Below are 736,618 nucleotides of genomic sequence, written 5' to 3' on the forward strand. Positions count from 1 at the left end.
CCACTACTTGTTGCTGGCGCACTTTATTACGTGCAGCCTGCTCAGCAGCTAATTGTTCTTGTAGCATTTGCTCTTGCAATGCTTGCTGGCGTTTACGTTCTGCTTCAGCTTCTTTGCGTTTACGTTCAGCTTCAGCTTCGGCAGCTTTACGCTTACGCTCTTCTTCCGCTTTCTTTAACGCTTCTTCTTCAGCTTTACGTTTTTCAGCTGCAGCTTTCGCTGCGGCTTCAGCTTCTTGCTTTTGCTTTTCAGCCTGTTGCGCTTTAGCTCGTTCTTTCTCTTGAATTTCACGTGCTTTCTTCGCTTGTGCTTCTGCTTCTGCTTTTTCTTTCTCTTTCGCGCGGCGTTGCTGCTCTAGCTTTTTAAGGCGTCTGTCTTCAGCTTCACGTTGCTTACGTGCATCATTTGCACGGCGCTCAAGGTCACGAATACGTTTTGCTTCGGCTCGTTTTTTTGCTTCTTCTTGCTTTTTAAGCTCGGCAATTTTCTGCTCAACCTTTTGCTGATCAACCGTTACTGCGGCAACGGCTTTTTCAGGCTCTGGTAAAGCAGGGTTCAGCGTTACTTCCATCACCTTAGGCGCTGGCATATGAAAATTAGCTGTTGCTACTAATAAACCTGCTATTGCAAGGTGCAAAAGAACCGATTTTACTACTGATGCACCCATACTAGCCTTTCGTCCCCTCGAATGATTCGGTCATAAGACCCACTGAAGGCACACCAGCATTTTTCAAAAAGTCCATAAGCAGCAGTACTTCTTGATAAGAAACACGGCCAGAACCTTTAATCATCACAGGTGTATCTGGATTTTTTTGCAGTTGAAGTTTAATTACCGCCGCAACATCCAACGCTTCCATTGGTGCTTCTGGGTCAGTACCAATACTTACATAGTACTTACCTTCAGCATCAATTGACGCAATGATAGGCGGTGTATCTTTAGTATCAACTAAATCCGATTCTTCCATTTTCGGCAAGTCCACTTTTACGCCATGGGTAATAAGTGGCGCAGTTGCCATAAATATAATTAGTAGTACCAACATTACATCAATGTAAGGTACTACGTTTATTTCACCTACAGGGCGACGTTTCTTACGCTGATACATTCGCTTTAGCCTCTATTTGCGCAGCTGCTTGGCGGTGTAAAATATTGGCGAATTCTTCCATGAAGTTAATGTAATTACCTTCAAGCTTTTCTACTTTATTGGCAAAACGGTTGTAAGCAATTACAGCAGGGATTGCAGCAAATAAGCCCATTGCAGTTGCAATCAGCGCTTCGGCAATACCTGGCGCTACCATTTGTAGCGTTGCTTGTTTAACTTCACCTAACGCGATGAATGCGTTCATGATACCCCATACCGTACCAAACAGACCGATGTAAGGACTAATTGAACCCACTGTTGCTAAAAACGATAAACTAGACTCAAGCTTTTCAACTTCGCGCGATAGCGCAACTCGCATTGAACGATGTGTGCCTTCCATTACGATGCCTGCACTTTGAAATGTATTTTTCTTATGACGTGCAAACTCTTTAAATCCTGCAACGAATAATGCTTCAACACCTGATGCACCACCAGGACGAGCAGATACTTCGTTATATAATTTACTTAAATCAATACCTGACCAAAACTTTTGCTCAAAACGCTTAGCGCCATTAAGTGCATCAGAAATCGCTTTTTTACGTTGAAAAATAATTGCCCATGACATTACCGACATACCGACTAATGCCAACATTACTAGCTGGACAAGTACACTGGCTTCTAGAATAAGATCTAAAAAGTTAAGCCCTGATCCCACGTTAAACTCCTAAAATAGATTTCTATGTAATTTGTTATATTTTTTACACTTGCATTTATTGACCACAATCATGGCCAAAAGTTACATCTAGTGTATCTAGTCAGTTATAAACTGACAACGCTCTTGCTGTGAATTAGCGGCAAATAACGGTAAAAAGCAATTTGCTTAGTTATTTTTTAGCCACATTAGGTTTTATCAACACATTTACGCATATTTTCACCTTAATAATAAGTCACTAGAATAGCTCTTAAAAGCAACCAAAACAGCCAAAAACACGACGTTTATTCATAAATTACGCATAAACACCCAAAAGCACTTTTGCAAATCTACTACAGAATACTTAAACTAATCCTGAATAAAGATCACAAAATTTATAAAAACCCTTTTATTCAGAAGGTTAAAAACAAAATAGTTACAAAGCGAACAAAAAGAAAACAATTCAATTTTTAGCTCACATTAGTTTTTTTTATCTGAAAATAAAATTTTTCTAGTTTGAAGAAAAATCCATCATTGCGTATTATTTACCTATACCGAGCTAGCAACCTCATGAAAGTTTCTTTCATCAAGCTCCGTTTTTAGCAATATGAAGTTTCGTATTGCTCTAGGTTTACTTAAATCGGGATAAAACCTTATTCAAGTAGACCGTAGTTCCCTGGATTACTTCCTTCAACTTGTTGTTTGCCCGCATCCTTATGCGGGCTTTTTTTTTGCCTACACAAACGCCAATGAGAATACCTACCGATAACTTAACAGCATGTGAATTACAGATGTTAAAATGAGACAACAACCCAGTGATAAGCGGTAAGCGGTAAGCGGTAAGCGGTAAGCGGTAAGCGGTAAGCGGTAAGCGGTAAGCGGTAAGCGGTAAGCGGTAAGCGGTAAGCGGTAAGCGGTAAGCGGTAAAAACCTATACACCTACTTAATATAAGCAAGTTATCTCGATAAAAAAAAGCAGCTCTCTCGAGCTGCTTGATACTTATAGCTTAAAGCTTGTAACTAACCGCGGGGTTTTAGTTATTTCTCAGGCGTTAGCCCAAAGTGTAAATAAGCAATGTCTGAAACGAGTCGTCCGCGTGGGGTACGCTGAATAAAGCCTTGTTGAATTAAAAACGGCTCTATCACATCTTCAATGGTTTCTTTTTCTTCGCCAATTGCAGCCGCTAGGTTATCAAGGCCAACGGGGCCGCCCATAAATTTTTCGATAATAGCTAGCAAGTATTTTCTATCCATGTAGTCAAAACCGCTTTTATCGACATCAATCATATCGAGGGCTTGCTCTGCAACTGTGGCATTCACTTTACCGTCTGATTTCACTTGGGTGTAATCACGAACGCGGCGTAATAGACGGTTTGCTATGCGCGGTGTACCGCGTGAACGCTTGGCGATTTCGGTTGCACCTTCATCACACATGGTTAAGTCTAAAAAGCTTGCTGAGCGGGCAACAATTTTTGATAAGTCTTCAACAGAATAAAACTCTAATCGCTGAACAATACCAAAACGGTCTCTAAGTGGTGAGGTGAGTGAGCCAGCACGAGTTGTTGCACCAATTAAAGTAAATGGCGGCAAATCAAGCTTGATTGAGCGTGCAGCGGGGCCCTCACCTATCATTATATCCAGCTGATAATCTTCCATTGCGGGATACAAAATCTCTTCGACTTGCGGGCTCAAACGGTGTATTTCGTCAATAAACAGTACGTCACCTTCTTCGAGGTTCGTTAAAAGCGCAGCTAAATCGCCTGCTTTTTCGAGTACTGGCCCCGACGTTGTTTTAATATTAACGTTAAGCTCGTTGGCAACAATATTTGCAAGTGTGGTTTTACCAAGACCCGGTGGACCAAATATTAATAAATGATCCAGCGCTTCGCCACGGTGGCGAGCTGCCTCGATAAAAATTTCCATTTGTTGCTTAACATGCGGCTGGCCTGTGTAATCGGTTAACAGCTTTGGTCGTATGGCACGATCAACACTGTCTTCGTTACTTTGTTCACTCGCATCTATTAAGCGATCTGCTTCAATCATGGTTTACTCACAACATTGATTTTAGAGCTTCTTTAATTAGAACCTCGGTCGTCATATCTGGTTTGTTCACTGTTTTAACCGCCTTTTGTGCTTGCGGTAGCTTATAGCCTAATGCCACTAGTGCTGATACAGCGTCATCGGCAGCATTATTTGCCACTAGGGTATCATCACTTGATGGCTCAATGACGGCATTATCGCTAAATGGCGTAAATAAGTCATTACCCCAATCTTTGAGTCTATCTTTCATTTCGAGCACTAAACGCTCAGCCGTTTTTTTACCAACACCTGGCAGTTTAACCAGTGTTGTTGCATCTTCATTGTTAACACAACTTACGAATTGCTGCGCTGACATACCCGATAAAATAGCAAGACCAAGTTTTGGCCCTACACCATTGGCTTTTAAAAGCTCTCTAAATAAAGCGCGTTCGGTTTTGTTGTTAAAGCCAAATAATAGCTGGGCATCTTCACGTACCACAAAATGGGTATAAATAATCGCTTGCTCACCCACTGCCGGTAAATCATAAAAGCAAGTCATGGGCATTTGTACTTCGTAGCCTACACCACTTACTTCAATAAGAATTTCTGGTGGCTGCTTTTCAACAAGTAAGCCATTTAATCGACCAATCATATTACTTCCTTAATCGTCCTCTTACGGTTTTGCTCGCACTGCCCGCAAGTTTTATTAAATTTTGTTCGGAATGTGCATGGCAAATAGCGATTGCTAAGGCATCTGCGGCATCGGCTTGAGGGGTACCTGGCAGCTTTAAAATGTTTTTAACCATATGCTGTACTTGAGACTTATCGGCTCCGCCATTACCTACAACAGCCTGCTTAATTTGCCGAGCAGAATATTCATAAACTGGCAGCTCTGCCATTGAAGCACCAACGATAGCAGCACCACGTGCTTGACCGAGTTTAAGCGCTGAGTCTGGGTTGTGTGCCATAAACACTTTTTCGATAGCAAAACTGTCTGGTGAGAATTGCTCTACTAATTGACTGATCCCTTGGTAAATCATTTTTAAGCGTACCGGAAAATCGTGATCGGCCAATTTAATGCAGCCACTACCTAAATAAGTGAATTTAGCACCTTGGTGAGCTATCACGCCGTACCCTGTTAATCGTGAACCAGGATCAATCCCTAAAATAATCGCCAACTAACTGAACCGTCTATTATCATTATTATCTGCGGTTAATAATGCCAGAGCACTGTATAAATTACCAGTAACCAATTGCAATTCATAAAAAATGCCCGCAATTGCGAGCATTTTATAGTCAACTTTCAAGAGACTTTTACGCGAGTGAACGTAATAAGCCTTGGGTATTTTTTCGCATTGTGCGGGCTATCATCAAATAACCTAAACATGCCACAAATAAGCCACCGACTGCAGGGCCAATCACCCAAATATGAGGGTGGAACTTACCTGCTAAATCGAACATCTGTTTTTGCACTATTAACAGAGCGATGTCACTGACAATCGCTGCGACTAAGCCTGCGGTAACGCCTAATAGTAAAAACTCATATAAGGTGGCATTTTTAATTAAGCGCCCTTTCGCACCTAAGGTTCGCAAAATAACAATCTCTTGCATACGCTCACCCAAACTTGCTTGCACTTGTGAAATAAGCACTAAAGCGCCACAGGCAACCACAATCGCTAGTACAAAGCCAATCGCTAACGATACTTGCTCTATGGTTGAGCGAATTTGTTTAATAAAGCTCTCAACATCTATCACGTTAACCGTTGGGTATTGACGCATTAGCTCATTAAACTCACGTTTTTTCTCTGCTTTAACATTTACTGATGAAATATAAGTAGCCGGGAAACTCGCTAGCACATCAGGGCTCAAAATAATAAAGAAGTTAGGTTTAAGCGTGGTCCAATTAACCTTACGTACACTGGTAATTTTTGCATCAAACGACTGCGCACCAATTAAGAAAGTAAGCGTATCGCCTATTTTTACATCAAGGCGTTCAAGCATCGACTCTTCTACCGATGCCTCGGCTACTGAGTCTTCACTAAACCATGTACCGTCGATAAGCTCGTTTTGATTAGGTAAGTCTTTACGCCAAGTTAGATTTAACTCACGACCAATACCAGAGCGGGCTTCTTCGTCTTTCTTTTCGTTGTCTTCTTGCGATACTTCGCGGGCAACCAACTCACCATTTACGGCGTTTACACGGCCACGAACAACCGGATAGAAATCAGACGTTGGCATATCGTTTTGCGCTAAGAAGCTAGTTATAGGCTCTAACTCTTGCTCAGTAATGTTCACTAAAAATGAATTAGGGGCATTTTCAGGAAGCTGAGACTGCCAATCCGAAATCATGTCGTTCTTAAGTACAATTAAAAACAGTAATAACTTGATAGCCAAAGCAAAGCTAATTAATTGTACCGCATTCACATTGGCACGCTTTTGAATTGACGCAATCGCCAATGACCAACTATTGCCCGGACTCAAGCCAAGTTTGCGGCCACCACCAAAAATAACCTTTGATAAGCCAAATATCACCGCAATTAAAAATGCCGTCGAAAGGAACAAAATTGCACTAATTTTGATGTTGTTACTAAATAACCACATCAGTAAAAACACAGTAAGCGCCGACATAGTAAGGTGCACTTTACTTACCAATAAACGGTCGCCTAAGTTACGGCGAAGTACACGCAGCGGCGGAATATCAAATAAATCGAGTAGCGGTTTAATTGAAAACATAACCGCACAAATCACACCCGTGCTAATCGCAATGACCCAAGGTTTTGCCGATGCGCTTGGCAGTGCTGTGCCCATGGTTTGTGCCAAATAATCCGTTGCAACCGCTTGTAAACCATAACCGATCAGTAAACCAACAATCACCGACATTGAACATACAAGGCTCAAATGTAATAAATAGATCTTACGGATCATAGCGCGGCTACCGCCAAGCGTTTTCATCATAGCAACTGGGTCGTACTGACGCTCACAATACCGTTTTGCCGATACCGCAATAGCAACAGCAGCTAAAATAATGCCAAGTAAACCAGCTAGCAATAAATAGCTTTCGGCACGATTTAAACTATTAGAAATAGGTGACTGGCGGTCTTTAACGCCATACCAACGCTGGTTTTCTTTCATCTGTGGTTTTAACCAAGCATAAAAGCTATCTAAGTTGTCTTTGTCGCCAGCATAAAGTTGGCGGTAAAACACCCGACTGCCCGGCTGAATTACCTCTGTAACAGCAATGTCTGCTTCATTAATTAAGATTCGCTGGCTGCTCGAGAACACATTAAACGGTGCATCTGGCTCTTCGGCTACAACATGACTAGCCGTAAACGTAGCAGCACCAAGCTCTACTTTATCGCCCACTTTAATGTTTAGCGCATAAAACACAGATTCACTTAACCACACTTCACCACGACTTGGGATATCAGAAGTTACTTGTGGTTGGTCAGTCAGGCTGGTTTTTACTTTTAGCTCGCCTTTTAACGGATAGGTATTTGATACCGCTTTCACCGAGCCAAGTTGCATTTCGTCACCGGCAAATAGCATGGTGTCGAAGTAAGTTATTTTAGCGGTGCGTAAGTTATCTTGGTTGGCTTTTTCTAAAAACTCAGCAGGTAAAGCATGGTTACTTGCTAAAACGCGATCAGCGGCAATAAAGGCACTGCTTTTTTCTTCAATACTTTGGCCAATTCGGTCGGTAACCATAGACAGTGTTAAAACAGTGAGAACAGCTAAGGCTATTGCTGCACTGATCACTGTTAATTCGCCACGCTTAAACTCACGTGAAAACAGTTTTAGTGCTAATTTAGCCCACATTCGCTTGCACTCCTTCGCTTTCTTTTACAGTTACTAACTGCCCTGCTTCAATATGTAAAATTTGCTGACACTTTTGTGCAAGCTGCTCATCATGGGTTACTAAAATGAGTGTTGTGCCATGCTCTTTATTTAGTTCAAATAATAAAGACTCAATTAACTTACCGTTTTTGCTATCAAGGTTCGCTGACGGTTCATCGGCAAATAAAATTTTCGGTGTGCCAATAAATGCACGAGCAATTGCTACACGTTGCTGCTCACCGCCAGATAATTGCGATGGGTAATGACCAACACGATGGCTTAAGCCTACCTTTTCAAGTAACTCAAGTGCTTGTTGCTTAGCGTCTTTGCTTCCTGCAAGTTCAGCCGGAAGCATCACATTTTCAAGGGCTGTTAAGCTTTGTACAAGCATGAAAGACTGAAACACAAAACCTACTTTTTCAGCGCGAAGTGCTGCGCGTGCTTCTTCATCTAATTCGTGTAATGCGGCTCCGTCTAAACGGATACTGCCGCCCGTTGATTGGTCAAGGCCTGCTAATAAACTTAATAAAGTGGACTTACCCGAACCTGAGGTGCCTACCACGGCAACTGAGTCGCCCGACTTGACATTAAAGCTGATGTCACTGAGGATGGTCAGGTCGCCCTCAACCGTGGTGACCGTTTTAGAAAGTCCTTTAACTTGAATGATGTTTAATTGAGAAAGCGCTGACATATGATGCATCCAATCCTACGTTTTATATTCGTTTTACTGTTAGTAATCAAACCACTTACGGCAGCAGCTGACAACACAATTTTAATTCTAGGTGACAGTTTAAGCGCCGCTTACGGACTTAAACAAGAGCAAGGCTGGGTTAAATTGTTACAAGATAAGTACGATGAAAAAGACCAATCTGTATACCTAGTAAACGCCAGTATTAGCGGTGAAACCACAGGTGGCGCCCTAAGACGGCTCGACGCGTTACTAAGCGAATTTGAACCCACTCATGTACTCATTGAGCTTGGCGGAAACGATGGTTTACGAGGTTTCCCTATTAAACGCCTACAAGCTAACTTACGTGATTTAATTGCAAAAAGCCAAAAAATTGGGGCGAAAACCGCCGTAATGGAAGTACAAATTCCACCAAACTATGGCCCGCGTTATACCAAACTTTTCACCGATAGCTTTAAAACCATTGCCGATGAAACAGATTCTGAGCTCATGCCCTTTTTCATGCTTAGCATTGCAGGCCGTCCAGAACTTATGCAAAACGATAACCTGCACCCTAATGCCGATGCTCAGCCATTAATACGCGACTTTATGTACAAAACGATCAACGATTGGCTAGATTAACCTCTAGCCCATTGATTTAATACCGATTGCCTGAACAATTAACAGGCAATCGAACAGCGGAGATATTGATTTTTATAAAAAAAGCCGTACTATGGCTTGCAACGTCGGCATATAGCGCAGCTTGGTAGCGCACTGTCATGGGGTGTCAGGGGTCGCAGGTTCAAATCCTGCTATGCCGACCATCTTTTCCCCTTTAATATCAAATACATATAATGCACCACTTGTATATTAGCAACTTCTAATTTGTATTATTTTTGTATTATATTTGTATAACTTATTTTGAAATTTCTCTTTTCATACACGTAAATCAGATAACTTTTCCTAATGAATACTTAGGACCAAAACAGATTCTTAATATTCCCTACTAAATTTAAAATCTTAGTATCATACGGTATGCTAACTTTGTAACTGTTAGAAATTGAATTTTAATGGGGAACGCATGAAAGAAGTGATCAAAATAGAGATATTGTTTAATGAGATGGCAGAACAAGTTTTTAGCTTTATTAAAAAGTCTGAACAAAGTTTCCCTCAAGGTTGGGTTCCAGCTACCTTTATTAAAAAACAGCTAAATCTTACAAAAAATGCTTATCCACAAGGAAACAAAACTGACAATAAAACAGGATGGCTATTTTCTACTTTAGCTCGCCACTTACAAGATCGTGGCAAAGTAAAATTTAAGAAAATCGGCTCTCGGTCTTACTATAAATCGAAAAATTAGAAATCCGTACTTAAATACAAATGTAATTTTTAAAAATTTGCACTTTAATAGCAAAAAATGTTCTGAGGAGTTTTTCGTTAATATCTAAACCACTCCTCATTTTGCTGCTATCACCAACACTAAAGGACTATTACTGTATTCCGCTTCATTGAGTTTTTCATTTTCAGTTTTAATTGTTCACGATAAAACTTTTCTTTGGGCCGTATTTGTAGAATCTCTGCATATTTAAAACACTTTTCTATATCCCTTTTAGTCAAACTAAAATCTTCCTTGTACTCTTTCATCTCCTCTACATATTTTTCAAGCAATTTAAGATTAGTAGAGGCCCAGCTTGAGATCTGTTGAGGTGCAGGTTTTTTAGGATATCTCATGAGCCGCGGCCTAATTGGGATACAGCTTTCAAGGTTTCCTTTTATAAAGAAAGAAGCACCAATAACTGTCGTAGATGGCTTAACTCTATGGTATACAACTTCAATATCTGTATGACTGTTAATTCTATCAACAGCTGGTTCAAGGAGCTTTTTATTAAAGTCTGACCAATATTTATAATTTTTTGAGATACCTAGCTTTTCCTTCATCCATTTAAATCTTATTGGTATTTGCACCGATTCATCTTTGGTGAACTGACATTTAAACTGATGTTGTTTCAACCAAGCGTAAACACGTAATGATAAAACTGTATTGAGGTTCGAGATATGTTGGAGCTTAATTCTTGTAAAACCAGACTTGAATTCAAAAACATACTTTTTGATTTCTTCTGAAAACTTTCCAGTAATACAAACACCATGTTCCTCTGAAGTTCCATAAACTATTGAATCAAATATCTTAATTTCTTTCTCTTCTCCATTTTCATTTACTGTTAGATTTTTATTTCTAAGACTATTTGCAGAGTTAAACAAATCACGATGAACGTTCTTATCGGATAAATTCCACTGTTCAGAGAATGTCTTAGGGTAAATAACTAACTCATCTGTGTTTGGTTTTCTAGAATCAACGATGCTTAGAGCAAATAAAAATAAACGTAACTCATTAATATTCATTGAGAAAGCTGAGCTTAAAAGCTCATTTCTCACTACAATATCTGAACAAAAAGGCATAAATCTAAACGTACCACTTCTAACGCAAGCTTAATCAATTGAAAGGAATGATAAAGAAAAAAGGAAAAGACTTACAAATTTACAAGAATCTTCAATAATTATTAGTTTAGCAAAACCAAGTTCCAGCCTAATAGGGGAAATTACATATTTTGAATATAGTGGAGTTTAAACTTAGCGAACAATATAAACCATTGATTTTGTGTACTTAAAATGACTTACGCACAGGACTTTTCTTTTCGAATCCGTTAAATACTCTTTTTTAAGCCGTTAAATTTTCATACTAATAAGTTAAATCCTCGTGTCTAAATTAAAAACTAATTTTTTATCAATAAGTTACTTTAAAGCAATATACATGTCTAAAGATCAATTAACAGAGCAACCATTTTTGCTTTTTTTCAAGCTTAGGAAACAATAGCTGCTGGTCAAATTTGGAGAGAAATACCGCCCAGCAAAGCAAAGCAAAATGATTGCACGGAAACAGTTGAGAAGTTCATATGTTGAAATTATGACTAAAGGAATGGAGCTCAGTTACAGCCTCAAATGTCAGAGGCTGTAAGTTTTAAACCATTTTTATTAAAAACTAATACTATTTACCTATACACATCTAAATACAAATGTCACTTCTTTTGAGTTATAAAATGCACTCATGTTTTCACCACTACCTATAAATGCACTGTCCCCCCCAGAACGAACGCTGTCTCTTAGTTCATATTTTCCATCACAATGCTCATACATTTTTTTGTAAGCATCTTTCCTTCTCGATTCCTGAACAAAAGATGCTCCTTCTGCTAAATATGAGACTGTAAACCATTCTTCAGAGCTCGCATTAGTAGGTGCATACTCACCATAATCATTTAAAGGTTTAACACTTGATACACAACCAGAAAGAAAGATTGCAATTAACGGGGTCCATAGTTTCATTTTTACTCCTTAAACAAATGAATTTGACCTATTTTGCCATTATGGCTTTAACCTATTATTATATAATGATTTTTCTTTAATTTCCTATGGTGTAATAGACTTTTACCGTGAACCAAAAAAAAGCGCCTTTAAGGCGCTTTGGTGGACAAACATAGGAGGTTAGTAAAACCTTAGTAACACATACTCAAGCATCTTTTTCATGCTGGGTGTGTGCTTTTCTGCATAGAGATAGTAGCCCGTTGCACCCATTACAAATTTGGTGCAAAACAGGCTCATTACGATTAGCCAAACGAGATTTTCTGTGGTCTTAAGCTGATAAAACGTAAATCCAACACCACTGAATAGAATCAGTGCGATAACAATCTCTATACGATTGCGATAGATAAATGAGTGTTTAAAACTCATCAATTCCACCGCAAGAAATATCTATCCCCCAATCAGTATCATCAAATACAGAGAAAGAATCACAGTTTGTTGTATCAGAGAAATCACTGTTATCTGTGCCAAATACGTTGCCACCTATATCAACACAATTGCCATTATCAGCATCATTGATAGGTAAACCGGTTGCAGGATTAATCGATGTAGTCGTCATTTTATAACCTCTTAGAGTGGGTGAGTTCTCTTTAAAAGTTAATGATTTTGTGATAAAAAACAAACTCGTTTGACTGCGAAGCTCAGCAACAAACAGTTTGAATTATCACTTCCTTCTTTTCTATTTATCTCACTATTCACAGACAATATTACTTTGTTTTGTTACGAAGTAGACTTACTTTTTCGTCTGAAAGACATCAAATCTGGCCTAATTCGGAACGAAATTAGGCAATAAAAAGCGTCTCAGAATGAGACCAATAAGTCGCGTAATGTGCCGTAGGCGAAGCCGAAGAAACATGGAGCAGCGCGAATGTACAGCTGGTCTGTACTCACCGCGATGATGTTTCGCCCTAGCGAAATTCGGTTGAAATTTGGTACAAATTGAAAAGCGAACCACCTTTTCGATAGAAAAGTAAGCGATATGATGAAGGCGGATAATGGGGCACCCATCGCCTGTTCATAAAGCGGCATTGTGGCGGTGAGTACAGAGCGTAGCTCGGTACATTCGCGCTATGGCTTAATACGCTAGAGCGGTAGCTCGTTGAGTCAGCTCGTTGCGGAGCAACATCAGAGATGACGGGCGTTTTAAGCCATATGTTTGAACAACAACGTTGTGAAGACATCAGCTGAAAGCTGCCTGTTGTTGCGATAATCATCGCGACAACTCTGCCGGGCACGCGCACAAAGCATCCCGGTAGGAAAATCGGCAAACAATCGCTAAACAGCGATAATTTGCAAGGTGGGTTGTTAGTTAAAGATTCAAACTAACAACCAAGGTCTTTAGAAATGAAAAACATCCAAAACAACAATACCAGTAGCCAACTTCAGCTCGCATACCCTCGCTATTTTGATATTGATATGCGCTACTATGAAGGTGCAAACAATCATCAAAAGTTTAGCAATCGCCTGAGGCTCTCAACCCTCATTGCCATTCGATTTACTATCATCACACCAGGCCTTGTGAGTTGGCTTTATGGCATCTCACACCGATTAGCCTTGGAGCATTTAAATAGACTCACTAGTGATGGCTTTTTAAAGCTCGTTAAAACACATCGCAGCCCCGATGGGCGCGTCTATGTTCCAACCTACAGTGCTGCAAAGTACGCTGAAGAAATAATGAATATTGATGTGTACTTCAGAGCCAATACCAACCCCGCTTTACAGTTTAACCATAACAACGTAATGCATAACTTAATTAACGCCTTTGTGATGCTAAGAGGCATTCACAATTATCACAGTGATGGCACCTACGCCCCCATGTGGCAAAGCTTTATAACTGAACCCGAATTCAAACGCGCCAATACAAGCACAGAGACCCGAACAGTCGATGGCACAGTTCGCTTATTAGATGGCTCAATTGCAGCCATAGAAGTCGAACACTCCTTCAAGAACAAAACAGCACGGCAAGCCATTCTTTTAAAGTACCTAGCCTCACTTAAAAATGGCGACTACGACAAAGTGTTTTTATTCTCCCAATCGCAGCAAATTTTTGACGACATAAAGCGACTGCATGAACAATTATTCGAAGAATTGACAACACGGTTCGACAAGAAAACCCGACACCCTCTCCTATCGCCTGAAGATGTCGAGCTACTGCAATCATCAGTTATCTATCGAACCAAGTTATGTGAAGAAATAAGTGAGATGTTTTATGGTGACTAGATGAGTTTTCCGGTATGGGCAGAGTCATAAGGGCATAACTCGTTACTGGACAAAAACACGTTAGAGTATTTAATCAGTAACGCCGCGTTAAGTAGTGAGCAACTCTATCGACAAAGCGAACATTTTTCAATACATAGGCAAAGAGGTCCAAGCCCGGTGGGCGATGCCACTTAATATCGACACTCAACAATCATACCAAGTATCTTTTGAATACTTCCTTCATTGAGGCATAAGGTCAGTTAAAACAACTTGCCAATTTAAGCCCCCTTTCTTTTTTAGCATACTCTTGCAAAAACTCTTCTAATGGTATGGGTTTGGAAAAAAGAAAACCTTGTAAGTATTTGACATGATAGTTAGCCAAATATTCTTGCTGTTCTTCCGTTTCAACACCTTCAGCAACAACCTCGAGAGAGTCGATTCGCTAACTCTATCGTACTTTCAACTAAGTGCCTGGAGGTAGGGTTGCTTTCAACTCCTTGAACAAACATTTGGTCTATTTTTATGTAGTTGACTTGAAATTTTTGAAGGTTAGCAAGACTAGAATGCCCAGTGCCAAAATCGTCTATCGCGATTTTGCACTCCAATTTTTTGAGGTCGCTAAACAACACTTCGGTTGACTCATAAAAATCCAATACTTCTCGCTCAGTTAACTCCAAAACAAGCATGATATTTTCTTGATTTACAGTTTGAATAAACTCTTTACACTCATTCGCCAAACCCATTCCACGACAATACTGCCAAAACATATGGACGATACTATCAGCCCTATTTAGCGCTTGTTCTTGCAACAAACTCACAAAATATTTATACGAAAATTGCAAAACTATTAAACTAAGAGTGACGCTCGCCAGAGTAACGAACAGTGGTCTTACTCTACTGAAGTCTATCATTTGGCTACCTCAGCCCTTACTATCCGAGTTAATCTAGTTACTTGTTTTAACAATGGTTGTAATATTATCTGAATTGTTCTGTTGCTCCTGATTTTCTTACATACCTACATATTTCGGAGCATTCATTTTTCTCTTTTTAAATCAATCACTATTTTTTACATCTTAAACAAGAACGTAAGAAAGCGACGATGGTTAAAAGGGAACTCCAATGAACAAAATCAAAGAGGTAATTAGATGACTCTTACAGCTGGACGTTTTCAGATTAATACGCGCTCACTATCAACAATACTCCAAGATCCACTGCTTGAATAGCGTTTGCGCTTTGGTCTCAGTTTGGCTTTGTCGTTTTGTTAGCCAGTAGGAGCCGCTGTCGAGAAAGATATCGAAGGGTTGAATAAGCTTTTTTTCCATTAGTGTCTTTTCAAACATAACGGGAGGCGCTAATGCAATTCCGAATCCCTGAACTGCGGCTTCAACCATCGAAATGGATGAGTCAAAGGTGATACTGTTGAGCTTGGACTTAGGTAGCGGTATATGGGCTTTTTGAAACCACAACGCCCACTCCTCAGGGCTGTATGAACGCAGCAAAGTGTAGCCCAGAATATCCTGCGGTTTCTCTAATTGATGGCCGATCGTTTTATTGCAAAGCACGGTTAAGGGGGCTGGAAACAAACGTTCTGCTTCGGTCGCATGCCATCTGCCTTTGCCATAACGAATAAAGAAGTCCAGCCCTTCGGACACAGGAGCCGCCACATTGTTGTTGGTCGAGATTCTGACATCGATATAGGGAAAACGTTCATTGAAGTCTTTGATTCTTGGGAGCAACCAGTTCAGAGCAAAAGTGCCCACAGCACCAACACAGACCACTTCTCGGTGAATTCCTTGTTCAAGCATCTCTAACGTATCGATCATACTGTCAAACGCATTTCTAACCACCGGCAATAACATCATTCCTTCATCGGTCAGCGCTAACCCTCGCGGAAGACGATAAAACAGCGCTTTCCCCAGTTGCTGCTCCAACATCTTAACCTGTTGACTGATCGCCGCCTGCGTGACACAGAGCTCGATAGCGGCTTTAGTGAAGTTCAAATGCTTAGCAGAGATAAGAAATGCCCTTAGTGCATTCAACGGAAGATGTGTGATATTCATAATTAGCTCTTAGTTAAACTTATGGCTGAGTTCAGTTTTAACATATTGTTCTCTGATACGTCTATCCTTACGATTGTTGTGTTTTTAGAGTGATACGTAATAAAAACCAATAAGTAATAGTTATAAATGAACAGGTTCATTTCAATGTATGTGAGAAGATTAACCATCAATGCAGTAACTCTAGCTATGTTGTTTACGCCTACCATTAACGCGACTAGCGTGGGAGATGTACCCTCATCCCTGAAAACTTAAAGCTCTTGTGGAAGGCAATTCGACGGGAAACCCACCCAAATAAACACGCCGCCGACACCACCGGCGAACGAGGTATGGGTCAGCAGTACAGGCTCGACCGCTGGATTTGGTGCTTATGTGGTTTACATTCCAAGCTAAGATGCGGGTATGTGATTCGTGCCAATTAAAACTACCCAAGTCAGGAATGCGTGAAAGCGGCTTACCATATTCTTTAGGCAGGACTAGAACAATAAGCGTATCAGGGTAGATAAAGTTTGAACAAACAATCAGGAATATAACTAGCGTACTTAAAGTGAAACAGCTGCTCTCAGTACCATCACTGATAACGTTGCAAAACCAATTAAGGCAAGGAGATCGGAATTAGCAAGATCTAATTAAATCAATTGAAAGCCCGTTTTTACCTCAATTCAAGAGAAACTGATAAACCTATAGGTATTTTTAAGTTCCTATACTCATAAACAAACATTATATCCTTAGTGATCTACAAAAAAGTTGTTAACAAATACTTTGGTAATCAAGTATTTCAGAGTGGATCATAAAACCACCAAATTTTATATAAATTCAACCACCATATTAATTTTTAAGGGTTAGAAATGAAAAAACATATCGTATCTAAAAATAAATCGTTATCTTCAAAATTATTTATTTCTACTAGTTTTTTGCTCTCATTCGGTGCCTATGCTTCAGATTTAGAGCAAAGAGTTCAATATTTTGAAGATAAAGGTTGGAGTATTGGAGTAACTGTTTTAGATACGGAATCAGGTAACATTAATTCTGTAAATGGTGATAAACGTTTTCATTTTAATAGCACTATAAAAGCATTAGCATGTGCAAATATCTTATCTAAAGTCGATAAAAATAAGATCTCATTAGATGACTCCATCTATCTCAAGAAAAGCGATATTGTAACGTACTCTCCTGTAACAGAAGATTACGTAGGTAAAAAACTAACCTTACGAAAAGCATGTAAAGCTTCTTTAACATATAGCGACAATACTGCAGCTAACTATACAATATCTGCAGGTGGCGGTCCCGAAGGGCTGACGAAGTTTATGCGCTCAATAGGAGACGATGTACTTAGATCAGACCGATACGAGCCCGAGTTGACTAAAAATATCGAATACGATATTCGAGATACGACGACAACGAATGCAATGGCATCCAGTCTTAACAAGCTTCTATTAGAGAATGTATTATCCGAAGAGTCTAAGCTTCAACTTAAACAATGGATGAAGGGCAATAAAGTGGCAAACGACTTGTTAAGAGCCTCTCTGCCGCAAGGTTGGGCCATCGCAGACCGTTCTGGGGCAAGTGACTACGGCGTAAGAGGAATTATATCAATGGCTTGGTCTAAGGATCATGAACCGTTGATTATTACCATGTATGTTCGAAAAAGTAACACTACGATGAAAGAACGTGATCAGGTAATCGCAGAGATCGGCAAAGTAATTTTTGAACAATACCCGTAACAATTTTTAACCACCACCGTTAAATCGGTGGTGGTACGATAAATTGCCGTCCAAAGAGCATATTTTTAATTGTATTTAGGGCTATCTATGTCAATCAGTTGTTCTCGTGTATTTATAAGCAGTTCATTCTTAGAAAAATAGATTTTGTATAATTAATAAGGTAAAGCTTTGAATTTATTCTATCTAATTACTCTAATATGGACACTATTGATTATTTCTTGTGTTTAGGTTGAATATACTAAAGAAATCAAAAACCTGATCACTTTACTTCTCTTTTTAGATATAAAAAGTTTTTAGCATCGAGGTAGCGTTATTGAACCGAGTACCCCACGTTTAATAGACATCTTACTAAGTTTAGCAAAGAAGCGGTTAGCTTAACCAGTCCTTCACAGTCCCCATTGCCAAGGAGCTGGTACTGTGTCAGCTCAAGACAGGGGAAAGGTTAACTTTGAAAAGTAATATGTCGTATAATGCATATCCATCTTAACTGGATCAGAACAGTATGCGTACTGATAGATCGAATTTACCCTCCTCCTTCGTTATATATCGTGATGATTAACAGCATGTAGTATTAGAAAGTGGATAACTTTTGCTAGGGTAAACTCATATTAATAGAGTATGAATGAGTAAAAGGTCTAACGCATAAAGGGGCAAAGATTAGTCAGCAGATAACCCACCAATGGACAAAAAAGAGTTAGTGTCGGCGGATTGCTCTATGCAATTTATATAAAGTGACCCGCCTAATTAGCACCGCCTCTCTAAGACTTAAGCAGAGCTTACTTGTAAGGCACTGTACTTTTTATAACGTCCTCTACTAACTTAGGTATCATTTGTTCAATAGAGGCTAGCTGAGTGCCTATATCCAAACTACCTTTCTCTGCTATCACCTCAATATCAGAGAATAACTCTCTTAATTTGTTAGCGCTTATTTCACCACACATCCCTTTTAACGCATGCGCTATTTGACGGACTTCTTCACTATTCCCCTGTTTGTGTTGCTCTATTAGTTCCTGCACTTTAATAGGTGCTTTTACAACAAACACTTCACAAATTTTGTTTAGTAAGACTTCTTTATTTAATAATCGTGCAAGGGCTTGTTCGCGGTCCCAGAGCTTTTCTTCTTTGAGTTCATTTCCGGCAAGAGGAATTGCTTTAGATTGCCCCTCGTAGCTTGATAAAGACCATTTGACGACCTTTTCTAATACTTTAACTGCCTCAATTGGCTTACTCACATAATCACTCATGCCCACAGCTAAGCATTTTTCCTTTTCACCAGCCATAGCGCTTGCAGTCATTGCAATGATAGGAATATCAATAAACGACTCTCCTGCTTTTCCTGTGCGTATTTTTTCACATACTTGATAACCATCTAAAATTGGCATTTGGCAATCCATTAGTATGCAATTTATTTGCTTTTCATTTGTGTTGTACTGATTTAAAAGTGCTATTACATCTTGTCCATTACTTGCTGTTAAAATATTGATTGGCAGCTCATCTAATGCGCCTTTAGCAACCTCAATGTTTATTTCGTTATCATCGACAATCAATACCGTACACTCTTTTAATTGCTCAGTGATATCATCTGAAAGTTCAAAGCCGCTGGTTTCAGAAAGTAGATATAATGGTTCACTTTTTGGCACTTCGTAGCCGGCTACTTGCACCAGCTCTGTTTGGGTTATCGGTTTGGTAATTTGAGATACTTTTGATGCAATACCTTTAGGGAGTGGATTTCCTGGTTGATGAAGTGTTATAAACTGAGTACTGAGTTTATTTTCGCTCAAAACTTCAATGATTGAACCTATATTATTCGTTGTATCATCTTCATAGTCTAAGAATACGTAGTCAAAAGCTTTGTTTTTATGGACGCCAAGCTCCGCCATAGAGCATGTGCTGACAATACCGCCTTGTAAACTGAGTGTCTTATCCAAAATTTCCCAAATATTCTGATTACTGCTCGCCACCAAAATGGCTTTATTCTCGTAGCATTTTTCATTAACGTGAATGTTTTCTGCACTGCACCGAACTTTAATATTGAAAGTGAAAACACTGCCTTGATTTAAAGTTGAACTTACAGAAATGTCTCCATCCATTAATTGGCATAATTGTTTACAAATAGACAAGCCGAGTCCGGTCCCCCCAAACTTTTCTGATATTGATGTACTTGCCTGCTGAAACGCATCAAATAATTGTCCTTGTGTACTAGGCGCGATCCCTATTCCCGTATCTTGGACGTTCACTTTTAAATCATGTGTATCTTCTGATATGCGCTCAGAACTAACAATGACTTTGATATAGCCTTTGTCAGTAAATTTTATCGCATTACTGATTAAGTTATTTAAAATTTGGGTGAGTCTGAGAGGATCTGTTTTAACATGTTCACAGTTTAAGTTACTGGTATCTAAATATACATTTAACCCTTTATCAAACGCTCGAATAGCACTCGATTCTACTAGTCGTTCAATCAACAGTTGTAGATTGATTGTTTTAAGATTTAGATCCAGTTTACCTGCTTCGATTTTTGATAAATCAAGTATGTCATTAATTAATAGATTTAAATTTGATGCACTAAGATCCATCATTTCAACTAGGTTTCGTGATTTATCAGACAACTCTTCGCGTTTTAAAATGTTTAAAGTGCCAATGACTCCATTTAGTGGAGTACGAAGCTCATGACTGATGTTCGATATGAATGCACTTTTTATATCGCTATGCTTAATAGCATCATCTTTGGCCTCTGCAAGCGCTTGAGTACGCTTTCGAACTTTCGCTTCTAGTTCGGTATTTAATCGTTTTACTTTTATCTCTGCATCTTTTTCTTTTGTTATATCTCTAATAATTAAAGCAAGCCCTATTAAGATATTGTGTTCAGAAAAAACGGGGCTAACAGATATAGCGTAATGAAGCGTTGTTTCGCCAAATTGTTCAGATAATTCATCTTTAATTTGTGATTTAGAGCTTTGAATATCAATTACGTAGGTGTGGATGGGTAATTTTGAGAGAAACTCAACATCTTTAGCTAGCTTCCCTAGTGCTGTCACTTTAGAAATTGATAACAAACGCTCCGCCGTATTATTTATACTTGTTAACTCACCTTCTAAATTTAACCCAACGATTGCATCAATAGACCCATCAACTATCGCAGACGCTTCTCTGCGGGCTTCTGCTAATAACTGACTTCTCGTCGCATTTCTGTAAAACATTAAAAGTAATATAGATGTAAAAACGCCTATCGCTGCTAGGAAGCTATAAGTAATTTCTCGCTTCTCATTAATTAATGTTTCTATGTATTTTTCAGGCACTAAAAGATTAAAGTTGATATAACCATACTTATTTCTAGGCCTTGTTTTCACCTTTGTAGAATGTACATAAAACTGCAAGTTGGAGTTAAGTTTTGATGTTATTGTATAGAGGCCCTGATATTGAACTTTCTGACTATATACAGTATCCCACGTTGTGTCTGGGTTTAAATCTCTAGTAAATTGATATTCTTCTACAGGATGGTAAATAAAGTCACCTTCAGAACTGCTAATAATTAACTCTGAGTAATCGAACACTGTCTGTTTAAGATTATTTATGAGTGAATTCGCATTTACATTCATAATTAAAAAGGCATATCGTTTTCCTTTATCACTAAATATTGGGATAGAAAAACGTAACATTGGTTGGTAAGGAAAAACCACTTCACCAAATTCTTTATTTAAAGTAAGTGGCGACATGTAAATTTGATTCGTTTCAAGCTGAGAGCTTGGTAAAAAATATGGCTCACCACTTTTTGCCTGCAATGAGTAATTAGGAACAGCCTCTACAGATGCGCCTACCCGTTGCACGCGTATTAACTCTTTACCCTCGGCCGTAACAGCAATAACACGGAGTTGCTCAACAGCAAGATTATTCTCCATAAAACCAATAAAGATAGTTTCTAAACGCTCTTTCCATTGGTTGTATGTAGTACCATCGTACGGATCAATTCCATCATTAAATTCAGCTCTTGGTAAGCCAGATATGGGGGGAGTCGAGTATAAAAAGCGGAGATCCGATTTTGACTCGGCAATTGAACTTGTCACGATTTCTTTTAAGCGTTCTTGAGTCTCAGTAAACTCTTGATCAATTGATCCCAAAACATCATTTTTAACGTGCCCTTCAAAAAAATAAACTGCAAATAATCCAAAAATGCAAAACACAAAGGAAACTATTGTTAAAAAGACCTTCGAACCAACAAAACTTGCACCACCTTTATCATGAATATTCATACTATGTCCGTTCGATATTTGTTTTACACCACTTTAGCAAGATAGACCTTAAAGCGTCATACTCGAGTGGCTTTGCGATATAATCATCCATTCCGGCATCAAAACAGCGTTGCTTATCAGTACTTAATACATTAGCAGTTAAAGCAATAATTGGTGTATGTTTGAAAGCAGAAAACTCTCTGATTTTTAAAGTAGCTTGGGGACCATCTAATACTGGCATTTGCATATCCATAAAGATGATATCAAATACACCTAGTTCACATTGTTCAACAGCTTCCTGACCATTGTTTGCCATATTTATAGAGGTGATATTAAATTCATTAAGCATCGCTTCAATCACTATCTGATTAATGTCATTATCTTCAACAACAAGGGCATTAATATTCGATAAATCAATAACTTTTTTGGATGTAGTTAATAAAATATCTTGGTGATCTAAGTCCATTGAAGATAGTGTGCGCTTTGCTTTTAAATCAAAATAAAAGTGAGACCCCTCTCCCAATGCACTTTCAACTTTAAGTGGTGCTTCCATCAAATTTAATAATTTATTTGATATAGTAAGGCCTAAACCTGTACCACCAAAACGCCTTGTGATAGACGTATCTGCCTGAGAAAATGCTTCAAATAGTGTACCCAAGTGTTCACTTGCAATCCCAATCCCTGTGTCAGAGACATTAAATGTAAGCTTTACTTCATCAAGCCCAATCTCTTGTATGTTCACTGTTAACGAAACACTGCCTCTCTCTGTGAACTTTACAGCATTCCCCAGCAGATTAATTAATACCTGCTTTAAACGTGTTTCATCGGCCAAAAACGCCAATTTTTCAACTTCCGGTGTTGTAGATATATAAAGCTGAATATTCTTACTATCTGCTTGTTCCTGAAATAGATGCCTTAGCTCTTCTAAAAGATAGCTTAAATCTACTGGTTCAGACTCAAGCTCAATTTTTGAAGCCTCAATTTTACTCAAATCAAGAATATCGTTGATAATCACTAATAAGCTTGCACCTGAAGACTGTATCAGATGTAGCATTTTGCTTTGTTCTGATGTGAGCGTCGTGCGAGCCATCTGGCGAGCCATACCTAAAATACCATTCATAGGTGTTCTAATTTCATGGCTCATGTTGGCTAGAAACTCTGACTTAACTTTTGTTGTATGCTCCGCACTATGCTTCGCTTCAGAAAGATCTTTACTTAGTTCTCTAAACTTATTAGCTGCCTTTGCTAAAATACCAATTTCGTCATTTCGTTTTAACTCATAAATTGGAGCTTCCAAATCTCCATTTAAGAAATGTGTAAAGCTATTTGTTAAGCGTTTAATCGCACGTGTAATTTGCAGGTGAAAAAATAAAGATAGAGCGACAATGTAAATAACAACCATCAAGGCAAGTGCATTTAGAATGCTTTCTGTCATTAAAACCGTTGTTTGAGCATCCCGTTTTATTTGTTTTAGTTGAGTTAATGAATCTTCCCTTAAACTATTTGCAAGCGTACTAAATTCAATTGCATCTCCAGCCATTACTACATTTACTAAGCTCAAATAGTTTCGATTAGCCTGAACACTTTTTGAAAAAGCATTTCGATAGCTATTAGACAAATCGATCATATTTTTAAATTTAGATCTATCTGCAACGTTTTTAGATAGCGAGTTCAGTGTTTTTTCAACTTCAGCTCTTTTGGCATAGTCTTTTTTTGTTAAAAATTGATTAGCATCACGGTGCAGCATATGCCATAGGTTTAGGTACTCTGTAACATACAACTTCTCATTTGTATCAGTAGCCTTAGCTTTTAAATTTTCAAGAAGTGAAACTGCATTCAAATAAATTTGTGGTAATTCTTTTTCAATTAAGTCATTCCGTTGTGTAAAACGAAGTGTCAGTACTTTTAAATTAGCGCCATAACGACTTACAAGCTCCGTCATACCATCAAGGTGAATTTGAATACTTTCTGCGCCTTTTCCTATATTTATTTCAGTTAATCGACTTTCAATACTGTCATAATTTACCATGATTTTTTTAAAAACGGGTGCACTACCTGATGCACCATAAACTGAGATATCCCTTTGCATCTCAACAATATCTTTATTAATTTTTAAAATATCCACAGCATAGTTGCTAATCTTACCGATGTTATTGAAAGAGTCCTCAATCGCTTTAAGCCTTTGATTAATAATCAAATAACTCGCACTCATAGCGACAAATACAAGCACCATCGCAAGCGACATTTTTGCAGCTAGAGATTTTGAAAATAAACTTAACAATTTACTTCCCTATGCGTTAAGTAGTTCATACCACTTATCTAAACTGTAGTCATAATTTGGCATCACAGTATTCCAAACCGCAATATTCGAAAAGCGTTTAATATAACTGCCACCATCCCTTATTTCGCCTGCTTTAATAGATACTTTTCCATCTGTTCCCTTCAAGTCAGTTGATGCTTCTCGTCCTTCATACCAATAGTTCCACTCAGGTTTCGACATAAGCGGTTGGCTACGGCTAGGGTTAGAAATGTAATATCCTTGTCTTGCTATAAATGCGCCTGGGTAGCCGGATAACCACCAGTTCATATACTCATACGCAGCATCTTTAACATGCCCATGGGTATTTTTTGATAAACACATAACTCCATGCCATGCTCTGTATCCTTCTTTTGGCGATGCATAAGTTACTGGGATGCCTTGCCCATTTAGCGCACTGACACCTGGCGAGAACATACTTTGAATGGTAACTCGGTTCATTTTCATAAAATCAACAGATTGCGGTACTGACGTCCAAAAACCTGAAAAATGACCTTGCCGTTTCTTTTCAAATAAAATGGCAAATAATTGGTCAATCTCTGCAATACTCATATTACCTAAATCATTAAACTTCATTAATCCTTTAGCTTGGGCGGCTAAAGCAGCATCAAAGATACCTATTGTTGGTGCATTAACTAATGCCACTTTGCCTTTATTCTTTTCATCTAATAACCATGCCCAAGATTCTGTTTCGTAAGGGATACCTTTTTCAATAACATTCGTGTTATAGCCAAATGAATCGACATTATGTACATAAGGCATGAAGCTAATTAATTTGGATGGTGTTTCTCCTAACGAACCATCCGGCTGTGCATAAAGAAGCTTATTGGGTGAATCGCCTGCACCTAACTTTGCATCCGGTACAATTTTGCCTGTCTTGGTAAGTGGGTTTATTTCATCCCAATAAACAAGTCTATCAACCTCGATTGGCTGAATGGCATCTGCTTGCCACAAAATATTAATAGAGTCAGACCATTGCTCATACAAATCAAAAGAACTAGGGTCTGCTGCTGCTTTTTGCAAAACGGCGGCACTACCCATAGGTGCAAACTCAATGTTTATACCTAGTTCGCGCATTGCTCTTTGTCTAAGCTCTTCTTGCAACGTAACATGTGTTCCCATTACACGAAGGGTTACTTTGTTCTTTGCAAAAACATAAGGGGCTTTAAACGCAAGTGTTGATGCCGCAGCACCAACACCGAGTGTTTTTAGAAAATCTCGACGCTTTCGGGAATGTTTCATTGTAATTCTTGGTAAGTTAACAGTCTCCAGAGTATAGGCTATGTTCCTGAGATTTCTACAAAAAGCAGTAAGAAAAGCCTAAATCAATCACAAAAACTAAGCCTAAAACAGTTTCGCCCATCACTTTTAGCCGCATAAAGCGCTTTATCTGCGCAATTAATCAGTTCATCAAAGCTCACCTTATTTTGGTGCTCGTAGATAACCCCACCGATACTGACTGTCACGCGGCTCCAAACAGATTTAACATGCGGGATATTAATCGTCTCAAGCTCTGTAGAAATACGGTCACATATGAATTTAACACCTTCAAAGTCCGTATATGGCAGTACGATAAGAAACTCCTCGCCACCATATCGAATTGCAATATCTTGAGGTCTTTGAATAGAACGCTCGATTACATCAGCAATTATTTTCAGGCAAGCATCTCCTTGCGGGTGCCCGTATTGATCGTTGTATAACTTAAAGAAATCTAGGTCAAGCATTAGCAAGCTGAACGGTTTCTTCTCTCTTGAAGTTTGTTTAAAAACATTAGCAACTTCAAGGTCTAAATAGTGCCGATTAAATAAGTCTGTCAATGAATCTTTATAGGTAAGCTCTATTAGTTTTTCTAGTCGAAGCTTATTCTCTAAATGATTTTTTGTACGGTGTATCAACGTGGATGCTGTGATGGGTTTACCAATAAAATCGGTAGCTCCAGCTTCCCAGCATGCATTTTGACACCCTGTATCGTAAGTCGAAGTGATGAAAATTATTGGGATATTTTCGAATATAGCTTTAGCCTTAAGTCGCCTACAAATATCCAGACCACTTATATCCGGTAAATTAATATCTAGTAAAATAAAATCTGGAAGTACTTCATCGCAAGCTTCTAAAACAGCCTGCCCAGTAGAGTATGCATCCACGGAAAAATGCTCTTCTAAAATAACACCTAGACTTAACCTGACCATCTCATCATCATCAACAATGAATACTTTACATTGTGATAATGGTTTTAAACTTAAGGGCATAATATTCCTTCAACCTTACTACTTTGTATTAGATTGTTAGCCTTGTCGATATCCAAAGGCTTGCTCAGTAAATAACCTTGGCCTATTTGGCAGCCAAGCTCTTGCAATCGGTCTTTTTGCTGTAAAGTTTCAATCCCTTCAGCCACAATTTGGAGTTTTAAAGAGTGAGCCAGTTCAATTATAGTCGTTACAATATTAAGCGCTTGCTCATCGTTAAGCATATCACGTACAAAAGACTGATCTATTTTTAGCACATTTAGTGGAAACAACCTTAAATATGAAAGGCTGGAATACCCAGTTCCGAAGTCATCAAGAGCAATACTGACCCCCATACCAGAGATAAGCTTTAATTGACTTACGGTATAATCAAAGTTTTCAATCAAAGCTGATTCTGTCACTTCTAGCTCTAAGTAGCGGCTAGGTAATTGCGTTCTTTCAAGGATCTCAGCGACAGTATCAACAAGTTTAGTGTCTGTGAATTGTTTAGCAGATATGTTTACTGCAACTTTAATCGGCAGACCTTTATCAAGCCACGTTTTTGCAGCAATACAGCTTTTCTCAAGAACTTGTTCTCCTAAGCGAAAAATAAGCCCCGTTTCTTCTGCATATTCAATAAAGTGAACAGGAGAAATAAAGCCACCTTGCCCATCTTTTAAACGAACTAAGCTTTCTACACCAATCAGTGTGTCAGTATTAAGGTCATATTTAGGTTGATAATGAACGTCGAGGTCATTTTCATCTAATGCCTTTCTTAATCTATTTCCAACCTCAAGACGCCTATTCATTTCAACCTGTAAATCGTCACTAAAATAGAAGTAACTATTTGCAGATTCGTTTTTTGCTTTATACATTGCGGAGTCTGCATGGCGAAGCATTTCTTCAACACTCGAAGCATCATCAGGGTACACACTTATACCTAAACTTGCTGAAAGAACATGCTGCTCACCACCTGACCTGAAAGGCTTACCAATAACATTAAGAACCTGATTAACCAGTGGCTCTAGACTTAATGAGTTAAAAGTATGAGGAACGACGAGTGCAAACTCATCTCCACCGACACGTGCAACTGTAATATCATTACATGCGAATCGGTCCAAGCTGTGACCAATATGGGCAATTATCTCATCACCGACATGATGCCCTAAGGCATCATTAATAAACTTAAACTTATCTAAATCAAGTAACATCAAGCTTAACTTAGTGCCATTAAAAGCAGCCCTAGCGATACCTTGCGTAAGTCTATCGTGAAGTAATATTCGATTTGGTAAAGAGGTTAGCTGGTCATGATGAGATAAATACGTCATCTGCATCGACATAGCTAAAGCTTCGCTTACATCTTGAAATACCATAACAGCGCCGCATTGGTTAAGGTTTTTATCAAGAATTGGAGCTGCGCTGTCTTCAACTCGATGTTCTATGCCTTGCTTACTGATCAATTGTGTATTTAAAGCCATAGCGACAGGTCTATTTTCTTTTAAAGCAACAGATAAAGGATTAATAGACGGTATTTTAGTTGTCGCATCGCATAACTTCATGACTTCTTCAATATGGCGACCTTTCGCGGCAGTTTGTGACCATCCTGTAAGTCTTTGAGCTACAGGGTTCATGTACACAATATTTGCGTTTTTATCCGTAGAAATAACAGCATCAGCAATCGAATCTATCGTAATTCTCAATTGCTCTTTTTCAGCAAATAGTTCTGCTTGTGTTAGTTGTAATATTTTTTCTTGTGTTCTGATTTTTATATGATTTTCAATACGAATTCGACAGAGTCTCAGGTTTAAGGGCTTAGAAATAAAGTCTATCGCGCCTAAAGATAAGGCTTTTTCTTCAATCGCAGGATCACTGTGAGACGTAATAACAACAGTTCTAATATGTGCCAGAGTTGGCTTTTGCTGTATCACTTCTAAAATGTCAAAACCACTGACTGTAGGCATTTCTAAATCAAGAATTAAAATGTCTGGTTTAGTTTTTTCAATCAGCTGTATTGCTTCAGAGCTGTTATTAGAAGTTGAAATATTTCCGACTCCGTCTAAAGCATGCTCTAGCTGTAATGTATTAATCTCTTCATCATCTATGATAAGAACACTGCAATTGTCCATTTAGGGTACCCTCAATACTTTGTACCTACTAACAATAACGCTAAAACACCAAATTTGCGACCCACTTTTTTATTAGCCTTAAAATATTATTTTTAGCTTTTTGAGTAGTTTTTGAGGTTGATTTACTTTGCCCGAAAACAGCAAATTCAGAACACAATAAAAATAATAACATCGCAATTACCTTCAATAATTTATAACTTAAAGCTAAAGAAATTAAAGAAATAAGCTGATTTCACAAAGCCTTCTCTCAAGACAGAGCTTTACTGTATTTAGATTAACGCATTTTGGGGCAAAGGCAGCTTGGTGTTGCTGCCTATATTAAATTAACAATCCGTTTCTCTGGATATCTTAATTGCATCTCCAATTTCAATTCCGAGATATCTGATGGTGTTATCAATTTTTGTATGGCCAAGCAGTAACTGAACGGCCCTTATATTTTTGGTTCGAGCATACACCAAAGTCGCTTTGGTTCTTCGCATTGAGTGAGTTCCATATAGATCAGAATCAAGCCCTAACTGCTCAGCCCAACTTCTGATAATAGACCTGTAATATGAATAGCTTATGGGTTGATTAGAGCAACGTAAACTCCGGAACAAATAATCTTTAGGTTGCAATTTAACTTCTTGAACCCAACGGCTAATACTTTGTTGTGTTCTCGGCGTTATCTCAAATTGAACTTCGATCCCTGTTTTCTTTTGTGTCCATTGCACCCTCTCAAAAACTTGATCTTGGGTAGCGACATCTCGAACTTTTAAAGACAGTAAATCACATGATCTTAATTTACTATCTATAGCCAAATTTAGTAACGCTAATTGCATCAAGTTATTTTGAATTTCGATTCGAGTGCGAATACGCCAAATCTCTTCAAGCTTGAAAGGACGTTTCACACCAGTAGCATTGTGATTTAGTTCTGGTTTCATAGTGACCTCCAATTTAAAAGTTACTATGAGGATAGCGAATGTATTACTGATTAGGGTTTGGGCAAAGGCGATTTATATTCATAACCCATCTATGGACAGAACCTGTTTAGAGTGAAAGCAGTCAGATGGATAACTTTGACTCATGCAAAAATAAAAAAGCCAGCAATCCAGCTGGCAAAAGCAGTGTGAAAAGTTGAAAAGGCTTTCAGTGGAAGTCAAACTTTGGTTGCGACCTCTTTTAGTGTTTTACGTAATGCATTGATATCGAGAGCACCCGGTACAACCCACCCTTTATTGATAACCAACGTTGGCGTAGAAGTGATGCCATATTCTTGAGCCAACTTTCTATCACGCCGTATCTCAGCTTGTCGCTCCGGAGAAGCAAAGTCCTCAAGAAAACGAGCCTTATTCAGCCCAACCTCACCAGCAATTTCTGTAAGCTCGTCCACATCACCAATATTTCTGTTTTCACTCATATGTGCATGTGTAACAGCATCAAAATAGTCCCAATAAGCACTGGAGCCTCCCTGTTGTTCAGCCGCCTTACATGCCACCAAACCTGGCGTTGAAAATGGGTATTCAAACGTCTGCTGATGCATCCCTTCGACGTTTACGCGCTTTTTATCGTCGGCACGTGCACATTGCTCCCAGTGTCCCAAAATGATTTGCTTTGCTTGTTTCATTGAACCAAACTTGCCAAGCATTTCTTCCCGTGAAGCAGACAAAGCAAATGCATGATGATGGATATTTAAATTAAACTCTTTTGCAAGCTGGCGTAGTCGAGGTGACAAAACATAACACCACCCACAAATGACATCGTGAAAAAAATCGACTCTAATTTTTTTGCTCATTACTTTTCTCCAAGATTGAAAATATTACTGGCTTACCAACTAATGGCAGGCCCCGCTGGAACAATTCCATGTGGGTTAATGTGCTTGTGCGAGAAGTAGTAATGCAGCTTCATATACTCGATATCGATTGTTTTTTTGATGCTCTCATGACTGATTAAATCCAGCATATACCGGTAAAGGTTCTCGAAGGCTTTTAGTGGCTTTTTATTGGCCTTAAAGTGAACTTCATAAACAGCTTCAAACCTGACAAGTGTCGGTAACAGAAACAGATCAGATAGTGTGATATTCGAACCATATAGGTAACGAGTTTGACTAAGCCTACAGTCCAGCTGCTCCATAGCATCAAACAAGATCTCACTGGCTAGATCATATTCTGCCTGCTCTGTGGCAAAACCAACGTGGTAGACTTTTCGATTCACATTGACGTGTAACCACTCGTTGAGCTTTTCTATTTCTTCTCGCAGACTATCTGGAACCAACTCAACTTTGTTCTTAGCTAAAGCTAGCCAGTTGGTAGCAAGCTCCATCGCTATCGCGGAGGAATTATTATCTACAATGGCATGATCTTGTATGTCCCATAGTACCGGTACTGTCACTCTTCCCGTGTAACTTGGATTTGCTCGTTGGTAAAGCTCTACCAAGTTTTGAGAGCCGTACAAAGGATCAGAGTTAGCGTCGTCAAATAACCATCCGTCGGAATATCGCTTTGCTGCAACAGAAGAAACAGTTATTGCGTCATTCAATCCTAGGTAATTGATCACCAGGTAAGGCCGATGGGCAAAAGGGCAAGCAAACGACATGTACAAGTGATAACGCCCTTGCTCAGCGACTTTTGGCAGTTCAAAGCTGTCCTCATGAGACAGATCTTTTACTTCTTTATTTGGATACCAAATACCTTTTTCTAAAACAGCCATGGGGGCACCTACATACTTTAATTATGGAAACCTATGTAACGTGAGCTTTCGCTCAACGTTATAATGTTAAGTTATAGCGACGAATTTGACTCACAGTATTGAACGTAACATCCAGGCTGTTTTTTCATGCTCTCGCATTCGATCAGAGACCAATGAAGCAGAAGATTCATCATCCCCATCCTGAGCCAATTTCAGAACGTCTCGGCAAGTCTTGACCACTTGCTCATGAGAACGAACAAGAATAGACACCATTTGTTCTGCTGAGGGCACGCCATCTACTTCAGAAACAGAGCTAAGGTCGACGAAAGCTTTGTAAGTCCCTGGCGCAACTTCACCTAGTGTTCGGATTCGTTCAGCAATGTCATCGACGGCGATTGCCAATGCGTTGTATTGCTCTTCGAACATAAGATGTAGTTCGCGAAATTGGGGGCCAGTAACGTTCCAATGGAAATTATGCGTTTGCAAATACAAAGTGTAGGAGTCTGCCAGAAGGCGTTTAAGCGCTTCTCCAATCACAACACGATCCTGTTCGTTTATACCAATATCCACATTCATACCTACGCTCCTATAGTGCGTTTTCAAAGGAAGACATCAGCGCTTCCAGTTCAACTTTAGTCGCTACGTCAAACTCACCATCGTGAATTCTTTCCTGATAACACCCTAAACTGTAGATTCCTTTAACGTCGCCACCCCACCATGGCATTAGCTCCGCCATCGTTCTGAGATTGGTCGCACCGCCATTCGGCCCAGGAGAAGTACTGACTAAAAGAACGGGTTTCTTATCGTCACCAAAGAAGGGTTTACCTGGTTCAGCAACACGTGAAAGCCAGTCAATGACATTCTTTAAAAATGCAGGCATAGAGCCATTGTGCTCAGGAGAAGCAATAATCAGCGCATCGTGTTCATTCATCATTTGTCTCAATGTGATGATGTCGGCTGGTATACCTTTTGACTCTGCATCAATACCGTACATTGGCAAATCGAAATCTTTCAATTCGATGATGGTCACTTCAGTTAGGGTGGCTTTTTCAGCTAAGGAGCGAATCAGAGTATTATGGATTGACTGACTGTGATTACTTCCCGAGAGCGCGAGTATCTTTTTCATGAGTTAGTCCTATTAGGTATTTAAGGTCAACACCTCAGTGTTGGTGATTACAATAAATACTAATTGACTAGTATTGGTAAATAAACTATATGTTAGTAACTACATAGTTTACTTTTGGTAAACAATAAGAGTTTAAATGAGGTTGAAGTGGATAAAATAAGGGCGCTAACTGTTTTCAGAAGGGTTGTGGAACTCGGAAGCTTCAAAGCTGCAGCTGAAGATTTAAGTCTGTCAAAAGCAGCCGTTAGTAAGAATATCAATGAGTTGGAAGACTATCTTAAAAGCCCTCTGATAAACCGAACTACGCGTAATATGCACATAACGGATAATGGTCAACTTTACTACAATCAGGTTTGCAACATATTAGATGATCTGAAACATGCTGATTTGTCAGTCATCGAGTCGTCTCATACGTTAAAAGGATCACTGAAAATAAGCGTTCCTATGTCGTTAGGAATTTTAGAAATTAACCCCATCGTTTGTGAATTCATGCACCAATATCCTGATTTGTCAATTGAAGTTGTCATGAGTGACCAATATGTCGATCTCATCGACTCAGGCATTGATATAGCGATTCGAGGGGGGGGAGAATTAAGCAATTCTAGTCTAAGATCCCGAAAGCTTATCGATATGAGACGAGTGCTTTGTGCTTCTCCTGAGTATCTTTCAAAATCCAGCGAGATTCTTAAGCCAGAAGACCTCGCTCATCATAAGTGCCTCATATACAGTTTTTCTTCGTCAGCAAGACGTTGGCTATTCAGAAATGAGGATGAAGTCAAAGAGATCGAGCTTCCATCAAGTTCTTATGTAGTAAATAATGGATTAGCGCTCAAGCAAACAGCGTGCTCAGGCCATGGTATTTTATTGCTGCCGGATTTATTCGTTAAAGGCGAGTTAGAATCTGGGGAATTAGTTGAGGTTTTATCGATGTGGCAAGCTGATAGGCATTCACTGTATGTTGTTTATCCTTTCCATAAAGAGCAATCTCAAAAAGTCAGGACTTTTATTGATTTTGTCGTCAAACACTTCGAAAACAAACAGCACTAGCCTTCATCTTCTCTTGTCAAATTGATTACCTGAGCATGAAAACGCCACCTTTGTGAGAAGGTGGCCAGATTTTTCAACAGACTTGATTTCGCTCGGCCTGACTATTCGACACTTGCAATACCACAGTAGAAAGAATGGATAGTGCAATACCCGGATATACAGTTGTGGGTATACTCTTTCCCTCAAATAACAACATAATAAAAGCAACAAATACAGGACTTAGATAAATATAAGCCATCACTTTTGCAGGCCCCAGTACAACGGTGGTTTTGTAGATGATAAAGGTTGAGAGCAATGTCGCAAACAAAGCGAGGTATAGCATGTGCAAGGCAAGCTCGGCATTTAATGCAAACCAGTCTAGTGGTTGATGGAATACAAACAATGCCAGCAACATCCAGAAGGTACCGCCAATCAGAGTACAAAACACGGTAACAATGGTTTCTTCTCCACGATGAAAAACTTTCATCGAGACAGAAAAGCACACCATAGACATACACCCGAGCAAAAACAAAGTATCCCCTTTGTTGAGGTTTAGTCTCAATAATGTCTCTAAATCTCCTTTCACAATCACCCAACATGTCCCGACAGCCCCTACCAAATAAACGCCAAGCATCTGAATAGATAATTTTTCCTTAAAGAGGAAAACACTAACAATGGCAGTAATAAATGGCACTAATGTATACAGTGTGCCTGTGTTTAATGCCGTGGATGTCTGCAAAGCCATGAACATACATATAAAAAAGATCCTGCAACCAGCGCTGTCACTGATAAGGACAATAGGTGATATTTAATATTTTTCACATCAAGGCCATCTATTTTAAGGGGATAAATACTTTACTAGTGCTCAAGCACCAAAGACTTAACCATAACAGCCGCATTGAGTAATTAAAGCTCCATTTAGTAACTTAACTGTTTACCAAAGAGAAATAGTTTGTAGTAATTTACTCCTTACTAATACGTTTCCATATTGTCAGTTCACTATTGGTAAACAATTTATTTACCTGAATGCTGTTTATCTTATTTGGCGCGACTCCTACACTTAGGCCTGAAAACACAACTCATCGTCCTATAATCTAGAGGAGAGCGAATGATGATTAAATGGGTCAACTTAGTATTAGTGAGCGTGATTGCCACTATGCCCGTCGGACAAAGCGTAGCAAAAACAATGTCAACTGAGGGTCAACTGAAACTATCTTACAGTGATGGTAGAGTGCCAACTCAAGGTGTTGAGAGAGTCAACGAAGTGCTCAAAACTATTGGTGTACGAGTAAGTACGGTTTCACTGCCTGAACAAGCCAAGCCTATCCTGGAAATATCCAAAAAAAGAGCCATTACAAAGGAAGAAAGTGAAAAGCTAATTTCGCTATTTTCTATGCACCGTGGAGACTTATTGGAGCAAATTAAAAAAGCTGGCCGAGTACCAGAGGCACACAGAGGTGGTTTCCTATCAACGTCTGAAGTTGGCGTTGCTCCATACCCTAAAGTTTATGATATGAAAGCAATGACTCCAGAAGTCATGCACTTTCTACAAGAAAAATTCGGTAAGTTGCACGTTAACAGCTCAGACGACGGTGTAGGTATTGATGAAGTCATGACCATCGTGTCTGGTGGCCCATGGACTTGGTTCTTTGTATTACCAGACAATGTGATTGGTAAGCTGACACTGGGTCACGTTTCATTAGATGGTGATGCGTGGCGAATCAGCTACCCAGGTCTTGTACCTCATGGTGGGTTCTTAGATACACCTTATGGCTTGGTTGTCGCCTATGCACACGGCCCTAAAAACTTTGTTATGCGTTATGAAGAACCGAGTGTTGAAGGGGCGGAAACGCTGGGTACTAACTCATGGATCGACTTCAGCGGCGATATTCCGAAGCTACTGGATTAATATCAAAAACGCGACAAATCCAGACTAACGAAAAAACTGACTCGGCTCGCTTGCTGAGTCTTTTTTATTTTTAGCTATCATTGCTTTGGTTAACGAAGTGGCCTTGATGAGTGTAACTTTTCCAAGTTTGTAGGATTAGGCTAGATATGGCAAAACCGCATGAACAGATGATGGGGGCGCAAAAACTCTAAGTGGAAATGGGGCAGAAACAAGTTGAAATACTAGTCATGTTTCTAATTAAATTAAATGATAAGTAAACAAAAAGGAGTAGCACGCTACTCCTTTATTGCCCTTAAGCCCCGCCCTACATTATCGTTGGCAATACCCTTTTGCATTACCACAATGGAAAAGTATATTTGCGTACAATTCCCTCACTAGTATTATCAGATGAACTCTGACTACCCAGACATTGAGTAGTGAGCCGGCAAATAACGGCTCGTGGCGTATTTCGTGAGTTATGATTAGGCCGCTATTTTTAAATGCAAAAATAGCTTTCTTTATCCTATGAATGCGTTTGTTTGATTTGCGATATAGTCTCTCTTATTGAGTTTCGAGTACGCTCATTATTAATCTCTGGCTCGAACTCACGCTCAATTTTTTCCTTAAAGTCATCATCGAAGTCATTCTCTAATTCCGTATCGAATAAATCATCAAAGCGCTCAGGGGTTTCGTTGCAAGGTTGGTCATCGTAATCCGAATAATCAAAAATGTCCTCCTGAATATCTTCAAGCAGAAACACCATCATTTTATAAAACAACACTTTTACACCACGATAGTTCAGTTGCTTATTGGCATAAACATCCGGCTCGACAATTGACCAAAGCCCCTCAAAATCAGCATTTTCTTTGTTTAACATTAAATGATTAATTTTATGGTCGTTTTTGAGAATGATACTGCGGATTGAGTCAACTAAAGTTAGAAGATCTTGCGTTGATATATATCTAAACATAGATATGCTCCTTTATTTTTATATGGGTTTCAAGCCGCTGTTACGGCTTTTAACTAAAAAAGAACAAGGAAGGGGAAATATTAAGAAAGCGAACCCGAAGGTTCGCCAGTTTTAACTTTTTTCGATGATTTCTAACCAGCTCTCTTCAGCGTGACTGAAGAAGGTTGTTGGTTTAATTAAAAATATCGCTTCGAACTCCGCTGAAAATAAATGACAGAATTCTTTTATTTGCTCAATGTATAGAAGCAAAAAAGCATACATTTCTACACCATCTAAATAGCGCCCTGAAAAATCAGGATTATCATCAAAAAGCTGCTTTGAGATGCTTATACCCAATACACTGCCTACCCTATCTCTGTGTAGGTAAATGTAATGACTAAAACCAAACTCAATAGAACCACTTGTAGGCTCTTCATCAATATCCGCTAATAGCAAAATAGTAGAATTATCATTCCAAGGCGATTTACTCGCTCGTTGATATTCTCTTATAAAATTTGTCTTCATCATCAATCCTCTCTTTTGTACTCAAGTTAAATAAGCACAAGCGATGGAAATTTTTTAAAAATAAAAACCATTCATAATCAACAGCTTGAGAGTTTTATTCTATGTTTAGTAAATTTTTTTTTAAAAAATATTTTGTTTTGTCGAATTACTAAACAAGCAATGTTGCGATAACACTTGCTGCAAATTAAAAACTTAATTTAGGAAATAAAATGATTAATACAGTCAAAATTTCAAGCCATACAGAATTGTGTATTGATGACAAAAATAAACATTGGATGAGTTTAAATCTGCTCATAAGTGAGATGAAAAAGCCTATTTTGAAGAAAACTTTAACCTTCTTTGCTAAAGGGTTTTGAGCTGAGCTTCGCAGTAAAGAACCCTTAAAATACAATAATTTATGAATAAAATATATATGTTTTTTAGGAAAATACAAATGGGCAATGACTCTATAAATTTAAAGGTAATAAGTAAAATGCCAAGACTAATGAAAGCACAACTTTGGGCACTAATGTTTTATACCGAATGTTCAAAACCATGCACTAAGACACTTAAGGCATGGGTCAACATTGGATTTATTAGTGGTCAGTTAATGGGCCCTTATGAGGAACTTTATATTTATGAAGATCAGTTGCCGTATTCTAATTCACATACAAAAGCAACTGCTTTAGCAATAGCAATGAACCTAGCTGGTAGGGAATAAAATGTGTGCAGCAAAAAGACTAAATAAAAACAGAGACTTACCACCATTCTTATACTTTGTTAAGAACTGTGGTTATCAATTGAAGCTTACTGATGGCAGGCGAGTAATAATCAGTCAAAAAAGAACAGAAGCGATCATAATTGCTCAGGAATATAACCGTCTTACTCGTTGCACTCCATTACTCGATAAGCTGACGAGTGATAAACCTGCACAATCAAGTTTAAACACTATCATCGATTCAATTATTGAACGAATGATATTAGACAAAACTCCTGGAGAAAACTTACTTTCAACATGGAAAAATGATGCTCAACGTATTAAAAACTTCTTTAAAATGCCTTGTAAACAAATAACTCTAGCTCATGTAACTAAATACCTAGAGGTTAATCATGAAGGTGCTAGTAACAATGTATATAATCGAAAACTTGGCTTTTTGGAACTCGTTTTCGACTATGCGAAGGATAGTGGCTATATGACGGAAAACCCAGCAGCGTTAAAAATTAAAAAGCCAAAAGCAAAGAAACAACGTAGAGCTTTAGATCTTGAAGGGTTCATAAAGATCCGCGATAAAGCTCCGTTATGGTTAAGAACAGCTATGGATTTAACTATGCAAACTACACATGCTGTTTTAGAAGTGTCGAAAATTGAATACAAATTGAAAAAAGCCGAACCAGGCCGTTGCGGTTGCATTTGGTATAAACAACCAAAGAAAGATCAATTTGGTACTGTTTATGGCGAATTAGCTATTCATCGCCAAAAAACTCATAAAAGTGAAGCTTCACACGTGATTATTCCTATAAACGACGCGATAAAAGCAATTATCGAGAACAGCAGAGATCGTATTTTATCTCCTTATGTTGTTCATAAAATACCAAAGAAAAACTCTAATCCTACGAGTTCTCTTGTTAATCACGTTACTCAAATAGTAAGTAAAAATATCAGTAAAGAGTTTTCTAAAATTCGAGATGAGTTAGGTTTATATGACCACTTAAAGCCAGAGGAACGCCCTACATATCATGAAATACGTGGCCTTTCAGCGCGTCTAATCAAAGCTCAAGGTAATGATCCTCAAAGCCGTATGGGTCACTCAGATAGTAAATCTACAAAGGTTTACACAGAATTTGGAAAAGAGACTGAGTGGGTACAAGTACCAAATCTCACTGTTAACTTCTGAGTTTCAGAGTAATCTAATAAAACCCGCTAAATAGCGGGTTTTTATTTATTAGCAATATATTAAGCTGACTGAAGCTTTCTATTCGTTAGTAAATATAAATAAAGTAAAATCTAAATTATATTTGAAATATTGATAGTTAAACTGTAGTTCAGCCCTATACCAATAGGTACAGTGAGTTCTCCCAACTCAGCGGACAAACTCAGCGTAGAGAAATTTGTTCTGATGCAGCTGCTGATTGGTGATTATTTTCACACTACTAGGAAGGCAAACCTATAAAATAAGTAAGATCTTTTTTAAAAGTGTTGTTTGCATATTATTTTTTAATTTCCATTATCTAAAATACCAAATTTAGCTTCAAGATATTTTTTGTTTTTATGAAAAGCACCTTCAGCTTCAGCTAAATACATTAATGTGTCACCAATATCATCTTGATTTGTAAATATATGTCCATCTATTCTTATTTGATTTTGAAAATTAGAAAGTTGCCCTATCGTTATATCTATTAGTAAGATTATTAATTCAGCACTTTCTTTATTTAGTTCATCCCTAAGCCTTTTTATTGTTGGAGCTGTCTTCTTTAATTTCCAGAAATATGCATTGAAATACGGGCCAATTTTAGGAAGCACACCGCTTTCCCTAGGTACGAAGTCTGAGATTGCACCAACACCAGCTTGATCAAGATCATTAAATAACCCATTTAAAAAGCCTAAAATTTGTTGCTGTTTATCATGTTCGATCTGATTTAAGTGTAATTTTTTTTGTTCTTTTAAATTGTCTTTCGCTAGTTGCTCCGATGACTTTATTGCCATTGCAGCTTGTTCATTAGCAAGTGCCTGTTCTTTATTACTTTTAGATTGTAAATAAACCGTATAAATAACTCCTAAAAACGAGAAAAACGAGAGTGCAGGGCCAAGTGTACCACCAAAAAAACTACCAAAGTGAGCCCATGTTTCAGTTGTTCCACCAAAACCGACTCCAACGCCTTTAAACCATAAATAATAAACACCACCGACACACGCAAAAGCAAGTGCTATAAGTGCAAGTAAGAGCAATTTTGGTGAAGTTTCACTAGCAGAATTAGACATAAATATCCCTTTGTTGTTTTTAGGTTTCCGAAATGATTATGGGGTAAAGTCACTTTAAAATAATAACCATCAACAAACATTAGTTTTGCTTAATTAAAATAGCAAACACTTATTTATAAATCTGTTATTAGCAGGAAATTCATAAATTAACCCAAAACGGTTAGGTATTTCTCATAAAGGAGATTTTTGGTATTACTTTGCTTCTTTTACATCCATTAAGTTAGATTGGGCAAAAACGAGTTTTCTAGCCGTCTACTTTTTGCTCATAGCAGACCTTTAGCATTTACTCGTTTTAGGTTATGAGCAATTAAAAAAACCTACAACTCTCTCATTTGAAACTCAGCACATGGCTTATGAAGTCTAATGCTTCTTATAACTACACCTTCAAGAGAGAAGTCATCTTCAGGTGAAACATACACTGGCTTAAACTCATCAGAAGCTGATAATAACAATCTATTGTCTTTATCTATGATCTTGCAAACAAAGCACCCATTGTAACTTGCAACAACAATATCACCGTTGCTCACATCTATCGCCCTATCAACTAAAAGTAAATCTCCATCATATATCCCCACTCCCTGCATAGACTGGCCTGAAGCCATACCAATAAAAGTAGCATCAGGGTGTTTAATTAATAGTTGGTCTAGTGAAAGGCCAAGCTCTTTGTACTGAGCTGCAGGCGATTCAAATCCTGTAATACCGGCTTCAATATAGATTGGAATAACGAACATAAAAACAAAAAACCAAGTACTGTACACATGTACAGTGTAGTGAAAATCTGAAGGATCCAAAAGTGAAATATGAAATGATTTAGCTACGGATTTTTAAACTTAGTTTATCTAATGGATTATCTTCGTGAATTTTAAAGATTTTATTACAAACAGCATTTGTAACAAGCACTCTAACTACTTGTTCTATAAGGTTCTAAAATTCGCAAAAGTACTGATTTTCACCCTATAGATAACGGTCTAAAACCAAAATTGTTTTATAAATATCATAGCTTTAGGTAAATATTGAAGAATAACATGGGGTGTCAGGGGTCGCAGGTTCAAATCCTGCTATGCCGACCATTTTTCCTTATCCCTATCAAAAACTTACATACTATTCTTAGTTTCTATAAAATCTAAAACGTCAATAACGTTGAAAAGCTATACACTAATTTACCATCAACAGCCTCATGATCTTTAGCTACAAATTGTGCTGTCCAGCCTTTGTTATCACTTGAAACTAAACCTGAAGAATGCAACTGACAAAAGAGTTGCTCTAAAAATAATGATTGGTAACTAATTAAGAAATCTTCTAACTCAGGTTTACTTTTTGAAACTGGAATATTTATTTTTGCGTTGTAAATAGCGTCAATGGGTTTTGGTTTATAAGCATTGAATTTAGTATATAAATAAGGATTTTGATTGATAAATGAATCGAGTTCATCTCGCTCGGCTTGTTGCAAATGATAAACAAATGTTGAATCACAGCATTCTGTTGCAAAGGATCGCTTATAAGAGTCGTTTACAAAGCGTGAAGAGAAAACCACAGTTCTAGGTTTGTTAGTTTGACTTTGAATATCAAAATCATTGAGTTCTAGAATTCGATGAACTCTCCATATCCCTGAACCATAGCTTCTGACCCAATCTCCGACCTTCATATTATCGCCCATACTTTCCTTGATGCCTAACGCCGTGATAAACGGAACAAAATAGCAGGCTACAATTTGGAGCAGACACTGCCTGATGTTTTGTGTTCGATTTAATTACCTTGTTAAGGTTATAAAGCACCTTTTTTGATTGAGTGTGCTTCAAGTTCTTTTGCTATTAAATCTCGATCTATATCTTTAGGTAATAAAAATGTAATATCACTATCATCTGTAAACTTAAAAACTATGCCGTCAACAATAAAACTATACGAAGATATTAGCTCCCAAGGTATCGAAGTTATATTATCTGCTTTGATTCTAATAATACCTTTGGGGCCGGAATCAATTTTAACTGGTGACAGCCACCTGATCGTATACATGCCCCAAGCTAAAATGAAACCTCCTACAGGCGCAATCCAAATTGTTTTAACAAGATGATTGATAAAGTCATCTTTAGTCAACAGACTTACAACTGCCAAAAAAACGAAAAACAACGTCCAAATAAGGTAGCTGATTAAGATCCCTTTTGAAATAAGGCTATATCTTTCTTGATTTTGGATTGATTTAACCCAAGGTTCAGTCCACTTCATTGCCTGATTGTAACCCTAACGCCGCATAGAGGGCGGATAATGCTTGGCTAAAATTAGCGCAAAGGAGCGCAAGTCAAACTTTTTGTGCCCACCCTTAATGCGATTGTTATATTGCATTGTAAACCATTGGCTCACAAGGCTTTGGTTTATATTCACAATACCGATATTCAATGGTTACAATGTGAGCGACAGCTTGCTCTTTAGATACTTGAGTAAATAAACCATTCTTTAATACATAAAATAGCTCATTTTTATTAGCTACTACTTTAAGTTGATTCCATTGACCAGCACCAACCAAGTTTGAATTGTGATTAAAGCGATATTGTATAGTTGCATCTTCGGCTAATGTAATTGAACTGTAGGCTCCAAAATATAGCTTACTATTAATGCCGTTAACTTTTACTTGTTGGTAAGCACTCGGTTCTTGGTATGCAACAGGAGATATTAGATATACGATTGTACTTTCGGTACTAGCCAGAATAGGAAATTGATACTCAGCTGATTTGGATTTTAAAATTTCAGCAGGAATTCCAACGCAAGATATTAGTGCCGAAGCGACTAAAATAATGATTAGATTACGCATAGCTCCCCTTGCAATATAACGCTTGCCGTAAACGGCACAAAATAGCAGGCTAAAATTGGTGACGAAGAAGCACAAGCCTGCTGTTTTGTGCCCACGGTTTAACGGCCTTGTTAAGTGTATATTACATTCTGTTTTTAAATACTACGGGTGTGATCAACATAGTTATCAAAACAATAAAACCAGCGACTAACCCAATATTTTGAAGGTAACTGACACCAGAAAAGAATAATATTATTGCTATAGCGAAAATGCCTATTTGAGAGAAACCTATAGCACGCCTCTTTCTAGCATTACCTTGCCCATGAAATAGCCAAATCAAGGTGACAGGTAGAGATACTAATAACAAAATAAGTAGTAGGTATAATGCCCCACCTCCTCCGTGTGTCACCTCAACCTCCTATACACATATCGTTTGCTTAGCAGGCTAAAATTAGCGACGAAGGAGCGCAAGCCTGCTGTTTTGCGTCCTTTGGTTTGGGCACTTGTTATGTGTTTTTATTCAGATTTTAAACCAGACAACTTAACGCTTTCACCTTTTGAAATTGACTTTGCTTGGTCTAAAGTAAACTGAAACCAAAATTCAGTGCGATTCTCATCGAAATAACTAAAGCAGAACTCCAATTCATCAGCGTCAAAGCCACCAACAAACGATGGAGACTGAAACATATCGCTCGACTCTATTTCAAGCCATTGATGAGTTGAGTAGTCTTGGTTAACTATCTCAATACAAATAGATTTTAATTCATCTTCAATTGGTATATCCATCACTGACCTATTAGAGCCAAAGCCCGCATAATGAGCGGATTAAGCTTGCTAAAATTAGCGAGGAATGAGCGCCAGCCAAGCTTTAGACGTCCATTCATTGATGCGTTTTTATGTGCTTTATTTATACCTACATACTTGAGTAGCACTAATTTTATGACTTACCACTTGGGATGAATCAGTCACTGCAAAGCGCAAAAACAAACTGGTATAGCAATTAGGGTCTATCTTGCTTTTTAATCTCTCTAATTCGGCTGAATTTGAATCACCACCAAAGTTTTTTTGCATATCATTTTTCATAGCATGAGCATTTAGCCAAACTTCTAAATCAGAATAGTCAGTAGATGCTTGAAGTTGGGCGCCAATTTTTACATTCCACGCGTCTTTCGCCTCTTTGATTGCTTGAATATCAATATTTTGTTGCTCTGAGCATCCGAAAAGAATAATCAATATCAAAAGCAAAGCGACACGCAACGGAAACCTCCTAGCACATAACAATTTTATAGTGCGCTCGTCCCGTATCTTTCTGCAGATGTTACGCGCATGTATTAATAAGTCTATTAGTAACAAATAACTTAAGGCATCGCCAACCCTAATTTTTTTATTAGTACTTAAAGATATTCAGAAAATACGCTCGTCACTCATTTTGGGGCAGAAAAAGTTACCCAAACTCCCGTTCAATTATTTATCTCTCTGTACTTCAAACTCCTTAAAAATATTGTTCACATTCACTTTTGCACCTAGCTTTGCAGCAATTAAAAACAGGCCTGCTAGTTTTCTGTGAACGAACAGAGCATCTACGGGTGGTGCGTGCCAATGCTCTGAGGCGGTGCTCATTTTAAGGCCGAGTTCTTTTATGCGTTTTGGTAAGTCGCTATTCGCAAAATCATACTCACCTTGGTAGCGCAAAGGCTCGCAGGCGAGTAGAAATATATCAACGACATTATCTATATATTCTTGAGCAAGCCCTTGTTGAAAATAGCCAATTTGCTGTGCTGCTGCTGCAACGCCTGCTCTGTCGTTACTAATCGCGGAAGATAATAATTTTAAATAACCATCACTAATATGCTGAGGTAGTTCGCGGGTAGCGCCAAAATCTAAAAGCACTACGCGTTGATTGTCGATTTGATATTGATAATTAGCAAAGTTTGGATCTGTTTGAACTAGTTTAAAGCTAAATAATTCACGTAAAAATAGGCTGAGTAACTGTTCAACCGCTTTATTACGTAGCGCTTGCTCGGTGTTTGCCAGTTCATCTAGCTCTTGTCCTTCAACAAAACTCATGACTAATACTTGAGAAGAACTAAGCGAATCTACTACATTAGGAATAAGGTAATTGTCGTCGCCTTTTAAACACTCGCTGTAGCGTTTTAAATAATTAGCTTCTAATTCGTAGTCAGCTTCGTTAATAAGCTGTTGTTTTGCTTCATCGATAAGAGGCTGTATTTCTACCTCTTTGGGTAATAAGCCACTGAGTTTCAGAAGGTAAGCTAAGTTATCAACATCACTAGCAATACCTTTTGCAATACCGGGGTATTGCACTTTAACTGCTAACTTTTCGCCCGATTCTCGATAAGCAATATGCACTTGCCCTATTGATGCCGCAGCAAATGGTCTGAGTTCAAAATGCGATAATTGCTCTAACCACGCATCACCCCAATGCTCACGCATTACTTTAACAAGCTGCTTTTGCGGCATAGCTGTCGCTTCTGCACGCAGTCTTGCTAAAATTGCAGATAGCTCAGGAGTGAGTAATTCACCACTATCCATGGATAACAGCTGCCCCAATTTCATTGCAGCCCCACGCAGATTTGCAAGCTGCTCTGCAAAGCGCTGAATATTTTTTGGCTGTAACAGTAACTCTTGTCGTGATGTTTGCTTGCCCGTCGCCCAAGCTTTTGTGCCTTCAAACAACATATTACCTGCGACTTTACCAGCTAAAGAGCCAAGCCGAGCAGCGCGTGAAAATCGTGATGTTGGCACAGACTTTTGTTTATTACTCATATTGCTTCACACTATTAACTTTATGCTTTGAATACGTTAATTGTTCAGGTTTAGATCCACTTTATATTTTAATAGATTTTAGGCAACAAAAAGGCCGCATAGTTTCCCGATGCGGCCTATAAACTCAATAGCATTAAAATTATTTAATAACTTCTAAGCCACCCATGTAAGGGCGTAATACTTCTGGTACCACAATCGAGCCGTCTGCTTGTTGGTAGTTCTCTAAAATTGCTACCAGTGTACGACCAACCGCTAAACCTGAACCATTTAGTGTATGAAGTAGCTCTGGCTTTTTCTCGCCTTGACGACGGAAACGCGCTTGCATACGACGCGCTTGGAAATCAACCATGTTTGAACATGATGAGATTTCACGATAGGTGTTTTGTGCAGGTAACCATACTTCTAAATCGTAAGTTTTTGCTGCGCCAAAGCCCATATCACCCGTACATAAAATTACTTTACGGTATGGAAGTTCTAATGCTTGTAAGATTTGCTCAGCATGGCCTGTTAGCTCTTCTAACGCTTGCATTGAATCTTCTGGTTTTACTAGTTGTACTAATTCAACTTTGTCGAATTGGTGCTGACGAATAAGACCACGTGTATCACGGCCATAGCTACCTGCTTCACTACGGAAACAAGGCGTATGCGCTGTTAAACGAATTGGTAAGTCGCTTTCGTCGTAAATTTCGTCGCGAGCACTGTTCGTAAGCGGTACTTCAGCTGTAGGAATTAAGCTAAAACCTGGTTGTTGCTGACCGTCGTCATCCACTAAACCTAATGTGTGGAATAAGTCACCAGCAAACTTAGGTAATTGGCTAGTGCCGTATAAGCTTGCGCTATTAACAAGGTAAGGCACATACATTTCTGTATAGCCGTTTTGCTCTGTGTGCGTATCAAGCATGAACTGAGTAAGAGCACGGTGCATACGTGCAACTTGACCGCGCATAACAGTAAAACGCGCGCCACTGATTTTAACGCCCATTTCAAAGTCTAGGCCGTTTACGTCTTGACCAACATCAACGTGATCTTTTACTTCAAAGTCATACGACTTAGGCGTACCCCAGGTTGAGATTTCAACGTTTTGATCTTCGTCTTCACCTACTGGTACTGACTCATCAGGTAAGTTTGGAATAGCAAGTGCAATTTGCTTAAGCTCTTCAAGTACTGCGTCTTGCTCTGCTTTAACGCTGTCTAGTTGGTCGCCAAGATTACTGACTGAATCAAGCAGCTGTTGTGCTTTTTCGTGCTCGCCTTTCGCTTTTGCTTGGCCGATAGCTTTGGAACTTGCATTACGCTCGCTTTGAAGTTCTTGCGTTTTTACTTGTAATGTTTTGCGTTTTTCTTCAAGTGCAGTTACCGCTGCAGTATCAAGTTCGTAACCGCGTGATGCTAAACGTGCAGCCGCTTGTTCGATATCTTGACGTAAATATTTAGAATCTAACATGTTCGATTTTTAACCTTTTTGCATTACCAGCTGAAGGCCCAGCCAAGCCATAAATATACACACCACCACGTTTAAGGTGATATTGAGGGCCATTTTAAAAAAGTGACCTTGTTGCAAGAGCAACAACGAATCCATTGAGAATGTTGAAAAGGTGGTCAATGCACCTAAAAAGCCAATACCAATTAAGGTTTTAGCGGGGCTAACAGCGATTATTTCTTTTTCAATCAAGCCGTATAAAATGCCCATTAACAATGAACCAAGAATATTAACTGTCAACGTGCCAAAAGGGAATCCCCTACCGAGCAGTTTTAGCATGGTTTCGCTAAGAAAATAGCGTAAACATGCCCCTGAAGCGCCACCCATTGCAATCATCATGTAAAGTTTCAAACTATTCATAACGTTTAATATCACTTTGCTCGTTACGCTGAGTTAAATAGTCCAGCTTTTGTTTTATTTTTTGTTCAAGCCCGCGATCGGTTGGAAAGTAATACTGGCGATCATGAATTGCCTCAGGAAAATACTTTTCGCCTGCTGCAAACGCACCTTCTTCATTGTGTGCATAACGATATTCAGCGCCATAACCCAAATCTTTCATTAAGCTAGTTGGTGCATTGCGTAAATGCTCTGGCACCGGATGGCTCGGCTCATTTTTAGCATCTTGCATAGCTTGATTAAACGCCATATACACAGCGTTACTTTTCGGAGCACTGGCTAAATAAATGGTGGCTTGTGCAATAGCGCGCTCACCTTCACTGGGGCCAACACGTTGAAAAATATCCCACGCGTTGAGTGCCACTTCCATTGCTCGCGGATCGGCATTGCCAATATCTTCTGTAGCAATCGCTAATAAACGCCTAGCCACATAAAGCGGGTCGCCGCCCCCTGCTAAAATACGGCAGTACCAATATAAAGCGCCATCAGGTGAACTACCCCGTACAGACTTATGAAACGCTGAAATCAAGTCGTAAAACTCATCGCCGCCTTTGTCGTACTTGGCTAAGTGAGTTGGTAGAACTTGGCTTAAAACATGTTGATCAACAAGGTATTTACCCTGCTGCTCCGTGGTTAAATCAACCGCTTGCTCTAACAGGTTAAGTACTTTACGTGCATCGCCATCACTTGCTTGGCAAAGCGCTTGTTTAGCATTATCGGCAATGTCTATATTTTTTTGGCTGAGCTCTACGTCTTCACGTAAGGCGCGTTCAATTACGTTAAATAAATCGGCTTGTTCAAGTGCTTTTAATACATATACACGGGCACGAGACAGTATCGCGTTATTAAGTGCAAATGATGGGTTTTCGGTGGTCGCGCCAACAAAAATAAAAGTACCGTCTTCAATATGTGGTAAAAATGCATCTTGCTGAGATTTATTAAAGCGATGCACTTCGTCAACAAACAATAAGGTTCGTTGCCCTCGCCCGGCAAGGTTTGCTTTTGCTTCGCTTACGGCCTCACGAATGTCTTTTACACCCGCTGTGACTGCCGACATTTGAATAAGACTGGCGTCGGCATGATTTGCAATAATCTGCGCTAAGGTGGTTTTACCAACGCCTGGCGGCCCCCACAAAATGAGGCTGTGGCATCGACCTGCAAGAATCGCTTGGTAAAGAGGTTTATCGGGGCTTAAAAGGTGCTGCTGACCTATGTAGTCATTGAGTGTTTCGGGTCGCATGCGCGCCGCAAGTGGGCGCACATCAGGACCAAAATTAAATCCGAGATTACTCAAGCCTTAATCACCTTGGCTTTGGTCGTCAACTTCAACGCCTTCAGGAATAGTAAACTCAAAGGTTTGAGTTGCAAGTGCTTCGTTTACTTTAGCATCTTTAAAGGTAAATAAAGACTGTTGACCAGAGGTATCTAATACTGTCAGTGATGCTAGACCTTGCTCTTGAGCATTAAAGCGAATGTCTAACTTTTCAACTTGGCTCTCAACGCCTTTATTTGGCGTGACGCTGAAACCTGCATCGGTTGCCACAACTTGGTATTTAGCCCATTGCTCTGGATCTTTTGAAGTCAACAATACAAACGGAGTTGAATCAATCAGGCTGTGGGTATTCATAATCGTTACTTGCTCAGCAAAGCTGTCGAAGTAATACGTTTTGTCGCCATTTGATACAAACAAGGTATCGTCTGGGCTTTGCTGTTGCCAGCGAATCATCATAGGTTGCTGAAGGGCTATATTCCCCTCACCTTGCATAATAGCTTCGCCTTGCGAATCGGTAACCTGCTGTGAAAACTCTGCTTTAAAACTTTTAATCGCAGCCAGTTGTTGTTGCAACGCTTCGCTGTCGTCTGCAAAACTTTGACCGCTTAATAAACAACCCATAATTAGGGCTAGGTATTTAATTTTTTTCATTAATTTGCTCCACCATTTGGCACTAAGACTTCGCGGGCACCGTTGTGTCCTGGTGCGCTAACAATGCCTGATGTTTCCATTTGTTCAACTAAGCGTGCTGCGCGGTTATAACCTACACGAAGCTTACGCTGTACACTCGATACCGACACTTTGCCGGTTTCAATTACAAATGATACTGCTTCATCGTAAAGCGGATCTGACTCTTCATCACCGTCTTCACTGGTTTCTCCTGGTAGTAAAATTTCTTCTGTAGCATCGCCACTTAAAATTTCATCAATATAATTTGGTTTGCCACGTTTTTTCCAATCGTCTACAACCGCATGAACTTCGTGGTCATCAACAAACGCGCCATGCACACGCACAGGTACACTGGTACCCGGCGGTAAGTAAAGCATGTCACCCATACCAAGTAAGTTTTCAGCACCTTGCTGATCTAAAATGGTACGCGAGTCAATTTTACTTGAAACTTGGAACGCCATACGGGTTGGAATATTCGCTTTAATCAAACCTGTAATTACGTCAACCGATGGGCGTTGTGTTGCTAGCACTAAGTGAATACCTGCAGCACGGGCTTTTTGCGCGATACGTGCAATAAGCTCTTCCACTTTTTTACCCACGATCATCATCATGTCGGCAAATTCGTCAATAACCACCACAATACTTGGTAGTTTATCTAGCTCTTCAGGGCCATCGGCCATACCGTCGGTGTCTTTAAAGAGTGGATCTAGAATCGGTTGACCCGCTTCTTTGGCATCCAACACTTTTTGGTTGTAACCTTTTAAATTACGCACACCAAGTGCCGACATCAGCTTATAACGACGTTCCATTTCGCCTACACACCAACGCAATGCATTGGCTGCTTCTTTCATGTCGGTAACAACTTCACATAATAAATGTGGGATGCCTTCGTACACAGAAAGTTCAAGCATTTTCGGGTCGATCATGATCATACGAACATCATCAGGGCCCGATTTGTACAGTAAGCTTAATATCATTACATTAACGCCCACTGACTTACCTGAACCTGTGGTACCCGCAACAAGTAAATGTGGCATTTTGCCAAGGTCAGCGCATACCGGCTCGCCAGCAATGTCTTTACCTAACACCATAGTCAGTGGTGATGGGTTTGATTCGAACTTAGGCGCGTTAATAACTTCACTTAAACGCACTATTTCACGGTGTTTGTTTGGCAGCTCTAAACCAACATAGGTTTTACCCGGAATAACTTCTACCACACGTACGCTTACAGCAGACAGTGAACGTGCTAAATCTTTCGCTAGGCCAGTGATTTTAGCTACTTTAATACCCGGCGCTAAATCAAGCTCAAAACGCGTTACAACCGGACCTGGGTAAACACCCACAACCGCAGCTTGAATGTTAAAATCAAGTAATTTGGTTTCAACTAAACGCGAAATACCATCAAGCTCTTCTTGAGATAATGGGTTTTTCGCTTTATCTGGGCGGTCTAATAAATCAAGTGATGGTAACGGGTTTGTAGGCGGCTGCTCTTCAAGCAGTGCTTCAAATTTTTCTTTTGCCGTTGGTGGTGGCTCATATGCAGGTTTTGGTTTAGGCATAGGGCGCGCAGGCGAAACAACCGTTGTAACAGGTTTTTCTGGCTCAACGACTGGGCTCTGATCAAGCGCATTCAGTGCCGATACGGTATCGAATGATTCATCATCAAGGGCACTGAAACCAATTTCTTGGTCAAGAATATCGTCTAGTTCATCAAAGCCTTTAAAGTCATCATCGGCTTTTTCAGCAGGCTTTTGCTTAGCCTTAGTAGGCTTTGGTTCTTCTTCATCTGAATCATTAAAGCTAATAGCTGGCTCGTTTTCTGGCTCTACAAAGTTAGCGTCAGGCTCTGTAGTAGCAATATCTTTAACGGCTTCTTTTTCACGATGCAGCCAAGCAGAAAATTGCTCACGTAAAAAGTAGAATGCTTTCATTACCCACTTGCCGACAAAATCGACAAATTGCACCCACGAAATACCGGTTAATAGGGTTAAACCAGCAAAGAAAAAACACAGTAGTAAAATTGAGGTGCCGGTAAAATTAAAGGTAGGCATCATTGCTGTAGCAATAACATCCCCCACTACCCCACCAGATGAGAAGTTATAAATATCATCAAAATTAATGCTGCTGATAGCTGTCGCTGAAGTAATAAACAGCGCAAAACCAATAACACGTAAGGCAAGCGTGGTGTAATCTAGCTGGAAAATACGGTGTGGCTGTTTAAACAATAAATAACCGAACAATTGAATAGCAACAGGCACTAAATAAGCAAGCCAGCCAAAAGTGAGTAATAGGATATCTGCAACCCAAGCTCCCGCTGTGCCGGTAATATTCTTAACATTAACAAATTCACCGGTTTGCGACCATGAAGGGTCCGCAGGATCAAAACTGATTAATGCACATAAAATAAATACTGCAGCAAAGGTGCTGATGATTAGCCCCGTTTCTAACAGTCTTTGAACACCATTTAGGCGCATAGCTCCCTATTCCTTATTATTCTTTACTGATCGATTAGCAGTGAAATACCTTAGCAGGAAATGCCGTTTGATGCACTTTATCTTAGCCTTGATGGACTGATAATGAACAAGTTTTTGTTACTCAATATGTATTTTAACAGTTTAGGCAATATATGGGCGAATAATGACCCCTTCTTCACCTTTTACTTCTTCCATTACCACATAAGTTCGGCTTTCACTGACATTTGGTAGTTTTAGTAGAATATCACCCAGTACATTACGATATTCCGACATATCATTTACACGTGTTTTTAATAAAAAGTCGAAATTACCCGACACGAGATGGCACTCAATTATTTCGTCGTGCTTTTTAACTGCAGCGTTAAACTCTTCAAAAACATCTGGTGAGGTTTTAGTGATGGTTACTTCTACATAAACCGACAAACCTTGCCCAAGTTTAGCAGGATCCACTACTGCTTTATATCCGAGTATATAACCCTCTCTTTCGAGCTTTTTTACCCGCTCCAAACAAGGGGTGGCACTTAGCCCTACACGCCTTGCCAGCTCTACGTTAGAGATCCGACCATCGAGCTGTAATTCCATTAAAATTTTACGGTCTATTCTGTCGAGTAATTGATGCATAAGCCAAACCAGAGTTTTGCACTGTTTAAAATGTATTTTTAGATTATATCACTAGAATAGCACTTAAAAAAGGTGAGACACACTGGCTGGTCATGAATATAATAGTCAAAAATTTTATCCCGTTCTATTAAGGCGAAAAACTATGATTATTGGTGTACCTAAAGAAATCAAAAACCATGAATACCGTGTAGGTATGGTTCCTGCGAGTGTTCGTGAACTAGTAAACCATGGCCACCAAGTGTTTGTTGAAACTGATGCTGGTATGGGCATTGGCTTCACTAACGAAGATTATGTTGCAGCTGGTGCTGAAATTTTACCAACAGCAGCAGACGTTTTTGCTAAAGCTGAAATGATCGTTAAAGTAAAAGAGCCACAAGCTGTTGAGCGTGCAATGTTACGCGAAGACCAAATTCTATTTACTTACCTTCACTTAGCACCGGATCTTCCACAAACTGAAGACCTAGTTAAAAGTGGCGCAGTGTGTATCGCTTACGAAACAGTAACTGATTCACGTGGCGGTTTACCTCTTCTTGCTCCTATGAGTGAAGTTGCTGGTCGTATGTCTATCCAAGCTGGTGCACAAGCGCTTGAAAAATCAAACCACGGCCGTGGTATGTTACTTGGTGGTGTACCAGGTGTTGAGCCAGCTAAAGTTGTTGTTATCGGCGGCGGCATGGTTGGTCGTAGCGCAGCGCAAATGGCTGTTGGTCTAGGTGCTGACGTTGTTGTTCTTGACCGTAACATCGACGTACTACGTGCATTAGACGCACAGTTCGGTAATAAAGTTAAAGCTATCTACTCTACTGCTGACGCACTAGAAAAACACGTACTAGAAGCTGACCTTGTGATCGGTGGCGTACTAATCCCAGGTGCAGCAGCGCCTAAACTAGTAACAGCTGAGCACATCAAAGCAATGAAGCCTGGTTCTGCAATCGTTGACGTTGCAATCGACCAAGGTGGTTGTATCGCAACTTCTAAAGCAACAACTCACGCTGATCCTACTTACATCGTTGATGACGTTGTTCACTACTGTGTTGCTAACATGCCAGGTGCTGTTCCACGTACTTCTACGTTCGCACTTAACAATGCAACATTACCGTTCATCATCAACCTTGCTAACAAAGGCTATAAGAAAGCACTTCTTGACGATGCAAACTTCTTAAAAGGCTTAAACGTGATCAAAGGTAAAGTTACATATAAAGAAGTAGCTGAAGCTTTCAACATGGAATATGTTGACCCACGTACAGCTGTTGAAAATGCTTAATTAGCATTGTGAAACAAAAAAAGCAGCGATATCGCTGCTTTTTTTATGCCTGTTTGCAAGTGTGAAGTGTTCTACTTGCAAACAAGTTTGAAAATAGTTTTTAACGACGCTTAGTTTGTTTAGCGCGTTGATTGTGCTTTTTAACCGCCTTACGGATTTGGTTAATTTTAGCACGCTTGTCTTTACGCTTTTCAGGAATAACCGACAGCTTAGTTTGCGTTTCGCGGCCTAGTTGTACTGTTTTACGTAAATAGTTAACCGTGTCTAAATCAAGCTCAGCCCAACCACCTTGTGGCAAGCGCTTATCAAGCTCTAACTTACCGTAACGAATACGGATAAGACGCGATACTTCAACATCTTGTGATTGCCATAAACGACGTACTTCGCGGTTACGACCTTCTGTTAAAGTCACATTGAACCAACGGTTGATACCTTCACCACCCATAGGTTTGATGTTTAAGAATTTTGCAGGACCATCTTCAAGCTCAACGCCTTTTGTTAAAGTGCGTAGCGTTTCGTTAGTCACTTCACCAAACACACGAGCTGAGTACTCACGCTCTACTTCGTAGCTTGGGTGCATTAAACGGTTAGCAAGTTCACCATCGTTAGTAAACAGCATTAAACCAGCGGTATTAATATCTAGTCGGCCAACTGCAATCCATCGTTCGCCATCAACACGTGGTAGACGATCAAATACCGTACGACGGCCTTCAGGGTCTTTACGTGTACATAACTCGCCTTCTGGTTTGTTATACATAAGCACTCGACAAATACGGTCGGCTTTGTCTTCAATTTTTACTACGTGACCGTCAACTCGAATTACATCGGTTGCTTCAACACGGTCGCCTAAACGTGCCACTTTACCATTCACGCTCACACGATTGGCATCGATGTATTTTTCCATTTCACGACGTGAACCCACGCCAGCACGGGCTAATACTTTTTGTAACTTTTCAGTTTCTACATTACTCATTCAGATAGTTCTCTCACAGAAGGATCGCTCAATAACTGGTTGATTTTACTCTCCTGAAGTTCAGGTAACGGCGGTAATTCATCTAAACCAGCTAATGAAAAATAATCTAAGAAAGCGGATGTTGTGGCATACAACGCTGGGCGCCCGGGCACCTCTTTATGGCCAACAACTCTAACCCACTCTCTTTCTAATAAGGTTTTAATAATTCCTGAACCAACAGCGACCCCCCGTACTTGTTCAATTTCACCACGGGTAATGGGTTGTCTATAGGCAATCAAGGATAAAGTTTCTAGTAGTGCTCGTGAGTATTTAGGTGCGCGCTCTTGCCATAAGTTTGCCAGCCAAGGCGCTAAACTAGCGCAGGCTTGAAACCTGTAACCGCTGCCTACTGCAACAAGCTTAATGCCTCGGGTTTGATAATGCGTTTGAATTTGTTCAATTGCATTATTAATGCGCGGCATAGAAACGCTTAAATCAGCTAATACTGTCTCTTTTAAATGACGTTTAGACACAGGTTTTCCAGCAACAAAAATCGCGGCTTCTATGATTTCGACTAACTGTTCATCACTGATACGTTTTGTGGCCATCGCTACTAAAGGTCATTTTAAATCACTAACGCTCTATTATGACAGAAGTCGGCCAAGGTTGGAAAAATTATTGTAAAAAAGCCAGTGTAAAACACTGGCTTTGGGGGATATTTATGAATGAATGTTGAAATTAGCTATTTTTAACCATTTCAAGGGCATCATCTTCGGCAACGTCGCTACCATATTTGCTAATGTAATTAACAAACTCAGTGCGGCTTACACGCTTATCTTTGTTACTATCCATATAGCCAAAGTGATTTGCGATATCGTCGTCATCGGCTTCTTCAATAGAAACATAACCATTTTTGTCGTTATCTAACGATTTAAAGTCATTTTCGATTGGGTCAAATTTAGCGATTTCAGCTTTAAATGCTGATTCAGATACCTCACTATCAGTTGCTACCTTGCCCGTATTTAATTGCATGTATGCATTAAATTCAGTACGGCTGATTTGCTCATCCATATTGGTATCGATATTTGAAAAATGATCCCAAATTGCATCATCGTCAGCTTCTACCTTAGAGATATAACCATCATTGTCATTATCTAGGCTGCCAAAATCGCTGTCGATTTTTGCTAACGAATTACTTGCAGAACATGCTGAAAGGCTTAAAGCTGCTAAAATTGTTGATGCTAAAGTTAACTTGTTCATAAGACATTTCCTTGTAGTCGATTAGATTCACTTCGACTGTTACAAATTGAATGCCAAAATGCCTTATTGGCTAAAATCAAGCACTTACAGCCTGGTTAAGTTGGGGTTAAGCCTATGGTTTAGCAAGCTTTTCATAGAGTGCTGTAATTTTTTCATAAAAAAAGCGCTCCGAAGAGCGCTTTTTACAAACAACAAAAATGCCGCTATTAGATAGCTGCGTTTTGGTAACGCTTAACGAAGTCTGTTACTGCTTCGCCATTACATTTTAACGTATTTAAGTTACCAATTTTTTCACGCACAGGTGTTAAACCTTTTTTAAGTGCAGTGATGCAAAGTTGAGTTTCTTTTTGCTCATTTTTAGCAAACACTTCAACAGCTGCTTTTGCTGCTTCTTGTGATTGTGCTTTTTTAGCAATTTCACGGATGTCAGTGCCGTTACATAAAATGCTTTTTGAAAAACGTGACATTGAAATGCCATGCTTTGCTGCTTCTTTACGTGCAGCGGTAAACCCTTCGTTCGCACTTAAGCTACATAACTTTGATTCAATACGGTTATCAGCTGAAAAGTAGTGCGGGTTGCTTGCTAATGAGCCAAATGAGATACATGCAAGAGAAAGCATCACTAATTGTTTTTTCATGGTTTACCTTTAAATAGTACATAATATGAACGGATGGTTTGCGCGCATTATATAAACAAAAATCAGTAGATCAACTGAATTATTTATTTAATTTAATAATTAATAGTGAGTTAACAATGTTTTTAAATTAAGCAGCAATTGATCAACATTTACCCAATTTGATTTTCGTAATTAGCTCATGAATAAGCCCTAGTTTGATGATAGAATTGCGCTAAACACTGAAACAAAAATAATAGGTGCACCATGAAGGTAATCTCATTTAACATTAACGGCCTGCGCGCTCGTTTACACCAATTGCAAGCCGTAATTGATAAACATCAACCAGATATTATTGGCTTACAAGAAATCAAAGTACATGATGAGGCCTTCCCTCTCGAAGATGTGCAAAAAATGGGTTATCACGTTTATTTTCACGGTCAAAAGGCGCATTACGGCGTGGCTATGTTATGTAAACAAGAGCCGAAATCAGTAGTTAAAGGCTTTGCTACCGATACCGACGAATCACAGCGTCGTATGATCAGTGTTACCGTGACACAAGAAAATGGTCGTGACCTAACGGTGATGAATGGCTACTTCCCGCAAGGGGATAATATTGCCCACGAAACCAAATTCCCTTATAAGCGTCAATTCTATAAAGATTTAATGACTCACTTAGAAGATAACCACACGCCAGAGCAAGATGTTATTGTGATGGGCGACATTAATATTTCACCGACCGATCTCGACATTGGTATTGGTGAACCAAACCGTAAACGCTGGTTAAAAACAGGTAAGTGTTCGTTCCAACCTGAAGAGCGTGAATGGTTAAGCACTTTATTAAACTGGGGCTTTAAAGATACCTTCCGTGAACTTTACCCAGAAAAAACTGAGCAATACTCGTGGTTTGATTACCGCTCAAAAGGTTTTGATGACAACCGCGGTCTGCGTATTGATGTGATCTTAGCAACCCCTGCTCTTGCTGAGCGTTGTGTTGAGTCTGGTATCGATTACGAATTACGTGGTATCGAAAAACCATCTGATCATGCGCCAATTTGGTCAACATTTAACGCATGATAGACACTCTGCAATGGCAGCTCCCTTTGTGGAGCTGTGTGGCTCTAATACTTTGGCTCAGCTTTGATAAGCAAAGCGCATCACAATTATTGGCAACGCCAATAAGACAAGTTGGTGTGCTCGCATGTGCTTTAGTACTTGCGGTACTGTGGCGCATTAAAGCGGGGATATTGCCAGGCCTCGAATTGCATATTTTAGGGGTCACTGCAGTGACCCTAATTTTAGGTTGGCGACTGGCTATTTTTGCAAGCCTTCTTGCAAGTTTACTCTTGGTATTAGTCGCTCAGTTGCCAGTATCAATATTGCCAGTGCATTTATTGTTTACTGCTTTTTTACCAATTACATTGAGCTATTTGTGTTTTGTGCTTTGCTATAGCTACCTGCCGAGACACTTTTTTATTTATATCTTTTTATGCGCGTTTTTAACCGCTGCTGTTATCGCCTGTATTAAAATACTTACCAGCGGTGTGTTTTATTACTTGCTTGGTGATTACAGTTTTATTGAGATTTCAGAAAACTATCTGATCCTGTGTGCCATAATTTGGTTTCCTGAAGCAATGCTCAATGGCATGGCCATTACCTTGATGATCACATATCGCCCTCATTGGGTTAAAACCTTTTATGATAAGGACTATTTAGACTCATGAGTCTTCACTATCACTGCCCGCTTTGCAAACTTGAACTTACTCTAAACGACAAAACTTACCGTTGTGACAACAACCACAGTTTTGATATCGCCAAAGAGGGTTATGTCAATTTACTTCCCGTGCAAAATAAAAAGTCTAAACAACCAGGCGATAATCTTGAAATGGTGCAAGCTCGCCGCGCTTTTTTAAGTGCCGGACACTATTTGTTTTTACAGCAAGCTTTAGCAGAGCTAGTGGCATCTCTCGAACCAAGTTCAGTGATTGATTTAGGCTGTGGTGAAGGCTTTTACACTCAAGCAATTGCAGCGCAGTCAAGTGCCGATGTATATGGTGTCGATATTTCTAAGCCCGCGGTAAAATACGCCGCTAAGCGTTACGAAAATGCGCATTTTAGTGTCGCGTCGATTAGCCAAGCCCCTTTTGCAGATGCGCAGGCTGATGTGCTTGTTAGTGTGTTTGCCCCTTTATTTGCACAAGAACTTGCTCGCCTTGCCAAACCGCAAGCTAGTTTAATTGTTGCAAGCCCTGGCCCTTGGCACCTTAAAGAGTTAAAAGCGTTTATTTATGCTGATGTGAAACCGCATACAGAAATAGAGCCACCAGCAGGTTTCAGCAAAGAGTCGATAAACTTGTTAGAGCAACAGGTACTGTTGTCTGTCGATGAGGTTAAACATTTAATTATGATGACGCCGTTTGCGTGGAAGTTTCGCCCAGAGCATTGGCAGCAGATAGAGCAACAGGGCCCACAAAAAGTAACGTTATCGTTTTATGTGAGCCAGTTTATTCGCGATTAGAAGTGCTCTTTAGTGAAGGCTTTGTCCATTTTTTCGAACATGTCTTTTAATAATTGAGCTAAATCAGTGTAGCGTGGTTTTTCAGTCGTTAATTGTGACTGATAACCATGCGCCTTCATTTTACTGTGCAGCTCGGTATACCAACTTAGCATTGCTGGCTCTAAACGGGTTTCTGCACGGCGGCCTAGCCACAACAAACCTTGAAGTGGTAGTGATAAAAAGAATATCGCGATAGTGATAGCTTGCGGAAAATAATTACTACCTAAGTAATTCACTTGCATAAAAACGGTCAGCATTGCCAATATTGGCATCACTGTAATTGCCAGATCAGTGGCCTTGATCACTCTAAATTCGGCAAACAATGGAGCGAGCTCTTGTCGCATCGGCCATTTTTTAGCGTACTGACGACCTGTTTGCACTTGTGACATGACACCTTTTTGCATCATCACTCCTAGGGTTTTCAACTTGTTTCACAACCGAGTGTAACACACTCCCGGATACAATCCCTGCAAAACCTGTCCTAGTTTTAATACCAAATTAATGGTTAGGAGACTAACGTTTAAAGTCTAAATGAGATAAAATGTTATCGGCTTAAGTCAACCAGACTTTAGTATAATTACAGCCTAGCTTTGTTAAGTGTAGCAACAAAATACTTATTTACTATACTGGCAAAGAATTCTAATTATCAAGCCTTAATATACACTGACTGATATCGTACTTTTAGGACCTAGCTATGTCGACGCCCCTTTGCTCACCACAACATGTTTTAGTACTGAACTGTGGTAGTTCAAGTTTAAAATTTGCCATTTTAGATGCCGCCACTTCTGACGAAGTTATTTCTGGTTTAGCTGAGCGCCTTGGCTCAGACACGCCTTCAATCAAATATAAATACAATGGTGAAAAACAACTTATTGAGCTTGCAAAGGGCCAAGCCCACGATGCAGCAATTGCTGAGCTTGTGAAGCTAGTTAATAAGCTAGGCCTTGCAGATAATTTAATTGCTGTGGGTCATCGTGTTGTGCACGGTGGTGAGCATTTCACCGAATCTGTGCTTATTGACGATGATGTACTTGCAGCTATCGAAAAAACAGCCGCACTTGCTCCACTTCATAACCCAGCCAACTTACTGGGCATTCGCACTGCACAGCAAGCGTTCTCAGCGCTGCCACAAATTGCTGTATTTGATACGGCATTTCACCAAAGCATGCCAAATATTGCTTACTTATACGCCCTACCTTACTCGCTTTATAAAGAGCACGGCGTAAGACGTTATGGGTTCCATGGCACGAGCCATTATTATGTTGCAGGTGAAGCGGCAAAAATGCTCGGCAAAGAGCGCGAGCAAACCAATGTGATCAGTGCACATTTAGGTAATGGTTGTTCGGTATGTGCGATTAAAGATGGTAAGAGTGTTGATACCAGTATGGGCCTTACACCGCTTGAAGGCTTAGTGATGGGTACCCGCAGTGGTAGTATCGACCCGGGTTTATTCACGTTTTTAACTCAGCAACTAAATTATTCAGTGCAAGAAATTGATGATTTACTTAATAAGCAAAGTGGTTTGTTAGGTATTAGTGAATTATCAAATGACTGTCGCACTATTGAAGAAGCCGCTGTTGAAGGTCACCCGCAGGCGAACCTTGCACTCGATATTTTCTGCTACCGCTTAGCAAAGCAAATCGCCGCATTCTTAGTACCTGTACAACGCCTTGATGCACTTATTTTCACCGGTGGTATTGGTGAAAACTCAGACATCATTCGTGACAAAGTAATCACTCAATTAGGCTTTTTAGGCCTTGAGTGTGACAAAGCTGCAAACTTAGCGGCACGTTTTGGTAAAGAAGGCTTAATTTCAAAAGGCCAAGCGCATGCTAAAGCGTTTGTGATCCCGACTAACGAAGAATGGGTTATTGCTAACGATGCAGCCCGCATTGCAAAGGAGGGTTAAGTATATGGCACGTAGAATTATGTTGATCCCTATTTCGACTGGGGTTGGTTTAACATCTGTTTCTGTTGGTTTAGTGCGTGCACTTGAGCAAAAAGCGCTTAAAGTGAACTTTTTCAAACCAATTGCACAGCCACGCTCTGGCGATACAGGTCCTGAAAAGTCGACGCAAATTGTCACCCATGGCTCGCCAATTAATCCGCCGACACCATTTGAGCTTAGCTATGCAGAGCAAATGATTGGTGATGGTAAAGGCGACGATTTACTAGAAGAAATCGTAGAGCGCTTTGAAAGCACCATTAAAGAAGACGAAATTGCTATTATCGAAGGTATGGTTCCAACACGTCGTCAGCCTTATGCTGGCCGTGTAAACCGTGAAATCGCGCAAACACTGGGTGCTGATATTGTTTTTGTTTTAACACCTAGTAACGATAGCAACGACCAAATTGAAGACCGTTTAGAAATTGCCTCAGGCAACTATGGCGGTGTTAACCACCCTCGCGTGCTAGGTTGTATTTTCAATAAAGTTAATGCACCTTTAGATGACGAAGGTCGCGCCCGTGCAGACCTTGTTGAAGCCCATGAGCCTGAGCAACTTGAAAACGAATTAAACCGTTTAGCATCACTGCCTATTTTCAGAAAACACCCATTTAAGTTATTAGGTTCAATCCCGTGGGATTTCGACCTAGTAGCGCCACGTGTGCGTGATTTATGTGAATACCTAAAGGCCGAAGTTATTAACGAAGGCGACATGGCTCATCGTCGTTTACGTCGCGTTACTTTCTGTGCTCGCACTGTATCGAATATTTTAAGCCACTTTACCCCGGGTGCATTACTAGTTACTCCGGGCGATCGCTCTGATGTACTCGTTGCCGCTTGTTTATCAGCCATGAATGGTACCAAACTTGGGGCTATTTTATTAACCGGTGGCTTTAAACCTGAAGATCGCATTATGAAATTGTGCGAACAAGCTATGAATACCGGCCTACCAATCCTGGCAACACAAGAAGATACGTGGCGCACGTCTTTATTACTGCACAACTTCAATATGGAAGTACCGTGCGATGATGACCAACGTATCGATAAAGTAAAAGATCACAACGCTAGTAACATTGACTCTGACTGGTTAGACAGCCTGGCACAAAGTGTTGGCCGAACTCGTAAAATGTCTCCGCCAGCGTTTCGCTTCTTACTAACAGATAAAGCCCGTCAAGCGAAGAAAACGGTTGTTTTACCTGAAGGTAATGAGCCGCGCACGATTAAAGCCGCAGCAATTTGTGGTCAACGTGGCATTGCAAAAACAATCCTACTTGGTGACAAAGAAGAGATTTTACGAATTGCTGAGCAACAAGGTGTTGAGCTTAACGATAACGTAACCATTGTTGAGCCAAGTGATGTGATCAACGATTACGTTGCGCCTATGGTCGAAATTCGTAAAAACAAAGGCTTAACAGAAGTGGTTGCCCAAGAGCAATTACTGGATAACGTGGTGCTTGGTACTATGATGCTTGAGCAAGGCAAAGTAGATGGCCTTGTGTCGGGTGCTGTTAACACTACAGCGAATACGATTCGCCCACCGCTACAGTTAATTAAAACTGCACCGGGTTCATCGTTGGTATCATCAGTGTTCTTTATGTTGTTACCTGATCAAGTTCTGGTATACGGTGACTGTGCTATCAACCCTGATCCAACGGCAGAGCAACTGGCCGATATCGCGATTCAATCAGCGGATTCAGCGGCTGCGTTTGGTATTGAACCTCGTGTTGCAATGATCAGCTACAGTACGGGTACTTCGGGTTCAGGCGCTGACGTAGAAAAAGTGCGTGAAGCCACTAAGCTTGCCCAGCAAAAGCGCCCTGATTTAGTAATTGATGGCCCGCTTCAGTACGACGCTGCAATTATGGAAAACGTAGCACTTAAGAAAGCACCAGACAGCCCGGTTGCAGGTAAAGCAACAGTGTTTGTATTCCCTGATTTAAATACGGGTAATACAACCTATAAAGCCGTACAACGTAGTGCCGATTTAATTAGTATTGGCCCAATGCTGCAAGGTATGCGTAAGCCGGTAAATGACTTGAGTCGTGGTGCATTAGTAGACGATATTGTTTACACCATTGCCCTTACAGCGATTCAAGCTAAGCAAGTTGAAAGCTTAGAAAATTAACCCTTCAAAATTTAGGCTAATTTATAAAACCCTTATAAATTAGCCTATTAACTTCTTTATACTGACCTATTCCCATATTTATCCACAGAATCTGTGGACAACCTCAACAGCGATATTGAGTAAAACCTCAGCAATCAAAATTATTGCGCTTTATCTTAACTTTGTTTACCTATACTATAAATTCAAAGGCTTCAAAGATAGGATCGCAGATGTCAAAACAAACGTTACAACTTCATAGTGAAGAACTTACCATTCATAGTTTAGATGTCGATGCGACGATTGATCCTGCCTTACTCCAACAAGCTATTTTCTTTATTGCAAAAACGGCTGATGAGCTGTCTATTGTTTGCCCTAGTAGTTTTCAGCTCGACAGTCTTGATCAAGAAACCGACTGGCAAGCACTTGAAGTTATTGGCCCACTTGGTTTTTCGTTAACTGGTATTATGGCGAATATTTCTGGCGTGTTAGCAAAAGCGTCGATCTCGATTTTTGCTTTATCAACCTACGATACAGATTATGTATTGGTGAAAAAGCAAAGTATGGCCAAAGCTATTACAGCCCTGAAAAAAGACGGTTACCATGTGCTAGGTGATGTTAAATAAGCCATGACTAACGAAGTTCAATACTTACCCGAACGCAGCCTCAGAAAAGCACGCTGCATGGCCATTAAAAGCCCATTTACTGGGCGTGTAAAAAGCATTAGCGAACACCCTGAGCCATTTTTTCGTTTTGCCACCCTTGGCCCAGGGATTAGTGTTGAATTAACTAGCCACAACATCATCGCGCCATTCGATGGCACCCTATTACAAGTTAAAAATGCCGGTAAAGAATACATTTTACAGGCAAAAAACGGTTTAAAAGTTTTATTAAACTTATCGTTTTCATCGGTTGAAGAACATATCAACCACACCAATATTGCTAAATTAAACGGCAGTAAAATTAGCAAAGGTGAACGATTAGCCTATTTTGATTTACGCGAGCTGAGCAGCCCTATGCTTGGCACACTGTGCGTTCTCAATAGCCAACACCTTGGACCCCTATATTATTCACTATCTCAGGTCACTGCTGGGGTAGACACATTACTCACTGTAACTAAAAAGTAGAATTTATGACTATCATGTACGGTATCAGCAATTGCGATACAATCAAAAAAGCCAAGAAATATTTAACTGATAACAATCAAGAATTTACTTTCCATGATTACCGTAAAGACGGCATTAGTGCTGAGCTAGTTAACGAATTTGCAGCGCACATTGATTGGCAAGATTTAGTTAATAAACGCGGCACAACTTATCGCCAATTATCTGATGAACAAAAGCAAAACCTAGATAAAGAATCTGCATTAGCATTACTGGTTGAGCAACCAGCGATGATCAAGCGCCCGGTACTTGTGCATAACGGCCAATACCACTTAGGTTTTAAAGCAGCTCAATACGATGAGATTTTTGCCTAATGACTCAGCCTGTTATTGAACTTGCTCAAGCGCTTATTCAGCGTGAATCAGTAACGCCTGAAGATGCTGGTTGCCAAGCGTTAATGAACGAACGCCTTGAAAAACTAGGCTTTAATATTGAATCACTGTTTTTCACTGATACCTTGAATACTTGGGCTCGTAAGGGGGATGCGTCACCGCATTTTTGTTTTGCAGGTCACACAGATGTTGTACCAACAGGCCCTGCAAAAAATTGGCAGCACCCGCCTTTTTCTGCACTGGTAAAAGACGGCATGTTACATGGCCGCGGTGCAGCCGATATGAAAGGCTCTTTAGCTGCCATGGTAGTTGCCACAGAGCGTTTTGTGGCTAAGCACCCAGATCATAAAGGGTCAATTTCGTTTTTAATTACTTCTGATGAAGAAGGCCCGTTTATCAACGGCACAACCCGTGTTATCGATACTCTTGAAGCACGTGGTGAGAAGATTGATTTATGCCTAGTTGGCGAACCATCTTCACGTGATGTACTTGGCGATGTGGTAAAAAATGGACGTCGAGGTTCATTAACTGGCTTTTTAACCGTGAAAGGTGTGCAAGGCCATGTTGCTTACCCGCATTTAGCGCAAAACCCGATTCATTTAGCTGCTCCTGCGTTAACTGAGCTGAGTCAAACCGAGTGGGATCAAGGTAACGAATTTTTCCCTGCAACCAGCTTTCAAGTTTCGAATATTAACGGCGGCACCGGTGCCGGTAACGTGATCCCTGGTGAGCTTGAAATTCAATTTAACTTTCGCTTTAGCACTGAAGTGACTCACCAAGAACTACAACAGCGAGTCGTAGAAATTGTTGAGAAACACAACCTGAATTACGAGCTAAATTGGATTGTTAATGGACTGCCGTTTTTAACCGATCATGGTCCGTTAGTTGATGCCACCGTGCACGCTATTAAGCAGGTGACTGGACGCGACACCGCGCTTGAAACCACCGGCGGTACTTCTGATGGCCGTTTTATTGCGCAAACGGGTGCCAAAGTCATTGAGCTTGGTCCGCGTAATGAAACTATTCATAAAGTAGATGAATGTGTTAGCACGGATGATTTAATTCAACTAGCTGATATTTACGAAGTCATTTTAGAGCAACTGCTTACATGAACCAAACCGAGCTTAAACAATGTGCCACGGGGTTAAGTAGCTCACATTTAGTTGAGCTACAAAATCATCGCTTGCATCGTGATATTGTTAATGATTTTTTAGCTCTGCAGCAGGGAGCAAAAGAAGCAGGTATTGATCTGACAATTGCCTCAAGCTTTCGAGACTTTCATCGTCAAAGTGCTATTTGGAATGCTAAATTTCAGGGCCTTCGACCGGTTTACACCCTAAAGCAACAAACGGTAGATTTAGAAAGCCTAAGTGATACTGAAAAGTGCCACGCTATTATGCTTTACTCAGCACTTCCGGGGGCAAGCAGGCACCACTTTGGTACCGACCTCGACATTTACGATACCCGCCCTATTGACGATGATTACGAGCTGCAATTAACGCCTGATGAGTATTCGCCCACAGGGCCCTTTGCCAAGCTTGCTGCATGGCTTGACGATAACCTAGAAAAGTATGGTTTTTATCGCCCTTACCAAGAGTACAAAGGTGGGGTTGCCCCTGAGCCTTGGCATATTAGTCATATTGGTGTATCTGCAAAGATGATGCAGTATCTGTCAGTTGCAACATTACAGCAATCTATTGAACAAAATGAGCTTAGCGGCAAGCAAGCGATACTAACTGAACTTAACACCCTGTATGAACGCTACGTGTTAAATATTAATACGCCCTAATTTTAGCCATTAAAAATACCAGTACAGCGCCAAGAATTAAGGCGCTGGCTACAACTAAACGCGCTGTTAATTGCTCATCTAAAACCATCACCCCAGCTAATGTGGCAAGCACAGGCACGGTTAGCTGCACCACCCCTGCTTGGCTACTTTTAAGCCTAGGTAGTGCAATGTACCAAATGCTATAGCCAAGCCCAGATGCAAGCGCTCCTGAAGCTATCGCCAAATAAACCCCACTCGCAGTAATACCTTGCCAATCAACCATAGCTAAAATCACTAAAATTGGCACAAGTATTAAACTTCTTAGAAAGTTAAAGCTGGTTGCTTGCAACGGTGAGCTGCATGATTTTCCGCGAATACTGTAACCCCCCCATGCCACGCCACTTAACGCCATGAGCATTGCTGGCATGAAAGAAGGCACTGTGGCTGAGGGCAGCATTAAGTAAATAAAACCCGCAAAAGCGACAAACAAAGCCCCCCACTGTACTTTACTGAGTGGCTCTTTATTTAAAACACTATGGCCAATCATGGTTAATTGTACTGCCGAAAATAAGATAAGTGCGCCTGTGCCTGTGTTTAAATCAACATAGGCAACTGAAAAGCACAGCGCGTAAACAAATAAACTAAGGGCACTGATATTGTTACCTTTATCGGTTAAAGGTTTAGCTGATTGTGATTTTGTTTTCTTTAGCTTTGTTTGCCATAAAAGTAAGCCTAGTAACATAAACGCTCCACTTGCTAAGCGAATGGCAGTAAAACTTAACGGATCAATATCACCACTTTGTAATGCCATTCGGCACAGCAAAGAGTTAGCTGCAAACGCACAAAGTGCAATCAAGGTATACAGTACGGTGCTCAACAAATGAGTTATCCTTTTGGTTTTAAAAAAGATAAGACCTAAAATTAGACAATTAACTTACGATTTTTTACATAATTTATCATAGAAGGTTAAGCCGCGTATGCTAATCTCAGTACATTGTTTAAAAGGAGTGTTCAGTGCATCGACGTTTATTTATTGGAGCTGCTCTACTGTTATCTGGTTGCAGTACCATAGGTATTACTGATCTATTCCAAGATTATGCGACGCAGCTAAGACCTGTGCGCCAAGCTGTTTCTCAAAATAACATAGCAAGTGCGCAGCAACTTTTGCCAAGTAACAGCCGAGGCCATAGTAACTATTTATTAAATCAGCTTGAAACGGCTCGTCTTGAATTTTTGGCTAAACAAAATTCCGAGGCCAATGAGACCTTTGAAGCTGTTTATCAAAATATGGAAAAAAAGCGTCAAGCAGCCAAAGTACAGCTAAGTGCAGGCCTTGAGCAAACAAATTCATTATTAACCAATGACTCAGTGATTGGTTATGAGCCAGCAGCCTATGAAATGACCATGCTGCATAGCTACAAAGCACTGAGTTATGTTTTTGATAAACAACTTGAATCTGCATTAGTTGAAGTTAGGCGTGCTAATAAAGTGCAAGAAGATGCACTTAAAGACAATCAAGCCGCACTTGATGAACAAGCAGAAAAGGCAGCCGAAGGCTACCCTGATATGGCCGAGCTAATTGGCAATGTTAAAAATGGCTTTCAAAATGCCTTTACGTTTTATTTGTCTGGCCTACTTTATGAGGCAGATAAACAGTTTGATGATGCCTATATCGATTATAAGAAAGCACTCGAAATAAATAGCGAAAATAGTTACTTACAGCAAACAGTGTTACGCCTTGCCAAAAAACAAGGGTTTGATCAGGACTTTGAAGAATTTAGCAAACGCTTTGGCAAGCTAAAGCTGACTCAAGCAAACACGGGCCAAGTAATTGTAATTGCAGAGCAAGGTTTGATACCAGCAAGGCAAGAGTTTCATTTACGATTACCCATTTATACCTCCCGTGGTGATGCACGCTTTTACAGTATTGCGATGCCAGTTTACCGCGATGCGCCTTATGCGGGCAGTGATAAAACAGTGACGTTCGATGGCGAAAATTTGCCACTGACGCCCATTGTTAGGCTTGAAGCGTTGGCAGCAAAGACGTTAAAAGATCAAAGTGCTGGCAGAATAACCCGCCAAATTATGCGTTTGGTTGCGAAAGAAAAGATGCGTGCAGAATTGGCAAGAAGCGGCGGCGATGTCGGTAATATTTTAGCGAATATTTATAACATTGCATCAGAGCAGGCTGATACGCGAAGCTGGTCGACTTTACCTAGTCAACTGAGTATTGCGCAGCACGCGATGCCAGCAGGTCAGCACGCTTTAACCGTGCCAGGGTATGGCGAAATAGACTTTACGGTTAGTAAGCAAGGGTTAACCTTGATTTTTCTAACCTCTATAAATAACTACTACGACACACATGTCGTACAACTCTAGGAGCAATGATGAAATACTTAGTGCCACTATTAACCATTTTACTTGTTGCGGCTTGCTCCTCACGCCCTACCACTTCTGGCATTGGTGTTGAGCAGGCATCACAACAGTATAACCAACAACTGATTGTTAATAACCCTGAACTTGGCAAGAAATTAGCCATTACAGATGTAAAAACACGCCAAACAAATGGCTTAACAGATGTTGTTGTGACACTGGCAAGCCAGTACAAAAAGTCTCAATACTTACAGTATCAATTTACTTGGTATGACGCTGATGGCTTTGTTATTCGCGGCAACCACTCACCTTGGCAACCTATTACATTATTTGGATTTGCTAAGACCCAATTACCGGGCCTAGCCCCGACAGCAAATGCTGTCACCTTCTCGCTTGCAGTGCGTGAAGTGTCAACAGAAGCACAAGAATTTGAAGATTAAGGATACTACAATGAAATTACTTTCTGTTAAGTCGGCTGCGGCCGTTGCAATAACAAGCGCTTTGTTGCTGTCTGGTTGTGCTAACAAAGCAGTTGTTAGCTATGGTGATGCGCAAGCCGTAGAAACCACAGATATCAACTTTGGTTCAACGGATCTACAAAAAGTAGCAAGCCAAATGACAGACTCGTTACTTGCTTCACCTGTGGTTGGTACCATGACAGCAAATACCCGCCCTATCGTGTTTGTTGAGCGTATTAAAAACAAAACGAGCGAGCACATTGATACTGAATCAATCACCGATTCAATCTCAACACAGTTATTACGCAGTGGTAAGTTCCGCTTTGTTGATATGACCCGTGTTGAAGCTGTGCGCGAACAACTTAACTTCCAAAACGTTGACCCACTTGTAAATCCAAATACCGCTATTGCCTTTGGCCAGCAAGTTGGTGCGCAATATATGTTATACGGTAACTTATCGAGCATTGTTAAATCGAATGCTGACAAGGCTGATGTGTATTATAAATTCACTATGCGTTTAATGGATTTAAAAAGCGGCCTAGTTGAATGGGCTGATGAAACTGAAATCCGCAAAACACGTGAGAAATCAACTTTTGGCTGGTAGTCAGGAGGGTTTATGAAATACCTAGTAGCAATCCTAGCAAGCTGTTTATTACTGAGCTCGCCAAGTTATGCTGACTATCAGCGTAACAAAGCAGTACCTGTACAACAGGTGTTGTTTGGCTCAGTACAGTCAGTGCGAACCATTACTGAACAAGAACTGGTCAGAGATAAAACCAACGGCTGGGAAACGTTTGGTGGTGCGCTTATTGGCGGCGTTATCGGTAACCAGTTTGGTGGCGGCAGTGGCCGTACTGTAGCAACCATTTTAGGCTCAATGATTGGTGGCTCTGTTGCCCACAACCGCCAACAAAACAGTCGCGTTATACAGTATCAGCTCGTTGAATTGATGATCAAAGTAGAAAGCGGCGAACAATTTATGGTTGTGCAAGATAAAGACAACCAAATGCTGTTCAACCAAGGTGATAAAGTACGTTTGGTGTACCTCACCGATAACACGGTGCGTGTTGATAAAGCTTATTAAAAAAGCGAGCCTCGGCTCGCTTTTTTTAGCTTTGTCGATAATCAGCAAAGAATCGCTGCATCTTGCTCATGGCTTCTGTTAAATCATCTTTGTTTGGTAAAAATACCAATCTGAAATGATCAGGATCAGGCCAGTTAAATGCGCGACCATGCACTAATAAGATTTTCTCAGCTTTGAGTAAATCTAAAATCATGCGCTCATCATCTTTAATGTTAAAGTGCGCCGTATCCACTTTCGCAAAAGCGTAAAGCGCCCCTTTAGGCTTTTTACAGCTAATACCATCAATGGCATTTAAGCCACGCCATGCAATATCACGCTGCACATACAATCGACCACCAGGGTTTATCAAGTTATCGATTGACTGCACACCGCCTAAAGCTTGTTGAATAGCATACTGAGCAGGTACATTGGCACATAAGCGCATTGATGCCAGCATATCTAGGCCACGGCTTAAGTCGTCCATCATGCTAGTACGACCGCTTAACACCATCCAGCCCATACGCAATCCCGCAGCGCGGTACGTTTTTGCTAGGCCATTAAAGGTGATAATTGGCACATCATCACACAGCGCACCAATCGAGCTGTGGCTGACACCGTCATACAAGATTTTCTCGTAAATTTCATCGCTCAGTAACAATAACTTGTGCTCGCGAGCAATATTGATAAGTTCCATCAACAGATCATCACTATACACCGCCCCTGTTGGGTTATTCGGGTTTATAAGCACCAACGCTTTGGTCTTTGAGGTGATCTTCGATTTAATATCAGCAATATCAGGGAACCAATCTTGTTCTTCATCACATAGATAATGCACAGGGTTACCCCCTGCTAATTTAACCGATGCAGTCCATAGCGGATAATCCGGTGCAGGAATAAGCACTTCATCGTCATTATCAAGTAATGCTTGTGTGGTCATTTGAATTAATTCGCTGACCCCATTGCCGATATAAATATTATCGACATCAAGATTAAATAATCCGCGTTGCTGATAGTGTTGATAGACAGCCACACGGGCTGAGTAGAGGCCTTTAGAGTCACAGTAGCCTTGGGCTGAATATAAGTTACGAATGATATCTTTGTGCATATCTTCAGGCATATCAAAGCCAAAGGCAGCTGGGTTGCCAATGTTTAGCTTTAATACTTTTTGCCCTTCGTCTTCCATTTTTCGAGCTTGTGCAAGCACAGGCCCACGTATGTCATAACAGACACCGTCTAGTTTGTGACTCTTTTTGATTTGTGACATGGTTACCTCTACTAATTAGCCTTAAGACTAACCCAGTAAGGGGCCACCACGCCAGAGGATTATTGCGGTTATAACTGAAATAAATTCAAGTTTTTAGCGAGTAGCGAACCAAGCTTGTAATTTTTCTACAGAACCTGAAACTTGTTCATCAAGGGTTTGTGATTTTTCTTGTGCAGTGGCTACATCACCTTGGTTCAAGGTCAGTTCAATTTCTTGCGCAAGCGATGATAAACTTGCAGCACCAAATTGAGCTGCATTTGATTTTAAACTGTGTGCATGCCTTGCAGCTGCTTCGTTATCTGAACCAAGATTTGCAAGTACTTCAGAGCCTAAACGCTGAAATTCACTACAACAAAAGGTCAAGGTGTCGGCAAATTAGTCACCTAAAAGTGATTCCATCCCTTCCAGTGCACTCTCATCAATTGTGATTGTCGTCATCTTTATCCCTTAATCAAAAACGTAATTATATAAATCGCAACTTTAGCCGTTCATAGCTAAAAAGCAAACCTGCTTTGCGAGTTAAGCTCATGTATACTAGGCATAGTTTTGATTTACACCTGAGTTCGTATGGCTAGAGAATTGTGCTCACATTGTGGCTTTTCAGTTAAAACCTGTTTATGTGATTCAATAAGCATAATCAATAATAAACTAAAAATCATTATATTACGCCACCCTAGTGAGGAAAAAGTTACTAAGAACACCGCTAATTTACTGAATTTAGGCTTAGATAACTGCCAAATCATTGCAGGTGAGTCAGAACAAGACTTTTTACAGCTCGCAACATTGCCAAAAGCAACAACTGCGGTACTCTATCCTGCTGATAATGCATTATGTTTAGATGAACACACTGCCACTACAGATGCTTTCAAACAGTCTTTAACTCATTTAATTGTGATTGATGGTACGTGGAAAAAAGCCTACAAAATGCTGCAATTAACTCCAAGCCTTCAGGGGTTTCAGGCTGTGAGTTTTAAGCAAATACCACAAAACAAATACGTCATTCGTAAAGCACCACGCGCAGATAGTTTATCAACTTTAGAAGCAGTGGCTCATAGCCTTAAACTGATTGAAGGCCTTGATGTAACACCGCTATACAAATTATTAGCAGCACTGGTCGATAAGCAAACCCAACATATGCCAGATGATGTTAAGGCACGCTATTTATAATGCGTGTATCAAAACGGCTTAGTGTCGGTTTTCACCGTCAGGGACCAGATTACCGCTTTGATGATCAGGTCGATTTTGACGATATTCGCGATACCTTTGGTTTTCGTACCATGGTGGTTGGCAATTGGGTTAATAAGCAAGAGCGGCTATTAGCGGCGAATTTAATTTACGATGCCTTAGCTGATCTAGCGCAAATACTGACTTTACCCCCAACGGCAATAGGCCTTAGGGGAAAGCTTAATTTTGCCTTTGGTCATGGTGGCCAAAAAGGTGTGCAGGCTCATTACAATGCCCACAGTCAAACCCTTGCACTAGCAAAAAATGCCGGTGGTGGCGCTCTGGCACATGAATGGTTTCATGCGTTTGATCACCATATTTGTCAGCATTTATTTAAGAGCAGAAAAAGTATGCAATTTTGCTCAGCACTGTGGCTCGAACAGTCACCAGATTTGAGTCATCCACTTAATCAACACTTAAATGAGTTTTACCATCAGGTATTTTTAGACACCTCAGGTGAAAATCCAAATGCGTTCGTGAAGCAATCTATTGCTTTTGATAGGCAAGTAAAGCAACTTTATATGAGTATGCCTGAAGAACTAGCGGCTCGCTGTTTTGAAAAGTGTATTGCCATGCACCCTGATATAAAAAATAGCTTTTTAGTGAGTGGGTTATCGACAAGTGGCTTAATCTACCCAGATGAGCAGCATTCAATGCGCTGCTTTTCAGCACTGCTGAATTACTTTAATCAGTTAGGTTCGCTGTTGCATCAAGGCTAATTTCAACTTTCTGCACCTCGCTTATCCAAGTTAAGTAATCATCTGCACAAAGCGGTTTTGAAAAATAATACCCTTGTCCAAACTGGCAGCCATAACTTTGCAGCATTGCTAGGCTTTGCTCATCTTCAATACCCTCAGCAACAACATGTGCACCCAAAGTAGTGGCGATGTCACAGGTTGCCCGGCAGATACTCTGATCGTTCACTGAAAATGGCAGGTTTAACACAAATTGTTTATCTATTTTCACCTCATCAAAGCCTAGCTGGCTCAGATAAGCAAGCGATGAGTAGCCGGTACCAAAATCATCAATTGCTAGCTTTAAACCGATTAAACGATAGTCATCAAGTGTCGCTTTGATCTTTTTACTTTCCTCCAAAGTTGCAGATTCTGTAAGCTCCAGCATCACAGATTCGGCACGCACTTTTTGCTCATTTAAAATAGTGATTAAAAGCACGGGTAAGTCTTTATTTAATAAATCTTTTGCTGAAATATTAATAGAAATAACGTGATCGGGTATCAGTTTGCAAAACTTCGCTTGCCATTCAATGCCCCTTTCAACGACCCACTCTGTAAGCTGATTGATCACCCCTGCTGACTCTGCAATTGGAATAAATACATCTGGGCTTACTGCACCAAATACAGGATGCTGCCATCGCAGCAATGCTTCACAGCCCACTACTTTGCCTGTTTTCAAACATATCTGCGGCTGAAAGTGTAAGCTGAGTTGGTTCTCATCAATCGCAATTTTAAGTGCAGCAGCAATCGATAACCTTTGCTCAGAAAGGCGTGCAGTTTCTGAATCGAACATGCGCCAACGTTCACCTTGTAAACGCTTTTCAGACATAGCTTGTATCGCACATTGCAAGATTTGTTTCGCGGTATTGCCATGCATCGGGTAATAGGCAACCCCAATATCAACACTATCAACTAAATTAATATCTTCATGGGTGAGCCCTTCTTCAAAGACCCCATGGATCAAACATGCAAACTGCTCTATGTGACTTAGCTCAAGCTCGCCCATAATTAAACAGCCAAACGTACTGTCATCAACGTGAGCAAGCCACGCGCTTCTGCTTGCTTGAATTTCAAGCTTTAGTGCACTCATACTCTGTAGCTGAGTATTTAAGATACTTAATCTTTCATTGATACAAATATTGGCTTGCTCAAAACCAAATGTAGAGCGGGCATTTGAAAGTACATGAGGTTTAAATAATAAAACTGAAAAGTGTTGTTTCTGCGATACTTTCTTCACCATTTGCGCGAGTAAAAACTGCTTATTTGGTAGCTTAGTATCTGCATCATGTAACATGGAGTAGCTAAACGCTGAGATTTGCTGGCGATCTTTTAATAACAGTACGGAACATATCGCAAGTGATGCCATAAGTAAGATGGTGTTATGAACACCATGGTAACCAATGCCAAAGCCATTCCAGATAAATAGACTCAGCACTTGAATAACAATAGTTAAAAGCATAAAAACACGCAGGTGAGTACGGTTGTTTTTACGCTTAATCAAACTATAAAAGATTACAGAAGCAAAGCACAAAAAGCCCAAACAGCTGACTATAAAAAGCCACTGACGATTAAACTGAGGCAATAGTGATGACAACACGGCTGCGCTGAGTAAACAAACCATCATAGCTTGCCAAGCCTTTTTAAACGTAACTGTATAGGTATGGATCGCTAGAAAGTGATATAAAAAATAGCTTATAAAACATAATGCAAACTCATTAACAGGCCATTTTGCTTCCCAGTCTAAACCATCAACAAGATAGTTTATTAACCCGTTATCAATCAAAAATCCGATACAAACCAACACGAAGTACGCATCCAACACCAAGTATTTTGGTTGCTGCGATACAAAAAAATAGACAGCACATACAAACATACATAAAACTAGCACGCCTAAAATTGCGCCATAGCTTAAAATTATTTGATGTAAATTGGTTTCAAATATTTTGGCAGAAACCAACCCAACTTCTATCGTCAGTGCCCTATCGTGCTCAAAGTTAACCAATGCCCAGCGATGGCCCTGGCTATGCTCTATTAACCAGTGCGGTCGAACATTTGATAAGCTTTCGAGTGAAGCGAGTCGCTGATTATTGGTAGCCTGATAGTTTTCATCTAAAAGATAAAATTTAGCCCAGGTTAAATTAGGCTCACCAAGATAAACAACGTAATTATTATTGTCGGGTAGTTGGAATAAATCGATTATTAACCAATGAGATGTTTGCGGGGCAAGGCGAATAGAACTGCTTTCGAGTGCATTCAGCTTTTTAGCATTTTGTAGTGATTGTTCCAAGGATTCACTTAATTTGGCAAGTGGCTCAGCGGAGTCAAGCAGCCAAACTGACGCACTATCACTGGCAGCAAAAGTACTTACGCTGTGTAACAACACACAACACAGAAATACGAGCAATTTTTTTATAACCCGATGGACTTGCTTTCCAATAAAGTGCATTTTAGCTCCGTGCTTTAAACACCAGCTAAAAGTATGGGAGGAATACGCTTAAATTGCCAATTATGCAGGCTTTAATTAGGTAAAAAGTTCAGTAACAAAATGTTATGTGGCCCGAAAGCCACACAAACTCTAATTATTTATTATCATCACTGATACGACTTGCAACCGCCGAATTTTGATCTTTATATTTTGCGTCTTTACGAACGTTGTATGGGTTTTCAGCAGGGCTTGTCATGGTTTCAAAGCTCATGGCACCAATTTTCATCATTGGGCGAAGCGCCAGTGGCAATTTGCCTGAGTTATAAAACTCTAACACGATATTACCAGACCAACCCGGATCAATACGATGTGCTGTAACATGAACCATCAAACCAAGACGTGCTAACGATGAACGACCATCTAACCAACCAACAATATCTGCTGGTAATGTGACTTTTTCATGGGTGATAGCCAGTGCCAGTTCACCTGGGTGGAGGAAAAATGCTTCTTCTTCAGCAAGCACAATCTCATCACTCATGATTGATTCCATCGCCTTATTTAACTGATCTTTTGGACCACTTAAGTCAACATAGGCTGCGGTATGATCTTGGAAAACTCGAAACTTGTTGCCCAACCGCAAGTCTACCGTCACACCTGAAATCATTTCTTTACTCGGTGTAGGCTCTATAACAATGCGGCCTTCGTCAATATACTGCTGAATATGGGTATCTGATAATCTCATTTATTATTCTACCTAATACAACTTAAACATATGATTTTAAGTTGAAAAAACACGCTAAGCTCTAGTTGAAACACAACAAAAATCGAGTGTGTATCAGTAAAGCCAAATGGGGTGGCTATAGTGTGCCATATATTACACAAATCATCAGCGTGTTGCGCGAATAATTCTCAATAAAATAAGATAAGCCATCTCAGGTAATAAGATCAGTGTTTTCTGATTTATCTGAAGTACTGATTTTTGTTTTAATGCCCCGACTATAAGGAGAATGAGGATAAGTTGTTATGGATTACGTTATTTTATCCGTAATAACATTGCCAGCATGCGTTGTCGCAATTTTAATAGCCAAAAACTACGCTAAAAAGCACGATTTATGGCATGGCTTTCTCGTTTTTGTCGGTTCACTTCTAGTAACTAGCTGGTCGGTGGTGGGCTTAGTTGCAAGCGAAACTTTCTTTTTCCCGCTACCTTCATTACTCACTATTGCCTTTTACTTCTACTGTTTTGGTGAAACCGATATTGTGTTCATGCCTAATTTATTAATTAATCCTGGTATTGCTATTTTTTGCTATTTTGTTGGCTACTTACTTTATCGCAAGAAGCCTCTTTAAAAACGTCTTAATTATCAGATTTAAAATAAAAAAAGCCGCTCATTGAGCGGCTTTTGTTCCTTTGGGGATCACATATTAAAAGCTATATCGGGCACCGATTGTGTAACGTGGTCCGTATTGACGAGCAAATAAGAACTGCTCTTCGTAACGACCGTAGCCACGCTCAGTTTCGTTGTTAAGGTTTATACCTTCAAAGAAAACAGTCATGTTTTCGTTGATGTCGTAGTTAACACTTAAGTCCCATTGACCGTAGGTATCGCCAAATTGTGGAGGCGCATCAGATGAACCTTGCGCTTGACCAACACCAATTAAGTATGAGTCACGCCATGCGTAAGTCACTTTTACTGATAAGCCATCTTTATCATAGAAGGCTTGGAAGTTCGCTGAATCACTTAAACCCGATAGTGGAGCTTGCTGAGTTAAACTTGCTACATCAAATTCAACATCACCATCAACAAACGTAGCATTAACCCCTAAACCAAAACCGCTTTCACCAAACAAGTGCTGAACTGCAAGTTCAAAGCCATCAACTGATTTGCTATCAGTATTTTGTGGCTGAGAAATGTTCCATACCATCAGTGGGTCAGAACTCGTTGGTTCAATGGCACCATCCGCATTACCATAACCTAATGCCAGCATTTCATTGAACACAGCGTCACTAGTTGCCTGCTCGCCACGTGCTTCTACAGATGCCACAGCTTCAAGGTAACGAGGACCATTTAAGATATCGTATAGACCTTCAATGGTTGTTTCAGTGATTTGCGTTTGAATAAAGTTATCTACGTCTTTTTTGAAGTAACCAACTGACGCATAACTGCCTTCGCCGTAGTAGTACTCAAGTGATAAATCGAGGTTAGTTGATTCAAATGGCAATAGGTTAGTATTACCTTGGCTACCTGTACGCGAACCTGGTTTAGGGCTACCCGTTAAGCTACGACCACCAGCCAAATTACCCAGCGGCGCACGTGCCATGGTTTTACCCCACGAAACACGACCAACAAGCTCGTCTGTAATTTCAACTTTTACGTCAATGTTCGGCAACCAAATATCGTAGTTACCTTCTTCTTGATAAAAGTTATCTGTACCGCCAGTTTCGTACTGCATGATCCACTCAGATGCACTTACCCAATTAACTTGACTTTCAACACGTTGACGAACCGTACTGGTCACATCAGTTTCTTCATAACGAAGACCTGCGTTAATCTGTATGAAGTAATTAGCTACATCGAACTCCCATAAGCTATTCACATAAAAGCTTTGCGTTTTCTCTTCTACGTAGCTTTCACTGTCGATACCATCATAAAATGGGTCAATCGAATATTGATTATCGCCCAATAAGTCTTCATTTAAATAAGCAAGTTGACGAGCTAACGCTTCTTCAAAGCTATAGGTGTAGTAATAATTAGGCTCAAGGGCACTACCACCACCAGCGAACTGGTCTAGCATGTCGCCAGTATCATTATAAGTGAACATGCCATCTGGGAAGATTTCGGTGAATGAAGGGTTAAAACCAGGGCCCCCACGTAAGCCACTCCAAGCGGTAAATCCACCCATAGTTTGCTTAGTATTTGCAGCACCGAATTTCACTTTAACAAGCGGAATTTCAAAGCTTTCATTGAACCAGGTTGCATGAAGCTGTGCTTGCTCAACATTAGACTCACCTGGCGAGTAAATAAACTGACTGAAGTTCGAATCTATCTCACTTGGGTCTAGTACTGTAGTACCATTGTTCCAATTAACGTAGGCATGCGGAACCTCACCAGTGCGATAGTCATATACTTTGCTCTGTAACTGGTCAGAGCCAAGAATGATTTGACCATCAGAACCTAAGCCATCATCTGCGCCGTTATCTGTTTCGTTTTTCGAATCATGATAATCGAACTCAACTTCCCACTGGTCATTGATTTGCCATTCTAGGTTTAAACCAATTGAACGTGCTTTTACTTCTGTAGTGGCACGGCTTGCAGTGAATGAGCCATCGTTACCACTGATATCGGCATAAAGCGCTGTGCCATTTTCATCAAGCTCATAACTATTGATGTTACTGCCAAACTCATTCCAAATACCCCAACCTGCAGTTTCAACACCGGTGATTGCACGACTTGCTGTGTAATCAACCGTTGCAGTAAAGCTTTCAATTGGCGAGTACTGTAAAGTTACTTGGCCATTAGTACGCTCACGTTCAACATCAGCAATACTGTAGTTCATGTCTTTCGGGAAGAAATGATTACCGACACGGTTGCCTTCGCTATCTACTGCACGTGGGTCAATGTAGTCACCTTCATCAAGGGTTGGTAAGTCAACATTGGCCTGCCAACCTTGAATATTGGCACTTTGCTGTTGAAAATCACGTTCTTGATGAGAGAATGATGCCGCAAAACCAAATGTATCATCAGCATAGGTATTGCTGTACATCGCTGAAAACTCTGGCGTTACATCATCACCTTTTTCATTTGACGAGTCATGAATAGCTTTAATAGACGAGCTAAACTTTTCGCCTGGGCTATTTAATGGGCGAGTTGTAATAATATTTACAGTAGCGCCTAGACCACCACTTGGAACATCAGCTTGACCTGATTTCGCTACTTCAAGTGCACTTACACCATCAGCGGCAATATTCTCAAGGGCGTATGAACGTGTATAACCTGTGCCTGGCATTTGACGGCCATTCAACATTACTAGGTTAAACTCAGGGCCAAAACCACGTACCGTAATTTCGCTACCTTCGCCGTTTGAACGGCTCACTGATACACCGGTAATACGCTGTAATGATTCAGCTAAGTTAGTATCTGGGAATTTACCCATCTCTTCTGCTGAAATCGCATCAACAACACCTGTTGCATCACGTTTCATATCCATGGCGCGGATCATACTGCCACGAATACCTTTAATTTCGATAACTTCAATATCGTTATCAGCTTTCTCTTGCTCATCCTGTGCATAAGCCGACATAGTGCCTAGCCCTGCGGTTAAAATCATCGCAACTGACGCTGCAAGAGGTGTTTTAATAAATTTTGTGCTTTTCATGATATACCTGCTTTTGCAATATGTTGTCATGGATACTGGGTGCTGTAATCAGCACCCATCACTTGTTGCCAATGTTAATTACGGGTTTGCAATAACTGCATTATCAATACGGTAAACCGCACCTTCACCCATACCCCATGACGGGAACACCATAACAACGTCGATTGCACTAATATCAAGACCTGCACTTAGTAAATCGGCAAGTGTATAAGTATAGGTTTGCCACTCACCAACCACAGGCTCGACACCTTCTTGGCTTGCACTCAACGCAAGCTCCACAGCTTGACCTGCATCGTTTGATTCAATTTTGAATAACCACTGAGCATCTTGGTCGCTGGCGTTTGAAACTATCTTCATCTCAAAACGAACCACACCTTCAGATAATAAGTGTGATGCATCAAAGCTCACGCCATCATCAGCTAAAAACCCCATTACCGTAGCGGTAGAACCAATTTGAAACTCTGCCACAGAGCCATGAGTTTCATCGTCAGTTTCGACTGTTGGCGTGCTACCAGCACAACAATCCCAAATGCTCCACTGATCAGCCACGTTTTCGGCAAACAGCGTCAGCTCTGATGCTGCCGATTCTTGCTCTGGTGCATAAATGCGAGCATTGTCGACACGGTAAACTGCACCTTCACCTTGACCCCAAGCAGGGAAAATCATGATTACATCAATAGCACTTACATCTAAACCTGCGTTTAATAAAGTACTGATTGGGAACGTGTATGTTTGCCATTCACCAGCAACAGGGTCAACACCTTCTGAGCTTGTGTTAAGGTTAACCTCTACTGCTGTTGCACCTTCATTAGACTCAACTTTTAATAGCCAAGGCGCATCTGGTGTTGATGATAAAGAGGTGATCTTCATCTCAAACTGCAGCATGCCGTCATCAACCAATGCTGATGCGTCAAACTGCGTACCACTGCCACCAGATGAAGTACGGTTAATAAAGCCCATTACCGTAGGAGTTGCACCAATAGAGAACTCTGCAGTAACACCATGTTCTTCGTCGTCGACTACTTCAACAGGTGTTGAACCACCACAACAATCCCATAGCGGCCAATCAAGATTAGTTTCATCAGTGAATAAAGTTAATGAAGGTAATGTTGTTGTGCCGCCATTGGTAATTTCAACATTATCAACACGGTAAACAGCACCCTCACCTTGACCCCATGCAGGGAAAATCATGATTACATCAATCAGTGATACGTTTAAGCCCGCATCAGCTAATGTTTGCAGTGGGAAGGTATAAGTTTGCCATTCACCGGCAACTGGGCTAACACCTTCTGTACTTGCACTTAGGTTTAGCTCAACGGCTGTCGCGCCTTCATCACTTTCGATTTTAAATAACCAAGGTGCGTCTGGCGTTGATGGTAAAGACGTTACTTGCATATCAAAAGTCACATAGCCGTCTTCTAACATTGCACTGGCATCATAAGGTGACGCTTCACCGTTTTCATCGGTAATAAAGGCATCACGGCTAATAAAGCCATTTACAGTAGGTTCCGCACCCACACTAAATTCAACCACATTACCACGGTCTTCATCTTCAACTAACCCTGGCGTTGTGCCACCACAACAGTCCCATGCAGGCCAGTTAGGGTTAAAACTGCTATCAAAAATAGTCAGCGGCGTAACAGTGCCATCACTTGGTGGCGTTGGAGCAGGAGCTGCGCCTTGCACTAGTGCATCTTCTAAATTGTCATAACCTGGGCGAACTGTTTCACAGCCTTTACCTGTGTCTGGATCTTGAGCACATTCATAAACACGTACATAGTCAACTTCAAAAGTTTGACCATTTTCGAATGCAGTTGCATCAATACCAAGGGCATTAACATTTTCAGGCCAATCACCGCCAACAGCAAAGTTTAAGATTAAATAAAACTCTTGGTTAAATGGCGCAGCGTCCCAGAAAGTTGTTAACTCACCAGTTGTTTGATCAAAGTACTCTGTGTACCAACCCTTATGTTTAAGAGCCAGTGCTTCACCGTCAGCGTTATAAAGTAATTCTGACTGGCGCTGTGTTGCATATAAATAGTCATCTACGTACCAACGAATTTCACCCTCTTGCCATTCAATAGCATAAGTATGAAAATCATCGGCTGGATTTGAATCTTGCGCGAAGGTGTACGCTTGACCACTACTGTCGTTATTTGGCCACGCTTGACCATAATGTAACGTGCCGTAGATATTTGACTCTAAGCCATCATCATTTTCGACTTTTAAATTCACTGATTCTAAAATGTCGATTTCACCTGAACGAGGCCACTCACCGTAAACTTCGTCGGTTGGCATCATCCAAAACGCCGGCCAAGAACCTTGACCGCTAGGTAGTTTTGCTCTTACTTCAAAACGGCCATATTTAAAATCGGCTTTGTAGCGAGTATTGATACGTGCAGATGTATAAGGCTTTGCAGCACCGTCTTCTGCAGGCAATGCAACGATATTAAGAATACCGTCTGCAACAAAGGCGTTTTCTTCACTGTCGGTATAACATTGTTTTTCGTTATTACCGCCACCTGCACAGTCTATTTCGAAATTCCATTTGTTGTCATCAATGGCATCGCCGTCAAAGTTATCTTCCCAAACCATCACCCAATCTGAAACTGGTTCAGTTGGATCGACAGTATCTATTTTTGTATCTGTGGCAGAGCCACCGCAGCCAGCTAAAGTCACTACAGAAAGCGCCATTGCTAGTTGTGTTAAGTGTGTTTTGAATTTGTTCATTGCATTGAACCCTAACATTATGTGTTTGTTAGTACTCAACTGATATATATAGAGTATAGTTTTAATCAGTCAATTGTAAGCGCTTACATTGGCAGGTAAATAAAAAGACCTAACAATGTAAGCGCTTTCATTAGAGTATGTCACGGTTATTAAAACGTCAATAAAATATTAACATTTACTGCAACTTTGTTTTTCGACATATTTCACGAAAATGCAGGCTATATGCGACTAAAAGTGGGGTTAGATAGCAAAATTTAGTACAAAATAATCAATCTGGATTTTGTTAACAAGAAAAACCCACTAACAAAATCTTTGCAACAATCAATCTTCAGTAATGACAATTTCAACTGCGCTTGTGTGCGCCTGTTGATAATACAAGCTACTAGCAAGCACGCGTGCTGCAGTTTTGTAGGTTTCACTTATTTGAGCCTCGTTGTCTGTGGCAATTAAATCGCCCTGCTCCGAGCTTTCACGAATTTCAATGGCCAGCGGAATATTAGCCAGCACTGGTACACCATGACGATGTGCTAATTTTACGGCACCATCTTTACCAAATACATGATTAGGCTTACCACAATGACCACATAAGAAGTAGCTCATGTTTTCAATTAAACCAAGCACAGGTACGTTCACTTTATTGAACATAGCAATGCCCTTTTGCGCATCGGCTAGCGCTAAATCTTGAGGCGTGGTAATGATCACTGCACCACTGGCTGGCACTTTTTGGCTCATGGTTAATTGAATATCGCCCGTACCTGGAGGCATATCAACAATTAGATAATCAAGCTCACCCCAAGCGGTTTCGTTCATTAACTGATTAAGTGCTCCCGATGCCATTGGTCCGCGCCAAACGGTCGCGTCATCACTTGGCACTAAAAAGCCGATCGATTGCGCCTTGAGGTTATGCGCTTCAAAAGGAAGTAAATTTTTATTATCTGCTGTTTTCGGCTCTGCCCCTTGTAGACCTAGAAGCAATGGAATAGACGGGCCATAAATATCAGCATCGAGAATACCCACTTTGGCACCCTCTTGTTCTAAAGCCGAGGCAAGATTCACCGCCGTAGTTGACTTTCCTACGCCGCCCTTACCTGAAGCAACGAGCACAATATGTTTAATTTGCTTAAAACTATATGTGCTAGGTAATTTCACTTTAGCACTAATTGACACAGGCACTGATAGTTTATCAGCGACAAATTTTTCAATCTCAGTGATTTCGCCCACGCCAGCAAAAGGTAGGCTTAGTTTTACCTGCCAGCTTTTATCGCTGTTTTGATTAAGCTCTTCGAGCCAATCTTGCTCAATACCAATGGCAAATGCGCTACTACGGTAGGCGGCTAAGGCTGCAATGATAGGTGCTTTTTCAGCCGATTTACTTGAGAATAGTTTTGACAGTCCAAACATAGCAATAAATTAGCGTTTCTTTGATGAAAAGTGCTGCGGAATTATGTAACATTCAAGGCATTAAAACCAGACAATTAGATAATATCATTGCTTTGAGTTGTCTATGAGCAACTCACAATGAATTAAATAATGATATTCGAGCATATTTGCATCGAACTAATCTCAATTCGGAATGATTATGGCACAGCGAAAGATCCTGATTACTAGCGCATTACCTTATGCCAATGGCCCGACTCACTTAGGTCATTTACTAGAATATATCCAAACTGATATTTGGGCGCGTTTCCAAAAACAACAAGGTCATGAAACCTATTACGTTTGCGCGGATGATGCTCACGGCACACCAATTATGCTTAATGCGCAAAAGCAAGGGATCACGCCAGAAGAGATGGTTAAAAACGTGAGTGTTGAACGTCAACGCGATTTTGCTGATTTCAACATTGAATTTGATAACTATCACAGCACGCACAGTGAAGAAAACCGTCATTTCAGCGAGTTAATCTACAACCGTTTGAATGAAGCGGGTCACATTAAAAAGCATACTATTTCTCAACTTTTCGACCCAGAGAAAGGTATCTTCTTACCAGACCGCTTTGTAACGGGTACTTGCCCAACGTGTAAGTCAGAAGATCAAAACGGTGACAGCTGTGATTCTTGTGGTGCTACATACAGCCCAACTGAGCTTATCAACCCACGCTCTGTAATGTCGGGTGCTGAGCCAATCTTAAAAGATTCTGAGCATTACTTCTTCGACCTACCTGCTTTTGAAGACATGCTTAAAGAGTGGTTACACTCAGGTACGATTCAACAAGAAATGGCGAACAAGCTTGATGAATGGTTTGCAGATGGCCTACAGCAGTGGGATATCAGCCGTGACGCACCTTACTTTGGTTTTGAAATCCCAGGTGCACCGGGTAAATACTTTTACGTGTGGTTAGACGCACCTATTGGCTACATGGCGAGCTTTAAAAACCTGTGTGATAAAAAAGGGATTGATTTTGATGCATTCTGGAGCGAAGACTCAGATGCAGAGCTTTACCACTTCATTGGTAAAGACATCATCTACTTCCACAGCTTATTCTGGCCGGCAATGTTAGATGGTGCAAAATTCAGAAAGCCAACAAACGTTTTTGCCCATGGTTTTGTGACTGTGAATGGCGCGAAGATGTCTAAATCAAAAGGCACTTTTGTTAAGGCGCGTACTTACCTTGATAACCTAGATCCTGAATATCTTCGTTATTACTACGCGGCAAAATTAAACAACGGCATCACTGACCTTGATTTAAACCTTGAAGACTTTGCACTACGTGTTAACTCAGACTTAGTAGGTAAAGTAGTTAACATCGCAAGCCGTTGTGCAAGCTTCATCACCAAGAAGTTTGACGGTAAGCTTAGCGACACCGTAATGGACGAAGCACTATTAGGTGAGTTCCAAGCAGCTTCTGCAAGCATCGCAAATCACTATGAAAACCGTGATTACAGCCGTGCAATTCGTGAAATCATGGCACTTGCTGATAAAGCAAACCAATTTATCGACGCTAAAGCGCCTTGGGTATTGATTAAAGACGAAACAAAACAACAAGAAACACACGATGTTTGTTCACTTGGCTTAAATATGTTCCGTATACTTATAACTTACTTAAAACCTGTTCTTCCAGGTATGGCTGCAAACGTTGAAGCCTTCTTAAACGACGGTTTAACATGGCAAGGCGCGCAAACAGCGCTTGTTGGTCACGCAATTAATAAGTTCAAACCGTTAATGCAACGTGTTGAAATGGATAAAGTAAATAAAATGATTGAAGAATCAAAAGAAAGCCTAGTTGCTGAAAAAGACAAGATTGATCCAAACAGCCCACTAGCAAAAGAGCCAATCAGCCCAGAAATCGAATTTGATGATTTTGCGAAAGTTGATTTACGCGTAGCAAAAATTGCTAAAGCAGAACACGTTGAAGGCGCAGATAAGCTATTAAAACTAACCTTAGATTTAGGTGGCGAAACGCGCCAAGTATTCGCAGGTATTAAATCGGCATATGCACCAGAAGATATCGAAGGCAAGCTAACGGTAATGGTAGCGAACCTTAAGCCTCGTAAGATGCGTTTCGGTATGTCTGAAGGCATGGTATTAGCGGCAGGTCCTGGCGGTAAAGAAATTTATATTCTAAACCCAGATGAAGGCTCAGAGCCTGGCATGCGTGTAATGTAATTACACAATTGCAAGTTAATATAAAAAACCGTTGTGTTTCAGACACAACGGTTTTTTTGTATTTAATGAATGCTTTAGATAATGTTGTTAGCTTATGAGCTTGGGCATGCAGGATACTCAGTCAGTACTTGAGTAATTATTTGCCCAAACTGCTGGTGTTGTTGTTCGGTAATAGCAAAAGCAGCATTGTAAGCTAGGGTATCTGCAAGCTCACCTGTTATGACTTCATAAAAAGTCATCGCGGTCAGTAAGTGCCCTGCATCTGAAGCATGATTGCCATCTGCACTGTAAAAATTAAGCTCAGGTAATGCAGCGATTGCTTTATCCCAAACTAAGCCGATTGGTGCAACACAACTTGCCTCTTTTTCGCTAATCGACAAATGTAATTGATAGACAAGCTCCCCTTCTTTGCTGTCACCTCGCTGTGGATGCTCAGGAAACAAAATAGGTGTAATTTCCAGCTCTTTTGCACTGGCAATTAAACGCTCAGCCTCACTTGTAGAATAATTAACAGAGCCAGACTGAGAATACTTTTGACCTTGAAAAATAGCATGGCTCCAATTGGCTTGCTGTAGCTTTTCAATATTGCCCGAAGTGTTCACTATTTCATCTAAAAAACGACCACTGATGGTAAGAGTTGAAACTTGAGCGTTGGTTAGCTCACTGGAAATAAGCTGTTCAAGCAAATCCCCTAATCTAGCACTATGGCTATTGCCATAAATAATAATTTTATAGTCAGCACTACCACTGTTATCGACAAGCTCAACACCTGTATCCGGTGTTGAGCTGTTAGTGTCATCAACTTTTGTAGATTCGTTTTTTGAGCTCGAACCACATGCAACCAGACTGATCGAAAAGACGAGTAACAAAAAAGATCGAATTAATCTCGCAAACTTATCATTTATCATACTTTACCTTTTGGCTTATTATTTTTATGTCGTTAATATTGAAACATAAAATTATAAATTGCCAATTTTGTACGATTTTTATCTAGGGTGCTAAGTACAAATCATGCAAGAGTCGCTCTTTTCGAGGTAAGTAATAATCATCATAATCAAGTGACACTATGACTCTTTTCGCTTTGCCTAATAACTCACTGCGAGGCACTAAACCAATCACTCGCGAGTCTGCACTGTGATCGCGATTATCGCCCATCGCTAAATACATATCCTTTGGAATAGCGACAGGGGCAAAATGCTGCATCACCGAGGGCGTTTTTGATACCACAATAGCGTGCTGAACACCGGCAAGGTTTTCAATCAGTGTTTGCTGCTCATGATCATTATCAGTTAATGCATAATCAAGCGCTTTACCGTTTATGATCAATTTATTATCGACTAAAGTCACTGTATCGCCCGGCACGCCAATAACACGCTTTATTAAACGATTATTTGCAGCCTTAGAATCAAATACAATAATATCACCGGCTTTTGGCTCATCTGTGCGCATTAGCGAAATATGACTAAATGGCACACGCAGATCATAAGCCATTTTATCCGTTAAAATACGGTCCCCTTCAACGATGGTCGGATTCATAGAACCTGTTGGCACTTCATACCAATCAGCCACTGCACTTCTGAACACACTCATCAAGCAGATAAATAAAATCAATGAGCGGTTATTTTTCCATACCTTTAAAAGCCAGTTCATATTCGTTCCTAATTTGTTGTTTGTTTCATTAGGAGTCTGTGCGGTAGGAATTAGTTCTCAACTAAATGTAACGAAATACGTCAATGATAAAAATACCATACATGGTGTTAAAAATATTTGACATATCGAGCAATGAGTAGTTTACTTAACACCAAGTCAAATATTCTTTACACGGGGTGGAAGAAAATGAGCTACAAAGAAATGACAATTTGGGGCACCTTGGTGGTAACCATAGGCCTTTTAAGCTATTACCTGTTAGGCATTAATTCACTACAAGCTGCAGGTGATCTTAGCCAAGATACTATGGTGTCTTATTTGTATAAGGTTGTCGTGGTTGCGGTGATCTTAGAGATCATTATGCAATCTGTGCTTGCAGGCATTAAACACAAAGAAGCAGACTTAGGGGATGATGAGCGTGATAAGCTCATTGAGCTAAAAAGCACCAAGCTTGGTCACTGGTTCTGCTCTGCAACTATCTTAATGTGTGTATTTTTAGCGACGCAAATTGAGCGCGTATCTGGACGCATGCTGTTACCTGAGGTCTCTGATCTATATAATATTATGCACTTTCTTATTATTGGTTTTTTAGCCAGTGAAATTATTACTATTGCCAGCAAAGCGTATTTATATCGAAGAGACAGCTAGATGACAAAACAGCTCAGTAATACTATTCGGGAACTTCGATTTCATCACAACGAAATGACTCAGCAAGCATTGGCAGAGGCAGTTGGCGTTTCAAGGCAAACTATAGTAGCAATTGAAAAAGGTAAATATTCACCCTCGCTCGAGGTGGCTTTTAAGATTGCTCAACTGTTTGATAAGAAACTAGACGACGTGTTTTCGTATCAGTAATTAACAAAAAAGGTTAGCCAAAGAGCTAACCTTTTTTAAATTCGTATCATTTAATTTTATGACTGCTGATTTTTGAACTGCGCTTTGGCTTGCTCAACTTCATCATCACTGATACCCACTGATTCAGCCGCTTCTTTAATAAGGTGTGGCTGCGTCATCACTAATGCCATCAATTGTTGAAGCTTTTCTGGTGGGATACCTAACTGTTGGACTAGACCCATTGCCATCATTGGGTTTTCCATAAACGCTTGAAACAGCTCACGCACTTTCTCGTCACTTACATTGTGCTCTTTGAGCATTGCAATAATAGGGTTCATATTAACCTTTACTTTTAACTACTAATAAAACCAATAATATGGGCAAATTGATGTTATTCAACTAACATCACCACTTTTCCCGAGTTTTCGTTGTTATCTAAAATACGGTGAGCCTCATTCGCTTCTTGCCAATTTAAGGTTTTATAGATATTGCAATCGAACAGCCCGTTGGCCAAGTCATCATAAAAGCGCGAAATAAACTGCTCTTTTAAATGACGTTTAAACTCAATTGAACGATTACGCAAAGTTGATGCATGAAAGGAAATACGTTTGCTAAGCAGCCTTGCAAAGTCAACCTCAGCAAAGCGCGCATCTAAAAAGGCTAACATCACAATTTGGCAATCCATTGCTGCAACGGCAGCATTTTTATTTAAATAGCTTCCTGAGACAGGATCAACAATGGTATTGGCCTGTAAATTATTGGCTTTGAAGTACTCTACAAAATCAGTGGTTTTATAATTAATGGTGTGGTCTGCACCAAGCTGTTTGGCATGCTCACACTTTTCATCGCTGCCTGCGGTTATCACTACTTGAGCACCCGCGCGTTTTGCCATTTGAATTGCCGCCCCACCGACACCACTAGCTCCCGCATGGATCAGTGCCGTTTGCCCCGCTTTGAGCTGACCAAATTGAAATAAGGCAGAAAAAGCCGTTAAGTATACTTCACTGATAGCAGCGCCTTGGGCCATTGTCATTTCATCTGGTAAAGGCATCACTTGCGCAGCATCAACGGCAACATACTCGCTGTAAGCACCGCCCGCACACAAGGCAAAAACGCGTTTATTAAGCCAATCTCCCGATACTGCACTGCCTTGCTCAACAATGGTACCGGCGCATTCTAACCCTAGAATTTCACTGTCACCTTTGGGCGCAGGATATTTACCTTGTCGCTGTAAACAATCTGCCCGATTAACGCCAATTGCTGCAACAGCAATAAGAACTTCGTTATCTTTTAGGGCTGGTTTATCTGTTTGCGCAAAATGTAACTGTGAGTCTTCGTGCTTAATATAACGCATATCACCTTCTATTTAATTCGTTGCCAGATCTCAGCTTCGACTAATTTGCCATTTTCATACAAGGTGTGGTGCCACAAGTCACCTTTTATTTTGTAATCAAATGCCATGGTCTTACCAAGTAGTGAAGGTACATTACCATAGGAAAAAGTTTCGATAAATTGCTGGTCTTGCAAAACATATTTGCCGCCACCAGCATAATGAAAGTTGCCTTGCTTTTGGGTGATATAGCTAAAATGACTGGGTGTAATCAGTTTAACAGAGGTAATTTCTGGCGCTTTTGCCGTCACATAGCCGTCATTGGTTGCATATTTGCCTTCAACAAATTGCCAGCTACCTAATAACGGATTGGCGCTTACCATAGACGAAATAAATAAACTCGATAATAACAGTGTGTTTTTCATAGTGCGTTCCTTAGCAATTTTTTCAATAGCATACGCTAACACTATGTTCCTATTAAACAGTTATAGGTTGAGATTTTTTCACTTGAGCTCTCATCGACGAAAAGCGCCAAGACTGCTTATAAGGATAAACATCAAGCAATTGCCCATCGTTTATCGCAGTTTGTAATTGCTGCCACATCGTGGCAGTGAAAATATCTTGATGTGCAGCATTGAAGTGATCAAACGCTCGCTTATTAGCGCTAAAAAATACTTTAAACTGGCTCGGAAATACGTCGTTTTCTGCGATATCAAAGTAGCTTTCGCTGCTGAGCTCATCTAATGAGTCATCGGTTTTTGGCAGCTCTCTAAATTGACACTCTGTCATCGGACAAATTTCATCGTAGTCATAAAACACCACTCTTCCCCAACGGGTTACACCAAAGTTTTTCATCAGCATATCACCGGGGAAAATATTAGCCCCCGCAAGCTCTTTTATCGCTTTACCGTAATCAACCATTACTTGCTGCAGTTTTCGCTCATCACAGTCGTTTATATACAAATTAAGCGGCGTCATTTTTCGCTCTACATAAACATGGCGCAAAATAAGTGCATTACCCGAGATCACTAAGCTATCGCCAATTTGCTGCTGCATTATTTGTATAAGCTCATCACTAAATCGGCTTAAATCAAACGCTAAATAACGAAATTCGTGGGTATCAACTAGCCGGCCTACTCGGTCGGCTTGTTTAACAAAGTCGTACTTAGCCATTACTTGTTGTTTGGTGGCCGTTTTTGGCGCACTAAATTTGTCCTTTATTACCTTGTACACATAATCTGAGCCTGGGGTGGTAAATACCAGCATCACCATGCCCGGCGTACCCGGCGCAAGTGTGTATTTATCGTCAACGGGACTATTACGGGTGGTATCAACTTTATAACGATAAAACTCGGTTTTCGCGTGTTTGATAAAGCCTATGGCATTAAACAGCTCAAAACGTTGCTTATGAGGCATTAAAACACTGAGGTAATCAACATATCGGGCGGGTTGGTCAGTGTCGACCATAAAATAAGTACGCGCAAAGCCAAACAACAAGCTGAGTTGATCAGCTCCCATCATCACAGCATCAATGTGAAGACCTTTTTCACTGTTTAATAGCGCAATCGCAAATGGCATGTTATCGCCATTTTTAGCAATACAACGACCTATGATGTAGCACGCTTTATTTCTGAAAAACAATGAATTAGCGTATTCAATATAGCCATCGTTGAGAGCAAGCAGCTCATAAACTTGTGGGCATTGTTGTTTCGCTCCAGCAATCAAGGTACGCTGTAACATGGCAACATCATCAGTAAAATCAGCGTATTGTGACCGAAATACATGGCGCTTGATCAAGCTACTAATCGCACTTTCAAAGCCATTTTGCAGGGAAATGCGGCTAACCAATGAATCAAAGGGTCTTGGCCCCAGTTGATATCGTGCTTTTAGTACAAACAAGTGCACATTGCGGATTTTTCGTGAGTCCCAAATTGCACCGAAGGTTGAGTTAAAAAAGGTATGAGCAATAGGCTGGTTTTCATGGCTTTGCACCATTTCTGCGTATATTTGTTTGGCTAATAACCAAAGCGCTGGGTCGTCTACTTCGCTATAAGCAATAATTTTTACCGCTTGGCTTACCTTTTTTACTTGCCCTTCGTAAACTTGCAATCGCGATTTCATAGCCCCTTGAACTTGATGCCACTGGCGCTGTTCAAAACGACTTTGTGCACCGAGGGTAATATTTAAAAACTCTGCAAACATAGCCTCAAAGCCAGCATACACCGCACGGGCAAGCTTAGTCGCTACGACCTGATTTAACTGTTCGCTGTGTGATTTAACAGCCAAATGTGAACTTTGCTGTGGCATTATTTTTATCGCTTATGCTGATTATTTTAGTCGCCTTGTTTACACACAATAGCAAGCGCGCTTTAATTTAGGTAATTAATAAAGATAATAAATAAGATTGATCAAATGAATATTAGGCACGTCGACCTCAACCTATTAGTGTATTTAAATGTCCTCATTGACGAACAAAGTGTGTCTAAAGCCGCCAATAAACTAGCTTTGACTCAACCTGCAATGAGTAATGCCCTTAAACGTTTGCGTGATTTATTTGATGATCCATTATTAGTGAGAGCCGCTGGCACAATGACGCCAACGGCAAAAGCGCTCAGCCTTAAACCTGAAATAGAATCACTGTTAAAAATGGCTGAGGAAATTACTCAGCCAAGTGAGGTATTCGACCCGAGCACCGCGAATATTACGTTTCGGATCATGGCAAACGACTATCTTGAATCAACGCTTATTGCGCCGTTTATCACCCAGCAGCTAGCAAAAAATCCGGGGCTTAATTTTGATATTTTGAGCCCAAGCGATGTTAACCTTCAAGATATGGAAAAAGGCACCATCGACCTTGCCATTAATCGCTTTAACGGCCTGCCCCGCTCATTCCACCAGGCGAGTGTGTGGCGCGACAATTACTGCTGCTTAACACACCCAGACAACTCTTACTTACAACAGCAAAACCTCGAAGGCTACCTTGCTCAAGAACACATTTGGGTGAATCGGGCTGGTTGGGGCGTAGAAGCGGCAGTAACAAATAAATCAGGCAGCCAAAAACTCGGCTGGGTCGATGAGGCATTATGGCAACTAGAACAAACCCGCAATATTCGCGTATTCACCCGCCATTACATGGTGGCGAGCCTACTTTGCCAATCACCTCAACTCATAGCAACACTGCCCCGTCGCCAAGCCATGTTATTAGCAAAACACACTGATTTGGTAATAAGTCCAGTGCCATTTCAAATCGTGCCTATTGAAGTAAAAATGTTATGGAGCCCTTTGCTACATCACGCAAACCCGCATCAGTGGCTGCGTAGAGAGCTACTTACCTTTGCCAGTACCGTGGCTGATCGTTAAAAACAGTATAATATTGATAAAATCAATATCAGTTATTGAAAACAACAATTTCATTAATAATGAGTGAAGGGCTAGAGTGAAGTTAAGCACATAAACAAAGAGAAAATGATTATGGAAACTTCAGCGCAATTCACTCAACAGGACGGCCTTTACATCAATGGTCAATTACACTCATTCATCGAGCAGCAGCTTTGTAAAAAAAGCGATTTAGCCTGCGATGAGATTTACCAAACACTGGCAACAATGGTTGATGAGTTTGGTTGCCAATGCCGTAAAACCAAACATCAAGATGATGATGTTTTACAAGCAGAGACACTGTTAAAAGCGTATAGCACAGTACGTACTCACCCGCACTGTCATGTTGATGCACAAACAACAACTGCAGTGTTAGATGAATACTGCTGCCAAGTACCAGCTATTTTAGTGGTTGCGTTAATGGATACATTAACAGGCATGACAAGCAATGAGCCAGGTGCAGAGCACATTTACCAACGTGCAGCACAGTTAACAGGTAAACCATGTGTCTACGCAGTTAAAAGCGCCAATGCCGCTTAATATGGTTCATAATTTGAGTTACTTATTCGCGCGATGATGCTTGTTGCAAAATCACTGCAACTAAGCATCGTCGCATCGGCTACTAGGTTAGCCAAATCAAACGTCATTTCATTTGCGCTAAGCGTCTGCTCTAGGGCTTTTTCTATTTTATTCGCCGCTTCGTGCCAGCCCATAAAACGTAGCATCATAACCGCACTTAAAATACTGCTTGTTGGATTTGCACTGTCTTTCCCAGCTATGCGATTAAATGTGCCATGAGTCGGTTCAAAAAAGGCCACTTCATTATTTAAGTTTGCCGCAGGCATAATACCTACCCCACCGACTTGTGCGGTTAGCATATCAGCTAAGTAATCGCCGTTTTGATTGGTTGTTACCACCACATCAAATTGCTCTGGGGTGAGCAGCGCTTGTTGTAGCATGTTATCGGCAATGACTTCTTTGATAATTAAATCATCTTGATCGTCACGTTTGATCACTAACCAACGACCATTTTCATGCGCTACAGCGTTAAACTCTTGCTCTGCTAGGGCAAATGCCCAGCGTTTAAAGGCGCCATCGGTAAATTTAAGTACATTGCCTTTGTGCACCACAGTCAGTGATTCACTGTGCTCTTTGAGGGCAAAGTTTAGGGCGTAACGCATTAGTCGCTCTGCCGCCTCTTTCGAGCTATTTTTAATACCAATACCGCATTGGTTATCAAAACGAAGTCGGGTGACACCCATTTCTTGGCACAGAAAATCAAGCATACGCTCGTTATCGATACTGCCAGCCTGCCACTCAATGCCTGAGTAAACATCTTCAGAGCTGTCGCGTATTACTGTGATTTGAGTTTTTTCAGGCTCTTTTAAGGGGGATGGTAAATGCGGATAACTGCGAATAGGCCGCATGTTAACGAATAAATCCATCTCATGACGAAGGGCTACATTTAAAGAGCGAAAACCACCGCCGAGGGGGGTTGTTAATGGCCCTTTTATGGCAATTTTATACTGCCTAACCGCATGCAGGGTTTCTTGCGGGAACCAGTCGCCATCGTATAGCGCAGCTGCTTTTTCGCCATTGAACACTTCCATCCAATGTATTTGTTTATCGCCTTGATAAGCATGATTCACTGCAGCATCAACAATATCTCGCATCACCGGGCTGATATCTTGACCAACACCATCGCCTTCAATGTAAGCAATAACCGGGTTATCAGGAATATGCCATTGACCCTTACTATCGATAGTAATTTGCGCGCCATTCGAGGGTACTGAAATATGTTGATACTGCATCATGCCTTCCCAGCAAGGTGTTTTAATAATATTAATATCAAGAAATAGCTAATTTGTCTGTGCTCACAAAGAAATAGCCGCTATTCAAGCAATCAATGCGTTACCTTGGTTATCTCGTCTTGCATGGCACAAAATAAGGATGCAATAAGCTGCGTATCGAGCGTGACGGTATCTTTTTTAAGCGCAGCATCAACGGCAACCGCTTTAACATAAAGCGTTTCACATTCGAACATGTTCGCAGCGCCTTTAAGCATATGAACATTTCTGCTTAAGCCATCAATGTCCATCTTTTTGTATTGCTCGCGCATTTCTCTATATTGTTCTTCAAGACCTTTTATGTAGTCATCTTTAAGCGCCTGAAACTCTTTTTCAGGTAATTTGATATCGGCTAACTCATCGCAATCTAAGTAACTGGCAATTTTATGGCTAAACGCGTTTCTATCAATTGGTTTAGCGATTAAATCATTGAAGCCTTGCTTCATATAACGGGCAATTTCATGCTTCATGGTATTCGCTGTCAGTGCAATGATTGGCGCACTCACTCCCGTTGCTTGCATCATTTTTAATGCTTCTTGACCGTCCATAATCGGCATTTGAATATCGAGTAAAATAAGGTCAAAGCTGTCTTCGAGGGTTGCTTGCACTGCGTCTTTACCATTTTCAACGGTAGTCACTGTCAGCCCCATACGCTCTAATATTCGCGCAATTAAGCGTCGGTTGTCTGGGTGGTCTTCGGCAAGTAATACTCTGCCCTTTAAGTTCTCTGGTGCATCAAGCTTACTAAACGGTGAGGTTTCAACGAGCTTCACTTCGCTCATATCATTAAGCCAACGTGTGTTATCTGTGGTATACACCGACATAGTGAAAATAAACTCACTGCCAGAGCCGACATTACTTTTAACGCTAATATCCCCATCCAATTTCTGCGCAAGGCTCTTTGAAATATTAAGGCCAAGACCCGTGCCACCATATTGCCTAGAAATACTTGAATCCGCTTGATAAAAGGCACTAAACAGGGCTTGTTGCTCTTTGTCTGTCATGCCAATACCAGTGTCTTTTACGCTTATCGACAACTTATCGTTATGACAGCTCACCGTTAAAGTTATACGCCCCACTTGAGTGAACTTAAGGGCGTTGGTTGTTAGGTTTAATAAAATTTGCCTTAAACGACTCGGATCGGTAATTAGGTAGTCTGGCAACGGGAACTGATAATCAACACTGAACTTTAAGCCCTTATCACGGATTTGCTTGCCAATAAGTGACTCAATATTGGCAATCGTGGCAAACAAGTCTGTTTCGACTAAATCTATTTCTAGCTTGTTGGCTTCAATCTTCGACATATCGAGAATATCGTTTATTAATCCAAGAACATGGCGGCTATTTTGCAATATAACGCCAATCCCATGGTTGCGCTCATGAGGCTTAATGTCCCCGAGCATAATGCCATCTGCATAGCCAATAATTGATGTCATTGGGGTACGAATTTCATGACTGATATTCGCTAAAAAGCGACTTTTAGCTTCATTCGCATCGCGAAGCTCAGAGGCAAGTTCTTCAAGCTCCAAGGTTCTTAAATGTACTTTTTCTTCTAGATTTTTGTTAAGTTCTACGTTGTCATCGTGAAGCAGCCTAAACTTATCGGCCACAGCAAACGCCAGCAACATGGCGTCCATGGCTGTGCCTATCAAACCCAATAAATATAAATTAATGGAGGTAGCTGGCAGCAAGCCTAAATTAGTTAAATTACCGACCATATTCGGTAGCATCATGGCAATGTAAGCCAGCACAAAATAGCGTGCTGGCTTAAAGCCAATGAGCATACAGCGAATACCTATGTATAAGCCTAAACATAAAGCAACACCAGTTACTAACGTTGACCAATAAAAACCAAAGCTTGGCCATAAAATACAAAACGGAATACCCAGAGTAGCGATTACACCCACCGTCAGGGATAATTGCGCCAGTTTCGGAAATGTTTCTTTGAGTTTAAGTAAGTTGTTGTAAAACAGAATATTGGTTAAGGGTGTGAGGGCAAAGCCGAGCCAGTGAAGATGAGGATTATAGTAACCAAAAAGCTGATCAGAAATATGGAAAAAATGGCTCCAAGCAAACACCCAGGATGCAGTAAATAGCGCGTAGTAAAGGTGTGTGACATCACGAGAAACCAAGTAAATTAATAAGTTATATAAACCAAGTGCAATCCCCACCCCAAAGCAAAGCATCATGATCATATTTTCAATGGTTATGTTTTGAAAATAATCTTGATAAGGCGTTAATACCAGCTTTGCGGGAGTATAAAAGTAGTCACTCTCAAAATAAGTGATAAGCGTATAGTGCTTACCTTTTTCAAGAGATAAGCGATTACCATAGTGAAAAGCAAATTGATTCGGCTCGACCCCACCGGTTACAAAGTGCTGTATCGGGGCAGTTGGATCAGTTATATCGTATATGCGGCTTTCTATTTTCGAAACCAAGGTGTTATACGGATAGAGAACTAAATCTTCGATATCACTTAAATTTTCAATTTCAACAATTAACCAATAACTACCGCCAACCGAGCTTATTCGAGATTGCGGTTTTTTGCTTGCTCGCCAAGCATCAATCGCAGCAACCGATTGCGGAAACATATTATCATTTGCCGTAAACACTTCACCGACATCATGAAGATTTTGATCAGCCACGGCGTCGGTGTAGACAAACGTATCTTGTGCATTAGCCGAAACACTTAATAAAACTACAAACAGCAGAGTGCTTAAATACAGCTTTAACCGCATTCACAAAACCCCTGTACCATCGTGGAGTTGGCAACGACTAGAATTGCAGTGAAACATCAAAGCCATAGCGACGCCCTTCCCCTTTAAAGTCTTCAAGCATGCCTAGGAACGAACTTAAATCGAACTTTAACTGACTGTATTCAGTATCAAATAAATTTTTGCCCCATAAAGTAAATGACCAATTATCAACATCATATTTTAGATGCGCATTAACAATGCTAAAGCCGTCTTGGCGGGCATATGGATTCATGTTCTGGTCAAAATAAAACTCAGACTGATAATCGTAAATAATGTTGGCCGATAACGGATACGATGCCAAGCTGGTATCGTATTTTAATCCCGCTGATACATTCCATTTAGAGGTAAACGGCAGTTGGTTATCGGTAATACTGTTGCCAAGTGGGTCAACGTAATCTTCAAATTCAGCATGAGGGATATAGCCAACTGAAAGTAGCATGGCTAATTGTTTAGTTGCTTGGTAATTAATTTCAGTTTCAAGGCCATAAATAGTTGAGTCAGCCACATTTTCAAGTAATTGCACTGGGGGCATTTGCGGTGTTTCTGAGGCTTGATTCATAAACACTTGTTGGTCGTTATAGTCATAGTAAAACGCCGCCCAATTCATTCTAAGTTGCTTGCCAGGCCAGAACGACTTTAAGCCAACTTCATGGGCATTTAAGCGCTCTTTACCGTAGTTTGCTAACATTGCTTGTTCTTCAGATGACAAAAAGCCGCCGTTGTAGCCACCACTTTTACTACCATTAGCAAAACGATAATAAAGATTGCTTGTATCTGAATAGCGATAATTAACGGCAAATTGACCAGTAAAGCCATTGTCTGATTGCTCATCGGTAACGCGATAAAATGGTACAAGCACTCCGTCTAAGTCATTCACATCAACCACCGCATTTAACGTGGCGATTGAGTCATATTCAAGTGACTCATAGTCATATCTAAGACCGGCTGTGATCATCCATTTATCTGCGACAGGCACTTCAATTTGGCTAAATACAGCCAAATTTTGCATCTTGATTTCGTTATCGTAGATAAAGGTCGCGGTTAAATTTGTCGGTAAAATACCCCGGAAATCACGCAAAATATCATTTAGATTATCTTGCTCAATCGTCTCATCGGCAAAATAAACACCACTGGTGAGTGTGTAATCAGCAAATTCGTTTAATAACCTGAATTCTTGGCTAAATAGTTGAGTATCTAACCCTAATACTCCTTCGCACAAACGAGCTGGCGAGCCATCGCAGTTAAAGGCATGGCTTCTCTCTAAATTGTTAAAGCTCGAAAGTGAGGTAAATGTACTTTGCTCGTTAAAATGCCAATTCACTTCGGCGATAAAACCGTAGCCATCAGATTTATGAGGTGAGTCGTTATTGACGCTCACAGCAAAGAAGTCATCACTGCCATCATTAAAACCAAAGTTATCAAAACAGCGTGTTGAGCCCGCATCTGCTGGTGAACACAGCTCACCCGTTAAAGGGTTCGCGACAATACCAATACTACCAACTGGCTGGGCAATACCATCCCAATCTTCAATATGCGCTTGCAGGTAAAGATCAACGTCATCCCACTCAGACAAAAAAGACACACGGGCATTTTTTTGCTCCATGCCTGCTGTTGGCGAGTCTGCATAGATATTATTTGTTGAGTATTCGTAGTCTTGATAGTTAACCGCAATTCGCAATGCACTAGAATCTGATAGTTGTTGGTTCCACATACCATCAACGCTGGTGGCGTTGTTATTGGCAACACCTAATGTCAACGCGCCATAGCTATCAAACTCAGGGCGATTTGAGCGTATAAGTATTGCACCACCGGTAGAATTACGACCAAACAAGGTACCCTGCGGGCCGCGTAAAATATCGAGCTGTTCAATATCGTACAAGTTAACAATTTGATTATTGGCAGACCCCACCGCAACGCCGTCAAGATACATGGCAACAGGTGAAGTATTCGCCGTATTATAATCAAGTAACCCCACCCCACGGATGCTGACAGCGGGAGGCGTCCCCTCTGCAGCGTTTTGGGTAATTTTAACGTTTGGCGCAAACAAACCAATTTCAGTTGAATCTTTAAAATGCTGAGCTTTTAAAATTTCGCCATTCACTTGGCTTACCGCCACACTCACGTCTTCAATTGCTTGCAGACGCTTTTGTGCATAAACGCTAATAACTTCCATGTCTTTTTCAGTCTCAGCTCCTTGTGCAACAGCGCTTGCCATTACACATGCCGCCAAGCTGGTGCTCGACAACATCATAAACTTAGGATCTTTAAGAAAAGGACGCTTCATTGGCTTTTAGACCTTAAAAGAGGGAAACTTGTTAAATTGTTGTAATTTAGTGGTAAGTATAGACCAAACAATAGATTAAAGTCGCATATAAATCATGTAATTTCATGACTTATACGCATACTTTTTTACAACTTTATTCACACTAACCTTTTTCGAATGCATGCTCTCCGCTGATTTCGCTTGGCCAACCACATATTGCCCGCGCTGTTTGCATACCGGCCATCACAGCAGCCTCAACACAGCCTGCATTAACCCCGGTTTTTATCCAGTCGCCAGTGATGCGCAAATTAACAAACTGACTGCCATCTGTAGCCAGGCGGTATTTACTCGAATCAACCACAGATAAGACATAGCGCTCACTGGGATCGACATTAACGCGCCAATATTGCTGCTCAAGAACAGGTAAAATGCTATGCGGATCACTGTAAAATACCTGCCAATCAAACTTGTTATCAATATAGGCTTCAGGCCAAAGTGCCCGCATATCTGAGCTAAACAAATTATGCATATTCAATTTTACTTCGGCTTTCATTTGCTCAGGGAATTGATGTGCACTGGCAGGTGGGTAGTTTTCGCAGCTAAACGCACTGCAAAAATAGGCAATGTTCACTGGCGCATTTTCACTTGGCCAATCTTCTTTATCGAGTAAGTTACCCATTGCCGCCCAGGTATCAAACGGCTCGACAAAGCCACTTAAAATAGGCCCTTCGTGAGCAGCATTAGTTTGCGTAAAGCCAAGTTGTGGGTCGGTTTTATTCAACCATACTTGGCAAGCTTGAGTCGCCACACTTTGAACTTTTGTTGCTTGTTGAGAAAGCGCGTAATCTACAGCTAAAAGTTCAGAGGCAACGTGTTCAAGAGAGGCAACCGATACACCTAAAATCAGTGTATCAAAATCAATACCATGGCGAAGCGTCACTGTTGGCAAGGGGGTGCTAAAGTGTTCTTGATACACCTCGGGCCAATTGCTCCAAAATGACTCTAAATTAATTTGATATTCTTGCAATAAGTGCGCTTGTTCAGGGCTGATTTGCTCATACAGTGGCTCACTTGGCCAGCATGGCAGCTGTTTTACATCAATGAGCGGGTCATAATCTTGGCCAACTAAACTCACCTGTTGGCAAAGCTCAATTTCACTCACCAGCGGCTCACCTTGGGCAGTTTGCCCAGCAGATAAGTTAGTTAACTGATGGAAAAACTTAAACTTAACACCGCGCTGCTTTAAAAGTTCATAAATTGGTCCGAAAATAACATCGCCCATGCCTGCTTGCATTTTCCACATCACGCCGCCTTTATAGCAAAGACCTATACGTAGCATAGCAAGGGCGGCAACGCCTGCTTCAACATTGGGTTTACTAAAGTCACCTTTAGGGTAAGCGAACACCAAATCATAAAAGCCGCGCACTGGCGCTGAATCGACGCTGTAAGTTTTATTCGCACCATTTTTTTCGAGCCACTGACGAAAATCGTAGCAATTAATGACACCAAAACCGTCGCGATATACTTTGTCTTTAATCAGTCCTGTGAGCATTGCAATCGCAAGATCGGCACAAATATAAAGTCTGCGCAGCTCTGGGTTGTCATCTAGTAGATCAATAACTTGGTCTTTAAACCAACGTTTTAACTTTCTGACGATGTACCAAATCACCAGCCGATCGGCCTGCTTATCTGTATGGGTAGCCTGCTTTTCGGTGAACTGCAGCAAGTGAGTTATCAATGTTCGTGGGTTCGAGGCAATTTCAGTTGCACCTGCTTCAATATCATCAATAAACTGCTTTGCGCCATTTAAATGGGTATCAATGTCTGCTTTGATTTCTTGATACATGTGTTTGAGTAACGATTGATCCCGTGATTTTTTAGTCACTAAAATGGTTTTAGCATCTTGCTGCTGACAAACATGCTCAATGCCTTCGGTCCACTTTTTTAGCCATGCTAATGTCATGGTAACAAAGTCCCACACTGTTATATCTAGGCTTCCATCAGCGGGGTTGCCTTCAACGGTAGGAAAATCTATCGGCCAAGTTTGCCATTCATTATCAATAAACTCTTGTAAGGCAATAAAACTGTGTGGTTTAAATGCCTGCTGCCAAGTAGCTAATGAACAACTTGCAGGTCGATTGAGTGAGTTATACACCCCTTCTAAGGTGCGAAAGCTATTCACATAGGCGCCAAACCAAACATGTAAACCATGCTCTTCGATGCGCTGTCCAAAATGGACGTTTCGGCCACTCGCCCCTTTACCGCCAAGGCGCCAACCCTGTTGATAAACGGTAATTTCGCGCTGGCTTTGCCAATTAGCTTGCTCGGTTAAATACACTGCCGCAGTCATCGCTGCAACACCGCCACCAACAATGGTGATTTTTTCTTTTTCCATGGTTACCCCTGTGCTGGTAACAGTTGTGTTGCGCCAAGCTGGTCAAAATCCATATTGACGTAAAAAGGTAAATGAACTGCTTGTTTGCCAAGTGCGATGCCAAACATGTCATTCAAAGGAAAGCTCGCAAGAGCTTTTACATCCAAACTAAAATCATTGTGTAAAAGTTTTAATTGGTGAATTTTTTTGATTAACGATGGTGAGTGAACCACGCTTTGATAAACGGCTTTATCTCCTTGGCCATCGGGAAATTGTTTAAACAAAATCTGATCCATCTGCGGATGAATAAACCCGTCTAACAGTTGTTTAAGAAGCGATAAATCAATGCCTTTAATTTGCGCATCAAACAAATCGGTAACGTGTTTAGAAAAATGCGATAAGTTATCGAGTAGGTTTTCCTTGGTACTTGCCTGTGTTTGCTCAATGGTTAATAGCTCATGCATTGCTAATTTAGAGTCTGGGTTAAACACATCAAAACATTCTAAAGAAATACTAAAGGCGCCCGCATCACTCACAGTCGCAGGCATTTGATATTCACAGAGGTATTTATTGTAGCCCCAGGCTTCTCGGCCATTAATCAAAGCATAAATGTTATTGACGCTAATAAATGCCGGATACCAATATAAATGGCTAATATCACCATCTTGCATTTTTGCTACCGGCAGCCAAATAATAATATCGGTTTCTTGCATCCAGCCATGCTCTGAAAACGGTGGCGTTAATGAAGAAATTTTTTCGATATCAGTGAAGGTAAGTAAACAAGTACTCCCTAACACATTAAACGAGGTTGATTCGGTTGCTAGTAGATTTAAAGTTGCATCAACATAGTACTGCATTTTTTGCTCGCAGCCAGACACAAAAAAACCATACATTTGCGCGTTGATCATTCGACAAGGTGGTTTAGCAACCGGGTTAGATAAGAAGTGGCTGTAATTTGTTTGGTCCGTCATAGTCATTACTTATATTGTTGTTTAGTAATGACTATAGACCAGTTTTTTAATCGTTGGGGACAAGTTCTGAGTTACAACACTCTTTTAATAGCTGTTCGGTAAATTGCTGATAACCGAGCTGATTAAAATTCTCAGATAGCGGGTTCATAAACCCATGACCATAGTCGGCTATTTCACAGCTCACCTTGGCTTTACTTTTTAATGAAGCAATCACTGGCTTAATATCAAAATGCTCTTCACTGTGAGGAAAAATAAATCGACAAGGAACGTTAGCCTCAAGCTCTAGGTGATGTCTAACTTGTGATGGATAAAACGCAATAATTTTTTTAATAAATGAATTTTTTAACTCTGCTTGAGCTCGCCAAACGGCAGCTGCGCCTGCACTAAATGCAATAATCGTGGTTGGCTGACGAATAGTAGCCATTTTTAAATGTACTAGCTCAAAATAACTGTCATGGCCGCATTGAGTCATAAAATGTTGATATTGAAACTGCTCATTTATGGGGAGCTGAATTTCCCCCATGTAAGGGTCACAAAGACTCACTTTACCACGAAGCTGCTGAGCAAGCAGCGATAAATGCGCTGTTTTACCGAATATATCTGATACCAAAAGGTAATTCATAAGCATACTTCTTATTGTTATTTTGTGCCTAATCACAATACGCCTGTTTCTGTTAAACATCCAGAGATTATTTTTGATGTTTAAAAAATAAACCTTGCGCTTAATTGATTCTTACAGTACTCTGATTGTCTGGTTTTTAGAAACCACGCGGTTAACCCCTTACCTTGATCCAGTAATTCCCGCATATTCGTATAAATACTTGCAGCTTGTTCACTAAATGACATTTTGATGAATTTTCAAATCATCACCAAACTGTCACAAACTTAGTCGACACTGTTAGCAAGACAACAAATGTCGGTCTGTATTTTTTAAATGCCTATTAAAGCTCTACAGACACAGACAAAAGAAAAAGTGAGTTTTATTATGTCATATAAATACAACGGATCTTTGATCCAGATCGCACATCCAGTGCAATCAATCTCGGTAAATAAACAGCGTGTAATTTTTAGTGACACGCAGGGCTTAAAAAATGCCATCTTCCAAAAGGCTAGTGATGCACGCCAATTTGTGAAGTGGTTAAAAGCCAACTAAACCCTACCGATAAACGCCAGCCAACAAGCTGGCGTTTTAGTTTTCACCACCAGCCACATAAGCCTATATTCCTGCTACACTTATATTTTAGTTCCTAAATAGGTAGTAACTATGCGTAGTGTGTGGTCTATTTTACTATTACTTTTTTGCTTGCCAGCTTATGCAAATAAGCAACCTAAAGCCATTGAGTGGATCATGGTTGATTTTGCCCCCTACTACATCATGCATGATAAATATGAAGGCACAGGTCGTGATGAAAGTGTGATCAAATTATTAGAAAAAGCACTGCCTGAGGTTTCATTTAAACGCACTTTATTGCCAGCCAGTCGTGCTGTGCATGAACTATCAAACCCACAAAATAATTACTGTATGCTGTCGTTATATCAAAGCGAGCACCGCAAGCAGCATATTCAGTTTACTGAACATTCATCAACTGTTGGTTTGTCGCCGTCTATTGCAATACGTAAAGAGTTAGCAACAAAACTTAAGCTAGACTCAACAAAACCTGTGTCACTTAAATCATTACTAGCCGAAAACCTTGCTTTAGGGGTCTCTATGAGCCGCTCTTTTGGAGCAAATATCGACAAAGTTATTAACGAAAGTCATGACGCTAATATTATCTCACGCCCCGGCAGAGACACCCTCGCAAGCCTAACTTATATGCTACAAAAAAAGCGTATTGATATATTACTTGGCTACCCTAGCGAACATTATTACTTGGCTCATTCCATGGGCTTTGAAGATGACTTAACTCAACTATCACTTACTGAAGCTCCGGCGTTAAGCATTGGCTATATAGGCTGCACTATAAACAAGCAAGGTGAAGTAACGGTAAAATTATTAGATGAAGCTCTTGAGAAAATCGCTCATACAGATGCTTTTCATGATGTTTTAGTTCGCTGGCTACCCGATAATTTGCAGCCCATTTTAGAAAAGAGATTAAAAGATAGAAACGAAAGTGCCGCTCATTAAGCGGCACTTTTAATTTTACCAACCCACAGTTATGCGAATTGGCGGTCGTATTAACGGTGCTTACTTACGTACACCTTCAATGAATAAACCAATATCAACATGGGTTGAAGCCGGACCAAGGTTGTAGTCAATACCATAGTCAGTCAATTTAAGACTTGTTTCGCCTTCAAAACCAACACGGTAACCACCCCACGGATCTTTACCTTCACCTATTTTGTCAATTTCAAAAGTAATGGTTTTGGTTACACCATTTAAGGTAAATTCACCTGTAACATCTGCTTCGTCACCGTCTTCATCAAACTTGATTGAGGTACTTTTAAATGTTGCAGTTGGGTATTTATCAACATTTAAGAAGTCTTTACCGCGTAAGTGCTTGTCACGCTCAGCATGGTTTGAGTCGATGCTTTTAGTATCAATCGTTACATTGATTTTAGATGCATTAGGCGCTTTATCGTCATAGCTAAAATCACCCGAGAAAGTATTAAAACGACCATGTAACCAGCTGTAACCTAAGTGCTTAATTTTAAAAGTTACAAATGCGTGTGCACCGTCTGTATCAATAACGTAGTCAGCTGCATTTGCGTTTGCTGTTGAGAAAAGTGCAGCACTGAGTGCTGTGCCTAATAGTAATTTTTTCATGTTAATCATCCTTCAATGGTTTGATCATTCTAATTAAGGTTTTATCTTTATCGATAAAATGATGTTTTAGTGCCCCTAAAGCATGCAAAACAACCACAGCTATTAGCCCATACGCGGCATAAAAGTGAATTTTACCTGCAATATCTTCTTGGTTTGCGACCGACTCGGGTAATGCCGGTACAGCAAATAAATTAAATACTTCAATTGCACGGCCATCAGCCGTAGAGATTAAATAGCCAGATGTCACAATGACAATTAAAGCTAAATAAATTAGTTTATGGACTGAGTGTGCAACTCGATTCATTGCTTTTGAACTACCTGCAACAGGCTCAGGTTGGGTGCCTAATAAGCGCCAACCAAAACGAAACAACAATAATGCAGCTAAGGTAATACCCACGCTTTTATGTAAGTCCAATGAGCCTTTATACCAAGCGTCGTAATAGGTTAGCTCAACCATATAAACGCCTAAGCCAAACAAACCAAACACCCCAAGTGCCATTAACCAGTGTACTAAGATGGCCACCCAGCCATAACTTGACTTTGAATTCTTTAACATACTCATTTCCCATGAGAATCGTGAAACTAGATACATCTTAAATGACGGCTTATATAATGAAAATAGCGTAAAACGAACAGCTTCTGTGCATATATGCACACCAAGGGAAAGGGTAAAGTTGTAAGGGGAAAGGAAAAAGACAAAAGGTGTTAGGTGCTAGCAGTTTATGGAGAGTTTATTACCGCAACATTAAAATTGTATCTTCAGTAAAAAACGAATGTAGTTCCGCTAAGCTTGGCTGGTGGCTGAATTTGGCCGATTAGATACTTTTCTGCGAATTAAATTTGCTACTGGCTTTTCAAAAAATTGATATGAAATTGCTGCTGCAATGACACTCAGCAGCAGAGATAGCAAGAGTTTTAGCTCAATTGACACGTCTAATTGGTTCACCTTTGCGATAATTGGCATATGAAGCAAGTAAAGCGAGTACGATATCTTCCCGATAAAATCACCAAATCGATTAGCGAGCAATACATTATTGTCTGGCACGAGGAAAACAACACAAAAGAAAACAGAGCTCATTACAAGCAGAACTTCATAACTCAACCACATTCTTACCTTATCAGCAGAATTTATGGGAGAAAATGCAGGGTACAGCAAAGGAATAAAACCAAGCGTTAATACAAACCAATGTTTTCGCAAGTAATATGGAATAGTTAATGAACGATAGTTCATACCCAACATAACCCCGACAAAAAAGAAGGGTAATGTCCTAAATACACTAAACAGATTGTATGGAACACCATTAATATCACCATAAATACGTGGATAATTTGTAAAGAACAACAATAGCATTACAGCTAAAATTGAAAGATAAATATACCCTGATCTATTTTTCGACATTGCCCAAAAAAGTGTAAATATAAAATAAAAGTGTATTTCTGGCGGTATTGACCACAGAACACTTTCGCCATAAATAAACAGTAAATGGGCTATTAAGGTCTCGGTATCAGGAATGTTATAAAGAACAGAGCTACCATTATTCGATAACAATTAAGAGGCAAGAACAACCACTAAATACAGAGGAATAACTCTAGCAAAGCGAGCAGAAAAATAGCGGACAATATTATCTTTGTTAAAGCCTTTTTCTATATATAGATAAGACATCAAAAAGCCACTAAGAAGAAAGAAAAGCATCACCCCATATGCCCCTGAGCCCCCTCCTAACACACCACCAAGCCAATTAGTTATATCGCTAAAATGAGTGAAAAAGACAATGAGCGCAGCTAAAGCTCGCAGTGAGTTCAGTTTTCTAATTTCCAAAATACGTCCTTGGATGAATTTGAGCGCTTATTTTAACAAGCTCTTACTAGCGTTTAATCGAGCTTTGAACATCTCGTGAAATTGAATAGCTATAGAATTTAACTCAGCCGATTTCAAAAGAAGTAACACCAAAAATACGATTTAATGGTAAACTCGGAGATTCGTTGGTATACATTCTGGCAGTTTCAAATGACACCTGCATATTGTACTTCTGTGCTAAAGCGACAGCAGCTTGATTGATTTCTGGCGTATCAAGGAAAATAGCGTCAGATGCACTCACTTTAGATTTTAAAGCAAGGAACAAAGGTTCGGCCAATTCTGGTGAGTCGGCAAATAAAGGGCCAATTTTAAAGCCATTCTGACATTTGCGAATTACCCCGTATCCTGCCAATTTCCCATTGCTCATTACGCCCAACGCGTCGCACTGGGGTTGGTTTAACCATGCTTTAGTAAAGTTTGCTCTATTAGCAGGGAAAAAAGCCTGTTCGTATGCGTCAATAATTTCGAATGGCACGGCATTAAGAGCAACAATATCTGAATTTTGTGGTGAACTACCACCACCTACTCCTGCAAAACGAATATTACGATAGGCCAGATTAAAACCAGACCTTTTGTAGTTCTCTTGCTGTTCCACCACACCATCAAGGCCAATATTCAACCCTTCAAGACGCTTTAATGCGGCATTCCAGATTTGCATTCCGTAACCTTTACCACGGTAATCAGGTTTAACAATATAAAAGCCGATAAAGCCAAATGCATTATGGTAATTAATGGCAGAAATTGTAGTAATAGGTTCATCGTCTAGAAAACCAACCAGAAACCCTTCAGGATCAGCTGCAAAGTAACACTCTGCATCATTAAGGCCTGGATTCCAACCTTCTGCTGCAGCCCAATCAATCATGAGTTCGACTTCCTTCTTGGTCATGGTTTTGATTGTAAAGTGTTTACTATGCATCTGCTTTCCTTATATTTTCAGTTTATACCAATTCGCTTAATTAAGTGATCTATTTTGAGGCAATAAAACCTCGTTAATAGCAAGGCAAAAATTTCGTTATTTAGTTGTTCTAAATCAGAAATTTTTAACGCAGATAGCGACAGGTTTAATCCCTCAAAATGATTAAGTATTATTGCGGATTGGTATTACTATGACAGCTAACTTAAGACTTACCGCTTAAAACTTAAAGCTATTAACCTCCAGCTATTCGCTTTCTTCCACCAAACCAACATAAATCTGACTATTGGCATCAACTTGAAAGCAGCTGATCAGGTTTTCTTTCACCAGCTCTAACATGGCGATAAAGCTAACGACAACACCACTTCTGCCCTCTTCTACCGTAAAAAGAGTACTAAAAGGCAACTGTGATTGAGCTTCTGAGAGTTTATCTAAGATTAAGCTCATGCGTTCACGGGTCGATAAGGCTTCTGCGGTAATATGATGGTGTTCAAATGTTTTGGCTCGGGCCATAACGTCGCTTAGCGCAACTAACAGGTCTTTCATGTCAACGTCAGGTAACAGTACCTCACGTTCACTGAATTCTGGCACAAGTGCTTCAGCAACAAAGATATCGCGGCCTTCGCGAGGGATCTCATCAAGATTTTCTGCGGCTTTTTTAAATTGTTCGTATTCTTGTAAACGTCTTACAAGCTCAGCTCGAGGGTCTTCTTCCTCTTCAAGCTCTTCATGTTTTGGTAGTAATAATCGTGATTTAATTTGTGCTAATAACGCCGCCATCACAAGGTATTCACCAGCCAGTTCAAGCTGAAACTCGCTCATCATTTCAACATAACTAACGTATTGCTCTGTAATACTAAAAATAGAGAGCTCTAATACATCGAGTTTATGTTTTTTGATTAAATACAAAAGTAAATCGAGAGGACCTTCAAAGGTTTCTAAAATGATCTCTAACGCATCGGGTGGAATGTATAAGTCTTCAGGTTTATCAACCACCGCTTTGCCATGCAAAAAAGCCAGTGGCAGCTTTTGCTGTACTGGCTCTTGTAAATTATCTGGCGCGTCAAGCTCTGGGCTAGTCAATGAAGTCTCTACTCAAATGGTTTAGTATCACCACAACCCACACGTAAGATTTCGATATCATCATCCGACAAGTCAATTACTGTGGTTGCCTGTTCAGGAAGATAACCACCATGAATAATTAAATCAACTTGCTTTTCAATGCGATCGCGAATTTCATCAGGATCAGCCTCGGTATATTGCTCACCCGGTAAAATTAAAGAGCACGACATTAACGGCTCACCTAATTCAGCCAATAAAGCACAGGTGATTGGGTGTTCGATAACACGAATACCAATGGTTTTTTTCTTTTCGTTTAATAAACGCTTTGGTACTTCTTTAGTGCCTTTAAAGATGAAAGTATAAGGCCCAGGGGTGTTATTTTTAATTAATCTGAATAACTGATTATCAACACGAGCATAGGTAGATAGCTCTGATAAGTCACGACAGACCAAAGTAAAGTTATGGTGTTTTTCAATACCACGAATACGTTCGATGCGCTCTTTTGCTTGCTTATTACCAATGTTACAGCCAAGTGCATAACCCGAATCGGTTGGGTATACGATAACACCGCCCTGCTTGATAATATCAACCGCTTGGCTGATTAAGCGTGGTTGCGGATTATCTGGATGAATATGAAAAAACTGACTCATTACACGCTCCTATTGCCCTTCCCATGCTTGCCAAACCCCTTGGCAATCTTTTGGTAAGTATAAATTTTTACCTAACTCCAACCAACTGGTCGGAAAATGAAAATCTGACCCTTGTGACGCAAGTAAGCCATATTCACGACTCAGTTCACCTAAAAACTGGCGCTCACTGGGTGCTTGCTGTGGTTGTGCAACTTCCATCGCATCGCCACCTGCGTCTTTAAATTCAATAATTAACTTACGTAGCCATTTGTTAGACATTTGATAACGCCCAGGATGAGCAAGAACGGCAACCCCACCGGCTTGGTGAATGGCAGCAATTGCGGTTTGCATATCACACCAACTACTTGGTACATAGCCTGTTTTTCCTCGCCCTAAGTACTTTTTAAATACCCCAGGAAAGTTTTTAGCAACACCACGCTCAATCAGCGCTCGGGCAAAATGCGCTCGTGTGATCTGTGCGTTTTCAGCAAATGTTTTTGCTTGGTCGTAAATGCCTTCAAAACCATTTTTAGCAAGGCGACGACCGATCTCTAAAGCGCGCTCTTCACGCTTGGCTTGTTGCACCTGTAACAATGACAACAGTGCGTCATTTTCATCATCAACATTTAAACCAACAATATGAATTTCAAAGCTTTCCCATTTTGTTGATACTTCAACGCCAGCAATTAATTTAAGCGGTAAATTATCATCTGCAATGACTTGGCGAGCTGGTTTTATCGCATTTAATGTGTCGTGATCGGTAATTGCGAACACATCTATGTTTTTCTCAACCGCGCGGTGTAACAATTGCTCGACTGATAGCTGACCATCTGAGTATGTGGTGTGGCTATGTAAATCGTATTTTATCAAAGGGAAAGACTGCTTTACGTAAGTTCTTGAATCAATGATGTGAGTATAACAAAAATTTAGTGCCAAGGCGTGATTATCTTTTTAGGTTAGACATATATACCCTCATAAATGGGCAATTGCGATGGGTAAATGCCGAACTCGTACTAATATGTAAATTAATGCTTGACAGTATCGGCTCAGGTACGCTTTACTGTATGCACTTTCAGACACGTTAAATAAGCAATAACAATGAACAAAACAATTCAAATCACAATTTGGTGGTGGCACTCGTAACTAGCGGGTGACGAATTGTCGTGTCTAACGATTTCAAAACCCGCTCATGTAGCGGGTTTTTTTATATCTAAATTTTAAGGTTTTATTATGAATTACATAGCAACTCTTACACATCATTGGTGGTGGCGCCTGGCTTAGCGGGACGGTAAGGGTCTATCTAATTTATAGGCATTTTTATACGAACCCCGCCAAGCATAGCTTCGCGGGGTTTTGTTTTTTAAAGAGTTTTTGGGAATGAGGGAGAATGAGGTTTGATTTTTAGTCATATAACAACGACACCGGGTGAAGTAACCAGTATCACTCAAGTGCGCGACTACATCAGTAGCCCACTTGCGTTATACAGTTTACTCGATAAGCCTAATTCACTGCTGTTAGAGTCTGCTGAAATTGATTCTAAAGACAGTGTAAAAAGTCTAATTTTGGTTGACTCAGCGCTACGTATTGTTTGCCAAGGCAAACAGGTCATACTCACTGCACAGTCAAATAACGGCAAACAATTACTGCCTTATTTACAAACTCATGTGCAAAACTGCTCTGCTGAGCTTGTAGAAGACACATTAACGTTAACCTACAACGAAGTCGCAAGCGACATTGATGAAGCCAGTAAATTAGTAGCAGATAACGCATTTAGCGCGCTACGTAGCTGTATTAATAGTATTAAAAGCACCACAGATAACCCATTTTCTGTGTTCTTAGGCGGTGTATTTGCCTACGATATGGTTGCTAATTTCGAAACTCTTTCTGATGTGCCTGACGGCGAAAACAGCTGCCCAGATTATGTTTTCTACCTAGCCGAAACGTTAGTTGTCATCGACCATCAAGCAAAAACAACCGAGCTAATTGGCAATGTATTTAACGGCCCTGAAGTTCATGCTAATTGCTTTGAGGTTGGTCAACAATTAGAGCGTTTAAATGCCGTATGTGACAACGCACAAAGCTACCAGGGGCAAAAGCAAACCGGCTCAAACCCAATTTCTGTTGATGTTAGCGACGAGCAATACTGCGAACATGTCATCAAGTTAAAAAACAACATCGTTGATGGCGATATTTTCCAAGTTGTTCCATCACGTACTTTTTCTCTCGCCTGCCCTGACTCACTTCATGCTTACAGCCAACTAAAACAACAAAACCCAAGCCCATATATGTTTTACATGCGTGATGAAGAATTTGTGTTATTCGGCGCATCACCCGAGTCAGCCCTCAAATATTGCGCAGAGAGTAAACAAGTTGAGGTATACCCAATTGCTGGTACTCGCCCTCGTGGCAAGTTTGCTAACGGGCAAATTAATCCAGACCTAGACAGCCGCATTGAGCTTGAACTTCGCAACGACCAAAAAGAACGTGCCGAGCACCTTATGTTAGTTGATTTAGCACGAAATGATGTAGCCCGTATTAGCGTACCAGGCACACGTCACGCTAAAGAGTTATTAAAAGTAGACCGCTACTCACAAGTGATGCATTTAGTTTCACGCGTGGTGGGTACTTTAAAACCTGAACTCGATGCGCTGCATGCTTACCAAGCTTGTATGAACATGGGCACCTTAGTGGGTGCACCTAAAGTACGCGCTGCTGAGTTAGTTCGTCAAACCGAACAAAAACGCCGCGGCAGCTATGGAGGTGCAGTGGGTTATTTAACGGGCGATGGCGCCATGGATAGCTGTATTGTTATTCGCTCTGCGTTTGTTAAAAACGGCACGGCCTACGTACAAGCAGGTGCAGGTGTAGTGTTTGATTCAGACCCACAATCAGAAGCCAATGAAACCCGCGCTAAAGCACAAGCTGTGATCACTGCGATTCAATCGACTTACGAGGCACAATAATGACGACAACATCAGCCTATAAAATCTACTTTTTAGATAACTTTGATTCATTTAGTTATAACTTAGTCGATGAACTTTCTATGTTAGGGTGCCAGTTAGTGGTATACCGTAATAACATCAGTGCACAAAGCATCTTTGACAAAATGTGCCAAGAAACCGTACCTGTGTTATTAGTACTTTCACCCGGCCCTGGCGCACCATCTGATGCGGGTTGTTTAATGGAACTCATTGAGCTGTGTAAAGGCCGCTTCCCTATGCTGGGCATCTGTTTAGGGCAGCAAGCACTAACACAGAGCTACGGTGGGATTATTGGTCATGCAGGTGAAACAGTGCATGGCAAGTCATCAATTATTGAGTTGGCTGAGCACCCTGTATTTGCAGGTATGGGCGATAAAATGCCGGTTGCTCGTTATCATTCATTAATGGCAACCAAAGTCCCTGATGACGTTGAAGTAATTGCTTGTTATGAAAATATTCCAATGGCAATTTACCATCAACAAGATAATGCCCTTGGCTATCAGTTTCATCCTGAGTCAATTTTAACGCCAAATGGCGCATTGCTATTACAGCAAAGTATTGAATTTTTAACCGCACGCGTGCAGTAGAGGAATAACATGGAAGCAACGACTCAAACCCAGTTAAACCAATTATTAGCAAAGCAAGATTTATCATTTTCGCAAGCAACTGAATTGTTTGACGCCATCATGAATGGCAAGCTTAATGATATTGAATTAACTGCAGCACTTATCGCCCTAAAACTAAAAGGCGAAACAAGTGATGAAATCGCCGGTGCTGCGGCATCAATGCGCGCCAATGCAGTGCCATTTCAAACCAGCAAAACCTTGCTTGCCGATAGCTGTGGTACCGGTGGCGATGGATCAAACACAATTAATATTAGTACCACGGCTGCTATTGTTGCCGCCGCTGCGGGCATCAACATGGTCAAACATGGTAATCGCAGTGTGTCGAGTAATTCGGGCTCTGCGGATTTACTAAAAGCCTTGGGTATCAATATTGATATGAGCCCTGAGCAAGCTGCCCGTTGTTTAGAAAATACGGGCTTTACATTTTTATTTGCACCGCATTATCACAGTGGTGTACGCCATGCGATGGGCGTGCGTACGGCCCTTAAAAGCCGCACAATTTTTAATATTTTAGGGCCACTGGCCAATCCTTCTGCCCCTGAGGTGCAATTACTTGGTGTTTATGACCCTTCGCTGTGTTTACCAATGGCCGAAACCTTAAAAACCCTTGGCACAAAACGCGCTATGGTGGTTCATGGTGCAGGCACTGACGAAATTGCCTTACACGGGACAACCAAAGTGGTTGAACTTAATAACGGTGAACTGAGCGAATACACGCTAACAGCGAGCGATTTTGGTCTTGCAAACTATTCACTTGAACAACTAGCAGGCCAAGGCCCAGAATATAACGCAAAAGCAAGCTTAGCGATTTTACAAGGTCAAGGTGAAATGGCGCATAACGCAGCCATTATAGCCAACGTTGCCGCTCTTCTTTATTTAACTGATAAAGCAAGTGATTTAAAAGTAGCCGCAGATCAAGTAAGCGAATTATTAGCATCAGGCAAAGCGATGGACACATTGAACGCAATTATTGAGGTAAGTCATGGCTAACGTGTTAGACAAAATTGTTGCCGACAAACGTATTGAATTAGAACAAAGAAAAGCACAGCGCCCGCTTGAGTCATTCATTAGCGAGGTTGTGCCAACCAAGCGAGACTTTGAAGGCGCATTAGCAGCAACCGGCACGCAGTTTATTTTAGAATGTAAAAAGGCCTCACCGTCAAAAGGGCTTATTCGTGAACCATTCAATTTAGAGGAAATTACATCGGTTTATAAAAAGTACGCAACCTGTATGAGCGTACTAACGGATGAAAAATATTTCCAAGGCAGCTATCAGTACCTTGAGTATGTGCGCAGCCAAGTTGAACAGCCGCTTATTTGTAAAGACTTCTTTATTGATGAGTACCAAGTTTATTTAGCACGCTTATCTGGTGGTGATGCCATTTTATTAATGCTCTCAGTCCTTGATGACGAGCAATATTTAGCGCTTCATAAGGTGGCTGATTCTTTAAATATGTCGGTACTCACTGAAGTTAGTAATGAGCAAGAAGTCAGTCGTGCTCTTGCACTGAATGCCAGCCTTATCGGTATTAATAACCGCGACCTTCGTGATTTAAGTACTGACCTTGCAACAACAGAGCGTTTACGTCAGCTTATCCCAAATGACAAAGTAGTGATCTCAGAGTCGGGCATTTATACCCATAAAGATGTAAAACGCCTTGCGCCATTGTGTGATGGCTTTTTAATTGGCAGCTCACTGATGGCTGAGCGCGACTTAGAAGCCGCGTGTCGTAAAGTGATTTTAGGTGAGAACAAAGTGTGCGGTTTAACCCGTTCACAAGATGCGATGGCAGCCTACGCCAGTGGAGCTGTGTATGGTGGCTTAATTTTTTATCCTAAGTCACCGCGCTATGTCGATATAGACTGTGCCAAGCAAGTTACGCAAAGTGCCCCACTCGCGTATGTGGGTGTGTTTGTCAATGCACCGCTTGAACAAGTGGTCGATTATGCACAAAGCTTAAAATTAGCTGCAGTGCAATTACATGGCGATGAGAATAGCGAATATATTCAAAGTCTCAGAAAGCAATTACCGCTTGGCTGTGAAATTTGGAAAGCCCAAGCCGTTAAAGGTGAATTACCTAAACCGCTTGAAGGGGTTGATCGCCATTTATACGATACTTACAGCAAAAGCCAAAAAGGCGGCACAGGCGAAGCATTTGATTGGTCAGTGCTAGAGACGGCAACCGTGCCGTTTATGTTAGCCGGGGGTTTAAACCCAGAAAATATCCATGCAGCGCTTTATCGCGGTGCTAACGGCCTTGACCTAAATTCTGGCGTTGAAGCGTCAGCGGGTAAAAAGTGCCAAACAAAATTACAAAATGCGTTTTCGCATATCAGAAATTATTGAGGTTAGAATGCAAAATCCAGCTTATTTCGGTGAATTCGGTGGTATGTTTGTACCACAGCTGCTTGTGCCAGCACTCAAGCAACTAGAAGCAGAGTTTAATAAATCACAAAACGATCCAGCTTTTCAGGCTGAGTTTGAAAAACTATTAAATGAATACGCAGGTCGCCCTACACCATTAACACTGACACGTAACTTAGTTAAAAACCCTAAGGTAAAACTGTATTTAAAGCGTGAAGATTTACTCCATGGTGGTGCGCACAAAACCAACCAAGTACTTGGTCAAGCACTCCTTACCAAACGTATGGGTAAAAAAGAAGTCATTGCAGAAACAGGTGCCGGCCAACACGGTGTTGCAACGGCCCTTGCCTGTGCCCTACTTGGCTTAAAATGCCGTATTTACATGGGTGCAAAAGACGTAGAACGTCAACAACCAAATGTATTTCGTATGAAACTAATGGGCGCAGAGGTTATTCCTGTCACAGCGGGCTCTGGCACCTTAAAAGATGCCGTAAATGAAGCCCTGCGTGACTGGTCAGCAAATTACAAAGATGCTCACTACTTACTAGGCACTGCAGCAGGCCCTCACCCATTCCCAACCATGGTACGTGAGTTCCAAAAAATGATTGGTGAAGAAGCAAAACAACAAGTATTGAAAGCAGAAGGTCGCTTACCGGATGCGGTGCTGGCTTGTGTAGGTGGGGGTTCTAACGCCATTGGTATGTTTACAGACTTTATTGATGAGCCAAGCGTTAAACTAATTGGTGTAGAGCCTGCTGGTAAAGGCTTAGATACCCACCAGCATGGTGCAACCTTATGTAAAGGCACCAAAGGCATTTTACACGGTACCTATACCTACATTATGCAAGATGATGATGGTCAAATTGAAGAGTCTTACTCTGTATCAGCAGGTCTTGATTACCCTGCTGTTGGCCCACAACATGCTCACTTGCATGAAACTGGCCGTGCTGAGTACGTTGGAATTAGCGATACTGAAGCGCTTGAAGCATTCCAACTACTGGCTAAGAACGAAGGGATCATTCCAGCACTTGAATCAAGCCATGCCCTAGCATATGCCCTTAAATATGCCGAGCAACAAACCGAAGACACTATTTTAGTGGTTAACCTAAGCGGCCGAGGCGATAAAGATTTGGCTCACGTACACAGTGTTTTATCAGAAGGAGGCGCACTATGAGCCAGACTAACCGTTACGGACAACTGTTCGCCACATTAAATGAAACCAACCAAGGTGCTTTTGTACCCTTTGTTACGATTGGCGATCCTAATAAAGCACTGAGCGTAGAAATCATCAAAAGCTTAATTGATGGCGGCGCCGATGCCCTTGAGCTAGGTATTCCATTTTCTGATCCGATTGCAGATGGCCCGGTGATCCAAGCGGCCAACATTCGTGCACTTGATGAAAACATCAATACCCAAGATTGCTTTGATATCATCAAACAAGTGCGCCAGTATAATGCTGATATCCCAATTGGCCTGTTATTGTATTCAAACTTAGTGTTTAAACGTGGCATTGAGAAGTTTTATCAAGATGCTAAAGAGGCCGGTGTCGATTCAATTTTAGTGGCTGACGTGCCGCTACATGAATCAAAGCTATTTCGCCAAACAGCAATGAAAAATGGCATCGACCCAATTTTTATTGCTACACCGAATGCTGATGATGACACTTTACGAGAGTGTGCGTCATATGGTCGTGGTTACACATACCTTCTTTCACGCGCAGGTGTAACAGGCACAGAAACCAAGGCACAAATGCCAGCAGATTCATTAGTTAAAAAACTAAAAGATTACCATGCTGCACCGACATTACTTGGTTTTGGTGTATCAACACCAGAAGATGTTAAATCAGCTCTTGAGTCAGGAGCTGCTGGTGCGATTTCAGGCTCTGCGGTTGTTAAAATCATCGAGGCAAATCTTGATGATCAAGCAGCAATGCTAACTGGTTTAAAAGAGTTTGTAGCTAGTATGAAAGCAGCTACAAAGTAAGTTTGTTTTATTACTTAAAAAAGGGCCATAAAGGCCCTTTTTTGTACTTAACATTTTATGATTAATGATGGCGGTGCACACCCTCTTTAATCTCTTCTATGAATTTTCGATTAAAGGCCTCTAAGTCGGCTGGGCTTCGGCTTGTGACTATACCCTCATCAACACATACTTCTTGATCAACCCAATTAGCTCCTGCATTGATCAAATCTGTTTTGATACTTGGGTATGAGGTTACTCTGCGCTCCCGTAGTTTGTTAATTTCGGCTAATAACCATGGACCGTGGCAAATCGCGGCGATAGGTTTGTTTTTACCAGCACTGAAAAAACCATCAACAAAGGCTTTTGCTTCGCTATCTTGACGTAACGTATCTGGGTTGAATAAGCCACCAGGCAGAAGTAACGCGTCATACTCTGCAGAGTCTGCTTCGCTGACTACACGGTCAACACTAACTCGCTCACCCCATTGGTTTTCATCCCATGCGGTGATATCGCCACGCTCAAGTGACACAACTTCGACAAGTGCACCAGCTTCTAATAATGCGCTTCGTGGTGACAATAGCTCGCTTTGCTCAAAACCATTGGTTGCAAGAATGGCAATCTTTTTACCATTCAGTTGGCTGTTTAAATTTGACATGTTATCTCCTTATTTAGGTAAACCTAAATGATTAACAGCAGACAACATGCCAAACTTAATATATTGAAAATATTGAATAAATTTTCAGGTGTTCTATTTATGCTCTGTAAATACTACACCCACTTTGCAAATCCTGCTTATAAACCGTCTTTGAGTGCTTTAGCAGGTTTAAAAACTGGCTTGTTAGCGCCTTCTATTTCAATTTCTTCACCGGTTTGTGGGTTGCGTCCTTTGCGTGCTGGGTAATAACTTAGAGCAAACGTACCAAAGCCATTAATTTGCACTTGGTCACCCTCAGAAAGAGACTTTTCGATAGCATTTAACATGCTGGTTAAGGCAGCTTGAGTGTCTTTTTTTGTTAATTCACTGTGGGCAGCCATTTGCGATACTAACGCGGCTTTATTCATAAAAAGTGCTCCAAAATACGCCGCTTAATCATCTGAGGTTAAGCGGAAAAAGATAAGGTAAAACAACCTAAACGCAGGTTTAGGCCAGATTGGCTCGGGAGGCTAAGCTTTCAGGGCTGTTAAGTCAACCTTGTATCTTGCGTGATAACTTGATACAACCCAGTATCTTTTTAAATTAGAGCATTTATAAATTTATGCATGCGATTATTGAATACATCCCGCTGATTTTATTTTTTGCGGTTTTCAAGTTAGTTGATATTTATTGGGCAACAGCCTTGCTGATGCTAACCACCTTAATTCAAGTTGCTTACTGTTATTTTAAAGATGGTAAAGTGCCGACCCGTCACTGGGTGTTTTTTGCCATAGCGGTGGTGTTGGGTACCCTCACCTTAGTGTTCCACGATGAGCAGTTTGTTAAATGGAAAGCCACCATTGTGTATGCCATTTTCAGTGTTACTTTATTAGTAAGCCGCTATGTACTTGGCAAAAACCTAGTGAAAAAAGCACTTAGCTCGATTTTAGAAAATGCCTCTGAGAGTAAACAAGAAATCAACGTACCTGAAGCGCTCTGGAATAAGCTTAACCTATTTTGGGTTGCGGTGACTGCAGGTATCTCGGCGCTGAATATCTACATTGCCTATAACTTCTCGCTCGATTTTTGGGTTAACTTTAAAGTGTTTGGCTTAATGGGCATTACCTTTGTTTGCGTGTTAGCAACTATCATCACCCTATTCAAATACTTACCTGAAGATGACGAAGAGAAAGATCCAAAGCAATCTTAATGTCATAAATCTGTCGTCTTAGCTTGTTAGCGTAAACAAAAAACACGCTGAGACGACATTGAACGCTAACCAATACCGCTGGCTTGAATTTACCCTCATATTTGTTTCTCTGCCGCTATTAGGCTTCTTTCTTCGTGCCTACCTCGCTAACTGGCTAATTCCTGCCCTTATTATTTTAATGGCCGTGTGCGGCATGTTGCTTCTGTCTGATCCCCATTTTAAACGCTTTCGTTTAACAAGCCTTGGGCAATTTAGTACGGTAAAACGTCGCTTATTTAGTTTCTTCTTTTTAGGGGCGCTATTCTCTGGAATGTTTTACGGTATTATGAATCAAGAAAACTGGTTTTCACTGCCACGAAACTCATTTAACGACTGGCTAATGTTGTTATTGCTCTACCCCATTTTATCGGTGATGCCGCAAGAGCTTATTTTTAGAACCTATTTTTTCCATCGTTATAAACGCATTATGCCAAGTAAAACAGTGCGTATTATTGTCAGCGCATCAGTGTTTGCGTTGGCGCATATTGTCTATGCGAATGTATTGGCCGTACTGTTGGCATTTTTAGGAGGGCTGTTGTTTTCTTATACGTACGCGCAAAGCCGCTCAACCTTCGTGTGTGTGATTGAACACAGTTTATGGGGACTGTGGATGTTTACCCTAGGCTTGGGTGATGTGCTTGATGCCGGGGCCTTTTAAAATAAAAAGGTAGGTATAAAAAAGCCGCGCAAAGTGCGCGGCTAAGTATTGAACTGGTTTTTAAAATCCGAAAATACTAAATGCAAAAAACTTAGTGGCCACCGTATTTACAAAGATTAGTAATAAAATGGCAGGGATAAACGTTGATAGCGAGAAGTTCACATACTTCTCTGTGAAGCTGCCAATATAACCTTCACAGCCTTGGCTTAGCTCTGCTGATAAGTTCGCTTTTTTCCAACGATACATAACGAATAAACACACCATTAAACCATTAAGCGGTAAAATCGTGTCGTAAAACACATCATAAACGATATCAAATAAGCTCTTATCTGCACCGCCATAGCTAACAAACTTTGTAAGCGAGTCAACCATACCAAATGACATGGTACATAGCACAGTCAATACACCTGTAGATAAAGTTAAGATAGCCAGTGCTTTTTTACGGCTGATACCTTTACGGTCACTTAATGTTGCAGTTGGCACCTCTACAATTGATACAAGTGACGTAATTGCAGCAAAAAAGACAAGTAAGAAGAATACAAACGCAACAATTGATGCACCCACGTAGCCAATATCAGCTTGTAACGCTAATAAAATTTTTGGTAGGTAGACAAAAATCATCGATACTGACGAGTCAGATAAAGTACTTGGGTCAGTATCTGGGTTAAAACTGAAAATAGCTGGAAGCACCATTAGACCAGCAATAAATGCCACCATCGAATCAGTGACAGCAACCATTTTTGCACTACCAACAATATCGTCTTTCTTAGAGATATACGATGCATAGGTCATTAAGATACCCATACCTAGTGACAACGAGAAAAACGCTTGAGCTAATGCACCATTTAATACGCTGGCATCCATTTTTGAAAAGTCAGGCACAACATAGTACTTTACACCTGCCATTGCGTTATCAAGAGTTAGTACGTAAACAACCAATGCGGTGAGTAGTACAAATAAAGCTGGCATCATAAACTTAGCCGCTTTTTCAATACCTTCTTTAACACCGCCCACTAAAATCAAATTAACGATGATGGCAACCACGGCCATATAACCAAACACGGTGTAGCTATTGATAAAGGTGCCAAAGTTATCTGGCTGGGCCAAGGCATCTAGATTACCAAAAGCGGTTTGCGATAAATAACCGAAAATCCATACAGTGATCACCATATAAAAAACAGCAATCATAAATGGCGTTAATACGGCTAAAAAGCCAGCAAAGTTCCATTTTGGATCATTGCCCGCTAAAAATTTGTATGAACCAAGTGGATCTTTTTGCGCTTTTCGACCCATGGCCATTTCAGCCATCATCACTGGCAAACAGATGAAAATGACAAACAATGCATAGACTAAAAGGAAAGCACCACCGCCGTTTTTTGTAGCTGAAACAGGAAAACCCACTAAGTTTCCGATACCTACAGCAGAACCGGCTGCCGCTAAAATAAAACCGAGGCGGGAGCTAAAATGCTCGCGTTTTTCGCTCATTTAAAAACCTTATTATTATTTTCTCAACCCAGCGACTCTACCAGTGTTACACCGCGTATTTCAAGCTTTATAAGTTAAAGTTATATGGGTTTGTGTAAAGATTATTACGCGAATAATCTCTCGTCTATTGCTAAGAATATGCTACTATTTTTTAAAAATAACATTGAGAACACACCATGCTGTATATGATTTATTCAACTGATGTTGAAAATAGTTTAGAAGCTCGCAAATCTGCACGCCCAGCTCACTTAGCACGCCTTCAAGAATTAGACGATCAAAACCGTTTATTTACGGCAGGCCCATTGCCAGCCATTGATAGTGAAGATCCGGCTGACGCTGGTTTTACTGGTTCATTAGTGGTTGCTGAGTTTGAGTCGTTAGAAGCAGCACGCGAATGGGCTGCAAACGATCCGTATATTGCGGCGGGTGTTTACGACAACTCAGTCGTAAAACCATTTAAAAAAGTATTTGGTTAACCTCTGAACTTAACTGAATCAATAATTCAGTGTTTGTTCACGGCTTATTAACTAAGATTTGGCTATTGAATTACAGAATTTAACGTAATTACTTGAATTTTAGTTAATTGGTTAATTAAACTAAATGGGTCTGGTTTAGGAGTTCCCCGTCATGCGCATATTATTAGCCTTCAGTTTTAGTCTTTTATTTGCATTATCAAGCTTTCATGCTGATGCCAATAAGAAACAAGCCCAAGAGGTGACTAAAAAGCAGGCTGTAACGATCGCCAAAAAATCTGAAGACGGCCGAACCCTAAAAATCACAGAGCAAGATAAAGTATTTACCGTAAGAATTTTAAAAACGAACGGCCACGTGGTTGATGTCCATGTGAACAAAAAGACTGGCGAAGTGAAAAAGGATTAAGAATGCGAATTTTAGTAATTGAAGATGATTTACACTTAGCAGATAACCTTCGTAATGCCCTAGAAAAAGAGCGTTACAGCGTTGACCTTTGTCACGATGGTGAAGCTGGTTTATTCCATATTACCGAATACCCGCTAGATATGGCGGTAGTCGATTTAGGCTTACCAAAAGTAGATGGTATTGAATTAATTACCAAAGCACGTGCACAAGGTATTACCATTCCTATTTTGATTTTAACGGCACGTGACCGTTGGCAAGATAAAGTAGAAGGCTTAGATGCAGGTGCAGATGACTACCTAACTAAACCTTTCCACGTTGAAGAGCTAATTGCCCGCTGTAATGCGCTTATCCGCCGTAGCGCAGGTAAAGCAAACCCAGAAATGACAGCTGGCCCAATTAAAATTCATACTCGCTCACAACAAGTATGGGTTAACGATAAAGAACTTAGCTTAACGGCGTACGAATACAAAGTTTTAGAGTACCTAATGGTTAATCCACAAAAGGTAATTTCTAAATCTGAACTAACAGAGCACATTTACGACCAAGACTTCGACCTTGATTCAAACGTAATTGAAGTTTTCGTATTGCGTTTACGTAAGAAGCTTGACCCTGATGGTACCCTAAACCCAGTTGAAACATTACGCGGCCGTGGTTATAGGCTAAAAAGTCAGTGGTAGCATCGCAAATACCGCTTAAAGTAAGGCAAGGATTTATCCTTGTCTTTGTTTTATTAGTCGCCCTACCAATTCTGTTTTTCTCAATTGGTAAGGCTTACTACGCCTCTTTGGTCGAAGCGACCGAAAAAACCCTCGAAGCTCACTTATATTCATTAATTTCTGAAGTTGATTTCACTGAACGCGGCATCGTTATGCCAAGTACTATCTTAACGCCAGAACTAAACCGACTAAATTCAGACACCTACGCGATGATTTACCGCGGTGACTTACCGGTTTGGTATTCTGAATCGGCGACCAATATCAATTTTATTCCTGATAACTTTGAAGCCCCTGCAGGCTCTGCTGATTTTCGCCGTGTTGAATACAACAATACCGTATACTGGCAGTTAACGCTTACTGTTATTTTAGAGAACATTGACCAATCAGAGCATGCACGTTTTATTTTATTAAAGCGTAATGATGCCCTACTGAGGCTGATGGATGGTTTTAAGCAAACACTCGTAAATTGGATGTATGTGATGGGTGTGGCCATTGCAGCACTTATGGCGATTGGTTTTGTTTGGAGCGCAAGGCCACTGCAACGACTCGATAAAGAAATTAAAGCCATTGAGTCGGGTGATAACCAACAAATTAAAGGTCTTTACCCGGTTGAACTACAAACCATTAAAGCCGATTTAAACTTATTACTTGAATCGCAGCAGCGCCAAAAAGAGCGTTATCGTGCATCGTTAAGCGACCTTGCTCATGCATTAAAAACGCCATTGGCAGTGCTTAAATCAAGCCCTTTAGCCAATGATGCGGATGCACAAGAGCAGTTAGACCGCATTAATGTGATGATCGAACACCAGTTAAAGCGCGCTGCAACAGGTGCGTCTGACACCTGGAAGAAACAAACCCATATCAAGCCTGTTATTGATTCAATTTTAAGCGCGATGAGCAAGGTTTATCGCGACAAAGATATTATATTTACCTCAGAGGTTAGTGAAAAAGACTATTTCTTGGGTGATAAAACAGATTTGATGGAACTACTTGGTAATTTAATCGATAATGCCTGTAAAGCTTGCCGTTCACAGGTCGATATAAAGGTTAAGCAGAACAAAAAGTTAACGCTCAGTATAAGTGATGATGGCCCAGGTGTTCCTGAGCACAAGCGTGAATCATTACTAACTCGCGGTACCAGACTCGATACCTACGAAAGCGGCCATGGTGTCGGCATGGCTATCGTGTCGGATTTAGTCAACTCGTATAATGGCACATTAACCATTAAAGATGCAGAGAAACTAGCCGGTGCTGAGTTTATATTAGAGTTTAATTACCATGATAAAAAATAAAACATCAATACTCGTAAAAGGCAGCTTTTTAGCTTTAATTGCAAGTGCATCGCAGGCTCAAGCAGAGCAAACGTGTGAGCTTGCGAGCAACAATACCGATGACACAAAACGCTATATTCAATGTCTAGATCAAGTTATCGCCGATATTCAGCGTGACCAAAAGATGTGGATTAATAAGCTCACTATGGATCTTGAGAAAATTAAAGAAGATACCGGTAACAGCCAATTGCTACCGATTTTTAATCGCAGCATCAAGAACCAAGAACGTTATTTAGAAGACAGCTGTCGTTGGCGTTATTTACAAAAAATGCCAAATGGTACGAAAGCCGCTATTGCCTACAAGCAATGTGAAATTGAGATCCTAAAAAACCATGTGCAGGTTTTACAGCGACCTCTAAAGTGATAACACATAAACATATTGAAAAGTAAAAAGGCGCTTAAGCGCCTTTTTTAATCTTCAAGTTTTAGCTCTTCGCCATTGCCAAGCAAGGTAGCAAGCCATCGCCCTTCTTGACTAGTCTCTAAGGCTATTTTAACTATCATGGTCAATGGAACTGATAACAGCATACCCACGGTCCCCATCAGCCAGCCCCAAAAAATCAAGGATAAAAACACCACCAGCGTCGATAAACCCAGCCCTTTACCCATAAAACGCGGCTCGACGATATTACCCATCACCGTGTTTATAACTAAATAACCACCAGCAATAAACCCTGCAACCAGTGGGCCTTGAGTGATCAAAGCAAGTAACACAGGAGGCACCGCAGCAATGATAGAGCCAATGTTAGGGATATAATTAAGCATGAACGCCACTACACCCCAAAGTACAAAGTAATCAACATCAAGTGCCCAAAGCATAAAGCCTGCAAGCATACCTGTGCCTAAGCTAACCAGCGTTTTAATAGCCAGATAAGAATTAATTGAATCTAAGAATCGGTCAACCTGCTGCATTTTCATTTCAGGATCATCCAGTGCTAAATGCACTTTTTTGCTCAGCATAGGTCCTTCAAACAACATGAACACCACGGTTAGGATGATCAAAAACAGGTTCGCCATCACGCCACCGAGGCCTGTGAGCATGTTGGTTGCAACATCAATCATTTTGCCCGGATCGAATAAAGAAATAATCTGTTCTTTATCAATCAGGATGTTATAACTCGCTGCAACATTAACTACCCAGACAAACTCTTCTTTTAGTTGTGCTTTGTACTCAGGCAGCTTTTCAGAGAAATCGGTCATCGATTGCCCAACCAATCCGGCAAGGCTTATCCCTACACCAACAATCATCAACATAACAAACACAACAGCAATCCCTTTAGGGATACCGTATTTGGCAAAGAAACGAATTAAGGGATTACAAATAATGGCAATAAAGGCTGCCAACACAAATGGGATAACAATCGCACTTGCGGCTTTAATACCCGCTAAAACAACGACTAAAGCAGCAAATATCACTAAACTTTTATTTACACCAGTCAGGCTCGACAAAATAAAATCCTTGTTAGTTTTTTTATCAGTGTAAGTGAAATACGCCGCAAAAGAAATCACAAAGCAGCTGGCACAATTAATGCTCATTATACGTGCATAATTTGAACAATTTATGATACATATAAGTAAGCGTGCTTTAAAAGGAGCTTTATATGGCACATTTATCCGAACAAGAACTCTCTTTTTTCAACCGTTTATTCGAGGCTGAACGGACTGATAGCGATCCAACCGATACAAAAATGTCTGTTAGGCTTAATTTGCCTGATAAATTAAATGGTTTACTTACCAATGCCAAACTGACACTACTGGCTGAAGTAGGGATTTATCAGTTGTGGTTTCCGCTTGAATTTAGCTAGGACGAGAATGGCCAACTGATCCCTGTACTTAGCGCACCAGAAGTAATAGATACCAAAGGCATCGAACGCAGCTGGCGTACGCCAGATCTTGAAATACACACCGAACAATTTCAAATATTGTCTTTATCAAGTACGGGCGTGTTACTCAAGCCGAAGCGTCAATCACCCGATCTTAATAAAGAGATACTGTTGGCATTTAATTTACCTAGTGAAGAACACGTTATCCTTAGCGTAAAGCTAATACGAACGACCAGTAAAGGGATTGCCGGAAAAATAGTGAAAGTGTGTCAGGGTGAAGATGCACTGCGTAAATACTTATTTGAGACCCATAAGCATCATCATGCAAAGCTGTACGAGCAAGGTAACTTTACTACTGAGCTTATCTAGTTGCAGCAGCTTAACAGCTTAGATAAGCTTGGCGTTTTGCAGCAAGTCACAACAAGGTATTTTATGAGTTACCCTATTGGAACCCCAGGTAAACCGTGGAACGACGCAGATAAGAAAGCATGGTTTGAATTACAGTCAGTAAAGCGTAGCTATTTAGATGATGTTGTATCGCAACTAAACTCTTTATCAAGCGATTTCAATATTGAGCAATATGGCGCATTGAGTTACGACAGAGACAAATACCCACTTTACATTTTAAAGAGCAAGCAATGGCAAGCTAATAAACCGGTTGTGCTGGTTACCGGTGGTGTTCATGGTTATGAAACAAGTGGTGTGCATGGTGCTTTAGCGTTTGCTAAGAGAAGTGCCAAAGACTACTTTGCTGACTTTAATATTTTAGTGGCTCCGTGTATCAGCCCTTGGGGTTATGAAACGATTAACCGCTGGAATCCAAATGCCACGGATCCAAATCGCTCATTCTATGCAGATAGCCCAGCTGAAGAGTCTGCAGCAATTATGCAGTATTTAGCCGACAACGCTATTGCACCTTATGTGCATATTGACCTACATGAAACGACAGACACTGATAATAGTGAGTTTCGCCCTGCTCTAGCAGCACGTGATGCAACGACCCACGATAACTGGAACATTCCTGATGGCTTTTATCTTGTCGCTGATAGTGAGCGTCCGCATGATGCATTTCAAACAGCGATTATAAAATCAGTTGAGAAAGTAACCCACATCGCACCAAGTGATGAGAATAACCAGTTGATTGGTGTGCCACAAACTCAATTTGGTGTGATTAATTACCAAGCGAAAAAACTGGGGTTATGTATGGGCTTAACCGATGCAGAATATGTCACAACAACAGAGGTTTACCCTGATAGCCCACAGGCAAATGACGACATTTGTATTGATGCACAAGTAGCCTCAATTACCGGTGCTTTGAACTATATTGTTAACAAATAGTTAGTTATATTTTAAATCTGGGGTGAATGATTTATCCACCCCAACCTTGAATAACTAGATAAAATTTACACATATATAAATTTAATGAAAAAGTTATGTTTTTTGAAATTTGTATACTAAATAACTAGACACATACATAGAATTGTATAAAATTCGCGCTCTTTTTAATTCAAAAGGGAAGCAAATTGGAATTTAAGAATCACTATGGCAGTGTCAGTATCATCACTGATGGTCCAATTATTATTGGGCAATTTTCTGGTAATATTAACGCACGTTTGGTCAATGACTTTGCAGTCGATTTAAAAAAGCATATTTCTGCTTTAGCTGGAAAGCCGTGGGCATATATTAGTCATTCTACCCAATTACTTGCTACCACCCCTGATGCTGAACGTGGTTTCACGCATTTATTTCGTGCTCTGCAAGGCACTAACTGTATAGCCACCGCTTATATGTTTAGCTCGTCTATTGTGCTTAATCAGATGAAACGCATCATTGCACAAGCGCAATCACCGATTCAAATAATGGACTGTTTATTTGATGATTTAGACAGCGCTAAGGCTTATGTGCTTAAGCAGCTCGAATTTGCAGAAATGGCTTGTTAAAAACAAGCCATTTTCGTTTCTGGAGCCGTGATTGAGGTTAATCTCGGTAAAACTTAGTTTCTTTAGTTATTGCGATATCAGCATCTTCTAATGCTTGAATGTGAAAACTGATAGGCGTTACTTTTGATTTCAGCTCGTAGCCATCTGCAACCACAGTGACAGGCACACGCTTCATCTGACCTGCCTCAACAGTTATCGTTTCAGGCACTTGTAAGCTTGCTTCTTCAATACCACTGATGCCAATTGAATAGCTCAAGCTATGCTGTGTTTTGTTGATAATTGATAAGGTATATGGGTTTTCTACTAAGCCTTCAAAATTTACACGGTACAGGGCATTACGGTCACGAATGACAGAAGCCTCAATAGGTGTACGCATTGCCATCCACACAACCATGCCAACGACAAACAGCGCTGTTAAACCACCATAGCCAAGCAGTTTTAACCTAAATGGATTGGTCGTTTTGCCTTCCATTTGTTTTTCAGAGGCGTACCTGATCAGGCCTTTTTGATAGTTGAATTTTTCCATCGTGCTATCGCACGCATCAATACATAAGCCACAGTTTATGCATTCATACTGCAAGCCATTACGAATATCGATACCGGCTGGGCATACTTCAACACATAGGTTACAGTCTACGCAGTCACCTAAGCCTAACTCTTTAGGATCGGCTTTACGCTTACGCGCACCACGAGACTCCCCTCGCGCTTGATCGTAGGTAACAACTAACGTGTCTTTATCAAACATTACTGATTGAAAACGTGAATAAGGGCATGCGACAGTACACATTTTTTCACGTAAGAATCCCGCATTGCCATAGGTACAAAAAGCAAACAGGAATACCCAAAAGCTGACGATCCCAGACATTTCTAAGGTAAATAAGCTCATGTATAGAGACTTAGCAGGGATGAAATAAGCCATAAATGACATAGATGTAAGCAAAGAGATCAACAGCCAAGCTGCATGCTTAGTGATTTTCTTTTGCCATTTACTCACTGACCAATCAGCTTTATCAAGTTTAATACGCTGATTACGGTTACCTTCCACTTTATGTTCGACCCAAGTAAACATCAGCATCCAAATTGTTTGTGGGCAAGTGTAACCACACCAGACACGACCTAACCAGTTAGTGACGAAAAACAAAGCAAACGCCCCTGTCATAAATAACATGGCTAAGATCATAAAATCTTGTGGTAATAGCGTTAAGCCAAATAAAGTAAATTTTTGGCTGGCTACGTCGAGTAAAACAGCTTGACGGCCATCATAGGGGATCCACGGAATGGCGATGAACGTCAGCATTAGCACCCAGCCTAAGTAACGGCGGATACGTTGGAAATACCCCTTTTGCTCACGAATATAAATTGGCCCTTCTTGGTTGTAGGGCTTGATGATTAAGTCTTGCTCTTTAATATCAAATTTCATTTTGCTACTTACTTTTGTGTCGGTAATAACCTGACAGAGCAACAATCAGGCCAACATAAATTAAAAGTAAGTCATTGATATTAAATGGTTAAATTTATATTTGAACATTCAAAAGCACGATATATCGCGAATGCTCGCGGTATATCACGAATCAACGCTTTATCGCTAGCTTTTTCATCTTTGATCTAAGGGTACTTTCTGGCAGGCCCAGCAAGGTTGCAGCACCATTTTCACCTGATATTTGCCCGTTACAGCGTTTTAGCACCTCACAAATATGCTGCTTTTGTACAGCATCAAGAGAAACCACCTGCTCATTTGATTGCTCGTTACTCAAAGGTGCAGACAGCTGTAATACAGCTTGCTTAGACAAAATAGCTTCACGCTCAAGGATATTTTGTAGCTCACGAATATTACCTGGCCAATCATAATTAGCCAATTTAGTGAGTGTTGCTTTGCTTAGCCCTTTTAACTGTTTACCTAAGCGCTTGTTTAACTGCGTAATAATATTTGCTGCAAGTAGTGGAATATCTTCCTTGCGTTCACGAAGCGCAGGCACACGAATAGGAAACACATTTAGGCGATAATACAAGTCCATTCGAAAGCTACCCTGCTCAACCATTTGCCACAAGTTACGATTTGTTGCAGCCAACACTCGGATATCGACTTTTAAAGTTTGACTACCACCGACACGCTCAAACTCTTGCTCTTGTAGTACCCGCAGTAATTTACTTTGCGCCTCTAATGGCAGCTCTGCCACTTCATCTAAAAATAAAGTGCCTTTATCAGCCAGTTCAAAACGCCCTTTTCTGCGTTCGTTAGCGCCAGTAAACGCCCCTTTCTCATGACCAAATAACTCAGATTCAATTAAGTTGGCGGAAAACGCCGCGCAGTTTACTTTTATGAAAGGTTGCTCAGCACGATTGCTCAAGCGGTGAAGGTTTCGTGCCACCAGCTCTTTACCCGTGCCGTTTTCACCTAAAATCAAAACCGTACTATTGGTTTGGCTTACCAAGGTAATTTGCTCGAGCATACTTTGAAATGAATGACTTTGCCCAACTAAGCCAGAGTCTTGCCAATCTTCATTTAACTCTGAAATCAGGTAAGCATTTTCAGCTTGTAGCTGCTCAGATAAGTGCTGAACTTGTGCTAAGGCATCACGCAACGCCACTTCTGTTTGCTGTTGTTTGGATACATCGCGAAAAATCGCGACTGCCCCAATCAAGGCACCATTTTTATAAACTGGCGTTGAAGTATACTCAACAGCAAAATAGCTTCCATCTTTACGCCAGAATACTTCATCGTTTACATGACGGTGTTTGCCATCGAACATAGTGCAATATATTTGGCATTCATCCGCCGGGTATGGTGAGCCATCTTTACGAGTGTGATGATGATATTGATGTATTTTTTTGCCAAGGAGTTCGTCTGCTTTCCAGCCTGTCATGCGCTCCGCAGCAGGGTTTACAAAAACTGCATTACCCGATAAATCGAAGCCATAAATACCTTCACCTACGGCATTTAGCAGTAATGTGGGGTCGTTTAAAAATTCCTTGATCATAGCTATCACTCAATTCGCGAAATATCACGAGCAATTATGACAAGGTTGAACATGCTTAACAAGCAATTACAAAAAAAGCGGCTAGAAGCCGCTTTAAAATATCAAATAGTTTTACAGTGTGGGCACTAAAATAATTTCACCCTGAGATACTTTCATATCTAATGGTAGTTTGCTCAACAGTGCGACTTTAGGGTCGTTCATATTTAGCTTATAGACAGGGTTAACCGCTAAAAAGCCGTTAATCACTTGCATTGCTTGGTCATCTAATAAGTTTAAGCTGCCCTTAAAACCCGCGGTGTCGATTGTTGTATCAACCAGTTTTACATTACGTAAAAAGACCGCTTTTTTCTCGCTGTCATAAAATGGGCTGCCTTCAATTTGTAGTTTTAAGCGTACTGGATACTTAAGCGCAAACGCTTTGATAACAGCACTAGAATCAGCTCCTAAAACCACCACATCACGCTTATCTGGGCCAACATTGACACTCAGGTCGTTTACTGCAAAATCAACTGGTAAGCCCATCAGCTTAATCTGTTCACTTAGTTTTGGTAATTGATTAGCAAGTGCTGCTTCAATCTCAGAATTGGTAAACGAGTAAACAGACATCCCTTGGTCTGTACTTTTACATGCTCCTAAAAATAAACAGGTAAGTAGTAATAAAATTCTCATTGTTTTCCTCAAAAACACACGGAAAAAAACCGCTTTAAAAAGCGGTTTTATTCGTTAAATTGCAAATATTGCTTTAAGCCTTGCTAGTGTGTCAGCTGAAACTGAACCCTCACTGACTGCAAGTAATTGCTTTAAGTAATAATAAACATCTGCGTGCTCACCACGGTGTTTATCATCTAACATCGCAACTTGCTCTGTCATACGTAACTGACTATCGGCCGATTCTACGCCTGCCAGAATTTCGATACGAGTTAACAGCTGCGCAGCGTTTAGCCTAGTTGTTAATGAAGCTTGAAACTGTGAAGGCAGTTCACTGTGGCTCTCAAGAGCAGCAAATAAAGCCGTTAACTTAGACTGCTCTGCTTGCTTACTGATCTGCGCTGTTTTTGCGCTAATCGCTGCCTCTAACTGAGTCACGCGTGCCGATAATGCTTTTGAGTACTCAAGCTCTGCAAGCTTCACTGTTAAATCTTTAAGCTGTGCAAGGTGCACCACGGTCTCAAGTGCAGACTCAAGCTCACTTAATTGCTCTGCGGCAACTTCGTCATTTTGTTGCTGAACTTGCTTTTGCTGTTCAAACTCGGCACTGCGCTTAGCAAAGGTGTCGTCATTAACTCGTCTGAATTGCTGCCATAAAGTGTTTTCAGCTTTCATTCCAGCAAAGCCAATAGTCTGCCATGTTTGTTGAAGTGCTTTTAGCTCTTGGCACGCAGCAGCTAAATCATCGCTTTGCGATAACTGTGTTGCTTGCTCAACAAGTGCAGCTTTTTGCTCAGCATTTGCTTTATGAAATGCAACAAGTTGACCTTGAACTTGTGATTGCACAGCTTTAAATTGCGCTTGTAGTTCACGATATGTTTTAGGATCGACGTTACCTGCAGAGCGCCACGCTTTAGCGGTACGGTTAAACTTGCTTTCAAACTGCTTCCAATCAAACTCATCAGAAGAGGTATCAAGCTCTGTTAACTGCTGCATTTGCGAGATTATTTCAACGCGCTGTGCTTTAGCTTGCTCACGTTGTTGCTCTTGCTCTGCGAAATACTCACGACACGGCGCAAACAGTAATTCAATTTGTTGATCGAATAACTCGCCTTGTTGCTTTTCTGCATCAGTATCTAAACGCCCTAACTCATTCCAACGACGACGTAACTGTTTAACTTGCTCCGCGCGTTGTTTAGGGTCAGTGCACTCGGTTGCAACAAGTTCATTTACTTCAACAAGTAATGCATCACGCTTTGGCGCTGATGCGTATTTTTGCCAATCTTTTGCTTCGGCTAACTGTGTTTCTAAATCAGCTTTCAAGCTATTTAATGGCTGCTTGTAATAGTCTGTAAGTGTTGCGTATAGCTCTTCAAAACCTTTAAACACACCAAAGGCAACATTAAAGCGACCTTGGTCAATTAAGCGTTTTACATCACGAGCTTTACGCTTCGCTGTTTGTTGATTTTTCTCAAACTTATTCGTCAGCGGTGCCATCGCTTGCTGCCAGCTGTTTACTACTTCAGCTAAATTGGCTTTAAAGCGACCCTGTAAACGACTAGGAATACTTGCCAGCTTTTTGCGTGCTAATTTTTGCTGTTGCTCAAACTGCTGTTTTAGCCCGTCAAACTCGCTTTCGTCTTCGGTTGTCGCAACTGAGTTTAATTGATCAAATGCCCCTTTAAACTCAGCAATAGCACTAACCAGTTGCGGTAACTGTTCGACTTGGTTAAATAAATTTGTTAAGTGCAGTTTTACATCACTAACATGTTTGTTCTCAGATAAGTTCGCCTCTGCTAACGCATCTTTTGCCTCTGCAACTTTTGCCTCGAGCCAATCTTGCTGAATTTGCTCTGGCGTTTCTAAGCCTAATTGCAATGCATTTTCAATTTCTTCGCCAATTGCTTCAAGACTTGCCAGTGCTAATACCTGACGTTGTTGTTCAGCTAACGCTTGCTGCGTTGCTTCATGCTCTTTACTTAAAACTGCAATATGAGATTCAAGCTTTTGCGTAATAGCTGAATATTTCTTATCTAACGTGCTTACTTGCTCATCGCTCAGCCATTTTAGTTCGATAGCTTGCCACTGCTGTAATAACTCAGCATGTTGCATCGACACTAACTGAAAGTCATTTTTATCACGAAGCGCATTAAGCTTTGCTAATACTACACGTGTATCAGCTTCTACTTTGGCAGGCATTTCTATCGCTAAGCGTTCATTGTCAAGATGAGTCGCCAGTTGTGTGTGTGCCTCACCTTTTGCATGCTTTAATAGTGATTTAGCAAGTTGATGATTAATCACAAGCTCAACAAGTTGCAATTGCAGCTCTTCACGGCCTTCTTTAAAAGCTTTATCAATTAAGCTTGGGTTTGCTAAACGCTTTAATAACTTAACGCGAACTTGAAGTTCTTTTTCTGCAAAGGCGAGTTTCTCAAGAGTTTTGACTGGTGCATAACGCTCAATAAATTCATTTTTGATATTTGCATCTAGCTGGCTATCGGTATTTAAAACCGCTTGGTTAATATGCTGTTCTGCAACGTCTTTAAGTGCTTGGTCTTGCTTGTATGCTTGCCACCATAAAACAATATCGTTCACTTTGTTTAATGCTTTTTTGCGGATCTCAGCTGAGCTGTCTTCAAGGGCAATGCTATTTAAGATGCTAAGGTCACGCTCTGTATCAAGACGTTCTACCGCAGCTAAACGCACTTGGTTTTTAGGATGCTTCCACTTTGGAGTAAACAGGTGTTTAAAGATCATTTTCACTAAACCTAGCTATTTCATTTTCTGATGCGAATTCTTTTTGCAATTGAGCTTTGCTCTTTTGCACCATTTCACCATTTGCGCCAATGGTAAACTGCTCATTGCTTTGCGAAACTTTAGCTTGATAAAGCATCACGAGTTGAACGGTTTGTTGTTTTTGTTCTTCAGACAAAGGAGTGCCGTCAGGCCACTTACCCGTTGAGGCACCATACTGAAGACGTTCAAATACTTCTGGGGTGATATTTTTAACGATGTGATCAATATTCATGTTACTTTTTCTTTTTTAAAACAACTAAATAGATGCGGCTTACAAGATACCACACAAAACCTACTGCCATTGCCGATGTATAGGCATACCACTCAAGAGACTTTGCTTCGGGGTGCATAAAGTAATAACAGAAAAAGCCCCCTAAAAATAAAATCAGTGCGAGGAAAGACTGATTCATAAACTTTTGTTGTCTACGAATGCGCGTTTCTTTTTGCATTTGCTGCAATTGCTCATTGCTTAGATCGGTGACTTGGCATTCACAATGCGGGCATTGCTTATGTTTGTCAGATATTGATTTTGCACACTGCGGGCAACTAATAATCGCCATATCTTTCTCCATACTACGCATAAAAAAGGCGCCTTTAGGCGCCCTTTATTGTACTTGTTTTATGAGTCGATGTCTTATTTGAATTTCATTCATTTGTGAAGATTCGAAAACCTGCACAACTAAATTCACTACAAAAACTCAAAAACCTGATTTATTGTTTCTGTTTCGCCTTTTCAGCTAGACGCTTTTCCCAGAAAGTCGCATTTTTAATGCCTAATTTAACTGGATCAAAAGTGATTTCGCCACCGGCTTTCTTTTGATCTTCGTAATCACGTAAGCAGTTAAGGGCAGGTTTTGCCACAAAGAAAATAGCCAAAATACCGACAATGTTGATCCAGGCCATTAAGCCTACGCCAATATCACCAATATTCCAGATATAACCAGAGCTGTTTACCATGCCGTAAGCCACCATAAACATGATGACAAGCTTAACAATAACCAGTGGAATATTGCCTTTGAAATAACGGTTTAAGTAAGCAACGTTCGTTTCAGCAATATAGTAATAAGCAAGAATTGTGGTAAATGCGAAGAAGAATAAAGCAATACCAACGAATGCTTCACCAAAGCCACCAAATACGCTAAATAATGCCATTTGTGTGAAAGCAGCAGAGCCTACTTCTGTTGCAGCATCAACGTTTTGCACAATGAATTGACCTGCAGGTAACTCACCCACAATGTTGTATTGTTTAGTGATTAGAATCATTAACGCCGTTGCTGTACAAACAAAAATGGTATCAACATAAACAGAAAATGCTTGCACTAAACCTTGTTGAGCTGGGTGATCAACTTCAGCAGCTGATGCTGCATGTGGACCCGTACCTTGACCTGCTTCGTTTGAGTAAATACCACGTTTAACACCCCAACCAATAGCAGCACCAAAGCCTGCTTGCGCGGTGAATGCATCAGATAAGATCATTGAGAAGATACCTGGCACTTTATCTAGGTTTAAGAACACCACGATTAAAGCTAACACGATGTAACCTAGTGCCATAAATGGCACCACGATTTGTGTGAAGTTTGCGATACGTTTAATGCCACCAAAGATGATAAATGCAAGCACAATTAAGATGATTGCAAGAGCAACAAGCTTAAAGCTACCTACTTCACCAAAGCTGGTGCTAACCAATGTGCCTTCACCAAAAACTTGTGTGAATGCATTACCTACCGCATTCGCTTGAACGCCCGGAAGGAACACACCACAAGCAATAATCGCCGATACTGCAAATAATACGGCTAACCACTTTTGCTGTAAGCAGCGGTCGAAGTAAAATGCTGGACCACCACGATATTGACCATCTTCTTCTGATTTATAAATCTGACCAAGAGTTGACTCGGCATACGCAGTACTTGCGCCAAGGAACGCAACTATCCACATCCAAAAAATCGCCCCTGGACCACCAAAGCCGATTGCTGCAGCAACCCCGGCAATATTACCGACACCTACACGGCCTGATAACGATACAGCAAGTGCTTGGAACGAAGAAATACCCGTATCTGAATTATTAGAGCTAAGCAATAATTTACACATTTCTTTAAAATGTCTAACTTGTGCGAATCGGGTTAAAACGGAATAAAACAGACCTGCACCTAGACATAAATAAATGAGTGCACTACTCCAAATTATGTCATTAACGGCGCTTACTAAAGCTTCCATGGATATCCTCTATGATTATATTTTTTATTGTTAGTTACGATACTCAGCGTGAGCTTGTGAGAATGCGCGACACGATGACTGTGAGAAATAAAAATGAGATTTTGTTACTTCACAGCTGAACATATTGAATATTAACTTAAACCCACCAAGTTTGTTAACAGTTAATTTTCAATATGCTAAATGTACCTACCTCGTTAACATTTGATGCATCCTGCTCTACACCGTCATTTTTCAGTCAACAGATACAATTACGGGCATCAGTTTTGCTGATGCCCGTAAGGTTCGTTATCTTAATTTATCAACCACGTTAACAATAGCCGCTAACGTATCTTGACCAAATTGATACGAGCGACGGTCTGACCAGCCGTAATCTGGATCTGGTAAATCATCGTTATCTTTAAATGGCATCTCTACCGTGTAAGCTAATGCATTAAATTCATGCGCGACAGCAGAAGAACCGACAGTTAAGTTAGCCTGGCCCGGCTCATCTTTTGGATAACCATGTTCGTCTTGGAACTCAGGCGTCACAGTTAAAAGCGCAGCTTTAAAGCTATCTTCTAACTCTTTTAAGCGATCATCGTAGCCTGGGATACCTTCACTACCCGCAACAAAGTTATAAGGAATTGCCTCGTCACCATGAATATCTAAGTGCATATCAAGGCCCGTTTCACGCATTTTGTTAAGCACTAAGAAAACTTCAGGGCTATTTTCCATGCTCGGTGTTTGCCATTCACGGTTCAAGTTAACGCCTTTAGCGTTAGTACGTAGGTGACCACGCACACTGCCATCTGGGTTCATATTTGGCACGATGTAGAATACCGCTTTAGATAATAGTGCCGCTGCATGTGGGTCTTCATCATCAAGTAATTTATGAAGTAAACCTTCAACGTACCACTCAGCCATAGTTTCGCCTGGGTGCTGGCGCGCCGTGATCCAGATTTTTTTCTTCTCACTGCTAGGAATACCCACTCGTAAAACACTCATGTCACGACCATCAAGGGTTTCGCCTAATGTTTCTAATTCACAAGCATGCTGGCTTTGTGCCCATGCAAGTAAATCTAAGTGGCGGTCATAGCTGTATGGCGCAAAGTAAGCAAAGTACATGCTGCTACACTCAGGCTCTACTTCAAATGATAGTGTGCCGTTTGCGTACTCTGATGGTACACGGAACCAAGTTTGACGGTCGTATGATGCAACCGCATGATAACCTTCCCAGCCATCAGGGTATGCTGAGTTCTCTAGGTTATTAATGTGTAATTTATGGTTTTGAAACGCAGTTGTTTCAAGACGAAAGTGAAACCACTGGAAAAAATCAGACTGATTGTCTTTATTGATTTCTAATTGAATATTCAGTGGATCAACGGCTTCAATAACCTTGATATTACCACTGTCAAAATTGCTGGTGATTTTCATTCTATAAACCTATTGGTTAAAAATAATTCTTAGCTATTCGCTTGTTAGTTAAGAATTAAGTCAACGCTCTGTAGTTAGAACGTTTTGTTAGTAATATGGTGTAGACCCTTAACAGCCTATCACATGCTGAAAATTTGCAAAAACTTTCACGACTAAAAAAGCCAGCATAATGCTGGCTTCTAGATTCTTTATAACTTAGGTATTAGCGAGGTAAGCTTGGGAAAGTTACTTCAGCCATATCACGCATACAGCGTACTACCTGACAGCTATAACCAAACTCATTATCGTACCAAACGTAAAGTACAACGCGGTTGTCATCTACGATTGTCGCTTGTGAATCAACAACACCTGCGTAACGGCTACCTACTAAGTCAGTCGATACGATTTCAGTAGACGCTGTGTAATCGATTTGATCACGAAGGTCTGAATGAAGTGCTGTTTCACGTAAGAACGCATTTAGTTCTTCAACAGTTGTACCTTTTTCAAGATTTAAGTTCAAGATAGCCATTGATACGTTTGGCGTAGGAACACGGATAGCGTTACCAGTTAGTTTACCTTCAAGCTCAGGTAAAGCTTTAGAAACCGCTTTTGCAGCACCTGTTGAAGTGATAACCATGTTAAGTGCAGCAGCACGGCCACGACGCTCAGCTTTGTGGTAGTTATCAATTAAGTTTTGGTCATTTGTGTACGAGTGAACTGTTTCAACGTGACCGTTTTTGATACCAAACTTATCGTTAAGTGCTTTTAACGTAGGGGTAATAGCATTGGTTGTACAGCTTGCTGCACACACAATCTTATCTTCAGATTTGATATCTTGGTTGTTTACACCGTATACGATGTTTTTGATGTTGCCTTTAGCTGGTGCAGTTAATAATACTTTTGCTGCGCCTTTTGCTTCTAAGTGCTGGCCAAGGCCTGCTTCGTCTTTCCAGATACCTGTGTTATCAACAACAAGTGCATTCTCGATGCCGTAAGCTGTGTAATCAACTTCGCTAGGAGAGTTAGCATAGATAACTTGAATGTAGCTACCGTTAGCTTTAATTGCATTGCGCTCTTTATCAATTGTGATTGAGCCATTGAATGGACCGTGGATAGAGTCACGGCGAAGTAAGCTTGCACGCTTTTCTAAGTCGCCGTCTTTACCGCCACGTACAACGATTGCACGTAAACGTAGGTCTGCATAAGGACCTGACTTTTCGATTAATAGACGAGCTAATAAACGACCGATACGACCGAAACCGTATAACACAACATCACGTGGCTCTTTGCGCTCTGAGTTTGCGATTTCTGCTAGTTCGTCAGTTAAGTATTCTTCAACTGAGCGACCTTTCGCAGCATCGTTAAACAAATAACCATACGCTAGTTTACCAATATCGATACGTGCTGAGTTTAAGTCCATTTTGCTAATTGCTTCTAAGAAAGGGAAGCTTTCACGTAAACGTAGTTTTGTACCTTCAAACTGAGCAACTGTTTTGTGTGCTTTGATGATATCGATTGTACTGGCATTAACGAGAGGACGGCCATATACAGCGATTTCGATACCACGATTACGGTAAAGTCTACCAATAATAGGTTGCATACTTTCTGCGTAATCTTGACGTTCTTGCCAGCTGCTTGTGTATTCTAACTCGTGAGATGAGGTCATTTTTTTTACCTAATTAAACAATTTTGAACGGATAGCCTTAAAAAATGTGTTGTGATTTGAGAGCAACACATCTCAGGCAGGGGTATTCTAATTTAAACTCGAACGATTCTCCACTGTTACAGAACAAATCATTGCGCTAGAATAAAGTAGTACAAATTAAGTAGAGGTTAAGGAATGTTATTAAGAGCAAGCGTGTTGCTTGGTTTATTGGCATTAGCAGGCTGTGAAGATCCGCTTACACTAGCGAAAGTGTGCGACGAAACACCTGGCTTCTGCAGTGATTTAAATAAAGACAGTCACTGTAAAGAGCAACGTGCCGAGGTCATCATTCAACGTTATGTTGAATATAAGTCACCAACAGACGAAAACAAATACCAATTATTAAAAGACTTTGAGAAATACGATCAATGTGTATCGCTTGCCGCCAAGATTGAGCACATAAAACTAAAAGAAAAAACCACGTCTCGTGTTGAAGGTCATTTAACAAGCATCAAAGAAATGACTCGAATCTTTCAATATACCAAAAATACTGACCACCCAGGTTTATTGTATTACCATTGGTCGCGTAATAACGACCAATCTGCGTTAACTAAATTGCTCGCCTTGGAAGAAAAGCAAGATAAACGGGTGACTGAAGATGCCGAAATGCAGTTTTTCTTGGCAAGCTACTACGTGAAGTTTGATGATGAAAAAACCATTGATTTGCTCTACAAAACGCTAGAGTTAAATAAAGCAGGTGAAGCACCCAATCCTGAGATCTACCCTACTCTTGTGAGCTTATTCTACAAACACGAAAAGTATAAACATGCCTACACCTTTGCACGTGTAGCACAATTATCAGGGTATGAAGATGTCGATATTTTACCTATTGAGCATCAACTCGCTGCCGCAGGCAAAAGCCTAGGCAGCTTAGATGATTTAGCACAAAAAACCTACGACAGTATCCAAGAAGGAAGCTTCGTATCACCACGCGGGTTTTGATAATTCCAACTCGCTAATGTGCAGTGCTCAGATAAATAAAAAAGGCAGCTAACGCTGCCTTTTCTTATTTTGCTTTGCTTGTGCCAACTTCTACACGAGTTTTTAGCTTTTGACCTGGTCTAAAAGTCACAACTCTGCGCGCCGAAATAGGAATATCTTCACCTGTTTTCGGATTGCGGCCTGGACGTTCTTTCTTGTCTCGAAGATCAAAGTTACCAAATCCAGAGAGCTTAACCTGCTCGCCTTTTTCTAGCGCTGAGCGGATTTCTTCAAAAAACGCTTCAACTAAATCTTTGGCATCTTTTTTATTGATCCCGAGTTTTTCAAATAGGTGTTCAGCTATGTCGGCTTTAGTAAGCGCCATATCTAGTCCCTCAACGATGCGTTAAATTGTTCGGCCAGTGCGGCCACCACATTATCAACTACTTGATTGATATCTTTCTCTTCGAGCGTTCTATCAACCGCTTGCAGTGTTAGAGCAATCGCCAAACTCTTATAATTTGGCTCAATACCTTTGCCCTTATACACATCGAATAAGTTTAGGTCAACCAATTGATTTCCGCCAACTTTTTCTATGACATTTAAAATATCGCCAGATTTTACGTGATCTTCCACTAAAATCGCGATATCACGGCGGTTTGACGGGAATTTCGACACTGCCACTGCTTCTGGTAATTTTCTTTTTTCTAGTGCAGACATTTCGATTTCAAACACAAATGCTGTGTTGTTGATATCTAGTGACTTTTGCACCTGTGGGTGCACTGCACCAAAGAAACCTACTTTTTTACCATCAACATAAATAACGGCTGATTGGCCTGGGTGTAAGCCATCAGACTGCTCTGCTTTTATCTCAAAACGTGATGAATCATTGCTAATCGCTAAAAGTGCTTCAACATCACCTTTTAAATCATAGAAATCAACGCTACGCTTCTCTTGAACCCAATGTTCACCGTGTGCAAGACCTGAGATTACACCACCAATGACAGCAACTTGGTTTACACCGTTTTCAGCATTTTCGTCACGTAAGAATTTTAAGCCGTGCTCAAATAAACGTACACGTGGTTGCTGACGGTTTTGATTATAAACTAGAGACGCTAATAGACCCGGCATCAAGCTCACGCGCATTGCCGACATTTCAACCGAAATTGGGTGTGGCAATACAAGCGCATCACTTTGCGGGTGTAAAATTGCTTGTGCTTTTGGATCAACGAAGCTGTAAGTAATTGCTTCTTGGTAACCACGAGTAACAAGCGTATTGCGGAATTTAGTAACCGTAACATGTGACTCGTCATGGTTAGTCATTTTTAATTTAGCAGTTGGTGCAACGTTAGGAATACTGTTATAGCCGTAAACACGCGCAACTTCTTCAATTAAATCTTCTTCGATACGAATATCAAAGCGATAGCTAGGTACGTCAGCACTCCATACACCATCAACAATTTTCACGTCTAAACCTAAACGCGTTAGGATGTCAGTTACTTTTGCATCATCAATGTGGTGGCCAATAACACGGTCTAAACGCTCTCGACGTAAACGTACTTCTGTTACTTTTGGTAATTTGTCAGTTGCGACTGCTTCAACAACTGGGCCTGCTTCACCGCCAACAATCTCAAGAAGTAATGCTGTCGCACGTTCCATTGCATCTTTTTGCAGTGCAAAATCGACACCACGCTCGTAACGGTGTGACGCATCAGTGTGTAAACCGTAGCTACGTGCTTGACCAGCAATAGCGACAGGGTTAAAGAACGCACTTTCTAATAAAATATCTGATGTTGCTTCAGTTACACCTGATTTTTCACCACCAAAAATACCTGCAATAGCAAGCGCTTTGTTGTGATCAGCAATAACAAGCGTAGACTCGTTTAGTTTAGCTGTGTTGCCATCTAACAGGACTAACTCTTCACCCGCGTTTGCGCTACGTACTTTAATACCACCTTCAATCGCATTTAAATCAAATGCGTGCATTGGGTGACCTAGCTCTAATAACACGTAGTTTGTTACATCAACAACAGGGTCGATTGAGCGAATACCACTGCGACGAAGCTTCTCTACCATCCAAAGTGGTGTTTCTGCATCAAGGTTAATACCTTTAATTACACGGCCTAAATAACGAGGACACGCGTCATCATTCACAAGCTCAATCGATATTTTGTCATCAATCGTTGCAGCAACTGGTGCGATTTCAAGTGTGTTTACATCAACACTGTTAAGTACGCCTACTTCACGCGCTAGGCCTTTAATACCTAGGCAATCACCACGGTTAGGTGTTAAGTCAACATCAATAATGTTGTCGTCTAGGCTTAAGTACTCACGTAAATCTGTACCGATTGGTGCATCACTTGGTAATTCCATGATGCCATCACCTTCTTCGCTGATACCTAACTCAACGAATGCGCACAGCATACCGTGTGAAGGTTGACCACGAAGTTTGGCTTTTTTAATTTTGAAGTCGCCAGGTAATACAGCGCCAACTGTCGCAACAGCTACTTTTAAACCTTGACGACAGTTAGGTGCACCACACACGATATCAAGTAGCTCATCACCACCTACGTTTACTTTAGTTACACGTAATTTATCAGCATCAGGGTGTTGACCACACTCAACAACTTCACCAACAACAACGCCTGTGAACTCTGCTGCTGCAGGCTCAACACCATCAACTTCAAGACCAGCCATTGATAACTGTTCCGAAAGAGCCTGTGTGTCGATTGCTGGGTTAACCCACTCTCTTAACCACTTTTCACTAAATTTCATTTTATATCTTCACTCTTAACGGAACTGGTTTAGGAATTTTAAATCGTTTTCGAAAAATGCACGTAAGTCGTTTACGCCGTAACGCAACATAGTCAAGCGCTCTACACCCATACCGAATGCGAAGCCTGTGTATTTTTCTGGATCAATACCCACTGATTTAAGAACGTTAGGGTGAACCATGCCACAGCCTAATACCTCTAACCACTTGCCGTTTTTACCCATAACATCAACCTCAGCTGATGGTTCAGTAAATGGGAAGTAAGAAGGACGGAAACGAATTTCCATATCTTCTTCAAAGAAGTTACGTAAGAAGTCGTGCAGAATACCTTTTAACTCAGTGAAGCTTACATCTGTATCAACCATTAAGCCTTCCACTTGGTGGAACATTGGCGTGTGTGTTTGGTCATAATCGTTACGATAAACACGACCTGGTGAAATGATACGTAGTGGTGGCTGCTCAGTTTCCATAGTACGGATTTGTACGCCACTCGTTTGTGTACGTAACACAAGCTTAGGGTTGAAATAGAAAGTATCGTGATTAGCTCGCGCTGGGTGGTGCTCAGGAATATTTAGCGCATCGAAGTTATGAAAATCATCTTCAACTTCAGGACCTGATTTAACCTCAAAACCTAACTCACCAAAAAAGCTTTCAATACGTTCAATAGTACGAGTTACTGGGTGTAAGCCACCTGTTGGCATAACACGACCCGGTAAAGTTACGTCGATCGTTTCTGCAGCTAGTTTCTCTTCAAGAGCCTTACTTGCTAGTAACTCACGCTTTTCGTTAATGGCTGTTTGTACTTCTTGTTTTGCTTGGTTAATCACTTGACCCGCTTCTTTACGCTCTTCAGGGGCAATCTTGCCTAGCGTTTTAAGTAAGCTGGTGATTTCACCTTTTTTACCAAGGTAATTAACCCTGATATCTTCTAGTTGCGCGATTTCATTCGCACTGGCGACTGCCTCAAGTGCTTGCGCTAAAATATTTTCTAAGTTCATTGAGTACCTGGTCTTTCACAGAAGGATTTTTGTAATAGCTAATGATAACTGAAAGCAAGGACTAGATTCTAGCCCTACTAAAGCTTTAACGTTGATTTTATAAAAGGAATTGTTAATTTTCTTTGTGCAGCCATTGAGGCATGGTCTAGTTTGTCTAAAACGTCTAATAATGCACGCATATCGCGGCTTAATCGCGTTAATAAAAAGCGCGCACATTCATCAGTTAGTTCAAGGCCGCGCATATGAGCACGGCGTACGAGGGCTTCCGCTTTATCATCATCGCTCATAGAGCGAATTTGTAATGTTGTGCCCCACTTCAAACGCGATACTAAATCAGGAAGATTGATATGCAGCATGTCAGGTAATAAATCAGCTGTGACCACAAGGTATTTACCCGGCTCATTAAAGCGATTAAAAAAGTTAAATAATCCTTTCTCCCATGCATCGTTGCCTGCCACTAAGTGCACGTCATCGATACATAACACATCAAGATTTTCCAGACCTTCAAGCACAACAGGACCATAATCAATCACTTCACGCATTGAAAGTAACATGGTTGATAAACCACGCTCTTGGGCATGAATACAGGTCGCGTACAATAGGTGGGATTTACCAGAATCACCTAAACCGCATAAGTAGGTATATTGAAATTTATTACTGAGCTTTGTGAACGCATCTTTAAGATGACTCACTTCAAGAGAGTTTTCGCCACCAAAATAAGAAGTAAATGTTTCATCATCAGGCAAAGTAACTGGCAATGCCATTTGCATTGGTTCTTGCACTGCGATTAAAGCCCCTGCCACTGATATTCAAGTTCGTCGCTATTCACCACTTGATAAAAATCTCGCGGGTCTTGATAGGCTTTAAAGGCACTATCAAGTTCTAACGCTTTTCTAAAGTCGTTCATGCTGCCAGTATGATTAACTATAAATTGTACGGTATCAGGCGTACGTACAGATATCACAGCGCGAGTAACAACACTTAAGCTCTCTAAACGGCGTTTAGCAAATTCAATATCAACAAAGTTATTAATACCTTTAAGATAGAAAGTTGCTGTTGCAAGTTGCCCAATCATTGTTGGATCAATGGCATATTCTGCTGCTAAGCCACCTGCTAAACTGTCAATCATATCTGCAACAATTTGCTGCTTATCACCCATCAAGCGATTAGTATCGAATAATTCTGCATTAGTGAAACGCCAATCTAGGATCCAGGTTTCTGAATCAGCTTGTTGATACATTCTTGCAGTAATACTGCGCTCTGCACTATAACGACTCGATGCCCGCTCTACGGGTTCAGAGAAATTACCCCATACTTCTGGTATGCCAACAATAGCGCGGTCTTGTAAATCAAGTAATGGCACAACCACAGGTAAACCACGACGACCTGCTTTGTCGTATATAAGCTGTTCAAGCTGCGGATAAGACTCTTGAGTCACCAGTTCACGGCGCCAGTTATCTTCAATGCCTAACCAGATAGCCACTAAAGGACGACGTGTCCCCCACAATGGCAAGCCAAGATCTTTGATTAATGCATTAATCTTATTGGCTTCAAACTTAACAACCAGATTTAAACTGCCATCAGCTTTTTCGTCATATTCGAATTTGAGCATGTAATCTGAAATGTCACGCGTGCGCTGTTTAGCAACAGGGTTTTGATCTGCTGATGTATCACCACTCACTTTCACCAGCACATTTAGCAGTGCTTCACGGCTTGCTGCCAAACGAGCATCACGTGATTTGTCTGCAACTTTAAGAGTATCTTGATATAAATTAGTCACCTCAACAGCGAAAGTTGAAGCACTCGAAAATAATAATAATAAACAAATAAGTAATCTAGACACAGGCCATTAGTTCTTGCTTTTAAACTGATTTGATCCTAAATCAAAGCCATAAACAAAGCAAAGTTAATTTAATGAACAGTAGCTGAGCAAGTTCGTGAGTCACAAGTTGGGAGTTAGCGAGGGGAAAGTTAGCGAGGGGAAAGTTTTAAGGTCTGGCGTAGTTGGGTATAGCGGAGCGAAAACAAAAACATCACAGAGCTATCAGCATTCAGCCGTCAGCGATCAGCCGCGAGGTGGAGGTTCTAGGTTCTAGGTTCTAGGCTCTAGGCTCTAGGCTCTAGGCTCTAGGCTCTAGGCTCTAGGCTCTAGGCAAAGTGTACTTGTAGGAATGGCTTTAGACGTGAATGTGTTTGTTCTGGTCTAGATTCGGCACTGAAGTGCCTCCTACGGGGTTTGTTGCTGAGGGTGACTCAGTTACCTAACAACCCGGTAGATCAACTGACATCTAATATCTAACGTCTAACCTTCTCATCACGTAGGAATGGCTTTAGCCATGAATGTGTTTTTATGGTCTGAATTCGGCACTGAAGTGCCTCCTACGGGGGGTGTTGCTGAGGGAGTCTCTGTACAGGACAACCCCACATTTCAACTGACGTCTGATGGCTGAAAGCTGAAAGCTCCAGACGCAAAAAAGCCCGACTCTTTCGAATCGGGCTTTCTCTTATTTGGAGCCTGGCGATGACCTACTTTCACATAGCAGCTGCTACACTATCATCGGCGCTGTTTCGTTTCACTACTGAGTTCGGCATGGGGTCAGGTGGGTCCAAAACGCTATTGTCACCAAGCAAAAGGCGTGGAAAGGATTCTCGACAAAGCGCGTAGCGCTTACGAGTCCTTTGCGCAAGGTGAACTGATTTCGCGTTAAGCGTTGCGGTTCACCCTACATAAATCTGGAAATCTGATATTTTCTTACAGCTTAAAGCTTATGGCTTACAGCTTCGTAAAATCTACTTTAGTAACTTAACTTCTGTTCGTTACGCTGTCATAAAACGCGTTTGGCGTTGTATGGTTAAGCCTCACGGGTAATTAGTACAGGTTAGCTTAATGGCTCGCACCACTTCCACATCCTGCCTATCAACGTTGTAGTCTTCAACGGCCCTTCAGAGACTTTAAAAGTCTAGTGAGAACTCATCTCGAGGCCTGCTTCGCGCTTAGATGCTTTCAGCGCTTATCAGTTCCGAACGTAGCTACCGGGCAGTGCCATTGGCATGACAACCCGAACACCAGCGGTTCGTTCACTCCGGTCCTCTCGTACTAGGAGCAACCCCTCTCAATTCTCAAACGCCCACGGCAGATAGGGACCGAACTGTCTCACGACGTTCTAAACCCAGCTCGCGTACCACTTTAAATGGCGAACAGCCATACCCTTGGGACCGACTTCAGCCCCAGGATGTGATGAGCCGACATCGAGGTGCCAAACACCGCCGTCGATATGAACTCTTGGGCGGTATCAGCCTGTTATCCCCGGAGTACCTTTTATCCGTTGAGCGATGGCCCTTCCATTCAGAACCACCGGATCACTATGACCTACTTTCGTACCTGCTCGACGTGTCTGTCTCGCAGTTAAGCTGGCTTCTACCATTACACTAACCGTACGATGTCCGACCGTACTTAGCCAACCTTCGTGCTCCTCCGTTACTCTTTGGGAGGAGACCGCCCCAGTCAAACTACCCACCAGGCACTGTCCGTAATCCCGATTAGGGACCAACGTTAGAACATCAACACTACAAGGGTGGTATTTCAAGGACGGCTCCACAAAAACTAGCGTTTCTGCTTCAAAGCCTCCCACCTATCCTACACATGTAGGGTCAATGTTCAGTGCCAAGCTGTAGTAAAGGTTCACGGGGTCTTTCCGTCTAGCCGCGGGTACACAGCATCTTCACTGCGATTTCAATTTCACTGAGTCTCGGGTGGAGACAGCGTGGCCATGGTTACACCATTCGTGCAGGTCGGAACTTACCCGACAAGGAATTTCGCTACCTTAGGACCGTTATAGTTACGGCCGCCGTTTACCGGGGCTTCGATCAAGAGCTTCGTCCGAAAACTAACCCCATCAATTAACCTTCCGGCACCGGGCAGGTGTCACACCGTATACGTCATCTTGCGATTTTGCACAGTGCTGTGTTTTTAATAAACAGTCCCAGCCACCTGGTCACTGCGGCTCCCGTCCGCTTAGAGAGCAAGTCTCATCACAGATAGGAGCGTACCTTCTCCCGAAGTTACGGTACAATTTTGCCTAGTTCCTTCACCCGAGTTCTCTCAAGCGCCTTAGTATTCTCTACCTGACCACCTGTGTCGGTTTGGGGTACGATTCGGTATAATCTGAAGCTTAGAGGCTTTTCCTGGAAGTATGGCATCAACAACTTCACACCCTTGGGTGCTCGTCTCGTGTCTCAGTCTTAAGAGTCCGGATTTTCCTAAACTCTCAACCTACTCACTTTCACATGGACAACCAACGCCATGCTTGTTTAGCCTGCTCCGTCCCCCCATCGCAATTATACCAAGTACGGGAATATTAACCCGTTTCCCATCGACTACGCCTTTCGGCCTCGCCTTAGGGGTCGACTTACCCTACCCTGATTAACATGGGATAGGAACCCTTGGTCTTCCGGCGTGCGGGTTTTTCACCCGCATTATCGTTACTCATGTCAGCATTCGCACTTCTGATACCTCCAGCATACCTCCCGGTACACCTTCAACGGCTTACAGAACGCTCCCCTACCACTCAAAATAAATTTTGAATCCGCAGCTTCGGTGCATAGTTTAGCCCCGTTACATCTTCCGCGCAGACCGACTCGACCAGTGAGCTATTACGCTTTCTTTAAAGGATGGCTGCTTCTAAGCCAACCTCCTGGCTGTCTGGGCCTTTCCACATCGTTTCCCACTTAACTATGACTTTGGGACCTTAGCTGGCGGTCTGGGTTGTTTCCCTCTTCACGACGGACGTTAGCACCCGCCGTGTGTCTCCCGGATAGTACTTTACGGTATTCGGAGTTTGCAAAGGGTTGGTAAGTCGGGATGACCCCCTAGCCTTAACAGTGCTCTACCCCCGTAAGTATTCGTCCGAGGCTCTACCTAAATAGATTTCGGGGAGAACCAGCTATCTCCCGGTTTGATTAGCCTTTCACTCCTAGCCACAGGTCATCCCCTAACTTTTCAACGTTAGTGGGTTCGGTCCTCCAGTTGATGTTACTCAACCTTCAACCTGCCCATGGCTAGATCACCGGGTTTCGGGTCTATACCTTGCAACTATACGCCCAGTTAAGACTCGGTTTCCCTACGGCTACCCTAATCGGTTAACCTCGCTACAAAATATAAGTCGCTGACCCATTATACAAAAGGTACGCAGTCACCCTCGAAGGGCTCCTACTGCTTGTACGTACACGGTTTCAGGTTCTATTTCACTCCCCTCACAGGGGTTCTTTTCGCCTTTCCCTCACGGTACTGGTTCACTATCGGTCAGTTGGGAGTATTTAGCCTTAGATGATGGTCCACCTATATTCAGTCAAAGTTTCACGTGCTCCGACCTACTCGATTTCACTTAAGATGCATTTTCGTGTACGGGACTATCACCCTGTATCGTCAAACTTTCCAGAATGTTCCACTAACACATAATAAGCTTAAGGGCTGGTCCGGTTTCGCTCGCCGCTACTTCCGGAATCTCGGTTGATTTCTGTTCCTACGGGTACTTAGATGTTTCAGTTCTCCGCGTTCGCCTCTTACACCTATGTATTCAGTGCAAGATACCTGCAAGCAGGTGGGTTTCCCCATTCGGAAATCCTAGCCTCAAGCGCTTTTTACTAGCTTGACTAGGCTTATCGCAAGTTAATACGTCCTTCATCGCCTCCAACTGCCAAGGCATCCACCGTGTACGCTTAGTCACTTAACCATACAACCCAAACGGGTCTTTGTTAGTGACAGCTGTTAACTTCGCCAGAAGTTAATTCATCAAATAATGATGAGAATACTAAAGTAGATACCAATTAATCTTTCGATTAATGGCATTTTTTTACTTTTGAAAACTCTTTATAAATAACAATGTTATCTATAAGAATTTTAATATCAGCTTTCCAAATTTTTAAAGAGCATATTAATTAGTTAAACCAAGCGGCTTAGCTAACTAACAATCATCTGTGTGGACACTACGAACAAATAAGTTCTAAATCGTATAAGGAGGTGATCCAGCCCCAGGTTCCCCTAGGGCTACCTTGTTACGACTTCACCCCAGTCATGAATCACTCCGTGGTGAACGTCCTCCCGAAGGTTAGACTATCCACTTCTGGAGCAACCCACTCCCATGGTGTGACGGGCGGTGTGTACAAGGCCCGGGAACGTATTCACCGCATCATTCTGATATGCGATTACTAGCGATTCCGACTTCATGGAGTCGAGTTGCAGACTCCAATCCGGACTACGACGCACTTTAAGTGATTCGCTTACCCTCGCAGGTTCGCAGCACTCTGTATGCGCCATTGTAGCACGTGTGTAGCCCTACACGTAAGGGCCATGATGACTTGACGTCGTCCCCACCTTCCTCCGGTTTATCACCGGCAGTCTCCTTAGAGTTCCCGACCGAATCGCTGGCAACTAAGGATAGGGGTTGCGCTCGTTGCGGGACTTAACCCAACATCTCACAACACGAGCTGACGACAGCCATGCAGCACCTGTATCAGAGTTCCCGAAGGCACCAAACCATCTCTGGTAAGTTCTCTGTATGTCAAGTGTAGGTAAGGTTCTTCGCGTTGCATCGAATTAAACCACATGCTCCACCGCTTGTGCGGGCCCCCGTCAATTCATTTGAGTTTTAACCTTGCGGCCGTACTCCCCAGGCGGTCTACTTAATGCGTTAGCTTTGAAAAACAAGTCCGAAGACCCGAGCTTCTAGTAGACATCGTTTACGGCGTGGACTACCAGGGTATCTAATCCTGTTTGCTCCCCACGCTTTCGTACATGAGCGTCAGTGTTGACCCAGGTGGCTGCCTTCGCCATCGGTATTCCTTCAGATCTCTACGCATTTCACCGCTACACCTGAAATTCTACCACCCTCTATCACACTCTAGTTTGCCAGTTCGAAATGCAGTTCCCAGGTTGAGCCCGGGGCTTTCACATCTCGCTTAACAAACCGCCTGCGTACGCTTTACGCCCAGTAATTCCGATTAACGCTCGCACCCTCCGTATTACCGCGGCTGCTGGCACGGAGTTAGCCGGTGCTTCTTCTGTAAGTAACGTCACAGCTAAGTGCTATTAACACTTAACCTTTCCTCCTTACTGAAAGTGCTTTACAACCCGAAGGCCTTCTTCACACACGCGGCATGGCTGCATCAGGCTTGCGCCCATTGTGCAATATTCCCCACTGCTGCCTCCCGTAGGAGTCTGGGCCGTGTCTCAGTCCCAGTGTGGCTGATCATCCTCTCAAACCAGCTAGGGATCGTCGCCTTGGTGAGCCATTACCTCACCAACTAGCTAATCCCACTTGGGCTAATCTTATGGCGTGAGGCCCGAAGGTCCCCCACTTTGGTCCGTAGACATCATGCGGTATTAGCAGTCGTTTCCAACTGTTGTCCCCCACCATAAGGCATATTCCCAAGCATTACTCACCCGTCCGCCGCTCGACGCCAGAGGTGCAAGCACCTCTTCGTTTCCGCTCGACTTGCATGTGTTAGGCCTGCCGCCAGCGTTCAATCTGAGCCATGATCAAACTCTTCAATTAAAAGTTTTTTGAAACCGAAGTTTCGTGCTCAATGAATTCTGAATTTTGATTCTTTCGAATCGAATTGACTGTGCGTTATTATTTTCACTTTTGAAAAAGTAAAATCAAAACAGCTCAAGGCTGAATCTTTTAATAACATATGGTCACTCAGTTCAATTGAGACTCTAAATTTGTTTGCGTCATCTAGCGAACTAGAATCTGCTGTTAGAACTCAATCTGTACGAGTGCCCACACAGATGATTGCTTTATATTGTTAAAGAACGTTGCGACGTTGTCGCTAGGGATGCGTATAATACATCCTTAATTTTTCGAGTCAACACTTAATTTTAAACTTTCTTTTTAGACCGTTTTAAACCGAAGTTTTACTTAACTCTCTGTCACTTTGTTCAGCGCTTTTCATTGCTGCCCGCCGTGTCAGTGGATGCGCATTATAGGGATGCGAGGAATTAACGCAAGTACTTTTTGAAGGTTTTTTTGATTATTTTCAAATCATTCAGATACCCACCAAATGCAAACACGTTACCCACAAACACCTGTGGATAACTGATGTTTTTTAGCAGAATAACTAAACTCTCCTCGCTTGTTATGGTAACTTGCGCCGCAGATTTTCCACTCGCTCACAAGGCAAGAAAAATGACAGACATTATAAATAGTATAAGTGGTCTCCTTTGGGGTCACATTCTGGTTTACCTTTTAATAGCTGCGGGGCTATTTTTCACTCTTCGACTCGGTTTTATTCAATTCACTCAATTCCCACATATGATCAAAGTAATGTTTCAGAGCCGCCAAGGTTCTGGCGATGGCATTTCTTCATTCCAAGCATTTTGTACTTCTTTAGCTGCGCGAGTAGGTACGGGTAATATGGCAGGTGTTGCCGTTGCACTTTATTTAGGCGGTGCCGGGGCAATTTTCTGGATGTGGCTTATTGCTTTAATAGGTATGGCGACAAGTTTTGCCGAGAGTACTCTTGCTCAGGCATATAAAACCGTCGATGAAGATGGCAACTTTCGCGGTGGCCCTGCTTATTATATGGAATATGGTTTGGGCAAACGTTGGATGGGTGTGATCTTTTCTCTTTGCCTTATTCTTGCTTTTGGCTTGGTATTTAATGCTGTTCAATCAAACTCTATTGCTGCTGCATTTAATGTTGCGTTTGGTATTCCAAACTATGTTGTAGGTATCGGCTTAGTATTAGGGTCAGGCATTATTATTTTTGGTGGCTTAAAAACTATTTCACGTTTTGCAGAAATGGTTGTGCCATTTATGGCGCTGGCTTATTTGTTAGTTGCACTTTATGTGTGTGCCATGAACTACGATTTATTACCTGACGTATTTATGCATGTTATTAATAGTGCCTTTGGTATCGAGCAAGCGGGTGCGGGTGCAATAGGTTATGGTGTAATGCAGGCTATGATCCAGGGTATTAAACGTGGCCTATTCTCTAATGAAGCTGGTATGGGTAGCGCTGCAAATGCTGCTGCAACGGCAACACCTAACCCACCGCACCCTGCCTCACAAGGTTATGTACAAATGCTCGGCGTATTTGTAGATACAATTATTATATGTACTGCAACTGCAGCCCTTATTTTATTATCACAACAGCTTATACCTAATTCAGGTGTAACTGGCATTGCGTTAACACAAGCTGCCCTTGAAGAACACGTTGGTAGTTGGGGTGCGATATTTGTTGCGATTGCAATTTTGTTTTTTGCATTTACCTCGATAGTTGCTAATTATTCTTATGCCGAAACCAATTTATTGTTCTTAGAGCATAACCATGCTTCGGGTATGTTGATATTCCGATTATTGGTACTTGGTATGGTGATGTTTGGTGCGCTTGGGGAATTGCCACTCGTATGGACCCTTGCCGATGTTTCGATGGGTTTAATGGCTATTGTTAACGTCATCGCTTTATTTATGTTATCGGGCGTCGTTATTTGGCTCGCGAAGGATTACAACACACAACGTAAGGCAGGTAAATTACCTACTTTTGATCCTTCGCAAAACAAAAAGCTAGATCAAACCATTCCTAAAGGCGCATGGCGTAAATAATCTAGTTAAGTAAATTCTTATTTAGGGAGCGTTTGTGCTCCCTTTTTTGTATTTGCTAACTTTTCAAAAACAGACAATATGAATGTAATTTGTTGCTCGTTAAGTTTGGACTCAAGCTCAGTAACAAGCTGAGCTTTAATTTGCGCTTTTAATGCTTGTTTTTGTTCTGCGGTTAGTAATGGCTGCGATTGTTGCTGATAAGATTGCACAGCAGTGAGCATATCCATCAGCACGTCATTATCAAAATCGGTTAGCGCTGCTTTGGCATTACTAATGGCTTGTTCTGATTTATCGAAGACAGTCGATACTTTATCGACAAGCACGCTCACCTCATGAATTTTCAGTACATCGTTAATGTTCGACATAATAATCGCAACAGGAATGAGTACTAATGAGATCGCTAGACAAAGCCCAAATACGGCGCCTACCCAAAACTGATTTAAGCCACGTTTAAATTGCTCCATTATCTTTCCTTGATCCTATTTATTGATTAAAACTTGAAACGCGTTAGCTGTTTTAAAAAGACTAAGGAAACTATAAAGCTATTTTGGCAATAAAAAAATAATTTGATGAGATTATAAAAAGAAATATAAATGAAATAGAGAAGAGGTATTTTATGTAAATGGTGCCCGGGGCCGGACTTGAACCGGCACGCTGTTACCAGCGAGGGATTTTAAATCCCTTGTGTCTACCAATTCCACCACCCGGGCATCGGGCCGCTCGTAAGAGCATGTGGAGTATTATATGGAGGCGGAACCCGGAGTCGAACCGAGGTAGACGGATTTGCAATCCGCTGCATGGCCACTCTGCCATTCCGCCTTATCGCTTCCAAATAATTGGAGCGGCACACGAGGCTCGAACTCGTGACCTCAACCTTGGCAAGGTTGCGCTCTACCAACTGAGCTAGTGCCGCAAATTTATTTCTGTCAGTATTTTGACCGTTGGTGCACAACCTTGAGGTTGCGATGATAACGTTCTGGCAACTGAGCTAGTGCCGCAAATTTAATTCTGTCAGTATTTTTACCGTTGGTACACAACCTTGAGGTTGCGATGATAACGTTCTGGCAACTGAACTAGTGCCGCAAATTTTTAATTAGTTACCACTAAAAATGGTGCCCGGGGCCGGACTTGAACCGGCACGCTGTTACCAGCGAGGGATTTTAAATCCCTTGTGTCTACCAATTCCACCACCCGGGCATCGGGTTTGCTATTTAAAGCAAGTGGATAAAGCTAATATGGAGCGGCACACGAGGCTCGAACTCGTGACCTCAACCTTGGCAAGGTTGCGCTCTACCAACTGAGCTAGTGCCGCATCATATTAACTCTAATATTATTTTTATAACTACATTTGGTATTGTAGTTAACCACAAATGGTGCCCGGGGCCGGACTTGAACCGGCACGCTGTTACCAGCGAGGGATTTTAAATCCCTTGTGTCTACCAATTCCACCACCCGGGCATCGGGTTGCTCATAGAGCGCGTGGAGTGTTGAATGGAGGCGGAACCCGGAGTCGAACCGAGGTAGACGGATTTGCAATCCGCTGCATGGCCACTCTGCCATTCCGCCAAATTAGATAATTGGAGCGGCACACGAGGCTCGAACTCGTGACCTCAACCTTGGCAAGGTTGCGCTCTACCAACTGAGCTAGTGCCGCTTTCTTTATCTTGGGGGCTATGCCCTCTCAACACGGACGCATTCTACAGAGATTATTAAACGCGTCAATATAAAAAATGCTAGTTTTGAACTGTTTGCTTATTTTTTATCTAAAACGGTGTGTAATTAAACGTTTAGGATCAATTTTTGGTCAATTCTGACCATGCCGCTATTAAATACTGCAACATAGAACTAAGCGTTAAGAATGTTGCGACGTACAAAAGGCCATAACTTAAGTAGATCATCCATGTATCAAACTGCCAGATCAAACCAATAATGGCTAGCATCTGTGCTGCAGTTTTAAACTTACCCATGTTTGATACAGCTACGTTGTCACGTTTACCCTGCTCTGCCATCCATTCGCGTAAAGCAGAGATAACAATTTCACGGCTAATAATAACTAATGCTGGAATAGTCATATACAAACTTTGGTAGTGGCTTGATAAAGCAACCAGTGCTGCACACACCATTACTTTGTCGGCAACCGGATCTAAGAACGCACCGAAAGGCGTTGACTGATTTAAACGACGCGCTAGATAGCCATCAAGGATATCTGTGATTGACGCAAGCCAGAAAACAAACGCAGCTGCGAAAAACGCCCATGAGAAAGGCAAATAAAATATCACCAAAAAAATGGGGATAAGAAAAAGTCTAAAGGTTGTGAGTGTGTTTGGAATATTCCACATAACTACTTGGAGATGTCTTTTTTTACTATATTCGCACGAAGGCTACGCCTTGTCATGCAAATGATTAAATATCTTTTCAGCCATTTCAGGGCTGATCCCAGGAACTTGTTTTAATTGGTCTATATTAGCAGCTTTTACCCCTTGCATGCCCCCTAAATATTTTAATAATGCTTGTCGGCGCTTTTGTCCTACACCGGTAATCTCTTCTAACAATGATTGTGTACGTTGTTTTTGTCGTTTATTACGATGCCCTGCAATGGCAAAACGGTGCGACTCATCACGAATATGCTGAATTAAATGCAGCGCTGGTGCATCTGAATCAAGTGGTATTGTTTTACGTCCGCCATCAATTAATAGCGTTTCTAAACCTGGTTTCCGACTGGTACCTTTTGCAACACCCACCAGCAATGGTATTTTATTATGCGGCCAGTTTTCAAAATATTGCTCAGCACGAGATAATTGACCTTTACCACCATCGATAAAGATGACATCTGGAATTTTGTCTTCATCGACCACTTTGTTGTAGCGTTTATTAAGTGCGAATTCCATCGCAGCATAATCATCACCACCGGTGATGCCGGTAACATTAAATCGACGATATTCTTTATTATTAGGCCCTTGCGAATCAAACACCACACAACTTGCTACCGTGTTTTCACCCATTGTATGGCTGATATCAAAACATTCCATGCGATTAATATCATCTAGGCGTAATGTTTCTTTTAATTGTGCGTAGCGTTTGTTGATTGAATCCTGCGTGCTTTGCTTAACACTAATGCTGTTAAGTGCATTTTTATTAGCAAGCTTTAAATACTGTGCCCGCTCACCGCGATTAGCAACTTTTAAACTCACTTTACGTTCAGAGATTGCCGTAAGCGCTTCGCTTAATGGCTCACTTTCTTCAATATTAAACGGTAATATAATTTCTTTAGCAATACGCCCTGTTGCACCGGGAGCTAGATAATATTGGCCTAAAAAAGAAGTTAGAATTTCTTCTTCACCTGAGTCTTTTGGTACTTTAGGAAAATAAGTTTTACTGCCTAGCACTTTGTGGTCGCGGATCATTAATAAGTGAACCGCATTTAAACCGTTTAAATGAGCAAAACCCACCACATCCATTTCGGCATGGTTACCTGAAATAGATTGTTGCTCCTGCATTTTTCGAAGCAACATGATTTGGTCACGCACTTTGGCCGCAAGCTCAAATTTAAGTTCTTTACTTGCTTGCTCCATTTTAGTAACTAAATCGGCAATGACTTCATGAGATTTGCCCAACAAAAACTTGCGAACAAAATCAACTTCTTGTTGATATTCTTCATCGGAGATTTTATTCACACACGGCGCTGAGCAGCGTTTTAACTGATATTGTAAACATGGACGGCTTCTAGCTCGGTAATAAGCATCTTCACATTGGCGAACCGGAAAGATTTTTTGCATTAAACGCAAACTTTCAGATACCGCTCCCGCACTTGGGAATGGGCCAAAATATTCGCCTTTAATTTTTCGGCTACCACGATGAAAAGCAAGTCGCGGATGCTTATGATCAGTTAAAAGAATATACGGATATGACTTATCATCTCGCAGCAAAATATTGTAACGAGGCTGATATTTTTTAATTAGGTTGTTTTCGAGTAATAAGGCTTCGGTTTCAGTGTTGGTCAGGGTGACTTCAATACCGCAAATATTACTTACTAATACACGCGTTTTGCTATCAGTCACATTGCTACGGAAGTAACTACTTACGCGCTTTTTTAGATTTTTAGCCTTACCAACATAGATAACTTGCCCTTCACTATCAAGCATTCGGTAGACACCGGGCTCACTTGATAGTGTTTTTAGAAAACGGGCTGGTTCGAAATCAGACATTGAGCAAATTAATGCGAGCTATCAATGTCGATCATTTTATGACGAATTGCTAAATGGGTAAGTTCAACATCCCCCCCTACATTTAGCTTTTCAAACATGCGATAGCGATAGCTATTCACTGTTTTTGAGCTTAGGTTCAAGCGATCCGCAATATCTTGCGCTTTCTCACCTTTAGTGATCATCAGCATGATTTGCAGCTCACGCTCAGACAAACTCTGGAATGGGTTTTCATCTGTGCGACCGCTTACCTGAGCAAGGGCAATTTGTTGTGCAATTTCAGGCGCAATATAACGTTGCCCTGCATTAACCGCACGAATAGCGTTAACCATTTCATCAGAGCCGGCACCTTTTGTTAGATAACCGTGAGCACCGATTTGCATTACTTTGCTTGGAAATGGATCTTCACAATGCACAGTAAGCACAATAATTTTTACATCAGGGCAATAACGACAGATTTTTTTTGTCGCTTCTAAACCGCCAATACCTGGCATATTCATGTCCATCAACACGATATCAGGTGAATGTTGACGGCAAAATTGCACCGCTTCTTCACCGGTTTTAGCTTCACCCACCACTTTAAAACCACGAACATCATCAAGTATACGTCTGATCCCTGTCCGTACAAGTTCATGGTCATCAACTAAAAGTACATTAATCAATGGAACACCCTCAAATAACCCAAATAGCTGCTTTCGCACAGTTTAATGTGCCACATTAGCACAGAAAAAGTGAAACGATAAATCAAAATATCGTTTCACTAATTAATTTTAAGCTGATGCTTTCTCGCTGAAACGATCAACCCATAGGGCAATGATACCATCACCTGTTACATTACAGGCAGTACCAAAGCTATCTTGTGCTAAATAAAGTGCAATCATTAATGCAACTGCACCTTCATTAAAACCAAGCATACTTGTTAAAAGACCCAATGCCGACATAACTGCCCCACCTGGTGCGCCAGGAGCAGCAATCATTACAACGCCTAGCATCATAATAAATGGCAACATACCAAATAACGATGGTACATCCATATTCGGTGATAAGAACATAACAGCCATTGCACATGTCACAATCGTAATTGTTGAGCCTGATAAATGGATAGTTGCACATAAAGGTACTGTAAAGTTAGCAACATCTTCTTTTACGTTATTTGCTTTGCTTGAGCGAAGTGAAACTGGAATTGTTGCTGCACTCGACATTGTACCTAAAGCAGTAAAATAAGCGGGTAGCATATTTTTTACAAGCTCTAAAGGATTACGCTTTAGTAAAAGGCCTGTAGATACATATAAAACAGTAAGCCATAGCCAATGCATAATTAATGCAGCTAGCAAAACAATACCAAATGTTTGCAGCGTATCAACCACGGTGCCAGCAACTGTCATTTCCGCGAAAACACCGGCAATGTAGAAAGGTAACGCAGGAATAATTACTTTTGCTAATAAGCCATCAATCACATCACGGCCCTGATCAGATACTTTCTTTAACGTATCAAGCTGTAACTGGCTCATACCAATACCAAAAATGAATGCCGCAGCAAGTGCTGTCATTACACTCATAAGAGGTGGAATTTCTAGATCAATAAAGCTGCCCACTTCGGTCGCAACTTCTGCTTCAAACGTTAAACCGCCATCAAACAATGGGATCATAGCGCTGACAAGTAAAAAAGCTAAGGTTCCAGCAATAACGGTTGAACCATATGCAAAGCCAACAGTTTTTCCTAACAAGTGGCCTGACCCTTTTGGTAAACCAGCAATACCTGATGCGATAAAAAATAAAATAATTAACGGGATGGTAAAGGTGATCAACTGACCTATTATTTCTTTTACTGTGTAAAGGAGTTCAACACCTGTTAGTGGCACATATAAGCCCACTAAAATACCGGCAACAATACCAGCAATTAATTTTAGAATTAAATTCATAACGATCACTTCAATTTTTAGGTGGTAATCTTTTACCACGTTTTAGTTTACTTTTGTTATAAAACAGCCAAATTAACGTTTAACTGCGCAAATTACCACCACAGCTTGTTAGAATCTAATTTGAACGTAAATATATGCGCCCTGTCGCGTTGCATTTGTTAACAAAGTTGCAAATTAATAACATGCTCGCAGTTTTGAATACCCGTATAGTGCTTATGTATAAATCAATGTTAAGTGCCGCTCTATTAAGCGTGCCTTTTACCAGCTTGGCCACCAGCCAACCTGTCACCCTTCCTTTTATTGCGGAGCAGGCAACAATTGACGGCCAGCTCAATGAGCCAAGTTGGCAACGTGCCAAAAAAATTACCATAGACAACGTTACTTGGCCTTACGAAAACAGTAAAAGCCCAGTTACCACCCACGCTTATGTTTATGAAGATGGCGAAACACTTTTTATTGGCTTTGAAGCAAATGACCCAAACCCAGAACTTATTCGTGCTTTTTACCGTGACCGTGACGCAGCCTGGGATGATGACCTAGTCGGGCTAAAAATTGATTCATACAATAATTCTCAATTAGCTTATCAATTTTTTATTAACCCACTTGGCGTACAACAAGATTCAATAGAAAACGAACTGACTAAACATGAAAGCTCATCATGGGACGGTATTTGGGATAGCGTCGGTGTTATTCATGATAAAGGCTACACAGTTGAAGTTGCCATTCCATTACGCGTATTGAATTTTGACGACAGCGTAGCAAGTAAGACTATGGCGATGGAGTTTTTACGCTTTTTACCGCGCAGTGAACGATTACGTATCTCAAATATGCAAATTGACCATGGTAACAACTGTTGGATTTGCCAAATGCCAAGTTACCAAGGCTTTGAACAAGCAAAGCAAGGCAATAACGTGGCGATTATTCCATCTGTGGTGCTTGGCAAAAATGAGACTCGTGAAATTGATGGCGCACAAGTTGATGACTGGGAGTCAGAGAACAACACTGAAGCCAGCCTCGATGTTAAATGGGGGATCACCCCAGATATCACCTTAAATGCGACGATTAATCCTGATTTTTCTCAGGTTGAAGCGGATGTAGCACAATTGAGTGTGAACAATAATTTCAGTTTATTCTTCCCAGAAAAGCGTGCCTTCTTTTTAGATAACGCTGACTACTTTGCCTCAACACTTAACCTCATTCATACCCGTAATATTGCCCAGCCAGATTACGGCACGAAAATCACCGGCAGCAAAAATGGCCATACATTTGCCGGCTTCATTGCCAATGATACGCAAACCAATGTGCTGATCCCGGGCAATTTAGGCTCATCTCTTGTCGCCCTTGACGAGAAAAGTGAAAACGGTGCCCTGCGTTATCGATACGATTTTGAATCTGGGTTATCACTCGGTTCAACGGCAACACACAGACAAAGTGATGATTATAAAAACACGGTTTACAGTATTGATAGTAAATACAAACCAACAGTGAACGATGTTTTCTTAGTGCAAGTATTAAAATCACAAACGCAATACAGCCAAGATTTTATCGATGAGTTATGTGATGGTGATAACTGCTTACAACCCGAGCAAGTAATTTGTGAATTAAATAGTGACTGCGACTATAACGAAGGCGTACTTCGTGTTTTAAGTAAAGAACAGCAATCGGGTACTGGCTACTACCTAAAGTATCAACACGACGAGAAGTACTGGCGTGCCTTCGCTGATTATAATTATCGTGATGCTGATTTAAGAGCTGACTTGGGCTTTATCTCACAAGTTGATTTTAAAAAGTTTACGACTGGTGGCGAATACCGCTGGTATGGCGATAAAGGCAATTGGTGGAATCGCGCTAACCTTTACGCCGATTGGGATATTACCCATAACGAAAATAACGAACTTCTTGAAAAAGAAGCACAAACTAGTTTTTCAGTCAGCGGCCCGTTACAGAGCTTTTTTGAGGTCTCTGTTGAGCACCGTAACCGCACTGGTCTTCGCCACGATAAATCACGTTTAGATATTGACGGCAACACAGACTTGTTTAGCGAAAATGGCGTTGGTTTTTACAGTGACTTTAAACCAAAAGCAGGGGTATTTGCTTCTTTATATATGTACACAGGTAATGCCGTTGATTTAGCGAATAACCGCGTGGGTGATAAGTTCCATATACGCCCTGTGCTGAATATGAACCTTGGTAAGCATTTTGAAGTGCGTTTACGTCATACTTATGAACAGCTTGAAGCCGATGGCAGTGAAGTATTTACCGCCAACTTAAGTGATGTACGTTTTACTTACCAATTCAACGTGAATAGCTTTTTACGCCTTGCAGTCATTTATACCGATTTAGAACGCAATCAGGCTAATTACATTGATGATGTAGATAGCCAATATAAAAACCTAGCCACTCAGCTGTTGTATTCTTATAAGCTGAATCCGCAAACGGTATTCTTTGCTGGCTACTCTGATAATGGCTACCAAGATGATGAGCTATCATCAATTACTAAAGAGCAGCGTACGTTATTTGCCAAGTTTAGCTACGCTTGGTTACTCTAAGAGCCTATTAGCGCACCTTTTGGTGCGCCCTCCCCTTTCTTTGTTTGCTTATTCCTAAATGCTATAAGCCTATTCGCTATATGTTATAGCCAAACTTTACTTTCGTTTTTTATTCACCACAGTAAAGTGTGACTATTACAGATCACTAGCCTTAGCTAGTTGATCAACGATTGAATAAATTGCTTCCAAGGGAACACTATGTCTAACATTTTTGAAGATAATTCATTAACGATTGGTAATACACCAATTGTAAAGCTTAACCGCGTAACCTCAGGTAATGTTTTTGCTAAAGTAGAATCACGTAACCCAAGCTTCAGTGTTAAATGCCGTATTGGCGCTTCAATGATCTGGGAAGCAGAAAAGTCAGGTGTATTAACCAAAGAAAAAGAGTTAATCGAACCGACTTCAGGTAACACAGGTATCGCCCTTGCGTTCGTAGCAGCTTCTCGTGGCTATAAGCTAACCCTGACTATGCCTAACACAATGAGCTTAGAGCGTCGTAAATTGTTAAAAGCCTTAGGTGCTAACCTAGTTTTAACTGATGGCGCTAAAGGTATGAATGGCGCGATTGAAAAAGCAAAAGAAATTCAAGCCAGTGAGCCTGAAAAATACATTCTTTTACAACAGTTCGAAAACCCAGCTAACCCGAAAATTCACTTTGAAACAACGGGCCCTGAAATCTATGAAGCAATGGACGGTAAAATCGATATCTTCGTAGCGGGTGTTGGTACAGGTGGTACTATTACAGGTGTTAGCCGTTACCTTAAACTAGAAAAAGGGTTAAATGTACAATCAGTTGCTGTTGAACCAACTAACTCACCAGTTATTAGCCAAACCTTAGCTGGTGAAGAAGTTAAACCGGGCCCTCATAAAATCCAAGGTATCGGTGCAGGCTTCATCCCTGGCAACCTTGATTTAGAAGTTGTGGACGCTGCAGAGCAAGTATCAAATGAAGATGCGATTGCTATGGCTCATGAACTAATGAAAAACGAAGGGATTTTAGTGGGTATTTCTTCTGGTGCTGCAGTAGTTGCGGCAAAACGCCTTGCTGAAAAACCTGAAAACGCAGACAAGAACATTGTGGTAATTTTACCAAGTGCGACTGAGCGTTACTTATCTAGCCCATTATTTGCTGAAGAGTTCAGCGATAAAGAGCTTGTTCAGTAACCACTAAGAATCTCTTAGTTGTTAAAAAAGGATGCAAACACGCATCCTTTTTTATTATCTACAATAAATAAAACCAATAATTTTACCGAGTTAACTTTACATCATGCTCATTTAGTCACACACTTAATTTTAAGTTCACTCGTAAAACTACAACAATGAAAAATATACTTTTAACTATTATCCTTCTAAGTAGCAGCATTCTTTTCGGTTGCGGTTCTGAAGACGCACCAAAGGGCGAAAAAAACACCCCAGGTAATGTAGCGACTCTCTATTTTGATGCTTTATACAACCAAAACGATTTAAATCTTGCGATGGAATATGCCACGCCTAAAATGGCGAGAATTATGAAATCTTATGGCACCGCTGGGCAGTTCGCACGTAACCTGGTTAATATGCAATACGATGAAGTGGTGATTGAAGTCGATATGACTAACATGAGTCTACGCGAACAATATGGCGATAAAGCTAACATCAATTTGATTTTTACGGGTTATTTTAATGGTAAGAAAATTGATGATATGCGCAGTGTGAAAATGATGCGTAAAAAAGGCAAGTGGTACATTGAAAAAATTAATGCCGATCCATTTGCGCGATAATTAATTACGAAAACTAAAAAAGGGCCTGAAGGGCCCTTTTTTTTGAAAGAGTATTACTGCAGAACAGTATGGATATTACTCTTCGTCAAACTCTTGATGTTGACGCTGTGCAGGACGCGCTAAGATTTCAACGTAAAACGATGTAAGCTGTTTTGCTTCGATATCGCTAATACATTTATTAATCTCTGCCACGTGAACGACATTGGCCTCATCCGCTGATTCACCAAACTTACAGTCAAACGCCCAATAGTCGGCGCCTGCTGGGAGTGTTTTATTACGCTCACGTTTTAAGTATTTTTTTACTTCGTGCTTGGCTGCATCAACCATACGAGGATATTTAATTTTCTCGTGGTTTAGCGTGAATGTTTTCTTCATTATAGTCCTAGTAACTTGGTTCAATGACAATGGCATAAAGCCATAGACTGCTATTATAACAAGCACATCTTAATTTAGCTGTACTTTTTGCAGTTTTACTTAAATATAAGTCTATTCTTAGCTTATTCTTAGTGTATTCGAAGTCTATGACATTTCGATTAAGCCACTTATACCTAAGCTGTAGCTAAATGAAGAGGTTGATGTATCGCCTCGTCAGTAAGGCTATCATAAAATGCAGCTGCATCGATTTGTGGGCGCTCAACGGGTTTATTTTTTTCATAAAAGCGTTTTCTAACTGCAGGCTCACAGTTATCAATCACTTCTAGCGGCACATGTTGCTTATCATCACGAACATTCAGTGGCTCTGGGTTTAAACAATGACGTAATCTGATGTCTGATAAACCACCTTGCAATAGTCTAAGTGCATTTTCTTGCCCAATCAGCATATCAAACTGTTCGGGAGCTAATGGTTGTGTGGGGCCTGCACCTAACTCGGTGCGCAAAGCAGATTCAGATACTTCAGGGTTGCTTAATTCAGTTTTTGGCAGGTGAAACTGGCTAAAATCGAGCGCATCATGAGAAAGCATAGCTAGTAATAAAGCAAATTCTCCAGAGCGGTGCTCGTGAACACTTTTATTTAGACGATTATCGAGTTGGCTCTCTGTGAGCAACAAATCATCAATTTGCATAGTCTTTAGCCAAATAGTTTCTTGATTAACCAGTTATCGGCATTTATGCATTTTTCTTTAGTTTTTTTCTTTACTTAAATAATAAGTTTGCTATTATCAGCGCCGTTGCATTGGAGGGGTTCCCGAGCGGCCAAAGGGATCAGACTGTAAATCTGACGGCTCAGCCTTCGCTGGTTCGAATCCAGCTCCCTCCACCACTTTCCTTCTTAGAAAAGTGGGGCCAAATGCAATAGTAAAAATTTGTGTGGAGGGGTTCCCGAGCGGCCAAAGGGATCAGACTGTAAATCTGACGGCTCAGCCTTCGCTGGTTCGAATCCAGCTCCCTCCACCACTCTTTACTCTTTCTAGCTTTACTCTTTCTAGCTTTACTCTTTCTAGCTTTACTCTTTCTAGCTTTACTCTTTCTAGCTTTACTCTTTCTAGCTTTACTCTTTCTAGCTTTACTCTTTCTAGCTTTACTCTTTCTAGCTTTACTCTTTCTAGCTTTACTCTTTCTAGCTTTACTCTTTCTAGCTTTACTCTCGCTAACTTTACTCTCGCTAACTTTACTCTCGCTAACTTTACTCTCGCTAACTTTACTCTCGCTAACTTTACTCTCGCTAACTTTACTCTCGCTAACTTTACTCTCGCTAACTTTACTCTCGCTAACTTTACTCTCGCTAACTTTACTCTCGCTAACTTTACTCTCGCTAACTTTACTCTCGCTAACTTTACTCTCGCTAACTTTACTCTCGCTAACTTTACTCTCGCTAACTTAAGCTACCAACTCAAACTACTTCCATTTGCTTTTAACCATTGCTCGGCTTTTTTATAATTTGGATAAAACTGGTTCACACGTTGCCAAAACTTAGCGCTATGGTTCATATGTAAAAGATGCGCAAGCTCATGTACAACCACATAATCAATCACCCAGGTTGGCGCACTTGCTAAATGTAAATTAAAAGTCAGCTCGCGGCGTTTATTACAACTGCCCCAACGACGTTTATAATGTTGAATTTTAAGCTTTGTCGGTAATGTTTCTGACATCTGCAAACAATAATCATGAACACGCATTTCAATATAGCTTTCAAGCTTTTCATGTAAAAACTGCTCAAGCAAAGCTAGGTAGTTAGCTTCTTGATGTTTGACGCGTGATGATATTGATAAGGTAAGCTGAGACTGTGCATCTTGTTGCCACATGCTTTTCGGGCCTTTAGCGAATACTATCGGCACGTTTTGCCCAAACAACTTAATAGTGGCGTTTACTAATGGTAGTTGACGGCGTTCAGCATGAATGGATTGTTTTGCTATTTGTTCAGCGACCCAATCTTGCTTGGTCTTTAGCCAAGCATCTATTTCAGTTTGTGGAACATAAAAAGGCGCATAAACGGTCAATTTCTGCTTGGCAACTTTAATTGCGACGGTTGTTCTGCGCTTACTACGCTTTAGGGTGTAATCCAACAAAGGTCAGCCAATTCGATTAATAAAAATAAGAGATTCCATTTTACCCTGCTAAATAGCTGCTAATCTATAAAGATGACTCAAAAATAAGTTTTCACCTTTATGCCTGACAAACCATGTTGTAGTTATACCTCACCAACAGGTAACAAGTGCCAAGAAACAGATATGGGCTCTGGATTTTGCTTTTGGCATGATAGTAAATTTGATAAATCAGGGCTAGATCTAACCCAAAAATTAGAGCGCTATGCAAAAAAAGGTGGCTTATTAGAAGGCCTGCAATTGCAAAGAGCGAACCTTTCAGGACTTAACTTAATAAAGCAGGATGACGAAGAAGGTTATGATCTCTCCTATTGTAATTTTTATCGTGCGAATTTAACGGGCGCTCACCTATTTAATAATAAAATCGCCAATGCTTCATTAATGAAAGCTAATTTACATAGCGCGAGTTTGCATTACTGTGATTTAAAAAATACCAACTTACTAGGTATTAAGCTCAACGACAGCAGAATTGATAATATCGAATTGGGTAACCAATTATTACAAGAAGCGGCTGCATTTAAAGCTCGTAAAAATAAGCAGCATGATGAAGCACGAGACTTATTTGAGCAATCTGAAGAAATATATCGCAATTTAAGAAAAGCCTCTGAACATCAAGGGCTTTTTGAGCTCGCCGGTAACTTCACCTACAAAGAATTAAGAATGCGTCATGCGCAATACCGAAAAGGCTCAACCAAGCAAATTACTTCTAGCTTTATAGATATGTTATGTGGTTATGGCGAAAAGCCCGAAAATGTCATTCGCTTTAGTCTGTCACTCATTATTTGCTGTGCATTTTGTTATTTCTTATTCGGGGTTAGTTATCAAGATTCTGTGATGCAACTGAGCTTTGAAAACTCATTTCAAAGCAATTTGTCGGCCTTACTGAATAGTTTTTATTTCAGCGTGGTGACTTTTACAACGCTTGGCTATGGTGACATTACGCCAATAGGTTTTTCGAGGTTAATCGCAGCCATAGAAGCATTTTGTGGTAGCTTCTCGCTCGCTTTATTCGTCGTTGTTTTTGTAAAGCGCATGACTCGCTAACGCATGATGTATGAACCCTTATGCTCTTTTGCCTGATACATTTTTTTGTCGGCACGATTAATTAACTCTTCAGCATCTACTGTGCTATCAAGCGGTGCTGCAATAAGACCAAAGCTTAAATGCAGCTCAGGGTATTGTTGTTCAAATGCGGCTATAAGTTTTTCGCAAATACTAAAAGCGCTATCTAACTCGCAATCAGGTAAAATGATACAAAACTCATCCCCTCCATAGCGGCACGGTATATCAATCTCGCGAATATTTTCAAGTAAGTATTGCCCTATATATTTAAGGACTTCGTCGCCTTTTAAATGCCCTTGTGTGTCATTCACTGACTTAAAGTCATCAAGATCAAAATAAACAACCGTTAATGGTGATTTGTGACGTCTGGCTCTGGCAAGGTCGCGTTGTAATAGCTCTTGCATGACACGCCGGTTGTAGAGGTTGGTGAGTGGGTCGAGTTTAGCGAGTTTCTCTAGTTCTTGAGTGCGCTGAGCAACTTTTTCTTCAAGGCCTTTTGCATACACTTCGGTGCGGCGTTTCGCATTTTCAATTTCGCCCACTAAGCTGTCGATATAAGTATCAAAGACCAAGGTCGTATCAAAGTAAATTAATTTATCAATGATGTTAAGGGTATGATTTAATTCTTCTTGATCGCTTATTGTGGTGCGAAGTACATTAAATATGAGCTCTTTTAAAGTACACACAGCCGATAAGTAAAGCTTAGGTTCAACACCAATACGCTTATGCACCATACCAATCCGTAAGCGGTTATTAACATACTCATGTTCGTAACGACCGCAAAATAAATCGATTATATACTGCCTTTGCGCATCTCTGAGTCGTGTTAAAGTATCCGCATCACCAATTAATAACGAAATTTCATCTACTTCAGTTTGTTTTTTATAAAACTCATTAACCACATTTTCAATGGCTGATTCTATAATGGGCTTGTAGTTTAATAATGATGAGAGACTGTTTGAAGTCAGCCCTAATAAACTCATTCTGTGCTGAATTTCTACATCATTAATTTGCATTTGTTCAACTAAAGTTTGCTCGGTTCTTCTCATCTACCCACCTCGAACTACTCCTTTTTAATTAAATATAGCCAAGGTTTTGAATCCTACGTACTTAAGTGATAGGTTTTTCTCTAAATTCAGAACAATTTGTATTAGACTGCTATAACAAGCCGTTTCAAAAAAATATTATGCTCGCGAAATTTTTTATTACCGATCAAAACCCCAGCCTAATAGTAAGTGGTGTCTATGATCCAAGCTTAGTTGCTCTTTCTATTGCTACGGCTATTTTTGCTGCTTATTTTTCACTCCATATCATTGATTTAGCAAATAGAACTCAATTTGATTCGTACCGTAAATTAGGCAGTGCAACAGGTGCCTTGGTGATGTCAGGTGGGATTTGGAGTATGCACTTTATCGGCATGCTGGCTTTTTCATTATGCACCACCGTGGAGTACGACCCTACACTGACATTTTTTTCATTTATTCCTGCATTTTTAGCCTGCTATACCGCATTTTCATTTTTGAAACGCAAAGATTTAAAGCAAATACCAACAACAATAAAGCTACTCATTGGCTCTGTATTACTTGGCTCTGGCATTGGTGCGATGCACTACTCGGGCATGGCCGCCATGCAAATGAGTCCGCTGCTTCGCTACGACCCGGCTTGGTTTGCAGCATCAATTGTGGTGGCTGTTGCATTATCTTTTGTCGGCTTATATGCGCGATTTCACTTAGGCGAGCACTTTAAAAAGCTTACGGTGTTACAAACCCGCATCATTTGCGCCATTATCTTTGGCTTTGCTGTAGCGGGTATGCACTATATGGGAATGGCCGCCACCCGCTTTGTTGCAACCTCACCTTTGTTATCTGAAAACGTTCAAACGTCGCAACTTACTTTTATCGCCATTAGCGTTTCATTTGCTACCGTATTATTGACTGCTCTGGTTGGGATTATTAACGGCATGGTGCGTTTTCGCTTATTACTGGCAGAAAAATCAGCAGAAGAGTCGCGCTTGGATGCCATTTTAGGCACTGCAATAGATGGCATCGTAACAATTAATATTCATGGCATTATTTTAAGCTTTAATAAATCAGCAGAAACTATTTTTGGTTGGCGCCAAGACGAAGTGCTGGGCAAAAACGTAAAACTATTAATGAACGACGATATAGCCGCGCAACATGATGGTTACTTAGCTGATAGTAGCAGGCATGAAGTTAAAAAAGTGATTGGCGTTAACCGTAATGTGTTTGCGAAGCACAAAGATGGTCATTTATTTCCTATTCGACTTGGCCTTGGTGAAGTAAAACAGCCTAACGCAGAAACATTGTTTGTTGGCTTTATAACCGATTTAACAGAGCAACGTGCACTACAGCAAAGTCTCGAAGAAAAAGAGAAACAATATCGTACCTTAATGAACAATACCCCAGGCGCTGTATTTCGTTGTTTGTTAGATGAACATTGGACGATGAAGTTTATAAGCCCCAGTGTTTTTGACTTAACAGGTTACAGCCCTGAAGAGTTTACCGATGGCACAGTTACATTTGCTCAAATCATTAATAACGATGATGTAGCGCATATTGATGAAGTTATGGAAAAAGCCATAGCTGAAAAAAACCAATATGCGGTTGAGTACCGCATTCGCCACCGAAATGGCAAAGTTGTGTGGGTTTTAGACCAAGGAACAATTAACGAAAATAGTGATTCTGAACAAAAGTGGATCGATGGTGTACTTATAGATATCACCGCTCGTCACGAATATGAAGAATCACTCAAAAAAGCAAAACAAGAAGCTGAAGCCGCAGCACAAGCAAAACAATCATTTATGGCAAACATGAGCCATGAAATACGCACGCCAATGAATGCAATAATCGGCTTTAGCGACATATTAATGGATAGTCCTCTTAGTAAAGAGCAACAAAAACATATTATTACCGTCAATAAATCAGCTCGCTCACTGTTGCATTTGCTCAATGAAGTACTAGATTCTGCAAAGTTAGAAAAAGGCAAACTCGATATTCAGGCAGAGCACTTTAACTTACAAGCCTTGCTCGACAATATCGTCTCGACTTTTTGGCTTGAAGCGAAGCGTAAAGATATTCTGCTTGATTTGATTATCGCTGATAGTGTTGCGCCTATTTATATTGGCGATGAGTCTCGCATTCGCCAAGTGATGAATAATCTCATCGGGAATGCAATTAAATTTACCGAGCAAGGGTCTGTCACAATTACGGTGAGTCAAACTCAAAATAAACAATTGTTTTTCGAAGTACAAGACAGCGGTATTGGCATAGCCAAGCACCGCTTAGATGCTATTTTCCAGCCATTTGAACAAGCCGACGGCACCATGACACGCCGATTTGGTGGCACAGGTCTTGGCACCACTATTAGTAAGCAGCTTGTTGAGTTAATGGGTGGTTCAATTGGTGCTATTAGTGAAGAAGGTAAAGGGAGCTGCTTCTACTTTAGCCTTCCTTTACAGGAAGGTGATATCAGCCAAGTCGATACCCTAACTTGTAATCAATTAAACTTACCAAAACTTCGCATATTAGTGGTTGATGACATTGAGCAAAATGTTGAGCTACTGAACATTTTATTAACGCAAGCTGGGCACACCATCAGTACGGCTCACAATGGTCTTGAAGCCATTGCAGCATTTGAACAGCAAAGCTTTGATGTGATTTTGATGGATATACATATGCCGGAATGTGATGGCATTACGGCCTGTAAAGAAATCCGCGAAATAGAGAAAATCAGATGTTTAAAAATTACACCTATCATCGCGTTGACGGCGAGTGTTTTACAACAAGATAAAATTACTACAAAGCAGGCCGGTATGAATGGCTTTGCAAATAAACCCGTTGATATTAACCAGCTGAACCATGAAATTGCGAAAGTGCTTGGTTTAGAAGTAAATAAAATCACTAACAATAAAGTCGGTGATGAGAAAAAGCACATCAACTACGACAAAGGTGTTTTGATGTGGGGAAGCAAAGAGAAATTAAATACGGAAATTGGCTTATTCCTAAGCAATCATCAACAGAGTATTCTACGACTGAAGGATCAGAAACTCAGTGAAGACGAACAAAAAGCAATTTTGCATACTCTTAAAGGAGTCGCGGGTAATTTAGCACTAGCAAAATTATTATACTTGTTATCAAACGCTGAGAAAGAACGTGAAAAGGAAAGCTTCCCTACACTCATTGCCGAGTGCGAACAGGAATGGCAAACGCTGATTGCATTACTTGCAGAACAGCCGCAGTCTAGTTCACAACAGCAACCCATACACGAAACGTCGCTGGGCGCATTTATTAGCCAAATTGAGGCACTGCAAGCGCAAGCTGAGCATGCAGAAATAGACGATGATTTATTAAGCCAAGTGCAATCCCAAGCACCGGCAACCTACCAAGATCAGGTTGTTGAAATTTGTGCGCATTTTGAAAACTTTGACTTTGATGCAGCAAGCACTGCTTTATCAGCTTTAAAGCACACTCTCCAAGCTGCTAAGGAACACCTATGACGCAAATCTCAGAACGTGCAAGAATTTTGGTCGTCGATGATGAACCAGCCAATTTAAAAGTGATCCGTGAAGTACTCGCTAACGATTATCGCTTATCGTTTGCAAAATCTGGCGAGCTTGCTCTTCAGCTTATTGAGAATGAACCTCCTAAGTTGATTTTGCTCGATATTATGATGCCAGATATGAGCGGCTTTGAAGTTTGTAAAGTATTGAAAGCAAATCCTGAAACTGCTCATATCCCTGTTATCTTTGTTACCGCACTTTCTCATGAGCAGGATGAGTCTGAAGGCTTTGCTCTAGGTGCAGTCGATTATATTACCAAACCAATTAGCCCTGCGATCGTCAGGGCGCGGGTTAAAAATCATTTATCATTAGTGCAAGCTGAGCAACTGCAATTAGCCCACATTGATTTGATCCAACGTTTAGGCCGCGCCGCAGAATATAAAGACACCGACACCGGTGAGCACATTGCAAGAATGAGCCGCTACAGTAAAGTACTCGCCCTTGCCTATGGCATGAGTGAGTACGAGGCCGAGCAGCTTAAACAGGCAGCGCCTATGCATGACGTTGGTAAGATAGGCATTCCTGATTCAGTACTATTAAAGCCTGGGCGCTTAAACGAAAACGAATACGAGCACATGAAACAACATGCCTTAATCGGTGCGAAGATTTTAGAGAACTCAACTTCGCCGCTATTACAACTTGCGCATAAGCTTGCCCTTGAACACCATGAAAAATGGGATGGAACGGGTTATCCGTATGGCCTGAAAGGCGAAGAAATCAGTATTGAAGGGCGTATTGTCACCATTGCAGATGTGTTTGATGCCTTAACCTCAAAACGCCCTTATAAAAAAGCCTGGTCGGTTGAAGAAGCGCTCGACTTATTGAAAGACGAAGCTGGTAAGCATTTTGACCCGCAACTAGTTGATTTATTTATTGGTCAAATAGATAGCATCATAGAAATCAAAAACACTTATACGAGCTGAGATATAAAGGCCTCATTTGAGGCCTTTTTTAATTGCATCGTAATCATGCGAAGTAATTTCATGGCTATTACCAGCACAATCTTTAAAATACATTGAATAAGTAACACCGTGGTCAGCAACAAATGTTTTAACATCAAACTGAGCGAGATGCTCAAGCCATGCTAAAAACTGTGCTGCATTTGCGCCAAAAGCAATACCTTTGCTTCTCCCGTCTGCTTCAAAGAGTGCTAAACGAATTGTCTTTGCTTGGTCCTCTAAGGTTAAAGGCCCTTTTCCTTCATCCCAAAAAGCAAGCTCTGGTACAACATTAAAGCCAAGTACTTGCTCATACCACTTTAGCGCAGCCGATAAATCATCAACATTTAAGTGGCAATGATCAACACCACATAAAGATGGAATAGCCATGTTACTCACCAATTTCGGTTTTTAACTGCTCTAAAAATTCGAGCATGTAAGCTGTGCGTCGTTTAGCTTCATCTTTTGCCGATGGCGTGTTCATACTCTCGCTAATGTGTAACAGCTTAATGAAGAAATGATCGAGGGTGTATTTTGTATCGTCAGGTTCGCGGTTTAAGCAAAATGGATCGTCTTTATGATACAGATAACGACCAATTGAGCCCCCTACTTTCATGCAGCGACTCACACCAATTGCACCTAATGCATCCATTCGATCCGCGTCTTGCACAATTTGCGCTTCGACACTTTGGACTTTGATATTGGCACTAAAGCTATGTGCCGCAATAGCATGATGAATAGCACTAAAATACTGCTCAGGATAATTAATTGAGGCTAAAAAACTTAACGCCTTATCTGCAGCCATGGTCGATGCTTTTGCCCTGTCTGGGTGGTTTTTAGCAACTGCAACACAATCATGTAACCAAGCTGCGGGTAACACCACAGCCATTTCTGCCTGCTCGGCAATACATAATTGTTTTGCAACCCTCACTACTCGCTCAATATGACTAATATCGTGTGCGACATCGGCATGGAGTAAAGACAAAATAAAGTCTCGACACTGAGTTTCTAAAGCTGCAAAGTCTATTTCTGGCTGCATATACTGGCTATCACCATTAACTGATTGAAATTATGCTTACTTTAGCGTGCTTACTAGATTTGTTCAAAACATTCATTGTATGTTTGCTAGTGCTTCATTAAACTATGCCCCCTTTTGTTTGACGCGAGAATCCCTATGTCATCTGCTATTTACCTGCAAGCTGGACGAGAAAAATCATTAAAAAGAAAACACCCTTGGGTGTTCTCAAAAGCCATTAAAAAAGTAAAAGGTAAGCCAGGACTAGGTGATACTGTCACAATCTATGACAATGACGGTAAGTTTTTAGCGATTGCAGCTTACAGCCCGCAATCACAAATACGTGCTCGCGTATGGAGCTTCGATCAAAACGAAATCATTGACCAAGCATTTTTTGAAAAGCGTTTGCGCCGTGCCTATGCTGCGCGCGAACAGGTGATCAGCGAAGGCGGCTTAACGGGTTTTCGTTTAAGTGCTGCAGAGTCTGACTACTTACCAGGCATCACTATCGATAAATTTGATAATGTACTGGTGTGCCAACTGCTTAGTGCCGGTGCAGAGCGCCATAAAGGTGAAATTGTTGCTGCACTTATGGCCATTTTCCCTGGTTGCGATATTTATGAGCGATCAGATGTTGATGTTCGTACTAAAGAAGGCCTTGAGCCAATCAAGGGCGTACTTTGGGGTAAAGAACCAACAGAGCCAGTCGTCATTGAAGAAAATGGCTTAAAACTCGAAGTAGACATTCTTGAAGGCCACAAAACTGGCTTTTACTTAGACCAACGTGATAGTCGTGCAGCTCTTGAGCGCTTTGTTAAAGACAAAACAGTATTAAACTGCTTTAGCTACACAGGTACTTTCTCGCTTTATGCTTTGCGTGGTGGTTGTAAACACGTTACTAACGTCGATGTATCACAGCCAGCACTTGATACGGCTAAGCGTAACGTTGAGCATAACAACCTTGATTTGTCTAAAGTTGATTTCGTTAAACAAGATGTCTTTAAGTTGTTGCGCCAATACCGTGATGAAGGTGTGCAATTTGATACTATCGTTATGGATCCACCAAAATTTGCTGACAACAAAGCGCAATTAACCGGTGCTTGCCGTGGTTATAAAGATATTAATATGATTGCGATGCAAATCTTAAAACCAGGTGGCACTTTACTCACTTTCTCGTGCTCTGGATTAATGGAACAAAATTTATTTCAAAAAGTGGTTGCGGATGCAGCCCTTGATGCAGGTAAAGACTTGTTGATCATGGAACGATTAAACCAAGCTGCCGACCACCCAATTGCTGGCAGCTACCCAGAAGGCTTTTATCTTAAAGGCCTGATCTGTAAGGTTTACTAGTTAAAACTTACAATTTCTAAACCGGCACTCAAGGAGCCATCTTGCTCCTTGGTTGCTCGTATCACACGGGCTGTTGCATCAAATGAGGTAATAGCCGTGCTAGTCGAAGCAATTAACACCCGATACAGACTGCCTATTTCTAAAACTTCATCAAGGTGAATTGCCAGCCCTGTTGCACTTAAATCAGTGCACATAGCCTGAATTTCTTCGCCATTAACAACATCTAATGGGATTAGTTTTGCAGGGGTATGAATTTGCATGCGGCGAAAGTCGCGTTTTTCCTCATGAAACATATGGCCTCCTATACCAGTGTTTTTATTTTCTCTATTAATGTTTTAACAGAAAAAGGCTTCACTACATAGGCGTCACACCCGGCATCAAACCCCGCTTTTTGTTCAAGCTCGGTTTCAAGGCCAGACACCATGACAACAGGAATTTGCTCTGTTTCTGGGGTGTTTTTTAGTAATCGGCAGGTATCATAACCATCTAAGCCCGGCATACAAACATCTAGTAGTATAGCATCTGGCGGCTCTGCAATGGCTGAAGTTAAACACGATGCGCCTGAGTTTGCATAACTTAATGAGAACTCATCCCCAAGGCTTGCTTTGAGCATTTCAAAATTAAAATATTCATCATCGACGACCAAAATAGTTGGTCGCGGTCGATTTACCGTACGCTCAGGAACTGAGATCGGTTTTTCCTTTTCAATGCCCACATAATCTCCTTTTAGCATCTGTGTTTGTAACTTAAAGCAAGGAGGCGTTAACCTCATTGCTCATTCCTTAGTATTATAACTCACATTCTTTGATTGCGTTTAAAACACGTTTAGCAGATACAGGATAAGGTGTCCCTAGTGTTTGTGCAAATAAAGAAACACGTAACTCCTGTTGCATCCAAAATATCGCACTGATCTCTTCAGGAATTGGCATACCCTTAGGAATTTTATTAGCTAATTTTTGATATTGCTCAGCTACTTTTTCAAGCTCAAGCACACACAACCTATCACGATTAGGATCAACAGGGAGCTTTTCTAGGCGGCGTTCAATGGCTTTTAAGTAACGAATTAAATCCGTCATTTTTGCTGCGCCGTGCTGGCTAACAAAGCCTTTGAAAACTAAGCTTTGTAACTGTGATTTAATATCACCGTGCGCTGTTATCATGGTTAAATCAACGCGTCCTTTCATACGTTTATTTAAGCCATGAGCAATACTTAGCACTTGCTCTACTTGGGTAGCGATCTCAACAACCGTATCACCAAGCTCACCGCGAATTTGCTCTTTCGCTTTTTCAAATGCATCTGCTGTGCGAATGTTGCCGTATTTAGTTAATAGGCTATCGACGGCTGCAGCGATACAGTCATCAATTAAGTCATTGACCTTACCAAACGGATTAAAGTACAAACCTAATTTAGATTTGTTTGGTAAGTTTTGTTGTAAATACTTAATTGGTGATGGCACATTTAATAACACTAAGCGGCGTAAACCTTGTTGGTGCGCTTGCTGTGCTTTGTGTTCATTATCAAATAGCTCAACCGCAGCTGAGTCTTTTTTATCCACCAGCGCTGGAAACGCTTTGATTTCGTATTGACCTTGTTTTTTCACGTAAGAGCTTGGTAACTCGCCAAAGCTCCACTCAGTCAAATCAGCTTTTTCTATGCCTTTGTCTGCTACTTTCGATAAGGTATCCGTTACCTTACCTTGTAACTGGGCTTTTAGTTTAGATAAATTTAAACCGCGAGCGAGTAACTTATCGTGTTCATCGCGCACTTCAAACTGTAAGCGTAAATGCGGAGCAAGGGTTGATAAATCCCATGCATCAGGCTCAACACGCACACCTGTCATACGTAATAAGCGCGTGCTAATTGCATCAATTAGGTTGCCTTGCATCGGCTCGATTGCAGCAAGTACCGCATCGGCGTAGTTTGGCGCAGGCACAAAGTTGCGACGAATCGTTTTTGGTAGCGACTTGATAAGCGCACAAATTAATTCATGTCTAAATGCAGGAATATGCCAATCAAAGCCAGTTTCTTGAACTTGATTTAACAGCGCTACCGGAACTTGTACCGCAACACCATCGACGGCTTGCCCTGGATCAAAGTGATATGCCAGTGGTAATAATAAGTTCTCTTGCTGCCAAGTATCTGGGTAATCAAACTCGGTAACATGATCAGCACCATGCTGCATTAATTCTTCTCGAGACATATGCAAAAAGCGTTTATCTTTTTGTTTTTGTCCTTTCCACCACTTATTAAACGCGGCACGATTATTTACATCTTGTGGAATTTTCTTGTCGTAGAATTCAAACAGGGTTTGTTCATCAACTAAAATATCACGGCGGCGAGATTTATTTTCAAGAACCTGAATATCTTCAATTAACTCTTGGTTATATTGTAAAAAGCCTTCATTTTGACCCAGTTCTTGCTCTACTAAAGCGGTGCGAATAAACAACTCGCGACTTACTTTTGGATCAATATTGCTGTATACACAGCGGCGCTTATTAACAATTAATAGTCCATACAAGGTTTGCTGCTCAAACGCGATAACTGCACCCGGCTTTTTCTCCCAATGCGGTTCACTGTAGCTGCGCTTTACTAAATGCTGTGCAAAGCCTTCAACCCATTTCAAGTCTATGCGCGCGTTGATCCGCGCATAAAGCTTACTGGTCTCAACAAGCTCTGCCGACATAATCCATTTTGGGCTCTTTTTAAATAATCCTGAACCTGGGAAAATATGGAATTGGCTGTTGCGGGCGCCTTTATAAATTTGTTTTTCATCTTTAAAACCAATATGACTTAACATACCGCTTAATAAAGATTGATGAATTCGCTCGCTATCAGCAACATTTGTAGTGGCCTTCATGCCCATTTCATTACATACCGTTGATAGCTGATAAACAATATCTTGCCATTCGCGAATACGCATATAGGCTAAAAAGTCCTTTTGGCATAACTTTCTAAACTGGCTATTGCTCAATTCAGATTGCTGCTCTTCAAGGTAATTCCACAGATTTAAAAAGGCGATAAAATCTGAATCAGGGTCATCAAAACGGCCATGCTTTTCATCCGCTGCACCACGTTTTTCTTGTGGTCGCTCTCTTGGGTCTTGAATCGACAATGCCGCAACTATAATAATCACTTCACGCAGTGCACCTAAGCCATCGGCAGTCAGCACCATTTTAGCTAACCGTGGATCAACCGGTAAACGGCTTAAGCTTCTGCCTGATTTCGTAAGCTCAGTCTTTTTATGGCGTTTAGCTGGCTTAATTGCTTCGAGTTCTTCAAGTAGCGTTAAACCATCGTTGATATTACGGCTATATGGCGCTTGCACAAACGGGAACTGCTGCATGTCGCCAAGCCCCAAACCAAGCATTTGCAAAATAACAGAAGCTAAGTTAGTGCGTAAAATTTCAGGATCAGTAAACTCAGGGCGCGAGTTAAAGTCTTCTTCACTGTATAAGCGAATACAGATACCCGCTTCGATACGACCACAGCGACCTTTACGCTGATTCGCACTGGCTTGTGAAATTGGCTCAATTGGTAATCGTTGTACCTTAGTACGGTAGCTATAACGGCTGATGCGCGCAGTACCTGGATCGATAACATAGCGAATACCCGGCACCGTTAGTGATGTTTCAGCCACGTTGGTGGCTAAAATAATATGACGACGGCTGTGCGGCGCAAAAATTCGGTTTTGTTCTGCGTTTGATAAACGCGAATAGAGCGGTAAAACATCCGTGCCTTTGAGGTTTCGCTTTGATAACGCATCAGCGGTATCGCGAATTTCTCGTTCACCATTCATAAAAATCAGAATATCGCCAGGGCCTTCATCGCACAGCTCATCAACGGCATCAAAAATACCCTGTAATTGGTCACCATCCGCTTCCATCTCATCTTTGTTGATTTCAGTGGTTGGTCTATAACGAACCTCTACTGGGAAAGTTCGACCGGATACTTCGATGATGGGTGCATCATCAAAATGTTTAGAAAAACGCTCTGGGTCAATCGTAGCTGAGGTAATAATAACTTTTAAGTCAGGACGTTTTGGCAGTAAATTTTTTAAATAGCCTAAAATGAAATCGATATTCAGGCTACGTTCGTGGGCTTCATCGATGATGATAGTATCGTACTGATTTAGGTATCTGTCTTGTTGAATTTCAGCCAGCAGAATACCGTCTGTCATCAATTTAATATAGCTATTATCAGAAACTTGGTCACTAAAACGAATTTTAAAACCCACTTGTTGACCTAGCTCGCATTGCATTTCTTCTGCAATACGATTCGCGACACTTCGAGCCGCGAGTCGGCGTGGCTGGGTGTGGCCAATGTATCCATCAACACCGCGGCCAAGCTCTAAACACATTTTTGGGATCTGCGTCGTTTTACCAGAGCCAGTTTCACCGGCAATGATCACCACTTGGTTATTGGCAATCGCCTGTTTAATGTCATCTTTCTTTTGGCTAACAGGAAGTTGCTCTGGGTAGGTCACTTTAGGCAAGGCAGCCAAACGTTGCTCGCGCAATTGCTGCGAACGACTAATATCTTCTGCTATTTTTTGCGCTATGTTTGCTTGCTTAGTTTCATCGTTGATTTTTTTAATGCCATGAAGGCGTTTTTTGAAGATGAATTGATCTTTGCGTAAACACGTTTTTAATTCGCCGAACAGCGGACCTAGGTTAACCACCCGATACCCTTATATTTCTTAACCAATAGACTGATATTGTATCAAATAATCTATCAGGTGGTCATGGCTTTATTTATGCCAATTCGCTTAATTAAGTGAACAGTTTTGAGGCAATAAAATCTCGTTGATAACAAGGCAAAAATTTCGTTATTTAGTTGTTCTAAATGAGAGGTTTTTAACGCCGTTAGCGACAGATTTAATCCCTCAAAATGATTAAGTATTATTGCGAGTTGGCATAATCCTCTCTGTTGGGATTGGCATTGCACAAACATCGATGTAGTCAGGGCTTTCAACAAACCACGCTTCTACTCGATTTTTACGCGCTTCGATGAGGTCTTTAAAGGCATTTGAGTCTGTTTTCATCACCCGAAATTCACTGTTATCTGTATCTTTAATATCTGCTAATACTTGCATATCTGTGATGGGATTAAATGGCTGACCTTCAGTGGCTTTACGCTGCAATAGATTAAAGTGCTCCATGCCTTCTAAAACACGACCAAACACGGTGATATTACGGTCCAAATAGCGCTGGCTATTACCGATGGTGACATAAAATTCGGTACCACCGGAATTAATATCATTACCGCGGGCCATAGCAAAAATTCCTGGGCAATGTACTTGCCATGTTTCGGTTTGGCTTTGGTTTTGTGCCACAGCAAAGCCATTTAAAAAGCCCGTTTTAGCGGCATAGCCATCAGGCCCTTTAAGCTCTGTAATCGCTAAAGGAGCCTCGGTGCGTAGATAAAACTCAGCAGGTAACCCTTTTTTGGCATTTTTAACAGGTTTACTTTCGCTGGCATCCCCGCCCTGCGCAACAAATCCTTCAACAAAGCGATACATACTCAGGCCTTGATAAAACCCTTCTTTGGCAAGCTGTCGCATGTTATTTGCGTGAATAGGCGCTAGTTTATCGTTTAGTTCGATATAAGCAGCACCCGTAGGTAAGGTTAATTTAATGACGTTTTCGGCACTGACTTTTCGCCACTCACTGCTATTTGCGGTTTTAATGATTTCGCCAGCGGAACGTTTTTGGCTTGTTTCTATTGCAGTAATTGGTGCAGCTAAAACTACGCCAAGACACAGAGTTAATAGACTTAATTTCATTGTTATTATCTTTTAAGTAATTGACAATTCAGCCTATTAACTTATGCCCTAATAAGCAAGTAAAAGCGATGTTTGATCACAAGTAGAGCGATTAGTCCCAATCAAATTTATAAAGAATATCAACATTTTGATAAAGGCCGCTGGTGACCTCAATATACAATTGCGACAACAATTGATAACGAACTGCCACTTCACTTAGTGAATCAAAAATACCAACACTGTATTTTACTTGAATACCTGGTGTAACATAGCCAGATATTTCAACTTTGGTGTCATCCCCGCTACCGCTTGAACTTAAGCTAACATCAGACAAACCAAAGCTTTCACCAATTTTAGATACCACACCTTCACTACGGTTTACACCTTGGGCAAGCAGTAATTGGGTGAGCATCGCATCGGTTGAACTATCTCCTTCATCAAGAGGTTGACCATTTAATAAATAAGCCAATGCTTGGGCTTGGTCCATCGCTGGCTCTGAGAATACTTTTAATGAAGGCTGTTCAACATTACCAGTTAAGGTAATACCCGCAATCACGCCATTCGAGGTGTTGTCTGGATTACGAATTGCCTTAATGTTCAAGTACGGTTTATCAATTGAGCCACTAAAGCCCACCTGACCGGTACGAATTTGCAAGTCTTGACCAAAAGCACGATAGGTACCTTGAACTAGGTTCAACTCACCCGTTGCTATCATCGGCGTAACTTGGTCCATGCTGATGTTTATGTCACCTTCAACTTTCGACTGTAAGCCAAACGAGTCAACGCGCACATCATTTTCAACCAACACCTTTAAGTTAATAGCATAATCAAAGGGCACTTTTTCTGACTGTTGCTGCTCAATATCAACAATGACTTCATCATCGCTGACTTGCACAGCACCTTCTGGTAGCTCTTCAATCGCAATACGTCCCCATGGCACGACGACTTGGCCATCAAGATTAAACGCATTATTTTTTAACGACATAGTTAAGTCTGGAGACACTTTAAAGGTGACATCTTGCTGAGCACGCACAAAAAACTCTTTACCGTTTAATCTCACGTCAACGTCCGGTAAATCTTGCTGCCAATCAACACCGCCAGATAAATTAAGCGCGCCCCCTTCGGTGTCTTTGAGCTCGCCAGTGAGCTTTGCACTTTGGTTATTAAAGGCAATGTTCACATAAGAGTTTTGCAGCGATACCGGTAAGGTTGCCCCTTCTAGATTGATATTTTCAACATCAAAATCACCATTGAGTAATGGCTCTTTTAAAGTACCTGCGATTGCTAACCGACCTTTTATGTCGCCTGTTAATTGCTCAAGTGAAGCTATAAAAGGGCGTAGGTTTGTTAACTCAATTTTCTCAATAACCAAGTCGCCCGCTAAGGTCTGTTGATTTTGAATATCATCAATGTTGAGCTCTGACGTCACTTTACCTAATACAGATGAATCAACTGTGGCATTAAGTTTACCCGTTTGCGCATCGCTCATTGCCGAGATATCTAAAACCTCTATCGGTAATTTATAAACATTTGCGTCATCAATTAAAGATGCTTCCAGCTGCTGAGTTTTGATATTGGCACGAATCGTTTTCAATGCACCATTATTCCAATTAGCAACAAACTCCCCATTTGCATCGCCTGTTACTTTCAAGTTTTCAGGTAAGAAGTGTTTAAATTCAGCAATAGATAGCGCTGCAAGCTGTGCATTTAACTGGCCTAATTGCTCAGTTTGCTGCAAGGTCTCAAAGCATAGTTTTGAGTTATCACTTTGCCAGCAATGCGCGCCTACATTAAAGTCAAAGGTTTTGGTATTTACTTGGATATTAACCGGTTTATCAGTGCCAAAGCGTACCTGATTATCGGTAACAAGAATTTGGCTTAGCGCACCTTGCCAGGTCTCTTTATTAAATTTACCGTCTACATCAAATGATGCCTTGCCTTGATCTGCATCGAGTAAAAAAGTTAAATGATGATCTGTTTTATCGCCACTGGCGTCTAACTCAATTTGATTAATTTTATGCTCTGCGATCGATGCAGAATCGAGCACCAGTGACACATCCGTTTGCCAATCTGCTGCGTAATCAAATTGCCCTTTTAATGTTAAACCATCAACCTGAATATCTTGATAGCTCAATGTATTAAGGACTAGATTTAAATCAACCGTTGGCGCAAGACGCTCACCACGTAAGCTCAAATCAGCAAAACCCTTGCCTTGCATAGGCAAGATATCTTGGCCACTTGCATCTAGACGCAATTTACCGTCTACACGCCATACGTCATCAACCTGTCCCGATAGCGCAATTTCATTTTTACCGCTTTTCACTTCAAGTTTTTTAAAACTCGCATGCAGGCTGCTATCAAGTTCAAAATCCGACAATAAGGTCACTGGCACTTCATTAACTGAACCATTTAATTGCGTGTTATCTAAGGCAAGCTGCCACTCACCTGCCTGTAAATTAAATGAACCATTAAATTCACCAGATAAATCACTGCTTAATGCATCCGTTAAGTATTGGGCTTTTAAGTGGCTTAAAACCCCTTTAAACTCGCTTTTTACCCCGTTCGACCAATCAACTGATGCGTTAATGTCTGCTTTACTGTCATTCGCATTGAGGCTTAACTGCTCAAGTTTTGCGTTTGTTAAACTACCGTGTAATTGCGATTTCACAGTCATTGCAGGTAATGCGTCTAACTGCGTTACTAGGCTCAAATCGACAGCATAAGCATCGGCATGGCCTTTGGCTTTTAAATCAAAGTCCGATAATTGCAGCTGTTGTGTATCTGTCGTAATTTGCCACTTCGCTATCTGGCCTGTTAAATCAAATGGGTAATTTGTTTGTTTTAGGTTAACAGCCCCTTTTAACTCTGCTGGGTACGCTCCTTGCGTTACTAAATCTAACGTTAAATCCTCAAGCGGGCCTGAAAGCGATAACTTCGCTTGATGCTCAGTGCTTTTTACAGACACTGCTCCCTCAATTGTATTTTCACCAGAAAGCTCTGCCATTAAATTAGAGTGCAATTGCCATTGCTGATAACTTGCAGCAAGCTTTTCAAGATTAATATCGCTGCCCTTAGCAGACGCAACTAATTCAATATTTTCTACAAGCTGAGCCTCTTCAACACCATAAGGGGTTACAGCAACTTTACTGATTTGAAATTGCTTTAACTCAATATTAATCGGTAGCGTAATATCGAGTGATGGTAATGCTGGCAGCTCTGTTAATGGCGTTGATTTAGGCTGCTCTTTTGCTTCGTGTAGCATCACAGCAACATCAGCAATGGTCAGTGTATCCACTGTAATATCCGATTCTTCGCCGCGACCACTTAAGTTTAATTTGTTGACTGTTACATCGGCGCTCGGGTGCGCAAGATTAAAGCGATTAATTGCAACTCGCTTAACAGCAACTTTCATTGGTAAGTTGATTTGACCAGCTTGCTCAGCTTCAGGCTCAGCTTCAGTGCTCTGCTCAGTTGATGCAGCTTGGCTTTTAATGCTTAGATCAATCGACTGGGCGCTTAAATTATCTAGGCAGATACCATCACAACGCCACCAGAATAAATCAATTTTTAGCTGCTTTGCCTCAAGCTTGATGCCTTGATTTTCAAAGTGAACATCAAACGCATCGTTATATAAAAAACGACCAGATGGCAGGTTGATTTTTAAACCATCAACTAACTTATTCGCTGTGTATGCAATAAAGTGATTACCGGGCGCGGTGAATAGCGAACAAAACACAATAACTAGCAGACTTGCCAACGTGATTGATAGAACCTTGGTTATCTTTTTTAACATCTTCATTAGATTTCAGGCCCTATGGTAATACTTAATCGGGTACTTTTGCTTTCTTTTGTTAAACCCCAAGCATGGTCGATACGTACAGGGCCAACCGGTGTTAAATAGCGAAAACCAAAACCGGCACCAACTTCGACGCGATCACTAAAATCATTAGTCGCAGTACCACTATCGACAAATAAGGCTGCGCGCCAATGTTCAGCAAATTGATAGTTATATTCAACAGTGCCACTCATTAAATATTTACCACCAATTAGGCGCCCTTTTTCATCTTCAGGGGAGATAGATTCATAGGCAAAACCACGTACACTCTGATCACCACCGGCATAAAAACGCAGTGATAACGGCACATCATTTATATTATCGACCAACATGGCACCTAGATTGGCTCTTAAAAACAGCATATGGCGTTCTGCAAAAGTAGTTAACCAGGCATTTTGCAGTTGTAAGCGCAAAATATTGGTTGAAGACATCATATCTTTTAAACCAAACTCTACTGACATCATCCATTGATAGCCTTCATAAGGCGTTGTGCCCCCCTCGGTGTCTTTTTTGGCATAACTAATACCAGGCATCAGCATTTTTGCGCTTTGTTCTTCATCCCCTATTCGATAGGTCTCGTAATCGCGTCTTAGAAAAGCAGTACGTACCCAATCGTCATCAGTGAGCCACTGCCGCTGAAGCTGTCCCGTGAATATACGACTGTATAAATCATTGGTTAATTCATCTTCAAGCTTGTAACCCACAGAAAAGCGCCAAAGATCATCATTAGGGTCGTCAACTGGCACCGTATAGCCAAGTGAAATATCTTGCTGGCGCTCAGATACATTGAGGTTACTTTCTAAATAATGACCATCTTCGGTGATCCAAGGCTTGGTCCATTTGAAACGGACTTTTGGTCCAAGGTCAGTGCTATAACCGCCACCCACTTCATAACTATTGGCAGGTTTGTGTAATACATCAACGTTGACAGGCACTTGATTATTTTTACGTTTTGCAATATCTGCATACACACGAACACTGGCAAAGTAAGGGGTGCTCGACAATGCTAAGTTGTAATCAGAAATCTCGGTCGCATTATAAGGCTGACCTTGTTTAAATTCAGCCAGCGAACGAATGTATTTTTCGGCTGGAGTCTCACTACCAATTGTGATGTCACCAAACTGATAACGGGGCCCAGTATCGACATTGAAAATGACTTTTGCGCTATTATTTTTTAGCGAAACTGCCAATTTATGCTCATGCCATTTTGCATCAAAATAGCCTAAGTCTAATAGTTGGCTTTCAATACGTTTTCTTGCGGCTTCATATTTACCGTGATTTAAAAAGTCACCTTGTTTGATTTTGATGCTGTTGACGGCAGACATAAATTCAGCGTCATCTTTACCGGCACCCGTGATAGTCACGTTAATATCTGCAATACGGGTAGCAGGACCACGTTGAACATCAACAATTAAAAGCTGCTGAGCATCATCGAAACTAATTTTGATTACCGGCTTATAATAACCAAGCGCCTTTAAACTCATTTCAACTTGGCTTTTAGCGTGACGCCTTAATGCCTTAGAAGTTTTTTCATTGACCAGTTGCTTAATGTAAAGCTCAACGTTTTTTTCGAGATCATCACTGATCCCTTGAATTTTATAATCTTTAATAACAGTTGAGGCACTAATTGCGTGCTGGCTGTATGAAAAGCAGATAAACACAAAGACAAAAAAGAAATGCCGAGTATACAAAAAATATCCTTACTTTTTTGGAAGAGTCATAATCTAAAATGAGTACAAAAAGATACTAGCACAGTGCAATAGCCACTGACATAATTGAAATGTTAAAATTAGTACGCGTTAAACAATTATTTTCGCTACAATAGCGGATAATACCTAGATTTATAATGAATGAGCGACTAAATGCACTTCCCTGATGACGAAAACGGTCAATTATTAGCTGAAATTGCTGACGCTGGTGTCGATTTAACCAGTATGCAAACTATCGATTTCTATATTCTTTTTGAACAAAAGCCTGAAGCAGAAAAATTTGCTGAAGCAATTACAAGTGATGAACTTGCCCCTTCAACAGAGTTAGCCAAATGCCCAGATACAGGGGTGTGGGAAGTAATAACTCGTGTGAAGATGGTGCCAGATCACACCTTACTTAGCCAAACAGAACAATACTTAGAAAGCATTGCTAATAGCCATAATGGTTATGGCGATGGTTGGGGGTTGATGGCCGAAGAAGAATAAGCCATTCCACAATCTCGTAAGGGGATCAATTTAATTGATTCGCCTTACGAAAATTGCCCTGATAATCAAATAGCTTTTCAGCCACTTTCCAACCGTATTTTTTATTTTTACGCGCAATCACAAAATCGGGGGCAAGTAGTTGCTGTTGTAAATTGACAACCTGCTCAGCGCTTTGCCATTCAATTGGGGTAAAACCAAGTGCTGCTCGCTTACCAAACTGCTTATTAAAAATAAATCGTCCGGTGTCATTTGCTAAGTTAAATACCTCATCACAACTGGCTCCATCTTCATCATAATAGCTAATTTTAAGTAAACCTTTTGCGATCACCTGAGCTGACAAACCACTACACCTTAATACCAAGGCATCTTTTAAATTTAGTGCTTCTCGTAGTTTATCATCAGGGTCTGCCATCATGGCACCACAGGACTGACACTGCCTTGCAGCAATATCATTTTGTTCACCACACTGCTCACATTCTTTAAACCGAAAACGATAATCGCACTGTACTTGTTCTTCACCATCGTCCAGCAAGCCTTGGCAACGCCTACCAAAATGCTCAACTACTTTGCCTTCGCTGTCTGTTTTACCCCAAAAAATATTCGCAAATCCACAGCCTGGACACAGCACTTGAACAGGCTCATTATCACTTTGCGCTTTTTTACTGCCGACCTCAGGGTAAAACAAATCAAAGCCGTTACCTGCATAATCAATCACTAAGCAGTCTTTTTTTCCTTCGCTTAAACGAAGGCCTCGACCAACAATCTGTTGGTATAAACTGACCGACTCGGTGGGACGTAAAATCGCAATATAATCGACATGAGGCGCATCAAAACCCGTCGTGAGTACAGATACATTTACTAAATACTTTATTTTTTTTGCTTTAAATTGATTAATAATTCGGTCACGCTCGTTATTATCAGTATCACCCGTGATAAGTGCCGTACTATCCTCAGGTAAGTAACTGGTAATTTCTTTGGCATGCATTACGGTTGCTGCGAAGATCATCACGCCATGACGCTGTTCACTGTATTCTATAACTTGCTTGATAATCGCTTTTGTTGCGCGTGTATTATCTTTCAATAACGCATTCATATTCTCAATACTATACCGACCAAATGAATCACTCGGTAATGATGAAAAGTCATAATGGCTAATGGCTGCATCGACTTCATGGGGCGGCGTTAAATAGCCGTTCTTGATCATATAGCGCAGTGGTAACTCAAAAATACACTTTTTAAACGGTGCATCTTTATCACCTCTAACAAAACCATGATAGTGATGATGGTAAACCCAACCCATCCCCATACGAAATGGTGTTGCGGTTAAGCCAAGTACTTTAAGATTGGGATTTTGTTTTTTTAGACTCGCTATCACCAGCCCGTACTGGCTTTGTTCATCACCGCTTACACGGTGGCATTCATCAATGATCAACAAAGAGTAAGCATCAGTGAGCTTTTCTGTATTGCGTGCCAGTGATTGCACACTCGCAAAGGTGACTTGCTCTGTTAAAGACTTTTGCTTTAACCCCGCAGAAAAAATACTCGCCTTAAAACCAAAGCTAATATATTTCTCGGCGTTTTGCTCTACTAACTCTTTAACATGCGCGAGCACCATAATCTTTTGTTTAGCAATGCGCGCAAGTTCAGCAATAACAAGGCTTTTTCCAGCCCCTGTTGGTAAAACAATCAGTGCGGCGTCATCTGTTTGTCGAAAGTGAGCAACCGTGCGTGCTACGGCCTCTTGTTGGTAGGGTCTAAGTACGTACTTCATGTTATCGGACTATAATCGACATAAAAAAGGGAAACATACGCTTCCCTTGATATTCTTTAAAGCAAAAATTAAGCGAGGTGTTTTGTTAAATCGACACCTTGGAATGCTTTAGGACGTTTGCCACGGCCTGTCCATTCAACAATTTCGCCATTAAATTCGATGCGGTACTTTGGTTTTACCTTAGTACGCTTATCTGTTGAAGCAACATCTTGTAAATCTTCTAATGTAAGTCCTTTTTCTTTTAGTAGATCGAGTACTTCTTTTTTAGCTTCTTGCTGTTGAGTATATTTCTCGATTGCTGTGTCAATTAGCTGTTTTGCTTTTTCTAATTCAGATAATGACGCAGATTTCACAAAAGATCGGATTTCTTTCATTGAGAGCTCTCTTAAGTATTAAAAGTTAAGTTAAATGTTCAACAGTAGCTAGTATATGTGGATTTAATGAAATAATCTATTCCATGTTTATTTTTTATCCTATCTATTTATTATAGCCATAGCTTTATTTTATCTATTACATCCCTTAACTCAGTAATTAATTGTTCCACTATTAATGTATCTTGCTGTTGATTAAAGGTATTTTCCGTTGTCACTATTAGCTCAGATAAAGGTGGGTATTGCAGCATAACAATAGCGCCTTTAAGTTTATGTATTGCAGCAGAAACCCTTTCTAAATTTTGAGCTTCCAAGTGCTCTTGTAGAGTATTTAAATCACTTTGCAAACTGTTAATAAATACGTCGGCAAGCATTTTCGCATCACTCTCATTACCAAAAACAGTTAACCAATGCTGCTTATCTTTTATACCTTGTAAACTGATATCAACGCCTTCACTGCTATTAGGCAAATCATTAGAGCTTAAATCTATAAACTCAGCTAGACGATTATATAATTCATTAAGTTTATAAGGCTTAAATAAAACACTATTCATTCCTGACTTTAATGCTTTGTTAAAACATTCTTTTGAATCATCAGCGGTAAAGCCAATAATTGGCAAATGTTTAAATTTTTCTTGATTGCGTAATTGCTCCGTTAATTTAAACCCATCTAAGTCAGGCATATGACAGTCGGTTAGTAATAAATCAAACTGTCCTGTTTCAAGTGCTCTGAGTGCAGCAATACCATCATCAACCATCACTGCTTTGATACCGAGCTTCTGGCATTGTTTTTCGAGTAATAATTGATTTGTTTTATTATCTTCAGCAATTAATATTTGCCCATGTAACTGAGCATTTTGCGCAGCCAACCCCTCATCATTGCTGGTATGTACATTATCTAAAAGCTCTCTTAGAGTATCTGGATATAATGGCTCTGTAGGTAAAATATGACAGCTACAATTAGCCGGCCTATGCTCTTTTTTTGCACTTGCGACTAAAATGTAGTTGTTGTTTGCAGTACTGATTGATTGCAGCCAATTAGCGCCCCACAGCGTTTTAATATAGCTTTCATCAATAAGAATATTATCTTCCTGCGTAAATGCCTCTTTATCTATTGGCCAACTTAATTGGTGATGCTTTACACCCATATTAGCTAGATTATTTAATAACTGATGGTCTTGAGAACACACAGCCCAATTCACTGATACAGCCTGCAGTTTTTGTTTGCTGACGCTTTTAAGTGGCACAGCAATGTAAACATTGGTACCTTTACCAAAAGTACTTGAAATGGATATTTCACCTTGCATGGCTTCAACAAGTTGCTTTGCCAAGCTCAAGCCTAAGCCTGTACCTCCATGGCGACGTTGAATTGAGTTGTCAGCTTGCTCAAAAGGGGTAAATGTATGCGCCAACTGCTCAGCCGTCATACCTTTACCCGTATCTGATATTTCAACTTTTAAAGACTGCTTCTCAAATAACACATCGCAGCTTATTGAACCATTTTCAGTAAACTTCACAGCGTTATTTAAAACATTAGAGAGAACCTGCATCAAGTGGCTTATGTCAACAGAAGCTAAGGTATAAGCAGCTGTGCGCCATATCACGTTAAACTCAAGCCCTTTTTGCTTAGCTAGGTATTCATGGGCACGCAAAACACGACATAAATGTGCTTCTAGGTCGACCTCACGTAATTCAACTTCAATATTGCCTGTCGTGGTATTAGCAAAATATAAAATATCATCCACTAATGTGCGAAGCTTGGTTACAGAGCTGTCAATGTGCTCAACGAGGTAATGCTGCTCTTCATCAAGCGGTGATGATTTTAACAACTCTATAAAGCCATTTACCCCAGACATTGGCGTTCTTAATTCATGACTCATAGTGGCAATAAAGCGGCTTTTTGCTAGATCAGCTTGATGTGCAAGCTGAGTAGCTTTACTTAAGTCTGCTTGTTGGCGTTTAAGTAAGCTGATGTCCAGCAAGATCCCGTTCCAACGCACACCTTGCTTATCGTCTCGTTTATTAATTTCAGCATTAGCAATATAACGACACCAAATTTGCTGGCCGAGATTATTTATCCGAAACTCAATATCAATCAGTTTGTTAAATTTTGTCGCTGCTTTAAAACTCTTGGCGATTTGCACGCGGTCTTCATCAACAATAAATGGCGAGATACATCCCGTCATACCGCGCTGGTTAATCATTCGTGAAGTGACACCTAATAAGCTCTGCGCGCCCTTACTTATATAGGTATAACACCCCTCACCATTGTCATAATACTCATACTGGAATACGCCGCCGGGTATGGTATCTGTGATGGTTTGTAGAAGCTGTTGAACTGACTGATTCTCACGTTGTAAATGGCGGTGCTCAGTAACATCAGTAAGTACTGTCATGATGCCAGCTAGTTCACCATCTAACCCCACATACGGCTTTTTAGTGTAAAGCAGCTCCAGTTCTTTGCCAGCTTTGTTAGTGTAATTAATATGCTGATTAATGACTTTGCCTGAATTTAAACTTTGTTCATTTTGTGAAATTAGTTTTTTTACGACTTTAATATCGCCGCGCAGATATTGGTTATTTTCATCCCATAAGTGAGCAAAATTTTCTTTGTAGGCACGATTCCACATAACGCGTTTTTGATGCTGATCTTGAATCACCACCATAGTGGGTAAGTCATCAATGAGTTTTTGAGTAAAGTTAAGCTTAATCAATGCCACTTCTTCAGCTTCTTTACGCTTTGCAATTTCGCGATTAATAGTTAACCGCCAGCTAATAAAATAAATCACCGACACAGCGATTAAAATTAAAATAAGAATTGCCGTGGTATTCACTGTTTTGCGGTCGTAGCCACGTTCAATACTAAAAATGCCATGTCGGTTCACAACATGGCTAAAATCGTTGCTGGTCAATGTTTTAAATAAGCTGTCTAGCAAAGTCGCAAACTCTGAAAAGTGCTTATTCACTAAAAAATAAATAGGCTGGGTATACCGGTATTTTGGATTAATATAAAACTCACCAATATAGAATTGGTTTAACTGGTATGCCGCAATACTTTGCGGCAGTATCACAGCATCAATATTGTCATTTCTCAGTGCATAAAATAGCGTTTTAATTGAGTCAAATGATACCGTTTCAACGAGTTCATTCGTTACAAGCTTTTGCTTAGGGTCAGCAAACGCTTCTAAATAACCAATTCGTTTAGTTTTGCTTGCTCGTTTAGAGATTAACACCATCTCTAAACTGTAATGAGCTGGCAATGCTATCAACACCCCCTCATCAATTTTCGTGGGGTTCATGGTCGGAATTAAATCAATTTTATTGGCCAAAAATAGTCGTTCCAACTCTTTCGAATTAGCCGCAGGTATATACTTAAACTGAAAGTCACTGCGCTGAGCTAAAAGCTCAAGAGTATCGTTTAAATAGCCGTCTGCCTCTCCTAAATTACTTGTCGCATGAATTGGATAGAGACCATCGACAAAAGAAAATGTCAGTAAGTAATTATTTTCTTCTTTTTTATCAATACGGTTAAAATCACGCTTAAATTGACTATACGCTTTAGCGGCTAAATATTCTTCACTAGCAGAACTTTCCCATAGTTGTTTCGTGGTTGGTGAAATAGCGGCTAATACCGAATTAACTTGATTGCGTAATGCTGTTTTGTTTTTATTAAACATTACATGCAAGGTTTCGCTCGATAGCCAAACTGGGCTCACAACTTTCAGGTTTTCTTGAGAGCGATTTTTTAGTTGATGAGATAATACTGAGTAATCACCCATAAAGGCATCAAACGAGCCATCTGCTACTTTTTTAAAGGCGTCTTCGGGTTTTATAAAACGATTAATAAATAGCGCGCCATTTTCAACTAAATATTCACAATGTGAGCTACCCGTAATGCACACCCAACGTAAGCTCGCTAAGTTTTTCAAAGCATCATTTGCGATAGACTGATTTGCGACAATACCTCTTGGCGCTTCCATGAAGGGTGTTGAAAATAAGAAATGCTTTTTACGCTGTGCGGTTTTATTTAGGCCTACAGCAAAATCGATCTCACCAACTTTAAGCGCATCTAATAACTCATCTAAACTGTCGTAAACACGGTATTCAAGATCGGCTTCAGCCAAGCGAGCGATTTCATTACTATAACCAACAATAACACCCGAAAACTGCCCATCAGCATCCCGGGTATGGTAAGGAAAAAAATTATAGTTAACGATACCCGCTTTGAGTTGTGTGGCTAAGACATCGAATGAAAGACACAGCGTCAAAAACAACACTATGATTTTATGGAAATAACTCAACTGAAACATCGCTTTTATTAAGGTTTTTTAAGTATAAGAGCATAAATTGATTTAAACAACTGCACATAAATCTTACACAAGAGCTTAAGTAAATAATTAAACCTTAAAAATTAATTATTTTATAACTGTAAAACCTATAGTGAATTTGTTTATAAAATAAAAAACCCTGCAAGCGCAGGGTTTTAATATACAAGTATTTAAATCGTTCGTTTAGAACTTAAATTTGAAACCTGCATAGTACAGACGACCAACTTGGCTATAAAGAGTATCGTCGTAGTCTAATTCAGAGTTCAATACTGGATCTTTATCAGCTAAGTTATTAACACCCAGTGTTAGATCAAGATTCCAAGGCGTTGCGTAAGTATAGTTAATATCGATAATGTTATACGAAGATAACTCACCTACTGCTTTGAACTTAGTACCTTCATCATTTGCATCTTCAGTTTCTTCAGCTGTAGAAGCAATATGGTTCCAATTTACGTTTAACATGTGAGCTTCGATATCCCATGTTAAGCCCCAGCTGATTCTTCTTTCTGGTAAGCCAGCACGGCCAATTTTATCAACGTTAGGGTAACCGATGATATCTGGCTCTTCATAGCTAAGTACTTCTGACCAAGCAAATTTAGAGCGAAGTAGACCTGCGCCACCTAAGTCAAATACTGCGTTAAGTTTGAAATCTAAGCCATCTGTAGAGAAACCAGGGATGTTAGCCATTGGTGCAGTAACAAGTAACGAACGACCAGTTGGATTACCACCACGGTCTACAGATACTTGGTCATAACCAGCAGCGTTATCATTTGGATCTTCAGGGTCACCTAAAAGGCCAGCTAACTCAAGGTCAAATACATCTTGTGTAGATAACGAGCTAACTTGGTTAGTGATTTCGATATCATAGTAATCAACTGACATATCGATATTATCAGTGATGTTATAAACCATACCGAAACTTACACTTTCTGATTCTTCAGGTTTTAATGAATCAGTACCGATGAAGTAAGTTGTATGTTGTTGAGTACGACAATCAGAACGTGATGTACCTGCTGATGTACATACTACAACATCTTTAGCTGATGAAGCTGACTCTTGTGGTGCTTTATATAGATCTTCCAGCGTTGGAGCACGGAAACCTTCACCCCAAGCAGCACGTAAAACTAACTCATCAAATGGCTGGTATTTAAGTGAAACTTTAGGAACAAATGATGAACCTACATCGCTGTAATCATCATATCGAGCAGCTAAGTTTAACTCTAATGTGTCTACTACAGGGATTAACATTTCAGCAAAAACAGCTGATTCTGTACGGTCACCTGCCGCTGAACCACCAGCAGTACCAATGATGTTTTTCGCTTCGTTTTGAGCTTCCGCTTGGTCAAAGTAATCAGTTTCACGGTAGCTAGCACCAACATATAGGCCTAGTTCACCTGCAGGTAAAGTAGCTAACTCATTAAAGCTTACGCCTGCAGTTACTTCACGTAATGTACTACCAGAACGACGGTTACTATTTGCGGCGATATTAGCTAATTGAGTAGCATACGCAGATTGATCTGGGTCACGTGGATCCCAACCATCAATGATCGCATTTTCTACGCTTGGGCGATGAACATAGCCTTGACCCCACTCGTTCATTTCATAACGGTTATAGTGTGCATCTACATGCCAATCAAACACTTCACCCATACCATTTAGAGATGCACTCCAATCAGCCATGTTGCTAACTTGCCAAGTGTCACGTGAAGTACCTACGTTATTAAAGCGGTAATAACCACGGTCGCCTTCATTAACAGCCATTAAGCCTTTTTCTGTGTCTTCAGCAAGCGCAATAGGGAATGTAAACCAGCCTGCTGCAGGTGCGAAACGACCAAAGCTTTCATTACGCGAATGTAATGAACGGAAGTTAAAGATTAAATCATCATTGATGTCATAATCAAAGTTAACAAATACTGAGTCACGCTTTGTTGAAGCAGCGTCAGCAGCAACAGCAGTATAATCATAGTGACAGCCGTCGTCAGCAGGGAAATCTGGTGCATCATTATGATAAGCAAATGAATCACCGTACTGCGAACAGTCTTGACCAGTGATCATTGGGTTAAACTCAAATGTTTGCATATCTAGAATGTTACGGCCATACCAGCTTTGACCTGTTGTACCAGCGAATGTACCTGAGCCATCGTCTGTTGCACGTGAGAACCAACGATCACGAGCAAAAATAATATCACGCTCATCATGCTCATAGCTGAATACTAGGTTAGAGTTTTCTGATTTAAGACCTGTGATAATTGAGAATGATGACTCATCACCACCGCCATCACGGCTCGGAGTACCCATACGACCTTGAACTTGAACACCTTCAAAATCTTTTCTTAAAATAATGTTAACTACACCGGCGATCGCATCAGAACCATATACCGCAGATGCGCCATCACCCATAACTTCAATGCGCTCTACAGCAGCAAAAGGAATGGTATTTAAGTCAGCTGCACCACCACCCATAACAGGTGAACCTGGCATTTTCTTACCGTTAATTAAAACAAGTGTTCTTGAAGAACCTAAACCACGTAAGTTTACTGTTGCCTGACTTTGCGCAGTACTACCTGATGATGGTTGAATCGAACCAAATGAGTTAAATGTTGAACGGTTTAATACGTCTGCAACACTTAATTGACCTGAATTATCTAAAGATGCACGGTCGATTACAACAACAGGGTTTGCACCCTCAATGTCAGTTCGTTTAATACGTGAACCTGTAACTTCGATTCGCTCAACTTTTTCTACACCTTCTTCTTCAGCAGCAAAAGACGAAGCTGAAAATGCAGCAGTTGACGCTGCACCAAAAGCAATCGCTAAGCGAACTGCTTTTGAAACTTGATTATTTAACATTTGATTCTCCCTGGTCATATCCATGTTATGACTTTATTAATTTATTTTACCCCTTAAAGAGGTACTAGTACCCCATAAGGGAATTAAATACTAATATTAGGGACAACTTTTGGTCAACAGTTTTTTAACCATTGTTTTTCAATGTAAATTTTAAGTTTCAGGTGCATATAAGATTAAAGAAAAGTTTGATTACATATATTTCACATTAGTTTATATATTCGAAACAATAAAAAACCCAGAATAAGGTTTGAGCCTTAATTTCTGGGTTTTTTGTATTTTTTTGATAATTTATTATTTCAAATATCTAGCCAAAAACTTTTCCATTTTTGTGTAAAGCTCAACTTTATTTTCTTGCTTCTGAAAGCCATGACCTTCATTTTCTTTCATTATCCATTCATCATCTGACAAAATTACTCCTTTTTTTGCCAGTGCATCGCGTAAATCAGTTGCGTGTTGCTTAACTACACGCGGGTCTTTCGCACCTTGCACTATCATTAGTGGCGCTTTAATTTTATCAACATGTTGCAACGGTGACATTCGTTTCATTAGGGCTTCATCAGATGGATCACCAATCTGCATTTCAAGCACTTCACGTTGTGACTCCCAATGCTTTGGTAATGTATCAAATAATAAAGACACATCTGTTACGCCAACGTAATCTATTCCGCATTTATAAAGTTCAGGTGTAAACGCAAGGCCTGCTACTGTGGCATAGCCACCGTAACTCGCGCCATAAATACAGACCTTATTCGCATCTGCGATACCTTCTGAAACCAAATATTTAACGGTATCTGTAATATCATTTTGCATTTCAGCGCCCCATTTACCACCATAGCCCGCTTGCTGGAATTTGCGACCATAACCGCCAGACCCCCTAAAGTTAACTTGGACTGTGGCATAGCCTCTACTTGCAAAAAACTGGGCTTCAGGATTGAATCCCCAATAATCTCGAATTCCAAAGGGACCACCATGTGGATTTACGATAAGAGGTAGCTGTTTACCCGACGAGTTTTTAGGAATTGTGATATAACCATTTAATGTTAAACCATCTCTACTTTTGAATTCGATAGGCTGCATCGGCGACATCGCTTTAGGATCTATCCATGACATTGGGCTTAATAATGCTTTTAAGCTATTGTCATTTTTATTGAATAAATAATATTGGCCGGGATCAGTGTCACTCGCTGCATAGACAATATTGAGCACTTCATCATCAGAGCGACTAGTAATTGTCACAACTTTATCGGGAAATGCCTGCTTTAATGAGGTCATCATTTTTGCAGTCTGTTCATCGAAGTATACTTCTTCAGGGTATTTGTCATAAAAACTAATTGAAGTAAGCTTTTTACGCTTTCTCGAAAAGCTAAGCGATGTAACATCAACGTTATCATGGGCAAAAATTTGTTCGCCTAACTTATTCGTTTCTGGATCGAAATAAAAAACAGCTTTGGTATCACGACCTAAATCAGAAGCGACGAACAACCTTTTATTATCGAAATCAAATGCCAAAGGTTCAATATTTGCCTCTTCGGCATTGTACTCTCGTAATACTCTGAATTTTTCTTCGCCTTTTCCTTTATATAGTAAAGTACCTTTTAAACCTTCAATCGTTAAAGCGCCACGTACCTCACCATCATGATCAAGCATCCACCCCTGAACGTTACCAGGGTTCTTTGCAAGTAAGTCCATCTTGTAATTACGTTCGTGTTTACGATCCCAACGGCTGTCGATTGGCAGTTTATATAAATCTGGAGCAACAATGTTTCGGCCATTATATTGCACCAGAATATGCTTCGGATCATCTGGTAATAAATGCACAACTGATGCAGAGCGGATACCTGATGCGCCAACTTTTGATCCGACTAACTGCACGACCTTTGCACGTTTCTTATGGGCATCAATTGTATAAATACTGAATGCTTCATTACCATTACTGTCTAGTGTAAAAATAATGTCATCATTATTCGCCCAAGAGAAACTATTGATATCTTGCTCATCAAACTTTGTTATTGGCCTCGCATTTTTAAAACCATCAACTTCCATTACAACAATATTTCTACGCTCGTTAATTGGCGATAAAACCGCAAGGTACTTACCATTTGGAGAAAGTTGCAAATTAGAAAATTTAGGTGTTTTAAAGAAGTCCTCAATTGGGATGTCTTGCGTTTTGGAGCCGACACTCATAGATAAACTGAGCAAACTACTCAAAAGTAAAAACCATATTATTTTCATTTTAATATTCCCTTTAATTATGACGATAAATGTTTGGGTTATTTATAACTTAGTACTTTGCATAAAAAAACCCTGCTGTAGCAGGGTTTTAAGAGCTTATACTAATTATTTTAGCTTAGAATTTTTGTTCTAAACGAAGGTACATTGAACGACCTGTTTGATCGTATAATGACCAGCTTGAATCACGGTAATCACGGAAGCCGTCATACCAAGAAGGTGCTTTCTTATCAAATACGTTGTTAACACCTACAGAAATTTTAGTATTTGTTGGTGCAGTGTATGTGAACTGAGCATTATGCTTGAAGTATGAAGGAACGTCAGCAAGGTAATCAACACCCCACTCTTCGTTACCTGACTCTTGAGCGCCTACGTAGAACATAGTCCAAGAAGCACTGTAATCTTCATAAGAATAGCTAACACCTAAATCAGCTTTCCAATCTGGGTAATCTTGAAGACCAGCATAATCAAACGGTTCTGCATCTTTGTCTGCTTTCTCTTCAAATTCCATAACTTTTGAAACGTTTAGCATTACGCCAAAGTCACCGAAGCTAGTTTCATGCTTGTAGCGAGTTGAGAAATCGAAACCAGACGTTTGTAGTGATGCTTTATTGATATATCCTGTGTAGATGTAATCAATTTGGCCAGTACCATTAGCACGGTCGATAGCATCTGGTGTAGAACCTAAACCACCTTCTTCCTGTTCAATACGTAGAAGTTCAGTTGTGCTTACGTCATCGATACGGTTTTCGTAGCTGATATCGTAGTAAGTTAATTCTACTGCTAAGCCATCAACGATATCCCATACGAAACCAAGCGTCGTAGAGTCACCCGTTTCTTCAGTAAGGTTTGCATTACCACCGAACCATGTCGCTACTTGCTCACCAGCGTCAGAACAATAACCTTCTAATGATTGACCAGGGTTAGCATCACACCATGCTGTATCACGAACAGTTGGGAAGCTTAATGCATAAGACTGGAACATTTCGCCCATGTTAGGAGCACGGAAAGACTCACCCCAAGAACCACGGATTAATAATGTGTCAGTTGGGCGCCAAGTAACACCTACTTTTGGAACAACCTTATCAAATGTAGTGCTCTTTTCACCAAGGTTAGTCATACCTGACTGTTCGTATTTCTCATAACGACCAGCAACAGTTACATCAATTTCGTAAGGTAAGCTTGCTTGAATTTCCATGTATGCAGCAGTACGGTCACGAGTTGCATATACGTCATCGCCGCCTGAACCGCCTGAGATGAAACCATTTGCAGACTCAGGGTCAGATACTTGAGTGAAATCAATTTCTTCAAATTCAGCACCAACAACACCAGCAATAACGAAATCACCGTTATCAACGAATGTAGTAGACACTAAACCATCAATTTGTTGGCTTTCGTAACGACCTTCATAAGTACCTGTATGCGCTGCATATTGGTATAAGTCTGTAAGTTGAGTATTCCACTCTTCGTAACTCATGCCTGTAGTGTTAAGAATATCATATTCACCAGAGTCAATTGCGCTTTGTAACATTACGTCATTAACTAGGTTGCTACCAAAAACATTTGTTTTAGAGATGCTGTTTTGGTAGTTGATTTCCCAATCAAAACCATTACCGATATCAGTGAAGCCTTCAAGACCTAATACGATGTCTGTAGTTACAACTTCTGTTTTTGTGTCACGGTTACCAATTGGCACTGAACGCATGTAAAGACGGATATCTTCATCTTCAGGGTTATATTGGTTGTCAGCATCCATCCAAACTGCACCTGTAGATACCGGCGTACCTGCGTAACGTGAGTTTGTTTCGTTGAAACTTGCCATAGCACGACCAACTAGGCGAATGTTGTCAGTCAATTCATAGTTAAAGTTAGTTAAGAATGAGTTGTTTTCTACGTCTGGATAGAATTTTGTAACGTTACCGTAGTTATATAAACAACCACCAACGCCGTTCTCATCCATAGCATTTACTACGTCAGCTGTTTGGTCACAAAGCTCAGGGTTAGAGATATAGCTACCTGCACCACCGATTCGGTAGTTTGGAACATGGCTATAACCGCTGTACGCACCGTACGTAGGATCATCCATCGCCCAAATTTCTTTGTCGAAGATTGCATTGTCACGTGAGTTTTCATACGTGAAGATGATGTTACCTTTTTCAGATGTGTAACCTGAAGTAATTGAGAAAGTTTTGCTTTCGCCACCTTCAACTTTAGGTACTTCGTAATCGTATTTAACGCTTACGCCATCAAAGTCTTTCTTAGTAATGATGTTGATTACACCAGCAACAGCAGATGAACCATAAACAGCTGATGCACCATCGCGAAGGATTTCAACACGCTCAACAACAGCCATTGGAATGATTGATGTATCAGCCGATGAACCAGAAGATGAACTTGTACCAGGCATACGACGACCGTCTAATAATACAAGTGTCGCGTCAGAGCCAAGGCCACGTAAGTTAATGTTAGAAGAAGCTGCACCACCAGCACCATAACCAGATACACCTTTCCAAGAACCGAAAGAGTTAGAAGCAAGGTTATTTAAAACGTCAGCAACTGTAGGCTCACCTGAAAGGCTGATTTCTGCCGCTGATAAAACAGTAACTGGAGAGCTATTCTCTAGATCTACCTGCTTGATACGTGAACCAGTAACCTGGATACGTTCAACTTTTTCTGCGTTTTCTTCATCTACAGCAAATGTGCTTGCAGAAAATGCAGCTGTAGAAGCTGCGCCAAAAGCGACCGCTAAGCGAACAGCTTTTGAAACTTTATTATTTAACATTTGATTCTCCCTGGACCATGTTATTCATGGAATATTTATAGTTATTCAAAAAAAATGCATATTAGGCAGTAATTTTGAGCTTTGATAATAATACTCGCCACTCTTAAAGGTCAACACTTCGCTAACTCAAAAGTTCAATTTTTAACAATAAATAAAACACTAACCAAAATAATAAAACATAATTAACACCTTCAAACCCCTTTAAATACAATAGACACAGCAACATTTACAACAGGTTACAAAGGTCAAAAAGAATTTAACTTTTTAGTATTAATATGGGTACTAAAGCAAAACCTGCCAATAGTTGCAATTTGCGCAATAAAACTCGGTACTGTTAAATGGCATTTTTTATCTTTAAAAATAAAAAAATAAAATTTTAAGACCTTACAGTTAAGATGAATCCACAACAATCATGGTCAAAATGGTTAACACGTAGAAGAAATGGACTTAATGATGCAAAAGTTAATAGAATGAACATTCTATTAACTAGAAACAACTAAGGGAAAGTTTAGAAAAACATTTAAACCCCTTATATTTTCTTAAGATAAACAAGTAAAGACAGAACAAATTCGGTACATATAAACTTGAAAAAATTGTAACAATCACTGATAGTAAGATTGTTAAAACAACAAGGAAAAATCATGTTTAAACAATTATTACTAATTGCATTTACTTTTTGCTCACTTTCATCGTATGCAAAAATAAATGAACTACCGGAAGAATTTTCAGACTTTAGCCTTAATCGAGATATTAAAATTTCGTATGAGGACCTTGATAACTTACTTGAAATGACAGTAATTGACATGGGAAAGTCGGACCGAAGTTCTCGTAAATCTCAATCCTCCATTGGCACGCGCATGAAATCACACAAAAACAACGACACTGCGCTTGAGGCCAATCGCTTTTTCTTCGAAGGTGTTTCTAAATCAGAGATAAAGGATGGCTTTCACAAAATTAGAGTTAGCTTGGAGAAGGTACCTAGCGAAGTGTCGCTGAATGATTTAAGCCTAGACGAGCAGTTAGCTTACTGGCTTAACCTATATAACACAGCCATGGTAGAAAAATTAATTGAGCACTACCCTATTCGCGATACAGAAGACCTTCTATTTGGTGATGATTCGATTCTAGAAGATGAGTTTTTAACCGTTGCCGGTTACAAACTTTCACTCAATGATATTCAACATAAAATTGTTTTTGAAAAATTTGGTAAAAAAAAGCCGATAGTTATGTATGGCTTTTATCAAGGTAACATTGGTAGCCCAAACCTTCGAGATGAAGCGTATAAAGGTAGCAAAGTTTACCATCAACTTGTTGAAAATGGAGAGGAATTTGTAAACTCAAATAGAGGCATGCAAATTAAGCGTAAAAATCGCCTTTATGTATCTAAATATTATGAGCAAGCTGAGTCTTTATTTTCAGATTTCGAAAGTGACTTACGTGAGCACTTAGAAGACTACGCTGAAGGTCAAATGAAAAGCGATGTTAAATACGCCAAACGCTTCAAAGTTGATATCGAAGATTGGAGTATTACTGATTTATATGGTACCGACCGTGACTATGGCGGATCTACATCAACTAACCCTGCAGCAATGCTTAATGCTGTTGTAAGCAACTCAGCTGTACCAATCGGTCCTGAAGGTAGTGGCTCGGGTATTGGAGCGGTTAATGTGAGTCATATTACAGATTCAATTATGATGCGCACCATGGATTTTGGTCGTTTTTCTCCTGAAATGTTAGAGAAAATCAAAAAACTTAACTTAAAGCGCCAAGACAACAGTGGCTCTGTTGAGATTAAAGATCTTGATTCAAACAATTAAAATTAAAATTAAAAGGCCGCTCGTCAAAAGAATGTGACGGGTGGCTTTTTCTGAACAGGGAGTTCGCTATGCTTAAACCACTCTTATTAATAACCGCAATTTTCTTTACTGCACACTCGTCAGCAAAACTAGACACTCTACCTGAGGAATTTGCCGATTTCGGCTTAGATAGTGATTTAACAATATCTTATGGTGATTTAGATCAGTTACTTAAAATCACGGTTATTGACTTAGGCCGCTCAGACCGAGGCTTTCGAAAAGGCCAATCAGGCATTGGCACACGTACGAGAGCACACAAAAATAACGATACAGCTTTAGAAGCAAATCGTTTTTATTATGAAGAAGTTGTAAAGGCAGACCTGAAAACTGGTTTTAAAAAAATACGTCTGAGCCTTGAACAAGTTCCTGAACAAATCCCACTTAATGAGCTCGTTTTATCTGAGCAACTTGCTTACTGGCTAAATTTATATACCACAGCATTATTAGAGAAACTCATTGAGCACTACCCTATCTTCAGTACTGAAGATTTATTATTTGGTGATAATTCATTACTTGATGAGGAATTTATTACTGTTATGGGACATAGCCTGTCTTTGAATGACATACAACACAACATTGTCTTTAAAAAGTTTGGCAAAAGTAAACCGATTGTAATGTACGGCTTTCATCAAGGGAATATCGGCAGCCCAAATCTTCGCCCAGAGGCCTATGTAGGAAGCAAAGTGTATTACCAACTAGCAGACAATGGTGAGGAATTTGTTAATTCTAACCGAGGTATGCAAATTAAAGGGAAAGATAGACTTTACCTATCCGTCTACTACCAGCAAACAGAAGCCTTGTTTGACGACTTTGAGCAAGATTTAAAGTCTCATATTGAACACTATACTAATGGCTCTTTAAAAGATGCTGTAGAGTCATCTAAAGGGTTTAAGCTTACAATAGATGATTGGCATATCGTGGATTTATATCGCACGCATAGAGCCTATGGCGCCTCTTCTGCTATTAACAGGGCTCCCCTAGAAGGTATAGGGGGAATGACATATGGATATCGTGCAGCAGACGGAAGCTATATCACCGATCCCTTAACGAAGCGGCTAGCTCAATTTGGTCGATACCCACCACAAGTTTGGAAGAAAATTCGTAAGCTTTATAAACAAAGAGAACGCATTAAAGGCACTGTAGAAATCAAAGACCTTGATGTAAATCAAGAGTAATATTTTACTTTACTGTACGCCCTGTTAACATAAAGCAAAAACAGGGTGTACGAGTGAATAATTCATTGCAAAGAGCTTTGCACGCATTCAATCAACAACAATATGTGCAGGCATTACAACTCCTTTCTTTACATACAAATAAAACCGCTGATTGGTATACATTAAATAGCTTATGTTTATCAGCTGTAAACAAAACCATAGAAGCTGAGCAGTGCTATTTACAAGGCCTTAGCCAATTTAGTAATCATGTTGGCCTTTTAGACAACTACACCAATTTACTTTGTAAACAAAAAAAGTATGCAGAGTGTATTCAGTTTTGTGAATATAACACAGCTTCTTTATCACTCGAAAAGCCACGACTTAATTACATTGAAAGCCTAATTAATCAAGATGAATTATTAAAATCCGAACATTTATTGAGCAAAACATCACCCTCGCAGAACACATTCGTTCGTTACCATTGGCTCACTTTAGAACTTTTCGAGCGCTTTGGTGACTTACAACGTATCGAAGAGTATTTTCAAACAAAATTGCCAGATCAATTAAAGGAGCAATTTCATTTCGTTTATAAACATGCTTGTAATTATCGAAATTTAGGTCAATTTGCCGAGGCCTTAGCGCTTTTGCAAATGCTTTTAAAACAGCAACCAAGTCCCGAGTTGCAATACATAGTTGGTTGTACATACTATGATTTACAGCAATATGAACAAGCACAAGCTCACCTTAAGGCATGCTTAGAACTTGCTCCTAACTATGTACCAGCGCATGAAAGCCTTAACAAGCTCTACTGGGAACACTCGCAGAGCCAATTAATGAGTTCATATGCTCAAACTTTCAAAAATTATGATGCAAACCCTGTTCTGATCCACTCTCAAATTGGCCAACTACTGCAACTAGATAAGCTGGAAGAAGCATTATTAGTAAGCAGTGATGCAACACGAAACCATCCACAAAATTTAGATTTACATCATGCACACAGTATAATTCTAGATAGAACAGGTGACGAAGAAAAAGCATTTTCACTCCTTCAGCAACTCGTTAAAGCAGCCCCACAAAATGCTCGTTACTGTATTGATTTAGCAAACTTTTACATACAACAAGGCGATTACAGCTCAGCGATCTCTCATTTAGAAACCGCAGTAAAATTTAACCCTCACAACCAAGAGCTTTGGGCATATTTAAGTATTGCTTGGCGACTATCAAATAATGATAAATATCACTGGTTAACTGACCTAGACAAATTCGTTAAAGTGATGGAGCTGCCTGCTCCGCCTGGTTTTAAGACCTTTGCTGATTTTAATAAGCAGTTGCAGGAGCTAATGATCAGCCTTCACACAAATAAACTACAACCATTAGATCAAAGTGTGCGCAGTGGCAGCCAAACACAAGGTCACTTGTTACACCGTTCAAACCAACTTATTGATTTATTTAAGTCATCTATGAATGAATGCATTAATCAATACCTGATGCAGCTACCAGAGGATGCTAACCACCCTCTATTAGCGCGTAATCATAAACGCTTTGTTGCCAGAGGTAGTTGGTCGGTGAAACTAGAAGAAGGCGGTTTTCATGCTAATCATATCCACCCTCAAGGTTGGTTATCAGCGCCGAGCTATATTTCTATTCCTAATGAGATGAGTAAAGATGATGAAACTAAAAATGGCTGGCTTAAGCTAGGAGAAACCAGTCTTAACTTAGGTGAGCGTGAGTCTATAGCTCGTGAAATATGCCCTGAGGAAGGTCAAATTATTATATTTCCAAGCTATATTTGGCATGGTACATACCAACTAAAAAGTACTAGCCCTCGGCTAACTATTCCATGTGATATCATGCCCTTAAAATAATAAAAAAGACCATCTAAATGATGGTCTTTTTTATTACCAATTACTTATTTAACAGCGCTTTGGCATCTTGGTAGGATTTTTCATCGGCCTGTATGTGTTCAAGGTAATTTGCAAATCGTCCTGAGGATGACTTATAAAGTGGCTTTCTAACCTGCCATACACTCGCTGTACTTACAGTGCCAGATTTATTGTGAAATCGCTGGGCTTCATCAGTATATTCAAGCCCTAGAAAGCTAAACAGCTGTTCTAAAATCTGCTCGGGTGAGCAAACGAGCTGATCGTAATTCAGGGTAAAAATATCATTACTGAAACACGACTGCCAATGTGACTTAATACGTTGCTGCTGCTCATAGTGGTGTAGAGTATCACCTAGGGATACAGCATAGTTTAAGCTTGGACCCAAATGCTGGAAAAAAGCTGACAAGCTATTGTCTTTAATATCTCGCTCTGTCCAGATAATCTTAGCTTTTGGATAGAGCTGCTTGATAATATCTAAGTAAAGGTAATTTTCTGGGCGTTTATCTGTAACGTAAATAGCACCTTCGGCTCGAAGAGTTAGTTGCTCGTTATAACCATTTATAAACTCAGGATCTTTAGCCTTATTTGCAAGCGCCATTTCATCACTAATTAAATTGAATAACGATGAATGTAAATAGGCAATCTCACCACCTGCTGCTATTTGCTCGTTAGAACTGATAATTTGTTCAATCAGTGTTGAGCCAGAACGAAACATACCGCAAATTATAATGGGTGTTATTGAGCTATTCGCTTCTTGCAGAGCAATATTACGCGCTAAGGTGTAGTCGGTTACCGCTTCAATAGACTGGCGATCATAAACTGGTAAATACTTTTTATTGTATTGATTAGCCTTTACATAATAATACCAAGCTTTCTGATAGTTTTTACAATCATTAAATACTTTACCAAGTGCATAATAAAGATCAGCACAGGCAATATCATCTGACTCTCGTTGTAATATAGCTAGGCATGCTTGTTCGTAGTTAGTCGCATCTTGTTCAGAAAATGTCTCGATGTCAGCCAGCCTTGCTTGTGCCATCGCGTTAAATGCATCTATTTTTAAAACCTGTTGAAAGCCTTTTTTCGCTTTCTCTTTATCACCAAGCTGTTCGTAAATATTTGCCAATGAAAAGTGAGCTTGAAGATTATTTTGATCATGACCAATCGCTTGTTGTAAGTAATGTACGGCTTCATCGGGTTGATGTAACTGCTCATTATGCATTAAAGCAATATCTATTAAAGCGGGTGCTTTAAACTGCTCAGATAATGTTAGAGCTTGTTCAAAGAAACGCATCGCTGAATCGTGGTTATCAAGCTTTCTTTCTATTTTTCCTAGCTGAAAGCAAATATCAGCTTGCTGCGGATTTGCTGTGTATAAAGGTAACAGCGCGTTTTTCGCAATTTCGAACTCACCACAACTTAAACTTAATTGTACTAAGGTCAGTACATAATCAAACTTTTTTGGAGCTATCGATACCAGTTTTTGGCAATAGGCAATGGCTGTTTCAGTATCTTGTTGCTGCATAGCAACTTTGAAAAGGATCTGTAACGCTTTTTCAGCAAACTCATTGTTATGTGTTAACGGTTTTAATAACTCAACCCCTTGGCTAACTTTACCTTGCTGAAGTAAAGCAACAGCTTGGGTAAACGCGTGTTGTTCTGATGTCATTGTTTCCCCATAATAAATGCTTCCCCATAAAAAAAGCGAGCCGAAGCTCGCTTTATCATACATTAATTAATTCAAATTAGAATTTTAATGAAACGCTTGCGTGGAAGTAACGACCTAATGTGTCGTAGTAACCAGCAACTGCGTTACCATTTGTAGATAATGTACCGCCAACTAGTGGTGGCTCTCTATCTAATACGTTGTTCACACCAACAAGTACACGAGTGTAGTCATTGATAGTGAATGAACCTTTAAGGTCAAGATAGCTTTGTGAGCTGATACCGTCTTGAACTAGTTCATCAGCACCAGTGTAGTCGTTAACACCACTGAAGAAACGCCATTTAGCAGTTGCTTTCCACCAGCTACCAGTGTCATAGCTTGCAGTTAGAACATGACGCCATTCTGGTTGTGGGAAACAGCCATTGTCTAGTGTATCAACACAGTCATACGGTTCACTTACACCTGGAATATCTTCATATTCTTTAGTCATCATGTAAGTACCGATTAGGCTTGTAGAAAGTGTACCACCGCCAATTTCCATGTCGTAGTTAGCACTTAAGTCGATACCTTCAAAGTGAATGTTACCTAAGTTAGTGTTTGTTGCTACAACTTGACCAGAACCAACCCATAAGCTGCCGCTACCAGGTGTACGTTCAATCTTGTCACAGAATTGTGCATCGCCTGTAAGACCACACTGACGAACGATTAACTCAGGGTCAATTGCACCGATTGCATCTTCAAGGTCGATATCCCAGTAATCGATTGAGAAGTTAAAGTCTTCAAATGGGTTACCAACAACACCTAAAGTGATTGTATCTGCGATTTCAGGGCGAAGCTCTGGGTTACCACCGAAGAAACCGTTGTACTGATCTGCAGGGCTCTTACCAACATTACCGTATTGTGACGCTGTTACACCTGTGTTAGCACAAGCTGCTTGACTAAGCTCTGGAGTTGCAGTCGCACATGGATCTACACCACCCCATAAGCCTTGGCTTTGTTGAGCGAATAGCTCACCGTTGTTTGCAGAACGAACAGCACGGTTGTAGCTTGAACGGATTTTCCAGTTCTCAGTTACGTCCCAGTTCATTGCTACTTTATAAGTAGGCTCTGAACCTGAAGTGCTGTAATCAGACCAACGATAACCTAAGTCAATTAATAGACTTTCAACACCTGTGATACCTTCAACGATAGGAACACTTAACTCACCGAAGAATTCAGTTACATCGTACTCACCGTTAAGGCTCTTAGTAGGACCACCTTGACCAAGTAATAGACCTTGCGCGTAAACTTCATCCGCCGTACGGCCGAATGTTTCTTCACGGTATTCAGCACCAAATACTGCAGCAAGTGGGTAATCTGAAGAAGGAAGACCAAACTCAAATTCACCTGTTACGAAACCACTTACGATGAATTGCTCTGTAACACCGTTAAGGATTGCAGTACCAGTTAGTGCGCCAGCTGCTTCAGCAGAAACACCTTGGTAAGTGAATACTTCGTAAGGAATACAGCCGTCAGTTGCCGCACAATCTTCACCATTTGCAGAAAGCGCAGTACTGATACGTGGACCGAAGAAGTCATTTTCGTATGCAGAAGATGAAGAAGTTGAACCATATTGCATGAACGCTTCATATGACCAAAGGTCACTGACTTCACCTTTACTACCTAATACTAGGCGGAATGAGCTGTGCTCAAGTTGGTTAACACGAGGACCACCTTCAACGTTACGCTTACCGATGTAAGTTGCAAATTGGTCACCAGAAGTTAGACCGAAACGGTCAGTTAGGTTTTGACGCTGTGCATCTGTAAGAAGCGGGCTATCATAATCGATAACATAGTTTTCATTGAAGAACGTACCTGATTCTGCGATTTGAGCAGAAGTACGGTCACGCATGAACATAGCTTCAATGAATGGGTGGAAGTTATCATTAACTTCATAGTTAGCAAATAAACCTAACGTGTGACGCTCATCCGGACGCATGAAGTGGTTTACTGGTGCGTAGTTATATAAGTTACCGCTTGAAGGAATGAAGCTGCTATCTGTACCAAGTGTCCAGTAATCGTAATCATCCCAATCGAAACCACCGTCGTCTGTTACGCCAGCGATGTAGAAGTTAGGAACTACCGCGTTACCAGAACCACCACAAGATGTACCAGTAGAAGATAATGCACATGACGAGTAATCACGTGAACCTTGGCGTAATTCATTTTGTTTGTTGTAAGTGAAGTAACCTACAGCATGACCTTTACCGCTATCGAATGAACCACCTAAAGTAGCAGAGAAATCAAACGATGAACCGTCAAAACCAGTGTTACCACTTTCGTATTCGAAACCTTTATCATCCATTAAACCTTGGATGTACTCGTTGTCATTATCGTGTTGATAAGCTGTTGAACCAAGGTTTACTTCGAAACCTTCGAACTGATCGTCCATCACGAAGTTTACAACACCCGCTACCGCGTCAGCACCGTAAGTTGATGAACCACCACCTGTCATAACGTCAACGCGTTTGATAAGTGCAGCTGGAATTTGGTTGATATCAGCAGATTGGCTGTAGATACCACCTGCTTGCATACGACGACCGTTGATAAGTACTAGGGTACGTTGTGAACCCATACCACGTAAATCAAGAGTAGCAGTACCAGAAGCACCATTTGATTGGAATGCAGTGCTTGAAGCTTCAAGTTGAGGCAAGCTGTTCATCATGTCTTCAACACGAGTGAAACCAGCTACTTCAATTTCTTCAGCTGTTGTAACTTGTACTGGGCTTGCAGTTTCAATATCAGTACGTTTGATACGTGAACCTGTAACTTCAATACGTTCAACTTTTTCTACTGCTTCTTCTTCGGCAGCATAAGAGTTTACAGAAAACGCAGCTGTTGAAGCTGTACCAAAAGCAAGCGCTAAGCGAACTGCTTTTGAAACTTTATTATTTAACATTTGATTCTCCCTGGACCACTATATTGTGGCTATATTTAGCATAAGCTTGTTTATTATTTGTATCGCATCAGGACTGCGACAAACAAATAATAAACAAATAAAACAAAATATCCAGCCCTTTATTTACAATTTTTTAATGAAGCAGCAAAAAGTTTACTTTTTCTTATTTTATGAACAAAAAACACACAAATAAGCGTTTAAACTGAGCTGAACAATCATTCATCGCAACAAAGAGTCAAAAAAATGTTAATTTTTCTAAAAAAGCTGTATCTGACGGTCACTTAGAGATGAAATTTTAGTACCCAAATCAACAACAATCATCTCAGCTATTGGCAACAATTGTTTATTAACATAAATGCCATAATCATATTTATGTTTACCTGTGTAGTACTCAGCGCCGTTAGCGGTGTAAACATATTCAATTATTTGACCACGTTGAAACGTTAGGTGGGGATTGTCAGCTAAATGCTGTTTCGCTGCTTTTACATGAGGAGGGATGTTTTTTTGATAATCAGTGAGATGCTGACCCAGTCGCTTGCGATAGGTTAGCTTAGAATCGAATTCACCTGCATAAAGTTTTTTAACATACCTATCAAAGGCTTGAAAAATAAATTCTTGTCTGTAATTTTCAGAAAATAATATTTCAAATAATTCCGTCTGAAATTCATGAGCAAGTTCTGTCCAATCACTTCTTACGGTTTCCATACCTTTGAAGACTAATTTTGAAGCGCCATTATTTTCGACTTTTCCTACATAACGCTTTTTTGAACCCATTGTTTTGCCTCTAATTGTGGGCATAAAAAATGGGCTATAGTGGGTTTCGTACTCAATTTCTAAAAAACTGTCTATTTTACAATCTTGCTGCAAAACCTGCTGCCAGCGTTTGTTAATTTTATCTGCCAGTTTCGTACCGATTTCATTACAGTTTAGTGAATTTAGATCATCATCAAGCTTAACAAAGGTTGAATCTGTATCACCATAAATGACGTTATAGCCCCACTCTTCTATCCATTGCTTAGTTGTTTGCATTATTTCATGGCCACGTAAAGTAATTGAGCTCGACAATCTCGGGTCATAAAAACGACAACCTTTAGAGCCAAGTACACCGTATAAACTATTCATAATGATTTTAATTGCCTGCGAGAGCATAGGCTGGTTTTTATCTTTGGCTATTTGTCTTGTTGCTGCAAGTTCACGAATAAGCTCAGGCAAATGGTGCTCAGTACGTGAAAACTGTGCTTGGTTAAAACCTTCGATTGCGTCATCTGGCTTTTTTAAACCTTCAATTAGTCCCAGAGGGTCTATACAAAATGTGCGCATTATTGATGGATAAAGGCTTTTGTAGTCAAGCACCAAGATATTCTTATATAGGCCAGGCTGCGATGACATGACATAACCACCTGGGCTGTCAAAACTTAAGCCATGATCGCCTAAATTAGGGGCTACATAGCCACTTCTATGTAGTAGCGGCAGATAAAGGTTAGTGAAGGCGGCAACTGAGCCACCCATTCGTTCTAATTCAAGTCCGGTGAGTTGGCTTCTCACAACAGCAAAATCGAGTAACTTAAGTTTCTCAAAAATTCGCAGCACTAACATGCAATCTTGTCTGTTGTAATTAGCAAGAGACAGTTTGTCTTCATTAAACTGGCGAATAATTTCTTCTAAGCGATTATCTGTGCTAATCAGCTTCTCTTCACCAAGTTCAATACTCGCTACATTATCAAGGCTAAAACTATCGTAGTGATAGGTGGCGTTTTTTAGGGTATCAATACCATCTACAACTACTCGGCCAGGTATTGTAATACGGGTAAAATTACCTTGCCGCAGCTGCATTTTTTCTTTATTGCGGCCAAGCGGTAATTCGACACCGAGTGCTTCAGCGCGGGCATGTAAAACACTAAAGTCAAATTCAATCACATTCCAACCAATGATCACATCAGGGTCGACAGTTTCAATGTGTAAACAAAGCTGATTGAGTAAATCAATTTCATCCACACACCAATGAAGGTTAAATTCAAGTTCACTGGTATCTTGTGGCTGGCCTACCATCAACACTGTATCTATGTGTGCCCCTACTAGACCTATTGAAAATAGCACTCCTTCACCATTACATTCTATATCGAGCGACAAACTTGAAAAATGTGGCGTAAAATCGTTATTTTTTTTGAACTTAGTATCTGTTAAAACAGGATATGGATGGCTTTTTATTTGTATTCCCTGAGCCCAAACTGACCCTTTAATGAAACGTTCCATTAAAAATCTATCAACAGGGCGAATATCATCCTCATATACTTTTATATGCTGCGCTTTGAGTCGTTTCGCTGCATTGTAATAGTGCTTTAATGATGAAAAGTAACAAGAAACTACTTCTTGTTGCATAAAGCTCTTCAGTGCCACAGGTTTAATTTCACAAAAAATACCATGCTCTGAAAACACTCTATTCGCAGCGTCTATTTGAGATTCATTAATAAAGAACACTGCTTTTTGCGGTGTGCTTATTAGTTTTACAGGCCCTTGCTTAGATAAAATCCACACCACAATCGAAATGCCCTTAGCGCTATCATAGCATTGCGTGGAAAGAATAAAGCCGGAGGCTAACTGCATGTAATTAAACCTTTTTACTATAATTTAGGCATATTAGTTAAACAAAGCTAAGTTGATTAACTAATTAAAGTAACAAGTCGCTTGTAGTTGCCCAGTTAAATCTCTAAAATTCATTACTGTAATTATATACATACTTTAGGTTTTCTGGGCATGCTTTCTGACTCTTTAAAAAAAACAATTCGGCAAATTCATAAGCATGTTGCTGATAACCTCACCGATTACCGCCCTAGAAGCAGTCAAAACTACTTAGTTGCCGAGATAGCAAAAACCCTGGCTGGCGAGTATCACAAGAGCCAACGAATTTGTGTTATTGAAGCAGGCACCGGAACCGGTAAGTCACTGGCGTATTGTTTAGGGGTATTGCCTTTAGCGATGGCCAAGAAAAAGAAATTAGTGATTTCGACGGCAACCGTTGCCCTACAAGAGCAGTTAATTAGTAAGGAGCTGCCTTTTTTTAAAGAGCACTCTGGCCTAGACATCAAGTTTGATTTAGTGAAAGGTCGGCAGCGTTATATCTGTGCACAAAAACTCAGTGCTGCTGTAAATGGCGACAGTCAAACGCAAATGGAGTTTATGCCGACCCTGTCATCGCCGCTTTCTGATATGGAAACCAAATGCTTAAAGCAACTTTATGATGCTTATTCAAAAAAGCAATGGCAAGGCGACCGCGATAGCTGGGCTGATACCATCCCTGATAAAGTGTGGAATTTAATTGCCTGTGATAAGCATTCATGCCAACGACAAATGCGCGCTCATCAGCTCTGCCCTTTTCATATGGCACGTCAGCGTCTTATGCAAATGGATGTGCTAGTGATCAACCATTCTTTATTACTGGCTGATCTTGATTTGGGTGGCGGTAAAATTCTACCTGAGCCTGACGATACAATTTATGTAATCGATGAAGCGCACCATTTAGCGCACATCACCCGCGATTTTTCTTCTGCTGCAGCAACCATTAAAGGCACCATAGACTGGCTCGACAAGCTGGTTAAATTTGCTGGTAAAATGGCCAATGTGCTCGTAGGTCAAAAAGCAATTGGGCAAAATTTTAAGCTCAGTGACAGTATCAATGATGCTGGTAAAAACTTAAAAGTGGTGCGTGATATTCTTGATAACGCAGACTTTAACTATAACAGTGATGACACCTATCGTTTTGAGCACGGTGAAATCCCAGCATCTTTACATACCAAAGCAAAAGATATTAGCGATGCCACCCTTGATGCCCTAAGAGCACTCAACAAGATGCACGATACCCTAGTGCAAGACGTAAGTGATGGCGATATAAAACCTTATGTGGCCGATCCAATCTTGGCTGAAAGTGGTCAGTACATTAATCGCTTAGAGTTATTAAACAAGCTGTGGTTTAGCTACGCCACAAAAGGCGAAGGTATTCCACATGCCAGGTGGATAAAACGCTTGGAATATAAGAACCATCACGACCATTTACTCAGTGATTGCCCTATTGAAGTTGGCTATTACCTAAAAGATAAATTATGGAATCAATGTGCGGGTGCCGTACTTTGTTCAGCCACCTTAACTGCATTGGGTTCATTTGATCACTTTGCCTATGAATGCGGTCTTGCCAAAGAAGAAGGCGTAAAATACATAAAAGTCCCTTCTCCGTTTGATTACCCAGAACAAGCGACGCTACATATCCCTGCCAGCCATATTGAGCCGACCGATAAAGCGTTTAGCGACCACTTGGCTGAGCAATTACCTAAGTTCCTTGATGATAAAAAAGCAAATTTAGTGTTATTTGCCTCTTATTGGCAGATGGATCATGTTGTTAAAGCGCTTCGTAGCAAAGGAATTGAGGTCTTAGTGCAAGGTGAAATGTCTCGTGAAGCGCTGCTTAAAAAGCATAAAGCCAATGTAGATTTAGGCCGTGCTAGCTATTTATTTGGTACTCAAAGTTTATCTGAGGGTCTTGATTTACCAGGTAAATACTTAGAAAACCTGGTAATTACAAAAATTCCATTTGCGGTGCCTACCTCACCAATAGAAGAAGCGCAGGCTGAGTTTGTGCAAAGTAAAGGTGGCAACCCGTTTCTTTCGATAACCGTACCTGATGCGGCAAAGAAATTAGTACAAAGCTGTGGTAGACTGCTGCGCAAAGAAAATGATCAGGGTCGCATTACTATCCTTGATCGCCGTTTAGTGACCAAGCGATATGGCAAAGCCATGCTCGATACCTTGCCACCTTTTAAAAGACAAATTGATTATTAATGTTTGAATTAGCTTTAGACCCAGCAACCTGGGCACTATTATGCGCAGTCGCACTGGCAGCGGGCTTTATTGATGCAATTGCAGGCGGTGGCGGGATGTTAACTGTGCCAGCGCTATTAACTGCAGGCTTACCGCCCCATCTCACCTTAGGTACCAATAAACTTGCAGCGAGTTTTGGCTCATTGACGGCCAGCGTGACTTATTTTCGTAAAAAGTTGTTCAACCCACGGTTTTGGGCTGCATCTATTTTAGCGACAGCTATTGGGGCACTCGTAGGCACTTTAGTGGTTGATTACTTAAGTATTGAATTTTTAAATAAATTACTACCGGTGGTGATTATTTTAGTCGCTTGTTACAGCTTATTTGGCAGTTTGAGTACAACTGAACATAACGAGTTACCAAAGCTTGATAGCAAAACTAAAATTAAACAATGGCTACAAGGATTAGGGCTTGGTTTTTTTGATGGTTTAGCAGGCCCCGGCACTGGCACATTTTGGACAGCCTCAAATAGCCTATTATATAAAATGAGTTTGTTGCTTAACTGTGGCCTTGCCCGCTCAATGAACTTTGTTTCAAACTTTATTTCTTTGATCACATTCGTGGCTCTTGGCCATGTGAACTTTTTACTTGGTATTACAATGGGCTTTTTCTTGATGCTTGGAGCATGGTTAGGAGCACATTCAGCAATAAAGTTTGGTAGTAAAATGATCCGCCCAGTGTTTAACACTGTGGTTATAGTGTTAGCATTAAAGTTAATCTATGAGGCTTATTTATAAATGCAATCGACTGCTTTTGATAAACTACGTTCACAAATTGAAAGGCTCAAACAATTAGCCACACAATTTGATAAGGGTAATTTATTTGCTAAAAATCGCTATATGCAAGCCCAACCAAGTTTGTTTGATAAAGCCGTGTTTAGCACAAAAAGTATGAAGCTAGCGGACTACGTAAGCGAAATCGAAGATGAGCTTAACAGCTTGCCGCCTGCTGAGCATCGCCATGCTTACCAATATGCACTTGAGCGCATTACCCTTCAGGTAGAGGCGGTATTTAATGTGATCAAATCAACCCCGGTATGGGCTAAAGAAAATAAGTACAGTTTTAAGCCAAAAGCTAAACCACAGGTTTATAAACAAGCAGTTAAAAAAATCATGCAGTCATCCCATGAACTTTATGACGAACTAAAGCAAAACCATGAGTTTGAACGCCGCTTAGTATTGATGATCGAAGAGCGAAAACTAAAACTTGAAGCTGCAAATACACAGCAAGCAGCCGAAATTAACAAAGAAATACTCGCATTACACGCAAGACTTGGCCGTTGTCGTAAGGCAATTTCTGCCACTGAAGACAAAATTCAACAGGTCGAGAAACAGCAGCTGAGATAATGTTTTACTACCATCCAAGTTATTCAGCGTTAGCTTTACCTGAGCGTCACCGCTTTCCAATTGATAAATATCGCTTGTTAAAACAGCTTGTCAGCAACTTCATTGATGAACAGTATTTCATTACCCCACAACAAGCCACTAAAGCGCAGCTTACTCTGTGCCATAACCCCGACTATGTCGACGCTTTTTTAACTGGCAGTCTTGATAGCAAAGCCATTAAAAAAATGGGCTTTCCTTGGTCCACTGAATTGGTTGAACGAACACTTTACTCTGTTGGGGCGAGTATTCAAGGCGCTGAGTTTGCTTTGCAACGCGGTGCGGCTTTTAATCTAAGTGGTGGTTATCACCATGCTTTTACGGGCTATGGTAGTGGCTTTTGTATTTTTAATGACTTAGCGATAGCTGCTGCACACTTGATTGATACTGAGCAAGCCGACTCCGTATTAATCTTTGACTGTGACGTTCACCAAGGCGACGGTACAGCTGAAGTTACGCAACTACATCCTCAAATAATTAGCTGCTCAATTCATTGTCAGCAAAACTTCCCCCGCATTAAGCAGCAATCAAACTACGATTTTGCTTTAGAGCATGGCACTTCAGATACTGAATACCTAGAGACAGTCAAACAAGCTTTAGCTCTGACCATTAGACTCCACCAGCCAGATATCATTTTGTATAACGCCGGCGCAGACATCGCAACAGATGACGAATTAGGACACTTTCAAGTGAGTTTAGAAGGCGTGTATCAACGTGATCATTTTGTATTAAGCCAAGCGAAGGAAGCTGATATCCCAGTGTTTGCAGCTATGGGCGGTGGCTATCAACGCAATTTAAGCCGTTTGGTTGATGTACATGGCCAGCTTTTTAGGGCAGCTGTCGATTTATTTTAAAGCTTGGTATACACTAAAAGTGACTGTTTAATTAGGCTTATTTTGTATGAAAATGCATGACGACATTCACAACTACTATGAAAAATTAGTTGTCGAAGACATCACTAAGCGCAACTTAGAATCAACCTATAGTGATGATATTATGGCAGATTTATGCTGCACCGTATTAAACCAACTGCCTGCCCGCTACATCCGCTACGATGTCGATATGGAATTTTATTTACCACAAACAGAGCGCATTAAAATGGAGCAACAAGTGCAAACTGCTATCGATGTTGCCATTAGCCAAGTTGCTAAGAAAAAGGAACTAAAAGTATGAGCAGTGAGTTAGAAAGCGCACCTAACTATATAAAAATTGCTGTTGATCTCATTATGCTCTTAGAGCAAAACGACGTTCCCGCAGAAGATGTATTAGCGGCTTTAGAGATCGTAAAATCTGATTTTGAAAAAAAACTCCCACAATCAACTGATTAATAGTCCGAAAATGGCGAGTATTGGGGCATAAATTTGGTATGCTCAGGTTTTATAATTTAAGAATGTAAAACCATGTCATTGCCAAGTTTATTACGCTTATTCATCCTTGCTGCTATTTGGGGCGCTTCCTTCTTATTTATGCGCATGGCAGCGAATAGCTTAGGCCCTGCAGTATTAATTGAGTTAAGAGTCGGCTTTGCAGCAATAACACTGTTTATTTTTGCGCTGTACTTACGCAAGAAACTTGCGTTCGCGACCCACAAAAAGCATTTTTTCATTCTTGGCGCGCTTAATTCCGCCATTCCTTTTTTATTGTTTGCCTATGCAGCACAAACAATTAATGCATCTACCTTATCCATATTAAACTCAACAACGCCAATTTGGGGTGCCATCGTGGGTATTATTTGGAGTAAAACAAAACCCACTAAAAGTATGTTGCTTGGCTTACTGTTGGGTTTAACGGGCGTGGCCATTTTGGTAGGTCAAAATAGCCTGACTATCGACAGCCAAGCTATCACGGCAATTGTTGCGGCACTGTGTGCTTCACTCAGCTACGCCATCGCATCCCATTACACTAAACATGCACCTAAGTTATCTGCTTTTGATAATGCCCATGGCAGTATGTGGACGGCAAGTATCATGGTGCTGCCGCTTATTTTTGTTATTCCTGCCAGAGAAATGCCAAGTAACGAGGTTATGCTTGGTGTGGTGGCACTCGGGGTGCTATGTACTGCAGTGGCATATATCTTGTTCTTTCGCTTGATTGATGACATTGGCCCAACCTCTGCGTTGACTGTTACTTTTTTGATTCCACTTTTTGGCATAGTGTGGGGAAATTTAATTTTAGATGAGCAAATTGGTCCCAATACCTTGGTTGGCGCACTCTGTGTTATCGCAGGTACCATGCTCGTTACAGGCTTTATTCGCATCAAGCCGTTTCTAAAACGAAACACCTTGTAACAGAATGCAAATTGCATTTTTAAATACAATCTATATTCTGTTAGATACTAAAAAAGGAAGGAGAAGTGTATGTCAGGTACTACCATGGTGGTGTTAATCGTGCTGATATCAGTTGGCTCTGGGGTAATTTATGATATGTATAAAAAACACCTTGAGTTTAAATCACGAACTTTAAAAAATTCAAAAGAAGCCAACGAACATGTAGCCGAAGTAACAAAAGAGCTGCAAGAGCTAAGAGAGCGAGTACAAACTCTCGAAGCCATTGTTACTGACTCTAGCTACAGCGTAAAACAAGAGATTAATAAACTTTAATTAAGTTAACTCTAATTAAGATAATAATGCACTGTATTGTTCAAGCACAGGCTGATAATAATCGGCGTCTTGATTTAACATACGTTGGTAATGAGCACATAACTGCTTTAAATACGTTTGGTGCTCTTTACTTGTTAGCTGCCACATTGAGTGCCCTACTCGCGTGATCTGTTGCGAGGATGGCGCACTCATGGCAATAACTTCATAAAATCGTTTGTTTTCACACACTAACTGCTCAGAGACGAGCCCCAATGGCAGTGTTTGTAAATAGCTACGAACTTGATAACTGTGATGCACTGGGCAAACAATAAAGTCGATGTGCGTATTTGGCTGTTGGCTTACAATCTTCGCTAAGAACTGCACTAACAACTCACCACCCACTCCAGCAATAATAACAAGATGGCGTTTTTTAGGATCTGGTGAAATCATTGCTACATCTTGGCAATGTACCTGCCAACGGCCGCGTTGCTCTCTTTTAGCAAAACGTTCGAGTTTATCACCTAGTGCCTGCATTAACTCAGGCACAATATCAACAAAATGTATAAGCGGTGCTTTATCTTGCTGTAGCAGCTCAATGCCTAACAAACCGTGATCACAGCAACAATCCCAGATTTCGTCATAACCTGAACCTACCACATCAATGATGGCTGATAGTCGTTTACTCAGTGCCATTAGTTTGCTGTTTTATAAACTAACGCTTTTAAGCTGCGATCACTGTCTACTTCAATAAAACCATCGGTAGGAGCTAATCGCTCAACAAAACTAATTGCTCCTTGTGTATGATCGCTAATGAGATCTTTAAACGCCTGCTCTGAAAGCTCAGGGCTATTGGCACACAGTAATAATTGGGTGTTTTCATTTAACAGCTCAGGTAAACGACGCAAGATTTTTTGATAATCCTTGGTCAATATAAAGCTGCCCTTTTGAAAGCTCGGTGGATCAACAATGATTAATTCATACGGCGCTGATTTTTTTAGTTTACCGAATGATTTTAAAATATCGTGCGGAAAATAACTAACCCCTTGAGCAAAACCATTTAACTGATGGTTTTGTTTACCAGTTCGCAGCACCCCTTTATTCATATCCATATTAATAACTTGGTCAGCACCGCCTTGCATTGCTGCAACAGAGAAGCCACACGTGTATGAAAATAGGTTGAGCACTTTTGCATTTTTACTATTGGCTTGAACAAACTCTCGGCCACGGCGCATATCAGGGAAAATCCCAGTATTTTGGCGACTCAATAAATCGACTTTAAACTTAATACCATTTTCACTGACATGGTGCTCTTGGGGTAATTCACCAAACATCAGGGCATTACGAGTGTTAATGCCGCTACGTTGTTGGTAAACCAATGCACTTACAAGCTCTGGCGCATTCTGTTGCGCCCATTGCCACAGGGTATCAGTTAATTGCGCAAGCACTTGTTCATCTATTTCTTGATATGAAACTAAAAAGAGTGCTGGCGGATAAAAGTCTAAGTTTATGTGGCTCAGCTCAGCGACTGAGTGACCACGGCCATGGAATACACGACATAATTCATTAGCAGCAAGTGGAGCCTCTGCTAAGGCATTTAAAATGGCAGAAAAATCGTTTGTCATCATCTTTAGTTAATTAACTGTTGTTGTAATTCGTGAATTTCATCACGCACAGACGCCGCTTTTTCAAACTCAAGATCGCTAGCATAAGCATGCATTTTCGCTTCAAGGGTTTTGATTTGGCTAGCAATATCTTTCGCGCTGAGCACTTGTTTAGACTCTTTACGCACCAACTTAAGGTTATCTTTCGGACTTGCCTCTTCACCCACATCCATAATATCGGTGATACTTTTAACCAGTGCTTGCGGCTCTATACCATGCTCAAGGTTATAAGCTTGTTGTTTTTCACGGCGACGGTCTGTTTCATCAATGGCTTGTCGCATCGAGTTAGTTATGCGGTCGCCATAAAGAATCGCTTTACCATTTAAGTGACGCGCAGCACGACCAATGGTTTGAATAAGTGAGCGAGTCGAACGTAAGAAGCCTTCTTTATCAGCATCAAGTATCGCAACAAGTGAAACCTCTGGCATGTCGAGACCTTCTCGCAATAAGTTAATGCCCACTAACACATCAAACACACCGGCACGTAAATCACGGATAATTTCGACTCGTTCAACGGTGTCGATGTCTGAGTGCAAGTAGCGAACTTTTACATCATGGTCGTTGAGATAGTCGGTTAAATCTTCTGCCATACGCTTAGTTAAAGTAGTGACAAGTACTCGCTCGTTCACTTCAACTCGTTTATAGATTTCTGAGAGTAAGTCATCAACCTGGGTGCCCACAGGGCGCACTTCAATTTCAGGGTCTATAAGCCCGGTTGGACGAATGACCTGCTCAGCAACCTCCCCTGATGAGCGCTCAAGCTCAAAGTCACCAGGTGTTGCCGACACATAAATAGTTTGCGGCGCAATGGCTTCAAATTCTTCAAAACGTAATGGGCGGTTATCTAATGCCGATGGTAAGCGAAAGCCATACTCAACAAGATTTTCTTTACGGCTTCTATCGCCTTTATACATAGCACCAATTTGCGACACAGTAACGTGTGATTCATCAATAATCATCAATGCATCATCAGGTAAGTAATCTAATAATGTCGGCGGTGGATCGCCCGGTGTTCTACCTGATAAGTATCGCGAGTAGTTTTCGATGCCTGAGCAATAACCAAGCTCGGTCATCATTTCAATATCGTACTGGGTGCGCTGAGCAATACGCTGCTCTTCCACAAGTTTGTTGGCACTAAGTAGCTGAGCTCGGCGGTCTTTAAGCTCACCTTTAATTTTATCAATGGCATCAAGAATTTTTTCACGGGGTGTTACATAGTGGGTTTTCGGGTAAATAGTTGCGCGCACAATGTGCTTTTCAACGGCCCCTGTTAGCGGGTCAAAAATACTTAAGCGCTCAATTTCATCGTCAAACATCTCCACACGCACAGCGTAAGTATCCGATTCAGCTGGAAATATATCGACCACTTCACCACGTACACGGTAAGTACCGCGGCTAAATTCAATATCGTTTCTTGTATATTGCAGCTCAGCCAGACGGCGCAGCATATCGCGCTGATCGACGGTTTCACCCACTTTCAGTAAAAGCATCATCTTCATATATGAGTCTGGGTCGCCCAAACCATAAATAGCAGACACCGAAGCCACAATAATGGTATCGCGTCGTTCAAGCAGCGCTTTGGTAGCACTCAAACGCATTTGTTCAATGTGCTCATTGATAGACGCATCTTTTTCAATAAAGGTATCGCTGGCAACAACGTAGGCTTCTGGCTGGTAATAATCGTAATAAGATACAAAATACTCAACCGCATTATGGGGAAAAAACTCTTTCATTTCGCCATAAAGCTGTGCCGCGAGCGTTTTGTTGTGTGCCATGATGATAGTTGGACGATTCAAATCATTAATAATATTGGCCATGGTAAAGGTTTTACCCGTTCCCGTAGCCCCTAATAATGTTTGATGCGCAAGCCCAGCCTCTAGGCCATCTTTTAACTGTGCTATTGCCGTTGGTTGGTCACCACTTGGCTGAAACTTAGAAACTAGTTGGAAATGGTCGCTCATGAATGACACTCCTTCATATATGACTCACTTAACCCATCAACTTCTTTGATAAACCATTTATAGGCAACCGTTGCAGTAAATAAGTTACCAATCGCCGCACCAATAAATAAACCGGTTAAGCCTGCAATTTCGCTGCCTATATAAGCAAAAGGTACATAAAAAACAAACAGGCGTACTACACTTAAAATCAGTGCATTCATTGGTTTATGCAGAGCATTAAATGAAGAGTTAGATAAAATAATCACCCCTTGCAGGCCATAACTCAATGGCAAGATATAAATGAATAACTTAATCACATCCATTACCGCTTGCTCTTTACCAAATACATCAGCGATAAAGCCAGAGGTTAACAGCAGTAAAATATAAATAGCGAACTGCCAAATCATCACGAATTTCAAGGTTTTTGTGTAGGCTTCTTTAACACGCTCAAACTTACCTGCCCCAAAGTTTTGACTCACAAATGGCGGCAAGGTCATCGACAAAGCAAGCACCACAAGGCTTGCAATAGATTCAATGCGACTGCCTACACCAAACGCCGCAACTGCTTCAGGACCATGTTTAGCCACTAATGCTGTCATGACCGCCATGGCAATAGGTGTCAGCATATTTGCGCCAGCCGCAGGTAAACCAATTTTAAGAATTTTACGAATCGAGCTAAGCGGCGTTTGTACACCAGCATGCAAACTCAATAGACCATTTTTTACCGCAAGGATGTATAAAATGATAACGACAGCAACTGACCATGCAATAACACTAGCAATAGCTGCGCCTTGAATACCTAATGCCGGAACGGGTCCAAAGCCAAAAATAAGTATAGGGTCTAAGATGGCATTAATCAGCCCTGCTCCACCCATAACAATACTCGGTGTTTTGGTATCGCCACTGGCTCTAAGCACAGAGTTGCCAACCATAGGGGTAATTAGAAATACGCTGCCTAAGAACCACACACTCATATACTCATGAATAAGCGGTAAGACTAATTCGCCAGCACCCAATAACTTAAAGATCGGATCTATTAATAAATAACCTACTACAGATAAGCTAAACACCATCACCACCGATACCAACAACGACATGCTGGCATCAAAACGTGCTTCATCTAACTTATCACTACCAAGTGCTTTAGCGATAACCGCAGAGGTACCTATCCCTAAACCAATTGCAAGGCTAATAACAGTAAAAGTAACAGGAAAGGTAAAACTAACAGCGGCGAGAGGCTCTGTACCTAACAAACTAATGAAGAAGGTATCAACCAAATTAAACATCATTAGGGTGATCATGCCAAAGATCATTGGGATGGTCATTTTTTTCAAGGTTGGCAGAATGGGTGAGTTTAAAAGATCAGGTTTAGTTTTGCTCTGCGGTTTCACGCTCATGGGAATACTTTGCCTCTTTTTCTGAACCTGTAAGTTTAAAGCATCCTTCTCTTGCAAGCTATGCTTTATTAACAGAATCAAAATTCATACACAAAACTATTACTTTTGACGCTTTGACATAAAAATAACCACTAACCCTCATAAAAAACAATATAAAAACAAGTTTAATAGCTTTGTTACAATTAAAAGGCAGTATTCGCTGTTTTTTTACACAATAAATAGCGCCATTTCATCGTCACGAATAAATTTACTCATCAATTCAGCAAGGCTTCAGATAAAAACACTAACACATTGATTTAAAATGAATTAAAAAAAGTTAATTAAATACTTGAAATTGCTGTAGCCCTCGAAAATCCTAGCACTATAGCTGTTCTTAAAGTTTAATAAACAGAGTTATCCACAGAAACCGTGGATAACTCGCTAGAAGCCGCAAATATAAAGGCTTTTAAGGCTAGCCTGAAACGCATAATACTATAAATAGCAAAGCATCTTGTTTTAACGGTTTTATAAGTTTAGTGAAAAGAAGGCGTAAAAAATGTTCTACAGCTACGTGAACTTAAGTATGACAATTAAAATACAAGGAAAGATTACAAGCTAAATATCTGATAAAAAGAACTAAAATTACTTTGTGTATAATTGAAGCCAACTAATTTTAGAATTTTCTAGCAAAAATCGGGGAAGCCTACCTTTACCTCATTAAGGAAATACACGAAAAAATATCAGGAGTGGGAACTGCCACGAAAAGAATTAGATCTATTTTTTGCCATCCGAAAAAAACATTACATAAATAGTGATTTCCTCGATTTGGTAAAGAATGACTTAGCAAAGAAACCTTTTTTATATTTTTAAAAAATGACTCAGCTCAAAAAGCATGCAAAAAAGTGATGCATTCGACATAGATCCTCCGCTGCTAAGCAAAAAATGTTGAGCTTTTCAGCTACATTTTGCTCAGATCGAACATAAAAACATCGAATAAGCTTCTTTTTTGAATTTATGAAGTTTTTATGTTGACACTTTGCAATGCTGTCATTAATATTTCGCCCCGTTGAAAGGCATGACGCTTCCCCCTTAGCTCAGTTGGTTAGAGCGACGGACTGTTAATCCGCAGGTCCCCCGTTCGAGTCGGGGAGGGGGAGCCAAGTTTTTCAATCATAAACGATTCCCCCTTAGCTCAGTTGGTTAGAGCGACGGACTGTTAATCCGCAGGTCCCCCGTTCGAGTCGGGGAGGGGGAGCCAAGTTTATGAATATGATTGTTCCCCCTTAGCTCAGTTGGTTAGAGCGACGGACTGTTAATCCGCAGGTCCCCCGTTCGAGTCGGGGAGGGGGAGCCAAATCATAGCACCACACTACTCTATTTAGTTCCCCCTTAGCTCAGTTGGTTAGAGCGACGGACTGTTAATCCGCAGGTCCCCCGTTCGAGTCGGGGAGGGGGAGCCAACTCCGCGAATCTATTAAAATTTTATCTACTATTATTCGTCGATTGTATTAGACTTTAAAGCACTTATAATCTAACCTAATTTAAGTTTATTCTATATTATGCTTTAGAATACAACGACTATACTTAAAGCAATCAATCAAGGAATTGATTCCTTCCTTTAGGCTTTTAAAAGATAAGAACATGGCTGGCTTTAAAAAACTTATTTTTATACAACTTATATCTTGGTTGCTGTTTGCATTATTAGGTGGTTACTTTATTGCGCTTAGCTTTGATAGCGCAGTCAGTGATGCACAGCAAAAAGCACAGCGTGTAGTAAACGCATATATAAATACACAAACCATTGAGCAACTTGCACCAGAGAAAATACAAAAAGCATTTGCCGATGGTAGCACTTTTTCTAAACTTGTGATCCGTGATCAATCAGGTCAAGTGGTTAGCATGGTAGAATCTAGCCAATCCCTACCCTTGTTTGCTGAAATAGTTAATAACAGTTTTAATTCCATTCGCCCTCAGTTCGCCGTTAATCAAACATCTGACATTAAAGTAGAGTTTACGATTAATGCACACAACCTGGCTAGCCTATTACAACAGTCTTTATTTATTGTAGTTTTGATTTCAGGCCTTATTGCCCTACTTCCTATTATTTATATGAAGAGCATGTTCCGCCGCCTAAATCGTAAAATTAGTACGACCATTTCAGATATCGTTGATATTTATATCAACCAAAATCAGGTTAACGGTGACCTCGAGCAAGCGATGGATACCACCCGCTTAAAGAAGTTAAGCAAAGATTTAATTCCATCGTTCAATCGCCTATCGCATTTCTTACAGACCAAGCATGATGACATTCAAAATAATGCGCTAAATATTAAAAAAGAAGCGTATAAAGATGTAGTTACAAACCTTGGCAATCGAAATATGTTTGTTGAGTACTACGAAAAGAATATTGAGAACGTAGAAAAGAGCACGTTTGGTTCGCTTGCTATGGTTCGTTGTAGCGAATTGCAAACCATCAACCAAACCCGTGGTTACCAAAAAGGTGATGAATACGTAAAAGGTGTGGCTGATATTATTAAACATATTAGCGGCACCTATACAGGCAGTCAGGTTTTTCGTTTAAACAGCTCTGACTTTGCAGTGGTATTACCTAATACCCCTCTTAAAGAAGCTGAACGCTTTGGCGATAACTTACAATCGCGTTTTACTCAGTATCAGCAAAACCAAGAATTAAGCTCAGTTGCTAACACAGGTATTGTTGGCTACGAAAAAGGTAAGCCGCTTGGTGAGTTATTATCGATTGTTGATAATGCAATGAGCATGGCGCAATCAAAACAAGCGAATGCATGGCATGTGCAGCGCGAAACAGACTTAGTTAATAACGCCAGCGCAGGTTTTGGTAACCAAAACTGGCGTAAAGTTATTAGCGAAGTGATTGAGTCGAAACGTGTTCACTTGGTTATGCAGAACATTATGCCAATAGGTAAAAGTGTTAAAGCCTATGCAGAGATTCAAGTTCGTTTTAAAACCGCAGAAAATCAAATGCTGCCAACAGCCTCTTTCCTTGCTATGGCAGAAAAGCTAGAAATGGCAATGGAAATTGACCGCTTAATTATCGATACCACTTTAGAAAAAGTTAAAACCCGTAATTTCTCTGAAAAATTCTTTGGTATTAATGTTACTGCATCAAGCGCTCACAATGATCAGTTTGTGATCTGGTTAGAACGCCGCTTACTGAAAGACAGTAACATTGCATCAAAACTTATTTTTGAAGTCAGTGAGTTTGGATTACAACAAAACATTAAAGCAAGTAAACGCTTTATCGATATGGTACATCGTGTGGGCGCACGTATTACTGTAGAACGCTTTGGTGTGGGGTTAACCTCATTTAAATTCTTTAGAGACTTAAAACCTGACTTTATCAAAATGGATGCAAGCTATACTCGCGGCCTCGAAGAAGATAAAAACAATCAATACTTTATGCGCTTAATGGTAGATCTTGCTCACCGTATTGGTGTGAGTGTATTTGCTGAAGGCGTAGAAAGCCAAGAAGAAAAACATATCATCGAAACGCTGTGCTTAGATGGTGTGCAAGGCTATTACATCGAAAAGCCAAAAGATATCTAACCCCTCTTTAAGGCCCAAAAAACCTTACTATTTTTGGGCCTATTTCATCTATTAACTTTGCTTTAACACTTTAATCGTAAACAGCTTTGTTAATTTTAGCTATTCGTCCCTCATGTGTTGTGTCAGCCCCCATAAAAAAGGATAATAGAGCCGTTTTTATTCTCGTGAGGCACGCATGACAGAATATGTCTTGTTATTGATTGGCACTGTGCTAGTCAACAACTTCGTTTTAGTTCAATTCTTAGGTTTATGCCCGTTTATGGGTGTATCGGGTAAGTTAGATACCGCGATTGGTATGTCTTTAGCCACAACCTTTGTACTTACACTTGCCTCCGTGACCAGTTATCTGGTGAATCATTATATTTTGATCCCGCTGGATATCGAATTTTTGCGTACCATGAGTTTTATTTTGGTTATCGCTGTTGTCGTGCAATTTACCGAAATGGTGGTGAGAAAAACCAGCCCGACACTCTATCGCTTATTAGGGATTTTCTTACCACTTATCACCACTAACTGTGCTGTATTAGGTGTTGCCCTACTTAATATCAAAGAAGACCATTCATTCTTACAATCGGCTGTGTACGGCTTTGGTGCCGCAGTGGGCTTCTCTATGGTGTTAATACTGTTTGCCGCATTACGTGAGCGTTTAGCTGCGGCTGATGTCCCTGCTCCTTTTAAAGGTGCTTCAATTGCGATGATCACCGCAGGCCTTATGTCGATGGCCTTTATGGGTTTTACAGGATTAGTGAAGTTTTAATATGACCTTGTTTTATGCTTTGATAGCGTTAGGTTCATTAGCGCTAATATTTGGATTAATTTTAGGTTTTGCCGCCGTTCGTTTTCGCGTTGAGAGCAACCCTATTGTTGACCAAATTGATACCATTTTACCGCAAACACAGTGTGGCCAATGTGGCTACCCTGGCTGTCGTCCCTATGCAGAAGCAATTGCCAATGGTGACGAAATCAATAAGTGCCCACCAGGCGGCGAAGCCACGGTAAAAAAACTCGCTGATTTAATGGGTGTTGAAGCAAAACCGCTGGCTGGCGGTGAGCAAGCAGATCCAGTTAAAACCGTTGCCTATATTCGTGAAGATGAATGTATTGGCTGCACCAAATGTATTCAAGCCTGCCCTGTTGATGCCATCGTTGGCGCAACCCGCCAAATGCACACTGTATTAATTGATGAATGTACCGGTTGTGACTTATGTGTTGAACCATGCCCTGTAGACTGTATTGATATGCTGCCTGTAAAAGAAACCAAACAAACCTGGAAATGGCAATTAAACGCAATCCCTGTGACTCAGGTAGATTAGGAGCACAGATGGAAAAATTAATAGATCAAATTAAACAAGGCAAAGTGTGGTCTATACCTGGAGGCGTTCACCCACCAGGTCAAAAGCTGCAATCAACAACACAAGCCATTGCAAGACTGCCACTACCAGACAAGCTCGTTGTATCACTAAAGCAACATATTGGTGCTAACGGCAAACTTATTGTTGAAAAAGGCCAGCAGGTTCTAAAAGGTCAAGCATTAACTAAGCCAAGCGGCAATTGGTCAGTGCCTGTGCACGCGCCAACATCAGGGTTGATCAGCGATATTTGCCCAATGCCTTCTGCTCATCCTTCAGCACTGCCTGAGCTTAGCGTAATTATTGAACCTGATGGTGAAGATAACTGGTGCGAGCTTAACCCTGTGCCTGATGCTAAAGCACTTTCCCATGATGAGCTTGTCGATATTATTCATCAAAGTGGTATTGCAGGTATGGGCGGTGCTGGCTTCCCAACTTATGTAAAAGCAGATACCCGTAAAGCCATTGAGTTTTTAATTGTTAATGCTGTTGAGTGTGAGCCTTATATCACAGCTGATGACATGCTAATGCGCGAACATGCCGATGGCATAATTGCCGGTATTGAATTAATGCAGCAGCTGTTAAGTCCACAGCTGACAATTATTGGTATTGAAGATAATAAGCCCGATGCTATTGCTGCCATGAAACTCGCAGCACAACATAACGACAGCATCATAGTGCAAACAGTACCAACGGTTTACCCTTCTGGCGGTGAAAAACAGCTAATTAAATTGCTAACAGGCAAAGAGGTCCCTAGTGGCAGTATTCCTGCCGATATTGGTATGTTGGTGCAAAATGTCGGTACTTTGTTTGCGGTAAATCAAGCCGTACATGAAGGTAAACCTCTTATAGAGCGTGTAGTAACGGTAACCGGTAACACCATCCATAAACAAGGTAATGTGTGGGCTTTACTAGGCACTGAAATTAAACATTTATTAGACTGCCAAGGCTTTTCTCCGGTTCCACAGCAACGTGTAGTTATGGGCGGTCCAATGATGGGCTTTACCTTACCAACCGTGCGTATTGGTGTGGTTAAAACGACGAACTGTATTTTAGCGCCAGATCACCAAGAGCTTGCTGAGCCGGGTGATGAAAAAGCCTGTATTCGTTGTAGTGCCTGTGCTGACGCCTGCCCTGCTTCATTGTTACCTCAGCAATTACAATGGTTTGCTAAGTCTAAAGAATACGACAAACTCAACGAGCACAATTTATTCGATTGTATTGAATGTGGCGCCTGTGCTTATGTTTGCCCAAGCGAAATACCCTTGGTGCAGTACTATCGTGTTGCTAAAGCTGAAATCAAAGAGCAGCAAGCAGAGCAAATCAAAGCAGAGCGAGCAAAAGAGCGTTTTGAAGCACGTAAAGAGCGCTTAGAGCGCGAACAAGAAGAGCGTCAAAACCGCCATAAACGTAAGCCGGCCGCTAAGTCAGATGGCGAAAAACAAAAAGTGGCCGATGCACTCGCGCGTGTTAAATCTAAATCTGATGATAAAGACAGTAAGTCAGCTGTCGCTGCAGCTATTGCCCGTGCGAAAGCGAAAAAGCAAGGTGCTGAGCTTGAGCCTGATAACTCTGAAGTAGCTAAAGAGCGTGCAGCGCGTAAAGAACAAGCACGTAAATACAAAGAGCAAAAAGCACTAGAGCAAGGTGAAGAAGGCGTCGATAAAGACGATAAAAAGTCTGCTGTTGCTGCCGCTATTGCCCGCGCTAAAGCGAAAAAAGCCGCACAAGCTACAGAAGAAAACGCTTCTGCTGAAACTGACGCTGCGCCAAAAGATGACCAAAAAGCTGCTGTTGCAGCTGCTATCGCTCGCGCTAAAGCGAAAAAAGCAGCGCAAGCTGCTGAAAATCAAACTGAAGCTGAAGAAGATAGCGCACCAGTAGATGACAAAAAAGCTGCTGTTGCTGCTGCAATCGCTCGTGCTAAAGCGAAAAAAGCAGCGCAAGCTGCTGAGAATCAAACTGAAGCTGAAGAAGATAGCGCGCCTGTTGATGACAAAAAAGCTGCTGTTGCCGCTGCTATCGCCCGTGCTAAAGCGAAAAAATCAGCACAAGCTGCTGAGAATCAAACTGAAGCTGAAGAAAATAGCGCGCCAGTTGATGACAAAAAAGCTGCTGTTGCAGCTGCTATCGCCCGTGCTAAAGCCAAAAAAGCAGCTAAAGAGCAAGCGCAGAGTGACGACTCTTCACAGCAAACTAATGATTCAAGTGCTGAGGCAGATGCCCAGCCACAAGCTAACGCTCCTGAATCTAACGAAGATAAGAAAAAAGCCGCCGTTGCTGCCGCTATCGCTCGCGCCAAAGCGAAAAAAGCCGCTAAAGAGCAAGCACAGAGTGACGATTCTTCAGAGCAAATAAATGATTCAAATGATGAGGCTGATGCCAAGCCACAGGCTGACGCACCTGAATCTAACGAAGATAAGAAAAAAGCCGCTGTTGCTGCCGCTATCGCTCGCGCCAAAGCGAAAAAGGCCGCTAAAGAGCAAGCGCAGAGTGACGAATCATCAGAACAACTTGATGATTCTAGCGATACGGATGATTTAAAACCGCAGGTTGATGAACCTGAGTCTAGCGAAGATAAGAAAAAAGCAGCGGTCGCTCGTGCCATTGCAAGAGCTAAAGCGAAAAAGTTACAACAAGAAGGAAACGATAAGTCATGAAACTAACCATGGCGAGTTCGCCGCATAATCATAGCCATAAATCATTAAGCCGATTAATGATGACAGTGATTGCTGCGTGTATTCCAGGCTTAATCGCGCAAGTTTTCTTTTTTGGTAGCGCTGTTTTAATTCAGCTTGTTCTCGCGCTAATTACAGTTAGCGCCTGTGAAGCCGCTGTATTGATGCTTCGTAAACGCAAAGTTTGGCCAACACTCAGTGATGGTAGTGCGTGGTTAACAGGCGTATTACTGGCGTTGAGTATTCCGCCTTTAGCGCCTTGGTGGATTATCGTAATTGGCTGTTTGTTTGCAATTGTTATTGTAAAGCAGCTTTATGGCGGCCTTGGCTTTAATTTATTTAACCCTGCTATGGCAGCTTATGTATTACTACTTGTATCGTTTCCGGTGCAAATGACAAGCTGGTTACCTGTTAATGATTTAATTGCATCTCCGATAAGCTTCTCACAGCAACTGTCTGTTATTTTCAATGGCTTTACCAGCGCTGGATTTAGTGTCGATCAGTTACGTGTAGCGATTGATGGCACAACCATGGCAACGCCGCTTGATACCGTTAAAACAGATGTCGCCCATCACCTAACGGTGGCTGAGAGCATGAGTAAGCCTCTTTTTAATGACTGGTTTGGCCTTGGTTGGGGCTGGGTTAACCTCGGCTTTTTAATCGGGGGGCTTTATTTATTAAAAGCTAAAATCATTAATTGGCATATCCCTGTTAGCTTTTTAGCCTCATTGGCCGTGTGCAGTGGTATTGGTTATATTGCAGCTCCTGGCACAGAGCCAGGCGTGGTATTTCATTTATTCAGTGGTGCAACCATGTTAGGGGCATTCTTTATTGCTACCGATCCAGTTTCTGCATCAACAACGAATAGAGGCCGTTTAATTTACGGTGCGTTAATTGGTCTACTTGTTTACTTAATTCGTACTTTCGGTGGTTATCCTGATGCTGTGGCATTTAGTGTATTGCTGTTAAATATGGCGGTACCTTTAATTGATTACTACACGAAACCACGTACTTACGGCCATGGGGTGAAATAATGATCCTTTCCTCAATGACTAAAAACGGCGCTATTCTTACAGCATTTGCGCTCATTACCACAGGCACTGTGGCCCTGACTCATAGCCTGACTGCTGAGCGTATTGAAGACCAAGAAAAGCAACAACTTGCAGAGCAACTTCAACAAGTACTTGATGCCCATCATTATGACAATCAACTATACAAAGATTGTGTCGTGATCACCGATGAGCGCTTAGGTCCACGCCCAGAGCAAGTTATTTATCGTGCTTACAAAGACAATAAGCCTTACGCTTTAGTGATGCGTCATGTAACACCAAGTGGTTATAGTGGCGATATCAACTTATTAACTGCGGTTTTTGCCAATGGTGAAATAGCGGGTGTTCGTGTCACTAAGCACGAAGAAACACCAGGCCTTGGCGATAAAGTTGAGGTCAAAAAATCAGACTGGATCACCCTTTTCAAAGGCCAAAATGTACTGGGTGAAGATGATAGCCGCTGGGCTGTTAAAAAAGATGGTGGCCAATTTGATCAGTTTACTGGCGCAACCATTACACCGCGTGCCGTTGTCGGCTCAGTAAAACAAGCTGTGCTGTTTGCCCAAGCTGAATTTGATAACTTGTTTGCTGCGCCAAACATCTGTCAAGGAGCCAAGTAATGAGCCAAGTTAAAACTTTATTTAAAGATGGCATGTGGGCCAATAACCCTGCCCTTGTGCAGTTATTAGGCTTGTGCCCACTACTTGCCGTTACCTCTACGATTACCAATGCATTAGGCCTAGGTTTAGCAACTTTATTGGTTCTGGTTGGTTCTAACGTCACCGTATCGATTGTGCGTAACTGGGTACCTAAAGATATTCGTATTCCTGTTTTTGTGATGATCATCGCAGGCTTTGTAACCATCGTGCAGCTAATGATGAATGCCTATACATTTGGGCTTTATCAATCACTGGGGATTTTTATTCCACTGATTGTTACCAACTGTGCCATTATCGGTCGCGCAGAAGCATTCGCTTCTAAAAATACCGTGCCACTTTCAGCCTTTGACGGCCTGATGATGGGACTTGGCTTTATGTTAGTTTTAGTGGTGCTAGGGGCAATGCGAGAGCTTATTGGTCAAGGTACGCTATTTGATGGCGCCGATTTATTATTAGGCCCATGGGCTGCTGCACTTCGAATTGAAGTATTTAGTTTTGATAACCAATTTTTATTGGCAATTTTACCACCGGGTGCCTTTTTAGGGCTTGGTTTATTGATTGCTGCAAAAAATGTCATTGATACACAAATAAAATCTAAGCAAGTTGTTACTCCAGAAGCAGAAAAAGGCCCTAGAGCCCGAGTGACAAGTTTAACTTAAAGGAGAGCACGCACCGTCACTGCGTGCTTTACGCCACCATGAATAAAGAAAAGCGCTATGAGATCTTATCTCGTTTACGTGAGCAAAACCCGCACCCAGAAACAGAGCTTGAATACTCAAGCCCGTTTGAATTATTAGTTGCGGTTACCTTATCAGCACAAGCTACAGATGTGGGTGTTAATAAAGCAACCCGTAAGCTATTCCCTGTTGCTAACACGCCTCAAGCGATTCTTGATTTAGGCCTTGAAGGCCTTCGCGATTACATCAAGACCATTGGTTTGTTTAATTCTAAAGCCAATAATGTCTATAAAATGTGTGAGATTCTGGTCAATAAACATAACTCAGAAGTACCAGAGAATCGTGAAGCGCTCGAAGCATTACCGGGGGTTGGCAGAAAGACCGCGAATGTTGTTTTAAACTGTGCCTTTGGCTGGCCGACAATTGCAGTTGATACGCATATTTTCCGCGTATCTAACCGCACTAAGTTTGCTATGGGTAAAGATGTAGTTGCTGTAGAACAAAAATTAGAAAAAGTGGTACCTAAAGAGTTTAAAGTCGATGTACACCACTGGTTAATCCTGCATGGCCGCTATGTGTGCACGGCTCGTAAACCTAAATGCGGCAGCTGTATTATCGAAGATTTGTGTGAGTTTAAGGAAAAGACTGAGTAGTTAAAGTCTATTCTAAAGCTAACAATTTTAAGGTGAAGTTGCTCACCTTTTTCTATCACCTCAGTAAGTTCATTTTGCTTATTGTGCCAAACACTAGGTTTGGCACAATGTTCCTAGCCATTATCGTGGGTTTTGGCTTACCTGCTTTTTAATAAATTCTCGCGTATCTCTTAACAGTGCCACTCTTGCTGGTTCGTGGACATACATCATGTGACCGCCGTGATAATAGTGATAATCAATTTTATCAGCGTATATACCGTGTCTATTTAAGGTGTATTCAGCATCAAAAAATGGCGTAACAATATCGTAATAACCAGAGGCGACCATCACTTTCATTTGCGGATTGCTGCGAAGCACATAAGATAAATCTGGCGCTGTATTAACGTATCTTGGCTCCCAGCCTTGTCCATCAGGAGCAGTGCGCCAGCGCCAGTTATCTGATAACTCAGGATCGCCAGGGTTTAAGTATTTTCTTTTCCACTGTACGTTTAAATCTGCGCGCATATATTTCATCAGTGCCGCTTTATATGCTGGCCCTATCACTTTTGACGCATCTTGCTTAGGAGCTGCTGTTAAATCGTCTCGTTCATCAAGCTTATAACGTCCATCAAGAAAGCCTACTGCGACACCCTCATCACGCAATAACTCTTTTGCAAATCTAAAGGCGTTAATGCGTAAATCAACCTGCTCAATATATTGTTTGCTTAGCCCTGTATAACGGTGAAGGCTGTCAACAATTCGCTTCCTGTCAGCTTTACTAAGCGCATTACCCTTAAATAAGGCTGGTAATAATTCATCAACTGCAAATTGTCGGCTCGCATCAATAAACGCTTCAAAATCTCCAGATGTATCTACTTTTTTATGATACCAAGCGGTTGCAGCAAGTGTGGGTATGTAAGTGATATAAGAAATAATGTTGTCATCAACATAAGGGCTTGAACCTTGATAGTCTAAAGCTTGTGACACAAAAATAATGCCATTTACATTAATCAGGTGTTTATCCATCAGTACTTTAGAAACCGCTGCTGCTCGAGTTGTCCCATAGCTCTCACCCAATAAAAATACTGGTGCATTCCAGCGATTTTCTTTTGTTAGCCACTGGGCAATAAAATCAGCGATAGAGGCTGCATCTTGATTTAAGCTCCAAAAGGCTTTGCTGTCAGTGTTGCCTAAGGCACGCGAGTAACCTGTACCAACAGGGTCCACAAACACCATATCAGTTACATCAAGTATCGTCTCAGGCGCATCTTTTAATTCGTAAGGAGCCATTCCTGGATGTGAAGCATCGCTTGGTACAACAACTCGTTTAGGACCATAGGCGCCCATATGTAACCAATTAGACGATGAGCCTGGGCCACCATTCCAGATAAATGTGACTGGTCTGTTTTTATTATCGCTTGCAGCTATGTAATCAAACGAAAAAATAGCAGCAGTTGGCTCTTCGTTTTTGTTTAATAAATAGGTTTCACCGGCTACAGCTTTGTATTTCATCCTTTTGTCATTAAAAGTACCTTTATGATGGGTCACAAATTTAGTGGCTTCGGGTATCGGCTTCTTACTGTTGTTTGATTCTGAAGTTTCATCTGCATTAACCGCATTTGTACAAAACGCAAACAATGTAGAGATGACTACAGTTTTGAAATTGGCAACATACGCCATGTTTTATTCTCCCTCGGAGGCTTAGCTTTATCGGGCTTGATAATAGAGCGTTGCTATTTATGTCTTGAATGCTTTGTCAGCCTATTTTTCAAGTTTTATGTTATTCACCTATTACCTTTACAGTAAGAAGGTGTAATTTCAACTGTCTGCGACAAAGGTGTTGTAGTACTCTATCCTATTGCAAAATAGCAAGGGCCTGATTATATTTCCAAATCATAAGCTTAATTATTAATTTAACAGCATAGTCTTTACGCTTTATCTCAATCTTGCTGTGCAAGTAATCGAAATAACTTATAATCCATGTTTAATAATTTTAATGCGCAGCCTTCCTGCGCTATTAGAATTGTGCAAATTTAAAGACAAAAAAGAGGATGCTTAAATGCGCTTATTACACACAATGCTTCGCGTTGCTGATTTAGATAAATCAATTGAATTTTATACGCAGGTATTAGGTATGAAAGAGCTGCGCCGTGCAGACAACGAAGAGTACCGCTACACCCTTGCTTTTGTCGGTTATGGTGACGAAAAAGATTCGACCGTGCTTGAGCTTACTTATAACTGGGATACTGACAGCTATGATTTGGGTAATGCATACGGTCATATTGCTATCGAGTTTGATGATATTTATAAAGCCTGCGAAGACATTAAAGCTGCTGGCGGTAATGTGAGTCGTGAGCCGGGTCCTGTAAAAGGCGGCACAACTGAAATAGCATTTGTTAAAGACCCAGATGGTTATGCGATTGAGTTAATTCAGAAAAAAGATAACACCACTTTTTGATTCATACCGGCTATTTCGGCGATTGCTGAGATAGCCACTTTGCTAGCGCTTTTTCAAGTTCAACAAAATTAATTGGCTTTGCAATATGGTCATTGATACCAATTTTTGCGCTTGTTTCGATGTCGTCTTTCATTGCATTAGCACTGACTGCAATAATCGGCGTATCAAAATCTGGCCTTGCAAGTAAGTTTTCACTGGCAGTCAATCCATCCATCACTGGCATTTGAATATCCATTAAAATCAGTGCGTAATCTTGTGTTAGGGTTTTCTCACAGGCAATTTGTCCATTTTCTGCCAGTTCATAATTTAGACCTAATTGAGTTAAATACTTAGTGATTACAATTTGGTTAATCGGGTTATCTTCGGCAATTAATATTGGCTTATCGACGGCTTTAAAATCGAACTGAGTGTCTTCATCTGATTGGTGTACTTTTGCGCTAGCGTCCTGTGGGTTTAGTGATTTAAAATTAACATTAATGGTAAACTCGGTCCCTTTTCCAAACTCACTGTCGATAGCAATAGTGCCTCCCATCAAATCAATCATCCCCTTACTGATGGCAAGCCCAAGACCGGTCCCTCCATATTCACGAGTGGTGCTACTTTGCGCTTGAACAAAGGGATTAAACAGGGCCGTTATTTTATCTTCAGCGATACCTATGCCTGTATCTTTTACCGATAACACGACGGCTGTCTGGTGTTCATCTCGGCTTTGCAGAGTAAGCGAAAGAATGATCTCTCCTTGATTGGTAAACTTAACGGCGTTAGAGAGCAAGTTAATCAGCACTTGTTTAACACGTATTTCATCACATTCTACATTCAGCGATTGTAATGAGGAGACCTCAAGCCGGCAGCCAACCCCTTTAGCATCACAACTCGGTTTAAATAGTAAGATTAGGTCATGGCAAAGCGCGACTAAATCACATTGTCGCGACTCGAGCTCTATTTTATTGGCCTCTATTTTTGAAAAGTCGAGAATATCGTTAATCACGGTTAATAACACATCACTACAGTTATTAATTTGCCTTACAAACTCTGCTTGCTCTTGTGTTAGCGTGCTTTTATTGAGTAGCTGCAAAAAGCCCACAATACCATTCATTGGTGTGCGTATTTCATGGCTCATATTAGCTAAGAATTGGCTTTTAACTTGCTCAGAGCGCTCAGCGCGAAGTTTTTCTAATTGCAATGAAGTAATTTGTATATCAATGGTATCAGCCATGCTGCTGAGGGAATCTGCAATATCTTTAAACTCTTGATAATGAAAATCGTCGGTATCTTGTTTGTAATTACCTAATGCATATTCTCGGCTAAGAGCAGTAATACGATTTAGTGGGTTATGGAGACGGGCCGTCAACCAACGCACTGAGATAAATGAAATAATAGAGAGTCCTACAATTAACAACCCTGCCAATATAGCCGTTTGCTTTACAGCGCTGGTGTAGGTGGTTTTTGCTTCATTAATTTGGAATTGTAAACTGGTTGGCTTACCTGCAAAAAAAACATTACTGATTGAGGCCTGCCCCATTAATTTGCCGTTATCGCCAGCATCTCCCACGCTATATAGAATGTTATCTTGTGCTGTAATTTGTACCTGCTTACCCGCTTGATATACCGGTTGCTCATTGTGTATTGCAAGCCACTTTAACGCCTCTGATAAAGGCACAAAAGACACTAACACGCCCGTTTTAATTATTGGCTCACTGAGAGAATCTTGCTCATGTAGCAATGTAGATGTAATTGCCAGTAAAGCATTTTGTTTTGCCTGTAAAGGTGCGAGTAGCTCAGTAACTTGTGGATTATCAATAATTTGAACTGTGTTTTGCTCTGTTGATGTCTTGGCGCTGTCGAGAATGCTTTTTGTAAGTTTATAGTTCAAATTTAAAGAGGTTATAGGGTAACCTTCAACTATAAAGCCTTGATTATCAATTACTATCGATGCTTTTATCTGTGGATTTTGGGCAACAAACTCTTGTAGCTGCACAAGCGCGAACTGTGAGTACACCACTTTATTTGGCAACTCAGTTATCGCCTTAGTGCTACTTAGTAATTGGCTATTTTTCTCAAGCTTAAATAAGAGTTGTTCAAGACTGGCTGCATTATTTCTAGCTTGCCATTGCAAACTCGTATTTGCTTGGTCAATTGAGCTTAAATAGAAACGCCCAATCATCAAACCTGCAAGGATCAGTAGGGGAATAATGACCAGTAGTAATACACTGATAAATAAGGCGCGGCTAAAGCGTGGACTACTCATTCATCCCCTTCATTGGCAATCGAACGCTCTGCCAACCCTTGCATAAAAAGCCCCGCTTGCTCAGCAGTTAAGGCACCACTGCCATAGCGAATAAATCCTTTATTTAATACTTCCCATACGATGATCATAGATGCGGTAGAGGGCATAGGTTTTGTGAATTGTATAGCATCAATTAAGGTTGATAACTCAGTGCCTTGTTGTGCTTTTAGGTTATTTAAAACCTCAGTGTTAACTGGGATATCTTGAAGTTTTTGCCAAACCAGTGTTTGGAATTTTTCCGCTTGAACCAATTTAGCAAATTTGATCAAGCTCTCTTTATTTGCACCATTTAAAGCATGGTTTGGAAATGCCAGCACAAAGGTTGAGTAGTAAGGCTGCATATACTCACCATTGAGTTTCGGTAATTGTTGTATTCCTAAATTATTACCCAATGCCTCTTCATACGTTTTTAATGCCCATGCACCATCAATGGTGAAAGCGGCTTGCTGCGCTTTAAATGCATTATTTGAGCAAGTGTAATCGCACTGCCTATCAATCAGGTTTTGTTTATTTAAATCCCAAACAAATTTGAGAGCCAATTGCATTGCCGGTGTATTTAGCTGAACATGGTTATCTACAATTAGGTCGCCATTAAAAGCCGATAAGAACGGGATAAACCAATACATCTCCATAAAACTCCATGTAACGAGTTTCACTTTTTCAGGCAGTGTTGGTTGAATTTGGTATATATCCTGCCAATTTTCTATTGGTTGTTTAACAAACTGCTTATTATAAAAAAGTAACAAGTGATTCCCTTGAATGATGGGTATACCTAAGAGCTTATTGTTGAGCTTTGCAGTTTCTAAGGTTCGCTTGTCTGTGGTGTCAGCTATGAGTGAGTGTGGAATAACGCTGTAGTTGGCATATTTATCAAGGCCTAAGTGATCAGCGGGTACAATAACAACGTCTGTTGAGGTGCTGGTACTAGTATTTTGCACCAACCTTACCTTTAGCGCCTTTTGGTCAACCAATACAGAGTTAACCGTTAAACCGCTTTGCTCTGCAAACTCACTAAGCAATTGGTTAAAATGTTCATGCTTCATGGTATGGGCTAGGTTTATCGTTGCTGCATAGCCATCAAACGTAACTAATAGCACCGCCAGCCAAAATACTCGCCACACGCTAATGTCTACTCAAAATGAATTAAAATTACTTTTTAGTTAAGCACATATGCCCTAAATTGCCCAGCCTAATCAAGGGTTTTCTTAAACCTAAATGCAGCCACAGCCAAGCCCAAAATTGTAAAGGCTAACAGCCAAAGTAAATCACTGCTCATGCTTATTAGATTGACATCTTTTAGCACGATTCCACGTATTAACCTTAGGTAATGCGTTGCGGGTAAGCACTCAGCAAGCCATTGCGCTGCCTTTGGCATGCCTTCATAAGGAAATACAAAACCTGATAATAATATCGAGGGTAACAGAATGAAAATTGTCATTTGCATTGCTTGAAGCTGATTTTTAGCGATGGTTGAAAGCACTAAGCCAAGCACTAAACTGGCACATATAAACGCAAAGGTTGCGACAACCAATGCGACTAAACCACCTCCAAAAGGAATATGAAACAAGAGCTTACCCATACCTAATATAATAAATAACTGAATAAAACCAATGAAGATATAAGGCACCACTTTACCGATCATTAATTCAAGTGAGCTTAACGGTAAGGTGATTAAAAGCTCCATATTACCTCGCTCTTGCTCTTTAACAATGGCAGCAGAGGTAAACATAATCATCGTCATGGTTAAAATAACAGCAGCTAAACCTGGCACAATATTCACTGCAGAGCGTTGCTCTGGGTTATAAAATAAGGTCGTCTCAAAGGTTGGGTATGTTCTATTCGCAGGCTTATCGAGAAGCTCTGCAAGCGGCATATTGCGCAGCGATTTTATGCTCGACGCTACCATTGTATCGGAGCCATCAACTAACCAATGCGCAATTGGCCTGACTAACGACTCATTACTGCCATCAGGCAAACCAAAACCCACTGTTGGGTGCTGGGCAAGTCGGTTTGCCACATCGTGGGGTATAAACAGCACAGCCCGCACTTTCGCGCTCGCGATTGCTGTTTGTGCCTGTTCAATACTGTCGTAATAATCCGTCACTTTAACCACATTTGTCGCCGATACTGTTTGTACTAAAATGCGACTGAGCGCAGTTTGACTATGATCGACCACTGCAACAGGGATATCTTTAACGTTGGTGTTAATAGCGTAACCAAATAGAATCAGTTGGATAAGGGGGATCATCACCACCATCGCAAAGGTCATTCTATCGCGGCGTAATTGTAATAATTCTTTGTTTACAATTGCTTTTATCCGGCTTAATGAAGTCATAATACTCATTGTCTGCCCTGCCCTGTGCAGGTGACAAACACGTCTTCAAGGCTTGGGCGCACACTATTTACTTGCCACGTATCCTGACAAAATGATTGCTGTTTTATGAACTCAACGGGGTCTTGAACACCTTTTTTTACTAATACTCGCAGCTGTGTACCTAATTGAGTGGCTGAGATAACATGGTCGATTTTTGCGAGCTGTTTTTTTAATTCTCTGGTTTGCGCCCCTGCGATTTCTAAAACATGAGCGTGCATGTCTGTCATTAATTGCTTTGGAGAGCCATCCGCGCGTTTAATACCAGATTCTAAAATGGCTAAACGATGACAACGCTCAGCTTCATCCATGTAATGGGTGGTGACTAATATCGTGGTACCGGCATTACTTAAATCAAACAGTGTTTCCCAAAAATCACGGCGATTTTGTGGATCGACTGCCGATGTTGGTTCATCAAGAAATAAAATTTTCGGTTTATTAATCACTGCAGCAGCCAATGCTAAGCGCTGCCGTTGGCCCCCACTCATACTTCCGGCCATTTGATCTACTCTTTGATCAAGACCATAGGTATGGAGCAATTCGTCAATTCTTTGTTGTTTTTGTTGCTTTTTAAACGGGTAAAGCGCCGCCATGAACTTTAGGTTTTCAAGCACGGTCAGGTCACTATAAAGTGAAAACTTTTGTGTCATATAACCAAGTTGCGTTCTGAGCTTTTCAGCATCTTTTGGCAGACTCAAGCCAAGCACATTGATATCACCAGAGGTTGGCTTCAATAAACCCGTAAGCATACGGATTGCAGTCGTTTTACCACAGCCGTTAGGGCCCAAAAAGCCATAAATTTGCCCTTGCTCAACGTCTAGATCAAGGTTATCAATCGCTTTTAAATCGCCAAATTGTTTTACCAAACCTTTGGCATGGATCACCGATTCAGTCATGGCATAATCACTTGAGCAGGTACGCCTGTCGGTAAATTATTTTCACTTACCGGTAGTGTTACCTCAGCAAGGTACATTAATCTCGCACGCTCTTCCTGATTAAGGGCATAAAAAGGCGTGAACGCAGGCTCTGAGGCAATCCAGGTCAGTTCACCCTGAATATCTTTATCTATGCCATCGACACGAACTTTAAGTGTCATGCCCTGATTGAGCTTGGCACGATATGGTTCAGGGATATATACGCGCGCATAAGGTGCGCTGTTTGCTTGAATAATAACGACTGGGCTGCCTTTAGTAACTCGCTCACCTACGTGCCAAGGTAAGTTATCGACCCTGCCAGCACGCATCGCTTTAATTGTCAGATCTGAGAGGTATTTTTGCTGTACTTTTAGTTCTGCTTCTGCCGCCTGAACTTGCGCTTTCGCACTATTAATATCTTCAACGCGAGAACCATTTGTTAATTCATTTAAGTTCTGCTTTGCTGATTCTAAATTAGCGAAAGTCTCATCGCGTGCAGCGGTTGCACTGTCTAAGGTTTCTTGGCTTGCGAGTTTATCTTTAACTAAGGTTTTTGCACGGCGAAAATTAGCTTCGCTTTGCGTATATGCAGCATTAGCTGCTGCTACTTTGGCTGATGCACCAGCAACTTCTTCGGGGCGAGCACCATTCAAGGTTTTTTCAAGAAATGCAGTGGCTTGAGCTAGTTGAGCTTGTGCTTTAGCAACAATCGCTTGTTGTAGTTCGGCATCGAACCTTGCAATCACCTGCCCTTTTTCGACCAACTGGCCTGCTGAAACGGGTAAATCGATCAGTATTTCGTTAGTCGTTGCAGGATGGATCACACGCTCACGCTCAAGCGTTCCTAGCGCTACTCCCTCATTTGAGTCTGAGCAAGCAGTAATGACTAAAGAAATTAGAATGAGTACAACACGTTTAGCTAACATTTTAATTTCCTTATGGTTAGCTGATGAGTTGCTAGATACTATAAAGTATTAAAATGATCTGTAAAAGTGATCTATAGGAATTAAAGTTTTAGAAATATATGGAGTCTATATCGTAAAGATATATGGAGAATAAGGAATCTTAAGTTGAAAAATCTTAGTTATATTTGAAATGATATTTAAAAGATAGTCTTTCCAACACATTACTTACTTAAAGTAAGTGGCGTCCCCAAGGGGATTCGAACCCCTGTTACCGCCGTGAAAGGGCGGTGTCCTAGGCCTCTAGACGATGGGGACGCAGAAATTGGTTTGCAAATCACTGATTTGCTATTTCTGCGTAAGATGAGACCGAGCCTGCGAGGCGAATGGCCTTAGCTTAAACAGAAAGTTTCTGTGTCACTAGGACAACTGAATAGTTAGACTCGATTCAGACGAGTTCTTAATAACACAACACTTAAAGTAAGTGGCGTCCCCAAGGGGATTCGAACCCCTGTTACCGCCGTGAAAGGGCGGTGTCCTAGGCCTCTAGACGATGGGGACACATAATGTGTCACTAGGACAACTGAATAGTTAGACTCGATTCAGACGAGCTCTTAATAACACAACACTTAAAGTAAGTGGCGTCCCCAAGGGGATTCGAACCCCTGTTACCGCCGTGAAAGGGCGGTGTCCTAGGCCTCTAGACGATGGGGACACATAATGTGTCACTAGGACAACTGAATAGTTAGACTCGATTCAGACGAGTTCTTAATAAAACAACACTTAAAGTAAGTGGCGTCCCCAAGAGATTCGTACTCTTGATAACGTCGTGCATAGATTGCGCGGTGTTCACCGCCCTACTACACATAACCTACTTGAATAAGTGGCGTCCCCAAGGGGATTCGAACCCCTGTTACCGCCGTGAAAGGGCGGTGTCCTAGGCCTCTAGACGATGGGGACGCAGAAATTGCTTTGCAAATCAATGATTTGCTATTTCTGCGTAAGATGAGACCGAGCCTGCGAGGCGAATGGCCTTAGCTTAAACAGAAAGTTTCTGTGTCACTAGGACAACTGAATAGTTAGACTCGATTCAGACGAGCTTTTAATAACACAACACTTTTACTAAGTGGCGTCCCCAAGGGGATTCGAACCCCTGTTACCGCCGTGAAAGGGCGGTGTCCTAGGCCTCTAGACGATGGGGACACATAATGTGTCACTAGGACAACTGAATAGTTAGACTCGATTCAGACGAGCTTTTAATAACACAACACTTTTACTAAGTGGCGTCCCCAAGGGGATTCGAACCCCTGTTACCGCCGTGAAAGGGCGGTGTCCTAGGCCTCTAGACGATGGGGACACATAATGTGTCACTAGGACATTAAATGATAGTTTGACTCATATCGGAGTTAAGGTTACTAAAATAACATGTAAGTACTCGAGACCAACATATTTATTCTCTTGGCAATTGCTCACTTACTAAGAGTAAGTGGCGTCCCCAAGGGGATTCGAACCCCTGTTACCGCCGTGAAAGGGCGGTGTCCTAGGCCTCTAGACGATGGGGACGCAGAAAACTGCAACCCTAGGACAAACACTATGCAAATCTGGTGGAGCTATGCGGGATCGAACCGCAGACCTCTTCGCTGCCAGCGAAGCGCTCTCCCAGCTGAGCTATAGCCCCGACTTGCATACACACCGCCAATTAATGTTGGTTGTGTATCGCTGAGTGCGGGGCGCATTCTATGCAGCCCCCCAAATAAAGTCAACAGTTTTTTATCTAAGTTTATTTAAATGATTTAAATTTCAACAAGCTGACTAAATATCAATCCGTTGCGGAGGTATTTTATACAAAGCGCTATCAAATTAGCTATTTTGGGCTAATTGCATTGTTGATTTGTTATCAAAGACTCTCTGCTTTTGAGTTTACTCTCTAAAAAAAGGGTATACATTTATATGCAAAATAAAGTTCGTTATTTAAAGCTTTAAATAAAACGACTTTCCCCTCCCCTGCTTTGTTTTTAATAGTGCTAACTAGAGTGCAATTAACTAATGCAAATTTATCGATATGAAAAAACTGTTTTAAAAATTTACTGTATTCATATCATTTGGAATGATTTACCTAGGTCATAAAGCTATAGATCCAAGTCTAAATATAAGCTTATGAATATAAATTGCATATTTGTTCGCCAAAAAATGCTTAAATGCCATGTCATTGTTTATAAAAGCTGCATCTAACACATTTTTACTCATTCAAGTGTTGACACATTTACAACTCTATCTATAATAGCGCCCCACAACAACGCAGCAATGAGTTGTTTTAGATATGGGTCGTTAGCTCAGTTGGGAGAGCATCGCCCTTACAAGGCGAGGGTCACTGGTTCAAGTCCAGTACGACCCACCATTATTCCCTAATGGTGTTCATATCTAAATTCTTAATGGGTCGTTAGCTCAGTTGGGAGAGCATCGCCCTTACAAGGCGAGGGTCACTGGTTCAAGTCCAGTACGACCCACCATTTACTTTCTCTTTATAAAGAAAGTTTCGGTGGTCCTTCCATTAAGAAAATATGCTGTATGTAATATGGGTCGTTAGCTCAGTTGGGAGAGCATCGCCCTTACAAGGCGAGGGTCACTGGTTCAAGTCCAGTACGACCCACCATTTTAAAATGGTGTTTCATATTACAAAAATCTAAATGGGTCGTTAGCTCAGTTGGGAGAGCATCGCCCTTACAAGGCGAGGGTCACTGGTTCAAGTCCAGTACGACCCACCATTAAACAAACTTTGATGGGGTTTTCATTTAGATTATTCTTCGCGGGTCGTTAGCTCAGTTGGGAGAGCATCGCCCTTACAAGGCGAGGGTCACTGGTTCAAGTCCAGTACGACCCACCATTTAATTAAAATGGTAGCGAAGAAAAAGATTATATGGGTCGTTAGCTCAGTTGGGAGAGCATCGCCCTTACAAGGCGAGGGTCACTGGTTCAAGTCCAGTACGACCCACCATTACTTTTTGAAGCAAAGAGCATCGCAACTCTTTACAACGAAAAGGCTCGGTGGTTAAGTTCAGTAAGACCAACCATTTAATCTAAAACAAATTTATATGTGGGTCGTTAGCTCAGTTGGGAGAGCATCGCCCTTACAAGGCGAGGGTCACTGGTTCAAGTCCAGTACGACCCACCACATATAAAACCTCCTTATTTTATCTCTAGTTTTCAAAAGCATCGCCACTCTTTACAAAACACAGGCTCGATGGTTCAAGTCCAGTACGACCCACCACATATAAAACCTCCTTATTTTATTTCTAGTTTTCAAAAGCATCGCCACTCTTTACAAAACACAGGCTCGATGATTCAAGTCCAATACGACCCACCACATATAAACACTCATTAAATACTTTCTTTAAAGCTTCCTTGTTTTATCTCTAGTTTTCAAAAGCATCGCCACCCTTTACAAAACACAGGCTCGATGGTTCAAGTCCAGTACGACCCACCACATATAACAATCACTTCTAACTTCTAATATCTAACTTCTAATATCTAACTTCTAATATCTATCACTCACTACTCCATTTATTGATATAACCCAAAGCTAAACTTTAAATCATTGCAAAAGCTGTAATTTGCCTTGTCAGCAGCTAGACTGTTTATTATAGTCATCGTTAATGTCACTTAGTCGCAAGTCCAATGCCTGCAAAGATTTTTTCGAAAGCCAAAATTTTAATAGTTGAAGAGCAGCCACTTGCTCAAAGCTATATGAAACAGTCCTTAGAGGGATTGGGGTTTCGTCAGTTGCGTTTTGCTGAGCATGCAATTGCAGCAAAAGAACAATGTCAAATTGAGCAATTTGATCTCATCGTTTGTTCATTTAACCTTAGTAAACATCAAGATGGTTATCAGCTTTATGAAGAGCTGAAAATGAAGCGTCTTATAAAAAACTCTACCGGCTTTATTTTTATTTCAGCTGAAACAAGCGGCTCGTTAGTTCACAGTGTACTCGAGCTACAACCAGATGATTTCTTAGTTAAACCCTTTACAATTAACGAATTAAAAAATCGTATTGAAAAAGTGTTATTGCGCAAAAGTAACCTACATCAAATTTATCAACTTATTGATGATGGGAATGACTCCAAAGCAATTAAACAAATTGATGCCTTGCTGCAAAACAAAGGTAATAGTTACAGCGCCATTCTGTTGAGATTAAAAGGCGACGCCCTTCTTCGCCTTAAGCGCTTTGAAGAGGCCAAAACATTTTTTAAATCAGTGCTCGATATTCAAAAATTTACTTGGGCAAAAGTTGGTTTAGTCGAAGCGCTTATTGCTAATAATGAACATACCCTAGCACACCGCATGCTTAAGACGATGTTGCAGCGCAGTGAAACGAGACTAGTTGCGCTTGATTTACTAGGTCGATTAGAAATTAAACTCAATAAGTTTGATGAGGCTCAGGACTTTTTTAGTAAAGCTGTTGAGATTGCCCCACGTAACATTGACCGCCAAAAAGCCCTGAGTCATGTATCATTGCTTAATCATGATTATGAAAAAAACTATTTAACTCAAAAAGATATTGCCAGTTACGCAAAGCACTCAATTCACGATAACCCTGATATATATTTAAATGCGGCGCGCGCAGGGATTGATTTTGCTTTAACGACGGATCAAACCGATCAAGTTAATCGCATTTCGAGACAGACAAACCAGTACTTAAGTGATTTAAAAAAGCAGTTTCCGAATAGTAATAATCAAACACAAATTGATGTTCTCAATGCGCGTTTGCATTATTTAAAGGATGAACATCAAAAGGCTAAAGCACTTATCAATCAGCTTGATGAAAGTGACACTCAAATTCGTTCAGTAGATGGTGCGCTCGATAAAGCGAAAGCGTTTCATGAGCTTGGTTTTCACCACAAAGCACAGATGCTATTTAACCAAATTATCACTCACTGTGAACGCCACCCATCAGTTAGCGATCCGGTGTATTTACGTTATATTCAACAACAACAAACTGAACGACGAGATATCAAGCTCGGTCCGAAAGAGCTCAATAATCACGCTGTAACACAATTTAATAAAGGTCAGCTCAATACGGCACTTGAAGCCTTCACCCAAGCATTTAGGATCATGCCTAAAAATGCCAGCATCGCTTTAAACCTACTGCAATGTTTATTCGATACAAATAACCAAGGCCAATCATTTAATTTAGCGCTCGCGAAAAAATGTTTTGCCTTGCTAGATGCGCAAACATTAGAAGATGAACAAGCAATCCGCTTTGAAAAAATTAAAGCCTTGGCTGCAAAGTTAAAAATTAAGCTTGCTGAGTAATCGAGTATGGCATTTTCTTTGTTTAAATTTAAAAAGCCCCTCCTAAGCGTTGCGCTTTTAATCTTTTGCCAATACAGCTTTGCCTCAGCAACATTACAACATTGGCAACAAGCCAGTATCAATTGGCAAAGTAAAGCAGGTAGCCATATCAATATTTTGGCTGATGAGCAGCCTGCATTTATGGCGTTAAAACCCTACATTCCTTTATTTGAGCAGCTAACAGGGATTTCTGTTGGCTTTCATGCTTTAGAACAATCACAAATGCGTGTTCGTCGCCATCAAGATTTAAGCGAGGCTTCAGGGCTTTACGATGTACTGCCGATGGGGATTACCTTTTTAGGTGAAGCGCAAAGCCAAGGCTGGATTGAGCCCTTGCAGCCTTACATTGATAACCCAAAACTGACAGACAAAACTTGGTATCAGTTAGAAGACATTAGTGAGCGTAGCCTAGCGCTTTGTAAAATTGATAACACGCTATATTCGTTACCATTTGATTTTTCTGCGCCGATTTATTTTTATCGCAAAGATCTTTTCGAACGTTTTAACTTAGCAGTTCCAGATACCTACGAGCAACTACAAGCAACCAAGGTTAAGTTACAACGGGAAATCGACCGCACCCCTTCTTTAAATGGTATGCATGCATTTGCCTCACGGACATTGCCCGGTGCAGGATTAAACACTTGGACTGTATTACCTGTTATGCGTGCTTATGGCGCTGAAGTTATCGACGCGCAGGGCCAGTCAGTTTTTAATAGCCCTGAAACGGCACAAAGCCTACAAGTGTATCGCGACCTAGTAACAGGGTTCGGCAATCCAGATAACAGCCGCTTACTGCATTTTTATGAAATTCGTCGCCTGTTTAAAGAAGGCCGCCTTGCCTCGGCCTTTTTGGCTTCTCATTTTTATAATGAAATAGATACCGCCGAAGAGTCAGATATTTGGAATAAATGGGAAGCAGCCCCCTTGCCTGCTGGTCCAATCGCCAGAGAAACATCTCCTTGGGCATGGGCATTTGCAATTAATAGCAAATCAACTAACAAAGATGCTGCATGGTTATTTATTCAATGGGCAACCAGTGAGCAGACCGCCGCACTACTTAGTACAGGAGGCTCACCGCCTAGACAAAAAGTGTGGCACGAGAAGCTGTTTACTCTAGTAAACAAACCTGGCTTTAATAAAGCCATGTTATGGGTGTTTGAGCATGCAACGCCTGATCGCCTTCAGGCTGGCATGGTCGAGTTTCCGGTTATTGGCGAAATTATTTCGCAAACCTTTAGCCAAATTTTCTATGGTGCAGATATAAAACAATCAATCAAAAGCACAGACGCAAAAATTAACGCTAATATGCAAGCATTAAAAGTACGGAGCAATATTGAGCAATGAGAATTAGTATTGCCCACAAAATTTTAATGATCATTGGCTTTACCATTACCCTTATTTTAGGGGCAAGTACGTCGTTGCATGTAATGGAGCTTAAAGAGCAAACACTTTTGAACATGAGTGAAAAAGCCGATGCGATTGTCTCGCCCATGTTGTCAGAAATAAACAGCCTCACACAAGACAATACCGTGGGAAGTTGGGTGCTTAAAATTCAGGGTATTACATTAAAGAACATTTTAAAAAATAATACCTTTGATGATTTAAAGACGATTTACTTTATCGACCAAAATAACTTTATCGCTGCACACCCAGATAACAGTAAAGTAGATACCCTAGAAACTAACCAAGTGCTGCTAAAACAGCTCAACCCTGAGAAAAATGCCATTGTAGCCATGGATCAGCAATATGCTGTTGCTGTGCCAATTAGCAATTTTCAGGGGGAAAACATCGGTTACGTTATCGTAAGCTTTTCAGATAAAGACTTAGCGTTAAAGACTAAATCGATTATTAGTAATGCAGTTTCGCTGTTTGCTATTTACCTGTTAACCGCACTTATCATCGCCTATATCATTATTCGCCGTATTATTTTACAGCCCATTGATCAGCTCGTAGAATTTTCTCATGCTGTGACCACGGGTGATTTAAACTGCCCTATTAATATAAAAAGCCAAGATGAAATAGGTACTCTCGCCAGTGGCTTTAAAATGATGCGCGCTGCGGTTAGACAGCAGATCAACAGCATGCATGAACAACATAGTTTGCTTGAAGACACGGTTGCAAAGCGCACTCAAGAGTACCTTGATGCTAAAGAACAAGCTGAGCAATCAAATCAGGCTAAAAGTCGCTTTTTAGCTAATATGTCACATGAGTTAAGAACTCCGCTCAATGCAGTGCTAGGTTTTAGCCAATTACTACAAGATAGCGAAACAGATAAAAATAAGCGTCGTTATTTAGAAGCAATATCAATCTCTGGAAATTCACTGCTTAATGTTTTGAATGACATTCTCGATTTATCAAAAATCGATGCTGGTAAAATGCAACTCGATATTGAGCGTGTAGAAATCCCTAAAATGTGCCATGAGCTTAATATGATGTTTTTACAGCTCAGTGCGCAAAAAGATCTCGATTTACAAATAACCTCTCACCCTGAGTTAACAACTCCAGTGTTACTTGATAGCAATAAAGTTCGCCAAGTACTAACCAACTTAATCAGTAATGCTATTAAGTTCACAGCACAAGGCAGTGTTAAAGTGTATTTTGATTTTAAAGCACACGATGACAACAGCAATATTGATATCAAAATTCATGTCACAGACACAGGTAAGGGTATTCCTAAAGATCAACAAGATCTTATTTTTAATGATTTTGAACAAGTACAAGGCCAACGTAGTTCTGAGTTTGGTGGAACGGGGTTAGGTCTTGCGATTTCACTGCGTTTTATCAAGCTAATGGGTGGTGAGTTATCGGTGATCAGCGATAAAGATAAAGGCAGTGAGTTTATCGTGTCGTTACCAAATATTGAATTAGCTGAATCTAAAAACGAAGTGGAACATCGTAACTACCCCGCTATTTCGAGCTACCACTTTAATCCTGCTCGCATTTTGATTGTTGATGATATTCCCTACAACCGTGACTATTTAGAGTCCTTCTTATCGCGCTGGAGCTTTACCGTAGACACGGCTATCAATGGTGAAGATGCCCTTAAAAAAATTGAGCAGCATCAGCCTGATTTAATCATCATGGATTTAAAAATGCCGGTGATGGGCGGATTAGAAGCAAGTCAGTTAATTCGCAGTGATGATCGCTTCAAGCATATTCCAATCATTGCGGTTACAGCATCGGTATTAAAAGATGATAAGGCGCAATCCAGTATTTTGACAGACTACATAATCAGTAAGCCAATTCACCGTGAGCACCTTATTTTTATCATTGCTCAATACTTAGATTAGGTAATGATTAGATAGAGATTAAACACGCATTAGTCGCGTTTTTTCATCGCTATAGCATTCATGCAATAGCGTAAGCCACTTGGCGGTGGACCATCAGGAAATACATGTCCTAAATGTGCATCGCAAACATTACATACGGCTTCAATGCGCTGCATACCATGGCTAGAGTCCGCGATATAGGCAATGCTTTCAACACTGCTAGGCTGGGTAAATGACGGCCAGCCTGTGCCACTATCGAACTTTTCATCGCCATCAAAAAGTAAGTTGTCACAACACACACACGCATATTGACCTGGTTCAAATATCGTACATGAATCAGAGCTATGCGGACGTTCGGTGCCTTTTAAGCGGGTTACATAGAATGCATCTTGTTCGAGCTCAGCTTGCCATTCAGATGGCGATTTTTCGACTCGACGTGAAGGTGTTGGGTTACCGTTATGGGCAAACTCTAAAATATCTTGCCAAGTTAACATAATGCTCCCTCAGGGTTGAATACAACAATTGCACAGTACATCACAAGCACTACTAAGGGCAAGCAACGTGCGTCTAGTAATTACTGTGTTTGTAACCTGATATCTATTTGTGCACGTTCACGCTCAGAAAGTAGCTGTGCTAAATGACTATTTATTTGGCTGCTGTTAACACTTAATACGGCTGTTATCAACTGGTCATTGACATCAGTTACATGGATTATCCCTTCGCCGATTTCAATCTGCTTAATTTGGCCAATTAATACAAACTCAGCTTTGCGTTTAAAATCGAATAAACCAGCCAGACTTATCAGCGCTAGCTGATTTACATCACGCTTTAGTAAATCAGTAATGGGATTACGCGCTACAAATAACGGAGTTACCCGATAAAGGCTTGATAACGTAATAAAGCCCCATAACATCACAAACAACGAAAATGCAGCACTGTGCCAAAGTGGCGTAAATACCCACAAAGCAATTAATACCAGCGCGATAGTGAGTGAAATTTTTGCTAAAAGATTATTAATTGCCAACATATTGCAGCCCTATTTCTTTTCAATTGGATCTGGCCAATCATTAAAAAAGACCGACAGATATCTGCTTTTTAATAAATATAACAGTACCCATAACACCAGCACCATTTGACACGCTAAGAAAAACGAAAACTGATAGTGACTGTGCGCAGCCTGATAGGTTAACCAACTTAAATCTGTGATGGCACACAAAATTAATGGCCAGCGCATAAAACGCCATATAGATGCGAGACGTTTCGCACTTTCAGCATTTTCTTGAGGTCGGCGTAAACAAAAGATCACCGCCGGTAATAAGGCGATTGCCGCAATGGCAATGGCTGTAAAGAAATCACTTTTCGATTTAAAAAACAGCGACATGATATCTAAATCAGGGCGCCGACTCAGCGCCGCCATAATCCATATAAAGTAACTGCGTAACAACACTAACAAAGTTAAATGAAACGCTACTGGGGTTCGATAAGCGCCGTGTTTATCCCAGTATTCTGGACCGTAGCGATTCATATTTGGTTCTTCTTATCGGCAATGATGCCAAGTACCAAAAACGCAGCTGTAAGTGTAAGCGCCAGCCATTTAACACCGAGTAGCAGTAGCAACTTACTTAAAAATGGAGTTACAAACACCACAAGTAAGCCCATGCCAAACCCTGTGACCAAAACAAAGCAAAGCACGCGAATAATAAAGTGACGACGCGCGACAAAGCGCTTGGTCACTTTAATAATATCGTTTGCATACAAGGATATAAAACACACCACCAGCAATAATGAAATATTGTAAAGGTGTGGTTGCAGCCAGCTGCCAATTGTTAAAGCAACTGACGACAATGCCTGCAATAGACTATCCATTGTGCTCACTTAAAAGTGCAATGAGGTCAGCCTCAGTTAACACATCAATGCCTAAGTCTTGTGCTTTGGTTAATTTTGAGCCTGCTTTTTCACCCGCAATCAGTGCATCTGTTTTAGCCGATACACTACCCGACACTTTTGCACCTAACGCTTGTAAACGTGCTTTTGCATCATTACGATTAAGCTCACTCAATGTGCCGGTCAGTACGTAAGTTAAGCCAGCTAATGGCTGCGCATCGGCGCTCGGCGCTGTTAATTCTGGCCAGTGAATACCTTGCTCAACTAACGCATTTACAACTGCCATATTGTGCTCTTCGCTAAAGAAGCCACGTACATGCTTAGCAACGATCTCACCTACGTCACTTACTTCAGTTAACGCATCAACGCTTGCTTGAGTGATTTTTTCTAGAGTTAAAAAATGGTTTGCTAAGTTTTGCGCGGTTGCTTCACCGACTTCACGAATACCTAACGAATATAGGAATTTAGCTAAGGTTGTTTGTTTCGCATCTTGTAGTGCATTAACTAAGTTCTTAGCTGACTTTGGACCCATTCGCTCTAGTGATTCAAAATGCCCTTGTTTAAGGATAAATAAATCAGCAGGCGTTTTGATAAGCTCACGATCAACAAGTTGGTCAACAATTTTGTCGCCTAAGCCATCAACATCAAGTGCTTTACGTGACGCAAAATGTTTAATTGCTTGCTTACGCTGCGCTTGGCACACTAAGCCACCCGTACAACGGGCAACCGCTTCACCTTCAATGCGCTCCACATGTGAGTCACAAATTGGGCAAGTAGCTGGAAATTCAATGTCTTTTGCATCGTCAGGGCGACGTTCAAGGACAACTTGGGTAATTTGTGGAATAACATCACCCGCACGACGTATAATCACGGTATCGCCAATTTTAACGCCTAAACGGGCAATTTCATCGCCGTTGTGAAGTGTTGCATTAGATACCGTTACGCCACCTACAAATACCGGCTCTAATCGTGCTACAGGGGTGATTGCGCCAGTGCGCCCTACCTGAAACTCAACATCAAGTAATTGGGTGATTTCTTCTTGCGCCGGGAATTTAAAAGCAATTGCCCAGCGTGGTGCTCGTGCCACAAAGCCTAAACGCTCTTGTCGTTTTTTGTCATTTACTTTAATAACCACACCGTCAATTTCGTAGGCAAGGCTACTTCGACGGGTCAAGATATCTTGGTAGTAATCAAGTGCAGCTTGCTGACCTTCAACCAGTTTTGTTTCTGGGCAAAGTGGTAAACCCCAATCGGTGAGTTTAGCTAGCTGTTGGTAATGATCTTCTGGTAACTGCCCATCGGCAACAAGCCCAGTGCTGTAGGCATAAAACATCAGTGGACGCTTTGCTGTTACTTTAGAGTCAAGCTGACGTAAGCTACCAGCCGCAGCATTACGTGGGTTAACAAACACTTTGTCGCCACGTTTTTCGGCTTCACTGTTTAGTTTGGCAAAACCGGCGCTATCCATAAATACTTCACCGCGCACTTCAAGCTCTGCTGGGAAGTCATCGCCACGTAACTTAAGCGGCACATTACGAATTGTTTTCACGTTTTGAGTGATGTTTTCACCCACCATACCATCGCCACGGGTGGCTGCTTGAACTAAAACACCATCACGATAAATAATCGATACCGCTAAACCATCAAGCTTTGGCTCACAACAAAAAGTCAGCTCATTGTTGTCCATTAGACGCTCTTTGATACGGCGGTTAAAGGCGGCAAACTCTTCTTCTGAAAACGCATTATCAAGTGACAGCATTGGCACTTGGTGAGTAACTTGCTCAAACTTATCAAGTGCGGCGCCACCGACTTTCTGGCTTGGTGAGTCAGGGCTTTGAAACTCAGGATTAGCTTGCTCAAGGGCGCTCAATTCGCGCATTAAACGGTCATATTCAGCATCAGGAATGCTAGGTGCATCCAGCACATAATAATTATGGTTATGCTCTTCTAACTGGGCACGAAGTTGGCTAATTTGCTCAAAGATGGGGCTGGACATGAAAACCTCAAAAATCTACATAAAAAAGCCACTTAGACGACTTAACGCCAAGTGGCCTAATACTTATACTCTGTGTGTGCGATTACGATGAAAAGCTGCGAACTTTCTCAACATACTCACGAACGCTTTCAACCGTCATTTCTTCACGGTTGCTATCTAAAATCGTTGCACCAAATTCATCGGCTAGCTTTTTAGCAGCACTGTGCAACATGTTGAATGCACTTAGACCGTCGCCATCACATGGTAAGGTCATAAATAAGCTAACACCTGCCGTACTAAACTGTTCCATATTATCAATATCGAACGTGCCTGGGTTGTACATATTCACTAAACGGAATAACACCGGGCCTGTGCCAGCTGGGTCTAAATGACGGTTAAAGAAACCTTCTTCAGAATACTTAAAGCCTAACATATTAACAGCTGGCAATAATTGGCTGCCATCCATTGTTAAACCTTCTGGCATTTGTAAATGCACGATAATGAAATCGGTTGGAGCTTGTGCATCAGCAGGTTCTTCTTCAACTTCTTGTTGCTCAGCTTCAGGCTCTTCAACAACCTGTTCTGAAACAGCCGGCTCGTCGTGACTTTCTGCTGAAAAGCTTAAATCACCAAACTCTGGCTCATCACGCTCTTGCGATTTTGCAGTCGCAGGCTCTTGAACCTCGCTGGTTGTTTCGTTCGGTTCAACCCGCTCAACTGATGGCGTATCTGGGCTGTCCTTTTTACGCACCGACCATAAGCCGTGAATTAATAAACCACCAATGACAAATACACTGATTACGATTAAAGCCCATCTTAATTCTTCGGCCATCCCCTCACCTTTATTATTTGATATGCCTAAATTTTATGCATGTGCCATTTGCACAGCTTGTTCTATATCTACAGCGACCATACGTGATACACCTGGTTCAGCCATAGTTACACCGGTCAACCTGCCTGCCATTTCCATAGCAATCTTGTTATGACTGATATAAATAAATTGTACTGATTGTGACATCTCTTCTACCAAACGGCAAAAACGACCCACGTTCGCATCATCCAATGGCGCATCCACTTCATCTAGCATACAGAATGGAGCTGGATTGAGCCTGAATATTGAAAACACCAATGATAATGCGGTCAGCGCTTTTTCTCCACCACTAAGCAGGTGAATTGTCGAATTTTTCTTGCCTGGTGGCCTTGCCATGATGCTCACCCCACTTTCAAGTAGATCATCACTGGTCAATTCAAGGTAAGCACTACCGCCACCAAACACTTTTGGGAATAACTCCCCAAAGTCTGTATTTACTTGTTCAAAGGTCGCCTTGAAACGATTTTTTGTTTCTCGGTCGATTTTTTGAATCGCCCCTTCAAGGGTATTTAATGCTTGTGTTAAGTCATCAAGCTGCTGATTTAAATAATCGCTGCGCTGTTTAGCCTGCTCAAACTCATCTATTGCCGCTAAGTTCACCGCGCCAAGTTCATTTAATGCTTGCGTGGTTTTTGTAAGCCTCGTTTGCATGCTATTTAAATTGGCATTGTCAGGCAGTTCTTCAAGTACTGTTTTTAAATTTTGTTCCAGTTCTTCAAGTGGCTCTAACGCAGCTTGCGCCTTCACGATTAAACTTTGCTCATCCAGCGCTAATGCTTGCAACTGCTCTTGTAACGTCACCAACTCAGATTGCGATGATTTCAACGCTGTTTGCTTATCAGCAAGCTCCTTTTTAGCTTGACTCAAGGCCGCTTGCAAGTTTTTCAGCTCAACGTCACTTTGTTGATGCTTTTCAAGCAATAGCATAATTTGCTCTGCTACTTCTTCAAGCGGAATCACTAATTCTTCTAGTTGCTCGTTGAGCTCTAATACAGCTTCACTGGCAGCACTTTGGGCGGCATTAGCATGCTGTAGTTTGGTTTCGCTAAGTTGACATTCACTGCGAGCCTTTTGTTCAGCCAAATTTGCTTGATGTGCTTGCGTTTTATATTGCTCAAGCATAGAAGCCACTTGGCGGTAGCGGTTATTTGCCTCAGTTTGTAGGTGTTTTGCTTGCTCTAACTCAGTTTCAAGTTCTAATTGCTGCTCTAACAGTTGTTCAAGTAAACACTGCTGAGTTTGTTGCTGTTGGTCAGCATTTTGCTTTTGCTCAGCCAGTAAGGTTTGACGCTGTTGCAACTTAACAAGCTGGTTTTGCCACTGGGTTTGCTGCTCTAATAACATATCGCGTCGAGTGCTGGCCGATGCAATCTGCTGAGCTGCTTGGTGAATTCGTTCTCTGTATTGCTCTTTGTCGGCGATAAGTGTTTTCTTGTGAGCTAGATGCTCATTTAGCAATTGCTGCTTAGTTTCTAATTGCTCGTTGAGCTCTTCATCTAACTGCTGAGCATCACTTAGCTGAGCATGCTTTAAAAGCAAAGAATTGTCGGCGTCTTTATTGGCATCGGTATGAAAGTTACGACCATGCATGCAGCCCTCTTCATCAATCACAGCCAGCCAATATGTATCCGCCAAAATAGCGTAATCAAAACAAGGTTGAAATGCAAACCGTGCTAATAAATCAGGGTAAGCACCCGATTCGATATAATTAGCTAATGACTCTTTTGGTAACTCATCATCAGATGCAGGCCAAACACTGTTAGGCTCTTTATGTTGACTGACCTTTAGATGCTCAAGGCCAAGTAGGGCTTGTTCAATTAGCGGCTCAAAGCCAGAAGCCACCTTTAACTGCGCCAATAGAGAGACACTCTCGCTGTTGGTTTGCTCTGATAACACAGAATTAAGCGCAGCTATGCTGGCTCTATTTTCATTACTGTGCTGCTGAACCCGCTTTAAGTCCTGCTCTAAGTGCTGTTGCTCTTTATCCGCTTGTTCTAGATTTTGAGTGAGCTTATTCAGCGCACTTTGTTGCTGCGCAAGCTCTTTCGTCAGTGATTGAATTTGCTGTTGTTGCTCTGCAATTTGCGCTGCAACTGGAGTCGCTTCAAGTTCACTAATTTCAGCGGCAAGTTGTGCCTGCTGAGACTCAAGTTGCGCAACAGTCTGGGCAAAGTGAGCCTGTTGACTCTTTGCAACATTAATATCACTGCTATGAGCTTGGCTTTTCTGTAAGGTGCTTTGATATTGCTCATTGGTGCTTTGCGTTTGTTGCTGTTGCTGTGCGACTTGTTCTTCAACCTCTGCAACTTGCTCAGCGCACAGTAAACTTTGCTCAATCGCTTCTTGTAGCTGCTCTTGTAAAATGGCGGCTGAGGCGTGTTGCTCTTCTTGCAACTCTTTATTTTGTAACTGCAGTTGTTGCTGTTTGATGAGGCTTTGACTAAGTGTTTGCTGTTGCTGCTTTAAGCTGATCTGTTGCTGCTCTTTGCGGGTTAAATCAGTGTGTGTTTGATGCTGAGCCTGCTGTGCGTCTTGCAGTTTTTGCTGCTCAAGCTGCACTTGATTTTCAAGGCTTGCTAAAACATCATCGTGGCCAGAGTGCGCTTCTCTATAGAACTGGATTTGCTCTTTAAGTTTATTAATTTGCTCAGCTTTATCAATTTGTTGTTGGTGTAACTTCTGCCACTTTAAAACCGCAATTTGCCCTTTTAAGGTGCGCTCAGTGGCTTTTAGCTCTCGGTATTTTTTTGCATCGACTGATTGCACTGCAAGTTTATCGAGCTGTGTTTGCAACTCCTGCCTTACATCAAGCAGTCGCTCAAGGTTTTCGCGGGTGCTTTTAATGCGGGTTTGCGTTTCACGACGACGCTCTTTGTATTTTGAAACCCCCGCAGCTTCTTCTAAAAAAACACGTAAATCAGCCGGTTTACTCTCAATTAAACGCGAGATCATGCCCTGCTCAATAATTGCATAGCTGCGCGGGCCAAGACCTGTGCCTAGAAAGATATCGGTAATATCACGCTTACGGCATTTGCTGCCATTTAGAAAATAAATTGACTGGCCATCTCGAGTCACTAAACGTTTGATCGCCACTTGGTTTCGATCAGCAAAGGTATTCGGTAAATGGCCACTGGTGTTATCAAACACCAACTCAACAGAGGCTTGTGAAATAGGTTTTCGATTAGTTGAGCCGTTAAAAATAACATCGGTCATAGCATCGCCACGTAAATTCTTCGCTGAGCTTTCACCGAGCACCCAACGCACTGCATCGATGACATTTGATTTGCCACAGCCGTTCGGGCCGACAACACACGTCATCTGATCAGGAAATGGGATCTTAGTGGGTTCAACAAACGATTTGAAACCCGCTAATTTTATGGTGCTTAAGCGCATCTAATTGTTTTACCGATTTTTATTGTTATTCTTCAATTTAACCCATTTTAGGGTAAAAGGTTAAGCGTGGCGCTTAAAATTATCTAAAATAATACCCGTTGCCATCGCTACATTAAGCGATTCTGCTTGGCCATAAGCCGGAATGGTTATTTTATCAGTAACTAAGCTTTCGCAATCAGTACGTATACCATGAGATTCACTGCCCATTAGTAATACGGCATCTTGTTTAAGAGCAGTTTTGTGGATGTTCTCACCTTCTAAAAATGCACCATACACTGGGAGGTTTAGGCTTGGTAAGTAACTGGTTAAATCAGTTTGCGAGACACACACGCGAGCAAATGAACCCATTGTGGCGCTAATAGTTTTCGGGTTATAAGCATCCGCACTGTCTTTGCTGGTAACAATATGCTTAATACCATACCAATCAGCAACACGAATAATCGTTCCTAAATTCCCCGGATCCGACACGCCATCAAGGGCTAAAATAAGTCCCGATGTTGGTAATGCTTGCTCACTTGGCATATCAACAACAGCAATTGCGGCGTTGTTACTAACAAGCGTACTAGCTTTGGTAAGGCTGTCTTCATCTGCTTCAATGACTTGATGGGCTGCAAGTGCTGATTGATGCGCAGAAATAAATGCAGGAGTCGCAAAGATATGAGCAATGCTAAAACCACTGTTTAGTAATTCAAGTACATTTTTTTCGCCTTGAACAAGGTACTGGTTATATTGCTTACGGTATTTCTTTTGACCTAATGCACGAATTAGTTTCAGTTGGTTTTTTGAAATCATAACAGCCTCATAAAATGATGGTTAAGTATATCACCAAGGTCACAGATTCTGTACTCGAAAAACCAAGGGGAAAGTGCCAATTGCTTATTCAATCAGCACTTTTAAGAGACACTAGCTAATAAGAGGCATTAACTAATTTTTGTCAGCCATTCATTTAACCATGGCTCAGTAACAGGCCAAGGCTCAAAATCTTCACAGGCATCAATTTCTAAACGATGACCAACAGGTTTTGCCTGTAAATCGCGAAACAGCTCATCAAAACTGCGACCTGCACCACAAAACGTATCGCCATAGCTGCGGTCGCCCATAGCAATAATGCCGTATTGCTTGCCTGTTAACATAGGAAATTGATCATTTAATTGGCTATATAAAGCGATTAAATTGTCAGGAATATCGCCCTGACCCGTCGTTGAAGTGATCACTAAAATATGTGACGCAGCCAGCATGTCATCAACCGTGCCATTTTCAACTAATTGCGCTTGATGCTCAGACTTTTCAATGACTTCAATAACTTGTTCGCTTAAACGCTCAGCACCGCCGTAAACACTGCCGACAAAAATACTAATGGTTGCCATAATAATCCTTTTCTTCTGTTGGCCAGCCAAGTTGCTGGCAAATCGTTAACATTGCATCGCCTAAAGGCGCTCTAATTGTTATTGGTTGCTTGCTATAAGGGTGCACAAACTTTAATTCAGAGGCAAATAACATTAACCGACGAAGTTTAAAATGCTCTCTAAAAAATTGATTATGCTGATTATCACCATGATTTACATCACCAATAATTGGCAATGATAAATGTTTTAAATGACGACGAATTTGATGTTTGCGGCCAGTTTTTGGAAAACACTCCACCAGCGAGTAACGAACTGTTGGGTATTTACCAATTGGAATAGGCAAGCTTGCTTGGTGCAGGCAATGAAATTGCGTTTGTGCTTCTTGCGGTGCTTTATTTTGATCAGCAAACTTATCGGCAATTTTATCAAGCTCTTCTTTTAAAGGTTTATCTAAGAAGATTGATTCGTTTAAAAAGCCTCTTACTAAAGCTAAGTAACGTTTTTCAATTTGCCCATCAATAAACAACTGGTTCATGTCACGGGCTGCTTCTGAGCTTAACGCAAACAGTAATACGCCTGAAGTTGGTCTATCTAAACGATGTACAGGAAACACGTGTTGGCCTATTTGGTCACGCAGCATTTGCATTGCAAATTGGGTTTCGTGTTTGTCTAAAAACGAACGGTGAACCAATAAACCGGATGGTTTATCAATCGCAATGTAATTTTCATCTCGGTACAGAATCGTTAACTCATCAAATTGTGGCTTAACACTCTCTTGCATCTTAGTCATCACTCAAAAGTTGATCGAGTTTTTGTAAAACGTTAATCACATCATTACCGCCGCTGTGTTGTGCCAGCATCATTTCAGCCATAGGTGCAATTGCAAAATTACGGGGTAAAGGCTGGGCATGTGCAATGAGGGTATGCATTTTTTCAAGAAAAACAAATTGCAGCCATTGCTCAAAAGCCATGGTGTCATGACAAAACGGCACACTAGAATTGAGTGCACTTGGGTCAATCGGTGTTGTTTGCCAAAGTGAATGGCGTTGTAATGTGGATTCTAATTCGCGCAGCAGCGCCAAAGTCTGTTGATGCATTGTAAAACTCTTAATACCTTTGTGCTTAGTATACCCTGTTCCAAGGCGCCATGGTATGGCGTATAATTCACGGCTGATATAGATTAAAAACGGTAATTGAGATTTTATGACTGAGCAGATCGCCACTTTAGGGCAACTTCTGGATGCAGCAGGCACCACTTGGCGTGCCTTCGATATTGGCAGACACATCACGAAATTAGACAAAAAACAATTTCTTGCCATTGAAGAAACAAAAATCCCTTACCCTTACCCGCTTGCTGGTCATGCTTGGCTTGCTATTCAATTTTGGGATGTAAAAGCGTCTAAAGAACCTTATGTATGGTTTTTAAAATTCCCCCTAGATGAGCAAAGCCGTCTTGTAAGCGCAAGCCGCGATCATTTCGCAAATATGGTAATTGAAGCGCTTGGTACAGAAATTACCGGTGAAAATGCCGAAGGCAAATTAGACAACAACCCGTATGTATTTACGCCAAACGCCAACAAGTTAGCGGCATTTAATGCACAGGTTAAATGTTTGCTTAAACAAAGTGCTTCACAGTATTACGAATATGCGCAGCTGTATTTTTCAGGCAAACTCGGTTTTGATAATTGGCAAAGTGTTGCAGTACAAGGTATTGCAGACTTTGCGATGCGTTTAGATAACGACAACAATTTAGCAATTCTACAAGCCGCTTGGGGGCAATTACCAGTCGAAGTATTACAGCCGCTAAGTGCAATGCTTGAACATGTTGCAATCGAACCCGTGTTTGCAGAGCAATTGTTAGCCTATGGTTTAAACGCCATAGAAAATAAAGACGACATCGCCCTTGTCGCAGCTCTTAGAAGCTTATCAAAAACACCAGCACAAGGTTTAACTGCGCAACTTGTTGATGCTGTATTACGCTCTGATATGAACACCCAGTCAGATGTACTACTAACGATTGCGGGGCGCTGTTTTAGCACACTTGAAGACCCAGAACGCTTACACGTGTTTATGGATTGCTGTGCACACCACACTGAAATTGAACAACTGTTTGTGAGTATTTTCACCGATTTAGTTGCAATTCCTAGTATTCGCCCTCACCTACTAGGTTTATTAAGAAAAGAAAATCGTAGCGAAACACTCGCTCGAGCAATTGGAAGGTTATTTTCGTAAATGGCAGGCTTGTGGACACTCATCATCATTGGCAGCATCATCTACTTTTTTTGGTTAAACAGAAAAGTGGCCGAAGCAGCTAATCTTCATGCACAAAGACAAATTGAGCAATTAAATGTGCAATTGATGAGTGTTGCTTGCAATAAGCGCCGACTTGGCATTTTAAAAAACGGTAAACCAGGTATAAAAAGCGAATTTATTTTTGAGTTTTCTAGTGATGGACAAAACGTGTATCAAGGCGTTTTGATCATGGAAAACGAATTACTTAAAAGCGTAGTAATACCGCCGCATAAGATTTAAGTTGCGAGTTGCGAGTTGCGAGTTGCGAGTTGCGAGTTGCGAGTTGCGAGTTGCGAGTTGCGAGTTGCGAGTTGCGAGTTGCGAGTTGCGAGTTGCGAGTTGCGAGTTATACAAGAATAATTGCAAGTGCGAGAAGTGCAACCCCCAGAAAGAACTAAGGCGTAGCTAATAGCCACGCCCCAATCTTGCTACTTCCATGATTAAGTATCCTTACTTATGCCGAAGCTGCCTTTTTATCTTTCCCCTGAACGGGTATACATCCGATACACCCACCATGCTACTTCATGTAACATTTAACACATCCTAGTGCCGTCCTCTTGCCGTCAATGGCTATCCACTTCGTTTTCCAAACGCTCCTTTAGCTTCCTGCTAAAATCATCCTTTGGTCAGTCCTTTTCAATCGCTCCGCGATTGTACTGCATCCTGGCAGTGTCCTCGTTCTTCCTTGCTTCCCTAGCTCTTGTCCCTTTGCTTCCTGCTAAGCTTCTTGCTTTGTTGCCATAATCCTAATCCTTGGCATCAGTTCAATCGTTGAACCTGCGTCTTCTTGACATGATTAAGTTTAGAGAAATGCGGATATCTTGGTAGGCATAAAAAGTAATTTTTTCTAAGTCACAAAAATGACAAAAACAATAAATCCTTTAAAATCATTACAATAAGCAATTATGGGTACAAATTTAAAGGCATTAAACTGATAAAACGCACAGCAATGTGAGATTTATCTCACATTGCTATTTCCAAAACGTCCTTTTGTCAATTTGCTGCTTTGAACATCAAGTCACCTTCAACTTGGTTAAAGCTTAATGCTTTGAACACTTCAAACCCTTCAGAGCTAAAGAATTCGCGCTGTTCAGAGCGAGTAACAAATACGGCTAAACCACTTGCTTGATTGCTTGACTCAACTAAATCATCAAGCCCTCGTAGCAGATATCTGCCTAAACCTTGCCCCTGAAAATGTGGGTCAACGGCTATAAAGGCTAAAAACAGATAATGGCCTTTACTCGAGAGCGCTTCACGAATAGTGCGCTCTTTTTCTATAAGCTGATTGGTTTGCAAGTAACCCGCACTAAGCATCAGTTTTAAGCGCCAATGCCAGTATCGTTCAGCTTGCAGTTCACTTGCCGAATCGAATACACAGGCAATGGCTTTTAATCTACTTTGTGAGTAAAGACCTATTAGAGGCTGCTTTTCTTGCCAGAAACTTGCTAGCTCTTCACGTACTAAAGCACGTAATTTAGTTTCATATTTACTTGGGTTATCTTGTTGAAAACCTAATACATTCTGAAGAACGGGATCATCATGATAGGCTTGATAAATAAGGCTTGCGGCAGTGCTAATATCTTCAGCACTAAGGTATTGCACACTTAAGGTTTCGGGTTCAGCAACTGTCAAAATACTCATCCTTTTATTTGTTTTATTATTTTCGTACTAGACTATAAGGTATATACCCAACAGCGATTAAAGACAAATTCAGCGTAAGTTAAACTGCGGTTCATCATCATTAAGTTCAAGCAGTAATAATTATCGCCATACACAAGGAGCAGAACTATGGATACGACAAAACATGATATTTCGACCCTATTTGCACAACTTGGTTTACCGAGCAAAGAAAGTGAAATAGATGCTTTTATAGCATCCCATCAACTGTCTGATACAACCCTATTGCAGGAAGCGCCTTTTTGGGATGAAGCTCAGCAACACTTTTTAGCAGAATCACTTGCAGAAGATGGTGCTTGGAGCGAGGTGATTGATGAATTAGACGCAAGGTTACGCCAGTAACGCCTGCAACCTAATTTACGAGCTAAAATAACATTCTTTTAGCTCGTAAATTAGGAAAGTAATTTCACTCCACATCTATTATTGCTACCATACGCGCGCACTGCAGCCCATATACTGCGGTGCTTTTTAGTCTTTATAAAAGAGTTTATACAAAAATGAATGCCGTTGTATTTGATGCAATTAAAACCCTTCTTGATGAAGGTAAAACCCCGACAGTTGCCTTAACTAAAAGTAAGCTAGCCCAACCAATGCCGATGCCTGTGATCATCGCTGCGGTTAGCCAATATAAAAACAATCCGGATTCAATTAATAATTTCATCAATAACCCGTCAAATGAACAACTGAGTACACCAAAAGAAAGTCAATTGGATCGTATTGAAGCTAAATTAGATAGGTTATTAGCACTGCTTGAGAAAAAATAATGTTTGTTGTCGATCTGACTTTTGATTGCTACCAAGATACTACCTTAGAGCTTGCTGAGCAGGCGATAAACCGCCTAGTGAATGCGCTTCGTTTTAACGGCCAAATAATTGGTGATGAATTCCCAACGGTTTTAAAAGATGGATTTTTCATTACTCGTGTAATGTGCCCAACCGAAGATGCGATGCATCCGCTCAACCATAGCCCGTTTGTAAAACATAGCATTGAGCAATTAAACACTGCAGGCTTACTGGCACCAAAAGTTAAAGTGGTCGGCCAAGACATTCACTCAAATGGCGCAGACATGTGTCATGATCCGTCGTGCTATATTTTGTATACCACGTACGTGCACACCTGTAGCCCGCTTTATTGTGGTGATGACTTTTTGCCTGTGCCGTTATTTCGCATTCCAGCAATTGCCAATGGCGATTACAAAACACTCATTAAATGGCAAGAAGACTGGCAAGCGTGCGATCAAATTCAGATCAATGGTGCAACCCGTTGTGAATTTCCTGCGCTTGAAGAGCTAACTAGCATCAAGAGTGACTTATACCGCCGTGGTCGCGATATCACGAAACGTATTAGTTTTCTAACCAAGAAGCCGGTTTATTACTATTTATATCGTGTAGGCGGCGTTGACAAAGAGTCAGAGCTTAAACGTCGCTGCCCAAGCTGCGATGGCGAGTGGAAATTACCAGAGCCATGGTTTGGCTTATTTGATTTTCGTTGTGAGCCCTGTGGCATTGTTTCGAATATCTCGTGGGACTTTCAATAGCTTAATAAAGGCAATAAATTAAAAAGGCAAAAACCAAATACACGAAAGGGGCAACCGCCCCTTTTTACTTATTAAATTTACACCGTTACTTTGTCTAAAAACTCACTGATGCTATTCGCTAGCACATGATGTGGTTTTTTACCCACATACTCTAAGCAAACCTCACCGCTTTCGACTAATACAGTGATCAGTAGATCATCTTGCTCTGTAAGACCAATAAATACGGTTTCTGGCTGCTTTAGCTTGCGCTTCATTAACACGTGACCGGTAATATTTTGCTGTAAGCGGCTAAAATCATCTTCATTCCATGCTTGTAGCAGTTCAATGTGATGATCATCAATACTCAATAACAAATTACCCGCATAGACATGACCAAACAATGGGCTTAAATCTTCAGGAAACGATAACTCTAGTGCCTTGGCTAAGTCTTCTAAACTGCCAGCAGGTTGTTGTGGAACTGCACACCACTGAATAAGCCCCTGCTCATCTACTTCGCCCTGCTCACATGGACTTGGCCATGCTGTATCATGTTCAATAACAGGAAGCTTTCCTGTGCGTTCGAGGCATTTTTCACTAAATGCTTGATGTAACTTATCTAGTTTTGTAGAAACAGACATACTGCGAAACTCATTGGCTTTAGGTATAATGCCGCCATTGTAACTACAAAAGTGTAAAGATGACAGATTACAGCAACTCACCCGAACTGAAAAACAGTGTTCTTGGTAAAAGCACAGAGTATGTAGATACCTACACACCAAGTTTACTGTTTCCTATTGCCCGTAAATTAAACCGTGATGCATTAGGTGTTAGCGAAGATAACTTACCGTTTAAAGGCCAAGATATTTGGACTGGCTATGAATTATCGTGGCTAAATAGCAAGGGTAAGCCAATGGTCGCTGTGGCAACGTTTGTATTTCCTTGTCAGAGCAGCCATATCATTGAGTCTAAGTCATTCAAACTGTACCTAAATAGCTTTAATCAAACACGTTTTGAGACGCTAGATGGCGTACATCAAGCGCTTAGCAAAGACTTGTCAGATGCAGTTAATGCACCGGTGGTCGTTACTTTATACCAAGCAGATGATTTCAATTGTTTGCCATTTTCAGCGTTACCGGGCGAATGTATTGATGATCTGGATATCGAAATCACCAGCTATGATATTGATGCAAGCTCACTTCGCCATAATGGTGATGAGATTGTCTCAGAAACCCTACACAGTCACTTACTAAAATCGAACTGTTTGATCACCTCACAGCCTGATTGGGCGAGTGTGATTGTTCGTTATAAAGGCCAAGCGATTTGCCATGAAGCCTTATTAAAATATTTAATTTCATTTCGAACTCACAACGAATTTCATGAGCAATGTGTAGAGCGTATTTACTGCGATTTAATGCAGCAGTTAAACCTCGAAGAGTTAGAAGTGTATGCCCGTTATACACGCCGTGGTGGTTTAGATATCAACCCTTATCGTTCAACGAATCAAGATGAAACCCCCTTCAAGGTAAAAATTAATCGCCAATAACTTTGGTGGCAATAAAAAACCGAGTTGTGAACTCGGTTTTTTATTGTCTGAAGATTCGTTACAGGTAATTACTCGTCTTTAAAAATACCCACATACGTTGGTGATGTATTTGATTTACTCGCACGGTACATACCAGCGGTGTTAAACGGCAAGCTAATGTTACCTTTAGCATCAATAATGATCACACCGCCTGTGCCACCTATAGGCATTAATACATCGTGGATCACTTCGTTGCCCGCTTCTACAATAGTTTTACCTTGGTATTTTACGCGAGCACAAATATCAGCTGCCACATTGTAGCGAATAAAGTACTCGCCATGGCCTGTCGCAGATACTGCACATGATTCGTTTTCAGCAAAGGTCCCCGCACCAATCACTGGTGAGTCACCTACACGACCAAAACGTTTTGCTGTCATACCACCTGTAGAAGTACCTGCAGCGATATTACCGTTTTTATCAAGTGCAACTGCACCGACAGTGCCCATTTTGTAATTAACCGGCAGGGCTTTGTGTGCAGCTTGGTAGTCTTTGCTAGTTACTTTTTGTTTATCGAGCTTTTCTTTTGCTTTTAATAACGCTTTATAACGGTGCTCAGTATCAAATAGGTTGTTTTCAACCAGCGGCATACCTTGAGTTTTTGCAAACTCTTCAGCACCTTGGCCGCTGAGCATAACATGCACTGATTTTTCCATCACTAAGCGCGCCAAGTTAATTGGGTTTTCAATGTGTTTAACCCCAGCAACAGCTCCAGCTTGGCGTGTACGACCATCCATAATCGATGCGTCAAGCTCATGTGCACCGTCATAAGTATATACAGCACCGCGACCAGCGTTGAAATACGGCGAGTTCTCCAGCACATTAATTGCCGCAGTGATAGCATCTAGGCTCTCACCACCCTTTTCAAGCACGGCATAGCCTGTTTCAACGGCTTCTTTTAGTTTTGCACGGTAAGCTTTTTCTTGCTCTGGCGTGAAGCGGCTCTTTTCAATCGTTCCTGCACCACCATGAATGGCGATAGCAAAAGGTTGATCACTACTGTGGCTTAAAGTACTAAATGATAATGCGCTAAGGGCAATGGCTGAGGTGAGTAATGTTTTTAACATAGGGGCACTTATATTTATTTTAGTTTGTAAGCCCAATGTGAATAATTAGGCGCTGCATTTCAAGCTTTAACCGACGAAAGAAACAAAAAAAGCGCCAAATGGCGCTTTTTTTCAGCTGTTTAAAATTAAGCTTGAGCTGCTTTTAAACGTGCTAAACGTGCTACTTGGTGAGTAGACGTTAAGAAAGAGTAGATAGGTGCTAAGTAGCCACGCTTACGAAGGTCCAAGAACTCTTCATCACTTAGTGAGTTAAGTTTTTTCTCATCAACAAGGTAGATACCGTTGATGTCTTTTTTCTCACCTTTGATTTCTACAGTTAGCGTTTGAGCTACTAGTAGTTCTTTGTCTGCAAGGTACTTAGTGAATGCTTCAGTTACCTGAGAGAACTCGATGAAAGAAACAAGTGCTTCTTTACGACGCTTAAGGTACTCAGTTTCTTCACCGTTTTCGAAAAGTGCATTACCTGTTTCTTCGCTTACAAGTGGGCTTGCTTCGTCGATTACGATACCAAATTGGTCAGCTTCTGGGTGCTTAACAAGACCTAGTGGGTAACGAGTCATAGACATAGGTGCAAATGCAGCTGTCCATTTGTCGTCTTGAATGAAAAGGTTCTCGCCTGGCTCTAGACCAAATAAAGCAACTGCTTGGAATTGACCTGATTCGTTGTTTTTAACAAATGCCATTGGGAATTCATTTGCGATGCGTGCAAATTCGTGTGCAACCACAGGTACTAAGTGCTGAGTTTTCATGAACTCAATGTTGATGCCATTTTGAATTTTAGTGTTGGCATGTTTTTCGTTATGTAAAGGCTGTACTTGTTGCTCCGCCATGATACTGCTCCATTAATTTTATAATATGTTTTTGCTGTTAGTGCCCAAAGCCTATAGGTTTTGGCAACAAAAAGGAAGTGAAAATTTTGTGGCAGTTTGTACATTATAAATTAACAAATTTACCTACATTACCAATCAACCCCAAATGATGAAAAAACAAGCTATAAGCAAGTAAATATTATCACGCATAAGCCACTATTTTTGTTAGTATATTCAACAATTATGGAGAGACTGAGGCAAACAATGGAAAGCTATCAATTAAATAAAGACTATAAAGTAAGCAGCGTTTTCATTGCTGAAATTAATGAGACTGTCATTATTGTTGATGACTTTTTACACAGCCTTGAGCCTATTTATCAATTTGCTACACAGACGGCCTATTTCCAGCCTTTAGGCAGCGATGGCACACTCTACCCAGGAAAACGAGATGAAATGCCTGCGCCTTACTACCGAGCTTGTGAGCAGCTACTTAACGAACTTTTAGAGCAAGAAATCATTACAAGCGGTGAAAATAATTTATATCTTCACCGCTGTAAGCTTTCATTAGTTACTCAAAATGCGAATGAATTAAATACCTTGCAGCGTATGCCACATATTGATTCAACGGATGATAAAACATTTGCAGCAGTGCATTATTTGTCTCCTAAAGAATGGGGCGGCACAGGCATATACAAATACCTCCCCGAGAACATAATTAAAGTGACAGCTGATAACCAAAATAGCGTGCATAACATGATTGCTGATACAGAAAAACACAGCGCAACTCATCAAGGCTATTTAAATGAAACAACAGCGCTTTTTGAAAAAGTGGTGGATATTGAAGCGAAGGTAAATAGGCTCGTAATTTATAAGAGTAACCTATTGCATAGCGCAGCTCTTTTTAATCACAAAAAGTACAGCAATGATCTAAGCAACAGTCGTTTATCTATCTCTTCATTTTTTAGAATTAGCTAAGCTGACTAATACTTTTTTAGCCAGCTCAGTTAATAAAGTTAGTTTTTCTGTAAGCCAAATTTCTTTATTTTATTTAACAGCTCTCTGTGCTTAGGTAGCTCATTTAATAACTGCTTGACGCGCTGCTGTTTAAATTTAGCAACTTGTTGATTGTCGCTCTGCTTATATTGCTGCTTGGTGGGTACATAATGCATACCAAACAATACATATAAGTAGTTTTCTAAGTCGAATAAATCGAACTTACTGGCAAAGTCTTCGCGTACTGGTGTAAAGCGCTGCCAGCGTGTTAGGTTATTTTTTAGTTTGTCTGATAACTGGTCGGCTTTTTTGTTATCACGCCAAAAGGCTGAATCAGTTCTATCCGAAATACAGTAATGCATTTTTATAAAATCGAACGTTTGTTGCCATACATAATTCACCTGCTGATTGTAATCACCAGCAACTAAGTTAATGTCATCTCGGGTACGCGGAAAACGCTTTGCTAATAACCCCGCAGAAAAGTCTGCAATTAAGATGGCAGTTGCTTCAAGTGGCTCAACAAACCCTTGTGACAAGCCTATAGCGACACAGTTTTTGTGCCACATTTTTTCTCTATGCCCTACTTTCATCGGGATCTTTCTTGGCGTTAAGTGCTCAAATTTATTACCTAAATAATGATGCAATTTAGCGTGTGCTTGCTCATCGCTCATATACTTAGATGAATAAACAAACCCCACTCCTCTTCGCTCTGTGAGCGCAATATCCCAGATCCAACCAGCTTGGTGTGCCGTAGCAATAGTGTAAGGCGGTAATTCATCATCGCTTTGTGTCGGTACCTGCAATGTGATTGCAGTATCAGTTAATAAACTATCTGACTTATCAACAAAGCCCACCCCTAGTTTTTGCCCAATAAAGGCAGCCGAAAAACCGGAGCAATCAATAATAAAGTCAAATTCTAAGGCGTTACCTTCTGAGTCGATTAGGTGTGTAATAAACCCTTGCTCATCACAGCTGACATCTTTAATTTCTGCAAACAGGTGTTTTACAGCAAAATGTTGCGTGGCATGGCTTCCTAAGAAAGCAGCAAACTTTTTAGCATCAAAATGATAGGCATAGCCATTGATACCTGCATATTGAGGTGTCGCAATTGTTTTCGGTGCTAGGTTATTTTCACAACACGCATGTTGCTTAGAAACAAAGTCTGCGTAATCATTACCGTTACCCTCAACAAGCCACTGCTGCGTTAACTCCTCACCGAATATATGTGGGTGATCAAATAAATGATGGTAAAAGTTAGCACCATGTTTGTGTTTATCTAGCCAATTTACAAACTTGATTGACTGCTTAAAAGTAACATCACATTCATTGATAAAGTCACTTTCACTGATACCAAATTTTTGCAAAGAGTTGCGCATCGAAGGAACAGTACCTTCACCGACACCTATGCTGGCAATATTAGGAGACTCGATTAACGTGATCTCAATGCCACTTTGCAAAAGCGCATGACCCAAATGGTTAGCGGCTAACCAACCTGCTGTTCCGCCACCAACAATTGCGATTTTTTTTATCATTTTTACTCGCCCACTTTTTACTCACAAAAAAGCCCAGTGCGAGCTGGGCTTTCTTAATTTCGTTATCTAAATCAAATTAGAAACGTAGTGATACACCTAGCTTGTAGCGTGCTTCACCTTCAAAGCTCCATGCTGGGTAGCCGTTACGAAGCTCAGGAACTACTTCCGCATCAGAAGGAGCAACACCGATTTGTACGCTGTCTTCTTCAGTTAAGTTAACAGCTTCAAACGTTACGTCAATGTTATCAGTTACGCTGTAGTTAGCACTGAAATCAAGTGTACCGTATGATTGATGCTCACGGTTACCGTAGAAACCAGGTAGCTCACGGATCATGTACTCTGAACGCCAGTTATAAGCTAAACGTGCTGAGTAAGTATCTGTTTCATAGTAACCCACTAAGTTCACAGTATGCTTAGACGAATCTGAGAATAATGGGATCATATCTGGGTAGTTTTCAGCTTCTGATGGTGCATCTACGAATGTATAGTTTGCTGAGTAACCAAAGCCACTGTCAAAGCCATCTTGAATTTGTAGCTCGATACCTTCGATTTGGCCACCACTTGCATTAAGCTTAGTAGATAGCGTCCAGTTATCACCTTGAGTATCTGGGTCTACAACACCGATTTGTTGATTCAAGATTTGGCTTGAAGTAACAAATGATGTGATGTCTTTGAAGAAGTAAGTTGCACTTACCATACCGTCACCATCAAAGTACCACTCGATACCTAAATCAGCTTGAGTTGCTTTGAATGGGTTAAGGCCTACGTTACCTTTAGTTAGTACTTCGTTATTTGCTGTACCATCAGCGTAACCTGCAAAAGATGATGCAGAGAACATATCTGTGTAGTTAGGACGTGCAATAACTTGTGCAGCAGAGGTACGTAAAATTACATCTTCAGCTAAATCGAATGCGATATTGATGCTAGGTAATACGTCGTTGTAGCTCGCTTTATCTGTGCTTAGTGAACTTTCGTACTCACCATTTGCAAAACCGTAGTAATCTGATTCTGCATCTGTAGAGATATAACGTAAACCGAAGTTACCGCGGATAGATTCTGCAGAGAACTCTGCCATTGCGTAAACTGCGAAGTTTTCTTCTTCGATTGTACCGTAACCTGAGCGGTATACAGCTGAATCATTATCGAAGCTTGCAATTGCAGCACGTGCATCAGATACCATTTTGTCAAAATCTGGCTCAGGTAAAGTGAAACCTGCACCTGATGACATTGTACCTGAGTAGTAAGTCTCACCATCACCACTTGGTAATGTATCAACTAAAGTAGTTGAGTAAGTCTCTTGTTTTACTTCATGGTCAGCCCAACGGAAACCTGTTTTGATTGCTGTGATAGCACCAAAATCAACAGGGAATGAAAGGTCTAACTGTGCGTAAGTTTCTTCATCTGTGTTAGGTTGCTTTTTAAGTGCCCAACCAGCTGGAGATAATGGACCCGCAAAATCTGATGCTTCAAAGTATTTGTTATTGATATCAATTTTGATTACATCACCGGTAGCATCATAAGTACCAGCGTAATCAGATGGAACACCGATGAAGTTACCGTAGTTTGCTGTTAGGTCTGTACCACCTTCTGATTCAGTTGTACCGAAACGACCTTTTAATGTGAAGTAGTCAGCTTCGTATTTAAGGCTGAAATCAGCAGTGTCAGATGACATGCTTGCGATACGTGCCCAAGTTTGAGTCCAACCTGGATTTACACCTTCACCAGTACGACGGTAGAAAGTACATGTACCTGATGCATTTGTTTGCTCACAAGCTGCTTCTTTGTCGTCAGGGAACATTACAAAGTTTGAGGTATTTGCATTGTTTGCATCTAACTCAAGGCTCATGATGTTTAAACCTAGCTCTAGGTTTTCTGTAGGACGATACTGGAAAGTTGCATTTAATGCTGTACGTTCACGCTCTTGTTGGAACGTAGTAGGAACAATATCACCCCAACCGATCAGTGATTCGATACCGTTACGTTGGTAGTTTGTTTCAGCCCAAGATACTGAACCTAGTAGACCGAATGTTTCTTCGTCATTTTTCCAGCTAAATAAACCAGAAACTTGAGGGTCTGTTTCTTCAGAGATTGTGCCGTAGTCGGCTTTTGCACTTAAGAAAGTTGTACCAGCGTCAAGATCAAGTGGCTTACGAGTGTTAACAATAACAGTACCACCAACACCACCTTCTACAACGTCAGCTTGAGAAGATTTATAAACTTGGATTTCACCAACTAATTCAGGTGGTAAAAGCGTGTAGTTGAAGCTACGGTCGATTGATTGTTGGTCATACCAACCTGTTGATGCAACAGTTTGACCGTTTAAAAGTGTGCGTGTTAATTGGCTTGAAGCACCACGAATAGACACTTGTTGACCTTGACCGAATTGACGGTTAACAGCAACACCTGAAATACGACCAAGTGCTTCACCTACATCACCATCAGGAAACTTACCGATGTCTTCTGCAGAAACAGCATCGACAACGCTGTCAGCAAAGCGCTTAGTATTCATTGAAGCTTCAAGTGAACGGCGAATACCGCGAACTTCAATTACTTCAACATCTTCTTGAACTTTAGTTTCATCTGCTGCGTATGCAGCGCCAGTGAACCCAGCACTCATTACGAGGCCGATATTAACTGCTAATAAGCTTTTCTTAAAATTTTTAGCTAACACAGGATTCCCCTTGAATCATTTTGTTGGTTTTTTATATCACTTCTGCCCAGTGATGATGACAACGCTGTCATCTAGTAACAAACCATACACTCTAAATTACATTTGTGCTACATCTTTTTGGTTAATTTGTGCAAAAAATTTACAACGAAATAATCAAGTTATTGATATAACTAATATTTAATATTGAGTTTTTAAGAATTGTTACAAATAAACGGCGCAAATATAGCATGAGTGATATTGCAGATGAAAAGAGCAAAAGGATGAGTTTTTGAAATTTACTAAAATTTACATGTGTTTTTGTAAGCTTTAGTTTCCATTGGGCGTTTATTAACCATAACTAAAAGTTATATAAAACCTTTTATCTAACAATAAATTAGCTTAAAAAACTAACCTATTCCTGAAAGCACGCTGTCATGTACAAATTATTTTTAACTTTTTCTGGGCAGAATGAGTTAAAGGGGATATTGAGAATAATAACCAATAACAATGACAGCGTTGTCATTTTTAATTATATAGAGCCATTTTGTACTTGTCTAACACTTTATCGGGCTATTTAAAGAAAGCGTATTTATGCAAAATCGTTTGTTAAAGATGAGAATTTAAAAACAAAAAAGCGAGCATAATAGCTCGCTTTTGACATTGAGTTTAATCAGGCGATTAAGGCGCCCAATAAACTTCAATATTGATATGTGGGTGATTCAATACTGCACGTAAAGGCATGTCAGCAACTGCACCGCCTTCTTTCGCTTGCTTGTAAACAGCCAGTTTTTCTTCACCGCTAATTAAAAGCTTCACAACTTTAGAATCTGCAATCGCAGATAAAGTTAACGTCATACGCTCAGTGATTTTACCTGTTACATCGCTTTCAATAGCGTTAATTGCACATACTAAATCATCTGTCGCAAGACCGTGTTCAAGACCTTCGGCATGAGGGAAAAGAGAAGCCGTATGACCATCTGGACCCATGCCTAAAATTGTCACATCAAAAGGACGCTTTAATGCTTTGTATGCAGCTTCACATTCAGCAACACCGTTTTGTGCCGTTAATGCATCATTTTTCATTGTTACGAAATTAGCTGCTGCACCATGGTTTTGTAATAGCGTGCTTTTGATAAATGCTTCATTACTTTTTTCATGATCAGCATCAACCCAACGCTCATCAACCATAGCAACATCAATGTTTGCCCAATCAAGTTCAAGGTTCGATAAGTGCTTATAAGCAGGTGCTGGCGATGAGCCACCCGATACCATTAGTACCGCACGACCATCTTCTTTAATACCAGCAACAAGGCTTTGTTCAAGGCTTGAAGAAAGCTCAGCTGTTAATTCGTCTTTGTTTGCAAAGAATTTTTCAACAATTGTTGCCATCTTAATTACGCCTTATCGCCTGTGTTAAACCAAACGTGGTTGTTTTCTTCTAAAAGCTCATCTGCATCTTCAGGGCCCCATGTACCAGCTCGGTATAACGATGGTGCACCTTTTTCTTGCCAACGCTCAATGATTGGGTCAATCCATTTCCATGCTTGACGCACTTCATCACGGTGAATAAACAGTGATGGGTTATTTGCTGCGGCATCTAACATTAAGCGCTTGTAAGCATCTGAATGGAAACCATTACTGTACGCTTGCGATAACTCAATGTTCATGGTTACTGGTTCTAATTGCATCTCAAGGTTATCAAGGCGCTTAGACATCAGTGTTAATTGAATTGTTTCTTCTGGTTGCAGACGAATAACAAGACGATTTGGCTCAATGTTACCTACGTTGTCGGTATAAACGTTGTGAGATACTTTTTTGTATTCAACAACGATTTCAGCACAACGCTTTTTCATACGTTTACCAGTACGAAGATAGAAAGGAACACCTGCCCAACGCCAGTTATCGATGTGCGCACGAATAGCAACAAAAGTTTCTGTTTTGCTCGCACCTTCGTTTAATTCTTCTAAGTAACCTGGAACGATTTTACCGTCTAAGTTACCTGGTACATACTGACCACGTACAATGTTTGCATCAACATCTTCAGCCACTAACGGACGTAACGACTCAAGTACTTTTAATTTTTCAGTACGGATGCTGTTCGCGTTTAATTTGTTTGGTGATTCCATTGCCACTAAGCAAAGTAATTGTAACAAGTGGTTTTGTACCATATCGCGTAATGCACCCGCTTTATCGTAGAAACCAGCGCGGCTTTCTAGACCCACAGTTTCAGATAAGCTGATTTGGATGTTATCGATTGATTTAGCATCCCACAGGTTTTCAAACAGTGAGTTTGAAAAACGCAGTGCCATTAAGTTTTGTACTGTTTCTTTACCTAAGTAATGGTCAATACGGAATACTTGTTCTTCTTTGAAGTATTCAGCAATTTTTGCATTGATTGCTTCAGCAGACTCACCACAGTAACCAATCGGTTTTTCAACAACAACGCGTGACGTTTCTGTGATCAGACCTTTCTTAGATAAGATTTCACAGCAGCTACCGTACACTGCAGGTGGTAATGAAAGGTAAAAAACACGAGACTTATCAGCATCGTGTTCATCAAGGATATCTTTTAGTTTATCCCAGTCGTCATCGGCTTCGGTTACATTTGTTACAACCGGCACAAGATAAGCTGAAAATGCTTTCCAATCTTTTGCGTTGTACTCACCTTTACCTAAAAAGTCTTGTAAGGCTTTATGTGCTGTTTCGATGTATTCTTTACGTTTGCTTTCTTCACGTACCGTAGGAAGGATACGAGAACCTTGAGGAAGGTTGCCCTCTTGATAAGCGCGATACATTGCAGGAAGTAACTTACGTAACGCAAGATCACCGCCGCCCCCAAAAATTACGATATCAAATGGATTTAACATATATCACTCTCTACATTGGCAATGCCATGTTAATCGACTCATGCAGTATGGCAGTGCGTGTTGTTATCTGGTTGATTGGCTGTGTTAGATGATCCCTTTAACAAAGCCTGTTGAATTTGTTGTAAGTAGTTTACTCATTATTCTTATGTTAGCTGAAGTAAATGAGTCTTAGGGGCTCTGTAAATCCTCTCACAAAAATACAGGCCCTAAGAACTCCAGCGCTACCCGTTCAAAGGTATTCGGTTTGCAGCTGTTGCTGCGAATCTATTACTGCTTACGATGTGTTTTATAGTAAGCGATCAGTCCGTTGGTTGAGCTGTCGTGTGGATGACTGACTGCGTCATCAAATAATTCAGCTTCAATTTTAGAGGCAAGTCCCTTACCTAGCTCTACACCCCATTGGTCAAATGAACAGATTTCTAAGATAATGCCTTGGCAGAAGATCTTGTGCTCATAAAGCGCAATTAAACGTCCTACCGTTTTCGCATCAACTTTATCTAACAACATTGACGTTGTTGGGCGATTGCCTTGGTGAATCTTATGATTCAATAATTCTGCAATTTCTGCTTCAGATTTACCTTTTGCGGTTAAATCTGCAGTTACTTGCTCTGCATCAACACCAGCCATCATCGCTTCGGTTTGTGCAAAGAAGTTTGATAATAAAATATCATGGTGCTTACCAACATTGACTTGCGGCTCAATTGAGGCAATAAAGTCAGCAGGTACAATTACATTACCTTGGTGCAGACATTGGTAAAAAGCATGTTGGCCATTAATACCTGTCATACCCCAAATAATTGGAACCGTCGTGTAAGGAACCGTTTCACCAGCAAAAGTAACGTGTTTACCGTTACTTTCCATCTCACCTTGCTGTAAATACGCAGGTAACATGTGTAGTGCTTGGTCATACGGTAAAATAGCTTGTGCCGTATAACCTAAAAAGCTAGTGTTCCAAACACTTAAAAGCGCCATTAACAATGGTACGTTATTTTCAAATTCAGCATTTTTAAAATGCTCATCAATTTCAAACGCACCTTCTAGGATCTCTTCAAACGCGTCGAAGCCTAGGTACAGGGCGATTGGTAATCCTATCGCACTCCATAAAGAAAAGCGACCGCCTACCCAATCCCACATTGTGAATACGTTTTCATCAGCAATACCAAAGGCCGCTGTTTTTTCTAAATTGGTGCTTACAGCTACAAAGTGCTTAGCAATATGTTCTTGCGCTTGTGCTGTTTGTAAAAACCACTCAACAGCCGATTTAGCGTTAGTCATGGTTTCTGAGGTTGTAAATGTTTTAGATGAGATAACAAATAATGTTGTCTCAACATCTAAACCCTGTAAAACAGATGCAATTTGAACACCATCAACATTTGATACATAGTGAACATTTAATGTGTCGTCAGCATAAGCAGCAAGTGCTTCGGTTGCCATTTGCGGACCAAGGTTTGAACCACCTACACCAATAGCAACAACATCTTTTACAGCTTTACCTGTGTAGCCTAACCACTCGCCACTGCGTACTTTGCCAACAAAGGCTTTCATTTTAGCAAGCTCAGCGTTAACAGCGTCTGTTACGTTTTCACCATCTACCATTACAGCTGTGTTAGCGCGGTTACGTAAAGCAGTATGAAGTACAGCACGGTCTTCAGTAATGTTAATTTTCTCACCACTGAACATCTTGTCGCGCCATGCGCTGATATCGCACTCTTTCGCTAAAGCAATTAATTGTTCAAAAACAGTTTTATCAATTTGTTGTTTTGAGTAATCGAATAATACACCTGGGATCTGAGCAGAGAATTGCTCGAAACGCGTGCTATCTTTGGCAAATAAATCTTTAAGATGAATTTGTTTCATCTTCTTGGCACTTTCAGATAGTGCTTGCCAACTAGCTAATTGCGAACGGCTGCTCATATATATAATCCCCTCAAAACTTGCAACAAACTGATTTTTAACTATCTTTTTATTAATGTTGAATAAAGACAGCAATTAAAAATACGATGAAAATTAACACTAAGTTAAAATGACAACGCTGTCAATGTTCTACTTTTACATTTTATAGTCGAGATAATAGCGCAATTTTTCTCTTTTGACACCGGTATCATAAAAATTATCTCAATTATTTTACTGCTAATTTGGTAGAACATTAGATACACTAACCAACTTATATTAAATATTAATGTACCTATTAAGAAAAAGCGCTCTGGTGAACACTTTTCGATATTATTATAATACAAATATAACTAACTATAAAGTAACAGTATGAAAGTAACCATAAATGATGTAGCCAAGCTCGCTGGTGTTTCAATGAAAACCGTATCGCGAGTAATTAATAAAGAGCCATCGGTCAGAAAAAAAACGTACGACATAGTGATGGACGCTGTTAACACGTTGAACTATCAACCAAACCTTGCAGCTCGTAACCTAGCAGGCACATCGTCTTTTACTGTTGGTTTAGTTTATGACAACCCGAATGCTTATTATGTCATCGATATGCAAAATGGTGTGTTGTCGCGCTGTAAAGAAGAAGGCTATGAGCTGGTGATTCATCCATGTAACTACCTTGATGGCAACATGGAAGAAGACTTTAAAACCATGATCAAGCGCTCTCGCTTAGCAGGCCTTGTATTAACGCCACCGCTGTCAGAGCAAAATAGCATTATCGATATGCTTGATGAAATGGGCATCCATTATGTACGCGTACTCTCGGGTCGCCCTACAGAAGAAGACCAAGACACTTGTATCTATGTGAACGACTACGCCGCTGCGTACGAAATTACTTCTCACCTACTCTCCCTTGGCCACAAAAACATTGGTTTTTTATGTGGTGACAAAGAGCATAAATCAACAACTGAACGCTTAGAGGGTTACCAGGCTGCATTAAAAGATCACAGCATCTCGATGAATGATGAGCTGATCTACGAAGGCCAGTATTCTTTCGAATCAGGTGTAGAAGGTGCAAAAGCATTATTAGGTGAGAATAACCCGAAAAACATAACTGCCCTTCTTGGCGGTAACGATGAAATGGCAGCTGGCGCGTTATTCGCCTCACGCTTAATGGGAATTGAAATTCCACAGCAGTTATCAATCACCGGCTTCGAGGACTCACCGTTCTCTCGTCAGACTTGGCCTAAACTCACTACAGCCCATCAGGCGAATGATGTGATTTCGCAACATGCAGCGCGTTTACTGTTTAGAAAAACCCGTGGTGCACGTAATCAAGATAAAGACATCATCACGACCTTTACCCCTTCATTAGTGGTACGGGAAAGCTCAGGCCCTACAACGGCCTAGTTTATACAAGTTACGAAAAAGCCGCTCTATAGCGGCTTTTTTAATGACTGAATTGATATTACTTATTAAAGCAATGCTAAACCGCCATTTAAGTTATAAACGTTTTCAAACCCTAACTGCGACAAATTATTTGCCGCTTGTTTAGAACGATTACCACTTCGGCAAACCAAAATGTAGCAATGGTCTTTATCAAGCTGCCCTTGCACGATAGCGTTTGCCATACGGCTCAGTGGAATGTTGATCACTTTGCTATCAGCAACTGTGAATATTTCAGCCAAATTATTCGCACCATGTTCATACGGTTCACGAGTATCAATTAAGTAAGTGGCTTTATCGTTTAGCATTACTTTAGCATCACTTGCAGCAAGCTGTTTCATTGGTGCACTTTCAAGTGTTTCAACATAGCCACATAGAGAATGACTTACAGTATGCTTTTGCTCATCCGCTTGTTGCTTTAATTCAACAAACTCATCATCTGATACTTGTTCACTTAATAGTTTTGCTAATAACGGTGTCGTTGCCTTTTGTGCATGCCAATCCATAGCAAAACATTGCTGATAATCATGCCCTGAACAAATTACCGTAGAATCTTGCACTGCCATAGCAAGCTGTTTTAATGACTGAGCCATTTTCGCAGCATCGCCACCGCTAATTGCTGTGTTACCTAAGCCACCTGGTAGGATTAAATCACCACAGAAGCAATAGCTGATATCACCGCTTTGTGTATCTGACAATAAATAGCTAACACTATCGTCACTATGACCCGGTGTCGCTACTTTAGTTAAGCGTGCTTCGCTTAATTCGATGGTTGCTGAATCTTTAGGCCAGCCAAGTTCATCTATTTCATTAGCAACAAAACGTTCTGCGAGCTCTTTTGATAATAAACAACGAGCCGATAAACGCTCTTGGTGATTATGGGTATCTAAAATCGCTTTTACTGATAGACCTTGTGTCGCGACAATTTTCGCCATACGCGGAATAAGCTCGATAATAGGATCAATCACCACTGCGTTTTTATCGCTGTCTACATATAGCCAACAGCACGCTGCTTGATGACGTAGCTGTGTCAAGCCAATCGCACACACTTCGTGTTGAGGCGATGTACTATCAGATACAACTAAGCAGTTTGCTTCTAGAATCGGCTTTAAAGAACGGATTTTATCGCAAGCAAAGTCAATCTCTTGTTGGTTAACAGCTGGGCCAAACGACATACGTATCGCGTTTTCACTTTGCCAATCACTGGCTCCCATCGCATCTAAAACAAAACTACGATTTGCGCCTGAGCTACATGCAGAACCGCCACTAACACGGATACCCGCCGCATCAAATAAATCCATCACCTCTTTACTGGTTAATTCGTTCACAGCAAAGTTTAATGTTGTTGGCACTGAATGCTCAAAACTGTGATTAAACGTGATGCTGCCAAAGGTGTCTGTAAGTGCACCTAATAATTGCTCGCGAAAAGCATGTAGCTGCTCAATTGGCTTGAATGTTTGGTTTTGTTTATCAAGTAATAACGAGAACAACTTATTTAAACCGGCAATGCCCGGTAAATTTTCTGTACCAGATCGCATACCGCTTTCTTGGCCGCCACCAGCAATAAATGGTGTATACGCACTGCCTTTACGAATATAAAGTACGCCAATACCTTTAGGGGCATACAATTTATGGCCAGAGAATGGAGCATAATCAATGGTTGTTTGGCTTAGCGCTAAGTTGGTTTTGCCTAATGCTTGTACGCAGTCAACCATCCAAGCCACATGGCTGTTTTCACTACGAATGACTTGCTCAATAGCGCTTAAATCTTGGAATACACCGGTTTCGTTGTTTACTGCCATAGTACAGATCATCAGTGCATTCGCAGCATGTTTACGAATAAACTCGAGGTCTAAAATACCGTTTTTATCTACTGGAATAGCTAATACCTGTGCGTTTATATCAAGCACGCTGTTCCAATGTTTTAGGGTATTTGGCACCGCTTTATGTTCTGTTGCCCCATAAAGTAATACCGGATTCTCGATTTGATGACTTTTTGCAGCAATAAGTGTTGAAACAACCGCTGTTTGAATACCTTCTGTTGCACCTGAAGTAAATAAAATATCACCATCGGTTGCGCCAATGACTTCACGTGCTTTGTTACGCGTTTGTTCTAATAAGTGTTTTGCTTGAATACCCGTAATATGAGAACTTGATGGATTACCAAAACAAACTTGCATCGTGTGCGAAACCACATCGGCAATTTCAGGAAGTACAGGAGTCGTTGCATTCGCATCTAAATAAATTTGCTGATTAGCATCGTCAGGAAGGTAAAAATTTGCCATGTAAAACGCACCATATTACTAAAAGATATATCTTATAACCTATTTTACATTTTTCACGGCTAAATTATAATAATCAATTAGCCAGTAAAGTGCGTTTTCTATACTTTTTAAGACTAAGCTAACTTTCTATTAGCTCAACCTGCTTAGAAGACCAGGCATTTATAAGCGCTTTTACTAATGAAGCCAGCGGTATTGCGAAGAACACCCCCCAAAAGCCCCATAAACCGCCAAAAAACAGTACTGCAACGATAATAAACACTGGGTTTAAATCGACCGCTTCAGAGAACAGTAACGGCACTAACACATTGCCATCAAGAGCTTGGATCACGCCATAAATGATTAAAATGGTCCAAAATTGTGTTTCTAAACCAAATTGAAATAACGCCACCGCAGCAACTGGAATGGTCACCAATGCCGCCCCAACAAATGGAATAAGCACCGACAAGCCTACTAACACGCCGAGTAAAGCCGCATAGCGAAGGTCAAGCACTGCAAAAGCGATAAAAGATGCAGTACCAACAATTAAAATCTCAAATACCTTACCGCGAATATAATTCATGATTTGCTGATTCATTTCTTGCCATACTTGAATGATCAAGCGGCGTTGCTTAGGCAATAAACGCTCAGCACTTTGTGTGAGTTCCAATTTATCTTTAAGCATAAAGAACACCAGGAGCGGCACTAAGATCAGATAAATCAGCCAAGCTGCCACATCTTTAATCGAAGTTAATGACACCGATAGCACCAACTGACCAAACTCAATCGCTTTGGTCTCTACACTGGTAACAATTGATTTAACCTGATCTTCAGTAATCAAACTTGGGTAATCTTCAGGAAGATGTAAAAGCAGCGCTTTACCTTTTTCAATCATGTAAGGGGTTTCTTGAACTAGATTACTAGTTTGCTGCCAAAGCACGGGCCCCATGCCGACAATAATCATGATCATCAAGCCACTGAATACCAACATAACAAGAATCGTTGCGGTAAACCTCTTTAAACCCAGCTTTTCCAAGTGAGCAACAGGCCAATCAAGTAAATAGGCAATCACCAAGGCAACTAAAACTGGCACGATTAACGAACCAAAAAAGTAGAAAAATGCAAAGGTTGCAATAAGCAGTAACAACAAAGTTACTGAATGGGGATCAGAAAATTTATTTTCGTACCACGCTTTTACATACTCAAACACGAATGGGCTCCACTGTTAGCACACCTAATTCTAGGTCAATTTTAAAATGGTAATGATTTTTTTCTAAAAATCGCTGCATATCGTCCGTTGCCTCAGCAGCATTAAATGTAAAAGTCACGGGTTGTTTAATTGATGTTGCCTTATTCAACCCTAATTTAAACTGAATAAATTGTTGAGGGCACTTATAGCCTCTTAAATCAACCGTTAACATAGCGAATCAACTGCGTTATTAATATGAATAATAAGTATAAGGTGTAGGCCGTTTGCGAAAATAAGTCTTTATAATGAGAAACAACTCATTTTTTTCTTAAAACACGCAAAACAATAGTTTATCCTTAATCTATAACTGGTAGTAAAGGAAACTCCATGCCTGGCTCGCATAATAAAGCGCAATTACCTGCGAATCCAACTCTTAAAGAGATAAACTGGTATAAAAAACAAATAAACTGGGGCGAGCTGCCGCCTTTTTATCATATGGTGGCATCATCGGTTAGCGAATCTGAAGGGATTTTAGACCACGGTTTTGATAATGCCGTTAAACAATTAATTGATCCACGCAACTGGAACCTTGATTTATTAGGTGGTCATGAAACCGACATGGGCGAAATTGTTTGTAAGCAAAAACCGCGCATTGCTTTGCATCAAAGCTTTACGGACCGAGGTTTCGAATTATGGGCCTACCCTTATGCTAAAGATGTTATGGTAGACCAATACATCAAAGACAATCGCTTTATGGAGTTTAAGGTGTGGGACCCGCACACCATGAAAAACCTTATTCGCTTTAACCAGCTTCATAAATTCATCGCTTTTTACTTTGAAAGAGGCGATAAAGCTGACAAAGCTTTAATTCTTCATGCCCATAAAGTAGCGCATAAAATCATAACTTTTTTACAACGAGAGTTGAACGTTGTTAAGCTAGATGGAGTCACAATAAAAGATTTCTATCAATTGTGCGAAAAAGACAGCCGAGCATGCAGCGACGAAATAGACTTAGCAAAAGTCATGTTAGGTGAGCAAATCAACAAGGAATAAGATGCGACTAAAATCAGCCTTTATTACACTGTGCAGTGCATTACTGACGTTTTCAATACTGCATAGTGAGCCGTTGAAGGCACAAACAAACTTTAAGCTGCCCGATTTAGGGACCTCAGCTTTACAGGCTTTGCCGATTGAAAAAGAGCAAGCGATCGGTGAAGTGATGATGATGCAAATTCGTGGCTCATCACCCGTTGTAAGTGATCCTGTTCTTGATGAGTACCTGACCACTTTGGGCCGTCGTTTAGTCGCAAACGCCAACGATGTGCGTTTCCCATTTTCATTTTTCTGGTTAAACAACGCTGAAATTAATGCTTTTGCCTTTTATGGTGGCCATGTGGGTGTGCATACGGGTCTTATCGCACAAGCCGATAACGAAAGCCAATTTGCCTCAGTACTTGGGCACGAGATAGCTCACGTAACACAGCGCCATTTAGCCCGCCGTATTCAACAGCAGCAAGATAACAGCGCGTTAACTATAGCAGGTATGATTGCGGGTATTTTAGCTACCGTTGTTGCACCTGACGCTGGTATTGCAATTATCTCAGCAAACCAGACACAAGCGGCGTTTAGTCAATTAACTCATAGTCGTGCTGCAGAACAAGAGGCAGACCGTATTGGTATGCAGACCTTAAATAATGCAGGGTTTGATCCTCGCCAATCGAGTGAGTTTTTAACTAAACTTGCTGCACAAATTCGCTACAAGTATAAGCCGCCAGCCTTTTTGCTAACTCACCCATTGCCTGAAAGCCGTGTTTCTGATGTACGCTTACGTGCCGAGCAGTATCCAAAACGACACTACTCCGACAGCCTAGAGTTTAACCTAGCTAAGAGCCGTGTAATTGCTCGATATCAGCAAAAGTCAAAAGCTGCAGAAGATTTATTTCGTAAATTAATGCGTGAAAATACCGTTCATAACGACACTGCACTTAAATATGGCTTGGGTATTAGCTTGTTGGACCAAAAAAAGCTTGATGAAGCAGCCAGCATTTTGAATCCATTGCTTGAGCAAGATCCAAAGAACTTATTTTATATTGATACCCACACAGACTTACTCATTGCGCAAGGTAAAGCGAATGAAGCAGTAGAGTTTTTAGCTAAGCTAGATATCGATAGACCTAACAATCAGGTGATTGCCTTAAACTATGCAAATGCCGCTATTGAAGCTAAACAATTTGACCTTGCTGAACGTATCTTAAAATCTTATTTATTAGCAAAACCTGAGAACAATCTTGCCAAAGAGCTCATTGCTGATGTCTATAAAAAGCAAGAAAATATGGCTTCCTACCATGAAGCGCATGCCGATGTGCTTGCCCAATATGGCGCTTATTTAAAAGCAGCTGATGAAATTCAAAAAGCACTAAACTTTGTTGAGCCTGAAGAGCTAGTTAAACAACAACGTTTAAAAGCCCTACTTACACAATACCGCCAATTACAAAAAGAGCTTGCGAGACTTTAAGTCTCGCGGCGCTTGCCCTAAAATAAGCCAAATTATTAAATGTGAGAACACACTATGTCTGTGACTATTTATCATAATCCACGTTGTTCAAAATCGCGTGAAACACTTGCCCTATTAGAAAGCAATAACGTACAACCAAGTGTTGTTGAATACCTAAAAACACCGCTTAATGAACAACAAATCTCGACTTTAATTAGCCAACTGGGCTTTACTTCAGCGCGTGAATTAATGCGTACTAAAGAAGACATCTACAAAGAGCTTGAGCTTAAAAACGAACAAAACGAAGACAAGTTAATTGCTGCAATGGCTGCCAATCCAAAACTAATCGAGCGTCCAATTGTTGAAAATAACGGCAAAGCTGCTCTAGGTCGTCCACCAGAAAACGTATTAAGCGTACTTTAATGGCTATAAACATTGTTGTGCTATACCACTCAAGCCATGGCTCTGTAGAAGCAATGGCACATGAGATAGCCGAGTCGATTGAGCAACACGGTGCAACCGCCTTATTGCGCACGTTTGTTAAACGTCAGCCACACGATATTGTGATCAGCAAAGATGATCTAATTAATTGTGATGGCTTAGCCTTTGGCACCCCTACTCGATTTGGCATGATGGCCTCACAAGCTAAGAGCTTTTGGGAGACCACCAGTGATCTGTGGCTTAAAGGTCAGCTGATAGATAAACCTGCTTGCGTTTTTTCGTCATCAAGCAGTATGCACGGTGGTAACGAAGCTACCTTGTTGAATCTATCACTGCCGTTGTTACATCACGGCATGATGTTGCTTGGCGTGCCTTATGAGGTACCTGAGTTATTAGCAACTAAAACCGGCGGTACGCCGTACGGCGCGAGTCATGTGGCCGGTAGCAATAACAGCAATGTGTTAAGTAAAGACGAAATTAAAATTTGCCAAAGCGTTGGAAAACGCTTGGCACTGATTGCGAGTAAATTAAAATGAGCTTGGAACCTGAGCTAAATCAGCCTGTTGCCAAAAAACCAATTACAAAACGATTCCAACGTTTTGCACTGATTGGTTATATCGGCTTATTAGTTTTAATGCCAATTTGGCTGTTTTTAATTGCCCCAAGAGAAGGCCATAGTAACGCCTTTATCTTTGTTGTTTATATACTGCCTCTACTGTTACCGCTTAAGGGCATTATTCAAGATAAGCCTTATACCTACGCTTGGGCGAACTTTATCGTGATGTTCTATTTCATCCATGGTTTTACATTACTGTGGGTCGCACAAGAACAGCTAATTTGGGTATTACTTGAGTTAGCCTTTGCGAGTCTGATGTTTATTGGCTGCACTTATTATGCACGCCATCGCGGGCAAGAACTTGGCCTTAAGATACGTAAATTAAAAGAAGAGTTGGCAGAAGAAAAAGCCGCTCATGAACACGATAAATAATACCGATTCGTTTATCAAAAAATGAAACAAAAAACGGCAACCTAGGTTGCCGTTTTTTTATGTCACTTTATATAGTTTTTATGCGTTCACACCAACTCTGCTAAGGTGGCTAGTGCGACAATACTTGCCAGACCCACTTGGCCAATTAAGCTAAATAATGAGAACAGCCTTAAAATAAACAGCCCCCATGGATGGCGAATATGCGGGTAAAGCGCACAGCGTTTCAAGCTTGTGGCAAAGAAAAAGCATAAGATCGAAACCAACGTAAAGCTCAGCGTTAACTCACTTTTAATAGCAATGCTATCGTCAAAAAAGAAGAACAGCTGCACAGGTAGTAACACAGTTACAATCGCATGTAGTAAGTGCACTTTTTTAACGCGATCAAACTGCCCTTCTGGCGAAAGCTCTTTAATGCCAAAGTCATGCTCAAGGCACTTTACTAAGTTATCCGCTTTTATGCTAACTGCTAGTCGGTAGCAACTTAGACCGTCGTTGTTACGGACTCTAAAGTCATAGCCCGCTTTTAAAAGCAACACCAGTAAAGGTCCATTCTCGGCTAATACAGCGTAATGTAATGCTGTATTCCCTTTGTTGTCTTGGGCCTTCTTATCTTGATGTTCAAGTATTGTCTCAACAACATTCACATAGCCTTTTTCAGTAGCCCACATAAACGCTGTTTTACCGTTTTCGTCAGCTAAAGCACCTGTTGCGCCTTGCTCAATGAAACGCTTTGCCATGGTTTGTTTAGCATTTTCGTGGCTTAAGTGGGCAAGTAAAGCTTGTTCAAGTAACGATGCTGAATCAACATCAGGTGATACAAGTTTTAGTAAGGTGAAGTAATCTTCACCGTGAGCAACTTTTTCAGCCGCAAGCGCTGTTAATGGCTCAAGATCAGCCACAGAATCTGGAATAAAACCACTAAAACGCTCTCTAAAGTCAACTTCGGTCCACAGCTCTAATACATCGTCCGCAGACATTTTCGCACCGTGATTAAGTACATGCTCAATCACAGTAAAATAGCGACGATTGAATAACTGATGGATGAGAGTTATAGGGGTTTTAACGGCCGATTGAGCAAATGCGCTAGCGTACTTCTCTAAGCGCTGGCATAACATTAAAACAAGACTTTCAGGGGTGTAGTCGTTTTCTAAGAAATGCGTTTTCATAGCATTAATATAATGCAACGCAGCTTCATCAAACTCAGAAATATGTTGGAAATAACACTCTTCAAACGGTTCAAGAGGAGTCAACCAAGTAAGGTAGTAAATAGGCGGAAGAACCGTCGTACACACACCGTCATCTTCATTAGTAGAACGACATGCCGGCCAAGCTTCTAAAGCATCTAAAATATAGGCCCCGTTTTGCTCAGCTAATCCTTTGATTAGTAACGGGTATTCCTTTGGCCAAATCAGTACATTTTCCATTAAAAAAACACAACTCCGCTGCACATTATTCGATGTCTTATTAAGCAACTAGTTATAGCAAAATTTAACTGACAGTTTGCTTAATATTGCGACCAATAACACAGTATCTGAACAGATACTTTGGTAAACAAGAAAAGTAGCATGATTCTACCACAGAGGGTTACAGGTGCTAGCGCAAAGTAGGTGATTTTTAAAGAAAATAGAAAAGCAGCGGCACATGGACGGTACTCACTGCTTAGTTGGAGACTGAAAGTAGCTAAAATGCTCGATGAGGTGAAGGTAATCGAGCTTTAAACTAACTTACTTACTTGCTAATTCGTGTGTCACTTCATCAATGCCAACTTGGCTGATGCGCTGTAAAACTTCTTTTTGCTTCGCGCTTAACAGTGAAATGCCTTCAGCAACAATATCGTATACTTTCCACTGCTTATCTTTGCCTTGGCGTAATTTAAAGTGCAAATCGATGGCTGGCGCATTGTCATCAACAATTTGTGTTTTAACTGTTGCATAACCATCGTCGATGAGTTGTGATTGATCAAAAATAACTTTTTGGCCTGTGTATTTCATTAGTGCGCCGGCATAAGTTACTGTTAAGTAATGCTCAACCGCAGCAATAAAATCAACGGCTTGGTCACGGCGTAGGCCTTTAATGTGCTTACCTAAAAGCTTATACGATACAAACTTAATATCCATGTGCGGCAATAAGCGTTTTTCTACAATGTTCGCCATTGCTTCTGAGCTTGCATCGCCTTTTGCATTTACATTTGCGATATCAACAAATAAATCTGCTGTGACTGATTCTAATAGTTGCTTAGGCGAGCGGTCTTCACTGGCAAAAGCAGTTGCAGTAAAAAGCGCAGCTATAAGCAAAAATGAGTTAACTAGTTTGGTCATCGTGTTCACCTCTCAACGAAAATTTTCGCTAATATACCGATATTAAATCCATAAAAAAAGAAACAATCCGACACCGTTTTAATGCCAATTAAGCACCAATCGATTTTTCCCATAGTTTTCAGTTAATTGCTAAAAAATATGAGAATGTGCACAGCTTCTGTGTTTTTACGCACATTGAAAAGTTCTTACCTCCGCCCTTATCTACTTGCTCACAGTCATAATCAGAAGTACCGAGATGAAACTAAAACACCCACTAAAAGCACTTATGTTAAGTGTAGCCGCCCTACTAGCAACACCAACTTATGCTGCTTCAAACCATGGCTATGCCGTTGATTACATTCAAGGTGAAGGGGATGTAAAAGGCTTAAAACTGGCCTACCAGTACCATATACCCAATGAAAAGCTGCCCTTTCAACACGCCCGTTTGTACTTCGAGTCTAGTTTTAATATTTGGCAGTATGGCAAAGACAACAAACATCAAACTAATATCGTGTTAGCTATGTCTCCGGTGATCCAATACCCTGTATTTAATGTGAAAAACATGCCTGTTTATGTGGAGTTTGGGATCGGGGTTTCACTGTTAGATGACACCCATTTTGCAGGTAAAAACGTTAGTACTCACTATCAGTTTGAGGATAGGTTGGGTTTGGTTGCAGACCTAGGTGAAGACTCAACCTTAGCTCTTAGGTATTTACATTACTCAAATGCGGGGTTCAAAAGCCCTAACCCTGGCCTTGATTTTATTTCACTGTCTTATGCAAGACGATTTTAAGTGCTACTATATCGCTGTGTATATCGGCAGGATTTCAAGATGGAAACTTGGCAAATTATAGCCATTGTTGTTGCCGTATTTGGTGTAGTAATTGGTAACCTTATGTTGCTAAAACATGCAGCAAAAATGGACTTCAAAGTGCCTAAAAGCGATGATAATGAAGATAAAAAAAGCCCTGATGAATAATCAGGGCTTTTCTTTTATAGACTTCAGCTTAGTTTACACTAACCAATGTGCCATTAAGACAATCACCGGTAATGTTACTAAGGTTCTTAAAATAAAGATGAAGAACAACTCGATAATATTAACCGGGATTTTGCTACCTAAAAGCAGTGCACCTACTTCCGACATATAAATCAATTGCGTCACACTCATTGCAGCAACGATAAAGCGTGTTACATCACTTTCGATACTACCAGCGGCAAGAATCGACGGAATAAACATATCAGCAAAGCCAACCATAATTGTTTGTGCGGCAGCTTCAGCTTCTGGTACTTGTAATAGCTCTAAGAATGGTACAAACGGCTTGCCCATATACTCAAAAATTGGCGTATATTCAGCAATAATCAAGGCAAATGTGCCAACAGCCATAACCACAGGTAATACTGCAAATACCATATCAAATGCGTTATGTAAGCCTTCTTTTACTGTACCTGCAAAGCCCGGTGCAGTGCGTGCTTTAGCAAGCGCCACATCAAGTGAATGAGAAACTAATGTTTTACCTTCAGGCACTGACTCTGCGTCTTTATCAGGCTCTGTTCCATCTACATAGAGATCTTTTTTAAAGCGTAGCGGTGGTAAACGAGGCACAATTAGCGCTGCGGCTAAACCAGCTAAACACACTGTTAAGTAAAACGGTGCAAAAAGGTGCTCAAGCTTTACTTGACCAATCACAACTAAACAAAAGGTAATTGATACAGCTGAGAAAGTGGTACCAATAATAGCCGCTTCGCGCTGCGTATAATGTTTGTCTTCATACTGACGAGCGGTCATCAAAATACCCACACTGCCGTCACCTAACCAAGATGCTACACAGTTAACCGCACTTCGGCCTGGCACACCAAAAAGTGGGCGCATAACTTTAGTTAATAAGGTACCAACTAGCTCTAACAAGCCGAAGTTTAATAATAATGGTAATAGTAAGCCCGCTAAAACAAACACAGAAAACAATACTGGCAACAAGTCGTTTAACACCAGTGCTCCGGTATTACCGGAAATAATCATTTCTGGCCCTTGCTTTGTGTAGGTCAAAACGATAAAAACCATACCCAGTAATCGAACACTCAGCCAAAGCCAACTAACATCAAATAAATGTTTAATTATAAAGAACTTAAGTAATGGCTGCGGTTTAAACAACTTTATCACTAAAGATAAAATACCGGTGATACAAACAATGCTGGTAATTAAACCCAGTGCAAATGGGCCAATCCACTCTTGCACTGCTTTTGCCATAACAGCAATCGGAATGGTCATTGCTTCACCTATGGGTACCGGCGTCATAAACAAGAAGACACCTATAAGTGAAGGAACGAAAAAGGTAAACAAGGTTCGCAAGTCACTGCGATTTGCTGTGTTTAAGTTAGACATATTTTCAACCTGTAAAAACCACAAAAAGAGCGGCTAAGCTCTTTTTGTGGTGGTTTTGACTTTTTTAATTATTAAATATTGATACCGCGCTGACGCAGTGCATTTTCTAATGCTTGCTGGAGGTCATTCATTGTACCAGGCTCTAATGTCGAACCTTCAGAGTCCATCCAAGTTAAACTTGTGCCGCCATCATTGGTGCGGCTAACAAGAATTTGGTATTGGCCATCTTCAATCGGAAGTTCAGATAATTCTTCACCCCAAATTGAATCCCATACGCTTGACTCAGGCTTTTTGTAATCAGCCGTGATCAAACCACGCTCTTGGTCAATCTCTACGATAGTGAAAGATAAGCGCTCTAAGAAACCTGAGAAACGATCAAACACCATGTTGTAATCTTGCTCTGTAACCAATGCCGCATTACCTTTGTTATCAAAGCCCATTTCTAATGAAATAATGCCTTGTTTTTTACGCATATCAACTTCAAGTTGACGGTAACGATAATCAAACTCAGCAATCACTTGGTTTAATGCACGAACTTCAAGCTGTTGTTGTAGTAATGGTGTTAACGGTACTGAGTCACTTTTATAATCAGCAAGCTTAGAAGTTAACGAAGCTGTACGCTGATGCGACTTTTCTTCAATTGTGAAGATAAAGCGCTGCTGTGATACTTCAGTTTCAGTTTCCCAGAACCAACCTTCTTCAGGTTTAATAATGGCATACCAACCTGTTTCAATTGAATTTGAGGCTTTGTCTTCTTTTAAAGCGGCGGTATTTTTTTCTGCTAGAACAGCTTTAATAGAGTCCCAGATAAATACATCTAAATCTTCGATACCATCGTTTTTATCAAAGTAGACACGTGCTTCTGTGTCACCTTCTTCAACCCAAGTACCTTGAGCAATGGTAATTACTTGCGCTGGCGGACGATAGTTTTTAGCTTCAGGATTGTTGTCGTATTGCGCAACATCCATTTTATAAGTTGGATCTTGAGCTGGTTGCGCTAATCCTGCTGGAGCTTTCACCGCTTCGTTAGCACGATAATTGCGTTTGTGGTGCGCTTCATCGGTAAAAACACCGCACCCTGTTAAACTTACCATTACGCTTACAGCAAGCGCCTTTGAGATCCAATACTGCACAGATATTTCTCCTTAGCAAACCCTTAATTTTTTTAACAAATATATGAGTGGGTAATGCCGATTTGGTTCACTGTAAAATCACTTTTAACTTTACATTTATTGTTTTTATGCAAAAAACCCGAATAGATTGGGCTAGCGTAACGTATTTGATTGCTTATCGCCTTGCAAAATTTTAACTATGGTACTTTCTGATGCCCCTAAAAACAAGAAAGAGCGCACTTTATTCACGGCTTAATTAATCGCCGCTATCGTTAACGGAGCAAATTATGTTAAACTTCGCCGCCGTGCGGTATTAAACTCACGTGAAATCAAAGCTTATTTAAGCTTATATCCATTGGTATTGTTATTTACTAGGTATTTAAAATTCCATGACTGCTTTTACAAATCATCAGATAGTGCTCACTGCGATTGGCGAAGATAGACCCGGTATCGTTAGCGAATTAACTCAGTTAGTGAGTGATTGCCATTGCAATATAATTGACAGTCGCATTGCTATTTTGGGCAACGAATTTACCTTTATCATGCTATTAGCAGGTGATATGTCGGCAATTAGCCGTATTGAACATACATTGCCAACTAAAGGTATGGAGCTTGGCCTTTTAACCATGATGAAACGCACAGCAAGTCATGTTGCATGTGAATTTTGTGCCGGTTACACCCTCGAATACACAGGTATTGATACACCAGGAACATTAAGTAAAGTTACGCGCTTTTTTGCTGATAACAACATCAGCATTTGTTCTCTCAAGTCAGACACTTACGATGAAGATGACGAGCTTAAAATGCGCTGCGAACTCGAGTTTAATATTCCTGTTGAAGTCGATATTGATAACTTTAAAGTGAGCTTTGAAGATCTTTCTCGTAGTTTGAACGTAGATTATATTTTCAGACGCATTCGCTAAGGAGCAAAGCATGAAAACAATTAATCCATTACAAGCAGGTGATACAGCCCCTGCTTTTAGCTTACAAAATCAGAATGATGAAACTATCGTGCTAGCTGATCTTTTAAAAGAGCAGCAAGTACTGGTTTATTTCTACCCTAAAGCGTCAACACCAGGTTGTACTGTACAAGCAGAGAACTTACGTGATGAAAAAGCTGAGCTTGCTAAATTTAACACGCGTGTTGTGGGTATCAGCCCAGATCCAATCAAGCGTTTAAAGAATTTTGAAACCAAAAAAGAGCTTAACTTTGATTTACTAGCCGACGAAGATCACGCGATTGCTGATGCCTTTGGTATTTGGGGTTACAAGAAGTTTATGGGTAAAGAATACGAAGGAATTCATCGTATTAGCTTCCTTGTAGGCCAAGACGGCAAAATCAAACACGTGTTTGATAAGTTCAAAACCAAAGACCATCATCAGGTGGTGTTGGACTATTTAGCGCAGAATTGATAGTTACGAGTTACGAGTTACGAGTTACGAGTTACGAGTTACGAGAACATAGCAAAAAAGCGTTGCCATAGTGCAACGCTTTTTTGTTTTTAACTAGAAAGATTAAACCCCGTATCTACTTTATCGGGGTCAGATCACAGATCTGACGGCTGACGGCTGACGGCTGACGGCTAAACCCTAACTAATTCCTAAATATTTATGTACTTGAACCGATAAACGCCAGTTCTTTGCAATACAGGTTTCAATGGCAAGCTTAGTTGCTGAGGTTTTTTGGCTAATTGGTTGTAGATACACTAAACGCGGATTCACACCTGTTTTTAAGAATAAATCTTCGAGCTCTTCCACATGCTTTTGCATTGCCACTGGGTGTTTAATCTCATCAGCACGCTGCATTGCACTGCGTAATACTTTATAGCCACCACGCATATTAATTTTTGGTGATACAGTCACCCATGTCTGCTCAGGGACTAAAATCTCAAATGTACCGCTGGTTTCAATTTGAGTCGAATAGCCATTTGCGTGTAATAATTCACACACTGGATTTAGGTCGTACATGCAAGGCTCACCACCAGTGATCACCACATGCTTTGCGTTGTAGCCACGTTCTTTAAATAGCGCTAACACTTGCTCAGCTGTTGCTTCAGCCCAATGATCTGAGTCTGCTTTTTTCTCAACGGTGTCATCAAGTGACACTTTATATACGTTATCAACGTCCCATGTTTGTTTTGTATCACACCAAGCACAGCCCACAGGGCAGCCTTGTAAACGTAAAAAGATTGAAGGTGTACCCGTAAAACTCGCTTCACCTTGAATTGTTTCAAACACTTCGTTAATTTTGTACAAAAGACATCTCACTTACGACGCAACGGTATAAAATACATACCATCAAAAAAACCAAAAACACGCGCAAAAATTGTTATTTAGGCCCGAGCCGTGTAGTATATCGCGCCCTGAAGTAAACCTCTATCAAAAGTAAGAGCAAAACAGATATGACGCAAAAAGTAGTTGTGATTTATTCCGGCGGTATGGACTCATTTACCGTATTAAATAAAGCCCTGCAACAAGGCCACGAAGTGTATGCCCTGTCGTTCGACTACGGCCAGCGTCATGTTAAAGAGCTTAAAGTAGCTGCTCAAGTATGTGAAAAGTTAGGTGTTTCTCACAAGATTGTTGATATTTCAGCGATCAACCAGTTGATTGGTGGCTCATCACTAACTGATGATATCGAAGTACCAGAAGGTCACTACGAAGAAGAAAGCATGAAGAGCACAATTGTGCCTAACCGCAACATGATTTTACTATCACTGGCTGTGGGTTATGCAGTGTCTTTAAAAGCTAGTAAAGTTTATTACGGTGCCCATTCAGGCGATCATGCAATTTATCCAGACTGTCGCCCTGAGTTCGTACAAAAAATGGATGATGTTTGCCGTATTGCCAATTACGACGCTGTTGAAATTTTCAGCCCGTACTTAAACAATACCAAAATCGACATTTTGACAGACGGTTTAAAAATGGGTCTTGATTACAGCCAAACATGGACCTGTTACAACGGCCGCGACAAAGCCTGTGGTAAATGTGGTGCTTGCCAAGAGCGCTTAGAAGCCTTTGCTTTAAATAACGTTACTGACCCTATCGAATACGAATAACCTTATTTAAAATGGGGCAGATTAAGTTTACAAGGCGAGTTTAACTCGCCTTTTTTGATTGTGTTTGTTGAATCAGATTTAACAGTTCTGCTGTGGCAGTTGCATCAGCTAACGCTCTATGATGATTCGTTAAATTCAATTCAAAATGTGCCGCTAAGTTACCGAGCGAATATGACTTAAGCTTTGGAAATGCCTTGCGTGATTCAACTACGGTACATAGCTTTGGCATTTTAAAGCCCTGCCCGATTGCACTGTACTCTTTGCGAATAAAGCCGTAATCAAAATTTACATTATGGGCAACAAATACGCTGCCTTTTAATAGTGAGCGCAGTGTATCGGCAACCTCTGCAAAGCATGGCGCATCACGAACCATAGCGGCGTTTATCCCCGTTAACTTGGTGATAAAAGCAGGAATACTGCGCTCAGGATTGATTAAACTCGCCCATTGTTTAATTACTTCGCCCGCTTGTAACTGCACAACGGCTATTTCAGTAATTTTATTATTACCTTGTACGCCACCGGTGGTTTCTATATCCACCACACTATAAATTCGATTCGGATCATTAAACCAATTTACCGCAACGATATTCACTGCAAAGCCATGTTGCTTTAATACCTCAATACTGACAAGTTGGTTGCGTCTTAGTTTGTCGCCAGGGGCTTTCACTTCTTCAAAGGTGAGCTTATCCCCTTTAAGCACCATCAAGTCTGGGTAGCCGTCTTTGAGCTGCTTAAAGGTTTTTGTCATTTGTAGTAAATGCGCTTTTAAATTTTCAAGCGGGCTGTGTTTTATTAATACCTCTAGCGGCTCTAACATATCGCTGTGCCACACAAACACAGCGTTAGGGGCTTCATAAAACTGCCCCACGTTTTTGCAAACATATTTATATAAGGCTTCATTACTAGTGAATTTTGCAAGCTTTTGCTCAATTTGTGTTTGTTGAACTGTGTAAAAACAATCAGCCAGCAACACCTTTGGATAAAGATCAAATTCATTACATGGCGGGTGCGGGGTCTCTATAAAGAGTTCTTGCCAGAACGTTAAGGTAAAAAAACTCAACCAAAGATTATTCTCGGTAAAAAATACTGTATTACCAAGCTGCTGATAATGCTCGCACACTCCTTGCTCTACATCGCCACGGTAAATGTCATCAATCTCTAATTGATGCTCTGTATCGATGAGCATTTGTGTTAGGCGTGAGCGTTGTTGCTTGTTATATTTACGCTGTAAAAAGTCCTCTGCAAAATACAAAATGCCATCATCTAGTGGGTCTAGAATAACTTGTTCAAGCTTTTGTTCTACCCAGCTTTTATCACCTTGTTTGTAACGCTGGCGAATTGCTAGCTCTTGCGCTTCACTGCTACCTTCACAGTGCTCAAGTAATTCAAATGCAAATGCTAAGTCATGATCTTTAAGCTGCTTGTATAAGCGGATCAATAACTTGTTTTTGATACTCTGGGCTAATTCATCTTCAGAGTTAATGGCTAAAAGCGCTTGGGCTAAGTTTTGATACTGTAATTCTGACTCGCTTTCTTTGAACTGCATTCGCAGCTTATTTAATTGGTAATGCGTTTGTGCTTCGGCGAGTGTTTGAAAACGAGAGATGCTTTCACTGACATCACCACGCACTTTTGCAATTCCCAAATCACGCATCACAAAACGATTTTGATGATTGATATCACCGCCACTTAGTCGGCCGCTATGTAAAAATTCAAAGTATTCATAATACTGACTTCGGCTATTGACCACGAACTGACTAAACAACGACTCTAATTCACTGTGGTTGCGGTCAATATGCTCTTTACACAGCTGGGTTAAACTCTGTTTACTGGCTGACTTTTTGTAATCAGGATAAGTCGCCATTAGCTCTTCATTTGCTAATAGGGTTAACAGAGTTGGCTTGGTTAAATGCTCAAGCAATAGATCTAATTCGTCGCTGCTAGGATGTGCCACCAACCCTTGCTGCTTTAGCTTAAAAATAGCACCGTGCAGATTAGGGATCTCTTCATAATTTAATGATGACAACGCAACGACTTTTGGCTTTCGAGAATAAATACGCAGCAAAGTACATAAGCTTTGCTCATCAAGTTGAAGGAGTTTTTCAAGAAATAACTGCTGCTCTTCTAAAAGCAGATGCTTGCACTGAGATTGTATAAATTCAGCAAGCTCAAAGAAGTGACTTAAATAATATTTTGCTGGTAATTGTGTTTTCATAGCCAAACCCGACACTGTATATAAAAACAGTATCAGGTATTAGCTAATTGATTTCAATGTTTGCGGTTATTTAACTTTTAAAATACCCACAATTGCGCAAATTGCACCCCCGACCATACCGAGCCAAGCTTCAATTGGTGTATCACCACTAAACGTGCGGCTAATTTGCGCACTTGCAGAGTCATACACGTTATATCCCCATACGGCTAGCGCCACACCAATAACGATTAAAGCAATACCTATAATTTTTCCCATCGTGTTGTTCCTTATTGTTATTAATTTCTTTTTGATAACCTCAGTGTTGCACACATATTAAACGCCTGCAAAGCCTTAAGAAATAATCAAACTAAAGGTTATGTTTTGCCCACTTAACGACACCTGAAGTTCAGCGTCAATTGCTTTACTTAACGCTTTGGCAATAGATAAGCCTAACCCAAAGTTATCATTAGAGGTTCTGGCACTGTCTTTTTGCCAGAGTGGATCAAATAACTGGCTCAAATCGTCTTCTGTTAAAGGTACTTTTAATTCATTTGTAACAGAGAATTGCAGCTTATCCTCTTTAGTCAGTAGCGTGCTTACAGTCACAACGCTCTTATCAGGGCTATATTGCTTGGCGTTATTTACAAGGTTGGTGATGATTGATTCAAGGGCAAATAAATTACTGACAATGGCAGGAACATCATCTTGAAACTCAAACTTAATTCGCTCTAAATCATGTTTTTCTAAGGTACGTAAAATAACCTGGTTTAAATCACATGCATCTTGCTTTGGGAGTGCTTCATCACTGTATTTATGCAGTAATAATAAGTTTGACACAATGCTCTTTAAACGCTGGCTAATTTTTAGCACTTCGGGTTTAAAGTCTGCCTCAAACTCTTTTTCATTTGGAAAACGAATGGCCACTTCAGCCATATTAATAAGCTCAGCTATAGGCGTTTTTAACTCATGAGCAATATCCGAGGTTAAGCGTCTTTCACGAAAATAAAGCTGGCGGTTTTCCCGTATAAAGGCATTTAAGCTATCAACAATGGGTTGCAGCTCTTTAACAGGCTCTTTTATTGTTATCACTGCACTTTTATCCGCGATACTAAGCCTACTAATATCCCGGTTTAGTTTATTCAGCGGCGCTAAAGAACTGTCGACCGATTTACGCACAAATAGACGAATGAATACAATTACTGACACAGTAGAAACAACAAAAATAACGTCGATGAGCCATAAAACAAAGTCAACTTCTTCTGATGAAGCCGCATAAGCTAAGGTTATGGGTTGTTGCAAAGAGGTGTTAACGCCTTCAATAAAGTCTTCATCATCGTCTAGGTCTAAAGGCGGTATAAAGCGAGTATAAATAACCCGCCCATTGCGACCATCAGGTAACTCGGTATTGATGATTTTTGTCTCGCCAAGCTTTATTTTCTCTAGAGGTAGGTTCTTTTGTGAGAAAAGGTGCAAGCTTTCTGAACGCGCAAACACGCCAGACTGCGACCAAATTTGAAAATACTCAGTTTCTGTACTGCCAGAAAACTCAGGCATGAATTGCCCTGAAAAATCAAAATCAATTTCTTCTTCGTCAATATCAATCAATGACATAAGCATGCCGGCTTTTGATTTCAAACCACGATTAAATTCGTTATCAATCCAACTATCAACGGCGATATCGGTAGCAACTAAAATACTCAGCACTAGCCCAGTTATAGTAATCGATAATGTGGTTACTAACTTACTGCGAATTGATTTCATTATTTTCCTTGAATGATATAACCAAAACCACGCTTAGTTTGAATAGGTAACTCGCTACCTGCTGCCCTCACCTTTTTACGCGCCGATGATAAATGTGCTTCAATGGAGTTTTTTGAAACTAAGTCATATTGCCCAGCAATATAGGTACTTAACTTTTCAGCTGTGATCACTTTGTTTTGATTACTAAACAAGCACTCGACTATTTTATATTCGTTAGGGGTTAAATCGATAACGGTGTCGTTAACTTGCAAAAGTTTTAATTGTAAATTTAAAGCCAAGTTATCAATGCGGATCACATCACTGATTGTTTTCAGGCCGCCGCGACGCATTAAATTTAATAACCGTGCATGCAGCTCATCAAACGAAAATGGTTTGGTCAGGTAATCATCCGCCCCGGTGAGTAGTCCTTTTACTCTATCTTCTGGTTCTTGCTTGGCAGATAAAATAAGCACTCGCACGTCGAGCTGTTTTGCTCTTATGGTTTGTAATAACGTAATGCCATCAATACTGGGTAACATAATGTCGAGTATGATTAATTCGTACTCAGCAGTCATTGCCATACTCAAACCTTCAGCGCCATCGCCGGTTTCATCAATAGTAAAACCTAGGTTCTCAAGACCAATTCGTAGACTACGTCTTAATGACACCGAATCTTCTATAATCAACAATTTCATATGTTACTCATTTAGATAAAAACCGCTTTAGCATCACCAGCTTACGCTTTGAATCTTAAGATCCACTTAAGATTTACTGAAGTTTTTCTAGTTTAGAAAATATTAAGATTACCATAAGGATTTCTTAAGTTTCGATTCCTAGTATTGCCGTAGTTTCGATTAAGTAAGTACGACTATGACAACAAAACTTTCTGTTTTAAAACCTTTGTTCCGTTTTTCATTAATTTTAATGTCAGTTTTTATACTGTCGAGAATAGCCTTGCTAGTATGGCAACATCAAAGGTTAGCTGATGGCGATAGCCTTGCCGTTTTATTAGGCGGCTTAAGAGTCGACTTAAGCAGCTTAGGCTACTTGTCAGCCTTGGCTGTTTTAATGTTAGTAGCTGATGTGCTTTTGCGCAGCAAAACCGCTTTTTTTCAACAAGTTTTTACTCTTTATAGCAGCATAGTTGTGACTTTAATCGTGGTTGTTGAGGCTTCGACTCCCGCGTTCATTACTCAATACGATGTGAGACCAAATCGTTTATTTGTCGAATACCTAGACTACCCTCAAGAAGTCTTTTCTATGCTATTACATGGCCACCTATTTGCCATGATAAGCACCTTAATTATTGCAACGCTTAGTTGTGTATTTACGTATCGTTATATAAATGCAGCATTTAGCAAACAGCAAGATGCTAAAACGGTAAGCCAAGTGGTGATACTCGTTACTACTTTATTAGTTTGCTTAATTAGCGCAAGAGGCACTGTAAGCCATCGCCCGTTAAACCCTGCATTAGTGTACTTTTCAAGTGACTCACTAGTTAACTCCTTGGCACTTAATTCAACTTACAGTGTTGCATTTGCTATTAAGAATATGGGCAATGAAAAAAATGCCAGTAGTTTATACGGTACCATGCCACGTGATGAGATTTTACAAACAGTAAAGCAAGCAGCCTATAAACAGCAGTTTATCACTGAGAAAATCCCTACCCTTGCCAACAACACACCTTTTAACACAGGCAAACAAAAGAATTTAGTGATCATTTTAGAAGAAAGCTTAGGCGCACGCTTTGTTGGCGAACTAGGTGGCATAGGTGTGACTCCTGAGCTCGATAAGCTTTATCAACAAGGCTGGGGGTTTGATAACTTATACGCCACTGGCACACGCTCTGTTCGAGGGATTGAAGCGGTAACAACCGGGTTTACCCCATCACCTTCGCGCTCGGTGGTCAAACTTTCTAAATCTCAGCGTAACTTTTTCTCACTTGCTGACGTATTAACCCGCACCGGTTATTCCACCCAGTTTATTTATGGCGGTGAAAGTCATTTCGATAATATGAAAAGCTTTTTCTTAGGCAATGGCTTTAGCGATATTGTCGATATTAATGACATGCAAAACCCTGAGTTTATTTCGTCATGGGGAGCAAGCGACGAAGACTTGTTCAATCAAGCTGATATCGAGCTAAGTGAGCTAAATAAATCGGGCAAACCATTTTTCAGTCTTGTGTTTACCTCAAGTAACCACGACCCATTCGATATTCCAGAAGGTAAAGTAACACTGCCTGAAGGCCACGATCCAGAAAACTACAAACGCGATCTAGCAATCAAATATGCTGATTATGCTCTTGGTAAATTCATCGCGAAGGCAAAAGCGCAAGATTACTGGCAAGACACCGTCTTTTTGGTGGTTGCAGATCATGATGTGCGCGTGTTTGGTTCAGAGCCTGTACCGCTAAAATCTTTCCACATCCCTGCTGTGATCCTAAATAGTGATATGGATGCAAAGCGCGATACTCGCTTAGTCAGCCAAATTGATTTACCTGTTACTTTGTTGTCGTTATTAGGTGTTGAGCAAGCAACCCCCATGCTTGGTTATGATTTAACTCAACAATACCCTGTTGAGCGCGCCATGATGCAGTACTACGACAACTTTGCTTACGTAGAAAATGGTGAAGCCGTGATCCTGATGCCAAACCAAAAAGTGAGCTATTGGCACTACGACCCTAAAAGTAAATCCCAAGTAGCCATCGATAACACAGATAGCAGCGTTGAGCTTGCCAAAAAAGCCCTGGCTCACGTCTTATTTAGCAATTTAGCTTATACCGAACAGCTGTATCGCTTACCAAATAAATCGTAGCGATGAGGAATCATTATGAGCAAGCAATTTAAACAACTTCTTACTAATAAATGGCACCTTAGCTACAGCCAATTTGTCTGGCTGGTGTCGCTGTACTTGGTTATTGTATTTAATGGCCTGTTTTTATTTAACACGCTTGAAGCAGCCAGCAAACCTGAACATATCAATTGGTTATTTATAGCAAGCGTACCGTTTTTCTTATTAGCACTAACGGCAATGGTGTTAAGTTGGTTATCGCTAATCACCTTCGTTAAACCCGTGCTTTTAACAAGCATCGTGGTTTCATCATTGTTGTTTTATGCAACCTTAAATTACGGTGTTATCTTTGATAAAAGCATGCTGCAAAATATCTTAGAGACAAATTCAGGTGAGGCATTTTCATACCTCAATGTACAAGTTATCGCTTTTATTACTGTGCTAGGCGTACTCCCTGCTTACTTGTTTTCTCGCTTTGAAATTGTCGGAAACTTTCGTGTTCGTCTTAAAAGCTTTGCGCTTCTTAACGTTACAGCGTTTTTTGCTGTAGCTGTTATTGCCGTTCCTTTTTATAAAGATTACGCCTCTGTAGGTCGTAATAATCGTCAATTAACCAGCTACATTACCCCCTTTGCATTTTACACTGCGGGCTATAAGTACCTGCGCGATAATTATTTTTATCCACCTTTACCTTTTAAAGTCTTAGATAAAACACCGCACCTATTAGCTAAGCAACAAAGTTCACTGACGATTATGGTGGTAGGTGAAACAGCGCGTGCAGCAAACTTCTCACTGCAAGGTTACGACAAGCCAACTAATCAATATACCCCTAAACTTGGCGTTAAATATTTCAGTGATGTTAGTTCATGTGGCACCGCAACGGCCATTTCTGTACCTTGCATGTTCTCGCGCTTAGACCGCAATCACTATGATTCGCGCATCGCGCAAAGCCAAGAAAATGCCCTAGATATCATTCAACGAAGTGGTGTCGAAGTAACGTGGATTGATAACAATAGCAGCTGTAAAGGGGTTTGCGTACGGGTAAACTCAGAAACGGTAGAACCAACAAAGAGCAACCCACTTTGTGACGGACGCTATTGTTTTGATGAAGTACTGGTTGAAGAGTTAGCTGCAAAGCTTGCCAAAAGTCATGCGAAGCACCAATTAGTTGTACTACATATGATTGGTTCACATGGACCAACCTACTATCGACGCTATCCAGAAAAAGACAGCAAATTCTTGCCTGATTGCCCACGTAGCGATATCCAAAACTGTAGCAGTGAACAACTTACCAATACATATGATAATACCATTGCTTATACCGACCTAGTGCTGAGTAAACTTATTAATTTACTGCAAAGCAGTCAGGCGAATGACAAAGCCCTACTGTATGTTTCAGATCACGGTGAATCACTGGGTGAAAAAGGCTTGTACTTACATGGCTTCCCGTATGCATTAGCACCTAAAGAGCAAACTCAAGTGCCTATGCTGTTTTGGAGTAATAAACTAGCCGATACCCGCTTTAATCAATGTATCGAACAGCAGCGTAACCATGCTTTTTCACACGATAACATTTTTGACACCCTGCTTGGCTTAACCCATGTACAAAGCACTGAATATAGCCCAGAGCAAGATATCTTTAATGCTTGCTCAACTCAAAGCTAACGAAATAGAGACTTCATACTATGCAATTTGATAGCACTAACAAACCCATTGGCATTAAACGTATTCGCCTCGCATTCAAAAACTCCCAACGAGCATTCACCTGGTTAGCAAAGCATGAGTCTGCTTTTAAACAAGAGCTGATACTGTTAATCCTTGCAATAGCAGTGGTTTTTGTCTGGCAGATTAGCCTGTATGAAAAAATCATGCTGCTTGTATCTGTGCTATTTGTGATGTTTGCTGAAGTCGTCAATACGGCAATTGAAGCCGCCATAGACCGAATAGGCCTTGAAATTCATCCATTATCAGGCCTAGCTAAAGACTTAGGATCCGCAGCCGTAATGATTGCTCTAACAATTTGTGCGTTGGTATGGGGCGGCGTGCTTGTTAATAACCTATGCTAACTCGCTTTTTTATCATCAGGGGTGTCATTACAAAGTGCACAGTGGCGCCCTTTAGATGAATGATATAAACGGGTTGCGATAAAAATGGCCGTTGCAATAAATGACCAAAGTAGCGCAAAGCCTAATGCGCTCATTGTCTCGTGACCTTTTAGAATTTCCACCATAAATAACAAAATTGCCACCAGCGTAAAAACTTTAGTGGTTCTTAGTATCCAAAATTTTGTACCCACAACTTACTCCTTTATAAGAGGCTCCTTAGAAAGGATAAGTGTAGTTCAAAACAAGAAAAACAACCTAAAAACTTGAAGCAGGCTCAGACAATATCTGTACATTATTTTTAAATACCTCTAAAAGCCCCGGCGGTGAGTGCTCAGTACCAAGCACGGTAACATGACAGACATAACGATAACCGTTGTTAGTAAAGGTGTAAAAATGATTGCCCCCACTGCCATCAAAACTTAACGTACCGCCGGTGATCACAAGGCTTGGCTCATCTTGCATAGATTGATCTGTTTCCCATGCTGCATAGCGGTAATGATTACCTGCCAGTTCATCGATACGAATTAAATGCTGTTTTGTTTGCCACGTTAGTATCGGCTTTGTAAATTCACGAAGGCTTTTGTGTAATACTTGTTTTTGCTCGTCAATCAGCACTTCGCGTTGTGCTTTTTCTGACTCTGATTCATAAGGCACAGCCCAAATAGAGCCATCAAAGTCTAACCACAATTTGCCTGAATCAAACATAATGCCGCTCCAACCCATCATTTCCCAATCATGGCGAATATTTGAGTTCACGATTTTTTCAACAAACTCTTTATCAAAAATTTGCTCAAAGTTTTCTATAAGCATTTGTTCATTTTCAATTGCTGGTAGCGGCTCTTTACGCTGCAGTGGATAATGCACTCGCTTGGCAATGGCAGCTTTATCACCCTTCTTAAACGCCGCAACCACAGGTTTGACAATTTTTATGTGTTTTGTTGCGGCAAAACTACTGAATGCCATCAACAAAATGAATAGATAAACGCTGTGCTTTAAAAACTTCATCAATTACTCTACTACCAAATCAAACACAACATTGACACTTGCTCTGAAGGTAATCGATTCTTGTAAATACTTACCTTCTGGTACGGTATTAATACGTGAGCCCGTTACCATAATTCGTTCTATATTTGTGTTGCTACCATAGCCAAAGTGACTACCTACCTCTTGCGATTGAATACTATACACCCGACCAAGTTTCGCTTCGAATGAGCTAGCAAGGCTACTTCCTTGCTGTTTGGCATTCGCTACTGCTTTATCAAGAGCGGCTTGCTGGTAATCTGAAGCTTTGGTTGATAAAAGTTGAATTTGCTCGATTTGATTGACACCCACTTTAAGCACAAAATTTAAAAATCGGTCCAAAAGAGAGAGTTGTTTAAGGCTGACTTTGACCTTACGCGTGGCTCGAAAACCATCTTTAACATGGTTATCGTTTTCGTCATAGCGCATATTGGGCTCTACAAATATCCGCCCCGCAGAGATACTTTTTTCGTCTATTGAGAAATTATTTAAGCCCGCCAGGAGTTCATTAACTTGCGCATCGACTTGCTGCTTAGCCTGCATGCTTTCGGCTTTAACAGTTTCAAATTCTAACGTGATATCAGCCCTGTCGGGGGCGGTACGCACAACAGCCTCACCTTTAACAACAATATGGCGATTATCTGGCAGACTTGTTGCAGCTATTGCAGAACTGGTACATAAAACCAGTGGTAACAAATATTTAAGCATCATAACCTCTCCCTAGAAAAAGCTATGATGCCTTGCCTAAGCAAAAATGTACACTCAGTTCAGCCGTTACCGCGGATAAACTTTAGGTACCTCTTTACTCTTAATACATCATTAATTTGCTGTTTAATGAACGCCAAGATTGGCCAAACATTTGGATTTGCCTGTTTGTTCTTACTCAAACGCGTTAATTGATACTTTACCATTGCCATATTCGCAACCGAGGCAAGTGGTTTATTCTTCCAGGTAATTGCTGCAAGTTCTGGTGTAACGTGTGAGCCATTTCGCCACTTATCAACTAATGCTGGCTCAATTGCAAGTGCTGTCGCAATACCGACCATATCGACGCCTTCTGCAATAACCTGATCTGCTACTGATTTACGTTTAATGCCACCTGTGATCATAATTGGCATCGTCGCAATTTCACGAATTTCTTTAGCAAACTCTAAAAAGTACGCTTCACGAGCCAACGTTCTGCCATCCCGTGCACTGCCTTGCATTGCTGGCGCTTCATAACTACCACCTGAAAGCTCAACTAAATCAACATTTAACTCACCTAGCATAACAACCACTTGCTTGGCCTCGTCAAGAGTAAAACCACCGCGTTGAAAATCAGCTGAGTTTAGTTTTACCGCAACCGCAAAATGCTCACTCGTTGCGGCTTTAATTTGCTTAACAATTTCAATTAACAATCGAGCGCGATTAGCAAGGCTTCCACCCCATTGATCACTTCGCTTGTTAGTTAAAGGAGATAAAAACTGGCTCAATAAATAGCCATGCGCCGCATGCACTTCAACACCCGAAAAACCAGCCTTTTCGGCTAATGTCGCTGTTTTTACAAACCGTGTGATGATGTCTTGAATTTTGGCTTCATCCATCGCTTTAGGTGCCGAGAAGTAACTCGACATTTTACCCATGTCCATTTCCACTGCTGAAGGCGCCCATGTTTGCTGCTGCAAACTTGCTGGCATTTGTCGGCCAGGATGATTAATTTGCAGCCAGAACTGTCCACCATTTGCCTGCCCTATTTTTGCCCACTGCTGAAATACAGCTAGGTGTTTATCATTTTCTAATACCACTCCACCTGGGCCTGTCATCGCTTTACTATCAACCATAACATTGCCCGAAATAATAAGCCCTACACCACCGTCAGCCCATGCTTTATACAAGTTAAAAAGCTGAGTTGATGGAAGTAAATTTGCATCAGCTAGGTTTTCTTCCATCGCTGCTTTTGCAACACGATTTGGAATAACAGAACCATTCGGTAATTTAAGTTCAGAAAATAAGGTCATAACAGTCTCCATAGTTGGGAATGTCAAAACTATAAGCTTAAAGTAAACTTTAAGGTCAATAGCTATTTGTCATTTTTTAACCCCATTTGTGTCAGAACACGTTTAGCATTATCTGCACAATCCATATCATCTGGCTTTGCATCAATTTCTGCGAGGATCGCTGTTAAGCGCTGTTTATTTTCGTCTAACTTTGCTTGTAATTGCTCGATATCCATCACTTTTTGTTTTAATGCATCAATAAGGTGAGCATGTTGCCAACCAGATAAATCCGCCGGTAACAGTGCTTTTAATTCATCTAGGCTAAAACCGGCTTGTTGCCCACTGACTATTAAGTTTAAAACGACTTCAGCTTCTTCAGGATACGAGCGATAGCCATTTGCTTTACGCTCAACCATTTTTAGTAAACCAATATCCTCATAAAAACGAATTTTAGACGCGCTAAGACCCGTTCGTTTTGCAAGCTCACCTATTTTCATTGTGTAACTCCTGTCTAGGGTTTAGCTTTAAAGTATGTTGGTGCATATAACGCACTTTGAAAATCAGGTACGTACTCATATTTGATCATACTGCCTAAATCAAGTGAGCGAATAAACTGTGATAATTCTCCCTGACGCAGCTCAAGGCTTACATCTTCATCAGATGTGCTTGATGCATAGCGTAAATATCGATTATCCGCATAGCCCGTTGTTAACTGCCCTTGTTGATTGTGATTCATAAAACTATTTCGAACAAATTTCTCATCGGTTGATTCATCGCTTAGCTTTTTACCTGTGATGATCACATCAGGCTGATTGGTGGCATTATCAAATAATGAAAACGTAAGTGTCTTAGGAGTATTTTTATAGCTAATTTTAGTGGTCCATTTAGGTAGATTATAGCCCACTACACCACGCACTCTCGCGAGCTCTGTATCAACGGGTAGCTTTAAAACAACACCCCAAAAGTCATCATTCCATTGGTTATTAAGTAACGAAATAACGCCTAAATTCCACGAATCTGGCTTGGTGGTGATCACTGAAATGGCTAGCTCATTGTATGTATCATTATCGCAGTAATGATAAGCATAAGCCGTTATTGCAACTAACCCTCGCCCTGGCCATAAACTTATTGGCTCAACATGCTCTAAAACACTGGCTGGGATCAATGAGGTTAATACATCAAGATCCGCGCTGAATACTGCAGTAATTTTACTGTTCTTATAGTAAAAATTTGGTGAGTAAGACTCAAAGCCCATGTCTACTTTTTGCTTTTTTATGGTTTTAAACCATGACAAATCAACACTGGGAGCCTGCTCAGCTATCACTGATAATGGGGGGTTAGAGCGATATTGGTCATACAAACCACCTTCAACAACAGGCACTTTTTCACCTGCCAGCTCAATTGTTTTAGTAGCGCTTTCTACGTAACTTGTTGTTAGTAATGCAAGCAATAAGATTAGGTTTTTGATAGTTGTCATTTTGCACCTCGTTATTCATTAAGATACAAAAACTCTAACTTTAAAGCTCACTTTAAGGTCAAGATAAAAAAAGCGAGTGATGATAACTCACCACTCGCAAACTCATCGAAGTTAAGATGATAGGAAATAAACGCTAATTGGCTTTAACTTGCCATCGCATTGTCGACGTAATCTTCGACCATATCGGCAAAATCTTGATCAACAATACCCAGCTCTGCAAAGCACTGCTCTTTAATTTTGAACCACTCGCTCGAATACTGTTGGTGGCGGGCATAGTCCACAGCACTCTCTGCACATTTTAAGATGGCGTACGCCATACGTTGTCGTTCATCATTGTTTTGCTCTAAAAAGTGCGTGTTATGATGATTTAAAATAACGTGACAAAGTGGCTTAGGTAGGTGCCAAGATACCGAGATAAAATAGCCAATCACCGCGTGGTCGCACTGATAACGTGCTTGTTCTAGGTCGGTAATCGCATACTCTTTAGCTAAATTTGCTTGCTTAAGAACCTCAACATAATCTTTAAATTTTAATGCCATAGCCGCAATACCGACATTATGAAAAAGCCCTAATGAATAAAGTTCGTCCACTGGCATTAATGACTTATAACTGTTACCAAGCTGCACACAGGCATTCGCAACTTCAACTGACTCATCCCAAAAGCGCTCTAAGCTAATACAGGCATTGCCTTTAAAATTTTGCTTAAGCAAGGCCAAGGTTACTAGCCGATTAAGCTGATCTAAGCCTAAAAACATCGCCGCTTGGCGTATATCACTAATGGTGCGTTGTAAACCAAACACCGGGCTATTTATTGTTTTTAATAATAAAGCTGAAAGACTGATGTCTCTTGATATTAGCTGAGCTATTTTATCTAAGCTTGCATCCGACTTTTGCATTTCATCAGCAATTTGGCTCAATAGTTCAGGTTTTGGTGGAATATGAAAACCGCGTTCAAGCGAAACTAGGCGTTGTTCATCTAAGTTGATCATTTGCCCAAGAGCCTCCGTTAATAAGCAACGAGCAATTTAATAGTTTAGATGGGTAAAATACCCTAAGAACTTTGCCTTAGTATTGTTTGAGATCAATGTGTTGCGAAGAAAGGAAATTAATTAATGAAAAGCTAACACGGCATATTATAGCAAGTTGCCATTATATGCCGTCTTTTTGAAGATTTGCTTAGTGAGCAAGTACGCTAAGCCACTCATCTGGGTTTACTAAAATAAACTCAAATACATCGTTGTTATTTAAAGTAATGCGAATTCCATCTGCTGTAATTGGTAGAATCCCCGCGCCTTTACCTGAACACTTATCAACGTTATTGATGTGCGCTCGTGAAAGTGTGTATGGACCTAAGCCTAACTCTTTATTAAACGGTTCAAAAACAATTTCTTGTTCTGTAACTAAAAGCTTACCATCCGCTTTTGCGACACCTGATTGAATAGTTGCTATTGATTCTTTGACTGTTTGCGCGTGCATATCCTTTACTCCACCTAACAATGAGTGTGACTTACACTCAATTAAATCATAAAAATTGCGTACCAACTTAAGATACAGCAAGTACAAAAAAAGTACAGTGTAATTGATTGCAAAGTTTTTTATGAAGAGCTAATTATTCGCTTTAAATTAATTTTACCTTAGTTGTTAAGGTTTTTTTGTTCTCATAAAAAGTCGTTCTGACTTTAGGCCCTTCTTATGTGAACAAAAAAAATACTGCTATGCTTAAATTAACAACAGATAGGTGCGGTAAACTGATGACAAAAGCGTTGCAGCAAACTAAAAACAAGTTAAAAATGAATGCAATTATAGTGATTGCATTATTAACGTCGCTCACTGTTACCTCATTATTCTTTTACAAAAATGTCGACTCACAATGGCATGACTATTCAAAAACCGCCGCTAACGTTTATGTACTTCACGACAAGCTAATACAAAGACTCGGTTATGGTGGCTTTATTCACCATTTTAAAAACCTAGTGCTCAGAAAAAATACAGAACTGTATCTTCCCCCCATTGAAAAGGAACTCATCGAAATAAAAGAGATCCTTGCCAAGCTTAGCGCAATAAAAGAATACGATCAGACTGCGCTTACTGACGTTAAAAAAACGGTCAGTGAGTATGAAAGTAAAGTCGATATTGTTTTAACGATGATTGCTAACAGCGCGACAAGCGAGCAAATAGACTCTATAGTAAAAGTAGATGACACAGCTGCTTTCAAGGCACTTGCCGCGTTCGAGCAACATGTAAACTTAATGCTTAAAGATAAAAGCATCGCCATTGATGAAAACTTCCAAATTGCTTACATCGTGCATGTGTTAACGATCATATTGCTCACCAGCATATTGCTTATTTACTTTAGAAAACTCTCAAACTCTTATAAACAACAAATTGAGCTTACTGAGCGAGCTTTAGAAGGCGCGAGAATAAAATCAGAATTTTTAGCCAACATGAGTCATGAAATACGCACCCCACTTAATGGCATTATGGGGCTTTTACAAATTTTGCAGCCGAACATTCAAAAACCGAAAAATATAGAAGTTGTTTCTAAGGCGTTGTTTTCTTGTCGCTCACTCCTTACCATCATCAACGATATTTTAGACTTTTCGAAAATGGAGGCGAACGAGCTTTATATTGAACAGGTAGATTTTTCGATGTCGAAGGTCGTTGAGTCAATCAATTCTGATTTTCTGCCGCTTTGTAACGAAAAAGCAATTGAATTAAATATAGATATAGACGATGACGTTGAAGATTTATGGGTAGGAGACCCAGTTAGGGTTCGGCAAATTATTTTAAACCTGGTTTCTAACGCCGTTAAATTTACCGAGCAAGGTGGCGTGCAAGTAAAGATTAATAAATCTTCGCAAAGCCAAAAACAAGGTGTTGAGATAGAAGTGATTGATACCGGCATTGGTATGAATAAAGAGGGTTTAATGCACCTGTTTAACCGTTTTCAACAAGCCGATAACAGCATAACGCGGCGTTTTGGCGGGACAGGATTAGGCATGTCGATCACCGCTAATCTCATTAACCGTATGAACGGTCGTATTGATGTAGACAGCGCACTCGGTAAAGGCACCCATTTCACGGTTTATTTACCGCTCAAAGTATCTGAAAAGCAGCACTTACATGATAGCTTTACCGATGTAACCGCACCTGTCTTATCGGCTAAAACCTTATTAATAGCTGAAGATAACCCGCTCAATACCATGATCATCAAGTCGATGCTTGCAGAAACCAACGCTGATCTTCACTTTGCAAAAGATGGCGCTGAAGCAGTCGAGCTATTTAAACAACTCAATCCCATTTTAGTTTTAATGGATATACAAATGCCTACTATGGGGGGTATAGAAGCCTGCTCACATATTCGCAGCATTGATAAAGAGGTGCCAGTTATTGCCTTGACTGCCAACGTGATGAAAGAAAATATCATCGAATACATGAATTGTGGTTTTAATGGCCACGTAGGCAAACCTATTGAAAAGCATTTACTATTTAAAGCACTGCATGACGTGATTGCGGATAGCCGTGACGAACTGGTGGATTAAGTTATTGTAAAAAGTAATAACCCACTGATTTTTAATTATTTTAAAACACACCAAACTTTAAAATTATTCAATATTTTCAATCAGTTGAGGTTGTACTTTACTGCTAACACCCTCACCCATAGCGCTGTACAAATCTTGTTCTATTTTGATTGACTTAACTAAAAAGATCCCTCATAGTCGAAAAAATCATCAGTACACATTACACCAAATTATAAAACCAAGTAGCAACCTAAAATGCTATCAACAAAAATGTGGAGGAGATGCGTTATGAACCGTAAGTCAAAATTAATCTACCGTATTATGCTGGCCTCTAAGCTTCATAGCCGTAATAAAGAGATATCACTCGATAAACTAAAACAAGGCTGCTGCCTAAGTGACTCTGAATTACTAACCATTATAAAAGAGCTGGAAATTAAAAAACTGATCAGTTGGGATGCCAGTAAATCTACTTTTATGATTTCAGCCTAGCTCGGCATATTTAAACGACAGCTTAGCTTTTTCTTGCTGTCGTTTTTAGATATTTCCCCACCCTATTTAATCATTTAAGTATTTAGCTACCACCTACCTCTAATTAAGCTTTTAAATAAGACCTTAATCGATTATGTAACCACATTGTGAATACGTATGCATTTAATTGTAAATATTAGCTCAGGGTATATATTTAGTCGAAGTGTTGTTTTTTCATGCAACACCTTTATTCGACAACAAGGCCTGATATGAATTCATTGCTAACCAAAAGTTTGCTTATATTATTACTAAGCCTACCTACTGCATGTACACACACTAAAACTTCAAACAGTGCCTATGAGCCCAAGCCTTACGTAAAGCTTACTCATCCTGAGTGGTCAAAAAATGCGGTGCTTTATCAATTAAATACGCGCCAATTCACTAAAGAAGGCACCTTTAATGCTGCACAGCAGCAATTGCCACGCTTGAAAGAGTTAGGCGTTGATATTATTTGGTTTATGCCCATAAACCCGATTGGTGAAGAAAACCGAAAAGGCAGTTTAGGTAGCCCTTATTCTGTAAAAGATTACCGTAAAGTAAACCCAGAGTTTGGCACATTAGAAGACCTTAAAGCATTTGTGAACAAAGCCCATGAAATGGGGATGTATATCATTTTAGATTGGGTAGCAAATCACAGTGCTTGGGATAATTGGCTTCGATATGAGCACCCCGATTGGTACGACCGAGACTACAAAGGCCAATTTAGACCGACACCGTGGTGGGATTGGTCTGACATTATCGATTTTAATTATTCAAAACCTGCAGTACGTGAGTACATGACAGAGTCGATGAAATATTGGGTAAAAGAAGTCGGTATTGATGGCTATCGCTGTGATGTGGCAGGCTTTGTGCCCGTAGACTTTTGGAATAACGTCCGTCGTGAACTCGATGAAATAAAACCAGTATTAATGCTGGCAGAATGGGAGTCTCGTGATTTACATGCTGAAGCCTTTGATATGACTTACGCGTGGTCATGGTCTGAACACATGCACAAAATAGTCAACGGCCATGCAGATGTCAGCGCCCTCTTCGTTTATTACTCATGGAACGAAAGTGCATTCCCAGCCGAGGCTTACCGCCTTGTGGGTGTTGCCAACCATGACACAAATGCATGGGAAGGCACCATGTTCGAAAACTATGGCGCTGCACTTGAAGCCGTCATTACATTATCTGTCGTTGGCGAAGGCTTCCCTATGATTTACAACGGCCAAGAAGCAGGTAACGATAAACGCCTCGCTTTTTTCGAACGTGACCCAATCAAATGGAAAAAGCACCCTATTGGTGATTTATACCAATCACTATTTGCACTCAAACATAGTAATGAAGCACTGTGGAATGGCCAATTTGGCGGCCGCATGGTGCATGTACCAAACACCGCACCAAAACAGGTACTTAGCTTTGTTCGTGCAAAAGGCAACGATAAAGTATTTGCAGTATTCAACTTATCGAAAGAGCCACAAACAGTTAACTTTAAAGAGCCATTGTTTTTAGGTAAATACACAGATGCTTTTTCAAAACAGGCAATAGAATTTACTCACACAACAGAACTAACAATTCCAGCATGGGGGTTTAGAGTATTTGTAGAATAACTCGTCCTCTTTAGCTTACTCCCCCCAATAACCAAATTTGATCCCATAACTAAAGCTATGGGATCAAATAATAAATTAATTTACTAACAAGACACCCATATTAATTTCTATTACTTCACAGAGTTAAACCTATGAAAAAATAACCTCTAACTAGACACCCAATTTAATATTTCTCACTTCTCATAATTATGACTAAACTTAAATTGTTCAACTCATGGAGGAGAAGAGCATGGCAACCCCACGTAGAAACTTGATTAGCGTTTCAAACACGCCTTATTACCATTGTATTTCACGCTGCGTTCGTCGCGCTTATTTGTGCGGAAAAGATCCACTAACGGGTCGTTCATATGAACATAGGCGCGATTGGGTTGAAAAGAAACTACTTCAACTTGGGCGAATATTTTGTATTGATATTTGCGCCTACGCTGTAATGAGTAATCACACTCATCTGGTTCTTCACATTGATATAGCAAAAGCTAAGCGTCTAAATAATAAAGCGATTCTTATTAGATGGCACAAATTATTCAAAAGTACATTCCTTTGCCAACGATTCTTAAATGGCGAATTGCTAACACAAACCGAGCTCGCTGCGGTTAATACCAGAATAAATATATATCGTGAGAGGCTCAGCAGCATTAGTTGGTTTATGCGCGTGCTTAATGAAAGTATTGCACGAAAAGCGAATCAAGAAGATGAATGCAAAGGACGGTTTTGGGAAGGTCGCTTTAAATCACAAGCTTTACTTGATGAAGCAGCACTTGCCGCTTGCCTCGCTTATGTAGATTTAAATCCTGTTAGAGCAAAAGCGGCTGATTTACCCGAGCAATCTGACTACACCAGTATTAAATCTAGAATTAATGCAGCTCAAAAGAATAAGCAACCGAAATCACTTATGCGCTTTGCAGGTAAACCACGAAAACATATGCCTAAGGGACTACCATTTGAGCTCAAGACATATCTGCAACTTGTAGATTGGACAGGCCGTTCAATACGAGAAAATAAGCCTGGGAAAATCACAGAAAATGCGTTACCAATACTTGAAAGACTAAATATTTGTACTGACAACTGGCTCACACTCACCACTTCCTTTACCCGCTCATTTAAAAATACTGCAGGTAAAGAACAAGCAATCACAGCTTATACAAATCATATGAAACGAAAACGAAGAAGCTCTATTAGCACTAGTCGCGCACTATTTTCCTAAGCCGAAGCTCGAAAATGTTTAAAGTAGCCTTACCCTTGGGCTAAGCTTGCCCAAAGTCAGGTACTGTTCAGGCAATGCCCTACAAAATCTTGTAAACATAACATTTTGATGTATAGATTAATTTAGTTAATTAATTTTGAGCGACTAAACTAGTTGCTCTTAGAGTTAGCTATTAAAAACTCCTACTATAGTGGGTGTCTTAATAGTTTTTATAACCTGTACCTGACTAACAGTGTCTCCTTCAAATCAATCATGTACATAAAAACGAAGTTCACATTTTTAATGTGTGTGTCTAATTAACTCTAAAGTGGATGTCTCGATAACTTAAAAAAACATACTTAAAGTTAAGTTTAATTAATACAGAATAAAAAAGAGTTCTAAAGAAAGGTTTAAAATGGAATTTAAATGAAGAAAGTCACCCAAAGGAGATTTTGGGTGGCAGTCTTACCAGCCGCATCTCGGCACACACGTCACACGCTGTGGCTGCTCCCTTCCGGGCCTGACCAGGTTCACCTGCTAGTGTTGCGAGAGGACCAATAAGACTACCATTGAGGGCCTTGTTTGGCGCGGGAGGGATTATCTCTACTTTTAGCCTGTTATTCAAGGGATATTCGAAAAAGAAAGTGCGATTGCATACTTGGTATACAATCGCACTGTCATTAAGGGGGTTATCGCTTACTTTTCAAGTTCAGCTTTGATGTTGCGCAGTGCTGCTTTCACTTTTTTCATATTTTCTGGGCCCATACGCAGTAATTGTTTTTGCGCATCAGGTAGGTTTTCCCACTCAGAGTAAGCATATTGATACGTAACTGAGTTGCGAACAAGTGGCATATCACCTTTTGGCTCTGGCGTATCAAGTAGTACGTCAATAGCCTCTTCTAGCGTGCCTGTGAATGCATCACCTTCGTAGCCAATTTCTGCATAAGCTTCGTTGATAAGTGGTTTGTATTCATCATACATACGAATTACTTGGGCCGCGCTCAGGCTGGTAAATAGTTTTACGTATGGCGTGTAGCGCTCATAACTATTTGGGTCGATTGTTAAAATGTCGCCCTCAATAACTTTAAATGACTCTTTAGGGCGCTCTACAGGTGCATGGCTTAATGCCACTTTACCTTTGGCGATGTTATCAACATACACAACACCACGGCGAATAAGATCGTCGGTCACCATTAAGCTCATCACTTGGTCAGTTAGTAACTCATCCATACGGGCAACAACCACTTCATCGCTTTCATTTAACGTTGGTAATGGTTCAACTTCTGGAACTGGCTCTGGAGTGCGCTCTGGAGCAGTGTCCACTACAACTGGTTCTGGCTCAGGCTCTGTCACTTCAGGCTCTGGTTCAGGCTCTTGGTACTCAACAACTGGCGCTTCTTCTGCAACAATATCTTCAACAACTTGCACTGGTTTATCTTCAGGCTTCAATAAAATAAACGCTGCCACACCAGCAACAAGAATAAGCACAACCACCGCGAAAATCAGGTTGTTATTTGATGAACCCTTTTGTACTTCAGGCTCTGACGAATGCTCTGACATAGACACTCCCTTAAAAATAAAACAGATAAAAATACGAAAAAACCATTTAGCCTTGAGCTAATCTTTGCTTCTTCTAGCTTAAAGACTTACAGTTGATAAATAAAGTAAAGACGCACAACTATTTAAATGCAACCATGAGCAGTAAGTTAAAAAAAACACAGCACTCTAAAATCGCTTTATTACTAACAGGTGGTGGCGCGCGAGCGGCTTATCAAGTTGGTGTGCTTAAAGCGATTACGCAAAGCATGCCTCGCACAGCACCGCTGCCCTTTACTATTATTAATGGGACATCAGCTGGCGCAATTAATTCCGCTGCATTAGCATGTTATGCATCGTGTGCGCATTTAGCATGCAAAAAACTTGAATGGGTGTGGAAGAATTTTTCGACTTCTCAGGTTTATAAAAGCGACTTTTTAAGTGTGTTTTTGCATATTACTCGCAACATGCTTACGAGTTTTCAATCTGAACATATTAATCACCCACCTGCGAGCTTGCTAAATAATAAGCCTCTTAGAAAGTTACTACACGAAATACTCGATTTATCGCGTATCGAACGAAATCTACATAAAAACTACCTAGATGCAGTATCGATTACCGCTTCGAGCTATACCACGGGTGACTCTGTGGCCTTTTTTCAGTCACTTACACAAAAGCCGTGGCGCAGAGCAAAGCGTGAGGGGCAAGCAACCCGCATTAATGTTGAGCACTTAATGGCATCGAGCGCTATTCCCATGGTGTTCCCGAGCGTGAATGTTTATAACCACTATTTTGGCGATGGCTCTATTCACCAACTTTCACCACTGAGTCCGTCGGTTCACTTAGGTGCTGAAAAAATCTTTATCATTGGTGTGGATGAGCCAAAAGAATTGCATCCGCCGGGTTATCAGCCTCATTACCCAGGCCTTTCTAATATTGCAGGTCACTTACTCGATAGCGTATTTACCGACACCCTACAGTCTGATTTAGAGCGTTTACAGCGTATCAATCGCACGCTGAGCCTGTTACCTGCCCGCGACAAACACCAAGAGTTAAAACAAATCGAAACATGCGTGATCAACCCATCGCAAAACTTTAATGCAATCGCAGCTCAGTTTTATGATGACATGCCTATGGCAATCAAACTGTTACTACGCATGATAGGCGTGAAGAAACGTTCGCAATCGAGTTTAACGAGCTACTTACTGTTTGAAAAACGTTATACCCAAAAGCTCATTGAAATTGGCTACCAAGATGGCCTTAAAAAGCTACCTGAAATTCGTAAATTCTTAGAGCTGGAGTAGCTAAAAGCTACTCCATACCATCGAGTAAAAACCTTTCTACCCGCTCTACTCGGCGAGGCTTGCCTTGTAACACTAAAATATCGCCTGCCAATAAAATAGTTTGTGATGAAGGTGCGTCAATTTCTCGGTCTTGTCGGCGCAGTGCTCTAACCGACACACGGCGCTGCTCAAGTTTAAGCTCACTAATTTTCTGATTAACCGCATAAGCGTGTTCTGGCAGAGCTATAACATGTAAATACTCAAGCCTATCTGAACTTGCCTCTTCGCCATCGAGTTTATCGCCAGTGAAAAAGCCATTTAAGAACTTATAACGATTACGCCGCTCTTTACTTACTCGGCGTATGATCCGTGTCATCGGCACGCCAGACATATACAGCACATGCGAAACCAGCATCAAACTTGCTTCGAGTGTTTCAGGCACCACCTCAGTAACACCAAGCTCTTTAAGCGTTTCCATTTCGGTATCATCTCGCATCCGTACCAGTATTTTCACGTCAGGGGCTATCTGCTTGATGGCATCAACAACAATCTGTGTTTGCTCAAAATCAGTAAAAGTAATAATGACTAGCCTTGCCCGCTCTACACCCGCTGATTTTAAAATATCTTTTTGATTTACATGGCCAAAAATAACTGGCTCGCCAGCCGCTTTTGCTTCTTGCAATAAGATGGGGTTGCTTTCAACCGCGACGTATTCAATAGCTTCTGGTTTTAAAAAGCGTGCTACGGTTTGCCCCACACGAGAAAAGCCACAAATCACAATATGATTTTGATACAAGGGGCTACTTGTCGCAGGCTGCTGCCAATACTGCCCTGCATGGCTTAAAAGGCCAAGTTTTTTAAGAATAAGCGGTGTTTTTTCAATAAGGTAAGGCGTTAGCGCCATTGAAAGTACGCCAACTGCTATTAAAAACGAAGCTTGCTCTGAGCTTATCAGCAAATGCTGCGAAGCAAGTGCAATTAACACAAAGCCAAATTCTCCCATTTGCCAAAGCATAATACCCGCCGATACCGCATCTTGCTTACGCTCCCCCATCACTTGCGCAGAAATTGCGAGAACTGCTATTTTAAATAGCAATAAACCAATTAATACAGCGATGATCCAGTACCAACTATGAAGTACATAAAGCACATCTAACTGCATACCGACGGTCACAAAGAATAGCCCCATCAAAATATCGCGAAACGGTCTAATATCGGCTTCTAGTTGGTGACGATAATGGCTTTCTCCTAACATCATGCCGGCTAAAAAGGCGCCTAACGCCATCGATAAACCAAATAGGTAAGTCAGGCCTGCGGCAAACAAGGCAACCAATAAAGTCGTTAGCATAAATAGCTCATCGGTTCTTACCAGCGCTATTTCGCTAAACACTTTAGGCAAAATCCATTTACCTATGCCGAACAATAAAATACACACTAAAGCGCCTTTAGTGAGTGCAAAAGCCAATGCTCCAGCAATTTCTTCAGAGCCACTTTGAGCCAGTAGAGGGTAAACAATTAGTAGAGGGACAACAGCAATATCTTGAAATAGCAACACCCCTATTGCCAACTGGCCGCGGCGCTGGTTTAAATCTCCAGACTCTTTAAGTAACTTAACCACTACCGCCGTTGAAGATAGCGCCATTAAACTGGCGATGGTAAAACTATTTAAAAGGCTGTGCTCTAACAGCAGTAAAATCAGCATAAATACAATACTGGTCACCACGACCTGTAAGGAGCCAAGGCCAAAAACAATATTTCGCATTGCCATTAAACGCGGCAACGAAAACTCAAGCCCTAAGCTAAACAGTAAAAATACAATGCCAAGTTCGGCAACAAAGTGCATTTCGTGGCTTTGCGCCATCCAGCCAATACCATGACTCCCCGCCAACACGCCGGTGGCAAGATAAGCAAGAATAGGTGGTAAACCAATTCGTTTGAAGAACCAAACAAATAATACGGCAGCGACGAGCAAGCCAAACACTTGAATCAGCACATTTTGCAAGCAATAAACTCCCTTCTACTTGATGATAAAGCTGTACCCTACCTTAAATATAGCAACCATCTGTTTTTCAGCCAGTTTAAAAATGTGGCACAAATCTCGCTAAGTATGAGTATCTAAACACTCCGGGGGGAGAATTATCATGGAAAATGTCCATATTTTGACGCAGCGGGTGTCTGCGCGAGGCGAGTTTCTGCCGTTTTCGGCAGAGCATTACCGAATAAATGAAACAAATAGTCCACACGATTTGGTCGCAAGATTACAAACTACGTTATCAATCGAAGAAATTTTGACAATTTTTGCCGAACACGCAAAACAACTGATCAATTTATCTGGATTACAGTTCCAATCTGCACTCGGAGTGTCACAAAGTGCTGGCAGCGATACCAGTCAAACACCGTACTCTTTTGATTTAGATATCGAAAGTGAACGCTTAGGGCAGTTAATTTATTTTAGCCAGTTCCCTATGGGTAAAGCGATTGAAGCAAAATTAAAGCAGCTTCATACAGCACTCGTTTACCCATTACGTAATGCGCTTATGTATACCCGCGTATTACGTTTAGCGACTAAAGATGCGCTAACAGGCTTAAACAACCGTAGTCAATTTAATGACAGCTTGGCACAAAAGCTAGAACGTTGCCGCCGTCAGCATCGTCCATTTAGTTTAATGTTGCTTGATTTAGATAACTTTAAACAAGTTAACGATAACTTTGGTCATAAAATTGGCGATGATGTACTGCAAGAATTTGCTAATGTATTACGCACTAGCGTGCGTGGCACTGACTCAATTTTCCGCTTTGGTGGAGATGAATTTGCATTATTAATCGACGACCCTGAATTCACCACTAATAAGGTAATTGCTGATCGTATTATGAGTTTGGTTGCTAGCTCAGGGTTGATGGCTCAATATGATGTAACATCAAGCATTGGTTATACACTCGCCAATAACCAAGACTGCGAAAACGAAGTGTTTGCCCGTGCTGACAAAGGTCTTTATAAGGCAAAAGCTGCAGGAAGAAACTGCGCAAGAGCTTACTAATTGAGTAAAAGCCTAGCATCCCCCGCTAGGCTTTTTTGTTTATAAATTTATAACCAAGTAATACTAACCAAAAACCAGCGAAGAAGCCGCTTAATAAGTAAAGCAAGGCAGCCATGGTGGTAAGGGGCGATACCATCACTAAAGCCAACGGCGTAAGTACGCCCAGAATAAAGAAAATACCGCCTTTGCCTGACCAGTAACCTAGCAGCAATAATGAGCAAACTAAGCCGCCAGCTAGTGCATAAAAAAGTGTATTTATTGTCAGCTCTGCATAAGCAAAACCGGCAACTACAGCTACTAGCACCGACAACACAAAGCCAAGTGGTGCCTTATTAACTAGTGATAAACCAACATGTGGTTGTTCACTCATAGAGTGTCTCCCATAGAATTCCATCTTCAACACTGTGCTGCTCACTAATAAAGTAGCCAACTACTTGCACAAGTTGATCGTTATAAAAAATTAGTGGTGTCTGCGCACGTAACCAAGGAGCTACTTTGGCATCTTTAAACCAATGCTTTAAAGTATTTGAGCCGGGTTTATGCAAAGGCTTTATACGCGCTTGTGGCTTATTAAATTCAACCCTTACTTGCTCATCCGGCTTTGGTTGTCTAATACCCTTACCCGCTTTCACTATTAGTTTTCGGCCACCAATCAGTTCAACGCTTTGCAAAGCAATATCCATCGCCTCAGGTATTGCCTGCTCTTTCACAAAGTACCAATGTTGCTGATGCCGACGAACATCGCCGCTTTGCAAACAAATTTTTAACTGGGCATCAGTTTTTGCCGTTAAACCTTGCTCAATAATTTGCTGTAGCTGATTCTCTGAAGGTAGTTGATGGGTAAACTGATTCAGCCACGCACGTACAAGGTTTGCTTGTCTGGGCTTACTAAACCCCGCAATTGCCTCGCAGCTTAAACCACCCTGTGAATTTTGGCAGTTTGTAAGGTCGCTTTGAGTATATTCATCGAGCAGTGATTGCTGCTTTTGTAATAGCCGAATACTGCGCGCTGCACTTTTTTCAAACCCTTGAAAACGCTCCGTTAAAATGGGCAGAACCTGATGACGTAAAAAATTGCGGTCAAAGCGCTCATCAACATTTGAATCATCGGTGATATGGGTAATAGCAAATTCACTGGCAAATTGTTCAATTTGCTCACGAGTGATATTAATCAGCGGTCTAAAACATACACGCCCAGACGCTAACAATCGCGTTTGTGGCATCGATGCTAAACCCTGCAAGCCAGAACCACGCTTTAGACGAAGTAAGAAGGTCTCAAGTTGATCATTTAAGTGCTGACCAAGCAGTATTACACTACCTGGTATACAGTTTTCGTCTAGTGCTTGGTAACGAGCCTCTCTTGCTTGTGCCTCAAGTGATGTACGCGAGCGCTCATAAATTTCAACGTGCACCGCTTTAAATGCGACATCGAGCTCTTCACACAGCGATTGGCAAAACCCCTGCCACTTATCAGCATACTTGCTCAAACCATGATTAACATACACAGCTTCAATTTTAAGTTCTGAGTGCTGCTGTTGAGCTTGTTTTATTAAATGTAACAATACAACCGAATCAACACCGCCAGATAAGGCAACGCTAAAGCTACTTTGCTGAGCGTTCAGTAAAGGCTGCAATTGTGCTAAAAAATGGTGGTATAAATCTGATGTTTGCATTTAAAACCAATGAGTATACAAGCGTCTTTGTTATCGGCATTATAAAACAAAAAAAGCCGCAAAAGCGGCTTTTTTCAATTTTAAGCTGTGTTTAGCAATAGCCAAACGACATTAAACGTTTGTAACGCTGATCAAGCATTTCATCTAGTGAAAGGCCTTGTAAGTCAGCTAGGTCACGCTTAAGTTGGTTTTTAAGGTTACGCGCCATCGCATCGTAATTACGATGTGCGCCACCAAGTGGCTCATCAATTACGTTGTTGATTAAATCAAGCTCTTTAACACGTGCAGCTGTTACACCCATGGCTTCTGCAGCTAATGGTGCCTTGTCTGCGCTTTTCCATAAGATTGATGCACAACCTTCTGGCGAAATTACAGAGTAAGTGCTGTATTGCAACATGTTAACGCGGTCGCCCACACCAATTGCTAATGCACCACCAGAACCACCTTCACCGATAACAGTACAGATAGTTGGTACTTTTAACGCAGCCATAACTTTAAGGTTACGCGCAATTGCTTCACTTTGACCACGCTCTTCAGCGCCAACACCTGGGTATGCACCTGGAGTGTCGATAAATGTCATGATCGGCATTTTGAAACGCTCAGCCATTTCCATTAAGCGTAATGCTTTACGGTAACCTTCTGGCTTTGGCATACCAAAGTTGCGTTTAATTTTTTCAGCCGTGTCACGCCCTTTTTGTTGGCCAATAACCATCACTGGTTGACCTTCAAAACGTGCAACACCACCTAAAATAGCTGGATCGTTAGCAAAAGTACGGTCGCCTGCTAGTTCGTCAAATTCCGTGAAAATGCGCTCGATGTAATCACGAGTATAAGGACGCAACGGATGACGGGCTAACTGAGAAACCTGCCAAGCACCTAATTCAGAGAAAATTTTCTCTTTCATTTCAGCACTTTTCTCTTTTAATCGACTGACTTCCTCTTCTAATCCAAGGTCTAATTCGCCAGCGCGGCTTACATTTTGTAATTCTTCAATTTTTGCTTCTAATTCTGCGATTGGAAGCTCAAAATCAAGATAATTGAGGCTCATGCTCTAAACTACCTAATTAATTAAATTCTAGTTCTACATCTTGCGCCGCCATCAGCGATAACTTATGAATTAAGTCATCACTCGGCGTAACACACCATTCGGTTCCTAAGGTAATCTCAGCCAACGCATCCGGACGTTGATAGAATACTTTAATAGGACAAGTACCAAACTTATAAGGTTCCAGTACTTTTTGTAAATTATCGAAGAAGTTCGCCTCGATCTGCACCATATTCAAGGTCATTTTAATCGCTTTTATACGTTTTTCTCGCGCCTCAGCGATGGTGCATATGTCTCTAGCGGTCATTGTAATGCCACCAGAGAAGTTATCAAAGCTGACCTGTCCAGATATTACCAAGATATTGTTTACTTGCAGCAAATCTTGGTACATTTCAAACTGTTCTGGGAATAAGCGTACATCAATACGGGCACTCTTGTCATCTAAAGTTACAAGACCCCATCGATTTCCCTTTTTGTTTATCAAGGTACGGGCAGAAATCACTAAGCCTGCAGCCGTTGACTGCACATCGCGGTTAGTGGGTTGTAAATCGACCAGCCTTCCTGATGTATAATGCTTTAACTCTTTACGATACTGATTAATTGGGTGGCCAGTTAAATACAGACCTAAAGTTTCTTTCTCACCATCTAGCCACTCATTGTCGGTTAAATCTGTGGCTTTGATAAATGCTTGTTCAACTTCATCTGGCTCTGTGGCAAGTAATCCAAATAAATCTGCCTGCCCTAATGACTCAGCCTTATGATGCTGATCGGCCGCTCGCATAGCATCTTTTAAGCTTGCTAATAAGGTTGCACGGCCAGGTTGGGTTTTATCTGGGCCAAGTTGATCGAGCGCTCCGGCATAAATGAGCTTTTCAACAACTCGCTTGTTTAAACGCTTTAAGTCAACACGGGCACAAAAATCAAATAAGTCCTTAAACGGGCCACCTTCGCTACGGGCTTCTAAAATAGCTTCAACAGGCGCCTCACCAACCCCTTTAATGGCACCGATACCGTAAACAATTTCACCTTGTAGATTAACCGTAAACTTGTACTCACCGGCATTTACATCTGGCGGTAACAAGGTCAGTTTCATGTTTTCACATTCATCTACCAAGGTAACAATTTTATCGGTGTTATCCATATCCGCCGACATTACCGCAGCCATAAACTCTGCTGGGTAGTGGGTTTTCATCCACAACGTTTGGTACGATACTAAGGCATAAGCAGCTGAGTGAGATTTGTTAAAACCATAACCTGCGAACTTCTCTACCAAGTCGAAGATTTTCATTGCAAGTTCGCCGTCAACTCCGTTATTAACAGCACCTTCTTCGAAGGTTGAACGTTGCTTTGCCATCTCCTCTGGTTTTTTCTTACCCATCGCACGACGCAGCATGTCAGCGCCACCTAGCGTATAACCAGCCAGTACCTGCGCAATCTGCATTACCTGTTCTTGATAAAGAATGATACCGTAGGTCGGTTCTAGAATGGGTATCAAGCTATCGTGTTGCCACTGCACATCTGGGTAAGATAACTCTTCGCGGCCGTGCTTACGGTCGATAAAGTTATCTACCATGCCTGATTGCAATGGACCAGGGCGGAATAGTGCTACCAGTGCGATCATATCTTCGAAGCAGTCGGGCTTTAGACGACGAATAAGGTCTTTCATACCACGAGATTCTAACTGGAATACCGCGGTGGTTTCGGCGCGTAGCAGTAACTCAATACTTGGCTTATCATCAAGTGGAATAGCGTTGATATCAACTGGCTCTTTACCCTCTCGGGCTAAGCGCTCGTTAGTCATATCAATTGCCCATTGCAAGATGGTAAGTGTTCTTAGACCTAAGAAGTCAAACTTAACTAAACCCGCCGTCTCAACGTCGTTTTTATCAAATTGCGTTACCGGGAATTTACCCTCATCATCACAATAAAGGGCTGCAAAGTCAGTGATAGTGGTTGGTGATATTACAACACCACCAGCGTGTTTACCGGCGTTACGTGTACAGCCTTCAAGGATGCGACACATATCAATAAGCTCTTTGACCTCTTCATCACCGTCGTAGGCTTCTTGTAAACGAGGCTCAACATCAAACGCTTTAGCCAAGGTCATACCCGGATCGCCCGGTACTAGTTTAGAAATACGATCAACAAAGCCGTAAGGGTGACCAAGTACACGGCCTACGTCACGGATAACCGCTTTTGCAGCCATGGTACCAAAGGTGATGATCTGAGATACCGCGTCACGACCATAAAGTGCCGCTACGTGATCAATTACCTCATCACGCCTATCCATACAGAAATCGACGTCGAAATCGGGCATTGAGATACGTTCTGGGTTCAAGAAACGTTCGAATAGTAAGTCAAATTCAAGCGGATCAAGGTCGGTGATCTTCAGTGCATAAGCAACCAATGAACCAGCACCAGAACCACGCCCTGGACCTACCGGAATATTGTTATCTTTACTCCACTGAATGAACTCCATTACGATCAAGAAGTAACCCGGGAAACCCATTTGGTTGATTACGTCGAGCTCTATTTTCAGACGCTCATCATACTCGCCACGTTTCTCTTTACGCTCTTGCTCATCTGGGAATAAAAACTGTAAACGCTCTTCAAGGCCATCTTCAGAGACCTTAACCAAGAAGTCTTCAATTTTCAGCGAACCGGTTGGGTAATCTGGTAAGAAGTAAGTCCCGAGCTGTACGGTCACATTACAGCGCTTAGCAATTTCAACGGTGTTTTCTAACGCTTCAGGAATATCGCTAAATAGCTCAGCCATTTGCTCTGCTGTTTTAAGATATTGCTGCTCAGAAAAACGTTTTGGTCTACGTTTATCTTCTAAGGTGTAACCGTCATGGATTGCTACGCGGATTTCATGGGCTTCAAAGTTTTCTGGTTTTAAAAACACCACTTCGTTCGTTGCCACTACAGGTAACTGCTCTTTTGTGGCAAGCTCAACAGCTAGGTGTAAATAATCTTCTTCTAAAGCACGCTCAGTACGAATAAGCTCAATGTAATAATGATCGCTAAAATGTTGCTTATAAAAGCTAACGACCGATTCAATAAGCCCAGGGTTACCTTTTAATAGGGCTTTACCTAAGTCGCCATCTTTAGCGCCAGATAATAAAATCAGGCCATTTTTGTGCTCCACCAGCCATTCACGGTCAACCACAGGGCGGTGAAATAGATGTCCACGCTGGTACGCTTTAGAGATCAATAAAGTAAGGTTTTTATAACCTTCGTTATCTTTCGCTAAGATGGTAATTCGGCTAGGTTCATCTTCAAATTCAGGGCTTCTTAACCAAAAGTCTGCGCCGACAATAGGCTTAATACCAGCGCCATGGGCAGCGCCATAAAAACGCACCAAACCACATAAGTTCATCTGATCGGTGATAGCCAACGCAGGCATTTGCAGCTCTTCTGCTTTAGCGACAATTGGCTTAGTTTTAGCTAGGCCATCCACCATTGAGAAATCTGAGTGAACACGTAAGTGAACAAATTGTGGCGCAGGCATTACAGTTGCTCTCCTTTTAACGCCAAAATGCGCTGAACAGGTTTAAAGCTTTTACGATGCTCTGCAATAGCACCGTATTGTTCAAGTGCTGCAAAGTGTGCTTTAGTTGGGTAACCTTTATGGCCTGCAAAACCATAGTCAGGGTAACGCTTATCAAGCTCAATCATTTCTTCGTCACGAGCAACTTTCGCTAAAATAGATGCTGCTGAAATCTCTTCAACTAGGCTATCGCCTTTTACTACCGCCTGTGCTGGCACAGTTAATTGGCTAGGCACACGGTTACCATCAATAAAGACAAACTCAGGCTTTACGCTTAAGCCTTCAACCGCGCGGCTCATCGCGAGCATAGTGGCATGCAAAATATTTAACTCATCAATCTCGCTTGGACTACAACGACCAATAGCATAGCAAAGGGCTTTTTCTTTTATTTCTGCAGCTAATAATTGACGTTTTTTGTCTGATAACTTTTTAGAATCTGCTAACCCTGCAATAGGCTTATTTGGGTCCAATATTACCGCAGCGGTAACAACATCACCCACTAATGGGCCACGGCCAACTTCATCTACACCAGCAATATAATTAACATTCGGTCGTTCAATTTGCATTTAGTAACTCCGCGACTGCTGCTGCAGCTTGTTCATTGGCATTTAATCTAATGTTTTTATGTATGGCTAAAAAGCGCGCTTTTAGTTCGCTGTTATCGGTATTCAACATAGGTGTTAGCGCAGCCGATAGGTTTTCAACATTACATTCAGTTTGTAAGTATTCTGGAACGAGTTCTTCATCGGCTAATAAATTAGGCAACGAGAAATACTTAATGTTAAAAGTAAATAAGGTTTTGAAAATCCAGTAACTCAGTGGCTTAATTTTGTAGCCCACAACCATCGGCTTTTTGTACAGCATACCTTCAAGCGTTGCGGTTCCTGAGGCAAGTAAAATGGCATCAGCCGCTTGCATTGCAAGGTTTGACTGACCATCCAATAATTGCAGTTTTAGATCAGGGGCTGTTTTTTCTAAAATTTCACAAAACTGTGCTTTTCGTTTTTCATTGACTAACGGAACCACAATTTTAAGGTCAGGGTTTTGCGCTTGCAATTTAGCCGCTGTTTCAATGTAGGTTTCGCTTAAAAGCCCTACTTCAGAACCTCGGCTACCTGGTAACAACGCAAGTACTTTATCAGTTTGTGCTAAACCTAGTTGGTTACGAGCCTCGGTTTGGTCGTGCTCAAGGGCAATATCATCAGCCAAAGTATGACCCACAAAGGTACAAGGTACATCGTGCTTATCGTAAAAGGCTTTTTCGAACGGTAATAATGCCAGCACTAAATTAGTGGCGGCACTGATTTTATGAATACGTTTTTCGCGCCACGCCCACACTGATGGGCTAACATATTGTACTGTTTTAATACCCGCCTCTTTTAACGGTTTTTCGACACGTAAGTTAAAGTCAGGGGCATCGATACCAATAAATACATCTGGTGGGTTGTCGATAAAATGCTGCACCAATTGTTTGCGTATTTTTAGTAGGCGCGGTAATCGGCCTAGTACTTCAACTAGGCCCATTACAGATAATTCGTCCATATCGAATAATGTTTTACAGCCAGCCGCTTGCATACGCGGGCCTGCAATCCCTTCAAATATGGCATCCGGAAAACGGCGTTTAAGTGCTTTTACTAGCCCTTCACCTAAAATATCACCTGATAACTCACCTGCCACCAAGGCAATACGTAACGGCTTTGTTTGTTCTTTCATTCGTTGATAATTCGCAACTTTTGGCACTAATAAAAACGAGTTTACCGTGTTTTAGCAGTCGGATAAATGTCACAGAGTTAATAAATACTAGAAATCGAAATTAGCCTGCCTACTTGCTCATTGGTTGAGCATTTATTTGCGCGTGTAGCCTGCAGGTTTACTCGCTACTATCTAAAAAGAGCTTAAAAAAGAATAAAATAAGCCATAGCAAAACGGCTTTTTATAACGATTAAATATTTGAAACTTTAGAGCTTTATCTCTAATCTGTAGAAAAGGTGAGCAGGATTAATTCATCTTTATTTCGTATTTTCCTATTGACTAAAATGAATACAGGTTTAATATTTGCAAAGTTTCAATAATTACTGAAACTTCATAATCAATATTTGTCGTGTCTACCGCACCCGCTAACAAGGAGCTAAACAATGATAGATGAAACATTTGTGGATCTATCGCGATTGCAATTTGCAATCACTGCCCTATTTCACTTCCTATTTGTTCCCCTTACCTTAGGTATGACGTGGATTTTAGTGATCATGGAATCCGTTTACGTGATGACAGGTCGCGAAATTTATCGTGATATGACTAAGTTCTGGGGTAAGTTGTTTGGTATTAACTTTGCGATTGGTGTGGCAACAGGTCTAACCATGGAGTTTGAGTTTGGTACCAACTGGTCTTATTACTCTCACTATGTGGGCGATATATTTGGCGCACCGCTAGCGATTGAAGGCTTAATGGCTTTCTTCTTAGAATCAACCTTTGTCGGTATGTTCTTTTTAGGCTGGGAGCGTTTGAGTAAACGTCAGCATCTAGGTGCTACCTTCTTAATGGCTTTAGGGACTAACTTATCTGCGTTATGGATTTTAGTAGCAAATGGTTGGATGCAAAACCCAGTAGGTGCTGAATTTAACTACCAAACCATGCGCATGGAAATGACTAGCTTTGCTGAATTGGTATTTAACCCAGTCGCACAGGTTAAGTTTATTCATACCGTATCAGCAGGTTATGTTGCAGCATCTATGTTTGTACTTGGTATTAGTAGCTGGTACATCTTAAAAGGTCGCGACCTTGCTTTTGCTAAGCGTTCGTTCTCGGTTGCTTCAGGGTTTGGTTTAGCGTCTATTCTTTGTGTTATTTTACTTGGTGATGAATCTGGCTACGAAGTTGGCGAGGTGCAAAAAGTCAAACTCGCAACCATTGAAGCTGAGTGGCATACCGAAGAAGCCCCTGCCGCATTTACTTTGGTTGGTATTCCTGACTCAGAAGAACAAGTCACCCACGCCGCTGTAAAAATCCCCTATGCACTGGGTATCATTGCGACTCGCTCTATCGACGAGCAAGTAACGGGTATTAAAGACCTTGAAGAGCAGCACGAAGTACGTATTCGCAATGGCATGATTGCATACGAATACTTAGAAAAGCTTCGTGGCGGTGAAGACACACCAGAAAACATTGCAAAGTTCGATACCTTAAAAGACGACCTTGGCTATGGTCTGCTACTTAAGCGCTATACCCCTAACGTGGTAGATGCAACAGAAGAGCACATTCAAAAAGCAGTGAAAGACTCAATCCCTCAAGTCGGCCCTATGTTCTGGTCATTTAGAATCATGGTTGGCTGTGGCGTGATCATGCTTGGTGTATTCGTCCTTGCATTTTATTACAACGCACACCGCATTATTGAGCAAAAGCGCTGGTTATTATGGGCTGCGGTATGGAGTATTCCTCTGCCTTGGATTGCCATTGAATTTGGTTGGATTGTTGCGGAGTACGGCCGCCAACCGTGGGCAATTTCGGAAATTTTACCGACCTTCTTGGCAACCTCGTCACTCACGGTGAATGACTTATTGATTAGTATTACTGGTTTCTTAGTTTTCTATACAGGTCTTGCTGCTGTAGAAGGCTGGCTGATGCTTCGCTTTATTAAACAAGGCCCAAGCTCACTTCATACCGGTAAATATCACCATGAACTTGCTAAAGCGGATTCACTTGCAAGCCAAGGAGCTCAGTCATGATTTTTGATTACGAAACACTAAAACTAATCTGGTGGCTGTTAATTGGTGTCTTACTAATTGGCTTTGCAGTGACCGATGGCATGGATATGGGTGTGGCAATTTTGCTTCGCCTAGTTGGTAAAACCGATGTTGAACGCCGTACAGTTATTAACACCATTGGTGCTCACTGGGATGGTAACCAAGTTTGGTTCATAACCGCTGGGGGCGCACTGTTTGCGGCTTGGCCTATGGTTTACGCAGCCGCTTTCTCTGGCTTTTACTTTGCTATGATGCTGGTGTTATTTGCGTTATTTTTCAGACCGCTTGGTTTTGATTATCGCTCAAAAATAGATTCACCACGTTGGCGTAATAACTGGGATTGGGGCCTATTTGCTGGCAGCTTTATTCCTGCTTTAGTATTTGGTGTGGCATTTGGTAACTTATTACTGGGCGTGCCTTATCATATCGACGACCTACTGCGTGTCAGTTATCAAGGTTCATTCTTTGCGTTATTAAACCCATTTGCCATTGTAGTTGGCTTAGTGAGTGTACTGATGCTGGTTGGTCACGCTGGTATGTGGTTACAACTTCGTACTGATGCAGAGGTTGCTAAACGCTCAGCACAATATGGTCAATATGCACTGATGGCGTTTATTGTATTGTTTGCCTTAGCTGGTGTGTGGGTATCACAAATTGACGGTTATAAAATCGTTAGCATGGGCGATACTCAAGGGTTTGCAAACCCGCTTGCTAAAACAGTAACGCAGGCACCGGGTGCATGGCTTGATAACTATACAAAAATGCCATTAACCATGCTGTTCCCTGCCCTAGCATTCGTGATGGCGGCACTGGCAATTGTATTATCTAAATTACAAAAACCAGCAATGGCATTGGCTGCGTCAAGCTTAATGCTCGCAGGCGTTATCTTAACTGCGGGTATGTCAATGTTCCCGTTTGTGATGCCTTCGAGCAACAACCCAAATATTAGTTTAACTATGTGGGATGCGGTTTCGAGCCATATGACACTTAACGTGATGTTTATCGCTACGGTTATTTTTGTACCACTTATTCTTATCTACACAACATGGTGTTATGTGAAGATGTGGCGCAAAGTAACGATTAGTGAAATTGAAAACAACACTCACGGTAGCTATTAAGGAGATTTAAATATGTGGTATTTTGCCTGGATTTTAGGTGTTCTATTAGCCTGTACACTTGGGGTGATCAACGTAATGTGGTACGAATTTCACCAACATAAAGATTCGATTGCTGATGATGAGCTAGAGCTGTACGCGAGACTCAAAAACACCGATGACAACTAAACCCCGACCAAATCGCGCGCAGCAGCAAACGCTGCGCGCTTTTTTAAAGCAGTATAGCCAGTCCGCTTCAGGGCTTCTTAAATTAAGCATTAGTTTGGGCACACTCAACGCCCTATTAATGATTGCCTCTTGTTATCTTCTTGCAAACGCGGCTCATCAAGTCATGTTTGAACAAGCAAACTTGCAAGCCGTAAGCCCATTATTATGGCCGCTGGCTGGGCTAATTTTAGTTCGTGCTTTGTTGGTTACGCTAAGTGAACGGGTGAGTAACCTCGCCGCATTAAAAATAAAAAACGTGATGCGTAATACACTGCTAGAAAAGCTCAACAAACTTGGGCCAGCCTACAGTGAACAAAAAGGTCACGGCGCAACACTTAACACCTTACATAATGGGGTGGAAGCACTGCATCAATATTACGCAAACTACATTCCGAGTGTGGCTTACAGTGCGCTTATTCCATTAGCGATATTGGTGGTGATTTTTCCAACCGATTACAAAGCAGGCCTCATATTCCTTTTAACAGCCCCGCTGATCCCCTTTTTTATGATTTTAGTGGGCCATAAAGCGGAGCAGTTAAACCAAGAACGTTGGCAACAACTCGCGGTACTTGGTAATTACTTTTTTGACCGATTACATGGACTGACTCAACTCAAGCTCTTCAATGCAACCAAGCGTGAGCTTAATAGCATCAGTCAGATTTCTGATGATTACCGTGGAGCAACCATGGGTGTATTGAAAGTCGCCTTTTTATCGTCTTTCGCCCTTGAGTTTTTAGCCACCATTAGTGTGGCCCTTGTTGCTGTGATCATTGGCTTTAGATTATTTTTTGGTACGCTCGATTTTGCCACTGGATTTGTGGTGTTACTACTGGCCCCTGAGTTTTACTTACCACTTAGACAAATGGGTACTCACTATCATGCAAAACTTGAAGGGATCAGCGCTGCTGCTGATATGGTCGACATAATCAATCAAAGCGACGCTGATAAACATGTCGGGTCATCTAAGCTTGAGTTACCGATAAAAGATATACAGCTGAGTGCGCTTACCTTTCACTACCCTGAAACAAACGAAGGGGTAACTGATATCAACTTAAGCTTACCAAGCTCAGGCTTAATTGCCTTTGTGGGTGAAAGTGGTTCGGGTAAAAGTACCTTGTTTGATTGCCTATTGGGTTTTCATCATCAGGCCAATAGTGCCATTAGCATTAACGAGCAACCACTGAGTGATACTGCATTAGCTGATTGGCAAGCACAGCTGGCATGGATCCCACAGCAAGCCACGTTATTTTATCGAACCGTTGCAGACAACCTGCGTTTAGCTAAACCCGATGCAAGCCAAGCAGAGCTCGATGAAGCAGCAAGTAAAGCTGGAGCACTTGAGTTTATTACTGCACTACCTGATGGCTTTGATACCTTGCTCGGTGAACAAGGAGAAGGCCTCTCTGGAGGGCAAAAACAGCGCATAGCCCTTGCCCGTGCATTTTTGAAGAATGCCCCTGTGCTGATGCTAGATGAGCCTACCGCTCACTTAGACAGCCAAACAGAGCATTTAATCAATCAAGCAATCCGCGATTATGCAAAAGACCATTTAGTACTGGTTATTGCTCACCGACTGAATACGGTAAAACACGCCGATAATATTTACGTTATGCAACAAGGTCACATTGTTGAATCTGGTCAGTACCAGCAACTGACTGAGCAAGCAGGCCTATTTGCTAAACTTGTGAGCCAAGGTGACACCCATGCATAACTTTATACGTCTATTAAAACTGTGCAAACCTCATACTGGCATGTTGCTTTTAGGGGCTTTTTTAGCAAGCTTAACGGTACTCGCTAATGTGGGCTTGCTCGCTATATCTGGGTGGTTTTTAGCAGCCATGGCAGCGGCGGGCATTGCTGGTGTGCAGATGAATTACTTTACCCCAGCTGGAGTGATCCGCTTTTTAGCTATCGTGCGCACAGCGTCTCGTTACGGTGAGCGGATGATAACTCATAATGCTACCTTTTTATTGCTGAGCGAAATTCGCGTAAACATGTTCAAGACTCTGAGCCAACTGAACAACGTTGACTTAGCAATGAGTCGTAGTAGCGATTTATTTAACCGCCTACAGAATGATGTAGATGCGCTGGATAAATTCTACCTCAATGTGCTGCTGCCGATTATTGTCGCCTTGATCAGCATTCCTATAGTAATGGCCTTCATGGCCATGTATAACGCTGAGGTTGCATTAGTTTGCTTTACTTCACTGATGATTATTGGCGTGCTGCTTCCCGCATTGTTAAGCCATAAGCTTCATCAACAAGCAGATACCGAAACCCAACTTTCAGCCGAGTTAAGAGCTGAACTTGCCGATACACTATCAGGTGCCAGAGAGCTTGCTGTCTATCAAGCACAGGCGGCGCAATTAGCGCATTGTGACTCACTCAGTAAACAATACAACAACCAGCTCTATAATCGCCACAAAGCCGTGGCAAATAGTAATGGTTTAAGCACTTTGGTGATTCAACTTACCATGCTGGCCAGTGTATTTATGATAATTCCACTGGTTGCAATGGGGACTATGAAAAACGTTGAACTGGCGATGCTCGCGTTATTTGTGTTAGCAAGCTTTGAAACCGTGCTCACCCTGCCTACGGCATTTATTGAATTGCCGCTTACTTTAAGTGCCGCAAAGCGACTGTTTGATCTTGAAGATAAACACAGCAGCTTAGCCGAAAAGCCAAACAACCTAGATGATCAGCTAGCAAACCAATTAGCTGACAAATCAGGGCTTGGTCTTGAGCTAAGCGAGGTCAATTCCCAATACTTGGGGGCAGAAAGTAAAGCCCTTAGCAATATCAATTTTGCGATTACACCCGGCAGTAAAGTTGCCCTAGTCGGTGCCAGTGGTAGTGGCAAAACCACCCTAGTTAACTTACTCACGGGCCTTTGGCCGCTGCAATCAGGCTCATTAAAGCTCACCACCAAACAAGATAGCTTTGAACTTGAAAGCTTGAGCACTGCAACACGCTTTAAGCAGCTAACGATAGTTGCCCAGCAGCATCATATTTTTGATGGCACGCTACGTGAAAACCTTCGCTATGCAGCTTTTGATGCGACAGATGAGAGGCTTATTGAGGCCTGTGAACAAGCTGAACTTGGCTCTTGGCTTAGTAACTTAAAAGATGGGCTAAACACTCGTTTAGGAACCGCAGGCAGAAAGCTTTCTCATGGTCAGTCACGTCGTATTGCTATTGCCCAAGCTCTATTAAGGCAAGGTAATTTAATCATTCTTGATGAACCAACAGAGAGCTTAGATAATCACACTAAGCAAAACTTGCTGACTACACTTGAGAAAGTATGGGCAAATAAAACTATGCTGACCATTACCCATGACCCTGCAATGCTAAGTCGTGTTGATAAGGTTATTTGGTTAGAGCAAGGACAAGTAAGAGCCTTTGCGAGTCATGCTGAATTAGTGGCGAATGAAGCCGACTACATAGAGCTTATTACCCGTTTTTAATCGAGCTGCTCAACGGTGACGTCAATCACACCTTGCTTGACTGAGGCAATTTGTGAAAACGCCTTTTTTGATAAGTCGATAATACGACCGCGGATAAATGGGCCGCGGTCATTAATAGTAACAATCACGCTTTTATTATTACTAAGATTAGTAACTTTTACTCTGCTTCCAAAACCAAGCGTTTGATGAGCCGCGCTCAATGCCCGTTGATTAAACACCTCACCACTTGCTGTCGTTCGGCCATGATATTTATCAGCGTAATAACTGGCTTTGCCTTTTTCTATTGCTCCTTTAGATACCGAAGGCACACTACTACAACCAGTTATAATTAAGCTTAATAATGCAAAAATGATGAGTTTGTTCATATTAGTAGATCCTTTTTTGCCGTGAAGATAGCAAGCACTGACTTAGCAAAACCTGAACTATATCAAGTTACCTAATTAAGCGAATGAGTATAAAAACAAAAAAGCCACCTTACGGTGGCTTTTATAGAAGTTCGCTTATGATTAGCGAATAATTCCGCGCTCAGAGCTTTTCACGAAGTCTATCATCAGCTGAACAGCTGGGTACTTCGCAGCATCTTCACTTAGCTCAGCGATTGCTTCTTCAACACCTAAGCTCTTACGATAAAGCGTTTTATATGCTCGGCGTGTTGCCATGATTTCATCGCTTTCAAAGCCACGGCGTTTCATGCCTTCAGTATTGATTGCTACAGGGCCTGCCGGTGTACCAATAGTAGTTACAAATGGCGGTACATCTTTATTAACGCCTGAGTACATACCTACAAAGGCATGTGAACCAATTTTACAGAACTGGTGAACACCTGAATTACCTGCAAGGATCACCCAGTCACCTACGTGTACGTGGCCAGCAACAGAGGCATTGTTAGCAAAAATAACGTTATCGCCCACAACTGCATCATGTGCAACGTGTGTGTAAGCCATAAATAAGTTGTTGCTACCAATTTTTGTTACACCTTGGTCTTGAATCGTACCACGGTGAATTGTCGCACACTCACGGATCACGTTGTTGTCACCAATGATCAAAGTCGTTGGCTCATTCGCATACTTTTTGTCTTGGCAAGCTTCACCGACCGAAGCAAATTGGAAAATATGGTTACCAGAACCAATCGTCGATGGGCCTTTTACAACCACATGAGATTCGATGATACAGTTATCACCAATAGTTACATCGTTACCGATATAGCTGTAAGGGCCAACTGATACGTTATTTCCAAGTTTTGCACCTGGTTCGATTATCGCCGTAGGATGGATCACTATTAAAACTCTCTTCTCGCACACATGATTTCGGCAGTACACACTACTTTGCCGTCAACTTTTGCTTCTGCTGCAAATTTCCATATATTGCGGCGCTCTTTTACAAACTCTACATGCAAATGCATAGTATCGCCAGGTAATACCGGCTGTTTGAATCGCGCATTGTCGATCGCTGCGAATAAATATAGTTCGTTATCGCTACGATTTTCAACTGTCTTAAAACCAAGTAAGCCAGTTGCTTGAGCCATTGCTTCTAAAATCAACACACCTGGAAAGATAGGTTGATTAGGAAAATGACCCGTAAAAATAGGTTCGTTCACTGTTACATTTTTAATAGCATGTAACGACTCGCCTGGCGTGTAATCAAGTACACGGTCAACAAGTAGCATCGGGTAACGATGCGGAAGTAAACTCAAGATATCCTGGATATCAAGACTATTTAATTCATTTGCCAAAATAGCATCCTTATTTGTCTTCAATATTGAGTGACTTAGTCAGTGACTCAAGTGCTTTAATGCGGTCTTTCATATCGCCAAGGTTACGGATATGGGCAATACTACGTCGCCATTCTTTGTTGGTTAGATGTGGCAAGCCTGAAGAATAAATTCCAGGTTCTGTGATTGCCTTAGTCACCATACTCATGCCGGTGATTATAGCACCATCGCATACGCTAATGTGACCATTAATTGCAACCATACCGCCAATCTGACAATTCCTACCGATCACTGTGCTGCCAGCAAATACCGTACAACCAGCAACCGCTGTACCCGAACCAATCTCGACATTATGCGCTATTTGACATTGATTATCGATAATTACATTACTATGGATGATAGTATCGTCTAGCGCACCACGGTCAATCGTAGTAGACGCGCCTACCTCAACCTTATCACCGATGATTACTCGGCCAAGTTGCGGTATTTTCACCCATTCGCCACGCTCGTTAGCGTAACCAAAACCATCACTGCCCACTACCGTATTCGCTTGGAATAAACAGTCGCTGCCAATCTCTACTTCATGGTAAACGCTTACATTTGCCCAAAGCTTAGTGCCTTGGCCAATTTTTGCGTGCTCACCAATAAAACAGCCTGGGCCAATCTGCACATCGTTTGCAATTACAGCACCCGCTTCGATCACCACATTGGCGGCGATCGCGACATTATCGCCAATAGAGGCTGAATCGTGAATGACTGCACTTGGGTGAATACCGGTCACTGCTGAGCGCGGTGTGGTATCCATTAGCTGAGCAAGTTTGGCGTAACAAACATAAGGATTAGCAACAATGAGCTTATTACCCGAAAAGTACTCAGCATCTGCTGGTGATAAAATCACCGCACTTGCTTGAGTATCTTCTAATTGCGAGCGATATTTCTTGTTCGCTAAAAATGCAATATGCCCATGTTGGGCATTTGCAAGTGTAGATATTTTTTTAATCTCTGTGGCGCCGTCACCTTGAAGGTCAGCGCCCAGAAGATCCGCTATCTGCGAAAGCGTGTAGTTTTGCATATATGATTTCTATTGCTTACTTACTTTTTCAACAACTTTGCTTGATAAGTCATCGACAGTTTTAGGGTTAACATAAATCGTTGTTTCTTTAACTTTAACTTCATCGAATTTGCCAGCTTTCGCTACTTCTTCGATTGCATCTAAGATTAACTTTTGAACTTTAGCTAGTTCTTGGTTTTGACGCATTTTGATTTCTTGCTCTAAAGGACGACCTTTTTCAGCAAGTTGCTGCTGCATACCTTGGATCTTAGTACGTAATTCTTCTTTTTGCTTGTCGCTCATCGTTGTTGCTTCACGCTTGAACTTTTCAGCTTCAAAACGGATATCACCTTGAAGTTTTTCTAGTTCTTGACGACGCTCTGAGAATTCAGCTTCTAAAGTTTGCTCTACTTTCGCCATTTGTGGGATTTGCTTGTAGATTTCTTGCATATCAACGATACCTACTTTGTGCGCGAATGCGTTAGTAGATAGACCCATAGATAAAGTAGCAAGTAGTGCAAAAGCTGTTGATTTAATTGATTTATTCACGAAAAAACTCCTTTAGAATGTATTACTAATGTTAAAGCTGATGGTCTTCGTATCGTCATCTTCTTCTTTTTGCAATGGATACGCAAAACTGATCAGCATTGGACCCATAGGAGAGATCCATTGTAGAGAAAGACCGGTTGAAACCCTAAAGCGCATTGGATCTGAGTAATCATCCAATTTTGCACGTTCATCTGTTGAAAGGTTTTGATAACGGTCAATATTAAACTCTGTATCCCATACATTTGCAGCATCTACGAAGAAGCTAGTACGTACAGAGCTGGTGTTTTCTTCATCTAAGAAAGGTGTTGGAACAATAAGCTCCATCCCTGCTACCGCTTTGGCATTACCACCAATTCGGCCTGCTGTTTGTAATTGGTCAAATTCTGATGCACCACCAATGCTACCTGTTGTCGTACCATCAGGTAACGGTGTACCAGGAATGCTTTGCGGAAAACGTGATACAGCACGTGGTAAGATCGTATTACGGTCAAAGCCACGTAGTTCCATTTCAGTAATTCTGAAGAACTCTTGGAACGGCAGTGTTTGGTCATAACCATTGGTTGTACCGTAACCATTACCGTAACCAAGTGCCGCACGCGTTGAGAACACCCAGCGGTGGTCATTACTGATTGGCCAGTAGAAACGCGAGTCATAATTTAGCTTAAAGTACTGTAAATCAGAGTTTGGCGTTGTCGCAGTTAAGTTAAGAGATTGGCGCGAACCTGCTGTTGGGAATAAACCACGGTTAACAGTTACACGTGACCAACCTGCACTTAACTCGTACTTAGTAAAGTCAAAGCCTGCGTCTGGATTTTCAGGGTCTAAGAATGTTTCACGAATAACACGTGTTTGCTCGTATTCTGCAATATCAGACAGCTCTTCTTGCACCCAACGAACACCAAAGTTAATACGGTTTACAGCATCGATTGGGAAACCAATGTTTGTACCAATACCATAACTCTTCGATTTATAGTCGATTAGGCTGAATTTACTTGCATCATAGTTACTGTAGAAGATACTACTACCTTGCGATACACCGTCTGGCGTAAAGTAAGGGTCAGTGTATGACACACTAATACGCTCGGAACCACGTGAAGTATTGATGTTGAAACCAATTTGGTTACCGGTACCTAAGAAGTTTGATTCACTCACACCAATGTTAAATTGCAGACCCAAGTAAGAACCATAAGCAAGGCCTGCGTTAAAGCTACCTGCAGATTGTTCTTTCACAGTAAAATCTACATCAACTTGGTCATCTACACCTGGTACTGGTACAACATTAAAATCAACGCTTTCCATGTAAGGTAAACGCTGGATTTGCAGTTTAGAGCGCTCAAGGCTTTGGTTTGATAACCATGCACCTTCAAGCTGTGTCATTTCACGACGAACCACTTCATCAGAAGTATTTTGGTTACCGCCCACAATGATACGACGAACATAAACACGTTTGCCCGGATTAACAGAAAGCGTTAATTGAACTTCTTTGTTTTCGTCATCAATCTCAGGGATGGTACGTACTTCAGCATTGGCATAACCAAAACGTGCTAAGTAGCTTTTGATAAACTCTTCTGATGATGTCACCACAGAGCCGTTATAAAGCTCGCCAGTTTTTAGCGGGATAACACTCTTAATAAGCTCTTCACGGCCTAACAAGTCACCAATAAAGTCAAAGCCTTTAACTTTGTATTTAACACCTTCGGTGATATTTGCTGTTACATAAACAGAATCACGCTCAGGGCTAACTGATACTTGTGTCGAATCGATATTAAAACGTAGGTAACCACGGTCTAGGTAGTAACTGCGGATTTTCTCTAAATCGCCTTCGATAGTTTGCTTTTGATAACGGTCGCTCGACATGAACTGCCACCAAGGCAAATCTTGTTGAGACTCGGCTAACTTAAGAAGCTCTTCATCTGAGAAAAGCTCGTTACCAACCAAGTTGATTTGACGAATTGACGCTGCGTCACCTTCATCAAATGTGAATAAAAGTTTTACACGGTTACGCGGTAACTTAGTAATGCTTACATCCACTTTTGCATTGTATTTACCAATACTGTGGAAGAATTCAACTAAGCCTTTTTCAATGTTATCAAGGACTGTTTTATCAAGCGGCTCACCAGTACGGATATCTTGCTGGTCTAGCGACTCATTAAGTTGCTCATCTTTGATGTCTTTATTGCCATCAAATTCGATCATGCTGATCGTTGGGCGCTCAGTCACTCGGAAGATAACACTGTTGCCATCACGTAATGCTTTAATATTGTCAAAGTGACCTGAACGATAGAGAGCCTTTATGGTTCTAGAAATTGTGTACTCATCAATATTATCGCCCACGTTGATCGGAATATGCGTTAACGCTGCACCCAGTGCAACACGCTGTAAACCTTCAACTTTTAAATCATCTACAATAAAGGAGTTTTGGCCTAGGGCTGCAAAGCTAGCACCTAATAAACTTGAAACTGCCAAATGTTTTTTTATAGCCATTTTGTTATCTTTATCCTTTACAACTGTATTACCGCTCAACACCTTATAAATTTAACTTTTGCGGTGTTTTACAATCGTGTTCAAATTGGAATTTTTCGCTTACTTGTTATAAACGCGATACATCATTGAACAAAGCGAAACATGTTAAAAACAGAAGCAGCAAGGCCCCCACTTTAAAACCAAATTCTTGCGTCTTTTCAGAGACCGGCTTTTTGCGAAAAAGTTCAATTATGTAATACATTAAGTGCCCACCATCTAGCACTGGCAGCGGTAATAAGTTAAATACGCCAAGGTTTACACTAATTAATGCTAAAAAGCTTAAAAATGCAACCAAGCCATAGCTTACGCTAGTTCCCGCGCCAACTGCAATGCCCACCGGGCCACTTAAATTTTTAACCGACACCTGACCGGTAATTAAATTACCAATCATGTCAAAACTAAGGGTAATTAAACGCCATGTTTCTTGTATGCCCAGCACAATACTATCGACAGGGCCATAATGTCTAGTTTCAATATAGTTTTCTGGCCATGGCTCAACCACTGGAGACACACCTAAAAAGCCCTGAGCAACGCCCGCATCATTGGTTCTGCTTTGTGGCGTCACTGACAGCTCTTTTATACTATCTTGCCTTTGTACACTAAATTGTAAGGATTTGTTAGGTGATTGCTGAATTAGTGAAACTAACTGGGTCCAACTGCTGATATTTTCACCATTTACAGCAAGAATTTTGTCTTTAATCTGTAAGCCTGCAGCTTCTGCCGCCGAGCCTTTACTGATCATTGCCACTTCTAAAAGTGCTTTAGGACGAAACGGCACAATGCCAATCGAGGTTAATGGTGGTACGTCTTGTTGATCTAATTTCCAACCATCTAAGTTAAGAGTACGCACATGCTTTTGATAATTCTGATCACGAAGCGTTACCACAACACTTTGCTCACCTAAGCGGCTCATTAGCGAGAATGTTGCATCTTGCCAAGTATTGATATCGTCTTCACCAATTTTAATAATTTGCTGATTTGGCTGAATATTAGCAGCTGCGGCACGGCTGCCTTGAGACACCTCACCCACCACAGGTTTTAATGACTGAACGCCGACCATATACATTACAGCAAGGGCAAAAATAGCGAATAAAAAGTTTGCCATCGGGCCAGCAGCCACAATCGCAATACGTGCTTTTACTGATTTAGCATTAAATGATAAATGTCGCTGCTCTGGCGGGACTTCGTCAACACGCTCATCAAGCATTTTGACATAACCACCTAGTGGGATTGCTGCAATCACATATTCGGTTTGCTGTTTGTCGTACCACTTGATCAACGGCTTACCAAAGCCAATTGAAAAACGCAGCACTTTCACGCCGGCTTTTCGCGCAACCCAGAAATGACCATATTCATGCACAGTCACTAAAATACCCAGAGCAAGAATAAATGAGCCAAGATTCCAGAAAAAATCAAACATGCTAGTTGATGCCTCTTTTTACAAACTCAGTCGCTTTTACACGTGCAGCTTGGTCGCAAGCTAAAATCTCATCGAGGGTCTGCACGTTGATATTTTGTGTTGCATTAAGCGTTTCAGCGTTAATTCGATAAATATCTGTAAAGCCGATTTGACCATTTAGAAATGCTGCAACCGCTATTTCATTCGCCGCATTTACTGTGGTGGTTGCACCTTGCCCCATTTCACACGCATCAATGGCAAGTTTTAAATTAGGGTAACGAGCATAATCTGGTTTAGTGAAAGTAAAATCTGCCATTTGTGAAAAATCGAGCGGTTTTACACCCGCATCGACACGCTCAGGAAAAGCTAAAGCATGAGCAATTGGTGTGCGCATATCTGGATTGCCCATTTGCGCAAGCACTGAGCCATCTTGATATTGCACCATAGAGTGAATAATACTTTGTGGGTGGATCACCACTTCAATATCACTGGCACAGCAGTTAAACAGCCACTTGGCTTCTATAAACTCTAGGCCTTTATTCATCATAGTCGCTGAGTCGACAGATATTTTTTGTCCCATTGACCAGTTTGGATGTGCCACTGCTTCTGCAACAGTCACTGATGGTAGTGTCGATAAATCACGTTTTAAGAAAGGACCACCAGAACCTGTAAGCAAGATTTTGCTCACGCCATTGTCGGCAAGTAGGCCAGATGCATTTTGTAATGATGCTGGCATACATTGGAAAATCGCATTATGTTCGCTATCGATAGGCAGTAAAGTGGCGCCATGTTGTTTTACTTTATCAATAAACAACTGACCCGACATAACTAGCGACTCTTTATTCGCTAGCAACACTTTTTTGCCTGCTTCAACTGCACTTAAAGTCGGTAACAGACCCGCTGCACCTACTATCGCCGACATCACTGCATCAACATCGGTATGTGCAGCAAGCTCACACATCGCATCAACACCTGCTAGCACATGTGTGTTACACGAGCTATTTGCAAGTAAATTTGATAGCGCACTAGCGGCTTGTTGATCAGCCATTACAGCAAACTTAGGCTGATGTGCGACACACAGTTCAGCCATTTGTTCGGCATTTTTACCCGCCGCTAAAGCAAAAACCGCAAAGCGCTCTGGGTTTCTAGAAACAACATCTAAGGTGCTTAAACCGATTGAACCAGTTGCGCCCAGTACGACAAGTTGCTCTACTTTGCTCATAAACTCAGTGTCCATGCGTAGCAAAGTACAAAGATTGGCGCAGCTGCGGTTAAGCTATCGATACGATCTAAAATACCGCCATGACCTGGTAAACATGAACCGCTGTCTTTCAAGCCAACTTCACGTTTAAACATACTTTCGAGTAAATCGCCTACGGCTGAGAATAACGCGATAAATGCAGTCATCACGGCATAGATTGGCCAAACACTCATATCAACATTAGTGAAATGGCAAAATGCTAAAACAAAAACAACCGAAGCCACTACACCACCTAATAAACCTTCAATTGTTTTATTAGGACTTACCTTTGGCATTAGTTTACGTTTACCTAAGTTCTTACCAGTAAAGTAAGCACCAATATCTGCGCTCCACACAATACCAAGTACAACTAAAATTAACATTGAACCAAAGTGAGTAGATTCGCCATAACCTGCGCTACGTAGTGTATTTAGTGCAAGCCAAAGTGGCACTAGCGTTAAAAAGCCTGCAATGGCACGCATTACAATGCCTTCATTCCAAGCCTTTGCCATAGCTGGGTAGCGCCAAACTAAATAAGTTGCCACAATCCACCATGCAAATGACAAGGTAAATAGGTAGTTTGCATCACCCACTAATTGACCATTTTGCCAAAGTGATTCAATGGGCCAATGCCAGTTCAGTAATGCCAAAAATGCAGCCGTTGCTGCAACAAATCCAAAACGTTTAACTTTATCGCATAGGCCCATAAATGCAGACCACTCCCATGCACCGAGTAAAACAATACCGGCGGCGATATAACTAAATAGTGTTAATGGGGTATAAAAAACCAAAATAAGTGCAAGTGGTGCCAACACGAGCGAGGTTAAAATTCGTTGTTTTAGCAATGTGTGTACCTTCAACTAGTAATTAGGTCTCGGCGAGTAATTGTTTTATTTGTTCGCCTGTACAACCAAATCGTCGCTCTCTGGCAACGTAACATGCGATAGCGTCAGCAAATGCAGCTTCATTGAAGTCTGGCCAAAGCGTATCGGTAAAGTAAAGCTCAGCATAAGCCGCTTGCCATAAAAGGAAGTTACTGATGCGTAAATCTCCACCGGTGCGGATCATTAAATCAAGCTCACCTTGGTCGGCCATACTCATTTGTTCAGCCATTAGCTCTTCAGTAATATCTTCTGCGGCCATTTCACCGGCTGCGACTTTTTTCGCAAGCGTTGTTGCGGCGTTAGTAATATCCCAACGTCCACCATAATTAGCTGCCACGTTTAACTGTAAACCCGTATTATTACGAGTTAATTCATGGGCTGCATCAACTTTATTGCGCAAACCTTCTGAAAAGCGTGATAAATCACCAATTATGTTTAGCTTTACATTATTTTTATGAAGTTTTTTAACTTCTTTGCCCAGTACAAATAAAAATAGCTCCATGAGCGTATTTACTTCGTCTTCTGGACGTCGCCAATTTTCGCTACTAAATGCGAATAGTGTTAACGACTGTATACCTAAGCGAGTACAAAATTGCACTGATTGACGAACCGCATCAACGCCCTTTTTGTGCCCATAAACACGTGGGCGATTTTTCGCTTGTGCCCAACGTCCGTTGCCATCCATGATTATAGCGACATGCTTAGGCAAACTTTGCTGGGAAATTTTATCAGCGTTAAGAACCATAAATATCGAGTATTCCATAAAAAAACGCCGTCTAGTATACCCTAGACGGCGTTTCAAAACTAATAAATTTAGTTACGCCTGTTTACTTACAGAATCAATGCCTGAAAGATAAACAGCGGTTATTAGATTTCCATTAACTCAGCTTCTTTTGCAGCTAGTTGAGCGTCCATCTCTTTGATGAACTTATCAGTAAGCTTTTGGATCTCGTCTTCTGCTTGACGTGCTTCATCTTCAGAAATGTCTTTTTCTTTCAATAAGCTCTTAATGTCGCCATTTGCGTCACGACGGATGTTACGTACAGCAACACGGCCGCTTTCAACTTCACCACGTACGATTTTGATAAGGTCTTTACGACGCTCTTCTGTAAGTGGAGGAAGTGGAACACGAATAACAGTACCTGCAGACATTGGGTTTAAACCTAAATCTGAAGCCATGATCGCTTTTTCTACTGCTTGCGCTAGTGACTTATCAAATACGCTAATTGCAAGTGTACGAGAGTCTTCAATTGTTACGTTAGCAACTTGGTTTAATGGCGTGTCAGCACCGTAGTAAGACACTTGAATACCGTCAAGTAATGCTGGGTGCGCACGGCCTGTGCGAATTTTAGATAATTGACTGCCTAGTGCCGCAACACTTTTTTGCATACGTTCTGACGCATCTTTTTTGATATCGTTAATCACGGTTCAATCCTAATCTATTTGCTAGTTTCATCTGAGGCTTGTGAAGAGATAAGCGTTCCTTCATCTTCGCCCATAATAACACGCTTAAGCGCGCCTGATTTATTCATGTTAAATACGCTTAATGGCATGTTGTGGTCACGCGCCAGCGTAAATGCAGCTAAATCCATAACCTTAAGCTCTTTATCAATGATTTCATTGTAGCTTAAGTGGCGATATAGTGTAGCGTCTGGGTTTTTCACTGGGTCATCAGAGTAAACACCATCCACTTTAGTCGCTTTGATTACAGTATCTGCTTCAATTTCAATACCACGTAAACACGCTGCTGAGTCAGTCGTGAAGAATGGGTTACCTGTACCCGCTGAGAAAATTACAACGCGGCCAGATTTTAATAGGCTGATAGCTTCTGCCCAGTTGTAAGCATCACACACACCGTTCAGTGGGATAGCAGACATTAAACGACAATTTACAAATGCACGATGCAGTGCATCACGCATTGCTAAACCATTCATTACAGTCGCAAGCATACCCATATGGTCGCCAACTACGCGGTTCATACCCGCTTCTGCTAATGAACCACCACGCAAGAAGTTACCGCCACCGATAACTAAACCTACTTCTACGTCGAGCTCTACAAGTTCTTTAATTTCTTGAGCCATACGGTCAAGTACTTTTGGGTCGATGCCGAAGCCTTCGTCTCCCATTAATGCTTCACCGCTAAGTTTAAGAAGAACACGTCTAAAAATAGGTTTACGATTGATAGTCATAATATTTGGGCCAGCCTTAGTAATGAGATAAAAAATAACCGCGCTATGGTTACACATAAAACGCGGTTATTTTAAAGAATTTTCATCAGTGACGCAAAAGCTAATAGCAGATTAATTTCATCTTATTGCCCTACGTCACTAAGTTAGAAAATTACTCGCCTTTTGCAGCAGCGATTTGAGCAGCTACTTCAGCAGCGAAGTCTTCTTCTTTACGCTCGATACCTTCACCAACTTCTAAACGGATGAAGTTAGAAACAGTTGCGCCTTTCTCTTTAAGAATTTCGCCAACTGATTTTTTAGGTTCCATGATGAAAGCTTGACCAGTAAGAGAGATCTCACCAGTGAATTTCTTCATACGACCGATAACCATTTTCTCAGCGATTTCAGCAGGCTTGCCTTCGTTCATCGCGATATCGATTTGAACTGCTTTTTCTTTTTCAACAACGTCAGCTGGTACGTCTTCTGGGTTTACGAACTCAGGCTTAGACGCAGCTACGTGCATAGCAACTTGCTTAAGTGTTTCTTCGTCAGCTTCACCAACTACAACAACACCGATACGGTCGCCGTGGCGGTAAGAAGAAAGCTTGTCACCGTCGATGTACTCAACGCGACGAACGTTGATGTTTTCACCGATTTTAGCAACTAGAGCAACACGAGTTTCTTCGAATTGTGCTTTAAGTGCTTCGATGTCTGCTTTAGTTTCTGCAGCAGCGTCAAGAACTTGGTTAGCGAAACCAAGGAAGTTAGCGTCTTTAGCAACGAAGTCAGTTTGACAGTTAACTTCAAGAAGTGCAGCGAAACCGTTACCTTCTTTGATTAAGATTGTACCTTCAGCAGCGATGTTACCTGCTTTTTTAGCAGCCTTTGCAGCACCGCTCTTACGCATGTTTTCGATCGCTAACTCGATGTCACCGTTAGTTTCAGTTAACGCTTTTTTACAATCCATCATGCCAGCGCCAGTACGCTCGCGTAATTCTTTAACTAGGGCAGCAGTTACAGCCATTAGAATATCCTCAATTGAATTCTGTTATAGGGAAGCGGTATAGGCCGCTTAACAAGAATAACAAGTCTTCACCTTAAATAGATGAAGACTTGATGACAGCTAATTACTCAGCTTCTACGAAGTCGTCTTTCTCAGCTTGAGCAACGATGTTGTTCTCACGACCTTCAGTGATCGCAGCTGATACAGCGCCTGTGTAAAGTTGGATAGCACGGATCGCATCGTCGTTACCAGGTACGATGTAATCAACACCGTCTGGGTTAGAGTTAGTATCAACGATAGCAACAACTGGAATACCTAGGTTGTTAGCTTCACGGATAGCGATGTGCTCGTGGTCTGCATCGATAACGAAAAGCGCGTCAGGAAGACCGCCCATGTCTTTGATACCACCAAGGCTCTTTTCAAGCTTTTCCATTTCACGAGTAAGCATTAACGCTTCTTTCTTAGTTAATTTCTCGAAAGTACCGTCTTGGCTTTGCGCTTCAAGGTCTTTAAGACGCTTGATTGATTGACGAACTGTTTTCCAGTTAGTCAACATACCACCTAACCAACGGTGGTTTACGTAGAACTGCTCGCTTTGGATCGCTGCTTCTTTAACTGCTTCGCTTGCTGCGCGCTTAGTACCAACGAAAAGTACTTTACCTTTGTTAGAAGCTGCGTTCGATAAGAACTTAAGTGCTTCGTTGAACATTGGTACAGTTTGCTCTAGGTTGATGATATGAACACGGTTACGAGCGCCGAAGATGAAAGGCTTCATCTTAGGGTTCCAGTAACGTGCCTGGTGACCAAAGTGAACACCAGCTTGAAGCATATCGCGCATTGAAACGTTTGCCATTTGTATAATCCTCTATAATTTAGGGTTAGGCCTCCACATATCCCATAGCACCAACACCGTAGTTAATTTGTAACTTAAGTGCACCCAAGTGTATGTGACGATACGTGTGTGTGTTAAAATAAAATTGTGTTTGCCTTAAATACAAAAAATCAGTTAAGAATTTATTTGTAAAAAGACGGCGCGCTTTATACCATATTAAAATTGAAAACTCAACGTCTAGTGCAAAATTTGTGCACTAAAAACTGACCTGAAAAACAACTTTGGAGCCTCAATGAGTGCTGTGATCAAGACCCCTGAAGAAATCGAAAAAATGCGTGTTGCCGGGCGCTTAGCCGCCGAGGTACTAGAAATGATAGAACCGCATGTGGTGCCAGGTGTAACCACAGATGAACTAAATACAATTTGTCATGATTATATTGTTAATGTTCAAGATGCTATTCCAGCACCGCTTAATTATCACGGTTTCCCAAAATCAATTTGCACCTCAGTGAACCATGTAATTTGTCACGGTATTCCAAATGACAAACCACTTAAAGAAGGCGATAGCGTAAATATCGACGTAACTGTGATCAAAGATGGCTATCACGGTGATACATCGAAGATGTTCCACGTTGGTACGCCTAACATTCAAGGCAAGCGTCTTGCTGATATCACACAAGAAAGCCTTTACCTTGCGATTAAAATGGTAAAACCAGGCGTACGCTTAGGTGATATTGGTGCTGCAATTCAAAAATACGCAGAGGGCTTTAGCTATTCAATCGTTCGTGAATATTGTGGTCACGGCATTGGTGCTGAGTTCCACGAAGAGCCACAAGTAATGCACTATGGTAAAGCAGGTACTGGCGAAGTATTAAAAGCAGGTATGTGCTTAACAATCGAGCCTATGGTTAATGCTGGTAAACGCCAATGTAAGCTACTAAAAGACAACTGGACTGTCGTAACAAAAGACCGTTCACTGTCTGCACAGTGGGAACATACACTGTTAGTGACTGAAAATGGTGTTGAAATTTTAACGCTCCGATCAGATGATACTATTGACAGGATCATCGAACACTAGGAGCCAGCCCCAGTGGCATTACCCAATAAAGTAAAAAAGTTGCTCAGCCAAGCTGAGCAACTTAGCGATTATCGCGACTGTTCTAGTTATTTTTATAAATGGCTACAGAACGAATTCTCAAAACAACCCGTTAGCAACTTAATTAATGCCCGCGCTGAGTTTATCGACCGCTTATTAATTAAACTGTTTCACGATTACGATCTTGCTCACGAAAGTGATCTTGCCCTGATTGCTGTGGGTGGTTATGGTCGTGGCGAACTACACCCCTATTCCGATATCGACTTTATGTTGCTAGTAAGCGAGCAGCCAAGTGAAGCCGTGTGCGAAAAAATTGGCCAGTTCGTTACCATGCTTTGGGATCTAAATTTAGAAATTGGTCACAGCGTTCGCACTATAGAACAAGCATTAGAACAAAAACGCGAAGATGTGACATTTGCCACCAGCTTACTCGAAAGCCGATTAATTTTCGGTAACCATATCGAATTCGAAAAATTAAAAAATCATTTAATAGATACGCCTATTTGGCGCTCAGACGAATTCTTTTTGGCAAAAGTACAAGAACAAAGTTTACGCCATAAAAAATGCCATGGTACTGCTTATAACCTTGAGCCGAATATCAAAGAAAACCCGGGGGGCCTGCGCGACTTACAGACCATTATTTGGGTTGCTAAAAAGCACTTTAGAGCCGAAACATTACAAGAACTCATAAATCACGGCTATCTTACTCACGAAGAATACCAAGAGCTGTCTGAGTGTTTAGAAAACCTATGGAACATTCGTTTTGCGCTGCACATCGCTGCGGGTCGCTCTGAAAACCGCTTATTGTTCGATCATCAACCTAACGCCGCTGAAATTCTTGGCTTTGGTAGTGATGGTAAAGCCTCGGTCGAGCGCATGATGAAACGCTTATTTAGGATCATGAGCCGCGTACGTGAGCTTAACCAAATGCTGCTTTCATACTTTGAGCAAAGCATTTTACCGGGTGCCGGTGAGTTACCTGTGATTGAGCTTGACCGTAACTTTGAGCGTATTGGCCATCAAATTCGTGTTAAGAACCCATCGGTGTTCTTCCGCCGTGATCAGCTATTTGTGTTGTTCGAGCATATTGCTGATAACCCAGAGATCACCCATATTTACCCAAGTACCATACGTACAATGCGCCAAGTTCGCCGTCGTTTATTGGGTGATTTACAAGACTACGCCGCCTGTCGCGAAGCATTTTTGCGTTTAATCAAACACCCTAACGGTATGGGCCGCGCATTTACGCTGATGCACAAGCACGGCATTATTGCTGCCTACTTACCACAGTGGCGTAATATTTTTGGGCAAATGCAGTTTGATTTATTCCATGCCTACACCGTGGATGAACATACCCATAAACTCATCAACAATATTTATAAGTACTTTGATAAATCAAAAGTCAGCGAATTTCCGTTATGTAGTGAAATTGTCACTCGCATGGACAAGCCTGAGTTACTTTATTTAGCCGGTATTTTCCACGATATTGCTAAAGGCCGTGGTGGCGATCACTCTGAGCTTGGTTCAGTTGATGCAATTGCGTTTGCTAAGCTACACCGCTTCCCAGCCTCAGATGGCAAGCTGATTTCGTGGTTAGTGGCTAATCACTTACTTATGTCGGTTACAGCGCAGCGCAAAGATATTAATGACCCAGATGTGATTAAAGACTTTGCCAGTAAAGTGAAAAATGAGCGCCAGCTTGACTACTTGTACTGCTTAACGTTAGCCGATATTCGCGCAACTAACGATAACCTGTGGAACGATTGGAAAAATACCCTACTACGTGAGCTGTATTTACACACCCAGCGCGCGCTTCGTTTAGGGCTTGAAAACCCAATGGACCAACGTGATCAAATACGTGATAAAAAACAGCAAGCCAAACAGCGCTTACTGAACCACGGTTGTAACGAAGATCAAATCGACTTAATTTGGAGTCGCTTTAAAGCCAATTACTTTACCGCTTTTAGCGAGCAACAGATTTCGTGGCACACAGAGCACCTACTAAGCTGTGAAGATTTAAGCCAGCCTAGCGTTGCCGTGTCTAACACCGCAATGCATGGTGGTACACAAGTATTTGCTTATAGCCCTTACTCAGGTGGCTTATTCGCCCGTTTGGTAAGTGTAATTGGTTCGAAAAAAGCACAAATTCAACATGCGCAGGTACTGACCACTAAAGATGGCTACGTGCTATTTAGCTTTGTTATTTTAGAGGTCAATGGTGACCCGATTGCGAGTAACCGTTCGCAAGGCATTAAACGTGCTTTAGATCTTGCAATTAGCGACCCGAAAAAGAAAATTCGCCTTAAAAAGAATCGCTCACAGCGCTTCAAAGACTTTAATATCAAACCAAAAATTGTGCTTAGACCGCATGCCCGTAAAGACCGCAGCTTAATTGAAATTCAAGCGGTGGATATTCCGGGTCTATTAACAAAAATTGCGGAAGTATTTCAAGCGCACTTATTACATATTCATGCCGCACGGATCACCACAGTTGGTGAGCGTGCAGAAGATTTCTTCGTGGTATCAAATAACGAATACCAAGCATTAACAGACGAAGAACAGGCTAAAATTCATCAAGCATTGCGTAAAAAACTCAACGCAGAAACCGAATAAGAGGATCTTATGTCAGATTTAAAAACCATGATCGAAAACGCCTGGGACAACCGCGATAGCATCAGCCAAAGCACGGTATCAAGTGAAGTAAAACAAGCTATTATCGACGCGCTTGAATTACTTGATAGCGGCGCTGCACGTGTTGCTGAAAAAATCAGTGGTGAATGGGTTGTACATCAATGGTTAAAAAAAGCGGTGCTACTGTCTTTCCGTATTCGTGATAACCAACCAATGAGCGATGGTGTTAATCAGTTTTACGACAAAGTACCACTTAAATTTAGCGACTTTACACCAGAGCAATTCCAACAAGGCGGCATGCGTGTTGTGCCTAATGCTGTGGCACGTAAAGGCAGCTTCGTAGGTAAAAACGTAGTGCTTATGCCATCTTATGTCAACATTGGCGCCTACGTTGATGAAGGTACCATGGTTGATACATGGGCAACGGTTGGCTCATGTGCACAAATTGGTAAAAACGTTCACTTGTCGGGCGGTGTAGGCATTGGTGGTGTGCTTGAGCCACTACAAGCTAACCCAACTATTATTGAAGACAACTGCTTTATTGGCGCACGTTCTGAAATTGTTGAAGGTGTTGTAGTTGAAGAAGGCGCCGTTATCTCAATGGGTGTTTACATCAGCCAAAGCACACGTATCTATGACCGTGAAACTGGCGAAATCCATTACGGCCGAGTACCAGCCGGTGCGGTTGTTGTTCCTGGTTCTTTACCGTCAAAAGATGGTTCGCACAGCCTATATGCTGCCATCATCGTAAAAAAAGTAGATCAGCAAACTCGCGAAAAAGTAGGTATTAATGCCCTACTTCGCTCGATTGATGAATAACAAGACTGAGCTTTAAGCCGTCAGCCGTCAGCCGTCAGCCGTCAGCCGTCAGCTTTAAGTTTTAGAGATTAAGAAGCGCGATGCTAGCTAGTTTCGCGCTTTTTTATTATCTGTAATGCAATGATTTTTAGCTAGTTTGTTGAGATATACCCGCAAATATGTTTTAGTATAAAAAACAAACAAAAATAATAGTGAAAATGTTTAAGTCTTTTCGGAGTTTTACCCACACGGAGTTATTTTATTACACAGGGTTATTCTACCTTGTGGCAATCTTGCTGTTTGTATCACGTAGTTACCTATACGAATTTTTTGTAACTGATATGAATTCACATCGCATAGAAGTTAAAGAACTTGAAGTTGCTTTAACATCGCACGTTAATAAAGATTATGTTTTTGAAGCATTGCAAACAACCTTAGATGGCCTTGCAACCCCAGATCGAGTTGCAGTTAAAATCCAGTGTTATACGGTTTTCTGTGATGTTAGTTTTACGAACCCATTTATCACCATTAACGACCACAATCACTACAGTGCAGAAGTAAAACGTGTGTTTGAGCAAAATGTGGCTTCCCTTAGCCGAAAAGATACTGCTCACTAGTTTCAGGCGCTATTACTTAATGCTTAAAACTTAAAGCGCCTCAGCTAAATTGTTACATCTTATTTCAAATACACATTTTATCGCTTAATTACGGCTATTCAGCGTTACTTCTGAAACACATTTCATTTACCTCACTGGCACTTTTTTTACATCGCACTACAATGCACACAAACTGATTTTGGAACACACACAATGAATCTGACACGTAGTTCGCTGAAAAACCCTGCGAGTGTTATTGTCATCTTGGTGTTGATTATGTTGTTTGGCATGTTGAGTATTTTTAAGCTGCCAATTCAGCTCACACCAGATATTGAGCAACCGCAGATCACTATTTTCTCTGGCTGGCGCCAAGCTGCACCTGAAGAGATTGAATCGGTGATCATTGAGCCGCTCGAGAACGCAGTAAAAAACACTCCGGGTGCGCTAGAGGTTAATACTTACATTAACCGTGGCAATGGCTCGATCACGTTGACTTTTGCTGTTGGGCAAAACATGCAACAGGCGATGCTTGATGTGTTAACAAGCCTAAACCAAGCGCCGCCTTTGCCGTTAGATGCATTTGATCCTGTGGTGTTTGCAGGCGGTAATAATGGAGAAGCCGCTGCAACGTTACTGGTCACCCCAAAAGATTTTAATAGCGACAGCCTTGATTTAGACATGGCGCAGTTCCAAAAACAAATCGATGAATTTGTTGAGCCCCGTTTGGCACGTATTCCTGGTGTTGCCCGCGTTGATTTAGCCAGTGAGCGACCAAAAGAATTACGTATCACCTTTGACCCTCACAAAGCCGCCGCACTTGGCGTCAGCCTTGACCAAATCAGTAACGTATTAGCCAGCTCACGCGATACCTCTGGTGGCCTTGCCAATGTTGGCCGTCGTCAATATACCGTACGTTTTACTGGGCAATATGATTTATCGAGCATGGCACAAATGCGCGTTGGTTATTCAGGCGATAGACCCATTTACCTTGGCGATATTGCAAGTGTAGAGCGCACTTTTTCTGACCGTTTAGGGATGAGTGGTCGAAATGGTAAACCCGCGTATTACATTCGTATTTCGCGCGCTAACGAAGCCAATACCGTTGCCCTACTCGACGAAATTAACCTTGCCATTAAAGAGCTAAACGAAGGGCCGCTGGCTGAAAATGGCTTATCGATTGAATTAAGTTTTGATGCCTCAGTGCATATTCGTAATGCCTTGTCCTTGGTTAAAAGTAACTTAGGCCTAGGTGTTTTGCTGTCGTGTTTAATCTTGTGGTTGTTCTTTAGGGGCTTAAAGGCCACGTTTGTCATTGCAGCGACAATTCCTGTTTCTTTATTAATCGCGTTTTTAACGTTAAATATTTTTGACCGCAGTTTAAATGTTATTTCACTGGCGGGTCTTGCCTTTGCGGTTGGCTTAGTACTTGATGCCGCCATCATTGTGCAAGAAAACATCGCAAGGCTCAGAAGTGAAGGCTTTGATAGTAAAAAAGCCGCGCTAAAAGGCGCAGCTCAAGTAACTGGCGCTTTATTTGCTTCAACCACCACTAGCGTTGCTATCTTCTTGCCAATTTTATTTATGGCAGGTATTGAGGGGCAGTTATTCTCTGATTTGGCGCTCACCTTATCTATTGCTGTTATTGCCTCTATGATTTGCGCAATTACACTTATTCCGTTGGCTAACCATTTTTGGCCAGACAAAGAGCTAAAAGCGGATCCTTATCGTGAATATTGGCAGAAGCTAACTAACTTCATCATGGCGCTTACCAATACCCGCGTTAAACAAATAGTATGGATAGTGTCGTTATTGGGTGGCTCACTCGTCGCGACCATGACCATGCTCCCGAAAACTGATTTTATGCCGCGCGCACCAACCGATGGCTTTTTCTTTAACTTAAATACCCCGCCTGGCGGCAATGTGCAGTTTATGGAAGAAGAGCTGCTGATGCGTATTAAAAAGCGTTTAATGCCTTATTACACAGGTGAAAAAGAGCCGGGAATTAAAGATTTTAACTTTTATGCTTTTGGTTCGAACGCTGGCGGCTTTATTTATTCTGCCGATCCGCAACGTGTTGAAGAATTAATGAAGGTTGCCCGAGAAGAGATCTTCATTGATTTGCCCGACACCCAAGTATTCTTCTTTAGAGGGTCGATGATCCAAGTTGCTAATGGCGGTGATGGTCGCAATATCAATATCGATTTAACGGGTCCGAATATGGACGAGCTAATAGCCGGTGCTAATGTGGCGCTGCAAGCTGTCACCGACGCAATGCCGAATGCCACTGCAAGGCCACAACCACGACTCGATATGGCAGAGCCAGAACTTAGGCTCACACCTAATGACCGCCGTATAACCCAAGCAGGGCTAACTCGTCGTGATGTATCTCAAGCAGTGCAAGCCTATACAGGTGGGTTATTTGTTAATGAATACTTTGATGGCAACGAACGCATGAACGTGATTTTGCGCGGTATACCGTGGCAAACTCCAGAGGAGCTTAAAGCACTGCCTATTGTAACCCCGCAATCAGGTATTCAAACTTTAGGCGAACTTGCCAATATTGAGCGCACCGTAGGCCCAACCCAACTTAGACGTGTTAATGGCCGCCGTACCGTGAGTATTGTTGTCACGCCACCAGCAGACATGAGCTTGCAACAAGCGCAAACTATTCTCTCAGAGCAAGTTATGCCAAAAGTTCGTGCAAGCTTGCCTGACAGCTCTGGCGCGATTTTGGCGGGTAACGCACAAAAGATGAATTCAGCCATGCAAGAAATGACTATCAACTTTATCTTGGCTCTGTTTATTTTATTCTTGCTAATGACCGCATTGTTTAAGTCAGCCAAAGACAGCGCGTTAGTTTTACTTGTCATGCCATTGGCAATTGCAGGCGGTGTACTGGCTTTATTTGTACTTAACTTATTTACCTTCCAATCGCTCGACTTACTAACCATGATTGGCTTTATTATCTTGCTGGGTCTGGTGGTAAATAATGCCATTTTATTGGTTGACCAAACCCGCGTTGCGATGGCCGCAGGACTCAGTCGAGAAGACGCAGTTCGCCAAGCAGTTCTGCTGCGCGCAAGACCCGTTTACTTAAGTACCTTAACCAGCTTATTTGGCATGCTGCCACTGATGCTAATGCCGGGGGTAGGATCAGAAATTTACCGTGGCCTTGCCACTGTGATTGTCGGCGGCATGGCCATTAGCGCCCTATTCACCCTGATATTAATGCCAAGTTTATTACAAGTTGGCAGACAGCTGCCGCCCGTTAATAACAAACAGCAACCAGAAAAAACGCCTTTAAGCTTGGTATCGAATCAATGAGTATTAAAACAATGAACACACCTTTTCGTAAATTAACCGCTCGCTTTTGTGCGCTATTCAGCCTTATCGCATTTAACGCCTTTGCAGTCGTACCTGTTACAGTAGAAACCGTCACACAAGCCCCGCTGACAAGCGAAATTGAAGTAAGCGGCACTTTGTATGGCAAAGATGATGTAACCCTAACAGCAGGCGTAAGCGGCCGTTTATTATATGTTGTTGAGCCAGGTACTCTGGTTAAAAGTGGCGACACCCTAGTTCGTATGGATACCTTACCGCTTGAACTTGAAAAAGCACGCCAACAAGAAATGCTCAATCGCGCCAAAATAAACTTACGTTTATATCAACAAGAACTCGCTCGTTTACAAAAACTCGCCAAAGCCAGCAGTGCTGCAGCAAGCCAAGTCGATGATATGCAAAATAAGCATGATCTTGCGTTATCTGATATCGCACTGGCTAAGGTTGAATTAAAAGTAATAGACGATCAGCTTTCGCGTGCAACAGTGCGCGCCCCATTTGATGGCGTGATCAGCGAGCGTTTTAAACGCGCTGGTCGCGAAATAAATCGCGCAGATGAACTGGTCACTCTGCTCGATATTAATAACTTAGAAGTGCGTTTGTATGTACCTGTTAAATACTTAAAGTTTTTACACAAAGGCATAGAGTTACCAATTCAAGCCGGCGACTTATCAGCCCCTGATATGACAACAGCCACCATAACAGCGGTGATCCCATCAACCGATCCGCGTTCACAAACCGTAGAAGTACGTGCCCTACTAGCAAATGATGCCGAGCAAACATGGGCAATTGGCCAACTGGTTGATGTAGCCGTGCCACTAAAAAGCAAAGGGGACGTACTACTGGTGAATCGCGATGCGCTGATTTTACGCAAAAAAGGCACCCATATCGTCAAAATCGACAACGACAACAAAGCCCTGCAAATTCCCGTAAAAGTAGGTAATGGCAAAGATAAACTTGTTGAAGTCACCCCGACTTCTAACATCACTTTAAATGCGGGCGATAAAGTGGCAGTACGCGGCGCCGAGCAACTACAAACCGGGCAAGAAGTCGAAGTTCAGGTAAAGCAATAACTGCAAGGCTTGAGATGACTGCCAGCTATTTAATATTTTAAGAGCTGGCAGTTATGATAAAGGGTAGTAATGATTATTAAGAGTTGCGCTTGTTTTTGACTTTCTAGGAAGCAAAAAGCAAGACAAGACCCCTTTATTTTTTTGGTAAATGTTATGACCGGGTATGAGATAACGTATAGTGGAAATTTGGCCTGACTAAAAAATCGTTCGATAAAAGCGTGGGAAAAACCGTCATAACCCTGCCAAATTTTATGATAAATAATTTGGTAAACGTTATGACGATAATTTTGTAAACAACACTTTAGATTTAATGGAATTGAATTATAAGAGGCGACCTATTTAGTTGACCCTTTATCACTTTTCTTTTTCTCAAACCTAATAAAGGTAAAATTAAACAATAAGATTAATCCAATAAATATAACTAATTTAACAAGAATATGATTTTCATCAAACAAGTATAGAACTATCAACGTTGATATAAATACACTTATATAAATATATTTACTAGAATATATTTTATAAATTTTTTTAAAGTATTCTCGGATCATAAACTTAATTCCTCTAAAGCACCATTTTTAATTTAACAACTTTCTCTTTTTATCCTCGTCCCAGTACAACTGACCTTATCCTTAAATGGCACTCGGTCTGTAGTTTCGTCGGGCGATTCATTTCTCTCCTGATTGTTTATATCGCCGTGAATAGAGTGATAAATAGTTTCACCACCTGAGTTGATAACTTTATATGAGTTCCCCACCTCTTTGTAGCCAGAATCGTTATCAAAAGTTGACGTAATTTCGAGTTCTGTTATTACTTCAATTGTATCACCCTCAGAAAGAGCAAACTCAACTTCAGTAAGATAGGAGTCGACAGCCATTCCAATAGGCGCTAAGTATGGATGAATGCGAGCTGCAATGGCTCCGGCTGCGGCAGCCGTAAGATTGTTAACATGCCCAGCATTTGTATTTATTCTCTCGGCCTCCTTTCGCGTTAGCGGACCTACTTTATAGGAAAACGAAATACGCTGCCCAGTTTGACCGTTAGGATCAACCATATTAGCCGGATCATTACCTACATACGCATACATATTCATCCCATCTTTATATCCAATGGGATCAGTCTGCATAAAACGCCCTAACTCAGGGTGGTAAACCCGTGCTTTGTAGTGATAAAGCTTAGTACCTGGGATTAAGATTTGCCCAGTGTAACGGAAACGCGATGAGCTGGAATTAATTGGCTCTCCAAATGGGCCATATTTATGTGTTGCTATTATTGAACCAGAGCCATTCGTTTTCACTAATAAGTTGCCACTTCAGACTTACCAAGGGCAAAAAGCAAGACCTGACCCCTTCATTCCACCACCAAAAAATGACACCAACATTTCTTGACCGGACATACTTCCACCTTTGGAGATATAATCAAAAGTAAGGCCTACATTACCGCCTACAAAACCACAGACTATTGTTTGTAAAAATTCACCTGTAGGATCAACCATATTAATTGGATCATTCCCCACATAAGCATACAAATTCATCTGATTTTGAACTAAAGATCAAAAAAACACAGCTGCCTGCTTGGCCGGAGTTTTCTAATGGGTGGCCCTTTTGGCTCCCTCGCTCAAAACTAAGCCTCTGTTAAGAGGCTTATATTCATGCGGCAAAAGAACCAAGATTATTTATAGTCACTTTCGAGTTCAAGGTCAGATACTATTAGCTTTCTTAAGCTCTCTAAAACCAGCAAATACATGGCGTACTCATGGTACTTTAGATGATATTTTGAAAACCAAGATTTAAAATCAGTATTTTCAAATAGTGTTAACTTTTGTAGTTTAAGTAACTTTTCAGAGCGTCCGGAAATAGTCTGTTTAGAGTATTTATAGGCTACACCTTCGATAACTTCAGAATAGAATAGGACTTCGTCATATATTGAAAATTGATCTTCTTCTAATGCAAAACACTCAACCCCGATAGCTTTAATATCTTTCTTTGCCTTTTCAAATTGCTTAGAACTTAAGTTAAACAAATTTTGAACTTGTTGTTCTGAATCGCTTAAATTCATAACTCTAATTTTTTCCGTATGTTAATGTTTTCCAGTTAAACTCTATTTTGAATTCTCCATCTTTTCTAGTAAATATCGTTGAACCATCAATATGGTGCTTTTTCCTAGCTCATTTTTTATTGAAATTACTGTTATGAGGGTCAAGTCTTGTTTTTTGCCTTATGAAAGCAAAAAGCAAGACCTGACAACTTTTACAAATTAGTTTTCTTATGAAGAAAGTACAAAGCGAGTAAGCCCAGTGCAGCTTGATAAACTATAACGAACCCTACTTGAATAATAGCTGTTGTAATTTCATCTGAAGATTCAGTAGTAAGTATGCATTTTTAGAGACTATTGAAGTAACCAGTAGTGCTCCTAACGTTTTCGATAACAAATACTGCTTCATAACAAAAAGCACGGAAAAAATTACAGAAACGATGATGTTTATAATCTCCCATTGAGAAAGATGTAGAAACTGCGTAAACACATGTAGCAAAATACCGATTATGGGAAGAAACAAAAAGAAAAATATAACTATCAGTTTCTTAATCATCTTTATTCCACCTTTAAATTAAGCTCTTAATTTTTTTGACTTTTTAGAAGAAAAAACAAGTTCAGGGCCCTTTGGCTTCCTTGCTATCCAGAGTACCTACCTTAATTCCGATGACAGTACCAACAATCGCAAAGGCTATACTCAAAGGCACTTCTACAAACCATAAAGGTGGGATAAATAACATTTGTAATAGTATCGATACCATTACTGTTCCCACTATAAAGCTCAGTAAATATACACTTAGGGCATAATTCCAAGCTTTTACAACATTGCGCTTAGCCATAACGGTATAAATAGCTGCGCTCAATAAATAAGATGGTAATAACTGGTATGTAAAATATTTGCCGAATGAGAGTGAAGCTAAGTTATCACTACCAATTATTAGAGTGATAAAGGTACTTAATACGGTATTCAAAACCAGCATGACTAAAGTGTATTTTACTATCCTTAAACTATTCAATTTGTCTCCATGTGCTATGTCACAATTATGATTTAGAAATGACTGATAGTGGCTTCTGCAGAGCATGTATTCAGAAAGCCACTTATAATCGCAGCCTCCTCTCACAAAGCCAACACCTCTCACTGCAAACAGCCAAACCCTTTTAATGAAATTTCTTGAGTATTCGAGCCGCTTTGGTTTTTATGTTGAATGATCAAACGTGAATCTTGGCTAGTAAAGGTAAAGGTTCCGAGCCAAGGTAGCTGGGCTATGGGTTGCATGTGGTAAAAACCATTGGCATCAAAGCATATAAATGAGAACTCATGATGTACCGGGGCAAATACGCCATAATCAGCGGTAAATACAGCAATGTTGTCTTGCAGTATAAAGTGTTTCGCTTGCGTGCCCGCTACTAAATACCAAAAGCATATTGCTGTCATTATCACCACTTGTAAGCCGCCAAGTAAAAAGACTGAAAATTTAAGAATACGGGTCGATTTACTGGCTTCCATATAAAGGCGCTTTGCTTTGAGTAATAACCAAAGCCCAATGGCAACCATAGTGAGCTTTACAATCATCAGTGCTACGCCTATTTGATACATCAGCTTAGGGCTGTGCCATTGAATGCCAAATGTTTGCGGGATAAACAAGCTATCAATTAAGGGCAGTAAAATGAGTAGGAATGGCAGAATAAGCGCTTTGTTTTTCATTATTTACTTTTCTAGTGTTCTCGCAAAGATAAGAGTTCAATGTTAATTCTTGGACTCTAAAAAAGCAAAAAGGCGCAACCTGAGGTTACGCCTTTTATCGTTCTGGGCAGAACTTAAAATTTACAGTGCAGCGAATACATCGTCTGTTTTAGCAGCACAGATAAAATCATTTTTGTGTAACCCTTTGATAGAGTGGCTCCACCAAGTAACAGTTACTTTGCCCCACTCGGTTAACAGACCTGGGTGGTGACCTTCTTCTTCAGCCATATCGCCCACTTTATTAGTGAACTCAAGTGCTTGTTTGAAGTTTTTAAACTTGTAAACACGCTCTAATTGCATAATGCCGTCGCGCACTTCAGGAACCCAGTCTGGGATCATTTTGATCAATTCTGCTAATTCAGCATCAGATACTTTAGGCGCATCCGCACGACACGCTTCACACTTTTGTGTGCTTAATGAAGACATTATAAATCCTTAACTTGCTAATTTTTCTTTAGGAGGAAACTTTGGCTCATGTAGCCCTAATTCTTTTGCTTTACTCACCAGCGACATGATATCCATTTGTGAAATATCAAATAAGTCATTGATTGAGTTAATGGTGTAGTACACAGGCTGCATAATATCAATACGATAAGGTGTACGTAATACATCAAGCACATTCATCGCATTGATTTCTGGCTTATCTGAATACACATACTGTGTTTCGCCTGGGCTTGATAAAATGCCACCACCATAAATACGCAGACCTTGTTCAGTTTGCATTAAACCAAACTCAACGGTAAACCAGTAAAGACGTGCTAAATAAACACGATCTTTCTTTTCAGCGGCATAACCTAACTGACCATATTTGTGTGTAAACTCAGCAAATGCTGGGTTGGTAAGCATCGCACAATGACCAAAAATCTCGTGGAAGATATCTGGCTCTTGTAAGTAGTCAAACTCTTCACGGCTGCGAATAAAAGTCGCTACTGGGAACTGCTTGTTTGCTAATAATCGAAAGAACTCATCAAAATCGATCAGTGCCGGAACAGGCGCAACTTGCCAGCCCGTTGTTTCGAGTAACACTTCGTTGAGTTCACTAAGTTGTGGAATACGATCTGTTGGTAAATTAATTTTCTTAAGACCTGCTAAATATTCATCACAGGCTTTACCTTCTATGCAAGCGAGTTGGCGAGCAACTAGCTCAGACCATATTTTATTTTCTTCTTCGCTCCAATGGATAACCCCATTTTCATCAGGTTGCTTGGAGGTGTAATTACTTGCTTTAGCCATAATAACCTTCTTCGTTAAATCTTGATCAGCATTGATCAGAATCTCATTAACTTGTTAAGCCGATACTATGTAAAAGTAAGCGAAATTTTAATAGTTAAGGCTGTTTCTAAGGTTTGCAGAAACAGCCCCAACGTAAAGTTAAGGTTACACCAAAAGATCTAAAAGTTTACACACCACATTTTTAAAAGGCTAAAAGCAAACACAACCGTAAACTTTAAATTACAACCTAACCAATGAATGTAAATGCAGTTTTAAGATCGTTAATAATATCGTTAACATCCTCAAGACCAACTGATAATCGAATTAGACCATCACTGATCCCAGCAGCTGCTCTTTCTTCGGGTGTATAAGGCGAATGTGTCATCGATGCAGGATGTTGAATGAGGGTTTCAGCATCCCCTAAACTCACAGCAAGGGTACAAAGTTGGGTGTTATTTATAAATGTTTCGCCATCTTCAAGGCTGCCTTTTATTTCAAAGGCAATAACACCACCAGCGGCTTTCATCTGTGAGCCAATAAATTGATGACCCGGATGTGATTTAAGCCCAGGGTAATAAACTTGGCTAACTAACGGGTGTTGCTCTAAATATTCAGCAACCACTTGGGCACTTGCACAGTGGCGCTCCATGCGTACAGCAAGGGTTTTTAAACCACGATTAATTAACCATGCATCATGAGGACTAATCGTTGCACCAATATCTTTTAGCACCGTCATTTTGATTAGGTTGATATGCTCCTCTGTGCCACACACAAGCCCTGCTACCACATCACCATGGCCATTTAGGTATTTAGTTGCGCTGTGTACCACAATATCAATACCAAACGAGGTAGGTTGCTGTAGCAAAGGCGTTAAGAAGGTATTGTCGATAACGCTTATCAACTGATGCTGCTTGGCAACATCGGCAATTAAACTTAGATCAAGCACCGCCATGGTCGGATTAATTGGCGTTTCAGCAAAAATCATTTTTGAATTGGCTTTAACCGCGCAGCGAAGTTCAGCCTCGTTGGTCATATCAACAAAAGTGACTTCGATACCAAAGCGCGGCAACATGTGAGCAAAAAATGCAAAGGTACAACCGTATAACGCGCTTGATGCCACTAGGTGGTCACCTTGTTGTAAAAAGCTAAGCACAGACGCAGACACCGCCCCCATACCCGTTGCTGTGGCAGCCGCTGCTTCACAATTTTCTAACTGAGCCACTTTTTGTTCTAGCTCTTGGGTTGTCGGATTACCTAAACGGGTATAAATAAAGCCCTGCTCTTCACCAGCAAATCGGGCTGCACCTTGGGCTGCATTAGCAAAAGAGAAGGTAGAGGTTTGGTAAAGTGGCGCACTCAGTGCGCCATGTGGATCATTTGGTTTTTCTGGACCATGAATACATTGTGTATGTAAGTGATGCTTAGTCATTGTGTGTTCTCGTTTTTATTATCAGTACTTCATACTCATAAATAAAACGTAGATACCCACAATGCACAAGCATGCCGGATGCTCAGATGGCTAAATATCACTCAGCTGTTTTTATTAACTGTACACAAAAGTTGTCATTTTGTATTTTCGGTCTCTTTGTCGCTCGTACGTGAGGCAATTTTACGGGCAATACTATTGGCGGTTTCTTTTAGCAAGCTGCGCTTATGCTCTAAGCGAGGTAATGGCCGACTAAGCTCCATCGCTTTATACCCTATACGCGCGGTAAAAATACCTGCACTTAGCCCTTGCGCTGCACGGCCCGACAATTTCCCCAGTAATTCAGCGCTTAGTGCCGTTGCTGCTAAATCTGAGACTAACTCTGCACTACCAACAAACAGTACTTGTTTCACTAATAAGCGATACAATTTAATACGGCTTGCATAACCAAAACCAATACCGTAAATACGGCCTATTTGTTCAATGAGCTTAGTGCCACGCCATAGCACCGCCATCATATCAACTAAAGCTAGTGGGCTTAGCGCAACCAATAAACCAGACTCAGTAGCAAAACGGTTAATCAGTTTTTTTGCTTGCTGATCTTGGCTGACCAATAAGCTATCGGCGTATAAGGTCATGATTTCTTTATCGGTATGGTGACTTGCTATTTGTTGCTTAAACTCTTCAAACCCAGTAAGCTCCTGATGTTTATTAAGCTTTTCAAGCCACGGTAATGCTTCACCTACTTGCTCGCTATTGAGTAAGCGGTCGGCCTCGGTACGATGCAATTGATTACGCTTTAAACTTCTTAGCATGCGGTACTCGCGCCAAATAACACGGGCAATCAGCAGCACACCACTGAGAACAGCCGTTAAATACACCGAACCTAAAATAATTGATTGCTGAAACGTCACAAACAATGACATCGCAAACTCAAGTAACACTAAAACTAAAAAGCTAACAACAAACACCCCTTTTAGGGTTTGCCATTTCGACTTTTTATACACAGGCTCAAGCTCAATGCTATCTTGCTGATCTTCTTCAGTGTCGATAAATTCGGCGTTTTCTATCACTTTAGCAACAGTTAACTCCTCTGCAGGAGCTTCGTTGCTTGCAGAGCTTGAAATACGGCGACCCGCCTGAAAGTTCATCTCCTTTGGTTGCTCACTCATGTTAGTTTATCTCCTATCAGGTACTGCATGACATGATCTAAACGAATATGCTTTAACCGTTTATCAGGGCATGGCAGTGGCGAAAACGATAAGAACTCAAAGCCCTGTTTTGGCCACTCTTGTTTGTTGAGAAGGCGTGACGGTGGTTGCGGTGGTAAATACGTTAGCCATTCTTGTTCGCCTAAAGGCTTGCCATAAATACAAGCTAGCTGCTGGCCTTTTTCAGCCACTTGGCGCGGCTCTGTAGCGCAGATAGATGACATTGCCATGGTTTCGATTTGCACGCCTTCGAATTTTAAATGATTCGTTTGGTCATGCACGATTGAATCAAGCAATAGCGCTAAATCTTTATGATATTGCGCACTAATATGATCTGACTTATTGGCCGCAAACAGTAGCTTGTCGATGTTTGGTTTAAACAAACGTTTAAAGAAGCTTGCTTCACCATAATTAAAGTGGGCCAGCAATTGGTTAATAACACGGCTTTGCTCATGCAAGGTTTCGCTGCCTTCATTCAAGGCGCTGAGCACATCCACCAGCACAATTTGTCGATCAAAATGACGAAAATGCTGCTCGTAAAAAGGTTTTACAACCTCTTTTACATAGGCTTTATAGCGCTTTTTAAGATGCGCTAAATTCGACCCTTCGGTTATGTCGTCTGGCACATTCGCAACCGGAAAAAACTGCAGTAGCGGCGCTCCTTTAAGCTCGCCTGGCATCAGCATGCGACCAGGTTGCAGCATGGCAAGTTTGGTGTCTTTTTTAAGGCCCACTAATAACTGCTGATAAAGCGCAGCGACATCAGCAAGTTTGCTTTCATCAACACTGGCTGATAGATCAAGTTCAGCAAGGGCGGTTAAAAATGGCTTCGCTTTTTCGTTGCGTGCTGTTTGCTGCAAGAGTGAGTATTGTGACTCACACCAATCAGCAAATGATTGCTCTAGCATTGGCAAATCAAGTAGCCATTCACCTGGGTAATCAATAATGTCTAAATAGAGTGTTGATTGCGGTGCAAAGTGACCGCGTAGCCCCGAGTTACTTTGGTACTTAATTGCTAAACGTAGCGTATTTATACGCTCGGTAGATGCAGGCCAAGCTGGCTCACCTTCAACAGGTAATAACGCTGATAATGCATTTGTGTATTCAAATGTCGGTATTGTCAGTGCTTGCTGCGGCACTATTTTTGTGGCGATATGACGCTTTTCGCGCATCACATCAAAAAAAGGTAAGTTTTTATCGTCAGCTTGGCTGGTTAAATGTTTAACCAAGGCGGTAATAAAAGCGGTTTTACCGCTGCCACTTAAGCCTGTGACGGCTAATTTCACGTGTTGATCTAAACTACGGTGAAGGGCTTTTTCCGCTTTATTTTTTAACGAATTAAAGGTGTTCTTTGCAAATGATTGGCTCATAAAGTGTCTAGCACCTTATTTGCGCTGGGTATCACGATGCAAACAAGGTGCGTATATATCCTTTAAAGTTTGTTGATTTCACGGCTAACCGTAAACTCTGTTGATGTGACATAGCGTTCCATCTCTTGTAAACGACCATCAACTCGAGCAAGACGATCTTTTAAGTCTTGCAATGCACGGCGAGGTGGTTCCCCTTTTTGCCATACTTTAAATTTTACTTCAAGCGGGTCTTGGTGAATGCTGTCTGTGCTTTTCTCTGTTTTTTCTGCTGGTTTTTTATCTAAAATAAACCAAGCAGCAATGTAAGCAACGACAATAAATGGACCACCTGATAATAGTACTGCTGTCACGACTAAAATACGTACTAGCCAAAGCTCCATGTTAAAGTAATCGCTGATACCTGCGCACACACCTGCTATTTTGCCACGCTCTGCGTCTCTAAATAATTCGCGTTTGGTACTCATACTTTACGTCTCCACTGCGGAGCCTCTTGGTCAAGTAAGGCTTCTAATGTTTCAACACGCTCTGCCATTTTATCTGCTTTTTGTGCAAGCTCTAATAATTGGCGGTGCTCGTGTTCACTTAAACCTTGGCTCACTTGTTTTTTACTACGGTAATGTAAAATTAGCCAAAGTGGGGCAACAACCACCATAAAAACAATAATCGGTGCCATCAAAACTTCTGCGTCGAACATGGTACTCTCCTGTCAATCCGTTATGTGTTTAAGCATTGGGGGACATGCCCCCATTTATTATTTTTTATCTGCTAGTTTTTTCTTAAGCTCAGCTAGCTCATCATCAATCTTTTCGTCTTGCTGAAGACCAGCAATTTCGTCAGCTAATGATTTTTTACCAAGATCATAAGACTCTATTTGTGATTCTAGACCATCGATCTTAGTTTCGTAACGTTCGAAGCGGTTTAAAGCGTCTTCAACTTTCGAGCTGTCGAGTGCTTTTTTAACTTCAAGACGTGACTCAGCAGAGCGTTGACGTAAGATGATTGCTTTTTGACGCGCTTTTGCATCAGCTAGCTTCTCTTGTAACGTGCTGACTTCTTGCTGTAGTTTCTCGATATGAGACTCTACATGCTCAAGCTCAGTTTCAACCGCTGCGACTGCATCTGCTGACTTTTGCTTTTCAATCAGTGCTGCACGTGCTAAATCATCACGGTCTTTACTTAGTGCTAATTCAGCTTTTTCTTGCCAGTCTGCAACTTGAACTTTTAAAGTTTCAACGCGACGTACTAGCTCTTTTTTCTCAGCAAGTGTTTTTGCTGATGTAGAGCGAACTTCTACTAATGTATCTTCCATCTCTTGGATGATCAGGCGAACCATTTTTTCTGGGTCTTCTGCTTTATCTAAGATGGCATTGATATTAGAATTAACGATGTCTGCAAAACGTGAAAAAATTCCCATAACATTTACCTCTTTGGTGTTTTAACTTAATCAGTTGGTATATCAGTATCAATATGCTTGCCAACTTTTATAAACTTAGAATAACTTAATATATTCAAACAGTTAAACTAAATTTATAAATTTCTTTAGTTCTCATAGATAATGAAATACACTAGATCTTAGTAAAAATGACTAAGAGTTAGGGAATATGAGCCAATTTCGCCAGCAGGATAATTTACTCGGCCAATCTGACAGCTTTTTAAGTGTGCTTGATCAAGTTTCGCAACTAGCCAGTTTAGAAAAGCCAGTCCTTATTATTGGTGAGCGCGGTACGGGTAAAGAACTCATTGCTGCGCGTTTGCACTTCTTATCTAAGCGCTGGGACCAAAACTATATAAAGCTCAACTGTGCAGCGCTTAACGAAAACCTGCTCGAAAGTGAATTATTTGGTCATGAAAGTGGCGCATTCACCGGTGCTAGTAAACGCCACGAAGGCCGCTTTGAACGTGCTAATGGCGGTACGCTATTCCTTGATGAATTAGCCAATACCTCGGCGATGGTACAAGAAAAACTACTACGCGTTATTGAATACGGCGAATTTGAACGCGTTGGTGGTAAGCAAACCGTTAAAGTCGATACCCGATTAGTCTGTGCGACCAATGAAGACTTACCAACCCTAGCTGAGCAAGGCGAATTTAGAAGCGACTTACTCGACCGCCTCGCCTTTGATGTTATTACCCTGCCCCCGCTGCGTGAACGCCAAGAAGATATCATGTTACTGGCAGAACAATTTGCAATTAACATGGCCCGCGACCTTGAGTGGGAGCTATTTAGTGGCTTTACGCGTAGCGCCATCGAAACGCTGCAATCTTATGAGTGGCCGGGTAATATTCGTGAATTAAAGAATGTGGTTGAACGTAGTTTATATCGTCATGGTAACGAACATATTCCCGTTCACCAGATTATTTTAGACCCATTTGCGAGTAAATTTAGACCTAAACAGCGCGTTAAAGCTGCAGTTAGCAGTGCCCCTGTTGCAAACGTCGAAGCTGCGCCTATCGCCACGACACAAAATCAAGACATTGTGACACTCAATAAGCCCGACATTCAATTTCCTTGTAATTTAAAGCAGCTGTCTAACGACTTTGAAATTGATGTCATTAAAAAAGCGCTTGAACATAGCCAATTTAACCAAAAGAAAACTGCAGAACACTTAGAATTAACGTATCATCAATTACGTGGCTATTTGAAAAAATACAATTTATTAGATCAGCAGCAATAGTTAGAGGCTAATCAGGTGTTTAAACCGTTACTTGCTTTGTCTTTGGTGTGCTTAGTAGGCTGCCTAGATAACGAAGAAAAAACCACAGAACAAAAAAACCAGGGCTTAGTCTATTGCGCTGAAGCAAACCCTGTGTCGTTTAATCCGCAAGTGACAACGACAGGTTCGACTATCGATATTATCGCCAATCAGCTTTATGATCGCCTGTTAAGTATTGATCCGGTGTCTGCCGAGTTTAAAGCAGAGCTGGCAACTGATTGGAAAATTAGCCCAGACGGCAAAGCAATTACCTTTACCCTGCGTAAAGGGGTTAAATTTCATACCACAAAATACTTTACTCCAAGCCGTGATTTTAACGCTGATGATGTAATTTTTACCTTTAGCCGCTTATTCGACGTTTATAACCCTTATCACTTTGTTGGCGATGCCAGCTACCCTTATTTTCAAAGTGTGGGTATTGATCAGCTTATTCGTCGCATTGTGCGTGTTTCTGATTACCAAGTACGGTTTGAACTTTATAATGCTGAAAGCAGCTTTTTAGCAAACCTCGCAACCGATTTTGCCGTGGTGTTATCGGAAGAATACGCCATGCAGCTTAAAGCACGCAATCAAGAAAACTTATTTGACCAATACCCAGTGGGTACTGGCCCTTATGTATACAAAGAATACCGTCGCGACCGTTTAATTCGCTATTACCGTAACCCTGATTACTGGAAACACCCTGTAGTACTTGAGCAACTGGTGTATGACATTACGCCAAACGGCACCACACGCGTTGCGAAAATGCTCACCAAAGAGTGTGATGTTACTGCGCACCCAAGCAGCGCACAGTTGAGTATTTTATCGCAACGTGAAGATATTAAAGTTCAAAAAGAGCAAAACTTAAATATTGGTTATTGGGCCTTTAACACTGAGCGCCCGCCTTTTGATGATGTACGTGTACGCCAAGCACTTGCTAGCGCCATTGATGTCGATAAAATCATGCAAGCGGTATATTACGGTAACGGCATTAAAGCGCAGTCTTTGCTGCCTCCGGCTTCTTGGGCATTTGAAGCGCAAAAAGCAATGCCTGAATTTAACCCTGCACTTGCCAAAACATTACTTGCCGAAGCTGGCTACAAAAATGGCTTTGATATGAATATTTGGGCCATGCCAGTAAGCCGTATTTATAACCCCAATGCCCGTAAAATGGCTGAGCTGATGCAAAGTGATTTACGCAAGATTGGTGTGAACGTTAATATCGTCGAGTACGAATGGAATACCTTTTTACAACGAATTGGTGAACATAGACACGATAGCGTGTTACTTGGTTGGGCTGCAGATACGCCAGACCCTGATAACTTTATGAGCCCATTATTAAGTTGTACTGCGACTTTCAGTGGTAAAAACCCAGCAAATTGGTGTCACCCTGAGTTTGATTTATTACTTACACAAGCCTTAGATACAACAGATCTTGAAAAGCGTAAACAATACTACAATCAGGCACAGCGGATCATAGTGCAAGAGCTGCCTATTTTACCGATAGCCCATGGTATGCGTTTTCAAGCCGCAAGTAGTGATGTTAAAGGCATCAGCTTAAGCCCGTTTGGTGGCATTTCACTAGCTAACGCGAGGAAAGAATAATGATCCTAGATTATATTCTGCGCCGCTTAGCACTGTTAATGTTTATGATGCTGACACTGAGTATCTTTACCTTTTCATTGAGCTTTTTGTTCCCGGGTGATGCGCTAACTAACTTAAGCGGTATTACCAATAGCACCTTCTCACAAACCAGTGCACTTGAAGAAAAGTTCCACTTTACCGAAAACTATGTGGTGCAATACTTTGCCTTTTTAGACCGAATTTTACACGGCGATTGGGGTGTCTCTTTTGCATCTGGCGAAAGTGTTTTTCAGCATATTCAAGATTTATTTCCTGCAACGCTAGAGCTTAGCCTTTACGCATTGTTTGTCTCGGTTGCTGTGGGCGTACCGGGTGGTATTTTAGCTTCTGCTTACTACAAACGATGGCCAGACAAATTTATAAACTCAGGCACACTTATTGGCTACTCGATGCCTGTTTTTTGGTTAGCGCTATTGTTGATCATGGTGTTTTCACTACAACTAGGTTGGTTTCCGATGTCGGGCCGTATGGGTCTACTTTACGAAATTGAACCAATTACCGGCTTTATTTTAATCGATATCATATTAGGTGACTTTCCGTATGATGGCATGGCATTTTTAGATGCAATACACCACCTAACCTTGCCTACTATTGTACTTGCCATGTATCCGACCACAGTATTGGTTCGCTTTACCCGCGACTCTATGCTGAAAGTACTCGATCAGAGTTACATTAAAACAGCACGCGCTAAAGGCTTAAACCGTGCACAACTGATCCTTCACCACGCTCTGCGTAATGCGCTGCTACCGGTTATTAAACAAATAGGTTTACAGTTTAGTACCTTGATCACCCTTGCGATGATCACCGAAGTTATTTTCTCATGGCCGGGCATTGGTCGTTGGCTTATCGATAGTATTTATCAGCGCGACTACCCTGCGATTCAAGGTGGCTTACTCGCTGTTTCTATGTTCGTTATTTTAGCTACGATTATTGCTGAGCTCACTTATACCTTATTCGACCCATTATCGCGGAACCAAGCTCATGGCAAAGTTTAATTTATTCTCTGAAGAGTCGAATAAATCGCCGTTAGCGCGATTTTGGAAAAAATTTAAAACCAATCACCCTGCCCTTGTGGGTTTATGGTTGTTTATTGCTTTAGTGTTACTGGCGGTGTCTGCACCACTCCTTGCACCTTATGGCGTGAACCAACAACACAGCGATGCTCTGCTGTTACCGCCATCGTGGCATGATGCAGGTGACGTACGCTTTTTATTAGGCACCGACGATTTAGGCCGAGATGTGTTATCGCGCTTAATGAATGGTGCAACCTACACCTTTGGTTTGTCGGTTGTCGCCGCTTTGATCACCACAGTAATTGGGGTGTTAGTAGGTACTTTTGCCGGGATCAGCCGGGGAATTCGCTCAAGCTTTTTGAATCACTTGCTTGATATTACGTTATCTATTCCATCGCTGTTACTAGCCATCATTATTATTGCGATTCTTGGCCCGGGCTTAATGAATACAGTATGGGCGATTATTTTAGCTTTACTGCCTCAATTTATTCACTCGGTACGTAACTTAATTGTTGAAGAGCTTAACAAAGATTACATTACAGCGTTTAAACTGGATGGTGCGTCAAACTGGCATATTCTCGCCCGTGGTATCTTCCCGAATATTTACGAGCATATTGTGGTTATTTTTACCATGGCGCTTTCTACCGCTATTTTGGATATCTCGGCACTTGGCTTTTTAAAATTGGGCGCACAGCCCCCAACCACAGAATGGGGTGCTATTTTGGCTGAAAACCTTGGTTTAATTTACCTTGCCCCTTGGACTGTTGGCTTACCGGGCGTATTATTATTTTTAGCAGTACTGTCTACCAATTTAGTAGGTGACGGTTTACGCCAAGTGCTTAAAGAACGTAAGGCCGACTAATTATGCAATTACTCGATATTCGCAATCTCACGATAGAGTTACGCACCTCAGATACCGTTATTCGTGCGGTTGATAGAGTCAGCATGACCTTAAAAGAAGGTGAAGTGCATGCTTTAGTTGGCGAGTCTGGCTCAGGTAAAAGCTTAATTGCAAAAGCCATTGTTGGGGTTTTAAATAAACGCTGGCATATCACCGCTGATCGCATGCATTGGCGTGGTGTTGATTTAATGCGCTTATCTAACGAGCAACGCCGTAAACTAGTAGGTCAAGACATTGCTATGATCTACCAAGATCCGAGTCGCTGCCTAGATCCAACTGCCAAGATATTTGACCAAATTGCCGAGACCCTGCCTGCGCAAGCAACCAGTGGCTTTTTCTTAAAGCGAAATAAACAGCGTAAAGACAGAGTAAAAGCGTTAATCCACAAGGTCGGTATTAAAGATCATAAAAAGGTACTCGACAGCTACCCTCATGAGCTCTCTGAAGGAATTTGTCAAAAAGTGATGATTGCCATGGCCATTGCGCGTACCCCAAAACTATTGATTGCCGATGAGCCAACTACCGCCCTTGAAAGCACCACGCGTGCGCAAGTATTTAGACTGTTAAAAAGCTTGAACCAGCTAAAGAACATGTCGATTTTGATGATTTCTCACGAACTTGAAGAAATTGTTGAGTGGTCTCATGGCATGCATGTTCTTTACTGCGGACAAATGGTTGAAGCTGGCCCAACTAATCGTATTTTTAGTCAGCCATATCACCCTTATACTCAAGCACTGTTAAAAAGCTTGCCTGACTACGAGCAAGGGCTTGCTCACAAAGAGCCGTTTTATGCTTTAAAAGGCACCATTCCGACCTTGCAGCATTTGCCAATAGGTTGCCGCTTGGGCCCACGTTGCCCACAAGCACAAAAAGAATGTGTGGTTACCCCGAAATTGACCAAGCACCATAGTCATAGTTATGCCTGCCACTTCCCATTAATTAAGGCGATGAAATAATGCAACCACTGCTCAAAGTTCAAGCGTTATCAAAGAGTTTTAACCTGCGTGCAGGCTTGTTTTCACGCAAACGATTCTCTGTTCTAAGAGATATTTCGTTTTGCTTAGGGCAAGGTGAAACCATTGCAATTATCGGCGAAACCGGCTCAGGCAAAAGTACCTTAGCTAAATTACTCTCAGGAGCCGATAACGCTGACAAAGGGCAAATTCTACTCGATGGTAATATCATCGAAAATGATGGCTTGCGTGATAACGACTGTCGCCACATTCGTATGATCTTCCAAGACTCTGAAGCGTCATTGAACCCAGGTTTAACCATTGGCGACATGCTTAACGACTGTTTACAGTACAACACTGACTTAAACAAAGAAGAGCGTGAAGATAAAATAAAACAAACCCTCGCAAAAGTGGGTTTGCTTTTAGATCATCAGCACTATTACCCGCATATGTTTAGTAGTGGACAATTGCAACGTATAGCGCTTGCACGGGCTTTAATTTTAGACCCTAAGGTTGTAGTGCTCGATGAGGCATTATCGTCTCTAGACCCGTCTGTACGCGCACAAACGGTAAACTTATTACTGCGTCTACAAAAAGATACTGGCCTTAGCTATGTGCTTATTACTCATCACTTAAGTTTGGTGCGTCATATTAGCGACCAACTTGTGGTACTTGATCACGGTGAGATTGTTGAATACGGCCAAACCGAAGCGATTTTCCAAAACCCTCAATCAAGCGTAACGCAGAAACTGTTGAACTGCTGATAGTGAGCTATCAGCTTTCAGTTTGATTCGGCGTTAAAACGCCTCCTACGCGAGCGGTTTGATCACTCAATTAACTTTACTCTTGCAGCTTTACTCTTTCCCCTTGTTACTTTTCACTCGTATCAAAACTTTTTATACATCCCTTGGCTTTGTGGTGCGACAAACTTGTAGCCAAGCTTTTCGTAAAAGCCAGGTTTGTCAGCGACCATAGTGACATAACTACCTTCAAAGGCGGCAGATTCAATGTAGCGGTCAACATGTTCCATAATGACACGCCCTAACCCTTGCCCTTGATACTCAGGTGATACGGCAATATCAACCACTTCAAAATTACAACCGCCATCACCAATAACGCGGCCCATGCCAATCAACTCATCGTTTTTACGAATACAAATAGCATAAAGAGAGTTTGGTAACCCCGCCTTTGCAGCCGCTAATGAACGTGCTGATAAGCCAGCTTTGAGGCGCATATCACAGTACTCTTCTGCGCTTGGTAGCTGCTCAATTAGACTGTACTCCATAAATGCTCCTTGTAACTTGAATTACCTTTAACGGTAACAAAAAAGGCGCCAGTAGGCGCCTTTTATTTAACTCAGTTTGCTAATTATTCAGCAGCTTGAGTCGCTTGCGGTACTTGCACTTCAGCTTGTGCTTTTAGTGCTGCAATAAATACCATGTAGTTTTTATTCACTTGAGCCATAGTGATGTTTTGCTTTTGTTGCTCATTAATCTCAACTTCAGTCGCTGGATTAACTGCTTTTAACGCAACAATTGCCGCATCGCCATTGTTTAGGTCAACAACTTCAACCTCTGGTGCACCTTGTGGGTGAGCCATTTTGAAAGCTTGTTGAACAATCGCTGGTGACACTGTGTAAGCTTGACGAGCAAGTGCAGCTTCTTGGCGTACTGTTAGGCCTTCAGCTTGTGCAACTTCGTTTAGGCTCTTACCAGCTTCGATCTCAGCGTATAGAGTGCGTGCTTTTTCTTTAGCAAGCTCCGATGCTTTTTGTGAAACTAACGTCGCCTTAATTTGCTCAGAAACATCTGCTAGTGCTTTCGTAGTCGCAGCTTTGTGATCGTTTACACGAACAACAACAGCATGCTCATCGCCTACTTCAATTACTTCTGAGTTCATGCGGTCTTCTAACACTTCAGGTGAGAAAATAGCAGTAACAACTTGTGGGTTGTTTAACGGCTCAGGTAATGCATTGCGAGTAACAAGTTCTGTTTTCTGTACTTCAACGCCTGCTGCTTCTGCTGCATCAATTAAAGTATCTGAAATTTCGAACGCAAGCTCACCCATTTGAGTTTGCTTTTCATAGAACGCATTAATTTTCTTAGTACGCTCAAGTTCAGCGCGAAGCTCATCTTTTACGTCAGCATATGGTTTAACTTGCTGTGTTTGAATATCAGTAAGTTTGATGATGTGATAACCAAACTCTGATTCTACAACGTCAGAAATGTCGCCTTTGCTTTCAAGTGCATACGTTGCATCTTCAAACGCAGGGTCCATCATGTCACGTTCAATCCAGTCTAGGTCGCCGCCCATTTCTGCACTCACTACGTCATCAGAAGATGACTCAGCTAGCTCAGCAAAATCAGCACCGTTTTGTAACTGCGCTAGTAGCTCTTCAGCTTTCGCTTTTGCTGCATCGTCGTCTTCGCTGTTATCAATTAAGATGTGCGATACACGACGTTTTTCAGGCTCAACATATTGTGCACTGTTTTGATCATAGTAAGCTTTGATATCTTCTTCTGAAACACTTGAATCAAGCGTTAAGGTAGCTGCATTTAAGTCAATGTAGCTTACAGACACTTGCTCTGGTGCTAAGAATTGCGGTTGATTCAACTCATAGTAATCAGCAATTTCTTGCTCTGTTACTTCGATACCTGCTTGTAATGATTCTTTAGCAACAACTAAGTAATCAATACTGCGCGTTTGCTGTTGTAGAGCAACGCTGTTGTTTAATTCATTTTCTAAGATGAAATCTGTACCAGCAACAGCACCTACTAATTGGCTGCGTGTCATGTCTTCACGTAAATATTCACGGAAAGCATCTGGTTGGAAATTCATTTGACGAATAACTTGTAAGTAGCGGTCGTTGCTAAACTGGCCGCCTACTTGGAAGTAAGGCATTTCTAAAATTGCTTTACGAACACTTTCGTCACTTACACGAAGACCTAATTCTGCCGCTAGTTGAGTTTGCAATTCTTGTTGTACTAAACGGTCGATTACGCCTTGGCGAATTTGTGCCATGTAATTTGGATCAGCAGCGATTTGTGCGAAGTATTCACCAAATTGTTGTTCTAAACGGTTACGTTCGTTTTGGTATGCACGGCTGAATTCGGTTTGGCTAATTTTAACTCCATTTACTTCTGCAACGGGTTGCTCTGTGGTTTGTCCTAAATAACCACCGATCCCAGCTAAAGCAAAAGATAAAATCACCGCGCCTAAAATAATTTTGGCTGCAGGTCCCTGCGAACCTTCTCTGATTTTCTCAAGCATTTATCTATCTCTATTCTGATCAGGTACAAATTAACCCTGCTCATGTAAAAAAAGCGTATCTTACCAGATACGCTTTTTCACTTGAAGTAACTGGTGATAAGTTACCTAAATTCAATTTAAGTGTGATTAGGTATCTCTCACCAACTAATCTTTAATGATTAGTTTACTGCGTCTTTCAGCGCTTTACCTGCTTTGAAAGAAGGAATGTTTGCTGCAGCAATCTGGATAGTCTCACCAGTTTGCGGGTTACGACCTGAGCGCGCTGCACGCTCACGTACAGAGAAAGTACCAAAGCCAACTAGCGCTACTGAATCGCCATCTTTAAGAGCGCCTGAAACAGCCTCGATGAATGAATCTAGTGCACGACCTGCAGCCGCTTTAGAAATGTCAGCGTCAGCTGCGATTTGATCGATTAATTGAGATTTATTCACAATATCATCCTCTTTCATTGTTATTATCAAGAGCGATTGTTTTTATAAAAAATAACATCACTGTTTTGAAAATTTATGAGCAAATTAAGTTTATGCTCAGTTTATTATATTTTTCTCAACCCTAGGCCACATAAGGCCTAGGCTTGAAAACTAGTGCTTAACTTATCATACCCTTTGTATTTGAAAAGCCCCTAAATGCACTTTTTTGCGGTTTTTTACTGGTTTTTTTCAGTTTCGACAGAAAAACTCTCAACTGGGTGCTTCAAAGCCAGTTTTAAAACGTCATCAATCCATGTAACTGGGTGAATTTCAAGGCCCTCTAATACGTTGTCTGGGATCTCTTTTAAGTCACGTTCGTTAATTTTTGGAATAATAACGGTTTTAATTCCACCACGATGCGCTGCCAGTAGCTTCTCTTTTAAGCCACCAATAGGTAATACTTCACCACGTAATGTGATTTCACCTGTCATTGCAACATCTGAGCGCACTGGGTTACCCGTTAAGCTCGATACCAAACCAGTTACCATGGCAATACCAGCACTTGGGCCATCTTTTGGTGTTGCACCTTCTGGCACGTGAACATGAATGTCACGTTTCTCATAGAAGTCGCTATTAATGCGAAGTTTTTCAGCACGATTACGAACGACCGTCATCGCAGCCTGAATTGACTCTTGCATTACATCACCAAGCGAACCTGTGTAAGTTAGCTTGCCTTTACCTGGTACAGCTGCAGATTCAATAGTTAGTAAATCACCACCTACTTCAGTCCACGCAAGACCCGTTACTTGGCCAATACGGTCACCGTCTTCTGCTTTACCATAATCAAAGCGTTGTACACCTAAGAACTCTTCAAGGTTGTTATCGTCGATAAGGACCTTTTTAGTGTCTTTATCAAGTAGGATGTTTTTAACTGCTTTACGGCATAGTTTTGACACTTCACGCTCTAAGTTACGAACGCCCGCTTCACGTGTGTAGTAGCGGATAATGCCAATAATTGCGCTGTCAGCAATTTCAACTTCATGCTCTTTTAAACCATTGCGCTTAACTTGCTTTGGAATCAAGTGTTGTTTAGCAATGTTTAGCTTCTCATCTTCGGTGTAACCCGATAAACGAATCACTTCCATACGGTCTAATAATGGACCTGGAATATTAAAGCTATTTGATGTTGCCACGAACATCACATCAGATAAGTCGTAATCAACTTCTAAGTAGTGATCGGCAAAATGGCTATTTTGCTCAGGATCAAGTACTTCAAGTAATGCTGATGCTGGGTCGCCACGCATATCTGATGACATCTTATCGATTTCATCTAATAAGAATAATGGGTTCTTTACACCAACTTTAGTCATATTCTGGATTAACTTACCAGGCATAGAACCAATGTAAGTACGGCGGTGACCACGGATTTCCGCTTCGTCACGAACGCCACCTAATGCCATACGCACATATTTACGACCTGTAGAACGTGCGATTGACTGACCAAGTGAAGTCTTACCTACACCAGGAGGACCGACTAAACATAAAATTGGGCCTTTAAGCTTATTAGTGCGCTGCTGCACCGCTAGATACTCAATAATACGCTCTTTAACTTTATCTAAGCCGTAATGGTCACTATCTAAAATCTTTTGTGCGCCAGCTAAGTCTTTTTTCACCTTAGAGCGTTTTTTCCAAGGTACATTGATTAACGTATCAATGTACGAGCGCACGACGGTTGCTTCCGCCGACATCGGCGACATCATTTTTAATTTAGATAACTCAGCGTTTGCTTTCTCTTGCGCTTCTTTAGGCATACCAGACTCTTCGATGCGTTTTTTAATTGCTTCGAATTCATCGGGTACATCATCAAGTTCGCCAAGCTCTTTTTGAATCGCTTTCATTTGCTCGTTGAGGTAATACTCACGCTGCGACTTTTCCATCTGCTTTTTCACGCGGGTACGGATTTTTTTCTCAACTTGCAGTAAGTCAATCTCACCTTCCATCAGTGCCATTAAGTATTCAAGACGCTCAGTCACATCAGCAATCTCAAGTACTTTTTGCTTTTCAGGTACCTTAAGCGGCATGTGTGCTGCCATGGTATCAGCAAGGCGTGCAGCTTCATCGATGCCAGACACAGAAGTAAGTACCTCAGGTGGGATCTTCTTATTAAGCTTTACGTAGCCTTCAAATTGGCTAATTGCGCTGCGAATAAAGATATCTTGTTCTTGCTCGTCGATATGGCTTGATTCGATGTACTGTGCTTCTGCCACAAAGAAATCATCGTTATCTAAAAACGTTTCAACGCTCGCACGTTGTGTGCCTTCAACAAGCACTTTAACTGTGCCATCAGGTAACTTTAATAACTGAAGTACTGTGGCAATGGTGCCAACACGGTAGATATCATCTTGCTGCGGATCATCAACAGAGGCGTCTTTTTGCGCCACTAGGAAAATTTGTTTGTCCTTGTCCATCGCCGCTTCTAGGCATTTTATTGATTTTTCACGACCAACAAATAGCGGGATCACCATGTGTGGATAAACCACTACATCGCGCAGTGCCAACACGGGGATTTCGACTCGATCTGTTCTCTCAAGCGTCATTATATTCTCTTCGCACTTCATTTATTTTAAAGATTACTCAAGTATATGGGGATATGTAAGGGAAAGTTCAACATATTTATAAAAAAAGGAGCCTTTGGCTCCTTTTTCGTGTTCAACTGCTTAACTTTTAAACTATTACAGCTTTATTCTGATGCAGCTTTGTCTTGGTTACCGCTTTGGTAAATCAAAATTGGGTCTGATTCACCTTTTATAACGGTTTCATCAATAACCACTTTGCTAACATCATCCATCGAAGGTAATTCATACATAGTATCAAGTAATACGCCTTCAACGATTGAACGTAAGCCACGAGCACCTGTTTTACGCTCCATTGCTTTATGAGCAATTGCGCTAAGTGCATCTTCACGGAACTCAAGCTCAACATCTTCCATCGCAAATAATGCAGAGAACTGTTTAGTTAATGCATTTTTTGGTTCGCTTAAGATTTGAATAAGCGCCGCTTCATCTAGCTCTGTGAGTGTCGCAACAACCGGAAGACGACCGATGAACTCTGGAATTAATCCGTATTTCACTAAATCTTCTGGTTCAACATCTTTGAATGTTTCACTTAAGCTACGGCTACCTGATGATTGCTTAACTTCAGCACCAAAACCAATACCGGTATTTTTATGGCTGCGTTGTTCAATCACTTTATCTAGGCCAGCAAACGCACCGCCACAGATAAATAGGATCTTAGAAGTATCAACTTGCAAGAACTCTTGCTGTGGATGTTTACGGCCGCCTTGTGGTGGCACAGATGCAACCGTACCTTCAATTAGCTTAAGTAAGGCTTGTTGTACACCTTCGCCCGATACGTCACGGGTGATCGATGGATTGTCAGACTTACGAGAAATCTTGTCGATTTCATCAATGTAAACAATACCACGTTGTGCTTTCTCTACGTCGTAATCACATTTTTGCAGTAGCTTTTGAATGATGTTTTCAACGTCTTCACCTACATAACCTGCTTCAGTTAGTGTCGTTGCATCGGCCATCGTGAATGGTACATCAAGTAAACGAGCCATGGTTTCAGCAAGTAATGTTTTACCACTACCTGTAGGACCGATTAGTAGAATATTACTCTTACCAAGCTCAATATCTGCATTGATTGTTTGATTGCGTAAACGTTTATAGTGATTGTATACCGCAACCGACAGCACTTTTTTAGCGTGGTCTTGGCCAATCACGTAATCATCTAAGTGATCACGAATTTCTTTCGGCACAGGCAGTTTATCAGACGCATTATGCTTCGGCGCAATGTCTTTGATTTCTTCCCTGATAATATCGTTACACAGCTCTACACATTCATCACAAATATATACTGAAGGGCCAGCAATTAGTTTGCGAACTTCGTGCTGGCTTTTGCCGCAGAAAGAGCAGTATAACAATTTATTACTTTTGTCGCCGTCTGTAGGAGTGTCAGACATTCAGCTACCTCATTTATTACGTTGGCAGTAGCACTGGGCTACTGCTAATTCACTATGTTTAACTATATCAAAGAATATCAGTTTTCGCATAGTAAAGGGTGATAGCTAACAATACGTTATTATTAGCTATTCAGATTACTTCGAATCGCGGCTTGAAAATACTGAGTCAACTAGGCCGTATTCAACTGCTTCGCTAGCAGTCATAAAGTTATCACGGTCTGTATCACGAGAAACCACATCGAGTGGCTGGCCAGTATGTTCAGCCATTAAACGGTTTAACTTATCTTTAATTGATAAAATTTCACGGGCATGGATCTCAAAGTCAGATGCCTGACCTTGGAAGCCACCTAATGGTTGGTGGATCATTACACGTGAGTTAGGTAAACAAAAACGCTTACCTTTAGCGCCACCTGATAGCAAGAATGCACCCATGCTTGCCGCTTGGCCAACACAAATAGTGCTTACATCAGGCTTGATAAAATTCATTGTATCGTAAATTGCCATACCCGCAGTCACAGAACCGCCTGGCGAATTAATGTAAAGATAAATATCTTTTTCTGGGTTTTCTGATTCTAAAAACAGCATTTGCGCAAGAATCAAATTAGCCATGTTATCTTCTACTTGGCCAGTTAAGAAAATAATGCGCTCTTTTAAAAGACGTGAGTAAATATCATATGAGCGCTCACCTTTAGCTGTTTGTTCAACAACCATAGGGACTAGTGCGTTTAGAGGGTCTATCATACCGCTATTCATTCTTATTTAATTCCTTATCCGCTGCGACTCATCCTTACTATAAGGAAAGCACATTTATACTAATGTAAGTTAAGCTGTCTATTCAATCTTTATAACTATATAGGAACTTATCAGAACAAATTCAATCCTCGCCGAAAAAAGTTCTGAAATAACATCAGTATTGTTGGTTTTTTTGAAACTGATACCACAAACTAAAATGGCCCGAGTACGCTGTATAAATACAGGGTAACACGAGCCATTTAATCGCTAGCGAGAGCTTAAGTCAATGACTTATTAAGCACCTTGCTGTGGATTCATGATGTCGTCGAATGCTTTTTCAACGTCAGTCACGTTTGCTTTAGCTAGGATAGCTTCAACTGCTTGCTCTTCCATCGCTACGTTGCGCATTTGCTGCATAAGCTGATCGTTTGCTTTGTAGTACTCTACTACTTCAGTTGGATCTTCGTATGCAGAAGCTACAGTTGCGATTAATTCTTCAACTTTAGCGTCGTCAACTTTAAGCTCGTTCGCTTTAATTACTTCACCTAGTAATAGGCCAGTCTTAACGCGAGTTACAGCTTGCTCGTGGAATAATTCAGCTGGAAGCTCAGGCATGTTTTTAGCGTCGCCACCGAAACGTTGTGCAGCTTGCTGACGTAGTGCATCAATTTCTTGATCTACTAGCGCTTTTGGCACTTCGATTTCGTTGTTAGCTAAAAGACCTTTGATAGCTTGATCTTTAACGTTAGCTTTAACTGCTTGGTCAAGCTCACGTGTCATGTTCTTTTTAACTTCTTCTTTAAGAGCGTCAACACCGCCTTCAGCTACACCGAATTTAGTTGCGAACTCGTCGTTAAGCTCAGGAAGCTCTTGAGTTTCAACTTTCTTAACAGTGATTGCGAAAGTAGCAGCTTTACCTTTAAGGTTTTCAGCGTGGTACTCTTCAGGGAAAGTTACTTCAGCAACAACTTCTTCGCCCGCTTTTTTGCCAACGATGTTGTCTTCGAAACCTGGGATCATACGACCTTGACCAAGTTCTAGTGGGAAGTCTTCAGCTTTACCGCCTTCAAACTCTTCGCCTTCGATAGAACCAACGAAGTCGATAGTTACACGGTCGTTCTCGCCTGCAGCTGCGTCAACTTCAGCCCAAGAAGCGTGTTGCTTACGTAGAGTTTCTAGCATGTTAGCTAGGTCTTCGTCAGTTACAGATACAGCTGGTTTTTCAACAGCAATTTTATCTAAACCTTGGATTTCAACTTCTGGGTAAACTTCGAAAGTTGCATCGAACTCTAAATCTTTACCAGCTTCTAACGCTTTAGGAGCGAAAGTAGGTGAACCAGCTGGGTTAATTTTTTCAGAAACGATTGCTTCGATGTAGTTGCGTTGCATTAATTCGCCTGCAACTTCTTGACGTACTGCAGCACCGTAACGCTTGTTGATGATAGACGCTGGTACTTTACCAGGACGGAAACCATCGATACGCTGGGTTTTAGACAGTTGTTGTAAGCGTTTTTTTACTTCAGTCTCAACGTTCTCTGCAGGAACGGTGATGGTCAGACGGCGCTCAAGGCCTTGAGTCGTCTCAACAGAAACTTGCATGATTTACCTCAATCTTCAATTTTGGCGACTGTTCGCCTTCCTTACAAACAAGGTGATCTCCATGAGTGATAGCAAGTTTTAACGCTGAATATTTCAACTTAAAACGGCGCATTGTAACCATGAGATACCATTGCTGCTTTGCCCCTATGGGCACTATGTTAAACAATAGACGCGGCATTATAACCTAATATTTATGATAGTCGAGTCTGGGGGGCAATTATTTGGCGTATATAGCAGCAATCAGCGTTTAAATGCGTAAAAAACGAACGCAACAAAATGACAAAGGAGAATTAAGCTGAATTAAAGGATGTATTTAGAAATTGAGAAGTGGTCGACGATGCAGGATTTGAACCTGCGACTGAATTGGATATACCCAAACCAATTGTTCTTTGACCATAAATCTTTAAAAGTGGTCGGCGATGCAGGATTTGAACCTGCGACCCCTTGGACCCAAACCAAGTGCGCTACCAAACTGCGCTAATCGCCGATACTGAGAGAAGTTTTGAAAATAAAGACCGCTTATTAAAAGTGGTCGGCGATGCAGGATTTGAACCTGCGACCCCTTGGACCCAAACCAAGTGCGCTACCAAACTGCGCTAATCGCCGATATCTTAGAGTAAATTGGGGTGACTGATGGGGCTCGAACCCACGACAACCGGAATCACAATCCGGGGCTCTACCAACTGAGCTACAATCACCACGGCATTTACATATTTTCAAATGGCGCACCCGGAAGGATTCGAACCTTCGACCAACGCCTTAGAAGGGCGTTGCTCTATCCAGCTGAGCTACGGGCGCATCGAAAACTTCATAAGTTTGCCTGTAAGCACCATTTACAAAGAGTAAAGTGGTCGGCGATGCAGGATTTGAACCTGCGACCCCTTGGACCCAAACCAAGTGCGCTACCAAACTGCGCTAATCGCCGATGCTTACCGTTGTTTGCGAGTGACCTCGTTAACAACGGGGTGCATAATAGTGATTTGACCGAGTCAGGTCAAACATTTTTTTAAGAAAATAATTCAATCGGTCACTTTTAGTTCATAATGGTTAAATATTGCAAATATAAGCTAAAATTTGAACTCTTTTTTATAAAGTAGCGCTTTATATAAGATTGCATCTTGGCGCTATGATGCTTTTCTGCGAAAATACGCAACATAAATAAATATGATCAAACAAACATGATTTGTGTATCCACGCCCCCTTTATTGGATAATCATATTTAGATGTATCAGTATCAAGTTAACTAACCCCAATTAAAGGTCACCCATGACGGCAAACATCATCGATGGTAAGGCAATAGCTAAACAAGTACGCAGCAATGTAGCAGAGCGAGTTGCAGAGCGTGTAGCGAATGGATTACGCGCTCCAGGACTAGCAGTAGTGTTAGTTGGTCAAGATCCAGCTAGCCAAGTGTATGTTGGTTCTAAACGTAAAGCATGTGAAGAAGTCGGCTTTGTATCTAAGTCTTACGATTTACCTGGCGACACAACTGAGCAAGATTTACTTGCATTAATAGATCAACTAAACGAAGACAAAGAAGTAGACGGTATTCTAGTACAGTTACCTTTACCTCAGGGTCTTGATGCTGAAAAAATTCTTGAACGCATCACACCACATAAAGATGTTGATGGTTTCCACCCTTATAATATTGGTCGTTTAGCTCAGCGTATGCCGGCACTTCGTCCTTGTACACCGAAGGGTATTATCACCCTACTCGACTCTACCGGTGTCCGCTACAAAGGTATGCACGCAGTTGTTGTTGGTGCGTCAAACATTGTTGGTCGTCCTATGTCACTTGAGCTTTTACTTGCAGGCTGTACAACAACGGTGTGTCATAAGTTTACTCAAGATTTAGAAACGCATGTTCGCCGCGCTGATTTATTAGTTGTTGCGGTTGGTAAACCTGAGTTCATTCCGGGTGATTGGGTTAAAGAAGGTGCTATCGTAATTGATGTAGGCATTAACCGCCTTGAATCTGGCAAGCTTGTTGGTGATGTTGAATACGATATCGCTGAACAAAAAGCACATTTCATTACACCAGTACCAGGTGGTGTTGGCCCAATGACTGTGGCAAGCTTAATCGAAAACACCCTTGAAGCGTGTGAAAAGTACCACAGCTAAGAAGAGCTAAATTATTGCAAAAGGCTGCCAATTGGCAGCCTTTTTTGCTTTTAATTGTTTTGTAGTTTGAACTGCCTAAGCTTTAGCATCTGGGGGAGCACTGAAAACACAATCATCAAAAACATTAATAGGTATTGCCAGTCTTGATATTGTTCGTTTATGAGTAAAACAGCGCATACTATTCCCGCGATTGGGTTAGCAATAGTGCCGAATGAAAACTCAGCCACAGTCATGCGTCCTAATAACCAAACATACAGAATATAGGCGATAGCGGTATTGGGCACGATTAACCAAAATAGCGCAGAATATTGCAGCGCTGAGATAGGCTCAAATATCACTTGGTATTGTTCTGGGTGAAGTAAACTGCCATCAATAAACGCAGCCAATAATAAAATAGTGCCACCAATGATTAACTGCCAGGTAAGCACAACCCACCAATGTATATGCACCGACAAACTTTGTACTAAGGTGCTACCAATCACAATAGTCAGTAAGGCCCCAAATAAAGCGGCCACTCCCAATACATTTAATGCCACGTGTGCTGGGTCGAACAACAGCCAAGCCAATACCACCAGCGCTATAGCGCAAATTGCTTGAATTTTTGCAGGTCGCTGTCCTTTAGTAAGCCAAGCATATAACAAAGCCACAACTGGCACAGACACCATCCCTACCCCTGCTATAGCTGCAGGAAGATTCACTGCCATGATAAAAATAAAGGCAAAAAATAGCGCGATATTCACCGCACCTAAAGTCAATAAACTTGGCCACTGCGAACGGGTCGGCAAACTAGGTTTAAGTAATAAAAGTAATAACCCTGCAGGTAATGCACGTAATGCGCCTAATAAAAGTGGCGGCCAATCAGGTGTGGCATATTTGGTCACTGCATAGGTGGTGCCCCATAAAAAGGCGGGGATCATGGCAAGTAAAATATTCAATGTCTGTCCTTGTTAATACGAAGAGATGGCAAGGTAAAAGCTCAAGTACAGTTGAGGTCAATAGCTATATTGATTAAAAACAAAAAAGGTTGCCTCGTTGGCAACCTTTTTTAATGAGTTATGCTTCGATGAATAGTTAGGCTTTACGCCATGTTGTTTTTCCAGCTGAATCTTCAAGTACCACACCAAGCGCATTCAATGCATCGCGTGCTTCATCAGCTGCCGCCCAATCTTTGCTTGCGCGGGCTTCGTTACGTTTTGCTATTAACGCTTCGATATGTGCTACTTCGTCGTCAGCTTGGCCACCTTGTAAAAAGGCTTCTGGGTCTTGTTGTGCTACCCCTAATACCTCAGCAACACTGCGTAGTACATAAGCTAGCTTACCTGCTTGCTCTGCATCGCTGTCTTTAACACGGTTTAGCTCTTTTGCTAATTCAAATAATACAGGCAATGCTTCTGGTGTGTTAAAGTCATCATCCATCGCTTTTCTGAATTTAGCCACATATTCACTGCTAGCTAAATCACATTCGATTGGCGTTACGCCGCGCAGTGCAGTGTAAATACGTTCAAGTGACGAACGTGCTTGCTCAAGGTTTTCTTGCGAATAGTTAAGCTGGCTACGGTAATGACCTGAAATTAAGAAGTAACGAACTGATTCAGCATCGTACTCTTTTAATACGTCACGTACGGTAAAGAAGTTGTTTAAAGACTTAGACATCTTCTCTTTATTAACCTGAACCATACCTGTGTGGATCCACGTATTAACGTACTTGCCGTTATTTGCACAGCATGACTGAGCAATTTCGTTTTCATGGTGCGGGAACTGTAAATCTGAACCACCACCGTGAATATCAAAATGTTCTCCTAAGTGCTTAGAGCTCATTGCCGAACATTCAATATGCCAACCAGGGCGACCCTCACCCCATGGTGAAGACCATGACGGCTCTTCTGGCTTGGCTTTTTTCCAAAGCACGAAATCAAGTGGATCTTGCTTATCTTGTGCAACTTCAACACGAGAACCAGCTTGTAGCATGGTTAGGTCTTGTTGTGATAACGCACCGTATTGCTCAAAGGTTGATACGTCAAACAATACATCACCGTCTGCAGCAACATACGCATGGCCTTTGGCAATTAAACGCTCAACCATAGCGATTATTTCATCCATGTGGTTTGTTACTGTTGGCTCAACATCCGGACGCAGCATATTTAAGCTATCGAAATCTTCATGCATGGCTTTGGTCATACGAGTCGTTAAGTCATTAATTGACTCACCATTTTCGTTAGCACGTTTAATGATTTTGTCGTCAACATCAGTGATGTTACGAACGTATTTTAAATCGTAACCGATGTGGCGTAGGTAACGCACAATCACGTCAAAACCAACAAAAGTACGAGCATGACCGATGTGACAGTAATCATAAATGGTGATACCACACACGTACATGTCGATTTTGCCATCAACAAGGGGTTTAAACTGCTCTTTTTGTCGCGTAAGTGTGTTGTAAATTTGTACCATTTATAAAATGTCCTTAACGGTGTTTCGAGATTCTCTATGGTAACACTTGCAAAGCCGCTGCTCTAGCGCTTTATCAATTGAATAAGCACTTTGTTAATCGTTTTAAACAAGCTCTTTGTTAATCAAAGACAACTACTATAAAATAGCCCCATTATTAAACCTGATATAGGAAACCTCATGGTTGTACTACACACAAACTTTGGTGACATCACTATCAAGATGCACGAAAGCGATGCACCAAACACAGTTAAAAACTTCTTAGAGTATGCGAATGCTGGCTTTTACAACGGTACTATCTTCCACCGTGTAATTGATGGTTTTATGGTACAAGGCGGTGGTTTTGAGCCGGGTATGGTTCAAAAAGAAGTAAACAACCCTATCGAAAACGAAGCAAATAATGGCCTTGCAAATAAAGTGGGCACATTAGCAATGGCACGTACGCCGGATCCACATTCAGCAACTGCGCAGTTCTTCATTAACGTTAACGACAATGACTTCTTAAACTTCAGCAGTGAAACATCACAAGGCTGGGGCTACTGCGTGTTCGCAGAAGTTGTTGAAGGTATGGACGTGGTAAACAAAATCAAAGGTGTTGCTACTGGCAGCGCTGGCTTCCACCAAGACGTACCTCTTGAAGATGTAATCATCGAAAAAGTAACGGTTAGCTAATTTAATCGTTTAGTCTTTTTAAGCGGGCCTTTGCCCGCTTTTTTGCGAGTAACCATGAAACAAAGTTATTTTATTGCCGACCTCCATTTAACAGAAAACCGCCCAGACATCACTGCGGCATTTTTTGATTTTCTTGATAGCAAGATTATTAATGATGACGTTGATGCACTGTATATTTTGGGTGACTTTTTTGAAGTATGGGTAGGTGATGACTATCAAACTGACCTTTCAAAGAGTGTTGCCGCACGTTTAAGCCAAGTCAGTGAAAGTGGTACTGAGGTGTTTTTTATTCATGGTAATCGCGATTTCATTATGCGAGAAGACTATGCAAAAAGCGCAAGTATGACTTTACTACCTGAACAAGTTGTTATTGATTTATACGGTACTCCAACAGTTATCTTGCACGGTGATGAAATGTGCACTCAAGATATTGAATATCAAAAGTTTCGTAAAAAAAGCCGTGGTTGGTGGTGGCCAAAACTAATGCTTGCTATGCCGCTTTGGTATCGTAAGAAGATTGCCCGCAACGCCCGCGAAAAATCAAAACAAAGCCAAGCTGGCAAAGCCTTAGAGATTTTAGATGTTACCGAAGATGCGGTTTTAGCCATGTTTGAAAAGCATCAGGTTGCTAATATGATCCACGGTCATACTCACCGCCCTAATGTGCATCACTATAAGCAAAATGGAAAAACACTAACCCGCACTGTACTGGGTGACTGGTATGAGCAAGGTTCATACTTAAGAGCTACTCCAGAGCAGCAAAAACTAGTCCATACGCCCTTTAAATAGCCGATATTTTAACTATGCTTTAACCAGTATTGTCAAAAAATGCATTATCTATGATGAGTCGGTTAAGCCTTTTATGTTGTTGTTTACTATTTAGCTTTTCAATCAATTGCCAAACTTGGCAATTGGTCACAGAGCCGTTTCCTCCTTATTTTATTGATAAGCCAAACAAGCCGGGCTGGCTGCACGAAGTCATCATCGCAGCACTGAAAACACAAAAACATCAAGCCACCATTGAATACACCCACTGGGGACGTGCTCTAAAGCTTGCCAAACGCCATAAACGTGTTGCAGTGCTAGGTGCTTTTTATACCAAGCAAAGAGCAAAAAATTTTACATATTCACCTTCATTAGCTACCGCACATACCGTGTTATTCAAGCGTGTTGATAGCAAAATTACCTACACAGGCTCTTTGTATTCATTAAAGCCATATACAATTAGCAAGGGTGAAGACTATGTGGTTAGTGAGCAATTTGAGCACCACCCAAACCTTAGCGTAGTAACAACGGGTAGCTTGGTTGAGAGCTTATTGCTATTAAAGCATGGTCGTGTTGATTTAGTTGCAGGCACAAAAGAGGTTGCCTTGTATTGGCTCGATAATAGCGAGCGCTTACAGCAAGCAAAGCAAACAGAATTAGAAATAGTTACCCCCTATCTTGCTACTCAACACTTACATGTGATTACTGATAAAAATCACCCTCAGGCTGAGTATTTCCAACAAAATTTATCTTTAGGTCTTAAAGCAATTACGGCGTCAGGCAAGCTTTTAGAGATACTGAAGCATTATGAACTGAATGAAAAAGAAATTAGTCACATTACGCAACTATATGAAAAAACCTATGCTAACTAATTTTGTTCTTTTTCAAGCGTGGCAAGGTTATCTTAAACTGCGTTGCGATTCCTTCAGGTAGGTCTTTGCTTGCAACTAGCTGGATTTTTCCGTTAAGAACACTCGTAACCCATTCATGCACAAGGTACAAACCTAACCCTGTATGACCATGGTTTCTACATGTAGTCACGAAGGGGTCAAATAAGTTACTACGCAAAGAGTCATCAATCCCACAACCATTATCAGAAACGCTAATACAAAGGTCACCTTGTTGATTTAAATGTACATGCAATTGAATTTGTTTGTTATCAAGCTCGTCAAAGGCGTGAGAAATTGCATTAACGATTAAACTCTCAATAACCTGAGAGATAATCCCAGGGCGACTAACAATGTCTTTTTTGACATCGATTTTAGTTTCTATGGTTACTTTTGAAGCTTTAAAGCGGGATTTTAAACCAAGTAGTAGATCATCGATGACTTTTTCGATATTAAAGCTAATATATTGATCGTTTGACCGATCATGGGCCATTTCTTTAAAGCTCTTCACATGATCAATAGCCTTCTCTAAATTTACTCTTGAAAGCCTTAAATTATCGGCAACTTTTTCTACGCTTGATTCTAAAAACTGCTTAGTAAAGCCTTCATCTATTTTATCTTTGAGTTGTTGATTAATTAATTGTGCATTCGATAGTGAAATAGCAGCACCACCCAGTGGCGTATTCATTTCGTGGGCTACACCAGACACCATTAAACCGAGTGATGACAACCTTTGTGCTTCAATGAGTTCACCTTGTAGTTGATGCTGCTGTTTTATGTAGCGTTGTAACTTACTATTGGCTGTAAGCAGCTCCTGCTGTTCGTGTTCTAAGTGCGCTCTGGCTTTAATAATCTTACGTTGATCTCGATAACTGCGTTTCAGATATAAACCAGAAATTAATATCAAACTAATAGCACAAGCTAAAGCGATAATAAAAGATCGTAAGATAATCTCGTTTTGTACAGAATCATCCGCCTTTACCAGTACAATAATATCGTTTGTACCATTTGCGCTATTATTACCTAAGGTCATTTTTAAAAAACTAGTTGCATGACTGTGCGATGCAATAAGATCCTGATATTTCGGCAGTTGGGCGATTACTTGCCATAATGAGCTATCTTCATTTCTGAGTGTCAGCATAGGTTGCTCCAGCATAAACCCCCACTCTTTATCTTTGTGTGGATGTAACAACCAATAACCTTCGCCATTAATTAATTGTATTTGTGCTTGTAAGGTGCTGAGTGACTTTATTTGCTGTAAAGTTTTCGACAGGTCAAAATTGACAACCACTAACCCATCTAGAATAAAATCATCGCTTGTGGTTCGGTAAGATGCTCTTAATGTTGGTTCATACGGTGTAACAACTGCGCCACGCTCTACATTTAAATCTATTGGCGTGATATAAACTTCACCCTTCCTGTGCTCCATCCCCTCGGTAAAATAATAACGGCTACTTTTATTTTGTAACTGTTTTGTTGGTACTCGCTCCGCTTGCCCTGCTTTAAAGTTAACCCGATACCTTTCTTGGCCTTCACTATCTAGCCAACGTATTTGAGAAATGTTTTCTGCGGCTAAACCAAAGTTCACAAAATGGGTTTGTATTTGATGCTCAAGTAATGCGCTTTCACCACTTTGCTTTAATATATCATCGGCCACCAGCAACTTAACAACTTTACGTACATCACCAAGCTCCCTGCTTAGGGTATTGTGAGCGGCAAGTAAGGTATTATCTTGCAAAAGCATGACACTACTTTTTTGTATTTGGTATTGAATCACATAAACCATCAAGCTAATTAATAAGCTAACAGCAACCATGACCATAAATTTAAAAAGTAGACTTTTTTTCAGTGGCTTATATTGGCTTGTTACTTCTACCATAAAAGTTAATTAGACCTGCCCTTTAGCCACTGCAATGCATCATCATAAAACATGGGTTTTGCGTAATAGTAGCCCTGGCCTATATTACACCCCGCCTCAATAAGCCAGTTGTGTTCGGCTTCTGTTTCAATACCCTCTGCTGTTACTGCAAAGCCAAATTTTTCTGCCAGCAACATTATCATTTCGATAATGTGTTGGTTAGATTTTGACTCTTGAATATCGGTTACAAAGCAGCGATCTATTTTTATTATCTGCGCAGGAATTTCACTAATATGGGCAAGTGACGAATAGCCAGTACCAAAGTCATCAATACTAATTTTTATACCCAAGCCCGCAAAACGACATAAACATGTATTGATCTTTTCATAGTTAAAAATTGCTTGGGTCTCTGTTACTTCAAGCTCAAGTAACGAAGGTGAAATGCCATATTCCTCAATACGTGCCGCAATCTCAACAAAGTAATCATCGGCTAACAAATCAAACGTAGAGGCATTAAACGCGATTGGCAAACTAACGCCCTGCTCTGCAAATTGCTTAATCGTCTGCATTATTTTATCGAAAATAAGTTTATCTAACTCACTAATAAGTCCTGCAGTTTCGGCAAGTTCAATAAACTCATCGGGTCTGACAAATGTTCCATCACCTCTTTGCCATCGCGCCAGAGCTTCAAAACCAATGACTTCATTAGTGGTTAAATTAACCTTGGGTTGTAGGGCTACTTGGAGCTCTTTGTTGCGTATTGCGGTGCGCAGCTCTTGCATCAATTCATAGCGCCGTGTAATCGCTTTGGTATTATCTAACGTATAATAGAGAAGCTCAGCTCTTTGTGTGTTTTCATCATTAAGAGTAGACTCTGCTAAATTGAATATTTGCTCTGCGCTATGATCTTCAAAGGCGATTAATTGCATAACTAAAATACGCACATCTAAATACTGTTTTACCCCATCAATTTCAAAAGATTGACGTTTTAAAGAGTCAACAACGCTTTCATCTTCAAATGCATGGCTTGACACTAAAACACCTAAACAATCACTTTTAAAAACAGCGATACGAGGGTGATACGGCGCTAAGGCTTGCAAAATATTCTCGCGCATTTTTAGATGTGTTTTTTTACAAAATTCATGACCAAACCGAAAAGACTTTTCGTCAAACTGAAGTATCTCAAACACCACTAACTGAGTTTCAGCTTGTTCGTATTTGTTCATGTTATCGATTTCGCGCTGGAGCCAGTTCCTGTTGGGCATGTTTAGCGTTATATCGGTGTAAGCAAGCTCAGTAAGGCGGTTCATCAGTGCAATATTCGAAAAGCCTGTACTGACATTTTCACTAAATACCTTTAGTAAAAATACATTATGCTCGTCGATGGGAACATCTGATTTAACAATCGTGATGTAATAGCTAACATCAACATCAGCGGTATCAAAATAAAAAACACTGTAATGCTCAGAAAACACATGCTCTTTTTTATCTCTTGCTAAAATATACGATTGCTGTGCTTCTTCACTGAGCACATCAGTGCTGAGCTCTTTACCATCAAGCCCTCTGTAACAACCGACACTAGTAAGAACTTTTGGGTGTTTATCAACGTGCTTTTCATTGCCAACGCATAATACGCCGCCTCCCTTAGATAGATGCAAAATTTTACCTATTTCATCTAGCACCGCATGAGAAAATGCACGTATGTCGTGTTTACTATTAATGCTTCTTGCCGCATCAAGTACTAACTGCAGTCCTTGTTTGGCATTTGAGATTTGCGAAATATATTGATACGTACGAAGATGGCTACTAACGATAGATTTAAGTTTATCTACCGTCATGTCAGACTTATTCCAATATTCGTCAATATCAAGCGATTGCATTACTTGTGGTTCGGGGGCAAAGCTTGGCTGCCCTGTTAATAGCACTATGCGTATATCGTTGTTGCCTAATACGTGGCGAATAGTATTCACAAGTCGTAGGCCTGAATCATCTTCTTCCATTACCACATCAAGAAATACAATAGCGATGTCTTTGTGACGCGATAACACAGACGATGCCTCTGACACTGAATTTGCCGTTAATACCTCAAGAGACTCATTGTTATCTAGAGATATGGCATTAAAACTGTTTAGTAATGCTTGTTGATAATTTAAGTCGTCTTCAACCGTTAAAACTTTCCATGTTTTTTGAGTATGCGATTGTTCAGAAGCATCTTCTTTAAACTCGAAAGGCACATTAGAATCACGCATGACTTCTCCTTTTAACAACTTATGATTCTATCTTACGAATGTTAATAGCAACCTAGGTCAAAGGTAGTGCAAGATTTTAAAAGATACAAATTATTTACTAAAACAATAAATGAATAAGTATTAGAAAAGTAATGAGAATTAGTTAATTTGAATAGGGGTAAAACCCACTAATTTGGCAAGATAAATGAACTAGAGCGCCAAACAGGCGCTCTGATTTAATATATTATGCAGGCACACCGCTGTGAAATTTGAAGTCTTCATCTGGGGTTGAAATAAGCTCAGCTTCAAGTTGACCAAAAAATTCAACACGCTCAGTAATATCAAACTCACTGATTTCTTGCGCAAGAGTTAAATAATCTTGGTAATGACGCGCTTCAGAGCGCAGTAGTGAGATATAAAAATCACCTAAGCGTTTATCAACATGTGGGGCTAATTTAGCAAAGCGCTCACATGAACGAGCTTCAATGTAAGCACCGATAATTAACTTATCTACCAAGGCATCTGGCTCGTATGTTTTTACATGGCGCAGCATCCCTTTGGCATAACGGCATGGGGTAATACTTTTATATTCAATACCATATTCATCCATGATCTCAAGGACTTGATAAAAGTGATGTAGTTCTTCTTTAATGAGCATCACCATTTTATCAATGAGATCTTGCCCATAAGGTGAGTTAGGTTTTGGGATCATTGATTTAGTCAGCTTGTTTTTATCTGCAAGCTCACGCCAATCTCCTTCTCGCTTATATACAAGCGTCTCAAATGGTTTTAACCACTCAAGCAACGCATCACTACTTTCTTTATCAACCGCGTACTTACGAATTAAAAACATGGCAGACTGAGCTGCTTTTAATTCACAGATAAGATGGTCGATTAAAACCACATCTAAGTTTTCTTTTTTGGTTGCCGCAGCAATCCACTCATCAGGCGTTTCGCACTCTAAAAAAGAATGAATGGGCGCTAATAAATCAGAATAAGGCACTGAATAACTTCTCATCAAAAATCTTAATTGGATTTTATCACATAAATTAGCCCACGTTCCATGACCCACATCAGTGCAAAGTAATTTTCTATATGCACTAAAGAGTTACATTTAATCGGCTATATCGATTATTTCAGCTTCTTGACAAGACTTAATTACTGAACCATAACTTAATCAAAGCTGTACAAAAATAAAACAGCTCATATTCCTTTTTTACAGGGGCAATGATTATGATTCTAAACCACTTATGGGGCTTATACGCTCACCCACTCGAAGAATGGCAAACAATTGATAACCGTCACGAAAGCTTGCGCTATAGCTTATCGCACATTTTATTAATCGCCTGTATTCCTTCATTAATGGGCTACTATTCATCAGTTTATTTGGGCTGGAGTATTGGCGCAGGTGAGGCTGTATATTTAACCCATGATAGTGCATTACTTATCGCGGTTGCGATGTACTTTGCACTAATTGCGGGCGTTTTTGCACTGGCATATTTAGCTCATTGGATGGCAGTGACCTTTGGTGCAAAACCCACCTTTACACAAACCCTAGAGCTTGCAGCTTATACTGCAACGCCGGTATTTATGTCTTCATTTGCGGCATTCTTACCTGAACTATGGTTTGTGGTATGTGTAGGCCTTGTAGCACTGGCCTACTCAGTTTATTTACTCTACACAGGGGTGCCAATTTTAATGCACATTCCTGAAGAGCGAGGATTTATCTATGCCAGTTCAGTAGTCACCTGTGGGCTGATCTTACTGGTAATTATTTTAGCTGCGACAGCTATTTTATGGACTAACGGAATTGTCCACCCTATGTTTACTTAAGTTCATTGTTATTTTCCTTTCTTTCCATAAACAAAAAAGGAGCTGTGAAGCTCCTTTTTTATACCAATCAAATCAAGGCTGATTAATCAGCGCTGTTTTCTTCTTGGTTATGTAACTCTAAACTTGCTGACATCGCATTTTCACGAGTTGATTTCGCTGAATCATTACGTAAACGGTCAATGTGGTTTAGGTAATCTTGGTCGATATCACCTGTGATGTATTGACCATCAAATACTGATGTTTCAAAACGGGTGATTTCTGGGTTTTCTTGGCTTACTGCTGAGATTAAATCATCTAGCGATTGATAGATAAGACCATCTGCACCAATGCTGGCGTTGATATCTTCAACTTCACGGCCATGAGCAATTAGCTCTGCTGCCGATGGCATATCAATACCGTAAACGTTCGGGAAACGAATCTCTGGCGCTGCTGATGCGAAGTAAACGTTCTTCGCACCTGACTCACGAGCCATCTCAACGATTTGCGCTGACGTTGTACCACGAACAATTGAGTCATCAACAAGTAATACGTTTTTACCTTTGAACTCACGGTCAATGGCATTCAGTTTTTGACGAACTGACTTCTTACGCATTTCTTGGCCTGGCATGATAAACGTACGGCCAATGTAGCGGTTTTTAACAAAACCTTGGCGGTATGGCAGGTTAAGAGCTGATGCAATCTCAAGTGCTACGTCACATGATGTTTCTGGGATTGGAATAACCACATCGATGTCTTTGTCAGCCCATTCACGTGCGATTTTCTCACCTAACTTAGTACCCATGTTTACACGTGTTGCATAAACAGACATACGGTCAATTGTTGAGTCTGGGCGCGCAAAGTAAACAAACTCAAAGATACACGGCGAGTAAGTTGCTTTTTCAGCACACGCTTGTGAGAAAAGTTGACCATCTTCAGTTACGTAAATTGCTTCACCTGGTGCAACGTCACGAACAAACTCAAAGCCATCTGTTTTTAAAGCAACGCTTTCTGATGCAAACATGTACTCAGTACCATTTGCAGTTTCACGCTTACCAAATACTAATGGGCGAATACCGTTCGGATCACGAAACGCAACAATACCGTGACCAATGATCATTGCAATTGTTGCATAACCACCGGTTACTTTATTATTCACTTCAGTTACCGCTGTGAAGATATCTTCAGCATCAAGTTTTAGCTTGTTCGATTTACTTAATTCATGCGCCATGATGTTAAGTAAAATTTCAGAGTCAGATGTTGTATTAACATGACGGCGAGCTTCTGAAAATAATTGCTGCTTTAATGCTTCTGCGTTTGTTAAGTTACCATTGTGCGCAAGTGCGATACCAAATGGCGAGTTAACATAGAAAGGTTGCGCTTCAGACGAGCTAGAAGAACCAGCTGTCGGGTAGCGAACATGGCCAATACCAATTGTACCTTGCAGACGTTTCATATGGCGTGTATGAAATACATCTTTTACAAGGCCATTGGCTTTACGTAAGCTAAACGTGTTGTTTTCAATGGTAATGATGCCAGCTGCATCTTGACCGCGGTGTTGCAAAACAGTTAAGCCGTCATATAACGCCTGATTAACAGGAGAAGTTCCGACTATGCCAACGATACCACACATTAAATTTATCCTCGCCGATTAACGGTTTACAGAATTTAAAAAGCTCGAGTTGTTTTCGAGGTACGAGAAGAACCACTCAACAACAAAGCCAAATTCTGGAATCAAAATAGAGTTGCCCCACCAATGCGTATTAGGTGCACCGGTAAAAGCATCAAGAAAGAAGAGTAACGCGCTTACGACCAACACGCCACGAAGAGCACCAAACACTATGCCGAAAACACGGTCTGTGCCAGATAAACCAGTACGTTGTACAAGTTCACCTAAAATATAGTTTAGTAACCCACCCAACAGGAGTGTCGCAAAGAATAATATGGCTATTGCGGCTGCATTTCTTAAAAGGGGTTCTGAAATACTTGTTAGGAAGGATGCTAAATATTGGTAAAACAAACTAGAGATGATAAATGCGCCAGCCCATACAGCTAATGACATTGCTTCTTTTACAAAGCCACGTATTAAGCCGATGATAGTGGATAGTGCAATAATGCCAAGTATGGCGTAATCAACCCAGATCATAAGAACCAACTAGTCGTTAATTTGGGGCGCATTCTATACCCAAACCACCTGTGGATGCAAGAATTCAGCATGAGATAAAACGCATTTAGGCAAGGCATTGATTGTAGGGAGTGGTGTCCCCTTGTGAAAATCAATAACGCAGAATAAATGCGTTTTAGCCATGCCCTTCGGGCGCTTCACAGGGCTTCCACTACTGTGTTGTGGCAATTTGAAAGGTACCTACATTCCTGCATCGCCACGCCTTGTATTGAAAACCCTGTGATAGCGCTGAATCATGGATCTACAGGTGGTTTGGGTATTTGGATGCCAGATCATTTTGTAATTTCAAACTGAGTAACTTTGCCGTTTAACTTGGTTAACTGCTTTAACTCAGGAAGCTTACTTTCTAACTCTTTCTTGCTAAGTGAAGGACCTACAAAGACTTTTGTCAGTGTGCCGTTCGGGGTTTTGATTGGGCGAGTGAAGGTTTTGAAACCATTCGCTTTTAATTTTTCTTGTAGTGATTTCACATTAGGTGCGTGAGAAAAACTGCCCAGTTGAATAACATAAGCCATTTGTGTGAGGTTCTCTTCTGGCTTACGGGTTGGCTCAGGCGTTTTAGCAGCTGGCTTGGCAGGCTCTTGCACTGCAACTTTCGGCTCAGCTTTGTTAATTACCGGCTCATCAGTTGAAGCTTCAACCATTTGCGGTGCAGTATCAATTTGCTGGGTTTCATTTGCGACAAGATCAGCATCGTTTGCTTGCGTATCTTCAACCGGGATTTGCGAAGGTTGCTCGGCAGAGGCGACTTTATTATCAATCACCTCTTGCAAGTCTATCGTAGTGAACTCAGGGCGTTCAGGAATAGCTTTAAAGCCTTCTTTATAATGAACCTTCTCACCATCCAAAATGTTTGGAATGAAGACAATAGCCGCCACAACCACAATCGTGGTGCCTACTAAGCGATTAATAAACCCTGCGTTCACCGATTTCCTCTCTATTTTTTAAAGTAATTGATGGCTGCAGCCACAGTTATAAACGAACCGAACACAATCACTAACGTGTTTTCATCAACATTTGGTAATAACGTATCTAGCGCAGTTTCAACACTCTCATAGTGCGTACTAGGCGCTGTTGATGTGGTTTCGGCTAGTGCTTTAGCAAGATTCTCAACTTTGTCGCCACGAAAACAATCTAAGCTTGCTAACGACCACTGGTCAACAACATTTGCCACGGCCGACATTGCAGCCACTTTATCTTTATCTGCAAGCATAGCGACTAATGCATGAATTTTAAACCCTTGATCTTTATACACGCTTAATTTGCGTGCCAAATATCGAGCTGACTCAGGATTATGTGCAACATCGGTAAAAACAAGCGGCTGCTGACTTAACTGCTGAAAGCGCCCTTCTACAGTTAGATTCTCCAAGCAATCACGCACTTGTTGCTCACTTGGCAATAGCTCAAGTTTTGCAAGTAGGGTCAACGCAGTTGCTGCATTTTGACAAGGGATAGCAGGCTTAGCTAAGCGCCAATCGTTATCTTGGTACTGCCAGTTAAAGCCTTCACTGTCTTCTGTGAATATGAAGTCTTGGCCTGATAGCACCATATCAGCGTTAATTTCATTGCCATAATCAGTCACTGTATGCGGAATCGCTAAATCGCCAACAATAGCTGGTGTATTGGTACGGAAAATACCAGCTTTATCGTAACCAACAAGTTCACGAGTATCGCCTAGGTATTCTTTATGGTCTAGATCTATGGTGGTGATCACACAAGCATGCGGGTTCACGATATTAGTCGCATCATAACGGCCACCCAGCCCCACTTCTAGCAGCACATAATCAACGGCGTGACGTTTAAAAATAGCCAGTGCGCCTAAGGTACCATACTCAAAATAAGTGAGCTGCGTGTCACCACGGCCTTTTTCAAGCATATCGAATGCATCAACATGGAATTGATCGTCAAGCTCTTGGCCATTAATACGCACGCGTTCGTTATAACGAATAAGATGCGGCGAAGCATAAGTACCCACACTGTAACCCTGTGCAAGTAATAAACTTTCTAGGCAACGGGCTGTGGTTCCTTTACCGTTGGTGCCTGCAATTAGGATTATTTTGCTTGATGTATCGAGTAAGCCGACTTGGTTTGCCACGCGTTCTACGCGCTCTAAACCCATTTCGATATTAGCAGGATGGACACTTTCTAAATAACAAAGCCAATCATCAAGGCTTGATGATTGGCTAGGAAGGATTTCTGTCATAGCGTTTAATCAGTTAAGCTGAAATTTACGCTACTCTATGCTCTTGTTCAGTAGAAGGCAAGTTCATAAATTTCGCTAAGATACGTGCAAGGGTGTCACGCATTTCACGACGGTCTACAATCATGTCGATTGCACCATGCTCTAGCAAGAATTCACTGCGTTGGAAACCTTCAGGAAGCGTTTCACGAACTGTTTGCTCAATTACGCGAGGACCCGCAAAACCGATAAGCGCTTTAGGTTCAGCAACGTTTACATCACCAAGCATTGCCAGTGATGCAGATACACCACCCATTGTTGGATCAGTTAATACTGAAATAAACGGTAAGCCTTTTTCGCTCATTTTTGCAAGTGCAGCACTTGTTTTAGCCATTTGCATTAATGACATAAGAGCTTCTTGCATACGTGCGCCGCCTGATGCAGAGAAACAAATAAGTGGCATGTCGTGCTCTAAACATTGATCTACAGCTTCAACAAAACGAGCACCTACTACTGACGCCATTGAACCACCCATAAACGAGAACTCAAATGCAACAGCAGCAACAGGAATGCCTTTTAGGCGGCCCTTCATTGCTACAAGTGCGTCTTTCTCGCCACTTGCTTTTTGTGCTTGGGTAATTCGGTCAGAGTATTTTTTAGAATCTTTAAACTTTAATACGTCTTTTGGTTCGTGCTCTGCACCAATTTCTTGGCGGTCAGCATCATCTAAAAAGTTTTCAAGACGTTTACGGCCACTTAAACGCATGTGGTGATCACACTTAGGACACACGTTGAGTGCTTTTTCTAATTCTGCTTTATATAAAATTGAATCACAGTCTGTACACTTAGCCCAAACCCCTTCAGGGATTTCTTTACGACCTGACGATTTAGTCGTTTTAGGTAAGATTTTTTCTAACCAACTCATTTGCAACTCTCTTAATGCTGTTCTGTGTCGCAGTCTGTTTAATTGGAAACACTCGCTTGTGTTTCTGATAACAAATAAACAGACAGATTTTTTCAATTAAAACATGAATTACCCGCAGACGATATAAAAAACTGGTCTTAGTAGTAGTCTACTAAAGTCTAACTGTCTGAATCAGGTAAAAACAAAGGCCCTAATGGTGTTTTAGGAATGCCAAAATGTTCTGGGTAATCCACATCAACTAAGTAAAGGCCAGCGGCTTTTGCTGTTGCACTTGCCTTAGCGCGCTCTTTTAAATCGAGTAATTCTTTTAACCACACAGGTTCATGCTTATGAAGACCAATGTCCATCAAACACCCGGTGATGTTTCGTACCATGTGATGTAAAAACGCATTGGCTTTAATATCAATGATCACATAATCACCTTGGCGTTTTACCGATAAATGGTGAATAGTACGATTAGCTGTATTTGCTTGGCAGTGTAGTGCTCTAAACGAAGTAAAATCATGCTCACCTATTAAATACTGACAGGCTTCTTGCATTTTAGTTTCGTCTAATGGGTGATGAAAATGGGTCACCCCTTCACTCATGATAGCGCCGCGATAGGTGTAATTATAAATCACATAACGATAGCGACGTGCTGTGGCACTAAAACGAGCATGAAAGTCTTCGCTTACAGGCTTGGCAAAGCGAATAGCAATATCTTTTGGCAGTAAGGTATTCATACCCATCGTAAACGCGACCATTTCACGCTCAGCGTGAGTATCAAAATGGATCACTTGCCCGGTGCCATGTACACCCGCATCGGTGCGGCCTGCACAAACTATTTCGACTGGATGATTACAAATACGCGACAACGCCGTTTCTACTTCTTGTTGTACGCTATTGACGTGTGATTGACGTTGCCAACCACTGTAACGCGCGCCGTTGTACTCTACTCCAAGTGCTACTCGCATAATGCTCTATTTACCTACTGTACTAAATGACGGGGCATTTTATGCGATCTACGAGCGCAATAAAAGCCACAGTAGTAGATCACATTGTTCTTATTAATTAGATATCACACCAATTCGCTTAACTATTATTGCGAGCTGGTATTAATCTTCTTCGATGTTATCGAGGCCCTTGGTGCCATCTTTAGCACGAAGCTTGTGGTGGATGGCTGATTTGATCAGCATATAGCCGCTAATAGGTGCGGTGATCAGTAAGAAAATCGAAATCAAAATTTCTTTCACACTGATGCCATCGTGGGTGTAGCTAAAATACACCATGGCAGCAATTAGCAATGATGCCATGCCAAGCGTTGTTGCTTTAGTTGGACCATGTAAACGCATAAAAAAGTCAGGCATTTTCACAAGTCCGATTGAACCTATAAGAATAAAGCAACCACCAATTAATAATAAGATTGATACAATCCATTCACTCATCATTCGTTACCTTATTCAATAATATCGCCACGCAGCAGGTATTTACATACCGCTACAGTGCTCACAAAGCCAAGCATGGCGATTAATAATGCGGCTTCAAAATATAAATCGGTGCCCATGCTCATGCCATATAGAATAATTAAAGCAATGGTATTTATGAACATAGTATCTAAAGCCAATATACGATCAGGTACCGACGGCCCAACAATTAAACGCCATAGGTTTAACAGTAACGATATGGCTATCATTGCAAAAACAATTAGAAAAACGGTATCTAGCATCGAAAAATCTCCTTAAGCGGTGCTTCGTAGCGCTGCTTAATAGTATTAATTAACGCTTGTTCATCAGCTAAATCGAGTACATGGATCAATAAGTAGCGCTGTTGAATTTCTTCGCCCTCTTCGAGTGACTCAGGAATAGGATAAACCTCTGCGCTCACTGTACCTGGTGTTAAAGATACTGTGCTGGCCAAAATAGTGATTGGCATTTCATGGCTTAAATCCAATGGCACTTTGATAAAACCTGGACGTAACTTTTTCGTTGGTCCAAGGATCAACAGAGCAACTTGTATGTTAGCAGTGACAATATCGTACAGCACTAACAATAAGTGCCTAAACGCAAGACCTGGCCTGACAATAAGAGGCTGTGGATCACGAAATGGGAATGTGATCCACGGAATAGTAATAGCAAAAAATGCAGCTAAAAACAGATGTCCTGGCGACACACTATTATTTAACAACAGCCATACAATGAATAATAAAACACTGCGAAATGGTGTTGGCAACCAACGAAAGCGAGATTCTAAACGCATTATTGGCCTCCTTGTAATACAGCGTTGATGCTAGTGTTGATATCAAACAACTGCTCTGACGTTGCTAACATATAGTCTGAAATCGGTCCTGCAAATACAACCATTAATGGTGAACACGCAAGTAATGCAACTACAGCTATCACTTTAACAGGGTGTGCTTTAGTGCCTTCAATTGCTTCACTGTCTTTATGGGTGTGATCCCAAAATAAGCTGGTACCGGCTCGTGAAACCGCCACTAATAACGCTAAACTAGAAACTAGGTAGATTGGCCAAAACAACATGGCTTTTTCGCTATCTAACGTGCTCTTTAAAATCCATACTTTGCCGACAAAGCCAGATAACGGTGGCATACCAACAACAGCAAGTGCAGCCACTACAAAACAAGTACCAAGTAAATATGGCTGTGCAACGGCGCGCCCTGCAACTAACCGGTCAGCAACTTTACCACGTTGCTGAGCAATTAAATCCGCAATTAAGAATAGTGCAGCGCAAATAATGGTTGAATGCACTAAGTAGTAAAGTAATGCAGCTGTTGCAGAGACATTCTGAATCGCAACCAATGCCACTAAAGTACCCACAGATACAACCACCAGATTCGCAATAAGCTTTCTAAAATCTTGACTCGCTAATACACCAATACCACCCATCACTATGGTCGCTAGTGCTAAGCCCCATAACCAAGGCTGTGCCATGTGAGCGAGTTCGCCAGCATTATCACCAAATATTACGGTATACACGCGCAACATGGCATACACACCGACCTTGGTCATAATCGCGAATAATGCAGCAACTAATGGCATTGCACTGGCGTAGGTATTCGGTAGCCATAAATGTAACGGTAATAACGCGCCTTTTAACGCAAATACCACGATTAACAGCAAGCCACCAATTTTAGCAAGGTAAACATCATCACCCGTCAGCTGTGGTACTTTTTGCGCTAAATCAGCAATGTTCAATGTGCCTAACACACCATAAAGTACACCCAGCGCAATTAAGAATACGCTTGAACCAATCAGGTTTAAAATGACGTACTGCAGTGCAGCTCGGGTACTATGTTTGTTGCCGGCATGCATCAATAATGAATACGAAGCAATCAACAGCACTTCAAAAAATACGAACAGGTTAAATACATCGCCAGTTAAAAAGGCGCCATTTACACCTAACACTAAAAAGTGCACTAACGGATGGAAAAAGCTCCCTTTTTTATCATCGCCTGCACAGCTATAAAGCACCACAACTGCACCAAGGAAACTGGTAAGTAGCACAAGTAGCGTTGCTAGCCTATCGGCAACCAGCACAATACCAAATGGTGCAGACCAATCACCGATTGCGTAAACAAGCGGTGCGGTACTATTTACGTGAAATAATAAATAAGCACTGACCAATAGTGTGACAATCGACAAAATAACCGACGAAACACGACGAATATGTAAGTTTTTACCACATGGCGGCATGAGTAAAATCACCCCTGCCAACATCGGAATTAAAATTGGTAAAGAAGCTAAATGCTGAATCATTTTTGCTCCTTCGATGACTTAACAAGGTGACCATCAACATGGTCATTACCCAAGTCAGCACGGCCACGAATCGCTAAAATAACCACAAAAGCGGTCATCGCAAAGCCAATTACAATGGCGGTTAAAACCAGTGCTTGAGGGAGTGGATCGGCATACTCACTGCCTGTACCAAGTACAGCCGCTTTGTTAATAGTTAAACGACCTGAAGAGAATAAAAACAGGTTAACTGCATACGACAACATAGTCAGGCCGAGTACTACCGGGAAGGTACGAGCCCGTAATATTAAGTAAATTCCGCATGCAACCAGCACGCCGACGCATGATGCGTACAATACTTCCATTAAATATTTACCTCTTGCTTGGGTGTATCAGCAGTTAATTTACCTAAACTTGCTAAAATCATCAGCGTTGCACCTACAACAGTTAAATACACACCTAAATCAAATACGATAGCACTAGCAAGTTCTGTCTTGCCGACTAGCGGAATATCAAAATAATCAAACCAGGTTGTTAGGAATGGACGTTCGAAGAACCAACTTCCAATACCTGTAAACAATGCAATAGCAATACCTGACGCAATAATCTTACGATAATTCACGTCAAATCTGTCTGCAATCCAGTGCGAACCATTAGCCATATATTGCAAGATAAATGCAATCGCAGTGACCAGTCCTGCAATAAAGCCACCACCTGGTAAGTTATGACCACGTAAGAAAATATACGCTGACACAAGTAATGCAAGTGGTAACAAGCTTTGTGAAATACTCGACAATAGAATTGGGTAACGCTCTCTTGCCCATGGGCGCCCTTCACTATCACTTGCTGGCATAAACAGCGGCAAGTTAATAAGAAGCTTATAAATACCTAACGCAGCAATACCCAATACGGTAATCTCACCTAGGGTATCAAAACCCCTAAAGTCAACGAGGATAACGTTTACAACGTTAGTACCACCACCGCCAGTTTTTGCATTGGCAACAAAGAAGTCAGAAATTGACTCAAGTGGTCTTGTCAGAAGTGCATAACAAATACTCGCCACAACCACACCAATTGCCGATGAGATACCTAGGTCACGCAAAATACGCAATGAGCTTGATTCTTTCGGAGTACGCTGTGGTAAAAAGAACAGTGCGAGCATCAGTAGCATTACCGTGACAACTTCAACGGTTAACTGAGTCAGTGCTAAATCAGGCGCAGAGAATCGAGTAAATGCAACAGATACCATCAGGCCTACGATTGAAATCATAATCAAAGATATCATTCGTGAGCGATGCCAAATAACCGTTGCCAGCGCACCTATTATTAGTAAGCCAGCACCAATAGCATTATGGAAATCGATTGGCGTTAACTCACTTGCTCCTGCTAACTGGCGCATTTCAAATAAAGGCCAGCCCGCACACATAAGCACCACAGCAATCATCACAAAGGCATAGCGCTGTAACGAGCCATTTTCGATTCGTTTAATCTTTTCTTGTGACCATTTAATTAAGCTATATAAGCCACGCTCAAAGCCTTTCTTAGCATTCAAAGTTGGCAATGAAGCTTGGAAGTGGAACAGGTGCTTACGCTGCACATAAATCATCACGCCCACGCTTGTAGCAATAAAGCTCATTAACAGCGGTAAATTAAAGCCATGCCATACTGATAGCTTATAATCTGGGGCTGCATCGCCGAGCACTGCGAAAGATGCCGAAGCTAAAATATCACTTACTGCGAAGTGCGGGAACATACCGACGAGTAAACACAGCACAACCAAAATTTCGATTGGTACACGCATATAGCGTGGTGGCTCATGAGGCTGTTTTGGCAAATCGATTGGGTCGCCGTTAAAAAACACGTCGTGAATAAAACGTGCTGAATACGCGACAGAGAGTGCACCAGCAATAGTCGCTAACACTGGAATTAACCAAGACATAGAGCCAAGCACTTGCTGATGCAGTGTTTCGGCAAAGAACATTTCTTTCGATAAGAAACCATTTAACAGTGGCACGCCCGCCATGGCTGCCGCTGCTACCATAGCAAGTGTGGCGGTATACGGCATAAAGCGCCACATACCATTGAGTTTACGCATATCACGGGTGCCAGTTTCATGGTCAATGATACCCGTTGCCATAAATAACGACGCTTTAAAGGTTGCGTGGTTAATAATGTGGAAGATAGCAGCCACTGTAGCAAGCTCAGTGTCTAAACCAAGCAGTAAGGTAATTAAACCTAAATGGCTGATTGTTGAATAAGCCAGTAAGCCTTTTAAATCATGCTTAAATAACGCGATATAAGCACCAACCAATAAAGTCGCCAGACCCGTCATTGCTACTAAAATAAACCAAGTATCTGTGCCTGATAGCGCAGGATAAAAACGCGCTAATAAAAAGATACCCGCTTTAACCATGGTTGCAGAGTGTAGGTAGGCACTGACTGGTGTCGGTGCCGCCATCGCATGTGGTAACCAAAAATGAAATGGAAATTGTGCAGATTTGGTAAATGCACCTAAAAGCACTAATACCAGCGCAGCTTCATAAAGTGCATGAGATTGAATAAGCGCTTTGCTTGCTAAAATCACATCAAGATTATAGCTACCAACAATATCACCAATTAGTAATAAACCTGCTAGTAACGCAAGACCACCGGCACCTGTAATAGCAAGTGCCATACGTGCACCTTTGCGAGCTTCTGACTTATGCCACCAATAGCTAATCAATAAGAACGAACTAATACTGGTGAGCTCCCAGAAAAACCACAGCTGGATCACATTATTCGACATCACGATGCCGACCATTGCGGTCATAAATAGCATTAAATAGCAGTATAGCTTTGGCATTGAGTCGCTACTACTTAAGTAATAACGCGCATAAAAAATCACCAGGGTACCGATACCCAAGATCATATATAGAAAAAGTAACGTTAAACCATCAAGTCGAAACGAAACTTGCATGTTTAAAAGAGGGATCCACTCAGCAGTGTAGCGAATTGTTTCACCAGAAAAGACTGCAGGGGTATACGAAAATACAATTCCAAGGGCAATCAAAGGCGCTAACATGGTCAAAGCAGTGCTTTGGTTACGTGTTAGTTTTGAAGTGCAGGATGAAATAACACTGCCGATTAAGGATAACAGGGGTATCCAGAGCAAAGTCATAATTAGGAGCCTTTTAGTGTCATAAGAATATCAATACCGCTCTAGTTTTAATTAGTTGCGTACTGTTCATTTGGATGGTTAAAAGTTGGCTTCAAAAAAAGCTTACAATGCGTATAGTTATACTGATCAGGTGCTATTTTGTCTATAGGAGACACACCTATTTGCACAACATTTAACCGCTTTACATACTAAAATAGCAATAAATAGACGATTAGTCAGAAAATTTCTGCTCTTTGGAAGCTGTTGTAAACACTGGCTTTAAGCCTAAAAAGGCAAAATATTCAGAAAACCGAATCGGCTTTGTTAAGGGCTGGTTAATTTGTTTTTGCCAAAGCTCACGGTATTGCTCAGACAAGCTCATTGTTTGGTACTGCATAATCGACCAATTAGGGCTTGGTTTATAGGCTAACTGATTGCTACAAGCGATACTTTTTTGCCAGCCTTTTGGTGGGGAAACCTTATTTGCAATAAACAGATTTGGTGCAACCAGCCCCTGTTGCTTACACAGCCACTGTTGTTTTTGCTCTGGTAAAGCATACTCATCTTCAAAGCCATTGAAATGCATTAGCTCATGTAAAAATACCGCATAAGATTGCGATGAATTGATATGCATAATCCCGCCAAGCACATTAGCAGCCCCTTGCTTTGACATCATCACAATAAAGTCAAAACCTTCAGGCCACGGATACGCTGCCGCATTTTGCCAGTTACACTTAAGCGCCCCACTACTATCATCACAACTAAACTTATCAGCAACATAAACAACGTCAGTAAAACAAAAGCTGCCTTTTGCAGGCTCAGGCGCTTTACTGTATTGCTGCTTATACTGCTTTAAAGTATCAATACCCTTGTAATGATCTGTCATCATTAAAATATTAAATTGGCACTGACTGCTTGCTTGTACACTTGATGTTGATAAGGCTAATTGCTGTTGCTGCGCATAAGCTGGGTCAATTTGAGCTGGCGGCATTTGTTGCTGCAACAGCCAAGCTTGCTTGGCATTTCCCTCTGGTAACTTGCCAGCTTTACCTAGGTAACTTATATCGAGCCACTGGTTTGCTCTGACTAACTGCTCCGCTAAGGTTTGTTGCTGATCTGAATTGAATTTAGCAAAGTAAGGCTGCCACCATAATTTTGCTGCGGTGTAATCATGTTGCTGCAAAAACCTGAGCGCAAGCTGATACGCCGCATTACTATCATTAAGCGTTGCTAACTGGCGAAGCTGTGAGTTACTCAGCACTAAATGCTGCAAATTAATGGCGCTGGGTGCCAAATGATAGATAGCTATTGCTTGTGAAGGAGTAGTATTTGCGTAATAAGCGTAAGCGGGAATAAAACGAGACACTGAGCTTGGTACGAAACCCAAGCTCAGTAATAGAATAGCAGTAAAAGAAACCTTAGCTTGCGTTTTCACCAGCCATTAACTCAAGCTCTAAGCGGGCATATTTGTATTCAACAAACTCATGCACATTGGTGGCAAGGGCAAGTCTAAAGTAATCGGCAGCAAGATAGTTATCACCCGCCGCTTGATGCATCTTCGCTAGGTAGAAATAAGCTTCGCATAAGCGGTGCGCATACTCTTGCTCTGAAGTTACACCTTCAATAATGCCAGATAAAAACTCAAACTCACTGATATCACCTAAATAAAGTGCCAACAGTTGGTAACCCCATTGAGACTCATCAACACCCTGCGAGTTAGCTTTTAAATCAATTAAGGCCTGCGCTTTATCAGCTTCTGATTGGGCTAAATAAAGCCATAACACACGATAAGGATCGCTCGGTGAACGATTTAAAAACTGCTGTAAATCATCTTGTGCAAGTGATGGACGGTCACCATAGTAAAGGGCAATACCACGATTTAAATAGGCATACTCGTGTTGCTCGTTAAGCTCAAGTGCCGAATCAAAGAACTCATAAGCTTGTTCATACTGCTGCATTAGTGTGTGATGAATGCCTAAGAAGTTATACACTTCTGCTAGGTCTGGTTTGAGCTTAATCGCACGGTTAAAGTCAATACGCGCCAAGGTCGACATACCTAAGCTGTCAAATAATACACCGCGATCATAATAAAGTTTGGCTTGTTGCTCTGCACTTAAATCAGCACGGTTTAGTAGTTCAGAATAGCGAGCAATCGTAATTTCGTTACGAAAATCAGGTGCTAATGGTGCAGTAAAAGGCACATTAACAATAGGGACTGACTCAGGTTGTGAAGTTGTTTGACATGCACTTAAAGAAAAAATAGCCACAGCGGTCAATGCTAAGTGTTTAAAAATCATTAAATTCCTTAATACCTGAATTCTCTGTAGACAAAGGCGAAGCGGATAGGTTTCATTAAAGCATAAAAAAAGGGGCTAAACAGCCCCTTTTTCTTATATCCAGCAAATAACTGGTTATTCAATCATCATTAAGCGTCTTTAGACTCTTCTGCTTTTTCCTCAGCAGCTGGTTCCATTGCTTCTTTGATGCTTAGACGTACACGACCTTGGCGATCTACTTCAAGAACTTTAACTTTAACTTCTTGGCCTTCGCTTAGGTGGTCAGTTACGTTGTTAACACGCTCTGTGCTGATTTGTGAAATGTGCACTAGACCGTCTTTACCCGGAAGGATATTAACGAACGCACCAAAATCAACGATACGTACAACTTTACCAGTGTAGATAGTACCTACTTCTAGCTCAGCAGTTAATTGCTCGATACGCTTGATTGCATCGTTTGCGCTGATGCCATCAGTTGCAGCGATCTTGATTGTACCGTCATCTTCGATTTCGATCGTTGTGCCAGTTTCTTCAGTAAGTTGACGGATAGTTGCGCCACCTTTACCGATAACTTCAGCAATTTTCTTCGCAGGGATTTGCATTGTGTAAATGCGAGGTGCGAATTGAGATAACTCTTCAGAAGGTGCTGCAATCGCTTCGTCCATAACACCTAAGATGTGTAGACGTGCTGCTTTCGCTTGTTTAAGAGCGATTTGCATGATTTCTTTAGTGATACCTTCGATCTTGATATCCATTTGTAGTGCAGTGATACCGTTTGAAGTACCCGCTACTTTAAAGTCCATGTCACCTAAGTGATCTTCATCACCTAAGATATCTGAAAGAACAACGAAATCGTCGCCTTCTTTAACTAGACCCATCGCGATACCAGCAACAGATGCTTTAATTGGAACACCTGCGTTCATAAGTGCTAGTGACGTACCACATACTGATGCCATAGACGATGAACCGTTTGATTCAGTGATTTCTGAAACAACACGGATTGAGTATGGGAAGTCAGTAAGTGTAGGTAGTACCGCAGCAATACCACGCTTAGCTAGGTTACCGTGACCAATTTCACGACGCTTAGGAGAGCCTACAAAACCTGTTTCACCTACACAGAACGGAGGGAAGTTGTAGTGAAGCATGAAGTGATGCTTGTTAGTACCTGTTAAGTCGTCGATTAACTGTGAATCACGCTCAGTACCAAGTGTTGCAGTTACAAGTGCTTGCGTCTCACCACGCGTGAAGATTGCAGAACCGTGAGTACGTGGTAAAACACCCGTCATTACGTCTAGTGCACGAACCATATCTGGTTCACGACCATCGATACGTTTTTCACCAGCGATGATACGACCACGAACGATTTCTTTTTCTAAAGAACCGAATAGTTTGCCAACTTCTTGCGTATCTAGCTCTTCGCCTTCAGCAAGTTCAGCTGTTAATGTAGCAACAACTTCTTCTTTCGCTGCACCTAGTGCTTCTTTACGCGCTACTTTGTCAGTGATGCGGTATGCTTCACCTACTTTATCAGCAGCAATTGCAGAGATTTTCTCAGCAAGTGTTACGTTTTTCTCTGGTGCAGTCCAATCCCAAGCTGGTTTACCCGCTTCAGCTTTGAACTCGTTGATTGCGTTGATGATAGCTTGAGATTGCTCATGACCATAAACAACCGCACCTAACATCACGTCTTCAGATAGTGTTTCAGCTTCTGATTCAACCATAAGTACTGCGTTATCAGTACCAGCAACAACTAGGTCTAATTGGCTTTCTTCAAGCTCAGCTAGTGTTGGGTTAAGTACGTATTCACCGTTGATGAAACCAACACGTGATGCACCGATAGGACCATTGAATGGAATACCAGAGATAGCAAGTGCTGCTGAAGTACCAATCATAGCAACCATGTCAGGTTGGATTTCTGGGTTAACAGAAACAACTGTCGCGATTACTTGTACTTCGTTTACGAAACCGTCTGGGAAAAGTGGACGGATTGGACGGTCGATTAGACGAGCGATAAGTGTTTCGCCATCGTTAGGACGACCTTCACGCTTAAGGAAACCACCAGGGATACGACCCGCAGCGTACATACGCTCTTGGTAGTTAACTGTTAGTGGGAAGAAGTCTTGACCTGGTTGTGCATCACGCTTACCAACAACAGTAACTAATACTGAAGTGTCGCCAATGCTTGCTAGTACTGCGCCGTCTGCTTGACGAGCGATAGCACCTGTTTCTAGGGTCACAGTGTGTTGACCTAGTTGAAATTCTTTAATAATTGCTTGCACTTAAAAATGTCCTTTAAATGTAAAAGCAACTCAGAGCTGTGCTCCGAATTGGTAAAAAATAGTCCATCAAAGTACCAATTACAGTACTTAATTGTGCTTATGAAAACACGATTAAGTACTACAATTGGCAATGATGTTTTTTAATATCTAAGCAGTATCCACTACCTAGGTGTGCGCTAGTATACCTTTCATGCGCGCACAAAAAAAGGGGCTAAATAGCCCCTTTTCTCGTAATCTAGTTCTTAGCGACGTAGGCCAAGCTCTTGGATTAACGCAGTGTAACGTGCAATGTCTTTACCTTTAAGGTAGTCAAGCAGTTTACGGCGTTGGCTTACTTTGCGAAGAAGACCACGACGTGAGTGGAAGTCGTGCTTGTGGCTAGCAAAGTGACCTTGAAGCTTGTTGATATCGAAAGTTAGAAGTGCAACTTGTACTTCAGGTGAACCAGTGTCGCCTTCAGCGCGTGCAAATTTAGCGATGATTTCAACTTTTTCTTGATTGCTTAGTGACATAGTAACTCCAAAAATTAATTTAAATTGTGTTTTAGCCGATCACTAATTCAGCCAAAACGATTGAGCGGGGCGTATTCTACCCAGCTTTGCTAATAACTACAAGGTAATCTTTACTCAGGCAGTTGATTTGATAAGCCACGCTTTGATTTTAAATGACCGTCTTTATGACGCTCACCGGTACCAATGAACACCCCATCAGCCATTACCTTTACCACACCATCTGGTACAGGCTTACCAATCACGACTGTTTGACCATGACTAAATGCCACGCCCTGTTCTTGAGTAATCTCAATCACAGGTAAATCAACCAAAGCAGTATCCATTGGCAGTAATAGCTCATCGAGGTAGCTTGAAGGCGCAACATCGTCTGCTTTTGCTTGCTGTAGCTTTTCTTCAAGTTGCTCAAGAGTGACCATTTTCTCACTTGGGTAATGGCCAACTGCACTGCGATGTAACATGATGACATGTGCACCACAGCCAAGCTTTTCACCTAAGTCGTCAACAATAGTACGAATATAAGTGCCTTTAGACACATGTGCCGTCATTTGTACTTCGTTATTAGCTTCATCAAACTCATCAAGCGTTAAACTAAATACATTAATTTTTCGACACTTACGCGGTACTTCGATACCTTCGCGAGCATATTTATACAAAGGCTGACCTTGGTATTTAAGCGCAGAGTACATCGAAGGGTATTGATCCGACTCACCTAAGAAACTGGCAATTTGCTCAGCTAATTGTTCACGGGTGACCGATACGTCGCGCGTTTCAACCACTTCACCATCTGAATCAGAGGTCGTGGTTCGCTCACCAAGTTTGGCGCGTACAACATAGGTTTTGTCAGTATCAAGCAAGAACTGGGTAAACTTAGTCGCTTCACCAAAACAAATAGGCAGCATACCCGTCGCAAGCGGATCAAGCGCACCGGTGTGGCCTGCTTTTTGAGCAAAGTAAATCCCTTTTGCTTGCTGCAATGCTTTGTTTGATGAAATACCTTGCGGCTTATTAAGTAATAAGATGCCGTCAATAGCACGACCTTTACTGCGTCTAGCCATTAGTCTTTAGTGCCTTCTTCGCTGTCATCTTCGTCAACATGCTTGGCATTGTCTTCACGAATAACTGAGTCAACCAAGTTTGAAATACGCATACCTTCCATAAGCGAGTTATCGATCACAAAACGTAACTCAGGCATGATGCGCGCACGAATACGTTTACCTAATAAAGAACGAATATAACCCGTTGCTTCATTTAAGATTTTAGCGCTTTGCTTGGCTTTATCTTCATCATCAGTGTTGAATACTGTAATGAATACTTTTGCGTAAGATAAGTCGCGAGATACCTCAACCGCAGACACTGTCACCATACCTAAGCGTGGATCTTTGATTTCGCGTTGCAGAATAACAGCAATCTCTTTTTGAATTTGCTGTGCAACACGATCAGTGCGAGAAAATTCTCTCATTTCATTTCACTCTAAAATAATAACTTATTGATGTTAAAGAATAAGTTAATTTAATTACGAATACACAAATGGGGGCTAGGCCCCCATTTAAAGCAATAACTTAAACGAAATTAAAGTGAACGTTGTACTTCAACCGTCTCGAATACCTCGATTTGGTCGCCAACTTTAACATCGTTGTAGTTCTTAACGCCGATACCACATTCCATACCGTTACGTACTTCTTGAACGTCATCTTTAAAGCGACGTAGTGACTCAAGTTCACCTTCATAGATAACCACGTTATCACGAAGTACACGGATAGGCGCGCTACGCTTAACGATACCTTCAGTAACCATACAACCTGCGATTGCACCAATCTTAGGTGACTTGAACACGTCACGAACTTCAGCAAGACCAATGATCTCTTGCTTGAATTCTGGTGCAAGCATACCTGACATCGCTTGTTTAACTTCTTCAATCAGGCTGTAGATTACGCTGTAGTAACGTAAGTCTAGGTTTTCTGACTCAATTACTTTACGAGCTGATGCATCAGCACGTACGTTAAAGCCAACAACGATTGCGTTTGACGCCGCTGCAAGCGTTGCATCAGTTTCAGTGATACCACCTACACCTGAACCAACAATCTTCACTTTAACTTCATCAGTAGAAAGCTTAGTTAATGAATCAGCGATTGCTTCAATTGAACCTTGTACGTCAGCTTTAAGAACGATGTTAACTTCTGATACATCGCCTTCAGCCATGTTCGTAAACATGTTTTCAAGCTTCGCTTTTTGTTGACGAGCAAGCTTCACTTCACGGAACTTACCTTGACGGTAAAGTGCTACTTCACGCGCTTTACGCTCATCTTTAACTACTGTTGCTTCATCACCAGCAGCAGGGATACCAGACAGACCTAAAATCTCAACTGGGATAGATGGACCCGCAGACTTGATGTCTTTACCGTTCTCATCTTTCATCGCACGTACACGGCCATATTCAAGACCACAAAGTACGATATCACCTTGGTTAAGCGTACCAGACTGAACTAGGATTGACGCAACTGGACCACGACCTTTATCTAGACGCGATTCAATTACAACACCTGCAGCCATACCTTCAGCTGGCGCAGTTAGCTCAAGTAGCTCAGCTTGCATTAATACCGCTTCAAGTAGGTCATCAATACCTAAACCAGTTTTCGCAGAGATGTGTACAAACTGTGTTTCACCACCCCACTCTTCTGGGATAACGTCTAGTTGTGCTAGCTCGTTCTTAACGCGATCTGGGTCGATGCCTTCTTTATCCATTTTGTTTACTGCGATGATTAAAGGAACGCCTGCAGCACGCGCGTGCTGAACCGCTTCTTTAGTCTGTGGCATTACACCATCATCCGCAGCAACTACTAGGATTACGATATCCGTTGCTTTAGCACCACGTGCACGCATTGATGTAAACGCGGCGTGGCCTGGAGTATCTAAGAAAGTAATCATGTTGCCATTCGTTTCAACGTGGTATGCACCAATGTGCTGAGTAATACCACCGGCCTCACCAGAGGCAACTTTTGCTGAACGAATGTAGTCAAGTGTTGACGTTTTACCGTGGTCAACGTGACCCATTACTGTTACAACCGGTGCACGAGGAATCGCTTTACCTTCTTCGCTACGGTCGTTTAGAACTTTCTCTTCTAATTCGTTTTCTTTAACGATAATAACCTTGTGACCCATTTCTTCAGCAACAAGCTGCGCTGTTTCTTGGTCAATCACTTGGTTGATGGTAACCATGTCACCCATCTTCATCATCGTTTTAACAACTTCAGCACCTTTAACTGCCATGCGTGATGCAAGCTCAGCAACAGTGATTGTTTCACTGATACGAACTTCGTTTTTCACGTCAGCTGTTGGTTTTTGGAAACCATGTTGTAAAGACGTTGGTGCTTTAAGCTTGCCTTTCTTACCTTTAGGACCGGCAGCCTGTTTATCTTTTTGAGGTCCTTTTTTCTTTTTCTTACGACGAGCGCTATTCTCTTCACGTGCATCAGATTCATCTTCTGCTTCACGTGCGTAAGTTGAAGTCGTAAGGTGGTGATCAGCGTTTTCTTCACGCTGCTTACGCTCTTCTTCTTCCTTTTTCCAGCGAGCTTCATTTTCTTCAGCTAGCTTTCTTGCCTCTTCTGCTTGACGTTTCGCTTCTTCTTCAGCTTTTCTCAATGCGGCCTCTTCTGCTTCTTTTTGCAGACGCTCAGCTTCGGCGCGATCTTGTTCAGACTTAGCACTTTGCTCTGGGGTCATCTGCTTCTGTTTCGCTTTACGCTCAGCTTCAGCTTTACGTTTAGCCTCTTCTTTGGCTTTACGCTCAGCTTCTTCTTTCGCTTTGCGCTCTGCCTCTTGTTTCGCTTTAAGCTCCTCAGCTTCTTGCTGGGCTTTAAGCTCTGCTGCTTTACGTGCAGCTTCTTCTGCAGCTAAACGCTCTTCTTCTTGCTGTTGCTCAATGGCGCTTTTCTTAACGTAAGTACGTGTTTTACGTACTTCAACTTGCACAGACTTCGCTTTACCTGTAGAGCCAGTTACGCTTAGCGTACTTTTGCTTTTACGTTGCAAAGTCATGCGAGCTGGGCCTTCTGAGCCCGTGCCGCCGTGCTGCTTGCTCAAGTGATCTAATAACGTCGACTTTTCAGACTCAGTTACCATATCACCTGCTTTTTTAGAAATACCGGCTTGTTCAAGCTGCTGTAGTAATTTATCAACAGTTGTACCAATATCTCCGGCTAGTTTTTCAACATTTACTTCTGCCATAGTGTGTAATACCTCCGTTAATAAATTACTCGTCTGCGAACCAACAAATGTTACGCGCAGCCATAATCAGCTTGCCAGCTTCTTCTTCTGAAAGTTCAGTGATGTCTACTAACTCATCAATGCCTTGCTCAGCTAAGTCTTCAAGTGTTACTACACCTTTACTTGCCATAACAAATGCAAGGTGACGCTCTAAGCCTTCAAGCGCTAGTAGGTCTTCTGCAGGTTCTGCACCTTCTAGGCTTTCTTCAGTTTTAAGCGCTTTCGTTGTTAATGCGTCTTTTGCACGTGAACGTAAGATATCAACTGTTTCTTCATCTAAACCGTCAATTTCTAAGAATTCTGATGCAGGTACGTAAGCCACTTCTTCAAGTGTTGAGAAACCTTCGTTGATAAGTAAAGTTGCAAACTCATCATCGATATCTAGGTATTCAGTGAATAAGTTGATTAGCTTATCTGATTCAGCTTCGTTCTTCGCACGCATGTCATCAACTGTCATTACGTTTAATTCCCAACCAGTTAACTGGCTAGCAAGACGAACGTTTTGACCATTACGACCGATTGCTTGTGCTAGGTTATCGGCTTCAACAGCGATATCCATTGAATGTGTATCTTCGTCCATTACGATTGACGCAACTTCTGCTGGCGCCATTGCATTGATAACGAATTGCGCTGGGTTGTCATCGTAAAGAACGATATCAACACGCTCACCACCAAGCTCAGTTGAAACTGCTTGTACACGTGCACCACGCATACCAACACACGCACCTACTGGGTCGATACGTTTGTCGTTAGATTTTACCGCGATTTTTGCACGAGAACCTGGATCACGTGCAGCTGCACGTAGTTCAATCATCTCTTCGCCAATCTCTGGCACCTCAATGCGGAAAAGCTCCATTAGCATTTCTGGCTTAGAACGCGTTACAAATAACTGCGCGCCACGTGCTTCTGGCTTAACTTCGTAAAGAAGACCACGGATACGGTCACCTGGACGGAAGTTTTCACGCGGTAACATATCATCACGGTAGATAACCGCTTCAGCATTGTTACCAAGGTCAAGTACGATTGCATCACGGGTTGCTTTTTTAACAACACCTGTTACTAATTCGCCTTGTTGATCTTTGTATTCTTCAACCACTAATGCACGCTCAGCTTCACGTACTTTTTGTACGATAACTTGCTTAGCCATTTGTGTTGTAATACGGTCAAACTTGATTGACTCAATTTGTTCTTCAACGTAATCACCTAATTGTAGGCTTTCGTCTTCAACCTGAGCCGCTTCAAGTGTGATTTCGCTGTAAGGGTTTTCTAAAGAGCCATCTTCAAGAACTTCAGCAATCTTCCAACGACGGAATGTGTCGTAATCACCTGTTTTACGGTCGATTGATACGCGAACTTCGATTTCGCCATCGTGTTTTTTCTTTGTTGCAGTCGCTAATGCGAACTCTAACGCTTCAAAAATCTTTTCTTTTGGAACCGCTTTCTCATTGGAGACGGCTTCAGCAACCAATAATATTTCTTTTGCCATGGGTTATGCCTCGCTTGCCCTATTCCTTCGCACTCGAATTAAAACTTTGCGATGATGTTCGCACGTTCAATGTTACTAAGCATAATCATATGCTCAGCGCCATCTGCTGAAAGTGTGATCATATCACTGCTAACTGATACTAAATCGCCTTTAAAGTTACGACGACCATCTTGCGGAAGCTTTGTACGCACGCGTACTTCTTCTCCTTGCGCCTTCTCGTAGTGATCTTGTTTGAATAATGGACGATCAACACCAGGAGACGAAACTTCCAAATCATATTCATTTGTAATTGGGTCTTCGACGTCTAAAATTGCGCTAACTTGACGACTAACGTCGGCACAATTGTCAACCGTAATCCCTGCATCGTGATCGATATAAACACGTAATGTAGAGTGGCGACCAGCTTGCACAAACTCAAGACCATGTAACTCAAAGCCTAACATTTCAACGGCCGGTGAGAGCATGGCTACTAAATCTTGCTCAAGTTTTGTCACGAAAATCCTCCATACAAACAAAAAAAGGGCATATAGCCCTGAAATACTGAGTTTAATAATGATTTAAAATCACCGCCAAGCAGATACAACAACGCCCCGAACCAAGCGGGGCGTCACACCTAAAGCATAAAACTGTGTGGCCTAGGGCCAAGCTTGGTTGCGAGTCAGTCACCTGACTAAATTAAACTAGATAGCCTAAACGCAAAACGCGCATTACCAGAATGCGCGACTTCATACAGTAAAAATTACTGTGCATACTAAGTACACTTACAATGCCTTAGCATGTATTTGGTTGCGGGAGCCGGATTTGAACCGACGACCTTCGGGTTATGAGCCCGACGAGCTACCAGGCTGCTCCATCCCGCGCCAATAGATATTAAAAGTAACTTAATATCATTTAATCGAGTGTTAAACACCTCAATTCAATGGCGGCTATTATAAGCATGTAGCGCTCAATTAGCAACCTTCCTACATGAATTAGTTAGACTATTTTTTGCCTAAAAATTTTATGACAACCTTGTCATAAAATTTCCCATAACTGAAAATTCTCGTCTATATTTAGTCATATAATAAGAACAACCTATAGCCTTGGCTATTAAGCGATTTACTATGAGTCTATCTTCATTTCAAAAAAGACTGTTACTACAAGATATTGAATTGCTAAAACCCGATTTCCATCAGTTTACAAGCGCATATCATCGCAGTCTTAGTGCTCGTCAATTAACCATGACAGTGCCTGAGCAAGAAAGCATAACTAAGCGCAGCTATATTCTTTACTGTGCGCTCAACAAAGTAGTAAGCCACCTCGATGACTTACAGCAAGTCACGCCGTTTATTCATTATTTAGCGAATAATTTGAGCTTTTTAAACGTGTCATTTGAAGATATCGATACCCTTTGCGCTGCCTTTATTGATACGCGCAAATCGTATATTCACCACATTAGTGCGCAATTACATCAAGCTTGGCTGCAAGCTACGAGAATATTTGCCAACATCGTAAAAAGTTACTTGTTTGCTTATTCAAATGTGGTGTCGTTTAGCGCCTATTGCCCAGCACGCTTAAGCTCATAGTTTGGTCAATTCGCTGTTGAGCCTATCTATTTGTTTTTGTTCAATGGCGATTAAGGTGTTAAAACGACTCGTTAAAGCTGTCATTTTGTCAGCTAGTGCGTTATCGCTATTCGCATCAGCTAAATTACGAGGGCGGCTACTTAGTTGTTGCTCAAGCTCTGACATTTGCATGTTTAACTCACTTTGATAAGTATCTATTTTATTTTCATGCTCTGAAATTTTACGCATAATTTGTTTTGAGCGAATAAAACTAGCAACCTCATTATTAGCAACCGTATTTGCAGATGAAGTTAACGTGTATTTTTCAGCCGTGAGTCTATCAATACTGCGCTGCTCACTGTCGATAAGCACGCCGTAACGCTCAGATACTGCGGTCATTTGTTTGGCGATTGCAGCTTGTTTTTTAGCCCCCACCAAGTTACGTAGCTGAGCATCTGATTGCTCAGTTAAAGCCACTATCTCCCTGTCCATTTTGAGCTTGAATGTGTCAATTTTATTGTTATGTTCTGCTATTTGCGCATCGATTTGCTTTAAGCGGATATAACGGTCGACCTCTGCGGTATCTTTACCTGCTGATGCTTGTGCAGCATTATCTGACGCGCCCGAAAGGTGTGGATTTTGTTCTTTAATGGTAATCAACTTTGCATCTTTGCCACAGGGCTGTTGGCTAAATTCAGCAACACCGTTTTTCTCACAGTGATAAACAGTGCTGTGGCCCAAAGGGCAAACTAACAGGCTTATAAATAGTAAATGTAAGTTAATTTTCATCTCGACCCTTCCTTAGTAGTGACTCATTAAAAATGCCGCTAATGTACCTTTTATAGACTATATTTATCGATCTATCTTTGTGATTGCTTCGTAGTTACCTAGATTACTTGCGGCAAAGGCTATTAGAAGTGCAATACACCACCTTAAGATTTATTTTTGGCGATCAACTTAATGCAAGCCACAGCTGGTTTAAAGAAAAATCACAACCAGACACGCTGTATGTCATCGCCGAATTAAAACAAGAAACCAACTACGTAAAGCACCACCTGCAAAAAGTGGTCGCCTTCTTTGCTGCAATGGAAAACTTTGCTAATGCACTGACAAAAGCGAATTTAAACTGCCTGCATCTGACACTCGATGACACACAAGATGATGACTCACTACCAGAGCTACTTACCCGGTTAGCTAAGCATTATCAATGCCAGAACATTGAGTACCAATACCCAGACGAATATCGCCTTAAAAAGCAACTTGCAGACTTTTCACAGCAGAGCGAATTTGATGTCAATGCAGTTGATTCGGAACACTTTCTACTACCTTTTAATGATATTGACCAGCACTTTAAGCCAAATAAGCCGGTAAAAATGGAGTTTTTTTATCGTGCTATGCGCAAACGTTTTAATATTTTAATGGACGATGATAATCAACCTCGTGGTGGCAAATGGAATTTTGATCAGCAAAATAGAAACAAGTTAAAACCCAGCGATCTTAAAGAAATCCCAGAACCTTTATGTTTCGGTCACGATGTTAGCAACATCCTTAAACGAGTAGAAATGCACAAACTAAACACCTTTGGTGAGTGCAGCGATACGTTAATTTGGCCAACCACACGCGCTGAAGCAAAGCAGTTACTCGATTTTTTTTGCGATCATTTACTGGTTCATTTTGGTCAGTTTCAGGATGCTATGACATGCCAGTCCCAGTACCAATGGTCTTTGTATCACAGCCGTTTATCGTTTGCCCTTAATACTAAAATGCTGCACCCGATGCAGGTCATCGAGCAAGTGTTAACTAGCTTTGATAAGCAACCTATTGATATTGCGCAAGTTGAAGGTTTTATCAGGCAAATTCTCGGTTGGCGCGAGTATGTACGTGGTATTTATTGGCAAAATATGCCTGATTACGCCAGCAAAAATGCCTTAAATGCAAAGCGCCCCCTACCCGACTATTTTTGGCATGGCAAAACAAACATGAATTGTATGCACCATGCCATTACACAAAGCCTGCAGACAGCTTATGCACACCACATACAACGTTTGATGATCACGGGTAACTTTTGCTTATTAACCGCTATTGAGCCAAGTGAAGTAGATGAATGGTATTTAGGTATTTATATCGACGCCATAGAATGGGTAGAAATGCCCAACACTCGGGGAATGAGCCAATTTGCTGACGGGGGGTTAATTGCCACTAAACCCTATGCTGCCAGTGGTAATTACATCAACAAAATGAGTGATTATTGCAAACACTGTAGTTACAACATCAAAGAAAAAGCCACTGATGATGCTTGCCCATTCAACAGCCTATATTGGCATTTTATGTTAGAGCACGAACAACAGCTATCACAAAACCCACGTATCGGTATGATTTATAAAAACTGGTATAAACAGGATGAATCTGTACAGCAAGCCACTCTCAAACGGGCTAACTGGTGCTTGGATAATTTAGAAAAACTGTAATGACAAAGTACTATATTGGGTAAACTTGTTAATTAAATGTTTAATTGTTTTGTCACTCTAGTGTAATCACGCTCTTTTTTAATAGCGCTGCATATTAAATAACACTTTGAGGACACAATGAAAAAAACACTTATTAGCGCAGCGTTTTTAGTTGCATGCAGCAGTAACGTACATGCGTTTAGTCAAGAAACCCACAAACGTATAGTGATTGATGCCGTTAACTACATGCAACAACACCCAAGCACAACACAATACGCTGCGTTAGTCAGCTATGCTCAGCAAAATAATATGACTGTCACTCAACTTGGCGAGCTACTTGGGCAAGCAGCCTATGACGTCGATGATTTTGAGGACACTTTTTTTTGTGGTGCTATTACAGGTTCTTGCGTTCAAGCACCAGTTTGGGGTGCTGCGGAAAGTATTGTGAAATACACCAGTTATTGGCACTTTCAAAATCACACGCAAGGTGCTGATCAACATGGCAACGACTTTGGCGGCTACAACTATCAAAAACTAACAGTATGGGGAGCGGTTGATAATCTCGCAGCGACATGGCTCAAAGGTGATTACCTTGATGATGGTAAAGGTGGTGAAACAGGCTGGTTCAATGCTGACTCTTCAAAATATAATAGCTATGGCGTTACTGAAGCTCATTACCGTATAGATAGCCAATCAAGTTACAGCATGTATGATGACTTTGAGGATATGCCATTCCAACCTATCGATAACTTAGGGCAGTACTGGTATCAAAGTTACTTACAAAGCGGTAATCCACAGATTTTAGGTTTTGTATTTCACACCACCGATTTACTCCAACCTCATCATACTTGGACAACCTCCGATTTAAATCACTCAAGCTGGGAAAGTTGGGTGAATGATTATTACGACCAAGAAAACCTCAACGATCCAGCCCTTGTTACACAAGCTATGACGACCTTTGCGGCATTAGATACACAATCAACTGATGTACGCCCTTTGTTAACCCAAGGTGGCGCATTTTCGTATGCTCAAGGTGGGATCGTGTTAAATTCAGAAGATCATTACGACCGACTCGATACTGCAAAACAAGTGGTTCCTCATGCGATTGCGATGGTGGTTCACCTACTTAATCATGCCATGGTTGCTCGATAATGCGTGGGCTTTACATTTTGACAGCACTGCTAGGTTTGCTTTTTAGCAACCTAGCAGTTGCTGCGTTTAATCAATACACGGAATCTGAAATTGATCTCATGTGGCAGGTCTACAAAGAGCAAAGCCCTGATATTAGCAAACAGCAAACACGTGCACGTCTATACGAGAATCAATTTTTACTTGAGTACGCGCAGAAAAACATGCCAGAGCTTGTAGAGCGCCAAGCGAGTGTTGGCTTTTCAACTCATTACCATGTAATGCGCTACTTAGATAATCTGTTTATTCATCAGCTAAATCTTAACGATAAACCTGCCACAACTGGGCTTAAACCATTTGATCAACACTGGTTGAAAATCAACTTAGGGCAATACCCGCTGAATGGTCAGTACAGTGATGCCCAAATCAAACAATTCAATGCTATTAAACTCAATTTGTTTGAAAACTCAATGACGCTGTACGAATTTATGGCGCCTCTTTCTATGCAGACTCGCTTTCGTTTGCATCAAGGGGATAGCGACTTGTTCAAAACCGAAATTTTAAAACATCGACAATTTATTTTGCATTTAAAGCAAGCTGACACAGTCTTACAAACACAGCAACTTTCGCTACCCCATCTTTATTCTATAGCCAAGGGCGATATCTTAAGACCTTCGATTCAAAGCTGGTTAGGCATAAAAGGTATTATGCATGTTGATAGTCCTGTGTTAACTCGCTTAGAAAACACGGTAACTGGCACCGAAATCCAGCAATATTACCAGCAACACAAAGAACGATTTCATTATCTAAAATCGGTTAAGGCCCATGGCGGTGAATTTACCGATAGAGAGGCGGCGTTAGCATTTAGAAAGCAAGCAGAATCAAGCTCGATACAACACGCACTAAAGCAATTAAATCAGCCCGATATTTACGCTCAATATAAAAACCACTTAACCCGAGAGCAAAAACGAAATTGGGCAGTACAATTAGCATTCACACAAAAACCTCAACAATTGAGTGAAGTAATACGCTCACCGAATGGTTTATGGGTAGTAGTAATGAGCTACGATCATACTTTTGGCTACTTTAGCGCAAATGACGAAACCGTTCGCTATCAAGCTAAAAAGGCCATCGCAATTGAAAAAGCCAAAAGCAGCTATCAACAAAAGTGGCTGGCTTGGCAAACACACCATGGCGTTAAGCTATGAAATGGTTAGCTTTAGCACTCATGGTACTGTCCAGCGCTGCCGTTGTTATTCATCTGCAAACTCACCCTATTAGTTTAGCACCTGCTGAAAAAGTACCGGTGTCCGTTGAGGTTGAAAAAACAGATGTTCATGATCAGCAAGCACTGACCAGCACGCTCGAAAAGCAAGCCCACCCAGCTACAGAGCAAATCGAAAATGCCAGCATTAAAGCGATAATCACAACACCTGATTATATAGCCCCTATTGCAAAGCAAACCCTGCAAGCAAAGCGGTTTACAGGTGATCTTAATGATCACAAAGCGTATCAGACATATCATCAAGCGCAGCAAACTGAACTAGAACTTCGCTTTATTGATGCCGCAGAGAGTAAAATTGCTACTCTCGAATCCCTTCTAGAACGTGGTAAGCAAGCGGGGTTGTCAGAAGATAAGCTTAATGAAGCCGAAGATAAAATTGCGGCTTTAAAGACGATGCAAGCAGAATTAGTTGCTAAGCATAACGAAAAAAGCCGCCTCAAATGAGGCGGCAAAACTAACTAGGGGAAACAATGCTGTTGGGTATTACTTGTTTTCGAGTAATTTACCATTACCGATTTCGATTTTACGTGGTTTTAAAGCTTCTGGAATTTCACGCTCTAAATCGATACTTAGTAAGCCATTTTCAAGGTCAGCGCCAAGCACTTTAACGTGGTCAACTAATTGGAACTTACGCTCAAAGTTACGCTCTGCAATGCCTTGGTGAATGAACTTACGTTCAGCATTATCTTGTTTATCAGCTTTAGTACCGCTGACTTTCAATGTGTTGTTTTCTGACTCAATGGTCAATTCACTGTCACTAAAACCTGCTACAGCCATAGTGATACGATATTTGTCTTTATCGAGTGCTTCGATGTTGTACGGAGGAAAACTTGGCTGCTTGTCTGTGCGAGCTGCCGCATCCATTAATGATGCTAAATGATCGAAACCGATGAATGAACGATAAAGTGGTGATAAGTCTACTGTACGCATAATTATATCCTCATATTTAAGCGATATTTTGTTAGTACTCTTCTATTGAACCAGTGCTAACAAAGTTAAATTAATACTATATATTTCAATTACTTTAGTTTGTTTGGGACCCATCAGGCGTCCTCACTAAACTATTTATGGGCGGGTAAAATCTTTTCAAGATTTTTAGCAAAAAAAAATTGTAATTTTTTTAAATCAATTGAAATTTTAACCCCCTCGAACTGGTCTGAATTAGTTGATTTTAAAGGGCTAACAACGTACAAAATAACAATGAAAAAAAATCCAACTTTTTTAAAAAAATTTATCAATGTGCTAAAAAATGTCGTGTTAATGGCAGTCGTTGTGTATGCCGTGACCGCATTTCAGCAACGTAATTTACTCTCAACTGATAAAACTCCTGCCCCCTATTTTAATTTAGCCACGCTAAAAAACCCGACAGAGCGGATGACCATTGCACAATTACAAGGAAAGCAAACAGTGGTGTATTTCTTTGCGCCTTGGTGCTCAATTTGTCGTTACAGTATGCCAAATTTAGAAAAGGCTCATCAGCAAGGTAAGTTAAATGCCATAGCAATTGCCCTTGATTACCAAAACATTACAGAAGTTAAACAGTTTACTGATTCACTCGAATTAACAATGCCGGTGTTACTTGGCAGTAAAAGTACAGGTCAAGATTATAAAATCAGTGCCTACCCAACTTATTATGTTATTGATGAGCAGTTGGCCATTACTGCGCATTCTATGGGTTACTCAACAGAACTTGGCCTTAGGATGCGCACACTTGATTAGCTCAATCGCTTTTAGTGAGAAAAAACAGAATAGTGCAATCGATTTTATGCGCTGTTTTTATTCATTTAATCCGTTAAGATGATAAACACATTCAAATCGAGGAGAGCGATATGTTAACTGTAATTTTTGGCCGTGAAGGCTGCCCATACTGTGTTCGTGCAAAAGACGTTGCTGAAAAACTAGCAAATGAGCGTGACGATTTTAAATACCGTTATATCGACATCATTAAAGAAGGCATCAGCAAAGCAGATTTAGAACAGTCTGCAGGCAAACCTTGCCCAACCGTACCACAGATTTTTATTGACCAAGCCCACATTGGTGGCTTCACTGAATTCGAAGCATACGCTAAAGAAAATTTAGGGTTATATCAATAAATTGTAAACGTGGTTGATTTTGGCAATTTTAAACTGATTAAATTATGACCAACATCAACCACATACAAATTAGTTGTAATTTATACAAGCAATTGCATTGTATTTCCTATACAATGCGCGCCTCTTTAAATTCGTTGAGGCGTATTAATGTCAGAACCAGTCACGTTTGAATCTCTAAATCTTTCTCCTGCAATCCTTAAAGCAGTTGAAGAGTTGGGTTACAAGACTCCATCTGAAATCCAAGCTCAATGTATACCGTTATTGCTAGAAAGAAAGGACGTACTGGGACTAGCGCAAACGGGTACAGGTAAAACAGCAGCATTTGCACTGCCGTTACTAAATAATATTGACCCGTCTGTGAAGCAGCCACAGATCCTTGTTTTAACGCCTACGCGTGAACTTGCGATCCAAGTAGCTGAGGCATTCGAACAATATGCTAAGCATACTCGTGGTGTTGAAGTTTTAGCCCTTTATGGTGGCCAAAGCTATAGCATCCAACTAAGTGCACTTCGTCGTGGCGCGCAAATCATTGTTGCAACGCCAGGTCGCTTAATTGACCACATTAACCGTGGCACAATCAAGTTTGAGAGCTTACAAGCCCTTGTTCTTGATGAAGCAGACGAAATGTTACGCATGGGCTTCATTGATGATGTAGAAAGCATCATGGAGAAAACGCCACGTGAAAAGCAAACATGTCTTTTCTCTGCGACCATGCCTAAGCAAATTCAAAATATCAGCAGCAAGTACATGAATGAGCCTGAGCAAGTTCATATTTCTGCGCGTAACTCAACTGTATCAACGGTTGAGCAAGTATTTTGGAATGCACACGTACACAAAAACAAAGCAATCGTTCGCTTCTTAGAAGCAGAACAATACGATGGTGCAATTGTTTTCGTACGTACACGTAACGACACGGTACAGTTAGCTGAATTACTTGAGCGCGAAGGTTTCTCTGCGGCACCACTTAACGGTGACATGAACCAACAAGCACGTGAACGTACAGTAGATCGTTTGAAAAACGGCCTAGTTGATATCGTTATTGCAACAGACGTTGCTGCACGTGGTCTTGATGTAGACCGTTTAAGCTTAGTAATTAACTACGATATTCCACAAGATTCAGAAGCCTACGTTCACCGTATTGGCCGTACTGGTCGTGCGGGTCGTCAAGGTAAAGCGATTCTTTTCGTAAAACATAACGAGCGTTATTTACTTAAAAATATCATTCGTCATACGAAATCTGATATCGCACAAGTTGATTTACCAACAGCTAAAGTTGTTGAAGAAAAGCGTATTAAAGCGCTTCAAGACAAGCTTACAATTGCTCTTGAAAACAAAGACATCACTTTCTTTAATCAAGTTGCTGCTAACATGGCAGAGAAACTTGAGCTAAGTACTGAAGATTTAGCAGGTGCATTACTTTGTTTAGCGCAGCAACAATCACCAATCAAGGTTGAAGAAGTTAAAGTTCAACCACGTGGCGAACGCAACGAGCGTCGTCGCAATGAACGTGGTGATCGTGGCGACCGCCAAGGACGCGAGCGTAAACCTCGTGAGCCGCGTGAGCGCAACAGCCGTAACATGGGTCCTATGGATACTTACCGTATCGAAGTAGGTCGTGAGCACGGTGTACAAGTTAAAAATATCGTTGGTGCGATTGCTAACGAAGCTGATATCTCAAGCAAGTTCATTGGTGATATTCGCTTACATGATAATCACAGTACGGTACAGTTACCACAGAACATGCCAAAAGATGTGCTTGATCACTTCCAAAAGGTATTTATCTGTAAACGTCCGATGAATATGACGCTAACGCAAGACCAAGGTCCTGCGGCTCCTCGCTCTGAGCGCCCAAGCGGTGATCGTGGTGATAAGAAGCGTAACTTCAAAGACCGTGGCGAAAAACGTGGTGGCCCTCGTAAAGAGCGTCGTCCAGTGAGCTTCACTGCGAACTAATCGAAGCTGTAAGCTGTAAGCTGTAAGCTGTAAGCTGTAAGCAATAAAAAACCTTGTCATGAGAGTGACAAGGTTTTTTTGTGTTTGTAGTAAAGCCGTCAGCTATCAGACTTCAGTTTTTTAAAGCCTCAGTTGGATGACTGAGGCTTTGTTACTCTAATCGTTATGAGCCGATGGCTGGGTATGCGTAGCTTGATTGAAGACCTAGTGGAATGCCTAAACCCCAGTACGTGAGTAAGAAGATACTCCAACCGATTAAGAAGGCGATTGAATACGGTAACATCATCGCGATTAAGGTGCCGATACCGGTGCCTTTTACATACTTTTGGCAGTACACAACAACCAGTGGGAAGTATGGCATCAATGGCGTGATGATATTCGAGCTTGAGTCACCTACACGGTACGCAGCTTGCGTTAAATCAGGTGAAATACCCAGTTGCATCAGCATAGGTACAAAGATTGGCCCTAATAGCGCCCATTTTGCTGAGCTTGAGCCAACAAATAGGTTCACGAACGCCGTTAAGAAGATAATACCTACTACCGTGACTGAACTTGGCAGAGCCATTGCTTTTAATAGTTGCGCTCCTTCAATTGCAAGTAATGCACCTAGGTTTGATTTACTAAATGCAGCAATAAATAACGCACAGAAGAACGCCATAACAATATAGTAAGCCATACCGCTCATCGCTTTACTCATTGCATCTATCATATCTTTAGAGCTTTTGAAGGTACCCACGGCAAAACCGTAGACGGCACCTGGGATCCAAAACAGTAAGAAGATAAGTGGCACAATTGATTGCATTAACGGCGAGCGGAAATTAGTTAACGAGCCATCACTGCTGCGCATTGCTGAGTCGGCTGGCGCTGAGACAAACCATAGTAGAGCAAGACCTGCAATCATCACAGTGCTTGCAATGTAGAACGCACGTTTCTCATCACTGCGTGCTTCATCAAAGGCAGGTAGGTCTTCGGTATCTCCATCAAGTGGCGTGTTTTGTAAACGCGGCTCGATGATTTTATCTGTGATATACCAGCCTAATAAGATAATAAATAAGCTCGAAGCTGAGGTGAAAAACCAGTTATTAAGCGGGTTAATCGCCATATCTGGGTTAATAATTTGCGCCGCACTTTGGGTAAAGCTTTGCAGTAACGGGTCAATCCCTGACGGAATAAAGTTTGCGCTAAAGCCACCACTTACCCCAGCAAACGCTGCTGCAATACCAGCAAGCGGATGGCGCCCCATCGCATAGAAAATAACCCCAGCAAGTGGGATCACTAACACATAACCGGCATCAGTTGCGGTATGGCTGACAATCGCCACTAAAATAATAGACGGTGTTAAAAGCTGCTTAGGCGTTACTTTTAACATTAATTTAAGGCCGGTATTAATAAAGCCAGAATGTTCAGCAACACCAACACCTAACATAGCAACCAGCACCACACCAAGCGGAGCAAAGCCAGTGAAGGTTTTAACCATCGAAGATAAGAAGGTGGCAAGGGAGTCCCCTGCTAATAGGTTATTTACAACGATGGCTTCGCCAGTGCGCGGGTCGATTGCATCAAATGTAGTGCCCGAGAAAAGCCAAGATAAAAACCAAATAAGTAGCATTGCGACTAAGAATATAATCGCCGGATCAGGTAGCTTGTTACCTACCCTTTCTATGGTATTTAGAAAACGTGCGATTGCACCACTTGGTGCCTGCACATCATTATTGTTATTCATTTTCAAATTCCCTGGAAAAATATCTCATTAACCTTAACGTATCTAACTACTAAGGTAAATTTTAAGTTAATGGGATTACCTGATAAAGGTAAAGTGATTATGTAAAAAAAGCGACACAGGTCGCTTTACAGAGTTTTATTTAATTAGATTAGGCTGCAAGTGCTTTAACTTCATCCCATAAGCGTACAACAAGCTCTTTATCTTCTTCGTTTAGCTCACCGTTGCGATAAGCTTTAACTAGGCTAGATTCAACTTGATTGTTTAACTCATCAATCGATAAGTTTAATTCTTCTACTTGTGCATAGCCTACAGCTAAGTCAAAGTGACCACGTAAATAACCACCAGCAAATAGCTCGTCGTCTGTTGCTTTATCAACTAAATCATCAAAATATTGCTGCGCTGCATCAATATAACTTACTAAACTCATTGTTACTTCTCCTCTGGGTGCAGCCCATCTTGATGACCCACTGCATACATAATATGGTCATTGAAACCTGTGGTTACGCGAATATAACCACTTAATTCATCGTCTAAGTCACTGTCACCAGTATCGGCAATCAGTGGTCGGCCATTTAAAGCCTGTAATTTAGTTTTAGTGGCTACAACAATAATGTTATCAAGGCCAATAGCACGAATAAGTGCAGGGCTTAATTGCTGATTACCTCGGCCGAAGATATGGCCTTGGCCACCAATTAAGGTGATCACCAATTTGGTTTCTTTACCTTGTGTGAGTTCAAGTAATTGCTGAGCAGTTAAATCCTGCGCGATAAGCTCTTGGTCTGCCACTAAGTCTACACCTAGCAAGGTATTTTCAAGACCCATTTCTTCCATAATTGCCGCGACTGTAGAACCACTCCCCATCACATATAAGCAGTCTTCATCCATTTCACTAACAACATAGGCAGCTATATCGGCAAGCACTAATTCATCGGTTTCTTTACCGCCATTTTTCACTGCCTGTACATATCGTACTTCACTAGGCACTTGCATTTCACCATAGCGCTTAGCTTTTACCGTGCCTTCGCGAAATGCTTCTTCGTCGATATCCATCACATCAGCATCGCCAAGGCTTACAAGTTCACCTTTAACTAGCATCTCAACAACACGCCCAGCAGCTTTTGGGGTAATAGCATAAACCCCAGAATGAATTTTACAGCCTGCAGGAATACCTAATACAGGAGTGCTATCGCCAACCGCATGGCAAATATTGCGGGCAGTACCATCGCCCCCCGCAAATAAAATAAGGTCAACACCTTGCTCAACTAATAGCTTGGCAGCCTGCTCTGTGTCATCTGGGGTGGTGATATCGTTTGTTTGGTAAATAACTTGGCTTTGAAAGCCTAGTTGCTTTGCCGTTTGCTCGCCCATTTCACCGTTTACAGTGTAAATGATTAAGTCATCTTGATGGGCAAGCAGCACTTCAAGTGCCGCTCGGGTGCGTAAGTTTGCTTTTGGCTCAGCACCAAGTTGCATTGCTTTTGCGGCGGTATCTGCGCCATCACTGCCCTTTAGTGCGACACTGCCACCTAAGCCGGCAACCGGATTTACAATCAAACCTAATTTAAACTGCATCAGATAAAGCTCCTGGGTTGCCATGAAAATCGCGCTGCCACGTAAACTGAGCAGCCGATAGTGGCCATGGGGTTTTATAGAAATCACTCAATGCTTTAAGAAGTGCTGTCGTGCGCTGATTAAAGCCAGATGCTAAAAAGCTCAACACTTGCTGGTGAACTCGCGCTTGAAAATTGAATCGACAGGTTTGCTCGCCATTTAAATTATCAACCGATACATTAAAATCAAAACCTGCTGCAGTACTGAGCGCCCACTCTATAGCTTGGGGCTTTACTTCAACTGCTTCAAATTCAGCTTGCTGGTGCTTATCACGACCATCTGGGCAATACCAATAGCCATAATCTTCTTTTAACCGACGTGCCTCACCAGCCACCAGCCAATGGGCAATTTCGTGTAAAGCACTGGCATAAAAACCGTGGGCAAACACAATTTGGTGATAAGGCGTTTGCTCATCAGCAGGCAGGTAAATAGGTTCATCATCACCCTTTATCAAACGCGTGTTATGGCTTTGATAAAAGGTGCTTTCAAAAATAGCGATTAAGTCAGCAATTTGATGCATACGGCTTGAATTCATCTCGTTAAAAGCGTCACTAAAAACGAGGCGAATTGTACGGACTTTTCACTCTAAAGTAAAAGCAACCGCCCTCAGTTACAGGTATTTTGCGATATCAACATCATCGATTTGCTCTGGGTTTAAATAGCGTTTTGCATATTCAAGGTAAATACCTGATGTTAAAAATAATTTGAACACATCTTCATCAACATGCTGATCGGCTACCATCTTGGCTAAAATATCAATGGCAACACTGAGTGGCTTGGCTTTTTTATAAGGTCTATCGGCAGCGGTTAATGCTTCGAAGATATCAGCCAGCACTAGCACACGCTCAGGTATCGATAAATCATCTGCAGATAACTTACGCGGATACCCCGTGCCTTTTAGAGTTTCGTGATGGGTCGAGGCATAACGTGGCACCCGTGCTAATTCTTCAGGGAACGGCACATTATCGAGCATTCGAATGGTACTGATAATATGCTCATTAATTTTAAAGCGATCTTCATTTGTTAACGTACCGCGCTGAATTTGCAAGTTATACAGCTCACCTAGATTATACTTGTATTCAGGAATGCTTACTTTAATGCCTAAGCGCTCGTCATACTCAATAGGTTTATCATGGGTGATCAGATGTTCTGGCTTATCTGAAAGTAGCTTTTCAGTAACAGGCAACTGCTCATCATTACTATGAACTCGCAGCTCTTCAACTGGCGAAAGGCCTATTTTATCGTCAAAATGTCGCTGCCAAGTTATGTTACTGAGCGCCTCTAAACGCTTAAGGCTTGCTTCATCCATAAACTCGCCACCCACATTGCACGCAGCGATAAACGAAAAATCACTGCGTAATTGTGCTTGGCGTTTGCCAAGCTCGGCCTCAAGCTCAGGTTGCTTTTCTGGTGAGCTTTGCAACGCTTTTAAATAAGCGATTTCTGCATCTCGCCATAGCACTTCAAAACGTGTACGCACTTCATGAATACGGTTATAAATAGTTTCTAACTTAGTGCCTTTGTCTACGATATGCTCTGGGGTGGTGATTTTACCGCAGTCATGTAGCCAAGCCGCGAGGCTAAACTCTCTTAACTCGTCTTTATTTTTAAAGGCAAACTCTTTAAAAGCGTGTTCATTGGAACTTGAAGCCGCTTTGGCCAACATAATGCCCAGTTCTGGTACTCGTTCGCAGTGCCCTGCTGTATAGGGCGATTTATCATCGATGGCCTGCGCAATAAGCTCAATAAATGATTCCATTAAGGCTTTTTGATTTTGCTCATGCTGCTGAATAGATTGACTCATTTGCACCATGGAGTTGGCCAGGTTATTGATTTCTTTAATACTGCTTTTTAACGTTGAAACTTGGCCAAACTGACGCCGCTTTATCTTTAAGTTTTCGCCCTCTAAGGTCTTAATAGGTGCAACAATGGGTGAGGCAAAAAACCACGACACCGGCAATACCATAATTAAGCATGCGGCAGTGATAAAAATAGAGAGCTTAATTTTCTCACGGGTAGAGCTTAGTACCCCCTCTTTCGGCACCACTATCGCTAAGTAATCGCTATTAATGCCCCCTTCTGAAAGCGGAGTGATATACACGTACTTTTCAATGCCATTTAGGGTCATCAAACGTAAATGGGCAAAGTTTGTTTCATCTGTAATTAAAGTTAAAAACTCAGGATATGGCACAGTGCCAATAACTTGTGTTTGCTGACTGGCATCGCTCCCTAACCATTTTCGCTCGAGTGCCGCAATGTACGAATTTGGCAACTGAGTAATTGCCATATCAATTAAGTCTTTAAGCGCTGCATCCTCTGGATGAAACAATAAATGCAGGGTATCGGGTAGTAGATCGTGGCTATAACTATCAAGCTGATTGTACTGAATACCATCAATAAAAAACTGCTTTTGGGTGTACTTGAATACCGCCTCGTTATCTAAACCAGCATAGACGCGCCCTTGGCTTACTGCATCAAGCACCGCTTTAGTACTCGGTAGCTCAACAATATCGATGTCGGGAAAGTGCTCTTTGATCACTTTAATCACCGACCAGCCCTCGCCTATAGCCAACTGTTTGCCTGCTAACTGCTTCATAGTAACAATTGGTGTGGACCCTTTTGCTGTAATGATACTGAACGGTAAGGTCGCCATAGTTTGGCTCATAAGACCAAGCGGCTCATTGGCAGGCGTTTTAAAAATAGGCTGAATAATGTCTATTTCATCTTTTGCAAATTGGCTTAAAAACTCAGCCCAGGTAAAGCCATTAATAAAAGTCACCTTAATTCCAAGTAACTCAGCCAAACCATTAATATAATCAATGCTATAGCCTTTTGGGTTTCCGCCAACACTAAAGTCCATTGGTGGCCAATTGGTTTCGTTAGAAACACTTAAATAAGGGTACTTCGCCAATACACTTTGCTGATCTTCAGTAAGAGGCAGTTTTTCAAGCCTTGGCAATAGTAAGCCATTTTTTTGTTGGTTAGAGGCAACAATTTCACCTTCTTTATTGTAAATATACAGCTCACTTAAATACTGACTGCTCATTTTACTTTGCTGTTTACTTAAATACTCAGAGATGCTCGATAAGCTCACGTCTAACGCCAATACACTGTTTTCTCTTGCCGACTTTATCGAATAGGTTTGCCCGGGAGCTTGTAGGTGGGTGAAAAAATACGGCTTGGTTTTATTGACTCGGGTCGAGTTTGCTTGCTTAAACCACAAACGCTCTCGCGGATCATAGCTGGTACTCTTTGTTTGAGAGATACGCAAATTAAATTGCTGATCAAAGTAATGAGTATGCTGAACACGCTCAGCCCCTTCGCCGGTAATGTGGATCACGACCCAGCGATCTGCTTCGATGGCTTGCAACTGCTGGCGAACAATTTCACTACTTTCTAAATTAATTAATTCATAAAAGTCACCATTTTCATAGCCGACATATAAGGCATAAAACAATGGATTGAGCTGCATGATTTCGCTCATGACATCTCTCAGTTCACTTTTATCTTCGCTGTCGGCGCTGATAAGGCTGCTGTTTTGTACCATCACACTTAATGTGTTTTCTGACTTTTCATTCACCCCAGTAAGGTAATCAGCAACGGAGCCGGTGGCTAAATTAAAGTTTTTAACACTGGCTTCTAAAGCCATTTTTTCACTGAAATAATATTGCAGGCTAATTGCAATCAGGGCTGTTAATGAGGTGGCTAATACGAACACCGCGACAACGGTAAGACGAATCGAGAAACGAATTTTTTGTTTAAGTTTTTGAAAAGCAGATACCAGCACTTATGCATCTCCTTGCAATGCTTTGTTCGTAAATAATATTAGCTTGTATAATCTTTATACACCAATAACTTTGTATTACAAACAAAAACACTGCAATATTAGCCTAAAGCATAAGCAAATAATTATCTTAGATATTTTTGAATATCGACCGAATCGATTTGCGACTCATGTAAAAACTGTTTTGCATATTTTAGGTATATGCCTGAAGTTAAAAAGAGCTCAAATACGTCACGGTCAATGTGATCGTCATCGACCATTTTCGCTAAAATATCAATAGCAACACTCAGAGGTTTCGCTTTTTTATAAGGTCTATCTGCTGCGGTTAATGCTTCGAAGATGTCAGCAAGTACTAACACACGTTCAGGTATTGATAACTGCTCAGCGGTTAATTTTCGTGGATAACCGGTGCCTTTTAAGGTTTCGTGGTGGGTTGACGCATAACGCGGAACTCTCGCTAATTCTTTAGGGAATGGCACACTTCCAAGCATACGAATTGTGCTGATCACATGCTCATTGATCTTAAATCGGTCTTCCGCTGTTAACGTGCCCCGTGCAACCGACAAGTTATACACTTCGCCAAGGTTATATTTATACTCAGGAATGACCATATTAATGCCCAAACTCTCTGGGTACTCAACGGCTTTTTCGTGTGGAATTAAATCACTTGGCTTATCGCTCAGCAGTGACTCTTCGACAGGTAAATGCTGATTCTTCAAATCAGCCATACGCATTTCTTCAAGGGGCGATAAACCTAAACTAGCGTCAAAATGGCGCTGCCACTTAATGCTAGCAACCTCATGTAAACGAGACAGCTGCGCTTCATCCATAAACTCACCACCAATATTACAGGCAGCAATAAAGCTAAAGTCTGCGTGTAACTTTTCAGTTTGTTGCTCAAGCTTTTGCTCAAGCACAGATTGCTGCTCTGGGTGCGCTAATAGTTGCTCATAGTAAGCAATTTTTGCATCACGCAGCAGCACTTCAAACCGGGTGCGTACTTCATGAATACGGTTATAAATGGTTTCGAGCTTAGTGCCTTTATCAACAATATGCTCTGGTGTGGTGATTTTACCGCAATCGTGCAACCACGCTGCTAAACGAAACTCGCGTCGCTCATCAGGGGTTTTAAAGCTGAACTCAGAAAACGCCTCATCTGTTGAACCAGATGCTGCATCAGCAAGCCAAATACCCAGCTCTGGCACCCGCTCACAATGCCCTGCCGTATAGGGAGATTTATCATCAATGGCTTGCGCAATAAGCTCAACAAAGGACTCCATCAACGCTTTTTGAGAATCTTCATGTTGCTCAATGGAGCGACTCATATCGACCATCGAACTAGCTAAATAATGGATCTCTAAAATATGGCTCGAAAGCGTTGATACCTCATTGTAATCGCGCTGTTGAATTTTTTTATTCTCACCCACTAGTTTAAGTATTGGGTTAACGATTGAAGAGGCAAAAAACCAAGAAACGGGCAGCAGCAAGAGTAAAAATAAACCCGTGACTAAAATTGAAATTCGTATTTTTTCTTTAATTACTGCTAATACATCATCTTTAGATACCAGTACTGTAAAATAATCCACTTCATCAGATTGCATATCGCTACTGAGCGGCAGAGGCAGCACAAACATGTACTTTTCTATACCCTTTTCATGGACGCTCAGCATTTTACCAAATTGATGCGCTTTATTAGCAAGCCCTGATTGCTGCTCATCTAATTTAACTAACTGGGATAAATCAGCAAAACTATGCTGATGGCTTTGATTTTTACTGCTCGCAATAATCTCGCCATCACCCCGATAAACATACATTTCACTTTCAACTAAGTGCTTCATTTTAGTTTGTTGTGCGGTTAAGAAGTGATTCAAACTTGCACTGGCAATATCAATCGCTAATACATCGCCTGTTTGCGCTGATTTAATTGCATAGGTATAACCTGGTACATCAAATACGTTAAACACGTACTGCTCAGTTTTCGTCACCGAAGTACTGATTGCATCCTGAAACCAAACTCGGGTGCGCGGGTCGTAATCTGTCGCTTTAGTGTTGCTTTTGCGAACGTTGAGCGACTCATCTAGATAAGTGGTTACTTGCTCACGCTCGCTGCCCTGCCCTGTAATTTGGTAAACCAGCCAATGATCGTCTTCATCAAGTTGAAACGATGAAGGAAGCTTTGCATAGCCTTTTAAATTAATAACCTGTAATAAGTCGCCATTAGCATGACCAAGAATAAGCGAATAAAAGTCTGGATGGCGCGTTAAAATTTCGAGCAATACATACTGTAAAATCTCTTTGTTATCTTGGCTATTCGAAAAGAGTCGCGTGTCGTGGATCATCACGCTCAAGGTATTATCGGCACGCTCATTGATTCTGGTGATGTGATCGGCTATTTGTTGGCTAGTTTGTTTAAATTGCTCAGATTTAGTTTGCAGTATCAGCTTTTCACTAAAGTAATAATGCAGACTAATCGCCACCACGGCTGTGAGTAAGCTTGCAAGGGCAAATACCAGCAGAACACTGGCCCTAATTGAAATTTTATACCCTTTATCGTGGCGTGTTAGCATTCGCGACTCCTTGCTTGCTAATCTAAGAAAGTAATCTGATTAAAGATTATACCGAAATGAGTACAAGGTACATGTTTTAACTCATATTAAAGCTGTTAAAGTTTAATAACTAATTGATTACGCCCAGCATCTTTAGCCTGATATAGCGCAGCATCAGCCCTTGCAATTACTAACTTTTGTTCTTCTTCTCGCATCACAGTCAAACCAAAACTTGCTCGAATCGGTAGAGATAACCCCTCAACTTGCAACATCTCAGCATTCAGCCGTGAGATCATACTATTAATAATGACAGTAGCATCTGGCACTGAACATAATGGCAACACAATAACAAACTCTTCACCACCGAAGCGATATACATCATCTGAGGTACGCAACGACTGCGTTAAAAAAGCAGAAAACCGTTGTAATACCACATCACCTACCTCATGACCGTGGGTATCGTTAACACGTTTAAAATAATCAATATCTGCCAAAATGACGCACACCTGTTTTGACTCACCCTGTTGCTGCTGAGTAAGCCTTTGGTACTCTGGGTAAGCATTATCAAAAGCGCGTCTGTTTGGCAGTTGAGTGAGTGAGTCTCTAAGTGCTTGGGTTTTCATTTCGTGAGCAAGTTGCGCAAGCTGAGTATTCCTTACAAACAGCTCCCTACGGATAATATGTTCGTGAGCAGCCATGATCATGCCTGCTAAGTTAGCCGCCAGATGCGCTAAAATGACCATATAAAGAGAGTGGTTAGAAATTTCTTTATTAAAATAGATAACAGAGATAGCAAGTGCACTATATAAAGTACTTAAAAATACAGATAACTTAATTGATACTAAGGTCGAAAAGTAAAATGTAATCAAAATGATTAAATCAAAAAACATATGCAGAATGTAAAAACGTTCATAAGTAATAGCCATAAACTGCATATTCAAAAATAAGAACAGCATAAATACAGATATCACCAAACGAAATAACTGGATAGTTTTGATATAACTCAGACCAAAAGCACTAAGTACGCATACTGAAACCATAATAATTCGGCCAGTTAGAGCAATATCAGGCCAAAATGAAGCTTGAATAATCATCTTATCGAAGAAGGTTACAAGCGTGGTAACTAAAGCAATTATGCAGCAAAAAAATTGCGCTATTTTTTTATCTTGTGCAAATTTACTTTGTAAAAATATTTGCTCTACCTGCAGCGACTTAAACTGACAGGCATAGCGATCTATCGTCATATCTTGATTAAATAATTTTGCTGCAAAAGCGCCCATAAATAAATGCCTACTACGAAAGGGGGGTGTTCGATTAAAGAGCAACTACTCTAGTATAGAGTGTATATTCACTAATTAAACTAGTATTTTTGTATAAAAATACGACAAAACACCCCAAATAAAAGTATAGTAGACAATAAATTAAATAGGAAAATATTCTAAATTTCAGTTAGTTGATTTCTTCACCCGCTTCATCACAGTCTACAATATCGGTTTCTTTAAGGGCTTCGCTGATCCAGCTTTGCATTACCGGGCAACTAAGTACGTGCTGACAATAAGCTTGTGCAGCATGCGAAAGCTCCACCTGATACGTTTTGAAGCGCAGCACCACAGGTGCAAACATCGCATCAACAATAGAGAACTCACCAAATAACCATGCATTAGGGTAACTTTGCTGCTGAGCAGAAAATATCTCATCGATACGCGCAATGTCTTTTTTAGCTTGCTCTGATAATTCAACATGCCTGTTAGCGCGAATATTCATTGGCATTTCACTGCGAAGTGCAGCAAAACCAGAGTGCATCTCAGCCGCTAGACTGCGCGCTTTTGCTCTTTGGGCTATTTCACTAGGCCAAGCAGCACCATTTAGATAAGCATCATTGATGTATTCACAAATAGCGAGTGAATCCCACACGATTAATTCAGCATCAATAAGGGCCGGCACTTTTTGCACGGGAAACTTACTTTTTAATGCTTCATAAAACTCAGGCGTATCTAAAACTAATTGCAGCTCTGTAAAAGAGATATTGAATTTACTCAGCAAATACCACGCCCGCAATGACCAAGTTGAGTAGTTTTTATTGCCAATAAATAATTGCATTGTGCTTCCTTTAACGTTTAGATTAAGCTCACTATAAAACAGCAATTGGGTAATTACTCGCCAATTGTTTTTATGCCACCTATAAGAAAAGCTGATACATTATGGATATTGATGCCCTCAGAACTTTTTGTGCCTTTGTTGATACAGGCAGCTTCACCCGCGCTGCAGCACAAATTTGCAGAACCCAATCTGCGGTAAGTATGCAAATGAAAAAGCTTGAACAAGACCTCGCAAGTCCGCTATTTGAAAAGCAAGGCCGTCAGTTGGTGCTAAGCCATCAAGGCCACCAGCTAGCAAGCTATGCAAAGCAATTGATAGCGCTTCATGATGAAGCCTTTAAGCAATTAAAAGCAGGCACTGGCAATTTACGTGTGCGCATTGGTTGTCCTGATGACTATGCCCACTCTTTACTACCAGAGCTTGTTGATGCTTTACACCAACAGTTTAATGCACTGGATTTACAAATAAGCTGCGCCCCTAGTACTGAGCTTAGAGCCAAACTAGACCAAGGTATGCTCGATTTGGTGATTGCCACTCGCTCGCCAGACAGCGAAGAAGGCTACTTATTGCAATCAAGCCAAGGCGTATGGGTGAAAAGCCCCGCTTTTAAGATTAACGAGTCAACCCCGCTTCCTATCGCCTTGTTTCAACGAGACTGTAAATTTCATCAAGCCAGCATTGAGGGTCTATTAAAAGCCGAGCGTCGTTTTAATATTATTGCCTGTTGTGGCTCAGCGGGAGCATTACATGGCTTGATCAAACAAGGACTGGCAATTGGCAGTATGGCGCGAATAAGCATGCAATCAGGTGTGGAAGAGATCTGCGGTATCTCACTTCCGGTACTGCCTGTTATTGATATCGTGCTGCTTTACGGTAATCATGCCCACAACCCACTCAGTCATGAGCAGCTTAAGCAGCTTGTGGATTTGATTAAGACATAAAAAAAGCGCGATGATAATCATCGCGCTCATTAACTGCGTTTACTTTATTTAAAGTCGCGCTTAAATCGAACCTTTGATTGGTCCATGTTCGTGGCTTACATGTGGGTTTTGACCACGTTGGCGCAATAAGTGATCCATTAAGGTAATCGCCATCATCGCCTCAGCAATAGGAATTGCACGAATACCTACACATGGGTCATGACGTCCTTTGGTGATCATCTCTACCGCTTCGTTGCTGGTATTAATGCTGTTACCCGGAATGGTAATGCTTGAGGTTGGCTTAAGTGCGATAGAGGCAATGATGTCTTGCCCTGTCGAGATACCTGCAAGTACACCACCCGCGTGATTTGATGTAAAACCATCAGGAGTTAACTCATCACGGTGCTCAGAGCCTTTTTGCTCAACCACATCAAAGCCATCACCGATCTCAACGCCTTTTACTGCATTAATGCTCATCAATGAGTGTGCAAGCTCTGCATCAAGGCGATCAAATACTGGCTCACCTAAGCCTACAGGCACATTTTTAGCAACCACTTTAACTTTAGCGCCTACCGAATCACCTTGTTTTTTTAGGTCGCGCATGTACTCATCAAGCGCGTCTAATTTACTCGGATCAGGGAAGAAAAATGCATTGGTTTCCACTTCATCCCAGTTGTAATCTTCAGCTTTAATTGGCCCAAGCTGGCTCAAACAAGCACGCACTTCGATACCATGAAACTGTTTTAAGTATTTTTTTGCAATTGCACCTGCGGCTACACGAATCGCCGTTTCACGGGCAGAAGAGCGACCACCACCTCGGTAATCACGAATACCGTATTTATGCCAATAAGTATAATCACCATGACCTGGGCGAAATACCTCGGCAATTTTGCCGTAATCTTTTGAACGTTGATCGGTGTTTTCAATCAGTAAACCAATGCTAGTACCAGTGGTTTTACCTTCGAACACACCTGAAAGAATTTTTACTTCGTCACTTTCGCGGCGCTGTGTTGTATAACGACTTTGCCCCGGCTTACGACGGTCTAAATCTATTTGTAAATCGGCCTCGCTAATTTCAAGACCTGCTGGTGTGCCATCAACAACGCCGCCTAATGCAACGCCGTGGCTCTCACCAAAGGTGGACACTTTAAATAGTTGCCCGATGCTATTACCTGCCATTAATTTTCCTCATTCCTAATGACTACTGAGACCGAGCCCTCAGGCTCGGCTTTTAAAATCTGCTGTTAATCTTCGAAATAGTTAACAAGCTGCTGTTTGCTGATCACAAACACACCAAGGCCACCTTGTTCAAATTCAACCCACTCAAATGGTGCGCCTGGGTACAGCTCTTCCATATGTACCATAGAGTTACCAACTTCGACAAATAACAAACCGTTATCAGTTAGATGCTCTGCGGCTTCAGCTAAGATGGTGCGAGTAACATCAAGACCATCATGACCCGATGCTAAACCAAGCTCTGGCTCGTGATGGAATTCACGCGGTAAATCAGCCATATCTTCAGCGTCAACATACGGTGGGTTAGCTACTATTAGGTCATATTTTTGACCTGGAACACCACTAAACACATCTGACTGAATTGGCAGTACACGGTCATTTAGCATGTAATCGCTAATATTAATATCAGCAACTTCGAGCGCTTCATATGAAATATCAACCGCATCAACCTGTGCATCTTCAAATGCTTGTGCAAGTGCAATAGCAATACATGCAGAGCCGGTACATAAATCAAGAATACGCGTTACTGAGCTTGGCTCTTCTAACCAAGGTGCAAAGCGGTTGTTAATTAGCTCAGCAAATGGCGAACGTGGAATTAACACGCGCTCATCAACATAAAACGGCATACCTGCAAACCACGCTGTGTTGGTCAGGTACGGTACTGGCGTACAATCATTAATACGCTCTGCAATTAGTTCAGCTAAACGGTTTTTCTCGGTGCTGGTTAAACGCGCATGCATTAACTCTTTTGGCGCATCTATTGGCAAACTTAATACAGGTAATAGTAAGCTAACTGCTTCATCCCACGCATTATCTGTGCCGTGCCCAAAGAAAATACCACTGCTGGCAAATTGACTGGTTGTCCAACGTAACCAATCATGCAACGTTGAAAGTTCTGCAATTGCCTCGTCTAAAATTGCGTCTTCTATCTGGAAATGGTTCATGTATGTTCCTTAACTTTCAAAGTCTGTTCTGACGCGTATTGTACCGTCTTTTCAGTTGGTTTTTACTCGATTTTTAGCGTTTTTTTGTTTAGACTGCCGCCATGAAAAAAGATCCCCACGCCAACAACCACATTAGCACTGACGATATTGACTTATTTCGTCAGAGTATCAGTGGTGCCAAAGCATTTAAACAAGACACTATTCGATTCACCAATAAGCCTAAAGTGTCACAAGCGAAGCAATTTTCCCAGCAAAAAAAGCAACATCAGGCAGAATTTTTCTTTTCTGATGAATATGTACCAGACATCGACACTCATGGCACCGTAAGTTATGTCAAACCAGGTCACGATAGCTTTTTAGCAAAACAACTTCGCCGTGGAGATTACCCACCAGATTTAACCCTTGATTTACATGGCTTAAATAAAGAATTAGCCAAAGATGAGTTGGCAGGTTTAATTCATGAGTGTAAAAAACAGCATTACTATTGCGCTTGTGTTGTGCATGGCATTGGTGAGCGCATACTTAAACACAAGGTACCGCAATATTTAGTTCAACACCCTGATGTGATTGCTATGCACCAAGCGCCTCTTGAATTTGGTGGTAAAGGTGCAGTACTTATTTTAATTAATCTTCCACAAAGTGATGAGTTCAGACGATAACGTCTTCTTATCATAAGGCCTAAAGTGCATATTTTTTCGATTATCTTTCCACTGATTTTTATCGTGTTAAGTGGTTACATCAGCTCACGAAGCAAGTTTTTATCGAAAGAGCATATAGCAGGTTTAAGTAAGTTTACTTTTTATATCAGTGTGCCTGCTTTTCTATTTTTAAATATGGCCCAAGCCGATTTACAAAATAGTGTGTCCATTGCGGGGTTTTTGAGCTTTTACATCCCGGTATTGGCCATTTACGCACTTGGCTATGTTCTTGACCGCTACCTTATTAGCAAGCAGTCTGCGCCGTCACGTCATGCTGTCTTTGCCCTTGGCAGTAGTTACTCAAATACGGTACTGGTAGGTTTACCTATAATTATTGCTGCACTTGGGCAACAGATGGTCGGCATTGTGTTTATGATCATCACTTTTCATAGCGCACTTTTGTTTACCCTTACCTTTTTGCTCAGTGCTAAGTCGCAGCAAACATTCTCTTGGCGAGCATTTGCTAAAAACATGCTGCTGAATCCAGTCGTGTTAAGCATCAGTAGCGGCTTGGCTGTTAACTTACTTGGCTTTACACTTTTTGATAATTTAGCAAATGGCCTGAGTCTACTTGCCAAACCTGCCATTGCCTGTGCGTTGTTTGTATTAGGGGCGAACCTTGCGTTTTATAAAGTGGCCGACAACTTACAAGCCTCAATCATCGCAACCATCATCAAGCTAGTTGTATTACCGTGCGGGGTCTACTTTTTTGCAGGCAGCGTATTCAATCTAGAGCAATCATTACTGAACGTGTTAGTACTTTTAAGCGCCTCTCCTTTAGGGGTCAACGCTTATCTAATCGCCAATCAAATTAAGCAACACCAAGCGACACTGGCAAGTAGCGTCGTGCTTTCAACAGTATTGAGTGTGGTGAGCTTTAGCATCTGGTTAAGTATTTTACTTTAAACATCCTCGCACTTGTTTTTGCTGAACATTTAATGGCGAAATAAAGTTATCTTCACGCTGTTTTTGCGTTAAGCAGTTGCGTCTTTTTGGCAATGCATTTTTCGCAGCATCATTAATTTCACGACTCAATGCGGGTAAGCTAAACAACTTGCCTTGATTAGCTAATATAATTAAGCGGTCAGCATGTTCATCAAACGCTATTTTTTGCTGTTGATAATCATCAACCTGATAAAACAGCTGACCCGTGTCAAGATGATAAATACTAGGCTTGCCTTGATTAATTATTAAATATTCTGCTGATGCTGATAAGCTTAAATCCCCAGCTTCTTCAGTGGTGTTAAATCGATAAAGTTCTTGCAAGCTAACAGTGTCAACAACCACAACAGCTTTGTCTTTTAATCCAATAACCAGCTCACTCCCCTTAACAAGTAGGTCTGCAATATCAGACTGGAAGGTCAGTTGTTTTAAAACCTCACCGGTTTGCAAATCCAAGATACCCACTTTACGCTTGGCTGCTTTTATTACCAAACGGTTTGCTTGTGACACAAAGTAGGCATCAAGAACTCGGGCTATTTTAGTTGTATTAAACTGCGGCTTTTTCGCTTGTAAATCATAAAGCATCACCCCTTTTTTATTATTACCTAGCAATAAATAACGCCCATCAGCACTCAGCCTAGGCTCGGTCATTATGGTATCTTCACTAAGGGGGATTTCGGCGATGCTTTGTTCGCTCATCAAGTCAACTAAGTAAAGCGCTTTTTTGTTCCAAGAATCTTCAATAAATAAAACAAAATGCTGTGCTTCATTTAATAACACCACCGAAGACGAATCATATTTGTCACCAAACTCAATTAAGCTGTTCTTTACTAGATCAAATATTTGGTGATTGCCATAACCACATTCCACACTTATAAAGCGTTTTGCATTGGCTACATCGGCGATATTAACACGATGTCGTTCACACAAATCTATGCGTCGAACAAGCTCACCACTCAAGCTATTAAATATATAAAGCTGGTTTTTATTATCAAGGCTCTGTGCTGTTAGAGTGTGCCCGTCAGTGCTAAATTCAGCGCCCCATAAATTAATTTTTTCGCTAAGTGCTATGCTAGGGCTATTTTTCAGTAATGACCAAATTGAAATACTTTTGTCATCACTCGAGGCGTTAACCAACTCACTATTTGTTAAAACAAGCTTTGTGCGCTGATTAATTTTAAAGTTATTAACTTCAATACCAGTTGCGACATCCCACACTCGCACATTTTTATACGCTAATGTGATCAAAAGCTTACCGTCTGGTGTAAATGCGCCATCTTCAACATTTGAAAAATGGCTAAGCTGACTACCTTGATTTGTTTTGATATTCCAAAGTGTCGGTGCCTTTTCTAAACTACGAATAAAATCAGCATTTTCGGTTGTCGATTGCACTTGGTTAACAGTGGCCATTGCATAAACGTATTCTCCATTTTTACTCATCAAGGTATGAATATGCGGAGTAACTCCTTGTTGCTCGCCACTTTCAACTGCTTCAACACGGGTACCATTTAGATCGTAAATAACTAAGCCTTGGCTATCATTGGTAAAGCCTGTTTGTCGAGCTAAGCTATTTTTAGCTGTAAAGTCATAAGCTAAATCCAATGAGCGTATTTCATTTCCATTTTGAGCGTTGAAGAGTTTAAGTGGCCCCACGAGCTCAGGAGTCGTTAAAATATAGTGACCATTTGGGCTAATTTGAATGTCTGCCAAGCCGTATTGTTGAGAATGTTTAACATCGTATAAAAGCGCATTATTAGTGACATCCCAAGCAATGAGCCGGTCAAAATGACTGCTCATATAAACGGTTTTGTTATCAGGACTAAATACTAGGTTTTTTATCTCGGCTTTAATTTCGGTGCTTTGTTGTTTGGTTAAGGTATCACTATCCCAAACACTGACTTCGCCCTCTCGAGTCGCTATAGCAAGTTGTTTGTTATCACGGCTCAGACTAAAGCCTTGAACAAACTGTTCAGTTTTAAGCAGTTTATCTTCGTCACTGTCTGTTATTGATAAACGCTTAACTTTGCCATTTGAAAGTACAAACAGCTGTTCATTTTCAACATATTGGTACTGTTCAATTTTTTCTTGTGCTTGATAATAAAAGTGTTTGTTATTGGCATAAATCGCCCGACGCAATTGCCCTATTCCACCGGGCATTGGACGCTCTCCGCCATATAAACCGGGTAGTGCATTGAGGCCTAATAGCAACGCAGTATCATGCTCTCCATCATCGTTAGCTTGACGGGCCCTATCAAGCAAAAAGCGACTTTGATTTAACAATGAAGCATCACGCTGCTCAGTTGCTATTTTAGTTTGCTGTTGCGCAAGCTGTTCATTTTTAATGGCTTGTTGCTGTTTAATATAAGCAAAAACACCCGCTACCACTGCAATAACAGCCAGCATAGCGACGGCGCTTAACCATTGGCGCAAACGCTTTGCCTTTTGCTTAGCAAGTTCTAATTGATAAGCTTGGTCGCGCTTAGTTAATGCCCCAAGTGGCACACCTAAAATGCCTGCGATAATTTTTAACAGCATCAATTTTTGTTGAGCTTGGTATTGCTCAACATATCGAGCTAAATCTTGGCTTGAAAATTCAGTGCGCGATTTTAAATACTGTTTATATGCTTCAATTGAGGTCCAGCCTTGTTCAAGCTTGCCATCATGATTAACCCGAAAATCAGCCGCTAGAGGCTCAGCTAATTGTGTTGTTGGGTTGCCCTGTGCGTCGTAAGCATATTGTAAGGGCTTTGGAAAACATTCATCCTCTGGCGCAACCCCTTGCGATTGCTTTGTTTTATCCCAGCTTGCATTTGGTTCCCCGTCGATCATCGCGGCAATAATTTGATCGCTTCGGCCTAACTTTTTGAAGTAATCGATTTCATCTGCAACATAAGTAGATGCCACTGCGTTAGGTGAACATAACACAATAAGCAGTTGAGTATTATCTAGTGCACGTGTAATTGCATTGCCAAGATCAGCATCGGCTGGGAGCTCTTCTTCATCGCGAAAAATGGGGAAAATACGCTCAGGGATCAACTCGCCACGGGCGTTTTTTTGACCCACTAAATCTTTTGGGATTTCATAGGTTTCGATTGCTTGATGCAACCAGGTTGCCCACTGCCGTCCAGTTTGCTTATTATCAGCGTGACGATATGAAATAAACGCCAAGTATTGATGCTTAACTAACTTCTCACTCATTAGCTAATCTCTCTTAAAGTCTACAATACGCACTTCAGCTTTAAGTCCCTTACTAGTAAACGGGTAATGGCGCTTAAACTGTTCAGGCACACCATGCTGCCACCAGTTTACAACATCAGCTGTACCGCCAATTCCTCTGCTAGGTTGAGAATCCCAAACAGCTATCAGCTCGTCGGCCATAGCAACCAAGTGCGCTGCTAAAGAGGCATATTGCAAAGCACGAGACTCATTAGCTGTATCTTCCATCTCGGCTAAACTTCGATAAACAGGGGGGATTTCTGCAAACCACTGTGCTTTGGCGAGCAACTGTTCAAACTCACTATCTTGTTTACTAAAATCCAATTTATACAGTTCGTAAGCCATAGGCAGTAGAGCAATAAAACTAGCGTCTAAACGGGTTAGCGCTCGCTCTATCACTAATCTATCAGCTCCTTCAGCAAGACCAGAAACAAACTGAAAATGACAATTTGGATGAGCCTGCTTAAGCGCATCTAACTGCTGATCAATATCTCGAACCAAAGTGTCATGTTGCTGGCTTTCAAGGTTTGTGAAGCGATGGCCTGTGACTGCCACGGTGACCACTTTTTCAATGCCAAAAGGTTGCGTTGTATCTTTTGCCAGTAACAGTAAATCGTTAACAGCTGCGGCAAAAAAATCACTATTACCTTGCTGCTGTTGTTGTGTTAAATCATGCCAAGGTTTTATCAGTGTATGTCGTTTTGCAATATTTGAGCGAGTACTAGAAAACTGCCAGCCATCAATTTTACGCTCAGCGCACCAGCGAGCATGTTCCATCGACGACATCATATTGAGCTCGTTATCTGATAATTCAATGCTGTTTGAGTGGCTGCTAAAACGTGCATTTACCATCGCCAGTTTTTCACGCCAACTCAGCGCAAAAGCTCTATTGGCTTCCTTTAAACTATAAGGTAGGTCTTGCCATGAAGTAACATTATCTTGATTTGCTTGATAGCTTTGTTCGTGAGCTCGCTTAGCTAACACTGAGCCACGAGGCTGAGTCACTGCGCTAATATTGATATTTTTACTGTTATCATTAAAAGCCACCAAGTTATCAGGTATTTGCCTTGTTTTAGATTGTTGTTGTTCACTAAATTCGGTGTAGCTAGTTGCGTAGTAAATGGGTGCCATAAATAGGCATTCAACTAGCATCTTATTGCGAAGTGTCAAAGCGATTGAGAAACAATTTAATTGCTGTGTATCGAAAATATAAATTTGCGTTGCATTAGAAATGATATCGAGCAGCAGTTTATTATCTGCGAGTAACTCATGAACTTGCTTATTAATAACGTTAAGCTCAGCGGCAGCGTCAATAGCTGTAAGTTCTGCACTCAACTCTGCGTTAAATTCGGTAGTGATTAAAGTAATTTTTACCGGCTTTAAACTACTGTAGATAGCACTTTTCGCATAAGTTCTTGCTAAATCTAACGCCGCGTCATTACTACCAAAAATAACCAAATGAACTTGGTCTTTTCCTTGAAAATTAAGCAGTGGTAACGGCGAATGCTTGGCAAAAAGCTGCTCTGCTAGTAACTGGCTTTTACGCCAAAAGCGTAGTTCGGTGCTGGTATTTTCAATAAATCGAGGGAGTTGTTTAAGTTGATCCGCTAATACCCGACTATGCAGATGTACAAAAACGGGCGCTTTCAAGTTGGGTAAGTTAGTAAGTACTTGCTGAGCAATAGTAATGTTATGGCTATCATCGCCACAACAGAAAAATACCGCCTCAGCATGCTGTAAGTGAAGCTTATCAGCAACTGATTGATTAATATCATCAACATGCACAATCGCACCTTTTTGTTTCAGTAAGGCAATATGACTATTTTCAGGGTTACTTTCGATTGCTATAACTGATTTATTCGCAGCCAATGCAGATAGAGCAATGGCAGAACCTTTATTTCCCAAACCCACAACAAGCTGAAAGTCAGAGCGAGGCCTCAGTAAATATACAATGAGCTGCTTTGCACCATCAAAAATTAGATAAAAGAAAATTAATGCTGTCGTTAAGGGGGCTGCAAATCGAGCAAATTCAATGAAAGGGTTCATTTGATTGGTTTTATAAAGCTCTTGTGTCCAATCACCACTAAAAGCAAACAGGCCCGCAATTGCATATATATTGTTAGCTAAAGGTTCACTCCAGCGTGTTGTTTGCGATACACCAAACAGCCCCACCAACATAATGAACATAAATAAGCCGAACAGAAATAAAGTCGATTTCTTTTGTGAATCCATGGGCTACCTTGGGTTATTTTTATGGTTTATATTAGGAAATAATAACCCCTCAACGCAGTTACCACCAGCAAGGCTTACTAAAGCCCACCCGATACGTCTATAAAACTGCCTGTTGTGAATGATGCTTGCTCACTTGCCAAAAAGTAAATTGCTGAAGCGACCTCGTCAGCTTCACCACCGCGTCCTAGCGGCAACTTAGATTTTAACCTATCAACTCGGTTTGCCTCACCGCCATCGCGGTGCATATCGGTATAAATAAGGCCTGGCCTTACCGCATTAACTCGAATACCTTTACTCGCGACTTCTTTGGCAAGGCCAATCGTGAAAGTATCAAGCGCTCCTTTAGATGCAGCATAATCTAAATATTCATTTGGCGAGCCTGTTCGCGATGCACCCGATGAAACATTGACAATACTGCCTTTGTCCATACGCTTTATTGCTTCTCGCGCGCACAAAAATGCCCCTGTAACATTACAACTTAAAATAGCGTTGATACGCTTAGCATCCATCTCTAATAACGGCATTTGCGGCATCATCATCGCTGCGTTATTAACTAACACATCTAACCGCGAAACCTGAGCATCTAATTTGGCGAACATGGCGAGTACTTGCTGCTCATCGGCAATATCAGCTTGTAACAAATAGGCATTCACGCCAAGCGCATTTATCTCATCAGCGACCTGCTCTGCACTTGCGTGATCTGACTTATAATTAATACACACATCATAGCCATGTTTAGCAAATAGTTTTGCTGTTGCTGCACCTATACCGCGGCCGCCTCCGGTAATAAGAACCACTGGACTCGTGCTCATTCTGACTCCTTGTAAACTAACCTAAACTGCTCACACACCAACGGCATCTCTGGATGACATTGATAGCCTGTACCTGCGAGCTCTCGCTGATAATAATCCCAATGCACACGCTGCCAGTACTCAAGGCTCTTGTCGCCCTCGCCTTCTAATGCGGCGTAATCGGCGCTTATTTGATTATATGGGGTAATAGTTACAGAGACGGTTTCAATTATGCCGAGTGGCTGTCCCTGCCAATTGGTAAAAATGGCTAAATCACCAACTTCAGGAAGGGCTTCATTATTGGCTTTAAACCAATAAAGTGAAGGGGTTGTTGCTTGTTTTACGCCATTTAAAACCAGCAATGCGCAGTCATTGGCATCTTGCTCATTGTCGCAAAAATGCCAATGTGGCAGTTCAATCAGTTCGCGCCCTGATTGCTCATTAAAGCGAGCAATCATCTGCGCGATACGCTGCTCGTTACTTAACGGCTGCAACGACAGAAATCTCAACTAATAATGCATCGCGCGCCATTTTTGCCTCAACACAAGCGCGAGCTGGTGCATGACTCTGTGGCACCCATGCATCCCAAACAGCGTTCATCTTTGCAAAGTATTCCATGCTCTTCAGGTAAATTGTGGCACTTAGCATGTGCTCTTTGCTACTACCTGCTTCAATAAGTAGCGCTTCGACCTTATCTAGCATGGTTTGAGTTTGTTCGGTGATATCTTTTTCGGCATCAGCACAAACTTGGCCGCATAGGTATACTGTGCCGTTATGCTTAACGATGCGGCTCATACGCGCACCGGTTTGTAAACGTTCGATTGTCATAGTAAGAACTTAAAAAATTAACAGTGGCGCTAATTTAGCAAATCCACTGTTAGATTTCGACGTTATTTGGCGAGTGAATACTGAGGTACTGACTGCGCTGTTTGTGTTCATCATATTCGATAACAGCAACCGCCCCTGTATTGAAGATTGGCATATGACCAGGGCTTAACTGATCAACTAAGTAGCTAACAATTGGCATATGGGCAACGACCAACCAGGTATTGCAGTCTGGATGCATAGCAATCAAGGTTTCTAGGTAATCAGCAGCAATTTGCGGTACACCATCGGGGGTAATATCACTGCAAGTTTCGTTAAATTGTAACGAAATATGTTGCGTCGCATCCATAGCAGTTTGTTGTGCGCGAATGTAAGGACTTACCAACAGAGCATCAGGTTTATGGTGTGTTGCTAACCACTGCCCCATTCGACTGGCTTCTTGGTGACCGGTCTCGGTCAGTTGTCTTGCTGCATCATCTGCTTGCATTGGCGTAGCTTCGCCATGGCGCATGATTAAGATTGTTTTCATAAAAAATCAACCGATTAAAGAATATAAAACAGTAGCCAGTTTGCTTGATTGTTCGCTATATTAGAATATCATCACTAGATACATTAAACATCCGCTTATGATATTCAGGTAGATTTTCGTAGCTCTGTCTTTTTTAGCTTTCCTGAAAATATCATCTGTTGTTAGGACATTAACGCACTCTTTCAGGAGCATCTTTTGAATATCAGCCGCAATGATAACAGAACATATCAACCCCTAACACTGGACAATGGTCTAAAAGTACTTTTAGTGCAAGACTTAGAGTCAACAAAATCAGCGGCTTCAATGGCTATTAACGCAGGCCATTTCGATGACCCCCTTGATAGGCAAGGTCTCGCGCACTTTTTAGAGCATATGCTTTTTTTAGGCACTGACCTGTACCCAGAATCGGGCGGATTTTCTAATTTTGTATCGCAATCTGGTGGCAACACCAATGCCTGGACTGGCACTGAGCACACTTGCTACTTCTTTGATATTAATAACCAACAGTTTGCTGAGGCACTAGCACAATTCAGTCGTTTTTTTATTGCCCCACTCTTAAATCCTAAAGAGACAACTAAAGAACGTAATGCTATAGACGCAGAATTTAAACTAAAAATAAAAGATGACGGCCGCCGTATTTATCAGGCTCATAAAGAAACGGTTAACCCAGCACACCCTTTTGCAAAGTTTTCGGTCGGTAACCAGCAAACCCTCGCGGATCGTGAGGGATGTATCAGTGATGAGCTACGTGCTTTTTTCGATAGCCACTATCAGGCTCAGTGGATGACACTGGTGATATGTAGCAATGAAGATATTGCGACCATGACCACCTGGGTAAAACGGTTATTTAGCGAAATTAAAGGTCAGCCAAAAAGTAAAGAGATCATAGAGCAGCCACTTTACCGTAAACAAGACTTAGGTAAGGTGTTACACATTGAGCCACATAAACATATGCAAAAGCTCATTATTAGCTTTGCGATGCCAAATATAGATGACTTTTATCGTCACAAAACCGTTAGTTTTATTGCCCACTTACTTGGCTACGAAGGCAAAGGGTCACTGTACTCTATTTTAAAAGAGCAAGGCTGGATCAATGCCCTTTCAGCGGGTGGTGGCATTAATGGCAGTAATTTCAAAGATTTTAACATCAGTATGGCGTTAACTGATGAAGGTATTGAATACTATGAAGATATCGTTGAAATGGTGTTTGAGTATATCTGCTTAATTAACCAAAACTGCGATAAATTGCCGCGTCTTTATCAAGACAAAAAGAACCTCTTGCAAATTGCCTTTGATAACCAAGAAAAAGCACGTTTAATTGATTGGGTTAGTAACTTAAGCATTAATATGCAGCATTACGATGAAGCCAACTATGTGCAAGGCGATTATTTAATGGAAGGCTTTAACCGCTGCGCTCATGAAATTGCCATGCAATGGCTAACACCTGATAACATGCGCTTGGTACTCATTCATCCAGGTGTTGAGCCTGAGCACACTACAGCTTGGTACAACACACCATATAAAGTAGAAGACATCTCAGCAAGTTGGTTAGAAGCGCTTAGTGAAATAAACACGCCATTACCACAGATGTGCTTACCAAGTGCTAACCCATACCTCACAAAAGATGTTGAACTATTACCATTAGACGAGCCAAATAAATCACCTGAGCTTTTAGTCACACGAGACGGCTTTGATTTTTGGTTTAAACAAGACGCAACTTTCAGAGTAGCTAAAGGGCATTTTTACTTAGCAATGGACTCAACCTTTGCAATTAAAGATGTTAAACACATGGCCCTTACCCGCTTATTTGCAGACCTGTTTATGGACAGTGTTGCTGAGCAATTTTATCCAGCAGAATTGGCTGGTCTTAGTTATCACTTAACCTCTCACCAAGGTGGCTTAACCCTACATACTGCGGGTCTTTCATCGAGTCAGTTAGAGCTGGTTAATGAGTTACTTGAAGCACTCTTTAATGTTGAAATCTGCGCAAAACGCTTTGCTGAATATAAAAAGCAGCTCGTTAGACACTGGCGAAACAGCAATCAAAACAAACCTGTTAGTGAGCTATTTAGTATTTTGGGTGCGCAAATCATGCCATGGAACCCAGAGCCTAATGCCTTAGCACAAGCTTTAAAAGATACCAGTTTTCATCAATTTAATTGCTTTAGAAATGAGTTTTTTAAAGCCTTGCACGTTGAGTCTTTTTTACATGGTAACTGGCAACGTAGTGATGCGCTTAAGTTCCAAAAGCAAGTGACTAAACACCTAGCTGACAGCACCACAATTATTGATTTAACGCGACCGCTAAACGATATAACCGAAGTAGATCAACAGCGCTTCACGTTAAATTGTAGCGATCATGCGATGGTGCTGTACTATCAAGCACAAACGGATGACACTACCGAAAAGGTGCAAATGATGGTACTTAATCATTTAATAAACCAAGATTATTTTAATGAGTTAAGAACCAAGCAACAGCTCGGCTACTTAGTTGGTGCGGGCTATGCTCCTTTTAATACCCGTGCTGGTATTGCTTTTTACGTGCAGTCACCTATGCATAGTGCTGATGAGATACTTCAGCGTCACCAGCAATTTATTAATAATTATGTGGCACAAGTAAACAACATTTCTGAGCAGCAATGGCTCGATACCAAAGCAGGTCTTGTTACACACATTGCTGAAAAAGATAAAAATTTACGCTTACGTTCACAGCGCCTATGGTTAGCTATTGGTAATCGCGATACTGAATTTAATATGCAACAACAGCTTTTAGAGGCACTTGATAAGTTAAGCCTTACTCAAATGCAGCAGTATATTACCGAAACGTTCAGTGAAAACAGGCCAAGAATAGAACTTTTAAGTGAGCCAAAGGCTAAAAAACAGCCAAAAGCAAGCCTTTCTTCGCATTCTCTTTGACTCGAACGCGAGCTTAGATTAGATTAATTGGTGCGAATTACGGTAATGCATTAATGATAAAAATAATAAAAATGATTTCTGCTTTTTTAACAATAAGTATGGCTGGGATTTTTTCAGCATCCGCCAGCCCCATAGAGCTTGAACAGAGCACATTGCTGCTTATTCCAAGTGCTATTATGATGCTGTTATTGCCGTACCTATTATTTATAATTTTCAAATTAAAGCGCTCTCGAAAACAACTGCGTATTTCAGAACATCGCTTAAAAAGTACCGTAGAAGGCAGTGGCGATACCCTCTGGGATTGGAATATTAAATCCGGAGAAGTGCTGCGAATTAATGATAAATACACCTCAGATACAAACAGTAGCAGCGGCTTTCCCCCTAACCGCGAATTGATTCACCCACACGACTTACAACACGTTGAAACAGCACTAAAAAAACACTTTGCCGAACACACCGCCTTTTTTGAAGCAAGTTACCGGATTAAAGACAGCCTCGGTCGTTGGCATTGGGTACTGGATCGCGGCAAAATCATCGAAAAAGACGCAAACCTCAACCCTTTGCGTATGACAGGCACTGTAAGAGATATTTCTCAGCTTAAATCAACAGAAGCCCGTTTAAACCTATTCGCTAAATGCGTTGAGTCGCTAACTGACGCCATCGCCATTTTCGATAAAAACTTTAAGCTGGTTGACTTAAACCCAAGCTTCTTAACGCTATTTGGTGGTACTCGAGAGCAATATTTAAAGAAAGATTTTACCTTAAATGGCTATGACCAAAGCTATGTGGATGAAATTAAAGCCACCGTAAAAGCCACGGAGCATTGGCAGCAAGAGGTTAAACTTCGCAATGCGAAAAGGCAGCTGTTACCGATTGAAATTTCAATTGATGAAATCAAAAATGAGCATAACCAAATATGTAACTATGTCGTTGTTTTTTCTGATCAAACTGAGCGTAAAAAAGCCGAATCACAATTACATAACTTATCGAACCGAGACCGCACAACGGGCTTACCTAACCGAAACTTATTTTTCACCAACCTGAAAAAGCTCGCTAAGCAAGATAACCATCACGCTTTATTAGTGTTTGACCTAGATAACTTTAAAAAAATTAACGACTCTCTGGGTCACCAACTTGGGGATAGCTTGCTATCTAAGCTTGCGATGCGCTTGAATAAGTTAACACGCGAAAAAGATGTGTTTTATCGCCTAGGCGGTGATGAGTTTGCACTGGTCATGTCGGGTACCAACGATATTCATACCATTACTCGCATGGCAAAACTCTTTTTAGCCGCCATTGCCACACCTTTTAATATGGCGGGTCACGAACTAGTGATCACCTCAAGTGTCGGTATCGTGCTGTTCCCTGAAGATGGTAATACCCCAGAACTATTACTTAAAAATGCGGATACAGCCATGTATCACGCTAAGAAAAAAGGCAATAGCTATCTGTTCTTCAACGACACTATGAACCGTGAAGCAGTTAAACGCTTACAAATCGAAAACTTAATGCGTTACGGCTTAAAAGAAGATCACTTTGAAGTGTATTACCAACCGAAAATGAATATTCGTACAGGTAAACTCGATGGTATGGAAGCTCTTGTGCGCTTTATTACCCCGAAAAAAGGTGTGATCAGCCCAGGAGTGTTTATTCCTATCGCTGAAGAAACTGGGCAAATTATCGAAATTGGTGAAGTTGTTTTAAACAAAGCATGCCGCGATGTAAAAGCATGGATAGATCAAGGCTTATTCAACGGTCGTGTTGCTGTGAACTTATCAGCTAAGCAGTTTAGCTTACCTGATTTAACCACTCGTATTGATGTGATTTTGCAAAAGAATGAATTGCCCTCTTACTTCCTTGAACTGGAGATCACCGAAGGTACGGTTATGGACGACCCTAACGAAGCAATTGCAGTAATGCGTTCACTCAGTGCTCGGGGTATTCACCTTGCGATGGATGACTTTGGCACGGGTTACTCATCTTTAGCCTATCTTAAACAGTTCCCGCTTAATACCTTGAAAGTTGATAAAGCCTTTATTGACGACATGCAATCAGAGCGTGGCCGCAATATGGTTGACTCAATTGTGACTATTGCCCATAACCTTGATTTGCATGTGGTTGCAGAAGGGGTTGAACAAGCCGAACAGGTTGTGATGTTAGAGCAGTTAAAGTGCCAGACGGTTCAAGGCTACTACTACTCTAAGCCACTGTCTCAGCCTGAATTTACCGCCTTCCTACAAAAACAACTCGATAAATCTGCGCCGAGCCTGTTAAAAACAGCAAAAGTTTAAGGGCGCCAGCCACAAGATTGGCGGCCAACATGGCGCACAAATGCGCGGCGATAATGCACGTTAAATAAACACCAAGCGATAGGCCCAAGCATTCCACCTAGCAGCATCCAACGCTTTACCGGCATCCCTTTAGACAAAGACTCTAAATACATCACCAAAATAAATACACAGCTCAAAAATACAAATAACACACAGCACCTCATTAAAATCTGCGGCAGTGTACATAAATTCAGCAACCTTTAAAACTTCACTCATGCTATACCCTCTATAAGGCTTATTTATACTGACCTTTATGGTAGTTAACCTTACTTTCTAGGCTGTTGAAATGATGTACAAAAACCAGCCTCACTGCTATTATCGGTACGTGCAATTTGCACAAAGGAATATACAAAAATAATTATGAGGAATCGTTATGTCTGAAGAATCAGCTAACATCTATGAAGCGCCAGAAGCTGAGCTTACACAGCAAAATACCAGCGGTAATAAACCTATTTTAAACTTTGACCGCTTTTCTGCTTGGGGCGTGTTCTTTTTATGTCTTTTCACATTTGGTATCTACGCCGTATACTGGCTAGTAAGCCGAACCAATAAAGCCAATGCATTAGCAAAAAACCAGGTAAGCCAAGGCTTAGTTTATGGCTATGTTGCTTTGTACATTGTGAATATTGCGTTGTCTTTTACAGGAGTTTCACCTGAAATTGGTGGTATTGTGTCACTGATTTCGTTTGTTGTTGCCATTGTATTAATTTTCTCTCTTCGTACATCGATTAAAGAGTTGATTAATGAAGGCAGTAATGAACCAGTTCATTTAGGTGGTATTTTAACGTTTTTCTTTAACGTTATTTATTTCCAATACAAAATTAACGAAGCTATTGATAATCAAAAATAATCGTTTCGTTATTTAATAAAAAAGGCATTGAATTCAATGCCTTTTTTATTGCTAGCTGGTCTTACAATGCCCCGGAGTGCTTCACATTTAAATAGGTGTTAAGCACATGCGGTAGCAGCTGCTCAGGGTTACAGTCAATGGCTATTACACCTTGTTTTTTCAGCTTCGCCATATTGGCTTTATGTGAATTTAGTAGTGCTAATGCTGCACAGTAACTGGTTGCATCTTCGTACTTTTCAATAGGCTCATCGAGCACCTCATTTACAGCACGGTTATTAATATTAATAAGTGCCACTAAGTGGTGTTTTTGTAATAGCTTAATTGCAGGCATTAACTCATCAATGCTTTGCTCATCAAGGGTGGTAACTAATAACACTAAAGAACGTTTACTGCGTTTAGCGATTAATTGGTTCACAGCCACCAAATAGTCACTGCTGCTCTTATCTGGGTATAGATCATAAAAGTGATTCATTACCCGTGATACATTCTGCGCACCTTTTATATCAGGTAACCAACGCAGATTTTGGTTAAAGCTCTGCATGCTAAACCAATCACCTTGCTTTAAAACTGTGTGCGACAGCAGTAATAATGCATTTAAAGCATGATCAAAGTGGCTGCCTTCATTAGCTTCAATGGCCATTTTTTTAGAAGCATCGAGCATCACTATGACGTGTTGATTTTGCTCTTCTTGATACTCACGAGAAATGAGTTTTCGACGCTTACTGGTCGCCTGCCAGTCTATTTGCCTAACACTATCACCTTGGCGGTATTCACGTAACTGCTGAAATTCGATACCATCACCGCGCTTTTTAGTGAGCTTTAAGCCTGAAATAGGCTTATTCACTACGCCATTTAAGTGCTGCTTTGAAGTAACCCGGCTAAAATCGGGATACACTTTTAATTGAATTGCTTGCTCAGCTAACCAGTTTGTTTGCCAAAGACCAAATGGCGACCCTACCCTAAGTTCAATGGCACTGATCTGCGCATCACCTCGTTTGTGAGCACGTAAGCTAAAGCTCTGCTTTGCTTGTTGCATTGCATCTATAAACACCGTTTGCTGCGGCTTTTGCAGCTCAATTGCATTACTTAAATGAACACTGACATCTAGCATGGTCGCATGCTTCGCTTTATTTTTAATCACTAGCTGCAATGCTTGGCGGCGATACAAAGCCATGTTGAGACTCGTTTGTGCACTTACTTCAAGTAAAGGCTCTGACTTCGATGCCATGTAATCTACAAATGCGAGCAATAAAGGCACTAAGAGCAAGGCCGTTAGCACTAAGCTGTCAACTGATGCAATGGCACAGACAAGCAACAATAACAGCAACAAAGCTGTTAATTGTACTAAGCGTTTTGCAGGTCTATGCTTGATGCGTTTCATGAGCGTGGTGCTTCAACACTGGCTAAAATGGCATTGATCACTTCATCAAATGACACCCCTTCCAGCTCCAAATCAGCCGATAAAATTAATCGGTGTCTTAAAATATTCACAGACACTGACTTCACATCATCAGGAGTTACAAAGTCACGGCCATTCATTAATGCCATTACTTTTGCCGCTTTGATGATATTAATTGAGGCACGTAACCCTGCGCCGTGGAGCACACCTTGCCAAGTTCGTGAACTACGCACGATATCGACGGCATAATTCAGTATTTGTTCGTCTACTAAGATATCTGCACAAAGCTGTTTAATTTCCGCAATTCGCTTAGCATCCAATACCGCTGGGAGCTGCTCTACTTTGGTTTCATTAGAAACAATCTGTGTATTTAGTTTTAACAGCTCAACTTCCGATTCATGAGAAGGAAAACCAAGCTCAACTTTCATCATAAAGCGGTCTAATTCAGCCTCAGGAAGTGGGTACGTCCCTTCTTGATCTAATGGGTTTTGAGTGGCTAATACCATAAACGGTGAATCAATAGATAATGACTCGCCATCAATGGTGATTTGTTGCTCTTGCATCACCTCAAGAAGAGCTGATTGCGTTTTAGCTGGTGCACGGTTGATTTCATCAGCCAGCAAAATATTAGTAAATGCAGGGCCTTTTTTGATATTAAATTCACCTGATTTCATATCATACAGACTATGGCCAACAACATCTGAAGGCATTAAATCCGGTGTAAACTGCACTCGCGAAAAGTCTACATTTAAGCTTTTTGCTAAGGCTCTAACCAGTAGCGTTTTACCAAGCCCAGGAACCCCTTCAAGTAACACATGACCACCCGCAAAGAGCACCGTAAGCACATCTTCAACAATGGCATCTTGACCAACTAACACATGCGAAATGTTATGCTTTACTTGTTTTACTGCATCAGCTGCCTCAACTAAGCTCATGCGATTAGTGTCTAATTCCGTGCTCATAAGGCATTCCTTAATTGTTTAAATCGTTTTATATATTCTGTTCGTTGTTCTTTGGACTCAGGCAACTTGCTAGCAAGCAACTCAGCCACCTGTTGTTTTTCAAAATGAGTTAAATTAGCGATGATCTGCGCCTGCTTTTCAGCACTAAGCATCTTAAAGTTAGGCACTCGCGACTCTACTTTGGCGTAAAAATCTTTCTTGAGTGCAGTAAATAACACGGCTTCGTGACCATGCTCTGAATAAAAGTTTGCTACTGCTCGAATATGCTGATTAAAGCTGGTTTTTATATCGAAGTCAGGAGCATAAGAGCGGCCGATACGACTACTGATATGCCACACTGCAAGCACAATTAATAACAGCAACGTCACCACAAAATGCCAGCTCCAGTGCCATAATTTAGCAAACCAGTTTGGGTAAGTCAGATAAGGTACATACGTTACTTTTTCAGCCCCTTTACTTAACCAAAGCAATAAACTGCCATGATCCAGATGGCGAAGTCGGTAATTGGTAAAAGGTAACAGTGATGGCATCACAATGACCCTACCTTGACCAAATGCAAAGTCACACATCAAGGTATCGCCGGTATCATTATTTGTACTCACACCGGGGCAGTTTTCAATAAAAAAGGCACGGCTTAGCTCAAGGTCAAGCTGAGTGTTTTCATCAATTAATAAATTACTATTTTTATTCCCTTCTTTGAGCATCGCAAAATCATATTCAAAAACATCTTCTTGGCTTTGTACATTGATGCCAAGCTGACTAAAAAATACGGTGCTATCAATCGCCAGCTCATCACGTTGCCTGTTTAATACATAAATTAAACGTCCGCCATCAGCGACCCAATCAGCAAGCTGTACATCTAATTGGTAGGAGTCAGCAAGCACCGCCTCATCCAAAATTAAGATACTTTGTGGGTCTATGTTTAACTCATCACTTTGTGCTTGCTCTGCCAAGCGTTTGTTTTTATTCCAATCGATACCATTGACTTTAAGTAGCCGCTTAGCCATCGTGAAGTTATCTTTTGCCACATCACTATGAAAGCCAATTTCTATTTCTTTTTTCTGCCAATCTAAAGAAGCAATACCAGCAATAACAAATAAGCTAAACACCACTAGCACCGCTATGAGCACAACCTTAAGCTTCATGGGCTTGCTCCTTAGTCTCTGTTGTCATTGCCGTAATTTGCTCTGTCAGCTCGATAAAGTCGATATCAGGGGTTTTATGGCCCCAAGCAACCGTGACCCACGCAGAAAATAAGCGGGCAAAAATTGCTTGTCCTTGATTTGGCACCCTAGCATCAATTGCACGTTTACATTCGCGCTCAGTCATCGAGCGGTGCAAGCGCACTTCATGTTGTTGCTGCGCCCAACTCAGCGCATGATGAAGCAAATACGCCAGCGCCAAGCGGTGCTCACCTTGCTCAAAACATTGCTTTGCAGCGGCAATTAAATCTGCTGGTAAATCCTTACTTTTAATTTCTGCAAATAAGGTTGGGATAACTGGCTCTTCATTTACTTTTGTACGTTCTGGTAAGCTTAAATTTGCAAAAAAACCGCGTTTTTGCATTAGGTAATAAACCAACCAAATAACTAATAAACCAACCAGTACCCAAACAAATATGCCAAACACTTCACCAATGGCAGTAAACACATCGATAAGCCAAGACCAATCACTCTCTGATGAGCTACCTTTTGCTTCGATATTTGGCACCCACGTGGTCTCAGTTTCAATGACATTAGGCTCATTATAAAGAGCCGTAACTTGCTCTTTTACCGCTTGCTTATCGATTTGCTCTGCATAGCTTGTTGATGGTTGCAGTGTAAACGTTGTAAGTATAAGTAGTGCTACAGCACTGACTACGCCTGCAAGACGGGTGCGAATATTTTTAAATGCCAGCTCGATATCCCAGCCTTCTAGTTCAACTCGACGGTGTAAATAAGCAAGGAAACCACCTGTTACAAATAACGGTGCGACTAACGAGATACTGATGATATAAATAAAGTTAAACGCTATCTCAACCCAGATTGGCGCTTCGAATATTTGGTACATGGCTTCTTGTGCAGAGAATGAATGGGGCACAAGTGCAATTGTCAGTGCCGATATTCCCATCAATAAGATAAACTCAAAATGTACACAGAACAGCATCCACAATGTCTGCTTAGGCTTAGTTGAAGCAAACAACACCTGCTTACGCTTAGTTTTGCGCTCACCTGATAGTCGTTCAAGTTGTTCTACAGGGGCTAAAAATGCTCTGTTTGGGCTGAGCCTAAAAACGGTTAAATGCGCTAATATATCAGCGATTTTTAACTGCTTGAGTGACTTTAAGCTACTCATTATGTTGACTGGCTGATTGAAAACCGCTTTTGACATGTAATCGAGTAAAGGTCGCTCAAATACAGGTTTAAGCCACCAAACAACAAAGCCACCTATGCCCCAGCTTAATAAAAAGCCGACAATCAAAAATACGGGTACTGCCATCATCAAATACAAAGAAACCAACGCTAGAGCATGCTGCTTAACTAGCAACACTGTTAAATCAAAGGTTTCGTAAGCACTGCGCTTGCGAGGATTGAAGCTAAGTCGATTAAGCTCCATAACGCATTCCCCTGTATAAGCGAAAAACGACATAAGCCCAACAACCGCTGCCAACTAAATATTTAACTTCGTTAGCAATATCACGGGGTGACCAAAATGCTTCGATAAAAGCGGCAATGACTAACATTAAAAATGCGCCAACAATCAGTGGAAGCGCTTTTTCTGCAGCCTGTTTCATCGCATATGCGCGAGTATACTGCCCAGGATTTAACAAGCCATAACCTATTTGACACCCGGCCGCTGAGGCAATGATGATAGCGGTTAACTCAAATGAGCCATGGGTTATTACAAACGAAAAAAACGGCCCTTCAAATCCAACATTCACAATGTGAGCTGCAACAGCACCAAAATAAAAACTATTGAACAATAGAAAAAAAGCAGCGCCAACACAGAACAATACGCCACCTGCAAACATCTGAAATGCGATACCAATGTTATTGTAGATATAGACCCCGAACATCATCAGATCTTGCGATGCGCCGCGCTCCGCCGATTGAACGCTACCACTAGGGTTATACATTTGTTCGATATTAAGGACAGTGCCTTGCCCTAAAAATGTATACGCAGCATCAGGGTCGATAGTTACCCAAATAAAAGCAATTAAGGCCAATCCCCAAAATGCCAATAAGTTAATACCAAGCATTAAACGATTTTCATACAGTGCACGCGGAAATGCCGTGCGGGCCACATGCCATATTTCAGAAAATTGATTGCTTCGAGATAAATAAAGGCGCTTTTGTCCTAACTGTACCAACCTGTTTATTTGCTCAATCAACACCGGGCTGTATTGACGACTTTGCGCAATGGCTAAATCATTACAGACTTTGCGATACAAATTAGGAAAATTAACAGGTAAAGACTCCGCACTACTTTGCTCGCAAAGCGCTTCAAATTCATCCCAACTGACGCTATTTGATTTTACAAATTGAGTTTGCTTCATTGCTTACCCTCCTGCTGCGGGTAATCGTTATCGTGTTGAACTTGACCTGCAAAGTGGCGTGCGTAACTAACAAGTTGCGCCTCAATCTCATGCTCTTCAGCAGAAAACGGTGCAGCTAAAATAGCTGCCAATTCACGGCGCCTTGCATCAGATAATTCATCATGACGCTCTGCAAAAGCAAGCACAGCTAATTGCTCTTCGGTGGTTAAGCTAATGGTAGGAATATGCACTTCACCTTGAGATAATTCAGGGCGCGTAGCTAACTCATCGTCGTAAATAACCATGGTGCCTGCAGCCCAATCACCAATGCGTTTAAAACGGTTGTTAAACAACATAACCACAAGGCCTAAGAAATAGCCTATAGGTAGCATATCGGCTGGGCGTAGTAGGTTACGCACTACAATTTGCGAAAAGCTTGCTGGTAAGCCATTGTCTTGCACAACACGGATTTTAAGGCGTTTTTTACCCGGCGTTTGGCCACTTTCCATTTCAAACAGGACGTTATAACCCCATGAAATTAAAAAGTAAGCAATTAATATAAGTCCCTGCCCAGCATCGCCAAAAAAGGCAAATACAGTACCTACAGCAAGTAAAACCAAACTACGGATAATAAAATCGATAATGTAGGCATAGCTTCGGGCAACAACGCCAGCGGGAGTTATGGCGATATCAACGCCTTCGGGGAGTTTGATGTATTCTCTGTTTTCCAATCCGTGGTTCAACATTAATCTACTACTGGTATTTATTATTGTTTTCGTAAGCCAATAATAATGCGCGTTTTTCGTTCCTTTTTCAATGAATTTTGTTATGAGCGCGTTACAAATAAAACAAAAAAACCGGCTATAAGCCGGCTTTCAAAGGAGTTACAGAATTATTTTTCTGCGCGACCCATAAATTTATGCTCAACGGTATTAATACGAATACGGTCGCCTGTTGAAATATGCTCAGGAACTTGAATCGTTAAACCCGTTGTTAAACGTGCAGGCTTTGAACGTGCACTTGCTGAAGCGCCCTTGATTGAAGGGTCTGTTTCTTCAACTACAAGCTCAACACTCGATGGTAAATCTAAGCCAACTGGCGAGCCATCAATCACAATAACGTGAAGACCTTGAGTTTCTTCATTAACGAATAAAATCTCTTCGCTGATCGCTTCTTTATTTAGGTTATATGGCGTGTAGTCTTCGTTATCCATGAAAACATACTCTTCACCGTCAATGTAAGAGAACATAGCTTCACGACGAATGAGATCAGCAAGCTTTAGCATGTCGCTGTCTTTAAATGTTTCATCAACTTTACCGCCTGTTACCACATCGTATAAACGCATACGGTATAAACTGCCACCAGCACGACCTTGTGGTACTGAACGTTGAATATCTTTAACTACTAAAACACGGCCGTTATGCTCGATAGCGGCGCCTTTTTTAACTTCACTTGCCTTAGGCATGGGTGTATTCCTATCGTTTTTTGATGACAGAAATTTACCACGTAATGGCTTTTGTTCAATAAAAATTTACAGTTTTGACTCGCAGCCGTTATTTATTCGATTTTTCAGCAAATTATGACAATAGTTGTCTCAAAACTACGAAAAAGCTGCTATCTTTATAACTACGAAAAATGACTTCAAGGATTGGATCATGAATCAACACACAGTACACGAGTATTTAATGAAAAAGCCATTGGTGATGATCACCCAACCATTTGGCCAAGATGTCGACGTTTACAAGGTGAATCATAAAATGTTTGCCACCCTTGCCGAGGGCAAAGAAGGCCAAACAGACGATGAGGGAAACCTTGTATGGTGGCTAAATCTGAAATGCGATCCAGATGAAGCCCAAGCACTGCGTGATATTTTCCCGTCGGTGATCCCGGGTTATCACATGAACAAACGTTTATGGAATACGGTTATTTTAGACGGCACCGTACCACAAGGAGAGATTGAACGAATGATTGATAATTCGTTTGATTTAGTGGTTGCGAATATGCCTGAAAAAGACAGAAAAGCGATTGAGCTTCATCTGTAAAATTGCGCACTGATCACGCTCTGTGATCAGTGCAACTTAAATGAAAATGATGATCGGTATACAAAACACCGCCAATAGCATACGCATCTAGCTGCCTATCGACTAACTGAAAACCACATTTCTCAAGTACTTTTTCTGAACCGATATTACCCTCGGTAACAACCGCTTTAAATTCACGTACAGCATGTTCTGATTTGGCGTAATCAAGCACTGCTTGCAAAGACTCTGTGGCATAGCCACGACCATGAAAATTAGGCAGCAACAAATAACCGACTTCTTGACTATCTGGCACTGTTGATGAAGTAAACCCAGTTACCCCCACCTCTTTACCAGTACTGGTTTCAACAATAACTAAACAAAGTGGTGAATTCGAATTTGGCTGCCAAGGCTTTAAGCGTTCATTAAACTTAGCTCGCAGCTGCGCCTCTGAGGGCTTATCGAAGCATTTAGCTATCACTTCAGCATCATTATGCAAAGTATAAAACAATGGCCAGTCATCGGCATTTAACAGCCGTAATGTTAATCGCGCAGTGGTGAGAGTCATGGTGATTAATCGCTTTGTAAATAAACCTAGTTATAACAAACTGATTTCGTGAGTTAAATACCACTTATGGCCAATATAGAAGAAAAAAGCCCCGCTCAATGAGCAGGGCTTTTAAAATTAACTAATTTAAAGAATTAGCTTTTAGTCGTTTCTGTATCAGCATCTTCTGACGCTTGCTCGTCTTCAACCACTTCTTTGGTTACTTCAACCGGATCGACAGGCGTAGCTTCAACTACTGCCGGCTCTTCGCTTTCTGCTTGGTAAAAACGACCACCTTTTTCAGCCATTGCTTTTAACGTATCGCAAGGTGTGAAAATTGGGTTGTAGTTAGCAAAAGTCGCCATTTCAGAGCTCACTTGTGCTGCACCCAGTTTATCCATATAGCTAAATGGACCGCCTAAGAATGGTGGGAAACCGATACCAAAAATAGCACCAATATCACCGTCACGTGGGCTTGCAATAATACCATCATCTAAACAGCGCACCGCTTCATTCAGCATTTGCGCAACACAACGTTTAGCAATTTCGCTCTTGTTTAAACGAGGTGATGGCGTAACACCAAGTAGCTCGTAAACTGACTCATCCACTTTTTTATCTTTCTTGTCGTAAAGATAAAAACCACGGCCAGTCTTACGACCTAAACGCTTAGAATCGATTAAGCGATTAAAGGCATCCGGCGCTTTAAAGCGCTCGCCCAATTCTTTTTCAAGGATTGGCGCAATTTTAGAACCGATATCAATCCCTACTTCATCAAGAAGCGCTAAAGGCCCTACCGGGAATCCAAACTCAACCAATGCTTGGTCAATCTTTTCAATTGGCTCACCTGCTAGCAGTAAATTAGCCGCTTCATTGACATAAGGCGCTAAGATACGGTTTACATAGAAACCAGCCATATCTTTAACCACAATTGGTGTTTTACCTTGCTTACGGGCGAAGTTAACAACGCGTGCGATAGTCTCTTCAGACGTACCTTCATGTGGAATGATCTCAACAAGTGGCATTTTCTCAACAGGTGAGAAGTAATGCAGACCAATTACATTTTCTGGGCGTGCTGCATCAGCAGCAATTTGTGCAATTGGTAATGATGAGGTATTACTTGCAAAAATCGTGTTGTCTTGGCACTCACGTTCTACATCAGCCACCATACCTTGCTTTAAAGCAAGATCTTCAAACACGGCTTCGATAACGATATCAATGTGTTTAAAGCCGCTGTAATCGGTGGTGCCGGTAATGCGGTTCATGGTTTGTTGTAGATCAGCTTTAGATAAAATACGACGCTTTTGCTTTTTATCTAAAATCTTATAGCTGTAGTTCATTGCATTGCTGATGCCCTTTTCAGCCACATCTTTAATGCGCACTGGAACACCCGCTTTTACAGCACTAACATGGGCAATACCCGCGCCCATGAGGCCGCCGCCTAATACTGCCGCTTTAGCGATTGCTGGCGCATCATCATTACGCCACTCTTTTTTCATTTCAGTGGTTGCAAAGAAAATACCGCGTAATGCTTTTGACTCATCACTCATTACCAGCGTGGCAAAGCCTTCAGCTTCAGTTTTGTATGCTTTTAACTGATCAAGTTCAACACTTGCACGAACAGCTTTAATAATGGCTAAAGGTGCCGGGTAGTGACCGCCTGTTTTCTTCAGCACGTTTTCTTGTGCTTTTTTGAAAATAATATTGCGACCAAATGGGTTTGACTCAAGTAATTGACTTAAACGGTCTAGCTTAGGTTTAGTAGCCTTCGCCTTACCTTTCAGGGCAAACTCTTTTGCAACGTCAAGTAATACACTGTGTGGTACACAGTCATTTACTAAGCCTGTTTTCTTCGCTTGCTTAGCACGCACTTGCTTACCTGTAAGCATCCACTCAAGTGCTTTTTGCAAGCCAACTAATTTAGGTAAACGTTGAGTACCGCCACCACCAGGTAATAAGCCTAACTGTACTTCTGGCAAACCAAGCTTAGTGATATCGCTGTCTGAACACACGCGATAATCACACGCTAAAGCAAACTCTAAACCGCCGCCCAATGCAGCACCATGAATAGCACTTACTGTTGGAAAAGGCAGCTTTTTCATATCGAAAAATGCTTGCTGACACATTTCGCTTAACGCTAATGCATCTTCACGGCTATTGGCGCTATCAAGCATTTTAATATCAGCACCGGCGATAAAGTTATCGCTTTTACCACTAATAAATACCATGCCTTTTACTGCTTGCGCTTGTGCGTCTTTGAGTAAGGTTTTTAAATCTTCTGCAAAACTACTGCGCAGGGTGTTCATTTTCTCACCCGGCACATCAATGGTTACAACGGCTACGCCGTCATCAGCCACTGATAAACTAAATACTGAATCTGTCATTACGCACTCTCCAATACAAAGGCTGCGCCTAAGCCACCCGCTGCACACGCAGTCGTAAGCGCTAAGCCGCCACCGCGACGATTAAGTTCATGTAAGCTTTGCGTGATCAGGCGCGCACCTGTTGCCGCAAATGGGTGACCGTATGCAAGTGAGCCACCTAATACATTGAACTTGTCCATGTTAATTTCGCCGATCGCTTTGCTGCGACCTAGCTTTTCTTGTGCAAATTTATCTGACGCAAACATCTTCATATTAGCCAGTGTTTGCGCTGCAAATGCTTCATGCATTTCGATTAAATCTAAATCAGCTAATGTGATACCTGCTCTATCTAGGGCAATTGGCGTTGAGTGCGCCGGACCCATTAGCATATCTTCATGTACACCAATTGCTGAGAAAGCAAAACTGCGTACATAACCTAGAATGTCGTAACCCAATGCTTTGGCTTTACTCTCACTCATCATTAATACCGCAGCCGCCCCATCAGTTAATGGCGTTGCGTTAGCTGCAGTCACTGATCCGTGCTGACGGTCAAATACTGGTTTTAATTTCGCGTAGCCTTCAACCGTTGAGTTATGACGAATGTTATTGTCTTGCTCAATAAAGCTCTTATAAGGTGCAACATGTGCAGTCATTACTTCATCTTTAAGTTTACCATCAGCCCACGCCTGACTTGCAAGGGTGTGCGAACGATGTGCTAAGGCATCTTGATCTTCACGGCTGATGCTATGTGTTTTCGCCATTTGCTCTGCTGTTTGACCCATAGATAAACCAGTAGAGTACTCAGCGACCGCAGGCGGAACAGGAAGTAAATCTTTTAAACGTAGTTTAGAGAAAATCTTTAATCGCTGACCAAGCGTACGTGCTTTGTTTAAATCAACAAGGCTACCCGCTAATTTTTTACTAACACCAATAGGTAATACAGACGATGAGTCAGCACCACCGGCAATACCTACTTGCACTGAGCCTGCCATAATTGACTCGGCTACGTTAGCAATGGCTTGGAAACTTGTTGCACACGCACGCGAAACAGAATATGCATCAACAGAAACAGGCATACCCGTACCTAATACGATTTCACGGGCAATGTTTGGCGCTTCTGGCATTTGCACTACTTGTCCAAATACAAGTTGGTCAATTTCAGATTTATCAAAGTTAAGTCGTTCAAGCATTTCGTTGACAACTAACTTACCCATATCAAGGGCTGGTACATGATGGAATGCTGTGGCTTGCTTTGCGAATGGCGTTCGCAGGCCGCTAACGATAGCGATACGATCGCCTTTTGCTGTTTTAAGTATATTTTGCTCAGACATTTATGCTCTCCCGCTGACAGGTCTGACCTGTTTGTTTTTCCTGATTCTAAAACAACCCGTGTACGAATGCCAATAGTAAGTTTTCAACCATAGGCTTTTTTCGGCCTATTTACAAAAAAACACCGTATTTATATGGTAGGCTAAAAATCCTTAAAAAATAACGAACTATTTGAGGATTTTGTGTCTAACACTTGTGTTATAACTTTTGAATCCTTATAACTTGTTAATAGCGCCCCACCACGGTACCGCGCAAAGAATTTATCGGTACTGAACATAACGTATTGGCGCATAACAAAAACAATTTTTGACTCACGCTTTTAGGACAGTCTTTTTATTATGGCAGTTAACGCATTTTCACAATTAAAATCATACCTAGACACGCAAATTATCGGCCAACCACAATTAACTCAAGCACTGTTAATCGCAATTTTGGCAGATGGCCACTTATTAGTTGAAGGCCCTCCGGGTCTTGCGAAAACGCGTGCAGTCAATGCCTTAGCGAAAGGCGTTGAAGGCAGTTTCCAACGTGTGCAATTTACCCCAGACTTATTACCAGCAGATGTAACTGGTACCGATATTTATCGCCAGCAAACCAGTGAGTTCGTATTTGAAAAGGGCCCGTTATTTCATAACCTAATTTTGGCTGATGAAATAAACCGTGCCCCTGCTAAAGTGCAATCAGCCCTACTAGAAGCTATGGCTGAACGCCAAGTAACGGTAGGCAAAAACACCTATCCACTGTCTGATCTGTTTATGGTTATGGCAACCCAAAACCCGCTAGAACAAGAAGGCACTTACCCACTACCAGAAGCTCAGCTTGACCGCTTCTTATTGCATTTGAGCATTGATTACCCGGGTGCTGAACACGAATTAGATATCCTACGCCTAACCCGTGGCGAGGCTATTTCTGATATGCAGGCAACGACACAACAAATTAGTCAAAGTGAGCTATTTGCTGCCCGTAAAGCGATATTAGGTTTGTATTTAGCTGAGCCGCTTGAGAAATACCTAGTACAGTTAATTGTTGCCACTCGTGAAGCAGCAGAGCTTGATGAGCAACTTGGTCGCTGGATTGAATATGGCGCAAGTCCGCGTGCAACCATTGCCCTTGATAAGTGTGCCCGCGCGCATGCTTGGCTAGAAGGCCGTGACTTTGTTGCCCCAGATGATATTCAAGCAGTGCTGCATAATGTATTGCGTCACCGTATTATCTTAAGTTACGAAGCACAGGCCGATGGCATCAGTAAAGACGATGTGATCAGCCGTATTTTAGAATTGGTGGCAGTGCCATAAGCTATGTCGAGCCAATTTGATACAGCGGCGTGGTTAGCAGCGAGTCATAGTCAAGGCGTCAATTTATCACTCAAAGAGTTGATGTATTACAAAGCCAAAGCTCGTTTGCTAGAACTTGCGCCCAAAGTAAAAATCAAAAACAGCTTAGCTGGGCAATACCTTGCACCTCATAAAGGGCGCGGTATGGAGTTTGCCGAGGTGCGTCATTACCAAGCCGGTGATGACATACGCTCTATCGACTGGCGTGTTACCGCACGCACTGGCGAAACCCACACTAAGCTGTTTCAAGAAGAAAAAGAACGCCCTGTTTTTGTCTTTACCGACTTTTCTAACTCGATGCTGTTTGGCTCAAAGTTACTGTTAAAGTCGGTGCAAGCAGCGCACATTAGCGCACTGGTTGCTTGGTCGGCGTGTCAACGAGGTGATCGCATTGGTGGCTTGGTGTTTAACCAGCAAGGTCATCACGAATTAAAACCGACCTCACGAGAGAAAGCAGTGTTAAAGCTTTGTCACAACTTATGTGATATTCACAGCCAAGCTCTGACTAATATCGATCAAACAGCCACCAGCTTATTTAGCGAAAACCTTAAACGTCTTAATCATTTAGCAAAACCAGGAAGCTTGGTTTATATCGTCTCTGATTTTAGCGCCCTTGATGAAGCAAGTTTCAAACAACTTGAAATACTGAGCAGGCACTGTGAATTGATTGGCTGTCATATAAGTGATCCGTTCGAGCACCAGCTACCTGCTTTTAAACAAACGGTGACAGTGTCGGCAAATGGCCAAGAGCTTGCTTTACCATTAATGGATAAGCAATTTCGCGAGCGCTTTGCTAAGTCTGCCGAAGAGTCGTTTTCTAACAGATTAAAACGCTTACAAAAATCTGGGCTTAGTTTAATTTCATTCAGTGCAGCCACTCCTCTTGAGCTGCAATTAGTGAGAAAGTAACAATGCAAAAAAATCCGCTAGATGGCTTACATGATGTCATTGCACCGACCGAGGTTGCATGGTGGCCACTTGCTCCAATTTGGTGGCTAATTATCGCCTTAGTTGGTTCGTTAATAATTTTCGGCTTAGTGCTTTTATATAAAAACCAGCAATTTAAAAAAGCCAAAAAACAAGCCATTAAATTAAGTAAAACCCTTAGTGATGATGACGCGCAAGAGCTACACATTATTTTAAAACGCTTAACTCGTCATTATTACAGCAGTCAGCTTGCTTCTCAGCCTTTGGCTAAGTGGTCTGAAAGTTTATCTAAACTCAGTGGCGACAACTTTAGTTACGACGAGTTGATGCCGCTTTATCAACAACAAAGTAATAATGCTGAGCTCGGGGCTAAATTACGCAGTGCTATTAGCAACTTTAAACTCAAGGAGCCAATTAATGTTTGAGTTTAGTTGGCCATGGTGTTTTGTGCTTTTACCCTTACCTTGGTTATTAAGCCGCTTTATGCCGTTAAAGCAACAAGGGCAGTTACGTTTACGTATTCCTGGCTTTGCTAAGCTTGGCTTAAATAATCAAGCAGTACAGCAACACAGCCGAAAAGTTTCATTGCTTGAATGGGCTGTTTGGATCTCTTTAGTTGTCGCTATTGCAAATCCAACTTGGCTTGATGAACCTATCACACTGCCTAATGAAGGCCGCGATATTATGCTGGCGGTGGATTTATCTGGCTCGATGACAGAGCAAGATATGGCCTACCAGAATCAGTATGTTGATAGGCTTACCATGGTAAAAGCCGTACTCAGTGACTTTATTGAACAGCGTCAAGGTGACCGCCTTGGTCTTATCTTATTTGGTGATACCGCATTTTTACAAACACCTCTTACTCGTGATGTTAAAACCGTAAGCCAAATGCTCAGCGAAGCGCAAATTGGTCTAGTAGGTAGAGCAACAGCCATTGGTGATGCATTAGGTTTATCTGTAAAGCGTTTTGCTAATAAAGATGAAAGTAACCGTATCGTTGTACTATTAACCGATGGCCAAAACACCGCCGGTAACCTTGATCCAGAAGATGCCCTGCTGTTAGCCCGCGAAGAAGGCATTAAGGTATATACCATAGGTGTTGGCTCTGATAACCCGCGTGGTTTCAGTCTATTTAATATGGGGGGGATGAGTGGCGGTAACTTAGATGAAAGCCTACTCAAGCGTATTGCCGAGCAAACCGGCGGCTTATACTTTAGAGCAAAAGATGTGGCTGGCTTACAGCAAATTTATCAAGAGCTCGATAAGCTTGAGCCAATTAGTAGCGATGAACAAACGTTCCGCCCACAAATTTCATTGTTTTATATTCCACTGCTTGTAGCGCTAGGCTTAATAAGCTTAGCAATGCTCGTGAGTTTTATTCGCCAATTTAAGCAGGAGAGCTAGTATGGATTTTGAATTTATTCGCCCTGCCCTACTTTGGTTATTAATCCCCGCGCTGATTATTTTTAGTGTGCTGTTGGTACGCAACAAAAAAAGCGCCCCCGCTGATTTAATTGCCCCCCATTTGGCACAATTTGTAATGAGCGATAACCATAAAAAACAAAGCCAACCGCTTTGGCTAGTTGCGGTGTTTATCCTGTTAGCCATCGTTTTTTCAGCAGGTCCAAGCTTTGAGAAAAAACAAGTTCCCGTGTTTCAAGCAAAGAATGCGCGGGTCATTGTGATGGATATGTCGTACTCCATGTTCAGTACCGACATCGCACCAAGCCGATTAGTGCAGGCTCGCTTTAAAGCACTTGATATGATTGAGCTTTTCAAAGAAGGTGATACGGCATTAGTAGCTTATGCAGGCTCTGCATTTACCATTTCGCCGCTAACCAATGACGCTAGCACTTTGGCTAACCTTATCCCAAGCCTAAGCCCTGATATCATGCCGAGCAAAGGTTCAAATGTTATTGAAGGCCTAGAAAAAGCCGACGACTTACTTAAACAAGCTGGCTATTTAGATGGTGATATTATTTTAGTCACCGATGGAGTTGATAGCCTAGATCAAGAAGATATTAGCCGCTTTACCGCTCAGTCTAATTATCGTTTAAATGTCTACGGAGTTGGCACAGAGCAAGGTGCGCCGATTAAGTTACCAGAAGGTGGCTTTTTAAAAGACATACAAGGGCAGATTGTGATTCCAACGCTTAATGTCAGCCGCTTAAGTTCGCTTGCGCGCAACAGCGGTGGCAAATTTGCACTGTATCAAACCAGTAATCAAGATATTCAAACATTTGCCCCAACAGCCAATGCTGAAGTACTCAAAGATGAGAAGCAAAGCCAAGCGTTATGGCGTGTTGATGCAGGTATTTACGGCCTGATTATTTTATTGCCGTTAGCGCTCTTTTTAATTCGCCGTAGTAGCCTAGTAGTTGGCTTTTTGTTTGTTATGTTCCTACCTCAGCAACAGGTTTACGCCGCCGAATTACCTGAGGTGTTTAAAAACCAAGACCAACGTGCTCTTGATGCCTATCAGCAAAATCAATTTGAACAAGCCGCCCAAGCTGAAAACACACAACTTAAAGGCGCAGCTCTTTATCAGCAAGGTAATTACCAAGCGGCCATGGATGCGTTTAGTGAAGATAAATCCGCAACGGGTTTGTACAACTACGGTAATGCCCTTGCTAAGGCAGGTGAGCTAGAACAAGCCATAGAAGCATATAAGCAAGCCCAACAGCTTAAAAATGACTTCACTGAGGCAAAAGAAAACCAAGCCCTCGTAGAACAGTTATTGCAGCAGCAAGAGCAACAGCAGCAACAAGATCAACAGCAGCAACAAGATCAACAGCAAAACAATGATCAACAAAACTCTGATGGCCAGCAAGATAACCAGCAAAAGCAACAGGGTGAAAATTCACAGCAAGGCGAAAACTCTGAGCAGAGTGAGCAGCAAGATGGCCAACAACCTTCAGACCAAGGTGAGCAATCAGATCAAAAAGGTGAACAAAGCGAGTCTGAAAGTGACCAGCAAAACAAACCTGAAATGCAATCTGAAAAAGACACGTCGTCACAATCAGGAGAACAACAGCCAGAGCAAGCTCCTGAGCAACAAGAGGCCCAGCCACAGCCATCGCAAAACGACGAACAAGCTAAACAGCAAGCAGAGCAACAAGCCATGCAGGCACAAGCTGCTGAACTGACTAATGAAGAGAAAGAGAAAGCCCAGCAACTTAACCAGCTGCTGCGCAAAGTTCCCGATGATCCTGCGATCTTATTAAGAAATAAAATGCAATTAGAAGCACAAAAACGAAACTATCAACGTCGTCCACGAGGAGCCGAAAAATCATGGTAATGCGATTATTATGTTGTTTATTGCTAATCGCGGCAGCGCCGCTTTGGGCTGCCACCCAGCTACAGGCAAGTGTTGATAAAAACCCTGTCCTTGCCGGTGAGTTTTTTGTTTTAACCATCTCAGCAGACGACTCTATTAACAGCGAACAACCAGACACTTCGGTGCTATTAAAAGACTTTGTTGTTGGGCCGACCAGTGTTAGCTCGCGCACTAATATTATTAATGGTGAAATCAGTAAGCAAACTAACTGGTCTGTAAAGCTGATGACCCGCAAAGAAGGCACTTATACCATCCCTGCATTTACTGTAGCTGGTGTCAGTTCAAAACCCATTGAGCTAACGGTAGCTAAGCGCAGTCAAACCTCAGAGCAAAATAAAGAAGCCTTCATTAAAACAAGCATCAAGCCAACTAGCTTATACGTGCAAGAAGCCGGTGTTTATACAGTTAAATTGTATTTAGACAACAACAAAGAATTGCTTGATGGCAACTTAACTACGCCAGAAATGGAAAACGCTGAGCTAACCCCAATTAACAAGCAATCTGAAGACTATGAGTTAATTGATGGCAAACGCTATTTAGTTATCACCCGTGAGTACTTAGTGCAGCCACAAAAAAGTGGCGTAAATACTATTACGGCACCTGTGTTCAACGGCCGTATTCGTCAAAACTATCGCCAAATGGCTGTGTCAGCGATGGGCGAAGATGTTGATGTTGAAATCAAGCCAATTCCAGATAACTACACAGGTGCATGGCTACCAAGTGAACTGGTTAACCTTGATGAGCAATGGCAACCAAAAGACGACACCGTTGAAGTTGGCACGCCAATCACTCGAACTATCACCTTAACCGCATTGGGGGTTACTAAAGAGCAACTTCCTGATATCGATATGCCGCAGGTGCAAGGTTTTAGAAGTTACCCTGATGAAAAAGAGAGTAACCACCTGGTACGTGATGGCCGCGTTATTTCACAGCAAACTGCTTCTTATGCTTTATTACCGCAAACACCGGGCACTTACACATTGCCTGAAATAAAGCTGCCTTGGTTTAATACTAAAATCAATCGTATTAGCTATGCGACCATACCTTCACGCACACTAACCGTTGTGCCAAGTACAAATCCACTCACACCAACAGCTCCAGCTATCGCAGAGCCGCAAACCGCAAGCTCTAATGAGCTGAGTGATACGCCAACTAATGTACAAACCGTTACGCAAGTTGCGACCCCTGTGTGGCTTATTATCGTGGCAATTGTCGGCTATGGACTTTGGTTAATCACCTTAGTGCTTTACATTAAAAAGCGCCCTCAACAGTCGACAGCTGAGCCATTACCTACCAGTGGTTCATCAGTATCGTTAAATGAGCTTAAGCAGTTTGCAAAGCAAAACAATAGCTCAGGGTTTTATAACGCATTGAACCTTTATGCAAAACAGCAAACAGGTAAAAATGCAGCCGCCATCGAGTGTTTACTAGCATCGCTGAAAAACACACAACTTAATGATGAAATTGCTAAATTACGCACTAAACTTTATAGTTCAGCAGATGAACAGGTTGATTTAAGCTTAATCGTCAGTTTGCTAAGCCAAGCAACAAAGCACACTAAATCGACAAGTAATGATACTGAATTAAAAAATCTTTACGATTAACTATTAGAAAATAAACGGCTAATCTTGAATTAGCCGTTTTTTTAAGAAAAAAATAATAATCTCAGAAAGTTTTTTTCTGATAGGCAGGTCTTAGTTACTATGACAGAAAAACAAAAGCGATATGAAGCGCTGGTTCATGTCTACCACAGTGAGCTTTTTCGCTTTGCGTATTGGTTGTGTCGTGATCAGAACATTGCTGAAGACTTAGTGCAGGAAACCTTCCTGAGGTCTTGGCGTGCCTTGGATTCACTGCAAGATCAACAAGCAGTCAAACCTTGGCTGTTAACTATTTTGCGCCGCGAGAACGCACGCCGCTTTGAACGTAAACAATTTGATTACGCCGATGTTGAAAACGACACCCTTGTAGATGAACAAAGTACAACCCTTGATGCTGAAATGGAACAAACAGTGATTCAACGACAAATAGGAAAGTTATCACAAGAGTATCGAGAGCCATTGCTATTACAAGTAGTAATGGGTTGCTCTGGCGATGAAATTGCCCAGATCCTCGATTTAAATAAAAATACTGTCATGACACGACTTTTCCGTGCCAGAAACCAGCTTAAAGAGGCTTTAAGCAGTGATGATGATCAACTTAGAGGAGCATCAAATTAATGGATGAACTCGAGTTTCGCCGCCGCATCCTCGCCGAGCCAAGCACTATTGATAAGGAACTTGAAGCGTTTGCCGAGCAGGACACAGATAAACAGGCGTTTATTGATGATGTGCGCGCTTTAGATGATGAACTAAGTAATGCGCTTAACATCCCCGTGCCTGAAAATTTAGCAAAGCGAATTATTGATAATACCTATGCCGCAGAAGAAGCGCCTTCAGAGCAGCCGCTAGACACCATTATTGAAGCTAAGTCGCGCTTTGCCTTTAATCGCTTGTATTTAGCCGCTGCAGCGTCGTTTTTAGTAGCAATTAGTGTGTTCTTTGTCACTAACAAACAACATACGTTATACAGCGTGGGTGAGCATGCCTTTGCGCACCTATACCATGAGATAGGCTCGCTAGATAAACATGAAGCGATAGATCTTGCCTATGTGAACGAAAAGTTTGCCACCATTGGCGGACATTTAGATGAGCTACCAGGTGAAGTAACCTATTTAATGTTTTGTGACTTTCAAGGCAAAAAAGGTCTGCACTTGGTATTTGAGTCTGATTTTGGCCCGATGACGGTATTCATTGTGCCTTCTGACGAGCAACCATTTGGCACTGGCTCTGACGATTTCAATGATGAGCGTTTCGCTGGCCACATCAACCGTGGTGAGCGAGCGGATACTATCTTAATAGCGAGTATTGGCGCTCCACTTGATAGCTACAACAGTATGATCAATGACGCCATTCGCTGGCTGCATTAATACCTACTCGTAGTAACACATATTACAGGCATAAAAAAACCGCAGTCACTGCGGTTTTTTTATCGCTATAAAGCAGGTTACTTACAAACGTCTGCTACTGCATTTGCAAAGTAATCAATGTTTGCATCACTGATACCAGCAACGTTTACACGGCTAGAACCCACAATGTAGATAGAGTACTCTTTTTGTAAGCGCTCGATTTGCTCTTTATTAATACCTAGGAATGAGAACATACCATTTTGACGGTCAATAAATGAGAAGTCTTGCTCAATGCCTTTCGCAGCTAAGCTTTCTTTAATTAAAGTACGCAAACCATTAATGCGATTACGCATTTCATCAAGCTCGTCGTGCCACATTTGCGTCAGCTCAGTGCTGCCTAAAATCGTGCTAACAATATCAGCACCATGTGCAGGCGGCATTGAATAGATGCTACGTACAACACTTAATAATACAGAGTTAGAGATATCAGCAGTTGCTGCATCTTTAGCAATGATTGAACATGCACCGATACGCTCGCGGTATAAACCGAAGTTTTTCGAACAAGAAGAACAGATGATTAACTCATCTACCGCTGCTGCTAATTTACGAAGACCCGCTGCGTCTTCTTCAAGGCTTGAACCAAAACCTTGGTAAGCAATATCAACCAGAGGCGTGAAACCAACTTCAACAGCAAGATCAGCAACGGTGCTCCATTGCTCAGCATTTAAATCCATACCGCTTGGGTTGTGACAACATGCGTGGAATAACACAACATCACCTTTAGGCACTTGCTTAAGGGTATTAATCATGTCATCAAATAAAAGGTCTTTATTTTCGTAATCGTAGTAAGGGTATTCTTTTACTGTTAAGCCCGCCGCTTCAAATAAGCTGATGTGGTTTGCCCACGTTGGCGTAGTTACCCATACAGTCGCATCTTTGTTGCAACGCTTGATGAATTCAGCTGCAACACGTAATGCACCTGTACCACCTGGTGCTTGTGCAGTGCGAACACGGTTAGCTAAAAGTGCTGGATGCTCACCCAGTAATAAGTTTTCCATTTTTTGACAGTAATCTAGGTTACCTGCCAAGCCAATGTACGATTTACTGGTTTCGTTATCTAAACGAAACGCTTCCGCTTTTTTAACCGCTTTTAATACAGGCGTATTGCCTTGCTCATCCTTATAAACACCTACGCCCAAATCGATTTTCTTTGGGTTTGTATCTTGTTTAAAGGCCGCCATTAGGCCAAGAATAGGATCTGTTGGTAATGGTTTTAATTCTGAGAACATTGACTATCTCTTTTTATAGGGGTTAGCGTTGCCACTAGCTTAACATAAAAACCCAGCCTGATTACTAGTTAAATTAGACCAAGAGTTGAGGAATTTTAATACAACAAGCCACAAGTAATGCAAGGGTTTGCTGATCAAAGAAATCATTATTAAATGCTTCTGCATCTATAATACCTAAGCATTCATTTTTGTCTGATAATAATGGTAAACAAGTCTCAGCTTTCACCTTCGGGTCGCAAGTATAATACTCACCACCTTGTGCGAGGTAATCGGCTACGTTATTGATCACACGCCCTTGCTTAGAAAGTGCAACTTGAACATTGTTACTACCTTTAGCAAATGCTTCTGTTAGCGGGAATAATGGACGGCTCGGTGCACCATGATAAACCAGCTTTAATAACTGAGAACCTTCATTAGTCTCTGTCGCTTGATAAATACCAAACCAATCAACTTGAGTTTGGGCAACAACAAAATCTATAATTTGTTGAAGCTTAGCCAGTTTTTCAGTATTGGTAGCATCATCGGCAACATAATCATTTAATTTGAATGGTTCATCTTGTAAGTAGCCAAACAAGCTACACGCACCACCCTCGCCTAGCTCAGGAATTTGATACTCCCAACGCACTGCTGGTAAAGCTGACTCTGCAAGATAATGTTCAAGGTTTGATAATTGCTCAGCAACCAAATTTTCTGGTAATTTAAGCTGAGCTGTCGATAAGTAGTTAGAAATCATTTAGCCATCCAAACATCTATAATGCCAGAATGATAACATGCGATTTTAGTGTGAGCTAGTACTGCTTGCTGTTAATTGATAATAAATTTCGACTTGGTTGCCTGCACTATTGAAGGTCACTTTTGAAGCTACTTCCCCAAGCAAGCACAAGCCTCTACCATGCTCTCTTGCAAGGCTTTGTTGATTTGCCTGTTCTTTACTAAAACCATTTCCTGAGTCGCAAACAGTAAAATATAAAGCAAGTTCTTCTGGGCAATAACGAATATCAATAATGATTAAGGCATCGGTTAAATTTGCGAGGGCCTCTTCACGTTGTTGATAATAAATTAAAAAGCCATCTTCCTGATTTTTGACCTCTGAGTCGAGACCTAACACCCCATGATCTAAAGCGTTGTTATACGCTTCTGAGAGTATCAAAAAGATATTAGCGCGATGTGCATTTAACCCCGCTACTTTGCTTATTACATCAACAACTTCCAGCACCGGATCGGTACTTTTGATTTGCTTTGAGTTCAAGCTCAATGAAAAATTAAAAGGTAATGCGGATAGCGGCTCTGATTTTTGCTCAGGCTCGCGCATTGGTAAGCAATTTAATAATACGAGGCTCAAGTCGTCTTGTTGTTTACTACCACGGGCAAATTTATTGACTCGTTCAAGTACTTGCTCAGTAGAAATAGCAGGTTTTGAGGCTAGCACTTTTTTAAAGCGATGCTCACCAAAGTACTCGTCATGTGGACTAGTCGTTTCAATGATACCATCGGTTGCCATGACAATGCGGCATGTGTCTTCTACTTCAATGTGAATAAGTGCACGTTCGAATTCATCTTCTTCTAAAATACCCAGTGCCATGTGTTGAGATTCAAGGGTACGAATAACTTCACCGCTTTGATTGATGATATAGGTATCGGGTAAGCCCCCTAGCCATGCCGAGATACTTTTTCCGGTACTGCTAAGCTCTATGATGGTTGCAGCACAAAACATGTGGCCTGGTAATAACTTACCTAATACTGAATTGATTTCTGCGGCAATATCACTCACAGACATGCCCTTACTCACCATGGTATAAAATACTCTTGAAGCAGGGAGAGCTCCGACTGCAGCGGCTAAACCATGACCAGTAAAATCGCCAAGCATGCAATATAAGCTACCTAATGGGCTTTGTGCGACCAAAAACATATCGCCATTAAACATAGCCGCAGGCGATAAATGAAAATCTAAATGCTTAGGAAAAGATTGTTGGTTCTCAAGAGCATTATTAAAAATATGTTCGACAATTTCATGTTCACGCTCAACTTGATTTTGATGATATTCAAGTTGTAGATTTTGCTCTCTTGCCTTTTGGCTTAAATTACGGATCCGGCTATGCGCTTTAATTTTCGCGTTAAGAATCACTTCTTGAAACGGCTTATGTAAAAAGTCATCGCCGCCAACCGCTAAGCAACGCTCAAAACTCGCTTCGTCTTCTAAAGAGGTAATAAAAATAATCGGCAAATAGACTTGGCTAAAGCGCTCTTTGATAATAGCAGCGGTTTCAAAGCCGTCCATCACAGGCATAATGACATCGAGTAACACAATATCAATGGTGTGTTCTTCGAGCAGGTTTAAAGCAACAAGACCGTTTTCAGCGCTATAAACACGGTAGCCCTGCTGCTCTAACATCACGGTTAATAAGCGACGATTTAAGGCAAGATCGTCTACAACCAGAATATTAAGCATCAATCAATATCGAACTTTTTATCAAAACGTGAGATTTGCAGGATTTTTTTCAATTGCGGTTGGCAGTTACTAATTTGAATTGTTTCAACTTTGCCTGTTAGGTTTTTTTTCATGTTCAGTAACATGCCTAACGCTGAGCTGTCCATGTAATCTGTTTCTCTAAGGTCTATAACCACTTTATCGATATTGTCGTTGAGATCGGCATACGCCTGACGAAAAGATTGCACCAAATTAAAATCAAATTTTCCTTTGATTTGTACAGTTAATATAGCGCCATCAGCAGAAGTGCTGCGCGTTAAACTCATAATAAACTCCTAATAAACAAATCTTTCCTGATACTTAACTAAATATAACCGCTTAAAACAAATAAGCCAAAAATTAAAACACTTAGGATGAAATTTGTTATCATTTAGCCAAGCTTTTATAACGAGATCTACCATGAGCGATAATAATCTAGTTTATTCAACTGCTACGGGTCGCATTGAGCAACCTAAAGAAAGTAAACCAAGCCAAGGTAAAATTTTTAAAGACGGCTTTTTACGCATTGAACGTCAAACCAAAGGACGCAAAGGTAAGGGCGTGATGTTAGTTGTTGGTATCGACAGCGAGCAGCATGACTTAAAAAAATTAGCCAAAACCATTAAAAGTAAAATGGGCCAAGGCGGTGCAGTAAAAGACGGTATCATCGAAGTACAAGGTGATGACAGAGATAAGCTAAAAGCGATTCTCGAAGGACTAAAATTTAAAGTTAAAATTGCAGGGGGCTAATCACCCCCCTTATTTTTTGATTTCTGTATTTTATGAATTCAATGAGTTGAGCTGTTCATAAAGTGTTGGCAACTCTTCTTCTGGGATAGGCTTACTATAGTAGTAACCTTGCACAATATAACAGTTGTTGTTTTGTAAAAACTCAATCTGTTCAATGGTTTCCACCCCTTCAGCAACAACATTAAGCTTCAACTTTTGCGCCATTGCAATGATCGCAGCGGTTATTTCCATATCATTACTATCTTGTGGAATATCTTTCACAAACGAGCGATCAACCTTCAAAATATCGACAGGGAAACGTTTAAGGTAACTCAGTGAAGAGTAGCCTGTACCAAAGTCATCGATTGAAATTGACACGCCCAAAGCTTTTAGCTGATGCAGTTGTAGAATAGCTGCTTCAACATGCCCCATCAGCATACTTTCTGTTAGCTCAAGGTGTAAGCGTTTAGGCTCAACTCCTGTTTGTTTGATGATCTTATCCAGTGTCGACACTAAATTCGCATCTTTAAACTGACGTGCCGATAAATTAATTGAAATATTATTCTTTAAATCTTGGCTAGCTAAACGCGCTGCAAATTCACACGCCTCTTGCAGTATCCACGCACCTAACTCAACAATTAAGCCCGTTGCCTCAGCAATAGGAATAAACTTGGTCGGTGGGATCATCCCTTCTCTAGGGTGGAACCAGCGAATAAGTGCTTCGTAGCCAACCACTTGGTTATTTCTACAATCAACTTGTGGTTGATAATAAACTCTAAACTGCCCTTCGCGAATACCAGTACGAAGCTCATTTTCAATAAATAAGCGTTCGTTTGCTGCCGCATTAAGCTCTTGGCTATAGAAGTGGAAAGTATTACGTCCTTTCGCTTTTGCTTCATACATCGCAAGGTCGGCATGTTTAAGTAACTGATCTTCTTCTTGGCTATCAAATGGTGCCATTGTGATACCAATACTGGCACTGATGATCACTTCATTGTTACCTAATTTGATTGGCTCATTAAGCGTGCGCTGAATCGTATTGGCCACTTCCATGGCATGTGTTTGGTGCTCAATACCACTTAATAATACCGCGAATTCATCACCACCTAAACGCGCTATTGTATCTTCCGTACGCAAACGCTTTTTCAAACGGTTAGCCACTTCTACTAATAACTGATCCCCAGCATCATGCCCTAGTGTATCGTTGATACGTTTAAATTCATCTAAGTCAAAATAGAATAAGGCAAATGCATAATGACCACGTTCAGCCAGTGCCATTGATTTACGCAGCTGCATTCTGAAGAAAGTACGGTTAGCAAGCCCCGTTAAGGTATCAAAGTAAGCCAATTGCTCCATCTTACGCTGGCTTTCTTTTACAAACGAAATATCTTGAGCTGATGCCACGTAACTGGTGATCTCACCACCATCTTCACGAATTGGTGAAATACTTAACGAAACCCAAACTGATTGGCGTTCATTCCCTTGTAATAAGGTATCCCCGCGCCAATAATTACGGCTACGCAAATCGATATCAATATCATCGACTAAAATCGCCATTTCTTGTGAAATGATATTCAGCAGCGGCGAGCCAATAAAGTGACGCTCCTCAAAACCGGTCATTTCAACCATTTTCGGATTCACGTATTTGATCTCAAAGTCTTGATTGGTGATCACCACACCGGTACCAGAGAAAGCCACAGCTTTAGATAAACGATTCGCCGCTTTTTCAGCTATTTCTTTTTCACTAATGCGCTGGTTTAAACCATCGATCAACTTACGAATTTCAATAGCCATGTCTCTAAACGAGCCATTTAGCGTGCCAATTTCATCTTTATTAGCCTTTGGAAACTCAGTTTGTAATTGCCCTTTGCCAAAACTAACTACCGCATTAACTAACGAGTGAATGCGACGCAGTACTAGTTGATAAAGTGCTTGATGCAATAATAAGGCAACTAAAATAGCGTACAAGATAAACAAGCCGAAGAATTTTACTTTTAACTCTTCAAGCGCAGAAAGTGCAGACGAGCGCTTTTTATAAATTCCAATATACCAGTTTAGGTTCTCGACTTTACGAATATTGATAATATGTGTTTCACCATCTTGTACGAATGAATTTGCCGACTCAGGTAACTTTAAACGAATGGTTTCAGACACTAGTTTTTGCAGATCAGGGTTTACAAAATCTTCGGTGAGTAATTTTTTACCTTCACGACCATATTGCTCAAGCGTGGTTTTATCTAAATCAGGGTGAGCTAACAGCTGACCTTTTGCATCAAACACTAACAGATGCTGCTCACGGTCACCGATAGGCAACTGTGCCAATAAGGTCTCAAGCGCGATATCACTGCCCGTGACACCAAAAAATTCGTTATCAAGGTAGATTGGCACAAGCACACTCACCACCCACTTATGCCATATAGTGTCGTAATACACTTTTGACCACACCGCTTCTCGGCTTGGGTTAGTTGCTGCCTGAGCGTAATTGAAGGTTTCGCCTTTAGTAAAATCAAAACTACCAGGTACATTGAGTGCCCAGTTAGGTGGTGCGATACGAATAAAGTTGTCTTTGGTGACAAGGTAAAAATTAAAGAAATCTTGAATTAAGGTCGGTGAAACGATTTTCCATAGCGATTCAGAATCGTTTATAAGCTGTTTATAAAATTCAGAATATTTATCTTGAGGGAGAAACGCAGCCGATAAGCCATCTTCTGAGGTACTACGGATACTGCCATCGAGGGCAAATTTGAGTTCTGCGCTGCGTTTACTTTGTAAATGCGATTCGTTGTGAAGGAGCTGGCTGCTTACGACGTTATTAGCCTGCTCAGCAATATTGATTTTGGTTTTGATCAAGCGGTTAAATTGACGACTCAAGCGTTCACTAGAGTGCTTTAAAAGTTCGTGCTCTTCAAACACAAGCTGTTTTTCTTCAGATTTAAGCATCAAAGCCGCAGCACATATACCTGCAATCAAACAAATCGCAGAAATCAGCAGCGACAATTTCATACTTAATGAATTTACACCAAAACGTGATGGCGGTCGTCGATACACCACAGGACTACCTTATTAATAATTGTTATTATTTATTGTGCAAAAACAAATATACCAGATTCATTTTTATATTTATAAATTTTTTATAAATATAAATGAATTTTCTGAGTAAACACCGATGTTTTCTAAATTAGCTGCGATAGGCAGTTGACTTTACATACAAGTGTTTTTACATTAGTTCAATGAAACAAATTATCTCTCGCACTTATTTTTCGTTTTTTAGCTTCTTTAGATAGAGGAGGCTTAACTGTTTGCGAGATAAATTCACCGAATAGCTAAAGCCTCCCACTTGGGAGGCTTTTTTGTTTGTGCACTGTTTTGGAATGAGGAAACCAACATGAGCATTGATACATTAAATGCGTTACGACACGATATTAATGAAATAGATTCCGACTTATTGGTGTTACTGGCTAAAAGACGCCGTATTAGCCACAGCGTAGTTGAATATAAAATTGCCAATAACAAACCAATTCGCGATGAAGCCCGCGAACAAGCATTACTCGAAAAGCTTATTAATTATGGTAAGTCGCTAGGTCTAGATGCGTACTACATCAATAATGTGTTCCAAACTATTCTTGAAGATTCTGTTTTGAATCAACAAGCAATGCTACAAAAGAATCTAAACCCTGAAGCAATGAGCGAAAGTCATCGTGTTGCTTACTTAGGTGGTCAAGGCTCTTATAGCCAATTAGCCTGCCATAAATATTTTAGCCGTCGCCCAGGTAAGCTGATTGAGATGGGCTGTTCGAGCTTTGATCAAATCACTGGCAAAGTTGAAAGTGGCCAAGCTGATTTCGGCTTACTGCCAATTGAAAACACCAGCTCAGGTAGTATCAATGAAGTGTTCGATTTATTACAACATGCACAAGTATCAATTGTCGGTGAGGTCACTCACAGCGTTGAGCACTGTTTATTAGCAATGCCAGGTACTGAGCTTTCTCACATTAATAAAATCTTTGCTCACCCACAGCCTTTTGCTCAATGTAGCCGCTTCATTCAGGGTTTAGGTGATATTCAACATGAAACCTGTGACTCAACCTTCCATGCATTACAATCAGCGGTTGAAACTACAAACAGCGCCGCTATCGGCTCAGCACAAGCAGGTAAAAATGTAGGGTTAGAAGTCGTTAAATCAGGCCTTGCAAACCAAAGCGAAAACCATAGCCGCTTCATTGTCGTCGCGCGTAACCCGTTACAAGTATCTAAGCAAATTCCAACAAAAACCAGTTTGATTATGGCGACCAAACAACAAGCGGGTTCATTGGCTGATGCCTTGATGATTTTTAAACAACATCAAATTAACCTAGTAAAATTGGAATCTCGCCCAGTACCTGGAAACCCATGGGAAGAGGTGTTTTATGTTGACCTTGAAGCAAACCTCGATGACTTACATGTTAAGCAAGCGCTTGAAGAGCTAAAAGAACACACCCAATACACCCGTGTATTAGGCTGCTATCAAAGTGAGTCTTTGCAAGCTGTTAGTGTGTAACAGCCAGCCTAGATATGATTAATAAAAAGGAGCCAGTCGGCTCCTTTTTCGTATAATTTCATCTTAGATACTTGCACCTACTGCCCTGTCTAAGCATAATCTTGAAAACAATTTGAAATTGGAACTTTCATGAATTGGTTAGCAGAATTAGCAACTAAAAGAACACCTTGGTTATTATTAGCCGTTATTTCACTCGCATTTGAAATCACTGCGTTATTTTTTCAATACAACATGGGCCTTGAGCCATGCATCATGTGTATATATCAACGTACTGCTGTTTTAGGCTTACTTGCAGCGGGTGTGATTGGTGCAATTAACCCACAAAATATGGTTGTTCGCTTAGTCGCATTTGCCACTTGGGGTGTCTCTGCAATTTGGGGTTACTTTATTGCCAAAGAACACATTGCAATGCAAAACAATACTGACCCTTTTGCATTTAGCTGTGCATTTGAACCTAACTTCCCAAGTTTTATGCCTTTGCATGAATGGATCCCTAGCTTCTTTGCCGCTACTGGTGATTGCGGAAATATCGATTGGCAGTTTGCTTCTATGAGTATGCCAGCATGGATGGAAGTGATTTTTGCAGCATTTTCAGTGGTATTTGTGGCTGTTTTAGTTAGCCGATTAGTGAGCAAAAAGTCGCTATAATGATTTATTTTTTTACTAGCCAAATCCCTGCTTTAAAAAGCTTTAAAGTAAGGCAACGCCAGCAAATTATTGCCCTTGCTTTGGCTCATTTAAGCCCAAGCAAAAAGATCATTTTATCAGTATGTAAGCTTGCCTTTTTAGCACCATTATTTTTAGGCTTGGCCTACTTTGAAGGCTGGATGCTTATTCCTTGGTTATTGTTAGCGGGCTTAAGTTACCCACTCATCACAACACCTATCGAAAACATGTTCGCATTAGCGCATTTAGACAAAGCTATCAATGAATTTAAACAGGGCGAATAACGCCCTGTTTAGGTGAATAGCCCGCTATTTATAATGTAATTTTCCCCTCAAGTTTAGCAAATAGCTTATCGCCAATTCCTTTTACTTCTTTTAATTGCTCTACCGACTTAAACGGACCTTGCTTTTTACGGTGCTCAACAATCGCTTTGGCTTTTGACTCTCCAATACCCGGTAATTGAGTAAGTTGATCTATGCTAGCTTTGTTTATACTGAGCTTTTGCATTTTAACTTGTGTTGCTTCGGTTGGTTTAACGGCGAATGCCGATGTAGCAGGTAGTAACGCAATGCTTGTGGCAAGTAAAATACTTGATAGTAATTTCATAATTTCCTCCATGATGTCCATCTTGGACAGGTAGTTAGCTATTACCCAACACTCACTCCATCGCTTGTGTTTAACTTTGGGTAACAATTTAAATAAAGCTAATGTCCCTATTATTGTCAAATTTGCTGAATAAAATTTTTCTCAAGTTACTTGCAAAGTAAGCCCCGAAGCATTACTGTATATAAAAACAGTAATCAAAGTAGCGGTATTACGCTGCAAATGCCACGCTTAAATGCAGGAGAAATCATGGCTGTTGTTGTTAAATATGTTGTAGAAAGAAACGGAGTCGAGCGCATGACGTTTACTACTAAGAAAGAAGCTGATGCGTATGACAAAATGCTCGACATTGCTGAGTCATTAGAACTAATGCTTGAAAAAGTTGATGTACCATTAAGCGAGCAACAAATTGAGTCACTGGCGCTTGAAATGGCAAAAGAAAAAGACCAATTTATGGCGGTACTTAAAGGTGCAAAAGACGCCCCAGCTAAGCCTAAAAAAGCAAAGTCAGACGACAACGTTGCTGATATAAAAGAAAAAGCGGCAAGCTAAACGCAAATTTAGATCATAAAAAAGGGCAACAGATGTTGCCCTTTTTTGTGTTTAATCAAAAACTACAGTGACGACTCAACTTCATCAAATAAGTCTGTAATTTCTTTTTTCGGCTCAGCAGTTGTAAGGCTAACAACAACAATAGCAATTGTTGATAAAATAAAGCCTGGGACAATCTCATAAATGATTGCACTTAATGCTTGGCCATCAATTGTAATTGGCGCGTAAATCCAAAATAGTACTGTTGCAGCACCAACAACCATACCACTAATAGCGCCTTGTAAGTTCATGCGCTTCCAGTAAAGGCTCAGTAATACGAGTGGACCAAATGCAGCACCAAAACCTGCCCATGCATTACTCACTAAATCTAAGATAGAGCTATCGCGGTCATAGGCTAAGTAAATAGCAAATAGAGCCACCAAAATAACACTAATACGACCAACTAAAACCAGCTCTTTTTGAGATGCACTACGGTTTAAGTAAATCTTATAAAAATCTTCGGTTAGTGAGCTTGAACAAACTAATAACTGTGATGAAATAGTACTCATAATCGCCGCTAAAATAGCTGCCAATAAGAAGCCAGCAATTAAAGGATGGAAGATAAGCTCAGACAACACTAGGAAAATCGTTTCTTTATCATCAATTGGCATTTGGTTTTCAAGCATATAAGCAGCACCAAATAGACCTGTTAGCACAGCACCAATAGCTGAAAGCGTCATCCACGACATACCCACACGGCGCATAGTCGGCATATCTTTCACAGAGCGCACAGACATAAAACGCACAATAATATGTGGTTGACCAAAATAACCAAGGCCCCATGCCATTGCAGAAATAATCGCTATTGTTGAACCACCTGCAAACCAATCCATCATATTAAGTGCATGAATTTCTGATTCTTTTGGTGAGCTTAATAATAAGTCATAGCGTGCATTTGCAAGTGTATCCATAACTGGCTGATCAAGCATGGTAAACGTTGCAATTGGCACAGCCAGCAACGAGATAAACATGATACAGCCTTGTACAAAGTCAGTCAGGCTCACTGCTAAGAAGCCACCAAACAAGGTATATAACACGACGACACCGGTTGTGATGTACAGACCCATTTCGTAGCTCATATTAAATGAGTTTTCGAACAACTTGCCGCCTGCAACAACACCTGACGAGGTATACAAGGTGAAGAAAACAATGATTACAATCGCAGAGATCACACGCAGAATATTTTTATTATCATCAAAGCGGTTCGCGAAGTAATCTGGAATGGTGATTGAGTCATTCGCCTTTTCTGTGTAAACACGTAAACGAGGCGCGACTAGGAAGTAGTTAGCCCAAGCACCGAGTACTAAACCTATGGCAATCCAAACCTTGCTTAAACCAAACAAATACATTGCACCCGGTAGACCCATTAGCAGCCAACCACTCATGTCTGATGCGCCAGCTGAAAGCGCAGCAACACTTGGTGATAAATTACGACCACCTAGCATATAGCCTGATACATCGTCGGTAGATTGCTTATAAGCATACAGCCCAATCCCCAGCATGACGATGAAGTACATTGCTAACGAAATTATCATTCCTGTTTCCAAATTAGCCTCCAAAAGTTGTTTAATGTTGGCTTTTAATCCGAATAATGACTCGCAAGTTATTTAATTTTAAGACATTATTGGGGTAAAAACCGATATCACCCATGACTATAACATGCTTCCCCCCTTCAACTCCAATCAAGCAGTTCAATGACAGGGTTTACAATTTCAACCTTTTCATAACAAAAATATGATATTTAATCTCAAGTTATAGAATTCAATTGCAATTTATCCTAGTCTTAAGATCAGAATAAAATCAGTATTTATCCTCAAATACTCGCATTTAATTAATGCTATTTCAGGCACAATGACATATATTGCTGATGGATAAATGAATTAACCGAAGTGGACATGCCAGGACTATGTATTTTTACGCTGCACGCCAACCTATTTTAGATAAGGAAAAGAAACTTGTCGGCTACGAACTCCTTTTTAGGGATGGCGTAGATAACGTGTTTCCAGACATTGATGGCGATGAAGCAACATCACGACTCATTGAAGGTAGTCAGTTCAATTTTGGTTTAGAAGATTTAACGGATAACAAACCAGCTTACATTAATTTCACTTTAGAGACACTCCAAAAAGGCTACCCTTTATTACTGGGTAAAGAACAAGTCGTTGTCGAAATTCTTGAAACTATTCAACCAGGTAAACGTTTACTTGCTCTGGTTAAAGATTTAAAAGAGCGTGGTTACACACTGGCCCTTGATGATTACATTCATCAACCTGTCTGGCGTCATTTTTATCCGTATATCGATATGATCAAAATTGACTTTTTAACCACAGACAAAGAGTCGATTGAAGCGGTTATTGAAGCGATAAAACCTCACCCGCACATCAAGTTGCTTGCCGAAAAAGTCGAAACTTACGAGAAATACCAACTTGCCCTAGAAATGGGTTTTAGTTACTTTCAAGGCTTTTTCTTTTCAAAACCGGAGATGGTACAAAGTAAAACTTTGCCACCTTCTGAGATGGCTCTTGCCGAGCTCCTATACGAAACATCAAGTATTGATTTAAACCTTAGAAAAATCACTGAGGTGTTTGAACGTGACGTTAACTTATCTTATAAGCTATTACGCTATTCAAACTCCGCGGCATTTAAACGCCGTGCCGAAATCAGCACAATCAAGCAAGCGCTTATCGTATTAGGAAGCGAAGAAATTAAACGTTTCTTGTCGCTGTTATTTGCAGCTCAAGTATCTGCAGATAAACCTGCTGAACTGATCCGCCTGTCGCTAACCCGAGCACGGTTTGCTGAATTACTGGCAATTAGTCATGGTAAGTTACGCGATACAGGTATGGCTTTCTTAACAGGCATGATGTCATTAATGGATGCTATCTTAGATGAAGATATGCCAAGCGTTATGAATAAGTTACCGCTGACCAACGAAATTAAAGACGCTCTACTTAAAGATGAAGGCTTACTCGCTACCTATCTAAACCTTGTAAAATTCTATGAGCAAGCAAATTGGGAAAAAGCGAAAGAAATCCAACAACAGTTGGGCCTTAAGCCAGAAGAAGTACCGGACGCTTACCACGACGCATTAAGTTGGTCTAATGACCAAATGAGTGTGTTTGGAGACTGATGAATATCAATCTATTAATGCTATAAAAAATGCCAGCAATTGCTGGCATTTTTATTTGAATAATCTTAAAGATTTTCTAAGAAGTCTTCGTCAAAATCATCCGTTTCTTTTTCAACTGGCGGATTACCATCATGTAGCTCATATAATTGACGCTGGAAGTAAATATCCTTCACGAAAATATATGGGTCTAACGACTCATTTAATAGGCTCTCTTGTGGCATTAATGAAGCACGGGCCTCAACCGCTTTGAGCGCAAACACCAAAATAGTCTGTGGTGTTGTTAACGTGATTTCAGGTAACACAAAGTTATCTACCACATCACCTGTTAGGTTTCGTGCGGTACTTGGTCCCATACCTGGGATCATCAAATAAGCACCATCACCAACCCCCCAAACCCCTAAGGTTTGACCAAAGTCTTCATCGACGATTTCTAAACCCAGCGATGAAGCGACATCAAAAAAACCGAGTAAACCTACCGTAGAGTTCACTAAAAAGCGCGCTAGGCTAATACCCATATTACCAGGTTTACCTTGCAGGCCAGCATTGACCATATCCGTTGGTGCGGTGATGTTATCGGTAAAATTAACAATGCTACGTCTTACCGGTGTTGGCGTGACAGTAACGTAGCCAACAGCTGCTGGGCGAAGAATATAAGCGTCAAGCACGTCCATATTAAAATCATACATAGGACGGTTAAACGACTGTAATGGGTCTCGCTCATCCGCTTTTTCTTCAGGTATTTGTGCGCATCCTGCAAGCACTACAAAAAAGATAAAAAATATACTGTGCCTAAACATCGGCTATCCTTAAGGTATTAACTCATTAATTAGCAAAGAATATTCTTTTACGTTTGCACGCTCTAAAACATCCGACTTGCCTTCCAACTCGCCGCTAGAAGTTACCACAGTTGCATCTTTTGATAAACGCGCAGTTAAAATAATTTTATCGACACTTGATAGGTTCAAGCCTTCTACCATGGCATTGCTATCACTCAACGTCACGGTTAGCGGAAAGCTATATTCGGTCATTTTTACCACAGCTAATGGCATTTGTGGACCACTGGCTGCTTTTGCAAAAACAAATAACGTGCCGTTTTGTGGCTGCGAATCTGCAAGTGCAGAGTCTAAATCAACCGTGATGCTAATTTCACTGTTTGAAGCTTCTGCGAGTTTTGTATTTGTAACTTGCTGCTCATTATTTAAATGGGCATCAATTTCAGCAATTCGCTCTGCAATCATGCTATAACGCGGGTCGTTTTGCTGCATACTTGCAAGCAGTACTTCAAACGCAGTTTTTGCTTGCAGCCAATCTTTACGCTCATAAGCAATTAGGGCTAGCAATGAGATAGCATCAATATTGGTCGGCTCTGCTTTTAACACTCTCGATAACATAGTCGCCGCACGAGACATATTCGCATCACTGCCTTCCATTAGCAGGACTTGCGAGTAGCTGATCAGCACTTGCTTGTTATCTGGGTTCATTTTAAGAACCTTATCAAATGACTGCATTGCCATATCAAATTCATTTAATGACATCGCAACACGACCTAGCAGCATCCACGCCACTTCATCATCACCACTTTGATCAAGCTTAGTACGCAATGCTAAAGCAAATGCTTGCAGCTCATTCGGTGTTAATGGCTCACCATCTTGCATTACGGCACGTTCACCATACGACTTAAGGTTTGCCATCGCGTCATGCCAGCCTTTAATTTGCTGCTGACTCCCCGTGTAACCGTAAAAGATAGCCGTTAAAACAATTAAAAAGCCAGCGCCAGTAAGGGCAAAAATACGGTTGTTACCTTTACTATTTAGCGCTTTTTCCGGAGACAATTCATTGAGTAAACGACGCTTTTGCTCGTTAACTGACTCATCAAACATTTGTGCATCAATACGCTGGTTATCTAAGTCAGCTTTAAGCTCGTCTAAACGTTGATGATAAATTCGGATTAACTCCGAGTTTGCATTGTGATCAAGGCGTTGAATACGTTCGCGTTTAAAAAACGGAACGACAACAAATAGCAATGCAACCAGTGTGAGTAAAACAAAAGAAGCCCACATTAATGCCATCTAGCTTTGCTCCTGACGTTGATTTTGTTCAATTAACTTTGCAAGCAGTGCCTCGTCTTGCTCTGTCCATGTTTGTTTTACAGATGCCTTACGTTGGCGTAAAACAATAAAGCCAAAGCCAAGTACCACAATTAATACTGGCAATACCCATAACACTAAGGTTGCTGGTGTTACTGGTGGATCGTAATGTACGAAGTAACCGTAACGGTCAATCATATAATCGATGACTTCATCTTTGCTTTTGCCATCTTTTACCAGCGTTAACACTTTGTCACGTAAGTCTTTGGCTACAACGGCGTCTGAGTCAGCAATGTTCTGGTTTTGACATTTAGGGCAACGCAGCTCTTTGGTAAGTTCACTAAAGCGAACTGCTTGCTCTTTATCATCAAATTGATACTTGTCTTGCTCTGCAAATGCGCTAAACGTGATAAGCAAACTTGCTAAAAAAATCACGAGTCTCATTACTGTAACTCCTGCATTAACGGTGCGAATTTGGCTCGCCACACACGCGGATTAATATCGCCGGTATGGTGCAGCAAAATAGTGCCTTGTTTATCGACTAAAAAGGTCTCTGGTGCGCCAGACACACCTAAATCAAGGGCTAATGTGCGTTTTAAATCTAAGATATTAAATTGATATGGGTCGCCAGCACGATTAAGCATGCTAGTGACATCTTCGCGTAGTGCGTTAATATCAAACTGGCCATCAAAGTCAGGGTCGTAGCCTTGCTCGTAGTATAAGCCAACAATCTTAACGCCCTGCTCTCTAAGCTCGGTTAAATAGCCTAACTCAGCTAAACAGGTCGGGCACCATGTGCCCCACACATTAAGTAAGTAAACTTCACCTTTTAAATCTGCATCAGTCCAACGCTTTGACTCATCCATCAAATCTGGCAGGTTAAAAGCTGGCATAGCCTGCCCAATACGCCCTGTTTGCAGCTCACGCGGGTTAGCAAACAAACCTTGATATAAAAATACACACAGTAAAACGAAAACCAGTAAAGGTGCTAGTGCGAGTAGTTTACGGTTCATGCTGAAGCCTCCTGCTTAGTCGATTTTTGGCGATAACGTTTATCACCAAGTACTAAAAAGCCTGCCAGTGAAATCAAGATACCACCGAGCCACATCCAACGAACATAAGGCTTATGGTAAATACGTAACGACCACGCACCTTGGCTTAATTGCTCACCTAGCGCTAGATACAAGTCACGCGTAAAGCCTGCATCAACAGCCGCTTCAGTCATAAACTGCATACCAATGTCATAACGGCGTTTTTCAGCATGTAAAACGGTTACTTGTTTATCGTTTTTCAGCACAGTGACAACACCAGCATGGCCGCTATAGTTTGCGCCGCGGATAGACTTAACACCATCAAAGCGGTACTGGTATTCATTTAAAGCCACAGTGTCACCCGGCTTCATTGATACATCACGCTCTACTGAATAAGCAGAGGTGAGCGTTACACCTGCAATCACGAACGCTAAACCAACGTGGCCTAAAACCATCGCCCAATAGCTTAGCCCTAAACGTTTAAAGCCTTCGCCTAAGGTTTTGTGAATAGTTACTTTTGCCGATAAATCAACCAGTGTAGTAACAACAATCCATACCGCTAGCGCAGTTGCAATAAAGGTAATTGGCGCAATTACATCGTAACTTGAATATAACCACGCTGCCGTTGCAACGATACTAACTACAGCCGATAGCGCAAACTTGTTTTGCAGCATCGACCACTTGTTTTGTTTCCAACGTAACAGCGGACCCATACCCATTAAAATGGCAAACGGTACCAGTAAAATAGCAAACATCTTATTGAAGAACGGCTCACCAATCGAAATACTGCCTAAGCCAAGTTCTTTGTGGATCATTGGCAATAATGTACCGAGCAATACAATCAGCGTTGCCACAACTAAGAAAATATTATTTAACCAAAGCGCAACTTCACGTGAGGCAAACTTATAACGGCCTTCACTTTTCACCTGCGAAACACGCAGTGCATAAAGCGATAAACCACCACCAACTACAATGGCTAAGAAAGCTAAAATAAACATACCGCGGTTAGGATCTGAGGCAAAAGCATGCACAGATACAATGATACCCGAGCGAACAATAAAGGTACCCAGTAAGCTTAACGAGAATGCTGCAATAGCCAGTAATACGGTCCACGACTTAAATACACCACGCTTTTCGGTGGTTGATAATGAGTGCAGCAATGCGGTTGCCACAAGCCATGGCATTAATGATGCGTTTTCAACTGGATCCCAGAACCACCAGCCACCCCAGCCAAGTTCTGAATATGCCCACCAACTACCGATGGTAATACCGAGTGTTAAAAAGCCCCATGCTGTCATAGTCCAAGGACGAGACCACTTAGCCCAAGTATTATCAAGCTTACCTGTAAGTAACGCTGCAATAGCAAATGAGAACGACACAGATAAACCCACATAGCCCATATAGAGCAATGGCGGGTGAATAATCATACCTGGGTCTTGCAATAACGGATTTAAATCGCGACCTTCAACTGGGAAATACGGTAATAGGCGCTCAAATGGGCTCGACATTAATAAGGTGTACAGCATAAAGCCAACACCTAAAAAGCCTAGTACACCCAGTACACGAGCACGTAATACCCAAGGTAATGATTGCGAACGCATAGCGACAACTGCTGTCCAACCCGCTTGCATTACTAACCAGAGTAAAATTGCCCCTTCATGACCACCCCATGTCGAGGTTATTTTGTAGTACCAAGGTAAGGTGCTACTTGAGTGATAAGCAACATACGAAACAGTAAAGTCGTCGGTTAAACTGGCATAAACAAGTGCAGCAAAAGACAAAAGTACAAATACGAATTGTCCAATTGCCAGTGATGGGGCTGCACGCATTAAACGTAAATTGCCGGTATGCGCGCCCCACAAAGGAAAAATACACAATAGAACACTGAGCACCATGGCCAGTGTTAAAGAAAAATAACCGAGTTCTGGGATCATATTAATTGCCGTTATCTAAGTTATACGTCGGTTTTTCGTGTTTGATACCCTTCACAGCTTCAGCAACTTCTGCAGGCATGTATTCTTCATCATGCTTTGCAAGTACTTCAAAGGCATCAATTTCATTGGCTTTAACTAACACACCCTGCGCCACAATCCCTTGGCCTTCACGGAATAAATCCGGCAAAATCCCTTGATAATTAATTGTCACCATAGGGCCTTTATCAATCAGTTTAAAGCTTACCTTTAAGCTTGATTCGTCACGAACAACTGAGCCAGGTACAACCATGCCACCAATACGTAACTTTTGGCCAATATGCGGTTTTTCTTTGTTTGGTCCTTTACCCTCAACAAGTTCACTTGGGGTATAGAATAAATTAATGTTTTCTTGCAGTGCGTACAGCACTAAACCAATCGTTGCACCCACACCAAAAATTATGGCTACAACTGCTAATAAACGTTTTTTACGTCTTGGATTCATTGCCCTGCCTCTTGCTTCGCTTTCTTAATGCGCTCTTCACGTTGTGCTTGCTGCTTTACTGAAGAGAAAATACGTTTTGTATCGTTTAACGAACTAAATAAAATACCGAGTAAAATTAATGCACAGCTACCAAAAGACAACCATACATAAAAGCCATAGCCACCCATGGCAATAAAATCTGCAAAAGAATCAAACTGCATGATTAACCTCGCTCAACCATATCACGCACCCAAGGGCGATGCTTTTCACGTTGGAGAATTTCGTTTTTAAGGCGGATTAACGTCACCACACCAACAAAACCTGCAAACGCAACAATGTTAACCATTAATGGCCAAAACATGCTTGGATCAATGGCTTTAGTATCAAACTTTGTAATGGTTGCACCTTGATGCAAGGTATTCCACCACTCCACCGAGAAGTGAATAATCGGTAAGTTGATAACCCCAACAATGGCTAAGATACAAGCAGCACGCCCCGCTGCTTTTTTATCTTCAAAAGCATGATAAAGCGATAACACACCAAGGTATAAAAATAACAGAATTAATTCAGAGGTAAGACGTGCATCCCACACCCACCATGCCCCCCACATAGGTTTACCCCATGCTGCACCGGTAATTAATGCTATCGCTGTCACACATGCCCCGACAGGTGCAATTGCAATCACTGCAAGTTCTGCATTACGTAATTGCCATACTAGTGCGATCACTGCTGCAATCGCCATAGAAGAGTAAGCGCCCATAGATAAAATAGCTGAAGGCACATGGATAAAAATAATTCGGTAGCTGTCTTTTTGTTGGTAATCGGCTGGGGCATAAGCAAGCCCCCAGACCCATCCAACAATCATACAAACCACCGTAACGACGGCGAAATAAGGCAGTAAGGTGTTACACAATTGGTAAGCACGATCTGCTTTTGCGTAGGGATGTAACCACTTCCACATATTAACTTACACTCACTTTCAATGCTGACGATATGGCAATTGGCGCCGCTATAATCGCTACGATTAGCATGGCACCAAGGATTGCAAGCTGTCCGCTATAGGCAAGCTCCATAGAGCTGGTATCAATAGCCGAGGTTGCAAAAATTAGTACAGGGATATACAAAGGCAAAACAAGCAAACTCATTAAAATGCCGCCTTTTTGTAGTCCCACAGTGAGTCCAGCGCCAATTGCGCCAATGAAGCTAAGCAATGGCGTACCTAACAATAAGGTCAGAACGGTTGCTAAAAGCGCTGAACTTTCTAAATTCAATAACAAAGCAAATACCGGAGTCATTAACACTAAAGGCAACCCCGTGATCACCCAATGCGCTGCCACTTTTGCAAGAACAGTTAACGGTAATGGGTATGATGAAGCAATTAATTGCTCTAGTGTTCCGTCGTGATAATCATCACGAAATAGCTTATCTAGGCCTAACATAGTCGACAGTAACGCAGCGACCCAAATAATGCCCGGAGCCATACGAGCAAGTAGACCGGGTTCAGGGCCAATTGCTAACGGAAAAAGTGTAATAACAATAAGAAAAAACAAGATAGGGTTAACGATTTCAGCACGCTGACGAAACGCTAATTTAAGATCTTTAGAAAAAACCGCAGAGAATAATTGCCAATACGAATGCTGTTTTACCATCAGTGGCGATACTCCAAAGTCACTGTTTGTAAGTCACTAAAATGTGTCGTTAAATCTTGGTGGGTAGTTAAAAGAATCGCGCCGCCAGCATTTAGGTGCTCAACAAAGCGTTCTTGTAAAAATGCCACACCGCTTTTATCAAGGGCTGTAAATGGCTCATCAAGGATCCATAGTTTGGCGCTGTTTAACCACAGTCTTACTAGAGCGACACGGCGCTGTTGCCCTGCTGACAACATACGAACAGGCACATCCTCAAGACCCACCAAGCCTATTTTTGCTAAGATCGGATACAAGTCTTGTTTGCTATCGTAGCCATTAATTTTTAGCCAAAATGCGACATTCTCAAGGGCAGTAAGTTGTGTATTTACCCCTGTTTTATGGCCGATGAATAATAACTCTTGTGCATATTCATCATAGTATTTTGTAATCGAGCGTTCTTGGAACAAAACATCGCCTTCATCCGCCATAGCGAAACCCGCGATAATACGCAATAATGATGTTTTACCAGCCCCATTCGGACCAGCTAACTGCATAATTTGTCCCGATTTCAAGCTGAAATTAAGATCCGCAAACAAACAACGATCTTGCTTGATGCAGGTGACGGCCTTAATGTGTAACAAGATGACGATTCTCTATACCCAAAATTAGGCGTTAGTCTACCATAATGATAGGGTAATACGAATATTGCTTTAAAACGATTAACTTATATTTGATCTAAAATAATGAATAAACAAAGCCAGTTGACTCTCAGCACTCAGCTTAATCTAGACCCAAAAGCAATCAGCAGTGCATCACAGCAATCACCTAATGATGCATTGAAAATGCTGGCTGAGCAGAGCCTAACTGCCCGTAATATCGTGATTGGTAAGCACAGTGTGCAAATGGACGTGCTAATCAATAACTCATGGCAAACATTACGCTTATCAACAGAGCAAGAAAACCTTAAAACTGAGCGCTTTTTAGCGGCCAATATTCAATTAAGTAGTGATGGTAAACAGCTGACTATCACACCAGCACCGCTGACGATTACACTTGGCAAAAGCCAGCAATTACAAGCACTACTGAACTTGCTAACGCAAGGGAGTGCAAATACAAATATGCCGCACCCGGCTCAGATTGCGCCAAGTAAACCTTTACTACAACTACCGGCATTAAAAGCTGAGTTTGCTCTTAACAATAGCCTGGTTGCTCTTTTAAAAGCTGAAGCACCACTTAAAGCCATTTTGCTGCCTGCTACCAACCAACAAAATAGCTTTAATTTAAACATTATTAATCGCTTTGGGGATTCTCTCCATCAGCAAAGTGTTAGCCAACAAAAAGTAGCTGAGTTGGTGGCTAAGCTAACCCCTGAAATGAATTTAAAATTAGCTGGGCAACAAGTACAGTTAAGCGTTGCAAACAAGCAAAGTAATGAATTAACTTTACCGCTACCGGCAATATCGCCAAAACAAGCTAAGCAAATTCAAGCGCAGTGGCAATTTCATCCTCATGCATTAAAACTAATACCCCAGCAAGTTAAAAATACTGTTGAACTTATAAATAAAGCACCTGTGCAACAAATACTGTTAAAGAACTCTCTGTCAGAGACATTCAATCAAGCATTAAAAAGCCAAGCTGTTGAACCCAAGAGTACGTTGATAGCGCCATCGAGCAGCTCAAATTCCCCCATTAGCTCTTGGCTAAAAGACAGTTTTGCTGATTTAAAAACGCGTATTAGTGATGCAGTGCGCTATTTTGAAAAGCTCCCCGCTACCACCAAAGCGGCTGTTAACCAGTCAACGCATCAGCTGATTGAAAGCAAAAATACAATTAGCCAACTGGGCTTTAATGCTAATAAAATCAATATAGTAAAGTTTGCCGCTATTCAACAAAGCGCGCCACAACATGCCGTCCCCCAAGTATCGCAAAAAACCAGTGGACCAGTTTCAGCAAATACGCCATTACCTGCGACTAAACAGACAGAGCCATTAACCGAAAGTCAGTCTACAAGGCAAGTTAGCTTACCCGTGAGTTATAACAAGGCTCCACCTTTAATACAGTTACTGCAACGGATAAAAGTCAGCTTAGAGCCGCTTGTTAGCGTGCAGCGCCCTGCCACTCAAATAGCAATCAATAGTAAAGCGCAAACTCCTGCTTTGAATAAAGATACGGCTTTACAACAAGCACCTGTAGACAACAAAGCAGTTAGCGGCGCTGTTACTGCCATGAAATCTGACAAACCAGCCTCAGAGCAGCTCGCCCAAGCTAAAAGTAACCTTGCTAATTCAGTAGTTAAAAACCCGAGTGAGCAGGTTACACAAACTAAACAAGCGACATTAAGCACAGACCCAAATTCTTCTGCGCTAAATGTAAAGCCTGATTTAAAAGGAGCACCTGCCCCTTTGCAACAACAGGCTGTAAAAACAGTGGTTAAAAACCTTGTAGCGGCAAAGCCTAACGAGCAAGTAAAACAAAATAATCTAGCGACTCGAACACCTGCTGAGCAAACAGCAGGATTACAAAAAGTTGCCCAGCAGCAAACTCAATTACACATCCCCTTTTTAGCAACAAAAGAGCCTAACTTAGCTCAACCCTTATTGCCGATAAGACCGATTGAGGCTGCACTGATTGCGAAGCTATTACCGCTTCCTGAAAGCAAACCTTTAGCAAGCACACCTATACCAGTGCAATTAACAGAAAAACTTGTAGCTCTGAGTGAGCAAAACACATCGTCTTCGGTAGATTTGAATCGACTCGTAAATCAAGCATTTAATCGCATGATCTCGAGTCAAAACATGCACCCTACTACGATTGAACGAGAGCTTTTAAGTATCCTCAGGCCAACAGCATTACCCAGCCAGACTCAGCAAGCGAGCTTTAGCCAAGGGTTAGAACAATTAGCTGTGGCTTCACTTGCCGCGCCAATTATTAATCAAGCACCAACCAACCTTAGTTTTAATAATCAAACAGGTCTTGATGCCTTACTGCAAGTGTTAGTGCCCAACTTTAAAGCCGTTAACGGTAATAAATTACTCGAGCAGCTACAGCAGCCTGCGATGCAAGCCATGGCGGCTGAAGCTTCACAACTAAAAAACACTTTGGCTCAGGTGCAAACAACACCTATCAATCAGCAACAAGATAACAGTGCTTTAGCGCAATTTTTCTTGCCGATGAAATTACCTCCTGAAACAGGGCAAACAGAAATCAGCTTAGGACAGTATAAAAAGCCAAGTAAAAATAAACTCGAAGCGAAAAATGTCTGGTTTGTGCGCTTGAACTTTGATTATGCACAGCTTGGCAAGTTACAAATTACCGCAGAGGTGATGGATAAAGCAGTTGATTGCCAGTTGCTCGCTTCTTCACAAGAAGTGACAGCGCTTGCTCATCCGCATTTAGAAACACTGCGTCATAAATTAGCAGGCCATGGCTTAAATGTAGGTGAGTTAAACTTGCAACAAGGAACGTCAAGCCACCAAGCTTTTTATAAATCCCATGCGATTATTAACATTAAGGTATAATTCTTATGAGTGAACAAGCGGTGCATAAATCAGCAATTGGCTTACTCTACGAAGCTGGTAGCTCGCCACGAGTAACCAGTAAAGGCTTTGGTGAATTGGCTGAAGAAATCGTCAAACTTGCTGAGCAAAAAGGTATTTTGATACACCAAGATGCTGATTTAGCACAAACCTTATCACATCTTGAGTTAGGTGAAGAAATCCCGAAAGAGCTCTATTATGTCATTGCCGAGTTAATTGCTTTTTCGTACGTATTGCGTGGTAAATTTCCACCAGGTTGGCAAGACTTTCAAGGTAAGCTCAACATTCAAGCCTAGTGCTCAAATGTACTCAAATAAAAAAGCGCCTTATTGGGCGCCTTTTTGTTTATGAAGTGACATGAGTAGCTCAGCTTCGGCTCTGGGTAATTCGCATTCACGAATTATTTCTTCTAAATCAGCGCCTAGCTCAACCATTTTAACCGCTCGCGAATAAATTTTCGCATTCGGATCATCATATTTTTGTGCATCTTGTAGCTGTTCAAGCTCTTTACTTTTTTCTTCAACAGCAACAACGCGTTTGCCAATACTCAGCATGCCGGCTCGCATCTCAGCCACTTCGCTACGTAAAATACTCAATTGCTGTTGAGCTTCTTGTAACTGTTTTTGCTTGGCTTGAATCGCCGCCGATTGCTTATTGTTATTGACAAAAATAAGCCCCAAACACACTAATACAAGTAAGATTGAGGCACCAAACAAAGAGTATAACAGCATATAATTCCCAAACGCTTATAGTGCGCTTAGCTCGTCCCACTCATCGTCATTTAATAATTTATTAAGATCAACCAAGATCAGTAACTCACCATCACGGTTAGATACACCTTGGATAAACTTAGCACTTTCTTCTGTGCCAATATTTGGCGCACTGTCAATTTCAGAGCTACGTAGGTAAACCACTTCTGCGACACTGTCGACTAAAATACCAATCACTTGCTTTTCAGCTTCAATGATAACGATACGAGAGTTATCAGTGACCTCAGCACCCATTAAGCCAAAACGTGCACGAGTGTCGATAACAGTAACAACATTACCACGTAGGTTAATAATACCTAATACATAAGAAGGCGCACCTGGTACAGGAGCAATTTCGGTATAGCGAAGTACTTCTTGTACTTGCATTACGTTAATGCCGTACGTTTCTTCTTCAAGTTTAAAGGTTACCCACTGTAACACTTCATCGTTGCTATCAGCGTTTTTATTTGCTGACAGTAGTCTTTCTTCACTCATGCTATTACTCCGTAAAAATAGTTACTGCTCACGGCTGTCTAAGCCCTGCTCTAGCAACTGATTTAAATTTTCAACGTCAATCAAGGCGCACATTTTCTCTTTGATGACACCTGCAAGCCAAGGCCGCTTACCTGATTTTGCTCGCCATTTTACATCTTCTTTACGAAGCGTAATATTATTTACGAGCTTTTCAGCCAATAATCCCCATTGGCTATCACCTAAGGTGATTAAATACTGATAATCTAATGATTGTTCTAATTTTTCATCATACTTTTCTGGCATAACCCAACTTGCAGTATCAACAACATTTAGTTTTTCTTCACGGTTTAGCATTACACCTTTAAACCATTTAGGTTTACCAAATAATTGGTTAACCTCTGCCAGCTGATGAATTCCCCCTAATGCTTTTAACGGTACAGCAAGCGTTAACCCTGCAACCTCAAAGAATAATGCCTGAAATTCACCATCAAAATAGTCTTCTTGACGATCAGACGAGGTTTTTGCAACCAGTTCAGCTTTAGGTTCTGCGACTATATCTTTGATATTAGCTTGGTTCTCGGTTTTCTCAAGCTCTTTAGTCGGTTCAGGGGGTGGTAAAACAGGTTCTGGAGTAGGCTGAACGTCTGTCAGCTTTTCTTCTGTCTTAGTTTCAGGCTCTTTAACCTGCTCCAGCAGCTTTGCGACTGGCTCAAGATTTTGGTCTGTAGGCTCATCTTCACACAACAAAGCGCCCAAATATTGGGTCATCACTTTTTCATTGGCAAATAAATGCTTACTCATCTTTAACCTTGTGCAACTAAGTAATCAAGCAGTGCACGATAGGCAAAAACGCCACGCGAACGCGGGCAAAATTGAATCGGCACTTGCTGTGCTAAACTAGCATCTCTAAACTTTGTATCGACAGGCACCACGCCTGACCATACTTTATCTTTGTAATTATCCTGCAGAGTCTTGTAAGCTTCAAGTGATGCTTTAGTACGTTTATCGTACATTGTAGGAATAATTGTATATTGGTACTGTTTTGCTTGCGATGTTTGCATCAACTCCATCGTACGCATCATACGATCAAGCCCTTTTAAGGCCAAAAATTCTGTTTGTACTGGCACTAAAATTCGCTCACTGGCAGCAAGTGCATTAACCATCAAAACCCCTAAAACAGGCGGGCAATCAATAATCGCATAATCATAATGGTCGCTAATTTTGGCCAGTGCTTTTTTAAGTATTAAGCCCATGCCATTTTTATTGCCCATGCTTCTATCAAGCGTCGCGATTGCCATAGTCGCAGGTAAGATATCAAGGTTTTCAAGTGTTGATGGACATAGAGCCTGTAAAATTTCTTCACTGGCCATGTTATTGCCGCGCGCAAAGATATCATACACGCTAACTTCTAAGTCTTCTGAGTCGATACCAAAATAATAAGTCAATGATGCATGCGGATCGGTGTCAATAAGTAACACGCGTTTTCCTTGTAAAGCGAGAATACCAGCAAGGCTAACGGCTGTTGTTGTTTTCCCTACTCCACCTTTTTGATTCGCTACGGTCCAAACTTTCACATCACACCTTATTATTGTTCATTGCGCGTAGTAATCCTAATGCCACCATGTGGTAATTGAATCACTTTAATGCTGTTATCATCGCTTGGCAACTCAATTTCTGTCGTCTGTTGGGGTTGGTTTTGTGACTCTTGTTCAGTATTTTCTGGCTCTTTTGGCGGTAAGCCATATTTAGACAATGCAACAACCACTTTGCGGTTTTCTGCGCGGCCTTGCTCAGTGTCATTACTTGCGAAGGGCGAATACTGCCCGTAGCCTTCAATAGCCATACGTGCAGGGTTAATGCCTAAACTCTCAAGCTCAACCAGTACGGATGTAGCCCGCGCTACAGATAGCTCCCAGTTTGAGCGAAACATCTCATTACGAATACCTTCGTTATCGGTATAACCACGCACGCGAATGTAGTTATCAACCGGTGCGATAATATCTTTCACTAAACCAACAACTTGCTTGGCACGCTGCTGTGCAACAGCACTGCCCGATGAAAACAGCATACCTGAACTTAATTCGATAATAAGCCAATCTTGGTGAAGCTCTAAACTCGCTTCACCATCACGAATTTCATCAATAAGCGCAGACTGCAATTTAGTAAGTAAGCTGTCGAGTGGCTTGCCGAGATGTTTTTTCTCAATATTGCTGGTTTCGCTTTGCCCATCGAGTAATTCAGGGCCTTGCTCATCTTTACGGATGCTCTCACCGTATAGAATGTCGTTCTCAGGGCTGACTCTGTCAGTTAATATGCCTGTGCCGTTAACCCCAGTGCCAACCTGTTGTTGCTGACGAGCTGATTTTTCGAACACCTGCTCCAGTGAGTCTGAGAGAATTTGAAAATCTTCATTTTTACTAATTGCGATAGCATACATGACCACAAAAAAAGCAAACATGATGGTCATGTAATCGGCATAAGAGACAAGCCAGCGTTCAGTATGTTGGTTTTTTGACGTGTTATGACGCAGACGACGGCGCATCATAATAAATTACTCGTCAACTAAGCTTGGGCGCTCTACACGGTACGCCTCAAGTTTTAGTTCGATATTAAGTGGGCTTTCACCTTGCGAAATAGCAATAATACCTTCAGCAAGTAGTTCATGATAAAGCATTTTTTGCTCAACTTGCTGCTTAAGTTTATTCGCCATAGGCAAGAATAATAAGTTAGCTAAACCAACACCATAAATAGTAGCGATAAACGCAGTAGCGACACCGGCACCCAGTTTTTCAGGATCGGTGATAAATTGCATGGCCTGAATCAAACCGAGTACCGCACCTAGAATACCAATTGTAGGGCTATAACCACCCATTGCTTCGTAAACCCGGCTTACCTCGAGTAAGCGCTCGCGTTCAAGCATTAAATCAATTTCAAGGGTATCTCTGAGCTTTTGCTCATCAATCCCGTCAACAAGTAGACTCAACCCCTTTGCCGCATAAGGATCTGAATGCGACAGCGCTTCAGACTCAAGGGCTAAGTAACCTTCTTGGCGTGCTTTGTGTGACCAACGCTTAACTTGTTCGATGGCTGCATCAATATCGTGATATGGCGGAAAAAACACCCAATGACTGATCTTTAGTGTTTTAGTAAAAACACTTGCAGGGGTTTGAAGCATCACAGCCCCAAGCGTACCACCGAGTACGATGATAAGCGCAGGACCATTAAATAGTGCAGAAACAACACCGCCCTCTAATGCATAACCAAAGGCGATTGCACTTATCGCGACAATTAAGCCAAGAAAAGATAGCTTATCCACAACCAGTCTCACGTGTTAGGCGAGCTGCAACATCGGTTAGTGCTAAGCTCTCGCTCGCCAGCCCCGCATTTGCAACAGCTTGTGGCATACCATACACCACACTGGTTTTTTCATCTTGCGCCCAAATAGTAGCACCGACTTGCTTAAGCATACGCGCACCATCACGGCCATCAGCGCCCATGCCCGTTAATACGACAGCTAGCACATCACCACCAAAGGTTTTTGCAGCACTAGCAAAAGTCACATCAACACTCGGTTTATAAGTAATACGCGGACTGTCGTCTTCAAACACACGTAGTGTGCGAGAGCCGCCTCGTCCTTCTATTAGCATTTGTTGACCACCAGGTGCTAAATAAGCGGTACCAGGCATTAAGCGGTCACCATTTTGCGCTTCTTTCACATTGATTCTGCATAATCCATTGAGGCGGGCTGCAAAAGCAGGTGTAAACGCAGCTGGCATATGCTGAATAAGCAAAATTGGATGCGGAAAGTTAGCTGGCAGCTGAGTTAAAATTGTTTGTAGCGCTACAGGTCCACCGGTTGATGTACCAATAGCAACCAACTGATATTGCTTGCCTGAAGCGCGAATGTTACTTGTACTCGATGACGAGGCTGCAGGCGAGCTAGCAGGAGCTGGACGGCTAAAGCTGCGATCAGGCTGAACAATCCCGCTGCGAGCACTTGTACTGCTACTGCTCCGTGGTACAGGTGCCGGAGTTGGTCGCGAAATAGGTGCTGGGCGCGCAAAACGAGAAAGGCGACGGCGACCAATCTCTTTTACTTTATTTTGTAAAAGCGCGATTGCATCTTCATTGTTGCGCGCAATATCTTCGAATTTTTTCGGTAAAAAATCTAAGGCACCAGCATCAAGTGCATCTAGGGTTGCTGTTGCACCATCACGGGTGAGTGATGAGAACATTAGAATAGGAGTCGGTGTTGCTGCCATTATTTCTTTCACGGCACTAATGCCATCAAGAACCGGCATTTCAACATCCATAGTAATTACATCAGGTTTTAATTCACGGGCTTTATCGACCGCTTCACGACCGTTTACGGCAAAACCAATCACTTGAATATTGCTGTCTTGCTCTAAAATTTCGCTTACACGGCGGCGAAAAAAGCTTGAATCATCAACAACTAATACTTTGACTGCCATTGGCACTCTCTTGTTTTATATCATTCAAAGTGCAGCTAAATGCTGCACTTTATTATTTATTATTAGCCAACGTAGTGTTTAAGCATGCTAGGTACGTCGAGGATCAATGCAATGCCACCATCAGAAGTAATTGTCGCACCTGCCATACCTGGTGTACCTTGCAATAAGGCATCCAAAGGTTTAATAACAACTTCCTCTTGACCAATTAACGAGTCAACTACAAAGCCCACTTGCTTAGTACCTATTTGTACAATCACCACGTGACCTTCGGCTTTACGCTCTTGGCGGTTGGCGCCTTTTACTAACCAATGTTGTAAATAGAAAAGCGGGATCGCTTTTTCACGTACAATAATTGTCAGTTGGCCATCAACTACGTTAGTTTTAGTTAAATCAAGGTGGAAAATTTCGCTAACACCAGCAAGTGGTAATGCAAAAGTTTGCTCACCCACAACAACCATTAAGGTCGGTAAGATAGCAAGTGTTAATGGCACCTTGATTTCAAGTACAGTACCTACACCCAGCTCAGACTGAATATTAACCGAGCCATTTAACTGAGTGATTTTAGTTTTAACAACATCCATGCCCACACCACGTCCTGAGATGTCAGAGATCTCTTCTTTGGTTGAGAAACCTGGTGCAAAGATTAAGTTGTACGCTTCGGTATCCGACAAGCGACTTGCTTGGTCGTGATCGATCACCCCTTTGCTAATTGCGATTTTTTTCAGTTTCTCAGCATCCATACCTGCACCATCATCACGAATGGTTAGTAGGATGTGATCACCTTCTTGTGATGCCGAAAGCGTTACGGTACCTGTACGCGGTTTACCTGCGGCTTCACGCACATCTGGCATTTCAATACCATGGTCAACAGAGTTACGCACTAAGTGCACCAATGGATCAGCAAGTGCTTCAACAAGGTTTTTATCTAAATCGGTTTCTTCACCAACTAGCTGCAGGTTAATATCTTTTTTCAAGCTACGGGCTAAGTCACGAACAACCCGCGGGAAACGGCCAAATACTTTCTTAATTGGCTGCATGCGGGTTTTCATAACCGCGCCTTGCAAGTCTGCGGTTACCACATCTAGGTTAGAGATGGCTTTGCCCATTGACTCGCTATTGCTGTTATTAGCAAGGCTCACTAAGCGGTTTCGGACCAATACCAGCTCACCCACCATGTTCATGATTTCATCGAGACGTTTAGTATCAACACGTACCGTTGTTTCTGCCTGTGGTGGTGGCGCTTTTTTCGGTGCAGCAGAGGCTGCAGGCGATTTTTCTGGTGCTTTTGCAGGAGCTGGAGCAGGTTTAGGCGCTGCGGCAGCAGGTTTAGGCGCAGGTGCCGGTTTTGATGCTGCAGGCTGTGCTGGTTTTGCAGGTTCTGCTTTTGGTGGTTCAGGCGCTTTTTCTGGCGCAGCCGTTTCTAAAGACTGAGGAGCAGTACCTTTACCGTGTAATTCATCAAGCAGCGCTTCAAACTCGTCATCGCTAATTTCATCGTCTGAGTCATTGGTTGAAGTATCTGCTGCAGGTGCTTGAGGAGCCGGCTGTGCTGGTTTTGCTGCTTCAGGCTGAGCAGAAGTATCTTGTTTTACTTCACCGAAGTTACCAACGCCATGCAGTTCGTCTAATAAGCTGTCAAATTCATCATCGGTAATATCGTCACTATCACTGCTAATTGCTTCAGGAGCAGTCGCTGCTGGACCTTGCCCTTTGCCATGCAGTTCATCTAGTAAGCTTTCAAATTCGTCTTCGGTGATTTCGTCAATATTTTGAGGCTCAGCGCTGCTATCTGCAAGACCGCCGCCATCAAATAACATATCAAACGCAAACGGGTCATCTTCATCGATATTGTCTGTTGCTGTATCTGCTGTGACTTCAGGCGTATCAACAGCAGGCTCTTCAACTGCGGGTTCTTCAGGTGCAACTGCAACATCCTCTGCTACAGATAAGTCTTCACCTGCAAGCTCTTCTGCGGTTGGTGGCTGACTTAATTTATGAAGGACTTCTAATAGAGCTGGATCTGCAGGCTCTGGCTGTTCGCGATTTTGAATCGTAGCGAACATTTCGTTGATAGTATCGAGAGCCTGTAAAATTACGTCCATTAGTTCTGGTGTTACACTGCGTACACCTTGACGTAATAAATCGAAAACATTCTCTGCACCATGACACGCATCTACAAGCTCAGTCATACTTAAGAAGCCTGCACCACCTTTAACAGTATGGAAGCCTCTAAAAATGGCGTTTAATAGATCTTTGTCTTCTGGGTTGTTTTCAAGCTCGACTAATTGCTCTGACAAAAGCTCTAAGATTTCTCCTGCTTCAACAAGGAAATCCTGTAATATATCTTCATCGACTTCAAAGCTCATGCAGCTACTCTCCTCTTAGAAGCCCAGACTTGATAATAGATCATCGACTTCATCTTGTCCTGAGACAACATCATCGCGAGACTCTTTATCAATAATTGGCCCTTCAGGACCTGCTAGTGTGTCACTTGTTGCAGGTGCTTTTTCTATGGCCTGTTTTTCTTGTTGTTGATGACCATCTTCTTGACTGCCAAACACAGTTAAGAGATTAATTAAACTGTCTTCTACCTCTCGCACCAACTCAATAACACGGCGAATAACTTGTCCGGTTAAATCCTGATAATCCTGCGCCATCAGCACATTAGTCATCAAACCTTGGAGCTCATCGGTTTTGGTATGCGAGTTATTCATGAACTTATCTAAGCTATGACATAACGATTTAAATTCACCGAGTTCAATTTCTCGGTTCATTAAACGATCCCACGTAGGTTTGATTGCGGCAATTTCATCAGCAAGTTGTTGCGCTATTGGTAAACTTGCTTCAACCGCATCCATGGTTTTATTGGCGGCGCTTTCTGTCATTTCCATAACATAATTTAAGCGCTGCTTAGCGTCTGGGATCGCGTCGGTAGTTAAATCAGTGAGACGAGTATCTAGGTCAAAGTTTTTTAACGCTTCATGAAGCTGACGCGTCAATTTGCCGACTTCAGCAAACAACTCTGATTGTTCTTTTGATGCAGCGTCAAGAATGAGCTTATCTGCTTTTTCTTGTTCACCATTTTCAAGATACTCAACAAGTTGACGAGCTTGCTCTAAACTTATTTGAGGCGCAGCAAGTGCTGACATAAGCCTCTCCCCTTAGATTAACCTAAACGTTCAAACACTTTTTCCAATTTGGTTTTAAGTGTCGCAGCAGTGAATGGTTTAACGATATAGCCATTAACACCTGCTTGAGCAGCAGCAACAATTTGTTCTTTTTTCGCTTCAGCTGTCACCATTAATACAGGAATATGCTTAAGGCTATCATCAGCACGAATTGCACGTAACAAATCAATACCTTGCATACCAGGCATGTTCCAATCTGTTACAACAAAATCAAATTCTTGATTTTGTAGCATTGGCAATGCTGTTGAACCGTCGTCAGCTTCCTGCACATTGGTAAAACCTAAATCCCTTAATAGATTTTTAATGATACGTCTCATTGTAGAAAAATCATCAACAACAAGAATTTTCATGTTTTTATCCAAAACATCCTCCGGTGAGGTTTGAACCTTTATTTACTTACTACTAATTAATCCAGTCATTGATTTTTGCTTTGAGCTTAATCATCGCCTGACCATGTATTTGACTCACACGCGACTCGCTAACATCGAGTATGTGTCCTATTTCTTTTAAGTTCATTTCGTCGTTGTAGTACAAAGACAAAACGAGAGCATCTCTTTCTGGTAACGATTGGATAGCCGTTAATAGAGACTGGTTAAACCGCTCATTTTTAACGTTATTAAACGGTTTGTCTAGTCCTAAATCCTGACCTACTGGTGTGATGACGTCTTCATCTACACCTAAATCTTCAATACCTAATACTTTACTCGAATTTACATCATGTAGAATATGATGGTACTCATCTAGCGTAATATCAAGTTTTTCAGCGACTTCAGTATCTTTGGGCTCACGATTTAACGTGCTTTCTAATTCGGAAATGGTTTCAGCCACAAGGCGGGCATTTCGGTGAACTGAGCGTGGCGCCCAGTCACCTCTACGAATTTCGTCTAACATCGCACCACGAATACGAATTCCAGCGAAGGTTTCGAAACTAGCACCTTTGCTAGCATCAAAGTTTTTTGACGCTTCAATTAGGCCTATCATGCCTGATTGAATTAAATCATCGAGTTGCACACTGGCAGGTAAACGAGCAATTAGATGGCACGCCACTTTTTTGACTAAAGAGGCATGTTTTTCGACAATCGCATTTAAATTCTGTGCTGATTGATATCCCATCGCTTTATTCACCGATGTTGTCATAGTTAGCCGTTTACTAGTTTTTCAATAAAAAATTCTAAATGGCCAGACGGTTGATTAGGGATCGGCCACTTAACTGCTTTTGTTGCTAATGTTTTAAACGCCACCGCTGCCGGTGAGTTCGGGAATAATTCAACAATCACCTTTTGACGTCGCGTAGATTTACGCATGTTCTCGTCATAAGGAATGGTTGCTACCAACTCCATTGAAACATCTAAAAAACGATCCGTTACTTTTGAAAGTTTAGCAAATAATTCTTGCCCTTCACGCAAACTGCGCACCATATTGGCAACAATTTTAAATTTATATACGCCATGCTCACGGCTAAGCACTTTAATAAGTGCGTAAGCATCAGTAATTGAGGTAGGTTCATCGCATACAACCACAACAACGTCTTGGGCTGCACGAGAAAAGCTTAATACCATGTCAGAAATACCTGCGGCGGTATCAACAATTAATATATCAAATTCGGTGTTTAACTCGCTAAAAGCGCGAATAAGGCCTGCATGCTCAGATGGCGTTAATTCAACCATACTTTGTGAACCAGACGTCGCTGGTACAATTTTGATGCCCGCAGGGCCTTCAACAAGAATTTCGTCAAGCTCACACTCGCCTGACAAAACATGAGATAAATTACGTTCAACACGAAGGCCAAGCATTACGTCACAGTTTGCCAAACCTAAATCGGCATCTAATACTAATACACGATTTCCTTGCTGACCTAATGCGATTGCGGTATTGAGTGAAACGTTGGTTTTACCCACTCCACCTTTACCGCCAGTAACAGCGATAACTTTAACGCCACTATTATTATTTTGATTCATTTTGCGCAGGCCGCTTGCTTGATCTAATACTGTGTTAATCATACATCCCTACTGTGTTCGACGCTACTGCTTGACGTCTTGAATGTTGTGCTTTTGCTCGTTTTAAATACAATTGTTCAGCTTTTTTCACTAGTTTTTCAGCATTCGCTACGCGAATATCCTCAGGAACGCGCTGACCGTTAGTAAGATACCCTATTGGCAGGCGATTTTGAATCGCTATGCTAATAATCTCACCTAAACTTAAAGATTCATCCAATTTAGTGAAGATACAGCCACTTAGGTGAACCTTTTTAAAGTGTCTTACGGTTTCTTGCAACACATTTATCTGTGCTGTAGCACTTAATACTAAATAACTACGAATATCAACACGCTGATTACGCATTAGGGTATTTAACTGCTCAGTTAAACGTAAATCACGTTGGCTCATACCCGCTGTGTCTATTAATACTAGACGCTTATTACGTAAATGGTATAACACTTCAGCTAATTCATTCGCATCTTTTACCTGCTTAACACCACAGCCAATAATACGACCATAAGTAGCCAATTGTTCGTAGGCACCAATTCTGTAGGTATCAGTGGTGATCAACGCCACTTTATCAGCACCATATTTTTGTGCACCCAGTGCAGCTAATTTTGCAACTGTGGTTGTTTTACCAACGCCTGTTGGACCCACTAACGCAAATACACCGCCTTGACGCAGAATTTCGTTATTAGTGGTATGCATTTGGTTTTCAACCATTTGCAGAAGTGCTTGCCACGCTTGTTGACGTGATACGTCGTCAGGAATGAAACAAGCCATTTGCTCTGCAACATCACGTTCAATACCCATACCTGCTAAGCGGTCAATCATACATGCACGAGTCGGATCACGGCGTGCCATATCTTGTTGCATTAAGCCAGATACTTGGTGTTCAAGTAATTGACGAATCGCATTCATTTCTTCACGCATGGTCGTCATTTCTGATTGATTCGCAGGTGCTGAGTTTTTGTGCTCGGCTGGTGAATCTAAATCATCAAAACCAGAATCTAAGTCGTCATCAAAACCTAAGCTATGTGCTTGAGTTTGTACACGAGGTGCTGCTTGCTGTTGATAACGAGGAGCTTGCTTATATTCAGGCTGTTGCTGCTCAAAGCTTGGCTCTTTTGGTTGATAGTGTTCACTCGTATCAATACCAGATTGACTAAACATTGACGCAAGCTCTGGCGAACGAGGGCGTGGGGCTTGACGCTCAAGTAACGCTTGTAGGCTATCAGCAACTTTCGCTTGCGGCTCAGGTTTAGCACGCATTGGCTCAGGTTTAACAAAGTTATGCTGTGGAGCAGGTGCTGATTGTGCCACTGCTGATTGTGCCACTGCTGATTGTGCCACTGCTGGTTTAGCTTCGGCTTTCGGGGCTGCTTTGTCGTAATCAACAGCTGCAACGATTTCAACGCCGTTAGCAAGCTTTTTGTTCGACATAATAACCGCATCAACACCTAGTTCATCTTTCACTTCTTTCAGTGCTGTGCGCATATCTTTAGCAAAAAAACGTTTAATTTTCATGGTTCAACCCCTTTACTATCCTATTGTTGGCCTACTGAGCTGACAATCTTAATCTGTCTTTCGTCTGGTACCTCTTGGTAAGACATCACCCTTAAACCTGGGATGGTGTACTTAACGAAGCGAGATAACACAGTTCTTAACATTCCTGACGTTAACAGTATCGAAGGTTCACCGGCCATTTCTTGGTTTTGATGCGCTTCATTCAATGATTGTTGAAGTCGCTCTGCAAGGCTTGGCTCTATTCCGGCACCTTCGTCACCTGCATTCTGAAGTGACTGATGCAACATCTGTTCCAACTCAGGCGCCAAGGTTATGACAGGGATCTCAGAAGACATACCAACAGCGTCTTGAACGATTAGTCTGCGCAGTGAAATTCGCACTGCAGCCGTTAGTACATCTGGGTCTTGGCTACGTGGGCCATACTCAACAAGGGTTTGAACAATCGAGCGCATATCGCGAATTGCCACTCCTTCATTGAGTAAGTTTTGTAGCACTTTTACGATAGTAGTAAGTGGTAATACGTCAGGAACCAGTCCTTCAACAAGACGTGGATGACTCTTCGCTAACATATCTAATAAGTTTTGTACTTCTTCATGACCAAGTAGTAAAGCAGCACTGTTAGTAAGTAACTGGCTAATATGAGTTGCAACCACAGTTGCAGAATCAACGACGGTATAGCCAAGTGATTGTGCTTCATCTTTTTGATCAGGTTTGATCCACACCGCATCTAATCCGAATGCTGGATCTGTAGTGGCAACCCCTTTGATTGGACCAAATACTTGGCCTGGATTAATCGCTAACTCATCACCATGCTTAAGCTCACCCTCACCGCTTGAAACACCCATCATAGTGATTCTGTAAGCATTCGGGTCGAGCTCTAAGTTATCGCGAATGTGCACAGGAGGTACTAAGAAGCCAAGCTCCTGAGACAGTTTTTTACGCACACCTTTAATACGATTTAACAGTTCACCACCTTGAGATTGGTCAACAAGTGGAATCAATCGATACCCTACTTCTAAGCCAATAACATCAACTTGCTGAACGTCATCCCAACCCAGCTCTTTTTGTTCTTGTTTATTGGCAACACCTGTACCTGGTGCACCACCATTTGCCTCTTGCTCTGCTTTTTCGGCTTCTGCTTTGGCTTTTTGTTGCTGTGTGAAATAAGCAAGGTAACCTAGTAATGCACCTAAGCTTAAAAATGCGATGTGCGGCATACCCGGCACAATACCCATGATGATTAAAATACCTGATGCGATATAAAGTGATTTTTCGTTACCTAGCTGTGTCTTAACTTGGTCGCCCATGTTGTGCGATTCATTTTGACGGGTAACAACGATTGCGGTACCGATAGACAGTAATAGTGAAGGTAGCTGTGCAACTAGACCATCACCAATGGTTAGCAAGGTGTACACTTCCATCGCACGGCTGAACGATAAATCATGTTGGATCATACCAACAAATAAACCACCAACGATGTTAATCACTAGAATAACGATACCCGCTATCGCATCGCCTTTTACGAACTTACTCGCACCATCCATTGAACCATAGAAATCGGCTTCGCGGGTGACTTCTTCACGACGTTCACGAGCTTGCTCTGCACTAATGAAACCGGCGTTTAAGTCAGCATCAATCGCCATTTGTTTACCTGGCATTGCATCAAGAGTAAAGCGAGCTGATACTTCAGAAATTCGGCCAGCACCTTTGGTGATAACCACAAAGTTAATAATGATTAAAATCAGGAAGACCACTAAACCAACAGCATAGTTACCGCCGATAACCACCGAGCCAAAGGCCTCGATAACTTTACCAGCGGCATCTCCACCGTTATGACCTTCTAGCAATACCACACGGGTACTGGCGACATTCAGTGCTAAGCGCATGATGGTTGCAATTAGTAGAACCGCAGGGAACATACCAAATTCAAGTGGTTTCATGGTGTAAACAGTAACTAGTAACACCACCAGTGCTAACGCGATATTAAACGAAAATAGAATATCTAAAAGAAATGGCGGCAGGGGTAAAATCACCATGCCCAGCGCAGCAAGTACCATTAACGGCGTGCCGATACCCTTCGCATATTCTTTTTTATCTCTGTTAAGTTGTTGTAATACCGCTTTAAATTCCATAATTCAACAATTTCAAAATATTGACACTACACGGAATTTGCAATAACTATTCCAAGTTATATAACTACTTACTAATATTTGTAAGCATCGGGTATTGGGAGCTTTTTATTAAGTGGAACAGGACGTTTTCCACGCCCTTTTTGGAAGCGCTTTAACTGGAAGACATAAGCTAGCACTTGCGCAACGGCTGTGAATAGCTGATCAGGTATTTGATTGCCCACATCGGTGGTGTGATACAGCGCACGTGTAAGCATCGGTGACTCAACAATTGGCACGTCATTACCCTTACCCACTTTACGAATTTGCATAGCAAGCTCGTCTACGCCTTTAGCAAGCACAATTGGCGCACCCGCTTTAGCTGTATCGTATTTAAGTGCTACAGAATAATGGGTCGGGTTGGTTACAATCACATCGGCATCAGGTACATCTTGCATCATACGCCTTTGCGACATTTCACGCTGAGTACGGCGAATACGCGCTTTTATTTGCGGATCACCCTCAGAGTTTTTAAATTCGTCTTTTACCTCTTGTAAGGTCATTTTTAACTGTTTATGGTGTTTGTGACTTTGATAAGGAGAATCTATTGCTGCAATAATGATTAACGTACAAGTTAACCCCAAGAACATCCAAGATAGTATTTCGAGTGCATGGATAAAATTTCCGGGCGCGCTTTCAATGCTTAGGTGCAGTATTTCATCAAAGAAAGTATTAATTAAGAACACCGCAAAACCTGCAACCACTACAAATTTTAAAATAGACTTAACTAACTCAACTCCTGCTTGAGGGCCAAGCATACGCTTAATACCTTTAGCTGGCGACATCTTACTTGCTTTTGGTGCTGCCGCTTGCCAACTAAAGTTATAGCCCCCCAGTAAAGTATTCCCAACAAAAGCGGCTATCACGATGATCAACACAAACATTGCCATAGGGAATAACAACGCATCCGCAACAATTCCCCACACTGAAAACATTTTAGTGGTGTCGTAGGTTTCATTACGGTTAAGGCTTAATAAGCGCCCCATCACATTATAAAGACCTTTGCCAATTTCAGGTCCATACAACAATAAGGAAATAGCTGAGAAGATAAGCACAAACATTGTACCTAGCTCTTTTGAGCGGGCAACCTGACCTTTCTTTTTGGCATCATCAATTTTTTTCTGCGTGGGTTCTTCGGTTTTTTCTTGACCTGAATCTTCAGCCATGGCGTGCTCCTAAGGTGTACAACCAACAAGGCTGCACATTAACTCAACCATTTTTAACCACTGAAACTCAAATTGAGTCATGAAGTTACCAAGCGTTGCCCAAATAATCACGAGCCCAGCCACTAAGGTAAACGGAAAACCTATCGAAAAAATATTTAACTGCGGTGCCGCACGGGTCATCACACCAAACGACATGTTAATCACCAGCATAGCTGTCAGTGGTGCTAAAGCAAGCACCAAGGCTGTGGTGAACATCCAACCACCCCAAGTAACAATATCCCAGTAATGATCAACAGCCCACCAATTTCCATCAATTGGTAGCACTTCAAAGCTATGAATGACCATTTGAATCATCATTAAATGACCATTGAAAACAAAAAAGAGCAAGGTCGCCAAGATTAGATAAAATTGCCCCACAGCGGGTACACTCAGACCATTCGATGGATCAACGACGGACGCAAAACCAAGACCAGTTTGCATCGCGAGTATTTGCCCTGCTAAAACAAAGGTATTTAATAATAGTACTGAAGCAAAGCCTATCGCCACACCAATAAGCATTTGCTGAATGACCACAAGGATCATCTCAAACGAAAATAAGTTATTAAAAGTCGCAGGGGGCAGCATAGGCACAGCAACAAAGGTTACAACTACCGCTAAACCAAGCTTAATTCGGCTTGGTACATTCTTCGCGCCAAGGCCTGCCATGATCATAATCATTGAGCTAATACGCACTAATGGCAGCAAAAAATCGCTGAGCCATTGAATAATAACCGCAAATGGAAATTCCATTTAGCCTGCTATCTCCGGTATCGACATCACTAAACGAGTGAAGTAGTCCATAAGCTCTTGCGTGAACCAGTGACCACCTATAATAAGTGCGCTTATGGTAATCAGCAAACGAGGTAAAAAGCTTAAGGTTTGCTCATTGATTGATGTTGCCGCTTGGAAAACAGCCACTACAAGACCGACTAATAAGCCAGGTACTACGATTGCAGACACTAACTTTATAACTAAAAATAGCGCGTCACTGAGTATATCGACAAAAATTTCTGGTTCCATTTTGTCTCTCCTACCTAATTATGTGCCTTGAATTGCATTGTTACACCCCGAGCCCAAAGCTCTTCGCCAGCGTGCCCATCACAAGGCTCCAACCGTCTACTAATACAAACAGCATAATCTTAAACGGCAAAGATACAATCATCGGCGAAAGCATCATCATACCCATGGCCATTAATACGGAGGCCACGACTAAATCCACAATCAAAAATGGGATGAAAAACATAAAACCAATGATAAAGGCCGTTTGCAATTCGCTGGTAACAAACGCTGGGATCAATACAATCAACGGCGTGTCTTCTGGCGAATCTAATTGCTCATAACCAGCTATTTTCGCAAAAGTCTCTAAATCTTTTATACGAACTTGCGAGAGCATAAACGCTTTCATTGGCTCTTTGGCAAGTTCTAATGCTTGCACTGAGGTAACTTGTTCATTCAAGTATGGCTCAATAGCGCGCTCATTCACTTGCTGATAAATTGGCGCCATAATAAAAATACTTAAAAACAGCGACATACCTAACAAAATTTGATTCGATGGAGTTTGTTGTAAGCCTATTGCTTGGCGTAATATCGCCAGAACCACAATAATCCGTGTAAATGAAGTCATCATAATGACCGCCGCTGGAATAAAGCTCAGCGCCGTCATGATCGCTAACACTTGTAGCGTCACGGAGTAATCTTGAGAGCCATCAGGGTTGGTGGTAATGGTCAGTGCTTCTATGCCTTCAGCATTAACCGACGGCAAAAACAACACACTTGCTAAAATAAGTATCCACTTGATCATAGCGTTAATTCTTTTTATTTGAAGGTGATTGTGGGTTCAGCAACTTACCAAATTTTTTGGCAAGTTCTGGCAGTTCTTTTTCTTGTAGTGGTGTTTCTAGCTTATGCAGGTAGTTAATACTATGCGGGGTCACACCAATTAAGTGCTGAGCGTTATCGATTTCAATGACCATCAAGCGCTCACGAGAGCCCAAAGGCAAACTGCGCACTACTTTAAATTCATCACTGTTGGCAAGGTTTGGGTTTAATTTTTTAACCAAAAAAGCCAAAGCAATAATAACCACCAGCACTAAAAGCAAAGACATCACCATAGACAGTAAATCTGCCGTCGGTGATGCCGTAGGAAATGCAGTGCTCGACGCACTTGTTAAAGCAACTAAAGCATTCATCGTAACTTTTTAATACGCTCAACTTGGCTGATAACGTCAGTTAAACGAATACCGAACTTATCGTTGACAACAACCACCTCACCATGCGCAATTAGGGTGCCATTAACCAATACATCAAGTGGCTCACCAGCGACTCGGTCTAGTTCTACCACTGAACCTTGGTTAAGCTGTAATAAGTTACGAATGTTGATTTTTGAACGACCCACTTCCATCGAAATAGTAACTGGAATGTCCAAGATAGTATCAAGTTTACGTTTTTCGTCGCCAGACAGCTCATGTCTTTCATCTTTTAACTCATCAAGTTCCGCTACAGCAGCATCGCCTGAGCCACCCTCAGCTTCTTCAGCTTCGGCTAGTGCCGCAGCCCATTCGTCCATTGTATCTTGATCATCACTCATTATGTTTAACCTTATAAATCGACTACCAGTCTAAATCTACACCTTCAGATAGATGTAGATCTTCTTCTAGTTCTGCTAATTCTGCATCTGAATCCAGTTTTTTGCCACCTTTTGTGAACACATGTAGTTCTGACTTAACTGATTCAGGGCGTTTAATTTTTTCACTAATTTGTAGTGCCACATTGTCACGAGAGCGGCCCATTTTCGCTCTGAAAGTCGGCAATTCTTCTACAAATACGGTGATATGTTCTGGCATTTCAACAGGGATAATATCGCCAGCTTTAAGCTCCATAATCTGTTGTAGCGTTAGATCAACCTCAAGCAATTGAGTCGATAAATCGACCTCAACATCCATGATCTCATCACGTAATGCTTTACTCCAACGTAAGTCAGTGTCTTCAGTGTCTGATTGCACACCGGCATCGAGTAATTCACGGATTGGCTCAAGCATCGAATAAGGTAATGCGATATGGAAATCACCGCCACCACCATCTAGCTCAATATGGAAAGAGCTAATAACAACCACTTCAGTTGGACTTACGATGTTAGCCATCGCTGGGTTAACTTCTGAGTCAAGGTACTCAAAAGACACATCCATTACCGGCGCCCATGCTTCTTTATAATCTTCGAAGATGATTTTAAGCAGCATTTGAACAATACGGCGTTCTGTTGGGGTAAATTCACGGCCTTCTATTTTTGCATGATAGCGGCCATCACCACCAAAAAAGTTATCCACTAAAATGAATACTAATCGGGCTTCCATGGTAATTAGGCCGGTGCCCTTCAACGGACGAAAACGTACCATGTTCAAACTAGTTGGCACGAATAAGGTATGAATATATTCGCCAAATTTAATCATTTGTACGCCGTTAATCGACACCTCAGCGGTGCGGCGCATCATGTTAAATAGGCTAATTCGCATATGACGGGCAAAACGTTCATTCACGATCTCCAAGGTCGGCATACGACCCCGAACAATACGATCTTGTGATGAGAAGTCATACTGTAAGGTATTACTGTCTAAGTCATCACCTTCGTGAATATCTTCCTCTTCGACTTCATCAACGCCATGTAAGAGCGCATCAATTTCGTCTTGAGATAATAAATCGCTCACGCTGACCCCTTATTGCATCACAAAGCCGGTAAATAATACCCGCTCTATCACTTTGCTACCTTCAACATCACTTAATGCTGATTGTACTTTTTCAAGTGCAGCAACACGTACTGACTCTTTACCTTCACTGGTACCTAATTCATCTGCGGTCGTTGTTGAAAGAACGCCAAGTAAGGTACTTTCGATAAGTGGAATATGCTTTTTGGCAGTTTCTTCGTTCACTTCACCGCGAACAAGTAGCTGAACTTTTATTTGTACAATTCGGTCGCGACTTGCACCGGGTACATTAAATACAAATGGGCGTGGCATTGCGACATACAGAGCCGAACCAATCTGTGCGGAGCTCGATGGTGCAGCAGCCTCTGTCACTGTGGTTTCATCTGCTAGGCTTTCTTCAGGGGCATCATCGCCCATAAATAAAAAGTAACCCGCAGCAGCACCAGCAATCAACACTACAGCAGCAATGATGATAATCAGCTTCTTTTTGCCTTTACCCGTATCTTCTATTTCTAAATTTGCTTCTTCGGCCATTGTCACTTCCCTCAAAGTTACAGCAAGCTGTTTATCGCGCTGTAACTATTTTATTTCTTATAATAGCAGGACTTATGCATAGTAATCTATTGATGATGAAGATTGTTGTCGAGAAGTTTCTGCGCTTTGTGCTGTTACTTCTGGCTGCTGCTCCTCAGCCTGTTGATTTCCAGCAAGCTGCCCTTGCCCAGACTGCTCTTGTTGTTGCTCAGGGTTCCCCTGCTGAATACTACTTTCACCAAGCTCAATACCTTGCTGTGCAAGCATTTCTCGTAAGCGTGGCATTGATTGCTCTAAAGCTTCTTTAGCCTGCTGATTTTGAACAACAAAATTAATTTGAGCTTGCTCCGCATCGCTACGTATACGAATTTGCATACTGCCCATTTCTGGCGGATCTAAGCGAATTTCAGCTTCTTTATTATTAATATTTAGTAACGCGCTAACTCGCTCTTGAAGCATCTTTGCAGCATCACTTTTTATGATATTAATCGCTTGCATTACACCAGGGTCAACATTCACCGATTTAGATTGAGTCTGAGTTTGCGCAGTTGTTTGTGTATGCAGTGTTTGTACGTCTAGTGCTTGCTCATATTGCTGATGAGCCATTTCATAGGCACCTGGTTGTGTTGTTGCATTTGCTTGAGTCGTTAGCTGGGTAAATAATTGAGCTACACGCACAGTAACAGTTTCCTGTGTACGTTCTGTATTAATTTTTGTATCAAGCTCTGTGGTTACTTCTTCACTAGCAACTACTTTTGTCACATCGGCTGTAATTTGCGCGGTATTATTTTGTTTCGCTCTATTATTTTCAACATTAACTGTTGCTGCGGTTACTGGCATCGCAGTACTGGCTGTTGCAGGGGCATTTATAGCCTCTGTCAGCACAGTTTGAGCTGCAGCTAATTTTTCGTACTGAGCAGTGCCCGGCGTTAACGTTTGCAACTGAGTGTTCACTTTGTTTAACAATGCTTGCTGCTCATCCTTAGTCAGCGCCGTGATTTGCTTTTCTACACCTGTAGGTAATTTGTTATCGAGAGCCTTATTGTCAGCTAATTTAGCATCTTGTTTTGCCTGGCTTTCTTCAGCAATGTCTTGCTCTACAGCAAGTTGTGATACAGGACTCTGTGCAGTTTGCGTTGTAGGCTTACTACTGTTCACATCAGTCAATAGCGACTTGATTGTTGCCACCTCATCAGCACCGAGCTTATTATCAGCTTTAAGTTGATTTATTTGTTGCTCAAGTTGCTTTTGTTGCTCAGAGGTTAGCGATAAACCTTTAGCGAACTCACTTACAGCCTGCCCATCGCCACTTTGTACTTTGGCCAGCAAGCTAACGATTGACTTATCTGTTACTGGTTTATCTAAAACTGGTTTTTCTGTTACGGCTTGATCAATTTTGGCAGCTGCGTCAGCTGGTTTGTCTGGCACTTTTGCCGTGCCAGCTTCAATGTTTTTAGCAATGCTTTGCTCAGCACTGAAATTTGCTGCCGTTTTGTCAGTGTAGCTTTGTGTTTGTTTTGAATTAACTTCAGCTGTTTTTGTATCTACTTGAGCATCGCTATTTAAATCTGCAACCACCTTATTTAAAACAGTTTTACTTGCCTCATTTACGCCAAGTTCTTTGCCATCAGATGTTTTTGTAGCGTCTGAATTCACAGCCTGTTTCTGAGCGTTATTTAACAGAGCGTCTACATCAACGGTGGATTCTTTGTTGTCAGTTGCTTGTGTTGCACTGGCAAAGTTAGCTACTTGAGGCTTTGTATCAGGTGTATTAACAGCTGAAACACCCTGCTTTTCTTTGTCTATTAATGGACCATCAACAATCGGAGTCACGCTATCTTTTGGTGGTAAATCGCCAATCGCTTTTAGCTGGCTATCTACCGCTGTCGCAACTTTAGACTTATGTAATAAGCTTGCTATTGAATTGTCGCCTTCCGCGTCGGCTTTTGAATCATCGGTTTGTGCAAAGTCTGTCATCGGTGAAGGTATAACAGGTGTGATGGTATCGATTGGGGTTGGTTTTTTATCAACAACTACAGGGCTAAAATCATTATTTTCAATCAATTTATTAACACGTGTACTCATAGCTTGAGCTGCATTAATTTGCGAAAGCAGTGAGTTTTCTTCATCTTCTACAAGAGCAAGTTCATCGCTTGGCTCTTTAGTTACAGCTGCATTACGAATATCTGGACTTGTTTTAGATTGTTGCTGTGTAGACGTGGTAGCAGTTGCAACTTTAGCATCAGCAGTTGTGTTCTCATCACCTAATTTGGCATCTGATTTAGGTTCTTCAGAAATACTGACAGCTTTAGTTTCATCAACAGAATGAGTATCTGCATCACTTTTTGTTTGAGGGGTGCTATTTGCTTGCGCGTTTGCCGCTTCACTTGCTTCTGTAAGTGAAGTTAAAAAACTTAAGCCCGATGCTTTGTCGCTAGACTCTGAGTCTTTGCCTGAAAAACCAGTACCTTGCTCAGTTTTAACCTGCAAATTGATATCACTGATCGCCATAATTCACCTAAAACTAAAGAGGCAATTTGCCGCCGCAAGTGCCAAAATTAATGCTACTGGTTAGGTAAATGCAATTAACATGCCTAAAAAAGATAGTATTTTAGAGAAGTGCGTTTTTAAGTTGACGTTGATAAAACTGATTTGAAGCAAATTCATCCAGCATTTTTTGCTCCGCTTTAGCTACTTTCATCGCTTGTTTTTCAGCTTGCTTTTCGATTAATTTCGCCACTGCTTTTGCTTTCACTTGCTGTTTTAACCACAATGCTTTGCGCTGCGTAACAACCTGTTTTGCAGTATTCACTGTGCTGGCTTGCTGGCGTATCGCTTCTTCAATTTTTGCGATAAAGGCATGATATTGACTAAACCCAGCACTAGACAAACCAGATCGTCCTTTCAAATGCAACTGCTGAGAATACTCCATGCGAAAGTTATTCAGCCCTTGCAGTTTTTGTTGATTACTTTGTAAGTGCTGCTGGGCTTTTAAATAATCCATGCGTAAAGATTCTTCTTTATCGCTCTCAAGCTTTAACAATAAATCAAGTTTACTTTGAGCCATTAACCTTGTCCTAATAACTGCGCAAGACCTTGTAGACCATCATCATAACTGATCACATCTTTCATGCCTTGCTGAAGGAATTGATTCACACGTGGCATCATATTAATTGCTTGGTCAAGCATAGGGTCGGTGCCTTTTTGGTACGCACCTAGTGTGATCATATCTTTGTTCTGTTGGTACATTGAATACACTTGTTTTAGCACTCGAGCTTGTTGCATATGCGCTTCAGACACAACTTGTGGCATAACACGAGAAATCGATTTTTCGATATCAATAGCCGGATAATGACCGCTGTCAGCTAAATCTCGAGATAAAACAATGTGGCCATCTAATATAGCACGAGCAGAGTCAGCAATTGGATCTTGCATATCATCCCCTTCACTAAGCACAGTGAAAAACGCGGTGATCGAACCTTGCCCTTCACCACCATTACCAGCACGCTCCACCAGCGCTGGTAATTTAGCAAATACTGAAGGCGGATACCCCTTAGTCGCAGGAGGCTCACCAACGGCTAAGGCGATTTCACGTTGCGCCATGGCATAACGGGTAACGGAGTCTAGTAATAACAATACGTTAAGACCTTGATCGCGAAAGTATTCCGCAATGGTCACTGCACTTTCACAGCCTTTTAAACGCATTAATGGTGAAGCATCCGCAGGAGCTGCAACCACCACTGAGCGCTTACGCCCTTCAACACCTAAAATTTCTTCAATGAACTCTTTTACCTCACGACCACGTTCACCCACAAGACCTACCACAATTACATCTGCTTCAGAGCCGCGAGTCATCATACCCAGTAATACTGATTTACCGACACCAGAGCCTGCAAACAGACCCATACGCTGGCCTTGACCTACGGTAATAACGGAGTTGATGGCTCGTACACCTACGTCCATAGGTTGACTGATTGGTCGTCTTGCAAGAGGGTTAATTGAGTTTTGCGCAAACTTTAAGTGATGCTCAGCATTAATGGCGCCCAAGCCATCAAGTGGCCGACCAAGGCCATCCACTACACGGCCAAGTAAACTCATGCCAACAGGCAGTCCTGTTTCATTTAGCTTTGGGATAACTCGTGCACCAGGCAGTACGCCAGAGATGTGATCATTTGGCATCAAGTAAAGTGTTTGGTCATTAAAACCAACGACTTCAGCATCAACAAAGCCGTTAATGGTTTCAATTTTACATTGACTGCCAACAGGTGCTCTAAGCCCTTTTGCTTCTAGCGTTAAACCAACTACACGCGTCAGAATACCGGCAACGGCTGGTTTTGGGGCCTTGATATGTTTTTCATAGCGCTGTAAGCGTTCGCTTAGAGTCATTGATTGAGCACTCATAATGAGCCTAAAAAGTATTAGATACCACTGCTATGCAAAAAGTTTTCCAACGTTTCTTTGACGCGGGTTTTTATTGTCATGTCGAGGGATGATTGCGGGGTTTTAATTTCGCAGCCACCACGTTCTAAAGTCGGCTCTGCAACTAACTGCCAATGGTTATCTGCGATAGTTTGTTCGCCATAACTTTCAGTAATTAAAGTAATATCATCGGGGTGTAAGTGAATACGTACTTTAGCTTGCTCTTCACCTAACGCATCAATAGCTTGCTTCAAAGCATGTAAAATGACTTCAGGTGAGGTTTTAATTTCTTGGTAAACTAAAATTTCAGTTAACATAACAGCTAACTGCACTAACTGCTTTTCGGCACTTTCATCGACTTTAGATAATGGTTGAGAAAGGCTATCAAGTAAGCTTCTTAAGTTGGTCAGCTGCTCTTCTAAAATAGGCTTTATTTCTTCTTGCCCTTGCTCCTTACCTAGCTCAACACCTTCTTTAAAACCTGCTTCTTTTCCCTCATGTGCGCCTTTTTCAAAACCATCTATATAGCCTTGCTCATGACCTTGCTTTAGCCCTTCTTCATAGGCATCTTGACGGATCTTTTCAAGCTCAGCCATTGTTAGGGACGGAATTTCAGGCTCTTCTGGCTGCTCTTCGGCCTGCTGCTTTTGCTGCTCTTTACGATATAAGTCAGCTAAAGGCGTGCCATACGCCGTTGAGCGTCCAGCGAGTTTTGTTGTATCTTGCGTCACTTCAGGAATTGGCCAGTTTTCCAATAATTCATCGGCAGCTTCACTGGCATGCACTGGGCGTCCTGTATGAAATGAAGACTTACTCATGGCTTACAGGAACTCCTCACCACCACCGCCACCAAGCATAATTTCGCCTGAGTCAGCTAAACGACGTGCCGTAGAAAGAATTTCTTTCTGTGCCGCTTCTACTTCACTAATACGAACAGGGCCCATTGCCTCAAGATCATCAGCGAGTAATTCAGCAGCACGTTTTGACATATTACCCAAAATCTTCTCTTTTAATGCTTCGTCAGTACCTTTAATTGCTTTCATTAATACATCTTGCTGTACTTCACGAAGGATCGCTTGAATACCACGGTCTTCAACATCCATTAAGTTCTCAAAGACAAACATAAGGTCTTGGATTTGCTGTGACATCTCTTCATCGTGTTCACGGATTGAATCCATTAACTGACCTTCAACATTGGTATCTAGGTAGTTCATGATATCAGCAGCCGCTTTCAAGCCACCCATTTTCGCAGCTTGCGCACCAGCTTGACCTGCGAACTGTTTCTCCATGATTTCATTCAACTCTTGCAATGCTGCTGGTTGAACTTCTTCAAGGTTTGCAATACGCATGGTTAAATCTAAGCGCACTTTTTCTGGGAATTGCGACAAGATTTCCGCTGATTGCTCTGGCTCTAAATACGATAAAACAATGGTTTGAATTTGCGGGTGCTCGTTGCGAATAATATTCGCCACTTGCTTTGAATCCATCCACTTCAATGAATCAAGACCTTTCGCCCCTGAGCCCATAACAATTTGGTCAATAAGGCTGGCTGCCTTGTCTTCACCAAGCGCTGCTGTAAGAGCTTTTTTGATAAAGTCTTCAGACTGGAAGCCTATGGTACTGAAGCTTTGAATTTGCTCAATAAACAAATTATGGACTGCGCTAATTTTCGCTTGCGATAAATCATCTAGCGCAGCCATTGCCATACCCACTTTTTGCACTTGCTTTGGCTCTAAGTGCTTAAGGATTTGCGCAGCATCTTCTTCTGATAAGCTCAGCAATAAGATTGCCGCCTTATCAACACCGTCTAATTTATCAACATCAAACGCCGGTGGTAGTTGTTTTTGTTCTTGATCAGTCATCTTCTGTTAACCACGCTTTCACTACTTGAGAAGACAGTTCTGGTTCATTTGCAACCAATGCACGAACTGCTTTGAGTAAATCTTCATCGCCATGTAAGTCTGGCAGCTGTAGTGTACCATCACTTGAGAATCCTACAGCAGCAGAGTCAAAGTCTTTATTTAGCATATCTAGCGTGCTATCACCAATATCTACACCTGCACTTAATGCATCTTCATCATATTCTTCTAGTGTATCGTCTGGGTAAATTAGACGTTTCAGCATAGGTCTTACTACAAAGACAATCAGTACGATGATAACCAGTGCACCTAATGCTAAGCGTAGCATCTTCATGAACCAATCTTGCTCCCAAAGTGGAACTTCAATCGCTTCACCAGCATCTTCACGAACAAATGGCACTGTGACAACCTCAAGTGCATCACCACGCTGCATATCAAAACCAACACCGCCTTGTAATAAACGACGAATATTTGACAATGCTTCTACAGAGCGAGGAACCATGGTTGTTTCACCATTTTCACCCACCTGCGGTACATAATCAACGGCAACTGAAACACTGATACGACGAATAACACCGGTTTGCTGACGCTTATGCGAAATTGTTGTATCAAGCTCGTAGTTACGTGTTGCTTCTTTATGCGAACGACTTGGGTTCGTTGCTGAGCCTGCTCCACCTTGGCCTGCAATTTCTGGAATATTAGAGTTAACTGGCGGCTGATTCGTTAGCGCACCAGGAATGCCCACTGCAAGACCACCGATGTTGTTTTCTTCGAACGTGGTTTCACTGCGCACAGCGGGTAAGTCTGGGTTATAACGTTTTTGTGTTTCTTCGACTGCACTAAAGTCCATGTTTAAATCGACTTGCGCGGTATAGTTACCTAAGCCTACAACTGGAATAAGGATGCTATCGATTTTATTTAAGTACTCTTCTTCACGCTTACGTTCAATTTCATACTCTTTACGAGAGCGAGCAGCAAGTGAGTTTTGTGAGCCTGAATTAAGTAAGCGACCATTTTGATCGGTAACAGTAACACGCTCTGGCGATAAACCTTGGACTGCTGAGGCAACAATATCAACTACTGAGTCAACTTCTTCACCGTCAAGTGTACGACCGCGTTTTAAGGTAAGCACTACCGTCGCTGAAGGTTGTTTTTCGCGACGAGCAAATACGTTTTCTTTTGGAATAGCTAAAAGTACTTTGGCGCGAGTAACATTTTTTAGCTCTTCGATGGTACGTGCAAGCTGTTGCTCACGACCATGTTTTAAACGTTCACGTTCAAGGCGTTGGCTAACACCAAACCCCATGTCTTGCATGATGATGTCAGTCCCTGAGCTTGGCGCTTGCTCTAGGCCTTCACGAGCCATCAATAATTTGATGTTTTGGTATTCACCTTCTTCAACAGAGATGACGTTACCATCAAGTTCGTAATCAATCTTTTGAGCGTCTAAAAAGTCCAGCGTTTGAATAAGCTCTTCCGTTGGCATTTTGCCAAGCGGACGCATATCTGGTTGACGAGCCCAAATAATAATAAAAATTGCGATAGCCAAACAGATTGCCAAAGCGATCACTAAAGTAACCTGGCGTAAAACATCTACACCGTTTAAGGCACTTAGGTAGCCTGACTTTTGCTCTTGTTGATCATCAGTATCGGTTGAGTCGATACCGCCGCCTGCTAAGGCTAGATCAGTTGATTGATTAGGTTGCGCCACAATAATTCTCCACTACCTAGTTACACAGGCATGTTCATGATTTCTTTATAAGCTTCAACAAGTTTATTTCGAACTTGCACCGTAGCTTCAAAAGCGACTGATGATTTTTGCGAAGCAATCATTACGTCAGCTAAAGAAACACTGCGATCGCCCATTTCCATTGCTGTTACTTTTTGCTTAGCGTCTTGTTGTAAGCCATTCACTGTATCAAGTGCATTGGTAAGTAAATCACCAAACTGTGCCGACGATGTTGGCTGAGTTTGTGTTGGTAAATTATTAATTGAGTTACTACGGCCTACTTCTGAAGCCATAGCTTGCATTTCTTGAAATAATGCGCTGTTTTGAACTTTCATAATACTCTCTGACAATGCAGTTTACTTATGCACTGATAAAGCACAAACCGTGCCACAAAATAAAACAAACAAATTCAATGGCTTAAATCATTAATTTCACATGTCAGAGTTTTGACAGCAAACAAGCTCACAAAAATGTAAGCTTGTTTGAGTAACTTCTTGGAAGGAGTTTATGCAGGTAAGGCTATACCCAAGTCTCGCATTTGCGCCAATTTATAACGTAACGTGCGCGGACTAATACCTAAGGTTTCTGCAACCTCTTTACGCTTGCCGTTACAACGCGCTAAGGTTTCTAAAATAATACGATGCTCTTTGTCTTTCAGCTCGTCTTTGTAATTACCTTGCTCACTCACTTGTGGCACGGTATCTAAATTAACTTCAACAGGCTGTTCTTGATATACCGGTGCGTTGTGTGGCGGCGTAGCGACTGGCTTTATATCAACCGTAAGCAACTCTTCAATAAAGACATCATCTTGATGAATACTATTACCATCGCATAATATCAACGCCCGTTGAATAACGTTATCAAGCTCTCGTACGTTACCAGGCCAAGCATGCGATAGCAGCTTTTGTTTCGCACCCTCACTTAGTTGAGCGATAGGTTCTTTACTTTTCAGGCAATGACGCTCTATTAAATGTTCAGCCAATACAATAATGTCGCCAGGACGCTCGGCTAATGGTTTCCACATTAGCGGGAATACATTTAAGCGATAATATAAATCTTCTCTAAATAGATTTTCGCTCACTGCTTCTTTTAAATCTCGGTTACTTGTAGCTAGAACGCGAACATCAAGCTCTATGGTTTTACGACCGCCTAAGCGCTCTACTTCGCGCTCTTGAAGTACACGCAGTAATTTAGCTTGTAAGCCTAAATCCATCTCAGTGATTTCATCTAGTAAGATGGTACCACCTTGAGCTTGCTCAAATTTACCCGGGCAAGCTTGAATCGCGCCGGTAAACGCCCCTTTTTCGTAACCGAATAAGGTTGCTTCAAGCATGTTTTCAGGAATAGCAGCACAGTTAATAGCCACAAAGGGAGCATCGCTACGATTTGATTTATCGTGGATAAAACGAGCCAACACTTCTTTACCCGAGCCACTTGGGCCGAGTACCATGACACTGGCATCTGAACGGGCAACTTTGCTCGCGAGCTCTAATAGCTTAATACTTGATGGATCGGCAACAATTGGGCCATCGGTTTCTTTTTCTTTTTCAGGCAAATAACGACTCACCATATTAAGAAGCACTTCTGGTGCAAACGGTTTTGCCATATAATCAATCGCGCCTAAACGCATTGCTTCTACAGCATCATCAATGGTGGCATAGGCTGTCATCATTAATACCGGCAGCTCAGGATAATTAAGTTTAATGCTACGTAATAGGTCAAGGCCACTCATAGCGCCCATTTGCACATCACTAACAACCAATGAATAGCTATTTTGCTTAAGCAAGATCATCGCTTGTTCAGCGCTATCTGCAGCAACGCAATCAATACCCGACATTTCAAGGGTATCAATCAGTGCTTCTCGTAAGCCTGCGTCGTCTTCAACGACTAAAATAGAGTTAGTATTCATTTTGCCTCCGCTGACATTGGTTCTGCACTAATTGGCAAGATCAAACTAAAACATGCTCCCCCATGAGCATTATTAGTCACTTCAACCCGTCCTTGGTGCGCATTGGCGACTGAACTTACAACTGCAAGTCCAAGCCCCGTGCCTTGGCTTTTGGTAGTGTAAAAAGGTTCGAATAATTTGTTCGCATGACGTAAATCAACACCTGGGCCATTATCACTGACACTGATGCGAACACAGTTTTCGCTGGTTTCGTCACGTTCGGCACTCAGGGTTACCACAGCCTCAGAGCCAATAATTTGAATACTGTTGTGGATCAGGTTTTGAATAGCACTCGCCAGAGCAGTTTTATTACCCATAATTTCAATATCTGGCTCAGGCAAGTTCACGCTAAGTTCACTGTTATTTTGTGCAACCATAGCATCAGCACCGGCTTTTACTTCATTAAGTAACTGTTGCATTGAAACGCTTTCGACCACTTGTTGCTCACCACTTTTGGCAAATAACAGCATATCGTTCACTTGGGTTTCTAAATCTTTTAAACGCGACATTAGCTTCGTATGAAAGTTGCCACGCGAGCTTTCTGGCAATCGCTTTGAGCCTAAATTGGCAGCATAAAGCATGGCCGCAGATAACGGTGTTCTGACTTGATGAGCAAGCGAAGCGACCATTTTGCCAAGCGCACTTAAGCGCTGCATATGTGCTACTCGCTTTTGTAAGCGCCTGGTTTCAGTTAAATCTGTCATTAAAATTAACTGCCCTGGCTCTGGAGCAAGCGCAGTAATATCAAGCTTTATTAAACGGCCATCCTTAAGTGATACTTCATGTCCATCGTCTTGCTGTGGTCGAAATGAGCGTTGAATTACGCTAAACCACTTTTCACCTTCAAGGGGCTCACCTAGCATATCAATGGCAATTTGATTGGCTTTTGCGATCATGCCTCGGCCATCTAAAACCACCACACCCGCAGGCATGGTATCAACCAAATGACCTAACCAACTGGCTTGTTGGCGCAGCTCACTCAACTCACCCACATACTCTTCTTGTTGTAAGCATGGGTTATATTGTTTGGCTGTGATAAATTGTGGTTTTAGGACATTTGCTAAGGCCATAATCGATACTCAAAAAATCGTGTCTACCTAGCTAAATGCACAATCCGTACCAAATTTATTTTTGTTTTATTTCAATAAATTAAAGACAAAATAACACTGACAAAAAAATGACAATCGCGAGGGAATAATGCAAAAAGAACACCATTGTCGTTGCCCGTGGCTCGATACCAGCAAAGAAGATTATGTGGCCTATCATGACCAAGAATGGGGGGTGCCATTATATGATGATCACCGCTTATTTGAATTTATAACCTTAGAGTCAGCACAAGCGGGACTGAGTTGGTATACCATACTTAAAAAGCGTGATGGCTATCGCAGTGCCTTCAAAAACTTTGTTGTCGAAGAGGTTGCCAAAATGACCGAAGACGACGTCGAAAGGTTAATGCAGTTTGAAGGTATTATTCGTAATCGCGCTAAAATCGCCGCCACTATTAATAACGCGCAACGGTTTATTGAGATTCAAAAAGAGTTTGGCAGTTTCTCAAATTACCAATGGCAGTTTGTTGGTGGCAAACCATTGGTAAACGATCTTGATAAATTAGAGGATTACCCGGCTATTACTGAAGTCTCAACAGCATTCGCCAAAGATTTAAAAAAGCGCGGTTTTAAGTTTTTAGGCCCTACTACGGTGTATGCCCACATGCAGGCCTGTGGCATGGTAAATGACCATAGCAATGATTGCTTTAGAAAAGCTGAGATAATTAGTGAATATTAAAGAGATATAACCGAGGAAGAAACCTAACGCGGCTTAGTCGCGCGTTAGGTTGTATTTCTTCATTTTTTCGACCAGTGTGGTGCGCCTAACACCTAAAATTTCTGCAGCTCGTGCAACAACGTAATCATAGCGCTCTAATGCTTGGCTGATTAAGCTAATTTCTAGCTCAGCAAGATACTCTTTGAGCTCAATTCCTTCATCTGGTAGTAAACCTGAGTCAACCGTTGTTGCTGGTACATCAGGTTCTTCATCATCATAATCACTAAAGCCTGTACTGAAAATATCGTTGAAAGCATCTCGCTCCATCAACTCTTCTGGATACTCAGGCTCATAAGCCTCAACTTCAATATAACGATATTTAGCTGGAAGGTCTGGCACATCAACTACTTTATCAGGGAACATGATCACCATGCGTTCAACTAAGTTAGCAAGTTCACGAATATTCCCCGGCCACGCATGCTCTTTTAAGCTTTGAATCGCACGCTCAGTAAATTTGGCCGTTGTGCCACTTTGCTCGTTCACACGACGCATTAGCTCTTTTAAAAGTAGAGGAATGTCGTCGGCACGCTCACTAAGCGAAGGGTTTTCAATTGGAAATACGTTTAAGCGATAAAAAAGGTCTTCACGGAAGTCGCCCTGCTCAATCATCTCTTCAAGATTGCGGTGAGTTGCAGCAATAATGCGTACATCCGCTTGAATAGGCTTAGTACCCCCTACTCGCTCATAGCTACGCTCTTGCAACACACGCAATAGTTTAACCTGCATTTGCAAAGGCATATCACCAATTTCATCTAGAAACAGCGTGCCGCCTTGCGCTAATTCAAAACGCCCTTTTCGTGCAGAAATAGCCCCCGTAAAAGCACCCTTTTCATGGCCAAATAGCTCACTTTCAAGAAGCTCGCCTGGGATAGCACCACAGTTTACCGGCACAAATGGCCCGGTATTGCGTTTAGAGAGTAAATGAACGTTACGTGCAACAACTTCTTTACCTGTGCCTGACTCACCTAAGATCAGTACATTGGCATCGGTTTTTGCTACTTGTTCAATTAAAAAGCGCACATCTTTTACAGCTTCGGTTTCACCGACTAAACCATCAAACGATTTGTTAGATTTAGCTTGTTTATGGTCACCCGGTAGCATGCGCTGATATTGCTGACAATCATGCAATAGCTGAGTAGTTACATCATGGTTAAACGGCTCACAAATTAAACCAACTACATTAGCAATGCTTAGTAACGGTTTGAGTGTTTCACCAATTAATAAAAACGGAATGGCTGGAAACTGTTTGATCACAGCCTCGTGATTTAGCTGCTGTAAAGCACCAAGAATGACCATACATTCTTGCTGTTGATGTTTTTCACAAAAAGACTGTAATGAAGTCTCATCAACTAATTGTGCAGTTTCACCAATGAAGGTAAGTGCTGCATGTAAACCTATCGCACGATTATTATTATTGTCTAAAATTAAGATCATTATTGGCGAACCACAGTTACCACGAGGTTAGTTAATTTCTAAATTGTAAGCGAGTTTAGGAGGGATGCAAGCGCTAAGCGGCAATTTATTGACATCAACGCCAAAAAATAGTCACTTAGCACTAAAATTTAATACTAAAGAATTAAAGTAAACCTAATATAGATTCGGCTGAACGATTTGCCTGACCACGTAAGGCAATCGATGCTTGCGATAAAATATCATTAGCTACTTGATCAGACACAGCTTTTGCATAGTCAGTATCTTCTATTCGGCTTTGGCTCGCAGCAATGTTCTCTCGCTGGTTACCTAAACCTTTTATCGTACTCGCCAAGGTGTTTTGAAAAGCGCCTAGCTCAGCTCTTTGCGTGTTAATTTCTTCAGCTGCTTGGTCGCTAATATCAATCGCAGCTTGAGCTCCTGCTTGGGTTGAAATATCGATTCCTGCAATAACTGAAGCAATACTGCCATCAGATGGCGTCACTGATTGTGTGGTGTTGGCATCAGGACCAACTTGAAACGACACTTGCTCACCATCAAATAAAGGTTTACCACCGAATGTCGCATTTTCAAACGTTTCTGATATTTGCGTTTGTAATTGCGACACTTCTTCTTGAAGTGCAGCTCTATCATTATCTGTGAGCGCACCATTACCCGCTTGAATAGACAGCTCTCGAATGCGAGAAACGGCATCATTTACACCAGATAAATTTGACTCTGTTACTTGCGAGTAAGAAATGCCATCGTACGCATTATTAATTGCTTGACTGTAGCCATCTTGCTGCGATGTTAATCTATCAATAATTTGCAGTGCAGCGGCATCATCTGCCGCTGAATTTACTTTTTTACCTGATGCTAGTTGCTCAGCAAGCTTGTTACCCGTTTGCTGAGTTTGGTTTAAAAACCCGGTATTGGGTGATTGAATTTTCATGGCGGCCTCCGACAAACCGATTGTTTAAATTATAGCTTAATTTGCCAAAATTTGCACTTTGTACCATGGTTTAGATAAATTAACTTGGCATCTGACTTGCTAGTGTATTAGTTAATAGTTAAATTACTGAGAATTGTGTCAAAATTCTCACTTTGCGTATCAAACGCCAATGAAAAATAACTCGGGTAACACTATGTTCGACAATAAAACAATTTTAATTACCGGTGGTACCGGTTCATTCGGTAAAAAATACGTCAAAACGCTTCTAGAACGCTATAAGCCAAAAAAGATCATTATCTTTTCGCGTGACGAACTCAAACAGTTTGAAATGCAGCAAGAGTTTGACCAACCGTGTATGCGTTATTTTATTGGTGATGTACGCGATAAAGAAAGGCTTCGTCGTGCTATGCGTGGTGTGAACTATGTGATTCACGCAGCAGCATTAAAACAAGTACCTGCCGCTGAATACAACCCAATGGAATGTATCAAAACCAATATTAATGGTGCTGAAAATGTCATTGATGCGGCTCTTGATAATAACGTAGAAAAAGTCATTGCACTGTCGACTGATAAAGCCGCGAACCCAATCAACTTATATGGTGCGACTAAACTTGCATCAGATAAGTTATTTGTGGCTGCTAACAATATTGCTGGCGGCCATAAAACAACCTTTGCTGTAGTAAGATACGGTAACGTAGTGTGTTCGCGTGGCTCTGTTGTGCCTATTTTTCAAAAATTTATCGACCAAGGCCGCGACCATATACCAATTACTCATGAAGAAATGACTCGCTTCTGGATTAGCCTGCAACAAGGTGTTGATTTTGTTTTAACAAACTTTGAGCGTATGTTAGGTGGCGAAATTTTCGTTCCGAAGATCCCTTCAATTCGCATTACTGATCTTGCCAAAGCAATGGCACCTGACTTACCAATTAAAATAATTGGTATTCGCCCTGGTGAAAAGTTACACGAAGTTATGTGTCCTGCCGACTTATGCTTTGAAACGTACGAATATAGCGATCACTTTGTGATCGCTCCGGGCATAAAATTCAGTAGTCGTAGCAATGATTTTACTGAAAACGCACTTGGCGAAAAAGGCGAGCAAGTTGCCCAAGGTTTCGAGTATAACTCACTCGATAACCCAGATTATATGAGCATTGAAGAAATTAAAAACTTCAATGTCCAAGCGTTACTGTAATACTGCATTATGACGAATAAGGTAATTCCTTACGGCAAACAAAATATTTCTCAAGATGACATCAACGCCGTAATTGATGTATTAAAGTCTGACTGGCTAACGCAAGGACCTGCTGTTCCGGCATTTGAAAGTGCTATTGCAGAATATTGTGGTGCTCACTATGCCTGTGCCACTAACAGTGCGACTTCAGCGTTACATATTGCTTGCCTAGCTTTAGGCGTAGGTAAAGATGACATTGTATGGACATCGCCAATCTCCTTTGTCGCCTCGAGTAACTGCGCCCTGTATTGTGGCGCAGACATCGATTTTGTTGATATCGACCTTGAAACAGGCAATATGTCTGTTGCAGCGCTTCAAGAAAAACTAACGTTAGCCAAACAAAACCAGCAACTCCCTAAAGTCGTGATCCCTGTTCATCTAGCTGGTCAGTCATGCGATATGGCAGCAATCAATGCACTTGCCAAAGAGTATGGTTTTAAGGTTATTGAAGATGCCTCGCATGCTATTGGCGCGAAGTACAAAGATAAGCCTGTTGGCAGCTGTGTTTATTCAGATATTACTGTGTTTAGCTTTCATCCAGTCAAGATAATTACATCTGCTGAAGGGGGTATGGCGGTTACCAACTGCGCTGAGCTCAACAAAAAAATGAGCCGCTTGCGAAGTCATGGTATTACTAATATTCCTAAAGAAATGACCGAGCCAAGTCACGGCCCTTGGTATTATCAACAGTTAGAGCTTGGTTTTAATTATAGAATGACTGATATGCAAGCCGCTTTAGGACTGAGTCAGTTAAAGCAGCTAGACAACTTTGTATCAGTGCGAAACGACATTGCAACAACATATAACCATGCATTTGCAAACTCAACGGTAGCTCATTTAAAACAATCGGATGATTGTTACTCTAGCTACCATTTATATATTGTTCGTTTAACACAGTGTGATGTAGAAAAACACAAGTCAGTCATTACAGGCATGCGCGAGCAAGGAATTATTGCTCACTTGCATTATATACCGATCCATTTACAGCCTTATTATCAAGCTTTAGGCTTTTCGGACGGTGATTTCCCTAATGCAGAAAGCTACTACAAACAGGCTGTTACTATTCCTCTGCATCCAACTATGGCAGCAGATGAGCAAAAAGCTGTAATTACGGCATTCTTTAACCTAGTGAATTAAACAAGGAATTAGAGCTTTCATGTTAGCAGACATATCTTACGAAAGTTTAAAACAGGCATACTCTTCTGTTGGTATCACAGAAGGAAAAGTTGTTTATGTTACTGGAGATATCACAAAAGTTGGTATTTCTCTTTCTTTGAGTAAGTTCGAGCTGTTAAATTTACACCTTAAAGTGATTATGGATTTGATAGGCCCAGAAGGTACAATTGTAGTGCCAACCCATAGCTTTTCACTTTGTAATACTAACATTCCATTTTCACTAAAAAATACACCTTCTGAAACCGGTGCTTTTAGCGAATTTATCAGAAATCAAGCAGGAAGCATTAGACAGCTTCACCCTTTTTCGTCTCGCACTGCTATAGGAAAAGAAGCTTCTTATATTTGCGAAAACACAGCTCCTCATAGTTATGGTATGCACACTCCTTTTTCAAGGATGCTGGAGCTTGACAGTATGTTTATTTCCGTAGGTATTCACCCAAAACAAATTGTCAGCCTTGTTCACCAATGTGAGTCTGACATGAATGTACCTTACAGATATACAAAAGAGTTCATACACCCAATTGAAACTGGGCAGCACACAGAAATGAAAGCTTTTTATCATCTAGTAACATATTTAAACTGCGATATAAAAAGAGATAAAAATGTCAAAATATTTGAAAATTTCGAAAAAAAATTTAAATTAAATCACTCTAAAATGTGCCATGGCAGCGTCTGGGGCTTCAATATGAGAGAGTTTTATAAAGCAACGACTGAGCTGATGAGAGATGATATTTACAGTTGGCTTGCGGAGCCACCGAATAGTCGCCCCTACCAAGCTTAATGCATTTATTTATTATCTAAAAACTCTATTAACTCAGAAACAGTACCTAACTTAGACAACTGTTCATCGTTGATGTCTATACCTAGCTCTCTCTTAATTTTTAAGACTATAGTCATAACATCTATAGAATCCAGTCCAAGTTCAGCAAAGCTTGATGAAAAATCCGCTTCGTTACTAAGATCCACACTTGGGTTTTGAATTAAAATTAACTCTTTTATGATTTGTTTATTTTTCATATTGCTCACATAAATGCTTTTTAATTAATGCTCTACTTACTTTACCAGAACGTGTTCGTGGTAGCTCACTTAATGTAAATAGCTTATTCGGTCTAAAATTTGAATCAGTATCTTTCAAATGTTTTGCTACATCCTTGAGAGTTACTTTAGTTTCTCCTTCTACACATAAAACAATAATACTATCTTTAACTTTACTGGGATCTTCCATACCAAGTACTGTAAAAGCATTGCTCTTAAATAACGTCACCAGTTTAGATTCTATTTCATCAGGGTGCACTAAAACACCATTATAATTTATTACATCATCACTTCTTCCTGAAAAGACTAGATAACCTTGCTCATCTAAGTACCCAACATCAGAAGTTATAAACCAACCATCTTGAAGCTGACTATTCCATAGCTCATCATCGAGATACCCTAAGCATAAATTACTTCCTCTAATTGCTATTCGCCCGCTTTCGAAAGGGGGTAAAGCACAGCCTTGCTCATCAATAATTTTTAACTCAGAGCATTCTGAAGCAGGTCCTTCGGTCTTAACCTTATCTAAATTACGGTTTAGCTCAAAGAATGTTACTCGCATAGCTTCACTTAACCCATAATGGAGAAATATTCTTGTTTTAGGCAGTGAATTACATAATTCAATTCGGAAAAAGTGATCAAATCTCATCGCGCCAGTTTGTAGCCATTTTAGGTTGTCTGCAACTGCCGCCAACTCACTTTTGCCTACTTGTAGTAAAGCTGCTAACAAAGAAGGTGCCGTTGATAATGCATTACAATCATACTTACTAAACAATGATGAAATTGATAAAGGATTACTAAGCTGAGTTGGTAGTACAATTCTTCGCCGGCCATCAGGACACTATGGCATCGCCCAAAACCAAATGCATGATCTATTGAAGCAAAAACTAATTCTGCAATTCCCTCATCAACCTCCATCTTACTATTCATGAATGCACAAATATCGTTGATGCCACACTGAGATAATCTTACCCCTTTCAATTTGCTGGAAGTCGTTCCAGAAGTAAAAATAACCATAGCTTCTTGATCAAATGAAACATCAATATTCGTTGGCTCTAATTGAGGGTAAGATTCAATAAACAATGCAGCATCACTAGTTTCCAATGCCCCCTGTAGTCTCTGTGGATCAATAAAGGGAATAGGCACTATGCTAACCCCACATTTTGCACCAGCATAATAAGAAAAAAGGAGCTCAACAGGTGAAAAATTTGATACTGCGACTCTTTGACTAGGCTTGATATTTTTTGATTTTAAAAAAGTAGCGAATTTGTCTATTTCAGTATGAAACTCATCATAGCTATATTCTTTATCGTCAAATGAAACCGCTATTTTCGTACCTTTTTTGTTAGCTATTTCTGTATAAATACTTGTTAACATTATTTGTCCTTTAGCTCATTCAAAAAGAGGTTCACTTTTTTCACAAAGCGCTCATTGAAAGATGACATTCTATAATTTCCTTGAAACGAATGTGCCTTAGCTATACTGTTTTGACTGTCCTGAACCATTAATTGGACTTGCTCGGGGTTTGCACTACCAAGTCCTTTCCTTAAAGAAATAAGAGAAGGTATGTCAATGTTAGAATTAAATACCTGATCCGGAATGTTTGGCAAATCAATATTCAACTGCTGTGCTGCTAACTTTATACTATCAAGAGTAAAACCATCTTGCTCTTCATCACAAGCATTCCTTACTGCCCTACCGATGATTTTATGAGCACTACGATTATCTAAGTCCGAAAATTTGACCAACATATCGCATAAGTCTGTTGCAACAATAAATTTGTCAGCTGCAGCTTCTGCAAGCTTATCCTTGTTAAATTTAGATGTAGATAAAATCCCGGCAAAAAGATCGACACACTGAATAGCATAATCTAAAGCCTTTGGTAGCTCTCCATAAGCATAGAGTCGGTTATCAGGCTGCCCACTAATAGTTTGATTTGTAGATAAAATATTTGTCATCATGCCATTAAAGGTTCTAGCTTGACCGCGAATGAATGCTAACCCATATGGGTTTTTCTTTTGTGGCATTATGACACTTGTGCGGGTAAAGCCATCAGCTAACTCAAGATAAGAGAATTCTGCGCTATTCCAAATTATAAACTCTTCACTGATTCGATTTAAGCTTGTCATTATCGAACAAAGACTCGTCATCACATCAATACACATATCTGGTGCCCACATCGCATCCCTAGTGTGAGTTAATATGCCATCAAATTCCAGCAACTCGGCAATAAACTCTCGATTCATCTCAATTTGAGAGCCATTAACACTCCCTGAACATGCAGGAGATAAATTCACCATTTTTATAGCTGTTTCTATGCGACTAATGTCTCTTAATAGCGGTCTTTGAAACCCTTGTAAATAATGGGCTAAGGTAGTCGGCTGTGCATGTTGTAAATAGGTAAAGTCTGCCATAAAAGTATTTAAATGCTGTGAAACAACTTGATTAAATACCTCACATAACTGAATTAACTTTTCATGAAGGCAAAATAATTTTTCACGACAAACCATTTGCCAAGCTATTGTACTAGCTTCCCTTCGAGCACGTCCGATGTGGACATAACCACTATCAGGACCAATATGCTGTTGCAAATATTTATCTCTATTATTATAACTATCTCCTACAGCAGGATCTAAAGGAATGTTTTCAGTTCCTTGTAGGTGGACTTCAAGAAGGCCTGATAGCAACTTTCTTCCTTTCGATGAAGAAATTACTCCTCCTTGAATTAAAGTCATGACATGACTCATATCCGCTATACTTAAGTTGCTCATAATATATGGGCTACATTCAAGTTCATATTGAAATGCACTGTTATATAAGCGTTGATCTGGACCTTCTTTAAAGCGAGAACCCGCACCTAAAAAACTATTACTCATTTTTTCACCTCTATTTCTGAACAGTTTTCAAACTGCGGCTCAACTATTAGGTCACGAACAACTTTCGTGCAATTGTAAGGGGTTATTTCAAGCTCATTGCCAAATTCGGAAACTAACTTTGCTACATTTTCACTGCAAGCTAACATCACTTTGCCATTAACTTTTAAACGACAACTACCACACAACCCTATTCGGCAGTTTTTATCGAAAGCCAGAGTGCTATCAAATTCATACAGAACTCTCATAAGCAAATCGAGAAGAGTCTCTTCATTGCTATAGCTAAGAGTAAAAGGTTGTAAGATTGATGGACTCACTGTTTCTTTGTTAAAACGATAAATGTTTAATGTTATTGTGTTCATTAATTATGAAATCCTAATTAACTCACATGCCATTCCACCTGACTCGTGTTTATAGGTTAGTGTAGCCATTTCAAAAAAATTGCCTTCTGATGGGAAGTCATCACGATAATGTGCTCCTCTTGATTCAGGCCTACAAAGAGCCGCGCGACATATAGCCTCTGAGATTAAAAGCATATTTTTAAGTTCAATATATTGTTTTATTTGCTGATTATAAAAATGAGTGCGGTCGCTGATTTTTATATCTAAATACCTTTGATTCAAGTCGGCTAATATTTTCAACTGCTCTTTCAACCCATTTTCATTTCTTATTACTCCAACGTTTTGAGACATTGTCGTTTTCAAAGTACTCAGAATTTCTCCCATCGTTTCTTTGCTATCCCCAAACGGAAAAGTGAACTCCTTGAAAGAGGCACTTTGGTAATTGGCCTTTTTTTGGAGCTTTGCAGCATTTTGTCCAGCGAGACGACCAAAGACAACCACTTCAAGCAATGAATTCCCACCGATCCGGTTTGCACCATGTACACCATTACAAGCTGCTTCACCCGCAACAAATAAGCCATTTATTATATCGCCCATATAGTTAAGAACTTGACCATTAATATTACAACTAACCCCCCCCATTAAATAATGAGCTGAAGGTATTATAGAAATTTTATCCTTAGTTACATCAGCATTAAGGTAAGTAGCCGCTATCAAAGAAGCTTCCTTCAAAGCAAACTTTTTTTCCTCTGGAATATTTGTTAAGTCAAGATAGAGCTCAGAGTCAGGGTGATTACTTAACTCTTTTGCAATTGCTATAGACACTTTATCTCTACCAGCCAACTCCTTTTTCTCTGGATAGTAACGTGACATAACATTGTCATTTGAAATTGAGACTATTTTACCACCAGCACCAAGTACAGGTTCAGGTATTTGTATACCACTATTTCGTAAACCCAAAGGGTGGAACTGAACAAATTCCATATGCCTTAAAGCAGCACCAGCATTGAATGCGAGGGACAGACCATCACCAGTTGTAGAAACAGCATTTGTATTATATTTATAGCTATTCAAACCTCCTCCAGTTGACAATACCACTGAATTAGCAAAAATCTTGAATAGCTGAGTATTCCGCAAGTGCAAAACTTGAGCGCCAATAACTTGACGACTTTCTTGGATTAACTCTACAGCCATCATCTGATCTAGTAAGGTGATCTGTTCATTCTTTTTTATTTGCTTGATTAAAGCGACCATAATCGCAAGCCCGGTCCTATCTTTACTAAAGCAAGCTCTGGGAATATTAGAACCTCCGAAGGCTTTGTTTTTGTAGTGCCCTGACTCATCTTTACTAAACTGCACACCTAATTTTTCTAACCAATGAAGATTTTCAGGAGCAGACTCGCACATATACTCAATACAATCTTTACTAGCAACTCCTCTACCCGCATTAAGACAGTCATTTATATGAGCAAAAGCATCGGGTTCATTTATGGCAACATTTACTCCTCCTCTGGCACTGACAGAGTGAGAGTGTAGAGGCGGAATCTTTGATATTAAAATTACTTTCTTACCTGCATAAGCGGCCTCTAACGCAGCGCAACAACCAGCAATGCCTGCACCGATAACTAAAACTTCAGCATTAAGTGATGTTAATTTACTCAACTAAGCTCCTAGATATCAAATCAGTTAAAAAATAAGTATTTTTGCTAAAACCTAATCTATTATGAAGTAAAATAAAACAAACAGATACAGTAATTCAGGCATAGATAATGCTTAAGTTATCATATATTTTAAAAAAGGATTAGATATGAAACTCATCGACCAAAGACCAACTAAACCGCGCCAAACAGGTAAAACTAATGTGCTTGATAAGGGGTTGGGTTTAGAGCAGCTCAAAATGCAATTAGAAGCCTGCGGTGAATTCATAGATGTTATCAAGCTTGGCTGGGGAACATCATTAGTCACTCCCAATTTAGAAGCAAAATTAGATTTAATAAAATCTCATGGTATAGAACCTTGCCTTGGTGGTACCTTATTCGAATATTGTTACTTAACTAATAAAGTGGATGAATACATCGATTTTCTTAAACAACATAAATTATCTTTAATTGAAATATCTGACGGTACAATTTCAATCCCACAAAAAGAAAAAAACGAACTAATTAGCCGCTTTGCAAAAGACTTTACTGTGCTTTCTGAAGTGGGCAGTAAAGATGATAAGGTGGTTGTGTCTCCATCAAAATGGGTAGAGCAAATAAAAAGTGAAATTAATGCTGGGGCAAAAAGTATAATTTTAGAAGGAAGAGAAAGTGGAACAGCTGGCTTATATCGAGGTGATGGCGAAATAAGAATGGGATTAGTAGAGGAAGTAATGGAATCAGGTGTTGAAATCGACAAATTAATCTTTGAAGCTCCCAAAAAAGCCCACCAAGTTTTCATGATTAAGCAATATGGCCGTGATGTAAATATGGGAAATATTGCATATGAAGATGTTATCTCTCTAGAAACACTTAGACTAGGATTGCGCTCTGATACTTTGTGCTCAATTCATCTCAAATAAATATTTCTAAACTTCGGCCGATATAATTAGAGGTAATTTAATTCTGTAGTGATGGAGTTATGATGTTGGATACAAATATAGATATCGACTTAATCAATAAACGCATGGTTAGCTGGACAGCTAGCCAACGTATAGGTTGGGCTCTAACAAACTTACCTAAACAACATATCGTAAGTACTAGTTTCGGTGCCCAAGCTGCTGTTATGCTTCATTTAATGACATTACATAAGCCTGATATTTTAGTTGTTTTTATTGATACAGGTTACCTATTTGATGAGACAATTGAATTTTCAAAACATCTAACATCTACACTTAACTTAAATTTGAAAACATTTAGGCCATTACTTGATAGAGAAAAGTACGAAAAAAAATTTGGAAAAGTTTGGGAAAATGGTTTAGAAGGCTTGGAACTTTACAATCAAAACCGGAAAGTCGAGCCCATGCAACGTGCATTAAATGATTTACATGCAGCAACATGGTTCTCCGGGATAAGGAAGGAACAGTCACCCACACGTGACCAAAAAAAGTTCATTGAATTATCAAATAATCGATACAAAGTGTCTCCTATTTTAGATTGGACCTCTAAAGATATTGATAGCTACATAAAAGATAACTCTCTAGATTACAACCCTCTTTGGCATAAGGGATATGTTTCAATCGGTGATACTCACACTACTAAATCAATATATGAAGTAGAGAGCATAGAACAAACACGTTTTTTTGGATTAAAGCGTGAGTGTGGCTTACACGAATAACGACTGGACAATAAATGAAAATAGCGATCATTCCTGCCCGTGGTGGGAGTAAGAGAATACCCAAAAAAAATATTAAGCTGTTCTGCGGTAAACCTATTATCGGGTACGCAATAACAACAGCTATCAGCAGTGGTTTATTTGACAAGGTGGTTGTATCTACTGACTGTTTTGAAATAGCTGAAATAGCAAAGCAATTTGGTGCTGAGGTTCCCTTCATGCGTGACCCTGCACTCGCTGATGATTTCGCTCCTACCAGAGAGGTAGTTCAAGATGCCTTAAACTTTTTTGAGCAAACACAAAGCATTGATTACATTTGCTGTATTTACCCAACTACTCCATTTATAAATCCAGAACAGCTGATAAATTCATTCAATATGCTCAATCAGTCAAACAAGAAAAATGCTTGCTTCAGCGCTACTGAATTTCATTACAGCCCATATAGGGGGTTTACCCAGACAGAAAACGGACTTGAGCTTTTATTTCCTCAACACGTCAGCAACAGATCGCAAGATTTACAAAAAGCTTACCATGATGCTGGACAATTTTATTGGTACAAAACAATCAACGATAAGGAAATTAAAAAAGTAATAGATTCATCTGACGCACTAATACATATATTACCTCACTATTTAGTTCATGATATAGATACTCAAGATGATTGGGTTAGAGCTGAATTGTATTATAAAGCAATGAAACAGAATTAATGGCTATTGGATTTAACTTTGATGCTAACTCAAGTGTTGGTTATGGGCACCTTAATCGATGCAATGAAATTGCTAAAGAACTAAAAAAAAGAAAACAAAAAACCATTGCAATTGTCGGAAAAAATTTCAATAACTCATTTATAGATCTACACTTTGATGAGGTCATAAAAATAAATAATAGCTTTTCAGATGCTGGTGAAATTGCGCAAATATGTATTGAAAAGAGTATTCCCAAACTTTTAATTGATCATTATCAATGTGATGTGATCTTCCAAGAAACTCTAACTTCCTATGGGATTGTATTTGGTCAATATGATTTTAAGTGTGAAGGAAGTTATTTAGGTAAATTTGTAATAAATATAAACCCTTGTGCGAATAAAGACTGGTACAACAAGGCGGTACTAAATAGAGAAACCAAGCTGCTTTGCGGCGCTAAATTTGCCATCATAAACCCTAATTTGGTTACTAAACCTTTAGAGGGTGAGGGTGTATTTGTTTGCATGGGCGGCGGTAATGATAATGGTGTTGCCGCCAGCATAATCGACCAAGTTAATAGGGTATACAAAGGTGAGATTCACCTTGTTGCGTCATCCTTATCTAGCTCAATTCCTTTAGTTGAGAAACTAAACAACGCTAACATTACAACTCATGTCGACTTAAGTGATTATTCAGAAGTAATAAAACGCTGTCATTATGCTATTGTTTCTGCAGGCACCTTAAGCTATGAAATGGCATATATTGGTATACCATTTAGTTGTGGTTACTTCGCTGAGAATCAAATAAAAATAGCTAACTCTTGGCAACAATCAGGCTTAGCACATAGTTTAGGTTGTCTAACAAACAAAATAAGTGGGCAACCCTTCAAGGAACTTCTGAATAACATTTCTCTTAAAAAACCACGAAAGCCACTTATAGATGGGTTAGCAGCAAAAAGAATAGCAGAGGTATTGCTTACATGACCAAAATCCCTTTAAACGAACTTTTATCTGTATTTGATGATATTAAAACACAGAATATTCATAGTGACATTCAAGCAAAATGTACAGATTTTTGTTGGGGAACAGGAGATGAATGCATCGTACTCGCAGCAAATAAAAAATACTTCCAACAAGCTATAAACAATAGCAATGTGGTTTGCATAATTGCTCCTGAAGTAATCATTCAGACTGATAAAGCGGTGATAACAACTAATAGATTCGATGATCTATTTCATTACATTCATAATACTTACTTCTCAACAAAAGAATTAATAACCCACTATGTGAGCCCAACAGCTTCAATTAGTGAAAATGCTGTTATTTGCCCTCCTGTTCACATTGGTCATAATACAACCATTTGTTCAGGAGCATATATTGGAAAAAACACGGTGTTAAATGATGATGCATACATAGCCCAAAACTGCACTATTAGCACCGAAGGAATGCTTGCGAAGTCAATAAATGGCATAAAAAAGCATATTACTCATTATGGTTCAGTCATTATTGGTAAAGGATGCTACATACATGCAAATTCAAACATTTCAAAAGGATTGTTTTACTCGGGAAAAACACTTATCGGTGATTATTGCCACATAGGAATTGGCGTAAACATTGCTCATGATGTTGTTATCGGACAATCCACAGAAATTAGTGGTAACTCAAATATTGCTGGTAGATCAACGATAGGAAGTGATGTGTGGATTGGCGCCAATTGTACGATATCAAACTGGGTTAAAATTGGAGATAAAGCAAAGGTTAGAATTGGTTCAACTGTTGTATGTGATATACCCGAAAAAGCTGATGTTTCGGGTAACTTTGCAATAAAACACACTATTAACCTCAGAAAATTCATAGAAGACCAGGCAAACTAACACTATGTTTAATAAATCAATTGTAATAGATAATTTCAACATTCAAAACCACTCGAAACCTTATTTAATTGCAGAGATATCAGGTAATCATGACAATGAGATTGATCGTGCTAAGAAGTTAATATTAGCAGCGAAAGAAAATGGTTTTGATGCTGTAAAAATTCAATACTTTACTGCTAATGATATGACATTGGATATCAGTGAAGGTGACTTCATTGTAAAAAGTGGTTTGTGGAAAGACCGTAGCTTGTTTGAACTTTATGAACAAGGCGCAACCCCTAAGGAGTGGCTCCCCATTTTATTTGATTATGCGAAAGAGATAGGTATCACTCTATTTTCTTCCGTATTTTCTCATGAGGGACTTTGTATTTTAGAAGAGTTAGGCTGCCCTGCATACAAAATTGCTTCTTTTGAAGCAATGGACCTAGATTTAATTGAGGCGGCTGCTAAAACGCAAAAACCTGTGATTATTTCAACCGGTATCATAGATAAAGTTGGGATAGAAGAGGTATTAGACACATGTAAAAAAGTAAGGAATAGAAATATCGGTTTAATGCATTGTATAAGTAACTACCCTGCCCCTTATGACAAATTTAACTTAGCAACAATCACTGATATGCAACAAAGCTTTGATATCCCTATTGGGCTTTCTGACCATAGTACGGATGAAATATGTTCTCTTATTGCTATTGCCAACGGCGCTTCGATGATCGAAAAGCATATTACCGTGAGTCAAAAAGACGGAGCAATTGACTCTGAGTTTTCTTTACCTATTTCCCTAATGAAAGAATTCACCGATAAATTACGAAACGGTTTCGCTACTATTGGTAAGGTTGACTACAGTAACTCGTCACCACGCAAAAACTTCCGGTCACTATATGCTGTTAAAGATATCCCAAAAGGACGACTTATCACTAGTGACATGATAAGAAGTATTCGTCCTGGCCATGGTCTAGCCCCAAAAAATAAAAACAAAGTATTAAAGTGCACAGCAAAACAAAATATTAATGCAGGAACCCCTTTAGATTGGAGTCTACTATGTCAAACTTTAAAGAATTAGACGGAAAAGCACTACATCAAATCGCAAAGGAGTTATTTCCTATTTGCAGAAGTATTACCGGTAATGGTGTTAGAAAGACTTTAGATATTATTGATGATTATATTGAAGGGTACTCATTAGTTAAGCATGAAGTACGTTCTGGTACCCAAGTATTTGATTGGACTGTTCCTAAAGAGTGGAGTATTGAAGAAGCGTGGATAAAAGATTCTAAAGGGAATACTGTAGTAGATTTTAAAGACTCAAATTTACATGTACTTGGCTACTCAACCCAAGTCGACAAAATAATCCCGCTTAATGAGCTACAAGAACATTTGCATTCATTGCCTGAACAGCCTGAAGCAATTCCTTACGTTACATCTTATTATGAGCCTCGATGGGGTTTTTGCATAACAGACAAACAAAGAAAGTCTCTAACTGAAGATGATTACCACGTATTCATTAACAGTCATCATTTTGATGGTTCTTTAACCTATGCAGAACTTCTTATCCCGGGTAAAAGTGAAAAGGAAATTTTAATATCTAGTTATGTTTGTCACCCCTCACTCGCAAATAATGAGCTTTCAGGCCCCCTTGTCTCTTTGGCTTTGATCAACTGGTTAGCAAAAAATGAGAATAACTTTTATAGTTATCGCTTTGTTTTCACAACGGAGACTATTGGCACAATCACCTATTTAAGCCGTAATTTAGAACATTTAAAAAGTAATATTGCTGCAGGCTTAGTTTTAACATGCATAGGGGATGACGGTGACTATTCAACTGTACAATCACGTTATGGTGATAACTTGAGTGACAAAGTCGTTCAAAAGGTATTAAGTGAAAACTATAAAAATGACGCAAAGATATACTCTTTTTTAAAAAGAGGAAGTGATGAACGCCAGTATTGTGCACCCAATATCGATTTACCAATTACTTCTATAATGAGGACAAAGTATGGAGTTTATCCTGAGTACCATACTTCATTAGATGACTTAACTTTTATGACCCCCTCTGGTTTAAAAGGTGGGCTAGACTTTGCCAAGAAGTGTGTTCAATTATTTGAAAAAAACCACAAGTACATTACAACTAAGTTATGTGAACCTAAATTAAGCAAATATAACTTATACCCAACTCTTAGCAAAAAAGGTTCATCAAATGTTGCGAGGAATCTTCTTAATGTTTTAGCTTACTGTGATGGAAAAAATGATGTTATAGACCTGGCTAACATTCTTGGAATCAGCACTGATGAGATTATAAACTTAATAAAGATTGCGTTAGAAAATAAATTAATAGAAGCGCTTTGAATAAAGCGCTTCTTTCTTTACTCCAGTCCCCAGTCACATGGCTTATCATAACTTTCAGGAAAATCAGCTTCAATCTCGTCTAAATACTCATTCCACATATCTAGACCCTCTTTAAACCAATTAAGTGTTAAATTATCATCCTCATAGCTATATAAAAGAGTTATCAATGGGCAATGATAATATAACAAAGAGCCTTTGAATAATTGAAAGTAGTAACTATAACGCCCCCCTCTCAAAGAATATACATACCTCGATTGACGCCGAAGAATATCTAAACAATCTTGGCGACTCGAAAAGCTAGATAGAGATATATCTTTTATGTTTTTTGCTATAGTAGAGAAAGCTTTTAAGTCAAGCATTTGATAATCATCATCCTTTACTGACTCACTGATAAACTGAGTATTTTTTATATATTCAACAACCTCGTTTTTATCTGTAGAAAGGCTAGGGATTAAGACTTCTTCTTCAGTTAATGGATAAGCTCCTTTTAGTTTTGCACCATGGCCAACATTGAAGTAATTAGAGTTTGGTTTATGTTTAATTAATAATTCCATTTGATTTTTAGAAACCATATAGAAATTATTTGCATAAACTATGTTCCCAAGATTCCCTTCGACTTCATGATCGTAACCGCTGTGAGGCTTAAACTGACGTTTTAAAGAAGAATCATTGTAAATAGAGTACTTAGAATGATGCTCCCCAGAACCTGTTATCGCATTATCCACACCAATTAAATAGATATTTTTGAACCCAAACGAACTAGCATAAGACAATGCTGTATTTGCAACTAAAGGGTTTGAATAGGGAATTATTTCTCTACGCAACAATCCATTCCCTATTCTAGCCAGAGCATAATAATCTGAACCTGCTTCGTTCCCCTTTATTGCAAGGCCTGTCCATTTATAAAGCTCAGGAGTATGTGAGTAGATAACATTAGTTGTTAATAAATTTAAATCGGAATAATCTTCTTTCTTTTGAGTCTCAAGCAAAATTTCATAATTACGTTTAGGACGCTCGATTAAAACATGAAAGTCTGGCTTTATACCCATTTTAAGCAGTGAACCTAAGGCGGTTCCTGCAGCCAAAATAATTGCATTATCTTTATTTTGTCTTAGTAATTCTTCCGCACTATCTAATGATGGTCCATTACCCACGACAAAAACAGGTATTTCAGCTACATCATCAGCTACAACATTATCACTTATCCAAAATGGCAAGTTACTATTCATATGTTTAATTGTATGAGCTATGCTAGTAACAGCATCATTGTAAAAACCAAAGCCGTTCTGAAATTGATAAAACTGCTTAAAGAAATTTGAAATTAATGAGTTTAATTCATTATTTGGGTAGTGTTGGTAGCAAAAGGTTTTAGATATTGAGAAAGCCCCAATATCTTGTACAACTTTGTAAAGTGAATCAAAGAAGTTTTCATAGCTAATTCCTAGATGTATAAATAAACAACCTAATGAATCATCTACTCTTTGAATAATTACATCCCACTCTATACAAAACAGGCTCGCAAAAAAAAGCTCAAAGTCAGGTTCCACGATGTGGATATAATCAAACTCAACCTTATTAAGCAAATACTCAAGGTGATATCCTAAACCAATGCCAAAAATCATTGCGCTAGGGAAGCGATCTGGCAGTCGTTTCAATGTATCAGGTTTTTGTTCTCTTATATTAGCTAGTAATTCACTAATTTTATTCATGTATTTAACATGAATGCGATTGTCTTTCTTCTTTTTTCTGAAGTCATATTTAACCGCACTAATAGCAGGTTTATTTAGGTTTCTTTCAACTTGTTCAACGCATTGGGTGTAAGGATTATCATTATATAAAGGTACTTTTTCGCCTTTTTTAACAAAATTTGCTTTAAGCTCTCGAGTTACATGTAAACAAAAGTCATCCCGAGTTTTATAGTTTTTAATCGCTTGCGCAATTTCAGGGTAGTATTTTTCAAAAGCAGTTACATTATTAGCAAACCGAATATTAGCTTGCTCTGCAAACTTCTCTTCATTTATCTGTTGCTGCAAAGAACTATCAAGTTTTTCTGCTAGCGATTCTATTTGCTGCTCTAAGCTCGATTCTTTAGTCATAAGGCTCTTATTTTATACTTTTATAAATGTCTAATTTTTTTTGAGTTTTGAGATGTGTGCCCAATGATTTTGCAGTATCTGCCTTCAAAGAAGCTACTTTCGTTATCAAGTTATTAAAATCATTTAAAATTGATTCAAGACGACTAACATCTGTATTTGACATATCAGATGATGCAAAGCATTGTTCCAGTAATTTTTCAATCTGTTTAGTATTTGCTACAGCCTCGTCAAAATGCATATTTTCAATATTTTTTAACAAAGAACAGAGGCAAATATCTAGTTTATCTAAGCGTTCAGCCAACATTAGCATCAACACCGTTTTCACTCAGTGTCTGCTGACGGATATCATTAGGAATTGAATCCCATGCTGATTTTATTTCTTTTAATAAGCTCGAAACTTCATCTATGATGGTAGGATCATTCTTAATGCTCGCATCAAGAAGGCGGTCTAGCATATATGAGTATAATGCATAGAGGTTTTCTGTAACCTCACCACCCACTTCAAAATCTAAGCATCCTCTTAATGCTTCAATAATTGCAGATGCCTTAGATAAATGCTCACTTTTAGCTTCAAGATGCTTTTTCTCAATTGCAACTTTTGCTAATACCATTTTTTCTAAAGCACCAGCCATTAACATTTGGATTATTTCATAACGATCAGCACCTGCAACTCGAGTTTTAAGTGCTTCTTTCTGATAATTTCTTACTTTTGCATTATACATAATTTACCTACAAATAATTGCTGAAGACATTAGCTACTACTAAGATTTTGATTTAGTAAACCCTGGTAAACTAGATAATTGAGCACTCAAGTAAGTTTGAGTCGATTGCATCTGAGCCAATAATACATCAAGACCTGAGTACTGTTTACGAAGCCTAGCTTCTAGCTCAGTCATACGGTATTCATGATTAGCGACATCATCTTCGAGATCATCTAACTGAGCGTTTAAGTTTGTTTCTCTTTGTTTAATTATACCGTTAGAGTCAACATAGTTTTCTAATAAAGTTTCAAATTGTGTAGCTAGTCCATTTTCACCTGCAAAAGCCTTGCCAATATCATCGTAGTTTTCGTCCATTGCTTCATTTAAACTACGAACTAGAGATGACTTTTCTAAATAACCATCCTTATCAACGCCTAAGCCAATATCAAATATACTTTCAAATGGACCTGCATCTGTTAAGTTAACAGATAAATTATTGACAAGCTGTGATTGTAAAGAGCGAATCGTTGCATCACCATTGAGTGGCTTACCCACTCTTGATTGAAAACCTAACTGCCCGATTACATTGTTATAATTCGCTATGAATTCATCTACGAGCTTAGTGACACTTTCACGATCAACTTGAACTGATAACTTTGCAGTTTCACCATCGACGCTTTCTCTTTTAGCTGTAATAGTCATGTCTTGAACAGCATCTTTAAACGTGTTGGTATCATTAGTAATAGTAATACCATCAACTTTTATCGAAGCGTCTTGAGCTTCATCACCAGATGCAATTGCAATACCACCAGCAGTAACACCATCGTTAGCAAGTGTCGAAACATTATCAAGTTCAGCAGTATCATTCGTAATTACTAAATCATTGCCAGTACCTGTAACAGATGAGGTTAGGACAAGCTTAGACTCTGTACCTGTATTTATAATATTGGCAGTTACGCCAAAGTTGTCATCTGAATCATTTATGGCATCGCGCAACTCAGCAAGAGTTGCACCTGCATCTAAGGTAATATCAAAATTTTTATCGCCTGCTGCAAACGATAAAGTACCACCTGATGCCGTAACCACATCATCAGTGGATGCAAAGAGGCCATCATTAGATGTTGCTCTACTACCTTGAGCAAGTTCTAATACTTCAATGTTGAAATCCCCAGGAGAAATATCTGAAGTTGGTGTTACTGATATCAGATCACCATCATCACTGGTAGGCTGTTTGATAGTTGCAGTTCTTTTGTTAAAGTTATCTGGATCAGCTAACTTCTCGATAGTGTCTTGCAACTTAGAAAGAGCAGATTTAATTTCACCTATCGCTGAAAGCTCTACCTGTAAAGACTCTTCTTTTGCAACAAATGCGTTCATTTTAGGAGTGTTTTCAGCACTTACGGTTGCTGAGATAATGCTCTCAAGATCTAAGCCAGAGCCAATTCCAGCTGAAGTAATTAACGGCATTTTAACCTCCTGAAAAATATTACACTTTTATGCTGAATGATTAAATAGCATACCTTTACTAGTTAATTTATCGGCAAATTCATCCAAAGCTTTAGCCACTTCTCGAAACTCTTCTGTGGGTATCTCACGGATCACCTCTTCACTTTCTTTATCGAGCACTTTAATGATCGGTGGTTCACCTAGCTCATCAAACTCAAAAATTAAGTTTGTCGAAGTTACCGGTATATATTTATTAAGCTTCTCGAGGTTTTCTTTTACCTCAGCAATCATATCTTGCTTTTCTTGACGCTTCTTGCTTGAAACTTCATCAATATTAACAGGTTCCCTACTAGCAATTTCTGTGCCTTTATTAAGCTTCTCTTCATCTAACACTGATTTTACAGAAACACTGTTTGAAGTATTAACATTATCTGAAGCCCTAGCTGCGGAATTAATATCTATCATTTCTCTCTCCAGCTGTTATCTGTTAAATTATAAGCCACTGTACTGAAAATTTCCTCTGTACAGTGACTTAAAACTTAGACTACCCTAGTAACGAAAGAGCTACTTGTGGGCGCTGATTTGCTTGACTTAAGATAGAGCTACTTGCTTGTTGTAAGATTTGCATCTTAGTCAAGTTAGCAGTTTCTGTTGCAAAGTCAGTATCTTGAATACGCGAACGTGCAGCTGTTAGGTTTTCAGCTATATTTGATTGATTTCGGATTGTTGATTGGAAACGATTTTGAACCGCACCTAATTCAGCGCGCTTTTTATCAACAACAGCGATCATTGCATCCATACCAGCTAATACTTGCTGCGCATTAACTTGTGAAGATACGCTAATAGTTGTTGCACCGAATGCAGAAAAGCCAACTGTTGCTGCGGTTAAACCTGTACCAACATCACTAATACCAGCAGCTAATGTTGACATGCCTTTTCCTGTCACACCTGAAGCAACTTGAGCGATGCCTGACATAGTAAAACCACCATTAGCAGTTAGTGAATTTGCTGTACCACCAACATTTTTCATGCTAAAGCTAATTGTTTGAACTGCATCAGCACCAACTTGGAAACTGGCATTATAAGTTCCATCAAGAAGGTTTTGACCACCGAACGTTGTATCTTCAGCCACTCGATTAACTTCTGAAGCTAATGATCGAATTTCTTCTTGAAGTGCTAAACGGTCTTCATCAGTATTCGAACCATTCGACGCTTGTTGTGCAAGCGTACGAATACGTTGGAACATTGATGTTACTTCGTCTAGTGCACCCTCAGCTGTTTGCGCAAGAGAAATACCATCGTTCGCATTTCGGTTACCTTGATTAAGGCCGTTAACTTGTCCTGTTAAACGGTTAGCGATTTGCATACCCGCAGCATCGTCTTTCGCACTATTAATGCGTAAGCCAGATGATAATCGCTGGAATGAAGTGTCTAAGGAGTTGCCAGATTTCATCAACTGACGCTGTGCGTTCAAAGAACTCACATTAGTATTTACATAGATAGCCATGTTAGCCTCCGCTTTATCATTTAATAGCTAAACAGCGGGATACCCCTACCCTGCTATTTAACCGACATAGAGTCCTAGATTGATAGTTCTCTAAATCAGTTATCGTCTGATAAAGCGAAAGCTTTAGCTTTATTTGTAAATTTTTTAACTATTTTTTAAATTTTAACCTTGTAATAAGCTTAATGCCGCTTGAGGTCTTTGATTTGCTTGACCTAAAATTGTTTGGCTTGCTTGCTGTAAAATTTGGTTTTTAGTCAAATTAGCCGTTTCAGCTGCGAAATCAGCATCTTTAATTCGTGATTTAGCAGCCGATAAGTTTTCTGAAATATTCGCTTGGTTACGAATAGTCGATTGAAAACGGTTTTGTACAGCACCCAATTCAGCACGCTTTTTATCTACTACAGCAATCATAGAATCCATAGCTGCGAGCACTTGCTGAGCATTTACTTGAGAAGATACACTTATTCCGCTTGCAGTAATATTGCTAAAACCTGCTGTAGCTGCGGTTAATCCAGTGCCTATATCACTAATACCTGCAACCAATGTAGACATTCCTTTTCCGCTCACGCCTGAAGCAATACCAGCTATACCCGACATAGTGAAACCACTATTTGCAGTTAGTGAGTTAGCTGTACTTCCAACATTTTTCATACTAAAGCCGATAGTCTGAACGGCATCAGCACCAATTTGAAAACTAGCGGAGTAACTCCCATCAAGTAAGTTTTGGCCACCAAATGTGGTATCTGCAGCAATACGGTTTACTTCAGCAGATAACTGACGAATCTCTTCTTGGAGAGCAAGTCTGTCTTCATCCGTATTTGAACCGTTTGCTGCTTGTTGTGCAAGGGTTCTAATTCGCTGAAAACTTGAAGTAATTTCTTCTAATGCCCCTTCAGCTGTTTGCGCAAGTGAAATACCATCGTTCGCATTTCGGTTACCTTGATTCAAACCTAGAATTTGTGATTGTAAACGGTCAGAAATTTGTAAACCGGCAGCATCATCAGCTGCGCTATTAATACGTAGGCCTGAAGATAGACGTTTAAACGAAGTATCTAAATCTGTACCTGTTCTATCCAACTGTCTTTGTGCATTTAATGCACTAACATTAGTATTTACATATAAAGCCATAATAAACTCTCTTCTTATCTGTCAAAGTAAAGTCACTTATTAAAAAAGTGAATTTGACAAAGTGACCCTTACAGCGGCAAATCTAAGTCGCCTGGGGCAAAATACTGCCACTTTGCTGATTAGTTAATTAACTTGAAGTAATGAGAGCAATTAATAGGCCAACTATTAATTAAGATTAAAAAAGGAATAAAAAGGCTCCATTTAGGAGCCTTAAGAGAGATAAGTTTAAGAGTGGGTTTAATAACACAAATTATGGCATAATCTGTGCTTTATGTTTTATGTTCTTACAAATGTTAGAACACTACTGTCAGGATTTTGAGCGCCTCCGCTTTATAATCCTATCTTAGCGCCTTTGTTAATACCCCATTAGACAAAGGCGCTTTTCTTTAAGTCAAAGTTTTGACTTCACTTTGACTCAAATTCCCAACTATTAACCTAGTAAGCTTAATGCCGCTTGAGGACGTTGGTTAGCTTGACTCAAGATTGTTTGGCTAGCTTGTTGTAAGATTTGCATCTTAGTTAGGTTAGCTGTTTCAGTCGCGAAATCTGTATCTTTAATACGAGATTGAGCTGCACTTAAGTTTTCAGAGATATTAGCTTGGTTACGAATCGTTGACTGGAAACGATTTTGAACCGCACCTAGCTCTGCACGCTTTTTATCAACTACCGCAATCATAGCATCCATACCAGCCAAGATTTGTTGTGCATTAACCTGAGAAGACACGCTGATTGTAGTTGCGCCGAAAGCTGAGAAACCAACAGTTGCAGCAGTCAAACCTGTACCTACATCACTAATTCCTGCAGCAAGAGTGGACATACCTTTACCTGTCACACCAGAAGCAACACCAGCAATACCTGACATAGTAAAACCACCGTTAGCAGAAAGCGTATTAGCTGTACCACCAACATCCTTCATGCTGAAGCCAATTGTTTGAACAGCATCAGCACCCACTTGGAAACTTGCTGAGTAAGAACCGTCAAGTAAATTTTGGCCACCGAAAGTAGTATCTTCAGCAACTCGGTTTACTTCTGATGCTAAAGAACGAATTTCTTCTTGAAGTGCCAAACGATCTTCATCAGTGTTTGAACCATTCGACGCTTGTTGCGCAAGGGTACGTATACGTTGGAACATTGACGTTACTTCGTCTAGTGCACCTTCAGCTGTTTGCGCTAAAGAGATACCGTCGTTCGCGTTACGGTTACCTTGATTAAGACCGTTAATTTGCGATGTTAAACGGTCAGAAATTTGTAGACCAGCCGCATCGTCAGCAGCGCTGTTGATACGGAAACCAGATGATAAACGCTTGAATGAAGTGTCAAGTGAGTTACCAGAATTCATTAATTGTCTTTGAGCGTTTAATGAACTAACATTTGTATTTACATAAAGTGCCATGATATTTCTCCCGAAGTAAACTTATCATTTACTCTCAAACTTACTCTAATTAAGCGGTAACTGTTGTTTGTTACTCTGCTTGGTTAATTAAGTTATCGGTCCGCTCAAAAAATCCTTTAGTGAATTTTTAAACAATTTTTAAAATTTTATTTAATGCACTGTATTTAAAAGAGAAATATTTTAGCTTTTTAACTAAACATGGCATCTGGTTACCTTGAAAGCCGCTATCACGATGTTTTACTAAAGATATAAATACTAAAAAGAGTGCTCTAAAAACGCTTTTAAAGTGTGAAGCTTAAGGAAGGTTTTGTAGGTTAAGTTTATTAAATAAGCTTAACCTACATAAATTATAAGTAATCAAATAATGAGAGGTTAGCCAAACGGCCAAATGTTGCCTGTGCAGCTTGCAGTGATGTTTCTTGTTTGGTGAGTTCAGTAATCGCTTCAGCCATATCAAGCTCAACAAGCTCAGCTTTTGCAGCTTTATTGCTAGTATCTAAGTCACCGTTTGATTGTTCGATTTTCTTGGCCGTATTTAAGCGACCACCCAAACCGGCCTGAACAAGTGAAACCTGATTTTTGGCATTATCGAGTTGTACGATGGCATCAGCTAAAACTTGATCAAACTCTTCTTGAGTTAAATCAGGATTGGTTAGTCCTGCTATCAGGTCATCCAAAGTATTTAACGCATTCTCTTTTTGTGGTGCTTCAAGGTCAACATCGATTTGGCCATTTGCAACAGGTGAAACAGAAATCTCCATACCTTGATATTCAATTTTACCGTTTTCAAAGCTACCGCTGTCAATCGTTACACCAGCTTGCTGCACAACAAATGTATTAGGTGTGCCTGTGGTAGTAATAAAGCTTAGTGTATTGGCATTTGCAGCCGCAGCAGGATCAGCGTTGTAATTAGCTTGATGGAATTTATCAAAATCTGCTTGCTCAGTAACATAAATTTTTGAGCTTGCGATACCGCCCGAAACAGTGCCATCGTTTGAAGCTACATTTAGGCGTGCATTTACTTTTTCGAATGTATCAAAACCATTGTCACTTGATTTGATTTCTACACCTTCAGCCACTTTGATTTTGTGTTGCCCCTGATCGCCACCATATTCATAGCGCCCAGAAGTACTATTAAAGGTGTAAGACGGAGTATTATCTTGGTAACCCGAAAAGATAAATTTACCGTCTTCGGTCTTTGCATTCATCAAATCAAGTACCGTACTTTGCAATGCTTTAACTTCTTCAGCAATACCTTCACGGTCGATATCACTATAGGCACCGTTACCAGCTTGAATAGATAAAGTATAAGCAGACTCAAGTGCGCCTTTAATATTTTGCAGCACACTTTCTTCTGTCGTTAGGCGGCTATTCAACATAGTAATGTTTTTTGTGAACTGTTCATTACCTTGAATGCGGTCGTTATAAAGTAACGCGCGAGCCGTTGCGGAAGGATCGTCAGCAGCAGTTAATACACGCTTTTGGGTATTAACCTGCTCTTGCGCTTTGTTTACATTTTGTTGTGAGTTAAGAATAGAATTAAGGTTATTCTTATACATCATGTTATTTGAAATACGCATAATTACCTCGCCGCACTTAATAAGGTGTCAAAAATAGTACGTGCTGTTGAAAGGACCTGTGCTGATGCTGCATACGATTGTTGAAAGCGCAGTAAGTTTGCCGCTTCTTCATCAAGGTTTACACCTGATAGCGATTCATACCAAGCTTCAGACTGATCAGCCAATGCTGTAAAGGCCGCACCATTGGTTTGGGCTTGACTAGTCACTACACCAATATCAGTGACAATGCCTGAATAGGCTTGATTAAACGTTTTATGATTATCGGCTGTACTACTTGCTTCAACATTTTGACGCACTAGCTCACCATTTTGTAAATCGGCCAATAGCAAACCATTACGGTTATCATCAAAACCACCAGTGTTAAACTCTACTGTGAAGGTGTCACCTGTTGCAGGTGATCCTTCAATATTAAAGTCAAAGCCGTAGGTATCGTAAGGCGCCCCTGCTTGAGCAAGAATATTCTCAGCAGGTGGTGTAATGGTAAACGTCGATGTACCGTTACCATCTGTGATTTGATACTCGTTAGCATTCGCCGTTTTCACGAGTGTGATATCGCCATTCGCCAAACTCGGTGGGGGACCCACGGTAATACCCGTTGAGTTGTCAATATCGGACACTGTGCCAGCAGAAATACTTGCATCACTGGTATTATTGATATCGTTCGCAGTTCGAATAGGTGATGCTAACGCTAAATCTTCAGGAAGTTCAGTTGCAAGCTCTAAGCTAGTTGCAGCCTGAGAGTTCAACTTAACCATAAATTGGTCACCAGTATTTGCAGCACCTGATACGTTGAGTTGTAAACCAAACGCTTCACCACCCGTAATAGTTGATGAGTCAATCACACCGGCAGTCACATTCGCTGTAGATGCGGTGCCAATGGGTTCACCTTTATTATCAATTGCCTGAATCTCAACAGTGGTTGCGCTTGTATAGGTCACAATAAAATCACTTGCTGGCAATTCGCTGCCTTTACCAGGTTCAAGGGTTGCCGTCATTGTTGATGTGCCCATATTGGCTTGATAACCAAACGCATCTACCGTTGGAATAGCAAAAATATCGCCGCCAATTTCACCATTAGCGTCCATACCTAAGCTATTTTGTTGGTTAAAGGCATCGGCTAATGCTAAGCCCATTTGACCTAGCTGGTTTTGCGCTGGCACTAAAATATCGTCACGAAATGCCAGTAAGCCACCAATTTTGCCTTTCAATTTACTCACATCAACTTCAAGCGGCACGGCTTTGCCACCGTTTACATCAAGTTTTAATTCTTTAAAGTTCGGATCAGGATCGCCACTAAATGAAAACAGATTAAATGTGCCACTTTGCATGACAAGTGCTTGACCAGAGCCTAAATACACTTGTTTCTCGCCGTTATTACCATCGAGTGTTTCAATATCAATCAGCTCAGATAAGTCACGAATTGCTTTATCACGTTCATTATATAAACCACTTGATACTGACTCACGATCAGTACCATGAACCGAAGCAATCTTGGTATTTAAATCACTGATATTTTGGATCAGGTTATTTGCTTCATCTGAAAAGATTTCTAGCTGCTCATTTACTACTGCTTTTTGGTCAACCACAATGCTCGATAACCTGTCCATTTGATCAATCAAATTTTGTGCATCCGTCATGACCAGTGAACGAGCTACTGTTGATGACGGTTGATTTAAGCTTTCTTGTACATTGTTAAAAAACGAGTTTACGCTCGTTGATAAGCTGTTTGACTCTTCTGAAAACAAGCTATCTACACGGCTTGCTTCAGTTACAAACTGATCAAAAAACGCTTTATTAGAGGTATCTCTATTTAATTGCTTTTGTGCAAATTCATTTAGTAAGCGATACGTTTCACCACGGCCGACTTGGTTATCGATCATGGTTGTGAACTCAGTACGCTCACGCACATAGCCCTCGGTATTAACGTTGGCGATGTTTTTACTGGTGGTTTGTAAAAGCTCAGAGTTAGCTCTTACACCGGCATTTGCTATGTCATATAAGCTAAATGACATGAGGGTCTACTCCTTAACGTACCAATGAAGCAGCGACGCTTTGAAGCTCAACGCGCTTCAATACCTGCTTAATTTTATCGGCATAATTTGGATCAGTTGCATAGCCTGCTTTTTGTAACGAATCTAAAAAGGCTGCAGGCTCTGCGGTATTATTAAGTGCTTCTTGATAACGTGGGTTTTCATTTAAAAAATCCACAAAGTCGTTCACACTGTCTTTAATCGATTGATAAGAGCGAAAACTTGCTTGCTTTTTAACTGGCACACCTTGTTCAAACTCAAGCGTGACTTTGCTTGCTTTATCACCTTGCCAGCTCCTATCCGATTTAATATTGAATAAGTTGTTACTACTTGTGCCATCAGCTTTACTGATGATGTGTTTACCCCAGCCCGTTTCAAGGGCTGCTTGAGCAACCATCACAGCTGGGTTTAAGCCAATTTTTTCAGCCGCATTTTTAGCGTGCTCCCAAACAGAGCTAATGAAAGACTCAGCATCTTCAAAGCGGTTTTCTGATTGCTCGTTCGCTGATGTATCCTCGACAGCTTGTGGTTTAGCCTTAGCCTCAGTAGTGCTATTAAGGACACCGTTTGCGCGTTTATCACTATCAAAGTCAGCCGTCGTTCTTAGTACAGAACCTGGTGTAAACTCTTTACCGTCTGGCGAGAGCTGCTGAACAATCAAGTCAGCTAGGCCGAGCGAACCATTTGATGAAAGCTCAACCGACATTTGTTGGTCATGCATCTCTTCAAAAAATTTAACGCCGCTTGAATTAAATGGGCTGTCTTTATCTTCAAACGCTTCATTTGCTTTGCGCATGCTTTTAAGCAGCATCTGAGTGAAGATAGATTCAAATTGTGCCGCCGCTTTTTTCAGCGCCTCTTTTGACGCATCGCTAGAGGCATCACTTTTTAAGGCATTTTGACGTAATGAGTCTAAGTTGCCTAAATCAAAAAAGTTTTGCTTGTCGAGATGATTTGTATCCATCAGCTTTTTGACACAATAGTTAATAATGAAAATTAAAAAGCAAAAATTGCGCCAATAAAAAACTTTATAAATGAATGGCTAATAACTGATACAGGAATGGAGTAACTTCAGAGCCAAGATTTTGGCTGATGTTTGTGTGCTAAATGATTTAAGAAATACTAAAACAAAAAACGCGCTCGAAAGCGCGTTTTAATTTAAATGATAACCAGTTGCCCGTTTATCGCCCCCGCTTCTTTTAAAGCTTCAAGGATTGCCATTAAATCACCCGGTGCGGCCCCAACTTCATTGATTGCACGCACGAGATCATCAAGATTAACACCCGGGTTAAATACAAAAGCACGTGAATCATCTTCGTTCACATCAATAATACTTTGATTGGTAACGGTAGTTTCACCATCACTTAAAGCATTTGGCTGTGACACATTTTGCTGCTCAGCAATGGTGACCGTTAAACCACCATGTGTAATCGCCGCTGGCTGTAGTTTCACGTTTTTGCCAATCACTATTGTGCCTGTGCGAGAGTTCACAATAATTTTTGCTGCTGTGTCTGCTGGCTTAAACTCTAAGTTTTCAAGTGTCGACAAATAAGCAACACGTTGAGAAGCATCACGCGGTGCTAACACTCGTACTGAAGCTGCATCGATTGCCTGAGCGCTGTCAGGACCCACTAAATCATTAATCGTTTGCTCTAAGCGTTTAGCCGTTGTGAAATCAGGACGATTTAAATTAAAGGTAATGTAGTCACCTTGCATAAACGGGCTCTTAATAGCACGCTCTACAATGGCACCGTTTGGAATACGGCCCACTGTGGGTGTGTTAATAATTACACGGCTACCATCTGCCCCTTCAGCACCTAGACCTCCTACAACTAAGCTGCCTTGTGCAATTGCATAGGTATTGCCATCAACCCCTTTTAGGAAGGTTTGTAATAAGGTACCGCCACGTAAACTACCCGCACTACCGATAGACGAAACCGTAATATCAATGGTTTGACCGGGTTTTCTAAATGCCGGTAACTCTGCATGCACAGCCACAGCTGCAACATTTTTAATCTTAGGTTTTAAGCTATCAGGTAAGGTAATACCAAAACCATTCAGCATGGCTTTAAAGCTTTGTTGAGTAAATCGGCTTTGTTCACCTGTGCCGGGCAAACCGACAACCAAACCATAACCCACTAATTGGTTTGCGCGCACGCCCTCAACCATAGATACATCTTTGACTCGCTCAGCCTGTGCAGAAAACTGCAGGCTAATTAAGCAAAGAGCGATGATGTATTTAAACCCATTCATGACTTTATTCCTCTAAAATGGGAAAAGCGAACTACTAAAGAAACGAGACAGCCAACCTGCACTTTGCGTTTCTTGAATTTGCCCTTTACCTGAGTATTGAATTCGCGCATTAGCAATACGGTTTGATGTGACCGTGTTATCTGCTTGAACATCTTCAGGACGAACTAAACCTTCAAGGCGAATAAATTCTTCACCGGTATTCAAAGTGAGCCATTTTTCACCGCGAATAACCAAATTTCCGTTCGGTAGAACACGCATCACATTGACAGATATATCACCAAATAAGCTATTTGATTGGTTAGACTTTGAATCACCTTTAAACGATGCCCCAGAACCAATACCAAACTGAATGCTATCACCGCCAATGTTAACTGGATTACCGCCAAGCCCAATAACAGGGTCTAAACTAGCGTCCGTTTCTTTGTCGGTTTCGGTTTTTGCCGCTTTGGTGGCTTGCGTTGATTCTTGCAATTTAACAGTGATGATATCACCCGCGCGCAATGCCTTTTTATCTGAGTACAAGTCATCTGCTGAATAACTATCAAACAACGAACCCGTTGGTACCATTGGCTCTGTTGTTGGCTCCGGATACATAGGCGCATAGTAAGGGTCATCCTGAACCACATGATGATTTTGCGTTGTCATACAACCACCCAGCATTAATGCTGCCGATGTGACTAAGATAATGTTACGCATGCTGCCTCCTACCCATTAAAGCTGTTGATTGATGTAACTAAGCATTTCATCAACCGCTGAAATCACTTTTGAATTCATTTCATAAATTCGTTGCGTTTCGATCAAGTTAACAAGCTCTTCTGTTACATTCACATTAGACGTTTCAAGTGAACCTTGAACCACAGTACCTAAACCATCGATACCTGGGTTCCCTTGCACAGGTGCGCCACTCACAGCGGTTTCTGTGTATAAGTTTTGCCCCATAGGCTCAAGACCTGATGGATTAATAAAGTCACTAATTGTTAGCTGACCAATGACCACGTTCTCTGCTTGCCCTGAAATACGTACCGACACTTCACCGTCTTGCGAAACAGTAATTGATTGTGCATCGTCTGGTACGTTCATTTCTGGCTGTAATGGAAAACCCGCACCAGAAGTTACAATGCGACCATCTTCGTCAGTGGTGAATTGACCATTACGTGAGTATGCAATGTTGCCATCTGGTAATTGCACTTCAAAAAAGCCAGGACCTGAGATCATCCAGTCCAATGAATTTTCTGTGGTAAGCATGTTACCTTGTGAAAAGTTCTTTTGGTTAGCAACCACTTTTGCACCGGCACCAAGCATTAAACCCGATGGCATTTCAGTGTCTTGCGATGAACGACCACCTGGTTGATTTATATTTTGATATAGTAAATCTTCAAATACGGCGCGGCTTTTTTTGTAACCGACCGTGCTGGCATTCGCGAGATTATTTGAGATCACCGAAATATCGGTTTGCTGGGCGTCAAGCCCGGTTTTACTGATCCATAATGCAGGATTCATAACTCTACCCTCTCAGTCATCTTAAACAATGCGTAACAGCTGATCTTGACGCTCATCGAGCTCTTCGGCTGTTTTCATTAATTTAACTTGTAATTCAAATTGGCGTTGATTGCTGATCATGTCGACCATTTCATGCACTGGGTTTACGTTCGACATTTCAAGCGTACCCGACAGTACTTTTACGTTTGGTGAAATATCACAAAAACCACAAAGGTCATTGACCAACATGTCTTCTTTTGGTCGAAATAAACCGTCATTACCTTTTTCAAGCTGAGTGTTATCAGCCTCAATCACTTTTAAGCGATCAACCACTTCCAAAAAGTTTGCTGGCGCTCCTTGTGGGCGAACCTGAATAGCACCGTCTTCACTAAACTCAACTTTCTCGATAGGTAATGGCAAAATGATTGGACCACCTTCGCCAATTACTTGACGGCCATGGCTAGTGATCAACGCGCCATCTGGAGTAATGTTTAATGTGCCAGTTTTGGTGTACGCCTCATTGCCTGATGCATCTTGTACACTCAACCAACCACGGTCACTCATCGCGATATCAAGCTCGCGGCCAGTTTCAACAAAACCACCCGATTCCATATTAGATCCAGGGCGTTCTTGCATTGCAAACACCCTAGATGGCAGACCTTCACCGAAGGCTTGCATAGAGCGAGCTTGTGCAAAATCAGCTTTAAAGCCAGTGGTGTTAGCATTAGCAAGGTTGTTGGCCTTGAGTTCAAGACCTCGCAAACTTTGCTTAGCACCCGACATGGCAATGTAGACCATTTTGTCCATAACATTGACTCACTAAAAATACGATAACTAAGAAATGCAATAAAAGTGCCAAAGTAAAATTGACGCTAAAATAGAAGAGAAAAATGAATAATTAGAATGAAAAAAGGCTGCCAATAGAGGGAGCAGCCTTCGTGTCGGATTAAGCTTAGAGCCGTTAAAATTAACGGATCTGTAGGATGTTTTGCTGTAGTGTTGAGTTAACCTCAAGCGCACGTGAATTTGCTTGGAAGTTACGCTGCGCACTAATCAAGTCAACAAGTTCGTTAGTTAGGTTTACGTTTGATTGTTCAAGCGCAGATGAGTTAATTGAGCCTAAAGTACCTGAACCTGGTTCGCCAGCAATAGGTTCACCTGATGTAAGGCTCTTCTTCCAGGCTGTATCACCCACTTGTTGTAAACCCTGTGAGTTCGAAAAGCGTACCATCGCAACTTGACCTAGGAATGAAGTATCACCATTACTGTATGAAGCAACAATTTTACCGTCAGAACCGATATCGATACCTGATAGACGACCTACAGTCGCACCATCTTGTTCCAGTGCTTTTACTTCAAAGTTACTAGCATACTGAGTAGGAATTTTATTTGTTGTTGCTGCTTCATCACGCCAATTAATAGTGACATCATCTGGGAAGCTGGCACCATTAGAAAGTAAGTCAGATAAGCCTGCCGCAGCACCAACACCATTTGGTAACGTTAATGGGTCAAACGTAGTGTCAGTGTTTGCTACACCATCTGTATTTAGTGGTAAACCACTTGAGTCAAACTGAAAAGTCGAAATAGGCGTGTATGGCGACGTAGTTTGCTCAGTACCATCCGCAGCAAACGGTTTTTCATCTAAAGTAGCATACACTTCCCACTCATTTTCATTACCAGTAGTTGTTGAATCAGTTTTCACAAAAAAGAATTGTAAAATATGTGGCTCACCTAATGAATCATACACTGTTGTTGATGTTGAGCTGTTATATGAAGCACTTGTCTCAGGATCAAACGGCGTCACTGACGGTGAAGTTGCTCGAGAGTCTAGATTAAAAGATGAATAAACATTCGTGGTTGCACGTGGTGAACCTGATGCATCAGGAATTTGTAGTGCAGAAGATGTACTTAAGCTAACAGAAGTGGTATCACCGGTTGCTTCATCAACAGGGAAACCTTGTAGATAGTTGCCATTAGCATCGACTACAAAGTTATCTTTATTTAATTTAAACGCACCTGCTCGGGTATATGTGAAGTCTTGTGCACCTAGGTCATTCGCCATTGCGAAATAACCTTCACCAGTGATCGCTAAGTCAAGTGAGTTATTTGTGAAAGATAACGAACCTTGGTGGAATTGTTGTGCCACCATTGTTGTTCTTACACCGTCACCATTTTTTGTTTTACCAGAACTAAATACTGATGATGCGTATACATCAGCGAACTCTGCACGAGACTCTTTAAAGCCCGTAGTATTAACGTTAGCAATGTTATTTGCGGTAACGTCTAAATCTTTTTGCGCGGCTGCTAAGCCTGTTAATGCAATATTGAAGCTCATAACTCACCTCTAACCTATCTCTTAGCCTAAGCTAACCCAAACCTTTTTTACTTATGCGATTTCAGCTATATCAGTTAGCCTAACCGCACCCTCTTTTGTATTTACGATAATGCCGCTTGCGCCATTAATATTGACACTTTCAATATTCTTAAAGGTCGCCATTGGCATACTGCTGTAGTCTCCATTTACAAAGCCTTCAGCACTGATGTCATATTCACCTTCAGGTAGCACATTGCCATCATTGTCTTTACCATCCCATTCAAAACGAAGTGCACCCGCTGACTGAGAACCTAATTCAATGGTACGCACTAACTGGCCTGATGAATCCGTTATTCTTAGCGTTAAAGATTCAACAGCGGTTTCTGCAACCACCGACCCTTTAGCTAGATTTTCGCCATCAAAATCAATGGTGTCAGACTCAAGTAACGCTTGCTTACCAACAAGAGTCGAAGCCTGTAACGCAGAATTTGATGTCATTGATGCAGTGAGTGAATCAAACTTCTCGTTTAAGTTTGAAATACCTTCAGCCATGGTAAAGTTCGTCATCTGCGCAATCATTTGATCGTTATCAGCAGGATTACTCGGATCCTGAAACGACAACTGCTGTGTTAACAACGAAAAGAAATCTTCCTGAGAAAGCGTGTTGTTGTCTTCTTCAGTTGTTTGCGTACTACTTTGATTCCAACGCAAACTATCCATATAGGATGATGATGCAGAGCTGATGTCGTTACTCATAACTTATCCTCGGTTACCGTTGTCCTAACAACAGTGTTTTACTTAACATTTGCTTAGCTGCATCAGCAACTTGCACATTTGTTTGGTAAGAGCGAGAGGCAGAAATCATATTTGCCATTTCTTCTACAACATTAACGTTAGGTTTGTAGATATAACCATTTTCATCCGCACTTGGGTGGTTCGGGTTATATTCAATTTGTAGAGGTTTATCACTCTCTACAATGCCTAACACTTTAACGCCAACAGAAGAGCCCTGAGGATTGCTTTGTGATGCTGACGCTTTAGTCAACTCTGCAGCAAAAACAGGGTGGCGCGCTCGATATGTCTGATCTTGACTAGAACTAATCGTATTTGCATTCGAGATATTACTGGCTGTGGTATTTAAGCGAACATTTTGCGCACTCATACCGGTTGCTGAAATATCAAAAACATTATACAAACTCATGATTAAGCTCCTTGACTACCGAGGGCTTTTTTAAGGCCTTTAATTTTACTACTCATAAATTGCAGGCTTGCCTGATACTCTAATGAGTTCTGTACATACAAGTTTCGTTCCACTTGTATATCGACTGAGTTACCATCACCTGTATCTGCTTGATTTGGCGTACGAAACATTTCTGCGCTGCCAACAAAACGACTGCCCCCGGCAATATGTTTAGCATCGGTTCTTACCATGCTATTGCCGCCTTGTTGGTTGCTTTTTGCCGCTTTTAATGCCGAGGCAAAATCGATATCTTTCGCTTTATAGCCCGGCGTATCAGCATTAGCGATATTTGTCGCTAATAACTCAGCGCGTTGTGAACGGATCAACATCGCATGAGGATGAACACCAAATGCTTTATCAAAACTGATAGCCATAACCATCTCCAAAAAATTGACTCTGTAGTGGTTAATGCAAAAGCTAAGCCAAAAATTTAGGAGTAATTTGATTTATATAAGAGACTGAAAAATAGGTAAATTTAGCAACCTAAGGACTAGGTTGCTAAGGAGAGTTTACTTTTTCTGATAGATGATACCTGGGTTACAACGAACCATATCAAAGCTATCACTTAAGCCCGCCATTGATTCTGACGCACCTAAAAACAGGTAACCTTTCGGGTTTAAAGCTTGAGCAAATTGAGAAATGATTTTAGCTTTTACTTCTGGTGAAAAGTAAATCAACACATTACGGCAAAATATGATGTCAAACTTGCCCATTAGGGCATATGAATCGAGTAAGTTTAAATGTCTAAAGCTGACCATTTTACGTATAGGGTCAACTACCTGAGCCATTCCATTACCGCTGTCCTTGAAGAACTTTTGACGACGCTCCATCGACAAGCCACGAGCGAGCGCCAGCGAGTCATACTCAGCATTCTTGCACATATCAAGCATGGTATTAGAGATATCAGTGCCAATAATTTGCGCACCCATCTTTAATACACCTGGGTTTTTAGATTGGAACTCGGCAACAGACATAGCAATTGAGTACGGCTCTTGTCCTGATGAACTTGCCGCTGACCATATTTTTAGTGGCCTACGCACATCTTTAAGCTCAGGAAATAGTTTTGTTTTCAATAACTCAAACGGATATTGGTCACGAAACCAAAGCGTTTCATTGGTTGTCATCGCATCAACGACAGCGGCACGAAGCTGCCTCTCATGAGGGCTTAGTGTTTTACTTACCAACTGTGATAAAGACTCAACATTAAAACGCGCCATAAGCGGCGCAAGGCGGCTTTTAACTAGATAAAGTTTATTATCGCCAAGCACAATGCCACATTGTTGCTCTAAAAAAGAGCGGAATTGATCGTATTCGCTTTGTTGTAAATGCTTATTTTCCAAAGTAATACCACCTATAAATAATTAATCACAATGAACCCACTTCTTCACAGCTGTCGCTAATTCATCTGGGTTAAATTTTGCAATAAAATCATCAGCACCCACTTTTTCGATCATTGCTTGGTTAAACACCCCACTTAAAGAGGTATGCAAGATCACATGCAAAGGTGATAATTTTGGATCTGCCTTAATTTCAGCGGTTAAGGTATAACCGTCCATTTCTGGCATTTCTACATCAGATATTAATAGACCAACACGTTCAGTAATATCATTTTGACAATCGAACTGAGCAATCTCTCTTAAACGTAAAAGAGCTTCTTTTCCGTTTTTAGCTAGTTCAGTTTGTACACCTAGAGGTTCAAGCGCACGCTTGACTTGGTTTCGAGCTACTGCAGAGTCATCAGCAATAAAGACAATACGCTCACCCAAGTCACGCTGAATCTCACCTTCACCAACTACTTCAGCACTCACTTCAGTGTTAACTGGGCAAATTTCGTTTAATATCTTTTCTACATCGAGAATTTCAACTAATTCGTTTTCAATCTCAGTGACCGCAGTTAGGTAAGAATAACGTCCGGCTCCCGAAGGCGGCGGCATTATTTTTTCCCAGTTCATATTCACGATGCGTTCAACACCACCAACTAAAAACCCTTGCACTGAACGGTTGTACTCAGCAATGATGATAAAACTGTCTTTGATATTTTCAATTGCAGGGCCACCTACAGCCATCGATAAATCAATAACAGAGATAGTTTGACCACGGATATGCGCAACACCGCGAATGTACGCATTTGATTTAGGCATGTTAGTAAGTGGTGGACATTGCAGAACCTCTCTTACTTTAAACACGTTTATACCAAAGCGTTGTCGCCCTCTGAGTTTGAATAATAGTAATTCAAGGCGGTTTTGCCCAACCAACTGAGTACGCTGGTTAACTGAGTCTAAAATGCCTGCCATTTCAATCTCCTAAAGATAAACAATCAGAGCTGGAACAATAATTGCCTTCTTTGTGTTAAAGCTACATAAGGTTACAAAGCGTCTGTTTTTTGACGCAAAATATTTATACCTTGTTTTCAACCATAAGCATAGTCGAAACAATATGAGTTTGTTAAAAAAAAGCCGAAGATACAGTGTTTTTTATTTTCTTACTAGCCTGTTGTTTACAACACAACTACAGGCAGAAGTTTATAATACCGAGCAACTTCAACAAATCGCCATCGATTTTGTTAGCGAGCAGCTCCCTGATCTGGACACCACACCTCAAATTAGTGCTTTACCATTAGATAGTCGCATTCCTGAGAGGTTATGTGAGTCACCAATTAACAAAGAGTTACCAACAGAGCCTCCTTTTAATCGGCAGGTAACTGTACAACTTAAGTGCCAAGATTTAAATAGTTGGACCCAATACGTTCACGTGCGCATTATTGAGCTCGAACCTGTGGTTGTTGTTACCACTAATTTAGCCCGTGGAGAGGTCATTCGCCCTGAACATTTACGCCTCGAAATGAAGCCAAAGCAATTTGTTAGAACGCAATATGTTCAAGATGAGGCTATACTTATTGGCAGTCGCAGTAAGCGCAATTTACGTGACGGCACACCTATTGTTATGAGCCAAGTTTGTATGGTTTGTAAAGGCGATAATGTAACTATCTATGCTTCATTACGCGGGTTAAGAATTAAAACCACCGGAATTGCTCTAGAAGATGGTACGTTAGACGAATTAGTACGTGTAAAAAACAAAAAATCAGGTAAAGTATTAAATGCACGTGTGGATGGGGTCGAGTCTGTACAAGTAAATATTTAATTTTTTATATTTATGCTAAAGTATCCGCTGTGCCCGCCGATATAAAGGCATATGTTGGGTAATGTATAGGTCAAAATTATGGTAAGCAATGTCAATAATGGTCAACAACAGCCTTCTGTGTTGACAAATACCAAGCAAAAAAAGCTTGATTTACAAAAAGATAATGCTAATGCAGCCGCTGCAAAATCGGCCGCACCAAAAGCAAGTGCAGATTCTGTGAGCTTAACTCCTCAAGCTAAACAGCTAAAATCTTTGCAAGAAAAAGCAGAGCAATCATCTGGCTTTGATAGCAATAAAGTGGCTGAGCTGAAAAAAGCAATCAGTGAAGGTAAATACCAAATTGATGCTGAAAAGCTAGCAAAGAACATCGCTGCATTCGAGTTTGATGTCTATGGCTGATCATAATCATTTAATAGCTAGCAAATTAACACAACAAGTTTCGTGCTTGGAGTCTATTGCTGCGCTGTTAGATGATGAGTTGACAGCCATTGCTGCAAAGCGTGGCGACGGATTAAAGAGTATTGCCCAACAAAAAATCTCTTTGCTCCAACAAATTCAAACCATTGATAAAGAAGTGCAAAAGCTTGTTGCGCACAACGAATCGCAAGATGACGAAGTAAGTGCACTTATTAAGCAAGTAAATACTCTCCTAGCAAGCTGCAAAAAGAAAAACGATGTAAACGCTCACGCGGCCCATCAAGCACAGTTGAGTGTTAAGCAACTTAAAGATATTTTAATCGGCGCACCATCATCGATGACCTACGACCAAGGCGGTAGCGTGATTCAAGGCGATAAGAAAATCGTTCACAACTTGAAAGCCTAAATACTATTTCATTAAAAAAGCGCGATAACTAAGTTATCGCGCTTTTTTAATGCTTGCAGAATTTGCTGGGCTTATACAGCAAGCCAATACTAAGTTGCACCTAATAATATGTTACTTTTTTTACTTGGCGCGGTTTTACTTCGCCGATGTATAAATCGTGCACTCGCTTCATATCAAGCTGTAATTCAGTTGCGTAGGTGTCCCCTACTGCATAGGTTTTAATAACCTGTGCACCTTTGATCACACCTTGTACTTGGCTTTGTAATTGATCATTATGAGCAATGCTGTTTTGCACTGTAGTGCCTGCGGAAATTCTTTGCCCGTAAACTTGCTCAGCAAGCTCGCGGTAAGCTTCAAGCTTTGAGGCTTTAATCGCAAGTAGAGTACGCTGCGATTCATTGCTACCTGGTTGAGCACTAATTGGCGCATAACCCACGGCTTTTAGCACTGGGTAGCTATCTGGCTCAATGTAAGTGTATTCTACATGTTTATCAAAAATACTACTGCAGCCGGTTAATGCTGCGCAGGCAACCAGCCCACCGAATAGAAGTGCTCGCATAATTTGCTTCCGCTTAAAACTCTTTGGCTACAAATATGCACGTTTAATGCCACTGTGGTACAGTCCTTGCTCATTTAGGTTATTCATTGGTTTTAATGCTAGGTGTCAGCATGAAAAATAAAACAATAGCCAGCTTAAAAGGCCTTGGCTTAGCCTTTACAATTTTGTTTTCTAACAATAGCTTAGCGCAGTGGTTTGAATCTACAGGCCATGCAGTTGTAAAAAATGGCGATACGAGCCAAGCCAAATCTGCCGCCATTAAAGACGCCATAACTCAAGCTTTAGTGTTTTCTGGCGCTCGAGTAAGCTCTGTACAGACACTAGTTGACGGGGTTTTGACGCAAGATCAGCTAAAAATAAGCAGCCATGGTGAAATCCAGAAAATAGAATTGATCAGCGAAGACCGCCATAACGACACCTATGCCATCACGCTTCGCCTCGATATTTTTGCCCAAGCAGAAGAATGCCCTGCAAACCAATACACCAAATTTATTGCCGTGACACAAAGCCAACTCGCCAACCGCGAGCAAGCGCGTATGGGCCAAATTTTTGACGTAAACAAAGCCATTAGTGAACACTTATATGCTAGCTTAAGTAATACGCAAATGGCAGCTAAACCGACAGCCTATTACAATATGCCGTTGCGAGTAGATCATTTTTTCACTCAGCAATACGATTACAGTAATGCACTACTTGAAGAGATCACTAGCCGCAGTAACTCGCAATATGTATTACTGAGCCGTATTCGTGATTTATCGGTTAACCATAAGATCAACAACGATTATGCATTTTGGCAAGATGATAGTTTCAAGCGTGCATACAAAGTAGATTACGTCTTATTTGATGGCACCACTTACGAAAAGCTCTGGCAAAAAAGCTACCAAACAGAAGGTATTTGGCCGTATAAAAAGACTGAGATCATCGATGTATATAGCGACCGATTTTGGGCAACTGACTATGGCCAAGCTATTAGCGATATAAACCAAACCCTAACCTATGACTTACAAGCAGCCATGGCCTGCTTACCCACCCAAGGTAAAATACTGCATATCGAAAACGACAGACTAATCATCAACTTGGGTAAGGCGCATGGGCTTGAGCAAGGGCAAATTTTAAATATAGCCCATCATAATTACCTAACGGATGCACAGGGTAATAAGCTTCCGCACAAAATCACCACACTTAATCAAATAAAAGTGACTCAGCTTTATCAGCAATCAGCGGTTGCCATGAGTATAGATAAGCAACCACTACCTAACATTCAAATTAACGATATTGTTGAATTAGCTGCTAGTGAGTAAATGAGCTTGTAGGCCTTCATGAGCATTTAGCCAGTTAGCTAATTGCTCAACACCAGCTATATGTGGGTAGTGCTTACGAGTTGCAATGACAACTTGGCGTTGCTGGTTTGGTGTTATAGCTAAATACTTCACTCCTTCACGTGGTGTACATGCAAGCTTAGGAACAAAGGTTACCCCATCATCCATTGCCACCAGCGCGAGTAAGGTTTCAATACTGTTACCTTTATATTGATTCGAGACTTCAACCCCAGCTGAAAAGCAAAATTGCTCAGCTTGCTCCTTAAAGCAATGCCCTTCGTTTAACATTAATAAGTCACATTCATGTAATTGAGCTAAGGCAACTTCAGTATGTTGTGCTAAAGCGTGTTGCTCAGAAACCGCAACTAAAAAGTCTTCTTTATAAAGCGGTGACACATGATAAGGCGCTAAATCGGCAACATCAGCAACAATTGCAATATCAATCTCACCATTATCAAGGGCCACCAGCGTTTGCGCTGTTTGCATTTCTATAAATGAAAACTGGGTTTCACTAAATGCCTGCTTCATAGAAGTTAAGAGTGTTGGCAGTAAATAAGGTGCAATGGTAGGAATAATACCGACATTGATTTTACCCTTTAGTGGGTCATGTGAGCTGGCAGCTATTTCTTTAAGCACTTGGGTTTGATCTAGGATCAGTGTGATCTGCTTAAGAAGTTGTTCACCTTGCACAGTCAACGTGACCTGTTTAGTTGAACGGTCAAAAATAACAACTCCTAGCTCTTGTTCAAGCTTTTTAACTTGTCCGCTTAATGTCGGTTGGCTGACATAGCAAGCATCAGCTGCTTTTCTGAAGTGCTTATATTGTGCAACCGCTTTTACGTATTCAAAGTCTTTTAAATTCATATCACACCACCAATAGCTTTTACCTATCATACTAATACAAACAAACGATTGGAGCTATCATAAATTAAATCGCATAATGGCACTCAACAAATCAAGAGGAATCAAAACAATGTTAAACAATATCGAAGGCCAAAAAGTACCAAACGTTACATTCGCAACACGTGTAGACGAGCAGTGGAAATCAATGACCACTGACGAAATTTTTAAAGGTAAAACAGTTGTGCTATTTGCATTACCAGGTGCATTTACACCAACATGTTCATCAACTCACTTGCCACGTTATAACGAGCTTGCGGCTGTATTTAAACAAAACGGTGTTGATGACATTGTATGTATTTCTGTAAACGATACCTTCGTAATGAATGCATGGGCACAAAACCAAGAAGCGCAAAATATCACTTTATTGCCAGACGGCAACGGCGAATTTACCGACGGCATGGGTATGCTAGTCGATAAAAACGACTTAGGTTTTGGTAAGCGCAGTTGGCGTTATTCTATGCTGGTAAAAGACGGCGTTATCGAAAAAATGTTTATCGAGCCACAAAAGCCTGGCGACCCGTTTGAAGTATCTGATGCAGATACCATGCTCGAATACATTAACCCAGCACAGGTAAAACCAGAATCAGTGAGTATTATTACCAAGCCTAATTGTCCGTTCTGTACAAAAGCTAAAGCGTTACTAGAGACGAAAGGTTATGTGTACGAAGAAATCGTATTAGGTCAACACGCTTCATTAACTAGTTTAAAAGCGATTTCTGGTCGTGAGACAGTGCCGCAAGTATTCATAGGCGGTGAGCACATTGGTGGCTCTGACGATTTAGAAAAACACTTTGCATAATTTTCAAGTTGGGGCTGCTAATTGCAGCCCTTTATTATTTTAAAACCACAACACATTGATTAAATTATAAATTATATAACTGGTCTGCTCTCGCCATCACCCGTATTTATATTCAAAATACCAACATCTTAGTTACCAATTTGTTACATAAAGCAAAGAATGAATCTAAAATGTCTGCAGCTACATTTACTTAAACCGTAACGAAATTAAGATGATTTAATTGGAATATACAATGAAAAAACTAACACAAGGATTGCTCCTTTCCTTGCTATGTTTCGGTGGCCAAGCTCATGCTGCGTCAACTGGTACTATCGATTTACTCACCCACCCTGTTGGCATTATATGCCTTGTTATTTTTATCTTTGCTTATGTGCTCGTCATACTCGAAGAAAAAATTCACTTACGCAAATCAAAACCCGTATTGGTTGCAGCCGGGATTATTTGGACCCTTATTGCTTGGCAGTACAGTGCACAAAACTTATCTGATCTTAGCACCGACGCATTTCGTCACGCCTTGTTAGAATTTTCGGAGTTAATGCTATTTTTGCTCGTTGCGATGACCTATATCAACGCCCTAGAAGAGCGTCGTTTATTTGATGGCCTAAGAAGCTGGCTGGTTGCTAGAGGCTTTAGCTACAAGCAATTATTTTGGATAAGCGGTGTACTGGCATTTTGTATTTCACCTGTAGCCGATAACTTAACTACTGCCCTACTTTTATGTGCAGTGGTAATGAAGGTAGCAGCAAATGATAACCGCTTCATTGCTATGTCGTGCGTCAATATTGTAATAGCCGCAAATGCCGGTGGCGCATTCAGCCCGTTTGGTGACATCACGACACTGATGGTTTGGCAAGCCGATGTTGTTGCCTTTACCGAGTTTTTTGTTTTATTCCTACCAGCTTTAGTCAGCTATATTATTCCTGCTTTCGTTATGTCTTTATTTATCAATAACCGACACCCGGATACGGCCGATGAAGATATTGAACTTAAACGCGGTGCGCTTCGCATATTGTGCTTATTCTTACTGACAATACTCACCGCCGTCGTGCTAAAAACCGCCTTTGGTTTACCACCGGTTGTGGGCATGATGATGGGTCTTGGCTATTTACAGTTTTTTGGTTACTTCTTACGCGTGACACTCCCCGGCTCTCTTGCCAGAAAGCGCGCGATGGCAGAGCGTGAAGGTGACAAAGAACGCTTATCTCGCTTAGGTAACGTTGTTCCTTTTGATGTATTTAGCCGTGTATCGAGAGCCGAGTGGGACACGCTCTTGTTCTTCTATGGCATCGTTATTTGTGTTGGAGGCTTAGGGTTTATCGGCTACTTAGCGCTGCTTTCTGACTTACTTTATAACAACTGGTCTGCTACCGGTGCGAACATTATTCTTGGTTTAATGTCAGCGGTAGTCGATAACATTCCAGTGATGTTTGCAGTGTTACAAATGATGCCTGATATGTCGCACGGTCAATGGCTGCTTATTACGCTAACAGCAGGAATTGGTGGCAGCCTGTTATCAATTGGCTCTGCGGCAGGAGTTGCACTAATGGGTCAAGCGCGAGGGATCTACACATTTAATAGCCACTTAAAATGGTCGCCGGTCATTTTACTAGGTTACTTTGCTGGAGTATTAACTCATTTATACCTCAATACAGCCTACTTCGGCTAAGACTTAATAAAGTAAAAACCCTTATCACTTTGAGGGTTTTTACTTTAAATATTCCACAATGAGCAGTTTATAAACAGACATGTCGTAATAAGCTGTGTTTTTGTCGTAAAAAGTCAAGATTAAGGCAGGCGCTTTACTTTAGTCTAATAATTCACAAATAAGGTGAATTGAGGACACACATATGAGCCAAATGAATTCTGTTGCCATGCAAAATGGCAAGCTGCATGTAAAACAAATTGATATTCCTACACCTGGACCCGGCCAAGTACTGGTAAAAAGCCTAGCTTGCGGTATTTGCGGTTCTGATATTCATATAACCCGCCACACCAGCGATGTATTCGATATCTATAAAAACCTTGGCATCATGGCTAAAGATGCAGGCGATGACCAAGAAGTGTTATTAGGCCATGAGTACGCGGCAGAAATCGTTAGCTACGGCCCAAATACTAAAGGCGAATTAGCTAAAGGCACCCGCGTAACCTCTGTGCCTATTTTACTTTCTGCTGGCGGCGCTGGCGTAGGTGTAACCCCTGGGCTATATGGTGCCTACTCTGAATACTTTATTGTTGATGAAGCCTTAATATTACCTATCCCTGATGCTGTTCCATCAGAAGCGGCAGCCATTACAGAACCACTTGCTGTTGGCCTGCACGCAGTGAACCGCGCACAAATGAATAATGATGATGTTGCCATTGTGGTTGGCTGTGGCCCAATTGGCCTTGCCGCGATTGCCGCGTTAAAGCTTCAAGGCGTAAAACACATCGTTGCCTCTGATCCACAAGAGAGCAAAAAACAAATTGCCCTTGAATTTGGCGCCACAGAATATGTTAACCCTATGGCGGATGATGAAGTTGCTACAGCCGCAGCACTTGCGGGTAACAACAAGGTCGTTATTTTTGAATGTGCCGGTGTAAGCCGCTTATTGAACGACTACATTTTACGTGCACCGGCAAAAGCAAAAATCATTGTAACAGGTGTACATACCGCACCACTAAACGTTAACTTTGCCTATGCCACAGTGAAAGAGCTCGACCTTATTTTCTCTTATTACTACCAGCCAGAAGAGTTTGCACAATCACTTGAGAACATTGCGTCAGGCAAAATTGCATGGCAAAAAATGCGTACTGGTAAAGTCGGCATAGACGGCGTACAAGGTGCGTTTGATACCTTATTTAAACCAAACGACCATATCAAAATCATCATTGAACCATGGCGCACAGGCGAGCTTGAAAAAGTAACGGGTTAATTTAGTTTAAAAACGAGTAATAACTCTGCAGCTTAGAAATTAACAATCAAACGTTAATTTCTAAGCTATAAACTATAGTTCGATATCAGGGATTACATTTGCCTGCTCAAGAAAATGATCACAACGAGCATTAACTATATCAAAGTAATGCTTTAGATATGACACTTGTGATTCTGAAGGGCTATCAACAAGCGATATTGCCTGTTGTAAATTATTTTTAATACTTGTCGCTATTTTAGTTAGATGGCTTTGTAGTAACTTTTTTGAAATTCCATTTTCATCTGCAAAGTCAACTAACTGATAGGCATTAATTGCATCAGGGTCAAACTCATCTCCTATACTCATAGCTAGATCCTGTTCAAACTCTGGATACATTTTAACGTTTACTAAATCATAGAATGGCGCTGGGGTTAGACCTGATTTTTGCACAAAAAAGCTAAAGTTTTTGCCATGTGCATCTGAGTTGTAGATAAAAAGATTAAATAACGCCCACTTTAAAATTTCAATTTTTGCTGCTATTGGGTTTTCGCAGAGTTCAGATAGCGCAAACAGTTTTTCAAAGCTTGCACCATCGCGAATGTGACTAACATCTCGCTGCTTACCTAAATTTCTTTCGTACTTTTTATCAACCCCTAGATTACAAGCTTGGCATGCATCAATCATATGCCTGCGCTTTACACTTTCGGGGCTAAACAATTTTCTATCAAACCTTTCTACAAGTAACGCAGGGTGGTGATCAAAATATTTAAGTTCAACCTCTGCAACACTTAACCCAGCTAGTTTTGCAAGTTTCATTGTTACAAATTCATTTATAACAAGATGTTGCTGATTATTCTTTTCAAACTTAATAATATGGGTAGAGCAAAGGTCTCCTTCACCAAAACCTAACTTGCTATCAACTGACAATACATTTAATTTTGATTGAACACCTGCTACTGACAATCTTGGTTTGCCGTCCCAGACTTCCAAATGCCATAGTTGAGGATCAGATAACCTTTTGATCAGTTCAGCATCACTAATAGCGATAAAGTTACTTTTTACTTTATCGTTTAAAGCACCTTCAGGTAAAAACATCATAGCCCCAGAGGTATCTTTACCAATTCCACCGATCTGAGCAAATACATTCGTCCGTGATACCCCTAAGTAATCTATTAAATAATCTAGGCCCTTATTTTCGGGTAGTAAATTTTGTAAAAAACGTCTGATATTGACAGAAGGTATGTCATGTCCAAAAGGTAAATGAGGAGATATTGGAAAGCCTTCATCCACCCACTCTTGTTGATAACTCAATGATAAATTATCGCTTTCTCTAGAAAGATGTAATTTACCAACCAGCTTTTGGCTATAAATTATGTCGAGTGTATATCTATCAAACCCAGACGTCATTCTCATCCTCCAGAGGTGAGTTAACTGTACTATCACTTTGCCATGGCTCAATTGATATCTTAACGCCTAATGCCGAGACAACTTTCATTAACGAGGCCAATTTTACATCTGCACTACCTTGTTCAATATTTATGTATGTCTGCTTTGATATACCCGAAAGTAATGCAGCGTCAGTTTGCGTGATATTGCTTTGTGTTCTCTTCGCTTTAATAACGTCACCAAGCAAAGAAGGTGTGAACGCTCTACTTAAATCTGGGGATTTACTCGCTTTAACTTTCTTTGCCATCACAATCTCAATTTGAACAATGTTTCTATAAAAGTCTAATCTATCAGACTTTTATTTCAACCTGCACCATAAAATAAAATAAGTCTACTTTAAAAGACTTTTACAGTTTTAAACTTAAAAGGTCACAATAAAGTCCAGTTTAGTAGACTTTATTTTCAAATAATGGCAGCATCTCCATTAAAGTCTACCTCAATAGACTTTAATAATTTTCACTATTACTTTGGTCATTAGTAATTATATTTTTGATGAAATTATTAGGGGTGCTATTCAAAAAATGAGATTTGGTAGCCCCTACAGGAATCGAACCTGTAACTGCCCCTTAGGAGGGGGCCGTTATATCCATTTAACTAAGAGGCCACTCAAAAGCTGAGGTAAAGCTTGTAGCTTGTAGCTTGTAGCTTGTAGCTAAAATTATAACGGTCTAAGGCTTTGGTAATCAAGAGAATAAACCAATCGACTTGTTAGTAAGTCGATTGGCAAAATAATGAGGCTAGTTAACGCGAGCAGTTGCTGATTTGATTGACTCATTCTTTAGCACAAAATAAGGGATCACTTTTTGTGCGCTGGCAATAACCAGCTTTGAGTTTAAATTAATTACTCGAGCATTCACTTCAACACCATTTGGGCGATATATAAGCGTGCCAGTAAGAACATGGCTGGCAATGCGACGCTCTGCCAACTCTTCTACATCACGCGACATCACAAAATCACCACGTGAGGTCACACTAATGATATCCATCGCTTTAAAATCAACAACGCCAAACCCAAATTTTTGCAGCTGGTGCATCATTGTTTCAGAGAGTTGATTACCAAGTTGAGAGCTATTTTTTAGGCTCGCATCTAAATCAACAAAGCTAGTTATGGCTATTCCTAACTCGCTTTCTTGTTGCATGGTATCCACTAACTCAAGGGCCATTTGCTCGACATAATTAACAACGGTTTTATGATGTTGATAAGGCACAAATAAACGATGGTTAGCATTATCCTGCTGCATACCTTTTTGCTCAAGCGCTTGCAGCATAGCAACATAATCGACTTGAGTACTTGCTGATGCAGGTGCGCTTTGAGCGGTATTTTGCGGCTCTGCTGATTGCTCTGGCAGCAATTGGCAGCCAGAAAGCGCGAGCGTTAACGATGCGAAGACAAAACCTTTCATAGCTTACTCACTTGCTTGTTTAAGTGTAATACCATCACTACGGTTAGTACTATCAAGGGCATCAACCACTGATTGTGGTATAAAGCCTTGAGCTGAACCTACAACAGCTTTGCTTGCTAAACCAACAATGCGGGCATTAACGAGCACACCACTTTGATGATTAACCAAAGTACCCGCCAATACATAATTGAAGTTTTGATCTTGGCTTAACTCTAAATAATCACGACTGAAAACATAGTCACCACTTGGCGTCACACGCATATAATCAGTGGTTTTAAAATCAATGACAGGCACACCAAACGCATGAAGTTCATGAATAAAACTTTCGGCAATTTGATTACCCAGCAAATTTGTTGAGTTGTAATCTGCATCAAGGTACACAAAGCTTGAAACAGCAACTGGTGTGTTATCACTAACATATTGCAAGTTTTCAACTAAATCCTGCATGATGCCACGTACATAGTGATTGATATTTTTACGAGTTGGGGCTGCTGTAAAAGTGCTGTTATTCATTACCGCCTGATTGGTTTGAAACACACTGTCATTACTATGCGGCGCGGCAACTTCTCTTTGCGCAGCTAACTGAGGATCATTTTCGTGTTGTGTTGCATCACCAGTTAACATTGACGAGCAACCAAAGCCAAACGGCAAACATAAAGTTAAAATTAAACGTTTCATTAAATGAGTTCCTCTTAATATTCGCTTCGATACAACTGGCCATCACGTTGCTGAACTTTTTCAGCGCCCCACATTACATTGATAGGGATTTCGGTGCTTGCTGCTGATACTATTCGCAGATCTTTGGTATTTACCAATCGGGCGTTAACTATGTAGGCATGTTGTTGCCGCGTCAGTGTGCCGGTAATAACAAAGTCAATATTCTGACGTTGACGCAAAGTATTTACATCACGACTAAGTACACTATCGGCCGATTGCTGCAAATTTAAAGTATTTTCTAATCGATACTCTATGGTATGAAAACCAAGCTGAGTAAATTGCGTTAATAAACTTTCTTGAATTTGCTGACTCAAGCCACTGCCCTGATCTTCTGCTAAATCAGTACCTAAGCCATCAGCCATATAAAAACTGGTCACAGCAATACGTGCATTGCCTTTGTAAGGGCCTTGAATACGGCTCAGCTGACTACTTAAATCAGCAACGTATTGGTGCACCGTATAAGGTGCCATCGGCGATTTTGGGGTTTCTCTAGGGGGCGTTTTTTGTGGCTCTTCAGTTAAGCTACAACCCACCAACACTAAAAAAACTGAATAAAATAACAGGCGCATAATTGCCATCCTCACTAAACTTAGTAAGTACAAAGCAATAATTATGCCTAAGTATTATTGTTGATGGGATTATTATGAAAAGCCGAAGCGTGGTAACAAGAACACGTCACTTCTAAAATACCAATAAGCTAGCGTTGCATTCAGACAATGATTTAATTGTGTAGGCTGATGTAACTAATTTTTTGAGGAGGCGAATGGTTTATCAGAAGGGTCAATTCCCTTCTGTTGTTAAATAAGCGGTTATAGTATCTGCCCAAGAAACGGTGCCGTCACACAGGTTTGCCCCATTCTTTTGGCTATCTCACAAAATGCAGTAGCCTGAGTATAATTTGCAAATGGACCAGCCCTCAATCCATACAAGGTTACGCCTTTTTGCTCTCGTGTTTTAAAACGAAAATCAAGGTCATTTAAAACAGCAGGATAATCACGTTTAAGCTTTAAGACCTGATGACTAACTTTTTTCGGCGTTAAATATAAACCTAATTGCACGCCCGCTTCAGCCGCTTTATTTGCTGCAATAATCGCCTCAAGTGAGTCTGTGGATGATGCTTGCTGTACTTGCGTTTGTTCGCTTTGATGAATAATCACATCATTTTGTGGCTCAAATTGTGATGGTTGTGCGGTTAAATCGCTATTGGCTGAAAGCACTTCGATTAACAACGCAAGGTCTTTTTCCATCAACGCAAGACGTTCAATACTAGGTTGTTTATTTTGCCACTCGGCAGCAAATTGCTGTACTTGCTGCTCAGTGTAAGCTGGCTGGGTTTGCTCTTGGCTCATCATACATGCTGTTAGAGCAGTTAAGCAGATGGTTATAAATAGATATTTAGAGAAAATAGAAAAATGCATGGTGACGTCAATTCTAAAAAACAGACTTAAATCTTAGCAATAAAAATGCCATCTTTAGAGTGAATATTTGACGCTAAAAATAAATTCGGTTGTCAGTGTAGTTACTTACCCAGCAATCAATGCCTTGTCGTTTAATCGCTTCACAATCAGCTTTCGCGTTTTTCAAATACTTATAGCCACCAAACTTAAGTCGATAGTAGGTATGCTCATTTACATCAGCGACTTCAACATTAAGTATCGGCTTTCCTTGAAAAATGCTGGGTGCTCGTTTAGCCATTTTCTTTAATGTATAAGCTAGATCTTGTTCCGTATTAACAGACGCTAATTGCAAAGCAAATGCATAGTCAGGTTTAACAGAGTCTTTAGAGTCGCTTGATAGTGCTTGAGAAGTATCAGCCTGATCTAACACTGTACTGACCGGTTCACTTTGGGTTTGCGCCAACAAAAGTGAGTTTTGCATTAGCGTTACATCGCTAAGGTACTGAACAACATTGAAAACAGGAAGCTTGTTAAAAGAGATATCAGGAAATGCCTTATTACTGCAACCAGACACAGTCAATAACACCAACAGGTATATACTGTAACGCAAAGGTTTTGAGCAATATTTCATAAGTAGGATTCTTAAACGTACCATTAAAAATTTGCTTCTTTTTAAAGAAGTCTATCTGTTAGCACTTACCTATACAAAAACCATAAAAGTGATTTACGGCATTGCATAAGAAAACTCTAACACATTATTTGTTATTATAATATTTTCAGTACAGCGCTTAACTAACTGCAATAAAAACTTAATGACACCCTAATACTTAAGTTTTCATATTAGACAACCTAAAGCAATAAAAATCCGTCTTTACATAGGTATTTTTATAAGTATAGCTGAGTTTAACTATCCTACAGGGGTAAATAAGCATCTCACTGATCTTTAATCTTAACAATGCGTTAAGACTTAGGTATATCAGAAAAATCCTTTATTGGGTAATAATCGACAATTGGGAGGAACATGTAAATAACAAAAAAGTGCCATATAGACACTTTTTTTTACATAATTTTCAACTAGGTAATTTGAATTGCTTATTTAACCAGCGACTTTATGAAGTCTGTAAGCTCACCTTTGAATTCATCACGACGCAGTGCAAACTCAACGATGGCTTTTAAATAACCAATTTTGCTACCGCAATCATGGCTTTTACCCTTCATTGAGTAAGCATCAACAATCTCTTTTTCCATGAGCATGGCAATGGCATCTGTTAATTGGATTTCATCGCCTGCACCGGCTGGGGTTTTTGCAAGTAATGGCCAAATATTTTTGCTCAATACATAGCGACCCACAACAGCAAGATTTGATGGTGCTTGATCAACTGGAGGCTTTTCAACCATATTTAAAATAGCTGCGCTTTCACCTTGATTGATTTTTACATCACCTAAGTCGACAACACCGAACTTGTCTACTTCGTTTTGCGGCACAGGCTCAACCATAATTTGGCTCTCGCCGGTGGTTTCAAAACGCTGGATCATTTCAGCTAAGTTATCTTTTTTAAGGTCGCTTGCTACATCATCGATGATCACATCCGGTAAGATAACAACAAACGGTTCATCACCTATGATAGGTGCAGCACAGTTAATCGCATGACCAAGGCCTTTCGCTTCACCTTGGCGAACATGAATAATTGTTACATCTTTCGGGCAGATTGATTGTACTTCTGCGAGTAACTGACGTTTAACACGCTTTTCAAGCGTTGCTTCTAACTCAAAACTGGTATCAAAGTGGTTTTCAATTGAGTTTTTACTTGAATGCGTTACTAGAACAATTTCTTTAATTCCTGCTGAAATTGCTTCATTTACAACGTACTGAATCAACGGGCGGTCAACAATAGGAAGCATTTCTTTAGGGATTGCTTTTGTTGCAGGTAACATACGCGTGCCAAGACCAGCAACTGGGATCACTGCTTTCATTGATTTCTCCTTAAATTTTATTGTTCTTAAACTGAAAACGGATACTTAATTGCATCGTGACACTGATAACCTACTACTTCAAAATCGTCTTTTGTAACCCAGGTTTCAATGTCTTCTAGTGATTTAATATTTGGGTTTATTTTTAATTCTGGCGACGCGAATGGCTCACGCTTAAGCTGCACATCACGCATCAACTCAAGTTGGTTTTCATAAATATGCGCATTCGCTATTTTATGATACGCCTTACCCGGTTTGTGGCCGGTGATTTGTGCAACTAAAGCAAGTAACACAAAACATTGAATTTGATTAAAGTTCAAACCCAGCGGCACATCGCAGCTACGTTGGTATGATGTTAAGTATAGGGTATCGCCCAACAAAGAAAAGGTGTGCGTGTGCATACAAGGGCGTAAACAGCCTAACTCAAACTCACCTGGGTTATAAAAAGTGACGATTTCACCGCGATCATCAATCCCTTTTGATAAGTTATCGATAACTTTTTTAAGTTGATCAAGGTGGCTGCCATCCGGACGTTGCCAACTGCGGCCTTGCACACCATACACTCGACCCATATCATCTTCACCACGACGATGTGGATTTTCAAGCCAAGCTTTGTTTTCGTTTGCGTTAGCATTCCAAGTCATACAGCCGATATCACGAAACTGTGCAGCGCTGTCGTAACCACGTAAATAACCAAGTAACTCCGCAATCGCCGCTTTGTAAAAGCTCTTGCGCGTTGTTATTAGCGGAAACTTATTATTTGCCACATCATATTCAAGATCGGCATTAATAACGGTTAAACACTTAGTCCCTGTGCGTTTGTTCTCAACCCACACACCTTCGTCAACAATACGCTGACATAAATCTAAATACTGTTTCATTGATTTGCTCTTGTTATGCTTTGCTTGCCACACTGTGTTGCGGCTTTTTATAGGCCCATATTAACAAACCAAGGCCACCAATTACCATCGGCAATGACAGTATTTGCCCCATCGAGATAAAGCCTGCGAATAAACCTAAATGAGCATCTGGCTCACGGAAATATTCAACAATAAATCTAAACACGCCATAGCCAAGTAAGAACACCCCAGCAACACTTCCCGCTGGACGAGGCTTTTTGATAAACCATTGTAAGATTAAGAACAGCACCAAACCTTCTAAAAAGGCTTCGTATAATTGTGATGGATGACGGGGCTCTGGGCCACCTGATGGGAAAATAAACGCCCAAGGTACATCTGTCACTCGGCCCCATAACTCGCCATTAATAAAGTTACCAATACGTCCAGCTAGTAAACCAAGCGGTACGAGTGGCACTACAAAATCACCTACTTCAAACAATGATTTTTTACGGGTCCAAGCAAAAATTGCAATGGCTGTAATTACACCCAACGTGCCACCATGGAACGACATACCACCTTGGTCAATTCTGAATAAGTACAATGGGTTTTCAATAAAGTAGCTGAACTGATAAAACAATACATAACCAATACGGCCGCCTAGTATTACCCCGAGCATGCCGTAAAATAATAAGTCACTAACTTGTTCTTTTGTCCAACCTGAGTTTGGTTTTTCTGCTTGACGATTAGCAAGCCACATAGCCAAAGCAAAACCAATTAAATACATTAAACCGTACCAACGTACGCTAAGCGGGCCTACCGAAAAAATAACCGGATCGATATCTGGAAATTGAAGAGCCATAAAAATAAAAACCTTTAACTAAACACCATTTTAAGCGCAATTATGACAAGTAATAGCGCGAATACTTTTTTTATTGTTGCCACAGGCAAGTAATGCGTGGCTTTGGCACCTATTGGCGCAATGAGCGACGAGGTAACCACAATCCCCACTAACGCAGGTAAATACACAAATCCGGCAAATCCATCACTGAAAGATGTTAATTGCCACCCGGCAGATACGTAACCCACCGAGCCGAACAGCGCAATGACAATACCACATGCAGCAGCACAACCAATGGCCTTTTTAATATCAACAGAAAAATAATGCAGTAGCGGCACAATAAGCGCCCCGCCGCCAATACCAATTAGCCCCGACAGCGCCCCCATTATGGCACATAAAAAGCCAAGAATAGGCCCTGATGGAAGCGGTTTTTCACTGGCGGCTTTTTTTCGTGTCGATAACACCATTCTGAGCGCGATAAACACCACGCTACCAGCAAAAACAAAGCGCAGTAGCTGCTCTGGGATAAAGCTTGCTGCAAAACCACTGATCAATGCGCCTAGGCCAACACCAGTCATAACCCATGGGGCAATTTCCCAAGGCACGTTAGCATTACGATGATGAGCAAGGGCTGAAGAAGTCGAGGTAAAAATAATGGATGCTAACGAGGTTGCTATCGCAATGACTAATACATGGCTTGGATCGGCAACATTAAACGACACTAACAGCGCACTAAGTACCGGCACGATGATAAGACCACCACCAATGCCTAATAATCCGGCTAAAAATCCAACCACGCTGCCCAAAATTGCGCAGTACACCATTAAAAGTATTACGTCATGCATAGCACACTCATATATTCAATTTGTTATATACATATACTAAACTAATATATAGGCGCTTCACAGCACAATTTTCCCTCATAATTGGCCTTGGCTTGGGGTATAAAATAGCTCACCGAGTTGATGTTCAATCATAAAGTTACGCGTTAACCTGAGTACATGTTTTGCAGTGGGTTGTAATAAACACTCTGCAAGTAACTTTTCCATATCACTGACATTTAATCGCCTAAGCACAAACTTAATTTTACTAATCGAAGCGTAGTTCATACTCAAGCTTCGATAACCCATCGCAATAAGCAGTAAAGCGCCTTCAGGGTCGCCTCCTAACTCACCACACAAACTAAATGGCAACTCATGTTGTTGACACTCTTGTGCTATTTTTAACAGCACTCTAAGTACACTTGGGTGATAAGGGTTAAATAGCTCAGCAACACGGGCATTAGAGCGATCAACTGCCAGCATATACTGGGTTAAATCGTTGCTACCTACAGAGCAAAAATCGACTTTTTGCGACCACTCTTCAAGCATAAATACACTTGAAGGTACTTCTAACATCACGCCGATTTCTGGGCGTTCTATTGCCTGTTCGGGGTATTGCTCACTTAACTCAAAATAGGCTTGTTCGAGCAATTTTAACGATTCATCGACTTCCTCTGAACCACTGATCATCGGCAGCATGATTTTTAAATTACCCAAACCAATATTGGCTTTTAACATTGCCTTGAGCTGATCTAAAAATAGCTCTGGATGGTCTAAGGTCACGCGAATACCACGCCAACCTAAAAATGGGTTTTCTTCTGTTATATTGAAGTAATCTAAAACTTTATCGCCACCAATATCGAGTGTACGCATCACCACAGGATTAGGGTGGTAACTCGTTAGCACTTCGCGATACCAGCTTTCTTGCTCTGACTGTGAAGGAAATTGGCCTTTTTGCATAAACCAGGCTTCGGTGCGATAAAGGCCTACCCCATCGCAAAATGGCTTATTGTCATGCTCGGTATTTAATTCAAGACCCGCGTTAAGTAATAAGCTAATGTGTTCGCCATCTTTAGTGACGGCATCTAGGTTTTGCTCTGCCACAAAACGGTCGTTCAATAAGGCTTCTTGATATTTGAGCTGACTGTATTCCTCTTGCAGCATTTGTGAAGGAGAAATATATAAACGCCCTGCATAGGCATCTAAAATCATTTGCTTGCCTTCAAACTGCAATAACGGCACATCTTCAATGCCCCAAATAGCAGGGATCCCCATAGCACGAGTTAATATAGAAGCATGACTATTTGCCGCACCATTAACACTCACAACCCCGGCAAGTTGCCCTTTAGGTACTTCAGCAAGCATTGCGGGGGTTAATGTACCGGCAATTAAAATAGTGTCTTTAGGGTAAGGTTTTGCCGCATGCTCAGTATTAACTAAATGGTGTAAGACTCGCAAACCAATATCTTTAACATCAACAGCACGCTCTTTAATGTAAGGGTCTTGCATGGCATTAAATTGAGTCACTAATTTCTCAATTACAATTTTCAGGGCGCTTTTTGCATTCCAGCCTTGTTGTAATTGCGCTTCAACATTTTGACCAAGACTTTTGGCATCAAGTAATTGTTGGTACACATCAAATACAGCAAGCGCTTCTTGAGGTATTGAATCGCTAAGTGTCATCGATAAGGTATTAAACTCGTTCCGCGTTGCAGCAACTGCTTGTGTAAATAGCTTACGCTGGGTGCTCATATCGTCGTCTTTTTGCAGTTCAATGGAGCTAAAGTCGAGCTTAGGGATCACCACAAAGGCCTCGCCTATGGCAATACCTGGCGCACTTGATACCCCTTTTAATACTGAGGTTTGGTGGGAAAACTCATCGACGCGTAATATTTCTTTTATTTCTGCATGAGCTAACTGAGAAGCTAGCTGTGCCGAGAGCGTAATTAAAAATGACTCTTCGTCAGGGCTAAAAACACGGGCTAGTTTTTGTTGAACAACAATAACGCCTAAAACCTTTCTCTGGTGCACGACTGGCACAGATAAAAACGCGTTATAGCCTTCTTCATTAACTTCAGGCGAGAGTTTAAAACGTGGGTGAGACTTAGCAAAAGCAATATTAATGGGCTCTTCACGCTGAGCAACAAGACCAACGAGACCTTCGGTAAAGCCTATACGAAACTTACCCACTGCATCTGGGTTGAGGCCTTGGGTGGCCATCAATACAAAATTATCTTGGCTGTAATCTGCAAAATAAATAGAGCAGCACTGTGTTTGCATGGCATCTTTTACCATTTGCACAAAACACCCCAGCGCACTATTTAAGTCCGCCTGTTGCGACACTGCCTCAGCAATTGATCTGAGCGTGGCTAACATGATGCTGCTCCTTTGATTTTAAATAAGGTTGCCCTTATCGTTTATGTCGCCAATGATCTTTGTGTTGCTCTCGTTTATTAAACGGCATTGCAAACGGAGCAAACTCTTTCATTACTCGACGATATACATCGCGCTTAAACGAAACAACCTGCCTAACCGGATACCAATAACTCACCCATCGCCAATCATCAAACTCGGGGTGATGAGTTTTAAGTAAATTTACATCTTCATCTTTACAACGAAGTTTCAGTAAAAACCATTTTTGTTTTTGCCCAATACACACAGGACTTGAGTCTCTGCGAATTAAACGCTTGGGTAATTTATAGCGTAACCAATGTTTAGAACTTGCGACGATCTCAACGTCTTCAGGAAGCAAGCCCACTTCTTCGTGTAATTCTCTGTACATGGTTTGCTCAGCTGTTTCACCGTCATCAACACCACCTTGGGGAAATTGCCAAGAGTGTTGACCATAGCGACGAGCCCAAAATACTTGTCCCTGATTATTGCAAATTACAATTCCGACATTGGCACGAAAACCTTCGGCATCAATCACCTTAGTGCCTCATTTGTAAGTCGATTTTTATTGATTGTTCCACATAACCTGCGATACAGCAAACACTTTACACCTAAGCCTAAATTAGATTGAAAATTTATTTTTTAGCAAACATGTTTAATCAAGGTGTTACGAAGTAATTATTATAAAAATGTGCTGTTTGATTAAAATAACTATTTACAACCGTATTTTTATCACCTTACCCACAGCTTGTGCATAACTTTTGTAAACCATGCCTAAATTGCAAACAAATCCACAATCTATAGTTGAAATATCCACTTTCTCCACAGAAACTGTGGATAAACATGTTTATATATCTGTATTTATACAAACAACTGATTAATTAATGAAATAGAAACAACATATAAAAACAGTAAAACAACTAAATATCAATTAGTTATAATGTGACACCCCAAAATAAAACTGATTATTTTTAGCTCACACTTAACGTGCGCAAAAAACACCCAAACACAAAGATATCCACTAAGGCGTGTATTTGCTATCATGAACCGAATATTTAGACAATCAAATAAACGCCTTATGCGACCAATAAAACCCGCTTCTATAAACGAGTTAATGCAACGTGTTGATGCTATTGCTGGCCTCACCCTAGGGCAGCTAGCTGAGCAATATCAGTTTAAAACTCCTGACGATTTACTTCGTGAAAAAGGCTGGACCGGACAACTTATCGAATATGTGCTTGGTGCAACGGCAGGCTCAAAGCCAACACCTGATTTTGAAGAGTTAGGCATTGAGCTAAAAACCTTACCTATTTCATTTAAAGGCAAACCACTCGAAACAACCTTTGTTTCGGTAACACCGCTATTAAATGTAACCGGAATGACTTGGCAGCAAAGTACAGTTCGTAAAAAGTTGAATCATGTTTTGTGGTTACCGATTTTAGGCGAGCGCGAGATACTACCTTTTCACCGTACCATAGGCAGTGGCTTTTTATGGCAGCCAAGTGCAGAGCAAGATGCCCTCTTACAGCGTGATTGGGAAGAACAAATGGAGCTAATTGCCCTTGGTCGCGTAGATGAAATTTCGGGGCATTTAGGCGATGTAATGCAAATAAGGCCAAAAGCAGCCAACAGCAAAGCGCTGACAGATGCCATTGGACCGAATGGCCAGATAGTACAAACCTTACCTCGTGGCTTTTATCTAAAAACCAGCTTTACCGGCGAAATCTTAAAACAGCAATTTCAGCTATAATTCTAAAGCACTAATTGTTGTTGTTTTTCACAATGAGCTGGAGCTTCACGCAACGATTCATTTGAAAACTTAAGTAGCCATTTACGTAAGTTTTGGTAGGTTGTTGACTGACAATTTTGCTCAACAACTTTGCCACGAATTAACTTTTCCTCACCATTTACATAAACAATGTGAGAAAGAATCGGCGTGTTATTATTTTTAAACTTTAGTGTAACTTCAGATTTTGCTAACTCAATAACTCCAGTTAATAAGTTAGTAAACACTTTTTTTAGTTCATCACTACCGGCTTGAAAAACTTCGTTTCTCTGTGTTTCTGTGATTTTCTTTGATGTGACTGCAATAAGGTTTTTATACGTAAAAGTCGTTTTATTTTTTCGTGTTTCACTGATCCAAACTTGTGCTTTAACAGCAACCTGATCCATATTTTGACTCACGAAAAAGATTGGCTTAATTGTCACTGGCGACTCTGAAAGGTCTTCTGTATATGCAGTTTCCAAGCCTTTTATAAAGTCTTTATTTTTAAAGCCATTAGTAAGTGTTATAAATTCGGATACTTTTTCGTTTGCTTCAGATTGTAATCCTGCCAGTTTATTACTCTGAATTGTAGATGAAGTGGCAGCATGTGCAGCTACTTGAACAAGTAAGCCTGCTAACCCTGCGTCTGCTGCGTATAGAACATCGGGGTTTGTGATTGATGAATCTCGATCATATACACCTCGAATATCGAACTCATTTGGTAATGAAAGAGTGAATTTAAAATCACTTTCATCAATAACTATCTTTTGGTTATGTAAATACTTTATGTAGTCGTCTCTTTTAGGTGTTGAATTACAGCCACACAAAAAGAGCAACAGAATTAAAATACTAAGCTTTTTCACTTTTCTTCCCTAAAAATATCGTGGCTTTCACCACGATATTTATTACCTAGATCGCATTTCGAATCAGTGTTTTTACATTTTCGATTGCTTGATAGTACGCTGTTGTAACACCAGGGAAATCATCAGGCTCATCCCATAAACCCTCAGGTTGAACTTTTTCATCCACTAAACGATATTGCAGATACTGATTTGTATTTAGATCGATAGTATAAACCACACCTTTCAAGTAACCTTGCGGATCCCCGTTAGGAACATAACTGCTAAAACTTCTATAGGCACCAAAACTATCAAAATTAGCAACAACTAGAACATCGATATCAAACTTCTCTTTTAAACCTCTAAAGTCTTGCTTAGCAAAACCTAACTCGCCTTTGAATTTAGGTAACTTATCCAGTAACTTCGGATCATCAAGGGTGGTAACATAATCAGATCTTTCTTTAAATTCATCTTGGATTAGTGTTTTTAATGAGTCAATATCGCTAACAGGAAGCGTTGCTAAGTGCTTATCAAGTGAGCTTGTTAAAGAAGATGCAACACCATAACAAAGTAAGCAACTTGCACCAAAAATATGCGTGGTAGCTTTATCACCTCGCTGAAAATAAAAGCCTATTTTCTTTTCTTTATTTGTAAAATGATTTGCTTGTAACTCAACGGTTGGTTGAGGTGTTGTTCCACATCCCACTAAAGTAATTAATAAAAATAGTGTAATTATTTTTTTCATTCCCTTTCCTTTTTACTACTTATAACAGATTGAAAAACTAAATTTTATTCAGCTCAAATTCAGCCAAGAAAGGTACAGAATTATTTAAACATTAACAACTATAAAATAGAAAAATCTAATTTTTGTATCAAAAATAAACACAAATTAATTCGAAATATAAAAAAAACCTCCCGAAGGAGGTTTTTTAAAGTCTTGATGAAGCTAAGCCAGATTACTGACCTTTAACCTCTTTAAGACCGTTGTAAGGTGCTTTCTCACCTAATACTTCTTCAATGCGAAGTAATTGGTTGTACTTAGCAACACGGTCAGAACGGCTTAATGAACCCGTTTTAATTTGACCAGCTGCAGTACCTACTGCTAAATCAGCAATTGTCGCATCTTCTGTTTCACCTGAACGGTGTGAGATAACAGCTGTAAAGCCAGCGTCTTTAGCCATTTTGATAGCAGCAAGCGTTTCAGTTAATGAACCGATTTGGTTAAATTTGATTAGGATTGAGTTAGCAATACCGTTATCAATACCACGCTTTAAGATCTTCGTGTTAGTTACGAACAGATCGTCACCTACTAATTGTACTTTATCGCCAATTAGTTGTGTTTGGTGTGCGAAACCATCCCAATCCGACTCATCTAAGCCGTCTTCAATTGAAACAATTGGGTATTGCTCAGTAAGGCCTTTTAAGAAGTGGTTGAATTCTTCAGAAGTGAATTTTTTACCTTCGCCTTTAAGGTCGTAGATATTAGCTTCTTTGTCGTAGAACTCAGATGCCGCACAGTCTAGAGCTAGAGTGATATCTTTACCAAGCTCATAACCTGCATTTGCAACGGCTACCTTGATTGCAGCAAGTGCCGCTTCGTTTGATTCAAGGTTAGGAGCAAAACCACCTTCATCACCTACTGATGTAGAGTGACCTTCAGCTTTAAGTACTTTTGCTAAGCTGTGGAATACTTCAGCGCCCATACGTAATGCTTCACGGAAATTTGAAGCACCAACTGGCTGGATCATGAACTCTTGAATATCAACAGAGTTATCAGCGTGCTCACCACCATTGATGATGTTCATCATAGGTAATGGCATTGAGTAAACACCTGGTGTGCCGTTTAGGTCTGCAATGTGCTCATAAAGCTCAACGCCTTTAGAGTTAGCAGCCGCTTTAGCCGTTGCTAAAGACACAGCTAAGATAGCGTTAGCACCTAGTTTTTCTTTGTTTTCAGTACCATCTAAGTCAAGCATCACTTGGTCAACAGCTTTTTGATCAACTGCGTTTTGGCCTTTAAGCGCTTCAGCGATTTCGTTATTGATATAGCCTACTGCTTTTAAAACACCTTTACCTAGGTAACGTGCTTTATCACCATCACGTAATTCAAGCGCTTCGCGAGTACCTGTTGATGCACCAGATGGTGCTGCAGCACGGCCCCATGAACCATCAGCTAAATGTACATCAGCTTCAACAGTTGGGTTACCACGCGAGTCCATGATTTCGCGACCAATCACTTTTACGATTTCTGACATCTTGATTCCTCTTTTCCCGAAAATGGTGAGTTAGTGCCAATTTTATTAATTATCCTTAATGCCATTGGCTTATTAAAACAAATAAGCCGTGCATAAAGCACGGCCTATTTAAATTACGATGACGCTTTTTGGTGAGTATGTGCAGCTGCAACAAACCCTTCAAATAGCGGGTGACCATCACGTGGTGTTGACGTGAATTCCGGGTGGAATTGCGCGGCAATAAACCAAGGGTGATCTTTATTCTCGATAATTTCGACTAGTTTCTTATCTTCAGATAAACCAGTGAAACTTAAGCCTGCTTTTTCAAGCTGCTCTACAAAGTGGTTATTCACTTCGTAACGGTGACGGTGACGTTCAACAATTTCGTCACTACCGTATACTTCACTTACTTTAGAACCCGGTGTTAAGTGACACTTCTGTGCACCTAAACGCATAGTACCACCTAGGTCAGATTGCTCATCACGGATTTCAACGTTACCGTCAGCATCTTGCCATTCAGTGATTAAACCAACAACTGGGTGTGCTGATTTAGCGTTAAACTCTGTTGAGTTTGCATCTTCAAGGCCTGCAACGTTACGCGCATATTCAATAAGCGCTACTTGCATACCTAAACAAATGCCTAAGTAAGGAACTTTATTTTCACGTGCATATTTAGCCGCTAAGATCTTACCTTCAACACCACGGCCGCCGAAGCCACCTGGAACTAAGATAGCATCAAGGTGAGACAGTAACTCAGTACCTTTACTTTCTAAGTCTTGTGAATCAACGTATTCGATGTTCACTGTTAAACGGTTTTTCAGACCTGCATGCTTTAATGCTTCGTTTACTGATTTATATGCATCTGGTAGTTCGATGTACTTACCAACCATACCAATTGTCACTTCACCTGTTGGGTTAGACTCTTGGTATAACACTTGTTCCCACTCAGATAAATCTGCTTCTGGGCACTCAAGATAGAAACGACGACATACGAAGTTATCTAATTCTTGTGACTTAAGTAACGCAGGGATCTTATAGATGCTTTCTACGTCTGGTAATGAAATAACAGCTTTCTCTTCAACGTTAGTGAAAAGTGCAATCTTCGCGCGCTCGTTATTTGGTAATTTACGATCAGAACGACAGATCAAGATATCTGGTTGGATACCAATCGAACGTAATTCTTTTACAGAATGTTGTGTTGGCTTAGTTTTAACTTCACCTGCAGGGCCTAAGAATGGCACTAGCGTTAGGTGGATAAACAATGCGCGCTCACGGCCAATTTCAGTGCCAAGCTGACGAATTGCTTCTAAGAAAGGTTGTGACTCGATGTCACCAACTGTACCGCCAATTTCAACGATTGCTACATCGCGACCTTCAGCACCGTCGTATACACGTTGCTTAATGTCGTTTGTGATGTGTGGAATAACCTGAATTGTTGCACCAAGGTACTCACCACGACGCTCACGTCGTAATACATCTTCATAAACACGACCTTGTGTGAAGTTGTTGCGGCTAGTCATCTTGGTACGGATGAAACGCTCATAGTGACCTAAGTCAAGGTCAGTCTCTGCACCGTCTTCAGTTACAAATACTTCACCGTGCTGAATTGGGCTCATAGTGCCTGGGTCAACGTTAATGTAAGGATCCAGCTTTAAAATAGTCACGTTAAGACCACGTGCTTCTAAAATAGCGGCTAATGACGCTGCTGCAATACCCTTACCCAACGAAGAAACAACCCCGCCAGTTACGAAGATAAATTTTGTACTCATGCGAACCCTAGAATATCAGGAATTAAAAGGAATAATATAGAATCAAGACGGGGCGATATTATAGCAAAGGGGCTGCTATCAATCCAGATAAAATTAGCAAATAAGTGCACAAAAAACGAGCTTAGCTACACTGTACCCAAACTGCTCTACAATGCACTTACTTGGCTTGCTTTTTAATGGCTTCCCATGCGTTGTCCATTTCTTCGAGGCTAGCCGTTTCTAGGCTCTGGCCACGCTCATCTAAGTAAGCAGCCACTTTTTCAAAGCGTGACGCGAACTTAGCATTGGCACTTCGTAATAATTGCTCAGGATCGCGCTTAATATGACGGGCAACATTCACCGTTGCAAACAGTAAATCACCAAGCTCTTCTGCACTGTGCTCTGAATAAGGGTCGTGAGCCAGCGCTTCTTTTACTTCGTCTACTTCTTCAGCAACTTTATCGAGCGCACCATGATAACTTGGCCAATCAAACCCTAGGCTTGCCACACGCTGTTGAATCTTCTTCGCTCTTGAAAGGCCCGGCATAGCATCAGGAATGTCTTGCCACAGGCTCATTTGTGGTGAAGCTGCTTTTTCTGCTCGCTCTTGTGCTTTAATAGCCTGCCACTGCTCAGAAAGCTCAGCGTTAGTCAGCTCACTTTGCTCTGTAAAGACATGGGGATGACGACGCACTAACTTATCATTAAGCGTATTAGCCACATCGGCAAAATCAAATAATCCTTGCTCTTTGGCAAGTTGAGCATAAAAGATGACTTGAAACAGTAAATCGCCAAGTTCACTTTTAAGCTCAGTAAGCTCACCTTTTTCAATGCAATCTGCTACTTCGTAAGCTTCTTCAAGGGTATGCGGCACTATTGACTTAAAGTCTTGTTTTAAATCCCACGGGCACCCAGATTCTGGGTCCCGTAGTTTAGCCATAATTGCAAGCGACTGCTCAATTGCCTGTTTATCATCCATTACGAGTGACCACGCTTTGCATCATGTACACCTTCGATTTGGTGTAACTTAGACAATAAGCGGTTGGTGCTTGATAAGTCATGTACTTCAACCTGCATTGAAAACAGCGCAAGCTGCTTATCTTCTACCGTGTTGACGTTCATGTTCAGCACATTCACCTTTTCGTTTGCAAGCACTGAGCTGATATCTCGAATAAGGCCTGAGCGATCGGTCGCTTCAACTTTAATCGTTAATGAGTAAGAGCCATTGACATCGTCTGACCAACTTACTGATATAACCCGCTCAGGATGCTTTTCACGAAGTTTCTCAAACGAATCGCAGTCTTCACGGTGAACTGCAATCCCTCGGCCTTGCGTAATGTAGCCAATAATTTCATCGCCCGGCACAGGTCGGCAGCATTTAGCAACATGGCTCATTAAGCTACCTACCCCATCAACAACAATACCGTTCTTATCGCCGGTGACACTTTTTGGCTTTTTAAACTTAATTTGTGGTTCGTCATGCTCACGGTCACTAATAAAGTTTAATAACTGGTTTAAGCGAACATCTCCAGCACCTACCGCAACCATAAGGTCGTCAAGGCCTTTAAGGTTAAAGCGCTCGATTGCTGGCGCTAGATCTTTGGTTGTTAAATCTAGTTTTTGCAGCTCAGTTTCGAGTATTTCTTTACCGGCACTTAAGTTTTTATCGCGATCAAGCTGCTTAAACCAATGATGGATTTTAGAGCGTGCTCGTGAAGACTTAATATAACCTAGCGATGGGTTTAACCAATCACGGCTTGGGTTAGGTTGCTTTTGAGTTAAAATCTCAACCTGATCGCCGGTGCTTAATTGGTGAGTAAATGGCACAATTTTGCCAAACACTTTTGCGCCAATACAGCGATGCCCTACATTTGAGTGAATGTAATAAGCAAAATCAAGTGGTGTTGCACCCAGCGGTAAATCGAAAATATCCCCTTTAGGCGTGAACACATAAACACGGTCTTCTACTACTTGGTTTTTAAGCTCTTCCGCTAGGTCACTGCCATCAACAACTTCTTCTTGCCATTGCAGTAACTTACGTAACCAGCTAATTTTTTGCTCGTAGCCTGAACCACGTCCTGGCAATGCACCTTCTTTGTACATCCAGTGCGCAGCAACACCTAGCTCAGCATCTTGGTGCATTTCGCTCGTACGAATTTGAATTTCAACGGTTTTACCTTCTGGGCCAAATACCACGGTATGAATTGACTGATAACCGTTTTGCTTAGGTGTTGCGATGTAATCATCAAATTCTTTATTTAAATGGCGCCAGTTAGTATGCACGATACCTAATGCCGCGTAACAATCTTGCAGGCGCTCTACCACTATGCGCATAGCGCGAATATCAAAAAGCTGGTCGAACTCGTAGTTCTTCTGTGCCATTTTTTTGTAGATGCTGTAGATATGTTTAGGGCGGCCATACACCTCACCTTCAATACCTGCTTCAGCCAAGCGTGCTTTTACTAAAGCAACCATGTTCTCCATGTAGGCTTCACGGGCAAGGCGCTTATCATCCAGCTGTTTGGCGATATTTTTATAGGTATCTGGGTGCAAATAACGGAACGAAAGATCTTCAAGTTCCCATTTAAGCTGACCAATCCCTAAACGGTTAGCTAGGGGAGCAAAAATGTCGCGTGTTTCTTTAGCGGCAATGACGCGCTCTTCTTCACTGGCGTCTTTAACATCACGCAGGTGGCACACTTGCTCTGCAAGTTTAATCACTACGGCGCGCACATCTTCAACCATGGCTAACAGCATACGGCGAATATTATCGATTTGTACTGTGCCTTTTCCTTGATGGGCTAAGGTGCTGATGGTAGCCATTTGGCTTACGCCTGTTAGTAATAACGCAACGTGATTACCCAGCTTTTCGGTGACAGTCTCAATTGAGATTTTTTCGGCTAAAAAATAAGGCGTTAAAAAAGCAGTGGCAAGAGAGTCTGCATCTAAATTTAGCTCAGCTAAAATCTCCACCATTTCAATGGCTGTGTTTTCACGTTTTGCATCATCGCAATGCAGGCACAGTTGGTGGGCCTGCTCTAATAAGGTATGTTTGTCTTCTGTTAGCGCTAACAGCTCGATACGGCTGGCAAAATCACTCGGCTTAGTTAGCTGATGTGACTGTCTAGTGGCTACCATGTGCGCTTTACCTCCTGTGAAATAACGCCATCGTTTCAATATGCCCGGTATGCGGGAACATATTCATAAGCCCAATTTTTTCAATGCTAAAGCCTGCTTGTAAAATAATTGCACTGTCACGGGCTAAAGTAACAGGATCACAAGAGACGTATAAAATCGTTTTAAACTGAGTAAGTGGTAACTGCTCTAAAATAGCCATTGCGCCAGTACGTGATGGATCAAGAACTAACACGTCAAGTTCGGCACTAAACCAAGCAGCTGATTGCATTGATTTTGTTAAATCAAAACAATAAAAATCGGTATTCGACAATGAGTTAGTTTGCGCATTTTGTTTTGCTAATGCAACCGCAGAATCGACCCCTTCAACACCAATAACATATTTAGCATACTTTGCAATCAATAATGAAAAGTTACCAATACCACAAAACAAATCCAATACCTGCTCATGACCTTGTAAATCAAGCCACTGTTTTGCTTGATGCAGCATAGCTTGGTTCACTTGCGGGTTAACTTGAATAAAGTTTTCAAGGCCAAACTCAAAGCGTAAATCATAAGCTGGTATCTGGTAGTACGGCATTGGATGGTCACTGTGATCAATTTCACCACTTTGTGATTGCCACACAACACGCCAGCTATATTCATCACACGCCGCTACGACTATGGCTTTTAACTCTGCATTAATAGCTTTGGTATGCCTAATAACCACAAAGGCCGCATTATCAGCTTCACATAATTGTAAGTGACTAATACTGCTCAGACCTGAATGGCTGTTGATAAGAACATCAAAAACTGAAAAAACGTCTTTAAAAGTGCTGCTCAGCACATCACAGCTTTCAATACTCACCAATTGTTTAGAACCCTGAGCTCGATACCCTACGCGCATTTTCTTTGCAGCTTTGTCATGCATTACAGCAATACGCGCAGAGCGACGATAATGGTGCTCTTCACTAAGCAGAGGTGCTTGCCAATTTAAGTCATCAGCTTTAGCAAACTTGCTAAACAGCTGACTCACCGCAGCTTGCTTCTCAACCAATTGTTGCTCTGCATTAAGGTGCTGTAGCTGACAACCACCACAAACCTGATAATGCTGACAAAAAGGAGTAACCCTATGCGCTGAGGCTGATAGTACTTTTTTACAATCAGCACTGGCAAAACGTGCCTTATCTTCAATCAATAACGCTTTTACTTCTTCACCCGGCAAAGCACCATTAACAAAACAGACTTTATTTCCCTGCTTAGCAACGCCCCGCCCTTGGTGATCCATAGCAGTGACATTGAGGGTTAGCATTTTTTGCGAAACGGATTTCTTTTTGGCTTTGAAAATCTGTGCCATCGGGCAACACCTTAATTATTGATAAAGCGGGAGTAAGTATATACTCTTAAACAACGATAATAATGATAACAACATTCTTTATGACTAAATTTGGCTTACGTGACTCAGTCTTAACCCTTACACTTATACCGACTGTGATCATAGGCTTGTTGCTGGGCGGTTATTTTACAATAAATCGTTACATTGAGCTCGATGAAATTTTGTATCAACAGGGCGTGACTATTATTGAGCCCCTTGCCATTGCTGTTGAGCAACCATTAATAAAGCGTGATAAAGCCTTATTAACTCGCTTAGTTAGTCATACACATAACAAACACTCCCCTGCTATCCAATCAATTGCTATTTTTGATGAAAACAATGAGTTAGTGATTTTTAGTAAATACCAAAGCGAATTCAAAGAAATTGTTAGCAGCAATGCAAACAGCATGGATGGCATTCAAGTACAAAATTCTGAGCACTATTTAACATTTTCTACTGCCATAATTAATCATAGCCGCCAAGACATGATTTGGAATCATCACAGCTACCAAGCATCGCTAGGCACTGTGGTGATCATGCTTAACAAACAACAAGCCATTATTGGCCAGCAACGAGCATTATTGGTCAGTGGCGTAGTGATTTTACTCGCACTCATACTTGCCACCGTATTAGCGTTTAGATTAACTCGGATGTTTATTCAGCCACTTAATAAGTTAGTACTAGCTACCGACAAACTCATTGAAGGTAAAGTAGACACCGGACTTGATCAAAAAATGTTTGGCGAGTTTGAGCTCTTACGTACTGGTTTAAATACCATTTCAGAAACTATGGTTGTACAACGTGATGAGATGCAAAAGCACATTGACCAAGCAACCTCTGATTACCGCGAAACACTTGAACAATACGAAACCCAAAATATTCAGTTAAGTATTGCTAAAAAAGACGCGCAAGATGCGAACCGAGTAAAGTCAGACTTCTTAGCTAAAATGAGTCATGAATTACGTACGCCTTTAAATGGTGTAATTGGTTTTACGCGTCAGCTTTATAAAACCCCGCTGAATAAGCATCAAAAAGATTATCTAGATACCATTGAACTGTCGGCCAATAGCTTACTTACAATTATCAGTGACATTTTAGACTTTTCGAAATTAGAAGCCGGTGCCATGGAACTTGAGTCAATGCAATTCCAGCTCCGTGACAATATTAATGAAGTTATGACCTTGTTGGCACCAAGTGCTCACGAAAAGCAACTTGAGCTTTCAATATTTATCCATCCGCAAGTACCAGACAACCTAACTGGCGACCCGACCCGCTTTAAACAAATTTTGATAAACCTATTAAGTAATGCCATTAAATTTACTGAAAAAGGCTCAATCAAGGTTGATGTTGGCTACCGCTTATTAGATGAAGAGCGCGCCTCTATTTTGGTGTCTGTCACCGACACCGGTGTGGGTATCCCAATGGATAAACAAGATGCGTTATTTACACCATTTGGCCAAGCAGACTCGAGTATCACCCGTAAATTTGGTGGCACAGGTCTTGGGTTAATCATCACTAAACATATTGTTGAAGCGATGAATGGCCGCATTACCCTAAACTCAGCACCAGGTAATGGTACCTGCTTTACGTTCAACGCCGTATTCAGAACGCCAAGTAACTCAATTACCAGTGACTTACCAACACAATCACTGATCAATAAGCGTATTTTGTATCTTGAGCCTCATGAGCATACCCATCAAGCAACGTTATCGCTACTGCATGAATGGCAAACTCGCGTTACCGCCTGCATGGATGAAGAAAGCTTCTTAAATGAGATCAACAAAGACTTCAGCTACGATATTTGTATTATTGGCCATACCGCTACTATTGACGATATGCAGCAACTTAAGAGTTATGTAAAAGCAGTGCGTCCTGTCACTGATTATTTATACATAATGCTTAATACTGTTTCGCATAATATGCGTGAAGCCTTTGTTGGTAGCGGCGCAGATGCTTGCTTAAGTAAACCGCTTAACCACCGTAAATTATGTGAGGTACTTGCTGCGCCTTACCGTCTTGACCACCCGGTGCATAACATTGAGCAAGGTGATGAAAAATTATTACCACTTAAAGTACTGGTTGTTGACGATAACGATGCCAACCTAAAACTAATTTGCACCTTGCTTGAAGAACAAATTGAGCTAATTGATACCGCACACAACGGCTCACAAGCTTACAGCTTAAGTAAAAGCCATAAATATGACTTGATCTTCATGGACATCCAAATGCCAATTATGGATGGTATTACCGCATGTAAACTTATTCGCGAGTCATCTCTCAATGAAGATACCCCCATCATTGCGGTTACTGCTCACGCCCTCGCAGGTGAAAAAGAGCAACTACTTAAAGATGGCTTTAAAGGCTATTTAACTAAGCCTATTGATGAAGACATGCTAAAACAAATAATTAGCGATCATAGCCCACAAGCGCCGATTAATCGTGAACGTAGCAAAACTGCCGCAGTTGACTCTGAACCTCCATTTGAAAGTGCCCGCCTCGATTGGCAATTGGCACTACAACGCGCAGGCGGAAAAGAAGAACTAGCACTTGAAATGCTCAATATGTTGTTACTCAGCGTGCCTGAAACCTTGCGCCTACTCAATGAAGCTATAGAAAAAGAAGATTGTGAACATGTACTTAGTATAGTCCACAAGTTCCATGGCGCATGTTGTTACACCGGCGTACCAAAACTAAAATCACTTGCAGAAACACTCGAAACCGCTTTAAAAGGCGATTGCGATTTAAATTACATTGAGCCTGAATTATTTGAGCTGATTGATGAGCTGAATAACTTGTTAAGTGATGCGGGAATGGTTGAGCAACAACGATAAGAGAACACTCAATAAATTGTATAAAGGAATATATTAATGAAAAACTATTTATTGCTAGCTGGTAGTTTGTTTGTATTTGGTTGCACATCAACCGAAGAGAAACCCGTAAAATTAGAGTATGCAGATTTAGCTGTTAGCTATAATGAAATGGAGTCAGCAAAATGGCAACAGCTTGAACGCTTTCCTGCCAGATACCCCAAAAAAGCAGTTATCCAAGCAAAAGAAGGTTGCGCAACTATTGAGTATGTCATTACGCCACAAAATGAGATTAGAGATATTCAGGTAGTTGCCTCAACTAACCCTGTATTTGCCGCTGCAGCAAAAGATGTAATCACTAATTGGCACTGGAATGAACTGGCGAAAAATATTACTGATAAAGCGGTGAAAACCCAAACTCGCTTTGATTTTTGTTTTGACACACCTGAGCAATCTTGCAAAAAGCTAAAACCTAACTATTCATGCCCTAGTTCAGATATTATTTATTCCACGGGTACACGCGTAGTGAAGTATTAAAGGGAGCTTGCTTTGTATTTTATCTTACTTATCATCTTTAGTGCTATTTCACTCACTTGGTTTTTCCTCCGCTATAAAAAACTAAGTATTGAAGCTAATAATTACGTAAAAACCAATTACACAGAGCAGTGGCAAACATACGAAAGCCAAGCCCGTTTAATGAAGGCAAAACCTAACTCAATGGTTTTTCATTCAATCAAGAAAGGTGAATTGTCGGCAATAGATGATGATGTTTTAAAAAGCTTTAAGAAAAAACATCAATATTTAGTGGCCCTACTCTGCCTTTCGCCTTGGCTATCTTCATTGCTTGCACAATTTATTGTTTATCTGAGTAAATAAATGAGTAAATAAAAACGCGGTGGATATCATATCCACCGCGCTCAGTATTCAAACTTACCAGCGTCTATAAAAGAGCGGCAGTTCAAAGTCTTGCTTCAATCATTAAACGTTTCATATCGCTGACTGCTTTTTCTAAACCATCAATCGCTGCACGGGCAATAATCGCATGACCAATGTTTAACTCATAAATTTCTGGCATTGCCGCAATAGGTTTTACATTGTGATAATGAAGACCATGGCCGGCATTAACGATTAAACCTAAGCTATCAGCATATTGTACGCCGCTACGAATACGCTCAAGCTCAGTGTGAAGCTCTTCGTCATTTTCAGCATCAGCATAAGCACCGGTGTGAATTTCAACGTATGGAGCATTACACGCTTTTGCAGCGTCAAGTTGTGCGTTGTCGGCATCAATGAATAACGAGACCTTAATTCCTGCTGCAGTTAACTTTTCTGTTGCTGCTTTTACTTTTTCAAAATTACCCACAACATCCAGGCCACCCTCAGTGGTGAGCTCTTCACGCTTTTCAGGCACTAAACAAACATAAGCAGGTTTCACTTCAAGGGCGATGTCGATCATTTCATCGGTGACTGCAATTTCAAGATTCATACGTGTTTGAATCGTTTTTGCCATCACATATACGTCGCGGTCTTGAATATGACGACGGTCTTCACGCAAATGAATGGTGATACCATCTGCACCAGCATGCTCTGCAACAGCTGCAGCATGCGCAGGATCTGGGTAACTCGTGCCACGCGCTTGGCGTAAAGTGGCAATGTGATCAACGTTTACACCAAGAAGAATATCTTTCATTTTTTTACCTGTTTAAAACAACGATTCAAGGCTGAACATCAGCCTACTTAATAAATAACTCACGGCTTTTTAATGGCTTTTTACCAAGTAAAGGCTTGAGTAGGTATCGACTTAATTGCTTTGCCATATATAACACATCAGGGGCGCTAAAGTCATGAGCTGCTATGGCATTTAATTGCTTTCCTGAAAAGCCACTATGGGGGTCGTCATGCAGTAAAAAACCGTATTCAGCAAAGTACTGGTAATTTGCTGCATCGTTAATTTCATCACCTTCGGCATCAACACTAAAATCAACGCCATAACCCAGCATCTCTAATAGTTGAAACTCGTAAGAGCGCAGCACAGCTTGTAGGTTTTTAGTGCATGATAACTCGTCTAGATGCTGTTTATAAAGATGATATACACTTTCCATCGGCTCATTGATAGGTACGATACGATTGGTTAATTCGTTCATATAGAAGCCGCAATAAAGCTCGGTACCCTGCAACATAGTTTGCCGGCCATGGGGTTCAAATCGATTAATGTATTTTAAATCAGACTTGCCGCTATATTGTACGAGCAGAGATTGGAAAGGTTGTAATTGTGCTTTATGTTTAGTGGCCTGGCGACCACTAACACGGGCCAGCATTCTCAGCTGACCTACGCCTTCTACCAGCATATCGAGCATGACTTGCGAGTCGCTAAATGGACGTCGGTGCAGCAAGTATGCTGTGTAGAATTCGCTATCCATGGCGTGTAAGACTTTACTTAGTCTTCACCATAGCCAAGGCTACGTAGCGCACGTTCATCGTCAGCCCAGCCAGACTTCACTTTTACCCAAAGTTCTAAAAACACTTTGTTATCAAGCATATCTTCAAGGTCTTTACGAGCTTCACGGCCAATCACTTTGAGCTTTTCGCCTTTATTGCCGATCACCATACGCTTTTGCGTTTCACGCTCAACGAGGATCAAACCATTAATTTGCCAAACACCGTTTTCTTGCCATTTAAACTGCTCGATCTCGACGGTGACTGAATATGGTAGCTCATCACCCATAAAGCGCATCAGCTTTTCACGGATCACTTCAGCCGCCATAAAGCGCATTGAACGGTCTGTTACGTAATCTTCAGGGAAGTAAAACTCACAAAGCGGTAAACGCTTTTTCACTTCATCTTTGATTAAATCAATATTTTTACCCTGCTTTGCTGAGACCGGCATAATAGCCACAAAATCAAATTTACCACCTAAAAACTGCATGTGCGGAAGCACTAAATCACGGTCTTTAACTTGGTCAATTTTATTCATAACTAATAATACTGGACGACCGCTCTGACGTACTTTATTTAGTACCATCTCATCGTCTTCGTTCCAGTGTGTGCCTTCAACCACAAAGATGATCAGTTCTACATCGCCAATTGAGCTTGATGCGGCACGGTTCATTAAACGGTTAATAGCACGTTTTTCTTCGACGTGTAAGCCTGGTGTATCCACATAAACAGCTTGGTATTTACCTTCGGTATGAATACCCATGATACGGTGGCGTGTGGTTTGTGGCTTACGAGAAGTAATAGACACCTTTTGCTCAACAATATAGTTAAGTAAGGTTGATTTACCTACATTTGGGCGGCCAACAATGGCAACCATACCGCAGTGCGTATCTAGCTCTGCAGGTTCTTTGCTAATTAAATCATCAAGATTCATTTTTAAGTATCTTTAAGGCTTTTTCAGCGGCTTTTTGCTCAGCTTTACGACGTGAGCTACCTACTGAGATAATGCTATCCATCCCTTCAACAATACATTCAACCGTGAATGTTTGATTGTGCGCTTGGCCTTTTGTATCAATTACAGTGTAGCCAGGTAACGATAATTTGCGCGCTTGTAAGTATTCTTGAAGTAATGTTTTTGGATCTTTTTGATTTAAGCCTGGCGAAATTGCATCAAGACGCGACTCGTACCAGCTTAAAATTAACTCACCACATTGTTCAATGTTTGAGTCTAAGAACACCGCACCAATGATCGCCTCAACGGCATCAGCAAGGGTTGATTCACGGCGAAAACCACCGCTTTTAAGCTCACCTGGACCTAAGCGTAAGTAATCGCCTAAGCCAAACTCTAGGCCAAACTCAGCCAACGTTTGACCACGAACTAGGGTCGAACGCATGCGGCTTAAATCACCTTCGCGTGCTTTTGGAAATTTAGTGTAAAGCGCATTCGCAATCACAAAGCTCAAAATCGAATCACCTAAAAACTCTAAGCGCTCGTTGTGTTGGCCTTTATGACTGCGGTGCGTCATTGCCTGCTCAAGCAAAGCTTGATCAGTAAATGTATAACCTATTTTGTTGTATAACTCTGTTACGTTTTTTTTCATCGTTACTGAATATTACCTAGGCGTTCAAAACGAACACCAGTTGGAACCCAGCCTGGTAAAAAGTCATCTGGGCCATTCTCAAATTCAAAACTCATCCATATAAAGACGGCTTTACCTACCAAGTTTTCTTTAGGTACAAAGCCCCAAAAGCGACTGTCTTGGCTATTATCACGGTTATCACCCATCATGAAATAATGATCGGCAGGAACAACCCACTCGTCTGAGCGTGTACCTGGTTGTTGATAATAACGGCCTTTCATTTCAGGAGCTTGCGGGTTAATTAAAATATTATGATTCAATGTGCTTAGGTTTTCTTCTAAGCGCACTAAATTCATCGAACCCTGCTTGAACTCGTCACTATTGAGGATTTCCATATCAATTTTGTTGTATTCATTACACAGCAAATCACCTTGCTGCGTTACACCTTCGGCACATTTTGGCTGAATATAAAGGTGCTTATTGCGATATACAATTTTATCGCCCGGTAAACCAATCGTACGTTTAATGTAATCTACGCGCTCGTCTAATGGGTATTTAAATACCACAATATCACCACGTTCAGGTTCATCAACATCAACTAACTGGCTACGCCAAATAGGATCTTTAACGCCATATGAGTACTTCTGCACTAAAATGAAGTCGCCCACTAATAGGGTTGGCATCATTGAACCAGATGGAATTTGAAACGGTTCAAAAATGAAAGAGCGAAAAATAGTGATCGCTGCAATCATCGGAAAAATTGACTTTGCCGTTTCAGTGATACTTGGCTCAGGCGCAATTAATGCAGCGGTTTCTTCGTCTAATTCGCCACCTGCTGCGTTTTGAGCAAGGGCAATGCGTTGCTGACGCTTTGGCGCAAACATAAAGTGGTCAATTAACCAAATTAATCCTGAGCCTAGCGTTAACAACACTAAGAAAATAGAAAAGTAACCCGCCATGCATTAATTCCTTTATTTACTTCTAATTATTTACCAACTTTAAGGATAGCTAAGAATGCATCTTGAGGTACTTCAACGTTACCTAGTTGCTTCATTCGCTTTTTACCTTCTTTTTGTTTTTGTAGTAGTTTCTTCTTACGGCTCACGTCACCACCGTAACATTTCGCGATTACGTTTTTACGTAATTGCTTAACTGTTGTACGGGCAATAACATGCTGACCAATCGCTGCTTGAATCGCAATATCAAACTGCTGACGTGGAATTAAGTCTTTCAGTGCTTCGGCTAACTGACGACCACGTGATTGTGCAATATCGCGGTGTACAATAATCGCTAACGCATCAACACGCTCACCATTAATTAATACGTCAACACGTACCATGTCTGAAGCTTGGAAATGCTTAAAGTTATAATCAAGCGATGCAAAACCACGGCTTGTTGATTTTAACTTATCAAAGAAGTCCATGACTACTTCAGCCATCGGTAATTCGTACGTCACCGCAACTTGCTTACCATGGTAGCTCATTTTAGTTTGCATACCACGCTTTTCAACACAAAGCGTAATTACGTTACCTAAAAACTCTTGCGGAACTAATATGTTAGCTTCAACAATTGGTTCACGGATTTCAAGAATATTATTCACCGGCGGTAAGTCAGACGGGTTATCTATCTGTTTAGTTCCGTCTTTAGTCTCTACTTCGTAGATTACTGTTGGCGCAGTGGTAATAAGGTCAATGTCGTATTCACGCTCAAGACGCTCTTGAATGATTTCCATGTGTAGCATACCTAAGAAGCCACAACGGAAACCAAAGCCTAGTGCTGTTGAGTTTTCTGGCTCGAAGAATAACGACGCATCGTTCAAGCTTAATTTATCAAGCGCATCACGGAATGATTCATAGTCATCTGATGAAATTGGGAACATACCAGCATAAACCTGCGGTTTAATGCGTTGGAAGCCTGGTAAACGCTCTGGAGCAGAATTACGTTGTAAAGTGATGGTATCACCTACAGGTGCACCATGGATTTCTTTAATACCCGCAATAACAAAGCCTACTTCACCGGTTTTTAAGATACCCGTGTTGGTTTGTTTTGGCGTGAAAATACCCACTTTATCTGCGATGTGAACTTGATCATTCGACATGATCTTAATTTTATCGCCCGCGCGCAATTCACCGTGCTTAATACGTACTAATGATACAACGCCTTGGTATGGGTCAAACCATGAGTCAATGATAAGCGCCTGTAGTGGCTCATCTTTGTCACCTTCTGGTGGCGGAATATCTTTAACAATGATTTCGAGTACTTCTTCAATACCAATACCGGTTTTAGCACTACATTGCACAGCATCAAGGGCATCGATACCAATGATGTCTTCAATTTCTTCTGCTACACGAAGTGGATCGGCTTGTGGTAAGTCGATTTTATTTAGAACTGGAATAACTTCTAAGTCCATTTCGATTGCTGTGTAGCAGTTAGCTAAAGTTTGAGCTTCAACACCTTGACCCGCATCAACAACTAAAAGTGCACCTTCACAGGCTGCAAGTGAACGTGATACTTCGTATGTGAAGTCAACGTGTCCTGGCGTGTCGATAAAGTTTAACTGATATGTTTCGCCGTCTTTAGCTTTATAATTTAGCGTTACACTTTGCGCTTTGATGGTGATACCACGCTCACGCTCAATGTCCATTGAGTCTAACACCTGCTGCTGCATTTCACGGTCTGTTAAACCACCACAAACTTGGATAAGACGGTCAGAGAGAGTCGATTTACCATGGTCAATATGGGCGATGATCGAAAAATTACGGATATGCTTCATAAACTGGATTCTAAACTTCTATATAAAATGGACTAAGTGTATAAAGCGACAATTTTACATTTAATTGGCTTTAATCACCATCTATTTGAGTGAAAGGAATAGTAATTGGGTGAATTTTTATTACTTTAATATCATGCTTAAGGCTCTTAACCCTTGATTTTGCTATCGCATAGCCCGTTATGCCACCAATCACGGCGGCTAAAATTTGCCAGCCTTCTGTAAGCGAAAAAGCCGAAAATGCGATCAAAGCAAACCCTAAGCTAAACAAAAGGGGTAGCATGTAAACAGCCATAGCGTGTTTAACTAAGTGACTATCATCGAGTGCTAATGTTACTTTTTGCCCTACTTGGAGCTCTTTTTCGAAGGTATAAGGAAAGGTTTTTTTAGCTGTTCCAAACAGCTTTGCAAAAACTTGCGAACCACAACGACCATTACAGCCGGCACAGGCTTGCTTTTGCTCTGCTTCTAAATTCGCTGTCGTGCCTTTTACCGACACGACAGTGAGTGTTTGTTCAATCATGATTTAAAGAGGTCGCGCTACCGACTCAGCTATAGCTTTGGCTGTCATAGCAGGGATATTACCAACAACCGATACATCAAAGCTACCACCATTGTGTACATACACAGTCGTTGCGCCTGACGTTAAAGCACCGCTTGCGCGCTTACCCGGTAAAGGTCTTTGAATAAAAACAGACACTTCAACAAACCCATCTGAATATAAATAATAGTCAGCAAGTTCATTGTTTAAGTCAAGTTTATGACGATCTGACTTTAATAATTTAAAGCCATCTGGCAACCAACCAATTTTCCAATCATTCGCTGCGCTGTCTTCATTATTGGCTAAATCGTTAGTCGCCAACACCGCAGGAAAGTCACGATTTTGCATTTCAACTAACATAGGCGCTGGCTGTTCTGTTACGCTGATATGAGTTAACTGTAACTGCTCAAGCATCTCACCTTTGTGATTCACATAGGCAGATTTAAGTAACAACGATGACTCAGTATCTAACCAAATCCAATAGTTATATTTGTATTCATCTTTTGATTCAATACGCACTAACTGTGCTGAGCGCCCTGCAATACGGCCTTTTCCGCCAAGCACAAAATCATAATGAGCGCTTAGTCGGTTAATATCTTTAAAAAGTACTTCAGGAATTGGCCCAGCGATAGAGTCTGTTTTAACTGAATAAGGCTCTGAATGAGGCTCAAAATAGGTAACTTGATCGTCAACGCGCACCATTTCTAGGCCAGCGCCGTTGAGTAAACTTAGATGCTCAAGTTCAATATCACCTTGTTTTGCATGTAACCAGCGATAGGGTTCCATAGCTTGGCCTTTTACAACCACAAATGATGCGTCAAAGTTGCGAGTATGAACGGCCGTAGCCATATCATTTAATAAAGTCTTGGCGGGATTTTCGTCGCTGGCAATGGCTGGAGCCGTTAATACCAGCGACAAAATAAAAGTAAAAACTTTCATTTAATTAGTTTTTTTCCTCGTCTGCATTTTCTGCAGTTTGCGATTTTTCTAGCGAATATGCAACACGTGCTTGACGTTGGTGCTCAAGAACTAATGCGCCAATACGCTGCTGTTGTAACTCACGTAAACCTTGCTCTGCATTTTCTAATGCAGGCTGCTCAGATGAGTAACTTACAGGAGAAGCCATACCCGTTAACGGTACTGTTTGTAATGTTGGAATGTCACTTTGCGGTGACTCGGTGTTTTGTGGCAATGTTTGTACGCCCACAATCGCAAACATAGCAACACTAGCAGCAATAGCCACTTGGGCAAATGGGCGACGCCAATTAAATGCTACCACGTTATCTGTGCCTGTTGCCGCCACGATCTCTTCGCTTTTTGGTGCCGTTGTTTTATTCGCGAAATCTGCGTATACAGGTTCTTGCTCAAGTGATTCTGCCACTGCATCTGCAATGTCGAAATTAAAAGCGTTGTTATTTGCCTCAGCACGCATTACATCACCAATCATTGCGTAACGACCAAATGTAGATACATCGTCGTTTGTGATCGCTTGATCAGTTAACTGCTGCTCGCCGTCAAGTAACGCGGACAACTGCTCATTATCCAACTTGTTAACGTCTGCTTTTGTCATACTAAGACTCACCTATTAATGGATTCAATTTATTATCAATCGCCTCACGGGCACGGAAAATACGTGAACGCACCGTTCCCACTGGGCAATCCATAACCACGGCTATTTCTTCATAGCTCATACCTTCAATTTCACGAAGGGTAATCGCGGTTTTAAGATCTTCAGGCAAACTATCAATCGTATTAAAAATTACAGCACGTACTTCGTCACTTAATAACAGGTTTTCTGGCGATGCGTTTGAACGCATTGCATCTGCACTGTCATAAAATTCTGCTTCTTCGGCATCAACATCGTTAGCTGGGGGTTTACGACCCTGCGCAACTAAGTAATTTTTAGCACAATTTACGGCGATACGGTACAACCAAGTATAAAAAGCGCTATCACCTCTAAAGTTAGGTAAAGCACGGTAAGCTTTAATAAAAGCTTCTTGTGCGACATCAGCAACATCACCTTGGTTCGATACATAACGTGAAATCAAACCTGCAATTTTATTCTGATATTTTCTAACTAATAGGTTGAAGGCGTTTTTATCTCCTTGCTGGACCCTTTTAACTAGCGCTAAATCCAAATCCTGCTCGCTCATTCGAGCCGGTACTCCTCTGTTTGATTCTTGCTTGCTATTCATATACTCGCCATTGTTTACACAAACTCTGACTGCACCATGAATATAAAAGTTCAGTTTAAAATGATTTTTTTATAAAATAGCACGCAAATAAATTGAGTCATACCAATCTTATTACACGACAACCTCAATAACTGCTTAAAAATCAACGGTTATCTAAATTGAATTCACAATTAAAAACAGCTAACAATAAACTGTTTATGTGACGATAAAACTAATAAGATTGGTATAACGTATTAAAATGACTAATAGTGTTAAAGCAAATATGGTACATATACGTATACCACATAAAAATTTATTTGCTCAAACTTTTGGCACTACTAGCCGAGCATTGTAACCGCAAAGACCACAGACATGAACCAAAATAAACATCACATTACTGATGTCGCTATCATTGGCAGCGGCGCCGCTGGCCTTTCTCTTGCTTTATCGCTTGCTAATTACTGTAAGGTAACGGTACTTAGTAAAGGCGCATTAACTGAAGGTTCTACCTTATATGCTCAAGGTGGTATTGCAGCAGTATTTGATAAAAAGAATGACAGCATTGAATCTCATGTTGAAGATACACTCGATGCAGGTGGCGGATTATGTGACCGTGATGCGGTTTACTACACAGCAAGCAATGCTAAAAAATGTTTAAAGTGGCTTATTGAGCAAGGCGTACCTTTTGATATGGAATTCGATTCAAAAGGTAAAGAGCGTTTTCATTTAACTCGCGAAGGTGGTCATAGTCATCGTCGTATTTTACATGCTGCCGATGCAACTGGCCGAGCAGTGCAAACCACCTTAATTAGCCAAGTACAAGCACACCCTAACATCACCCTGTTAGAAAATTACAATGCCATCGATTTAATCACAGATAAAAGCTTAGCCAAAAAAGGCAAGCATGTTCACGGCTTGTATGTGTGGAACTGTGTTGATAAAAAAGTTGAAACTATAGCTGCTAAGTTCGTGTCACTGGCAACAGGTGGCGCAAGTAAAGTGTATTTATATACTTCTAACCCTGATGTATCGAGTGGTGATGGTATCGCAATGGCATGGCGTGCAGGGTGCCGTGTTGCCAATATGGAATTTAACCAATTCCACCCAACAAGTTTGTATCATCCAGAGCTGCAAAACTTTTTGATCACCGAAGCAATGCGCGGTGAAGGTGCGTATTTAAAACGCCCTGATGGCACTCGCTTTATGAAAGACTTTGATGAGCGCGAAGAACTTGCCCCTCGCGATATTGTTGCTCGTGCTATCGATTTTGAAATGAAACGCCTTGGTGCGAACTGTGTGTACCTTGATATTAGTCACAAAGACAAAGACTTTATCATTGAACACTTCCCAACTATCTACGCAAAATGCTTAAGTGTTGGCCTCGACATTACCAAAGAAGCCATTCCAGTGGTGCCTGCTGCACACTATACCTGCGGCGGTGTTATGACCGACTTTAATGGCCGTACAGATTTAGATAACTTATACGCGGTTGGCGAAGTGGCTTATACAGGTTTACATGGTGCTAATCGTATGGCGAGTAATTCGTTACTTGAATGTATCGTGTTTGCTCATGCTGCCGCGAAAGATATTCTGAGCAAAATCGATGCAAGCCCTGCCCTTGAAGCCTTACCACTTTGGGATGAAAGTCGCGTAACTAACTCAGACGAAGAAATCGTTATTACCCACAACTGGCATGAACTAAGGTTATTTATGTGGGATTACGTGGGTATTGTACGCTCAACAAAACGTTTAGAACGTGCGCTTCACCGCGTTGAATTACTGCAGCAAGAGATTCACGACTATTACGCGAACTTTAGAGTTACAAATAACTTATTAGAACTTCGAAACCTAGTACAGGTTGCAGAGCTTATTATTCGCAGCGCCCTTGAGCGTAAAGAAAGTCGTGGTCTTCATTACACGATTGATTACCCAGAGCAAAACGAAAATCCAACACCAACAATTTTAACGCCTAAGTCGGTTGCTGCACTGCAATAATCGCACGCTTTAAACGCGAGAAACTTTCTTCATCAACACTGGCTGAGCTTATAATCAGCCAGTGTGATTGATAAAACCCAGCCAACCTCAGCACTACAAAATTAGCAAACACATAACTTTTAGCTGTTATCTGGCCTTGAATTTTAAGTTTGTCGTTAACAAACCTGAGCTCTGCTTGCTCTAAAATTATAAAACCCTTTTCAGGCTGTGCTTGCTGGACTTTTTTAAAACTAAGAATGGCTAAGAAAAAGCACGCTAAACAAGCCAAAAGTTGAGCGAAAACATGCTGGTAAACAAAGCATAATATGATGGCTGTTAAGCAAAAAAAGACCACAAAGGGTTTGTGGTCTGGGGTGTTATTTGTAACGGTAAATCTATACACGAACTCGGTCTAAAATTAACGCGACCATACCGTTAAGCTCTGGGTCTTTACACTCTTCATGACCCATGAACCAGGCGAATAAATCAGGATCATCGCACTCAAGTAAGCGTTGAAAAACGGCTTGCTGTTCTTTTGATAGTGAGTCAAACGCTTCTTCAACGAATGGCATAAATAAAACATCTAGTTCTAACATACCGCGACGGCATGCCCAACGAATACGTTCTTTACTGTGAATTTCAGTCATTTTAAACCTCGTACTTATTTGTCTGCAGTTTACCAAATTGCTATCGAATAAACAGCTATTTAAATTGCTACCCTAACTAAGTTATCATTAGCGCTCATTCATATCGTAAAGAAGGTTTTTATGTCGACTGTTTACGCATGTCCTTTATCTTATTCACTTATCAGCCTAACTGGCAAAGATAAGTTGTCTTACCTTCACGGACAAATTACGCAAGATATCAACAAATTAACTGATGATAACTTCCTTTGGGCTGGCCACTGTAATGCAAAAGGCAAGCTTTGGGGTGTGTTTAGGTTGTTTTCACACCTTGATAGCTATTACCTTGCGGGCTCAAAACCTGAGGTAGAGCAATCGCTAGTCGAGTTAAAAAAATATGCGGTATTTTCGCAAGTAGAAATTCAGCAATCTGAAAAACCGCTAATTGGCTTACTAGGTGATGACCTAACAGCGACTCTAGAAACCTTAGCAATTAATTTTGACGACGAGCACAGCGCAGTCGACTTTGCTGGCGGTAAAGCGTTAAAGCTTGCAGATAACCGTGTCTTGCTTATGGTCAACGAAGAATTTAGCTTACCTGATAACGTCACAGCTCTTGATGATGACGCGTTATGGCAACAGGCAGCTATTGCCGCAGGCGAGCCGTCATTAAACAGCGACGCTATTGGCGAATACGTACCGCAAATGGTTAACTTGCAAGCGCTTGGTGGTATCAGTTTCAGAAAAGGCTGCTACACAGGGCAAGAAACCGTCGCTCGTATGAAATACCTAGGCAAAAATAAACGTGCTATGTATATAGTTTCGGGCAAAGCTGAAGGCTTACTTGACGAGCTTGAACTCGAAACACAAATGGGCGAAAACTGGCGCCGTGCTGGCAAGCTTATTAGCCAAAGTTTTAATCAACAAACGCAAACCTTAATGGGTCTGGTTGTGCTTCCTAACGACAATGAAGCAGGCCAAATTTTGCGAGCAAAACACCTCCCTCAGGTAGAGTTATCTATTCAAGCTCTGCCTTACTCTCTCGAAGATGAATAAATAGGAATGACTATGATCGTAGCAGCAAACAAAGTGGTAAAAATGCATTATTCAGTATTGGATAATAACAAAAACACCATCGACAACTCTTTCGATGGCGAGCCACTAGTGTTTATCGTTGGCACGGGTTTCTTAATTCCAGGCCTCGAAAATGCGCTATTAGGTAAAGAAGCGGGCGACACATTCAGCGTAACAGTTGAGCCAGAGCAAGGCTATGGTGAGCGTCACGATGACCTAATGCAAGCAGTGCCAAAATCAATGTTTGAAGGTATGGAAATTGAAGTTGGTATGCAGTTCCGCGCTACGACAGACGCTGGCGACCAATCAGTAATGATCATTGAAATTCAAGACGAAGACGTTATTGTAGATGGTAACCACCCTCTTTCAGGTATTACCCTTCATTTTGATGTTGAAGTACTTGAAGTACGCGATGCAACTGAAGAAGAATTAGCACATGGTCATGTGCACGGTGAAGGTGGTTGTGGTCACAGCCACTAAACCATTACTATAAAAAAAGCGCCATTGGCGCTTTTCTTATATCTGCTGTGTTCTTATTCGACTACTTCTTCTGTATCCACAGAAGCGTCTGTCACAGGTTCTGCAATATGCTCTCTAAGCGCAGCAAGTAAGCCTTCTTGGTCATTTGTCCCTAAGCGATAGTGCGTACCGTCTTTCATTGCCAATTCAACAGCACTAAATCCAGATACACTGTAAACCCAGCCATCATGCGTGATACGCAGACCAATACCATGGCGAAATGAATTACTTACCGCTCGAACTGATTCAATCTCATCAAAAGTCACTGTTTTACCAAATACACCCGGACCGAATGCCCAGCTTACTGTTTTATCGCTCACCTTAATCGTTAAGCCATGAAACAAAAAGGCCACCAGCACTAAGATAGCGCTAAACACCATAAGAGGAATATCTGCACCAATTAAGTTCCAAGCTAAGGCAATGAAGGCGCCAATCCAGCCTAAGATAACAAAAATAAAAATAGCGTACTGTTTATGTTGATACATTCTGAAGTATTCTCTTAAAAGCTATAAACAAAGGTTGCACTCAGCTCAGAATCGTACTTGAGCTTATCTTCCTCTGGTTTTGAGTTATAGCGATACATGTAAGTAAATTTGAGTGATACATCACCCATAATTTTGCTGATCAGGGATGTTTCTGACTTTAAACGCGAGTTTAACCCTGACAATGATTGTTCATAACTGACATCTTGATTAAAGCGAGTACGAGCAGAGACCGTACGCTCCCACTGCAGCGCTAAACGAAGCAGATAACCTGTTTTTGTTTCATCTTCTTCTGTTGCAGTCTCTTGATCAGCCACCGAGCGGTATAAACCAGGGCCCACATCGATATCGACTTTATTCTTGCTGCCTTGGTAAATGCGGTTACCGTAACCAGTCGCTATGGTGCTCTTAAACTCAAGACCACTAAACTTATCTCGCTCATAGTCACCATATATGAAAAATGACTCATTTTTCACATTTAGCTTATAGTTACCTTGGCCCGATACAAAAATACGGTCAGCAGAGACTTCTTCATCACCAGTTTCTTCATTACGGTCACGTTTGTATAAAGTATCGAGCTTAAATTGGTTACGCCACTTTTCGAAATCTTGGTATAGGTTACCTTTAAGTTTGAAGCTGGTTGAGTTGGTATTGCCACGGCTTACCATAAAACCAAACTCCATATCTCCGTACAGCAACTCGCCTTTATGAATTTTATGGATTTCTTCTTCTGATAATTGGCCGTACTCATGGAAGTCTTCAAACGGATCAACAGCAAAAGCCTGCCAACTGCAAACTAGCAGGGCGGGCAAAATAATTCGTTTTATTGAATTAAAACAACTAAAAGTAGAGTCAAACATCGGCTGGAGAGTTATTCGCTATCTTTCCAAAGAATGTGGCAAAACGGTGCATCTTTGTCTCGGCTAATTAAAATTTTCGCAAACAAGATATCTTGATTGTCGAATTCTAGTCCTACTAAGACTTGTACAAATAGCTCAGGTTCAATTTCGAGTGCAACAAAATCTTGCCACTGCTCGTCAGGCTCACCTTCTTCAATAAAGCCAAGCTCTTCTCTGTGCTCGTTAAAATCAGCAATATCTTGCTCGCTTAAATTATCAGGCGCTAATTCTAAAAAGATATCATAAGCCTGATGAGTTACTTCTTCTTCACTGTATAAGCGTGGACCAGCCATTCCTTAAACCTCTGCACATGTGTGTCGCTTTGAATCTGGTTATGATAACAAACCTCTTTTGAGTTTTACCAAAAAAAAAGCCAGGTTGCCCTGACTTTTTTGTAATTAATAACAGATTTTACTCAGCACTTGCTGTGCCTTTTATTTTTTCGCGCATTGATTGCACGAGCGTATAAAATAGAGGAACAAGCAAGGTACCAAAAATGGTTGCAGCTAACATCCCGAATAACACGGTAATACCGAGCGATATTCGGCTACCTGCCCCTGCGCCACTTGCAAACACCAACGGCAATACGCCAAGTACAAACGACAATGCCGTCATCAACACCGCTCTAAAGCGTAATCTTGCCGCGTTAAGAGCCGCTTCAAAAATACTTTTGCCTGCCGCGCGCTCTTCCATAGCAAACTCAACAATCAAAATGGCGGTTTTGGTGGACAAGCCAATCAGTAGCACTAAACCAACCTGTGCATAGATGTTGTTTTCCATACCAATTACATACAGCGCAAGCATGGCACCAAATAACGCCAGCGGTACCGCTGCAATGACCGAAAACGGAATTGTCCAACTTTCGTATTGCGCTACTAAGAATAGATACACAAATACTACCGCTAAGCCAAACAAAATTGGCGCCATGTTACCCGCTTCAATCTCTTGTTTAGACTGCCCAGCCCACTCGTACACATAGCCTGTTGGTAATTGCTCAGCCAACTCTTGCATTGCTTTAATAGCATCACCACTGGCATAACCCGCCGCAGGTTGTCCGCTAATGCTTGCACTTCGGTATAAGTTAAAGTGCGTTAAACTTGTAGGGCCAAGAATTGGCTCAAGTTTAGCCAATGTAGTGAGCGGCACCATTGCTCCTTCATCATTACGCACGTAGTAGTGCTGTAAGTCTGCGGGGTTTTGACGAAAACGGCTTTCCGCCTGCATGATGACACGGTAAGTACGACTGAATTGGTTAAAGTCATTAATGTATAATGAGCCCAGTTGCGCCTGTAAAGTTAAGAAAATATCGCTAAGCGCGACCCCTTGAGCTTTTGCCTTATTACGGTCAATTTCAAGGAAATACTGCGGCACATTGGCTCTAAATGTACTGTAAACATTTGATAGCTCTGGGCGCTGGTTCGCTTCATAAATTAAGCCATTTAATACTTGAGCAAGCTCTGCAGGCTCGCGCCCTTCACTATCTTGTAACCTAAACTCAAAGCCAGCACTGTTACCAAGCCCCGGAATTGCAGGCGGGTTAAAGGCCATGATTTGCGCATCAGGCATCGCCCAGAACTGCCCCATTAAGCGCGTTAGTACCGCTCGTAAACCAAGATCAGGGCTAGTTCGCTCTTCCCAATCTTTGAGTACCACAATACCAAGCGCATTATTAGAACCCGCACCGCCAAGTAATGAGAAACCAGACACCGCAATAAAATCGGTTGCCGCTGGTTCATTTTTTACAATGTCGCCCAGCTTATGCATTACATCTTGGGTACGACCGCTTGCTGCCGCATCTGGTAATTGCACATCAACAAACAGGAAGCCTTGGTCTTCTGCTGGTACAAAGCCTGTAGGCACTGTTTTTACTAGCCACCCTGCGGCAGCAAAGATTACCAGAGCAAATAATGCCATTCTGGCGGTACGTTTGAGGATAAAGTTAATAACTTTACTGTAACCATTGGTTGAGCGAGTAATAATGTTTTCGAACGGTGCTAACCATTTAATCGGCTTCATGGCTTTTTCGCTTAACAATAAAGCACACAATGCAGGGCTTAATGTCAGTGCATTTAATGATGAAATGAGTACCGCAAAAGAAATCGTCACCGAGAATTGCTTATAAAGCTCACCGGTTATTCCCGGCATAAAGCCTACTGGCACAAACACCGCAAGCAAAACTAAGGTCGTTGCCACGATTGGCCCCGATACCTGCTCCATCGCTTTGGTAACCGCTTCTTTAATCGGCAGCTTTTCTTCTTTTAGTATTCGCTCAACGTTTTCAATAACGATAATGGCATCATCTACCACGATACCTATTGCAAGCACTAAACCAAACAAGGTGATTAAGTTGATGGAGTAATCCATCATCATCATAAACGCGAAAGTCCCCACTAAGGATACCGGAATAGCCACCGTTGGAATGAGCGTAGCGCGCCAATTTTGTAAGAATAAAAACACCACTAAAATAACTAAGCCAACCGCTTGAACAAGGGTTACAACTACTTCGTCAATCGAGCGATTGATGAACTCTGTAGTGTCATAAGGAATTGAGTACTCAACGCCATCAGGTAGCTGCTTAGCAAGCTCTGCCATACGGGCTTTTACATCAGTAGCCACTTGTGTCGCATTCGCTTCTGTTAGCTGATAAATAACTAAGAATGCAGTGTCTTGCTGGTTTAACTTTGCTGTTGTGCTGTAGCTTGCCGCACCTAATTCAATACGGGCAATATCGTTTAAGCGCACGAAGTTACCATCTTTACTCGAGCGAATGATGGTTTGCCCAAACTCTTCAGGGGTTTTTAAACGCCCTTTTGCCTGAATCGAATATTCAAATTGCTGGCTCGGTGCAGAGGGGGCAGCCCCCAGTTTACCTGCTGCTACGATAGTATTTTGCTCTTGCAGCGCAGCTTGAACTTCTGACACAGTTAAACCCAGTGACGCCATTCGATCTGGGCGTAACCACAAACGCATTGAATAGGTTTGTTCACCCATTACCTCAGCAGATGCAACTCCATTTATTCTGCCAAGTGGCTCGGTTAAATAGTTAGTTGCATAGTTACTTAAGAAAATAGCGTCGATATTTTCTTGGTTAGAGTACAAGTTGATACCAAGTAGCATCGAGCTCGATTTTTTCTTAACCGACACACCTTGGCGCTTAACCTCTTCAGGTAAGCCTGCTTCTGCAAGTGCCACACGGTTTTGTACGTTAACTTGGGCAATATCTGTATCTGTGCCGACCTTAAAATACACAGTTATGTTGGCCGTGCCGTTATTCGACGATGTTGATTCGATATACATCATATCTTCAACACCATTAACCTGCTCTTCTATGGGCCGGATCACCGACTCTTCGACAATTTGCGCACTTGCACCTGGGTAACTAGCACTAATTTGTACCTGCGGAGGGGTTATTTGCGGATACATATTCACAGGCAGCAAAGCCATTGAAATTAAACCCGCAATGGTAATAACAATCGAAATTACCAAGGCAAATTTTGGGCGAGATATAAAAGTTTTACTGATCATATCTCACTCCTAAGAGTTAGCTTTGCTAGAAATAGTGCCGGTTGTTTCATCGACATTTTTTTCAACAGCTTTCACTTCAGCGCCTTGGCGAACTTTTTGTAAACCTTCAATAATGACTTTTTCACCAGCCTCTAAGCCTGACTCAACAACCCACATTGCATTAATACGACGACCAAGTTTAACAATCCGCATAGCCACTTTGTTTTCGTCATCAACAACGAGCACAAACTTACCTTGCTGGTTTTCTTGTACCGCTACTTGAGGAATGAGTGCCAAGTCTTGTTTATTGGTGCTTTCAACGATCAAGGTGACAAATAAGCCCGGCATGACAATGCCATCTGGGTTATCAAAAGCGGCTCTTAGCTCAACCGTGCCTGTGTTGCGGTTAATTTTGGTATCAGCAAAATCAAGTTCGCCTTTATCAGGGAAGGTCGAATTATTCGGTAAGCGTAAAGTTAAATCGATTGGCACATCGCGAGGGTCTTTATCTGACGGTGCTTGATGATTTTGGCGATAAGAGATGTAGTCTGCTTCTTCAACCTGAAAACTTACATAAATTGGGTCTACATCGGTCAGCTCCGCAAGCTCATTGGATGATGGCCCAACAATATTCCCCACATCATAGTTCACTTTACCAATACGCCCTGCAAACGGCGCACGAATTTCGGTATAACTTAGATTAAGTTTTGCTTTTTCAAGTTCAGCTTCTGCGGCTTTAACAGCTGCGGTGGTTTGCTCAAAATTAGTGGTTAGTTTATCGAGGTCTGATTGTGAAATAAAACCTTGCGCAGCCACATCTTTGCCGCGTTTTAAATCACGTTCAGCGGCGCCCGCTGCGGCAACTTTACTTTTTAAGTCAGCTTCAACTTCTGCCACAGTAGAGCGGTACTCTGATGGGTCAATACGCAGTAAAAGCTGATCTTTTTCGACCGATGAACCTTCATTAAAGTGACGTTCAATTAGTTCACCCTCAACTCGGGCTCTAATAGCAACCTCTTGGAATGCTTCAGTACGCGCGACAAACTCTCGGTAATTACCAACTTCTTGTGTGACGACATTAAATACTGATACGGCCGGTGGCGGCGTAGCTTGTTGTTGTGCTTTATCATCTGAGCAGCCAACCAATGTAGTTGTTAATGCTACAGAAATTGCAGCAAAAGCCAAAGAACGAGATGATTGTTTAGTTATGCGAGCTGTTTTGCGCATCAGCATATATTTACTCCTTGTTGCGCGACTTAAAGCTAAGTCTAGTCGTGTCATGGGATTTTGCGAAAGTATCTAACTAATCACAAAATCAAACTAGCGATGAACTAGCATCTTTGTTTTAAAAATATACACCAATTTGTAACTAAATATATGACAAGGTTACCCATTTTTGGAAAATATAATGATTACTTGCGACACATCAGCAATTCTTTACTTAGTTGTAATTAACTCGTAAGCTCTAGCAAACAGGTCAGAGGAGTTACCATGATAAAACTAGAAATAAAACAACAAGTCGCATGGGTTAGCCTTGCTCGTCCCGAGAAACAAAATGCACTCAGTTTTGCCATGTTTGTCGAGCTTTCAAACGTAATCAAAAAAATTAAACGTGATCGCAGTTTACGTGCGGTGGTTATTTCTGGTGAAGGCGAACACTTTTGCTCTGGATTGGATGTTGCTGCGGTGATGAAAAAGCCAAGCAATATCATCAAGCTTTTATTCAAGTGGTTACCAGGAAACCAAAACTTAGCGCAAAAAGTTGTACTAGGTTGGCAAGACTTAAGTATTCCGGTGATTGCGAAAGTAACCGGACACTGCTTTGGTGGCGGTATGCAAATCGCACTCGGTGCTGATTACCGCATCGTCGATAAAAACGCTAAATTAGCGATCATGGAAGCTCGTTGGGGCTTATGCCCTGATATGGGAGCTAACGTGGTGCTTGCAGGTTTAATGAAGCGTGATCAAGCACTTTGGTTAGCAAGTCATGCAGGGCCAATCTCTGCTGAAGATGCTAAGGAGTATGGTTTAGTTACACAGCTCACTGATGACGTTGATAAACAAACCGATGCTGTACTAGAAACCCTACTAGCGCGCTCACCAGATACTCTGGCAGCAATTAAACGAATTACTCAGCAAAGCTACCGTTCACAGCAGCGTAAAATTCTCGCTAAAGAAACCTGGAGTCAAATTCGCTTACTGATGAACCCTAATACTAAAAAGGCGATTGCAAAGGCGAAAGGTGCAGAGGATATTCAATTTAATAATGCCAAATCATGGTAAGCTAAAGTCGCATAGTACAACTGACAAGGGTATGATGTAGTTGTACTTTATTCGCAATTATCCTGACTTATGAAATACCTTATCAGTAGTGTCATTATTCTTACCTGCTTAGCCGTTGCAAAGTTTTTAACGGCTTTGCTTGAAAGCTCTTTCCCTGCCCCATTACTCGGTATGGTGTTACTTCTCGTGCTACTGTTAACGGGCCTCGTTAAAGAACAACATTTAAAACCAACAGCCAGCCCTTTACTTAATTATATGCCGTTGTTCTTCATCCCTGCAGGGGTTGGCATTATTGAGCACCTAGGTTTAATTTCGCAGAACTGGACTTTATTACTAACTATTTTTATTGTCGTGCCACTGACCAGTGTTTTACTCATAGGCGCTGTTATCGCTTATTTTAAGGGCCGCGAAAATGACAGTTAGTTTATGGTGGCTCTGCGTTCCGTGCATTATTGCGCTTTTCTTAGTACTGCGGTTTTTAAACGCGAAAACCCAGCATGCCACTGCCAAAGCGCTTAGTAATCCTGTGTGCTGGGCAATTGTGTTAACTGCAGCGTTGTTAGTGGCATTTAAGCTCCCTTATGAGCCTTTTGCCGAGCACAGTAAAGTTTTAAGCTGGTTGCTTGAGCCTGCCATTGTGGCATTGGCTTTACCGCTTTATCAGCAATTTATCCACGTAAAAAAGAACCTACTGCTAATCCTCATAAGTTGTAGCTTAGGGGTGATCAATGCCACCTTGGTCGCCTCGCTAATATGTTATTTTTTTGCTGCCCCTGCTCAGCTAAGCGCATCCCTAGCAAGTTTATCTGTAACAACACCCATCACCTTATTAGTAACTGAGTCACTGGGGGGGATTCCTTCTTTGGCGGCAGCCATGGTGATTTTTATTGGCGTACTTGGGGCTATATTTGGTAATTTGATTTTCTCGCTGATAAATATCCGCAACGCCCAAGCAAAAGGTGTTGCCATTGGTACCGCTTGCCATGCCATTGGCACAGCATCACTGATTAGTGATCAGCCAAAAGCAGGTGCCTTTGCCTCTGTGGCGATGGCATTAAGTGCGCTACTCAGCGCGATAATAGTGCCGATACTTTATCCTGTTATTCAGCATGTTCTGGTATAGTCAGAATTCGCAGTAACCTTGTTAGGAAAACACATGATTGACTCAGAAATACAGCAAGTCGAAAAATACTACAATCTGATCATGGAATATTTGGTCACCTACAGTATGCAAATTTTAGGTGCCATCTTAATTCTATTTATTGGTTTATGGATTGCGCAAAAAGTATCGAATATGGTTGCTGGACTCATGCAGCGTCACAATATCGATATTACCCTCACCAACTTTGTCAGTAATGTCATCAAAGTATTGCTGATCATTATGTTCTTGGTTATTGCCCTTGGCAAAATTGGCATTAGCGTGACCCCATTTGTCGCTGCCATTGGTGCTGCATCTTTAGGTGCTGGTTTAGCAATGCAAGGCATGCTTTCAAACTATGGTGCGGGCCTTGCCATCATTGCAACAAGGCCATTTGTTGTTGGCGATACTATTGAAGTAAAAGGCGTGAGTGGGCAAGTTAAAACCATTGAGCTTGGTCACACAATTTTGATTAACGAAGAAAAAGTCGAAATCACCATTCCTAACAAACATATTGTTGGTGAGATTTTACATAATTCGTTTAGCTATTCATTAGTTAAAGGTGAAATAGACATCGCTTATGATGCCAATGCAGACCTCGCTATTGAGCTTATCGAAAAAGTGTTAGACGAGCATGAGCTAGTTAGTGACTCTCCTCATGCACAAGTCGGTATTGAGCGCTTTGCTGAGAGCGGTGTTACCTTGAGCTATCGCTTTTGGGTGCCAACCACCAAAATTATTGAGACCAAATTAGCGGTGAACCGCAATGTATTTAAAGCAATTCAAGGAGCGGATATCGAAATTCCTTTCCCACAACGAATTGTTACCCTCAATCAAACTAATGATAAAGGCGCTTAAAGCGCCTTTTTTGCAGCTCGTCGACAGAGATTGTGTTTGTTCAAAAGATTGTAGTACAATTTAAATGATAACAATTACTATCATCAATTAACGTCGGGCTATTTTTACCATGAGTAAACGTCTTTGGTTCCAACTACATGGTTGGTTTTCACTCCCTGTATGGGTGCTATTTTGCTTTATTTGCGTCACAGGTACTGTATCTGTGATAAGCCATGAGCTTACTTGGCTGACCAACAGTGAAGCACGTGCAAACAACCCAAATGATTTACCAGCACTTGGTGTTGATCAAGTTATTAATAGCGTTGAAAAATCCTACCCGACTGCCGATGTAATGAGTGTACTCACTTATGAACCTTACTTGGTAAATGCGGTTATTTTCACTGATACCGACAAACCTTATGCTGTGGCTTACGTCAATCAATACACCGGCGAAGTGCAAGCGGTTAATGACACTATCTCATTCATTGAATTTATGCGTACCCTACACGGCTGGCTATTCTTCCCTTGGCAAGAAGGTTACAGCGTAGGTTACTACCTCGTCAGCGCCATGGCTTTTGTTATTTTAGGTGCACTAGTAACAGGCTTAGTGATTTATAAAAACTTTTGGCGCGCATTTAGTCAGCCAAAACTACGTTTTAATCAAGGTAAAAAAACCTTTCTAAAAGATTTACATACCCTAAGTGGCGTTTGGTCAATTTGGTTTATGGCAGTAATGGCACTAACAGGCCTGTGGTATTTAGTGCAAGCCATCATGTGGCATAATGAAATAGACATTGAAGAGCACGCACCGCTCGTGGCAGTGTCAACTTTACCTGCGGATAAACAAACACCGCCAACCGACTTAAAAGCGGCACTGGCTATTACCAAAGAGAAATTCCCAGATTTCAAACCTAGTTATGTGATGCTGCCAGAGCATAACCGCGGCATGTTTAATATCATGGGCAGTGGCGATACTATTTTCTACGATAACTACGCTTACTCAACTTCAATCAATCCTTGGACAGGCGAAATTGCAGCAAGTAAAAGCCCAGAAACCATGTCGGGATTACTCACCCTTTCACATATCGCCGATCCGCTGCATTACGGTAACATTGGCGGTCTGTGGACAAAGGTTATCTGGTTTATCTTTGGTTTAATTTTAAGTGGTATGTCGATCACTGGTTTTATGATGTATGCCGCAAAATTAGTAAATAACAAACCTGTAAAAGCGCGCCAATCAGCGCCAGTGAATAACGTTCAGGAGGCAAACTAATGGCTCGTTTACAAGCAACTTGGTGGCAACGTAAAAAGTATGTTTTACATGCTGTGGTACTGGCTTTACCTGTATGGTTTATTTATCAGTCATTAAACCCTCAGTTTCCTGCACTTTGGCAAGAGCAACAAGCGGGCGAATTTAAAATCGCCCCGATGCCGCTAAATGAAGATGCCCCGTACTCACACCACAATGAGTATGTGAAAGATTTCTTTATCGCCTTTAATCAAGGTGACATAAGCAATGTTCGTCAGGCGTATTTAAATATTGGCCAAGCGCCTTTAGCACTAACGGAGTTTGCTAAAGATGAAGAAGGCATAATGCATGGCACCAATCATGGTCAGCACGCCCATGCGATAGCTCCTAAATCCATCTCAGCAGATGATAAACTGTGGATCACCATCCAAACTTGGCAAGGCCAACTGCATACCCTCAAATGGGATATTCCCAGCCAGTTTATTACTCAATAACATCCGAAAAGCCACTCACTGAGTGGCTTTTTTGTATCTCAGCTAAACACTAAAGTCCCTTCCAAAATAGTTAAAGGTAAAATTTTTGTTAATTATTTTTACCATTCACCTTTACAAAAGTAATAATATAATAAAGTATTATAAATAGTTTTCATTTGCACCAATACTCTTAACTGAGTTAGTAGCTGTAGATCAAAACTCATCCAAGGAGCAGAACACACAAGGAAAGCTCAATAACAATGATTTGGAGACACAATGATACTTTCAAAAAAAGCCCTAGCTGCACTCAGCTTGGCAACAACCCTCATTCTGCCCAGTGCTTATGCGATTGATAATGGCGTATACACCATTAAATCAAAGTACAGTGCTAAGTTTGTTGAAGTAGCCAGCGCGCAAACCAACGACGGTGCAAATGTTAGTCAGTGGGCTGACACTAATCACGACACCCAGCGCTGGTTAATCACCAACATAGGTGGCAGCAACTATTCGGTTATTAACTTAAATAGTGGTAAAGCCTTAGAGGTGTTTGACTTCTCGACCGCCGATGGCGGCAATGTGGTGCAATATGAGTACGCTAATCTTGCCAGCCAACACTGGCAAATTAAAGAGGAAGGTAGCGGCTATTACAGCTTTATTAACGATCACAGTGGTAAGGCTCTTGACCTATATGCTTTTGATGGCAACGATGGCGCAAATATTAGCCAGTGGAGCTATAACGGCAGCGATGCACAGCAGTGGCAGCTAACCAAGCTTGCTAATGTTGAATCAACCCCTTGGGATCCATCCACAACTAATGGCGCTGCAGACCACTGGCCACTTACAGGTAATTTAGTCACCCACGATCCAACCCTTGGCTATGAAAATGGCACTTGGTGGGTTTTTCAAACAGGCCCTGGTATTTACGGTAAATATTCAAGCAACGGTGTAGATTGGAATGATGCGCAACCAATTTTCTCAAATGGTTTAAGCTGGTGGAGTAACTATGTGCCAGATCATGATGGAATTGATGTCTGGGCGCCTGAATTAAAAAGCTACAATGGTCGTAGCTGGCTTTATTATTCGATTTCGACCTTTGGTTCACGTGTTAGCGCTATTGGCCTTACCTCAGCAAGTAGTGTGGCAGCCGGTGATTGGCGTGATGATGGTTTAGTAATTAACACGACCAATAGCAATAATTATAACGCCATTGACCCCGATCTCGTGGTAGCAAAAGATGGAGCACCTTGGCTTGCCTTTGGCTCATGGAATTCGGGTATTAAACTAACGCGTATTAACCCAATGACCATGAAACCATTTGGTCAAATCTACTCTTTAGCAAGTCGCTCTGGTGGCATCGAAGCACCTACCATAGTGTATCGCCAAGGCTATTACTATTTGTTTGTTTCAGTTGGCAAATGCTGTGATGGCACGAATAGTACTTACCGTATTGCGTATGGTCGCTCTAGTGACATCCGCGGCCCATACCTAGATAAAAATGGTACCGACATGTTAGCCAGCGGCGGGAGCATTCTTGATGCGGGTAATAGCCAATGGGTAGGTCCAGGTGGACAAGACATTTTAAATACCGATGTGATTGTTCGTCATGCCTATGATGCAGGTGATAATGGTACCCCTAAATTGCTCATCAGCACCCTGAATTGGGATGCGAATGGTTGGCCTAAATACTAGTTCTCCCCACTAAGCGCGTGCAAGCGCGCTTTTTACAATCTATCTAATATACTGCGAACAAATTCAGAATTAAGAATCTGAGTTACAGCCCCGCTACACCATAAATAGGCACGTTGAATCGGATAACCTTTAAAAATCCAACGCTTACGCACATGATTAAAGTCGTGCAAATAATCAGCCTTTGCTTGCGGTAACGAGTCTTTGGCTAACTTATGCCATGCTTTATAAACCCCACTCATATCGGCACCACGCATAAAACGCTGTAACCAGCGAGGAAAGCGTGCAAAGCGAATCGCTGACTGAAAATCAATAATGTAAGGCTTGCCGTCTTTTGAACAAATAACATTACCTAAATTACGTAAGTCGAGGTGCACCACGCCGCGGCGATGCATTTTTGCTACCAAACGCTCAAATTCTTTAAAGAACTCACTCGGTAAATGCTGCTGTTGCAAGGCAAGCTGGCGAAGTGGCGTGCCTTCAATAAAATCATAAGCAATAGCAATTGATGACAAACGACAAAAGTTATCGACCACTCCGTCTACATCTTGCAGGCGTGCCAGCCCCTTGTACTCTTGATTGATAAAAAGCGGCGCGATGGTTTTTCTCACCCACCATGGGCTGTGCTGAAAATCTTTAATAATTAAATCAAATTTCGCGTCTTTATAACGATAAACAATGGCATTGGCAAAGCGGCCTGTGTGAACAACCGACAAACCTTCGGGGCTAAATTGATGAGCTGGAAATTGAGCGTGAAGCTGCGCAAGCAAAGATGATTCAAACATAACAACCCGGACTTGTTAAAATTAAATGCCTAGGCAACTATATTATCAAAATGCGTCTACAGCGACAATGTACCGCTTAGAGAAATTTATGCTTTTAAATTATGAATTGCTCTAAACAATAAGCTTGCGAGTTGCTCTTGCTCATCATCAGAGAAGCCTGTGAGTGCTTTGCGATAGATGTCATTTACAGTAGGTAAAATTTCTGGGTAAAGCTGTTGGCCTTTTTCAGTCAGGCATAAAAGAGTTGAACGGCGATCTTCAACTGACTGCTTTTTAGCAACTAAGCCCTTGTCTTCTAAACGAGAAAGTAATCGACTCATGGCACCACGGTCATACACCATGTGCTCACAAAGCTCAGCCAAGGTATTTACTTTACCGCGCGCAAGTAGCACAACCACAATGTACTGAGCCGACGTTAGCTCTTTATCCTCTAAAGCATCATCAAGATGAGTCACTAGGTTTGAACGTAAGTAAGAGACTAAGCGACCTAAGTCTTGCACGGGATCTAAATCTTCAATACAGCACTGGCCAATTGATGCAGGTTCTTTCATATTTCCTCTAAAGCGGTTAATAGCAATTCATAGACAGTTAATCGGAAAAATAATTCAATCCTATTAGATTGCTTCAACAGCTATGAATAGTGTAGCGTGAAGAAGCGTACTAACTGTCGGGGGCGTTATGCTAACTAAACAACATATTATCAAGTATTTATCTCTTACAATACTGCTACTTCTTTGTTGGCTAGAGCATTATAACCATTTCATTATGCGCTTTATCGACAGCGCCCTAGTACAATCAACCCTAGTGTACGCTTCATCACGTACAGTTAACGCTGCTATTTCGCTATTGCAATCAGCCGAAGTGGGCATTGGTATTGCGAGTATTCAACCTGCACAACTACTCGACCCAGTAAATGACCTAGCTGAATACATGTCGGATGCTATGCGCTTAGCTATAGGCTCGTTATTTTTACAACGCATTTTATACACCATTTCTTCTGGGGTTATTTTTAGCAGTCTCTTTACAGTTTCGGTTGTCGCATACTTTATTTGTGAATGGCGTAACTTCTTACCCAACTTACGTCATAAAATTATGGCGAGTCTTATTTTAATTCGCTTTTTAGTGCCTGCTGTGGTGCTTACAACAGGCCTCGTGAGCCAAGTATTCTTAGATGAGCAAATAAACCAGCAAAGTGAAATCGTAAGCGAAAAAGTCGAGACGGTGAATAGTAGTGCAAATAACACCTCTGCCCTATCAGCCAAGCTAAAAGCCGAGGTCGATAGTGAAAAACAAACCATCTTCGACAAGCTCTCGCTATTAAATGAGCAGCAGATTAAGAACCACCAGCGAGCCACTGAGCTCAAAGGTGATTTAGCAGAGGTCGAAGCCCAAATAGAAGCGATTCAAGCAACCCGCAGCTTGTCTGAGCGACTGACCTTTACTGAGCTTGAACAAGCCAAGCCATTACTTGATAAAAAGCAGCAATTAACAGCGCAGTTTAATGCGGTACTAAACCAGCAAAGACAGCTGAACCTAGACAAAGACGCCTTAAACAAGCAACTAGAAAACCTTAACGCATCACTCAATCAAGACCAATCGTCGCAGGTGAGTAAAATTATCGATACCGTCACCTCTGGTATTAGCAACATGGTGGCTGCCGTCGAAGACTTATTTATCGACTTTTTGAATATCTTGTCACTGCTGATTTTAAAGCTGTTATTAATGCCGCTAATATTTTTATACCTATTTAACAAAGCCTTTAAGGCTATTTGGCAACGCCGCTTTATGGACGTAGTAATGCAAACAAAACAACTGGCTGTTAATCGCTGATATTTCAGCTAAAGTTATAAACCTAACTCGTTTTTAAAGGATATAAGTATGACTGAGCAACGCCATAACCACATTCCCCAAGAAGCTTTCGATTGGTACGATGAATACGCACATGGCTTAATGGACCGTCGCACCTTTATGAAAAAGCTGGGTGGCTTAGCTGCCCTTGGCTATTCAATGGCAATGCTAAGTAGCGCTTTACTACCTAACTACGCATTAGCTGAGCAAGTATCCTTTAATGACCCTGATATTAAAGCCAGTTATAAAACCTTTGATTCGTTTAAAGGTCACGGCGAAGGTAAAGGCTATTTAGTCGAACCCGCTAATTTAACGGGCAAGCTCCCAATAGTATTAGTGATCCACGAAAACAGAGGCTTAAACCCTTATATTAAAGATGTTGCTCGCCGCCTTGCCAAAGCCGGTTTTATTGCCTTTGCGCCAGATGCATTGCACCCTCTTGGTGGCTACCCTGGTAATGATGATGAAGGCCGCGCAATGCAGCGCTCTATGGATAAAGAAAAAATCCAACAAGACTTTATCGCCGCAGCTGAATACATAAAAAGACACCCAAATAGTAACGGTAAACTCGGTGCGGTAGGCTTTTGCTTTGGTGGTTATATGGTTAACTACCTAGCTGCAGTTGATAGCAAACTAATTAATGCGGGCGTACCCTATTACGGCACTCCGGCTGTTAAAGAGCTGAGACAAAATATCAAAGCCCCACTGCTAGTACACTTAGCTGAGTTTGATAACCGCGTTAATGCAACTTGGCCAGAATATGAGAGCGACTTAAAAGCGCATCAAGTGCCTTACACGATGCACATGTATGAACAAGCAAATCATGGTTTTCATAACGACTCTACATCTCGTTATGATGAAAAACAGGCGGAGCTTTCATGGCAACGCACATTGGCGTTTTTCAATGAGCAATTGATTTAAACAGAGCAATTTCATACACTCTCGAAAAAATTTAGGCTAGAAAAGAGATGGAATCGCAAGTCAGTTATCGCTTTGACTCACAGCAAACCGCTAATCGGTTTTTAAACAAGCTTAAACATTGGTCAGTGGCTAAAGTCACTGCGAGTCTTTGCCAAGGTGGTTATGGCGTGAAAATACGCTACGAAGTCGATACCAGTGGCTTTGATTACACCCTTGCTGAGCTTGATGATTTAGCGATGCAGCACGAAGGCGAAGAGATTTAATACCCATATTCTAAGCATAAAAATACGGCTAACAAAGGTTAGCCGTTTTTATTAAAGCTGCGCTAACAAAACGCTACTTATAAATCAAAGCTACGTGAAATAGACGCGACAATGCGCTCATCTGCGGTATCCCAGTCAAGGCTGGTATTTTCTCCTGCAAGCTCAAAATCAAAACCTGCAAAGCTTGTTTGATAGGCTAAACGATAATGGTTGTATGACTTATCATTACCATCCCAAGCAAACTTATTGCCATCTAATGAGTTAGATACATCAAAACTGGCACGAATTGCATGATTTGGGGCAATTTCAAAGGTATGGGCAAGCATAGAAATTACATGCCCAGCATCGGTACCGAAGTAATCCCAAGCGTACCAGAAGTTAAGTTCTGTAAAACCTAGGCTATTGGTATAGCCAAACTTTGCATAAGTCTCAAAATAATTACCATCGCTTGAGTAATCTTCACCGTGGTATGAGTAGTAAGCAATACCATAATCAATACTAAGAGCGTCAGTTAACTCAGCATAGTTACCAAAATACGCATCCCACTCGATGTCTGTGTCATCGCCAAAATCTACATTTGAAGCCCAAGTACCTACATACATACCTGAATCTGCAAAGGCATAATCTAAGCTCCCCTGAATCGCGGGGTCATTCATGGTTTGGCTTACACCATTAAAGGTGTAATCTGAAGCCAATGTAACCGTAGTCGATAAGTCAGCCATAGCTGATGTCGATAGTAATGCCAATGGCAACGCTGCTGCTAATACTGTTTGTCTTGTTGTCATGTTGGTTTCCCTTAGCTAACTGTTTCTATTTTTGTGTAATCTAATTTGTTGTCTTTTGGTGAGCCTTCGATATTTTTCACTGTTTTTAACTTGCTGTAGCCAATAAACACAGCACAGCCGAAAAATAACGCGATAACGAGCGCACCAACCCATTGGATCTGTAAAAAGTCGAACTTAAACAGCAGGGTTAATAATGAAAGCGCCACAACATTTAAGGCAATGTAATTAAATTTACCTAAACGCTTCACCGTTAAGTTTAGGTTATCTGTGTATAAACGGATCAAAGAATCAAGTGAGTTGATCACAAACACCACACCAACAAACACCATAGCGATGTTTTTCAGGCCTGCTGTTGCAATACCCGCTTCATGATATTGATACAAAACACTAAACCAGATAGCGATTGGAATAGACGGGAAAATCAACATAGCCGCCAGCACTTGGTAAGTTTTTAAGCCACCCACAAAGCGCGAAGTAAATTGACCAATCATGATGCTCCAAGCAAACCACCAAAACAGGTAGAAGGCATGGTAATCATTCAGTGGTAATACAAACTCATTGATGTTGCCAAAGTAGCTGCCAATTAACGCAAGGTTATCAACAAATGCTGATGTTTGTGCATCAGAACCCACAAAGGCACCGAACCACATAAATGCGATTAAAGCGATAAATAACCAAGTAGTAGAAATACTTAAAAAGCGTACATACTTAATGTCTGTGCTCGAATACACAGCAAAACAAATCGCTGCAAACACCATTAAGTAGAATGTCGGAATAATTGACTCACCATCACCAAGCGACGGTAAATACCAAGGTAAATTTGACAGCAGTAAAAATGCAGTAAATGCGCATGTGCCAATAATAACGATGTTATTAATTAGTTTTACCCAAGCAATTTCAAAGAATTTTACTTTAGGTTCTATTACGCAGAAATAAAAGCACGTAAGGAAATAAAATCCCCAGATCAAGAAGCCCCAAAAACCAAACTCGATGGCTAATGGATTGGCAAACGCATACTCTGGGCTTGCTTTTATGTCTGCATAACCTGCAAACTCTGTCAGTGGAAACATAATCAAGCCAACATCTAGGCCCGATGTAAATAAAATTGCAATGAACGTAAACGTTCTAACCGGTGTGACGCCAACACACCTTACCGTACCCCATTTAAATAAAATAACCGCAATTGCTAACAGGGTAAAAATGATGCCAGCACTAAGCCAAAAGGTCATAGTTCCCCCCCCAAAATAAGTAATAATACTTCATTGTTTCTCCAGTTTTATTCCTCGCATTAACGCACCACAAACAACTCGTGATGCGCGCCACTGCAAGCCCCACAGCCGAAACTGCGGGTGGCCTTATTAGATCTCCGAACTACGCTGCGTTGATTGCCATTGTTTTTCCATGGCAACATCTGCAGTTGATGCCGATAACACAGGCTTACCTAAAATGTGGTCCGCCGCTTTTTCTGCCACCATAATGGTTGGTGCATTTAAATTACCGTTAGGAACGGTTGGGAAAATAGATGAATCTACAACCCGTAAACCTTCGATACCGTGCACTTGAGTTTGCGAGTTAACCACGGCCATCTCATCTTCACCCATCTTGCACGAACATGACGGATGGTAAGCACTCTCAACCGCTTGACGAACAAACGCATCGATTTCTTCATCGCTTTGAATATCTTTACCGGGTTGAATTTCACCATCGCGATACTCATCAAACGCATTTTGTTCGATAATCTCACGAGTTAAACGTACACAAGCTCTAAAGCCTTCAATGTCATCTTGGTGCTGTAAGTAGTTAAATTGGATCTTAGGTGCAACCTGTGGATCCGCCGACTTAATCGTTACTGCACCACGGCTTTTTGGTTTGTTATGCCCAACATGAACTTGGAAGCCATGACCATCAAAGGCACTTTTACCGTCATAACGAATGGCAGCTGGTAAAAAGTGATACTGAATATCTGGCCATTCAACACCCGGTTTTGAGCGAATAAATGCACATGATTCAAAATGGTTCGTCGCCCCTAAACCTGAGCGGTTTAATAGCCAACGAGCGCCAATTAGCCCTTTTGAAACAAGGCCTAATTTGCCGTTTAAAGTAATTGGTTGCTTACACTTATATTGGAAGTAAAACTCCAAGTGATCTTGTAAGTTTTGACCAACACCTGGTAAGTGATGTTTAACCTCAACCCCCGCTTCGCTCAGGATATCTTTATCACCAATACCTGATAATTGCAGAATATGCGGTGAGCCAATTGGGCCCGCACTTAAAATAACGTCTTTTGCTGCAAATGCTTGCTGCTTAGAGCCAGACACTGAAAACTCAACACCAACGGCTTTTTTGCCTTCTAGCAGAACTTTTTCAGCTAAGGCACCGGTGATTAGCGTTAGGTTTTTACGTGACTTAACAGGGTCTAAATACTCACGGCTAGCAGAGCTTCTTACGCCGTCTTTTACCGTCATATGCATTGGCCCAAAACCTTCTTGCTGGGCTGCATTGTAGTCATCAGTTTGCGCATAACCTGCTTGTTGGCCCGCTTTGATAAAGGCTTTATAAAGCGGGTTAGCCATTTCATTACCGTTATTAACCCCTAATGGGCCGTTATCGCCACGGTAACTGTTACCACCTAAGTAGAATGATTCCGCACGTTTAAAGTACGGTAAACATGCTTGATAATCCCAACCATTAGCGCCGTGTTGCTGCCACTCATCAAAATCTTTGGCATGACCACGTACATAGACCATGCCGTTAATCGATGATGAGCCACCTAACACCTTACCTCGTGGGCAATGCATTTGACGGTTATCTAAATATGGCTCTGGCTCGGTATGAAATTGCCATGCATATTTGTCAGTATTCATTGGGATTGATAGCGCGGTAGGCATCTTTATAAAAATGCTTTTATCACTACCACCCGTTTCAAGTAATAACACCTTATTCGAAGGGTCTGCTGATAGTCGGTTTGCCAACACGCAGCCTGCAGAGCCAGCACCGACTATGATGTAATCATAGTTCTGTGTACTCATTAAAATGGACTCTCTATATTGCTCATACCCACATAAATCGATTTAGTTTGGGTATAGTGATCTAAAGTTTCGATACCGTTTTCACGGCCGATACCTGATTGCTTGTAACCACCTACTGGCATTTCTGCAGGTGAATTACCATAGCTGTTTATCCAACAAATACCGGCTTGTAACTGGTGGATAACGCGGTGTGCACGCTGAATATCTTTAGTGAACACACCTGCGGCTAAGCCTAGGTGCGTATCGTTTGCACGCTGAATAACGTCATCTTCATCATCAAACACCAACACGCTCATTACCGGGCCAAAGATCTCTTCTTTAACTATGGTCATGTCATCTTTACAGTCGACAAAAACGGTCGGTTCCACAAAGTAGCCGTTTGGCGCAGATACTGGTGATAGTGCCTTACCGCCGGTTAATAAGGTTGCGCCTTCTTGAATACCTTTATCGATATAGCCAAGTACTAGCTCTTGGTGTTTTTTAGAGATAAGCGCCCCTAAATTCACCTCAGGATCCATTGGGTCGCCAGCAATAATATTTTGCTCAGTGCGTGTTTTCAGCTCATCAATAAACTGCTGATAAACATTTTTATGTACATAAATGCGCGTACAGTTAGTGCAGATTTCGCCTTGCGTATAAAAATTACCTAACATTGCCGCACTAACAGCTTGTGATACATCGGCATCATCAAATACTAATAACGGTGACTTACCACCAAGCTCCATGGTCACATCTTTAAGTGAACCAGCAGCGCTTGCCATTACTTTTTTGCCTGTGCCTACTTCACCAGTGAAAGACACTTTTTCAATATTTGGGTTTGCTGTTAACCATTGCCCTACTTCAGCAGCGCCTTGCACAACGTTGAATACGCCAGCAGGTACACCCGCTTCGATGAAAATCTCTGCGAGTTTAATTGCACCAAGTGGTGTTTCTTCAGAAGGTTTGAAAATAACCGCATTACCTGCAGCCAGTGCTGGGCCTGATTTCCAACAAGCAATTTGTAGTGGGTAGTTCCATGCACCAATACCGGCACAGATACCTAAAGGCTCTTTACGTGTGTAGTAAAAATCATTGCCAACCATTTGTTGCTGACCCACTTGCGCAGGAGCAAGACCAGCAAAATATTCAATAACATCGGCGCCAGTTTCAACATCGACACACTCGGCTTCTTGCCAAGGCTTACCCGTATCAAGTACTTCTACTTTTGCCAGTTCATCGTTACGATCGCGTAAGATTGCCACGGCTTTTAATAAAATACGGCTACGCTCAATTGGCGTCATTGCAGACCATGCTGCAAACCCTTGTTTTGCGCTTTCGATTGCCGCGTTTTGAATAAACTCATCAGCAATTTCAACGTGATAAATCACTTCATCCGTTGCAGGATTCTTAACTGCAAAGGTATCGCCAGTTTGATTCTTTAAAAAATGGCCATTAATAAAATTTTCGTAAACAGGTGTGGTCATTTTAGGCTCCATACTGTTTTATCAGTGAACGAATGTAGTCTTTGGCTAATCGCTCACAATTTTCGAATTGATCTTGGTCTGACTTACTTAATACGGCTCTTAGCCATAAACCATCGATCATGGCTGCACTTAGCTCAGCAGCTAAATTGGCATCGCTATCGCTCATTAACTGTTTGAATGAGCTTAATAAGTTACTAAATAAACGTTTACTATTTACGTTTTGTAAGCGATGCAACTGGGCGTCGTGCATTGAATGCGCCCAAAAGCTCAACCAAGTTTTGGTGTTGTTGCTTTGCTGCTGAATACGCGAAAAGTTTGCTTCAACGATAAACATTAATCGTTGCTCTGGACTAGTTTGTGGCGTTACTTGACTCAAAAGTGCTTGCTTTAAGCTGGTCAATAAATAACGCACAGTGGCTTCAATTAAGCCCTGCTTACCACCAAAATAATGACTGATAATGCCAGACGATAAGCCTGCCTTTTTACTAATGCTATTTATGGTGGTGCCTTGCAAACCAAGCTCTGCAACCGACTCTATTGTGGCGTCAATTAACTGCTGACGACGAACAGGTTCCATTCCAACTTTCGGCATAATTTTTTATTGATTGAACGTTCAATTAAAATAAAGGTTAAGGTAATGAGCATGGCAATTCAAGGTTGACAAATTGTAAACAACCGCAAAGCTACACTCGTAAGTTAAGCTAACCCACTGTTCTTACGTTTATTATCCGAAATATAAAAAAGTTTTAAATTTATTCAAAATAAAGCCTAAAAAGTATGAATTTAAGCTGAAATGCGGAAAAAAGAGAAAATTTATTGCAGGCGTATTTTAATAAAAAAGCGCTTATGAAAACGCTCATGTTAGGCTAAAAGTTAAGCTAAGCTCATTCATGGTATTTACGAATAACCGCTATCTTGCCATCTTCTATTTCGAGCACATCCATAATGGTCTGCGTGTATTCAATTTCTTGCTGGTTTTGTGGGTGTATACCTTTAGCATGATGGGTATAACGTAAAGCAATGGCAGAATCATTAAAAATAAAGGTATCGAGTAAGTTTGCTTGATATTCAGTGTGCGCCCCAAGGTAAAAAGTCATGCCTTTACGCATCATCGCTTTGCCATCTGGCTCCCTTGAATCATCTGTTTGATAAGGTAAGTGTTGGTTTGCTACATCGTCAGTTAATAAAGCTAAAAAGGCTTCTAACTCTTTGTTGGTGGCATTGGGTGCTTGTGTTGCAACCATGGTATTAAAGTACTGCTGTGCTAATGCTGTGAGCTCTAGGTTAACTTGCTTTGCTTGGCTGCTAAATGTGCTGAACAGGCAAATAGCTAGAAAATAAAGGTGCTTCATCGTTATTCCTTGTGGTTTTAGTTATTGACTAATAATCAAACTACGCACCTAAAATAACGACAAAGCATCGAACTATCAACAATTTAGTTTTAAGCTGTTTGTGGCTTTGGGATCTCGCGTTTATCTAAATAGCCGCTGTATCGTGTTGCAATTAACGCCGCTAAACTGATGATAGCGCCAATCCAAGCAGTGTCTTGCAATGAGTAGTTTTCAACGACAACACCACCTAACACTGAACCTAGCGCAATCCCGATATTAAACGCTGCAATGTTCAACCCTGAGGCCACATCGACGGCATTGGGTGTGAACTTTTCGGCAAGTTTAACCACATAAACTTGCAGCCCAGGCACATTACCAAACGCAAATGCCCCCCATACAAGTATGGTCAGTACCGCAGCGACTTTAGATTGCATGGTAAAGGTCAGCACTAACAGCACAATACTCAAAGCACTAAAGATAATGGTCAGCGCACTAATGGGGCCTTTTTTATCAGCTAATTTACCGCCGTAGATATTGCCAACAGCAACCGATACCCCATATACCAGCATAATTAAGCTAATGGTGGCTGATGCAAAACCAGTTTGCTGCTCTAAAATGGGCGCTAAATATGTAAAGGCAGTAAATGTGCCGCCATAACCAAGTATGGTCATCAAGTACACCAGTAAAAGCCTAGGTTGCACCATTACTTTTAGCTGCTCACCCAAAGTCGCCGGTCTACTTTGCTTTAAGTTGCTAGGAATTAAAAACGCGCTACCAACAAGTGCAATTAAGCCCAGTAAAGACACTACTAAAAAGGTCGCTCGCCAACCAAAGTGCTGACCAATCCAAGTCCCTAATGGCACACCGGTTACTAATGCAACCGTTAACCCCGTAAACATAATCGCAATGGCACTGGCTTCTTTATCTTTACTGACAAGCCCAGTAGCGATCGTTGAACCAATTGAGAAAAACACCCCATGGGCAAGGCCTGTTAGAATCCTTGCGGTGATCAAGCTACCATAACTAGGTGCTTGCCAAGCCAGTAAATTACCAATTACAAATAGGCTCATTAAGCTAAGTAATACATGTTTTCGATTCCAGCGTCCGGTTAGCGCGGTTAATACTGGCGCCCCCACCGCAACCCCTAATGCGTACAAGCTAACAAGTAGTCCGGCACTCGGTAACGAAACCGCTAAATCATCAGCGATGGTTGGCACTAAGCCGACAATCACAAACTCAGTGGTGCCTATGGCAAACGCACTGAGAGTTAACGCAAGTAATGCTATTGGCATCACATATCCTCTGTTTAATTTTGAAAGTGCGGCTATTGTGGCTAAAATTAAATTTGCAAAAAATAGCAGTAGTGACAAAATACTTTTGTCAAAAATGAAAAGGTAAAACCATGAGCGTGATCTCCAACACCCAAGATTTAGAAGCATTTATTAGCGTGGTTGATACCGGCGGGTTCTCAAGTGCAGCCAATGCATTAGATGAGCAAGTAGCAAAAATATCACGGGCGGTAACTCGGCTCGAAAAATCCTTAAACGTTACCTTATTCAACCGCACTACAAGGCGCATTGAGCTGACCGAAGAAGGTCAGTTATTTTTAGGCTATGCTAGAGAAGCACTGAGTCAGCTTGCACAAGGCGAAGAGGCCTTAAAGCTTTTGCACTGCGCCCCATCAGGAAAATTAAGAGTCGATGCTGCAAGCCCCTTTGTGTTTCACCAATTAGCACCACATTTAAAAGCCTTTAACCAAGCTTACCCTGATATAAAACTCGAAATCACCAGCCACGACAACATTATCGATTTACTTGAGCATAAAACCGATATTGCTATTCGTATTGGCGAACTCGCTGACTCAAACTTGCATGCGCGCACTTTGGGAGTTAGCAAACTACACCTCGTTGCCAGCCCTGATTATTTAAAAGCGGCACCGCCATTAAACGAGCTAACCGACTTAGCCTCGCACCAGCTTATTGGTTTTACCGATGCGCCGCATTTAAATCACTGGCCGCTAACCACACCTTTAGATCTTAAATTTTCAATCAGTGCATCAAGTGGTGAAACTGTGCGCCAGCTTTGTATTCAAGGTCACGGCATTACCTTGTTGTCGGAATTTATGATCAACGAAGATTTAAAAGCAGGCCGTTTAGTAAAAGTGCTCGAAGGCGAGGTACTGAGCCCTAATCGCCGCGAAAAAGTGCATGCGGTGTATTATCAAAACAGCGGTGTGTCATCACGAGTATTAGCGTTTTTAGACTTTATAGCACCTAGGTTAACGCTTTAGTTTTTGCACTTTTAACAAAAGTGTTTTGTGATTAGTGGCATTAATTTCATAAATAATTTTCGTTATGCTGAAAGCATATTCGCTTTCAAGGAGCCGTAATGAACAAATTATTCGATACTGTACAACTTGCCGGTCATACATTAAAAAACCGCATTGTTATGCCACCGATGACCCGCTCTCGCTCATCACAACCGGGTGATATCGCCAATGAGTTAATGGCCGACTACTATGCACAACGTGCGAGCGCTGGCTTAATTATCAGCGAAGGCACACAAATATCAGCCCTAGGTAAGGGTTATGCTTGGACACCGGGTATTTACACTGCCGAGCAAATTGCCGGTTGGAAGAAAGTAACCGACAAAGTTCATCAAGCTGGTGGCATTATGTTCGCTCAGCTTTGGCATGTTGGCCGAGTATCTCACCCAAGTAACACAGGTGGCGAGCAACCAATCGCGCCATCTGCTATTGCAGCTAAAGACGTAAAAGTTTTTATTGATGAAGATGACAAACCTGACTTTGTTGCCACAGCACAGCCACGCGCAATGAGCCATGACGACATCAAACAGGTTATAAACGAATACCGCCAAGCAGCCCGTAATGCAGTTGATGCAGGGTTTGATGGTATTGAACTTCACGCTGCTAATGGTTACTTAATTAATCAATTTATTGATTCAGAGTCAAACCAACGCACTGATGAATACGGCGGCAGTTTAGAAAACCGCTTACGCTTTTTACAACAAGTGACACAAGCGGTTTGTGATGAAATTGGCGCTGAGCGTGTTGGCGTGCGCCTTGCTCCACTCACAACCCTCAATGGGACGGTCGATGATAACCCATTTGAAACCTATATTGGCGCAGCAAAAGTACTCAGTGATCTCAACGTTGCTTATATGCACATTGCCGAAGCTGATTGGGATGATGCGCCTTTAATGGAGCAAAGTTTTAAGCAAGCACTGCGTGAAAACTATGCTGGGTTAATGATTTATGCAGGTAAATACACTGGCGAGAAAGCAGAGCAAGCATTAGCCGCAGGCTGGGCTGATTTAATTGGCTTTGGTCGCCCGTTTGTTGCAAACCCTGATCTGCCAGCACGTATTGAGCAAGGTATTGAACTTGCGCAGCATGATCCAGATACCTTATTTGGAGGCGGTGCTAAAGGTTACACTGACTACCCTTTAGCAACGCAGTAACGTGCTAAAAAAGGTGGCTCGTCAACCAATAGCTCAATACAATAAAGCTGATGTTGGCGAGCGCTCTTAACCACCAAGGAGCAGAGCTAAACTGGAGTTGGCTGTACTTGCTTACTAATACCAACACGCCCATCACAGTAAACCAAGGAGTAAAAAAGAATAGTGGCTTTAACTTCACTAAACTCACCGCTAAATCGTGCAGCGCCCCACTGACAGCAAAAGTCAAAACAAGGGCACACCAAGCCGGCATAATGTCATTGCAAGGCTTCATTACATACCGAGATAAGTAATAGCTCCACACCGGATTCCAATATCGCCAAAATAAATAAAACGAGCTAGCACCCAGCGAGCGTATCAGCATATTGCGCAACGAATCTTTATGGCCAAGAGGCACACCTGTACGTTTTTTAACGTATTGAGCAAGGGTAATAGCTGCAGACACAGGATTTCTCTTTTTTACTAATGACTCAATTAGACTACTAAACAACCAACAAAAGAGAAACCAAAACAAGGCTTGAAATTGTAACGGTTTATGAAGCGTGCAGATCTAAGGCAAGTGATGAAGCTGAGCTAAGCACTCAGCTTCATTAAAATCACATCTTACTTTTTACTTTATTAGTCGCTTGGCTGGTGGCTGGGTCGTCTGGCCAAAAATGTTTTGGATAACGCCCTTTCATTTCTTTTTGCACATCGCGGTAACTCGTTTGCCAAAAGTTAGCTAAGTCTTGAGTTAACTGCAGCGGCCGCCTCGCTGGTGATAATAGCTCCATTAATAATGGCAGTTTACCTTGGGCTAGCAAAGGCGTGCTGGTCATGCCATACACTTCTTGCATGCGTACACTGAGCTTCGCAGGGCCATCGAGCTGATAGGTCACTTTTACATTTGAACCACTTGGCACCGTTAATCGCAAGGGCAGGTGTTCATTCAATAAGCTTTGCTGCTGCCAATCAAAACAGCTTTTAATCGCTTCGCTGTAATTGAACTTTTTTAATTGTTCAAGGTTTTTAATATCATCCAAATAAGGTGCAAGCCATTGGCTATCGGCAATTAAATCATCATGATTTAAACGCGGAAATGACTCTGGTAACAGCTTACTTGCCAAGCTCATTCGAATAAGTAACTGCTCACTATCGGGCTGTTCATTAAATATCGAAAAGCCCCGCTTACTAAATAAATTTAACCACGCTTTGGTGCGCTCGTTTTTATCTAGTGGCTGTTTACTTGGTTGACTCGCTATGGTGATGGCACCCAGCTTGAGCTCATCTTGATGGATAAAACGCCCTGCTTTTTCATCGTATTCGCAGCGAGTTTGCTCAGTAAATAAATGCGAAAGCTCATCTTCAAGCTCACTTGGCAAAAAGGCAACAGCGGCAAAAACACGGTTTCCCTTATGACCGCCCATATGCGCAATGGCAATATAGTCATCGTTATGCCAAAACTCCTCACTTAAATCGGCGCCTGCACCATTGGCAAGTAAATAACCATTACCGCGCTTTTTGGCTAGGCGGTCTGGAAAAGCAAGCGCCACCAGCAGCGACAAGTACTCTGTTTTAAGCTCATTAACCGGCTTGAGTTGCAAGCGCGATAGCCAATAATTTAATTGCTGCTTAAATACTGGGTGCGGTTTGCTGTGCTGACTATGTAATGCCAAATTAAGATCAGCTGGCATACTGATGCGGCTTTCAAGCAGTGCAGTTAAATACCCTGCTAATACATAAATACCAGACATGCGCTGCTCTAGTAGCTTTGCCTTAATGAGCATATGCGAGAGGCGAATATCGGCTCCATAGCTCAGCATTTGGCTGCCAAGGGGTGTTAGCTTTTCATTTTCATCAATGGCTTCGAGCATTTTCAAAAGTGCCGTTGCCTGTTTAATCTGCTGGCGACTAGGTGGGTCGAGTAAGCTAAGCTCAGCAAGTGATGCCCCCCACTGCTTTGCCTCTAATAACAACTGACTAATATCACTGGTCAGAATTTCTGGCGCATCATGGCTGTTACGGCGCTCAAAGGTTTGCTTAGAGCCTAATCGATACACAACCCCCGGCTCAATTCGCCCAGCACGACCAGCGCGCTGTATGGCAGAAGAACGAGAAATACTTTGCGTAACAAGCTCTGTAACACCGGTTTTTAAATTGAAATTGGCAGCACGGCGTTTGCCGCTATCAACCACAATACGTATTCCTTCAATGGTCAAACTGGTTTCAGCGACATTGGTGGTTAATACCACTTTGCGTTTGCCATTTTTAGCAGGCGCGATAGCAGCTTGTTGCTCGTTTTTATTTTGCTCACCATACAAGCTAAATACTTCGACGCTATCACCTAAATCATTTAAAGACTGCTGAACGCGCATGATTTCACGCTGCCCTGGTAAAAATACTAAAGCACTGCCAGTTTGCTCACTAAGCGCCTGTTTTATTAGTGCAGGTATGTCATCGAGCCAACGGCTTTCGTCTTTAAGTGGAATATACACTTCATCAATGGGGTAGCTTCGACCTTGTGATGAGATAATAGGACAGCTGAAAAACTCACTGTAACGATCGCCATCTAGGGTTGCCGACATCAGTAAGATTTTTAAATCATCGCGAAGTGCCGCCTGTGTTTCGAGGGCAAATGCCAAAGCCGTATCTGCGGCAATTGAGCGCTCGTGAAACTCATCAAAAATAAGTAAGTCTACACCACTAAGCTCTGGGTCATTTTGCAACATACGCGTCAACATGCCTTCGGTGACAATTTCGAGTTTAGTTGTAGAACTTACTTTTGATTCACCACGAATGCGTAAGCCGACACTGTCACCGACTTTTTCATTCTGCTGACTTGCCAAATACTGGGCAATATTGCGTGCAGCCAGTCGTCTTGGCTCTAACATAACAATGCGTTTAAAGTGCCCTTCGCGCATTAAGGTAAGAGGCAGCCATGTCGATTTACCCGCTCCCGGTGGCGCTTGCAATAAGGCCATTGGGTTACTCTGTAATGTGGTTAACAAGGATTGATAAATATCTTGAACTGGCAGCACGTTAGGTATCTCTTACTTTCTTTTCACGCATTGTATCAAAAAACTAAAAATTGCGATGGCTATAGGCTTATTTTCTATCTCGGGCTTTAGAAGTGAAAACATTGCATTCTGCCAGTTTAGACTTATTCTTGATTAAACGACCAAACAAAAATCAGAATAAGGAATTAACTTGTTCAGGATTTACACCCGTATTTTAATCACCTTGCTACTTTTAGTTTTCCCGTTTCAAAAAGCGTTTAGTCAGCAAAAAATTACGGTTGCACTTGGCAATACACTACCACCTTGGGTCATGGTTGAAGACAACACAGGCATAATTCCTGACTTACTTCGTGCGACACTCGGTGTTCACGGTTATCAAATACACTTTGTCTACGTTCCCTATGCAAGGCGGATCCCTTTGTATACTGAGAACTTAGTTGATGTTGTGTCTGATATTAATGAAAAAGTTATCGAAACCCATCAAATGAGCGGTTACTTTTCAGATATTGCTTACAGCTACGAGAACTTCGCTTTTAGTCTGGCCAAGCAAAACCTGCAGCTTAGCTCTATTGCACAATTAAAACACTTTAGTGTTCTTTCATGGCAAGGTGCAAAAGAATTACTCACACCAGAATATCAAGCAATGGCCAGAGAAAACCCACAATACGCAGAAACCTATGATCAACTTGCACAAGTACAGCTTTTGTATCGAGAGCGCTACGAGGTGATCCAGATGGACGGTAAAATTTTTGATTATTATCGAGCATTAATTAATATCAATGACGAAATTGATGTCTCTAAACCTGTGCAACGATTTGCGTTGTTTGGCAAAAATCCCAGTGGCTTTTTATTTCGAGACGAAGCCTTAAGAGACCTGTTTAACGAGAACTTGCGTAAACTAAAATCAACTGAAGAATACACGCGGATAATCAATCGCTATACCTCTAAGAGCCACTAAGTATCTAAAAACTAGCGCAACAGAAAATATTACAGGCTGATTCTAAAAACTACGTAGTAATTGCAAACTTATAAATTCCACTCATTATATGTAAAAGCATAAAACAACTATAAATCAATAAGTTAGTAAATTTCACCAAATTGGTACAGCGATTGCTCTTACTAAGATGAATGTTTAACAAAGTAAGGAGATTATGATGAACAGCGATCGTTTAGAAGGCAATTGGAAAGAGCTTAAAGGTAAAGCACAACGTAAATGGGGTGACCTTACCGATGATGATTTAGATAAAATTGAAGGTAGCCGTAAAGAGCTGGTTGGTAAACTTCAGCAAAAATACGGTAAATCTAAGGAAGAAGCTGAGCGTGAAGTCAGCGACTTTGAAAAAAGCCATTAATTTGAGCAATCAATAAAGCCGCTAATTGCGGCTTTATTTATCAAGCAGGCTCATGCTTTGCTAAATCGACTTCAGCAACCGTTTGATTTTTACCTTGCGATTTAGCGCGGTAAAGCCGTTTATCGGCAATGTTCAAACAGTGATCCACGCTCTCATCAGCAACGCGCACGTACAAGCCAATACTTAAGGTGACATTAAAACGATGCTGGCCGCTCGTAAATGGCTTTTCAGCAAGCTTCTTATGGATTTTTTCAGCTACTTTTCTGGCTCTGAGCTCATACCCTGTTGGGATCACTATTAAAAACTCTTCGCCGCCCCAACGGGAAATAACATCTTCTTCTGTGCACACTTCTTTAAAGACATCAGCGAAAAATATTAGCACCTCATCGCCCACTTGATGACCGTAGGTATCGTTGATTTGTTTAAAGTTATCAACATCCATCAGCAAGAACACAGCCCCTTCGCCAAAGCGCTTATCTTGCAAGCATTCAGTTGCGTAGCGACGGTTAGCGAGTTCAGTCATCGCATCAGTACGTGCAAGCTTTTGATTAAGCTTAAGTTGTTCCATTAACTGCAAACTGTATTTGTTGCGGTAATATTCGTAGAAGCCAGCCAAAATACATAAAATCGAGAAACACAGCATGACCCGTGTCGGAAAGTAGTGACTCGGATAACTGTAATAACCAAATTGATCGGTAAAATAGAAAAGCACCGAGATAATACTGGCAAGCAAGATAAGATCGAACGCTCCGCGCTTTAAGCCACGAATAAAAAATGTCACAGGAGATACAATAAACAGCCATAACGGCCCAGTGCCATTGCTCCCCCCAGAGACAATTAAAAAACACATCATCGAATAGAGGGCGTACAGCATAAGTACTGCGATGGTTTCGTCACGATTTTTAATGACGAAAGGTGAGGCAAACACAAAGCCGCCAATAATCAATAAATAGCTAAGGGCATGGTAACCATCTTGATAGCTGGTGATCGCCATTAAAAACGAGGTAATCGAACCAATAAATGCAAAAACACGTAAAAATCGTGCTTTATCTTTGTCACTTGCATTCACTGTATCAATCACAATTTCACCTTAGATTTCTTGATCAATCTCAATAATACCAATCCGCAATAATACTTAATCATTTTGAGGGATTAAACCTGTCGCTACCTGCGTTAAAAATTTCTGATTTAGAACAACTAAATAACGAAATTTTTGCCTTGTTATCAACGAGGTTTTATTGCCTCAAAATAGACCACTTTATTAAGCGAATTGGTATAACTTTAACACAAATATATAAATTAGAAGGAATTTGCCAGTATTAAAACAATTAAAAAGAAAAAAGTATGATAAAAAATGAGCATAAAAAAACGAGCCATTTGTGGGCTCGTTTTTAATTTAAACAAAAGCTAATAACTAAAGGTTATTATTCTGGTTCATAGCCCAAATTAGGCGACAACCAACGCTCAGCTTCTGCAAGAGTCATGTTGGTACGCTTAGCGTAATCTTCAACCTGATCTTTTTGAATTTGCGCTACAGCGTAGTACTTAGCTTCAGGGTGAGAGAAATACCAACCAGAAACCGCCGCACCCGGCCACATTGCATATGAACTGGTTAGCTTCATGCCAATACGCTGCTCGGTATCAAGTAACTGCCAGATTTTCTTCTTCTCTGTATGTTCAGGACAAGCAGGATAACCTGGCGCAGGGCGAATACCTTGGTAGTTTTCACGAATAAGTTCATCGTTCGATAGATTTTCATCTACCGCATAGCCCCAATACTCTTTACGTACTTGCTCATGCAAGTACTCAGCAAATGCCTCAGCCAAGCGATCTGCTACGGCTTTAACCATGATTTTATTATAATCATCTTGCTTAGCATCGAAGGCATCGGCAAGGTCGTCTTCTTCAAGACCACCAGTAACCGCAAAAGCACCAAAGTAATCAGGGGTGCCTTTTGGCGCAATATAATCAGCTAAACAATAATTAGCAAAGTCGGTTTTTTCTGTTTGCTGACGTAAATGACACGCTGTAGTTAAAAGCGTTGTACGCGACTCATCGGTGTAAATCTCAATGTCATCCCCTACTCGGTTTGCAGGGAATAAACCAATGACACCTAGAGGTTGTAGCGCACCTGATTGCTCAAGCTCATCAAGCATTGCGTTGGCATCAGCATATAAGCTTTTAGCCTGTTCACCTACAATTTCATCTTCAAGAATACGTGGGTACTTACCAGCGATTGACCACGTCATGAAATAAGGTGTCCAGTCGATGTACTGTCTTAACGTCGCAATCGAAACATCTTTAAACTCAGTCACACCCAGCTTTTTCGGTACAGGCGGCGTGTAGTTGTCCCAATCGAGTTTTACAGCGTTGTCGCGAGCACGCTGTAAAGTAACTGGTTTTGAGCGCGGCTTTTTACGTGCTTGTTGTTCACGTACTTTTTCATACTCAGCCTTGGTTTTCTCTAAAAATGCTGGTTTTAATTCTTTCGACAATAAATTAGAAACTACACCTACAGCGCGGCTGGCGTTATTTACATAAACCACACCTTTATCATACTGTGGTTCAATTTTAACCGCGGTATGCGCTTTAGAGGTTGTTGCACCACCAATCAGTAGCGGTAATTCAAAACCACGGCGGGTCATTTCTTTCGCAACATGCACCATTTCATCAAGCGAAGGGGTAATAAGCCCTGATAAACCAATAATATCGGCTTTCTCGTCAATGGCGGTTTGCAAGATTTTCTCTGCCGGCACCATCACACCAAGGTCGATAACCTCGTAGTTATTACATTGCAGTACAACGCCTACAATGTTCTTACCAATGTCGTGTACGTCACCCTTAACGGTTGCCATAACCACTTTACCATTGGTTGCGCCCTCTTCTTTTTCAGCTTCAATGAAAGGATCAAGATAGGCTACGGCGCGCTTCATCACACGAGCAGATTTAACAACCTGAGGTAAGAACATTTTACCTGCGCCAAATAAGTCACCTACTACGTTCATGCCGTCCATAAGCGGGCCTTCGATCACTTCGATAGGCTTAGCTTTGCTCTTGCGGCACTCTTCGGTATCTTCATCGATGTATTCGGTAATGCCTTTTACTAGTGCATGTTCAAGGCGCTTTTCAACAGGCCAAGTACGCCACTCTAAATCTTCAACTTTCTCTGCTTGCGCCATACCAGAGTATTTGGGTGCAAGTTCAACAAGTCGCTCACCGGCACCTGGGTCGGTATTGAGGATCACATCTTCTACAGCTTTGCGCAGCTCTTCGGGAATATCATCGTAAACTGCTAATTGGCCCGCATTTACAATGCCCATGTCCATACCCGCTTTAATCGCGTGGTATAAAAACACTGAGTGAATAGCTTCACGTACTGGGTTATTACCACGGAACGAGAACGACACATTCGATACACCACCCGACACTTTACAGTGCGGTAAGCCTTGCTTAATTCGGCGCGTACCTTCAATAAACTCAACAGCGTAGTTATCGTGCTCTTCAATGCCCGTTGCGACGGCAAAAATGTTTGGGTCAAAAATAATGTCTTCTGGCGGAAAGCCAATATCATCAACGAGTATTTTGTAACTACGCTGACAAATCTCGAACTTACGATCAGCAGTTTCTGCTTGCCCGGTTTCATCAAACGCCATAACCACCGCAGCAGCACCAAAGCGTTTAATTAGCTTAGCTTGGCGGATGAATGGATCTTCACCTTCTTTAAGTGAAATTGAGTTAACAATGGCCTTACCTTGAATACACTTTAAGCCTGCTTCAATCACTTCCCATTTAGATGAGTCGACCATGATAGGTACTTTTGAGATATCAGGCTCTGAGGCAATTAAGTTTAAAAACTTTACCATCGCCGCTTTCGAGTCCAACATGGCTTCATCCATGTTGATATCAATCACTTGCGCGCCATTTTCTACTTGTTCACGGGCAACATCGAGAGCGGTCTCGTAATCTTCTTCCATGATCAAGCGCTTAAACTTAGCCGAGCCTGTTACATTGGTACGCTCACCGACGTTAGTAAATACAGCAATTTGGTCAGTCATGTCGGTTTCCTAGTTTAAGTTACAAGCTTCAAGGCCCGATAAGCGCATACGCACTTCAAGCTCAGGTAATTGGCGAGGTTTTACACCTTCAAGGCCTTTCGCAAACGCCTTAATATGAGCCGGTGTCGTGCCACAACAACCACCTACAATATTGATAAAGCCAGACTTGCCCCAATCAATAATTTCTTTTGCCATTTCAGGAGCTTCTAAATCATATTCGCCAAACTCGTTCGGTAAACCTGCATTTGGATGCACCGAGGTAAAGGTTTCACAAACGCGCGATAACTCTTCAACATACTGGCGCAGTAAGTCAGGGCCTAGGGCGCAGTTAAGGCCGATTGATAGCGGTTTAATATGACGAATTGAGTTATAAAATGCTTCTGTGGTTTGCCCTGATAAAGTACGGCCAGAGGCATCGGTAATGGTGCCCGAAATCATCACAGGTAAACTACGACCAGCTTGCTCGAATGCTTCTTCTACAGCGAACGAAGCCGCTTTAGCATTAAGGGTATCAAAGATGGTTTCTATTAAAATAAGGTCAGCACCACCTTCCATTAATGCCAGTGTTGACTCAACATACGCTGCCACCAGCTTATCAAAGTTGATATTACGATAACCTGGGTCATTTACATCTGGTGAAATAGAACAGGTTTTTGACGTTGGCCCAAGTACACCGGCTACATAACGCGGTTTGCTAGGATCTTTTGCTTCAAGTTCATCACACACGCCGCGTGCAAGCTTCGCTGACTCGAGGTTGATTTCGCGGCTAAGGCTCGCCATGTCGTAATCTTCCATAGAAATAGTCGTGGCATTAAAGGTATTCGTTTCGATGATATCGGCACCGGCTTCTAAATAAGCACGGTGAATATCAGCAATGATTTTTGGCTGAGTCAGGCTTAATAAATCGTTATTGCCTTTAATAAGTACGTGCCAGTCTTTAAAGCGCTCACCGCGATAATCCTGTTCTTCTAATTTATATTCTTGGATCATGGTGCCCATCGCGCCATCGAGGATTAAAATTCGCTGTTTTAGCGCCTCGGTTAATTGTTCGCGTTTATTCACTGCATTACTCGGCATAGTTGTTAGTCCTTACATCTTGGCTAACTAAGTTAATATCATACGGTGTAGTTTGGTACACATAATAGTTTAACCAATTCGAAAACAATAAAAAGGCATGGCTTTGCCACGTTTTCGACGGTTCGTTGTCTGGGTTATCGTCAGGGAAGTAATTTTCTGGCTTAGGTGCATCCGCTGATTTTTCTTGGTCGCGTAAATACTCCCCTTTTAAGGTATGAGCATCGTACTCTGGATGGCCAGTAATATACACTTGGCTACCTGATTTATTTTTAATTAAGTAGGCACCTACTCGCTCTGATCCGGCTAACACCACTAGCTCCTCGCAGGCAGTGATCTTATCGATATCAATATGACCATAACGAGAATGTGGCACTAAAAAGGTATCATCAAAGCCACGCGTTAGCGCTGCGTGGTCAAAATAGCTTTTATGGGTGAAAACACCGCTTAATTTGTTTGGTTTCAGATCACGTTTAAGACCATAGTGATGATAAAGCCCCGCATGGGCCGCCCAACACGAAAACAGCGTAGACGTCACATGCTGCTCTGCCCAATCTAAAATAATTTTTAGTTCATCCCAGTAGGCAACTTCGTCATACTCTAAATGAGCAAGCGGTGCGCCCGTTATGATCATGGCATCGTAGTTATTATCTTTCACTTCTGAAAAATAACGATAAAACGTATCCATGTGCTGTTCAGAGTTACTGCTGGTGCGATGGGTATCTAAGCGCAACAGCTCAACATTAACTTGCAGCGGTGAGTTTGCTAACAAGCGAATAAACTGCACTTCGGTTTCAACTTTGTTTGGCATTAAGTTTAAGATGGCCAAACGCATTGGGCGGATTTCTTGCGTTTTAGCACGACTTTTTGGCATTACAAACACGTTTTCTTGACGTAACTTTGCAATGGCAGGCAATTCATCTTTTACTGTAATGGGCATAGCTGGCTCCGAGCATACTTATCTGACTGCTAATTATGAACGGATAGTTAGAAATTTCAACCTCTAGATGTTTAGATGTCTAAATGAAGTGGTGTTTCTGAGTGGTCATTAATTAAAATGTATGACTCTTTGAGTAAATAACACCTTGATATTAAGCCTATCATAAACGTTGAATTCTGTATTTTGAGGTAGTTTGGGTATACAATACTTGCTGTTAATTTTTATTATAAATTGAAGGCTTCTTTCATGGTGTTACCAGACAAGTTTATATTCTCGATGAGTCGAGTATCTAAGGTTGTGCCACCTAAGCGCACTATCTTAAAAGATATTTCTTTACACTTTTTCCCAGGCGCAAAAATTGGTGTGCTAGGTCTAAACGGTGCAGGTAAATCAACGTTACTTCGCATTATGGCTGGTGTTGACCAAGACTTTGAAGGTGAAGCTCGCCCTCAACCAGGCACTAAAATCGGTTACTTACCGCAAGAACCCGTGCTAGACGAAAGCAAAACAGTTCGCGAAACAGTAGAAGAAGCTGTAAGCGAAGTTAAAAATGCACTAAATCGCCTTGATGAAGTATACAACGAGTATGCAATGGACGGTGCTGACTTCGATGCACTTGCTAAAGAGCAAGGCGAACTAGAAGCTATCATCCAAGCGCACGACGGTCACAATATCGACAACGTGTTAGAGCGTGCAGCTGATGCATTACGCCTTCCACCTTGGGATGCAAAAATTGAACACCTTTCGGGTGGTGAGCGTCGCCGTGTTGCGATCTGTCGTTTACTACTTGAAAAACCAGATATGCTTATTCTTGACGAACCGACCAACCACTTAGACGCTGAGTCAGTTGCTTGGTTAGAGCGCTTCTTACACGACTACGAAGGTACCGTGGTTGCTGTAACCCACGACCGTTATTTCTTAGATAACGTAGCAGGTTGGATTTTAGAGCTTGACCGTGGTGAAGGTATTCCTTGGGAAGGTAACTACTCATCGTGGCTTGAGCAAAAAGATTTACGTTTACAACAAGAACAGAAATCTGAAAAAGCACGTCAAAAATCAATCGCGCAAGAACTTGAATGGGTTCGTTCAAACCCGAAAGGCCGTCAAGCTAAGTCTAAAGCACGTATGGCACAGTTCTCTGAGCTTCAACAAAACGATTACCAAAAGCGTAACGAAACGAATGAACTATTCATTCCACCGGGTCCACGCTTAGGTGACCAAGTTATCGAAGTGAAAGGCCTGAAGAAGAGCTTTGGCGACCGTGTATTAATCGATGACTTAAACTTTGCAATGCCGAAAGGCGCTATCGTAGGTATTATCGGTGCCAATGGTGCGGGTAAATCAACGCTATTCAAAATGCTAAGTGGTGAAGAAACGCCTGATAGCGGTGAGATTATTGTTGGTGACACAGTTGAGCTTGCAACGGTTGATCAGTTCCGTGGCGACATGGACGAAAGCAACACTGTTTTCCAAGAAATCTCTAACGGCCAAGACGTATTAAAAATTGGTAACTTTGAATTCCCAAGCCGTGCCTATGTTGGCCGCTTTAACTTCAAAGGTAACGACCAACAAAAATTCGTTAAAGACCTATCAGGTGGTGAGCGCAACCGTTTACACCTAGCTAAGCTATTGAAAGCAGGTGGCAACGTATTACTACTGGATGAGCCAACCAATGACCTAGACGTTGAAACACTACGTGCACTTGAGAACGCTATTTTAGAGTTCCCTGGCTGTGTAATGTGTATCTCGCATGACCGTTGGTTCCTTGACCGTATTGCTACACATATTCTTGATTACCGTGACGAAGGCCAAATTAACTTCTTCGATGGTAACTACACAGAATACGAAGAGTGGTTGAAGAAAACCTTAGGCGCAGAAGCGGCACAACCTAAGCGTATTAAATACAAAAAAATTGGCTAATTAGCTGATACTCAAAAAGCCCCTATTTAGGGGCTTTTTTGTGCAAAGTATGCAAGGAATTCATCAACTTTCAATGATCTCGAAAAATACCAACCTTGTGCAAATTGTATCCCCGCTTTAGCGACTACTTGGGCTTGTTTTTTGGTTTCGACTCCCTCTGCAATATAGGCATGATTACTGTCATAACCACAATTTGCGAGTTGTTTCTTTTGTAATGAAGTAGCCCAGTCATCTTGTAAAATCAGATCGATTACCGACTTATCTATTTTTATATAATCAACATTTAACTGCGCAAGCGCTAAGATATTCGCTTCACCTAATTGCATATCATCTAACGCCATTTTTGCCTTAGAGATATTTTCTAGAATAGTTTGAACACCCATTCTATCGGGGATCCCTCGCTCAGATAATTCAAATATCACTTTGCTGGCATTACTATTCAAAGCTGACTTTTTCAGGGTATAGAATACTCCGCCTCGCCCCCAAAGCTCTGGTGGAACATTAATACCTACATGTACGTTGTCATGCTTATTCAGCCACTCAGCAAGCTCTTCGGCTACTTTATCTATGACCCAGTATGTGATCATGCCACTTAATACAGAACCTTCAATTAACGGTATAAACTCGAGAGGTGGGACGACTTTATCATTTCGCTGCCAACGAATAAGCGCTTCTGCTCCAACACACCGATTATCACTTAAACGTATTGTGGGTAAGTATTCTAAAAAGAATTCATTGTTATCAAGTGCCGCTTCAATTTCTGCAAGTGTAATCACATCATACTCCTATCAATGCCTATTAAAGATAGACCGAGGAGATTAATTTGCAAATAATGGCAACCCACCGGATTTTGAATTTCAATACTCAGCTGCCATTTAATCAGGCGACAACCGCTGACTCGACTATACTCATTAGGTCACTAAAGTAGGAGATACAGCTATGAATGAACGCAGAGAGTTTTCGCGGGTATTATTTTCTTGCCCTGCGATCCTTCGTATCGAAGATAACGACTATCACTGTCAGTTACTTGATCTATCTTTGCAAGGTGCGCTCATTACTAAAAGTGATTCATTTTTAGTGCCTATTCATAGTAAAGCTGACTTAATCTTCACCCTGCCAGAATCAACTATCGAGATTAAAATGCAAGTGGAGCTATGTCATGTTGAGCATCAACATGCTGGCCTTCGCTGTGAACATATCGATATTGATAGTATTACTCACTTAAAACGATTGATTGAGCTCAATCTGGGTGATGAAGCATTATTACATCGCGAGTTAGCCCATTTAATTCACGCGCCAGAGTAAACTTTTGTCGGTAGATTCGTTATGCTGTAGCAAATTCAGCTATTCAATGAGCTATGCAGTTAAATCCCCACTTACCCTTGGTGTATCATCCAAATTACTCGTTTAGTTTCGATCCTAATCATCGCTTTGTGATGAGTAAGTTTGCTTATTTATATGAGCATGTACAAAACCTTGGATTAATAAATGACAACCTAACTCAACCGATGCTTGGCAGCCCTGAGCCCCTTGAATTAGTGCACTGCGAAAACTATATCCACGACCTTTGGCACAACCGCTTAGATGAAAAAGCGATGCGCCGTATTGGCTTACCTTGGTCAAAAGAGCTGATGGCACGTACCTTTACTGCGCCTCTAGGCACCTTACAAACAGCACGTTTAGCCCTTAAACATGGCATAGCTTGTCACTTAGCGGGGGGCACTCATCATGCCCATACTGATTTTGGCTCAGGCTATTGCATGGTAAACGACCTCGCTTTCACCAGCGAAACTCTGATAAAAAGTGGTGAAGTAACCAATATACTTATTTTTGATTTAGATGTTCATCAAGGTGATGGTACCGCAGCAATGCTGGCGCATCAACCCTATGCTTATACCTGCTCTATTCACTGTGAAAAGAATTTTCCATTTCGAAAGTCAGCCAGCGATTTAGACATAGGTTTAGCGCCGAATGTCGCTGATAGTGAATACCTAGGCGTTGTTGACGAAACTCTGAGTTATTTATTAAACACCCTAAACCCAGATTTAGTGCTTTATGATGCAGGTGTAGATGTATGGCAGCAAGATGGTTTAGGGAAACTCGATATAAGCTGGCAAGGGATAGAGCAACGCGACCATTTAGTCCTCAAGCGTTGCCTTGAGCACAATGTACCTGTCGCAACAGTAATTGGTGGTGGCTATGATAAAGATCATCGCCGTTTAGCGGCTCGCCATGGTATTGTGGTAGAGCAAGCTGCTCGTTTTTAAAAAATAACAAAGAAAAAAGGCCCGGTGGAGAAAAAACCGGGCCTTTGCTACTGTAACATTGGGATATGTTAGCAACTTTTTTCTAAGTTAAAACAAGTAGCTGTGGAGCTACCGAATGGTAATCTAAAGCCATCGCTATGCTCAAAACCGTGATGTTTACAATTGAAAAAGCAAACACTTGGCGCGCCCAGCCGCTGACATCAATATTGCGACGATAACCACGAAGCGCCATTAGCAACCACCAAAAACTCGTTGTACAAGCTACAGCCATAAAGGCTAAACCTGTATAACCACTAATGGTTAATAACATCACAACCAACGCATACACGGCGATATATAAAACAATGTGATGCTTTGCCTTCTCGATCCCCTGCGCTACTGGTAACACAGGAATTCTGGCCGCTTGGTAGTCGTTATAACGAAAAATTGCAATTGCATATGAATGAGGCATTTGCCATAGACTAAACATAACCAATAAAATCACAGCACCAGCGTCAAACTGCCCAGTTACGGCACAATAACCCACTACAGGTGGTACTGCGCCAGATAAACTTCCTACAAAGGTGCCGTACACAGAACGACGTTTCATATATAAGCTGTACACACCTACGTAGATGACGTAACCAAAAGTAGCAAATAAGAGTGCCACTACGTTGGTATACACTGCTAATAATCCGAAACCAATAACACCAAGCACGATGCCATGTGCCATAGCCGCCTTTGCTGACATTTCGCCAGTCACTGTGACGCGTTTGCGAGTGCGCGCCATAGCAACATCAATATCACGATCAATTACGTTATTGATCGCGCATCCTGATGCCACTACTAAAGATAACCCTAGTAAGGTTGCGATCATTAACCATGGATCAATATCACCACGAGAGGCTAGCAAGAATCCCCCCGCGACAGAGATCAAATTGCCCATGATAATGCCAGGTTTAGTGACATTTAAATAACGTCGAAACACTTCCTCGACTCCTCTAATTTTCAGCACAAACGCAATATTACGAAAGAAACTAGTTAGTAACAGACTGTGAGAACTGGAGACACAACCTCAGACTAACCAGCTCCTCTCGTAAATCTTTTTACCAATTACCAAGTAATTGTTATTAGTACATCATCATGGCGTTCGATTCGTAGATGATCCACACCGACAAACCAACCACCATTACAATGATTAAAGCACTAAAGATAAACGACAATGAACTTGCCTTGCCGTCTTCAGTTTTGAAGTTTAGGTGTAAGAAATATTTCAAATGCACCCAAATTTGCACAATCGCCATGCTCACGATGCACCATGCAGTGGTCGTTTTAGAAAAAGAACCACTCATCACAGCCCAAAATGGAATAGCCGTTAAAACCACTGACAGTAGAAAACCAATTAAATAGTCTTTAACGCTGCCATGTGATTGTTCATTATGCGTATGAACTTCTAAGTTATTAATTACATGTGATTCACTGTGGCTCATTACATTGCTCCCATTAAATAAACAACGGTAAATACACAGATCCACACCACATCTAAGAAGTGCCAAAATAGGCTTAAACAACTTAGGCGTGTCACTGTTTGTGGGTTTAAACCACGGCGCACAACTTCAATCATTAGGACAGTCATCCAAATAAGACCAGCTGTTACGTGAAGACCATGTAAGCCCACTAGAGAGAAGAACGATGTTAAAAAGGCACTTTGCTGAGGGCCATTACCATGCGCAATTAGGTGATGAAATTCGTACACTTCCATACCAATAAACACTGCACCAAAGGCAAAGGTAACTAGCAACCAAGTTAATGTAGCCGCCTTTTTCTGCCCATGAGCAGAAATCATCGCAAAACCAAAAGTGATACTACTGAGTAGTAGAGCTGCGGTTTCAACCGCCACAAAATCAAGTTCAAAAATGTCTTTACCCGACACACCGCCAGCAGTGTTCATAAACAATACTGCGTAGGTTGCAAAGAATGATGCAAACAACAGGCAGTCAGTCATAAGGTAAAGCCAGAAACCAAATACGGTGTTACCACCTGTATCGTGGTGCTCATGGTCATGTGCATCGACATGACCGTGTGCGCCGTTTAAGGTGTCGAGCCCTGCAGAAATGGTACTCATGCATTCACCTCCTTCGTAGCGGCTGTATTGTGAGCCGTTTCTAGTTCAACAATTTCATCTGGTTGCACGTAGTAATCAACATCGCTGGTGTAACAACGTTTGATGAACACCACGATAGCACCCAGTAAACCAAAGGCTGCAAGCCACCAAATGTGCCAGATCATGGCAAAACAGAAGGTTGTTAAAGCCGCGCTCATTAATACACCTGCCGATGTATTTTTTGGCATATGAATTGGCCTATAAGAGTCTTCTTGCTTGTAAGCTAAGCCTTTTTCTTTCATGTCTGTCCACGCATCGATGTCATCAACATGAGGAATTTTCGCAAAGTTGTAGTACTGCGGAGGTGAAGCAGATGCCCACTCAAGAGTATGACCATTCCACGGATCGCCCGTTGTATCATCAAGTTGCTCGCGGTTTTTGAAGCTCACTACAAGTTGCACAACTTGGAACAAGATACCGAACATAATGATCACCGCACCGCCAGCTGCAATGTATAACCAAATGTTCCAATCAGGGTTGTTCGTGTGGTTTAAGCGACGTGTCATACCTAAGAAACCAAGTACGTATAACGGCATAAATGCCACGAAGAAACCAATTAACCAGCACCAGAAAGATCGTCTGCCCCAGCTCTCGTCAAGTTTGAAGCCCATTGCTTTAGGGAACCAAAACGCAAAACCAGCTAAGTAACCAAATACCGCACCACCAATAATGGTGTTATGGAAGTGAGCGATTAAGAATAAGCTGTTATGTAATACGTAGTCAGCACCAGGAATAGCAAGTAACACGCCGGTCATACCACCGATAGTGAACGTCACCATAAAACCTAAAGTCCAAAGGACAGGCACAGTAATACGTAAACGACCACGATACATAGTGAATAACCAGTTAAATAACTTAACCCCGGTCGGTACCGCAATAACCATGGTCATAACACCAAAAAAGGCATTAACGTTAGCGCTTGAGCCCATCGTAAAAAAGTGGTGAAGCCAAACGATGAAACCTAAAATCGAAATTGCACCACTTGCGTAAACCATCGACTTATAACCAAACAGGCGTTTACCAGCAAACGTTGAGATAACTTCTGAGAAAATACCAAACGCAGGTAAGATCAGAATGTAAACCTCAGGGTGACCCCATGCCCAGAATAAGTTGATGTACATCATCGCGTTACCACCTAGTTCATTCGTGAAGAAGTGGAAATCGAGATAACGGTCAAGCGTTAGCATTGCCAGTACAGCCGTTAAAATTGGGAACGATGCTGCAATTAAGATATTCGCCCACGTACATGCCCAAGTAAAAATAGGCATTTTCATTAATGTCATGCCTGGTGCACGCATTTTAAATACAGTCGCTAAGAAGTTTACCGATGTTAATAAGGTACCCAAGCCGGATATTTGCAAGGCCCATATATAATAATCGACCCCGACACCTGGACTGAATGACAACTCTGACAGTGGTGGATATGCAACCCAACCCGTTTTCGCAAACTCACCAAAAAATAATGAGATATTGATTAGGATTGCACCGCCAGCAGTTAACCAAAAGCTAAGGTTATTTAAGAATGGGAATGCAACATCACGGGCACCAATTTGCAGCGGTAAAATGATGTTCATTAAACCAATCATAAACGGCATCGCCATAAAGATGATCATAATCACCCCGTGTGCCGTAAATATTTGGTCATAGTGCTCTGGTGGTAAGTAACCACTTGCACCGCCGGTAGCCATTGCTAATTGCAGTCGCATCATAATGGCATCCGCGAAACCACGGAAAAGCATGATAAGCGCAAGAATGATGTACATGACACCTAAACGCTTATGGTCAATTGAGGTGATCCAGTCGTGCCAAATCACGCCCCACTTTTTATATTTTGTTACTAAGCCTGCCACTAACAGACCTAAGACAGCAACAACCGTCATGGTAACCATGATAATTGGTTCATGAAACGGGATTGCGTCTAATGTTAATTTACCTAACAACGACATGATTATTCCTCGTCCTCGCTGTGCTTTTTATGAGCTGAGTGCTCTGGCATAGCGTGTTGCATTACACCGTGAGAGCCATGCGCTTGCATATATTTCATTACGATTGAATGGAACATATCTTTATCTACGCTGGCATAGTATTTAACTGGGTCGTATTCACTTGGTTTTGCAAGTTCAACATAGCTTTGCTTAGTCAATGCAGAACCGGTATTTTTTACTTTGTTTACCCATGCATCGAAATCAGCTTCTGTGGCTGTTGCAATGGCATCGAACTTCATACCAGTGAAACCTGCACCACTGTAGTTAGCAGAAAAGCCTTTAAAAGTACCCGGCTCATCAGCGATTAAGTGAAGCTTTGTTTCCATACCAGCCATTGAGTAAATTTGGCTACCAAGCTGTGGAATGAAAAACGAGTTCATGGTGCTTTCTGAGGTGATCTTGTACTGCACTGGCACATTGGCAGGAAAAACAAGCTCATTCACTGTGGCGATGCCTTGCTCTGGATAAATGAATAGCCATTTCCAGTTCAAAGAAACAACCTCAACAGTAAGGTGCTTACCTTTACCCTCAAGTGGTTTATATGGGTCAAGTTGTTGCGTTGACTGCCACGTGATCACACCTAAAATCGCAACGATGATGATAGGAATGGTCCAAACTACAGCTTCAATCTTATTAGAGTGCGCCCACTTTGGAGCGTAAATTTCTTGATCTCGTCCATCACGGTATTTCCATGCAAAATAAATTGTCATGGCAATAACTGGAATTACAACAATCAGCATTAACACCGTAGCTACGATAATTAAATACTTCTCGTCGACACCAATTTGACCTTTTGGATCGAGTACCCCGCCTTTACAGCCAGACAAAGCTAGCACTAAAGACGCTAGAGCAATATTACAAAGGTTTCGAATTGACAAAGGAATATCCTACAACCTAAAAGTTAACACTTGTCGAAATAAGAACACGACGCTTTTCTGCAACAGATGCTACAGATATCCCTCGGCTGAATAACGGGCACGACAAATAGGCACGCTAAAAAGTGAGGGATTTTAGATTGGCTGACTGAAATTTGGGCGTAAAAAACCCACTAGGCGCTTAGTAAAGACAACTTAGACAATGACTAAAATGGCTGAACTTAAACAACAAAGCTTATTTACAGACAACCACTTACACGAGGAGGAGCACGACAGCCATGAGCGCTGTGTACTACTAAAGACTTTATCGTTTCACGCGCAGCGAAGGCCGCTTTACGTAAAATGACACCTGCACGACGCGCAGGGAAGAAATGGAAGACCAACCAGCATAAACCAATAAGTAATTGGCAAGACACCACAGGGTAAGCTAAAAAACTCAACACATTAAGCAACGGTGTTTCGTATAAAGCACCTTCGCTTAATAAGCTTCTTAGCCCTTGAGCATCTTCTAATGTACCGTTGATTAGCATCGCTGAATTAATCAGCAACAAGGCTAAAACTGACATTAGCTCTTTACCAGCAAAAAACGCACGCGCAGCCAATTGCAATCTAGCTAAGCTAGACTGTTTGACACCTTGTGACTGATTAATTGCTCGCAAAACTCACGCCTTTTATCGCTTTTACTGCATTTTAGGTAAATGGCTTACCCTATTTTTTAATGCGGTAACATGATCTTCATCAATAAAGTTTCAGTAATTACTGAAATTTCGATGTGGAGTATAACAAAGTCAACAGACGGTACAAGTAGAATTTAACAGCACATGGTTAAGTATTGTTTAGCTACTTGCTAACAAACTGTAAAAAACCAAACTTATTACAGCTAAGTATTTAAAAGTAATACTGTATTTTATATAGCGAAAAGCAATGAAGAAAAAGAAAATAACATAAAAATAGCGTTTTAAAGCATACTTAGTCAGTAGCAATCAAAGCTTTATTACTGAACAAGGATTAGCCAACCCACTAAAAATATAATATTCTTAACAACACTAAAATAAAGAATAAAAGAGATAGTTATGCGCCAATATGCACTCGCCACAGCCTTTTTAGCACTAAGTACCAGTACACTTGCAAATACGATTGAAGACACCGCTGTAGCTGGCTTAGATAAACCTGCGATTTACTACGCCGATATAGAACCCCACTTAAAAAGCGCAGCAAAACACCCCAGCGTCACATTAAAACAAATCGGCACCTCATTCCAAGGACAGGCACTTAATTCTATCAAAATTGGTACCGGCCCAATCAAAGTGATGATGTGGAGCCAAATGCACGGCGATGAAAACACGGCTACTGCCGCATTAATGGATTTTTTAAGCTTTATAACCACATATGAAAACGCACAATGGCTAGAAAGCTGGCAACAAAAAATAACTCTTCTCATTATCCCTATGGTGAACCCAGACGGCGCCGCAGCTCAGACCCGTCATAATGCACAAGGTATTGATTTAAATCGTGATGCTAAAGCCCTTCGCACAAAAGAAGGGCAAATACTCATGGCTGCAGCAGATGAATTCAAACCTGACTTTGGTTTTAATTTACATGATCAGAATGCATATTACGGTGCAGGTAAAATGGGAAAACAAGCCACTATTTCAGTGCTAGCACCCGCCTATAATGAAGCAAGAGAAGTAAATAAAAGTCGTGGTGAGGCTATGCAGTTTATTGCCCACTTAGCCAAAACGGTTGAATCAATGATCCCAGGGCACTTAGGGAAGTACAACGACAGTTACTCTTATCGCAGTTTTGGAGATACTTTTTCGGAAAAAGGTATCCGAACAATATTAATTGAATCAGGTGCTTACCCAAACGACCCAAATCGCCAAATAGCACGTAAAGTTAACCGTGTTTTATATAAAAAGGCTATTGATTCAATAACTTCACAGAAATGGAAAAGCGCTAAAATGGCCCAGTACCACGCTATTCCATTTAATGCTAAAGACAATTGGGTAGACTTACTAATAGACGATGTAACAGTAAAGAGTGAACTTGGTGATTACCAGATAGATATTGCTATAAACAACAAAGGACAGTCACCCATAATTAAAGAATTGGGTGATATAAGCAGTATCCGCCAAGGTTACACCAGTTTAGATGCAAGCAGCCTGAACTTTAAGGTAGGTAACAGCTTTGTATTAAATGAGCCGTTATCGCTTACCGAAAATAAATATAAAGAGCTTTTAATACAAGGGTATAGTTGCTTTTCTGGCGATATTAATATGCTAGAAAACGCCACAAATTGGCCAGTTTACGCATGCAAAAGTGTATTTACATCAATACCTTCACTTAATGCACCTGCCGCCTTTTTCTTACAGGCAAATGGCAAAAATAAGTACGCAGTTTTAGGGGCTGAGCTAATTAATTTAGATTAAACACGATTTAAAAGGACAGGCACTCTTAAAAGTGCCTGTTAAATCTCCAAATACCTTAAATTTGTAACCTAAAATAATAGTTGTGTAGTCGAGCTAGCCTATTAGCTTAATCTAATAATAAAAACCAAGGTAAAGATTTAGCTTTATGAGAATTGAAAGCGCAAGTTAGCTGCAATAGTTTGCAAAAAATAAAAGTCGAGAGAAATTTAAGGTTAACTAGCAAGTAATAACTTACAACTTGTTAGGTTACTTCGTCGCTTACGAGCAGTTTTACTACAATAACTTTCAATAGCACCCACTCGACCTGCAGCTCCACGAAATAAATTTTCAAATTGAGTTGTTAGTGTTAACCATTTTTCCGGTTCGAAATTCAGCCTTTCAAGAATAGGAGGTAAGTGATGCTCTATATATCCAGGCTTATCCGCGCTGATACAACGCCCAGTTTTCTCTACCAGTAACAAGTATGACTTTAACTCAAAAGGTATACCCTTTGATTTATACTTAATCATGCCACCAATAAAACGAGCTAGTAATTTAGGTTGCTTTGACTCCTTCGCGCTCTGGCATCGCTTTTTAAAGCTGGTATAGTCCGATTGCTCCGGCGTGCTCTCAGCTTTAGCACGAACAGGGTTTAAATCAACATAGGTCATACATGCTAAAAGTGCTGACTCATCAAGCAATGCTTGGCTCTTAAATCGCCCTTCCCAAAAGTGACCTGTACACTCGTCTTCTTTATTTGCACGCCTGGCAATATATTCATTAAGCATTCGCATAAACCAACTAATGCTCGAAAGACGCGCTCTGTATTCTGCAACCTCTTTCTTTAAGAAGACTTGTTGGCCGTCACTTAAAGGCTGACCATGAAGGAACTTTTGACCTAAAGGCGTCATTTTACTGAGCTTAAACCAGCGTAAAAGAATGGCTTTATCCGATAACCTATTTGCTTTTTTATCATCAACATAAAGAACAAGATGCGTATGATTGCTCATCACTGCGTAAGCACACACATCAATACAAAATACCTTTGCAAGAAAAAGCAGGCGCTCTTCAACCCATCCTCTGCGGTGTTCATATGATTTACCAGTGAGTGCGTCTTCTCCACAAAGGTAAGCGCGTCTAACGCAACGGGATACGCAGTGATAATACTTAGTGTTCGACAAACAGATTTGCCGCTTCCTTGCTAAAGCCATCGTTCACTCCTTGAACTGATAATTTGAAATGCATTAGCTGTAACTAAAGTTTAGACAAAATCTTCTTTGCTGCAAGAGTAAGTTAACAGATAAAAGTGACTGTCTATATAAAAATACAGTGACTGTCCTTGTAAAATTTAGCTATTAAAAAAGCGCCTTTGGGCGCTTTTTCTGTGGTTAAAGAATTTGATTCTCTTTCCAAGCTTGTTCTTTTGCCATGCGCTTTTTACGCTTGTCACATGGGTCGTCGCAGTCGCAGGCTTTGTCGATACCAACGGCGCCTAGGCCACCACAACTACTGGCCATAGATTTCTTTTGCACAATCATGCCGACAGCCATCGCTGCCACAATTAAAATGAGTAGACCAAATGTAAGAAGAAAAAGTGACATTGCTTTGCCCCTATCGTCAGCAATTAAATCAAGCCCAACTAATTAGGCTGCACGTATTATATACCCAAACCACCTCAAGGTGCGAGTTTCAGTTGGAATTAAAAGCGATTTAGGCAAAGCATTGATTGCAAGCAATAGTGGTTCTATTGTTAAAATCAATAACGCAGTATAAATCGCTTTTAAACCAACCCTTTGTGCGCTTCACAGGCGCTTACTCTCATCGTTATTACTTCTTAAAAGGGACTGCCATTGTTGCAAAGTAACGCCTTGATATTAAACACCTGTGAAACGCTGAATTCTGCATCTTGAGATGGCTTGGGTATGCACTGCTTCTTGCCCTGCTACAAATATGGTTTAAATGCAGGGCTTGAATAAGTTACTAAGCCATTGTCTGACTTACCAATTAAGTACACCGGCAAATCGTGCTCTTCGGCGTATTTCTGCGCCTTTTCCATGCCCATCACTGTGATTGCCGTCGCTAAGCCATCTGCAGTCATCGCTGATGGGTGTAAAACAGTCACTGATACCAAATCATGACGGCTCGGCATGCCTGTTACAGGGTCAATTAAGTGGCTATAGGTTACACCATCCATTTCGTAAAAAATTCGGTAATCACCTGATGTCGCAATACCATTAGTACCCGGCTCAATTACTTTATGTACTTTACGCACGCCAGGCTCAGCATCAGGCTGCTCAATAGCTATTTTCCAAGTGATGTTGTTTGGCTTAATACCCGACACACGAAGCTCACCACCAATCTCAACCATATAATTAGTGAAACCATGGCTTTCAATCACTTCTGCGACTTTATCAATACCATAGCCTTTTGCTGTAGCAGAAAACGACAGCTCTAAACCATCAATTGTTTCATCAGGCCAGCATCTGTAAGTTCAAGCTTATCAACACCAATTTTGGCAACCATTGCAGCCAAAGCTTCATCGCTTGGGCGTTTAGTCGGCTTTTTATCTGGACCAAAGCCCCACAAGTCAATAAGTGGCCCCATAGTCACATCTAACGTTTTTGTTGATTCGCCAAGGCGAATTGATTCAGCTACCACGTTTCTAAAATCTGCGCTTATTGGCATTACCTGCCCTGCTGGTAACTGGTTGAACTGGTTAATTTCTGAATCGGGAATGTAAGTTGACATAGATTGATTTACATCTTTAAGCACTTGCTTAATCTCAGGATGTAAATCAACACTTGCAATCTTTGAAGACTTTGCAAACACCTTAATATGATAAGTGGTGCCCATTGTCTTACCTTCAAAATAAAGCTCTTCAGCCTTATCAGCTTGGCTGCAGCCAGCCATGAGTAAAGTCATAGTTAATAGAAAAAAGGCCATCAAGCCTTGGCGATAAAACACTCTATTCATAGCATTCACCTTGTAGATACCACGGAGTTCGGTATAGAAATAAAAAAGCCTCGTAACACTGAGTGCTACGAGGCCTGTATTCTAACCAAAACTTATTGTTTTGTGTATGGTGTTAGCCACCGAAGTCATCTAATAAGATGTTTTCGTCTTCTACACCAAGATCTTTAAGCATGTTGATAACAGCCGCGTTCATCATTGGAGGACCACACATGTAGAACTCACAATCTTCTGGCGCTTCATGATCTTTCAAGTAGTTTTCATAAAGTACGTTATGGATGAAGCCTGTGTAACCTTCCCAGTTATCTTCTGGTTGTGGATCAGACAGTGCTGTGTGCCATACGAAGTTATCGTTTTCTGCAGCTAAGCCATCAAAATCTTCTACGTAGAACATTTCACGCTTAGAACGTGCACCATACCAGAAACTCATCTTACGCTTAGATTTTAAACGCTTAAGTTGGTCAAAGATATGTGAACGCATTGGTGCCATACCTGCACCACCACCTACGAATACCATTTCTGCATCAGTGTCTTTTGCGAAGAACTCACCGAATGGACCAGAAATAGTCACTTTATCACCTTCTTTTAATGACCAAATGTACGAAGACATTTTACCACATGGAAGGCTTAGGTCTCTTGGCGGCGGCGTAGCGATACGCACGTTAAGCATGATGATGCCTTCTTCTTCTGGGTAGTTAGCCATTGAGTATGCACGAATTGTTTCGTCGTCTACTTTAGACTCCAGATCGAAGAAACCGAAGTGGTTCCAGTCGCCACGATACTCTTCTGGAATATCGAAATCAGCGTACTTAACGTGGTGAGCTGGTGCTTCAATTTGAATATAACCACCGGCACGGAAAGGTACTGACTCGCCATCAGGAATTTGTAACTTAAGTTCCTTGATGAACGTTGCCTTGTTATCGTTAGAGATAACAGTACAGTCCCACTTCTTAACACCGAAAATTGACTCTTCAAGTTCAATTTCCATGTCGTTCTTAACATTTACCTGACACGCTAAACGGCAGCCTTCACGAGCTTCACCTTTAGAGATGTGATCAAGTTCTGTTGGTAAGATATCGCCGCCACCTTCTTTGATGTGTACACGACACTGACCACAAGAGCCACCGCCACCACATGCAGATGAAACGAAGATACCTGAATCAGCTAGCGCGCCTAATAGCTTGCTACCTGCAGATGTTTTAATAGCTTTTTCTGGGTCGCCATTAATTCCGATGATGATATCGCCGCTTGCTACTAATTTAGATTTAGCACCAATGATAACTAAAACTAAAATAACAACGATAGCGATGAAAACACCAACGCCTAAGAAAATCTCATTCATGATTTATCCTCGCTACCTATTAAAGTGAAATACCAGAGAATGACATAAAGCCAAGACCCATAAGACCAACAGTGATGAAAGTAATACCTAAACCACGTAAGCCATCAGGAACGTCTGAGTACTTCATTTTTTCACGGATACCAGCAAGTAAAGTAATTGCTAGTGCCCAGCCCACACCTGAACCGATACCATAAACAACAGACTCGCCGAAGTTATAGTTACGCTCAACCATGAAAGATACCGCACCGAAGATCGCACAGTTAACTGTGATCAGCGGTAAGAAGATACCTAACGCGTTGTAAAGTGCAGGGAAGAACTTATCTAATGCCATTTCAAGAATTTGTACAAGTGCTGCAATAACACCGATGAAAGTCAAGAAACGTAAGAAGCTAAGGTCTGCTTCTGGGTAGCCAAGCCACTCTAATGCACCAGGTGCAAGAACAGCGTGATAAACCAAGTTATTTACAGGTACTGAGATACCTAGTACCACGATAACTGCCACACCTAGGCCGATTGACGTTGTTACTTTCTTTGATACAGCAAGGAAAGTACACATACCTAGGAAGAAGGCTAAAGCTAAGTTTTCAATGAAAACCGCTTTTACAAATAAACTAATATAATGTTCCACTGCTCGCCCCTTACGCTTTTGCTTCTACTTGGTCTTTCTTGAAGGTACGAAGTACCCAGATGAATAAACCAATAATGAAGAATGCACTCGGTGGTAAAATCAATAGACCCATTGGTTGATACCAGCCACCATTTTGAACTAATGGAATAATATCAACACCGAATAGTGAACCTTTACCGAATAACTCACGGATGAAACCAACAGTTAGTAGTACTACTGAGTAGCCTAAACCGTTACCGATACCATCTAAGAAAGACATTAACGGTGGTGACTTCATTGCGTATGCTTCAGCACGACCCATTACGATACAGTTTGTAATGATTAGACCAACGAATACTGAAAGCTCTTTAGCAGTTGCATAAGAGAATGCTTGCAGTACTTGGTCAACAACGATTACAAGTGATGCGATGATCGTCATTTGCACGATGATACGTACAGATGATGGGATGTGGTTACGAATTGACGAAATAAACAAGCTAGAAAACGCAGTTACTAGTGTCAATGCGATTGACATGATTAGTGCATTTTTTAAGCTTGATGTTACCGCTAGCGCAGAACAAATACCTAGTACTTGTAATGCGATCGGGTTATTTGCGAATACCGGGCCAAATAGGACCGACTTCATTTCTTTAGTATCAGCCATTATTTCAACGCTCCTTCACGTACTTTCGCAAGGAATGGACCAAAGCCATGCTCGCCAGTCCAGAAGTCAACTGTGTGATCAACACCGTTTGAAGTTAATGTTGCACCAGAAAGACCATCGATTTGATGTTCGTTCTTCGCACCGCTCTTCATGATATTGATTGGTAACTCTTTACCTTGCCATTTAGCAGTCCATTGTGGATTTTGGATTTCACCACCTAGACCTGGCGTTTCGTTGTGCTTGAAGAAGTTGATGTTTTTAACTGTTTCACCATCGCTTTCAAGCGCTAAGAAGCCGTACATTACACCCCAAAGGCCATAACCTTGGATTGGTAGAATGATTGCGTCTGTAGAACCATCAGGTTTCTTCGAAATATATACAGGTGAATTTTTTGTCATTCGCTGAATACCAGCGATGTCTTTAATTCCTTCTGCTTTCAACGCAAAGCTACGAGCCTGGTCGAATTTTGTTTTCTCGAAGTCAAATGAGTTAGGATCAGCACCTTCAACAAACTCACCTGTGTTCATGTCTACAACACGTGCTTCAATTTTTGAGTTAAAGGTATCTGACACAGTACCTGATACTTCAATGCCTGCAGCCGCTAAGATATTGCGTTGAATATCTTGTGTTTTGTTAGCTTGCTGTAAAGGACGAAGCTGAACTGAAGCAAACGATACGATGATTGCACACACTAAACATAGTGCAACAACAACGGTTAGCGTTTTGCCGATTGATTCGTTATTACTAGACATTACGTGCCAACCTCCGCTTGATATTAGCTTGCACTACAAAGTGATCGAATAATGGTGCAAATAAGTTAGCAAATAAGATTGCTAGCATCATACCTTCTGGGAATGCCGGGTTAACAACACGGATCATTACAACCATAAAGCCGATTAACGCACCGTAAGCGAACTTACCTTTGTCTGTGAATGATGCAGATACTGGGTCTGTTGCCATGAAGAACATACCAAATGCAAAACCACCAAGAACTAAGTGCCAGTGCCAAGGCATAGCAAATACAGCGTTGGTTTCTGAACCAATTGTATTTAGTAAGAATGCCGTTGCAACCATACCTAGGAATACACCTAGTACGATACGCCATGAAGCGATACGTACGTAAATTAGGAATAAACCACCGATTAATAGTGCTAGTGTTGACGTCTCACCCATAGAACCTTGAATGAAACCGTAGAACGCATTCCACCATAGCTCCATGTTGCTGTAATCAAGTGAACCAACAACAGCTTGGCCAAGCATAGTTGCACCAGAGAATGAATCTACTGCTGTCCATACTGTGTCACCTGAAATTTGCGCTGGGTATGCGAAGAATAAGAACGCACGACCGGCAAGAGCAGGGTTAAGGAAGTTACGACCTGTACCACCAAAGATTTCTTTAGCGATTACAACACCAAACGTAATACCTAGTGCAACTTGCCATAAAGGAATCGTCGCAGGCAGGATTAGTGCGAATAATACAGATGTTACGAAGAAACCTTCATTTACTTCGTGCTTACGCACTGAAGCAAATAGTACTTCCCAGAAACCACCCACAGCAAATGTTACTGCGTATATTGGTAGGAAGAAGCAGGCACCGTAAAACATTTTCGCGCCCCAACCAGAGTCAGCAGTTAATTCACCACCGAATAATTGGAACAGACCAACTTGCCATGTGTTTGCTAGTTCAAAACCTTGCGCTAAAGCACCAGCGGCCTGATGACCGATGTTGAACATACCAAAGAACATTGCAGGGAACGTCGCCATCCACACTAAAATCATCATACGTTTTAGGTCGATGTTATCGCGAACGTGTGTTTTGCCTTTATTTACATAACCTGGCGTGTAGAAAATAGTCGCTGCAGCTTCGTAAAGCGCATACCATTTTTCGTGTTTACCACCCGGTTCAAAATGCGGCTCAATATCTTCTAGAAATTTCTTTAAACCCATCTCTCTAGCCTTCCTTCTCGATCGTAGTCAAGCAATCGCGTAGGATTGAACCGTACTCGTATTTACCTGGACAAACGAAGGTACATAATGCTAAATCTTCTTCATCAAGCTCTAGCGCACCTAACGAAATAGCACCATCAAGATCACGTGCGATTAAGTCACGTAATAATAGTGTAGGTAGGATGTCTAAAGGCATAACACGCTCATAGCTACCAATTGGAACCATGGCACGCTTCGAACCACCTGTTGAAGTCGTCATGTTAAATAGACGGCTAGGAGCAAGGTGAGATAAGAAGGTACGTGTTACTGAGAACTTGTTAGCACCTGGTGCGATCCAACCGAATAGCTCTTTTTCGCGACCTTCAAGTAATACAGATACTTGAACATGGTAACGACCTAAGAACGCGTGTGGACCTTGAGAGATAGCGCCTGATAATACAGAACCAGAAATTACACGGTTATCACCGTCTTCTAATTCACCAGCAACTAAATCATCTAAAGATGCACCTAGCTGAGTTTTCACTAAGCGTGGGTTTTTAACACGTGGACCAGCAAGAGAAACAACACGGTCTGTGAAGATTTCACCTGTTAGGAATAAATTACCAAACGCGATTACGTCTTGGTAACCTAAGTGCCAAACCTGCTTGCTTGCAGAAACTGGGTCTAAGTTATGAATGTGTGTACCAACAAGACCTGCCGGATGCTTGCCACCAAACTCATGTACTTCTACTTGAGGGATTGATGAACTAGGCACTTGGCTACCAGCTTGTTTACAAACAAATACTTTGCCGTCAGTTAAACGAGATACCACAGCTAAACCAGCTTCAAATGCTTGAGTGTTCTCAGCAATGATTACTGCAGGATCTGCAGCTAGCGGGTTAGTGTCGATAGCCGTTACAAAGATAGAGCTAGGATTTGCATCCAAAGCAGCTACTCTGCTGAATGGGCGAGCACGTAGTGCTGTCCATTGACCTGACTGAACTAGTACTTCTTTAACTTTTTCACGGTCTAAGCCCGAAAGCTCGTCGGCCTTGAAAGAGTCAAAGGTGATTTGCTCACTGCCATTAACTTCAATAACAACAGATTGCAGCACACGTTTAGCACCACGATTGATTTCTTTAACTACCCCAGAAGCTGGTGCAGTAAATAAGACGCCTGGGTTCTTTTTGTCTTCAAAAAGTACCTGGCCTTTTTTGACTTGGTCATCCACGCGAACATGCATGGTTGGACGCATACCAATATATTCTTCACCTAGCACAGCTACACGTTTGACGGCAGAACCATCGTGAATAACTTGCTGAGGTGCGCCCTCTATCGGTAAATCCAGACCTTTTTTTATGTTGATCATACGCACTTGCATTACATTAACGGAAAGAAACTGAAAAATCGTACCAACCACGTCGCCATTTGATATGCTCAAGTTAAACTCTAAGTATCAAAGAATAGCCTGTTTAACACCCCAAACAAGCAACGCAGTAAACTCCTCACATATATTGCCCGAATTTTAACATCAATCAGGGTGACTATGCGAGAGCAAATATGAAATTTATACGACAGATACGGTTATTTAGACTACAAAAACCTTTTGAATAAAATTCAATATAGACCAAAGTGCTATTGATGATGTTTTATTTTCATCCAGAAACAAAAAAGTCGCTTAAAAAAGCGACTTTACAAAATCAAGTTTGTTTAGCAATTAATCGATTAGTTGTGAAATCGCAACATCAGGATTCACATCTTGCTCGTAATCTACGCTGTCGATACCAAAGCCGAATAAACGTAAAAATTCATTGTGGTAACCCACGTAGTCCGTTAATTCGTCAATCGTATCTGTATCTACTGAATCCCAAACATGTTGTACACGAGCTTGAACATCATCTTCTAACTCTTTGTAGTTTTGGAATAAATGACCACCTTCGTCAAAACGTGGTGTTTCACCGTAAAGGTTTTCAGTAAATAGTGAATGAATTTGCTCAATGGTACCTTCGTAAGTACCGTCTGCTTTCATTACTTTGAATAAAGCAGAGATATATAAAGGCATAATTGGAATTGCCGAGCTTGCTTGTGTCACAACCGCATTTAATGAAGAAACATACGCTTCGCCATTTAAGCCTTTTGTAGACTCTTTGATTGCTTGTGTTGCACGGTCAAGATCTTCTTTCGCTTTACCAATTGTCGCATGACCGTAAATTGGCCACGTTAATTCTTTACCGATATAGGTGTAAGCGGTTGTTTTGAAGTTATCTGCTAGCACATCCGCTTCTTTTAATGCGTCAATCCACATTTCCCAATCTTCACCGCCCATTACTTTAATTGTATTGTCGATGTCTTCTTGGCTTGCTGCTTCAACGGTTACTTCATCAATCACACGCTTTGAAGTGTTTAGGTTCTTCGTAGTGATATCTGAGCCAATAGGCTTAAGTGTTGATGAGTAAGTCTCACCTGTATTTGGATCAGTACGACGAGGTGACGCAAGGCTATAGATAACTAAATCAATTTTACCTAGATCAGCTTTGATAGTATCAATTGCTTTTTGCTTGATTTCGTTAGAAAACGCATCGCCATTGATATTTTTAGACCATAAACCTGCTTCTTCAGCAGCTGTTTGGAATGCTGCTGTGTTGTACCAACCTGCAGAACCCGTTTTGCGTTCGCTACCTTCTTTTTCAAAGAAAATACCTAACGTTTTGGCACCGCCACCAAATGCAGCTGTGATACGTGATGCTAGGCCGTAACCTGTAGACGCACCAATCACTAATACATTCTTAGGTGCATTGCTCAGTGGTCCTTGCGCTTTCACATAATTAATTTGTTCTTGTACGTGCTCAGCACACCCTACTGGATGCGCGTTAGTGCAGATAAATCCACGAATTTTCGGCTTAATGACCATTGATCATCCTATATCTATCACAATAAAAATTAGCGCTAGTTTAAAGGCTAATAGTTAAAATACAGGTCTGATCAGTAAAACTTTTCAGACCCACTTAAATCTTTCGAGCTTAAAACCCCAATTGACAAGCAGTTTAGAGTGACTGTCCTTCTAACTTAGAATGACTGTCCTTCTAACTTTGAGTGACTGTCCTTCTAACTTTAGGTGGCTGTCCTGCTAATTTAGTCGAACTTTGAGCCACCTAAGCATTTTGGTGATTCAGGTGCCTGTCCATGTTGTTCACTGAACTCTTCTGGAGTAAATGTGTGAATTGCTAATGCATGAATATGGTTTGCTAATTCATCTTTTAATAGCTCATTAATTTGACGGTGACGGGCAAGTAAACGTTTACCCGCAAATTCTTCACTCACAACCACCACTTTGAAATGCGATTCAGTTCCACGGCTATGCATATGGCTTTCATTGACAACATTCAGGTGTTTACATTCGATACCCGCAGCAAGCTTTTGCTCTATTTGTTGTTGCATTGACATGTGTCATAGACCTTTAATAAGAAAATAATTGGCAGCTACTATATCAAGGGCATGAGTCATTTTGCCAATGATTTTATATGATTGAACGAAAGGTAAGGTTAATTCGAGGGTGTTTGAGTCTTTGCTGCTTTGGCAAACTATGCTGGTAATCGCGCTGGCTAAAACCATTCATGATTAAACAGCTACCACTTTGCAGCACAATGCTATGTTGTTCATTATTATGTTTGTGCTTTATTTTAAATATCCGTTCGGCCCCTAGTGATACAGAAGCGATTGTCGGTTGCTCCCCAAGTTCTTTCTCATCGTCACTATGCCAACCCATACAATCATGACCATCTCTATACAAATTAACTAAAAGCGCATTGAATGGTATCTGCAAAGTTCTTGTTAAGCGTACACGCATAGCATCAAGCACCTCCGGCCATGGCTCAACGATTAACTGTGAACCCGAGTAGCCATAACTTACATTTTGATCAGCAATAAAGCATTGCAAACGTGGGATCACATGGCTTTTTCCGTACACTTTTATAGTTGGTTGTTGCCAATTTAGCTGCTGCTGAAGAAAGTAAAATAATTCGAGGCTTTTTTGTGCACTCAATGCATTAGCTTGGTAAGAAAACCCATCAGGTAAATGATTAGGGTTGGCGTTTGGCTGTTGCATGTTAGAATTTACCTATACATTAATACATTCGTAAAATCATGATGACCACCCAAGCACAGCTCGGTGATAACACCTATACCCTAGAACGCTTTCCGTTAGATCAAAAGAATCGCAGTCTTCAAGCGTGGGACTCAGGCGATGAGTACCTTGTCAATTATGTACAAGAGCACTATCCAGATGCAAATTCAATCCTGATACTCAATGACAGTTTTGGCGCTTTAGCCTGTGCCTTTAATACGTTAACAGTTTATTCAGTTCACGACTCGTATATTGGTCATCAAGCTACCCGCTATAATTTACAAGCTAATGAGTTATCACCAGATTCTTTAACGCAACTGGACTCATTAGCAGCATTACCTAATCAGGTTGATTTAGTGATATTAAAAGTGCCACGCAATTTAGGCTATCTTCAGCATCAACTTGCCGCAATCAGTGCAGCTTTACCTGCCGACATTGATGTTATTGCAGCTGGAAAAACGAAAGACATTCACAACTCAACTATAAAGGCTTTTAGTCAGTATATCGGTGAAACATCAACCAGCTTAGCGGTTAAAAAGTCCCGCTTAATTATCAGTAAAACCAGTGGTCTTAATAAAGTTGCCCCCTTCCCTGTTAACTGGCCACTTGAAGGAAGTGAGTTTGAAATTCAAAATCATGCCAATGTATTTTCTCGAGACTCATTAGACATTGGCGCGCGCTTTTTCTTTAACTATTTGCCACAAACAAGTAAAGCTCGCAGCATCATTGATTTAGGCTGTGGTAATGGTGTTGTTGGCTTAATGACCTTAAAGCGTTGCCCTAAAGCCCATGTGACCTTCGTTGATGAGTCGTTTATGGCCGTTGAATCAGCTAAATTAAACGTCGCTCACAATCTACCAGAGCAATTAGAGCAGTGTGAGTTTGTCCAAAACGATTGCTTAACCGATTTTCAACCTAATAGTGTTGACCTCGTTTTATGTAATCCGCCATTCCACCAAGCGCAAGCGGTTACTGATCATATTGCTTGGCAAATGTTCAAACAGGCAAAACACACATTAAAGCACGGTGGTGAATTAAGAATTATTGGTAATCGTCATCTAGACTATCATGAAAAGTTAAAACGCATGTTCGGCAATTGTAAGTTGTTAGGGTCTAACAAAAAGTTTGTCGTACTAAGTGCAACAAAGAATAATTAATGGAGCTAACTAAATGAAAAAAATACTTCCTTTATGTGCGGTGCTTGCGCTTGCGGCATGTAGCAACCAACCCAATCAATTAATTTTAAACCCCGTTTATCAAGGCGGCAAAATTTCAAACCTTAGTACTAGCGTTAGTACTAGCGTAATTGATTTACGCGGCGACAACGTGACCCTAAAAATTATTGAATCAGATAAAACTAAAACCCTTGCCAGCCCAGGTATTACTGATTCAGTGAAAAGCGCTCTAGACAGTGCGTTAAGCCGTAATGGGGCGAGTATCTCAAACTTGGCAACAACACGCTTTGAATTAGATATTCATAAGCTACAAGCAGTTGTTACTGAAAAGATGATGACTCACACAAGTGACGCAACTATTGAATTAGGCTTAAGAGTAATCAGAAACTCAAGCACTTTCAGCAAGATATACCGTGGTAATGCAAACCTAGAAGGGCCACTCAGCCATGACCGTGCAAAAGTAGAAGGTCAGCTTAATAAGTTGACTGAGCAAATAATTACCCGCATTGTATCTGACCCAGAATTAATCGCCTATTTAGAAGGTTAACTATGAAGCGTATTTTATTACTTAGTTTTATATTGTTTTTTGCTCACAGTTCATTCGCAGCGACTGAGGGTAAATTTATTCAAAAAGATAATATGTTTCCACGCGTAGAAATTGTCACTACGCTTGGCAGTATTGTGGTCGAAATGGATCGTTCACGCGCACCAATAACCGTAAATAACTTTCTAACTTACGTTGCCGACGGTAGCTATCAAGGTAGTGTGTTTCACCGTGTAGAACGTGATGAAGACAACGAACGTGATTTTGTTATTCAAGGCGGTGGTTACGATAAAGACTATGATGGTCTGTACGAAGGTGACCCTATTTTTAATGAAAGTGGCAACGGGTTAAAAAACGATATGTATAGCATCGCAATGGCATATCAAGACCGTAAACCTCACTCAGGTACTCGTCAGTTTTTCTTTAATATGGACGATAACGATCATCTTAATCCTGGTCGCGACTGGGGCTTTGCCGTATTCGGTATGGTCATGGATGGCTATGACACACTAGACAAAATCATGCGTGTCGAAACCGCTTTTAACGAAAAAATCGGTTACAGCTTTGTACCCAAAGATCCTGTTGTTATCTTAAACGTAAAAGTGCTTGACGCTAATCAATAATAAATAGGGGCGCACGCCCCTTAAACTGGCAACACTATGACAAAACCCCTTTCTATTTCAGAGTATTTCTCGTACTTCAAAGATAAACGTTTAATCAATATATTCATCTTTGGTATCAGCAGTGGCTTTCCTTGGGTATTGATTGGCTCTGTCATGTCGGCTTGGCTAAAAGACGAAGGCTTAAGCCGCAGTATGATCGGGTTATTTGGCATAGTGTTTGGTGCGTATAGCATTAACTTTTTATGGTCACCGCTCGTTGACCGTGTAAAGTTACCTGTTTTATTTAACTGGCTAGGCCAGCGCCGTAGCTGGATTTTACTTTGCCAGTCAGTGATTTTTATTGGCACCTTTTCACTTGCTGGGCTCGATATCAAGGCCAACCTCTGGTTTGCTGCCGCGCTGTGTTTAGTTATTGCTATCGCTTCTGCGACTCAAGATATTGCTATTGATGCATTTCGTATCGACACTTTAGCCGAAAACGAAAGCCACAAAGCCACCGCAGCAGCTGCAATGGCCACTTCAGGTTGGTGGAGCGGTTACGCCCTATTAGGCGCCCTGCCATTTTATATGGCCGACATCCCTTCAATTGATTGGCCACAAGTTTACTTTTTCTTATCTGTGGTAATGCTGCTATTAATGAGCAGCGTATTGTGGGCAAAAGAACCCGAATCAAACCGTGATGCTGTTCAAGCTGAGCTTGAACAAACCTATCAACAAAAGCTAGCTGGTAGTACGCAGACTCGCTTTGCTAAAGTGATTGCATGGCTTGCTGTAACCGTTTTTGATCCTTTCAGAACCTTCTTTGCCCGTAATGGCGTAAAAACAGCATTGGCATTATTGGCCTTTATTTTCTTATTTAAAATCGGTGAAGCCTTTTTAGGGCGAATGTCTATCGTGTTTTATAAAGAAGTCGGCTTTTCAAATAGTGACATAGCGACCTTCTCAAAAGTGGGCACTGCAGTGCTCACCATCGCTTTTACTTTTTTAGGAAGCTTATTCAATCAACGCTATGGCATTGTAAAAGGCTTGTTTATTAGCGGTATTGCGATGGCAGCTTCAAACTTAGCTTTTGCCTGGATCGCTATTGCAGGCCCCAAACTGAGTCTGTATGCATTTGCTATTATTATTGATGGTTTTACCCAAGCTTGGTCACTGGTAGCCATGGTGGCGTTTATATCAATGTTATGCGACAGAGCATTTAGTGCGACCCACTATGCACTACTTGCTTCATTGGGTAATTTAGGCAGAACTTTACTGTCGAGCTACAGCGGCGTGGTTATTGATGACTGGTTAGGTGGAAACTGGGCGATGTTCTTTGTGCTAACTGCATTGATGGTGATCCCATCACTGGTATTTTTATTCTTAATTCGTCATAAGCTTTATGCGTTAGAAAACAACTATCACCAAAACAATTAACAAATCTGATACGTATGTGATTAAAGAGAGGATGATGCAAGGGAGAGACTTTAAATAGCGCTTCCTTGCACTATTTATATTACTTTAAAAGCGGCGTTTCGCTTTTAGTAATGAATAATTAAGCGTCTTTAAGTAAATTAAGGCCTTCGTACGGGTCAACTTCTAAAGCATCACAATAACGCATGAATTCAATTACATCTAAACGACGTTCTTGGTTTTCAATTTTACCAATGAAAGAATGCGGCGTACCTAAAACCTGTGCAAGGCTACGCATTGTGTGACCTTTCTCATGACGCTTAGTTTTAAGCCATTTCGTTAATTTCGAGTTTTCTTCAGAAGAAACTGTTTTACCCATCATAAAATACATCTCCTACTAGATGATTCAAGTTAATAATTTAAGAGTGAAATTTGCCCGTCTCACTCTTGGACACATTATATACTAATAATTTTCAGTTTGAATGATTAATTATACAAATGTCCACCTTTTAGGTATGGACCGTTTTAGTATACAAGTCTAAGTGTAGCTAAAATTAAAGCATGTGCTCTATAGTTAACTGGTTAACTGTACCAAAAAATTGATCAATTGGAAGTGTAACAGGATGAAAGTATCACTTTAAAATCTGCATATTTATGCTTAAAGTGTATGTAAATACTGAAAAAGGTTAAGAAATGTTTCGTATATTATTTTTGTTGCCAATTGTACTGTGTGTCGCGTGGTACCTATTTTTAAAACAGAATCGTGTACCAATTAAGCAAGGTAAGAAGGGGTTTGTGTATATTTTGATCGCCTCTGCGTTAGTTTTAGGCTTCTTTTTACTGATGATTAAAGTGACCCAACACTAGGGTCACTCATTTTTAATTAATCAGTAACGAAATTACCGATTACCGACGACGATCTCGCAGCATTAACAAGCAAGGCGTAAGTACCAGTGTTAATACAGTAGCAAATGTTAATCCACCCGCAACAGCCGTGGCCAGTTGCACCCACCACTGAGTAGATGGCGCACCAAAATCAATATGACGGTTAAATAAGTCAATATTCACTTGCAGTACCATCGGCATTAATCCCAATATGGTGGTTACGGTAGTTAATAGTACAGGACGTAAACGCTGAGCACCAGTTCGTAAAATCGCATCTTTTGCAGCAAGACCTTGGCTACGTAAAACATTATAGGTATCAATCAATACAATATTGTTATTAACCACAATACCTGCAAGCGAGATAACCCCGATGCCTGACATCACGATACCAAACGGTTGCTGTAATACGATTAAACCTAAGAACACACCCACAGTTGAAAACAGTACAGCACTTAAAATCAAAAATGCTTGATAAAAGCTATTAAATTGCGTTACCAGAATGATCCCCATCACAAACAGGGCAACCACAAAAGCCTGCTCAAGGAAGGCTTCTGATTCATCTTGATCTTCTGTTTCACCACGCACTTTAATTTTCACGCGCCGATCTAGCCCTTGCTCCTCTAGTTGCGCTTGTAAGCGTGGCAACGCTTTAGCAAGTTGTTCACCCGGTTTCATGTCTGCATTAACGGTAACAACGCGCTGAGAATCAACACGGCGAATTGTATCGACCTTAGGGGCTGCTTGGCGCTCAACAAAGTGACTAATTGGCACTTGCCCGTGCATAGTTTTTATACGCAACGTTTCAAGACGTCCTAAATCTCGCTTGTCATGAGGAAAGCGTACGCGAATATCAATCTCGTCATCAACATCATCGGGGCGGTATTCCCCTAGTTTTAAACCATTAGTAATAAGCTGAACATTCGCCCCTAGCATACTGGCATCCGCACCAAAACGAGCCGCATCCGAACGATTCAATTTAAGTTGCCACTCAATGCCCGGTTTTGAAGCACTGTCATCAACATTTCGAAACGCACCATCATTTTCGATGGCTTGTCTTACTCGTTTTGCTTCACTGTTAAGCACATCAACAAATCGAGAGCTGAGTTCAATACTCAGCGCTTTGCCACCACCGGGGCCGTTTTCATCTTTACGAAGTTCAATTTCGACACCAGCATAACTTGCCGTGATTTCGTTAACTTGACTGATTATATCTTCTGCAGGTGGGCGCTCATCCCAGTCTTTTAGATTCATTCTAAACGTGCCTACCTGATCTTTACCGCCAGTACGGGCATACAAGGTTTTAATACCTTCCACTTTTAAAATGCGTGACTCAATGTCTTTCATGATCACGTCTTTTTCAAAAATAGATAAGTCACTGTAAGAGCGTACTTTGATATTGACGCCATTTGGCTCAACATCAGGAAAGAACTCAACCCCTAACTTAGAAACAGCAAATGCAAAGAACACCAAAATAGAAAACACGATTGCAGCAGCAAGGCTCCACCAAGGACGCTCTGTTGCATAATCAAGCACTCGAATATAACGCCCAAGCATCCCTTTAATTTGTGTTAAGTCACCAGACTCAGCTAACTCTAAATCATGTTTTTGCTGCTCAGAAAGCGGCCTTGATTTTCCTATTAATCCACCAATGGTTGGCACAAAAACCAATGCCATAAGTAATGACGCAGTCAAGGTGGCAATAAGCGTAATCGGCAAGTATTTCATAAACTCGCCCATCATTCCCGGCCAAAATATTAGCGGTGCAAAGGCAGCTAATGTCGTTGCCGTAGAAGCGATGATTGGCCACGCCATTCGCTCAGCAGCTAGTTTATAAGCAGCCTTGCGTGGTTTGCCTTCACTCATCGCTCTGTCAGCAAACTCACTGACAACGATTGCACCGTCCACCAGCATACCGACAGCCATGATGAGTGCAAAAAGCACCACGATATTCACCGTTAAACCAAATACAGAGATCACTAAAATCCCGGTTAAGAATGAACCAGGAATGGCAATACCTACTAAGAAGGCGGTGCGCGCGCCAAGTACCGCCACAATCACAATAACTACCAACAATACAGCAGACAGCACATTATTTTGCAGATCAGAGAGCATCATTTTCACGTCTTTTGACATGTCGCCGGTGTAATCCACTCGTATATGCTCAGGCCAAATTTCCTTGGCCTCATTCACCACTTTTTTAACTTGATCGACCGTATCAATAATATTTTCGCCAGCACGTTTTTTTACTTCCAGCGAAACCGCGTGGCGGCCATTAATACGTGCGATTGAGGTTGGATCTTTATATGCTCGGCGAATTTTTGCTACGTCCATAAAACGCACCACCCTATCGCCAACAACTTTCACAGGTTGCTCCATCACATCCTGAATCGTCTCAAATACCGATGGGATTTTTACAGCAAAGCGGCCTTTACCAGTATCAAGGGTGCCAGCAGCAACTAAGCGGTTGTTATTTGATAGCAGTTGAATAATGTCATTCGGTTCAAGGCCATAAGAAATCATCGCCAATGGATCGACCTCAATTTCGACCATATCCTCGCGGTCACCACCTACATCAACTTCTAATACACTAGAAATGCTTTCTAGTTCATCTTTTAGATTACGGGCCAGGGTTAGTAAACCTCGCTCTGGCGCATCGCCTGACAAGGTTAATGTAATGGTTGGCTGCTGATCTTCCATCAAGATTTCATGAACTTCTGGTTCTTCTGATTCAGAAGGCAGTTTTGCCTTAGCTAAACTAACTTTATCTCGTACATCAGCTAAGGCTTCTTTGGGATCCATACCCGCAATAAACTCAAGAGTCACAGAAGCATGTCCTTCACTTGCCACCGCTGACATTTCTTTTACGCCTTCAATCGAGCGTAGCTCAATCTCCATTGGCCTAACTAATAGCCGCTCAGCATCTTCAGGGGAAATACCGTCATGAATAATCGACACATAAATAAAAGGAATAGTGACATCAGGATTCGCTTCTTTAGGGATAGTTTGATATGTCACCCACCCCGAGATCAGCAACAAGATGAAAATAGATAAAACCGTACGCGTGTGAGTCAACGACGCTTCAATTAAGTTTTTCATACTTAGTTGCTCGTTGCTTCAGTAAACACAGGCTCAACTTTGTCACCGGCACGCACAAAACCTTGACCAAGGGTAATAACATTCGCTTGCTCACCTAAACCCCAAAGCCAAACGCCCTGCTCGGTGCTTTTAGCTAGATTTACTGACTTAAACTCTACAATATTGTCGTCATTCACGACTTTTACGCCGATATTACCTTGTTCATCTAGGGCCATAAAAGCCGGGCTTAATAACATGGCAGGCTCAGTTGGCAACTCAATATTAAGCTGAGTCGAAAAACCTGCTTTATATTTCATACCTGGGTTTTCAAACGCCGCTTCGATGCGAAATGTATTAGTGCTGTCATCAGCAACAGAGGCAATATAACGAATTCGACCCGGATAGGTTTTGTCATTTAACACATGAGCAAAGGTAGCTTGCCCAACTTCTAAGCCTTGCACTTCTTTTTGAGTCGCATCGGCTCTGACAATTAACGGGTCTAAATCAGCAAGCTGCAAAATAGGGTCGCCTATGCCAACATAATCACCAATTTCGACTAAACGTTTGTTGATAACGCCATCAAAAGCAGCACGAACTTCAGTGCGCTCTAGCTTTAATTCAAGGCTTACCAAAGTTGCTTTTGCTTGTTGCAACATAGCTTGTGCTTGCATGGTCAATACTTTGTTTTGTAAACCTTGCTGATTAAGTTTAAGCGCGCCTTCGTATTCAGTTTGATACTGGGCAACTAAGGCTTCTGCTGATGTGATTTGGGCGGCTAAATCAGATTTATCGAGACGTAAAATAACCTGTTCTTGTTTTACAAACTGACCTTCTTCAACCAAAATTTCGAGTACTTGCCCTGCTTGCCTAGCGCTAATGTTCGCGATTTTGTCAGGCTCTGACTTTCCATAAAAAGTTAGGTTTTTATTAATATTCTTAGCGACCAACGGCATCACTTGCACTTTAGGCAAGCGCTCTTGAACTTGCTGATCACTTTGCAGTGCTTTTTGATCTGCTTTGCTATCCCCAGATAGCATCCACAGTACAATCACCAAAACAATGGCGATAGCTAAAATATAGGGTTTCTTTTCTATTGTTGTAGTTATATTTGGCAACGCAAAATTCCTTCTAATAATGCGTAAAATTTAGCAGAGGCAAGATATTATGAGAAATTAAAGCAATAAAAAAGCCACATAAAGTGGCTTTTTTAAATAATTCGTTAAACGCTGAAGCTGGCTCCGCAACCACAGGTTGTTGTTGCATTCGGGTTATTAACAAAAAAGCGTGCGCCTTCAAGCCCTTCGGTGTAATCCACGGTACCATCAACTAAATATTGAATACTCATAGGGTCGATAACAAGCGTTACACCATTTTTAACAATTTCTAAATCGCCAGGGTTAGCTTTTTCATCAAAAGTAAAACCATATTGGAAACCTGAGCAACCACCACCTGTTACATAAACACGTAGCTTAAGATCTGGATTCTCTTCTTCTTCGATTAACTGTTTAACACGAACAGCTGCTGCATCGCTGAACTTGATTGGCAACTCATCTGACATACCAAAACCCTCAAAACCTATATTGGCCGCAATTATCTAATACCCGAGTGTTTTAATCAAGTATCACCAGAAGAGCATCTCAATTATGGTGAGGGCAACTGGCTAAGCCATTCGACTTGGACTAAAGTTAATTTGTACTACATTTGGGCTGGCGTGAGTTTGCACTGAGGGAAGATAATTGTGATAGAGCATTTCAAGCTGCATTTTATAACTGATAATTTAAGCAGTGCGCAGGTCATTCCAGCTGAATACGATTTACTCCTTGTTTTTGCTTCAATTCTCACAGCCGTATTTGCTTCGTATATCTCATTTTTATTATCTGCTCGTATCAAACACTCTTATCTAAAAAATGAAAGTCAGATCTGGACCATCATGGCATCGTGTTTTTTAGGTATAGGTATTTGGGGTATGCATTTTGTAGGTATGCTTGCCTATACCTTACCCATCCCTATTGAATACAACATTAGCATTACCTTGATATCAATTTTGCCAAGTGTGTTTGCCAGTTACATCGTACTCTCACCAGCACTACAAACCGACAAAGGGCTACTATTTAGAAGTGTGCTAATGGGTGCTGGGATTGGCTCGATGCATTTTGTTGGCATGATGGCGATGGTGATGCCTGCAAAAATGGCTTATGAGCCTTGGTTGTTCTCTTTATCTATTATCGTCGCTATTGTACTGTCAGGTATCGCATTAAAAATTAATGATTTTCGACTTGCTAAAGGGGTTCATCAAACACGGATGAACTTGGTGGTGGCTTTGATAATGGGCAGTGCAATTTCGGGAATGCATTACATCGGCATGATTTCGATGTCTGTTTTTGAAACTGAATACACCACCTATGTTACAACCCACGACTACTCGACGTTAGCACAACTTATTATTTTTATTCTGGTGGCATTAAGTCTGTTTGTATTGGGTGCTGTTGAGCTCAGAGCAAGGAGCTTATTATCAGCAAAACTGAAAGCAGTACTTAATACCGTACAAGATGTGGTAATTAGCTTTAATAATGAAGGAAAAATTGAATTTGCAAACCCGGCTGTCAACCAAGTTTTTGGCTATCACCCGCATGATTTAATAGGCAAACATATTCGTACCCTGATCCCTGAAAGATCGTTAGAACTTGATGAAATCCTCAGAGATTCACAGCTCAGTAAAAAAACAGCGGGTAAAAGTAGCAGTCGGCTCTTAAAAGGACAACGAGCGAATAAAAAACGATTTCCTATTACATTAACAATCAGCTCAATTGGTAAAAAAGAGTCAGGTCCTTATGTGGCGACAATAAAAGATCTCTCTGATATTCGAAACCAAGAAGCCTTTACACAAACTATTTTCGATAATTTACCCATCATGTTGTTTGTAAAAGAAGCTGAGCATCTTACATTTAGCCATGTAAATAAAGCGGGTGAGCAACTCCTCGGTAAAAATAAAGACCAACTAATCGGTTTAAATGACTTTGATATTTTCAGTAATGAACAAGCAGTCAGTTTCGTGCAAACCGATCGGGATGTATTGAAAAGTGATGACACTCTAACTATAGAGGAAAAGCCGGTTACTATTGATGACAATACTCATTACTTAAGAACACGGAAACTCACAATTAAAGACAGTAATGGTAAAGCGCAATATTTATTGGACGTTTCTGAAGATGTTACTGAATTAAAACAAGCAAAAACCGAGCTTGAAAGCTTACACCAACGCATGTCTATGGCTGCAGATGCTGCTCATATTGGTATATGGGAGTGGAATTTTGACACTAATGAACTGATTTGGGATGACTGGATGCATACCTTATTTGAAATTCCAAAATCAGAATTCAAAGGGGACTATTCAGCATGGGCAAATAGCTTGCATCCAGATGAATATGAAGACGTGACTAACAAGCTAAAACTCGCAATTTTAAATGGCGAAGAGTTTCACGCAGAGTTTCAGATTGTTCTACCCTCTGGCAAAACCCGCTATATCAATGCAGATGGAAGAATATACGGCAACCGCATGATTGGCGTTAACTTCGATATCACGAAACGCGTCATGGCAGAGAAGAAAATTAGGCAATTAGCACAAACAGACTACCTTACTGGTTTAGCAAATCGTAGCGCGCTTGAGCGATTCATCAAGCAAGAGTTTGCGCGGGTGGAACGGACAGGCTCTAAGGTAGGTTGTCTGTATTTTGATCTTGATAAGTTTAAGCCAATCAACGATACCCATGGCCATGCAGTGGGAGATAAAGTACTGATAGAAGTTGCTAAACGCCTACAAGACACCGCTCGAAAAACCGATTGTGCTGCACGCATTGGTGGTGATGAGTTTGTAGTTATTGTTACCGACATAGAAAACCAAGTACAAATAAACCGTGCATTATCACGATTGATCTGTGCGATTAAGGCGCCGATAAAATCAGAGTATGGTGACTTGCTCGTTGAGGCGAGTGTTGGCTTTGCATTATATCCTGACGATGCGCAATCATTTGACGAATTACTTAGCATGGCCGATAAGCGTATGTATGACCAAAAACATCACTGCTTTAGTTGTAATGTTATGAACTGTAAATAAGCAAATTAATAATGCTAAAAAGTCTAATTTAGACGTATACTTATTAAACAATTAATAATGATTCTTTTTCCATGCTTTCTCGCTTTTATTATTTTATGGTACTTGTTTTTAGCTCGCTTGCAGCTGCTGATAGCACGTACCAAGAAACATGGGAAATCACCTCTTTAGAAGCCCCGCCGTATGCAAGTAGTACAATGGAAAATGGCGGTGATGCTATTGCACTACTAAGAGACAGGCTTGCCAAAAAATCGATAAACCTCGAAGTTGAATATTTACCTTGGCAAGATGCAATAAAAAAAGCCCAGTTAACTGGCTACCTGGGTTATTACCCTGCTTGGCCATCTGAAATGATGCCCGGCTTTGTAGCTTCAGCCACTATTTTAAATTCTCAATTAGCTGTCATTACCACTCAGTCTAATCCACAAGATTTTAAAAACCTTGAACAGCTTTTTAATGAGCACAAAGTTGGCGTTGTTGAGCCTTATATTTACCCGGGTGTGGTCGAAAAAGTAATTCAATCCTATGCTGACAGCATAGTGCAAACAGCAAACGATGAAGAACTATTTCACTTATTGCAAACTAAGCAGATTAATTTTGCGATTACTGCACCAAAAGTGCTTAACTATTTTGCTGAGCAACAAAACCTATCTGAGCCAAAAATAGTAACTCAGTTTACCGACTCCCCATTAGTGATTGGCATACGCAATGACGCTGAAAACAAAGCTAAAATAGCCTTACTCAATGATTTATTTACTGACGCAAAGCCATCTGCAACAAATTACTCTCGGCCAAAAAAGCTGTTGTTAACCTATATAGATATTCCGCGTGTAGCACCATTTAAAGCGTTAATGAGTGATGTTTATAATGATTTAAATATCAAAGTCCAGATGCAAGCAACACCATCTCGAAGAGGCGTATTGTTATTAAATGCAGGCATCGTTGACGGCGATATTGTGCGCTCACAAAGTAATATGCGTAAATTCGAGAATATTATTGTCGTAGAACCTAGCCTTGGCGTTATTAACTTAGTGCTTCTATGTCGAAAAGCGCTGCCATGCGATAGAGATAATTTATACAACCCAAACAACCGAATTATGAGCTCGATTGGTGATATCGAAATTCTTAATGAGTTTGATATTAAAGCCGAGATCATTCATAACGAAGACTTGAGCCATACGCTTACTATGCTAAAAAAAGGTCGTGTCGATTATGCACTTTATCCTGCGCTCAATAACGATATAACTACCTTTAAAAAAGATTTTTCTGTAATTGTACTAAGGCAAATGGCTATCAACACGGTTATTCATAAAAAACATGCCCCGTTGGTAGATGAAATATCAAAAGCCATTACAGCTCGCTTACCTGAATTAACGCAGCGAATTAATAACGACAGCAAAGATTAGCTAGATTTACCCAAAATGCAGATAAAATTATAAAATCCCAACGACTTAGTTAATTTGATTTGCTAAACTGCGGCTCAAAAGTGCTGTGAGGAAATATGCATGTGGCTTGAGAGACTAAGACGTCGCCTAGCAAAGCCTAAAACATCTGTGCAATTGTGCTTACTTGGTGTAAGTGCAGGGTTAATTGCGGCAGTGTTGATCATACTTTTTCGCCTCACAATCATGTTTTTTCAAAGCTTATTTTTAGATAAGCCTGATGACTTCACCACTTTACCAACCTATGAGCGGATGATACTGCCAGTTGGTGCAGCCTTACTAATTGCCTTATTCGCCGCCCTAACAGGCTTTAAGCATTATCGTCTTGGCATTCCATTTGTAATTCACCGTATTAAAAAACATTATGGCCATATGCCGCTTTACAACACGGTAAACCAATTTGTCGGCGGTGCATTAGCCCTTATTAGTGGCTTTTCGGTCGGTCGAGAAGGCCCCTCAGTACATATGGGTGCAACGGGTGCCAGTTTACTGGCCGATAAACTACACCTTCCGCACAATGCAATGCGTACCCTCACCGGTTGTGGTGTTGCAGCTGGTATTGCTGCTTCATTTAACACCCCACTTGCAGCCGTTATCTTTGTCATGGAGGTGGTACTGAGGGAGTATAAGGTGCATATTTTCGTGCCCATTATGCTCGCAGCGGTTACCGGCGCATTAGCCACTCAATTTGTCTTTGGTGACGCTTCAGAGCTTGCACTTATCACCATGAACCCATTGAGTGGTTGGCATTACCCATTTTTAATCATTTTTGGTATGGCACTTGGCGCTGTTGCTTATGCATTTAACCAAAACTTGATGCTTATAATCCGTACCTTCAAACCACTAAGTATGTTCCCTCGTCTATTACTAGCAGGATTAATAGCTGGTTTAATTGCTTATATGGTTCCTCATGCAATGGGCTCTGGTATGAGTGCTATCACTATTGCTATTGAATCACCAGATGATGTGCAGTTTTTAACTACCATCTTGATTGCTAAATTACTCGCCACCTTATTTGCCATTGGTTTAGGTATTCCAGGTGGGATCATCGGCCCTGTTATTGGACTTGGGGTATTAATGGGCACCTTAATGGCCTTTTTCGCGCAGTTTATTAGTCCGGGTGTTGATATCACAGGTACCTATAGCATGCTTGGCATGGCAGGATTATTGGCAGCAACATTACATGCCCCGCTGGCAGCTCTCACTACGGTTATGGAATTGACCTCAAGCCCCGAGATCATTGTGCCAGCCATGTTGGTGATCTCAACGGCTTATGTCACGGCGTTGCAGTTTTTTGGTAACCGCTCTATTTTCATGCAACAACTTGATTTCCAAGGGCTTGAATATCAAATATCGCCAGCTACCGAAGCATTACAAAAAGTAGGTGTGATGGATGAAATGGATGAGCAATTCAAGCTGCTTTACAGTGACGACAAACAACAAATTAAAGAGTCGCTCGATGCCCTTGATAGCCAAACCCCGCTGATTGTTCATGATGAAGAGAATGGCTATCGTCTTGCAGAATATGATTTAAGCCTGATGTCTGACCAAGAAAGTAATATCAAATATGTCAGCCTTGCCGGCCTTAGTAGCCAAGCAACATTAGCCGATGCTTTTGACTTATTAAAAGATAAACGCAGCGGTGCGGTATATATTTACAACCTGCTTGATAACCAACAGATTATGGGCCTTTTGCGTTGGGACCAAATCAGACATATCCTTACCATTCGCAACAGTTTGTTATAACAATTAAAATGGATGCTTAAATGACTGCGCTATTAGTTTATAAAACCTTCCACGTATTCTTTATGATTGCTTGGTTTGCCGGTATTTTTTACCTGCCACGTCTTTTTGTTTACCACGCAATGAGTGAAGAAAAAGCCTGTAACTCAATGCTGAAAGTAATGGAACGCCGCTTACTGTTTTTTGTGACACCGTTTGCTGTTTTAACATTGGTGTTTGGCGTACTGACCATTTTTGAATATGGTCGAGATTGGTTTAGATACAGCATGTGGCTGCACTACAAACTGGTGCTAGTGATTATTCTCTATATCTACCACGGCTATTGCTTTAAATTACTGGCTGACTTTAAGCATGACCGCAATACACGTAGCGATCGCTTTTACCGTATTTTTAATGAAGTTCCGGTACTCATCCTTTTAGCTATAGTGGCACTGGCAATTATTAAACCTAACTTATAATTTGCTGCTGTGTACGCTAAAAATTTGCTATAGTACTGCGCAAATTTATGCGGCCTCCCATACCGAGTGCCAGCGCCCTATAAATGTGATTAGGAACAAACCCCATGCTAAGTTTCCAAGGTGAAAATATCCTGTCGGTCAATCAGCTTGATCGAGATTGTATTGAACGTATTTTTGCAGTTGCTAAGAAAATGGAGCCTTATGCTAAAAAGCAAAAGCGCACCAATGTTTTAGAGGGCGCAATTTTAGCGAACTTGTTCTTTGAACCAAGCACGCGTACTCGCGTAAGTTTTGGTACTGCATTTAACTTACTAGGTGGTTTAGTTCGTGAAACAACGGGCATGCAAAGCTCAGCGCTAGCAAAAGGTGAATCTTTGTATGATACCGCTCGCGTTATCTCAGCGTATGCAGATGCAGTCGCAATGCGCCACCCTGACGCAGGCTCTGTTGCTGAGTTTGCCACCGGGTGTGACGTGCCAGTGATTAATGGCGGTGACGGCCCGAATGAGCATCCAACACAAGCCTTACTTGACTTATTAACGATTGAACGTGAGCTAGGTCGTTTCAACCAAAGTATCGACGGTATGCATATTGCCCTAGTAGGTGATTTAAAATACGGCCGTACTGTGCACTCTTTATCTAAATTACTTTGTCATTATAAAGACGTTAAATTCTCTATGGTGGCACCTGATGGCTTACAAATGCCAGACTACATTTTAGATGCTGTTGATAACGCAGGTCATAAAATTCAAGTAGTAGATAAAATGGAAGGCAACTTGGCCGCCGATATTGTTTATCAAACCCGTATCCAAGAAGAGCGCTTTCCTTCACAAGAAGAAGCTAACAAATACCGTGGTGGTTTCCGTATCAGTCAGGCAATTTACAACGCACACTGTAAGCCTAACTCAGTACTGATGCACCCACTTCCTCGTGATAGCCGTTTAGAAGCAAACGAGCTAGATAACGATTTAAATAGCAACGACAACCTAGCAATTTTCCGCCAAGTGCAAAATGGCGTGTTAATTCGCATGGCGTTGTTTGCTCTAACCTTAGATGTTGCCGACAAAGTTGAGCAATATGAAGTCGACGTGCCTTGGTTTAGCCGTAAACGTAATAGCTAACTTGCTTCGTTTTGGGCTCTTTGAGCCCTTGCAAACCAACTCATTTAACGTGACAACCCAATAGGACTATTCATGACAATTAGCCAAGATCTTTTTAATCGCGCGCAAGAATCAATCCCAGGCGGTGTTAACTCACCAGTTCGTGCCTTCAATGGCGTTGGCGGTACTCCTTTATTCATCACTAAAGCTGAAGGCCCTTTTACCTTTGATGCTGATGGTAACCGTTATATCGATTACGTTGGTTCATGGGGACCAATGATCATGGGTCATAACCACCCAGCTATTAAGCAAGCGGTATTAGAAGCCGTAGAAAATGGCTTAAGTTATGGTGCACCAACCGAAACTGAAATCTTAATGGCCGAAAAAGTAAAAGAGCTAGTACCATCAATCGAAAAAGTACGTATGGTAAGCTCAGGTACTGAAGCAACAATGAGTGCAATTCGCTTAGCACGTGGTTTCACTGGCCGTGACAAAATCTTAAAGTTTGAAGGCTGTTACCACGGTCATGCTGACTCACTACTAGTAAAAGCAGGCTCAGGCGCACTGACTATGGGTGTACCAAACTCACCGGGTATTCCTGAAGACTTTGCTAAGCACACATTAACTGTGTCGTTTAACAAACTTGATGAAGTAAAAGCAATTTTCGCAAAATACGCTGACGAAATCGCTTGTATCATCGTTGAACCAGTTGCTGGCAACATGAACTGTATTCCACCTGTACCTGGCTTCTTAGAAGGTTTACGTGAGGTGTGTGATGAATACAAATCTGTACTTATTTTTGATGAAGTAATGACAGGTTTTCGTGTTGCTTTAGGTGGCGCACAAGCTTACTACAACATCAAACCAGACCTAACGTGTTTAGGTAAAGTGATTGGTGGCGGTATGCCAGTGGGTGCATTTGGTGGTAAGAAAGAAATCATGGATTACATCGCACCTGTTGGCCCAGTTTATCAAGCAGGTACATTATCAGGTAACCCAATTGCCATGGCTGCTGGCTTAAAGTCTTTAGAGCTATTAAGTGCTGAAGGCCTGCACGATGAACTTGAAGCAAAGAGCAAAGCAATTTGTGAAGGCTTTGAAGCCGCTGCGAAAAAAGCAGGCATTGCACTTACAACAAACTACGCAGGTGGTATGTACGGCTTCTTCTTTACTGATAAAGAAAAAGTAACTAGCTACCAACAAGCGACTGAGTGTGATTTAGAGCGCTTCAAGAAGTTCTTCCACTTAATGCTAGAAGAAGGTGTTTACCTAGCTCCTTCGGCGTTTGAAGCAGGCTTTGTGTGCGCTGAGCACTCTGAAAAAGAGATCAACGACACCATTGCTGCCGCAGAGCGCGCATTCGCGAAGCTTTAATAAGCGTTAAGCAAGTTAATAAAAAGCCCTAGCATTTTTCAATGCTGGGGCTTTTTTTATTCTTTGCCAATTCGTTTATTTAAGTATTAATGCGAGTTGGTGTTATTAATCTCTAACGCAAGTTGGTCTAGGCTCAAACTCACTGGCACGTATAGGTAGCTGCACTACTTTGCCGCAACCCGGAGGCGCTTGCAGACCAGTCTCTTCGTTAATAAAGGCCCAACGAATAGAAGCAGGGCGAGTATCCGCTATGGCTTCAGGGTTGAGTGGCTTAAGGTAACGAATGTAAGCTTCTAGTGCGCCAACACTTCCTGTTAAACCTGTGCTCTTGTTATCGTCGCGACCAATCCATGCAACAGTCACGGTGTTTTGGTCAAAACCTGCAAACCAACTATCGCGTAAGTCATTACTGGTGCCTGTTTTACCAGCAAGCTGAATTGATGGGAAATGAGCATTTAGGCGTTTAGCCGTGCCATCTTTAGTCACGCGCTTCATTGCATACTTAGTCATGTAGATTGATGCATCATCAAAACGTTTTTGTGAGCTGACATCATGTTTATAAAGCACCTTACCTACTGAGTCTGTCAGTGCTGAAATAGACGTTAATTCGCGGTACTGACCATCAGCAGCAAGGGTTGTATAAAGCTGCGCTACCTCAAAGCTTGAAAGCTCAAGAGCGCCTAATAACAATGATGGATATTGATCAATTCGCCCTTCTACACCTAAACGCTTCAAGGTATCAGCTACTTTATCAACCCCAACATCAAGGCCCGTGTTAACCGCAGGAATATTTATACTGTTACTAAATGCTTTGTATAGTGGCATAGGGCCGCGAAACTGCTTGTCGAAGTTCTCTGGTTGCCATACTTTCCCCTGCTCATTAGTCACTTGCAGCGGTGAGTCATCCACCAACGTAGCAACATTAAACTGACCACTTTCAAATGCCGTTAAATAAACGGCAGGCTTAACGAGTGAGCCAATATTACGCTTGGTATCAAGCACACGGTTAAAACCAAAATAACGTACGTCACGGCCCGCAACTAATGCCGACACCCCACCCTTTTCAACGTTAACAGAGATCATCGCCGCTTCAAGCTCTTCTGTTTTAGGGCGTCTTTCTAGATAAGGTAAACTTGCCTCAATCGACTCTTCCATGGCCGTTTGCTTTTGTAAGTCAAAATAGGTGAATACACGCACCCCGGCATCTAACACTTGCTGATCAGGTAGCAGGCGCTTTAATTCTCGATTAACTAATTCTAAGTAACCCGGATACGACTTTTGCAGACTGTCTTTCATTGGTGCAATATCAATTGGTCGCTTTAATGCCGCACGATATTCACGGGTATCAATCAATTTATTTTCAACCATTAAGCGCAGTACTAGATCACGACGCTCCATTGCGCGCTCACTATAACGACGTGGGTTGTAATACGATGGACCTTTCACCATAGCCACTAAAAGCGCAATTTGGTCGTATTCAAGCTCATCCACAGGCTTTGAGAAATAAAACTCAGCGGCAAGGCCCATACCATGAACGCCTTGATTGTAAGACTGACCTAAATACACTTCATTGAGGTAAGCTTCTAAAATGTCATCTTTGCTGTAGCGGTAATCCAATATCAAGGCGATAAGCGCTTCATTAAACTTACGCACCAGAGAACGCTCACGGGTAAGGTATATATTCTTTGCTAATTGCTGGGTTAAGGTACTGCCCCCTTGCACTGTACGTCCGGCTTTAATATTGCTGTATAAAGCGCGCATAATTGACCACACAGATACGCCATGGTGTTGATAAAAATTACGATCTTCAACCACTAGTAAAGTGTCTTTTAGCATCGGCGGAAATTTATCTAGCGGCACAAACTCGCGGTCTTGTTTTGAATCATTACCAATGCGAGCTATTTGAACTGGCTCTAATCGAGCGCTGTTTAAACGACGACCAAATTTATCTTTGATAGTTGCTAATTTCTGCCCTGAAAAACGCAGCTCTATCACTTGTGAATCTTCAAGGCCATCATAAAATTCAAATTCACGGCGGTACACTTTAATACTGTTAGCTGATTTAACATACTGGCCAGTTCGGCTTAGCTTGTTTACAGATGAGTAATTTAAACGGTTTAACTCCCAAATAACCTCTTGCTGAGACAAATACTGCCCAGGATAAAAGCTCATTGCACGAGCATACACTTGTGCAGGTAACTGCCATTTATTGCCTTCAAATTGGCGAGTAATTTTTGCATCTAAATAAATTAGATACAGCACCATGGCAACAATCACAGCAAGTGAAAGCTTCCAAAAAATTGACCAAAGTTTTCTTAATACACTAGCTTTAGCTGGCCCTTGAGGTGCGCGTGAGCGCTTAGCGGTAGTTTTTTTTGATGTCGCCTTCGGTTTACTAGACGATTTTTTTGCAGGAGTTTTTTTATCAGCCATTGAGTTCGCTATTGGTCAGTTAATTTTACAGGATTACGCCTTGAACAGCGCAATATTAACACCTGTAAAATTAACAGTCACTTAAACTCGTTTAGCGTGTACACAACCAGAGTGAGTGGATCACAGCAGGTATAAAGAAGATAAAGCATAGAATAATGTTAATCACTAAGTCTTTACCTGCGCCCGCTTTTAAGAATACCGCAACAGGCGGTAAAAATAGCGAAATAATTATAAGCAAGAGTTTGTTATCCATCGTTTTTCCTTGTTAGAAATGAACATTAAGCATAGTCAAAAAATAGCGATTTCGCCTATCAGAAAAGACTTATTTAAACGCAAAAAAGCCCTACCTAAGTAGAGCTTTGTTTTGAACACACAATGATATTGTTATGGGCGTGCTATTTGCACGCACCAAGATTAGTTACTGCGAACTGATACAAACTCAGGGTAAGCATCAATACCACAATCATGTTGATCCATACCGTTTAGTTCTTCTTCTTCGGTAACACGGATACCCATGGTATTTTTCAGGATTGCCCATACGATTGATGACGCGATGAACACAAATCCTAAGATACATACTAAGCCAATTAATTGATTAACAAAGGTTGCATCAGAATTTGAAAGTGGTACTAACATGATACCTAGTGCACCACACACACCGTGTACAGAGATAGCACCTACAGGGTCATCGATTTTCGCTTTATCAAGAGCAACGATGCTAAATACAACCAGTGAACCACCTAATAGACCAAGTAAACAAGCAAGTAATGGCGTTGGAGATGCAGGCTCTGCAGTAATCGTTACTAGACCTGCTAGTGCACCATTAAGAACCATAGTTAAATCAGCTTTACCCCATAACACTTTACATACGAATAGTGCTGCAATTGCGCCACACGCTGCTGCTGCGTTAGTGTTTAAGAAGATTTTACCAACCGCTGTTGCGTTTTCAGCGTCAGAAACAAGTAGCTGTGAACCACCGTTAAAGCCGAACCAACCCATCCAAAGGATTAATGTACCTAGAGTTGCTAACGGTAAGTTAGAGCCAGGAATTGGGTAGATTTCACCGTTTTTACCGTATTTCCCCTTACGAGCACCTAGGAAAAGTACACCAGCTAGCGCTGCCGCAGCACCTGCACCGTGAACGATTGCAGAACCAGCGAAGTCAACAAAGCCCATTTCAGATAAGAAACCTGCGCCCCAAGTCCAGTAACCTTCGATTGGGTAGATGAAACCAGTTAAAACAACAGTGAAAATTAAGAATGCCCATAACTTCATACGCTCAGCAACCGCACCAGATACGATTGACATAGCTGTTGCTACGAACACAACTTGGAAGAAGAAATCAGACTCTAAAGAGTGATCCGCATCAGCAGCTTGAGTGCCGATTAATGCGCCAAATGAAGGGATGAAACCACCTTCTGCGTTATCAACATACATGATGTTGTAACCCACTAATAAGAACATAGTGCAGGCAATAGAAAATAGTGCAACGTTTTTAGTTAGGATTTCTGTTGTATTTTTTGCACGAACTAAACCTGCTTCAAGCATAGCGAAACCAGCCGCCATCCACATTACTAAAACACCCGACATTAAAAAGTAAAAAGTGTCGAGTGAGAACTTCAACTCTACGATAGTGTTTTCCATAATTCCCCCTTAAATTGCTTCTTCATCAAGTTCGCCCGTACGGATACGAACGATTTGGTCTAAGTCGTAAACAAAAATTTTGCCGTCACCAATTTTGCCTGTTGAAGCAATTTTTGTGATGGTTTCAACAACGCGTTGACAATTTTCGCTACGAGTTGCAATTTCAAGTTTGATTTTTGGAATAAAATCGACTTGGTATTCAGCTCCACGATATAGCTCAGTATGACCACGTTGACGGCCAAAGCCTTTAACGTCGACAACTGTCATCCCCTCAATGCCTAAATCAGCCAATGCTTCACGTACATCATCAAGTTTGAATGGCTTTATTATTGCACTAATCATTTTCATAGTGGCCCCCTTCGGACGCTTATTGTTATCCTGTTGGCTTATACAATCCAACCTTTGTGCCACTATTTTTTATTACTTATTTTCAATAACTTAAAAATAAAAATTGGTTTTTTCACAAAAAAAATGCACCCTATTGGTGCATTTTTTTAACAATTAACCAGCGCTGGTGCAATTAGCACAACTATAGTTTAACTAAGCAGTTCCGATCTTGCTGTTTGGCTTGATATAAGGCCTTGTCAGCAATGCGCATCGCAGCTGTAAGCGATACTTTTTGGAATTGAGTCATACCAATACTCATGGTTAATGAGTAAGGCTCACCGTTAATTGAAAAGGCATGGCTTGCTAACTGCTCTCTGAAGGTATTGAGCCTTGATTCGGCCTTAGCTAAGTCCATATTATGCAGTACCACGGCAAATTCTTCGCCGCCGATTCTCGCGATAGTGAAGTCATCAAACTTAGTCTTTAAAAATGAAGACACTTGTTTTAGCGCCTGATCACCCGCCTCGTGACCAAACTGGTCGTTCACATTTTTAAAAAAGTCGATATCAAGCAAAGCCAATACGTTTTCTTGCTCAACATTTTTAAGCAGTTTTTCTGCGTATTGATAAAAATAACGACGATTATACAAGCCAGTTAAATGGTCGCGGTATGCGCTTTCTTTTATATCGGCTATTAAAGCAAGCTGCTCCATGGTTTGCATAACACGGCAATGAAACTCTTCATTCATAAACGGCTTAGTTAAAAAGTCGTTAGCGCCGTATTTAATAAAACGCGCCGATAAACCATGCTTACCGGCACCTGATAAACCGATAATAGCTAAATCATCACGGCCGCGGAAATTACGCACCGCTTTAACGAGCTCAAAACCATCCATTGTTGGCATTGCATAGTCCGTAAGAAGCAGCTTGATTTCAGGATCGTCTTTAAGCATTTGTAGTGCTTGTTCACCATCTTGAGCATCGCGTACATCAAACAACTGCTTTTCGAGCATTTGCTTCATCAAAGTGCGACTTAGTACTGAGTCATCAGCCACCAGCGCTTTGCTACCATCGTTTCTAAGTAATTGTGCAACAAGTTTGATCGCATAATGGTATGAGTCGCGGTTATCTTTAACCACGTAATCAACCACACCAAGCTCTAACATCTGCTGGCGAATGTATTCATCAATTTTTGATGTTAGAACAACGGTCGGGATGTTTTTTGATAAGGTGTATTTAGCTACTTCGCCATTCATCGCATCAGGTAGCGTTAAATCGACTAAAGCCAAGGTGTAATCGTGCTCGGAAATTAAAGAGACGCCCTCTTTTAAAGACCACGCAAAGTCGACAGCCACATCTAAATAGTGAGCAGCGAGGTGACGTAACACTTGCTGTACTACTTTACTGTCTTCAACTACTAATACTCTTTGCATTGCAACTTCTCTTTCTTAAGCACGTGTACACAGATTATAAAAACGCTAAATATACGCCATTTTTTAATCTAGCTAAATAATTAAGCAAAATATCTTTGCTAAAAAAATGCACTTTTTTGTAACCAGCTCAGCATTTTCAGTTATTTTTCTGTTTAACAGCTAATATTGGTCACTAGTCTCATTAGTTTGTCATCGAGTTTGCTTTACTTTTTAATAGCTGCAATTCGAATAATAAGGAATCAACATGAAACTAGTTAGTTTTATTGGCTTGTCAGTGACAGCACTAACACTGACCTTCAGTACTCCAAGCTTTGCTGATAACGGACGTCGTATTGACGTTGACAGCAAAGTGGTAACAGAGCACAAAGCCCGCATTAATGGTGAGCGTTTTTCATATACCGCAACCACAGGTACACAACCGGTTTGGAATGAGCAAGGCGATGCCGTTGCAACGCTGCAATATACTTATTATACCCGCGATAAAGTAGACGATAGAACAAAACGTCCTTTAGTTTTTTCGTTTAATGGTGGCCCAGGTTCTGCGTCAGTATGGATGCACCTTGCCTATACTGGACCACGTGTATTAAAAATTGATGACGAAGGTTACCCTGTTCAACCTTATGGCGTAAAAGATAACCCTTACTCAATTTTAGACGTGGCTGATATTGTTTATATCAACCCAGTTAACACCGGTTACTCGCGCGTTCTTGAAAACGAAAAAGGTGAGTTGCCAAGTAAGTCAGACCAACAAAAAATGTTCTTTGGTGTTAACGCTGACATCAAATACTTAGCTGAATGGTTAAATACCTTTGTTTCTCGCAACGAGCGCTGGCGTTCACCTAAGTTCTTAATTGGTGAGAGCTATGGTACGACTCGTGTTTCTGGTCTTGCTCACGAATTACAAAATCGCCAATGGATGTATATCAACGGCGTTATTCTAGTATCACCAACTGAAATTGGTATTAAACGTGAAGGCCCTGTAGAAGCTGCTAACCGCCTACCTTACTTTGCAGCAACCGCTTGGTACCACAAAGCCCTTAGCGCAGACTTACAAGCAAAAGAGTTAGACGAGTTACTCCCTGAAGTTGAACAGTTCACCGTGAACAAGTTCTTACCTGCAATTGCTAAAGGTGGTTTCTTACCTGCTGATGAAAAACGTGCAATCATCAAGCAAGCAGCAAAATACGCAGGTTTATCTGAAAAGTTTGTTGAGCAAAATAACCTTGATATTCCAAATAACTTCTTCTGGAAAGAGCTATTACGCGAGCGCGGCCAAACTGTGGGCCGTTTAGATTCTCGCTATTTAGGTATCGACAAACGTGATGCAGGTGAGTCACCTGATTACTGGGCTGAGCTTACATCATGGTTACACTCATTCACGCCAGCGATAAACTATTACCTACGTGAAGAGCTTAACTACAAAACCGATATCAAATATAACCTATTTGGTAATGTTCACCCTTGGGATCGCTCAGGCAACAACACAGGTGAAAACTTACGTTTAGCAATGGCACAAAACCCATACTTAAACGTGATGATTCAATCTGGCTACTACGACGGTGCAACAAACTACTTTGATGCTAAATACACAATGTGGCAGTTAGATCCAAGTGGCAAAATGAAAGATCGTTTAAGCTTTAAAGGCTATCGCAGTGGTCACATGATGTATTTACGTCATGCAGATTTAGAGTCATCAAATAATGACTTACGTGATTTCATCCTGAAATCACTACCAGCCGAAGGCAAAGCAGCAAAATACTAAACAGCGTATTTGCAAAACCATAATAGAAAAAGCCCGTTTTATACGGGCTTTTGTTTTTCCACTAATCTTTTTGGGTATATACTCAAGTCATTGATTTAAGGATTTGGATAATCAGCAAATGGCAGAAAAATTTCGCGTAATGTTTGCAGGGCTTGAAGCCGGTGTCGACCAAGTACAAGCAACAGAACAACTAGCTGCAAAACTAAAAACAACAAAAGACAAAGTTGCGACCCTGTTTGAGCATAAGCCATTATTTGCACCAAGCGAGCAAGATAAAGCACTAAAACAAGCAAAGTTACTCGCCAGTGTTGGCATTAAAGCCAAGCTCCAACCGATTAACCAAGCAGCCACCAGCAGCCAATCAGACAATACAGCTGCACAGGCCAAAGAGCGTGAAGAACGTATTTTTGATGCCCTCGATTACATCACCAGTAGTCTTATTCGGCTAGAAGAAAAACTTGATGACTTAGAGCAGCGTTTACCTGAGCTTGAAAATAACAGCGTTGCTGATAGCGACGATAGCTGGCAAGAAGATGACTTGCTACTTGAAGACGAATTAACAGAGCCTGTTAAAAAACGCTCAAATACCCTACTCTATTCGCTTATTGCAATGGTCATTGTGTTATTGATCATTTTGGGTGTAGTGGAGCTTTTCCCTGAACTTTTCTCCTTTTTAGAAAGTTAACACTAATATTGACATGAGCAACACACGAGCAGAAATCAGACAATCTATTCGAAAAAAGCGCAATTCACTGACTGTTGAACAACAAAAAAATGCAGCAATTGCGCTAAAAGTGAATTTTACTCAACACTTAAAATCGCTAAAAACACCTAAAAACGCCCATATTGGCATTTATATCAGCAATGATGGCGAATTAGACACTTCATTGTTAATTAAAGAATTATGGATGCAAGAGCAGCATTTATATCTGCCTATTATCCACCCCTTCAATGGCACAACTTTATACTTTCAGAGGTATGAAGAAAATTCACCCATGACTGCAAACCGCTATGGTATCTTGGAGCCCAAGTTAAATTGCAGTCAAATATGCCCTTTAGACAAGCTTGATATTTTACTTATGCCATTAGTGGCATTTGATGATCAAGGTAACCGTTTAGGAATGGGCGGTGGGTTTTATGACAAAACGTTGGCTCGGTATTACCAAGAAAACTGGCAAAAACCGATTTTGATAGGCCTTGCCCATCAATGTCAGCATGTTTCAGCATTGCCAATTGAATCGTGGGATGTACCGTTAAAACACATTATAACCCCAGAGAAAATCTACCAATGGTAAGCAAACTGTTTGTATACTATAGGCCCTCTCTGACAGCTAACTGAGCACATAATTATGACGCAAGATGAATTAAAAAAAGCCGCTGCCTGGGCAGCCCTAGAGTTTGTAAACGAAAATACCATTGTTGGTGTAGGTACAGGCTCTACAGTGAATCACTTTATTGATGCACTTGATACAGTAAAAGACACCATTACTGGTGCGGTTTCAAGCTCTGAGGCTTCAACTGAAAAGTTAAAAGCACTGGGTATTGAAGTATTCGAACTAAACGATGTATCAAGCCTTGATGTGTATGTTGATGGCGCAGACGAAATCAATCCACACAATGAGATGATCAAAGGCGGTGGTGCAGCGCTGACACGCGAGAAAATCGTTTCAGCGGTAGCAAAACAATTTGTTTGTATTGTTGATGAATCTAAAGAAGTTACAACATTAGGCGCATTTCCACTGCCGGTTGAAGTAATCCCAATGGCACGCAGCTATGTAGCTCGTGAACTAGTAAAACTAGGCGGTGACCCTGTTTACCGTGAAGGTGTTGTAACAGATAACGGTAACGTCATTTTAGACGTGCACAATTTAGATATCAGCAACGCCAAAGAATTAGAACTAACAATCAACCAGATTGTTGGTGTAGTAACAAACGGCTTATTTGCCCATCGCGGCGCAGATAAAGTCATTATCGGCACCAAAAATGGGCCGCAAATAAAGTAAATAGGAATGAGGATATGAGTAAGGTATCGTTAGCAAAAGACAAAATTAAAATTCTCTTGCTGGAAGGCGTGCACCAAAGTGCTGTAGAAACGCTTAAGCGTAATGGCTACAGTAATATTGATTACGTAAAAACATCCTTACCTGAAGACGAGCTCATTGAGCGCATTAAAGATGTGCACTTTGTAGGCCTTCGTTCTCGCACTCATATTAATGAAGCGGTATTAGAATCAGCTGAAAAGCTAGTCGCAATCGGCTGCTTCTGTATCGGTACTAACCAAGTCGATCTACAAGGTGCGCGTGAACGTGGTATTGCGGTATTTAACGCACCATTCTCAAACACACGCTCTGTAGCAGAATTAGTACTTGGTGAAATCTTATTATTACTTCGTGGTATTCCAGAGCGTAATGCCCTAGCACACCGCGGTGGTTGGTTAAAATCTGCCAACGGCTCATTTGAAGCACGTGGTAAAACGTTAGGTATTATTGGTTACGGCCACATTGGTACACAGCTAGGTATCATGGCTGAAAATATCGGTATGAACGTTGAGTTTTACGATATCGAAGACAAGCTAACGCTGGGTAATGCAACACAAGTTCATAACCTAACTCAGTTACTACAACGTGCTGACGTTATTAGCTTACACGTACCAGAAACACCGCAAACGAAGAACCTAATTGGTATGGCTGAGCTTGAAGTAATGAAGCAAGGCGCCATCTTGATCAATGCTTCTCGCGGCACTGTTGTTGATATCGATGCATTAGCAGAATCACTTCGAGATAAAAAGCTGAGCGGCGCTGCAATCGACGTGTTCCCTGTAGAACCAAAATCAAATGATGAAGAGTTCGTATCACCGCTGCGCGAGTTCGATAACGTGATTTTGACTCCGCATATTGGTGGTTCAACACAAGAAGCACAAGAAAATATCGGTATTGAAGTAGCAGGCAAACTTGCTAAGTACTCAGATAATGGTTCAACTATTACTGCAGTTAACTTCCCTGAAGTATCACTGCCAGAGCTTGCAAACCGCAGCCGCTTATTACACGTGCACCACAACCGCCCAGGTGTTCTAACGCAAATTAACCAAGCGTTTGCACAGCACGGCATTAATATCGCAGCCCAGTACTTACAAACTGACGAATCAATTGGTTACGTTGTAATTGATGTCGATACAGACCAATCTGAAGTCGCTCTTAAAGAGCTAAGTGCTGTTGAAGGTACAATCAGAGCACGTATCCTTCACTAATCTTTGATATAACAAATAAATAAAAAGCGCAAACAGTTAAACTGCTTGCGCTTTTTTGTAGGACAAAAAATTTAACAAAGCTGTAAGCCTTAAGCTGTCAGCGATAAGCCGATTGTGCATACCTGTTGTGAGGGTGCAATACTTTAATGTAGGCGTGAAATTTATTTCGCGCGAAAAGTTATGCCTAAGAAAGGCCACTACACTTTAACTATATTAAACATGTAACTATCAGTATTTCACTTAATTTTACTACTTAGATGCGCAAGAAATTCTTTTAACTTTACAAAACTACCAAGTCCTCGCTCACCGGTTTGAACTTCAGGCTCCCAAAAAGCTACAGCGGTATATTGATACAATGAGCTTTCCAGCATCCAAGTGTCTCCATCCACACCTCGCGTTTTATCTTTTGGAAACTCCAATGCTTTTTCAAGCATTAACAATAAGCTTGAATACTCACCTTCAGTTAACTCAACACTCTTCTCTGACTTAATGCCTTTCCAATTATAGCCACCAGACCCTTCATAAACTGTAGTTAATAGCTGATAAGGTCTTACACTTGTAACCTCATATATTACAGGGTTTGAGAAAGTTGGAACAACTTTCAGTTTTAAAACGGGTTCAAGATAAAACCCAGGGTCAGTATATTCGATAGTGCTTTGTGTGGACTTACAGCCGACAAGCGAAATTAAAATCAAAAAAATTGAAAAATACTTCATACCCCAAAACGACTCCTTCGATCTGGATAGATTTGATAAAGCCATAACAAATAAATTAGCAGTCATAGAAAATCTATACGGGTTACTGAATTAAACAAAAAGCCTGTCGATATTATGTTATGTCTGAAGTTAAATTGATTATACATTGCCAATTCAAAGATTAGCTTGAATGTCTTGCCTGCCTAATACTCTCATAATTTCTATATTACCACCTTGAATGCGATAATAAATGCTATCAATACCACAAACAGCTCGTCGATAACCTTGCCTAATTTCATCGACTGCTGGTGCTAAATAAGGTTGCTTTGCCAATTGCTCAAAACGATCAAAAAACTTATAAATATAAGCATCAGCCTGATTTTCACCATATTGCTCCAAACCACGAAACCAAATTCGCTTCAAATCAGCTTCGGCTTGAATATTAAGTTTATAACTTTCCATCCTTACTCGCTTCTTCCTTGAAACTAGCTAACATTTGATTTGGTGATTTATCTGAGAGCCCACTTTTCTCTGCTTCAATCAATTTCATACGAATAGCTTCAATTTCAGAAGCTCGCATTTGCTCTTTTCTAATCAAATCTCTAAGTAACTCACTGTCACTCGCATAATTTCCTGAAGCGAGCTGTGCTTGCATCCATTTTTCTTGTTGGGCAGTCACAGTGATACTTTTTTTTACCATCGCCATAATTTACTCATCTTAAGCAGATCAAATCCAGATATAATCCTACTTTGTACTACTACAATCAAGCTTAGCTTATTGGTGCTAGTAATCAACTATACATTTACTTAACCTCCCCCCACCTCAAACACACTTCCCTGTGTAAATCACGCCGATGAGTCAGTAAATTTTACTCATCGGTTTGCGGTGCCTCAGCGTCTTTATCTTGGTGCTTTTCGCTTATCATGGCATTTAATTTCTCGCCGCCTTTGATGCCAAAATCTAACGTGCGGATTGGGAATGGGATGGTCATGTCAGCTTCGCTTAGAGCGTTTCTAACTGCCACAACAGCCTTGTGGCGAACGGTCATGAAATCTGCTTCGCCGGGGTATTTAATCCAAAACCAAACTAGTAAGTTAACGCTGCTATCACCAAAGCTTTCGGCGTAAACGGCGGTTTCTTCTTGTTTAATCACAAAATCAAACTCATTGATTTTTTTAACAATCACCTCAGCGGCTTGTTCTGGATCGTCAGCATACGAAATACCTACAGGCACTTCGATACGACGCACACCTAAGGTACTGTAGTTACTGAGTATATTTCTAAATAGAATCTTATTAGGCACTAAGATAAGTTGCCCATAAAAGTTCTCAATGAGGGTATTTCTAAGGTTAATCGCCTTAACGGTACCAAACACGCTTTCGGTGCGGATTACATCACCTGTTTTAAATGGTTTGCGAATACCCATGGCAATACCCGCTATAAGGTTCTCTGTCATGTCCTGAAAGGCAAAACCAATTGCAAGACCTACGATACCAGCACCAGCAAGTAATGAGGTGACAGTGCCTCTAAGACCCAAGAAATCAAGGGCTACAAATAAGCCTACGCATAACACGATGACTTTTACTATCGATGACATTAAGTCTGCTATTTGCGATGACTCTAACGAGCGGCGTAATAGCTTTCTGAGCATTGACCCAACGATACGCGCCAGCAATGAAAACACGATAGTAATAATTACTGCGACAATAAAGTTTGGAATATGGCTTATGATGATATCAACCCAGCCACCGAGTTTTTCTTCTATCAGCTTTTCGGCTTCACTTACTGTCGGAATTTTTAACATTTTTGTACCTTGTTGAATTAATTGCTCAACAAAGTACTTAGCAAGATGAACGCCATTTCTAATTTAGAGTATTAAAACCATAAAAAAGCCGTGCTAAGCACGGCTCTTCTAATTCATTTTACTAAAAAATTAGTTCTGCTCTTCTCGTAAGAAAACAGGCTCTAATTCTTTTGTTGTTGCATCGCTACTAAAGTAATAACCCGCCACAGTGAAATCTTTTAAATCACTTAATTGGGTGATTTTATTTTCAATGATGTAACGTGCCATCATGCCGCGAGCTTTTTTCGCATAAAAGCTAATCACTTTATATTGACCGTTTTTACAGTCTTTAAAATGTGGAGTGATGATTTGTGCGTTTAATGCTTTTTTATCAACCGCTTTAAAATACTCATTCGAAGCAAGGTTTACCAAGTATTTGCTATCTTGCTCAGCAAGCACTGTATTTAGCTTTTCGGCGATAACACTGCCCCAAAACTCATATAAGTTTTTACCACGTGGGTTTTCTAACTTAGTGCCCATTTCAAGGCGGTAAGCTTGCATTAAATCTAATGGTTTAAGCACACCATAAAGGCCAGACAAAATACGTAAGTGCGACTGTGCATAATCAAGATCAGCACCGCTTAGAGTTTGCGCATCTAAGCCACCGTATACATCACCATTAAAGGCTAGCACGGCTTGTTTTGCATTGTCTTGGGTAAATGGCTGTGACCACTCGGCGAAGCGTGCCGCATTCAAACCAGTTAGTTTATCGCTGATTTTCATTAGGCTACCAATTTGCGCTGGTGTTAAATCACGGCAAACTGACATTAACTCTTCGCTGTGCTCGAGTAATTCAGGTTGAGTGAATTTATCGGTCGTGGCTGGTGTTTCGTAATCTAAATTTTTTGCAGGTGAAATAACAGTGATCATACTTAGCTATTGACTTGTAATTTGTTTGATGTCAATTTCAACATTAATTGAATCAAAATGCACGTTTTGTTTCGTCCTGCCTTTATCCGCTGTTCTTTTCATACATAATGTTCTAGTTTTCTGTATTAAGGACATTTGACCTATTAAACACTGTCATAGTGTTGCAGCATAAAGGCCGCTATAATGGATTTTCTTTTAACTTGCTTGGAATGAGGAAAGCAAATGACTTCAGCACTACAAAGGCTTAAACAGCATTCATCTATTGTTGCAGATACAGGTGATATCGAAGCTATCAAAAAGCACCAACCAGAAGATGCAACAACAAACCCATCTCTACTTTTAAAAGCCAGTGAAATTGAAGCGTATAAGCCTTATTTAGATAAAGCGTGGCAATATGCCAAAGAAACCGAGCAAGATGCAGCTAAACAACTTGAGTTAGCATGTGATTACTTTGCTGTATTAATTGGTAAAGAAATTAGCGAAATCGTACCGGGCTATATCTCAACAGAGGTAGACGCACGTTTATCATTTGATACCCAAGCGACTATCGATAAAGCCCACACTTTACTAAGCCTTTACGAAAAAGAAGGTGTTAGCAAAGATAAAATCCTAATCAAAGTTGCATCAACGTGGGAAGGTATCAAAGCCGCTGAGCAGCTTGAAAAAGAAGGCACTAAGTGTAACTTAACGCTGTTATTCTCTGAAGCACAAGCACGCGCATGTGCCGATGCAAATGTATTTTTAATTTCACCATTCGTTGGCCGTATCTTAGACTGGCACGTTGCTAACGGTATGGAAAAACCAACTGATCCGCTAAACGATCCAGGCGTGCAATCTGTACGTAGCATTTACGAATTCTACAAACGCCACGATTACAAAACAGTTGTTATGGGCGCAAGCTTCCGTAACACAGGCGAGATCATCGCACTTACTGGCTGTGATAAGTTAACGATTAGCCCAGGTCTTTTAGAGGAGTTAGGCCAATTAACGGATGCACAAGAGTACCTACTAGAGAGCGACTTTACTGTTGAAGAAAAACCAGCACCACTAACTGAAAGCCAGTTCCGTTGGTTACATAACCAAGATGCTATGGCGACAGAAAAACTTGCTGAGGGTATTCGCTCTTTTGCACAAGCACAGCTTGAATTAGAAGCACGCTTTAAAGCAATGTAATTCAAATTACAGCATTTTTTAAACGCCACCGCTAGGTGGCGTTTTTGTTTCTAAAATAACTAATCCTTTGATCTATTCATCTATCAATCACACTTCTGTAACAGTATTGTCACTTTTTTATTCTATTTTTGAGCAGCCTGTGGTATAGGTATTTCCGAGGTTCAAAAAATCAATAGGAGAAGTTCATGGATAGCCTAGACGATATTTTAGAAATATTAGAAGGTCCTAGTAAAACAAAAAAGACCTCTACAAAAAATAAAAAGAGAAAATGGCGCGAAATCGAAGCTTTGAAAGACAAGCATAGACTTCGCAAAGAACTACAGGAGTTAGACTATTTCACAGACAGCATTGAGCTTGATGAATTAGACTTTTAATTAAAGGCCCGCAAGGGCCTTTTGCATTTGCGGCAACGACCAATTTACTGGCGCTTTATTTTGATCAGTAAGTAGCTGGTTTGTCTTTGAAAAATGCTGACAACCAAAAAAGCCACGATGTGCAGAAAGCGGTGATGGATGCGGGCCTTGGATCACATGATGACGCGAGGTATCAATGTGTTTACCTTTTTTCTGAGCATGTGCCCCCCATAACACAAACACCACACCGTCACAGTGCTGATTAATAAGCGCAATTACTGTATCAGTAAATTTTTCCCAACCAAGGTGCTTATGAGAATGAGCTTGCCCTTGCTCAACAGTTAATACCGTGTTGAGTAAGAACACGCCTTGCTCAGCCCAGCTTTGCAAATAGCCATGATGAGGGATCTCAAAACCATCGATATCAGTTGCCAGCTCTTTGTACATATTCTTCAAAGACGGTGGTAATTTTTTAACCTCTGGTAATACCGAAAAGCACAAACCATGGGCTTGCCCTTCTCCGTGGTAAGGATCTTGGCCTAAAATAACCACCTTAACTTCATTTAAAGGTGTAGCATCAAAAGCTGAAAATACCTGTTCGTCTTTCGGATAAACGGTAACGCCTGCTGCGCGTCTATCGGCCACATATTGCAAGGTTTCTTGCATGTAGGGCTTAGCAAGCTCGGTATCTAGAAATGTTTGCCAATCGATCATTTTGAAGCCTGTATTTGCTGACGAGAAACATCTATTTTACCACACATATCAGTTAAACCATCAAGCATACGGGTTGTAAAACGGTGCAATAAGTCTGCGTTTACACTAATAAACTGGTTATGCTGTACCGCTGGTAATTCAGGCCATTGTCGCCAATCAATTTTAGGCTGAGGCTTTTTCGATTTTTCATCTGGAATAATCACTACCTCTGGATTGGCAACCAATACATTTTCAATACTAATGCGCGGGTAGTCTGTATCGCTATTAGCAAACACATTATCCGCATGACAAATAGTTAATAGCTGATTGATCCAAGTATTTCCACCAACTGTCATCATCGGCTCAGGCCATAATTGATAAAACACCGACACTTTCGGTTTGCCTTCTTGCGCTGTACGAATAGCTTCGAGTTTAGTTTCAAACTCTTTAGCTACTTTATTTGCCTTGGTTTGCAAATGCGTAAGCGTGCCTAGTTTACGTAGTTCATCAGCCACATTATCAACCTGATTTGGATTGCTGTACGCTACCGGAATACCTAATTTTTCAATGTAAGCGAGATCTTCGGCTTTGTTACCCGTTTTCCAAGCCAGAACTAGGTCTGGTTTTAACGACAACAGTTTTTCCATGTTAATTCCGTAATAGCCGCCGACCCGTTCGATATCATTCGCTTGCTGAGGAAAATCTGCATAGTCAACGGTACCGACAATGCGCTCTCCTGCTCCAATCGCAAATAGGTTTTCAACGATGTGCGGTGCTAAGGCAACGATACGCTGCGGCTCTTTAATTTCATGAGCCTGAGCCAATGCAGGTAAATAAAATAAAAAACCTAAAAGTGCAAACTTGATGGTTCTCATGTTAAAAATCGAACCCTTTTTGCGCTTTTATTCCTGCATCAAAAGCGTGTTTTACGTTTCTGACTTCACTGACTGTATCAGCTAAGTCGGTTAGTTTGCGGTGCGCACCACGACCTGTAATAATCACCGATTGCATAGCAGGACGAGAGCTAACTGCTTCTAGCACTTCGTCTAAATCAATATAGCCGTAGGTGATCATATAGGTTATTTCGTCTAGCATAACGAGGTTAATCGACTCATCCTTCAGCATTCTTTTCGCTTCTTGCCATGTCACTTGCGCAGCAGCAGTATCTGACTCTTTATTTTGTGTTTCCCAAGTAAAACCGGTGTTCATAATAACAAATTCAACCCCTGCTTTTTCAAGTAGGTTGCGCTCACCACACTCCCATGTGCCTTTAATAAACTGGCACACAGCTGCTTTCATTCCGTGACCCACCGCACGTGCGACAGTACCAAACCCAGAAGTCGATTTTCCCTTACCGTTGCCAGTTATAACCTGAAAAATACCCTGCTCTTTTTGTGCAGCAGCAATCCGTTCGTCGACTTTTTCTTTTACTTTTTGCTGGCGTTGTTGGTGCTTATCTTGATTCTGTTCGCTCATTGTTGTTCCTTATTTCTCTAAATTGAAGTTCTCATAAATATTGATGATTTGTTCAATATCGAGATTCTCTGCTACTACACTAGCTAAACGGCTTAACTGCTGTTCACGGTTTAAGTTAATATCAATTGGCTTAATTTGGCTATTTGCTGCAAGCCAAGTTATTAGCTCAGATACGCCCTCAGGGGTATCGAACAAGCCATGTAAGTAAGTACCTGCTATTTGGTTATCATCACTAATAAAACCATCTACTTTGAATCCACTTGGGTGATCATTAAAGCTCAAAAATGGCTTTTCAAGTGCTGGCCCTTGACTGATTCCGGCGTGAATTTCATAACCAGATATTGCTTTATCGCTATTGTTTAAATGAAGTATGCCAGAGACTTGGCTTAGTACTTTTTGTTGCCCTAATTGCGTTTCAAAGTCAGCAAGCCCAAGCCCTACTGCGCTGCCTAAATTAGACTCCACTGCATGTGGATCCGCAAGGTAGTTACCTAACATCTGCAGCCCACCGCATACTCCAAGCACTTTACCGCCATAACGCAGGTGACGTGTTATTTGTTTATGCCAACCTTCATTTTTTAAAAACGCTAAATCGCTGAGTACATTTTTACTGCCCGGTATAATAATCAGATCAACACTTGGAATAGTCTGAGTATGACGTACATACTGTAAATCGATTTCTGGTTGTAATCGCAGTGCATCAAAGTCTGTGTGATTACTAATATGAGGAAGTAGCAGCACTGCTATGCGTAATTGCGGTTTATCGACCTGATTAGTTATAGCAACGGCATCTTCAGCATCTAGTGCTAAGTCATGTAAATAAGGTAATACCCCAAGTACTGGCTTATTGGTGTACTGCTCTAACCAATCAAGGCCACCTTGCAATAACGCAATATCGCCCCGAAAACGATTAATCACAAAGCCTTTTACTCGTGCTTGCTCTGATTCTGACAACAAGGCTAACGTTCCGACTAAATGAGCAAACACACCGCCTTTGTCAATATCGGCAATAATGATCACTGGGCAATCTACCGCCTCGGCGTAACCCATATTGGCAATATCGTTTTCGCGCAGGTTAATTTCTGCAGGGCTCCCAGCACCTTCAACAACCAGTAATTCAAAACGCTCACTTAAGCGCTGCTGCGAAGTAAGAACTGCATCCATCGCCACTTTTTTGTAGTCGTGATAACTGCCTGCTTCCATATTCGACAGCGCTTTACCATGAACGATTACCTGCGCCCCAGTATCACTGTTAGGTTTTAATAAGATAGGGTTAAAATCGACTTCTGCGGGGACTTTTGCCGCTACAGCTTGCAAAGCTTGTGCGCGACCTATCTCGCCACCATCTGCGGTTACAGCGCTATTTAACGCCATATTTTGTGGCTTAAAGGGCGCAACCTTTATGCCTCGCTCAGCAAAGATCCGGCAAAGTGCTGCTACAAGAGTACTTTTACCTGCATCTGAGGTCGTGCCTTGCACCATTATTGTTTTCATCATTGTTCTCTTTTTAAGGTTTGTGCAAGACCTGCAATCACAAACTCAACACGTGCAACTTGCTGTGCTAAGGCTTGATGCAACCAACCTGAATGATCAACAAACTGACGGCTTAATTCACCGAGCGGCACAATGCCATGACCCACTTCATTGCTGACAAAAATAACCTCACCCGGCAATTGCGATAACACATCGAGTAAGGACGCTTTTTGCTCAAGCCAAAATGCTTCACCCTGCTGGCATAGGCAATTACTCAACCACAGCGTTAAACAGTCCACTAAAATACAGTTTTCAGCTTGGCTATGTTGTTGTAGTGCTTTAGCCAAATACAAAGGCTCTTCAACAAGTTGCCAATGCTTAGCCCGCTCAGCTTGATGCCTATTAATTCGGGCTGTCATTTCTTCATCACCCGCATTGGCTGTGGCGATGTAGATAAGCGGCTTGTTTGAATTTGTTGCCAGCTGCTCAGCAAAACAGCTTTTACCGCTGCGAGCACCACCTAAAATTAAAGTATTTTGCTGGCTCATAATAAACTCACCAAGCAAAGGTAGGTAACAAGCTCAGATACTTGCTGGGCTGCTCCTAAGCAATCGCCGGTGTAGCCAGATAACTGTTTTTCAAACCAGCGCTTTAATAGTAAACGAGTAACAAAAAGCACACTGATGAGGATTAATAATTGCCCTAAAGTAAAGCCAAAAAACAACCATGCAATTGCTAACACCGCACCGCCAGTTGCTAGCAGTATTTGATAACTTTGCGTGCTTAAATGCATCGCAATTGGCTTTACTTTAGATGTGGCGTCCTGACTTACATAGTCCATACCTGCAATTAAACTTGTTGCTACAACCCGACTTAAGCTTTGCCCTAAAACAAGTGCAATAATCACAGTACTGGTTACTTCACTAAGTGCAACGAGTGTTTGGTATTTAATTAATAAGGCCATCACAAGCGCCGCTGCACCATAGGTACCTAAGCGACTATCTTTCATAATGCTCAGCTTATCTGCAACGTGCCAACCACCACCAAAGCCATCCCAGACATCAGCAAGGCCATCTTCATGAAATGCCCCTGTGATTATCAAGCTAAACGCCATAACTAAGGCAACTGAAATGGCTGCGGGGAATAACCAACTTAGCAGTAAAAAACTCAGCGCTAAAACTACACCTAAAATCACGCCGACCAATGCAAAATAACGGCTGGCCTGATTGAGTGCCTGACTCGATACTGCAAAGTTTAACTTAACGGGTATACGCGTTAAAAAACTAAGCGCCAGTAAAAATAGTTGAAACTGACTTGGGGTAGAGTCAGAAGTGTGTTGTTCAGCGCTCATATCAGACAACTTGCTCAACATTGGCATCGGCAAAACTTGCCATGTCATTGTAAAACGCCAAAGATGCTTGCAGTAAAGGTAAGGCAAGCGCAGCCCCAGTGCCCTCTCCTAACCTTAAATCAAGCTGCAATAAAGGTGATGCGTGCAAGGCATTGAGCATTGCTTTGTGCCCTTGTTCATCAGAGGCATGAGCAAATAACATGTAATCACGAGCGTTTGCATTAATGTGAGTTACAACAAGCGCTGCAGCAGTACAAATAAAGCCATCCACGATCACTGCCATGCCAAGCTCCGCAGCAGCTAAAATAGCACCGGTGATCTGTACAATTTCAAAACCACCTAATGCCGCAAGCGTCATTAGCGGATCGCTAAAATGAGCTTGGTGTAATTGAAGGGCTTGCTCAACAACTTTAATTTTTTTAGCAACAACCTCGTCGCTCACACCTGTGCCTTTACCAACACATTGGCTAGCAGGTAACGACAACAAGGCAGCCATTAATGCCGCAGCACTTGTGGTATTGCCAATACCCATCTCACCAAAGGCGATGGTATTACAACCTTGCTCATAGAGTGAATGAACTCGCTGTTTGGCTAATGCAAACCCTTTTTCAACCTGGCTAAGTGACATGGCCATTTCAGTATTCAGTGGTGCAGTGATTTCACCTAAACGCTGGTTATGCACACTTTTATTGTGTGAAGTACTGAGTGTTCCAGCGTCTACAACTTCTAGCTGCCAGCCAAGCTGGCGACAAAATACATTAATCGCTGCACTTCCTGCTGCAAAGTTTGCCACCATTTGAGATGTAACGCAGCTAGGAGCAATCGACACACCTTGGCTTGCCACACCATGATCACCCGCAAATACAACTAGAGAAGGGTTTGAAATAACCGGTTTAAAGGCAACTAGCGCCTGCTCACTATCAAGTTGCTTTGAAAAAATAAGCGTTAATTGTTTAGCACAACTTTCAAGCTGACCCAAAGCTCCTAACGGCTTTGTTTTGAGGTCTATTTTTTGTTGAATTACAGCTGAAAATCGCTGATTAATAGGCATGATATTAAACATTAGCTACCTGCTCTGTTTACGAAAATAAAGTAAGAATAAAAAGAACACGCTACCAATAGCGGCTGTGATCACACCTACGGGTAGTTCTTGGTTATTCAATAGGGTTCGGCATAACACATCTACCCACACCATAAAAATACCTCCGACCAAGGAGGTCATAACTAAGTTATGGCTGCTGCCTTGCGGTGAAAAGTAGCGCACAATATGTGGGATCATCAGGCCGACAAAACCAACGCCACCGCACATAGCAACAAGCACAGCTGTAATTAATGAACTTAGCAGCAGCATCATGATCCGAAAGCGTTGCACATGAATCCCCAAGGTTGCAGCACTTTCATCACCAAGCAGCATTGCATTAAGCTGACGACGAAATGCAATCATCAGCGTCATACAGGCAATAATTACTGTAAACGGCAGCCAAAGAGTGTCCCACTGTGCACGAGAAAAACTGCCCATCGTCCAAAACAAAATAGCGGTTATAGCTTGAGGGTCGCTAAAATAAAGCAGCAGACTAGTCAGAGCACTAAATAAAAAAGATAAAGCAACACCAGCGAGTAACATGGCTTCAACTTGACCAACATGGCGACGCCCTGCAATAGCAATAAGCAACAGCATAGAAAGTAAGCTTCCGGCAAATGCTGCAACTGACATACTAAAGCCAAAACTCACACCGGTTAGGGCTATAAAGCACACCACACCAAATGAAGCCCCAGAAGAAATACCAAACAAGTAAGGGTCAGCAAGCGGGTTTCGGGTTACGGTCTGCAAAATTAGTCCTGCCAGAGCAAGCCCTGAGCCTGCTAAAAATGCCAGCACCGTTCTTGGCATACGCAGCTGCCAAATAATACGCTGCACAAATTCATCGCTATCTTGGCTAAACAAACCATTAAAAACATCACTCAGTGGCGTATTTGCAGCACCAAAGCTCAATGCTAAAATACAACTAATAAGCCCTACGACAACACAGATACTTAAACGCATTGCATCAGTCATTTTGATGCTCCTGTGTCTGATAGCCATAAAAATAAGTGATGTGCGGAATAAACTTATCAGAGCTTGATTGCGGGTGAGCAGATACCGCTGCGCAGACACCAAATACATCACTCAACAGCTGCTCAGTAAGCACCGCTTTTGGTTGCCCCTGACAAACCAAACGCCCTTCATCAATCACCAATAATTCATCACATAAACTCGCTGCGAGATTTAAATCATGGAAAGAGGCAAGCACTGTCACATCGAGGGACTTTGCTAATTCCATTATTTGAATTTGGTATTTAACATCAAGGTGACTGGTAGGCTCATCCATGATGAGCAACTTAGGTTGTTGTACGATAGAGCGTGCAATAAGAGCTCTTTGCTTTTCGCCACCTGAGAGCGAATCAAATGCTTGCTCACTATGATGAGACAAACCTACCTGCTCTATCGCTTGATATATTCGCAGCTTATCATTGGCAGACGTGGCGCTGAAAAGCCGCTTATGAGGTGTTAAGCCTAAACTCACTACATCGAACAAAGACAAATTAAACTGCGATGGAGACTCTTGTAAAACAACTGCAACCTGCTTTGCATATTCATCAGCACTGATTTGCCAAATATCTTGACCGCTCAGCAGCACAACCCCTTGCTGAGGTTTCAAGTAACGATAAAGACAACGCAGTAGGCTTGATTTACCTGCCCCATTGGGGCCGAGTAGACCGATAAACTGCCCTGCTTTTAACTCAAGGTTAATTGATTTAAGTATCGTTTTATTCGCAGTACCCCAACTTAAATCAGACACTGATATTAATGGCGCAGCGCTAAGGCTATTTTGTTGCAAGCTTATTCTCTCTTGGCGAGTAATCGCAACGCACAAGAAAGCACTGGTAAGTACCAGAAAATGATGTGAGTTGACCCGCTCGATGATTAATTGTTAGTGCTAAGTATCTGGCTGACCATTATTTAGATGGATTACAGTTGCGGGAACAGCTGGAGAATTTCACTCCATTCCATAGCATATGAGTATTATGGCGGGCTAAGTAAATAATTCAATGAATATCGCTCTAGATGGCTAAAAAACAATTTTAGGCCAAGCTTGTCCTTGTTCATCTATATATACATCGAGTGTAATAAGCCCCGCATAAGGAAGGTGAAAAACATTTAAATGCGTGGCTGATTGTTTTGGCATCTGACATACAATAGCGAGAATTTGTTTAATCACACCTGCATGACTTATTACCAATGACTGTTCATGCTTAGATTCACACAATGATTGCAAAAACGTGTGCCACCATGCCTCTACCCGAGCGTAAAAATCAGCCATAGATTCACCATTGGGCACTTTTACTTGCCAAGGGTGTTGCCAAAAATCACCAATATGAGGCTTACTCGTTTGCTGCCAAAGCTGTTGGTAATCTTGGCCATCCCAATCACCAAAATTAAACTCTTTTAGCGCGTTATAATAGTGTACATGCAGTGAGTGTTGATTTGCTAAATAATCAGCGTGGACTGAGCAACGCTTTAGCGGTGAACTATATATGGCATTTAAATGTATGAGCTCGGCAGAGGCTTGGCGCATTTGTTCAAGGCCTTGCTCAGATAAACCAACATCGATTTGCCCAGAAAGAATTCCAGGCGTAGCGATTTCACCATGGCGAAGAAAGTAAACTCGTGAAGTAAATGCGTCCATAATGTTCCTCAGTAAACCAATAGTGAACGTTAACGCGTTTTAAGTAGTCTGTCGACTTATGCTAAGGGACTCATCCGAAGAGAGTTAAGCTAAACGCATTAAACGAACGTCAAAATGTAGCACTGCATTTGCGCCAATCTTGCCACCGTTACCTTTTTTACCCCAAGCAAGCTCTGGAGGGATCACAAATTCATAGCGAGAGCCGATATTCATTAATAATAAACCTTCTCTTAACCCTTCTATAGCTTCAGATAAAGCGAACACTTCGGGCATACCCGCTTTATAACTGTCGGCAATCACATTGCCATCAGCAAGCATAATACGTTGGTTAATAACCACTGTATCGAATTCTGATATGCGTTCTCCTTCAACATCATCAATCACTTTATACATTAAACCCGACGGGCATAGATGTGTATCTGGATGCGAAGAGAACTTAGCAATAAATGCTTCACTATTTTTACGATTTAAACCTGAAGAGCCTTTTGACTTGGTCGTTTTCTTACGAGACACAGCACACCTTAATTGTATTACAAATATAAAACGCTTTATCGCATAACAAGGTTAGGGAAGCAAGTTTGCGAGAGTAAAGTTGCAAGTTAGAAAGGGGAAAGTTTGAGGGTCTGGCGTAGGTTGGGTAGAGCGCAGCGAAACCCAACACAGAGCTATCAGCTTTCAGCCGTCAGCGATCAGCCGCGCGGTGTGGGTGTTTGGTTCTGCGTCTTCCTCTGCCGGAGGCTCTAGGTTTTAGGTTTTAGGTTTTAGGTTTTAGGTTTTAGGTTTTAGGTTTTAGGTTTTAGGTAAAGTGTACTTGTAGGAATGGCTTTAGCCATGAATGTGTTTGTTATAGTTTAAATTCGGCACTGAAGTGCCTCCTACGGGGTTTGTTGCTGAGGGTGACTCTGTACTAAACAACCAAACAGTTCAACTTTACCCTTGCTAACTAGCAACTCGCTAACTCATGTTGGGTTTCGCTCCGCTCTACCCAACCTACCTGGCGAATGAATAGGGCACGTTGTGTGGATAGCTCCCAGACGCAAAAAAGCCCGACTCTTTCGAATCGGGCTTTCTTTAATAGGATCCTGGCGATGACCTACTTTCACATAGCAGCTGCTACACTATCATCGGCGCTGTTTCGTTTCACTACTGAGTTCGGCATGGGGTCAGGTGGGTCCAAAACGCTATTGTCACCAAGAAAATTCTTTTCAACTTTCTTATTATTTTTTTATAGTCTTTCGACTTAATTTAAAGTCTTGCGACTGAATTTGGAGCCTGGCGATGACCTACTTTCACATAGCAGCTGCTACACTATCATCGGCGCTGTTTCGTTTCACTACTGAGTTCGGCATGGGGTCAGGTGGGTCCAAAACGCTATTGTCACCAAGCAAATTTGGTTTTAATTCGCTCATCTGAGCAAATTAATAAATCTGGAATTCTGATATCAAGTAAATGTCTACTTTAGTAACTTAACTTCTGTTCGTTACGCTGTCATAAAACGCGTTTGGCGTTGTATGGTTAAGCCTCACGGGTAATTAGTACAGGTTAGCTTAATGGCTCGCACCACTTCCACATCCTGCCTATCAACGTTGTAGTCTTCAACGGCCCTTCAGAGACTTTAAAAGTCTAGTGAGAACTCATCTCGAGGCCTGCTTCGCGCTTAGATGCTTTCAGCGCTTATCAGTTCCGAACGTAGCTACCGGGCAGTGCCATTGGCATGACAACCCGAACACCAGCGGTTCGTTCACTCCGGTCCTCTCGTACTAGGAGCAACCCCTCTCAATTCTCAAACGCCCACGGCAGATAGGGACCGAACTGTCTCACGACGTTCTAAACCCAGCTCGCGTACCACTTTAAATGGCGAACAGCCATACCCTTGGGACCGACTTCAGCCCCAGGATGTGATGAGCCGACATCGAGGTGCCAAACACCGCCGTCGATATGAACTCTTGGGCGGTATCAGCCTGTTATCCCCGGAGTACCTTTTATCCGTTGAGCGATGGCCCTTCCATTCAGAACCACCGGATCACTATGACCTACTTTCGTACCTGCTCGACGTGTCTGTCTCGCAGTTAAGCTGGCTTCTACCATTACACTAACCGTACGATGTCCGACCGTACTTAGCCAACCTTCGTGCTCCTCCGTTACTCTTTGGGAGGAGACCGCCCCAGTCAAACTACCCACCAGGCACTGTCCGTAATCCCGATAAGGGACCAACGTTAGAACATCAACACTACAAGGGTGGTATTTCAAGGACGGCTCCACAAAAACTAGCGTTTCTGCTTCAAAGCCTCCCACCTATCCTACACATGTAGGGTCAATGTTCAGTGCCAAGCTGTAGTAAAGGTTCACGGGGTCTTTCCGTCTAGCCGCGGGTACACAGCATCTTCACTGCGATTTCAATTTCACTGAGTCTCGGGTGGAGACAGCGTGGCCATGGTTACACCATTCGTGCAGGTCGGAACTTACCCGACAAGGAATTTCGCTACCTTAGGACCGTTATAGTTACGGCCGCCGTTTACCGGGGCTTCGATCAAGAGCTTCGTCCGAAAACTAACCCCATCAATTAACCTTCCGGCACCGGGCAGGTGTCACACCGTATACGTCATCTTGCGATTTTGCACAGTGCTGTGTTTTTAATAAACAGTCCCAGCCACCTGGTCACTGCGGCTCCCGTCCGCTTAGAGAGCAAGTCTCATCACAGATAGGAGCGTACCTTCTCCCGAAGTTACGGTACAATTTTGCCTAGTTCCTTCACCCGAGTTCTCTCAAGCGCCTTAGTATTCTCTACCTGACCACCTGTGTCGGTTTGGGGTACGATTCGGTATAATCTGAAGCTTAGAGGCTTTTCCTGGAAGTATGGCATCAACAACTTCACACCCTTGGGTGCTCGTCTCGTGTCTCAGTCTTAAGAGTCCGGATTTTCCTAAACTCTCAACCTACTCACTTTCACATGGACAACCAACGCCATGCTTGTTTAGCCTGCTCCGTCCCCCCATCGCAATTATACCAAGTACGGGAATATTAACCCGTTTCCCATCGACTACGCCTTTCGGCCTCGCCTTAGGGGTCGACTTACCCTACCCTGATTAACATGGGATAGGAACCCTTGGTCTTCCGGCGTGCGGGTTTTTCACCCGCATTATCGTTACTCATGTCAGCATTCGCACTTCTGATACCTCCAGCAAACC

The 736,618-nt window shown here is 41.2% G+C and carries 655 protein-coding genes, 37 tRNA genes, 6 rRNA genes, 1 other RNA gene, 10 pseudogenes and 1 riboswitch (2 of these 710 only partly in view); of the genes and pseudogenes, 238 read left to right on the forward strand and 471 right to left on the reverse strand.

Annotated features, from left to right (window positions below; all coding sequences use genetic code 11):
• From tolA to AADY36_RS09665, 9 genes are all read right to left on the reverse strand, one after another.
• Positions 1-667 carry the 5' portion of a cell envelope integrity protein TolA gene (gene tolA / locus AADY36_RS09625; protein ID WP_054561290.1) on the reverse strand. The gene continues 272 nt to the left of window position 1, outside the view, so the window shows 667 of its 939 coding nt (coding positions 1-667); its start codon is at positions 665-667; the stop codon falls past the left edge of the window.
• Between the two features lies 1 nt (position 668).
• Positions 669-1,103, reverse strand: a complete 435-nt coding sequence (gene tolR / locus AADY36_RS09630; RefSeq protein WP_054561289.1) for a protein TolR — start codon at positions 1,101-1,103, stop codon at positions 669-671.
• The gene (gene tolQ, locus AADY36_RS09635) at positions 1,090-1,794 is read right to left on the reverse strand and encodes a protein TolQ (protein ID WP_054561288.1); all 705 of its coding nucleotides are present in this window, start codon (positions 1,792-1,794) and stop codon (positions 1,090-1,092) included. Before tolQ ends, tolR begins: the two co-directional genes overlap by 14 nt.
• A 770-nt stretch (positions 1,795-2,564) precedes the next feature.
• A complete protein-coding gene (locus AADY36_RS09640; RefSeq protein WP_342408898.1) occupies positions 2,565-2,726 on the reverse strand; it encodes a hypothetical protein in 162 nt (53 codons plus the stop codon).
• Between the two features lie 82 nt (positions 2,727-2,808).
• On the reverse strand, positions 2,809-3,813 hold the full coding sequence (ruvB, locus tag AADY36_RS09645) for a Holliday junction branch migration DNA helicase RuvB (protein ID WP_054553011.1): 1,005 nt from the start codon (positions 3,811-3,813) through the stop codon (positions 2,809-2,811).
• Positions 3,814-3,820: 7 nt separating this feature from the next.
• Positions 3,821-4,441 carry a Holliday junction branch migration protein RuvA gene (gene ruvA / locus AADY36_RS09650; RefSeq protein ID WP_274167852.1) on the reverse strand — a complete coding sequence of 207 codons (621 nt, stop codon included), beginning with the start codon at positions 4,439-4,441 and terminating at the stop codon, positions 3,821-3,823.
• A 1-nt stretch (position 4,442) separates the two neighbouring features.
• Positions 4,443-4,967: a crossover junction endodeoxyribonuclease RuvC gene (gene ruvC, locus AADY36_RS09655; RefSeq protein WP_054561285.1), complete on the reverse strand. Its 525-nt coding sequence runs from the start codon at positions 4,965-4,967 to the stop codon at positions 4,443-4,445.
• 136 nt (positions 4,968-5,103) lie between these two features.
• Positions 5,104-7,605, reverse strand: a complete 2,502-nt coding sequence (locus AADY36_RS09660; protein ID WP_342408899.1) for an ABC transporter permease — start codon at positions 7,603-7,605, stop codon at positions 5,104-5,106.
• Positions 7,595-8,314, reverse strand: coding sequence for an ABC transporter ATP-binding protein (locus tag AADY36_RS09665; RefSeq protein ID WP_342408900.1), 720 nt, complete (start codon positions 8,312-8,314; stop codon positions 7,595-7,597). Before AADY36_RS09665 ends, AADY36_RS09660 begins: the two co-directional genes overlap by 11 nt.
• Between AADY36_RS09665 and AADY36_RS09670 the strand changes: the two genes are divergently transcribed.
• The 3 genes from AADY36_RS09670 (at position 8,315) to AADY36_RS09680 (ending at position 9,650) form a co-directional block, all read left to right on the forward strand.
• Complete coding sequence (locus AADY36_RS09670) at positions 8,315-8,932, forward strand: arylesterase (protein ID WP_054553006.1); 618 nt, start codon at positions 8,315-8,317, stop codon at positions 8,930-8,932. It abuts the gene before it with no gap.
• 105 nt (positions 8,933-9,037) lie between these two features.
• Positions 9,038-9,114, forward strand: a tRNA-Pro gene (locus tag AADY36_RS09675).
• 257 nt (positions 9,115-9,371) lie between these two features.
• Entirely contained in the window at positions 9,372-9,650 is a 279-nt protein-coding gene (locus tag AADY36_RS09680) for a hypothetical protein (protein WP_342408901.1), read from the forward strand.
• Positions 9,651-9,769: 119 nt separating this feature from the next.
• On the opposite strand, the gene AADY36_RS09685 is transcribed toward AADY36_RS09680, so the two are convergent.
• The 4 genes from AADY36_RS09685 to AADY36_RS09700 all read right to left on the reverse strand — a co-directional run bounded on the left by AADY36_RS09685 (position 9,770) and on the right by AADY36_RS09700 (position 12,263).
• A complete protein-coding gene (locus AADY36_RS09685; RefSeq protein ID WP_342408902.1) occupies positions 9,770-10,747 on the reverse strand; it encodes a replication initiation protein in 978 nt (325 codons plus the stop codon).
• Between the two features lie 594 nt (positions 10,748-11,341).
• Positions 11,342-11,668 (reverse strand): hypothetical protein, encoded by a 327-nt coding sequence (locus AADY36_RS09690; protein WP_342408903.1) that lies wholly within the window; start codon positions 11,666-11,668, stop codon positions 11,342-11,344.
• 159 nt (positions 11,669-11,827) lie between these two features.
• A complete protein-coding gene (locus AADY36_RS09695; RefSeq protein ID WP_055022469.1) occupies positions 11,828-12,073 on the reverse strand; it encodes a hypothetical protein in 246 nt (81 codons plus the stop codon).
• Entirely contained in the window at positions 12,063-12,263 is a 201-nt protein-coding gene (locus tag AADY36_RS09700) for a hypothetical protein (protein WP_054562581.1), read from the reverse strand. The genes AADY36_RS09695 and AADY36_RS09700 overlap by 11 nt, the downstream gene beginning before the upstream one ends.
• Before the next feature lie 785 nt (positions 12,264-13,048).
• Between AADY36_RS09700 and AADY36_RS09705 the strand changes: the two genes are divergently transcribed.
• Positions 13,049-13,924 (forward strand): hypothetical protein, encoded by an 876-nt coding sequence (locus AADY36_RS09705; RefSeq protein ID WP_342408904.1) that lies wholly within the window; start codon positions 13,049-13,051, stop codon positions 13,922-13,924.
• A 235-nt stretch (positions 13,925-14,159) separates the two neighbouring features.
• On the opposite strand, the pseudogene AADY36_RS09710 reads toward AADY36_RS09705, so the two are convergent.
• Together AADY36_RS09710 and AADY36_RS09715 are read right to left on the reverse strand one after the other, a co-directional pair.
• Positions 14,160-14,814, reverse strand: a pseudogene (locus AADY36_RS09710) (EAL domain-containing protein).
• A 279-nt stretch (positions 14,815-15,093) separates the two neighbouring features.
• Positions 15,094-15,963: a LysR family transcriptional regulator gene (locus AADY36_RS09715; RefSeq protein ID WP_285221304.1), complete on the reverse strand. Its 870-nt coding sequence runs from the start codon at positions 15,961-15,963 to the stop codon at positions 15,094-15,096.
• An 845-nt stretch (positions 15,964-16,808) separates the two neighbouring features.
• Here AADY36_RS09715 and bla point away from each other — a divergent pair.
• On the forward strand, positions 16,809-17,684 hold the full coding sequence (gene bla, locus AADY36_RS09720) for a class A beta-lactamase (protein ID WP_124007622.1): 876 nt from the start codon (positions 16,809-16,811) through the stop codon (positions 17,682-17,684).
• A 776-nt stretch (positions 17,685-18,460) separates the two neighbouring features.
• Here the strand turns inward: bla and AADY36_RS09725 are convergent.
• From AADY36_RS09725 to AADY36_RS09770, 10 genes are all read right to left on the reverse strand, one after another.
• Entirely contained in the window at positions 18,461-21,934 is a 3,474-nt protein-coding gene (locus AADY36_RS09725) for an ATP-binding protein (RefSeq protein ID WP_342408906.1), read from the reverse strand.
• A 1-nt stretch (position 21,935) separates the two neighbouring features.
• Positions 21,936-24,194, reverse strand: a complete 2,259-nt coding sequence (locus AADY36_RS09730; RefSeq protein WP_342408907.1) for a hybrid sensor histidine kinase/response regulator — start codon at positions 24,192-24,194, stop codon at positions 21,936-21,938.
• A 9-nt stretch (positions 24,195-24,203) separates the two neighbouring features.
• On the reverse strand, positions 24,204-25,472 hold the full coding sequence (locus tag AADY36_RS09735; protein WP_342408908.1) for an ABC transporter substrate-binding protein: 1,269 nt from the start codon (positions 25,470-25,472) through the stop codon (positions 24,204-24,206).
• A gap of 83 nt (positions 25,473-25,555) precedes the next feature.
• Entirely contained in the window at positions 25,556-26,479 is a 924-nt protein-coding gene (locus tag AADY36_RS09740; RefSeq protein WP_342408909.1) for a GGDEF domain-containing response regulator, read from the reverse strand.
• Entirely contained in the window at positions 26,470-28,581 is a 2,112-nt protein-coding gene (locus AADY36_RS09745) for a GGDEF/EAL domain-containing response regulator (RefSeq protein ID WP_342408910.1), read from the reverse strand. Before AADY36_RS09745 ends, AADY36_RS09740 begins: the two co-directional genes overlap by 10 nt.
• A 323-nt stretch (positions 28,582-28,904) precedes the next feature.
• On the reverse strand, positions 28,905-29,501 hold the full coding sequence (locus AADY36_RS09750; RefSeq protein WP_342408911.1) for a tyrosine-type recombinase/integrase: 597 nt from the start codon (positions 29,499-29,501) through the stop codon (positions 28,905-28,907).
• Between the two features lie 215 nt (positions 29,502-29,716).
• A complete protein-coding gene (locus AADY36_RS09755; protein ID WP_342408912.1) occupies positions 29,717-30,352 on the reverse strand; it encodes a DsbA family oxidoreductase in 636 nt (211 codons plus the stop codon).
• A gap of 32 nt (positions 30,353-30,384) precedes the next feature.
• Positions 30,385-31,266, reverse strand: a complete 882-nt coding sequence (locus tag AADY36_RS09760; protein ID WP_342408913.1) for a glutathione S-transferase C-terminal domain-containing protein — start codon at positions 31,264-31,266, stop codon at positions 30,385-30,387.
• Positions 31,267-31,356: 90 nt separating this feature from the next.
• Positions 31,357-31,821, reverse strand: a complete 465-nt coding sequence (locus AADY36_RS09765; RefSeq protein WP_287202570.1) for a Dps family protein — start codon at positions 31,819-31,821, stop codon at positions 31,357-31,359.
• A 10-nt stretch (positions 31,822-31,831) separates the two neighbouring features.
• A complete protein-coding gene (locus tag AADY36_RS09770; protein WP_342408914.1) occupies positions 31,832-32,371 on the reverse strand; it encodes an NADPH-dependent FMN reductase in 540 nt (179 codons plus the stop codon).
• A 147-nt stretch (positions 32,372-32,518) separates the two neighbouring features.
• Between AADY36_RS09770 and AADY36_RS09775 the strand changes: the two genes are divergently transcribed.
• Complete coding sequence (locus AADY36_RS09775; protein ID WP_287202574.1) at positions 32,519-33,418, forward strand: LysR family transcriptional regulator; 900 nt, start codon at positions 32,519-32,521, stop codon at positions 33,416-33,418.
• Between the two features lie 73 nt (positions 33,419-33,491).
• Here AADY36_RS09775 and AADY36_RS09780 read toward each other — a convergent pair whose 3' ends face one another.
• Positions 33,492-34,142 carry a DMT family transporter gene (locus AADY36_RS09780; protein WP_446728736.1) on the reverse strand — a complete coding sequence of 217 codons (651 nt, stop codon included), beginning with the start codon at positions 34,140-34,142 and terminating at the stop codon, positions 33,492-33,494.
• A 363-nt stretch (positions 34,143-34,505) separates the two neighbouring features.
• On the opposite strand from AADY36_RS09780, the gene AADY36_RS09785 reads away from it, so the two are divergent.
• Positions 34,506-35,306, forward strand: a complete 801-nt coding sequence (locus tag AADY36_RS09785) for a hypothetical protein (protein ID WP_287202579.1) — start codon at positions 34,506-34,508, stop codon at positions 35,304-35,306.
• A 502-nt stretch (positions 35,307-35,808) separates the two neighbouring features.
• Here AADY36_RS09785 and AADY36_RS09790 read toward each other — a convergent pair.
• A complete protein-coding gene (locus tag AADY36_RS09790; RefSeq protein ID WP_342408915.1) occupies positions 35,809-36,255 on the reverse strand; it encodes a hypothetical protein in 447 nt (148 codons plus the stop codon).
• A 111-nt stretch (positions 36,256-36,366) separates the two neighbouring features.
• The gene (locus tag AADY36_RS09795; protein ID WP_342408916.1) at positions 36,367-36,762 is read right to left on the reverse strand and encodes a hypothetical protein; all 396 of its coding nucleotides are present in this window, start codon (positions 36,760-36,762) and stop codon (positions 36,367-36,369) included.
• 430 nt (positions 36,763-37,192) lie between these two features.
• Between AADY36_RS09795 and AADY36_RS09800 the strand changes: the two genes are divergently transcribed.
• Both AADY36_RS09800 and AADY36_RS09805 read left to right on the forward strand, forming a co-directional pair.
• The gene (locus AADY36_RS09800; protein WP_342408918.1) at positions 37,193-37,459 is read left to right on the forward strand and encodes a hypothetical protein; all 267 of its coding nucleotides are present in this window, start codon (positions 37,193-37,195) and stop codon (positions 37,457-37,459) included.
• A 1-nt stretch (position 37,460) separates the two neighbouring features.
• Positions 37,461-38,633 (forward strand): tyrosine-type recombinase/integrase, encoded by a 1,173-nt coding sequence (locus AADY36_RS09805; protein WP_342408919.1) that lies wholly within the window; start codon positions 37,461-37,463, stop codon positions 38,631-38,633.
• A gap of 320 nt (positions 38,634-38,953) precedes the next feature.
• Here AADY36_RS09805 and AADY36_RS09810 read toward each other — a convergent pair whose 3' ends face one another.
• The 14 genes from AADY36_RS09810 to lrp form a co-directional block, all read right to left on the reverse strand.
• Positions 38,954-39,718, reverse strand: a complete 765-nt coding sequence (locus AADY36_RS09810; protein ID WP_239964226.1) for a hypothetical protein — start codon at positions 39,716-39,718, stop codon at positions 38,954-38,956.
• Between the two features lie 317 nt (positions 39,719-40,035).
• Positions 40,036-40,449 (reverse strand): LexA family protein, encoded by a 414-nt coding sequence (locus tag AADY36_RS09815; protein WP_342408920.1) that lies wholly within the window; start codon positions 40,447-40,449, stop codon positions 40,036-40,038.
• Between the two features lie 392 nt (positions 40,450-40,841).
• A complete protein-coding gene (locus AADY36_RS09820) occupies positions 40,842-41,375 on the reverse strand; it encodes a hypothetical protein (protein WP_342408921.1) in 534 nt (177 codons plus the stop codon).
• 107 nt (positions 41,376-41,482) lie between these two features.
• The gene (locus AADY36_RS09825; RefSeq protein WP_342408922.1) at positions 41,483-41,941 is read right to left on the reverse strand and encodes a hypothetical protein; all 459 of its coding nucleotides are present in this window, start codon (positions 41,939-41,941) and stop codon (positions 41,483-41,485) included.
• A 106-nt stretch (positions 41,942-42,047) separates the two neighbouring features.
• Positions 42,048-42,524 carry a hypothetical protein gene (locus tag AADY36_RS09830; RefSeq protein WP_239964233.1) on the reverse strand — a complete coding sequence of 159 codons (477 nt, stop codon included), beginning with the start codon at positions 42,522-42,524 and terminating at the stop codon, positions 42,048-42,050.
• A gap of 495 nt (positions 42,525-43,019) precedes the next feature.
• Complete coding sequence (locus AADY36_RS09835; RefSeq protein ID WP_239964235.1) at positions 43,020-43,289, reverse strand: hypothetical protein; 270 nt, start codon at positions 43,287-43,289, stop codon at positions 43,020-43,022.
• Positions 43,290-43,406: 117 nt separating this feature from the next.
• Complete coding sequence (locus AADY36_RS09840; protein WP_239964236.1) at positions 43,407-43,760, reverse strand: hypothetical protein; 354 nt, start codon at positions 43,758-43,760, stop codon at positions 43,407-43,409.
• 207 nt (positions 43,761-43,967) lie between these two features.
• A complete protein-coding gene (locus AADY36_RS09845; protein WP_342408923.1) occupies positions 43,968-45,290 on the reverse strand; it encodes an ABC1 kinase family protein in 1,323 nt (440 codons plus the stop codon).
• A gap of 139 nt (positions 45,291-45,429) precedes the next feature.
• Positions 45,430-46,734: a serine--tRNA ligase gene (gene serS, locus AADY36_RS09850; protein ID WP_054552975.1), complete on the reverse strand. Its 1,305-nt coding sequence runs from the start codon at positions 46,732-46,734 to the stop codon at positions 45,430-45,432.
• Between the two features lie 9 nt (positions 46,735-46,743).
• Positions 46,744-47,130: a fluoride efflux transporter CrcB gene (gene crcB, locus AADY36_RS09855; protein ID WP_082389253.1), complete on the reverse strand. Its 387-nt coding sequence runs from the start codon at positions 47,128-47,130 to the stop codon at positions 46,744-46,746.
• Positions 47,123-48,460: a replication-associated recombination protein A gene (locus AADY36_RS09860; protein WP_055198701.1), complete on the reverse strand. Its 1,338-nt coding sequence runs from the start codon at positions 48,458-48,460 to the stop codon at positions 47,123-47,125. The genes crcB and AADY36_RS09860 overlap by 8 nt, the downstream gene beginning before the upstream one ends.
• Before the next feature lie 3 nt (positions 48,461-48,463).
• Positions 48,464-49,090 (reverse strand): outer membrane lipoprotein chaperone LolA, encoded by a 627-nt coding sequence (gene lolA / locus AADY36_RS09865; protein WP_054561276.1) that lies wholly within the window; start codon positions 49,088-49,090, stop codon positions 48,464-48,466.
• The gene (locus AADY36_RS09870) at positions 49,090-51,582 is read right to left on the reverse strand and encodes a DNA translocase FtsK (protein WP_342408924.1); all 2,493 of its coding nucleotides are present in this window, start codon (positions 51,580-51,582) and stop codon (positions 49,090-49,092) included. Before AADY36_RS09870 ends, lolA begins: the two co-directional genes overlap by 1 nt.
• A gap of 141 nt (positions 51,583-51,723) precedes the next feature.
• Positions 51,724-52,203, reverse strand: a complete 480-nt coding sequence (gene lrp / locus AADY36_RS09875; protein ID WP_054552971.1) for a leucine-responsive transcriptional regulator Lrp — start codon at positions 52,201-52,203, stop codon at positions 51,724-51,726.
• Positions 52,204-52,345: 142 nt separating this feature from the next.
• Here lrp and ald point away from each other — a divergent pair, with 142 nt between their 5' ends.
• The gene (gene ald / locus AADY36_RS09880; RefSeq protein WP_054561274.1) at positions 52,346-53,467 is read left to right on the forward strand and encodes an alanine dehydrogenase; all 1,122 of its coding nucleotides are present in this window, start codon (positions 52,346-52,348) and stop codon (positions 53,465-53,467) included.
• Between the two features lie 100 nt (positions 53,468-53,567).
• On the opposite strand, the gene rluB is transcribed toward ald, so the two are convergent.
• The 4 genes from rluB to AADY36_RS09900 all read right to left on the reverse strand — a co-directional run bounded on the left by rluB (position 53,568) and on the right by AADY36_RS09900 (position 56,317).
• On the reverse strand, positions 53,568-54,440 hold the full coding sequence (rluB, locus tag AADY36_RS09885) for a 23S rRNA pseudouridine(2605) synthase RluB (RefSeq protein ID WP_055198703.1): 873 nt from the start codon (positions 54,438-54,440) through the stop codon (positions 53,568-53,570).
• The gene (scpB, locus tag AADY36_RS09890; protein WP_054552968.1) at positions 54,437-55,027 is read right to left on the reverse strand and encodes an SMC-Scp complex subunit ScpB; all 591 of its coding nucleotides are present in this window, start codon (positions 55,025-55,027) and stop codon (positions 54,437-54,439) included. The genes rluB and scpB overlap by 4 nt, the downstream gene beginning before the upstream one ends.
• Before the next feature lie 130 nt (positions 55,028-55,157).
• On the reverse strand, positions 55,158-55,679 hold the full coding sequence (locus AADY36_RS09895; RefSeq protein WP_054561272.1) for an EF-hand domain-containing protein: 522 nt from the start codon (positions 55,677-55,679) through the stop codon (positions 55,158-55,160).
• Between the two features lie 206 nt (positions 55,680-55,885).
• On the reverse strand, positions 55,886-56,317 hold the full coding sequence (locus AADY36_RS09900) for a hypothetical protein (RefSeq protein ID WP_054561271.1): 432 nt from the start codon (positions 56,315-56,317) through the stop codon (positions 55,886-55,888).
• A 243-nt stretch (positions 56,318-56,560) separates the two neighbouring features.
• On the opposite strand from AADY36_RS09900, the gene xthA reads away from it, so the two are divergent.
• The 3 genes from xthA to AADY36_RS09915 are packed head-to-tail and all read left to right on the forward strand — an operon-like array spanning position 56,561 to position 58,811.
• Complete coding sequence (gene xthA, locus AADY36_RS09905; protein ID WP_054552965.1) at positions 56,561-57,370, forward strand: exodeoxyribonuclease III; 810 nt, start codon at positions 56,561-56,563, stop codon at positions 57,368-57,370.
• Complete coding sequence (locus AADY36_RS09910) at positions 57,367-58,017, forward strand: energy-coupling factor ABC transporter permease (RefSeq protein WP_152996508.1); 651 nt, start codon at positions 57,367-57,369, stop codon at positions 58,015-58,017. The genes xthA and AADY36_RS09910 overlap by 4 nt, the downstream gene beginning before the upstream one ends.
• Positions 58,014-58,811, forward strand: a complete 798-nt coding sequence (locus tag AADY36_RS09915) for a putative RNA methyltransferase (RefSeq protein WP_285221297.1) — start codon at positions 58,014-58,016, stop codon at positions 58,809-58,811. The genes AADY36_RS09910 and AADY36_RS09915 overlap by 4 nt, the downstream gene beginning before the upstream one ends.
• Here AADY36_RS09915 and yfbV read toward each other — a convergent pair.
• Positions 58,808-59,254: a terminus macrodomain insulation protein YfbV gene (gene yfbV, locus AADY36_RS09920; RefSeq protein ID WP_342408925.1), complete on the reverse strand. Its 447-nt coding sequence runs from the start codon at positions 59,252-59,254 to the stop codon at positions 58,808-58,810. The genes AADY36_RS09915 and yfbV overlap by 4 nt on opposite strands.
• A 290-nt stretch (positions 59,255-59,544) precedes the next feature.
• Between yfbV and AADY36_RS09925 the strand changes: the two genes are divergently transcribed.
• The 7 genes from AADY36_RS09925 (at position 59,545) to AADY36_RS09955 (ending at position 66,180) form a co-directional block, all read left to right on the forward strand.
• Positions 59,545-60,759, forward strand: a complete 1,215-nt coding sequence (locus AADY36_RS09925; protein WP_342408926.1) for an acetate kinase — start codon at positions 59,545-59,547, stop codon at positions 60,757-60,759.
• Between the two features lie 4 nt (positions 60,760-60,763).
• Positions 60,764-62,920: a phosphate acetyltransferase gene (gene pta / locus AADY36_RS09930; protein ID WP_054561268.1), complete on the forward strand. Its 2,157-nt coding sequence runs from the start codon at positions 60,764-60,766 to the stop codon at positions 62,918-62,920.
• Between the two features lie 209 nt (positions 62,921-63,129).
• A complete protein-coding gene (locus AADY36_RS09935) occupies positions 63,130-63,522 on the forward strand; it encodes an ACT domain-containing protein (RefSeq protein WP_054552960.1) in 393 nt (130 codons plus the stop codon).
• A gap of 3 nt (positions 63,523-63,525) precedes the next feature.
• Complete coding sequence (locus tag AADY36_RS09940) at positions 63,526-64,023, forward strand: PTS glucose transporter subunit IIA (RefSeq protein WP_054561267.1); 498 nt, start codon at positions 63,526-63,528, stop codon at positions 64,021-64,023.
• A 5-nt stretch (positions 64,024-64,028) separates the two neighbouring features.
• Positions 64,029-64,373 (forward strand): ArsC family reductase, encoded by a 345-nt coding sequence (locus tag AADY36_RS09945; RefSeq protein ID WP_054561266.1) that lies wholly within the window; start codon positions 64,029-64,031, stop codon positions 64,371-64,373.
• The gene (gene dapE / locus AADY36_RS09950) at positions 64,373-65,503 is read left to right on the forward strand and encodes a succinyl-diaminopimelate desuccinylase (RefSeq protein ID WP_342408927.1); all 1,131 of its coding nucleotides are present in this window, start codon (positions 64,373-64,375) and stop codon (positions 65,501-65,503) included. The genes AADY36_RS09945 and dapE overlap by 1 nt, the downstream gene beginning before the upstream one ends.
• Complete coding sequence (locus tag AADY36_RS09955; protein ID WP_342408928.1) at positions 65,500-66,180, forward strand: M15 family metallopeptidase; 681 nt, start codon at positions 65,500-65,502, stop codon at positions 66,178-66,180. The genes dapE and AADY36_RS09955 overlap by 4 nt, the downstream gene beginning before the upstream one ends.
• On the opposite strand, the gene AADY36_RS09960 is transcribed toward AADY36_RS09955, so the two are convergent.
• Positions 66,167-67,036, reverse strand: coding sequence for a DMT family transporter (locus tag AADY36_RS09960; protein ID WP_342408929.1), 870 nt, complete (start codon positions 67,034-67,036; stop codon positions 66,167-66,169). The genes AADY36_RS09955 and AADY36_RS09960 overlap by 14 nt on opposite strands.
• A 137-nt stretch (positions 67,037-67,173) precedes the next feature.
• On the opposite strand from AADY36_RS09960, the gene AADY36_RS09965 reads away from it, so the two are divergent.
• Genes AADY36_RS09965 through AADY36_RS09980 form a run of 4 tightly spaced genes read left to right on the forward strand, consistent with a single transcriptional unit; the run spans position 67,174 to position 70,074 of the window.
• A complete protein-coding gene (locus AADY36_RS09965) occupies positions 67,174-68,538 on the forward strand; it encodes a COG3014 family protein (RefSeq protein ID WP_342408930.1) in 1,365 nt (454 codons plus the stop codon).
• Positions 68,539-68,546: 8 nt separating this feature from the next.
• Positions 68,547-68,972, forward strand: a complete 426-nt coding sequence (locus tag AADY36_RS09970; protein WP_054552954.1) for a YcfL family protein — start codon at positions 68,547-68,549, stop codon at positions 68,970-68,972.
• A gap of 10 nt (positions 68,973-68,982) precedes the next feature.
• Positions 68,983-69,594 carry a penicillin-binding protein activator LpoB gene (gene lpoB / locus AADY36_RS09975; protein ID WP_055021126.1) on the forward strand — a complete coding sequence of 204 codons (612 nt, stop codon included), beginning with the start codon at positions 68,983-68,985 and terminating at the stop codon, positions 69,592-69,594.
• A 12-nt stretch (positions 69,595-69,606) separates the two neighbouring features.
• On the forward strand, positions 69,607-70,074 hold the full coding sequence (locus AADY36_RS09980; RefSeq protein WP_055021127.1) for a glycine zipper 2TM domain-containing protein: 468 nt from the start codon (positions 69,607-69,609) through the stop codon (positions 70,072-70,074).
• Between the two features lie 25 nt (positions 70,075-70,099).
• Here AADY36_RS09980 and AADY36_RS09985 read toward each other — a convergent pair whose 3' ends face one another.
• Positions 70,100-71,317 carry a pyridoxal phosphate-dependent aminotransferase gene (locus AADY36_RS09985; RefSeq protein ID WP_054552951.1) on the reverse strand — a complete coding sequence of 406 codons (1,218 nt, stop codon included), beginning with the start codon at positions 71,315-71,317 and terminating at the stop codon, positions 70,100-70,102.
• Between the two features lie 93 nt (positions 71,318-71,410).
• A pseudogene (locus AADY36_RS09990) lies at positions 71,411-71,755 on the reverse strand (Hpt domain-containing protein).
• Between the two features lie 129 nt (positions 71,756-71,884).
• Between AADY36_RS09990 and AADY36_RS09995 the strand changes: the two are divergent.
• Both AADY36_RS09995 and AADY36_RS10000 read left to right on the forward strand, forming a co-directional pair.
• Positions 71,885-72,484, forward strand: a complete 600-nt coding sequence (locus tag AADY36_RS09995) for a tRNA-uridine aminocarboxypropyltransferase (protein ID WP_342408931.1) — start codon at positions 71,885-71,887, stop codon at positions 72,482-72,484.
• Positions 72,484-73,260: a CLCA_X family protein gene (locus AADY36_RS10000; protein ID WP_342408932.1), complete on the forward strand. Its 777-nt coding sequence runs from the start codon at positions 72,484-72,486 to the stop codon at positions 73,258-73,260. The genes AADY36_RS09995 and AADY36_RS10000 overlap by 1 nt, the downstream gene beginning before the upstream one ends.
• Here AADY36_RS10000 and AADY36_RS10005 read toward each other — a convergent pair.
• On the reverse strand, positions 73,226-75,721 hold the full coding sequence (locus AADY36_RS10005; protein ID WP_342408933.1) for an EAL domain-containing protein: 2,496 nt from the start codon (positions 75,719-75,721) through the stop codon (positions 73,226-73,228). The genes AADY36_RS10000 and AADY36_RS10005 overlap by 35 nt on opposite strands.
• Before the next feature lie 133 nt (positions 75,722-75,854).
• Positions 75,855-76,442 carry a dCTP deaminase gene (gene dcd / locus AADY36_RS10010; protein ID WP_055021131.1) on the reverse strand — a complete coding sequence of 196 codons (588 nt, stop codon included), beginning with the start codon at positions 76,440-76,442 and terminating at the stop codon, positions 75,855-75,857.
• A gap of 281 nt (positions 76,443-76,723) precedes the next feature.
• Here dcd and AADY36_RS10015 point away from each other — a divergent pair, with 281 nt between their 5' ends.
• Entirely contained in the window at positions 76,724-77,050 is a 327-nt protein-coding gene (locus AADY36_RS10015; RefSeq protein ID WP_342408934.1) for a hypothetical protein, read from the forward strand.
• Positions 77,051-77,125: 75 nt separating this feature from the next.
• Here the strand turns inward: AADY36_RS10015 and AADY36_RS10020 are convergent, their stop codons facing one another.
• The 3 genes from AADY36_RS10020 to apbC all read right to left on the reverse strand — a co-directional run bounded on the left by AADY36_RS10020 (position 77,126) and on the right by apbC (position 84,208).
• Positions 77,126-80,077: a TonB-dependent receptor gene (locus tag AADY36_RS10020; protein WP_054561254.1), complete on the reverse strand. Its 2,952-nt coding sequence runs from the start codon at positions 80,075-80,077 to the stop codon at positions 77,126-77,128.
• 78 nt (positions 80,078-80,155) lie between these two features.
• Positions 80,156-82,807 (reverse strand): glycoside hydrolase family 16 protein, encoded by a 2,652-nt coding sequence (locus AADY36_RS10025; RefSeq protein ID WP_342408935.1) that lies wholly within the window; start codon positions 82,805-82,807, stop codon positions 80,156-80,158.
• Positions 82,808-83,128: 321 nt separating this feature from the next.
• Positions 83,129-84,208 (reverse strand): iron-sulfur cluster carrier protein ApbC, encoded by a 1,080-nt coding sequence (gene apbC, locus AADY36_RS10030; RefSeq protein WP_054561253.1) that lies wholly within the window; start codon positions 84,206-84,208, stop codon positions 83,129-83,131.
• A gap of 178 nt (positions 84,209-84,386) precedes the next feature.
• Between apbC and metG the strand changes: the two genes are divergently transcribed.
• On the forward strand, positions 84,387-86,411 hold the full coding sequence (gene metG / locus AADY36_RS10035) for a methionine--tRNA ligase (protein WP_239964646.1): 2,025 nt from the start codon (positions 84,387-84,389) through the stop codon (positions 86,409-86,411).
• 92 nt (positions 86,412-86,503) lie between these two features.
• On the opposite strand, the gene AADY36_RS10040 is transcribed toward metG, so the two are convergent.
• Both AADY36_RS10040 and lepB (AADY36_RS10045) read right to left on the reverse strand, forming a co-directional pair.
• Positions 86,504-87,319, reverse strand: coding sequence for a hypothetical protein (locus AADY36_RS10040; protein WP_239964645.1), 816 nt, complete (start codon positions 87,317-87,319; stop codon positions 86,504-86,506).
• An 82-nt stretch (positions 87,320-87,401) separates the two neighbouring features.
• On the reverse strand, positions 87,402-88,061 hold the full coding sequence (gene lepB / locus AADY36_RS10045) for a signal peptidase I (RefSeq protein WP_239964643.1): 660 nt from the start codon (positions 88,059-88,061) through the stop codon (positions 87,402-87,404).
• A 186-nt stretch (positions 88,062-88,247) separates the two neighbouring features.
• Here lepB (AADY36_RS10045) and AADY36_RS10050 point away from each other — a divergent pair, with 186 nt between their 5' ends.
• Complete coding sequence (locus tag AADY36_RS10050; protein ID WP_054561249.1) at positions 88,248-88,706, forward strand: hypothetical protein; 459 nt, start codon at positions 88,248-88,250, stop codon at positions 88,704-88,706.
• The gene (locus tag AADY36_RS10055) at positions 88,707-88,913 is read left to right on the forward strand and encodes a helix-turn-helix transcriptional regulator (protein WP_054552938.1); all 207 of its coding nucleotides are present in this window, start codon (positions 88,707-88,709) and stop codon (positions 88,911-88,913) included. It abuts the gene before it with no gap.
• A 56-nt stretch (positions 88,914-88,969) separates the two neighbouring features.
• Here the strand turns inward: AADY36_RS10055 and AADY36_RS10060 are convergent, their stop codons facing one another.
• From AADY36_RS10060 to aceK, 4 genes are read right to left on the reverse strand one after another with little or no spacing between them, the layout of a single operon-like run.
• A complete protein-coding gene (locus AADY36_RS10060; RefSeq protein ID WP_054561248.1) occupies positions 88,970-89,230 on the reverse strand; it encodes a DUF2999 family protein in 261 nt (86 codons plus the stop codon).
• 53 nt (positions 89,231-89,283) lie between these two features.
• The gene (locus AADY36_RS10065) at positions 89,284-90,246 is read right to left on the reverse strand and encodes a zinc-binding dehydrogenase (protein WP_054561247.1); all 963 of its coding nucleotides are present in this window, start codon (positions 90,244-90,246) and stop codon (positions 89,284-89,286) included.
• Positions 90,247-90,254: 8 nt separating this feature from the next.
• A complete protein-coding gene (locus AADY36_RS10070) occupies positions 90,255-90,647 on the reverse strand; it encodes a hypothetical protein (RefSeq protein ID WP_054561986.1) in 393 nt (130 codons plus the stop codon).
• Between the two features lie 52 nt (positions 90,648-90,699).
• Positions 90,700-92,529, reverse strand: a complete 1,830-nt coding sequence (gene aceK, locus AADY36_RS10075) for a bifunctional isocitrate dehydrogenase kinase/phosphatase (protein ID WP_342408936.1) — start codon at positions 92,527-92,529, stop codon at positions 90,700-90,702.
• A gap of 105 nt (positions 92,530-92,634) precedes the next feature.
• On the opposite strand from aceK, the gene AADY36_RS10080 reads away from it, so the two are divergent.
• The gene (locus tag AADY36_RS10080; RefSeq protein ID WP_342408937.1) at positions 92,635-93,582 is read left to right on the forward strand and encodes a LysR family transcriptional regulator; all 948 of its coding nucleotides are present in this window, start codon (positions 92,635-92,637) and stop codon (positions 93,580-93,582) included.
• A gap of 111 nt (positions 93,583-93,693) precedes the next feature.
• Positions 93,694-94,137: a hypothetical protein gene (locus AADY36_RS10085; RefSeq protein WP_054561244.1), complete on the forward strand. Its 444-nt coding sequence runs from the start codon at positions 93,694-93,696 to the stop codon at positions 94,135-94,137.
• Here the strand turns inward: AADY36_RS10085 and icd are convergent.
• The 6 genes from icd to AADY36_RS10115 all read right to left on the reverse strand — a co-directional run bounded on the left by icd (position 94,134) and on the right by AADY36_RS10115 (position 104,430).
• Positions 94,134-95,408: an NADP-dependent isocitrate dehydrogenase gene (icd, locus tag AADY36_RS10090; protein WP_342409273.1), complete on the reverse strand. Its 1,275-nt coding sequence runs from the start codon at positions 95,406-95,408 to the stop codon at positions 94,134-94,136. The two genes, AADY36_RS10085 and icd, sit on opposite strands and share 4 nt — an antisense overlap.
• A 92-nt stretch (positions 95,409-95,500) precedes the next feature.
• Positions 95,501-98,182, reverse strand: coding sequence for a 7TM diverse intracellular signaling domain-containing protein (locus tag AADY36_RS10095; RefSeq protein WP_342408938.1), 2,682 nt, complete (start codon positions 98,180-98,182; stop codon positions 95,501-95,503).
• A gap of 37 nt (positions 98,183-98,219) precedes the next feature.
• Positions 98,220-100,484: a TonB-dependent receptor gene (locus tag AADY36_RS10100; RefSeq protein ID WP_342408939.1), complete on the reverse strand. Its 2,265-nt coding sequence runs from the start codon at positions 100,482-100,484 to the stop codon at positions 98,220-98,222.
• A gap of 142 nt (positions 100,485-100,626) precedes the next feature.
• A complete protein-coding gene (locus AADY36_RS10105; RefSeq protein WP_342408940.1) occupies positions 100,627-102,858 on the reverse strand; it encodes an NAD(P)-binding protein in 2,232 nt (743 codons plus the stop codon).
• Between the two features lie 2 nt (positions 102,859-102,860).
• Positions 102,861-103,808 carry an acetoacetate decarboxylase gene (locus AADY36_RS10110; protein ID WP_152968920.1) on the reverse strand — a complete coding sequence of 316 codons (948 nt, stop codon included), beginning with the start codon at positions 103,806-103,808 and terminating at the stop codon, positions 102,861-102,863.
• A 46-nt stretch (positions 103,809-103,854) separates the two neighbouring features.
• Positions 103,855-104,430 (reverse strand): hypothetical protein, encoded by a 576-nt coding sequence (locus AADY36_RS10115; RefSeq protein WP_055198726.1) that lies wholly within the window; start codon positions 104,428-104,430, stop codon positions 103,855-103,857.
• A 642-nt stretch (positions 104,431-105,072) separates the two neighbouring features.
• Between AADY36_RS10115 and AADY36_RS10120 the strand changes: the two genes are divergently transcribed.
• Positions 105,073-105,933 carry a hypothetical protein gene (locus AADY36_RS10120; protein ID WP_342408941.1) on the forward strand — a complete coding sequence of 287 codons (861 nt, stop codon included), beginning with the start codon at positions 105,073-105,075 and terminating at the stop codon, positions 105,931-105,933.
• Between the two features lie 60 nt (positions 105,934-105,993).
• Here the strand turns inward: AADY36_RS10120 and AADY36_RS10125 are convergent, their stop codons facing one another.
• The 7 genes and pseudogenes from AADY36_RS10125 to rnm all read right to left on the reverse strand — a co-directional run bounded on the left by AADY36_RS10125 (position 105,994) and on the right by rnm (position 111,904).
• On the reverse strand, positions 105,994-106,572 hold the full coding sequence (locus tag AADY36_RS10125; protein WP_054561236.1) for a YceI family protein: 579 nt from the start codon (positions 106,570-106,572) through the stop codon (positions 105,994-105,996).
• Between the two features lies 1 nt (position 106,573).
• The gene (locus AADY36_RS10130; protein ID WP_054552924.1) at positions 106,574-107,128 is read right to left on the reverse strand and encodes a cytochrome b; all 555 of its coding nucleotides are present in this window, start codon (positions 107,126-107,128) and stop codon (positions 106,574-106,576) included.
• A 228-nt stretch (positions 107,129-107,356) separates the two neighbouring features.
• Positions 107,357-108,391 (reverse strand): annotated as a pseudogene (locus AADY36_RS10135) (acyltransferase family protein).
• Between the two features lie 103 nt (positions 108,392-108,494).
• Positions 108,495-109,346 (reverse strand): GNAT family N-acetyltransferase, encoded by an 852-nt coding sequence (locus tag AADY36_RS10140; RefSeq protein WP_342408942.1) that lies wholly within the window; start codon positions 109,344-109,346, stop codon positions 108,495-108,497.
• A gap of 243 nt (positions 109,347-109,589) precedes the next feature.
• Entirely contained in the window at positions 109,590-110,426 is an 837-nt protein-coding gene (locus AADY36_RS10145) for a segregation and condensation protein A (RefSeq protein ID WP_054552922.1), read from the reverse strand.
• An 8-nt stretch (positions 110,427-110,434) separates the two neighbouring features.
• Entirely contained in the window at positions 110,435-111,055 is a 621-nt protein-coding gene (locus AADY36_RS10150; protein ID WP_055021149.1) for an L-threonylcarbamoyladenylate synthase, read from the reverse strand.
• Positions 111,056-111,064: 9 nt separating this feature from the next.
• A complete protein-coding gene (gene rnm / locus AADY36_RS10155; protein WP_054561232.1) occupies positions 111,065-111,904 on the reverse strand; it encodes an RNase RNM in 840 nt (279 codons plus the stop codon).
• Between the two features lie 524 nt (positions 111,905-112,428).
• On the opposite strand from rnm, the gene AADY36_RS10160 reads away from it, so the two are divergent.
• From AADY36_RS10160 to trpA, 6 genes are read left to right on the forward strand one after another with little or no spacing between them, the layout of a single operon-like run.
• Positions 112,429-113,997 carry an anthranilate synthase component 1 gene (locus AADY36_RS10160; RefSeq protein WP_054561231.1) on the forward strand — a complete coding sequence of 523 codons (1,569 nt, stop codon included), beginning with the start codon at positions 112,429-112,431 and terminating at the stop codon, positions 113,995-113,997.
• Positions 113,997-114,602, forward strand: a complete 606-nt coding sequence (locus AADY36_RS10165; RefSeq protein WP_239963718.1) for an aminodeoxychorismate/anthranilate synthase component II — start codon at positions 113,997-113,999, stop codon at positions 114,600-114,602. The genes AADY36_RS10160 and AADY36_RS10165 overlap by 1 nt, the downstream gene beginning before the upstream one ends.
• 9 nt (positions 114,603-114,611) lie before the next feature.
• Positions 114,612-115,631 (forward strand): anthranilate phosphoribosyltransferase, encoded by a 1,020-nt coding sequence (trpD, locus tag AADY36_RS10170; RefSeq protein WP_239963717.1) that lies wholly within the window; start codon positions 114,612-114,614, stop codon positions 115,629-115,631.
• On the forward strand, positions 115,624-116,988 hold the full coding sequence (gene trpCF, locus AADY36_RS10175; protein WP_239963716.1) for a bifunctional indole-3-glycerol-phosphate synthase TrpC/phosphoribosylanthranilate isomerase TrpF: 1,365 nt from the start codon (positions 115,624-115,626) through the stop codon (positions 116,986-116,988). Before trpD ends, trpCF begins: the two co-directional genes overlap by 8 nt.
• Before the next feature lie 7 nt (positions 116,989-116,995).
• A complete protein-coding gene (gene trpB, locus AADY36_RS10180; RefSeq protein WP_058584825.1) occupies positions 116,996-118,180 on the forward strand; it encodes a tryptophan synthase subunit beta in 1,185 nt (394 codons plus the stop codon).
• Positions 118,177-118,989 carry a tryptophan synthase subunit alpha gene (gene trpA / locus AADY36_RS10185; protein WP_342408943.1) on the forward strand — a complete coding sequence of 271 codons (813 nt, stop codon included), beginning with the start codon at positions 118,177-118,179 and terminating at the stop codon, positions 118,987-118,989. The genes trpB and trpA overlap by 4 nt, the downstream gene beginning before the upstream one ends.
• 61 nt (positions 118,990-119,050) lie before the next feature.
• Here the strand turns inward: trpA and AADY36_RS10190 are convergent, their stop codons facing one another.
• Together AADY36_RS10190 and AADY36_RS10195 are read right to left on the reverse strand one after the other, a co-directional pair.
• Complete coding sequence (locus AADY36_RS10190) at positions 119,051-119,623, reverse strand: type 1 glutamine amidotransferase domain-containing protein (RefSeq protein ID WP_342408944.1); 573 nt, start codon at positions 119,621-119,623, stop codon at positions 119,051-119,053.
• A gap of 137 nt (positions 119,624-119,760) precedes the next feature.
• Positions 119,761-120,030, reverse strand: coding sequence for an HU family DNA-binding protein (locus tag AADY36_RS10195; protein ID WP_054561225.1), 270 nt, complete (start codon positions 120,028-120,030; stop codon positions 119,761-119,763).
• Between the two features lie 194 nt (positions 120,031-120,224).
• Between AADY36_RS10195 and AADY36_RS10200 the strand changes: the two genes are divergently transcribed.
• The gene (locus AADY36_RS10200) at positions 120,225-120,812 is read left to right on the forward strand and encodes an inner membrane-spanning protein YciB (RefSeq protein ID WP_054561224.1); all 588 of its coding nucleotides are present in this window, start codon (positions 120,225-120,227) and stop codon (positions 120,810-120,812) included.
• 58 nt (positions 120,813-120,870) lie between these two features.
• Positions 120,871-121,509, forward strand: coding sequence for a CPBP family glutamic-type intramembrane protease (locus AADY36_RS10205; protein WP_054561223.1), 639 nt, complete (start codon positions 120,871-120,873; stop codon positions 121,507-121,509).
• Positions 121,510-121,569: 60 nt separating this feature from the next.
• Here the strand turns inward: AADY36_RS10205 and AADY36_RS10210 are convergent, their stop codons facing one another.
• On the reverse strand, positions 121,570-122,994 hold the full coding sequence (locus AADY36_RS10210; RefSeq protein ID WP_054561222.1) for a sodium-dependent transporter: 1,425 nt from the start codon (positions 122,992-122,994) through the stop codon (positions 121,570-121,572).
• A 176-nt stretch (positions 122,995-123,170) separates the two neighbouring features.
• Here AADY36_RS10210 and AADY36_RS10215 point away from each other — a divergent pair, with 176 nt between their 5' ends.
• The 5 genes from AADY36_RS10215 to AADY36_RS10235 all read left to right on the forward strand — a co-directional run bounded on the left by AADY36_RS10215 (position 123,171) and on the right by AADY36_RS10235 (position 126,284).
• Positions 123,171-123,470: a YciI family protein gene (locus AADY36_RS10215; RefSeq protein WP_054552909.1), complete on the forward strand. Its 300-nt coding sequence runs from the start codon at positions 123,171-123,173 to the stop codon at positions 123,468-123,470.
• Between the two features lie 151 nt (positions 123,471-123,621).
• Entirely contained in the window at positions 123,622-123,873 is a 252-nt protein-coding gene (locus tag AADY36_RS10220; RefSeq protein ID WP_054552908.1) for a PepSY domain-containing protein, read from the forward strand.
• Between the two features lie 2 nt (positions 123,874-123,875).
• The gene (locus tag AADY36_RS10225) at positions 123,876-124,550 is read left to right on the forward strand and encodes a response regulator transcription factor (RefSeq protein WP_054552907.1); all 675 of its coding nucleotides are present in this window, start codon (positions 123,876-123,878) and stop codon (positions 124,548-124,550) included.
• The gene (locus AADY36_RS10230) at positions 124,544-125,881 is read left to right on the forward strand and encodes an ATP-binding protein (protein ID WP_054561221.1); all 1,338 of its coding nucleotides are present in this window, start codon (positions 124,544-124,546) and stop codon (positions 125,879-125,881) included. Before AADY36_RS10225 ends, AADY36_RS10230 begins: the two co-directional genes overlap by 7 nt.
• Positions 125,868-126,284 carry a hypothetical protein gene (locus AADY36_RS10235; RefSeq protein WP_054561220.1) on the forward strand — a complete coding sequence of 139 codons (417 nt, stop codon included), beginning with the start codon at positions 125,868-125,870 and terminating at the stop codon, positions 126,282-126,284. Before AADY36_RS10230 ends, AADY36_RS10235 begins: the two co-directional genes overlap by 14 nt.
• Before the next feature lie 47 nt (positions 126,285-126,331).
• Here AADY36_RS10235 and AADY36_RS10240 read toward each other — a convergent pair whose 3' ends face one another.
• The gene (locus tag AADY36_RS10240) at positions 126,332-127,369 is read right to left on the reverse strand and encodes an AI-2E family transporter (RefSeq protein ID WP_342408945.1); all 1,038 of its coding nucleotides are present in this window, start codon (positions 127,367-127,369) and stop codon (positions 126,332-126,334) included.
• 152 nt (positions 127,370-127,521) lie between these two features.
• Here AADY36_RS10240 and AADY36_RS10245 point away from each other — a divergent pair, with 152 nt between their 5' ends.
• The 4 genes from AADY36_RS10245 to AADY36_RS10260 all read left to right on the forward strand — a co-directional run bounded on the left by AADY36_RS10245 (position 127,522) and on the right by AADY36_RS10260 (position 129,683).
• On the forward strand, positions 127,522-127,725 hold the full coding sequence (locus AADY36_RS10245) for a hypothetical protein (RefSeq protein ID WP_342408947.1): 204 nt from the start codon (positions 127,522-127,524) through the stop codon (positions 127,723-127,725).
• Between the two features lie 117 nt (positions 127,726-127,842).
• On the forward strand, positions 127,843-128,112 hold the full coding sequence (locus AADY36_RS10250; RefSeq protein ID WP_342408948.1) for a hypothetical protein: 270 nt from the start codon (positions 127,843-127,845) through the stop codon (positions 128,110-128,112).
• A 63-nt stretch (positions 128,113-128,175) separates the two neighbouring features.
• Complete coding sequence (locus AADY36_RS10255; RefSeq protein WP_054561982.1) at positions 128,176-129,081, forward strand: M14 family metallopeptidase; 906 nt, start codon at positions 128,176-128,178, stop codon at positions 129,079-129,081.
• Positions 129,082-129,266: 185 nt separating this feature from the next.
• A complete protein-coding gene (locus AADY36_RS10260; protein ID WP_054561218.1) occupies positions 129,267-129,683 on the forward strand; it encodes a hypothetical protein in 417 nt (138 codons plus the stop codon).
• A gap of 37 nt (positions 129,684-129,720) precedes the next feature.
• On the opposite strand, the gene ccoG is transcribed toward AADY36_RS10260, so the two are convergent.
• The 9 genes from ccoG to AADY36_RS10305 all read right to left on the reverse strand — a co-directional run bounded on the left by ccoG (position 129,721) and on the right by AADY36_RS10305 (position 141,377).
• A complete protein-coding gene (gene ccoG, locus AADY36_RS10265) occupies positions 129,721-131,103 on the reverse strand; it encodes a cytochrome c oxidase accessory protein CcoG (protein WP_054561217.1) in 1,383 nt (460 codons plus the stop codon).
• A 151-nt stretch (positions 131,104-131,254) separates the two neighbouring features.
• The gene (locus tag AADY36_RS10270) at positions 131,255-132,661 is read right to left on the reverse strand and encodes a sigma-54 interaction domain-containing protein (protein WP_054561216.1); all 1,407 of its coding nucleotides are present in this window, start codon (positions 132,659-132,661) and stop codon (positions 131,255-131,257) included.
• A gap of 111 nt (positions 132,662-132,772) precedes the next feature.
• On the reverse strand, positions 132,773-133,330 hold the full coding sequence (locus tag AADY36_RS10275) for a DUF1439 domain-containing protein (RefSeq protein WP_054561215.1): 558 nt from the start codon (positions 133,328-133,330) through the stop codon (positions 132,773-132,775).
• 54 nt (positions 133,331-133,384) lie between these two features.
• Positions 133,385-136,066, reverse strand: coding sequence for a DUF349 domain-containing protein (locus tag AADY36_RS10280; RefSeq protein ID WP_054561214.1), 2,682 nt, complete (start codon positions 136,064-136,066; stop codon positions 133,385-133,387).
• Complete coding sequence (locus AADY36_RS10285) at positions 136,056-136,337, reverse strand: YeaC family protein (RefSeq protein ID WP_054561213.1); 282 nt, start codon at positions 136,335-136,337, stop codon at positions 136,056-136,058. Before AADY36_RS10285 ends, AADY36_RS10280 begins: the two co-directional genes overlap by 11 nt.
• A gap of 1 nt (position 136,338) precedes the next feature.
• Positions 136,339-136,665, reverse strand: a complete 327-nt coding sequence (locus tag AADY36_RS10290; RefSeq protein ID WP_054553080.1) for a hypothetical protein — start codon at positions 136,663-136,665, stop codon at positions 136,339-136,341.
• Between the two features lie 151 nt (positions 136,666-136,816).
• On the reverse strand, positions 136,817-138,319 hold the full coding sequence (locus AADY36_RS10295; RefSeq protein ID WP_054561212.1) for an alanine/glycine:cation symporter family protein: 1,503 nt from the start codon (positions 138,317-138,319) through the stop codon (positions 136,817-136,819).
• A gap of 285 nt (positions 138,320-138,604) precedes the next feature.
• Positions 138,605-139,732 (reverse strand): M14 family metallopeptidase, encoded by a 1,128-nt coding sequence (locus tag AADY36_RS10300; protein WP_054561211.1) that lies wholly within the window; start codon positions 139,730-139,732, stop codon positions 138,605-138,607.
• 202 nt (positions 139,733-139,934) lie between these two features.
• Positions 139,935-141,377 carry a glyceraldehyde-3-phosphate dehydrogenase gene (locus tag AADY36_RS10305; RefSeq protein ID WP_054561210.1) on the reverse strand — a complete coding sequence of 481 codons (1,443 nt, stop codon included), beginning with the start codon at positions 141,375-141,377 and terminating at the stop codon, positions 139,935-139,937.
• 174 nt (positions 141,378-141,551) lie between these two features.
• Here AADY36_RS10305 and AADY36_RS10310 point away from each other — a divergent pair, with 174 nt between their 5' ends.
• Entirely contained in the window at positions 141,552-142,358 is an 807-nt protein-coding gene (locus tag AADY36_RS10310) for a DUF2989 domain-containing protein (RefSeq protein WP_342408949.1), read from the forward strand.
• A 64-nt stretch (positions 142,359-142,422) separates the two neighbouring features.
• Here AADY36_RS10310 and ihfA read toward each other — a convergent pair whose 3' ends face one another.
• From ihfA to AADY36_RS10350, 8 genes are all read right to left on the reverse strand, one after another.
• On the reverse strand, positions 142,423-142,722 hold the full coding sequence (ihfA, locus tag AADY36_RS10315) for an integration host factor subunit alpha (RefSeq protein ID WP_002960690.1): 300 nt from the start codon (positions 142,720-142,722) through the stop codon (positions 142,423-142,425).
• A 2-nt stretch (positions 142,723-142,724) separates the two neighbouring features.
• Positions 142,725-145,112, reverse strand: coding sequence for a phenylalanine--tRNA ligase subunit beta (pheT, locus tag AADY36_RS10320; protein WP_054561208.1), 2,388 nt, complete (start codon positions 145,110-145,112; stop codon positions 142,725-142,727).
• Between the two features lie 15 nt (positions 145,113-145,127).
• Entirely contained in the window at positions 145,128-146,108 is a 981-nt protein-coding gene (gene pheS, locus AADY36_RS10325; RefSeq protein ID WP_342408950.1) for a phenylalanine--tRNA ligase subunit alpha, read from the reverse strand.
• 77 nt (positions 146,109-146,185) lie between these two features.
• The gene (gene hda / locus AADY36_RS10330; protein WP_171038282.1) at positions 146,186-146,896 is read right to left on the reverse strand and encodes a DnaA regulatory inactivator Hda; all 711 of its coding nucleotides are present in this window, start codon (positions 146,894-146,896) and stop codon (positions 146,186-146,188) included.
• Complete coding sequence (locus AADY36_RS10335; protein ID WP_054561206.1) at positions 146,896-147,951, reverse strand: DUF2066 domain-containing protein; 1,056 nt, start codon at positions 147,949-147,951, stop codon at positions 146,896-146,898. Before AADY36_RS10335 ends, hda begins: the two co-directional genes overlap by 1 nt.
• 670 nt (positions 147,952-148,621) lie before the next feature.
• Positions 148,622-148,736 (reverse strand): 5S ribosomal RNA (gene rrf, locus AADY36_RS10340).
• A gap of 220 nt (positions 148,737-148,956) precedes the next feature.
• Positions 148,957-151,840 (reverse strand): 23S ribosomal RNA (locus AADY36_RS10345).
• 280 nt (positions 151,841-152,120) lie between these two features.
• A 16S ribosomal RNA gene (locus tag AADY36_RS10350) occupies positions 152,121-153,661 on the reverse strand.
• Together the 16S, 23S and 5S rRNA genes form the textbook arrangement of a ribosomal RNA operon.
• A 633-nt stretch (positions 153,662-154,294) precedes the next feature.
• Here AADY36_RS10350 and AADY36_RS10355 point away from each other — a divergent pair.
• A complete protein-coding gene (locus AADY36_RS10355) occupies positions 154,295-155,713 on the forward strand; it encodes an alanine/glycine:cation symporter family protein (protein ID WP_054564015.1) in 1,419 nt (472 codons plus the stop codon).
• Between the two features lie 17 nt (positions 155,714-155,730).
• On the opposite strand, the gene AADY36_RS10360 is transcribed toward AADY36_RS10355, so the two are convergent.
• From AADY36_RS10360 to AADY36_RS10420, 13 genes are all read right to left on the reverse strand, one after another.
• On the reverse strand, positions 155,731-156,177 hold the full coding sequence (locus tag AADY36_RS10360; RefSeq protein ID WP_054564016.1) for a hypothetical protein: 447 nt from the start codon (positions 156,175-156,177) through the stop codon (positions 155,731-155,733).
• A gap of 159 nt (positions 156,178-156,336) precedes the next feature.
• A tRNA-Leu gene (locus AADY36_RS10365) sits at positions 156,337-156,423 on the reverse strand.
• 35 nt (positions 156,424-156,458) lie between these two features.
• A tRNA-Cys gene (locus tag AADY36_RS10370) sits at positions 156,459-156,532 on the reverse strand.
• An 18-nt stretch (positions 156,533-156,550) separates the two neighbouring features.
• Positions 156,551-156,626: transfer RNA gene (locus tag AADY36_RS10375), tRNA-Gly, on the reverse strand.
• 197 nt (positions 156,627-156,823) lie between these two features.
• Positions 156,824-156,910 (reverse strand) — tRNA-Leu (locus tag AADY36_RS10380).
• A 39-nt stretch (positions 156,911-156,949) separates the two neighbouring features.
• Positions 156,950-157,025: transfer RNA gene (locus AADY36_RS10385), tRNA-Gly, on the reverse strand.
• Positions 157,026-157,084: 59 nt separating this feature from the next.
• Positions 157,085-157,171 (reverse strand) — tRNA-Leu (locus AADY36_RS10390).
• A gap of 34 nt (positions 157,172-157,205) precedes the next feature.
• A tRNA-Cys gene (locus tag AADY36_RS10395) sits at positions 157,206-157,279 on the reverse strand.
• 12 nt (positions 157,280-157,291) lie between these two features.
• A tRNA-Gly gene (locus AADY36_RS10400) sits at positions 157,292-157,367 on the reverse strand.
• A 139-nt stretch (positions 157,368-157,506) separates the two neighbouring features.
• Positions 157,507-158,052 (reverse strand): CDP-diacylglycerol--glycerol-3-phosphate 3-phosphatidyltransferase, encoded by a 546-nt coding sequence (gene pgsA / locus AADY36_RS10405; RefSeq protein WP_054564017.1) that lies wholly within the window; start codon positions 158,050-158,052, stop codon positions 157,507-157,509.
• Positions 158,053-158,094: 42 nt separating this feature from the next.
• Complete coding sequence (gene uvrC, locus AADY36_RS10410; protein WP_055022410.1) at positions 158,095-159,918, reverse strand: excinuclease ABC subunit UvrC; 1,824 nt, start codon at positions 159,916-159,918, stop codon at positions 158,095-158,097.
• A gap of 8 nt (positions 159,919-159,926) precedes the next feature.
• Positions 159,927-160,577, reverse strand: coding sequence for a UvrY/SirA/GacA family response regulator transcription factor (gene uvrY / locus AADY36_RS10415; RefSeq protein ID WP_054564041.1), 651 nt, complete (start codon positions 160,575-160,577; stop codon positions 159,927-159,929).
• 108 nt (positions 160,578-160,685) lie between these two features.
• Positions 160,686-161,837, reverse strand: a complete 1,152-nt coding sequence (locus AADY36_RS10420; RefSeq protein WP_054553767.1) for a dicarboxylate/amino acid:cation symporter — start codon at positions 161,835-161,837, stop codon at positions 160,686-160,688.
• A gap of 215 nt (positions 161,838-162,052) precedes the next feature.
• On the opposite strand from AADY36_RS10420, the gene AADY36_RS10425 reads away from it, so the two are divergent.
• The 3 genes from AADY36_RS10425 to AADY36_RS10435 all read left to right on the forward strand — a co-directional run bounded on the left by AADY36_RS10425 (position 162,053) and on the right by AADY36_RS10435 (position 166,149).
• Positions 162,053-164,386, forward strand: a complete 2,334-nt coding sequence (locus tag AADY36_RS10425) for a carbohydrate binding family 9 domain-containing protein (protein ID WP_342408951.1) — start codon at positions 162,053-162,055, stop codon at positions 164,384-164,386.
• A gap of 198 nt (positions 164,387-164,584) precedes the next feature.
• On the forward strand, positions 164,585-165,553 hold the full coding sequence (gene cysK, locus AADY36_RS10430) for a cysteine synthase A (protein ID WP_058583732.1): 969 nt from the start codon (positions 164,585-164,587) through the stop codon (positions 165,551-165,553).
• Positions 165,554-165,708: 155 nt separating this feature from the next.
• Positions 165,709-166,149, forward strand: a complete 441-nt coding sequence (locus AADY36_RS10435; RefSeq protein WP_055022408.1) for a hypothetical protein — start codon at positions 165,709-165,711, stop codon at positions 166,147-166,149.
• 75 nt (positions 166,150-166,224) lie between these two features.
• Here the strand turns inward: AADY36_RS10435 and AADY36_RS10440 are convergent, their stop codons facing one another.
• Both AADY36_RS10440 and AADY36_RS10445 read right to left on the reverse strand, forming a co-directional pair.
• Positions 166,225-166,524, reverse strand: coding sequence for a DUF6172 family protein (locus AADY36_RS10440; RefSeq protein WP_054564021.1), 300 nt, complete (start codon positions 166,522-166,524; stop codon positions 166,225-166,227).
• Positions 166,525-166,697: 173 nt separating this feature from the next.
• Positions 166,698-167,213, reverse strand: a complete 516-nt coding sequence (locus AADY36_RS10445) for a VC2046/SO_2500 family protein (RefSeq protein WP_332393597.1) — start codon at positions 167,211-167,213, stop codon at positions 166,698-166,700.
• A 112-nt stretch (positions 167,214-167,325) separates the two neighbouring features.
• Between AADY36_RS10445 and AADY36_RS10450 the strand changes: the two genes are divergently transcribed.
• Both AADY36_RS10450 and AADY36_RS10455 read left to right on the forward strand, forming a co-directional pair.
• A tRNA-Tyr gene (locus AADY36_RS10450) sits at positions 167,326-167,410 on the forward strand.
• Positions 167,411-167,459: 49 nt separating this feature from the next.
• Positions 167,460-167,544: transfer RNA gene (locus AADY36_RS10455), tRNA-Tyr, on the forward strand.
• Here AADY36_RS10455 and AADY36_RS20865 read toward each other — a convergent pair.
• Positions 167,508-167,744: pseudogene (locus AADY36_RS20865) on the reverse strand (pentapeptide repeat-containing protein); the annotation flags it as partial. The gene AADY36_RS10455 and the pseudogene AADY36_RS20865 overlap by 37 nt on opposite strands.
• Positions 167,745-167,748: 4 nt before the next feature.
• On the opposite strand from AADY36_RS20865, the pseudogene AADY36_RS20870 reads away from it, so the two are divergent.
• A pseudogene (locus AADY36_RS20870) lies at positions 167,749-168,027 on the forward strand (pentapeptide repeat-containing protein); the annotation flags it as partial.
• Here AADY36_RS20870 and AADY36_RS10460 read toward each other — a convergent pair.
• Positions 167,973-168,653, reverse strand: a complete 681-nt coding sequence (locus AADY36_RS10460) for a M48 family metallopeptidase (protein ID WP_250660139.1) — start codon at positions 168,651-168,653, stop codon at positions 167,973-167,975. The pseudogene AADY36_RS20870 and the gene AADY36_RS10460 overlap by 55 nt on opposite strands.
• 102 nt (positions 168,654-168,755) lie before the next feature.
• On the opposite strand from AADY36_RS10460, the gene AADY36_RS10465 reads away from it, so the two are divergent.
• Complete coding sequence (locus AADY36_RS10465) at positions 168,756-169,736, forward strand: ion channel (protein WP_062566990.1); 981 nt, start codon at positions 168,756-168,758, stop codon at positions 169,734-169,736.
• Here AADY36_RS10465 and AADY36_RS10470 read toward each other — a convergent pair.
• Entirely contained in the window at positions 169,733-170,803 is a 1,071-nt protein-coding gene (locus AADY36_RS10470; protein WP_054564025.1) for a GGDEF domain-containing protein, read from the reverse strand. The genes AADY36_RS10465 and AADY36_RS10470 overlap by 4 nt on opposite strands.
• Positions 170,804-170,940: 137 nt before the next feature.
• On the opposite strand from AADY36_RS10470, the gene AADY36_RS10475 reads away from it, so the two are divergent.
• Both AADY36_RS10475 and AADY36_RS10480 read left to right on the forward strand, forming a co-directional pair.
• Positions 170,941-174,270: a PAS domain S-box protein gene (locus tag AADY36_RS10475; RefSeq protein WP_342408952.1), complete on the forward strand. Its 3,330-nt coding sequence runs from the start codon at positions 170,941-170,943 to the stop codon at positions 174,268-174,270.
• Positions 174,267-175,256, forward strand: a complete 990-nt coding sequence (locus AADY36_RS10480) for a response regulator (RefSeq protein ID WP_055021508.1) — start codon at positions 174,267-174,269, stop codon at positions 175,254-175,256. Before AADY36_RS10475 ends, AADY36_RS10480 begins: the two co-directional genes overlap by 4 nt.
• A gap of 12 nt (positions 175,257-175,268) precedes the next feature.
• On the opposite strand, the gene AADY36_RS10485 is transcribed toward AADY36_RS10480, so the two are convergent.
• Together AADY36_RS10485 and AADY36_RS10490 are read right to left on the reverse strand one after the other, a co-directional pair.
• A complete protein-coding gene (locus tag AADY36_RS10485; protein WP_173637085.1) occupies positions 175,269-175,670 on the reverse strand; it encodes a VOC family protein in 402 nt (133 codons plus the stop codon).
• Positions 175,663-176,310, reverse strand: a complete 648-nt coding sequence (locus tag AADY36_RS10490; RefSeq protein ID WP_054564028.1) for an HD domain-containing protein — start codon at positions 176,308-176,310, stop codon at positions 175,663-175,665. The genes AADY36_RS10485 and AADY36_RS10490 overlap by 8 nt, the downstream gene beginning before the upstream one ends.
• Positions 176,311-176,445: 135 nt before the next feature.
• On the opposite strand from AADY36_RS10490, the gene AADY36_RS10495 reads away from it, so the two are divergent.
• Entirely contained in the window at positions 176,446-177,636 is a 1,191-nt protein-coding gene (locus AADY36_RS10495) for a class I SAM-dependent methyltransferase (protein WP_054564029.1), read from the forward strand.
• Here AADY36_RS10495 and AADY36_RS10500 read toward each other — a convergent pair.
• From AADY36_RS10500 to AADY36_RS10525, 6 genes are all read right to left on the reverse strand, one after another.
• Positions 177,633-177,929, reverse strand: a complete 297-nt coding sequence (locus AADY36_RS10500) for a PilZ domain-containing protein (RefSeq protein ID WP_054564030.1) — start codon at positions 177,927-177,929, stop codon at positions 177,633-177,635. The genes AADY36_RS10495 and AADY36_RS10500 overlap by 4 nt on opposite strands.
• Before the next feature lie 8 nt (positions 177,930-177,937).
• On the reverse strand, positions 177,938-178,285 hold the full coding sequence (locus tag AADY36_RS10505) for a response regulator (RefSeq protein WP_268795275.1): 348 nt from the start codon (positions 178,283-178,285) through the stop codon (positions 177,938-177,940).
• A gap of 139 nt (positions 178,286-178,424) precedes the next feature.
• Complete coding sequence (gene hrpA / locus AADY36_RS10510; RefSeq protein WP_342408953.1) at positions 178,425-182,315, reverse strand: ATP-dependent RNA helicase HrpA; 3,891 nt, start codon at positions 182,313-182,315, stop codon at positions 178,425-178,427.
• 213 nt (positions 182,316-182,528) lie between these two features.
• Positions 182,529-183,419, reverse strand: coding sequence for a peptidylprolyl isomerase (locus AADY36_RS10515; RefSeq protein ID WP_342408954.1), 891 nt, complete (start codon positions 183,417-183,419; stop codon positions 182,529-182,531).
• Positions 183,420-183,510: 91 nt separating this feature from the next.
• Positions 183,511-187,197: an autotransporter assembly complex protein TamB gene (tamB, locus tag AADY36_RS10520; protein ID WP_342408955.1), complete on the reverse strand. Its 3,687-nt coding sequence runs from the start codon at positions 187,195-187,197 to the stop codon at positions 183,511-183,513.
• A complete protein-coding gene (locus AADY36_RS10525; protein WP_055021503.1) occupies positions 187,197-188,924 on the reverse strand; it encodes an autotransporter assembly complex protein TamA in 1,728 nt (575 codons plus the stop codon). Before AADY36_RS10525 ends, tamB begins: the two co-directional genes overlap by 1 nt.
• Positions 188,925-189,095: 171 nt before the next feature.
• On the opposite strand from AADY36_RS10525, the gene AADY36_RS10530 reads away from it, so the two are divergent.
• Positions 189,096-189,428, forward strand: a complete 333-nt coding sequence (locus AADY36_RS10530; RefSeq protein ID WP_054564034.1) for a ribonuclease E inhibitor RraB — start codon at positions 189,096-189,098, stop codon at positions 189,426-189,428.
• A 25-nt stretch (positions 189,429-189,453) separates the two neighbouring features.
• On the opposite strand, the gene AADY36_RS10535 is transcribed toward AADY36_RS10530, so the two are convergent.
• From AADY36_RS10535 to AADY36_RS10560, 6 genes are all read right to left on the reverse strand, one after another.
• Positions 189,454-191,199, reverse strand: a complete 1,746-nt coding sequence (locus tag AADY36_RS10535; protein WP_342408956.1) for a DEAD/DEAH box helicase — start codon at positions 191,197-191,199, stop codon at positions 189,454-189,456.
• Between the two features lie 68 nt (positions 191,200-191,267).
• Positions 191,268-191,573: an H-NS histone family protein gene (locus AADY36_RS10540; protein WP_054564036.1), complete on the reverse strand. Its 306-nt coding sequence runs from the start codon at positions 191,571-191,573 to the stop codon at positions 191,268-191,270.
• Positions 191,574-191,683: 110 nt separating this feature from the next.
• On the reverse strand, positions 191,684-195,838 hold the full coding sequence (locus AADY36_RS10545) for an ATP-binding protein (protein ID WP_342408957.1): 4,155 nt from the start codon (positions 195,836-195,838) through the stop codon (positions 191,684-191,686).
• A gap of 243 nt (positions 195,839-196,081) precedes the next feature.
• A complete protein-coding gene (locus AADY36_RS10550; RefSeq protein WP_054564038.1) occupies positions 196,082-198,748 on the reverse strand; it encodes a TonB-dependent receptor plug domain-containing protein in 2,667 nt (888 codons plus the stop codon).
• A gap of 291 nt (positions 198,749-199,039) precedes the next feature.
• Positions 199,040-200,980, reverse strand: coding sequence for a S9 family peptidase (locus AADY36_RS10555; protein ID WP_054564039.1), 1,941 nt, complete (start codon positions 200,978-200,980; stop codon positions 199,040-199,042).
• 115 nt (positions 200,981-201,095) lie between these two features.
• Positions 201,096-203,759 (reverse strand): TonB-dependent receptor, encoded by a 2,664-nt coding sequence (locus AADY36_RS10560; RefSeq protein WP_342408958.1) that lies wholly within the window; start codon positions 203,757-203,759, stop codon positions 201,096-201,098.
• A gap of 641 nt (positions 203,760-204,400) precedes the next feature.
• Between AADY36_RS10560 and AADY36_RS10565 the strand changes: the two genes are divergently transcribed.
• The 3 genes from AADY36_RS10565 to AADY36_RS10575 all read left to right on the forward strand — a co-directional run bounded on the left by AADY36_RS10565 (position 204,401) and on the right by AADY36_RS10575 (position 208,634).
• Positions 204,401-205,576 carry a DUF547 domain-containing protein gene (locus AADY36_RS10565; RefSeq protein ID WP_055021500.1) on the forward strand — a complete coding sequence of 392 codons (1,176 nt, stop codon included), beginning with the start codon at positions 204,401-204,403 and terminating at the stop codon, positions 205,574-205,576.
• A gap of 68 nt (positions 205,577-205,644) precedes the next feature.
• The gene (locus AADY36_RS10570) at positions 205,645-206,790 is read left to right on the forward strand and encodes a DUF547 domain-containing protein (RefSeq protein ID WP_055021499.1); all 1,146 of its coding nucleotides are present in this window, start codon (positions 205,645-205,647) and stop codon (positions 206,788-206,790) included.
• Positions 206,791-206,843: 53 nt separating this feature from the next.
• Positions 206,844-208,634: a 2OG-Fe(II) oxygenase family protein gene (locus AADY36_RS10575; RefSeq protein ID WP_342408959.1), complete on the forward strand. Its 1,791-nt coding sequence runs from the start codon at positions 206,844-206,846 to the stop codon at positions 208,632-208,634.
• Positions 208,635-208,674: 40 nt separating this feature from the next.
• Here AADY36_RS10575 and AADY36_RS10580 read toward each other — a convergent pair whose 3' ends face one another.
• From AADY36_RS10580 to AADY36_RS10590, 3 genes are all read right to left on the reverse strand, one after another.
• The gene (locus AADY36_RS10580) at positions 208,675-210,321 is read right to left on the reverse strand and encodes a tetratricopeptide repeat-containing sulfotransferase family protein (RefSeq protein ID WP_342408960.1); all 1,647 of its coding nucleotides are present in this window, start codon (positions 210,319-210,321) and stop codon (positions 208,675-208,677) included.
• A 76-nt stretch (positions 210,322-210,397) separates the two neighbouring features.
• On the reverse strand, positions 210,398-213,256 hold the full coding sequence (locus AADY36_RS10585) for a TonB-dependent receptor domain-containing protein (RefSeq protein WP_055021496.1): 2,859 nt from the start codon (positions 213,254-213,256) through the stop codon (positions 210,398-210,400).
• Between the two features lie 255 nt (positions 213,257-213,511).
• Complete coding sequence (locus AADY36_RS10590; protein WP_342408961.1) at positions 213,512-215,860, reverse strand: DNA polymerase II; 2,349 nt, start codon at positions 215,858-215,860, stop codon at positions 213,512-213,514.
• Positions 215,861-216,010: 150 nt separating this feature from the next.
• Here AADY36_RS10590 and dinG point away from each other — a divergent pair, with 150 nt between their 5' ends.
• From dinG to AADY36_RS10630, 8 genes are all read left to right on the forward strand, one after another.
• Positions 216,011-218,086: an ATP-dependent DNA helicase DinG gene (gene dinG, locus AADY36_RS10595; RefSeq protein ID WP_342408962.1), complete on the forward strand. Its 2,076-nt coding sequence runs from the start codon at positions 216,011-216,013 to the stop codon at positions 218,084-218,086.
• The gene (locus AADY36_RS10600; RefSeq protein WP_055021493.1) at positions 218,086-218,862 is read left to right on the forward strand and encodes a TSUP family transporter; all 777 of its coding nucleotides are present in this window, start codon (positions 218,086-218,088) and stop codon (positions 218,860-218,862) included. The genes dinG and AADY36_RS10600 overlap by 1 nt, the downstream gene beginning before the upstream one ends.
• Positions 218,863-219,471: a primosomal replication protein gene (locus AADY36_RS10605; RefSeq protein ID WP_054563653.1), complete on the forward strand. Its 609-nt coding sequence runs from the start codon at positions 218,863-218,865 to the stop codon at positions 219,469-219,471.
• Positions 219,468-220,361, forward strand: coding sequence for a histone deacetylase family protein (locus AADY36_RS10610; protein ID WP_342409274.1), 894 nt, complete (start codon positions 219,468-219,470; stop codon positions 220,359-220,361). Before AADY36_RS10605 ends, AADY36_RS10610 begins: the two co-directional genes overlap by 4 nt.
• A 46-nt stretch (positions 220,362-220,407) precedes the next feature.
• Positions 220,408-220,680 (forward strand): late competence development ComFB family protein, encoded by a 273-nt coding sequence (locus AADY36_RS10615; protein WP_054563651.1) that lies wholly within the window; start codon positions 220,408-220,410, stop codon positions 220,678-220,680.
• Positions 220,677-220,835: a YbaM family protein gene (locus tag AADY36_RS10620; protein WP_082401733.1), complete on the forward strand. Its 159-nt coding sequence runs from the start codon at positions 220,677-220,679 to the stop codon at positions 220,833-220,835. The genes AADY36_RS10615 and AADY36_RS10620 overlap by 4 nt, the downstream gene beginning before the upstream one ends.
• Positions 220,836-220,907: 72 nt before the next feature.
• Positions 220,908-221,795, forward strand: a complete 888-nt coding sequence (locus AADY36_RS10625) for a DMT family transporter (protein WP_342408963.1) — start codon at positions 220,908-220,910, stop codon at positions 221,793-221,795.
• 69 nt (positions 221,796-221,864) lie between these two features.
• On the forward strand, positions 221,865-222,107 hold the full coding sequence (locus tag AADY36_RS10630; RefSeq protein WP_054563649.1) for a hypothetical protein: 243 nt from the start codon (positions 221,865-221,867) through the stop codon (positions 222,105-222,107).
• A 15-nt stretch (positions 222,108-222,122) separates the two neighbouring features.
• On the opposite strand, the gene AADY36_RS10635 is transcribed toward AADY36_RS10630, so the two are convergent.
• The 4 genes from AADY36_RS10635 to AADY36_RS10650 are packed head-to-tail and all read right to left on the reverse strand — an operon-like array spanning position 222,123 to position 227,084.
• Positions 222,123-222,779, reverse strand: coding sequence for a tRNA (adenine(22)-N(1))-methyltransferase (locus AADY36_RS10635; protein WP_342408964.1), 657 nt, complete (start codon positions 222,777-222,779; stop codon positions 222,123-222,125).
• Positions 222,779-223,708, reverse strand: coding sequence for a class I SAM-dependent methyltransferase (locus tag AADY36_RS10640; protein WP_055021489.1), 930 nt, complete (start codon positions 223,706-223,708; stop codon positions 222,779-222,781). Before AADY36_RS10640 ends, AADY36_RS10635 begins: the two co-directional genes overlap by 1 nt.
• A 5-nt stretch (positions 223,709-223,713) precedes the next feature.
• Positions 223,714-225,708 (reverse strand): excinuclease ABC subunit UvrB, encoded by a 1,995-nt coding sequence (gene uvrB / locus AADY36_RS10645; protein WP_054563646.1) that lies wholly within the window; start codon positions 225,706-225,708, stop codon positions 223,714-223,716.
• Positions 225,705-227,084, reverse strand: coding sequence for an MATE family efflux transporter (locus AADY36_RS10650; RefSeq protein WP_054563645.1), 1,380 nt, complete (start codon positions 227,082-227,084; stop codon positions 225,705-225,707). The genes uvrB and AADY36_RS10650 overlap by 4 nt, the downstream gene beginning before the upstream one ends.
• Positions 227,085-228,146: 1,062 nt before the next feature.
• Between AADY36_RS10650 and AADY36_RS10655 the strand changes: the two genes are divergently transcribed.
• From AADY36_RS10655 to nth, 12 genes are all read left to right on the forward strand, one after another.
• Positions 228,147-228,223, forward strand: a tRNA-Asn gene (locus AADY36_RS10655).
• 21 nt (positions 228,224-228,244) lie between these two features.
• Positions 228,245-228,321: transfer RNA gene (locus AADY36_RS10660), tRNA-Asn, on the forward strand.
• A 19-nt stretch (positions 228,322-228,340) separates the two neighbouring features.
• Positions 228,341-228,417 (forward strand) — tRNA-Asn (locus AADY36_RS10665).
• Positions 228,418-228,446: 29 nt separating this feature from the next.
• Positions 228,447-228,523: transfer RNA gene (locus tag AADY36_RS10670), tRNA-Asn, on the forward strand.
• A 181-nt stretch (positions 228,524-228,704) separates the two neighbouring features.
• Positions 228,705-230,648 (forward strand): EAL domain-containing protein, encoded by a 1,944-nt coding sequence (locus AADY36_RS10675; protein WP_054563644.1) that lies wholly within the window; start codon positions 228,705-228,707, stop codon positions 230,646-230,648.
• 175 nt (positions 230,649-230,823) lie between these two features.
• Positions 230,824-231,405 carry an electron transport complex subunit RsxA gene (gene rsxA / locus AADY36_RS10680; protein ID WP_054553689.1) on the forward strand — a complete coding sequence of 194 codons (582 nt, stop codon included), beginning with the start codon at positions 230,824-230,826 and terminating at the stop codon, positions 231,403-231,405.
• A gap of 1 nt (position 231,406) precedes the next feature.
• Entirely contained in the window at positions 231,407-231,961 is a 555-nt protein-coding gene (gene rsxB / locus AADY36_RS10685) for an electron transport complex subunit RsxB (protein ID WP_054563643.1), read from the forward strand.
• Between the two features lie 8 nt (positions 231,962-231,969).
• Positions 231,970-234,657, forward strand: coding sequence for an electron transport complex subunit RsxC (gene rsxC / locus AADY36_RS10690; protein ID WP_342408965.1), 2,688 nt, complete (start codon positions 231,970-231,972; stop codon positions 234,655-234,657).
• Positions 234,654-235,709 (forward strand): electron transport complex subunit RsxD, encoded by a 1,056-nt coding sequence (rsxD, locus tag AADY36_RS10695; RefSeq protein ID WP_055021482.1) that lies wholly within the window; start codon positions 234,654-234,656, stop codon positions 235,707-235,709. Before rsxC ends, rsxD begins: the two co-directional genes overlap by 4 nt.
• Positions 235,709-236,344, forward strand: coding sequence for an electron transport complex subunit RsxG (gene rsxG / locus AADY36_RS10700; protein ID WP_055021481.1), 636 nt, complete (start codon positions 235,709-235,711; stop codon positions 236,342-236,344). The genes rsxD and rsxG overlap by 1 nt, the downstream gene beginning before the upstream one ends.
• A complete protein-coding gene (locus AADY36_RS10705) occupies positions 236,344-237,042 on the forward strand; it encodes an electron transport complex subunit E (RefSeq protein WP_054553694.1) in 699 nt (232 codons plus the stop codon). The genes rsxG and AADY36_RS10705 overlap by 1 nt, the downstream gene beginning before the upstream one ends.
• A 38-nt stretch (positions 237,043-237,080) precedes the next feature.
• The gene (nth, locus tag AADY36_RS10710) at positions 237,081-237,713 is read left to right on the forward strand and encodes an endonuclease III (RefSeq protein WP_054553695.1); all 633 of its coding nucleotides are present in this window, start codon (positions 237,081-237,083) and stop codon (positions 237,711-237,713) included.
• A 120-nt stretch (positions 237,714-237,833) separates the two neighbouring features.
• Here the strand turns inward: nth and AADY36_RS10715 are convergent, their stop codons facing one another.
• Positions 237,834-239,372: a S10 family peptidase gene (locus AADY36_RS10715; protein WP_342408966.1), complete on the reverse strand. Its 1,539-nt coding sequence runs from the start codon at positions 239,370-239,372 to the stop codon at positions 237,834-237,836.
• 379 nt (positions 239,373-239,751) lie between these two features.
• Between AADY36_RS10715 and gloA the strand changes: the two genes are divergently transcribed.
• Complete coding sequence (gene gloA / locus AADY36_RS10720; protein WP_055021479.1) at positions 239,752-240,150, forward strand: lactoylglutathione lyase; 399 nt, start codon at positions 239,752-239,754, stop codon at positions 240,148-240,150.
• A gap of 10 nt (positions 240,151-240,160) precedes the next feature.
• Here gloA and AADY36_RS10725 read toward each other — a convergent pair whose 3' ends face one another.
• The 13 genes from AADY36_RS10725 to AADY36_RS10785 form a co-directional block, all read right to left on the reverse strand.
• A complete protein-coding gene (locus tag AADY36_RS10725) occupies positions 240,161-242,398 on the reverse strand; it encodes an ATP-binding protein (protein WP_342408967.1) in 2,238 nt (745 codons plus the stop codon).
• Positions 242,395-243,558, reverse strand: coding sequence for a sugar ABC transporter substrate-binding protein (locus AADY36_RS10730; RefSeq protein WP_342408968.1), 1,164 nt, complete (start codon positions 243,556-243,558; stop codon positions 242,395-242,397). Before AADY36_RS10730 ends, AADY36_RS10725 begins: the two co-directional genes overlap by 4 nt.
• Positions 243,559-243,626: 68 nt before the next feature.
• Entirely contained in the window at positions 243,627-244,772 is a 1,146-nt protein-coding gene (locus AADY36_RS10735; RefSeq protein WP_054563664.1) for an ABC transporter permease, read from the reverse strand.
• A gap of 5 nt (positions 244,773-244,777) precedes the next feature.
• Complete coding sequence (locus AADY36_RS10740; protein WP_342408969.1) at positions 244,778-245,704, reverse strand: ABC transporter ATP-binding protein; 927 nt, start codon at positions 245,702-245,704, stop codon at positions 244,778-244,780.
• Positions 245,701-246,648 (reverse strand): HlyD family secretion protein, encoded by a 948-nt coding sequence (locus AADY36_RS10745; protein ID WP_054563634.1) that lies wholly within the window; start codon positions 246,646-246,648, stop codon positions 245,701-245,703. The genes AADY36_RS10740 and AADY36_RS10745 overlap by 4 nt, the downstream gene beginning before the upstream one ends.
• 218 nt (positions 246,649-246,866) lie before the next feature.
• Positions 246,867-246,942 (reverse strand) — tRNA-Glu (locus tag AADY36_RS10750).
• Between the two features lie 167 nt (positions 246,943-247,109).
• Positions 247,110-247,185, reverse strand: a tRNA-Glu gene (locus tag AADY36_RS10755).
• A 78-nt stretch (positions 247,186-247,263) separates the two neighbouring features.
• A tRNA-Glu gene (locus tag AADY36_RS10760) sits at positions 247,264-247,339 on the reverse strand.
• 169 nt (positions 247,340-247,508) lie between these two features.
• A tRNA-Glu gene (locus AADY36_RS10765) sits at positions 247,509-247,584 on the reverse strand.
• 167 nt (positions 247,585-247,751) lie between these two features.
• Positions 247,752-247,827: transfer RNA gene (locus AADY36_RS10770), tRNA-Glu, on the reverse strand.
• Positions 247,828-247,905: 78 nt separating this feature from the next.
• Positions 247,906-247,981, reverse strand: a tRNA-Glu gene (locus AADY36_RS10775).
• A gap of 130 nt (positions 247,982-248,111) precedes the next feature.
• Positions 248,112-248,187: transfer RNA gene (locus AADY36_RS10780), tRNA-Glu, on the reverse strand.
• A gap of 39 nt (positions 248,188-248,226) precedes the next feature.
• Positions 248,227-248,302: transfer RNA gene (locus AADY36_RS10785), tRNA-Ala, on the reverse strand.
• Between the two features lie 644 nt (positions 248,303-248,946).
• On the opposite strand from AADY36_RS10785, the gene AADY36_RS10790 reads away from it, so the two are divergent.
• The 10 genes from AADY36_RS10790 (at position 248,947) to AADY36_RS10835 (ending at position 255,263) form a co-directional block, all read left to right on the forward strand.
• Positions 248,947-249,022, forward strand: a tRNA-Val gene (locus AADY36_RS10790).
• A 36-nt stretch (positions 249,023-249,058) separates the two neighbouring features.
• A tRNA-Val gene (locus AADY36_RS10795) sits at positions 249,059-249,134 on the forward strand.
• A gap of 67 nt (positions 249,135-249,201) precedes the next feature.
• A tRNA-Val gene (locus AADY36_RS10800) sits at positions 249,202-249,277 on the forward strand.
• Between the two features lie 36 nt (positions 249,278-249,313).
• A tRNA-Val gene (locus tag AADY36_RS10805) sits at positions 249,314-249,389 on the forward strand.
• Between the two features lie 43 nt (positions 249,390-249,432).
• A tRNA-Val gene (locus AADY36_RS10810) sits at positions 249,433-249,508 on the forward strand.
• A 35-nt stretch (positions 249,509-249,543) separates the two neighbouring features.
• Positions 249,544-249,619 (forward strand) — tRNA-Val (locus AADY36_RS10815).
• 101 nt (positions 249,620-249,720) lie between these two features.
• Positions 249,721-249,796, forward strand: a tRNA-Val gene (locus tag AADY36_RS10820).
• A 503-nt stretch (positions 249,797-250,299) separates the two neighbouring features.
• Positions 250,300-251,934, forward strand: coding sequence for a response regulator (locus AADY36_RS10825; protein WP_054563633.1), 1,635 nt, complete (start codon positions 250,300-250,302; stop codon positions 251,932-251,934).
• Positions 251,935-251,952: 18 nt separating this feature from the next.
• The gene (locus AADY36_RS10830; RefSeq protein WP_062566966.1) at positions 251,953-253,317 is read left to right on the forward strand and encodes an extracellular solute-binding protein; all 1,365 of its coding nucleotides are present in this window, start codon (positions 251,953-251,955) and stop codon (positions 253,315-253,317) included.
• Complete coding sequence (locus tag AADY36_RS10835) at positions 253,314-255,263, forward strand: ATP-binding protein (protein WP_342408970.1); 1,950 nt, start codon at positions 253,314-253,316, stop codon at positions 255,261-255,263. Before AADY36_RS10830 ends, AADY36_RS10835 begins: the two co-directional genes overlap by 4 nt.
• Positions 255,264-255,292: 29 nt before the next feature.
• Here AADY36_RS10835 and msrB read toward each other — a convergent pair.
• Positions 255,293-255,655, reverse strand: a pseudogene (gene msrB, locus AADY36_RS10840) (peptide-methionine (R)-S-oxide reductase MsrB); the annotation flags it as partial.
• 19 nt (positions 255,656-255,674) lie between these two features.
• Here msrB and AADY36_RS20875 point away from each other — a divergent pair.
• A pseudogene (locus AADY36_RS20875) lies at positions 255,675-255,755 on the forward strand (hypothetical protein); the annotation flags it as partial.
• Positions 255,756-255,816: 61 nt separating this feature from the next.
• Here AADY36_RS20875 and AADY36_RS10845 read toward each other — a convergent pair.
• The 10 genes from AADY36_RS10845 to AADY36_RS10890 form a co-directional block, all read right to left on the reverse strand.
• Positions 255,817-256,269 carry a hypothetical protein gene (locus AADY36_RS10845; RefSeq protein ID WP_054563629.1) on the reverse strand — a complete coding sequence of 151 codons (453 nt, stop codon included), beginning with the start codon at positions 256,267-256,269 and terminating at the stop codon, positions 255,817-255,819.
• Between the two features lie 9 nt (positions 256,270-256,278).
• Entirely contained in the window at positions 256,279-256,767 is a 489-nt protein-coding gene (locus AADY36_RS10850) for a DUF2919 domain-containing protein (RefSeq protein WP_054553711.1), read from the reverse strand.
• Positions 256,764-257,108 carry a DUF3392 family protein gene (locus tag AADY36_RS10855; RefSeq protein ID WP_055021909.1) on the reverse strand — a complete coding sequence of 115 codons (345 nt, stop codon included), beginning with the start codon at positions 257,106-257,108 and terminating at the stop codon, positions 256,764-256,766. Before AADY36_RS10855 ends, AADY36_RS10850 begins: the two co-directional genes overlap by 4 nt.
• A complete protein-coding gene (gene ligA / locus AADY36_RS10860) occupies positions 257,101-259,122 on the reverse strand; it encodes an NAD-dependent DNA ligase LigA (RefSeq protein ID WP_054563627.1) in 2,022 nt (673 codons plus the stop codon). The genes AADY36_RS10855 and ligA overlap by 8 nt, the downstream gene beginning before the upstream one ends.
• Before the next feature lie 82 nt (positions 259,123-259,204).
• Complete coding sequence (gene zipA / locus AADY36_RS10865; RefSeq protein ID WP_055021910.1) at positions 259,205-259,933, reverse strand: cell division protein ZipA; 729 nt, start codon at positions 259,931-259,933, stop codon at positions 259,205-259,207.
• A gap of 33 nt (positions 259,934-259,966) precedes the next feature.
• Positions 259,967-263,365, reverse strand: coding sequence for a chromosome segregation SMC family protein (locus tag AADY36_RS10870; RefSeq protein WP_342408971.1), 3,399 nt, complete (start codon positions 263,363-263,365; stop codon positions 259,967-259,969).
• Between the two features lie 60 nt (positions 263,366-263,425).
• A complete protein-coding gene (locus tag AADY36_RS10875; protein ID WP_342408972.1) occupies positions 263,426-264,157 on the reverse strand; it encodes a TrmH family RNA methyltransferase in 732 nt (243 codons plus the stop codon).
• A gap of 128 nt (positions 264,158-264,285) precedes the next feature.
• Positions 264,286-264,732 (reverse strand): flavodoxin, encoded by a 447-nt coding sequence (locus tag AADY36_RS10880; RefSeq protein ID WP_054563623.1) that lies wholly within the window; start codon positions 264,730-264,732, stop codon positions 264,286-264,288.
• A complete protein-coding gene (gene truC, locus AADY36_RS10885) occupies positions 264,719-265,492 on the reverse strand; it encodes a tRNA pseudouridine(65) synthase TruC (protein WP_055021913.1) in 774 nt (257 codons plus the stop codon). Before truC ends, AADY36_RS10880 begins: the two co-directional genes overlap by 14 nt.
• Position 265,493: 1 nt before the next feature.
• Positions 265,494-265,808: a YqcC family protein gene (locus tag AADY36_RS10890; protein WP_054553719.1), complete on the reverse strand. Its 315-nt coding sequence runs from the start codon at positions 265,806-265,808 to the stop codon at positions 265,494-265,496.
• Positions 265,809-265,914: 106 nt separating this feature from the next.
• Between AADY36_RS10890 and AADY36_RS10895 the strand changes: the two genes are divergently transcribed.
• Both AADY36_RS10895 and AADY36_RS10900 read left to right on the forward strand, forming a co-directional pair.
• Positions 265,915-266,943 (forward strand): DUF3549 family protein, encoded by a 1,029-nt coding sequence (locus AADY36_RS10895; protein WP_342408973.1) that lies wholly within the window; start codon positions 265,915-265,917, stop codon positions 266,941-266,943.
• Positions 266,944-267,243 (forward strand): DUF3301 domain-containing protein, encoded by a 300-nt coding sequence (locus AADY36_RS10900; protein WP_054563619.1) that lies wholly within the window; start codon positions 266,944-266,946, stop codon positions 267,241-267,243.
• 753 nt (positions 267,244-267,996) lie between these two features.
• On the opposite strand, the gene AADY36_RS10905 is transcribed toward AADY36_RS10900, so the two are convergent.
• Positions 267,997-268,644 carry a GNAT family N-acetyltransferase gene (locus tag AADY36_RS10905; RefSeq protein ID WP_054563618.1) on the reverse strand — a complete coding sequence of 216 codons (648 nt, stop codon included), beginning with the start codon at positions 268,642-268,644 and terminating at the stop codon, positions 267,997-267,999.
• A 147-nt stretch (positions 268,645-268,791) separates the two neighbouring features.
• Between AADY36_RS10905 and AADY36_RS10910 the strand changes: the two genes are divergently transcribed.
• From AADY36_RS10910 to AADY36_RS10920, 3 genes are all read left to right on the forward strand, one after another.
• Complete coding sequence (locus tag AADY36_RS10910) at positions 268,792-269,022, forward strand: DUF2789 domain-containing protein (protein WP_036969581.1); 231 nt, start codon at positions 268,792-268,794, stop codon at positions 269,020-269,022.
• Between the two features lie 155 nt (positions 269,023-269,177).
• A complete protein-coding gene (locus AADY36_RS10915; protein WP_055021916.1) occupies positions 269,178-269,444 on the forward strand; it encodes a hypothetical protein in 267 nt (88 codons plus the stop codon).
• A complete protein-coding gene (locus AADY36_RS10920) occupies positions 269,444-270,217 on the forward strand; it encodes a Zn-ribbon-containing protein (protein ID WP_054553724.1) in 774 nt (257 codons plus the stop codon). The genes AADY36_RS10915 and AADY36_RS10920 overlap by 1 nt, the downstream gene beginning before the upstream one ends.
• A gap of 77 nt (positions 270,218-270,294) precedes the next feature.
• On the opposite strand, the gene syd is transcribed toward AADY36_RS10920, so the two are convergent.
• Positions 270,295-270,834 carry a SecY-interacting protein gene (syd, locus tag AADY36_RS10925; protein ID WP_054563617.1) on the reverse strand — a complete coding sequence of 180 codons (540 nt, stop codon included), beginning with the start codon at positions 270,832-270,834 and terminating at the stop codon, positions 270,295-270,297.
• Positions 270,835-270,893: 59 nt separating this feature from the next.
• On the opposite strand from syd, the gene queF reads away from it, so the two are divergent.
• Complete coding sequence (queF, locus tag AADY36_RS10930; protein ID WP_342408974.1) at positions 270,894-271,739, forward strand: NADPH-dependent 7-cyano-7-deazaguanine reductase QueF; 846 nt, start codon at positions 270,894-270,896, stop codon at positions 271,737-271,739.
• A gap of 68 nt (positions 271,740-271,807) precedes the next feature.
• Here queF and AADY36_RS10935 read toward each other — a convergent pair whose 3' ends face one another.
• Together AADY36_RS10935 and AADY36_RS10940 are read right to left on the reverse strand one after the other, a co-directional pair.
• Positions 271,808-272,842, reverse strand: a complete 1,035-nt coding sequence (locus AADY36_RS10935; protein WP_054563615.1) for an isoaspartyl peptidase/L-asparaginase family protein — start codon at positions 272,840-272,842, stop codon at positions 271,808-271,810.
• Between the two features lie 125 nt (positions 272,843-272,967).
• Positions 272,968-273,672: a SapC family protein gene (locus tag AADY36_RS10940; RefSeq protein ID WP_054563614.1), complete on the reverse strand. Its 705-nt coding sequence runs from the start codon at positions 273,670-273,672 to the stop codon at positions 272,968-272,970.
• Between the two features lie 243 nt (positions 273,673-273,915).
• Between AADY36_RS10940 and AADY36_RS10945 the strand changes: the two genes are divergently transcribed.
• On the forward strand, positions 273,916-274,626 hold the full coding sequence (locus tag AADY36_RS10945; RefSeq protein WP_342408975.1) for a DUF6445 family protein: 711 nt from the start codon (positions 273,916-273,918) through the stop codon (positions 274,624-274,626).
• A gap of 38 nt (positions 274,627-274,664) precedes the next feature.
• Here the strand turns inward: AADY36_RS10945 and AADY36_RS10950 are convergent, their stop codons facing one another.
• From AADY36_RS10950 to pgi, 5 genes are all read right to left on the reverse strand, one after another.
• Complete coding sequence (locus AADY36_RS10950) at positions 274,665-276,176, reverse strand: tryptophan halogenase family protein (RefSeq protein ID WP_342408976.1); 1,512 nt, start codon at positions 276,174-276,176, stop codon at positions 274,665-274,667.
• Positions 276,177-276,252: 76 nt separating this feature from the next.
• Positions 276,253-278,847 carry a TonB-dependent receptor gene (locus AADY36_RS10955; RefSeq protein ID WP_095209793.1) on the reverse strand — a complete coding sequence of 865 codons (2,595 nt, stop codon included), beginning with the start codon at positions 278,845-278,847 and terminating at the stop codon, positions 276,253-276,255.
• 657 nt (positions 278,848-279,504) lie between these two features.
• Complete coding sequence (gene pgl / locus AADY36_RS10960; protein WP_054563611.1) at positions 279,505-280,215, reverse strand: 6-phosphogluconolactonase; 711 nt, start codon at positions 280,213-280,215, stop codon at positions 279,505-279,507.
• 5 nt (positions 280,216-280,220) lie between these two features.
• On the reverse strand, positions 280,221-281,693 hold the full coding sequence (gene zwf, locus AADY36_RS10965; protein WP_054563610.1) for a glucose-6-phosphate dehydrogenase: 1,473 nt from the start codon (positions 281,691-281,693) through the stop codon (positions 280,221-280,223).
• Positions 281,694-281,960: 267 nt separating this feature from the next.
• Positions 281,961-283,607: a glucose-6-phosphate isomerase gene (pgi, locus tag AADY36_RS10970; protein WP_058586232.1), complete on the reverse strand. Its 1,647-nt coding sequence runs from the start codon at positions 283,605-283,607 to the stop codon at positions 281,961-281,963.
• Between the two features lie 348 nt (positions 283,608-283,955).
• On the opposite strand from pgi, the gene AADY36_RS10975 reads away from it, so the two are divergent.
• Complete coding sequence (locus tag AADY36_RS10975) at positions 283,956-284,987, forward strand: LacI family DNA-binding transcriptional regulator (protein ID WP_054563608.1); 1,032 nt, start codon at positions 283,956-283,958, stop codon at positions 284,985-284,987.
• A 65-nt stretch (positions 284,988-285,052) separates the two neighbouring features.
• Here the strand turns inward: AADY36_RS10975 and AADY36_RS10980 are convergent, their stop codons facing one another.
• From AADY36_RS10980 to AADY36_RS10990, 3 genes are all read right to left on the reverse strand, one after another.
• Positions 285,053-287,308 carry an aminotransferase class V-fold PLP-dependent enzyme gene (locus tag AADY36_RS10980; RefSeq protein WP_342408977.1) on the reverse strand — a complete coding sequence of 752 codons (2,256 nt, stop codon included), beginning with the start codon at positions 287,306-287,308 and terminating at the stop codon, positions 285,053-285,055.
• Between the two features lie 118 nt (positions 287,309-287,426).
• Entirely contained in the window at positions 287,427-288,494 is a 1,068-nt protein-coding gene (locus tag AADY36_RS10985) for an AI-2E family transporter (RefSeq protein ID WP_055021923.1), read from the reverse strand.
• Positions 288,487-288,705, reverse strand: coding sequence for a sulfurtransferase TusA family protein (locus tag AADY36_RS10990; RefSeq protein WP_250660106.1), 219 nt, complete (start codon positions 288,703-288,705; stop codon positions 288,487-288,489). Before AADY36_RS10990 ends, AADY36_RS10985 begins: the two co-directional genes overlap by 8 nt.
• Before the next feature lie 155 nt (positions 288,706-288,860).
• On the opposite strand from AADY36_RS10990, the gene AADY36_RS10995 reads away from it, so the two are divergent.
• Genes AADY36_RS10995 through AADY36_RS11015 form a run of 5 tightly spaced genes read left to right on the forward strand, consistent with a single transcriptional unit; the run spans position 288,861 to position 292,396 of the window.
• Complete coding sequence (locus AADY36_RS10995) at positions 288,861-289,526, forward strand: hypothetical protein (protein ID WP_250660105.1); 666 nt, start codon at positions 288,861-288,863, stop codon at positions 289,524-289,526.
• Between the two features lies 1 nt (position 289,527).
• Positions 289,528-290,988 (forward strand): beta-barrel assembly-enhancing protease, encoded by a 1,461-nt coding sequence (gene bepA / locus AADY36_RS11000; RefSeq protein WP_054563603.1) that lies wholly within the window; start codon positions 289,528-289,530, stop codon positions 290,986-290,988.
• 54 nt (positions 290,989-291,042) lie between these two features.
• Positions 291,043-291,390 (forward strand): arsenate reductase (glutaredoxin), encoded by a 348-nt coding sequence (arsC, locus tag AADY36_RS11005; protein WP_054563602.1) that lies wholly within the window; start codon positions 291,043-291,045, stop codon positions 291,388-291,390.
• The gene (gene wrbA / locus AADY36_RS11010; protein ID WP_287199166.1) at positions 291,390-291,944 is read left to right on the forward strand and encodes an NAD(P)H:quinone oxidoreductase; all 555 of its coding nucleotides are present in this window, start codon (positions 291,390-291,392) and stop codon (positions 291,942-291,944) included. The genes arsC and wrbA overlap by 1 nt, the downstream gene beginning before the upstream one ends.
• Positions 291,941-292,396: a DUF2069 domain-containing protein gene (locus AADY36_RS11015; protein WP_055021925.1), complete on the forward strand. Its 456-nt coding sequence runs from the start codon at positions 291,941-291,943 to the stop codon at positions 292,394-292,396. The genes wrbA and AADY36_RS11015 overlap by 4 nt, the downstream gene beginning before the upstream one ends.
• A gap of 86 nt (positions 292,397-292,482) precedes the next feature.
• Here AADY36_RS11015 and AADY36_RS11020 read toward each other — a convergent pair whose 3' ends face one another.
• Positions 292,483-293,820, reverse strand: coding sequence for an ankyrin repeat domain-containing protein (locus AADY36_RS11020; RefSeq protein ID WP_054563599.1), 1,338 nt, complete (start codon positions 293,818-293,820; stop codon positions 292,483-292,485).
• 300 nt (positions 293,821-294,120) lie between these two features.
• Positions 294,121-294,714 (reverse strand): MlaC/ttg2D family ABC transporter substrate-binding protein, encoded by a 594-nt coding sequence (locus tag AADY36_RS11025; protein WP_054563598.1) that lies wholly within the window; start codon positions 294,712-294,714, stop codon positions 294,121-294,123.
• A gap of 235 nt (positions 294,715-294,949) precedes the next feature.
• Here AADY36_RS11025 and AADY36_RS11030 point away from each other — a divergent pair, with 235 nt between their 5' ends.
• Both AADY36_RS11030 and AADY36_RS11035 read left to right on the forward strand, forming a co-directional pair.
• Positions 294,950-295,486 (forward strand): acyloxyacyl hydrolase, encoded by a 537-nt coding sequence (locus AADY36_RS11030; RefSeq protein WP_054563597.1) that lies wholly within the window; start codon positions 294,950-294,952, stop codon positions 295,484-295,486.
• A gap of 39 nt (positions 295,487-295,525) precedes the next feature.
• Complete coding sequence (locus AADY36_RS11035; RefSeq protein ID WP_082389286.1) at positions 295,526-295,672, forward strand: DUF2897 family protein; 147 nt, start codon at positions 295,526-295,528, stop codon at positions 295,670-295,672.
• 33 nt (positions 295,673-295,705) lie between these two features.
• Here AADY36_RS11035 and AADY36_RS11040 read toward each other — a convergent pair whose 3' ends face one another.
• Positions 295,706-297,073 (reverse strand): YjiH family protein, encoded by a 1,368-nt coding sequence (locus tag AADY36_RS11040; protein WP_054563596.1) that lies wholly within the window; start codon positions 297,071-297,073, stop codon positions 295,706-295,708.
• 71 nt (positions 297,074-297,144) lie between these two features.
• Positions 297,145-298,206 carry an outer membrane protein assembly factor BamC gene (gene bamC / locus AADY36_RS11045; protein WP_054563595.1) on the reverse strand — a complete coding sequence of 354 codons (1,062 nt, stop codon included), beginning with the start codon at positions 298,204-298,206 and terminating at the stop codon, positions 297,145-297,147.
• Between the two features lie 368 nt (positions 298,207-298,574).
• On the opposite strand from bamC, the gene AADY36_RS11050 reads away from it, so the two are divergent.
• Positions 298,575-299,108, forward strand: coding sequence for a glycine cleavage system protein R (locus AADY36_RS11050; RefSeq protein ID WP_054553746.1), 534 nt, complete (start codon positions 298,575-298,577; stop codon positions 299,106-299,108).
• Positions 299,109-299,118: 10 nt separating this feature from the next.
• Positions 299,119-299,598 (forward strand): thioredoxin-dependent thiol peroxidase, encoded by a 480-nt coding sequence (bcp, locus tag AADY36_RS11055; RefSeq protein WP_054563594.1) that lies wholly within the window; start codon positions 299,119-299,121, stop codon positions 299,596-299,598.
• Positions 299,599-299,775: 177 nt separating this feature from the next.
• Here bcp and queE read toward each other — a convergent pair whose 3' ends face one another.
• A complete protein-coding gene (gene queE / locus AADY36_RS11060; protein ID WP_130051902.1) occupies positions 299,776-300,441 on the reverse strand; it encodes a 7-carboxy-7-deazaguanine synthase QueE in 666 nt (221 codons plus the stop codon).
• A 122-nt stretch (positions 300,442-300,563) separates the two neighbouring features.
• Between queE and queC the strand changes: the two genes are divergently transcribed.
• The gene (gene queC, locus AADY36_RS11065; protein WP_268795049.1) at positions 300,564-301,244 is read left to right on the forward strand and encodes a 7-cyano-7-deazaguanine synthase QueC; all 681 of its coding nucleotides are present in this window, start codon (positions 300,564-300,566) and stop codon (positions 301,242-301,244) included.
• Between the two features lie 40 nt (positions 301,245-301,284).
• Here the strand turns inward: queC and AADY36_RS11070 are convergent, their stop codons facing one another.
• From AADY36_RS11070 to AADY36_RS11085, 4 genes are all read right to left on the reverse strand, one after another.
• Positions 301,285-303,459, reverse strand: coding sequence for an exonuclease domain-containing protein (locus tag AADY36_RS11070; RefSeq protein WP_342408978.1), 2,175 nt, complete (start codon positions 303,457-303,459; stop codon positions 301,285-301,287).
• Between the two features lie 66 nt (positions 303,460-303,525).
• Positions 303,526-303,714 (reverse strand): DUF3185 family protein, encoded by a 189-nt coding sequence (locus tag AADY36_RS11075; RefSeq protein WP_054553751.1) that lies wholly within the window; start codon positions 303,712-303,714, stop codon positions 303,526-303,528.
• 75 nt (positions 303,715-303,789) lie between these two features.
• Positions 303,790-305,199 (reverse strand): sensor histidine kinase, encoded by a 1,410-nt coding sequence (locus tag AADY36_RS11080; RefSeq protein WP_239963967.1) that lies wholly within the window; start codon positions 305,197-305,199, stop codon positions 303,790-303,792.
• Positions 305,199-305,873, reverse strand: coding sequence for a response regulator transcription factor (locus tag AADY36_RS11085; RefSeq protein WP_250660100.1), 675 nt, complete (start codon positions 305,871-305,873; stop codon positions 305,199-305,201). Before AADY36_RS11085 ends, AADY36_RS11080 begins: the two co-directional genes overlap by 1 nt.
• Before the next feature lie 175 nt (positions 305,874-306,048).
• On the opposite strand from AADY36_RS11085, the gene AADY36_RS11090 reads away from it, so the two are divergent.
• The 3 genes from AADY36_RS11090 to AADY36_RS11100 are packed head-to-tail and all read left to right on the forward strand — an operon-like array spanning position 306,049 to position 310,034.
• Positions 306,049-307,992, forward strand: a complete 1,944-nt coding sequence (locus AADY36_RS11090; RefSeq protein ID WP_342408979.1) for an LTA synthase family protein — start codon at positions 306,049-306,051, stop codon at positions 307,990-307,992.
• A 15-nt stretch (positions 307,993-308,007) separates the two neighbouring features.
• Positions 308,008-309,633: a phosphoethanolamine transferase gene (locus tag AADY36_RS11095; RefSeq protein ID WP_342408980.1), complete on the forward strand. Its 1,626-nt coding sequence runs from the start codon at positions 308,008-308,010 to the stop codon at positions 309,631-309,633.
• 20 nt (positions 309,634-309,653) lie between these two features.
• Positions 309,654-310,034 carry a diacylglycerol kinase gene (locus AADY36_RS11100; RefSeq protein ID WP_342408981.1) on the forward strand — a complete coding sequence of 127 codons (381 nt, stop codon included), beginning with the start codon at positions 309,654-309,656 and terminating at the stop codon, positions 310,032-310,034.
• Here AADY36_RS11100 and AADY36_RS11105 read toward each other — a convergent pair.
• The 8 genes from AADY36_RS11105 to AADY36_RS11140 all read right to left on the reverse strand — a co-directional run bounded on the left by AADY36_RS11105 (position 310,031) and on the right by AADY36_RS11140 (position 316,022).
• On the reverse strand, positions 310,031-310,264 hold the full coding sequence (locus tag AADY36_RS11105) for a hypothetical protein (RefSeq protein WP_054564076.1): 234 nt from the start codon (positions 310,262-310,264) through the stop codon (positions 310,031-310,033). The two genes, AADY36_RS11100 and AADY36_RS11105, sit on opposite strands and share 4 nt — an antisense overlap.
• A gap of 64 nt (positions 310,265-310,328) precedes the next feature.
• A complete protein-coding gene (locus tag AADY36_RS11110) occupies positions 310,329-311,078 on the reverse strand; it encodes a hypothetical protein (RefSeq protein ID WP_342408982.1) in 750 nt (249 codons plus the stop codon).
• Between the two features lie 3 nt (positions 311,079-311,081).
• Positions 311,082-311,804: an SIMPL domain-containing protein gene (locus AADY36_RS11115; RefSeq protein WP_342408983.1), complete on the reverse strand. Its 723-nt coding sequence runs from the start codon at positions 311,802-311,804 to the stop codon at positions 311,082-311,084.
• A gap of 56 nt (positions 311,805-311,860) precedes the next feature.
• Positions 311,861-313,090, reverse strand: coding sequence for an NADH:flavin oxidoreductase/NADH oxidase family protein (locus AADY36_RS11120; protein ID WP_342408984.1), 1,230 nt, complete (start codon positions 313,088-313,090; stop codon positions 311,861-311,863).
• A gap of 62 nt (positions 313,091-313,152) precedes the next feature.
• Positions 313,153-313,566, reverse strand: a complete 414-nt coding sequence (locus AADY36_RS11125; RefSeq protein ID WP_342408985.1) for a MerR family DNA-binding transcriptional regulator — start codon at positions 313,564-313,566, stop codon at positions 313,153-313,155.
• 14 nt (positions 313,567-313,580) lie between these two features.
• Complete coding sequence (locus AADY36_RS11130; protein ID WP_235575523.1) at positions 313,581-314,546, reverse strand: hypothetical protein; 966 nt, start codon at positions 314,544-314,546, stop codon at positions 313,581-313,583.
• A gap of 143 nt (positions 314,547-314,689) precedes the next feature.
• Positions 314,690-315,535, reverse strand: a complete 846-nt coding sequence (locus tag AADY36_RS11135; protein WP_342408986.1) for an HDOD domain-containing protein — start codon at positions 315,533-315,535, stop codon at positions 314,690-314,692.
• A gap of 187 nt (positions 315,536-315,722) precedes the next feature.
• A complete protein-coding gene (locus AADY36_RS11140; RefSeq protein ID WP_054564082.1) occupies positions 315,723-316,022 on the reverse strand; it encodes a hypothetical protein in 300 nt (99 codons plus the stop codon).
• 275 nt (positions 316,023-316,297) lie between these two features.
• On the opposite strand from AADY36_RS11140, the gene AADY36_RS11145 reads away from it, so the two are divergent.
• The 4 genes from AADY36_RS11145 (at position 316,298) to AADY36_RS11160 (ending at position 321,388) form a co-directional block, all read left to right on the forward strand.
• Entirely contained in the window at positions 316,298-318,088 is a 1,791-nt protein-coding gene (locus tag AADY36_RS11145; RefSeq protein ID WP_342408987.1) for an ATP-binding protein, read from the forward strand.
• 267 nt (positions 318,089-318,355) lie between these two features.
• Positions 318,356-318,556 (forward strand): hypothetical protein, encoded by a 201-nt coding sequence (locus AADY36_RS11150; protein WP_054564084.1) that lies wholly within the window; start codon positions 318,356-318,358, stop codon positions 318,554-318,556.
• Positions 318,557-318,804: 248 nt separating this feature from the next.
• Positions 318,805-320,184 carry an alpha-amylase family glycosyl hydrolase gene (locus tag AADY36_RS11155; protein WP_342408988.1) on the forward strand — a complete coding sequence of 460 codons (1,380 nt, stop codon included), beginning with the start codon at positions 318,805-318,807 and terminating at the stop codon, positions 320,182-320,184.
• A 229-nt stretch (positions 320,185-320,413) separates the two neighbouring features.
• Positions 320,414-321,388 carry a transposase gene (locus tag AADY36_RS11160; RefSeq protein ID WP_239963192.1) on the forward strand — a complete coding sequence of 325 codons (975 nt, stop codon included), beginning with the start codon at positions 320,414-320,416 and terminating at the stop codon, positions 321,386-321,388.
• Positions 321,389-321,830: 442 nt separating this feature from the next.
• On the opposite strand, the gene ffs is transcribed toward AADY36_RS11160, so the two are convergent.
• Positions 321,831-321,927, reverse strand: an RNA gene (gene ffs, locus AADY36_RS11165) — signal recognition particle sRNA small type.
• 136 nt (positions 321,928-322,063) lie between these two features.
• Positions 322,064-322,927, reverse strand: a complete 864-nt coding sequence (locus AADY36_RS11170; protein ID WP_239963193.1) for a DUF3014 domain-containing protein — start codon at positions 322,925-322,927, stop codon at positions 322,064-322,066.
• A 134-nt stretch (positions 322,928-323,061) separates the two neighbouring features.
• Here AADY36_RS11170 and AADY36_RS11175 point away from each other — a divergent pair, with 134 nt between their 5' ends.
• Positions 323,062-324,207 (forward strand): patatin-like phospholipase family protein, encoded by a 1,146-nt coding sequence (locus AADY36_RS11175; protein ID WP_054562027.1) that lies wholly within the window; start codon positions 323,062-323,064, stop codon positions 324,205-324,207.
• Positions 324,208-324,214: 7 nt separating this feature from the next.
• Here AADY36_RS11175 and AADY36_RS11180 read toward each other — a convergent pair whose 3' ends face one another.
• A complete protein-coding gene (locus tag AADY36_RS11180) occupies positions 324,215-326,188 on the reverse strand; it encodes a monovalent cation:proton antiporter-2 (CPA2) family protein (protein ID WP_239963194.1) in 1,974 nt (657 codons plus the stop codon).
• Positions 326,189-326,327: 139 nt separating this feature from the next.
• Here AADY36_RS11180 and AADY36_RS11185 point away from each other — a divergent pair, with 139 nt between their 5' ends.
• Positions 326,328-327,224 carry a GGDEF domain-containing protein gene (locus AADY36_RS11185; protein WP_054562029.1) on the forward strand — a complete coding sequence of 299 codons (897 nt, stop codon included), beginning with the start codon at positions 326,328-326,330 and terminating at the stop codon, positions 327,222-327,224.
• A 25-nt stretch (positions 327,225-327,249) separates the two neighbouring features.
• On the opposite strand, the gene AADY36_RS11190 is transcribed toward AADY36_RS11185, so the two are convergent.
• The 6 genes from AADY36_RS11190 to lpxB form a co-directional block, all read right to left on the reverse strand.
• Positions 327,250-327,594, reverse strand: coding sequence for a hypothetical protein (locus AADY36_RS11190; protein WP_055021944.1), 345 nt, complete (start codon positions 327,592-327,594; stop codon positions 327,250-327,252).
• Positions 327,587-328,897: a tRNA lysidine(34) synthetase TilS gene (gene tilS, locus AADY36_RS11195; RefSeq protein WP_342408989.1), complete on the reverse strand. Its 1,311-nt coding sequence runs from the start codon at positions 328,895-328,897 to the stop codon at positions 327,587-327,589. The genes AADY36_RS11190 and tilS overlap by 8 nt, the downstream gene beginning before the upstream one ends.
• A 91-nt stretch (positions 328,898-328,988) precedes the next feature.
• Positions 328,989-329,945, reverse strand: a complete 957-nt coding sequence (gene accA, locus AADY36_RS11200) for an acetyl-CoA carboxylase carboxyl transferase subunit alpha (protein ID WP_054553102.1) — start codon at positions 329,943-329,945, stop codon at positions 328,989-328,991.
• A 16-nt stretch (positions 329,946-329,961) separates the two neighbouring features.
• A complete protein-coding gene (gene dnaE / locus AADY36_RS11205; RefSeq protein WP_130166723.1) occupies positions 329,962-333,453 on the reverse strand; it encodes a DNA polymerase III subunit alpha in 3,492 nt (1,163 codons plus the stop codon).
• Complete coding sequence (gene rnhB / locus AADY36_RS11210; protein WP_054562034.1) at positions 333,453-334,058, reverse strand: ribonuclease HII; 606 nt, start codon at positions 334,056-334,058, stop codon at positions 333,453-333,455. The genes dnaE and rnhB overlap by 1 nt, the downstream gene beginning before the upstream one ends.
• Positions 334,048-335,205, reverse strand: a complete 1,158-nt coding sequence (lpxB, locus tag AADY36_RS11215) for a lipid-A-disaccharide synthase (protein WP_054553105.1) — start codon at positions 335,203-335,205, stop codon at positions 334,048-334,050. Before lpxB ends, rnhB begins: the two co-directional genes overlap by 11 nt.
• A gap of 422 nt (positions 335,206-335,627) precedes the next feature.
• On the opposite strand from lpxB, the gene AADY36_RS11220 reads away from it, so the two are divergent.
• The 5 genes from AADY36_RS11220 to cydC are packed head-to-tail and all read left to right on the forward strand — an operon-like array spanning position 335,628 to position 342,018.
• Positions 335,628-337,214: a cytochrome ubiquinol oxidase subunit I gene (locus AADY36_RS11220; RefSeq protein WP_054562035.1), complete on the forward strand. Its 1,587-nt coding sequence runs from the start codon at positions 335,628-335,630 to the stop codon at positions 337,212-337,214.
• Positions 337,211-338,350 (forward strand): cytochrome d ubiquinol oxidase subunit II, encoded by a 1,140-nt coding sequence (gene cydB / locus AADY36_RS11225; protein ID WP_342408990.1) that lies wholly within the window; start codon positions 337,211-337,213, stop codon positions 338,348-338,350. Before AADY36_RS11220 ends, cydB begins: the two co-directional genes overlap by 4 nt.
• 12 nt (positions 338,351-338,362) lie before the next feature.
• On the forward strand, positions 338,363-338,515 hold the full coding sequence (gene cydX / locus AADY36_RS11230) for a cytochrome bd-I oxidase subunit CydX (RefSeq protein WP_054553108.1): 153 nt from the start codon (positions 338,363-338,365) through the stop codon (positions 338,513-338,515).
• Positions 338,505-340,265: a thiol reductant ABC exporter subunit CydD gene (gene cydD, locus AADY36_RS11235; protein WP_342408991.1), complete on the forward strand. Its 1,761-nt coding sequence runs from the start codon at positions 338,505-338,507 to the stop codon at positions 340,263-340,265. Before cydX ends, cydD begins: the two co-directional genes overlap by 11 nt.
• Positions 340,258-342,018, forward strand: coding sequence for a thiol reductant ABC exporter subunit CydC (gene cydC, locus AADY36_RS11240; RefSeq protein WP_342408992.1), 1,761 nt, complete (start codon positions 340,258-340,260; stop codon positions 342,016-342,018). The genes cydD and cydC overlap by 8 nt, the downstream gene beginning before the upstream one ends.
• Here cydC and AADY36_RS11245 read toward each other — a convergent pair.
• The 14 genes from AADY36_RS11245 to rpsB all read right to left on the reverse strand — a co-directional run bounded on the left by AADY36_RS11245 (position 342,015) and on the right by rpsB (position 355,399).
• Positions 342,015-342,383 (reverse strand): septal ring lytic transglycosylase RlpA family protein, encoded by a 369-nt coding sequence (locus AADY36_RS11245; RefSeq protein ID WP_285221686.1) that lies wholly within the window; start codon positions 342,381-342,383, stop codon positions 342,015-342,017. The genes cydC and AADY36_RS11245 overlap by 4 nt on opposite strands.
• 141 nt (positions 342,384-342,524) lie before the next feature.
• Entirely contained in the window at positions 342,525-343,295 is a 771-nt protein-coding gene (lpxA, locus tag AADY36_RS11250; protein WP_054553112.1) for an acyl-ACP--UDP-N-acetylglucosamine O-acyltransferase, read from the reverse strand.
• Positions 343,296-343,297: 2 nt separating this feature from the next.
• A complete protein-coding gene (gene fabZ, locus AADY36_RS11255) occupies positions 343,298-343,750 on the reverse strand; it encodes a 3-hydroxyacyl-ACP dehydratase FabZ (RefSeq protein ID WP_054562040.1) in 453 nt (150 codons plus the stop codon).
• A gap of 10 nt (positions 343,751-343,760) precedes the next feature.
• Positions 343,761-344,801 carry a UDP-3-O-(3-hydroxymyristoyl)glucosamine N-acyltransferase gene (gene lpxD, locus AADY36_RS11260; protein WP_054562041.1) on the reverse strand — a complete coding sequence of 347 codons (1,041 nt, stop codon included), beginning with the start codon at positions 344,799-344,801 and terminating at the stop codon, positions 343,761-343,763.
• Between the two features lie 9 nt (positions 344,802-344,810).
• Complete coding sequence (locus tag AADY36_RS11265; RefSeq protein ID WP_054553115.1) at positions 344,811-345,329, reverse strand: OmpH family outer membrane protein; 519 nt, start codon at positions 345,327-345,329, stop codon at positions 344,811-344,813.
• A 12-nt stretch (positions 345,330-345,341) separates the two neighbouring features.
• On the reverse strand, positions 345,342-347,813 hold the full coding sequence (gene bamA / locus AADY36_RS11270) for an outer membrane protein assembly factor BamA (protein ID WP_054562042.1): 2,472 nt from the start codon (positions 347,811-347,813) through the stop codon (positions 345,342-345,344).
• A gap of 106 nt (positions 347,814-347,919) precedes the next feature.
• Positions 347,920-349,272, reverse strand: a complete 1,353-nt coding sequence (rseP, locus tag AADY36_RS11275; protein WP_054562043.1) for a sigma E protease regulator RseP — start codon at positions 349,270-349,272, stop codon at positions 347,920-347,922.
• Position 349,273: 1 nt separating this feature from the next.
• Positions 349,274-350,473, reverse strand: coding sequence for a 1-deoxy-D-xylulose-5-phosphate reductoisomerase (gene ispC / locus AADY36_RS11280; protein ID WP_272982828.1), 1,200 nt, complete (start codon positions 350,471-350,473; stop codon positions 349,274-349,276).
• A complete protein-coding gene (locus AADY36_RS11285) occupies positions 350,470-351,336 on the reverse strand; it encodes a phosphatidate cytidylyltransferase (protein WP_054553119.1) in 867 nt (288 codons plus the stop codon). The genes ispC and AADY36_RS11285 overlap by 4 nt, the downstream gene beginning before the upstream one ends.
• 22 nt (positions 351,337-351,358) lie before the next feature.
• Positions 351,359-352,138 (reverse strand): isoprenyl transferase, encoded by a 780-nt coding sequence (locus AADY36_RS11290; RefSeq protein WP_054553120.1) that lies wholly within the window; start codon positions 352,136-352,138, stop codon positions 351,359-351,361.
• A gap of 104 nt (positions 352,139-352,242) precedes the next feature.
• Positions 352,243-352,800 (reverse strand): ribosome recycling factor, encoded by a 558-nt coding sequence (gene frr / locus AADY36_RS11295; protein WP_054553121.1) that lies wholly within the window; start codon positions 352,798-352,800, stop codon positions 352,243-352,245.
• Positions 352,801-352,814: 14 nt separating this feature from the next.
• Complete coding sequence (gene pyrH / locus AADY36_RS11300; protein ID WP_054553317.1) at positions 352,815-353,564, reverse strand: UMP kinase; 750 nt, start codon at positions 353,562-353,564, stop codon at positions 352,815-352,817.
• Positions 353,565-353,715: 151 nt separating this feature from the next.
• On the reverse strand, positions 353,716-354,567 hold the full coding sequence (gene tsf / locus AADY36_RS11305) for a translation elongation factor Ts (protein ID WP_054562045.1): 852 nt from the start codon (positions 354,565-354,567) through the stop codon (positions 353,716-353,718).
• A gap of 103 nt (positions 354,568-354,670) precedes the next feature.
• On the reverse strand, positions 354,671-355,399 hold the full coding sequence (rpsB, locus tag AADY36_RS11310; RefSeq protein ID WP_054562046.1) for a 30S ribosomal protein S2: 729 nt from the start codon (positions 355,397-355,399) through the stop codon (positions 354,671-354,673).
• A gap of 247 nt (positions 355,400-355,646) precedes the next feature.
• On the opposite strand from rpsB, the gene map reads away from it, so the two are divergent.
• The 6 genes from map to AADY36_RS11340 all read left to right on the forward strand — a co-directional run bounded on the left by map (position 355,647) and on the right by AADY36_RS11340 (position 364,911).
• Complete coding sequence (gene map, locus AADY36_RS11315; protein ID WP_228482666.1) at positions 355,647-356,456, forward strand: type I methionyl aminopeptidase; 810 nt, start codon at positions 355,647-355,649, stop codon at positions 356,454-356,456.
• A 12-nt stretch (positions 356,457-356,468) separates the two neighbouring features.
• A complete protein-coding gene (gene glnD / locus AADY36_RS11320; protein ID WP_054562048.1) occupies positions 356,469-359,087 on the forward strand; it encodes a [protein-PII] uridylyltransferase in 2,619 nt (872 codons plus the stop codon).
• 9 nt (positions 359,088-359,096) lie between these two features.
• Positions 359,097-359,924, forward strand: coding sequence for a 2,3,4,5-tetrahydropyridine-2,6-dicarboxylate N-succinyltransferase (gene dapD, locus AADY36_RS11325; protein ID WP_342408993.1), 828 nt, complete (start codon positions 359,097-359,099; stop codon positions 359,922-359,924).
• A 320-nt stretch (positions 359,925-360,244) separates the two neighbouring features.
• A complete protein-coding gene (locus AADY36_RS11330; protein WP_160316765.1) occupies positions 360,245-360,520 on the forward strand; it encodes a hypothetical protein in 276 nt (91 codons plus the stop codon).
• Between the two features lie 192 nt (positions 360,521-360,712).
• Entirely contained in the window at positions 360,713-363,823 is a 3,111-nt protein-coding gene (locus AADY36_RS11335; protein ID WP_342408994.1) for an efflux RND transporter permease subunit, read from the forward strand.
• An 11-nt stretch (positions 363,824-363,834) separates the two neighbouring features.
• A complete protein-coding gene (locus tag AADY36_RS11340) occupies positions 363,835-364,911 on the forward strand; it encodes an efflux RND transporter periplasmic adaptor subunit (protein WP_239963201.1) in 1,077 nt (358 codons plus the stop codon).
• Between the two features lie 580 nt (positions 364,912-365,491).
• On the opposite strand, the gene AADY36_RS11345 is transcribed toward AADY36_RS11340, so the two are convergent.
• The 13 genes from AADY36_RS11345 to pspA form a co-directional block, all read right to left on the reverse strand.
• Positions 365,492-366,205: an RHS repeat-associated core domain-containing protein gene (locus AADY36_RS11345; protein WP_342408995.1), complete on the reverse strand. Its 714-nt coding sequence runs from the start codon at positions 366,203-366,205 to the stop codon at positions 365,492-365,494.
• Between the two features lie 21 nt (positions 366,206-366,226).
• Entirely contained in the window at positions 366,227-366,442 is a 216-nt protein-coding gene (locus AADY36_RS11350) for a hypothetical protein (protein WP_055021930.1), read from the reverse strand.
• A 137-nt stretch (positions 366,443-366,579) separates the two neighbouring features.
• Positions 366,580-366,966 carry a hypothetical protein gene (locus AADY36_RS11355; RefSeq protein ID WP_239964809.1) on the reverse strand — a complete coding sequence of 129 codons (387 nt, stop codon included), beginning with the start codon at positions 366,964-366,966 and terminating at the stop codon, positions 366,580-366,582.
• Between the two features lie 593 nt (positions 366,967-367,559).
• Entirely contained in the window at positions 367,560-367,958 is a 399-nt protein-coding gene (locus tag AADY36_RS11360; protein WP_239964562.1) for a hypothetical protein, read from the reverse strand.
• A gap of 119 nt (positions 367,959-368,077) precedes the next feature.
• Complete coding sequence (locus AADY36_RS11365; protein ID WP_239964563.1) at positions 368,078-368,647, reverse strand: hypothetical protein; 570 nt, start codon at positions 368,645-368,647, stop codon at positions 368,078-368,080.
• A 120-nt stretch (positions 368,648-368,767) separates the two neighbouring features.
• A complete protein-coding gene (locus tag AADY36_RS11370; RefSeq protein ID WP_036969771.1) occupies positions 368,768-369,112 on the reverse strand; it encodes a 4a-hydroxytetrahydrobiopterin dehydratase in 345 nt (114 codons plus the stop codon).
• Between the two features lie 9 nt (positions 369,113-369,121).
• Positions 369,122-369,919, reverse strand: a complete 798-nt coding sequence (gene phhA / locus AADY36_RS11375; RefSeq protein ID WP_054553132.1) for a phenylalanine 4-monooxygenase — start codon at positions 369,917-369,919, stop codon at positions 369,122-369,124.
• A gap of 226 nt (positions 369,920-370,145) precedes the next feature.
• Positions 370,146-371,327 (reverse strand): methionine gamma-lyase, encoded by a 1,182-nt coding sequence (gene megL, locus AADY36_RS11380; protein WP_342408996.1) that lies wholly within the window; start codon positions 371,325-371,327, stop codon positions 370,146-370,148.
• 134 nt (positions 371,328-371,461) lie between these two features.
• Positions 371,462-372,496, reverse strand: coding sequence for a TIGR01620 family protein (locus AADY36_RS11385; RefSeq protein ID WP_342408997.1), 1,035 nt, complete (start codon positions 372,494-372,496; stop codon positions 371,462-371,464).
• Entirely contained in the window at positions 372,493-373,905 is a 1,413-nt protein-coding gene (locus AADY36_RS11390) for a YcjX family protein (protein ID WP_105175203.1), read from the reverse strand. Before AADY36_RS11390 ends, AADY36_RS11385 begins: the two co-directional genes overlap by 4 nt.
• Before the next feature lie 62 nt (positions 373,906-373,967).
• Complete coding sequence (gene pspC, locus AADY36_RS11395; protein ID WP_054562063.1) at positions 373,968-374,369, reverse strand: envelope stress response membrane protein PspC; 402 nt, start codon at positions 374,367-374,369, stop codon at positions 373,968-373,970.
• The gene (gene pspB / locus AADY36_RS11400; protein ID WP_036969793.1) at positions 374,366-374,599 is read right to left on the reverse strand and encodes an envelope stress response membrane protein PspB; all 234 of its coding nucleotides are present in this window, start codon (positions 374,597-374,599) and stop codon (positions 374,366-374,368) included. Before pspB ends, pspC begins: the two co-directional genes overlap by 4 nt.
• A 57-nt stretch (positions 374,600-374,656) precedes the next feature.
• Positions 374,657-375,319 (reverse strand): phage shock protein PspA, encoded by a 663-nt coding sequence (pspA, locus tag AADY36_RS11405; RefSeq protein WP_054553137.1) that lies wholly within the window; start codon positions 375,317-375,319, stop codon positions 374,657-374,659.
• Between the two features lie 187 nt (positions 375,320-375,506).
• Here pspA and pspF point away from each other — a divergent pair, with 187 nt between their 5' ends.
• From pspF to AADY36_RS11435, 6 genes are read left to right on the forward strand one after another with little or no spacing between them, the layout of a single operon-like run.
• On the forward strand, positions 375,507-376,580 hold the full coding sequence (pspF, locus tag AADY36_RS11410; RefSeq protein WP_342408998.1) for a phage shock protein operon transcriptional activator: 1,074 nt from the start codon (positions 375,507-375,509) through the stop codon (positions 376,578-376,580).
• 15 nt (positions 376,581-376,595) lie between these two features.
• Complete coding sequence (locus AADY36_RS11415; protein WP_054562066.1) at positions 376,596-378,203, forward strand: ABC transporter substrate-binding protein; 1,608 nt, start codon at positions 376,596-376,598, stop codon at positions 378,201-378,203.
• The gene (locus AADY36_RS11420) at positions 378,203-379,237 is read left to right on the forward strand and encodes an ABC transporter permease (RefSeq protein WP_054562067.1); all 1,035 of its coding nucleotides are present in this window, start codon (positions 378,203-378,205) and stop codon (positions 379,235-379,237) included. The genes AADY36_RS11415 and AADY36_RS11420 overlap by 1 nt, the downstream gene beginning before the upstream one ends.
• The gene (locus tag AADY36_RS11425; RefSeq protein WP_054562068.1) at positions 379,224-380,117 is read left to right on the forward strand and encodes an ABC transporter permease subunit; all 894 of its coding nucleotides are present in this window, start codon (positions 379,224-379,226) and stop codon (positions 380,115-380,117) included. The genes AADY36_RS11420 and AADY36_RS11425 overlap by 14 nt, the downstream gene beginning before the upstream one ends.
• A gap of 2 nt (positions 380,118-380,119) precedes the next feature.
• Complete coding sequence (locus tag AADY36_RS11430) at positions 380,120-381,112, forward strand: peptide ABC transporter ATP-binding protein (protein WP_054562069.1); 993 nt, start codon at positions 380,120-380,122, stop codon at positions 381,110-381,112.
• Positions 381,112-381,873, forward strand: coding sequence for an ATP-binding cassette domain-containing protein (locus AADY36_RS11435; RefSeq protein ID WP_055022259.1), 762 nt, complete (start codon positions 381,112-381,114; stop codon positions 381,871-381,873). The genes AADY36_RS11430 and AADY36_RS11435 overlap by 1 nt, the downstream gene beginning before the upstream one ends.
• A 122-nt stretch (positions 381,874-381,995) precedes the next feature.
• Here the strand turns inward: AADY36_RS11435 and AADY36_RS11440 are convergent, their stop codons facing one another.
• From AADY36_RS11440 to AADY36_RS11495, 12 genes are all read right to left on the reverse strand, one after another.
• Complete coding sequence (locus AADY36_RS11440; protein ID WP_054562071.1) at positions 381,996-382,394, reverse strand: GNAT family N-acetyltransferase; 399 nt, start codon at positions 382,392-382,394, stop codon at positions 381,996-381,998.
• Positions 382,395-382,477: 83 nt separating this feature from the next.
• A complete protein-coding gene (gene ppiD, locus AADY36_RS11445) occupies positions 382,478-384,379 on the reverse strand; it encodes a peptidylprolyl isomerase (RefSeq protein WP_055022258.1) in 1,902 nt (633 codons plus the stop codon).
• Between the two features lie 158 nt (positions 384,380-384,537).
• Positions 384,538-384,828 carry an HU family DNA-binding protein gene (locus tag AADY36_RS11450; RefSeq protein WP_175580427.1) on the reverse strand — a complete coding sequence of 97 codons (291 nt, stop codon included), beginning with the start codon at positions 384,826-384,828 and terminating at the stop codon, positions 384,538-384,540.
• Between the two features lie 197 nt (positions 384,829-385,025).
• A complete protein-coding gene (gene lon / locus AADY36_RS11455) occupies positions 385,026-387,386 on the reverse strand; it encodes an endopeptidase La (protein WP_055199285.1) in 2,361 nt (786 codons plus the stop codon).
• Between the two features lie 143 nt (positions 387,387-387,529).
• The gene (clpX, locus tag AADY36_RS11460; protein ID WP_054562074.1) at positions 387,530-388,813 is read right to left on the reverse strand and encodes an ATP-dependent protease ATP-binding subunit ClpX; all 1,284 of its coding nucleotides are present in this window, start codon (positions 388,811-388,813) and stop codon (positions 387,530-387,532) included.
• A gap of 135 nt (positions 388,814-388,948) precedes the next feature.
• Positions 388,949-389,566, reverse strand: a complete 618-nt coding sequence (clpP, locus tag AADY36_RS11465) for an ATP-dependent Clp endopeptidase proteolytic subunit ClpP (protein WP_054562075.1) — start codon at positions 389,564-389,566, stop codon at positions 388,949-388,951.
• 273 nt (positions 389,567-389,839) lie between these two features.
• The gene (gene tig / locus AADY36_RS11470) at positions 389,840-391,144 is read right to left on the reverse strand and encodes a trigger factor (RefSeq protein WP_054553149.1); all 1,305 of its coding nucleotides are present in this window, start codon (positions 391,142-391,144) and stop codon (positions 389,840-389,842) included.
• Between the two features lie 410 nt (positions 391,145-391,554).
• Positions 391,555-391,631, reverse strand: a tRNA-Pro gene (locus AADY36_RS11475).
• Between the two features lie 42 nt (positions 391,632-391,673).
• A tRNA-Pro gene (locus AADY36_RS11480) sits at positions 391,674-391,750 on the reverse strand.
• A 16-nt stretch (positions 391,751-391,766) separates the two neighbouring features.
• A tRNA-His gene (locus tag AADY36_RS11485) sits at positions 391,767-391,842 on the reverse strand.
• A 23-nt stretch (positions 391,843-391,865) separates the two neighbouring features.
• A tRNA-Arg gene (locus AADY36_RS11490) sits at positions 391,866-391,942 on the reverse strand.
• 50 nt (positions 391,943-391,992) lie between these two features.
• Positions 391,993-392,069 (reverse strand) — tRNA-Pro (locus tag AADY36_RS11495).
• A gap of 341 nt (positions 392,070-392,410) precedes the next feature.
• Between AADY36_RS11495 and folD the strand changes: the two genes are divergently transcribed.
• The gene (gene folD / locus AADY36_RS11500) at positions 392,411-393,265 is read left to right on the forward strand and encodes a bifunctional methylenetetrahydrofolate dehydrogenase/methenyltetrahydrofolate cyclohydrolase FolD (RefSeq protein WP_054553151.1); all 855 of its coding nucleotides are present in this window, start codon (positions 392,411-392,413) and stop codon (positions 393,263-393,265) included.
• Between the two features lie 50 nt (positions 393,266-393,315).
• Here folD and AADY36_RS11505 read toward each other — a convergent pair whose 3' ends face one another.
• A complete protein-coding gene (locus AADY36_RS11505) occupies positions 393,316-394,200 on the reverse strand; it encodes a DMT family transporter (RefSeq protein ID WP_342408999.1) in 885 nt (294 codons plus the stop codon).
• A 136-nt stretch (positions 394,201-394,336) separates the two neighbouring features.
• Positions 394,337-395,716 (reverse strand): cysteine--tRNA ligase, encoded by a 1,380-nt coding sequence (gene cysS, locus AADY36_RS11510; protein ID WP_054562079.1) that lies wholly within the window; start codon positions 395,714-395,716, stop codon positions 394,337-394,339.
• 177 nt (positions 395,717-395,893) lie between these two features.
• Here cysS and AADY36_RS11515 point away from each other — a divergent pair, with 177 nt between their 5' ends.
• From AADY36_RS11515 to AADY36_RS11525, 3 genes are read left to right on the forward strand one after another with little or no spacing between them, the layout of a single operon-like run.
• Positions 395,894-396,385 (forward strand): peptidylprolyl isomerase, encoded by a 492-nt coding sequence (locus AADY36_RS11515; RefSeq protein WP_054562080.1) that lies wholly within the window; start codon positions 395,894-395,896, stop codon positions 396,383-396,385.
• Between the two features lie 54 nt (positions 396,386-396,439).
• Entirely contained in the window at positions 396,440-397,174 is a 735-nt protein-coding gene (locus AADY36_RS11520; protein ID WP_054562081.1) for a UDP-2,3-diacylglucosamine diphosphatase, read from the forward strand.
• A 50-nt stretch (positions 397,175-397,224) separates the two neighbouring features.
• Positions 397,225-398,022, forward strand: a complete 798-nt coding sequence (locus AADY36_RS11525; protein ID WP_054562082.1) for a transporter substrate-binding domain-containing protein — start codon at positions 397,225-397,227, stop codon at positions 398,020-398,022.
• Here AADY36_RS11525 and AADY36_RS11530 read toward each other — a convergent pair.
• The 3 genes from AADY36_RS11530 to miaE all read right to left on the reverse strand — a co-directional run bounded on the left by AADY36_RS11530 (position 398,015) and on the right by miaE (position 403,126).
• Positions 398,015-399,916 (reverse strand): sensor histidine kinase, encoded by a 1,902-nt coding sequence (locus AADY36_RS11530; RefSeq protein ID WP_342409000.1) that lies wholly within the window; start codon positions 399,914-399,916, stop codon positions 398,015-398,017. The genes AADY36_RS11525 and AADY36_RS11530 overlap by 8 nt on opposite strands.
• Positions 399,917-399,921: 5 nt before the next feature.
• Positions 399,922-402,144: a GGDEF/EAL domain-containing response regulator gene (locus AADY36_RS11535; RefSeq protein ID WP_055198042.1), complete on the reverse strand. Its 2,223-nt coding sequence runs from the start codon at positions 402,142-402,144 to the stop codon at positions 399,922-399,924.
• A 223-nt stretch (positions 402,145-402,367) separates the two neighbouring features.
• Positions 402,368-403,126, reverse strand: a complete 759-nt coding sequence (gene miaE / locus AADY36_RS11540) for a tRNA isopentenyl-2-thiomethyl-A-37 hydroxylase MiaE (protein ID WP_342409275.1) — start codon at positions 403,124-403,126, stop codon at positions 402,368-402,370.
• A 230-nt stretch (positions 403,127-403,356) separates the two neighbouring features.
• Between miaE and AADY36_RS11545 the strand changes: the two genes are divergently transcribed.
• The gene (locus AADY36_RS11545; protein WP_054553157.1) at positions 403,357-403,956 is read left to right on the forward strand and encodes a Yip1 family protein; all 600 of its coding nucleotides are present in this window, start codon (positions 403,357-403,359) and stop codon (positions 403,954-403,956) included.
• 82 nt (positions 403,957-404,038) lie between these two features.
• Here the strand turns inward: AADY36_RS11545 and purF are convergent, their stop codons facing one another.
• From purF to AADY36_RS11655, 22 genes are all read right to left on the reverse strand, one after another.
• The gene (gene purF, locus AADY36_RS11550) at positions 404,039-405,565 is read right to left on the reverse strand and encodes an amidophosphoribosyltransferase (RefSeq protein WP_054562087.1); all 1,527 of its coding nucleotides are present in this window, start codon (positions 405,563-405,565) and stop codon (positions 404,039-404,041) included.
• Positions 405,566-405,583: 18 nt separating this feature from the next.
• Positions 405,584-406,078, reverse strand: coding sequence for a CvpA family protein (locus AADY36_RS11555; protein WP_036969851.1), 495 nt, complete (start codon positions 406,076-406,078; stop codon positions 405,584-405,586).
• A gap of 311 nt (positions 406,079-406,389) precedes the next feature.
• Positions 406,390-407,043 carry an SPOR domain-containing protein gene (locus AADY36_RS11560; protein ID WP_054562088.1) on the reverse strand — a complete coding sequence of 218 codons (654 nt, stop codon included), beginning with the start codon at positions 407,041-407,043 and terminating at the stop codon, positions 406,390-406,392.
• Between the two features lie 11 nt (positions 407,044-407,054).
• Positions 407,055-408,320 (reverse strand): bifunctional tetrahydrofolate synthase/dihydrofolate synthase, encoded by a 1,266-nt coding sequence (folC, locus tag AADY36_RS11565; protein ID WP_342409001.1) that lies wholly within the window; start codon positions 408,318-408,320, stop codon positions 407,055-407,057.
• A 25-nt stretch (positions 408,321-408,345) separates the two neighbouring features.
• Positions 408,346-409,221: an acetyl-CoA carboxylase, carboxyltransferase subunit beta gene (gene accD, locus AADY36_RS11570; protein WP_055021719.1), complete on the reverse strand. Its 876-nt coding sequence runs from the start codon at positions 409,219-409,221 to the stop codon at positions 408,346-408,348.
• Between the two features lie 158 nt (positions 409,222-409,379).
• Positions 409,380-410,174 (reverse strand): tRNA pseudouridine(38-40) synthase TruA, encoded by a 795-nt coding sequence (gene truA / locus AADY36_RS11575; RefSeq protein WP_054553162.1) that lies wholly within the window; start codon positions 410,172-410,174, stop codon positions 409,380-409,382.
• Positions 410,175-410,315: 141 nt separating this feature from the next.
• Positions 410,316-410,648: a Na+/H+ antiporter subunit G gene (locus AADY36_RS11580; protein ID WP_054553163.1), complete on the reverse strand. Its 333-nt coding sequence runs from the start codon at positions 410,646-410,648 to the stop codon at positions 410,316-410,318.
• An 8-nt stretch (positions 410,649-410,656) separates the two neighbouring features.
• On the reverse strand, positions 410,657-410,926 hold the full coding sequence (locus tag AADY36_RS11585; RefSeq protein WP_054553164.1) for a K+/H+ antiporter subunit F: 270 nt from the start codon (positions 410,924-410,926) through the stop codon (positions 410,657-410,659).
• Positions 410,920-411,456 (reverse strand): Na+/H+ antiporter subunit E, encoded by a 537-nt coding sequence (locus tag AADY36_RS11590; RefSeq protein ID WP_055021720.1) that lies wholly within the window; start codon positions 411,454-411,456, stop codon positions 410,920-410,922. Before AADY36_RS11590 ends, AADY36_RS11585 begins: the two co-directional genes overlap by 7 nt.
• Positions 411,456-412,973: a monovalent cation/H+ antiporter subunit D gene (locus tag AADY36_RS11595; RefSeq protein ID WP_055021721.1), complete on the reverse strand. Its 1,518-nt coding sequence runs from the start codon at positions 412,971-412,973 to the stop codon at positions 411,456-411,458. The genes AADY36_RS11590 and AADY36_RS11595 overlap by 1 nt, the downstream gene beginning before the upstream one ends.
• Entirely contained in the window at positions 412,970-413,314 is a 345-nt protein-coding gene (locus tag AADY36_RS11600; RefSeq protein ID WP_054553167.1) for a Na+/H+ antiporter subunit C, read from the reverse strand. Before AADY36_RS11600 ends, AADY36_RS11595 begins: the two co-directional genes overlap by 4 nt.
• Positions 413,314-416,106, reverse strand: a complete 2,793-nt coding sequence (locus AADY36_RS11605) for a monovalent cation/H+ antiporter subunit A (RefSeq protein WP_054562093.1) — start codon at positions 416,104-416,106, stop codon at positions 413,314-413,316. The genes AADY36_RS11600 and AADY36_RS11605 overlap by 1 nt, the downstream gene beginning before the upstream one ends.
• Positions 416,107-416,317: 211 nt before the next feature.
• Positions 416,318-417,520 (reverse strand): hypothetical protein, encoded by a 1,203-nt coding sequence (locus AADY36_RS11610; RefSeq protein ID WP_055021723.1) that lies wholly within the window; start codon positions 417,518-417,520, stop codon positions 416,318-416,320.
• The gene (gene nlpI, locus AADY36_RS11615) at positions 417,504-418,382 is read right to left on the reverse strand and encodes a lipoprotein NlpI (protein ID WP_055021724.1); all 879 of its coding nucleotides are present in this window, start codon (positions 418,380-418,382) and stop codon (positions 417,504-417,506) included. The genes AADY36_RS11610 and nlpI overlap by 17 nt, the downstream gene beginning before the upstream one ends.
• A gap of 128 nt (positions 418,383-418,510) precedes the next feature.
• Positions 418,511-420,640, reverse strand: a complete 2,130-nt coding sequence (gene pnp, locus AADY36_RS11620; protein ID WP_054562096.1) for a polyribonucleotide nucleotidyltransferase — start codon at positions 420,638-420,640, stop codon at positions 418,511-418,513.
• A gap of 242 nt (positions 420,641-420,882) precedes the next feature.
• Positions 420,883-421,152, reverse strand: a complete 270-nt coding sequence (gene rpsO, locus AADY36_RS11625) for a 30S ribosomal protein S15 (RefSeq protein ID WP_054553172.1) — start codon at positions 421,150-421,152, stop codon at positions 420,883-420,885.
• 110 nt (positions 421,153-421,262) lie between these two features.
• A complete protein-coding gene (truB, locus tag AADY36_RS11630) occupies positions 421,263-422,207 on the reverse strand; it encodes a tRNA pseudouridine(55) synthase TruB (protein WP_054553173.1) in 945 nt (314 codons plus the stop codon).
• The gene (rbfA, locus tag AADY36_RS11635) at positions 422,207-422,611 is read right to left on the reverse strand and encodes a 30S ribosome-binding factor RbfA (protein ID WP_054553174.1); all 405 of its coding nucleotides are present in this window, start codon (positions 422,609-422,611) and stop codon (positions 422,207-422,209) included. Before rbfA ends, truB begins: the two co-directional genes overlap by 1 nt.
• A 110-nt stretch (positions 422,612-422,721) precedes the next feature.
• Complete coding sequence (gene infB / locus AADY36_RS11640) at positions 422,722-425,379, reverse strand: translation initiation factor IF-2 (protein ID WP_054562097.1); 2,658 nt, start codon at positions 425,377-425,379, stop codon at positions 422,722-422,724.
• Between the two features lie 25 nt (positions 425,380-425,404).
• Positions 425,405-426,904, reverse strand: coding sequence for a transcription termination factor NusA (nusA, locus tag AADY36_RS11645; RefSeq protein WP_054553176.1), 1,500 nt, complete (start codon positions 426,902-426,904; stop codon positions 425,405-425,407).
• A 38-nt stretch (positions 426,905-426,942) separates the two neighbouring features.
• Positions 426,943-427,398, reverse strand: coding sequence for a ribosome maturation factor RimP (gene rimP / locus AADY36_RS11650; RefSeq protein WP_054562099.1), 456 nt, complete (start codon positions 427,396-427,398; stop codon positions 426,943-426,945).
• A gap of 289 nt (positions 427,399-427,687) precedes the next feature.
• Positions 427,688-427,764: transfer RNA gene (locus AADY36_RS11655), tRNA-Met, on the reverse strand.
• Between the two features lie 243 nt (positions 427,765-428,007).
• Here AADY36_RS11655 and AADY36_RS11660 point away from each other — a divergent pair.
• Entirely contained in the window at positions 428,008-428,469 is a 462-nt protein-coding gene (locus tag AADY36_RS11660) for a hypothetical protein (RefSeq protein ID WP_285221672.1), read from the forward strand.
• On the opposite strand, the gene AADY36_RS11665 is transcribed toward AADY36_RS11660, so the two are convergent.
• A complete protein-coding gene (locus AADY36_RS11665; protein WP_055198034.1) occupies positions 428,464-429,237 on the reverse strand; it encodes a DUF4124 domain-containing protein in 774 nt (257 codons plus the stop codon). The genes AADY36_RS11660 and AADY36_RS11665 overlap by 6 nt on opposite strands.
• Positions 429,238-429,365: 128 nt before the next feature.
• Between AADY36_RS11665 and AADY36_RS11670 the strand changes: the two genes are divergently transcribed.
• From AADY36_RS11670 to AADY36_RS11685, 4 genes are all read left to right on the forward strand, one after another.
• Positions 429,366-430,916, forward strand: coding sequence for a cryptochrome/photolyase family protein (locus tag AADY36_RS11670; protein WP_342409002.1), 1,551 nt, complete (start codon positions 429,366-429,368; stop codon positions 430,914-430,916).
• 117 nt (positions 430,917-431,033) lie between these two features.
• Positions 431,034-432,047, forward strand: coding sequence for a hypothetical protein (locus AADY36_RS11675; protein ID WP_063529139.1), 1,014 nt, complete (start codon positions 431,034-431,036; stop codon positions 432,045-432,047).
• A gap of 17 nt (positions 432,048-432,064) precedes the next feature.
• Complete coding sequence (locus AADY36_RS11680) at positions 432,065-433,231, forward strand: peptidylprolyl isomerase (protein WP_342409003.1); 1,167 nt, start codon at positions 432,065-432,067, stop codon at positions 433,229-433,231.
• Positions 433,228-433,752 carry a hypothetical protein gene (locus AADY36_RS11685; RefSeq protein WP_055198033.1) on the forward strand — a complete coding sequence of 175 codons (525 nt, stop codon included), beginning with the start codon at positions 433,228-433,230 and terminating at the stop codon, positions 433,750-433,752. Before AADY36_RS11680 ends, AADY36_RS11685 begins: the two co-directional genes overlap by 4 nt.
• Before the next feature lie 39 nt (positions 433,753-433,791).
• On the opposite strand, the gene AADY36_RS11690 is transcribed toward AADY36_RS11685, so the two are convergent.
• On the reverse strand, positions 433,792-434,238 hold the full coding sequence (locus AADY36_RS11690) for an Hsp20 family protein (protein ID WP_342409004.1): 447 nt from the start codon (positions 434,236-434,238) through the stop codon (positions 433,792-433,794).
• 270 nt (positions 434,239-434,508) lie between these two features.
• Between AADY36_RS11690 and AADY36_RS11695 the strand changes: the two genes are divergently transcribed.
• The 3 genes from AADY36_RS11695 to AADY36_RS11705 all read left to right on the forward strand — a co-directional run bounded on the left by AADY36_RS11695 (position 434,509) and on the right by AADY36_RS11705 (position 437,354).
• Complete coding sequence (locus AADY36_RS11695) at positions 434,509-435,027, forward strand: TlpA family protein disulfide reductase (protein ID WP_055021729.1); 519 nt, start codon at positions 434,509-434,511, stop codon at positions 435,025-435,027.
• Between the two features lie 110 nt (positions 435,028-435,137).
• Positions 435,138-435,401, forward strand: a complete 264-nt coding sequence (locus AADY36_RS11700) for a GrxA family glutaredoxin (protein WP_054553185.1) — start codon at positions 435,138-435,140, stop codon at positions 435,399-435,401.
• A gap of 147 nt (positions 435,402-435,548) precedes the next feature.
• Positions 435,549-437,354, forward strand: coding sequence for a DEAD/DEAH box helicase (locus AADY36_RS11705; protein ID WP_054562104.1), 1,806 nt, complete (start codon positions 435,549-435,551; stop codon positions 437,352-437,354).
• Between the two features lie 163 nt (positions 437,355-437,517).
• Here AADY36_RS11705 and AADY36_RS11710 read toward each other — a convergent pair whose 3' ends face one another.
• From AADY36_RS11710 to AADY36_RS11745, 8 genes and pseudogenes are all read right to left on the reverse strand, one after another.
• On the reverse strand, positions 437,518-439,077 hold the full coding sequence (locus AADY36_RS11710; RefSeq protein ID WP_342409005.1) for an AbgT family transporter: 1,560 nt from the start codon (positions 439,075-439,077) through the stop codon (positions 437,518-437,520).
• A gap of 148 nt (positions 439,078-439,225) precedes the next feature.
• Positions 439,226-439,504, reverse strand: a complete 279-nt coding sequence (locus tag AADY36_RS11715) for a YfcL family protein (RefSeq protein ID WP_054553188.1) — start codon at positions 439,502-439,504, stop codon at positions 439,226-439,228.
• 2 nt (positions 439,505-439,506) lie between these two features.
• Positions 439,507-440,649 (reverse strand): ATP-NAD kinase family protein, encoded by a 1,143-nt coding sequence (locus AADY36_RS11720; RefSeq protein ID WP_342409006.1) that lies wholly within the window; start codon positions 440,647-440,649, stop codon positions 439,507-439,509.
• Entirely contained in the window at positions 440,639-441,208 is a 570-nt protein-coding gene (locus AADY36_RS11725) for an elongation factor P hydroxylase (protein WP_342409276.1), read from the reverse strand. The genes AADY36_RS11720 and AADY36_RS11725 overlap by 11 nt, the downstream gene beginning before the upstream one ends.
• 90 nt (positions 441,209-441,298) lie before the next feature.
• Positions 441,299-444,475: an HD domain-containing phosphohydrolase gene (locus AADY36_RS11730; RefSeq protein ID WP_342409007.1), complete on the reverse strand. Its 3,177-nt coding sequence runs from the start codon at positions 444,473-444,475 to the stop codon at positions 441,299-441,301.
• 122 nt (positions 444,476-444,597) lie between these two features.
• A pseudogene (locus AADY36_RS11735) lies at positions 444,598-446,190 on the reverse strand (HD-GYP domain-containing protein); the annotation flags it as partial.
• Between the two features lie 944 nt (positions 446,191-447,134).
• Positions 447,135-448,298, reverse strand: coding sequence for a GGDEF domain-containing protein (locus AADY36_RS11740; protein WP_342409009.1), 1,164 nt, complete (start codon positions 448,296-448,298; stop codon positions 447,135-447,137).
• Between the two features lie 169 nt (positions 448,299-448,467).
• Complete coding sequence (locus tag AADY36_RS11745; RefSeq protein ID WP_342409010.1) at positions 448,468-449,118, reverse strand: glutathione S-transferase family protein; 651 nt, start codon at positions 449,116-449,118, stop codon at positions 448,468-448,470.
• Positions 449,119-449,219: 101 nt separating this feature from the next.
• Here AADY36_RS11745 and AADY36_RS11750 point away from each other — a divergent pair, with 101 nt between their 5' ends.
• A complete protein-coding gene (locus AADY36_RS11750; RefSeq protein ID WP_342409011.1) occupies positions 449,220-450,059 on the forward strand; it encodes a LysR family transcriptional regulator in 840 nt (279 codons plus the stop codon).
• A gap of 60 nt (positions 450,060-450,119) precedes the next feature.
• On the opposite strand, the gene aroC is transcribed toward AADY36_RS11750, so the two are convergent.
• A complete protein-coding gene (gene aroC / locus AADY36_RS11755; protein WP_287199646.1) occupies positions 450,120-451,217 on the reverse strand; it encodes a chorismate synthase in 1,098 nt (365 codons plus the stop codon).
• A gap of 65 nt (positions 451,218-451,282) precedes the next feature.
• Positions 451,283-452,218 (reverse strand): 50S ribosomal protein L3 N(5)-glutamine methyltransferase, encoded by a 936-nt coding sequence (gene prmB / locus AADY36_RS11760; RefSeq protein ID WP_342409012.1) that lies wholly within the window; start codon positions 452,216-452,218, stop codon positions 451,283-451,285.
• A gap of 101 nt (positions 452,219-452,319) precedes the next feature.
• Between prmB and smrB the strand changes: the two genes are divergently transcribed.
• On the forward strand, positions 452,320-452,877 hold the full coding sequence (gene smrB / locus AADY36_RS11765; protein ID WP_054562116.1) for an endonuclease SmrB: 558 nt from the start codon (positions 452,320-452,322) through the stop codon (positions 452,875-452,877).
• Positions 452,878-452,901: 24 nt separating this feature from the next.
• Positions 452,902-453,822: an AEC family transporter gene (locus tag AADY36_RS11770; protein ID WP_055020736.1), complete on the forward strand. Its 921-nt coding sequence runs from the start codon at positions 452,902-452,904 to the stop codon at positions 453,820-453,822.
• Here the strand turns inward: AADY36_RS11770 and AADY36_RS11775 are convergent.
• The 6 genes from AADY36_RS11775 to sixA all read right to left on the reverse strand — a co-directional run bounded on the left by AADY36_RS11775 (position 453,814) and on the right by sixA (position 461,451).
• Positions 453,814-457,056, reverse strand: a complete 3,243-nt coding sequence (locus AADY36_RS11775) for a toll/interleukin-1 receptor domain-containing protein (protein ID WP_342409013.1) — start codon at positions 457,054-457,056, stop codon at positions 453,814-453,816. The genes AADY36_RS11770 and AADY36_RS11775 overlap by 9 nt on opposite strands.
• A 3-nt stretch (positions 457,057-457,059) precedes the next feature.
• Complete coding sequence (locus AADY36_RS11780) at positions 457,060-459,306, reverse strand: NAD-binding protein (RefSeq protein ID WP_342409014.1); 2,247 nt, start codon at positions 459,304-459,306, stop codon at positions 457,060-457,062.
• Positions 459,307-459,383: 77 nt separating this feature from the next.
• Positions 459,384-460,118, reverse strand: coding sequence for an SDR family oxidoreductase (locus AADY36_RS11785; RefSeq protein ID WP_054562120.1), 735 nt, complete (start codon positions 460,116-460,118; stop codon positions 459,384-459,386).
• Positions 460,115-460,591 (reverse strand): ASCH domain-containing protein, encoded by a 477-nt coding sequence (locus AADY36_RS11790; protein WP_054562121.1) that lies wholly within the window; start codon positions 460,589-460,591, stop codon positions 460,115-460,117. The genes AADY36_RS11785 and AADY36_RS11790 overlap by 4 nt, the downstream gene beginning before the upstream one ends.
• The gene (locus AADY36_RS11795; RefSeq protein WP_055020731.1) at positions 460,575-460,925 is read right to left on the reverse strand and encodes a RidA family protein; all 351 of its coding nucleotides are present in this window, start codon (positions 460,923-460,925) and stop codon (positions 460,575-460,577) included. Before AADY36_RS11795 ends, AADY36_RS11790 begins: the two co-directional genes overlap by 17 nt.
• A gap of 49 nt (positions 460,926-460,974) precedes the next feature.
• Positions 460,975-461,451, reverse strand: coding sequence for a phosphohistidine phosphatase SixA (sixA, locus tag AADY36_RS11800; protein ID WP_055020730.1), 477 nt, complete (start codon positions 461,449-461,451; stop codon positions 460,975-460,977).
• A 195-nt stretch (positions 461,452-461,646) separates the two neighbouring features.
• Between sixA and AADY36_RS11805 the strand changes: the two genes are divergently transcribed.
• Entirely contained in the window at positions 461,647-464,367 is a 2,721-nt protein-coding gene (locus AADY36_RS11805) for an insulinase family protein (RefSeq protein ID WP_055198001.1), read from the forward strand.
• 176 nt (positions 464,368-464,543) lie between these two features.
• Complete coding sequence (locus AADY36_RS11810; protein ID WP_446728742.1) at positions 464,544-466,658, forward strand: sensor domain-containing protein; 2,115 nt, start codon at positions 464,544-464,546, stop codon at positions 466,656-466,658.
• On the opposite strand, the gene AADY36_RS11815 is transcribed toward AADY36_RS11810, so the two are convergent.
• Positions 466,655-466,849, reverse strand: coding sequence for a hypothetical protein (locus tag AADY36_RS11815; protein ID WP_055020727.1), 195 nt, complete (start codon positions 466,847-466,849; stop codon positions 466,655-466,657). The genes AADY36_RS11810 and AADY36_RS11815 overlap by 4 nt on opposite strands.
• Positions 466,850-467,070: 221 nt before the next feature.
• Here AADY36_RS11815 and AADY36_RS11820 point away from each other — a divergent pair, with 221 nt between their 5' ends.
• Positions 467,071-467,547: a DUF4234 domain-containing protein gene (locus tag AADY36_RS11820; protein ID WP_054562127.1), complete on the forward strand. Its 477-nt coding sequence runs from the start codon at positions 467,071-467,073 to the stop codon at positions 467,545-467,547.
• 61 nt (positions 467,548-467,608) lie between these two features.
• Here the strand turns inward: AADY36_RS11820 and AADY36_RS11825 are convergent, their stop codons facing one another.
• The 7 genes from AADY36_RS11825 to efpL all read right to left on the reverse strand — a co-directional run bounded on the left by AADY36_RS11825 (position 467,609) and on the right by efpL (position 474,887).
• A complete protein-coding gene (locus AADY36_RS11825; protein WP_342409016.1) occupies positions 467,609-468,928 on the reverse strand; it encodes a DUF58 domain-containing protein in 1,320 nt (439 codons plus the stop codon).
• The gene (locus tag AADY36_RS11830) at positions 468,925-469,908 is read right to left on the reverse strand and encodes an AAA family ATPase (protein ID WP_054562129.1); all 984 of its coding nucleotides are present in this window, start codon (positions 469,906-469,908) and stop codon (positions 468,925-468,927) included. The genes AADY36_RS11825 and AADY36_RS11830 overlap by 4 nt, the downstream gene beginning before the upstream one ends.
• Positions 469,905-471,053 (reverse strand): DUF4350 domain-containing protein, encoded by a 1,149-nt coding sequence (locus AADY36_RS11835; protein ID WP_342409017.1) that lies wholly within the window; start codon positions 471,051-471,053, stop codon positions 469,905-469,907. Before AADY36_RS11835 ends, AADY36_RS11830 begins: the two co-directional genes overlap by 4 nt.
• The gene (locus AADY36_RS11840; RefSeq protein ID WP_055020724.1) at positions 471,043-472,503 is read right to left on the reverse strand and encodes a hypothetical protein; all 1,461 of its coding nucleotides are present in this window, start codon (positions 472,501-472,503) and stop codon (positions 471,043-471,045) included. Before AADY36_RS11840 ends, AADY36_RS11835 begins: the two co-directional genes overlap by 11 nt.
• Positions 472,493-473,443, reverse strand: coding sequence for a stage II sporulation protein M (locus AADY36_RS11845; RefSeq protein ID WP_055020723.1), 951 nt, complete (start codon positions 473,441-473,443; stop codon positions 472,493-472,495). Before AADY36_RS11845 ends, AADY36_RS11840 begins: the two co-directional genes overlap by 11 nt.
• The gene (locus AADY36_RS11850; RefSeq protein WP_055020722.1) at positions 473,440-474,168 is read right to left on the reverse strand and encodes an RDD family protein; all 729 of its coding nucleotides are present in this window, start codon (positions 474,166-474,168) and stop codon (positions 473,440-473,442) included. The genes AADY36_RS11845 and AADY36_RS11850 overlap by 4 nt, the downstream gene beginning before the upstream one ends.
• Positions 474,169-474,314: 146 nt before the next feature.
• The gene (gene efpL, locus AADY36_RS11855) at positions 474,315-474,887 is read right to left on the reverse strand and encodes an elongation factor P-like protein EfpL (RefSeq protein ID WP_055020721.1); all 573 of its coding nucleotides are present in this window, start codon (positions 474,885-474,887) and stop codon (positions 474,315-474,317) included.
• Between the two features lie 190 nt (positions 474,888-475,077).
• Between efpL and AADY36_RS11860 the strand changes: the two genes are divergently transcribed.
• Positions 475,078-475,464: an MmcQ/YjbR family DNA-binding protein gene (locus AADY36_RS11860; RefSeq protein WP_054553214.1), complete on the forward strand. Its 387-nt coding sequence runs from the start codon at positions 475,078-475,080 to the stop codon at positions 475,462-475,464.
• Between the two features lie 13 nt (positions 475,465-475,477).
• Here the strand turns inward: AADY36_RS11860 and AADY36_RS11865 are convergent, their stop codons facing one another.
• The 3 genes from AADY36_RS11865 to fadI all read right to left on the reverse strand — a co-directional run bounded on the left by AADY36_RS11865 (position 475,478) and on the right by fadI (position 479,678).
• The gene (locus AADY36_RS11865) at positions 475,478-476,008 is read right to left on the reverse strand and encodes a GNAT family N-acetyltransferase (RefSeq protein WP_054562135.1); all 531 of its coding nucleotides are present in this window, start codon (positions 476,006-476,008) and stop codon (positions 475,478-475,480) included.
• 134 nt (positions 476,009-476,142) lie between these two features.
• Positions 476,143-478,368, reverse strand: coding sequence for a fatty acid oxidation complex subunit alpha FadJ (fadJ, locus tag AADY36_RS11870; protein WP_054562137.1), 2,226 nt, complete (start codon positions 478,366-478,368; stop codon positions 476,143-476,145).
• Entirely contained in the window at positions 478,368-479,678 is a 1,311-nt protein-coding gene (gene fadI / locus AADY36_RS11875; protein ID WP_054553218.1) for an acetyl-CoA C-acyltransferase FadI, read from the reverse strand. The genes fadJ and fadI overlap by 1 nt, the downstream gene beginning before the upstream one ends.
• A 336-nt stretch (positions 479,679-480,014) precedes the next feature.
• Between fadI and AADY36_RS11880 the strand changes: the two genes are divergently transcribed.
• The 8 genes and pseudogenes from AADY36_RS11880 to AADY36_RS11915 all read left to right on the forward strand — a co-directional run bounded on the left by AADY36_RS11880 (position 480,015) and on the right by AADY36_RS11915 (position 488,242).
• Positions 480,015-480,971: an AAA family ATPase gene (locus AADY36_RS11880; protein ID WP_055020720.1), complete on the forward strand. Its 957-nt coding sequence runs from the start codon at positions 480,015-480,017 to the stop codon at positions 480,969-480,971.
• 3 nt (positions 480,972-480,974) lie between these two features.
• Positions 480,975-481,919 (forward strand): DUF58 domain-containing protein, encoded by a 945-nt coding sequence (locus AADY36_RS11885; protein WP_054562138.1) that lies wholly within the window; start codon positions 480,975-480,977, stop codon positions 481,917-481,919.
• A gap of 2 nt (positions 481,920-481,921) precedes the next feature.
• Positions 481,922-482,362: a DUF4381 domain-containing protein gene (locus tag AADY36_RS11890; RefSeq protein ID WP_054562139.1), complete on the forward strand. Its 441-nt coding sequence runs from the start codon at positions 481,922-481,924 to the stop codon at positions 482,360-482,362.
• Positions 482,355-483,341 (forward strand): vWA domain-containing protein, encoded by a 987-nt coding sequence (locus tag AADY36_RS11895; RefSeq protein ID WP_054562140.1) that lies wholly within the window; start codon positions 482,355-482,357, stop codon positions 483,339-483,341. Before AADY36_RS11890 ends, AADY36_RS11895 begins: the two co-directional genes overlap by 8 nt.
• A gap of 1 nt (position 483,342) precedes the next feature.
• Positions 483,343-485,235: a vWA domain-containing protein gene (locus AADY36_RS11900; RefSeq protein WP_342409018.1), complete on the forward strand. Its 1,893-nt coding sequence runs from the start codon at positions 483,343-483,345 to the stop codon at positions 485,233-485,235.
• Complete coding sequence (locus AADY36_RS11905) at positions 485,229-486,878, forward strand: BatD family protein (protein ID WP_342409019.1); 1,650 nt, start codon at positions 485,229-485,231, stop codon at positions 486,876-486,878. The genes AADY36_RS11900 and AADY36_RS11905 overlap by 7 nt, the downstream gene beginning before the upstream one ends.
• A 66-nt stretch (positions 486,879-486,944) precedes the next feature.
• Positions 486,945-487,493 (forward strand): annotated as a pseudogene (locus tag AADY36_RS11910) (sigma-70 family RNA polymerase sigma factor); the annotation flags it as partial.
• Positions 487,493-488,242, forward strand: a complete 750-nt coding sequence (locus AADY36_RS11915; protein WP_342409020.1) for a DUF3379 family protein — start codon at positions 487,493-487,495, stop codon at positions 488,240-488,242. The pseudogene AADY36_RS11910 and the gene AADY36_RS11915, both read left to right, overlap by 1 nt.
• Before the next feature lie 77 nt (positions 488,243-488,319).
• On the opposite strand, the gene AADY36_RS11920 is transcribed toward AADY36_RS11915, so the two are convergent.
• The 4 genes from AADY36_RS11920 to AADY36_RS11935 form a co-directional block, all read right to left on the reverse strand.
• Positions 488,320-489,510, reverse strand: coding sequence for an amino acid aminotransferase (locus AADY36_RS11920; RefSeq protein ID WP_342409021.1), 1,191 nt, complete (start codon positions 489,508-489,510; stop codon positions 488,320-488,322).
• Positions 489,511-489,583: 73 nt separating this feature from the next.
• The gene (locus AADY36_RS11925) at positions 489,584-490,243 is read right to left on the reverse strand and encodes a GAF domain-containing protein (RefSeq protein WP_055197972.1); all 660 of its coding nucleotides are present in this window, start codon (positions 490,241-490,243) and stop codon (positions 489,584-489,586) included.
• A gap of 45 nt (positions 490,244-490,288) precedes the next feature.
• On the reverse strand, positions 490,289-491,959 hold the full coding sequence (locus tag AADY36_RS11930) for an ATP-binding SpoIIE family protein phosphatase (RefSeq protein ID WP_055020715.1): 1,671 nt from the start codon (positions 491,957-491,959) through the stop codon (positions 490,289-490,291).
• On the reverse strand, positions 491,959-492,264 hold the full coding sequence (locus tag AADY36_RS11935; protein WP_054562148.1) for an STAS domain-containing protein: 306 nt from the start codon (positions 492,262-492,264) through the stop codon (positions 491,959-491,961). Before AADY36_RS11935 ends, AADY36_RS11930 begins: the two co-directional genes overlap by 1 nt.
• Positions 492,265-492,397: 133 nt before the next feature.
• Here AADY36_RS11935 and AADY36_RS11940 point away from each other — a divergent pair, with 133 nt between their 5' ends.
• Positions 492,398-492,727 carry a translation initiation factor gene (locus AADY36_RS11940; protein WP_054562149.1) on the forward strand — a complete coding sequence of 110 codons (330 nt, stop codon included), beginning with the start codon at positions 492,398-492,400 and terminating at the stop codon, positions 492,725-492,727.
• 30 nt (positions 492,728-492,757) lie between these two features.
• Here the strand turns inward: AADY36_RS11940 and AADY36_RS11945 are convergent, their stop codons facing one another.
• A complete protein-coding gene (locus AADY36_RS11945; protein ID WP_152966949.1) occupies positions 492,758-495,757 on the reverse strand; it encodes a bifunctional diguanylate cyclase/phosphodiesterase in 3,000 nt (999 codons plus the stop codon).
• Between the two features lie 334 nt (positions 495,758-496,091).
• On the opposite strand from AADY36_RS11945, the gene AADY36_RS11950 reads away from it, so the two are divergent.
• The 3 genes from AADY36_RS11950 (at position 496,092) to AADY36_RS11960 (ending at position 498,193) form a co-directional block, all read left to right on the forward strand.
• The gene (locus AADY36_RS11950; RefSeq protein ID WP_054562150.1) at positions 496,092-497,243 is read left to right on the forward strand and encodes a chorismate mutase; all 1,152 of its coding nucleotides are present in this window, start codon (positions 496,092-496,094) and stop codon (positions 497,241-497,243) included.
• A gap of 129 nt (positions 497,244-497,372) precedes the next feature.
• Complete coding sequence (gene dsbB, locus AADY36_RS11955) at positions 497,373-497,891, forward strand: disulfide bond formation protein DsbB (RefSeq protein ID WP_054562151.1); 519 nt, start codon at positions 497,373-497,375, stop codon at positions 497,889-497,891.
• Entirely contained in the window at positions 497,891-498,193 is a 303-nt protein-coding gene (locus tag AADY36_RS11960) for a DUF6170 family protein (RefSeq protein WP_055020713.1), read from the forward strand. Before dsbB ends, AADY36_RS11960 begins: the two co-directional genes overlap by 1 nt.
• 28 nt (positions 498,194-498,221) lie before the next feature.
• Here AADY36_RS11960 and AADY36_RS11965 read toward each other — a convergent pair whose 3' ends face one another.
• Positions 498,222-498,515: a ComEA family DNA-binding protein gene (locus tag AADY36_RS11965; protein ID WP_054562153.1), complete on the reverse strand. Its 294-nt coding sequence runs from the start codon at positions 498,513-498,515 to the stop codon at positions 498,222-498,224.
• 246 nt (positions 498,516-498,761) lie between these two features.
• On the opposite strand from AADY36_RS11965, the gene AADY36_RS11970 reads away from it, so the two are divergent.
• Positions 498,762-499,064 (forward strand): YebG family protein, encoded by a 303-nt coding sequence (locus AADY36_RS11970; protein ID WP_054553324.1) that lies wholly within the window; start codon positions 498,762-498,764, stop codon positions 499,062-499,064.
• Between the two features lie 62 nt (positions 499,065-499,126).
• Here AADY36_RS11970 and putP read toward each other — a convergent pair whose 3' ends face one another.
• On the reverse strand, positions 499,127-500,638 hold the full coding sequence (gene putP, locus AADY36_RS11975) for a sodium/proline symporter PutP (protein ID WP_054562154.1): 1,512 nt from the start codon (positions 500,636-500,638) through the stop codon (positions 499,127-499,129).
• Between the two features lie 371 nt (positions 500,639-501,009).
• Between putP and AADY36_RS11980 the strand changes: the two genes are divergently transcribed.
• A complete protein-coding gene (locus AADY36_RS11980) occupies positions 501,010-502,233 on the forward strand; it encodes an EAL and HDOD domain-containing protein (protein ID WP_054562155.1) in 1,224 nt (407 codons plus the stop codon).
• A gap of 65 nt (positions 502,234-502,298) precedes the next feature.
• Here the strand turns inward: AADY36_RS11980 and AADY36_RS11985 are convergent, their stop codons facing one another.
• From AADY36_RS11985 to ccmA, 10 genes are read right to left on the reverse strand one after another with little or no spacing between them, the layout of a single operon-like run.
• A complete protein-coding gene (locus tag AADY36_RS11985; RefSeq protein ID WP_054562156.1) occupies positions 502,299-503,030 on the reverse strand; it encodes an MlaA family lipoprotein in 732 nt (243 codons plus the stop codon).
• A 9-nt stretch (positions 503,031-503,039) separates the two neighbouring features.
• A complete protein-coding gene (gene ccmI / locus AADY36_RS11990; protein ID WP_054562157.1) occupies positions 503,040-504,302 on the reverse strand; it encodes a c-type cytochrome biogenesis protein CcmI in 1,263 nt (420 codons plus the stop codon).
• On the reverse strand, positions 504,303-504,764 hold the full coding sequence (locus AADY36_RS11995; RefSeq protein ID WP_054562158.1) for a cytochrome c-type biogenesis protein: 462 nt from the start codon (positions 504,762-504,764) through the stop codon (positions 504,303-504,305).
• Positions 504,764-505,333: a DsbE family thiol:disulfide interchange protein gene (locus tag AADY36_RS12000; RefSeq protein ID WP_054562159.1), complete on the reverse strand. Its 570-nt coding sequence runs from the start codon at positions 505,331-505,333 to the stop codon at positions 504,764-504,766. The genes AADY36_RS11995 and AADY36_RS12000 overlap by 1 nt, the downstream gene beginning before the upstream one ends.
• A complete protein-coding gene (locus AADY36_RS12005) occupies positions 505,330-507,285 on the reverse strand; it encodes a heme lyase CcmF/NrfE family subunit (RefSeq protein WP_342409022.1) in 1,956 nt (651 codons plus the stop codon). The genes AADY36_RS12000 and AADY36_RS12005 overlap by 4 nt, the downstream gene beginning before the upstream one ends.
• 1 nt (position 507,286) lies before the next feature.
• Entirely contained in the window at positions 507,287-507,766 is a 480-nt protein-coding gene (gene ccmE, locus AADY36_RS12010; RefSeq protein ID WP_054562161.1) for a cytochrome c maturation protein CcmE, read from the reverse strand.
• Positions 507,763-507,966, reverse strand: a complete 204-nt coding sequence (ccmD, locus tag AADY36_RS12015; protein WP_054553244.1) for a heme exporter protein CcmD — start codon at positions 507,964-507,966, stop codon at positions 507,763-507,765. The genes ccmE and ccmD overlap by 4 nt, the downstream gene beginning before the upstream one ends.
• Before the next feature lie 2 nt (positions 507,967-507,968).
• Positions 507,969-508,706, reverse strand: coding sequence for a heme ABC transporter permease (locus AADY36_RS12020; RefSeq protein WP_054553245.1), 738 nt, complete (start codon positions 508,704-508,706; stop codon positions 507,969-507,971).
• Between the two features lies 1 nt (position 508,707).
• The gene (gene ccmB, locus AADY36_RS12025) at positions 508,708-509,394 is read right to left on the reverse strand and encodes a heme exporter protein CcmB (protein WP_054553246.1); all 687 of its coding nucleotides are present in this window, start codon (positions 509,392-509,394) and stop codon (positions 508,708-508,710) included.
• On the reverse strand, positions 509,394-510,014 hold the full coding sequence (gene ccmA, locus AADY36_RS12030) for a cytochrome c biogenesis heme-transporting ATPase CcmA (RefSeq protein ID WP_095209716.1): 621 nt from the start codon (positions 510,012-510,014) through the stop codon (positions 509,394-509,396). The genes ccmB and ccmA overlap by 1 nt, the downstream gene beginning before the upstream one ends.
• 102 nt (positions 510,015-510,116) lie before the next feature.
• Between ccmA and fliK the strand changes: the two genes are divergently transcribed.
• Together fliK and AADY36_RS12040 are read left to right on the forward strand one after the other, a co-directional pair.
• On the forward strand, positions 510,117-512,891 hold the full coding sequence (gene fliK / locus AADY36_RS12035) for a flagellar hook-length control protein FliK (protein WP_054562164.1): 2,775 nt from the start codon (positions 510,117-510,119) through the stop codon (positions 512,889-512,891).
• Positions 512,892-512,896: 5 nt separating this feature from the next.
• Positions 512,897-513,205: an EscU/YscU/HrcU family type III secretion system export apparatus switch protein gene (locus tag AADY36_RS12040; protein ID WP_054562165.1), complete on the forward strand. Its 309-nt coding sequence runs from the start codon at positions 512,897-512,899 to the stop codon at positions 513,203-513,205.
• 30 nt (positions 513,206-513,235) lie between these two features.
• Here the strand turns inward: AADY36_RS12040 and AADY36_RS12045 are convergent, their stop codons facing one another.
• From AADY36_RS12045 to AADY36_RS12195, 31 genes are all read right to left on the reverse strand, one after another.
• A complete protein-coding gene (locus AADY36_RS12045; RefSeq protein ID WP_054562166.1) occupies positions 513,236-513,640 on the reverse strand; it encodes a DUF2802 domain-containing protein in 405 nt (134 codons plus the stop codon).
• Positions 513,641-513,655: 15 nt separating this feature from the next.
• Positions 513,656-514,153, reverse strand: a complete 498-nt coding sequence (locus tag AADY36_RS12050) for a chemotaxis protein CheW (protein ID WP_054553251.1) — start codon at positions 514,151-514,153, stop codon at positions 513,656-513,658.
• 21 nt (positions 514,154-514,174) lie between these two features.
• Complete coding sequence (locus tag AADY36_RS12055; protein WP_054562167.1) at positions 514,175-514,933, reverse strand: chemotaxis protein CheW; 759 nt, start codon at positions 514,931-514,933, stop codon at positions 514,175-514,177.
• Between the two features lie 2 nt (positions 514,934-514,935).
• On the reverse strand, positions 514,936-515,706 hold the full coding sequence (locus AADY36_RS12060) for a ParA family protein (protein WP_054562168.1): 771 nt from the start codon (positions 515,704-515,706) through the stop codon (positions 514,936-514,938).
• Positions 515,707-515,717: 11 nt separating this feature from the next.
• The gene (locus AADY36_RS12065) at positions 515,718-516,677 is read right to left on the reverse strand and encodes a flagellar motor protein MotB (protein ID WP_054562169.1); all 960 of its coding nucleotides are present in this window, start codon (positions 516,675-516,677) and stop codon (positions 515,718-515,720) included.
• Between the two features lie 6 nt (positions 516,678-516,683).
• Positions 516,684-517,448, reverse strand: coding sequence for a flagellar motor protein (locus AADY36_RS12070; protein WP_054562170.1), 765 nt, complete (start codon positions 517,446-517,448; stop codon positions 516,684-516,686).
• The gene (locus AADY36_RS12075) at positions 517,441-518,604 is read right to left on the reverse strand and encodes a protein-glutamate methylesterase/protein-glutamine glutaminase (protein ID WP_054562171.1); all 1,164 of its coding nucleotides are present in this window, start codon (positions 518,602-518,604) and stop codon (positions 517,441-517,443) included. Before AADY36_RS12075 ends, AADY36_RS12070 begins: the two co-directional genes overlap by 8 nt.
• A 62-nt stretch (positions 518,605-518,666) precedes the next feature.
• Positions 518,667-520,970 (reverse strand): chemotaxis protein CheA, encoded by a 2,304-nt coding sequence (locus tag AADY36_RS12080; RefSeq protein ID WP_054562172.1) that lies wholly within the window; start codon positions 520,968-520,970, stop codon positions 518,667-518,669.
• A 15-nt stretch (positions 520,971-520,985) separates the two neighbouring features.
• Complete coding sequence (locus AADY36_RS12085) at positions 520,986-521,753, reverse strand: protein phosphatase CheZ (protein ID WP_054562173.1); 768 nt, start codon at positions 521,751-521,753, stop codon at positions 520,986-520,988.
• Positions 521,754-521,770: 17 nt separating this feature from the next.
• A complete protein-coding gene (gene cheY / locus AADY36_RS12090; RefSeq protein WP_016708035.1) occupies positions 521,771-522,154 on the reverse strand; it encodes a chemotaxis response regulator CheY in 384 nt (127 codons plus the stop codon).
• Positions 522,155-522,194: 40 nt separating this feature from the next.
• Positions 522,195-522,905 (reverse strand): RNA polymerase sigma factor FliA, encoded by a 711-nt coding sequence (locus AADY36_RS12095; RefSeq protein WP_054562345.1) that lies wholly within the window; start codon positions 522,903-522,905, stop codon positions 522,195-522,197.
• A gap of 26 nt (positions 522,906-522,931) precedes the next feature.
• The gene (locus AADY36_RS12100) at positions 522,932-523,792 is read right to left on the reverse strand and encodes a MinD/ParA family ATP-binding protein (RefSeq protein ID WP_054553259.1); all 861 of its coding nucleotides are present in this window, start codon (positions 523,790-523,792) and stop codon (positions 522,932-522,934) included.
• Positions 523,785-525,296 (reverse strand): flagellar biosynthesis protein FlhF, encoded by a 1,512-nt coding sequence (gene flhF / locus AADY36_RS12105; protein ID WP_054562174.1) that lies wholly within the window; start codon positions 525,294-525,296, stop codon positions 523,785-523,787. The genes AADY36_RS12100 and flhF overlap by 8 nt, the downstream gene beginning before the upstream one ends.
• 20 nt (positions 525,297-525,316) lie before the next feature.
• Positions 525,317-527,428, reverse strand: a complete 2,112-nt coding sequence (gene flhA / locus AADY36_RS12110; protein ID WP_055020705.1) for a flagellar biosynthesis protein FlhA — start codon at positions 527,426-527,428, stop codon at positions 525,317-525,319.
• Positions 527,429-527,499: 71 nt separating this feature from the next.
• Positions 527,500-528,630, reverse strand: a complete 1,131-nt coding sequence (flhB, locus tag AADY36_RS12115; protein ID WP_054562176.1) for a flagellar biosynthesis protein FlhB — start codon at positions 528,628-528,630, stop codon at positions 527,500-527,502.
• Between the two features lie 9 nt (positions 528,631-528,639).
• On the reverse strand, positions 528,640-529,419 hold the full coding sequence (gene fliR, locus AADY36_RS12120; protein WP_054553263.1) for a flagellar biosynthetic protein FliR: 780 nt from the start codon (positions 529,417-529,419) through the stop codon (positions 528,640-528,642).
• Entirely contained in the window at positions 529,420-529,689 is a 270-nt protein-coding gene (fliQ, locus tag AADY36_RS12125) for a flagellar biosynthesis protein FliQ (protein ID WP_054553264.1), read from the reverse strand.
• 40 nt (positions 529,690-529,729) lie between these two features.
• The gene (gene fliP, locus AADY36_RS12130; protein WP_054553265.1) at positions 529,730-530,470 is read right to left on the reverse strand and encodes a flagellar type III secretion system pore protein FliP; all 741 of its coding nucleotides are present in this window, start codon (positions 530,468-530,470) and stop codon (positions 529,730-529,732) included.
• 4 nt (positions 530,471-530,474) lie between these two features.
• On the reverse strand, positions 530,475-530,858 hold the full coding sequence (gene fliO, locus AADY36_RS12135) for a flagellar biosynthetic protein FliO (protein ID WP_054553266.1): 384 nt from the start codon (positions 530,856-530,858) through the stop codon (positions 530,475-530,477).
• Positions 530,855-531,256: a flagellar motor switch protein FliN gene (gene fliN / locus AADY36_RS12140; protein WP_054553267.1), complete on the reverse strand. Its 402-nt coding sequence runs from the start codon at positions 531,254-531,256 to the stop codon at positions 530,855-530,857. The genes fliO and fliN overlap by 4 nt, the downstream gene beginning before the upstream one ends.
• A 22-nt stretch (positions 531,257-531,278) precedes the next feature.
• Positions 531,279-532,370 (reverse strand): flagellar motor switch protein FliM, encoded by a 1,092-nt coding sequence (gene fliM, locus AADY36_RS12145; RefSeq protein ID WP_054553268.1) that lies wholly within the window; start codon positions 532,368-532,370, stop codon positions 531,279-531,281.
• Positions 532,371-532,379: 9 nt separating this feature from the next.
• The gene (gene fliL / locus AADY36_RS12150; protein ID WP_054562177.1) at positions 532,380-532,901 is read right to left on the reverse strand and encodes a flagellar basal body-associated protein FliL; all 522 of its coding nucleotides are present in this window, start codon (positions 532,899-532,901) and stop codon (positions 532,380-532,382) included.
• A 72-nt stretch (positions 532,902-532,973) separates the two neighbouring features.
• Positions 532,974-535,412 carry a flagellar hook-length control protein FliK gene (locus AADY36_RS12155; RefSeq protein WP_342409023.1) on the reverse strand — a complete coding sequence of 813 codons (2,439 nt, stop codon included), beginning with the start codon at positions 535,410-535,412 and terminating at the stop codon, positions 532,974-532,976.
• Between the two features lie 100 nt (positions 535,413-535,512).
• The gene (gene fliJ / locus AADY36_RS12160; RefSeq protein ID WP_055020703.1) at positions 535,513-535,968 is read right to left on the reverse strand and encodes a flagellar export protein FliJ; all 456 of its coding nucleotides are present in this window, start codon (positions 535,966-535,968) and stop codon (positions 535,513-535,515) included.
• Complete coding sequence (gene fliI / locus AADY36_RS12165; RefSeq protein WP_055020702.1) at positions 535,968-537,302, reverse strand: flagellar protein export ATPase FliI; 1,335 nt, start codon at positions 537,300-537,302, stop codon at positions 535,968-535,970. Before fliI ends, fliJ begins: the two co-directional genes overlap by 1 nt.
• Positions 537,303-537,319: 17 nt before the next feature.
• The gene (gene fliH, locus AADY36_RS12170) at positions 537,320-538,138 is read right to left on the reverse strand and encodes a flagellar assembly protein FliH (protein ID WP_054562181.1); all 819 of its coding nucleotides are present in this window, start codon (positions 538,136-538,138) and stop codon (positions 537,320-537,322) included.
• A gap of 3 nt (positions 538,139-538,141) precedes the next feature.
• On the reverse strand, positions 538,142-539,182 hold the full coding sequence (fliG, locus tag AADY36_RS12175) for a flagellar motor switch protein FliG (protein ID WP_054553274.1): 1,041 nt from the start codon (positions 539,180-539,182) through the stop codon (positions 538,142-538,144).
• Positions 539,175-540,890, reverse strand: a complete 1,716-nt coding sequence (gene fliF, locus AADY36_RS12180) for a flagellar basal-body MS-ring/collar protein FliF (RefSeq protein WP_342409024.1) — start codon at positions 540,888-540,890, stop codon at positions 539,175-539,177. Before fliF ends, fliG begins: the two co-directional genes overlap by 8 nt.
• A gap of 20 nt (positions 540,891-540,910) precedes the next feature.
• Positions 540,911-541,243, reverse strand: a complete 333-nt coding sequence (gene fliE, locus AADY36_RS12185; protein ID WP_054562183.1) for a flagellar hook-basal body complex protein FliE — start codon at positions 541,241-541,243, stop codon at positions 540,911-540,913.
• Between the two features lie 170 nt (positions 541,244-541,413).
• Positions 541,414-542,817, reverse strand: coding sequence for a sigma-54-dependent transcriptional regulator (locus AADY36_RS12190; protein ID WP_054562184.1), 1,404 nt, complete (start codon positions 542,815-542,817; stop codon positions 541,414-541,416).
• Positions 542,814-543,926: a sensor histidine kinase gene (locus AADY36_RS12195; RefSeq protein WP_054562185.1), complete on the reverse strand. Its 1,113-nt coding sequence runs from the start codon at positions 543,924-543,926 to the stop codon at positions 542,814-542,816. Before AADY36_RS12195 ends, AADY36_RS12190 begins: the two co-directional genes overlap by 4 nt.
• A gap of 127 nt (positions 543,927-544,053) precedes the next feature.
• Between AADY36_RS12195 and AADY36_RS12200 the strand changes: the two genes are divergently transcribed.
• The gene (locus tag AADY36_RS12200; protein WP_342409025.1) at positions 544,054-544,641 is read left to right on the forward strand and encodes a DNA-3-methyladenine glycosylase I; all 588 of its coding nucleotides are present in this window, start codon (positions 544,054-544,056) and stop codon (positions 544,639-544,641) included.
• 33 nt (positions 544,642-544,674) lie between these two features.
• Here AADY36_RS12200 and AADY36_RS12205 read toward each other — a convergent pair whose 3' ends face one another.
• Positions 544,675-546,114 carry a sigma-54 dependent transcriptional regulator gene (locus tag AADY36_RS12205; protein WP_055020699.1) on the reverse strand — a complete coding sequence of 480 codons (1,440 nt, stop codon included), beginning with the start codon at positions 546,112-546,114 and terminating at the stop codon, positions 544,675-544,677.
• Positions 546,115-546,256: 142 nt separating this feature from the next.
• Positions 546,257-547,042, reverse strand: coding sequence for a flagellin N-terminal helical domain-containing protein (locus AADY36_RS12210; protein ID WP_054562188.1), 786 nt, complete (start codon positions 547,040-547,042; stop codon positions 546,257-546,259).
• A 193-nt stretch (positions 547,043-547,235) separates the two neighbouring features.
• Between AADY36_RS12210 and pseB the strand changes: the two genes are divergently transcribed.
• Genes pseB through AADY36_RS12225 form a run of 3 tightly spaced genes read left to right on the forward strand, consistent with a single transcriptional unit; the run spans position 547,236 to position 550,233 of the window.
• Complete coding sequence (gene pseB / locus AADY36_RS12215) at positions 547,236-548,237, forward strand: UDP-N-acetylglucosamine 4,6-dehydratase (inverting) (protein ID WP_054562189.1); 1,002 nt, start codon at positions 547,236-547,238, stop codon at positions 548,235-548,237.
• 9 nt (positions 548,238-548,246) lie between these two features.
• Positions 548,247-549,413 (forward strand): UDP-4-amino-4,6-dideoxy-N-acetyl-beta-L-altrosamine transaminase, encoded by a 1,167-nt coding sequence (pseC, locus tag AADY36_RS12220; protein ID WP_342409026.1) that lies wholly within the window; start codon positions 548,247-548,249, stop codon positions 549,411-549,413.
• A 19-nt stretch (positions 549,414-549,432) separates the two neighbouring features.
• Positions 549,433-550,233 carry an AAC(3) family N-acetyltransferase gene (locus AADY36_RS12225; RefSeq protein ID WP_054562191.1) on the forward strand — a complete coding sequence of 267 codons (801 nt, stop codon included), beginning with the start codon at positions 549,433-549,435 and terminating at the stop codon, positions 550,231-550,233.
• A gap of 5 nt (positions 550,234-550,238) precedes the next feature.
• Here AADY36_RS12225 and AADY36_RS12230 read toward each other — a convergent pair whose 3' ends face one another.
• From AADY36_RS12230 to AADY36_RS12255, 6 genes are read right to left on the reverse strand one after another with little or no spacing between them, the layout of a single operon-like run.
• Positions 550,239-550,469 (reverse strand): acyl carrier protein, encoded by a 231-nt coding sequence (locus AADY36_RS12230; RefSeq protein WP_054562192.1) that lies wholly within the window; start codon positions 550,467-550,469, stop codon positions 550,239-550,241.
• Entirely contained in the window at positions 550,459-551,262 is an 804-nt protein-coding gene (locus AADY36_RS12235) for an AMP-binding protein (protein WP_342409027.1), read from the reverse strand. Before AADY36_RS12235 ends, AADY36_RS12230 begins: the two co-directional genes overlap by 11 nt.
• On the reverse strand, positions 551,211-551,864 hold the full coding sequence (locus AADY36_RS12240) for an AMP-binding protein (protein ID WP_342409028.1): 654 nt from the start codon (positions 551,862-551,864) through the stop codon (positions 551,211-551,213). The genes AADY36_RS12235 and AADY36_RS12240 overlap by 52 nt, the downstream gene beginning before the upstream one ends.
• Positions 551,864-553,363: an argininosuccinate lyase gene (locus tag AADY36_RS12245; protein ID WP_342409029.1), complete on the reverse strand. Its 1,500-nt coding sequence runs from the start codon at positions 553,361-553,363 to the stop codon at positions 551,864-551,866. The genes AADY36_RS12240 and AADY36_RS12245 overlap by 1 nt, the downstream gene beginning before the upstream one ends.
• Positions 553,360-553,722: a 2Fe-2S iron-sulfur cluster-binding protein gene (locus tag AADY36_RS12250; RefSeq protein WP_342409030.1), complete on the reverse strand. Its 363-nt coding sequence runs from the start codon at positions 553,720-553,722 to the stop codon at positions 553,360-553,362. Before AADY36_RS12250 ends, AADY36_RS12245 begins: the two co-directional genes overlap by 4 nt.
• 3 nt (positions 553,723-553,725) lie before the next feature.
• Positions 553,726-555,363 carry an L-aspartate oxidase gene (locus tag AADY36_RS12255; RefSeq protein ID WP_342409031.1) on the reverse strand — a complete coding sequence of 546 codons (1,638 nt, stop codon included), beginning with the start codon at positions 555,361-555,363 and terminating at the stop codon, positions 553,726-553,728.
• Positions 555,364-555,508: 145 nt separating this feature from the next.
• Here AADY36_RS12255 and AADY36_RS12260 point away from each other — a divergent pair, with 145 nt between their 5' ends.
• From AADY36_RS12260 to AADY36_RS12290, 7 genes are read left to right on the forward strand one after another with little or no spacing between them, the layout of a single operon-like run.
• Entirely contained in the window at positions 555,509-556,261 is a 753-nt protein-coding gene (locus AADY36_RS12260) for a phosphosulfolactate synthase (RefSeq protein ID WP_054562197.1), read from the forward strand.
• A 59-nt stretch (positions 556,262-556,320) separates the two neighbouring features.
• Positions 556,321-557,016 carry a phosphoadenylyl-sulfate reductase gene (locus AADY36_RS12265; RefSeq protein WP_082401588.1) on the forward strand — a complete coding sequence of 232 codons (696 nt, stop codon included), beginning with the start codon at positions 556,321-556,323 and terminating at the stop codon, positions 557,014-557,016.
• A 14-nt stretch (positions 557,017-557,030) separates the two neighbouring features.
• Entirely contained in the window at positions 557,031-557,720 is a 690-nt protein-coding gene (gene pseF / locus AADY36_RS12270; RefSeq protein ID WP_054562199.1) for a pseudaminic acid cytidylyltransferase, read from the forward strand.
• Positions 557,720-558,679, forward strand: coding sequence for a hypothetical protein (locus AADY36_RS12275; protein WP_055197950.1), 960 nt, complete (start codon positions 557,720-557,722; stop codon positions 558,677-558,679). Before pseF ends, AADY36_RS12275 begins: the two co-directional genes overlap by 1 nt.
• Positions 558,676-559,569: a DapH/DapD/GlmU-related protein gene (locus AADY36_RS12280; protein WP_055197949.1), complete on the forward strand. Its 894-nt coding sequence runs from the start codon at positions 558,676-558,678 to the stop codon at positions 559,567-559,569. The genes AADY36_RS12275 and AADY36_RS12280 overlap by 4 nt, the downstream gene beginning before the upstream one ends.
• A gap of 4 nt (positions 559,570-559,573) precedes the next feature.
• On the forward strand, positions 559,574-560,629 hold the full coding sequence (gene pseI / locus AADY36_RS12285; protein ID WP_054562202.1) for a pseudaminic acid synthase: 1,056 nt from the start codon (positions 559,574-559,576) through the stop codon (positions 560,627-560,629).
• A complete protein-coding gene (locus AADY36_RS12290; RefSeq protein WP_054562203.1) occupies positions 560,608-561,909 on the forward strand; it encodes a DUF4910 domain-containing protein in 1,302 nt (433 codons plus the stop codon). The genes pseI and AADY36_RS12290 overlap by 22 nt, the downstream gene beginning before the upstream one ends.
• Positions 561,910-561,926: 17 nt before the next feature.
• Here AADY36_RS12290 and AADY36_RS12295 read toward each other — a convergent pair whose 3' ends face one another.
• From AADY36_RS12295 to AADY36_RS12395, 21 genes are all read right to left on the reverse strand, one after another.
• On the reverse strand, positions 561,927-564,005 hold the full coding sequence (locus AADY36_RS12295) for a motility associated factor glycosyltransferase family protein (RefSeq protein WP_054562204.1): 2,079 nt from the start codon (positions 564,003-564,005) through the stop codon (positions 561,927-561,929).
• A gap of 7 nt (positions 564,006-564,012) precedes the next feature.
• Positions 564,013-564,309: a hypothetical protein gene (locus AADY36_RS12300; protein WP_055197945.1), complete on the reverse strand. Its 297-nt coding sequence runs from the start codon at positions 564,307-564,309 to the stop codon at positions 564,013-564,015.
• A complete protein-coding gene (gene fliS, locus AADY36_RS12305; RefSeq protein WP_054562206.1) occupies positions 564,299-564,727 on the reverse strand; it encodes a flagellar export chaperone FliS in 429 nt (142 codons plus the stop codon). The genes AADY36_RS12300 and fliS overlap by 11 nt, the downstream gene beginning before the upstream one ends.
• 39 nt (positions 564,728-564,766) lie before the next feature.
• Positions 564,767-566,173 (reverse strand): flagellar filament capping protein FliD, encoded by a 1,407-nt coding sequence (gene fliD, locus AADY36_RS12310; RefSeq protein WP_054562207.1) that lies wholly within the window; start codon positions 566,171-566,173, stop codon positions 564,767-564,769.
• Between the two features lie 27 nt (positions 566,174-566,200).
• Positions 566,201-566,617 carry a flagellar protein FlaG gene (locus AADY36_RS12315; protein WP_054562208.1) on the reverse strand — a complete coding sequence of 139 codons (417 nt, stop codon included), beginning with the start codon at positions 566,615-566,617 and terminating at the stop codon, positions 566,201-566,203.
• 79 nt (positions 566,618-566,696) lie between these two features.
• The gene (locus AADY36_RS12320; RefSeq protein ID WP_054562209.1) at positions 566,697-567,659 is read right to left on the reverse strand and encodes a flagellin N-terminal helical domain-containing protein; all 963 of its coding nucleotides are present in this window, start codon (positions 567,657-567,659) and stop codon (positions 566,697-566,699) included.
• A gap of 162 nt (positions 567,660-567,821) precedes the next feature.
• Positions 567,822-568,787 carry a flagellin N-terminal helical domain-containing protein gene (locus tag AADY36_RS12325; protein ID WP_054562210.1) on the reverse strand — a complete coding sequence of 322 codons (966 nt, stop codon included), beginning with the start codon at positions 568,785-568,787 and terminating at the stop codon, positions 567,822-567,824.
• A 430-nt stretch (positions 568,788-569,217) separates the two neighbouring features.
• Positions 569,218-570,180: a flagellin N-terminal helical domain-containing protein gene (locus tag AADY36_RS12330; protein WP_054562211.1), complete on the reverse strand. Its 963-nt coding sequence runs from the start codon at positions 570,178-570,180 to the stop codon at positions 569,218-569,220.
• Between the two features lie 347 nt (positions 570,181-570,527).
• Positions 570,528-571,760 (reverse strand): flagellar hook-associated protein FlgL, encoded by a 1,233-nt coding sequence (flgL, locus tag AADY36_RS12335; RefSeq protein ID WP_342409032.1) that lies wholly within the window; start codon positions 571,758-571,760, stop codon positions 570,528-570,530.
• 2 nt (positions 571,761-571,762) lie between these two features.
• On the reverse strand, positions 571,763-573,772 hold the full coding sequence (gene flgK, locus AADY36_RS12340; RefSeq protein ID WP_342409033.1) for a flagellar hook-associated protein FlgK: 2,010 nt from the start codon (positions 573,770-573,772) through the stop codon (positions 571,763-571,765).
• A 13-nt stretch (positions 573,773-573,785) separates the two neighbouring features.
• Complete coding sequence (gene flgJ, locus AADY36_RS12345) at positions 573,786-574,754, reverse strand: flagellar assembly peptidoglycan hydrolase FlgJ (RefSeq protein ID WP_055020696.1); 969 nt, start codon at positions 574,752-574,754, stop codon at positions 573,786-573,788.
• A 194-nt stretch (positions 574,755-574,948) separates the two neighbouring features.
• Positions 574,949-576,043: a flagellar basal body P-ring protein FlgI gene (locus AADY36_RS12350; protein WP_054562215.1), complete on the reverse strand. Its 1,095-nt coding sequence runs from the start codon at positions 576,041-576,043 to the stop codon at positions 574,949-574,951.
• A gap of 12 nt (positions 576,044-576,055) precedes the next feature.
• Positions 576,056-576,739 carry a flagellar basal body L-ring protein FlgH gene (gene flgH / locus AADY36_RS12355; protein WP_054562216.1) on the reverse strand — a complete coding sequence of 228 codons (684 nt, stop codon included), beginning with the start codon at positions 576,737-576,739 and terminating at the stop codon, positions 576,056-576,058.
• Positions 576,740-576,754: 15 nt separating this feature from the next.
• Positions 576,755-577,543: a flagellar basal-body rod protein FlgG gene (gene flgG, locus AADY36_RS12360; RefSeq protein WP_054553306.1), complete on the reverse strand. Its 789-nt coding sequence runs from the start codon at positions 577,541-577,543 to the stop codon at positions 576,755-576,757.
• Positions 577,544-577,564: 21 nt separating this feature from the next.
• Positions 577,565-578,329 (reverse strand): flagellar basal body rod protein FlgF, encoded by a 765-nt coding sequence (locus AADY36_RS12365; protein ID WP_054553307.1) that lies wholly within the window; start codon positions 578,327-578,329, stop codon positions 577,565-577,567.
• A 160-nt stretch (positions 578,330-578,489) separates the two neighbouring features.
• Positions 578,490-579,857 (reverse strand): flagellar hook protein FlgE, encoded by a 1,368-nt coding sequence (gene flgE, locus AADY36_RS12370; RefSeq protein WP_054562217.1) that lies wholly within the window; start codon positions 579,855-579,857, stop codon positions 578,490-578,492.
• A gap of 51 nt (positions 579,858-579,908) precedes the next feature.
• Positions 579,909-580,592, reverse strand: coding sequence for a flagellar hook assembly protein FlgD (locus AADY36_RS12375; protein WP_054562218.1), 684 nt, complete (start codon positions 580,590-580,592; stop codon positions 579,909-579,911).
• Positions 580,593-580,605: 13 nt separating this feature from the next.
• Positions 580,606-581,037 carry a flagellar basal body rod protein FlgC gene (gene flgC, locus AADY36_RS12380; RefSeq protein WP_054562219.1) on the reverse strand — a complete coding sequence of 144 codons (432 nt, stop codon included), beginning with the start codon at positions 581,035-581,037 and terminating at the stop codon, positions 580,606-580,608.
• Positions 581,038-581,039: 2 nt separating this feature from the next.
• Complete coding sequence (gene flgB / locus AADY36_RS12385; RefSeq protein WP_054562220.1) at positions 581,040-581,450, reverse strand: flagellar basal body rod protein FlgB; 411 nt, start codon at positions 581,448-581,450, stop codon at positions 581,040-581,042.
• Between the two features lie 135 nt (positions 581,451-581,585).
• Positions 581,586-582,416 (reverse strand): CheR family methyltransferase, encoded by an 831-nt coding sequence (locus AADY36_RS12390; RefSeq protein WP_054562221.1) that lies wholly within the window; start codon positions 582,414-582,416, stop codon positions 581,586-581,588.
• A gap of 21 nt (positions 582,417-582,437) precedes the next feature.
• Positions 582,438-583,370, reverse strand: coding sequence for a chemotaxis protein (locus AADY36_RS12395; RefSeq protein WP_342409034.1), 933 nt, complete (start codon positions 583,368-583,370; stop codon positions 582,438-582,440).
• A gap of 142 nt (positions 583,371-583,512) precedes the next feature.
• Between AADY36_RS12395 and flgA the strand changes: the two genes are divergently transcribed.
• From flgA to flgN, 3 genes are all read left to right on the forward strand, one after another.
• Positions 583,513-584,217: a flagellar basal body P-ring formation chaperone FlgA gene (gene flgA, locus AADY36_RS12400; protein WP_054562223.1), complete on the forward strand. Its 705-nt coding sequence runs from the start codon at positions 583,513-583,515 to the stop codon at positions 584,215-584,217.
• Between the two features lie 78 nt (positions 584,218-584,295).
• A complete protein-coding gene (flgM, locus tag AADY36_RS12405) occupies positions 584,296-584,616 on the forward strand; it encodes a flagellar biosynthesis anti-sigma factor FlgM (protein ID WP_054553314.1) in 321 nt (106 codons plus the stop codon).
• The gene (flgN, locus tag AADY36_RS12410; RefSeq protein ID WP_054562224.1) at positions 584,609-585,040 is read left to right on the forward strand and encodes a flagellar protein FlgN; all 432 of its coding nucleotides are present in this window, start codon (positions 584,609-584,611) and stop codon (positions 585,038-585,040) included. Before flgM ends, flgN begins: the two co-directional genes overlap by 8 nt.
• A gap of 100 nt (positions 585,041-585,140) precedes the next feature.
• Here the strand turns inward: flgN and AADY36_RS12415 are convergent, their stop codons facing one another.
• Positions 585,141-585,599, reverse strand: coding sequence for an LPP20 family lipoprotein (locus AADY36_RS12415; protein ID WP_054562225.1), 459 nt, complete (start codon positions 585,597-585,599; stop codon positions 585,141-585,143).
• Between the two features lie 110 nt (positions 585,600-585,709).
• Between AADY36_RS12415 and AADY36_RS12420 the strand changes: the two genes are divergently transcribed.
• The gene (locus AADY36_RS12420; RefSeq protein WP_055020695.1) at positions 585,710-586,900 is read left to right on the forward strand and encodes a flagellar assembly protein FlgT; all 1,191 of its coding nucleotides are present in this window, start codon (positions 585,710-585,712) and stop codon (positions 586,898-586,900) included.
• Here AADY36_RS12420 and AADY36_RS12425 read toward each other — a convergent pair.
• Complete coding sequence (locus AADY36_RS12425) at positions 586,883-587,782, reverse strand: LysR substrate-binding domain-containing protein (protein ID WP_054562227.1); 900 nt, start codon at positions 587,780-587,782, stop codon at positions 586,883-586,885. The two genes, AADY36_RS12420 and AADY36_RS12425, sit on opposite strands and share 18 nt — an antisense overlap.
• 109 nt (positions 587,783-587,891) lie before the next feature.
• Between AADY36_RS12425 and AADY36_RS12430 the strand changes: the two genes are divergently transcribed.
• The 3 genes from AADY36_RS12430 (at position 587,892) to AADY36_RS12440 (ending at position 591,532) form a co-directional block, all read left to right on the forward strand.
• Positions 587,892-588,620 carry a glutathione peroxidase gene (locus AADY36_RS12430; RefSeq protein WP_054562228.1) on the forward strand — a complete coding sequence of 243 codons (729 nt, stop codon included), beginning with the start codon at positions 587,892-587,894 and terminating at the stop codon, positions 588,618-588,620.
• Positions 588,621-588,852: 232 nt separating this feature from the next.
• The gene (gene nhaD, locus AADY36_RS12435) at positions 588,853-590,286 is read left to right on the forward strand and encodes a sodium:proton antiporter NhaD (RefSeq protein WP_082422933.1); all 1,434 of its coding nucleotides are present in this window, start codon (positions 588,853-588,855) and stop codon (positions 590,284-590,286) included.
• A gap of 181 nt (positions 590,287-590,467) precedes the next feature.
• On the forward strand, positions 590,468-591,532 hold the full coding sequence (locus tag AADY36_RS12440) for a zinc-binding dehydrogenase (RefSeq protein WP_342409035.1): 1,065 nt from the start codon (positions 590,468-590,470) through the stop codon (positions 591,530-591,532).
• A 72-nt stretch (positions 591,533-591,604) separates the two neighbouring features.
• Here AADY36_RS12440 and AADY36_RS12445 read toward each other — a convergent pair whose 3' ends face one another.
• From AADY36_RS12445 to rppH, 14 genes are all read right to left on the reverse strand, one after another.
• On the reverse strand, positions 591,605-592,918 hold the full coding sequence (locus AADY36_RS12445) for a HipA domain-containing protein (protein WP_055197935.1): 1,314 nt from the start codon (positions 592,916-592,918) through the stop codon (positions 591,605-591,607).
• Positions 592,902-593,204 carry a helix-turn-helix domain-containing protein gene (locus tag AADY36_RS12450; protein WP_055020691.1) on the reverse strand — a complete coding sequence of 101 codons (303 nt, stop codon included), beginning with the start codon at positions 593,202-593,204 and terminating at the stop codon, positions 592,902-592,904. Before AADY36_RS12450 ends, AADY36_RS12445 begins: the two co-directional genes overlap by 17 nt.
• 282 nt (positions 593,205-593,486) lie before the next feature.
• Positions 593,487-593,561 (reverse strand) — tRNA-Arg (locus AADY36_RS12455).
• A 133-nt stretch (positions 593,562-593,694) separates the two neighbouring features.
• Positions 593,695-594,360, reverse strand: coding sequence for a FlgO family outer membrane protein (locus AADY36_RS12460; RefSeq protein WP_342409036.1), 666 nt, complete (start codon positions 594,358-594,360; stop codon positions 593,695-593,697).
• Between the two features lie 3 nt (positions 594,361-594,363).
• Complete coding sequence (locus tag AADY36_RS12465) at positions 594,364-595,038, reverse strand: FlgO family outer membrane protein (protein ID WP_054562231.1); 675 nt, start codon at positions 595,036-595,038, stop codon at positions 594,364-594,366.
• Between the two features lie 14 nt (positions 595,039-595,052).
• Positions 595,053-595,646 carry a FlgO family outer membrane protein gene (locus tag AADY36_RS12470; RefSeq protein WP_055020737.1) on the reverse strand — a complete coding sequence of 198 codons (594 nt, stop codon included), beginning with the start codon at positions 595,644-595,646 and terminating at the stop codon, positions 595,053-595,055.
• 240 nt (positions 595,647-595,886) lie between these two features.
• Positions 595,887-596,495, reverse strand: a complete 609-nt coding sequence (locus AADY36_RS12475; protein ID WP_342409037.1) for an SPOR domain-containing protein — start codon at positions 596,493-596,495, stop codon at positions 595,887-595,889.
• Positions 596,496-596,568: 73 nt separating this feature from the next.
• On the reverse strand, positions 596,569-597,105 hold the full coding sequence (locus AADY36_RS12480; RefSeq protein ID WP_160318715.1) for an SPOR domain-containing protein: 537 nt from the start codon (positions 597,103-597,105) through the stop codon (positions 596,569-596,571).
• A 461-nt stretch (positions 597,106-597,566) separates the two neighbouring features.
• Positions 597,567-598,448, reverse strand: a complete 882-nt coding sequence (gene galU / locus AADY36_RS12485) for a UTP--glucose-1-phosphate uridylyltransferase GalU (RefSeq protein ID WP_054562235.1) — start codon at positions 598,446-598,448, stop codon at positions 597,567-597,569.
• A gap of 26 nt (positions 598,449-598,474) precedes the next feature.
• The gene (locus tag AADY36_RS12490; RefSeq protein WP_054562236.1) at positions 598,475-599,326 is read right to left on the reverse strand and encodes a thymidylate synthase; all 852 of its coding nucleotides are present in this window, start codon (positions 599,324-599,326) and stop codon (positions 598,475-598,477) included.
• A 13-nt stretch (positions 599,327-599,339) separates the two neighbouring features.
• A complete protein-coding gene (gene lgt / locus AADY36_RS12495; RefSeq protein ID WP_054562237.1) occupies positions 599,340-600,143 on the reverse strand; it encodes a prolipoprotein diacylglyceryl transferase in 804 nt (267 codons plus the stop codon).
• Positions 600,144-600,157: 14 nt separating this feature from the next.
• Positions 600,158-600,967: a sulfite exporter TauE/SafE family protein gene (locus tag AADY36_RS12500; RefSeq protein ID WP_055020682.1), complete on the reverse strand. Its 810-nt coding sequence runs from the start codon at positions 600,965-600,967 to the stop codon at positions 600,158-600,160.
• 75 nt (positions 600,968-601,042) lie between these two features.
• Complete coding sequence (gene ptsP / locus AADY36_RS12505; RefSeq protein ID WP_342409038.1) at positions 601,043-603,319, reverse strand: phosphoenolpyruvate--protein phosphotransferase; 2,277 nt, start codon at positions 603,317-603,319, stop codon at positions 601,043-601,045.
• A 34-nt stretch (positions 603,320-603,353) separates the two neighbouring features.
• Positions 603,354-603,872, reverse strand: a complete 519-nt coding sequence (gene rppH / locus AADY36_RS12510; protein WP_054554350.1) for an RNA pyrophosphohydrolase — start codon at positions 603,870-603,872, stop codon at positions 603,354-603,356.
• Positions 603,873-604,412: 540 nt separating this feature from the next.
• Here rppH and mutH point away from each other — a divergent pair.
• Entirely contained in the window at positions 604,413-605,084 is a 672-nt protein-coding gene (gene mutH / locus AADY36_RS12515; RefSeq protein WP_054554349.1) for a DNA mismatch repair endonuclease MutH, read from the forward strand.
• A gap of 2 nt (positions 605,085-605,086) precedes the next feature.
• Here mutH and AADY36_RS12520 read toward each other — a convergent pair whose 3' ends face one another.
• The 7 genes from AADY36_RS12520 to rlmD form a co-directional block, all read right to left on the reverse strand.
• Positions 605,087-605,962, reverse strand: a complete 876-nt coding sequence (locus AADY36_RS12520; RefSeq protein ID WP_342409039.1) for a hypothetical protein — start codon at positions 605,960-605,962, stop codon at positions 605,087-605,089.
• 46 nt (positions 605,963-606,008) lie between these two features.
• A complete protein-coding gene (locus AADY36_RS12525) occupies positions 606,009-606,683 on the reverse strand; it encodes a hypothetical protein (RefSeq protein ID WP_058586453.1) in 675 nt (224 codons plus the stop codon).
• 211 nt (positions 606,684-606,894) lie between these two features.
• A complete protein-coding gene (gene eno / locus AADY36_RS12530; RefSeq protein WP_342409040.1) occupies positions 606,895-608,193 on the reverse strand; it encodes a phosphopyruvate hydratase in 1,299 nt (432 codons plus the stop codon).
• Positions 608,194-608,306: 113 nt separating this feature from the next.
• Positions 608,307-609,941 (reverse strand): CTP synthase, encoded by a 1,635-nt coding sequence (locus AADY36_RS12535; protein WP_054562242.1) that lies wholly within the window; start codon positions 609,939-609,941, stop codon positions 608,307-608,309.
• 157 nt (positions 609,942-610,098) lie between these two features.
• The gene (mazG, locus tag AADY36_RS12540) at positions 610,099-610,899 is read right to left on the reverse strand and encodes a nucleoside triphosphate pyrophosphohydrolase (protein ID WP_342409041.1); all 801 of its coding nucleotides are present in this window, start codon (positions 610,897-610,899) and stop codon (positions 610,099-610,101) included.
• On the reverse strand, positions 610,899-613,058 hold the full coding sequence (relA, locus tag AADY36_RS12545) for a GTP diphosphokinase (RefSeq protein WP_055197911.1): 2,160 nt from the start codon (positions 613,056-613,058) through the stop codon (positions 610,899-610,901). Before relA ends, mazG begins: the two co-directional genes overlap by 1 nt.
• A gap of 7 nt (positions 613,059-613,065) precedes the next feature.
• Positions 613,066-614,391 carry a 23S rRNA (uracil(1939)-C(5))-methyltransferase RlmD gene (gene rlmD, locus AADY36_RS12550; RefSeq protein WP_063529469.1) on the reverse strand — a complete coding sequence of 442 codons (1,326 nt, stop codon included), beginning with the start codon at positions 614,389-614,391 and terminating at the stop codon, positions 613,066-613,068.
• 80 nt (positions 614,392-614,471) lie between these two features.
• Between rlmD and barA the strand changes: the two genes are divergently transcribed.
• Genes barA through AADY36_RS12565 form a run of 3 tightly spaced genes read left to right on the forward strand, consistent with a single transcriptional unit; the run spans position 614,472 to position 618,092 of the window.
• Positions 614,472-617,240, forward strand: a complete 2,769-nt coding sequence (barA, locus tag AADY36_RS12555; protein ID WP_054562246.1) for a two-component sensor histidine kinase BarA — start codon at positions 614,472-614,474, stop codon at positions 617,238-617,240.
• Positions 617,241-617,276: 36 nt separating this feature from the next.
• Positions 617,277-617,753 (forward strand): energy transducer TonB, encoded by a 477-nt coding sequence (locus AADY36_RS12560; protein ID WP_055020677.1) that lies wholly within the window; start codon positions 617,277-617,279, stop codon positions 617,751-617,753.
• Positions 617,754-617,765: 12 nt separating this feature from the next.
• On the forward strand, positions 617,766-618,092 hold the full coding sequence (locus tag AADY36_RS12565; protein ID WP_055020676.1) for a hypothetical protein: 327 nt from the start codon (positions 617,766-617,768) through the stop codon (positions 618,090-618,092).
• An 82-nt stretch (positions 618,093-618,174) separates the two neighbouring features.
• Here the strand turns inward: AADY36_RS12565 and pdxJ are convergent, their stop codons facing one another.
• The 10 genes from pdxJ to rpoE form a co-directional block, all read right to left on the reverse strand.
• Positions 618,175-618,906: a pyridoxine 5'-phosphate synthase gene (gene pdxJ, locus AADY36_RS12570; protein ID WP_054554340.1), complete on the reverse strand. Its 732-nt coding sequence runs from the start codon at positions 618,904-618,906 to the stop codon at positions 618,175-618,177.
• A gap of 43 nt (positions 618,907-618,949) precedes the next feature.
• On the reverse strand, positions 618,950-619,636 hold the full coding sequence (gene recO / locus AADY36_RS12575; RefSeq protein ID WP_054562249.1) for a DNA repair protein RecO: 687 nt from the start codon (positions 619,634-619,636) through the stop codon (positions 618,950-618,952).
• A gap of 17 nt (positions 619,637-619,653) precedes the next feature.
• Complete coding sequence (era, locus tag AADY36_RS12580; RefSeq protein ID WP_054554338.1) at positions 619,654-620,586, reverse strand: GTPase Era; 933 nt, start codon at positions 620,584-620,586, stop codon at positions 619,654-619,656.
• Complete coding sequence (rnc, locus tag AADY36_RS12585) at positions 620,576-621,253, reverse strand: ribonuclease III (protein ID WP_054554337.1); 678 nt, start codon at positions 621,251-621,253, stop codon at positions 620,576-620,578. Before rnc ends, era begins: the two co-directional genes overlap by 11 nt.
• Positions 621,254-621,255: 2 nt before the next feature.
• Positions 621,256-622,191, reverse strand: coding sequence for a signal peptidase I (gene lepB, locus AADY36_RS12590; RefSeq protein WP_054562250.1), 936 nt, complete (start codon positions 622,189-622,191; stop codon positions 621,256-621,258).
• Between the two features lie 26 nt (positions 622,192-622,217).
• Entirely contained in the window at positions 622,218-624,005 is a 1,788-nt protein-coding gene (gene lepA / locus AADY36_RS12595) for a translation elongation factor 4 (RefSeq protein ID WP_054562251.1), read from the reverse strand.
• Positions 624,006-624,075: 70 nt separating this feature from the next.
• Entirely contained in the window at positions 624,076-624,525 is a 450-nt protein-coding gene (locus AADY36_RS12600; RefSeq protein WP_054562252.1) for a SoxR reducing system RseC family protein, read from the reverse strand.
• 3 nt (positions 624,526-624,528) lie between these two features.
• Complete coding sequence (locus AADY36_RS12605; RefSeq protein WP_054562253.1) at positions 624,529-625,482, reverse strand: MucB/RseB C-terminal domain-containing protein; 954 nt, start codon at positions 625,480-625,482, stop codon at positions 624,529-624,531.
• Positions 625,483-625,486: 4 nt separating this feature from the next.
• Positions 625,487-626,113, reverse strand: a complete 627-nt coding sequence (locus tag AADY36_RS12610; protein ID WP_054562254.1) for a sigma-E factor negative regulatory protein — start codon at positions 626,111-626,113, stop codon at positions 625,487-625,489.
• Position 626,114: 1 nt separating this feature from the next.
• A complete protein-coding gene (rpoE, locus tag AADY36_RS12615; protein WP_036969086.1) occupies positions 626,115-626,696 on the reverse strand; it encodes an RNA polymerase sigma factor RpoE in 582 nt (193 codons plus the stop codon).
• Positions 626,697-627,089: 393 nt separating this feature from the next.
• On the opposite strand from rpoE, the gene nadB reads away from it, so the two are divergent.
• The gene (gene nadB / locus AADY36_RS12620; protein ID WP_342409042.1) at positions 627,090-628,712 is read left to right on the forward strand and encodes an L-aspartate oxidase; all 1,623 of its coding nucleotides are present in this window, start codon (positions 627,090-627,092) and stop codon (positions 628,710-628,712) included.
• Here the strand turns inward: nadB and AADY36_RS12625 are convergent.
• Together AADY36_RS12625 and AADY36_RS12630 are read right to left on the reverse strand one after the other, a co-directional pair.
• Entirely contained in the window at positions 628,687-629,094 is a 408-nt protein-coding gene (locus AADY36_RS12625) for a protein YgfX (protein WP_055197906.1), read from the reverse strand. The two genes, nadB and AADY36_RS12625, sit on opposite strands and share 26 nt — an antisense overlap.
• A complete protein-coding gene (locus AADY36_RS12630) occupies positions 629,087-629,338 on the reverse strand; it encodes an FAD assembly factor SdhE (protein ID WP_054562257.1) in 252 nt (83 codons plus the stop codon). The genes AADY36_RS12625 and AADY36_RS12630 overlap by 8 nt, the downstream gene beginning before the upstream one ends.
• A 120-nt stretch (positions 629,339-629,458) precedes the next feature.
• On the opposite strand from AADY36_RS12630, the gene ygfZ reads away from it, so the two are divergent.
• Positions 629,459-630,370, forward strand: coding sequence for a tRNA-modifying protein YgfZ (ygfZ, locus tag AADY36_RS12635; protein ID WP_054562258.1), 912 nt, complete (start codon positions 629,459-629,461; stop codon positions 630,368-630,370).
• Positions 630,371-630,382: 12 nt separating this feature from the next.
• Positions 630,383-630,868, forward strand: coding sequence for an FKBP-type peptidyl-prolyl cis-trans isomerase (locus AADY36_RS12640; protein WP_054554327.1), 486 nt, complete (start codon positions 630,383-630,385; stop codon positions 630,866-630,868).
• A 53-nt stretch (positions 630,869-630,921) separates the two neighbouring features.
• Here AADY36_RS12640 and AADY36_RS12645 read toward each other — a convergent pair whose 3' ends face one another.
• The 5 genes from AADY36_RS12645 to AADY36_RS12665 all read right to left on the reverse strand — a co-directional run bounded on the left by AADY36_RS12645 (position 630,922) and on the right by AADY36_RS12665 (position 637,025).
• Complete coding sequence (locus tag AADY36_RS12645) at positions 630,922-631,392, reverse strand: hypothetical protein (protein WP_054562259.1); 471 nt, start codon at positions 631,390-631,392, stop codon at positions 630,922-630,924.
• A 14-nt stretch (positions 631,393-631,406) separates the two neighbouring features.
• On the reverse strand, positions 631,407-632,201 hold the full coding sequence (locus AADY36_RS12650; RefSeq protein WP_370316364.1) for a DUF481 domain-containing protein: 795 nt from the start codon (positions 632,199-632,201) through the stop codon (positions 631,407-631,409).
• Between the two features lie 59 nt (positions 632,202-632,260).
• The gene (locus tag AADY36_RS12655; protein WP_054554325.1) at positions 632,261-632,581 is read right to left on the reverse strand and encodes an HI1450 family dsDNA-mimic protein; all 321 of its coding nucleotides are present in this window, start codon (positions 632,579-632,581) and stop codon (positions 632,261-632,263) included.
• 118 nt (positions 632,582-632,699) lie between these two features.
• A complete protein-coding gene (locus AADY36_RS12660) occupies positions 632,700-635,813 on the reverse strand; it encodes an efflux RND transporter permease subunit (RefSeq protein WP_055197904.1) in 3,114 nt (1,037 codons plus the stop codon).
• A gap of 9 nt (positions 635,814-635,822) precedes the next feature.
• Positions 635,823-637,025, reverse strand: coding sequence for an efflux RND transporter periplasmic adaptor subunit (locus AADY36_RS12665; protein WP_236702890.1), 1,203 nt, complete (start codon positions 637,023-637,025; stop codon positions 635,823-635,825).
• A gap of 258 nt (positions 637,026-637,283) precedes the next feature.
• Between AADY36_RS12665 and AADY36_RS12670 the strand changes: the two genes are divergently transcribed.
• The 7 genes from AADY36_RS12670 (at position 637,284) to AADY36_RS12700 (ending at position 643,461) form a co-directional block, all read left to right on the forward strand.
• Complete coding sequence (locus tag AADY36_RS12670) at positions 637,284-638,075, forward strand: crotonase/enoyl-CoA hydratase family protein (protein ID WP_054562262.1); 792 nt, start codon at positions 637,284-637,286, stop codon at positions 638,073-638,075.
• 69 nt (positions 638,076-638,144) lie between these two features.
• Entirely contained in the window at positions 638,145-638,498 is a 354-nt protein-coding gene (locus tag AADY36_RS12675; RefSeq protein ID WP_054562263.1) for a CidA/LrgA family protein, read from the forward strand.
• Positions 638,488-639,198, forward strand: coding sequence for an LrgB family protein (locus tag AADY36_RS12680; protein WP_054562264.1), 711 nt, complete (start codon positions 638,488-638,490; stop codon positions 639,196-639,198). Before AADY36_RS12675 ends, AADY36_RS12680 begins: the two co-directional genes overlap by 11 nt.
• 33 nt (positions 639,199-639,231) lie before the next feature.
• Positions 639,232-640,071, forward strand: coding sequence for a mechanosensitive ion channel family protein (locus AADY36_RS12685; RefSeq protein WP_054562265.1), 840 nt, complete (start codon positions 639,232-639,234; stop codon positions 640,069-640,071).
• A 100-nt stretch (positions 640,072-640,171) separates the two neighbouring features.
• Positions 640,172-641,323 (forward strand): PepSY-associated TM helix domain-containing protein, encoded by a 1,152-nt coding sequence (locus tag AADY36_RS12690; RefSeq protein ID WP_285221713.1) that lies wholly within the window; start codon positions 640,172-640,174, stop codon positions 641,321-641,323.
• Positions 641,323-641,793, forward strand: coding sequence for a hypothetical protein (locus tag AADY36_RS12695; RefSeq protein WP_054562267.1), 471 nt, complete (start codon positions 641,323-641,325; stop codon positions 641,791-641,793). The genes AADY36_RS12690 and AADY36_RS12695 overlap by 1 nt, the downstream gene beginning before the upstream one ends.
• A gap of 255 nt (positions 641,794-642,048) precedes the next feature.
• Positions 642,049-643,461 carry a family 43 glycosylhydrolase gene (locus AADY36_RS12700; protein ID WP_287199693.1) on the forward strand — a complete coding sequence of 471 codons (1,413 nt, stop codon included), beginning with the start codon at positions 642,049-642,051 and terminating at the stop codon, positions 643,459-643,461.
• Between the two features lie 32 nt (positions 643,462-643,493).
• Here the strand turns inward: AADY36_RS12700 and AADY36_RS12705 are convergent, their stop codons facing one another.
• Both AADY36_RS12705 and AADY36_RS12710 read right to left on the reverse strand, forming a co-directional pair.
• Entirely contained in the window at positions 643,494-644,243 is a 750-nt protein-coding gene (locus AADY36_RS12705) for an RIO1 family regulatory kinase/ATPase domain-containing protein (protein ID WP_054562269.1), read from the reverse strand.
• An 86-nt stretch (positions 644,244-644,329) separates the two neighbouring features.
• Entirely contained in the window at positions 644,330-644,794 is a 465-nt protein-coding gene (locus AADY36_RS12710) for a MarR family winged helix-turn-helix transcriptional regulator (protein WP_054562270.1), read from the reverse strand.
• A 127-nt stretch (positions 644,795-644,921) separates the two neighbouring features.
• Between AADY36_RS12710 and AADY36_RS12715 the strand changes: the two genes are divergently transcribed.
• The 3 genes from AADY36_RS12715 to AADY36_RS12725 are packed head-to-tail and all read left to right on the forward strand — an operon-like array spanning position 644,922 to position 647,275.
• Entirely contained in the window at positions 644,922-646,073 is a 1,152-nt protein-coding gene (locus tag AADY36_RS12715; protein WP_054562271.1) for a hypothetical protein, read from the forward strand.
• Between the two features lie 48 nt (positions 646,074-646,121).
• On the forward strand, positions 646,122-647,012 hold the full coding sequence (locus AADY36_RS12720; RefSeq protein ID WP_054562272.1) for a dienelactone hydrolase family protein: 891 nt from the start codon (positions 646,122-646,124) through the stop codon (positions 647,010-647,012).
• A 47-nt stretch (positions 647,013-647,059) separates the two neighbouring features.
• Positions 647,060-647,275, forward strand: a complete 216-nt coding sequence (locus AADY36_RS12725; protein WP_054562273.1) for a hypothetical protein — start codon at positions 647,060-647,062, stop codon at positions 647,273-647,275.
• 77 nt (positions 647,276-647,352) lie between these two features.
• Here AADY36_RS12725 and AADY36_RS12730 read toward each other — a convergent pair whose 3' ends face one another.
• The 7 genes from AADY36_RS12730 to AADY36_RS12760 all read right to left on the reverse strand — a co-directional run bounded on the left by AADY36_RS12730 (position 647,353) and on the right by AADY36_RS12760 (position 655,175).
• The gene (locus tag AADY36_RS12730) at positions 647,353-648,060 is read right to left on the reverse strand and encodes a TorF family putative porin (protein ID WP_055020669.1); all 708 of its coding nucleotides are present in this window, start codon (positions 648,058-648,060) and stop codon (positions 647,353-647,355) included.
• An 11-nt stretch (positions 648,061-648,071) separates the two neighbouring features.
• Entirely contained in the window at positions 648,072-649,289 is a 1,218-nt protein-coding gene (locus AADY36_RS12735; RefSeq protein ID WP_054562275.1) for a choline transporter, read from the reverse strand.
• A gap of 129 nt (positions 649,290-649,418) precedes the next feature.
• Positions 649,419-651,089 (reverse strand): choline dehydrogenase, encoded by a 1,671-nt coding sequence (gene betA, locus AADY36_RS12740; protein ID WP_055197897.1) that lies wholly within the window; start codon positions 651,087-651,089, stop codon positions 649,419-649,421.
• A complete protein-coding gene (betB, locus tag AADY36_RS12745) occupies positions 651,089-652,552 on the reverse strand; it encodes a betaine-aldehyde dehydrogenase (RefSeq protein ID WP_054562277.1) in 1,464 nt (487 codons plus the stop codon). Before betB ends, betA begins: the two co-directional genes overlap by 1 nt.
• 1 nt (position 652,553) lies before the next feature.
• Positions 652,554-653,144, reverse strand: a complete 591-nt coding sequence (gene betI, locus AADY36_RS12750) for a transcriptional regulator BetI (RefSeq protein ID WP_055197893.1) — start codon at positions 653,142-653,144, stop codon at positions 652,554-652,556.
• A gap of 292 nt (positions 653,145-653,436) precedes the next feature.
• Positions 653,437-653,904, reverse strand: coding sequence for a nuclear transport factor 2 family protein (locus AADY36_RS12755; RefSeq protein WP_055197891.1), 468 nt, complete (start codon positions 653,902-653,904; stop codon positions 653,437-653,439).
• An 89-nt stretch (positions 653,905-653,993) separates the two neighbouring features.
• Complete coding sequence (locus tag AADY36_RS12760; RefSeq protein WP_342409043.1) at positions 653,994-655,175, reverse strand: MFS transporter; 1,182 nt, start codon at positions 655,173-655,175, stop codon at positions 653,994-653,996.
• A gap of 110 nt (positions 655,176-655,285) precedes the next feature.
• Between AADY36_RS12760 and AADY36_RS12765 the strand changes: the two genes are divergently transcribed.
• Positions 655,286-656,173 (forward strand): LysR substrate-binding domain-containing protein, encoded by an 888-nt coding sequence (locus AADY36_RS12765; protein WP_055197889.1) that lies wholly within the window; start codon positions 655,286-655,288, stop codon positions 656,171-656,173.
• A gap of 98 nt (positions 656,174-656,271) precedes the next feature.
• The gene (locus tag AADY36_RS12770; protein WP_055197887.1) at positions 656,272-657,363 is read left to right on the forward strand and encodes an alkene reductase; all 1,092 of its coding nucleotides are present in this window, start codon (positions 656,272-656,274) and stop codon (positions 657,361-657,363) included.
• Between the two features lie 4 nt (positions 657,364-657,367).
• On the opposite strand, the gene AADY36_RS12775 is transcribed toward AADY36_RS12770, so the two are convergent.
• A complete protein-coding gene (locus AADY36_RS12775; RefSeq protein ID WP_054562283.1) occupies positions 657,368-657,805 on the reverse strand; it encodes an MBOAT family O-acyltransferase in 438 nt (145 codons plus the stop codon).
• A 151-nt stretch (positions 657,806-657,956) separates the two neighbouring features.
• Positions 657,957-660,377, reverse strand: coding sequence for an ATP-dependent helicase HrpB (gene hrpB / locus AADY36_RS12780; RefSeq protein WP_055197886.1), 2,421 nt, complete (start codon positions 660,375-660,377; stop codon positions 657,957-657,959).
• Positions 660,378-660,546: 169 nt separating this feature from the next.
• Here hrpB and AADY36_RS12785 point away from each other — a divergent pair, with 169 nt between their 5' ends.
• Positions 660,547-661,314 carry a substrate-binding periplasmic protein gene (locus AADY36_RS12785; protein WP_055020661.1) on the forward strand — a complete coding sequence of 256 codons (768 nt, stop codon included), beginning with the start codon at positions 660,547-660,549 and terminating at the stop codon, positions 661,312-661,314.
• A gap of 196 nt (positions 661,315-661,510) precedes the next feature.
• Positions 661,511-661,708: a CsbD family protein gene (locus AADY36_RS12790; protein WP_054562286.1), complete on the forward strand. Its 198-nt coding sequence runs from the start codon at positions 661,511-661,513 to the stop codon at positions 661,706-661,708.
• Positions 661,709-661,748: 40 nt separating this feature from the next.
• Here the strand turns inward: AADY36_RS12790 and AADY36_RS12795 are convergent, their stop codons facing one another.
• The 4 genes from AADY36_RS12795 to AADY36_RS12810 all read right to left on the reverse strand — a co-directional run bounded on the left by AADY36_RS12795 (position 661,749) and on the right by AADY36_RS12810 (position 667,777).
• Positions 661,749-662,789: a GGDEF domain-containing protein gene (locus tag AADY36_RS12795; RefSeq protein WP_055020659.1), complete on the reverse strand. Its 1,041-nt coding sequence runs from the start codon at positions 662,787-662,789 to the stop codon at positions 661,749-661,751.
• A gap of 343 nt (positions 662,790-663,132) precedes the next feature.
• Complete coding sequence (gene metH, locus AADY36_RS12800) at positions 663,133-665,763, reverse strand: methionine synthase (RefSeq protein ID WP_342409044.1); 2,631 nt, start codon at positions 665,761-665,763, stop codon at positions 663,133-663,135.
• 9 nt (positions 665,764-665,772) lie between these two features.
• Positions 665,773-666,840, reverse strand: a complete 1,068-nt coding sequence (locus AADY36_RS12805) for a homocysteine S-methyltransferase family protein (RefSeq protein WP_054562289.1) — start codon at positions 666,838-666,840, stop codon at positions 665,773-665,775.
• The gene (locus tag AADY36_RS12810; RefSeq protein ID WP_235372637.1) at positions 666,830-667,777 is read right to left on the reverse strand and encodes a homoserine O-succinyltransferase; all 948 of its coding nucleotides are present in this window, start codon (positions 667,775-667,777) and stop codon (positions 666,830-666,832) included. Before AADY36_RS12810 ends, AADY36_RS12805 begins: the two co-directional genes overlap by 11 nt.
• Positions 667,778-668,023: 246 nt before the next feature.
• On the opposite strand from AADY36_RS12810, the gene ettA reads away from it, so the two are divergent.
• Complete coding sequence (gene ettA / locus AADY36_RS12815) at positions 668,024-669,697, forward strand: energy-dependent translational throttle protein EttA (RefSeq protein WP_054562291.1); 1,674 nt, start codon at positions 668,024-668,026, stop codon at positions 669,695-669,697.
• A 26-nt stretch (positions 669,698-669,723) separates the two neighbouring features.
• Here ettA and AADY36_RS12820 read toward each other — a convergent pair whose 3' ends face one another.
• Positions 669,724-670,473, reverse strand: coding sequence for an EAL domain-containing protein (locus tag AADY36_RS12820; protein WP_055020657.1), 750 nt, complete (start codon positions 670,471-670,473; stop codon positions 669,724-669,726).
• A 163-nt stretch (positions 670,474-670,636) separates the two neighbouring features.
• Between AADY36_RS12820 and AADY36_RS12825 the strand changes: the two genes are divergently transcribed.
• Both AADY36_RS12825 and AADY36_RS12830 read left to right on the forward strand, forming a co-directional pair.
• Positions 670,637-671,002: a PilZ domain-containing protein gene (locus AADY36_RS12825; RefSeq protein WP_055020656.1), complete on the forward strand. Its 366-nt coding sequence runs from the start codon at positions 670,637-670,639 to the stop codon at positions 671,000-671,002.
• Between the two features lie 53 nt (positions 671,003-671,055).
• Complete coding sequence (locus AADY36_RS12830; RefSeq protein ID WP_342409045.1) at positions 671,056-671,964, forward strand: histone deacetylase family protein; 909 nt, start codon at positions 671,056-671,058, stop codon at positions 671,962-671,964.
• An 82-nt stretch (positions 671,965-672,046) separates the two neighbouring features.
• On the opposite strand, the gene cyoE is transcribed toward AADY36_RS12830, so the two are convergent.
• The 6 genes from cyoE to AADY36_RS12860 form a co-directional block, all read right to left on the reverse strand.
• Complete coding sequence (cyoE, locus tag AADY36_RS12835) at positions 672,047-672,931, reverse strand: heme o synthase (RefSeq protein WP_054554292.1); 885 nt, start codon at positions 672,929-672,931, stop codon at positions 672,047-672,049.
• A gap of 142 nt (positions 672,932-673,073) precedes the next feature.
• A complete protein-coding gene (gene cyoD / locus AADY36_RS12840; RefSeq protein ID WP_272982298.1) occupies positions 673,074-673,433 on the reverse strand; it encodes a cytochrome o ubiquinol oxidase subunit IV in 360 nt (119 codons plus the stop codon).
• On the reverse strand, positions 673,433-674,068 hold the full coding sequence (gene cyoC, locus AADY36_RS12845; RefSeq protein WP_054562296.1) for a cytochrome o ubiquinol oxidase subunit III: 636 nt from the start codon (positions 674,066-674,068) through the stop codon (positions 673,433-673,435). The genes cyoD and cyoC overlap by 1 nt, the downstream gene beginning before the upstream one ends.
• Complete coding sequence (gene cyoB / locus AADY36_RS12850; RefSeq protein ID WP_342409046.1) at positions 674,065-676,053, reverse strand: cytochrome o ubiquinol oxidase subunit I; 1,989 nt, start codon at positions 676,051-676,053, stop codon at positions 674,065-674,067. The genes cyoC and cyoB overlap by 4 nt, the downstream gene beginning before the upstream one ends.
• Before the next feature lie 2 nt (positions 676,054-676,055).
• Positions 676,056-676,970 carry a ubiquinol oxidase subunit II gene (gene cyoA, locus AADY36_RS12855; protein WP_342409047.1) on the reverse strand — a complete coding sequence of 305 codons (915 nt, stop codon included), beginning with the start codon at positions 676,968-676,970 and terminating at the stop codon, positions 676,056-676,058.
• A gap of 236 nt (positions 676,971-677,206) precedes the next feature.
• Positions 677,207-677,626: a hypothetical protein gene (locus tag AADY36_RS12860; protein WP_055197879.1), complete on the reverse strand. Its 420-nt coding sequence runs from the start codon at positions 677,624-677,626 to the stop codon at positions 677,207-677,209.
• Positions 677,627-678,040: 414 nt separating this feature from the next.
• Between AADY36_RS12860 and AADY36_RS12865 the strand changes: the two genes are divergently transcribed.
• A complete protein-coding gene (locus AADY36_RS12865) occupies positions 678,041-679,396 on the forward strand; it encodes a M14 family metallopeptidase (RefSeq protein ID WP_342409048.1) in 1,356 nt (451 codons plus the stop codon).
• A gap of 212 nt (positions 679,397-679,608) precedes the next feature.
• Here AADY36_RS12865 and AADY36_RS12870 read toward each other — a convergent pair whose 3' ends face one another.
• The 12 genes and pseudogenes from AADY36_RS12870 to AADY36_RS12925 all read right to left on the reverse strand — a co-directional run bounded on the left by AADY36_RS12870 (position 679,609) and on the right by AADY36_RS12925 (position 690,989).
• Positions 679,609-680,586: a transposase gene (locus tag AADY36_RS12870; RefSeq protein ID WP_342409049.1), complete on the reverse strand. Its 978-nt coding sequence runs from the start codon at positions 680,584-680,586 to the stop codon at positions 679,609-679,611.
• Positions 680,587-680,763: 177 nt separating this feature from the next.
• Complete coding sequence (nqrM, locus tag AADY36_RS12875) at positions 680,764-680,976, reverse strand: (Na+)-NQR maturation NqrM (RefSeq protein ID WP_036966498.1); 213 nt, start codon at positions 680,974-680,976, stop codon at positions 680,764-680,766.
• Positions 680,977-681,317: 341 nt separating this feature from the next.
• Positions 681,318-682,348: pseudogene (locus tag AADY36_RS12880) on the reverse strand (FAD:protein FMN transferase).
• A gap of 112 nt (positions 682,349-682,460) precedes the next feature.
• Complete coding sequence (nqrF, locus tag AADY36_RS12885) at positions 682,461-683,687, reverse strand: NADH:ubiquinone reductase (Na(+)-transporting) subunit F (protein WP_054562303.1); 1,227 nt, start codon at positions 683,685-683,687, stop codon at positions 682,461-682,463.
• A gap of 19 nt (positions 683,688-683,706) precedes the next feature.
• Entirely contained in the window at positions 683,707-684,315 is a 609-nt protein-coding gene (gene nqrE / locus AADY36_RS12890; RefSeq protein WP_016708692.1) for an NADH:ubiquinone reductase (Na(+)-transporting) subunit E, read from the reverse strand.
• A 10-nt stretch (positions 684,316-684,325) separates the two neighbouring features.
• On the reverse strand, positions 684,326-684,958 hold the full coding sequence (locus AADY36_RS12895; RefSeq protein WP_054554281.1) for an NADH:ubiquinone reductase (Na(+)-transporting) subunit D: 633 nt from the start codon (positions 684,956-684,958) through the stop codon (positions 684,326-684,328).
• Positions 684,958-685,710 carry a Na(+)-translocating NADH-quinone reductase subunit C gene (locus AADY36_RS12900; protein ID WP_054562304.1) on the reverse strand — a complete coding sequence of 251 codons (753 nt, stop codon included), beginning with the start codon at positions 685,708-685,710 and terminating at the stop codon, positions 684,958-684,960. The genes AADY36_RS12895 and AADY36_RS12900 overlap by 1 nt, the downstream gene beginning before the upstream one ends.
• A complete protein-coding gene (locus AADY36_RS12905; RefSeq protein ID WP_054554279.1) occupies positions 685,703-686,905 on the reverse strand; it encodes an NADH:ubiquinone reductase (Na(+)-transporting) subunit B in 1,203 nt (400 codons plus the stop codon). The genes AADY36_RS12900 and AADY36_RS12905 overlap by 8 nt, the downstream gene beginning before the upstream one ends.
• Before the next feature lie 4 nt (positions 686,906-686,909).
• Positions 686,910-688,253 (reverse strand): Na(+)-translocating NADH-quinone reductase subunit A, encoded by a 1,344-nt coding sequence (locus tag AADY36_RS12910; protein ID WP_054562348.1) that lies wholly within the window; start codon positions 688,251-688,253, stop codon positions 686,910-686,912.
• A 348-nt stretch (positions 688,254-688,601) separates the two neighbouring features.
• Positions 688,602-689,795 (reverse strand): enoyl-ACP reductase FabV, encoded by a 1,194-nt coding sequence (gene fabV, locus AADY36_RS12915; protein WP_272982279.1) that lies wholly within the window; start codon positions 689,793-689,795, stop codon positions 688,602-688,604.
• 221 nt (positions 689,796-690,016) lie between these two features.
• The gene (locus tag AADY36_RS12920; protein ID WP_054554277.1) at positions 690,017-690,328 is read right to left on the reverse strand and encodes a BolA family protein; all 312 of its coding nucleotides are present in this window, start codon (positions 690,326-690,328) and stop codon (positions 690,017-690,019) included.
• Positions 690,329-690,401: 73 nt separating this feature from the next.
• Complete coding sequence (locus tag AADY36_RS12925) at positions 690,402-690,989, reverse strand: alpha-ketoglutarate-dependent dioxygenase AlkB family protein (RefSeq protein WP_054562306.1); 588 nt, start codon at positions 690,987-690,989, stop codon at positions 690,402-690,404.
• A 41-nt stretch (positions 690,990-691,030) separates the two neighbouring features.
• Between AADY36_RS12925 and AADY36_RS12930 the strand changes: the two genes are divergently transcribed.
• Genes AADY36_RS12930 through AADY36_RS12945 form a run of 4 tightly spaced genes read left to right on the forward strand, consistent with a single transcriptional unit; the run spans position 691,031 to position 694,765 of the window.
• Positions 691,031-692,164, forward strand: a complete 1,134-nt coding sequence (locus AADY36_RS12930) for a methyltransferase (RefSeq protein ID WP_342409277.1) — start codon at positions 691,031-691,033, stop codon at positions 692,162-692,164.
• A 13-nt stretch (positions 692,165-692,177) separates the two neighbouring features.
• Complete coding sequence (locus AADY36_RS12935) at positions 692,178-692,729, forward strand: YajG family lipoprotein (RefSeq protein ID WP_054562307.1); 552 nt, start codon at positions 692,178-692,180, stop codon at positions 692,727-692,729.
• Between the two features lie 2 nt (positions 692,730-692,731).
• Positions 692,732-693,349, forward strand: coding sequence for a peptidylprolyl isomerase (locus tag AADY36_RS12940; RefSeq protein WP_054562308.1), 618 nt, complete (start codon positions 692,732-692,734; stop codon positions 693,347-693,349).
• Between the two features lie 36 nt (positions 693,350-693,385).
• Positions 693,386-694,765, forward strand: a complete 1,380-nt coding sequence (locus AADY36_RS12945; RefSeq protein ID WP_054562309.1) for an AmpG family muropeptide MFS transporter — start codon at positions 693,386-693,388, stop codon at positions 694,763-694,765.
• Positions 694,766-694,883: 118 nt separating this feature from the next.
• Here the strand turns inward: AADY36_RS12945 and AADY36_RS12950 are convergent, their stop codons facing one another.
• The 4 genes from AADY36_RS12950 to erpA form a co-directional block, all read right to left on the reverse strand.
• Positions 694,884-695,123 (reverse strand): helix-turn-helix domain-containing protein, encoded by a 240-nt coding sequence (locus tag AADY36_RS12950; RefSeq protein ID WP_054562310.1) that lies wholly within the window; start codon positions 695,121-695,123, stop codon positions 694,884-694,886.
• Positions 695,124-695,647: 524 nt separating this feature from the next.
• Positions 695,648-698,722: an efflux RND transporter permease subunit gene (locus AADY36_RS12955; protein ID WP_342409050.1), complete on the reverse strand. Its 3,075-nt coding sequence runs from the start codon at positions 698,720-698,722 to the stop codon at positions 695,648-695,650.
• A gap of 2 nt (positions 698,723-698,724) precedes the next feature.
• A complete protein-coding gene (locus tag AADY36_RS12960; protein ID WP_342409051.1) occupies positions 698,725-699,816 on the reverse strand; it encodes an efflux RND transporter periplasmic adaptor subunit in 1,092 nt (363 codons plus the stop codon).
• Positions 699,817-699,920: 104 nt separating this feature from the next.
• Positions 699,921-700,259: an iron-sulfur cluster insertion protein ErpA gene (gene erpA, locus AADY36_RS12965; protein WP_054562313.1), complete on the reverse strand. Its 339-nt coding sequence runs from the start codon at positions 700,257-700,259 to the stop codon at positions 699,921-699,923.
• A 180-nt stretch (positions 700,260-700,439) separates the two neighbouring features.
• Between erpA and AADY36_RS12970 the strand changes: the two genes are divergently transcribed.
• The 6 genes from AADY36_RS12970 to hemL all read left to right on the forward strand — a co-directional run bounded on the left by AADY36_RS12970 (position 700,440) and on the right by hemL (position 708,929).
• Entirely contained in the window at positions 700,440-702,815 is a 2,376-nt protein-coding gene (locus AADY36_RS12970) for a diguanylate cyclase domain-containing protein (protein ID WP_342409052.1), read from the forward strand.
• A 95-nt stretch (positions 702,816-702,910) separates the two neighbouring features.
• Positions 702,911-704,218, forward strand: a complete 1,308-nt coding sequence (locus AADY36_RS12975) for a transporter substrate-binding domain-containing protein (RefSeq protein WP_342409053.1) — start codon at positions 702,911-702,913, stop codon at positions 704,216-704,218.
• Between the two features lie 99 nt (positions 704,219-704,317).
• A complete protein-coding gene (locus AADY36_RS12980; RefSeq protein WP_054562317.1) occupies positions 704,318-706,000 on the forward strand; it encodes a chloride channel protein in 1,683 nt (560 codons plus the stop codon).
• A 20-nt stretch (positions 706,001-706,020) separates the two neighbouring features.
• Positions 706,021-706,455, forward strand: coding sequence for a CopD family protein (locus tag AADY36_RS12985; protein ID WP_054562318.1), 435 nt, complete (start codon positions 706,021-706,023; stop codon positions 706,453-706,455).
• 104 nt (positions 706,456-706,559) lie between these two features.
• On the forward strand, positions 706,560-707,576 hold the full coding sequence (locus AADY36_RS12990; RefSeq protein WP_054554265.1) for an aspartate carbamoyltransferase: 1,017 nt from the start codon (positions 706,560-706,562) through the stop codon (positions 707,574-707,576).
• 72 nt (positions 707,577-707,648) lie between these two features.
• Entirely contained in the window at positions 707,649-708,929 is a 1,281-nt protein-coding gene (gene hemL / locus AADY36_RS12995; RefSeq protein WP_342409054.1) for a glutamate-1-semialdehyde 2,1-aminomutase, read from the forward strand.
• A gap of 105 nt (positions 708,930-709,034) precedes the next feature.
• Here the strand turns inward: hemL and mrcB are convergent, their stop codons facing one another.
• The 5 genes from mrcB to AADY36_RS13020 form a co-directional block, all read right to left on the reverse strand.
• The gene (gene mrcB / locus AADY36_RS13000) at positions 709,035-711,362 is read right to left on the reverse strand and encodes a penicillin-binding protein 1B (protein ID WP_055020644.1); all 2,328 of its coding nucleotides are present in this window, start codon (positions 711,360-711,362) and stop codon (positions 709,035-709,037) included.
• Positions 711,363-711,453: 91 nt separating this feature from the next.
• Positions 711,454-711,615, reverse strand: coding sequence for a YqaE/Pmp3 family membrane protein (locus AADY36_RS13005; RefSeq protein ID WP_082401591.1), 162 nt, complete (start codon positions 711,613-711,615; stop codon positions 711,454-711,456).
• Positions 711,616-711,776: 161 nt separating this feature from the next.
• On the reverse strand, positions 711,777-713,006 hold the full coding sequence (locus tag AADY36_RS13010; protein ID WP_054562321.1) for an ammonium transporter: 1,230 nt from the start codon (positions 713,004-713,006) through the stop codon (positions 711,777-711,779).
• Positions 713,007-713,015: 9 nt separating this feature from the next.
• The gene (locus AADY36_RS13015; RefSeq protein WP_054554260.1) at positions 713,016-713,354 is read right to left on the reverse strand and encodes a P-II family nitrogen regulator; all 339 of its coding nucleotides are present in this window, start codon (positions 713,352-713,354) and stop codon (positions 713,016-713,018) included.
• A gap of 181 nt (positions 713,355-713,535) precedes the next feature.
• Positions 713,536-714,765 (reverse strand): diguanylate cyclase, encoded by a 1,230-nt coding sequence (locus tag AADY36_RS13020; RefSeq protein WP_054562322.1) that lies wholly within the window; start codon positions 714,763-714,765, stop codon positions 713,536-713,538.
• A gap of 244 nt (positions 714,766-715,009) precedes the next feature.
• On the opposite strand from AADY36_RS13020, the gene AADY36_RS13025 reads away from it, so the two are divergent.
• From AADY36_RS13025 to serA, 5 genes are all read left to right on the forward strand, one after another.
• On the forward strand, positions 715,010-716,527 hold the full coding sequence (locus AADY36_RS13025; protein WP_342409055.1) for a S10 family peptidase: 1,518 nt from the start codon (positions 715,010-715,012) through the stop codon (positions 716,525-716,527).
• A 118-nt stretch (positions 716,528-716,645) separates the two neighbouring features.
• Complete coding sequence (locus tag AADY36_RS13030) at positions 716,646-717,212, forward strand: hypothetical protein (protein ID WP_239962711.1); 567 nt, start codon at positions 716,646-716,648, stop codon at positions 717,210-717,212.
• Between the two features lie 13 nt (positions 717,213-717,225).
• Positions 717,226-717,822 (forward strand): 5-formyltetrahydrofolate cyclo-ligase, encoded by a 597-nt coding sequence (locus AADY36_RS13035; protein ID WP_342409056.1) that lies wholly within the window; start codon positions 717,226-717,228, stop codon positions 717,820-717,822.
• Positions 717,823-717,876: 54 nt separating this feature from the next.
• Entirely contained in the window at positions 717,877-718,530 is a 654-nt protein-coding gene (gene rpiA / locus AADY36_RS13040) for a ribose-5-phosphate isomerase RpiA (protein WP_054554255.1), read from the forward strand.
• Positions 718,531-718,544: 14 nt separating this feature from the next.
• Complete coding sequence (serA, locus tag AADY36_RS13045) at positions 718,545-719,774, forward strand: phosphoglycerate dehydrogenase (RefSeq protein WP_055020642.1); 1,230 nt, start codon at positions 718,545-718,547, stop codon at positions 719,772-719,774.
• A gap of 236 nt (positions 719,775-720,010) precedes the next feature.
• Here serA and AADY36_RS13050 read toward each other — a convergent pair whose 3' ends face one another.
• From AADY36_RS13050 to yaaA, 5 genes are all read right to left on the reverse strand, one after another.
• On the reverse strand, positions 720,011-720,556 hold the full coding sequence (locus AADY36_RS13050; protein ID WP_342409057.1) for a hypothetical protein: 546 nt from the start codon (positions 720,554-720,556) through the stop codon (positions 720,011-720,013).
• 87 nt (positions 720,557-720,643) lie between these two features.
• A complete protein-coding gene (locus tag AADY36_RS13055; protein WP_342409058.1) occupies positions 720,644-720,931 on the reverse strand; it encodes a type II toxin-antitoxin system RelE/ParE family toxin in 288 nt (95 codons plus the stop codon).
• The gene (locus AADY36_RS13060; protein ID WP_062566698.1) at positions 720,918-721,175 is read right to left on the reverse strand and encodes a ribbon-helix-helix domain-containing protein; all 258 of its coding nucleotides are present in this window, start codon (positions 721,173-721,175) and stop codon (positions 720,918-720,920) included. The genes AADY36_RS13055 and AADY36_RS13060 overlap by 14 nt, the downstream gene beginning before the upstream one ends.
• A gap of 163 nt (positions 721,176-721,338) precedes the next feature.
• Positions 721,339-722,274 carry a mechanosensitive ion channel family protein gene (locus tag AADY36_RS13065; protein ID WP_342409059.1) on the reverse strand — a complete coding sequence of 312 codons (936 nt, stop codon included), beginning with the start codon at positions 722,272-722,274 and terminating at the stop codon, positions 721,339-721,341.
• A 129-nt stretch (positions 722,275-722,403) separates the two neighbouring features.
• A complete protein-coding gene (gene yaaA / locus AADY36_RS13070) occupies positions 722,404-723,183 on the reverse strand; it encodes a peroxide stress protein YaaA (protein ID WP_342409060.1) in 780 nt (259 codons plus the stop codon).
• A gap of 222 nt (positions 723,184-723,405) precedes the next feature.
• On the opposite strand from yaaA, the gene tal reads away from it, so the two are divergent.
• Positions 723,406-724,356, forward strand: coding sequence for a transaldolase (tal, locus tag AADY36_RS13075; protein WP_054562329.1), 951 nt, complete (start codon positions 723,406-723,408; stop codon positions 724,354-724,356).
• Between the two features lie 185 nt (positions 724,357-724,541).
• Complete coding sequence (locus AADY36_RS13080; RefSeq protein WP_054562330.1) at positions 724,542-724,730, forward strand: DUF3545 family protein; 189 nt, start codon at positions 724,542-724,544, stop codon at positions 724,728-724,730.
• On the opposite strand, the gene ung is transcribed toward AADY36_RS13080, so the two are convergent.
• From ung to AADY36_RS13150, 14 genes are all read right to left on the reverse strand, one after another.
• Complete coding sequence (ung, locus tag AADY36_RS13085; RefSeq protein ID WP_054562331.1) at positions 724,731-725,423, reverse strand: uracil-DNA glycosylase; 693 nt, start codon at positions 725,421-725,423, stop codon at positions 724,731-724,733.
• Positions 725,420-726,277, reverse strand: a complete 858-nt coding sequence (locus tag AADY36_RS13090) for a cobalamin-binding protein (RefSeq protein WP_342409061.1) — start codon at positions 726,275-726,277, stop codon at positions 725,420-725,422. The genes ung and AADY36_RS13090 overlap by 4 nt, the downstream gene beginning before the upstream one ends.
• A gap of 1 nt (position 726,278) precedes the next feature.
• Positions 726,279-726,878, reverse strand: a complete 600-nt coding sequence (gene cobO / locus AADY36_RS13095) for a cob(I)yrinic acid a,c-diamide adenosyltransferase (RefSeq protein ID WP_054562333.1) — start codon at positions 726,876-726,878, stop codon at positions 726,279-726,281.
• Between the two features lie 9 nt (positions 726,879-726,887).
• Positions 726,888-728,372, reverse strand: coding sequence for a cobyric acid synthase (locus tag AADY36_RS13100; protein WP_342409278.1), 1,485 nt, complete (start codon positions 728,370-728,372; stop codon positions 726,888-726,890).
• On the reverse strand, positions 728,372-728,899 hold the full coding sequence (gene cobU, locus AADY36_RS13105) for a bifunctional adenosylcobinamide kinase/adenosylcobinamide-phosphate guanylyltransferase (protein WP_342409062.1): 528 nt from the start codon (positions 728,897-728,899) through the stop codon (positions 728,372-728,374). Before cobU ends, AADY36_RS13100 begins: the two co-directional genes overlap by 1 nt.
• Positions 728,896-729,750, reverse strand: coding sequence for an adenosylcobinamide-GDP ribazoletransferase (locus tag AADY36_RS13110; RefSeq protein ID WP_235575479.1), 855 nt, complete (start codon positions 729,748-729,750; stop codon positions 728,896-728,898). Before AADY36_RS13110 ends, cobU begins: the two co-directional genes overlap by 4 nt.
• Positions 729,704-730,765, reverse strand: a complete 1,062-nt coding sequence (gene cobT, locus AADY36_RS13115) for a nicotinate-nucleotide--dimethylbenzimidazole phosphoribosyltransferase (protein WP_054562336.1) — start codon at positions 730,763-730,765, stop codon at positions 729,704-729,706. Before cobT ends, AADY36_RS13110 begins: the two co-directional genes overlap by 47 nt.
• A gap of 3 nt (positions 730,766-730,768) precedes the next feature.
• A complete protein-coding gene (locus AADY36_RS13120; protein ID WP_054562337.1) occupies positions 730,769-731,758 on the reverse strand; it encodes a FecCD family ABC transporter permease in 990 nt (329 codons plus the stop codon).
• Complete coding sequence (locus AADY36_RS13125) at positions 731,751-732,581, reverse strand: ABC transporter ATP-binding protein (RefSeq protein ID WP_054562338.1); 831 nt, start codon at positions 732,579-732,581, stop codon at positions 731,751-731,753. The genes AADY36_RS13120 and AADY36_RS13125 overlap by 8 nt, the downstream gene beginning before the upstream one ends.
• A gap of 103 nt (positions 732,582-732,684) precedes the next feature.
• Positions 732,685-732,752, reverse strand: a riboswitch (cobalamin riboswitch).
• Positions 732,753-732,812: 60 nt separating this feature from the next.
• Positions 732,813-733,430, reverse strand: a complete 618-nt coding sequence (locus AADY36_RS13130) for a histidine phosphatase family protein (RefSeq protein WP_054562339.1) — start codon at positions 733,428-733,430, stop codon at positions 732,813-732,815.
• Between the two features lie 84 nt (positions 733,431-733,514).
• Complete coding sequence (locus AADY36_RS13135; protein WP_054562340.1) at positions 733,515-733,943, reverse strand: FKBP-type peptidyl-prolyl cis-trans isomerase; 429 nt, start codon at positions 733,941-733,943, stop codon at positions 733,515-733,517.
• 567 nt (positions 733,944-734,510) lie between these two features.
• Positions 734,511-734,625, reverse strand: a 5S ribosomal RNA gene (gene rrf / locus AADY36_RS13140).
• 75 nt (positions 734,626-734,700) lie between these two features.
• Positions 734,701-734,815 (reverse strand): 5S ribosomal RNA (gene rrf / locus AADY36_RS13145).
• Positions 734,816-734,941: 126 nt separating this feature from the next.
• A 23S ribosomal RNA gene (locus tag AADY36_RS13150) occupies positions 734,942-736,618 on the reverse strand (it continues 1,206 nt past the right edge of the window).

Origin of the sequence: Pseudoalteromonas sp. D15MCD-2 (genome assembly GCF_038562745.1) — a bacterium.
In the GTDB taxonomy this organism is placed as follows: Bacteria; Pseudomonadota; Gammaproteobacteria; order Enterobacterales; family Alteromonadaceae; genus Pseudoalteromonas.

What these genes read in the sequence shown, in the direction of transcription:
- tolR (WP_054561289.1), bottom strand. Translation starts at nt 1,103, where the DNA reads ATGTATCAGCGTAAGAAACGTCGCCCTGTAGGTGAAATAAACGTAGTA.
- ruvB (WP_054553011.1), bottom strand. Translation starts at nt 3,813, where the DNA reads ATGATTGAAGCAGATCGCTTAATAGATGCGAGTGAACAAAGTAACGAA.
- ruvA (WP_274167852.1), bottom strand. Translation starts at nt 4,441, where the DNA reads ATGATTGGTCGATTAAATGGCTTACTTGTTGAAAAGCAGCCACCAGAA.
- AADY36_RS09660 (WP_342408899.1), bottom strand. Translation starts at nt 7,605, where the DNA reads ATGTGGGCTAAATTAGCACTAAAACTGTTTTCACGTGAGTTTAAGCGT.
- AADY36_RS09665 (WP_342408900.1), bottom strand. Translation starts at nt 8,314, where the DNA reads ATGTCAGCGCTTTCTCAATTAAACATCATTCAAGTTAAAGGACTTTCT.
- AADY36_RS09670 (WP_054553006.1), top strand. Translation starts at nt 8,315, where the DNA reads ATGATGCATCCAATCCTACGTTTTATATTCGTTTTACTGTTAGTAATC.
- AADY36_RS09680 (WP_342408901.1), top strand. Translation starts at nt 9,372, where the DNA reads ATGAAAGAAGTGATCAAAATAGAGATATTGTTTAATGAGATGGCAGAA.
- AADY36_RS09685 (WP_342408902.1), bottom strand. Translation starts at nt 10,747, where the DNA reads ATGCCTTTTTGTTCAGATATTGTAGTGAGAAATGAGCTTTTAAGCTCA.
- AADY36_RS09690 (WP_342408903.1), bottom strand. Translation starts at nt 11,668, where the DNA reads ATGAAACTATGGACCCCGTTAATTGCAATCTTTCTTTCTGGTTGTGTA.
- AADY36_RS09695 (WP_055022469.1), bottom strand. Translation starts at nt 12,073, where the DNA reads ATGAGTTTTAAACACTCATTTATCTATCGCAATCGTATAGAGATTGTT.
- AADY36_RS09700 (WP_054562581.1), bottom strand. Translation starts at nt 12,263, where the DNA reads ATGACGACTACATCGATTAATCCTGCAACCGGTTTACCTATCAATGAT.
- AADY36_RS09705 (WP_342408904.1), top strand. Translation starts at nt 13,049, where the DNA reads ATGAAAAACATCCAAAACAACAATACCAGTAGCCAACTTCAGCTCGCA.
- AADY36_RS09715 (WP_285221304.1), bottom strand. Translation starts at nt 15,963, where the DNA reads ATGAATATCACACATCTTCCGTTGAATGCACTAAGGGCATTTCTTATC.
- bla (WP_124007622.1), top strand. Translation starts at nt 16,809, where the DNA reads ATGAAAAAACATATCGTATCTAAAAATAAATCGTTATCTTCAAAATTA.
- AADY36_RS09725 (WP_342408906.1), bottom strand. Translation starts at nt 21,934, where the DNA reads ATGAATATTCATGATAAAGGTGGTGCAAGTTTTGTTGGTTCGAAGGTC.
- AADY36_RS09735 (WP_342408908.1), bottom strand. Translation starts at nt 25,472, where the DNA reads ATGAAACATTCCCGAAAGCGTCGAGATTTTCTAAAAACACTCGGTGTT.
- AADY36_RS09740 (WP_342408909.1), bottom strand. Translation starts at nt 26,479, where the DNA reads ATGCCCTTAAGTTTAAAACCATTATCACAATGTAAAGTATTCATTGTT.
- AADY36_RS09745 (WP_342408910.1), bottom strand. Translation starts at nt 28,581, where the DNA reads ATGGACAATTGCAGTGTTCTTATCATAGATGATGAAGAGATTAATACA.
- AADY36_RS09750 (WP_342408911.1), bottom strand. Translation starts at nt 29,501, where the DNA reads ATGAAACCAGAACTAAATCACAATGCTACTGGTGTGAAACGTCCTTTC.
- AADY36_RS09755 (WP_342408912.1), bottom strand. Translation starts at nt 30,352, where the DNA reads ATGAGCAAAAAAATTAGAGTCGATTTTTTTCACGATGTCATTTGTGGG.
- AADY36_RS09760 (WP_342408913.1), bottom strand. Translation starts at nt 31,266, where the DNA reads ATGGCTGTTTTAGAAAAAGGTATTTGGTATCCAAATAAAGAAGTAAAA.
- AADY36_RS09765 (WP_287202570.1), bottom strand. Translation starts at nt 31,821, where the DNA reads ATGAATGTGGATATTGGTATAAACGAACAGGATCGTGTTGTGATTGGA.
- AADY36_RS09770 (WP_342408914.1), bottom strand. Translation starts at nt 32,371, where the DNA reads ATGAAAAAGATACTCGCGCTCTCGGGAAGTAATCACAGTCAGTCAATC.
- AADY36_RS09780 (WP_446728736.1), bottom strand. Translation starts at nt 34,142, where the DNA reads ATGGCTTTGCAGACATCCACGGCATTAAACACAGGCACACTGTATACA.
- AADY36_RS09785 (WP_287202579.1), top strand. Translation starts at nt 34,506, where the DNA reads ATGATGATTAAATGGGTCAACTTAGTATTAGTGAGCGTGATTGCCACT.
- AADY36_RS09790 (WP_342408915.1), bottom strand. Translation starts at nt 36,255, where the DNA reads ATGTTTAGATATATATCAACGCAAGATCTTCTAACTTTAGTTGACTCA.
- AADY36_RS09795 (WP_342408916.1), bottom strand. Translation starts at nt 36,762, where the DNA reads ATGATGAAGACAAATTTTATAAGAGAATATCAACGAGCGAGTAAATCG.
- AADY36_RS09800 (WP_342408918.1), top strand. Translation starts at nt 37,193, where the DNA reads ATGGGCAATGACTCTATAAATTTAAAGGTAATAAGTAAAATGCCAAGA.
- AADY36_RS09805 (WP_342408919.1), top strand. Translation starts at nt 37,461, where the DNA reads ATGTGTGCAGCAAAAAGACTAAATAAAAACAGAGACTTACCACCATTC.
- AADY36_RS09810 (WP_239964226.1), bottom strand. Translation starts at nt 39,718, where the DNA reads ATGTCTAATTCTGCTAGTGAAACTTCACCAAAATTGCTCTTACTTGCA.
- AADY36_RS09815 (WP_342408920.1), bottom strand. Translation starts at nt 40,449, where the DNA reads ATGTTCGTTATTCCAATCTATATTGAAGCCGGTATTACAGGATTTGAA.
- AADY36_RS09820 (WP_342408921.1), bottom strand. Translation starts at nt 41,375, where the DNA reads ATGGGCGATAATATGAAGGTCGGAGATTGGGTCAGAAGCTATGGTTCA.
- AADY36_RS09825 (WP_342408922.1), bottom strand. Translation starts at nt 41,941, where the DNA reads ATGAAGTGGACTGAACCTTGGGTTAAATCAATCCAAAATCAAGAAAGA.
- AADY36_RS09830 (WP_239964233.1), bottom strand. Translation starts at nt 42,524, where the DNA reads ATGCGTAATCTAATCATTATTTTAGTCGCTTCGGCACTAATATCTTGC.
- AADY36_RS09835 (WP_239964235.1), bottom strand. Translation starts at nt 43,289, where the DNA reads ATGGATATACCAATTGAAGATGAATTAAAATCTATTTGTATTGAGATA.
- AADY36_RS09845 (WP_342408923.1), bottom strand. Translation starts at nt 45,290, where the DNA reads ATGAGTAATAAACAAAAGTCTGTGCCAACATCACGATTTTCACGCGCT.
- serS (WP_054552975.1), bottom strand. Translation starts at nt 46,734, where the DNA reads ATGTTAGATTCTAAATATTTACGTCAAGATATCGAACAAGCGGCTGCA.
- crcB (WP_082389253.1), bottom strand. Translation starts at nt 47,130, where the DNA reads ATGAATAGTTTGAAACTTTACATGATGATTGCAATGGGTGGCGCTTCA.
- lolA (WP_054561276.1), bottom strand. Translation starts at nt 49,090, where the DNA reads ATGAAAAAAATTAAATACCTAGCCCTAATTATGGGTTGTTTATTAAGC.
- AADY36_RS09870 (WP_342408924.1), bottom strand. Translation starts at nt 51,582, where the DNA reads ATGCGCCTAAATGGTGTTCAAAGACTGTTAGAAACGGGGCTAATCATC.
- lrp (WP_054552971.1), bottom strand. Translation starts at nt 52,203, where the DNA reads ATGCATCAATTACTCGACAGAATAGACCGTAAAATTTTAATGGAATTA.
- ald (WP_054561274.1), top strand. Translation starts at nt 52,346, where the DNA reads ATGATTATTGGTGTACCTAAAGAAATCAAAAACCATGAATACCGTGTA.
- rluB (WP_055198703.1), bottom strand. Translation starts at nt 54,440, where the DNA reads ATGAGTAATGTAGAAACTGAAAAGTTACAAAAAGTATTAGCCCGTGCT.
- scpB (WP_054552968.1), bottom strand. Translation starts at nt 55,027, where the DNA reads ATGGCCACAAAACGTATCAGTGATGAACAGTTAGTCGAAATCATAGAA.
- AADY36_RS09895 (WP_054561272.1), bottom strand. Translation starts at nt 55,679, where the DNA reads ATGAACAAGTTAACTTTAGCATCAACAATTTTAGCAGCTTTAAGCCTT.
- AADY36_RS09900 (WP_054561271.1), bottom strand. Translation starts at nt 56,317, where the DNA reads ATGAAAAAACAATTAGTGATGCTTTCTCTTGCATGTATCTCATTTGGC.
- xthA (WP_054552965.1), top strand. Translation starts at nt 56,561, where the DNA reads ATGAAGGTAATCTCATTTAACATTAACGGCCTGCGCGCTCGTTTACAC.
- AADY36_RS09910 (WP_152996508.1), top strand. Translation starts at nt 57,367, where the DNA reads ATGATAGACACTCTGCAATGGCAGCTCCCTTTGTGGAGCTGTGTGGCT.
- AADY36_RS09915 (WP_285221297.1), top strand. Translation starts at nt 58,014, where the DNA reads ATGAGTCTTCACTATCACTGCCCGCTTTGCAAACTTGAACTTACTCTA.
- yfbV (WP_342408925.1), bottom strand. Translation starts at nt 59,254, where the DNA reads ATGCAAAAAGGTGTCATGTCACAAGTGCAAACAGGTCGTCAGTACGCT.
- AADY36_RS09925 (WP_342408926.1), top strand. Translation starts at nt 59,545, where the DNA reads ATGTCGACGCCCCTTTGCTCACCACAACATGTTTTAGTACTGAACTGT.
- pta (WP_054561268.1), top strand. Translation starts at nt 60,764, where the DNA reads ATGGCACGTAGAATTATGTTGATCCCTATTTCGACTGGGGTTGGTTTA.
- AADY36_RS09935 (WP_054552960.1), top strand. Translation starts at nt 63,130, where the DNA reads ATGTCAAAACAAACGTTACAACTTCATAGTGAAGAACTTACCATTCAT.
- AADY36_RS09940 (WP_054561267.1), top strand. Translation starts at nt 63,526, where the DNA reads ATGACTAACGAAGTTCAATACTTACCCGAACGCAGCCTCAGAAAAGCA.
- AADY36_RS09945 (WP_054561266.1), top strand. Translation starts at nt 64,029, where the DNA reads ATGACTATCATGTACGGTATCAGCAATTGCGATACAATCAAAAAAGCC.
- dapE (WP_342408927.1), top strand. Translation starts at nt 64,373, where the DNA reads ATGACTCAGCCTGTTATTGAACTTGCTCAAGCGCTTATTCAGCGTGAA.
- AADY36_RS09955 (WP_342408928.1), top strand. Translation starts at nt 65,500, where the DNA reads ATGAACCAAACCGAGCTTAAACAATGTGCCACGGGGTTAAGTAGCTCA.
- AADY36_RS09970 (WP_054552954.1), top strand. Translation starts at nt 68,547, where the DNA reads ATGAAATACTTAGTGCCACTATTAACCATTTTACTTGTTGCGGCTTGC.
- lpoB (WP_055021126.1), top strand. Translation starts at nt 68,983, where the DNA reads ATGAAATTACTTTCTGTTAAGTCGGCTGCGGCCGTTGCAATAACAAGC.
- AADY36_RS09980 (WP_055021127.1), top strand. Translation starts at nt 69,607, where the DNA reads ATGAAATACCTAGTAGCAATCCTAGCAAGCTGTTTATTACTGAGCTCG.
- AADY36_RS09985 (WP_054552951.1), bottom strand. Translation starts at nt 71,317, where the DNA reads ATGTCACAAATCAAAAAGAGTCACAAACTAGACGGTGTCTGTTATGAC.
- AADY36_RS09995 (WP_342408931.1), top strand. Translation starts at nt 71,885, where the DNA reads ATGGCTAGAGAATTGTGCTCACATTGTGGCTTTTCAGTTAAAACCTGT.
- AADY36_RS10000 (WP_342408932.1), top strand. Translation starts at nt 72,484, where the DNA reads ATGCGTGTATCAAAACGGCTTAGTGTCGGTTTTCACCGTCAGGGACCA.
- AADY36_RS10005 (WP_342408933.1), bottom strand. Translation starts at nt 75,721, where the DNA reads ATGCACTTTATTGGAAAGCAAGTCCATCGGGTTATAAAAAAATTGCTC.
- dcd (WP_055021131.1), bottom strand. Translation starts at nt 76,442, where the DNA reads ATGAGATTATCAGATACCCATATTCAGCAGTATATTGACGAAGGCCGC.
- AADY36_RS10015 (WP_342408934.1), top strand. Translation starts at nt 76,724, where the DNA reads ATGGATTACGTTATTTTATCCGTAATAACATTGCCAGCATGCGTTGTC.
- AADY36_RS10020 (WP_054561254.1), bottom strand. Translation starts at nt 80,077, where the DNA reads ATGAAAAGCACAAAATTTATTAAAACACCTCTTGCAGCGTCAGTTGCG.
- AADY36_RS10025 (WP_342408935.1), bottom strand. Translation starts at nt 82,807, where the DNA reads ATGAACAAATTCAAAACACACTTAACACAACTAGCAATGGCGCTTTCT.
- apbC (WP_054561253.1), bottom strand. Translation starts at nt 84,208, where the DNA reads ATGTTTGGACTGTCAAAACTATTCTCAAGTAAATCGGCTGAAAAAGCA.
- metG (WP_239964646.1), top strand. Translation starts at nt 84,387, where the DNA reads ATGGCACAGCGAAAGATCCTGATTACTAGCGCATTACCTTATGCCAAT.
- AADY36_RS10040 (WP_239964645.1), bottom strand. Translation starts at nt 87,319, where the DNA reads ATGATAAATGATAAGTTTGCGAGATTAATTCGATCTTTTTTGTTACTC.
- lepB (WP_239964643.1), bottom strand. Translation starts at nt 88,061, where the DNA reads ATGAACTGGCTTTTAAAGGTATGGAAAAATAACCGCTCATTGATTTTA.
- AADY36_RS10050 (WP_054561249.1), top strand. Translation starts at nt 88,248, where the DNA reads ATGAGCTACAAAGAAATGACAATTTGGGGCACCTTGGTGGTAACCATA.
- AADY36_RS10055 (WP_054552938.1), top strand. Translation starts at nt 88,707, where the DNA reads ATGACAAAACAGCTCAGTAATACTATTCGGGAACTTCGATTTCATCAC.
- AADY36_RS10060 (WP_054561248.1), bottom strand. Translation starts at nt 89,230, where the DNA reads ATGAACCCTATTATTGCAATGCTCAAAGAGCACAATGTAAGTGACGAG.
- AADY36_RS10065 (WP_054561247.1), bottom strand. Translation starts at nt 90,246, where the DNA reads ATGCGTTATATTAAGCACGAAGACTCACAGTTACATTTTGCGCAAACA.
- AADY36_RS10070 (WP_054561986.1), bottom strand. Translation starts at nt 90,647, where the DNA reads ATGAAAAACACACTGTTATTATCGAGTTTATTTATTTCGTCTATGGTA.
- aceK (WP_342408936.1), bottom strand. Translation starts at nt 92,529, where the DNA reads ATGCCACAGCAAAGTTCACATTTGGCTGTTAAATCACACAGCGAACAG.
- AADY36_RS10080 (WP_342408937.1), top strand. Translation starts at nt 92,635, where the DNA reads ATGAATATTAGGCACGTCGACCTCAACCTATTAGTGTATTTAAATGTC.
- AADY36_RS10085 (WP_054561244.1), top strand. Translation starts at nt 93,694, where the DNA reads ATGGAAACTTCAGCGCAATTCACTCAACAGGACGGCCTTTACATCAAT.
- icd (WP_342409273.1), bottom strand. Translation starts at nt 95,408, where the DNA reads ATGCAGTATCAACATATTTCAGTACCCTCGAATGGCGCGCAAATTACT.
- AADY36_RS10095 (WP_342408938.1), bottom strand. Translation starts at nt 98,182, where the DNA reads ATGCGGTTAAAGCTGTATTTAAGCACTCTGCTGTTTGTAGTTTTATTA.
- AADY36_RS10100 (WP_342408939.1), bottom strand. Translation starts at nt 100,484, where the DNA reads ATGAAGCGTCCTTTTCTTAAAGATCCTAAGTTTATGATGTTGTCGAGC.
- AADY36_RS10105 (WP_342408940.1), bottom strand. Translation starts at nt 102,858, where the DNA reads ATGGAAAAAGAAAAAATCACCATTGTTGGTGGCGGTGTTGCAGCGATG.
- AADY36_RS10110 (WP_152968920.1), bottom strand. Translation starts at nt 103,808, where the DNA reads ATGACGGACCAAACAAATTACAGCCACTTCTTATCTAACCCGGTTGCT.
- AADY36_RS10115 (WP_055198726.1), bottom strand. Translation starts at nt 104,430, where the DNA reads ATGAATTACCTTTTGGTATCAGATATATTCGGTAAAACAGCGCATTTA.
- AADY36_RS10120 (WP_342408941.1), top strand. Translation starts at nt 105,073, where the DNA reads ATGCGTAGTGTGTGGTCTATTTTACTATTACTTTTTTGCTTGCCAGCT.
- AADY36_RS10125 (WP_054561236.1), bottom strand. Translation starts at nt 106,572, where the DNA reads ATGAAAAAATTACTATTAGGCACAGCACTCAGTGCTGCACTTTTCTCA.
- AADY36_RS10130 (WP_054552924.1), bottom strand. Translation starts at nt 107,128, where the DNA reads ATGTTAAAGAATTCAAAGTCAAGTTATGGCTGGGTGGCCATCTTAGTA.
- AADY36_RS10140 (WP_342408942.1), bottom strand. Translation starts at nt 109,346, where the DNA reads ATGCATAGTAAACACTTTACAATCAAAACCATGACCAAGAAGGAAGTC.
- AADY36_RS10150 (WP_055021149.1), bottom strand. Translation starts at nt 111,055, where the DNA reads ATGAGTCAGTTTTTTCATATTCATCCAGATAATCCGCAACCACGCTTA.
- AADY36_RS10165 (WP_239963718.1), top strand. Translation starts at nt 113,997, where the DNA reads ATGACGACAACATCAGCCTATAAAATCTACTTTTTAGATAACTTTGAT.
- trpD (WP_239963717.1), top strand. Translation starts at nt 114,612, where the DNA reads ATGGAAGCAACGACTCAAACCCAGTTAAACCAATTATTAGCAAAGCAA.
- trpCF (WP_239963716.1), top strand. Translation starts at nt 115,624, where the DNA reads ATGGCTAACGTGTTAGACAAAATTGTTGCCGACAAACGTATTGAATTA.
- trpB (WP_058584825.1), top strand. Translation starts at nt 116,996, where the DNA reads ATGCAAAATCCAGCTTATTTCGGTGAATTCGGTGGTATGTTTGTACCA.
- trpA (WP_342408943.1), top strand. Translation starts at nt 118,177, where the DNA reads ATGAGCCAGACTAACCGTTACGGACAACTGTTCGCCACATTAAATGAA.
- AADY36_RS10190 (WP_342408944.1), bottom strand. Translation starts at nt 119,623, where the DNA reads ATGTCAAATTTAAACAGCCAACTGAATGGTAAAAAGATTGCCATTCTT.
- AADY36_RS10195 (WP_054561225.1), bottom strand. Translation starts at nt 120,030, where the DNA reads ATGAATAAAGCCGCGTTAGTATCGCAAATGGCTGCCCACAGTGAATTA.
- AADY36_RS10200 (WP_054561224.1), top strand. Translation starts at nt 120,225, where the DNA reads ATGCATGCGATTATTGAATACATCCCGCTGATTTTATTTTTTGCGGTT.
- AADY36_RS10210 (WP_054561222.1), bottom strand. Translation starts at nt 122,994, where the DNA reads ATGAGCGAAAAACGCGAGCATTTTAGCTCCCGCCTCGGTTTTATTTTA.
- AADY36_RS10215 (WP_054552909.1), top strand. Translation starts at nt 123,171, where the DNA reads ATGCTGTATATGATTTATTCAACTGATGTTGAAAATAGTTTAGAAGCT.
- AADY36_RS10220 (WP_054552908.1), top strand. Translation starts at nt 123,622, where the DNA reads ATGCGCATATTATTAGCCTTCAGTTTTAGTCTTTTATTTGCATTATCA.
- AADY36_RS10225 (WP_054552907.1), top strand. Translation starts at nt 123,876, where the DNA reads ATGCGAATTTTAGTAATTGAAGATGATTTACACTTAGCAGATAACCTT.
- AADY36_RS10235 (WP_054561220.1), top strand. Translation starts at nt 125,868, where the DNA reads ATGATAAAAAATAAAACATCAATACTCGTAAAAGGCAGCTTTTTAGCT.
- AADY36_RS10245 (WP_342408947.1), top strand. Translation starts at nt 127,522, where the DNA reads ATGGCACATTTATCCGAACAAGAACTCTCTTTTTTCAACCGTTTATTC.
- AADY36_RS10255 (WP_054561982.1), top strand. Translation starts at nt 128,176, where the DNA reads ATGAGTTACCCTATTGGAACCCCAGGTAAACCGTGGAACGACGCAGAT.
- ccoG (WP_054561217.1), bottom strand. Translation starts at nt 131,103, where the DNA reads ATGAAATTTGATATTAAAGAGCAAGACTTAATCATCAAGCCCTACAAC.
- AADY36_RS10270 (WP_054561216.1), bottom strand. Translation starts at nt 132,661, where the DNA reads ATGATCAAGGAATTTTTAAACGACCCCACATTACTGCTAAATGCCGTA.
- AADY36_RS10275 (WP_054561215.1), bottom strand. Translation starts at nt 133,330, where the DNA reads ATGAGAATTTTATTACTACTTACCTGTTTATTTTTAGGAGCATGTAAA.
- AADY36_RS10280 (WP_054561214.1), bottom strand. Translation starts at nt 136,066, where the DNA reads ATGATCTTTAAACACCTGTTTACTCCAAAGTGGAAGCATCCTAAAAAC.
- AADY36_RS10285 (WP_054561213.1), bottom strand. Translation starts at nt 136,337, where the DNA reads ATGAATATTGATCACATCGTTAAAAATATCACCCCAGAAGTATTTGAA.
- AADY36_RS10290 (WP_054553080.1), bottom strand. Translation starts at nt 136,665, where the DNA reads ATGGCGATTATTAGTTGCCCGCAGTGTGCAAAATCAATATCTGACAAA.
- AADY36_RS10295 (WP_054561212.1), bottom strand. Translation starts at nt 138,319, where the DNA reads ATGGAAGCTTTAGTAAGCGCCGTTAATGACATAATTTGGAGTAGTGCA.
- AADY36_RS10300 (WP_054561211.1), bottom strand. Translation starts at nt 139,732, where the DNA reads ATGAAAATCACCAGCAATTTTGACAGTGGTAATATCAAGGTTATTGAA.
- AADY36_RS10305 (WP_054561210.1), bottom strand. Translation starts at nt 141,377, where the DNA reads ATGACCTCATCTCACGAGTTAGAATACACAAGCAGCTGGCAAGAACGT.
- AADY36_RS10310 (WP_342408949.1), top strand. Translation starts at nt 141,552, where the DNA reads ATGTTATTAAGAGCAAGCGTGTTGCTTGGTTTATTGGCATTAGCAGGC.
- ihfA (WP_002960690.1), bottom strand. Translation starts at nt 142,722, where the DNA reads ATGGCGCTTACTAAAGCCGACATAGCTGAACACCTATTTGAAAAACTC.
- pheT (WP_054561208.1), bottom strand. Translation starts at nt 145,112, where the DNA reads ATGAAATTTAGTGAAAAGTGGTTAAGAGAGTGGGTTAACCCAGCAATC.
- pheS (WP_342408950.1), bottom strand. Translation starts at nt 146,108, where the DNA reads ATGAACTTAGAAAATATTTTAGCGCAAGCACTTGAGGCAGTCGCCAGT.
- AADY36_RS10355 (WP_054564015.1), top strand. Translation starts at nt 154,295, where the DNA reads ATGACAGACATTATAAATAGTATAAGTGGTCTCCTTTGGGGTCACATT.
- AADY36_RS10360 (WP_054564016.1), bottom strand. Translation starts at nt 156,177, where the DNA reads ATGGAGCAATTTAAACGTGGCTTAAATCAGTTTTGGGTAGGCGCCGTA.
- pgsA (WP_054564017.1), bottom strand. Translation starts at nt 158,052, where the DNA reads ATGTGGAATATTCCAAACACACTCACAACCTTTAGACTTTTTCTTATC.
- uvrC (WP_055022410.1), bottom strand. Translation starts at nt 159,918, where the DNA reads ATGTCTGATTTCGAACCAGCCCGTTTTCTAAAAACACTATCAAGTGAG.
- AADY36_RS10420 (WP_054553767.1), bottom strand. Translation starts at nt 161,837, where the DNA reads ATGAATTTAATTCTAAAATTAATTGCTGGTATTGTTGCCGGTATTTTA.
- AADY36_RS10425 (WP_342408951.1), top strand. Translation starts at nt 162,053, where the DNA reads ATGTATAAATCAATGTTAAGTGCCGCTCTATTAAGCGTGCCTTTTACC.
- cysK (WP_058583732.1), top strand. Translation starts at nt 164,585, where the DNA reads ATGTCTAACATTTTTGAAGATAATTCATTAACGATTGGTAATACACCA.
- AADY36_RS10435 (WP_055022408.1), top strand. Translation starts at nt 165,709, where the DNA reads ATGAAAAATATACTTTTAACTATTATCCTTCTAAGTAGCAGCATTCTT.
- AADY36_RS10440 (WP_054564021.1), bottom strand. Translation starts at nt 166,524, where the DNA reads ATGAAGAAAACATTCACGCTAAACCACGAGAAAATTAAATATCCTCGT.
- AADY36_RS10445 (WP_332393597.1), bottom strand. Translation starts at nt 167,213, where the DNA reads ATGCAAATTGATGATTTGTTGCTCACAGAGAGCCAACTCGATAATCGT.
- AADY36_RS10465 (WP_062566990.1), top strand. Translation starts at nt 168,756, where the DNA reads ATGCCTGACAAACCATGTTGTAGTTATACCTCACCAACAGGTAACAAG.
- AADY36_RS10470 (WP_054564025.1), bottom strand. Translation starts at nt 170,803, where the DNA reads ATGAGAAGAACCGAGCAAACTTTAGTTGAACAAATGCAAATTAATGAT.
- AADY36_RS10475 (WP_342408952.1), top strand. Translation starts at nt 170,941, where the DNA reads ATGCTCGCGAAATTTTTTATTACCGATCAAAACCCCAGCCTAATAGTA.
- AADY36_RS10480 (WP_055021508.1), top strand. Translation starts at nt 174,267, where the DNA reads ATGACGCAAATCTCAGAACGTGCAAGAATTTTGGTCGTCGATGATGAA.
- AADY36_RS10490 (WP_054564028.1), bottom strand. Translation starts at nt 176,310, where the DNA reads ATGCAGCCAGAAATAGACTTTGCAGCTTTAGAAACTCAGTGTCGAGAC.
- AADY36_RS10495 (WP_054564029.1), top strand. Translation starts at nt 176,446, where the DNA reads ATGTCATCTGCTATTTACCTGCAAGCTGGACGAGAAAAATCATTAAAA.
- AADY36_RS10500 (WP_054564030.1), bottom strand. Translation starts at nt 177,929, where the DNA reads ATGTTTCATGAGGAAAAACGCGACTTTCGCCGCATGCAAATTCATACC.
- AADY36_RS10515 (WP_342408954.1), bottom strand. Translation starts at nt 183,419, where the DNA reads ATGAAATTAAGTCTATTAACTCTGTGTCTTGGCGTAGTTTTAGCTGCA.
- tamB (WP_342408955.1), bottom strand. Translation starts at nt 187,197, where the DNA reads ATGAAGATGTTAAAAAAGATAACCAAGGTTCTATCAATCACGTTGGCA.
- AADY36_RS10530 (WP_054564034.1), top strand. Translation starts at nt 189,096, where the DNA reads ATGCACTTCCCTGATGACGAAAACGGTCAATTATTAGCTGAAATTGCT.
- AADY36_RS10535 (WP_342408956.1), bottom strand. Translation starts at nt 191,199, where the DNA reads ATGAAGTACGTACTTAGACCCTACCAACAAGAGGCCGTAGCACGCACG.
- AADY36_RS10540 (WP_054564036.1), bottom strand. Translation starts at nt 191,573, where the DNA reads ATGAAAGAAATCCGATCTTTTGTGAAATCTGCGTCATTATCTGAATTA.
- AADY36_RS10550 (WP_054564038.1), bottom strand. Translation starts at nt 198,748, where the DNA reads ATGTTAAATAATCAAGTTTCAAAAGCAGTTCGCTTAGCGATTGCTTTT.
- AADY36_RS10555 (WP_054564039.1), bottom strand. Translation starts at nt 200,980, where the DNA reads ATGAAAATAATATGGTTTTTACTTTTGAGTAGTTTGCTCAGTTTATCT.
- AADY36_RS10560 (WP_342408958.1), bottom strand. Translation starts at nt 203,759, where the DNA reads ATGTTAAATAATAAAGTTTCAAAAGCTGTTCGCTTAGCGGTCGCTTTT.
- AADY36_RS10565 (WP_055021500.1), top strand. Translation starts at nt 204,401, where the DNA reads ATGTTTAAACAATTATTACTAATTGCATTTACTTTTTGCTCACTTTCA.
- AADY36_RS10570 (WP_055021499.1), top strand. Translation starts at nt 205,645, where the DNA reads ATGCTTAAACCACTCTTATTAATAACCGCAATTTTCTTTACTGCACAC.
- AADY36_RS10580 (WP_342408960.1), bottom strand. Translation starts at nt 210,321, where the DNA reads ATGACATCAGAACAACACGCGTTTACCCAAGCTGTTGCTTTACTTCAG.
- AADY36_RS10585 (WP_055021496.1), bottom strand. Translation starts at nt 213,256, where the DNA reads ATGTTAAATAATAAAGTTTCAAAAGCAGTTCGCTTAGCGCTTGCTTTT.
- AADY36_RS10590 (WP_342408961.1), bottom strand. Translation starts at nt 215,860, where the DNA reads ATGCAGTTAGCCTCCGGCTTTATTCTTTCCACGCAATGCTATGATAGC.
- dinG (WP_342408962.1), top strand. Translation starts at nt 216,011, where the DNA reads ATGCTTTCTGACTCTTTAAAAAAAACAATTCGGCAAATTCATAAGCAT.
- AADY36_RS10600 (WP_055021493.1), top strand. Translation starts at nt 218,086, where the DNA reads ATGTTTGAATTAGCTTTAGACCCAGCAACCTGGGCACTATTATGCGCA.
- AADY36_RS10605 (WP_054563653.1), top strand. Translation starts at nt 218,863, where the DNA reads ATGCAATCGACTGCTTTTGATAAACTACGTTCACAAATTGAAAGGCTC.
- AADY36_RS10615 (WP_054563651.1), top strand. Translation starts at nt 220,408, where the DNA reads ATGAAAATGCATGACGACATTCACAACTACTATGAAAAATTAGTTGTC.
- AADY36_RS10620 (WP_082401733.1), top strand. Translation starts at nt 220,677, where the DNA reads ATGAGCAGTGAGTTAGAAAGCGCACCTAACTATATAAAAATTGCTGTT.
- AADY36_RS10625 (WP_342408963.1), top strand. Translation starts at nt 220,908, where the DNA reads ATGTCATTGCCAAGTTTATTACGCTTATTCATCCTTGCTGCTATTTGG.
- AADY36_RS10630 (WP_054563649.1), top strand. Translation starts at nt 221,865, where the DNA reads ATGTCAGGTACTACCATGGTGGTGTTAATCGTGCTGATATCAGTTGGC.
- AADY36_RS10635 (WP_342408964.1), bottom strand. Translation starts at nt 222,779, where the DNA reads ATGGCACTGAGTAAACGACTATCAGCCATCATTGATGTGGTAGGTTCA.
- AADY36_RS10640 (WP_055021489.1), bottom strand. Translation starts at nt 223,708, where the DNA reads ATGACAAACGATTTTTCTGCCATTTTAAATGCCTTAGCAGAGGCTCCA.
- uvrB (WP_054563646.1), bottom strand. Translation starts at nt 225,708, where the DNA reads ATGAGCGACCATTTCCAACTAGTTTCTAAGTTTCAGCCAAGTGGTGAC.
- AADY36_RS10650 (WP_054563645.1), bottom strand. Translation starts at nt 227,084, where the DNA reads ATGAGCGTGAAACCGCAGAGCAAAACTAAACCTGATCTTTTAAACTCA.
- AADY36_RS10675 (WP_054563644.1), top strand. Translation starts at nt 228,705, where the DNA reads ATGGCTGGCTTTAAAAAACTTATTTTTATACAACTTATATCTTGGTTG.
- rsxA (WP_054553689.1), top strand. Translation starts at nt 230,824, where the DNA reads ATGACAGAATATGTCTTGTTATTGATTGGCACTGTGCTAGTCAACAAC.
- rsxB (WP_054563643.1), top strand. Translation starts at nt 231,407, where the DNA reads ATGACCTTGTTTTATGCTTTGATAGCGTTAGGTTCATTAGCGCTAATA.
- rsxC (WP_342408965.1), top strand. Translation starts at nt 231,970, where the DNA reads ATGGAAAAATTAATAGATCAAATTAAACAAGGCAAAGTGTGGTCTATA.
- rsxD (WP_055021482.1), top strand. Translation starts at nt 234,654, where the DNA reads ATGAAACTAACCATGGCGAGTTCGCCGCATAATCATAGCCATAAATCA.
- rsxG (WP_055021481.1), top strand. Translation starts at nt 235,709, where the DNA reads ATGATCCTTTCCTCAATGACTAAAAACGGCGCTATTCTTACAGCATTT.
- AADY36_RS10705 (WP_054553694.1), top strand. Translation starts at nt 236,344, where the DNA reads ATGAGCCAAGTTAAAACTTTATTTAAAGATGGCATGTGGGCCAATAAC.
- nth (WP_054553695.1), top strand. Translation starts at nt 237,081, where the DNA reads ATGAATAAAGAAAAGCGCTATGAGATCTTATCTCGTTTACGTGAGCAA.
- AADY36_RS10715 (WP_342408966.1), bottom strand. Translation starts at nt 239,372, where the DNA reads ATGGCGTATGTTGCCAATTTCAAAACTGTAGTCATCTCTACATTGTTT.
- gloA (WP_055021479.1), top strand. Translation starts at nt 239,752, where the DNA reads ATGCGCTTATTACACACAATGCTTCGCGTTGCTGATTTAGATAAATCA.
- AADY36_RS10725 (WP_342408967.1), bottom strand. Translation starts at nt 242,398, where the DNA reads ATGAGTAGTCCACGCTTTAGCCGCGCCTTATTTATCAGTGTATTACTA.
- AADY36_RS10735 (WP_054563664.1), bottom strand. Translation starts at nt 244,772, where the DNA reads ATGACTTCATTAAGCCGGATAAAAGCAATTGTAAACAAAGAATTATTA.
- AADY36_RS10740 (WP_342408969.1), bottom strand. Translation starts at nt 245,704, where the DNA reads ATGACTGAATCGGTGATCCATGCCAAAGGTTTGGTAAAACAATTTGGC.
- AADY36_RS10745 (WP_054563634.1), bottom strand. Translation starts at nt 246,648, where the DNA reads ATGTTAGCTAAACGTGTTGTACTCATTCTAATTTCTTTAGTCATTACT.
- AADY36_RS10825 (WP_054563633.1), top strand. Translation starts at nt 250,300, where the DNA reads ATGCCTGCAAAGATTTTTTCGAAAGCCAAAATTTTAATAGTTGAAGAG.
- AADY36_RS10835 (WP_342408970.1), top strand. Translation starts at nt 253,314, where the DNA reads ATGAGAATTAGTATTGCCCACAAAATTTTAATGATCATTGGCTTTACC.
- AADY36_RS10845 (WP_054563629.1), bottom strand. Translation starts at nt 256,269, where the DNA reads ATGTTGGCAATTAATAATCTTTTAGCAAAAATTTCACTCACTATCGCG.
- AADY36_RS10850 (WP_054553711.1), bottom strand. Translation starts at nt 256,767, where the DNA reads ATGAATCGCTACGGTCCAGAATACTGGGATAAACACGGCGCTTATCGA.
- AADY36_RS10855 (WP_055021909.1), bottom strand. Translation starts at nt 257,108, where the DNA reads ATGGATAGTCTATTGCAGGCATTGTCGTCAGTTGCTTTAACAATTGGC.
- ligA (WP_054563627.1), bottom strand. Translation starts at nt 259,122, where the DNA reads ATGTCCAGCCCCATCTTTGAGCAAATTAGCCAACTTCGTGCCCAGTTA.
- zipA (WP_055021910.1), bottom strand. Translation starts at nt 259,933, where the DNA reads ATGGCCGAAGAATTAAGATGGGCTTTAATCGTAATCAGTGTATTTGTC.
- AADY36_RS10870 (WP_342408971.1), bottom strand. Translation starts at nt 263,365, where the DNA reads ATGCGCTTAAGCACCATAAAATTAGCGGGTTTCAAATCGTTTGTTGAA.
- AADY36_RS10875 (WP_342408972.1), bottom strand. Translation starts at nt 264,157, where the DNA reads ATGATTTCAAAAAACCAACTGAAACTAATTCGTGCATTAGGTCAAAAG.
- AADY36_RS10880 (WP_054563623.1), bottom strand. Translation starts at nt 264,732, where the DNA reads ATGGCAACCATTAGTATTTTTGTCGGCAGTGTTTACGGCGGTGCTGAG.
- truC (WP_055021913.1), bottom strand. Translation starts at nt 265,492, where the DNA reads ATGCAAGAGAGTGTTAAGCCACAATTTGATGAGTTAACGATTCTGTAC.
- AADY36_RS10890 (WP_054553719.1), bottom strand. Translation starts at nt 265,808, where the DNA reads ATGCATCAACAGACTTTGGCGCTGCTGCGCGAATTAGAATCCACATTA.
- AADY36_RS10895 (WP_342408973.1), top strand. Translation starts at nt 265,915, where the DNA reads ATGACTGAGCAGATCGCCACTTTAGGGCAACTTCTGGATGCAGCAGGC.
- AADY36_RS10900 (WP_054563619.1), top strand. Translation starts at nt 266,944, where the DNA reads ATGGCAGGCTTGTGGACACTCATCATCATTGGCAGCATCATCTACTTT.
- AADY36_RS10905 (WP_054563618.1), bottom strand. Translation starts at nt 268,644, where the DNA reads ATGAGTATTTTGACAGTTGCTGAACCCGAAACCTTAAGTGTGCAATAC.
- AADY36_RS10910 (WP_036969581.1), top strand. Translation starts at nt 268,792, where the DNA reads ATGGATACGACAAAACATGATATTTCGACCCTATTTGCACAACTTGGT.
- AADY36_RS10915 (WP_055021916.1), top strand. Translation starts at nt 269,178, where the DNA reads ATGAATGCCGTTGTATTTGATGCAATTAAAACCCTTCTTGATGAAGGT.
- AADY36_RS10920 (WP_054553724.1), top strand. Translation starts at nt 269,444, where the DNA reads ATGTTTGTTGTCGATCTGACTTTTGATTGCTACCAAGATACTACCTTA.
- syd (WP_054563617.1), bottom strand. Translation starts at nt 270,834, where the DNA reads ATGTCTGTTTCTACAAAACTAGATAAGTTACATCAAGCATTTAGTGAA.
- queF (WP_342408974.1), top strand. Translation starts at nt 270,894, where the DNA reads ATGACAGATTACAGCAACTCACCCGAACTGAAAAACAGTGTTCTTGGT.
- AADY36_RS10935 (WP_054563615.1), bottom strand. Translation starts at nt 272,842, where the DNA reads ATGTTAAAAACATTACTCACCTCAGCCATTGCCCTTAGCGCATTATCA.
- AADY36_RS10940 (WP_054563614.1), bottom strand. Translation starts at nt 273,672, where the DNA reads ATGGCGGAGCAACAAGTACAGCCTTTACATAACGAAAAACATGCCAAC.
- AADY36_RS10945 (WP_342408975.1), top strand. Translation starts at nt 273,916, where the DNA reads ATGGAAAGCTATCAATTAAATAAAGACTATAAAGTAAGCAGCGTTTTC.
- AADY36_RS10950 (WP_342408976.1), bottom strand. Translation starts at nt 276,176, where the DNA reads ATGATAAAAAAAATCGCAATTGTTGGTGGCGGAACAGCAGGTTGGTTA.
- pgl (WP_054563611.1), bottom strand. Translation starts at nt 280,215, where the DNA reads ATGGCAACAATTGTTGAAAAATTCTTTGCAAACAAAGACGAATTAACA.
- zwf (WP_054563610.1), bottom strand. Translation starts at nt 281,693, where the DNA reads ATGTTAAATCCATTTGATATCGTAATTTTTGGGGGCGGCGGTGATCTT.
- pgi (WP_058586232.1), bottom strand. Translation starts at nt 283,607, where the DNA reads ATGAGCAGCCGTTCGCAATTAGCTAGTTGGCAAGCACTATCTGAAAGT.
- AADY36_RS10975 (WP_054563608.1), top strand. Translation starts at nt 283,956, where the DNA reads ATGAAAGTAACCATAAATGATGTAGCCAAGCTCGCTGGTGTTTCAATG.
- AADY36_RS10980 (WP_342408977.1), bottom strand. Translation starts at nt 287,308, where the DNA reads ATGGCAAATTTTTACCTTCCTGACGATGCTAATCAGCAAATTTATTTA.
- AADY36_RS10990 (WP_250660106.1), bottom strand. Translation starts at nt 288,705, where the DNA reads ATGTTAACGGTTGATTTAAGAGGCTATAAGTGCCCTCAACAATTTATT.
- AADY36_RS10995 (WP_250660105.1), top strand. Translation starts at nt 288,861, where the DNA reads ATGCCTGGCTCGCATAATAAAGCGCAATTACCTGCGAATCCAACTCTT.
- bepA (WP_054563603.1), top strand. Translation starts at nt 289,528, where the DNA reads ATGCGACTAAAATCAGCCTTTATTACACTGTGCAGTGCATTACTGACG.
- arsC (WP_054563602.1), top strand. Translation starts at nt 291,043, where the DNA reads ATGTCTGTGACTATTTATCATAATCCACGTTGTTCAAAATCGCGTGAA.
- wrbA (WP_287199166.1), top strand. Translation starts at nt 291,390, where the DNA reads ATGGCTATAAACATTGTTGTGCTATACCACTCAAGCCATGGCTCTGTA.
- AADY36_RS11015 (WP_055021925.1), top strand. Translation starts at nt 291,941, where the DNA reads ATGAGCTTGGAACCTGAGCTAAATCAGCCTGTTGCCAAAAAACCAATT.
- AADY36_RS11020 (WP_054563599.1), bottom strand. Translation starts at nt 293,820, where the DNA reads ATGGAAAATGTACTGATTTGGCCAAAGGAATACCCGTTACTAATCAAA.
- AADY36_RS11025 (WP_054563598.1), bottom strand. Translation starts at nt 294,714, where the DNA reads ATGACCAAACTAGTTAACTCATTTTTGCTTATAGCTGCGCTTTTTACT.
- AADY36_RS11030 (WP_054563597.1), top strand. Translation starts at nt 294,950, where the DNA reads ATGAAACTAAAACACCCACTAAAAGCACTTATGTTAAGTGTAGCCGCC.
- AADY36_RS11035 (WP_082389286.1), top strand. Translation starts at nt 295,526, where the DNA reads ATGGAAACTTGGCAAATTATAGCCATTGTTGTTGCCGTATTTGGTGTA.
- AADY36_RS11040 (WP_054563596.1), bottom strand. Translation starts at nt 297,073, where the DNA reads ATGTCTAACTTAAACACAGCAAATCGCAGTGACTTGCGAACCTTGTTT.
- AADY36_RS11050 (WP_054553746.1), top strand. Translation starts at nt 298,575, where the DNA reads ATGACTGCTTTTACAAATCATCAGATAGTGCTCACTGCGATTGGCGAA.
- bcp (WP_054563594.1), top strand. Translation starts at nt 299,119, where the DNA reads ATGAAAACAATTAATCCATTACAAGCAGGTGATACAGCCCCTGCTTTT.
- AADY36_RS11070 (WP_342408978.1), bottom strand. Translation starts at nt 303,459, where the DNA reads ATGAAAACACAATTACCAGCAAAATATTATTTAAGTCACTTCTTTGAG.
- AADY36_RS11075 (WP_054553751.1), bottom strand. Translation starts at nt 303,714, where the DNA reads ATGGGAAAAATTATAGGTATTGCTTTAATCGTTATTGGTGTGGCGCTA.
- AADY36_RS11080 (WP_239963967.1), bottom strand. Translation starts at nt 305,199, where the DNA reads ATGAAATCAATTCGCAGTAAGTTAGTAACCACATTATCGATTACTATA.
- AADY36_RS11085 (WP_250660100.1), bottom strand. Translation starts at nt 305,873, where the DNA reads ATGAAATTGTTGATTATAGAAGATTCGGTGTCATTAAGACGTAGTCTA.
- AADY36_RS11090 (WP_342408979.1), top strand. Translation starts at nt 306,049, where the DNA reads ATGACAACAAAACTTTCTGTTTTAAAACCTTTGTTCCGTTTTTCATTA.
- AADY36_RS11095 (WP_342408980.1), top strand. Translation starts at nt 308,008, where the DNA reads ATGAGCAAGCAATTTAAACAACTTCTTACTAATAAATGGCACCTTAGC.
- AADY36_RS11100 (WP_342408981.1), top strand. Translation starts at nt 309,654, where the DNA reads ATGCAATTTGATAGCACTAACAAACCCATTGGCATTAAACGTATTCGC.
- AADY36_RS11110 (WP_342408982.1), bottom strand. Translation starts at nt 311,078, where the DNA reads ATGAAGTTTTTAAAGCACAGCGTTTATCTATTCATTTTGTTGATGGCA.
- AADY36_RS11115 (WP_342408983.1), bottom strand. Translation starts at nt 311,804, where the DNA reads ATGATGCTTAAATATTTGTTACCACTGGTTTTATGTACCAGTTCTGCA.
- AADY36_RS11120 (WP_342408984.1), bottom strand. Translation starts at nt 313,090, where the DNA reads ATGACCTTATTTTCTGAACTTAAATTACCGAATGGTTCTGTTATTCCA.
- AADY36_RS11125 (WP_342408985.1), bottom strand. Translation starts at nt 313,566, where the DNA reads ATGAAAATAGGTGAGCTTGCAAAACGAACGGGTCTTAGCGCGTCTAAA.
- AADY36_RS11130 (WP_235575523.1), bottom strand. Translation starts at nt 314,546, where the DNA reads ATGACAACTATCAAAAACCTAATCTTATTGCTTGCATTACTAACAACA.
- AADY36_RS11135 (WP_342408986.1), bottom strand. Translation starts at nt 315,535, where the DNA reads ATGATCAACTTAGATGAACAACGCCTAGTTTCGCTTGAACGCGGTTTT.
- AADY36_RS11140 (WP_054564082.1), bottom strand. Translation starts at nt 316,022, where the DNA reads ATGCACGCGCAAACAGTCAAAGAATCAATAGCAACTATTCAATCAGGT.
- AADY36_RS11145 (WP_342408987.1), top strand. Translation starts at nt 316,298, where the DNA reads ATGACAAAAGCGTTGCAGCAAACTAAAAACAAGTTAAAAATGAATGCA.
- AADY36_RS11150 (WP_054564084.1), top strand. Translation starts at nt 318,356, where the DNA reads ATGAACCGTAAGTCAAAATTAATCTACCGTATTATGCTGGCCTCTAAG.
- AADY36_RS11155 (WP_342408988.1), top strand. Translation starts at nt 318,805, where the DNA reads ATGAATTCATTGCTAACCAAAAGTTTGCTTATATTATTACTAAGCCTA.
- AADY36_RS11160 (WP_239963192.1), top strand. Translation starts at nt 320,414, where the DNA reads ATGGCAACCCCACGTAGAAACTTGATTAGCGTTTCAAACACGCCTTAT.
- AADY36_RS11170 (WP_239963193.1), bottom strand. Translation starts at nt 322,927, where the DNA reads ATGTCAGAGCATTCGTCAGAGCCTGAAGTACAAAAGGGTTCATCAAAT.
- AADY36_RS11175 (WP_054562027.1), top strand. Translation starts at nt 323,062, where the DNA reads ATGAGCAGTAAGTTAAAAAAAACACAGCACTCTAAAATCGCTTTATTA.
- AADY36_RS11185 (WP_054562029.1), top strand. Translation starts at nt 326,328, where the DNA reads ATGGAAAATGTCCATATTTTGACGCAGCGGGTGTCTGCGCGAGGCGAG.
- AADY36_RS11190 (WP_055021944.1), bottom strand. Translation starts at nt 327,594, where the DNA reads ATGAGTGAACAACCACATGTTGGTTTATCACTAGTTAATAAGGCACCA.
- tilS (WP_342408989.1), bottom strand. Translation starts at nt 328,897, where the DNA reads ATGCAAACATCAGATTTATACCACCATTTTTTAGCACAATTGCAGCCT.
- accA (WP_054553102.1), bottom strand. Translation starts at nt 329,945, where the DNA reads ATGAGCCTCAATTATCTTGATTTTGAGCTTCCAATCGCAGAATTAGAA.
- dnaE (WP_130166723.1), bottom strand. Translation starts at nt 333,453, where the DNA reads ATGCCTGCGCCACAATTTGTTCACTTACGTGTTCACTCAGATTTCTCA.
- rnhB (WP_054562034.1), bottom strand. Translation starts at nt 334,058, where the DNA reads ATGCAAATTGAACGACCGAATGTTAATTATATTGCTGGTGTAGATGAA.
- lpxB (WP_054553105.1), bottom strand. Translation starts at nt 335,205, where the DNA reads ATGAAAGAACAAACAAAGCCGTTACGTATTGCCTTGGTGGCAGGTGAG.
- AADY36_RS11220 (WP_054562035.1), top strand. Translation starts at nt 335,628, where the DNA reads ATGATAGATGAAACATTTGTGGATCTATCGCGATTGCAATTTGCAATC.
- cydB (WP_342408990.1), top strand. Translation starts at nt 337,211, where the DNA reads ATGATTTTTGATTACGAAACACTAAAACTAATCTGGTGGCTGTTAATT.
- cydX (WP_054553108.1), top strand. Translation starts at nt 338,363, where the DNA reads ATGTGGTATTTTGCCTGGATTTTAGGTGTTCTATTAGCCTGTACACTT.
- cydD (WP_342408991.1), top strand. Translation starts at nt 338,505, where the DNA reads ATGACAACTAAACCCCGACCAAATCGCGCGCAGCAGCAAACGCTGCGC.
- cydC (WP_342408992.1), top strand. Translation starts at nt 340,258, where the DNA reads ATGCATAACTTTATACGTCTATTAAAACTGTGCAAACCTCATACTGGC.
- AADY36_RS11245 (WP_285221686.1), bottom strand. Translation starts at nt 342,383, where the DNA reads ATGAACAAACTCATCATTTTTGCATTATTAAGCTTAATTATAACTGGT.
- lpxD (WP_054562041.1), bottom strand. Translation starts at nt 344,801, where the DNA reads ATGCAAAACTACACGCTTTCGCAGATAGCGGATCTTCTGGGCGCTGAC.
- bamA (WP_054562042.1), bottom strand. Translation starts at nt 347,813, where the DNA reads ATGGCTATAAAAAAACATTTGGCAGTTTCAAGTTTATTAGGTGCTAGC.
- rseP (WP_054562043.1), bottom strand. Translation starts at nt 349,272, where the DNA reads ATGTTTGATTTTTTCTGGAATCTTGGCTCATTTATTCTTGCTCTGGGT.
- ispC (WP_272982828.1), bottom strand. Translation starts at nt 350,473, where the DNA reads ATGAGCAAAGTAGAGCAACTTGTCGTACTGGGCGCAACTGGTTCAATC.
- AADY36_RS11290 (WP_054553120.1), bottom strand. Translation starts at nt 352,138, where the DNA reads ATGGAATACTCGATATTTATGGTTCTTAACGCTGATAAAATTTCCCAG.
- pyrH (WP_054553317.1), bottom strand. Translation starts at nt 353,564, where the DNA reads ATGACTATCAATCGTAAACCTATTTTTAGACGTGTTCTTCTTAAACTT.
- tsf (WP_054562045.1), bottom strand. Translation starts at nt 354,567, where the DNA reads ATGGCTGTAACTGCTGCCCTAGTTAAAGAATTACGCGAGCGTACTGGC.
- rpsB (WP_054562046.1), bottom strand. Translation starts at nt 355,399, where the DNA reads ATGGCAAACGTTTCAATGCGCGATATGCTTCAAGCTGGTGTTCACTTT.
- dapD (WP_342408993.1), top strand. Translation starts at nt 359,097, where the DNA reads ATGTCAGATTTAAAAACCATGATCGAAAACGCCTGGGACAACCGCGAT.
- AADY36_RS11330 (WP_160316765.1), top strand. Translation starts at nt 360,245, where the DNA reads ATGAATTCACATCGCATAGAAGTTAAAGAACTTGAAGTTGCTTTAACA.
- AADY36_RS11335 (WP_342408994.1), top strand. Translation starts at nt 360,713, where the DNA reads ATGAATCTGACACGTAGTTCGCTGAAAAACCCTGCGAGTGTTATTGTC.
- AADY36_RS11340 (WP_239963201.1), top strand. Translation starts at nt 363,835, where the DNA reads ATGAACACACCTTTTCGTAAATTAACCGCTCGCTTTTGTGCGCTATTC.
- AADY36_RS11350 (WP_055021930.1), bottom strand. Translation starts at nt 366,442, where the DNA reads ATGAATTTGTATGCTTATGTGGGGAATGATCCAATTAATATGGTTGAT.
- AADY36_RS11355 (WP_239964809.1), bottom strand. Translation starts at nt 366,966, where the DNA reads ATGAATTTAAGCGATTCAGAACAACAAGTTCAAAATTTGTTTAACTTA.
- AADY36_RS11365 (WP_239964563.1), bottom strand. Translation starts at nt 368,647, where the DNA reads ATGAAAAACAAAGCGCTTATTCTGCCATTCCTACTCATTTTACTGCCC.
- AADY36_RS11370 (WP_036969771.1), bottom strand. Translation starts at nt 369,112, where the DNA reads ATGTCTTCATTAAGCACACAAAAGTGTGAAGCGTGTCGTGCGGATGCG.
- phhA (WP_054553132.1), bottom strand. Translation starts at nt 369,919, where the DNA reads ATGGCTAAAGCAAGTAATTACACCTCCAAGCAACCTGATGAAAATGGG.
- megL (WP_342408996.1), bottom strand. Translation starts at nt 371,327, where the DNA reads ATGACTAAGCATCACTTACATACACAATGTATTCATGGTCCAGAAAAA.
- AADY36_RS11385 (WP_342408997.1), bottom strand. Translation starts at nt 372,496, where the DNA reads ATGAGTGAGCAACCAAAGGAGATGAACTTTCAGGCGGGTCGCCGTATT.
- AADY36_RS11390 (WP_105175203.1), bottom strand. Translation starts at nt 373,905, where the DNA reads ATGAGCCAATCATTTGCAAAGAACACCTTTAATTCGTTAAAAAATAAA.
- pspC (WP_054562063.1), bottom strand. Translation starts at nt 374,369, where the DNA reads ATGAGTACCAAACGCGAATTATTTAGAGACGCAGAGCGTGGCAAAATA.
- pspB (WP_036969793.1), bottom strand. Translation starts at nt 374,599, where the DNA reads ATGTTCGACGCAGAAGTTTTGATGGCACCGATTATTGTTTTTATGGTG.
- pspA (WP_054553137.1), bottom strand. Translation starts at nt 375,319, where the DNA reads ATGGGAATTTTTTCACGTTTTGCAGACATCGTTAATTCTAATATCAAT.
- pspF (WP_342408998.1), top strand. Translation starts at nt 375,507, where the DNA reads ATGAGCCAATTTCGCCAGCAGGATAATTTACTCGGCCAATCTGACAGC.
- AADY36_RS11420 (WP_054562067.1), top strand. Translation starts at nt 378,203, where the DNA reads ATGATCCTAGATTATATTCTGCGCCGCTTAGCACTGTTAATGTTTATG.
- AADY36_RS11425 (WP_054562068.1), top strand. Translation starts at nt 379,224, where the DNA reads ATGGCAAAGTTTAATTTATTCTCTGAAGAGTCGAATAAATCGCCGTTA.
- AADY36_RS11430 (WP_054562069.1), top strand. Translation starts at nt 380,120, where the DNA reads ATGCAATTACTCGATATTCGCAATCTCACGATAGAGTTACGCACCTCA.
- AADY36_RS11435 (WP_055022259.1), top strand. Translation starts at nt 381,112, where the DNA reads ATGCAACCACTGCTCAAAGTTCAAGCGTTATCAAAGAGTTTTAACCTG.
- AADY36_RS11440 (WP_054562071.1), bottom strand. Translation starts at nt 382,394, where the DNA reads ATGGAGTACAGTCTAATTGAGCAGCTACCAAGCGCAGAAGAGTACTGT.
- ppiD (WP_055022258.1), bottom strand. Translation starts at nt 384,379, where the DNA reads ATGCTTGAGAAAATCAGAGAAGGTTCGCAGGGACCTGCAGCCAAAATT.
- AADY36_RS11450 (WP_175580427.1), bottom strand. Translation starts at nt 384,828, where the DNA reads ATGAAAGAGGATGATATTGTGAATAAATCTCAATTAATCGATCAAATC.
- lon (WP_055199285.1), bottom strand. Translation starts at nt 387,386, where the DNA reads ATGACGCTTGAGAGAACAGATCGAGTCGAAATCCCCGTGTTGGCACTG.
- clpX (WP_054562074.1), bottom strand. Translation starts at nt 388,813, where the DNA reads ATGTCTGACACTCCTACAGACGGCGACAAAAGTAATAAATTGTTATAC.
- clpP (WP_054562075.1), bottom strand. Translation starts at nt 389,566, where the DNA reads ATGAATAGCGGTATGATAGACCCTCTAAACGCACTAGTCCCTATGGTT.
- tig (WP_054553149.1), bottom strand. Translation starts at nt 391,144, where the DNA reads ATGCAAGTTTCTGTTGAGACGACTCAAGGCCTTGAGCGCCGTCTGACC.
- folD (WP_054553151.1), top strand. Translation starts at nt 392,411, where the DNA reads ATGACGGCAAACATCATCGATGGTAAGGCAATAGCTAAACAAGTACGC.
- cysS (WP_054562079.1), bottom strand. Translation starts at nt 395,716, where the DNA reads ATGGTACAAATTTACAACACACTTACGCGACAAAAAGAGCAGTTTAAA.
- AADY36_RS11515 (WP_054562080.1), top strand. Translation starts at nt 395,894, where the DNA reads ATGGTTGTACTACACACAAACTTTGGTGACATCACTATCAAGATGCAC.
- AADY36_RS11520 (WP_054562081.1), top strand. Translation starts at nt 396,440, where the DNA reads ATGAAACAAAGTTATTTTATTGCCGACCTCCATTTAACAGAAAACCGC.
- AADY36_RS11525 (WP_054562082.1), top strand. Translation starts at nt 397,225, where the DNA reads ATGATGAGTCGGTTAAGCCTTTTATGTTGTTGTTTACTATTTAGCTTT.
- AADY36_RS11530 (WP_342409000.1), bottom strand. Translation starts at nt 399,916, where the DNA reads ATGGTAGAAGTAACAAGCCAATATAAGCCACTGAAAAAAAGTCTACTT.
- AADY36_RS11535 (WP_055198042.1), bottom strand. Translation starts at nt 402,144, where the DNA reads ATGCGTGATTCTAATGTGCCTTTCGAGTTTAAAGAAGATGCTTCTGAA.
- AADY36_RS11545 (WP_054553157.1), top strand. Translation starts at nt 403,357, where the DNA reads ATGATTCTAAACCACTTATGGGGCTTATACGCTCACCCACTCGAAGAA.
- purF (WP_054562087.1), bottom strand. Translation starts at nt 405,565, where the DNA reads ATGTGTGGTATCGTTGGCATAGTCGGAACTTCTCCTGTTAATCAGGCG.
- AADY36_RS11555 (WP_036969851.1), bottom strand. Translation starts at nt 406,078, where the DNA reads ATGATCTGGGTTGATTACGCCATACTTGGCATTATTGCACTATCCACT.
- folC (WP_342409001.1), bottom strand. Translation starts at nt 408,320, where the DNA reads ATGACAGAAATCCTTCCTAGCCAATCATCAAGCCTTGATGATTGGCTT.
- accD (WP_055021719.1), bottom strand. Translation starts at nt 409,221, where the DNA reads ATGAGTTGGTTAGAAAAAATCTTACCTAAAACGACTAAATCGTCAGGT.
- truA (WP_054553162.1), bottom strand. Translation starts at nt 410,174, where the DNA reads ATGCGAGTAGCACTTGGAGTAGAGTACAACGGCGCGCGTTACAGTGGT.
- AADY36_RS11580 (WP_054553163.1), bottom strand. Translation starts at nt 410,648, where the DNA reads ATGATGAGTGAATGGATTGTATCAATCTTATTATTAATTGGTGGTTGC.
- AADY36_RS11585 (WP_054553164.1), bottom strand. Translation starts at nt 410,926, where the DNA reads ATGCTAGATACCGTTTTTCTAATTGTTTTTGCAATGATAGCCATATCG.
- AADY36_RS11590 (WP_055021720.1), bottom strand. Translation starts at nt 411,456, where the DNA reads ATGCGTTTAGAATCTCGCTTTCGTTGGTTGCCAACACCATTTCGCAGT.
- AADY36_RS11595 (WP_055021721.1), bottom strand. Translation starts at nt 412,973, where the DNA reads ATGATTCAGCATTTAGCTTCTTTACCAATTTTAATTCCGATGTTGGCA.
- AADY36_RS11600 (WP_054553167.1), bottom strand. Translation starts at nt 413,314, where the DNA reads ATGGAAGTATTGTACGCATCATGCGTCGGCGTGCTGGTTGCATGCGGA.
- AADY36_RS11605 (WP_054562093.1), bottom strand. Translation starts at nt 416,106, where the DNA reads ATGACTTTGCTCTGGATACCCCTGTTATCCTTAATCGGCAGTGTTATT.
- nlpI (WP_055021724.1), bottom strand. Translation starts at nt 418,382, where the DNA reads ATGATTTTTAAACACTTAGCATTGACCGCTGTGGCTATTTTTTCTTTA.
- rpsO (WP_054553172.1), bottom strand. Translation starts at nt 421,152, where the DNA reads ATGTCACTAAGCAATCAAGAAAAAGTTGAAATCATCGCTAAATTTGCA.
- truB (WP_054553173.1), bottom strand. Translation starts at nt 422,207, where the DNA reads ATGGCTAGACGCAGTAAAGGTCGTGCTATTGACGGCATCTTATTACTT.
- rbfA (WP_054553174.1), bottom strand. Translation starts at nt 422,611, where the DNA reads ATGAGAGAATTTTCTCGCACTGATCGTGTTGCACAGCAAATTCAAAAA.
- infB (WP_054562097.1), bottom strand. Translation starts at nt 425,379, where the DNA reads ATGGCAGAAGTAAATGTTGAAAAACTAGCCGGAGATATTGGTACAACT.
- nusA (WP_054553176.1), bottom strand. Translation starts at nt 426,904, where the DNA reads ATGGCAAAAGAAATATTATTGGTTGCTGAAGCCGTCTCCAATGAGAAA.
- AADY36_RS11660 (WP_285221672.1), top strand. Translation starts at nt 428,008, where the DNA reads ATGAGTCTATCTTCATTTCAAAAAAGACTGTTACTACAAGATATTGAA.
- AADY36_RS11665 (WP_055198034.1), bottom strand. Translation starts at nt 429,237, where the DNA reads ATGAAAATTAACTTACATTTACTATTTATAAGCCTGTTAGTTTGCCCT.
- AADY36_RS11675 (WP_063529139.1), top strand. Translation starts at nt 431,034, where the DNA reads ATGAAAAAAACACTTATTAGCGCAGCGTTTTTAGTTGCATGCAGCAGT.
- AADY36_RS11685 (WP_055198033.1), top strand. Translation starts at nt 433,228, where the DNA reads ATGAAATGGTTAGCTTTAGCACTCATGGTACTGTCCAGCGCTGCCGTT.
- AADY36_RS11690 (WP_342409004.1), bottom strand. Translation starts at nt 434,238, where the DNA reads ATGCGTACAGTAGACTTATCACCACTTTATCGTTCATTCATCGGTTTC.
- AADY36_RS11695 (WP_055021729.1), top strand. Translation starts at nt 434,509, where the DNA reads ATGAAAAAAAATCCAACTTTTTTAAAAAAATTTATCAATGTGCTAAAA.
- AADY36_RS11700 (WP_054553185.1), top strand. Translation starts at nt 435,138, where the DNA reads ATGTTAACTGTAATTTTTGGCCGTGAAGGCTGCCCATACTGTGTTCGT.
- AADY36_RS11705 (WP_054562104.1), top strand. Translation starts at nt 435,549, where the DNA reads ATGTCAGAACCAGTCACGTTTGAATCTCTAAATCTTTCTCCTGCAATC.
- AADY36_RS11710 (WP_342409005.1), bottom strand. Translation starts at nt 439,077, where the DNA reads ATGAATAACAATAATGATGTGCAGGCACCAAGTGGTGCAATCGCACGT.
- AADY36_RS11715 (WP_054553188.1), bottom strand. Translation starts at nt 439,504, where the DNA reads ATGAGTTTAGTAAGTTATATTGATGCAGCGCAGCAATATTTTGATGAT.
- AADY36_RS11720 (WP_342409006.1), bottom strand. Translation starts at nt 440,649, where the DNA reads ATGCAGTTTAAATTAGGTTTGATTGTAAATCCGGTTGCCGGCTTAGGT.
- AADY36_RS11725 (WP_342409276.1), bottom strand. Translation starts at nt 441,208, where the DNA reads ATGCATCAAATTGCTGACTTAATCGCTATTTTTGAAAGCACCTTTTAT.
- AADY36_RS11740 (WP_342409009.1), bottom strand. Translation starts at nt 448,298, where the DNA reads ATGGGCGCTTTTGCAGCAAAATTATTTAATCAAGATATGACGATAGAT.
- AADY36_RS11745 (WP_342409010.1), bottom strand. Translation starts at nt 449,118, where the DNA reads ATGCAATTATTTATTGGCAATAAAAACTACTCAACTTGGTCATTGCGG.
- AADY36_RS11750 (WP_342409011.1), top strand. Translation starts at nt 449,220, where the DNA reads ATGGATATTGATGCCCTCAGAACTTTTTGTGCCTTTGTTGATACAGGC.
- aroC (WP_287199646.1), bottom strand. Translation starts at nt 451,217, where the DNA reads ATGGCAGGTAATAGCATCGGGCAACTATTTAAAGTGTCCACCTTTGGT.
- prmB (WP_342409012.1), bottom strand. Translation starts at nt 452,218, where the DNA reads ATGAACCATTTCCAGATAGAAGACGCAATTTTAGACGAGGCAATTGCA.
- smrB (WP_054562116.1), top strand. Translation starts at nt 452,320, where the DNA reads ATGAAAAAAGATCCCCACGCCAACAACCACATTAGCACTGACGATATT.
- AADY36_RS11775 (WP_342409013.1), bottom strand. Translation starts at nt 457,056, where the DNA reads ATGAGTGAGAAGTTAGTTAAGCATCAATACTTGGCGTTTATTTCATAT.
- AADY36_RS11780 (WP_342409014.1), bottom strand. Translation starts at nt 459,306, where the DNA reads ATGGATTCACAAAAGAAATCGACTTTATTTCTGTTCGGCTTATTTATG.
- AADY36_RS11785 (WP_054562120.1), bottom strand. Translation starts at nt 460,118, where the DNA reads ATGAGCACGAGTCCAGTGGTTCTTATTACCGGAGGCGGCCGCGGTATA.
- AADY36_RS11795 (WP_055020731.1), bottom strand. Translation starts at nt 460,925, where the DNA reads ATGACAATCGAACGTTTACAAACCGGTGCGCGTATGAGCCGCATCGTT.
- sixA (WP_055020730.1), bottom strand. Translation starts at nt 461,451, where the DNA reads ATGAAAACAATCTTAATCATGCGCCATGGCGAAGCTACGCCAATGCAA.
- AADY36_RS11810 (WP_446728742.1), top strand. Translation starts at nt 464,544, where the DNA reads ATGATGCTGTTATTGCCGTACCTATTATTTATAATTTTCAAATTAAAG.
- AADY36_RS11820 (WP_054562127.1), top strand. Translation starts at nt 467,071, where the DNA reads ATGTCTGAAGAATCAGCTAACATCTATGAAGCGCCAGAAGCTGAGCTT.
- AADY36_RS11825 (WP_342409016.1), bottom strand. Translation starts at nt 468,928, where the DNA reads ATGAAACGCATCAAGCATAGACCTGCAAAACGCTTAGTACAATTAACA.
- AADY36_RS11830 (WP_054562129.1), bottom strand. Translation starts at nt 469,908, where the DNA reads ATGAGCACGGAATTAGACACTAATCGCATGAGCTTAGTTGAGGCAGCT.
- AADY36_RS11835 (WP_342409017.1), bottom strand. Translation starts at nt 471,053, where the DNA reads ATGAAGCTTAAGGTTGTGCTCATAGCGGTGCTAGTGGTGTTTAGCTTA.
- AADY36_RS11840 (WP_055020724.1), bottom strand. Translation starts at nt 472,503, where the DNA reads ATGGAGCTTAATCGACTTAGCTTCAATCCTCGCAAGCGCAGTGCTTAC.
- AADY36_RS11845 (WP_055020723.1), bottom strand. Translation starts at nt 473,443, where the DNA reads ATGAAGCAAACTCAATTTGTAAAATCAAATAGCGTCAGTTGGGATGAA.
- AADY36_RS11850 (WP_055020722.1), bottom strand. Translation starts at nt 474,168, where the DNA reads ATGTTGAACCACGGATTGGAAAACAGAGAATACATCAAACTCCCCGAA.
- efpL (WP_055020721.1), bottom strand. Translation starts at nt 474,887, where the DNA reads ATGCCTAAGGCAAGTGAAGTTAAAAAAGGCGCCGCTATCGAGCATAAC.
- AADY36_RS11860 (WP_054553214.1), top strand. Translation starts at nt 475,078, where the DNA reads ATGAATCAACACACAGTACACGAGTATTTAATGAAAAAGCCATTGGTG.
- AADY36_RS11865 (WP_054562135.1), bottom strand. Translation starts at nt 476,008, where the DNA reads ATGACTCTCACCACTGCGCGATTAACATTACGGCTGTTAAATGCCGAT.
- fadJ (WP_054562137.1), bottom strand. Translation starts at nt 478,368, where the DNA reads ATGACAGATTCAGTATTTAGTTTATCAGTGGCTGATGACGGCGTAGCC.
- fadI (WP_054553218.1), bottom strand. Translation starts at nt 479,678, where the DNA reads ATGTCTGAGCAAAATATACTTAAAACAGCAAAAGGCGATCGTATCGCT.
- AADY36_RS11880 (WP_055020720.1), top strand. Translation starts at nt 480,015, where the DNA reads ATGGCAGTTAACGCATTTTCACAATTAAAATCATACCTAGACACGCAA.
- AADY36_RS11885 (WP_054562138.1), top strand. Translation starts at nt 480,975, where the DNA reads ATGTCGAGCCAATTTGATACAGCGGCGTGGTTAGCAGCGAGTCATAGT.
- AADY36_RS11890 (WP_054562139.1), top strand. Translation starts at nt 481,922, where the DNA reads ATGCAAAAAAATCCGCTAGATGGCTTACATGATGTCATTGCACCGACC.
- AADY36_RS11895 (WP_054562140.1), top strand. Translation starts at nt 482,355, where the DNA reads ATGTTTGAGTTTAGTTGGCCATGGTGTTTTGTGCTTTTACCCTTACCT.
- AADY36_RS11900 (WP_342409018.1), top strand. Translation starts at nt 483,343, where the DNA reads ATGGATTTTGAATTTATTCGCCCTGCCCTACTTTGGTTATTAATCCCC.
- AADY36_RS11905 (WP_342409019.1), top strand. Translation starts at nt 485,229, where the DNA reads ATGGTAATGCGATTATTATGTTGTTTATTGCTAATCGCGGCAGCGCCG.
- AADY36_RS11915 (WP_342409020.1), top strand. Translation starts at nt 487,493, where the DNA reads ATGGATGAACTCGAGTTTCGCCGCCGCATCCTCGCCGAGCCAAGCACT.
- AADY36_RS11920 (WP_342409021.1), bottom strand. Translation starts at nt 489,510, where the DNA reads ATGTTCTCAGAATTAAAACCATTACCAACAGATCCTATTCTTGGCCTA.
- AADY36_RS11925 (WP_055197972.1), bottom strand. Translation starts at nt 490,243, where the DNA reads ATGATTTCTAACTACTTATCGACAGCTCAGCTTAAATTACCAGAAAAT.
- AADY36_RS11930 (WP_055020715.1), bottom strand. Translation starts at nt 491,959, where the DNA reads ATGCTTAATATTCTGGTTGTAGACGATCTTGCCTTAAATCGTCGCTTA.
- AADY36_RS11935 (WP_054562148.1), bottom strand. Translation starts at nt 492,264, where the DNA reads ATGAGTTTAACGCGCAGCACTTCTGCTGATGGCGCTATATTAACTGTA.
- AADY36_RS11940 (WP_054562149.1), top strand. Translation starts at nt 492,398, where the DNA reads ATGAGCGATAATAATCTAGTTTATTCAACTGCTACGGGTCGCATTGAG.
- AADY36_RS11950 (WP_054562150.1), top strand. Translation starts at nt 496,092, where the DNA reads ATGAGCATTGATACATTAAATGCGTTACGACACGATATTAATGAAATA.
- dsbB (WP_054562151.1), top strand. Translation starts at nt 497,373, where the DNA reads ATGAATTGGTTAGCAGAATTAGCAACTAAAAGAACACCTTGGTTATTA.
- AADY36_RS11960 (WP_055020713.1), top strand. Translation starts at nt 497,891, where the DNA reads ATGATTTATTTTTTTACTAGCCAAATCCCTGCTTTAAAAAGCTTTAAA.
- AADY36_RS11965 (WP_054562153.1), bottom strand. Translation starts at nt 498,515, where the DNA reads ATGAAATTACTATCAAGTATTTTACTTGCCACAAGCATTGCGTTACTA.
- AADY36_RS11970 (WP_054553324.1), top strand. Translation starts at nt 498,762, where the DNA reads ATGGCTGTTGTTGTTAAATATGTTGTAGAAAGAAACGGAGTCGAGCGC.
- putP (WP_054562154.1), bottom strand. Translation starts at nt 500,638, where the DNA reads ATGATAATTTCGTTAGCAATGTACTTCATCGTCATGCTGGGGATTGGG.
- AADY36_RS11980 (WP_054562155.1), top strand. Translation starts at nt 501,010, where the DNA reads ATGTATTTTTACGCTGCACGCCAACCTATTTTAGATAAGGAAAAGAAA.
- AADY36_RS11985 (WP_054562156.1), bottom strand. Translation starts at nt 503,030, where the DNA reads ATGTTTAGGCACAGTATATTTTTTATCTTTTTTGTAGTGCTTGCAGGA.
- ccmI (WP_054562157.1), bottom strand. Translation starts at nt 504,302, where the DNA reads ATGGCATTAATGTGGGCTTCTTTTGTTTTACTCACACTGGTTGCATTG.
- AADY36_RS11995 (WP_054562158.1), bottom strand. Translation starts at nt 504,764, where the DNA reads ATGAGACTCGTGATTTTTTTAGCAAGTTTGCTTATCACGTTTAGCGCA.
- AADY36_RS12000 (WP_054562159.1), bottom strand. Translation starts at nt 505,333, where the DNA reads ATGAACCGTAAACTACTCGCACTAGCACCTTTACTGGTTTTCGTTTTA.
- AADY36_RS12005 (WP_342409022.1), bottom strand. Translation starts at nt 507,285, where the DNA reads ATGATCCCAGAACTCGGTTATTTTTCTTTAACACTGGCCATGGTGCTC.
- ccmE (WP_054562161.1), bottom strand. Translation starts at nt 507,766, where the DNA reads ATGAATCCAAGACGTAAAAAACGTTTATTAGCAGTTGTAGCCATAATT.
- ccmD (WP_054553244.1), bottom strand. Translation starts at nt 507,966, where the DNA reads ATGCAGTTTGATTCTTTTGCAGATTTTATTGCCATGGGTGGCTATGGC.
- AADY36_RS12020 (WP_054553245.1), bottom strand. Translation starts at nt 508,706, where the DNA reads ATGTGGAAGTGGTTACATCCCTACGCAAAAGCAGATCGTGCTTACCAA.
- ccmB (WP_054553246.1), bottom strand. Translation starts at nt 509,394, where the DNA reads ATGGTAAAACAGCATTCGTATTGGCAATTATTCTCTGCGGTTTTTTCT.
- fliK (WP_054562164.1), top strand. Translation starts at nt 510,117, where the DNA reads ATGAATAAACAAAGCCAGTTGACTCTCAGCACTCAGCTTAATCTAGAC.
- AADY36_RS12040 (WP_054562165.1), top strand. Translation starts at nt 512,897, where the DNA reads ATGAGTGAACAAGCGGTGCATAAATCAGCAATTGGCTTACTCTACGAA.
- AADY36_RS12045 (WP_054562166.1), bottom strand. Translation starts at nt 513,640, where the DNA reads ATGCTGTTATACTCTTTGTTTGGTGCCTCAATCTTACTTGTATTAGTG.
- AADY36_RS12050 (WP_054553251.1), bottom strand. Translation starts at nt 514,153, where the DNA reads ATGAGTGAAGAAAGACTACTGTCAGCAAATAAAAACGCTGATAGCAAC.
- AADY36_RS12055 (WP_054562167.1), bottom strand. Translation starts at nt 514,933, where the DNA reads ATGAGTAAGCATTTATTTGCCAATGAAAAAGTGATGACCCAATATTTG.
- AADY36_RS12065 (WP_054562169.1), bottom strand. Translation starts at nt 516,677, where the DNA reads ATGATGCGCCGTCGTCTGCGTCATAACACGTCAAAAAACCAACATACT.
- AADY36_RS12075 (WP_054562171.1), bottom strand. Translation starts at nt 518,604, where the DNA reads ATGGCAGTCAAAGTATTAGTTGTTGATGATTCAAGCTTTTTTCGCCGC.
- AADY36_RS12080 (WP_054562172.1), bottom strand. Translation starts at nt 520,970, where the DNA reads ATGAGCTTTGAAGTCGATGAAGATATATTACAGGATTTCCTTGTTGAA.
- AADY36_RS12085 (WP_054562173.1), bottom strand. Translation starts at nt 521,753, where the DNA reads ATGTCAGCACTTGCTGCGCCTCAAATAAGTTTAGAGCAAGCTCGTCAA.
- AADY36_RS12095 (WP_054562345.1), bottom strand. Translation starts at nt 522,905, where the DNA reads ATGGGATATCAATCAGCACAGAATTTAAATGCGATTGTCGAAAAACAT.
- AADY36_RS12100 (WP_054553259.1), bottom strand. Translation starts at nt 523,792, where the DNA reads ATGATTAACACAGTATTAGATCAAGCAAGCGGCCTGCGCAAAATGAAT.
- flhF (WP_054562174.1), bottom strand. Translation starts at nt 525,296, where the DNA reads ATGAAAATTAAACGTTTTTTTGCTAAAGATATGCGCACAGCACTGAAA.
- flhA (WP_055020705.1), bottom strand. Translation starts at nt 527,428, where the DNA reads ATGGAATTTAAAGCGGTATTACAACAACTTAACAGAGATAAAAAAGAA.
- flhB (WP_054562176.1), bottom strand. Translation starts at nt 528,630, where the DNA reads ATGGCTGAAGATTCAGGTCAAGAAAAAACCGAAGAACCCACGCAGAAA.
- fliR (WP_054553263.1), bottom strand. Translation starts at nt 529,419, where the DNA reads ATGGAATTTCCATTTGCGGTTATTATTCAATGGCTCAGCGATTTTTTG.
- fliQ (WP_054553264.1), bottom strand. Translation starts at nt 529,689, where the DNA reads ATGGAACCAGAAATTTTTGTCGATATACTCAGTGACGCGCTATTTTTA.
- fliP (WP_054553265.1), bottom strand. Translation starts at nt 530,470, where the DNA reads ATGATCAAGTGGATACTTATTTTAGCAAGTGTGTTGTTTTTGCCGTCG.
- fliO (WP_054553266.1), bottom strand. Translation starts at nt 530,858, where the DNA reads ATGAATGCTTTAGTTGCTTTAACAAGTGCGTCGAGCACTGCATTTCCT.
- fliN (WP_054553267.1), bottom strand. Translation starts at nt 531,256, where the DNA reads ATGAGTGATGATCAAGATACAATGGACGAATGGGCTGCGGCACTAGCC.
- fliL (WP_054562177.1), bottom strand. Translation starts at nt 532,901, where the DNA reads ATGGCCGAAGAAGCAAATTTAGAAATAGAAGATACGGGTAAAGGCAAA.
- AADY36_RS12155 (WP_342409023.1), bottom strand. Translation starts at nt 535,412, where the DNA reads ATGGCGATCAGTGATATCAATTTGCAGGTTAAAACTGAGCAAGGTACT.
- fliJ (WP_055020703.1), bottom strand. Translation starts at nt 535,968, where the DNA reads ATGGCTCAAAGTAAACTTGATTTATTGTTAAAGCTTGAGAGCGATAAA.
- fliI (WP_055020702.1), bottom strand. Translation starts at nt 537,302, where the DNA reads ATGAGTGCTCAATCAATGACTCTAAGCGAACGCTTACAGCGCTATGAA.
- fliH (WP_054562181.1), bottom strand. Translation starts at nt 538,138, where the DNA reads ATGAGTAAGTCTTCATTTCATACAGGACGCCCAGTGCATGCCAGTGAA.
- fliG (WP_054553274.1), bottom strand. Translation starts at nt 539,182, where the DNA reads ATGACTGATCAAGAACAAAAACAACTACCACCGGCGTTTGATGTTGAT.
- fliE (WP_054562183.1), bottom strand. Translation starts at nt 541,243, where the DNA reads ATGAAAGTTCAAAACAGCGCATTATTTCAAGAAATGCAAGCTATGGCT.
- AADY36_RS12190 (WP_054562184.1), bottom strand. Translation starts at nt 542,817, where the DNA reads ATGAATACTAACTCTATTTTAGTCGTTGAAGACGACGCAGGCTTACGA.
- AADY36_RS12195 (WP_054562185.1), bottom strand. Translation starts at nt 543,926, where the DNA reads ATGGCCTTAGCAAATGTCCTAAAACCACAATTTATCACAGCCAAACAA.
- AADY36_RS12200 (WP_342409025.1), top strand. Translation starts at nt 544,054, where the DNA reads ATGCAAAAAGAACACCATTGTCGTTGCCCGTGGCTCGATACCAGCAAA.
- AADY36_RS12205 (WP_055020699.1), bottom strand. Translation starts at nt 546,114, where the DNA reads ATGATCTTAATTTTAGACAATAATAATAATCGTGCGATAGGTTTACAT.
- AADY36_RS12210 (WP_054562188.1), bottom strand. Translation starts at nt 547,042, where the DNA reads ATGAAAATTCAATCACCCAATACCGGGTTTTTAAACCAAACTCAGCAA.
- pseB (WP_054562189.1), top strand. Translation starts at nt 547,236, where the DNA reads ATGTTCGACAATAAAACAATTTTAATTACCGGTGGTACCGGTTCATTC.
- pseC (WP_342409026.1), top strand. Translation starts at nt 548,247, where the DNA reads ATGACGAATAAGGTAATTCCTTACGGCAAACAAAATATTTCTCAAGAT.
- AADY36_RS12225 (WP_054562191.1), top strand. Translation starts at nt 549,433, where the DNA reads ATGTTAGCAGACATATCTTACGAAAGTTTAAAACAGGCATACTCTTCT.
- AADY36_RS12230 (WP_054562192.1), bottom strand. Translation starts at nt 550,469, where the DNA reads ATGAAAAATAAACAAATCATAAAAGAGTTAATTTTAATTCAAAACCCA.
- AADY36_RS12240 (WP_342409028.1), bottom strand. Translation starts at nt 551,864, where the DNA reads ATGTTAACAAGTATTTATACAGAAATAGCTAACAAAAAAGGTACGAAA.
- AADY36_RS12245 (WP_342409029.1), bottom strand. Translation starts at nt 553,363, where the DNA reads ATGAGTAATAGTTTTTTAGGTGCGGGTTCTCGCTTTAAAGAAGGTCCA.
- AADY36_RS12250 (WP_342409030.1), bottom strand. Translation starts at nt 553,722, where the DNA reads ATGAACACAATAACATTAAACATTTATCGTTTTAACAAAGAAACAGTG.
- AADY36_RS12260 (WP_054562197.1), top strand. Translation starts at nt 555,509, where the DNA reads ATGAAACTCATCGACCAAAGACCAACTAAACCGCGCCAAACAGGTAAA.
- AADY36_RS12265 (WP_082401588.1), top strand. Translation starts at nt 556,321, where the DNA reads ATGATGTTGGATACAAATATAGATATCGACTTAATCAATAAACGCATG.
- pseF (WP_054562199.1), top strand. Translation starts at nt 557,031, where the DNA reads ATGAAAATAGCGATCATTCCTGCCCGTGGTGGGAGTAAGAGAATACCC.
- AADY36_RS12275 (WP_055197950.1), top strand. Translation starts at nt 557,720, where the DNA reads ATGGCTATTGGATTTAACTTTGATGCTAACTCAAGTGTTGGTTATGGG.
- AADY36_RS12280 (WP_055197949.1), top strand. Translation starts at nt 558,676, where the DNA reads ATGACCAAAATCCCTTTAAACGAACTTTTATCTGTATTTGATGATATT.
- pseI (WP_054562202.1), top strand. Translation starts at nt 559,574, where the DNA reads ATGTTTAATAAATCAATTGTAATAGATAATTTCAACATTCAAAACCAC.
- AADY36_RS12290 (WP_054562203.1), top strand. Translation starts at nt 560,608, where the DNA reads ATGTCAAACTTTAAAGAATTAGACGGAAAAGCACTACATCAAATCGCA.
- AADY36_RS12295 (WP_054562204.1), bottom strand. Translation starts at nt 564,005, where the DNA reads ATGACTAAAGAATCGAGCTTAGAGCAGCAAATAGAATCGCTAGCAGAA.
- AADY36_RS12300 (WP_055197945.1), bottom strand. Translation starts at nt 564,309, where the DNA reads ATGTTGGCTGAACGCTTAGATAAACTAGATATTTGCCTCTGTTCTTTG.
- fliS (WP_054562206.1), bottom strand. Translation starts at nt 564,727, where the DNA reads ATGTATAATGCAAAAGTAAGAAATTATCAGAAAGAAGCACTTAAAACT.
- fliD (WP_054562207.1), bottom strand. Translation starts at nt 566,173, where the DNA reads ATGCCGTTAATTACTTCAGCTGGAATTGGCTCTGGCTTAGATCTTGAG.
- AADY36_RS12315 (WP_054562208.1), bottom strand. Translation starts at nt 566,617, where the DNA reads ATGATAGATATTAATTCCGCAGCTAGGGCTTCAGATAATGTTAATACT.
- AADY36_RS12320 (WP_054562209.1), bottom strand. Translation starts at nt 567,659, where the DNA reads ATGGCTATCTATGTAAATACTAATGTGAGTTCTTTGAACGCACAGCGT.
- AADY36_RS12325 (WP_054562210.1), bottom strand. Translation starts at nt 568,787, where the DNA reads ATGGCTTTATATGTAAATACTAATGTTAGTGCATTAAATGCACAAAGA.
- AADY36_RS12330 (WP_054562211.1), bottom strand. Translation starts at nt 570,180, where the DNA reads ATGGCACTTTATGTAAATACAAATGTTAGTTCATTAAACGCTCAAAGA.
- flgL (WP_342409032.1), bottom strand. Translation starts at nt 571,760, where the DNA reads ATGCGTATTTCAAATAACATGATGTATAAGAATAACCTTAATTCTATT.
- flgK (WP_342409033.1), bottom strand. Translation starts at nt 573,772, where the DNA reads ATGTCATTTAGCTTATATGACATAGCAAATGCCGGTGTAAGAGCTAAC.
- flgJ (WP_055020696.1), bottom strand. Translation starts at nt 574,754, where the DNA reads ATGGATACAAATCATCTCGACAAGCAAAACTTTTTTGATTTAGGCAAC.
- AADY36_RS12350 (WP_054562215.1), bottom strand. Translation starts at nt 576,043, where the DNA reads ATGAATGGGTTTAAATACATCATCGCTCTTTGCTTAATTAGCCTGCAG.
- flgH (WP_054562216.1), bottom strand. Translation starts at nt 576,739, where the DNA reads ATGCGTAACATTATCTTAGTCACATCGGCAGCATTAATGCTGGGTGGT.
- flgG (WP_054553306.1), bottom strand. Translation starts at nt 577,543, where the DNA reads ATGAATCCTGCATTATGGATCAGTAAAACCGGGCTTGACGCCCAGCAA.
- AADY36_RS12365 (WP_054553307.1), bottom strand. Translation starts at nt 578,329, where the DNA reads ATGGACAAAATGGTCTACATTGCCATGTCGGGTGCTAAGCAAAGTTTG.
- flgE (WP_054562217.1), bottom strand. Translation starts at nt 579,857, where the DNA reads ATGAGCTTCAATATTGCATTAACAGGCTTAGCAGCCGCGCAAAAAGAT.
- AADY36_RS12375 (WP_054562218.1), bottom strand. Translation starts at nt 580,592, where the DNA reads ATGAGTAACGACATCAGCTCTGCATCATCATCCTATATGGATAGTTTG.
- flgC (WP_054562219.1), bottom strand. Translation starts at nt 581,037, where the DNA reads ATGAGTTTGTATAATGTTTTTGATATTTCAGCAACCGGTATGAGTGCG.
- flgB (WP_054562220.1), bottom strand. Translation starts at nt 581,450, where the DNA reads ATGGCTATCAGTTTTGATAAAGCATTTGGTGTTCATCCTCATGCGATG.
- AADY36_RS12395 (WP_342409034.1), bottom strand. Translation starts at nt 583,370, where the DNA reads ATGGCAGGCATTTTAGACTCAGTTAACCAGCGTACTCAGTTGGTTGGG.
- flgA (WP_054562223.1), top strand. Translation starts at nt 583,513, where the DNA reads ATGAGTTTGTTAAAAAAAAGCCGAAGATACAGTGTTTTTTATTTTCTT.
- flgM (WP_054553314.1), top strand. Translation starts at nt 584,296, where the DNA reads ATGGTAAGCAATGTCAATAATGGTCAACAACAGCCTTCTGTGTTGACA.
- flgN (WP_054562224.1), top strand. Translation starts at nt 584,609, where the DNA reads ATGGCTGATCATAATCATTTAATAGCTAGCAAATTAACACAACAAGTT.
- AADY36_RS12415 (WP_054562225.1), bottom strand. Translation starts at nt 585,599, where the DNA reads ATGCGAGCACTTCTATTCGGTGGGCTGGTTGCCTGCGCAGCATTAACC.
- AADY36_RS12420 (WP_055020695.1), top strand. Translation starts at nt 585,710, where the DNA reads ATGAAAAATAAAACAATAGCCAGCTTAAAAGGCCTTGGCTTAGCCTTT.
- AADY36_RS12425 (WP_054562227.1), bottom strand. Translation starts at nt 587,782, where the DNA reads ATGAATTTAAAAGACTTTGAATACGTAAAAGCGGTTGCACAATATAAG.
- AADY36_RS12430 (WP_054562228.1), top strand. Translation starts at nt 587,892, where the DNA reads ATGTTAAACAATATCGAAGGCCAAAAAGTACCAAACGTTACATTCGCA.
- nhaD (WP_082422933.1), top strand. Translation starts at nt 588,853, where the DNA reads ATGAAAAAACTAACACAAGGATTGCTCCTTTCCTTGCTATGTTTCGGT.
- AADY36_RS12440 (WP_342409035.1), top strand. Translation starts at nt 590,468, where the DNA reads ATGAGCCAAATGAATTCTGTTGCCATGCAAAATGGCAAGCTGCATGTA.
- AADY36_RS12445 (WP_055197935.1), bottom strand. Translation starts at nt 592,918, where the DNA reads ATGACGTCTGGGTTTGATAGATATACACTCGACATAATTTATAGCCAA.
- AADY36_RS12450 (WP_055020691.1), bottom strand. Translation starts at nt 593,204, where the DNA reads ATGGCAAAGAAAGTTAAAGCGAGTAAATCCCCAGATTTAAGTAGAGCG.
- AADY36_RS12460 (WP_342409036.1), bottom strand. Translation starts at nt 594,360, where the DNA reads ATGAAAGGTTTTGTCTTCGCATCGTTAACGCTCGCGCTTTCTGGCTGC.
- AADY36_RS12465 (WP_054562231.1), bottom strand. Translation starts at nt 595,038, where the DNA reads ATGAAACGTTTAATTTTAACTTTATGTTTGCCGTTTGGCTTTGGTTGC.
- AADY36_RS12470 (WP_055020737.1), bottom strand. Translation starts at nt 595,646, where the DNA reads ATGCGCCTGTTATTTTATTCAGTTTTTTTAGTGTTGGTGGGTTGTAGC.
- AADY36_RS12475 (WP_342409037.1), bottom strand. Translation starts at nt 596,495, where the DNA reads ATGCATTTTTCTATTTTCTCTAAATATCTATTTATAACCATCTGCTTA.
- AADY36_RS12480 (WP_160318715.1), bottom strand. Translation starts at nt 597,105, where the DNA reads ATGAAATATTGCTCAAAACCTTTGCGTTACAGTATATACCTGTTGGTG.
- galU (WP_054562235.1), bottom strand. Translation starts at nt 598,448, where the DNA reads ATGAAAGCAGTGATCCCAGTTGCTGGTCTTGGCACGCGTATGTTACCT.
- AADY36_RS12490 (WP_054562236.1), bottom strand. Translation starts at nt 599,326, where the DNA reads ATGAAACAGTATTTAGATTTATGTCAGCGTATTGTTGACGAAGGTGTG.
- lgt (WP_054562237.1), bottom strand. Translation starts at nt 600,143, where the DNA reads ATGGCTCTTCAATTTCCAGATATCGATCCGGTTATTTTTTCGGTAGGC.
- AADY36_RS12500 (WP_055020682.1), bottom strand. Translation starts at nt 600,967, where the DNA reads ATGCATGACGTAATACTTTTAATGGTGTACTGCGCAATTTTGGGCAGC.
- ptsP (WP_342409038.1), bottom strand. Translation starts at nt 603,319, where the DNA reads ATGTTAGCCACGCTCAGATCAATTGCTGAGGCAGTGTCGCAACAGGCG.
- mutH (WP_054554349.1), top strand. Translation starts at nt 604,413, where the DNA reads ATGCGACCAATAAAACCCGCTTCTATAAACGAGTTAATGCAACGTGTT.
- AADY36_RS12525 (WP_058586453.1), bottom strand. Translation starts at nt 606,683, where the DNA reads ATGAAAAAAATAATTACACTATTTTTATTAATTACTTTAGTGGGATGT.
- eno (WP_342409040.1), bottom strand. Translation starts at nt 608,193, where the DNA reads ATGTCAGAAATCGTAAAAGTGATTGGTCGCGAAATCATGGACTCGCGT.
- AADY36_RS12535 (WP_054562242.1), bottom strand. Translation starts at nt 609,941, where the DNA reads ATGAGTACAAAATTTATCTTCGTAACTGGCGGGGTTGTTTCTTCGTTG.
- mazG (WP_342409041.1), bottom strand. Translation starts at nt 610,899, where the DNA reads ATGGATGATAAACAGGCAATTGAGCAGTCGCTTGCAATTATGGCTAAA.
- relA (WP_055197911.1), bottom strand. Translation starts at nt 613,058, where the DNA reads ATGGTAGCCACTAGACAGTCACATCAGCTAACTAAGCCGAGTGATTTT.
- rlmD (WP_063529469.1), bottom strand. Translation starts at nt 614,391, where the DNA reads ATGGCACAGATTTTCAAAGCCAAAAAGAAATCCGTTTCGCAAAAAATG.
- barA (WP_054562246.1), top strand. Translation starts at nt 614,472, where the DNA reads ATGACTAAATTTGGCTTACGTGACTCAGTCTTAACCCTTACACTTATA.
- AADY36_RS12560 (WP_055020677.1), top strand. Translation starts at nt 617,277, where the DNA reads ATGAAAAACTATTTATTGCTAGCTGGTAGTTTGTTTGTATTTGGTTGC.
- pdxJ (WP_054554340.1), bottom strand. Translation starts at nt 618,906, where the DNA reads ATGAAAGATATTCTTCTTGGTGTAAACGTTGATCACATTGCCACTTTA.
- recO (WP_054562249.1), bottom strand. Translation starts at nt 619,636, where the DNA reads ATGGATAGCGAATTCTACACAGCATACTTGCTGCACCGACGTCCATTT.
- era (WP_054554338.1), bottom strand. Translation starts at nt 620,586, where the DNA reads ATGAATCTTGATGATTTAATTAGCAAAGAACCTGCAGAGCTAGATACG.
- rnc (WP_054554337.1), bottom strand. Translation starts at nt 621,253, where the DNA reads ATGAAAAAAAACGTAACAGAGTTATACAACAAAATAGGTTATACATTT.
- lepB (WP_054562250.1), bottom strand. Translation starts at nt 622,191, where the DNA reads ATGGCGGGTTACTTTTCTATTTTCTTAGTGTTGTTAACGCTAGGCTCA.
- lepA (WP_054562251.1), bottom strand. Translation starts at nt 624,005, where the DNA reads ATGAAGCATATCCGTAATTTTTCGATCATCGCCCATATTGACCATGGT.
- AADY36_RS12600 (WP_054562252.1), bottom strand. Translation starts at nt 624,525, where the DNA reads ATGATTGAACAAACACTCACTGTCGTGTCGGTAAAAGGCACGACAGCG.
- AADY36_RS12605 (WP_054562253.1), bottom strand. Translation starts at nt 625,482, where the DNA reads ATGAAAGTTTTTACTTTTATTTTGTCGCTGGTATTAACGGCTCCAGCC.
- AADY36_RS12610 (WP_054562254.1), bottom strand. Translation starts at nt 626,113, where the DNA reads ATGACAAAAGCAGACGTTAACAAGTTGGATAATGAGCAGTTGTCCGCG.
- rpoE (WP_036969086.1), bottom strand. Translation starts at nt 626,696, where the DNA reads ATGAGCGAGCAGGATTTGGATTTAGCGCTAGTTAAAAGGGTCCAGCAA.
- nadB (WP_342409042.1), top strand. Translation starts at nt 627,090, where the DNA reads ATGAACCAAAATAAACATCACATTACTGATGTCGCTATCATTGGCAGC.
- AADY36_RS12630 (WP_054562257.1), bottom strand. Translation starts at nt 629,338, where the DNA reads ATGACTGAAATTCACAGTAAAGAACGTATTCGTTGGGCATGCCGTCGC.
- ygfZ (WP_054562258.1), top strand. Translation starts at nt 629,459, where the DNA reads ATGTCGACTGTTTACGCATGTCCTTTATCTTATTCACTTATCAGCCTA.
- AADY36_RS12640 (WP_054554327.1), top strand. Translation starts at nt 630,383, where the DNA reads ATGATCGTAGCAGCAAACAAAGTGGTAAAAATGCATTATTCAGTATTG.
- AADY36_RS12645 (WP_054562259.1), bottom strand. Translation starts at nt 631,392, where the DNA reads ATGTATCAACATAAACAGTACGCTATTTTTATTTTTGTTATCTTAGGC.
- AADY36_RS12655 (WP_054554325.1), bottom strand. Translation starts at nt 632,581, where the DNA reads ATGGCTGGTCCACGCTTATACAGTGAAGAAGAAGTAACTCATCAGGCT.
- AADY36_RS12660 (WP_055197904.1), bottom strand. Translation starts at nt 635,813, where the DNA reads ATGATCAGTAAAACTTTTATATCTCGCCCAAAATTTGCCTTGGTAATT.
- AADY36_RS12665 (WP_236702890.1), bottom strand. Translation starts at nt 637,025, where the DNA reads ATGCTGATGCGCAAAACAGCTCGCATAACTAAACAATCATCTCGTTCT.
- AADY36_RS12670 (WP_054562262.1), top strand. Translation starts at nt 637,284, where the DNA reads ATGATAAAACTAGAAATAAAACAACAAGTCGCATGGGTTAGCCTTGCT.
- AADY36_RS12675 (WP_054562263.1), top strand. Translation starts at nt 638,145, where the DNA reads ATGAAATACCTTATCAGTAGTGTCATTATTCTTACCTGCTTAGCCGTT.
- AADY36_RS12680 (WP_054562264.1), top strand. Translation starts at nt 638,488, where the DNA reads ATGACAGTTAGTTTATGGTGGCTCTGCGTTCCGTGCATTATTGCGCTT.
- AADY36_RS12685 (WP_054562265.1), top strand. Translation starts at nt 639,232, where the DNA reads ATGATTGACTCAGAAATACAGCAAGTCGAAAAATACTACAATCTGATC.
- AADY36_RS12695 (WP_054562267.1), top strand. Translation starts at nt 641,323, where the DNA reads ATGGCTCGTTTACAAGCAACTTGGTGGCAACGTAAAAAGTATGTTTTA.
- AADY36_RS12700 (WP_287199693.1), top strand. Translation starts at nt 642,049, where the DNA reads ATGATACTTTCAAAAAAAGCCCTAGCTGCACTCAGCTTGGCAACAACC.
- AADY36_RS12705 (WP_054562269.1), bottom strand. Translation starts at nt 644,243, where the DNA reads ATGTTTGAATCATCTTTGCTTGCGCAGCTTCACGCTCAATTTCCAGCT.
- AADY36_RS12710 (WP_054562270.1), bottom strand. Translation starts at nt 644,794, where the DNA reads ATGAAAGAACCTGCATCAATTGGCCAGTGCTGTATTGAAGATTTAGAT.
- AADY36_RS12715 (WP_054562271.1), top strand. Translation starts at nt 644,922, where the DNA reads ATGCTAACTAAACAACATATTATCAAGTATTTATCTCTTACAATACTG.
- AADY36_RS12720 (WP_054562272.1), top strand. Translation starts at nt 646,122, where the DNA reads ATGACTGAGCAACGCCATAACCACATTCCCCAAGAAGCTTTCGATTGG.
- AADY36_RS12725 (WP_054562273.1), top strand. Translation starts at nt 647,060, where the DNA reads ATGGAATCGCAAGTCAGTTATCGCTTTGACTCACAGCAAACCGCTAAT.
- AADY36_RS12730 (WP_055020669.1), bottom strand. Translation starts at nt 648,060, where the DNA reads ATGACAACAAGACAAACAGTATTAGCAGCAGCGTTGCCATTGGCATTA.
- AADY36_RS12735 (WP_054562275.1), bottom strand. Translation starts at nt 649,289, where the DNA reads ATGACCTTTTGGCTTAGTGCTGGCATCATTTTTACCCTGTTAGCAATT.
- betA (WP_055197897.1), bottom strand. Translation starts at nt 651,089, where the DNA reads ATGAGTACACAGAACTATGATTACATCATAGTCGGTGCTGGCTCTGCA.
- betB (WP_054562277.1), bottom strand. Translation starts at nt 652,552, where the DNA reads ATGACCACACCTGTTTACGAAAATTTTATTAATGGCCATTTTTTAAAG.
- betI (WP_055197893.1), bottom strand. Translation starts at nt 653,144, where the DNA reads ATGCCGAAAGTTGGAATGGAACCTGTTCGTCGTCAGCAGTTAATTGAC.
- AADY36_RS12755 (WP_055197891.1), bottom strand. Translation starts at nt 653,904, where the DNA reads ATGAAGCACCTTTATTTTCTAGCTATTTGCCTGTTCAGCACATTTAGC.
- AADY36_RS12760 (WP_342409043.1), bottom strand. Translation starts at nt 655,175, where the DNA reads ATGCCAATAGCATTACTTGCGTTAACTCTCAGTGCGTTTGCCATAGGC.
- AADY36_RS12765 (WP_055197889.1), top strand. Translation starts at nt 655,286, where the DNA reads ATGAGCGTGATCTCCAACACCCAAGATTTAGAAGCATTTATTAGCGTG.
- AADY36_RS12770 (WP_055197887.1), top strand. Translation starts at nt 656,272, where the DNA reads ATGAACAAATTATTCGATACTGTACAACTTGCCGGTCATACATTAAAA.
- AADY36_RS12790 (WP_054562286.1), top strand. Translation starts at nt 661,511, where the DNA reads ATGAACAGCGATCGTTTAGAAGGCAATTGGAAAGAGCTTAAAGGTAAA.
- metH (WP_342409044.1), bottom strand. Translation starts at nt 665,763, where the DNA reads ATGACTGACCAAATTGCTGTATTTACTAACGTCGGTGAGCGTACCAAT.
- AADY36_RS12805 (WP_054562289.1), bottom strand. Translation starts at nt 666,840, where the DNA reads ATGCCGAGTAATGCAGTGAATAAACGCGAACAATTAACCGAGGCGCTA.
- AADY36_RS12810 (WP_235372637.1), bottom strand. Translation starts at nt 667,777, where the DNA reads ATGCCCATTACAGTAAAAGATGAATTGCCTGCCATTGCAAAGTTACGT.
- ettA (WP_054562291.1), top strand. Translation starts at nt 668,024, where the DNA reads ATGGTGTTACCAGACAAGTTTATATTCTCGATGAGTCGAGTATCTAAG.
- AADY36_RS12825 (WP_055020656.1), top strand. Translation starts at nt 670,637, where the DNA reads ATGAATGAACGCAGAGAGTTTTCGCGGGTATTATTTTCTTGCCCTGCG.
- AADY36_RS12830 (WP_342409045.1), top strand. Translation starts at nt 671,056, where the DNA reads ATGCAGTTAAATCCCCACTTACCCTTGGTGTATCATCCAAATTACTCG.
- cyoD (WP_272982298.1), bottom strand. Translation starts at nt 673,433, where the DNA reads ATGAGCCACAGTGAATCACATGTAATTAATAACTTAGAAGTTCATACG.
- cyoC (WP_054562296.1), bottom strand. Translation starts at nt 674,068, where the DNA reads ATGAGTACCATTTCTGCAGGGCTCGACACCTTAAACGGCGCACACGGT.
- cyoB (WP_342409046.1), bottom strand. Translation starts at nt 676,053, where the DNA reads ATGTCGTTGTTAGGTAAATTAACATTAGACGCAATCCCGTTTCATGAA.
- AADY36_RS12865 (WP_342409048.1), top strand. Translation starts at nt 678,041, where the DNA reads ATGCGCCAATATGCACTCGCCACAGCCTTTTTAGCACTAAGTACCAGT.
- AADY36_RS12870 (WP_342409049.1), bottom strand. Translation starts at nt 680,586, where the DNA reads ATGGCTTTAGCAAGGAAGCGGCAAATCTGTTTGTCGAACACTAAGTAT.
- nqrM (WP_036966498.1), bottom strand. Translation starts at nt 680,976, where the DNA reads ATGTCACTTTTTCTTCTTACATTTGGTCTACTCATTTTAATTGTGGCA.
- nqrF (WP_054562303.1), bottom strand. Translation starts at nt 683,687, where the DNA reads ATGAATGAGATTTTCTTAGGCGTTGGTGTTTTCATCGCTATCGTTGTT.
- AADY36_RS12895 (WP_054554281.1), bottom strand. Translation starts at nt 684,958, where the DNA reads ATGGCTGATACTAAAGAAATGAAGTCGGTCCTATTTGGCCCGGTATTC.
- AADY36_RS12900 (WP_054562304.1), bottom strand. Translation starts at nt 685,710, where the DNA reads ATGTCTAGTAATAACGAATCAATCGGCAAAACGCTAACCGTTGTTGTT.
- AADY36_RS12905 (WP_054554279.1), bottom strand. Translation starts at nt 686,905, where the DNA reads ATGGGTTTAAAGAAATTTCTAGAAGATATTGAGCCGCATTTTGAACCG.
- AADY36_RS12910 (WP_054562348.1), bottom strand. Translation starts at nt 688,253, where the DNA reads ATGATCAACATAAAAAAAGGTCTGGATTTACCGATAGAGGGCGCACCT.
- fabV (WP_272982279.1), bottom strand. Translation starts at nt 689,795, where the DNA reads ATGGTCATTAAGCCGAAAATTCGTGGATTTATCTGCACTAACGCGCAT.
- AADY36_RS12920 (WP_054554277.1), bottom strand. Translation starts at nt 690,328, where the DNA reads ATGTCAATGCAACAACAAATAGAGCAAAAGCTTGCTGCGGGTATCGAA.
- AADY36_RS12925 (WP_054562306.1), bottom strand. Translation starts at nt 690,989, where the DNA reads ATGCAACAGCCAAACGCCAACCCTAATCATTTACCTGATGGGTTTTCT.
- AADY36_RS12930 (WP_342409277.1), top strand. Translation starts at nt 691,031, where the DNA reads ATGACCACCCAAGCACAGCTCGGTGATAACACCTATACCCTAGAACGC.
- AADY36_RS12935 (WP_054562307.1), top strand. Translation starts at nt 692,178, where the DNA reads ATGAAAAAAATACTTCCTTTATGTGCGGTGCTTGCGCTTGCGGCATGT.
- AADY36_RS12940 (WP_054562308.1), top strand. Translation starts at nt 692,732, where the DNA reads ATGAAGCGTATTTTATTACTTAGTTTTATATTGTTTTTTGCTCACAGT.
- AADY36_RS12945 (WP_054562309.1), top strand. Translation starts at nt 693,386, where the DNA reads ATGACAAAACCCCTTTCTATTTCAGAGTATTTCTCGTACTTCAAAGAT.
- AADY36_RS12950 (WP_054562310.1), bottom strand. Translation starts at nt 695,123, where the DNA reads ATGATGGGTAAAACAGTTTCTTCTGAAGAAAACTCGAAATTAACGAAA.
- AADY36_RS12955 (WP_342409050.1), bottom strand. Translation starts at nt 698,722, where the DNA reads ATGAAAAACTTAATTGAAGCGTCGTTGACTCACACGCGTACGGTTTTA.
- erpA (WP_054562313.1), bottom strand. Translation starts at nt 700,259, where the DNA reads ATGTCAGATGAGTTGCCAATCAAGTTCAGCGATGCAGCAGCTGTTCGT.
- AADY36_RS12975 (WP_342409053.1), top strand. Translation starts at nt 702,911, where the DNA reads ATGGTACTTGTTTTTAGCTCGCTTGCAGCTGCTGATAGCACGTACCAA.
- AADY36_RS12980 (WP_054562317.1), top strand. Translation starts at nt 704,318, where the DNA reads ATGTGGCTTGAGAGACTAAGACGTCGCCTAGCAAAGCCTAAAACATCT.
- AADY36_RS12985 (WP_054562318.1), top strand. Translation starts at nt 706,021, where the DNA reads ATGACTGCGCTATTAGTTTATAAAACCTTCCACGTATTCTTTATGATT.
- AADY36_RS12990 (WP_054554265.1), top strand. Translation starts at nt 706,560, where the DNA reads ATGCTAAGTTTCCAAGGTGAAAATATCCTGTCGGTCAATCAGCTTGAT.
- hemL (WP_342409054.1), top strand. Translation starts at nt 707,649, where the DNA reads ATGACAATTAGCCAAGATCTTTTTAATCGCGCGCAAGAATCAATCCCA.
- mrcB (WP_055020644.1), bottom strand. Translation starts at nt 711,362, where the DNA reads ATGGCTGATAAAAAAACTCCTGCAAAAAAATCGTCTAGTAAACCGAAG.
- AADY36_RS13005 (WP_082401591.1), bottom strand. Translation starts at nt 711,615, where the DNA reads ATGGATAACAAACTCTTGCTTATAATTATTTCGCTATTTTTACCGCCT.
- AADY36_RS13010 (WP_054562321.1), bottom strand. Translation starts at nt 713,006, where the DNA reads ATGGAAAACACTATCGTAGAGTTGAAGTTCTCACTCGACACTTTTTAC.
- AADY36_RS13015 (WP_054554260.1), bottom strand. Translation starts at nt 713,354, where the DNA reads ATGAAAATGATTAGTGCAATAATAAAGCCATTCAAACTTGATGATGTA.
- AADY36_RS13020 (WP_054562322.1), bottom strand. Translation starts at nt 714,765, where the DNA reads ATGCAAAGAGTATTAGTAGTTGAAGACAGTAAAGTAGTACAGCAAGTG.
- AADY36_RS13025 (WP_342409055.1), top strand. Translation starts at nt 715,010, where the DNA reads ATGAAACTAGTTAGTTTTATTGGCTTGTCAGTGACAGCACTAACACTG.
- AADY36_RS13030 (WP_239962711.1), top strand. Translation starts at nt 716,646, where the DNA reads ATGGCAGAAAAATTTCGCGTAATGTTTGCAGGGCTTGAAGCCGGTGTC.
- AADY36_RS13035 (WP_342409056.1), top strand. Translation starts at nt 717,226, where the DNA reads ATGAGCAACACACGAGCAGAAATCAGACAATCTATTCGAAAAAAGCGC.
- rpiA (WP_054554255.1), top strand. Translation starts at nt 717,877, where the DNA reads ATGACGCAAGATGAATTAAAAAAAGCCGCTGCCTGGGCAGCCCTAGAG.
- serA (WP_055020642.1), top strand. Translation starts at nt 718,545, where the DNA reads ATGAGTAAGGTATCGTTAGCAAAAGACAAAATTAAAATTCTCTTGCTG.
- AADY36_RS13050 (WP_342409057.1), bottom strand. Translation starts at nt 720,556, where the DNA reads ATGACTGCTAATTTATTTGTTATGGCTTTATCAAATCTATCCAGATCG.
- AADY36_RS13055 (WP_342409058.1), bottom strand. Translation starts at nt 720,931, where the DNA reads ATGGAAAGTTATAAACTTAATATTCAAGCCGAAGCTGATTTGAAGCGA.
- AADY36_RS13060 (WP_062566698.1), bottom strand. Translation starts at nt 721,175, where the DNA reads ATGGCGATGGTAAAAAAAAGTATCACTGTGACTGCCCAACAAGAAAAA.
- AADY36_RS13065 (WP_342409059.1), bottom strand. Translation starts at nt 722,274, where the DNA reads ATGTTAAAAATTCCGACAGTAAGTGAAGCCGAAAAGCTGATAGAAGAA.
- yaaA (WP_342409060.1), bottom strand. Translation starts at nt 723,183, where the DNA reads ATGATCACTGTTATTTCACCTGCAAAAAATTTAGATTACGAAACACCA.
- tal (WP_054562329.1), top strand. Translation starts at nt 723,406, where the DNA reads ATGACTTCAGCACTACAAAGGCTTAAACAGCATTCATCTATTGTTGCA.
- AADY36_RS13080 (WP_054562330.1), top strand. Translation starts at nt 724,542, where the DNA reads ATGGATAGCCTAGACGATATTTTAGAAATATTAGAAGGTCCTAGTAAA.
- ung (WP_054562331.1), bottom strand. Translation starts at nt 725,423, where the DNA reads ATGATCGATTGGCAAACATTTCTAGATACCGAGCTTGCTAAGCCCTAC.
- AADY36_RS13090 (WP_342409061.1), bottom strand. Translation starts at nt 726,277, where the DNA reads ATGAGAACCATCAAGTTTGCACTTTTAGGTTTTTTATTTTATTTACCT.
- cobO (WP_054562333.1), bottom strand. Translation starts at nt 726,878, where the DNA reads ATGAGCGAACAGAATCAAGATAAGCACCAACAACGCCAGCAAAAAGTA.
- AADY36_RS13100 (WP_342409278.1), bottom strand. Translation starts at nt 728,372, where the DNA reads ATGAAAACAATAATGGTGCAAGGCACGACCTCAGATGCAGGTAAAAGT.
- cobU (WP_342409062.1), bottom strand. Translation starts at nt 728,899, where the DNA reads ATGAGCCAGCAAAATACTTTAATTTTAGGTGGTGCTCGCAGCGGTAAA.
- AADY36_RS13110 (WP_235575479.1), bottom strand. Translation starts at nt 729,750, where the DNA reads ATGACATGGCAAGTTTTGCCGATGCCAATGTTGAGCAAGTTGTCTGAT.
- cobT (WP_054562336.1), bottom strand. Translation starts at nt 730,765, where the DNA reads ATGTTTAATATCATGCCTATTAATCAGCGATTTTCAGCTGTAATTCAA.
- AADY36_RS13120 (WP_054562337.1), bottom strand. Translation starts at nt 731,758, where the DNA reads ATGACTGATGCAATGCGTTTAAGTATCTGTGTTGTCGTAGGGCTTATT.
- AADY36_RS13130 (WP_054562339.1), bottom strand. Translation starts at nt 733,430, where the DNA reads ATGGACGCATTTACTTCACGAGTTTACTTTCTTCGCCATGGTGAAATC.